Below are 854,857 nucleotides of genomic sequence, written 5' to 3' on the forward strand. Positions count from 1 at the left end.
CCGACAGCGTCGCCCCGACCGTCGACACATCCGTGCTGATCACCCCGCTCTCCCTGGACGGATCCGTCGGAGCGATGCGTCCCGAGCAGGGAATGCTGGTGTCGTTCAAGGGGGCCGACTGGCTGGTCACCTCGACCGGACGCCACGCGATCGACCTGTCCGACCGCGCGGTGACCTCGGCAGTCGGCATTCCGGTCACGGCCAAGTCGACACCCATTTCCGAGGGGCTGTTCAACGCGCTGCCCAACGCAGGGCCGTGGCGGCTGCCCGATATCCCCGCGATCGGTGCGCCCAACACGGTCGGCCTGCCGCCGGAGCTGGTGATCGGGTCGGTGTTCATGACCGTCACCGACTCCGACGAACAGAACTACGTCGTGCTGCCCGACGGGGTGGCGAAGGTCAACGCCACCACGGCCGCCGCGCTGCGCGCCACCAACTCCTTCGGCATGATCACGCCTCCGCCGATGGAGGCCAGTGCGGTGTCCCGGATCCCGGAGCGGGTGTACACCTCGCCGCTCCCCGATGTGCCGATGACCATGCTTGGCCGGCAGGACACCCCGGCCCTGTGCTGGGCGTGGCAGCGCGAACCGGGTGACCAATCTCCGAAGACCACGGTGATCGCTGGTCGCCACCTGCCGCTGCCGCCGAGCGCGATGTCCACCGGGATCGACCAGATCAGTGGCGATGCCACGGTGCACATCACCGGCGGGCAGTACATCCGGCTGCAGTCACCCGATCCGCGCTACGGCGAGAGCCTCTACTACATCGACCCCCAGGGCGTGCGCTACGGCATCCCGGACGAGAAGACCGCCGGGACACTGGGTTTGAGCGCACCGACGACGGCTCCGTGGCAGGTGGTCAGCCTGCTGGTGGACGGCCCGGTGCTGTCGAAGGAGGCGGCGCTGGTCGAACACGACACCCTGCCCGCCGACGTGAACCCCCGCAAGATCAGCACCGAGGGTGCGGTGCCGGCGAGCAACGGAGGTGGCGGATGACGACACGCAAGTTCACGCCGATCATCAGGCGCGGACCCCGGTTGACGCCGGGCGAGATCAACGTCACCCCGCCCGACGACCTCGGCATCGACATACCGCCATCCGGCATGCAGAAGGCTCTGCCGTGGGTGCTCGGCGGGTGCATGCTCGGCATGATCGCGATCATGATCTTCAGTGGGGTGCGCCAACTTTCGCCCTACATGCTGATGATGCCGCTGATGATGGTGATGGGCGCGGTGGGCCTGGTCGCCGGCGGTGGCAGCGGCGGCAAGAAGGTCCCCGAGATCAATGCCGACCGCAAGGAGTACCTGCGCTACCTCGCCGGGCTGCGGACTCGGGTCACGTCGTCTGCGGCCGCGCAGGTGACGTTCTTCAACTATCACGCGCCGCACCCCGACGACCTACTGTCCATCATCGGCACCCATCGGCAGTGGTCACGCGCCGCCAACGCGGACTTCTACGCGGCCACGCGGATCGGTCTCGGCTCGGAACCTGCGGTCGACCGGCTGCTCAAACCGGCCGTCGGAGGTGAACTCGCCGGCCCCACCGGCGCGCCGCAAGCGCATCTGGAACCCGTCAGCCACATGTGGGTGACGAAGTTCCTGCGCACCCACGGGCTGATCCACGACTGCCCGAAACTGGTGCAGCTCAAGACGTTTCCGACGATCGCCGTCGGTGGGGACGAAAACGGATCCACCCGCCTGCTCGCGGCGATGGTCTGCCACCTGGCGGTGTTCCACCCGCCGGACATGCTGCAGATGCGGGTGCTCACCGACAACCCGGAAGACCCGGCATGGGCATGGCTGAAGTGGCTGCCGCACGTGCAGCACCAGTCGGACACCGATGCCGCGGGAACCACCCGGATGGTGTTCACCCGTCCCGACGGCCTCAGCGATCTGGCCGCCCGCGGACCGCACACCGCCGACGCGACGCCGAACGGCCCGTACGTCGTCGTCATCGACCTGACCGGCGGCCGCGCCGGCTTCCCCGCCGACGGCCGGGCCGGCGTGACGGTGCTGACGCTCGGCAACCACCGGTCGAGCTACCGCATCCGGGTCAGTGCCGACGGCACGGCGGACGACAGCCTGCCGAACGCGCCGTTCCGGTTGGTGGCCAGCGATGTCGACGGGCTCTCACCCGCCGGGGCCGAGCGGATCGCGCGCAAGCTGGCCGGCTGGTCGATCACCGGGACGATCATCGACAAGAGCACCCGCGTGCAGAAGAAGGTCGCCACCGAGTGGCACGAGATCGTCGGCGCGCAGACGGTCGAGGAAGTCACCCCGGCCCGCTGGCGGATGTTCACCGACACCGACCGGGACCGGCTGCGCATCCCGTTCGGGCACGAACTCAAGACCGGCGAGGTCATGTACCTCGACATCAAGGAGGGCGCCGAGTTCGGCGCCGGACCACACGGAATGCTGATCGGCACAACAGGTTCGGGCAAGTCGGAGTTCCTGCGCACGCTGATCCTGTCGCTGGCGGCCACCCACCACCCCGATCAGATCAACCTGCTGTTGACCGACTTCAAGGGCGGTTCGACCTTCCTGGGCATGGAGAAGCTGCCGCACACCGCGGCCGTGGTCACCAACATGGAAGAGGAAGCCGAGCTGGTCAGCCGCATGGGTGAGGTGCTCACCGGTGAGCTGGACCGTCGCCAGTCGATCCTGCGCCAGGCCGGCGTGCAGGTGGGGGCGGCGGGCGCGTTGTCCGGCGTGGCCGAGTACGAGAAGCACCGCGAGCGCGGCGCTGACCTGCCGCCGCTGCCGACGCTGTTCGTGGTCGTCGACGAGTTCGCCGAGCTGCTGCAGAACCACCCGGACTTCCTGCAGCTCTTCGACCGCATCTGCCGCGTGGGCCGATCATTGCGGGTGCACCTGCTGCTGGCGACGCAGTCGTTGAACACCGGCGGTACGCGCATCGACAAGCTGGAACCGAACCTGACCTATCGAATCGCGTTGCGCACCACCAGCTCGTCGGAGTCCAAGGCCGTCATCGGCACACCTGAGGCGCAGTACATCTCCAACAAGGAGAGCGGTGTCGGCTTCCTGCGCGTCGGAATGGAGGACCCGGTGAAGTTCCAGAGCGTCTACACCGGCACCCCCTATGTGCCGACGGTCGTCGGAGCGGGCGACGCCGACGCCGGCCCGCGCACCCAGGCCGACCGCAGCCTGCGGATCCACCGCTTCACCGCGGCGCCGATCATGGATGCGACGGTGAGCTCATGACGAGCAGCGAATCGCAGGTGCTGCGCGAGGTCGTCCTGGAGCAGCTCACGACTGGAGAGAACCACGCTTACCGGATGTGGTTGCCGCCCTTGGCCGATCCCACGCCGGTCAACGAACTCGTCGCGCGCGACTATGCGCGGCGGCCGCTGCGCATCGGCGTCGGCGTCATGGACGAGCCGCGCCGGCACCGCCAGGAAGTGTGGGGAATCGACATCGCCACCGCGGCCGGCAATGTCGCGATCGGCGGTGCGCCGCAGACCGGCAAGTCGACGTTCCTGCAGACGTTCATCCTGTCGGCCGCGGCATCGCACACACCGCGGCAGATACAGTTCTACTGCGTCGACATGGGTGGCGGCGGTCTCATGTACGTCGAAGACCTGCCACACGTCGGTGGTGTCGCGACCCGCGCCGAACCCGATCGGGTGAACCGCGTCGTCGCCGAGGTGAAAGCCGTTCTGCGGCAACGCGAGCAGACGTTCAAGCAGTACCGGGTCGGATCGATGGCCGACTACCGGCAGATGCGTGAGGATCCGAACAATCCCGCGTCGGCCGACCCTTTCGGTGACGTCTTCCTCGTCATCGACGGCTGGCCCGCGTTCGCTGCGGAGTTCACCGATCTCGAGCCGGTCGTGCAGGACATCGCGGGGCAGGGCCTCGCGTACGGCGTGCACACGATGATCTCCACGCCCCGCTGGACCGAGTTGCGCGCCCGTGTGCGCGACTACCTCGGCACCAAGGTCGAGTTCCGGCTCGGCGACGTCAACGAGACGCAGATCGACCGCATCACCCGCGAGATCCCGGCGAACCGGCCGGGCCGGGCCGTGTCGAGCGAGAAGCACCACCTGATGATCGGGGTGCCGCGACTCGACGGAGTGCACAGCGCCGAGGGACTGGTCCCGGCGATGGCCGAAGCCGTGCGCGAGATCGCGGCGCGGCACACCGACTCTGCGCCGCGTGTCCGCGTGCTCCCGAGCCGCGTCCATCTACAGCAGCTGGATCCGCAGCCGCCTAGCCCGGACGCCGATTACCGGACCCGGTGGACGGTTCCTGTCGGGGTGCGCGAGTCCGACCTCACGGTGGCGCACAACCACATGCACAACACCCCGCACCAGCTGATCTTCGGCGCCCCGAAGTCCGGCAAGACCACGATCGCCACCGCGATCGCGCAGGCGATCTGTGCCCGCAACAGCCCCCAACAGGTGCGGTTCATGATCGCCGACTACCGGTCGGCGCTGCTCGAGGCGGTGCCGGAGAGCCATTTGCTGCCGGCCGGCGGGATCAACCGCAACCACGACAGTCTGGTGGAGTCGGTGAAGGCGCTGGCGGCCAATCTGACGAAGCGGTTGCCGCCCGCCGACGTGACGCCGGCGCAGCTGCGTCAGCGGTCCTGGTGGACGGGCCCGGACGTGGTGTTGCTCGTCGACGACTGGCACATGATCGTCGCCGCCGGCGGGATGATGTCGCCGATGGTCCCGCTGGCACCGCTGCTGCCCGCCGCCGCGGACATCGGTCTGCACATCGTGGTCACCTGTCAGATGAGCCAGGCGCACCGGGCCACGATGGACAAGTTCGTCGGCACCGCGTACGGCGCCGGAACCCCCACGATGTTCCTTTCGGGAGAGAAGCAGGACTTCCCGTCCCGCGAGATCGTGGTCAAGAAGAGACCCCCTGGCCAGGCATTTTTCGTTACGCCGGATGCCAAGGAAGTCATCCAGGCCGCCTACGTCGATCCCCCCGCAGAAGAAGTGTTCGGAGCACCCCGCGAGGGCGGTTAACATGATTACTGCGGTCGTCCAGCAAACGCAGACCACGCGGGAGCGGCGACCGGGTCGGGGATTCAGCTCAGCGCAGAGCGGGTTATTCCCTGGACAACAGTAAAAAAACCCGTGTAGATGCGAGCAGGAGCGAGGAGCTAGCAAATGCAACCACTGAATCACGATCCAGGCGCCATCGGAGTCGGCGGCCAGGTCACCGCCAGCGGTGCACGTGGTCTGGCGACCGGAACCGCGGCCACCACCGAGGTCTCCGCGCTGGCTCCCGCCGGTGTCGACGAGGTGTCTGTGCACGCCATGGCGGCTTTCATGGCCGAGGGTGTGCAGACGCTCGGCATCAACGCTCTCGCGCAGGAGGAGATCGCTCGCGCCGGCGCCACGGTCATCGAACTGGCCGGCGTCTATGACGCGGTCGACGCCGCCAACGGCGCCACCCTGATCTGATCGACGAACCACGACGTCTGGTTGAGCAATGGCTGCGCCACCGATTCTCATTCCGCCTGTGTGGGGAGCGTTCCCCCCGGAGGTGAACACGGCTCGTCTGCAGGCCGGGGCCGGCCCCGCGCCGATGCTGCAGGCTGCCGCGGGGTGGGAAGCGTTGGCGATCTCGCTGGAGACCCAAGCCGACGAATTGGCGGCCAGCCTGGCTTCGCTGGCGCAGAACTGGCAGGGCACCGGCGCCGACCGGGCGATCAGCGCGGCGATGCCGATGGTGATCTGGTTGCGGATGCTGGCGCTGCAGGCCCAGAAGAGGGCCCTGCAGGCGTCGGCGCAAGCAAGCGCCTACACAACGGCCTTCGCCGCGACCCCACAGCTCACCGAGATCGAGTTGAACCACATCACGCACGGCGTGCTGGAGTCGACGAACTTCCTCGGCGTCAACACGGTGCCGATCGGGATGAACGAAGCCGACTACATCCGCATGTGGGATCTGGCGGCCACGGTGATGAGCACCTACCAGGCCGAGACCGTGACCAACGCGACGTTCGAGCCGATCACACCGCCGAAGCCGATCGTGGTGCCCGGTGGCGCCGAGGCGGCGCTGGCGACGGGCCTGACCGGTGCGGCGCCGGGGATGGCCAGCGCGGTAGCGCGTGACGCCACGATCGCGAAAGTCAGCGCGAGCGGCAAGATCGACGAGGCGGGCCAGAAGGCAGGACACTTCGAGGGTGCAGCCAATCAGGCCGCGCAGCAGGCGAAGTCGCCGGCCGAGCAGGGTCAGCTGATGCAGCAGGGCCCGCAGATGGCGATGCAGATGGCCTCCCAGGTGGGGTCGACGCTGGCGCAGGCGCCGCAGCAGCTGATGCAGGGCGTGACGCAGCCATTCCAACAGCTCACGCAGCCGTTGCAGCAGATGTCGTCGCTGTTCGGGCAGATGGGTATGGGCGGCGACAAAGGTGCCCAGGTCGGAATGCTGGGGGCCACACCGTTTTCCAATCATCCGGCGATCGGCGGCAACGGACCGGCGGCCGGGGCGGGTTTGGTTCGCGCCGCGTCACTGCCCGGCGCCGGCGGGACCTCGGCACGGACGCCGTTGATGTCGAACCTGGTCGGCAAGGAACTCCAGCCCAACCTGTCCGCGGTAGCAGTCGGCGCGGCGGCGGGAGGCGCCGCGGCCGGGCTGGCTCCGGTTGGTCAGGGCAGCGGTGCCGGTGGCGGCCCGATGGGAATGGCGGGCCACCGCGGCCAGGGGGGCGGGGGAGGCCACCGGTCTTCGCTGACCGCGCCCGCGCTTTTGGACTACGACCTCGACGAGGACGACACGGACGACTGGTAGGTCGTCCACCACCACAGACTTGCCGGCCACCAGGGTCGGGGAGCCCGCCGGAGCGGCGGGAACACAGTAAACCGGGAACGGTAAGAGAGGGAAGGTAGGGACATGGCACTTGAGGCAGATGTTGCTGCATTAAGTGCGGGAGCGGCTACGTTCGACCGGATCTCCGGCGAACTCCAGGCCGTCCGCGCTCATGTTGAGACGATCGCCGCGTCCGCGAAGGCAAACCTCGACAGCCCGCAGGCGGGCATCGCCCTGCAGGCAGCGTTGACGCGCTACCACGAGGCCGCCGACCAGCAGACTCGGTTGCTCTCCGATATCTCGCACAACATTCAGCAGAGCGGCTTGCAGTACGACAGCACCGACGCGGACAACTCGTCCAGCCTGACTCACGCGATGGGCAACGTGCTCGGCCACTGAGCGCCACCATCGGACGATCGAAACACTCAAGGAGACAACAATGAGCGGACCCATTTCCTACAACTTCGCCGGCATCGAGAATGATGCTGCGGATGTCCATGGCGCGGTCGGCCGCGTCAACGGGCTGCTGTCCGAGGGCCAGAGCGCGCTGAATTCGCTGCAGGCAGCGTGGGTCGGCACCGGTTCGGATTCGTACCAGGCCGTCCAGCAGCGCTGGAACCAGAATTCCGAGGAGCTCAATCAGGCTCTGCAGAACCTCGGTCATGCCGTGGCCAATGCCGGCCACGACATGGGTTCCACCGAAAAGGGTGTCGAAAGCACGTTTCACATCTGAACGAGGATGCCGGTGGGCGCCCGTCGCGCGTTTCGACCGCACGGACGCCCACCGCATACTCTCCACTCCCCAACCCCCTGAGAGGCACACATGTCCGCCGACTATGACCGGCTCTTCGGTTCACCGGATGCTGTACGGACGGTCGAGGACGAGCCCGATCGCGACACCCCGCCTGCGGGCCGGGATTCGGTGACCCCGCCGGCGATGCCGGCCGCCACCCCGCGGACGCAGGCCGCACCGCCGCCGCGGCAGGCTGAAGTCACCAGCCAGATGCCGCCGCTGCCGGTCACGGCACCCCAGCAGCTGCCGAGCAACGGCATGATGCGTGCCCCGCAGGCCCCGGCCGGCGCCCGCCACGAGCAGCCGCGGCACGCGTCAACGCCCGCACCCCGCCCGACCCCCGCGCCGGCACCCACACAACACTTCGCCGACGTCGAGGTCGACCGTCGACCCGTCGTGCAATCCGCGCCGACCTCGGCCGCCTCGATGGGTAACCATCGCGCCATCGACGCGCTCTCCCATGTCGGTGTCCGGTCCGCGGTCAAGATGCCGTCGCAGCGCGGCTGGCGGCACTGGATCTACCTGCTGACCCGCATCAACCTCGGGCTGTCCCCTGACGAGCTCTACGAGATGGATCTGCACAACCGGATCCGGCGCAACGCCCGCGACTCCTATCAGATCGGAATCTTCGGCCTCAAGGGCGGCGTCGGCAAGACCGCGGTGACGGTGGCGCTGGGTTCGTCCCTAAGCTCCATCCGTGGCGATCGCATCCTGGCGATCGACGCCGACCCCGACGGCGGAAATCTCGCCGACCGAGCCGGGCGCCAGTCTGCCGCAACAATCTCGGACTTGTTGAGCGACAAGGAACTTCACCGCTACAACGACATCCGCGCCTACACCAGCATGAACAGCGCGAACCTCGAAGTGTTGTCCTCCGAGGAGTACAGCGCCGCGCGCCGTGAGTTCAACGACGAGGACTGGCGCGCAGCCACCGAAGTGGTGTCGCGGTACTACAACCTCGTTCTCGCGGACTGCGGTGCCGGGCTGTTCCAGCCGGGAGCACGTGGCGTGCTCTCCACGGTGTCGGGTCTGGTCATCGTGGCGAGCGCGTCGATCGACGGTGCGCGGCAGGCCGCGATCACGATGGACTGGCTGCGCCAGAACGGTTATCAGGATCTGCTCGGTCGGTCCTGCGTGGTGATCAACCATGTCGTGCCCGGCAAGCCGAACATCGATGTCGACGATCTGGTGCAGCAGTTCGAGCGGCACGTGGCACCCGGCCGAGTCATCGTGCTGCCGTGGGACAAGCACATCGCGGCAGGCACTGAGATCCAGCTCGACTTGCTGGGCAAGGACTTCCGCCGCCGCGTGGTCGAACTGGCCGCAGCGCTCTCTGACGACTTCGACAGACTCGAGCGGCGTTGACCGCGACGGCCACACCTACGTCGTCGTCGAGTGTCGCCCCCGGGCGCCCGGCGACGACGCGCGTCACGATTCTGACGGGCCGTCGCATGACCGACCTGGTGCTGCCGTCGGCGGCGCCGATCGAGAGCTACGTCGACGAGACCGTGAACGTGCTCGCCGACATCCTGGAGGACACCCCGCCGGAATTATTGGCGGGCTTCGACTTCAAGGCGCAAGGGGTGTGGTCGTTCGCGCGTCCAGGCGCTCCGCCGATCAAGCTGAACGAGTCGCTCGACGATGCCGGTGTGGTCGACGGCTCGCTGCTGACGGTGGTGTCGGTCAGCCGCACCGAACGGTACCGGCCGCTCGTCGAGGACGTCATCGACGCGATAGCGGTGCTCGACGAGACGCCGGAGTTCAACCGGACCGCGCTGTACCGCTTCGTCGGGTTGATGCTTCCGCTCGCCGCACTGGTGATCACCGCAGTCTCGATCCTGTCGTGGACGTCCACGGGTCGGGACTGGTGGTGGCCGGTCTCGCTGGGTGTGCTCGGTGTGGCACTGATGGGTGGCAGCTGGCTCGCGCAAACCCGTTACGGCAGCCTCGATATGGCGGAGAGCCTGCTGGTGTCGTCACTGCTGACGCTCGGCGGGGGAGTGGCCCTGGCGGTTCCGTTGCCTCGTGGCGTCGAATCGTTGGGCTCACCACAGATCGCGGGTGCTGGTGCCCTGCTGTTGCTGATGGTGCTCGCCACCCGCGGAGGTCCGCGGCGACGGGCAGAGATCGCCGCGTTTCTGGCGGTGGTCGCGACGGCCGTGACGTTCGCCGCGGTTGCGTTCGGCTACGGGTGGCAGGACTGGGTCCCCGCGGGTGCGATCGCGTTCGGGCTCTTCGTCGTGACCAACGCCGCCAAACTGACTGTGGCCGTGGCTCGGATCGCGCTGCCGCCGATCCCGGCGCCCGGCGAGACTGTGGCCAACGACGAGCTGCTGGACCCGGTGACGACCGACGACACGTCGGAGGAGTCGGAGACATGGCAGGCGATCATCGCATCGGTGCCGGATTCCGCGGCGCGGCTCACCGAGCGCAGCCGGCTGGCCAAGCGACTGCTGATCGGTTTCCTCACTGCCGGCGCGTCGATCCTCGCGGTTGGCTCGATTGCCGTTGTGGTGCAAGGCCACTTCTTCTTGCACAGCCTGATCGTGGCGGCATTGGTGACGGTGCTATGTGGGTTCCGCTCCCGGCTGTACGCCGACCGGTGGTGCGCCTGGGCGCTGATGGCCGCCGCAGTGGTGATCCCGACGGGTGTGGCGGTGCGCCTGTGCCTCTGGTATCCCGAGCAGGCCTGGCTGGTGCTGGCGATCTACACCGCGGTGGCCGTCGTCGCGGTGATCACGATCGGCGCGACGGACGGCGTGCGGCGCGTATCGCCGGTGACCAAGCGCATCCTCGAGCTCGTCGACGGCGCGACGATCGCCGCGGTGATCCCGATGCTGCTCTGGATAGCTGGCGTGTATGACTTGCTGCGAAATCTGCGGTTCTAGGAGGTTCTGGTGACCAATCCCGCTCCGCTGACGGTCGATCCGGATGCGCTAGCAGCTGCTGGTGGCGCATTGTCGGCGGCCGCCAGCGAATTGCCGGCGGCGCCGGAGCCTTTCATGCCGGTGGGGACCGATCCGTTGTCAACGACGATCATCGGACAGATCCCTGCTGTCGAGGGGCCGATCTACGAGCAGTTGCCGGCGGTGAAAGCTCAAGCGACGCAGACCGCGAGCAGTGTCAAGAACGCTGCCAACGCCTACACGGCCGCCGATCAGCGGATCGGCGGTGCCATCGATGCCGAGATGCAGGACGTCGCGGGAACGGGTGCTGGCGCCGCTGGGTCGGCTGGTGGAGCCGCGGGTTCGGCGGCCGGAGCCGCAGGATCGGCGGGCTCGGCGGGCGGTGGCATGAGCCAGATGATGAGCATGCCGATGCAGATGGCGTCGCAGATGTCTCAGATGCCGATGCAGGTGATGAGCGCCGTGCAGCAGGCACCACAAGGCGTCATGCAGGGGGTCCAACAGGTGGGGCAGCAGGTGCAACAGATGGTCGGCCAGTTCGGTGGCGCCGGAGGACAAACCGGTAGCGCCGGCGGCGAATCGGGCAGTGCGTCGGGCCTGGACGTACCGCAGGCCGAGCCGGCGCAGGAGACGACGGACGGCGCAGCCGGGAGCGATCCGAGTGCCGAGCGAGCGCCGGAGACAGAACCAAAGGACAAGGCAGAGGAAGACGCGCCCGGACGGCACCGTGCAGCGGATGATCGGATCAACCTGTGACCGGCTCGCTGCAGGTCAATCCAGGCGAATTGCGCTCTGCGGGGTCGACGTTCACGGGAGTTGCCGACAAGCTCGCGGCGCTCGACCCGGGCACACCGTTGGCCGACGCTGCTGCGGCAGTGCCTGGCCTGAAGACTGCCGGCGCGTGCTTGACTGCGAAAGAGTCGGTGGCGCAGCAGATGATCACGATCACCAGCGCTGCTCGCACCTACGGCGAGAACCTCACGTCGGCTGCTGACAAGTACGAAGGAACCGATCAGGCGTCGGGCAACAAGATCGCCGGGGTTCCGATGCCGACACCCGGCGGCTGATCAGACGGTCGCGGTGGCGTTGACTGCGTCGCCGATCATCACCCCGAGGTGCTGCCAGTAGACCCAGTCCGCGATCGCGGTCCGCTGAGATTCTGCATCGGTGGCTGTGTGGGCTCGGTGCAATGCATGGACCTGAGCGTGCTCGGCATAGGTGATGAAGGCTTGGAGATGAGCCACGCCGCGTTGTGGGCTGGTGCTCATGAGCGGCTTGGCGACCTCGAACCACAGCTTGGCGGTCTCGTCGGCGGGAGGGTCTTGATCGGCCGGGGCGGGTGGCAGTAGTTCGTTGAGCCCGTTGTCGCTGACGGCGTTGAGTTGCTGTGCGGCGGCGGGTGCGATCACATCTAACCGGCTGCGGCCCTGCATCTTTCCGCTGTCGGGCATGTCGTCAGCGGTGAGGATGACTTTGGCGACGCCGGGATCGAAGGTGGCGAACTGCTCTTCGGTTGCGACCACGGCACGCAGCTTCTTGTCGTGGTGCTGCGCCCAGCGCTGAATGGCGAGGATGGGGTAGGTCGCCCAGGTGGCGCGCTCGGACAGGGGAATCGATTCGTCGGCCGACGCCATCTTCACGGTGTCGGGCAGGTGGACCCCGTCGGGGATGTATCCGAGGCCGTAGCTGTTGGCGACGACGATCGTGCCGTCCATCGTGACGCCGGTGACCCAGAAGAAGCCGAAGTCCATGACGCCGACGTTGAGCGCGGCCGCGATGTGGCGGGCTCGTTGCAACGGATCGTGCCCAGTTGCCTTGCGGCGCAATGCTCCTGCGGTGGTGGCTGCCGCGATGGCGTCGCGTTCGGCACGGCTTGCGGACACGGGGACGGGTGCTGGCGCCGCCGCGGCGTTGGCTGCGGTGGCCGCGGACATGGGAGCAACACCCGGGCCGCCGGTGGCAGCGGGAGCAGTGCCGGGCGCGGGAGGCGCCGGCGGTGCTGGCGTGGTGGGAGGGCCGAGCGGCACTGGCGGGGGCGATGCGGGCGCGCCGCTCGGGGCGGACGCCACCGGTGCGGCTCCGGCCGAGCCGCCGCCCATGGCACCACCGGATGCCCCGCCCGCCGAGCCGCCTGCGGGGGGTGCCGCAGATGCGGCTTGATTGACCGGGGCCTGAGTGGGTGCGGGAGACGCTGCGGGCGGGGGGGAGGAGAGCGGGGCAGGTGCCTGGCTTGCCAGCGGCTGGACGGGAGATGGTTTAGCGGCGTTTGCACTATTCGAGTTGGCGGTTCCACCAGCAGCTGTGTTTGTATTCGACGCGGCTGTGCCATTGGCGGCGCTGGGTTGGGCTGTTCCCGTGGGGCTGGATGCCGTGCCCGATTGGCTAAGTCCTGGTGAGCTACTTGACCCGGCTTGCGGTGAAACAGAGGATGGGCTCGTCCCGCCCCCCGTCCCCGACGAGCCAGCGCCACCAGCCAGCGCCGAACCGGGTGAAGCCGTTGCAGGGCTAGGTCCAGCTGCACCCGGGTCAGAGGGCGGCGATCCGGGAGCATTCGGTGTAGGCGCGGTTGCGGCTGCATTTGCGGGATTACGCTGTACGGTTTCTGAATTTCCTGAGTTGGGGGCTTGACCTCCGCGACTGTTCAGGAGGTTCCCTACATTTGGCTTTTGATTGCTCCCGCTGGGCATGGAATAGCCAGTACGTGTGATCGGCGGGTTTGTGGATGGCGCCTCGCTCGGATTCCTGTTCATAGGATCGACCGGCTGTTTGAGGAGATTAGATAGCGAATCCGCCGGAGGTTTCCAATCCTTGAAGGCGACGATTTGCCCCTCACTGGAGCTGACGAGAGTTTTGCAGGCGTCATGGGCCTCTCGCACTACCGTGTCGATCGCCTGTTGTCTTTCTGACTCACTATCGAAAGGCATATCCCTAATGATTTGAATGGCTGCTTCAGCCGCAGCAACAATATCCACGATCTGTTCTTTCACCGCCGCGACGATCGCAGCCGCATAATTCTGCCAAGTTATCGCACCCACAAGCTGACCCTGAAGCACGGTCAGCTGGCTTATCGTTCGTGAAACGGCAGAACCAGCGGCGTTTGCGCCGCTCCCTGACCAGAGTGGGGTGCCGAAGATATGTCTTGATAGGTCCTGCCAACCAGTCAACGCGCGGGTCTCGTCTTGAAGAATGCGCGTCCACGTCGTGGCGCGTGTTCGAAGGGAGTCCTCGTCAATCTCTGGCCAAGCTGGGAACGCAGTGATGGCGGGTCCGTGTTCGCTCGTGGGCCGCGCGACGGTCATAGTCAGCCACCCACCGCGAGGCAGGCCTCATTGAGAGCACCCGCAACACCGGTGGCCACCTCATTAAGGTAGTTATCAGCTGGCACGTAGGTCGGTAACGCAGCTGCGAAAGTTCTCCGGTATTGAGCGGCGAGTAGAGAAAAGCTTTCGATAACCGCGTTACCGCTGCGCTTACCTATTTGCGCAATTCGGTCCGCAAAGGTGTTCATGACCGGAACTACTTCTTCGTTGACCGACCTCTGCTGTATATCCCACGTTGAGGCTGGGACATTTGGGTCTGTGGCTAGCCAGTCGACTGTCTGGGCAGATAGGTCAGCTATTAGCCCAGCGATATCGGGACAGACTGCGTTCGGCTGTGTCAAGAATCTGCTCGACGCATTGACTCCTGTGCCAGGAGCCTTTTCCTGCGTACCCGTCGGCGGTGGTTGAATTGACGCTCTAGAATCCGCTGAACCGAACGCTATAGCGTTGCAGATTGAGCTGATCGCCAGGGTGAGTCCCACGGTGACTCTAGCAAGATGGTCATCAATCGGTTCGTACAACGTGATTGCCTTTGCGTATGCACGCGCATAGGCAATGAATTGTTCGTAGAGCGTTTCAACAACTTTATTTGGAGTGTGGTTCGCGAGCGGCTCAGTCTGGTCCGCCGCAGCCTTCATCGCAGCGGCAACGGCGCGGTACTGAGCAAGCTGGTCTTCCCTCCACGCGCTTACAGGTACAGACGGATCGCGTTGCTTCCAGCCGTTATCCTCCGCTGCCGCGAGAGAGTTATTGATGGGATCCCAAGCGGCGCAGGTTGGCTCGGCCGTTATCAAGGAAATCTGTTGGCGTGACGGGTCGCCGCTGGCAGCGGTAGGACCGGAACCAACGGACACGCCCGGGGAATTCGATCGATCATCTGGGCCTTCCCGGGTCACCAGCAAGGTTGTTACTGCCGTGACGACTACGACTACTAGAATGGCAAGTCCGCCAAGAACCCACTTCGTTGTTTTGCCGCCCTTCGGTGATGGCGGGGGCAGCGGGCCCCACTGAGGAGGCGGCCCCTGCGGTGGCGGCGGCCATTGGCCGGACGGCGGCATCGTCATGCAGACCGCTCCGGTTCCTGCCGCAACATCCCAACCTCCCAGTCAACGCGTTTCAGCGACGGCTATCGCCAGGGTGTGACCAATCCAGCTTACGAGACACCCGAGGTGCCCCCTGGCACCGATTTCTCGACATCTCTCAGCGCAGACCTACTCCTGCGTCATCTCCGCGGTGATCTCCGCGACCACCGCATCGATGCGCTCTCGGTCCGCGTCGATCGACGCCGCCGCGTCCGCCGACGCCTTCTGCAGCGCCTCGTTGACCCGGCCCTCGACCGTCTCGGCTCCCAGCCGCAGCAGACCGTCCTGGATGTAGACGTCCTGCAACCAGTGATGGCCGTTCAGCGTCACCTCGACAGTCTCGGTCTCGTCCGCCGCGGTGAACGATTCGCTGGCCATCTTGTCGAGCTGTTCGTCCATCAACGATTGCAGCCGACGTGCTTGGCGCAGAACCGCTTCCACCTCAGGGTGCATGTCCTCGCTCACTAGGACTCCTTCCTCGTGCCATCAGAGCCCGGCCGCCGACGCGGCTGCAGCCCGATCACCGGTTCGGTGTGCGGGCGCTCCTCGGTGTAGATCTCCTCGTCCTGCGACAGCTGCGGGTTGCGCTTCTTCTCCCCGCTCCCGCCGGCCCCGTGGGCACCGTGCATCGGCGCCATGCCACCACCCATGCCGCCTCCGGCCGCCGCACCACCGGCGGCCGCACCTGCAGCACCGGCCGCTGGTCCCGCCGCCGCTGCGTAGGGCGTCGGCGCCACCGTCTCAGCACCCACCGCCGGCTGCAACGGGACGCCGGGAACGCCGCCACCTCCACCGCCGCTGCCCCCGCCCGCGCCGCCTCCGCCGCGCGCCGCGGCTGGCCGCAGCTTGGGATCATTGGGCGACGTCGGATCGCCCTTGCCGAGACCCGGCATGCCGCCGCCAGGTGCGCCGCCGCCCGGTTGGCCGCCACCCGGTTGTCCACCACCGGGCGACCCGCCACTCGGGGCGCCGCCACCCTGACCCGCTTGCTGACCTGCCTGCTGCGCCGCTTGCGCCGCCTGTGAGGCCGGATCCCCGGCCGACATCGGAGACACCGGCGCCTCCTGCGGCGCCCCACCACCCGATCCGCCGCCGGGTGCCTGCTGGCCGCCACCGCCGCCACCGCCCGTCTGCTCGCCCTCGCGATATGGCCGGGCCCGACGATGATCCTCGGCGGTGACCGGCATGCCCGACACCACCGGTGCCGGCGGTTCGTCGGCCTCGACCTGGTTGACCACAGCCTCGCGCGCGTAGGTGTTGCGCAGCTCCTCGGACTTCTTCTGCTCCTCGGCGATCTTGTTCATCGCATCGGCGAACCCTGGAGAGCCGATCGGGTTGGCCAGCACCTGCTGCGACAACTCGCGGTAGCGCTGCGCGATCGGCTCGTGATCGCTCTTGGCCTTGCTGTGCGCCTTTGCCGCCACGTCGGCCTCATCGGCCAGGCGCTTCCAGGCTCCCGACAGCGAGATCAGCCAGTCGCGGTAGGCGTTGAACTTCGCGTACGCCGCGTCCGCGGCCTGGCCTTCCCAGTCCATGGAGTTGACCTCGAACTCCTGCGCCGACGCGGCCAGCGAATCGGCGTTCGCCCGCCACATCGTCGCGGCAGCCCGCAGCGACGCGCCGTCGTCACCGGCGTCGAGGGCCGCCTGCGCCGACTGCGGATCCATGAAGCCCTGCTCGGATGCCAACTGCCCCTTCGGGATCGGCATCTTCGGCGGGCGGGGCGGCGCGGGGATGTCCGGAGTCTTCGGCATCACCGGACCGCCGGGTGCACCGCCGGGGACGTCGAACGTCGATCCGATACCTTCACCCGACTGCTGGTCGATCTGGGTGTAGGCAGCCGCCACGTTGTCGAGCGTCTGAGCGAGACGCTGTCCCTCGATACGGCCGTATTCCTGGTAGGCCCAGAGGTTTTCGGCGTTCTGCGCGATGTTGGTCACCGCGACGCTGGCGATGATCAGCGCATCGGCGGAGATCAACGGCGGTTGCGCCTGCGCCGATGCAAACGTCAGACCGCGGATCTGATTGGCCTTGGCCGTCAGATCCGACGGTTGGACCCGCACTTCGTCACTCATGCGCGTTCTCCCTCCAGCACCGTCTGGTACCGGCTCTCTTCCCGCGGGTTGATCAGCCGAATCGGCAGCTGCTTGTGCCGTGGTGTGGCGATGAACGTGCTGCGCAACATGACTCGGCCCACCCCCGGATGCGGTCCCAGATATGTCGTCGCAGTCGGCCATGCCACCTTGGCGACCTGCCCGATGCGTGCGTTGACATAGCCCGCGAACTCTTCGAACTGCGGGCTGAGCGTGACGACGGCCCCGGCCGCGGCCGACCGGACCACGAACTGCGTGAACAGCCGCGCGTCGCCGAGGTTGATGCTGACGTCGACGTCGTCGAACGGCATGTACACCGGATAGCGATCCGCGGTCTCGCCGACGAGGATGCCGGCCGATCCGATCGGCAGCTCGTAGTGCCGGTCGCTGACCGGGCTCTCCCCCAGCAGGGCTGCGCGCTGGCCGCCGAACAGACACGCAAAGCCGCGTGGAGTGGACGGATTCGCCAGCGTGGTCAGCAGCACCGTCGTCGTCGGCGCGACACCGGGGGCGATGCGCACCCGGGTCAGCGTGTGGTCGGCCCGGGCCGACCACCACACGTCGGGGCCACCCGGTGCGCTGTACGCGGCGGTGAACGTGCTGCGCCCCTTGATCATCGACCACGTTTCCCGCTCGAAGCTGATCTCGGTGGCGCGGTCGAAGTCGTCGAAGCTGCGGGCCGGGCGGGCGTCGACGCCCTTGCTGGCCAGATGATCGGCGATCCGCGTGGTGGACGCCATCAGGTACTGGGCCAGCCCGGCCACCCCGGTATCGCGCCGCAGCGCTGCCTTCCGCGTCTTCTCCGGATCGGCGCGCAACACGATCCACGTCCGGCGATTCGCCGGCGCCGGATAGGGCCCGACCACCTGGTCGTAGAGCGCGACGAGGGCGGCCGGCGCCGTCCGCCCGACCCGGTACCCGGCCGACACCACATCGGCCTCCAGATCGGGGCAGTAGGCCGCCAACAGCTCCTCGATCGTGCGGGTGTCGACCACGTCGTCGGTGAACGCCGCGCCGTTGACGATCACCGTCGGCGTGAACGGGCGGGGCACCAACTCGATGACCGAGACCACGTAGTCGCCCTGCCACCGCAGCGCGACATGGTCACCGGGGATGACGGTCGCTCCGACCGCCGGTTCCGACGGGGCCGGGGGAGGCTGGCGGTGCCGGCGCCGCCAGGCGAAAAGCGCTGCGATCCAACCGGTCACGCGGCGGCCGCGCAGGGTGAGTATCGCGCCGATGCCGATCAGCACCGACAGCGTGATGCCCAGCCACATCAGATGCATCTGGGCGAACAGCAGCAGGCAGGCGGGGATCAGCACCGCCGCCCACAGCGCGTGCCCGGTGGTGAACCGCACCCCGAACACGGACAACACCCTGCTCATCGGCGCCTCAACGCCCGCCGTGCCATCGCGCCGATACCCAGCGCCGCGGCCACGCTCGCAGCGACGATCACGACCCACGTGATCGGGCTCCGGTCGGGTGGGGGCACGTACACCGGAGGCGGAATGGCCTTGATCTGGTACGGGATCGTGGCCGGTCCGGGCGGCACGTCCCAAGTCAGCGCCGCGACCGGATCGACCACACCGGCGCCGACGACGTTGTCCGCCCCTCCGCCGGGATGGCGGGCCGTTGCGGTGATGCGGTTCATGACCTGGGCCGCGGTGAGCTCCGGGAAGCGTTGCCGCACAAGCGCTGCCAACCCCGACACATAGGCGGCCGAGAACGACGTGCCGGCGATCGGGATGGGTCCGTCCTCCCCCTGCAGAGCGTTGACCGGATTGCCGTCGTAGCCGAGCGCCACCAGATTCTCGCCGGGCGCCGCGGCCCCGACCCACGGCCCCTGCATGGAGAACCCGCTGGGCGCTCCGTTGGGGCCGATGCTGCCGACGGTCAGTACCAGCGGCGAGTACCACGCCGGGGACACGATCGTCTGCACGTTGGCCCAGCCGCGCGGATCGGCGGGCACCGCGGCATCCGGCGGCGGATTCTGGGTGCACTCAGAGCCCGTGTTGCCGGCGGCGACGACGATCACCGCGTTCTTGACGTTGACCGCGTAGTTCACCGCCGCGCCGACGACGCTCTCGTTGATCGGGCGGGTCACCTTGTAGCAGGCCGCCTCGCTGATGTTGATCACCTGCGCGCCCAGGTTGGCCGCATGCACGATCGCGCGGGCGAGGCTGCGCAACGACCCCGCGGTCTGGGTCGAATTGGGGTCGTTGGGATCGGTGCGCGTCCCCACCGGCTGGAAGCTGTCGGAGGTCTGGCGCAGCGACAGGATCCGGGCGTCGGGCGCGACGCCGACGAAGGCGTCGGTGGGGGCGGGCCGCCCCGCGATCACCGCGGCGGTCAGGGTGCCGTGCGCGTCACAGTCCGACATGCCGTTGCCGGCCTGGTCGACGAAGTCCCCGCCCGGTTCGGCGGGGACGCGCGGCGACCCGTTGACCCCCGTGTCGATCACAGCAACAGTTATGCCGGCCCCCGTGGCGAACCGTTGCGCGTCGGCCAACCGCAGATAGTCATTGGCCCAGGGTCGGTCAGCGAAGTTGGAGTTCGGGAACACCGTCGGGGCGGCACACACCCGACGCTGCTCCATCGGCTGATCCGGACCGGTCTCATCAGGCGGGATTGCAGCCGGATCGATGACCGGTGGCTCGATCGCGCTCGCTGTCGGCGGTGCCAGCAGAACGACGAGCATCAGAGCAGCAAACAGGGAAGCCAGTCGCCGCACTACTGGACTCCCCCCGCTCGACGTTGACCGACGGGCACCGCCCGCACCGACGTCAGCAAACATAGCGCCGCCTCGATCGCGGCGCAAAAGGTCACGTCAGACGTCTTCGGTGCGGGCACATGGGCAAGCCTAAGGGCCCGCGGAGGGAGGTCGTTCCGCTTTCTTCGGGTGCCCTAGGCGTCGAGATCCTTCTGCACCAGCTCGGCGATCGTGTTCACCGCGGCTTCGTCGTCGGAGGCCACGGTGACCTGCGCACCGTTGCCCGCGCCCAGCGTCATGATCATCAGCGCCGAGCCGGCATCCACCGGCTCACCGCCGTCGACCGAGAGCGTGACGGGTACACCGGCGTTGACCACGGCCTCGGCGATGATCGCGGCGGGCCGGGCGTGCAGTCCGATGGACGAGCCGACGATGACGGTCTTGGTGGGCATGAACTCTCCTCTTTCGATGGGTGGTGACGGGATCGGTCAGGGATCAGGCGGCCACGAGCTCGCGCTCGGCCTTCTTGGCGCCGGGCTTGATGAACTGCTTGGCGGCGACCACGGCCACCGCGGCAGCGACGGTACCGGCGAGCAGGGCGATCACGAAGCCCAGCTTGTTGTCGATCGCGAACAGCACGAAGATGCCGCCGTGCGGGGCCCGCGACGTCGCGCCGAAGGCCATCGACAGCGCGCCGGTGATCGCACCGCCGAACATCATTGAGGGGATGACGCGCAGCGGGTCGGCCGCGGCGAACGGGATCGCGCCTTCGGAGATGAACGAGGCGCCGAGAAGCCATGCGGCACGGCCGTTCTCACGCTCGGGCTCGCTGAACAGGCCGGGGCGCACCGTGGTGGCCAGCGCCATCGCCAGCGGCGGAACCATACCGGCGGCCATCACAGCGGCCATGATCTGGATCGACGCGGTGGTCGAGGCGGCCAGTCCGGCGGTGGCGAATGCGTAGGCAGCCTTGTTGACGGGTCCGCCCAGGTCGAAGCACATCATCAGGCCGAGGATCACGCCGAGCAGGATGGCCGAGGTGCCGGACAGGCTGCTCAGCCAGTTGGTCAGGCCGGTGTTGATCAGCGCCAGCGGACGACCGACCAGGAAGAACATGATGAGGCCGACCACCAGGGAGGCGCCCAGCGGTGTGATGACCACCGGCATGAGCCCGCGGAACCATTGCGGCACTTTGAGATTGCTGATCCACAGCGCGGCGAAACCGGCGATGACGCCGCCGACGATACCGCCGATGAATCCGCCGCCGACGAAGACGGCGAGCGCGCCGGCGGTGAAGCCGGGTGCGATGCCGGGTCGGTCGGCGATGGCGAAGGAGATGTAGCCGGCCAGTGCGGGGACCAGGAAGCTGAACGCCAGGCCGCCGAGGCTGAACAGGATGGCGCCCAGATACTGGGTGAAGCCGCCGCTGGGCAGGTTGGTCAGCGAGTTGTTGAGGGCGATGATGTTGCCCAGCGACTGCGTCGCCCCCTCGGGCTTGTTCGCGATCTCGTAGCCCGCGAACAGGAAGCCGAGCGCGATCAGCAGACCGCCCGCGGCGACGAACGGGATCATGTAGCTCACACCGGTCAGCAGGATCTGCCGGGTGCGGGTGCCCCATCCGACGTTTCCGCTGGGTGCGGAGCTCGCGCCTGCGCCCGCCGTACCCTCGACGCGCGGTGCGTTCGGATTGTCGGCTGCGGCAACGGCTTCGGCGACCATCTTGGCAGGCTCGTTGATCGCGCGCTTCACACCCGAGGCGATCACCGGCTTGCCGGCGAAGCGGCCGCGGTCCTTGACGCCCACGTCGGTGGCGAAGATGACGGCGTCAGCCTTGGCGATGGTCTCGGCGGGTACCGGGGTGCTGCCGGAGGAGCCCTGCGTCTCGACGACCATGGTGACCCCGGCCTCTTTGGCCGCGGCGGCCAGCGCGTCGGCGGCCATGTAGGTGTGGGCGATGCCGGTGGGGCAGGCGGTGATCGCGATCAGCGTCTTGGTGGCCGGCTTCTCGGCGGGAGCTGCGGCGGGGGCCGGGGTGGCCGGAGCGGCGGCGGCAGGGGCCGGGTTGACCACCCCGTCGACCAGGGCGACGACCTCGTCGGCCGACGACGCGCTGCGCAGCGACTCGACGAAGTCCTTGCGCACCAGCGCCCGCGCCAGGCTGGACAGCAGCTTCATGTGCTCCTGGCCGCCGGAGTCAGGTGCGGCGATCAGGAACGCCAGATCCGCCGGGCCGTCGGGGGCACCGAAATCGACTGCGGGACTGAGCCGGGCGAACCCGATGGTGGGGGTGTCGACGTAGGGGGAGCGGCAGTGCGGGATCGCGATGCCGCCCGGCAGGCCGGTGGCGGACTGCTGTTCGCGGGCCATGGCGGCGCCGACGAGCCCGTCGGCGTCGTCGGTGCGGCCGGCCGCGGCCAGTGCCCCCACCATGCGGGTGATGACGGCCTGCTTGTCACCGTCGACGGCGGTGTCGAGGAGGACCATCTCGGTGGTGATGATCGGCGGTGATGAAGTGGTCGAGCTTGTCATGAGAGCTACTTTCGTCTTCGGCTGTTACTGGGTGGCGGGAATCGGGGAGATCGGCGCGACGTGTACGGCTGCCAGGTCGATCTCGGCGGGCGAGGGCAGGGTGGTTCCGGGAAGGGCGGCGGCGGCACTGCCGTAGGCGACGGCCATCTGGAGGCGCTGCGGGGAGACCGCGCCACCGACCTCGGCGCGGACGTATCCGGCCAGCGACGAGTCGCCGGCGCCGACGGTGCTGCGCGGCACGATCGGCGGCGGGGTCGCCATCCAGGCGCCGTTCCCGTCGACGAGCACGGCACCTTCGGCGCCCAGGGTGGCGAGCACCGCGCCGACGCCGCGGTCGACGAGCTGGTGCGCGGCGGCCACGACGGGCTCGGGATCTCCTTGTGCGACAGCCTCTTCGAGAGCTTCGGGGGACAGGCCCAGGACGCTGGCCAGTTCCTCGGCGTTGGGCTTGATCAGATCCGGCGCGCCTCGGTCGAGCGATGCGACGAGGGCGGCCAGCGGCGCGTCGGAGGTGTCGACGGCGACCCGGCACCGGCGCGTGGCGAGCATCGCCACCACGTCGCCGTACCAGGACGTCGGCATCCCCGGCGGCAGCGAGCCGGACAGCACGACCCAGTCGGCGTCGTCGGCGGCAGCCAGCACCGCGTCGGTCAGTGCGGTCACCGTCGCCGCGTCGAGCGTCGCACCCGGCTCGTTGATCTTGGTGGTGGTGCCGTCGGGCTCGGTGATCGTCAGATTGGTCCGGGCGGGCTCGGCCGTGGTCACCACGCGGTAGGACACCGCGGCGGCCTGCAGCGCGGTGATGAGCGGATCGTTCGCGCTGGCCGGGAGTACGGCGAGCGCGTCGAGGCCGGCCAGCGTCAGGGCCCGGGCGACGTTGACGCCCTTGCCGCCGGCCTGATCGGTCACGGACGTGACGCGGTGCACCGCGCCCCGGGTCAGGGGCGAGGGCAGCGACGCCGTGCGGTCGATGCTGGGGTTGGGGGTCACGGTGACGATCACGGTTGGTCTCCTGCGCAGACGATTTCGATGCCTTGCTCGGTCAGCGCGCTCCGGTCGGCGGCGCTGATCTCCGGGTCGGTGATGAGGGTGTCGACGCTGGTGATGGGCGCGAAACTGACGAAGTCCTCCCGGCCCACCTTCGACGAATCCGCAGCGACGACAACGTAATTGGCGGACTGCACCATGGCGCGCTTGACGGCGGCCTCCTCGCCGTCCGGGGTGGACAAACCGTGGCGCACGCTGATGGCGTTGGAGCCGATGAACGCGATGTCCACCCGCAGGGTGTCGAGCACACGCAGCGTCTGCTCGCCGACGGCGGCCTGGGTGACGCCGCGGACCCGTCCGCCCAGCAGCTGCAGCGACACCGTCGGCATCGTGGCCAGGCGCGCGGCGATCGGCACGGAGTTGGTGACGACGACGAGTTCACGGTCGGTCGGCAGGTGCGCGGCGATGCGCATGGTGGTGGTGCCTGCGTCGAGGAGCACGGTAGCGCCGCTGAGCGGGAAGAACTCGGCGGCTGCCGCGGCGATCGCATCCTTGTGCTCGGACCGGGTGACGTCCCGCTCGCCGACGCCGGGCTCGACGAGGTGCAGTGCGCGCACCGGCACCGCGCCGCCGTGCACCCGCCGCACGACGCCCGCCTTGTCGAGAACCGCGAGATCGCGACGTACCGTCTCGGTCGTCACGTCGTAGGCCGCGGCCAGCTCGGTCACCGAGGCGCGGCCCTTGGCCATGACCAGCGAGGCGATGGCCTGCTGCCGCTCTTCGGGGTACATAGAGCTCCGTTTGTGTGGGGATATGTGCGATTGGTTGTTGATATGGTTGGTTTTACTCTTGAACGTGTTGACTTGTCAACGGTTTTCTGTAACCTGGTTCACATGACTGCGATGTCCCTGTCTAGCTCACAGGCCTCCGAATCGGCCGCATCCAGCGCCGTCCTGCACGGCGTCCCCGTCGTGACCGGGGTGGCCTATGCGCCCGTGATCCGTCCGGGCACGCTGCCCGAGGTCGACGTGTCCGTTCTCCCCGAGATCGCGGACGCAGACCGGCCCGCCGAGAAGGAACGTTTCGGTGCGGCCGCGGCCACCGTGGCCACCCGACTGCGGGATCGCGCCGCCCACGCGACCGGCGCCGCCTCGGAGGTTCTCGCCGCGACGGCCACCCTCGCGCAGGACCGCGGCTGGCTCGGTGCAGCCGAGAAGCGCATCAACGACGGCGCGCCCGCCGTCCGCGCGGTCACGGCGGCGATCGACCAGTTCGTCGACATGTTCACCAAGCTCGGCGGCTTGATGGCCGAGCGCGTCACCGACCTGCGCGACATCCGCGACCGTGTGATCGCCGAGCTCAACGGCCTGCCCGAGCCTGGTGTGCCGCTGCCCGACAAGCCGTCGGTCCTGTGCGCCGAAGACCTCGCCCCCGCCGACACCGCCGGCCTGGACCCCGCGCTGATCGTCGCGCTGGCCACCACGCTGGGTGGGCCCACCAGCCACACCGCGATCATCGCGCGGCAGTTGGGGATTCCGTGCGTGGTCGCCGTCACCGGGCTGGACGACGTGCCCGCCGGCACGACCGTGCTGGTCGACGGGACCCGCGGCACCGTGACCGTGAATCCCGACGCCGACGAGGCCCGCACCGCCGTCGACGATGCCGCGCGAGTGGCCGCCGCAGCCGCCGGGTGGGCCGGTCCGGGTGCGACGGCCGACGGTCACCAGGTCGCTGTCCTGGCCAACGTCCAGGACGGAGCCGCAGCGCGGTCCGCGCGGGAGACCCCGGCCGAGGGCGTCGGATTGTTCCGCACCGAACTGTGCTTCCTCAACACCGACGCCGAGCCCACCGTCGACGAGCAGGCTGAGATCTACGGCGAGGTGCTCGACGCGTTCGCCGGGCACAAGGTCGTCATCCGCACGCTGGATGCCGGATCCGACAAACCGCTCAAGTTCGCCGGCCACCCGGACGAAGCCAACCCGGCGCTCGGGGTGCGCGGCATCCGGATCGCGGAGAACAACCCCGGGCTGCTGGCTCACCAGCTCGACGCGATCGCCGCTGCCGCTGAGCGCACCGGCCAGAAGCCGTGGGTGATGGCGCCGATGATCGCGACTGCCCAGGAGGCGCAGAACTTCGCCGAGCAGGTGCGCAGCCGCGGCCTCACCCCCGGCGTCATGATCGAGGTGCCGGCCGCCGCGTTGCTGGCCGACCGCATCCTCGAGCACGTCGACTTCCTGTCGATCGGCACCAACGACCTCGCGCAGTACACGATGGCCGCCGACCGGATGTCCGCCGACCTGGCCACCCTCACCGACCCCTGGCAACCCGCCGTCCTCGCATTGGTGGCGATGACCGTCCGCGCCGGCATCGTCGCGGGCAAGCCCGTCGGGGTGTGCGGCGAGGCCGCGGCCGACCCGCTGCTGGCGTGCGTGCTGACCGGTCTCGGCGTGACGTCGCTGTCGGCGGCAGCCGCCGCGGTACAGGGTGTCGGCGCGAAGCTCGCCACAGTGACGTTGGAGCAGTGCCGCGAAGCGGCCGACGCCGTGCTGGCGACGGCCAGCGCCGCTGACGCCCGCGCCGCGGCGCTCGAGGTGCTGGGCTGACGGCCCGGTCGGAATGAATCGGACCGCGGTCCGGTTAATCAGGGCATGCCCGCAATCACCGCAGACACCCTGACCCTGCCCCGGCTGTCCGCACCGTCGCCGGTCGACACCGAACGCCCCGTGCGCTCGGTGACCACCGGGCCCCGCGGCTACGAAGGGGAGGGCTTTCCCGTCGTTCGCGCCTTCGCCGGAGTCAACGCCCGCGACCTCGATCCGTTCGTCCACATGGACCAGATGGGCGAGGTGGAGTACCAGCCCGGCGAGCCGCGCGGCACCGACTGGCACCCGCACCGCGGCTTCGAAACCGTGACCTACATGATCGACGGCCGCTTCGCCCACCAGGACTCACACGGGGGCGGCGGCATGATCACCGACGGCGCCACACAGTGGATGACCGCAGGCTCCGGCATCCTGCACATCGAGACACCGCCGGCCGAACTGGTCGAGAGCGGCGGCTTGTTCCACGGCATCCAGCTCTGGGTGAACCTGCCCCGCAGCGACAAGTTCGCCGCGCCCAAGTACCAGTCCATCGAGGGTCCCCAGGTCGGTCTGGTCGCCTCCGAGGACGGCGGTGCCCTGGTCCGCGTGATCGCAGGCGCCATCGGCGGCCACGCCGGCCCGGGGGCCACCCACACCCCGATCACGCTGGCGCACGCCACGATTCAGCCCGGCGCACGAGTCGACGTGCCGTGGGACCGCGACTTCAACGCACTGGTCTACGTGCTGTCCGGTCGTGGCTCGGTCGGCCCCGTCGGCCACCCCATCGAACAGGGTCAGCTGGCGGTCCTCGGCCCCGGAGACCGCATCAGCGTCGCCGCCGCACCCACCCAGGACGCCCATCGCCCCGCGATGGAAGTGCTGCTGCTCGGCGGCCGGCCTCTGCGCGAACCGGTCTTCCAGTACGGCCCTTTCGTGATGAACTCGAAGTCCGAACTCATCGCAGCGGTCGAGGATTTCAACGCCGGCCGGTTCGGCACCATCCCGCCGAACGCGCTGAGGCCGCACCAGTCAACCCGCTGACGCCGGATAGATCAGCTCCAGCTCGCCCAGCAGGGCGGCGACGGTGAGCAGCGGCAGAGCCGCCGAGATGCCGAGATCGTTCTCAGGAGCCGTCTCGCGCATCTCGGCGCGCATCTCTTTCCTGAGCGCCCGCACGAAGTCGTCGCTGATCGGTGTCAGCGACGGCGCTGCGTCGGCACTGCCGGCCACCCGCTCGCGGATCGCCTTCGCGTGCGATTCGACGACCGCGCGCACGCCCGGGTACGCCGACAGCGGCGGAGGTGTCGGGATGTCGGCGATCAGATCGGCTGCCATTCGCAGCCGGATCGCCCGGTTGAACGAGCGGACCACCGGCGCCCGGAAGTCAGAGTCGCCGCCGCTTTCCGAAAGATATTGGCGCACAGCATCATCGATCACCCGGGAGGCCGCCAGAGCCTGATGGCTCAGCGTCGTCACCTCGTCGTTGCGCTCCTCGTAGGCGCCGCGGGTGATGCGCAGCACCGCCGCCCACAGATAGCCGGCGAAGATCGCCCGCGCCGAGTCGATCGCCCGGGTCACCGAGGCCGTCGCACCCCGCGGCCACAGCAGCACCGACACCACCACACCGACCAACGCGCCGACGATCACGTCCTCGACCCGGATCAAACCCACCTGCCAGCCCGTCGGCACGATCAGGTTGAAGAAGATCAGCACCATCATCGTGAACGCGGCCTGCGCCGCGGTGAACGAGGCGATCTCGGGAACGTAGGCCGAGCCGAACACCGCGAACGGCATCAGCACCCACAGCACGGTCGGTTCCACCCCGACCAGACCGATGAGCAGGGCGCCCAGTAGAAATCCGATCGCTGTGCCGGTCACCGCGCGCCGCACCCGCGTCCCGGTGGACAACGCGCTGCTGCGCAGCACCGACAACGCGCCCAGCACCACCCAGAAGCCGTGCTCGACCGGGAAGATGTGGGTCACCGCGACCGCTATGGCCAACCCCAGGCCCGTGCGCACGCTGTTGCGTACCGCCACCGCACGATTCGCGAGGAAGCCCGACGTGATCTGCGCGGCCGCGGCGGCCTCGGGCAGCAACCGGTCCGATGCCCCTGTCGGCGGCAGACGCAGCCCCAGGGCGCGCGCCCACACCGGGCGGGCGTCGGCGGCTGCCGCGGCAGCGATGATCCGACCCGTCGCGCCGATAGTCGCGGCGATCGTGCGGCGCTGCAGCAGCGCACGACCCAACGCGACGGCCCGGTCGTCGTCGGGGGCGCTGAGGATCTCGTCGAGGTCCTCCCGCCAGCGACCCCGCGCGGTGGTGCGCAACACGTCGAGCGCCGCGTCCAGATCCATGCGCGCCACATCCCTGTCGGCCCGCCCAGAGATCCGCAGCACGGCAGCGGCGGATCGCAGCACATGCACCACCGCTTTCTTGTCGCGCAGCGTGACCCCGAGATCCTGCCCGACCCGATCGGCCACCCACTCGAGGTCGTCAACCACTCGGACCAGCGCCCTGCTGCCCGCGGTCAATCCGACCGGACGGAAGTCAGCCTCCAGGAACGTCTTTCGCAACTGGTCCATCGCGCGTCGCACGTCGTCCGCAGTGGCCGTGCCGTCGATGCGGTCGGCCAGCGTGCGGCACGCCCGGGCCGCGCGGCGGCGCAACTGTCCGTGATGCCGGGGCGGCAGCACGAACAGCGCGGCGGGCACGCACACCGCGAGCGCGATCGCCCAGCCCGTCAGTCGCTCACTGATAGGGCCGGGTGGCGTACACGCCGGCAAGACGAACAACAGCAACGTGGCCCGCTGCCCGGCCGCGACGGTCTCGCTCAACACACCCGAGAACGTCACCGCCACACCGAGGGCGAACATGATCGCCACCGCCGGCCACGGATAGGGGGCGATCAGCGTGCCCGCCGTGATCAGCACGAAGCCGTTGAGGCCCAGACCGGCATAGGCCACCGCGCGGTTCTGCCGATTGCCCGGGAAATCGGAGAACACCAGCAGGGCGACCGACCCGAACAGGGTGAACAGCGCGGTCTGCGGATTGCCGCCGCCGATCAGAAAACTCGTCCCCGCGGAGATCGGAACCACCGTCGCCGCCCGCACGGCACGCCGTAGTGCGTCGTTGTCGGGGTCGCGCTGATGCATCCGCCGGACGATGCGAGCACGTACGTCGAGTGTCGGCGCAGTCGTCAATGCGCGAGCACCTTCACGGCGATGACGAGCAGGCCCACCACGACCAGCGTTGCCACGGTGAGCGTTTGCTGCCACCACGGTAGCCGGGTGCGGCGCACGGCCAGCAACGCGATCAGGCCGAGCTCGCCGACGAGGATCCACTTCGCGACCCACATCGCGGTGTCGGTGTCGAGCAGCCCGAACCCGGCCGTCGCCAGCGCCGCCAGCGGCAGCACAGCGGCCTGCAGGATCTGCCCTGAGGCCTGCATGATCCGCCAGCGCTCCGCCCCGTGCGGCGCCTCCTCGTGCACGGCCAGGTGGGCGACCCAATCGGCCAGCAGGCTGGCCGCCCACAGCCCGCCCATGGTCACCGCGACGTCGAGCATCCGGGCCCAGCCGCTGGTGTCGTCTTCGGTGTAGCGCGTCAGGACCACCAGCGTGGCCAGACACGAGATGGCCCCGTACAGACGCTCCCGCAGCATCGCCACGACATGCTCGACGGGCGCTGCCTCGGCCTGGCCGCCGACGGGGTCAGTCACTGTCTGGCACCGACGCGAACCGCCCGGCGTCCAGACTCTCGAGCATTTGGGTCACCAGCCACTCCAATCCGTCCGGGTTGCGTGGCAACAGCGCCTGCTCGTATCCGACGAGCAGGTAGATCGACCACGACGCGAACATCTCAGCCTGCCGTCTGTTTCCCAATACTTGCAACGCGGCGTCGAACACTGCGTCGAAACGGTGACGATCGACCGCCGCCTGCGCGTCGTGCACGTGCTGGTCGATCGAACCCCAGACGCGGATCGCTGCCTCGGCACCGTGCGGCAGCGTCAGCCCGCCTTTGATCATCCGGTCCAGCCGTCGCCTCGGGTCGGGATCTTCGCCGACTTCTTCCACGCGGACCGTCATCCGGACCTGCCAGTCCGTGACGAGCTGGCGCGTGTAGTCCGACCAGCTCGCGAAGTGGTGATAGAACGATCCGCTCGTGACACCGAGCTTGCCGCACACCGAGGCGAGCTTCAGCCCGCCGTAGCCGGATTCGGCCAGCACATCGAACCCCGCCTGAAAGAACAACTCCCGTGACCCCGACGCCCCCATGTTCAAACTCTAAGTCGGCGGTTGGATGTTTGCTCGAATCCGCAGGTCGGTGTCAGAAACGACAGGCTGCGGGCACCCCCGGTGACGTGTGGCACAATTTCGAGGTGCCTTACACGGCGAGTAGAGGCCCAGGTCGACCCCCCGCGGCGAAGGCTGCCGAGACGCGGGAGCGCATTTTGCTTGCTGCGCGCGAGGTGTTCAGCGAGTTGGGGTACGACGCCGCGACGTTCCAGGCGATCGCCGTCCGGGCCGATCTGACCCGACCAGCGATCAATCACTACTTTGCCAGCAAGCGTGTGCTGTGGGGCGAAGTCGTCGAGCAGACGAACGCGACGATCGTCAGCACCGGAGTGTCACGCGCGCGGGAACGCACCGGCCTGGTCGACCGGCTGGCGGCGTTTTTGGCGGCGACCACGCAGGTGGACACCGAGGATCGCTCCGCCGCGGCGTTCCTGGTCACGTCGGTCCTGGAGACCCAACGGCATCCCGAACTGGTCAGCGACGACCACGATCCGCTGAAGAACTCCCGCTCCTTCGTCGCGTGGGCGGTCAACGACGCGATCGCTCGCGGTGAGCTCAGCTCGGACACCGACGTCGACCATCTGGTCGAGATGCTGGTCGCGGTGCTGTGGGGGATGGGCTTCTATGCCGGGTTCGTCGGGGATCGCGCCGCGCTGGGCACCGTGGTCCACAAACTCGAGCTGCTTCTTGCCAACAAGCTGTGGCATCTCGGTTCCTAGATTCACCCGGCCGTCGCGATAGTTAGACTCCCGAAGTATGAGCAGTTCGCGCACGGACAACGACACCTGGGACATCACCTCCAGCGTCGGCGCCACGGCCGTCATGGTCGCCGCCGCGCGCGCCGCTGAGACGCGGCGCCCCGACGCACTGATTCGCGACCCGTACGCCGAGATCCTGATCGCCGAGGCCGGCGACGGTGTCTGGGGGTTGCTGCTCGACGACGACTTCATCGCCCGGGTCACGACCTCCGACCCGGAGGTCGCCGCGATGTTCGAGAACATGAAGAGCTACCAGGCGGTGCGCACGCGGTTCTTCGACACCTTCTTCGACGAGGCGCTGACCGCGGGCGTCCGGCAGATCGTGATCCTCGCGTCGGGGCTGGACTCGCGCGCGTTCCGGCTGTCCTGGCCGGCAGGCACCACCGTCTTCGAGATCGACCAGCCCAAGGTGCTGGAGTACAAGGCCGCGACGCTGGCCGAGCACGGTGTCGATCCCACCGCCGACCGGCGCGCCGTGGCGATCGACCTGCGCCAGGACTGGCCCGCCGCGTTGACGGCCGCCGGGTTCGATACTGCACAGCCGACGGCGTGGCTGGCCGAAGGGCTGCTCATGTACCTCCCCGCCGACGCCCAGGACCGACTGTTCACGCAGGTCACCGAGCTGAGTGCGCCGGGAAGCCGCATCGCCGCGGAGTCGATGCGCCCGCATGCCGAGGACCGCCGCGAACGCATGCGGGAGCGGTTCGCCCGCATCACCGCGCAGTTCGATGTCCAGCCGATGGACATCAGCGAGCTCACCTACGACGACCCCGACCGCGCCGAGGTCGCCGAATGGCTCGACGCCCACGGTTGGCACGCCACTGCGGTGCCCTCGCTCGACGAGATGCGCCGCCTCGACCGCTACATCGAGGTCGAGGACGCAGACAGCGGATCGTTCTCCACCTTCACCACCGCGGTCCGCGACTGACGCGCGCCTGTTCACCAACTGGGTGGTTGGCTACGATTCGGGGTACTCGCCGGTCAGACCAAGGAGACCCTTCATGACCACCGATTCCGCCGTGCCCGTCGCACTAGACACCGACACCCCTGACATCGCAGCTACCGTCCGCAGGCTCCGGGAGACCTTCGCGACCGGCCGCACCCGCAGTGTGGAGTGGCGAAAGCAGCAGCTGAACGCCCTTGAACGGCTGATGACCGAGAACGAGGCGGCGATCGCCGCCGCGCTGGAGAAGGATCTCGGCCGCACCCCGTTCGAAGCGTGGCTCGCCGACGTCGCCAGCACCGCGGGGGAGGCCAAGAGCGCCGCCAAGAGCGTCAGCCGGTGGATGAAGCGCAGCTACAAGATGCTCGAGATGTCGCAGCTGCCCGGGCGTGGCTGGGTCGAGTACGAGCCCTACGGCACCGTGCTCATCATCGGCGCGTGGAACTTCCCGTTCGCGCTGACGCTGGGCCCCGCCGTCGGCGCGATCGCCGCGGGAAACACGGTCGTGCTCAAACCGTCCGAAGTGTCGCCGGCATCCTCGGCGCTGATGGCCGAGCTGGTCCCGCGCTACCTCGACAACGACGCCATCGCCGTGATCGAGGGCGACGGCATGGTCAGCCAGGACCTCATCGACCAGGGATTCGACTATCTGCTCTTCACCGGAGGCACCGAGGTCGGGCGCAAGGTGTACGAGCGGGCCGCCGCGCACCTGACGCCGGTCACCCTCGAGCTCGGTGGCAAGAGCCCGGTCATCGTGTCGGCCGACGCTGACATCGACGTCGCCGCCAAGCGCATCGCCTGGACGAAGCTGATCAACTCCGGGCAGATCTGCATCGCTCCCGACTACGTGTTGGCCGAGGCGTCCATCCGCGACGAGCTCGTCGACAAGCTGCGCGACGCTGTCGCCGGCTTCGAGGCGAACAACCCCAGCGGTAAGCAGATCGTCAACGAGCGGCACTTCGCCCGGCTCACCGATGCCCTGGCCGCCACCAAGGGCACCGTCGCCGTTGGCGGGGACTCCGACGCGGCCACCATCAAGATCCAGCCGACCGTCGTCGTCGACCCGGACCCGGCCGAACCGTTGATGACCGACGAGATCTTCGGCCCGATCCTGCCCGTGGTCACCGTCCAGAACATCGACGAGGCAATCGATTTCGTGAACGCGCGGCCCAAGCCGCTCGCCGCGTACCTGTTCACCAAGACCAAAGCGGTGCGCGAGCGCGTCGTCAAGAACGTCTCTGCCGGCGGCATGGTGATCAACCACCTGCTGTTCCACTTCGCCACGCACAAGCTGCCTTTCGGCGGGGTGGGCCCGTCCGGCATGGGCGCCTACCACGGCAAGTTCGGGTTCGAGACGTTCAGCCACAAGAAGACCGTGATGACCAAGACGACTCGACCCGATGTCGGCGCCTTCATCTATCCCCCGTATACAGAGAAGGCGTGGAAGCTCGCCCGTCGGTTGTTCTGAAAGGGGATAGTCAATGCCAGGAGTGCAGGATCGAGTCGTCGTCGTCACCGGTGCCGGAGGCGGTCTCGGGCGCGAATACGCGCTGACGCTCGCCCGTGAAGGTGCCAGCGTGGTGGTCAACGACCTCGGCGGGGCACGCGACGGCACCGGCGCCGGCCACAACATGGCCGACGAGGTCGTCCAGGAGATCAAGGATGCCGGTGGCCGCGCGGTCGCCAACTACGACTCCGTCGCCGAGCCCGAGGGCGCTGCCAACATCATCAAGACCGCCGTCGACGAGTTCGGCAAGATCGACGGTGTGGTCAGCAACGCGGGCATCCTGCGCGACGGCACGTTCCACAAGATGGAGTTCTCGAACTGGGACGCCGTGCTGAAGGTGCACCTGTACGGCGGCTACAACGTGATCCGCGCAGCCTGGCCGCACTTCCGCGAGAACGGTTTCGGCCGCGTCGTCGTCGCGACCTCGACCAGTGGACTGTTCGGCAACTTCGGCCAGGCCAACTACGGCGCCGCCAAACTCGGTCTCGTCGGCATGATCAACACGCTGGCCCAGGAAGGCGCGAAGTACAACATCAAGACCAACGCGGTCGCCCCGATCGCGGCGACCCGCATGACGCAGGACATCCTGCCGCCGGAGGTCTTCGAGAAGCTCACACCCGAGTACGTGGCACCCGTGGTGGCCTACCTGTGCACCGAAGAGGTGCCCGAGACCGCATCGGTGTTCATCGTCGGTGGTGGCAAGGTCCAGAGGGTGGCGCTCTTCCAGAACAAGGGTGTGACGTTCACCGAGGTGCCGTCGGTCGACGACGTCGCGGGCAAGTGGGGCGAGATCACCGATCTGTCGGCCGCCGAGCGCGCGTCGTTCAACCTCGGCTGACCGCTGCATGAAAGCGCTTGTTGCGCAGGAGTTGTCCGGACCCGCGGGGTTGTCCTACACGGACATGCCAGACCCCGCGGGTGACGGGCAGGTGGTGATCGACGTCCGAGCCGCCGGGGTGTGCTTCCCGGACCTGCTTCTACTCCGCGGTGAGTACCAGTTGCGGCTGGACCCGCCGTTCATCCCTGGCATGGAAGCGGCGGGCACGGTACGATCCGCGCCCGCTGGTTCGGCATTCACGGTGGGTCAACGAGTTTCGGCATTCACGATGCTCGGCGGGTATGCCGAGCAGGTGGCCGTCGATCCCGGGAGCGTGGTTCCGACGCCGCCCGACGTCGACGACGCCTCTGCCGCAGCTCTGCTGGGCAACTACTACACGATGTACTTCGCACTTCAACGCCGTGCGGCGCTGCAGGCCGGGGAGACGGTACTGGTGCTCGGCTCGGGCGGTGGCGTCGGAACGGCGGCGGTACAGATCGCCAAGGGGCTGGGCGCCCGCGTGATCGCGATGGTGCACCGTCCCTCGGCGGTCGAATTCGTCGAGTCCCTGGGTGCTGACGTGGTTCTGCCGTTGACCGACGGCTGGCTGGACGCGGTCAAACAGTACACAGACGGCCGTGGGGTCGATGTCGTGGTGGACCCGATCGGCGGGTCGGCCTTCGACGACGCCGTACGAGCGCTGGCCACCGAGGGCCGGCTGTTGGTCATCGGCTTCGCCGCAGGCGGTATCCCGACGGTCAAGGTGAACCGGTTGCTGCTGCGCAACGTCAGCGTGGTCGGGGTCGGCTGGGGTGAGTTCGTCAACCGCACGCCCGGCGCGCAGGCCGAGGTCGGAGCCGGGTTGGCGGAGCTGGTGGCGCAGGGCCTGAAACCGCCCGCGCCGGTGCGCTTTCCGCTGTCGGGCGGGGCCGAGGCGTTGCAGAAGCTCGCCGACGGGGAGATCCACGGGAAGCTGGTCCTGGAGCCGTGATTCGAGCGCTGGCGTTCGACGTGTTCGGCACCGTCGTCGACTGGCGTTCCAGCGTGGCCCGCGAGCTCGCGGCCTTCGGCGCACGACATGGCGTCGAGGACGACTGGTCGGCGTTCGCCGACGACTGGCGGGCCGGTTACGCGCCCGCGATGGACCGAGTGCGGCGCGGCGAGCTGCCGTGGACGCGGATCGACGACCTGCATCGCGAACGGCTCGTGGAATTGCTCACCGACCACGGCATCGACGTCGACGACGCGGAGATCGACGACCTGAACCGGGCGTGGCATCGGCTCGACCCGTGGCCGGACGCGGTGGCCGGACTGACCCGGCTCAAGCAGCGCTTCGTCATCACCACGCTGTCGAACGGCAATGTGTCCCTGCTGACGAACATGGCCAAATACGCTGGACTGCCGTGGGATTGCGTGCTCTCAGCCGAGGTCTTCCGGCATTACAAACCCGATCCCGAGACGTACCTCGGCTGCGCCGAGATCCTCGACGTGGCGCCGAGCGAACTGATGATGGTGGCCGCGCATCCGTCCGACTTGCGAGCGGCACGAGACGCCGGCCTGCGAACCGGTTTCGTGTTCCGGCCCACCGAGTACGGGCCGCAGCGCTCACTGCGCAAACCTGCTGAGGACGAATTCGACGTCGTGGCAGACGATTTCGGCGATCTCGCCGATCGACTCGGAGCTTGAAAGGATCGTTACCATGACCGCCACCCTGCCTGATGATCTCATCGACCTGCTGCGCAAGCCGAGCCCCTGCTTCGTGGCGACGCTGATGGCGGATGGCTCACCGCAGCTCACCGAGACGTGGGTGGCCACCGACGGCACCAACGTCGTCCTCAACATCGTCGGCGGTATGCAGAAGGAGCGGAACCTGCGCCGCGATCCCCGCATCGCGGTCAACGTGGCCGACCCCGACAACGTCGCGCGGTTCTACGAGGTGCGCGGTCGCGTGACGTCGATGACCAGCGAGGGCGGCAAAGCGCACATCGACGAGTTGTCGCAGAAGTACCTGCGCATCCCGTACCCGTACTTCAGCGGAAATCCCGACGAGACCCGGCTCATCGTCACGATCGAGGCCGACAAGGTCAATACCCCGATGGCGGGCTGACCCGGAGTGAGTGCTGCCGGCATCATCCTGGTCGGGCTGGTGATCGCCGTGGGCCTGGCGGGCATCCTGGTGCCGATCCTGCCCGGCGGACTCCTGGTGATCGCGGCGATCGGGGTGTGGGCGTTCGTCGAAGGGGGCGCGACCGCGTGGGTGACGTTCGGCGTCGCAGCGGCGTTCTTCGCGGCGGCGGCGATCATCAAGTACGTGTGGCCGGCGCGGCGGATGCGCGACGCTCAGGTGCGGACGTCGGTTCTGGCAGTGGGAGCGCTGGCCGGCATCGTGGGGTTCTTCGTGATTCCCGTCGTCGGGCTGGTGGTCGGTTTCGTCGCCGGTGTGTTCGGTGCCGAATTGGCGTCGCGGGGAAACCTGACGCGGGCCTGGGCCTCGACTGTGCACGCGGTCAAAGGTGTTGCGCTGTCGGTGGGTGTGGAGTTGACGGGGGCGCTGTTGGCGACGGTTGCGTGGGCGGTCGGGGTGTATCTGACGGTCTGAGGGCGTATGTGCCGGCAGCCCACTGTGAGCGACTGTGTCGGTGTCTGGTTAGTGGGTCTGTGTATCCGCCGAAAGTGTCGCTGAGGGTGGGCGGTCGAGCAGCATGGGTCCGCGGGCGACCGTCGCGCGGCTGCCGCAGATGTCGGTGCGACGTGCAAGCCTTCGACCATGTCCGACCTGTACGTGATCCGCGGAATCGGCCTGCGCTCGGTGATCACCGACCACCTGTTCCGCGTCGGCCCACAGACCATCCCCGATCTTCTCGACGCGCTCGAGTATCAAGGTTTCAGCGTCACCGGCCGGCCCGCCAAGACAGTCTCCGATGCCCTGCGCTGGGAGCGGGATCGCGGCCGGGTCCGCCGACTCCGCCGCGGCAAATACGGTCCCGGAGAAATGCCCCGAACAAGGGAACAGCGAATTCACCGCCGCGCCATGGAACTTCGCGCCCACGCCGGAATCGCTGCCGGTCGTGACGACGAACACTTCTGGGACCGAGTCGCACTCTACCTCGACTAGCCCTGAAGCTGGGTGCGCAACCGGTCCAGATCCGCCGCGCCGAGCCCGCTGGCCTCCAGATAGCCTGCCAGAGAACCGAATTCGTCATCCACCGTGCGCAGCGCCGCGGCCAAGTACTCCTCGCGCACCCCCAGCACCGAATCGGTCAGCCGAGCCTCGGCGAGGTCCAGGATCTCCGGCGCCTCCGCCGCCCGCTGACGCAGGTTCGCCAAAATGCTCTCCCGCAACTGCGGCACCGCGTCATTGCTGCGGAGGTAATCAGCCATCACGGCGTCGCGGTCCACCCCCGCAGCCTGCAGCACCACCGCGGTCGTGAAACCCGTGCGGTCCTTGCCCGCGAAGCAATGCGCCAACACCCGTCGTCCCGAACCGAGCAGCGTGACCACCTCGCGAACAGCCCGCTGCGCCAATGGCGCACTCGCGATCCGTCCGTACTCCTCGGTCATGTACCGCGCCGCAGCATCGGCGATCGACTCACCGTCCGGCTTGTCGGTCATCATCCGCTTGAACGCGTGCTCGTGCGGCGCCTCGTCATCGGAGACCGTCGTCTCGACGAACGGCAGATGGTGGATGTCCACGCCCGCGGGCACCAGCCCCGGGCCGTGCCGCTCCACCTCGCGCAGCGTGCGCAGATCAGCCACATCCGTCACGCCGAACCCCCGCAGCGCCGAGCGCCCGGCGTCGTCGAGCTTGGACAGCTCACTTGCCCGGAAGAGCCGGCCGGGGACGATCCCGGTCTGCTCGGCGACATCGCGGAAGTTCCAGGCGCCCGACAGCTCGTTGCCGGCCGAACCCACTAGCTGGTCACCGCCGCCGCCAAAGCTGACTTCTCCCTGCCCAATTCGGCGCGGGCGATGGTGCGCATGTGGACCTCGTCGGGGCCGTCGAACAGCCGCATCGCCCGGTGCCAGCCGTACATCCGCGCCAGCGGGAAGTCGTCCGCGATGCCCGCTCCGCCGTGCACCTGGATCGCGCGATCGATGACGTCGCACGCCATCTTCGGTGCCACCGCCTTGATCTGCGCCACCAGCACCTGGGCGTCCTTGTGCTTGTTGCCGTGCTGATCGATGGTCCACGCCGCCTTGTGGCACAGCATCCTCGTCTGGTCGATAGCGTTGCGGGACAACGCAATCGACTCCCGCACCACACCCTGCTCCGCGAGTGGCTTGCCGAACGCCACGCGCTTCTGCACCCGGTCGATCATCAGTGCCAGCGCCCGCTCGGCCACGCCGATCGCCCGCATGCAGTGGTGGATGCGGCCCGGGCCCAAGCGCGCCTGGGCGATCGCGAACCCGCTGCCCTCCTGGTCGAGCAGGTTCGACGACGGCACCCGGACGTTGTCGAAAACGACCTCGCAGTGGCCGTGCTGATCCTGCCAACCGAACACCGGAAGCGACCGCTCGATCGAGACCCCGGGTGTGTCCGTGGGCACCAGGATCATCGATTGCTGCTGATGGCTGGCCGCATCGGGATTGGTACGGCCCATGACGATGAGGATCTTGCACCGCGGATCGGCGGCGCCGGAGATCCACCACTTGCGACCGTTGATCACGTAATCGTCGCCGTCGCGCAGCATCGTGGTCTCGATGTTGCGGGCGTCGCTGGATGCGACCGCGGGCTCGGTCATCGCGAACGCGCTACGGATCTCGCCGGCCAACAGCGGCTCGAGCCACTGCTTGCGCTGCTCCGGGGTCGCGAACAGATGCAGCGTCTCCATGTTGCCGGTGTCGGGGGCCGCGCAGTTGGTGACCTCCGGGCCGATCTCCATGCTCCAGCCGGTCAGCTCGGCCAGAGGTGCGTACTCGAGATTGCTCAGCCCCGACTCGTCGGGAAGGAAGAGGTTCCACAGCCCACGGCTCTTTGCTTCGGCCTTCAACTCCTCGATCACCGGCGGCACCGTGTGATCGTCCGGGCCGGCCTCACGCCGATAGCGCTCGTAGGACTCCTCGGCAGGAATGACGTTCTCGACCATGAAATCGGTCAGCCGTTGGTGGTAGTCGGCTGCCTTGGCTGACATCGCGAAGTCCATGCCCGTCACGATATGACACGTGTAAACGCCGTCGGCGTCGAGGCGGTCAGGACCAGCGCATCACTGCGCGCCGCGGCCTTCGCGGCTGTTGCGGTAGGCGGATGTGCGCAGCGACGTCAACCAATGCGGCAGCAACACCACCTCGGACCCGCTGCGTTGCGTCGGGTCGAACGGCTGGTCGCACTCGGGCTCGTCGCCGCACAGCGCCCGATCGAACCGCAACGTCGCCAACGGCGCGAACGACCCGCCGCCGCGGGCCTGCTCGACGTCGAAGTCGACCGGCCCCGAGGCCAACCGGTCGCGCACCGAGGCCACCGACAAACCGTCGTCATCGAGTGGTGTCACCATCTGAGCCCGAAGCCAGTACACGCCGCCGCGGTAGCCCAGCGGCATCAGCGTGGAGTACTGCGCGGCCGGCCACGACCGTGTCGGCCGCAGCACGATGCGCGCCGTCGACGACACCATCAGCACGTCCCACGGCACCTGCGCGTCCGCGTCCCGCTGCATGCGCCACGCCAGACCGGCGAAGTCGGGCAGCGAACCCGGCGTGCCCGCACCCTTGGAGATCCGGCCCACTACGTCACCGGACACCAATGGCAGGCCGTCACCGTCGGGGGCCACCCGCGTCACGGTCCCGGCACACAGCACCCCGGTGGGATGGAAGACGCGCCGGTCACGCAGCGCGGAACCGACCCGCAGGGGCAGCGTGGTCAGGTCGGAGATGCTCACCCCGAATATCTGCCCCGATCCGCGCCGCCCAAACGCGAGCGTCGTTTGACCGGAAATGCCGCGGGTACACGGCGCGCCATGCCTTCACTGTGGACGGACGGCCGTCTGGAAGCCCCCACCTCGGCCAGCGTGATCGACGACATCACCACCGCGGACATCGTCGTGGTCGGCGCCGGCATCACCGGCCTGACCACCGCGGCGCTGCTCGCACGGGCCGGCAAGTCGGTCGTCGTGGTCGAAGCCCGGCACGTGGGCGCGGCGGCCACCGGCAACACCACCGGCAAGGTGAGCGTGCTCCAAGGCAGCAAGCTGGCCAGCATCGCCGGCAAGCACGGTAGCGACACGCTGCGCGCTTACGTCACCGGCAACACCGAGGGCCGGGACTGGCTGGTGCGGCACTGCGAGGAGCACGGGCTGAGCTTCCAGCGCGAAGACGACCACGCGTATGCGCAGAACGCCCAGGGTCTCAGCACAGCGCGCGACGTCATGTCCGCCTGCCGCGAGGCCGGACTCGATGCACAGTGGGTCGACGAGGCCGACGTGCCGTTCCCGTTCGCCGGCGGAGTGCGGCTCCGCAACCAGGCCCAGATCGACCCGATCCCCTACCTGTCCAGCCTGGTCGCCGAACTCGAACGCCACGGCGGCACCCTGCTACAGGGGGTTCGCGCCACCAAGGTCTCCGGCACCGGGCCGCTGCGGGTCGACCTGCGCCGCACCACCGACGAGCAGGACACTCGCGCCGCCGAGCACACCATCACCGCGCAGCGCGTGGTGCTGGCCACCGGCATCCCCGTACTCGACCGAGGCTTCTTCTTCGCCCGGATGGAGCCAAAACGGTCCTACTGCATGGCTTTTGACGTGCCCGGTGACATCACCCGATCGATGTACCTCTCGGTCGACTCGCCGAGCCGCTCGGTGCGGTACGCGCCCACCGACGCCGGGGACAAACTCATCGTCGGCGGCGCAGGCCACACTGTCGGGCGCTCCTCGCACCCGAAGGATGCGGTGTCCGAGCTGGCGCGATGGGCGGCCCTGCACTTTCCCGGCGCCGTGCAGACCCACTACTGGTCGGCGCAGGACTACCACCCCATCGACGAGCTGCCCTACGTCGGACCTCTGCTGCCGAAGATGGAAAACCTGCTCGTGGCAACGGGATTCGACAAGTGGGGGATGACGAACGGGGTGGCCGCGGCGCTGGCGCTGTCCTCCCGCATCCTGGGCGGGCGCATGGATTGGGCTGCCGCATTCGCCAGCTGGAGCCCGCACGAACTCACCGGCATCCCCACCGCGATGCAGCTCAACATGCAGGTCGGACTGAACCTGGCGAAGGGGTGGATCACCCCGATCACCGCCTCGTCGGAAACACCCGAAGAGGGTCAGGGCGTGGTCAGCGGCGCGCCGTGGCGGATGACGGCCACCAGCGTCGTCGACGGCGTGACCCGCACCGTCTCCCCGGTGTGCCCGCACCTCGGCGGCATCGTCAACTGGAACGACTCCGACCTGGCGTGGGAGTGTCCGCTGCACGGCTCCCGGTTCGCGCCCGACGGCGCGCTCCTCGAAGGGCCCGCCACCCGCGGCCTGACCGCGTCCGAATAGGCCCGTCACCTGCGGGTGGCTGTGGAATGCTGATCGCCATGGTGGACCGCGTCAGCGTGGTGGTCGGCGACGACCACCCCATGTTCCGTGACGGCGTGGTCAGGGCGTTGCAGTCCAGCGGCTCCATCGACGTGGTGGCCGAGGCCGACGACGGGACGGCCGCGCTGGCCGCGATACGCGAACACCGGCCCCAGGTAGCGCTGCTCGACTACCGGATGCCCGGGATGGACGGCGCCGCCGTCGCCGCCGCGGTGGTCCGTGACGCGCTGCCCACCCGGGTGCTGCTGATCTCCGCGCACGACGAGTCCGCGATCGTGTACCGGGCGCTGCAGGACGGCGCGGCCGGATTCCTGCCCAAGGAGTCGACCCGCAGCGAGCTGGTCAACGCGGTGCTGGACTGCGCGAAGGGCCGCGACGTGGTCGCGCCGAGCCTCGCCGCCGGGCTGGCCGGTGAGATCCGCCGGCGCGCCGAACCCGACGCTCCGGTGCTGAGCCCCCGCGAACGTGAGGTGCTGGTCCTCATCGCCGGCGGCGCCAGCATTCCGGCGATGGCCAAAGAGCTGTTCCTGGCCCCGTCGACGGTGAAGACGCATGTGCAGCGGCTCTACGAGAAGCTCGGCGTGAGCGACCGGGCCGCCGCGGTGGCCGAGGCGATGCGCCGCAAGCTGCTGGACTGACATGCAGCGAGTGCGCGACTGGCGGGACTTCCTGGCCGCCGAACCGGTGCGTGTGTCGGCGCTGCTGCGGCTGCCCCTCATCGCTCTGATCGGCGTCCTGGTCTGGATCTGGGACGTCGACCACTGGCTGCCGCAGCTCTACGCCGCGATCCTGGGCTGCTACGCGATCGCCGCCGTGGTGTGGCTCATCGCCGTGGTGCGCGGACCGGTGCCGCGCTGGGCGGACTGGACGTCGATCGTCATCGACCTGACGGTCATCATCGCGCTGTGCCTGGTGTCCGGCGGCGCGACGGCCGCGCTGCTGCCGGTGTTCTTCCTGCTCCCGATCTCGGTGGCGTTCCAGGACCGGCCCGGGCTGTCAGCGCTCATCGGCGCGGTGACCGCCGTCGGCTACCTCGCGGTGTGGATCTTCTACTCCAAGCGTGACGACTCTGTCGGACTGCCCAACATGGTCTACACGCACTTCGGCTTCATGGTGTGGATGGCAGTGGCGACCACCGCACTGAGCTTCGTGCTGGCCCGTCGCGCCGCCCGGCTGACCGCATTGCAGGAGGTACGCCGGCAGCTCGTGTCCGAGGCCATGCGGTCCGACGAACAGCACAACCGCGAGGTCGCCGAGCACCTTCACGACGGGCCGCTGCAGACGCTGCTCGCCGCCCGGCTGGAACTCGACGACGCGCGCGAGCGTCACCCCGATCCCGCGCTGGACCTCGTCTACACCGCTCTGCAGGAGACGGCCGTGGGGCTGCGCTCGACGGTGTCCGAGCTGCACCCGCAGGTGCTCGCGCAGCTGGGACTCACCGCTGGCGTGCGAGAGCTGTTGCGGCAGTTCCAGACTCGCCACGACGTCGACGTCATCGCCGACCTCGAAGAGGTCGGCCACCCGGCGTCGCAGTCGCTGCTGTACCGAGCGGCCCGCGAGCTTCTCACCAACGTCGGCAAGCACGCGGCCGCCACGACCGTGCACGTCGACCTCGTGCGCCGCGGGGACCGCGTCATCCTGACCGTCACCGACGACGGCTGCGGATTCGACCCCGGCGTCGTCGGCCGATCGCTGGCGGCCGGGCACATCGGGCTCGGCTCGCTGCAGGCCCGGTTCGACGCGATGGGCGGATCCATCCACATCGAGTCGGCCGACGGGCACGGCAGCCGGATCGTCGCGACGTCCCCGCGAGAAACCGGGCTGACGATTCAGACGGTGCCCTGATCGTCTGACTCCTCAACGCGGCTCGTCCCTCGCCGCTTGATCGTCGTCAGACGGTGCCCTGATCGTCTGACTCCTCAACGCGGCTCGTCCCTCGCCGCTTGATCGTCGTCAGACGGTCTGAGTCGCTCCCAGCGCTGCGTTGATCGCGTCGACCCGGTCCTTGGCGTCGCCGAAGAGCATCTGCGTGTTCTCGCGGAAGAACAGCGGGTTCTGCACGCCGGCGTAGCCCGAGGCCATGGACCGCTTGAACACGATGACATTGTCGGCGTTCCACACCGTGAGCACCGGCATGCCGGCGATCGGTGAGCCCGGGTCCTCCGACGCGGCCGGGTTGACGGTGTCGTTGGCGCCGATCACGAGGACGACGGACGTGCCGTCGAAGTCGTCGTTGATCTCGTCCATCTCGAGCACGATGTCGTAGGGCACCTTCGCCTCGGCCAGCAGCACGTTCATGTGGCCGGGGAGGCGGCCGGCGACGGGGTGGATGCCGAAGCGGACCTCGATGCCGCGCTCGCGCAGCTTGCGGGTCAGCTCGGCCACCCCGTACTGCGCCTGCGCGACGGCCATGCCGTAGCCGGGCGTGATGATCACGCTGCTGGCGCCTGCCAGCAGTTCCGCGGCGCCGTCGGCGGAGATCTCGCGGTGCTCGCCGTAGTCCTTGTCCTCGGCCGGGCCGGCCTCGATACCGAAGCCGCCCGCGATGACCGAGATGAACGAGCGGTTCATCGCCTTGCACATGATGTAGGACAGGTAGGCACCCGAGGAGCCGACCAGCGCGCCGGTGATGATCAGCAGGTCGTTGCCCAGCAGGAAGCCCGACGCGGCCGCGGCCCAGCCCGAGTAGCTGTTGAGCATCGACACCACGACGGGCATGTCGCCGCCGCCGATCGAGGCGACCAGGTGCCAGCCCAGCAGCAGCGCGAGCGCGGTGACCACGACGAGCAGCCACAGCTGCGGATCGATGACGAACCACACCGTCAGCGCCGCGAACAGCACCAGCGCACCCACGTTGAGGGCGTTCTTGCCCGGCAGCATCATCGGCGCCGACTTGATCTTCGCCGACAGCTTCAGGTTGGCCACGATCGAGCCGGTGAACGTCACCGCCCCGATGAACACGCCGATCACGACCTCGGCGGAGTGGATGCCGAGCATGCCCTCGCTGCCGAGCTGCACCGCCTCGGCGCCCGCGAGGTCACGTTCGACGTGCAGGTAGCCGTTCCACCCGACCAGCACGGCGGCCAGGCCGACGAAGCTGTGCAGCAGCGCGATGAGCTCCGGCATGCCCGTCATCTCCACGACCTTGGCGCGCCACAGACCGATCGCGGCGCCGATGGCCATCGCGACCACGAGCAGGCCCAGGCCGAGCGGCTCGATGTGGCGGGCCAGCGCCAGCGCGATCGTCGCGATCAGCGCGATGGCCATACCGGCGATGCCGAACGAGTTGCCCGCCCGCGAGGTCTCGTGCTTGGACAGGCCGGCCAGCGCGAGGATGAACAGCAGCGCGGCGACGACGTAGGCGGCGGTCGCCGCGGTTTCGAGAGTCAACATGGGCTTCTAGCTCCTCGAGAACATGGCCAGCATGCGGCGGGTCACCGCGAAGCCGCCGAAGACGTTGATGCTGGCGAGCAGGATCGCGGCGAAGGCCACCGCGGTGATGACGGGGTTGCCGTGCCCGATCTGCAGGAGGGCGCCGACGACGATGATGCCGGAGATCGCGTTGGTGACCGACATGAGCGGGGTGTGCAGTGCGTGGTGCACGTTGCCGATCACGTAGTAGCCGATCACGATCGCCAGCGCGAACACCGTCAGGTGGACCTGCAGTGCGGCGGGTGAGAGGGCGATCAACGCGAACAGCACCGCTGCGGCGGTGAACGTGAGGCCCAGCCGCCGCCCCATCGACATCGGTTGCTTCGCCGGTTTCTGCGCGACCGGCTCGGCAGCCTTCGCGGCGGGAGCGGCCGAGACCTGCACCGGGGGCGGCGGCCAGGTGAGCTCGCCGTCCTTCACGACGGTGACGGACCGTTGGACGACGTCGTCGAAGTCGAGGGTGAGCTGGCCGTCCTTCTCCGGGGTGACCAGCTTGAGCAGGTTGACCAGGTTGGTGCCGTAGAGCTGCGACGCGGTGGCGGGCAGCCGGCCGGCGAGGTCGGTGTAGCCGATGATCGTGACGCCGTTGTCGGTGACGACGGCCTGGTCCTTGACCGTGCCCTCGACGTTGCCGCCGTTGGCTGCGGCCATGTCGACGATGACGCTGCCCGGCCGCATCGAGGCCACCATGTCGGCGGTGATGATGCGCGGCGCGGGCCGGCCGGGGATCAATGCCGTGGTGATGATGATGTCGACGTCCTTGGCCTGCTCGGCGTAGAGCTGGGCCTCGCGCGCCTTGTAGTCGTCGCCCATCTCCTTGGCGTAGCCGGTCGCCGACACCTCGGCCGCGGCTGGATCGACGGCCAGGTACTCACCACCGAGGGACTTGACCTGGTCGGCGACCTCGGGACGCGGGTCGGTCGCGCGCACGATCGCGCCCAGGCTGCCCGCCGCACCGATCGCGGCGAGCCCGGCCACGCCTGCGCCGACGACGAGGACCTTGGCCGGAGGCACCTTGCCCGCGGCGGTGACCTGACCGGTGAAGAACCGACCGAAGCGGTGCGCGGCCTCCACGACGGCGCGGTAGCCGGCGATGTTGGCCATCGAGGACAGCACGTCGAGTGACTGCGCACGCGAGATGCGGGGCACCGCGTCCATCGCCAGCACCGTGATCGGCCGCGCGGACAACTTCTCCACCAGCTCGGGCTTCAGCGCGGGGGAGATGAGGCTGACCAGGGTGGCGCCGTCGCGCAGCAGGGCGATCTCGTAGTCGTTCGGGGCGTTGACCTTGAGGACGATGTCGGCGGCCCACGGGTCACCGACGGTGGCGCCGGCCTCGGTGTAGGCCTCGTCAGAGAAGCTCGCGGCGGACCCTGAGCCGGACTCGACCGTTACCTCATAGCCGAGCTTGAGCAGTTGCGCGACTGTCTGCGGAGTCGCGGCGACGCGCGTCTCCCCGGGCAGGGACTCTCTCGGTATCCCGATGATCATCGATGTCGATCCGATCTTGGCTTCGCGCACCGTGCCGCATGAAGGCACGTCGCTGGACGTGGAGGATGCCAGTGTAAAGAGACTCCCCGCGCTGCTCACAACCCGATGCGGGGTATCCCCCGGTCGGGGGAGGGGCGGGGGATACCCTCGCCCGGTGATGCGTCCCGGCTCCGTTCCCACTGTTCGACGGCCGATGCGCTGATGCCGACGGCCACCGCGGCACTGTCTTACGACCCGGCCGATCCCTTCGTCCTGACCGAGGTCCGAGTCGACGAACCGCGCGGCGACGAGATCTTGGTGCGGATCGAGGCGTCGGGCATCTGTCACACCGATCTGGTCAATCGGGCTGTCGGAGCGGCAGATCGGCCGGTCCTGCTCGGCCACGAGGGTGCCGGCGTCGTCGAGGCGGTGGGTGATGCGGTCGACGGGGTACGGCCCGGTGACCGGGTGGTGTTGACGTTCCGGTCCTGCGGCCGCTGCCGCAACTGCCTGACAGACAGGCCCGCCTACTGTCGTGATGCATTGCGTCTCAATGGTTTCGGGCAGCGCGCCGACGGATCGGCACGCGTGATGTTGGGTGACACCCGGGTGCTCGACGGCTTCTTCGGCCAGTCCAGCCTCGCGGGGTACGCACTGAGCACGCCCGACAACACCGTCGTGGTGGGCGCCGACGTCGATCCCGCGGTGGCGGCGCCGCTCGGGTGCGGCTTCCAGACCGGTGCCGGCGCGGTGCTCAACCTGATGAAACCCCACCCTGGCAGCTCTGTCGCCGTATTCGGCGGCGGCGCAGTCGGTCTCGCAGGGGTGCTCGCCGCACTGGCCACCGAGGCGCAGACCGTGGTGGTGATCGAACCGTCCCCGCAGCGCCGCGCACTCGCCGAGAGCCTCGGAGCGCACGCGAGTCTGGCGCCCGGCGACGACGTCGTGGCGGCGGTGCGCGATCTCACCGGCGGCGGCGCCGACCACGCGCTGGACACCACAGGCCGGCCCGACGTGCTCGCCGATGCGGTGGCCGCGCTGGCGGTCGGGGGGTCGGCGGTGGCAGTGGGACTGGGCGCCGGGGTGCCGGAGATCGATCTACGGGACCTCGTGCTGCGCGGCAAGACGGTGCACGGCTGTCTCGAAGGCGATTCGGTGCCCGCCACGTTCATCCCGCAGCTGCTCGAGCTCCATGGTCAGGGTCGGCTGCCGATCGACCGCCTGGTCACCTCGTTCCCGCACACGGACGTGAACGAGGCGCTGGCAGCACAGCACCGCGGCGACGTCGTCAAACCCGTCCTCACCTGGTGACCGGCACTTAAATTCGCGCTGAGCACAGCACTTACGCAGCCCTGACGGTTCCGTCAGCATCTCCCGGTGTCTGTTTTCGTCGACATCACGCCCGAGGACGCCGCCACCGCGGCGCCCGTCGCTGACGCGCGCTCGCGAGGAGGTCGGTGGCGGGGCCGGCTGACACGGGCGGCGTTGCCGCTGCTGTCGGTCGTCGTTTTCGGGGTGGTGTGGCAGATCGCGGCCGCCAGCGGCATCTGGAACCAGACGTTCGTGCCCTACCCCGCCACGGTGTGGCGGGCGTTCCTCGACGTCTCGACCACCCACGACGGCACCCGCGGTTACGCCGGTTTCCTGCTGTGGGAGCACCTATACATGACGCTGCGCCGGGTGCTCGCCGGCGTCGTCATCGGCGTGGCGCTCGGTGTCGCACTGGGGTTGCTGATGGGCTCGGTGAGCTGGCTGCGTTCGGTGCTGGAGCCGTGGTTGACGTTCCTGCGCGCGCTGCCGCCACTCGCGTACTTTTTCCTGCTGATCATCTGGCTCGGTATCGACGAGGCGCCCAAGATCACGCTGCTGGCGCTGGCCGCGCTGCCGCCCGCCGCGGTCGCCACCACCGCCGCGGTCGTGGCCGCGCCCGTCGCCCTGCAGGAGGCCGCACGCGCGCTCGGCGCGACGCGGCGCCAGGTGATCCGCGACGTCGTCGTCCCGTCTGCACTGCCCGAGACGTTCACCGGGATCCGGCTGGCCGTCGGCATGGCGTACTCGTCGGTGGTCGCCGCCGAGCTGTTCAACGGCATCCCCGGCATCGGCGGCCTGGTCAAGGATGCGAGCAACTACAACAACACCCCCGTCGTGCTGGTCGGCATCTTCGCGATCGGCTTCTCGGGCCTGGTCATCGACGGACTGCTCCGCGCGCTGGAACGGCGCGCTGTCCCCTGGAGAGGAAAAGTATGAAGCTGAAATGGGTTCTCCCCGTGCTGGTCTCGGCCCTGGTGTCGGTGCTGGCGCTGAGCGGCTGCTCCGTCGGCAACACCGGGCAGGACGCGAGCAAGGAGACCATCCGCATCGGATACCAGGCCTTTCCCAGCGGTGACCTGATCGTCAAGAACAAGCGCTGGCTCGAAGACGCGCTGCCCGACTACAACATCAAGTGGACGAAGTTCGACTCCGGCGCCGACGTGAACACCGCGTTCATCGCCAAGGAACTCGACTTCGGCGCGCTGGGCTCGAGCCCGGTGGCGCGCGGCCTGTCGGCTCCGCTGAACATCCCCTACAAGGTGGCGTTCGTGCTCGACGTGGCCGGCGACAACGAGGCGTTGGTCGCCCGCAACGGTAGCGGCGTCGACACCATCGCGCAGCTGAGGGGCAAGCGCATCGGCACGCCGTTCGCGTCGACCGCGCACTACAGCCTGCTCGCGGCACTGAACCAGAACGGCCTGTCGCCCAACGACGTTCAGCTCGTCGACCTGCAGCCGCAGGCCATCCTCGCGGCGTGGGAGCGCGGTGACATCGACGCGGCGTACACGTGGCTGCCGACGCTGGACCAGCTGCGCACCACGGGCAAGGATCTGATCACCAGCCGCCAGCTGGCCAAGGACGGGAAGCCGACCCTGGACCTCGGGGCCGTCTCCGACGATTTCGCCGCCAAGCATCCTGACGTCGTCGACGTCTGGCGTCAGCAGGAGGCTCGCGCGCTGTCGCTGATCCAGAGCGATCCGCAGGCGGCCGCCACGGCGATCGCCGCCGAGATCGGGCTGACCCCCGATGCGGTCGCCGGACAGCTCAAGCAGGGCGTGTACCTGACGCCCCAGCAGGTCGCGTCGCCGGAATGGCTTGGCGCAGAAGGCAAGCCGGGCAACATCGCGGTGAACCTGCAGAGCGCGTCGCAGTTCCTCGCCGAGCAGAAGCAGATCCCTTCGGCGGCAAACCTGCAGACGTTCCAGGACGCGATTTACACCAAGGGTCTGCCGGATGTTCTCGCGCCATGACCGCGACCACTGACACGGCGATCCGCGTCAACGCCGTGTCGCATCGGTACGGCAGCGGCGCGCACGCGGTGACCGCGGTCGGTCCGGTGGATCTGACCATCGAACCGGGCTCCTTCGTGGTGCTCGTCGGCGCGTCCGGATGCGGCAAGTCCACGCTGCTGCGGCTGCTCGCCGGGTTCGAGACCCCGACCCAGGGTTCGGTCGAGATCGGCGGTGCGCCACCGACTCCCGGCGTCAGCGCAGGCGTGGTGTTCCAGCAGCCGCGTCTCTTTCCGTGGCGGACGGTAGGCGGCAACGTGGACCTGGCGCTCACCTACGCCAAGGTGCCTCGGGAGCAGCGGTCGCTGCGGCGCGAGCAACTGCTCGAGCGGGTGGGGCTGTCGGGCATGGCGCATCGCCGCATCTGGGAGATCAGCGGCGGCCAGCAGCAGCGCGTCGCGATCGCCCGGGCGCTCGCGGCGGAGACGCCGCTGTTCCTGCTCGACGAGCCGTTCGCCGCGCTCGACGCGCTGACGCGGGAGCGGCTGCAGGAGGACGTGCGGGCGGTCAGCGCCGAATCCGGGCGCACCACCGTGTTCGTCACGCACAGCGCCGACGAAGCGGCGTTCCTGGGTTCGCGGATCATTGTGCTCAGCCGTCGGCCGGGGCAGGTCGCTCTCGACATCCCGGTCGACCTGCCGCGTTCGGGTGTCGATCCCGACGAGTTGCGTCGCTCGCCGGAGTACGGCCGGCTGCGCGCCGAGGTCGGCCGGGCGGTCAAAGCCGCCGCCGCCTGACTTTAGGGTCGGTCTCGAAACGGCACCGATCTCGCATCGACTCCGACCGGACCGGTGCGTTAGCTGGGCTGTGAGCCGCACGATAACCGCGTGAGCATGGTGGTTGAGCGTGGCCTGGCGAGGTGTCCGCGGTGCGTGTCGATGGCCGATTACGTCTTCATCGAGTCCGTTCCGCATGGCATGCGGTACGAGGTGCGGTGCCGAAAGTGCGGCGAACGCTACTCCGAGGACATGTGGCCGGCGCCCGGTGCAGAACTCGTGCGAGTGGAGCCTCCGTTGATGTGGCCACCCGACCGCGAGCCGGTGCCGCCGAGGGATTGGGCCGCCGAGATTCGCGGCCATGTCTCAGCCGCGGCGGTATGGAGCCGGGCTGAACTCGACGAAATGGTGCGACGCGCTCGCACGGTCATGCCCAAACTGGCGCCTCACGGGCGGTTTGGGCGAATGGTGGCGGCGGCGGATTAGACCGGCGGGTACGAGGGTGGCGGGTACACCCCGCGCAGGATCCAGGCGAACCAGTTGATGCCGTACTCGAGTTCGTCGCTCGCGTCGTAATCGGGATTCGGGTCCACCGCAATACCTCCGTCAGGCCGGGCGTGCACGCTGCAGCCGAGTCTAGACCGGACGAGACCGCGGTCACAGGGCAACCACCTAGACTGAACCAACCAGTTAGTGGAGCGCGGACCGCTGGGTCCCTTCTAGAGTGAGTCACCATGTCTGAGACCGCTGTCCCTTCCGGGACGGGCAACGGGATGTCCCGTCGCGAAGAGTTGTTGGCCGTCGCGACGAGGCTGTTCGCCGCGCGCGGTTACCACGGCACCCGGATGGACGATGTCGCCGACGCCGTCGGGCTGAACAAGGCGACCGTCTACCACTACTACGCGAGCAAGGCGCTGATCCTCTACGACATCTACAAAGGGGCCGCGGACTTCACGGTCGACGCACTGCACGACGACCCGTCGGCGTCGGCACGCGAGACGATCTACCACTTCACCCGGCGGCTGCTGGTCGGCATCGCCGGCAACATCGAACGCGCCGCGGTGTACTTCCAGGAAGCCCCGTACATCACCGAGTGGTTCACCGAGGAGCAGGTGGCCTACATCCGGGAGAAGGAGAGCCAGGTCTACGAGCACGTCCGCGACGTCATCGACCGCGGGATCGCCAGCGGCGAGTTCTACGACTGTGACTCCCACGTCTTGGCGCTCGGCTACATCGGGATGACCCTGGGCTCCTACCGATGGCTGCGCCCGCACGGTCGTCGCACCGCCCAGGAGATTGCCGTCGAGTTCAGCACGGCGCTGCTCCGCGGCCTGATCAAGGACGAGGCCGTGCGCGAGACCACTCCGCTCGGCGTCGACCAGGCCCAAGCCCGCTCGGGCGCGTAGTCGGCCTAGTCGGCCGGGCCCGATGATCTCCGAGCAGTGCTGATCGTCAGACAGCGGGGTACCCGAGCCCCTGTGACGATCCGCATCGGCACCTCGGGGTGGTCCTACAACCACTGGATCGGAGTGCTGTACGAACGAGGCCTGCCGGCCGCGCAGCGATTGGCGCGGTATTCCGCGGAGTTCGACACCGTCGAACTCAACGGCAGCTTCTACCGGTGGCCGCCGGACGCCTGGTTCGCCCGCTGGCGCGACCAGGTGCCCCCCGGGTTCTCGATGGCGGTGAAAGCGCCGCGGGGTCTGACGCACGCGCGCCGGCTGCGGTCCCCGGAGGTGTGGGTCGAGCGGTTGCACCGCGGGTGGGGCGAGCTCGGGGACCACGCGGGACCGTTGCTGGTGCAGCTGCCCCCGACGATGGAACGCGACGCGGTCGCCCTCGATCGGCTCGACGCCTTCCTGGACGTACTGCCCGCAGCGATTCCCGTCGCGGTGGAGTTACGACACCCGTCGTGGCTCGATCCGACCGCGTTCGACGTGCTGGAACGCCACGGTGCGGCGTATGTGGTGATGAGCGGTGCGGGGTTGCCGTGCGTCCTGCGTGCGACGGCCACGTTCGTCTACGTGCGATTGCACGGCCCCGACCCCGGTGCGCTCTACGGCGGCTCCTACAGCGACGATGACCTGCGCTGGTGGGCCGACCGGGTGCGGGAATGGGACGGCCAGGGCCGCGACGTGCTCGTGTACTTCAACAACGACCTCGGTGGCAACGCGGTCCGTAACGCGCGGGACCTCAAGACCGCGCTGAGTTTGGGGGCATCGGCACCGGGGTAGACCCCACCGCCATGAAGGCCCCACGGATCCTCACCCGAGTGCGCGCCTTCGTGCGCACGGGTTACCCGCCCGCAGCTCCGCGGCACGGCTACGTCTGTGCACTCGCGCTGCTTCCCCCGTCGACGGGGAGCGCCGGGCGCTGATCGACACGATCGTCCGGTGGCTGATGACCACCGGGCTCCACATCGCGCTCGTGGTGGTGTTCGCCATGCTGGCCACCCGGGCGATCAGGGCACTCGCGCGTCGGCTCAGCCGGCGGCTCGCCGCCCATGACGATGCGTCGCGCTCCGAGCGGGTCAAATACCGGCAGACACTGGCGTCGGTGCTCGCCTCGGTACTGATCACGCTCCTCTATATCGGGGTGGCGCTCGACATCGCCGCGCGACTGGGCTTTCCGATCGGCTCGCTCGTCGCCCCCGCAGCCGTCCTCGGCGGAGCGCTCGGGTTCGGCGCGCAGCGCATCGTCGGCGATCTGCTGAGTGGGTTGTTCGTGATCACCGAGCGGCAGTACGGGTTCGGCGATCTGATCGAGCTCACCATCACCGGCGGCGGCACCGCCCGCGGCACCGTCGAGGCCGTCACGCTGCGGGTGACCCGGCTGCGGACCGGTGACGGTGAGGTCTACACGATCCCCAACGGCACGATCGTCAAGGCGCTCAACCTGTCGAAGGACTGGGCGCGTGCCGTGATCGACATCCCGGTGCCCGCCACCGCCGACATCGTCGCCGTCAACGACGTGCTGCGCGACGTATCCGCTCAGGCGTTGCGGACCGACCGCCTCTCCCACCTGCTGCTCGACGAGCCCCAGGTGATGGGGGTCGAGAGCATCAAGGTGGACACCATCAACGTGCAGATGGTGGCGCGCACGCTGCCGGGTAAGCAGTTCGAGGTCGGTCGCGAGTTGAGGGCGCTGGTCGTGCCCGCGCTGCGCCGGGAGGGCATCGCCACGTCGGCATGAGGCGCGGTGCGCACTCGCTATGCTCAGCCGATGCCGCTGGTGAGTAAGACCGTGGAGGTCGCTGCCCCCGCCGAGTCGATCATGGCGATCGTCGCCGACTTCGAGGCCTACCCGCAGTGGAACGAGGAGATCAAGGGCTGCTGGATCCTCGCCCGCTACCCCGACGGCCGGCCGAGCCAGCTGCGGCTCGATGTGGTGGTGCAGGGCCAGGCGGGCACGTTCATCACCGCGGTCTACTACCCGGGGGAGAACCAGATCTTCACGATGCTGCAGCAGGGCGATCACTTCGAGAAGCAGGAACAGAAGTTCTCCGTGGTGGCCATGGGGCCGACGTCGCTGCTGACCGTCGACCTCGACGTCGAGACCACGCTGCCGCTGCCCAAGCCGATGGTGAAGAAGGCGATCAGCGACACCCTGGACTACCTCGCCGACAACCTGAAGGCACGCGCCGAACAGCTGGCTGCGACCTAGGGGACAGGTCCCCACAGGCCGGTCCGGTCGAGATAGCCCAGAAGGCGGGCCAGCCCGTCGGCGAACTGGCCTTCGGTCAGGCGCACCACGGCGTCGACGTCGCGGCGGCGCAGCGCCTCGATCATCACCTCGTGGCCGGCCACCGCGTCGGCGCCCCATGTGCGGTCGGAGGCGAACACCTGCGGCGGGAGGTAGCGGCTGGCGTGCAGCAGGAACCAGGCCAGCTTGATCCGTCCGGAGGCCCGGTTGACCGCGCGGTGGAAGGCGAACTCGGCGCGCGCGATGCCGTCGTCGTCCTCCCGGTGCACGGCGTCGGCCATTGCGGCGTTGAGCTCCACGAGCTCGTCGATCTGAGCGTCGGTGATGCGCCGGGTCGTGGTGGCGGCCAGTTCCTGCGCGATCGTCGACTGCATCCAGAAGATGTCTTCGATGTCGGTGCGCGACAGCGGCATCACGCGGTGGCCACGGTGGCGCTCGAGCTCGACCATGCCTTCGCCCCGCAGCGTCCGCAGGGCTTCTCGCACCGGGGTGATGCTCACGCCGAGGCGAGCGGCGGTCTCGTCGAGGCGGATGAACGCGTCCGGCCGCAGCGCACCGGTCATGATCTCCGTGCGCAGTTGAGTGGCCACCTCGTCGGACAGTTGTTCCCGCCGAACGGCGCCGGACCGCGTCGTCCTGGCCGGAGCTGTCATGGCGACGACGCCCTTTCCCCGGGGGCTGTGCGACGGGTTGTCCCGGCGCCGCCTGAGCCATAGTGTGACCGAGGCAACACAATGTTTGATCAAATATCATCACCGCGCAACTCACGAATTCTGGGAACGACGGAGCGAACCTGGTGACAACCCATCTGGAGCAGCCGTACCTGGCCCGGCGGCAGAACTGGGCCAATCAGGTCTCCCGGCATGCGCTGATGCAGCCGCACGCCACGGCGCTGCGGTTCCTGGGCGCCACCACCACGTGGGCCGACCTCGAGCGTCGCGTCAGCGCGCTGGCCGGGGCGCTGCACCAGCGCGGCGTCGGCTCCGGTGATCGCGTGCTGATCCTGATGCTCAACCGGCCCGAGTTCATCGAGGTGACGATCGCGGTCAACAAGCTCGGCGCGATCGCGGTTCCGGTGAACTTCCGGATGACGCCGCCGGAGATCGCGTTCCTGGTCTCCGACTGCAGCGCGTCGATCGTCGTCACCGAACCCGTGCTCGCCGGGGTGGCCAAAGCAGTGCGAGACCTGGACGCCACGCTGCAGACGGTCATCGTCGCCGGCGAAGAGACCGATTCTGGAGTGCTCGGCTACGAGGAGCTGCTCGCCGAGAACGCGCCGTGTCCCACCGTCGACGTGCCCGACGATTCGCCCGCACTGATCATGTACACCTCCGGCACCACGGGGCGGCCCAAGGGTGCGGTGCTGACGCACAACAACCTGGCCGGTCAGGCGATGACCCACCTGTTCACCAACGGTGTCGACCTCAACCACGACGTCGGGTTCATCGGCGTGCCGCTGTTTCACATCGCGGGTGTCGGCAGCACGATCGTCGGACTGTTGCTCGGTCGTCCGACGGTGGTCTATCCGCTCGGCGCCTTCGATCCGGACCAGCTGCTCGACGTGCTCGCCGCGGAGAAGGTGACGGGCATCTTCCTGGTGCCGGCCCAGTGGCAGGCAGTGTGCGCGGCGCAGCGCGCCAACCCCCGCGACCTCGCGCTGCGGGTGCTGTCCTGGGGTGCCGCACCCGCCTCCGACACGCTGCTGCGCGAGATGGCCGACACGTTCCCGGGCGCGGCGATCCTCGCGGCGTTCGGGCAGACGGAGATGTCGCCGGTGACCTGCATGCTGTTGGGCGAGGATGCGCTGCGCAAGCTCGGTTCGGTGGGCAGGGTGATCCCGACGGTGTCGGCGCGTGTCGTCGACGACGAGATGAACGACGTCCCCGTGGGTCAGGTCGGCGAGATCGTCTACCGTGCCCCGACGCTGATGGCCGGCTACTGGAACAACCCGGAGGCCACCGCGGAAGCGTTCGCCGGGGGCTGGTTCCACTCCGGGGACCTGGTCCGTCAGGACGACGAGGGCTATGTGTGGGTCGTCGACCGCAAGAAGGACATGATCATCTCGGGCGGGGAGAACATCTACTGTGCCGAGGTGGAGAACGCGCTCGCCGCGCACCCGGACATCGCGGAGGCCGCTGTGATCGGCCGCCCGGATCCGAAGTGGGGAGAGGTACCGGTTGCTGTGGTCGCGCTGCGAGCTTCGCTGACGGCGGCGGGGGGTGCAGAGTTGTCGCTCGCCGATCTGGACGAGTTCCTCACCGAGCGGCTGGCGCGCTACAAGCACCCCCGAGTCCTCGAAATCGTCGCGGCACTGCCCCGCAACCCGGCGGGCAAAGTGCTCAAGACGGAGCTGCGGACCCGCTTCGGATCCACGCCAGCCGGAGGGCCCGGGATTGACGCCCACGAAAGTTCCACGCGGACAACGGTTTCGACGGGACAACGATGAAAGCGGCCGGAGGGGGAGCCAGTGCTAACGGTTGAGTGCGCAATCCCGCCGATGCGGTACGAAGCGTCCCCACCATCGGGTACAGTCCGGTGGTCCGTCTTACTACTGACCGGTAGTAGGACGTGTCTCACACGTTTTGGGTCGGGGCGGGAAGGGAGCGTGCGACAGGTGCTGCCGGTGCGCTACATCTCCGACGGTCGCGTCGCGGAGACTTCGCGGTGACGACCAATTCCAACCTGACGGGCTACGTGCGCGATCAGGTCAGGCCCGCGCTGACTGCGGTCGGCGGCTTCGTGCGTATGTGCGTGCTGGTCGGCAAAGCCCTGCTGCGGCCGCCGTTTCAGTGGCGCGAGTTCATCCTGCAGAGCTGGTTCCTGCTGCGGGTCGCGTTCCTGCCCACGGTCGCGGTGTCCATCCCGCTGACCGTGCTCCTCATCTTCACGCTGAACATCCTGCTCACCGAGTTCGGCGCGGCCGACATCTCCGGTGCCGGTGCGGCACTCGGCGCGGTCACTCAGCTCGGCCCGCTGGTGACGGTGCTGGTGGTCGCCGGCGCCGGATCGACCGCGATCTGCGCCGACCTGGGTGCACGCACCATCCGCGAGGAGATCGACGCCCTCGAGGTGCTGGGCATCGATCCCATCCACCGCCTGGTGGTGCCCCGCGTGATCGCTTCCACGTTCGTCGCGATGCTGCTCAACGGCGCGGTCATCACGATCGGTCTGGTCGGCGGATTCATCTTCGGTGTGTACCTGCAGAACGTCTCCGCGGGCGCCTATGTGTCGACGCTGACCCTGGTCACCGGGTTGCCCGAGGTGCTCATCTCGCTGATCAAGGCCCTGACGTTCGGCCTGATCGCCGGCTTGGTCGGTTGCTACCGCGGGCTGACGTGCGCCGGCGGCGCCAAGGGCGTCGGAACCGCGGTGAACGAGACCCTGGTGCTGTGCGTCATCGCGCTGTTCGCGGTGAACGTCGTGCTGACCACCATCGGCGTCAAATTCGGAACGGGGAGCTGACATGTCCACTGGCGCCGTCCTGCGCTCCAGGTTCCCCCGCGGGGTCGCGACCGCCCAGAAGGTGGCCGGCGCGCCCGCCCGCGGGTTGGACTCGATGGGTCACATCGCCTGGTTCGTGGTCACCGCTGTCGGCTCCATCGGGCACGCCATGCGCTACTACCGCAAAGAGATGCTGCGCCTGGTCGCGGAGATCGGCATGGGCACCGGCGCCATGGCCGTCATCGGCGGCACCGTCGCCATCGTCGGGTTCGTCACGCTGTCGGGGTCCTCGCTGGTGGCCATCCAGGGCTTCGCCTCGCTGGGCAACATCGGTGTCGAGGCGTTCACCGGCTTCTTCGCGGCGCTGATCAACGTGCGCATCGCCGCCCCGGTCGTCGCCGGCCAGGCGCTGGCGGCCACCGTCGGCGCCGGCGCCACCGCCGAGCTGGGCGCCATGCGCATCAGCGAGGAGATCGACGCCCTCGAGGTGATGGGCATCAAGTCCATCTCGTACCTGGTGTCCACGCGCATCGTGGCGGGTTTCGTGGTCATCATCCCGCTGTACGCGATGGCGATCATCATGAGCTTCCTGTCGGCACAGGTCACGACGACACTGATCTACGGGCAGTCGACCGGAACCTACGAGCACTACTTCCGCACGTTCCTGCGCCCCGATGACGTGTTCTGGTCGTTCGTGCAGGCCGTGATCATCTCCGTCATCGTCATGCTCAACCACTGCTACTACGGCTTCTACGCCAGCGGCGGCCCCGTCGGCGTCGGCGAGGCCGTCGGCCGCTCGATGCGCGCCTCGCTGATCGCGATCGTCTGCGTGGTCCTGTTCGCTTCGTTGGCGCTCTACGGCGTCGACCCGAACTTCAACCTGACGGTGTAGCCATGACCGCACCGGTGAACAACCCACGCACGCCGCCCTACAAGCTGGCGGGCCTGGTGCTGGCGCTCATCACGATCGTGGTGCTGGTGCTGGTGTTCCTGCAGTTCCGCGGTGACTTCCTGCCCCGGACCCAGCTGACCATGATGGCGGCGCGGTCCGGTCTGTCCATGGACCCGGGTTCCAAGGTCACCTACAACGGCGTGGAGATCGGTCGGGTCGGGGAGGTCGAGCAGGTCACGGTCGGTGACGAGCCCCGGGCCAAGATCATCCTCGACGTCGACCCCAAGTACATCGACCTGATCCCGCAGAACGTCAACGCCGACATCAGCGCCACCACGGTGTTCGGCAACAAGTACGTGTCGTTCTCGTCGCCCAAAGACCCGTCCCCGCAACGGATCACCAGCTCCGACGTCATCGACGTGACCAAGGTGACCACCGAGTTCAACACCCTCTTCGAGACGGTGGTGTCGGTCGCCGGTCAGGTCGACCCGATCAAGCTCAACCAGACGCTGACCGCGACGGCGCAGGCCCTCGACGGGCTCGGCGACCGATTCGGCCAGTCGATCGTCAACGGCAATCAGATCCTCGGTGAGATCAACCCGCAGATGCCGCAGTTGCGTCGCGACAATCAGTTGCTCGCCGACCTCGGCGAGGTGTACGCCGACGCCGCCCCCGATCTGTTCGACGGGTTGCAGAACGCGGTGACCACCGCGCGCACGCTCAACGAGCAGCAGGGCAATGTCGATCAGGCGCTGATGGCTGCGGTCGGATTCGGCAACACCGGCGGCGACATCTTCGAGCGCGGGGGTCCCTACCTGCAGCGTGGCCTGAAGGATCTGGTGCCCACCTCGGCGCTGCTGGATAAGTACAGCCCCGCGTTGTTCTGCACGATCCGCAACTACCACGACGTCGAGCCGAAGGTCGCCGCATCGCTGGGCGGCAACGGCTACTCGCTGCGCACCCACTCCGAGCTGATCGGGTTGGGCGCCGGAAACGCCTACGTCTACCCCGACAACCTGCCGCGCGTGAACGCCAAGGGCGGACCCGAGGGCCGCCCCGGCTGCTGGCAGCCCATCACCCGCGACCTGTGGCCGTCGCCGTACCTGGTGATGGACACCGGAGCTTCGCTCGCGCCGTACAACCACCTGGAACTGGGCCAGCCGCTGCTCACCGAGTACGTGTGGGGCCGCCAAGTCGGGGAGCACACGATCAACCCATGAAAATCACCGGAACCGCGATCAAGCTGGGGGCGTTCTCCCTGGTGCTGCTGCTGTTCACCGCGCTCATCATCGTGGTGTTCGGCCAGATGCGCTTCGACCGCACCAACAGCTACTCGGCGGTCTTCACCAACACCAGTGGCCTGCGCTCCGGGCAGTTCGTCCGTGCCTCGGGTGTCGAGGTCGGCAAGGTCAAAGACGTCAAGCTGATCGACGGCGGCACCAAGGCCCGGGTGGACTTCGATGTGGACCGCTCGCTGGACCTGTTCGACGAGACGACCGCCTCGGTCCGCTACCTGAACCTCATCGGCGACCGCTACCTGGAGCTCAAGCGGGGCGACAGCAACACCCGGCTGCAGCCCGGCGGCACGATCCCCGTCGAGCGCACGGAGCCGGCGCTCGACCTCGACGCGCTCATCGGCGGTTTCCGTCCGGTGTTCCAGTCGCTGGATCCGGACAAGGTCAACACCATCGCGCAGTCGATCGTGACGGTCTTCCAAGGGCAGGGCGGAACCATCAACGACATCCTGGACCAGACGGCCTCGCTGACGTCCGCGCTGGCCGATCGCGACCAGGCGATCGGCGAGGTGATCAACAACCTCAACACCGTGCTGGCCACCACCGTCAAGCACCAGCAGCAGTTCGACGACACGGTCAAGAACTTCGAGACCCTGATCACCGGGCTGAAAAATCGCGCAGACCCGATCGCCAAGTCCGTCGCCGACATCAGCGACGCCGCCGGGACGATCGCCGATCTGCTGGCCGACAACCGGCCGCTGCTGCAGCAGACCACCAGCAAGCTCGAGATCCTCCAGCAGCCGCTGGTCGATCAGAAGGACCAGCTCAACGACCTGCTGGTCCGGGTTCCGACCGCGCTGAAGATCATCGGCCGCGCCGGTGGCATCTACGGTGACTTCTTCAACTTCTACGCCTGCGACGTGACGCTCAAGCTCAACGGGCTCCAGCCCGGCGGGCCGGTGCGCACGGTCAAGGTGTGGAGCCAGCCCTCGGGTAGGTGCACACCGCAATGAGAGTCCTCGAGGGTTCCAATCGCGTCCGCAGCGGCTTGATGGGCGTCATCCTGCTGATCATCGTCATCGGCGTGGGGCAGAGCTTCACCAATGTGCCGATGCTGTTCGCGACACCCACGTACTACGCCGAGTTCTCCGATACCGGCGGCATCAACGCCGGCGACAAGGTCCGGATCGCCGGCGTCGACGTCGGCCTGGTGCGGTCCACGGAGATCTCCGGCGACAAGGTGGTGATCGGCTTCGGGTTGGGCGGCACCGAGATCGGCACCAAGAGTCGCGCCGCGATCCGCACCGACACGATCCTGGGCCGGCGCAACATCGAGATCGAGCCGCGCGGTGACGAGGCGTTGTCCGCCGACGGCACCTTGCCGCTGGGTCAGACCTCGACGCCGTACCAGATCTACGACGCGTTCTTCGACCTGAGCAACTCGGCGTCCGGGTGGGACACCAAGACCGTGCGTGACTCGCTCAACGTGCTGTCGCAGACCATCGATCAGACCTACCCGCACCTGAGCGCTGCGCTCGACGGGGTGGCCCGGTTCTCCGACACCATCGGCAAGCGCGACGACCAGATCAAGACGCTGCTGAGCAACGCCAACCGGGTCGCCGGGGTGCTGGGCAACCGCAGCGAGCAGATCAACGCGCTCTTCGTGAACGCCCAGACGCTGCTCGCCGCGGTCAACGAGCGCAACTACGCGGTCAGCCAGCTGCTGGAGCGTGTGGGCAAGTTCTCCGCCCAGGTGAAGGGCTTCATCGACGACAACCCGAACCTCAACCATGTGCTCGAGCAGCTGCGCACGATCAGCGACGTGCTCAACGAGCGCAAGTTCGACCTCGTCGACGTGCTGACTACGCTGTCGAAGTTCACCGCGTCACTGGGTGAGGCGATCGCGTCGGGTCCTTACTTCAAGGTGATGCTGGCCAACCTGGCGCCGTACTGGATTCTGCAGCCGTACGTCGACGCGGCGTTCAAGAAGCGCGGCATCGACCCCGAGCAGTTCTGGCGCAATGCCGGCCTCCCCGCGTTCCGGTTCCCGGATCCGAATGGCACCGGCTTCCCCAACGGCGCACCGCCGCCCGCCCCGACCCCGCTCGAAGGCACTCCGGACAATCCGGGACCTGCTGTCGTGCCCGGCTCGCCGTGCTCGTACACCCCGCCCGCCGACGGACTGCCCCGGCCGGGGAACCCGCTGCCGTGCGCCGGTCTGAGCGTCGGCCCCTACGGCGACAACCCGTACGGCCCGAACTACGAGGGCCAGGGCCCCAACGTCGCGACCTCGGCACCCAATCCGAACGGGCCGCAGCCCGGTCCGGGTGTGCCGGCCGCCGCGATCCCGGGCCAGCTGTCGCCGAACGTGCCCGGGGCGATGCCTCCGCTCCCGCCTGCTCCGCCTGGAGCCCGCACGGTCCCGTTGGCGCCGCAGCCGTCGCCGCCGGACTTCACGCCCGGTATCGCGCCGCTGCCGCCGGCCCTCAACGGTCCGCCGCCGCCACCTGGTCCGGGTCCGCAGCCGGCCCCGGCGGGCCAGCCGCTGCTGCCGGGTAATCCACCGTTCCTGCCGCCGGGCTCGCAAGGTTAAGGGGGTGCAGAGCTAGATGTCGACGATCTTCAACGTGCGAAACATGAAGGTGCCGGGCGTGTCCCGAACGGCACTGGTGATCGGCACCGTGGTGCTGATCGCCGCGATCGTGGCCGCATTCTTCGGTTTCAAGGCCTACCAGCGGTTGACGAAGAACACCGTGACCGCCTACTTCACCCAGACCCTCGCGCTGTACCCGGGCGACAAGGTGCAGATCATGGGTGTGCAGGTCGGCAAGATCGAGAAGATCGAGCCCGACGGCGACAAGATGAGGGTGACCTTCAACTACGACAAGAAGTTCAAGGTCCCTGCCAACGCCACCGCCTCGATCCTGAACCCGAGCCTGGTCGCCTCTCGCACCATCCAGCTCGCCCCGCCCTACACGGGTGGCCCCGTGATGGAGAACGGCGCCGTCATCAACGTGGACCGCACCCAGGTGCCGGTCGAGTACGACGATCTGCGCGACTCCCTGGACAAGCTGCTCACCGACCTCGGTCCCACTCCCGCACAGCCCAAGGGACCGTTCGGCGACATCATCGAGTCCGCGGCCGACGGCTTCGCCGGCAAGGGCGAGCAGCTGAACAAGACACTCAAGGGTCTGTCGGACGCGCTGTTCGCGCTCAACGAGGGCCGCGGCGATCTGTTCAGCGTCGTCAAGAGCCTCGCGCTGTTCGTCAACGCGCTGTACAAGAGCGACCAGCAGTTCGTGGCCCTCAACAACGATCTCGCCAAGTTCACCAACGCGTTCACCAACACCGACCGCGAGGTGGCTGACGCTCTGCAGGACCTCAACCAGTTGCTCACCACCACAAGGGATTTCATCGGCAAGAACGGCGAGGTGCTCGCCCACGATGTCGACAACCTCGCCGAGGTGACCAACGCGATCCTTCAGCCCGAGCCCCGTGACGGCCTGGAGACCGGCCTGCACGTGTTCCCGAACCTGGGCGCCAACGTCGTGAACATTTCGTCACCGAACTCGGGCGGTGTCATCGGTATGCCGGTGATCAACAACTTCGCCAACCCGATGCAGTTCATCTGCAGTGCCATCCAGGCCGGCAGCCGGTTGGGTTACCAGGACTCCTCCGAGTTGTGCGCGCAGTACCTCGGGCCGATCCTGGACGCGATCAAGTTCAACTACCTGCCCTTCGGCGCGAACCAGCTGCAGGCGGCTGCGACGTTGCCCAAGCAGATCGCCTACTCCGAGCCGCGGTTGCAGCCGCCGCCGGGATACAAGGACACCACCGTGCCCGGCATCTTCTCCAGGGACACGCTGTTCTCCCACGGCAACCACGAGCCAGGCTGGGTCGTCGCACCCGGTATGCAGGGTGTCGAGGTGCAGCCGTTCACGCAGAACATGCTCACCCCGGAGTCGCTCGCCGAGCTCATGGGTGGCCCGGACATCGTGGCGCCGCCGGCCCCGCCGGCGTTCGGCGTGAACAACGGCCGCCTGCCCGGCCCGCCGAACGCGTACAACGAGAACAATCCGCTGCCGCCGCCGTGGTATCCGCAGCCGGGTCCCCCGCCGGCACCCGCACCGGGCGTCATCCCGGGCGATCCGCTGGGGGCGATCGCACCGGCTGGGCCGGCGGCACCGGCAGCGCCGGCGGCCGGTCCCGCGCCTGCCGCCCCGTCGGGTCCGTTGTTGCCGGCAGAGTCGGGAGGCTGACCGTGGGACGCTTGGCGACATTGAGCCGACGCGCGGTGGCGCTCGGCGCGGCAGCCGTGGTGCTGACCTCGTGCGGTTCGTGGAAGGGCATCGCGAACGTGCCGCTGCCCGGTGGGCCCGGTACCGGTCCCGACCACACCACGATCTACGTCCAGATGCCGGACACGTTGGCGCTCAACGTCAACAGCCGGGTGCGGGTGGCCGACGTGTACGTCGGACGCGTGCGGTCGATCGAGTTGAAGAACTGGGTCGCCACGTTGACCCTTGATCTGGACTCGACGGTGCAGTTGCCCAAGAACACGCTGGCCAAGATCGGCCAGACGAGCTTGCTGGGTTCGCAGCACGTCCAGCTCGATGCGCCGCCGGACCCGTCGCCGGAGAAGCTCAAGACCGGCGACACCATCCCGCTGAAGAACGCGTCGTCCTTCCCGACGACCGAGCGGGTCCTGGCGAGCATCGCGTCGATCCTGACCGGCGGCGGCGTGTCGAATCTGGAGACCATCCAGACCGAGATCTTCAACGTCCTCAACGGCCGGTCCGACCAGATCCGGGAGTTCCTGGGCAAGCTCGACACATTCACCGACGAGCTGAACCAGCAGCGCGACGACATCACCCGGGCCATCGATTCGACGAACCGGTTGCTCTCGATCGTCGAGCAGCGCAACGACACTCTCGACCAGGTGCTGACCGAGTTCCCGCCGCTGATCAAGCACTTCGCCGACACGCGTGATCTGTTCGCCGACGCGGTGCAGGCCCTGGGCCGGATCAGCAACGCGGCCGATGATGCGCTGTCGCCGGCCAGCGGTGACCTGAACACCAACCTGGCCAATCTGCAGCGTCCGCTGCGGGAGCTGGGCAAGGCCGGGCCGTACCTGCTCGGTGCGCTGAAGCTCATCTTCACCGCACCGTTCAGCATCGAGAACGTGCCGAAGGTGGTTCGCGGTGACTACATCAACGTCTCGATCCTGGTGGATCTGACGCTGTCGGCCATCGACAACGGGTTCCTGTCAGGTACCGGCGTCTCCGGGATGCTGCGGGCACTCGAGCAGTCGTGGGGCCGCGACCCGAAGACGATGATCCCGGATGTGCGGTTCACCCCGAACCCGCACGACGCGCCGGGTGGACCGCTGGTGGAAAGGGGTGAGTGAGCAGTGCTGACCCGTTTCATCAAGATCCAGTTGGTCATCTTCACGGTGCTGACCGTGGCGGCGGTTGCCGTGCTGGGGTTGTACTACCTGCGCCTGCCGAGCCTGGCCGGCGTGGGGCAGTACACGCTCTACGCCCAACTGCCGCGCTCGGGCGGGCTGTATGCCACCGGCAACGTGACCTACCGCGGCACCCAGATCGGCAAGGTCACCGAGGTCGAGCCCACCGAGAACGGTGCCCGTGCCACGCTGAGCATCGGCAACGACGTCAAGATCCCGGTGGACGTGACGGCCGAGGTGCATTCGGTGTCGGCGATCGGCGAGCAGTATCTCGACCTCGTGCCCGCTGCCGACTCCAAGCAGTACCTCAGCCCGGGGCAGACGATCACGAAGAGCACGGTTCCGGCGGAGGTGGGGCCCGCGCTGGACGCGGCCAATCGCGGCCTGGCCGTGCTGCCGAAGGAGAAGATCGATTCACTGCTGACCGAGACGTCGGCCGCGGTCGGCGGTCTCGGTCCCTCGCTGCAGCGTCTCGTCGAGTCGACGACGAACCTCGCCGAAGGCTTCCGCGACAACCTGCCGCAGGTCAACGACATCATCGCCAACTCGGCGCCGATCCTGAACAGCCAGGTGCAGTCGGGTGACGCGATTGCACAGTGGTCGCGCAACCTGAACATCATCGCGGGCCAGACCGCCGAGCAGGACGGTGCGCTGCGTAGCGGTCTGCAGCAGGCGGCGCCCACGCTGGATCAGGTGAACGCGTTGTTCTCCGACGTGCGGGACTCGCTGCCGCAGACGCTAGCCAACCTGTCGGTCGTCATCGACATGCTCAAGCGCTACAACAAGGGCCTCGAGCAGGCGCTGGTGGTCCTGCCCCAGGGTGCGTCGCTGACGCAGGCGGGCACGATCTTCGAGAACGAGGGTCTGCTGCACTTCGGTCTGTCGATCAACCTGCCGCCGCCGTGTATGACCGGCTTCCTGCCGGCTTCGGAATGGCGTTCGCCCGCCGACACGTCGATGGCGCCGCTGCCGTCCGGCACCTACTGCAAGATCCCGAAGGACTACCAGGGCAATGTGGTTCGCGGCGCTCGCAACTACCCGTGTGCCGATGTGCCGGGTAAGCGCGCCGCCTCGCCGAAGGAATGCCACAGCAACGAGCCGTACGTGCCGCTGGGCACCAACCCGTGGTACGGCGACCCGAATCAGGTGCTGTCCTGCCCCGCCCCTGGTGCGCGCTGCGACCAGGGCGTGGACCCGGGTCGGGTGATACCGGCGCCGTCGGTGAACAACGGCATGAACCCGTTGCCGGCCGACCGGCTGCCCCCGCCGATGAGCGCCTCACCGGTCAGTGATCCGATCAGCCCACCGGGCTCGGGTACCGTCAGCTGCAGCGGGCAACAGCCCAACCCGTGCATCTACACTCCCGCGCAGGGGCCGCCCGGCAGCACCGCCGCGTACAGCCCCCAGAGCGGCGAGGTGGTCGGGCCCGACGGGGTGCGATACAACGTGAAGAACTCGAGTAACCCAGGAGATGACGGATGGAAGGAGATGCTGGCTCCAGCCGGCTGAACCCCCCCATCGACACCCCCGAGGACGGCGCCGCCGACGAGGAAACGACGGCCGCCGAGGAGACGACGGTCGCCGAAGAGTCCGTCGACGCGTCCGTGCCCGACCAGGTCCCGCCGGAGGATCCGCGTCGGCCGTCGCGGCTCAGCACGCGCTGGGTCGCCGCCCTGACCGCGGCGCTCGTTGTCCTTGCCGGCGGAGCTGTGGCCGGTGGCTACTACGCGTTGAAGGCCAACCAGCGCGCCGCGTCGATCGCCCGCAGCGACGACGCCGCACTGGCCGCTGCCAAGGAGTGTGTGGCTGCCACCAACGCGCCGGATACCGCGGCGATGACCGTCGCGCAGTCCAAGATCCTCGAGTGCTCGACCGGTGACTTCGGCGTCCAGGCCGGCCTGTTCGGCAGCGTGATCGCCGAGGCGTACCAGGCGGCCAATGCGAAGGTCGCCGTCGACGACCTGCGCGCCGCGGTCGAGCGGCACAACCCGGACGGGTCGATCAATGTGCTCGTCGCGGTCCGGGTGAAGATCACCAACTCGCAGGCCGCGAATCAGCAGGTCGGCTACCGGTTGCGCGCCACGATGGCGTTCGACGAGGGCCGCTACCGCATCGCCAAGCTCGACCAGGTCACGTCGTGACGACCGTCCTGCCGATCACCGACTCGACGTCCGACAGCGAGGTGCCGGAGGTCGACCGGGCGTCGTGGTCGGCGCGCGCGGGTGCACTGCTCGTCGACGTCCTGCCGGGTGCGGCCGTGATCGCGACGATGGCGCTACTGGCTCTGGCGTCGCCCGCCGACGGCTGGGCGCGCTGGTCTTTCACCGGTGCGGCCGCGGTGGCGCTGTTCGCGACGGCGGTCAACCGTCTTGTCCTTCCCGTGGCGACCGGCTGGACGATGGGCCGCGCGCTGTGCGGGATCGCGGTACGCGGACGGGCCGAATCCGGTGACGGCGCCGTCGTGGGCATCGGCCGATTGGCCGTGCGCGAACTCGCCCACCTGCTCGACACGCTGGCGGTGTTCGTCGGCTGGCTGTGGCCGCTGTGGGATCGCCGGCGGCGGACCTTCGCCGACATGCTGGCCCGCACTGAGGTCGTCGTCGTCGAGCGGCCGGCGCGCAACATGCGGCGGCTCGTCGCGATGGTGTTGATCGTGGTGGCACTGGTGTGCGCGGCGGCAGCCGGCTTGGGCTATCTCACGGTGTACCGGCACGAGCGTGCCGTCGATGCGGCACGCGTCCAGATCGACGAGCAAGGCCCGCGCATCGTCGAGCAGATGCTCACCTACAGCGCCGACACCATGGCCGCTGACTTCGCCCGGGCGCAGTCGCTGACCACCGACACCTACCGCGAGCAGCTCACCGCGCAGCAGCAGGCCGCCCAGAAGGCGGGGATCAAGTCCAACGAGTACTGGGCGGTGAGCCATGCGGTGCTGACCGATCCGCCGGTCACGCCCGATACGGCGTCCATGCTGCTGGCTATGCAGGGCCAGCGCGGTGACGATCCGAAAAATCTGAAGTTCATCACGGCGACGGTGCGCGTCGACTTCGACCGCACCGACGGCCAGTGGCGGGTGGCGAACCTGACCGTGTTGAAGAAGCCCCAGATGAATCCGGCCGGCCAGTGAGCCCGCGGCGCAAGGTCGACGACACCGCGACCGACTACTTCGGCAGCGAGCCCCGCAAGCCGAAGCGCTGGGGGCTGCCGGTGGTGGGGGCGGTGGTGGCGCTGGTGGTCGCCGCGGCGATCACGGCAAGCACTCTGATGCTGATCCGGCACGAACACGATCGGTCCGAAGCCGTTCAGGAGGCGTCGGCGCTGGGGTACGCCCGCGAGTTCATGACGGAGTACATGACCCTGGACCCCTTCAACGCCAACGCCTACGCGGACCGGATCGCCGCGCAGGCGACCGGCGAGTTCGCCAAGGGTTTCAAAGAAAAGCAGAACGAGATCCTGCTGCAGGTGGCCCGCGGAGAACCGACCACCGGCACGGTGCTCGCCGCGGGGGTGCAGCGCTGGAACGACGACGGCAGCGCCGACGTGCTGATCGCGACGAAGGCGACGTCGACGACGCCCGACGGCAAGACGACGATCGAAAGTGGCAGCCGCTGGATCGCCACGACGATCAAGGAAGGACAGCAGTGGAAGATCAGCAACCTGATTCAGGTGATCTGACCACCGACGAGTCGGCGACTCCCAGCGATCCCGCGACCCCGCCGCGCCGCCGCCGGTTCTTCCGGCGGACCCGCGCGGCAGCGCCCGCCGCGGAGCAGCCCGAGGAGACGGTCGAGCGGCTGAAGCCCGACTCATCCGCGGTGGAGACACCGCTCGACCAGCCGACCGATCAGCCGAAGAAGCCCGTGGGTAAGGCAGCGCGCACCCCGAAGCCAGACGTGAGTGCCGACCCCGACACCGCCACCGACACCGTCACCGAGCCGGACGCTGAGGCCGGGGACGCACCCGAGGAGGCCGCAGAGGCAACCGGCGGGGACGCAACCGACGGGGCCGCACCCGCAGCCGAGATCCGGATGGTCGAGCACCGTCCCGCAGGGCGCGGACTGGTCGCGGCCGCGGTCGTCGCCTCGGTGCTGTTCGTCGGCGGAGGTGCCTTCGCGGGCGCGATGGTGCAGCCGTACCTCGCGCAGCGGGCTCTGAATACCACCAAGCTCGAGATCGCGCGCACCGCGACCGCAGCGATCACTGCGTTGTGGACCTACACCCCCGACGACATGCCTGCCCTGGCCGACCGCGCATCACGGTTCCTCGGCGGCGACTTCGCCGGCGACTACCGCAAGTACATCGACGCGATCGTCGAGCCGAACAAGCAGGCGCAGGTCACCAACACGACCGAGGTGGTCGGTGCGGCCGTGGAGAGTGTCTCGCCCGCGCTCACGCCGACGGACGCCACGGCGATCGTGTACACCAACTCGATCTCGACGAGCCCCGTCACCAAGAACATCCCGTCGCTGCGCTATCTGTCCTACCGCCTGACGATGAAGCGCGACGGCGGGGAGTGGCTGATCACCCGGATGTCGACGGTCACGTCGTTCGACCTCACCCCGCAGCTGTAGGGACGCGTTTCGCGTGTTCCACGTGAAACGTCACCCGAATGCTCCGCCGGGGTTCTTTCGCTGTGAAGCTGTTGGGCTGCAATGGCTTTCGGATGCCGACGGGGGTGTTCCCACCGCGAGGGTGGTCGCCGTGGACGAGCACTCGTTGACGCTGGAGCGCCTCGCGTCGGTGGCACCTGAGCGTGCGGCCGCGCGGACATTCGGCGCGCGGTTGGCACACACCCACGCCGCAGGCGCCGACGGCTTCGGGGCGTCACCGCCCGCATGGGCCGCGCCGTCAGGCTTCTTCGGTCCTCTTGACCAGCCGTTGCCGATGACCTACAGCCACGACAGTTCGTGGGGACGTTTCTACGCCGAACATCGACTCACGCCGATGCTCGAGCGGGCGCGGCCCAGCCAGGATGTCCGCCAGGCGGTCGAGGCAGTGGTGTCACGTTGTGTAGCAGGTGTTTTCGACGATCCTGATGAGCAGCCGTGCCGGTTGCACGGTGACCTGTGGAGCGGCAACGTGATGTGGACCGCCGACGGTGTTGTGCTGATCGACCCCGCGGCGCACGGCGGGCACCGGGAGACCGACCTCGCGATGCTGGCGCTCTTCGGCTGTCCGCACCCGGACGAGATCGTCGCGGGCTACCAGGAGGTCCGCCCGCTGACCGCGGGGTGGCGTGACAGGGTCGGGCTGCACCAGCTCTATCCGTTGCTCGCGCACGTCGTGCTGTTCGGTTCCGGCTACGAGCGGCAGACGTTGGCGGCCGCCCGCAGCGCACTGGCGGCTAGTTGAAGGCCAGCCACGCCGGCTGCGCCCGTTCGTGCGAATCGCACAGCACCGCCATCGTGTCGCAGGAGCCCTGTGGCGAACCCGCGCCGGCCCACATGCCGCCGGTGTCGCGGCGCAGCACGATGGCCGACGAGCCGCCACCGTCGAGCAGGACCGCGGTGTCGCTGCCGAGCCCTCGGAACAGGTCCTGGATCTGGTCAGGCGTGTAGTTGCCGCCGGAGAACACGTACATCTCGTCGCGGTCGCGCACGTAGGCGATCGCGGTGCGCGCCGCGCTCGGGCCGGGGTCGTTCATCTGGCCGGTGTCGCCGGGGGCGAGCAGGTGCATACCGGCGACCGCAACGAAACGGGTGCCCTTGTCAATCAGGCCGGCGATCACGGGGGAGGCCGCGTCGAAGTCGGTGTCGCTCGTCGGCGGTACCACGAACGGTGCACCCTGGACCGGCAGGATCATCGTCGAGAGCGCCATCCAGTTCTCGTTGCCGCCCGAGAGTCCCTGCTTGCCGGCGTAGGCCAGCGTGCCCGTCACTGCGGCGTTGGTCCGGCCGAGATTGCGGGTGTTGTCGACGTAGGCGCCCAGCGGCGAGCTGCAGCCCGTCGACTTCCACGAACCGCCCTGCTGGCCGCGCACGTCGAAGAAGTTCGCGTTGATCGCGATCGTCGGTTGGCCGAGTACCTGCCATGCCTGCAGCGGCGAGTAGGTCTCGGAGGCCTGCAGAAGACCCTCGGCGGTGCGGGCGCGGGGGTCACGCTCGCAGCGGGCCTGGAACCCCGTGTGGGAGTCGGCCAGCAGTCGCGGCGCCAACCTCGACGAGGCGCCCTTGATGATCATCAGCCGGCCGCCGTTCCCCATCTCGTACCAGCGGCCCGCGGCGTCGAGCATGGGCGCCGGCGCACCGGACCCGAAGTTGTACACCAGATACGAGCCCTTGGTAGTGGCGATCGCGGCGGCGAGCAGCTCGCGAGCGCTGGCTGCGGCGGCCCCCGGCGCGCTGACCCCGGCGGCCACCAGGGCGCACACCACCGCTGCGGCCGCGCCGCACAGTCGTCGCCGGATGTTTGCGGTAGGAGTCGACATCGACGGCTCCTTCGAGGGGTAGATCGACCTGGGCTGGTCAGCACGTCAACAATAATCCCAGCAGAAACGGTGTCAACTTTCGTCACAGCGGTATCACAGATTGATGCCGCGAAGATTGCTGCAACGGTTTGCTGCGTAGCTCCCAGCGGGTACCTGTGGACCATGCCGACCGTGACCCGTACCTTCACCGTGAGTCCGCCCCCGCCGGTCGTCGTCGACTACCTCAAGGATTTCGCCCACGCCGAACAGTGGGACCCGGGCACTCAACGCTGCGAGCGCATCGACAGCGGTCCGGTCGCCGAGGGCGCCTACTGGCACAACGTCTCGAAGATCCTGGGCAGGACCGCCGAGCTGACCTACACCCTCGACGAACTCACCGACCACAAGGTCGTCTTCGTCGGCGAGAACGGCTCGTCCACCTCGGTCGACACCATCACCGTCGAGCGCGACGGTGCGGGATCGGTGATCACCTACGAGGCGGAACTGCAGATGCACGGAACGGCCAAGCTGCTCAATCCGGTGATGAAACTGGCGTTCGAGAAGTTGGCCGGCGAGACCGAGAAGCGACTGGCGGCCGTGCTCAACAGCCTCGATCAGCGCGACGGCGCCAGCCGGTAGATCGCGTCTGCGGCGTCGTCGGTGATGTAGACGGCGCCATCCGGGCCCACCACGGCGGCGACCGGTCGGCCCCACCGTGATCCGTTCTCGCCCTGGAAACCGCCCACCAGCGTCTGCTGGTTCTCGAGACCGCCGTCACGCCACGGATAGAACGACACCTCGGGCTCGCGCGGCGGCTGGCGGTTCCACGAGCCGTGCACGCCGATCAGCGCGCCCTGCGCGTAGGGCGCGGGCAGAACGCCGTCGACGAAGCTCATGCCCAGCGGAGCCGAGTGCGCTCCCATGCTCTGCTCGACGGGTGGCAGCGCCGCGCAGTCCATCTCGGTGCCGTCCGGATTCGTCTGGACGTCTCGGATGAAGGGCAGATCGGCGGGTCCAGAAGCGGCTGGGCCGGGATTGCAATAGGGCCAACCCAATTCGCGGCCCGGCGTCAGTCGCGCGATCTGCTCGCGAGGGTTCTCGCCGACGTAGGCGGGATCGACCTGGCCGGTGCTCGGGTCGGCGACGTTGTCGCGGCCGTTGTTCGCCGTCCACACGGCGCCGTCGGGTGCGACGGCCAGGCCGGTGCCGTTGCGCACACCGGTCGCGAACGGCGTGGCGGGGCCGCCGCCGGGCGGGACCCGCATGATGGTCGCCCGCGGCGGGGTGGCGGTGCGGTCGTCGGCCGAGATGTTGCCGGTCGATCCGATCGAGAAGTACACCGCGCCGTCCGGTCCGACCGCCACGCTCTTGAGGGCGTGCGAGTACGCGCCGCGCAGATCCGGACTCTTGGCGTCCGGCAGCCCGCCCGCGATGACACGCGGGTTCGTCGCCCTGCCGGCCGCGTAGTCGTAGGCATCGATCTGATCGCTCTGCGCCACGTACAGCGTCGAGCCTGCGATCGCCAGGCCGTGCGGTTGGTCCAGTCCGTCGAGCAGCACCGTCTGCGTCGCACCGGCACCATCCGGGGTGAACCGCAGCACCGAGCCCGCGCTCGGAACCGACACCAGAAGCGTGCCATCGGGCGCCCAGGCCGCCAGCCGGGGCCGCGGGGTCCGCGCCCAGACCGACAGCTGCCACCCCGTCGGCACCCGGACTTGGCGCGGCTGGTCGAACGGTGCTTCGGCCATGCCGGGTGGGACGGTCACGTCGACGGTGCTCGTGCCTGTTGCGGGCGGCGCCGACGTCGCCGTCGGCCCGGATGACGCCGAGGGTGACGGTGCGGGTTCCGACGCGCTGCTGCATCCGGCGATGAGTGTGGCCGTGACGAGCAGCGTGCCGACGTGGCTAGGCCGCGGCGAGACCGGCATGCATCTCCCAGACGAGGATCTCGGCGGCATCGGTCGCGGTGACGCGCTGGCCACCGGAGGCGGTGAATCGCACGGCGTCGCCCTCGTGCAGCGGCCCCGCCCCCTCGAGCACCACCTCGCCGCGGGGCACGAACAGGTGCAGGTAGGGGGCGTCGGGCAGTTCCACGCTCTGCCCCGGCTGGAGCCGGGCGCCGTGTAGCGCGGCGTACCGGTTGGAGATCGTGATGGCCGCGGCGTCGCTGTGTTCGGGCATGCCCGACGCGATGGTCACGAGACCGCCACGCAGCAATTCGTCGTCGATCTCGAGTTGCTGGTAGCCCGGGGTGATGCCCGACTCGTCGGGGACGACCCACATCTGCACGAAATGCACTGGCTCACTGTGAGTTTGGTCGCCGGTCAGCGTCCATGAATCGTTCTTCTCGGAGTGCAGGATGCCTCGCCCCGCCGACATGCGCTGCGCCAGACCGGGGTAGATGACGCCCGAGTGGCCGGTGGAGTCCTGATGCACCAGCGAGCCTTGGAGCACCCAGGTGACGATCTCCATGTCGCGGTGCGGATGGGTGTCAAAACCGGTGCCGGGCTTGACGATGTCGTCGTTGTTGACCAGCAGCAACCCGTGGTGGGTGTTGTCGGGGTCGTAGTGGCCGCCGAACGAGAACGAGTGCTTGGAGTCCAGCCAGGCGATCTTCGTGGCGGCGCGGTCGGCGGCACGGCGGATGTCGACGCCGTCGGGGGTGGTGCTCATGGGAATCACTCCTTGAAGAGTCCTGGCCAGCCTAGGTGGCTGCTCTGCGTCCGACAACATGCATGACACATCATGTATTCCGTACAGTGGGGTGATGGAGTGGCTGACCCCTGAGCAGCAGCGCATCTGGCGCGACTATCTCGCGATGACCAGCCGCCTGCACACCGCGATGCACCGTCAGCTGCAGTCCGACTGCGAGCTCTCGCTGTCCGATTACGACGTGCTGGTCGCGCTGTCCGAACGCGGGCCGTTGCGCATCACCGAACTGGGGGAGCTGATCGGGTGGGAGCAGAGCCGGCTCTCCCACCAATTGCGCCGGATGCGCGGGCGCGGACTCGTCGAACGCCAGGGTGACGACGACGACCGCCGGGCGGCCACCGTCGAGATCACTGCCGAGGGCCGGTCGGCGCTGGAGGTTGCGGCGCCGGGACACGTCGACCTGGTGCGCACCGTCGTGTTCGACGGCCTCTCGCCTGCCCAGCAGCGTGCGTTCGGGGCCGCGATCGGCCGGGTGCTCGAGCGTCTTGCGCGCTGAACTACTCCTCGACCAATGCCCGCAGCCGGTCGATGCGCCGGTCCCACCGCTGCGACAGGGTGGCCAGAAGATCCTGCGCCGCGAGCAGTGATCTGGTGTCCACGGACCAGATGCGTTCCCGCCCGCGTTTCACGCTGCGCACCACGCCGGCTGACTCGAGCAACGTCAAGTGCTTCGTGGCGGCCTGCCGGGTCACCGGAACCGCCTGCGTGACCGTCGACGTCGACGACGGCCCGGTGTCGCAGAGCCAGATGATCATGCGCAGCCGGTGGGGATCGCCCAGCGCATCGAACAGCGGCGCCGCGCTGGTGAGGCTCACGCCCACTGCGGAGCCGCCAGGTACTGCCCGACGAGGCGCAGCTGCGTGGCCCAACCGCCACTGTTGTCGCTGAAAGCCGCGGCACGACGGGATTCGGGGAGGGCGTCGAAACCCGACTCCATGATCTCGAGCAGGACACCGTCCTCGGCCTCGGTGAGCGTGAACTCCACCAGCGTGGTCAGATCGGCGAACTCGGGCTCAGGCAACGGGTTCCAGCGGAACGCGAAATAGCGTGGCGGCGTGACCGTCACGACGTGCAGCGGAAACGTCATTCCGGCGAATTCCTTCTGCTGCGCGGCGACCTCGTCGTCGACTGCGGTCGGTGTCATCACCCCGGTCACTGTTTCTCCCGCGACGAACGGCCCGTCCACCGTCATGCCGAACCAGGTGCCGAACTCGCCGGAGTCGCTGATCGCTCGCCACACCCGGTCCAGGGGGGCTCGCAGCACGGCACTCTTCTCGATGCGATCGGTCATGATATGCAACCTCCTCGTTGCCTATCACGCTAGAGCGCCGTGGCGACATGCGCAACCTTTTGGTTGCTTTTTTCTACAGCTGTGGCGGCAGACCGAAACGCTCGAACAGCGATGTCTCCATGAACGCCACAACATGCGAGATCCCGGCGGTGCGCGCATCGAGCACGTGCAGCTGGAACGCCTCGTGCACACCGGTCTGCGGATTGCGCATGTACAGCGCCGCGACCGGTTGACCGTTGGCCGTGGTGCGCAGGAACCGCATGTCGCCCGGCCCCTCGGCGGGGCAGTGGAACTTCGACAGCGCGACGATGTCGGCCGGACCGTCGTACCAGCCGTCGAAGGGCGGCATCTCCCACACGGCATCGGCGGTGAACAACTCCACCAGCCGGTCGATGTCATAGGTCTCGAACGCCGAGATGTAGCGGTCGAGCAGGTCGGCCGTCTGCGGGGAGTCGGGCGGCAGCGCTGCGTCGTCCCGCGCGGGGGCGACCTCGTCGAGCTGTGCCCGGGCGCGCTGCAACAGGCTGTTGACCGCCGCGGTCGACACCCCGATCGCGTCGGCGACCTCGGCCGCCCGCCACTGCAGCACCTCGCGCAGCACCAGGACCGCGCGCTGCCGGGCCGGCAGGTGCTGCAGCGCCGCGATGAACGCCAGCCGCACGGATTCGCGGGATTCGACGATGACCGAGGGGTCCGACGGGTCGGCCCCCGGTGCGTCGGGCAGCGGCTCGAGCCAGGCGATCTCGTGGCGCTCGTGCAACTCGCCGAGCGGGTCGGACGCCGGCTGGCCCAGCCCGCTGGGCAGCGGCCGGCGGTTGCGGCCCTCCAGGGCGGTCAGGCAGGTGTTGGTCGCGATGCGGTACAGCCACGTGCGCACCGACGATTTGCCTTCGAAGTTCTTGTAGGCCTTCCACGCCCGCAGGTACGTCTCCTGGACCAGGTCCTCGGCGTCATGCAGCGAGCCGGTCATCCGGTAGCAGTGCGCGAGCAGCTCACGCCGGTACCGCTGGGCATCGGCGAGAAAGGCGTTCTCGGCGCTGCTGTCATCGACAGCCAACACGGTCACGGTGCCCGAGCTTAATGAGTGCCACCGACGAAGTCAGCCATGCTCGGCTGCCGGGGCAGCGGGCGCTCGCTAGTCTGCCGTGCATGCCCGTGACGAGAACCGAACGCAGCTTCGACGGAGTCGGTGGCGTGCGCATCGTCTACGACACGTGGACGCCAGACCGGACTCCCCGCGGTGTGGTGATCCTCGCCCACGGATACGCCGAACACGCCCGTCGCTACGACCACGTGGCGGCCCGGTTCGGCGAGGCCGGGCTGCTGACCTACGCGCTGGACCACCGCGGGCACGGCCGCTCCGGAGGCAAGCGGGTGCTGCTGCACGACATGTCCGAATACACCGCCGACTTCCACACGCTGGTCGGGATCGCCGGCACCGAACATCCCGGCCTGCCGCGCATCGTGCTGGGCCACAGCATGGGCGGTGGGATCGTGTTCAGCTACGGCGTCGAGCATCCTGACGACTACACCGCCATGGTGCTCTCCGGACCCGCCGTCGCCGCCCAGTCCGTACTGCCCGCGGCCAAGGTGGCGGCGGCCAAGCTGCTGGGCCGGCTCGCGCCCGGGCTGCCGGTGGAGAAGCTGCCCGCCGACGCGGTGTCGCGCGACCCCGACGTCGTCGCCGCCTACGAGGCCGACCCGCTGGTCCACCACGGCCGGCTGCCCGCGGGCATCGGCCGTGCGTTGATCCTCGTAGGGGAGACGATGCCCCGGCGGGCCGCCGCGATCACCGCGCCGCTTCTCGTGGTGCACGGCGACGCCGACCGCCTCATTCCGGTACAGGGCAGCAGGACGCTGGTCGAGTGTGTGGGCTCGGCCGACGTGCACCTCAAGGAGTACCCGGGGCTCTATCACGAGGTGTTCAACGAGCCGGAAAAGGCGCTGGTGCTCGACGACGTGACCACCTGGATCGAGTCGCAGCTGTGAGGCGGGTGGTTGCGCTGCTGCTGGGCGCGATGCTGCTGTGCGCCCCGGCGTGCTCGTCGAAGTCCGACGCTCCCGCGCCGGCGTGGGTCGACGAGGACGTGTCTTTCGACGCCGACGGGCTGACGATCTACGGCACCTACCGGCACCGCAGCGGTGAGGAGAAGGGACCCGCGGCGCTGCTGATATCGGAGAGCGGCAACACCGACCGCAACGGCGACAACCAGGTCGCCGGCCCCATCGGCAACATGCGGCAGCTGGCCGAGCTGCTCTCCGAGCGCGGCGTCGCGACGCTGCGCTACGACAAGGTGGGCACCGGCAGGACCGGGATCGGACCGTACAAGGACCATCCCGACGACGTCGTCAGCAGCGTCTACACGACCGGCGCCAAGGCGGCGCTGCGGTTCCTCGCCAGGCAGGCCGACGCCGATCCGGGCCGGCTGTCGGTGTACGGGCTGGGGGAGGGCAGCATCCACGCGCTGACGCTGGCCGGGGACACCGCACCCGACGCGCCGAAGGTGCACTCGCTGGGGTTGTTGCAGCCGCTGCCCGGGCGATATCTCGACATCATCACCACCCGCGTCACGGCGGGCGGTTCGCCCGAGACGGTCGCGGCGTGGAAGGCCGCGGTGGCGCAGATCCGCACGCAGGGCACGGTGCCCGCCACACTGCCGGACGGGCTGAACGCGATCGTGAACCCGGGCAACATCAAGGCGGTGATCGACGCCGACCGCATCGATCCGCTGGCGCTGGCCGCCGCAGTGCCTGCGGGCACACCGGTGCTGCTCACCTGCTCGGACTCCGACAACCAGGCCAACTGCACCAACGCCCGGCCGCTGATCGACGCGCTGAGCCGGACCGCGCTGACGGTCACCGAACTCAAGGGTGTCAACCACGTCCTGCGTGACGATCCGACCGACAATATCGCCAACTACGCGAAGAAGGATCCGCTCTCACCGCAGCTGGTGTCCGTACTCGACAGCTTCGCCACGCGCTAGCTGTGGATGAAAACGGTTGTGGGGATGGGCGATACTGGTCGGTGATGACTGTCAGCGGTCCGGCCTAGGTTTTCCAGACATGAGTACCGACGAGAAGATGCTGGCCCGGATCGCGGCACTGCTGCGCCAGGCCGAGGGCACCGACAACACCCACGAGGCGGAGGCGTTCATGGCCGCCGCGCAGCGGTTGGCCACCGCCACGTCGATCGATCTGGCGGTCGCGCGGTCGCACAGCGCCGAGCGGACCGCGGCGCAGACGCCGGTGCAGCGCACCATCACGATCGGAGAGCCCGGAGCCCGGGGGCTGCGCACCTATGTGCAGCTGTTCGTGCTGATCGCCGCCGCCAACGACGTCAAGTGCGACATCGCCTCGAACTCGACGTTCGTCTACGCCTACGGCTTCGCCGAGGACATCGACGCGACCCATGCGCTGTACACCAGCCTGGTGCTGCAGATGGTGCGCGCGTCGAAGGACTACATCGCCTCCGGCGCGCACCGCCCGACGCCGACCATCACCGCGCGCATCAACTTCCAGCTCGCGTTCGGGGCACGGGTGGGGCAGCGGCTGGCCGAGGCGCGCGAGCAGGCCCAGCAGGAGGCCACCCGCGGCCCGGAGAGCAATCCGGGGACCGCGATCGCGTTGCGCGACAAAGACCTCGAGCTCAAGGACTACTACCGGCAGTCGTCGCGGGCGCGCGGCACGTGGCGGGCCACCAGCGCGACGGCGGGCTACTCGTCGGCGGCGCGGCGCGCCGGTGACCGGGCGGGGCGTCGCGCCAGGCTGGGCGGGGAGACCGAGCTGGCAAGAGCGCGCACGGCGCTGGAGAGGTGAGCCGGGACACCCAGCGCGCGAAAGTCTATGCCGCAGAACAGTTCGTGCGGACGATGTTCGATCGGGCGGCCGAGCGCAACACCCGGGCGGTGGATTTCTTCGGCACGCAGTTGACGCTGCCGCCGGAAGCGCGGTTCGCGTCGGTGGAATCGGTGCAGGCCTACGTCGACGACGTACTGTCGCTGCCCGCGGTGCGAGCGGCGTGGCCGGGCGCGGGAGCGTTGCGGGTCCGCCCCCGCCGCGGGGCGACGGCGGCGCACTTCGAACGCGACGGAGCGATCATCGCGGTTCCTGTCCAGGACGACCAGGACCGGACCCGTTGGGCTCTGAGGGAATTGGTGGTGCTGCACGAGATCGCCCACCATCTGTGCGACGCCGAGCCCGCCCACGGCCCGGAGTTCGTCGCGACGCTGCGTGAGCTGGCCGCCGCGGTGATGGGTCCCGAGGTCGCCCACGTGCTGCGGGTCGTGGGTGCGAAAGAGGGTGTCCGGGGCTGAGGCGGTGGGGGCGGTAGGTTCGCAGGCGTGACCGATCCGGATTGGGTGTCTCTCGACGAACTGTTCACCGAGCTGCTGCACAGCGAGGACGGTGCGCTGCGGGCGGCTCGTCAGGCGGGGGTGGCGGCGGGCATGCCGGCGATCGAGGTGTCCCCGCAGCATGCGCGCCTGCTGTCGCTGTGGGTCCAGGTGGCCCAGGCAAGGCGGGTGCTGGAGATCGGCACGCTCGCGGGCTACAGCACGATCGCGCTGGCGCGGGCCGTCGGCGCGCAGGGCTCGGTCGTCAGCCTGGAGTTCGAGCCCGCGCACGCCGAAGTGGCGCGGGCCAACCTCGAGCATGCGGGGGTGGCAGACCGCGTGGAGGTGATCGTGGGCGCGGCGCTGGACACCCTGCCGACGCTGGCCGACCGGGCGCCGTTCGATCTCGTGTTCATCGACGCCGACAAGGAGAACAACGTCGCCTATGTCGAGTGGGCGATGCGGCTCAGCCGGCCCGGCACCGTGATCATCGTCGACAACATCGCCCGGTCTGGCCGCGTGCTGGACCCCCGACCCGAGGACCTGCAGGCCCGCGCCGTGCGGGACATGCTGACGATGATGGGCAAGCATCCGCAGCTCGACACCGCCGCGATCCAGACGGTCGGCACAAAAGGCTGGGACGGCTTCGCGGTCGCTGTGGTGCGTTAACCCCAGCTCGCCCGGTCCCGCACAGTGCCCCGGTGCATCACCCGGTCGCCGACGACGCCGTCGTGGTCGGCCTTGTGCATCACGCAGCGGTTGTCCCACATCACGACGTCGTGCGGCCGCCATGCATGCCGAAAGACGTTGTCCGGCTGGGTGGAATGCGTGAGCAACTCGTCGATCAGCGCGGCCGCGGCCTCCGGGGCGAGCCCGCTCACCGCGCGGCACCGGTCCCGCGTCGACAGGTACAGCGCCGTCCGGCCCGTCAACGGGTGACGCATCGCCAGCGGGTGTCGCGCCTCGGTCTCGACATCCCCGTCGAGCTCCAGACCCGTGACGACGTGGGTGACCACGCGGTTGCGGATCTGCGCCTGCAGCTGACGCGGCAGCGTGGCGTACGCGGTGTACTGGTTGGTGAACAGCGTCTGCCCGCCGCGCTCGGGGACGGTCACCGCGCGCAGCGCCGTGTACGCGGGCGGGGTGCGCAGGTAGCTGGTGTCGACGTGGAACGACGAGCGGGGCGCGCGGGTGCGCCCGACGTTCGTGATGACGTTGAGCAGCGGGGCGCCCGGCACCGGTGTCTCACCGGTCGTGAACGCCAGGGTGCCGAAGCTCTCGAGGAACTGCACGAATGCGTCGTCATCGACCTGCTGGTCGGGCAACACGAGCACGCCGTGCACCGCCAGCAGAGCACGCAGATGTGAGACGACGGTGGGGTTCAACGGTCCCACCTCCACCCCGCGCACCTGTGCGCCGACGGGGTCGCGCGTGCTCACCTCGAGACTCACGCCGCCGCGATCCTCGCCTCGCCGCACAGGGTGTCGAACAGCTCGAGAACCGAATAGCCCTGGGCCGCAGCCATCTTCGCGATCACGCTCGAGGGCGCGAAGGAACAGTACGGTCCCGCCTCCAGGAACCACGGCTGGCCGTCGGGGTCGATGCGGAAGTCGAAGAGCCCGTAGTGCCGGCAACCCAACGCCGCGAAGCACGTCCGCGCCGCGTCGAACACGGCCGCCTCGACCGGATCCCCGGGTGCCACGATCCACGCCCGGCCCCCGTCGCCCGCCGTCAGTCGCAGCTCACCGCCGTCGGAGCGGCCCAGCTTGTCCGCGGGCACCCGGATCGGGGCGTTGAGTGCGTACTCCTCCAGCGGCAGGCACACCAGGCGGCCGTCGATGTCGAGCACGCCGCACCGCACTTCGCGACCGAGCGGGATGAAGGTCTCGGCCAGCACGTCGGCGCTGTGCGCGGCGGCCCGGGCGACGGCGCCGGCGAGCTCGCCGCGTTCGGTCACCAGGGACACCCCGACCGAGTTGTCGGAGCGGGCGGGTTTGACGACGAGCGGCAGCGGCAGATCCACCCGGTCGGCTTCGGTCACGAGCCGCCCCTCGGGCACTGCCACGCCCCGGGCCGCGACAAGGGCGCGCGCGATCGCCTTGTCAGCGGTGTTGGCCATCACCTCGGCGGTGTTGCCCAGGAAGGGCAGGCCGAGCACGTCCAGCAGCGCCCGATAGGAGGTCATGCCGGGCAGACAGAACATCTGCGGTAGAACGACATCGGGCCGCATCTCGGCGAGCCGTGCGATGCCGGCTGTCGGTGGCAGCGGTTCCGCGGCTGCCAGACTGCCGGCATCGAGGGCGTCGGGGAACTGCCAGCTCCCGCTGGGGGCTACGTAGGCGAAGCGCACCTCGTGCGTGGGCGAGAGCGCCTCGGCGCTGGCGCGCGCATACAGCCGCGACAGTTCGGCGTTGAATTCGTCGACGGGAGAGCCCACCAGTTGAACGAGGCGCATCTCAATCCCCGCCGTTCTCGACGAGCTTGCCGATGTTGAAGTCGATGCGGCGCCACCCGCGGCGCTGACGCAGATTGCTGACCAGCAGCGCCGGGATCTGCAGGTGGTAGACGCCGAGATAGGGCAGCGGATCCCACGCCGCGAAGATCGCGTCACGGCCGCGGGCGATCACCCACAGGCGACGCAGCCGGTCGGGCCCGCGCAGCAGCCGCCACAGTTCGTGGTAGATCCAGTAGGTCGGTGTCGAGCCGGGCAGCGGGGTGATCGTCGGATGCCCGTCGGTGAGGTAGGCGTGCGCCACATCCGGATGATCGTGGAACATCGTGATCGCGCTGTGGGTTCGCGGATTGCATTCGATGGCGTAGGGCCGGCCGTCGGCGCCGGAGATGAAGTCGAACGAGATCTGCCCGCTGACACCGGTCGCCGCGGCGAAATGTTCCACCCAGGAACGGATTTCGGGTTTGTCCGCGAAGCCGTAGTTCAGCTGCACCGCCGAGGATTCGCAGCAGCCGTACACGGTGACGGTGCCGCCCCGCAACGTCGCATGCGTGCAGTACTCCTGGCCGTCGACGTACTCCTGCAACAGCCACGGATCGCTGGGTGAGATGCCGAGCGAGCGGGCGAACTCGGCGTTGCGCTCGGGCGTCTCACGCCGGAGCCGGGTCAGGTCGGTGCGGCCGACCGGGTTGTAGGCGAGCCGCTTGAGGACGTACGACCGGCCCGGTACGAAGTCGAACCGCTCGATGTCGGTCGCGTCGGTGATCAGCTGGCACTCCGGCACGGACAGGCCCAGCGAGGAACACAGCGTGCTGAAGTCCCGCTTGTCGTCCAGTGTCGCGATCAGCGCGGCCGAGCCGTGCAGCACCTCGCATCGATCGCCGACGAGGTCGTGCACGGCGGCCTCGGGCACGCTGGCCGCAGGGCTGGACACCGGCACGAAGACGTCGACACCTTCGCGAGCGATGATGTCCGCCAACGCCGTTGGATAGCGCGGGTCGGTCGCCTCAGGTGTGCAGTAGAACGCGTCGACCGCGCGGGAGAAGCGATGTCCGGTGAGGCGGTACTTGGCCGACTCGACGAGTACCACGCGGTGGCCGGCCAGATGGAACGCCCGCGCCACGTGCAGGGCCTTTGTCATCTTGCCGCCGCTGACGAGCACCGTGCGCCGAGTGCCGGCGGTGCGCACCGCCGGGCGGGGAGCGCGGCGAGCCAGCGCACCGGCGGTGATCGCCACGTCGACGGGCAGGGTGGCGGCCAGTCCGGCGAGGACGGAGAGGGTGCGGGCGGCGTCACGTGGTCGGGCGTGACGCCGCACCGCACCCGCCGGGGCGGCCCGGTCTGTGGGGTGCGCGGCCAGGGTCATCGCGGCACCATCATCGTCCTAGCGGCCGCATCAGCGTGAGCCCGTCGCGCACGGGGATCAGCACCTGCTCGACCCGGGGGTCGGCGGCGAGCGCCCGGGTGAATTCGGCAATGGCTGCGCCGTTCTCGGTGGTGACGGCAGTCCACGGTTGACCCTGCATCAGCGTGTTGTCGACGGCGATCACCGCATCGGGGGCCAGTAGCGTGGAGTCCAGCAACAGATCCACGTATGCCTGGTAGCCGCCTTTGTCGGCGTCGATGAACACGAAGTCGAACGCTTCCTCGCCGGCACCGGCCAGCCGGCGCAGCGTGTCGAGCGCCGGCCCGAGCTCGATGCGGATGCGATGTCCGACGTCGGATCGGCCGAACCCTGCTTGCGCGACTGCTGCTGCGTCGGCGTCGATCTCGCACGCCACCACCGTGCCGTCGTCGGGCAGAGCCTCGGCCATCGCCAACGCTGAATACCCCGTGAACATCCCGATTTCGAGGACCCTCACCGCCGAAGACATCCGGACCAGGAACTTCAGCAGCTGTCCCTCGACGTGCCCGGACAGCATCTCCTGCTCGAGGCCGTCGTGCCACGGCTGGGTGCTGGTGTCGCGGGCCAGTTCGGCGAGCGCCGGTGACTCCCCGGTGGTGGCCGCGGCCACATAGGGGTCCAACCCCGCCGCCAGATCGCGAGCCCGGGAAAGGCGTTCGAGGACAGTGTGATCCAGCGTGCCGCTCAACTCCTCACACAGCTCGGTGAGCTGCGCGGCGAGGATCGATGTCGGCGTGACGGGCCGGGGTGCGGCGACCGTGTCAGGCATCGACGGTGGCGTAAGTGAAGGCGTCGACGCCGTCTCCTCCGCGGTCGAGGCCCGAACACAGCTTCTTGTGCAGTGTGAGCGTGTCGACCAGTTCGTCGACGGTCACGTCGTTGAGGAAGCGGCAGCTGCCGATCGGGTCGGGCACCGCGGCCCGCAGGATGCCGTCGCGCGTGCGAAGAATCGCCGCTGTCGCGGTCTCGAGCAGCTCGGGCGTCAGGTACGGCGAGTCCAGCGATAGCCCGAGCGCGCTCATCGTCGTCAGCACCCGGTCCCGCTCACCCGCGGTGAGCAATCCGCGCCGCTCGGCGAGCGTCACCGACAGTGCCATGTCGATGTTGATCGCGTGGCCGTGGAAGAACGGGGTCGGCGGGGTCAGCTCCAGTGTGGGACTCCACGTGTGCCCGAACGCGATCACCCGGTCCAGGTCGATCTCGTGCAGGTTGGGTGCCTCGAGCTCGAGCATCGTGGCGATCGCCTCATAGGTCAGCCGGTGCGCGACGGCACGCAGCCGCTCGTCGCCGCCGAGGTGGCCGAAGCGGGTCGAGAGCAGCTCGGGACCGAACCGCTCCAGCATGTCGAAGATCTCGGCGTTGCCGACCACCGAGATCTTGATCAGCTCGGCCATGCCGTTGCGGATCTGGTCCTCGGGCAGTGTCTTGAGGAAGGAGAAATCGAGGAACACCTGGCGTGATGCGTGGTAAGCGCCGAGCCGGTTCTTGTGGTGCCCGTGGTTGACCGCGACCTTGATCGACACGCTCGCGTCGATGAGACCGATCAGCGTGGTCGGGATGCGCAGGTACGGGGTGTTGCGGCGGTAGCTCGCGCACGCGAAGCCGGCGACGTCGGTGGTCAACCCGCCGCCGACGACCAGCACGGGTTCGGTTCGCACCAAACCGAATTCGTCGAACGCGGTGACGATGCGCTCGAACGTCTCCAGTGACTTCGCGGTCTCGTGGATGTGCACCCCGATGACCGTCAGATCGATGCCGTAGTAGGCGAAGTAGGCGTCGATGCTGTCGCGGTAGAGGTCGTAGACCACCTCGTCGATCACCATCAGGGTGCGGCCGTAGGGCAGGTAGGCCTCGGCCAGGTCCCGGTTGGTCACGTCGAAGACGCCGTCGACATAGGTGAGGTCATACGAGATGCGCTCGTAGCCTTCGACGTGAAAGTTGCGCTCGGAGGCGGTGACTCGGGCGGTGAGGTCGCTCATGGGAGGTCTTCCGTTCGGGTGCTCAGGCGGCGGCCAGGGAGACGACGCGGTCGGCGTCGAGTTGGTCGGCGGTGTCGGTGGCGTCGTCGAACTCGGCGCCGGCGGTATTGGCGTTGGGGAAGGCGATGCAGCGCAGCCCGGCGGCGCGGGCCGCGCGTACACCGCCGATGTTGTCCTCGATCGCGACGGCATCGGCGGGGTCCAGACCGAGCCAGTCCAGCGCCAGGATGTAGGCCGCGGGTGCGGGTTTGGTCTCCTCGACGTGCTCGTCGTAGACGATCACGTCGAACGTGGACGCGTCGATCTGGGGATCCAGCGCGGCCAGCAGGGCGTCGACGTTGGCCTTCGAGGTCGTGGTGACGAACCCGAGCTTGTATCCCGCCGACTTGGCGTGCTCGATGGTCTCGCGTACCCCGGGCCGCAGGATCAGCGTGACGTCGGCGAGGAGCTGTTGGAACAGCTGCGACTTCGTGGCGTGCACGGCGGCGGCGTCGACGTCGTCACCGCGCTCGGCCGCGAAGTCGGCGATACGCTGCGCACCGCCGTTGCCGCCGAGCATGCTGCGGTACTCGTCCTGCGACCAATTCCAATCCATACCGTGCTGGGCGAATGCGTCGTTGAAGGCCTGACGCTGCAGTTCCGAGGTGTCGGCGAGCGTGCTGATCGATCCGAAAAGTATGGCGGGCATGGGAATTCCCTTCGCGCTGAGAGAGTTTCGAGCATGGCTCCCCGGGCGCCCGGTGCTGGACGCTGATCGGAGGAAAGACTGTCGATCGACCGTTTCTGGATCTACAGTTCATTAGTACACAGACCAGTCACTAATGAAAACCCTGTCCATCGATTCAGATTCTGACGCGTTGGTGACACACCCACGACGGAAGGTGCCACCGTGCCCAGCAGTACGGACATCCCAGACGAGGACGCGCGGGTGTCCCGGACACGCGCCGATGTCGGCCGTGCGGCCTTGGAGGTACTGCGATCCGACGGATTCGACGACCTGTCCCACGCCCGGGTGGCCGAGCGGGCCGGCTATTCCAAGACCACGCTCTACGCGCATTGGCCATCGCGGCTCGACCTGCTGCGACTCGCCCTCGACGCGCTCGGCCGGCTGCCCCACCACCAACCCACCGGAGATCTGCGGGCCGACCTGATCGCCGAACTGACGGCGTTCCGGGCGTCCTTGGCCGACGTGCGCCTGGACCGGGTGCTGTGCGGCCTGGCCGACGGGGCCGCGGGGGCGGAGGCGGCGCTGTTACGTGACCGGATCACCGTCGAGGCTCAGCGCGGCCTGCGGGCGCTCCTGGCGCAGCGCTTCGCCGGGGCACGGCTGCACGCGGCGCTGTCCATGCTCTCCGGCGCCGTCGCCTGCTCGTCGCTGATGGTCGGAGCGCCACCTGACGACGCCGCGTTGGCCGACGCGGTGGACATGCTGCTCGGAACGGGTGAAGACTCCGTGCGGTGACGGGCTATCTGGGCTACCGGGCGAACGACGCGGACACCGCGTGGGGTGAGTTCTTCGATCCGCGGATGAGTCCACTGCCCGGCCACGTCGTCGACGCGCTGCACCACGGCCCCCAGGCGGCCCCACTCCTGCTCGACTTCGACGGTGTGGCAGAGCTTCTCGACGAGGGGTACCACGCGACCGAGACCGGATACGGATGTTCGCCCACCGGCGGGTTGCGCGTCGCGGTCCGCACCGACATGCCCGGGGTGACCCCGGCGATGTGGGACTGGTGGTTCGGTTGGCACGGCAGCGACGGACGTCGGTACAAGCTGTGGCACCCGCGTGCGCACGTGTCTGCGCGCTGGGCCGACGGCGGCAGCGACGGCGGCTACGTCGGGCGGACCTCTCTGGTCGAGGAGTACCTCGGGTCGGCGTTCGCCCACGCGGCGATCCGCTTCGTCGCCCCCGAGAAGCTGGGCCTGTCCGCAGACCCGTCGACCGTGACGGTGTGCGCGCGGCTCGGTTCTGCCGATCTGCCCGTCGACATCGGCTGGCTGGTGCACCAGGTGCGGCCGGTCGGCGACGGTGCCGAGATGCGGTCGCGGTTCTGGCTGGGGGGCCCGCACGTCCAGGTGCGTCGAGCAAACAGGCTCGTGCACAACGCCGTTCGGCCCTTCGCACACCGGCAGCTGCCTGACCCGCGGGACCTGCTGGTGCACTGTGCGCAGGAGATGAACCACCTCGCCGGCTTCCTCCCCGTTCTGTACGAGCGGTTCGCCTGACGCCGCGCGGGTACTCCGTACCCCGTGTGGACAGTGAGCAGACGGATTCCCGCGCCCGCCGACACGGTGTGGCAACTCCTGGTCGACCTCGACGCCTGGCCGGTCTGGGGGCCGACCGTCGCCGGCGCCGAACTGGACCGCGGCGGCTTCGAAGTCGGCGCGACCGGCCGGGTCTGGACACCCGTCGGTGTTCCCCTGCCCTTCACCATCACCGAACTCGTCCCGGGCAGGACGTGGGCGTGGCGCGTGGCCGGAGTGCCGGCGACCCGCCACGGCGTCGAACCGGCGGGGGGCGGCTGCCGAGCATGGATGAGTGCACCCGTGTGGGCACCCGCCTATCTACCGGTGCTCGCTGTGGGTCTGCGTCGCATCGGCGAGATGGCGGTTGATTCTGGCGCGGACGGGTAACCGTGCGGCCGTCGGGACATTGCTAACAAGGAGCACATCGTGATCGGAACAATCATCGGCGCCATCGTCGTGGGTCTCATCGTCGGGGCGTTGGCCCGGCTCGTGATGCCCGGGAAGCAGAACATCGGCGTCCTCATGACGATCGTGCTCGGTGCGCTCGGCTCGTTCCTCGGGGCGTGGGTCTCCTACAAGCTCGGTTACTCCAACCAGAACGGTGGCTTCAAGATCATCCCGTTCCTGGTCGGCGTCATCTTCGCGATCGTGCTGATCGCGGCTTATCTCGGCATCACCGGCAAGCGCCGCACCGGACCCCGCGTCTAGATGGCCGTCACCGAAACGCGCGAGACCGTCATCGAAGCGTCTCCCGCGGAGATCATGGACGTGCTGTACGACCTCGAGTCGCTCACCGAGTGGTCCTCGTCGCATCAGTCGGTCGAGATCCTCGAACGTGACGAGGAGGGCCGGCCCAAACGATCTCGACAGGTGGTGAAGATCGTCGGGGTCAGCGACGAGCAGGTGCTCGACTACTCGGTGCACGACGACGGGGTCAGTTGGACGCTGGTCAGTTCCCAGCAGCAGCGGGCGCAAGAGGGCCGCTACACGCTGACCCCCGATGGGGACAGCACCCGCGTGAGGTTCGAACTGACCGTCGACCCCACCGTGCCCCTGCCCGGCTTCCTGATCAAACGGGGAGCGAAGGGTCTGATGGAGACGGCCACCGACGGTCTGCGGAAGAGGGTGCTCGCCGTCAAAGGTGGGTGAAGATTTTTCGGAGCGCCACAGCGCGCACTTCACGCGCCATCGACGGGATTGGCAGCTGCATTGCGCCACAATCTCCGCGTGAGCCGGTAGATCGTGATCGAGTCCCTGATCGCGACGACCGAACTGCTTGCGGGAGGGTAGGCGCGGCTTTAGCGTGAGCCGCACCGCATCCCCTCACCCCGACAAGGACCCGCGATGGACCGCAACGGTGGCGATGTCGTCGTCGAGACGTTGACGGCACTCGGTGTGTCCCACGTGTTCGGGATTCCCGGGCAGAACGCGCTGGGGTTGTTCGACGCCATCCGCAGGAGCGGCCTGACGTTCGTCAGCTCTCGGGTGGAGAACAACTCGGCGTTCGGCGCTGACGGGTACGCGCGCGCCACCGGCGACGTCGGGGTCCTGTTCCTCTCGACCGGACCGGGGGCGCTGACCGCGCTCGGAGCGCTCCAGGAGGCGTACGCGACCGGGGTGCCCGTGCTGGTGATCGCGAGCCAGGTGCCTCGGGCGTACATGGGGCTGCGCCGCGGCGCCCTGCACCAACTCGACGACCAGGCGCTCAGCGCGCGCAACGTCACCAAAAGCACTGCGGTGGCAATGAACTCGGCAGAGTTGCCGAGTCTCCTGGCCGACGCCTGGTCGCTGGCTCAGTCGGCGCCCGCCGGGCCGACGTGGGTCGAGGTTCCGCAGGACGTGCTGCTCGACGCCGCCGCCGTGCCGCCGGTGACCTCGGTGTCCACCTCGGTCAGCGCCCGCGCTCCCCGGGAGGATGTCGTCGCCGCGGCGGCGGCGCTGCTGGACTCGGCGCAGCGGCCCGTGATCCTCGCCGGGGGTGGCGTCCGCCGCTCACCGGGCGGCCCGCAGGCCCTGGTCGCTCTCGCCGAACTGCTCGACGCCCCGGTGGTGTCGACCGTCGGCGGAAAGGGGCGATCCGGTTCGACCATGCCCTCTCCGCCGCGTCGTGGATCGAGGACCGGTTCACCACCGAACTGCTCGCCGGGGCCGACGTACTGGTGGCGGTCGGGACCGCGATGGGCGAGGTGACCAGCAACTACTGGAGTCTGCAGCCGTCGGGCACGGTCATCCACGTCGATGCCGAGGAGCGCGTACTGGGGGCCAATCACCCGGCGTTGGCCGTGCATGCTGACGCCGCACGAGCCCTGACCGAGATCGCCGGGCGGGTGACACCGCGCCAGACGACGACGGGTTCCGACATCGCTGCCGCCCTGCGGGCGGCCGTCGAGGAGCGTCTCGCCGCGCAGGACGTCGCCGCCGAACTGGCGTTGATGCGTGCCCTGCGATCCGCCGCTCCCGCTGCGGCACAGACATTTTGGGACATGACCATCGCTGCGTACTGGGCGTGGTCGGCGTGGGATCCGCGCGACGGGCAGTTCCACTCCGCCCAGGGCGCCGGCGGGTTGGGCTTCGCCTTCCCGGCCGCGCTGGCGGCCGCAATCGGCACCGGGCACCGGACGCTGGCCGTGTCCGGCGACGGTGGGGCGATGTACTCGATCGCCGAACTGGCCACCGCCCGTCAGCACGATGCGGACGTCACGTGGTTGATCGTCGACGACGGCGGCTACGGCATCTTGCGTGAGTACATGACCGAGGAGTTCGGCCAGGCCACCGCCACCGAACTGGCTCGGCCCGACTTCGCGTCGCTCGCAACCAGTTTCGGTGTTCCGGCGCACACGGCCACGCTGGCCGACGTCGGTGACGTCGTGGCACGCACCTTCGAGACGCGCGGGCCTGCCGTCGTCGTACTCCGCGCAACGCTGCGGATGTTCTCAGTCACCTAGGAGGTCACCATGGGCAAGCCGCTCGACATCGCGATCATCGTCGTCTACCTCCTCGCCATGCTGGCCTTCGGCTTCTGGGGCAAGACCAGGACCAAGGACTCGGCCGACTTCCTCGTCGCCGGACGGCGCCTCGGTCCCACGCTCTACACGGGCACGATGGCGGCGGTGGTGCTCGGCGGCGCGTCCACCGTCGGTGGTGTCGGTCTCGGCTACAAGTGGGGTCTGTCGGGTATGTGGCTGGTCGTCGCGATCGCCGTCGGGCTGCTGGCGCTGAGCCTGCTGTTCGCCGGCCGCATCCAACGGCTCAAGGTGTACACCGTCGCGCAGATGCTGCGGTTGCGCTACGACGTCGACGCGACGTCGGCATCCGGCATCGTGATGGCGGCCTACACCTTGATGCTGTCGGTGACGTCGACGATCGCCTACGCGACGGTGTTCAACGTGTTGTTCGGAACCGACCGCACGGTCTCGGTCCTGATCGGTGGCCTCACCGTGATGCTGTACTCGTCGATCGGCGGGATGTGGTCGATCACGCTGACCGACATGGTGCAGTTCGTCCTCAAGACCATCGGCATCTTCGCCCTGCTGCTGCCGTTCACCCTCAGCAAGGCCGGCGGCTTCGCCGGGATCCGGGAGCGCGCGGGTGACGCTGCGTTCGACCTCGGCCACATCGGAATGCCCACGATCATCACGTTTTTCGTCGTGTACAGCTTCGGCATGCTCATCGGCCAGGACATCTGGCAGCGGGTGTTCACCGCCCGCTCGCCGCAGGTAGCGAAGTGGGGCGGCACCACCGCCGCGCTGTACTGCGTGCTGTACGGGATCGCGGGTGCGCTGATCGGGACGGCGGCCTCGACCTTCCTACCCGACGTGGAAACCTCCGACGACGTCTACGCTCAGATCGCGGAAACCATTCTGCCCGTAGGCATCAGCGGCATCGTGCTGGCCGCGGCAGTGGCGGCGATGATGTCGACCGCCTCGGGTGCGCTGATCGCCACCGCCACCGTCGCCCGCACCGATGTGAAACCGCTGCTGGCACGGACGTTCGGGCGCACTGCGGAGACAGCTCCGGACGCCGAGCGGGATGTGCACTCCGACCGCCGCTACGTGGTGGCCCTGGGCATCGTGGTCATCGTGATCGCCGCGCTGCTCGACGACGTGGTGGCCGCGCTGACCATCGCCTACGACATCCTCGTCGGCGGACTGCTGGTCGCCATCCTCGGTGGCTTCCTGTGGCGGCGGGCGACCGGTACCGGCGCGCTGTGGTCCATGGCGGTCGGTACGGTCGTCACCCTGGGCACGATGGCGGTGGTCGGTGACGTGCTGGCCAACGAGCCGATCTATTACGGCCTTGCTGCCAGCCTCGTCGTGTACGTGGTTGCCAGCCTCGCCACCCCGAAGACGTCGCCGGAGGTGCTGGCCGAGTGGGATGCCCGGCTGGCGGGCCGCGAGCGGGCGGACGCGGCGAGAACCGGTTCGGAGTAATTTCGCGAAAGCGCATGCGCAAGCGCTTGCCTTCCACTTAGGCTCCCGTCCAACCGCGGCGCGTCGGGCGCCGCCCGGGACAAGGGAGTCCACATGGTCGGCACCGTTGGCAGGCGCAAGAGCGCGGCGTTCGCGATCGGATCGGTGGTGATGGCCGGTTCACTGGTGTTGGGGCTGAGCGGGTGTAGCGGCGGCTCCGGATCGGACAGCGTCAAGGTCGGCCTGATCACCAAGACCGACTCCAACCCGTACTTCGTGAAACTCCGCGAGGCCGCGCAGGCGCAGGCAGACAAGGACGGCGCCCAGCTGGTCGCCCTGGCGGGTGCGTTCGACGGCGACAACGAAGGCCAGGTCACCGCGATCGAGAACATGGTCGGCCAGGGCGTCAAAGGCATTCTGATCACGCCGAACTCGTCGACCGGCGTGCTCGACGCGATCAAGCGGGCCCGCGATGCGGGCGTCATCGTCATCGCGCTCGACACGGCGACCGATCCCGAGGACGCGGTCGACGCCACCTTCGCCACCGACAACAAAGCCGCGGGCGTCAGCCAGGGCAAGTGGGTGAAGGCGGCCCTCGGCAACGCCGCCCCGCAGGTCGTGATGCTCGACGGCACCCCCGGCGGCACCGTGGACACGTTCCGCCACGACGGCTTCCTCGAGGGCTTCGGCATCACGAACAACTCGCCCGAGATCGTCGGGCAGGAGAACACCAACGGCGATCAGACCAAGGCGCAGACCGCGATGGAGAACATCCTGCAGCGCGCGCCGCAGATCAACGCGCTGTACACGATCAACGAGCCGGCAGCCGCCGGCGCCTACCAGGCCATCCAGTCGGCCGGCCGGGCCGCGCAGATCACCATCGGCTCGATCGACGGCAGCTGCACCGGTGTGGCCGACGTCAAGGCCGGCAAGATCGGCGCGACGGTCATGCAGTTCCCGGCGAAGATGGCCGAGCTCGGCGTGCAGGCCGTCGTCAAGTTCGCCAAGGACGGCACCAAGCCCAGCGGCTTCAACGACACCGGTTCCGAACTCATCACCGACAAGCCCATGCCGGGCCTGCCGTCGAAGGACACCGCCTGGGGTGAGCAGAACTGCTGGGGTACCGCCGGGTCATGACGAGCGGCGTTGCACCACAAACGAAGCCGTCGTTGTCGAGTCGGCTGACGGTATCGAACCTCCTGCGTGAACCCCTGCTCGGCCCGCTGGTCGCGCTCGTCCTGGCGATCATCATCTTCAGCGTCATCTCGGACTCGTTCCTCGAGCCGCAGAACGTGTCGCTGATCCTGCAGCAGTCGGTGGTCGTGGGCATCCTGGCGGTCGGGCAGACGCTGATCATCCTGACCTCCGGCATCGACCTGTCGATCGGGGCGGTGGCCGTCTTCGGGACCATCGTGATGGCCCAGAGTGCCGGCGCGAACGGGCCGGTCGTCGCCCTGGGGTCCACCTTGGCTGTCTGCGTGGTGTTCGGCGCGCTCAACGGTGGGCTCGTCACCGCCTTGCGGTTGCCGCCGTTCATCGTCACCCTCGGGACGTTCACGGCGATCCAGGCCGCCACCCGGCTGCTCGCCGGCTCGGAGACCTACCGGGTCACGCCGGGACCGCTGACGTTCCTGGGCACGTCGTTCCGGATCGGGACGTTCTCGACGACGTTCGGTGTCGTCGCGATGCTGCTGGTCTACCTCGTGACGTGGTACGCGCTGTCCCAAACCGCGTGGGGCAAGCACGTGTACGCGGTCGGCGGTAACCCGCAGGCATCCGATCTGTCCGGCATCAAATCCGGCCGGGTGCTGCTGTCGGTGTACGTCACCACCGGCGTGATCGCCGCGATCGCGGCGTGGGCTGCGCTGGGCCGTATCCCCAATGCGGACCCGAACGCGTACCAGAACGCCAACCTCGAGACCATCACCGCGGTGGTCATCGGGGGGACGAGCCTGTTCGGCGGTCGCGGCGGCGTCGGCGGCACGCTGGTCGGCACGCTGATCGTCGGCGTGCTGCGCAACGGGCTCACACAGGCCGGCGTCGACAACCTCTACCAGAACATCGCCACCGGAGTCCTGGTGATCGTCGCGGTGGCTCTGGATCAGTTCACCCGCAGGAGATCACGATGACCACCACGACGAACCCAGCTCTGGAAGCGCACGGCCTCGTCAAGAAGTACGGAAACGTGACCGCGATCAACGGCGCCGATTTCGAGCTACGCGCCGGGGAGGTGCTCGCCGTCATCGGCGACAACGGTGCGGGTAAGAGCAGCCTGATCAAAGCTCTTGCCGGCGCGGTGATTCCGGACTCGGGTCAGATCCTGATGAACGGGCAACCGGTGTCGTTCAAGAACACCCGAGACGCACGTGCCGCCGGAATCGAGACGGTGTACCAGGATCTCGCGGTGGTGCCGGCCCTCGACATCGCCTCGAATCTGTACCTCGGCCGAGAGGTCCGGCGAAAAGGCATCGCGGGCAGCGTCTTCCGTCGCCTCGACATGCCGCGCATGCGTCAGGACGCCTCCCGCCACCTGTCTGATCTGAAGATCGGCATCAAGGCGGTCAGCCAGGCCGTCGAGACGCTGTCCGGTGGGCAACGTCAGGGTGTCGCGGTGGCTCGCGCGGCGGCGTTCGGCCGCGGGGTGATCATCATGGACGAGCCGACCGCCGCACTCGGTGTGCGGGAGTCGGGGCAGGTGATCGACCTGATCAAATCCATTCGGGACCGCGGTATTCCGGTGGTGCTCATCAGCCACGACATGCCGCATGTCTTCGAGGTGGCCGATCGCATCCACATCCACCGGCTGGGGCAGCGTGCCGGCGTCGTCGACCCGAAGCAGCGGTCGATGTCCGAGGTGGTGGCACTGATGACCGGCGCGGAGGAGCCGACCGATGAGGAACGCGCCGGCCTCTGAGCGGCGGGGGATCTTCGTCGGCCTGGCGACCCTCGACGTCATCCACCGCATCGCCGAGCCGCCCGCGGTGAACCAGAAGATCACCGCAGCTGCGCAATTCGTCGCAGCCGGCGGTCCGGCCGCGAACGCGGCGGTGACGTTCGCCGCGCTCGGCGGTGACGCGGTCCTGGTCACCGCACTGGGAACCGACCCAGTCGCCGACCTCGTCCGCAGCGACCTGGTGGCCTACGGCGTCGAGGTGATCGACGCCGCGGCGGGAACGGCTCGCCCGGTCCCGGTGTCCAGTGTGTCGGTCGTGGACGCGACCGGGGACCGCTCGGTGGTCTCCCTCGACGCGGTCGCCTCCGACGCTGCCGCGCCGGCGGCGCTCGACGACCTCGTCGCCGGCGCCGACGTCGTGCTGGTCGACGGGCACCACCCGGTCATCGGGGTCGCTGCGGCACGCGCGGCCGCCGCGGCGAAGGTGCCCTGCGTCGTCGACGCGGGCCGCTGGAAACCGGTGATGAGCGACCTCGTCGCGCATGCACCGGACATGGTGTGCTCCGGCGACTTTCGCACCCCCGGCGCCGAGAGCGCCGAGGCGACCGCCGCCGCGCTTCTCGGCGACGGTGTGCCCACTGTCGTCATCACCGGCGGCGCTGCGCCGGTCCGGTGGTGGTCGGACGGTGAGTCCGGCACCGTCGCGGTGCCGCAGGTGCAGGCCCGCGACACCCTGGGCGCCGGGGACGCGTTCCACGGCGCATACTGCTACTTCGGTGCGGCCGGTGCAGTCCGCCTGACCGAGCGCATCGAAGCCGCGGCGCGAGTCGCCGCGCTGCGGTGCTCGGTGATCGGACCGCGGGCCTGGCTGGCCGAACTCTCCCACGATCGAAGGCGGCAAGGGTGACCATCGAGCAGGACGTCGACACCGCCACCGTCGAGCAGCTGATCGCCTGGGCGCGGGCGCTGGTCACGCCCGGTACCCGGCGCATCCTCGGGCTGACCGGCGCGCCGGGGGCCGGAAAGTCCACCGTCGCAGAACAACTGGTCGACGCGCTCGGCCCCCGCGATGCGGTGCTGGTGCCGATGGACGGCTTCCACCTGGCCAACGAGGTGCTGCTCGACCTGGGCCGGCGCGATCGCAAGGGCGCGCACGACACGTTCGACGACGACGGGTATGCACGGTTGCTCGCCGCGCTGCGCACACAGCGAGACGGTGACGCCGTGATCTATGCCCCGCGGTTCCGGCGCGAGATCGAGGAACCGATCGGCTCGTCGATCCCGGTGCACGCGTCGATCCCGCTGGTGGTCACCGAAGGCAACTATCTGCTGCTGGACTCCGGTGCCTGGCCGGATGCCCGCGCCTGCGTCGACGAGGTGTGGTTCCTGGCCCCGGACACCGGGATTCGGCACGAGCGGCTGGTGCGCCGGCACGAGGCGTTCGGAAAGTCGCCGCAGGAGGCGGAGTTCTGGGCACTGGGATCCGACGAGCGCAACGCCCAGCTGATCGAGTCGACAGCCGGCCTGGCCGATCGCATTCTGCGGTTGCCATGACCACGATGGGCGACGTCGCGCGCTTGGCCGGAGTCTCCGCGTCCACGGTCTCGCACGTGATCAACGGGACCCGCCGGGTGGACACCCGCACGCGGCTGCGGGTCGAGGCGGCGATCGCCGAGACCGGCTACCGCCGCAACGGCGTGGCCCGCTCGCTGGCGGCCGGGCGCACCCACACGGTGGGGCTGTCGATCTCGGCGCTGACCAACCCGTACTTCGGCAACCTCGTGCACGCGGTCGAAACGGCGCTCTCGGAAGCGGGTTACGTGCTGATCGTCGGCGACTCGCACGACAACGCGGAATCAGAGAAGCGGGTCACCGACTCCCTGCTGGACCGGCAGGCCGACGGGATGATCGTCGCCCCTGCGGCCGGCTCGGAGCGGACGACGTTGCCGGCGATCGTGCGCACCGGCACGCCGCTGGTCCTCATCGACCGTGCCGTCGACATCGACTGCGATCAGGTGGGGGCCGAGAACGTCGAGTCGGCGCGCGCCCTCACCGAGCACCTGCTCGAGCACGGGCACCGACGGATCGCCGTGGTGCGCGGCATCGCCGGAATCTCCTCCACTGTCGAGCGATTCGACGGGTACGCCGCCGCCCTGGCCGCCCACGACATCCCCCTCGACCCCGCCCTGGTGATCGACGGTGAGTCGAGCACCGACGTCGCCGAACGTGAGGTGCGCGCCGCGATGGGCGTCGAGAACCGGCCCACCGCGCTGGTCTCGATGAACAACGCGATGACGATCGGCGCCCTCAAGGCGCTGCGCAGCCTCGACCTGGCGATCCCGTCCGACGTGGCGTTCGCCTGCTACGACGACTTCGAGTGGTCGGATCTGTTCGAGCCCAAGCTGACTGCGGCGGCGCAGGACATCGAGACCATCGGCGCCACCGCGGCTCAACTGCTGCTGCGGCGCGTGCGTGAACCCCACAGTGCGGCACAACGCATCCGGGTGCCGACGGCGTTCCATCGCCGCAACTCCTGCGGCTGCCGGGGCTAGCGGGAGGCGAGCGCCATCCGCGCGGCCAGCGCCACGTACGTCGCGGCGAACGTCTTGCGCAGCCCCCTCACGACGCGCGGGCGGCTGATCACGTGGCTGCGCACCGCCGCGGCGAACACGCCGTAGGCCGCGAACACCACCAGCGTCATCGCCATGAAAACCGCTGACAGCACGAGCATCTCGCCGACGACAGAACCGGCGGCGGGGTCGACGAACTGAGGCAGGAAGGCGAAGAAGAACAGCGTCAGCTTCGGATTGAGCGTGTTGACCGCGATCGCGGTGCCGATGATGCGCCACGATCCCGGCGGGGCGGCGGGTGCGTCGGCGGCGACCAGGTCGGAGTCGTCACGCCAGGTGACCCACGCCAGGTACAGCAGATAGGCCACCCCGAGGTACTTCACGGTCTGGAACGCGATGGCGCTGCTGTGCATGATCGCGGCGAGCCCGCTCACCGCGGCCAGCATGTGCGGCACGATGCCCAGCGTGCACCCGACCGCGGCCAGCAGCGACGCCCGCGTGCCGTGCGAGAGGCCGCTGGCCACGGTGTAGAGCGCGCCGGTGCCCGGCGTGATCACCACGATCAGGCTGGTCAGCAGGAACGCCACAGTCATCGCGAATTTAGCTGCAGACCGCGCCGACGGCCGCCGAGCCGACCAGCTTGGTGTACTTGGCCAGCACGCCGGTCTTGTACACCGGGGGCAGCGGAGTGAATCCGGCCTTGCGCGAATCGAATTCGGCCTCGTCCACCAGGATGTCCAACGTCCCGTTGGCCACGTCGAGGCGGATGCGGTCACCGTCGCGGACGAATGCGATCGGGCCGCCGTCCACGGCCTCCGGCGCGATGTGGCCCACGCACAGCCCCGTTGTGCCACCGGAGAACCGGCCGTCGGTCATCAGCAGCACGTCCTTGCCCAACCCCGCGCCCTTGATCGCGCCCGTGATCGCCAGCATCTCCCGCATGCCGGGTCCGCCCTTGGGGCCTTCGTAGCGGATCACCACGACGTCGCCGTGGGTGATCGTGCCGTCCTCCAGCGCATCGAGCGCGGCGCGCTCGCGCTCGAAAACCCGTGCGGTGCCCTCGAACACGTCGGAGTCGAAGCCGGCGGACTTCACCACCGCGCCCTCCGGTGCCAACGAGCCGTGCAGGATCGTGATACCGCCGGTGGGGTGGATCGGATTGTTCATCGCCCGCAGCACCTTGCCGTCCGGATCCGGCGGCTCGATGTGGGCCAGGTTCTCGGCCATGGTCTGACCGGTGACGGTGAGGCAATCCCCGTGCAGCAGACCGGCATCGAGTAGCGCCTTCATCACCACGGGCACGCCGCCGATCTCGTCGACGTGCTTCATCACGTGGCGGCCGAACGGCTTCACGTCGGCCAGGTGGGGCACCTTGTTCCCGATGCGGGTGAAATCGGCGAGCGTCAACTCGACCTGGGCCTCCCACGCGATGGCCAGCAGGTGCAGCACCGCGTTGGTGGACCCGCCGAACGCCATGACGACGGCGATCGCGTTCTCGAACGCCTCCTTGGTCAGGATGTCGCGTGCGGTGATGCCGCGGCGCAGCATCTCGACGACGGCGGCGCCGGACCTGCGCGCGTAGTCCTCGCGCCGGGTGTCGACGGCCAGCGGGGAGGCGCTGCCCGGCAGCGACAGGCCGAGCGCTTCGGCGGCAGACGCCATCGTGTTGGCGGTGTACATGCCGCCGCAGGCACCCTCGCCGGGACAGATGGCACGCTCGATGATGTCGACGTCCTCGCGGGACATCAACCCGCGGGCGCAGGCGCCGACGGCCTCGAAGGCGTCGATGATCGTGACTTCGCGCTCGGATCCGTCGGTCATCTTCGCGACGCCGGGCATGATCGAGCCGTTGTAGAGGAAGACGTTGGCGAGGTCCAGCCGCGCGGCCGCCATCAGCATGCCGGGGATGGACTTATCGCAGCCGGCCAGCAGCACGGTGCCGTCGAGGCGCTCGGCCTGCACGACGGTCTCGACGCTGTCGGCGATGACCTCGCGGGAGACGAGCGAGAAGTGCATGCCCTCGTGGCCCATCGAGATCCCGTCGGACACCGAGATGGTGCCGAATTCCAGCGGGTAGCCGCCCGCCTCGTGGACCCCGGCCTTGACCGCTTGCGCCAACCGCTGCAGCGACATGTTGCACGGGGTGATCTCGTTCCACGACGAGCCGACCCCGATCTGGGGCTTGGCCCAGTCGTCGTCGCCCATGCCCACGGCGCGCAGCATCCCGCGGGCGGCCGTCTTCTCCAGCCCGTCGGTGACGTCGCGGCTGCGGGGCTTGATGTCCGGGGTCGCCGGGGTGTGCGAGTTGGGCATGCGCACGATTATGCGCCTGGCATTTCCCCCGGCAAAACCAATATGGATACCCCCGAGGGGTACGGGTAGTGTGGCGGCATGTCGAAGGTCCGCCAAGCGCTCGCGGCAGTGGCTGCCGCTGCCGCGCTGACCGGTTGCGGTGGGCCCCCTGCGGCACCGGCGACGTCGTCGACGACGGACGCTCCCGTTATCGCCGGCGAGGCCGCCGGATACAACGCCGCCGACGTCACGTTCGCCGACGAGATGATTGACCGGCACCGGGCCGCGATCGCGCTCGCGGATGCAGTCCCGCGGCGCTCCACCAACGCCGACGTGATCGGTCAGGCCCAGCGCATCGGAACGCAGCAGCAGCTCCAGATCAATGCCCTCAACGTCTTCCTCGTCCAGTGGGACCAGCGGCCGAAGATGGCCGCCAGCCAGGCTCCGGCGGTGCTGGCGCAGCTGGAACCGCTGCAGGGCCCCGCCTTCGATCGGCTGTGGTTGCAGTCGATGATCGACCAGCACCGGGGATCGATCGCCGTGGCCGAGGCCGAGATCGCCGGTGGGCAGAACGTCGACGTGGTGTCGATGGCGAAGACGATGGTGTCGACGCAGACGGCCGAACTCAACCAGATGACCACGATGCTGGAGGGCAGCCCGTGAGCAATGACAGCCATGCCGAGGACACCGATTCGCACGGGTACTCGGCGCAGAAGGAGAACTACGCCAAGCGGCTGCGCCGCATCGAGGGCCAGGTCCGCGGCATCGCCAAGATGATCGACGAGGACAAGTACTGCATCGACGTCCTCACCCAGATCAGCGCCGTCAACAGCGCCCTGCAGTCGGTGGCGCTGGGCCTGCTCGACGAGCACCTCGGCCACTGCGTCTCGCACGCCGTCGCCGCGGGGGGTGAGGAGGCCGACGCGAAGCTCGCCGAAGCCTCCGCCGCGATCGCGCGGCTGGTGCGCTCCTAGCTGTACCCAGACGGCTGACCGGGCGGCTCGTAGGGCTGGTACCACCACCAATTCGCGCGTTCCCCGGTCGGACCGGGACATGGTGCGACATCCGGCGGTGGTTGGGTTGGCGGTCGTGCCAGCGACGCGGAGGTCAACGCTCGACCGACAGAGTCGGTGACGATGAGTTGGTCGGCGGGTCCGGTGATCGTGATCAGGCCGCGGTGATGGGCCCGGTGGTGATACGGGCAGACCAGGGCGAGGTTCCACAGCTCGGTGGGGCCGCCGTCCTCCCAGTGCACCAGGTGATGGGCGTGCAGTGCGCGGGTGGCCCCGCACCCGGGGACCACGCAGACACGGTCGCGATGCTCGAGCGCCCGGCGTAGGCGCCGGTTCACCGTCCGGGTTGAACGCCCGGCCCCGATCACCTGCCCGTCGCGGTGAAACCACACCTCGCAGGTGGCATCACAGGCCAGGTACCGGCGGTCGCCGTCGGGCAGAACGGGCCCCAAGTGCAGGCTCGCGACTCGGCTGGCTACATCGACGTGTACGACCACGGTGGTGCGTTGCCCGTGCGGACGCGCGATCGCTTCGGCGTCCCAGCTCGCGTCGACCAACCGCAGGAACGCCGCGGCGTTGCCGGGCATCGACGCCCGCCCATCAAGGTCGGTGGCCGTCCATTCGGAGATCAGCGCGTCACGGTGCGATGCCAGCGCCGCGTCGAAGGCGGCGTTCTCGACGTGTGGCAGCGCGATGTGCCAGTACGTGTACTGCTCATCGGAGGTCGTAGTGATCGAGACCTGCGGCCCCGGATCGACGACGGGCACGCCGTCCTCATCCTCTGCCTCGTCGTCGGGCCGCGGTTCCGGGATGGGTTTGGGTTGCATCTTCAACGCAGTGCGCAACTGGGTGACCGTCGCGGATTGCGCCATGGTGGCGAAGTGCTCGTCCGAGCCCGGCAGGCCATGCTCAGCGATCACCCCGACCTGATCAACGGAGAACCGGCCCTCCCGCAACCCCTCGATGCACTGCGGGAATTCGTCGTAGCGCGCCGCGATCGCCGCGATCGTCTGCCCCCCCGACGGCGACACCCCCGCCTTCCACGCCAGCCACCCCGCGGTCGAGCGGGCTCCGGCCGCGGCCCACAGCTCGTCGCGGTCGATCTCGGCAGCGATCGCCACGATCCGCGCATCGATCGCATTGCGCTGCCCCGTCAGCTCCGCCAATTCCTCATGCAGCACCGACAACCGCTCATCGATGGCCAAGGAACTGCTCGGAGACATGACCCCAATCTCCCAGCGGCCACTGACAATTCACCCCGAGCCTGGGGATGAAAACGGCTCTGGGGATGACTACGCCGGCGGCACGTCCTCCGGCCGCTCGACGGCGATGTCGGTGCCGCGCGTGCGTAGCCTGCGGTGCTCGGCGTAGAGCCAGCCCACGCCGGACACCAGCCCGGCCGCTGACACCGCCGCGGCCACCAGTGCCAATCCGCTTCTGCCGACGGCGAACCCGCAGAGCGAGAGCGCGAACGCGATCAAACCGACCGCGATCATCGTGTGGCCCGGCCAGTTGGCCGCGTCCTTGAGTGTTTCGCCGGCCACCGGACCCAACGGCGCGGCCCGGTCGGGCGATGCGTGCTTGTCGTGTGTGTCCATATCTGTGAGTCGCTGTGCGACAGGGGGTTCCGAACGTCGTTGTGCTGTGGTTTCGCTCACGCCCCAGCTCACTTGCGCGAAAGCCACTCGTGAAGACGCTGATAGATCTCCGGATGGTTGAGCAGATCGAAGTGGTGCAGACCGGTCAGCACCAGGCCGGCGTCGTCCTCGAAAGGCAGGCGGCGCTTGCGGCCGCGGCCCGATGCGCTGGCCGGACGCACCAGGTGATCGCCGACCACCATGCCGAGCGCGGTCGGTGCCGCCGAGGTCGCGACGAAGTGGTAGCGGGCCTGGGGGAGGAACGGCACCTCCCGGCACCGATCGCGCAGGAACTCGTCGGGGTCCGCCTCGGCCCAGTCGTCGTCGAGGACGGAGCCGAACCGCAGGTCCTTGATGCCGTCGCTGCGCAGATTGAGCAGCTCGGCGATCGCCCGTGTCTCACGCAGCCGGATCATCAGCCAGCTCGCGGCATTGACGCCTTTCTCCAGGTCAGCGCCGAGATGCGGAGAACCCAGGCACACCACCTGGCGGGTGGCCCGGCACCACCGGCGATTGCGCTCGTTGGCGTAGTGGCAGGCCGAGCGAGCCACCAGCCCGCCCATCGAATGGCCGATCAACGCGATGCGGCTGACCGGAACCGGCCACACCTCGAGGAGCCGGGTCAGCAGGTCGTCGAGAGAGCGCCCGTTGGTGGAGATGTGCAGACCGGTGTTGTAGCGGATCGCGATCGGCGTGTAGCCCAGATCCTCGTGCAGGCGTTCGCCATACCAGGTCGACGGCGCGCCGGTGGTCGGGCGCGGCGGACGGCGCCACGACGACTCCGTCTGGCAGAGCCCGTGGAGGAACACCGCGAGCTTGTCGGTGGGTTCGGGGAATGCGTCGTTGATCGCGCCGGGGGTCAACGCCACCGCGCGTCCGTCCACGCGGATCGCCATCGGAGCGGCGAACTCGTTGCCGCGCTCGGCCAGCTCGTCACCGTAGATGCCGTTGAGTGCGGCGATGGCCTCGGCGACACCCCTGCGCTCGTCGAGCGGCTGGTCGTCGTCGAAGGCGAGCCCCGCTGCGGCGAGCTCGGCGACTTTCTGAGGGACCCGCGCACCCGTCACGTCCAGTGCGTCGTAGACCGCGCCGGCGATCGCATCGTGAACGATCTCCACCGGCCGCGCCGCGGGACCGATGGAGCTGAACACGCGGCTTGCGATACCGGTGTGCACGCCGCGGACCAGTGTGTTCAGCACGCTCAGGCCCTCAGCCGCCACCTCGCCGAGGGACTGCATGTCCTTGGTGCGCATGCCGGAACCCCCTTCGGTGAACAGTTGTACTTACTCCAGGGTAAGGTTCTGACGCCGACGAGGCAACGTGCTCACTGACCGAGGGCGTCCTCGATGCGCGCCACCTTCGCGGTGAGCTGCCCGGTGTAACCCGGCCGGATATCGGCCTTGAGGACCAGGCTGACGCGCGGGGACACCGCGGCGACAGCATCGACGGCCTGTTTGACCACGGCCATCACCTCGTCCCACTCGCCCTCGATGTTGGTGAACATGGCGTTGGTCTCGTTGGGCAGACCCGAGGCGCGCACCACCCGCACCGCTTCGGCGACCGCGTCGCCCACTCCACCTTTCTGGTCCCCCGCCAGGGGGCTGATGCTGAATGCGACGATCATCCGTCGAGCCTACGGTCGCGCCCGCGTAACACTCGGCGCCGCGGCGACGATCATCAGTGCAGGTCAGGGCCACCACGATGGCGGCTGCCCGGGATACGTCAGCCCGCTGGCCAGGAGAATCGTTCCCGACGCTGTGCCACACTGGGTGCAGTCGCGGGACTTGGAGGTACTTGCATGCGGCAGGCAAACAGGAGTCGGTTGATCGCCGTGTTGTCGGTGATGACCGTGGTCGCCGGCATGGTGCTCAGCGCCCCGGCGGCACTCGCGCAGCCCGACGTGGCGCCGCCGCCGGCGCCTGCAGATCCGTTCGCGCCGCCGCCCAACCCGCTGGCGTTCCCGAACCCGTTCGCGCCGCCACCCGCGCCTGCCGTGACTCCCACCGCGGCCGACCCGTTCGCCGTGATCCCCGGTGACCCGATGCCGATCCCGGAGGGAACGCCCGCCGGGCAGAACCCGACGCCGTTCGTCGGTCAGCCGCCCTTCGTGCCGCCGTCGTTCAACCCCACCAACGGCTCGATCGTGGGTGCGGCCAAGCCGATCTACATCAACTTCCAGCGGCCCATCGCCAACCGGCAGATGGCCCAGGACGCCGTCCACATCTCCTCGGTACCGCCGGTGCCCGGCCGCTTCTACTGGACCAGTGACACGCAGCTGCGTTGGCGCCCCCAGGACTTCTGGCCGGCCGGCACCGTCGTGAACATCGACGCCGCAGGGACGAAGTCCAACTTCACGGTGCCCGAGCAACTGGTCGCGACCGTCGACGACACCACCCACACGATGACGGTCGTGCGCAACGGCGTCGTCGAGAAGACGTTCCCGGTGTCGATGGGCAAGACCGACGGCAAGCACGAGACCAAGAACGGCACCTATTACGTGCTGGAGAAGTTCGCCGACATCATCATGGATTCCTCGACCTACGGCGTGCCCGTCGACTCGGCCGAGGGTTACAAACTCAAGGTGCAGGACGCCGTGCGCATCGACAACAGCGGCATCTTCGTGCACAGCGCGCCGTGGTCGGTGGGCGACCAAGGGAAACGCAACGTCAGCCACGGCTGCATCAACCTCAGCCCCGCGAATGCCCAGTGGTTCTACGACAACTTCGGCAGCGGTGATCCCGTCGTCGTCAAGAACTCCAAGGGCGGGCTGTACAACCAGCCCGACGGTGGGTCCGATTGGCAGATGTTCTGACGAACTGAGCTGGACCGGCCGGCTAGCGGTCACCCCCGTGCCACGATGGTGTGAGGCGAAGGGTGGGCGCGGATGCCCGGTGACGGCAAGGCAGTGGTCCGCACCGTCGGCGTGCTCCTGCTGACGCTGTTCGCCATCGCCGCGCTGCGCGGAATTCTCCCCGGGGCACCGCCCCCGACGCCCGACGACGATCCCGACGGATCGGGCTCCCAGGTCGCCGTCGTGATCATGCTGGCTGTGTCGGTGACGGCGCTGGCTGTGTCGGTGCTCGCGCGGGCCCGAACACCGCGCCCCCACCACGCCGACAGCGAGCCGCCACGGCGCGATGCCGGCGCCGGCGGCGCCATCTCGTGGCGGATGCTGCTGATCGCCGGGGCCGTGCTGCTGGCCTGGCTGCTGATCGTCCTGCTGCTGATGCGGTGGGCGTCGACGATCGACCCGTCGGACCCCGGAGCGCCATCGCCTCCCACGGCCGCGCCCGACGCGCCGGCGGACGGTTCTGGGGCCGGCCCCGAGCGCGGGGCAGATGGCAGCATGTTCGACCTGCTGATGGGTGCGGCCGTCGTGCTGGTCGCGCTGTCCGTGCTGGCGACGCTGCTCGCGCGCCTGAGGCGGACCACCCCGGCGCCGATTGCCGGTGACGGGCCCACGACGGGCTCACCGCCACCGCCCGCCCCGGATCTGGCCCGCGCGGCCGAGCGGGGACTCGCCGAGGTCGGCGACCGCAGCCGCGATCCGCGGGAGGCGATCATCGCCTGCTACGTCGCGATGGAGCAGGAGCTGGAGAAATCGCCGGGCACCGTCCCGCAGGCCTCGGACACCCCGGCCGAGGTGCTCGCCCGCGCGGTCGCCCGCCGCGCCGTGCATGCGGTCAGCGCCGCGCAGCTGGTGGATCTGTTCGAGGAGGCGCGCTTCTCTCCCCACGTGATGAACGAGGGACACCGCGACGAGGCCGTGCGCGCGTTGCAGGTGGTGCAGCGAGAGTTGCAGGGCGCCTCGTGACCCGCGTCGTCGCGGCCGCCGTGGCGCTGGTCGTCGCGGTGGAGGTCTGTGCGTTCGCGCTCGCCGACCGCGATCTGGTGATCGCCGTGACCGGCGCTGCATTGGTGGCCGCGCTGGTGTGGATCCGCTGGCACCTCACCCGACGCACTGACACCGAGCTCGACGCTGCCGCCGATACCGCGACGATCTCGTTGCAGCGCTGGCATTCTCGCACCGAGACGCTGATCTCATGGGCCGACTCGTCGCGCGCCGACTGGGATCGGAGACTGCGGCCGATGCTGGCGCGCCAGTTCGAACTCGCGGCGGGCAACCGGAAACGCAAGGACGCCGACAGCATCGATGCGACCGGGCGGATGCTGTTCGGCGAGCGGCTCTGGCCGTGGGTGGACCCGAACAACATCTCGCGCACCGGCGCCACCGAGCCAGGGCCTGGGCGCGACGTCCTCGACGAGATCCTGAATCGGCTGGCCCGACTGTGAACGCGCCGTTGGCCACCACGACGGCGGCGTGCGAGGCCGTGCTCGACGAGATCGGCCGGGCCGTCGTCGGTAAACGGGAGGCGCTGACGCTGATCCTCATCACCGTGCTCGCCCGCGGCCACGTTCTCGTCGAGGATCTGCCCGGTCTGGGAAAGACGTTGATCGCCAAGTCTTTTGCCGCCGCCCTCGGGCTGCGGTTCACCCGCGTGCAGTTCACGCCGGACCTGCTGCCCGCGGATCTTCTGGGTTCGACGATCTACGACATGCAGTCGGGCCGGTTCGAGTTCCGGGGCGGCCCCGTCTTCACCAACCTGCTCCTCGGCGACGAGATCAACCGGACCCCACCCAAGACGCAGGCAGCGCTGCTGGAGGCGATGGCCGAACGCCAGGTCAGCATCGACGGGGTCACCCATCCGCTGCCCGAGCCGTTCCTGGTGCTGGCCACCGACAACCCGATCGAATACGAAGGCACCTACCCGCTACCCGAAGCCCAGCTGGATCGCTTCGCGCTGCGGCTGGAGCTGAAATACCTGTCGGCACAGGACGAGACGACGATGCTGCGGCGCCGGCTGGAGCGGGGCTCGGCGCCTCCCGAGGTGACCGAGGTGGTGACCGCGCAGGAACTCATCGCGATGCAGGAGTCGGTCGAGCTGGTCACCGTGCACGACGACGTCCTCGGCTACGTCGTCGCGCTGGCCACAGCGAGCCGGCACCACCCGCAGGTCGCCGTCGGTGCGAGCCCCCGCGCGGAGCTGGATCTGGTGCAGCTGGCCCGCGCCCGCGCGCTGCTCGCCGGCCGCGATTTCGTGATCCCGGAGGACGTCAAGGCGCTGGCCGTGCCGGTGATGGCGCACCGCATCAGCCTGCGGCCGGAGATGTGGGTGCGCAAGGTTGCCGGCGCCGACGTCGTCGACGACCTGTTGCGCCGCACGCCCGTTCCGCGCGCCAGGGGCACCTCGTGACAGTCGTCGAGTTGCGTTGGCGTGCTTCGGCGTTGACGCGATCGGCGACGACGTGTACGGCGCTTGCGTTCGGTGTCGCCGTGCTGACCGGCCGCTGGGATCTGATCGCCTTCGGCGCACCGCTGGTGGCGGTGCTCTGCTCTCTGGCATGGCAACGACCCGTGCCGACGGTGTCGGTGAGCGGAGAACCGGCTCAGCAGAGGTGTTTTGAAGGTGAGCAGGTGCTGGTCACGGTCGGCGCCCACGCCGACGACGGCAGTACCGTCGCCGTCACGGCCGTTGCCCCGCCCGGGATGACCGTCGACGGCTCGGGTGCGACGGTCACGGTGCAGGCGCCGCGGTGGGGGCGCTATCCCATCGAGGCGAGGGTGCGCGTCCTCGGCCGCGGCGGGCTGCTCGAAGGAGCCGGCTCCGCGCCCGCCGCACAGGTCTGCGTGTTCCCGGTGGCGCCGCCGCAGTCGACTGCGATCCCACGCACCGAACTGTTGGACCGCCTGGGCACCCACCTGACCCGGCACACCGGCCCCGGCGTCGAGTACGCCGACATCCGGCCCTACGTGCCCGGCGACCAGCTGCGCACCGTCAACTGGCCCGTCAGCGCCCGGCGCGGCGCCCTGCACATCACCGAGCGGCTCACCGACCGGGCCGCCGACGTGGTGGTGCTCTTCGACACGTATCCGCAACCGCCGGGGCCGGCCACCGCTGCGACCGAGCGGACCGCGCGCGGCGCCGCGCAGGTGGTGCAGAGCGCGCTGCGCTACGGCGACCGGGCCGGGCTCGTCGCGCTCGGCGGCCGCACCACCCGCTGGCTGGGGGCCGACATCGGCGCCCGCCAGTTCTACCGCATCCTCGATACGATGCTCGGCGCCATCGGCAGCACCTATGAATCGGGCACCGGCACCCTCGCGCCGCGCCCCGCGCTGCCCGCCGGCGCGATCGTCGTCGCGTTCTCCACCATGCTCGACACCGAGTTCGCGCTCGCACTGATCGACCTGCGCCGGCGAGGCCATCCGGTGGTGGCGGTCGACGTGCTGCAGGGCTGCCCCGTCGAGGGTGAGATCGATCCGCTCGTCGATCGGGTGTGGGCGATGCAGCGCGCCTTCATGTATCGCGACATGGCCACCGTCGGGGTCGACATCGTGGCGTGGCCTGACGAGGCCACCCTGGACCAGGCGATGGCTCTGCTCCCGGAGCGGCGGCGATGAACAAGGTGTTGCTGCCCTTGGCTTTTGCCGCGGTGATGATCGGCGCAGCGGTCGGTGACGGGGCGGGGTGGGCGCTGGTCGCGGCCGGCGCTGCCGCCGTCGCCGTCGCCGTCGCGATCTGGTGGCGACCCGCAGCCACGGTCGCCGTCGCGGCGACCGTCCTGACCGTCGTGCTGGCCGGCACCCCGCCACTGGCCGCGGCGCTCTCCGGCCTTGCGGCCACCGCCTACCTGGTCACCCGGCACGACGCGGCGACCGTACCGACGATGGCATTCGCGGTCGGATTCGCCGCGGCCGCCACCCTCGTCGTCGCGGTACCGATCGAACTGCCCTGGATTCCGCTGGCCGCGCCCCTGGTCCTGCTGGCCGCGTACCTGCTCGCGGTGCGGCCGTTCATCGCGCCCGATCGACCGAGCATCTGATATCTCACATTCGGCATCATTGCCGCGCGGGCGGGAACCCTGATGTCGGCGCGAGGAGGTATGCGATGGACGCCAATACGCCGGTTCTGCTGTACGACGGCATCTGCGGATTCTGCAACGGTGCCGTACAGACCATCCTGCGGCTCGACCGCGACGGCGATCTGCGGTTCGCTGCGCTCGACAGCGATTTCGGCGCCGGCGTCCTCGCCCGCCATCCGTTCCTGGCCGACGTGGACTCTGTGGTGTTCGTGGACAACCCTGGCAGGCCCGACGAGAGCGTCTCCGTGAGATCGGCCGCCGCGCTGGCTGTGGCGAAATACCTCGGCGGGCCGTGGCGGGCGCTGCTGCTCGCCAGAGCCATCCCGGCGCCCGTCCGCGACCGGCTCTATGACGGCTTCGCCCGTGTCCGGTACCGCATCTTCGGCACCCACGACACGTGTCCCATCCCGGCGCCGGAGGTGCGGGCTCGCTTCCTGTTCTGAGCGTGCCGTGCCGTACGGTCGTGGCGTGAGCCGCGCCCTGGACATCGCTGTTCCCGGCGGCCCGTACGCGCTCGCGCAGGGAGCGGACGGCGCCATCTGGGTGACACTCGTGCACAGCGGCGAGATCGCGCGCATCGCCCCCGATGGTGACCTCGACGTCCACCCGGTGCATCCGCAGAGCAAGCCGTCGATCATCGTGGCGGCGCCGGACGGCGGCATCTGGTTCACTCGCAGCGGTGACGACCGGATCGGGCGGATCGGGATGGACGGCACCCAGCGCGAGATCGAATTGCCCGGTGGTAGCGCACCGTTCGGTCTCTGCGTCGGGCCCGACGGGGCGCTGTGGTTCACGACGATGACGTCGGGCACGGTGTGCCGGATCGGCGCGGACGACGGGGTGGAGGTGGTGGCCGCCCCCGGCGGCGCCCCGTCGATGATCACCGCGGGTCCCGACGACGCGATGTGGTTCACCCTCAATCAGAAGAGCGCCATCGGGCGGGTGGACGTGGCAGGAAACATCAGCGTCCGGCCGACGCCGACCCCGGCGGCAGGGCCCGTCGGCATCACGGCGACGCACGACGATGCGGTGTGGTTCACCGAGATTCGGGCAGACAAGCTGGGCCGCATCCCGATGAACGAGGCGATTCAGGAACTCGAACTACCGGGCAAGCCTCACGCCGTGGTGGCCGATCGAGCCGACGGGGTCTGGGTCAGCCTCTGGGAGAGCGACCAGGTCGCCCGCGTCGGCGCCGACGGCGAGGTCGTGACGATCGACCTGCCCGCAGGCAGCGAACCGCACGGACTCGCCATGGCCGCCGACGGTGCGCTGTGGGTGGCCCTCGAGGCGGGGTACGTCCTGCGGCTGCCCGTCAGCTGACCGATCAGTTCCAGATCCGCACGCGCCGTTCGGGTTCCAGGTACAGCTCGTCGCTCTCGCTGACGTCGAACGCCTCGTAGAAGGCGTCCATGTTGCGCACCACGCCGTTGCACCGGAACTCCGGCGGCGAATGCGGATCGATGGCCAGACGCCGGATCGCCTCGGCCTCGCGGGACTTGGTGCGCCACACCTGGGCCCAGCCGAAGAACACGCGCTGCTCACCGGTCAGCCCGTCGATCACCGGCGCCGGCTTGCCGCCCAGTGACAGCCGGTAGGCCAGCAGTGCGATCGAGAGCCCGCCCAGGTCGCCGATGTTCTCGCCGACGGTGAAGGCACCGTTGACGTGATGTGACGGTTCGAGCCCGCGCGGGGTGAACGTCTCGTACTGCTCGATCAATGCCTTTGTGCGCGAACCGAATTCACTGCGATCGGCGTCGGTCCACCAGTCCACCAGGTTGCCGTCACCGTCGTACTTGGCGCCCTGATCGTCGAAGCCGTGCCCGATCTCGTGCCCGATCACCGCGCCGATACCGCCGTAGTTGGCGGCGTCGTCGGCGTCGGCGTCGAAGAACGGGGGCTGCAGAATCGCTGCGGGGAAGACGATTTCGTTCATGCCGGGGTTGTAGTACGCGTTGACGGTCTGCGGGGTCATGAACCACTCGTCGCGATCGACCGGGCCACCGAGCTTGGCCAGGTCGCGGTCGTACTCCAGCGTGTAACCGCGGCGGTAGTTGCCGTACAGGTCGTCGCGGGCGATCACCAGTGACGAATAGTCCCGCCACTTCGCCGGGTAGCCGATCTTCGGCGTGAACTTGTCGAGCTTCGCCAGAGCCTTCTCCCGCGTCTGCGGGGTCATCCACTCCAGGGTGTTGATCGACACCCGGTAGGCCTCGCGCAGATTGGCCACCAGCTCGTCCATCCGCGCCTTGGCCTGCGGCGGGAAGTACCGCTCGACGTAGAGCCGGCCCAGCGCATCACCCATCAGCGACTCGACCACCGACACGCCCCGCTTCCAGCGGTCGCGTATCTGCTCGGTCCCCGACAGCAGCCGGCCGTAGAACGCGAAGTCCGCGGCGACGAGCTCATCGGTCAGCAGCGACGCGCGCGCATGGATGAGTCGCCAGCGCAGCCACGTCTTCCACGTCTCGAGGGGCTGGCTCGACCACAGCGCCGCGAATGCGGTCAGGTAATCCGGTTGGCGCACCACCACTTCGGCAGCCCGCTCCGGCCCCGCGCCCAGCGCACCGAGCCAGCCTGCCCAGTCGAAGCCGGGCGCTTCGGCGGCCACGTCGGCCAGCGTGCGCAGGTTGTAGGTCAGGTCGGCGTCGCGGCGTTTGACCACGTCCCAGTGTGCCGCCGCGAGCTTGGTCTCCAGCGCAACGACGTCAGCCGCGGTAGCACTGTGCTCACCCCCGTACACCAGGGCGAACATCGCAGCGATGTGCTGGGGATAGGCGGCCAGGATCTCGGCGTGCTGCTCGTCGCGGTAGTACGACTCGTCGGGCAGGCCGATGCCGGATTGCGTCATGTGCAGCAGGTAGCGCGTCGAGTCCTTGGAGTCGGTGTCGACGTACACGCCCGTCCCCCCACCCACGCCCGTGCGCTGCAGTTCACCGAGCACCCGGGCCAGCGCCTCGGGGGTGTCGGCGGCGTCGACGAGAGCCAGCTCCTCCAACAGCGGGGCCAGCCCGCGCTCACGGATCGTCTGCTCGTCCATGAAGCTCGCGAAGAGGTCGCCGATGCGCTGTTGATCGGTTCCCTCGGGCGCGTGAGCCTCGGCAGCTTCGGTGATGAGGTCGCGGATCTGTTCCTCTGCGCGGTCGTAGAGCGTGCGGAAGGCACCGTCGGTGGCCCGATCCGCGGGGATCTGGTACTCGGCGAGCCAGCGCCCGTTGACGTGACCGAACAGATCATCCTGCGGCCTCGCGTCGCCGTCGACGTAGCGCAGATCGATACCGGACTTGGAAGATGTCGCTTCTACCGTCACCCCGACATCCTTCCAGAACCACCCGGGTACCCTCACCGGCATGCCCGATGACCAGCCCCGATCCACGACGGGACCCGAGTCCGACGGCGAGCAGGCGCCGCACCGCACCGTCACGAGCTATGGCATCGCCTCGGCGGTCCTGGCCGTCGTCGCCGTCGCGGCGGTGGTCCTGTCGGCGATGATCTGGACCGGCCATCACGGTGAGACCGACGAACGCGCCTACCGCACCCGCGTGCTGCAGGCCGCCGCTGACTGGACCGGCGTGCTGATCAACATGACCGCCGACACCGTCGACACCGACCTCACCACGCTGCACGACGGCACCGTCGGCCAGCTCAACGCCGACTTCGAGCAGACCGTCGAGCCGTACCGGAAGCTGGTGCGCACGCTCAAGTCCCGCACCACGGGGCAGATCAACGCCGTCGCGCTGGAGAGCGTCTACCACGAGCAGCCCGGGATGCCGGCCGCTCCGCCGCCACCCGAGCTGGCCGGGTTCGCCAGCCGCACCGACACGGTGCTGGTGGTCGCCACGTCGCTCAGCGAGAACGCCGGCACCGACAAGCCGCAGACCGTGCGGTGGACGCTACGCCTCGACGTCTCCGACGTGGACGGCAAACTGTTGATCTCCCGGCTGGTGCCCATCCGATGAGGAACCTGCTGCGCGTCGCGCTCTTCGACGTACTCGCCCCGCTGGCCGCCGTCGCGGCGTTGATCTACATCGGCGTGGCGCTGGGCTGGCCGCTGTGGTGGGTGTCGGTGTGTTCGGTGCTGTGCCTGCTCGTGGTCCAGGGCGTGATCGTCAACATCGTGCTGGCCCGCCGCGACGCCGTCACCGTCGGCACCGACGACGACGGGCCGGGGCTGCGGTTGGCGGTCATCGGGACCGCGGCCGCCGCGCTGGTGGCTGCGTCGGTCGTCGGCTACACGCAGTGGACGGTGCCCGACCGCACGCTGAACTCCGACAGCGTCGAGGTGACCGGCATCGCCAGCAGCGTCGCCGAGGCGTCGGCGACGTTCACCCCGCAGGATCCGACCGCGTCGATCGACCGGGCCACGCAGATGATGTCGCCGGACAGCGCGGAGCGGTTCAAGGCCGACTTCGCCACGATCGCCAAGGATCTGGGCGGGCGCAACGTGTCAGCGCAGGCCAGCACGGTGTCGGCGGGTGTGGAGGCCATCGGTCCGGAGGCGGCCAGCGTGGCCGTGGTGCTGCGCGGCACGCAGAGCTCGCCGGGCAAGCCGACCGACAGTGCGGTGCTGGCGCTGCGGGTGTCGTTGTCCAAGACCGACGGCCGGTGGCTGGTGGAGGACGTCGCGCCGTTGCACTCCCGCTAGCGGCGCGACGGGCTCACACCAGCGAGAAGCCAGGGCTGTGATCGCGGCCCGATCACGACCAGGAATGCGCTTCCGCGGGCGGCGCGGCGGGCTCAGGAGCGCTGGCTGCGCATCTTCGCGAAGCGCTCCGACAGCCGGCCCATCCTGATCATCAGCGACGCGGGCGGGCTGACGGTGCCGCCCAGATAGGCGGCGAAGTCGGTGGGTGCCACCCCGATCCTGGAGGCGAACTCCTGCTCGCCCAGACCCGAGCGCTCCAGCAGCAGCCGGACGTGGCGGCCCACCTCGGCGCATTCGTTGGCCTCGAGATGCTCCCGGGTGCGCACCAGCACTTCCGACATCGCCTTCGACACCCCGTAGGGCTCGGCCGTCTCGAGCACCTCTTCGACCTGACGGGCCGTGCGGCCGTAGGGATCGCGCTTGATGGCCACGACGATGCGCTGCCACACGGCGAGGTCGTCGCGTTCGAGCGCGGCCCGGATGGCAGCTGTGGGCCAGAATTCGACGGGTCGGTCATCGGGAGACGTGCCGGGGCGCGGGCGGGGAGCCGGCGACGACCGCGCTTCCGATGACACAGTCACCTCGCCTCCTCCAACATCGCCACCGCGACCGACAGGCACCGCTGCCTGACTCCGGCCCACTCGGCCTCCGCGGCGGGCCCCGACGTCGCGATGTCGGGCCCGTCGGAAGGCCGGGGATCGGCCAGGCGACGCACCAGCTGGGTGGCCACCCAGTGCTCGCGCGCCGGTTGACCAGAGTAGTACCGGTCCATGCCGGTCAGCACTTCCGCCGCGGTCTGCGTGTCCATCGAGGTGACCAGTTCGGCGAACTCCGAGTAGTCGCGGGCGCTGTTGCGCTCCATGATCAGGAAGCTCTTCAGGCGCAGCGTCTCGGCGCCGGTGGGGATCTGCAGCCGGTCCCCGGTGGGCAGCAGCACGTTGGTGGTCTCCATCGGGCTGGTGCGCTCGAGCGGGGTGGGGCCGTGATCCTCCGCGATGGCCCTCTCTGCGGCCCTCTCGATGGCCAACGCGTCGAGTGCGACGTCGAGGCGCCCCCGCCACATCGTGACCGGATGCTTGGGAAGTTTCACCGCGACGGTCTTGCCGTGCGCGCGGTTGCTGATCGTGGCGGGCACCCGACCCTCGGTCTTCAGCCGCCCCGCCACCAACTTGCCGCACGGCTGGCACCCGCTGAACGCCAGCGGGTCGGCAACCGTAATGGATTGCGGTGCAAGGCTTTTCAGCTTCGCCGCGGATTTGACGACGGTCCGCAGATCAGCTCCCGATGGCGCGAGCGCGGAGATGTCGTCGGGGATGATGATGAGGTCGCCGATGTCGGCCTTGGGTAGCGGCTTCTCGAAGTCCACCGACGGCAGCACCCGGTCCAGCCACCGCGGCAGCCACCAGTTCCACTCGTCGAACATCGCCATCAGCGCAGGTACCAGCACCAGCCGCACCACCGTGGCGTCCACCGCGATCGCGACCGCGCAGGCCACCCCGAGCTGGGCCACCAGCGGCATACCGGCGAACGCGAACCCGATGAACACCGCGATCATGATCAGTGCGGCGCTGGTGATGGTGCGGGCACTGGTGGACACCCCGTACGCGACGGCGTCGCGGGTGTTCCCGGTCTGCAGGAACCGCTCCCGAATCCGGGTGAGCAGAAAGATCTCGTAATCCATCGACAGGCCGAAGGTCAGCGCGAGCACCAGCGGCGGGATCGTGCTGTCCAGCGACGAGATCTGCTTGAAGCCCAGGTCGGACAGCCAGCCCCACTGGAAGACCACCACCAGGCTGCCATAGGCGGCGGCCACCGACAGGACCGTCATCACCACGCCCTTGAGCGCCAGGAACACCGAGCGAATCGACACCAGCAACATCACGAACGCGATGAACGCCACGAACGCGAACACCGCCGGCTGGATCGCGGCGACGCGATCGTCGAAGTCCTTGATCAGCGCCGTGGGCCCGCCGACCGAGATCTGTGCACCGGTGCCGGCGACCGGGGGTAACTGCTCCCGCATCCAGTCGACTGTCTCGCGCGCCCCCATGTCCTCGGGGTCGACCGAGAGCACCGCCGACAGCAGGGCGCTGCGGTAGTCGGTGCCGAACACCGCGGGCGACACCGAGACGGTGTTGGGCGCCTGGGCCATCCGCTGCCGGATGGCGTCGAGCAACGGTTGTTTGGCGGGCGCCGACGCGGCGTTGCCCTCCGGGAAGGTCACCAGTACGCGGACCGGGCCGAGTGCGCCCGGGCCCAGCGCTTCTGCCGCCGCGTTCACGCCGCCGCGAATCTCGTGGGTCGGGTCGAACTGCCGCTGCATGCTGTTGCCGAGCGCCATCGAGAACGCCGGTGCGGCGAAGGCCAGCAGCAGCGCCGCCGCGCACAGCGCCGACACCCACGGCCGGCGCATCACCCCTCCGGTCCAGCGGGTCCAGAACTTCGACTGCGTCGCCTCGATGCCGCGACCCCAGTGCAGGTACGACGAGCGTCGCGCGGCGCGGCGGCCGAACGTGGCGAGCACCGCAGGGGTCAGCGTCGTCGACGTCAGCACGGCGACCGCGACAGCGAGGATGGCGCCCGTGGCCATCGACCGCAGCACCGGAGTATTGATCAGGTAGATGCCGGTGACCGACGCGATCACCGTCAGACCCGACAGCACCACCGCCAGACCCGAGGTCGCCATCGCGGCGTCGGCGGCGTCCTGGGGTTCGCGGCCCGCGCGTAGTTCCTCGCGGAAGCGCATCAGGATGAACAGGGAGTAGTCGATGGCCACGGCGATGCCGAACATCGACACCGTCGATGTCACGAACACCGACATAGTGGTGTACATCGACAGCCAATAGACCAGGCCCATCGTGACCGCCACCGTGCACACACCCAGCAGCAGCGGCATCGCGGCGGCGGCGAAGGAGCCGAACACCGCCAGCAGCACGATCAGCACGATCGGCAAATTCCATCGCTCGGCCTGGGCGATGTCGTGTTTGGTGGCCAGCGTCGCCGCCGCACCGAGCGCACCCTGCCCGATGACGTAGAAACGCACCTTGCCGTCCGCGGTCTGGCCCGGGTCGTCCCCGTCGATGCCGACCTTCTGGCGCAGCTGTTTGGCGATGTCGACCGCACCGGTGTTCTCGAACCCGAGTTGCAGCGTGATCACATACGGCCGGTCAGGCGCAGGGGGCGGCTGGCCCGGATTGGGCATGACCGTGACGCTGGGCACCTCGGCGGCGATCTTCTCCAGGTAGGCCACCGCGGCGTTCATGTCATCGAACGACGCGTCCGGACGGGGTGCGGCGACCAGCGCCAACGGGGATGCGCCCTGATCGGGGAACTGTGCTTCGAGCTGACGCTGCACGTACAGCGACTGCGAACCCTCGACCTCGAAACCGCCGCCGGTCAGGTTGCCCGACTGGTTCATCGCCAGGTAGATCGAGGGGACGAGAAGCAGCAGCCACACCGCGAAGACCGCCCAGCGGAATCTGCGCAGGTTGCTGCTCACGCGCATCATGAACTGCTGGATGGGACGTCCCCACTTTCTCCCCGGCCTTTCGTAGCGAAAGGGTACAGCAGTCAGTTGTGAGGGGACCTGCGCGAACACTCCTGCCAGAGATGCCTCATGCAGCTCTAATACGGTCCCGCCGACGCGCTCGATTGGGCGCCCGGCGCCGGTGATGGCACGATGACCTCGACGTGGGCCAGATGTTGTCCGCCGGTCGGGGAACTTTGCTGTTGACCGTAGGAAGGCGTGCGCGGCCGTCAGGCGCGCGCAGGCCGTAAGGAGTTCGCCATGTTTGCACGCTCGACATTCACCACGCGCCGGGCCGGCGCCGCCGCTGTGGCGCTCGCCGCCCTGGGTGGCGCGGCGGTGGTGATCCTCGGTCCGGCGGCGCCCGCCGGGCAGGCCGCGCCGGACCCGTGCGCTGCCAGCGAGGTCGCCAAGACCGCAGGTGCAGTGGCCACGAACACCGGTACGTACCTGGAGACCCATCCGCAGACGAACCAGGCGCTGACGCTGATCGCCAAGCAGCAGGGCGGGGCCCAGTCGCTCGGCGCGTTCAAGTCCTACTTCGACGCGAACCCGCTCGTGCAAGCGGACCTGCAGCGCCTGCAGCAGCCGCTGGTGTCCCTGGCGGCCCGGTGTCAACTGCCGGTGACGTTGCCGCAGATGCTGGGGCTGGTGCAGGCGGTCTCGCCGGGAGCCGCTGCAGCAGCCTCCCCGGCCGCCACGAGCATGGGCGCCGGGGCCGCCGAAGCTGCCCCCGCCGCGCCGGGAGACGACTCCGGAGATGTCGCGGCGACCCCTCTACGCTGAGGGTTTTTCTCACCATCCGTTAATTGCTCGGCAGGAAAGTCGGCTACCGGTCTGCTTAGCTTTCTAGGATGGTCTGCAGACCGGCCCGACAGGAGCCGGCTCTCACCTAAAGCTGAAGGAGACTTCATGTTGATCTCGGGTCCCATCCTGCGCCGCGCCGTTGCCGGCGCTCTGGGCGCGGGCGCGGTCGCCGGCGCCTCGTTGTTCTGTGCGATGCCGATGGCGTCCGCGCAGCCTGCGTTGCCGCCGAACTGCACCGCGGCGGACTTCTCCGGAGTCGCCTCCGGCGTCTCGGCGTCGACCTCGGCGTACCTGTTCACCCACCCGCAGGTCAACGATTTCTTCTCGGGCCTGCAGGGCCTGCCGATGGAGGAGCTGCGGCCCAAGGTGGTCGACTACATGAACGCCAACCCCCAGGTCAAAGCCGAGATGACGGCTATTCGTCAGCCGCTGATCGACATCAAGAACCGGTGTGGCTTCTCGGAGCGTGACACCAACGGACCGCTGTTCCCGTAGGCGCCATGCGAGACAGGGTGGACGCTTCGCCCACCCGTGGAGGGGAGCTGTCCGCCCAGGACGGCGCGGGTCGGACGGTGCTGATGGTGGATGACGATCCGGATGTCCGGACGTCGGTGGCGCGCGGTCTGCGCCATTCCGGGTTCGACGTCAGGGTCGCGGCGACGGGCAAGGAAGCACTGCGGCTGTTGTCGAGTGAGTCGCACGACGCGCTGGTGCTCGACGTCCAGATGCCCGAGCTCGACGGGGTCGCGGTGGTGACGGCGTTGCGCGCGCTCGGCAACGACATCCCGATCTGTGTGCTGTCGGCGCGCGACACCGTCAACGACCGCATCGCGGGCCTGGAGGCCGGCGCCGACGACTACCTGACCAAACCGTTCGATCTGGGTGAACTGGTGGCGCGGCTGCACGCGCTGCTGCGGCGTGCGCATCACTCCGATCCGATGTCGGACACGATGACGGTGGGTTCGCTGACCATCGACACGTCGCGCCGGCTGGTGTTCGTCGCCGGGGAGCGTGTCGAGCTGACCAAGCGGGAGTTCGACCTGCTCGCCGCGTTGGCCGAGAACGCCGGCGTGGTGCTTAGCCGGCAGCGACTGCTGGAGCTGGTGTGGGGCTACGACTTCGACGTCGACACCAACGTCGCCGACGTGTTCGTGTCCTATCTGCGGCGCAAGCTCGAGCGTGACGGCCTTCCACGCGTCATCCACACCGTGCGCGGCATCGGCTACGTGCTGCGGGAGGAGCCGTGAGAAGCCTGCTCCCGGGCACACGGTGAGGCTTCCACGCGCCTTCCGCTCCGCCTCGCTGCGCACCCGGGTCGCCATCGCGTCGGCCGCAGCGGCGGCCGCGGTCGTGGCGGCGTTCACGATTCTGACCTCGCTCGTGCTGGCCAACAACGACGCCGCGCAGCTCGATCGCCGGCTCGATGCGATCGTCGACGCCAGCGTGTATCCCGAGCAGCTGACCGATCAGCGGCGCGGCGTGCTGCAGACGGGCCGGTCGCGGTCCTCGGGGCAGGTGGTCTATCAGCGCGGCTTCCAGCTTCCCGCATTGGCTCCTGGCACCGAGACCGTCACGGTCAACGGGGTCGAGTACCGGGTCCGCACGCTGCCGGTCGACCAGAACGGCGGCGTCCTGATGTCGATCGGCATCCGTGCCGACAGCATCCTGCTCAATCGGGCCCGGGTGCCGCTCTACATCGCGGTCGGTGTGGTGACCGTGCTGATCGCCGCCGGGCTGGGGTGGCTTCTGGCCGGGCCCGCGATCCGGCCGCTGCGCCGGCTCACCGAACACACCAAGCAGCTGGGCAAGGGTTCGGAGAGCATCCCGGCGGTGCGTGGGGTACGCGAGGCCGAAGATCTGTCCGAGGCGATGAGCGCGATGCTCAACCGCCTCGCCGCGGCGCAGCGCGCCACCACGAATTCGCTCCAGGCCGCGCAGGACTTCGCCGCCAACGCCGCCCATGAACTGCGCACCCCGTTGACCGCGATGCGCGCGGACCTGGACACGCTGCGCATCCACGACCTCCCTGCTGAGGAGCGCGCCGAGGTGGTGGGCGACCTGTCGCGCGCCCAGCGCCGGGTGGAAGGCATCATCACCGCGCTGGGCCAGCTGGCGTCCGGCCAACTGGCCCAGGCCGAGGACCGCGAAGTGATCGACGTGACGGACATGCTCGACCGGGTGGCCCGGGAGAACATGCGGGTCAACCGCGACGTCACGATCGAGGTGCACGCCGCCGACACCCTGGGCTTCATTCTCGGCTGGCCGGGCGGGCTGCGGCTGGCGGTCGACAACCTGGTGCGCAACGCGATCACCCACGGCCAGGCCACCCGGATCGTGCTGGCCGCCTACCGGCGCGACAATCTGCTGACGATCGTGGTCGACGACAACGGACGCGGGCTGCCCGTCGACGAGCACGAGACCGTGCTGGGACGCTTCTCCCGTGGCAGCAACGCCTCTCCGGGTGGCTCGGGTCTGGGGCTGGCGCTCGTCGCGCAGCAGGCCGCCCTGCACGGCGGCGCCATCGAGCTGTCCGACGGTCCCCTCGGTGGTCTACGCGCCACCCTCACGGTGTCGACAGAGCCTGTGCCGCAGGACGATTCAGAGGACTGATCGAGCGATCGCCCGCCAGCCGAGCAGCAGAGCCGCGGTGGTGAGTGTGGCGACGACGATGAAGCTGGCCGCAGTGCCCTGCCCGCTGACCTTGCGCAGCAGCATTCCGACCACGACGGTCGCGACCCACACCGCGACACCCGTCGGCAGCAGCGCCACCGGGCGCCGCCACGCGCGGGCGAGCAGCCAGCCGAGCGACGTGCCGGCCAGGAACGGCCACGCCGTCTCCGCCACCCCCGCCACGGTCACCCCCTCGGCGTGACTGCGGCGCCCGATCGCGCAGAACACCAGCACGCACACCACGTCGGCGGCCAGCGCTGCCGGTGCGCGGCTACCGGTCCGCATAGGTCATCAGGTCGTCCTGCAGCGGCATGACATCGCGTTGCGGCTTCACGTCAGCGGCGGGCGGCAGCGGCACCGGGCGCCCCGCGGTCAGCGCGTCCTGCGAGTCGGGCACCCTGCCCTGCAGGTCGAACGACGAGAACACGAACGGCAGACCGTCCGAACGCAACGGGTCCGGTGTGCTCATCACGTGGAAGTGCAGGTGCGGGGCGTCGGTGTTGCCGGTGTTGCCCAGATGGGCCAGCGGCTGCCCGGCGGTGAGGCGGTCGCCGGGTTTGACCGTGATGCTGCCCGTCTGCAGGTGGGCGTAGAGCGCGTAGTTGCCGCCGCCGAGGTCCTGCACGACGTGGTTGCCCGGGTACTGGTTCAGCGTCAGTCCCACGGGCGCGGCGCCCGGCGTCTCCTCCGCCATCCCGTCGACCACCGCGACCACCGGCCCGTCGGCGACGGCGTGCACGTCGGTGCCGTAGTACGGGTAGCTGCCGAGGTCCGACGGCGCGCCGGTGAACAGCTTGCCGTCGGGCATCAGCTGCAGGTAGTCGATCGCGAATCGTTCTGCGGCCCAGGTCTTTCCGTTGATCGGATTGAGCGCACCGCGATGCCCGGAGATGCCGCAGCAGCCGTCCCCGTCGAGCCAGTTGGGCCCCGACAGCGGCGGTGCGATGACGATCGGTTTCCGCGTCTGCACGGCCACCGGCGCCACCTCTTCGACCATCGCGGCCGGGATCAGCGGCGGCTGAGGCTGTCGCACCGAGACGCCGAGCGCGTGGACAAGGCGCTCCGGTGCCGGGGTACCGGCGGGCAGCGCGACGTCCAGCCACACGTGTGCCGTCTGAGCGGGCCCGAGAACGCCTGTGGGAGCGGGGATTCCGGCCAACCGGGTGGCTGCGGTGAGCTGGTCGGCGGGCAGCGTCAGCAGGGTCTGGTCGCCGGCGCGGACGTCCAGCGAGGTCAGCGACACCTCTTGCGAGAGCGTGTTGGTCAGCATGAGTTCGTAGACCAGGTGCGTCTTGCCGTCGGTCGCGGGCACCGGGATGGGTTCGGCGACCGCCTGGGCCAGCACCGGGGTGAGCACCGAGGGTTCGGCGGGGCCGGGGGCTGGGGCGGCGCCGGCCGAGGTGGGCGTCGAGCTCGGCGGCGGGGCCGACGTCGAGCTGGCGGTGTCGGGGGCGGACGACTGCGAGCAGGCCGAGGAGAACACAGTGGCGGCAGCCACCGTCAGGACGGCGAGGGTTCTGGGGAACGTCATGACGCCTGCTGGGTCTCCTCGGGCGGTGGCGGATGCGGCGCATCCGGATCGGGGCTGAACTGCGGGCAGATCGGGTCGACGGCGGCCGGGGGAGCCGTGTCGGTCTCGTTCTCGGCGCGGACGTCGCTGTCGAGGTCCTTCTCGGTGCGGAACATGAAGAAGAACACCACCCACCCGATCGCGGCGATGAAGATCCAGCTGATCAGCCGGTAGATCAGCATCGCCGAGATCGCCGAGGCCAGCGACATGCCGCTCGACACCAGGCCGGGCACCAGCACCGCCTCCACGACCAGTAGCCCGCCGGGCATCAGCGGGATGGATCCGACCGCGCGCGCGGCGGCATAGGCCACGGTCACGCCCGCGAGCGACGGATGGCCTCCGGTCGCGTAGCAGGCGGCGAGCAGGCAGCCGACGTCGGCGATCCAGTTGAACAGCGACCAGCTGAACGCCGTCGACAGATCCCGGCGGCCCAGCTGCACCGACTCGAGCTGCTCCAGGATTTCCCGCCACTTGGTGAGTCCGGTGTCGGTGGGCCTGCCGCGCAGAGAGTTGAACCAGCTCAGCACCCGGGCTCCGATGCCGTCGATGAGCTCCGGGCGGGTCGCCACGGCCTGCGCCAGCAGCACCAGCGCCAGGAAACCGCCGAGCGAGAAGATCAGCGACAGAGGGTTCTTGCTGGCGCCGAGCAGGAAGGCGCCGCCGAGACCGAGCAGCGCCAGACCGACCACCTGCAGCACACCCGACATGACCAGCTGCCACGACGCCACCAGCGGGGACGCGCCCCACAACCGCTGCTGGCGGTAGATGAACGTCGCCGAGAGCACGGGGCCGCCCGGCATCGTGGTCGACAGGGCGTTGCCGGCGTAGAAGGCAGCCTCGCTGCGCCACTGATGGACGCGCACGCCGGCCGAGGCGAGCAGCGTTCGCTGGATCTGGGCGAAGCTGTGCATCGACGCCATCGCCGCCAGGGCCGCGACGCCGACCCACCACCAGTTCGCCGAGTACAGGCTCTTCCACGCTTTGGCCAGCTGATCGCGCACCAGCACCAGTTCGACGGTCAGCACGATGATCGCGACCGCGATGAGCACCCATCGCAGCCACCAGTACTTGCCCCGGGCGGGGCGCTCCGCGCCGGCGCCGGCCGCTTGCGGCTGCACCGGGGGAGCGTCGTGTGACACGCCCTACAGGGTAAGGCGTTGACCCGCCCGGACCCGAGCAGCGAAGCCGCAGCGGAAAGTGCCGTTACGCTACCGGAATGTCTGCGCGTCCGTTTGTGGACCCATCCGCCGACGAGTCGGTCAGCCCGCTGGTCCGCAAGGGTGCCGCGTGGGCGTGGCGCCTGCTCGTCATCTTCGGTGCCGTATTCGCGGCGCTGTGGGTGGTGGTGCAGGTCGAGGTCATCATCGTCCCCGTGGCGCTGGCCACTCTGGCCGCTGCGCTGCTGATGCCCGCGGTGGACTTCCTGGACCGCAGGGGGGCTCCGCGCGGTGGCGCGGTGGCGCTGATCCTGCTCGGCGGCATGGCGCTCGTCGGAGGTCTCCTCAGCTTCGTCGTCAGCCAGTTCATCGAGGGCGCCCCGGCGCTGGTCGACCAGGTCACCCGCAGCATCGACGGGGTGCGTCGCTGGTTGATCGACGGTCCCCTTGGCTTGAGCCGCGAGCAGATCGACAACGCGGGCAACGCGGCGATCGAGGCGCTGCGCAACAACCAGGAGAAGGTGACCAGCGGCGCGCTGTCCACCGCGGGCACCATCACCGAGATCCTCACCGGCGCGCTGCTGGTGCTGTTCACGCTGATCTTCCTGCTGCACGGCGGCCGCAACATCTTCGAGTTCGTCACCCGGATCTTCCCGACCGGTACTCGCACGCGGATTCGCGACGCGGGCCGTGCGGGCTTCCATTCACTGATCGGGTACGTCCGGGCCACGTTCCTCGTCGCGCTGGTCGACGCGCTCGGCATCGGGGTCGGGTTGGCGATCATGGGGGTGCCGCTGGCGTTGCCGCTGGCATCACTGGTGTTCCTGGGCGCGTTCATCCCGCTGGTCGGCGCCGTGATCACCGGCTTCCTCGCGGTGATCGTCGCGCTGCTGACGAAGGGCCTGATCTACGCACTGATCACCCTCGGTCTGATCCTCGCCGTCCAGCAGCTGGAAGGCCACGTGCTGCAGCCGCTGGTGATGGGCCGTGCCGTGTCGATCCACCCGCTGGCCGTCGTGCTCGCGATCGCCGGCGGCGGCGTGCTCGCCGGCATCGTCGGTGCGCTGCTCGCGGTCCCGGTGCTGGCGTTCCTCAACAGCGCGATCCGCGTGCTGGTCGCCGACGATCCCGCCGAGGCGGAGGCCGCCGCCCAGGCAGACGACGGGCCGGTGCTCAGTGCCGAACCCGACAGCGTCGAATCAGACGACGTCGAATCAGACGACGTCGAATCAGACGACGTCGAATCAGACGAGGCCGAGCACTAGCGCCTACAGGCGGCCTTCGCGACGCAGCAGCTCCTGCGCGCTCAATCCGCCTCCGCCGCGCCGGGGTGCGTCGCCCTCGGGTCGGGTGTTCAGCTTCTCGGTGGCCGTGTCCGCATCCGACGCGCGGGCAGTCGGGATCGCGCGGGTGGCGTCGTCCTCATCCTTGGGACCTTCATCGGGACGCTGCGCCGGGATCGCCGTCGTCGCATCGGCGGCACCGGGATCGGGCATTCCCCGGGTCGGCTCGCCGGATGGGCGCGGTGCGGCCGCGGGGGCGGCGGGCGCGCCGCCCGAACCCCGCAGATCACCGAGCCACGACTCGATCTCGCGGTCGTCGCGTGCAGGCGGGGTCGACGGCCCGGCGGGACGCTGTTGTCCCCGCTGGGTGACCGCGTCAGCGGCGCTGCTGACCGCGCTGCGGACGGCGTTCTTGGCCACCGACAGACGGGTGGTCTGCGGCTCGGAGTCCGGCACCGGCGGACGCGGCTGCGGTCCCGGCAGCCGTGTGGTGCCGGCACCTGACGGTCCGCCGGGGCGCGGTGCGGTGGCGATGCGGGTCGTCACACCCGCCCGGTCGGGAGCCGGGTGGCCGGGATCGTGCGGCGGCATCGGACGCGACGGCGCGGACACCGGTGCGCCGGCGCCGACGAGTGCCTCGGCGGGTGCGGGCTCGCGCACCGACGGGCGTTTGCGCTCGTCGGGCAGCTCGGTCTCGCCCAGGCCCATCTTCTCCTGGACCCGCTTCATCCAGCGCGGCGCCCACCAGCAATCGTCGCCGAGCAGCTTCATGATCGCGGGCACCAGGAACATCCGGATGATCGTCGCGTCGAGCAGCAGGGCGATCAGCAGACCGAACGCCAGGTACTTCATCATCACCAGGTCGGAGAATGCGAAGGCGCCCACGACGACGGCCAGCACCAGCGCAGCGCCGGTGATCAATCGGCCGGTGGTTGCGGTACCGATGCGGATCGACTCGGCGGTCGACATGCCCCGCGCCCGCGCCTCGACCATGCGGGACACCAGGAACACCTCGTAGTCGGTGGACAAGCCCCAGATCACCGCGATGATCAGTCCGATCATCGGCGCCATCAGTGGCTGCGGGGTGTAGTTCAGGATTCCGGAGCCATGGCCGTCCTCGACGAACATCCACGTCAGGATGCCCATGGTGGAGCCGAGGGTGAGCGCGCTCATCAACGCCGCCTTGATCGGCAGCACGATCGAGCCGAAGGCCAGGAACATCAGCACTGTCGTGGTCAGGATCAGCACCACCACCATCAGCGGAAGCTTGTCGAACAGGCTCTGGATGCTGTCCTGTGCCAGCGCTTGTGTTCCGCCGACCAAGACTGTCGTGCCACGCGGGGGCGACAACGCGCGTAGTGCGTCGATCTTCGCAGGGGCATCAGCGCTGTTGACCAGACCGTTCTGCAGAACCCGCACCGACGGATCCTTGCTGCCACCTTCTTGGACGGACCGTTCCTGCCACATCTTCGACGGCTCGTCGCTGTCGGTGAAACCGGGAACCGTCTCCGCCTTGGCCCGCAAGTCCGCGACCTGCTGATCGGTGACGGGCTGCCCGTTGTCGCTCTGGATCACCAGGGTCAGCGGTTCGGTGCGGTACGTGGGGAAGTCCTTGTCGAACTGCGCCTGTGCCATCCGCACCGGGTTGTCCGGTGGCAGGTATTTCTCGCTGTACCCGCCGAGGGCGAGCTGTCCGAGCGGGATCACCAACAGGATCATCACGACCAGGATCGGCGCCGCGAACGCGATGGGCCGCTTCATCACGACGTTGACCAGCCTGCCCCAGAAGCCCTTTTCGACTTCTTCCCGGGTCTTGGTCTTCTGGGTTTTCTCGGCCAGCCACTCGAGGTAGACGCGCATCGGCTTCCAGTTGCGGAAGAACGGCACCCGCAGCAGTGTCCGCACCCCGAGCGCGTCCACGTTGGAGCCCAGGATCCCGAGGGTCGCGGGCAGCACGGTGATCGACAGGAAGGCCGCCAGCAGCACCGACGCGATGATCGCGTAGGTGATCGACTTGAGGAAGCCCAGCGGGATGAGCAGCAGGGGAAGCGACGACGCCACGATGATCACCGCAGAGAACGCCACAGTGCGGCCTGAGGTCATCACCGCCCGCCGCACCGAGGCCTCCACGTCGTAGCCTTCGGCGAGTTCCTCTCGGAAGCGACTGACGATGAAAAGTCCGTAGTCGATGGCGATGCCGAACCCCATCATCGTCACGACGGGCTGGGCGAAGAAGTGCACGTCCATGAAGTCGGCGGTGAACCGCAGGATGCCGAGCGCGCCGCCGATCGTGAGGCCGCCGATGATCGCGGGCAAGGCGGCCGCGACGGCACCGCCGAAGACGAAGAACAGCACCACGGCCACAAGAGGAACGATGGCGAGCTCGGCGCGTTTCTGGTCGGTGGCGATGGTTCCGGTGAGCTCGCTGGCGATGGGGTTGAGGCCGGCGAGCTGGATATTGCCGTCGTTGATCTGGCGCAGCGCCGGTTCGACTGCCTGGTAGTTCTTCAGGATGGTGTCGTCGTTGTCACCTTGAAGCGGAATGGCGACGAAGGTTTTCGAGCCATCTTCTGTCTTCATCTGCTGCACGGTTTCGGACGTGCTGTCGGGTGCGCGCAGCCAGCCGACCCAGCTGACTATCTGGTCCTTGTTCTCGTCGACGACCTTGTTGAGCTCGCCGGTGACTTCCTTCTGCCAGGCCGGATCGGTCACCTTCTTACCGTCCGGGGGCGTCAGGATGGCTACGACATGGCTGAGACGGTCACGCCCGTACACCTCGTCGCCGAGCACCGAAGCCTTGACCGACTGACTGCCCTCATCAAAGAAACCGCTCTGGGTGACGTGGGCGCCCAACGAGGACCCGTAGACGCCGCCGCCCAGGCACAGTGCGACCATGACACCGATGACGATGTATCGGTACTGGTACACCGTTCGACCCCACCAGGCGAACACTTCAGCTCCTCAATAAGTCGTTGTTGAGTCTGTGATCATCGGCGCGCGCATCGCGACCGGGCTTTCCCACTGTTCTAGACACGAGACGCCAACAGTGAGGACAGCGGCCTGAATGGCTGCAGCCACGCGCCCTGCTCTGGCAGCGAATCGAGCCCGATTCGCGGTAGCGGCTCCCGGAAGACACCAGGGATGTCCTCCAGATCGACGAACTCCAAGGTATCCGACGCTAACGCCCAACTGGCATGTTCGCGAAATCCGAGAACCTGGACGGCGACCCCGTCACGGGCGATGTCTTCCAGCGGGAGGCGGAACGCCTGGCCGTCCGCGGACGCCACGATCAGGCCGGCCAGCCCCTCACTGCGGCGCAGTTCGATGTGCGCGAGCATGTCGGAGTCGACGTCGCTGTCCTCGTCGATCTTGGGTTTGGCGAAGACCGCGAACCCGACGTTGCGCAGTGCCTCGACCCACGGCCGGACGACGTCGGCGCTGCCCGGTGCGATGTTGGTGAACACCGTGGCCTCGGGCTCCAGGGGCGACCCCACCGGGTTCTGGGTCGACAGGTCGGCGGTACGGGCCAACAGCCAGCGGCCCAGCGCGTCGAAGCGGGGCCGGTGCGCGGCGGTCGGCCGGCCGCCGAGGATCCCGCCCAGTCCCATGTCGAGGTTGGGGGCGTCCCAGACGAGCAGCACCCGTGAGGGTGCGGCCGCGGTGCCGTCCTCGCCGGCGATGTGATCGGCGACGTCGCTGGTCAGGCTCATGACTTCGCCCACAGCAGCTCGGTGACGATCGGTCCGGCCAGCGCTTTGCGCTCGTATTTGGTCTCGGGGCGATCTACCGAGATGGGCAGGCCGGTCGCGTCGAGCTCGATCCGCGTCAACCGCGGTTCGGCGTCGCCGACCTCGGCGATCTGCTCGGCATAGCCCTGGTGGTCGGTGGCGGCGTGGAGGACGCCGCCGGGACGTAGCCGGTCGGCGATGAGCGCGACGGTGTCGGGCTGCAGCAGCCGGCGCTTGTGGTGACGGGCCTTGGGCCACGGATCGGGGAAGAAGACGCGCACCCCGGTCAGCGAGCCGGGCGCGAGCATGTGGGTGAGAACGTCGACGCCGTCGCCGCGGATCAGCCGGATGTTGCCGACGCCCTCGCGGTCGATGGCGGACAGCAGCTGGGCCAGTCCGCGTTTGTAGACCTCGACGGCGATCACGTCGAGGTCGGGCTCGGACTGGGCCATCGCCAGCGTCGACGTGCCGGTCCCGCAGCCGATCTCCAGCACCAGCGGGGCGTGCCTGCCGAACCAGGCATCGGTGTCCAGCGGCGCCGGGGGGTCGTCACCGGTGCGGGCCAGCAGACCCAGCTCGGGCCAGCGGTCCTCCCAGACGGCCTGTTGGCGATCGGAGATGGTGGATCGGCGGGCGCGGAAGCTGGTGACCCTGCGGGGGTGATGGACGGCCTGCGCAATGTCCCTGTCCACGTCCCCGTCGATGTCGTGCTCGACGTCGCTGGGACCTGGCATTCGCATCGATCCATCGTCGCTCATCGCGGACTCACTCCCTGCATCGTGTTACAGATTGATACCCAACAGTTGCCTTCGGCTGGTATGCGCCGGCCCGCGCGGAATTGGTGCGTCGAGCAGGCCTATTCGGATGTCACGATCACCTGACAGGCGGGCGGGGGTCTGCCGGAGGGGGCGGGGGGATGCCGGGTCAGCTGGCCGATGTGGTGGCCGCCATGGCCGCCGCCGAACCCGATCCCGACGTCGCCGCCGTCGAGCGACTGTTGCGTGCGCCTGTCAGCGTAGCTGTGCGGGGACGCGCCGGGGTGGGCTGCAGGACGGTGGCCGGGGCGCTGGGCGTCCCGGTCGGGGCGCCGGGGGACACCGCGGACGTCGACGTTCTCGTCGTCGCCGAGACGGTGACCGAGGAGGACCGCGCGGGCGTGACGGACTCGACGGTGGTGGTACTGAACAAGGCCGACCTGGGCGGAGCCGACGCGGGTGGTCCGTTGCGGGCCGCGCAGGCCGTGGCCGCCGAGCTCGAGACGCTTCTGCGCTGCCCGGTGATTCCGATGGTCGCGCTGCTGGGCGGTGTGCGGATCGATGAAGACGACGTCACCGCGCTGCGGGCGCTGGTGGCGACACCGGCCGACGTCTCCACCGTGGATGCGTTCTCGGCCTGCCCGCACCCGTTGCCCGCCGACGTGCGCCGGGATCTGATGGACCGGCTGGACCGCTTCGGGCTGGCGCACGCGATCCTCGCCGTGTCGGACGGGGCGGCCCCGGCCGAGGTGACCGCGCGGCTGCGGGCGCTCGGCGGCGCCGACGCCGTGCGCTCCGCGATCGACCGGGCCACCACGAGGGTCCGCTACCGGCGCTGCCTGACGGCGGTCCACATGCTGCGGGTGCTCGCCGCCGACCGGGGCGACGAGCGGCTCGCGGCGCATCTGGACGGTGACGACGCCGTCTTTGCGGTGATGACGGCGGCCGTCGACGTCGTGGAGGCCTCCGGCGCGACGGTGGATCGCGGCGACGACGTCGGCGCCCACACCCGCCGGGCCCTGCGCTTTTATCACCTGTCACGCGGTCCGCTCGACCCGCTGCACCGGCGCTGTGCCGCCGACATCACCCGCGGCAGCCTGCGGCTGGTCGAGGCGTGCGGTGGCTGAGCCGGTGCGCGTCGACATCCGGGTCGACGCGGTGTTGGTCGCCGGGGCCGCACGGGCCGGGGTGACGAGCGTCGCCGACGGCCTCCGGACGCGGATGCCCGACCGCCGGTTCGTCGAGGCACGTGAGCTGCTGCCCGGTCAGGTGCCCGTCGCCGTGGTGTGGGTGGTGTCGGCCACCGCGCCGATGACCTCTGCCGAGAGCGTGCGGGCCGCAGCGGTCACCGCGCACACCGACGCCGTCGTCGCCGTCGTGAACAAGATCGACGACCACCGCGGCTGGCGGCGGGTGCTGACCGTCAACGAGACCCGGGTGCCCGGCGCCAGCTGGGTGGCGGCCGCTGCAGCGCCGCGGCTCGGGCCACCACGTCTGGATGACCTGGCGGCCACGCTCACGGCGCACCTGGCCGATCCGACGCTGGCCCGGCGCAATGCCGCACGCTCCCGGGAGGCGCAGCGGGCCGAGCAGGCGCGCTGGCGCCAGCAGCTGCACCAGCTGCGGTTCGAGCTGACGTCGGCGGTGCGGCACCACTGCATCGCGGCGCGTGCCGACCTGCTCGCGGAGGTGTCGACGATGCGCAGCGGCGCTGAGGTTCAGGTCCGTGTCCGTGATCGGTCCGCGGCGGTACGCGCCGACGTCGAGACGACGCTGGAGGCGAAGACCGGGACCCAACCCTCCCTGCCGTCGTGGCGTCCGCCGACGCTGCCGCCGCCTGTCGGACGTCGGCTGGAAACCCAGCTGATGATCGTGCTGGGCGCGGGCTTCGGCGTCGGGGCGGCGCTGGCGGTGGCCCGGCTGACCGCGACGGTGACGACGGGGCCGGGCTGGGCGGCCGCGGCGGGCGGGCTGGCCGGTGTGGCGCTCACGGCGTGGGTGGTGCGGGCCCGGGGGCTTCTCCAGGATCGCGCGCGATGGGAGCGCTGGGCGGGCGATGCCGTCGCGGCGTTGCGTGTCGAATTGGAGGATGCCGTGGCGGTCCGATTGGTCGCTCTCGAGAGCTCCCCGGGTGCCCTCGTGGACGCCGGACACGACGGATTTCGTGGTTACCGAGCGGTAGCTGGCCGCCCCGTGCCGAGAATGACCTCTTCTGAATCGTTCCTGTGAGTGATCGGACATGATCCTGGATTTCCTCGGGTATGTCACCCGCGTTAACCTCGAAGGTCAGGAGGGTCGGCGGTGGTTTGTCAAGACCTCGGACAGGTCGGTGGCGACGGCGTACGTTCCTCCACAAGTTTTCATTCGGGGTTCACCAGGCCAACGCGCAGGAACAGTGCAGGAGACGACTAGCCAATGACCGCAGCGACCATTCCGGGACTGGATTCCGCACCCACGAAGCACGAGGGGCTGCTCGCCTGGGTTCGGGAGATCGCCGAGCTGACACAGCCCGACCGCGTCGCATGGGCGGACGGCTCCGAGGAGGAGTACCAGCGCCTGTGCGATCAGCTCGTCGCGGCCGGCACCTTCCAGAAGCTGAACCCCGAGAAGAAGCCGAACTCCTACCTGGCGCTCTCGGACCCGTCGGACGTGGCGCGCGTGGAGTCGCGGACGTTCATCTGCAGCGAGCGGGAGATCGACGCCGGGCCCACCAACAACTGGATGGACCCCGCCGAGATGCGGGAGCTGATGACTCCGCTGTACCGCGGCAGCATGCGTGGCCGCACCATGTGGGTGGTGCCCTTCTGCATGGGACCGATTGACGCCGAGGACCCCAAGCTCGGTGTGGAGATCACTGACAGCGAGTACGTCGTGGTCTCGATGCGGACGATGACCCGGATGGGCGCGGCGGCGCTGGAGAAGATGGGTGACGACGGCTTCTTCGTCAAGGCGCTGCACTCGATCGGTGCGCCGCTGGAGCCGGGCCAGGAGGACGTGCCGTGGCCGTGCAACGACACGAAGTACATCACCCACTTCCCCGAGACCCGCGAGATCTGGAGCTACGGCTCGGGCTACGGCGGCAACGCGCTGCTGGGCAAGAAGTGCTACTCGCTGCGCATCGCCTCGGCGATGGCGCACGACGAGGGCTGGCTCGCCGAGCACATGCTGATCCTCAAGCTGATCTCGCCGGAGAACAAGGCGTACTACATCGCCGCGGCGTTCCCGTCGGCGTGCGGTAAGACCAACCTCGCGATGCTGCAGCCCACCATCCCGGGCTGGCGCGCCGAGACCGTCGGCGACGACATCGCGTGGATGCGCTTCGGCAAGGACGGCCGGCTCTACGCCACCAACCCCGAGTTCGGGTTCTTCGGCGTCGCACCGGGCACCAACTGGGACTCCAACCCGAACGCGATGAAGACGATCGCGGCGGGCAACACCGTCTTCACCAACGTCGCCAAGACCGATGACGGTGACGTGTGGTGGGAGGGCCTCGAGGGCGAGCCCGACCACCTGATCGACTGGAAGGGCAACGACTACATCCTCCGGGAGACGGAAACCAAAGCGGCCCATCCGAATTCGCGCTACTGCACGCCGATCTCGCAGTGCCCGACGCTGGCACCCGAGTGGGACGACCCGCAGGGTGTGCCGATCTCGGCGATCCTGTTCGGCGGCCGCCGCAAGACCACGGTGCCGCTGATCACCGAGGCCCGCGACTGGCAGCACGGCGTGTTCATCGGCGCCACGCTCGGCTCCGAGCAGACCGCTGCCGCCGAGGGCAAGGTCGGCACCGTGCGCCGCGACCCGATGGCGATGCTGCCGTTCCTGGGCTACAACGTCGGCGACTACTTCCAGCACTGGATCAACATCGGCAAGGAAGCCGACGAGTCCAAGCTTCCGAAGGTGTTCTTCGTCAACTGGTTCCGTCGCGGCGCCGACGGCCGCTTCCTGTGGCCGGGCTTCGGGGAGAACAGCCGCGTGCTCAAGTGGGCCATCGAGCGCATCGAGCACCAGGCCGACGGCAAGAGCACCCCGATCGGCATCGTGCCGACGGCCCAGGATCTCGACCTCGACGGGCTGGACGTGTCGGCCGCTGACGTCGACGAGGCGTTGCAGGTCAAGCCCGAGGAGTGGCGCAAGGAGCTGCCGCTGATCGAGGAGTGGTTCTCCTTCGTCGGCGAGAAGCTGCCGACGGGCATCAAGGACGAGTTCGACGCGCTGAAGACCCGCCTCTCCGAAGCCGAGTAGGCAGGTCCGTCGCCTTCTCCCGGCGCTCCCAAGTGCGCCGCGAGCACGCGCCGACTGCCTGCTTGACACCTGTCAACTAAGTCGACGTATCCTCTGTCCATGCAGATCCGCGACACCGCTGTTGCCACTCCTGACAAGCCCGCGATCATCATGTATCCGTCCGGAGCGGTGGTGACGTTCGGCGAGCTCGAGGCCCGGGCCAACCGGCTGGCGCACCTGTTTCGCGAGGCTGGTCTGGTCGAGGGCGATGCGGTCGCCATCGTGATGGAGAACAACCAGCACATGCACGCGGTCATGTGGGCCGCGCGCCGCGCCGGGCTGTACTACGTCCCCATCAACACCCACCTGACCGCCGCGGAGGCGGCTTACATCATCGACAACAGCTCGGCCAAGGCGATCGTCGGGTCGGGCAAACTCGCCGACACTCTCGCCGGGCTGGTGGCCGAGTTGCCGAATGGACTGCCGTCGGTGCGCCTCATCGCCGACGCCACCCTCGACGGCTGGCAGAGCTATCCGGAATGCGTTGCCGGACAGCCCGATACACCGATCGACGACGAGATCGAGGGTGACCTCCTGCAGTATTCGTCGGGCACCACCGGTCGTCCGAAAGGCATCAAGCGCGCGCTGCCGCACGTCCCGCCGTCGGAGGCGCCGGGTCTGATGGCGGCCCTGGTGCAGTTCTGGATGCACCCCGACGCCGTCTATCTCAGCCCCGCACCGCTGTATCACACCGCTCCGTCGGTGTGGTCGATGCAGACCCAAGCCGGCGGCATCACGACGGTGGTGATGGAGAAGTTCGACGCCGAGGGCGCGTTGGACGCGATCGCCACGCACAAGGTCACGCACGGTCAGTTCGTGCCGGTCATGTTCACCCGGATGCTCAAGCTGCCCGAGGAAGTGCGCGCCTCCTATGACGTGTCCAGCCTGCAGCGCGTGATGCACGCCGCCGCGCCGTGTCCTGTGGACATCAAGAAGCAGATGATCGACTGGTGGGGGCCGATCGTCGACGAGTACTACGCGTCTTCGGAGGCGCACGGTTCCACGCTGATCTTCGCCGAGGACTGGTTGACGCATCCGGGGTCGGTCGGCAAGCCGATGGCCGGTGTCGTTCACATTCTCGACGAGGACGGCAAGGAGCTCCCGCCCGGAGCGCCGGGCGAGATCTATTTCGAGGGCGGCAACGACTTCGAGTACCTCAACGATCCCGACAAGACCGAGAAGTCCCGGGATCCGCGCGGCTGGAAGACGGTGGGCGACATCGGATATCTCGACGACGACGGCTTCCTGTACCTCACCGACCGCCGGCACCACATGATCATTTCCGGTGGCGTGAACATCTACCCCCAGGAAGCCGAGAACCTTCTCGTCACCCATCCGAAGGTGATGGACGCGGCCGTCTTCGGGATTCCCGACGACGAGATGGGCCAGCAGGTGAAGGCCGTCGTGCAGACCGTCGACCCCGCCGACGCCACCGACGACTTCGCCGGCGAACTGATCGCGTGGCTGCGGGATCGGTTGGCGCACTACAAGTGCCCGCGATCGCTGTCCTTCGAGGCGCAGCTTCCGCGCACCGATACCGGCAAGCTGTACAAGCAGGAGCTGATCGCGAAGTACAGCTGACTCAGCGCTGCCGCGCCGGCCGGATGATCATCTCGTTGACGTCCACCTCGGCCGGCTCGCCGACGGCATAGGCGATGGCGCGGGCGATCGAATCCGGCGGTATCGCTGCCGCCCGATAGTCTTTCATGGCTGCAGCCGCGGTGGAATCGGTGATGGTGTCGGCCAGTTCGGACTCGACGACGCCGGGGGACACCGTCGTCACCCGGATCGAAGGGTCCACCTCGAGACGCAACCCCTCGGTGATCGCCCACGCCGCGTATTTGGTGGCGCAGTAGACGGCCCCGGTGGGCACCACCTCGTGCGCGCCGATGGAGGCGACGGTGATGAAGTGGCCGGCGCCTTGACGCTGGAAATGCGGCAGGGTCGCGGCGATTCCGTGGAGCAGGCCGCGCACATTGACGTCGATCATCATGTCCCACTGGTCGACCAGCAGTGCGTCGAGGCGCGACAGCGGCATGACCCCGGCGTTGTTGACGATCACGTCCACCCGTCCGTGGGAGGCGACGGTCTGGTCGACGAACGCGGTCATCGCCGCGCGATCGGTGACGTCGAGCGGGCGAACCTCGATGCTGCCGCCGCGCCCCGTGATGCGCTCTGCCAGGGCCTCGAGCCGGTCGGTCCGGCGAGCGCCGGCGACGACGTGATGGCCTTCGGCGGCAAGCCTTTCGGCGACAGCCTCGCCGATCCCGCTGCTGGCTCCGGTGACGATGATGATCTTCGAATCGTTCATGACACGAGCTTCATCGCCGGATCGGTCCACAGCCAGGGTGCGGTACACCCTGCCTGGCGGCAGCGGATTTCCTACGCTGGACCCGATGACCGAGCTCGGCGAGTACCTGAGGAGCCGGCGTGCCGTGCTGCGCCCCGGTGACGTCGGGCTGACCAGCACGGGCACCCGTCGTGTCCCCGGTCTGCGCCGCGAAGAAGTGGCGCTGCTGGCCGGAGTCAGTGTGGACTACTACGGACGGCTCGAGCAGGGCCGGGAGCGGTCTCCGTCGGTCCAGGTCATCGATGCTCTGGCGGCGGCTCTGCGCCTGGACGACGACGGCCGGGCGCACCTGTTCATGCTGGCCGGGCTGACTCCGCGAACGCAGCGCGGCCCCGTCGCCGAACGTGTCGATCCGGGCCTGCTGAGGTTGATGGAGGCGTGGCCGGACAACCCCGCGCTGGTCTACAACCGGGCCTACGACATCCTGGCCGCCAATCGGTTGGCCGCCGCATTGTTCGGCGAGCTGGGTGCGGTCGGCAACCTCATGCTGTTGGTGTTCAACGACCCGCGGGCGCGGGCCTTCTACGCGGACTGGAACGAGGTCGCCGCGGACGCGGTCGCGGGCTTCCGCATGGCCTACGGCTCGGCACCTGACGACCCGCGCGCGCGGTCTGTCCTCACCGAGCTGCTGGCCGGTGACGATTTCCGCACGCTCTGGGAGCGTCGAGATGCGCGACGGAAGTGTCTGAATCGCAAGAGCTTCCGTCACCCTGAGGTGGGGCTGGTGACGCTCAACATGCAGACGTTCGACGTACGTTCGGCGCCCGGTCAGGAGCTGATCGTCTACGACGCCGATCCGGGCTCGCCCAGTGCCGATGCGCTGACGCTGCTGGGGGCCACCGAGGCGTCGAGGGCGGCGTCGAGGGCGGCGTCTAGGGCTACCCCGAGCGGTGCAGGGTGATCCGGTAGGTGTACTGCTCGGGCAGGAAGTGGCTGACCGACAGTTCGACGGCGTGCCCGTCGGTGTCGCGGTAGAGCCGGTCCACCCGCAGCATCGGATGGCCCGTCGCGCATCGGACCGCCGCGGCGGAGCGGTCGTCCGCGGCGGCAACGGTGATCGACTGTGCCGCTTCGGCGATGGGGCTGCTCAGGTGTGGTTCGAGGAGTCCGATCACGGTGTGCCTGCTCTGTGCCCCGGTGCGCAGGTCGGCCGACGCAGTGACCATCGTCGCCACCTCGGGGGGAAGGTGAACGACGGTGTGGCCGAACGGGACACCGTCGTGGATGCGGCGGAAGACGACGGTGTGGACGATGTCGCCGTCGAGCCGCAGGCGGCTGGCCGCGTCGATGTCGACCCGCCGGCGCAATCCGTCGAGAACTTCCATCGTCGTGTCGTCGGACAGGCTCATCAGGTCGTCGATGGATCCGAGCCGGCGCAGGTAGCGGCTGCCGTCCCCACCGGCATAGGTGCCCCGACCGGGGACCCGGTACACCATCCCCTCGGCGACCAGATCCTGGAATGCGCGTCGCACCGTCTGGCGCGAGAGACCATGGTGCTCAGCCAGTTCCGACTCCGTCGGCAACCGCGCGCCGTCGGCGTACCGGCCACCGCGGATCTCGGCGCGGAGCTGCTCGCGCAGCACCTGGTAGGCAGGTGGGGGTTTCATCTAGATGCTGCCGCGGGCGACTAGTTGTGCGGCGATGACGTTGCGTTGGATTTCGTTGGTGCCTTCGCCGACGATCATGAGGGGGGCGTCGCGGAAGTAGCGTTCGACGTCGTACTCGGTGGAGTAGCCGTAGCCGCCGTGGATGCGGACGGCGTTGAGCGCGATGTCCATGGCGGTTTCGGAGGCGAATAGTTTGGCCATCCCGGCTTCCATGTCGGCGCGCTCGCCTGGGTTGTCAGCAGCGGCGTCGTAGCAGTCGGCGGCGTGGAGGGTGAGGTGGCGGGCGGCGGTGAGTTTGGTGGCCATGTCGGCGAGGTAGTGGCCGATGGCTTGGTGTTTCCAGATGGGCACCCCGAAGCTTTCGCGCTCTTGGGCGTAGGACAGGGCGTCCTCGAGCGCGGCGGTGGCCACGCCGAGGGCGCGGGCGGCGACTTGGATGCGGCCGGTTTCGAGGCCTTTCATCATCTGGGTGAACCCGTGGCCGGGGTGTGCGCCGAGGATGGCGGTGGCCGGGACGCGGCAGGTGTCGAAGGACAGTTCGCAGGATTCGACGCCTTTGTAGCCCAGTTTGGGCAGATCGCGTGACACCGTGAGCCCGGGGGTGGGGTTCTGCACGAGCAGGATGGAGATGCCGGTGTGGCGGGGTGTGGCGTGGGGGTCGGTTTTGCACAGCAGGGCGATCAGTCCGGAGCGTCGGGCGTTGGAGATCCAGGTTTTGGCGCCGGTGATGACGAGGTCGTCGCCGTCGGGGCGGGCGGTGGTGGTCATGTTCTGCAGGTCGGAGCCGCCGCCGGGTTCGGTCAGCGCCATGGTGGCCCGCAACTCCCCGGTGGCCATCGCCGGCAGATAGGTCTGTTTTTGCTCGTCGGTGCCGAAGAGGGCGATCAGTTTGGCGACCACGGTGTGTCCGCCCATCGCCCCGGCCAGACTCATCCAGCCGCGGGCCAGCTCCTGGGTCACCAACACATAGCAGCGTGTCGAGACCGGGGTACCGCCGTATTCCTCGGGCACGGCCAGCCCGTAGATCCCGATCTGCTTCATCGCCTCGATCCACGCCTCGGGATAGGTGTTGGCGTGCTCCATCTCCCGCACCGAGGGCCGCACCTCACGATCGACGAACACCCGCACCGTATCGACCAGCATCGCCTCGTCGTCATCCAGCATATGTACGGCCATAAGGAAGATGTTGACACACCTAGCCGAGAACTGCCAGCATACAGGCTGTGAATTTGTACGGCCAAATATCCGGCGGGCCCTTCTTCGACGATCTGCACGTCGGTCAGGTCTTCGACACCGCCCCGTCGATGACGCTGACGTCCGGTGCGGCGGCAACCCACCAGGCGATCCTCGGCGACCGGATGCGCCTGCCGTTGGACGCAGAGCTCTTCGCTGCCGTGACGGGTGCGGCCGCACCGCTCGCCCATCCCGCGCTGGTCTGCGATGTGGCGATCGGCCAGTCCACGCTGGTCACACAGCGGGTGATGGCCAACCTGTTCTACCGCGGGCTGACCTTCCACCGTTTCCCGGTCATCGGTGACACGCTGTCCACCCGAACGGAAGTCGTTGGCCTGAAGCAGAACTCAGCCAGGCCCGGTCGTGCCGCCACCGGCCTCGCCGCGCTGCGTATGACGACGACGGACGGCGCGGGACGGCTGGTCCTCGACTTCCACCGCTGCGCGATGCTGCCGCTCCGCGGCGAGGACGTCGACACCGGACACCGCGATGACATGGACGCGATCGGCGCAGGGCAGGCTCACCCGGCCGATCCGGTGGCTGACTGGGATGTGGACGCGTTCCGGGCCCGGGTCCCCGGCTCCGGTGTCGAACCGGTGGCCGGAACCGTGCTGCGCAGCACGGCCGACGTGGTGAGCAGTGCGCCCGAGCTGGCCCGATTGACACTCAACATCGCTGCGACGCACCATGATTCGCGGGTATCGGGGAAGCGGTTGGTGTACGGCGGGCACACGATCGGACTGGCGCTGGCGCAGGCCACGCGTCTGCTCCCGAATCTGGTCGCCGTCGAGGGGTGGGAGTCCTGCCAGCACACGGCGCCGGTGAGCGAAGGCGACACTCTCTACAGCGATCTCACGATCGAGACGGCGCAGCCGCGCGCCGACGGCAGGGGCACGGCGGTGCGCTTGCGCTCGATCGTCTACGCCGCCACCGAGGGCGGCACTGGAGACGGGGCTGACCGCGCCGTCCTCGACTGGGTGTTCACCGGCCTGATGCTGTAGATCCGGCGCCCGTGTAGGCGCCCCGCAGCAGCTCGCACTGGCTGGCGAAGAACGACTGCGAGACATCGGCTTTCGGCGCGATTCCGTCGAAGCCGTGGAACGCGCCCGGCACCACCGTCACCTCGCACGGCACCCCGGCGTCTTTCAGCCGCTGCGCGTAGGCCAGATCTTCGTCGTGGAACAGGTCCAGCGTGCCGACGCCGATCCACGCCGGAGGCAGTCCGGCCAGATCGGTGCGCCGGGCGGGAACGGCCACGTCGGGATCGGCGTCGCGCAGATAGGCCTGCCAGCCGAAGCGGTTGCTCGTCTGGTTCCAGAGCCGATGCCCGGGGTTGTCCAGCTCGGCGCGCCCCACCGTGCGGTCGTCGAGCATCGGGTACACGAGAAGCTGTGCCACCACGGGGATCTCGCCGCGATCGCGGGCGAGGAAGGCCAGCGCGGCGGCCAACCCCCCGCCGGCGCTGGCGCCGCCGATCGCGACCCGAGCCGGGTCGACGCTCGGCAGTTCGGTCAACCAGGAGAGCGTGGCATAGCAGTCCTCGAGCGGCACCGGATACGGATGTTCCGGTGCCAGGCGGTAATTCACCGCGGCGACGGTCGCGCCGAGTGTCTGCGCGAAGCGGCGGCACAGGTCGTCGTCCTGGGCGGCGTCGCCGATGACGTACCCGCCGCCGTGGATCCACAGCAGTGCCGGGCCGGGGGAGGAGGCGCCGGCCGGCCGGTGCAGCCGGACCGACACGCCGGAGCCCAGGGTGAGTACCTCGACGTCCGTCGGAGCGGAACGCCACATCAGGCGGGACGCCGCCCGCACGAAGGGCAGCGTCACCGGTGTGATCATCTGCTTGGGCAGCAGACGGGCGCTGCGGCGCAGCTCAGGATGGAAATCGACGACGGACTTGGAGCGGGCCATCCGTTCAGTATGCGCAGTGCTCGCTCGCACCGCCCCTGACCTGCCATTTCGGCGCCGAAAACGGCACAGGTCGACCACAGCCGGAAAACAGTAGACAACCATGGACGGATTGTCCGTTTGTGGGGGCGGGGCGGGGGTACGGTAGCGCCATGACCGAACGGCCGGATATCCGGTATCCCGGGCCCACTTTGACCACGCGTTTGCAGTGGTTGCTGAAGGCGGGCCCCGGTGACTACCTGCTGGCCGCCAGTGTCGCGAGCGCGTCCCTGCCGGTGATCGGCAAGCACCTCGAGCCGCTGGGCGCCCTCACCGCTGCCGGCATCTGGGGTGCCCGCCACGCCCCCGACTTCCTCAATGCCACGGTCAAGAGCCTCCTCACGCCGAACGACGCGGAACTGAAGCAGCGCGAGCGCGACTGCACCAACGAGGTGACCCAGGCGGCGCTGCGCACCGTGGTGTCGGCCAAGGACCTCGACATCGAGTGGCCGGCGGCCGAGCGCACGCCGCCGGTGTGGAAGATGCGGGAGCACCGGCGCAATGTGCACCGGACCTCGGTGCGCTACGGCCCCCGGCCGACCCAGCTCCTCGACGTGTGGCGCCGCGACGACCTGCCGGCGCAGCCCGCCCCGGTGCTCATCTTCGTCCCGGGTGGGGCATGGGTACACGGCAGCCGGATGCTGCAGGGCTACGCGTTGATGTCCCACCTGGCCGAAAAAGGCTGGGTCTGTTTGTCCATCGACTATCGCGTCGCGCCGCACAACCCCTGGCCCGCGCACCTGACCGATGTCAAGACGGCGATCGCGTGGGCCCGGGCCAACGTCGACAAATTCGGTGGGGACCGCGATTTCGTGACCATCGCGGGCACCTCGGCCGGCGGGCACCTCGCGGCGCTGGCGGGGCTGACAGCCAACGACCCCGAGATGCAGTGCGAGCTGCCCGACGGGTCGGACACCTCGGTCGACGCGGTGGTCGGCATCTACGGCCGTTACGACTGGGAGGACAAGTCCACGGTCGAGCGCGTCCGCTTCGTCGACTTCCTCGAGCGGATCGTCGTGCGTCGCTCGATAACCAAGCATCCCGACATCTTCCGCAAGGCGTCACCGATCGCCCGCGTGCACGCCGACGCACCGCCCTTCCTGGTCATGCACGGCACCGGGGACAGCGTCATCCCGGTCGCGCAGGCCCGCAGCTTCGTCGACCGGCTGAAGGAGGTGTCGCGGTCGGTGGTCAGCTACGTGGAGTTGCCCGGTGCCGGGCACGGCTTCGACATGACCGACGGTGCCCGCACCGGTGCGGCTGCAACGGCAATCGGCTTGTTCCTCAACCACATTCATCGAAATCGCAGCCTCATCGGGGCCAAAGAGGTTATATAGACACCTCGAAGGAGAGGTGTCGAGACTGTGAAGAGGCTTCGCGGGTGGGACGCTGTTCTTCTGTACAGCGAGACGCCCAACGTCCACATGCACACGCTGAAGCTGGCGATCATCGATCTCGCCGGTCTTGGCGGGGCTCGTTTCGGTGTGGAGGAACTGCGCACCGTCATTCACGGCCGGCTCTACAAGCTCGATCCTTTTCGCTATGAACTTATCGACATCCCCTTCAAGTTCCACCACCCGATGTGGCGGGAAAACGCCGAGGTCGATCTCGACTACCACGTGCGCTCCTGCCGCGTGGACGCTCCCGGCGGCCGCCGCCAGCTCGACGAGATGGTGGGAAAGCTGGCCAGCACTCCGCTGGATCGCAGCCGACCGCTGTGGGAGATGTATCTGATCGAGGGTCTGGCCGAGGGACGAATCGCGGTGCTGGGAAAGATCCATCACGCGCTGGCCGATGGCGTGGCGTCGGCGAATCTGCTGGCGCGGGGCATGGATCTGCAGGAGGGGCCGCAGGTCGATCGCGATTCGTACGCCACCGATCCGGCACCCACCCGCGGCGAGTTGGTGCGCTCGGCGTTCGCCGATCACCTTCGCCAGATCAGGCGGTTCCCGTCGGTGGTCGGTTACACCGCGCAGGGGGTGCGCCGGGTCCGGCAGAGTCAGCACAAGTTGTCGCCCGAACTGACTCGGCCGTTCACGCCGCCGCCGACGTTCATGAACCACATGCTCGATGCGACGCGTCGGTTCGCGACGGCGACGGTGGCACTTGCAGACGTCAAGGAGACCGCCAAGCACCTCGGGGTCACGATCAACGACATGGTGTTGTCGATGTCAGCGGGTGCTCTGCGAGAGTTGTTGCTGCGCTACGACGGTCATGCCGACCACCCGCTGCTGGCGTCGGTGCCGGTGAGCTTCGACTTCTCCCCGGACCGGATCTCGGGCAACTACTTCACCGGCGTTCTGGTCAGCCTGCCCGTCGAGATCGAGGATCCATTGGAACGGGTGCGCGCCGCCCACGAGTCCGCGGCCGTCGGCAAGGAGAGCAACACGCTGCTGGGGCCCGAGCTGGTGAGCCAGTGGTCGGCGTACTTCCCGCCGGCGCCCGCGGAGGCGATGTTCCGGTGGCTGTCGGCCAAAGACGGCCAGAACAAGGTGATGAACCTGCCGATCTCGAACGTGCCCGGGCCGCGAGAGCGTGCGAAGGTGGGTGGCGCGGAGGTGACGGGGCTCTATTCGGTCGGACCGCTCACCGCGGGCAGCGGGCTGAACATCACGGTGTGGAGCTATGTCGACCAGCTCAACATCTCGGTGCTCGCCGACGGTAAGACGCTCGAGGACCCCCACGAGCTGACCGACGCGATGGTCGAGGCTCTCCTCGAGATCCGCCGTGCCGCAGGGCTTTCCGAACCGCTGACGGAGATCGACACCGCGCTGGCTCCGTAGCTGACCGGGTAGCGCTCAGCCCGCGTTCTTGGTGGCCTGCACCCAGGACAGGAACTCCTCGACCGCCTGGGCGGTGTAGTGGGCGCGCGGCGACCCGTAGTAGAAGTCGAAAGCATGCTGAGCGTGCGGTATCTCGGCATAGACCACCGGCGAGGTGGACACCTCACCCAACGCCGTGGCGAATTCCCGGCCTTCGCCGACGGGGATGATCGAATCGTCTCGCCCGTGCAGCACGAAGAACGGCGGCGCGTCGGCGCGCAGCCGCAGGATCGGTGACGCGTCGCGGTAGACGGCGCGGTTGCTCCGGAACGGCCGCTTGACCACGTACTTCTGCAGGAACGCGATGAATTCCTTTCGGCCACTTCCCTCTGCGGAGACCCAGTCGTACCGGCCGTAGATCGGCACGGCGGCCACCACGGACGTGTCGGCCTCCTCGAAACCCGGCTGTAGTGTCGGATCGTCTGCGGTCAGCGCCGCGAGCGCCGACAGGTGACCGCCGGCGGAACCCCCGGAGATGGCCACGAAGTCGGGATCGCCGCCGTAGTCGGCGATGTTGTCCTTGATCCACGCCAGCGCCCGCTTCACGTCGACGATGTGGTCCGGCCAGGTGTTGCGGGGGCTGACCCGGTAGCCCATCGACACGCACACCCAGCCGTGGTCGGCCAGATGGCTGAGCATCGGATAGGCCTGCGGCCGACGCATCCCGATCGACCATGCGCCTCCCGGAACCTGGAGCAGCACAGGGGCTTTGCCGTCGCGAGGAAGATCCGATCGGCGCCAGATGTCGGCCCGGTTCGCCTCGCCGTGCGGTCCGTAGGACACGGTGGCGGCCTTCTCGACGTAGCGCCGCCGCACGAAGTCGTTGGGTGGCAAACCGATCAGCCGCCGCCGTGCCTTCGCCTTGTCGGCGATGGCCTGGTAGTCGTCACCGAGCGCGTCCCGCAGCGGGGTCTCGAAGTGCGGTTGGGACGCCATGTTGCGGCGCTGGATGAGCCACAGCAGGACCCACGCGACGGCGGTGAGCGCCAACGCGATTCGGCCGCGGGTGCCGCGGAAGTCGCCGCGCAGGCCGCGACGCACCGCGTCCGCCATCGAGCCGAGCATGTAGAGCGCTGACATCTCGGAGGTGGGCCAGCCGAACGCGAAGACCCCGATGGTCAGGTAGCCCTCCCGGGCCAGCGGCCGAACACCGTTGGCCGCGTTGAGGAGTTCGGCGACGGCCCGCAGCAGCGGGCGGGGCTTAGGCATGGTCGATGCGGTCCTGGAGGTCCTTGCGGGAAATTTTGCCGGTGATGCTGCGGGGCAGCTCGTCGAGAATCGTGATCTGGCGTGGCACTTTGTAATTCGCCAGGTTGTCTCGAACGTGCTGCTTCAGTGTGTCGGGAGTAGCCGCGGAGCCCGGCTGCAAAACCACGAAAGCCACCAGACGTTGACCGAATTTCTCGTCGTCGGCGCCGAGCACGGCAGCCTCGGCGACGTCGGGGTGTGCGGTGAGCGTCTTCTCGACCTCGATGGGGTAGACGTTCTCCCCACCGGAGACGATCATCTCGTCGTCGCGTCCCACCACGAACAGCCGGCCGTTCTCGTCGAGGTAGCCGACGTCACCGGAGCTCATGAACCCCTCGTGGAAGTCCTTGGTGGCACCGGAGGTGTACCCGTCGAACTGGGTGGAGTTGCGCACGTAGATCGCGCCCGTCTCGCCGGCGGGCAGCTCGCGGAAGTCGGCATCCAGGATGCGGATCTCGGTACCCTCGGCCGGCCGGCCGGCCGTGTCGGGCGCGGCCCGCAGGTCACGCGGGGTCGCGGTCGCGATCATGCCCGCCTCGGTCGCGTTGTAGTTGTTGTAGATGACATCGCCGAACCGGTCCATGAACGCGATGACGACATCGGGGCGCATCCTCGAACCCGACGCTGCGGCGAACCGCAGTGACTGTCCGCTGTAGCGGTCGAGCACCTCCTCGGGCAGCTCCATGATGCGGTCGAACATGACGGGCACCACGCACAAACCCGTCGCGCGGTGAGTGTCCACCAGCTCGAGCGTCGCCTCCGGGTCGAACTTGCGGCGGGTGATGATCGTGCACGCCATCGACGCGGCGAACACCAGCTGGGAGAAGCCCCAGGCGTGGAACATGGGCGCGACGACGACGACCGGTTGTTCGGCCCGCCACGGAGTGCGATCGAGGATCGACTTGAGAACGCTCGGGTCACCCCCGGAGTGGCTGGCGCCCTTGGGTGTTCCCGTGGTGCCCGACGTGAGCAGGATGGTCCGGCCCTTCGTCGACGCCCTCTCGGGCTCCTGCCCGGCATACGCCTCGATCATCGACTCGACGGTCTGCTCGTGGCCGTCGGTGTCGGTCCACGCGACCATCCGTGGTGTCTCCGGGCTGTCGGCCAGCGCCCGGTCGACGGTCTCGGTGAATTCCTCGTCGTAGACGAGCACGAGCGAGCGGCCCTCGCTCTCGCGGGCCACGACCTCGGCCAGTGCGGGCCCGGCGAACGACGTGTTGAGCAGCAGCACGTCGGCGCCGATGCGGTTGGCCGCGATCATCGTCTCGACGAAGCCGCGATGGTTGCGGGCCATCAGGCCGACGACGTCGGGTGGGCCGCCGGGCAGGGCCTGCAGCGCCGCGGCGAATGCGTCGGCGCGGCGGTCGATCTGGCGCCACGTCAGGACGCCGAGTTCGTCGATCAGCCCGGCGCGGTCGCCGCAGCGCTGGGCTGCGGCGGCGAAGCCGGACGTGACGGCCATGTTCTCCCGCTGCATCGCGGCGACGATCCTCAGGTACTTGTCCGGTCGCATCGGCGCGATCAGTCCTGCGCGCGCCAGTGTCGTCATGAGGCCCACCGGGCCGGTGATGGGATCGAGGAGACCCATCAGCCGATCACCGGCAGCCGTCGCTGGGCGGCCAGCTCGTCGAGCGCGCGCTGCATCACGTGCCGGACGTGCGCGTCGACCTCGTCGATGTCGGGGTTCTCTCCGAACTCGGCGACGATGTCGATCGGCGGCAGCGCCTGCATCGTGATCTTCGCCGGCAGCGGCACGTTGACCGGCAGCACCACCGACAGTCCGAACGGGAAGCCGAACGAGATCGGCAGGATCTTGGTGCGTACGGCGCGGGCGATCGGGCCGAGGGCCTTGGCGATGTCGGTGCCCCGGGTCAGGAACAGCTGGGCCTCCTGGCCGCCGATTCCGACCGTCGGCACGATCGGGACCCCGGCGTTGAGCGCGGCCTTCACGTAGCCGGTGCGCCCCCCGAAGTCGATCTTGTTGGCGGCCAGGGTGGGGCGGTACACGTCGTAGTCACCGCCGGGGAACACGACGACAACGCCGCCGGAGCGCAGCGCCTCGTCGGCGTTGCGGTGGTTGGCGGGGATGAAGCCGGTCTTCTTGAGGAATGCGCCCTGCGGCCCGACCATCAGGATGTCGTGGCTGAGCGTGTAGACGGGGCGGTCGAAGCCGAACTTCTCGTAGAAGCCGCTGGCGAACACCGGTACGTCCATCGGCATGAGCCCGCCGGAGTGGTTGGAGACCACGAGCGCCCCGCCGGCGGGGAAGGTGTCGAGCCCGCGGACTTCGGCGCGGTGATACCCCTTGAGGAAGGGCCGCAGCAGGCTCATCACCCGCTCGGTGAGCACGGGGTCCCACTTCGTGATCTCGGACGGCGTGATCTCGGACGGTGTGGTGTCGGTGGAGTTCACGGTGAGGCCCCCTGGTGGCGACGAACGGCGGACTGGAACGTGTTCTAGTTTTGGCCAGTCTACCCAAGGCGTGGCCGGCGCCGTGCCGACCATCCTGTCACTGCGGAGGAGCCGAGAGGTGGCTCTTCACCGTCCGCGTCAATTCGTCGCCCAGGATCTCGTTCTCACCCGCGAACAGGCCGTCGAGGGCGAGCCGGGCGACGATCGCCGGATCGGTCTTCTGTTCTGCGGGGACGTCGGCGGCCATGTCGGTGTCCATGTAGCCGACGTGCAGTGCCGCGACGTGGATGCCACGCGACGCCAGCTCGGAACGCACCGCATCGGTGAGCGCCCAGCCGGCCGCCTTCGCCGCCGAGTACGCACCTGTTGTGGGCAGATGCGCCCAGGACAGCACGGACAGCACGTTCAAGATCGCGCCGCCGCCCTGTCCGGCGATGTTGCGTTCGATGACGGGTGTGAACGCCCGGATCACGTCGAGGGTGCCGAAGTAATGGGTCTCCATCTCCAGCCGGATGTCGTCGATGGGGCCGTCCAGGAGCCCGGCGCCGGTGTAGGTGCCGGCGTTGTTGATGACGACGGTGACGTCGCCGGCTGTCTCGGCGGCGCGGCGCACGGACTCCGGGTCGGTGATGTCGAGTTGCAATGGGATCGCGCCGGGCAGGTCGATGCTCTGCGGGTTGCGGGCCGCCGCGTACACGGTGGCGCCGCGTTCGAGGAGCTGTTCGGCGAAGCGGCGGCCGAGACCGCGGTTGGCACCGGTGACGAGAGCGGTGATGTGGTCGGTGGTCATGTCGGGCTCCTCGATCGGTGGACTGCTGGGTATAGCTGACTGAACGCAGGATACGTGCGGAAAAGTCCTGGACCGAAACGAACGCGGCGGAGCAGACCGGGCGGTAGGTTCGTGATCACTATGGCGGAACCTGGTCGGGGGTTCCGCCCTAGTGCGTTTTCGGGCAGATCCAGACAGCAGGAATTGTCATGGTGGCCGCAGCGGCCGGCGACGATACTCGGATTCCGTGACACAACCTGCGGGGCGCGATCGGCTGCGTGAACTCCTCGACGCGGTGACCGACGCAGACAACGGCGACGTCGGGTCGATGGCCCGCAGCAGCCACGCGTCGGAATTCCACTTCTCGCGGGAGGTGCGCCGGCTCACCGGTGAATCCCCGGCGGCGCTGCGCCGTCGCGTCATGCTCGAACGGGCCGCCTGGCGGCTGCAGCGCGGCGAACCGGTCTCGAGCGTCGCCGCCGCGGAAGGGTGGTCGTCGGCCGACGTGTTCTCGCGGGCCTTCCGGCGCACCTACGGACGCCCGCCGTCGCAGGCCGCTGACGTGCACTTCCGGTTGCCCGCGCCCAACGGGCTGCATTTCCATCCGCCGCAGTCGCTGTGGATCGACAGTTCGCCCTCGCCGGCCCCACTGCCCGATGTGACAGCGCTGATGATCGACCACGACCTCGACGACACCGCCCACCTGATCGACCGCGCCGCGCGGCTGAGCGCACAGCAGTGGACGGCACCGATCCGTCCGGGCCAGACGGTGCTCGACTGGGACGGTCCCGAACCGAGCGTCGGGGCCGTGCTGGGTGCGATCGTGTGGAGCAAGCAGGTGTGGCTGGCCACCATCGCCGGTGAGGACTTCCCGTCGCGGGCGACGACGCAGTCCGTCGACGCCGCTGGTCTCGCCACGTTCCATGCGGACATCGGAAAGCGTTGGCGCACAACGATCGCCGACTATGCCGCGGCGGGCCGGCTCGGCGACACCGTCATCGACGCGCTGTGTGAGCCGCCCGAGTCGTTCCCGCTGTACGGAATCGTCGCGCATGTGCTGACCTACGCCGCGCACCGCCGCGAACTCGCTCGCGCGATGCTCGCCGATCACGGCGTCGACACCGGCCGCGGCGACCCTCTCGACTGGATGAGGACCTGACATGGCATGCATCTACTACACGGCCTCGAGCCTCGACGGGTTCGTCGCCGACGAGCACGCGAGCCTGCAGTGGCTCGTCACCCGCGACATCGACGCCGACGGACCCTTCGCCATCGACCCGTTCCTGGCGTCGGTCGGCGCGCTGGTGATGGGCGCGGACACCTACGAGTGGATCGTGGCCAACCATCCGGGCGCGTGGATGTATCGCCAGCCGTCCTGGGTGATGACGCACCGGCCGCAGATCGTCGACCCCGCCCACCCCGTGCACACGTTCGCCGGCGAGGTCACCGAGTTGTTCCCGACGCTGCAGGACGCGGCGGGGCAGCGTCACGTCTGGGTGGTCGGCGGCGGCGAGGTGGCCGCGCAGTTCGTCGGCGCCGGCCTGGTCGACGAGATGATCGTGTCCTACGCGCCGTGCACGCTCGGCGCGGGACCGCGGGTCCTGCCGACGCGCTCGGAGTGGACGTTGGTGACCACGGCCCGCAACGCCGACTTCGTCTGCGCGCACTGGCGTAAAGCCTGACGGGAACGCCGTTCCGGCATAGTCTGGCCCACCATGGGCCATTACCGCAGCAACGTCCGCGACATCGAGTTCAATCTGTTCGAGATGCTGGCGTTGGAGAAGGTGCTCGCCACGGGCGACTTCGAGGATCTCGACGGCGACTCGGTGCGGCAGATGCTGCACGAGGCCGCCAAGTTGGCCGAGGGGCCCCTTGCCGAGGCCTTCGCCGAGACCGACCGCACACCTCCCACGTTCGATCCGGCCACCCACGTCGTCAGCATCCCCGAGCCGTTCAAGAAGACGTTCCGGGCTTGGCGCGACGGCGAGTGGTCGCGGGTGGGCATGGTGTCCGACATCGGGGGCGTTCCTGTGCCGTCGATGGTCGAGTGGGCGATCAACGAGTTCGCGCTCGGCGCCCAGCCCGCGGTGTTCCTGTATTCGGCCGGCCCCAAGATGGCCGACATCCTCTACGCGATCGGCAATGAGCGGCAACGGCATTGGGCGTCGCTGATGATCGAGCGGGACTGGGGCGCCACGATGGTGCTCACCGAACCCGACGCCGGCTCCGACGTCGGCGCCGGCCGCACCAAGGCCATTCAACAGCCCGACGGCACCTGGCACATCGACGGCGTCAAGCGATTCATCACCAACGGCGACGGTGACGATCTGTTCGACAACATCGTGCACATGACGCTGGCCCGGCCGGAGGGCGCCGGTCCCGGCACCAAGGGGTTGAGCCTGTTCATCGTGCCGAAGTTCCACTTCGACCCCGAGACCGGTGAGCTCGGCGAGCGCAACGGCGTCTACGTCACCGGGCTCGAGCACAAGATGGGGCTCAAGGCGTCGGCGACGTGCGAGCTGACGTTCGGTCAGCACGGCACCCCTGCGGTGGGCTGGCTGGTCAACGACACCCACAACGGCATCGCACAGATGTTCAAGGTCATCGAGTACGCGCGAATGATGGTGGGTACCAAGGCGATCGCGACGCTGTCGACCGGATACCTGAACGCGCTGGAATATGCGAAGTCCCGGGTGCAGGGCGCCGATCTCACCCAGATGACCGACAAGGCCGCGCCGCGGGTGACGATCATCCATCACCCCGACGTGCGACGGGCGCTTCTCACGCAGAAGGCGTACGCGGAGGGGTTGCGGGCCCTGTACCTCTACACCGCCGCCCACCAGGATCCTGCGGTGGCCGCGGTGGTGTCGGGGGCCGACGCGTCGATGGCCGCCCGGGTGAACGACCTGCTGCTGCCGATCGTCAAGGGCGTGGGTTCGGAGCGGGCGTACCAGTGTCTGACGGAGTCGCTGCAGACCCTCGGCGGATCGGGCTTCCTGCAGGACTATCCGCTCGAGCAGTACATCCGCGACGCCAAGATCGACTCGCTGTACGAGGGCACCACCGCGATCCAGGCGCAGGACTTCTTCTTCCGCAAGATCGCCCGCGATCAAGGGGGCGCGCTGCTGCATGTCGTGACGCAGATCCGGGCGTTCCTCGACAGCGGGTCGGCCCGTCCCGAGCTGGCCGACGGCCGTGCCCTGCTGGCGACAGCGGTGTCCGACGTCCAGGCGATGGTCGCGGCGATGACGAAGTACCTGATCGACTCGCAGCAGAATCCGCGGGAGCTGTATCGGGTGGGGCTGGAGTCGGTGCCGTTCCTGCTCGCGGTCGGAGATCTGCTGCTGGGCTGGCAGCTGCTGCACCAGGCGGAGATCGCGCTGACGGCGTTGGACGGCTCGCCGAGCACACGCGATCGCGACTTCTACACCGGCAAGGTCGCGACGGCGCTGTTCTTCGCCAAGAGCATGCTGCCGGGGTTGACGGCGCGGCGGGCGATCGTCGAAGCGGTCGACCTCACGGCCATGGACGTCCCCGAATCCGCGTTCTAACTCCGCCCAAACCGACGTTTGGGCGGGAAAGTGCGAGAAGGACCCGCCATTTCGTCGAGTTCGACACGGGCCCACGCGTGCCGGCGATGACTTCCCGCCGCGACCCCGGTCTGCATCCGCGTGACCAACGATCAAGACATCCGCACCGTCATCGACCGCTGGGTCGAAGCGATCCTCGCGCGTGACATCGACGGTGTCATCGCCGCGCACACCGACGACATCGTGCTCTACGACGTGCCCCCACCCGACGAAGGTGTGTACGGCATCGACGCATACCGCAAGACCTGGCCGGAGTTCTTCGAGTGGGTCGCCGGCGGCGCAGTGCTGGAACTGGACCGGCTCGACGTGGTGGCCGACGGCGCGGTCGCCTACGCCTACGGGCTGTTCCGTGCCGGCACGCCGGAGGACATCGCGGCCCACCCGGAGCGACGGCTGCGCAGCACATTCGGCATGCGCAAGGTCGACGGTGCGTGGGTGATCGCCCACGAGCACCACTCGATGCCGCACACCTCCTAGCCCAGAGACGCCGAATGCACGGTTCTTGATGGAAAACCCTCGAATTCCGTCAGAAACCGTGCACTCGGCGCCGGAACCTAGGACGGGGTGTAGCCGAACGGCAGCAGAATCGACTTCGGCTCGCAGTACGCCTCGATGCCCTCGACGCCGTTCTCGCGGCCGATGCCCGAGTTCTTGTACCCGCCGAACGGGGCGCCCGGATCGAAGGCGTACATGTTCACCGCGTACGTCCCGGTCCGGATCCGCCGCGCGATGCGCAGCGCCCGATCGAAGTCGGTGGTGTACACCGACCCGGCCAGCCCGTACTCGGAGTCGTTGGCGATGCGCACCGCGTCGTCCTCGTCCTCGTAGGGGATCACCGCCAGCACCGGCCCGAAGATCTCCTCCTGGGCGATCGTCATCGAGTTGTCGACGTCGGCGAACACTGTCGGCTGCACGTACCAGCCGCTGTCCAGACCCTCCGGGCGCTCACCGCCGACGACCACGCGGGCGCCTTCCTCGACACCCTTCTTGATGTAGCCCTCCACGCGTTCGCGCTGCTTCTCGCTGATCAGCGGGCCGATCATCGCGGCCGGATCGGTGGGCAGCCCGGGCAGCATCCCCGACACGCCCGCCGACAGCTTCTCGACCACCTCGTCGTAGCGCGAGCGCGGCGCCAGGATGCGGGTCTGCCCGACGCACGCCTGGCCCGAGTTCATCAGCCCGGAGAACACCAGCATCGGCAGCGTGGAATCCAGGTCGGCGTCCTCGAGGATGATCGCCGCGGACTTGCCGCCCAGCTCCAGCGTGCACGGCTTGAGCTTCTCGGCGGCGATCTTGGCGATCTCCTTGCCCACCGCCGACGACCCGGTGAACGTGAACTTGTCCAGCTCCGGGTTGTTGGTCAGCGCGCGACCGGTGTCCGGGCCGCCGGGCACGATCGACAGCACGCCCTCGGGCAGCCCGGCCTCGGCGAACGCCTCGGCCATCGCGAACACCGACAGCGGGGTCTCGGCGGCGGGCTTGAGCACGATCGTGCAGCCGGCCAGCAGCGCCGGGCCCAGCTTGTTGGCGGCCAGGAAGAACGGCACGTTCCACGCGGTGACGGCGCCGACGACACCGATCGGCTCACGCACGACCAGCGTCTGGCCGTAGATGCCGTCGCGGATGTCCTGCCAGGTGAACTTGTCGGCCGCGCCGGCGAAGTACTGGAACGCCGACATCGCGGCGCCGTACTGCATCATGTCGACGATCGTCGGCGGCTGTCCGGTCTCGGCGGCCAGCAGGAACTTCAGTTCCTCGGCACGCTCCTCGAGGATCTTGACCGCACGGGCCAGGACTTCGCCGCGCTCGGCGGGCGACATCTGCGGCCACGGGCCCTCGTCGAAGGCTTTCCGGGCGGCGGCACAGGCGGCGTCGACGTCGGCGGCAGACGCCAGCGGCACCTTGCCGACCAGCTCGCCGGTCGCGGGGGAGTGCACCTCGATGACGTCCGAGGTGGCCGGCTCGACCCACTTGCCGCCAATGAACAGCTTGTCCCATTCGGTCTTGAACGCCGTGCTCTGTGTCATGGACGTCACATTACCTACGATCCGGCCGAAGTAGAACCTGTTGCAGTTCGTGGATTCAGCGCGGGGACAACACCAGCACCAGGTTGCTCACCGCGAACTCCCGCAGCCCCGCCATCTGGGTCACGCCCCAGGCCCATCGCGGGTGGTAGCGCGGAAAAGCGGCGACCAGTGCACCGGTGCCGCGCGCCCAGCGCAGCCCGTCGCGCGCGTGCACGGCGAACAACGACGAGCCGTAGTCGTTCTTGGGCCGGTGACCGTGCCGGCGGGCGTAGCGGTCCGCGGCTCGCTGACCGCCCAGATAGTGCGTGAGCCCCATTTCGTGGCCGCCCAACGGTCCGAACCAGACCGTGTACGACAGCACCGCCAGCCCGCCGGGCCGCGTGACCCGCAGCATCTCGTCGCCGAGGCGCCACGGCTGCGCGACGTGCTCGGCGACGTTGGAGGACAGGCACACGTCGACGCTGTCGTCTCGCAACGGAAGCGCGGTGCCCGACGCCCGGACGAATGACCCGGCCCGGCGGTGGCTGCGCGGCGCCGCCGCGTGCATCTCCCGCGGGTCGGGTTCCACCCCGATGTAGCGCATCCCGGCGTCGGTGAACGCCGAGGCGAAGTAACCGGGGCCGCCGCCGACGTCGAGGACGGTCAGGCCAGCGGGATCGTTGCCGGTGGAGCCGGTCCACAGGTCGGAGACGAGGGCGACGGTGTCGTCGGCGAGGGCGCCGTAGAAGCGGTCGGGGTCGCTGCGTTCGAAGCGGAACGCCGACAGCAGCCGCAGCGAGCGCGCCAGCGTCGCCCGCCGGGCGAACAGTTCCGTAGCGGCCACCCGGCCACCCTAGGCACACCGCTAGTCTGAACACCGATGTCCGCCCCCGTGAATTCCGTGTTGCTGCTGTGCTGGCGCGACACCGGGCACCCTCAGGGCGGCGGCAGCGAGACCTATCTGCAGCGCATCGGCACCCATTTGGCGCAGACGGGGGTGCGGGTGACGTTGCGTACCGCCCGCTATGACGGGTCGGCGCCCCGCGAGGTCGTCGACGGGGTGGAGATCCAGCGCCGGGGCGGACCGTATTCGGTGTACGTGAGGGCGGGGTTGGCGATGGTCGCCGCCCGCGTCGGGCTCGGCCCGTTGCGGCATGCGCGGCCCGACGTCGTCGTCGACACGCAGAACGGGCTGCCGTTCCTGGCGCGCCTGGCCTACGGGCGCCGCGCCGTGGTGCTGGTGCATCACTGTCACCGCGAGCAGTGGCCGGTGGCGGGGCCGGTGAAGAGTCGTATCGGCTGGTTCGTCGAATCGCGCTTGTCGCCGCGTCTGCACCGCCGCAACCAGTACGTGACGGTGTCGCTCCCGTCGGCGCGCGATCTGACCGATCTCGGTGTGCGCGCCGATCACGTCGCGGTGGTCCGCAACGGTGTCGACGCGCCGCCGCGCGCCAGCCTGAGCGCGCCACGCTCGGCCACGCCCCGTGTCGTCGTGCTGTCCCGGCTGGTGCCGCACAAGCAGATCGAGGATGCGCTCGACGCCATCGCACGCCTGCGCCCCCTGATTCCGAACCTGCACCTCGACGTCGTCGGGGGCGGATGGTGGTCCGAGCCGCTGCTGGACCACGCTGCCGCCCTTGGTGTCTCCGAGGCCGTGACGTTCCACGGTCACGTCGACGACGCGACGAAACATGATCTGCTGCAACAGAGTTGGGTCAACCTGCTGCCGTCCCGCAAAGAGGGATGGGGGCTGGCCGTGATCGAGGCCGCTCAGCACGGGGTGCCGACGATCGGATACCGATCCTCGGGTGGGTTGTCCGATTCCATCGTCGACGGGGTGACCGGGATGCTGGTCGACGATGTCGACGACCTGGTCGACGGTCTGCAACGGTTGCTGACCGACCACGTGCTGCGGGAGCAACTCGGCACCAAGGCCCAGGTGCGCAGCGCCGAATTCTCGTGGCAGCAGAGCGCCGAGGCGATGCAGGCCGTGCTCGCTTCCGTACAGGCGGGCCGACGGGTCAGCGGCCTGGTATAACTGCGACGATGAGCAGTCGTGCCGAGCTCGAAAAGCTGTACAGCTCGTACCTGGACGCGTGCAACGCGCATGACCTCGACCGGATGTCCACGTTCTACGGGCCGGCGATCCGGGTCAACGACGCACCGATGGACCGCGACGCGGTGGCGGCCCAGTTCGCCCCGATCTTCGCGGCCTTCCCGGATTGGCATTGGGAGGTCAGGAATCTCGCGATCGACGGGGATCTGGTCTCGCTGCATTTCACCGTGACCGGTACTCATCGCGGGCCGTATCTGGGCGTACCGGCGACGAATCGGCGGGTCGCGATCACCCAGTTCACGCTCTACCGCGTGGAGGACGGCCTGTTCGCCGACGTGTGGGATCTGGCCGATATGGCTGCCATTCCGGGGCAGCTCAGCTAGCGGTCTCCGCTACACGAGTTCGCTTGCGGCGCAGCGTTATCAAAGCCGCACCCAGACACAGCTGCAGAAGCCACACACCGTGCGCAGCCAGTGCAACACCGCGGTGCGGCGACGGCTGACCGGCTCCGCCGACACGGTAGACCGTCAGGTCGTGGGACCGAAATGCCACGGGCAAGCCGAGATTCGCGGTCGGACCCTCCACCACCACCCAACCCACGCCGGCATCGGCCAGCTGCGCCTGGTCCGCCCCAGCGAGCAGCATGTCCTGCACCTCGCGCGCCTGGGCGCCCTCGCCCGGCACGGTGCGCCCGCCGATGGACAGATCACCGGTGGTCAGCACCTCGGCACGCAGCCAGCGCGGCAGCGGATCGAGCACCGGTGCCGTTCCGGCCCACGGGAACTGCCGCATGCTGTCGACCGGGAGCACGGCCACCGGGGCAGGCTCGGCGTTGATGATCGCGGCGGCCTCCCGCCACGCAGTCGGGTACTGCACAGGGTGCACCCGCCCCCCGACACCCCATGCCAGGTCCGGCAGCGTCGCGATGACGGCCGCGCAGCACACCGCCGCGGTCGCGATCGCGGGCATCCGCGGGCGCAGCGTGATCGTGGCCGCCGCGCCGGCCAGCGCGTAGGCAGGCATCGCGAGGGCCACCCACTTCTGGCCGTCCCTGATCACCCCCAGCCCGGGCGCCGCGTCGAGAAGCGAACCGACTGCGGCGAGACCCGGTCCGGTCGCCATCACAGCGGGAACGACGACCGCGACCAAGGCGAGGACCAGCAGCGGCACCGCGGCGCGGCACCGCACGAGCACCGGCAGCCCTGCCGCCACCACCGCCAGCAGCACTACCGTCGCGACCACGGCGAACCCGGTGGTGCGCGTCGGGGGAACGGCGTCGGCGTTCCAGATACCAGCCAGCCCCGCGAGGCTGCCGAGCGTGCCCAGTCCGGGTTCGGCGCGCGCGGCGAACGCCGCGACCGCGGGACCCTGGTCGACATCGGGAGCCCACCCGACCGCCGAGGCGACCAGCCACGGCAGCGCCGCCGTCGTCGACCCGGCCAGGGTCAGCAGCATGCACAACCGCCGGGAACGCCCCGTGCCCGGCGCCATCGCGCATGCCAGCGCGACCGTCGCGGCCATCATCAGCCCGGTCGGCGTCAGCCCGGCCAGCGCAAGCCAGAACAGCAGCGCGCCCACGCCGGCAGATCCGCCGGCCCGCAGCGACAGCACGGCCGCCGCCACCCACGGCAGCGCGCCGTAGCCGACCAGCAGGCTCCAGTGGCCCTGCAGGAGTCGTTCGGCGACGTAGGGATTCCACACCGCGACGGTGGCCGCCACGAACTGGCTGGCCATCCCGGCGCCGGGCAGCACCGTCGACACCAGGTGTGCGGCACCCCAGCCCGCCAACCACAGACCGAGGATCAGCAGCCCCTTGACCAGCACACCGCCATCGACCACAGCGGATGCCAGCGCGACCGCCACGTCCTGCGGAAGTGCCCGGGGCGCGGCCTGAGTCAGGCCCAGCGCCGCGTCGGTGAGGTGGGACCGCGGCGTCGACACCGCGTCGCGCAGCAGCAGATAACCAGGTCCGAGCAGCGGTGCGGTCACCGCCAGCGCGAGCACCAGCGCGTAGGCCGGGGCCGCCAGCGGACGGGCGCGGAGGATCAGACCGGTCGGTCCGGGGGTAGGTCGGTGGGCCGCTGCGCGGGCAGCTTCTCGGTCTTGGCCTCTGCGCCCGGCACCGGCTCACCCTCGTCACCGCGACCACCGTAGAAGCGGCTGCTGGTGTCGTCGAGACCCGGATCGATGAGTGTCGACTCCGCGCGCAGGCTGAACGAGCCGAGCAGCGCGCCACCGAGCAGAGCGACGATGCCGAGCGCTGTGAACGTGATCGGCAGGATGCGGCCCCACAGCGAGACTCGGTCACGCTCGTCGAACGCGGCGTTGACCTGGCTTTCCACGGATTCGTCGTTGGTGGTCACCGTGTAGTCGGCGAAGGTCACCTCGGGCTTGAGCGCCTCGCGCGCGTAGTAGTGGTAGCCCCGATCCGTTTCCTTGACGATCGTGCCGGACACCGGGTCGACCCAGAAGGTGCGCTGGGCGGCGTAGTACCTGGTCATCGTGATCGGCTCTTCGGGGTCGCCCTCGAGCCCCCACAGGGCGGCGCGGGCGGTGACCTGGCTGTCGGCGTCGTCGTCGTACAACGAGGCGTACTTGACGGGTTCGACGAGCTTGCCTTCGTTGTCGAAGCCGACGTTCTGCGTGAACTTGTAGGCGGTCAGCCCGTTGACGTCCTCTTCACCTGCGTAGTTGGCGTCGTAGGTCTTCTGCGCGATCGGGTCGAAGTAGGGGTAGGTCTTCTTCTCGGTGTCGAACGGGAAGCGGTACGACAGACCCTCGTGCGGCAGCGCGATGTTGGTGGGCGGGTTCTGGTCCTCGATGGACCGCGGCTTCTGCACGGCGCCGCCGGGGTTGGACTCGCTGGAGATCGCCTCGGCGGTGGCGCGGTCGAGCGTCACGGTGTCCACCATGGCCAGCAGCAGACCGCGATCGCCCTGCTGGTCGGAGCGTCGCAACGAGTCGCCGACCTGCAGCGTCACCACATCGGCGTTGGCCGGGGCTTCGACGCTGATCTGCTGCTGCAGCACCACCGGGGTGTCTTTGTTGATGACGAACTTCTGGGTGCTCAGCGACGCGGGGTCGAAGACGTCACCCGTGCCCTCGCTCACCAGTGTGGTGTCGATGTCCAGGGGGATCTTGGAGATCTTGCCTTTGGTGTAGGTCGTGAGGAGCAGCGCCGCGATGAGCAGCGCTGCACCGAGGCCCATGAGTCCGCACGCGGCAAACCTCAGCGCAACTGCGCGGTTCAATACCGTGTCTCCCTTCGCGCGCGGCAAAACCCGTTCGACCCTAACAGCACAAAGTAAGGCCGCAGCGGTCGCGAGGGTCTGGGGCCCGACTCGAATCGGACTCAGCGCGGCCAGGGCGCTCACCTTGACCCAGCAACCAGCTCAAGTGACTATTTCCTCAGGAATGCGTAAATGTTCAAAAATTATCTGAGTGAGATCGTATGCGGACACACCAGGACGATGACGCCGTCTTCGCGCTGACGACGGTGGAGCGGGCCGCGTTCGGTGCCGGCTCGCTGGCGACGGCGACCTATGCCGTGGTACCGGGCCTCGTACTGCTCTATTACCTGACCAACGTGGCTGATGTCGCTGCGGCGGTGGCCGGGCTGGTGGTGTTCCTGCCCAGGCTCCTGGATCTCGTCTACAACCCGATCGTCGGGCGCCTGTCTGATGCGACGACGTCGCGGTGGGGGCCGCGCGCACCATGGCTCGTCGCCGGGGCGGTCGCCTTCCCCGTGGGGTTCGTGCTGGTGTTTCATTCACCGTTCACCGGGGTCGGGGCCGCGTGGTGGGTCGGAATCTGCCTCGCGTTGACGGGCGCCGGTTTTTCCGCCTTTGTCGTTCCCTTCGGTGTACTTCCCGCCGAGCTGGGGGCGAGTGCGAAGGAACGCAAGTCGATGACGGCGTGGCGGATGGGCTTCCTCGGCGTGGCGATCCTCGCGGCGGGTGCCGTCGCGCCGCTGCTGACCGCGCTGGACGGCGGCGGCACGCAGGGATACCGCCTGATGGCGGCTGTGATGGCAAGTGTGATGTTCCTGGGTGCGTGCGCCGCTGTGTACAGCGCGCGCCGGCTCCGTCATGGCGCGACGGCTGCAACCGAGGGTTCGGGGTCGCTGCGCGAGGCACTGTCGGCGGCTCGCCACAACGATCGCTTCTCGATCCTCTTCGGTGTGTTCCTTCTGGTCGAGGTGGTCATATCCGCGGCGCTGGCGGGGCTGCCCTACCTGGCAGCACAGTTCCTGGGCGCAGAGGAAGCAATGGCACCGCTGTTCGTCTGTGTGCTGGCGCCACTGCTGGTGACGATGCCGCTGTGGACCCGGGCCGCGCTACGGTTCGGCGACAAGCGTTGCCTGCAGGCCGCTTTGGCGATCTTCGGGGTGGGCGCAATGGCATCGAGTGCGCTGCCGGTGCTCGACGCGCAGAGTAGGTTTCCCCTCGCGTGCGCCGCTTTCGGGGCGGCCGGGATCGGTTTCGCCGGAGCGCAGTTCCTGGTCAACACGATGCTCGCCGACATCTTGGCCGAGGATGGCAACGAGTCGGGCCGACGTCGTGCCGGGATGCTCGTCGGACTGTGGTCTGCCGGCGAGACGGTCGCCGCCGCCGCGGGAGCGGGTGTCTATGGCCTGGCGTTGGCGGTCAGCGGTTTCGTGTCGTCGACCGACGCCGAGGTCGTCAGTCAGCCGCGCAGCGCGCAGTGGGGAATGGTTCTGGGCTTCACGGTCACCGCCGGCGTCTGCATCGTTGCCGCGTCCGCAATGACGGCGCGCCTCACGACTGTTCCGCGCGAGGCTGCCCGCGGCGGCTACCCGCGACGCAGCTGACGCTGCCGGTCTCGGGGGTGGTGCTACGCGTCCGTATCCGTCGCGAGTGCTGCAACAGGGCACACCTGCGCTGCGGCAATGGCCTGCTCGGACAGGTCGCCGGTGAGGGTGTCGGACGTTCGCAGGATGGCGATGCCGTCGTCGTCGAGATCGAAGACGTCGGGGGCTGCGGCCAGGCACTGGCCGTGACCTTCGCACCTCTCGCGGTCGATGAAGACCTTCATCGTTTTCCTCTCCGGGCTGTGCGCACCAGCGATCCCGTCGCGTGACGCTTGCGGTTTTCCTCATTTATGAGGATATCGTCAATACTATTGACTGAGAAATCGGTCGTGTGTGACGATTTCCTCAGAATCTCTACCGAGGAGGTGCAACGTGGCACAAGCAGTCGAGCCGCGCCAAGACGGTCACAAAGACCTGCACAGCGAGAAAGGTGCGCTGCGCGGCGAGCATTCTGGCCGCTCGCGGGACCCGATCATCCGGGTCGCCGACATCGCGTGGCTCGAGTTCGACAAGCCCGATCTCGTTCGCGCGGAGGCGTTCGCGCGGGCGTTCGGATTCGGCATCGCTCTGCGCGATCCGCAAGAACTGCACCTCCGCGGCACGAAAGCCGGTTCACCCTGCGTGATACTGCGCCGCGGGCAACGCACCCGTTTTGCAGGGCTGGCGTTGCGAGCGGCTGACGAGGTCGACGTGCTGCGGTTGGCCGACAAGACGGGCGCTCAGGTGCATCGACTGCCGGAGACGATCGGCGGGGTAGCCGTCCAGTTGACCGACCCGAGCGGGATGGCAGTCAAGGTGGTTGCGGGGATGCTGGACCTGCCCGAGCAACCCGCTCAAGCCACTCAGCTTCTCAACACCGGGCCGCACACCGCGCGAATCAATGCCACGGTACGTCCGCCGCGGGTGCCGACCCGCGTACAGCGGTTGGGCCACGTGGTGTTGCAGTCCACGACCTACCTGAAGACCTTGAACTGGTATCTGGACACGTTCGGGATGATCGTCAGCGACTTCCTGTTCTTCCCCGGTCAGCGAGCACGTGGTCCGGCGATGAGTTTCATCCGGTGCGATCGCGGCGCGACCCCCGCGGATCACCACACTCTCGCCTTGGCGCTGGGGCCGGCCAACCAGTACGTGCATTCGGCGTACGAGGTCAGCGACCTGGATGCACTGGCCGCCGGCGGGGAGTACCTGCGCGAGCGCGGATACTTCCGGTCCTGGGGCATCGGCCGTCACATCCAGGGCAGCCAGCTGTTCGACTACTGGCGCGACCCCGACGGATTCCTCGTCGAGCACTTCGCCGACGGCGACGTGTTCGACAACACGCTCGAACCCGGCTGGGCCCCGTTCACCGCATCCGGGCTTGCGCAGTGGGGCCCACCCGCGACGAAGGACTTCCTCGACGCCAGCCCGCGTGCCGCCCGCCACCAACTCACGTCCATGGTCACCGCGCTGCGCGGGGACAACGAATTCGATCTCAACCGTCTCGTCGGCCTGCTGAAAGTAGCGATCTCATGAGCACTTCCGTCCTGCGTACCTCCGAGGGCTGGTGGGTCCAGACCCCCGCCGGCGCCGCCCGTATCGCCACGTCGGTGACCACCACGGCCGAGTTACTCGCCGACCGCACGGCCATCGACGCGGCTGCCGACGGTGGCGACACCGTGCCCGTCGACGACCTCCAGCTGCTCTCCCCGGTCACCACGCCCTGTCGGGTGATCGCGCAGATGACAAACTTCGAGTCCCACGTCAGAGATTCCGGAATGGACCCGAAGACGGTGCCGCTGACGTTCTTTCGCAAGTCATCTGCCTCGATCACAGGGCCGTTCGCAGAGATCCTGCGTCCCGCGCATGTCCAGCTACTGGACTACGAGGTCGAAATCGGCTTGGTCATCGGTCGCGACGTTCCGGCCGGATCAACGGTGAGCGAGAACGATCTGCCCGGCATCATCGCGGGTCTGACGATCACCAACGACGTGTCCGCTCGCGACATCCAGCTGCCGCAAACCCAGTTCTACGAGGCGAAGTCGTACCCGACGTTCACGCCCGTCGGGCCGGCGCTGGTGCTTCTCGACGCCGCCGAGCTCGCCCGTTTCGGTGATCTGCGATTGCGGTTGTCCGTTGGTGGCGAGGAACGTCAGAACTCCCTCGTCGAGGGCGACATGCTGTATCGGCCCCTGCAGGCGTTGCAGTCCCTGACCCGGTTCCAGGACCTGGCCGCCGGTGACCTGGTGCTCACCGGTACCCCGGCCGGTACCGCGTTGACGGCGCCGCCCAAGCCGATCGAGATGATCGGCAACCTGCTACCGCCTGCGGTCAAGTGGAAGGCGTTCTTCTCCCGGCAGGCCAAGAATCCGAAGTACTTGCAGCACGGTGACGTCGTCGAGGCATCGGTGAGCACCGACGACGGAAAGATCGACCTGGGCACCCAACGACTGTCGGTGCGCCACGCATGACCGCCGAATCACTGTGGCCGACAGCGCAATCACCGGATGATCTGCCCGCCGTCGAGGAGATACCGCTGGAGAGTCGTGGGCTCCCAACGTCGACCTATGACGTCGTCCTGCGCGCCGCGCGGTTGTGGTCCGACCGTATCGCGGTCACCGTCCTGCCGGACGGGACCGACTATCAGAGATTCGCGAGCCGAACGTTCGGGGAGCTCGCTGCCGACGTGACAAAGGCGGCAAAAGCGTTGCGCAGCTTCAGTGTTGAGCGACGCGATGCGGTATTGCTGATCAGCCCCAACTGCGACGAGCTGATCACCGCGACGCTCGCCGCGCAGGCCGCCGGCATCGCCGTACCGATCAACGGGTCGTTGTCGGCCGACCACGTCCTCGAGCTAGCCAGACTCTCTGGTGCGCGCGTGTTGATCACCTCTGCCCCGGAACTCGATCCGACTGGCATCGAACGCGCGGCTGCACTGTCCCACGCGGGCCTGATCGACACCGTGGTCCTGGTGCGCCCGACACTCGCCGACCTCACGTCTGCGCCACCGCCGGAGGTATCAGGCGCCGAGGTGCATTACCTGTCCACGCTGGTCGAATCTCAGGACGCCACGCCGCTGTCGGACGGGCTCGCCGAGCTGGGCGACCTCGCCGCGCTGTTTCACACCGGTGGAACCACCGGCATGCCGAAACTGGCTGCACACACCCACGGCAACGAAGTCGCCGACGCCTGGATGGTGGCCGTCAGCGCTGACCTCCCTGACGATGCCGTGGTTTTCGCGGGCCTGCCGCTGTTTCATGTCAACGCACTGATCGTCACCCTGCTGGCACCGCTGCTGCGTGGCCAACCCGTGGTGTGGGCCGGCCCGCAGGGATATCGCGACGTGGGCCTGTACAAGAACTTCTGGCGGATCGTGGAGCACTACCGGTTGGCGGCGATGAGCGCCGTACCGACCGTCTACGCGGTGTTGTCCCAGATCCCGGTCGACGCCGACATCTCGACGCTGACCTCCGCGGTCTCGGGCGCCTCGGCGCTGCCCGACACCGTGCGTCAGGACTTCCTCGATGCCACTGGGGTCGCCTTGGTGGAGGGCTACGGACTCACCGAAGCCACCTGCGCCAGCGCGCGCAGCTTCGCTGATCATCCTCGGCCCGGATCGGTGGGCCAACGGATGCCCTACCAGCAGGTGAAGGCCGTCGCGGTCAGTGAGGACGGCACCTGGACGGACCTGCCGGCGGGTCAGGTCGGCACGCTGGCCGTCACCGGGCCGACGGTCTTCCCCGGGTACGTCACCGCGCGCACCGAGGACGGTTACGTGCTCGACGGACGCGGTGCGTTGCGCGACGGCTGGCTCGACACCGGTGACCTCGGCGCCGTCGACGGCGACGGTTTCGTCCACCTCGCGGGGAGGGCCAAAGACCTCATCATCCGCGGCGGCCACAACATCGATCCCGCGGTGATCGAAGACGCGTTGCTGGGTCATCCCGACGTGACCGGCGCCGCCGCGGTGGCGCGCCCCGATGCTCATTCCGGTGAAGTTCCCGTCGGGTTCGTGACCGTGCGTCCGGGCTCGGCCGTCACCGGGGATGAGTTGGTCTCGTTCGTCGCCGGGGCGATCAGCGAACGAGCCGCAAAACCTAAGAGTGTCACCATCATCGACGCGATACCCACGACCGATGTCGGTAAGCCCTACAAGGTGCCACTGCGCGCCACGGCTGCCGAGCATGCCCTCACCGAGGCGCTCGCCGAACAACCCGGGGTGGTGCGAGTCGCCGGCCGCGTCGCCGCCGGGGCTCCTGCCGTTTCGATCACTCTCGGCCCGACCGCCGACCGCTCCGCGGTGGAACGGCTGGTGAAGTCGTTCTCGGTGAACTACGAGATCGACGAGCAATGACGGGCACGACGGACGGCGCGACCCCCGAGCACGTCGCCGTGGTCGTCGTCGGCGGCGGCCCCACCGGGATCACCGTCGCCACCCTGCTTGCCCAGTACGGTGTCGACACCATCGTGCTGGACCGATGGGCACAGGTGTATCCGCAGCCGCGTGCGGTCCACCTCGACGACGAGGTCTACCGCATCCTGGCCCGGCTCGGGGTGGCCGAGGAGTTCGCCGGCATCTCCCGCCCAGCCCACGGGCTCCGGCTGGTCGACCGCACCATGGCGGTGCTGGCCGAATTCCGTAGAGACATAGCTCTGACTAGCAACGGTTTTCCCGCCGCCAACATGTTCGATCAGCCTGAGCTCGAAGAGGTGCTCCGGGCGAACCTGGTGCGTCATCCGCGTGCGTGCTTCCGGGGTGACACGGAGGTGCTGGAGGTGGCTGCCGATGCGCGTCCGGTGCGTCTGCGAGTCCGGGACCGGGTGTCCGGTGTGGAGTCGGTGATGACCGCCGACTTCGTGCTCGGGTGCGACGGAGCCAACAGTGTGGTTCGCTCGGCAATCGGTACGCAGATGCGGAACATGAAGTTCGAGCAGCGCTGGCTGGTGATCGACATCGCCACCGACGCAGACCTGCATCAGTGGGAGGGGGTGCACCAGGTCTGCGACAGCGGTCGCGCCGGCACGTACATGAGGATCGGCACCACCCGATATCGCTGGGAGTTCCGGCTTCTCGATCACGAATCAGTGGACGACTACGCAGATCTGGCCGCGGTACGCCCGCTGATCGCGCCGTGGACCCGCGGCGTTCCCGACACCGAGCTACAGGTGATTCGTACCGCGGAGTACACGTTTCGCGCCCAGCTCGCCGACAGATGGCGGCGCGGTAACGTCTTCCTCCTCGGCGATGCCGCCCACCTGACCCCGCCGTTCATCGGCCAGGGCATGGGCGCCGGGCTGCGCGACGCGATGAACCTGGCGTGGAAGATCGCCGGCGTACTCCGCGGTGACCTGTCACTCGCGGTCCTCGACAGCTACGAGGCCGAGCGCCGTCCGCACGCCCGCCACATGATCGGGCTGGCCCTCAACGTCGGACGGGCCATGACCGCCGGGGGTCGCGTCGGCGCCGCCGTGCGGGCCCTCGTGCTGCCGCGATTGCCACTGATACCCGGGCTCCGGTCGAAGGTCACCGATTCGCAGACCCCGGCGTTGCGCTCGTCGGCTCTGGTGCAGCGCACCCTCCGTACCCGTGGCATTGCGGGTCATCTCTGCCCGAATGTGTTGCTGGACAACGGCCTACATCTGGATGATGAGCTCGGCTGCGGCTTTGGGCTGCTCTCCGCTGTGGCGCCGACCCCGGCGCAGCGGGAGATGGCAGCTGCCCGTGGCGCGCGAACGGTGCACGCGGCCCCAGGATCAGAGCTCGCCCGGTGGTTCGCCGATCACCACGTCACGGCGGCAGTGGTCCGTCCCGACCGCACCGTGATGACCGCAACCCGCGACCTGGACACGGCGTGCCGGGCGCTCCCACTGTTCCTCCCGACCCACGCCCACTACGGAGAGGACTGACCACGTGTTCCGTCGCCCCTCGGCGGTGCCGGTCTATCGACCCGACATCTACACGCGCGCCGCCATTCTCGACCCCTACCCGCACTATCGCGCCCTCCGCGAGCTGGGGCCGGTGGTGTGGCTGCCGCGCCAGCGTCTCTACGCCCTACCCCGCTATGCAGAATGCAAGGCCACCCTGCGCGACGACGGCACCTACCTGTCCGGCCACGGCGTCGCGGCCAACCCGCTGATCAATCGGCTCTCCCGCGGCACGACACTCAACAGCGACGGCGCCGAGCACGACCGGCGCCGCAAACTCGTCGCCCACCGGTTGTTGCCGAGGGCACTGCGCGCGCTCGGTGACGACGTCGGGGCTCAGGCCCGGGCCCTCGTCGACGAGGCGGTTCGGCGGGGCACCGTGGACGGCGTCGCCGATCTGGCCACCGCGCTTCCGCTGGCCGTCGTGCCCGATCTGGTGGGATGGCCCCGTGAGGAGCGTGAGCATCTACTCGACTGGGGTGCAGCGACATTCGACATCCTCGGACCGGCCAATGTCCAGGCGCTCAAAGCCCTGCCGCGTAGCCTGCAGATGCTGCGCTTCGCTCGTCGCGTCGTGCGGGAACGCAACGTGCTGCCCGGCAGCATGGCCCACGAACTGCTGACCGCTGTCGATGAAGGCACGCTCAGCGCCGACGAGGTGCCGCCGCTGCTCATCGACTACATCGCGCCGTCGCTCGACACCACGGTCAGCGCCATCTCCAGCGCGCTCTACCTGTTCGCCACCCATCCCGAGCAATGGAAGCTGCTCAGAGAAGAACCGCAGCGGTTGGCCAATGCGGTCAACGAGGTGGTTCGCTTCGAATCGCCGCTGCGTGCCTTCACACGAAAAGCTTTGAGGGAGAGAGAGATCGGTGGGACCAGCATTCCGGCGGGCGCTCGGGTGCTGGTGCTGTACGCCTCGGCCAACCGCGACGAACGCGAATGGAGTGCCCCCGATGCGTTCGACATCCGCAACGACGCCGGACGCCACGTCGGGTTCGGCAACGGCGCGCACGCCTGCGCCGGTCAAGGACTCGCCCGGCTGGAGACCACTGCCATGCTCCAGGCGCTGCTCGACCGCGTGAAGCGCATCGAGCTGGTCGGCGAGCCGACCTGGGCGGTCAACAACATCATCCACCGCCACGAGCACCTCCCGGTGCGGCTCGTCCCCGCCTGAGGGCACCGACGCCAGGGTCCGGCAGACTGGTCGCCGTGACGACCACCAAGTCGGTAGAAGTCGGCGGCACGCGCAGCTTCCTGCCCGCCGTCGAGGGTCTGCGGGCCTGCGCGGCCATCGGCGTCGTCGTCACTCACGTCGCGTTCCAGACCGGCCACACCACCGGGATCACCGGCCGGCTGCTCGGCCGCTTCGACCTGGCGGTCGCCGTGTTCTTCGCGTTGTCGGGGTTCCTGCTGTGGCGCGGTCACGCCGCGGCCGCTCGCGGTCTGAGGAAACGCCCCGCCACCGGCCACTACCTGCGGTCCCGCTTCGTCCGCATCATGCCGGGCTACCTGGTGGCGGTCGTGGTGATCCTCACCTTGCTGCCCGACGCCAAGGCCGACGCCACGGTCTGGCTGTCCAATCTGACTCTGACCCAGATCTATGTGCCGCTGACATTGACCGCCGGGCTGACCCAGATGTGGAGCCTGTCGGTCGAGGTGGCCTTCTACATCGCGCTGCCGTTGCTGGCGCTGCTGGTGCGCCGGGTGCCGGTCCGCGCCCGCATCCCGGTCATCCTCGCCGCCGCCGTCGCCAGCCTGTTCTGGGTGCGTATCCCGTTCGATCCCGACTCCGGACACAACCTGTGGAACTGGCCGCCGGCGTTCTTCTCCTGGTTCGCCGCGGGCATGGTGCTCGCCGAGCTGACCGTCTCTCCCGTCGGCCTCGCCCACCGGGTGGCCCGGAACCGGGTGCTGACGGCCGGTATCGCTGCGGCCGCGTTCCTGGTCGCGGCCTCGCCGCTCGCGGGCCGGGAGGGCCTGCAGTTCGGCACGATCGGCCAGGTCACGATGAAGACCGCGATGGGCGCGATCGTCGCGGGCGCATTGCTCGCGCCGCTGGTTCTCGACCGCCCCGACACTACGCACCGGCTGCTGGGGCATCCGGTCATGGTGACGCTGGGCCGCTGGTCCTACGGGTTGTTCGTGTGGCATCTGGCCGCGCTGGCGATGGTGTTCCCGATGCTGGGCGAGTTCGCGTTCAACGGCCACTTCGTACCGGTGCTGCTGCTGACGGTCGGCTTCGGGTTCGCGATCGCAGCGGTCAGCTATGCCCTGGTCGAATCACCGTGCCGCAACGCGTTGCGCCGCTGGGAGCGCCGCAACGACCCCACGCCGCTCGACCGCTCTGTCGACGATGTCACCGAGCCAGCCGTCGCGAGATGATCTCGTCCCGAACGGCCGACCTGCGCGCCTTGCCCGCATCGTCGCGCAACGGACGGTCGGTGAGCTCGACGGTGCGCGGGATCTTGAAGGGCGCGAGCCGCCCGGCCAGAAACGCCGTGACGTCGTCGGCGGTGAGCCCCGGCGCCTGTACCAGGACGTAGGGCACCTGACCCAGGTCCTCGTCCGGTACGCCGACGGCGAGGCTGGACAGCACCCGAGGATGTTCGGCGAGGGCCGATTCGATCTCGGCGGGGTAGACGTTGCGGCCGCCGACGGTGAACATGTCGACGCGGCGGTCGGTCAGGTAGAGAAAGCCGTCATTGTCGAAATAGCCCAGATCGCCGAGGGACTCCCAGCCGTCACGGCTCTTGGCGGTGCTGCCCACGTAGCGGTAGGTGGGCCGCGATCCCGCGTCGCGCCGCATGTAGATCTCGCCGGGCACCCCGGGCGGGCAGACGTTGCCGTCGTCGTCGAGCACCGTCATCTCACCGGCGACCACGACGCCGACGGAGCCCGGGTGTGTCAGCCACTGCTCGCCGGAGATGAACGTCAGCGCCTGCAGCTCGGTGCCGCCGTAGAGCTCCCAGACCACCTCCGGCCCGAGCAGGTCGATCCAGGCGCGCTTGACCGCCGGCGGGCAGGGCGCCGCGAGATGCCAGAACCGGCGGATCGACGACAGGTCGTAGGCCTCGGGATTCTCCCGGTACACCGGCAGCAGGCGCTGCATGATCGTCGGCACCGTGGTCAGGAACGTCACCCGGTGCTCGGTGACCAGCCGCAGGAAATCGTGCGGATCGAACCGCGGCATCACGACCAGGTGGTGCCCCTGCAGCAGACCCACCGCGAACGTCGTGAACCCGGTGTTGTGGCTCAGCGGCACCGAGATCAGCGACACGTCGCCGTCCTGGGCGCCCAACGGGGTGCCGATCGCCGCGGGGATGCGGCTGTCTCCCCCCGCTTCGATCAGTTTGGGCCGCCCGGTGCTGCCCCCCGAGGCCATCGACTTCCACACCGGTGACACCGCCTCCGGCACGGGCGCATCCGAAAAATCCTGCGCCACAGCAACTGTCGTATCAGGTGTGACTCCGGCCGGGTCTGCGCGCCCGATCAGCACAGCGGGCCGCCGCAGTTCGAGCAGGTCGGCCAACTCGGCATCGGGCAGCCGCGCGGACAGCGGTTGCGGTATCGCGCCCAGCTTCCAGCAGGCCAACACCGCGTAGACCCAGTCCAGCGAGTTGGGCAGCACGATCGTCACGTAATCGCCGACACCCACCCCCAGCGACGCCAGACCCCGTGCCAGGCGGTTCGTGACCGCGTCCAGGTCGGCCCGGGTCACGGTGACGCCGGCGCAGGTGACGGCAGGGGCGTCGGGGCCCCGGACGGCGAGCGCCGAGACCTGGGTGCTGATCGGAGGGACGGGTGAGCTCATGTCAGCCATCCTGCGGGGTGGGCGTTTCGGTACGGCGGGGAATCGCGGAGACGGCGACCGCCACGACGGAGACCAGTGCCGGCAACTGCACCCACGGCGAATGGCCGATGTAGCCGTCGACCGAGCGCCACGGGTACATGCTGAGCACGGCGCCGGCCAGTGTCAGCCCACCGGCGGCCGCGACGACGGTGATGTTGTCACACAGCGCTTCTCGGCGGCGCAGCAGGAAACGCGCGGTGAACGCGGCCGCGGCCACTACCGTGCCGACAGGCCCCGCGATCACCGTCGCGGCCACGGTGGCGGCGACGCCGATGGCGACCAGGCCGGGTGCCCACGTCTGCGCAGGAGCTCTGGGTGCGGTACGCCGTCGCATCGGGACGACGGCCAGCGCGAACAGCAGCGGCAACAGGGCCAGACCACCGACCAGGCCGGCCCGATACGGGGTGTTGGCGGTGAACTCCATCGTCACGGCACCACCAGCGCTCGGCGGCACCAGCCAGCCCTGCTGCCAGCCGTTGACGGTGATGGCGCGCAGCGCCGTGCCGTCCGGGCCGCGGGCCGACCACCCGGGATTGATGCTCTCGGGCACCACCAGCACCCGCTCGCGGTCCGACGGTGCGACGCCGACCTGCCTGCGATCGTTGGCCCACTGCTCGGTGTCGACGGACTGCTCTGCTGCCGAGCGGATCTCACCAGCCTGGGGGGTGTCGAGCGCGACACCGTCGACCACGAGAGCCGCTCCGGGGCTGATCACCAGCTCCTGCTGTCCTGCGGGCAGCGCGATCGGCCCGGAGCGACAGGGTGCAGCGGGGATCGGGGCGCCGTCGAGCAGGGCGCCGACGGTGGTGCGGACCGAGGTCTGGATGAACTGCCCGGCGACGGCGATGATCGGACCCTGGCCGCACCCGAGTGTGATCGTGCGGGTGCGGTTCTCGGCGGCATCCGCCGCGCCGATGGGCCGGCCCCGCGGATCCAGGGCGACCACCTCGGCCAGACCCGGCGGTTTGAGCTGGTCGAAACCCAGTGCAGTGCGGTCGATCACGTCGTGCCAGTCAAGCAGGGAGATCGTGATCGTGTCGGTCACCCGGGTCGCCAGCCGTAGCGTCTCGGTGCCGTCGGTGAGGCGGCGCACCTCGGGTCCGCCGCCCAGGTCGACAGCGATCAGCGTCGGATGCGCGGGCAGCGTCGACTCGCTCGGTGTCACCCGTAGTGACGACACAGGCTGTGCGGACGGCAGTTTGAGTACCAAAGTGGCGGGCGAGCGCGGCTGGGTCACGCGCTGGGGTGCCGTCCATGCGGTGCCGGGATCACCGTCGGTGGCCGCGTAGGCCGAACCCAGCACATCGATCAGGTCGGCGTCGCCGCCGGCGCGGGTGGTGTCGGGCTGGGCGATCAGGTCGGCGAGCTTGGGGCCCTGGCGGGCGCGCACCCACACCGTCGGCGTGACCTCCACGGGGCTCGGCACCGTGAGGGTACGGCTCAGGTTGACCGGCTCCTCGGAAGCCAGCGCCATCGCGGCCGCACACCGCAGGCCGGTGTCACTCGACGCGCAGCCCAGGCGGCCCAGCAGTTCGGTGCCCAGATCCCATTGCGCCACAGTCGAACCGGGCGGCGGACCGGGTACCTCAGCGGTATGGCGCAGGTTCACCGGGTGGGCGAAACCGTTCGCGTCGTACTGCGTGACCGACAGGTCGGTGATGCCGAACTGCACGCCGGGGGAGCCGTCGTCGGTGGCCACCGCGGTGATGCGCACCCACGGCGATTCGCCGTACGGCAGTGCGACGGTGAGCGGTTTGCCCGGCTCGTCGAACCGCACCGTGCTGGTCCCGGTGACCGTGGACACCTCGACCCGGCGGACCTGCGCCCCGAGTGCGGTGGCGCTCGGAGTCAGCGTCAACGTCGCATTGGTGACGGGGTGGTCGAAATCGATCTGCAGCCACTGCCCGATCGCGCTCTGCAAGGAATTGGACACCCAGCTCGTCGACGAGTCGCCGTCGATCGCGGCCGGGGGACCCGACGCCGGTGAGACATTGGGCAGCGCAGTGGAATCCGACGCTGCACTCGACACCGTGATCCGGCCGCCGTCCCACGCACCCTTCACGGGCGTGGCGTCGCGCGACGGATAGTCGGGCACGCGGTTGAAGGTGTTGCGGGCGTCGCCGGGGGCGCGGACCGCCGAGCTGTGATCGTCCACCCGGCCGTAGTCGGTCTCCCGTGCCATCGGGGTGTCGGTGACCGTCACCAGCGGGGCCGTCAGCCCGGCGCGCAGCGCATCCTGGGTGAGCAGGGCAGGGCCGAGCGGGGGCCGGCCGGTCAGGCGGCGGCGTTCGTCGAGACGCAGCAACGATTCCGGTGCGCCGTCGACACGGGGCATGGCGTCGGCGTCGACGACATAGGGCGCCATCGCGTCAGGGGGGCCGGCCACGCGGTAGATCTCCACGGCGGGATAGCGGGGCCGCAGCCCGCTGTCGGTGATGAAGCCCTCCAGCGTGCCCGGGCCCACCGTGTCGCCGAACTCGGCCACCTTGGTCAGGCCCGGCGAGCCGTCGATGGCCCGGTGCACCAGGATCGGGCGCGCCGATCTGCTGTCCTGGTCCAGGTCGTTGCGCACCACCACATACGAAACACCCTGCCGCACAAGGGTGTCGGTGAGCCCGGCGGAGGGCCGGCCCGCGGCGAGGAGCCGCTGCACCGAATCGAGCGCCCGGATGGTCTCCGGCGGGGTCAGCGGGATCGAATCCCGCACCCCCCAAGCACTCTCGCCGAGCACCTGCAGCGGCTCGTCGTGGCTGTTGCCCCACACCTGGGTCGCGAACGGCGCACCCGGGGCGACGAGGACACGTCCCCCGGCATCGTGCTCGTCGAGCCACGCCGCCGTGTCATGCCAGTACTGCGGGATCGCGTCGAACGTCCCCGGCGGCGTCAACCGACCCGTCCACGCCAGCGATGTCGCCGCGACCAACGCAGCCAGCACCACGACTCCGACGGCCACCCGCTTGTCGTCCTCGGGGTGGGCGAACGCGCGCCGCCACACCGGCCGCGGCACGCTGCCCGGCAGCGGGAGCCGGCCCAGCAGGTGCGCGATCCCCAGCGCCAGCGGCAACCGCAGCAACGGCTCGAGTTTGTGCAGGTTGCGCAGCGGGGTGCCGTCGCCGTCGAGAAATGCCTGAACCTGCGCCGCGATCGGCGAACCGAGCCCGCCGGAATAACCGGCAGCCAGCAGCACGACTCCCACCAGCAGCATCGTCACCAGCCGCCCCCGCGCCGGCATGCTCCGCAACGCCAGGCCCGCCAGCCCGCCCGCCGCGACGAGCGTCGTCGCCAGGACGGCGGCCGAGGCGGTCACCAGCGTCGACCCCGCAGTCGCGGTCGGTGCCACATACGGCGTCCAGGCGCCCGTGCCGCGCAGCATCTCGGTCAGTGACATCCACTGTGTCGTCACACCCGACGACTCGATGAAGTCGAGGAACGGCGGGCTGATGCGGCCCAGCTGCAGCAGCGCGACCACCCACCACGCCACCGCAAGGGCCACGCACGGCAGCCACCACGCCACGAAGCGCCGCCATGTCGGCCCCGGTCGGTGGCACGCCAGCCACACCACCGCGCACAGGCACGCCGTCAGCGTCGCGACCGCGTTGACCGCACCCATCAGCGCGATCGCCCCTGCCGAGCGCGCGGCCAGCAGACGGACCCGCGGATCACCCCCTGTCTTTCCCACCCCTGCCGTCCCGCCCTGAAGAGCCATGATGACCGGCAGTAACACCCACGGCGCCAGCATCATCGGCAGCGTCTCCGATGAGATCGCCCCGATCGTCGTCAGCACCCGCGGGGACAGCGTGAAGGCCAGAGCGCCGATCACCCGCGAGGTGGTGGTGCCGATCTGTAGGGCCTCGGCGACGCGCAGCACGCCCCAGAACCCGGCCACCAGCAACATCGCCCACCACAGCCGCTGGGTGATCCACCCGGGCACCCCGAGCAGGTCACCGGCGAGAAAGAACGTGCCGTGCGGGAACAGATAGCCGTACGCCTGGTTCTGCGCCTGACCGAAGGGCAGCTCGCTGTTCCACAGCGTGAACGCGCGCGTCAGGAAGCGCAGCGGATTGGCGGTGAGATCGAGCTTGGTGTCCGGGGAGATCTGGCCGGGGGACTGGGCGAACGTCAGGACCAGTGCCGCCGCGGCGGCCACCCACAACCAGCGCCGCGACAGCGGCAGGGTTGTCGGCTCAGCTACGGTCGCCGTACTCGACCCTGTTGAGCACCGCGGACGCAGGATCGCCCGCTTGCAGAGGGGGCCTGGTGTCCTGCTGGACCATCAGCGTGACCCCGAACACGGCCGCCGCGCCCAACAGCAGGCCGACGACGACGCTGGCCGCCGCAGGTACGAGGAACCGATCCATGGGCCACAAACTAGCACGGGCGACTCTCCAGCTCCGGGGGCACGATGAGCACCGGGCGGTGTCCTCGGCGCCGCACGTGGTCGGCGACGCTGGACTGCACCAGCGCGCGGAAACCCGTGATCGCACGCGTTCCCGTGACGATCAGATCGGCGTCGACCTCGTCGGCCGCCGCGATGATCGTCGCCCACACCGTGGAGGTCTGCGCTGTGCACATCGGTTCGGCGGGCAGACCGGCCGCCGCCGCCAGCGCGACACCGTCGGCGTTGGTGCGCTGCGCCTCGGCCAGTGCCATGTCGATCTCGTCGGCGGCCGGCGGATCGGGTGGCCCGTCCAGGTCATAGGAGACCGGGGGCGAGCCGCGGTCGATCGGCGCCCAGACCGTCAGCACGACCGCACGATCGACGGTCAGGAACCGGCTGGCGTGCTCCACCGCGCGGCGTGCCGTCGGGGACCCGTCGAAGGCGATGAGCACGACGGTCTCCTCGCCTGGCATTCGGTCCTCCTCCTCGCGCCGGTTTCCCCTCAGACTATGGCTGGGGATGCCTTGCAGTTAGGGTCGAGCCCGATGGTTGTTTCGAGAAGCGCACTCAGGACCCTGACCGGAATTCTCGCGACATCGGTGCTGCTGGCCGGATGCGCCTCCTCGGACGCCAACCCGCCCGCCGAGTCGCCGACGGCCTCGACCGTCGCCCAGGCTGCCGGTCCGCAGCCGGGCATCGCGCCCCCGCAGGCCCCGGCGCCCGCATGTGGCGATCCCGCCGCGGCAGTGGCGGCCATGTCGACCCGCGACAAGCTGGCCCAGCTGCTGATGGTCGGGGTGACCGGCGCGGCCGACGCCCGCGCGGTCGTCGACAGCCAGCATGTCGGCGGCATCATGATCGGCAGCTGGACGGACCTGTCGATGCTCTCCGACGGCTCGCTCACCGACATCGCCGCCAACGCGGGGCCGCTGCCGCTGGCGGTCAGCGTGGACGAGGAGGGCGGCCGGGTGTCCCGGCTGGCGAAGCTGATCGGCAGCCAGCCCGCTCCCCGGACACTGGCCGCGACCGACACGCCCGAGCAGGTCTACCAGATCGCGCTCGACCGGGGCCGCCAGATGCGCGGCATGGGCATCACCATCGACTTCGCGCCCGTCGTCGACGTCACCGACGCCCCCGACGACACCGTGATCGGTGACCGCTCCTTCGGCGCCGACCCCGCCACCGTCACCGACTACGCAGGCGCCTACGCCCGCGGGCTGCGCGACGCCGGCCTGCTCCCGGTGCTCAAGCACTTCCCCGGCCACGGGCACGGCTCCGGTGATTCGCACGCCGGCAGCGTGGTCACCCCGCCTCTGGCGGATCTGCAGGCAGGCGACCTCGTGCCCTACCGGACGTTGACGGCGCAGGGACCTGTGGCCGTGATGGTCGGCCACATGGAGGTGCCGGGCCTCACCGGCAGCGAACCCGCCAGCCTCAGCCCTGCTGCCTACGCGCTGCTGCGCTCCGGTGACTACGGCGGCCCGCCGTTCGGCGGCGTGGTGTTCACCGACGATCTGTCCAGCATGAAGGCCATCTCAGACCGGTTCGGCGTCGCCGACGCGGTGCTGCGTTCCCTGCAGGCCGGCGCGGACGTCGCGCTGTGGATCACCACGACCGAGGTGCCCGCGGTGCTGGACCGGCTCGAGAAGGCTGTCGCGGCGGGCGAATTGTCCTCCTCTGCCGTTGACGCGTCGGTGACCCGATTGGCCGCTCTGAAGGGGCCCTCACCGCGCTGCGGCGGCTGATTCGTCAGCCAATGCTTACCCTGTGTTGGTAGGCATGTTGGCTCTCAGACGAGAAAGGCGCGTCATGGCAGGTGGGACCAAGCGCTTGCCTCGCGCCGTCCGCGAGCAGCAGATGCTCGACGCAGCCGTGCAGATCTTCTCGGTGAACGGCTACCACGAGACATCGATGGACGCGATCGCCGCCGAGGCACAGATCAGCAAGCCGATGCTGTACCTGTACTACGGCTCCAAGGAAGAGCTGTTCGCTGCCTGCCTCGACCGTGAGCTGGCCCGGTTCGTCGACGAGGTGCGCGACAAGATCGACTTCGACGACCCACCGAAAGAGCTGCTGCGCAGCGCTGTACTGGCGTTCCTCAAGTACATCGACGAGAACCGTTCGTCCTGGATGGTGCTCTACACCCAGGCTACGAGCTCGCAACGGTTCGCCCACACCGTGCGCGAAGGGCGCGAGCGCATCATCGAACTCGTCGGCCGGTTGCTGCGCTCGGGCACCCGGTTCCCCGGTCCGAACACCGATTTCGACATGATGGCCGTCGCCCTGGTGGGTGCCGGCGAGGCGGTGGCCTCGCGGGTCAGCACCGGGGACGCCGACGTCGATGAGGCCGCGGCACTGATGATCGACCTGTTCTGGCTGGGCCTCAAGGGCGCCCCAGCGCCGTCGGAGGCACCGTCCGACGCGTTCCCCGACGCCGAGGCCGTCTCACAGACCTGAGCCGCTCAGGCCGGTGAGACGGTGCCTGTGAGGTGCGGATGTCCCTTGCTCAGGTGCCGCAGCGTCAACTCCCACCCGTCGCCGTGCCGGTCCACGTACAGCCCGGCCTTGGCGGGCAGCACGACGGGCTTGGCGAACTTGACCGAGTACGTGACCGCATCCGGCAGCTGCCCTTCGATGTTCGCCAAAACGGCTGCCGCGCTCCACATTCCGTGAGCGATGACGGTCGGAAAACCGAACAGCTTGGCTGCGATCGCGTTGGTGTGGATCGGATTGTGGTCACCGCCGACGGACGCGTAGTGCCGGATCTGGCCGGGCGTGACCGACAGCACCGCGTTCGGCGGGCCCAGCTTGGGCTGCTTAGCCGGCGGCGGTTTCGGTTCGTCGGACAGGCTGGTGCGCTGCTGGTGCAGGAACGTGGTGACCTGATGCCAGGCCGTCTCGTTGCCGACCGTGACGTCGGTGATCACGTCGACCAGCAGCCCGCGGCGGTGCTCACGCATGTTCTCGGCATGCACTGCAGCCGAGACGGTGTCGGTCACCGCGATCGGACGGTACTGGGTGATGCGGTTCTCCACGTGCACCGAACCCATGGCGGCGAACGGGAAGTCGAACCCCGTGATCAGCGCCATCACCGTCGGGAACGTCAACGCGAACGGGTAGGTCAGCGGCACCGTGTTCGCGAACCGCAAGCCGGTGGCGCTGGCGTACGCCGCGACGTGCGCCGGATCGATGCTGAGCTCGTCGACCGTGAGCCGGCGCTCGGGCAGGGTGTCCCCGCGCGGGACGAACGGCAGCGCGCCCGCAGCGGCCAGGACCAGGTTGCGCAGCCCCGACGGCTGCTCGCCCTCGCTCACGTCAGGCCCCCAGCAGTGCTTGGCCGCACACGCGAATCGTGTTGCCCGTCACGGCATTCGACGCCGGGCTCGCGAAGTAGGCGATGGCTTCGGCGACGTCGACGGGCTGACCACCCTGGAACAGGGAGTTGAGCCGGCGCCCCACCTCGCGGGTGGCCAGCGGGATCGCGTCCGTCATCTTGGTCTCGATGAAGCCGGGAGCGATCGCATTGATCGTGATGTTCTTCTCGCCGAACTGCGGGGCCAGTGCGTCAGTCAGCCCGATCATGCCGGCCTTGGTCGCGGCGTAGTTGGTCTGCCCGCGGTTGCCCGCGATGCCGGCCATCGAGGAGAGCCCGACGATACGGCCGCCGTCGCCGATCGTCCCGTTGCCCACCAGGCCCTCGGCCAGGCGAAGCGGGGCAAGCAGATTCACCGCGATCACGGAGTCCCAGCGGCTCTCGTCCATGTTGGCCAGCAGCTTGTCGCGGGTGATGCCGGCGTTGTTGACGAGGATGTCCAGCGTGCCGCCGTAGTGCTGCGTGACGTGCTCGGTGATGCGGTCCACGGCGTCGGCGGCGGTCACGTCGAGCGTCAGCGCGGTGCCGCCGATCTTGGTGGCCAGCTCGGCAAGCGGCTCGGCAGCTCCTTCGATGTCCACCGCGATCACCTTGGCCCCGTCGCGGGCGAACACCTCGGCGATCGTCGCGCCGATTCCGCGGGCGGCGCCGGTGACCACGGCGACCTTCCCGTCGAGCGGCTTGTCCCAGTCCGCGGGCGGGGTGGCGTCTGCCGCACCGACCCGGAACACCTGCGCGTCCACGTAGGCCGACTTCGCCGACAGCAGGAAGCGCAGCGTCGACTCCAGGCCGGTGGCTGCCGGCTTCGCGTCGGGGTGCAGGTAGACCAGGCCGATGGTGGCGCCGTTGCGGAGCTCCTTGCCCAGCGAGCGGGTGAACCCCTCGAGCGCGCGCTGGCAGGTGCGCTCGTGGACGTCGCTGATCTCCTCGGGGGTGGTGCCGATGACGACCACCCGGCCCGAGTGGCCGAGGTTGCGCAGCAACGGGGTGAAGAACTCGTAGAGCGCCTTGAGGCCTTCCGGCTGGGTGATGCCGGTGGCGTCGAACACCAGACCGCCGAACTTGTCCGCCCAGCGACCGCCGAGGTTGTTCACCACCAGGTCGTAGTCCTCGGCCAGGGCGGCCCGCAGCGGCTCGACCACGCGGCCTTCACCGCCGATCAGCAGCGAGCCCGCCAGCGGCGGTTCGCCGGCCTTGTAGCGGCGCAGCGGTTCGGGCTGCGGTACGCCCAGCTGCTTGGCCAGGAAGGATCCCGGTCCGGAGTTGACGACTTGGGAGAGGAGATCGGTAGCCACGGCGCTGCCTTTCGAGAATCCGGGTACATGACTGTGGACGGTGGTGGGGTTACCCAGCACTGTCGTATCCATCACGAACTTACTCCAGAGTAAGAACGGTGGGTAGTATGACCCTCGACACCAACCACCCTCGCGACGCCGGGAGGCAGACGTGGCCGACAAGACAACCCGACGGGTAGCCATCCTCGGAGGCAACCGGATACCGTTCGCGCGCTCGGACGGCGCGTACGCGAACGCGTCCAACCAGGACATGTTCACCGCCGTCCTGGACGGGCTGGCCGAACGCTTCGACCTGAAGGGCGAGGCCCTGGACGCGGTGATCGGCGGCGCCGTGCTCAAGCACAGCCGCGACTTCAATCTCATGCGCGAATGCGTGCTGGGTAGCTCGCTGTCCTCCTACACGCCGGCGTTCGACCTGCAGCAGGCCTGCGGCACCGGTCTGCAGGCCGCCATCGCGGCCGCCGACGGCGTCGCCGCGGGCCGCTACGAGGTCGCCGCCGCGGGCGGGGTGGACACCGCGTCTGACGCCCCGATCGCGCTCGGCGACGACCTGCGCGGGGTGCTGCTGAGCCTGCGCCGGGCCAAGTCCAACGTCGACCGACTCAAGCTGGTGGGCAAGCTGCCCGCGGCGCTCGGCATCGAGATCCCCGTCAACAGCGAGCCGCGTACCGGCATGTCGATGGGCGAGCACGCCGCGGTGACGGCCAAGGAGATGGGCGTCAAGCGCGTCGACCAGGACGAACTGGCTGCCGCGAGCCATCGCAACATGGCCGCCGCCTACGACCGCGGCTTCTTCGACGATCTGGTCAGCCCGTTCCTCGGGCTCTACCGCGACAACAACCTGCGGCCCGACTCGTCGCCGGAGAAGCTCGCCAAGCTCAAGCCGGTGTTCGGCGTACGCAACGGCGACGCGACGATGACCGCGGGCAACTCGACCCCGCTGACCGACGGTGCATCCGTGGCGCTGTTCGCCTCCGAGGAGTGGGCGGCCGCACGGTCCATCCCGGTGCTGGCCTACTTCGTCGACGGCCAGACCGCCGCGGTGGACTACGTCAACGGCCGCGACGGGCTGCTGATGGCACCGACGTACGCGGTGCCGCGGCTGCTGGCCCGCAACGGCCTGACGCTGCAGGACTTCGACTTCTACGAGATCCACGAGGCGTTCGCGTCGGTGGTGCTGGCCACGCTGGCGGCCTGGGAGTCCGAGGAGTACTGCAAGGAGCGCCTCGGCCTCGATGCCGCGCTCGGCTCGATCGACCGGTCGAAGTTGAACGTCAACGGCTCGTCGCTGGCGGCCGGGCACCCGTTCGCAGCAACCGGCGGGCGCATCGTGGCGCAGCTGGCCAAGCAGCTCAACGAGAAGAAGAAGGAGACGGGTCAGCCGGTCCGTGGCCTGATCTCGGTGTGCGCAGCGGGCGGCCAGGGCGTCACCGCAATCCTCGAGGCCTAGCTTCCACTACGCCCAAACCAACGTTTGGGCGGGAAAGTGCGAGACGAGGTCGCCTTTTCGTCGATCTCGGCGCTAGAGACCATCGAGCCATTCGGTGATCGCGGCGACGGCGTCGCGGAAGAAAATCCGGTAGGACCGGTCGGCCACGTAGCCGATGTGCGGCGTGGCCGTCACGGTCGCCATCGTGCGCAACGGGTGCGCCGCGGGCAGCGGCTCGGTGTCGAAAACGTCGAGACCGGCACCGGCGATGGCACCCGAGGTCAGGGCATCGACCAGCGCGGCCTCGTCGACGATCGGTCCGCGCGACGTGTTGATCAGCAGCGCAGTCGGCTTCATCGCGGCCAGTTCCGCGGCGCCGATCAGCCCGCGAGACCGTTCGCTCAGCCTCAGATGCACGGTCAGCACGTCGGCGGTGGCGAAGAACTCCTCGCGCGGCAGGTAGCGCGCTCCTGCCGCGCTCGCAGCCACGGGGGTGAGGTTCTCACTCCACGCCACCACGTCCATGCCGAAGGCCGCCCCGATGCGGGCGACCCGCGACCCGATCCGCCCGAGGCCGAGCACGCCCAGCACCCGGCGATCCAGTTCGAGGCCGACCGTCGTCTGCCACCCGCCATCGGCGATCGACCGGCTCTCGGCGATTAGGTGCCGTGACGCCGCCAGGATCAGCGCCCAGGTGAGTTCGACCGTCGATGCCACGCTGCCGCCGGTACCGCTGACGTGAATGCCCAGCTCCTGGGCGGCCGCCATGTCGATCGACGCATTGGTGGGACCGGTCGATGCGATCATCTTCAGCCGGGGCAAGTGCTCGAGGACCGTGCGCGGCAGCGGTGTGCGTTCGCGCATCACGAAGATCACGTCGAATGGCGCGAGCCTGGCCACCAGATCGTCCTCGTCGGACACATGGTCAGAGAACGTGGTGACGTCGGCGCGCGCGGTGACCGGTGACCAGTCGGCCGAGGTCAGCGCGACGCCCTGGTAATCGTCCAGGACGGCGATCCGGATCCGCGGGCTGCTCATCCTGCGACGATATGCCCGACGGGACCGGGGGAACTCGTACCGATCGGAGCCGCGCCGAAACAGGCGAAAAGTTTTTCCGCGACGCTGTAACGCCTCGGCGGGGGTCGTCGATACACCTGATAGCTCCGTGTTGCCGTCTGACCCCCCGACCCGACGGCAACACGGGGCTCTTACATTTTGAGCATGCAGATCAGCATGTTCGGACAGCTCTCCGGCCTCGCCGGCGGTTCGCCCATCGACGCCACCATCGCCTACCTCACGCAGCTGCGCGACGAGGGCTTCGGCCGCGTCTGGATGAGCCAGCTGCCCCACGAGCCCGACCTCCTGACCGTCCTGGCCATCGCGCTGCGCGAGGTCGACACGATCGAGGCGGCCAGCGGCGTCATCCCGATCCAGAACCAACACCCCATGCACATGGCGCAGGCCGCGCTGACCGTCAGCCTCGCCTCCCAGGGCCGGTTCGTGCTCGGCCTCGGCATGACCCACGCCGCCGTGACGGAGGGAATGTGGGGCATCCCGTGGGACAAGCCGGTGCGACGGCTCAACGAGTACCTGGACGGGTTGCTACCTCTGCTGGCCGGCGAACAGGCCGCCGCCTCCGGTGAGACGGTGACGACGCGCGGGGCGCTGGTGGTGCCCGGAGCGCCGCGCCCCGACGTGTACATCGCCGCACTGGGGCCGCAGATGCTGCGGTTGGCGGGGCGACGGACGTCGGGCACGTGTACGTGGATGACGGGACCGGCGACGCTGAGCGGGCACGTCAGCCCGTCGCTGCGGCAGGCCGCCGCGGATGCGGGCCGCCCGGAGGATGCGGTGCGCGTCGTCGCGGCGCTGCCGATCGCGGTGACCGACGATCCCGACGCGTTGCGCGCGGAGGCCGCCGAACAGTTCGCGATCTACGGCACGCTGCCGTCGTATCGGGCGATGCTCGATCGCGAGGGGTATGCCGGGCCGCAGGACGCGGCGATCATCGGCGACGAGGCGACGGTGCGTGACCGGCTCGCCGACCTCGGGTCGGCGGGTGTCGACGAGTTCGTCGCCGCTGTCTTCGCGGCCGATCCGGAGGTGCGGGACCGCACCCGGGCCTTCCTCCGCTCACTGGGCTGAGTTCTTCCCGCGACCAGACGCGAACTCACGCCGACACGCCGCGACAACATGCGAGTTCGCGTCTGTCCCCTACTTCGTGGGGGCCCCACGCCCAGGCAACGCAAGACGCCCCCGGGAAGAGTCCGGGGGCGTCTCGTGGATGAGGCGGTCTAGAAGGCCGCTTCGTCCAGCTCCATGACCTCGTTGTCGAGGTTGTCGAGGATCGCGCGGGTGCTGGTCAGCATCGGCAGCATGTTCTTCGCGAAGAACGACGCGACAGCGAGCTTGCCCTCGTAGAAGGCCCGCTCGTCACCGGTCGCGCCGGCGTCGAGCTTCTCGATCGCCACCGCGGCCTGGCGCTGCAGCAGCCAGCCGAGCATCAGGTCGCCGACGCTCATCAGGAAGCGCACCGAGCCGAGGCCCACCTTGTAGATGCTCGCGGCATCGTCCTGCGCGGCCATCAGGTAGCCGGTCAGCGTGGCGGCCATGCCCTGCACGTCCTCCAGCGCGGTCGCCAGCAGCGCACGCTCGGACTTCAGCCGCCCGTTGCCGGTCTCGGACTTCACGAACTGCTCGATCTGGCCGGCCACGTGCGCCAGCGCCACACCCTTGTCGCGGACGATCTTGCGGAAGAAGAAGTCCTGCGCCTGGATGGCGGTGGTGCCCTCGTACAGCGAGTCGATCTTGGCGTCGCGGATGTACTGCTCGATCGGGTAGTCCTGCAGGAAGCCCGATCCGCCGAACGTCTGCAGCGACTCGGTCAGCTTCGCGTAGGCCTGCTCCGAGCCGACACCCTTGACGATCGGGAGCATCAGGTCGTTGACCTTGACGGCCAGTTCCGGCTCGATGCCGTGAATGGCCTTGGCCACCTCGGCGTCCTGGTGCGTGGCGGTGAACAGGTACAGCGCGCGCAGACCCTCGGCGTAGGCCTTCTGGGTCATCAGCGAGCGACGCACGTCCGGGTGGTGCGTGATGGTCACGCGCGGCGCGGTCTTGTCGGTCATCTGGGTCAGGTCGGCACCCTGCACGCGCGACTTGGCGTACTCCAGCGCGTTCAGGTAGCCGGTCGACAGCGTGGCAATAGCCTTGGTGCCCACCATCATTCGGGCCTGCTCGATCACGTCGAACATCTGCGCGATGCCGTCGTGTACCTCGCCGACGAGCCAACCGACGGCGGGGGTGCCGTGCTGGCCGAGCGAGAGCTCACAGGTGGCCGAGACCTTCAGGCCCATCTTGTGCTCGACGTTGGTGACGAAGACGCCGTTGCGCTCGCCGGGCTCACCGGTCTCGGGATCGAAGTGGAACTTCGGCACGAAGAACAGCGACAGACCCTTGGTACCCGGGCCTGCACCCTCGGGGCGTGCCAGCACCAGATGCATGATGTTCTCGAACAGGTCGTCCGAATCGGCCGAGGTGATGAAACGCTTCACGCCGTCGATGTGCCACGTGCCATCGGGCTGCTGGACGGCCTTGGTGCGGCCTGCGCCCACATCGGAGCCCGCGTCGGGCTCGGTCAGCACCATGGTGGAGCCCCAGCCACGCTCGGCGGCGATCATGGCCCACTTCTTCTGCTCTTCGGTGCCGAGGTGGTAGAAGATGTCGGCGAATCCGGCGCCCATCGCGTACATGTAGACGGCCGGGTTGGCGCCGAGGATGTGCTCCTGCAGGGCCCACGACAGCGCGCTGGGCATCGGCGTTCCGCCGAGCTCCTCGCTGACGGACAGCTTGTCCCAGCCACCCTCGACGACGGCGCGGACGGATTTCTTGAACGCCTCGGGCAGCGTCACCGTGTGGGTCTTCGGATCGAAGACGGGCGGGTTGCGGTCACCCTCTTCGAAGGACGCCGCGACGGGGCCCTCCGCGAGCCGGGCGATCTCGCCCAGCATGTCGACGGCGGTCTCGACGTCGAGGTCGGCATACGAACCCTGACCCAACGCCTTGTCGACCCCGAGAACCTCGAACAGGTTGAACACCTGGTCGCGAACATTGCTCTTGTAGTGGCTCACTTTTCCTCCTCGTCGAGAACGCCACATGCGGTTGGGTACTCACAGCAAGTTACCCACCAGTAACTGCGGCTAACTATACCGCCCGGTAACTTCAACGCAAGATCACTGTGAGCAATTTCTGCGCGCTAACCAACCCAGCAGTTGGCCGGGCCTCGATTTTCGCGGCAATCCGCTGCCTGAGCTGGCCTTATACCCCCTTGTGATGATCGTCACGTTTCGGTGTCTAGGGTTGGAGAGATGGTGTCCAGCATCGGTGTCGGAGTGTGGGGAACGGGCAACATGGGCGCGACGGCGATCAGGTCCGTCACCGCGTTTCCGGGGTTGCGTTTGACGGCGGTCCTCACCTCGTCGCCGGACAAAGCGGGCCGGGATGCGGCGACGTTCGCCGGACTGGACGCGCCGACGGGAATCGAGGCCAGTACCGACGTCGACGCGGTACTGGGCCACGTAGACGCGGTGGCCTACATGGCCTCCGGTGACATCCGGCCCGACGATGCGGTCACCGACATAGAGCGTTGCCTTCGTGCCGGCGCGCACGTCGTCACGCCCTCGCTGTACTCGCTCTACGACCCGGCGTCCGCCCCGCCCGAGTGGGTGCAGCGCCTCACCGCGGCCGCCGAAGAAGGTGGAGCGTCGTTGCTGGTAAGCGGTGTCGACCCCGGCTGGGCCAACGACGCGCTGGCCGTGACGGCCGCCGGTCTGTGCACCCGCATCCGCACGATCACCTGCCAGGAGATCTTCGACTACTCCACCTACGACCAGCCCTACGCGGTGAAGGTGTCCTGCGGATTCGGCGGGCCGATGGAGGAGACGCCGATGATGCTGCTGCCCTCGATCCCGACGATGGTGTGGGGCGGCAACATCCGCCTCATCGGCCGCGGTTTGGGCATCGAGATCGACGAGATCACCGAGGAGGTCGAGCGGTTACCGCTCGAGGACACCGTGGACACGGTGATGGGTCGGTTCGAGAAGGGCACTCAAGGCGCTTTCTTCCTGCGCGTCATCGGCTGGGCCGGCGGCACGCAACGCGTGATCGTCGAACACATCACGCGCATTCACCCCACGTGCGCCCCGCAGTGGCCGCAGCCAGATCAAGGGGTGGGCGATCACCGTGTGATCGTCGACGGCGATCCGCAACTGACCATCGTGACGAGGGCCGACGTGCCCGGCGGGAGCCGCGCCGACGGCGGCAACACCACCGCGGCCAACCGCCTGCTGGGCGCCATCGGCTGGTTGGTCACCCAGAAGCCGGGCATCTACGACGGGCTCGACGTCCCGCTGCATCCCCCGCTCGCGACCGAGGTCGAGGCGACCCGCTGGGCCTGAGCCCCCCGATCAGTGCCCGGCGAGGCGCTTGTTGACCAACCGGGTGAGCCACGCCGGGGAGAACCGGGCCCCGGCCGCCAAGGCCTTGGCCTGGGTGCCGACCGGGAAGTGCACCTGCCGCAGCACCTTTCGGGTCAGGGTGGGTTCGATCGCGGCGGCAATGCCTTCCGCGATGTCCTGCGCGGTGAGCCGGATACCCAGCGAGGTGGTGGTGCCGGTGCTGACGTCGCGGGTCATCGCGGTGTTCACGTACAGCGGCCACATGTCGATCACCCGGATGTCGTGGCGGGCCCACTCCAGGTTCAGCGCCTCGGTCATGGCGCGGACGAAGAACTTGGTCGCGCTGTAGTTGGCGAGCTCGGCCTGGCCGTAGATCGCCGACGCCGAACCCAGGTTCACCACCACGGCGCCGCGGGTGCTCTTCAGATAGGGGAATCCCGCGTGCAGACCGTTCACGACGCCTTTGACGTTGACCTCGACCTCGCGGTGGTGCACATCGAGCGGAATCTCCTCGAAGCGGCCGGCATTGAGTAGCCCCGCGTTGTTGATCAGGACGTCGAGCCTGCCGCCTGCGGTTTCGTGGAACTCGGCCAGTCGACGGGCCATCTCCTCGGCGTCGGTGACGTCGAGATGGCCGACGACACCGCGACCGCCCACCGCCTGAAGGTCACGCTCGAGGACGGCCAGCCGCTCGTCGTCGATGTCGTAGGCGCCGACGAAGTAGCCGCGCTGGGCGAGGAGCAGGGCGGTGGCCCGGCCGATTCCGGTCGCTCCACCGGTGATGAACACCGATCTGGTCATGGATTGCTCCTCCTCAGGAATTCAGTTGCCAGACAGCGAAATTGAGACACAAGGCGAACGTCGTCCACGCGAGATAGGGGACGAGGAGCCAGCCGGCCGGTGCGCTTCGGCGGAAGAACAGGACGACGGTGCCGATCAGGATCAGCCACAGCACGCTCAGTTCGGCGAATGCGATGCCGCGCCACCCGAGGCCGAAGAACAGCGGCGTCCACGCGGCGTTGAGCACCAGCTGAGCGGCGTAGGCGCCGAGCGCTGACCGGGTGTCCTGCGACGGCCCGCTGCGCCAGACCAGCCACGCCGCCACGGCCATCATCGTGTACAGCAGCGTCCACACGAGACCGAACACCCAGGACGGCGGCGCCCACCCCGGCTGCTGCAGCCGGGCGTAATCCTCGGCCGACGTCGCCGACGCCAGCCCGCCCAGTGCCGACGCCACGACGACCGCAGCCACCGAGATCGCGAGCGCGATAACGTTTTTGGAGCGCGTCGGCTGCTGGGTGTCGACCATGCCGAACCACCCTACCCGGCGGCTGTACGCCGCCGGCCGGCGCGGTCACGACGTCGGAATTCCGTTCGATTTACCCGGACTGCTCTGCCTCAGCCGGTGGTTCCGCGTCGGGCAGCTGGCCCACCAGGTACTCGGCCAGCCCGCCGATCGACGGGTAGTCGAACACCGCGGTCGCGTTGATCGTGAAGGCGCCACCGAACTGGCTGTGCAACCGGTTCCGCAGCTCGATCGCCATCAGCGAATCCGTCCCCAGGTCCAGGAACCGCGCCGACGCCGCGGGCGGCTGTGCCAGGCGCAGGAAGTTCTGCACCTCGCGCTGCAGGAACTCGGTGACGAAGCCGGCCCGCGCAGGCACGGGGATCTCCTGCAGCTGGCGCAGCAGCTCACTGTCCCCGGTCACCTCGCCGCCGTCGCGCGGCAACACCAGGTCCAGGATCGGCGGACGTGCCGCGCCCAGCACCTTGGCCGCGCGCTGCCAGTTGGCCTTGATCACCGTCGCCTGCCCGGTCCCGTTGGCCACCACCTCGGCCAGCGCCCCGAGCGCGGCCGAGGGTTCCAGCGGGATCAACCCCTGGGCGCTGATGTTCGCGCTCGCCGCCTCCGACGACGCCATCCCGCCCCGGCCCCAGGGGCCGAAGTTGACGCCGGTCGCCGGCAGGCCGGCAGCGCGTCGCTGGGCGATGAGGCCGTCGAGGAACGCGTTGGCGGTCGCGTAGTTGGCCTGGCCGGGGGAGCCGAACACACTCGACACCGACGACGACACGATGAAGAATTCGAGGTCGTCGTCCCTGGTCAGCCGATCCAGATGAGACGCGCCGAATGCCTTCGGCGCCAACGTCGTCCGGAACCGGTCGAGATCCAGACCGGACAGCAACGCATCGTCGAGCACCCCGGCCAGATGCAGGACACCGCCGAGTGGTGGCAGCTCGGCACGGATGTGCCCGAGTAGCCGGCGCACGTCCTCTTCGTCACCGATATCGGCGGTGACGACGTGCACGCGGCAGCGATACCGCTCGGTGATGTCGTCGATGAGTGCCTGGGCTTCTGTCGACGGGGCACGGCGGCTGGTGAGCACCAGGTCACCCGCGCCCAGCTGAGCCAGGTGCGCTGCGGTGTGGAGCCCGATCGCACCGAGCCCGCCCGTGATCAGATAGGTCCGATCAGGCTGCGGCTGCAACGGGGTCGGCATCTGCAGCACGATCTTGCCGATGTGGCGGGCCTGCTGCATGCGCCGGAACGCGGACCTCGCCTCGGTCAGCGGGTAGATCTCGGCGGGCAGCGGTGTCCACTCGCCCTGGGCCAGCCCGTCGGACACCTCGGTGAGCAGATCGCGGATGCGATCGGGCTCGGTGAACATGACCGTGTCCAGCGCGACGATCTCGTAGGCGATGTCGGGGCGGGCGGCAGCCATCTGCTCGGTGGTCCAGATGTCGCGCTTGGCGATCTCGGCGAACCGGCCGCCCTGGGCCGTGGCGCGCAGCGTCGCGTCGATGAATCCTTCGCTCGTCAGGCTGTTGAGCACCACGTCCACGCCGGCACCGTCGGTGTCGGCCAGGATCTGGTCGGCGAATTCCGTTGTGCGCGAGTCATAGACGTACTTCACGCCCAGCCGGCGCAGCGTGTCCCGCTTGAAGGTGCTCGCGGTGGCGTACACCTCGGCGCCGCAGCGCTGTGCCATCTGGACCGCCGCCAGGCCCACGCCACCGCTGGCGGCGTGGATCAGCACCTTGTCGCCGGGCTTCAGCTGCGCCCAGTCGAACGACAACCGGACCGTCAGCGCGGCGGCAGGGATCGTCGCGGCCTCCACCGCGCTGATGCCGTCGGGAATCGGCGCGAGGAACTGGCCGGGCACGTTGAACCGGCTCGCGAACGCGCCCTGCATGGAGCCGTAGACGCGCTGTCCCACAGCGAGTCCGGTGACACCGTCGCCGAGCTGGGTGACCGTGCCGGCGAAGTCGCCGCCGATGGCTCCTGGATCGCCGGGGTAGAGGCCGAGCACGTTGAGCACGTCGCGGAAGTTCAGCCCCGCGGCCTCGACGCGCACCTGCACGTATCCGTTGGCGGGCGGGTCCACCTCGGTCTCGGTCAGCCGCAGGTTGTCGATCGCGCCGCGTTCCGTGGGCGCCAGCACGTAGTCGCTGGATCGTGGGACGCTCAGGTGACCGCCGCGGGCCCACGGCAGCAACCGCGATGCCAGCAACTTCCCTTGGCGGACGGCCACTTCCGGCTCGTCGACGGGCTGGGCCACCAAACCGGCCAGCACCGCGACCGCCTCAGCCGAGCCGTCGCAGTCCACCAGGCGGGGACGCAGCGCCGGTTCCTCGTTGACCGCGGTACGCCCGAAGCCCCACAGGGCCGCCTGCACCGGGTCGACCGGTTCGCCCGACTCGCAGGCGACGGCCCGCTCGGTGACGATCCAGAGACCGTGCGGAAGTTTCACTCCGGTTTCGGAGCCGCTCTGGACCGCGTGCACGGCGCCGAGCAGGTCGGTGATCTCCTGCTCGAGACGGACATCCACCGCGCCTGTCTGCGGCCCGGCTGCTCGCCAGACCACGCCGGAGAAGCCGGCACCACGCTGATGCGCCTCGATCAGCACCTGGCCCAGCGGTGTCGTATCGGTGGCCCGATCGAGCGCGAGCGCCCCGGGAACCGCAGCCGCGAGCTCGGCGAAGTTGGCGACCAGCCAGGTTCCGCTCGGCGATACCGCATCGGTGTCCGGCTTGGCTTCTGGGATTGGCACCTCGTGCCAGCCCACGGTGTAGAGCAGCCGGCTGGTGTCGCCGCCGAGCCCGCGCAGTAAGGCCTCGCGGGGGGCGCGCTTGACCGTGAACTCTCGGATTCCGCCGAGGCGGTTGCCGTCACGGTCGACGAAATCGAGGTCGAACACCTGGGTTTCGTTGTCGAGAGCGTTCTGGTGCCACGTCGCGCGGCAGTAGAACCGCCGAGGCATCGGCTGCGTCACGGAGACCTCGCCGTATCGCAGCGGCAGGAAGAGGTCGGAGACGCCCTGTTCGGCCGCCAGCAGCGCCGGGAAGGCGGGAAACGCGACGCCGGTGCAGAGGTCCATCAGCACCGGGTGCATCGGTTCGCTGCCGAGATGCTCGGTCAGTTCCTCGCCGACCAGGATGTCGCCGATCGCTTCACCGTCGCCGAGCCACAACGACTTCAACGAGCCCGACCAGTTCGGGCCCCACGCCAACTCGAGGTCGGCGAAGGTCTCGAACAGTTCCTGCGGGCGCATCCGGGTGAGCCGCTCGAGTGCGTTCTCGACTGGATCGCTGTCGGGGCCGCCGCCGGTTACTGCGTCGTCCCGCCCGGCGATGACCGTGCCCTCGGCGTTGAGCGACCATTCAGCCCCCTGCTCGCCGTAGGCGCGGCTGTGCACCTGGAACGACCACTGGCCGGCGTCGGCCGCCGGATGCAGGGTCAGCTGCACTTCCCGAGAGGCCTTCTCCGGCAGAATGATCGGCTCGTAGAAGAACACGTCGGTGGCGCGTGCCGGGGCATTGACGGCGGCCAGCGCCATCGCCGCGTACGTCGCGCCGGGCACGACGACGGTGCCGTAGATGACGTGGTCGGACAACCACGGCTGAGTCTTGACCGACAGCCTGCTGGTGTAGATCGTGTCGCCGTTGGCCAGATCCTTTTCAGCACCCAGGATGCCCGACCCGACGGCTCCGCCGCCGTCCATCGCGATCGCGGCCGTCTTCGGCCAGAAGCGTCGGTGCTGGAACGGGTAGGTGGGCAGTTCCAGCACCTGACGACCCCGGTGCGACACCGCGGCGAAGTCGGGTCGGTGGCCCGAGACGTACACCCCGGACAGCGCGTCGGCGATCTGGCGCTGATCGCCGACACCCTTGCGCAGTGACGCGATCGCCCGCGGCGCCGGCATGTGCTCGGGCCAGACCTGCACGGCCGCGCCCGTCAGCACCGGCTGAGGGCCGATCTCCATCAGGACCGAGCATCCCAACGCCGCTACGGTGCGCACGCTCTCCGCGAACTGCACGGGTTGGCGGGAATGTCGACGCCAGTACTCGGCATCCAGTGTGGCGTGACCGGTGAGCACCGCCCCGGTCCGGTTGCACACCAGCGGCAGTGTCGGGCTGGCGAAGTCCAATTGGGCCGCATAGGACTGGAACTCGTCGAGAACCGGGTCGAGCAGCTCGGAGTGGAACGCGTGGCTGGTCTCCAGCCAGGTGCACCGGATGCCGTCCTCGTTGAAGGTGGCGACGATCTGCTCGAGGTCCTCGCCGGGCCCGGACAGCACGGTGTTGGGGCCGTTGTAGGCCGCCACCGACACCCGCGGATGGCCGCCGGCGGCTTGTTCTACCTTGCCGGCGTCGGCGAACACCGCCACCATCCGGCCGCCCTCGGGCAGCTCGCCGAACAACCGACCGCGCTGGGCCATCAGCCGGGCACCGTCGGCCAGGCTGAACACCCCGGCCACGCACGCCGCCGCGTACTGCCCCACGCTGTGGCCGAGCACGACGTCGGGTTCGATGCCCCACGACTGCCACAGCCGCGCCAACCCCATCTCGACGGCGAAGAGCGCGGGCTGCGCGAACGACGTGTGTCGCAACCGCTTTCCGGCCTGGCCCCCGGTCTCGCGATCGGTGGCGAACAGCACCTCGAGCAGCGGGGTCGGGAGAAGGTCATCGATCGCCGCCGAGCATTCGTCCACGGCGGCGGCGAACACGGGCTGCGTCTGGTACAGCTCACGCGCCATGCCCGGATACTGACTGCCCTGGCCGGTGAACAACCACGCCGTCGTGGGGCGATGCGTGTGCTCGCCGCGAACGACCCCGGGCCGCAACCGGTTCGCAGCCAGGTCGGCCAGACCAATACGGGCGTCGGCCACCGACTCGACCACCAGCGCGGCGCGATGCTCGAAGTGGGAGCGTCCCGTCCCGGCGGTCAGACACACGTCGGCGATGTCGGCCTCGGGATGGGCGCTCACCCACGCCTCGTACCGCTGAGCCAACGCCACCAACGCTTCCGGCGACCGCGCGGACAGCGGCAGCACGCTCACGGTGTCGACGGGGGCTGTCTCCGGCTCCGGAACGGCCACCGGCGGTGCCTCTTCGACCAGCACGTGGGCGTTGGTCCCGGTGAAGCCGAACGAACTCACTCCGGCGCGGCGCGGCCGGCCCTTGGCCTGCCACGGTGTCGCGTCCCCCAGCACCTGCACCGGGAGGGTGTCCCACGGGATGTGCGGGGACGGGGTGTCGAAATGCAGGCTCTTGGGCAGCATCTCGTGCTGCAGGGACAGCACGACCTTGATCAGACCGGCTGCGCCCGAGGCGGATTCGGTGTGGCCGATGTTCGTCTTCACCGATCCCATCATCAGTGGCGCGCTGCGTGAGTCACCGTAGGCGGCCGCGGCGGCCTGCACCTCGATCGGATCGCCCAGTGGGGTACCCGTGCCGTGGGCCTCGAGGTAGTCGACGTCCGCGCCGGTGAGACCGGCCCGGGCGAGAACCGACCCGATCAACCGTTGCTGGGCGCCACCGTTGGGCACGGTCAGCCCGCTCGAGGCGCCGTCCTGGTTGACGCCGCTGCCGGCGATGACGGCGCAGATCGGATCCCCGTCGCGCTGGGCGTCGCTGAGGCGTTTGAGCACCAGGACACCGCAGCCCTCGCTGCGCACGTACCCATCCGCCGACGCGTCGAAGGTCTTGCACCGGCCCACCGGTGAGAGCATGCGGGCCCGCGAGGCCGCCACCGTGGTCACCGGGCTCAGCAGCACGTTGACGCCACCGGCGACGGCCAGGTCGCAATCGCCGGAGTGCAGGGCCTGGCAGGCCTGGTGCACGGCCACCAGCGCCGAGCTGCAGGCGGTGTCGACTGCGACGGCGGGACCTTCGAGGCCGAGCGCGAAGGCCACCCGGCCCGAGATCGCGTTGAGCGCGTTGCCGGTGATGAAGTGCGGTTGGATCTTGTCGATGGACTCCGCCGACAGCAGGTGGGCGTACTCGTTGGCGGCGACGCCGGTGAACACGCCGGTGCGGCTGCCGCGCAACGATGCAGGTGACAAGCCCGCGCGTTCCAGGCCTTCCCAGACGGTTTCGAGCATCAACCGTTGCTGCGGCTCGATCCAGACGGCCTCGCGGGGGGAGATGCCGAAGAACTCGGGATCGAATCCGTCGATCCCGTCGAGGAATCCGCCGAATCGCGAGTAGATCTTGCCCGGGGCGTCCGGATCGGGGTCGTAGAACTCGTCGATGTCGAAGCGGTCGTCGGGAACCTCGCGGATCGCGTCGACGCCACCGGCCAGGACGTCCCAGAACGCCTCCGGGTCGGGGGCTCCGGGGAACCGGCAGGACACCGCGACGATCGCGATCGGCTCATCGCTGCGGGCGGCGGGGGCGACCGTCGCCGCCCGGGCGGCCGGCGCGTCGGTGAGGCCGAGTACGTCGTCGAGCAGGTAGTCGGCGACGGCATCGATCCGCGGATGATCCATGGCCAGGGTCGCCGGAATGGGTTGACCCACGCCGGTCTCGATGCGGCCACGCAGTTCGACGGCCATCAGGGAGTCCATGCCGATGTCGAAGAAGCCGGCGTCCTCGCGGACCTCTGCCACATCCACCCGCGTCACCTCGGCCACGGCGTCACGCAGGTAGTCGATCAGCAGTCTGCGGCGCTGTTGGACCGGCGCGTTGGTGAGGCGCGTGACCAGCTCGGTGGGGCCGCCGGCGGTTGCAACCGAGGCTTGCTGTGGCAGTTCTCGATCGAGCTCGGTGAGGAAGCCACGTCGACCGGTCTGCTCGTAGAGAGGCAGGAAACGTGCCCAGTCGACGCGGGCCACCACGGCCTGGGCGCAATTCCCGGCACAGGCGTCGGCGAGGCCGGCCAGGGCATCGGCGGGCGACAGTGTGATGACGCCGCGCTCCTCGAGTCGAGCGCGGGCCTGCGCATCGGCCATCCCTGCTGACCCTGTCGATGCCCATGGCCCGAAGTTCACAGCTGTGGCCCCGACACCGCGATCACGCAGCCGCCAGGACAACCCGTCGAGGAAGGCGTTGGCGGCGCCGTAGGCCGTCTGCCCGAAGCTGCCCCATACCGAGGCGATCGACGACGTGCTGATGAAGAAGTCCAGTGCCAGATCACGGGCCGCTTCACTGAGATGCCATGCACCCCAGACCTTTCCGGCAAAAACCCGGTCGATCTCGGTGTCGTCCTGAGCGCTCATCGGGCTGGCGCCGATCTCCCCGGCCGCGTGCACGATGCCGGCAAGCGGCGGACGGTCGGCACGTGACGCGAGCAGCTTGGCCACGCCGTGGGCGTCGGCGACGTCGGCGGTGGCGACCTCGACCTGGCAGCCGTACCGCTCGGAGAGTGCGGCGATGCGCGCGCCGGCGGCCTCGCTGGGCGCGCGGCGGCTGGTGAGCAGCAGATGCCTCGCACCGTGGGCGGCGAGGTAGCCGGCGATCTCCAGGCCGATCGAGCCCAGCCCGCCGGTGACGAGATACGTCGCGCCGGAACGGATGGGCAGGGCGTTGGTGACCGGCTGCCCGGTCCGCCGGGTCAGTCGGGGCACGTGCAGGCCGTCGGCGCGGATCGCGAGTTGGTCCTCGCGGACGCTGGTGTCAGCGGCGCTGATCCGACCGATCAGCGCCGACCATTCTTCGGTGGTGCCGGCGCCCAGGTCGGCGAGCCCACCCCACAGCTGAGGGGCCTCGAGGGCCGCGGCGCGGCCGAAGCCCCACAGGCAGCTCTGATGCGGGGCGACGACGTCGCCGTCGGTGACGTGGAGCGCGCCGCGGGTCAGTACCCAGATGGGTGTGCGGACGTCGGCGGCCACCGCTGCGCGGAACAGTCGGCGAGTTCCCGGCAGCACGCTGTGCTGCATCCGCAGCAGCGACTGCATGGAGAACCCGGCGTCGTCGAGCGCGCCGACGTGCAGGATGCGCAGGCCGGGATCGGCCGCGGCGTCGCGCATCGTCTCGGTGAAGGCGGCCTCGTCGGCGTCGGTCAGGGGCAGCCCTACGGTGCGGTACCGGTGTCCGCGGGCAGTCAGCAGCTCCGTCAGTGGGCGGATCACCTGGGTGTCGTCACCGATGACGAGCCACGAGGCCGCATCCGTGACGTCGGAACCCGCGGACGGGGCAAGCTCCCAGCGGATCTCGTAGCGGGCGTCGGTGATCGACTGCGCGTCGCGTTGCTGATTGTGGTGCGCGGCAAGCTTGGTCAGGATGTCGCGGGCGAGCGGGTCGTCTGCGGAGGAGCCGAGCAGCGCTGCGAGTTCGTCGATGCGGCCGTCTTCGAGGAGCCCGACGGTCGCCGTGCGCGGACCGCCGGCCTGCTGTGCTTTCGGCTGCTCGTCCTCGTCGCGGAACCAGTAGCGGCGATGCTCGAACGGGTAGGTCGGCAGGTCGAGTACGCGTGCGCCGGCGGGTCGGATGGCGCCGAAATCGGGCTGGTGGCCCAGCACATAGGCGTCAGCCAGTGCTTCGTGGATCTGCCGACGGTCTGCGACCGTGGGCCGCAGCGAGGCGATCACCCGCGGCGTGGTGGCCGGGTCGGGCCAGGCGGTCAGGGCGGCGGCGGTCAGGACAGGCCGGGGCCCGATCTCCACCAACACCTTGCAGTTCATCTCCGCCAGCGTCCGGATGCTCGCGGCGAACTGGACGGGCTGACGGGCGTGGCGGCGCCAGTACGCACCGTCGAGGCTGGTGCTGCGGCCCAGTGCCGTGCCGGTGCGGTTGTCGATGAGGATCCGTTGCGGCGCACCGAACGTGAATTGTGATGCTGCGGCCTCGAATTCGTCGAGGATCGGGTCGAGCAGCGCCGAGTGGAAGGCGTGGCTGGTCTCGAGCCAGTCGCAGCGGATGTTGTCGGCGGTCAGCGTCGCGACCGCTTTCTCGAGATCGGCTGCGGGGCCGGACAGCACGGTGTTGGCGCCGTTGTAGGCGGCCACCGACAGTGTCGGGATGTCGTCGACCACGGCCTCGACCCGGTCGGCGGACGCGAAGATCGCCGCCATCCGGCCGCCGGCGGGCAGGCTGCCGAAGAGCTTGCCGCGCAACGCCATCAACCGGGCGCCGTCGGCCAGGCCGAACACCCCTGCCACACATGCGGCGGTGTACTGCCCGACGCTGTGGCCGAGCACGACGTCGGGCTGCAGACCCCACGACTGCCACAGTCGGGCCAGTCCCATCTCCACGGCGAACAGGGCGGGCTGGGCATAGGACGTCTGCCGCAGGGCCTCCTGCGCGTCCGTGCTGTCCGTGTCGTTGCCGATGTCGAATACGACATCGAGGAGCGGGGTGTCGAGCAGGTCGGCGACGGCATCGGCGCACTCGTCCACAGTCGCGGCGAACACCGGCTCGGAGTCGTACAGGTCGCGCGCCATGCCGGGGTACTGGCTGCCCTGCCCGGTGAACAGCCAGGCCGTCTTGGGAACGTCGTGGGCCTCGCCGCGCACCAGCCCCGGCGCAGGTCGGTCGTCAGCCACGGCGGCCAGCAGCTCCAGTGCGGCGTCGCGGGAGTCGGCCACCAGCGCAGCCCGGTGCTCGGTGTGTGCGCGGGCCCCGCCCGCGGTGAAACAGACGTCGGTCAGCGTCGCCTCGGGATGCGCGGTCCACCAGTCGCGGTACGCGCCGGCGAGTGCCCGCAGCGCGGAGGGGGTGCGAGCCGACAGCGGCAGCAGCTGCGGGCCCTCGGCCACCTCGTCCTCGGTGCCGGTGTCGAGCAGCGGGGCTTCCTCGAGGATCACGTGTGCGTTGGTGCCGGCGAAGCCGAACGAACTCACCCCGGCGATGCGCGGCCGGTCCTGGCGGGGCCAGGGTGTCGCCGACGTGACCACCTCCACGGGCAGCCGATTCCACGGGATGTGCGGCGACGGGTTCTCGAAATTCAGGTGCCTGGGCAGGGTTTCGTGCTCGAGGGAGAGGATCACCTTGATGACGCCCGCGATGCCTGCGGCGGCCTCGAGGTGTCCGATGTTGGTCTTGGCCGAGCCGATCAGCAGGGGCCGGTCGACCTCGCGACCCTCCCCGAGCGCGGCGCCGGCGGCCTGTGCCTCGATCGGATCGCCCAGCGAGGTCCCCGTGCCGTGGGCTTCGAGGTAGTCGACCTCGCGGGGGGCGACGCCGGCGCGACGCAGCGCTGCACCGATGACGCGCTGCTGGGCGACGCCGTTGGGAACGGTCAACCCGCCGGAGGCGCCGTCCTGGTTGATCGCGCTGCCACGGATCACCGCACGGATGTGGTCACCGTCGCGCACCGCGTCCTCGAGCCGCTTGATGACGACGATCCCGCAGCCCTCGCCGCGCACGTAGCCGTCGGCGGCGGCGTCGAACGTCTTGCACCGCCCGTCGGGGGCCAGCATGTGCGCGTTGGAGAACGTGATCATCGTGGCCGGGGTCAGCAGGACATTGGCCCCGCCCGCCATTGCGAGGTCGCATTCGCCCAGCTGCAGCGCCTGGCAGGCCTGGTGGATCGCAACCAGCGAGGAGCTGCACGCGGTGTCGACGGCCACCGCGGGCCCCTGCAGGCCCAGTCGGTAGCTGATCCGGCCGGCAGCGGCCGCATTGGACGTCCCGATGGCCATGTAGGCCTCGATCTCGGGATAGTCCAGTTGATCGGACAACATGCCCAGGTAGTCGTGGGTCGCCAACCCGACGAACACGCCGGTGTCGCTGCCGGCGAGCGACGACGGCGCGATGCCCGCATGCTCGAGCGCGTGCCACGAGGTCTCCAGGAGCAGGCGGTGCTGCGGATCCATCTGCCGCACTTCGCGGGTCGACATCCCGAAGAACGGCGCATCGAAGCCGGTGACGTCGTCGACGAACCCGGCCCGCCGGGTCGCCACCTTGCCGGGGGCGCCGGGCTCGGCGTCGTAGAAGGCTTCGGCGTTCCAGCGGTCCGCGGGCACCTCGGAGATGGCGTCGCGGCCCTCGTGCAGCAGGTCCCAGAAGGCGTCGGCGTCCGGCGCCCCTGGCAGTCGGGCTGCGTACCCGATGACGGCGAAGCGTGCTGCCGGCTCGTTCGGATGTGCAGCGGAGACCATGCCGCTTTCCCCCCTCATCAGCGGTGAACTTACTCGGCGGTCAGATTAGCGCGCGCATCATGCACAATGTCATCCGAACGTCATGTTCGATAGTGGGTCAGTGGGGAGGACGGCGCAGTGCGCATCGGCAAGATCACGGTTGGCGCACTCGACGAGTGGTCGGTCGCCCCAGGTTCGGTGACGTCCTGGCACCCGACGCTGGCGTCGATCGAGAAGGCGCGCCGTGCGCCCGTCAGCCCTGTGCCCGTCAGCTACATGCAGGGCCAGCACCTGCGGAACTACCGCGAACGCGCCGCCGCCGGGCTCAACTTCTCGCGCCAGATCATCGCCAGCTGCGACGTCGCCGGCCAATGCGACGTCGCGGCGATGGACCATGCGGTGAACAACTACCTCCGGCGGCACGACACGTTCCGCAGCTGGTTCGCCCCCACCGAGGACGGCACGTTCATCCGGCATGCCCTGACCGATTCGGCCGACATCGAGTTCGTCCCCGTCGAGCACGGCCACATGACGATCGAACAGATCCACGCGCACGTCATCGACATCCCCAGTCCGCTGGAGTGGGGATGCTTCACGTTCGGCGTCATCCAGGGCGAGAACCACTTCAGCTTCTTCGCGTCGATGGACCACGTGCACGGTGACGCGACGCTGATCGGCACCACGATGATGGAAGCCAACGGCATGTACTCGGCGCTCAGCGCGAGTGGGCAGGCGCTGCAGCTGCCCGACGCCGGCAGCTTCGACGACTTCTGCGTGCGTGAGCGTGAGTACACCGATTCGCTGGACACCGACTCGCCCGGCGTCGCGGCGTGGCTCGACTTCGCCGAGAACAATTCCGACGGCTTCCCGGAGTTCCCGCTGCCGCTCGGCGATCCGGAGCAGTCCACCCGCAGCACGATGACGTCGCTGCTGCTGATGGACAGCGCGCAGACCGATCGCTTCGAGGCGGCCTGCGCCAGTGCAGGGGCCCGGTTCGTGGGCGGGCTGTTCGCCTGCCTGGCGCAGGTCGAGCACGAGCTGACGGGGGCGCTGACGTACTACGGGCTGACGCCGCGCGATTCGCGCAGCGCGTCGGACAACTTCATGACCCAGGGCTGGTTCACCGGGCTGATCCCGATCGTCGTACCGATCGGCGCCGCGTCGTTCCCCGACGCGGCCTGGTCGGCGCAGTCGGCCTTCGACGCCGGGCTGGCGATGGCCAAGGTGCCCTACTACCGCGTGTTGGAACTGGCGCCTTGGCTGCGCTGGCCGCAGGCGAACTTCCCGGTGACGAACTTCCTGCACGGCGGCGCGGCACCGATGAACGCGATCCTGGCGGCCGGTGAGATGGGGCTCGCCGACAACATCGGCATCTACCCCGATGGCCGGTACTCCTACCAGCTGACGATCTACATCTTCCGTTACGGCGAGGGCACGGCCATGGCGATCATGCATCCGGACAACGCCGTCGCGGCGAAGTCGGTCGATCGCTACATGGCGGCGATGAAGTCGGTGGCGACGCGGGTCGCTGACAGCGGCCAGTGGGGACGCGTCGCTTAGCGTGGGGTACGGCGAGGGTTCGGGGGTGACGACATGGGGCGGCTAGCCGGTCTGGTGGTGCGCTTTCCCTGGGCGGTGATCGCCGTCTGGGTGGCATTGGCCGTGGCCCTGCCGCTGAGTTTCCCCTCGCTGAACGAGATGGCGCAGAAGCACCCGCTGCAGATCCTCCCGGCGGATGCGCCGTCGAGCGTCACCGCCACGAAGATGGCCGACGCGTTCAAGGAGCCGGGGTCGGACAACCTGCTCGTCCTCGCGTTCATCAACGAGTCCGGACTGGTCCCGGCCGACGAGGCCGTCTACCGCAAGGTCGTCGACGCGCTGCGCGACGACGTCACCGACGTGGTGTCAGTGCAGGACTTCGTCAGCACCCCCCAGCTGCGCAAGTTCCTGACCAGCGAGGACAAGACCACCTGGGTGCTTCCGGTGACGCTGGTCGGGGAGCTGGGCACCCCGCGCGCCTACGAATCGTTCAATCGCGTCACCGACGTCATCTCCCATGCCGCGCCGCCGCGCGGGAGCCCGCTGACGGTGCACATCACCGGACCAGCCGCGACGGTCGCCGACCTGACCGTCGCTGGCCAGCAGGACCGGCTGCCCATCGAACTCGCGATCGCGATCCTGGTGCTGACGGTGCTGCTGGTCGTGTACCGCAACCCACTCACGATGCTGCTGCCGCTGATCACGATCGGTGCCTCGGTGCTGATCGCGCAGGGCGTGGTCGCCGGCTATTCGCACCTGACCGGCGCGGGGGTGTCCAACCAGTCGATCGTGTTCCTCAGCGCCATCCTCGCCGGCGCCGGTACCGACTACGCGGTGTTCCTGATCAGCCGATATCACGACTACATCCGCGACGCAGGCTCGAACGACAAGGCCTCCGTCGACGACGCAGTCACCCGCGCGATGATCTCCATCGGCAAGGTGATCACCGCGTCGGCGACCACGGTCGGCATCACGTTCCTGGCGATGAGCTTCGCGACCATGGGCGTGTTCAAGACGATCGGGGTCTCCGCGGCGATCGGGGTGGCCATCGCCTTCCTGGCCGGGCTGACGCTGCTGCCCGCGATCATGGTGCTCGCCGGGCCGCGGGGTTGGATCGGACCGCGCCGGGAGCTGACCGCACAGATGTGGCGACGCTCGGGCATTCGCATCGTGCGCAGACCGGTGCCGCACCTGATCGCCAGCGTGCTGGTGCTGGTGCTGCTGGCCAGTGCGGCCGGGTTCGCGAAATTCAACTACGACGACCGCAAAGCGGTCTCCCCGTCGGCGTCGAGCTCGGTCGGCTACGCCGCGCTGGAGCGTCACTTCCCGATCAGCCAGTCGATTCCGCAGTACGTGCTGGTGCAGTCGCCGCGCGACCTGCGCTCACCGGCGGCGCTGGCCGACCTCGAGCAGATGGCGTCGCGGATCGCGCAGCTCCCTGACATAGGACTGGTCAGTGGTGCCACCCGCCCGCTCGGTGAGGTGCCGCCGGAGTTCCGGGCCACGTTCCAAGCCGGCATCGTCGGTGACCGGCTGGCCGACGGTGCGGCGCAGATCGGGGAGCGCCGCGGTGACCTCAACCGGCTCTCCGGTGGCGCGGACACGCTGGCCGACAGCCTCGGCGAGGTGCGCGCCCAGGTCAACGACATCGCCCCGAGTCTGAAGGGCCTGCTCGACACGATGTCCTCGATCCGTGTCCAGTACGGCGGTGACAAGCTGGTCCGCGACGTGTCCACGGCCGCCAAGCTCGTCGACAGCGTCAACAAGCTCGGGCTGTCGATGGGCGTGAATTTCCGTGCGGTCAAGGACATGTTCGCGTGGATCGGGCCGGTGCTGACCGCGCTGCAGGGCAATGCCGTCTGTGATGCCAACCCCTCCTGCGTCGACACCCGTGCGCAGTTCCAGAAGCTCGCCGACGCGCGCGACGACGGCCGGGTCGACGAGATCAACCAGCTGGCCGGGCAGCTGCAGGGGGTCGACGACAAGGGCAATCTCACCTCGACGGTCAACCAGCTCAACACCATGTTCACCAAGCTGACCAAGACCATTTCCGATCTCGGTCTGGACAGCCCGTCGGGGGCGCGCTCCGGGGTGAACGAGTTGCAGCGCAACGCCAACCGGCTCGCCGACGGCAGCCGGCAGGTGGCCGGGGGCGTGGACCAGTTGGTGGAGCAGATCCAGGTCCTGGCAGCAGGCCTCGACCAGGCGTCGACGTTCCTACTGACGATGCGCAAGGACGCGGGCGCCTCGTCGATGGCGGGCTTCAACATCCCGGCCGAGGTCCTGGCCGCGCCGGAGTTCCAGAAGGCGTCCGCGGCGTACATCTCGCCCGACGGCCATTCGGCGCGCTACCTGGTGCAGACCACACTCAATCCGTTCAGCCCCGAGGCGATGGACCAGGTCAACGCGATCAACGACGTCGCGCGCGGCGCGCAACCCAACACGATGCTGGCGGACGCCACGATCTCGATGGGTGGCTATCCCGCCGCACTGCGGGACACCCGCGACTACTACGAGCGCGACATCCGGTTCATCATCGTGGTCACGTTGATGATCGTGCTGCTGACGCTGATGGTGCTGCTGCGTTCGCTCATCGCGCCGCTGTATCTGGTGGCCTCGGTGGTGCTTTCGTATTTCGCCGCGATCGGCATCGGGGTGCTGACGTTCCAGTACCTCCTCGACCAACCGTTGCACTGGACGGTTCCGCCGTTGGCGTTCGTGGTGCTCGTCGCGGTCGGCGCGGACTACAACATGCTGTTCGTGTCCCGGCTGCGGGACGAATCGCCGCACAGCGTGCGCTTCGGCGTGATCCGGACGCTGGGGTCGACGGGCGGGGTGATCACCGCGGCCGGACTGATCTTCGCGGCATCGATGGCCGGGCTGCTGTTCTCGTCCATCGGCATCGTCGTGCAGGGCGGTTTCGTGATCGGCGTCGGCATCCTGCTGGACACCTTCGTGGTGCGCACCATCACGGTGCCCGCGATCGCCGCCCTGGTCGGGAGGGCCAACTGGTGGCCGTCCCGGGTGACGGCAGCGACGTCGGGGGCGACGTCTGGCACCGAGAAAGCGGAGGCGGTCTGACGTGTCGCGAGGTTTCGCGCCGACGGGCGCGGTGTGTGAGACTACGACGACGGTCGGTCGGGGGTTGAGATCATGACGCACACAGGACTGTCGTCTGTGTTGTCGATGCTGCACGGTCGGGCCTCGATGCGCCCCGACGGCACCGCGTTCACCTTCACCGACTACACCGATGACCCGGCGGGCCGCGCGCAGACGCTGACCTGGTCGCAGCTGTCGCGCCGCACGATGAGCGTGGCCGCGGAGATCGCCGCGCACGGCGCCACCGGCGATCGCGCGGTGATCCTCGCACCGCAGGGTCTGGAATACATCCTGGCGTTCCTCGGTGCGATGCAGGCGGGGCTCATCGCCGTGCCGCTGCCGCTGCCGCACCGGGGTTCGAGCCACGACCGCGTCAGCGCGGTGTTCGACGACACCACACCCGCGGTCGTGCTGACCACCTCGGCCGTCTCCGCCGATGTCCGCGACTACGTCGAGCAGTCACGGCTGGACACTGTTCCCATACTGCTGCACGTCGATGCCATCGACCCGCACGCCCAGGGCGCGGTGTTCAGCCCGCCCGCAGATCCGCCGGACACCGCCTATCTGCAGTACAGCTCGGGGTCGACGCGGCTGCCGACCGGCGTGATGATCTCGCACCGCAACCTTTCGGTGAACTTCGAGCAGTTGATGCGCAACCTGTTCGCCGGGCGGGACACCACCGGCCTGACGATCGTGTCGTGGCTGCCCTTCTACCACGACATGGGCCTCGTCCTCGGGGTGTGCGCACCGATCCTCGGCGGCTTCCCCGCTGATCTCACCAGCCCCGTCGCGTTCCTCGAGCAGCCGGCCCGTTGGATTCGTGCGCTGGCCCGCAACGAGCGTGCGTTCTCCGCAGCGCCGAATTTCGCGTTCGAGCTGGCTGCCCGCAAGGTCACTGACGCCGATCTCGCCGGGCTCGACCTCGGCCGCGTGCTGGGGATCATCAACGGCGCCGAACGTGTCGATCCCGCTACGCTCGAGCGCTTCTCGGATCGGTTCGCGCACTTCAACTTTCGAGACAACATGCTGCGACCCTCCTACGGCCTGGCCGAAGCCACCGTGTTCGTCGCATCGGGGGTCTGGGACGACTCCGCGGACGTGGATCGGTTCGACACCGATGCGCTGTCGGCCGGCCGGGTCGAGCGGTGCGGGTTGGGCGGGTCGGCGCTGGTCCGTTACCAGCTGCCGTCGTCACCGGTGCTGCGCATCGTCGACACCGACACGGGCGTCGAATGTCCGCCCGATGTGGTGGGTGAGATCTGGTTGTGCGGTGACAACGTGGCTGCCGGCTACTGGAGTCGCTCCGCCGAAGAGCAGCAATGCTTCGGGGCGGCCATCACGGCGCCCTCGGCCGACACGCCCCCGGGGCCGTGGCTGCGCACCGGCGATCTCGGATTCGTCCATGACGGCGCGCTGTTCATCGTCGGCCGGATCAAGGATCTGCTGATCATCCGCGGCCGCAACCACTATCCCGAGGACATCGAGGCGACCGTCCAGGAGATCACCCGTGGCCGGGTCGCGGCAATCTCGGTTCCGGTGAACAGCACCGAAAAACTCGTCACTGTGATCGAACTCAAGAAGCCAGAAGATTTGCATGAGGTGAAAAGCACTGTGACTTCGGCGATTTCGACAGTGCACGGGCTGAGCGTCGAAGACCTCGTGCTGGTGCCACCCGGCTCGATCCCGACGACGACGAGCGGCAAGGTGCGACGCGCGGCCTGCGTCGAGCACTACCGGACCGATCAGTTCGAGCGATTGGACGCCTGAGTGTCGCAACGAGAGAACAACGGGGCCCATCCGGGAGTGACCGTGCGCAGAGCGCTGGCATCGATCACCGCATTCATCACGGTCGGGGTGGCGGGTGGTGTGGGCCCGGGTATCGCGAGTGCGGATGAGCCGCCACCGCCGCCGGCCCCACCCGGCACACCGGTGCTGGGAACGCCGGGCCGGGCGTACGCCCTCGGTGGCGCCCATGTCCTCGGCATCCCGTACGACGAATACATCATGCGCACCGGCGCCGACTGGTTCCCGGGGCTGGAACGTCAGATCGTGGACTACCCCGCCGGGCAGGTGCAGGGCCACACCCTGGAGCGGTTGTTCCCCGGTATCGGCGCGTTCGGTGAGCGCTTCGTTCCGGGTCTCGGTCTCGACGGCCCGAGCATCGGCGAGTCGGTCGACATCGGCACGCCCAACGTCGTCAACGCGGTACGCCAAGGTGGCCGCGGCACAGCGATCGGGCTGTCCGAGGGTGCGATGGTGCTCAACGACGTCCAGGCCAAACTGGCCTACGATCCCGCCGCCCCGCCACCGGATCAGCTGAGCTTCGCGATGTACGGCGATCCGGTGGGCAAGCACGCGTTCGGCGAGAGCTTCCTGACGCAGAACTTCCCCGTCGGCAGCGTGGTGCCGTCCCTGGATTACCGCATCCCGGCGCCGGTGGAGAGCCAGTACGACACCTATCAGTTCGTCTCGGCCTACGACAGCATCGCGGACTGGCCCGACCGGCCGGACAACTGGATGTCGGTGGCCAATGCGATCGTCGGGCTGGCCACCGGGCACACCGCGGTCGCGTTCACCACGCCGAGCAACGTCCCGCCGCAGAACATCCGGACGACCGTGAACTCTCGCGGCGCGAAAACGACCACGTTCATGATCCCCGAGGAGCACCTCCCTCTGGTGTTGCCGTTCAAATACCTCGGGGTGGACAAGAAGACCTTGATCGAACTCGACAAGGTGCTCCAGCCCTACGTCGACGCCGGATACTCCCGCAACGACGATCCGGCGACCGCGCCGATCACGGTCGACCCGGTGAACGGGTACGACCCGGCGGCGGTGACAGCTCCTGCGACCCAGGCGGCGTTCGGCGGCGGCTCCGATCCGGTGTCCCAGCTGCTGGCCGGGTTGCAGTACGTGGTGAACCACCAGGGCTGAAGCCCCGCTACAGCCCCGCCAACCCGACCACGACGAGGACACCGCCGACGGCGGCCACCAGCGCGGCGACAGCCCGCCGGCCGCCCGCTCGGATACGTTCGTGCACCGACATCAGCGTGGCCCGCGTGCGCTCCGGGGCGACCAGGTAGGCCAGCAGGGGCAGTTCCACCAATGCGAACGCCACCACGTTGAACATGATTAGCGCACCGAGTTGCACGGACGCTTCGGCGCCCGAGGTCACGATCAGGGCCAGTGCCGCAAGGTAATCGACCGACGGCAACGCGATGCCCAGGCCGGCGGCACCGGCGATCCACAGGGAACGCCCGCCCAGCAGGCGCCGGACGCGGGCGATGACGGGTCCGTCGGTGGCCGGGAGCCGGCCGATCACTCCCACTGCGATCAGCGCCGCATTGGTCAGCACGATGGCGCCCACGATGATCTGTACGACGGGCAGGGTGAATCGCGCGGAATCCAGCGCGGGCCGCAGGACGAAGAGGACCGCCACCCCCACCACGGTGCCCATGAGGAATCCGCCGGTCAGGAACGCCAGCAGTTGCAGCGCGGGTCGCGGGCGGTTCACCATCACGACCGTCATGCCGATCCGGAACGGCTCGAGGCTGACCGCGAGAGCCATCAGCAGGAGCGGAATCCACATGATGGCGTCAACTTACCGTGGGGTTGTACTCAGCCGGATTCTCATCGTGGCGTCGCGTCGCGGCCACGTGTGAAGATGGGAGGGATGAGCAGACGACACGCGGACATGGATCTCAGTCCATCGTCGCTACGGGAAGCGTTCGGCCATTTCCCGACCGGTGTCATCGCGATCGCGGCGGAGCTGGACGGCACCCGGGTCGGGTTGGCGGCCAGCACGTTCGTGCCCGTGTCCCTGGACCCGCCGCTGGTGTCGTTCTGCGTGCAGAACACCTCGACCACCTGGCCGAAGCTCGTCGAGGCGCCCTACCTGGGTATCAGCGTGCTCGGCGAGGCGCACGACGCGGCCGCGCGCACTCTGGCCGCGAAGACGGGAGACCGGTTCGCCGGGCTCGAGACCGCATCGACCGAGCGTGGTGCGGTGTTCATCGAAGGCACCAGCGTGTGGCTGGAGAGCTCCATCGAGCAGCAGGTGCCTGCCGGCGACCACACGATCGTGGTCCTGCGGGTCAGCCGGATCACGGTGCATCCGGAGGTGGCGCCCATCGTGTTCCACCGCAGTACGTTCCGTCGGCTGGGCGCCTGACGGCCGTTCAGGGACGAGCGCTCAGTTCCTCGCGATAGTGCCGCACGCGCTGGTCGAGTTCGGCGGCATCAGCCGTCCGGCCCTCCCGGCGCGCGAGGTCCGCTCGGCTGCTGATCTCACGGATTGCTGTTCGAATGTCGTTGACACTCAACGGTTGATGTAAAGACACGGCGCTGCCTTTCGACGCTGACTGGCTGCTGGCTGCGAGCGTACCCCCGCGGAGTGGGCTGAACCAGGAACCGTGCTAGGGATTCATCTGGTAGACACCGTCGTAGGCAGCCACCTCGTCCCAGATCCTGTCGAAGCGGGCCGAGTCGGTGACGGGTTTGCGGATCGCCGAGAGCGCCCACGCCTGCTGCGTCTCGGTCGAGCTGGGTTTTCCGTGCAGCGCGACGGCGTACGCCGAGAAGTCGCGAACCATCACGTCGAAGATCTGGTCGGTCAGGTCGGCGTCGAGACCGGTCAGTTCGGCCTGCTCCAGGATCAGCTGGCCGTAGACCACGAGCGAGAAGAGGTGGCCGACGACGAGAACGAAGTCCAGGTCGCTCTGCTGGGCCGCATCAGGCGCCGCGGTGGTCAGGAACTTCTTGAACGCGGTCACCTGTTCGTAGAACCGGCCCACGTTGGCGATGCCGACATTCCGCTCGTAGACCGGCACCCAGTCGGCGAACTGCACCTTCGACGCGCCACGGGCCGGGCCCTGCGACCAGAAGAACACGTCGTCGGCCGGGTCGTCGCGGGTGCCGATCTCGGGATAGGAGGTCGGGTTGAACATGTAGTTCGGCATGAACTTCAAGATCTGCGCGACGTTGACGTGCACGGTGCCCTCCAGCCGCGGCAGCGCACCGATGAGCCGGACGACCTGACTGAAGTAGGTGTTCTTCTCGAACCCCTTGGCGGCCAGGATATCCCACAACAGCGTGACGACCTTCTCGCCTTCGGAGGTCACCTTCGACTTGGTCACAGGGTTGAACAGCAGGTACCGGCGGTCCTCAGGGCCCGCGCTGCGGAAGTAGTCGATGGCGCGGTCGCTGAACAGCTTCATCGCCAGGATGCGGGCGTAGGCGTCGACGAAGCTGGCCCGCACGTGCGGGAAAATGGTAACCGGGTTGCCGTAGAGGATGCGGTTGTTGGCGTGGGTGATCGCCTCGTAGAAGGCGTGCTCGCACATGCCGATCGAGCCGCTGCACAGGTTGAACTTGCCGACGTTGACGGTGTTCAGCGCGGCCGAGAACGCGTCGGGCCCGGTGACCAGGATGTCCTCGTCGTAGACCGGGTAGTCGTGCAGCGCGAACGTGCTGACGAACATCTGGCCGTGCACGACGTTGCCGATCAGCTCGTAGTTCTCGTGCGAGCTGTCGACCACGAACCAGACGTAGCCATCGCTGCCGTCGACATCAGTGCGCCGCCCGAACACCGACACCATGCCGGCCACGTTGCCGTTGCCGATGTAGTACTTCTCCCCGGACGCCCGGAACAGCACGCCCTCGCTGTCGCCATCGGCCGCAGGAGTGAGCACCATGTCGGTGTTGTAGATGTCGGCGCCGTGTTCGCGCTCGGACAGCGCGAAGGCCATCACCTCACCGGCCTCGAGCTGCGCGGCTGCCTTCTCCTTGGCTTTGACGTTGTCGCTCTGCCAGATCGGGCCGAGGCCGAGGATCGTGACCTGCTCGGCGTACCAGTAGGACAGCCCGTAGAAACCGAGGATCTCGCTGAGCACGGCATTGCGCGAGGTGTCCCACCGCTTGTCGGGGTCGCCGCCGGCGAACTCCGAGGGCGTCAGGAACGTCGCGAACAGCCGCTCGCGCTTGACGAAGTCGAGGAAGTCCGACACCCAGGCCGCGTCGAGGTCGTCGCGCAGCAGCCGCGTCTTGCCGCGCTCCTCGAACCAGTCGATCAGTGCCTGCAGCTGGCGGCGCGACTCCGCATCGAGGCGGTCGGAGTCGAAGGTGTGAGGGTTGAGCAGACGCGCAATCGGCATGCGTGCCAACGTAGCGCCCCCGGCTGCCGCTCAGGCGTGAACGTCGCGAAGACCGACGGCGTTGCGCAGCCCGGTGCAGTTCACGCAGCCCACGCACCCGATGCAGCCGTCGCAGCTGACACATCCGACGCAGGCTCGGCAGCGCGCACAGTCCACGCACGCGAGGCACGCCAGACAGCCTCGGCAGGCGATGCAGAGCACCGCCAGCACGCACCCGGCGATGGCCGCGCTGCCGGCTGTGGCGATGGAGCCGGCGACGCCCGCGCTCCCCGCGGTCCCTATCGCTCGTACGACCGCAGCGCTGCCGGCCGTACCCACCGAGCCGACGACGCCGACACTGCCCACGGTGCCGATGGAACCCGCGACGGCGGCGCTGTTGACGGTCCCGATCGACCCGGCGACGGCCACGCTGTCCGTCGTCGAGATCGACCCCGCGACAGCCCGGCCGTCGGTCACGTCCGGGGCTACTTCCGCCTGAACAGCTTGTTGCCGAGCCACACCACCGGGTCGTACTTGCGGTCTGCCGCACGCTCTTTCATCGGGATCAGCGCGTTGTCGGTGATCTTGATGTGCTCGGGGCACACCTCGGTGCAGCACTTGGTGATGTTGCAGTACCCGAGGCCGTTCTCCTCCTGGGCCTGCTCGGCACGATGACCGTGTGTGTCGAGCGGATGCATGTCCAGCTCGGCCTGGCGCATCAGGTACCGCGGGCCGGAGAACGCCAGCTTGTTCTCCTCGTGGTCACGGTTGACGTGGCAGACGTTCTGGCACAGGAAGCACTCGATGCACTTGCGGAACTCCTGCGACCGGTTCACGTCCTCCTGTGCCATCCGGTACTCGCCCGGCTGCAGATCCTTCGGCGGCGTGAACGACGGGATCTCCCTGGCCTTCTCGTAGTTGAAGGACACGTCGGTCACCAGATCGCGCATCACCGGGAACGTCCGCAGCGGGGTCACCGTGACGGTCTCGTCCTCGCCGAAGGTCGACATGCGCGTCATGCACGCCAAGCGCGGACGGCCGTTGATCTCCACCGAGCACGATCCGCACTTGCCGGCCTTGCAGTTCCAGCGCACCGCGAGGTCACCGGTCTGGGTCTGCTGCAGGCGATGGATGATGTCGAGCACGACCTCGCCCTCGTTGACCTCGACGGTGTAGTCCTTCAGTTCCCCGCCGGAGGCGTCGCCGCGCCAGACACGCATCTTCGCGTTATAGGCACCCATGGTCAGCCCTTCCGTTGCGGGTGTTCGAGGAGTTCGTCGTCGGTGTAGTACTTCTCGAGCTCGGAGAGTTCGAACGTCTCCAGCAGGTCCGGCCGCATGGTGGGCTGACGCTCCTTGGTCACACCGACGTTCGGCACCACGGGATCGTCGCCGTCGCTGGAGCAGACCAGCAGGTGGTTGCGCCAGCTGGCGTCCATCGTCGGGAAGTCGTCGCGGGTGTGGCCGCCACGGCTCTCGGTGCGGGTGATCGCCGACTTGGCCACCGACTCGCTGACCAACAGCATGTTGCGCAGATCCATCGCCAGATGCCAGCCCGGGTTGAACTTGCGCTCGCCCTCGACCTTGACCCGCTTGTACCGATCGCGCAGCTCAGCCAGCTTGTCGAGTGCCTCCTGCATCTCGTCGGCCTTGCGGATGATGCCGACCAGGTTGTTCATCGTGTCCTGCATGTCCAGCTGCAGCGTGTACGGGTTCTCCGGCGCCGAGCCGTCGGCCGGACCGTCGAACACGGCCAGCGCCATGTCCTTCGCCGTGTCCAGCGCGTCCTGCCTCACTGTCGGCCGTTCGGACATCGCGCGCACGTAGTCGGAGGCGCCCAGTCCGGCGCGGCGGCCGAAGACCAGCAGGTCGGACAGCGAGTTGCCGCCCAGCCGGTTGGAGCCGTGCATCCCACCGGCGCACTCACCGGCGGCGAACAGCCCCGGCGTCGCGGCCGCGCCGGTGTCGGGATCGACCTCGATACCGCCCATCACGTAGTGACAGGTCGGCCCGACCTCCATCTCGTCGGTGGTGATGTCGACCTCGGCCAGCTCGATGAACTGGTGATACATCGACGGCAGACGGCGCTTGATCTCCTCCGGTGTCATGCGAGAGGCGATGTCGAGGTACACGCCGCCGTGCGGAGTGCCGCGGCCTTCCTTGACCTCGGTGTTGATCGCGCGGGCCACCTCGTCGCGGGGCAGCAGGTCAGGGGTGCGGCGCGCCGAGTCGTTGTCCTTGAGCCATTGGTCGGCTTCTTCTTCGGACTCGGCGTACTGGCCCTTGAAGACGTCGGGGATGTAATTGAACATGAACCGCTTGCCTTCGGAGTTCTTCAGCACTCCGCCGTCACCGCGCACGCCCTCGGTGACCAGGATTCCCTTCACCGACAGCGGCCAGACCATGCCGGTCGGGTGGAACTGGATGAACTCCATGTTGATCAGCTTCGAGCCGGCCCGCAGCGCCAGCGCGTGCCCGTCCCCGGTGTACTCCCACGAGTTCGAGGACACCTTGTAGGACTTGCCGATTCCGCCGGTGGCGAGCACCACCGCGGGTGCTTCGAACAACACGAAGTCGCCGGTCTCGCGGTAGTAGCCGAACGCGCCGGCAACCTTGCCGTTGTCGAGTATCAGCTCGGTGATCGAGGTCTCGTGGAACACCCGGATGCGCGCCTCGTAGTCGCCGAGTTCGCGCTTGTCCTCCTGCTGCAGGGAGACGATCTTCTGTTGCAGCGTGCGGATGATCTCCAGGCCGGTGCGGTCACCGACGTGGGCCAGGCGCGGATAGGTGTGGCCACCGAAGTTGCGCTGGCTGATCTTGCCGTCCTTGGTGCGGTCGAACAATGCACCGTAGGTCTCGAGTTCCCACACCCGGTCGGGTGCTTCCTGGGCGTGCAGCTCAGCCATCCGCCAGTTGTTCAGGAACTTGCCGCCGCGCATGGTGTCACCGAAGTGCACCTGCCAGGAGTCCTTGGTGTTGACGTTGCGCATCGCCGCCGCGCAGCCGCCCTCGGCCATCACCGTATGAGCCTTGCCGAACAGCGATTTGGTCACCACCGCGACGCGCAGACCCCGTTCCCGGGCCTCGATCACCGCGCGCAGTCCGGCCCCGCCGGCCCCGATGACGACGACGTCGTATTCGTGGCGTTCCAGTTCCGCTTCCTCCGAAGCCATTAACCCTCACTCGTCCTTGATCAAATGAAAAACTCTGTGGGACAGGCTGATTCAGCCGACAAACCGCAGATCGGGAAGCGTGCCGCTGGCCACCAGCATGATGTAGAAGTCGGTGAACATCAGCGTGCCCAGCGTGATCCAGGCGTAGAGCTTGTGCCGGGTGTTGAGCTTGCTGATCTGCGTCCACATCCAGTACCGGACCGGGTGTTTGGAGAAGTGCTTGAGCCGGCCGCCCGCGACGTGACGGCACGAGTGGCACGAGATCGTGTACACCCAGAGCATCACCACGTTGATCACGAGGATGACGTTGCCGAGGCCGAAGCCGAAGCCGCCGGGACCGTCCTCGGAGTGGAAGGCTTTGATCGCATCCCAGGTGTTGATGACCGAGATGAGCGCGGCGATGTAGAAGAAGTAGCGGTGCAGGTTCTGCAGGACCAGCGGGAAGCGCGTCTCGCCGGTGTACTTCGCGTGCGGCTCGGCCACGGCGCAGGCAGTCGGCGATTGCCACACCGAGCGGTAGTAGGCGCCGCGGTAGTAGTAGCAGGTGAGCCGGAACAGCAGCAGGAACGGCAGCGACAGCAGCGCGTACGGCAGTAGCGACAACGGCCCCGACGTGGGCAGGATCTGCGGCCAGAACTCGCTGGCCTCGCCGCAGGCCTTGCTCAGACACGGTGAGTAGAACGGTGTGAGGTAGTGGTACTCCGCGACGAAGAAGTTGTCGCGCATGAACGCACGCACCGTCGCGTAGATGATGAACGCGGCGAACCCCAGGTCCGTGACGATCGGCGACTTGAGCCAGTTGTCGGTACGCAAGGTGCGCGCCGCGATCTGGGCTCGGCCTGGGGAGAAGACGCCGGTCGCTTTGCGGTCGGCGGTGGGTGCGCTCACATTTCCCTCTCGATGAAGTTTTCCGGGCAGACCTGTCCGGTCGGCCCCGAGCTCAGCGGGTTCCGCCGAGGCCCTCGTCGTCGACGCCCCGCCAGAAATCGGTGTCGTACTGGGTGTCCGGAATCGCGATGCGTTCGCCGGCGTGATGGTGCCGGGACAGACCGCGCGCGAGTTCCAGTTCCTCGGCGTCGATATCGAGGCGATCGATATCGTTGAGGATGCGTTCGGCGTCGTTGACGATGCGACGGGTGGCAGGGCTGTCCCCGTATCGCGACGCCAGCGTTGTCACGCATCGCCGGAGATTCCCGATCAGATCGTGAAGTTCGGCGAGCTCGGTGGTGCTGGTGGACAAGTGACCTCCTTGGGCTGAAGGGTGTCGTGCATCACAGTACGCACTCGATGCTAGCCATATCACCCGCCTCGAGGGTGAGACAGATCACTTTGATGACATGGAGGTAACAATGGCGCAGGACATTCTCAAGGGCCGTGCGGAGCAGTTGCTGGCGCTTCACCGGCCCGGTGATCCGGTGGTTCTGCCGACGGTGTGGGACGCGTGGTCAGCGGGTCTGGCGGCCGACGCCGGGTTCGCGGCGTTGACCGTCGGCAGCCACCCGGTGGCCGATTCGGTCGGCAAGGCCGACAACGAGGGCATGACCTTCGACGATCTGCTCACCCGGGTCGCCCAGATCACCGCGGCGACGGAGTTGCCGGTGTCGGTCGACATCGAATCCGGCTACGCCGAAGCGCCCGAACGGCTCATCGAAGGATTGCTCAGCGTCGGGGCGGTGGGCCTCAACATCGAGGACACCGTGCACAGCGAGGGTGGCCGGCTCCGCACCCCGGAAGAACACGCAGACGTGGTCGGGGCGTTGCGCGCAGCGGCCGACGCGTCGGGAGTGCACGTCGTGGTCAACGCGCGCACCGATCTGTTCCTGCGTCAGGACGGCGACGAGTCCGATCGGGTGGACCGCGCGATCGCCCGGCTGCGGCTGGCCGCCGACGCCGGAGCCGACGTCCTCTACCCGGTGGGACTACACGCCCCGGAGACCATGACGCGGCTGACGTCCGAGCTTCCGCTTCCGGTGAACGCGATCGGCGCCCCGGACAAGGCCGATCCTGCGTCGTACGGTCCGCTCGGCGTGGCGCGCATCAGTTTCGGGCCGTTCTGGCAGGCGGCTCTTGCGGAGCGTGCGAAGGAGATCCTGGCGCGCTGGCGCTGACGTCAGTCGGTCTCGACGACCAGGACTTCGGTGTTGGCCTTGCGTTTGACGATGCGAGGCACCGAGCCGACGAGCCGGCCGACCATCGAGTTCAGGCCCACGCTGCCCACCACGAGGAGGTCGGCACCGACCTTCTCGGCCAGGTCGATGAGCGCATCGGCGGGCGCCCCTTCCACCGCGCGTTCCTCGACGGTGCTGGCGCCGGCGTTGCGGGCCCGCGCGGCAGCGTCGCGCAGCAGTCCGTAGACGGGCGCGTCGCCCTCGGTCCGGTAGGCCTCACCACGGGGCTGATCGGGGTCCGGTCCGGCGGCGTCGTGGCGTTTCGGCACGTGCGCCGAGGCGATGATCAGGCGTGCCCCGGACTCCGCTGCCAGCGCCGCCGCCTTGTCCACGGCGCGCAGAGAGGTGTCCGAGCCGTCGGTGCCGACGACGATGGTCTTGTACGAGGTCACGTGATGCCCCTTTCCCTGGCGTCCATCGAGCGTACAAGTGTTCACTCGACTTCTACCCCGGAATGGGCCGACGCGAACCGACCTCAGCGGTGGACGTCGGTGATCGCGATGTCGATCTCGACGCCGGCGACGTCGCCGACGACCTCGGTGATCGCCGTGACGGCTTGCGTGCGGACCCGTTCTGCCGTGGCGGCCAGGTCGACGCCGTAGCGGCCGCTGACCTCGATGCGTACGGCTCGTAGCGCAGCGTCGTCGACCGCGACGCCGATGTCGACCAGCTTCACGTCGGGAAGCGACCGCACGCCGCGCGCCACGGTGGCGCGCACCACGAGATCGCTGACCTCGATGCGGCCCGGCGCCTGGCCGGGACGGGGATCGACGACGGCCACCGGCCAGCCGGATCGGGGGGTGGCGCGCACGGCCTCGATGACCCGCCGCTCGATGGCCGGCCAGCCGCGCTCAGGCGCGGCGCGCAGTTCCCGCGATGCCCGGGCCAGCACGTCGTAATCGCCTATCGCCATCGTTGCAGCCTCTGTTGCAGGGTGGTTCGTGCGCGGTGATGATGCCCCCGTGCTCCGTCGGGGCTCAGACTCAGGATCGTCCCTATCTGCGGGAAGGTCAATTCTTCGACCTCGCGCAGCATCCAGACAGCCCGCTGTCGTGGCGGCAATTCGGCCAGCGCTTCCTCCAACGCGCCGAGGAACTCGGTGTTCGACAGGGTGGTGAACGGGTCCGAGGCAGCCGACGGGTCGGCGGGGTCGAGGAGCCGGTCGTCGAGGGGGATGGCCCGCTTCACCCGGTGCGAATCGGCCACCTTGCGCGAACAGATGGCGAACAGCCACGTCCGAGGGCTCGAATCGCCGCGAAACCGCTCGATCTGACGCCACGCGGCGACGAACGTCTCCTGCACGATGTCCTGCACGGCAGCTTCGTCGCGCGTCATCCGACGGGCGTAGCGATACAGTGCGGGCCCGTGCCGGCGGATCAGGGTCTCGAAGGCACTGCGGTCCCCGGCGGCCGCCGCGGCTGCCAGGTCGCGGTCGTCGACATCTATCTCGACGTCATCCTCGACCAGGGGGTCGCCGGCAGACATCGTCTGAAGTGATCCTCTCGACTATCCACAACGCGAAACGGAATGACGCCGCGAGCCTAGCCATCTGCGTGACCGCGATGTGGCCGGTGACACATAAGTCAGGGATTCGGATCGGCCGTCGCTGCGCGACCTACTGGTGAGAGCATCACAGCAACGCCGAGGAAGGCAGGACAGCCATGAGCACGGAACGCGGAAAGACGACGATCGCCGACACGGTGGTCGCGAAGATCGCCGGCCTGGCGGCGCGGGAGGTCAACGGGGTGCACGCACTGGGCGGCAGCGCGACCCGCGCGGTCGGCGCGCTGCGGGACCGCATCCCCGGCGCCTCGGTCAATCACGCCCAAGGCGTGTCGGTCGAGGTCGGCGAGAAGCAGGCGGCGGTCGACGTCGACATCGTGGCCGAATACGGGGTGTCGATCAACGATCTCGCGTCGGGCATCCGCCGTAACGTCGTCGCCGCCCTCGAGCGGATGACCGGCTTGGAGGTCGTCGAGGTGAACATCACCGTGCACGACGTCTTCGTCGAGGGCGACATCACGGCAGACAACGCTCCCGAGAACCGGGCGCGCACCTCCGACGATCTGCGCGTCGTATGAGCGCCCGCGAGGCCGCAGACATCGTCGCCGACGTCGTGTTGGGCACCCCGGGAGTCGTAGGTCTGCACCCTGGCATGTTCGGCGAGGTCGGCACCTACCTGCCGGGACGGCGGGTGGACGGTGTGCGGCTCGGCGACACCGACATCGATGTCCACCTGAGCGTGCGGGAAGGTGCGCCGGTGCGTGATACCGCGGCCGCGGTCCGCGAGGCGGTGGCCCGTGAGTTCCCCGGACAGGCGGTCAACGTGACCGTCGAGGACGTCGTCTCAGTCGACAGCGCCGCAGTGGACTGACGCTCACAGCGGGCCTCGCGGCCCGGTGAGCACACCGTGATGGGCCCTTCACACGGCAGAACACGGCGGCAATATGTGCTTCCTAGCGTGGCCGCATGGCAACTTCACGCGTCGTGGTCGTCGGCCACGGCATGGTCGGCCACCGATTCGTCGAGGCATTGCGGGCTCGAGACTCGGCCGATCAATGGCAGATCACGGTGCTGGCAGAGGAACTCGACGCCGCGTACGACCGGGTCGGCCTGACGGGATACACCGAGCACTGGGACCGCCCCCGACTTGCGTTGGCGGGCAACACCTATGACGGCGACGAGCAGGTGGAGCTGCGGCTCGGGCAGCGCGTCGTTGCGCTCGACACGGCCGCGGCCACCGTGATCACCTCCGACGGAGAGCGATTCGGCTACGACGCGCTCGTGCTGGCCACCGGTTCGTACGCCTTCGTGCCGCCGGTGCCGGGCCATGATCTGCCGGTCTGTCACGTGTATCGCACACTCGACGATCTGGACGCGATCAAGGCAGACGCGATGCGCGCAGCAGCCGCCACCTCCGGTGACGCCGACGGCGTCGTCATCGGAGGCGGCCTGCTCGGGTTGGAGGCCGCCAACGCGCTGCGCGGCTTCGGGATGACACCGCACGTGGTCGAGATGGCACCCCGGCTGATGGCCCAGCAGCTCGACGAGGCCGGTGGTGCACTGCTGGCCCGCATGATCGGCGAACTGGGTATCGCCGTGCACGTCGGGGTGGGCACCGAGCGCATCGAAGCATCAGATGCCGGGGCGCGGGTCACGCTCAGCGACGGCACCGTCGTCGACGCGGGTGTGGTGATCTTCGCCGCAGGTGTGCGGCCGCGTGACGAGCTGGCGCGCGAGGCCGGGCTGGCGATCGCCGAACGTGGGGGAGTGCTCACCGACACGTCCTGTGCCACACGGGACCCGCGTGTCTTCGCGATCGGCGAGGTTGCTGCCATCGACGGCCGGTGCTACGGCCTCGTGGGGCCGGGATACACCAGCGCCGAGGTGGTGGCTGACCGATTGCTCGGTGGTGCAGCCGAATTCGGTACGGCCGACATGTCGACCAAGCTCAAGCTGCTCGGTGTGGACGTGGCGAGCTTCGGTGACGCGATGGGCGCCACGCCGGGTTGTCTCGAGGTCGTGGTCAACGACGCGGTGGCGCAGACCTACGGCAAACTGGTGCTCTCCGACGACGCCCGCACGCTGCTGGGCGGCATCCTGGTCGGCGACGCGTCGGCCTACGGGGTGTTGCGCCCGATGGTCGGCGAGCAGCTGCCCGGTGACCCCATGTCCTTCATCGTGCCGGTCGGAAGTGACTCGGGCGCCGCATCTCTCGGTGTCGCTGCGCTCCCGGATGCAGCACAGATCTGCTCGTGCAACAACGTCACAAAGGGTGATGTCACCGCCGCCATCGGCTCAGGCTGCTGTGACGTAGCCGCGCTGAAGTCTTGCACCAAGGCGGGCACCTCGTGTGGGTCGTGCGTACCGCTGCTCAAGCAGCTGCTCGAAGCCCAGGGGGTCGAGCAGTCCAAGGCTCTCTGTGAGCACTTCGGCCACTCCCGGGCGGAGCTGTTCGAGATCGTCAGCGCCACCGAGATCCGCACCTTCTCGGGGTTGATCGAGAAGTTCGGCAGCGGAAAGGGTTGCGACATATGCAAACCCGTCGTCGCGTCCATCCTGGCGTCGACGAGCAGCGATCACATCCTCGACGGGGAACAGGCGTCTCTGCAGGACTCGAACGACCACTTCCTGGCCAACATCCAGCGCAACGGCAGCTACTCGGTTGTGCCGCGCGTGCCCGGCGGTGACATCACGCCCGAGCACCTGATCCTGATCGGCGAGATCGCCCGCGATTTCGGTCTGTACACCAAGATCACCGGGGGTCAGCGCATCGACATGTTCGGTGCGCGGGTCGATCAGCTCCCCGAGATCTGGCGGCGGCTGGTCGAGGGCGGTATGGAATCCGGCCACGCGTACGGAAAGTCGCTGCGCACAGTCAAGAGCTGCGTCGGAAGTGACTGGTGCCGCTACGGGCAGCAGGATTCGGTGCAGATGGCCATCAATCTGGAGCTGCGCTACCGCGGCCTGCGCTCACCGCACAAGATCAAGATGGGTGTGTCAGGGTGCGCCCGCGAATGCGCGGAAGCGCGGGGCAAGGACGTCGGTGTCATCGCCACCGAGAACGGGTGGAACCTCTACGTCGGCGGCAACGGCGGAATGACCCCGCGCCACGCGGAGTTGCTCGCGAGCGATCTCGACGACGAGACGTTGGTGCGCTACATCGACCGCTTCCTGATGTTCTACATCCGCACCGCGGATCGGTTGCAGCGCAGCGCACCCTGGGTGGAGGAGAAGGGACTCGATCACATAAGGGATGTCGTCTGCGACGACTCCCTGGGTCTGGCAGAGGAATTCGAGGCCGCGATAGCCCGCCACGTCGAGGGCTACGCGTGCGAATGGAAGGGCGTGCTCGACGATCCCGACAAGCTGGCGCGTTTCGTCTCGTTCGTCAACGCCCCCGGCGTCGAGGACCCGACGGTCACGTTCACGAAGAATGCGGGGCGCATGGTGCCGACTCCGCTCGGTGTACCGAAGGTGGTTCAGCGGTGACAATTCTCAGTGACATCAGCACGGTCGATGTCTGGACGACGGCCTGCGCCTACGACTTCCTGCTGCCCAATCGCGGTGTCGGGGTGCTGCTGCCCGACGCAGCGCAGGCCGCACTGTTCCGCCTCGATGACGGCACCCTGCATGCGGTCGGCAACATCGACCCGTTCACCGGCGCGGCGGTGATGTCGCGGGGAATCGTCGGTGACCGGGGCGGGCGCGTCACCGTGCAGTCCCCACTCAAGAAGCAGGCCTTCGCCCTCGACGACGGGATCTGCCTGGACGATCCGACCTACGAGCTGCCCGTCTATGCCACCCGCGTCACCCCAGACGGTGACGTCCAGATCGGCACTCCCCCCGCGGATCCCACCGCGGAATAGCATTCCCGGCTGCAGTTCAGGCGATTTCACAACCATGGCTTCTCGCTGGCGAACAACAGACTAGGGACTTTCGGCCCGCGACACGGCCGCGAAAACTACCTACCGTCGTAGTCATGACGTATGTGATCGGCAGCGCGTGTAGGGACATCGTCGACAAGTCCTGCGTGCAGGAGTGCCCCGCCGACTGCATCTACGAGGGTGCGCGGGCGATGTACATCAACCCCAACGAGTGCGTGGACTGCGGTGCCTGCCGTCTGGCCTGCCGTGTCGACGCCATCTACTACGAAACCGACCTACCCGACGAGGAACTCGCACACCTCGAAGACAACGCGGCGTTCTTCAGCGTGGTCCTCCCCGGCCGCGACGCTCCGATCGGTGACCCCGGGGGTGCGCTTGCGCTGGGCCGGATCGGCGTTGACACGCCGTTGGTGGCTGCTCAGCCACCATCGACGACCGATCACCCCTGACGGACGAGCCTCGCCGTCCTGGCCCGCAGGAACCGGTGGGCGGTCAACCGGGTGATACCGGGGTGCCGTCCCAGCGGCTCGGTCACCACATCGGCACCGCTGTCGCGCAACCGATCCTGGAACAAGCCCTCGGACAACAGGTATGACGCTACGACAACCCGTCGGCCGCAGCGGCGCAGTGCGGTGACGGCATCGGCGACCCGCGGCTCCCCGGTCGCGGCGAACGCCAGTTCCACGCGTGAACCGAGCGTTGCCGACACCCACGCGGCGGTGGTGTGCAGGTCGTGCAGCGCTGCCGGGTCCGACGTGCCCGCGGCCGCGAGAACCACTGAATCGTCAGGGCGCCAGCCGGCTTCGACGAGTCGATCGACGACCACTCGGACCAGTTGCGGGTCGGGACCCAGCGCGGCGGTCACGGTGACGGCGGGATGACCGCTGTCATGCACGTGCGCGGGAATGTCGGTGGTCACGTGGTAACCGCGGGCCAGGAACGCCGGCACCAGCACGGCGGGCTCGTCGGCGTGGGCGTCGAGGACCTCGGCAGGCGTGGGTCCGATGACGTCGACGAAGGCGACGTGCACTGGGTGCTCGACCATCTCGGACACGCGGCCGGCCAGGTCGCCGATCAACTCGACGCCCTGCGGCTTGCGGGTACCGTGCGCCACCAGCACGTAGCTCATGACGCGTACGCCTCGTCGATGGGCAGCCGATAGCCGCGTTTGACGACGGTGGCCACCATCTTCTTGTCTCCCAACGCTGTTCGCAGCCGCAGCACCGCGGTTTCCACGGCGTGGGTGTCCGTGCCGCTGCCGGGGAGGGCGCGGAGCAGGTCGGCTCGCGATACCACCGCACCCGGGCGGTGGGCCAACGCACGGATGGTGGCCATCGCCGCCGGTGACATCGCCTTGACCGCTCCGTCGACCAGCACGCAATTGCCGCGAATCTCCAGCAGGTGCCCGGCCACCCGAACCGTGCGGGCCTGCAGCAGCGGCAGCTCGTCGGTGATGTGGCGGGCCAACGCGCCCAACCTCATTCGCTCCGGAGCCGACGTCGGCACGCCGAGCCGCACCAGCGGCCGGGCGGTCACCGGGCCCACGCACATCGCGTGCACGCTGCCGCGCAGCGCGGCGAGCAGCTCGTCCTCGACGCCGAGTTCCTGTGCCCGCATGAGCACCGAGGCCACCGCAGGTGCGGAGGTGAAGCTGACGGCGTCGAACTTCTCCTCGGCGATCCCGACGACGAGTGCGTCGAAGTCGCCGTGCCGCGGCGCGGGGTGCCAGCGGTACACCCGGATGGGCACCACGTCGGCCCCGGCGGCACGCAACTCGTCGAGGAATTCGGGGAACGGGTCCCAGTCGGCGGTCGCGCCGTGCAGCTGCACCGCGATGCGGGCGCCGTCGATCCCGCCTTCGAGCAGATAGTGCAGGACTTCGCGGGATGACTCCGAATCCGGGGACCACTCCTCGGGCAGGCCGGCGGCCCGCAGCGCTCCGGTGGCCTTGGGGCCGCGCGACACCACGCGGGCCTTGGCCAGCGCGGCGGTGAGCTCGGTCGCCAGGCCCCAGCCGTCGGCCGCGGCCATCCAGCCGCGCAGCCCGATACCGGTGGTCGCGACCACGATGTCCGGCGGTTCGTCGATGAGGGCACGGGTGCGTTGGCGCAGCTCGTCGTCATCGGGCAGCGGCACCATCTCGATGGCGGCCGCGCTGGTGACGGTCGCACCGCGCCGGGTCAGCAGCGCGGCGAGCTCGTCAGCGCGTCGCGCTGAGGTCACCGCGACACGGAATCCGGTGAGCGGCGACCAGTCCGGCTCACTCATGCCCGGCTGCTTCATGAGCACTGTCTATTCAGGTCGTGTTTCGCGCCGGTTACCTGGCCGTTGCGGCGCGGTGTCACCGCCGGGCAGGCCGTGAATTTCCGCTCACCGTCGCCGCGGGCCCCGTGTGAGGCTCACCAGACGTCCCCGTCGCGCCAGTCGCAGGCCAGGTCGGCGGCCGAATCCAGGTCGATTGTCGAGGTCACCGGCAGGACGAAGACGGTGCCGTCGTCGTCCGGGGTCCGCACCAGCCCGCTGGGTGCCAGCACGGAGGTGGTGCCGCGCCACGGCGTCCAGCCCCTGCTGGTGTAGAGCGGGCGCCCCAGCTCGCTGGTGCTCAGCGCGCCGAGGACGTAGCCGCCGCGGATCACCTGTTCGGCTGCCTCCATCAACGCGTGGGCCAGTCCCTGGCCGCGGTGGTCCTCCCGCACGGCGACCGCCTCGACGTATCCGCAGCGCAGCGCGGTGTCGCGGTAGAGCAGACGTCGTGCGACGACAGCGGCGTGACCGATGATCGCTCCGCGCTGACAGATGACCGCGTGCATACCGCCGAGCGCATGCTCCCAGTCGGCGTCGGAGAACTCACCGCCGTAGGCCTCGGTGAGCATGCGCCGCGCGTCGGCGCGGGAGTCGTCGTCGAGATCGGAGGTGTGGACGAGGCGGGCACGCACACCTGCAGGTCTACCAGGCAGACCGCTCGTCCGGCGGCGAGAACGGCGCTCTGGGTCGCGCCCAGTGCATCCGCACCGTCTGGCCCGGCCGGGTCTGCGCGATCGCGTCGACATCGTCGTCGACGACGACGCCGATCACCGGATAGCCACCCGTGACGGGGTGATCGGGGCCGAGCATCACGGGAAAGCCGTTGGGCGGCACCTGGATTGCGCCGCGCATCAGGCCTTCGCTGGGCAGCTGGCGGTCCGGCCACCGGTACTCCAGCGGCGTGCCCACCAGACGGATGCCCACGCGGTCGCTGCGGTCGGTGACCTGCCAGTTGGTGCGGATGAGAACGTCGGGGTCGACGAACCAGTTGTCGCGAGGCCCCGGAACCACCCGCAGGTCCACAGGGGCGTCGTCGAGCGCGGCCACCGGTGCCTGGTCGACTTCGGGGAACTCGTCGGTGTGCTCGCCGATACGCAGCACGTCCCCGGATGTCAGCGGTCGCGGTCCGATCGAGGACAGCACGTCGAAGCTGCGCGACCCCAGCACCGGCTCGACGTCGACACCGCCCCGCACCGCGAGATACGAGCGCAGACCCGACCGGGCCGGCCCCAGCGAGATCACGTCGCCGGCGCGGACATGGTGAACACTGTTGATGCCGAACGGGATTCCGCCGACCGCGGGATCGACGTCGGCGCCGGTGACCGCCACGGTCACGTCGCCTCCACACACGCGTGCGCTGAATCCGCCCAGTGTCACCTCGATGGTCGCGCGGTCGTCGGGGTTGGCCACCAGCCGGTTGGCCAGCGTGTGGGAGCGGCGGTCAGCGGCCCCCGAGCGGGTCACGCCGAGGTGTGACAGACCCGGTCTGCCGAGATCCTCCACCAGTGCCAGCGGGCCGGGCTGCAGGATCTCCAGCGTTACCTCGGTCATGGCGTCACCGCCCGGAACTGCACCCAACGTCCCGGGGTCAGCAGCGCGGGTTCGTCGCGGTCGACGTCCCACAGCACGGCGTCGGTCCGCCCGATGAGCTGCCAGCCGCCGGGCGATTCCCGGGGGTAGACACCGCTGAACGGACCCGCCAGCGCGACCGCACCGACGGGCACCTTGGTGCGCGGTTCGGCGCGACGGGGGACTTCGAGCCGATCGTCGCCGCCCAGGAGGTAACCGAAACCCGGTGCGAAGCCACTGAATCCGACCCGCCACGGACGTCCGGTGTGCGCGGCGACGACCCCGTCGACCGACAGGCCGGTCAGCCGGGCCACCTCGTCGAGGTCGGCCCCGTCGTAGACCACGTCGATGACGACGTCGGCCTCCCCGTCGGGGGGAGAGCTCGATTCGGCGATGCTGTCGGCGGCAGGCGCGACACGGCCGAGGCGTTGACGGGTCGGGGCCTGACACTCGTTGTCGGCCAGGATGACCAGGACGGTCTGCGCGGCGGGCACCAGGTCCACCACGCCGGGTAACTCGGCCGCCCGCAACGCCTCCGTCCAGGCGAGCACCTCGGCCGTGTCACCGAATTCGAGGAGCAGGCCACGATCGCCGTAGTCGTGGATCGCCTCTGCTGTCACACCCATCTGCCAACGCTACCGTCGCGTGCGGGGTTGAATGCAGCAATGGGTGGGGGGTCGGCGCGCGCCGGCGCGCTGATGACGGTGACCGCCATGGTCTCGGTGCAACTGGGAATGGCGGTCGCGGTCAAGCTGATCGACCACATCGGCTCGGACGGGACCGCGTGGCTGCGCCTCGCGTGGGCGGGCTTGATCCTGCTCATCTGGGTACGGCCTCGCCCGTCGGCGTTCACGGCCAAGACATTCGGCATGTGCGTCGTACTCGGTGTCGTGAGCGCCGCGGTGTCGCTGTTCTTCATGGCATCGCTGGATCGGTTGCCGCTCGGGACCGCGACAGCACTGGAGTTCCTCGGCCCGCTCACGGTCGCCGCCGCGCACGGTCGCGGACTCGCGCGGGTGTTGTGGCCGGGGCTGGCCGCTCTCGGCGTGATCCTGCTCAGCCAGCCGTTCAGCGGTGGGGTCGACCTGAAGGGCGTGGTGCTGGCGCTCGCCGCGGGCGCAGCCTGGGCGCTGTACATCCTGCTGACCCAGAACGTGGGCGATCAGGTTGCTGGTGTGACCGGGCTGGCAGTGTCGATGCCGATCGCCGGGTTGGTGTCGACGTTCACAGTGAGCACGACGGTGTTCGAGCGGATGACATGGCAGGTGGTCCTGATCGGCCTGGGCATGGCGATCCTGCTGCCGGTGGTCCCTTTCGTGCTCGAACTGCTGGCGCTGCGCCGCCTGACGACGGCGGCGTTCGGCACGCTGATGTGTCTGGAGCCGGCGCTGGCGTTCGTCGTCGGCTTCACGTTGCTGGATCAGGAGCTCGGCGTCTCCGCGATCATCGGCATCTTCGTGGTGGTGATCGCGGGTGTCGGAGCGGCGCGCAGTGGCGGCCGGCAGGCGGACATGCACATCGAGGTCGGCTGAGCCGACGATCCGGCAGAAGTGGGTCAGCCCACCAGTTGGTATGTGGGCTCGCGGCGTTTGATGATCGCGATCACGCGGTAGGTGATCGGCAGCATGACCACCTCGACGGCGGTCTTGTAGACCCAGCCCAGGGCCGTGTAGACGGCAAAGTCCTTGAAGGTCGTGATGCCGATCGCACTCGCGGCGATTGTGCAGAACACCAACGTGTCGCCGAGCTGACCGACGAACGTCGACCCCACCAGCCGGGCCCACAGGTGCTTCTCCTTGGTGCGCTCCTTGATCGCCACCACCACCCATGCGTTGAGGGTCTGCCCGACGATGAAGCCGGCGAGTCCGGCGACGATCAGCTGGGTGTAGGCGTGGACGATGTTCTCGAAATGCTCCTGGTTGGTGTAGAAATCCGCGGCGGGTAGATAGATGGTCACCCAAAAGGCAAGGGCAGCAAGGATGTTCATCGCGAACCCGGCAAAGATGGCCCGTCGTGCCGCCTTGAATCCGTACACCTCGCTCAGCACGTCGCCGATCACGTAGGTCAGCGGGAACACGATGAAGCCGCCGTCGGTGATGATCGGGCCGAACGCCACGCCCTTGGTGGCGGTCACGTTGGAGATGATCACCAGCGCGGTGAACACCGCGACGAGGATCGGATAGTAGGCCGAGCCGACGCGCGCGAAGGTGGCGTGCTGATCAGTGTTGGGCTCGGTCACCGGCCCATTAGATCAGCTCAGCGCCGCCGCGATCATCGGCGGCAGTTTGTCGACGACCACCGGGTAGGACAGCACCGAGGCGTAGGCGATCGCACCGGCGAGCTCTTTTCCGGTGAAGACGGTGTGCTTGCCGGTGGTCGCCCGCGACGCGGCGACGATGGGGTCGGCCAGCAGAGCAGCCTGTTCCTCGTCGCTTTCGGTGGTCCAGATGACGACGTCGGCGGAGTCCAGCACCTTCGCGAGCCGATCCCGGGCGATGGTGCCGTCCGCGTCCGCGAGGGTCAGGCCCATGTCGGTGAGGAACGCGCGCCGCCAGCTCGGGCCGGTCACGCGGGCGCCCGCGCCGTCGACCCGGCCGTCGAGCAGCAGCACCGTCTTGTTCGCGAACTCCGGGTGGTCGTCCTTGACCTTTTTCAGCGACGCGTCGATGTCGGAGACGAGCTTGGCCATGTCGTCGCGGTGGAACGTGGCCTGCCCGATGAGCGCGGCCTGGTCGCGCCAGGGTTCGAAGAAGGCGTTTCGGCCTGACTGCGCGATGGTGGGGGCGATGGCCTTCAGCGCCTGGTAGGTGTCTTGATCCAGGCCCGCGTTGGTCGCGACGATGAGGTCGGGCCGGGCCGCGGCGATCTGCTCGATCTGCATGCCGTCGGCCAGGGACAGCACCGCCGGCGTCGCGCCGCCGAGCCGGGCCTGCGCCCAGGGCCAGACGCCGAAGGGCTCGCCGCCGAACCAGTCGGTGACCGCAACCGGCACCACACCGAGGGCCAGCAGGTCGTCGGCGTCGTTGAGTCCCGCACTGACGACGCGCGTCGGCGGTTTGGGGATCGTGGTCTCCCCGAAGGCGTGGGTCACGGTGACCGAACCGTCGGAGGCCACCGCGCCCGGCTTCTCGGATCGACAGGCGGTCAACAGCGCCGCCGTCGCTGTCAACGCCAGAACGCTTCGCCGGGTCCACACTTCGGGCACCCGGCGAGAATATAGAGCCGGTCTCCACGTCGCCGGACATTGCCGAGCTATGACGTGAGCGGGAGACCCTCGTCGAGGAAGTTCAGCCCAGCGACGATCGCGGCGGGATCGATGGGGGTGTTGTGCAGTGCGGCCATCATGACGCCGGTCATCGCGCCGGCGGTGATGCGCAGGCGGGGGTCGTCGGTCGGCAGATCGAGCCGGGTCGCGAGAGCCTCGGTGATCTTCTCGATGGTTTCTATGTAGGTGTCGTAGAGCGCGCCGCTGGCTTCGGGCAGCGAGTAGAGCAGCCGCTGGCGGGCCATCTCATCACCCCACTCGGGGTTCTCGATGCCGGTGAACACCTGCTCGACGGCGTGCCGGTAGGCGGCAATCGGAGACAGTTCGGGGGGCGCGGCGAGGAAGAGCGCGATGATCGGTTCCATCAGCTGATCAGGGATCAGGAGGGCGGTTTTGGTGGGGAAGTAGCGGAAGAAGGTGCGCGGGGAGATGTCGGCTTCAGCCGCGATCTGCTCGACGGTGGTGTTGGGGTAGCCGAATTGCTCGAACAGTCGGAAGGCGGCGAACCGCACCGCTTCGCGGGTCTGACGCTTCTTGCGCTCTCGAAGCCCCTCAGCGTGGTCGGGGGACATCCTCCGATTGTCGCTCAGTCACGCGCGGACATCTGCGATTCGGGTTAGCGGAGGACGAGCGTCACACTCAGGGCGACCATCACGACGGCGATGGTGCCGTCGAGCACCCGCCACGTGCGCGTCGACGCGAAGTAGCTGCGCAGCCGCGTGGCTCCGAAGCCCAGCGCGGTGAACCAGACGGCGCTGGCCGTGACGGCACCGACGCCGAACAGCCAGCGATTCTCGCGATGTTCGTTCGCCAGGGTGCCGAGCAGGACAACGGTGTCGAGGTAGACGTGCGGATTGAGGAAGGTCAGCGCAAGGCAGGTGGCAAGCACGCCGGCCAGGCGCGCGGGCCGGGCGTCGGCGGGGGTCAGTGCACCAGGGCGACACGCGCGGCGCGCGGCGAGGAGCCCGTACACGAGGAGGAAGGCAGCGCCGCCGTAGGTCGCGAGTGAGACCAGCTGGGGGTGGGCGCTGACGAGGGCCCCGAAGCCCGCGATGCCTGCGGCGATGAGGACGAGATCGGACACCGTGCAGACGGCGACGACCTGCAAGACGTGTTCACCGCGGATGCCCTGCCGGAGCACGAAGGCGTTCTGCGCGCCGATCGCCGCGATCAGCGCCATCGAGGTGGCGAACCCGGTCAGCACGATGAGGGCGGTGGTGGTCATGACGATGACGGTAGGGATTGTGCAGAGAGTAATACAGCTAAAGTTTCTTCAGATTGTTCAGTTGCGCTAATGCGAGGGCTTGCCGTCGTGTGTTGGCCGCGGAGCCGCCTCGCCGTCCGAAGCAGCGGCTGAGGAAACCGTTCGGGAAATTTCGGGCCTAGCCCACCAAGCCACCAGCGATGCAGGCGAAGATTTCGAGGCTTGTCCAACGCTCGTTCTCACACTCGTGCGCCGTGCAGGGTCATCCAGTGCAGGCGCTGCCGAACCGACAGGCCGCCAGAGTGGAGGGGGTGGATACGAACGACTAGGACCACAGTCCAAGATCAAGCCGCCACGGTACGGTTCTCAGTCCAATCCCACGCCTTCAGCCGGCCGACACCGTGAGATGAAGACGGTCGACGATGCGCAGTGCCTGCGCTGGGTCGCCGCCGTCGAAAACGGCGGCATGGATGCCCCGCATAGCTCCGGTGATCGCGTGAGCTGCTGCTGGGACATCGGTGTCGGGGTCGATTGACGTACCTTCCGCGCACCGCTCCAGGATCTGCGCGACGGCCTGCTCGAAGGTGTCGTGCCAGCGGAGTGCGAAGCTGTCTGAGCGAGGAACTCCGAGGTCGCGGAAGAGTACGTGCGCAGAGGGCGTGGCGTAGATGGCTTCGGCGGACAGCCGCAGAAAGGTTCGCAGCTGCGGGAGCGGCTCGTCCGGCCATCGAGCAGCTTCGTACTGGCGACGCATGGCCTCGACCAGGACCGTGGCGGCGTTGTCGATCGCCGCTCGAAAGAGTTCGCGCTTGCTGTCGAAGTGATGGAAGGCCGTTCGCAGCGCGACACCGGAGTGTCGCGCAACAGCGTCGACGGTGATCTGGCTGTAGTCCTGCTCGCGCAGGAGCTCCTGTGTGGCGACCATCAGACGCAGATCGGTAGGGGCGGAATGTGTCCCACGCGCGGACGCCGCGTTGACCCACCGATGCACGGTGGATGAATGCACACCCAACTCTTCGGCAACGGCCGACACACGCTGTCCGCGGAGCACTCGTTCGACAGCGGCCTGCCGTACCGAGGTTCCACGGCTCGACCTCCCGGCCATCCGAGCATCCTACGAGGATCGCACCTTGCGACTATTGCATGTCGCATGCAATAGTCGCACCGGGCGGTTCCGACCGCCTCGTCGAGCTCACGTATCGGACAGTCGACATACAGAGGAGGCTCCTCGTGACTCACGACGACCGGATCACGCGCGCGCTGGTGACCGGTGCCAGCTCGGGTATCGGGGAGGCGTTTGCGAAGGCACTCGCCGCACGCGGCTGTGACCTGGTTCTGGTCGCTCGCCGACAGGATCGGCTCGACCTGTTGTCCCAGAGTCTCGAGGCGCAGCATGGGATCTGCTGCACGACTGTGGCTTTCGACCTGTCCGTGCCGCGACCGGGAGCACGATTGCGGGCACTCGTCGACGGCGACGTGGACCTGCTGGTCAACGCCGCCGGGTTCGCCGTGCAAGGTCCCTTCGTGGACGGCGACGCTGAGGATTTCGCGCGCGTCCTGGCCGTCGACATCGGGTCGGTCGTCGACCTCTGCCATGCATTCCTGCCGGAGATGATCCGGCGACGTCGTGGCGCAATTCTGAACGTCTCCAGCACCACGGCGTATCAACCGGTACCGACCCTGGCCGTCTACGCTGCCGCCAAGGCGTTCGTGGTCAGCTTCAGCCAATCCCTCTGGTACGAAGCGCGACGACACGGCGTCACGGTCTTCTCCTTCGCACCAGGACCCACCCAGACCGAGTTCTTCGACGTAATCGGCGACACCGCCACTGCCGTGGGCCGCATGCAGACCGCCGACCAGGTCGCGGCGGCAGGATTGCGTGCGCTCGATCGCCGCTCGACACCGCCCGCTGCGGTCTCTGGAGTCGGCAACTCGATCGGCGCTGCACTGGCCCGACTAGTCCCACGGCGGGTGCTCATGCCGGCACTCGCGCGGTCACTGCGACCAGTGACGTCGGAGAGGTGATCACCCGGTCGGCGGTGTGCCACGACGAATCTCGTTGCTTGAAAAACTCATTCACCTCCAACGACAGGAGCACGCGATGATAGTGGTCACCAGCGCAGCAGGTGGTGTCGGACGCCCCCTGGTCCGACAGCTCGCCGCAGACGGACACGCCGTACGGGCGTTCGTCAAGAACGAGGACCAGGCGCGACGTTCGCGAAAAGACGGGGCGAGCGACATCGTGATCGGCGATTTGAGACGACCGGGCGATCTGGAGAACGCGCTACGCGGAGCCCGTCAGCTCTACCATGCTGCCCCGACCCAGCTGGTCGACGAGGTGCCCGTGGCCGAACGACTGATAGCGGCAGCAAATGCCGTACAGCTCGATCAGATCGTGTTCCACTCGGTCATCCACCCCGACATCGCCGAACTCCCTCACCATCGGCAGAAGCTCGAGGTCGAGGGGCTCCTGCGCGATTCGGAACTGCCCGTGACCGTGCTTCGCCCCTCGCACTACATGCAGAACGTGCTGGACTTCCGAGACTTCTTCGGCGCCGGACTGCTCCCATACCCCACGTCGCCAGACAGTCGAATGGGCGTCGTCGACGTGGACGACATCGCCGCCGCGGCGGCCAACGTCTTGATCAACCCCGAGGAACACATCGGCAAGACCTACGACCTGTCGACGGTGGAGCTCACCCGCCACGACATGGCACGAATCTGGAGCCGAGTGCTGGGCCATTCCATGGTCGCGGTTCGAATTCCGCCGCGAGCCTTGAAGAATCCGTTGACGGCGGTCGGACCGTTTGGTTCCGCGATCGCCCGGTCGTTGTTGTCGACCAGATTGCGTTCCCTTCCCCACGTCGTTCGAGGATTGCGCGCGGCGCCCAACACCCGAGGGTTTCGAAGCTGGTCGTCCGATGCGCAAGATACCTACGCGCAGATGATGGAGTATTACGACGTGAACGGATTGCCGGCGGGAAACTTCGATGACTTGTCAAAGGTGTTGCCGAGGAAACCCATTGATTACGAACACTTCGCTCGTCGTTCCGCCGCGGCGCGCGATTGACGTCGCGGTGTGAGGTCGACGGGTGCCGGGGGTCTGCTTGTTCGGGGCGGAAGATGCGGATCGACTGTGCTGAAAGGCCTTGTGCGGCCGGCGGTAGACCATCTGCCGCTCACAGGAAGAGGGTGACGGGATTGGCGTTCACCAGGCCATGAGTGACGAGCAGCGGCCACATGGATCGGTAGCGCGCCCACAAGAGACCAAGGAACAGCCCGGTTATCCCTTGGTTGACGATCACGTTCGCCAAGTCCAGAGCGAGGTTGCCGCTGCCCTGAATTGCGATGTGCCACGAAGCCCACACGAGCGATGACAGAATGACCGCGGGCCACATGCCTCCCAGAATTCGAGTCCACCGTGTTTGCAGCCATCGTCGGTAGAAGAATTCTTCGACGACCGCGTTGATGACGAAACCGGCGAGAATCACGACGACCAATGTGAGGCCGTGGATGTCGGGGGGTCGGGCGAGACCGTGAGGGGACAATGCCATATAGGCGGTAGCCCATCCCAGGACGGGGATCATTGGGCGCCAGTTCACTTGGGTCTTGCCGGTACACGCCGTGTCGAGATCGTCGGTGGCCCTGGACCGTCGGCGGGCCGATGTGAACAGCAGCAGCGGGCACAGTACGAGCAGGGCGATCTTCAACAGGGTGTCGGTCGGTTCAGTCGGCCCGCACAGTGTCAGCGATACCGTGAACGCCACGGCCAGCGCGAGCAGGGCGAAAGCCTCTGTGCGGTCTGCCTTTGCGCGGCTCACCCTGTCGGCGCTTGCCGGTGCCCCGTGTGGGACGAGCAGTGCGAGGGTGACGCCGACCGCTGCGGGCAGCCACGGATGCCACATCGGAACGGTGTCAGTGCTATCAGCAGTGAACCGGATCTGACCGTCGGCGCCGAGGATGACGGCGAGCGCTGCGGCGACATAGATCCCAACACCGACCAGGACGATGGTCGTGCCGATCGGCCTCCGTACGGGGTGGATGAGGGCGTCGGGAGAGGACACGTCAACGAATGTAGCGGCCAGATCCTGTCTCGCCAGACAGCGGCCGATCCAGCCACCGGACAACCACGACGCATCGCTAGCCCTGTGGCATGACGGATTCCGGCAAATATGCCTTGGCGGAGGGTCTTTCGAGACGGCCAGGACTTGTGTGCGGTCGACCCGGGCTAGACACAAGCCGACCGATGCCTGGACGTGATCCGGCACAATGGGCGACATCGACGCCGATGGCGCCTGACCAGAATCATGACGTGTGACGTTGAAGTCACCTCACGAAAGGGCGGATGTGAGCGAACGCGGCGTGGAACACGTGCCCGGCGGCGAGATGTTCGACGCGATAGCGCGGGGTGACTACCCGGCCGTGGAGGCGTTGTGGGCTTCCGATATCGCGGTGTGGCACGCCGGTGACGCCGCCGACAACGACCGGTCGCAGGCGCTGTGGGTGATCCGATGGTTCATCAATGCGACGACGTCCCGGCGTTACGAGGTGTTCGACCGACGCGTGTTCGACGGCGGCTTCGTTCAACAACACGTCCTGCATGCCACGTCCACGGGAGGCGATGCCATCGCCCTGCGCGTCTGCATCGTGGTGAAGGTCGACGACGACGGACTGATCACAAGCATCGACGAATACTTCGATCCGGCCGACATGGCTCCCTTGATGCGCGCGCGATGATGGCTGCGCTCCGCCTGCGATGACGCGGGGCCCGCTGGTCCCCGCCTGCAGCGCGGCTGCTTCGTCCGAGACTCGGTGGAATGTGTTCGGGTACCTGAAATCAACCGCCGTTGCGCGCGGTGCGCGCGATCGCGGAAGCGATGTTGCTGTGGGCGCCGCACCGGCAGATGTTTGCCGCTCATCCTCTCGGATCTCCGCGGGTGACGAGGTGTGTCCCTCGCGAATGCAGGCAATCCCCGACAAGATCTGACCGGGCGTACAGCGTCCCGCATCGGCCGGCCGGCGGAAACGCTCACCGGCGAGGTCGGCGTCAAACCCCTCTTCGACCCGAACGCCGCCCGCACCTTCAGCTCCGCGGAGGTGTCATTCACGCCGAGCGCGCGCACTGCATGGCATACCCATCCCGCCGGTCAGACATTGATCGTCACCTCCGGCACCGGTTGGGTCCAGGAATGGGGTGGATCGCGTCAGACGATGACCGTCGGCGACGTCGTCTGGATCGAACCCGGGGTCAAGCACTGGCACGGGGCCACAGATGACAGCGCAATGACCCACATCGCCATTCAGGGGATTGTCAACGGCAGCCCCGTCGACTGGATGGAGCACGTCGCCGATGAGCAGTACATGCAGTAGGCGACCCGGACCTCGACGGTTTTTTGAAATGCAGTTTGAGTTAGCTCAAAAGCGATATACAGGAACATGGGCTCATGGGAGCCGACTGAGGCGCTGGTTGCGGCGGCCCGCGCGGGGCTGGACGTAGACCCAGTACGCGATGGACTGGTCGTTCAGTCCTCCGAGGGCGTGATCATCGCCGCCACGGAGAACGCCGGGTCAATCCTGGGTCTGTCCGAGCAGGATCTTCTCGGCCGGCGATCGTCGGATCCGCGCTGGGCCGGCAGCAATGAGCACGGTGCAGCGTTGCCGGGAGAAGACCACCCGTCGATGAGGGCCGTGGCATCGGGCAAGCCTGTGCGAGGCGCGATTCTCGGAATCTATCGCAGCGGACAACACGGAGTCGGGGAGCGCGCGTGGTTGCTCGTTGACAGTGTTCCTCTCATTTCCCGCGACGGCGGGCCCCCTGAAGTCGTCTCGCGATTCCGCTTGCTCACTGGCTCGCTCGCCGCGGACCTGGAGACGACCGATTTGCGACAGCTCCACGAATTCCTTGTCGAGACCAGCCCGGACATCGCCGCATGGCAGTTGGCGGACACGACCTTCTTGTGGGTGTCGCCGGCGGTGCACGATGTCCTCGGATATGACCCCGACGAGCTCGTGGGGCGGCAGGCATTCGAACTCATGCACCCCGACGACGAGGCGGTCGCGCGTGCGGCACGGGACAGGCAGTGGCGCGGCCCCGCGTCGAACAACCAGGTATTGCGGCTGCGGCACCGGGACGGCTACTACGTCGCCCTGGAAGTTCGTCGACATGTGCTGCGGCACCCCGACGGCACCGCGGCGCAGATGCGTACTGCATGGCGTGACGTGACGGCGCGTGTCGACGCAGAACACGAACGCGGCAGGCTGCTGCGGCAGATGCAGGCGATCATCGATACCTCACCCATCGGAATTGCTGTCTGTGACATCCACGGAGTGATCCAACAAGCCAACCCGGCACTGGAATCGATGCTCGGAATGGGATCAGCCGAGCTCGTGGACCACAACGTGGCTGAGTACGCATGCGGACCCGATAGGCCTTTCGACCCGGGCACCCTCGGCCCCACGGCGCAACACAGTGAGCTCCAGTACCGGCGCGCGGATGGGGGCACGCTGTGGGGGTGGTGTACGGCGTTGCTCATGGCGGGTCGCCACGGCGGCCCGGCGGAGGTCCTGCTGCATCTTCAAGACGTCACCCAGCGACACCGCCACGACGAGGAGCTGCGACGGGCGGCCCTCCACGACCCGCTCACCGGCCTCCCGAATCGAGCGGGATTCGAGCACCTGCTGCGGCTCACCGACCCGAGCACCATCGGCAGACACGACGGCGTCCTCTTCATCGACATCGATGACTTCAAGGCGATCAATGACACCTACGGCCACGACGCTGGCGACACCATTCTGAGGCAGGTGGCGCAGCGGATCATCAGTGTGGTCCGCACAAGCGATCATGCTGCGCGCTTCGGCGGTGACGAGTTCGTCGTGTTCTGCCCTGACGTCACCGAACAGGACATGGTGCGCATCGCCGATCGCCTTCGCGCCGAGATTTCGCTGGCCTTCGATGTACCGCCCCACGACGATCACGTCCAACTGTCCGCGAGCATCGGTACGGCCACCGCTCCTGCCGGTTCACCGCTCGCCGATCTGTTGGCTACTGCCGACCACGCCATGTACCGCACCAAGCGTTCGCACTCGACATCCAAAGGCCCTCCAACCCAAGAGAACCCGCGCAGCGCCAATGCATAGGTGCCACACATGCTCACCACAGTGACCACCAACAGTGCACCGATAGCTTCGCCTGCGAGCGAGACGAAAAAGGCTCTCGCCCAGATGGAATGGAGTTGAGGGCATGAGATTGAAGCAGGCCATCGGCGCAGCAACGCTGGCTGCAGGGATCTGTGCAACAGGATTCGGCACCGGTATCGCGAGCGCCGATCCCGGACCCGGCCCTGGGCAGGCGTGCGGACAACCCCATGCTCCTGCGTGCGCGCCGAGCGGACCGGTGGACTGGCAGCATCGCGGTGTCGATCAAGGCCGCCAGGACCACCGGCCGTTCAACTGGAACGGCCAGCAGGTGACTCCGATGCGGGCCGGCAACGGCGATGGCTGGGGATTCTGGTTCCTCGGCCAGTGGATTCGGCTGTAGTCGGCGACGTGCGACGAGGGGCGGGTCGCGTGGTGGCCCGCCCTTCCTCGCGCGCACTTACGCTGGTCAGGTGTTGACCGAGTTGGTGGACCTACCCGGAGGAGATTTCCTCATGGGGACGGTGGGGTTCTACCCCGAGGAGACCCCCGTCCATGCCGTCACTGTCGCGCCGTTCGCGATCGAGCGTCACCCGGTGACCAACGCGCAGTTCGCCGAGTTCGTCGCTGACACGGGGTATGTGACGGTTGCCGAGCGCGAACTCGATCCTGCTGACTTCCCGGGCGTCCCGGCCGCTGACCTGGTGCCCGGGGCGCTGGTGTTCCGCGCCACGGCGGGCCCGGTCAATCTGCGCGATTGGCGGCAGTGGTGGACCTGGGAAACCGGCGCGTCCTGGCGGCATCCATTCGGTCCCGACTCGTCGGTCGACGACCGGTCCGACCACCCCGTGGTGCAGGTTGCCTATCCGGATGCCGCCGCCTACGCGGGCTGGGCCGGGCGCAGGCTGCCGAGCGAAGCCCAGTGGGAGTACGCAGCGCGGGCCGGCTCGCAGTCCGTGTACGCGTGGGGTGACGACGTCCACCCGGGCGGACTGCTGATGGCCAACACATGGCAGGGTCGCTTCCCCTACCGGAACGACGGGGCACTCGGCTGGACCGGTACATCCCCGGTAGGCCTGTTCCCTCCCAACGACTTCGGGCTGGTGGACATGATCGGCAACGTGTGGGAATGGACGACCACGACCTACCACGGGCAGCACCAGACTGACGCACCGCCGCGGGGCTGCTGCCCGCCACCGCCGGAGACGCCGGACCCGCGTGTGCATCAGGCCCTCAAGGGGGGGTCCCATCTGTGCGCACCGGAGTACTGCCACCGCTATCGGCCGGCGGCCCGTTCGTCGCAGTCTCAGGACAGCGCCACGACCCATATCGGTTTCCGTTGCATCATCGACGGGGACAATGCATTTCGCGGTTAGTCGCGCGGGCCGACGGTGACTGCGTCCTGTTCGGGCGCATCCGCCAGGGGCTCGACCTCCTCACCGTCGAGCACCTTCTGCATCCGGTCCTTGTCCAGCTGGCCTTCCCAGTTCGCGACCACGAACGTCGCCACACAGTTGCCGAGCAGGTTCACCGAGACGCGCATCGAATCCATGATCCGGTCGGCGCCCAGGAGTAGCGCCACTGCGGCAACCGGGATCGCCCCATGTCCGATGGCGGCGACCGTCGCAGACAAGGCCAGAAAAGACGAACCGGGCACTCCGGCCATCCCTTTCGACGTCAGCATCAGCACCAGCACCGCCGTGATCTGCTCTCCCAGGCTCAGGTCCACCCCGAGCGCCTGGGCCAGGAACAGCACACAGATCGACAGGTAGAGGGTGGCGCCGTCGAGATTGAACGAGTATCCCGTCGGTACAACCAAACCCGTGGTTGTCCGCGAACATCCGGCGTTGGCCAACTTGGCCATGATGCGGGGCAACACCACTTCGGTGGACGCCGTGCCGAGTGCCAGGAACAACTCGTCTTTGACGTACACCACGAACTTCCACAGGTTCACACCGGCGAAGACCTTCACGATCACCGCCAGGATGAGGATGAACAGCACTGCCGCCAGATAGCAGGCGGCGATCAGCTTCCCGTAACTGGCCAACGACCCGATGCCGTACTGCCCGATGATGTAGGCCATCGCGCCGAATGCGCCGAGCGGAGCCAGTCGCATCACCCAGCCGATCACGGTGAAGAAGATGTGGCTGAGGTGGTCGACGACGTTCAGGATCAGTGGCGGCCCAGATTCGCCGAACTTGGCCAGCGCCAGGCCGAAGAGCACGGCGAAGAACAGCACTTGGAGCAAAGCGTTTTCCGCGAACGCCGATACCACTGAGGTGGGGATGATGTTGAGCAGGAACTCCACGGTGTGCGGCAGCTCGCCGTTGCTCGTCTTCTTGGCCACGGCCTCGGCGCCGCTGGCCAGCGTCTGCGGATCGATGCTGAACCCGCCGCCGGGCTTGACGATGTTGCCGACCACCAGACCGAAGAGCAGTGCGAAGGTGGTCACCGCCTCGAAGTAGATCAGCGCTTTCACCCCGATGCGGCCCACCGATTTCAGGTCTCCGACGTGCGCGATGCCCAGCACGACGGTGCAGAAGATGATCGGGGCGATCAGCATCTTGATGAGCTTGATGAACCCGTCGGCCAGCGGTTTGAGTGCGCCGCCGATGTCGGGCCAGAGCCAGCCGACGAGGATGCCGGCGACGATCGCCACCAGCAACTGGATGAACAGCGACGTGTACCAGGGCGGCTTGTTGGCCAGTCGGACCATCTCGCTGTGGGGTGGCTCGGTCACAGTGGTCATGCCGAGACGCTAGGGAGTTCCCGTGACCGTGCTGTGTGGCCGATGTTTCCCGCATGAAACGGGACCCGGTGAGAAAAGCACTTTCTCGGCGCTCTCTGCGCGTCCTATCGTCGCCACCATGGAGGTGCGAGCCCACGACGATGTCGAGCGTTTCCTCGCGCTCGCGCGTCCGCTGTATGCACGCGACCCGGTCCTGCACACCGTCGAGCTGACCGTGCTGAACGCTGGCGTGGCTGACGACGCGCTTCTCCTCACGGTGCACGCGGGTGACGAGGTGGTGGGTGCTGCGATGCAGACCCCGCCGTACCCGCTGCTCGTCAACGGCCTGCCGACCGAAACGATCGACAGCACTGTGGCCTTCGTGGCCGAAGCCCGCCCTGACCTGTGCGGTGTCCGGGGACTGCGCGAGCGTGCTCAGCGGTTCTGCACCGGCTGGCAGTCGTCGCTTGCTGTCGGTAGCCGTGTCAACGTCGAGGAGATGCTGTATCGGTTGGGCACCCTGAACTCACCGGCCGACGTGCCGGGAGAACACCGCCTTGCCACCGAGGCCGATCACCCGCTGCTTGCCGCGCGCGTGGAGGACTTCTTCGTCGAGGCTTTTCAGGACGTCCGCGACGAAGCGGCCGGAATGAGATTCGTGACCGACGCGGTCGCTGTGGGCAATCGCTTCGTGCTGTGGACGGTCGATGAGGAAGTGGTCAGCATGGCGATGCTGCGTGTCCCCGCGTCGGGAGTCTCGCGGATCGGGCCTGTCCAGACGCCCGCGGCGGCACGAGGGCGCGGCTTCGGGTCGGCGGTGACGGCAGCGGCCGCGCAACTCGCCCGCGACGAGGGGGTATGCGAGGTGGTGCTGTTCGCCGACCTGGCCAACTCGGTGTCGAACCGCATCTACCGTCGCATCGGCTTCGACCCGGTCAGCGAGAACATCCGGATCGACTTCGGCGCGCGAGGTTTTTGACGCGCGCCCACCTACGGCAGTCGGCGCCTCGACAGCAGTCCTTCGGTGATATCGCGGCGCAGCTGTTCGACCATGGAGCGCGCGCGCAACGGGGGGCTGTCCGAATGTGACTGCAGCGCAATGCCGGTGACGACATCGGCCAGCGCCGCGACCGACGACCATTCCGGTTCCCAGCCGAGCTCGGAGTGTGCGCGGGAACAGTCCAGCAGCGGGACGCTGAACGCCAGGTCCAGCCAGCCGCGGTCGACGGGCTGAAGCCCCGCCCGCCAGCTCAGATCGGTGAGCGTGCTCAGGATGCGCGACGGCACGTGGATCTGGAAGGAGCCCAGCACCTCTGCGACTTCCGTGCGAGTGATGGGTGGGTCGGCGGCCAGGTTGAACGCTCCGGTGGCCCGCCGTTCGAGTGCGCGCAGGATCGCCGCGGCGACGTCGTCGGCGTGGATGAGCGGAATGCACAGCCGGCGATCGAGGGGCAGCACCGGCAGCAACGGGACGGCGAGCATCGGAACCCAGCCCGGCAGCGCATAGCGCATCAGTCCACTGGCTGCGTCTCGCTGGACGATGAAACCTGGTCGCATGCGGGCGATTCGGATGCCGTCGTCGCCGTGTTCACGCTCGTAGTCGTTGAGCAGTTCCTCGGCGGCCGACTTGTCGCGACTGTAGGGCGAGGACGGAATGCCCGAGGTGACCCACGACTCGTCCACTCGCCGGCTGTAGCGGCCCGCAGCGTAGGTGCCGACCGAGGACATGTGGATCAGGTGACCGATGGACACCTGGTGGGCAGCTTGCAGAACTGCCGAGGTGCCGCCGACGCCCAACCGGGTCAGGTACTCGGTGTCGCGGGTCGGCTGGAATCCCCACGCGAGATGCACGACTGCGTCGGCGCCCTTGAAGATCCCGATCAGCCGGTTCGCGGCGTCGGGCTCCACGAGATCGAGATCCTGCCACTGGACATGCTCGTAGACGCCCTCGGCGTTCGGTGGGCGGCGTACGACACCGACGATGTCCCACTCCGGCGCTTCGTCGGTCAGCCGCCGCAGCAGCGCGGTGCCGACGTTGCCGGACGCGCCGGTGATGACGACGCGCACCGGATCACGCCGTCGCGGCGGGACTGTCCGGCACGGGCAGTGATTCGACGCCTGCCGACGACCGCGCCCGGTCTCGCCGGCGCGCGATGATCAACGCCCCGGTCAGCAGTGTCGCGGTGAGCAGTGTGGGCACGAACAGGAACTGCGCCAGCGCGACCCTACGTTGGATTTTCAGACCCGTGCGGGCCGCGGACCGGGTCTTGCTGGTGACGCTCATGTCTGCCTCCGCTTCGTGAATGTGCGTCGGCCATACCCGAGTCGTCGGTCTCGCAAACGCCGCCGTCGGACTCATGCGGGTGGAAGCTGACGTCCACACGCTGAAAACCCTTGGCCTGCTGGGCTTCTGCCTGACCGGCGTACATCTTGCGGTCCGCCTCGGTGAGTTCGACGTTGTCGGTGAAGGGAGTCAGCAGGGCGCGCGGATGCAACCGGTCGACCCGCACTGCGTTGATCTCCGCGCAGATGAGCAGCGACGTCGACACCAGGTACAGGAACGCGAGAAGACCGAGCACGATCGCGAACACGCTGTTGGTGGCGCTGGCCGAGCTGAGCACGTGCGCGACGTAGGCGGCGCCGAACCACTGCAGCATCTGCCAGAGCACGGCGGCGACGATCGCCCCGGGTAGCACGTCGCGGTAGCTCAGCGACCGCACGGTGGTCACCCGGAACGCTACGACGAGCACGCCCGTGTTCAAGGCCAGCGACGCGAGTACCACCCCGGCGGTCCCCACGAATCCGAGTCCGGCCCAGGCGCGCCCGACTGCCGTCAGCACCGTCGTCCCGATGACCGCGGACCCCAGCACGAACAGCAGAAGCAGGCTGTAGAGCCGCGCCCGTATCGGGTCGGGACGGGTGTATCGCGGCACCGCCCACACGGTGTTCATCGCGTTTTGCAGCGCGTTCCCGACGCCGAGCCCGCCGTAGAGTGCGCCCGCGATGCCGATGATCACGGCGGTCGTGCCGCCGCTGAGGGCTTCGGGCCGGCTGAGCTGATCGCTGATCACCGGGAACTGGTCGATGGCCGCGTTGACGATCTGGTCGCGCCAGTCCGGCCGGCCTGCGAGCACGACACCCAGCAGGGTGGTCAACAGCAGGAGCAGCGGAAACAGCGAGACGAAGGCGTAATAGGTGATCAGGGCGGCCAGGTACCCGGCCTGATCGTCGACGTACTTGTAGACCACGGCGATCGTGAACCCGGCGGCTCGGCTGCGCTGCTGCAGGCGGTCCAGCCAACTGACCATCGTGACCTCCCACGCCCAAACCAGCCCAGATCGCAGCCGGGATACCCGCTCACCTGCGAAGTCAAGCCCGCTGTCCACGCGAGCGGCGCAGCCGGCGGCCGCGTCGGCGCAGTTCGTCCTCGCTGGCGGTGTTCTTGTCGATCACCGTGGTGTCGCGCAGCGGCAGCTGCAAATCGTCCTCGGCAGCGATACCAGCCTGCAATTGGCGACCGCGCTCGAGTTCGGCGTCGACCTCGGCGCCGAACAGCAGGGCGAGGTTCGTCAGCCACAGCCACAGCAGGAACACGATGACGCCGGCCAACGTGCCGAACGTCTTGTTGTAGCTGCCGAAATTGGCGACGTAGAGACCGAACAGCAGCGACGCGACGATCCACGTGACGATCGCGATGGCCGCCCCGACACTGATCCACCGGAACTTCGGCTGTTTGACGTTGGGACCGGTGTAGTACATCGTCGCGACGCCGACCACGACGAGGACCAGCAGCACCGGCCAGCGCGCGACGTTCCAGACCGTCAGCCCGGTTTCTCCGATGCCGAGACGGTCGCCGACTGCCTCGGCGACGGGTCCGCTGACGGCCAGCAGCAGTGCGGCGACAGCCGCGACGATCAGTCCTGCGAAGGTCAGTCCGAGCTGCTGCAGACGCAGCTTCCATGCCGGGCGGCCCTCGTCGACCTCGTAGATCCGATTCATCGCGCGACCGAACGCGCCGACGTACCCGGATGCGGACCACAACGCGCCGAGAATGCCGACGACCAGCGTGATACCGGCGGACGGTGCGTTGACGAGCTGCTCGAGCGGTTGGCGCAGCACGTCGACGGCGGCACCGGGACTGACGTCGTCGACGATCCCCAGAATTGTGTCCGCAGTGCGTTCACCCTGACCGATCACCCCGAGCAGTGACATCACCACGAGCAGGGCGGGGAACAGCGACAGGACCGCGTAATAGGTCAGTGCGGCAGCGAGATCCATGCATTGGTCTCGGGTGAATTCACCGACGGTCTGCCGCAGCACATAGAGCAACGACGGGCGAGTCAGTTCGGTCGGTGAGTCCGGCTTGCTAGGGTCGTCGGGGGCGGGACGGGTTTGGTCGTCTTGCCCCGGCTTCTCGTCCGGCTCCGGCGCGCGGTGAACCGCCGGCGGTGCCGGGCGTTCCGGGCCGACGGGTGATGGACCGACCGCCGTGCGCGGCGACCGCGTCAACGCGCCGGTCGCCAGCCCAGCCAGAAACGCCCCGGCCAAGGCGATCGGGCTGCGTCGCGGTCGAGATGTCTGGAGCTGCCGCTGCATGCGCCGTAGGTGCCCCGCCGTCGCGACGGCAAACGTGGCCCCGGCAGCGTCGCGACGGGGCGGGTTCCGGGTTTGTCCGGATTTGCAGCGGGCACCCCGCAAAAATGACGGAACCGAAGACCGACCCCTCGACAGGGGAGTTGTTGGGTCAACTGTCTGCTCAGACGTCACGGCTGATCCGTGACGAGTTGCGGTTGGCGCAGAAGGAAATGCAGGAATCGGCCAAGCACGCCGGAATGGGTGCCGGGCTTGCCGGCGTGGCTGGGGTCCTCGCGGTCCTCGGCCTCGCCACCGTGATCGCGGCGGCGGTCGCCGCGCTGTCGTTGGTGCTACCGGTGTGGGCGGCAGCACTGATTGTGGCGGTCGTGGTGTTCGCCGTTGCGGGCATCGTCGCGCTGATCGGCAAGAAACAGGTCGAACAGGTGCCACCGCCGGCGGCCGTGGCGGTCGACAGCGTGAAATCGGACATCACCGAGTTGAAGGCCCACACGAAAGGCACGCGCCATGGCACCACAGCCTGATCCCCGGCCCGAGCCGGGCCCCGACGCCGGTATCGACGAACTGCAGGCCGACATCGAGCGCACGCGGGCCGAACTCGGCGAGACGGTCGGTGCCCTGACCGACAAATTGGATGTCAAGGGTCGTGCCCAGCAGAAGGTTGCCGACACGAAAGAGGCAGTGGCGCAACGTAGCCACGATGTCGTCGACACCGCGAAAGCTAAGCCCGCCATCCCCGTCGGTGCGGTGGTCGCGCTCGTGGCGACGGTGGGTGTGCTGATCTGGTTACGCCGCAGGAACTGACGGGTCAGTCGTCCTCGGTCAACTCCGGCGCGTTCTCCCGCGTGGCCATGCCGCCCTCGCGGCCGTGGTCCGCCGGACCCGGCCGGTCCTTCGGTTCTTGGTGGTCGTCCTGCTCTTTGGTCATCGTCTGCCCCTCCTGACCAGTCCAGGCTACGTCCCGGCGTACGCTGACCCACCGTGATCGACATCGCCCTGAGCGACATGCGGGACTGGTTCGGCTTCGGCGTGGCGGGCAATTTCGCCGGTCATCTCGAGCAGGCCGGCGAGGCCGTCGACTTCGTCAACGTGGCCAGCGAAGGCGAGGCTCCCAAGGGCATCTTCCCCTGGTACGCACCGGGCTCCGACACCTTCCTCGGCGAGTTTCCGCTGTCCAACGACGCGATCCAGCTGCCCACTGACAGCCCAGAATCCGATGGGCCCCTGAACCTCCAGATCGAGCCCGAGGTCGGGCTGGCCTGCCGGGTGGTGTGGCAGGGCGACACCGTCGTCACGCTGCAACCGTTCGCGCTCGGCGCATTCAACGACTGCTCGATCCGCCGGCCCGGCGCCAAGAAGATCAGCCACAAGAAGAACTGGGGCCCCGCCTCCAAAGGCGTCTCGGGATCGTTCTTCGAGATCAACGATCTGACTCCCGACGGGCCCACCGCCACGCTGCGCCTGGCGTGTTTCCTGCACGCCGACGGCGCGGAGCACGCCTACGGCGTCGACAGTCCGGTGATCGGCTACTCGTATTACGGCGAGGTGCTGCTGGACTGGATCGTCGAACGTCTCGCGAATCAGAAGGGGTCGGAGGACACCCCGCTCGAGGACGTCGGCGCCCTGATGGTGGCCAGTGGCCACCCTGAGAACGTGCTCATCGGGATCGGGGCCACGCGCTACACCGAACTCGGCGAGACCACGTTCCTGAAATCCGGCGACGACGCGATCGTACGCGTGTACGACACCGCCGAGGACGCGGCGGCCGAGCTGCGCCAGACAGTGCAGTAAGCCAGGCGTCGAGCGGTCTGGGTCACCTCCTGGAATTTTTCGCGCGGTCCGCGGCATTCATCCAAGTGTCGCCAGCGGGGCGGCCACGACGGAGGAGACCGACATGACCGATCAGCGCAGCGTTCGACGGGCCCTCGTTCTGACCGGTATCGGCGCGGTCGCGGCCGCCGGACTCATCGGCCCCGGCATGGCGAGTGCACATGCCGCGCAGTCTTGCCCCGACGTTTCGGTGATCTTCGCCCGCGGCACCGCCGAGCCCGCCGGCCTCGGCCGGGTCGGGCAGGCATTCGTCGACGATCTTCGCAGTGAACTCGGTGGCCGCAGCGTCGAGGCGAAAGCCGTGAATTACCCGGCCTCCTACGACTTCCTGCAGTCCGCCCCCGCCGGCGCCGACGACGCCAGCGCGCAGATTCAGGCCACCGCCGCCAGCTGTCCCGATACCCGCATCGTGGTGGGCGGGTACTCGCAGGGCGCGGCGGTGGTGGATCTGATCGCGGGCGACCCGGCCGCCACATTCGGTTTCGGACGTCCGATGCCGGCCACCGTCGCCGACCATGTCGCGGCTGTGGCCGTGTTCGGTAATCCGGCCGGACACATCGGGCTGAGCCTCGCGACCTCGAGCCCGCTGTACGGAGCGAAGACGATCGACCTGTGCAACGGCGCCGACCCGATCTGTTCCGCCGGTGACGACCGGGCCGCCCACAGCAATTACGTTCAGACCGGCTTGGTTTCGCAGGCAGCCGATTTCGTCGCCGGACGGGTGGCGAGCCCCGCTCCGGCCGGTACCGTCGTCGACGCGTCGGGCACCGTCGGCTGACAAACCCGCCCGCGGGCGCGGTGGCCGTGCCACAGTGCACTGTGCGCACGAGTGTGGCGGTCATCGGGGCAGGGCCCGGCGGTCTGGTCGCCGCGCGCTGGCTTGCCGCCGAAGGTTTCGACACGCACCTGTTCGAGCAGGGGAGTTCACTGGGCGGGCAATGGACTCAGGACGCGGGCACCAGCGGTGTGTGGCCCGCGCTTTACACCAACACCAGCCGCATCCTGACCGCGTTCAGCGACTTGCCCCACGAGGGCGACCGGACGTTCCTGTCCGCGCCCGCGATCCTGCACTATCTGCACCGCTATGCCGACATGTTCAGTCTCAACGATCGAATCAGCTTGCACACCAGAGTGATTCACGTGAAACACGACGGTGACCGGTGGTCCGTCGAAACTCCCGACGGGGCGGAGACCTTCGACCGGGTCGTGGTCGCGAGCGGGCGTTTCCAGACCCCCGCCCTTCCGCCGGTGCCCGGCCTGTCGACCTTCGCAGGATCGGAAGGAGTGCTCTCCACCTTCGACTACCGTGGCGTGGAACCGTATCGCGGGAAGCGCGTCCTGGTCGGCGGCTGTGCGGTCAGCGCTCTGGAGGTGGCCGCCGAACTCGTCCACGGCGGTGCGGCCGCAGTGACGGTGACCCAGCGCCGCCAGCGCTACGTGCTGCCGAAGTTCGCCGCCGGGGTCCCGTCCGACCACCGCATCTTCACCCGCTACGGCGTCCTGGCCACTGAACGTCTGCCCGCAGCCGAGGTCGACCGTCAGCTCAAGACGATTGTCACCGAGGCCGGCGGCAGCCCCGAGCAGTACGGGGCGCCCACGCCCGACCCGTCGCTGTTCACCGCCGGGGTCACCCTGAGCCAGCACTACCTGCCGCTGGTCGCCGAGGGGCGGATCGACGTCCGGCCGTGGCCGCTCTCGGTGGCAGGTCGCGACATCACGTTCGGCGACGGCGGCACCGAGCAATTCGACGGCATCCTTTTCGGCACCGGGTTCCGACTGGACCTGCCGTTTCTCTCCGACGACATTCGCGCGACGCTCGGTCAGGACGACGTGCACCTGGAGGCCGACCGCTACACCTTCCATCCCGACCTGCCGGGCTTGGCGTTCGTCGGGATGTGGGACCAGTCGGGCGGCTACTTCGTGCCCCTGGAACTGCAGGCGCGCTGGCTCGCCTACACGTGGTCGGGCCGGACACCCGCCGACCCCGCGCAGCAGCGCGCAGCCATCGAGGCGTACCGGGCCCGCAGAGGACTTCCGCAGAAGACCCGGATGAACCTCGCCGCCCTCGGTTTCGCCCGCGCGGCGGGCTGCGAACCACAGCTCGACCGCTGGCCGGATCTACGCCGCGCGCTGCTGTTCGGCCCACTCGCGCCGAGCTGCTTCCGGCTGGACGGTCCGCACGCCCTCCCCGGTGCCGCCGACGAATTCGCCCGTGCGGCAGCATCCTTCGGGGCGATCACCTCGCCGGAGTTCACCGACCGCGAACAGGCCGACTGGGAACTGCTGCAGAATCACTGAACACACCGCCCATCCCATTAGCATTGCTGAGGTGGAGCAGGTGGACACCGGCCAGTTGGCGGCCCTGGCGGCGGTGGTCGAACACGGCAGCTTCGACGCGGCCGCGGCCCACCTCCATGTCACGCCGTCGGCGATCAGCCAGCGCATCAAGGCCCTCGAACAGCGCACCGGCCAGGTCCTCGTCGTCCGCGAAAAGCCCTGTGTGGCAACGCCTGCAGGAGCTCCACTGTTGCGCTTGGCGGCGCAGACCGCACTCGTGCAGGCCGAGGCGCTGGCGGAGATGCGCGGCGGGTCAGCCGAACGGACGCGTATTGCCCTGGCGGTCAACGCCGACTCGATGGCGACCTGGTTCACCGACGTCTTCGCCCGGCTCACCGACGCGCTGCTCGACGTCCGCATCGAGGATCAGGATCTGTCCGCGCGCCTGCTCCGCGAAGGTGTGGTGATGGGCGCGGTGACCACCGAGAGTGCCGCGGTGCCCGGCTGCCGCGTCCAGCCCCTCGGCATCATGCGGTACCGGCCGGTGGCCACCGCCGGGTTCGTCGAGCGTCATCTGCCGAACGGGTTCACCTCCGAGTCCGCCGCCTTGGCGCCGTCGCTGGCGTGGAACCGGGACGATGCGCTCCAGGACCAACTGGTGCGTCAGGTCTTCGGTGCCGACGTGCGCCGTCCCGTGCACTACGTGGCGACCGCGGCGGGGTTCGGCGCGGCCGTGCATGCCGGGCTGGGCTGGGGGATGTACCCCGAGCAGCTGATCGATGCATCGTTCGTGCGGATCAGCGATGAGCACCTCGATGTCCCGCTGTACTGGCAGTGCTGGAAGCTCGACAGCGCGACCGTCACGCTGGTGACCGACGCGGTGAAATCGGCGGCGACGGGCCTGCTGCCGCCGCGGTGACACCGTCCGGGGACAATCGTGGCCATGGATGCGCCGGTTCGGGTTCGAATCCTCGGCGTCGGGATGGGGCCATCGCAGGTGACGTGCGAGGTCGCCGACGCACTGAGGTCGGTCGATTACGTGTTGGCCGCCGAGAAGGCTGACGAAGACCCCCTGCTCGACCTGCGTCGCGCCATCGTCGAGGCATTCCCCGGACCGGACGGTCCCGCGGAGGTCATCGCGATCACCGACCCGCCGCGCGATCGCTCGGCCGGGCTCAGTGGCCGCCAGTACGAGTCCGCCGTCGCCGACTGGCACGCCGCGCGCGCCGGTCGCTACGCCGACATCCTGCGCCGCCGCGGCGGGACGGCCGCGTTCCTGGTGTGGGGGGATCCGTCGCTCTATGACTCCACCATCCGCATCCTCGAACACGTGCGGAGTCTGGGTGTAGAGCTCGACTACGACGTGCTGCCCGGCGTCAGCGCACCGGCACTGCTGGCCGCGCGGCACCGCATGGTGCTGCATGAAGTCGGGCGGTCCGTCCACATCACCACTGGACGACGCCTGCAGGAGGCCGTCGCCGCGGGACTCGACAACATCGTCGCCATGCTGAACCCACCCCCGCACCGCCTCGATTTCACCGGCCTGGACGACTGGACCGTGTGGTGGGGCGCGAATCTCGGCGCGCCGGGGGAGCAGCTGCTGTCAGGCCGGCTCGGTGACGTCGCGCCGCTGTTGCCCGACGCCCGCGCTGCCGCAACGTCTGTCGATGGCTGGGTGATGGATCTGTTCCTGCTGAGGCGCCCCTGATGGCCGGTCTGCTCATCGCGGGCACCACGAGCGACGCGGGTAAGACGCTGGTCACCACCGGGCTGTGCCGGGCGCTCGCGCGTCGGGGCGTCAGGGTCGCCCCGTACAAGGCGCAGAACATGTCGAACAACTCGATGGTCGCCGACGGGTGTGTGGAAATCGGCCGCGCGCAATGGATTCAAGCTCTCGCGGCCGGCACCACACCCGAGCCGGCGATGAACCCGGTGCTGCTCAAACCGGGCAGCGACCGGCGCAGCCATGTCGTCCTGATGGGCCAACCGTGGGGGGAGGTGTCGTCTGCTGACTGGCTGGAGGGTCGGCGGGCACTGGCGACCGCCGCCCACGCCGCCTACGACGACCTGTCCTCCCGCTATGACGTCATCCTCGCCGAGGGGGCCGGCAGTCCCACCGAGATCAACTTGCGCGCAGGTGATTACGTCAACATGGGTCTCGCCCGCCACGCCGCCCTCCCCGCCGTGGTGGTCGGAGACATCGACCGCGGCGGAGTGTTCGCGGCGTTCCTCGGCACGGTCGCGTTCCTGTCGCCTGAGGATCAGGCCTTGGTCGCGGGGTTCGTCGTGAACAAGTTCCGCGGCGATATCGCATTACTGCGACCCGGTCTCGAATCTCTCGAAAGATCCACGGGCAGAACAGTGTATGGAACTCTGCCGTGGCAACCCGACGTGTGGCTGGATTCCGAGGATGCGCTGGATCTGACCGCGGTCCGTCGACCCCGGCCGGGGGCTCGCCGGGTGGCCGTGATCCGGCTGCCGAGGATCAGCAACTTCACCGACGTCGACGCGCTGCGGCTGGAGCCCGAGCTCGACGTGGTGTTCGCCTCGCATCCCAGCGCCCTGGCCGACGCGGACCTGATCGTGCTGCCCGGCACCCGCGCCACCATCGCCGACATGGCGTGGCTGCGCTCGCGCGGACTGGCCGACGCGGTGATCGCCCACGCCGCGACGGGTCGACCAGTGCTCGGCATCTGTGGCGGATTCCAGATGCTCGGTCGGGTCGTCCGCGATCCCGCGGGTGTCGAAGGCGAAGCCACCGAGGTACCCGGCCTGGGGCTGCTCGATGTCGAGACCGATTTCGTCGCCGAGAAGACGCTGCGGCTACCGCACGGAACCTGGTTGAGCACACCGGCATCGGGCTACGAGATCCACCACGGACGCGTCACGGTCTTTGACACCGCCGACGACTTCCTCGCCGGTGCACGCCGCGGCCTGATCTTCGGGACGATGTGGCACGGCGCGCTCGAGGGCGACGCACTGCGCAGTCGTTTCCTTGCAGAGACGCTGGGCATCGAGCCCTCGGGTGTCTCGTTCACCGCTGCGCGCGAGGGACGGCTGGACCGCTTGGGCGATCTCGTCGACGAGCACCTCGACGTCGACGCGTTGCTCGACCTGGCGCATCGCGGCGCCCCGGGCGCTCTGCCCTTCCTCCCGCCGGGTGCACCGTGAGAATCCTGCTTCTGGGTGGCACCGCGGAGGCCAGGGCCCTGGCTGAGATCCTCACGACCACCGATCAGGTCACCACCTCACTGGCGGGTCGGGTCGCCGATCCGCGCCTTCCGGTGGGGGAGGTCCGGATCGGGGGATTCGGTGGTGTCGACGGATTGTCCTCTGCGCTCGCACGATTCGATGTCGTCGTCGACGCGACACACCCGTTTGCGAAGACGATCTCGGCCAATGCCGCAGCGGCGTGCGCTCTGCGTGGTGTACCGCTGCTGCGGTTCGAGCGACCCGGCTGGGCCGACCGCACACGCGACTCGTGGCACTGGACGCCGTCGCACGACGAGGCCGCCGTGGTGGCCGCCCGGCTTGGTCGGCGGCCGTTCCTGACGGTGGGCCGGCAGGAACTCGCCCGGTTCATCCCCGCGCTGCGCGACCACACCACGCTCGCCCGGGTGGTGCAGGTCCCTGACGAACCGCTGCCGCCGACGTGGCGATTGATCACCAGCCGTGGCCCGTACGTACTGTCCGGAGAACTGGAGTTGATGCGCGAGCACGCAGCTGATGTGCTCATCACGAAGGATTCCGGTGGCGAATTCACCTGGCCGAAGATGGAGGCCGCCGATCAGCTCGGCATCCCGGTCGTCATCGTCGCCCGCCCTGGCCGCGCCGCTGACGTGCCCACCGTCTCCGACATCGACGACGCGGTCGCCTGGGTGCGTGCGCTCTCTACGATGAGCCGGTGAGGATTCTCGTCACCGGCGGTGTCCGCTCGGGCAAGTCCCGGCACGCCGAGGAGCTTCTCTCCGCCGCCGGCGCAGTCACCTACATCGCTCCCGGGCGTCCCGCCGACGGGCAGGACCCCGACTGGGATGCGCGCGTCGCAGCGCACCGGGCGCGCCGGCCGGCGCGCTGGTCGACCGTCGAGACCTGCGATCCGATCACTGCCCTCGCCGACGCGGATGGTCCTGTCCTCCTCGACTGCCTGAGCACCTGGGTGGTCGCCGTCGTCGACGAATCCGAGTTGTGGGAGGCGGATTCGGCGCACGTGCACGACGTCGTCGGCGCCCGTACCGAGGCGCTCTGCGACGCGTTGGCGCGCACCCCCGACGCAGTGGTGGTGACCAACGAGGTCGGGCTGGGCGTCGTGCCTGCGCACCGCTCAGGGGTGCTGTTCCGGGACCTGCTGGGCATCGTGAACCAGCGCGTCGCGACGGTGTGCGACGAGGTCCACCTCGTGATCGCGGGCCGGGTGCTGCGGCTCTAGACGTCAGCGCGGTCGGTAGCGCTCCTCGTGCACGACAGAGTCCAGGGAACTGCGCGCACGCCAGCCGAAACGTTCCAGGTCGGGCACCTCGGGCACGTCGGCCACGGTCCCGACGCAGAGCCACGCGACGGGACGCACATGTGCCGGCATGCCGACCAGAGTTCGCAGGAAGTCCTCGCGGTAGAACGACACCCAGCCGACACCGAGACCCTCGACAGTCGCTGCGAGCCAGAGGTTTTGGATCGCGCACACCACGGAGTAGAGCCCGGCGTCCGGGATGGCGTGGCGGCCGAGGACCTGCGGGCCGCCGCGGGTGGGGTCGTAGCCGACCACGACGCCGAGCCCGGATTCGCAGATCCCCTCGATCGTGATGCGCGAAAACGTTTCGGCGCGTTCACCTGTCAGCGTCGAAGCGAAGATCTCGCGCTCGGCGGCGACGTGGTCACGGAACGCGCCCAAGGTCTGCGGTGAGCGCACCAGCACGAAGTCCCACGGCTGGCTCATGCCCACCGACGGGGCGGCGTGGGCGGCCAGGAGCAGGCGTTCGAGGACATCGTCGGGAACGGGGTCACCGGTGAATTCGCGGCGGGTGTCGCGGCGCCGGCGGATCACGTCGTACAGGTCGGTCACGGACGCACAGACCGATCGCGCGCCGGGTCGTACAGGTGGCTCTCACCGGCACACGGATCGTTGTGTTCAGCCAGTGCGCGGCCCACGAGAATCACTGCTGCGTAACGGAATCCGGCTTCCTGTACGGCGTCGGCGATATCGGACACCGTGCCCCGCAGCACCACCTCGTCCGGCTGGGACGCTCGGTACACCACGACGACGGGGCAGTCCGCCCCGTACTCGGACTCCAGGTCGGCCATCAGCTCCCGGATGCGGGTGACTGCCAGGTGCAGCACCAGCGTGGCGCGGGTGGCGGCGAACGCGGCGAGCGATTCGCTGTCGGGCATCGCGGTGGATCGCTGCTGGGTGCGGGTCAGGACCACCGACTGCGCGACCAAAGGCACGGTGAGCTCGCGCCCGACGCGTGCGGCGGCCGCCGCATAGGCAGGAACGCCGGGGGTGACAGCCCACGGCACAGTGGCCGCGTCGAGCCGGCGGGTCTGCTCGGACAGCGCGGAGTACACCGACGGATCTCCCGACACCAGCCGCACGACACGGCGACCGGCCCGGTGGGCGGTGACGATGGCCTCGACGATGTGGTCCAGATCGAGCTCGGCGGTGTCGACGAGTTCGGCGGACGGAGAGCAGTGCGCGAGCACCTCGGGATCGAGATAGCTGCCCGGGTAGAGGACGACGTCGGCGTCGGCCAGCAGTCGCGTGGCCCGCACCGTCAGCAGGTCGGCGGCACCCGGGCCGGCACCGACGAACTGCACAGTCCGGTCGTCATCCATCGACCCGAAGTGTAGGGCAGGGCTCCTTGGCCACCGGGTCCTCCAGGCCGCCGACACGTCCCGTGGCGCGGACAGCGAGCGGGCTCAGCGCCGCAGCGATCCCGAACAGCGTCGCCGCGACCACCGCACCGGTGGAACCGTGCGCATCGGTCGCCGCGCCGGCCGCAGCGGTGCCCAGCGCCGCCCCTATCAGCGCGCCACTGTGCAGCCAGCCGAACGCCTCGGTCGCCACCTCGTCGTCGACGTCTTGCGACACCATGAAGTACAGCGCCGACATCGCCGGCGCGAATCCCATGCCGGAGACGAACAACGCGCACATCTGCAGGGCCAGCACGTCGGTGAGACCGAATGACACCGTCCCCACCACCACAACGGCCAGGGCGGCGGCGACGCTGCGCAGTCCCATGCGGCGGTGCCCGAAGGTCAGGCCGCCCAGCACCGATCCGACGCTGGCCAGTGCGATGGCGACGCCCGCGGTCAGGCCGCTGTTGCCCAGCTCGGCCACGACCCCGACCTCCAATGCGGTGAACGAGCCCACGAGAGCGCCCCCGGCGACCATGGCCAGCAGCACGCTCCGGCGCATCAGTATCCGGCCGCGACCGCGGCCCCGCGGGCCCGAGCGCGGACGCAGCCCGCGTGCGCTGGCCAGGAACCAGGCCGTGCCCGCCACCGTGATCGCGGCGGACGCGATCAACGGCATCGCCGTGGACACCAGTGTCGAGAGCGCCATGGCCGCCACGGGACCGATGACCCAGATCATCTCCTGGGCGGTGGTGTCGAGTGCGAAGAGCGCGCGCACGCCGTCGCGCGGCAGCATCTGCGGGTACAGCGCGCGGACCACCGGCATGAGCGGCGGCACCGACGCCCCGACGAGCAGGCCCATGGCCATCAGCGGCATGCCGGAGACCGTTGCAACGGCGAGCCCGAGCATGCTCGCGCCATTGACCGCGGCGCAGATCACCAGCGTCGCCGTCGTCCTGTCGCCGCGGCCCGCCAAGCGGGACGTCAGCGGCATCGCGACCGCCTCGCCGACGGTCAGGCAGGCGACCACCACACCGGCGGTGGCATAGGAACCGGTGCGGTGTTCGACGTGCACCAGGACGGCCAGCGAGAGCATGCCGAGCGGCAGCCGTGCGAACAGCTGCGCCGCCGTGATGTTCGGTACGCGGGGTACGCGGAACAGTTCCCGGTAGATCCCCATGCGCGGACTGTACCGTCCAGACGGTGTAGTAAGCCACTGGGTTTTAGGCTGGGCCCATGTCCTCGCGTGATCGCATCCTCGATGCCTACGCACAGCTGCTGGCAGAAGAGGGGGAGCGGTTCGCCACCGTGGACGCGGTGGCGGCGCGCGCGGGGGTGTCCAAGGGTGGGGTGCTCTATCACTTCCCGTCGAAGGATCATCTGGCCGGCGCGGTCTGCGAGCGGCTGGAGGTGCTTGCCGCCGAGGATGCTCTCCAGATGCGCGTCGCCCCGGAGGGCCCGGCCCGCTACTACGTGCGCTCGTCCCACTATGCCGGCACGCCGCTCGATCGGATTCTGGTCGCGGTGTCCCGGCTGCGGCAGGCGGGGGATGTCCGCGCCCGCGCCGCCATCGAGTCCGCGGCCGCGGAGTGGTTGTCGATCCTGCACGAAGCGATCGGGGACCTCGATACAGCGCGGGCGGTCAAGCTGATCGGTGACGGCCTTTACTACAACGCGCTGCACCGAGTCCTCGGTGGGCAACTCGTCGCATCCGACGCAGACGAGGAACTGCTCGCGGTGATCGATCGAATGATCGCCGCCGCTCCGCCGGTCAGCTGAGGGCGAACCGTCCGGCGAACCCCCGCAGGGGCAGGTCGGCGCTGGTGAGGATTCCCGGGGGAGCAGCGACGACAGCCTTGATGGCGTTGAGCGCGGGCATCCCCGTCACCGTCATGCCGATGGAGGCGAAGTTGTCGGGGTTCGACAGGTCGACACCGGGCTTCGGGAAGATCATGTGCTTGTTGTAGATGCACGGATCGCCCTTGATCTGAGTGATGTAGCAGCCCTTGATGTCCCAGCTCGGATCGGTGTGCGGCGTCATCTGCCATTCGAGATGTGTTTCGACACGCGGGATTCCGTCGACTGTACCCACGTACTTGATGTAGCTGCCGCCCACCGAGCCCTTGGGTAACCGATACCACCCCAGGTCGACGTCCTTGGTACATGCGCCCAGTTCGTACTCGAACGCGACCTCGTCGAGTTCCAGCCCGAAGCAGTCCGCCATCATGTACACGGAGTCGGCGAACACCTCGGTGTACTTCCGTAGCTTGCCCGGGATGCTCGGATCGTCAACGGGCAGGCCGTACCCGACCTCGATCCAGGTGTCCCTGCTGTGATGGCAGGACACGTCGACGGATTCGAGGGTGACGATGTTCTCGATCTCGGCGACGTCGGCCGAAACGGCGACCCCGAGGATCTGGTTCAACCCGGGGTTCATACCCGTGCCGTAGAAGGTCGATCCCCCTGTGGCGCAGGCCTGCGCGAGAAGCTCGGTCACTTTCCTGCCCGAGTGATGAGGATGGTTGGTGTCGCGGTGGAACCCGGTGATCCAGTCCGCTGTGGTGACGATGTCGATGCCGGCCTCGAGGACCCGGACGTAGAGGTCCTCGTCGGGGAACACGCCGTGGAAGGTCACGACATCAGGTGCGGCAGCGATGATCTCGTCGACGGTTCCGGTGGCGACGACTCCGTTGGGTGCCAGACCCGCGAGCTCACCGGTGTCTCTGCCCACCTTCTCGGGTGAGTAGCAGTGCACGCCGATCAGTTCGAGGTCCGGCTGCGTGGCGATGCGTTTGATCATCTCCGATCCGACGTTGCCGGTGGCAACTTGGAACACGCGAATCGGTGTGTCGGTGGTCATGCTGGTTCAGCCCTTCTGTCGTGCCGCCTGGTGTGCCGCAGCGACTTCGGCGGCGCTGCCTCCGATGCCGTCGGGATAGAACTGCCGCGCCCACTCGCGGATTGCGGTGAAACCCTGCACCTCGGTGCTGGCCAGTGCGGGTGGATCGGAGTATCTCTGGTGCGACCAGATGTAGATGTCCTGCGTGAACTGCCGGATCACTTCGTTGCCGAACGCCTCGGCCTTGATACGCGCCTTCTCCGGGTCGCGGGGCGGCCGCTTCGGCTTGCCGATGTAGGTCATGAAGCGGACGTCGGACGTGCGGTCGTCGACGGGCGTCACGCAGGAGATCGTCCGGTTGTCGATCATCCCCCAGCTCTTGGTCACGGCGATGCCCAGACCGCCGTTGATCGCCTGGACTCCGCTTCTGACGTCGTCGATGACCTGCTGGGCGTCTCCGTCGAAGGTGATCGTGAAGTCGACGTAGGACACCGGTTGGTCGAAGTCGTGCCGGGTGAACACGGGATTGATGGGTGTCTCGTGGACGTAGCGGAAGTGCTCGACGTCCACGCCGTTCTCGAGCACGTACTGCGGGTGCATCTCGTGCCCCTGCTCGAACAACCGCTGCTGGGGGTAGTAGTCGTCGACGCTGGAACCGTCGTCGAAGCTGGCGAACACATCGGGGGCCTCGAAGAACGGCTCACGCCCCAGTGAGTCGTGCCAGATGTAGACGGAGGCGTTGCGTTCGACGACCGGGAACGACGGAATCCGCCGCCCTCGGTTCGGCCGCTTCTCGTATGGAATGCAGACGTTGCGGCCCTCGGCGTTCCACTGCCACCCGTGAAAAGGACACTGGATGACTTCTCCGACGACGTGACCGCCGAATCCGAGATGAGCGCCGAGATGCTCACAGTAGGCATGCATCACCGAGATCTGGCCGGATTCGGTGCGCCACCCGATCAGGTCGTGGCCGAAGTAGCGCATGCGGTGCACGTCGCCCACGCCGATCTCGTCGGACCATGCCACCTGGAACCATCCGGTCGGTGTCATCGACAACGGCGGTGTGGCCACAGCGGTCCCCTTCGGCGTCCTTTTCGTCGATGACTCTATGAAAAGTTCATAGATGAGTCAATGATTCCTTGGGCGTCGGCGATAGGATGTGGCGATGCCGCTTCCAGGCAGCGCCGGCCGTACGGCGAACAGACGCGGAATAGCCACGCGCCGAGCGCTGTTGAGTGCCGCGGTCGACGCGCTCGCGACCGGCGATCCCGCAGCAGTGTCGGCCAATCGGATCGCGAAGGCGATCGGGGTCACGTGGGGAACCATCCAGTATCAGTTCGGTGACGCCGACGGCTTCTGGGCGGCGGTGCTGCACCACACCGCCGAACGTCGCGGTGACATCGTCACCGCCTCGGAGACGGGGACATCGCTTCGCACCCGCGTGGCAGCCATCGTCGACACGCTCTACGACGGCCTCGAAGCTCCCGACTCGCGCGCCATCGAGAACCTCCGGGCGGCGCTTCCCCGCGACCCAGCAGAGCTCGACCGGGTGTATCCCGCGACGGCGGCCGAGTTGCGCTCATGGGGGCAGAGCTGGAGTGAGCTGTGCCAGAGGGCCTTTGCCGACCTGGCTGTCGATCCGCACCGCGTGCACAAGGTCGCGATGTTCATCCCGGGTGCGATGCGCGGTCTGGTCTCGGAAAAGCAACTGGGCAGCTTCAACGATCTCGACGTTGCACGCGAAGGTTTGACGAGCGCCATCGTCGCCTACCTCGCCGGATCGGACACGCCCGGCTGATCGTCAGGCGCGAGGTGGGCCCGTCGTTCCGCGGACGACGAGCGTCGGTTCGAGCACGACGTCCCTGCTGCGAACCGGTCCGTCGACGAGCAACGATACCGCGAGTTCCACTGTCCGGCAGGCGATATCGGGTGCGTCCTGGTGGATCGTGGTCAGGTCGATGCGAGGATTCTCCGAGAGCCGGTTGTCGTCGTATCCGACAAGCGAAACATGTTCAGGCACAGAGATTCCGGATCGCGTGAACACGTCGAGGATGCCCAGGGCGCAGCGATCGTTGCCCGCCAACACCGCCGTCGGAAGGTCAGGCGCGGTCAGCATGGAGCGTGCTGCCGCGGCGCCGGCCTCTTCGTTGTGCGCGCCGGTGATCACCGCGATCTCGGCGGCGAGGCCGTGTGCGCGCATCGCGGCCCGGTAGGCGCGGGAGCGGTCGGCCGATCCAGGATCGGTTCCGCCGTCGACGTGATGGATGCGGCGATGTCCCAAGCCCACCAGATAGTCGACTGCCTGCCGGATTCCCTTGGCGTCGTTGGTGCGCACCGTCGCGAGCGGAACGTCGTCCGTCAGCCCCGGCAATCGGCGACATGCCACCACGACGGGCACCCGCTCGGCCATCCGCACCAGATCGGATCGGGCGGCGTGCGGTCCCAGGAGAAGCAGGGCGCCGCAGCGATGGCTCAGCAGTGACTCGACGACGGCCCCTTCGGTGCGGTCCGGCAGATTGGCCGAGAGCAGCACTTCGTAGCCGAGGCGCTCGGCGGCGGGATAGATCGACGTGACCAGCTCGGCTTGGAACAGCTGGCGTACGTCGATCATGACACCGAGGGTGCGGCTGCGGCCCTGTGCCAACAGCCGGGCCGCGGAATCCGGGCGGTAGCCGATCTCCTCGGCGATCGCGAGAACGCGCTGGCGGGTCTCGTCACTGGCACCTGGCTTGCCGTCGAGGATGAAGGAGACCAGTGTGCGGGACACTCCGGCGCGTTCGGCGACGTCGGCCATCGTCGGGCGACGCTGACGCGCGGTGCCCATAGGCGAGATCCTTCTGCAGAGTGACGGTTGACACAGTTGTGGGACGGAGTTCATAGTAGACCTCACGCGCGTTACTAACGCGCGTTAGACGAGATTCTCCATGCACGCGCCGAGAGGATGCCCATGAGCACCATTCGCGTCGGGTCCGCCCCGGACTCCTGGGGGGTGTGGTTCCCCGACGATCCGCACCAGACGCCCTACGCCCGTTTCCTCGACGAGGTCGCCCGGTCCGGATACGAATGGATCGAGCTCGGCCCCTACGGTTACCTGCCCACCGATCCCGAGAAGCTCTCGGCGGAACTCGGCTCGCGTGGCCTGAAGCTCTCCGCGGGAACAGTTTTCGAACATCTCCATCAGGACGACTCCTGGGATGCCGTCTGGACCCAGGTCGAGGACGTGGCGCGGTTGACCGCAGCGGTGGGCGGCACCCACGTCGTCGTCATCCCGGAGATGTGGCGTGACCCGTCGAGCGGCGCGGTGCTCGAGGAGCGCATGCTGACCGCCGAGCAGTGGCGTAAGAAGACCGAGGGCATGAACGCACTCGGCAAGGCGATGTTCGAAACCTACGGTGTACGAGCGCAATACCACCCGCACGCCGACTCGCACGTGGACACCGAAGAGAACGTGTACCGATTCCTCGACGGCACCGACAGCCGATACGTGAACCTCTGCCTGGACACCGGGCACATCGCGTACTGCGGCGGAGACAACATCGCTATCATCCGCCGCGCACCCGAGCGCATCGGGTACTTGCACCTCAAGCAGGTGGACCCGCAGGTGCGCGCCACCGTCGAGGCCGAAGACCTGCCGTTCGGGGAGGCCGTCAAACTCGGCGCGATGATCGAGCCGCCGCTGGGCGTTCCGGACATGCCGCCACTGCTGGCCGAGATCGAACGCCTCGGCATCGACGTGTTCGCGATCGTCGAGCAGGACATGTACCCCTGCGACGTCGACGCACCACTGCCCATCGCCCAGCGCACCCGTGCCTACCTCGGGTCCTGCGGCGTTCCGTCCGTCACCTTCCGATAGGAGCCCAGTCATGTCCGACTTGCGCGTTGCCGTTCTCGGCGTTGGCCTGATGGGCGCCGATCACGTCGCCCGCATCCAGTCCCGGATCTCCGGGGCCCGCGTCGCCGTGGTGAACGACTACGTCACCGACAAGGCCGACCAGATCGCCGCCGGCATCCCCGACTGCCGCGCGATCACCGATCCACTCGACGCCATCGCCGATCCCGATGTCGACGCTGTCGTCCTCGCGACGCCGGGCCCGACCCACGAAAAGCAGTTGCTCGCCTGCCTGGAGCATCGCAAGCCCGTGCTGTGCGAGAAGCCGCTCACCACCGACGTCGACACCTCACTGGCCGTGGTGCGTCGCGAAGCCGAACTCGGAATGCGCCTGATCCAGGTAGGTTTCATGCGGCGCTTCGACCATGAGTACGTCGACCTCAAGGCCCTCATCGACAGCGGCGAACTCGGCGATCCGCTCCTGCTGCACTGTGTGCACCGCAACCCTGCTGTGCCCGATCATTTCGACTCGGTGATGACCGTGCGGGATTCCCTGGTCCACGAGGTGGACGTGACGCGGTTCCTGCTGGGAGAGGAGGTCACCTCGGTCCAGATCGTGACACCGACGCCGAATCCGTCCGCTCGCGAGGGGCTGTTCGATCCACAGATCGCGATCCTGCGCACCGCAGGCGGCAAGCACGTCGACGTCGAGTTGTTCGTCACCACGGGCGTCGCCTACGAGGTGCGCACCGAGCTGGTGGCCGAAAAGGGAAGCGCGATCATCGGTCTCGACGTCGGGCTGCTGCGCAAGAATGCACCCGGCACGTGGGGTGGCACGATCACGCCCGGCTTCCGCGAGCGCTTCGGCCGCGCCTACGACACCGAGATCCAGCGGTGGGTCGACGCGGTGCGCACCGGAGCGAGCACAGGCGACTACACGGACGGACCCGGTGCGTGGGACGGGTATGCCGCGACCGCCGTCTGCGAAGCCGGGGTCCAGGCCCTGCAGTCCGGACAACCCGTCGCCGTGAACATGGTCGACCGCGCCTCGGTCCCCGGAGCGTGACGGCATGAAGATCGCCCTCGACCCCACCCCGTTCCACCACGACTACTCACTGCTCGAATTCCCCGCTGTCGTGGCCGAATTGGGCTACGAGTACCTGCAACTGACCCCGCACCGGGACTTCATCCCGTTCTACAACCACCCGCGGGCCGACGACGCGCTGGTGGCTGCGTTCCGCAGGGCGTGTGCCGACGCAGGGGTGGGCATCGCCTCGGTCCTACCGGTCCTGCGCTGGTCCGCCCCCGACGAGGATGCCCGCGAGGCAGCGGTGCGGAATTGGAAACGCGTCGTGCAGATCACCGTCGACCTCGGGGTCAACGTGATCAACACCGAGTTCTCCGGCCGGCCGGAGAAGGCCGAAGAATCCGAGCGCGCATTCTTCCGGTCGATGGAGGAACTGCTCCCGCTCTTCGAGCGGGAGGGTGTCGACGTCCGGATAGACCCGCACCCCGACGATTTCGTCGAGGACGGTCTGGAGGCGGTCCGCATCATCCGCGGCGTGAACTCGCCGCACATCGGGATGGTCTACGTCGCCTGCCACTCTTTTCACATGGCGGCCAACACGGGCTCGAACATGGCGGAGATCATGACCGCAGCAGGTGATCTGCTGCGGCTGGTGCACGTGGCCGACACCATGGACCATCACCGCTCCCACGGCCTGCGCTACATCACCAATCCGCCGGGCAATCCCGTCCGTGTGCACCAGCACCTCAAGATCGGTGACGGCGACCTCGACTGGGACGAGTTCTTCGGCGGCCTCGCCCGTCTCGGTTTCTACGACCGCGACGACACCGTGATGGTGTCCAGCGTGTTCGCCGAAGACGAGACCGCCCACGAGGTGTCGCGCTACCAGCTGAAGACCATGACCGACTATGTGGACAAGTACCGCTGACGCCATCGTGGGATGGCGCGCCGCGTAGGATCGGCAATGTTGAGAACAAGCGAAAGCACAATGCAGCCGAGCGGCGCCGCCACCTGTGCGACGCCGCTATCTCCCTACTCGCCCACGAGGGGCCGCGTGGGCTGAGCCACCTCAAGGTCGATCGGCAGGCCGGCGTGCCCGACGGCACCACCTCGTTCTACTACCGCACCCGCGCCGCGCTGTTGCACGGAGTCGCCGACCAATTGGTCCGTTATGACGCCCAGGACTTCACCGAAGCGTTCAAGGATGCCCCCAACAGCAGTGGTGAGGTCATCGCCCGAATGCTGGCCGACCAACTCCTCGCCGTCAGGTCTGAGCCGCGACTGTCGCGGACGCGGGCTCGTCTGGAGCTGACGATGTCGGCCCGCCGCGACCCCGGTATCGCGTCCGGCTTCCAGGAGATCTCGGAGAGCTACCGGGCGCTCGCCGAACGGTTGGTGATGGCGCTGCATCAGCACAACGGCACCGACATGGATCGTGACCTGTGCGACGAACAGACCTCGGTGCTGATGGCTTACCTCGGAGGTCAGATGTTCGCCCTGGCCAACGATTCTCCGGAAGTGTTGACCCGCGATGACATCGCGCGGCAGATCCGCGCGGTGATCGTCGGCGTGGCCGTCGAGCAGGCGGCCCGTCAGCGCAGCGGCTGACGTCCCGTCACGCACCGAGCAGGGCCGCCGTCAATTGGGCAGGCGCATCTTCCTGCAAGAGATGTCCCGCCCCGTCGATCCACCGCATGCTCTGGTGGGGTATGTGGTCGCGTAACCATTCGCCGAGTCGTGGCGGCGTGATCCGGTCCTCACGGCCCCACAGCAAGCGGCATGGGACGGTGATGCTCGACAGGAGCTCGGCGTAGTCGTCGGTATCGCGTTCGGCGAGCTGGCGGTACTGGCGGTAGAACGCCGCCTGGCCGCTTTCGCCGAGCCACGGTGCAGCGAAGGCTTCGAGGACCCCGGGCCGGAAGCCCACGTTGGTCGCGTTTCGGAGATGGCTGCTGACGAGCGCCTCGTGCGCATACGGCGGTAGTTGCGCGAATGTGTCCGGGTTTCGGCGGATCAGGCCGAACAACCCGCCCTCCCATTCCCCGCCGCTGACACAGTCGAACAGCGTGAGATCACTGAACGGAGTTCCCTCGATCAGCAGGGCTCGCAGCGTGATCGCTCCGCCGATGTCGTTGGCCACAACGCTCGCAGCCGAGAGTTGCCAGTGATCCAACAGCGCGGCGAATCGACGCGCTTGGGCCGCGATGGTCAGGTCTTGTCCCTCGAGCTTGTCGGACTGACCGTAACCGAGGTGGTCGAACACGAAAACACGGCGGGAGTTGGCTAGTGCAACTGCGATATCACGCCACAGATACGAGGAGTACGGCGTTCCGTGCACCAGCACGATCGGATCACCCGACTGCCCAAGCTGACTCCAGCGGACGCGTCCCTCGTCTGTCTCGAAGTAGTTGTCGAGGGTCCAGTCGGAAGGGTCTGACAGGGGCATACGTCGACCCTAGCGGCAGGAAGCAGCTCCGGTCGGCGCCCAACCTGCCGGAGTTTCCCGCCGAGAAAGGAATAACGACTGTAGGGATCAGGTTCGGCGAAAGACGGAGTTCAGCAGTCTCGCAGTGAGGACCGGGTGTGGCGAACACGATGCGCCGGTGGGACATGAACGGAATCGGTCGCGACCAACTCGCCCTCCGGCACGTTCCGATCCCGGCGCCGGCCCCGGGCGAGGTGCTCGTGGAGGTAGGTGCAGTAGCCCTCAACCACCGAGACAAGATGGTGATCGACAACGGGAGGGGACTGGACCTGCGGTTCCCCTTCACTCCGGCCTCGGATCTCGCGGGAACCGTTGTGGCACTGGGTGACCGCGCGAGGCGATTTCACTCCGGCGACCGAGTGATCTCGACCTTCACGCCCGGCTGGATCGATGGCCTGCGCAGCGGGGACGGCCGGACACCGTCCTACCGGACGCTGGGCGGCTTCTATCCTGGTGTGCTCGCCGAATACGTCGCGATGCCGGAGGACTGGTTCGTCGCTGCCCCGCGGACTCTCGATGACATCCACGCCGCCACGCTGCCCTGTGCGGGTGTCACCGCGTGGTTTGCCCTGGTCGAACGGGGCCGTGTACATGCCGGTCAGACCGTCCTGATCGAGGGCAGCGGTGGGGTCGCCCTCTTCGGTCTGCAGATCGCCAAAATGCATGGCGCTCAGGTCATCGCCTCGACCAGTGTGGCCAACATGGACCGCATGATGGCTCTGGGGGCTGACCACGTCATCGACCGGCGGCGGGACGATTGGGTCGAGGCCGTGCTTGCCTCGACCGCGGACAGGGGCGTCGATCACATCCTCGAGATCGTGGGTGGCAGCCACCTCGGTCAGGCGGTCGACGTCGCGGCCGTCGGGGGCGACATCTACCAGATCGGTGCGTTGGACGGTTTCGAGGTGAGCGCCGCCGTGATGCCGTTGATGCTCAAGGACGTCGCGATTCACGGCATCGGCACCGGGCACCGCCGGGCGCTCGAGAATCTGGTTCGTGCCGTGGATCAGACCGGCACGACACCGTGCATAGATTCCCGTTATCCGATGACGGGCGTGCTCGAGGCGTTGGACCGGTTGGAGGGCGGACCTTTCGGAAAGGTCGTCATCGACATCTACACCGACTAGCGACATCGACTAGCGAGCGCGGCTTCGCGCGACGACGGACCGCTGGTCCCCCGTCAGACGCCGAGCAACGATTCGATCGGTGTGCGGGCGAAGTAGATCACGAACCCGACTGCCACCACCCAGAGCAGCGGGCTGATTTCGCGTGCCTTGCCCGCGGCCGTGCGCATCACCACCCAGGAGATGAACCCGACGCCGATACCGTTGGCGATGGAGTAGCTGAACGGCATCACGGCCACGGTGAGGACGACGGGCAGCGCGACCGAGAACTCCGAGAGGTCGATGTGGCGCAGATGCGAGACCATCATCGCGCCGACGATCACGAGTGCGGCCGCGGCCACCTCCGTCGGCACGATCGACGCCAACGGAGACACGAACATCGCCGCCAGGAACAGCACGCCGGTGACCAGGTTGGCCAGTCCGGTGCGAGCGCCTTCCTCGATACCCGCGCCGGACTCGATGAACACCGTGTTCGACGACGATGACGTCGCGCCGCCGACCACCGCGCCGGCGCCTTCGACGACGAGCGCGGCCCGCAGGCGCGGGAAATTGCCCTGCGCGTCGGACAGTCCGGCCTCGCGAGACAGACCGGTCATCGTGCCCATCGCGTCGAAGAAGTTCGCGAACACCAGCGTGAAGATGAGGACCACCGCGGCGATCACGCCGATACGGCTGAAGCTGGCCAGGCTGAACTCTCCGACCAACCCGAGATCGGGCACCGCAAAAGGGGATCCGGACAGTGCGGGCACCGACAGTGACCACCCGCCCGGCTTCTCGGTGGCCGAGCCGAGGTGCCAGATGGCTTCGATGATGACGGCCAGAACCGTGCCGGCCACCAGGCCGATCAGGATGCCGCCCCGCACCCGGCGGGAGACCAGGATGCCCGTCAACAGCAGCGTGAGGATGAACACCAGTGTCGGCACGGTCGTGAGGGACCCCAGGCCGCCGGCGCCCAATCCGACTGGGGGAGAGGGCGATTTGGTCGAGGATATGAACCCGGAGTCGACCAGCCCGATGAACAGGATGAACAGACCGATACCCGCGGTGATGGCGAGTTTCAGTGCCATCGGCACCGCATCGAAGATGAGCCGGCGCAACCCGGTGACGGCGAGCAGCACGATGATGACACCGTTGATGACGACGAGACCCATCGCCTCGGCCCAGGTGAGTTCACCGACGACCGTGGTGGCCAGGAACGAGTTGATGCCCAGACCCGCGGCGAACGCGAACGGCAGTCGCGCGATCAACCCGAACAGGATCGTCATCACGCCCGCGGCCAGCGCCGTGGTGGCCGACACCTGCGCGAAGTCCAACGACTGCCCGCTGACGTCCTTCGGGCTCGACAGGATGATCGGGTTCAGCACGATGATGTAGGCCATCGCGATGAACGTGACCACGCCGCCACGAATTTCGGTGCCCACCGTCGACTGGCGGGCCGTGATCTCGAAGAAGCGGTCCACTCGGTTCATCGGCGGCTCAGTACTGGGACGTCGGCGCCGCCGGTGGCGGCGGTGCCACCGGCATGCACAGACCCGTGTTCAGGTCGAGTGCCTTACCTGGCAGACAGAACGGCGTGCACCCGTAGATGACGCCTGTCTGGCCGGGCGGGCACGACCCCGGGGGCTGCGCGACGGCGCCGGGGGCCGCGGAGAGAGCGATCACCGGCATCGCGAGAGCCCCCGCGATCACCGCCGCTCCCAGAAGTTGTCGCCTTCTAGCCATTTCCGTCCCCTCTCAACGTGCGCCGGTGGCGACGCGCGGTCCCGGCTTGTCGGTCACGACGTCGAGCACGAGCTCGGCAACCCGAGCACGGTGTTCCTCTGCGCTGCCCAGCAGCGCAGCGTTGGTGTAGGCCCGCTTGTAGTAGAGATGGGCCTGGTGCTCCCAGGTGAATCCGATACCGCCGTGCACCTGGATGGTGTCGTTGGCGACGCGGGTGAGGGCGGCCGAGCACACAGCCTGGGCGATACTGACGGCCAGGTCCGGATCGTCGGTGCCGTGGGTCAGCGCCCAGATCGCGTGATACGCGGTCGAGCGAGCGTGCTCGACCGCGACCAGTGCGTCGGCCAGGCGATGCTTGATCGCCTGGAATGAGCCGATCGGTCGACCGAACTGCAGACGGTTCTTCGCGTAGTCGACGGTCAGATCGAGCAGGTGCTGCGCCGCCCCGACCTGTTCGACCGCCAGTAGAGCCGAGCCCACATGCAGCGCGTGGGCGATCACCCGTTCCGCGTCGTCCGGGTCTGTGATCAGCCGCGCGGGTGCGTCGGACAGCGTCACCGTGGCCTGCGGCCGGGTGGGGTCCAGCGTCGTCAGCGGAACCCGCTGCACCGCAGCCGAATCCGTGTCGACGGCGAACAGTGCGGTGCCATCGGGGCCATCGGCCGCGACGAGCAGGACGTTGGCGCTGCCGGCGTCGACCACCCGCTCCACGGTGCCGGTGAGGCTCCATCCTTCACCCGCCGGGGAGGCCGCGATCTCTCCGATCGCGAACGCGGCGGTCCGCGTGCCGTCGGCGAGCGCATCGAGCAGATCAGACGACGCCGATGCCGCGACGAGCGCGGGGATTGCGAGGTACACGGTGCCGAACAGGGGACCCGGCGCGAGCGCCGCGCCGAGCTCCTCGATCGCGACCGCCTGGTCGATCAGGGTCCCGCCCACGCCGCCGGCGGACTCGGGCACCGCCAACCCCAGCACGCCCAGCTCGGTGCCCAATCGCGCCCACACCGCGGGGTCGTACGGCGGATCAGACTCCATGACCGCGCGGATCGCGCCTTCGTCGATTTGATCGGCGCAGAACTTCCGCACCGCCGCGCGCAGCTGCTGCTGCTCGTCGGTGAAGACGAACTCGTCGCCCGCCGACACTTCCGGATCAGCCGTGCCCTTGGGCTGATCCGCAAGCTCCTCAGCCACGCGGAATCTCCTTCCACGCCATCCCCGCATCCGCCCGCAGATCACCCGGCAGGCCGAGCACCCGCTCCCCGAGAATGTTGCGCATCACCTCTGACGTGCCGCCTTCGATCGTGTTGGCCCTGCTGCGCAGGAAGCGCTGCTGAATGGGTCCGCGGTAGTCGTCGGGATCGCCGTCGCCGGCGCCGTACCCGTCGTACAGCAGGCCTTCAGGCCCCAGGAAGTCCATGCAGAACTCGTAGATGTGCTGATTGAGCTCGGCGCCGACGAGCTTGCCGATCGACCCTTCCGGACCCGGTCCGCCGACGGTGGCTGAGGCGCGGGACCGCTCCGAGGTCAGCCGCTGCGCCTCGGCCCGCAGCCAGAGGCTCGTGAGGCGGTCGCGAAGCACAGCGGTCTGCCGCTCCGGTCGGGAAGACCACAGCGCGATCGCATCGGCGATGGTTCCCGCGCCGCGTCGACTCCCGCTGGCTCCCAGGGCGCTGCGTTCGTTCATCAACGTCGTCATCGCCACGCGCCAGCCGTCACCGATCGCACCCAGCCTGTGGGTGTCGGGGATCCGGGCGTCGCCGAAGTAGACCTCGTTGAATTCGGCGTGACCGGTCATCTGCCGCAGCGGCCGGGTCTCGACGCCGGGGCCGTGCATGTCGACGACGAAGTAGGTCAAACCCTTGTGCTTCGGTGCATCCGGATCGGTGCGGGCGAGCAACAGCCCCCAGCGGGCCCGGTGCGCCAGGCTGGTCCACACCTTCTGACCATTGACCACCCAGGTGTCCCCGTCGGGGACGGCGGATGTTGCGAGCCCCGCGAGGTCGGAGCCTGCACCGGGCTCGGAGAACAACTGGCACCAGATGTGCTCGGTGGTGGCCAGCGGCCGAAGCAGTTCGCGGCGGACGTCGTCGGTCTGCGCGTGCTCGCGGATGGTGGGTGCGGCCATGCCGTAGCCCATCGGATTGAGGCCGAGGGGGACGGGACCGCCGGCGCCCTGGAGGATGCGGTCGGCCACGGCCTGCAGGCCGCGCGATGCGCCGAGCCCACCGAATCCTTCGGGAAAGTGGACCCAGGACAATCCGGCGTCGTAGCAGGCTCCGAGGAATTGCGGTATCGGCACCGAGCGCGGATCGTGCTCGGCCACCACCTCGTGCGCGGCCTTGGCTACCCGGTCAGCATCGACGGCGGCAGTGCCCATACGAGCACCTTAACCGGCGACCGCGGATCGTCTAGCCGGCAGTGAGTGCCCGACGTTCCAGTTCGGACCGGTGATGGCGCTGAAGCAGGTAACGGAGCCACCGAACATCAAGTAACACAGTGATCCTTACGCAGTCTTGGTGAGTAGGGGGAGAAGCTGACGCCGAGCGACCATTGCATCGGCGAAGTGATTGAGAGCCTCGGGAACAGAGCCGGCCGCGTCGAAGTCGATGCCATGGGCCCGTAGGGTCTGCTCGACCGGGCGGCTGGCCACCATGGACCATTCCACGCCGGCCGCGCTGCATGCGTCGTCCACGGCGAACAGGAGTGAAAGTGCCTCAGCGTCAAACGATGTGACGGCGCTGAGGTCGAGCACGAACGGCTTCTCCGTGAGGACGAAGCGGCGCGTGTACTCGGTGGCGCGGGCGATGTCAGCGTCGCCCAGCGCACCCGTGATCGTGACCACGGTGGCCAACTGGCGACAGTGCGCACGAATCTCGGCGCCACCGCAATCGAACGTCGGATTGCCGTACATTGCCGCCTCCCTCGATCATGTGCTTGATCGGGTCCGTCGTCGGACCTGATATGACTCAAGGTAATGAGCCAATTTAAGGCCGTGGGGAGTAACGACTAATACTTCGGTAAGAACTGCTTTCAGACCGGCTAGCAAACTCGCCGGTAACTTTCAACCGCGGCGCTGCTGCTGCGAACCGGTGTATCCGGCCCACGGGTTGTAGTCGGCGAGCAGCTCCTGTTGGTCGGGTCTCGCCGATTCGGGCACGTGTTCGAGGTTGATGCGGATGCGGTACCAGATCGAGCTCGGGCCTCGCATCCCGTCGACGAGAACGTCTGTCGGAGTGAGCTTCTCGGCTGCCTGCGGGTGCATGTCTCGCCACTGCGCCAGCGCAGCCATCGCCTCGTCCTTGGTCTTGGTCCTGGCGATCTCGATCAGTGGCTTCGTCGAGTGGCGCCGACCGTCGGTGACGCGGTGCGTGCCTCGGGGGGCCTTCTCTGCAGGGCCGAGACGCTCCGCGAGCTCCAGCAGAGACTCCAGTCCGCCCGAAGTGTCGTCCATGCCCTCCCATGGATCGCCCTGCTCGGCGAGCCGGCCGGGCACCGTGGCGATCGTGAACTCCTCGGGACGGCAGTCGGCGACCTCATCCCAGAACAGCGGTGTCGACACGCGGGCGTCTGGAGTGGCGCGTACCGAGTACGCCGAGGCCACGGTCCGATCCTTGGCGTTCTGGTTGAAGTCGACGAAGACGCCGTGGCGTTCCTCCTTCCACCACCGGGCGGTCGCGGATTCGGGGGCGCGCTGTTCCACCTCGCGGGCGACGGTCTCGGCCGCCAGCCGCACCTGCTTGAACGGCCAGCGCCGGTCGATGCGCGCATAGATGTGGAAGCCGCGAGACCCGGACGTCTTCGGCCACGCCACCAGGCCGTGGTCCTCGAGCACCTCCCGGGCCACGAATGCGACGTCGAGGATCTGTCGCCACCCGACGCCTGGCATCGGATCGAGGTCGACGCGCAGTTCGTCCGGGTGGTCGAGGTCGTCGGCTCGCACGGGGTGCGGGTTGAAGTCGACACAGCCGAGGTTCACCGCCCAGATCAGACCGGCCGGGCTGCTCAGCACTGCTTCCGCCGCCGACGTCCCCGACGCGTACTTCAGCTCGGCGACGTCGACGAAGTCGGGGCGCTTCTGCGGAGCCCGCTTCTGGAACACCGCCTCCTCGGTGATGCCTTTGACGAATCGTTTGAGGATCATCGGGCGGTCGGCCACGCCGCGCAACGCGCCCTCGGCGACGGCCGCGTAGTACTCCATCAGCGCGCCCTTGGTCACGTCCAGATCGGGAAACACGATCTTGTCCGGATGGGTGATCGGCACCTGCTGCCCGCCGATCTCGAAAGACTCCCGAGCAGCCATTCCCTCATCGTAGGTTCCAGACCGGTCTGCGAGCCGCGTCACATAAAGTTGAGTCCATGTCCACGCTCACCGACCTGGCCGCCCAGGCGTTCGGCAAATTCACTCAGTCCGCGGAGATCTATTGGGATCGCGGCACGGCCGAGCTGCACTACGCCCGCAAGATGTTCCAGGCGGGTGCACTGAAACTCGAACCGCCCCAGGACATCGCCGCGTTCCTCGCCGACATCCGCCGCTGGGGCGAGATCGGCATGATCCCCGCGCTCAACGCCCGGCGCACCCCGCATGCCATCGCGGTGATCGACGACTTCGGTGAGATGACGTTCAAGGAACTGGACGACGCGGCCAACGCGGTCGCCAACGGACTGCTCGCCAAGGGCGTCAAAGGGGGCGACGGCGTCGCGATCTTGGCCCGTAACCACCGCTGGTTCCTGGTGTCGTGGTTCGGCGTGGCGAAGACGGGTGCCCGCATCATCCTTCTCAACAGCGAGTTCTCCGGGCCGCAGATCAAAGAGGTATCCGAGCGCGAGGGCGCCAAGCTGGTCATCTACGACGACGAGTACACCGCCGCGGTCTCCCAAGCTGAACCCGCGCTCGGCAAGCTGCGCGCCCTCGGCGTCAACCCGGACAAGGACGAGCCGTCGGGCAGCACCGACGAGACCCTCGAGGAACTGATCGCCCGCACCGGGTCGGTGCCGCCGCCGAAGGTCACCAAGCACTCGTCGATCATCATCTTGACCAGCGGCACCACGGGAACGCCGAAGGGTGCCAACCGAAATGCCCCACCGTCGTTGGCACCGATCGGCGGTGTGCTGTCCTCGGTTCCGTTCAAGGGCGGCGAAGTGACGGCGTTGCCCGCGCCGATGTTCCACGCGCTGGGGTTCCTGCACGCAACGGTCGCGATGATGCTCGGGACGACGCTGGTGCTGCGCAGGCGTTTCAAGCCGGCCACGGTGCTCGCTGACATCGAGAAGCACAAGGCCACCGCGGTCGTCGTGGTGCCGGTCATGCTGTCCCGGATGCTCGACGAGCTCGACAAGATGTCGCCGAAACCCGATCTGTCCTCGCTGCGCATCGTGTTCGTCTCCGGCTCGCAGCTCGGCGCCGAACTGGCGACACGTGCGCTCAAGGCGCTGGGCCCGGTGATCTACAACCTCTACGGTTCCACCGAGGTGTCGTTTGCGACAATCGCCGGGCCGCAGCATCTTTCGATCAATCCCGCGACTGTCGGACCTGTCGTCAAGGGGATGAAGGTCAAGATCTTCGACGACAACGGCAAGGAGTTGCCGCAGGGCGAGGTCGGCCGCATCTTCGTCGGCAGCTTCTTCCCGTTCGAGGGATACACCGGTGGCGGCGGCAAGCAGATCATCGACGGGCTGCTGTCTTCCGGTGACGTCGGCTACTTCGACGAGAACGGCCTGCTCTACGTCAGCGGTCGCGACGACGAGATGATCGTCTCGGGCGGAGAGAACGTCTTCCCCGCCGAGGTCGAAGACCTCGTCAGCGGACACCCGGAGGTGGTTGAGGCCACCGCGCTCGGGGTGGAGGACAAGGAGTGGGGCCACCGGCTGCGGTGCTTCGTCGTCAAGGCCGAGGGCGCGTCGATCGACGAGGATGCGATCAAGGCGTATGTGAAGGAGAACCTGGCCCGGTACAAGGTGCCGCGCGAGGTGATCTTCCTCGACGAACTGCCGCGCAACCCGACCGGAAAGATCCTCAAGCGCGAGCTGCGGGAGATGGACGTCGACTGACGGGCCTGGAATAGCCGGCGCGCGCCGGTGGTAGTACAGCTTCGTGAACATCGACCTGACTGGAAAGACCGCTCTCGTCACCGGCTCCACCCAGGGCATCGGGTTGGCCATCGCGCAGGGCCTCGCCTCGGCGCGCGCGCGCGTGGTGGTCAATGGCAGAAGCCGTGATCGCGTCGACGCCGCGGTCGCCGGCATCGACGGAGATGTCCTCGGGGTCGCGGCCGATGTCGCCGATGCCGACGGCGCTCAGGCGCTGCTCGCCGAGGTACCGGATGTCGACATCCTGGTCAACAACCTCGGGATCTTCGGCGCCGTACCGGCGCGGGAGATCACCGACGAGCAGTGGCGCACCTATTTCGAGGTGAACGTGCTGGCCGCGGCCCGGCTGATCCGGCTCTACCTGCCCGGCATGATGGACCGCGGCTGGGGCCGCGTGCTGCAGATCGCCAGCGATTCGGCCGTCGTCACGCCCGCGGAGATGATCCATTACGGCGTCTCGAAGACCGCGCTGCTGGCACTGTCGCGCGGGTTCGCCAAGGACGCGGCAGGCAGCGGGGTGACGGTGAACTCGGTGATCGCAGGTCCGACACACACCGCGGGGGTCGAGGACTTCGTGTACCAACTCGTCGACACGTCCCTGCCGTGGGACGAGGCGCAGCGCGAGTTCATGCGCCTGCACCGCCCGCAGTCGCTGATCCAGCGGCTGATCGAACCTGAGGAGATCGCCAACATGGTGGTCTATCTCGCCTCACCCCTGGCGTCGGCGACCACTGGTGGAGCGCTGCGGGTCGACGGCGGCTACGTCGACGCGATTCTCCCCTGAGCCGGGGTCATTTCACCGCGCCGGCCATGATCGCCGACCCCGGCACGGCGAGGGTGAAGAGCATCAGCAGCAGCAGAAACCAGCCGGCAGCTTGCCAGGCTGCCCAGCCCCGCTCGGCCTTCCACTCGCGATAGGTCCGTACCAGAGCGCCCACTCCTCCGAGGAACAGGAACAACGGCACCAGCGATGCGGCGTAGACGGAGTCGCGCGCGCCGAAAGCGTAGAACGCGAACGCCATGCCGGCCACGGCGACGACGACGGCGGCGTAGGTGACCGCCGCGCGTACTGTGCCCGGCGTGGCCAACCGCTTCTCCGCGAAGTCACGGTCGTTGGACATGCCAGTCGGGTTCCCGGCAGGGCTGCCGGAAAACGTCGGAACAGAGACGAAAGCGGCCCCCGACTGTCGTCAGGGACCGCTGTCGTCAGGCTGTGTGAATCAGGACTTGCTGGCGGCCTTCTGACGGGCCTCCTGGGTCTTCGCCTCGGCACGGGCCGCCTCGGCTTCGGCTTCCTTCTGCGCCACGTCCTTCAGGGCGCGAGCCTTCTGCTGCTGGGCCTCGCCCTGCTCCTGCAGTCGGTCGTTGTCGATCAGGATGCCGATCACCTGCTTGGACAGGCCGATGCTGCCGTCGACGAGGGCGCGCAGAGCTGCGATGGGGCCGCTGGTGCTGTCTGCCATGAGCTTTCCTTTCGTTCCGCCGCGCCACCTGAGGTCAAGAGCGGGCCCTGTCCGCGGTGCGGCGAGGGTGTGTTCGGGCCTGCTTGCAGGGTGCCCACTAGCGCTTGCAAAAGCACGCACTGTTAGCAGCGTCTCAATCGGGTTTGATTCGCCGGTGGATCTACGGATCGCGCGGCAGTCCGAGCAGACGCTCGGCGATGATGTTGAGCTGCACCTCCGAGGTGCCGCCGTAGATCGTCGTCGCGCGCCCGGCCAGCAGGTACTCCGCCCACTTACCCGACAGCTGGCTCTGGTCGCCGATGGCGGCGTCGGTGCCGAACGAGGACACCCCGAACTCCGCGTAGCCCTGACCGGTCTTCATCGACAGGAGCTTGGAGATCGCGGCGGCCGGCATCGGGTCGCCGCCGGCCAAGGTCAGCAGCGTCGAGCGCATGTTGAGCAGCTTGGCCGCGTGGCCCTCGGCGATCAGCCGGCCCGCTTCGTTCTGTTCGATCTGATCGAAGTGGCCGTCGCGCACGAACTCGACGAACTGGTCGAGGCTGGCGAGGAACGGCGGTTCGCTGCTGCCGATCGAGACGCGCTCGTTGGTCAGCGTGTTGCGGCTGACCTCCCAGCCGCGGTTGACCTCGCCGAGCACCATGTCGTCGGGCACGAACACGTCGTCGATGAAGACCGTGTTGAACATCGCGTTGCCGGTCAGCTCACGTAGCGGCTTGACCTCGACGCCCTCGGAGGCCATGTCGAGCAGGAAGTACGTGATGCCTTGATGTTTCGGGGCGCTCGGGTCCGTTCTTGCCAGCAGCGCGCCCCACGCCGAGAACTGCGCCCCGGTGGTCCAGATCTTCTGACCGGTGATGCGCCAGCCGCCGTCGACCTTGGTGGCCTTGGTGGTCAGGCTCGCCAGATCTGATCCCGCGCCGGGCTCGGAAAACAGCTGGCACCAGATCATCTCGCCCCGGAACGTGGGAGGCAGGAATCGCTGCTGCTGAGCTTCCGTGCCGTACGCGACGATCGACGGGATGATCCAGGCGGCGATGCCCATCTGCGGGCGCCTGACCCGGCCGGTGGAGAACTCCTGGGCGATGATGATCTGCTCGACCGGGTTGGCCGCACGGCCCCACGGCTTGGGTAGGTGCGGCTGGACCCAGCCGCCCTCGGCGATCGCCGTGTTGCGCTCTTCTTTCGGAATCGCTTTCAGCGCAGCGACTTCGGCGCGAATCTCTTCGCGCAGCTTCAGGGTGTCCGGATCGAGGTCGATGTCGATCGAACGCATTCCCGTCGCCGTCGCGGTGTCGACGACCTGCTGCGGGTAGTCGGCATGACGGCCGAACGCGGCCGCCAGCACGATGGCCCGCCGGTAGTAGACGTTGGTGTCGTGCTCCCACGTGAAACCGATGCCGCCGTGGACCTGGATGCAGTCCTGCGCGCAGTGCTGTGCGGCGACGGGTGCGAGCGTGGCTGCGACGGCTGCGGCGAACTCGAAGGAGCTCGCCTTCTCCGAATTGCCCTGCAGCTCTTCGTCGATCGCACGGGCGGCATCCCACACGGCGCTGGTGGCCCGCTCGGTCTCGGCGATCATCCCGGCGCACTTGTGCTTGATCGCCTGGAACTGACCGATCGGCCGGCCGAACTGCTCCCGGATCTTCGCGTACGCCGATGCCGTGTCGGTGGCCCAGCGGGCCACGCCGACGCATTCCGCGGAGAGCACCGTGGTGATGATCGCGCGCGCGAGATCCCGGCTCACGCCGCTGAGCACCCGGTCGTCGCCGACCTCGACGGCGTTGGCCCGAACGTGGGCGATGGGACGCAGCGGGTCCACGGACGGCACCGGCTCCACCTCGAGCGACGCTGCGTCGAGCACGACCCACTCTTCGCCGGATTCGATGGCCACCGGCAGCACGAGGACCGACGCCTGCGCAGCCGCCGGCACCGCGCGGACTTCACCGCGGACCACCAGACCGCTGCCCTGTCGAGTGGCGGTCAGTCCCGAGTCGATGGCGTACGCGGCGATCAGCTCACCGGCAGCCAGACCACCGAGGACCTCGGCCTTGGGATCGTGCGCGGCGATGAGTGCGCTCGCGATGGCCGACGGCACGAACGGACCGGGAACGGCGCCGTAACCGAACTCGGCCGCGACGATCGCCAGCTCGAGGATCCCGAAGCCCTGCCCGCCGACGTCTTCCGAGAGATGTACACCCTGCAGGCCCTGCTCGGCGGCGGCCCGCCAGAAGGACGGTGGATTCGGGATCGGGGTTTCGAGCGCTTCGTGCAAGGCCTCCGAAGGCGCGACGCGGGCGACGAAGGACCGCACCGAATCGGCCAGGTCGTTGTGCTCTTCGAGAATGGCTATGGGCATAGGGGAAACCCTCCATTGGGCTGGCTAACCGGTTGGTTGGCTCGAGGCTACCCTGTGACCTGGTTCACCAGGTTGGCTAGGTCCTTCCCGTCACGGAGTCGTTCGCAGTTGTCGAGGGCCACCTCGAGGTAGCGGTGCATGGTGTCCGCCGTGTACCAGGTGACATGCGGCGTCAGCACGACGTTGGGCAGAGCCAGCAGCGGATTGTCCGGAGCTACCGGCTCGACGCCGAAGACGTCGAGGCCGGCGGCTGCGAGATGTCCCGATCTCAGCGCGTCGGCGAGTGCGGACTCGTCGACGATCGGCCCACGGGAGGTGTTCACCAGGACCGCGCCCGACTTCATCGCCGCCAGCGCCTCGCCACCGAGCAGGCTGTGCGTGGCATCGGTCAGCGGTAGGTGCAGCGACACGATGTCGCTGTCGGCCAGCAGATCGGTCAGGGTTCGCCAGCCAGGAGTGCCGTCGTCGCGCGTACTGGTGTGCACCACGCGGGCGCCCATCGCGGCGACGATGCGCTCCACGCTCTTGGCCACGTTGCCGTAGCCGATGAGTCCGACGGTACAGCCACCGATGTCGCGCACGGTGTCACCGAGGCTCGGGTCCGGTGGCCAACCCGTGCCTGCGCGGGTGGCGGCGTCGAGCTCGGGTAGCCGACGCAGCGCGGCGAGCATCAACAGCAGCGTGCCCTCCGCGACCGACGGGGCGTTGGCGCCCGGCATGTTGGCCACGGCGACGCCGCGTTCGGTGGCCGCGTCGACGGCGATCGTGTTCACCCCGGCGCCCAGCTTGTGCACCAGACGCAACCGGGTCCCCAGCTCGATATCGCGTGCCGACAGCGGCCGCAGCACGTGCCACAGCACCTCGGCCTCGGGGAGCAGACGATAGAATGTCGTGTCGTCGTCCTCGGCGCAGAACGTGACGTCCAGCCACTCGCTGTGCGGGGCAACGAAAGCCGTCGCCCGCTGACCCGGGACGAAGTGCGCCAGCACCTTGATCGGCGCCACCGTCCCGTCCGTCAGTGCTGTGCGATCTCGATGTCGGAGAACAGCACGCGGACGCCGCCGGTGGACACCCGCGCCATCGCCTCGAAGAACGCGCCGGCCTCAGGTGTCGTCACCGCGGCGCTCGCTGCGTCGTAGTCGGAGTAGTAGAGGTCGATCATCCGGTAGGCCGGCGTCGGGCTGCCGTCCTCCTTGGGCCACACGCGGGAGGTCTCCATCCTGACCCAGCCGGGAATGCGCTTGGCCGCCTCCAATTGCTGTTCGGGATAAGCAGATTCGAACTCTGTCGGATCGGTCGGATTGTCGTAGATGACCGTGATCTTGGTTTCGGGCACGCACAGAGCCTACGACGCTCACCGGTGCAGCGAGAGCCTGTCGACGATCTTGTCCACCACCTTGCGATCGGCCCTGACCGCGATCCCGACGAGGTCGAGCGCGGCCCTGGTTCTCGCTGACACTTGCGCCCGGTTCGCCTCGTCGTCACCAGTGGCGAACAGCGCTCGGGAGAAGATCGCCAGTGTGACCCCGCGGGCGATGGCCCGGTCGAACGCGCGGTCCACCTGCGCCTGCGCCGCGGCGAACACCATGACCGGCTGCCCGAACATGGGGGAGTAGGGCGTGCCGTCGGCGTCGCGGTAGGCCGAGCCGATGGCCTCGCCGGCGGTCGCGGCGATGCCGCTGGCCAGAAACGCGGTCACGTTGAGCTTCTGCCACGTCGGCAACGTGTCGAGCAGGATGACGGCGATCTTGGTGTCGTGGCGGACCCGGGATGGCGTCGCGTCGGTTTCGAGTAGTTCGGTCATGATGCTGCAAAGTAATGAACACACGCCCCTGATGGCCACTGGTCCGAACGACATACGGAATTCGGTGCGACAATCCGGACATGGACGAATGGGATTCGGCGATCGTGGCCGCATTGCAGGCAGATGGCCGGCGCAGCAATCGGGATCTCGCGACTCAGATCGGGCTCTCACCGTCGACCACGCTCGAGCGGGTGCGCGCTTTGCGTGAGCGCGGTGTGCTCGGCGGTGTGCACTACACCGCGGATCTCGCCGCCCTCGGGCGTCCGGTCCAGGCGATGATCACGGTGCGTCTACGCCCCCAGTCACGCCAGGTCGTGCAGGGCTTCCGTGACTTCGTCAGACAGCTTCCCGAGACGCTGCAGGTGTTCGTCACCACGGGCGCCGAGGACCTGATCGTCCATGTCGCCGTCGCGTCCACCGAAGCGCTGCGCGATTTCGTGCTGGACTCGCTGACCGGACGGCGAGAGGTGGCCGGCGTTCGCAGTGAGGTCGTCTTCGAGCACGTACGCAACCACGTGATCGCGCCGGCTCGCTGACACGTCAGGCGTCGACGGGATTCACGCGGCTGACGATCAGCGGGTCGGCAGGGGTGAACGGGAACGCCGGCAGTTCGTCGATGTGGGTCTGGAACGTCGCGGCCAGCACCTCGCGGCTGTAGGCACTCGCGGAGGCCTTGTAGCCGATGTCGGCGGGGAAGGGCTGGTCGAAGAAGATCAGGAAGTGCCACGGGTCGGTGCCGATGTTCTCGATGTGGTGCGGGTAGGCCCGCGGGATGAAGTACATGTCGCCGGCGGTCATCGTCCACGTGTTCAGGTGGCCGTCGGGCGTCATCATCGTCATGCGGGCTTTCCCGTGCCGCACATAGCCCATCTCCGCGGTCACCGGATGCCAATGTGGTTCACGCATACCGTCTTCGGTGACACGCAGGCTGTACATCGAGATGTCCTTGAGGGCGGGCCAGAACTGATCGCGGGCAAAGCGTGCGTTGCCGCTGGCAAAATTCAGCCCCGGCGCTTGGGCCTCGATGTCGAACTTGTGCGGATCACTGAAGTGCGCCGAGGCCGGGACCTGCGGGTCGCCGGTGCGGCCGGCCAGCTTGTGGTCGACGGTGCTGCGCCGGATCGTCGAGAAGTCGGCGGCGGGCAGGTCGTAGGTGTTGCCCAGCACGGCATCGGTGAACGCTCCGAACGTCGCCCCGAGGCCGAAGTCCTCGGGGCGCTCGTTGCGGAACGCGATGATGAACTCTGCGGACTCGTCCCCGATGTTCTCGATGTGATGCAGGGCGCCGGAATCGATGTGGAACATCTGGCCCGCGGTGACGATGAAGTTGGCGAATCGGCTGTGGTCGTCGAGCACCGAGACCAGCGCCGTCCCCGCCACGCAGTAGGTGAGCTCGTTGGCGTTGGCGTGCCAATGCGGTGTGCGCATCGCGCCGGGCGCGAGCACCACGCGCTTGATAGACAGGTTCTTCAACGTCGGCAGGTTGTCGGCGGTCACCCGTCGCATCGAGCCGAAGTCGTTCTCCTCGACGATCTCCCCGTCGTGCAGCGATGTGGTGAACGGTGCTGATGCTTTCACGGTGGCCATGCTGTCCTCCTGCGTCGTTGTGCGTCGACACCTACTCTCATCGATGCGCGGGCCCCTGTCATGGAAGCTGGCCGCCAGCACGATTACCGCTAACCGGAAGATCAGTCGTCGGTGCGATACAGGCGCGGGTCGCCGAGTTGGTCGATGAGGGCGCCGAGTTGCGCCGCCAGTTCGGTTGGGCTGACCCGTAACTCGCCGAACAGCCACGCGCTCAACGTTTGTGCCACACCGCCGACCACGAAGTGCGCTGCCGTGGCGATCCTCTCGTTCTTCTCCAGGTGCAGTGCAGCTTGGGCGTGCTGGCCGGACAGTAGAGCGAACAGCGCACCGGACTCCGCTCGCTTGCGCACCACGACCGGGTTGGTCAGGTGGGCGCTGAACAGCAGGCGCCCCAGCCGCGCGTCGTCGGAGACCACCCGGACGATGTTCGTCATCGCGGCGTGGGCCTGCTCTGCCGGCGCAGCGGCCGCCATCGCGGCCTCGGTGGTGCTGGCGATGTCGGCGACGACCTGGTCGAACAGCGCGGCGACCAGGGCGTCCTTGTCGGCGAAGCTCTCGTAGAAGTACCGGGCCGCGAGCCCGGAGCGGGCACACAGCGCGCGCACGGTGAGCTCGGTGGGAACGGGCGCGCCGCCGAGCAGGTCGAGACCCGCCTCGAGGAGCCGCCGGCGCCGCCCGGCCATCCGTTGCGAGGCGTCGACGCCGCGATACGGACGAACCTGGGCCATACCCCATCTTGACACCCGCTCGGCTCGGCAACACAATCAGGAAACGCACGTTCGCAACTTTGAGCGGCGGCGCGAGAGGAGCGGTTCGTGGCGGTACAGGACTCGGCGACGACGTCGCCGTCTGGAAGCACAAAGCCGTCTGCAAGCACAAAGCCGTCTGGAAGCACAAAGCCGTCTGGAAGCACAAAGCCGTCTGGAAGGACGAAGCCGTCGGGAAGCACGAAGCCGTCGGGAAGCGCGAAACCCGACGAGGGAATGCTGGGGCTCGGATTGCTGGCCGGCCCGGCGAACGTCATCATGCAACTCGCCCGGCCGGGCGTCGGCTACGGAGTGCTGGAGAGCCGCGTCGACAGCGGCCGTGTCGACCTGCACCCCATCAAGCGGGCCCGCACGACGTTCACCTACCTGGCGGTGTCCACGAACGGCACCGACGCGCAGAAGGACGCGTTCCGGCGGGCGGTGAACCGGGCCCACGCGCAGGTGTACTCGCTCGAGGACAGTCCGGTCTCCTACAACGCGTTCGACAAGGACCTGCAGCTGTGGGTGGGGGCCTGTCTGTACAAGGGCGTTGTCGACGTGTATCGCCTCTTCGTCGGCGAGATGGATACCGAGACCGAGGCCAGGCTCTTCGAGCAGGGCCGCAAACTCGGCACGATGCTGCAGGTGCCCGAGCACATGTGGCCGGCCGATCCCGCGGCGTTCGACCGGTACTGGCAGGAGTCGCTGGAGAAGGTGCACATCGACGACACCGTTCGCGAGTACCTGTATCCGATCGCGGTGTCCCGGGTTCGCGGAGTCCGCTTGCCCGGCCCGTTGCAGCGCCACGCCGAGCAGACGGCATTGCTGATCACCACAGGATTCCTGCCGCAACGCTTCCGCGACGAGATGCATCTGTCCTGGGATGACAAGCAGCAGAAGCGGTTCGACCGCATCATTAGGGTGCTGCGGCTGGTCAACACGTGCTCGCCGCGCGTGGTGCGGGAGTTTCCGTTCAACGTGCTGCTCAAAGACATCGACTGGCGCATCCGCACCGGACGCCCGCTGGTCTGAGGCCTCAGTCGAACATGTAGGGGCCGAGGAACCGCGTCATCCGTCGCAGGTAGTCCGGCTGGCTGACATGCAACACGTGGTTGCCGGGGAACCAGTGGAAATCGCAGCGGTCCCAGTGCCTCCAGAGCATCTCGGCTTGCGCAGGAGGCGCCAGCCTGTCGCCCAGGCCGGCGATGATCAAGCGCCGCACCTTGGCCGGCAGCGGCCGATAGTTGAGCGGCGAGGAATACATCGTCGCGGCGTCGACCAGTTCACTGTCCGCGCCGGACAGCCAATTCCGCAGCGCCACGACCTTGTTCGCAGGAAACCACTCGTCGACCGTGCGATCGGGCGTCACTACGGGAACGTTGGGGATCACGGCCTGGATGCGGTCGTCGACGCTGGCGATCAGGGCCGAGGTGTATCCGCCCAGCGACATACCGGTCAACGCGATGCGGTCCACGCCGGTGTACTCGAGATAATCCAGCACCGACCGGAAGTCGTGCACCGCCTGGGCCATCGCCTCGCAGAAGCCGGAGAACCCGTGCGCGAAGTAACCGTGCCCGGAGAACGGTGAGTACTGCTCGGCGCGGCGGCCGTGGAACGGCAGTGTGTACAGCAGGACGTCGTACCCCGAGCGGTAGAACCAGGGGAGTGCGAAGAACAGTCCGTTGAACAGATACGCCGAGCCCATGAAGCCGTGGATCAGGCACAGCGTGGGCCTTGGCCCGTCGTCGTGGCGCCAGTGCTGCGCATGGACGACGTTGTTGCGAACGAAGCCGGCACACTGCTCGCGCAGCGCGGGGTTGACGGCGGTGAAGCTGCTCTCGAAACGGATGTTGCGGACGTTGCCGTGGGCCACCCACTCGGCGACTGGGTTCGCTGGCCGGGACGACACCCGCGGCGGTGACTCCGGGGCCGGGAACGCGACGGACGGATCCTTCATCGACGCCATCTCGGCGTAGAACTCCAGGTGCTCCTGCTCGGCGGCCGACTGTGTCCGACGCAGCGCGCCCACCACCGACGGCGCCATCGTCACGCTGAGCAGTGATGCGATCGAGGTCCGCAGGGCCAGGTCGGCCACCGCGGAGGAGTCGACGATCAGCCGTTGACGCAGTGTCAGGTCGATTCGGCGCGGCAGGCCGCGGGCCGTCGCGTCGGCACCGGGAACGTCGGGTACCGGAAGCGGTAACTCGTCGGGCTCCTCGGCTGCGACGGTGGATTCCACGGTTGCCAATCTAACCGTCCACCGCCTGACAGACTGGCCGCATGTGGAATCCCGAGGTCTACCTCGCCTATGCCGACCACCGGGGCCGACCGTTCTACGATCTGACCTCGCGCGTCGGCGCCACCGCGCCGCGCCGCATCGTCGACCTGGGGTGCGGCCCGGGAAACCTGACCCAGACGCTGACCACCCGCTGGCCCGGCGCGACGATCGAGGCGTGGGATTCGTCCCCGGAGATGGTGGCCGCAGCGCGCGAGCGCGGCGTGGCCGCCGAGGTCGGCGATGTCCGGGAGTGGTCACCGGCGCCCGACACCGACGTCGTCGTCAGCAACGCCACGCTGCAGTGGGTTCCCGAGCATCGGGAGCTGATCGTGCGGTGGGCCGCCGAACTCAGCCCGGGAGCATGGCTCGCCTTCCAGGTGCCCGGCAATTTCGACGCGCCGTCCCACCGCGTGGTCCGTGACCTCGCGGCCCAACCCCAGTGGGCAGAGCTGTTGCGGGACTTCCCCTTCCGCAGCGCGGAGGTGGTGGACTCGCCGCAGTCATACGCCGGTCTGCTCCACGACGCCGGCTGCACCACCGACGTCTGGGAAACCACCTACGTCCACGAGCTGACCGGTGAGCACCCGGTGCTGGACTGGATTCACGGCACCGCGCTGCGGCCGGTGCGCGGCGCCTTGAGCGACGCGCAGTGGGAGCAGTTCCGCTCCGAGTTGATCCCGATTCTCGCCGAGGCCTATCCGCGGCGGTCCGACGGCACCACGTTCTTCCCGTTCCGTCGGATCTTCGTGGTGGCGCAGGTGGGTCAGCGGCGCTGATCGAGCAGGTCGATGACCTGCGCGACCAGGGTGTCGATGTCTGCCCCCGTCGTATCCAGCACGAGATCGGCGTCCTCTGGCGGCTCGTACGGAGCGTCCACGCCGGTCAAGCCCTTCAGCTCGCCGGCACGGGCCCGCGCGTACAACCCCTTGGGATCCCGCTTCTCGCACTCCTCCCGCGGAGTCGCGACGTAGACCTCGATGAACGGCAGCTTCGCTGCGTCGTTGAGGGCCCGCGCGATCTCCCGGTCCGACTTCAGCGGAGACACCAGCGACGCCAACGCCACCACCCCCGCGTCAGCGAACAGCCGGGTGAGATGACCGACGCGACGGATGTTCTCGGCACGATCGCCGGCAGAGAAGCCCAGATCGTCGGACAGCCCGTGGCGGATGTTGTCGCCGTCGAGCAGATAGGCCACGTGCCCGGCGTCGACGAGCGCGCGCTCCACGGCGACGGCGATCGTGGACTTGCCGGAGGCGGGGAGCCCGGTGAACCACACCGTCGCGCCGCGCTGCCCGGTCGCCGCGCGGCGGTACTCGCGCTCCAGCGACGACGGATGCCAACGGATGTCGTTGCGTGTCTGCTCGCCGGGCTTCACCTCACGCGGTTCGATGATCGTCCCGGCGCCCACCGTGTCGTTGGTGGTCTCGTCGATCAGGATGAACGCGCCGCTGTCGCGATTCTCGGCGTAACTGTCGGCCACCACGACCGAGCTGGTGCGCAGCGTCACCACGCCGATGTCGTTGAGCACCAACTCCACTGGATGGTCGAGATCGTCGAGAGTCTCGGGATCCAGCCGTGAATGGAGTGCCTGCGCCGTGGCCCGAACCGTGCGTGTGCCCTGCTTCAATGCGAAGCGGTCACCGGCCCGCATCGGGCTGTCGCGGAACCAGCAGACGGTGGCATCCAGCTCACGTGCCAGCACCGGCAGCACCGCGTCGTCGTCGCCGCTGACGAAGACGTCGCCGCGGCCGACGTCGATGTCGTCGGCCAGTTCGATCGACACCGACAGCGGCGCAACGGCAACGGGGCGATCGTCGTCGAGAGTGTCGACGACGGTCACGGTGGAGCGGGTCCCCGCAGGCAGGCTGACGATGGAATCGCCCACCTGCAGGGTGCCTCCCGAGAGCCGCCCTGTGTAGCGGCGGCGCTGTTCGGCCGTGGGGCGCGACACCCACTGCACCGGCAGCCGCAATGTGCGCGATTCCGGTTGCGGCGCCGACAGTTCCACCGACTCGAGGTACTCGAGCAGCGTGGGCCCCTCGTACCACCCGGTGCGTTGCGAGCGGTGCACCACGTTGTCGCCGTGCTTGGCGGCAATGGGAATGACGGTCAGATCGGCGCCGCCGAGCCGTGCGGTCACCGTGCGCAGCTGCCGGTCCACCTCGCTGAAGCGCTCCCGGTCGAAATCCACGAGGTCGATCTTGTTCACCGCGGCGACGAAGTGCTTGATTCCCAACAGGTTCGCGATGCGTGCGTGCCTGTTGGTTTGCCGCAGCACACCGGCCCGGGCGTCGACCAGCAACACTGCGACGTGGGCATTGGAGGCGCCGGTGAACATGTTGCGGGTGTAGCGCTCGTGCCCCGGGGTGTCGGCGAGGATGTAGCTGCGAGTGTCGGTGGAGAAGAACCGGTAGGCGACGTCGATCGTGATGCCCTGCTCGCGTTCGGCGCGCAGCCCGTCCGACAGCGCCGCCAGATCGGCCACACCCTCCTCGTCGGTGACAGCCTCGAGATGGTCCAGCGGCAGGCTGTCCGTGTCATGGAGGAGCCGGCCGATCAACGTGCTCTTGCCGTCGTCCACCGACCCCGCGGTCGTGATGCGCAGCAATTGACGAGTGCCCATCAGAAATACCCCTCGCGCTTCCGGTCCTCCATGGCCGCCGCCGACGTCCTGTCGTCGGCGCGTGTCTCGCCGCGCTCGGAGACGGTGGCTGCGGAGATCTCGCTGATCACCCCGTCGATGGCCGTGGCGTGTGATCGCACGGCTCCGGTGATGGTGAGGTCGCCGACCGTGCGGTAGCGCACCCACTCGACCGCGGCGGTCTCGCCGTCGGCCGGCTGGGCATAGTCCGAGACGGCAAGAAGGATTCCGTCGCGCTCGAACACCTCGCGTTCGTGGGCGAAGTAGATCGACGGGAGCTCGAGGTCCTCCAGTGCGATGTAGCGCCAGATGTCCAGCTCTGTCCAGTTGCTCAGGGGGAACACCCGCACCTGCTCGCCGCGGCGAATCCGCCCGTTGTACAGCGACCACGGTTCCGGCCGCTGGGCACGGGGATCCCATTGACCGAACTCGTCGCGGAAACTCAGGATGCGTTCCTTCGCGCGGGCACGTTCCTCGTCGCGCCGTGCGCCGCCGAACGCGGCGTCGAAGCCACCGGCCTCGAGCGCATCGAGCAACGTGCGGGTCTGCTGGCGGTTACGGGAGGCGCCCGGGCCGGGATCGGGCACGCGGCCCGCGTCGATGGATTCCTGCACCGAGGCGACGATCAGCTTGTGGCCTTGGCCGGTGACGCGTCGATCACGGAATTCGATGACTTCGTCGAAGTTGTGCCCGGTGTCGACATGCATCACCGGGAACGGCAGCGGACCGGGCCGAAAAGCTTTCTCCGCCAATCGCAACAGCACAATCGAGTCTTTGCCCGCGGAGAACAGCAGCACCGGGCGTTCGAGCTCTGCCACCACCTCGCGGATGATGTGCACGGCCTCGGCTTCCAGTAGCCTCAGCTCGTCGACGTGGATGGCGTCGTAGGTGTCCGAGATCCCAGCGCTCATGTGGGTAGGCCCTCCCGTTCGGCGTCGGCGCGGTACCGATCCACCCATTCGTCGGACCGTTGATCAGCCTGACGTTCCAACACCGGTGGCGGCGCCAGCCGCGCATCCTGTCCGACCGCCTCGAGCACGGAGGCCACCACCTCGGTGAGGTTGCGCCACAACACCGGGTAGGGCACGTCCATCGGCTCGATGTTCTCCTCGGCGAACCAGGACCGCCAGCCGTCCTCCTGCGCGCGCAGCATCTTCACGACATGCGCGATCGCGCCGGCGTGATATTCGGCGCGCGCATCGCGCACCGGGTCGGGCCGCCCGCGCCACACTCGGGTCTGCACGGCCCGCCAGAACGACACCGCCTGTGACACCACGTCAGGGCGGTACACGTGGATCAGCACCGGATCGGAGCCGATCACGTCGCGAATCGCTGAGAGCAACCCGGAGCCGCTCCGGTCGGGCAGCCCCTCGGCTCGCTGCATCAGCAGTGGGGTCTGGTTCCACATCAGCTTGCCGCCCCAGATGCCGTTCGGTGTGCGCCCCACGGTGCGGATGTAATCTCGCCAGATCTCCGGTGGGGCGAGATCCGGTTTGCCCTCGTCGAGCGGGTCGAGCAGACGCAGGATCGACTCGTCGGTCACGCCCTCGAACCACTGCCGCGGCTGCGGCGACTGGCTGGTGGTCGGCAGGTACTGGAAGAACTCACCCGGCTCACCCGCGACGCCGGTGGCCCGCAGCGATTCGACGAGAAGGGTGCTCCCGCTGCGCTGGGAGGCCAGCACCAGGTAGGCGGTCGGGGCGGACATGGCCGTGAGCTTAGCTGCCATCACGGCAGGTGAGACGACCCGACCAAAGGATCACGGTGAGCTTAAGTCTTGTCCTGTCTGCTCGTCCTCTGCGATCCCGCGGTCGGCGGCAATCGCTGCGCGGCTGGGCAATTGAAGATCCTGAACCAGCAGGTAGGTTTCCGTGTAGCGGGCGGCGATGCGCGTTCCCGCGAAGTCGGAGGGAATGACGTCACCGACGCTCTGACGCCAGTCGTTGAGCAGCAGCGCCAGATCACTGCCGAGCGCCTCGGCCTCCTCTGTGGGCTGCTCGGCGAGCAGGTTGTGCGCTTCGATGGGATCGGCTGCGAGATCGTAGAGTTCGCGCTCGGGACGCGGTGAATTCACCGACGGTTCGACTGCCCGCCCGGGTGCACTGTCGGCGATGTCCCACGGCAGATCCAAGAGTGGTCGCGCGGCGTAGTTCTCGATGTAGCTGTAGCGCTTGGTCCGGATGGCTCGGATGGGATCGAACGAGTCGTGGTAGGTCTTCGTGGTGTACACGGCGGTGCGCACAGGATCGGCATGCCTGCGGTTAGCAACCAGATGTGTTGCGTGCGAATAGCCTTCGACTTCTGACGGGATGTCGACCTCTACCAGGTCGAGCACTGTGGGTAGCAAGTCGACCCCGCTGAACAACTCGTCGTACACCCGCGGCGGCAGGTTCGCGTCACGGGGTGGCCGCATGATCAGCGCGATGCCGGTCCCTGCGCCGTACAGTGTGGACTTCGCGCGGGGCAGCGCGGGGCCGTGATCGGTGACGAACACCACCCACGTGGTGCGATCGAGACCGGTCGCCGCCAGCGCGTCCAGCAGCCGACCGACCGCGGCATCGGCGACTGTGATGGAGCCGTAAAAATCTGCCAGATCCTGACGCACCGCTGCGGTGTCGGGAAGGTAGTCCGGCACGCGCACCGACTCCGGATCAGCGGGGACGTACCGATCGTGCGGATAGGGCCGGTGGGTCTCGAAGAAACCAGCCGTGAGCAGGAACGGCTTGTCCGGGGGATCGGCAAGCCATTGCACCGCCTGTTCGACGACGTATTCGCAGTACGAATTCGACACGTCGAACTCATCGAAACCGAGGCGCGACGGGAACGACGTCTCGTGCTGCATACCGAAAAGTGCGCTGTGGTAACCACTTTCGGACAGAATCTGGGGAAGGGTGCGCACGCCGGGCCGGTACTCCCAGCCGTGGTGCGCCAGCCCGATCAAGCCGTTGCTCTGGGGGTACCTGCCGGTGAACAGGGAGCCACGCGATGGGGAGCACAGTGGCGCCGTGGCATGGGCGTCGGTGAACAGGATGCCGTCGCGGGCCAGCTCGTCGAGGTACGGGCTGGACACATCGGGGTGCCCGTAGACGCCGAGGTAGCGGCCCAGGTCATGCCAGTGCACGAGCAGAACGTTGTCCCGCCGGCCTTCACTCACAGCTGCGTCCTCCCGAGATCAGCTCCTACACGTCGTCCGGGCCCACGGTAACGACAAAAGCGCCAAGAGGGACAAGTGGGAGATGCCCACGCGGTAGCGTCGGGGAGGCGGTGAGGGGAGACGACCATGAAGGCGACGATCGTTGCGGTGGGACTTCTGACAGCGTCGTTGTCGGGTCTGGGCGTGGTGACTTCCGCGCCGGCCAGCGCCGGTTGCCTCTACGGCGGTGGATACATCAGCAAATGCGACGACCCGATCCAGCCGGATGGCAGCTGGCAGCGGTGCGTGGGGATCGCCTCGGTGGTGCCCAGCGGCTTCGGTACGCATCTGGTCCCGGTGCGTCAGTGCGCGGTCATGGGACCCGGCCGGCCCGGCGGTGACCCGGCGTTCAACGACCCGCCGATGCACATCGACGGCTGAGCCGCTACGGGTGGTACGGCACCCCGACCGCCCGGAACACGAACTCGGGCGGCACATCGTAGGCCAGTGAGCGCCGAGGCAACCGTGCCAGCACATCGGCAGGCAGATCTTCCTTGTAGTGCAGGGACAGCTCACCGGAGCAGCGCGGATCGACGGCAGCCACGTCGACGTCGAGAGTCAGCCCGCGTTCGTCGAACGTCGCGGTGACAGCTCCTGACTGTGGCGCGTCCCAACGCAGATCCATCGTGCGTCCGGCGAGCTTGGGCACGGAGGAGAGCGTGGCCAGCACCCGCTGCTCGGTCAGTACCAGCGACCCGACGTAACTGGCGATGCTGCCCGCCGAACGAAGTCCCGGCACCGCGCCCCGGAACCGCCGCGTCACCGCCACGTACTCGGCGATGAAGACGATCCCCTCGGCCTCTACTTCGGCGCGGAGCTCATGCGGAAGCTTCCCGATGCGGAGCAACTTGCGCAAGAACACGGCCATGCAGGCACGGTAGCTCAGATGGTTTTGTGGTCTTTCCACAATGTCGGGTGGTACACGTGGTCGGATGGATGCGCGCAGAGGGTTGCTAGCCGGATCTGCGGTGCTCGCGCTCGGCATCTTCGTCGCGATGCTGCTCGGATACCGCCTCGGCTGGGCACCGCTGTCGCGCATCGACGATGCCGCACTCGACGCCACGTTGCGGATCGGAGAACGGTACCCGGGCTGGGTCACGTTCTGGGACGTGTTCTGCACGGTGCTCGGCCCGACGGCCTTTCGCCTGGTGACGATCGTGGTGATCGTCGTCGCGTTCGTCCGACGCCACGTGCGCCTCGCCGTCTTCCTGATCGTCAGCGTGGAGCTGTCGGGCCTGGTCACCGAGATCGCCAAAAGACTGGTCGACCGGCCACGGCCGTCGACCGCCCTGGTGCACGCCGCATCGTCGTCGTTCCCCTCGGGACACGCGGTCGGCGTGACGGTCGCGGTCATCGCGCTGCTCACGGTGTCGCTGCCGCTCGTTCCCGCCGCTCGGCGGGCATGGCTGATCACGGCGGGAGTAGCCCTGATCGTCACGATCGGCGTCGGCCGCGTCGTCCTCAACGTGCACCACCCGTCCGACGTGATCGCCGGATGGGCGCTGGGCTACGCCTATGTGGTCGCGTGCCTATTGGTGCTGCGTCCGGTGCGTCCGGTCACGGAGCCGGACGAAATACGGGAAGTGAGCGGTAGCGCACGCTGAAGCTAGCCTTCGTGACCTCGGTGCCCACCTCGCCGTCGAGCGCGAGCACCGTCGGTCCGTCGACGGACTCGAAGGCGAATTCGGGCACGCGCAACTCACGGTAGAGGGGGCTGCGGACCAGGCGTCCGAACATCAGCGCCGCGAGAATCCGCCACTTCGCCAGCGGCCGGCCCGTCTCCAGGATGCGGATGTCGATGAGCCCGTCGTCCATGCGCGTCCGTCGCGAAGGAGCGAAGCCCGACGGCAGATAGATCGAATTGCCGAGGAAGAACAGAGAGGTCTGCAGCGTCTGGTTGTCGTACTTGATACGTACCGGCTGGTCGCGGCGCAGGGTGTGGAACATCGCGTAGATCCCGGCCAGCGGCTTGCCGATCTTGTGCTCCCACTTCTCACGCGTCTGGACGAACTGCGGATAGGCCCCGATGCTGGCGGTGTTCACCACCATCTGCTTCTCGTTGAGGCACACCGTGTCCACACACGACACCGTCCCGTTCTCGATGGCGGCCACTGTCTTGGCGGTGGTGTCGCAGCCGATGTCCTTGGCGAAGTGGTTGAACGTGCCCGCCGGGAACACCGCCAGGGGCACCCCCTCCTCCAGGGCGATGCTCGCCGCGACTGCCACCGTGCCGTCGCCACCACCGACTGCCAACACGTCCGCGCGTTGCGCGGCCGACCGGAACACCGCGGGCACGTCGTCGTCTTCACTCAGCTCGACGATCTCCGCCTCGGGCAGGGCCTCGCGCACCTCGTCGAGCACCCGGGCGCCCGTGCCGCTGCCCGACGCCGGGTTCACCACCACGGTCACCCCCGCGCCGCGCGGCCGCGGCGGCGTGTCGACGCTCAGCGGGGCAACCCCGGGCAGCCGCTCCTCGACGATCGGGGGCACCACGCGGGCGCCCAACACGGCGATTCCGGCGCCCAGGCCGAGGCCCGCCAGCACATCACCGGGGTAGTGCGCACCCACCGCGATCCGCGACATTCCGACCATCCCGGCGAGCAGAGCCAGGCCCAGCCCCACGGGCGCGTTCTCCAGACCGACTCCCACCGCGAACGCCGCGGCGCTCGCCGAGTGCCCCGACGGCAGCGAATTCGAGGTGGGTGCCCGCCGTGTCTGACGTGCCAGCGGCACCGTCAGCCGGTTCGGCCGGTCCCTTCGCCACACCCGTTTGGCGCCCTGATTGGTCACCAGACTCGTCACCCCCAGAGTCAGGACACCACGCATCGCGCCGCGCTTCACCGACGGATTGCCGAACACGGCTAGGCCCGCGGCGATCGCGAACCACAGCTTGGAATGGTCGGCCGCCCTGGTCAGCCGCGGCATGACCGCGTCGATCAGGGGGCTGGGGGACTCCGCGATCGCCTCGAACACCTCGCGATCCAGCGTGCCCAGCCCCCGGCCGATCTGGGTGATTCCTCGGTGTCGCGGCCGCCGCAGACGTGCGGGCAGTAAGTCCATCACGCCAACGTAGCCGAGACGCTGCGAGAGCAAACCTCGCGTACTGCGACCTGATCGTGTCCGAATCTTGACCCCGAATGCTGGGTCGGGCGACCACGATCGGAGCCCATGAGCCGACTGCTCACCATGCTGTGCGCGGCGATCGTCCTCGCGGGCACGCCACCTGCGATCGCGCGGGCCGCGCTCACCCCGTGGTTCTCCGCGTCGGTGGGCCGGGCCACGCAGGTGCTCGCGGTGACCGGCACGGGCGGCTCCGACGCCACCCTCGACGTATGGCAGCGCACCGCCGCCGGATGGCAGCCCGTCACCGGCGGAGTGGGCGTCCCTGCCAAGATCGGGGCAAAAGGCATGTCGCCCAACCACTTCGACGGATCGATGATGACGCCCGAGGGGATCTACACCCTCGACTTCTCCTTCGGTACCCAGCCCGATCCGGGCGGGGGGCTGCGCTACATCAGGGTGGGGCCCAACCACTGGTGGGACGGTGACATGAAGAGCCCCACCTACAACACCATGCAGGTGTGCGACAAGCAGAACTGCCGCTTCGACACCGCGCCGAGTTCGGGCACCGAGAATCTCGACATCCCGCAGTACGCGCACGCCGTGGTGATGGGTGTGAACAAGGAACGCGTCCCCGGTAAAGGCGGGGCCTTCTTCGTGCACAGCACCGACGGAGGGGCGACGGCCGGCTGTGTCGCGATCGACGACGCGACGCTGGTGAAGATCATGCGGTGGCTGCGTCCCGGCGCGATGATCGCCGTCACCTCCGCCGCGGGGTGATCCCTACTGCTTGACCGCCCGGCCGGCCTTGACCTTGAAGTTCAGCGCCTCCAGCGACATCGAGGCGTCGTAGGTGCGGTCGTATCCGGTCTCGCTGATCTTCCAGCCGGCGTCGGTGCGGCGGTAGCGGTCGTGGTAGAAACCCGCGCCGATCAGCATGAAGTTGAAGGCTGGCGCGATGACCCGATCCTGCAGATACCAGGTGGCCGTCGCCTCGTCGCCGTCGACGGTGATCTCGGGGTGGGTCACCCGGTGCTCGGTGATGATGTCCGGGCCCAGGGAGGTCCGCATGAAATCGACCAGTTCGTCGCGGGTGCCGAAATGGTGTTCCTCGCCGACCGATTCGCCGTAGTGGCCGATCACATCGTCGGTGAGGGTGTCGGCGAACTCGTCCCAGTGTTTGGTGTCGAGCGTGCGCAGGTACCGGTATTTGACCGTCTTGATGTCGTCGATGTCACCCATGGCGTCATTGCAGCACAGTTCTGCCGGGCAGAGTGTCTGATGGGCTGCAGCGGCGACGGCGATTAAGGTGTGCCCCGTCATGAGCGATGCACTCGGGTTGTCCGTCGGCGCCACCAATCTGGTCGCGGCCGGAGTCGGGCGGCCTCCGGTGCTCCGCCGGTCCGTGCTCACCGTCTACGGCCACACTGCCCCTGACGTGGGCCTTCCCGCGGGCCGTTCCTCGGGTCAGGGTGACGGGGTGACGCTGGGGGGCTTCGTCGAGCGTGTCGGTGATCCGGTGCCCCTGGTCGCTGACGACGGGTCGCGGTACCTGGCCGACCAACTCGTCGTCGACGCGCTGGAATCGATGGCTGCGCTGGCCGGCTCCGCCGCGCCAACCGACGTCGCGATCGCCGTGCCGGCGTACTGGGGACCCGGGCCGATCGACGCGCTGCGCGAGGCGCTGACGGCCAGCGGGCCGCTCGCGCCGGGGGGACCGCCGCCGCGGCTCATTCCGGACGCGGTGGCGGCGTTGACGGCGATGGTGGCCGACCCCGGTCTCGAACGCCGGGGGGTGCTGGCCGTTCTCGACATCGGCGGTAGCGGAACGAGTATCAGCCTTGCCGAGGCCGGATCGCTCGAATTGATCGCTCGCACCGAGCGGTTCGCGGAGTTCGCCGGTGACCAGATCGACCAGACCTTGCTCACCCATGTCCTCGAGCGCGTTCCGCACAGCGGTGAGGACACCGGCGCGACCGCCGCGGTCGGATCGCTCGCGCGCCTGCGGGAGCAGTGTCGCGGCGCCAAGGAGCGCCTCTCGACGGAGCCCGAAGCCCGCATCGACGTCGACGTGCCGGGGTACCGCGGTGACATCGTGGTCACGCGAGCCGATCTCGATGCGCTGCTGGCCCGCCCGCTCGACGACCTCGTCGAGGCGCTGCGAGACACCCTGCAGCGCAACAACAGTGGCGCTACAGCCCTGTCGGCCGTCGTCCTGGTGGGCGGCGGTTCTGCCATTCCGGCGGTACGGCAGCGCTTTTCGGCCTATCCCGGCCGGGTCCTGTGGTCACCGCGACCGGCGCTGGACGCAGCCGTCGGCGCGGCATTGTTCGCCGCCTTCGGGGGAGCCGCCGAGACCGCGACGCGCGCCGCGCCCGCCGTCGCTCCCGTAGGGCCCGACGCCGGCGCCGACTCGACCTATGCGCTGGCATGGTCGCAGGACGATCCATCGACCGACGACGTGGTGCCCTTCGACGGCGAGGACACCTACGTCATCGACGACTACGTCGACGAGCCCACCAGCAGCGCGGCGCGACCGAACCCCTACCGGCTCGATGACCCCCAGGAAGCGCGCGTCGACGACGAGCCGACGGGGTGGCGGCGGTTGCCTCTCTCGCTGCTCGGCGTGGTCGCGGCCATCGCGCTGGTCGCCGTCGGCGGCGTCGCGATCGCACTGACCAGTGTCGACAGCTCGGATTCCGACCGGCCGAAGCCGGGAACCGCGCCCCTGAGCAGGGAACTGACCCCGACGAGTCCGGTCGGCGAGACCGTCACCGTGCCGGGACAGCCTGCCGCGCCGCCCACCAGCGCGGCCCCGCCGCCCGCCCCGGTCGTCACCACCAACGCGCCTCCCGCGCCGACCACCACGGTGCCGACCACGACGACGACGACCACCACGACGACCACGACCACGACCACGACGACCACCACGACGACCACGACACCGTCGACGACCACCACGACCACGACGGTCCCGACCACCACCACGACGGTGCCCACGACCACGGTGCCGACCACCACCGTGCCGACGACCACGCAGGCGCCGACGACCACGCAGGCGCCGACGACCACGCAGGCGGTGACGACTCGAGCGGTGACGACGACGAGCTACCTCACCGTGCCCTTCGTGCCAGTCCCCATTCCTATTCCGGTCCCCGCGCAGCCCTGAGCGCGCAGAAATAGGGGTTTCCCCGATTGCTCCGGCCCGCGCGTCCGGCTTAGCTTGAGCAGAATCGACTCGATCGGCTGCGGAGGGGACAGCCGATCGGGTCGTTTCTCATTCCAGGACCAGGCCAGGACCAGGACAGGACCAGGCCGGCGTCAGACCGGCAGTGTCTCTACGTTGCGCGGATGATGGCACGCGGCCGTGTGACCGGATTCGTAGGACACCAGCGCAGGCTCCTCGGTGGAGCAGATCTCGGTCGCCCACGGGCAGCGGGTGTGGAATCGGCATCCCGACGGGGGATTGCTCGGACTGGGGACGTCGCCCTCGAGCACCACGCGCTCACGTGCCTCGTTGAGTCGCGGATCGGGAATCGGGACGGCCGACAGCAGCGCATTGGAGTACGGATGCACCGGCCGCTCGTAGAGGCTGTCGGTGCCCGAGTTCTCCATGACCTTGCCCAGGTACATCACCGCGACACGGTCCGACACATGTCGGACCACACCCAGGTCGTGGGCGACGAACAGATACGACAACCCGAACTCGGCCTGTAAGTCCTTGAGCAGGTTGATGATCTGCGCCTGCACCGAGACGTCCAGAGCGGACACCGGTTCGTCAGCCACGATCAGCTTCGGTTGCAACGCCAGCGCGCGAGCGATACCGATGCGCTGTCGCTGACCTCCGGAGAACTCATGCGGGAATCGGTTGTAATGCTCAGGCCGCAGACCGACGCGGTCCAGCAGGTCCTGCACACGCCGTTTCAGCTCGGCGCCGCTGGCCAGACCGTGCAGATCCATCGGATCGCCGACGATCTGCCCGACGCGCTTGCGCGGATTCAAAGAGGCATAGGGGTCCTGGAAGATCATCTGCATCTGCCGGCGCAGCGGCCGCAGCTCGCGACGGGACAAGCCGACGAGTTCCTGGCCGAGGAACTTGACCGAGCCCGAGGTCGGCGGAATGAGTTGCAGGATCGCCCGGCACAGCGTCGACTTGCCGCAGCCCGATTCGCCGACCAGACCCAACGTCTCGCCTTCGTTCAGCGTCAGACTCACCCCGTCGACCGCACGCACCGTGCCGACTTCCCGCTCGATCACGATGCCCGAGCGGATCGGGTAGTGCTTGACGACATCGGTGACCTCGAGCAGCGGTTCGGTCATGTGCGCACCCGCGCTTTCTCCTCGAGGTCCAGCCAGCAGCGGTCCAGATGCGTCCCGCTCAGCGTGGGGGCAAGGTCGGGCGGCTGACTGCACCGGTCGAACTCGAAAGCACACCGGGGCGCGAAGCGGCATCCCGGCGGCGGATCGAGCAGTGACGGTGGCTGACCGGGAATCTGCGTGAGTCGCTCCGAGCGCGGTCTGTCCAGGCGGGCCAACGACCCGAGCAGCCCCCACGTGTAGGGATGCTGTGGGGTGTAGAAGATGTCGTCCAGGCTGCCGTCCTCGACGATCTGGCCCGCGTACATCACCGCGACCCGGTCGGCGACTTCAGCGACCACCCCGAGGTCGTGGGTGATCAGCACCACGGCCAGTCCCCGCTCGGCGTTCAACTGGGCGATCAGGCGCAGGATCTGCGCCTGCACCGTGACATCCAACGCGGTGGTCGGCTCGTCGGCGATCAGCAACGCAGGCTCGAGAGCAAGCGCCATCGCGATCATCACGCGCTGGCGCATGCCGCCGGAGAACTCGTGCGGATAGCTGCGGAGACGGCTCTCTGCATTCGGAATGCCCACGGCCGTCAGCAGTTCGGCGGCCCGACGGGTTGCCTCGGACTTCGGCACGTCGCGGTGCGCGCGGATCATCTCCACGATCTGGTCGCCCACCCGATACACCGGGTTCAGCGATGACATCGGATCCTGGAACACCATGGCGATCTCCTCGCCGCGGATCTCCCTCAACCCGTCGTCGTCGAGGCCCACCAGTTCGCGACCGCGGTAGGTGACCGACCCGGTGATCCGGCTGTTCGGAGAGCGGGTGAGCCCCGTCAGCGTCTGCGCGGTCACGCTCTTGCCCGACCCCGATTCGCCGACGATGGCCAGGATCTCACCCGGACCCAGCGAGAAAGACACCCCGTCGACAGCCTGCACCAGGCCATCTTCGGTGGCGAATCCGACCCGTAGGTTCTCGACGGTCAACAGGTCTTCGCTCTTCTGCTGTTGATTCGCTCCGCAAGCGTCGCTCATGTCGGTGCCGCCTGTCCCAGTCGAATCCGCGGATCGAGCACGGCGTAGGCGATGTCGACGAGCGTGTTGAACAACACGATGAAGAACGCGCCGAACATCGTCACCGCCATCAGCGGCGGCAGATCCAGGCTGCGGATCGCCTCACCAGCGTAGAGCCCGACACCGTCGAGGTTGTACACCGTTTCGGTCAGGATCGCCCCTCCGCCGACGACCATGCCGAAATCCAGGCCGAACAGCGTGACGATCGGAATCATCGAGTTGCGCAACACATGTCGGATTCGGACCTGGCGTTCGGTCAGACCTTTTGCCCGCGCGGTGCGGACATAGTCCTCGTTCATCGCGTCCAGCATGTTCGATCGCAGCACTCGGCTGTAGAAGCCGATGAACAACACGGCCAACGTGAACCACGGCAGCACCAAGTGATATGCCCAGTCCAGGGGGTCCTCGGTGAGCGGCACATAGCTGCCCGTCGGGAACAGCTGCACCTTGTAGGTGAAGAAGTACAGCAAGATCGCGGCCAGCCAGAACACCGGCATCGAGATGCCGACCAGGGACAGGATGCTCAGCGCGCGGTCACCGAACCGGCCGGCGTGCACGGCGCTGAGGTAACCGAACAGCACCGCAAGCGCCATCCAGATCACCGCCGCACCGATGCACAGTGAGAACGTCGCCGGCAGCCCGTGCCAGATCTGTTCGCCCACATTGCGATCGCTCGCATACGACGTGAGTTCGCCGGTGAATATCTGCTTCATCATCGTCAGGTACTGCACGGGCAGGGGTCGGTCGAGTCCGAGGTCGGCGTTGACCCGGGCGATGAGATCGGGGTCGGCGTTCTTACCGGCGATCCGCGCCGCGGGGTCCGAATTCGGCACCACGTTGAAAATGAGGAACACGATCACCGAGATCGCGAACAGCACGGCGATCATGCCGAGGACCCGCCGCGCGACGAACTGCCCCATCAGTGCTCCAGCCTGATACGGGCTTTGGGGTCCAACGCATCCCGCAGACCATCCCCGAACACGTTGAGCGCCAGCACCGTGAGAACGATCAGGAGACCGGGCACGATCGTCAGGTGCGGTGCGGTGTAGATCAGCTGATAGCCATCGGCGATCATCGTGCCCCAGGAGGCGTTGGGCGGTCGGACCCCGGCGCCGAGGAATGACAGCGCCGACTCCAGCAGCATGTTGTTGGCGATGTTCAGCGTGAAGAACACGATGATCGTCGAGATGATGTTCGGGAGAAGCTCGCCGACCATGATCCGCAGCGGACCCATGCCTTGAGCGACAGCGGCTTCCACGAACTCCTTCTCACGCAGCGCCAGGATCTCCCCGCGCAGTGGCCTGGCCATGTACGGCACGTACACCAGGCCGATGATCAGGATCGGAATCCAGATCGAATCCCCCGCAATCTGCACGACACCCAGCTTCAGACCCCCGATCGCCAGCGCCGTGCCCAAGGCGATACCGAGCAGTAGCACTGGGAACGCCCAGATCACGTCGAGGATTCGAGACAGTACCGCGTCGATCCAGCCGCGGTAGTACCCGGCGAGCAGCGCGACGATCACCGCGAGCACCGTGGTGACCGCAGCGGCGGCCAGCCCGATGTAGATCGACGTCCGCCCGCCGTACATGAGGCGCACCATGACATCTCGCCCGTTCTGGTCGGCGCCGAGCAGGTACCTGCCGTGCAGGCCCGGCCCCAGCGGGGTGCCGTCGGGCGAGACGACGTCGGTGTCGACGCCGTTGATGCTCACCGTGTCGGTGATGTGGTTGTCATTCGGACCCGTCTGCGCGATGTAGTGCGCCCACAGCGGCGCCGCCAGGCAGAACAGCACGATCAGGACGAACAGCACACCGCAGGCCAGGGCAACCTTGTTGCGGCGCAGGCGAAGCCACGCCAGATACCACGGGTTGCGGCCCTGGATCTGTTCTTTGGGTACGCCGACGGGCAGTGGCGGCTCGTCGGGGACCTCCACAGGGACAGGAGCGACCATCGGTTGGTCGCTACTTCACTGCGAACGAGGTGAAGTCCTGCTTGAACAACAGATGCTGATAGGACTTGTCGAAGTCCATGCGCTCGGACAGGAACGTGGTGAACTGCTCGTTGCCGTAGGGCGCCCACACGGCCTGCTCCATGAACGCCTTGTCGAGGTCGGCGTATTGCTGCTCGACGCCGGGCTCGGTGATCTGCTTGGTCAGCAGTTCGTTCATCTTGGCGTCCAGGTCCGGCAGATTGGCCCGGGACAGGTTGTTGCCGTTGGTCGGGAGGATGCTGGCGCCGTTGAGCAGCGGGCGGAAGAAGTCGTCCGGATGCGGGAAGTCCTGGAACCAGTCGGCGAATCCGGTGTCCACATCAGGTGTGGATTGGTTTCCGATCGTGGTCCAATACACGTCTCCGGCAATCACTTTCAGTGTCGCGTTGAACCCGAGCTGGGTGAGCAGGTCGTGGTAGTACTCGCCGATGCGCTTACGGTCCGGCTCGTCGTCGGTCCACACGGTGATGTCGCGGTCGGCCGGGTTGGCCTCTGCGAGCAGCTGCTTGGCCTTGTTCATGTCGGGCCCGGGGTAGAGCTTGTACTCCTGGTAGCCCGGCATGCCCGGCGGCAGGATCTGCTGGCTCGGGTGCAGACGGCCACCGAAGATGCGATTCAACGCCTCTGGATCGATCGCGTAGTTGATCGCCTGGCGCACCTTGATGTCGTTGAACGGGGCCTTCTGCGTGTTCATGAAGAAGTAATAGGTGTTGATCGACTCCTCCATCCGGAACCGATCGGGGTAGCGGGTCTTGACCTCCTGCAGGCGGTCTGACGGAACCGGGTCGACCATGAAATCGACCTTGTTCTGCACGATGTCGGTGACCTGAGCGCTCTGGTTCTTGTTCTCCACCACGGTGATCTTGTCGACGTTCGCATCGGCCACCTCGGTGGCGCCGGCGTCCTTGACGGTCTTGAACTGCGGGTTGCGCTCCATGGTCAGCGTGCGCGGAGCGTCGACGTTGCTGATCATGAACGGTCCGCTGGCAGGCGGCGGTGTGTTGGTGGCGTCACCGTCCAGCTTCGTCGTGGGCGGCACGGGAGCGGCGAACATCAACGCGAGGAGGTTGTCGAACGTGCCGTTGGGTCCGGTCAGCTTGATCGTGATGTCGCCGGTGTTGTCGTCGGTGGTGATGCCGGTGATCGTGTCGGCCTTGCCGTCGGCGTACTCCTTGGCCCCGACGATCACGTTGTAGAACACCGACCCGCCCGAATCGGCCTTGAACAGGCGCTGAATGGCGTAGGCGAAGTCCGAGGCCTTGATCGGGGTGCCGTCGGAGTACTTCATGTTCTTGCGAAGCTTCAGCTTGTAGGTCGTGCCGTCGGGGGAGATGTCGGGCATCGCCTCGGCGAGACCGGGAACGATCTCGGTGCCCTCCTTACCCTTGGCGTGCTTGTAGGTCAGCAGGGGTGTGTAGACGTTCCAGAGGACCTCCCAGCCCTCGACCGTGTAGGACAGCTGGGGGTCGACGTAGTCGGGGAACGAGGTCAGCGCGACGGTCATGTCGCCACCGCCGCCACCTCCGCCGGAGCCGCCGCCTGACCCGCTGTCCTTGCCGCACGCTGCGACGCCGAAGGCGGCCAGCGCGATGATGAAGACGATCGCGATTCCTTGTCGAACCGAGCGTGCGGTGTTCACAGCGTTCCCATCTGTCGGGCGGCCCAAAATCCACGACTTGTCCGGGCCTCACAGCATTTTTCAGAAATTTTTCCGATTGGCAACTCGTGTTCACAGAAAACTGCCGACCGGACTGCTGGAGACACCTTAGTGCGGACTGTGCTCCGCGTCGCGCGATCCGGGAACTGCGCAACGCGTCGGCGCGGGCTCAAGGTTTGTCGGTGATCGAATGTATGTTCGAATCATGTCGGGGGTGCGGGAGGCGGTGGCGGTCTTGCGGGCCGCTGTCGATGGCGTGCTCGCTGCCGATCTGGACCTCGCGACGGCTGCGGAGCTCACGGAGTTGCTCGACGCGGTGGAATCCGCCGGCTGCCGGTTGCCGGCGGCCCAGCATCGGGCGTTGGCGCGGCTGCAGATCGAGACCACCGCGCAGCAGATGGGCGCCAAGAACTGGAAGGACGTGCTGGCGATCCGCTACCGGATCAGCGGTCCGGAAGCGCACCGTCGGTTGACCGGGGCCGCGCTGCTCGGGCCGCGGGTGTCGCTGACCGGAGAGCCGTTGCCGCCGGTGCTGCCCGCCACCGCCATCGCCCAAGAACAGGGGCTGATCACCGGCGAGCATGTGGAGATCATCCGTAAAACCGTCGACAAGCTGCCCGGGTTCGTCGACACGATCACCGCCGAGCAGTTCGAGGCCGATGTCGTGCGCATCGCGGCCGGTGCCGGTCCAAAAGCCACCCAGGATGCCGCCGATCTGGAGCTGTTCCTTCTCGATCAGGACGGCCCCGAACCCGACGATGCGGAACGCGTCCGCAAGCGGGGTCTGAAGAAGTCTCGGCAGTGTCGGGACGGGATGACGGCGTGGTGGGCGGATCTGACCCCGGAGGCTGCGGCGGTGTGGGAGGCGATCTTCGCCAGATACGCCGCCCCCGGCATGTGCAACCCCGACGACCCCGAACCGTGTATCTCCGGGACGCCGACCCAAGCGCAGATCGACAACGATCACCGCAGCCTGGCCCAACGCCAACACGACGCCCTGCTGGCGGTGGGGCGGATCGCGTTGATGAGTGGCGAGTTGGGTCAGCTCAACGGGTTACCGGTGACGGTGATCGTGCGCACCACCCTGCAGGATCTGGAATCCCGCGCCGGGATCGGGGTGACCGGTGGCGGCACCCGGCTGCCCATCCGCGACGTGATCCGGATGGGCGCGCACGCCTCCCACTACCTCGCGGTGTTCGACCGGGCCACCGGCTCCGCCCTGGACCTGTTCCGTACCCGCCGGGTCGCCTCCGCGGCGCAGCGGGTCATGTTGATCGCCCGCGACGGTGGCTGCACGAAACCCGGCTGCCGGGTCGGGGCGTACGGATGTCAGGTCCACCACGTCACACAAGATTGGGCTGCGGGCGGGCTGACCAACATCGATGACCTCGGCCTGGCCTGCCCACCCGATAACCGCGCCGTCGCACCCGGCAGCTGGACCACATCGATGAACACCCGCCACGAGGTCGAATGGACCCCACCACCCGAGCTCGACACCGGACAAACCCGCGTCAACACCCACCACACCCCCGAACGCCTGCTCCGCCCACCCGAACAGGAGGAGGAACCCGGCGGACCCGCACCACCCGACAACCAGGTGGCGTGAGAGCCGCCAGGAGAGGATCGCCACGTCTGTCTCGACAGCGGCTGCTTTGGGGCTGATGATACTGGCGGTGCCCATGGGGCGTTTTGTTATCGAAAGTTTGCCGTGCGTCTGTGATTTCGTGATGTGCCCTCGTAGTCTGCAGTGCGTGGGCAGGCATTCCCAGGTTCGACCGCGGCGTTCACGCGCCCGTGTCCTGACCGCTCTCGGCCTGCCCGCCGCCGCCTTGCTGGTCGCCGGCGCCGACGTGCAGCGCCCTGCAGAACAGCCTGTCCGGCCCGCGGTCGCCGAGGCGCCGCCATGCTGCATGGAACTAGTGGCTGCCCCACCGGTGGGCGTCGCGCCCGCCAGTAGCCCGGGCGGCACCCGCGTGCAATGGGTGGCCAGTTCGCGCGCGGCCGCTCGGCAACCGCAGATTCTTCCCGCCGGGTTGGCGCCCGAACGGGGGCTGCAGGTCAAGACGATCCTCGTCGCGCGTGCGGTCAGCGCGATCTTCCCGGAGATCCAGAGCATCGGCGGTGTCCGGTCCGATCCGCTGCCCTGGCATCCCAACGGCCTCGCGATCGATGTGATGATCCCCAATGCGAGCAGTGCCGAAGGCATCGCGTTGGGCAACCAGATCGTCGCGTTCGCGATGAAGAACGCCGAGCGATTCGGGCTGCAGGACTGCATCTGGCGCGGCGTCTACTACACCCCGGGCGGCGGCCGCGCCGGTGGCTACGGGCACTACGACCACGTGCACATCACCACCCACGGCGGGGGCTACCCGACCGGCGACGAGGTCTACTACCGCTGACCGATCACGGTGCGGGCGGCGGCGCGGTGGTGCTCGTCGGGGACGACGTGGGTGCCGACGGGAGATTCGGCAGGGACGGCCGAGACGGTTCCGTGCCCGCAGCGTCCTTGCACGGTCCTGCGGTGACGGGACCCGTGATGACCTCGCCAGGTCGGGGCATGTAGCCCTGGGGTGGAATGTAGAACGGCGCGCCGTTGAGGCGGGCGCACACGCCGCCGTCCTGCGCGTACGCCGTCGGTGAACTGCAGATGATCACGCCGATGAATGCAGCTGCGACGCCCGCGACCATGCCACCTGTTTTCCCGATGCTTCTCGACATCAGTTCTCCCCCCGTTGTCGAGACGATAACGCGGACCGGCTGCGCGTTTGCCGTTATCGAGCGACATCGCGGCGCGCGAACTCCGGTGCCCGCTCCGGGCGGACACCCACGCCCACCAGGTAGGCCGGGATCACCGACAACCACGGCGCGCGTTGCATGAGCCGGAGCACCCCGGGCGGCGGACCGCTCACGCCCTCCTCACCCCGCACGACCGGACCCAGTAGCCGCGCGTCGAGCTGACGCTGTAGGGCCTGGGTCAGCGCAGTCGCGACGATCCGGCGCCGACGCACTCGTGCCAGGTCCCGCTCCGTCACCACGCCGCGGCGCAGCGGCCCGGCCAGCAGCCGCGCAGTCGCGACGCCGTCCTGCACAGCGACGTTGATGCCGACCCCGCCGGCCGGGGACATCGCATGGGCGGCATCACCGATACACAGCAGTCCGTCGGTGTGCCAGCGCCGCAGACGATTCAGCTTGACGTCAAGGCACTTGATCTCGTCGAGTGAGGTGACAGCGGAGACGGTGTCCCCAGCTTCGGGTAGGAGCTCGAGAATGTCGGCGTGAAAGGCGGCCAGCCCGCGGCTGCGGACTTCGGCGTCCGACCCTTTCCGAATCAGCAGGGCGATCTGCAGATATCCCTCGCGGGGGATCACGATGATGGCCTTGCCCCGCCCGATGCGGGGGAACAGGCTGAAACCAGCGGTCGCGGCATTGCGGGGGAGCCGGAACCACAAAGCGTCGAAGCTCACCGGGTACTTCCGCACCGCCAACCCCGCCGATTCCCGGACCACGGAGCTGCGGCCGTCGCACCCGACGGTCAGATCAGCGCGCAGTTCGCCTGCGCCAGAGGGGCTTTGGTAGCGCACGCCGACGATGCGGCCCGATTCTCGGATCAGGCCGGTGACCTCGTGGTTCAGCCGCAGCGTGAAGGACGGTTCGTTCTCGGCGGCTCGAGCCAGCAGATTGAGCAGATCCCACTGAGGCACCATCGCCACGTACCGGTGCGGGAGACGGAGCCGATCGAAGTCGACCAAAGTGACCGGATGCCCCGGGGCGGCATCGACGGTGAAGTGGTGCACCCTGCTCTGGGGCAACCGATCGAAGACCGGAAACAGCCCGAGATCGTCGAGGAGCCGCAGAGTACTGGGATGCACCGTGTCGCCGCGGAAGTCACGGAGGAAATCGCCGTGCTTCTCGAGCACTGTGACCGCGACACCGGCGCGGGCGAGCAGCAAGCCGAGCACCATGCCGGCCGGCCCGCCGCCGACGACCACGCAGGTCGTCTTCTCGCCCATGTCGAGAAGGTTAGAACTTCAGGTAGCCGCCGTCGATCCTCAGCACGTCCCCGGTGTGGTACGTGCTCGCCGGGCTGGCCAGATAGACCGCGACACCGGCGACGTCCTCCCCGGCGCCCCACCGCCGTACGGGCACGCGCGGCAGCACCCGGGACCGGAACCGCTCGTCGGCCAGGCCGGCCGCCGTCATCTCGGTGTCGAACCAGCCGGGCGCGATGGCGTTGGCGCGAATGCCGTGTCGCGCCAGTTCCACAGCCAAGCTGTCGATCAGCGAGATGACCCCGCCCTTCGATGCGGCGTAGGCGGGCTGGCGGGGCATGCCCTGGAAGGCGCCGAGGCTGGACACGGCGACCAGGCTGCCGCCGCGCTCGGCCGCGACCATCTGCCGGGCCGCTTCACGCAGCGTGACGAACACGCCGTCGAGATCGACCGCGGTGATCGACCGGAATTCCTGCAGCGACGTGTCGAGCGTCGGGGTGAACCTGCCGTTCACACCGGCGTTCGCGAAACACGAGTCGAGCGAACCCCATTCGTCGCGGACACGGGCCATCGCCGCGGTGACAGCAGGTTCGTCCGTGACGTCGCAGGGCAACGCCAGAACAGGATTGCCGTGCGCGCGTAACGACTCCGCGGCCGTCTCCAGGCGTGCGACACTGCGACCGATGATGGCCACGGACGCGCCGGCCCGTGCCAGCCCGTCGGCCATCCCCAATCCGATGCCCGATCCGCCGCCGGTGACGACGCTGACATGTCCGGTGAGGTCGAAGAGGTCGGTCACGCACCAACCCTAACCGCTCAGATTCGGGTCCCCGCGGGGTCTCCGCCGAGGCGCTGAGTCAGCCACACCGGCACGATCGCGACGATCGTCAGCGCCGCGGCGACCACATTGATCACCGGTGCTTGATTGGGGCGGAACAGGTTTCCGAAGATCCAGATGGGCAGCGTCTGCACGGTGGGGCCGGCCGTGAACGTCGTCACGACGATCTCGTCGAAGCTCAGCGCGAAGGCCAGGATGGCGCCGGCCACCAGGGCTCCTCGCATCATCGGCAGCGTCACGAATCGAAAGGTCTGCCACGACGACGCCCCGAGGTCGGCCGACGCGTCCTCGAGACTGGTGCCCAGCCGGCGCAGGCGCGCCTGGGTGTTGTTGAACACGATCACGATGCAGAAGGTGGCGTGCCCGACGATCACCGTTGCCATTCCCAGCGTCACGCCCAGCGCAGAGGTGAACGTGGCGTTCAGTGCGATACCGGTGACGATGCCAGGCAGCGTGATCGGCAGGACCACAAGCAGATTGACGGTCTGGCGCCCGAAGAACTCATAGCGCTGCACCGCGAACGCGGCCATCGTGCCTAGAACCAAGGCGAGCACGGTGGCCGCCACTCCCACGATCACGGAGTTGCCCAGCGATTCCCACATGCCCTCGCTGGCCAGCGCAGTCCGCCACCACTGCAGCGTGAAACCGCTCGGTGGGAACGCGAACGTCCTCGATGCGTTGAACGCGTTCACCACCACCAGCGCCAGCGGCGCGTAGATGAAGATCAGCACCAGGACCGTCCATGTCCGGGTGGCGCCGCGCATGCGTGACGACAACATCTACACGTTCTCCAATGCACCGGTGCGTCGCATCGCGAACAGGTACAGCAGGATCGCGGTCAACGGGATCAGCGACAGCGCTGCGGCCATCGGCTGATTGTTGGCGGTCACCAGCTGGCCGTAGATCACGTTGCCCAGCAACTGGGTCTTACCGCCCACGATGGTCACGGCGATGTAGTCGCCCAGCGACAGCGAGAACGTGAAGATCGACCCCGCCGCGATACCGGGGAACACCATGGGCGCCATCACCAGCCGCAATGTCGCCGCATCCGATGCGCCCAGATCCGCGCTGGCGTCGACCAGGGAGTCCGGTACGCGCTGGAAGGCCGCGAACACCGGGATCACCATGTACGGCAACCACAGATAGGTCAGCGTGATCACTGTGGCGGCAAGGCCGTAGCCCGGTGAGTAGCCGATCGCCCAGTGCATCGGGCCCTCGGGAGACAGCAGCATCCGCCACGCATACGCCTTCACCAGATAGCTCGCCCACAGTGGTGTGGTGACCGCGACAACGAGAGCGACACGCACCGCGGGCGAGGCCACCTTGGCCATGTACAGCGCCAGCGGCACGGCCAGCACCGCACACACCACGGTGACCGTCAACGCCACTCCGACGGTGCGCAGCGTCGTCGTCCGGAACACCTCCGAGGTCGCCACCCGCACCAGGTTGTCGGTGGTGAAGGTGCGCACCACGGCACCGGTGAAGCTGCTCCGACTCCAGAACGCCGAAACAAGAAGGATTGCAAGCGATCCCAGATAGGCGACGACCAGCCAGGCCAGAGGTGGAATCAGCAGGAAGGCCAGCGTCACCCGCTGCCGCAGCCGCGGGGCGGCGGGCATCAGCCCTTGATCTCCTGCCACTTGTCGACCCACTGGTCATAGCTGGTGCAGTTGTCGCCGCTGCCGTCGACGCACTTCGTCTGCGGCGTGGTCCAGTAGTGGATCTGCGCCGCGTACTGCTCGTCGGTCGCGTGATAGGTCGCGCAGTGCGCCTTGTCGGTGGTCAGGTCACACGACTTCGTCTGCGCCGGAGCCTCTCCGAAGTACTCGGCGACTTCGGCGTTGGCTTTCGGGGAGATGATGTAGTCCATCCACTTGTACATGCAGTTGGGGTGCGCGGCCTTCGCGGACAGCATCCACGTGTCCGACCAGCCGGTGGCGCCCTCCTTCGGCAGCACCGTCGCGATCGGCACCTTGTTGTCGGCCTTGATGGTGTTGGCGATGACCTGCCAGCTGGTGCCGATCACCGTGGTGCCGGATTCGAACGCCTGCACTTCCTTCGTGTAATCCGACCAGTACTCGCCGATGTTCTCCTTCTGCTGCTTGAGCAGATCGACTGCGGCATCGAGCTGTTCGCTGGTCAGCGAGTACGGATCCTTGATGCCCAGATCGGGTTTGGTCTTCGACAGGTACAGCGCCGCGTCAGCTATGTAGATGGGGGAGTCGTAGGCGGTCACCTTGTCCTTCAACTCCGGTGCGCCGGGGAACACCGCGCCCCAGCTGTCCGGTGCTGCCTTGACGACGTCGGCGTTGTACATCAGCAGGTTGGCGCCCCAGCCGTGCGGGATGCCGTACATCTGGCCGTTCACCGAGTTCCACGGCTTGTCCTTGAGGAACGGCACCACCGTCGCGTAATTCGGCACCAGCTCGGTGTTCACCGGGGCGACGTCGCCGGCGTATATCAGCCGCAGCGTGGCATCGCCCGATGCCGACACCCCGTCGTACTGCCCGGTGCGCATCAACTGCACCATCTCGTCGGAGGTGTTGCCGATCTTGACGTTGACCTTGCACCCGGTCTGCTGCTCGAACGGCGTAACCCAGTTGACCGCAGGATCATTGGAGCCGTTCTCCGCGTATCCGGGCCACGCGATCAGGTTCAGCTGTCCCTCTCCGGCGCCGACCGAGCCGGCTGGCTCCATCGACGGGGGGCCCTCCGCGGTGCCGCCGGAATCTCCGGAACTCGAACAGCCGGCGAGCAGCACGCCACCCACGGCGAGCACGACGCCAAAGCGGTGCAGGGGTTTCAACATGTCTTCTCCTCGAGATCGGTCGACAGTTCGGTGAGATCGCGTACGGCGGCCTCGGGCCAGGTCAGGACCACGGGGCTGCCGCGGGTCAGGGCCGCGTCTGAATCCGCCGAGAGCAGGGTGGCGGTGAGCCGGACGTCGTGGCCGGTGACCGTCGCCGCGATACGCGTGATCGGGCCGGCGTAGACCACCTCGGCGACGTGCGCCTCGACGCGATGCGCGCCGGCAGGTTCGGAGGCAGCTTCCGGGGCGAGGACGGCGATGCGTTCCGGCCGGATCGCGAAGGTCCCGCGCCTGCCGAGCACAGCCTGCGCGCTGTCGCCGTCGAGCACGTTCGACGTGCCGACGAAGTCGGCGACGAAGCGGTTAGCGGGATGTTCGTACACCTGCCGGGCCGCACCGACCTGCTCGATACGTCCGTCGTTGAGGACCACAAGCCGGTCGCACAGGGTCAGCGCTTCGTCCTGATCGTGGGTGACGATCACGAACGTGATGCCGACTTCGCGCTGAATTGCCTTGAGCTCCACCTGCATCTGTTCGCGCAATTTCAGGTCGAGCGCGCCGAGCGGTTCGTCGAGCAACAGCACGCGGGGTCGTCCGACCAGCGCGCGAGCCAGCGCGACTCGCTGCTGCTGGCCACCGGAGAGCTCGGCCGGCTTACGGGCGGCCTGCCCGGAGAGCCTGACCATCTCCAGCGCTTCGCCGGCGCGGCGACGCCGCTCCTGCTTGTTCATGCCGCGGACCCGCAACCCGTATTCGACGTTCTGCGTGACCGTCATGTGCGGGAACAGGGCGTACTGCTGGAACACCGTGTTCGTGTCACGGCGTGCCGGGGGCAGTGCGGTGACGTCGCGGCCGCCCAGCTTGATGGTGCCGGCTGTCGGAGCCTCGAACCCGGCGATCATGCGCAGCAGCGTGGTCTTACCCGATCCCGACGGGCCGAGGATCGCGAACAACTCGCCGTCGGCGATCGTCAGATCGGCTCCTTCGACCGCCACCACCGGATGCCGCGCGTCGCCGAACTCCTTGCGGACGCCGATCAGCTCGATCTGTGGAACGGCCGCGTTGTCTAGGGGGTCGGCGCCTGGTCTCGACACCGCCGTTCCGGATGGCATGCAGGCATCCTAGGAATTCCGTTGCCGAAGCGCAGTTCAAGCACGAATTTCGTCTCGAGCGCGTCGCAGGGCCACGCGCTCAGTCGCTGCGCCCGTCAGCTGATCGAGTCGCGGAAGTCCATACCCTCCTGTCCGGCCTGGGCCCATTGCGCGATATCCACGACCGGATGAATCTGGAACTCGTTGAACGGTGCGAACCTGGTCGTCCCGTTCAGCAGTTCTGCCGGGTCGTCCGTTTCGACGATGGCGTACCCGCCTCCGGCGTCGACACGGCCGACGAACTGATGGAAGGTGGTGCCGGCCGGCGGTTGCCATTTCGAGAACAGCTGCAGAGCGCGGCGCAACGCCTCTTCGTTGTCTTTCCCTGATCCGGTGAGTCGCGACGTCCATGCCATGGCATATTTCATTTCGATCCTCCTAGCACACAGGCTGAACTGGATTCCCGCAGTATCCTCCCGGCGCGGTCACCTGACCAGGGCCGCTTCACACGGTCTTTGCGTCGCGAAACTTTAGCTCTACCAACGGTTCATAGCTGTGACGCCGTCCGTCCTCGGCGCCAGCGGGCGGCCGTTCGCTGCGACATGCGCGGCCAGTGGCCCGCGGCCCGAAAACGCTGCCCACCGAATCAGGCGCACCGGTCAGCAGAGCGCGAATTTTCCTGCCACGTAATCCGATTGGTAGGCCACTGCGGTGCTCGAGGCGCAGATTGGACACGACACTCCCCATACGTGCCACGGTGTCTAGAACGCTTGCGTGCCAATGGCGAAGCCTTGCGCTTTCGGGCATTCGATGGCCGTCGAGGCGCGTACTGTGGTGAGTCGTGCCCCGCAGCGGACCCCCTTCGGCCCGCTGGGTGTTGCTGGCCACGGTGCTCGGGTCCGGCATCGTGATGATCGACGGCACGGTGGTCAACGTCGCGCTGCCGCACATCGGCGCCGACCTCGGATCCGGTTTCGGCGGACTACAGTGGGTCGTCAACGCCTACACGCTGTCGCTGGCGTCGCTGATCCTGCTCGGCGGTTCATTCGGCGACCACTTCGGTCGGCGTCGCGTGTTCCTCGTCGGGGTCACATGGTTCGCACTCGCATCGGTTGCGTGTGGCCTGTCGCCGAGCACCGAATGGCTGATCGTCGCGCGGGCGCTGCAGGGGGTCGGAGGCGCGCTGCTGACCCCCGGCAGTCTTGCCTTGATCTCGGCGTCCTTTCACGGCGCGGACCGGGCCGCCGCGATCGGTGCCTGGTCGGGACTCGGCGGGATCGCGGGAGCCATCGGACCGTTCCTCGGCGGCTTCCTCGTGGAATGGAGCTGGCGGGCGGTCTTCTGGCTCAACGTTCCCCTTGCCGCCGTCGTGATCGTCGTGACACTTCTCCACGTGCCAGAAAGTCGAGACGAGGAGGCGCCGCCCGGCCTTGACATCGCCGGCGCCGTCCTCGCGGCGCTGGGCCTGGGCACGCTCACCTATGGACTGACGCGGTTGGGCAACGGCGACGTCGACCTGGCGGCGACGATGACGATCGGGACGGGGGTGCTGGCGCTCGCTGTGTTCGTTGTCGTGGAGCGACGCTCGTCCCATCCTCTGGTTCCGCCACGCCTGTTCGCCGACAACATGTTTCGCATCACGAACATCATCACGCTGTTGATCTACGGCGCCCTTGGCGCGGCCTTCTTGCTGTTGGTGCTGCAACTGCAAACCGTCGCTGGGTTCAGTCCCGTGGCGGCCGGCACCGCGCTCCTGCCGTTCACCGTGGTGATGCTGGTGTTCTCGGCGAGGGCCGGCGCGTTGGCTGCTCGCATCGGACCGAGAATTCCGATGACCGTGGGGCCGCTGCTCTCCGCTGCGGGTCTGCTCCTGATGATCCGCATCGGTCCGAACGCCACCTGGGTGGGGGATGTCTTGCCCGCAGCACTGACGTTCGGTGCCGGCATGGTGCTGGTGGTCGCGCCACTGACCACCGCGGTCCTCGACGCGGCGCCGCGCACCATGGCCGGCGCGGCGTCGGGGGTCAACAACGCCGTGGCACGCGTCGGAGGTTTGTTGGCCGTCGCCGTGTTGCCCGGGCTCTCCGGAATCAGCGGCGCCGACTATGCCGACCCCGCGGCGTTCAACACGGGATTTCATGTCGCGGTGAGTATTTCAGCCGCGTTGATGGTCGTGGCAGCGATGATCGCAGCGGCCGGCATTCGCCGGACCCGGAACCCGATCTCCGATGATCGGTTCCGAATCGACGAATGCCGGCACTGCGCGATCAGCGGACCGCCGGTGGACCCCGGCGACGTCCGCGCGACGTGAGGTTCTAGCCGGCCGGGACGGTGCCGCAGCCGACGCCCGGGATGCACCCGGAGGCTCCACCGGGGCCAGCTGCACCGCCGGGACCACCGGGGATCGCGCCAGCCGCACCGCCGGGTCCGGCGACACCGCCGGGACCGCCGGGGATCACACCTGCCGCGCCCGCAGGACCGGCCGCACCGGCAGGTCCACCGGGGATGGCGCCTGCAGCGCCGCCGGGTCCGGCGACACCGCCGGGACCGCCGGGGATCGCACCGGCTGCACCGGCAGGTCCGGCGACTCCACCCGGACCGACGTAGCCGGGAGCAGGCGGGACGTAACCGGCGGGCGGAGGCGGTGCATAGGCCATCGGAGGGGGCGGGGGCGGGGGCGCAGCGCAACCCGTGCCGTAGGTGTCAACGCATCCGGCCGGACCTCCGGCAGAAGCGAACGGGGCGAACGCGAGTGCGGCAGCGGCGGCACACGCAGCGATCACAGTTTTCTCCAGCATGCCGACACCTCTACCCGGCCGGCGATTTGTCAAACGCTGTGCTCCTCGATGTAGCGCTCAGCGTCCTTGTCATCAGCGTCGACGCCAGTGATGGATTCGCGTTCGGCATAGAACCGCAGCCATTTCATGCCGAGTTCGTGGCGCAGCTCGAGCGTCGCGCTCTTGATGAAGTCGGGCATCGCCTCCCGTTCCTCCTCGTCGAGGTGGGAGCCGTTCTCCTTGCGGGCTGCGTTGACGGCCGCGAACCACTCGTCGCTGCCCGGCTGGTGGTCCCGGGACCGGCGCACCGCATCGCGGATCGCGTTGTGGTCGGTGATCGCGTCCTCGGTCTCGTCCTCCGGGTCCCCTTCGGGATTACCCGGGTCGTCGCGACCTCCGTGGGCCAGCAGGGCCGGGTAGAACACCGTCTCCTCGGCGTCGGCGTGGGCATCCAATCGCGTGCCGAGTGCTTTCCAGATCGCGGCCAGCTCGTCGGGGGAGCGCGCGTCGTCGAGCCGGAAGAACTGTCGGCGCAGCCAGTCGTGGTCGGCGTAGATGAGATCGATGATGTCGGCCATGAGCGCAGGAATACCCGGGTTTCCCCATGCGGAACCGGGGTACCACGAAGCGGTGGAGCGAGACACCGAGCAGCGGTTCGATGTCGTCGTCGTCGGGGGCGGAAATGCAGGGATCAGCACTGCGGCGCGCTTGCTGCGCAAGGGATTTGAGCGTGTCGCCGTCATCGAACCGCAGACGGTGCACACCTATCGACCCCTGCTGTCCTATGTCGGAGGCGGGCAGGCCGCGTTGCGCAGTGCCGAGCGCACCCAGCGATCTGTCACGCCGTCACGATGCACCTGGATCCGCGACGCCGCGGTGTCCATCGATCCGGTGGAGTCGACCGCCGAATGCACCACCGGCCGCCGACTGCGCTACACCGACCTCGTGATCGGTGCCGGGTTGGTGCCTGACGACGACGAATTGCCCGGTGTGGCGGCCGCTCTCGAGACTCCTGCCGTCGCCAGCAATCACCTCGACCACGCCGAGAAGACATGGCGTCGGATCGACGCAATGCCGGCGGGCGGCCATGCCGTGTTCACCGTGCCCCGCGCCCCCGTCAGCTGTACAGGAACCACGATCAAGCCGCTGTTCCTCGCTGCCGCGCACTGGCGCGACACCGGGCGGCTACCGGGGGTGAGTATCACCCTGGTGATCGATCGCCCCCACCTGGTGGGCGTGCCAGGGATCGACGCCAGGCTGTCGAAACGCTTGTCGGAGTTCGACGTTCGCGTCCTCTACGACACCCGAGTGTGCGAACTGAAGCCGGAAGCGCAATCCGTCACCGTCGACGGCGGCGAGCATGTCTCCTACGATTTCCTACATCTGGTCCCGCCGTTCCGGGGCCCGCGGTGGCTCGAGGCATCGGGACTGACGGGCGATCAGCCCCACGGGCTCGTCGACATCGACCCGACCACGCTGCGGCACCGCACATACCCGAACATCTGGTCGGCCGGCGACGGCGCGGCCGTCGACACCGACCCCTCCGGCGGCGCGCTGCGCAAGCAGATTGCCATCCTGGTGCACAACGTGCGGGCGGCTCGCGAGGGCGGCCCGATGAAGCACTACGACGGTTACACCGTCGCGCCGATCACCACCGACAGACGGCGCCTCATCGCCGGCGAGTTCGATCGCCGCGGACGGTTGACGTCGTCGCTGCCGTCCTTCGTCGATTCGACGAAGCCGCGCCGCGCCGCATGGGTGTTCGACCGCTACGCGCTTCCCCAGACGTATTGGCACGGCATCCTCAGAGGGCGGTTGTGACGGCTCCGGGCTGACGGGTCGGGGTGATGCGGGCCTTGACTCCGTATACCGAAGCGCGGGCGAGCAATTCGCGATAGAAGTCCTCGGACACCACGGGCGTGCGGCTGAGGAGGAAGCCCGACAGGCCCGTCGGATCGGTCACGATGGCCCACTGGTAGTCGGGATCGAGATCGACGATCCAGTAATTGCCCGGCGGGTCGGCGTTCGGCGTGCCGACGAACGTCACCTTCAATTTGGTGTTGGTGTCGTCGACGGGCAACGCGGTTCCCTGGATGGTCGATTCCGGCCCGTTGTCGGAGAAGTAGTTGCCGGAGTTCGCGACACTGATCGAGCCGTCGGGGTTCAGCCCGTAGACGGCCTTGGTGTTCACCAGCCCGATCGAGAAGAACTGCTTGACGCTGCCGACCTCGTACCAGGTGCCCAAGTAGGAGTCGACGTCGACGAGTGGCGGGGGAGCCAGCACGATGGCCGAGGTGTCGCCGAGCACGATGTACTGGTCGGGCACCCCGTAGATGCCGGTGCCGTCGGCCGGCCCGAGACCCTGATACAGGTCGTTGATCCACCCGGACGCCAAGGTGTAGACCGCCGCGGTGTCGCCGGGTGCCGAGAACCGGGTGAACAGCTGCGACAGGACATCGATCACGGGGTTGCCGCCGAGCAGCGAGTCGACGTGCGACCCGCCGGCGAGGGTGACTCCGACGAACTGCCCCGGTCGCGCGGCGACGAGTTCCTTGGTGGTGGCGCCGAACAGATTGCCCGCCTGCGGTGGGGCTGCGATCTGGTACACCGGGATGTCGCCGAGGCGGGTCAGCGCCTCGGGGACGACGTTCTTGTAGGCGAACCCGTCGAACATCACGACGCCGCGCAGGTTGCCGGTGTTGCCGGAATCGGCCTCGTAGTAGCCGCCGGCCGCGGCGGCAAGACCGCCGCCGGCCGAGTGCCCGGTGAGCACGAAGTCCTTCGGCAGATCGCCGGTGAACCCGGCGGCGGCGGCACTCGTGGCGAGTTCGTTCTCGTCGTCGAGGAACAGATCGGCCACCGCCTGCTGTGTCTGCGTTCCGTTGAGCCAGCAGCCGCCGCACCGCAGCGACGGGAACGACGGGATGTTGGGCACCACGACGATGCTGTTGGTCTGCTGCGACAGGTCTTTCGCCAGCGCCGAGTAGAAGAACTTGCGGCCCATGAAGCCGTGCTGCAGATAGATCACACCGGTGGCGTCGACCGACCCGTTGGACTGGGTGGGGAAGTACCAGTCGGCCCGGGTCTTCAAGTCCTTCTCACCGACCGGGATGTCCAGCTTCGCGCGGCCGGTCCGCACACCCGTGACGGTGTCGGCTGCCTCGACCTGCGCGACGACCGGGGGTTCGGGCGCCGAGTCCCGGGTGTCGGTGGTGCGCAGTGTGAGCAGCCGCTGCCGCCCTGCGGGATTGGTGTCGGTGTCGGTGCTGCGCGCTTTCACGCGGCTGCGGGGCTTCGTGGACGCAGGTGCCGCCGCCGGATCGTCGTCGGCTCGGGCCGCCTTCCTCGCGGCGCGCTTCTCGGCCCTGTCTGCCTTGGCGGCATTCGCGTCCCGCGATGGACCTGCGTCGACCGACCGGGTCGGCGCGGCGTCACCGGTGCCCCCGACGTCGGGGTCAGCGCTGGCTACTCCCTCTCCGGCGCCCAAGGCGATGCACGCACCGGCACCCAGCCCAAACAACCAACGGCTGAAGAACCAGTAACCCCAGTGTCTCGACGTCACGGCCCGAACGTAGCCGGGCGGCACCCGTGGGCGGACAGATTTGTCGCCGACGTCAGTGAGTCGTCACGCACAGAGGCAGTGCCGCGTACAAAGGCAGGGTGCCGTCACAACCCGAGGTGAAGATCTGTCCGGTGTGTGGCCGCCCCTTCCACAACCGGAAGAAGTGGGCGTCGCGCGGACAGTGGGACCACATCGTCTACTGCTCGCGCCGTTGCCGCGGTGATGCGGTCAGAAAACGCGAATCCAGTCGATGAGCATCTGCGCCGGGTATGTCCCGCCGGCCGGTTCGCGACCGCCCGAGCCGCCGACGGCGATGTTGAACACCGGGGCCAGCGTGTACCCGGGGTCATTGAACGGCCAGTCGTCGATCGAGTTCGCGGGCACCGTGAAGAACGGCTCCATCCCGGGCTGATAGTCCTTCCAGAAGTACATGCCCGTCGGCAGCCACGTCATCCGCCAGGTGTGCCACCCGTTGTCGATCGGATGGCGGTCGGTGGCGAACGAGGTGCCGTCCAACCGGGCGTGCACGGTGGTTCCGGACGGCCAATCGTTGTTGCCGTACCACTCGACGAGGTCCACTTCGCCGCCGCGCACCGGGTTGTCGTTGAGGAGCCAGAACGCGGGCCAGGCGCCGTCGGTGAGGCAGTCGAGCTTGATGCGGGCCTCCCACGTCGTGCCGACGCCGCCGCGCCAGTTCCCGATGATCTTGGCGCTCGCGTACTTCTCCTGGATCGTCGTGCCGGGGCCGCGGGTGGCCCGAATGACGAGGTTGCCGTTGCCGTCCTGGAAGACGTGCTCCTGATCGGTGACGTAGCGGCCCATGTTGTAGGGCTTGTCCCACTCGACGGGGTTCCTGATCGTCTCGCGCTCCGGGACGATGAACCACCATGCCGGATCGGGCGGTGCGCCCGCGGGCCCGTTGAACTCCTCCTGGAACAGGAACACCGGGCCGGGGTCGACAGTGGCGCCCGGGGCGGGCGGGGCTCCCGGGGGAGCGGGGACGGGTGGTACGTCGCCGGGAAGGGGCTGCGCGTGAGCCGTCGCGGTGGGCAGCGCGGTGGGCAGCGCCACGGCGGCCGCGCCCAATCCGAACATGACCATCAGGTTGCGGCGATCGAGTTCTGGCACCGAATGACCATAAATGATGACGCCTGAAGGTGATCGGCCTTCCCGCGACGACGGCATCATCCGCCCTATCATTCAGCGCATGCCCGGGGGATGGCGACAACTGAACACAGCGAACTTCTGGCGCAGATCCGGCCTGGCTCTAGGTGTTGCGGCCGCCGTTGCTGCATTCGCGGCGACCGTTGCCGCGACGCTCGAGGCGTCTACCTGGGTGATCGTGACCACAGCCGCCGTCATCATGGTCGTCGCCATCGGCATCGAAGTCTCGAAGTCACGGCGCGAGGGGATAACAGAGTCACTTCACCGCCAATCGCAGATCTTCCAGAAGGCCGAGGCGGAGAGGAAGAGCGCCGCGGCGCTGGAACTGTCGCTGGCGCATTGGCCACCCGCTCCGCTGGCGTCCTTGTCTCCGCAGGAGTTGGGAGTCCTTCCATCAGACAAACCAACTACGGCTGCGGGACCCGGCAATACCTATATCGACCGTGATGCGGACGTTCCGGCCCTGGCCAAGTTACGAAAAGGCGGACGGATTCTGTTGGTCGGCACGCCAGGCAGCGGAGTCACTCGTAGCGCGTTCGAGCTCGCTACCACCGTGGCCGGGCGAACCGCCGTCGCCGTCATTCCACACGGTCCGCGGGGACTGATCGAAGCTTGTGCGCAAGGATTTCTGAACGAAGCTGCACAGGAGCAATTGATCTTCTGGCTCGATCGCATTGACCGCTACACCGATGAGGAAGCGCTCGCCAAACTCCTCACGCGGTTGACGCAGCAGAATCCCGGGTCAAAGGTCATCGCGACCATATCGACGTCTTCCGTGCGGCAATGGCGTCTGCGCGCAGGTGATTTGAGCGACTTTTTCCCGGCCACCGCACTATACGAATCGGATTTGTCTGCCGCTGAGCGGACGCGGGCGAGGCATCTTTACCCTGGTCTCCAGATAGATACGTCGTTGCGGGCTACCTTCAGCTCGTTCAGTTTCATCAGTGACCGGGTGGTCGAAGGATTTGTCGAGTGCCCCCACGAAACCGCCGGTGAAGACTGCCTAGTCGCACGTTCGATCATCAAAGCTGCCGTTGCCTGGTCACTCTCGGGCAGTCCGCGACCTGTACCCGAGACCATGTTGAAAGAACTGTGCAGCCGCCGTACCGGAGCGATCAGCGACGATCACTACAACGATGCGATGGGGTGGGCGACCGGCCCCGTCACAGGTTCAGTTTCGCTCCTGAGGGCTGTGAACGCTGCGCGCGGACAAGGCTGGGAGGCTAATACGCGCCTCGTCGAGTTCGCTGTGGAACAGGACCTTGTCGTCTGCGAGCACGATAATTGGCTCGCTGCGTGGAAAGATGCCGCAGACAACAGTGACTTCGATGCACTGGGGCGCATTGGCTTCACGGCGTACGCCTCTGACGCCAATGTCGTTGCCGTAGAGATATTCGACTCCGTCGATGATTTCGACGCTGCAAGTACACCGTGGTTGCGTAACGCAAAGCACGCCGCGAACCGCAGGCGCGACAACGTCGAGGTGCGCTTTGCCAGCCATCTACACAGACTCGCTGTCGCGCGTTTCGGCGAGGAGTCTGTGCAGGCGGCCGAGGAGCTCATCGGACTGGCCGGTTCGCTGGCAGGACACAGAGATTACGAGGCTTCTATCTCCGCTCTCGACACCGCAATCGCCATCTTCGAGGCCCAGGATGAGATTCGCCAGCTCGCCTTGGCGCTGGGCCTAAGGGCAGCCGCACTGCAGTCCAGCGGCCAGTCGGCCGCAGCGATGATCGATGCGGACAGATCTCTGGACTTGAGCCGTCGACTTTGCGGCGAGCGTAGTAGGGACTTCACCAATTCACTCTCGGCCAAAGCTGCAATCCTCGCCTCGATGGGCTTCTACTCGGATGCAGCGGTGTGTTACCGGCGACTGGTCGAGATTGAGCGCGAACAGCCCGAGCCGGCCCGATCGTCTATCGCGTCGAATCTGCACAGCTTGGCAAAGATGCACCTCGAACAGCGTCAGAACGGAGCGGCAGTGCCGTTGCTTCGCGAGGCTCTGAGCTCTTACGAGCTCGACGCGGGAGATTCGACGCTCGACATCGCCGAGTGCAGAAGGACCCTGTCTGCAGCGCTCATCGAAACATTCCGCTACGACGATGCAATCACCGAAGCCAAGGCTGCAATGCCTGTGTTCAGCAAATATTTCGGGACGGAAAGCCCGGAAGTGATGCGTACCCTACTCGATCTGTCGGTCGCATATCGCAGCAAGGGGGAATTCGAGCTGGCGCAAGATTATTGCGACCGCGCCGAGGTGATCGACAAGCGCGCGAACTCCGGGAAGATCAGCGAACCCAGTATCCTCTCAGGTAGTGCCGCAATAGCTTTCGAGCGTGGGGACTATCGGCGGTCGTTGACCTTGATGCGGCAGGCGATGGCGATGACTGAGCAGAGTGTCGGTACTTGGCACCCGTCGCTGGTGGTCCATCTGTCCAATCTCGGGGCGTCCTACGAGATGCTCGGTGACTTTCGCCGGGCTCGGGATGTGTACAAGCGGGCGCTGCAGATCGCGGATCATTCGTTCGGCCCTGACTTTCCCATGCGAGAAGCACTACTGAGGGGCCTTGCTCGCTGTGGCTGACGTTTCGCGACAATGGCCAGCGGTTACCGTTCGTCTGTGATCCTCGACGATGCCATGCGGTTGGTCGGCCGAACGGTTGCCCGGATCGTCACCCGCCCACCCCGGTACGACCTGCAGGGCCGCGTCGTGTTCATCACCGGTGCGGCCAGGGGGTTGGGCGCCGAGACGGCGCGGCGAGCGCACGCCCGCGGTGCACAGGTCGCACTCGTGGGTCGTCGGTTGGCGCCGCTGCAACAGTTGGCAGACGAATTGGGTTCTGGTGCAGCCGCGTTCGAGGCAGATGTGACCTCGGCGGAACGGCTCCAACGCGCCGCCGACGATGCAGTGGCCACGTTCGGCGGCATCGACGTCGTGATCGCGAACGCGGGGATCGCGCCGCCGTCGCACACGGTCGCCACGATCGCCGCCGACGATTTCGAGCACACCGTCGACGTCGACCTGCTGGGCCAGTGGCGCACGGTGCGCGCCGCCCTGCCCGCTGTCATCGAGCGCCGCGGTCATGTCCTGCTGGTCGGGTCGATCTATGCCTTCTTCAACGGCGTGCTCGCTGCGCCGTATGCGGTGAGCAAGGCCGGTGTCGAGCAACTCGCCCGGACGCTGAGGGTGGAGCTGGCGTCCCACGGTGCCACCGCGGGCATCGCCTACCTGGGGTTCATCGACACCGACCTGGCCGCCGATGCGTTTTCCGACGCCTCGGCCGCAGCGATTCGGCAAGCCGTGCCCCGGGTGTTCACCAAGGAGATGACTGTCACCGAGGCTGCCGATGCCATGCTCGACGCGATCGAGCGCCGCGCACCGAGCGTGAGCGCACCGGCGTGGGTGCGGCCGCTGCTGGCGCTACGATCGGTGACCACCGTGGTGATGGACGACGTGCTGCTGCACAACCGCAAAGTGCAGGCGGCCATCACGGCAGCTGAAAGCGATGCGCGACAGCCTGATTCGTGATCTCAGGCGGCGACAGTGGACGTCGCGGTGCCCGAGACGGCGGTGAGCAGTTCGGGGATCGTGAACTCGCCCCAGCCGACGTTCACCGGTCCGCTCGCGGTTCCCAGCCACGGCACCACGCCCGGATCGGGTACGACGCCGAGGTGATAGGCCTGGATACCCGGCAGGTGGTACTGGAAGAAGTTGCCGAAGAAATCGGCCAGGAAGATCAGATTCCTGATCGGGCCCGTGTGCCACAGGGTCGCCGCGTTCAGCAGAGGTGTCATCGCGGCCGGATCGCCGATCAGCACGATGTTGCCGTAGTGCGGCTTGCTGCCCCCGCCCGGGACGTAGGGCGGCATGAGCGGTTGCAGGCCCGGCAGATCGGTCGCCATGAACCCCGCAGGGTCGCCGTAGGTGATGATGTTGACGAACATCGAGTCCCGCCCGTTTCCGTCGACGGTGGTGTTCATCCCCGGCGCTTCGAAGCTGACGCCGGGAAGGCCGAGCTGTTGCGCGACGTACTGGGCCTCCCAGCCGCCGAGTGAGTGCCCGGTGACGAAGACGTCGTCGGCGTCGTAACCCTGACTCTCCGCGGCGGCCTGTACCCGCTTGGCGAAGCGCAGCGCGTCGTAGAACGCGCGCGGAGTCTTGGAGGTGAAAACGACCTGCAGGTCGGTGAACAGCTGGGCCCCGGCGATGAGCGGGTTGAACAGCAGGTTGGTGCCGCCGGTGGTGCCCTGGTAGGCGATGACGACCTGCCCCTCGGGCGTCACCCACGCCCGCGCGGCCATCCCGGACAGGATGTTCGCCGACGCGAGCTGAAAGCCGTTGACGGTGAACGGAACCAGGCCCTCGGGTGTCGTCCCGAGCCCGTATCCCGAGGCCGACGCATTGAGGAACTGCGCCACGGTTGGTGTCTCTCCGGTCGGGGGCCCGCCATAGGTCACCGCCGGAATCGGAGGCTGTGGCGGAGGAGTCCGGTCCAGCCGGAACCACTTCTCGCCCTCGCGGAAGACCGCGAACAGCAGATCGTTGATCGGCGGGATGATCTTGATCGGTGGCTGCGGCCCGCTCGTCGACGACGTGATGTCGAGGACCTGCAGCACCGTGTTGATCAGCCGCGCGGGCAGTTGCACCAGCTTGCCCAGGGGAGAGAGCGGCTGAGGCACCGGGATCTGGGCGGTGGACGGCTCGGTGACCGCGGCGGCGATGGTCGGTTCCGCTACAGCCGGCAGCTCCGCGGAGCGTTCGGTGCGGACGATCTTCAGGCGCCGTGGGGTGTCGTCGGGAGCTTCGGCAACATCGGGAGCGGCCTCCGGCTCGTCCGCGGTCGCGATCCGGGCCCTGCGCTCCTCTGCCTTCTCCTGCAGCTTCGCGAGCAGGGGACGACGCGTGACCCGCTCGTGCTCGTCGCTGTCGTCGCGCCGCCACCGCGGACGCGTGACTTCACCGGTGTCACCGGAGCTGGTCGCGTCCGCTCTCGACTCTGTTTGCGGCGTGTCGTCCGTGGCCGTGGTCGGTGAGCTCGGCGGCGGGGTCACCGAGTGGGCGGCAGAGCTGTCCGAGTCCGAACCGGCTGGGCCCGCCCACGCCACCGCCGGTGCCGGTAGTGCTGCCAGGCCTGCGCACAACGTCGCGCCGGCGACAGCCGACCGAATGCGCGAACGTCTGGGTGCCCGCTGTACCGCGTCCCCTGTAGCAATCACCGCGAACCCGCCTGTCCTCACCAATCGTGACCGTGACAACATACGTTGTCCTGTGAGCCCAGTCACACACCGGTCGCCCTCGGCGATGGTCCCGAGGGTGGGGACCTGGTGGTTGACGATGGTATTCGGGATAGCTCGAGGCCATGCGCGACGCAGCCACCGATCGAGCCGTCCGTGATGGGCTGCGGCGGACGTCGACGGCAGCCTCGGTACCGGTTCACGCTTCTCTCGGGGAGCCGAGGCGTTACACTGCCGTCAATTGCCGGGCGTGACGGTTTTCGGTGCCGGGCTGGTCCACATCGTCGGGGGTGATCTTGAAAATGACTCGACAACAGTGCCTTTCGCATGACGGCGAGCTTCGGAGGCGTGGGGCGCACACGCTGGCCGATCCGGACAGCCGGGGAGCCGCGTCCGAGTACGCCGAGGTCGGTGCCCACCGGACCGCGAGCGTGCGCGGCTCTGCATGGATAGGGCGCGCCGGCGCACTCGCGGTCGCGCTCGGCATCGGTGCGGCCATCGTCGCCACGCCCGGCCTGGCATTTGCTGACGCAAGCGGTTCCGACGCCGACGGCTCGACGTCGCACACTGCGTCGAGTACGTCGACGACGACCCGTCCGCGCGTCGCCGCGTCCCGAGACCGCACGACCGAGACCCGCGCCGAGGCCCGCCAATCGCGGCGAGAGGCCGCCCGGGAGGCACGTCGGTCCCGGTCGACGTCGGGGGACGCCGCCACCGACGATGCGACCGAGTCGTCGCGGCCCCCCACCCGAGTGCGGATGTTGTCGCCTCGGACGCCCAGCGATCGGTCGGGGTCCGTCGGAGACGACCCGGTCTCGCCCGCAGTGATGCCCCTGGTGTGGGGTGCGGCGCTGACCACGCGTCGCGACGCGTTGGCCGACAAGATCCAACTCTTCGGTGCCGGTGTCCAACGGATGAGCCTGCAGCTGCAGGCGACCACGAAGGGCAGCAAGTCGAGCCCGTCGATCACCGTGGGCTTTCCGCAGGGCACCACCTACCTCACCGAGGGCGACGGCGGACCGCACGTCGAGCTGGTGACGGTCCAGTTGTCCGGTGCGTCCAAGACCGCGGTGACCGTTGGATACACGGTGTCCGGCTACACCGGGACCGGGTACCGGGCAACGGCGGGCACGGACTTCGTTGCTGCCACGGGTTCCGTGGTGTTCGCACCGGGGCAAACGTCGGCGACGATCCCGATCACCGTCGTCGGCGACACGACGTACGAGCCCGACGAGATCGTCCGCGTCGAATTGACCAGCGCCGTCGGCGCGTTGATCGTGCGGACTGCAGGTCAGTTGGTCGGGCAGAGCAACGCCGTCATCGCCGACGACGATCCGGCGTCGGGCATCGGCATGACACTGCATCTGCGAGGCGCCGATGCGGCCACCGTCAAGCAGGAATTCGACCTGATGGCGGCGATGGGCGTGACGTGGGTGCGCATCGACATGGATTGGTCGGCCATTCAACCGACGAAGCGCCGCATGGACTGGTCACAGACCGACCTCCTCGTCAACGAGGCCGTCGCCCATCAGATGAACGTGCTCGTAATGCTCGGCTTCACGCCTGCGTGGGCGCGCTCGTCCGGGACGCAATCGCTGTCGGAGCCGACCCACGCCAGGCCCTCGGACCTCGCGGACTTCGCGAAGTTCGCGCAGCTCGCCGCGCAGCGGTACGCGCCGTCGGGGGTGAGCTCCTGGGAGGTCTGGAACGAACCGAACACCGCCAAATTCTGGCCTACGATGCCCGATGCCGACGAGTACGGACGGCTGTTCAGGGCGGCCGCGACGGCGATCCGCGGGGTCGATCCGCGAGCGACACTGCTCATCGGCGGTCTCAGCCCTCAGTACGACGGCCAGGTGGGGGAAACACCTCCCGTCACCTATCTGGAACAGCTCTATGCCAATGGGACCGCTCAGCTCGCCGACGCGATCGCTGTTCACCCCTACAGCTATCCGAATCTGCCGATGGATCCTCAGCAGCGGCAAGAAGGGGGCTTCTACGACCTGCCCGCGCTGCAGGCCGTCATGAACAGCCACGGTGACGGCGACAAGCAGGTCTGGATCACCGAATTCGGCGCGCCCACAGGCACGAGCGTCAACGCCGTCTCGGAGCAGCAGCAGGCAGCCATCATGCTGGGAGCCCGCGACCAGGTCGCGCTCTGGGATTGGGCAGGTCCGCTGATCTACTACGAGCTGGTCGACGGCGGTACGAATCCGGCCGACGGCGAACAGAACTTCGGTGTGCTCCGCGCCGACCTCACGCTCAAGGCTGTCGCCCGGGCGTTGATGGACGCTGCGGCGGTTCGGCTGTGACCCAGACACCTGCGCGCATCACCCCGGTCACCGCCAGCTGATCGTCGAGCACGACAAGGTCGGCAGCCGACCCCGCGGCGAGTTCGGCACTGGGTAACCCCAGTGCTGCAGCGGGATTCACCGACGTCTGCGCCACCGCGGCCCGCAGCGCCTCGTCCCGTGGGACGCCGCTGTACTGGACTGCACACCTGAGCACCCGGTCCATCGTGGCCGTGCTGCCGGCGATGGTGTCGCTGCCGGCAACCCGGGCCACCCCGTCGACGACGTCGACGGCCAGCGGGCCGAGATCATAGCGTCCGTCCGCCATGCCGGTTGCCGCCATCGCATCCGTGATCAGCGAGATGCGTTCGGGGCCGACAGCTTTCGTCACCAGACGATAGATGGCGGGATCGAGGTGCACGCCGTCGGTGATCAGTTCGACTGTGACACGGGGATCTTCGAGCAGTGCGGTGATCGGACCCGGTTCGCGGCGGTCGATCGGACGCATCGCGTTGAAGAGGTGGGTGCCGACCGTTGCGCCCGCGTCGATCGCGGCCTGCGTCTGCGCGTAGGTCGCCTCGGTGTGCCCGACGGCGACCACCACCCCCGCGGCGGTGAGCTGCTCGATGGCGGCGATCGCCCCTGCACGCTCCGGGGCCAGGGTGACCATCCGGATCGCGCCGTCGCCTGCCTCGACGACGGCGTCGATCTCGGCCGGTTCGGGATCGCGCATCAGCGCTGGTTGGTGCGCACCGCAGCGCTGCGGCGACAGCCACGGTCCTTCCAGGTGAATCCCGTCGAGCAGCCCGGTCCGGACGTCGCGCGCCAGGGCGGCGACCTGCCTCAGCAGGTCATCGCGATCGGCGGTGACCAGCGACGCGACCAGCGTGGTGCTCCCGTGGCTGCGGTGGACGGCGACCGCGGTGGCGGTCTCCTCCGGGTCGGCGGCGGTGAAGTTGGCGCCGCCGCCGCCGTGCAGGTGGGTGTCGACGAACCCCGGCACCACGGTGACCGCGCCGAGATCGCGATCGACCGTCGTGGGTGCGTCGCCCTCGCCGACTGCGCGGATGGAGCCGTCGACGACGTCGATCCATCCGGGCTGCAACGACTTTCGTCCCGTCAGGACGGTGTCGGCGCGCAGCAGCACCTCAGATGCCCTGCCAGTCGGGTTTGCTGCGATATGTCTCGCGGTAGTAGTCGACGAGTTGCAGCCGGCGCGCGGCAGCGTCGTCGAGCAGCACGGTCACGTGCGGATGGTGCTGCAGCACGGTCGCGGGCCACATCGCGCTGACCGCTCCTTCGACCAGGTGGTGCACCGCTTCGGCCTTACCCCGTCCCGTCGCCACCAGCACGATGTGCCGCGCCTCGGAGATGGTGCCCAACCCTTGCGTCAGGCAGTGCGTGGGCACCGCGTCGACGTCGTCGTCGAAGAACCGGGCGTTGTCGAGACGGGTCTGCCGGGTCAGTGTCTTGATCCGGGTGCGCGAGGCGAGCGACGACCCGGGCTCGTTGAAACCGATGTGTCCGTCGGTGCCGATCCCGAGGATCTGCAGGTCCACCCCACCGGCGGCGCGGATCGCCGCCTCGTAGGCCGCGCACGCGGCCGGGATGTCGGCGGCCAGGCCGTCAGGACCCTGCACGGCGCCGTCAGCGAAATCCACGCGCGAGGCGAACACCGCGTCGATGACGTTGCGATAGCGCTCGGGGTGATCGGCAGGCAGGCCGACGTACTCGTCGAGCGTGAAGCCCTTGGCCTGCCGGAACGACAGCTCGCCCGCCTCGTATCGGGCGACCAGCTCGTCGTAGATGCTCAGGGGCGAGGACCCGGTGGCCAATCCGAGAACCGCATCGGGTGTGCGTCGGAGCAACGCGGTGATGGCATCGGCGGCGACGCGCCCGATGTCGCTGCGATCCTGCAGGACAACGACTTCCATCAGGTACCGGCCGTGAACAGGCCGTCGCCCGAGGTGAGCACCGCGCCTTCGAGGACGGCCTCGTCGGGCGTGATGTTGGCCGGCTCCCGCTCGTCCATCACCACAACGGGCACAATGGGATTCAGCCCCTTGGCCACGATCGCCGGAACGTTATAGGTGATCACCGTCTGGCCCGCGGTGACCTCGTCACCTTGGCTCACATGGGTCGTGAAGCCCTCACCGTCGAGCGCGACGGTGTCCAGCCCAAGATGGACCAGGACACCGACGTTGTCGGCCGTCATGATCACGTACGCGTGCGGCATCAGCTTGAGTACCTTGCCGGTCACCGGAGCGACCGCCTCGATCACCTCGTGCGGCGGGTCCACCGCGGCCCCGTAGCCGACCATGCCCGCCGAGAACACCGGATCGGGCACATCGGAGAGGGGGACCGCGCGGCCCTGAACAGGGGCGAGGACGGGTGTTGGGCTCACTGGCGCGACTCCTTTTGTCGATCGGATGAAAGCCGATCGCACCAAGAATAGGCTTGCAGAACTTGCGCCCGGGCACGGAACCGGCGAGAAGGAAGGCTGACCTGTGACGGATCGATCTGCGAAACCACAAGAAGCGCAGAGTAAGTCAGGTATGCGGATACCCGGATTCGCCCAATTGCAGCGGCTGGGCAAGAGCCTCATGCTGCCGATCGCGGTACTGCCGGCCGCGGGCATCCTGCTGCGGCTCGGGCAGCCGGATCTGCTCGGACGGATCGAGGTCCCCGTCATCGGCGCCTTCTTCAAGGCGATGAGTGCGGCCGGCGACGCGCTGTTCACCAACCTGCCCCTGCTGTTCGCGGTCGGTGTCGCCATCGGTTTCGCGAAGAAGGCTGACGGGTCGACGGCGCTGTCGGCAGTCGTCGGGTACCTGGTGATGCAGGCGGTGTTCAAGACCATGTCGCCGATCGTGCTGGCCGGCGAGGTCGACAAATCCGGTGAGCAGGCGCTGATCAACTACAGCGTGTTCGCCGGCATCGTCGTCGGGTTGCTCACGGCCTGGTTGTTCGACCGGTATCACACGATCGAGTTGCCCTCGTATCTCGGCTTCTTCGGCGGTCGACGCTTCGTCCCGATCGTCGTCTCGCTGGCGTGCCTGTTCCTCGCATTCGCGATGAGCTACTTCTACCCGATCTTCGACGCCGGGCTGACCGGCCTCGGTGAGTTCATCGGCGGTTCCGGAGCAATCGGCGCGTTCGTGTACGGATTCGCCAATCGAATGCTGATCCCGTTGGGGCTGCACCACATTCCGAACTCCTACATCTGGTTCCTCTACGGCGACTACCAGACCCCGGGCGGAGAGACCGTCACCGGCGAACTCACCCGATTCGCGGCGGGAGACCCGACCGCGGGCATCCTGACGTCCGGTTTCTATCCGATCCTGATGTTCGGTCTTCCCGCGGCGGCACTGGCGATGATCCACGTCGCGAACAAGAAGCAGCGCAAGGTCGCCGTCGGCATCCTGTCGGCAGCGGGGCTGACCGCCTTCCTCACCGGCGTGACCGAACCGCTGGAGTTCGCGTTCATGTTCGTGGCGTTCCCGCTCTACGTCATCCACGCGGTCCTGACCGGCCTGTCGCTGGCGATCGCGTACCTGCTCGACATCCATCTCGGGTTCTCGTTCTCGGCCGGCCTGATCGACCTGCTGCTCTACGGCACGGCACCGGCCGCGAAGAACATTCCGCTGCTGGTCGGCATGGGCGTCGTGTTCTTCGTCGTCTACTACCTGCTGTTCCGGTTCGCGATCACGAAGTTCAACATGCGTACCCCGGGACGTGAGCCGGAAGACGAGTTCGAGGCCGAGGAGCAGGCCAACCTGGAGGCCGGCGCGGACGGAGCGACGACGACCGCAGTGGCCGCGCCCGCTCAGACCACAACGCGTACGAAAGCCGAAGAACTCATCGAGGCGTTCGGCGGTCGCGAGAACCTGGTCAACGTCGACGCGTGCATCACCCGACTGCGCATGGAGGTCGCCGACAAGTCGAAGGTCGACCAGGGCCGTCTCAAAGCGCTCGGAGCCGCCGGCGTCATCGAGGTGGGCAACAACGTACAGGCGGTGTTCGGCACTCAGTCCGAAGCGCTGAAGAACGACATCCGCGAGGCGCTGTAGTTCCGGAAGGTCAGCCGACCTTCTGCAGCTGGAACGGGCTCTGGGTCACGATGCCGCCCGCGCAGCCGTAGTTCGAATCCGACGACACCACGCCGCCGAGGGTCACGGGGTCGATCGACATCGACACCACAGCTGGTTCGTAGTGGCCGTCGTCGCAGGTGAGGCCGCCCGGTTTGGACACCGTGAAGTTCCAGCGACCGTTGGTGAAGGTGATCGGCGCCGTCCACCCCTGGTTGCTGGACACGGTGCCGGTGCAGCCGGCGGGGCTGCAGCTGGTGGCGATGGTCCAGACGTTGTACGGATCGCCGTCGGTGGAGCCGTAGGTGCCGTTGAGAAGTGCCGGGTCGGCGGCCGCGGAGCCGGCGAGGGCCAGGGCGACAACTGCCGGTGCGGCGACGGCGGCTATCGGCCGGAGAAGCGTGCGGAAAACCCTTGCCATAGTGACTCGCAATGTACGGCCTGGTCAGGGTGGGAAGTGGTAGGCGGAATCGGTTGTATCCGTTGTGTCGCCGAACCGAGATCTGATGCGGTGCCGGACCGTCCTGAAGGGGCGATCCGGCACCGCCGGGGATCAGAGCGGAATCCAGATTCCGAAGAACCAGAAACCCCATGCGTGGAAGCCCGGATCGAAGACCGGTTGCACCCTGTGCCCCCAGTAATCGAAGGGCGGAGGTGGCGGTCCCCACGGTGGAGGGAGAGGCCCGTGCGGAGGGGGCGGCGGGGGCGGTCCGAAGCCCCACGGCGCCGGACCGTCACCCCATGGTGGTCGGTGACCGCGCCACCCTGGGCCCTCCGGCGGACCCCAGTCCGGAGGTGGTGGGGGACCCCAGTTCGGGGGTGGGGGCGGCGGCGGTCCCCCGGGCGGCCCCGGCGGTCCCCAACCGGGCCCACCGGGCGGCGGAGGCGACGGGGGAGGCGGCCCATGCCAGCCAGGGCCGGGCCCAGGACCGCCCGGCTGCGCCATTGCCGGGGCGGCACCCAGGCCGAGGACAGCAGCGCCGATCCCGGCAGTCACTGCAGCGCATGTGACGAATGATTTCGCCTTCATCCAGTGCTCCTTGTGTCGTGCTTCCCCGACGCCTCCGCGAGGGTAGGGACGGAGTTTGGACAGGGGCTGCACAGATCCTGGGGACTGGCTGACCCGCCCGTTGAGGCTTGGTGAGGCTCGTGCGGTCGCCGGAATGTGGAAGGCTGCGGCAGAGGGAGTCGCCGTGTCATCGCGGATTCCGGTGAGCGGAAAGGGGCGATCGATGTCAGACGAGCCGGGCCACGACAATGCGTTCCAATTGCGGCAACTCATCGATCGGTTGCCGTCGATGGTGGCCTACTGGGACGCCAACCTGTGCAACGTGATCGCGAACAACGCCCACACGCAATTCTTCGCGAAGACTCCCGCCGAGATCCGGGGCCGCCACATCTTCGACTTGCTGGTCGGCGATCTCGGCGAGACCAGCCGCCCCTATGTCGAGGCAGCGATGAGCGGCCGCGACCAGGTCTTCGAGAAGACACTCACCGACGGACACGGTGTCACCCGGCATGTGCAGGCGTCGTATCTGCCCGAGGTGATCGACGGGCAGGTGCACGGGCTATACGTCGAGGTCGCCGACGTCACCAAACGAGTCGAGGCCGAACGAGCTCGAGACGAGGCACAACGACTGCTCCACATCAGCAGGGAGAACGCGCCTTTCGGCGAGGCTATGTTCACCACGGCTGGTGACGCTCTGTACGTGAACCCGTCGCTGTGTCAGATGTTGGACGTCTCTCGCGAGGAGGCAGAAGGGTTGCCCGGGCAGGACATCCCGATCCCGACGCCGGCAGGCACCGCCGACGCCGTGGTCTTGCCCCTGGGCTATCCGGCGCGCCCCGTGTGGAACCCAGTGGTGGAGGCGGTCCTGACCGCGATCTTCGACTTCGGTGGCCGGAACTGGTTCGTCTACGAGCCACTGCCGGGCCACGAGGTGCCGGTCAGGGCAGTTTGATGGCCGACAGGTACATCTCGATGACTGGGCGGAACAGGTCGACGTCATCGATCTGACTGCCCAGCACCACGGAATCGCTTGTAGAGACCAAGATCTGGGCGAAGATCGCCGGCGAGATCGATAGCGAGCCACCGAGGTTGTCGATGCCATCGACGATGAATCGGGACAGTGCTTCGATGACCTCGGCCCGCTTGGCGGCAACGCGCGGTCGCGCTTCCGGGTTGCGATGGAGGTACAGCGCGAACTCGAGACCCAGCGCGGCGTACTCGGCTCCGCGATCGGCGGCTAGCTGACGCCAGCGCGCGGCGATGGCGTCGAGCTCTCGCGCGCCCACCTCCGTGGCCGCCGAGAGGACGTCGGCGAAGTTGTCGAAGTACCGACGCCAGTGGCGGTCACTGACAGCGAGGAAGAAGTCCTCTTTGGTGGCGAAGTGCTTGTAGATCGCGCCCTTCGTGTATCCGGCTGCTCGCGCGATGTCGTCGAGACTTGCTGACGTGAAACCCTTTTCGGCGAACACCTCTTCGGCGGCGTCGAGCAGTAGTGTGCGCGTGCGCTCTAGGCGGCGCTCCCGCGTCCATCGCTCGACCATGCTGTGAGTCTGCCAGAAACTCTGAAAAACCATTGGGATGCTCAGATACTGGGTGGTATCTTCGGTGAGCGCAGGATGCGGCGCTTGACGAGAGGATCTACCGGACGTGAGCGAGCTAGCGAACAGGAAGAGCGGGTCCCCGGTCACCGAAACACTGGGCACGGTGCCCGATCTCGGCGCATCGGCACAGCCCCCGAGCAAGGCGGTCCGGGTGTGGGCCGTAGTAGGTGGTGCTGTTCTGCTGCTGCAGCTCTACGTGTGGATCCGGTGGGTCTTGGGGCCTTACTTCACTCGAGTTCCCGGCGGACCCAGCGATCCGCCGCTCTACATGAAAGTCCCGCTGATCATCAACATGGTCGTGGTCTGCGTGGGCCTGCCGATCGCCTTCTACTGGTTCCTGATCAGGCCGTGGCGCCGAGAGCGCCGGATCACCCTCGACGGCCTGCTGTTCATCTCGATGGGGTTGATGTTCTTCCAGGACCCTCTGCTGAACTGGTTCAACACCTGGTGCACCTATAACAGCTGGCTCCCCAATTTCGGAGCCTGGACGCCGTACATCCCGGGCTGGGTCTCACCGGACGAACCCGGCCGAATGGTGCCCGAGCCGATCTTCACGAACTCTCCCGGCTACGCCGCCGGTGTGCTGATGCTGACCATTCTCGGGTGCTGGCTGATGCGGAAGGTGAAGTCGCGCTGGCCCGACATCAGCAACCTGCGTCTCATCCTCGTCACCTACGCGGCCGCGTTTGTGCTCGACTTCATGATGGAGGGCCTGATCCTGCTGCCCACCGGGCTGTACAGCTACCCCGGCGCGATCCAGTCGCTGTCGTTGAACGCCGGCACCTATTACCAGTGGCCGGTGTACGAAGGCTTGATGTGGGCCGGCGTGCAGGCCGCGCTGTGCAGCCTGCGGTACTTCACCGACGATCGGGGCCGGACCATCGTCGAACGCGGACTGGACCACGTGCGGGGCGGTTTCGTCACCCAGCAGTTCACGCGGTTCCTTGCGGTCTTCGGTGCGGTGAGCGCGTGCTTCTTCCTGTTGTTCAACGTCCCGATCCAGTTCTTCGCCATGCACGGCGACCGCTGGCCGGAGGACACCGTCAAGCGCTCGTACTTCACCAACGGGCTGTGCGGCCCAGGCATCGGCACCCCCTGCCCCGATCCCGCGCTGCCCATCCCCACCCGCGAGTCCGGCTACGTCAACGTCGACGGACAGCTGGTTTTGCCCGACGGCGTCGAGATGCCTCGGACCGTGCCCTTCGAGACGGGGAATTGAGTAGTGACCATCACAACCACACCCACAACGTCGCCGCTTCCTGACACCGCCTCCGCCGCACCGTATTACCGGGCGGTCGGAGACGAGGTCGAGGTCTTTCGGGCGGCCGCCCGCCGGGGTGTGCCCGTTCTACTCAAGGGACCCACCGGATGCGGCAAGACCCGCTTCGTCGAGGCGATGGCCCACGACCTGGGGCGAGACCTGATCACCGTGGCCGGACACGAAGACATGACGTCAGCCGACCTGATAGGTCGCTTCCTGCTCAAGGGGGGCGAGACCGTCTGGGTGGACGGCCCGCTGACACGCGCAGTCCGGACGGGGGCGATCTGCTATCTCGACGAGATCGTGGAGGCGCGTCAGGACACCACGGTCATCATCCACCCGCTGGCTGATCACCGGCGCGAACTCCCGGTCGACCGCCTCGGCATCACGTTGCAGGCAGCGCCCGGTTTCCAGCTGGTGATCTCCTACAACCCCGGCTACCAGAGCGTCCTCAAGGACCTGAAGCAGTCGACCCGGCAGCGGTTCGTCGCTATCGAGCTCGCCTTCCCGCCGCCCGACATCGAGATCGACGTCGTCGCGCGCGAATCCGGTGTCGACGTCACCACGGCACAGTCCATGGTGAGTGTCGGCACGGCGATCCGCACCCTGGACGGTTCTCCGCTGCACGAGGTGGTGTCCACCCGCCTGCTCGTGCTGGCGGGAATCCTGGTGGCGGAAGGGCTCAGTGTGCGCAGCGCCGTGCAGTCCGCCATCGTCCAGGTGCTCTCCGACGATGCCGGCATGATCCGCGCCCTCGGTGAGCTGGTCGACGCGGTCCTGTCGGCTCGTGGCCGAGCCTGACCCCTCCGGCCCCGGCCGCTTCGCGCTGCTGGCGGGCTTCGTGGCCGGCCGGTCGCTGGAGGTGGCGTCCGCCCCAGCGGGTGAGGCGGCCTACACCGACGGCGGAGTGGTGTTCGTCTCCGTCGGCGGTGACCTCACCGAACAACGGCGGGAGGTGCTGGTCCAGAGCGCGCTGCTGGGAGCCGGCAGTCTGCGTCCCGCGCACGTGAAATTCCTGCGGGGGCGGCCATCGGTGGCGCGACGCTATCTCGGCCTCGAGGGTCGGCGTGCGCTCGCCGACCTGGCCGCCCGGATGCCGTCGGCCGGCACACTCGCGCCCGCCGACGGGCCACTGACGAGCAGCCCTGAGGATTCACTTGCGTTGGCGCGCAACCGGACTCGGCTCGAAGAGCCGCCGCCCTGGTTCGGAGTGCTGCGGCCGTCCCGGCTCCTGGCGGCGACCTCGTCGCGCGGCTCCACCCCGAGTGACGGCGACTTACGTTTGCAGCTCACCCCGTCGGACACCGACGACGAGAGCGACGACAACCGCGAAGAGACCGAGGGGAGCAAGCTCCTTCAGCTGTTCGAGGCGCCGCTGACCGGTTCGTCGACCGTCGCCGACTTCCTCAAGAAGCTGTTCGGCAACTCCAAACCCTCCGAGGGAAACGCTGCCGGCGGCGAGCTGCGGGTCGGGTCAGCCCGCAGAACGCGCGAGGTGGGCGCAAGCGCCCGGCCACTACCGACGCGGATCCAGTTCTCCGACGAGGACAGACCCGGGGCGGCAGTAGGAGTGGGCGGTGCGCTCCACCCGGAGTGGGACGTCTTCAGCAGTCGGTATCGGCCCGACTGGTGTCGTGTCCTTGACCTACCGCTCACTGCGGCGGCCGACGCGACAGCCGGCGGCGTGGCCCGTGACGAGGTGCTCAAGCGCAGGCTGGCCCGGGTGGGACTCGGGCTGACGGTGTTGCGTGGCCGCCCCGACGGCGACGAACTCGACCTCGACCCCCTCATCGACATGGCCATCGACCTGCGCTGCGGACAGTCGCCGCCGGAGAACGTCTACACCGAACGGCGGAAGCTGGCTCGCAACCTCGGGGTGCTCATCCTGCTCGACTCCTCGGGGTCGGCTACCGATACCGACGCCGGCGGGCTGACCGTGCACGACCACCAACGTCGCGCCGCGGCCACTCTCGCAGTAACCCTTGAAGAGCTCGGAGACCGCGTCGCGCTCTACGCGTTCCGCTCGCAGAGTCGCCACGACGTGCATCTGCTGCGCATCAAGTCCTTCGCGCAACGCTTCAGCGCGGTGGAGCGAGCCCGTCTCAACGGGCTGCAACCGTTCGGCTTCACCCGTCTGGGCGCCGGCATCCGGGGTGCCGGCGAAATCGTGAAAGCTCAAGCAGGAACGCCCAACCGACTGCTCGTCGTGCTCTCCGACGGTTATCCCTACGACAGTGGGTACGAAGGAAAGTACGCCGAGGCCGACACCCAGCGGGCGCTGGCCGAGCTGCGCGCAGACGGTGTCGCGTGCCTGTGCCTGTCGATCGGCACGGCGGCGGACTCGGCGACGCTCGCGCGGGTCTTCGGATCCGTCGGGCACGCGAGTGCCGCGGAGCTCGCCGAACTCAGCCCGCAGATGGACAAGCTTTTCCTGAATGTGCTGCGGGAACTGGCCGCACCGTCGACGACGAGTGTCCGCTCGCAGAGGTACGGATGGTCGCCGCTCGTCTCCCAGCGGACGTTGTTCCATCGGTAGTCGATCGACGCAGGTCGGTGTGTGGAGCCGATGACGGGAATCGAACCCGCGTATTCAGCTTGGGAAGCTGTGACAGCTAGTTCTCGGCGATGTACTGACCTGTGGGTACACATCCAACTTCGTAGTGAAATCACCTGTGCGACAACCCTTAAGCGTGCCTGCAGCCGGGCTGCGGTCAACTTCGGATCTGACTCCAGTATGCCCGCATCAACTGACAAAGCAAGGACGGGTCCAGCAAACCCGCCGATCTGAACGCACCTATTCCGTACCGATGAGGGCGCGAGTGCGGCTATGGCAAAACTTGCCGCCCTGGCGGAACCAACGGGAAACAACGTAGTGCGGTTGCGGCGACGCTACTGAGTTGCTTTTTACGCCAAGCTATTTGGTGATATGGCCGGCTGGATTCGTGAAGTTGCCGATGCGTTGATCGCGGTCGTCACAGATCGAGTCGGCGATTTTTCCGATCCATCGAAACAACCACCGGTCGGCAGCACTGCCGGGCGAATAGTCCGCCGGAGCTGTGTTGTTTACGCGGCCCTCGTCTTGGAGTTGCTGTACGCCGTCATAATTCGTTTCACCATAGACTGCAAGCGTTTTGCCGCCATTCTGGCCAACGACCGAGAATACGGGCACATCGCTTGGGCCGTCGGCGATGTAGATCATATTCTTGAAGGGGACTCGCCGCTCATCGGCAGCCATTCGGGCGTTCACGTTGATTCCCTCTAGCTTGTTGATTCCCTTGTTGATTTCGAAGATGGCACGTGTCTTCGTCGTGTTGTCGATTGTGTAGCCGATCTGTGTTAGCACGCCATCGGGATCGAAAGATTGTCCTTCCCAATTGATTCCGTCGAAGGCCGTTGGGGCATCAGGTAGAAGTTCACACGCCCACACACCGTCGAGATGCTCGTTGATCGGGTTGCCTTCGATCATTTGACGGAACCCTGTGGACACAACGTAGTGCTCAACCGAGATAATGTTGTCGACGTAGCGTTGATTGCCTGCAATGAAATCTCTTGTGCGCTGCATGAATTCAGGCATGCCGGGCGCCAATTCGACCTGAGCACCTAACTCCCTGAGTATGCTGTTTGTGAGACCGGGGAACTTTCCTGACCGCACGTAGTTAAGAGTGTGTTCCAAGTAGGCGGTGTCGCTCGACACTTTGAGCCCGAATTTCTCGTAGAACTCTTCAAGGGCATTGACTTCATCCCAAAACTGGCTTTCATCGACGCTGAAGCGCTCAAAGAGAGGTTTTTGCATATATCCAGTTGTAAGAGTCTTATCGAAGTCCCAGATCAGTGCGATTTCCGTCTGCGTTACAAGGGAAACCGGCATTTACGCAACCTCGGGGCCTATGAAGCGAATTATTTTGTCGCCCCTGTCAATCCAGCCGTAAAGATGAAGACCTGTGCCCCACAACTCTTCGTGAGCCCGACCGAGTTCTGGCATGGGCAGCACAATCGCAACATCTATTCCGCGCTTGCGGATCTGATCGAACGTGTCCTTAAGGGCGGCAGCAGAATTGGCGTCTTCGAATACCCATTCGACAAGCTTCCGCTCGTAGAGATAGCACGCAGATGGGCTGAGCATCTCGACAGTTGTCTGACCATCCGCTTGCCAGCTGGCCGCAATCGCACTCGCGATCTGTTCAACGGAAATCTGGCTTCTGGCCGGGGTCCCCAACTCCGTCATATCGACAGTGTATGGGCACCGACTGTCATCGGATGACAATCGGCGGTTATCCGCGTGGTGAGGCTGATCTGCGCCCATGATGTTGACGGTAGCGGGATGGTCCGACAAGTCTAGAACATCTGTTCGACGCTGAAGGACTATTCCCACCGGTGGCACCTGTACAGGTTTGGCGCGTCGTTTCGATGTCGTACGGAAACTCATCTATGCTTGTTGGCAGTGCGCCCCGATGTGGCCGGTGAAACAAACGGCTTCAGTACCAGCGTGGGGGATGGCCTATATGGCCTGTGCTCTAGTCGACTGGCCCCGGTCTCGCCGAAAGGCTTGAGGCCGGGGTCAAACGATTTACGGGCTCGAGAAATCGCCCCAAAGTCCAGACGTTGAAAGGCCGAAGGCGCCGCCTCGGTCAATCGCCAGGTGGTGCGAGGCTGCGCTTCCCCGCGGCCATCCGAACGCATCCTCAACCGTCTCGGATTTGAGATTGTCGCTGTGGGTAACCACCAAGATGTTTGGGGGGTTTCTTTTTGCCTCCCAGCACTGACTCAATAGGTTGTTGACGCACACATCGCGAAACGAATAGCCGACAATTAGCCAATTATCGGCATTCTTAAAATCCGTTTCAGCAACCGAATACGCCAAGCTATAAGGATATTGAGTTATATAGTCAGTCTTTTCGTGCTGATTTGCCAGAATCACTAAAGGTTGCCCGCTGAAGGTGTCTTCGTTGCGGTAGACCTCCCAGATGTCGCTGCGCACTGCATCTACGGGAAGCTTGCAATAGTTGTCCGCACCAAATCGCCAGAACGTGAGCGAGCCGTGGAGGTGGAGTAACCTCAACCGCCGCTGGTGTAGCGACATGAACTCTGCTTCCGTGGCGCGGAGTCGCTTGACGGCGTACCTTATGCCGCCAATTCCCACGGAGCCTGCGTCATAGCGGCCGTTCGCCATATCGCTAAGGATCTCGCTATAGCTCTCTGTAAGTACCGAAAGAACCAGCGTATCGTAGTTGAGATTAGCGACGGTGACGTGCTGATCGAATTTTTGCAACACTTCGTCAAAAAAATCAGACAGCGGCTGCCGTCGATCATAATCAGAGTATGAGCGCTCGGCAATGATTTCAAGCGTGTGGCCAATGCCGCGACGCTGTACTTCGCTCACGAATTCACGGACTCGCTGGATCGCGTCGGCAATCTCTGGATCGGAATTTCTGGTTAGGTCCGCAAATATGGCTAAGTCTTGAAGCACGTCGCTCTGGCCCCCGAAGGCCCCAATCAGGGCTTCAAAGTCTTTCTCGGGGTCTCCGCTTTGCGGAACATGCTTTGCGACGTTCTGCATGGCAGTTGCGACAGAATCGCTACCGGTGTATTCGTTCGTGAACCGCCGGGTCATTTCCTCGCTGATGCTGCTTAGCAGCAGCTCAGGACTGAAAGCAATGCTTAGACCGTTGCCAATGAGCATGGCGAGGTTTCGATCCCCGGGCATCGCTCCGACTCCTCCCTCGCCACGTGCTCCTCGATCTTACTGGCCGTAGCCGTGGGGGCGGGCAAACGGATTTCGGGGAGTCCTTCCGCACAGGCACGGACAAGTCACGGACAAATCTCAACTGATAGTCCAGAACTGTCCGCCCGCAAACCGCTGTGACCAGTGCTTCTCCTGGAGCCGATGACGGGAATCGAACCCGCGTATTCAGCTTGGGAAGCTGATGTTCTGCCATTGAACTACATCGGCCGTGTTGTGAAGGGCAAGGCTAACACGCGCGAAACCTCGCCTGGTGTGCACTCGAGCGCACACCAGGCGAGGTCGTCACGTCAGGTCAGAGGGCGACGCTCACCGGCAGCGGTGTGATCGGCGCCTGCACCGAAACCGTCGTCGTCGCGCCACTCGAATCGGTGGCGGTGACCACGAAGGTGTCCTCCGGCGGCGTGGTGCTGAACCGTCCCGGACCGCTGGTGTAGAAGGTCTGCGGAAGTCCCAGGGGTCTGCCCGCAGAGAACGTCGTGACGACGATCGAGACCTGCTCTCCCGCGACGAGATCGAGCGTGACCCGCGGGCAGAACCCCGTGTTGCCGCCACAGCCGGTCACCGGCACGGTGTGTGCGCGGCTATCGTCGTTGAGAACCACGGCACTGGTCTCTGGCGAGCTGGGGTCAAATGTCCCGCGGTACATGATCATCACGGTGTCCACAGGGGCTTCCGTCTGGCCGAAGACGTATGTCTGCGTGGCGGTCGCGGTGAAGAACGTCGCGATGTAGTTCCGGGTGGCGCCGCGCTGAGTCAGTTGACTGATGTTGCGTAGTCCGTCCGTAGTGCTGCCGAACGTGCCCTGGGTGAACTGCGAGGGATCGGTGAGGTTGATCGTCCCGCCGGTCGTTCCGCCGCTGACCGCCGCTCGCGCGTCGTCCGTCGGTGTGTAGACGAACGCGCCCGTGTTCGGATCGATCGTCACGGTTCCGTACGGGGTATTCACCGGCGCGCTGTAGGTGATCGTCCCACCCTCAGGGTCCGTCGCGCCGACCGTGCCCCGCACCTCTCCTGACGTCGGGTCGGCGGCGCCGGTGTTCACGCCCGTGATCACCGGTGCGTCGTTGACACTCTCGACGGTCACTGTCACCGTCGCCGGTCCGCTCGAGAAGGTCCCATCCGTCGCCGTGTAGGTGAACGTGTCGACGCCGAAGAAGTTCGCGTTTGGCGTGTAGGTGTATGAGCCGTCGCCATTGCGCACCAGCGTGCCGTTGGCCGGCTGGGTGAACGAGTCGACGTCCAACGTTCCGCCCGAGGTGCTGACGTCGTTGCCCAGCAGTGTTCCCGGCAGGAACGTCACCGAGGTGTCTTCGGTGGCGTCCAGCGCGTCGTCGGTGGCCACCGGCCCGTCGTCGACGGCCGCGACAGTGATCGTGACCGTGGCCAGCGCGCTGGTCGTGGTGCCGTCGGACACCGAGTAGGTGAAGGTGTCGGTGCCGTTGAAGTTGGCGTTGGGCGTGTAAGTGAATGAGCCGTCCGCGTTGTGGACAAGTGTGCCGTTGGCCGGCGCCGCCCCGATGACCGCCGTCAGCGTGTCACCGTCGGCATCGGTGTCGTTGCCCAACAGCGCATCTCGCGGGAAGGTGACTGAGGTGTCCTCGGTGGCTTCCACTGCGTCGTTGGTGGCGACGGGTGCGTCGTTGACGGCGTTGACCGTGACAGTGACTGTGGCGGTCACGCTTTCGGTGCCATCGCTGACGGTGTAGGTGAAGGTGTCAGTGCCATTGAAGTCCGCGTCGGGGTTGTAGCTGATGGTGCCGTCGCGGTTGATCCAGAGGTCGCCGTGTTCGGGTTGGGTGTAGCCCTCGACGGAGAGGTCGTCACCGTCGATATCGGTGTCGTCGGCGAGCAGGTCGGCCGGGTTGACGATCAACAGGCCGTCCTCGTCGACGGACACGGCGTCGTCGGTCGCGACGGGTGCGTCGTTGACGGCGTTGACGGTGACCGTGACTGTCGCCGTGGCGCTTTCGGTGCCGTCGGTGACGGTGTAGGTGAAGGTGTCGGTGCCGGTGAAGTCCGCGTCGGGGTTGTAGCTGATGGTGCCGTCGCGGTTGATCCAGAGGTCGCCGTGCTCGGGTTGGGTGTAGCCCTCGACGGAGAGGTCGTCACGGTCGATATCGGTGTCGTTGGCCAGCAGGTCGGCCGGGTTGACGACGAGCAGGCCGTCCTCGTCGACGGACACGGCGTCGTCGGTCGCGACGGGTGGGTCGTTGACGGGGTTCACGGTCACGGTGACTGTGGCGGTCGTGGCTTTGATGCCGTCGGTGACGGTGTAGGTGAAGGTGTCGGTGCCGGTGAAGTCGTCGTCGGGGTCGTAGGTGAAGGTGCCGTCGCGGTTGATCCAGAGGTCACCGTGTTCAGGCTGGGTGTAACCGTCGATGGACAGGTCGTCACCGTCAGGGTCGCTGTCGTTGGCCAGCAGGTCTCCCGGGCTGACGATCAGCAGGCCGTCTTCGTCGACGGTGACGCTGTCGTTGCCGGCCACGGGCGCGCGGTCGGTCGCTGCGACGTTCACGGTGATGATCGCCCAGTCGCTGTGCCCCCCGAACAGGCCGTGGACGTGGAAGTCGTCGCTGTCGTAGTCGGACACCCGCACCAGGAATCTGTCCCGGCCGCCGGTGAGTGCGAACTCGTTGTCGGCGTCATAGGTGAATGTCCCCGTGGCGGGGTCGACGGTGACGGTGCCGTGCTTGGGGCCGAACCACTTTCCCCGCGCCACCCGATAGGTCAGTGGGTCGTCGTCGGCATCCGTGCCGCCGAACGCGATCGGGACGCTGACGTCCTCGTACTCGTCGAGCGTTACGTCGACCTGCTGGTTGTCCAGCACGGGCCGACGGTTGAACAGCGTGCGCCGCGACTCCCGGTTCGCGACGCTCAGCATGCTCCACAGGCCGGTACCGGCGGGGGCGTCGGGCTCGGCCGGCGCTGCCGGTTCGTCGAGCTCCACGACCGCCGTCTCGGCCACCACGTGCGGCGACGTCACCACCGACGTCGCGATGAGGGTCCTCGTCGGCCGCGCCACAGACCTGCGGAGGGGAGCCTTCGGGGCGCTTTCCGCCTGCGTGGCCTCCGCGTCGGGGGCTGCGACCGCAGGTGCGTCAGTCCCGCGGACCTCGACGGCGTCCTCGTCATCCGTTCTGGTCGTTCGTGTGGGCGCGGCCGGCTTCTCGAGCTTGTTGCGTCGTTGGGTACGCGGCGACGCATCGTCAGCGGAGCTGTTGTTCTTGGCGGAGCTGTCGTTCTTGGTGGAGCCGCGCTTGCCTCGCGTGGACGTCGACGTGGCGGAGGGTGAGGAATCCGGCCGCGAGACGGACTGGTTGTCCGAGGACGAGCTGGTGGATGTGGAGTCGCTGTCAGCCGACGCGACGCCGGTGGCGCTGCTGGCTATCGCAAACCCGACTCCCACTACCACAGCTAATGCGCCGACGCGCCCGATGTGGGTACCGTGGGCGAGCGCCGCCGCTGTCGCAGTCGCGTGCCGATTGTTTGACCGTGCTTTCATGGATGTTTCCCCCAATTGACAGCCCGGACTTGATATTTGAGGCACAACGGTGGAACGTGCAGACGCGATGGCCCCCCGGGCAGCAACGCACCACGACGACACGTGGGATAGGACAGAGACACCAGTCGCCGCATCACACGGCCATCCCCGATAGCAAAACTGGTGACGGGATCGAAGCTAACATGCGTTCGCAAATTCGTGCGGGAATCTGTGGGAAAAATTGTTGCTGACGTAAGATTTTCTGTGAATTTTTCCCAACCGTTCACAACCGGCGCGTTCTGTGTGGAGGCCCGCCGCCCGCCCCCGGGCGGATTCCCGCCGTTACGCTCGTCCCGTGCTGCTCTCCGACCGCGACATTCGGGCCGAGATCGACGCCGGACGGCTCGGCGTCGACCCGTGCGACGACAGTCTGATCCAGCCCTCCAGCGTCGATGTCCGCCTCGACAGCCTTTTCCGCGTCTTCAACAACACCCGCTACACGCACATCGACCCCGCACTGCGGCAGGACGACCTCACCACCCTCGTCGAGCCCAAAGAAGGGGAGCCGTTCGTACTGCACCCCGGAGAGTTCGTCCTCGGTGCCACGCTCGAGCGCTGCACGCTGCCCGACGACCTCGCCGGCCGCCTGGAAGGCAAGTCCTCGCTGGGCCGCCTCGGCCTGCTCACGCACTCGACCGCGGGCTTCATCGATCCGGGGTTCTCCGGCCACATCACGCTCGAGTTGTCGAACGTCGCGAACCTGCCGATCACGTTGTGGCCCGGCATGAAGATCGGCCAGCTCTGTCTGCTGCGGCTCACCAGCCCGGCCGAGTATCCCTACGGCAGCGACAAGGTGGGCTCGAAATACCAGGGCCAACGCGGCCCCACGCCGTCGCGGTCGTACCAGAACTTCCTCCGGTCGAATTGACCGCGGCGGGAATCACCGTCCGGCGGGTAATGTCATAACAACTGGCGCGCCGGCTGCGAATCACCGTCGTACAGCTAACCGCGACGTGTGTAACACCGTGGCTGTCCGCGCCGATGAAGTACTAGTTGTCAGTGCTCACCGCCCAGGTGGGCCCGTACAGCGACCAGGCTGCAGCAAATATTTGGAGGGGTCGAGTGGACATCGTTCTCGGTGTGTCGATGACACCTACGACGGTCCGCATGGTGCTGGTGGAAGGCGAAAAGGCAGACGGCGTCACCGTTGACCATGACGTCTTCGACGTCACGTCGCCCGACGCTTCGGCAAACGTTGCCGAACATGTCGTCGCCGCCATCCAGGGCACCAAGGAGAGCGCGGAGTCCGGGGGGCATCACCTCAAATCCATCGGCGTCACGTGGAGTGACCACACCGAGGCGTCGGCTCTACGCGACGCGCTCACCGCGCAGGGCATCGACGACGTCATGCTCGTCGCCGAAAGCCATGCCGCCGCCTCGTTGGCGCAAGCGGTTGGGCGCGCGGTCGGATACGACACGACCGCTCTCCTCTTCGTCGACCGGGACACCGCGACGCTGTCGGTGGTTCGCACCGACGACGGCTCGGTGGTCAAAGTCCTCAGCCGTTCCCTGCACAGCACCGACGCCATGGCCGTGCTCACCGAGATGGCTCACGCGGTGGCCGCGCAGGACACCCCGCCGCAGGGAATGTTCGTCGTCGGCTCCGGTGTCGACGTCAGCTCCGTGAAGTCCCATCTCGAACACCTCGTCGCCCTGCCTGTCAGCGCGCCCGACGACGCAGACCTCGCCCTGGCCCGCGGCGCAGCGCTGGCGTCCGCCGCCGCGCCCGCCTTCGAAGCGACCACGGTCGGGCTGGCCTACTCGCAAGATCCCGACGGCGACACCGCCGGCTCGGTGTATGCCGGGCTCGCCGGCGCGGACACCCAGCTCGCGCCCGTCGGCGCCGAGGTGGTCGACGAGTTCGCACAGACCGAGATGCGCGAGGTCGAGGAGGGCCGCAAGCCCTTCCTCCTCGTCGGCAGTGCGCTCACGTCGGTGTTCGTCATCGGCGTGGTCGCCCTCGTCATCTCGCTCGCCGTCAGCATCCGGCCGACGGTCGATTCGCGGCCCAGCCCGGCACAAGCGGCGATCGTGCCGAGCAGCCAGGCTCCCGCGCCCGCGCCGATCGAGCAGGCCGCCCAGGTGCCGGCCGACCCGCCACCATCGGCGGAGACCATCAAGCCTCCGGTGCCCGTCGCGGTGCAGCAGACTCCACAGCAGGCGCCGCGCACCGTCTACGTCGAGCAGGCCCCCGCTCCGGCTCCCGCCGCCCCGGCTCCCGCGCCCGCCCCGGCGGCGCCGCCTCCCGCGCCGGTGCCGGCACCCCCGGTCGTGGCCCCGGTGCCTGCGCCTGTCGTGGTGCCTCGGCCGATCATCGTGGTGCCGCAGCGGCAATGGCCGGTGTTCGCGCCGCCGAAGCCCGCGTGGACATGGCCGAGCCAGCCGGAGGCTCCCGAGCCCGAAGAGCCGGAGACCCCGCCGTGGACGCCGCCGATGACGCAGCCGCAGGTTCCTCAGGTGCCGCCGGTGCCGCAGACGCCGCAGTGGCCCGGATCGAACTCCGGGAGCGGTCGCGGTGGTGACGACTACCCCAGCGGATCCGGCAGTTACGGCGGTTCGGGTGGTTCCGCCGGCTTCGGCGGGCCGAGCGGTTCGGGGTCGTCGTCGCGTGGCGGTTCGGGCAGCGGATCCTCGGGCGGCGAGAAGTGTTTCCTGATCTTCTGCGCGCCCGGTGGGGGCGGCCGCGGCTAGCCGACCGAGCTGATCGTCGCGTCGCAGATCGGCAGGTTCACCTCCAGTAGGTGTGATTTCGTCGTGTTGGGTGCTGTGACGACGAGCGTTCCGGTGCGCCCACATCCGTTGTCTGTAGCGGTGTCGATCGCCGACGACTGCACGTCGGCGGTCGCCTTCTCGCCCGGCTGCAGCTCCAGATGCGGTGCGGAGTTCTGCGGCCGGCGCTCGACATGCACCAGCACTCCGCCGGCCGCCGTCACCAGGTCGGCGCCCGGATAGCCCACGAGGACACACGCCTGCGCTGAGCTGTTGGTGAACGTCACGTCCACCCGGCGCAGCGTGTCCGCCTCGGCCACGGGTCCCGCGGCGACGGTCAGATCGGCGTTGCCGCACGCCGCCGGTACGGCAGGCGTTGTTTCCGTTGGTGACGGGGGCGGGGCGGCCGTAGTGGACGGCGCCGGGGACGCGGTTGCGGATGGCTCCGCGGTTGCCGACGGCTTTGTGGTCGTGGAGGGCGCAGCGGTCACGGTGACCGTCGTCGTCGTCGACGGCGCCTCGGGGCGGTCGGAACCGCAGCCGGCGAGCAGAAGCGCCGCGGCGGCACCTGAGATGAGCAGGGGTGTTGTCCTCATGGCATCAGTACAGAGCACGCCGCGGGCTACCGATCCCAATTTCGCGGCACGCGACCGTCACTTCCCGTTGATCTGGCGGCCAGTGTCGCGTTATGACCACCTCATTCCGGGCACCTATAGAGGCACTATGCGATGCACCGTTTTCGGCACCGGTTACCTCGGCGCCACCCATGCCGTCGGGATGGCAGAGCTCGGCCACGAGGTGATCGGCGTCGACATCGACCCCGGCAAGATCGCCAAACTGGCCAGCGGCGACGTCCCCTTCTACGAGCCGGGACTGCCAGAGATGTTGCAGCGCAACCTCGATACCGGCCGACTGCACTTCACCACCGACTACGCCGAGGCTGCCGACTTCGCCGACGTCCACTTCCTCGGCGTCGGAACACCGCAGAAGAAGGGTGAATACGGCGCCGACCTGAGGCACGTGTACGCGGTGATCGATGCGCTCGTACCCCAGTTGCGCCGCCCCGCGGTGATCGTCGGTAAATCCACCGTGCCCGTCGGAACCGCAGCCGATCTCGTCGACCGTGCCGCTGCGCTGAGCGCGGAAGGGATACCCGTCGAGATCGCGTGGAATCCCGAGTTCCTGCGAGAAGGACTCGCCGTCCACGACACACTGCATCCCGACCGCATCGTCCTTGGCGTACAAAAGGAGTCGCAGCTGGCCGAGGCCGCGATCCGGGCGCTGTACGCACCGCTGCTCGAGGACGGCGTGCCGTTCCTGTTGACCGATCTGCAGACGGCGGAACTGGTCAAGGTCTCCGCGAATGCCTTTCTGGCCACCAAGATCTCGTTCATCAACGCGATCTCCGAGGTCTGCGAGGCCGCCGGCGCCGACGTGACGACGCTGGCCGACGCCCTCGGGTACGACGCCCGCATCGGGCGACGGTTCCTCAACGCCGGCTTGGGTTTTGGTGGCGGCTGCCTACCTAAGGACATCCGCGCGTTCATGGCGAGAGCCGGCGAGCTCGGCGCCAATCACGCGCTCACGTTCCTGCGCGAGGTCGACAGCATCAACATGCGCCGCCGTACCCGCATGGTCGAGTTGGCGACCACCGCATGCGGAGGCTCTCTGCTCGGCGCCAACGTGGCCGTCCTGGGGGCGGCGTTCAAACCCGAGTCCGACGACGTCCGCGATTCGCCTGCATTGAACGTTGCCGGGTTGCTACAGCTCAACGGCGCGACCGTCAACGTCTACGACCCCAAAGCGATGGAGAATTCGCGCCGGCTGTTCCCTACCCTGACGTACGCGACGTCGGTCGCCGAGGCCTGCGACCGTGCCGACGCTGTCCTGGTGCTGACCGAGTGGGACGAGTTCGTCGACCTGGACCCCGAGACGCTCGCCGATACGGTGCGCACCAAAGTCATTGTTGATGGCCGTAATTGCCTTGCCGTCGAGCGGTGGCGGCAGGCCGGCTGGAAGCTCTATGCGCTGGGTAGACCAGCTGGCTAAGCTCGGGTGATGTCTGGATTCCAACACCGGCTGCGATGGTTGGTCCTGCACGGTATCGTCCGCGGCCTGTCCAGGGTCGGCGCCCGGCGCGGTGATCCGCAGGCCCGGCTGATCGCCGATCCCGCGGTGAGGGCAGATCCCGCGGCGTTCGCCGACGAGATGCGAGCTCGCGGCCCCGTCGTCCGCTCCCGCACAGCACTGATGACGTTCGACCACGCCGTCGCCAACGAGGTCCTGCGCTCCGACGACTTCCACGTCATGAGCCTCGGGGCCGGCCTGCCCCCGATCCTGCAACGCATCAACGAGAAGACCCGCACCGGGTTGCTGCACCCGATCGAGCCTCCGTCGCTGCTGTCGATCGAACCGCCCGAGCACACCCGCTGCCGCAAGATGGTGTCGTCGGTGTTCACCACTCGCGCGGTCGCCGCGCTGCGCGACCGCGTGCAGGACACTGCGGACGGGCTGCTGGACCGCCTCGAGGGTGAGAACGGCGTCGTCGACGTCGTGGACGCCTACTGCGCCCAGCTGCCGGTTGCGGTCATCAGCGACATCCTGGGTGTGCCGGAGGCGGACCGGCAGCAGATCCTGCGCTTCGGCGAACTCGCCGCCCCCAGCCTGGACATCGGCCTGTCCTGGAAGCAGTACACGAGTGTCCACCAAGGCCTCGTCGGGTTCAACGCATGGCTGACCCATCACCTCGACGAGCTGCGCCGAAATCCCGGCGATGACCTGATGAGCCAGCTGATCCTGGCCAGCGCGCAGGCTGAGGAAGGCGCCCAGCTCTCCCAGCGCGAGCTCCTGGCCACCGCGGGCCTGGTCCTGGCAGCCGGCTTCGAGACCACGGTCAACCTGCTGGGCAACGGCATCCGAATGCTCCTGCAGTCGCCCGGACACCTCGAGACACTGGCCGCCCGCCCCGAGCTGTGGCCCACCGCCGTCGAGGAGGTGCTCCGGCTCGACTCACCCGTGCAGATGAGCGCCCGCTTCGCCCGCAAGGACGTCGACATCGCCGGCACCCACATCAAGCGGGGAGAGTTGATCATCCTCCACCTGGCCGGGGCGAACCGCGATCCCAAGGTGTTCACCGATCCGCACCGCTTCGACCTCGAGCGGGAGAACGCGGGCAAGCACCTGTCGTTCTCCGGTGGCCGGCACTTCTGCCTCGGCGCCGCGTTGGCCCGCACCGAGGGCGAAGTCGGGTTGCGCACCTTCTTCGAGCGCTACCCCGGTGCGCAGCTCGCCGGAACCGCCCAGCGGAGGGACACCCGCGTGCTGCGCGGGTGGTCAACATTGCCGATCACCCTTGGGAGCGCGCGCACCGCGCTAGCGTGAGGTGGTGGACTTCCGAGCAGCTCTGCTCGAGCAGACTCGAGCTTTCGGCGATCTGATCCGTACGGCAGACCCGGCGACACCGGTGCCGACGTGCGGCGACTGGAACCTCAAACAGTTGTTCCGTCACGTCGGACGCGGAAACCGTTGGGCCGCACAGATGATCCTCGAGCGCCGAAACCAGGAGCTCGATCCGAGAGACGTGCGCGACGGCAAACCGCCGGACGACCCGGACGCTGCCGCGGACTGGCTGGTGAGGGGCGCGGAACTGATCGGCGAGGCGATCGATCGGGTCGGCGCCGAGACTCGCGTGTGGACGTTCGTCGGGCCCCGACCGGCGGGCTGGTGGATACGGCGACGACTGCACGAGGCCACCGTGCACCGTGCCGACGCTGCCCTGGCCCTCGGTGTGCCGTTCGAGCTGGCGCCGGATCTGGCCGCGGATGCCCTCAGTGAGTGGATCGACCGTGTGACCGAGGACCGGCGGCGTCCGCCGGCCCTGGACCGGGACCAATCCATTCATCTTCACGCCACCGATTCGGATTTGGGACCGACGGGGGAGTGGATGATCGTCCACGACGCAGAAGGCGTGTGGTGGTCTCACGACCACGGCAAGGGCAGTGTGGCGCTTCGGGGCCCGGCGACAGATCTGCTGCTGGCCACGGTGCGCCGCATCGGCACCGCCGATGCGGGCCTCGAGGTTCACGGCGACACCGCCGTCTGGGACGGCTGGCTGGAACGCACGCCGTTCTGAGCGGCCTAAGCTCTCGATCATGACCACTTCGGAGATGGCGACCGTGCTCGCCTGGCACGACGCCCTCAACGCCGGCGACCTCGACACGCTGGTGTCGCTGTCCAGCGACGACATAGAGATCGGTGACGCCTACGGCGCGGCACAGGGTCACGCCGCACTGCGGTCCTGGGCGCAGGGACTGGGCCGCACGATCGAACCCGGTCGCATCTACGTGCACGACGGTGTCGTCGTGGTCGAGGAGAAGGTCGAAGGCGAAGGTCCGGCCGCGTCGGCCTTCAGGGTGGTCGCCGATCACGTGACATCGGTGTTCCGGCACGACGATCTGGCTGCCGCGCTGGCCGCCACGGAACTCACCGAAGCAGACCTCACCGGCTGATGCGCGGCATCATCCTGGCCGGCGGATCTGGCACCCGGCTGTACCCGATCACCATGGGTGCCAGCAAGCAGCTGCTGCCGGTGTACGACAAGCCGCTGATCTACTACCCGCTGTCGACGTTGATGATGGCGGGTATCCGTGACATCGCCGTCGTCACCACCCGCGAGGACGCGCCCGCGTTTCGCCGGCTGCTCGGCGACGGGGCGGACTTCGGTGTCAATCTCAGCTACGCCGTGCAGGACGAACCCGAGGGCCTGGCACAGGCTTTCATGATCTGCGCCGACCACATCGGAACCGATTCGGTGGCACTCGTGTTGGGCGACAACATCTTCTACGGTCCCGGACTGGGAACCAGCCTGCGGCGTTTCCGCACCGTCGAGGGCGGATCGATCTTCGCGTACTGGGTCGCCGATCCGTCCGCCTACGGTGTGGTGGAGTTCGACGACGACGGGACGGCGTTGTCGCTGCAGGAGAAACCGGCCACACCGAAATCGCACTACGCGGTGCCGGGCCTGTACTTCTACGACAACGACGTCATCGAGATCGCGCGCTCGCTACGAAAATCGGCGCGGGGCGAATACGAGATCACCGAAATCAACCAGCGGTATCTCGAGCAGGGCCGGCTCAGCGTCGAGGTGCTCGCGCGCGGTACGGCCTGGCTGGACACGGGGACGTTCGACTCGTTGCTCGACGCGAGCGATTACGTACGCACGATCGAACGCAGACAGGGCCTCAAGATCAGCGTGCCCGAAGAGGTAGCGTGGCGGGTCGGTTTCATCAGCGACGACGAATTAGCCGCGCGCGCAAATAAACTCCTGAAGTCTGGCTACGGCGCGTATCTTCTGGAGCTTCTGGACCGCTGACCCGACTCGCGCATATATTGCTCATTGCCATACAGCCGTATTGGCCGTAAGTTTGCTGTGAACTCAACGGGGAGGACCAGTCATGGCGTGGGAGAACTGCATAGGTCGTGTCGGGGGATTAGCCGTGGCATTGGGAATCGGCTCCGCGATCGCAGCGGTACCGACCGTGGCCTGGGCCCAACCTGACGACACCCCGTCGGTCAGCCCCTCCGCCGGCCCCGCGAAAGCCTCAGCGGATACGAAGGCTGACACGAAGGCTGACAAGAAGGCCGACAAGCCGCTAGCCAAGCGCGGGTTCGGCGCGAAGCCGGCCGCGCGGGCCGAGGCCGCCGACGCCGACGATGCGAAATCGGTTGTCTCATCAACAGATACTGAAAGCGAAGCAGAAGCGCCCACCAAAGGCCGGCTGTTCAAACCCCTGTTCACGCCGCGGCCGGCAGCCGGGAAGGACGACCGCGACGACGATTCCGAGCCCGCCGCCGCGCCTCTGCTTCTGACGATGCTCGCCTCTGCCCGCCAGCAGGCCGAGGAGCGCCGGGCCGACCGGGCAGCAGCGGCGGCAACCTCGAGCGCCGTCCAGGCGAGCCCCTCCGTCGTGGCAGACCCCGCCGACACCGAGATCCGTGGAGTGCCGGACGGACCCGTGGTCATCGGCTCGACCGGCACGGTGTATCAGGTCACTCACGACGCGGACGGAACCCGCGTCAGCATCGTCGACAGCAGCGGGAACGTCGTCACCACCAGCGATGCGATCGCTGGTACATCGGGCTCGTCGATCCCGGTCGCCAGGCCGGATGGCTCGCTGGTGGTCGTCACGACCAACGACCGCGCCACCCGCTCCACGCTGTGGTCGGTGAACAGTCAGGGCGAGGTCACGAAGATCGCGACGGTCGCCGGATTCACCAGCGGTCGGCCGCAGGTGGGGGCCGACGGTTCGCTGTACTTCGGCACCAACATCCCCTTCATCTTCAGCCCCATCGGGAACATCGACTACCGCACGGTCCGCGTCTCGCCGACCAACACGGTGCGGACATACGCTTCCGACACGAGCGTGACGCTGGCGATCGACGGCAGTGCGTACCTGGTGTCGTCCCAGTTCGGTAGTCGGACGCTGCGTGCCATCGGACCAGACGGGAAGACGAAGACATTCCTGTTGCCCGGCGGGACCGACGGCATGGACCCGATCCGCGGCGAGGACGGATACATCTACCTTCCCGTCGGAGTCCGAACGCTGTTCGGTGGCAAGACAACTCGGATCTACACGATGCGAGACGGCGACAGCACCATTCGCACCGTGGCGGGTCTGCCGAGCGTCTACACGGTGAAGAACGACGGCGTCTACCTCGCGACCGTCACCTACCCGGGCAACACCGATGTCGGCAACGGCAGCACGTCCATCTACATCATCAACCCGACCGCCATCACCACGCCGAGGGTCATCGACGCACGCCTGCGCAGCTTCCAGGTCAGTGCAGAGGGCACGATCTACGCCGTGGTCAGAGACCCCGCCAGCACGCCGGTCGTCGTCATCAGTCCCGATGGCACCACACGCAGCACCGTCGAACTGCCCGGCACCGCACCATTCCTGACTGCCGCCAACCAGGTCCTCGGCGGGGGAGAACAAACCGACGACAACGGATATGTCACCTACACCGCGGACGGCTCGAATTACCTTGCTGTGCTGAACCCCGATGGATCGGTCAACCGCACCATCGCGCTGCCCGCAGGGACCGTGCCGGGCAATGTGTTCTTCGGTCCCGACGGCGCGGCCTATCAGATCAACCAGGTGCGTCAACTCGGCGGCGCAGCGACCGCGCAGATCCTGCTGACCTTGTCGAACGACACCTTCTCACCCGAGGTGCGAGGCCCGGCGCTCGTCAGCGGTCAGGCCGACGTCCAGTTCGCCCCCGACGGCAGCGGCTACCTGATCCTGCGCAACGATCCCGCTCTCGGCCTGCAGATCGTCGGCTTCGACTCCACCGGATTGACGGGGGTGGCCCAGACGCTGACACATCCCGTGACCACGGCATACCCGATCTACCCCGTGCAGACGCTGGTGTTCGGGCCCGACGGCACTGGCTACGCCGCGAGTAATGCCCCCGACGACCCAGCGGTGTACGCGTTCACCACGACCGGAGTGACCAAGGTGCTCGACCTCGACGACGGCACGCGTCCGACGGACATCCCCGTCGTCGGCCCCGACGGCACCGTCTACGTCACCACGGTCAGCGCCGACGGCTTCACCATCGTGCACACCATCGCGCCCGTGGTCTAGGTCGCGGCACGGTTCGGGGTGGCCAGCACCGCCGCGATGCCGGTGGTCAGCGGCACCGACAGCGCCAGTGCGATGCCGCCGACCGCCGAGCGGGCGATCTCGATCGCCACGCTCTCACTGGTCAGCACGTCGCCGAGTGACCGATTGGCGACGCTGAACAGCAGCAGGAGCGGCAACGCGCTGCCGGCATAGGCGAGCACCAGCGTGTAGACGGTGCTGGCGATGTGGTCGCGCCCCACCCGCATCGCGCCGACGAACACGGCCCGCCGGCCTGCTGATTCGACTCCGGCCAGCTCGAACACGGCCGAGGCCTGCGTGATGGTGACGTCGTTGAGGACGCCGAGAGAGCCGATGATGAAGCCCGCCAACAACAATCCGGTGATCGAGACGTTGCCCAGGTAGGCGGCGACCTCGTTGTTCTGGTCTTCCGACAGTCCCGTCAGATGGGCCAGTTCGATTGCGGCCCAGGACAGTACGGCGGCGAGAAGGAGCGCGGTCAACGTTCCGAGCAGCGCGGCGCTGGTGCGCAGGCTGACACCGTGTGCGAGGTAGATGACGGCGAACAGGATCGCAGCCGACGCGACCAGCGCCACCGGAACCGCGGGTGCCCCGTCACGCAACGCCGGTAGCAGGAACACCACCAGCACACCGAAGGCGATCACGATGCCGACCAGTGCACGCAGGCCACGCCAGCCCGCGACCGCGACGATCACCACGGCGAAGACCGCGGCCAGCACGGTCAGCGGCCACGTCCGCTCGAAGTCGTAGAACGCATAGCTCGTGGTCCCGGCGTCGTCGACCTGCCGGCTGACGCGGACGTGGTCGCCCACGGCCAGATGAGGTTGCCCGGGACCTCCGCTGAACTCGAGCAGCGTCGTGGCGCCCTTGTTCGGCCCGGAGTCGATGTCGACCAGCGTCTGCACGCACTGCGCACCCTGCCCGGGCGCCGGGATCGGATCCGCGGTGAGAACCGCGCCGGCCGACGGGCTGCCACAGGTCGCGGTCGTGCTCGACACGACGTGGCCCGCCTCGGTGGTGACCGCGCCGCCGGCACTGTTCTGGAAAGGCAGCGGGATGTCAGCTTTCGGGCTGCTGGGCCACAGCACCACCAGCCCGATCGCGACCGCGATGCCGCAGAGCGCGAGGAGGATGACGACGACCTTGGCTGCCAGCGGACCCAGTGGCGACGGGCCGCCCAGCGAGTGTGAATGGGAATGCGAGTGCGCCACCTTCGACAGAGTAGGCCGCGCAGCTGGCGGGATCACTCCGCCCACCGTTGAAATTGCTGCGGAACAGCCCCCTTCGGCGGCCCTAGTGTTCTTGTCAATCGATCTGACAGGGGGCGAAGGTGGGCAGGCAGAACAACGAGACAGCGTCGATGGACCGGGCATATCACGCGATGTTGGCGACGAAAGTCCCGCTGTTTCTCGGTGATCGGGGATTCGTGAAGAACGACAACGAGTTCCGCCGTCAACGCGGCGCGATCTACGACGTGATCGACTTCCAGGAGAACTGGCACAACGGATCTGTGCGTTGGCACGGCTTCTTCATCAACGTCGGGGTGGGTTCGACCGAGGTGGACGCGGCGTGCGCGGCGCAGCAGCGCGCGAAGGCGGGCCGTAATCGACACCTGCTCAACCGCCGTTGGGAGTCCCTCGTTCCCGAACTCCCGTACGAGTTGCGGTTCCGACCGGACACCGACATGGCCGTCTTCAGTGCGGAGTTGTGTCGTGGACTCGGCCTGCTACTGGACGCGCTCGAACGGATCGACAGCACAGCGGCTTTGGTTCGATACGCCGTCGAGAACAACCTGTTGATCGCCTACGAAACCACGTGCTGTTACCTCGCCGCGATCGACGACATCGAGACGCTGACCTCGTATGTGGCGACGCTGCGAGACTGGTTCGGCCATCAAGAGCGGTGGGTGAACTTCAGCCGCCAGATCAGAGAAGAGACGGGACGTTGGGCGTCGGCTCTGAGCGAGCGCGGCGTCCTGGATCCGGTCACTGCCGATAGCTGACCAGGAAGTTGCCCAGGCGCTCGATGGCGTTGGACAGATCGCGTGCCCAGGGCAGCGTCACGATCCTGAGGTGATCCGGTGTGGGCCAATTGAATCCGGTGCCCTGTACGACGAGGATCTTCTCCTGCAACAGCAGGTCGAGCACCAGCTGCTCGTCGTCGTGGATCTCGTAGACCTCGGGGTCGAGCCGCGGGAAGGCATACAGCGCGCCCTGGGGCTTCACGCAGGAGACGCCGGGGATCTGGTTGAGCTTGTTCCACGCCACGTCACGCTGCTCGAGCAGCCTGCCGCCCGGCAACACGAGGTCGTCGATGCTCTGGTGTCCACCGAGCGCGACCTGAATGGCATGCTGGGCAGGCACATTGGGGCACAGTCGCATGTTCGCCAGGAGGCTGATGCCCTCGATGAAGCTGCCGGCGTTCTCTTTCGGGCCGGTGATGACCAACCATCCCGACCGATAGCCGGCGACCCGGTAGGCCTTCGACAGGCCGTTGAACGTCAGCGTCAGCACGTCGGGGGCCACCGAGGCCATCGAGATGTGCTTGGCGTCGTCGTAGAGGATCTTGTCGTAGATCTCGTCGGAGAGCAGCAGCAGTTGATGTTTGCGCGCCAGGTCGGCGATCTGCTCGAGCGTCTCGCGGCTGTACACGGCGCCGGTCGGGTTGTTCGGGTTGATGACGACGATCGCCTTGGTGCGGTCGGTGATCTTCGACTCGATGTCGGCGACGTCGGGGTTCCAGCCCTGCGTCTCGTCACACAGGTAGTGCACCGGGGTGCCGCCGGCCAGCGACGTGCATGCGGTCCACAGCGGGTAGTCGGGTGCGGGGATCAGCACCTGGTCGCCGTTGTCGAGCAGCGCCTGTAGCACCATCTGGATCAGCTCGGAGGCGCCGTTGCCGAGGAACACGTCGTCGATGTCGAACCGTGGGAACCCGTCGACCAGCTCGTAGCGAGTGAACACCGCACGCCGGGCGCTGACGATCCCCTTGGAGTCGGAGTAACCCTGCGCGTAGGGGAGCGCTTGGATGATGTCGCGCATGATGACGTCGGGGGCCTCGAAGCCGAAGGGCGCGGGGTTGCCGATGTTGAGCTTGAGGATGCGGTGACCCTCGGACTCCAGGCGCGCGGCGTGCTCGTGTACCGGTCCGCGGATCTCGTAGAGGACGTCCTGCAGCTTGCTGGACTGCGTGAACTCGCGGGGGCGCACGTGCTGGCCACTTCCGGTCTGCCAGGGCACCTGATGCGTACTCATGCGTTCGATCCTCCCACGCTGTGTCCAGGGGATTTCTGAAGCACCTCTAGGCGTACTGCGCGGCACGATTGGTGTACTCCGCCCATGTGCGCTGGAAGTCCGCCGGGGACAACGTCGTCTCCCGGTGCGTGCCGACATCTCGGAACAATTCCGGTGCAAGCAATTCGAGCGCAGCAGACTGGTCCCAGAACAGCGATCGGCCGCCGTATCCAGAGTTCTCCCAGTTGTCGATGGCCCAGGAATTCGGGTGGTTCAGCAGGATCTGCTTCAGGGTGTTCGGCAGACCCACAGGCCCCAACGAGCGCGCCATGTCCAGCGTCGGACCGTAGACCGTGCCGACACAACCGGCTCGGTTGGGCGTCAGATCGCAGTCGCTGCGCGGCACGTCGACGAAACTGTGGTCCAGTCCCGGCAGCTGTTCGTGGAAAACCGTTGCGCACGAGGGTCTGTCGTAGGTGCAGTTGAAAGACTCGACCGCCTCGAGGTCGCCGTCACCGGTCAACGGTCGGCCTGAGATCACCACCCGACCGATCTTCGAGCGGATCGCCGGCCCGTAGCTCACGAATGACGTGAAGGCGCCGAGGAGTAACACGTCGACCCGTTGACAGTTCGCGACGCTGTCGACGATCTGGTGCACGTAATCGTCCTGCTGCGGAGTGGGTGGCAGCGCGGTAGGCAGGAAATCATTGAGCCGGTTCATCAGCTCGCGGAACACGAGCACGAAATCCCCGAAGCTCGAGGCGATATCGGATTCGGTTCGATGAACGCCCGCACCGACGATCACGGGGATCGCGCGCTGCCCCGGCTCAGCCAGCAGCCGACTGGTGGCCGCCGCACCCAGCTCGGGTGTCGTGAATCCCTCGGTGGTGACGACGGCTGCGACATGGCGGTTGCCGACGACCATCGGCATGGACATCATGTCGTCGATGTCGAGGTCGGTGTCGATCAGCACGCACGTGTCCGGAACCGCGCGGCTGTGCGGTGGGGCTGCCAGGCCCGAAAACGCCAACGCCGCCGTCGCGAGGACGACGGCGGCGAGAACTCTCGGCAGTCGAACGTGGGCCCTGTGTACGGGATCTGACGGAATTCCGTGCACAGGGCCCACGTTCGTGGAGTTACTTTCGGCCCGGGCGGCGTGCACCCTTGGCGATGCCGAGACCCTTCACCGGCGGCTCATCGCCGACGACGCGGGCCTCGCCGTTGCCACTGCCGTTGCTCGACGGAGCGGCGGGCTCCGGGTCCGCCTCAGCAGACTCCGGCTCGGCAGCGGGCTCGGCGACGGGCTCCGGCTCGGCAGCGGGCTCGGGCTCGGCCTTCGGCGCCGCAGGAGCCGCGGCCGCAGGCGCCTTCTTCGCGCCCGGACGGCGGGCGCCCGCGGCGATACCCAGGCCCTTGACCTCAGGCTCCGGCTTGGCCTCCAGACCGCGGTCGGAATCTGCGGTGTCGGCGGGCTCGGTGCCCGCCTGGGCCGCGTCCGGTTCGGCGTTGGCCGGCTGCACGACCGTCGCAGCGCCCTCGTTCGGGGCCGCCTTCGGCGCTGCGGCGGCCTTCTTCGCTCCGGGACGACGGGCGCCGGACGCGATGCCCAGACCCTTGACCTCGGGCTCGGGTGTAGCCGGTGCGGCAGACGTCTCCGCCGGCTTGTCGGCGGCCGGAGCAGAGGCAGCGGGAGCGGAGGCCGCGGGAGCGGAGGCCGCGGGCGCGGCCTTCTTCGCGCCGGGCCGCTTCGCCCCGCCCGCGATGCCCAGACCCTTGACCGGGGCTGCGGCCTCGGGTTCGGCCTTGGCCGGTGCCTCGGCAGGCGCAGCTGACGCGGCGGCCTTCTTGGCTCCCGGACGCTTGGCGCCGCCTGCGAGGCCGAGCCCCTTCGCCGGAGCTGCAACAGCGGTCTTCGCCTCGGCAGGGGCGGGCGCCTCAGCCTGCTTCTCCTCGACGGGCTTCTCCTCGACGGCCTTTTCCTCGACGACCTCGGCCGGCGCGGACGCCTCGACACGAGCCGCACGCTCCTCGGCTTCCTTGGCCGCGGTGCCCTTCTCGGGCAGCGTGACACCGGTCTTGTCGAGCGAGCCGAGCAGCAGCTGGGCGACGTCGAGAACCTCTGGCGTCTTCTCCAGGCTGCGCGTGGACGTCACGTCGTCGACGCCGTCGGTCATCATCACGCGGCAGAACGGGCAGCCCGTCGCGATCGCCGATGCGCCGGTGTCCACGGCCTCTTCGGAGCGCTCCACGTTCACGCGCTTGCCGATGTGCTCTTCCATCCACATCCGGGCGCCACCGGCGCCGCAGCACAGGCCGCGCTCGGCGTGACGCGGCATCTCGGTCAGCTTGGCACCGGACGCCCCGATCAGCTCACGCGGCGCCGAGTACTCCTTGTTGTGACGGCCCAGGTAGCAGGGGTCGTGGTAGGTGATGTCCATGCCACCATCAGCCGGCTTGACCGGCACCAGCTTCTTGTCGCGCACGAGGCGGTTCAGCAGCTGCGTGTGGTGCAGCACCGTGTAGTTGCCACCCACCTGCGGGTATTCACGGCCCAGCGTGTTGAAGCAGTGCGGGCAGGTCACGACGATCTTGCGGTCCACCCGCTCGACGCCCTCGAACAGATCGTTGAGCGTCTCGACGTTCTGCGCGGCCAGCTGTTGGAACAGGAACTCGTTGCCGGAGCGGCGGGCCGAGTCGCCGTTGCAGGTCTCGCCCTCGCCCAGCACCAGGTACTTGACTCCCGCGGTGGCGAGCAGTTCGGCGACGGCCTTGGTGGTCTTTTTGGCGCGGTCCTCGTACGCGCCCGCGCAGCCGACCCAGAACAGGTACTCGTAGCCCGCGAACGACTCGACGTCCTTTCCGAACACCGGGACGTCGAAGTCGACCTCGTCGATCCAGTTCGTACGGTCCTTGGCGTTCTGGCCCCAGGGGTTGCCCTTGTTCTCCAGGTTCTTGAAGAGGCCGCTGAGTTCGGCGGGGAACTCGGACTCCATCATCACCTGGTAGCGGCGCATGTCGACGATGTGGTCGATGTGCTCGATGTCGACCGGGCACTGCTCGACGCAGGCGCCGCAGGTCGTGCAGGACCACAGCACGTCGGGGTCGATGACGCCGCCCTGTTCGAGGGTGCCGACCAGCGGGCGGGTCGCCTGCAGCGGCGAATCGGCGGGGATGCGCTCGAAGCCCGACTCCGGCACGTGCTCGTGGGAGTGCTTCTCGCTCTCCTTCTCGCCGCGCACGTCCTCGCCGAGACCGCCTTCCGGCGTGTTCTGCAGCGGTGATTCCTTGCCGTCGAGGAAGTACGGCGCCTTGGCGAACATGTGGTCGCGCAGGTTCATGATCACGAGCTTGGGAGACAGCGGTTTTCCGGTGTTCCACGCCGGGCACTGCGACTGACAACGCCCGCACTCGGTGCAGGTGGTCATGTCGAGGTAGCCCTTCCAGGTGAAGTCCTCGATCTTGCCGCGGCCCAGCACCGCGTCCTCGGCGGGATCTTCGAAGTCGACGAGCTCGCCCTTGGACTCGACGGGCAGCAGCGGGCCCAGGCCGTTGGGCATCCGCTTGAACGTGACGTTGATCGGCGCCAGGCCGATGTGCAGGTGCTTGGAGTGCAGCACGATCAGCAGGAACACCAGCATGATCGCGATGTGGCCCAGCAGGGCCAGGGTCTCGATCCACTCGTTGGCGGGCTCACCCAGCGGGTGCAGAATCCAGCCCATGAACTGGGAGAAAAACGCGCCGTTGCCGTAGGGAAGCGCGCCGGTGTTGGCGCCGGCGCCGCGGACCAGGGCGTAGGTCCAGATGACGTTGAAGATCATGAACAGGATCAGCCAGGCGCCGCCGGTGTGCGAGCCGTAGAACCGGGAGTCGCGGCCGTGCTTCTTGGGCTCGCGAACGATGCGGATGATCGAGAACGTGATGATGCCCAGCAGCACGGCAAGGGCGAAGAAGTCCTGCAGGAAGCCGAGCACATCCCACCGGCCGATGATCGGGATGTGGAAGTCGTGGTCGACCAGCTGGCCGAAGGCCTCCAGGTAGACGGTGGCGAGGACGAAGAAGCCCCACATCGTGAAGAAGTGCGCGATGCCGGCAGTGTTCCAGCGCAGCAGGCGGGTCTGGCCGAAGACTTCTTCGATCTGGGTGGTGATGCGCTTGCCCAGATTGTCTTTGCGATTGTTGGCGTCGCTCATCGGCTGGCCCGACCGGATCAGCTTGGTCAGCCACAGCACGCGCTTGACCGCCAAGAGCCCGACGACGACGATCATCAGCGCCCCGACGATGATCCTGATCAGCATCTGGGTATCCACGCGCATCCTCCGGTTCTGGTTACCGCTGGGTAACTTAGACCATGTTACTGACAAGTAACTTAGCTCGCTGCCAGCTCATAGTCGCATCACGCACGGAATCGGCGCTACGAAGGTCGCCCTAACTACCGGTTGGTCAGTTCGCCGGAGCCAACATCACCCTCAGCATCGACAGCATTTCCGACCGCGATTCCGCGCCGAGGCGGCGCCGTATCCGGGCGACGTGATGCTCGACGGTCTTGGCTGAGATGAACAGCTGCGCCCCGATGTCGCGGTAGGGCAGGCCCTGCAGCAGTAGCTCGGCGACCTCACGTTCGCGCTCGGACAGCGAGGCGGCCGGCCGGGGGCGCGTGGTCGTCGGCGCCGTGGCCGGCCGCGCGTCGACGGCATCGGTGGGTGCCTCGGGTGCCGCGACCGACTGCTTGAGATCGCGAGCCAGCTGCAGCATCGCCTGGGACACCCGCGGATCGGTGGTGTGCAGGGCGGCCTGGCCGGCCAGCCGCGTGGCATCGGAGGTGTGGCCCACCTGGGCCAGCCCGCGCGCCGCCGCGGCCACCTCGACGGTGTCGACGGCATTGGCGAGCACCCGCAACCACGTGCGCCCGGCCGTGGCCAGGACTTTCGCCAGCGCCGAGTGCGCCGCCGCGGCCGTCAACGCCTGGCCGTGTGGTGCGACGTCGTCGGGAGAGTTGGCCAGGATGCCCGCGTGCACGCCGGCCCAATGCAGCGGAACCGACCACAGCACCGGATCGCCGAGCCCGGCCAGGGCCTCGAAGGCCTGGTCCACGGCGTGCCGCAGCCGGTCGACCTGACGCATCCGAGCGGCAGCCATCCACAGTTCGCCGAGCGGCAGCAGCGTGAACAGATCCGGGGCGCACTCGGCGAGCACTTCCATACCCGCGAACCAGTGGTGCTGCATCGCGCCCGTGTCGCCGCCGCGCCGGGCGATCGCGGTCTGCAACGCCGCCGCCCACAGCGCGTCGCGCCGATGCAGCTGACGGCCGGTCACCGCGGCGACGGCGGTCCCGGCTGCCTGCAGGTGGCCGTCCTGCATCAGCGTCCAGCCGTGCAGTAACCGGTGCCGGTACGTGACGAAGATCGCATCCGATGCCCGCTCACCATCGACGTCGTCACCGGACCCCTCCCGCACCGCCCGCCCGATCACCGAGCGGGCCCGCACCGGGTCGCCGCCGTGCAGTGCGGCCAGGGTCACCAGCGCGGCCGGGGTGTCAGGGGTGACGACGGACGGGTTCGTGTCGGGGCCGATCGCCTGACTGAGACGAGTGAGTGCGACGGGATAGGGGGCATCGAGCGTCAGCACCAACCCGTCGGTGACGGCGCGGGCCGCCCTCGCCATCGAGGTGGGCGGTCCCGACAGGGGCGCATCGGTGCCGGCACGTGCCGCGGCCACGTCCCCGGCAGCCATCGCCGAGATCGTCGCGGCGGCGCCGACGACGGCGTCGGGGGTCGGTCCGAGCCAGGTGAACAGGTCCCGGGCCTGGGCCGAATTCCCGTCGTGCAGGGCGACACTCGCCGCGATGCGCACCGCGGCAGACCGCTCGGCGGTGTCGGATGACGTCAGCATCTCGTCGGCCAGCCGCGCCGCCGTCGCACAGTCTCCTGTCAGCGCGAGAGCGTCGGCCACGTGCGCACCGGGTATCGCGTCGCTCGCTCGCGCCGCCGCCCGGTACAGGCGTGCCGCTCGCACGGGCGTCGCAGTGTCCGCTCCGGCCAGCTCGGTCAGCGCGGAGCCCAGCCGCTCGTCGCGCAGTCCGTGCTCGGCCAGCCGCAGCGCCAGCTCGGGTGTCAACGTCGACGTCGCCACCTGCGACGTCAGCACCGCCACTTCGACGTCGTGATGGTGTGCGGCGCCGACGATCGAGGCAACGGCGTCGTGGACGTCGCGCACGAAACCGGGCGGATGCGACGGGTCGAGGAGCCCGCTGGCACGAGCACGGTCGACCGCCGCCCGCGCGTCGCCCGGTGCGATGGCCAGGCCGGCGGCGACGTCGTCAGGTCCCAGGCCGGAGGTCAGCGACGAGATCAGCAGCGTGTCGAGCAGCGGTTCGTCGAGGCGGCGGAGGCGCTCGATCAGAGCGAATCGCGCGGCCTGGCGCACCGCCGGGGTGCCCTCACCGATCGCGGCCAGCGCCGGCCGCAGTACGAACGGCAGGCCGGCGGTGGCCCCGACGAGCATCCGCACCAGTTCGGGCGCGGCAGCCTCACCCAGTGCGGCGCCGCTGATCCTCCCCACGTCGACCGGCGTCAGCGGCCCGAGCGCGACCGGGAGGTTCTCGCGTTCGAGGGCGGTGACCAGGCGTCGGAGCGCCTGATGATGAGCGAGCGGTTGCGCCGCGATCACGAGCGTCGCGGTGGGATCGGCGACCAGCGCCGTCAGCTGCTCCAGTTCGTCGTCTCCGAGCAACTCGGCGTCGTCGACCAGCACCGCTGCGCCGTCGCTGTCGCCAGGACGGGGTGGCCGGGACAGCACGGGACGGCCGGCAGCGCGCAGAAGCTGACGCAACGCCGCCAGCACGATCGACTTGCCGGTCCCGATACCACCCGTGACTGCCAACTTAGTGGCGACGTGGGGGTCACGCTCGACCGCGCCCACCGCCTCGCGCGCCGCCGGCGGCAGATCGGTGGATCGAGGCCCCGGACCGGTCATCGCCGAGGTCAGGCGCCGGCGTCCGGGACGACCGTCGTGGTCACCGGCGGAGCCTCCGTCGTGGGCGGCGCGGCCGTCGTCGTCGGAGGAGCCGCCGTGGTGGTCGGCGGTTGCGTCGTGGTCGTCGGACGGGTCGTCGTGGTGCGCGTCGTCGTCGTGGTCGGTTGCGTGGTGGTCGTCGTGGTGCTCGTCGTCGTGGTGGTGGTCGGTGCCGTCGTGGTGGTCGACGACGACGGAGCCGTGGTGTCGGTGGTCGACGGCGGCGGTGGTGGCGGGGGCTGGCTCACCGTCGTGGTCGCGACGCCATCGGGGCCGATCGTCACCGTGGTGACCGGCGGGGGCAGCTCCACGGGCGAGGACGCCGCGGGAGGTGTGGCGGTCTCGGTGACCGTGCCCGGGTCTCCGTCGGAGCTGGTCAGCGTGATGGCCAACCCGCCTGCCGCCAGCAGCGCAGCGGCGGCAGCGATGCCGAACAGCACGGGCGGGCGCTTGTACCAGGCCAGCGGCGCGGGCTCGTCGAGCCGGTCGTCTTCCGGGGCGAACGCCACCGATGGCCGGGCCGGATCGGGGGAGGCCACGTAATCCGCGCCGGTGTAGGGGACCGGCTCGCTCCCCAGATCGTCGTCCTGAGACCACGCCAACGCACGGAACGTCGCCGATGCGGCCCCGTCGTCGGCGGCCTGCCCGGCAGCCAGACCCGCTGCGCCCGCGGCCCATGCCGCCGGTGCCATCGCGGTCGGCTCACCGGCTGCGGGCGCCAGACCGGTCGCGGCCTGGGCGTCGAGACTCTGGTTGGCCACCAGTGCCGCACCCGCCGCGACGTTGAGCCCCGACTCCGGCGTGGTGATCACCGGTGCCCGCAGGCGATCTGAAAGCCGTTGTGTGACAACGGGTATGGCGGCTCCACCCCCGACGGTCGCGATGGCTGCGACGTTGGCCGCCGGGACCGCGGCCCGCTGCAGGGCTTCGTCGATGACACCGAGGAGACCGCCGAGGGGTTCGGTGATCAGCTGCTCGAGTTCGGGTCGAGTGACCCGGATGTCCGACCGGACGCCGGGCAGCTCGGCAGGCACCACCGTCGCCGTCTGCTCAGAGAGTCGCTCCTTGGCCTTGCGGCATTCGTCGCGCAGCCGGGCCAGCGAGCCGACCGCGGCCGTGCCCGCCGGATCCGCGTCGTTGGCGTCGGCGATGCCGGACAGCACATGGTCGAGCAGGAGCTGGTCGACCGCGTCGCCGGAGAAGTCCGGATACCGCACCGTCTGGCCGACCAGATCGAGGTTGGCTCCCGCGTCGGCGAGCGTGACGCTGGTGCCGCTGCCACCGAAATCGACGAGCACCACCACCCCCTGATCCGGCAGACCCGGCGCGGCCTGCAGTGCGGCCAGGGCTGCGGAGGCGTCGGGGATGAGGGCGGCGGGCACACCGTCGGGGGCGAGGATCGGGCGGGATCGCAGCGCGCCCCGCAACGCGCCCAGCGTTCCCGGCCCCCAGTGCGCGGGCACGGCGATCGCGACCGGAGAGCCGCCGTCGACCAGACGCGCCATCGCTGCCAGCGCCTCGGCGAGGACGACCTCGCCGCGGTGCGCCGACCCGTCGGCAGCCACCAGCGGAACCGGATCGCCGACACGGTCGACGAAACCGCTCAACACCAGTCCGGGGCGCGTCGCGTCGGTCGGGATTCCGACCTCAGGTGCACGATCGGGATAGACGGTCAGGATCGACCGGCGCGTCACCGGTGGCCGGCCGACGCGCGCGGCCACCAGGTTCGTCATCCCGATCGACAATCCCAGTGGTTCGGTCATGGCGGTGGTGTCCCCTCCTCGGCCCCGTCGGGTCGGTCCGATGCTCGGACCGCACACCACCTTAACGGTGGGAGGCGGGGTGAACAGGCAAGCGCCCCTAGTGTCGCCGAAGCCCCTAACGGGCCATCCCCTAATGGCCCCACCTGCGAGGTGGGTCGAACACCGATCCGTCGAGGCCACCGCACCGATAGCATCGGAGCACACAAGCTGCCAAGGTCATATCGAGGGGAAGGTCAGGACGTGGCGAACTCACTGGTCGATTTCGTGGTGTCGCTGGTGCGCGATCCTGCCGCAGCGGCCGCGTATGCCGCCGATCCGGCGCAGGCTCTCGCCGACGCCCATCTGACGGATGTGACCAGCGTCGACGTGCAGAATCTCCTCCCGGTGGTCGCGGAATCGATCTCGACGGTTGCGCCGGTGCACAGCGTCGACGTGTTCAGCGCCGACCCGGGAATCGATCACGTATCCAACGTCTGGTCCAGCGGAGCCGCCACCGCCGCGTTCGATGCGTTCGACGACCACGTGCCCACCACCTCCGTGATCGACACCGAACATTCCGTGCCCACCATCGTCGACCATCTCGACGAACCCCTGGACCTGATGTCGGCCGTCGACACGTCACCCGAGGTTCCATCGGTGCAGCTAGAGGACCCGGGGGCCGAGCACCTGGGGCTCGCCGAGCCGATGGTCGCAGAGCAGTGGGCCCACGACGTCAGCGGTGGCATCGATGGTGTCCACGATGTCCACCTGATCGATCACCTGCCCGATGTCGATCTCTTCTGACAAACGCCGCCCGAAAAGCCCGCGCAGACCTGTCTGCGCGGGCTTTTTGTGTGTTGAGCTGCGCGAACGGGAGATTCCCCCCGATCCCCTGCTGACCCCCTAATCCCCTAACGGGGGTGGCTGCGAATCCCGTATGGGGGATCTGCAGCGGCGGGTGTCATCCCCGTTTCCGGGCCGCCGCGCAGTCCATAACGTGGTCTCCAGATCGCCGGGAACGGACCGGCGGATTGCCCCGGACACACCAGAAAGGCACTTCCATGACGACCCTGATCGACTTCATCCTCGACCTGTTCCGCAGCCCGGCGTCGGCCGCCTCGTTCGTCGTCGACCCTGACGGTGCCCTGCGCGACGCCGGCCTGCCGAACGTCACCGCCGCGCAGCTCGCCTCGGTCGCGGCCACCGCCGCACCGGCCGGATACGCACTCGGCGGCGGCGACCCGATCGTCGGACTGCAGCGCGCCGTGGCCGACCACCACCAGCTGGCCTCCAACTTCGCCTCTCCGTTCTCGCCCCAGACCTCCTGGGCCCCGCAGAACACCTTCGCCCCCGAGACGAACACCGACCTGGCCAGCCACAACAACATCCCGGTCGCCAGCCCGGTGCAGGACGCCGGCGCGAACGCCCAGAACGGCGCCTTCAACCTCGGCTTCGGTGACATCACCCTGGGTGACAAGAGCACCAACACCGCCACCAACGGTGGCGTCGTGGTCGACGGAGACAACAAGGGCGACATCGTCAGCGGTGACGGCGCGGTCCTCGGCAACAACAATGACGTCAACAACGGCGACATCCTCGCCGGGTCGGGCTCGCACGTCGCGGTCGGCCGCGGCAACGAGATCGAGGACAACAGCCAGCACGCGGGCGGTGACGTGGTCTCGGGCAACTCCGGCGCCGTGATCAAGGACAACGATCTGTCCGGCGGCAACGGCGGCGGCTCGCACGGCGGCGGCAGCCTGCTCGGCATCGGCAGCGGCAACTCCGCAGGCGGTGACGGCGGCAACGCCGGTTCGATCATCGTCTCGGACAGCCACGCCAACAGCGGAACGCAGACCACCATCGGTGGTGACTCCGGAAGCCACAACTCGGTGGACTCGTCGACCAACACCTCGGTGAACACCGAGACCTCGCACGACACGTCGATCGAGGACCACTCCTCGAGCTACGAGTCGAACATCGGGTCGGGCAACGAGACCGCGATCGGGTCGGGCAACCACACCGACACGTCGCTGTTCTCGGGCAACGAGGCCGGGCTGTCGTCGCACACCGACATCGCCTCGCACAACCCGGACGTCGCGTCTCACAACGATGTGGCCTCCCACAACCCCGTTCTCGACGCGTTCTGATCCACCCACCCGCTGGCGGGGACCGCACCGGTCCCCGCCAGCTCGGCGTTTACCGTTGACATCCAGAGCGAAGGCGAAGGAGGGGTACATGACCCAACCGACCCGCGTGCTGATCGAGCTTCTCGACCACACGAAGGCGATCGCCGAGACCCGCCAGCGCGGGGACCTGGTCGCCCGGCTCGCCCGGGCCAAGACTCGTGTCGAGGACCCGCAGATCCGCGTCGTGATCGCCGGCCAGCTCAAGCAGGGCAAGAGCCACCTGCTGAACTCGCTGCTCAACATGCCGGTGGCGCGTGTGGGCGACGACGAGTCGACGGTGCTGCCCACTGTGGTGTCCTACGGCGATCCGGCGTCGGCCCGCCTGGTGGTCGCTCGCGCGGGTGGCGACGAGCCGGAGCTGGTCGAGATCCCGGTCACCGAATTGGGCACCGACCTGCGTCGCGCTCCGGTGGCCCGCGGCCGTGAGGTGCTGCGCATCGAAGTGACCGCGCCGAGCCCGCTGCTCAAAGGTGGCCTCGCGTTCGTCGACACCCCCGGGGTGGGCGGACACGGCCAACCGCACCTGTCGGCCACGCTGGGCCTGCTGCCCGATGCCGACGCCATGGTGCTGGTCAGCGACACCAGCGCCGAGTTCACCGAACCGGAGATGACGTTCCTTCGCCAAGCCCTCGAGGTGTGCCCCGTCGCCGTGATCGTCGCGACCAAGACCGACCTCTACCCGCACTGGCGCCAGGTGGTCGACGCCAACACCACACACCTGCGCCGGGCCGGCGTCACCACGGCGATGATCCCCGCGTCGTCGGTCCTGCGCAGCCACGCCGTCCAGCTCAACGACAAGGAACTCAACGAGGAGTCCAACTTCCCGGCGATCGTGAAGTTCCTCTCCGAGGAGGTGCTCGGTAGGCAGAAGGACCGGGTGCGCGACCACGCTCTCGGCGACATCCGCGCCGCCGCAGAACACCTGATGCTCGCCGCGCAGGCCGAACTCGCCGCGCTCAACGACCCGCACACCCGCGAGAAGCTGACCGCCGACCTGGAAGCCCGCAAGCAGGAGGCCCAGGATGCGCTGCAGCAGACCGCGCTGTGGCAGCAGGTGCTCTCCGACGGCATCGCCGACCTGACAGCCGACGTGGATCACGATCTGCGGCAACGGTTTCGAACCATCACCTTCCACACCGAAGCGGTGATCGATGCCGGCGATCCGACGCTGCAGTGGGCCGAGATCGGCGCCGAACTGGAAGAGGCGGTGGCCACCGCGGTCGGCGACAACTTCGTGTGGGCCTACCGGCGCGCCGAGGCGTTGGCCGCCGAAGTGGCCCGCACGTTCTCCGAAGCCGGGCTCGACTCCGTCCGGATGCCCGCCCTCGACCCGCGCGCCATGGGTGCGGAATTCGCCGAGTTCTCGTCACTGGCCCACCTCGAGGCCAAGCCGATCAAGACCGGCCACAAGATCGTCACCGGCATGCGCGGCTCCTACGGCGGCGTGCTGATGTTCGGCATGCTGACCTCGTTCGCCGGGCTGGGCATGTTCAACCCGCTGTCACTGGGTGCCGGCCTCGTGCTGGGCCGCAAGGCCTACAAGGAGGACATGGAGAACCGGATGATGCGGGTGCGCAACGAGGCCAAGACCAACGTGCGCCGATTCGTCGACGACGTCGCGTTCGTCGTCGGCAAGGAGTCCCGCGACCGGCTCAAGGGGATCCAGCGTCAGCTGCGCGACCACTACCGCGGGATCGCCAATCAGACCAGCCGCTCGCTCAACGAGTCGCTGCAGGCGACGCTGGCCGCGGCCAAGGTGGCCGAGAGCGAACACGCAGGCCGGGTCAAGGAACTCGAAAGGCAGCTCAACATCCTGCGCCAGGTGGTCGAGCACGCCGACAAACTCGCCGTCGAAGGGTCACTAAGCTCGAAGAGCTAGACAGTCGGGCGAGCAGGACGGGACGGCACTGAGCACCAGCGACCGCGTGCGGGCGATCCTCGGCGGCACCATCGCCGCCTACCGTGCCGACCCCTCCTACCGCGACCGCCCCGCCCTGCATCACGAGCTCGCCCGCGTCGGCCACCGGCTCAACCAGCCGATGCGCATCGCGCTTGCCGGCACCCTCAAGGCCGGCAAGTCCACGCTGGTCAACGCCCTCGTCGGGGACACCATCGCCCCGACCGACGCCACCGAGGCCACCCGCATCGTGACGTGGTTCCGGCACGGGCCCACCCCGCGGGTGAGCGCCAACCACCACAACGGCCACCGCTCGAACGTGCCGATCACGCGTGACCCGACCGACCGGGGTCTGACCTTCGACCTGGCCCGGCTCGACCCCGAGGACGTCGTCGACCTCGACGTGGAGTGGCCGGCCGCCGAGCTGGTCGACGCGACGATCATCGACACCCCCGGCACGTCGTCGCTGTCGCGCGACGTGTCCGCCCGCACGCTGCGACTGCTGGTCCCCGCCGACGGGATACCGCGCGTCGACGCGGTCGTCTTCCTGCTGCGCACCCTCAACGCCGCCGACATCGCGCTGCTCCAACAGATCGGGGACCTGGTCGGCGGCTCGGCCGGCGCCCTCGGCGTCATCGGGGTCGCCTCCCGGGCCGACGAGATCGGGGCAGGCCGCATCGACGCGATGATGTCCGCCCGCGACGTCGCGCAGCGGTTCACCGCCGAGATGGACCGCACCGGGATCTGCCAGGCCGTGGTGCCGGTGTCCGGCCTGCTCGCGCTGACCGCCCGGACCCTGCGACAGAGCGAGTTCGTCGCGCTGGAGAAGCTCGCCGGGGTCGAGGGCGCAGAGCTGGCGAAGGCGATGCTGTCGGTCGACCGGTTCGTCCGAGAGGACGCTGAAGGAAGCCCGGCCCTGCCTGTCGACGCCGCGACCCGGGCTGCGTTGCTCGACCGCTTCGGCATGTTCGGCATCCGGATCTCGATCGCGGTGCTGCGCGCCGGGGTCGGCGACTCGGTGGCCCTGGCCGAGGAGCTGCTGGAACGCAGCGGGTTGGTCGCGTTGCGCGAGGTGATCGACCAGCAGTTCGCCCAGCGCTCGGAGCTGCTGAAGGCGCACACCGCGCTGCTGACGTTGCGGGAGATCGTCACCCGCAACCCGATCCCCGCGACACCGCACATCCTCGCCGACATCGAGCCGCTGCTCGCCGACACGCACGCCTTCGAGGAGCTGCGACTGCTCAGCGCGCTGAGGTCCCGCCCGACGACGCTGAACCCCGACGAGATGGCCTCGCTGCGACGGCTGATCGGCGGGTCGGGCGCCGACGCCGCAAGTCGGCTGGGCCTGACGCCGGAGACCTCCGACGACGGTCCCCGGGCGGCGTTCGCCGCGGCGCAACGCTGGCGTCGCCGCGCCGAGCACCCCCTCAACGACCCCTTCACGACGCGGGCCTGCCGGGCCGCGGTGCGCAGTGCCGAAGCGCTGGTCGCCGGCTATTCCTGAGTGCGCTCGCGCGCTTAACGTTTCGGCCGCGCCGAGCGATGGACAGGTATGCGTTCTTCTGTGGGGATTTCGCTGGGTTCGGCGAACGTCGTCGCGGTGGCCGACGGCCGGCCGATCGTCCGGCCCACGGCGGTGACGGTCCGGCCCGGCGTCACGGTGACCGGTTTCCTCGACCGCGTCGGGGACCCGGTGCCCATGCTGGCCGCCGACGGTTCCGCACACCGTGCCGACCGCCTGGTCGCCGCCGCGATCGAGGCCGCTACCCGGCACGCAGCTCCTCGGCGGCGCCCGCAGGTCGGCGCCATCGCGGTGCCCGGGCACTGGACCGCCGGCGCGATCGCCGCGCTGAGTGCCGCTGCCCCCCACCTGCGCGTCGTGCCCGACACGACCGCAGCGCTGACCGCGGTGGCGGCCGGAGCCGGCCTGCCGGCGCGTGGCGTGGTGCTTCTCTGTGACCTCGGTGCCGGCGGCACGAACATCACGCTCGCAGACGCCGGTGCCGGGTTCGCGCCGATCGGGCCGACCGTGCGCTGCGATGACTTTTCCGGCGACCTCATCGACCAGGCGGTGCTGCGCCACGTGGTCGACGGGCTGAACCTCGACCCGGCCGGCACCTCTGCCGTGGCCTCACTGCACGATCTGCGGGCCGAGAGCCGGGCCGCCAAAGAGCGGCTGTCGCAGGTGACTGCGACCGCGCTGGCCGGGGCTCGCGGTCCCGTCCGCGTGACGCGCGGTGAACTCGAGGCGCTGATCGACGAGCCCCTCGATCGCCTGATCGCGACGATCGTCGACATCGTGCACCGCGCCCGCGTCGTTCCCGTCGCTGTCGTCACTGTCGGTGGCGGAGCGCGTATTCCACTGGTGACACAGCGGCTCTCCGACGCGTTGCGCTGCCCGGTCCGCACCACCGCGCACCCGCAGATCGCCGCGGCCGCCGGCGCCGAGCTGCTCGCCCGACGCGGTCTCGACCAGCAGGCCGTCACCATCGCGGCGCCCGCGCACGACACCGTCCTCGCGCCGCTCGTCCCTGCGCTGGCCTGGTCGGCCGAGGACGACGACGCGGCAGAGACCGAATTCGCCATGCCGGCTGCGGACACCGGGGCGGCGGCGCGACCTGTCGTGCAGTTCAGTCATGAGTCCGCCGCAGAGAGCCCGGCGACGAAGCGTGTGGCGGCACCGGTGTGGCTCGCGGGCGCGGCGTGTGCTGCGGCGATCGCGACGGCTGCGGTGATGCTGACCAGCCAGATCGCCCGCAGCGACGAGACCACGGCCGCGTCGGGCATCAGCACGCCCGTCGCCATGCACGCGCTGGAGCCCTCCGCGGCACCCCCGGCGGAGGCACCGCCGGCCGATACCGTCACGCAGGCGGTCCAGGCCGCCGCGCCGGCACCCCAGCAGGTCGCGGTCCAGGCCGCCCCCGCGCCGGCGGCTCCGCAGGGTCAGGTGGTCGCCAAGGAAGCAGCTCCCGCGCCGGCTCCCGCTGCACCCGCACCGGCTCCTGCGCCGGCGCCCGCCCCGGCGGCACCCGCTCCTGTGTGGCCGAGAATTCCGTTGCCGCAGTTCACGTTCCCCGCACCAACGCCGAAGCCGAGTCCCGAGCCTGCGCCGTCGTCGGCCCCGCCGTCCACGCCAGAACCGACCCCGACGCAGACACCCACGCAGACGTCGACCCAGGCGCCTGAGCCGTCGACCCCGGCACCCTCCAGCGAGGCGCCCACCAGCGAGGCACCCGCGACGACTACGGCTACGGCGCCGGTGGAGGAGCCGACGACTGCGTCACCGTCTGTGTCGCAGTCTCCGTCTGCGTGACGGTGCTCGTACTGGTACTCGTACTCACCGATGTCGAGGGCGTTGTCGTCGCCGTGGTCGTCGTCGGCGCAGTGGTCTCGGTCGTCGTCGGTGTCGTGGTGGTCGTCGTCGGAGCTGTCGTCTCGGTGGAGGTCGCGGTCGTCTTGTCCGTGGTCGAACTCGGCGCGACAGCCGGCGCCGAACTCGATGTCAGCGGGGTCAGCGACGCGGTCGTCGGCTCCGACGGGGCGTCCCCGGTGATGGCCTTCGCGAGGCCGAAGATGATCAGCGCGACGATGACCGCGCCGAGCGCTCCGAACGCCACCAGCGCAGCGGGCTTGCGGTACCAGGGCGTCGGCTGAGCGTGTTCAGCCTGGTAGTCGTCCTGATAGCCGGGTTGACCGTAGCTGCTGAGCTGGGTCTCGTCGTCGTCGGAGTAGTAGTTGTCGTCGTCACCGGATCCGTTTCGCGCCACGGATCCCGATAGTAGGGCTCTCGCCCGCTACGTCCCCGGGTACAGCGTGCGTGTCACGTTGGTCCTCGGCCGTTTGCGCGTCGTCGTGGTGTCGCCGTCGTCGTCATCGTCGCGGGTGCGTGACGTGCGGGGTGGCCGGGATGTGCTCGACGTGTCGGAATCCGTGGTGGTCGGCGGCGTCGACTCCGGATTGATGTCGGTGGTCACCGGGGGGCTGGTGCTGGTGATCGTCCCCGTGGTGGTCGGTGTCGACGACGCCGGCGCCGAGTTCGACGAGAACGTCGGGTCGACGTAGTTCAGCGGTGCCGGCTCAGGACCGGAGAACTGCCGACCGAGCCAGAGCCCGCCCGCGACCAGCGCCGCGATGACCGCCAATCCCACCACGCTGACGCCGAGAAGCGTCGAGGTGCGGTTGTGCCACGGAACGTCCGACGGATCGCGATGCGCGCCCTCGTCTCGATCCGGCCTGGTCACGGCCACCGATAGTAACCGCGGGCCGGCCCGATCCGCTGAGTCAGCCGAACTGGGGGACGACGGACTCGGCGAAGAAGTCGACGTGGTCGAGGTCGGACATGTCGAGGAGCTGCAGGTACACCCGCTGGACGCCGGCCTCGACGAAGGGTCCGAGCTTGTCGACGATCTCGTCGGGGGAGCCGACTGCGGGGGAGTTGCTGCGCAGTTCGTCGACCTCGCGGCCGATGGCAGCGGCGCGGCGAGCGATCTCGTCGTCGTCCCGGCCCGCGCACACCACGAACGCCGCGGAGTACACGATCGAATCCGCCGGTCGGCCCGCCGCCTCGACCGCGTCGGCCACCCGGCCGAACTGGGTCTTCACCGTGTCCAGTGGCGCGAACGGGATGTTGAACTCCTTCGCGAAGCGTGCCGCCAGCGCCGGTGTCCGCTTGGCGCCGCCGCCGCCGATGATGATCGGCGGATGCGGCGACTGCGCCGGCTTGGGCAGTGCCGGCGAGTCCGCGATGCTGTAGTGCGTGCCGTCGTAGTCGAAGGTCTCGCCGGTCTCGGTGGTCCACAACCCGGTGATGATCTCGAGCTGCTCGGTCAGCCGGTCGAACCGCTCGCCCAGCGGCGGGAACGGGATCGCATACGCCTTGTGCTCAGCTTCGAACCAGCCCGCGCCGATGCCGAAATCGACACGGCCGCCGCTCATCTCGTCGACCTGAGCGACCGAGATGGCCAACGGACCCGGGTGGCGGAACGTCGCGGAGGTGACCATCGTGCCGAGTCGGATCGACGTCGTCTCGCGGGCCAGGCCTGCGAGCGTCACCCAGGAGTCGGTGGGGCCGGGCAGCCCGTCGCCGCTCATCGCGACGTAGTGGTCGGATCGGAAGAAGGCGGAGTAGCCGGCGCTCTCGGCCGCCTGTGCGACGGCGAGCTGATCGGCGTACGTGGCGCCCTGCTGGGGTTCGACGAAGATACGGAAGTCCATGGCTTTCTCCTCTGTCACAGTCCGCCGCGGGCGGACTTCACCGTGGCCACCAGCTCGGGCGGGCCGTCGAACTCGACCTGGGCTTCGTCGCGGCCGGTGATGAACAACAGCAGCTCACCCGGGTCCCCGATGACCGTCAGCATGGGGCCGCGTCCCACCGTGGCGAGGCGCTGGCCCTGCGGCGTCTGCAAGACCACCTTCGCGGGGGAGCGCCGCAGCGTCATCCGCGCCATCATCCCGACGGGACGGCGCAGCGCAGAGACGGTCTGATCGTCGAGCGGGCGGGGTTCCCAGCCCGGGCGTGCCCGGCGGACGTCCTCGTGGTGGATGAACATCTCGGCCACGTTGGCGATCGGATCGAGCAGCTTGAACGGCGAATACAGCGGGGGACCCTCGGCCACCTGGTTGACGAGGGCATCCCAGTCCGACGCCGCGGACACCTGCTTCTGCACCCGATCGGTGTAGCCGGCGAGCGCGGGGATGAGGATGCCGGGCGCGGCGTCGAGGCGGCGTTCCCGCACGACGAGATGGGCGGCCAGTTCGCGGGCGTCCCATCCGTCGCAGAGCGTCGGGGAGTCGGGCGAGAGGGTGCGGAACGTGGACACCAGGGCGGCACGTTCCCGCTGCGCGACGGTCATGGGTGCAGTTCCTTTCAGCCGAGCGCGCGATCGAGGTTGATCGCGGCGCTGATCAACGACAGGTGGGTGAAGGCCTGTGGGAAGTTGCCGACCTGATCACCGGTGGCGCTCACTTGTTCAGCGTAGAGACCCACATGGTTGGCATACGTGAACATCTTCTCCAGCGCCAGCTGCGCGTCCCGCAGCCGCCCCGCCCTAGTGAGTGCCTCGACGTACCAGAAGGTGCACAACGAGAACGTGCCCTCCTTTCCGTCGAGGCCGTCGCTGTCGTCGTACCGGAAGACCAGGCTGTCGGTGACCAGCTGGCGTTCGATGGCGGCCAGAGTCGACAGGAACCGCGGATCGATCGGCGAGATGAACTTGACCATCGGCATCAGCAGCACACCCGCGTCGAGCGTGTCGTCGTCCTCGAACCGGGTGAACGTCTCCAGCTCGGCGTTCCAGCACGCTGTCATGATCCGGTCGTAGATCTCGTCGCGGACCCGCGACCAGGTCACCAGGTCGGCGGGCAGACCGCGCTGCCGGGCGATCCGGATGGCGCGTTCCAGCGCGACCCAGCACATCAGCCTCGACGTGGTGTTCGCCTTGTCGCCGTCGCGGACCTCCCACATCCCGGCGTCGTCGCGCTGCCAGTTGTCGACCACCCAGCCGATCACGTAGCTGACGTCGGACCAGGCGTCGTGGCTGATTCCGGCGCCGTACTTGTTGAACAGGTACACCGAATCGATCAGATCGCCGTAGATGTCGAGCTGGAGTTGCTCGGCTGCGGCGTTGCCGATCCGTACCGGCTTCGAGTCCAGATGCCCACGGAGATGGTCGAGTTCGATCTCCTCGGGCGTGTTGCCGTCGATGTCGTAGAGCACCCGCAGCGGCCCCAGGCCGTCGGCTTCCCGCTCGCATCGGCCCAGCCGCCGCGACAGCCATTCGATGAAGGCGTTGGCCTCGTCGTTGAAGCCCAGCCGCAGCAGCGCGTACAGGCTGAATCCCGCGTCGCGCATCCACACGTACCGGTAATCCCAGTTACGCTCGCCACCAATGGTTTCCGGCAGGCTGGTGGTGGGTGCCGCGATGATCGCGCCGGACGGCTCGTGGGTGAGCAGTTTCAGCGTGATCGCAGAGCGCTCCACCATCTCGCGCCAGCGCCCTCGGTAGCGTGACTTCGCCAGCCAGCTCCGCCAGAACCGGGCGGTGGCCTCGAACAGGGCGTCCACGTCGTGAGCGTCATCGGTGTCGGCGTCGGGGCTGTCGAGCACCTCGAGCACGAACTCCGTCACCTCACCGGTGCGCACCGTGAACTCGGCGCTGACCACGCCGTCGTCCACGGTGACATCGATGGTCGGGGTCAGCGTCATCGCCAACTCGTCGGAGCGGAAGTCGATCCTGCCGGCGCGCGATGTCACGGCGAACCGCGTTCTGCCGTAGTCCGGCCGCGCGTCGAGGGTCATCCGCAGGGTCGTGGTGCCTCGCACCGCGACGATCCGGCGCACCAGACGCTGTCGGTGCTCCTCGTCGCCCGCCCGCAGCACCGGCATGAAGTCGTGTATCTCGATCACGCCGTGCTCTGTCAGAAATCGGGTGATCAGCGTGGCTGATTCGGGCAGGTAGAACTGGTGGGACGCGGCACTGTCGCAGACAGGTGTCAGTGTCCAGCTACCGCCAGAGTCGGTGTCGAGGATCGCGCCGAAGACACTGGGGGAGTCGAACCTCCGCGCGCAGAACCAGTCGACGGTGCCGTCGGTGGCGACCAGCGCGCACGTCCGCAGATCGCCGATCAATCCGTGTTGCGCGATCGACGGGCCATCAGGCATCAGGTAGCCGCCACCCGCGAGGGCCGGGCAGCGTCAGCGCGGATTCTGGGCCCCACGACCCCTGGGCATAGGGCTGCACGGACGGCGGATTGTCGAGAACGGGTTGGCACACCTGCCAGAGCCGGTCCACCTCGTCGCCCCGGGCGAACAGTGTCTGATCGCCGCGCATGACATCGAGCAGCAGCCGCTCGTAAGCCTCGAGCGCGTCGTCCTGGTGGTCGGTCCGGGCCACGTCGAGCTGGGTGCGCAGCGGTTCGACGACGGTGTCCGCTCCAGGCCGCTTGACGTTGAGAACAACTGTGGCCGAGGGCTTTTGACTCAGCTCGAGTCCGAGCTCGTCAGGCTCCGGCGCGTCTCCGGTGAACGGGGACGGCGGCGTGCGGAACGTCATCGTGACGCTGCGTCGATTGTCTGCCAGTGCTTTTCCGGTGCGCAGATAAAACGGCACGTCGCGCCAGCGCTCGTTGTCGACGAAAGCTTCGAGGGCCACGAAGGTCTCCACCTGCGAATCATCTGCGACATCTTCGTCGTCGCGGTAACCGTCGTACTGTCCGAAGACCACCCGGTCGGGGTCCAGCGGGCGCATCGCCTGGAACACCGCGGCTTTGGCTTCTCGCAGCGCGTCGGCGTCCACCGTCTCCGGCCTTTCCATCGCGACGAACCCGAGCACCTGGCACAGGTGGGTGGTCACCATGTCCCGAAAACATCCGGTGGACTCGTAGAAGCTGCCCCTGCCCTCCAGTCCGAGGTCCTCGGGAACATCGATCTGCACCGACTCGACATTGTCTCTGTTCCAGGCGGATTCGAGGATCGCATTGGCGAAGCGCAGAGCGAGGATGTTCTGCACGGCCTCCTTACCCAGGAAGTGATCGATGCGGTAGACCAAGCTCTCTTCGGTGACAGACGACACCGTGGCATCGAGAGCGCGCGAACTGTCGAGATCGGTGCCGAAGGGCTTTTCGATGATCATCCGGGCGTCGGTGGCGAGCCCTTCACGGCCCAGCATCGCGATCATCGACTCCATTGCCGTGGGTGGCACCGACAGATAGATCACCGTCTGGGCGTCTGCGCCGAGATCGGACTTGGCGGCGGACACCGCCGACGCCAGATCGGCGCCGTCGTCGGCATTCGAGGTCTGAAAAGACAGGCGCTGCAACAGCTTGTCGGCGACGTCGGCGTCGAGATCATCGATCGACTCCGACAGCCCGGTGCGGACCGACTCGCGGAAGGCGTCGATGCTGTCGGGTGCGCTGCGTCCCGATCCGACGATCGCGTACTCGTCGGGGAAGTGCCCGGCTGCGGCGAGCCGGTAGATGCTGGGGAACAGCATCCGGCGGGCAAGGTCGCCGCGGGCGCCGAAGAGCACCAGGACGAACGGATCGACAGTCATGTGGCTGACTCCTGGAGGTTCAACAGTGCGTTTTCGACGACTTCGGTGAGCGCCGGATGGATCCAGTAGGGCCGGCCTGCAAGGTCCTGTGCGGTGATGCCGAAGTTCATGGCGACGACGAAGATCTGGATCAGGCTGGCGGCCTGGCCGCCGATCAGATGGGCGCCCAGGATCGCTCCGCCGGGTTCGGTGAGCACCTTGCACAGCCCCGTCGTGTCCTGCATGGCCCATCCGTAGGCCACATCGGAGTACTCGGCGATGCCGACGCGGTACTCGAGTCCCTCACGCCGACAGTCGTCTTCGGTCCGCCCGACCGACGCGATCTGGGGGTTGGTGAACACTGCCGACGGCACCAGGTCGTGAATGATCTCCCGGAGGTCGTCGGGGTACAGCAGATTGTGCTTGACGATGCCGGCCTCGCGATTGGCGACGTGTTTGAGGGGGATCGGGGTGCTGACGTCGCCGAGGGCGAAGATCCCCTCGGCGGAGGTGCGGCAGTAGCTGTCCACGGCGATGCGGCCGTCGTCGTGGGTGTCGATGCCGGCCTTCTCGACATCGAGGCGGTCGCTGTTGGAGCGGCGTCCCGCGGCGACCAGCAGCGTGTCGGCCTTCACCGACGTGCCGTCGTCGAGCTCGATCGTCAGATCCCCTGGCCTGCCGGCGATTGTGACGAGCGCCGTGCCGCACCGCAGGTCGTAGGTGTCGCGCATCAGGTCCGTGTACACGTCGCGCACGGCGTCGTCTTGCGGACTTCCCAGAAGTCGCCCCGACTTCTCGATGATCGTGATGCGACTGCCGGCGGCGGAGAAGACGTGCGCGAGCTCGGCGGCGATGTAGCCGCCGCCGAGCACTGCGAGATGCTCAGGTGGCGCGTCGCGTCGCATCACCGTGTCGGATGTCTCGTAAGGCAGACCCGAGTCCGCGACGGCGTCGGGCACCACCGGGCGGCTTCCCGCCGCGATCACGATCCGCTCGCCTGCGATCTCGACGGTGCCGTCGTCCGTCGCAACCTCCACCCGGCGCGGACCCGTGAAGCGCGCGTGCCCGTGGTAGACGCTGATGAAATCACTGTCTCGGCGCCCTTGTTCACCCTCATCGGCCAGCGCGTCGGTGCGACGGAAGACGCGATTCCGGACGTCCGACCAGCGCATGCGCGGGTTGCCGGCGTCGATGTCGAAATGCCCGGCCGCAGCGACGGTGTCGGCGACCGCAGCGGTGTAGGACTGCATCTTCGACGGGATGCATCCGTAGTTGACGCAGGTGCCGCCGAACTTTCGATCGTCGATGATCGCGACGTCCAGATCGGCGAACTGGTCGTCGATGACCATGTTGCCCGAGCCGGCCCCGATGACAACGAGGTCGTGTGTGTGCACCCACCGCCTGTTCCCGGCGCACCGGGCGGGTCAAACCCTAGAAGCTCTCGACACCCTCGGTGCTGATCGTCATGCCGTGCCCGGTGCCGTCGTTGGTGAAGGTGGTGCCGTCCTCTGTCGCGTCGATGGTCCACCCGAGTGCGGAGTAGGTGCTGTAGTCCAACGTGACGGCCGGGATGGCGCCGAGATTGCCGAGCACCCAGCTGACCCGGCCGTCGGCGGTCAGGCGTACGCCGTTGGCCGGCTCGCCCTCGACCTCGGGGGCGTTGGTGAAGGCCGACTCGCAGCCGACCTCCTGCTCGTCGAGCTGGCAGCGGGTCTTGCCGGACTTGGTCTGGATGAAGACGTAGCCGTTCTGTGGGCTGAGCACCTCACCCGACGGTGCGCGGATGGTCGTGGACGGCGGTGCAGGTGTGGGAGGGCTGGGCGGCGGCGTCGAACGGCTGGGCCGGGGGGTGGGGAAGTTCGGCTCGATGCCGGTGTCCGGGCTGCGGGTGGCGGTGCCGTCGATCGAGGACTGGCAGCCGGTGAGCGCGGCGACGGCCAACAACCCTGTCGCCACCAGCCGCGTGTTCACCTGCCCCAGCCTACGCAGCGTGTTATCCGTGTGACGGGAGTGACTCGCGGTCGGCGTAGAAGTACTCGCGCGCGGCAGGCTGCGCGGCGGCCAGCATGGAGTCATGACAGCTGAAGAGGCGCGGACCCCTGCGGAGTTCCTGTCGGCTTGCGGACTGGGCGCCGCCCTCGTCGCCGTGCTCGCGGCACTGTCGGTGTTCGGCGACTCGTCCTTCGGGGTGCTGGCGTTCACAGGTCTGCAGCTGGCGTTCGGCTGACCTGCCACCCAGTGAGAAGCCATGGTCGTGAATCGCGCGCGATCGCAGCCGTGACTGCGCCCGCGATGCGCCCAGCCATCGCGAAAGTGCCCTGGCGGTAGTTGAAGGCGCGTTGCAGCGACGGTGAGTGCACTTTCGCGGTGGGTGTCACGCCCTGGGAACAAATCTCGCCGCCGACCCGTTGACACCTTCGACAGTTGAGTGGCATCGACTCAAGTTCTGCTTGACAGGGCCCGCCTTCGAAGAGCAGTCTTGAGCCTGGTGCACTCAGTACACACGTTTCGTCTAATCAGGAGGCAGTAACTATGGCTCGTGCGGTCGGCATCGACCTCGGGACCACCAACTCCGTCGTCGCAGTTCTGGAGGGCGGCGACCCCGTCGTCGTCGCGAACTCCGAGGGCTCCCGCACCACCCCGTCGGTCGTCGCGTTCGCGCGCAACGGCGAGGTACTGGTCGGTCAGCCCGCCAAGAACCAGGCGGTGACCAACGTCGACCGGACGATCCGTTCGGTGAAGCGGCACATGGGCTCCGACTGGACCGTGGAGATCGACGGCAAGAACTACACCGCGCAGGAGATCAGCGCCCGCGTGCTGATGAAGCTCAAGCGCGACGCCGAGTCCTACCTGGGGGAGGACATCGCTGACGCGGTGATCACCGTGCCCGCGTACTTCAACGACGCCCAGCGGCAGGCCACCAAGGAAGCCGGCCAGATCGCCGGCCTCAACGTGCTCCGCATCGTCAACGAGCCGACCGCGGCCGCGCTGGCCTACGGCCTGGACAAGGGCGAGAAGGAGCAGACCATCCTGGTGTTCGACCTCGGTGGTGGCACGTTCGACGTGTCCCTGCTCGAGATCGGCGAGGGTGTCGTCGAGGTCCGCGCGACCTCCGGTGACAACCACCTCGGTGGCGACGACTGGGACGACCGGATCGTCGAATGGCTCGTCGACAAGTTCAAGAGCACCGCGGGTATTGACCTGACCAAGGACAAGATGGCGATGCAGCGGCTGCGTGAAGCGGCCGAGAAGGCCAAGATCGAGCTCTCGAGCTCGCAGAGCACCTCGATCAACCTGCCCTACATCACCGTCGACGCGGACAAGAACCCGTTGTTCCTCGACGAGCAGCTCACGCGCGCCGAGTTCCAGCGCATCACCCAGGATCTGCTGGACCGCACCCGCAAGCCGTTCCAGCAGGTGATCAAGGACGCCGGCATCGCCGTCGGCGACATTGATCACGTCGTGCTGGTCGGTGGCTCGACCCGTATGCCTGCGGTGTCCGAGCTCGTCAAGGAGATGACCGGCGGCCGGGAGCCCAACAAGGGCGTCAACCCCGATGAAGTCGTAGCGGTCGGAGCTGCCCTGCAGGCCGGCGTGCTTAAGGGCGAGGTCAAGGACGTGCTCCTGCTCGACGTCACCCCGCTGAGCCTGGGTATCGAGACCAAGGGCGGCGTGATGACCAAGCTCATCGAGCGCAACACCACGATCCCGACCAAGCGGTCCGAGACGTTCACCACGGCCGACGACAACCAGCCGTCTGTGCAGATCCAGGTGTTCCAGGGCGAGCGTGAGATCGCCGCGCACAACAAGCTGCTCGGCAGCTTCGAGCTGACCGGCATCCCGCCGGCTCCGCGCGGTGTGCCCCAGATCGAGGTCACCTTCGACATCGACGCCAACGGCATCGTGCACGTCACGGCCAAGGACAAGGGCACCGGCAAGGAGAACACGATCAAGATCCAGGAGGGCTCCGGCCTCTCCAAGGAAGAGATCGACCGGATGATCAAGGACGCCGAAGCGCACGCCGACGAGGATCGCAAGCGTCGCGAAGAGGCCGACGTCCGCAACCAGGCGGAGTCGCTGGTCTACCAGACGGAGAAGTTCGTCGCCGAACAACGCAGTGCAGCGTCCTCCGAAGGTGGGTCGAAGGTCTCCGAGGACACGTTGACCAAGGTCGACGGCGCCATCGCCGAGGCCAAGTCCGCCCTCGCCGGCACCGACATCTCGGCGATCAAGTCCGCGATGGAGAAGCTGGGCACCGAGAGCCAGGCCCTGGGCCAGGCGATCTACGAGGCCACCCAGGCCGAGCAGGGCTCCGCGGGCGGCGACGCCCCGGGTGGCTCGAGCTCGAGCTCCAACGATGACGTTGTCGACGCCGAGGTTGTTGAGGACGATCAGGAGCGCAAGTGAGTGACGAGCAGGAACCGATCACCGTCACCGACAAACGCCGTATAGACCCGCAGACCGGCCAGGTGCGCGACGCACCTGAGCCGGCCTCCGGGCCGGCTGAGGAGGTGCCGACCGCGTCCGAGGAGTCGCAGGACCAGGCGGCCGAGCTGCTGGCCGACCTGCAGCGGGTGCAAGCCGATTTCGCGAACTACCGCAAGCGGTCGCTGCGCGACCAGCAGGTGGCCACCGAGCGGGCCAAGGCTCACGTGGTGACCCAGCTGCTGCCCGTGCTCGACGATCTCGAGCGGGCCCGCGCACACGGCGACCTGGACTCCGGGCCGCTCAAAGCCGTTGCGGACAAGCTGGTTTCGACCCTCGAAGGGTTGGGTCTCAAGCCGTTCGGCGAGGAGGGCGACGCCTTCGATCCGTCGCTGCACGAAGCGGTGCAGCACGAAGGCGACGGCACCCATCCGGTGGTCGGGACGGTCATGCGGCGCGGCTACACCGTCGGCGATCACGTCGTTCGCCACGCGATGGTGGGCGTCGTCGACACCGTGCCCGACGCGGCAGGATCGGCGAATGCCGACCAAGAGCCGCAAAACCCATCAGAATCATAGGAATTGAAACCGCAACACACAGGTATGCGAAAGGGTGAGGAGGTGACGCGGTATGGCCCAGCGTGAATGGGTTGAAAAGGACTTCTACAAGGAGCTCGGCGTCGCCTCCGACGCCGGCCAGGACGAGATCAAGCGGGCTGCCCGAAAGATTCTCGCCGAGAACCACCCCGACCGAAACCCCGGCAATGCCGCGGCCGAGGAGCGGTACAAGGCCGCCTCGGAGGCCAAGGAAGTGCTGACCGACCCCGCCAAACGTAAGGAGTACGACGAGACCCGTCGGCTCTTCGCGGGTGGCGGATTCGGCCGGGGCCGCTACAGCGGCGGCGGTGGCGGATTCGGCGGGTTCGGTGCAGGCGACGGTCAGGAGTTCAACCTCAACGACCTGTTCGATGCGGCCGGTCAGACCGGCGGTGCGAACATCGGTGACCTGTTCGGTGGGTTGTTCGGTCGCGGCGCGCAGCAGCCGCGTCCGAGCCGTCCCCGGCGGGGCAACGACCTCGAGACCGAGACCGAGCTGAGTTTTCTCGAGGCCACCAAGGGTGTGGCGATGCCGTTGCGGCTCACCAGCCCTGCCCCGTGCACGAACTGCCACGGCAGCGGTGCCCGCCCCGGCACCAGCCCGAAGGTCTGCCCGAACTGCAACGGCGCCGGCGTGGTCAGCCGTAATCAGGGCGCCTTCGGCTTCTCCGAGCCGTGCACGGAATGCCGTGGCAGCGGGTCGATCATCGAGCACCCCTGCGACGAGTGCAAAGGCACCGGCGTGACCACCCGCACGCGCACCATCAACGTGCGGATCCCGCCGGGAGTCGAAGACGGACAACGCATCCGGCTTGCCGGGCAAGGTGAGGCCGGGTTACGCGGTGCCCCGTCAGGTGACCTCTACGTCACCGTGCATGTGCGCCCCGACAAGGTGTTCGGCCGCAACGGCGACGACCTGACGGTCACCGTGCCCGTCAGCTTCCACGAGTTGGCTTTGGGCACAACGCTGTCCGTGCCGACGCTGGAAGGCAAGGTCGGGGTCCGGGTGCCCAAGGGGACGTCGGACGGACGCATCCTGCGGGTGCGCGGTCGCGGCGTGCCCAAACGCTCCGGTGGCAACGGCGACCTGCTGGTCACCGTCAAGGTGGCCGTGCCGTCGAATCTCGAAGGTGAGGCCGCCGAAGCGTTGGAGGCCTACGCACAAGCCGAGCGCGCCAGCGGCTTCGATCCGCGGGCGGGATGGGCCGGTGTCCAGTGAGTCCCGGGCGCAAAGACCACAATGACCAGGCCAGGACGTTCCTGATCTCGGTCGCGGCCGAGCTGGCCGGTATGCATGCGCAGACGCTGCGCACCTACGACCGGCTCGGCCTGGTCAGCCCGGAGCGGACATCCGGTGGGGGACGGCGCTATTCGCAGCGCGACGTCGACCTTCTGCGTGAGGTTCAACGGCTGTCGCAGGACGAGGGTGTCAACCTGGCCGGTATCAAGCGCATCATCGAGCTGACCAATCAGGTCGAGGCGCTGCAGGCGCGGGTGCGTGAACTCACCGCCGAGGTCGAGCACCTGCGTGCCCAACCTCGGCCCAAGAGCACAGCGCTGGTTGTCTGGCAGCCGCGCAACCAGCGCTGAGCCTCAGGAGAGCAGCGCCCCTCGCGACCGCAACGAGGAATGCATCCCCGCATACGGGTGTGCCTCGGGCAGAAGGTCTTTCGCGATCTTGGTGACGGCGCTGTAGTTCACGTCGACGACGTTGGCCAGCGGCGAGCGGCACAACTGGCTACACAGTTGATAGGCGTCCAACTCGCCCAGCCCGTAGAGCTCCACCAACCAGCGCACCATCTCCACCTGGCTGCAGCGCCACGCATCTTCGAGTGGACGCGCCGACCCCACGGTCAGCAAGGCGTCGTCGTGTTCGAGCCGGGGCCATGCGGGCGCGTTGCCCTTGATCAGGTCGACGATGAGCGTCACGTCCATCGCCCCTTCCAATGCGGTGCCGCAGGTTTCGCCCTCGCCCTGCCGGTAGTGGCCGTCCCCGACCGAGAACAGGGCGCCGTCGACGTTGACCCCGAGATACACCGTGGTGCCGGCCCGGAGTTCGGGGGTGTCCATGTTGCCGCCGAAGTAGTCCGGCACCAGCGTCGTTCGGACCTCCCGCAGGGCGGGTGCCACCCCGACGGTGCCGAGCATCGGTGCCAGCGGCAGCCGCAGCTCGAAATCCGACTGGTGCGCGGTGAACAGCGCCGTGTCGGTGGCCCGGTCGACGGTGTAGATCCACGTCAGCTCCGGCAGCGGCGGCTGAAGACCGGCGGTGCGGTCGGTCCCGGTGAGGGCGCCGAACAGCGGAATCGTCGTCGATGCAGCCCAATCCCGCGCCGGGGTCAGCGACACCACATGCAGAGCCAGAGTGTCCCCGGGCTGGGCGCCCCGGACGTAAAAGGGTCCCGTCTGGGGGTTCAGTTCCTTCGGATTGAGCACCTGGCTGGGTCGGTCGTCACGGGACGTGACCCGGCCGGCGAAGGCATCTTCGGTCCACAAGCGTAGTGCCGTACCGGGTTCCACCTCCGTCACCGGTTCCGCGCCACCGAATGTCCAGACGTACTGGTCCCGGCTGGGGGTGAATTCAACGACCTGCACGGGCAGCTCCTGCCATGGAAGGGGCGAGAACCCGGGGCAGCAGCACGGACGTCACCGCGCCGAGCGTCGCCCACATCAAGGCCTGACCGACCAGTGACGACAGCCGGAAGTCGGCGAGCACGTCAGCCGGGAACCCGACGGGGACCTCCCGGAACGCGGGCAGCGCGATGACGACGACGGTCATCACCGCGAGGTAACCGGTGACCGCGGCCGCCGCGGCAGCGGCACCGCCGATCCGTGACGCGAGACGCAGTCCGACGATCAGCGCAACGACAGCTGCCGCGAGTGAGGCGGCAACCACGATCAGATAGGCCACGGTGCGGTCACCCGCGGTCTCCGACAGCCCGACGCCCGGAGGATTGGCGGGGTAGGCCAGGAACGGAACCACGGCCACGCAGACGAAACCGGCTGCGGCGCTTGCGATGGCGACACCGGACAGATTCGCGTGCGGACGGTGGCGCATGACGGCGACGATCACCATGGCCAGCGCCACGGCGAACAGGGCCCCTATGATGACACCGAAGGCCACCGTGCCCACCGCCGATCCGACGTTCTCCTGCACGGCCCGGCTGAACACCTCGTGCTCGTGGCCGTGCCCGCCACTCAGTGCTTCCTCGGCGTGCGAGCGCTGCTCCTCGTAGTCGATGGCTTCGGCGATCAGCGGCGCGAGCTGCCAGCGCGCGAACGCGAAGGTGACGATGCCGGCCGCGAATCCGCCGGCGATCCCCAGCCCGATGATGCGTTTCTCCATGGTCGCGACCTTCCTAGTGGCAGGGGAAACCGAGCAGGTGGCGGGCGTCGTGCAGGAACTCGTGCACGTGGGTGTCGGACCCGAACACCGACACCGCACCCTGGTCGTAGCCGAGGAAGTAGTAGGCGATCAGGGCCAGGACGGTGGTCGCGGTGAGCCACAGCGCCCCTTCCAGGCGGGAGGTGTCGATGGCTCCCGCGCGTGCTGTCGCGGCGGTCGGTGTGGTCATGAGCGGCCCCTTAATCTCCGCAAAAGTTGCGGATTGGAAATATTTCTGACGATGGCAAGTGTGGAAAGCAGGCCTGGTCACGTCAACTCGAATGCGGCTTCCCGACGCCAGCGATACGCAGATTTAACAAGAACCCGTCCCCAGGTTAAGGCGCTGTAACGGCTGCCTCGAGCGATTGCGGAACCGCCCCCTCCGTGCACATAGTTTCTGGTGAAAGTATTGACCACTTGAAATAAGGAGGCCGGCCAGATGCATGGTCCGCATGATCTCGGTGGGCGCGATGGCGTGGGAGCCATCGCCGAGGAATTCCTCGAGCCCGGAATTCCCGACTGGCGCTATCCCTTCGAGGGCCGCATGCACGCGGTCACGGCCATGGCGATCGCGAAGGGCGCCTTCAACCTCGACGAGCAGCGGCATGGCATCGAGTTGATGAAGTGGAGCGACTATCTGGACTCCACGTACTACGCCCACTGGTTGTTCTCGGTCGAGAAGCTGCTCAACGACAAGGGATACATCTCGCACGAGGAGGTCGATGCGCGGATGGCCGAGCTCGGGAAGCCCGAGATGACCCCGCATCCGACGAAGCCCGACACGCTCTCACCGTTCGCGAAGACCATGATCGACGTGCTGTGGGCCGGCACCCCGCACGACCTGCCCGCCGACAACCCGCCCGCGTTCGCGGTGGGTGATGAGGTCGTGGTGCGCAACATCAGCGCCACGACGCACAACCGGCTGCCCGGTTATCTGCGTCGTGCCCGCGGTGTGATCGCCAAGCAGTACGGGGCATTTCACGATCCCGCGGCCAGCGCCCATGAGTACAAGGACGTCCCGCACCAGCTCTACATGGTCAAGTTCAGCTCGACCGAGCTGTGGGGAGACGACGCGGCCGAGGAATTCGACCTCTACGCCGACCTGTTCGAGAGCTACCTCGAACCCATCGGCAAGTGACCCAGTAGCCCCAGTGACCAAGGAAACCAAGGAGAAGCAGATGGACTGGCTGTCGTTGAGCGATGTCGAGGCACGCGTGAATGCACTCGAGTCGCTGATGGTGGAAAAGGGTCTCGCCGAGCACGAGGCCGTCGACGCGGTGGTCGCGTCATTCGAGAACGACATGGGCCCGGTCAACGGTGCCAAGGTCGTGGTCCGGGCCTGGACCGACCCGACGTACCGCGAATGGTTACTCGCAGACGCCACCGCGGCGATCGCCGACATGGGTTTCACCGGCCTGCAGACCGAGCACATGGTGGCGGTCGAGAACACCGCCGAGCGGCACAACGTCGTGGTGTGCACGCTGTGCTCCTGCTACCCGTGGACGCTGCTGGGTATTCCGCCGGCCTGGTTCAAGTACCCCCAGTACCGGGCGCGCGTGGTCAAGGAACCGCGCAGTGTGTTGGCCGAGTTCGGGGTGACGCTGCCCGACGACGTCCACATCGACATCTGGGACAGCAGCGCCGAGATCCGCTACCTCGTGATCCCGCAGCGCCCCGCGGGCACCGAGGACCTCAGCGAGGACGAACTCGTCGCGCTGGTCACCCGGGACTCCATGGTCGGCACCGCGCTGCTGTCTGCGCCGAAGGCGGCCTGACATGTCGGCACCCACCATCGTCGAGTTCGACGCACCCGGTACGGCAGCGGCACTACCGCGCTCCAACGGCGAGCTGGTCTTCGACGCGCCATGGCAGGGGCGGCTTTTCGGCCTCGTCGTGCAGATGTGCCAGGCAGGCGTGTTCACGTGGGACGAGTTCAAGAAGCATCTGATCGAGGTGATCGGCGAGTCGGGGATCGACGACGTCTGCGACCCGTCGGTGTACTACCGCCAGTTCGGAGAAGCGTTCTGCCGGCTCGCTGTCGAGAAGCAGTTCATCGCCGAGGCCGGCCTCGAGGAACGTGTGCGGATCGAGTCACTCCGGTTGGCGCACGACGATCATGACCACGATCATGACCACCCCCACGAGCACTGAGAGGCGCGCGATGTCGAAGATCACCGCACTGTCGATCAGCGTCGGCGTGCTGGGCATGATGTCCACCCTGATGACTGCGACGGTGTGGCCGTTGCCGGTGTGGGTGCTGTTCCTGGCGTGGGCGTCGTTCTTCTTCGTCGGATCCGGGGTCTCGGGTCTGCTGAAGTCGATGGCGTGCAACTGGACCGGAATCGCGATCGCGACCGCCACGCTACTGGCTGTTCAGGCCAGCGGTAGCGCGCTCCTGCTGTCGATCGCTGTCGGTATCGGCAGCCTGACGATGGTCCAGGTCTCGCGATTGCCGTGGATCTCCGCGACGCCGGCGATCGTGTTCGGGTTCGCCATGACCGTCGGGACGATCGCGGCCACCGGAAACGGGATCACCACAACGGGATTGGGGCATCCAGCACTGGTGGCCGCCGTCACCGCTGCTGTCGGCGCCTGCTTCGGACTCGCCTCGGAGTGGGGCGCTGCGCTGATCGAGCGTGTGGCCGCGCCACGGACGGTGGCTGCGCCGGGCTAGCCCGGTTATGCTACGAATCACAAATTTTGTTTTATGGAAGCAACCGACATGAGGAGCGCTGTGCCGACGTCCATCGCCACCGAGAGCGTCTCCGAGGTGTTCTTCCGGCTCGGACGCTGGTGGAGCGACGCGCTGTCGCAGGGATTGCTCGACGGTGACATCGCCAGCCTCGAGGGCTGGCGTGTCCTGGGTGCCCTGCGCAGCGGGGACGGCTTCACGATGACCGAGATCGCAACGGCCATGGGCATTCCCGCACCGTCACTGACCCGGATCGTGGACAAGCTGGTCGACGGGGGATTCGTGCTTCGCAGGGTCGACGCGACCGACCGACGTCGGGTGCTCATCCACCTGTCGGTGCGGGGCAAGACCAAGGTCCGCCGGCTGGCGCGCCAGGAGGCCGCCGTCAAGGCCATGCTGGTCGAGGAGTTCGGCGACGACACCGCCGTGCACCTGATCCGCACGCTGGCCCGGGTGACCGAACTGCCGCTCGACACGCGCTGATTTTCGAGACCAGAACAGGGCGGCAACACCACGGTAATGCGGTGCCGCGACGATGGGCGCACGGAGGAGGCGCTGCGATGGATCTCTCATCTCTCGGCGTGCGCCGGGACACCATCGACATCGCCCTGGTGGTCCCGCGTAGTGGGTCTGCGGGTATCTACGGACCGTCCTGCGAGGCATGCGCCGAGCTGGCCATCTCCGACCTCAACAACACCGAGGGCCTCCTCGGCCGTCAGGTCCGGCTGACCCCGGTCGACGGCAGCCGCGCACCCGAGGTCGTGGCCGCAGAGGTCGGCCGTCTGGTGGCGCACGGGATGGTCGACGCCGTCACCGGCTGGCACATCTCCCCGGTCCGGCAGGCGTTGGCCAAGGTGACCGCGGGTCGCATCCCGTACGTGTACGGGCCGCTCTACGAAGGCGGCGAGCGCACACCGGGGCTGTTCCTCACCGGGGAGACGCCGTCGCGCCAGCTCCTGCCCGCCATGGACTGGATGACCGCGGAATACGGCGTCGACCGCTGGATCGTCATCGGCAATGACTACATCTGGCCCAAGCAGACCGGCGCGGCAGCCCGGTGGCATGCGCGTGCACAGGGCCGCCCCCTCGTCGACGAGATCTACCTGCCGCTGGGCACCGAGGACTTCAGCACCGCGATCCGCCAGGTCGAGATCACCGGCGCGCAGGGCGTCGGCGTCGTGCTGCTGCTCGTCGGCGGCGACGGGGTGGCGTTCAACCGTCAGTTCGCCGGCTGCGGTCTCGCGGCGTCGGTACCGCGGCTCAGCCCGCATGTCGAGGAGAACATGCTGCTGGCCAGTGGATACGGCAGCAACGACGGACTCTTCGCTACCGCAGGCTATTTCGAGGCGCTCAACACCGCGGCCGGCATGGAGTTCGCCGCCCGCTACTACCGCCACTTCGGCTTGGCCGCGCCCGCTCTGAACAGTATCGGCGAATCCTGTTACGAGGCAATCACCTTGCTGATCGCGCTGGCACGGCGGGCCGGCTCCCTTGACGTTGCGGCGATGACCCTGGCCGCCGAGAACCTCACCTACGTGAGTCCGCGAGGTGAGGTGTCGATGTCGGGGAACCAGCTCAACCAGGACATCTACGTCGCGGAGGCGCTCGGTCTGGACTTCGAGGTGCGCGCGCGCATCACGGCGGCCTGAGCCGGGGGGCAGCCCCCGTCTGGACGCGGGGGTGGGCACGGTTGATCACCGCAGCCGCCGAGGGTCACCATGGACGGTGTGTCCACGCCCTGGCATCCCATGACACGCATCGCCTTCCGCTTCTGCGTTGTCTACTTCGGCCTCTTCTGCCTGCTGTTCGCGCAGATCCTCTTCGTCTACGTCGGCGTCCTCGCCCGCTGGTTGCCCTCCGACGCCGTGGTCTGGCAGATGACGCTGATAGAACCGGCGCTGACGTGGATCGGGCAGCATATGTTCGGCGTGGACGCGGTGCTGCACCGCGATTCGGGGAGCGGCGATCAGGCTGTCATCTGGGTGATGCTGTTCGTCCTCGTGGTGATCTCGGCGCTGGCCACGCTCCTCTGGTCGATCGCCGACCGCCGCCGCACGCAGTACCCTCGTCTGCACGCCTGGTTCTGTGTCTTCCTCCGGGTGTGTCTGGGCGGGCAGCTGCTGTTCTACGGCATCGCGAAGGTGATCCCGACCCAGATGCCTGCCCCGCCGTTGGCGGCGCTGGTGCAGCCGTTCGGTGAGCTGACTCCGGCATCAGTGCTGTGGTTGCAGGTCGGCACCTCGCTGCCCTACGAAATGGCGCTGGGCACAGTCGAACTCATCGCCGGACTGCTGCTGTTCTGGAATCGGACCGCCACGCTCGGCGCCCTGGTGGCTGCGATGGCGATGGCCCAGGTGTTCCTGCTGAACCTCAGCTACGACGTGCCCGTGAAGATCCTGTCCTCGCACCTGTTGCTGATGAGCCTGTTCCTGCTCGCGCCGCAGACCCGCAGACTCGCCGACCTGCTGGTGCTCCAGCGGCCCGCCCACCCCACGACCACACCACCGCTGTTCGCCGACGCCCGTCGGAATCGGATCGTCGCCGCCGTAGTGGCTCTGCTGGGGGTGTGGGCGCTCGCCGGGTGCCTGGTCCAGGGCGCGGCGGCCTGGCGCGACTACGGGGGTGGGCGCGCCAAACCCGAGCTCTACGGCATCTGGGAGGTCACCCCTGCCGCCGCCGACAATGGCTGGCGCCGTGTCGTTTTCGATCTGCCCGGAGTGCTCACCTATCAGCGCGTGGACGGCACGCTGCGTGACGAGGCGATCACGGTGGAGCCGGACGGGACGATGAGATCCGCGGGGTTCCAGCTGCGCCCGGTGCGGCACGGCCCGGATCGGCTGGAGCTGGACGGCAGAGTCGCCGGGCAGCCCGTCACCCTGACGTTGCGGCGGGTCGATCTGGAGTCGTTCCCGTTGCACAGCGCCGAGTTCCGCTGGGTGCAGGACTACCCGCGGTTCGCGGGGCAGATCAACTGACGACGACGCGGAAGATCGCGGAGACCGATTCACCGGGCGCCACCTCGCGGTAGCCGCCGCGGCGCAGCGCGTCAGTCGGCGCGGCCATCGGTTCGAAGCACACCACGTCGTCCTCACCGGGTGCGAACACCTGGGCGGCGGTGTAACCCTCGTCGTAGTGCACCTCGATGCGGCGGCCGCCGCCGGAGACCGCGAACACCGAGCCCGGCTCCACCTCGTCGAAGCCCTCGTCGATGAACCTGTCGCCCAACAACTCCGAGGCAGCCGGCCGCGGCTCGACACGGCCGGTCGGAATGCCCCAGGCGTTGACCGGCTGATACCGCATCGCCGGCGTCTCGATCAGCCACTGGGCCCGCGGCACCCCCGGCAACTGCAGGTAGGGGTGGAACCCGAAACACAGCGGCACCCGCGAACCCGTCGTCGCGGTCACCGTCGTCGTCACGGTCAGAGTGCGGTCGCGCAGCGTCACGTCGAGCGTGAGCAGGTGCGGGAACGGGAACGTGGTCAGCAGCGCCGGGCGCGCCGCGAAATCCAGCTCGGCCGTCAGCTGCGACTCCAGCGCCGTCGTCACGGTCCAATCCGGGTAGGCCGCCAACGTCCCGTGGATCGGCACCCCGTGCTCGTCGGTGCGGACCCCGCCCGTGCCCGGCGTCAACGTCACCACCGCGCCGTCGACCCCGTAGCCCATGCTGCTCAACCGGTTGGCCCACGGGTAGAGGATCGGGATGCCCATGGTCTTGTGGTTGGACACGTAGGCCTGCAGCCCCCGACGCTGACCCAGGAATTCCACGCCGTCGTCGTTCAGCGAGCTGGCCACCATCCCGGCGGCCGGAACGTAGGTGGCTGTCAGCGCCGAGGACGGATCACGCAGCGTCACGGTTTCGAACGTGTCCATGGCCACCGATACTGCCACGTGCGGTCAACTCGCCAGAGGATCGTGGCGAATTCGGTGCGCAGGCGCGCCTTTCGCGATCAGCGCGGCCTTGGTGGCCGCCACCATCTCCGGTCGGCCGCAGAGCAGGATCTGCCGATCCCCCCAGCTCCCGTAGCGGGTCACCACCTCGGGCAGCCGCCCGGTCTGACGGACGTGCAGGCCCCGCGGCGGCGTCACGTCGGGATACTGCGCCGCCCACGGCGGATCGAAGTCGAACTCCGAGACCGGCGTCACCGACAGCCACGGATTGGTCGCCGCGATCTCCCACAGCGTGCGCAGATCGTAGAGCTCACAGGGGTGCTTGGCGCCGAAGAACAGGTGCACGCGCGGGTTCTCCCCGAACCGGGTCAGGTCCATGATCAGGGCGCGCAGCGGAGCCAGACCGGTGCTGCCGGCAACCATCAGGACGTCGCCGTCGTCGCGGTCGACCTCCAGCGCGCCGTGGGGGTTGGACACCCGCCAGCGGTCACCGGGGCGCGCCTCGCCGACGATGGCCCTGCTGACCATGCCGCCGGGAACCGACCGCACGTGGAACTCCACGTAGCCTGCGGGGTCGGCCGGGATCGCCGGGCTCAGGTAGCGCCACCGCCGCGGCCACTGCGGGATCTGCACCGGCACGTACTGGCCGGGGTGGTAGCCGAGCGCGTGATCCATCTTGAGCCGGATCACCGAGACGTCGCGGGCCGGCCGCAGGTGTTCGAGCACCGTGCCGTCGCAGAACGGAGGACTGGTCTCCGCATCAGCTGCGCCGCTCATCACGCCCACCATCAGCGACACCACGTCGGTGACCGCCTCGGCGAGGCGCCGATCCCATCGGTCGGCCAGATGACTGCGCAGCGTCGCAAGCAGCGCGGGCTGCAGTGTCTCGTAGTGCCCGGACGTGACGCCGTACTTGCGGTGATCGCGCCCGAGCTGAGCCAAGAACGCCACGGGTTCCTCGGCCCGCTGGGCGATCAGCTCGTCGCACAGCCAGGTCATCGCGTGTCCGAACACCTTGCGCTGCGTGGCCATCTCCGGGGGGAACAGGTCGCGCGCCGACAGGTCGGCGGCAAACCAGCGTGTGTAGAAGTCGCCGACGAGCGCATCGTCGTCGGTGTCGAGCACATCCCTCAGGATGTACATCGACTCGCGATCTTCCAGGCCCACGCCGCACGATCCTAGGTCACCCGCGGCAGAGTCACCTACAGGCCGTGAATGCCCTTGTAGAGCACCAGGATTCCGATGACCACGAAGATGGCGGCGATGAGCGCCGCGTGCTGGCGCTCCAGCCACGCCCGGATCCGGGCCAGCGTCGGGTCGAGCCGCTGCCCGGACACGGCATAGGCCAGCACCGGCAAGAGCACCGTGGATCCCGCGACGAGCACGTACCAGGCGACCGCGGCGTACACCGTCGGCACGTCGATGCCTGCCGATCCGATCGCCAAACCGGCTGCGGCGCACAGGAACAGCACCTTCGGGTTGACGACGGTGAGGGTCAGTGCGGTCACCCCCGCCTTGGCTGGGGTCAGGGAACTCATCCGGGTCATCCAGCCGGGCATGTGCTCGGACTTCGCGCGGTTGATCCAGCGGTACACGCCGAGCGCGATCAACGCCGCCCCGACGACGATGCGCAGCCACGACGCCCAGCCCGGCGGCTTGGTGCCGATGCCGCCGATCAGGTTCGACAGCTCAAGAAACACCGACGTCAGAGCCGCGAGGCCGACGATCCAGCCGGCGAGGAAGGCCAGCCCGGTGGGCCGCGGATGCGGGGTCTGCAGGACCAGCACCGCGGGAATGATGGTCACCGGCGACAGTGCGACGACAAGGCCCAGCGGGACGAGCTCGGTCAGCACGGATCCCCATGACACCGGCAAAACCTAGCAAAGCCCCGCCGGTATCGTCGTCTAATGACACAGCCCGGTCCGCGCCCGGCAACAGCGGTGACGGTCTTCCACGCCGACGGCGACGACGCGGCGTTCACCCGGTGGGCCGAGCAGCTCCTGACCTCGGCGCGAAATGCGGACGGGTACCTGGCGGGTCGGATATCCGATGGCGTGGACCCCACGTCGGATCGTGCTGTGGCCGTGACGTTTTCCGAGGATGCAGTGTTACACGGATGGCTGGACAGCCCCGACCGCGCGGAGGTGCTGCGCGACGGGCGTGCTCGGGGATTCTGGACCGCGACGACGGACCTGGTCACCTCTGCCGAGAACCTGGAGGCGTCGGGCATCAGCGTGTTCGGGCATGTCGTGGCCGCAGGTCGCGACAACGAGTTCCGGGCCACACAGGCCCGGCTGTCGCGCGCGGCGGCTGCGCTGCCGGGCTACCTCGGGACGGTCCTGGTGGCAGGTGACCGGGACGGCGAGTGGACCTCGGTCGTGCGGTTCCGCACGGGCGCGCAGCTGGCGCAGTGGCTCGCGTCCGCCGAACGCGATGCCGCACTCGAGCGGATGCGCGGCACCCTGAGCAGAGACTTCAGCACTGGCACCACACCGTTCGGCACCACGGTGCGGGTACAGGACGGACGGACGCTGATGACGCCCAACTGGAAGTCGGCGATGTTGGTGCTCGCCGTGCTCTACCCGACGGTGATGCTGCTGTCCCGTTTCCTCGGGCCCGTCGTCGATCACGCGGGTGCGCCACCGTGGCTGGGTCTGTGGATCAGCCAGATCGTCAGCATCGTCGCGATGCAGTGGTGGCTCATGCCCGCCGCATCGCGCCCGCTGCGCCGGTGGCTGGACCCGGTTGACGGCTCCGGTGCCCGCGTGAGCGCAGCCGGGGTTGGGGTGATTCTCGCGGTCTACGCGGTGACGTTGACGGTGTTCGCGACCGTGCACGAGCTCCAGTTCTGGGATTACGCGACGTGACGATGAGTCCCGGCGGTCCTGCGGGTCAGCACCATATGGCTTTCACCAACCTCCTCGCCGTTCTGCCCGTCACCGACATCGAGGCCAGCCGCCCGTGGTTCACCGCGCTGTTCGGCAGGCCTGCGGACAACAACCCGATGCCCAGCCTGATCGAGTGGCAGGTGCTGCCTGGAGCGTGGCTTCAGGTGTTCTGCGACGAGAACCGCGCCGGATCGGGACTGTTCAACCTGGCCGTCGACGATCTCGAGGCCTCTCTCGCGGGGCTACGGGCGCGGGGGCTCGAGCCCGGCGAGGTGGTCGAGGCGAACAAGGGCGTGCGGTTGTCCGCGCTCACCGATCCGGACGGGAACACGATCACCGTCATCGGCGGATTCCGCGTCGACTACTGATCCGACCACTAGTGGCCGTCGAACCGGTTCTGTCCGAGGCTGTCGACGAAAGCCGCTCCACGCGAATCGAATTCGCGCAGATACTCCGCGGACCACGATCCGAAGGGATGGTGGGCCAGGTACTCGTTGCGGAACCGGTCGTCCTCGGAGACCTCGGTGACGCAGAACGCCGGAATCGCGAGATCGACCACAGGACCGTCGCGTTCGACCTCGGCCATCAACAGCGGTGCATTGGCGGCGAGGAAGCGGTCGATCACCCACCCGTCCTCACCGAGCCAGACCGACGAGCGGACCTTGAGCACCACATGGTCGGCCCGCGAGACGATCTGGCCCGCCACCAACGGATCGAGTTCGCGCTCGGCCTCGTAGCGGGTGCCGCCGGCGGCCGGGCCTTTGGCGGTCATGGTGCCCATGGCCTCGTCGCCCAGCGCGGTCACCAGCTGCGCCGGGGTCGCATCCAGGTCGGCGGGGGCCGGTCCCTGCAGGCGCACCCGCACCGCGTAACCGTCGGAGGCGAACAGATACGCCTGTGCGATCAACAGCGGGGTGGGGTCCGACGCCGCGACGGCCGGCATGTCGCGAACGAAGAACTTCCGTTCGTACTCGAAGTCACCGATGTCGGACATACTGCGACGGTAATCCCGGTGGTGGTCACAGTCGGGGACGAGGAGTTCGTGTCCTCCGGCCGACGTGCGTCACCAACGGCCGTCGGCGACGTCCTCGGCGGTATCGGCCGCCCGCTGCGGTCCACCGTGTCTACGGAGTTCGGCACGAACGGCGTCCAGGCGTCGGCGGATCGCGGGGTCCGACGCCACGTCGAGCACGGCCCGCCTCAGCTCCGCCGGGTCCGGATGCTCCTGGCGCAGGTGGCGCCCCACCCCGATCTCCTCGAGCCGATCGGCGTTGGCGGGTTGGTCGACGGCCTGCGGGAGCGCGACGGTGGGAACGCCGAACCACAGCGCCTCGCTGCACGATCCCATGCCGGCGTGGGTGATGAAGGCGTCAGCCCGGGCGAGGACCGCTGGCTGGGGCACGCTCGCCCGAGTCTGCACCCAGTCGGGTACGGGACCCAGGTCGTCGGCCGATGTCGTCGCGCCGATCGCGAGCGTGAGCCGCCACCCGGTGCCGTCGAGGCCGTCGATCGCGGCGCGGTAGATGTCCGCGCGATCGGTGTAGGCGGTGCCGAGCGCCAGCAGGGCGAGCGGACCGTCGCCGCGCGGCGGCGTCCAGTCACCAGGGTCTTGACGCCGCGGATCCAGACAGGGGCCGACGAAGCGGTACCGATCCGACACCCGGTCGGCGTGGCGCTGCATGATCCGCGGGATCAGCACGAGGCACCGCCGAGGAACCCCCGTCACGTCCTCGACCGTCAGCGTCGACCCCACCGAGGCCAGCCACTGCTCGAAGGTCTGCCGGTAGTCGACGCCGCTCGGACTGCCCATCAGCGGATCCAGGATCGCTGCCATGTCCTCGTAGTAGCCGTCCCAGGCCACCTCGCTCGGGGACAGCTGCGCAGCCGGCACGCCCCACGCTTGGGCCGCGACCGGACCCGCCATCCCACCGATGTCGTAGAGCACCAGGTCGGGGCGGTCGGCGTCGAATGCATCGCGCAGTTGCGGCAGGACGTGGATGGCCTCGTCGAGGAAGATCCGCATGCCGGCGACCGGGTCCTCGTCGTCGTAGCCCGTCGGTGCACCCGGCGCCCCGGGAAGCACTGACGTGCAGGGGACCACGTCGGCGCCGGTGAAGTCGACGAGTGATGCCAGGTGGCCGCCGACGGCATAGCTGACCCGGTGGCCGCGGTCGGCGAGCTCGCGCACCACGGCGAGGTGGGGATACATGTGGCTCGGCGCGGAGGCGGCGACCACGAGGACGTGGAGTCGGCGTTGGGTCGGCACCGACGGATTGTCGTCGGATCGGTGCAAGCGTGTCACCCCGTTTTCGGGGACGTTCGGCCCCTGGTGCTCCGCCGGCAAAAAAGCTAAAGTTGAGCGGAACAGACTCAAGGTTGTCCGCGTTGATTCTGTCGACAAGCAATTTTCCGGGCCACCCGTGTGGCCCATCGGACCTGTAAAGGAGTGTCGTGGACTCGTTCAACCCGACGACCAAGACCCAGGCGGCCCTGACGTCGGCGCTGCAGGCGGCAACGGCCGCGGGCAACCCGCAGATCACGCCTGCTCACCTGTTGATGGCGCTGCTGACGCAGAACGACGGCATCGCCGCCCCGTTGCTCGAGGCCGTCGGCGTCGATCCCGCAACCGTGCGCGCGGAGACGCAGCGTCTGCTGGACCGGCTGCCCAGCGCCACCGGATCGGCATCGCAACCGCAGCTCGCGCCGCAGGCCGTCTCGGCCATCACCAACGCCCAGCATCTCGCCACCGAGATGGACGACGAGTACGTCTCGACCGAGCACCTGCTCGTCGGCCTGGCCACCGGTTCCGATGACGTCGCGAAGCTGCTGACGGGACACGGCGCATCGCCCCAGATCCTCCGCGACGCGTTCACGAAGGTCCGCGGCAGCGCCCGCGTCACCAATCCCGACCCTGAGAGCACCTACCAGGCGCTCGAGAAGTATTCGACCGACCTGACCGCGCGCGCCCGCGAGGGCAAGCTCGACCCGGTGATCGGTCGCGACACCGAGATCCGGCGCGTCGTGCAGGTGCTGTCCCGTCGCACCAAGAACAACCCGGTGCTGATCGGCGAACCCGGCGTCGGCAAGACCGCGATCGTCGAGGGCCTGGCCCAGCGTGTGGTCGCCGGCGACGTGCCGGAGAGCCTGCGCGGCAAGACCGTCATCTCGCTCGACCTGGGCTCGATGGTCGCCGGCGCGAAGTATCGCGGTGAATTCGAGGAGCGCCTCAAGGCCGTCCTCGACGACATCAAGAACTCGGCAGGACAGATCATCACGTTCATCGACGAGCTGCACACCATCGTCGGCGCCGGTGCCACCGGTGAGTCCGCGATGGACGCCGGCAACATGATCAAGCCGATGCTGGCCCGCGGTGAGCTGCGGCTGGTCGGCGCGACCACGCTCGACGAGTACCGCAAGTACATCGAGAAGGACGCTGCGCTGGAGCGCCGCTTCCAGCAGGTGCTGGTCGGCGAACCGTCCGTCGAGGACACCGTCGGCATCCTGCGCGGTCTCAAGGAGCGCTACGAGGTGCACCACGGCGTGCGGATCACCGACTCCGCGCTCGTGGCCGCCGCGTCGCTGTCCGACCGCTACATCACCTCCCGTTTCCTGCCGGACAAGGCCATCGACCTCGTCGACGAGGCTGCGTCACGGCTGCGCATGGAGATCGACTCCCGCCCCGTCGAGATCGACGAGGTCGAGCGCCTGGTCCGTCGCCTCGAGATCGAGGAGATGGCGCTGGAGAAGGAAGAAGACGCCGCGTCGAAGGACCGGCTGGAGAAGCTGCGTGCCGAACTGGCCGACCACAAGGAGAAGCTGGCGGAGCTCACGACCAGGTGGCAGAACGAGAAGAGTGCCATCGACGTCGTCCGCGAGCTGAAGGAACAGCTCGAGGAGCTGCGCGGTGCGGCCGACCGGGCCGAACGCGACGGTGACCTCGCCAAGGCCGCCGAGCTGCGGTACGGGCGCATCCCCGAGGTCGAGAAGAAGCTCGACGCAGCCGTCCCCCAGGCGGAAGCCCGCGAGGACGTGATGCTCAAGGAGGAGGTCGGCCCCGACGACATCGCCGACGTGGTGTCGGCGTGGACAGGCATCCCGGCCGGCCGGATGCTCGAAGGCGAGACCGCCAAGCTGCTGCGCATGGAGGAGGAGCTGGGCAAGCGCGTCATCGGTCAGCGCAAGGCCGTGGCTGCGGTGTCCGACGCGGTGCGCCGGTCGCGTGCCGGTGTCGCCGATCCGAACCGTCCGACGGGCTCGTTCATGTTCCTGGGCCCGACCGGTGTCGGTAAGACCGAGCTCGCAAAAGCGTTGGCGGAGTTCCTGTTCGACGACGAGCGGGCGATGATCCGTATCGACATGAGCGAGTACGGCGAGAAGCACTCGGTGGCCCGCCTCGTCGGTGCGCCTCCCGGCTACGTCGGCTACGACCAGGGCGGTCAGCTGACCGAGGCGGTACGCCGCCGTCCGTACTCGGTGATCTTGTTCGACGAGATCGAGAAGGCCCACCCGGACGTGTTCGACGTGCTGCTGCAGGTACTCGACGAGGGCCGGCTGACCGACGGCCAGGGCCGCACGGTCGACTTCCGCAACACCATCCTCATCCTGACGTCCAACCTGGGCGCCGGCGGAACCGAGGAGATGGTGATGGCGGCGGTGCGCTCGGCCTTCAAGCCCGAGTTCATCAACCGGCTCGACGACGTGATCATCTTCGACGGGCTCAACCCCGAGGAGCTGGTCTCCATCGTCGACATCCAGCTGAACCAGCTGGCCAAGCGGTTGGCGCAGCGCCGGCTCACGCTCGAGGTGTCGCTGCCGGCCAAGAAGTGGCTCGCCGAGCGCGGCTTCGACCCGCTCTACGGCGCGCGGCCGCTACGCCGCCTGGTGCAGCAGGCCATCGGCGACCAGCTGGCCAAGCTGCTGCTCGCGGGCGACGTGCACGACGGCGACATCGTGCCGGTGAACGTGAGCGCGGACGGCGACCGGCTCGTTCTGGGATGAGCGCTCGCGCAAAGACCCATCCGCGGCGCTGAGTTTCTTCCCGCGACAAGACACAAACTCGCGTGTTTTCCCAGGAAAGCACGCGAGTTTGTGTCTGCTCGGGCTAAGAAAACGCGGTGCTCGGGACGTCCGTCTCGTCGCCGAGCAGTGCCTCGACAATCCGCGCGGCCACCGTGTCGGGGTCCAGCCCCTGCGGGAGCCGTGGCGGGTCGCCGGCGATCGCCCGGTCCGCCAGCCCGGTCTCGGTGTGGGGCGGCCGCACGTCGACGACACGGACCTTGCGTCGCCTCGCCTCGCTGCGCACGGCCGTGAACAGCGCTGCCGTCGCCGCCTTGACCGCCGAATACACCGCCATGTTCGGCAGCGGCTTCTCCGCGACGACCGCGCTGATACCCAGGATCACCCCGCCGGGTTCCAGCACCGGCAGCGCGGCACGCATCACCCGCAGCGGCGCCAGGAAGTCGACCAGCACGAGGTCGTCGACGGTGTCGTCGTCGATGTCGGTGAACGGCCCGAACGCCACCGCGCCGGCCGCGATGACGACACCGTCGAGCCGGCCGTGCCTGTCGCGGGCCGCCTCGACGACGGTCCGTCCGGCGTCGGGCTCGCGGAGATCGGCGGTGACCGAGTGCGCATCGCCGATCTCGGCGAGCGCGTCAGCGTTGCGGCCCGTCACGGTCAACGCCGCCCCCTTGTCGGCCAGAATTCGCGCGATCCGCGATCCGAGCGCCCCGCTGGCCCCGACGACGAGGAAGGACCTACCGGTCAGATCGGTCATCGGGCCAGTATGCGTGGCCTGCGCCGACGAGAGATCCCGGAGAAGGTGACCGGGTTGTGACCCAAACGGATTCGGACCGGACCCCCGGAAGCGGATACTCTGGTCGCAATGGTTCCGCTCTGGTTCACGCTGTCCGCACTCTGTTTCGTGGGTGCGGCGGTTTTGCTGTACGTCGACCACGACCGCCGCCGCGGTCTGGGCCGGCGCCGCAAGTCGTGGGCGAAGTCGCACGGCTTCGACTACGAACCCGAATCCGCCGACATCCTGGCGCGCTGGAAGCGTGGCGTGATGTCCACCGTCGGCGACGTCACGGCCAAGAACGTCGTCCTCGGGCAGATCCGCGGTGAGGCGGTGTTCATCTTCGACCTCGAAGATGTCGCCACGGTGATCGCGCTGCACCGCAAGGTCGGCACCAACGTCGTCGTCGACATGCGGCTCAAGGGCGTCAAGGAGCCGCGCGAGAGCGACATCTGGCTGCTCGGGGCCATCGGGCCTCGGATGGTCTACTCCACCAACCTCGACGCCGCCCGGCGCGCCTGCGACCGTCGGATGGTGACGTTCGCCCACACTGCGCCCGACTGCGCCGAGATCATGTGGAACGAGCAGAACTGGACGCTGATCAGCATGCCGGTGACGAGCACCCGCGCCCAGTGGGACGAGGGCCTGCGCACCGTGCGCCAATTCAACGACCTGCTGCGCGTCCTGCCGCCGGTGCCGTCCGCCGCGGCCGGGCAGCCCGTCGCGCGCCGCAGTGGCTCCCCGAGTCGGCCGCTCACCCCCACTCCTCCGCGTCCTGAGTCGCAGCGTCGCCCCGCGCCTCCGGTGCCTCCGGTCCCGCCCGGGCAGCGCAACGGCCGGCAGTCGCCGAACTATCAGCGGTAGCTATCCTCTGGGGCATGCCCCGCCCTGTCGCTCTGATCACCGGGCCGACCTCCGGAATCGGTGAGGGTTTCGCGCGCCGCTACGCCGCCGACGGCTACGACCTGGTGCTCGTGGCCCGTGACACCGCCCGGCTGGATCGGCTGGCCGACGAGCTGCGGCAGCGGCACGGCGCCGGGGTCGAGACCATCACCGCCGACCTCTCGTCGGCCGCCGACCGGGACACGGTCGCCGAGCGCCTGCGCGCCGGGGTTCGGGTCCTGGTCAACAACGCCGGATTCGGCACCGCCGGCGAGTTCTGGTCCGCGCCCTACGAGAAGCTGCAGGCCCAGCTCGACGTCAACGTCACCGCCGTCATGGCACTCACCCATGCAGCGTTGCCTGCGATGATCGCCGCGGGCGCCGGCACGGTGCTCAACGTCGCCAGCGTCGCGGGTCTGCTGCCCGGCCGGGGGTCGACGTACTCCGCGTCCAAGGCGTGGGTGGTGTCGTTCTCCGAGGGCTTGGCCAACGGTCTGGGCGGCACCGGGGTCGGCGTCCACGCACTCTGCCCGGGGTTCGTGCGCACCGAGTTCCACGCCCGCGCCGGCATCGACATGGCCGGTACCGCGTCCTTCCTCTGGCTCGAGGTCGACGACGTGGTGGCCGAGACAATGTCCGACATGGCCAAGGGAAAGGTCGTGATCATCCCCGGCCTGCAGTACAAGGCGCTGACCACCGGCGGACGCCTGGTGCCGCGCAGCCTGGTGCGTGTGCTGACCCGAACCGTGGGCAAGGGCCGTGGCCGGACCTGAGATGCCGTGCGGCTGATCGCGTTCCTGGTGGTCCTGGTGCTGACCGCCACCTCGTGTTCGAGTGACGACGACCGTCCCGACGTGTACTCGGCGCTGACCGCGACGATCGGCGAATCGCTGGCCGTGCTGGGCTGGAACATGTCGGTGACCGACCTGCGCTTCGACGCCGACTACGTGCTCGTCGACATCGACGCCGCCCCGTCGCAGCAGGGGGCACCCCACGCCGCGCCCCGCGACGTCCGCTTCGGCCTCTACGGAGCGCTCGACCATCCCGTGGAAGCCAATGCGATCGGCGGCTGCGAGGATGTGACAACGCTTGCGCTGCAACCTGTTTCCGCCGATTCGCCGGATCGGATGACCGGCACCGTGTGCATCGGACCGTTCCGCGACCAGAGCCAGGTGCGCGGGGTGTACGCCTACTCGCCGCGTGACCGCATCGCCGGGTCGACCGTCGCCTACCCCGTCGCGTTTCCCGTCGGGCTTCCGGAGATCAACGCCAACGACACCGGGCTGGACCTCACGGCCACCAGCCTGGACGCCTTCCGCGCCGACGGCACCGCACTGAACCCGACCGCGCTGGGCGATCCGGATGCCTTCAGCGGCAAGGGATACATGCTGATCGGGCTCGACATCAGCGGCCTGGCCGCCCGGTACCGTGATGACGCTGCCGCCCGCGGCGGACCGCTGATGGTGGTCGCCGCTCCCACTGTGCAGGGGAGAGGCCTCAGCCACGCCTGCGACGTCTACGGTGCGTCGGTCCTGGTCCTGCCGGAGGCGTCGCGCGACGGGGTGAACGTGCGGGCGTCGCTGTGCACCCAGGGGGACATCAACCAGGCGCTGCTCTACGCCACGGTGTCGGTCATCGGTACCCACGCGGCGCTGTGGACGCGCTGATGACGGAACCACCCGAACCACCTGGACCCACCGAATGGGGGGAGGGGCCAGGTGTCGGCCCGTGGCCGGGTGCGCTGCCCGACGATCCTCGTTACGACCGAAACCTGTTGCGCGACGGCGATACTCGCAACGTCGTCGACGCTTACCGGTACTGGACGCGGGAGGCGATCGTCGCCGACATCGACGAGCGGCGACATCCGCTGCACATCGCGATCGAGAACTTCGGCAACGACGCCAACATCGGCGCCGTGGTCCGGACCGCCAACGCGTTCGCCGTCCACACGGTGCACATCGTCGGACGGCGGCGCTGGAATCGGCGCGGCGCGATGGTGACCGACCGGTATCAGCGGCTGCGTCATCACGACAGCACGGCCGCGCTCCTCGATGCCGCAGTGCGCGACGGACTGACCCCGGTGGCCGTCGACAACGTGCCGGGCGCGGTGCGCATCGAAGAGGTGAGGCTGCCGCATGCGGCGCTATTGATCTTCGGCCAGGAGGGGCCCGGCATCACCGACGACGCGAAAACCGGTGCGGCGCTGACGGTCTCAATCGCGCAGTTCGGCTCCACACGGAGCATCAACGCGTCGGTCGCTGCCGGGATCGCGATGCACACCTGGGTCCGGCAGCACGCCGACCTCGGCCGGGCCTGGTGATTTCAGCAGAATCCACACCGCGACCGCCGAGGAGAGCAGCAGCAGCGCGCCCACCCCGGAGGCCACCGACAGCCCATGCGTGAACGCCGTGCGTGCCGCGTCGAGCAGACTGTCTGCCTGCGCCGGCGGGAGTGTCTGCGCCGCGTGGACTGCCTGCGCCAGCGAGTCCCGGGCCCGGTCCGCCGTGTCCGACGGGATGCCCGGCGGCACCACGATCGTGCGGTAGAACGCGGTGACGATCGAACCCAGCACGGCGATACCGAGCGCCATGCCGAGCTCGTAGGCGGTCTCGGAGACCGCCGCGGCCGCACCGGCCCGCTCCTTCGGGACGCTGGCCAGGATGACGTCGCTGGCCACCGTGAACGCCAGGCCCAGCCCGATGCCGACGACGAAGAGCGCCAGCCCCAGTGGCAGATACGGCGCGACCGGCGTGAACACCAGCAGTGAGACCATCAGCCCGGCCATCGCGATCCCGACCATCGCCAGGCCGGCCGACAGCACCGCGCGGTGCGAGACGTAGCGCACCATGACGCCGGCCAGCACACCGAACACGGTGGCCGTCACCGGACCGGGCAGCTCGGCCAGCCCCGCCTTGAGCGGGCTGTACTCGTGCACCAGCTGGAAGTACTGCGACAGGAAGAACAGCAGGCCCGACAGGCCGAGCACGGCGAGCAGGTTGCCCGCGACGACGCCGGAGAACCGCGGGTTGGCGAAGAGCCGGACGTCGATCAGCGGGTGCGGCAGCCGCAGCTGCCGACGCACGAAGGTGACGAGCGCCGCGATGCCGAGGGCACCCACCACCACGACGTCGCCGCCGATCCCGTGCACGAGGCCGGCGAACCCTTCCTTGATCGCGTAGACGACGGCGAGCATGCCGACCATCGACAGGCCCACGCTGGGCAGGTCCCACGGGCCGGGCTGCGGGTCCCGATGCTCGGGCAGCAGGAGCAGGCCGCCGACGACGAGCACGACCATCACGGGCAGGTTGATCAGGAACACCGATCCCCACCAGAAGTGTTCCAGCAGAACGCCTCCCACCACCGGACCGAGCGCGGCACCGGCGGAGAACGCCGCCGCCCAGATGCCGACGGCGATGCTGCGCTCGCGCTGTTCGGTGAACAGGCCGCGGATCAGCGCGAGGGTCGCGGGGGCCAGCGTCGCGCCCGCCACGCCGAGAAGTGCGCGGGTGCCGATCAGCATCGGCGCGCTCGTCGAGTAGGCGGTGATCACCGAGACCACCGCGAAAGCCGTTGCGCCGCTGAGCAGGAGCTTCTTGTGGCCGACGCGGTCACCGAGGCTGCCCATGCTGATCAACAGCGCGGCCAGCACGAAGGAATAGATGTCACCGATCCAGAGGATCTCGGTGCCGGTGGCGTCGAGATCGGCGGTGAAGAACGGGGTGGCGAGCGAGAGCACGGTGCCGTCGATGCCGATCAGCAAGACAGCAAGGGTCAGGACGCCGAGCGCGAGCCAGCGGCGAGTCATGAGGTACGTACTCCGTTCAAGAGAAGGTCGATGATCAGTCGGGTGCCGTCGCGGGCTGCGACGCGGCCGACGCGGATCGACCAGTCGGTCGCCGCGACCAGGCTGTAGAAGGATTCGGTGAGCCAGGCGGCGGGCAGCTCGGGCCGGAAGACGCCCTCGCGCTGCCCGCGCGCGAACAGTGCGCTGATCGCGCCGTCGACCTCCTCCCACTCCTCGACGCATGCCGCCACGTCCTGGCTCTGGCTGTACAGCAGCGCGAGGTAGGGCGCGATCGGCTCGCACGCCATCACGAGCCGGCGCAGCGCCTCGTCGGCGGGCCCCTCGTGCGGGCGTACCTCGGCGAGTACCTGGGTCATCTCGGTGATGGCGAGCTGCTCGAGCGCCGACATCAGCGCGGTGCGGCCGGAGAAGTGCCGGTGCAGCGTCGCGCGGCTGACGCCGACCGCCGAGGCGATCTCGTCCTGGGTCGCATTCGGCCGCCGGCCGAGGTAGTCGGCGGCGGCGCGCAGTAGATCCTCACGCGTCGACATGACACAACTGTAGCTCATATGAGACATATTTGTCTCATGCATTTTCGGCGGCCGGTGAGGCAGGATCGACACATGGATCAGATGTGGGCCAACCGCGCGGCGAGCGCCGAGGCCGCGATCACCCAGCGCCACCTCCGCAAGCTCTGGGGGCTGCCCGGCACTCAGCTCGGCGTCGTGGCCTGGCCGGCGACGGGCGGGCAGCGCCGCTTCGGCACGTGGCACTACTGGTGGCAGGCCCACCTGATCGACAACCTCGTCGACGCGCAGGTCCGCGACCCGCAGCCCGAGCGGCTGCTCCGCATTACCCGCCAGATCCGCAGCCACCGGCTGCGGAACATCGGCCGCTGGACCAACGACTACTACGACGACATGGCCTGGCTGGCGCTGGCGCTCGAGCGCGCCGGCCGGCTCGCGGAGGTGGCCCGGCCCAGGGCCCTGGACACGCTGGCCGACCAATTCGTGACCGCATGGGTGCCCGAGGACGGCGGCGGCATCCCGTGGCGCAAACAGGACCAGTTCTTCAACGCCCCTGCCAACGGCCCGGCGGGGATCTTCCTGGCCCGCTTCGAGGACCGGCTGCGCCGCGCCCAGCAGATGGCCGACTGGATCGACGAGACGCTGATCGACCCCGAGACGCACCTGGTCTTCGACGGCATCAAGGGCGGCTCGATGGTGCGCGCCCAGTACACCTACTGCCAGGGCGTCGTGTTGGGCCTGGAGACCGAGCTCGCCGCCCGAACCCAGGACCCGCGGCACGCCGAACGCGTGCACCGCCTGGTCGCCGCGGTGTCCGACCACATGGCGCCCGACGGCGTGCTCAAGGCCGCGGGCGGCGGCGACGGCGGGCTGTTCCACGGCGTCCTCGCGCGCTACCTGGCGTTGGTGGCGACTGATCTGCCCGGCGAGTCACCCGAGGACGAGGCGGCCCGCGCCACCGCCCGATCGCTGGTGCTGTCCTCGGCAGAAGCTGCCTGGGGCAACCGGGCCACGGTCGAGGATCTGCCGCTGTTCAGCGCGTTCTGGGAGCGCGAGGCGCAGCTACCGACGGCCACATCGGCTGACGCGCAGTTCGTCGCCGGCGCGGTGAACTCCTCGGAGATCCCGGAGCGCGATCTCTCGGTGCAGCTGGCAGGGTGGATGCTGATGGAAGCCGCCCACGCCGTCGCCAGTCAGCCGTGACCGAACCGGCCACCCAGCCGCGCGGATTCCCGCTGCGGCCCTCCCGACTGAGTCGCGGCAGCGCGACGAACCGGACTACCGACAACACCGCTGCTGCTCTTCTGCTGATCGCGACCGTCATCGCGATCCTGTGGGCGAACTCGCCGTGGGCCGAGGCCTACTCGGCGCTGCTGCACACCGATGTCGGGCTGACTGTCGGCTCGTTCCATGCCGAGATGTCGGTGCAGCACCTGGTCAACGACGCGCTGATGACGTTCTTCTTCTTCATCGTCGGCCTCGAGGTGACGCGGGAGTTCACCATCGGCGAGCTGACGGACCGGTCCCGCGCCGCGGTCCCCGTCGTCGCCGCGATTGCCGGGCTCGTGCTGCCCGCCGTCGTGTTCCTGGCGCTCAACCCATCGGGGGAGAACGCCCAGGCGTGGGGCGTGGTCATCTCGACCGACACCGCGTTCCTCGTCGGGGCGCTGGCGATCATCAAGCCGGTGTTCCCCGCCCGGGTGCGGCTGTTCCTGCTGACGTTGGCCGTGGTGGACGACGTGGGCGCGCTCGGGGTGATCGCGCTGTTCTACTCCGACGAGATCCAGTGGGTGCCGCTGCTGGTGGCCGCGTTACTGCTGGCCGCGCTGGCCGCCGTCCGCTACCTGCCGAAAGCGCACGGGCCCGCCTACGCGGTGCTCGGTCTCGCGCTGTGGATCGCGCTCTACATGGGCGGTGTGCATCCCACCCTGGCCGGCGTGGCCGTCGCGCTGCTGATCCCCGTGTTCACCCCGGAGCGTCAGCCGGTCGAGCGTGCCGTCGAGCAGATCCGCGCGTTCCGGCAGTCCCCGAATTCGCGCTACGCCCGCGCTGCGAGCCGCTCCCTGCAGGAGTCGATCTCGATCAACGAGCGGCTCCAGACTGCGGTCGGGCCGGTGGTGTCGTTCGGGATTCTGCCGCTGTTCGCTCTGGTCAACGCCGGCGTGAAACTCGACGCGGCAAGCGTGGGTGCCGCGCTGCGCTCACCGCTGACGTGGGGCATCGTGGCCGGCCTGGTGATCGGCAAGTTCATCGGCATCACCGGGGCGACGTGGTTCATGCGCCGGACCGGGCTGGGCGTGCTCGCGCCGGGGCTGACGCTGCGCCGCGTGATGGGTGGGGCGGCCCTGTCGGGCATAGGCTTCACGATCTCGCTGTTCATCGTCGACATCGCGATCGAGGACCCGGGCCGCCAGGACCAGGCCCGCATCGGTGTGCTGGCGGCGTCGGTGCTGGCGTTCGTGTTCGGCTGGGCGATCTTCCGGATTACCGACTGGCTGAGCCCGCCCGAACCCGTCGGCCTGCATCTACTGCGCCCGGTCGATCCTGACCGGGACCACGTGCGCGGCCGGCCCGACGCGCCGCTGACGCTGGTCGAGTACGGCGACTTCGAGTGTCCGTTCTGCAGCCGCGCGACCGGCGCGATCGACGAGGTCCGCAAGCACTTCGGCGACGAGCTGCTCTACGTGTGGCGACACTTCCCGCTGGAGCGGGCGCATCCCCGAGCGTTCGACGCGGCACGCGCGAGTGAGGCGGCGGCGCTGCAGGGCCGGTTCTGGGAGATGTCGCGGCAGCTGTTCGCCCATCAGGACGACCTCGACTGGGCCGACATCTACCGCTACGCCGTCGCTGCGGGCTGCGACATCGAGCGGTTCGACCACGACGTGCGGCTGCACTCGTCGAAAGTGCTGCACCGGGTGACCGACGACGCCGAGGATGCCGAGGCGATGGACCTGAACGCAACGCCGACGCTGTTCGTCAACGGGGTCCGGCACAGGGGACCGTGGGACGCGGCAAGCCTCATCCGCGCGCTCGAGCAGCGCTGATCCCGAACGCGACCAACGCCGCGGCAATTGCGGTTAGCACGAGCCCCGCGACCGTGACCGAATCCCGGAACTCCGTCGTCTGGGCCGCGGTCCAGTGCGCGGCCGTGATCGTGCCGGTGAACATCGCGGCCAGGATCGTCCCGCTGACGGCGATACCGACGCCGGACGTCACCTCACTGGAGGTGTCCACCAGGGCCGTCCCGATCGTCGTCCGATTCTCGGGGAGCCCGCGCAACACATTGAGCGCGGCGACAACCCCGACCACCCGCAGGCCCGCTGCGACGAGCACGAGTGCGACGGCGACCCACGGATAGCCGAACCTGCCCAGCACGGCGTAGACCGCAAGCCCGACGACGACGGCCGACGCGCTGAGCCACGCGGCGCGTTCCGGCCCGACCCTCTTCACGAACGGGTTGACGACGAAGCTGCCCGCGATGAGCACCGCGACCTGCGGCAGCATCCCGATCGCGGCGAGCGCCGGGGGCCACCCCCAGTCGAGCTGGAGCTGCAACGTGACCAGGTAACCGAGGCCCGCGACCGCCAGACCCGCCGCAGCTTTGAACGCCAGTCCACTCGACACCAGTGGGTGCGCCACGAGCTGTAACGAGATCAGCGGGAACCGCGCGGTTCGCTCCCTGACAACGAATGCCACGCACGCGGCCAGGGCCAGTGCCGCGGCCGTCCACGGCAGCCACACGCCGGGACCGTCCTCGACGAACAGCGTCGGTGCGACGAGCGCGCACGCGATCGCGGCCGTGCCCAGAACGCCGCCCGCGACGTCCACCGGATCGCGATGCAGATCCTCGAGGCGGTCCGCGGCGATGCCGAAGCGCACGCCGGCGATCGCGAGCAGCGCGATCGGCACATTGACGAGCAGCAGCACCTGCCAGGGCGCGACCTCGACGACGAAGCCGCCTACCGTCGGGCCGACCGCGAGACCGACCAGGCCCACGGTCGAGATCAACGTGATCGCACGAAGACGAAGGGAGTCGTCGTCGAACAGCCGGAAGGCCAGCGCCATCGACCCCGGTGTCGTCATCGCCGCTGCGACGCCGGTCAGCACGCGCACGGCGATGAGCTGTTCGGCCGTCGTCACGAACGCCGTCGCCAGGCTCGCGATAGCGAGCAGGATGAGGCCGAGCAGCATGACGCGTCGCCGTCCGACACGGTCGGCGACGGCCCCGAACGCCAGCATCAGCGCGCCGAACGCGACGGCGTACGCGCCCGTCACCCACTGCAGTGCAGTGGTCGACGCGTGCAGGTCCCGGCCGATCGTGGGCAGCGCGACGTTGAGGATCGAGTTGTCGAGCATCTCGAAGAGGAACACGGCCGACAGGCCCAGGAGTGCAGGCCACGCCTGCGTGAGTGAGCGAGGAGAGACAATGCTCGAAGCGGTCATGTCACTAAGTTAAGTGACTAAATTTAGTGAGTCAATAGGATGAGGTGGGATGCCCAGAACATCGGAGCGCGGCGGGCCGCTGACTCGACGGAAGATCTCGGATGTCGCGACCCGGATGTTCCTCGATCGCGGTTTCGACGAGGTGACGGTCGCGCAGGTCGCCAAAGAGGCCGGCGTCTCGAGCGTCACGGTGTTCAAGCACTTCCCGCGCAAGGAGGATCTGCTGTTCGACCGCGTCGACGACGCCGTCGAGATCCTGCGTGAGGCAGTTCAGGACCGGGCGGCCGGCAGCACCGTCCTGGCGTCTCTGCGCGATGCGGCGTTCCGTCTTCTCGACGAACGGCACGCACTGTCCGGCGTCAAGGTCGGATCGATCCCGTTCTATCGGACGGTCGCCGGGTCCCCGGTGTTGATCGCCCGCCTGCGGGAAATCGCTGCCGAGCTCGTGCAGGCGCTGCGTGACGCACTAAAGGCCGACCCGGAGTTCACCGGTGATGCGGAACTGTTCGCCGCCCTCGTCATCGCCGGATACTCCACGGTCTTGACCGCCACCGCGCAGCGGGTCACCGAGGAAGGGTCACCGGATCCCGTGGTCGAGGACCATCGCCACCGACTCGGCCGGCTCTTCGAAGCGCTGCAGAACGGGCTCGCCGGTTAGGCCTGCTCTTCGGCGTCCATCGGCGGCGTCGGGATGCCGGCCGCCTTGGCGGCCTTGCGCCGCTTGTACCACTCCCAGAGCATCGGGGTGATGGACGCGACCGCGATCAGGATGAAGATCGGTTCCAGCAGCTTCTGCACCACCTCGAACTGACCCAGGCCGTAGCCCATCAGCACCAGTCCAACGCCCCACACCACGGCGCCCAGGACGTTGAACGCGGTGAACAGGCCGTAGTTCATCTTCGCCGCGCCCGCGGTGATCGGCGCCAGCGTGCGCACGATCGGGACGAACCGGGCGATAACGATCGCGAACGGTCCGCGCTGCTCGAAGAACAGGTGCGCCTCGTCGAGGTAGCGCTGCTTGAGCACCCGCGAGTTGGGCTTGAACATCGCGGTGCCCAGACTGCGGCCTATCCAGTAGCCCACCTGGCCGCCGAGGATGGCCGCGAGGGGAATGAACACCAGCAGCTGCCAGAGATGGAAGTTCGCGTCGACCGTCGCGGCTTCGGCTGCCGTGCCCGCCGCCAGCATGCCCGCCACGAACAGCAGGGTGTCGCCCGGCAGGATCGGGAACAGCACCCCGGATTCGACGAAGACGACGACCAGGATGCCGATCAGCGCCCAGGTGCCGAAGTAGCCGATGAGCTTGATCGGGTCCAGAAAGTCGGGCATCAGCGCGAGATTGTCGACGACCACGGCCACAAGGGTACCGGCGGCTTAGGCTGAGCCATGCCCACGCACAAGGCCGTCCACGTTCCCGAAGCCAACGCCGCGCTGACCGTCGTCGACGTAGACACGCCGTCGCCGTCGGCGGGCCACGTCCGGCTCGACGTCGCGGCCTGCGGCGTCTGCGGCACCGACCGCGAGTTCCACGCCGGGCACTTCCCGGGCCTGCAGTGGCCGCTGACGCTGGGCCACGAGATCGCCGGCTCGATCGCCGAGGTCGGCGACGGGGTCGAGGACTTCGCCGTCGGTGACCGGGTCGCCGTCGGTTGGTTCGGCGGCAACTGCAACCGCTGTATCCCGTGTCGGCAGGGCCACTTCATGCAGTGCGTACGCATGGAGGTGCCGAGCTGGCACTACCCGGGCGGCTACGCCGAATCGGTGACCGTGCCGGCCACCGCGCTGGCCCGCATCCCGGACGGATTGTCGTTCGTCGAGGCGGCGCCAATGGGCTGCGCGGGGGTGACGACGTTCAACGGGTTGCGGCAGACGCGCGCGAAGGCTGGCGACGTCGTCGCGATCCTCGGCGTCGGCGGCCTCGGCCACCTCGGCGTGCAGTTCGCCCGCGCGATGGGCTTCGAGACGGTCGCGATCGCCCGCGGCACCGGGAAGGCCGAGGAGGCCACCCAGCTCGGCGCGCACCATTACATCGACTCGACCGCCCAGGACGTCGCGGCCGAACTCCAGAAGCTGGGCGGGGCCGCGGTGGTCCTCGCGACCGCGAACAACGCCGAGGCGATGGCGGCGACAGTGGGTGGCCTGCGGCCCGAAGGCGAGCTGGTCGCCGTCGGCGTCACGCCTGAGAACCTGCCGATCAGCCCGCTCGACCTGATCAACTCCGGGCTCTCGGTCAGCGGCCACCCGTCCGGCACCTCCCGCGACGTCGAGGAGACCCTGCACTTCGCCGTGCTCAGCGGCGTGCGGGCGATGATCCAGGAGCGGCCGTTGGCCGAGGCCGCCGACGCGTTCCAGATGATGGATACGGGCAAGGCCCGCTATCGCATGGTTCTGACCGTGTGAGCTTTCACCGCACCTGAGATACTCCAACCACCCAAGCCGAGAGGAACAGTCATGCCCATCGCCACGCCCGAGGTCTACGCCGAGATGCTCGGCCGGGCCAAGGAGCACTCCTTCGCATTCCCCGCGATCAACTGCGTCGGGTCGGAGAGCATCAACGCCGCGATCAAGGGCTTCGCCGACGCCGGGTCCGACGGCATCATCCAGTTCTCGACCGGTGGTACGGAGTTCGCCTCTGGGCTCGGGGTGAAGGACATGGTCACCGGCGCGGTCGCGCTGGCCGAGTTCGCCCACGTCATCGCCGCCAAGTACGACATCACCGTCGCGCTGCACACCGACCACTGCCCCAAGGACAAGCTCGACGGGCTGGTCCGGCCGCTGCTCGCGATCTCCGCCGAGAGGGTCGCCAAGGGGCAGAACCCGCTGTTCCAGTCGCATATGTGGGACGGCTCCGCGGTGCCGATCGACGAGAACCTGTCGATCGCGCAGGAACTGCTCAAGCAGGCCGCCGCCGCGAAGATCATCCTGGAGATCGAGATCGGCGTGGTCGGCGGCGAGGAGGACGGCGTCGAGGCCGAGATCAACGAGAAGCTCTACACCTCCCCCGAGGATTTCGAGAAGACCATCGAAGCGCTCGGCGCCGGTGAGCACGGCAAGTACCTGCTGGCCGCGACGTTCGGCAACGTGCACGGCGTCTACAAGCCGGGCAACGTCGTCCTCAAGCCGGAGGTGCTGGCAGAAGGTCAGAAGGTCGCGGCCGCCAAACTCGGACTGCCCGAGGGCTCCAAGCCGTTCGACTTCGTGTTCCACGGCGGGTCGGGCTCGCTGAAGTCCGAGATCGAGGACTCGTTGAAGTACGGCGTGGTGAAGATGAACGTCGACACCGACACCCAGTACGCGTTCACCCGGCCGATCGTCGGGCACATGTTCAGCAACTACGACGGTGTGCTGAAGGTGGATGGCGAGGTCGGCAACAAGAAGGTCTACGACCCGCGGAGCTACTTCAAGAAGGCCGAGGCGTCGATGAGTGAGCGCGTGGTCGAGGCCTGCAACGACCTGCACAGCGCGGGCCGCAGCGTCACCGCCGGCTGAACGAAGAGAAGCCGGCAATCAGATACCGCCGGCTAGCTACTGGGAGCCTGGCAGATCTTCCACTGCTCGTCGGTGAACTCCAGGTCGAAGCTGCGCGTGGAGCGGGTCTGCGGCGCGTAGGCCATGAACGTGGTCACGTTGGCCTCGGCGTGGTCGCCGTTGACGACGACCTGGTCGACGCTGGCGACGACGGGGTACTGCTTGGCTGCGGCGACACGGGCGTGGGTCTGCTCCCACGCCTTGTCGTTGTAGGCGACGTAGCTGTCGCGGGTGCTGCCGCAGGTGATGCTGCGCAGCGCCGCCAGGTCGCCGTTCTGCACCGCGACGTCGAAATCGGAGATGGTGGCCCGGACCTTGTCCTCCTGCGAGGCGGCAGGCGACGACCCGCGGGTGAGCAGGATGGTGCCCAGGATCGCGACGGCCGCGAGCGCGGCGATCACCAGCACGATCGCGATGACCCAACCCCAGCTGCGCTTCTTGGCGGGCGGCTTGGGGGCGTCGTCGCGGGCCGGAATCTTCTGTGGCGCAACGTTTTGCGCGGTGAAGGCCTCGGTCTCGGCGGTGCCACCCGTGCCGAAGACCTCGGTGGCCGGCTCCTGCGGCCTGTTGATGATCTGCGTTGACCCGGCGTCGAATCCCGACGGTGCAGTGAAGCGTCGCTCTCCTGCCGCGGGGTCCTGCTGCTCGTCGGGATCGGCCGGCGCGAACACCTCGGTGGCGGGCTCGTCCTGCGGGTGGGTGGGATCGTCCGGCTGATCCGGGCCAGTGGGGTTCGACATCGGTGCTGCGGTCCTCCTGACGGCTACGGGCGAAGCTTATCCATCCGCGGTGACGGTCCGGTAACCCCGCACGGCACAATGGGGGCCATGACTCGGATGGGCGATCTCCTCGGACCGGAACCTGTACTGCTGCCCGGCGATCCTGAGGCCGAAGCCGAGCTGGACGCCGCGGAGAACCCGGCGATCGTCGCCGCCGCCCACCCGTCGGCGTCAGTGGCATGGGCCGCGCTGGCCGAGGATGCGCTCGACAACGACCAGGCGGTGACCGCCTACGCCTATGCGCGCACCGGCTATCACCGCGGCCTGGATCAGTTGCGCCGCAACGGCTGGAAGGGTTTCGGCCCGGTGCCCTACGCCCACGAACCCAACCGCGGCTTCCTGCGCTGCGTGGCGGCTCTGGCCCGCGCGGCCGACGCGATCGGTGAGGAGCCGGAGTACCAGCGTTGCCTGGACCTGCTCGACGACTGCGATCCGGCCGCGCGCGCAGAGCTCGGGCTGGCTTAGGCCCACAGCGCGGCGATCGTCTCCGACGACGCCCGCTCGACGGCCTGCACCTCGGGTCGCAGGCGGGCGGCGGTCTCCCGCTGATCCCGCGGCCCGGCCTGCGCGGCGTCGAGGACATCGAGCATGTCCAGCGTGATCCGCTGAAGGTCGCGCCGCGCGGTGCGCGCCTCCAGGCTGGCGGCGTCGCCCGCGGCGACGAAACTCTCGGCGATCGTCAACGCTTCCCGGGTGGCTGCCAGCGCGTCCGGCAGCCGGCGTATCTCCTGCCTACGGGCGAGAGCCAGATAGACCGCCAGGCCGATGGCGCAGCCGATCAACGTGTCGACACCACGGGCCAGCAGCAGGTGTCCGACCTGCCCCGGCTCCAGTGGGTGGCTCGCCGTTCCGATGGTCAGTGCGGTGGCGGTGATGAACACCGAGGCCAGCAGGTAGTTACTGGCAACGAGCATCTCGATCGCGAAGTTGAGTAGGGCCAGCACCGCGGCCAGCAGCCAGCCCTGCGGGTGGATCACGATGATGGCCGCGGCCAGTGCGAGGCCGATCCACGTGCCGACCAGTCGTTCGGCGCCGCGGCGCAGCGCATGCCACAGGGGCGCGCCCTGGTGCAGGATCAGTACCGCCGCGGCCATCGCCCAGTAGGCCCGGTCGACGCCGAGGCCCACGGCGGCGAAGCCGGCCAGCGGCACCCCGATCGCCACTCGGACCATCACCCGGCGCGTCTGCGAGCCGGTGCGCAGCGCCGACCGCAGCAGGTGCTGCGGGGGTGCCGGCGCGGGCGGGCGTTGCGCGGGGTCGCGATGCGCGACGGCGTCCGGATCGGCCTCGAGGCGTCCGACGGCGCGTGCCAGGTCAGCGGTGTCGGGGTCCGCGCGGGCGAACAGCACGTGCACCGCGTGGTTCGCCGCGCGTAGCCGGTGGAGTTGGGAGCTCACCGACGCGGTCGGCTGCTGCTCGATCAGCGTCGTCCACGCCTGGTGCAGCGCGTGCGCCGCGCGATGGCGGGCGGTCTCCTCGTCCGGCCCGCCGATGGCGTCGAGGTAGTCGGCGACGCGATCAGCCGCCGTCTGCACCACGGACCGTTCCGGGCGCCGGAACCCCGTCACCGCGCCGAGCATCTGGACCGTCCAGGCCACCGCGCCGCCCGCCAGCACGAGAGCCCCGATCTGCCAGGGGCTCAGCCGGGACGCCGAGACGCCGATCCCCGCGGCGCAGGCGACGACGAACACGTAGGCGCCCGGCGGCCCCACCTTCAGCGCGCTGCACATCCACACCGCGACGACCGCGACGGCGGAGACGGTCAGCACTCCGGCCCACGCGACATCGGCAGCCCAGGAGCCGGCGGCGACCGCGATGGCCAGCGCGATCGCCACCAGGGCGAGTTGCAGGGCGCGGCTCAGGTAGGGGCGGCCGACACCGAAGCGCGAGGTGAAGGCGCCGAGGGTGGCGATCAGGCCGGCGCCGAGATTGCCTGCGGCCACGCCCAGGAGGACGGGGATGGCGGTGCTGACCGCAGCGCGCAGCGCGACGGGCAGCCGTGGCGGGGCTACCGGTTCTGGCTTTCGCACTCGCAGTCGGCGGCCGAATCCGGCGGCTCGACCTGCACCGTCGCATGGTCGAGCCCGCGCGCCGTCAGCACTGCCCGCGCGTCGTCGAGGACCCGGGCGGAGTCGCGCCCGCTGGTCAGGTGCGCGGTCACCATGTCCTTGCCGGGCACCAGCGTCCACACGTGCAGGTCGTGCACCTCGGTGACGCCTTCCACCGCACACAGCGCGGAGCGCAGTTCGTCGACGTCGATGTGGCTGGGCGAGGACTCCGACAGGATGCGCAGCGCGGCACGGGCCAGCGCGATCGCCCGGGGCAGCACCCACAGCGCGACCAGGACCGCGACGACGACGTCGGCGTAGGGCCACCGCGTGGTGACGGTGACGATGCCGGCGATCAGGACTCCGATGCTCCCGACGGTGTCGGCGACGACCTCCATGTAGGCGCCCTTGACCGCGAGGCTGTTCTCCGACTGGGAGCGCAGCAGCAGCACCACGGCCGCGTTGGCGAGCAGGCCGGCCAGCGCGACGACGATCATCGGCACGCCGGGCACGTCAGGCGCACCCCCGAGCCGCTCGAACGCCTCGTAGAGGATGAACCCTGCGACGCCGATCAGCAGTGCGGCGTTGGCGACCGCGGTGAACACCTCGGCGCGGTGCCAGCCGTAGGTCCGGGACGGGGAGGTGCTGCCGCGGTTGGCCAGGAGCACCGCGGTCAGCCCCATGAACATCGCGACCAGGTCGGTCAGCATGTGCCCGGCGTCAGCGAGCAGTGCGATGGAGTTGATGGCGAGCGCGGTGCCCAGTTCGATCGCGAAGAACACGGTCAGGATCGCTGCGGCGATCACCATTCGGGAGACGCGGGCGTCTTTCCCATGGCTATGGTCATGTCCCGCGCCCATGCCGGCGAATATATGCGTACTAACGCATATATGGCAAGGCTGCTACTGCCAGGCCGACCAGAATCGCGTCAGTTCGCCCCCGACGGCCGACAGATACGCAGGCACCCCGGACAGCTCGAACAGGGCGGAGACCCCCGAGAAGAACCACTGGTTCACACCCGGCGCGAACAGCAGGAGTACCAGCAGCAGAAAGCCCCACTGCTTCGCAGGCGCCACTGCGCGCTGCGTCTGCGGGCTGAGGTGCGGCTCGAGTGCGCCGTAGCCGTCGAGCCCCGGAATCGGCAGGATGTTCAGCAGGAACGCGGTGATCTGCAGGAAGCCCAGGAACGCGACCCCGGCCCAGAACACCGAGTGGCCCGGTTCGTAGAACAGCCGGGTCGCCGTCAGCAGCAGCACCGCGCACACCACGTTCGCCGCCGGGCCGGCGAGGCTGATCAGCGTTCGCTGCCACTTGCCCATCCAGCCGGTCTGCAGATAGACCGCCCCGCCGGGCAGCCCGATCCCGCCGAGCGCGATGAACAGCACCGGCAGCCCGAGTGACAGCAGCGGGTGGGAGTACTTGAGCGGGTTCAGCGTCAGGTAACCGCGCGCCTCGACGTCGCGGTCGCCGAATCGCCAGGCGGAGTACGCGTGCCCGAACTCGTGCAGACAGAGCGACACGAGCCAGCCGAAGATCACGAAGACGAACACCCCGAGGTAGGCCATCGGGCCCACCTGGTCGGCCGAGAGCCACGTCGCCACGCCGCCGCCGGCCGTGGCGGCGATCAGGACCAGGAACAGGGGGCTCGGCCGCACCGACTGGCGCAGCGGGCCCCCGCCTCTGGTGACGCTCACGCACCCACGCTACCTGCGGCCTACGCGCAACCAGCCCTGCGTGTGGCGGTAGAACGTGGAGCGCCGCACCGGCCGCGCCCCGGCGACGCCGTCGCGCAGTACCAGCGCGCCGGTGGTGCCCAGCTGCGCAGCCCGCCCGACCACCCAACGCCGCGGCCGCCGCCGGCCGGTCAGCACCGCGGCGCGCAACCCGGGCAGCTGTCCGATCGGCTCGACGCGAACCCCCGCCACCTCGCCGTCGAACAGCACGGTGTCGTCGACGACGGCCTCACCATGCAGGGTCCGCTGTCCCTCGGTCGGTCGCCACAGCGCCGAGCCGACGACGACCGCGCCGGTCTCGTCCCTGATCAGCGGTACCCGAGTGGCGGGCGCGTGCAGCGACCGGCGAGCGCCGAGCGCGCGGCGAATGTGGGCGACCTCGACGTCGAGACGGTCAGCGCGCAGCAGTGCCTTCAGCGCGGCGGCCAGATCGGCGTCGGAGCCGACCACGACCACGCGACGCCAGGCCCCGATTCCGTCCAGATCGGTGCGCGGAAGGTGGCGCAGCGGACGCGGCACCCGGGCACCGCCGAGGTTGCACACCGCGACAGACGGGTGCGCAGCGCGCGATCGGATAAGGTAGCTCACCGGCTGCACACACTATGCACAGCATTCGAGCGGGAGAGGCGCGGCATGCCGGCAATCGTCCTCATCGGCGCCCAGTGGGGCGACGAGGGCAAAGGTAAGGCCACCGACCTGCTCGGTGGGCGGGTTCAGTGGGTGGTGCGCTACCAGGGCGGCAACAACGCCGGCCACACGGTGGTGCTTCCGACGGGGGAGAACTTCGCCCTGCACCTCATTCCGTCGGGCATTCTGACGCCCGGCGTGACCAACGTGATCGGCAACGGCGTCGTCGTCGACCCGGGTGTCCTGCTGACGGAGCTACGTGGCCTCGAGGAACGCGGTGTGGACACCGGGCGGCTGCTCCTGTCGGCCGACGCGCACCTGCTGATGCCCTATCACGTGGCGATCGACAAGGTCGTCGAGAGATACGCGGGCAGCAAGAAGATCGGCACCACCGGCCGCGGCATCGGCCCCTGTTACCAGGACAAGATCGCGCGGCAGGGTATCCGGGTCGCCGACGTCCTCGACCCGGGCCTGCTGGCCGAAAAGATCGAGGGCGCACTGGAATTCAAGAACCAGGTGCTGGTCAAGATCTACAACCGCAAGGCGCTCGACGCGGGCGAGGTGGTCGACAACCTGCTGGCCCAAGCCGAGGGCTTCCGGCATCGCATCGCCGACACCCGACTGCTGCTCAACACCGCACTCGACCAGGGTGAGACGGTGCTGCTCGAGGGGTCGCAGGGCACGCTGCTCGACGTCGACCACGGCACGTATCCCTTTGTCACGTCGTCGAATCCGACGTCCGGCGGGGCGGCCGTCGGCTCCGGGATCGGGCCCACCCGCATCACGACGGTGCTGGGCATCCTCAAGGCGTACACGACGCGGGTGGGGTCTGGTCCGTTCCCGACCGAGCTGTTCGACGAGTACGGCGAGTACCTGGCCAAGACCGGCGGCGAGATCGGTGTCACGACCGGCCGGCGGCGCCGCTGCGGCTGGTTCGACGCCGTCATCGCCCGGTACGCGACCCGCGTCAACGGCATCACCGACTACTTCCTGACCAAGCTCGACGTGCTCTCCAGCCTGCAGACAGTGCCGATCTGCGTGGGCTACACCGTCGACGGCAAGCGGACCGACGAGATGCCGATGACCCAGAGCGACATCGCCCGCGCCGAACCGATCTACGAGGAACTGCCCGGGTGGTGGGAGGACATCTCCGGTGCGCGCGAGTTCGACGACCTGCCCGCCAAGGCGCGTGACTACGTGCTGCGTCTGGAGGATCTCGCCGGGGCCCACGTGTCGTGCATCGGTGTCGGACCGGGCCGGGACCAGACCATCGTGCGCCGCGACGTGCTGGCGTGACCGACGGCACCCGGGGCGGGTTTCCTGATCTCCAGCCGATCACCCCGCCGCCCGGGTTCGCCCGGTTCCTGGCGGCCATGCGCCGCGCCCAGGACCTCGCGGTGTCGGCCGATCCGGGCGACGCGACGTGGGACGACGCGGCCGATCAGGTGGAGCGGCTGGTCGAGCTCCTGACCCCGTTCGAGGCCGCCGAGGGGGTGGGGCCCGCGAGCCGGGCGCCGTCGCTGCCGGGCATGGGGAGCTTGCTGATGCCTCCCTTTCGGGTCACCGAGTTCACTGACGCAGGCGTTGAACTGCAGGTAGAGTTCAGTCGGTTCTCGGTGGGCGGGAACCGTGCCGTCCACGGTGGAGTGTTGCCGTTGCTGTTCGACAGCATCTTCGGAATGGTGATCCATGCGACTGGACGCCCGATCAGCCGGACCGCGTTCCTGCACGTGGACTACCGCAACGTGACGCCGATCGACACGGTGCTGACCGCCAGGGGCTGGCTGCGCGAAGCGCAGGATCGCAAGGCGTTCGTCAACGCCGAGTTGCGCGGCCCGGACGGCACCCTGCTCGCCGAGGCGAACGGACTGATGATCCGGCTGCTTCCCGGACAGCCGTAGCGGCGTCTTCAGGGGGGCGATGGACAAGGGTTTACGCGAGTACCTGCTGATCTGGTGGCAGCAGCCATCTGACTTCGAGTGGACGAAGCGGCATCTGCGCTCGCGCGGACTTCTCAAGCTCCACGCGGTGTTCATCGGCTCGTTCTCGTTTCTCTACGGGCTGACCGCGCTGCTGACGGTGATGTGGTCGGCGCATGACGGTGGTGCGGTGTCGGGTCGCCCGCTCGTGCTCGCGGTGGCGTTCAGTTCCGCGATACTCGGCGTGCTCTGGATGTTCGCCCCGTTCCCGTCGGCGCTGCAGTCGGCGTTGTTCGCCGTCTACGCCGACCTCGCTGTGCTGGCGGTGATCGCGTGCTATCAGGATGCGTTCACCGCGATGCCCGGCTTGGCGCTGCTCGCGGCGAACGGGATCTACGTCGTGATCGTGCACGGCCCGCGCGCGTTGGCCGTGCATCTGGCGTTCACCGTCGCGGCGTTCGCGCTTCTCTACGTGATGGCTCTGGCGCAGGACACGCAGGCCACCAGCGTCATCACGATCCGCCTGCTGGTGTTGCTGCCCGTCGTGGTCGGCGTTCCGGTGATCGTGCAGTCGTATCTGCTCGCGCTGCGAATGGGTGCCGTCGATTCGTTGCAGGATCCGCTGACCCGGTTGTTGAACCGGCGGGGGCTCGAGGAGGACGTGGCCGATCTGCTGCCGCCCGGCGGCGCGCATCTGGGGGTGCTCGCTGTCGACATCGACAAATTCAAGGCGATCAACGACGGCCACGGCCATGACGTGGGAGATCAGGTTCTGGTCTCGGTGGCCAACGCGCTGCGCGACGCCGCTGCGCCCGCCGAGGTGCCGTCGCTGATCGCCCGCACCGGCGGTGAGGAGTTCGCGGTGGTGCTCGCGGCCCCGCCGGCGGCGGTGCGCTCGGTCGCCGCGCGTTTACACGACGCGGTGGCCCGCTGCGGGGCCACCGTGGTGCCGACGGTCAGCGTCGGGGTCGCGACGGCGTGGACCTCCGACCGGGAGGCCCCCTCTACGGTGCGCACGCTGCTCGAACTGGCCGACGGCGCGATGTACCGCGCGAAGAGCGTGGGCGGCAACCAGACCGTGGTTGTCGGCGCATGACGGAGCCCGCGGCACGCCAACTGCGCAGCCTCACCACTCCGCGTGCCGCGGCGCTGGCCGGAGTGGTGTTCGCGGTGCTGTTCGCGGCCGTGCTCGTGGCGCTGCGGCTGCCGGAGCCGGCGACCACTACTCGACTGCGCATCTCGATCGTGCTGACGCCGTTCGCGGGCATCGCGTTCCTGTGGTTCATCGGTGTGGTTCGCGACAGCCTGGGCCGGCTCGAGGACCGGTTCTTCACCACGGTGTTCCTCGGCAGCGGCCTGCTGTTCCTGGCGATGGTGTTCGCGGGGACCGCGGTCGAGGCGGGTCTGTTGGCCGGCAGGGCGGCCGGTATCGAGGCCGACCCCGAGGTGGTCGCGTTCGCCCACGGACTGCTGCTCGCGCTGACCAACACCTATGCGCTGCGGATGGCGGCGGTCTTCATGATGTCGCTGGCCACCATCTGGTTGCGGACGGGCCTGATGCCGCGATGGCTGGTGGTCACGACCTATCTGGTCGCGCTCAGCGTGCTCGTCGCCGGTGACGTCAGCCCGTGGATGACGTTGACGTTCCCGGCCTGGGTGCTGGTGGTCAGCCTGCTGATGTTGCGTCGCCCGCCGAGTCGTCCTGCAGCGTCAACGCCGCCGCCGGACAGAGGTTGACGGCCTGACGTGCCCGGTCTTCGGCGTCGCCACTCACCGCGTCGGTGAGCACGACGACCACGCCGTCGTCGTCCTGGTCGAACACGTCGGCGGCCACCATCACGCAGTTGCCGGCCTGGATGCAGATCTTGCGGTCGGCGCTGACCCGGCTCACCACCGCACCGCCAGCGATGCGACGCCGTAGATGAAGTGGAAGGACCGGAACGCGATGTCGTCGATGTCGTCGGCGAGCGTCAGCGTCGGGAAGCGGCGCAGCAGCGCCGGGAACGCGATCTGCATCTCCATCCGCGCCAGCGGCGCACCCAGGCAGTGGTGCACGCCGTGGCCGAAGGCCAGGTGACCCGGTGCGCCCCGGCTGATGTCGAGTGTCTCCGGCGCGGAGATGACGTGGGGATCGCGGTTGGCCGCCGGCAGCGAGGCGAACACCAGCCGCCCGGCCGGGATGTGCACCCCGGCGAGCTCGACGTCGGTGGTGGTGATGCGGGGGATCGAGCTGTGCACGATCGACAGGTAGCGCAGCAGCTCCTCGATGGCCGGGCCCACCGCCGCGGCATCGTCGCGCACCGCCGCCATCTGCTCGGGGTGGCGGAGCAGCGCCAGCGTGCCGAGCGCCAGCATGTTCGACGTGGTCTCGTGCCCGGCGAGCAGCAGCAGCCCCGCGATGCCGATCAGCTCGTCGTCGGTGAGCTCGGCGCCGTGCTCGCGCACCAGCATGCCGAGGATGTCCTCGCCCGGCGCCACACGGGCCCGGTCGACGAGCGAACCCATGTAGGCGCGGCCCTCCTGCTGCAATTGCAGGCGTTCGGGGATCGGAATGGACAGGTCGAGCTGGCGGGCGCTGCGGCGCTGGAAGTCGTCGCGGTCGGCGTAGGGAACGCCGAGCAGCTCGCAGATCACCAGCGAGGGCACGGGCAGCGTGACGTGCTCGACGAGGTCGGCCGGGGAGCCGGCGGCCTCGAGGGCGTCGAGCTGGGCGTCGACGATCTCGACGATGCGGGGCGCCAACCGCTGGATCCGCCGGATCGTGAACTCCGGGGTGAGCATGCGTCGAAGTCGTTGGTGCTCAGGGGGATCGAGGCCCAGCAGGTTGCCGGCGCGGTTGCGCGCGGCATCCTCCTCGTCGATCGGGGGAGCGCCGGCGACGACGAATCCGGGCGGCCTGCCGTTGGAGAACCGCGCGTGATCGCTGAGCACGGTCTTGACGTCCTCGTGGCGGGTCACCAGGAACACCTGCATGCCAAAGGCATTGGTGACGCTGGCGACGCCGACGCTGTCACGGATCTGGGCCAGCATCGGCGTCGGATCGAGGCCGTCGCGGCGCATGTGCAGCGGTGGCAGCCCGGCGTCCGGTTCAGTGCGGGTATCGGCCTGACTCATGTCTCGACGCTACGCGCCGCAGTGTGCAGCTACCGTCCCGAGCGCAGGGCCGGCCACCAGATCTTCGGGCCGATGAGCGTGAACAGCGCGGGGATCACGACGGTCCGCACGACGAACGTGTCCAGCAAAATGCCCAACCCGACGATGATGCCGACCTGTGTCAGCGCGATCAGCGGCAGCACACCCAGCACGCAGAACACCGCGGCCAACACGATGCCCGCGCTGGTGATCACCGCTCCGGTTGCCGAGACGGCCCGGACGATCCCGTCGCGGGTGCCGTGCTCCGGCGTCTCCTCGCGTGCCCGGGTGACCAGGAAGATCGTGTAGTCCACGCCGAGGGCGACGAGGAACAGCAGCGCGAACAGCGGCACGGTGTTGTCCAGTGCGGGGAACCCGAACACGTGCACGCTGGCCCAGCCGCCGAGGCCGAGCGCGGCCAGGGCACTGAGCACGGTGACCGCGACCAGGATCAGCGGCGCCAGTGCGGAGCGCAGCAGCACGAACAGCACCAGCAGCACGACTGCGAGGATCGCGGGCACCACGAGGGTGCGGTCGCGGCCGGCGGCCCCCGCCGCGTCCCTGGCCTTGGCGTCGGAGCCACCGACCAGGCTGTCGGCGTCGGCGCCGTGCACCGCGGTCCGCAGCGCGTCGATCGTGTCGAACGCCTCGTCGGAGGCGGGTTCGGCGGCTAGCACCACCGACCACTGCGTCAGGCCCTGCGGTGAGGTGCCGGCCGGGTTGACGGAGACGACGCCCGGGGTGGCGGTGATCGCCTGCTGGACCTGGGCGGCGCGGTCGGTCGAGGCGATGACGAGCGTGGGATCGGTGACGCCGCTGGGGAAGTGCTCCGACAGGGTGTCGAAACCGCTCACCGATTCGGCCTGCACGCGGAACTGTTCGGTCTGCGACAACCCGATCGGCGTGCTCAGCAGGCCGGTGCACAGCAGCCCCAGCACGCCGATCGCGACGACGGAGACCACGGCGGGCTTGCGCGCCACCCCATCGGCGACGCGGTGCCAGGCGCCGCCCTCGGTCAGCGCCGTCGCCCCCACGCGGGGAATGAAGGGCCAGAACAGCTTCCGGCCGAAGAGGTCGAGGAACGGCGGCAACACCAGCAGTACGAACACCGCGGCGACGACGAGGCCGGACGCGGCCTGGACCCCGAGGCTGCGGGTGCTCGGGGAGGAGGCGAGCAGCAGGGTCAGCAGCGCCAGCACCACGGTCGCGTTGCTCGCGATGATCGCCGGCCCCGCCCTGCGCACGGCGGTGGCGAGCGCGGTGTGGTGAGAGTCGTTGCCGGATCGGGGGCGGCCCAGCTCTTCCCGATAGCGCGAGATGAGCAGCAGCGCGTAGTTGGTGCCCGCGCCGAACACGAGCACGCTGGTGATGCCGCCCGTCGAGCCGTCCGGCGACATGCCGAGCCCTTCGGCGACGGCCGTGCCCACCACGCCGCCGACCCGGTCGGCGAACGCGATCACCAGCAGCGGTACCAGCCACAGCACCGGCGAGCGATAGGTGACGATCAGCAGCAGGGCCACCACCGCCGCGGTGACGGCGAGCAGGGTGACGTTGGCACCGGAGAACGAATCGGCGATGTCGGCGCCGAACGCGGGGCCGCCGGTGACCTGGGCGCGCAGCTGCGGGTCCAGACCGTCGGTGGCCGCGCTGCGGAGCTTCGTGACCTCGTCGCCGAGCGCGAATCCGGACAGGTCGGCCGGTAGCGGGACGACGGCGATCGCGGCCTGACCGTCCTCGGAGACCTGAAGGGGTGGCCCGCCGGGGCCGGCGTCGGCCGTGGCCAGCATGCGCTGACGCGCCGCGTCGGCGGCCGCCTGGTCTGCCGGGCTGAGCGCGGAGCCGTCGGCGCGGGTCAGGACCATCAGCGCAGGCGCCTGATCGCCGCCGGGGAAGTCGGCGCGGAGCTGGTCGGCGCGCGTCGACTCGGCGCTGGCGGGTACGGGTACCGGCGACTGCTCGGCGGAGGAGCCGCCGCTCAACAGCCCGAGGGAGGCGCCGGACACGACGATGATCATCAGTGCGATCACCCACGACAGTCGTCTGCTCATGCCGGTCAATATTTCAGATACTTAACCGTTAATCAAGTGAACAACCTGTACGATGTCGGCATGGCTGACGACGACCGCGCAGCGCTGGAAGAGCTCATCGCCGCCGACGTACGTGCGCTCACTGCGCAGTCCGACCAGATCGGCCATGCCTTCGCCGCCCGTCACGGGCTGTCGGACAACGACTTCCGGGCCCTGCTGCATGTGCTGGTGGCCGAGACCACGGGCGAGCCGCTGGCCGCCGGCGGGTTGCGTGCCCGGATGGGGGTGTCCGGCGCGGCGATCACCTATCTGGTCGAGCGGATGATCGCCTCCGGTCATGTGCTGCGCGAGCCCGATCCCGATGACCGGCGCAAGGTCAAACTGCGGGTGGCCGAGCACGGCATGGACGTGGCCCGCGACTTCTTCACCCCCCTGGCCCACCACCTCAGCAGCGCGCTGGCCGACGTGCCCGACGCTGATCTGCGGGCCGCTCACCGGGTGTTCGGCGCCATCGTCGAGGCGATGAGCGGGTTTCACTCCGATCTGGGCGTCACGTCCGACTGAGGGTTCTGGCAGGCTGGATGCTCGATGAGTGAGACGACTGCGGCCGAGATGACATCGGTGCTGCTCCTGCGGGGTGGCGAACACACGCACGACCTGGCGCTGGCCTTCGAGCGGCTGGGCGCGCGGGTGACGGTGTCCGACGACATGGCCGCGATGACGGATGCGGACGCGTTGACCGCGCTGATCGACGCAACCCAGCCCCGAGTCGTCGTCGCCGACGCCGACGGGGTGGCCACCGACGCGCTGCTCGCCGCTGCCGACCGCGAGGACGTCGAGGTGGTGCCGACGCCGCGCGCGCTGCGGCTGTCGGTGGACGGGGAAGCGCTGCGCCGGCTGGCCGCTGACGAGCTCGGGTTGCCCACGGCGCCGTTCTGGTTCGCCGGCTCGGTGGCCGAATTGACCGCGGTCGCCCAGCACGCGGGGTTCCCGCTGCTGGTCAAGCCGGTGACCGCCGCGCCCGGCGAAGGGGAGTCTGTCGTGCTGCGGCCCGACGACATCGAGCCGGCGTGGCGCAGCGCGGTGGCCGGCGGCCGGCTGAGCCTGCAGCGGGTGCTGGCCGAGACCGTGGTCGAGATCGACGTCGCCGTGACGCTGCTGACCGTGCGCACCACCGGCCCGTCGGGGCCGGTGGTCAGCTTCTGCGAACCCATCGGCCACCACCGGGAGTCTGCCGAGACACTGGAATCCTGGCAGCCGCAGCATCTTTCGGCTGCCGCGCTGGACGCGGCGAAGTCGATCGCGGCGCGGATCGTCAACTCCCTTGGCGGGCGCGGCGTGTTCGCGGTCGAGCTGCTGGTGCGCGGCGACGAGGTGTACTTCAGCGATGTCGCACCCCGGCCGCAGGACAGCGCACTGGTGACGTTGCGCTCGCAGCGCCTGTCCGCCGTCGAGCTGCATGCCCGGGCGATCCTGGGGCTCCCGGTCGACACGATCATGATCTCGCCGGCGGCGATGGAGGTCTCCTCAGACGGGTACGACGCCGCCGACACCCCGTGGCGCGCGGCACTGGGCGCAGCGCTCGAGGTCGCGGAGAGCGACGTGCGATTGTTCTCGTCGCAGCGCTGGCTGGCCACCGCCACCGCGCCGGATCCGATCGTCGCCCGTGATCGCGCCCGCCGCGTCGCGTCGGCGCTGCGCAGGCTGACGTGACCGAGCCCGACGAGTCCACCGGCACGTCGGCGGCGCCGTTCCTGGGTGCGCTGGCCATCATTGTCGCCATCGTGATCACAATCTGGTTGTTCACGCTGTTCTCCGGCGGCGAGCTCACCGACGAGCAGCTCATCGGGCGCGCTGCGGCCGGCCAGAACGACGCGCTGCAGCGAGACGACTACACGGATTTCCGCAGCTTCACGTGCGCCGCGCAGGTGGGTACCGAGGCGGACATCCTTGCCAGGCAACGTGATTCGAAGGCCAAGCAAGGTGAGCGATTCCTCGACGGGGTGACGACCGTCAAGGTCGACGGGGACCGGGCCACGGCATCGGTCACCTATCACTTCGCCAACGCGCCGGACGCCAAGCAGACCTCGGACATCGCGTTCGCACGGGAGGACGGGACGTGGAAGGTCTGTTCGACCGGCCCCAGCTAGCTGTGCGACACTCTCGACCGTGAGTTATGCCGGAGACATTTCGCCGGAGGAGGCCTGGAAGCTCCTGAGCGAGAACCCCGATGCCGTGCTGGTCGATTGCCGCACCGATGCCGAATGGCGCTTCGTGGGGGTACCGGATCTGTCGCCGCTGGAGCGCGACACCGTGTTCATCGAGTGGAATCGCACCGACGGCTCACGCAACGACGGCTTCGTCGACGATCTGTTGGCCGCCGGCGTCACCCCGGGTGAGCGGCCGGTGGTTTTCCTGTGCCGATCCGGCAACCGTTCGATCGGCGCCGCCGAGGCCGCCACCGAGGCGGGCATCGGGCCGTCGTACAACGTCCTGGACGGCTTCGAGGGCAATCTGGACGAGCACGGTCATCGCGGTGGCACCGGCTGGAAGGCCGTGGGTCTGCCGTGGAGGCAGTCATGACCGAGTCGGCAGGCAAGTCGGTGCGCACCCCCGCCGAGCTGCCCGACGGCGTCAGCCAGGCCACTGTCGGCGTGCGCGGTGGTCTGCTGCGGTCCGGGTTCGAGGAGACCGCCGAGGCGCTGTACCTGACGTCGGGCTACGTGTACGAGACGGCGGCCGACGCGGAGAAGGCGTTCACCGGCGAGATCGATCGCTACGTGTACTCGCGCTACGGCAACCCGACGATCTCGATGTTCGAGGAGCGGCTGCGGCTGCTCGAGGGTGCGCCGGCCTGTTTCGCGACGGCCACCGGTATGTCGGCGGTGTTCACCGCGTTGGGCGCGCTCCTGGGTGCCGGCGATCGTCTGGTGGCCGCCCGCAGCCTGTTCGGCTCGTGCTTCGTGGTCTGCAGCGAGATCCTGCCCCGATGGGGTGTGGAGACGGTCTTCGTCGACGGCGACGACTTGTCGCAGTGGGAGGAGGCACTGTCGGTTCCCACGCAGGCGGTGTTCTTCGAGACCCCGTCGAACCCGATGCAGTCGCTGGTCGACATCGCCGCGGTGTGCGACCTCGCCCATGCCGCGGGTGCGAAAGTAGTGCTGGACAACGTCTTTGCCACCCCGATCCTGCAGCAGGGCTTCCCGCTGGGTGTCGACGTGGTGATCTACTCCGGCACCAAGCACATCGACGGGCAGGGCCGCGTTCTCGGCGGCGCGATCCTGGGCAGCAAGGACTACATCGACGGCCCGGTGCAGAAGCTGATGCGTCACACGGGACCGGCGTTGAGCCCGTTCAACGCGTGGACGCTGCTCAAGGGTCTGGAGACGCTGGCTTTACGTGTGCAGCACCAGAATTCGTCGGCTCATCGAATCGCCGAGTTCCTGGAGTCTCATCCGTCGGTGAGCTGGGTCAAGTACCCCCTGCTGGAGTCGCACCCGCAATACGACCTCGCCAAGCGGCAGATGACCGGTGGCGGAACCGTCGTCACCTTCGAACTCGCCGGCGGCACGAAGGAGCGCGCGTTCGAGGTGCTCGACAAGCTGCGGATCGTCGACATCTCCAACAACCTCGGCGATTCCAAGTCACTGATCACGCACCCGGCGACCACTACGCACCGCGCGATGGGGCCTGAGGGCCGTGCGGCAATCGGCTTGGGCGACGGCGTCGTTCGCATCTCGATCGGCCTCGAAGGCACAGAGGATCTGATCGCCGATCTCGACCAGGCGCTGGCCTAGGTGTCACGCCGCTCCGACAAGAAGAAGGCCCGCCGCAAGAAGCGCCAGGCAGTGCGCGAGGAGGGCTGGATCCCGTCGCGCGTGCTCGAGCAGCTCGACATCGCTTCTGATCTCGAGGCTTTCGATACGCAGTTGACCGAGCGCGGCTGGGAGTTCTCCGAAGACGTCGACGACGAGACCGGCGCGGCCTGGTACTGGGTGCCCTCGGAGGCCGACGTGCCCGACGAGGGCGAGGTCGTCAACGTGACGGTCGCGCTGCTGACCCCCGAGGACGACGGCGAGATCGTGCACGTGGTGTTCGTCGGGACTGCCGACGACTACCAGTTCGGTGTCGAGGAGTTCTTCGCCCACCTCGACGCCATCGAGGCCTACCGACTCGGCGATCCGATACCGGAATTCGCCTGACGGGCGATCGCCGCGGTGACCGCCGCGGGGGCGTCCAGCGGCACGAACGTCGTCGCGCCCGGGACGTCTATCACCGTCGAGTTCGGGAACAAGGCCGCCAGCCGGCGCCCCAGATCCGGGGTGAAGCACCGGTCGTCGGTGCCCCACACCACGGTCACGGGTTTGGTGAATCGGTGCAGGCGCGGTGCAACCGCGGTCAGGTCGGTGCGCCCGATCCCGCGGGCGAGCGCGGCGAAGTCACCGGCGATGCGTCGGTCGGTGCGGGCCGGGGTGAGCCACGACGCCGTCAGTGCAGGATCGAGCTTCTTGGCCAACAGACCGAAACCCAGCGGGGAGTGTCGCAGCGCCGTGATGCCCATGGGTGCCATCAGCGCGCTGACGGTTGCTCGGGTTCGCATCGCGGCGAACACCGCGTTGAACGGAAACGGTGGAAACTTCTCGAACGCATCGCAATTGGTGAGGACGAGCCGGCCGATCCGGTCGGGGTGCGCGTCGATCAGGAACTGGCAGATGCCGCCGCCGGTGTCGTTGCCGACGAGGATCACGTCGTGCAGATCGAGCTCGGCGAGGAACTGGTGCACCATCTCGGCGACGCCCTCGGGCGTCAGAGCTGCGCGATCGCGCACCGGGACGCGGTGTGCGCCCAGCGGGAGATCTGGCTGGAGGCAACGGATTCCGCGTGCGGCGAGGTCGGCGGCCACGGAGTCCCACAGCCGTGAGTCGACGAGTGCGCCGTGCACGAACACCACCGGCGGGGAGGTCGAGTCCGCCGGGCCCGACTCGCGGAACTCGATGGTGGTCGACGGCAGTTCAATGGAAGACGTGACGGTGGGCATGCCGGTTATCCTTTTCGTCGACACTTACGAACACTGAGTACGAAAGTTACGTGCAGACTGTATGGAAGTCAACCCCCGGCCCCGCCGCACTCAAGCCGAGCGCACCGCGGCGACCCGCGCGAAGCTGGTCGCGGCAGCGCGAGAGCTGTTCGCGGTCAACGGTTTTGCCGATGTGTCGACGCAGGAGATCGTCGCGGCGGCGGGTGTGACGCGCGGCGCGCTCTATCACCAGTTCGACGACAAGACGGAGCTCTTCGCGGCGGTCTACGAGGATGTGGAAGCCGAGCTCGTCAGTCGGATCGCCACTCGGATCGCCGAGGCTGAGCCTGCGGATCACCTCGCGGCGATGCGCACGGGGGCGCGGCTGTTCCTGGATGTGTGCTCAGCGCCCGATGTGCAGCGGATCGTGCTGATCGATGCGCCTGCGGTACTCGGCTGGCAGCGCTGGCGCGAGGTGGGGATGCGATACGGGCTCGGCGTGGTCGAGGCGATGTTGGCGCAGGCAATGGCCGACGGTGTGATCCCCGAGCAGCCGGTGCGGCCGACCGCTCATGTGCTGCTGGGTGCGCTCGACGAGGCGGCGCTGTTCATCGCCCGGGCAGCGGATCAGGCCGCAGCGAAGACCGACATGTACTCGGTCTGCGATCGCCTGATCGACGGTATCGCAGGCTAGCCCTTGTTGTCGGCACCTTCGACCACGCCCAGAGCGGACTGCGCGCGCTGCTCGTAGCCGGCCCGCTTGGTGGTGTCGAACTCCAGGAAGACGTTGTCCAGACCGAGCTTTCGGTTCATCCAGCGACGTCCGCGGGGTCCGAGCATCTGTGCGGCCTGTGCGGTGAACCGTAGGAACGGAGGCACCGATACATGCGTCTTCGGCTTGTTCAGTGTCTTGACGATGGCCGCGGCAATATCCTCAGGCTCAACGGGTTTGGTGCCGGGCGTCTCTTTGGTGCCGGAGATCAGCTCGGTGTTGGTGAACGGCGGCATCACCACCGACACGTGCACACCGTGCGGTGCGACCTCGTCGGCCAGGGCGGCGGAGAGTCCGACCACGCCGAACTTGGCGCCTACGTAGACCACCTGGCCGGGCACGGGGATGACGCCCGACAGGGACGCGATGTTGATGATGTGGCCGCGGCGGCGCGCGATCATGTCGGGCAGGGCCAGCTGACAGCCGGCGATCACGCCATAGAGGTTGACCTCGATCGACGAGCGGATCGACTGCTCGGACTGCTCGAGGAACGGCCCGATCGGCATGACACCCGCGTTGTTGATCAACACGTCGATGTGGCCGCCGCCGTCCGTGCGGGCCTTGTCCAGGAACGTCGCGAACGATTCGCGATCGGTGACGTCGAGCGGGTAGCCCGACGCCGGGCCGAGATTGGAGAGCTTGGCGACCGACGACTCCTGAAGGGCCACGTCACGATCACCAATGACGACTCGTGCGCCGCGCTTGAGCAGCGCTTCGGCGGTGGCGTAGCCGATGCCCCGCGCGGCACCGGTGATGGCGATCGTTCGTCCGCGGATGTTGTCCATGCGGCCGAACTTTACACGTGTCAATTTTGGCGGGGAAGCGGGTGGCGTCGGGAGGTGGGCTATGCGCGGCGGCGGATGGCGCGTCGCACGATGTCGGCGTCGGGGTTGCTGCCGTTGTCGAACTCCTTGCGCCGTGCCTCGTCGACATTGCGTTGGATGAACAGATCGAACGCCATGACTGGGTCGCGGGCCTCCCGTAGTGCCGTGTACTCGATGTCGACGTCGGGGTCGTCGCGCTCGGCCAGCCAGGTGTAGTACTCGGACATGCTTCGAAACGACCTCATCGCCGCCGTCCCTTGCCTCGATCAGGATCGCCCACTCCATCGGAACGCGGTCGATCGAAAAAGGGGTCAGCTTCGCCGTGAGGCTCGTTTCTCGGCGGCGGGCGGGGCGGCCGAGAGCAACCTGACCTGGCTGCGGTGTCAACGCCTCGAAGTTTAGCCGACGCGACACGTCAGGGTGGCGAAACTTTTCGATCGGCGCCTATCCGTAGAGGCCATGGTGCCGCCACCACACATATGGCGGCGTTTGCTGTAACCCCGCCGGCGCGTCCTCCCACGTCTCCTGCCGCCCCAGTGCGGTGATGTCGAGGAGGCTCCACGTGTTGACGAACGCCTCGTCTCCGCGGTTGTTGACGAAGTACGTCCGGAAGACCTCGTCGGTGTCCGGGTGTCGAATGAACGCGTTCGTGCCATGCCACTCGTCGACGTCGAAGTCGACGTCGAAGAAGCCGTCTTCGCCGTCGACCATGGTGAACCACGGCATGGTCCACCCCATTCGCTTCTTGATCCGCGTGATGTCGGACTGCGGCCCGCGTGACACGTACACCAGCGTGGTGTCGCGGGCGTGCAGGTGCGACAGATCAGGGATGTGGTCAGCCATCAGCGAACATCCCACGCACCCGCGTTCGGGCCACCCGCTGACACCGGGATCCATGAACGCCCGGTACACGATCAACTGGCGTCGGCCCGCGAACAGGTCCCGCAGAGTGACTACACCCTCGGCACCCTCGAATCGATACTCCTTGGGCACCAGGGTCCACGGCATCCGCCGACGCATCGCCGCCAGCTCGTCGCGCGCGCGGGTGAATTCCTTCTCCCGAATCAGCATCTCCGCCAACGTCTTCTGCCACTCGACCGCCGATACCGTCCGAGGCTCCATCGTCACGCCGCCCTCCAAACATTCAACAGTTATGTTGAACGTCAGCACACCACCAGTCGCCGCTATAGTCAACACAATGGTTGAAGATCTTCTCGATCGCGCCTACGCCGCGCTCGCGGATCCGACGCGACGGCGGCTCCTCGAAGCCCTCAGGGACGGCGACGCCCGTATCACCGACCTGGCCGAACCGCTCCCGATGAGCTTCGCCGGGGTGTCCCGGCACGTCGCCGTCCTCGAATCGGCCGGCCTTATCCGCCGCGAGGTCCGCGGCCGCGAACACTGGGTGTCGCTGCACCCGGACGGACTCTCGCCGGCCCGGCAATGGATCGACGAGCAGACCGACTTCTGGGCTGCCCGCGCCGACAAGCTCTCCGAGCGGCTCCGCAAGAAGACCAAGCGATGAGCCAACCGACCGTGCGCGTCCGCCGCGTGATGCCCGCAGTCCCCGACGACGTCTTCGACGAATGGCTCGATCCAGAAGCCCTGATGGACTGGATGTGCCCACGGCCGACCCGCTGCGTCGCCGTCACCGTCGAACCCCACGTCGGCGGGCGCGTGCGCTTCGACATCGACGACTCGGGCCGCTCGATCCTGGTCACCGGCCAGTTCCTCGTCGTCGACCGACCGCGCCACGTGAGATTCACCTGGAGCCATTCGGGCTGGGCCGACCCGACGGCCACCAGCATCGTCGACGTCACCTTCGAACCCCACGGTGACCAGGACACCCTGATGTCGATCGAGCACACGCTGCTACCGACCGAGGCGGTCGACGACCACGACCACGGCTGGGCCGTCACCGCCGACCAGTTGCAGACCCGTCTCGGTTGTCGCCGAACAGGGAGGAATTTCACTCACCCTGAGTAAATGGGCCGGCCCGGAAATGCACCACGCACAGATGCGTTAGACAGGAAGGTGATGCCCGTGTCTAGCGTCGGTGAGTTGCAGTTCGTCGCTGTCCGCCAGGACGATCCACTCGCCACCCCGCTGATCGACGAGCTCGCCGTCGAATACGCCGATCGGTACGGCGGGCTGCGCGACAAGGTGCACGCGTGGCTTCGCGGCTACCCGGCGGCTGAATTCGAGCCCCCCAGCGGCGAACTCCTGATCGGTCTGCTCGATGAGCAGCCGGTGACCGGAGGAGCCTTCCGGCAATTCGACGCGACCACCGCTGAGCTCAAACGCATCTGGACAGACAGTCGTCATCGCCGGCGCGGCTATGCCAAAGCCATCGTGATCCGACTCGAAGAGGAGATCGCCGCCCGCGGCTACACCCGCGTCTACCTCACCACCGGTGACCGCCAACCCGAAGCGGAGGCGCTCTACACCTCCCTGGGTTACACCCGCCTCAGCGAGCCCCTGCAGGCAGAGGGGGAGGTCTACCCCGTCGCGTTCCTGAAGGTACTGCCGTGACATCCGACATTCACCTGGGTGTGGCGCTGGACGGGTACGGTTGGCATCCCGAAGCGTGGCGCTACGGTCCTGAGCCACTGCCGATCACCGATGGCCGGTATTGGACCGACGTCGTCGCGACCGCCGAACGAGGACTTCTCGACTTCGTGACGTTCGACGATGCGCTGACCCCGCAACGTCGCCGCAAAGCCACCATCGAGCCGCGCTGGCTCGCCGGTCGGCCCGACGCCGTCCTCATCGCGGCCCGGGTGGCCCCGACCACCCGACACATCGGCCTGATCCCGGTCGCGACGACCACCCACACCGAGCCGTTTCATGTGTCCAAAGCCATTGCCACACTGGACTTCATCTCCCACGGTCGGGCAGGCTGGCAGCCGCGGGTCAGCGCGACCCGGCACGAGGCGGAACTCGTCGGCCGCCGCGATCCCGACGCGCTGGGGGACCTGTTCGGTGAAGCCCGGGACGCCGTGGACGTGGTGCGCCGGCTCTGGGACAGCTGGGAGGACGACGCGGTGATCCGCGATGTCGCCAGCGGCCGCTTCGTCGACCGCGACAAGCTGCACTACATCGACTTCGCCGGAACGCATTTCAGCGTGAAAGGACCGTCGATCACCCCGCGGCCCCCGCAGGGTCAACCCGTCGTGGCGGCGCTCGCACACAATCTGCAGGCCTACACGTTCGCCGCAGCGAGTGCGGACCTCGTGTTCGTGACACCTGCTGATCCCGAGTCCCTGACGGGAATCGTCGACGAGCTCGCCTCTGCGGGCGGTGCACATCTCAAGGTCTGGGTCGATCTGTACGTCAGCTTCGACGCGGTGGTGGACGACCGCAGTGACGCTGCCGTGTTCGACGGCAGCCCGGCACGTCTCGCCGACGACATCGCAGTCTGGCACGCCGCCGGCGCCGACGGAGTCCGACTGAGGCCCGCGGTCACCGCCACCGACCTGCCGGTCCTCGTCGACCAGGTGGTTCCACTTCTACAGCAGCGCAATGTATTCCGGACAGAGCACCGAGATGGCGAGACGCTGCGTTCGCGCCTGGGGCTAGGTGCTCCGGTGAACCGATACGTATCGGTGGGTACGCGATGACCATCCCGCTGTCTGTCCTCGACCTCTCGCCGATTCCCGCCGGTGCCGACGCCGCGACTGCGCTGCGCAATTCCGTCGACCTGGCGCGACACGCGCAGCGCTGGGGGTACCGACGCTTCTGGGTGGCCGAACACCATTTCGCCGCAGTGGCCGGCTCCGCACCGGCGGTGCTCATCGGCCAGATCGCCGCGGCGACAACAGACATCCGCGTCGGGGCGGCCGCCGTGCAGCTGGGGCAGACCACCGCGGTCGCCGTCGTCGAGACCTTCGGGATGCTCGACGCGTTCTATCCGGGACGCATCGATCTCGGCGTGGGACGTTCGGGTCAGCGCCGCCGAGAGGCGCTGGCCGGTTCCGCGCCGACGCAGCGGGCCGGGGTACGCGAGGCCGACGGTGTGGTGGTACCCGCCCCGTTCGACGTGGCGGCGCTGATGCGTAACCCACGTCTGCGGGCGCGGATGTCGGTGCTTCAGCAGCCGGGTGCCGTCGCCCCCGACTTCGGTGACCAGGTCGCCGACATCCTCGCGATGGTGCGAGGGCAGTACTGCGTCGACGGTGTCGAAGCGCACCCGGTGCCCGGTGAGGGGGCGGCGCTGACACCATGGATCTTCGGTAGCAGCGCCGGCGACAGCGCGAGAGTGGCTGCCGCGCTTGGCCTGCCGTTCGTCGCGAGCTACCACATCACCCCGGCCACCGCGCTCGACGCCGTCGCCGCTTATCGTGAGCGGTTCGTCGCGTCGGTCCACCTGAATGAGCCGTACGTGGTGGTGTCCGCGGACGTGGTGGTGGGCGACGACGACGACGCCGCAGCACGACTCGCCGCCAGCTACGGACACTGGGTGTACTCGATCCGGACCGGTGACGGCGCGATACCCTACCCCGATCCCGCCCACGTCGAACCCCTCACCGACGAGCAGTACGCACTGGTGCAGGACCGACTCGACACCCAGTTCGTCGGCAGTCCCGACACCGTGGCCGACAGGCTCACCGCTCTGCAGCGCGCGACCGGCGCCGACGAGCTCGTCGTCACGTCGATGACCCACCGGCACGCCGACCGGCTGCGCTCCCACGAGCTCCTCGCGCGAAGGTGGGGCATCTCATCGTGACCGACAAGCCCCGCAAGCAGATTCATCTCGGCGCCCACTTTCCCGGCGTCAACAACACCACGGTGTGGTCGGACCCGCAGTCGGGCAGCCAGGTCGAGTTCGACTCGTTCGTTCACCTGGCCCGCACCGCTGAGCGCGGACTGTTCGACTTCTTCTTTCTCGCCGAGGGTTTGCGATTACGCGAGCATCGAGGGCGTATCCACGATCTCGACGTCGTCGGACGGCCGGACACCCTGACGGTGCTCACTGCGCTTGCCGCCGTCACGGAGAGGCTCGGGCTGGCCGGAACCATCAACACCACCTTCAACGAACCCTTCGAGGTGGCACGGCAATTCGCGACCCTGGACCATCTCTCCGACGGCCGGGCAGCGTGGAACGTGGTGACGTCTTCGGACGCGTTCACCGGTGAGAACTTTCGTCGGGGCGGGTTCCTCGACCACGCCGATCGGTATCGGCGCGCGGAAGAGTTCCTCACGGTGGCGCGGCAGTTCTGGGACAGTTGGGCTGAGGACGCCGTTGTCGCCGACCGGGACCACGGCGTCTACGTCGACCCCACCCGAATCCGGACCGTGACGCACACGGGCCCGCAGTTCGACGTCCGGGGAGTAGCCACGTTACCGCCTGCGCCGCAACGCTATCCGGTGATCTTCCAGGCCGGTGACTCCGCGGACGGCAGAGCGTTCGGCGCGCGGCACGCCGACGCGCTGTTCACCCTGCACTCGCAGCTGGAGGCCGGCCGCGCCTACTATGCCGATGTCAAAGGCAAAGCGGCTGCCGCGGGCCGGGATCCGAACTCACTCAGGGTGTTTCCCGCCGCCACATTCGTACTGGGGGACACGCCCTCGGACGCGAGAGAACGCGCACGGCACATCCGACTCCAACAGGTGAGCGGCCCGACCGCCATCGCCATGCTCGAACAAGTGTGGCAGCGAGACCTGTCGGCCTACGACCCCGATGGACCGCTGCCCGACGTGGACCCCCTTGACGACCCCACGGTGTCGCAGGGCAGGGTGCGCCACGGCGACCCGAAGGCCGTCGCCGCCGCATGGCGCGAGCGCGCCGAGGCCGAGAACTTGAGCATCCGTGAGCTGGTCATCGCCGTCACCTCCCGCCAGCAGTTCGTCGGCACGCCCGCGCAGGTGGCCGATGAGATGGACCTGCACGTGCAGACCGACGCGTGTGACGGCTTCATCCTGGTGCCGCACCTCACGCCGCACGGGCTCGACGAATTCGTCGACCGGGTGGTTCCGCTCCTGCAGGAGCGGGGCAGCTTCCGCACCGGCTACGCCGGCAGCACCCTCCGGGATCATCTCGCGCTATAGGCTTGCCGATGTGTCGCAGGCGACCGTGGGCTGGTTGATGCTGGCCGCTGCTGCGCTGACGTTCGTCTTCGGCGGGCTCTCCCGAGTCTTCGTCGGGCGCCGTCGGCACACCGCGGGTGTCCAGCGGATGGTGCACGTGTTCCGCCGCACCGGCATCGCACGGGTGCTGTTCGGCCGCTTCGACGACAACGTGCTCAACGACGACGAACTCGACACCATGATCCTGATGCCCTCGATCGTCCTCGCCTGCGGCCTCACCCTGACCGCGATCTTCCTGCTGGGCTACGACACCCTGGTGTGAGCGGCGTGAGCCCTCCGGGCCGCCTCCGCCACCGGACCCCGCCACACCGGCCCGTGCCCTGGCAGCATCACCTCGGACTGCACTCCCGCCAACACGTCGAGGCTGCGCCGGCACGCATCCTCGTCGTGATTGAACAGCGACGGCAGCAGCTGCGGGCCGGGTCGAGGGGCCACCGGGTGATCGGTGACCAACGCGTCGCCGCTGACCAGCACGCCGTCCACGAGGTACGAGCAGTGCCCACCCGTGTGTCCGGGCGTCGCGATCACCTGCGGAGCGCCGGGTAGGCCGGCCGCCACCTCCTCGGTGAGCGGTTGCGCCGTCGGGATGCCCTCGTGGGTCAGGCCGCCGTTGCGAACGAGCGACACCGTCCACAGCAGGAACTTCGGCTGCCAAGCGCGGGTGAGAACATCGCGCGGCGACGCCTGCTCGAGGTACTCCCGTCGGACGTGCCGCACCTCGGCGCCGTGGCAGTACACCGGGGTGCCGTGCTCACGGGCGAGCCAGATCGCCGAGCCGAGGTGGTCGACATGCGCGTGCGTCAGCAGGATCGCCCGCACGTCGGACGGGCCGAAACCCAGGCCGGACAGGGACGCCAGGACGTCGTCGCGGTCACCGGGATAGCCCGCGTCGATCAGGATCACCCCGCCGCCCGATGAGGGGTCGCCGGCCACCAGCGTCCAGTTCACGAGATCGGTCTGTGCGAAGTGCACGCGGTCGGTGATGGCCGCGACAGCCAGGGTCATGTCGCGAGTGTAGAAACATATGTATGGCTGAACTGAAACTGGGCTACAAGGCGTCGGCGGAGCAGTTCGCGCCCCGCGAACTCGTCGAACTCGCGGTGCTGGCCGAGGAACACGGCATGGACAGCGCCACCGTCAGCGACCACTTTCAGCCGTGGCGCCACGAAGGCGGGCACGCCCCGTTCTCGCTGGCCTGGATGACTGCCGTCGGCGAGCGCACGAAGCGGATCGTGCTCGGCACGTCGGTGCTCACCCCGACGTTCCGCTACAACCCGGCCGTCATCGCACAGGCTTTCGCCACGATGGGCTGCCTGTACCCCGACCGCATCTTCCTGGGCGTCGGCACCGGCGAGGCGCTCAACGAGATCGCCACCGGCTACGAGGGGGAGTGGCCCGAGTTCAAGGAGCGCTACGCCCGGCTGCGTGAGTCGGTGCGGCTGATGCGGGAACTGTGGCTCGGCGACCGGGTGGACTTCGACGGCGAGTACTACAAGACCAAGGGCGCCTCCATCTACGACGTGCCCGAGGGCGGCATCCCGATCTACATCGCCGCCGGCGGACCGCAGGTGGCCAAGTACGCGGGCCGCGCCGGGGACGGTTTCATCTGCACCTCGGGCAAGGGCGAGGAGCTCTACAAGGACAAGCTGATCCCCGCGATGCGCGAAGGTGCGGAGGCCGCGGGCAAGAACCCCGACGACGTCGACCGCATGATCGAGATCAAGATCTCCTACGACACCGATCCCGAGGCGGCGCTGGAGAACACCCGCTTCTGGGCGCCGCTGTCGCTGACAGCGGAGCAGAAGCACTCGATCGACGATCCGATGGAGATGGAGAAGGCCGCCGACGAGCTGCCGATCGAGCAGGTCGCCAAGCGCTGGATCGTCGCCTCCGATCCCGACGAGGCCGTGGATAAGGTCAAGGACTACGTCGGGTGGGGCCTCAACCATCTGGTGTTCCACGCCCCCGGACACGACCAGAAGCGCTTCCTGGAGTTGTTCCAGCGCGATCTCGAACCGCGGTTGCGCCGCCTGGGATGATCCGCGTCCTCGCGGCGGTGCTCGGCCTGCTCGGCCTCGTCGTCGCCGCGGCCGGCATGGCCGCCCGCTATCTTCCGCTGTCCAACCAGCCGCTCCTGATCGTCGCCGCGGCGGCGCCCTACCTGCTGCTCGCGGCCCCGATCGCCGCCGTGCTGCTCCTGCTCGGTCGACGCTGGTTTCTGGTCATCCTGGCCGTCGCGCTGACCGCGGCCGCCGTGGTGGTGTACCTGCCCCGGTACCAGGCACCGGCGGCTCCTGCTCGGCACGACGTCGACGTCCGCGTGCTCACCACCAATCTGGCCATGGGACAGGCGGATCCGCAGGCGTTCGTCACCCTCGCGAGCGAACGGGCCGACATCGTCGCCGTGCAGGAGATGACGCCGCAGGCGGCCGCCGGGCTGTCCGGCGCGGGCATGGACGTCGCCTTCCCGTATCGGGTGATCGCGCCCGCCCAGCTGGCTTCCGGCATCGGGTTCTGGAGCCGCTACCCGATCGTGAATTCCGGTCGCATCGATGGGTACTCACTGCCGATGATCGGTAGCCGCGTCCGAATCCCGGGCGTGGTCGTCGATGCGACCGTGCTGTCGGTGCATCTGGCCGCGCCCTGGCCGCAGGACATCAGCCATTGGCGCGGCGACATCGCGCGCCTGCCGGACACGCTGGTCGAGACGGGCCGCGCCGCGGGAGCAGGCGCCGTGGTCGTCGCGGGTGACTTCAACGCGACCGCGGACATGGCGCCGTTTCGGGCGTTGCTCACCGGCGGGTACTCCAACGCCGTCGCCGGGGGTGGGTTGCTGCGCACGTACCCACAGAATCGTGTCGCGCCGGCACTTCTCGGCATCGACCACATCCTGACCAAGAACGCCGATGCGACGTCGGTGTCGACGGTGGACGTGGCGGGCACCGATCACCTGGGTTTGGTGGCCACCGTGAGCGTGCCGGTCGACATGACGTCGAGCTGAGTCGGCGACATGGCCGGTGACATGGCCGGCGACAATGGCCGGCCGGTGGTCCGGTACACCCGGAACATCTCGTCGGAGGTGGGGCCGTCGGTGGTGTAGCCGAGCGCGGCGATTCCGGCGCCGTCACCCCACAGCGACGGGTAGCGTCGGTTCAGTGCATCCGGCACGTTGCGTTCGGGATTGGTGGCGACGATGTAGCGAATCCCGAAGTCCCACGGGCGGTTCAGCGCGGCGGTGAAGTCGTAGTCGCTGGTGATCACGAACTGCTTCGGATGCTCCGAGGAGAGCCAGATGCCCCAGGTGAGGAACGTGTCCATCAGCACCGAGCCCTCCGGCAGATCCATGCTGTCGAACCACTGCGCCAGGCGTCGCTCGCTGAGCAGCCGGCGGCGGGCCGGATCTTCGCCCGGGGGATGGGCTTCGGGGTCGATCAGCGACGGGAAGCCGGCCTCGAGCTGCCCGTAGGCGATGTCCTGGTCGACGATCACCGGCGTGGTGATCGGGATGGCCACCACCACTGACGCCGCCACGAGCGCGGCAGCCACCGCCCGGACCGCGGTCTGCTTCTGCCAGCAGGCCAGGGCGACGCAGATCACCATCGGGATGGCCAGCAGGTAGAACCGGAACCATCCGAAAGTCAACGAATCATGTTGTGCCACTGCGGCGAACGTGAGGGTGGCACCGAACACGACGACCGGCACGAGCGGTGCGGCCCTCCTGCGGGCCACGGCGACCACCACGGCCACCGCGACGGCGATCCCGATCAGCGGCTGCATGCCGAAGAGGCGGGATGCGACGACCGACCACTGCGCCCCCGCGTCGGCCGTACCGCGGGCGAGCCGGCCTGCGACCTGGCTCGCGTTGCCGTATTGGGAGGACATCGTCGCGAAGAACTCGTCGTTGATGATCCAGCCCGTGATAGCCCACGCGAAAAACGCTGTCACGACGGGGAAGGCGACGATCACCACGTCGGCCGCGGTGGCCGACCACCGGATCTCTCGGTCGGATCGCCGCCACGTCATCACGGCGACCAGCGCCACCGCCGCCGCAGCGGCGGGGATGACCTCGTAGCGCGCGAGATAGCCCACCCCCAAAGCCATTCCGGCCCAGCCGAGATCGCCCACCCACCGACTCGTGCACCAGCGCATCAGGTAGCGCACGCACCACAGCAGGCAGAACATCTGCGCAGCCTCGCTCAACCCCGAGGCGCCGTAGATGACGATCATCGGATGCAGCGCGAAGCCGGCGGTGGCGACGCGCCGCCACAGCGTGGACACCTCGACGTCGAACGCGATCCGCCGGACCATCAGCGCCGCCCCGGACATGAACAGCGCGCTCTGGACCACCCCGGCGAGGCCGGCATGCTTCAGCACGGACAGTCCGGGCCACTGGCTCACCCACACCAGCGGCAGCTCCACCAGGCTGGGGAGGGGATTCCACACGAAGCCGATCGCCGACAGGTGTGGGTGCCGGGATTGCAGCGCGAAGCCGGCGTTGGCCACCCGGTTCGGGGCGTCCGGTTCGAAGATGTTGTAGCGCAACACCAGAACTGATCCGACGACGACGTAGAGGAGACAGAGCGTGCCGAACAGTGCGACGCCGGGCCACCGTCGCGACGGGTTCACGCGCGGCGGCGGCGGATCAGCACAGTCGCGGCGGCGGCCACGGCAGCGGTACCGACGGCGGCGATGCTCGCCCAGGCCCACCACTGCCATCCGACTCCCGGCGCGGGCTGATGGGGCATCGAGTCCCCTTCGTTGACCGACAGCGTCACCGTCTCACCGGCGATCCCGGTGGCCACGACGTCACCGGTGAGCGATCCCCACCGGTTCGGCAGTCCCCGCACATGATCGAGGGTCGCGTCGACCAGCGTCCAGTCACCCGTGCCGGTGACTGCGACCACCGAGCGACCGCGGTCGGTGAAGGCCTGGACCATGCCCAGCGGTGCGTGCAGATCAACCGACGTACTGGCGGCGGAGGTACCGGCGGCGCCGACGTCCACGGTGTCGGCGGCACCGGGCAGCAGCGGCGGATGCATCCCGGCGTCGGCCAGCTCGCGACCACCGCTGACCACGAGCGCGCTCGAGCCCGAGGACGCCGCGTCGGAGAGTTGAGTGACCCTGGGCCGCAGCGTGATCTGTGTCTGCTGGGCGATCAGGTTCAGCGCGGCCGCGGCATAGCGCAGATGCTGCGGGCTGTCGATCGCGACGTCGAAGTTCGGAGTGAACGCCATCGGCAGAGCGGGGAAGCCGCCGCGGTTGCCTGCGCCCGGTTTCACCGTCACCGTGGACTGTGGATCGATCGAGAACGTGACGCGATCGTTCAGCGGCGGGCAGTCCTGGCGGGGGATGTAGCGCAGCTCCATGGCGAGGCCGACGTTGCTGGTGATCGCCTCGGCGGGGATGTCGCCGGTGATGTCGAGGGTTCCTGAGCCGTCGAGGCTGTGGGTGGCGAGCACGGTGTCACCCGAGCGCACCAGCACCGATCCCTCCCCGCCGACGACCGGGGTGTAGTGGGCCTTGAGGTGTACCGCGGCGCCGTTGATCTCGCCGACGCCGAACGCGGCGACGTCGAAACCGGTGTAGAGCGTGGTGGTTCCCGCCACCGAGGTCTGCGCCGCGATGCCGAGCTGGCCGAATGTCTTCATGGTCGAGGACACGTCGGAGGCTTCCCGGTTCGAGACGAGCATCGCGGAGTTGCCCTGCGCCAGGCCGATCCGGCGGTCGGTGAACAGGCCGACCTGCGTGGTGAGCTGCTCGCCGGTGCCGGTGATCGCGAGGACGGCCGCCGGCGTGCCTGGGTTCTCGACCGTGATGCCGGGCCGGCCGCCGTCCCGGATGTCGATCACCCGGGTGGTGCCCGAGAGTGACTGCAGCGAGACGACACCGGGCTCCTCCCCGGTGGTCACGTCGATGCGGACCGGCATGGGCCGGTAGAGCCGGGTGAGCTTGGCGACCAGATCGAGCGCGGCCTGCTGGGCTGCGGGTGACGGCTCGCCGTCGACGCGGATCACCACGTGGTCGAGGTAGCCCGGGAGGAACCCAGCGACGCTGGTGGGATCCGGCGCGGGGCCGGAGAACGTGGTGGCCAGGCGGCTCAGCGTGACTGCGGGCGGTTGCGTGCACAGCGTCGCCGCGGGGCCGGAGTCGCGGACGACGAAACTCAGCTTCGCCCGCCCGTCGACCACCTGGGCGGCCGAGGTGTCGATCGTGAACGGAACGCTGACCGCGCCTGCAGGCAGCGGGATGACGCCGAGCACGACACCGCGGCCGTCGAGCACGTCGACGCGCCCGTCGGTGACGTTCACGATGGAACCCACTTCACCGGTGAGGACCGTCGGGCTGACCCCGGTCGGCACCGGAACCGATGTTTCCGCAGGCAGATTCGCGCCGACGATGTCCATCCGATCGGAGAGTCCGAGCTGCGCCCAGCCGATCGCCGGGGTCACCGACGGTCCGGCCACCGCTTCGACGTACGGGTCGGCAGCAGCGGGTGTCACCGCGGGGAGGACGGCGAGGCTGGCCGTCACTACCAGCGCCGTGGCGAGGCGGGCGAGAGAGAGCGTCATCGATCGGAACCTTCCAGGGGGGTGGAGTGGGGGTGGCTGAGTCCGTGGACCGTCTTCTCCCAGAACGACGGCCGAAAAATCAACTGGTAGATCGCTTTCAGTGCCGCGATGGACTGCAGCACCCAGTAGAGCGGGGTCAGCAGGGCGGCCCAGGCGAGGTGCGGTTTGCCGAGCGCCCGCGTGACGATCACACCGGAGTAGACCGACAGCGGGGAACCGATGAGGAACAGCGTCAGGCACACGTAGTAGGTGAGCGGCGGGAACAGCACCTCGATGAACGGCGGCCGGCCCAGCACCCAGACCAGCAGCGCGAACCAGAATGCGATGTTCACCGCACTCGTGATCGGAACGCCACCGGTCATGTTGATCAGGCGCAGGGTGGCTTTGGTGCCGATCGTGCGATGCAGTCCGACGGGATCGCGCAGGGCCACGAGCATCGTCTGCAGGTATCCCTTGTACCAGCGGGATCGCTGGCGAATCCAGTTGACGACGTCGGAGTTGGCCTCTTCCAACGTGATCGAATCCAGGATCAGCGTCCGGTAGCCGTGCCGGGCCAGCCGCACACCGAGATCGGCGTCCTCGGTGACGTTGAACTCGTCCCAGCCACCGATCTCCCGCCAGACCGAGGCGCGCATGTGGTTCGACGTGCCACCGAGGGGCACCACGCACCGCGCCTGCTCGACCGCGGGCAGCACCACGCCGAACCACTGATCGTATTCGAGGGAGAAGAACCGGGTGAGCAGGTTCTGTCGTTCGTTGAAGTAGCCCAGCCGTGCCTGCAGACATCCGATGTCGGCCGGCAGTTGCCGGAAAGCCACGGCGGCACGGCGCAATTGCAGTGGATCGGGAACGTCCTCGGCGTCGTAGATCGTCAGCAGTTCACCCCGCAGATCCGGCAGCGACATGCCGTAGTTGCAGGCCTTGGGCTTGGTCTTGGGTTGGCTGTGCGGCACGATCACCACGCGCACCGAGGTCAGGTCCGCGTCCAGAAGTGCTGTCTGCGTGGCGATGTCGTCTTCTTCGACCAGGAGCAGGATCTCGAGCCGCTCGACCGGGTAGTCCAGCTTGCCGACGCCGTTGATCAGGTTGGTCACGATCGAGGGCTCGTCGTAGACCGGCAGCAGGACGGTGTAGACGGGCAGCTCGTCGTCCGGGATCGCCAGCGCCTCGTCGGCGTCGATGCGGATCAGGGCGGAGGCGTGCAGGCCCTTCAGGAGAAGCAGGTTCCGGTCCAGGCTGGAGATCAAGTAGAGCAGGGCCACCAGCGCGGTGACCGCCGGCAGAATCAGATGCGGCCAGCAGAGGGTCGCGGCCACGACAGGCACGACCGCCAGGCCGGCGCGGGTCAGCGTGCGGGGGCCCAGCAGCGTGCGGGCCGAGAGATGAGCGGCCAGGCGTTCAGACATGCGCGGCCGCCGTCACCAGGGCCACCAGGTCCCGCGCCCGTGCGAGGACCAGTTCGTCGATCTGCCCGGTGTCGTCGGGCTGCTGACGCGCCAGCCACATCAGCGGGCGCACCGACGTGGCCGGCAGCGACAGGGGCGCGGGCGCCGGCGGCGGGACCGTGCCGGTCAGTGACTGGCTCACGATCACGGTGATCCGCTGGTACAGCGATCCGCTGGCCCATGTCCAGGTCACGGCGTACCAGGGCGCCTCTGCGCCGGTGGTGACGGCGTCGGCATTGCTGTGTAGGAGACGCGCGCCGGCGGGCAGGGAGTCCGCCGCGGGGCGGTAGTCCAGGGGCCGCGCCGACGGGTACCAGACCGCGTCGGCGACATCGCTCAGGGCACCGGCGTCGGGCGTGCTCATCACGTCGACGGCCGCGGCGGGCATCCCGTCGACCGGCAGGATCGAGTACCGCTGCAGCGTGCTGTCCGGGCCGAGGTAGCGCGTGATGAACGGGTAGCTGCGCGGCGTCCCCCAAGCCGTCCGCCCGACCCAGGCGGGGTCCACCGAGATGGTGGTGGCGGCCCGCGTCGGCGTGGCCGGCACGCTCAGCAGTGGCAGCGCCGCGGCCAGGAACGCCAGGATCGCCATGGCCGGCGCGGACCGCTTCGGCAGGGGAAACGACTGCGCGACAGGCGCGTTCGTTCTGCGAACGACCAGCATGGTCAGGACGGGCAGCACACCGGTGACCAGAATCGCGGCGATCAGCTCTCCGTGCGGTGCCACCCACGCGATCAGCAGGCCGATGCACAGGCAGGTCAGGGTCGCGACCGTGCGCACGCGTCGCGGTGCCCGCGGCGTCCCGAGCGCGACCGCTGCCGCACCGATCCCGGCAGAAACGACGACCGCCGCGCGGTCGCTGCCACCCAGTTCCGCGGTGACCAGCAGGAAGGGCAGCGGGGTGGTGACGGCCAGCGCGAACACCCAGACGGCCCACATCCGCACCACGTGACGGACTCCGAACAGCACAGTCAGCACACACGCGAACCAGATCACGCCACTGAGTGCGGGCAGGCGCCAGAGTGCGGCCAGCGTCGGTAGCCGATCGGAGAGGACGACGATCCCCGTGACGCCGGCGACGCCGAGGAGGACTGCGACGATCCAGTCCGACTCGGCGTCGCCGACGCCACAGGGCGGGGTCCGGTACCCGGCGGCGAGGACCGTCAGCAGGACCGGGACGGCCAGCAGGTACGTGCAGCGTGACCCGCCCGGCAGATCGCGGAGTATCGCCAGGTAGAGCGGTGTCCACCCCGCGGCTGCGAGTGCGGTGGCGGCGAGCATGCGGACCAGGTACGGGCTGAGCCCGGCGGTCTCGATGGCCCCCTTACGTGTGCCGGGCAGCGTGGTGAGCGCCGTCGTGCTCCGCAGGTCCAGAACGGACATGAGACCCCCAGTCGATGTTGCGCTGTCGAAAAAAATCCGGACCGTGCAATTTCAGCGATGCCATTGAGAAAGCTAATTAACGTCTCTGTCAGCGCGTTGTACGCAGTGAATCATGTTCAGCAAACTTCGACAACTTACCGTCGAGTAAATTCGATCCCTGCGGTTCCGTAATCCGTGTCGCTGGCCATCGCGCCTGGGATCGGGCAGGCTTTTGCTGTGCCTGACGCTTCTCGGACAGCAAGAGCGATCTACGTCGCCTCCCCCGAAGGGGACACCGGAAAATCGACCATCGCGCTGGGCATCCTGCACCGGCTCGCGGCGACCGTCGCCCGGGTCGGGGTCTTCCGGCCGATCACCCGAATCAGCGAGGGTCGCGACTACATCCTCGAGCTGCTGTTGACCCACACCACGGCCGGCCTGCCCTACGAGGAATGCGTCGGGGTGAGTTATCAGCAGCTGCACGACGATCCCGACGGCGCGCTCGCCGACATCGTGGACCGGTTCCACCACGTCGCTGACAGCTGCGACGCCGTGCTGATCGTCGGCAGCGACTACACCGATGTCGCCACTCCCAGCGAACTGTCGACCAACGCACGCATCGCCGCCAACCTCGGCGCCCCGGTCGTCCTCGCGATCAGAGGGCTCGGCAGGACGCCCGAACAGGTCGCCCAGGCCGCCGGGCTGTGCATCGACGAGATCGCCGCGCAGCACGCGCACACCGCGGCCGTCGTGGTCAACCGGTGCGACCCCGCACAGCTCGGCCAGGTCGCCGACGCACTCGCCGACCTGCAGCCACCGAGCTACGTGCTGCCCGAGGAGCCCCTGCTGGTGGCGCCCTCGGTGGCAGAACTGCAGACCGCCGTCGAGGGTTCGATGGTCAAGGGTGACCATGCGCTGCTGGTTCGCGAGGCAGAGGACGTCCTGGTGGCGGGCATGACCGCCGAGCACGTGCTGGAACGGCTGACCGAGGGTGTCGCGGTGATCACCCCCGGCGACCGCTCCGACGTGGTGCTGGCCGTGCTCAGTGCCCATGCGGCCGAAGGGTTTCCGTCGCTGTCCTGCGTCATCCTCAACGGCGGGCTGCCACTGCATCCGGCGATCGACGCGCTGGTCAGCGGACTGGGCCTGCGGGTGCCGATCCTGCAGACGCGGTTCGGCACTTTCGAGACCGCCAGCCGCGTCGCGGCGACCCGCGGCCGCGTGACCACCGAGTCGCCCCGCAAGGTCGACACGGCGCTCGCCCTGATGGACACCTACGTCGACACCGCGGACCTGCTGGCCCGCTTGACCATTCCGATCCCGTCGGTGGTCACCCCGCAGATGTTCACCCATCAGCTTCTCGACCAGGCCCGCAGTGACCGGCGGCGCATCGTGCTGCCGGAGGGGGACGACGACCGCATCCTGCAGGCCGCCGGACGGCTACTCAAGCGCAACGTCGCCGACCTCACCATCCTCGGCGACGAGCAGCAGGTGCGGGCGCGCGCGGCGGAGCTGGGGGTGGACCTGTCGGCCGCCGACATCCTCGATCCGCAGCGCAGCGAACTGTGCGACCGATTCGCCGAGCAGTACGCCGAGATGCGCAAGCACAAGGGTGTGACGGTCGAGCGGGCCCGCGAAACCATGCATGACGTCTCGTATTTCGGCACGATGCTGGTGCACAACGAGATGGTCGACGGCATGGTCTCCGGGGCCCGGCACACGACCGCGCACACAGTGCGTCCGGCGTTCGAGATCATCAAGACGCTGCCCGACACCTCGACGGTGTCGAGCATCTTCTTCATGTGTCTGGCCGACGAGGTGCTCGCCTACGGAGACTGCGCGATCGTGCCCGACCCCACCGACGAACAGCTCGCCGACATCGCGCTCTCCTCGGCCCGCACTGCCGCGCAGTTCGGTATCGAACCGCGCGTGGCGATGCTGTCCTATTCCACCGGTACCTCCGGCAGCGGTGCCGATGTCGAAAAAGTCAGGAAGGCAACCGAATTGGTCCGGACACGAGATCCTGAGCTGCTGGTGGAGGGACCGATCCAGTACGACGCTGCGGTCGAACCGTCGGTCGCGGCCACGAAGATGCCCGACTCGGCGGTCGCCGGGCGCGCGACCGTGCTGATCTTCCCCGACCTCAACACCGGCAACAACACCTACAAGGCTGTGCAACGCAGCGCCGGCGCGATCGCGATCGGCCCGGTGCTGCAGGGGCTGAACAAGCCCGTCAACGATCTGTCGCGCGGCGCACTGGTCGAAGACATCGTCAACACTGTCGCGATCACCGCCATCCAGGCGCAGGGCATGACCACATGACCGACACCGTTCTCGTCCTCAACTCGGGCTCGTCGTCGGTGAAATACTCCGTCGTGCAACCAGATTCCGGGATGACGGTGGCCGACGGGATCATCGAGCGCATCGGCGACGACGCGAAGGTACCCGATCACCGTGCCGCGCTCGACGTGGCGTTCGACGCGCTCGCCTCCGACGGCCACCACCTCGACGAGCTCGGTCTGGTGGCCGTGGGGCACCGCGTCGTGCACGGCGGCCCCGACCTGTACCGCCCCACCGTCATCGACGACAGCACGATCGATCGCCTGCAGCAGCTGTCGGCGCTTGCGCCGCTGCACAATCCGCCCGCACTGCTCGGCATCGAGGTCGCCCGCGCGGCCCTGCCCGACCTGCCCCACATCGCGGTGTTCGACACCGCGTTCTTCCACGACCTGCCGCCCGAGGCGGCCACCTACGCGATCGACGGCGAGGTGGCGCGGCAGTGGCACATCCGGCGCTACGGCTTCCACGGCACCTCGCACCAGTACGTCAGCGAGCAGGCCGCCTCCTACCTCGACGTCCCACTGTCGTCGCTGCGCCAGATCGTGCTGCACCTGGGCAACGGCGCCTCGGCGTCGGCGATCGTCGGCGGCCGGCCGGTCGAGACGTCGATGGGGCTGACGCCGATGGAGGGGCTCGTGATGGGCACCCGCTCGGGTGACATCGACGCCGGCATCGTGATGTACCTGTGGCGGGAGGCGGGGATGTCCGTCGAGGACATCGAGACCATGCTGAACCGCCGGTCGGGCGTGCGCGGCCTGGGCGGGGAGATCGACTTTCGCGAGCTGCACCGGCGGGTCGACGCCGGCGACGCGGCCGCACGGCTGGCCTACGACGTGTACATCCATCGCCTACGCAAGTACATCGGCGCCTACCTGGCAGTGCTGGGCTCCGCCGATGTCATCACGTTCACCGCAGGGGTGGGGGAGAACGACGCACTGGTGCGCCGCGACGCGCTCTCGGGCCTCACCGCGTTCGGGATCGAAGTGGACGAGCACCTCAATGAGAGCCCGTCGAGGGCGGCGCGACGGATCTCGGCGACGGGCGCGGCGACGACGGTGCTAGTGATCCCGACCGACGAGGAGCTTGCGATTGCTCGGGCGTGTGCGGATGTACTTGGCGGAGCCGGCGGCGACTGGTAGCTCGCGGTCCGGATCGCAGATCCGCAGCAGCCGCAGCACGTGCGAGCCCGCCAGCAGTGACCACCGCACACCCGCGCGGCTGCACAACACGTCGATGTGGGTCAGCGCGGCGAACCCAGAGGCGGCGAAGAACTCCACGGTCTGCAGATCGAGAATCAGCTTGCGCGACTGGCCGAGCCGCTTCTCGATGTAGTGAGCCAGCGCGGTGGCGTTGGCGGCGTCGATCTCGCCGTGGATGGTGACGAGCACGGTGTGCGGCGGCAGTTGGCAGGCCGAGAAGGTCGCGCGATGCTGTTCCTCGCGCAGCTCGAAGGACGTCGGGTCAGGACGGAACACGCGCTGTGTGCTCATCGCCGTGTGCTCATGGAGGTCTCCCTGGGCGAGGATGCCGGGATGGGGGGAAGCAGCCCTAGGTCTCAAAGCGTGGCGCCGACGATACTACGAATATCGTAGGTTGACCATAATTTTTCGCCGATCGGTCGAGGTGGCTGCGCCGCGAAACTAAAGGTATAGACGCTATGGCAACGGATTTCGTCGTCAGAAGGTCGACATGGGCCGCACGCTGTTGGCGAGGTCGACCAGCGCGTACCGGTGCGCCTGCGTCGGTGCCACCCGGGCGAGGCTGCGTAGCGACGCCTCGACACCCAGCGCAAGCCCATGCTCGGTGAACGGGAACCCGAGGATGTGATTGGTGCTCGCGGTGTGGTCGGCCAGCCAGTCCATCGCGGTGCCCAGCACCAGCGCGCGGATCTGCAGCACCCGGGGCTCGGTGTCGGGCAGTGCCTCGACCCGGCGCGCCGCATCGCGGATCTGCTGCTCGGTGATCTCCCCTGCGGATCGACCGGACAGCAGCGTCACCGCGCTCGTCAGCCGGGCCGTCGTGAAATGTCGTGACGTGGCGGGCACTTCGTCGAGGGTGCGCACCGCGGCCTCGCGTTCGCCGGCCGCCGACTGGGCCCGCGCGAGCCCGAACCCGGCGGAGATCACACCATTGTCGGTGCCCCACACGGTCTTGTAGAACTTCTGTTCGTCGGCGTTACCGGCGAGCTCTGCGGTCGCTGCCAGCGCCAGCTTCGGGGCGAGCTCACCGGGCAGGGTGTCCAGCACGTCGGTGAAATACTTTGTCGCCGAGTCATAGTCGGCGGTCAGTAGCGCGGCGACGGCACGGAACCAGACCAGCCGCCACCGCCAGCCGACCCGATCGGCGAGCTCGTCGAGTTTGCGGGTGGCCTTGGCGACGTCGCCGAGGTCGAGCAGCGCGCGGACCTCCATCAGTGGCAACTCGATCGACTCCGACAGGTCGATCCCCTCGGAGTCCAGCGCGCCGTGCCGCGCCGCCCGCAACGAATCCAGCGTCTGCACAGGCTGACTCAGCACCGTCGCGCTGAGGATCGTCGCGCCGACATCGGTCGGATCGACCAGCGGCACCTGCAGGGCCCGCACGATCTCCTGGGCGGTCAGCTTCTCCGAGTGGACCTGGCCGTCGAGATAGACGTCGGTGTGGGCGACCAGCAGATCCACTCCGAAGGTCGACCGGGACCGGCTGAACGTGGTGGACAGGCCGGGCCGCGGCAGCCCGGTGTCCTGGGCCACCACTTCGCGCAGCACACCCATCAGCTGGCTCGACATCTCCTCGGCGCTGACGAACCGGCGCCGCGGGTCGGGGTCGATGGCGCGGCGCAGTAACCGGCCGAACGAGTCGTACTCTGTGAGCACAGGGTCGTCCTCGGGCAGCCCGTCGGCGTAGCGGCCCTTGCGGGTGCGCATCCGCAGCGTCAACGCCGCCAGCGTGCGGCCCACCGTGTAGATGTCGGTGGCCACGGTCGGCCCGGTCCGGACGATCTCGGGAGCCTGGTAACCCGGTGTGCCGTAGAGGTATCCGAATGAATTGATGCGTGACACCGCACCGAGGTCGATCAGCTTGAGCTGGTCCTCGGTGACCATGATGTTCTCGGGCTTGAGGTCGTTGTAGACCAGACCGATGGAGTGCAGGTAGCCCAGCGCGGGCAGGATTTCGAGCATGAAGCCGATCGCCTCGGCGACCGGCAGCCGGGTCCGCTCGCTCGACTTCAAGTGGGTGGCCTGCTTGAGCGACGTGCCGCCGACGTACTCCATCACGATGTAGCCGACCGGGTTGCCGTGCTTGTCCTCGTGCTCGACGAAGTTGTAGATCTTCACGATGCCGGGATGGGTGACCTGGGCCAGGAATTGGCGTTCGGCCATCGCGATGGCCTGGGCCTCGGCATCGCCGGAATGCACGAGGCCCTTGAGCACCACCGGCCGGTCGTTGACGTTCTTGTCGAACGCCAGGTACACCCAGCCCAGACCGCCGTGGGCGATGCACCCCTTGATCTCGTACTGGTCGGCGACGATGTCACCGGCCGCCAACTGCGGCAGGAACGAGTACGCGCTGCCGCAGTGCGGACACCATCCCTCCGACAGCGCCTTGCCGTCATTCGAGGAGCGGCCCACCGGGCGGCCGCAGTTCCAGCAGAACCGCTTCGACTCGGCGACCACCGGGTCGGTCATCAACGCGGTCAACGGATCTCGCGCCGGCACCCGAGGAATCTCGACCAGACCGCCGCCGAGCCGCCGCGTGGGCGAGAGGGCGCGCGTCATCGTCGTCGCCTGGTCCTGCGGCTCGGTGTCACCGGTGTGGAACCCCGAACGGAACGACGAGTCGTCATCGTCGTCGTCGAAGTTGGGTCGGAACACCGCCTGGGTGGCCATCGGCCGCACCGTCGAGATGGAGTCCTCGCTCAGCTCGGCCAGATCGGCGAACGAGGCGGGTTGGGTGCCGGGATCGTCCCCGGTGTCGGTCTCGGTCATCAGTCCGAATACCTCGCCACCGGCGGTGAGGGCGCGGGACCCAGCACCGTCAACCACTTGCGGTACAACGTGTTCCACGTGCCGTCGCGGCGGATGCGCTCCAGTGTCCCGTTGACGAACCGGACCAGGCCGGGGTTGTCGAGATTGACCCCGATCCCGTAGGGCTCCTCGTTCATCGACGGCCCGACGATGTGTAGATACGGATCCTGGGACACCAGTCCGGCCAGGATCGAGTTGTCGGTGCTCACCGCGTCGACCTGACGTTGCTGCAGCGCCACCAGGCAGTCCGCCCACGTCACCACGCCGACGATGATCGGCGGCGGCGCGATCTCCTGGATGCGCTGCAGCGATGTCGTGCCCTTGGCCACGCACACCCGCTTGCCCGACAGATCGGCCGCCCGGCGGATCGTCGAGTCGCGGGGTGCGAGGATTCGCTGATCGGCGGTCAGGTACGCGGTCGAGAAGTTGACCAGCTTTTTGCGCTCGCACGTGATCGTCATGGTCTTGACCACCACGTCGACCTCGTTGTTGCGCAGCGCCGCGATGCGGTCGGCCGAGGACAGGATGCGGTACTCCACCTGTGAGGGGGTGCCGAAGATGTCGCGGGCGATCTCCCCGGCGATGTCGACGTCGAAACCGGTGATCTCCCCGGTGATCGGATCGCGGAAGCTGAACAGGTTGCTGCCGATGTCCAGTCCGACGATCAGCCGGCCGCGCGCCTTGATGTTGGCCACCGCGGCGTCGGCCTCGGCCTTGGTGTCGAAGGGGCGCAGGCTCGCCGTGCGATCGCACTGGTCGTCCGGCAGTGACGGCGGCTGGGCCGGTCCGGGCGGCAGCTCGGCCATCCCCGACGGGGACGGCGGCGCGAGCGTCACCGTCGGCGTCGGCACCACCGGCGCGCTCTGGCCACACCCGGCCAGGAGCCCCGCCATCAGCAGGGCGGCCGGGATCTTCGCGCAGGCGCTCATCACCTGTACTCGCTCAGTCGCGGCCAGATGCCCAGCGCCACCGCGATCGCGGCCATCACCGACAGCACCGCGGCACCGACGGTGGCGCCGGAGAGCACCCGGCGCGCATTGACGATCTCGTTGCGCAGCTGGGCCCGGCTCTGCTCGATGCCGTTGGTCAGGGCCTCGTCGAGTTTGTCGAACGCCGGTGTCGCATCGTCCTCGCCGACACCGAGGGCGACCTGCGTGGCGGCCTGGTAGTTGCCGACCGCGATGTAGGCGGTGATCCGGTCGTCGGCGGCACGCCACCGATTGAGCAGCGCGTCGGCGTCGGCCAGGTTGGTCTTGTCGATGGAGTTGTCGGTGCCCAGATAGCGGGCCAGCTGCTCCTGCATCTGATCGATGCGTTGGTAGTAGGACTGCTTGCGTACGTTCTCGTCGCCGCGGCGGATCAGCGACAGGGTCTCGTCGGCGCGGGCCTGCTGGGCGGTGATCGCGAGGGTGGTGACGGTCTTGAGGGACTCGGCCGCGGTCTCCTTGGCGCTGCGGCTGTCCGAGGTCGAGATGATCAGCGCAGTCCCCACCCAGATCAGCATGATCAGAACTGCCATCCCGCCGGCCACGAAGCCGATGTTCACGCGGCGGCGCGTCCGTTTGGCCAGCCACCGGTTGGCGAACGCGCCGAACAACAGCGTGCCGACGACGATCAGGATGACCGGGCCGGGGATGCGGGTCGACGCGGTGGTCTCGGCGTCGACGCGCGCCGAGGTCTGTTCGTAGAGCCGTTGGGCGTCGGGCAGGATCTGCTGCTGCATCAGCGATGACGCTTCGGACAGGTATGACGAGCCGACCGGGTTGCCGGCCCGGTTGTTGGTGCGGGCGGTCTCGACGAGCCCGGTGTAGACGGCGAGCCGGGCGTTGATCCGGCCGAGCAGCTGCACCAACGGTTCGTCGGTGAGCCCGCTGGATGCCCGGGCGACGGCGACCGCGGCGTCGGTGATGGCCTGCTCGTAGCGCTGTCGCACGGCGCGCGGTTCAGCCCCGGCGATGAAGGCGGTGGCAGCGGCGGCGTCGGCGACCGAGAGTGTGGTGTAGAGCTGGCCGGCGGCGAAGGACAGAGGTTCGGTGCGGTTCAGCACTGTGGTGAGCGCTTGCTGGCGGTCGTTGATCGTGGTCGACGTGGCGAAGGCACTGGCGATGACGAGCGTGGCCAGGATCAGCCCGATGGTGAGGATGCGACCCGGCGTCGTCCACAGGAACCACCACCGCGGGTGGGCAGTGACCGTCGGTGACCGCGACGCAAGAGGCTCGGTCGACGGGTGCGCCAACTCGACAGTCACGTGTGCGCGGACCTCATCCCGGTCTCGATCTCAACGACGGTGGAAATTCTATCGGTGCAAAATCTCTGAGGGAATTCTAAGAGATTCACCGCCGACGCGTGCGGATTCGAGGTCACGACTCGCCAGTGGCTGATCGTGATGGGGCCTGGAACCGGTTCCTTAAGCTGGACGGGTGCGTGGTGACGGTGACGGGTGGGTGGTATCAGCCGGCGGGACTGCCTACTGGGGCAGGCACGGTGCCGCCGGTCTTCTCCTGCGGGCCCCGCTCTCGGACGGATCGCTGGCGGTGCTGCTGCAGCACCGGGCGCCGTGGAGCCACCAGGGTGGGACGTGGGGACTGCCGGGAGGCGCCCGCGACAGCCACGAGACGGCCGAGCAGGCCGCGATGCGCGAGGCCCACGAAGAGGCCGGTCTGCCCGCCGAGCAGGTGGTGGTCCGCACGACTGTGGTCACGTCGGAGGTGTCCGGCTGGTCCTACACCACTGTGATCGCCGACGCCGAGGCGCTTCTCGAGACCGTGCCGAACCGGGAGAGCGCCGAACTGCGCTGGGTGGCCGAGGACGAGGTGGCCGACCTGCCGCTGCACCCGGGATTCGCGGCCAGCTGGAACCGCCTGCGTGAGGTCGCCGCGGGGTTCCCGCCCCTGGCTAACCCGCCGCGGTGAGTGCCGCCTTCAGCTCTGCCGCCGCGGCCCTCGGATCGTCGGCGGCGGTGATCGCGCGGACGACGACGATGCGGCGCGCCCCGGCCTCGAGGACCTCGGGCAGCCGGTCGGCGTCGATGCCGCCGATCGCGAACCACGGCTTGGCGGGATTGCGCGCCGCGGTGGCGCGCACCAGGTCCAGGCCGGGCGCGGGCCGACCGGGTTTGGTCGGCGTCGGCCAGCACGGGCCCACACAGAAGTAGTCGACGGGCTCGTCGAGGGCTGCCGTCACCTGGTCGATGTCGTGTGTCGAGCGCCCGACCGTGCCGGTGAAGATGTGCCGGGCCACCGGCAGCGGCAGGTCGTCCTGCCCGAGGTGCAGCACGTCGGCATGCGCCGCGTACGCGACGTCGGCGCGGTCGTTGACCGCGATCAGTGCGTCATGGCGGCGCGCGGCGTCGGCGAGCACCTCCAGCGCGGCCAGCTCGTCGCGGGCCTCCAGTGGACCGAACTGCCGTTCTCCCGGCGACCCCTTGTCGCGCAGCTGGATGATGTCGACCCCGCCGGCCAGGGCGGCGTCGGCGAACTCCGCGAGATCGCCGCGCTCCCGGCGGGCGTCGGTGCACAGGTACAGGTGGGCGTCACGCACACTGCGAACCGTAGCGTCCCCGCGACGTAGGCTGGACGGCGACAACACCGTCCACACGGGAGTCCCGGGTTCGGGGACTGAGAGTGAGCCAGCCGGCTCTGACCGTCGCACCTGATCCGGGTCATGCCGGCGAAGGGAGTAGCAGTCGTGAACCCCCATCCCCAACGGCTCGCCGTCATCGGCGGCGGCGTCATCGGCCTGGCGATCGCCCGCCGGGCCGCTCAGGACGGCTGGCTGGTGCGAGTGCACAGGACCGGCACCCCCGGCGCCTCCTGGGTGGCCGGCGGCATGCTCGCCCCGCACAGCGAGGGATGGCCCGGCGAGGAACGTCTGCTCCAGATCGGCCTGGCCTCGCTCGCGCTCTGGCACGACGGCTTCCTCGACGGTCTGCCGCCCGAGGTGGTCACCGCCCGGGAGTCGCTCGTCGTCGCGGTGGACCGCGGCGACGCCGCCGACCTGCGAACCGTGGGGGACTGGCTGTCGGCCCAGGGACACCCCGTCACGCCGACCATCGCCGCCCGCGACATCGAACCCCTTCTCGCGCAGACGATTCGGCACGGCTTCATCGCCGAGACCGAGCTCGCGGTGGACAACCGGGCCGTCGTCGACGGGCTGGCTGCGCATTGCGAGCGTCTGGGTGTCGAGTGGGCGCCGCCGGTCACCGCGCTGGCCGAGGTGAGCGACGCCGACTCGGTCGTGATCGCCAATGGCATCGACGCGCCTGCGCTGTGGCCGGGCCTGCCGATCCGGCCGGTGAAGGGCGAGGTGCTGCGGCTGCGCTGGCGTCGCGGCTGCCTGCCGATCCCGTCGCGGGTGGTGCGGGCCCGGGTGCACGGCCGACAGGTCTACCTGGTGCCGCGTGCCGACGGAGTGGTGGTGGGCGCCACGCAGTACGAGCACGGCCGCGACACCGCGCCGACGGTGACGGGCGTGCGGGAACTGCTCGACGACGCCTGCGAGGTGATGCCGGCGCTGGGGGAGTACGAGCTGGCCGAATGCGCGGCGGGCCTGCGCCCGATGACAGAGGACAACGTGCCGCTGGTCGGCAGGCTCGACGAGCGGACCCTGGTGGCCGCCGGTCACGGCCGGTCGGGTTTCCTGCTCGCGCCGTGGACGGCCGAGACCATCGCCGCCGAACTGCGCGTACTGGAAGGAGTGACGCCGTGAAGCTGACGGTCAACGACAAGGCCGTGGAGGTCGACGGTGAGGTCACGGTCGCCGCGCTGCTGGACCGGCTCGGCTACCCGGAGAAGGGCATCGCCGTGGCGGTCGACTGGTCGGTGATCCCCCGCTCGCAGTGGGACGTCGAGCTGACCGACGGAGCGAAGGTCGACGTGGTGACGGCGGTGCAAGGTGGCTGAGGTGGTCGAGCGCACGACGGGCACGCTGAACATCGCCGGCCGAGAGTTCGGGTCGCGGTTGATCCTGGGCACTGGCGGAGCGGCCAATCTCGCGGTGCTCGAGGAGGCGCTGGTGGCGTCGGAGACCGAACTGACCACCGTGGCGATGCGGCGGGTGGACGCCGACGGCGGCACGGGGGTGCTCGACCTGCTCACCCGGTTGGGCATCACCCCGCTGCCGAACACCGCGGGCTGCCGCGGCGCCGCCGAAGCGGTGATGACCGCACAGCTGGCCCGCGAGGCGCTGCAGACCGACTGGGTCAAGCTCGAGGTCATCGCCGACGAGCGGACGCTGCTGCCGGATGCGATCGAATTGGTCAGGGCCGCCGAGCAATTGGTGGACGACGGCTTCGTCGTGCTGCCCTACACCAACGACGATCCGGTGCTGGCCCGCCGGCTCGAGGACACCGGCTGCGCGGCGGTCATGCCGCTCGGGTCGCCGATCGGGACGGGGCTCGGCATCGCCAACCCGCACCACATCGAGATGATCGTCGACCGCGCCTCGGTGCCCGTCATCCTCGACGCCGGCATCGGGACGGCCAGCGATGCAACGCTGGCGATGGAATTGGGCTGCGACGCCGTGCTCTTGGCCACCGCGGTCACCCGGGCAGCCGACCCGGCGGCGATGGCCGCGGCGATGTCGGCGGCGGTGCGGGCCGGCTACCTGGCGCGCCGCGCCGGTCGCATCCCGAAGCGCTTCTGGGCCCAGGCCTCCAGCCCGGCGTTATGAGCAGGTATGTGGCGCTGGGCAGTTCGATGGCTGCCGGCCCCGGAATCCAGCCGCGGGTGCCGGGAACGCCGCGTGCCGCCGGACGATCGGCCCGCAACTACGCACACGTGGTCGCCGAAGCCCGCGGGTTCGACCTCGTCGACGTCACCTATTCGGGGGCGACGACAGCGCACATCCTGACCGATCCCCAGCGTGGGGCTCCTCCCCAGATCGAGGCGCTCGACGGAACCGAAGCGCTCGTCACGATCACGATCGGCGGCAACGACGTCGGCTACGTGCCGATGCTGTTCGCCGCCGGCCTGCCCCGGGCGAGCCGTGCGATCCCGCTGCTGGGCAGCCGGCTCCGGGGTCTGCTGAACCCGGCAGAGCGGTACCTGGCGCTCGACGCGGTCAGCGCCGCGCTCGTGGAGGTGGGGGAGATGGTCCGACAGCGCGCACCCCGCGCGACGGTGCTGTTCGTCGACTACCTGACGCTGCTGCCGCCTGCCGGCGAGGCCGCTCCACCACTGAGCGATCGCGATGTGGCGCTGGGCCGCCACCTCGCCGGTGAGCTCGAGCGGTTGACCGCCGAGGCGGCCGCAGCCACCGGGTGTGGCCTGGTGAGGGCTGGTGAGGCCAGCCGCGAGCACCACGCGTGGTCGTCCGATCCGTGGACCACCCGGTTCGGCTGGCCGGTTCCGCGCAGGCCCGCACCGCTGCACCCGAACGCTGCGGGCATGCGCGCTGTGGCGGACCTGGTGCTCGCCGCGGCCTGATCGACAGGTTGTCGAATCTCTCGACACACTGTTGACCAGATCGACATGATGTTGATAGCTTTACATCATGACCGAATTTGTCGACGTCGTCATCGTCGGAGCCGGGATCTCCGGCATCAGCGCCGCATGGCACCTGCAGGAACACTGCCCGGGCAAGAACTACGTGATCCTCGAGCGGCGTGAGCAGCTCGGCGGCACCTGGGACCTGTTCAAGTACCCCGGTATCCGGTCGGATTCCGACATGTACACCCTCGGCTTCCACTTCAAGCCGTGGGCGACCGACCAGATGATCGCCGACGGCCCCTCGATCTGGAACTACCTCAACGAGGCGGCCACCGAGAACGGCATCGCCCAGCACATCCGCTACGGCCAGCGCGTCACCTCGGCCAACTGGTCCGACGAGCACAGCCGGTGGGAGCTGACCGTCGAGCGCAACGGCGAGACGGTCGAACTGCACACCGGGTTCCTGTGGGCGTGCAGCGGCTACTACAACTACGACAAGGGGTTCTCTCCGGAGTTCGCCGGCGCCGAGGACTTCGGCGGCACCGTCGTCCACCCGCAGCACTGGCCTCAGGACCTGGATTACCAGGGCAAGAACATCGTCGTGATCGGCAGCGGGGCCACGGCGATCACGCTGATCCCCGCTCTCGTCGACAGCGGCGCGGGCCACGTGACGATGCTGCAGCGCACCCCTACCTACATCGGGTCCCTGCCCGACAAGGACCCGTTCGCGGCGCGCGCTTACAAGATGATGCCGGAGAAGGCCGCCTACACCGCGGTGCGCTGGAAGGCGATCCTGCAGGCCACCGCGCAGTACCAGCTCGCGCGCACCCTGCCCAACGTCTTCCGGAAAGCGTTGCGCACCATGGCCGAACGTCGCCTGCCCGACGGCTTCGACTACGACAAGCACTTCGCCCCCGACTACAAGCCGTGGGACCAGCGCGTGTGCCTGGCCCCCAACGGTGATCTGTTCAAGACGATCCGCAAGGGCAAGGCCGACGTCGTCACCGACGTGATCGACCACTTCACCGAAGACGGCATCGCGCTGGCGTCGGGTCAGCAGCTCAAGGCCGACATCATCATCACCGCAACGGGATTGAACGTGCAGTTCTTCGGCGGCGCCGAGGTGCTGCGCAACGGCGAACCGCAGGACCTGTCGAAGTCGGTGGCCTACAAGGGTCTGATGCTCTCGGGTCTGCCGAACGTGGCGTTCACCTTCGGCTACACCAACGCGTCGTGGACTCTCAAGGCCGACCTCACCTCCGAGTACGTCAGCCGGCTGCTGCACTACATGGACACCCGCGGGTACGACACCGTGGTGCCGCGCGATCCCGCCCCCGATGTCGAGGAACTGCCGTTCGTCGACCTGACGTCGGGCTACATCAAGCGTGCGCTCGACCGCCTGCCGAAGTCGGGATCGAAGGCGCCGTGGCGGCTCAAGCAGAACTACCTCGTGGATCTGCGTGTCATCCGCACCAGCAAGATCGACGACGGCACGCTGGAATTCAGCAAGCAGCGGGCGTTGGCCAGCGCCTGAGGTCTTCCGCGTAAGTTTCCAGATGTGACCGACGCGCAGCGGCTGACCTTCGAGTTCGATCATCTGGAGGTCAGTGCGCTGGCGTGGGGGCCTGACGACGGCCGGCTGGTGCTGTGTCTGCACGGCTTTCCCGACAGTGCGTGGGGCTGGCAGAAATTCGCGCGGCTTCTCGCCGCGCGGGGCATGCGGGTGGTCGCGCCGTTCTCGCGGGGGTACGCGCCCACCGGCCCGGCTCCCGACGGGGACTACCACATCGGGGCGCTGATGCACGACGCACTGGCGGTCCATCGCGCACTCGGGGCACCCGACGACGCGGTGGTGATCGGCCACGACTGGGGTGCATTCACTGCGGCGGCGTTCGCGGCGTACCCCGAGTCGCCGTTCGCCGAGCACATCACGATGGCGGTCGCGCCGATCGGAGCCGTGAACCGGGCCCGCGGGGATGCCGCCCGGCAGCTCCGGCAACTGCCCCGTCAGCTGCGCAACAGCTGGTACATCCTTTTCTTCCAACTGCCCCGCGTGCCAGAGCGCGTGCTGCCGCGCGTCATCCGCAGGCTCTGGCAGGACTGGGGCCCGGCTGGTTTCGACACCAGCGCCGAGCTCGACGCGGCGCTCGCCGCGCTGCCGAGTGCGCCGCACCGGCGCGCGGCGCTCGGGTACTACCGAGCCCTCGTCCGCCCGGGTGCCCTGCAGGAGCGCTACGCAGACCTGCACCGCTGGCGCTTCGAGCTGCCACGCGTGCCGATCCTGCATCTGCAAGGCGTGCAGGACGGCGCGATGCTGGTCGACTACGCCGAGGCTGTCCGCGACGTACTGCCCGCCGGCAGCACGGTCACCACGCTCCCGTCGGCAGGGCACTTCCTCCAGATCGAGGAGCCGCAGCTGGCCGCTGACGCGGTACTGGAGTATCTGGGCGCGCGCTAACGTGGTGCGGGTGACCCACACCCGACTGCGGCTGGCGATCCTGCTCGCCGTCGCACTCCTTGTCGGCGGCGGATGCAGCCGCGACAGCCAACCTGCCCCCGCTGAGTCCCCTTCCAGCTCCGCATCGCCGTCGGTCGACGCCGGCGCGGCTGCGCAGTTCGCCGATGCCCTCGCCAAGAAGGTCACCGTCGACGCGACGATGGCGCATCTCACGGCGCTGCAGGACATCGCCAACGCCAACGGCGGGAACCGGGCGCTGGGCACCGGCGGTTACTCCGCAAGCGTCGACTATGTGGCAAAGGCACTGCGCGACAAGGGCTTCGATGTGGAGACTCCGGAATTCGAGGTCCGGCTGCCATGGGCGGACGCGCCGAAGCTAACGGTCACGGGCGGTTCCGGCGAAGACCAGGTCACCGCGCGGCCTCTCGAGTACACCGTCGGCGCGCCTGGCGCAGGGGTGACCGGACCGATCGTCGCGGCCCGCGTCGAGGACACCCCGGGCTGCACCGCCGAGGACTACGACGGGCTGCCCACCCGGGGCGCCGTCGTCGTCGTCGACCGCGGCTCCTGTCCGTTCGGCGAGAAGCAGACCGCCGCCGCGTCACGCGGTGCCGTCGCGCTCATCGTCGTCAACAACGCCGACGGCGAGATGACCGGTGGCACACTCGGCGAGAGCACCGACGTGAAGATCCCGGTCATCAGCGTCGCCAAGGCCGAGGGGCCGCGGCTGCGCGAGGCAGCCGGCGACGCGGCCACCATCAGGATGAACGCCGGGGTGCGGACCGAGAAGACCCGCAACGTGATCGCGCAGACCAAGACCGGCTCCACCGCCAACGTCGTCATGGTCGGCGCGCACCTGGACAGCGTGCCCGAGGGTCCGGGGATCAACGACAACGGTTCGGGAACCGCCGCGGTCCTGGAAACTGCTCTGCAACTGGGAAGTTCACCGCAGGTCGCCAACGCGGTGCGGTTCGCGTTCTGGGGTGCCGAAGAACTCGGACTGCTGGGCTCCTACAACTACGTCAACTCGCTGAATGTGGAACAGCTCAAAGACATCTCGCTCTACCTCAACTTCGACATGCTGGGCTCGCCCAATCCGGGCTACTTCACCTACGACGGCAACCAGTCCACCGCGCCGGGCAACGGGCCGGTCCCGCGGGTACCCGAAGGGTCGGCGGGGATCGAGCGCGCCCTCATGGGTTACCTGGACCGCGCCGGAAAGCAGGCGCAGGACACGTCTTTCGACGGCCGGTCCGACTACGATGCGTTCACCCGCGCCGGAGTGCCTTCCGGCGGGCTGTTCTCCGGTGCGGAAGAGAAGATGACCGCCGACCAGGCGAAGCTCTGGGGTGGGCAGGCCGATCAGCCGTTCGACCCGAACTACCACAAGGCGTCCGACACCCTCGATCACATCGACCGCACCGCGATGGGAATCAACGGCAGCGGAGTCGGCTGGGCCGTCGGGTTCTACGCACAGGATCAGAGCGGCCGCAATGGAATTCCGGTTCGCGACGACCGCACCCGCCACGTCCTGCGCGAATCATGACGGGCTCGGCCAAGGCGGCCATGGCGGCGCTGGCCGCACTGGCCGTCGTCGTGGCGGCGTGCTCGTCGCAGAGTGCGGCGCCGCCTCCCGATCTGGCCTCCGAGTTGGCCCAGCAGGTCACCGCTGACGGGGTGTATCGCCATCTGGTCGAGTTGCAGAAGGTCGCCGACGGACACGACGGCAACCGTGCCGACGGCACGCCGGGCTACCAGGCGAGCGTCGACTATGTCGCGAAGGCGTTACGCGACAGGGGTTTCGACGTGCAGACACCGGAGTTCCAACGGTTATCGGGCTCCAGTGGCGGGCGACCGGCGCTGACCGTCGGCCGTCGCACGTTCCGCGTCGACCAGGCGTCGCTGCTGCTCACCACCGCGCCCGGCGGGCTCAAGGCGGTGACCCTGCGGCCCCGCGCGGCCGCCGGCTGTGCCGCCACCGACTACACCGGCGTCGCCATCAATGGTGCCATCGCGGTGGTCGACGACAGCGGATGCTCGGTCGTCGCCAAACACGACGCGGCCGCAGCCGCCGGTGCAGTGGGCGTCCTCGTCGTCAGTCAGGCCACCCCGAGCCGACCGGTCGGAGCACCTGCCGGCCTGTTCACTCCCGGCTACTACCAACGCATGTCGATTCCCGTCGGCGTCATCGATCCGACCGCGGATGCGGCGCTGAGGCGCACCGGCGCCCCCGTCACGCTGGTGCTCGACAACAAGCCGGTGATGACGACGTCGCGCAACGTCATCGCCCAGACCTCGGCGGGCAGTACCGACAACGTCGTGGTGGTCGGTGCGCACCTCGACAGTGCGGCCGGCGGTCCCGGCATCGACGGCAACGGCTCCGGCGTCGGGGCGGTCCTGGAGACCGCTCTGCAGATGGGTCCGAAACCGAACGCCGGCAACGCAGTTCGCTTCGCCTTCTGGGGTGGCGGCGAGGTGTCGGCTGATGGTTCGGCCGCCTACTTGCGCGCGCTGAACCCCGACGAACTGGCCGACATCGCGCTCTACGTCGACCTCGACGTGATCGGCTCGCCGAACGCGGGGTACTTCACGCTCGACGGTGATCAGTCCGCGCAGACCGGGGCCGGCGTTCGGCGCCTGCCGGACGGATCGGCGGGCATCGAGCGCACGCTGGCTGCGCGGCTCTACGACCAGGGCGTGCGGCCGGCCGACATGCCGCTGACGAGCGGTACCGACTACGCGCCGTTCGTCGCCGCCGGGGTGCCGGTCGGGGGGTTGACCACCGGGACGTCGCAGGCCAAATCCGAGGTGCAGGCACGCATCTGGGGCGGTCGCGCCGGCGCCGCGTTCGACCCCAACTATCACCGCCGCGGCGACACCATCGACAACGTCGACCGACGAGCATTGGGCGTCATGGCGTCATCCGCTGCGGCCGCGGTCGGCAGCTACGCGCAGTCGATCGAGGGCGTCAACGGGGTTCCGGCGCGGGATCAGCGGAATCGGCAGAAGCCTTAGTCGCCGTCCTGAGACCCAGCAGTCGCATGCCGTGGTAGACGATCAGCGCGGCGATCGAGCCCAGCGCGATCCCGGTGAACTGCAGACCGCCGACGGTCCAGGTGAAGTCGGCGATACCGATGATCAGCGGGATGGCCGCGGTCATCTGGTTCACCGGCAGCGAGAAGTCCACGTGATTGGTCAGCCAGATCCGCACGCCGAGAATGCCGACCAGGCCGTAGAGCACCACCGTCGCACCGCCGAGCACCCCTGCCGGCACGGCGGAGATCGCGGCACCGACCTTGGGGCACAACGACAACAGGATCGCGACCCCGGCGGCGACCCAGTACGGCGCGGTCGAGTAGACGCGGGTCGCGGCCATCACCCCGATGTTCTCGGCGTAGGTCGTCGTGGCCGAGCCGCCCCCGAACCCGGCGAGCGTGGTGGCCACGCCGTCGGCGGCCAGTGCCCGGCCCATCAGCGGATCCATGTCGCGCTGCGTCATCTGTCCCACCGACTTGACGTGGCCGATGTTCTCGGCGATCAACGCGACCACGGCGGGCAGGAACAGCGGCAGCACCGACAGCGAGAACGTCGGAGTCTGGAACTGCGGCAGCCCGATCCAGGGCGCGGCCGCGATGCCCGACGTGTCGATCTGGCCGAGGATCAGCGCGAGCACATATCCCGCTGCGACCGCGAGGAAGATCGCGAGCCGGCCGATCATGCCGCGGAAGAACGCGAGCACCGCGACCAGCAGCACCAGCGTCACGACCCCGAGCACCGGGCCCTTCTCGAAGTTCTGCTTGGCCACCGGCGCCAGGTTCAGCCCGATCAACGCGACGATCGCCCCCGTGACGACGGGCGGCAGCGTCAGGTCGATCCAGCGGGTGCCCGCGACGTGCACGACGGCGCCGACGATCATCAGCAGCACGCCGACGGCGATGATGCCACCGAGTGCACTCCCTGCGCCGTCGGAGGCCACCGCCGCGGTGATCGGTGCGATCACCGAGAAACTCGACCCCAGGTAGCTGGGCAGTCGATTGCCGGTGATCAGCAGGAACAGCACCGTGCCGACACCCGAGAACAGCAGCGTGGTGGCCGGCGGGAAGCCGGTCAGGACCGGGACCAGGAACGTCGCGCCGAACATCGCGACGACGTGCTGGGCGCCCAGTCCGATGGTGCGGGGCCAGCTCAGCCGCTCGTCGGGCGCGACGACGAAGGACGGGTCAGCTCGGGAATCGACACGCTTCCAGGCGAGGGACATCCAAGCGGCGGGCATTCCCGAGACTCTAGTGAATGTGGCTGCCTCCGTTGATGTCAACGGTGGTGCCAGTGAGGTAGCTCGCATCGTCGCCGGACAGGAACGTGATCACCGCGGCGATCTCTTCGGTGGTGGCGGTCCGGCCGACGGGGATGTCGGCGGCCAGCTTGGCCTCCTGCTCATCGGTAGAGCCGACCCGGATGTTGGTGTCGACCGCGCCGGGGGTGACCGCGTTGACGGTGACACCCGTGGCGGCGACCTCGCGGGCGAGTGCCTTCGTGAAGCCGAGGATCGCAGCCTTGGCCGACGAGTAGGGCACCTTGCCGAACACGCCGCCACCGCGCTGCGCCGACACCGAGGACATGTTCACGATGCGGCCCCACCCCTGTTCGATCATGCCGGGGAGGAAGGCCTTGGTGACCAGGTAGGTGCCGGTCGCGTTGACAGCCATCACCGTGTTCCACAGCTCGAGGGTGGTCTCGAGGAACGGGACGGGTGAGGTGATGCCCGCGATGTTGGCCAGCGCGCCGACCGGCGGGAGGTTGCCCGAGGCCACCTCTGCGGCGACGGCCTGCTGGGCGGCGTCCACCGATTCCTCCGAGGTGACGTCGATCGCGCAGCCGAACGCGGGTACCGCGTACTGGTTGCCGATCTCCGCGGCCACCTTGGCCGACTTCTCGCCGTCGAGATCGAGGATGACGACGGCCCAGCCTTCCCGGGCGTAGCGCTGGGCGACGGTCATGCCGATGCCACGGTCGGAGGTGGCGCCGGTGATCACTGCGGTTCTCATGGGTGTCTCCTAGATCAGTTCGGAAATCAGATGCGCGGCAGCGGCCGTCGCCTCGGGTCGGTCGTCATGGGTGATGTCGCGGGTTTCCAGCTCCAGCGAGAAGTGGCCGTGATAGCCCGCGTCTGCCAGGGCTTTGAGGCCGCCGGCGAAATCGACGGCGCCGTTGCCGACGGAGAGATTGATGTTGCCGGGCACGGCGTCGCGGATGTGGACGTGCGCGATGCGGGGACCGAAGCGGGCGACGAAGTCCAGCGGGTCCCCACCGGAGGCGACGATGTGGCTGAAGTCCATGACGATGCCGACTTCGGCGCCGAAGCGGCTGGTCAGCGCCTGGGCGCGGGCGATGTCGCAGCAGAGTCGGTGGAAGTGCAGCGACTCGGTCCACAGCTCGACCCGGGCGGCGGCGGCGACGTGCGCGGCGGCGATGAGTTCATCTGCCACCCGGTCGAGGTCGTCGTCGAGGGACACCAGCGGTGAGTGGGAGAGCGCGCCGCACGGCAGAACCAATGCGCGCGCCCCGGTGGCGGCGGCGAGCGCCACGAGCATGTCCAGATGCCGGCGCCGCGCGGCGGCCTGGTCGGGGGACAGCTCCGCGTTCAGGTCACCGATGTCGCCGTTGATCGAGCGGACGCGCAGGCCCGAGGCGGCGACGGTCGCGGCCACCTGCCGTACCGCCGCCTCGTCGAGGACGTAGGGCACGTGGTCGCAGACGCCGGGCAGGGCGCCGAGGTCGATCTCGGAAAAGCCCAGGTCGGCGATCGTCGCGACGGCTTCGTCGAGTGGTTGGTGGCGAAAGCTGATCGTCGAGCAGCCGAGCCGGGAGTGCACTTCGGTCATGTCACCTCCTGTGATAGCGGCCACAATAACCGAGTTGACTGTCAACAGTCAACTATCGACAGGCCGTTTATGTTGACTGTTGACAATGGCTGTGCGCGGGCTCACACTCAGTGACGCAGCGCACTGTTGACCGTCGACAGTGACGCGGATCTTTGAAAGGATGGCCATCATGAGCGATGACGCTCTGACGATGCGGGGTCCGGTGCACGGCACGAAGGACGCCAAACGAGTCGCGATCGGTTCCGGGGTCGGTGCCGTGATCGAGACCTACGACTTCATCGGGTTCGGGACCGCCGCGGCGCTCTACTTCGGCACCGCGTTCTTCCCGAACTCCAGCCCGGTCGCCGGCACGCTGGCCGCATTCGCGACGCTCGGCGTCGGCTTCGCGGCGCGCCCTCTCGGCGGCATCATCGGCGGCCACCTCGGCGACAAGGTCGGCCGCAAGCCGGTGCTCGTCGCCTCGCTGATCGTCATGGGACTGGCCACGTTCGCGATCGGTCTGCTGCCCACCTACGCCATGGCCGGTGTGGCGGCGCCGATCCTGCTGGTGACCGTCCGCATCATCCAGGGTCTGGCCTTCGGTGCCGAATGGGGCGGCGCCATCCTGATGAGCTACGAGCACGCCCCGTGGAAGCAGAAGGGCCGTTACACCGGCATCGTGCAGGCCGGCTTTCCGGTCGGGCTGCTGCTCGCCAACCTCGTCTTCCTGGTCAGCGTCCACCTCGGTGGCGACTGGGCCTGGCGGGTGCCGTTCCTGGCGAGCATCGTGCTCGTGATCGTCGGTCTGATCATCCGCGCCAAGGTGCCCGAGTCGCCGGTGTTCGAGAACGTGAAGGACAAGGGCGATATCGTCAGGGCGCCGATCGTCGAGGTGGTCAAGCGTGACTGGCGAAACATCCTGCGCGGCATCGGTCTTCGGATCGCCGAGACGGCCGGCTACGCCGTCTCGATCACCTACATGATCAGCTACCTCAAGAGCGCCGAGCTGGCCACCAAGACCGAGACCCTCGTCGCGCTGTGCGTCGCGTCGTTCCTCGGCATCTTCGCCACGATGGCGTGGGCGCGGTTGACCGACAAAATCGGCAGGCGGCCGGTCTACATCGGCGTGTGCGCTTTCGCGATCCCCTTCGGCGTGCTGATGTTCCTACTGGTCAACACCGGGTTGCTGGTGCTGATCGTCGCGACCTTCGTCATCGCATACAGCGTGTGTCAGAACGCCCTCGCCGGCGCGCAGGGTGCCTGGTTCCCCGAACTCTTCACCGCGAACACCCGCGCCTCCGGCGCCTCACTGGCCTACCAGATCTCGGCGATGGTCTCCGGATTCACCCCGTTCATCACGACGCTGCTCTACGAGGGCTTCGGCTGGGTCGGGCCGGCGGTGCTGTTCTCGGTCTACGCCGCGATCGGACTCTGGGCCGCGCTGATCACCCGGGAGACGTGGGGCCCGGCCGAGCGCAAGGCCGCCGACGTCGCCGCCGGCCAGCAGCCCGCGATGGCCGCCTGATGCGCGCGCAACGGGTGCGTGACGCTGCCTACCGGATGCGTCACCACGTCCTGAACATGGGTGAAGCGCAGGGGCAGGGCTACGTCGGCCAGGCCCTCGGGGCCGCCGACATGCTCGCCGCGGTCTACGCCGATCAGCTCACCTACCGCGCCGACGATTCGCACTGGGAGGGCCGCGACCGGTTCCTGCTCTCGACCGGTCACTACGCGATCGGCCTGTACGCCGCACTCGCGGAGGCCGGCATCATCGGAGTCGACGAACTCGAGACGTACGGATCCGACGACTCTCGACTGCCGATGTCCGGAATGGCAAGTTACACACCGGGTATGGAGATCTCCGGCGGATCACTGGGTCACGGCCTCACCGTGGCGGTGGGGATGGCATTGGGGCTGCGTCACCAGGGGTCGACGGCCAGGGTGATCAACTTCCTGTCCGACGGTGAGCTCGACGAGGGGTCGACCTGGGAGGCCGCGATGGGCGCCTCACATCACGCGCTCGGAAACCTGATCGCGATGGTCGACATCAACGCGTTGCAGGCCGACGGCCCCACCATCGGGGTCCTGCGCACCGAACCCGTCGTCGACAAATGGGCGGCATGCGGTTGGCATGTGCAGCGCGTCGACGGCAACGACGTCGACGCACTCCTGGGCGCCTTCGACCGCATTGATCACGGACGGCCGTCAGTGATCCTGTGCGACACCAGGATCGGCCGAGGGGTGCCGATGCTGGAGCAGCGGGAGAAGGCGCACTTCATGCGCATCGACGCCGATGAGTGGCAGATCTGCCGCGATCAACTGACCGAAGGCTACCGAGGAGTGCCGGCATGACCTCTGCAACCAAACTCAAGACCTCGGCGATGATCGCATCGTTCGCCGACCCCGGGCAGAAGACCACGCCCGCGCCGTTCGGGCACGCCCTGGTCGAGGCCGCCCAGCGCGACGAGCGCATCGTCGGGCTGACGGCCGATCTGGGCAAGTACACCGACATGCACATCTTCGCCCAGGCCTTCCCCGAGCGGTTCTTCCAGATGGGCATGGCCGAGCAGCTGCTGTTCGGCGCCGCGGCGGGCATGGCCGAGACCGGGCTGGTGCCGTTCGCCTCGACCTACGCGGTGTTCGCCGCGCGACGCGCCTACGACTTCATCTGCCTCGACATCGCCGAGCCCAACCTCAATGTCAACGTGGTCGGCGGATTACCCGGTCTGACAACAGGTTACGGTCCGTCGCACCAGGCGACCGAGGACATCGCGATCTTTCGGGGCATGCCGAATCTGACGATCGTCGATCCGTGCGACTCGGTCGACATCGCCCAGGCCGTGCCGCAGCTCGCCGAACACCCGGGCCCCACGTACCTGCGGCTGCTTCGCGGGAATGTGCCCACCGTGCTGGACGAGTACGACTACCGCTTCGAGCTCGGGAAGGCGAAGGTGCTGCGCGACGGAGCCGACGTCGTGCTGATCTCGTCGGGGTTGATGACCATGCGCGCGCTCCAGGCGGCCGAGCAGCTGGCCGGCCACAACGTGGACGTCGCCGTGGTGCACAGCCCGACCATCAAACCGTTCGACGCGGATACCGTTGCAGCGCAGATCGATTCGGACCGGTTGGTGCTGACGTGTGAGAACCACACCGTGGTCGGGGGTCTCTTCGAGACCGTCGCCGCGATGGCGGCACGGCGCGGCCTGGGCGCCCGGATCACGCCGATCGGTCTGCCCGACGAGTTCCTCGACGCGGGCGCGCTGCCCACGCTGCACGACCGCTACGGCCTGTCGACCGCGCGGATCGTCGCGACGGTGCTCGAGCGACTGTAGGATTCAATGTCGACAGCCAAATGTTGACAATCAGGGAGTCCGTCATGTCGGTCGACGCCACGTCGCTGCTGAGGTTGGAGAAAACCTCCCTGCGGCAGCAGGCGCTCACCGCGCTGCGGCGCGCCATCACCACGGGGCAGCTCACTCCCGGCACCCACCTGGTGGAGACCGAGCTGTCCGAGGCGCTGCAGATCAGCCGCGGCACGCTGCGCGAGGCGATGCGTCAACTCCAACAGGAGGGTCTCATCTCGGCGGGCGCGCGGGGCCGGCTGTCGGTGCGCCACCTCGACGCCAAGGAGATCGCCGACATCTTCGCCGTCCGCGCCGCTCTCGAGTCGCTGGCCGCCACGCTGCTGGCCGGCCGGGACGACCGCGCCGACGCCGGGGCGGCGCTGCGCAAGGCCGTCGACGACATGGACCGGTGGTCGGCGTCGAACCTGGAGGACCGCATCGAGGCCGATCTGCGCTTCCACCGGACGATGTGCCAGCTCACCGGCAACGAGACGCTGGTGCATTCCTGGTCGTCGCTGGAGGGCAGCATCCGGATGTCGATCATGTTCGCCGGGGTGGACCGTGCTCTGAAGAACATGGACGTCCATCGCCACCTGACGATCGTCGAGGCCATCGAGGCAGGCGATGCCGATTCCGCCGCGGCCACCGTGCGCGAGCACATGGCCGGCGCGGCGGCTACGTTGGTGGGTTCGCAGGGCTGACCGCCCGAATCTCCGACATCCCGGTGTCAACCGTCCACCACAACATCTCGACTGCGCCGGAGGTGCCGGTCACGGTCCGTCGGCACCCGTAAAGGCCGCGATGCCGGTCTCCGACTGTGTCCCGGAGCTCCTCGACGACGGTCATCAGCGAACTCGGGTCCGACTTTCGGTAGGCCAAGGACCTGGTTGTGTCCTGGATCACTCTCGTGTGAGCAACCTCGGTCCTTCGGTGGTTGCGACCCTGTCGGGAGGACAGAAACGGGCGTAACGGAAGGAAGCCGTAAAGGAGCGCATGGGCGGCGTCAAAAAGTCGTAAAGACACTGGCCCTTGCGACCGGCTAGGCAGAAAGTGTGGAAGGCCTGTGAAATCCGCGGGCCTGCACTCGTGTGGGAGTAACCCCGTGTCTGACCCCTTGTCACTGGTCATCTTCGTCGCGCTGACGGTGGCGGTCTTCGCCGTCCTCGGCCTGGTGCAGAAGTTGGTCGAGAAGTTATGAGCTTCGAGAACATCGTCGGCCTGGTGCTGTCGATCCTGGTCGCGCTCTTCTTGTTCGCCGCCCTACTGTTTCCCGAGAGGTTCTAGTGAGCAGTACCACCGCGGGGATCCTCTTCCTCGCATCGCTCGTCGTCGCGCTGGCGGCCGTCCACGTGCCGCTGGGTGATTACATGTACCGCGTCTATTCCTCCGAGAAGCACCTCGGCGGGGAGCGCGTGATCTACCGGTTGATCGGTGCCGATCCGAAGGCTGAGCAGACCTGGGGCGCATACGCCCGCAGCGTGCTCGCTTTCTCGGCGGTCAGCATCCTGTTCCTGTTCGCTCTGCAACTGGTGCAAGGCAGACTGCCGCTGCATCTGAACGACCCGGCCACCCCGATGACGCCGGCGCTGGCGTGGAACACCGCGGTCAGCTTCGTCACCAACACGAACTGGCAGGCCTACTCCGGAGAGTCCACGCAGGGCCATCTGGTGCAGATGGCGGGACTGGCGGTGCAGAACTTCGTCTCGGCCGCCGTCGGCATGGCCGTGGCGATGGCATTCGTGCGCGGCCTGGCTCGACGCAACATCGGCGAACTCGGCAACTTCTGGGTCGACCTGGTGCGCGGCAGCATTCGCATCCTGCTGCCGCTCTCCATCGTCGCCGCGATCGTCCTGGTCGCGGGTGGCGCGATCCAGAATTTCGCACTCCACGATCAGGTCGTGAACACCCTCGCGGGCGCCCAGCAGACGATCCCCGGCGGACCGGTCGCCAGCCAGGAAGCCATCAAGGAGCTCGGCACCAACGGCGGTGGCTTCTACAACGCGAACTCCTCGCATCCGTTCGAGAATCCGACGACGTGGACCAACTGGATAGAGATCTTCCTGCTGCTCGTGATCGCCTTCTCGCTTCCCCGCACGTTCGGCCGCATGGTCGACAGCCGCAAGCAGGGGTACGCGATCGTCGCCGTGATGGGCGTCATCGCCACGATCAGCGTCAGTCTGACGATGCTGTTCCAGCTACAGGCCCATGGCACCGTGCCGACAGCAGTAGGCTCAGCGATGGAAGGCGTGGAACAGCGCTTCGGAGTAGCTGATTCGGCGGTGTTCGCCGCATCGACCACACTCACGTCGACGGGCGCGGTGAACTCGTTCCACGATTCCTACACCAGCCTCGGCGGCATGATGACGATGTTCAACATGCAGCTGGGCGAGGTCGCCCCCGGCGGTGTCGGATCCGGCCTGTACGGCATGTTGATCCTCGCTGTCATCACGGTGTTCGTCGCGGGGCTGATGGTCGGCCGCACCCCCGAATACCTCGGGAAGAAGATCACCCCCCGCGAGATCAAGCTGGCCGCAACCTATTTCCTGATCACGCCGTTGATCGTGCTGACCGGTACCGCCGTTGCCATGGCGCTGCCCGGGCAGCGCCATGGGATGTTGAACACGGGCCCCCACGGACTCTCGGAGGTCCTGTACGCCTTCACCTCTGCGGGCAACAACAACGGTTCGGCCTTCGCGGGCATCAGCGTCAACACCGAGTGGTACAACACCGCGCTCGGCCTGGCAATGGCCTTCGGCCGCTTCCTGCCGATCATCTTCGCCCTCGCACTCGCCGGTTCGCTTGCCCGGCAGGGCAAGACGCCAGAGTCGATCGGCACGCTGCCCACCCACCGGCCACAGTTCGTCGGCATGGTCGCCGGCGTGACCCTGATCCTGGTCGCTCTGACCTTCCTGCCCATGCTCGCGCTCGGGCCCCTCGCTGAAGGAATCCACTGATGTCTGTCACCACCATCGAGGCCGCGCACCAGAAGCAGTCCTCGTCGTCGCCGCAGGGAAAGATCCAGGGCGGTCTGCTGGATCCGGCGATGATCCGTAAATCCCTGCCCAGTGCACTGGCCAAACTCGACCCGCGCACGCTGTGGCGTAACCCGGTCATGTTCATCGTCGAACTGGGCGCAGTCTGGAGCACGATTCTCGTCATCGTGGATCCGACGTGGTTCGGCGTGCTGATCGTCATCTGGCTCTGGCTCACAGTCGTTTTCGCGAACCTGGCCGAAGCTGTCGCGGAGGGCCGCGGAAAAGCGCAGGCGGAATCGCTGCGCAAGACCAAGACCTCGACGATGGCCCGCCGGTTGGTGGACTGGCAGCCGGGCGGGCCCATCCGCGAGGACGTGGAAGAGTCGGTGGCCGCTCCGCTGCTGCAGCAGGGCGACGCAGTGGTCGTCGAGGCCGGCGAGGTGATCCCCGGCGACGGCGATGTCGTCGAAGGCATTGCCTCGGTGGACGAATCGGCCATCACCGGAGAATCGGCGCCGGTGATCCGGGAATCCGGTGGCGACCGGTCGGCCGTCACCGGCGGCACCACGGTGCTGTCGGACCGGATCGTCGTGCGCATCACGCAGAAGCCGGGCGAGAGCTTCATCGACCGGATGATCGCGCTCGTCGAGGGCGCCAACCGGCAGAAGACTCCCAACGAGATCGCGCTGAACATCCTGCTGTCATCCCTGACGATCATCTTCGTGTTCGCCGTCGCGACCCTCCAACCGCTGGCGATCTATTCGAAGGCGAACAACCCGGGCGTTCCGGACAGCCTGGCGCTGGGCGGAAACGGCGTCACCGGCATCGTGATGGTCTCGCTTCTCGTGTGCCTCATCCCGACGACGATCGGCGCGCTGCTGTCCGCCATCGGTATCGCCGGGATGGACCGCCTCGTGCAGCGCAACGTGCTGGCCATGTCGGGACGCGCCGTGGAGGCCGCCGGCGACGTCAACACCCTGCTGTTGGACAAGACCGGAACGATCACGTTGGGCAACCGGCAGGCAGCCGCCTTCGTGCCGGTCGACGGTGTCACCGACGATCAGCTCGCCGACGCGGCGCAACTGTCCAGCTTGGCCGACGAGACCCCCGAGGGTCGCTCGATCGTCGTGTTCGCCAAACAGCAGTACGGACTGCGCGCGCGCACCCCGGGAGAACTGGCCCACGCGACCTGGATCGAATTCTCCGCCACCACAAGGATGTCGGGCGTCGACCTGACAGACGGGACCGACGACCACCAGCTCCGCAAGGGCGCTGCCAGTTCGGTCGCCGACTGGGTGCGCACCCAGGGCGGCGAGGTACCGGCCCAGCTCGGTGACATCGTCGACGGCATCTCCGCCGCAGGCGGCACACCGCTGGTCGTCGGTGAGGTGCGCGGCGGTGCCGCACGGGTTCTCGGCGTCATCCATCTCAAGGACGTCGTCAAGGAGGGCATGCGGGAACGCTTCGACGAGATGCGCCGCATGGGTATCCGCACCGTGATGATCACGGGCGACAACCCCTTGACTGCCAAGGCGATTGCCGATGAAGCCGGTGTCGATGACTTCCTGGCCGAAGCGACGCCGGAAGACAAGATGGCGTTGATCAAGAAGGAGCAGGCCGGCGGCAAGCTGGTCGCGATGACGGGCGACGGCACCAACGACGCACCCGCCCTGGCGCAGGCCGACGTCGGCGTCGCGATGAACAGCGGCACGTCGGCGGCCAAAGAGGCCGGCAACATGGTCGATCTCGACTCCGATCCGACCAAGCTGATCGAGATCGTCGAGATCGGCAAGCAGCTGCTCATCACGCGCGGCGCGTTGACGACGTTCAGCATCGCCAACGACATCGCCAAGTACTTCGCGATCATCCCCGCGCTGTTCGTGGGCCTGTTCCCGGGCCTCGATCTGCTCAACATCATGCGGTTGCACAGCCCGCAGTCGGCGATCCTCTCGGCGGTCGTCTTCAACGCCCTGGTGATCGTGGCGCTCATCCCGCTCGCGCTGCGCGGTGTCCGCTACACGCCGAGCAGCGCGTCGAAGCTGTTGAGCCGCAACCTCTCCCTCTACGGAATCGGGGGGATCGTCGCGCCGTTCATCGGCATCAAGCTGATCGATCTCGTCGTCCAACTCTTCCCAGGAATGTGACCATGAACATCTCGAATCTCGTTCGGCAGCACTGGGCTGCGCTGCGCGCGCTGCTCGTTTTCACGGTGATCCTCGGGATCGCCTACCCGTTGGTGATCTGGCTGCTGGCGCAGAGCCCCGGACTCTCGGACAAGGCGAACGGCTCGATCATCGAGGCCAACGGAGAGCCCGTCGGCAGCAGCCTCATCGGGCAATCGTTCACCGACTCCGACGGAAACGCTCTGCCGCAGTACTTCCAGAGCCGACCGTCAGCCGCCGGGGACGGCTATGACCCACTGGCCACCAGCGCCAGCAACCTGGGCCCGGAGAGCATCGTGGACACCCCCGACAAACCCAGCCTCCTCACGACGGTGTGCTCGCGCAGCACGGCGATCGGAGACCTCGACGGAGTGGACGGATCGCGTCCGTTCTGCACCAGCGGTGGAGTGGGCGCGGTGCTGTCGGTGTTCGGCCCGCGCGATCTGAGCGGCGATGTCGTCGACCCGACCCGGGTGGTCAGCGTCAACGAATCGTGCGACACCACGTCGGCGCCGTTCCTGACCACCTACGAGGGCGTCCGTGTGGAATGCGCGAAACCGGGCGAGGACTACAGCTCGGGCCAGATCGTCCCGATCCGCGGCAGTGCGCCTGCCGATCCGGCGGTGCCCGCCGACGCCGTCACCGCCAGCGGCAGCGGGCTCGATCCGCACATCTCACCGGCCTACGCCGAGCTGCAGGTCGCGCGGGTCGCCAGGGCGCGCGGGGCATCCCCGGAGCAGATCGAGGCCGTCGTCGCCGACCACACGTCCTCGCGGACGCTCGGGTTTTTCGGTGAGCCCCGGGTCAACGTGCTGGAATTGAACCTCGCCCTCGACCAGCAGTACCCCGCCAGGAGCTGATGCCAGCGTGCCGGACACGTCCACCCCAGCCGGCCACAAGCCGAGACGCGGGGAGCTGCGTATCTACCTGGGCGCAGCCCCCGGCGTCGGCAAGACCTATGCGATGCTCGGGGAGGCCCACCGGCGCATCGAGCGGGGCACCGATCTGGTCGCCGGTGTGGTCGAGACGCACGGCCGCAAGAAGACCGCCGAACTGTTCGAGGGCATCGAGGTCATCCCGCCGCGCTACATCTCCTACCGCGGTAGCGAATTCCCCGAACTCGACGTGCCCGCGATACTCGAGCGCAAGCCGCAGGTGGTCCTCGTCGACGAGTTGGCGCACACCAACACGCCGGGAAGCAAGAACACCAAACGCTGGCGGGACGTCGAAGAGCTCCTCGACGCCGGCATCACCGTGGTCACCACGGTGAACGTCCAGCACCTGGAGAGCCTCAACGATGTGGTCACCCAGATCACCGGTATCGAGCAGCAGGAGAAGGTGCCCGACGAAGTGGTCCGGGCGGCCGATCAGATCGAGTTGGTCGACATCACGCCGGAGGCGTTGCGCCGCAGGCTTTCTCACGGAAATGTCTACGCGCCGGAACGCATCGACGCTGCATTGAGCAACTACTTCCGGCGCGGCAACCTCACCGCGTTGCGGGAGTTGGCGCTGCTGTGGTTGGCCGATCAGGTCGACGCGGCGCTGGCCAAGTACCGCGAGGAAAACGACATCACGGCGACCTGGGAGGCGCGCGAGCGGGTCGTCGTCGCGGTCACCGGCGGACCCGAATCGGAGACCCTCGTCCGCCGTGCCTCCCGCATCGCGTCGAAGTCCAGCGCAGAGCTCATGGTCGTGCACGTGGTGCGCGGTGACGGTCTCTCCGGGGTGTCCGGCTCGCACATGGGGAAGGTCCGGGAACTGGTGACCAGCCTCGGCGCGACGCTGCACACCGTGGTCGGCGACGACGTCCCTGCCGCCCTTCTCGACTTCGCCCGTGAGATGAACGCCACCCAGTTGGTGCTCGGAACCTCGCGACGCTCGCGCTGGGCGCGAATCTTCGACGAGGGCATCGGCGCGGTCGTGGTCCAGGACTCGGAGAAGATCGACGTCCACATGGTCACCCACCCGGAGGCCGCGCAGGGATTCCGGTGGCCCTCGCTGGCGCCGCGCAGCCGCCACGTGGCGTCGTGGCTGGCCGCGGTCATCGTCCCGTCGGCGATCTGTGCCCTGATCGTCGGCGTCCTGGACGTCTTCCTGGACGTCAACGGTGAAAGTGCGCTGTTCTTCATCGGTGTGCTCGTCGTCGCACTGCTCGGCGGTGTCGCACCCGCCGCGTTGTCGGCGGCGCTGTCCGGACTCCTGCTGAACTATTTCCTCGTCGAACCCCGATACACCTTCACGATCGCCCAGCCCGACAGCGCCGTCACCGTCGTCGTTCTCCTCATGGTCGCCGTCGCCGTCGCGGCTCTGGTGGACAGTTCGGTCAACCGCAGCCGCGAGGCTCGGCGCGCCTCCCAGGAGGCAGAACTGCTGGCCCTGTTCGCCGGGTCGGTGCTGCGGGGCGCCGACCTGGACACCCTGTTGGAGAAGGTGCGCGAAACCTATTCGCAGCGTGCCGTCAGCCTGCTGCGACGCGGCGACGACGACGTCGAGGCGATCGTCGGCTGCGTGGGCGCCGATCCGTGCGTCGACGTCGACACGGCCGACACCGCGATCGAAGTGGGCGACGACGAGTTCTGGCTGCTGCTCGCGGGCAAGAAACTGCAAGCCCGCGACCGCAGGGTGCTGACCGCGGTCGCCAAGCAGGCCGCCGGCCTGGTGCGTCAACGGGAACTCACCGAAGAGGCCGGCGAAGCCGAGAGCATCGCGCGCGCGGACGAACTGCGACGCTCCCTCCTGTCAGCAGTGAGCCACGATCTGCGCACCCCGCTCGCCGGCGCCAAGGCAGCCGTGTCGAGCCTGCGCAGCACCGACATCGCCTTCTCTCCCGACGACACCGCCGAATTGCTGGCCACGATCGAGGAATCGATCGATCAGCTGACAGCGCTCGTCGGGAACCTGCTCGACTCGTCGAGGCTGGCAGCAGGTGTGGTCCGGCCCCAGCTGAACCGCGTGTATCTGGAGGAGACAGTGCAGCGCGCGTTGGTCGGCATCAGCCGCGGAGTCACCGGCTACGGCCGCGCCGAACAGGTCGATCGCGTGAAAGTCGATGTGGGACACCAGGTGGTGATGGCCGACGGAGGTCTGCTCGAACGCGTGCTGGCCAACCTGATCGACAACGCCCTGCGCTACGCGCCCGACGGTCCCGTCCGCGTCACTGCGGGCCGGGTGGGCGACCGCGTGCTGATCGCCGTCGCCGACGAGGGGCCGGGAATCGCCCGCGGCAGCGAAGAGCAGATCTTCGAGGCTTTCCAGCGGCTGGGCGATCAGGACAACAGCAGCGGTGTCGGTCTCGGACTCTCCGTCGCCCGCGGCTTCGTCGAGGCCATGGGCGGTTCGATCTCCGTCGGTGACACCCCCGGCGGAGGTCTCACCGTCGAGATCGACCTCGCGGCTCCCCAGGAGGGACAGAGATGACGCGGGTTCTCGTCATCGACGACGAACCTCAGATCCTGCGCGCGTTGCGGATCAACCTGTCGGTCCGCGGTTATGACGTGAAGGTCGCGGCGACCGGTTCCGAAGCCCTGCGCCTGGCAGCGGATTTCCGTCCGGACGTCGTGGTGCTCGATCTCGGGCTTCCGGACATGAGCGGGATCGACGTGCTGGCCGGTCTGCGTGGCTGGTTGACCGCACCCGTGCTGGTCCTCTCGGCTCGCACCGACGCCACGGACAAGGTGGCCGCCCTCGATGCCGGGGCCGATGACTACGTCACCAAACCGTTCGGCATGGACGAATTCCTGGCCCGGCTGCGGGCCGCTGTGCGCCGGTCCTCGGCGGCGGGCCCCAGCAGTGAGCCTGTCATCGAAACAGCCTCCTTCACAGTCGATCTGGCGAAGAAGGAAGTCACCAAGAACGGTGCACTGGTCCACCTCACACCGACCGAGTGGGGAATCCTGGAGATCCTGGTCCGCAACAGCGGGAAGCTGGTCACCCGTGAGCAATTGCTGACCGAGGTGTGGGGTCCGACGTACGCGAAGTCGTCGCACTACCTCCGGGTGTATCTCGCCCAGCTGCGCCGCAAACTCGAAGACGATCCGTCCAATCCGACGCACCTGCTCACCGAAGCCGGGATGGGACACCGCTTCCGGCCCTGATGTGTCGACGTCGGAAAGCCGCCATCACCTACTATGGCGTTGTTGGGCTGTCGGGGGAGTGTGGATGAGGCATGTCCGGATCGTCGACGGCGCGCTTGTCGACGCCGAGACTCCGCAGGATGCGACATTCTCGCTGACCGAGCGGTCCACCGAGGACCGCCGGGTGGTGACGGTGGCAGATGTCGACGCGACTGTGGCCGACCTCGCTGCCCGGGTCGCCCGCTGGCCGCAGGCCGCCGCAATGTGCGACGACGTCGTTCGGGCTCTCGATCCGGCGGGATCCGTGTTCAGCGGCCTGATCACCGAGTCCCTGGCGTACTCCACTCTGCAGGCGGGCCAGGAGTTCAGCCGGTGGCTGGCTGAGCGCGGCCCGGCCACGGCGGTCGACACCGCTCAACCAGTCATCTCGTACCGGGAGGACGATCGGATCACGATCACGTTCAACCGCCCCACGCGACACAACGCGTTCTCGAACGGAGCCAGGGCCGGCCTCCTCGAAGCTCTCGATGTAGCCGTGCTCGATACCTCTGTCCGTGAGGTGGTGCTGGCAGGGAACGGCCCGTCCTTCTGCAGTGGCGGTGATCTGGCCGAGTTCGGTCAGTTCTCCGATCCGGTGACCGCGCATTTCGCCCGAACCCGTTACAGCCCAGCCCTGGCACTGGCAGAGCTCACCGCCAGACTGGGTACGGGCTGCCGTGCTGAGGTGCACGGACATGTCATGGGCAGTGGCTTGGAGATGGCGGCGTTCTGCGGACGTCTCGTGTGTCATCCTGACGCGGTACTCGGCCTTCCAGAACTGGAACTGGGTTTACTCCCGGGCGCCGGCGGTACCGTGAGCGTCACCCGGCGCATCGGCCGTTGGCGCACCGCGTATCTCGTGCTGTCCGGGTGCACTCTCGACGCCGGAACCGCGCTGCAGTGGGGCTTGGTCGATGACATCGACCACAACACGCGGGCACGCGACGCTATCGGTGGAACACGAGACGACCCGAGACGACCGTCGCGGTGACCATCTGAGCATCCAGCTCGCAGATGACCTGCCGCGGTGGGGCCGACAGCACACACAGGTCCCCAGGGGATCCCCGCTCGACTCGACGTTGCACCGCCGGCCGGGTCGGTTCGCCCAGGAACATCGTCAAAGCCGTTGTCGGATCGACCCTTTCATCGGCTGCCAGGACGGCACCGGAGGGCGTCTTCCTATCGACCGCGGCCCGCATCGTGGCCCAGGGATCGGAGTGACCGAACGGGGCATCGGTCGACAGGGCGACCGGAACACCCGCGCTGCGCAGGGAGGCCACTCGCCAGAGCTCGTGGTGCTCAGCCGCTGGGATGTCGCGAAGGTAGTGATCTCCGCGCTCGGCGACGAAGTTGGGCTGTGTCACGACGGTGGCCCCGGCAGCGACGAGATCGGGGATGGTGGCATCCGGGACGACGGCCGCGTGCTCGATGCGATCTTGCGGGTGAGGGCCCGCAGATGCGAGTGCGGCGAGCGCGACAACCAGTTGGGCCGCGGTGACGCAGTGCAGCGCGACGGGATGATCAACGTTGTGGCGCTTGATGATCCATTGTGTGAGGGCCTCGAGGTCGAGGTCGTCGTCGTGCAGAATGCGCTTGCCCGGGGCAAGGCAGTGCACCCTCTGCGCGAGCTCACCACGTCGGTGGGCCTCGTGAAGCTCTGCCACCTCGGCAGGTTCGAGCCCCGGGGTTGCATCGGTGACCCCCGTGACGCCATACGAGCTGAGTGTGGCGCTGAGGTCTCCCAATCCGACGTCGAGGCGTGGCAGTTCTCGCGACCACTGGATGTCGGCGCTGCGGAGTCTGCCGTCGGGGTGATCGTGAGCCCCGATGCGTGCGAGGCCGGCCGAGTTGAGCGTCCACAGGACCCCGCTCCGATCCTGAATCCTCAGGGGGACCGCCGGGCACATTCGGTCGAGCAGGTCGCGGTCCAGGGGGCCGGCGACGGATTCGTGGTAGTCGACCGCGCGAATCCATCCATCTGTGCCGGCCGCCGACGTTCGCAACACGCGTGCCAGCTGTGGAAGACCCTGCACCACATCAGGACTCAACCGCACTGATACCAATGCTGCCGCTGCTGACCGCAGGTGAAGGTGATGATCATGCAGACCTGGAAGCACCGTGGCGCCGTCGGCATCGACGACCACTTCGCCCCGCAGGGAGTGCAATGAGGGTGACACCTCGTCTATCAGGGTCCCCAGACGGATGTCGACGATGGTGCCGTCGAGCAGTGCGGCCCGGCGAATCAGCACGTCGCCGCCAAGCGCTCGGTCACGATGCGGTCGACGAGCGCATTGTCCGCGCCCGCCAGGGGAGCCGCCTCGGTCACCGAAAGCATTGCTGTGCAGGCGATTGCGCGTTCTCCCGCCACCTGTGCGTACTGTGCGGCCACGGCACTCATCGCCATGGTGATCACCTCGCCGCCCCCGCGCTTCAGCGCCTCGAGGACCGCGCGTAGGGCTTCCAAACCTGTCAACGGATCGGCAATGGCGTCGCCGCAGAACGTGGGCGCTTGTGCGGTGCCGCCGACCAGGCCACCCGAAACTGCTGCGTCGTCGCCGAACGCCACCCAGTCGGCCTGCTCACCTGTGCCCCCGTGGCCCGTGATCTGCAGCCACACCCGACCGTCGCGCGAGGGTACGTCGTCTGGACCCAGACCCCGCCGGGACAGTGCCGCCGGACGGGATGATTCCAGGACGACATCGGCCGCACTGAGCAGATCGACGAGGCGCTCGTGATGATCGAAATCGGCGAGATACGAGAGTTTGCCGCAGTTCACCCAATCGAAGAACTGCGCAGATCCGGCTCGCGTGCCGTCCGGTCGACGCCGGCTCTCCACCTTCACCACTGTGGCTCCCGCGCGTGCGAGTAGTCGGCCGCACAGCGGTCCTGCCCACATCGAGGACAAGTCAGCGACCAGCAGGTCGGACAGCGGGCGCGGCGACGCACGTCGTCCGGCGCGACGAACGTTCGGCGCGGCCGGCGCGGTCTCCCCCAACATGCCCACCGGCAGGCCCAGCAGGCGTGCGCGTTCGGCGAAAGCCCGTGTACCGATGACTCGCAATCGATCTCGTACTGCGCCCCATGGGTCCGCGCCCACGGCGTCCTCTTCGACCAACGCGGGCACCGCTTCGACATCCTCGGCGCGCGCCAACGACAGCGCACACCATTCGTCGGCAGAACTCATCAGATGCGTCGCGCGCCCCGCCGACACAGTGTTCGAAGGGGCCACGCCGAGGAGCGTCGCGCGACCGGCGAGGAGTTCCTCGACGTCGACATCGATACCGGCCAGGCCGGTCACCATCTGAGCAGTCTGCTGTGCAGCCGAGATGACCCCTGCAGGGACCGTCAGCGTCGCCATCGAAGTATCCAGGGGCTAGGTGCTGGGGGTGTCGGGGGACGGATCTCCGATTCTACGGCCGATGGCGCCCCAGGGATCAGCGTAGGTGCCCGGCTGTCCGCGGTAGGCAGATCGGCGAGCCAGCAGCGCGCGAACGATCGGGACTGCGGGGCGCAGGAGGTGACGACTGAGGCCTGCGTTTCGACGCGCGTCGGTGAGCATGTCCGACCACGTGTGGTGTTGAAAGCCCAAAGCCTGTTGCGCGCGAGCGGTGTCCATCCAGTCGGTGACGAACCAGTCGTCGTCGCTGTCCGGATTTCCCGGGCGCCCCGTCGGCAATCCTCCGACGAGCCCGCGAGTCGCGGCGAGCTCGGCCCCGACCTCCGCCTGCACTCGGCGGTGGGAATCGTCACCCGCGATCAGAAGTGTTTCACCGACGACGTCAGCGGTGGCGGCCGCCGCGAACGCGAACGCCACGTCGCGGACATCGACGGTGTGGATCCGGCCATCCGCGGGCAGGCAGCTTTCGAAGTACAGGGCATCGGTGCTGAAAGGAATGGCCTTCGGGTCCGCACTCAGGACGCCGCCGAGGCGCAACACCACCCACTCCAGGTCTGAGCTGCGCACGATCGATTCCGCTTCGGCCTTGTGGGCGCTGTAGAGATCCGACGGGCGCATCGGCATATCGGCGGTGACTGGTCCGGTCGCACGATGGGGATTGCGCGAACCGTAGACGGCGTTGCTGGACGCTTGAACGAATCTCGGTGGCTTCGGCTGGGATTGCGCGACATCGACCACGGTGCGCGTCGCCTCGACGTTGACTCGGCGTGCCAGCGTCCGGTTGCGATAGATGCCCGGGGGGATGACGGCTGCGAGGTGAATGATGACTGCCGGCGCGGCGTCGGTGATCGCTCGAGTCGCCTGTTCTCGATCGGTGAGATCGACCCATGCCACTCGAACAGTGCTGGGTAACGTGGCCGCGAGTGCTCTATTGGCTGGGGTGTCGAGGTCCGCGACGATCACGGGATGCCCGATCGCGGTGAGCCGCGCGACGGTCACACGACCGACCAGGCCGAACCCGCCGGTCACTAGAACGGTTCCTGGCACGTGATCTCCTCGACGTCATCCGACACTCGGTTGTCGTCATCCTCACACAGAGGCGCGATCGCTCCCTGCCGGGCTCGCGGGCCGGGTGTTCACATAACGGCGGGCGATCAGCTTCCTAGCGCGCAGACCGCGACTGCACCGCGTAGGTCGCCATCCCCACGGCCACCACCACGGCGCCGGCGACCACCGAACTCAGCGGCAACGTGAAAGCCAGCGTGAGACAGCCGATCAGGCCGACTGCGGGCACCATGCGGCGGCCCAGCGTGAACGCCGAGGCGTTCGCGATCGCGTAGTACAGCAGCACGCCGAACGACGAGAAGCCGATCGCCCCGCGCACGTCGACCAGCGCGGTGACGACCGCGACGACTGCGCCGACCGCCAGTTCGGCGCGGTGCGGCGTGCGGTGGCGCGGATGCACCGCGGCCAACGCGTGCGGAAGGTAGTGGTCGCGGGCCATCGCCAGCGAGGTTCGCGACACGCCGAGCAGCAGCGCCAGCAGCGCACCCAGCGCACCGATCGCCGCGGCGACGCTGACAATCGGGGTCAGGCTGCTGAAACCGGCGGACCTGACCGCCTCGGACAGCGGCGCATCGGCGGCGGCCAGTCGCGCGCTGCCGAGTTCGGCGAGCACCGCGACGGCCACGACCGCGTAGACGACCAGCGTGATGCCGAGCGCGATGGTCACCGCCCGCGGAATGGTGCGGGCCGGGTCACGGACCTCCTCGCCCAGCGTCGCGATCCGTGCGTATCCGGCGAATGCGAAGAACAGCAGCCCGGCGGCCTGCAGGACGCCGTACGGCGACGGGTCGTCACCGACCAGGCGGCCGCCCTGGGGATCGCCGCCGCTGACGATCAGCGCCACCACGAGCACCAGCACGGCGAGCACCACGCCGACGATGATGCGGGTCAGCAGCGCCGACTTCTGCACGCCCGCATAGCCGATCGCCGTCAGCGCCACCACCGACGCCACGGCGACTGCCGTCGCGTGCGCCGGCCAGGCGTAGTGCCCGACCGTCAGCGCCATCGCCGCACACGACGCCGTCTTGCCGACGACGAAACTCCAGCCGGCCGTGTGTCCCCAGAACGGGCCGAGGCGTTCGCGGCCGTACACATAGGTGCCGCCGGATTGCGGGTACCGTGCGGCCAGCCACGCCGACGACAGCGCGTTGCAGCAGGCGACCACCGCCGCGATCGCCAGGCCGATCAGTAGCCCGGTGCCCGCCACGGCCGCGGCGGGCGCGAGCGCGACGAAGATACCGGCGCCGATCATGGCGCCGAGACCGAGTACGACGGTGTCGACCGTGCCGAGACGGCGCTGCAACCCCGGCGTGCTCACACTCCGACGTTACTTCTGGCGGATGACATTCCCGCCGAGGTACAGCAGGTAGGCCAGCACCCCGACCAGGGCGAGCTTGCGTGTCTTGGGCGCGGCGATGCCCAGCCCGAGCGCAGTCTCGACACCGCCGTCGACATACACGTGGCTGCGGGTGTTGGTCGGGAACGCGGCCTTGGTCATGCCCTCGTAGATCTGTGGGGCGACGAAGTGCGACAGGCCGGTCGCGGCCAACGCGAGGCCTGCGGTCTTGGCGGCCCGTGAATTCTGTTGCGGCACAGTAGTCCTAACTGATCTGGTAGTCGCTCAAGGGGAATTCCGACGCTTCCCGGATCGCGGTGCTCGTCGACATCGGCCGCAGCAGGCTCGGTTCGCCGTGCGGGTTGAAGTAGTAGGAGCGCGAGCTCGCGCAGTTGCCCAGCTTCCACAGGGAGTCGCCGAGCAGCTCGGTCATCCGGTCCAGATACTCGGCGTTGGCGGCCTCGGTCACCTCGAACGTCGTGGCGCGGCGGCGCTTGACCTCACCGAACAGCCGGTCCATCAGCCGCATCTGGTATTCCATCGTGTTGAAGAAGTTCAATCCGAGGAACGCATATGGGCTCGCCAGCGACAGGTAGTTCGGGAAGTAGGGCATCGACACACCCTGGTAGGCCTGGAACCTGTTCTCCCGCCACCACTTTCCGAGGTTGCGGCCGTCGCGGCCGATCACCTCGATGGCGGGGAAGTTGGCTTCCCACAGGTCGAACCCGGTGGCCAGCACGAGAGTGTCGATGTCGGTCTTCGTGCCGTCGGCGTTGACGATCCCGTCGGCTGTGACGTGGTCGATGCCGTCGCTCTGCAGGTGCACGTGTGGCTTGGTGAACGTCCGGAAGTAGCTGTTGGAGAACGTGGGCCGCTTGCAGCCGATGTCGTAGTCGGGAGTGAGCCGGCGACGCAGTTCCTTGTCGCGGACCTGGATGAACTGGTTGATCTTGCACAGGTCCATCGCGGAGATGTTCAGCCGGCGGTTGAGCGGCACCCGGTAGTGCACCACGCCGACGTTGATCATCATCTCGTAGATCGTGTCGGTGATCGCGCGGACGATGCGCTGCGCCAACGGGATTCGAGCGAAGATCCGCTTGGTGCGCTCGGAGATCCGGAAGTCGAGCTTCGGGGCGACCCAGATCGGCGTGCGCTGGTAGACGGTCAGGTCGGCGGCGGTCTTGGCCAGCTCGGGGATCAGCTGCACCGCGGTCGCACCGGTGCCGATGACGGCGATGCGCTGGCCGGCCGGGTGGAACGAGTCGTCCCAGTCGGTGGTGTGCAACACCCGGCCCTCGAACGTCTCGATGCCGGGGATCTCGGGCAGGCGGGGCTGGGACAGGAAGCCCGTCGCAGTGAACAGGTAGCGCGCCGACAGCGTCTCGCCGTCGCCCAGTGACACCTGCCAGCAGGCGGCCTCCTCGTCCCACCGGGCTCCCGAGACCACGACGTTGAACCGCATGTGGCGGCGGACGTCGTACTTGTCGGCGACGTCGTCGGCGTACTGCTTGATCTCGGAGCCGGTGGAAAACAGCCGCGACCAGTTCGGGTTCGGCTCGAAGAAGTACGAGTAGGTGGTGGTCGGCACGTCGACCGCCAGCCCGGGGTAGTGGTTGACGTACCAGGTGCCGCCCAGGTCGTCTTCCCTGTCGAGGATCACGAAGTTCTCGTAGCCCATCCGCTTGAGCTGGATGGCGGCCCCGATCCCGGCGAATCCGGCCCCTACGATGACCGCGTCGTACTGCACCGAAGTCATGCGCTAGACGGTACTAGAGGTCCCGCCAATCGCCCGATCAGCCCTTGATGGAACCGGCGCGCGGCGGGTTCAGCGTCGCCACACAGGTCACCGCGCGATCCCCGCTGGCCCACGTCTCGGCGGTGGGGTACAGCACGTACAGCTGCACGGTGTTGTCGGTCATCGAGGCGGGGGAGTAGCTGGCCAGCTCGGGGCCGCACTTCTCGCTGTAGGCCTCCACGGCGGGCTGGCCGGGGAAGTCACCGTCGGGCATGTTCAGGACGGCGAACACCTCGCCGGCGTGCGTCTGAGCGCAGTCCGTGGTCTGTACCCGCATCACCTTGTCGCCGGTGGGGATCTCCGACAGGCAATCCCCGACCTTGACGTCGGTGGCGGTGACGTTGCCGGAATTGACCACACCCCACACGACCACACCGCCGACGATGACGAGCAGCAGTACCGCGGCGAGGCCGCCCAGAAGCCACCACTTCGTCCGGCTCTTCTTCGGCGGCGGCGGGTACGGGCTCGGATATCCCTGGTAGGGCATCGGAGGGGGCGGTGGCGGCCCGGGGTACTGGGAGTACTGGGGGTACTGCCCGTATCCGTCCGGGCCCTGCGGCGGCGGTCCGTAGGGGGGCGGCGGCGGTGGCGGCCCGGGCGGAGTGCTCACCGGAGTGACGATAGCTCAGCCGAGCAGTCCGAGTGCTGCTTCAACAGCGAGAACGGGCACGTCCAGCGTCTTCGATTTCAGGTCGTGGCGGCCGCCGGTGACCTCCACGATCCGAGTCGGGGCGGAGATCAGCGCCGCCGCTGGACGCAGCTCGTCGAGCGTGCCGAAGGGATCGGCGCTGCCGTGGGTGAACACCGTCGGCGCGGTGATGCGGGGCAGGTGTTCGATGCGGGCCTTCTCCGGCTTGCCCGGCGGGTGCAGCGGATACGAGAACAGGGTCAGCACGTCCAGCGCCAGCCCGTGGTCGGCGACGGCCATCGAGGTGAGCCGGCCGCGGTAGGAGTGCCCGCCGGCGAGTACCGGGCCGTCGGCCAGCGCCCGCACCGCGGCGACGGCCTCGACGATCCCGGCCAGATCGGCGGCCGCTCCAGACGGCGGGCCTTTCGGGCGGCGACGCCGATACGGCAGGTTGTAGCGGACCGCGAGCCAACCGCGGCGGGCCCACTCCTCGCAGACGGCGACGAGCATCGGGGAGTCCCGGTTGCCGCCCGCGCCGTGTGTGAGCGCGACGGTCCCGACGGGAGTCCCGTCCGGCCGGTGGACTATGCCCGCTATCTCATCCATGCCGTCACTTCTCGGTGAGCCGGAACAGGGGCGACACCGGACCGTGGCCGTGGCCGAGCGGATAGGCGGCGCGCAGACATTCGGTGATCCACGTCTTCGCGAACGCCACCGCCTCGGGCATCGGATAACCGTGTGCGAGCGCGGCGGCCGTCGCTGCGGCCAAGGTGTCACCGGCGCCGTGGTCGTGGGGGGTGTCGATGCGGGTGGTGTCGTAGGAGTGGAAGTCGGCGCCGTCGAAGAGCAGGTCGGGGCTGTGTGACGACGCGCGCATGTGGCCGCCTTTGACCAGCGCCCACCGCGGGCCGAGCTCGTGCAGCGCCCGAGCCGCTGCCCGCTGGCTGTCGGGGTCGACGACGTCGATGCCGGTGATCAGGCGGACCTCGTCGAGGTTCGGTGTCACGAGGCTGGCCAGCGGGAACAGCCGCTCCTTCATGGAGCCGAGCGCGCTGGGGTGCAGCAGCGGATCTCCGTGCATCGATGCGCACACCGGGTCGACGACCAGCGGCACCGTGCCGTCGAGCCCGAGCCGGACCCAGGTGTCGGCGACGGTGTCGATGATCTCCGAGGACGCGAGCATGCCGGTCTTGGCGGCCTGGACGCCGATGTCGGTGACCACCGCGTCGATCTGCCCGGCGATGATGTCGAGCGGGATCTCGTGAAAACCCTGGACCCCGACGGAGTTCTGCACCGTCACCGCCGTCATCGCGACCAGGCTGTGCAGGCCGAGCAGCGCCAGCGTGCGCATGTCGGCCTGGATGCCGGCGCCGCCGCCGGAATCGGAACCGGCGATCGTCAGCACCCGCAGCGGGGTCTGGCCCGGTGGTATCAGTGGCAACACGTCCATGAGCATCTCCCTCGCCGGCATTACCCGGTCAGGTTCGTACGGTCGACGGCGCATCAGCCGTCCTCTCAGCGCGCTCGGCGCGCGCTCCCGCGTGGGCGATCCCAACGTAGCCGAATCCCAGGAGTCCAGTGCTCGGGGAATACGGTTTGGCCCTGATGATTTATATAGCTAACATATGTGTTTTCCGGCGCAGGGTCGCGCCGCCCCCGATACGAAACGTGACAGCGAAAAGACGGCAACCATGGCGACGACTGAGACGACGGGCCCGACGATCCCCACCGGTGGCATGAGCGAGACCACCATCCGGCGCACCCGGATGGACCACGAGCACCCCTTCTACAAGTGGATCGTGCTGTCCAACACCACGCTGGGTGTGCTGCTGGCGACGATCAACGCCTCGATCGTGCTGATCTCGCTGCCGGCGATCTTCCGCGGCATCGGGTTGAACCCGCTGGCCCCCGGCAACGTCAGCTACCTGCTGTGGATGCTGATGGGCTACCTCGTCGTCACCGCCGTTCTGGTGGTGCCGTTCGGGCGGCTCGGCGACATGTTCGGCCGCGTGCGGATGTACAACATGGGCTTCGCGGTGTTCACCGTCGCGGCCATCGCGCTCTCGTTCGACCCGTTCCAGCTCGACGGCGGGGCGATCTGGCTCATCGCGTGGCGGGTGGTGCAGGGCGTCGGCGGCGCGATGCTGATGTCGTCGTCCTCGGCGATCCTGACCGACGCATTCCCGGCCAACCAGCGCGGCATGGCGCTGGGCGTGAACATGGTCGCGGCCGTCGCCGGCTCCTTCCTCGGCCTGCTGATCGGTGGCTTCCTGTCCGAGTGGCACTGGAAGGCGATCTTCTGGGTGGGCGTACCGATCGGCATCCTGGGCACGATCTGGAGCGTGCGCTCGCTCAAGGAGCTCGGCGTCCGCAGCCCGGGCAAGCTCGACTGGGCCGGCACGTTCACGTTCGGCATCGGCCTGACCGTGCTGCTGATCGGCATCACCTACGGCATCCAGCCCTACGGCGATTCCACGACCGGCTGGACCAACCCCGCAGTGCTCGGCGCCATCGCGTTCGGGCTCGCGCTGCTCGTCGTGTTCTGCATCGTGGAGCTGCGCGTGAAGCAGCCGATGGTCAACATCCGGCTGTTCCGCTCTGCGTCGTTCGGCATGGGCAACCTCGCCGGGCTGATGTCCTCGGTCGGCCGGGGCGGGCTGCAGTTCATGCTGATCATCTGGCTGCAGGGCATCTGGCTGCCGCTGCACGGCTACAGCTTCGAATCCACGCCGCTATGGGCAGGCATCTACATGCTGCCGATGACGGCCGGGTTCCTGATCGCGGGTCCGCTCGCCGGATCGCTGTCGGACCGCTTCGGTGCGCGGCCGTTCACGGTCGGCGGCATGCTGCTGATGGCCGCGACGTTCGTGGCGCTGGTGATGATCCCGGTGAACTTCGACTACTGGCTGTTCGCGGTGCTGGTGTTCCTCAACGGTCTGGGCGGTGGCATCTTCACCGCACCCAACACCGCGGCGATCATGTCGAGCGTGCCGTCGGCCGAGCGCGGTGCCGCATCCGGCGTGCGCGCGACGTTCTTCAACGCCGGCTCGTCGCTGTCGATCGGCGTGTTCTTCTCGCTGATGATCGTCGGGCTGGCCAACACCCTTCCGTCGGCGCTCAGCAACGGCCTTCAGGCGCAGGGCGTTTCGGCGTCGGTGGCCCACGACGTGGCCAACCTGCCGCCGGTGGGCAGCTTGTTCGCCGCGTTCCTCGGCTACAACCCGATCGCGGAGCTCCTCGAGCCGTCGCACGCGCTGCAGCAGCCGGGTGTCAACGCCGACGTGCTGACGGGCAAGACGTTCTTCCCCGAACTCATCACCGAGCCGTTCCACTCCGGCCTGACGGTGGTGTTCCTCGCCGCCGCCGCGATGATGCTGATCGGTGCCGTCGCCTCGATGTTCAACCCCGGCCGCTACGCCGAGGACCTCGCCTAGAACGACGGCGGTTCGCACACAGCCAACTCCAAGGTGTGATGCGGCGCACTCCGCGGGTATGCGCGCGAGATGACCGCTACTCCAGATACTCGTCCTGGCGAAGTCCGTCGGCAGGCACACGAGAATGCCACTGGTGCTCGTGAGGCAATGGCGGCCAAACGGGCCGAACAAGGTGGCGGATTGTCCGGCTGGGTGGCCCAGCGCGCTGGCGACTGGGATCTGAGCGGCCAAGACGAGACCACGATGCAGCGCCAGAAGTACGTCTGGAACACGCTGGTGGACCATTGGTTCCGGATGGAATTCGACGGGTGGGAGAACCTGCCCGAGGCGCCGGTGCTCCTCGTCGGCATCCACTCCGGTGCGCCGTTCGTCTGGGACGCCTGGACCGTCGGGGTGCAGTGGTGGCGGCGCTTCGGCCAGGCTCGCCCCCTGCACGGCACCGCACACGACGCTCTCATGGCGATTCCGTTGATCGGCAGGTACTTCCGGGCGATGGGCGTGCTTCCGGCCGCCCCGGACTCCATCGCGACAGCATTGGCAGAAGGACGTGATGTCGCGCTATGGCCCGGCGGTGAGGTCGATTCGCTGCGGCCGTGGAGTGAACGTGATGAAGCGAATCTGGCCGGACGCACCGGTTTCGTGAAGATGGCCATCAAGGCCGGTGTCCCGATCGTGCCGATTGCGACGGTCGGTGGTGCCGACGCGATGCCGGTGCTGATCCGCGGGGACGGGCTGGCTCGCACCCTGCGGTTGGATAAATTGCTGCGGCTCAAGGTGTTCCCGCTGGCGGTGTCCCTGCCCTGGGGCATCGCGCCCGCGGCGCTTCCGCAGTTGCCGCTCCCGGCGAAGATCCGGACCCGGCTGATGCCCGCGATCGAAGTCGACCACGATCCGGCGCGAGCCGACGACCAGGCCTACATCGAGCAGAAGTACCGCGAGGTGCAGGACAGCATCCAGCAGGGAATGGACGCGTTGGCGCGGAAGCGTGCCTTCCCGCTGTTCGGCTGACGGCACCGAGGACCGCGCCTAGAAGGGCGGCGGCTCCTGCGGGTCGCTCATCTGTAGCGGAGGCGGCTGCCAATTCGGTGCCAGCTCTTCGGGTTCGATGGGATCGTTGACGAAGCGGGCGAACGGGCTGGTGCTCGGCTTGGTGATGGTGGACTCGCCGTGGAAGAACTCGCGAAAGCGGCGGAACTCATTGCGCCAGCACCGGACCCGGATCTCCTCCCGTGCCGCCCGATTGCGGTGGTGGGTGATCCTGCCGGCGTGACGGGTGGCGCACATCTGGTCCCGCGCCGTGTCCACGGTCTGCGGATCGGGTGTGCGGTGGCGACCGGTGAGATCGGGGAACAGAGCCGCCCCACCGGGAGTGGTGATGTAGTCGTGACCGGTCGGTGAGGTCCACACGATGGTCCCATCGGCCAGTTGCCGATCGCGCCAGCCCTCGTCGAAGGTTTTGCGGCGGTGATGCTCTCGGCAGTAACAGCCGAGATTCTCGGCCACTGTCAACCCGCCGGACGCGGGGTCTGCGTGGTTGAAGGGCTCGGTGTGGTCGATGTCGCATCGCGCGGCGGGCACGGTGCAACCCGGGAAGCGGCAGGTCAGGTCGCGTGTGCGGATGTAGTGGGCGAGCGCGGCGGTGGGCCGGTATCGATGGGCTTGCTCGAGACTGACCTGCGGCAGGGCGATGAGGCGGCGCGTGGCATCGCGAGCGAGTTCACGCACCAGTTCGGCGTCGATCACCCCGTGCCCGGCGAGATAGCCGGGCTGGTCACTGCGCCCGGTGACGGTGTCGGCGGCTGCGACGATATTCAGAACGACCGGCGCGACCGGGGCCGGTGGTTGGTCACGCACCGGGCAGTCCGGTGTGCCGCAGGCGCAGGCCAACTCAAGGCGGCCGTGCCCCAGGGCCTTCAGTGAGTCAGCGCGACGCTGCGTCAATGAGCGCGGATCGCGCGGGCACACCCCGGCGGCCATCGTCGACAGACGCCGATCCAGCACCGCGCCGTCGGCACGACTCAGGCTCGCCCGCACCCGAGCCATCCCGTCGAGATCGGGCCGGACGTCGACACGCCGTTGGTCATAGGCCGCGGTGCGGCGTGCCTTGGCCGCCGCGGCGTCCATCGAGGTGACCACGGCGTCGATCGTGGTGATCAGTTTCTCCCGTGACCAGCACCGCCAGCTGCCGATCTGCTCGGCCAGCGCGGCGTCCACCGCGTTGATCACGTCGTCACGTACCAGCTCGGTGCGCGTGCAGATCAGCTCGGTGGCCCGCCAGTCGATGTGCCCAGCAGCCAACGCTGCGGCGACTGCGGGCAGTCGCACGGCCAGGGTCTCCGCATGCCCGACTAGCACCCGGGCTCCCGCGGCGGTCATGTTCAGGGCCGCCGACACCTCGGTGGCGGTGCGGTTGAACCCGCTCATCACCGCTGCCATGTCTTCTTCGGCGGCCAGCTCCTGCTCGGTCCGCCGGCCCAGCAGCTCGGCGATCGCCGCCAACTTGCGCGCCATCAGCATCGACTCCTGCCGATGGGCGTCGTCGACCGCGGCGACCAGATCACCGTCAGACCATTCTTCGAACACATGTTCGAGTATAGATGCTCCCACCGACACGTCCTCGCGCCAGTTAAAGTGCTCAGCCGAGGGGGTCGCCCATGCTCGGCATCGCGCGGCGGACCGCCGGACTGTGGTGGCGCACCTGGCCTCGGCTGGTCGCCCTGTACCTGGCCGGCTGGTTCGTCCGATACTGGGTGTTGCAGTTCGCGATCTCGATCGGCCTCGATCACGGCGAACTGTGGGGCAGCATCATCATGGCCGTCGTCCCGATCGTCCGCTTGTTGACCTACCTCGGGATGTTCCTCGTCATCCGGTCCGAGACACCCGGTCTCCAACACGTCGACGACGGCGGCGCCGGAGTGCCGCGCGGGGTCATCGACGTGACCCTGACGGCGGTCCTGCCCTTCCTCGTCATCTACACACTGTGGAAACTCGTCGTCGAGGACTTCTACGTCTACTTCACGACCGTCAACATCACGACCGTCTACGAGGGCACGCAGGACCGCGTGGCCCAGGTGGTCAACCACACCGCCGGAGCGCCGCTGATCACCGTCATCGTCGTCGCGTTCCTGCTGCGCCAGCTGATCACCCGCTTCCGCGACCGGCTACCGGCGGCGATGATGCTGCTCGCCGTCTACTTCCAGGTGCTGTGGCTGTTCCTGACCATCCAGGCTTCGTTCGCCGCACTCTTCGGCACCGCCGATTGGATCGCTCAGCGACGAGTCGTCGTGTGGTATAGCGGTATTCGCGAAGAGGTGCTGTCACACCTGGGCGTGATCGGCAGGTTCTACGAATCCCTGACCGCCGCGCTGGGCCCGCTGGCCCAGGTGGTGGCGCTCTCGCTGGCGTGGCTGGCGATCGCGGGTGCCGTGTACGGCACCCCGCTGACCCCGACATGGCAGGGCGGCCGGCGCGCGTTCCTGGGCCACCGCGGCGACGTCGCGGCGGCCCGCGCGATCGACAGGGGCAAGAAGACCCTGCAGCCGCGCTGGCAGCGGATGCCCGCGACGGTCCAGGAGCGGGTCGTCGAGTTCGTGCGCGGACAGCTCGGCATGTTCGGCCCCATCGTCGACGCCGGCCGGTTGATCCTGCACGGCGGCGTGCTACCCATCGCGTTCTTCGTGCTGGTCTACACGGGTCTGGTCGTGCTGGCTCCGGGCAACGCCTACTTCGATCCCACGGTCACCGACGGCTACCTGTTCCGGGCCGTCGCCGTCGCGCTCGGCCCGCACCAGTGGGCCTGGTGGCAGGCCTTCGACGACACGATCCGGCTGGTCATCGACGCCGCCATCGATCCGATCCGGATCTGCCTGGTGGCCGCGACGTACTGGTTCTGTGTCGATCAGGTCCGCGCTCAGCACGCGACGTCAGGTCTGGAACCGGATCACCAGCGGTGACTCGTCATAGCTGGTGAATGCCGGCGCATCGGCGTTCTCGGAGTCGGAGTCAGAGCCGGAGTCAGAGCCGGGTTCGGGTGTCTCGCCCGGCTGCAGCAGCACCTCCACGGCGCTGATCGTGGCACCGTCAGGCACGTACATCGCCACCAGCAGCGGGCCGTCCTGACTGCAGACCGTGGTGAGGTGCTGCCGGTAGGCGAACTGGAACACCGACATGTCGGTCGCCGTCGTCGTCCAGCGCCGTGGTCCCTCGACCATCGACGCCGTGCAGAACTGAAAACCGTTGGGAAGTCCCGCCTGCCGGCCGTCTCTTTCGCGATCGAGCACGTAGCTCGCGAGGCGGCCGCCGTCCGGAGGCTCGCCGGTGGAGGGGAGTGTCACCGGCGTCAGCCGCCACCGCATCCCGAACACGTCAGCCCACTGCCCGGCGGCCACCGACTGCACCGGCCGGGTGTACCCGAGTTGGCGTACCCACTGCTTGTAGGTCACCGTGCCCGCGATCGCCGCGACCATCACCGCGATCACCGCGAACGCCCACCAGTTCGACCTCAGCCAGCGCCTCACGACGCCGCCGCCTTGTCGAGATCCAGCTGCGGCAGCGCATCACCGGGCACCGGCAGCGGCACCGCGATCGCCGAATCCAGCGGCGCGGGCATCGGATTGCCATAACGATCGGCGGTCTTGTTGTACACCAACAACTCTGCCGACGTCGGAACGGAGGGCACCTCGAACGCGACGACGTTGCGCTGCGTCAAACCCGGGGGTGCGTTGCGGGAGAACCCGCTCAGCGGCGATGTGAACCGCCTGCCGTCGGCGGTCAGCTCGAACACCGGCGATTCGGCAGACAGCAGCGGTTCGTAACTGAGCGTCACGACGAGCCATACCCCGTTGGTCGACATCCGCACCGGCACACCGTCGTTGGTGAAGGCCACCACGCGGGCCAGGTGCACGTCGTGCACTGTCACCGCCAGGTTGCGGCCTTCGACGTGCTCGCCGACCGCGCCGGTCACCTCGATCGGTGCCCACGACTGCATCTTGGTGGGCAGCTGCAGCCACAGCCACGTCGCCGCCGCGAGCATCGCTGCCGCGGCCACTACCCGAGCGATGGGGATGAGCCGGCGGGTCACCGGTACGCCTGCGGGGTGAGCGTGAGGTCGCCGTACTCCGAGGCGTCACCGCCGAAATCCTCGGCGATCCGGAACGTCGAGATGAACGACGACATCGCCGGCATGCGGACGCCGATCTGCGGCTCGTCGGCCAACGCGGCGGCGGGCACCGCCCACACGAAGCGGTAATCGGTGGTGAACCCGGGTTCCACGGTCGGCATCGGCTGCCCGTCGCGCAGCCGCACCGCGGTCTTGAAATAGGCTGGAACGCCGGTGATTCCGATGACTCCGGTGATGGCAGATGGTCGCGGACCCGCGCAGTCGCCGTCGGTGCCGATGACGGGGAGCGAGTTCGGCAGGGAGACCGAACGATCCGCGACGCTCTCGATCGTCGCGTCCACCGTGAGGAACCGGCACTGCGCGGTGAGTGTGCGCAGTCCGGCGACACTGGCGGGCAGGGCGGCCGCTCGCACGGTGATGCGCAAGGGGCCGTCGTTATAGGCCTGCCCCATCGCCACGGTCGTCACCCGGTCCGCGGTGTCCAGACCGCCGAACACCGCCGTCGCACCGATCACGATCAGCGCTGCCACCCATTTGAGCCGGCCCAGTGACAGTCGGCGCCAGGGTGACTCGGTGGGCGTCATGACGACGCCAGCGTCACCACAACGGGGGCGTGATCGCTCGGCGATCCGACCCGGTCCTTACCGGTCTTGCGTTCGTCGCGGGCGATCTCGGCATGCTCCACGCGGGCCGCCAGAGCCGGCGAGCCGAGGATGAAGTCGATCCGCATGCCGCGGTTCTTCGGGAAGCGCAGCTGCGTGTAATCCCAGTAGGTGAAGACGCCCGGCCCGGGCGTGAACGACCGCACCACATCGGCGAATCCGGCGTCGACGACGGCGTCGAACGCGGCGCGTTCCGGCCCGGTCACGTGCGTGCTGCCCTCATAGGCCTCGACACTCCACACGTCGTCATCGGTCGGTGCGATGTTCCAGTCACCGACCAGCGCGATCTGCGCAGACGGATCGGCCGTCAACCACGACGACGCCGAATTTCGGAGCGCTGCAAGCCATTCCAACTTGTAGTGATAGTGCGGGTCATCGACGGTGCGGCCGTTGGGCACGTAGAGGCTCCACACCCGCACCCCGCCGCACGTCGCGCCCAACGCCCGCGCCTCGGCGGCTGCGCCGGGATCGTCGCCCCACACAGGCTGACCGTCGAAGCCCACCGTGACGTCGTCGACGCCGACGCGCGACGCGATGGCCACCCCGTTCCACTGGCTGAACCCGCAGTGCACCACCTCGTACCCGAGCGCCGCGAACGGCATTGTCGGGAACTGCTCGTCGGAGCACTTGGTCTCCTGCATCGCAAGCACGTCGACGTCCGCGCGCTCCAGCCAATCGGTGACCCGATCGACCCGGGCGCGAATCGAATTGACGTTCCACGTCGCCAACCGCATGCCGTTCACAGTAGATCCTCGGCACGCACATAGCGGGAGCGATGGTGCAGCGTGAAGCCTATCTGTTCGTACAGCCGCCGAGCGCCGTCGTTGTCCGCGACCACCTGCACATAGGCCCGCGTCGCGCCGCGCGCGCCGGCCCACCCGAGCAGCCCTTCACACAACCGGCGGGCCAGGCCCTGGCGGCGGGCCGAGGTGACGACGTGCACCGCCGACACGCCTGCCCAGCGGGTGCCGTCCGGCGCCTCGGTGACCGCGACCCGGCCCACCGCGGCACCGGCCAATGCACCGAACCCGACCTCGCCGTCCACCACCGCGGTCAGTACCGCTGCTGGCACGTCGCGCTGGTACAGCGTCAGCCAGGCGTCGTCGGGCACGGCGGACACACTGACCTGACCGGGATCGCCCGGCTCGACATCCGCTGTCATGACCAGGTTCTCCGCGTCGGTGGGCACCCCATCGGGAATGCGGAACAGCCGATCCGGTGCGGAGATCAGCGCGGGCAGCCCGCGTGCGGCATACCAATCGGCCACGGCGGCGATCTCGGCGTGGGACGTGAACTGCAGTGGCACAGCCGAATTGGCCCGCCGCGTGACACCGTCGCCGAATCGTAGGAACCAGCCGTCCAGCCACTCCTGCTCGGTGCCGGGCCAGGCGAGCGCTGCCGCGTGCTCGAGATTGCGGATCGCCCCGGCGCGCACCGGCTGCTCGGGAACCACCCGGAACGCGACGACGTCGTCACGGGAGATCGTCACCAGCTCACCGTGGCGGGTGCGCACCGAGACCGCGGGCTCGACCCCCTCGACGTGACCGATCACATCGGTGAACGGGCGCGCCTCGTCCGCCGGGAGGCGGTAGCGCAGGCTCACCCGGGCGCCGAGCGGTGGCAGCTGCGGCACGGCTCAGTGACCGAACGGATCAGGATCCTTGCCCGGCAGCCACGTCAGACCGGGGACGCCCCAGCCGTGCGACTTGACTGCCCGCTTCGCGCTGCGGGCGTTGCGGCCGACCAGCCGGTCCAGATAAAGGAAGCCGTCCAAATGCCCCGTCTCGTGCTGGAGCATGCGGGCGAACAGGTCCTCGCCCTCCAACGTGATCGGTGTGCCGTCGGCGTCGAGGCCCGTCACGCGCGCCCAGGACGCACGCCCGGTCGGGAAGGACTCGCCGGGCACCGACAGGCAGCCCTCGTCGTCGTCCTCGGGGTCGGGCATCGTCTCGGGGACCTCGGAGGTCTCCAGCACCGGGTTGACGACGACGCCGCGGCGCCGCAGTGTCTTGCCGCGGGCGTCGGCGCAGTCATAGACGAAGACCCGCTTGGCGACGCCGATCTGATTGGCGGCCAACCCCACTCCGTTCGCGGCGTCCATGGTGTCGTAGAGATCGGTGATGAGATCGGCGAGATCGGCGGGCAGAGACCCGTCGTCACCGACGGGGATCGGCTCGGTGGCGTTGTGGAGAACCGGGTCTCCCACGATGCAGATCGGTCGAACGGCCATGCCGGAAATCTTAGGGTGGCCCGCGTGGGCGCCGACTCGCGGTCATTGATGCCGATGTCCGTGACCGAGCCGTGATTGAATACCACCCGAAACCACACTGGTGTCATTTCGATCGTTGGAAAGGTCCAAGAGGCGATATGGACGGCGCGATCGCGCGGAGTGAGAAGTCAGGGGACTCCGCACACGGCGCTGAACCCGCCGACGGTCTGACCCGTCGGGAACACGACATCCTGGCGTTCGAGCGGCAGTGGTGGAAGTACGCCGGATCCAAAGAAGACGCCATCAAGGAGCTCTTCTCGATGTCCGCGACCCGCTACTACCAGGTGCTCAACGCGCTGGTGGATCGGCCAGAGGCACTGGCGGCAGATCCGATGCTGGTCAAGCGGCTGCGCAGGCTGCGTGCGAGCCGGCAGAAGGCGCGCGCGGCGCGGCGCCTCGGCTTCGACGTGACCTGACGCCATCGGCGAGCCGATACAGTAGGCGCCGATGAACCAGCGAGAATCCTCGGGACTGCCGATCCGGGCCATGGTGATGGTCCTTCTCTTCCTCGGCGTGGTGTTCCTGCTCGTCGGCTTCCAGTCGATGGGCGGCAGCGACGACGACTCCGGCAGCAACTCGATCGCGACGTCGATCACCAGCACCCCCACCACATCGTCGAGCACTGCCGCGCCGGCGAAAGCCGAGGTGCGGGTGTTCAACATCTCGTCCACCGAGGGCGCCGCGCAGAGCACCGCCGACCGGCTGCGCGAGGCGGGCTGGAACGTGACCGAGACGGGCAACCTGACGCTGCCGGACACGACGGTCACCACGGTGTTCTTCAGCGATGCCCCCGGTGAACAGCAGGCCGCCGAGGAGGTGGGCCGGTTACTGGAAGCGCCGGTGGCGCCACGGCTGCCCGAGCTGACAGAGCAGCCACCGGGCGTGATCGTCGCGGTCACCGGTTAGGCTCGTGCACATGCGCAGGACCGTCGCCGCCGCCACCTTGTTCGCAGCGCCCGCACTCGCGTTGGCCGCCTGTTCGCCTCCGGGCGACGTGCCCACCGATGCGCCGGGCACGACGCCCCCGGTCTGGACCGGTGCGCCGTCGCCGTCGTCGTCGGCCGGCGAGGAAGGCTCGGGTGAGGCTCAGGGTCAGGCCCCGGCCGCCGGCGGGGAGACGTTGAAGGCCGATCTCAAGACCGCCGACGGCACCACCGTCGCGACCGCCGACATCGCGTTCTCCGGTGGGTACGCCACCGTGACCGTGCAGACCTCGGCGACCAGCCAGCTCACTCCCGGCTTCCACGGCCTGCACATCCACTCGGTGGGCAAGTGCGAGGCCAACTCGGTCGCCCCGACCGGCGGCGCCCCGGCGAACTTCAACTCCGCGGGCGGCCATCTGCAGGTGCCCGGCCACAGCGGTCATCCCGCCAGCGGCGACCTCGCGTCGCTGCAGGTGCGCGAAGACGGCTCGGCCAAGCTCATCACCACCACCGATGCCTTCACCGCCGACCAACTTCTCGGCGGCGCCGGAACGGCCATCATCATCCACGAGAAGGCCGACAACTTCGCCAACATCCCGCCGGAGCGCTACCAGCAGGTCAACGGCGCGCCGCCGCCGGATCAGACCACCCTGGCGACCGGCGATGCCGGAGCTCGGGTGGCGTGCGGTGTCATCACTCGGGGCTGACCGTCGGGCCGACCGCATCGACTTCGCCGGGTCCGCCCGGCCGACACTCGGTGTCGAGTGGGAGTTCGCGCTCGTCGACGCGCAGACACGCGACCTGAGCAACGAGGCCGCCTCGGTGATCGCCGAAGTCGGCGAGAACCCGCGCGTGCACAAGGAATTGCTGCGCAACACCATCGAGGTCGTCACCGGGGTGTGCGACAGCACCCCCGAGGCGATGGACGATCTGCGTGCCACCTTGCGACCCGTGCGCGACATCGTGCGCGGCCGCGGCATGGAGCTGTTCTGCGCGGGCACCCACCCGTTCGCGAAATGGTCGGCGCAGCAGCTGACCGACGGACGCCGCTACGCCGAGCTGATCAAGCGCACCCAGTGGTGGGGTCGGCAGATGCTGATCTGGGGCGTGCACGTGCACGTCGGAATCTCCTCGGCGCACAAGGTGATGCCGATCATCACCTCGCTGCTCGACTACTACCCGCACCTGCTCGCGCTGTCGTCGTCGTCGCCGTTCTGGGACGGTGAGGACACCGGCTATGCCAGCAACCGCGCGATGATGTTCCAGCAGCTGCCGACCGCGGGCCTGCCGTTCCACTTCCAGGAGTGGCGCGAGTTCGAAGGCTTCGTCGCCGATCAGAAGAAGACCGGCATCATCGACCACATGAACGAGATCCGTTGGGACATCCGGCCTTCCCCGCATCTCGGGACGGTGGAGGTGCGGATCTTCGACGGGGTGTCGAACCTGAAGGAACTCGCGGCGCTGGTCGCTCTGACGCACTGCCTCATCGTCGACCTCGACCGCCGACTTGACGCGGGGGAAACGCTTCCGGTGATGCCGCCGTGGCATGTGCAGGAGAACAAGTGGCGCGCAGCGCGTTACGGGCTGGACGCCATCATCATCCTCGACTCCGACAGCAACGAGCGGCTGGTCACCGAGGATCTCGATGAGCAGCTCGAGCGGCTGACGCCCGTGGCCCGATCGCTGGGTTGTGTCGACGAACTCGCCTCCGTCGCCGACATCTACCGCGACGGCGCCTCCTACCAACGTCAGCGGCGGATCGCCGAAGAGACCGACGGGGATCTGCGCGCCGTCGTCGACGGGTTGATCGCCGAGCTGGTGATCTGACGTGCCGACGATCCCGATGTTCCCGCTCGAGGTGGCCATGCTGCCGGGAGAGACGTTGCCGCTGAAGATCTTCGAACCGCGCTACTCGGCGCTGGTGCAGGCGTGCCTGGCCGTGCAGGACCCCGCGTTCGGCGTGGTGCTGATCGCTGCGGGCCGGGAGGTCGGCGGTGGTGACAGCCGCAGCGACGTCGGCACCGTCGCGCACATCACCGAGTACCAGGACCTCGGCGCCGGTCAGTACGTGATGAAATGCGCCATGAGAGAACGGTTTCGGGTTCTCGAATGGTTACCAGACGCACCGTATCCACGGGCGGTGATCGAGCTGTGGCCCGACGAGCCGGGCGCGACGGTGACCGCCGATTCGATCCGAGAGATCGAGGACCGGATGGTGTCGCTCTTCGAGAGGATCGCCGCGGCGCGGGGCGCCGAGGTGAACGCGCGCGACATCGTGGTCGGTGCAGACGAATCCGGCGACGCGGCACTGTGGTTGTACGCGTTGACCGCTCGGCTGCCGATGGGCCAGGCTGACCGCTACTCGATACTCGCCGCGCCGACGGTGGCCGACCGGGTGGCCGCGCTGTCCGAAGCCGTCGACACCGTCACCGCGATGGTGGAGTTCCAACTCTCGGAGTGATCACTCGCTACTAAAGTCGTGGCCTCGCAGACGCTGCAGTGCCCGGCCGTCGGTGAGTTCGTCGCGCGACTCGGGATGCAGCCAGTAGTGGCGCACCATCCAGTAGAGGGCGGGACCACTCGAGGCGAACCGATCGGCGTTGGCAACGACGAGCGGCTTGCCGTCGCCCAGACTGAAGACGATCGGATTCCGCGCTTTGGTGTCCGCGTGATCGGTGATGGCTTGTATCTCGTTCCATCGCGCGACACGCGTGCGGAGAGTGTCGCCAAAAGCAATGCCTTCCAGGCCGATCCGCAAGTATCCAGTTTCTCGGCTCCGCGCGAAAGCCAACAGTCCAAGTACCGAGAGAACCAGTAGAGAAACGAGAAGATAGCGGCTGACTGCCGATACGGATCCGAACCACACGGTGAACGACGAGCCGACGACGCCGCCGACGAGGGCACCGCCCCACGTCCGTGCGATGGCTGGGTGAAGGCGTACCGTGGTACCCGAATCACTCCACCCGGCATACGTCTTCGCCGACGCCTTGAAGGTCAGCACGAGGGCAACCACGCCGCCAGTGCAGAACACCGCAAGTCCTGCCGAACCGAGCGTGCCGGTCAAGGACGCGCGCTGCGCAGCTAGGAGTGTCTGGACCCAGAATTGGATGGACCCTCCTATGAGCACGGCGACGCCTAACCAAGCAAGGGGCGACAGGCCAGGAGACCAGTTCGGCGGCGGCGTCACTCGATTCATGAGCCACAAAGCACTTCGCCGACCCTCTTGCCCACAGACGTCATCCACGAGCCTGCAGCCACCGACGACACGACAGCAAGGCCCACTGTGCTGCCCGGGATCGGAATGGGCGCGCCCACGGCTGCGCCGCCCGCGGCTCCGGCTGCATTGCCTGCGAGGCCGAACGTGCTGGCGAAGACCGACACGCACTTGTCAGCGGGGGTCGGGGCCCGCAAGAAGTCATACATCGCAGTCATTGTGCCCAGCGCCATACCACCGTATTTCGCTCCGGCCCCGACCTTCTCGACCGCATCCATCGACAGCATGGGAACCTTGCCGCCGTCATCAACGTGGGCTTCCACTCCAGTCAGCACTTGGCCGATGCTTTCCGGTACGGACGTGAGCAGCGGGCTGTCCGGTGGAATCACGGCGCTCCTGCCGTCGGGAAGGTTGATCGACGCTGACACAACACCTTCCGGTGTCTCGCTCACAACATACTGGGTGCCGTCAGCCCAGTTCATGATCGTTCTCTTGTATCCACCCGAAGTTCGAGTCGAGCTGCTCCGCGAAATGATGTTTCCGTTCGCGTCTATGTGCTCCTCCTCGACCATGTCCGGAACGCCGCGGTCGTAGTCCTCTTCGTACTCTGTGATGACATGCCGGCTGCCATCCTGCATGATCAGTGTCTTTTCGAAGTGGCCCTGCTCGTTGTAACGGGATCGCGTTTCCTGAACCGTCGTACCCATCTCCTCGCCACGCACCGTCGCCTGCTGCAGGAAGCCCAACGCGTTGTTCGGATTCGGAACATCGTCGGCGGGACGTTGAGCAGCGGGCACCATCAGTCCTGGTAGTCCGCCGCCAGGCGGGGTGAGGCCGAATGGCTTCGCGGCTGCCATCACAGAGTCGGCCGTCGCGGTGTCGGCATCGCCGACGGCGAGCAGCAGATGGTTGACTTCGGCCTGTTCGGTGGCGACGAGCTTCATCAATTGGGAAATCTCGTCGGCGGATTGCGAGCCCGGATCGATGAGTACGACCCAGCCCTCCGTGACGTACAGTGGTCCTCTATCGATATCGTCAGCCTTGTGCAGCAGTGCTTTCCGCGCAGCACCGATCATTTCGGCGCCTGCCCCGAGAGCTTCGGCGATCGCAGCGGTGTACTCGCTGAATTCGACAGAGCTGTGATGTGCGCGGTCGAACATCTCGGACGCGGCGTCATGGGCCGGCCCCTCCCATGCCCTCGTTTCCGGCATGATCGCCAATTGAACCTTCACGCGGTCCACCGCACCCTCCACGGATTCTCCGGAGGAGCGAACGTCCGAACCGGTAAATCTCAGCGCGTCGGGGTTCCAGCTCTCGAGGCGAGAGCGTGACGGGAGCACGAGTCAGAAGATTCCCTTGAAGCTTCCGGCCAGATCGGCATCCGTGACCTCATAGGCCTTCCCCGCGCCTCGCACCGCCTGTCCCATCTTGTCGACGTTCGCGGCGATGGCGTCGGCTTGTGTGGCGACATGTCCGCCGACGAGCCGCGCGGCCCACTCGGTCGTAGAACCTGCCAGCCCCGCGGCCGCCTCTGTTACCTTCCCACCCACGTCCGCGCCGCGGATTGACGTTGAAGCTGTCTCCACCTGGCTCGCAAACGCGCGCAGGATGTCGGGATCCACCATCAAGGTCACATTTTCAGAGATTACTGCAGACCCGGCACGGGTCCCGACGCCAATTACCTGACTTATAGCAGAACGGCGTGTAGGAACGTGTACGCGGGCGCGTCCTCGTGCGCCCGGTGATAGCGCCGCATGGCATCGCGGGCGTCGGTCGAGCGCACGTCCCATCGGTGACAGCACAACGCCTGTGCCACTTCGGCATTCGCGACCTCCACGCCGAGGTGGCTTCCCCGGGCGCTGTAAAGCGTGATCTGCTCGATCAGCGTTTCTACTGCATCGTCGGCCAGGTTCGGCACCACGCTCTCCGCCAGCCACGCCGTCGGCTCGTTGTGGTCGAAACCGGCCTCCCGCAATGCTTTCGGCCAGTCATCGGTCCCATTGGCAGGCACCGGTACGTACTTGGCACCTAACTGCGCGTCGGAGGCGTCCATGATCCGTGTCTTGTGTGCCAGCACCACAGGCTCGTCGACGTCGAAGACCAACGCGTCGCTCAGCCACGGCAGTCGCCATGCCCGCGTGTCCAGGCCTGCGTCCAGCACCACCACCTGCGACACCCCCGCCGCCCCGGCGGCCAGGATGTAGTCGTCGAACCATTTGGTGCGCGCCGCCGAATATCCCGGCCCCGATGCAGGCAGCTCGACCTGCCCCGCGCCGACCAGCAGCAGATGTGCGTACGGATCGGTGAACAGCGGATGGTCGGCCTCGGTCTCCGCGGCGCGGACCGCAGCGGCACTCAGGGCAGTGCGACCCTGCTGGTCACCGCTGGGGCGCATCATGGCCGCCGGGTTCCCTGTCCTCGGCGAAATCATGCATCTCGTCGGTGGTCATCAGATCGTCGCGGACGTTCTGCTCGCGGTAGGCGAGCTGGCCCACCCGGTTCGCGATCACCGGTGCGGTGATCGCGGTGAACAGCCCGGTCAGGATCAGCATGCCCACGTCGACGTGACCACGCAGCCGCAGCGCCGCGCCGAGCAGCACGAGCAGGAGTCCGAGCACCTGGGGCTTGGTGGCAGCGTGCATGCGCGACAGCGTGTCGGGGAAGCGGACCACACCGATCGCCGCCGTCAGAGCGAGCGCTGATCCGCTGAGAATCAGGATCGCGGCGACGATATCGAAGGCGTTCATCGCGCCGGCCCCTTCTCCGCCGGGTCGGCGACGTCGGGGACGCGGAACCGGGCGACACTGACCGAGCCGACGAACGTGATCAACGCCAGCGCGGTCAGGCTGTAGGTGACCGTGGTGTCCAGACTGAATGCCGCCCACGTACCGATCGCGCACATCGCAACGGCGACGAGGGTGTCCAACGCGACCAGTCGGTCAAGGGTGGTCGGACCCAACAGCATCCGGAACATGGTGGCCAACGCTGCAGCCGACAGCATGGCGCCCGCGATGATCCACACGACGGTCACAGCGCGTCCTCCTTCTGCGCGGAAGGTCGCCAGTCGCTGTCCCGCTCGAACGAGGCGACCAACAGCTTCTGCAGGTTCGCCACCTGCCGGTAGAACCGCGCCACAGTGCGGTCGGAGCCGACGTCGAGCACGTGCACATAGATCATCCGACGCGGTTGGTCGATCTCGAGCACGATGGTGCCCGGCGTCAGGTTGATGATGTTGACCGCCAGCACCAACACCAGATCGGATTTGATCGCCAGGTGCACCCGCAGCACCGCGGTCAGCGGCGGGGGCCCCGGCTTCAGCGCGAGCGCGGCGACCTGCACCGACGAGCTGAGCAGGTAGTAGACGACCGTCACCATCAGACGCAGCAGCGGGATCGGGTGCAGCCTGCCCTCGACGGGAACCGGCGGCAACGGCAACAGCAGCGTGATCACCAACGCGACCAGCAGGCCGGACAGGATGTTGGCCGCAGACACGGTGCCCCACAGCAGAACCCACACCAGGATCAGCCAGCACACCATCCAGACCCGCAGCGCGATGGTCCTCACTGATTCTCTACTCTTCGCCCGAGCGCTCATCGCGGCACCTCCCCAAGCACCGCGGTGATGTACTGCCCGCGGTCGAGGACCTCGGCGGCCGCCCTGTCGCTGTAGGCGAAGATCGGCCCGGCTGCGACGGTCAGGGCGAGCCCGACGGCGATCAACGCCCCCGTCGGCACCAGCATGCCGATCGGCATCCTGCCGACGTCGTCGCGGTCGACGAACTCGATGTCGGCGTCCTCGGGGCTGTCGAGCAGCGCCGTCGGCGCCCCGCCCGACAGGTGGCCCTCCGGGGCGTCCTCGCGGGACCGCCAGAACGCCTTGGTCCACACCCGGGCGACGACGTAGAGGGTGAGCAGGCTGGTGATCACGCTGCCCGCCACCAACATCCACGCCAGCACCGAACCCGACTCCGAGCCGGCCTCCAGGAGTGCCACCTTGCCGATGAACCCCGAGAACGGCGGAATGCCGCCGAGATTGAGCGCCGGCACCACGAACACGAACGCCAGCACAGGGCTCGCGGCGGCCAATCCCCCGAGACGCTCCAGCGTCGAGGCCCCCGCCTGACGTTCGATCAGGCCGACGACGAGGAACAGCGTCGTCTGCACCAGGATGTGGTGGGCGACGTAGTAGATCGCGCCCGACATGCCGAGCTGGTTGGACAGCGCAATACCGAAGACCATGTAGCCGATGTGGCTGACCAGCGTGAAGGACAGCAGGCGCTTGATGTCGCTCTGGGCGATCGCACCGAGGATGCCCATCACCATCGTGGCCAGGCCCGCGACCAACAGCACGTTGTCCAAGGCGCCGCCCGGGAACAGCAGCGAGTGGGCCCGGATGATCGCGTACACACCCACTTTGGTGAGCAGGCCGGCGAACACGGCGGTGACCGGAGCAGGCGCCGTGGGGTAGGAGTCGGGTAGCCACGTCGACAGCGGGAAGACGGCTGCCTTGATGCCGAACGCCACGAGCAGCACCGCGAACAGCGCGGTGCGGGTGCCCTCGGACACCCCGGTGAGCCGCACCGAGAGCTCGGCCATGTTCAACGTTCCGGTGGTCGCGTAGACCAGCGCGATACCGAACAGGAACACCAGCGACGACACCATCGACACCATCACGTAGGAGATCCCTGCGCGGACGCGCTCCCGGCTGGCACCGATCGTCAACAGCACGAAGCTGGCGTTGAGGAGCACCTCGAAACCGACGAAGAGGTTGAACAGGTCGCCGGCCAGGAACGCCATGAACACGCCCGCCGACAGCACCAGATAGGTGGGCAGGAAGATCGACACCGGCTGACGGCCGTCACCGTCCCGGATGCCCTGCCCGATCGCGTAGAACACGACGGCGAGCAGCACGATCGACGAGACGACGAGCATCAGCGCCGAGAGCCGGTCGACGACGAGCGTGATGCCCAGCGGACCCATGCCGGGTTCGGTGGCACCCCAGCCGCCGACCTGCAGCGCGATCGTGCCGTCGCGGTCGGCCAGATGGACCAGCACCGCCGAGACCACGAGCACAGCGCTCAGCGCGATGACAGCGATCATGCGCTGCAGCCGCGGTTTGCGACCCGCGAGCAGCGTGACAGCCGCGGCCAGCATCGGGATCAGCACGGGAAGCGGCGTGAACACCGCGGCCAGGTGGGCTCCTATCATCGGGAGCCCTCGTAACCAGGTATCGCGTCCAGCTCGTCGGGCAGATCGGTGTCACGGGTGCGGTCCGGTTCGAGCCGGCCCTCGAGTTCCTCGCCGACCTCGGTGCCGGACTGCTGCGACACGCGAATGTCCTCGGGGTCGTTGCTGACCTCTTCTCGCGTGTTCAGCCGGTAGGAGCGGTACGTCAACGCCAGCACGAACGCCGCCACACCCATCGTGATCACGATCGCGGTCAGGATCAGGCCCTGCGCCAACGGATCCGCGGTCGCGGTGTTGTCCGCACTGGTGCGGCCCCGCACCGGCGGATTGCCCGCCGGGCCACCCACCGACAGGATCAACAGGTTGATCGCATTACCGATCAGCAGCAGCCCCAACAACATTCGGGTCAGATGCCGTTCCAGCAGCAGGTACACCCCGGCGGTGGTCAGCCCACCGATCATCACCAGCGAGATCACATATGTCGTCACGACTGCCTCGCCCTGCCCATCGCACCGATCTCGTCGTCGATCTGTGCGCCCAGGCTGCGCAGCACGTCGAGCACCAGGCCGACCACGATCAGGTACACCCCCATGTCGAAGAACAGTGCGGTGACGAACTTGACCGTGCCGAGCACCGGGACGTCGATCTGGATCAGCGCCGACGACAACACCGGAGCGCCGAGGAGCAGCGACGCGGCCGCGGTGCCCGCCGACAGCGCCAGACCCGCGCCGAGGATCTTCCCGGCGTCCAGCGGCAGGGCTTCGCCGAGTTCGTAACGACCACCGGCCAGATACCGCAGCACCAGCGCGAGGCCGGCCATCAGGCCGCCCGCGAACCCGCCGCCGGGAGTGTTGTGGCCGGCGAAGAAGAAGTACGCCGACAGCACCATCATCACCGGGAAGATCAGCCGGGTCGCGACCTCGAGGACCAGCGACCGGTTGCGCGGATCGCGCAGTCCGCTGCCCCGGAGCCAGGTCACCTCCCCGGCGGCCGGGCTGTTCTGCGAGTACACCGCGAGCTTCCCGATGTCGGGCTGGCCGGCGTCGGCCACCCGGGGTGCGGCCCCGAAGCGACGGTTGCGGAACACCATCGACGCCACCCCGGTGGCCGCCACCAGCAGCACCGAGATCTCCCCGAGGGTGTCCCAGGCGCGGATGTCGACGAGGAGGACGTTCACCGTATTGGCGCCGTGGCCGCGCAGGTACGCCGCCTCCGGCAGCAGCTCGGCGATCGGGCGCCCGGACCGCGCCGCCATCGCGAACGCGGCCAGCACCGTCACCGTCACACCGACCGCGACGGCCAGCGCCGCCCGGGGCACGCGGAAGCGACGCATGTCGGCGCCGCCGGTCTCGGCGGGCAACACTCGCAGCACCAGCACGAACACCACCAGCGTCAGGGTCTCGACCAGGAACTGCGTCAACGCCAGATCGGGCGCACCGTGGAACGCGAAGATGACACCGCAGCCGTAGCCCGTCACGCCGACCAGCAGGACGGCAGCCAGCCGGTTGCGCATCACGCAGGCGGCGAACGCGGCTGCGAGCATCACCAGGCCGACGACCGCCTGCGGCGCCGACTCCCAGAGCTCGAAGTCAGGTCGGTCCCGCGCGCCGAGGGCCAGCACCGCGAGCGGCAGGAGCACCAGGGTGGTCAGGATGACCGACTGCGTGGCAGGGATGGAGCCGCGCTGCGTCACCGCCGTCAGTCGCACCGACATCACGTCTGCGCCGCGCAGCACCGCGTCGTAGATGCGGTCGGCGTTGGCCAGCGGCAGGAAAGCCAGCCGGGCACGCCTCAGCCGGCCGCGACCCGCATACAGGGCAAGGCCCGTCACCAGGACCAGCACCGACAGCAGCAGCGGAAGGTTCACCCCGTGCCAGAGGGCGAGGTAATAGTCGGCGCCGTACCCGGCGGGGTCGGGCACCTGATCGGCGTAGTCGCTCAGTACGTGGTCGAGCCCCGTCGGCCACACCCCGAACACCAATCCGGCCGTGGCCAGGATCGCCGGCGGGATCAGGAACGACACTTCCGGGCGGTGCATCTCCTGCACACGGGTGCTCGGCTGCGGCAGGCCTTTACGCCCGAACGCGCCGAACACGAAACGCGCGCTGTAGGCGGTCGTCAGCACGGAACCGCACACCACCCCGGCGAGCACGAACGGCGCGGCGGCACCCAGATTCGGGCTGTGCAGCACGGTCTCGAAGTCGGCCTCCTTGGCGACGAAACCGAGGAACGGCGGCAGCGCCGCCATGCTCGCCGCCGCGGCGCACCCGATGACGAGCAGCGGCTTGCTGCGGTCGCCGAGCCAGGCCAGCCTGCGGATGTCGCGGGTGCCGGTCGCATGGTCGATGATGCCCACCACCATGAACAGCGTCGCCTTGAACAGTGCGTGGGCGCACAGCATCGCCAGCCCGGCGAGCATCATCTCGCTGCCGCCGGCGCCGACCATCAACGTGATGAAGCCGAGCTGGCTCACCGTTCCGAACGCCAGGATCAACTTCAGGTCGTACTCCCGCAGCGCCCGCCAGCCGGCCAGCAGCATCGTCAGCAGCCCCAGCCCCACCACCGTCGGCCGCCACTCCGGCGCGTCGGAAAAGCCTGGCGTCAGCCGCGCGATCAGGTAGACACCGGCCTTCACCATCGCCGCGGCATGCAGATACGCGCTGACCGGGGTGGGTGCTGCCATCGCGCCGGGCAGCCAGAAGTGCAGCGGCACGATCGCCGACTTCGACAGGGCGCCGATGAGGATCAGCACGATCGCCACCGAGGCGGCCACCCCGGTCGGGGGGTCGGCCACGAGCTCGGAGATCAGGAACGTGCCGGCGCGGTTGCCGATGATCACGATCCCGACCAGCATCGCCAGCCCGCCCAGCGTCGTCACCAACAGCGCCTGCGTGGCCGCGCGTCGGCTCATGGCGCGTTCGGCGTAGTGACCGACCAGCAGGAACGACAGGACGGTCGTGATCTCCCAGAACACGTAGAGGAGGAGCATGTTGTCGCTGGTCACCAGGCCGAACATGGCACCGGAGAACGCGACGAGCTCCGCGGCGAAGCTGGGCAGCCGTTTCTCGGTGTGCCCGTCGTGGTGGTGGAAGTAGTCGGCGCAGTAGAAGAGCACCAGCGCGCCGATGCCCAGCACCAGCACGCTCATGATCGCCGCGAGCGCGTCGAAGCGCAGCTCGATGTCCATCGAGAGATCCGGCACCCACGGCGCGGTGAGCCGCTGTCCCGGACCGCTTCCGGGCCAGTTCCCGGCGACCCAGATCAGCGAGCCGAGCGGGACCAGCGCAAGCGGATAGAACGCGCGGCGGCCCCACCGGTGAACGAGCACGGGCGCCAACAGGGTGGCCACTGCATGCGCAGTGATGATGGCGAGCATGGCTCCGTTTCGTCGTGATCGGCGGGGCCTCAGTCTACGGGGCGTGCGTCACAGACTCGTGTCCGCTCAATGTCCGGTGACCATCACCTCGATCCGGTCTTCGCCGTCGGGGCCGCACACGAACAGGATCTCGTCGCCGTCGCGCAGCACGTCCCCGGCCTCCGGGACGATCAGCCGGTTCCCGCGCAGCACCGTCACCAGCGCGCTGTCCCGCGGCATCGTCAGGTCGCCGACACGCCGCCCGACCAGCGGGCTGCCTTCCGGGAGGGTGAACGAGGCCACGTTCGCGCTGCCCTCGCCGCGCAACTCGCGCGGGCCGCGACCCAGCGCCATCAACCGCACGATGTGCCCGACGTCGATGGCGCCCTCGACGGCCGCGACCATCGCCACGGGAGTCGAGACCGCCACGTCGATGCCCCAGCCCTCGGTGAACAACCACTCGTTGCGGGCGTCGTTGATGCGGGCCACCACCCGGGGAATGCCGAACTCGCTCTTGGCGAGCAGGGCCATCGCGAGGTTGGCCTTGTCGTCACCGGTTGCGGCGATGGCGACGTCGCAGATGTGCATCTCGGCCTCCTCGAGCGAGGACACCTCGCAGGCGTCGGCGAGGAACCACTCGGCACGCGGCACCGTCGCCGGCTCGTAGCGGTGGAACTCCTTCTCGATCAACAGCACCTTGTGGCCGTAGTCCACCAGTTCCTGGGCCACCGACCGGCCCACGGCACCCGCTCCGGCGATCGCGATCCGCATGGACACGACTGTGCTGATTTACTGATCGCGACACAAGTGCCTGCAGCGAGGAAACAGTGACACTGCACGAGCTGTACGTGGCGCTGTTCATCGGGGGCCTGGTGCTGCTGGCGAGCATCGCCGCCACCAGGCTGGCCACCGGAGCCGGTCTGCCGAGCCTTCTGCTGTTCCTCGGCGTGGGTGTGCTGGTCGGCGAGGACGGCCTCGGTCTGGCTTTCGACAACGCGCAGCTGGCCCAGGATCTCGGGACCGCGGCGCTGGGCGTGATCCTGGTCGAAGGCGGTCTGACGACGCGGTTCTCCGACATCCGCAAGGTCCTGGCGCCGGCCAGCGTGCTCGCCACCGTCGGCGTGCTCGTCAGCACCTTGATCACAGCGGTCGCCGCGCATGTGCTGCTCGGGATGTCGTGGCAGTTGGCGTTGCTGCTGGGGGCGATCGTGTCGAGCACCGACGCCGCGGCCGTGTTCTCGGTGCTGCGGGTGGTGCCGCTGCCGCGCCGCCTGGGCGGCCTGCTGGAAGCCGAATCCGGGTTCAACGACGCGCCCGCGGTGATCTTGGTGCTGCTGTTCAGCGTCACACCGCTGGTGCTCGAGCCGGTGACGGTGGCCGGAACTCTGGTCTACGAGCTGGCCGTCGGCGCGCTGATCGGGCTGGGGTGTGGGTTCTTCGGCGCAATGGCACTGCGTCGCACCGCGCTGCCCGCCGCCGGCCTGTACCCGCTGGCGACGTTCGGGCTGGGCATGCTCGCGTTCGCCGCCGCCGGCTCAGCGCACGCCAGTGGCTTCCTGGCGGCATACCTGGCCAGCGTGGTGCTCGCCAACTCCGGTCTGCCGCACCGCTCGGCCACCCGCTCCTTCGCCGAAGGATTCGGGTGGCTGGCCCAGATCGGGCTGTTCGTGATCCTCGGTCTGCTCGTGTCGCCGGACGAATTGCTCGACGAGCTGGTCCCCGCGATCATCATCGGCCTGGTGCTGCTGGTGCTCGCGCGACCGGCGTCGGTTGTCCTGTCGCTGATCGGTTTTCGCGTGGCGTGGCGGGAGCAGGCGTTCCTGTCCTATGCGGGGCTGCGCGGCGCCGTGCCCATCGTGCTGGCGACCTATCCGATCGTGGCGGGCGTGCCCGGCAGCGGCCGGCTGCTCAACATCGTGTTCATCCTGGTGGTGGTGTTCACGCTGGTTCAGGGCCCGAGCCTGCGCCGGGTCGCCGAATGGCTCGACCTGATCCCGCGCGACACCACGCGGGAGATCCAGGTCGACGCGGCGCCGCTCGACGTACTCGGGGCCGAGCTGATGACGATGACTGTCGTGCCCGGATCGCGGCTGCACAATGTCACGGTTCTCGAGTTGCGGTTGCCCGATCCGAGCGTGATCACGTTGATCATCCGCGACAGCCGCGCCTTCGTGCCCGAACCGTTGACCCGGCTCCAGATCGGCGACGAGGTGATGATCGTGACGACGACGGCGACGCGGGACGAGGCCGAGCGGCGGCTGCGTGCGGTCAGCCGCCGCGGGAAGCTGGCCTACTGGTTCGACGAGTACGGCGAACCGGGGTAGCTAGTCACTCGCTGTCGTGCTGCTCGCCGTCTCCGAGTTGGTGGCTTTCTCGGCCCTCTCTGCCTTGCGGGCCTCGCGTGCTTCCCGGCGTTGCTCGCGCTTCTCAGCTCTCTCGTCCTTCTTCTCGGCGCTCTTCGCTTTCCACAGCGCGGCGACGAAGTCCCGGTCCCGCACCGACGTCTTCTTCTCGGTCGGCTCCGTGGGGGGTTCGATCACCTCGTCTGAGGTGACCATCTCGATCGGTTCGCGGTCGGGCACGGTCAACGGGAAGCCCTGCCGGGGTGAATCGGCGTCCTCCCAGCGGGCGGGCCTGTCCAACGGCGGTCGATTGATGGCGATTGCCTCGGTGTTTCCGCTCAGCGAGAGCTCGTCGATGACGACGAACAAGCCTGACAGGGCGACGTCGAAGGCGAAGTCGCCGACATTGCGCAGCACGCCCTCGCCGCGCAGCACGTCAGTCCCGTTGAACACCGCACTGGCAGAGATACTTTCGATCAGGTTCAAGCCGATGTAGAGCTGCTAGCCGACGTAGCCGAGGCTGTTCAGGGCGGGCGTGACGCCTGTCCGGATCAAGACGGTGAGATCGATGAAGGCGTCGTCGATCTGGTCGGTGACGGCGGCGAGCTGGATGGCGTGGGCCGGATACACCGGTACGGCCCGCTCCACCGGTGCGATCGGGGTGGCCAGGACGGTGGCTCCCGCGACGGCCGCCGCCGAGGCAAGGCTGATTTTCTGGACGACGCTCATGGCGAGACCCCCTCAAGTCTGTGAGCTATGTCACAGCTCACGGTAGGCTCGAGAACGGGCAAAGGCAAGCGATGCCTATCAGTGCAGCTCAGCGAGCATTGGCGAAGGCGCGCAGCGACGCCACCTGCGCATCGTCGAGCGACGGGCGCACCGCCTCGCGAGCCGCGGCGACATCCGCGGCGGTGACATCGGCGGCGTCGATGGAACGGCGCATCGCCGTGAGTGCGGCCTCGCGCAGCAATGCCACGCAGTCGGCGGCGCTGTAGCCGTCGAGGTCGGCGGCCAACGCGTCCAGGTCGACCGCGTCCGCGCCGTCGCGGGCCAGCGGCACCGACTTACCCGCCGTACGCAGGATCTGCGCGCGCGCCTCGGCGTCGGGCGGCTCGACGAACACCAGCTTCTCCAGCCGACCGGGCCGCAGCAGTGCCGGGTCGATCAGGTCCGGGCGGTTGGTCGCACCCAGCACCACGACGTCGCGCAGCGGCTCGATCCCGTCGAGTTCGGTGAGCAGTGCGGCCACCACGCGATCGGTGACCCCGGAGTCGAAACTCTGACCGCGCCGTGGTGCCATCGCGTCGATCTCGTCGAGGAAGACCAGCGACGGCGCGGAATCCCTTGCCCGGCGGAATAATTCGCGGACCGCCTTCTCCGACGAGCCTACCCACTTGTCCATCAGCTCGGCGCCTTTGACAGCGTGCACGCTCAGCCGTCCCGAACTGGCGAGCGCTCGCACGACGTAGGTCTTGCCGCAGCCGGGTGGTCCGTACAGCAGCACGCCGCGTGGCGGCTCGACTCCGAGACGGGCGAACGTGTCGGGATGCTGCAGCGGCCACAGCACCGCCTCGGTGAGTGCCTGCTTGGTGGCCACCATGTCGCCGACGTCGTCGAGCGTGACCGAGCCGACCGAGATCTCCTCGGCGGCAGAGCGGGACAGCGGCCGGATGACGCTCAGCGCCCCGGTGAGATCCTCCTGCCGGAGCGCGGGCGCGGCGTCCGTCCCGCTCGCCCTCGCCGCGGCGCGCAACGCAGCTTCGCGGACCAACGCGGCCAGGTCGGCGACCACGAAACCCGGTGTGCGTTCGGCGATCTCCTTCAGATCGAGGTCGGCTCCGGGAACGCCGCGCAACAGCACCTCGAGCAGCTGCTCGCGAACGCCCGCATCGGGCAGGCTCAGCCCCAGCTCGCGGTCACACAGATCCGGTGCGCGCAGCCGCGGATCGACCGCGTCGGGTGTCGCGGTGGTCGCGACGAATGCGACCCCGGAAGTTGCCACCGCCGAACGCAATTCGGCGAGAACAAGCGTCGCCACCGGATCGGCGGGAACCGGCAGCAGTGTGTCGATGTCGGTGATGAGCAGCACGCCGCCGCCGTCGCGCACCGAGCGGACCGCCGATGCGACATTGGCCAGGCGATCCTCTGCGCGCAACGATCCCACCTCGGGGCCGTCGAGCTCGACGAGCCGCCGGCCGCTGCACACGGTCCGGACCAAACGGGCCTTGCCGACCCCCGCAGGCCCTGAGACCAGGACACCGAGATTGGCGGTGGCGCCGAGCGTGTGGAGCAGCTCCGGCTGATCGAGCGCGAGCTTGAGCCACTCGGCAAGCCGGCCCGCTTGGGCGTGCGCGCCTTTCAGGTCGTCGACGCTCAATGCAGGTGCCGACTCCTCGGTGACGACGTGCGCCCCCGTGCCCGGCTCCGTCGCCGGCGCGGTCGCCGACCCGCTCTGTGGCGAGCCCCAGCAGACGAGCGAATTCGGTTGCACGCTCACCGGTCCTGCGGGATCGACCTCGGTGACCGTCAACAATTCCGACGTCCACACGATGCCGACCGACGCCGCCAGCGCGGCCGTCGCCGCCGACGTCGACGTGCCCGGCCCGAGGTCGCGCGGCAGCAGTGACACCGTATCGCCGACCGTCATCACCTTGCCCAGCAGCGCCTGTCGCAACGTGGCCGGAGTGATCGACCTGCTCGCCAGGTTGGACCCCGTCAGCGTCACCGAGCGCGCGCCGTACACGGTGGCCGCGGCGACGAGCACCGGTGTGTCCTCGCGCAACCCCGCGTTGCTCAGCGTGACGTCGTCGAGCAGCGCGGTACCGGCGGGCACGCCGTCGGGCGCCTTCCCGACCACCGCGGCGGTGGTGCGCGACCCCGTCAGCGAGACCGCGTCCCATTCGCGGATGCCCAGGGCGGCAATCGCTTCCGGATGCAGACGGACCACGCCACGGCGGGAGTCCAGCGCCGAGGTGTTCAACCGCGCGGTCAGCGTCAGCTGGGCCATGTCAGCTCCGGGGCGGTCGGCGCAGACCCAGGCGCATCATCGACCGGCGGTGCGGCTGCGCCCGCCGGATCGCCCGTCGCGCGGCTCGCTGTTGCCGCGGCTTGTCCTCCCACACCTCGGGGTGGGCGGCCAGGAAGCGGCGGGTCCGGATCGCGAACGGGATGTGCACGATGTAGCCGAAGATGATCAGCAGGATCACCAGGTAGCCGTACAGGATCGACGCGGCGACACCGATGGCGAGCAGGGCCAGCAGCGGCGCCACCATGTTCGGCGGCACCGAGAACGTGTGGACCTTGCGCATCGGCAGCGTGCTGACCACCAGCAGCGAGACCCCGATCATCCAGATCACCACGGCCGGTTCGGATGTCCACCACCCGTCGCCGAACTGCATCTTGGCCGCCAGCGGGCCGATGGCGCCGATCGCACCCGCCGGGGCGGGCATGCCGACGAAGTACTTCTTCTCGTAGTCGGGCTGGTCCAGGTCCAGCATCGCGTTGTAGCGGGCCAGGCGCAGCACGATGCACACCGCATAGAGCAGCACGACGATCCACCCCACCCGCGAGTGCGACAGCAGCGTGCCGTAGACGATGAATGCCGGTGCCACACCGAAGTTCACCGCATCAGCGAGCGAGTCGATCTCCTCGCCCATCCGCGACGTGGCGTTCAGCGCCCGCGCGGTGCGGCCGTCGAGGGCGTCGAGGATCGCGGCGATGGCGAGGAACGCCATCGCTTCGGTGGGGCGGTCGTCGAGCGCGAACTTGACCGCGCTCAAGCCCAGGCAGATCGCCGCGACCGTCATCGCGCTGGGCAGGATGCGGGCGCTGACCACCGGGCCCTTCAACCGCGGCTTGCGAGGCCTCATCGCAGTTCGGCCAGCACGGTCTCGCCGGCCAGAGTGCGCTGACCCACCGAGACCAGCATCCGGGAACCGGCGGGCAGGTAGGTGTCCAAGCGCGAGCCGTAGCGGATCAGTCCGTAGGTGTCGCCGATGCCGACCGGCTCACCCGGGGAGAGGTTGCACACGATGCGGCGGGCCAGCAGACCGGCGATCTGCACAGCGATCACCTGCTGGCCCTCCGGGGTGCGGATCACCACGCTGTTGCGCTCGTTGTCGGCGCTCGCGGCGGCCAGCTCGGCCGACACGAACAGACCCGGACGGTGCGCAACGGTCACCACCTCACCGCCGACGGGAGCCCGCTGCACATGGGCGTCCAGCAGCGACAAGAAGATGCTGACCCGCGGCAGCGGTTCGGCCGGTAGCCCGAGCTCGCTCGGCGGCACCTCCTCGTCGACCAGGCAGATCAGCCCGTCGGCCGGAGCGACGACGACGCCGGGACGTGTCGGTGGGGTTCGCGGCGGGTGCCGGAAGAAGGCGGCGTTGGCGGCGGCGGAGGCGAGGCCGGCGCGGCGGACGAAGCGGTTCCGGCGTCCTGCGAGCGCCACGGCCAGGCTGGCGCCGACGAACGGCATGCCTGCTGGGTGCATCGGGGGAACGGACGTGCGGATCAGCGCCACCAGCCGCGCGGGGCCTGTCTTGAGGTCGGGGCGTCTGGCCATCGTGGGGCCAATAGTACGGTGACCCCCGCTAGCGGAGGTCCCACACCTGCACGCGGCTGCCCGAGGCCACTTCGGAGGTGTCTTCGTCGATCTCCAGCAGACAGTTCGCCGAGGCCAGCCAGCGCAGGTGATGCGACGCGGGCGGTCCGTAGCTGGTGACCGTATCGGTGGCGGGGTCCAGTACCCCGCGCCGGAACTGGCGCTTGCCCAGCGGGGAGGTCAGGTCCTCGGTGAGCATCGCGGTGCGCCGCGGTCGCTCGGGCTGCGGTAACCCCATCGCCTCCCGCAGCGCGGGCCGGACGAACACCTCGAACGACACCAGCGCGCTGACCGGATTGCCCGGCAGTGTGACGGCCGGGGTGCCGTCGATCGCGCCGGCGCCCTGCGGCATTCCGGGCTGCATCGCGACCTTGACGAACTCGACCCCGCCGGAGGGGCCGCTCAGCGCGTCCTTGACCACCTCGTACGCGCCGGCGCTGACCCCGCCGGTGGTGAGGATCAGGTCCGCCGCCCCGGCGTGGGCAGCGAGCGTCGCCCGGAAGGCGTCGACGTCGTCGCCGGTGGTGGGGGAGGCGACGACCTCGGCCCCGGCGTCGCGGACCGCGGCGGCCAGCATCACGCCGTTGGATTCGTAGATCTGCCCGGGGGCCAGTTCGGCGCCCCCAGCCACCAGCTCGGTGCCCGTCGAGACGACCAGCACCCGCTGACGCGGCGTCACGGTCAGCGTCTGCAGGCCCAGCGCCGCGGCCAGGCCGAGCGCGGCCGGCGTCAGCACCTGACCGGCCTGCAGCACCGTCGTCCCCGCGGTCACGTCCTCACCCGCGCGCCGGACGTGCTGACCTTCGCGCGCGGACGCCCGGATCGTCACGGTGTCCACGGCACCGTCGGTGGCCTCGACCGGCACCACCGCCGTGGCCCCGTGGGGCAACGGCGCGCCGGTCATGATGCGGTGCGCGGTCCCCGGCTGCAGCGTCGGGATGTCCGTGCGGCCGGCGGGGATGTCCTCGGCGACCGGCAGGCGGACCGGAGAGGAGTCCGAGGCCGTCGCGACGTCGGCGACCAGCACCGCGTATCCGTCCATCGCCGAGTTGTCGAAGCCGGGCAGCGACAGCGGGGCGACCACCTCTTCGGCGAGCACCAGCCCCAGGGCGTCGGCTAGCGGGAGCGACGCGGGCGGCCGCGCGGTGATCAGCGAGCCGACCAACGTGCGGTGCTCGTCGACACTGCGCATGGAGACACTGCGCATCAGACCGGGTAGCTCACGCCGGTGAGCTCCTCTGACACTGCCCATAGCCGCTGCTGGATCGCGACCTCATGGGACTTGCGGGTGGACTGCACGAGCACCGGGTGCCCGACGAGCTCACGGAAACCGGAGGGGCCGTAGTACTGGCCGCCGCGTACGTCCGGATCGGTGGCTGCCCGCAGTGTGGCCAGCGCGCCGATCTCCGGGCTGTTGGTGACCAGGCCGGCCAGCGCCGAGAAGCCGGGCAGACCGGAGCCGGGGATGTGGCGCATCAGCTCGGTGTTGGAGATACCCGGGTGGGCTGCCACGGCGATCGTCTTCGCGTTGGCGGCGGCCAGCCTGCGCTGCAGCTCGTAGGTGAACATCAGGTTCGCCAGCTTGGACTGACCGTAGGCGGCCACGCGATTGTAACCGCGCTCCCACTGCAGGTCGTCGAAATGGATGTCGGCCTGGATGTTGTGGGCGATGCTCGCGACAACGACGACCCGGGACCCCTCCACGGAGAGCAGGTGGTCGAGGAGCAGCCCCGTGAGTGCGAAGTGCCCCAAGTGGTTCGTGCCGAACTGGAGCTCGAAGCCGTCGGCGGTGACCTGCTTGGGCGGGTACATCACGCCGGCGTTGTCGATGAGCAGATCGATCGTCGGATACGCCGCGCGCAGCGCCTCGGCGGCCGCCCGCACGCTGGCCAGTGACGTCAGGTCCAGCTCCTGGACCTCGACCTGCGCGTCCGAATGCGCCCGCCGGATGGTGTCTGCAGCCTGCTTGCCCTTGGCCGGGTCGCGCACCGCGAGCACCACCCGGGCGCCGCGGCCGGCCAGCACGAGGGCAGCCTCGTAGCCGATGCCGGAGTTCGCGCCGGTGACGACGGCGACGCGGCCGGACTGGTCAGGAACGTCGGATGCGGTCCATTTCGCACTCATGGCATCACCCTAGGGGGTTGGCGGGTGCCCTCACGCCGTAGTCGAACACCCGCGTCATCTCGCCCACACCGGAGGTCGCCGGTGTCATGTCCAGTGGTTCGAGGTGGACCTGGATGAGCGTGAACCGCCGGGCTGATGCCGCCTCGTCGAACGCGGCCGACAGCTCGGCCCCGGTCCGGCAGGAGCGCAGCAGCAGCGCATTCTCGTCGGCGCCGAAGGCGCGCGGCAGATCCGTGTAGCGCCATGCGGCGACGTCGTTGTACGGGCTCTGTGCTCCCATGATCGCGCGCTCGATGGTGTAGCCGCGGTTGTCGAGCAGCAAGATCACCGGAGTCAGTCCCAGGCGCAGGATCGTCGAGAGTTCCTGGGCGGTCACCTGGAACGAGCCGTCGCCGACACACAGCACATGACGTCGCTGAGGCTCGGCCAGAGCCGCCCCGAGCAGAGCAGGCAGCGCGAAGCCGATGGATCCCCAGCTGGTCTGGTTCACGTACCGCAGCCCGTGCGGCAATCGCAGCCCCGAGGTGTTCTGACCGGCGGTGCCGGTCTCGGCGACCAGGACGTCGTCGGGCCCGAGGAACCCTGCGAGGGCGTCGAAGAAGGCGCGCTGGGTCAAGGGCGCATCGGGAGCAGGCGCCTGGGGCGGCGCGGGGGCAGGTGGTGGCTCGGGTTCATCGGCCGCGGCTGAGTCTGTCGCGGCCAGGACATCGGCCGTGTCGGTGCCGTAGAACACGTCCGTACCGCTCTGGACGGCGTCGGCACGCAGCCGGATATATGGCCGGCCTTCGTAGGCCAGGGTGAAACCCGCTGTCGTGACGTCGGTTTCGGTCAGATCGCAGCTGATCAGCAGATCGGCCGCACCGAACGCCTGTTGTGCCCGTTCGGAGCCGGGCAGCAGGCCGAGATACCGCGGCGCGTCCGGGTCGGCGGTGTGCGCCGCGGGGACGGTACAGGCGTAGGGCACTCCGTGCGCGGCGCAGAACGCCTCGATCGCGGGCAGCAGCCCCCGGCGGATCGCGGGTAGGTCGACCACCATCAGCGGCCGGCGCGCCCCGGCGAGTGCCGCACCCAGGACGGCTGCAGCCTCCCGGGAGGACGACGCGTCACCTGACACGGCCCCGAGGTTCAGAGTCGTTGTCGGAACGCCGATCTCGACGTGGCTGAGATCCGAGGGCAGCTCCAGACGCACGGGGCGGTCGGTGCGGTGCGCGGTCAGCAACGCATGGTCGATGACCTCGACCGCGGTCTGCGGCGTGATCGTCTCGGTGTAGGAGGTGAACTCGGCGAAGGCTCGGTGCACGTTGCGGTACCCGCCGTCGAGCAGACTGTGGTGCAGTCGTAGGCCGTCCCGCGTCGCGTGAAGCGGCGGTGAACCCGACAGGTGGATCAGCGGGATGTGCTCGCAGTAGGCACCCGCGACACCGTTGAGGGCGCTCAGGCAGCCGACCCCATAGGTGGTGAGAAGAACGCCGGGCCGACCGCCGCGCGCGTGCCCGTCGGCGGCGTAGGCGGCATTGAGTTCGTTGCAGGTGCCGATCCAGGTGAGGTCGGGATCGGCCTCGATCAGTTCGAGAAATGCCATGTTGTAGTCCCCGGGCACGCCGAAGATGTGCGATGTGCCGATCTCGCGCAGTCGTCGCAGCAGGAACTCGCCGATCGGTTGATGTGTGGTCATTCTTTCCCCTCTGTCATCCGCGCCCGATACTGCGGCCCGCGACCCGCCCGGTGAACAGGCAGCCGCCGACGAAAGTGCCCTCCAGCGAACGTTGTCCGTGCACGCCCCCGCCACCGAACCCTGCCGCCTCACCCGCGGCGAACAGACCGGCGATCGGCGTGCCGTCCGCGCGCAGCACGCGGGCGTCGGTGTCGGTGAGCAACCCGCCCAACGTCTTTCGCGTGGTGATGCGCAACCGGACCGCGATCAGCGGCCGGTGCCGAGGATCGTCGATGGGTGCCGGCGCAGCGATGCGGAACCGGTCGGGCAGGTAGCGGCGCGCGTTGCGGATCGCGGCGAACTGCGGATCCTTGCTGTAGGCGTTGACGGCCTGCGCGTCGCGGGCCCCGATCTCGCGGGCCACCATGCTCGGGTCCAGCGGCGCCGCGCCACGCACGGCGTTCATCCCGTCGACCAGTTCGGCGATCGAGGATGCCGTGACGAAATCCTCACCCTCGTCGAGGAATCGCTGCCACAGCGGGGAAATTCGCGGGCGTACAGTCCCTTTGGCGGCCAGCCACGGGTGCTTGCCGGTGACCGCAGGGTTGAGCTCCTGGCCCGACATCCCGAACTCCTTGCGGAAGATCTCATGGTTCATGATCAGCCAGGAGTAGCTGAAGCCCGAGGCCACGACGTGACGGACGGCGCCCACCGTGTCGAAATTCGGATAGAGCGGCGGCGGGAAGCGCACCCCGGCGCCGTCGAGCCACAGCGCGGACGGGCCTGCGGTCACGTGGATTCCGTGATTCGCCCACACGGGATCGATGTTGCGTACCCCGTCGGGGTAGAACCACAGCCTGTCCTCGTTGGCGACCACCGCGCCCACTCGTCGGGCGGTGTCGAGCATGCGGCCGTCGACGTAGGCGGGATTGCCGCAGAGCATGTCTGTCGGCTCCGAACCGAAACTGCGCGTGAACAATTCGCGGGCGCGCTGCGGATTGCCGCCGACGCCACCGGTGGCCAGCAGCACCGCCGGCGCGTGCAGGACGAAGTCGCCGATCGCCTCGGATGCAGACGCGGCCCCGCGCGGGCCCGCCGAGGCGGTCAGCCGCGTCCCCCGGACGCCGGACACCGCGCCGCCCTCGAGCACGATCTCCTCGACGCGACGCCCGTACAGCCGCCGGATGTGACCGGCGGCGACCGCCGACCGCACGCGCGCCGCGAAGATCTCCACCAACCCGGGGCCTGTGCCCCAGGTGATGTGGAAGCGCGGCACGCTGTTGCCGGAGCCGAGTGCTCCGTGCCCGCCACGCTCCGGCCACACAGGCAGGGGATAGGCGCGCCAGCCCAACCCGCGTAGCCAGCGGCGCTTCTCGCCGGCGGCGAACTCGACATAGCGGGTCGCCCAGCGGCGGGCCCACACATCGGCCGAGTCGTCGGTGAACTCCGCCGAACTCCACCAATCACGCAACGCCAGATCGTAGGAGTCCCTGATTCTCAGGCGTCGCTGTTCGGGGGTGTCGACCATGAACAGCCCGCCGTAGGACCAGAAGGCCTGACCGCCGTCGTCGGCCGGCCCCTGCTGGTCGCACAGGATGACAGAGCGCCCGGCCTCGGCGATCTCGGCTGCGGCTACCAGCCCGGCCAGACCGTGACCGACGACGATCGCGTCTGCCGACTGGGTTGTCATTGCGTCGAACCCTAGTTGGGAGCGGCCCGCAGGGCCTACGGGTTGCGCGCATCCGGCGGCCGTTTACTGTCGCACCATGGCGATCGGTGGAGTGCTGTTCGACATCGACGGCGTGCTGGTCACCTCGTGGCAGCCGATCCCCGGTGCTGCCGAGACGCTGCGAACGCTGAACGAACACCAGGTGGCGTGCGCCTATCTGACCAACACCACCACGAGGACGCGGGCTCAGATCGCCGCGCTGCTCACCGACGCCGGGATGGCCGTACGCGCCGACGAGGTGATCACCGCGGCCGCGCTGACCGCCGACTACGTCCGCGACCGCTATCCCGATGCCCGCTGCTTCCTGGTCAACAGCGGGCAGATCGGCGAAGACATGCCGGGCATCGACCTGGTCTACTCGGCCGACTTCACAGGTCCGCAGGCCCCGGAGGCGCCGGACGTGGTGCTGCTCGGCGGCGCCGGACCCGAGTACACCCACGAGACGCTGTCGTGGGTGTACGACTGGATGGCCCAGGGCGTTCCGGTGGTGGCGATGCACCGCAGCACCGCGTGGACCACCACCGACGGATTACGCGTCGATACCGGCATGTACCTGATCGGCATGGAGGAGACCTCGGGGCGCAAGGCGACCGCGGTGGGCAAGCCCGCGCCCGAGGGGTTCCTGTCCGCGGCGGGCCGCCTCGGCGTCGACGCCGACGAGATGTACATGATCGGTGACGACCTGAACAACGACGTGCTCGCCGCCCAGGTGGTGGGCATGACGGGGGTGCTGGTGCGCACCGGAAAGTTCCGTCAGGACACGCTGGACCGTTGGGCCGCAGACGAATTCGCGATGCAGCCCAACCACGTGATCGATTCGGTGGCTGATCTGCCAACGCTGCTCGGGCTGTAGCGGCCGGCGTAGAAATCAACCGTTCGGCTGAGGCTTTCAGCCATCTCCCAGGTGCTTGATGGGTGGGTGACCCGACGTGGCGAGCATGCGGTCGTGCTCGGTGCGAGTATGGCCGGCCTGCTGGCGGCGCGCGTGTTGGCGGATTTCTACGACCGGGTGACGCTCGTGGAGCGCGACGTCCTGGATGACACCAGCTCCCCACGTGGCGGTGTGCCGCAGGGTAGGCAGCCGCATGTGGTGCTGGCCCGATGCAGCCAGATCATCGACGAGCTCCTCCCCGGATCGCATGCCCAACTCGTCGCCGACGGGGCCCACGAGTGGAGCGACGGGGACCTGTCGCGCGCCTACACCCGATTCGGCGGTCATCTGGTGCTCCGGTCGGGCCACGTGCCGGACCCGTCCCTGCGCAAGACTCTGTACGCGAGCCGGCCGTTCATCGAGCAGCACGCGCGCCGGCGGGTACGTGCTCTGCCGGGGGTGACCGTTGCGGACGGACACACCTTCGACGGGCCGGTCCTCGATGGCGGTGTGCTGTCTGGGGTCCGGGTGCGCAACCGCACCGACTCCGAGTCCCGCGACCTCACCGCCGATCTGATCGTGGACGCGACCGGCCGAGGCTCCAGGACGCCGGCGTTTCTGGAGTCCATGGGTTATCAGCGTCCCCGCGAGGACCGGCTCACAGTGAATGTCAGCTATGTGAGTATGTCGGTGCGCATGCCGGCTGGAGCGCTGCACGAGTACCTGTTCATCGATCTGTTCGCACCTGGCCGAACTCGTGGGTTCGCCATGTCCCGGTGCGAAGGCGACGTGTGGAATGTTCTCGTTGGCACCCTGGGTCGGGACACGAAGCCGCCGGCCAGCTCCGCGGAGTTCATCGCGCACGCTCGAGCGCTCATGCCTGCGCACGCATTCGATGCGTTGTGCAACGCTGAGCCGGTGACTGACATTGCGCTGCACAGGTTTCCGGCCAGTAGGTGGCGCCGTTACGACACGATGCATCGATTACCCGACGGACTGGTGGTGACGGGCGACGCGGTGTGCAGTCTCAACCCGATCTACGGGCAGGGGATGACGATCGCTGCCATCGACGCGATCGTTCTGCGCGACTGTCTGCGACGTGGCACCGTCGATCTTCCGCGCCGCTTCCAGCGTTCGGCCGCCCGCGGCATCAAGGTCGCGTGGCGGACCGCGATCAGCTCGGATCTCGCGCTTCCTGAAGTCGACGGAAAGCGCTCAGTGAGCACCAGAGTCAGCAATGCCTACGTCGACCGTATGCTGCGTGCCGCTGAGACCGACCCCTGGGTGGCGCAGGAACTATTGCTGGTCAACGGGATGCTCGTGCCGCCGAACCGTCTGCTGCGACCGCAGATGTGGTGGCGGATGCTCAAAGCGTCGAAGCGCTAAGGCATGAGTGAGAGCATCAGGCGCACCAATTCGGCCTGCCGATGGGTGTCGGTCTTGTCGTAGACATGTTGCAGATGGGTTTTGACGGTGGCCAGTGTCAGTGACAAGCCGTCGGCGATGGTGGACAGACTCTGACCGCGGCTGATGCGCACCGCCACCTCGGACTCGGCATTGGTGAGCGAGAACACCCGGCGCAGAAGGCTTGTGGACGGCTCGCGCTGGGTGTCAGGATCGACGACCACCACCAGAGCACTCGACTGTCCGTTGGCGCCCAGCGTCAACACATGCACGATCAGCGGCCGCGCCGATCCGCTGCGCGGAACCGGCACTGCGTCGCCGGCGCGCGTGGCGGTGTCGCGAGCCGCGCGGGCGACGGCGCGGCGCAGCTCGACCTCCACGGTGGGGGAGGCTGCGCGCAGCCGACCGCCTGAGGCCACAAAATGTGTGCTGCAACGCAACATCGCTTCAGCCGCCGGGTTGGCGTATGTCACTTTCATGTCTGCGGTGACAATCGCGGCAGGCGCGGTGAGCGAGTCCGCCGGGCGCTTGACGTGGTCAGACTGACGCCGCAGCGCTGACAGTGTGCGGTGGGTCCGCAGAGAGTGCTGCAGGTGCGGAACGAGCGCATTGACTGTCCTGACCCTGTCTTCGGTCGCGAACGGCGTGCTGCGCCGGGGCGCGGCCACGAGGAACGAACACGGACGGGGGTCTTCGCCGACGCGCACGAACAATCCGTCGTCCATCTCGTAGGGACGCATCCAGTCGGCGTTGAATTCCGACCGCGGATTGAGGGCCACCAGGGATTCGCCGCTGTGCACGAGTCCCAGCGGGCTCGCGTCGACGGCGTCGAGGACGTAGTCGAGCGGTCGGTAGTACGCCTCGTAGGCCTGCATCGCTGGGGCGTCCGGGACACTGCAGTGCCGCACGTCCCTGTAACCTTCACCCCCGCTGATCAGTCCGCTGGCAGTTGCGCCCAGTGCGGTACGCACCAACTCCAGCGCATCGACCCATCGCTGCGGCGTCAGCGTCGCGTCGTGGACGCCAGTGATTATGTGCGAAAACTGCTCGATCGTGACCATTCCAACCCCCACGCACAGCGTGCCCCAGGGGAATATAACCCCGCTGAGCACCGGAAACGAGGGATCGATTGGTTCGTTTCCGGCTGTTAACTCGCGCCGCAGCACTCGGACGCCTCGATGCGCTCCTCGAGCTGAGCGCGGATGGCCGCCGCAACGGGCGGCCCGCTGCACCGACCGCCAGGCGGGGCACGTCGACAGCGGATCTGCCGAAGGCTGCCCGGGCTCTAAGCGATGACTTCCGTGCCGTCGCGAAGTCTCACTGTCATGACCGACACATTGATCCTCACCACCGATGTCCACGCCGAGCCGACCGCGGTGTTCGCGGTACTCGCCGACCCCGCCAACCATCCCGCGATCGACGGGACCGGCTGGCTGAGGGAATCGCTGGATCCGGGTCCGGTGACGGAGGAGGGGCAGATCTTCCGCATCCGGATGTATCACGACAACCATCCCGACGGGTACTACGACATGGCCAACAAGGTCATCGCGATCCATCCCGACCGGACGATCGCCTGGGAGCCCGGGCAGGCCGGCGAGGACGGCACGATCGAATTCGGGGGCTGGACATGGCGTTACGATCTCGAGCCGACCGAACCGGGACAGACCCGGGTGCGCTTGACCTACGACTGGTCGGCCGTTCCTGCGCAGCTGCGCGAGCACATCACGTTCCCGCCGTTCCCGACGAGCTATCTGGAGGGCTCGATGGAGAACCTGGCGGCGCTGGCCTCAGGCCGTTAGCTCCCGCTGCAGCACACGGATCGCCTCGATGCGCTCCTTGAGCTGATCGCGGGTGGCCGCCGCGACGGGCGGGCCGCCGCATCGGCGGCGCAGCTCGTTGTGGATCCAGCCGTGTGGCCGGCCCGTGCGGTGGTGGGCCAGCGAGACCAGCGTGTTGAGTTCGCGTCGCAACTCGCGCAGCTGCCCGTGCGTCGTCGGCGGCACCACGGCGCCTGACTCGGTGCGCTTCTGCATCTGTTCGTCCTGCCGTCGGCGCAGCAGGTCGCGCATCGCATTCGCGTCGAGCAGGCCGGGGATGCCGAGGTAATCGGCTTCCTCGTCGCTGCCGGCGGGGGTGGCGGTCCCGAACGACGCACCGTCGAAGATCACCTGGTCCAGTTCGGCGTCGGCGCCGAGGTATTCGATCTTGCCTTCGTTGTCGTCGGGCTCGTCGCGCTTCTGCTCGGCGAGCTCGGCGTCCAGCGGATCGTCTTCCGTCTCGCGGTGCGGCTTGCCCAGCACGTGGTTGCGCTGGGCTTCCATCTCGCTGGCGAGCATCAGCAGGTTCGGCACCGACGGCAAGAAGATGCTCGCCGTCTCGCCGGGCCGGCGCGAGCGCACGAAGCGCCCGATCGCCTGGGCGAAGAACAGCGGCGTCGACGCGCTGGTCGCGTACACACCGACCGCCAGCCGCGGCACGTCGACACCTTCGGACACCATGCGCACCGCGACCAGCCACCGCGACGTGTCCGCGGCGAACTGCGAGATGCGATCCGAGGCGCCCTTGTCATCGGAGAGCACCACGGTCGGCGCCTCACCGGTGATCTTCATCAGCAGGTCGGCGTACGCGCGCGCGGCGGTCTGATCGGAGGCGATGATCATGCCGCCGGCGTCGGGCACGTGCTGACGCAGGCCCCGCAGCCGGGTGTCGGCGGCGGCGATCACCGCGGGCATCCACTGGCCGGCCGGGTTCAGTGCGGTCTTCCACGCCCGCGCGGTCTGCTCGGCGGTCAGCGGCTCGCCGAGCCGGGCCGCGTGCTCCTCGCCGGCGCTGTCGCGCCACCGGGCCTCGCCGGAGTACGCCATGAACATCACTGGCCGGACCACGCCGTCGGCCAGCGCGTCGGAGTAGCCGTAGGTGTGGTCGGCCTTGGAGCGGGCGAAGCCGTCCGGCCCGGTCTCGTAGGTGACGAACGGGATCGCGCTGTCGTCACTGCGGAACGGTGTCCCGGTCAGCGAGAGGCGCCGGGTGGCGTCGTCGAAGGCCTCCCGGATCGCGTCGCCCCAGCTCTTGGCGTCACCACCGTGGTGGATCTCGTCGAACACGACGAGCGTCTTGCGGTTTTCGGTGCGCACCCGGTGCCGCGACGGGTGGCTGGCCACCTGGGCGTAGGTGACGACGACGCCGTGGTACTCCGACGACGTCTGGGAGTTCGAGTTGGAGAACTTCGGGTCGAGTGCGATGCCCTGACGCGCCGCGGCCTGCGCCCACTGGATCTTCAGGTGCTCGGTGGGCACCACGATCGTCACCGCTTCGACGGTGCCCTGGGCGAGCAGTTCGGCGACGATGCGCAGCGCGAACGTCGTCTTTCCCGAACCCGGGGTGGCGACGGCGAGGAAATCGCGAGGTTGCGCCGACAAGTACTTGACCAGCGCCCGTCGCTGCCAACCGCGAAGCGTCGGGGTGCTGGGCGCTGCATCAGCCCGCACCCACGACTCCTTTCGACCGAATCGCAGTCTAGGGCAGGCGCTTCCGCGACCGCATCCGACGCGGCGTGTTCACCTCCGGCGTGTCTGTCGACTGACCCGACCCCCTACTCGACGAAGTGGTTGTCGTTCTTGACGAACCACTCGCGCCGCTCGTCGTCGGTCAGCTCCCCGAGCTGGGCCAACCCCTCGAAGTAGTGCTCCCGCGGCGCGCCAGGGGCGAACAGCATCAGCATCGTCGCGGGTTCGTCGGCCCGGTTGCCGAACCCGTGGATGCCGCCCGGAGGGACGTAGAGGAAGTCACCCGGCCCGCCGTCGGTCCACTCGCTGCCGTTGTACAGCGCCACGGTGCCGGACAGGACGTAGAACGCCTCGCTCATGCCGCGGTGGAAGTGGGGCCCCGGCCCACCGCCGCGCGGCGCGATCTGCACCCGGTACAACCCGTAGTCGCCGCCGGTGTCGCCCTGGCTGGCCAGGTAGTGGTACTGGACCAGCCCGAACGAGTCGTAGTCCGGCGGCGCGTCACCCCGCTTGAGCCACGCGCTGACCTCGGGCTGGTCGGCGGTGTAGCGGGGCGGGGGATACGGGGGGACCACCAGCGACATGGAGTCTGAGGCTAAACGGGAAAGACCACCTTCGTGAGCTCTTCGGAGACGGTCCACAGTCGGCGTTGCTGATCCAGGTCGTAGGACGGGTCACTGGAGGCGACGACGACGGGGTTGCCGCGCTGCTGGCCGATGCCGTCGGGGCCGTAGTACTGCCCGCCGAGCACGCCCGGATCGGTCGCGGCGCGCAGCGTCGGCAGGGCTCCGCGGTCGGCGGTCTGGGCGAACAGCACGGGGGCGGCGGCGAGGAACGCCCGCTCGACGGGCCGGGGCAGGTTGCGCGCGAGGTCGGTGGTCGACGTGCCCGGGTGTGCGGCGACCGCGACTGTCTTCCCGCGCGGGGCCAGCCGCCGCTGCAATTCGTAGGTGAACAGCAGGTTGGCCAGCTTGGACTGGGTGTAGGCGCCCATGCGGCTGTAGCTGCGCTCCCACTGCAGGTCGTCCCAGTGGATCGCGCCGCCCATCTTGTGGCCGTTGCTGCTGACGGTCACGATCCGGGAGCCCGGGACATCGAGGATTCTGTCGAGCAGCAGCCCGGTGAGCGCGAAGTGGCCGAGGTGGTTGGTCCCGAACTGCAGCTCGAAGCCGTCTTTCGTGGTGCCCTTGGGTGTGGTCATGACGCCTGCATTGTTGATCAGCAGGTCGATGCGGTCGAAGCGGCTCTTCAGTGCCTCGGAGGCGGCACGGATGGAGGCCAGCGACGTGAGGTCCAGCTCCTGGACCTCGACGGTGCCGTCGATGCGGGCTGCGGCCTGGTTGCCCTTGTCGGTGTTGCGGACTGCGACGACGACCGTGGCGCCCTTGGCGGCGAGGGCCTTGGCGGTCTCGAAGCCGAGGCCGGTGTTGGCGCCGGTGATGACGGCGACGCGGCCGGTCTGATCGGGGATGTCGGCAGTGGTCCAGTTGGTCATGGGGTGAGCTCCTAGAAAGAGGGGACGGGTTCGATTGTGCTGGTTGGTCGAGTCGGTAGGGGTGGACGGGCGGGCCGCCTCAGGCGCTGAACACCACCTTTGTCAGCTCCTCGGACACCGCCCACAGCCGCCGCTGCAGCGCGGCATCGCGGGACCGCTTGCTCGACGACACGATCTCGGGGTACCCGCGGAGTTCGAAGGGTCCTGACGGGCCGTAGTACTGGCCGCCTCGCGCGGCCGGATCGGTCGCGGCGCGCAAGGTCGGAAGGGCTCCCATCGACGCGCTCTGGGACACCGCGCGGAACACCGGATCGAGCAGCGGCAAGTGCCGGCCGAGATCGGTGTTCGATCCGCCCGGGTGTGCCGCCAGCGCGGCGGTCGACGAGCCGGCGGCAGACAACCGCCGCTGCAGCTCGTAGGTGAACAGCAGGTTGGCGAGTTTGGACTGGCCGTAGGCCACGACGCGGTTGTAGCCGCGCTCGAGCTGCAGATCGTCGAAGTGAATGTCGGCGCGGATGCGGTGACCGATGCTGCTGACGGTGACGATGCGCCCGGCCGGGGCTGCCTCGATGTGATCGAGAAGCAGCCCGGTGAGAGCGAAGTGCCCCAGGTGGTTGGTGCCGAACTGGAGCTCGAAGCCGTCCGCGGTCTCCTGCCGCGGCGTGTACATCACACCCGCGTTGTTGATGAGCAGGTCGATGGTGGCGTGCTCGCTCGTGAGCTGGTCGGCGGCGGCACGCACCGAGTCCAGCGAGCTGAGGTCGAGTTGCTGCAGTGCGACATCCGCCTGGGGCGCCTCCAGTCGGATGCGGCGGACCGCGTCCTGTCCCTTGTCGATGTTGCGCGCCGCGAGGACCACAGTGGCGCCCGCGGCGGCCAGGGCCTTGGCGGTCTCGAAGCCGAGGCCGGTGTTGGCGCCGGTGACGACGGCGACGCGGCCGGTCTGATCGGGGATGTCGGAAATGGTCCAGTTCGTCATGACGGTCTCCTAGAGTAGATTGAAACGGGGCGTTCGCTCCGTTTGTCGATCACTATATGGAACGCACGCCCCGTTTATCTATTCCCGAGGAGATCGTCGTGAACCGGCCCCTGCGCGCAGACGCGGCACGCAACCGTGCGCGCGTACTGGAGGTCGCCTACGAGACCTTCGCCGAGGAGGGCCTGGCGGTGCCGATCGACGAGATCGCCCGGCGGGCCGGGGTCGGCGCCGGCACGGTCTACCGCCACTTCCCGACGAAGGAAGACCTGTTCCGCGCCGTCATCGAGAGCCGCATTCGCAGCATCGTGGCCGAGGGCAGGGCGATGCTCGACGACGTCGAACCAGGGGAGGCCCTGTTCGCCTTCCTGCGATCCCTGGTTCTGCAGTGGGGGGCGACCGACCGCGGGCTCGGCGAGGCGCTGGCCGGCGTCGGCATCGACGTCAACGCCGCGATCCCCGAGGTGGAGAGCGACTTCCTGGCGATGCTCGGGGAATTGCTACGCGCCGGGCAGGACGCGGGGACGGTGCGCGGGGGGATCGGCGTCGCCGAGGTCAAGGCGCTGCTGGTGGGGCTGCAAGCCATGCAGGGCTACAACAGCGACGCCGCGACGCGCGTCATCGACGTCGTGCTGGACGGCCTGCGCGCCAGCTGACCCACAGGTCGCCTCCAGGTCTGCGGCGCATAGTGCAGCACTATGAGTGCGGCGACCGTCCCTCTGACCTGGTCGACGGCGCTGACCAGTTGGCGGTGGAGCACCAGCGCGGCGGTGGTCGCGTTGGTCGCCGCCGTTGGCTACGCCCGCTGCTACCGGACGGCCCGCCCGTCGCTCACACGCGTGAACGCGGCCTGCTGCGCCATCGGCATCGGCCTGTTCGCCGTCGCGACCATGAGCATGGTCAGCGTCTATGCGCCCGTGTTGTTCTGGGTGCGGGCGCTACAGGTGCTGCTCCTGCTGATGGTCATCCCGTTCTTCATCGCGATGAGCCGCCCGTTGACGGCGCTGCGGGTGTCTCCTGCGGGGCCCGCCGCCCGGACGCTGCTCCACCCGGCGACGACGTCGGTGGCGATGCTCGCGCTGCCCTGGCTGTTCTATCTGACGCCCTGGTACCGCGCCGCGCTGACCTACCCGTGGGTGATGGCGCTGACCGGCGCGCTCATGCTGACCGTCGGCTTCGGCTACTTCTGCGCGCGGCTGCAGACCGATCCGGTGCCGCGCCGGTACACGCAGTTGATCTCGCTGGTCATCAGCATCGTCGAGTCGCTCGGCGACGGTGTCCTGGGCATCGTGCTGTGGCTCGGCCCGCTGATCGCGGCCGACTACTACCGCGGCCTCGACAGGCAGTGGGGTCCGACGATGCGCGTCGACCAATCCATCGGCGCCGGTGTGCTCTGGCTAGTCGGCGACGTGCTCGGGGTGTTCTTCGTCCTCGTGCTGATGAGGTTCTTCTCCGCCGACGAGACACGGCACGCGACGGTCGTCGACGCGGAACTGGACCACGCGCCGGCGACAGGCCTGTGGTGGGAGAACGACCCGCAACTGCGATCTCGGATGGGCCGGCGATGACGATCCCGCTGCTCGGCACCTTCTCGGTGCGCGGCTTCACCCACGCCTGGTTCTTCCTGGTGCTGGCCGTGGTGATCGCCCTGCTGGCGGCGTATGTCGTCGCGCAGCGCCGCAAGCGTCGCCGGGCGTTGAGGTTCGCCAACTTCGAGCTGCTGTCCTCGCTCAGCGTCCCGCCGCGCCGACGATGGCGGCACGTGCCCGCCGCGCTGCTGCTCGCCTCGCTGGCGTTACTCACCACCGCGATGGCCGGACCCACCGACAACGTCCGCGTCCCGCGCAACCGCGCCGTGGTGATGCTGGTCATCGACGTCTCGGAGTCGATGTCGGCGACGGACGTGGCACCTGACCGGCTGGCCGCGGCCAAAGCGGCGGGCAAGCGTTTCGCCGACGAGCTGACTCCCGGCATCAACCTGGGCCTGGTCGAATTCGCGGGGTCGGCGACGCTGCTGATGGCGCCCACACCTGACCATGACGCGGTCAAGGCGTCCATCGACACCCTGCAGGTCGCCGAGCGCACAGCGACAGGGGAGGGGCTGTTCACCGCACTGCAGGCGGTCGCCGCGACCGCCGACGTGCTCGGCGGCGGCGACAGTCCGCCTCCGGCGCGCATCGTGCTCGAGTCCGACGGCAAGGAGACCGTGCCCGCCGATCCCGACGAACTACGCGGCGCATTCACCGCGGCGCGCGCTGCCAAGGAACAGCACGTCGCGATCTCGACGATCTCGTTCGGCACGCCCGACGGCGCGGTCACGCTGGGCGACACGCAGGTCCCGGTGCCGGTGGATGACTCGACCCTGCAGACGATCAGCCAGATCTCCGGGGGCGAGACGTTCCACGCCAGCACCCTCGACCAGCTCAACAGCGTCTACGACACGCTGCAGAGCATCATCGGCTACGACACCGTGCCCGGGGACGCCAGCGCGCCGTGGGCCCGGCTGGCCCTGCTGATCCTCGTGGTCGCGCTGGCGGCCGCCGTCGTCGTCGTCGACCGGCGGCTGCCGCGGTAGCTACACCGGGAGCCGGCGGTCGATCGCCAGCGCGAGCAGCGCGCCGGCGACGGCCAGCAGGGCGCCGAGGCGCAGCCAGCCGGTGCTCGCCGGCCCGCGTTCGGTCTGATAGCCGAGTTGATCGTCGATCCCGTCGAACGCCTGGTTGAGCTGGTCGACGTTGGCCGCCGAGGACGTCTGCCCGCCCGAGAGCTGGGCGACGGTCTTCATCGTCTGGTCACCGACCGGGACGGGAACCGTTTGGTTGCCCATCGCCACGTGGCCCTGCGAGGTGCCGAACGCGATGGTCGTGACGGGGACGCCGGCCGCGTGGGCGGCGCGTGCAGCGGTGTAGGCGCCCTGCGGGGCATCAGGATTGGCGGGGTGGTTCTCCTCGCCGTCGGAGAGCAGCACGATGCGCGCGGGCGGGGTCTGATCGCGCGGGCCCTGCAGGACGGCGTTGACGGTCTGGATGGACTGTAGGGCGGCGAAGATCGCCTGGCCGGTCGCGGTGCTGTCGGCAAGCTGCAGCTTGTCCAGCGCCGCGACGGTCAGGTCGTGGTCCGGGTTGGGTGCGACGAGGACTTCGGCGCTGCCGGCGAACGAGATCAGGCCCAGATTGACGCCCGGGGTCACGTGGCGTGCGTAGTCGCCGGCGGCCTGTTCGGCGGCCTGCAGGCGCGTCGGCGAGACATCGGTGGCGCCCATCGACCGCGACGCGTCGATGACGAGCATCACCACGGCGCGGTTGCGCGGCACGCGGACGGCCTGGCTGGGCTGGGCAACCGCGAAGGTGAGCGGCACCAGAGCGAGGAGGAGAAGAGCGGCAGGGAGGTGCCGGAGCCGGGGCGCACCCGGCGGTGGCACCGGGGTGAACCGGACCAGCCGTCGCCGCCGTCGCCGCGCGGCGACCACGTAGACGACCAGCAGCACCGCGGGAGCGGCGAGCAGCACCAGCCACCCCGGGCTCGCGAAGCCGGACAGCGACAGCGGTCCGAGAGCGGGGACAGTCACCGATCCAGGGTGGCCCGCGCGGCTGGCAGGCAGCTGTGGCCATTTCGCTGCGCGCTGAGAGCCTTGCACTCACCCAGGTCGAGTGCTAAGAATGCAGTTGGCACTCGCGACCGGCGAGTGCTAGGTCGGGACGGTGAGGCCGGGGCCGCACATTCGCGAGCACATCCCCAGCCGTCCGTCGCGGGCACTGCGCCCGACCAGCAAGACGTGCATCCCCAATCCCGGAGGAAACACTTCGCAATGGCCAAGACAATTGCGTACGACGAAGAGGCCCGTCGCGGCCTCGAGCGGGGCCTCAACAGCCTCGCCGACGCGGTAAAGGTAACGCTGGGCCCCAAGGGCCGCAACGTCGTCCTCGAGAAGAAGTGGGGCGCCCCCACGATCACCAACGATGGCGTGTCCATCGCCAAGGAGATCGAGCTCGAGGATCCGTACGAGAAGATCGGCGCTGAGCTGGTCAAGGAAGTCGCCAAGAAGACCGACGACGTCGCGGGTGACGGCACCACCACCGCCACCGTGCTCGCCCAGGCGCTGGTCCGCGAGGGCCTGCGCAACGTGGCTGCCGGCGCCAACCCGCTCGGCCTCAAGCGCGGCATCGAGAAGGCCGTCGAGGCCGTCACCGAGGGTCTGCTGAAGTCGGCCAAGGAGGTCGAGACCAAGGAGCAGATCGCTGCCACCGCCGCGATCTCCGCCGGTGACGTCCAGATCGGCGAGCTCATCGCCGAGGCCATGGACAAGGTCGGCAACGAAGGCGTCATCACCGTCGAGGAGAGCAACACCTTCGGCCTGCAGCTCGAGCTCACCGAGGGTATGCGCTTCGACAAGGGCTACATCTCGGGCTACTTCGTGACCGACGCCGAGCGCCAGGAAGCCGTCCTCGAGGATCCCTACATCCTCCTGGTCAGCTCCAAGGTGTCGACCGTCAAGGACCTGCTCCCGCTGCTGGAGAAGGTCATCCAGTCCGGCAAGCCGCTGCTGATCATCGCCGAGGACGTCGAGGGCGAAGCCCTGTCGACCCTGGTCGTCAACAAGATCCGCGGCACCTTCAAGTCCGTCGCCGTCAAGGCCCCGGGCTTCGGTGACCGTCGCAAGGCGATGCTGCAGGACATGGCGATCCTCACCGGTGGCCAGGTCATCAGCGAAGAGGTCGGCCTGTCGCTCGAGACCGCCGACGTCTCGCTGCTCGGCAAGGCCCGCAAGATCGTCGTCACCAAGGACGAGACCACGATCGTCGAGGGTGCAGGCGATGCCGACGCGATCCAGGGCCGTGTCGCCCAGATCCGCGCCGAGATCGAGAACAGCGACTCCGACTACGACCGCGAGAAGCTGCAGGAGCGCCTGGCCAAGCTGGCCGGCGGCGTTGCAGTCATCAAGGCCGGAGCTGCCACCGAGGTGGAGCTCAAGGAGCGCAAGCACCGCATCGAGGACGCCGTCCGCAACGCCAAGGCTGCTGTCGAAGAGGGCATCGTCGCCGGTGGCGGCGTGGCTCTGCTGCAGTCGGCCCCGACGCTGGACGGCCTCGGCCTCACCGGCGACGAGGCGACCGGTGCCAACATCGTGCGTGTCGCGCTGTCGGCTCCGCTCAAGCAGATCGCCTTCAACGGTGGACTCGAGCCCGGTGTCGTCGCCGAGAAGGTGTCCAATCTGCCCGCGGGTCACGGCCTCAACGCCGCGACCGGTGAGTACGAGGACCTGCTCAAGGCGGGCGTCGCCGACCCGGTGAAGGTGACCCGCTCGGCGCTGCAGAACGCAGCCTCGATCGCGGCGCTCTTCCTCACCACCGAGGCCGTCGTCGCCGACAAGCCGGAGAAGGCCGCCGCACCTGCGGGCGACCCGACCGGTGGCATGGGCGGTATGGACTTCTAAGTCCTGCTACTACGAGAAGGCCCCGGTGCGCTCCGCGCACCGGGGCTTTTTCGTGTGTCCCCAACGTGGGCTCCATGCACAGGTTCGGCCCGAAAAGCGTGCGGGAGGCCCACTCTCGTCGGGGGTGGCCACGACGGTCAGCGGATGGAACCATTCATCGGCAGCGTCGCGATCCGCGACGGCCGCCTCACCCGTCGCGCACTGGCCCGTCATCACCGCCCCGTCTTTCGCGACGTCTACCTCCCCAAGGACGTCGAGCTCACCGCGCAGAGCAAGGCGCATGCCGCCTGGCTGGCCACCGGCGCTGTCCTCGCCGGAACTTCGGCGGCCGCCGTCCTCGGAGCCAAGTGGTTCGATCCGAGCGCGCCCGCGGAGATCGTGCGAGCCGACCGCCATGCGGCGCCCGGCATGATCGCGCACTCGTGGGCCCTCGCGCCCGGCGAGACGTGTCTCATTGCAGGAGCCGATACGACGACGCCGGCACGTACCGCTTTCGACATCGGCCGCACCCGTCCGCCTGACGAAGCCATTCCGCTCGTCGACTCGCTGATGAGAGCCACTCGCGTCTCCACGGCGGAGATCGCGGCCATGGCTGCGGCGCATCCCGGCGTTCGCGGCGTGGCGGGCATACCGGGGATGCTCGAGCTTGTGGATGGCGGTGCGGAGTCGCCGCAGGAGACCCGGGTGCGGCTCATCCTGGTGCGCGGTGGACTGCCGTGTCCGAAGACCCAGATCGTGTTTAGCGAGCTTCGTATCCGGGTCGACATGGGGTGGCCGCAGTGGAAGGTCGCGGTCGAATACGACGGTGTTCAGCACTGGAGCGACCGGCGCCAGCGCTCGTGGGACATCGACCGGCTGGCGCTACTCGAGAGGGAAGGCTGGGTGGTGGTGCGGGTCAGCAGCGACATGCTGAGGCGGCCCGAGGTGATCATCGAGCGCGTGCGCGCCAAGCTGCTCCAGCGTGGGGCCTATGTACAGATTTCACGCGGATCCCGTGCATAGGGCCCACGGTCGAGTATCAGAGCTGCTGCAGCGGCGTCGGTTTCAGCGCCAGCGTCGCCGCCACGCTGATCACCGCGGTCAGCACCAGATAGCCGCACGCCAGCCACGGCGAGCCGCCCGCCGCGCCGATGAGCGCGGTCAGGATCAGCGGCGTCAGACCCGAGGCGAACACCCCGGACAGTTGATAGACCGTCGAGAGCCCCGTGTAGCGGATGCGGGCCGGGAACAGCGACGCATACAGCGAGCCCTGCGCGCCGTAGAACAGCGCGTGCACGACGCCGAACACCACGAGCATCCCGAGCGCGTACAGCGCGATGTCGCGCGTGCCGAACAAGGCGAACACCGGGAACACCGCGATCCCGTAGGCGGCGATGCCGATCGTGTAGATCCGCTTCGGGCCGTAGCGGTCGGCGAGCAGACCCGACACGGGCAGCAGCACCGCCATCAGCAGAGCGGCAGCGGTGACGGCGATCAACACCGGCACCTTCTCCAGCTTCAGCGTGCCGGTCGCGTACGCGATCGCGAAGACACCCCAGGTGTTGAACGCCGCGCCTTCACCCCACCGCGACAGCATGCCCAGCACGGTCGAGCGCAGCACCGGCGGGCGGAACACCTCGCGCACCGGTACCGCGGCGCGATCGTCGCTGTCGCGGACCTTCTCGAAGGCGGGCGTCTCGCTGGCCTTCAGCCGCACCGCGACGCCGAAGATCACCAGCACGATGCTCAACAGGAACGCGATGCGCCAGCCGTACGCCAAGAACGCGTCGTCGGGCAGCGCGATCTGCAGGAGAGCGAAAACGCCTGTGCCCAGCGCCAATCCGAGTGCGAGACCGACCTGGGGGATGCTTCCGAACAGTCCGCGCCTGCGTGCCGGGCCGTGCTCGACGGCCAGTAGCACCGCGCCCGCCCACTCGCCGCCCAGTGCGAAGCCCTGCACGATGCGCAGCAGGAGCAGCAGGATCGGGGCGAGCACGCCGATCTGCGCCGCGGTCGGCAGCACACCCATCAGCGCGGTCGCCGCACCCATCAGCAGCATGGTCAGCGCCAGCGTCTTCTTGCGGCCGATGCGGTCACCGATGTGACCGAACACGAATCCGCCGATCGGCCGTACGACGAACCCGACCGCGAACGTCGCGAAGGACAGCAGGGTCCCGACGAACGTGCTCTGGTCGGGGAAGAACGCCCGGTTGAAGACCAGACTGGCAGCCGTGGCATAGAGGAAGAAGTCGTACCACTCGATGGTCGTCCCGACCAGGGACGCCCACAGCGCCGTGCGCGCCGCGGGCGTCACGGGCTCGGTCGCCGAGTCGGTCGGGTCGATGACAGTCATGAGGATCCATCAGCGCACGTCGCGGCCGCGCCGGCGAGGGTTACGCGCGCGCTGATCCCAACCTCGGATGAAAACGGGCCGCTTCTGGGTTCTTGACGGGCATGGACACGATGACTGCGATCGGCGCCTTTGCCACGGATTCGATCGAGGACAGCCTGCGTGACGTCACCGTCGCGGTGCCCGAGCTGAAGCCCCGCGACGTGCTGGTTCGGGTGCTCGCCGTGTCGGTGAATCCGGTCGACGTGAAACAGCGGGCGGCTCTGACATCGTCGGCGGAGCCGAAGATCCTGGGTTACGACGCGGCCGGTGTCGTCGAGGCGGTAGGCCCAGAGGTGACGACGCTGTCGGTGGGCGACGAGGTCTGGTACGCCGGTGACATCACCCGCGCTGGGAGCAACGCCGAACTGCAGGCCGTGGACGAGCGCATCGTGGCCCGGAAGCCGTCGTCGCTGTCGTTCGCGGACGCCGCCGCGCTGCCGCTGACGACGATCACCGCGTGGGAGTCGCTGTTCGACCGGTTCGGGCTCACCGCTGACTCGACCGGCGATCTGCTGGTGCTCGGCGCCGCCGGAGGCGTGGGCTCGATCATGATCCAGCTCGCGAAGGCTCTGACGCAGGTTCGGGTGGTCGCGACGGCCAGCCGCGACGAGTCCCGTGCGTGGGCGCAGCGGATGGGCGCCGACGTGATCGTCAATCACCACCGCCTGCGTGACGAGACGCTCGCGGCGGTGCCGGAGGGCGTCGACTACCTGTTCTCGCCGCATTCGGCGGGCAACATCGAGGTCTACGAGGCGATAGTGAAGCCGTTCGGTCACATCACCGCGATCGACGAGCCGCCGGGCCTTGACCTGGTGGGCTTGAAGGCGAAAAGCATTGCGTGGCACTGGGAGCTGATGTTCACCCGGGCCATGTTCGAGACCCCCGACATGATCGAGCAGCAGCGGCTGCTGGCCCGCGCGGCGGATCTGGTGGATCAGGGCGTTGTGAGGACGACGGTCACCAAGACCATCAGCGATTTCTCGGCGGCCGGGCTGGCCGAGGCGCACCGCGACGTGGAGTCGGGCCGGATGACGGGCAAGGTCGTGCTCGCCCGGGTTCGCACACCGTAGGTTCTCAAGACATGGCCCTCCCCCGCCCGTCCGAGACCACTACCGCCGTCGTCACCGGAGCCTCCTCGGGCATCGGCGCCGACCTGGCCCGCGAACTGGCCGCCCGCGGGTACGGCCTGACCCTGGTCGCGCGCCGCGAGGACCGGTTGCGCGAACTCGCCGACGAACTGTCCGGCCCGGTTCGGGTCGAGGTCATCGGCTGCGATGTCGCCGACCCGGCCGCGCGCGCCGACCTGATGGACGAGGTCGCCCGTCGCGGCCTCACGATGGACATCCTGGTCAACAACGCCGGGATCGGCACCATCGGCCCGGTGGTCGAATCCGCGCCGGATGCCGAGATCCGTCAGGTGCGGGTCAACGTGGAGGCGGTGATCGATCTGACCACCCGTGCGGTGCAGCAGATGGTGCCGCGGGGCCGCGGGGCGATCCTCAATGTCGGCTCCACGGCCGGCTTCCAGCCGTTCCCCGGACAGTCGGGATACGCCGCGACGAAGGCGTTCGTGCGGTCCTACACCGACGGCGTGCGCGGTGAGCTGGCCGGCACCGGCGTCACCATCGGCGCCCTTCACCCGGGGCCGGTGCGCACCGAGTTCCTCGAGACCGCCGGCATGGACGAGCGGACGTTTGCTGCGGCGTTCCCCAAGTTCCTGTGGATCCCGTCGCGCACCGTCGCCAAGAAGGGGATCGAGGCACTCGAGAGCGGGCGCAGCGTGATCCCCGGCTGGCAGAACGAGATCCCCGCGCGGGTCTTCGAGGTCATGCCGCGCCGCCTGCTGCTACCCCTGCTGCGCAACCAGCATCCGGCGCTGAAGCGGTCGACCTAGCCGGGCCAGAGCCGCGGGATCAATCGCGTTGCGCTGTGCGCCACCAGATCTCGGTGCACGACAGCCGTGCGCGTTTCAGTTCGGCGGTGGAGACCCGGGAGGCCTGATAGAAGTTGCGCTCGATCATCCAGCACAGCGCCCGCGCCAGGGCCGACGCCTGGTCGGGCCGGCTGCCGGGCGGCACGCCGAGGTGTTCGAGGATCGCGGCGATCGCCTGGATGAACAGGTCCGCGGTGGAGTTCCACAGCGCATCGATCTCCGGGATGGTGGCGGCCAGATCGATCGCGGTGCGCATGACCACGCCGTGGTCGCACCACAGTTGCTCAGTACGTCGCATGGCGGCCTCGATGGCCGGCCTACCGCCGGCGGCGTCTTCGGCTGCCGCACGGGACTTCTCGTGCAGGATCGCCACGGTGCGGGCGAACAGCGCCGTGATCACCTCGGGTTTGGAGCCGAAGTAGAAGTACAGCGCGCCACGAGTGATCCCGGCGCCTTCGGCGATCTCGGCGATGGTCATCGCGTCGTAGCCGGTTGTCTCCAGCAGGCGTTCGGCCGCGTCGAGGATCGCGGTCTCCCGGAGATCGCCTTTGCGCGGTGCGTCGGATCGTCGTCGGGTCAATTGGCGGCGATCTGATGTCCGTCGGCGAAATCAGTGCTGCGCGAGAGGGTTTCCCACGTCTCGATATCGGCGTCGACCGCGCGTCGTCCCGCGGTCACCAGGCGCAGCGCGTCCGAGCCGAGCACCAGGTGTTTGGGCGGGGTGGAGGCGTCGACAATCGCCAGCACCGCGGCGGCCGCCTTCGCCGGGTTCCCGAGCTGGTTGCCGCTGGCCGCCAGCCGCGCCGTGCGGATCGGTTCGAACACTGCGTCGTAGTCGTCGATGGTGTGCTCGGCGCGCACCATCGAGCGGCCGGCCCAGTCGGTCCGGAAGGAGCCGGGTTCGATGGCGGTGACGTGGATGCCGAACGTCTCGACCTCCTTGCCGATGCTTTCCAGCAGACCTTCGAGGGCGTACTTGCTGGCGCAGTAGGCGGACAGCCCCGGCACCGTCATCAATCCGCCCATTGATGTCACCGCCATGATGTGCCCGCTGCGGCGCCGGCGCATCGACGGCAGGAGGGCCTGGACGGTGGCCGCGGCTCCGAAGACGTTGGTCTCGAACTGGGCGCGTAGCTGCGCCAACGGGGTCTCCTCGAAGACGCCCTCGAGGCCGTATCCCGCATTGGCGATCGCCACGTCGATCGGGCCGACAGAAGCTTCGACCTCGGCGACGGTGGCGAACACCGCGGGCTCGTCGGTGACGTCGAGGACGCGTCCGTGCGCTCGGCCCGGGGCCAGTTGCTCGAAGGGCGCCACATCGGCAAGCTGACGGACGGTTCCTACGACGGTGTGCCCGGCGTCCAGGGCGCCCACCGCGAACGCACGACCGAGGCCGCTGCTGACACCGGTGATGAAGAAGATCTTGGTCATGCCACCACCGTACGCACGAATCGACACGGCGTCGATTTTTCTACACGCAACGTCGACTAGCGCGGTGCCTGCCGCCGGCCCCGGATCAGCGTGCCCGGGCGGGCGTCGGTCGGCACGCCGTTCTCGGCGATCACCTCACCGGAGACGACGGTGGCGACGTAACCGTCGGCGCTCTGGTCGAGTCGGCGGCCGCCGGCCGGGAGGTCGGCGACGACGACGGGCCGATGCAGCCGCAGCCCGGCAGCGTCGATCACGTTCAGGTCGGCCTTGTAGCCGACGGCGATGCGGCCGCGATCGGCCAGGCCCGCCACCTCCGCCGGCGCCGAGGTGAGTTCGCGGACCGCGTCGGCCAGGGTCAATCGGCCCGTCGGTCGGTCCCGCACCCAGTGCGTCAGCATGTAGGTGGGAAAACTTGCGTCGCAGATCATTCCGTAGTGAGCGCCGCCGTCGCCGAGGCCGAGGACGACGTCGTCGCGGCGGATCAGCTCGGCGACGGTGTCGAGTGAGCCGTCGCGGAAGTTGGCCAGGGTCACCAGCAGCATGGCACGGCCGTCGTCGTCGAGCAGGCGGTCATAGGCTTCCTCGGCGGGGCTGACGCCGCGGACCTGCGCCCGGGCGCCGATCGAATCCGACTGTGAAGGTTCGTAATTGGGCGGATCACCCAGCGGGAACATGTAGTTCCACGCCTGTGCGGCGAACATCAGCGGATGCCCGTCGGCGGCCGGTCGATCATTCAAAATACGTTCGCGCACGTCGGGTTTCCGCATCTCGGCGACCCGTTCTGCGAGCGGCAGGTCCGCGATGGCCTGATACGACGGGTACATCACGAAGGGGTTGCCCGAGAGTTCCAGGCCGAGTACCAACCCGATCGGGCGCGGGAAGATCTGTGCGCTGATCCGGCCGCCGTCCCCGTTGGCCTTCTCCACCATGCGCAGCGCGTCGAGGTAGAACGGGTCACCGGCGTTGCCGATGGCGAGCGTGAACGTGACGGGCAGCCCGACGTCGGTGGCCACGTCGAACACGGTGCGCAGTGCCGGCTCGTAGTCACCGGCCATCAGGTCGGGGACGAACTGGATCAGACCGCCGCCCGCGTCGTCGACGCCGCGCGCGATCGCCTCGATCTCGGCATAGCCGGCGTCGTAACTCGGGATGGGGTGCCCGCTCTCGGATTTGTGCAGCGTCAGCCGCGACGACGCGAATCCGATCGCCCCGGCCTGCACGGCCTCGGCCGCCAGCTTGCGCATCATCGCCAGATCTTCGGGTGTGGCCGGTTCGCGGTCGACGCCGCGGCGGCCCATGACGTACACGCGCAGCGGAGAGTGCGGCAGGAATGCGGCCACGTCGATGTCGTGTGGCCGGGCCTCGACCGCGTCGAGGAACTCGGGGAAGGTCTCCCAGTGCCAGGGCAGCCCGTCGACCATGACGACGCCGGGGATGTCCTCGACGCCGGCCATCACGTCGACGAGGACATCGTGATCGGCCGGCCGGCACGGTGCGAAGCCCACGCCGCAGTTGCCCATCACCGCGGTGGTGACACCGTGCGCCGATGACGGGGTCAACCGATCCGACCAGATCGCCTGACCGTCGTAGTGGGTGTGCAGGTCGACGAACCCGGGCGTGACGAGCAGGCCGGTCGCGTCGATCTCCCGCGCCGCGGGTCCCTCGACGGTGCCCGCCTCTGTGCCGACCTCTGTGTTGATTTCGACGATGACGCCGTCCCTGACCGCCACGTCGGCGACGAACGGTTCGCCGCCCAGACCGTCGACCACGGTGCCGCCACGAACGATCAGGTCATATGTCATAGCTCGAATGTACGGTGATGGCGTGATCGACCACTTCGGAATCAACTGCGTGCACTGGGAAGAGTCGAAGTCGTTCTACGACAAGGTCCTCGGGGTACTCGGGTACACCAGGCAGATGGACATGGAGGTCGCCATCGGTTACGGCGCCGACGGTCATCCCTCGTTCTGGATCGGTGATGCGTCTGTCGGCGATGTGTCGGGCCCGAACCGCGAGATGCATCTCGCGTTCGTGGCGAAGGACGCCGAGGCGGTGCAGGCGTTCTACCGGACCGCGCTCTCGCTCGGGGCCGAGCCGCTGCACGAGCCGCGGATGTGGCCGGAGTACCACGACAACTACTACGGGGCGTTCGTGCGTGACCCCGAAGGCAACAACGTCGAGGCCGTGTTCCACGGCAACGGTCCGGCGGTCATCGGTCCGCCGGCTTGAGCCAGCGCCACTGGCCCTTGGACCACGGGTGTGCACCGTCGAGGGTGTCGGCGACGGCCTGCACCACCCCGGGCCACTGCCACTCGTCGTAGTCGTCGCCCGAGAGCCAGCCGCCGGGGCGGACCTTCGGCAGCCATGCGGTGATGTCGGCGCGCACGCTGTCGTAGTCGTGCCGGGCGTCGAGGTGGACCCAGGCCAGTGACTCGTCGGCGAACAGCTGGGCCGCTGCCACCGAATCGCTGATGAGGAGTTGCACCTGATCGGCGGCGCCGCAGGCGATGAGATTGCGGTGCAACAACCCGGCCAGCGTGCCGCCCCCGTGGCTGACCGCGGGCTCGTGGGCGTTGGTGCCGCCCCGGCCCTCGGGTCCGCTGCCGCGGGCGGTGTCGACGCCGACGATCACCAGGTCACGGTCGCGGGCGAGTTCGGCGAGTGAGCAGAGGCTGCGGCCCAGGTAGCAGCCGACCTCGACGATGCGGTCGCCGGGACCGAAGGTCGCGACGGCTTCCTCCTGCCCCGAGCGCCACTGGAACCACCCGGGGATGTCCTCCCAGGACCGCACCGGCTCGTCGAATCCGGCCATCGGATCAGGCATGTGTCGTCCTCTCGGTCATCTCGATCTGATCGCCCCGTCGCGTGATCAGGCCGTCGCGTTCGAACGCGTCCAGCCATCCCGCCATCGGCCACCGCCCCCACCGCCTGCGGAAGACCCGCGCGTTCGCGATGATCTCCGCGACGTGTTCGACGGGCGGATCGGAGACCGGGTGGTGCTGGTGGTACGCGTGCGCGCCGCCCACCCAGATCAACGGAATACCCAGTGCCGCAGCAGAAGACGCGACATCGGTGTCCTCCCCGCCGTAGCCCACGTAGTCCTCGCAGAAGCCGCCGAGGCGAGCCCAGGTGCCCGAGGAGCAGGCGAACGACAGTGACCAGAAGAGGTCGTGGTTCGGTTCGGGCTGCAGCACGCCCGGGGGCGGCGCCGGCCGTGCGGGATGCGGATCGGTGAGCTCGTCGAGCCGGTCGAGCGAATAGCCGCCGGGGGAGGGCGGCAGGTACGTGACGGGCCCGCAGAGCAGTGCCGGCCGGTCGACGCGCGGGTGCGCCGCGAGGTACCGGCCGATCAGGTCGCGGCCGGGGATGCAGTCGACATCGAGGAAGATCAGCAGCTCGGCGCCGCGGTCGAGCGCTGCCCGGGCGCCGATGTTGCGGGCCCTCGCGAGCGGGAGCGCCGCAGGATCAGCGGCGCATTCGACGACGTGGGCGTGGGGGCCGGCCAGCGTGGCGACTACCGGGTCGGCCATCGCGACCACGATGCGGTCGTGCGGCGCGGGAAGGCATTGCGCCAACCCCGCCTCCTGGGCCTCGACGTGTGCGTGACGGCCGTGGACGATCGTGATCACCGCTGCCCGCAGGCTCACGCGGCGATCACCTGCGCGGCGCGCGCGGCTGCACCGCGCACCTGAAGTCGCGACCACGCCGACCGGTCCAGCGCGAACGTGGCAGTGAGAAGGGCCGGCCAGCGGTCGGATGTGGGCCACTCGGTCGCGTCAACGGTCAGCCCGGCGCGCACCAACGCTTCTGCGGTGGCGTGCTGTTCGGCGAAGGGACGGTGCTGGGGGATCACGATCACCGCGGCGTCGGTGAGCGCGACGTCGGCGACCGCGTTCTGCCCCGCGTGGGTGATCACGACGTCGGCCGCGTCCAGAACCGGCCACGGGTCGTCGACCCACCCGGAGGCGCCCAGCGCGATCCACCGGTACTGCGGGAGTGCTGCGCGGAGCTGGTCGACGGCATCTGCGGGGCGATCGTCGCCACCGGCGCCACCGAGCAGGACTCCTGTCCCGGCGCCCGACCCGGCGCTGTGTCCTCGATGCTCGAACTGGCTGATGGATCCGACGAAGTGGGTGCGGTCGGCGTGCTCACGAAGCCACGGCGGCCGGTAGACGTCGGAGGACCACGGCGCGACGATCTGGTCGGCGATGTCGTAGGCGAGCCGGTGTGCGGGATCGGTGCGTTCGCCGGGCATCGCCATCACGGTGACGGGAATACCGGCGAGCCGACCGAGCATCGCGATCTCCACAGACACGTCGACGACGAGGCGCCGCAGGCCGGCATCTGCGGCGACCTGGAGCAGATCGGCGGAGCGCCGTGCGAGACCTGGCACATGTGTTGGCGCCCAATGCAATCGGCCGTGGCTCTCGGGGTCGACGGGAATCTCGCCGTCTGCGGGGACGTCGAGGGGGAGCTGCACCCAGTGGTCCTGGGCGCGCATCTGCGCGGGGCGGGGCAACGAGGAGAAGAACGTCACGGGTTCGTCCAGATGGGCGCAGATCGACCGTGCCCGGGCCGCGTGGCCGCGGCCGTGGTGGTGCACGTAATAGCCGATCACGCCGAAACACCTTCCATCGCCGAGATTCCCGGTGTGTACAACAGTTGCCGGTACTGGTCGAGGTAGTGCGACACCATCACTTCGTGCGAGCAGAATCGCTCGGCGCGGGCGCGCGCGTCACTCCTTCGCAGCGTCATCGCCTCCAGCAGTGCCCGGCTCAACCCGTCGATGTCGCCCGCTGCGGCGAGTCGCCCGCACGATCCGTCGAGGATCTCGGGGATGCCGCCGCGCGCGAACGCCGCGACGGGCGTTCCGGCAGCCAGAGCCTCGGCGACGACACGGCCGTACGGCTCGTCCCAGTGCGGGGTCACCAGCGCCACCGCCGCGCCGCCGACGAGCGCGTTCAGGTCGTCACGGCGCAGGTGGCCGTCGTAGACGGCGCCGCTGGAGTCGCCGCCCAGGAGGGGACGTACCGCGGCGTCGAAGTAGGCGGTGTCCCCGATCGGCCCGGCGATGCGTAGCGGGATGCCCGCTGCGCGCGCCGCGGCGATGGCCGAGGTGACGCCTTTTTCTGGCACCAGCCGACCCGTCCACACGGCGTAGCCACCGCCAGGCCCCACCGGGCGGTGCGTCATGTCCACGCCGTTGAGGATGACCGGGATCGGACCGCTGATCGGATTCCATTGCCGTGCAGTGAATTCACTGACTGCCACGAAGCTGCTGGCCACCCCTCCGGGGAGCGCGACCGCTTGCTCCTGCCATTTGAGTGGAGGGGTGTGCAGCGTCGTCAGCATCGGCGCGTCGACGGTGTGTGCCATGGCCAGCGGAAGGTAGTGCGGGCTGTGGTTGTGGATCACGTCGAACGAGCCGAGTTCTGCCCGGCCGAGGCTCACCATGACCGACAGGTAGGCATGGGTCTCTGCCACCACCCATTCCGGTGTCGTGGGATCGAGGCGCCGGGTGTGCTCGCTCATGTGCAGGGTGCGCAGCGGTACGACATTCCACGGCAGACCCATGTCGGAGCCCGGCGCGGCGAACACCGTGACGGAGTGGCCCGCATCGGTGAGGCCGTGCGCGAGTTCGAACACGAACGCTTCGAGTCCGCCGGCGAACGGTTGCCGTACCGGGTAGCGCGTCGAGGCAAGCAGGGCGATACGGAGTGGGCGGGCGTTCATGCGGTTCTCGCGGTCTCGCCAAGGCGCCGGTACAGCTGTGTGGTGTCCCGTCGCACCCGGTCGCGTTCGGAGGCCCGCACGCGCCGGCGGGCCAGATCGTCAGCGCGCCCGCGGGCGTGCGCTACCGCGTCGTCGACGGCTGTGAGCAGGCTGGCCTCGTCGAACCGGCCGGTGCCGAATCCGAAGGTGGCACAGGGCTGTTGCTCGTGGAAGTGCCCGCAGTCGGGGACCACGGGGATGACGCCGGTGTCGTGGCACGCCTCGACCCAGCCGGAGTGTGTGCCGAACCGATAGGGCAACACCAGTATGTCGATGTCGTGCAGGTAGTCGACGAGTTCGTCGTCGGTGAACGGCGGATGTATCCGGACATCGACACCGCGTTCTCGGTAGGCGGAGAGCCGCGCGGCCAGCTGCGCGTCGGCCCGCGAGGAGGTCAAAGCGTTCTCGTCTAGGTCGAGGCGCAGCGAAACACGCTGTGCTGCAACGAGTGTGTTCATCACAGGCCACGGATCGATGTTGGCGCGCAGGAATTTGGCGTGCACGGCGACGACGGGCCGGGTGCGCTGCGCGCGTGGTGACCCGACCTGCTCGATCGGCACCACGTGCGGGTGCGGCAGCACCGCCGCCGTGACGCCCCAGCTGTCGCGGATGTGGCGCGCAGCACCGTCGGTGAGCGTGATGACCGCGTCAGCTCGGTGCACCAGGGCGGCGAGTTTGGCGAGGTGGCCGGTCTGGTCGTCCAGGTGCGGATTGGCCAGGTCGTGCACGGTGACCACGAGCGGCACGGCATGCGCCGCGAGCACGTCGGCGACGGCAACCAGGTCGTCGCGCGCGATGCTCTCGAAGCCGAAATGCACATGCAGAACATCGATCTCGGTGATCCGGGCGAGGACGTACCGAGGATCGAGCCATTGCGGCGGCCACCACTGTCCAGGTTGGCTCGCGCCCGGTGGAACCGGATCGGGCAGCAACGTCACAACCGTGGCGTCGACGACGGCAGAGATGTACGGGTGTGCAGCCGGTACGGAGGCAACACGAATGGGAGTCACACAATCCTTTCGACAGGGCGTTTTGTCTCGCCGCTGTCTCGACGAATTGCTGTGACAGGTATACCACGCAAAAGCGACACGTAACCTCGCGGAGTGAACTTCTTCAACCCGCCCGAAAAGCGGTCACCGCGAGACGAGCCGCTGTGGTTGGTTGTCGGAAACTGCCAGGCAGAAGCGCTGCGCCGGGTGCTCGCCAATGTGCCCGAACAGCCCTGTCGAACGGTCCGCATTCCTCCGGTTCACGAACTGACACAACGGGATCTGCCGCACCTCGACGACCTCCTCGGACAGGCTGCCGTGCTGCTCAGCCAGCCGATCCGGCCCGACTACCGGGACCTGCCGGTGGGAACGCGCCAACTCGTCGAGCGACTGAATCCGGCTGCCCGGGTCGTGCGCTGGCCGGTGATCCGCTACGCCGGGTTGTACCCCTTCCAGGTCATCGTGCGCCGTCCCGCCGACCGGTCGCTGACGCCGCCGGTGGTGCCGTATCACGACCTGCGGACCATCGCGGCGGCGCGCGCGGGGCACCGCCCCGACGATCCGTGGGACGTCGACGTCAGCGCCGATCAGATCCGGGCGGTGGCCGCCATCAGCCGAGACGAGCTGGCGATGCGCGAAGCCAGGGACTGTGACGTCGGTATCTCAGATCTGTTGGCGGGCTTCGGTGTCGACGCAGCGCACACGATCAACCACCCCGGCAATGCAGTGCTGACAGCGCTGGCCCAACGCATCTTCGACCACCTGGACGTGGCCGCGACCGCGACGCCCGTCGACACCGTCCTGCTGAGCTCGGTGACCGCGCCGCTCGAGGCACGGGTCCTCGACGCGCTGGGAGTCCCCGGGACGCCGCGGCCCGCCTGGTGTCAGCACGGCACCACCATCGCTGCCCACGACGTTCACACCGCACAGCTGCGGTGGTACGAGGACAACCGCGACTTCTGTGATCTGGCGGTCCAGCGTCACGGAAACGTCATGGAATCACTTGGCTTTCTCCCGAGGCCCGCGTGACGGTGACGCAGCTTCTCGTCGGTCCACGTCATCACGGCGTGGTCCGGTTCGGGCTCGCGCTACCCCTGCGGCAGGTGTGGTCGCCGGATGTCGCGGGCACGCCGCGCACTCTCCCCGACAGTGGTGTGCATCTGCAGTTCACCGACCGACTCTTCGGGGACAGCCCCGATGCTGCGGCGCGCGCCGTCGCGTCGATCGCTCACCGCACCCGCCTCACCGTCACCCTGCACGACCTGCCCCAACCCTCCGACGGTCGTAGCGCCGAGAGGCGCGCGGCGTGCTACGCCGACGTCTGCGCACGGTCGGCCGGTGTGGCGGTGTGCAGTGAGCACGAGCGAGACCTGTTGCGGGACATCGGTGTCGATGTGTCGGGCGTGGCCGTGATTCCGCTGCCGATCGCGCAGCCCGCGCCCGTTTACTGCCGCCCCGCGGGGGTACGCGCCGTGGGTGTGTTCGGTTTCCTGTATCCCGGCAAGGGGCACGAGGAGGTGATGGCGGCCTGTGCTGATCTGCCGTCCGACGTCGAGATCCATGCGATCGGGGAACCCTCGACAGGACACGACGATCTGGTGCACGACCTCGCGGCCCGGGCCGACGAGCAGGGCCGGCGGTTTCACATCACCGGACACGTGGACGACCAGCAACTGACCGAGACGCTGCAGCGGGTCACGGTGCCCGTCGTCGCACACACCCATGTCTCGGCCTCCGGTTCACTCGGCTCGTGGCTGTCAGCGGCGCGCCGCCCGGTGGTCGCTACGAACCGCTACACCCGCGAGGTCGCCGACCGCAATCCCGGCATGCTCACGCTGTATCCACCGCACGGACTGCGCCAAGCCATCAGGTGTGCTCTCGACGACCCCCAATCCACCTGGCTGGCACAGGGATCGGTGCCACGTCCGACACCGGAGGACACCGCCGGCGCCTACCAGGCCTTCCTCGACAGGTGGCACCGGTGACGACCATCGCTGTGGTCGTGCCGTTCTACGACCAGCAGGACGATCTCGACCGGCTGCTCGCGGCCCTCGAGCTGCAGGACTATCCCTCACATCTGATCGAGGTCGTCGTCGCCGACGACGGCTCCCCGGTGCCGCCCGATGTCTCGTCGACGTCGTTGCGCTGCGGCGTGGTCCGGCAGCCCGACCTGGGTTTCCGGGCCGCCGCGGCGCGCAACCTGGGTGCGGCCGCCACCGACGGCGAGATCCTGTGCTTCCTCGACGCGGACACCGTGCCGGAACCCGGCTACCTGCGGCATGTTTCGCGGCTGCCGTCGGAGCTTCCGCACGCGTTGGTCGTCGGTCGGCGCCGCCATGCCGACTTCGACGGGTGGGCGGCGGCGGACGTGGCCCGGTGGTGGGCGGGGGAGCGTAGCCCGCTGGTGCTCGACGAGCCGCGCTGGCTCACCGACGCCTACGCACGCACCCGGGATCTCGCGACCGCTGACCACACCGCCTACCGGTACGTCATCAGCTCCGTGATGTGTTGCAGCAGAGAGCTGTTCGACTACTGCGGAGGTTTCGACGAGTCGTTCGACTCCTACGGTGGCGAGGACTGGGAGTTCGCCCACCGGGCCGTGGTCTGCGGTGCGGTGCTCCACCACGCGCGCGACGCGGTGGCCTGGCACAACGGCCCGGACTGGGCGGGTCGTGAGGTGCCGGACCGGGCGGCCGCCAAGAACGCCGAGGCGCTCGCGCTGGCCAGGTTGATCACCGATCCGGCGGCGCGCACGCACGGCCTTCGCTACGAGATCCCTTTCATCGCAGTAGAACTCGATGGCGATGGCCACGGTTTGGGTTCGCTGGTGACCACACTCGGCGGCTTCCTCACCCACGACGTGGGTATCTGGGTCACCGGCGCGGGCGCGGAGTCGCTCTGCGGCCGGGCCCGTCTGGAGGACGCCCGCATCCGCATCGGTCCGGTGCCTGAGGACATCCGCCGCCGGACCCGATTCGTGGTCACCGTGACGGGCCGGCCCGTGCTGTCCGCGTACGGCGTCGCCGACCTCGTCGACGCCTGCGACCAGCCGGATGTCGGCGAGGTACACGTGAGCGAAGGCGCCGCGACCGTGGTGTGCCGGGCGTCGTGGGCGCTGCATCGGAAGGCGCGGTGGGCGCGAGGCGGGCACCACGCGACTCTCGGAGCAACGCACCACTTCTCCGGCGAGGCATTCGGGATGACCGACGGTGACGCCGAACCCGACCTGTCCTGGTGACCACCTGTCCGGGGGCGGGCGTAGTTTGGCGACATGGCTGACATCGACGCTGCCCGCGAGCTGCTGCGTGACTCGTTCACCCGTCTGATCGAGCACGCCGACGATCTGACCGACGGTCTGACCGACGAGGTGGCCTACTACCGGCCGACGCCGGAGGCGAACACCATCACGTGGCTGCTGTGGCACAGCGCGCGGATCCAGGACGCCCAGCTGTGTGACATCGCGGGCATCGACCAGGTGTGGTTCCGCGAGGGCTGGGTGGACCGGTTCGCGCTCGACCTCCCGCGCGACGCCCACGGCTACGGCCACACCCCCGACGACGTAGCCAAGGTGCGCGCGTCGGCGGGCCTGCTCTCCGGCTATTACCACGCGGTCCACCGCGAGAGCCTGGCCTATGTCGCGTCGGTGTCGAGCGAGGACTTGGCCCGGGTGATCGACAAGCGCTGGACGCCGCCGGTGACGGCGAGCGCGCGCCTGGTCAGCATCATCGACGACGCCGCCCAGCACCTCGGGCAGGCTGCGTACATCCGGGGCATCGCCGCCTGAACTTGACACCTGTCAACCCCGCGTGCGACGTGCGTCACACCGCTCGTTAGAGTGGGGGACATGACCGCGACTTCCGACGTCACGCCCTTCACCGGGACCGGCACGATCACCAACCCCGCCACCGGCGCACTGGCTGGTCAGGTCCGCTGGACCGAGGCCACCGACGTGCCCCGCATCGCTGCCGCCCTGCGTGAGGCGCAGCGCGAATGGGAGGCCCGCGGCGCTGCCGGGCGGGCCAAGGTCCTGGCCCGCTACGGCGTGTGGCTGGGCCGCCACCGCGCCGAGATCGAAGAGCTGCTGATCGCCGAGACCGGAAAATCAGCGACGGACGCCGCGCAAGAAGTGCCGCTGATCCTGATGATCCTGTCGTACTACGTGCGCACTATGGAGAAGGCGCTCGCGCCGGACCCCCGGCCGGCGGCGCTGCCGTTCCTGTCCATCAAGAAGATCGAGGTGCACTACCGGCCCCGCCCGGTCGTCGGGATCATCGCGCCGTGGAACTACCCCGTCGCCAACGCGCTGATGGACGCCATCGGTGCGCTCGCCGCAGGCTGCGCCGTGCTGCTCAAGCCCTCCGAGCGCACTCCGCTGACCGCCGAACTGCTGTTGCGCGGGTGGCTCGACTCCGGCGCGCCGGACGTGCTGGCCCTGGCGCAGGGGGCTCGTGAGGTGTCCGAGGCCGTCGTCGACGTCAGCGATTACATCCAGTTCACCGGCTCCAGCGCCACCGGTGCCAAGGTGGCCGAGCGGGCCGCCCGCCGGCTGGTCCCCGTGAGCCTGGAGCTCGGCGGCAAGGACCCGATGATCGTGCTCGAGGATGCCGACATCGAGTTGGCCGCCCACGCCGCGGTGTGGGGGGCGATGTTCAACGCAGGACAGACCTGCGTGTCCGTCGAGCGGGTGTACGTGCTCGAGCCCGTCTACGACCAATTCGTCGACGCGGTGGTCCGCGACGTGAAGAACCTGCAGATGGGGGCCGGTGAAGGGCACCACTTCGGCGCGATGATCGACGACAGCCAGGTCGCCGTCACCGAACGTCACGTCGCCGACGCGCTGGCCAAGGGTGCGCGGGCGCTGACCGGCGGCAAGCGCCGGCCCGGTCCCGGCAGCTTCTACGAGCCCACCGTGCTGGTCGACGTCGACCACTCGATGGCGGCCATGACGGAGGAGACCTTCGGTCCGACCCTGCCGATCATGAAGGTCTCGTCGGTGGCCGAAGCGGTCCGACTGGCCAACGACAGCCCCTACGGACTGTCCGCCGCAGTGTTCTCCCGCGACGTCGAACGCGCCAAAGAGGTTGCCCTGCAACTGGACTGCGGCGGCGTCAACATCAACGACGTGATCTCCAACCTGATGTGCACCACCGCCCCGATGGGTGGCTGGAAGACCTCGGGGATCGGCGCCCGGTTCGGTGGCCCAGAGGGGCTGCGCAAGTACTGCCGCATCGAGACCGTGGTCAGCCCCCGTACCGCCGTCGGCGCCGGAGGCAACTACTACAACAACTCCCAGCGCGCGCTCAAGCGGATGAACACGATGATGACCAAGCTGGCGCTGATCCGGCCCAAGCGCATGGCCAAATAGTCCACCGGCTGTTCACCTCGTCGTCACCGGCTCGACTGTGGCGCTGGTTAGCGTCGGCCGGTGACTCTGGACAGCTCCCGCCATTCGGTCGTCTCCGACGACGCCGGCTACGACGTGATCGACGACGACGATGACGATCCTGTGTTGATACTGCGCCCCAGCGGCGAGATCGTCGACACCTGGCGCGAGAACTACCCGTACGACGAGCGCATGTCGCGTGCGCAGTACGAGGAGCAGAAGCGGTTGCTGCAGATCGAACTGCTGAAGCTGCAGAAGTGGAGTCAGGCACACGGTCACCGGCACGTGATCGTCTTCGAGGGCCGCGACGCCGCGGGCAAGGGCGGCACGATCAAGCGTTTCATGGAGCATCTCAACCCGCGCGGCGCCCGCGTCGTCGCGTTGGAGAAGCCCACGGAGAAGGAACAGACGCAGTGGTACTTCCAGCGCTACGTCACCCACCTGCCCGCCGCCGGGGAGATCGTGCTGTTCGACCGCTCCTGGTACAACCGCGCCGGCGTCGAACGCGTGATGGGCTATTGCTCGCCCAAGCAGCACGCCGAGTTCATCCGGCAGGCCCCGCTGTTCGAGCAGATGCTGGTCAACGACGGCATCAGCCTGACCAAGCTGTGGTTCTCGGTCACCCAGTCCGAGCAGCGCACCCGCTTCACGATCCGGCAGGTCGATCCGGTGCGGCAGTGGAAGCTCTCGCCCACCGATCTGGCGTCACTGGACAAGTGGGACGACTACACCTCGGCCAAAGAGGACATGTTCGCTTGGACCGACACCGAGATCGCCCCGTGGGCGGTCGTCAAGAGCAACGACAAGAAGCGCGCCCGCATCAACGCCATGCGCTACGTGCTGAGTAAATTCGACTACGACAACAAGGACCACGAGGTGGTCGGCCGGCCCGACCCGCTGATCGTGGGACGCGCGCTGGGCGACTGAAACATTCCACGAGGCGTCCCGACAGGAAGGACGCCCGGTGCGTTTTCTCGCCACGCTGCTGCTGTGGCTCCTGACCACGCTCGCGCTGGCGGTCGCTGTCCCGGCCGGATGGGCGCAGCGCGACATCGTCGACGAGGACGGGTACGCCGCGCTGGCGGCCCGCGCGGCCGGCGACTCCCGGCTGCAGGACGCGATGGCCGGCGAGCTGACCACCCAGATCATCGCGCTGGGCAGCGAGAACGGTTATCAGCTCAACCCGCAGCTGGTCCGCGCGGTCGCCGACACCTACACCCGCAACTCCGGCTTCCCCGGCCAGTTCGCCCAGGCCAATCGGATCGCACACCGGTGGATGTTCACGGGCGCGGTGCCCGAGGGCAATTCGACCGACCGGTGGCTGATCGACATCGCGCCGATGCTGTCGGACCCCTCGTTCCATGCGACGCTGGGCAGCCTCGACCTCGCGGTGCCCCCGACGCTGACGGTGCCCATCACCGTCGAATCGCCGGATCTGCGCCCGGGCAAGCTGCGGCCGCTGGCCACCTGGGGTCCGTGGGCGAGTATCGGCGCCGCGGTCCTGACGGGCCTGCTGGCGCTGCTGACCTTGGCGGCTGCCCGGTCGCGCGGGCGGGCGCTGTGCGCACTCGGTGTCTCGGCACTGCTGGTCGGCGCCGCCGGCTGGGCGGGCATCGAGATGGGTCGGCGCTTCGTCGCCGCGGCGGTCAACCGCACCACCGGCGACATCCGCACAGTGGCCGAGGTGATGGTGCGCACCGCCGAGGGCAGCGCGCACCACTGGCTCAACATCACCCTGCTCGCCGGCATCGGGCTCGTCGTCGTCGGCGTCCTGGGCGCGACCGCGGGTGCCGCGCTGCGCCGGCCTAGAGGTGGTCCATCATCCTCGACATCGCAGCCTTCTCGATGAAGTCCTGATGGTGCGGACGATGGTGCACGTCCCAGTCTGACCTGACGTGTTTCGGGTGCTTGGCTCGCCAGGTCGTCAGTGCCGTTGTCGGGTGCGGCATGTGGATCGTCATCGGAGTCCCCCTTCGTTCGACAATCTGTAGAGAATCGTCGCCCGCGTCAACGACGCCGTTGTCAGTGGTGCGGTACTGCATTCCGGGTCAATTCACCGATCGGGCACTCTGGTGTCACGATGACAACTGCCCGACCGCTGCTGGTGCCCACCGCGGGCGCCGATCCCGACGACCTCTTCGCCTCGTTCGCTGCCTGGGCTGAGGCCGCAGGCACCCCGCTGTATCCCGCGCAGGAGGAGGCGCTGATCGAGTTCGTCAGCGGCGCGAATGTCGTGCTGGCCACCCCCACCGGGTCGGGCAAGTCCCTCGTCGCGACCGGGGCGCAATACGCCGCCCTGGCGGCCGGGCGGCGCAGCTACTACACCGCTCCGATCAAAGCTCTGGTGAGCGAGAAGTTCTTCACTCTGTGCGGTGTCTTCGGGGCGGAGAACGTCGGCATGCTCACCGGTGACGCCGCGGTCAACGCGCAGGCACCGATCATCGTGTGCACGGCAGAGGTGTTGGCGAACACGGCGCTGCGGGAAGGCGCCGGCTCTGACATCGGCGTGGTCGTGATGGACGAGTTCCATTTCTACGGCGACCCCGACCGCGGCTGGGCCTGGCAGGTGCCGCTACTGGAACTGCCTGCCGCACAGTTCCTTCTGATGTCGGCGACGCTGGGTGACGTGACGTTCCTGCGGGAGGATCTGACGCGGCGCACCGGCCGGCCGACGGCTCTGGTCGCTCACGCCGAACGTCCTGTGCCGCTGTTCTATTCGTATGCGACGACGCCGATGCACGAGACCGTCGGTGACCTGCTCGACACCCGCCAGGCGCCGATCTACATCGTGCACTTCACCCAGGCGTCGGCGCTGGAGCGCGCGCAGGCGCTGATGAGCGTCAACGTCAGCACCAAGGCCGAAAAGGCCGCGATCGCCGAAATGATCGGTTCCTTCCGCTTTTCGACGGCGTTCGGTACCACGCTGTCGCGACTTGTGCGCCACGGCATCGGCGTGCACCATGCCGGCATGCTGCCCAAGTACCGGCGGCTGGTCGAACAGCTCGCTCAGGCCGGCCTGCTGAAGATCATCTGCGGCACCGACACCCTGGGCGTCGGCATCAACGTGCCGATCCGCACGGTGGTGTTCACCGCGCTGTCGAAGTACGACGGCACCCGCACCCGGTTGCTGACCGCGCGTGAGTTCCACCAGATCGCCGGGCGCGCGGGCCGAGCGGGATACGACACCGCGGGCACCGTGGTGGTGCAGGCGCCCGATCACGAGGTGGAGAACCTCAAGCAGTTCGCCAAGGTGGCCGACGATCCTAAGAAGCGACGGAAATTGGTGCGGCGCAAGGTGCCCGAGGGCATGGTGCCGTGGAGCGAGAAGACGATGACCCGTCTCGTCGAGGCTGCCCCCGAGCCGCTCACGAGCAACATGCGGGTGTTCACCGCGATGATCCTCGACGTCGTCGACCGCCCGGGCAACCCGTTCGAGGCGATGCGCCGGCTCCTCACCGACAACCACGAGCCGCGCAAGCGACAGCTACGGCTGATCCGCGAGGCGGTGGGCATCGCACGGTCCCTGCTGCAGGCCGGTGTGATCGAGCGGATGCCGGTGCCCGATGCCGACGGCCGCGGCTACCGGCTGACCGTCGACCTGCCGCGCGACTTCGCGCTGAACCAGCCGTTGTCCACGTTCGCGCTGGCCGCCATCGACGTGCTCGACGCTGACGCGGAAAGCTATGCGCGCGATGTGGTCTCGGTGATCGAAGCGACGCTCGAGGATCCCCGGCAGATCCTGGCCGCGCAGCTGAAGAAGGCCAGGGGCGAGGCGGTCGCGGCGATGAAAGCCGATGGGATCGAATACGAGGAACGTATCGAACTGCTCGACGACGTCACCTACCCCAAACCGCTCGACGAATTGCTGACCGGGGTGTACGAGATCTACCTGCAGACCAACCCGTGGGCGGCCGACGGGGTGCTGTCGCCGAAGTCGGTGGTGCGCGAAATGTGGGAGGGCGCCTTCACATTCCGCGAGTACATCAGCCTCTACGGATTGACGCGCTCGGAGGGGGCCGTGCTGAGATACCTCTCCGATGCGGTCAAGGCGCTGCGTTCCGGTGTGCCCGCCGCGGCCCGCACCGAGGAACTGACCGACATCACCGAATGGCTCGCCGAGCTTGTGCGACAGGTGGATTCGAGCCTGCTCGACGAGTGGGAGCAGCTCACCAGCCCCGACCAACCGCTGGATGCGCCGGTCTCGGTGCCGGTGCGGCCGCGGCCGGTGACGGGCAACGAGCGGGCGTTCACCGCGATGGTCCGCAACGCGCTGTTCCGTCGCGTCGAACTGTTCGCCCGGGAACGCTGGGATGAGTTGGGCGCGTTGGACAGTGGCTCGGGATGGACGGCGCAGCGGTGGCGAGAGATCGGGGACGACTACTACGACGAGCACGCCGACGTCGGGACCGGCCCGAATGCGCGCGGGCCGGCGCTGCTGCTCATCGAGCGGGGCGCCGACGTGTGGCGGGTGCGGCAGATCCTCGACGACCCGGCCGGTGACCACGACTGGGGCATCGACGGGGAAGTGGATCTCGGCATGAGCGACGAGGAGGGCGTGGCGGTGCTGCGCGTACTCGACGTGGGTCGAATGGACTAGCGGGGCGCCGCCATCGCCTCGAGGCTCGACATCGCGGTGTCGACCGTCGTCGCCAGGTCGGCGTCGTCGTCGGCCGCCAGCCACCGCTGGTAGGCGGTCCGGAACACCTGCAGTCCCACCCGAGCGGCGAGTTGCGCGGTGGTGGAATCGATTCCGCGCTGATGCAATGCCTCACCCACCGCGTCGGCCGTCTCGTCCTGTTTGATCAGCTCTCGTTCGAGAAGCTCGGGGTTCGCCGCGATCATCGCGTCCCGCCGCCGCAGGACCTCGCGCGTGCCCAATGCCAGCCAGTCGAACTCCGCCAGCGCCCGAATCACCGCATGTAGTGGCTGCTCGACGTCAGCCGCGTCGAGGATTCTCTGGACCAGCGCCGCGCTCAACAGTTCCGCATCGGCGAACACCACGTCCTGCTTGTCGGAGAAGTGGCGGAAGAACGTGCGGGTGGTGACGCGGGCCCGCTCCGCGATCTGCACGGCGCTGGTGTGCTGGAAGCCCTGCTCGTCGAACAGCTGCAGCCCGGCCTGCTTCAACCGCTCTTTGCTGCCGTGTTCCCAGCGAGGCACGCGACGATGCTACCGCGGCGATGACCTGGCGTGACAACGCACTGATGTCACGCCGCGACATCAGGTGATACCGTGATGTCATGCCGCGACATCAGCGTCCGCGGCACTACACGATCGGACGATCTGATGACCGAAGAACGCTCCACCACCGTCCTGGGACGGGCAGGCGAATCGCCTGCGTACTGGTATCGCGGAACCCTGTGGAACGTGCTGATGTCCGCCAATGAGACCCTCGGCGAGTTCACTCTGCTGGACCAGACGATTCCCGCCGGGGCCGGGCCGCCTGCGCACGTTCACGAACGCCAAGCCGAGGGCTTCTACGTGCTGTCCGGCGAACTCGAGATGACAGTGGGTCCGCAGTCGCGCATCGTCCGCGCCGGACCGGGCGTTGCGGTGTGGGTGCCGAAAGCCACCAGGCACGCCTTCCGGGTGGTGTCCGACGAGGACGCGCGAGTGTTGAACTTCTACACCCCCGGCGGTTTCGACGACCACCTCCCGTTCTACGGTGTGCCCGCTACAGCCCAGACCCTTCCGCCGGATGATCTCGGGGTCTCAGTGCTGGACCGGGAGCGGGTAGGGACTTCAGCACGACAGCGCGAGGCGTACCTGCAACGCCTCGCCGACATCGCCGAAGGCACCTGGGACTTCTCGGACGAGCCAGAGTCATGAAACGCCGGCACCGCGGTGGCAGCTCGTCGTCACCGTGAGGCGATACAGCTAGGACTCGATGATGTTGTCGAGGTTGGGTTCTCGCGGTCTGTCGCGCTGCTCGACCGCGGTGCGTAGTCGGTCGGCCGGGATCTGCAGCAGCACAGTTCCCGGCATGGCCGTCGCAGTCGCCGAACGCACGCTGCCCGGCCGGAGCGCGGTCCGCTCGCCGAACAGCATGCCCGGACCGAGCCTGCGGACGACCGCATCGGCCTGCTGCGCCTCCACCTGCCCGGACACGACGAGGAAGGCATCGCCTGCCTGCTCACCCTCATGGAAGACGACGGAGCGTTGGTCGTAGCGGCGAGTGTGTGCCTCAGAGGCCAGGGTGTCGACTGTGCGGGCGGGGACACCGGCCAGCAGCGGCACATGGGCCAGCGCGGCTTTCGGTGTGTCAGCCGCGTCGGGCAAGAACTCCGCGCGTTCCTCCGAAGCCGCATCGATCACCTGACCCGTCGCGGGGAAGCCCGACAGAATCGTGAGAAATGCGCTGCCCGGCAACGTCCACAATCGGCACGCAGTGGTAGCGCGCACAGTGGCGGTGCGGGGAGTGTCGGCGAGAAGCGCGAGCTCGCCGAAGAAGTCGTCGGGCCCGAGGGTCCGCACGTGTCGGCCGCTGACGAACACGTCGAGGTGGCCCGCTTCCACCATGTAGAAGCTGTCGCCGAATTCGCCCTGATACGTGACCACCTCGTCCTCGGAAACGTCGATGCTGCCGACCTGAGTGGCCAGTCGATCACGCAGCGAGTTCGGCAGCGGCGCGAACAGCGCGATGTCGGCCAGCGCGTCGATGCGTTCCCGCGCGATCGCCACGTCGGCATCGGTTTTCAGCACGGACCATGCGAGCAGTACGGTGCCCGCCGCGATGGCGATCGCGAGCACATACAGACTCGTGCTGAGCGACCAGCGGTCGATCAGGTAGGCCGTCACCCAGACACCCGCGGCGATGGCGAGGCAGACGAGTCCCTCCAGCGTGCCGAGCACTCGGCCGCTCGCCGACAGTGGCACGAGGCACTGGATCTGGATCTGGCTGACAGTGGCGACCAGTGCTCCGCCCGCCCCGATGGCCACACACGAGGCGACGACGACCACCGCCTGCGGCACCGCGGCCAGCACCCCGAGACCGACAGCGGTCATCAGAGTCGCGATCACGAACGCTGGCCCCAGCCGGCGCTTCCCGATGGCGCCGAGGGCCAGACCAGCCAGCAGACCGCCGGCAGCAATGCTCGCGAGGAGCATGCCCGGGCCGGCTTCTCCCCAACCCAGTGTCTCGATGGCGAGCGGCACGACGAAGACATCGCCCGCGCCCATCGCGACCGACCCCATCACGGTGATCAAGGCCACCGCGCGCACTCGGCGTCCCGACACCGACCGAATGCCGCTGACGACGTCGGCGAACGCATGGCGAAGGCCCGAATCGGGAATCGTCGGGGCGAGGTCGGGCGCGTCCACGCGCACTGCCAGCACGGCGATGGTGGCACCACAGGCCAGGACCGCGGCGGCCGACACGGCCACGGGCGGCGACGTGACAGCCAGCAACAGGCCGCCGGCAATCGGACCGACGAGGACACCGACGTTCTCGGCTGTGCTCAGCCACGCATACGCCCGGACGAGTTCTTCAGGGCGCGTGGTGATCGAGGGCAACAACGCCGCACTGGTCGGCCGGACGAAGAGACTCGCGATGCCCTCGATGACGGCCGCCGCCACGAGGACGGCGACCGAGGGAAAGTAAGCGGCCGAGAATATCGTGAAAATGATTGCACACGAGCGTAATCCGAGCATGACCGCAAGGACGCGCTCACGGCGATATCGGTCGATCACGTAACCGACGGCGGGACCGAGGATCCCGGCCGGCAGGACCGAGGCCACGCCGATGGCCCCGATCGCGGCCACCCCGCCCAGCGAGAACGCGAACACCGTGGCGATCGAGTACCACATCCATTCGGCCGTGGAGCCGAGGAGCCGGCTGACGATCAGCAAGCTCACCGGGCGGGGCATCAGGTGCGCCGGAGGCGCACGTCGATGGCGCTGGTGATGCGGTCGTGGAGGGCCGGCAACCGCGACAGGACTGCGAACGCGTGTTGCGGAACGACGAGAAGCCGTAGCTGTGATGTCGCGATCACGTCGGCCAGGCGCGGATAGCCGAATCCGCCGCCCCAGTCCGATGCGGCGAGTTCGCCGAAGAAGTCGCCGGTGCCCAGCGTGCGGACGACTTCGGCTCCGACCACCACGTCGACTGTGCCGTCGAGGATGACATAGAAGTCGCGATCGCCGTCCCAGCGACGCACGACGTGCTCGCCGGGCGCAGCCGTGCGTTCATGGCAGGTGGCGGCCAGGTAGTCGAGCGTCGATTCGTCCACGTCAGCGAGCAGTGTCAGGGCCGCCAACTCGCCGGTGTCGAACGTCGCGGTTTCGCCCCATGAGACCGGCACCGCCGGGTAGCGCTCGACGGCCGGTGGCAGGCTGTCGGCGCTGGTATCAGGGATGTGAACCTCACACTGCTCCAGCCACGACAGGACCCCGTGCACGTCGGCCGGTCCTGAGGTGTGGTTGAGCACGCAGAGGCGGATCGCATAGCGTCCCTGGATTCGCGTCGAGGACACGAGACCGTACCCGGATTCGTCCAGTGCCCGCACCAAGCTCGCGTTCATCGCATCGAGCCGCGCTTCGTCGTCGACCCCGGCGAAGCGGCGCCGGAAGCAGACGATGCCCAGCTGTGCGGGTCGAAGCACTTCGAGTTCGGCGCTGGCCTCGATGTGGTGCTGTGCGGCGATCGCGAGGTCGAGCGCTCTGTCGATCGTGGCGCGAAACGCATCGAGACCGAAGTACCGGATCGACATCCAGATCTTGAATGCGCGCGCCATCCGGCTGAGCTGCAGGCCGAGGTCGGCGAAGTTGACCTCGCCGGCCGACACCTCCGCATCCTTGAGATAGTCCGGTGTCATCTCGAATGCCCGCCGCAGGCGTGCGCCGTCGCGCACGAGGACCGCGCCGCATTCGAAGGGCTGGTAGAGCCACTTGTGCGGGTCGAGCGTGACCGAGTCGGCTCTTTCGATGCCTGCCAAAGCCTTTCGGCCCCGTTCCGTGAGCGCGGCGAATCCGCCGTAGGCAGCGTCGACGTGCATCCACATGCCGTGCCGAGCGCAGATGTCGGCGATGTCGTGCAGTGGGTCGACACTGCCGCTGTTGGTGGCACCGGCAGCGGCGGAGACGAAGATGGGCCGGCGCCCTGCCGCGATGTCGGCGGCGACCGCACCGGCGAGTGCATCCGAGCGCATCGCCTGACCGTCGTCGACGGGAATGACCCGCAGTTGATCCGGACGAAAGCCGAGCGTCCGCCCGGCGCGCGCCAGCGAAGAATGCGCCTGATCCGACACGTACGCGACGAGGTCGTCGGCCATGGCGCCGACGATGTGTTCGCGTGCTGCCGCGAGAGCGGTCATGTTCGCCGCCGAGCCACCACTGACGAGCACACCGGAGGTGGTCTCGGGAAGGCCGAGCCAGTCGGCGAACCACCGCAGCACTGTGAGCTCGACCTGGCTGGGCCCCGCCGATTCCATCCAGGCGCCGCAGTAGGCGTTCACCCCGGCGGCGAGGAAGTCACCCAGCGCCGAGGGCCACGTCCCGTTGGACGGGATGAACGCGAAGTAGCGCGGGTGCTCGCTGCGCGACATGAACGGCAGCACATTCGTGCCGAGATCGCGCAGGATCGTGTCGAAGGTCTCCGGGCCAGCGGGAGCGGCGGTGGGAATCCGGTCGGCCATCTCGGTCGGGGTGGCACGCCGCAGAGCCGGAACATCCACTGCGGTCAGGTGATCGACCAGGAAATCGACCATGGCATAACCCTGGTTACGCATCGAGTCGGCGTCGACGAACAACGGGTCGTCGGGGCTCATCGGGCCAACCGTACCGACGCGAACGCGCCCTGATGGCTATTTCGCCGATACGGGCACATGGGCTGTTTACGCTCGGCGAATGGGGAGGTTCTGGGAGTGGTTGTGGGACAGGTACGGGCGGCACTACACGTGGGCGATCATCGTGGCGGGAATCCCCTTCATCATTCCCGCCTACTCCCTGTTCGTCGTCCTCATACTCGCGTTCGAGAACTCTCACCGCTATGACCAGGCCGTCGCGGTCGCCGTGGTGGCCGCCGTCGTGGTGCAGGCCTCGACGACCCTGTACGGACGGCGTTGGTTGCGTCCCGTCGAACGATGGGCGGCAGGCGAGACCATCGACCGCGCGGCCGCGCTGGAGGGCACCTACGTCTATGTGCGGAAAATCATGCCTCGCCTCGTCGGCGGTACCGCGCTGTGGAATGCAGCCATGGGCGGGGCGGTGGGCGTCATCGCCGGAGCCCCCACGGGGCGAATCGCGCAATATGCCTTCCTCGGTGCATGTTTCGGAGTGGCCGGACCACTGATCACCGGGCGTGGAACGTTCGAAGCCGCGATGCGACCGCTCCGCACGGCGCTCGCTGGCGAGTCCGACATCGGTGATGCGATGCCGCGGTCGCGACCGACATTCGCGTCCTATGCCACCGTGAGCCTCGTTGCCGCGATATTCCAATTCACGATGGGCGGCGCGATGCTGGCCTCCGTCGTCTCGCGGGCTGCCGACGTCCCGGCCCTGTCCGCGGTGTTCGCGATGCTGATCGCGCTTCTCTACGGAATCCCCCTCGCGGTCGGCAGCGGACTGGCTCCGCGGTTGCGTCCGATCCGCGATCTCGCGCTCGGCGCGGATCGAGTGGCGGCCGGCGATTACAGCCGGCGGCTGCCGGTGGCCCAGGATGACGACCTCGGTGCGCTGGTGGGTTCGTTCAACCGCATGCAGGCGGGTCTGATCGAGCGGCAACGGCTTGCGGGTGCTTTCGGTGCTTATGTCGACCCGGCGTTGACCTCGCGGCTGCTCGAACAGGGCGACGACGTGTTCACCGGTGAGCGGCGCGTGGTAAGCGTGATGTTCCTCGACGTACGGGATTTCACCCCGTTCGCCGAGGCGAACAGCGCCGAGGACACAGTGGCCCGGCTCAACGATCTCTTCGGCATCGTAGTGCCCGAGGTGGTGGACGCCGGGGGGCACGTGAACAAGTTCATGGGCGATGGAGCCATGGCCGTCTTCGGCGCACCCAACATCCTCGACCACCATGCCGACGCCGCACTTGCTGCAGCTGTGTCGATCCAAGAGCGCGTCCATGCGCGCTTCGCCGGCGAGGTGCGCATCGGAATCGGCATCAACACCGGCGAGGTGATCGCCGGAACGATCGGTACAGCAGGTCATCTCGAGTTCGCGGTGATCGGTGACACGACGAACGTGGCCGCGCGGGTGGAACAGCTGACCAAGGCCACGGGGGACACCATCTTGCTCACCGGGCATTGTGTCGAGGCGCTGAAGTCTCCACCGGAGGGTCTCAGGGACCGGGGTGAGCACGCCCTCAAGGGTAAGACCGCCTCCACGCGTGTCTACGGATTGTCGGAGCTCGACTAGGGCTCGATCACGTTGTCCGGATTGGGTTTCCGGTCATCGGGCGCCTGGCTGTAGTCGCCCCACGGCCCGTCGCGCTGCTCCACGGCGGTGCGCACGCCGTCGCGCTCGGCGGTGTCGACGAAACGCAGCGCATCGGGGGTGTTGCGCATCAGCCCGTCGAGGATGCCGCCGAGGGTCTGCGTCGACGCCAACCCCATGTTCTCGTAGGCCTGGTTGACGATCAGCTTCTGGGCCTGCAGCTGTGACAGCGGAATCGTCGCGAGCCGGGCCGCGATCTCGGCCACGCGCGCTTCGAGCCGCTCGAACGGCACCGACTCGTTGATCAATTCGACTGCCGCGGCTTCCTTTCCGGTCAGTGGCTCACCGGTGAGCGCATGCCACTTCACCTTCGCCAGACTCAGCCGGTAGAGCCACATCCCGGTCAGATAAGCGCCCCACATCCGGGCGTACGGGGTCCCGATCACCGCGTCGTCGCTGGCGATCACCAGATCCGCGCACAGCGCGTAATCGCTCGCGCCTCCGACGCACCAGCCGTGCACCTGCGCGATCACCGGCTTGGATGCCCGCCAGATCGCCATGAACTTGTGTGTCGGGCCGGTCTCCCGGGAGCTGACCATCGCGAAGTCCTTGCCGGGGTCCCACCGCCCGTCGGTGTTCATCGCCTCGCCCCAGTGGTCGAAGCCACCGCCGAAGTCGTAGCCGCCCGAGAACGCTCGCCCCGCCCCGCGCAGCACGATCACCTTGACGGCCGGATCCCGTTCAGCCAGGCCGATGGCGGCCTCGATCTCGTCGGGCATCGGCGGCACGATCGTGTTGAGCCGTTCAGGGCGGTTCAGCGTGATGGTCGCGACGGGCGGTTCGGCGCGGTAGAGGACCGTCTGGAACTGGCTCATCTGAGCAGTTCTAGCGCCAGTCGCGGAAGGCGTCCAGCAATCGGTCACGCAACGGCGGGTCGACGCCGTCGTCGCAGAGGACGCTCAGGGTGCGCACCGTGGTGCGGAACTGCTGCAGGTAGGTCAGACAGCCGTCGCAGCCCGCGAGGTGCTGTTCGAATCGCGTCTGAGTGACGTCGTCGAGCGCGCCCTCGAAGTAGGCGGTGATCAAGTCGACGAGCTCGTAGCAGTCCATCGGTCCGTGCTGGCTCACGTCACGTCCCTCACGTAATCCTCGAGAACCTGCCGGATCGCCGTGCGCCCGCGGTGCAGCAGCACCCGCTGGTTGGCCAGCGTGATGCCGAGCAGCCGGCTCACCTCCGCGGAATCGACGTCGAGCACGTCGCGCAGCGTGACCACGAGCCGTTGCCGTTCGGGCAGCGTGTCGAGTGCCTCGCGGGTCAGGGCCAGCAACTCCGAACTCAGCACGGACCCCTCAGGTGATTCGGGGAACGGCACCGGTTCTTCGCCGTCGCGCCAATGGCCCGCCCAGCGGTCGTCGCTGTCGTGGAACCGTGCCGGGTGCACGGTGCCGCCGGTGTAGGCGGCGATCTGGGCGTCGGACTCCCGACGGTCCCGCATCCCGCGTTTCTTGGCGATGTTGATCAGCACCGTGAACAGCCATGTGCGCAAAGATGATCGACCCTCGAAGCTGTCGATGCCTTTGAGCAGCGCGATCCACGCCTCCTGCACGACGTCCTCGGCGACTTCCTTCGATGACACGTAGCCCTGCGCGATCCGCAGCATGGCGGGAGTGTGCTTGTCGACCAGCGCGGCGAACGTCGCCTCGTCGCGGGCTCGCAGCGCCGCGACGATGGCAGCCTCGTCCGCGGAAGTGGCGGTCATGTCCGCGAGATCGTAACTCACCTCGTCACACCGCGGCGCTTCGAAGCGCGTCAACCGACCCCTGCCGCGAGATGGCCGGCAAAGCATCATCTTTGATCACCGAAGCGCTCCCTTCGCACAGGTAGTGCCCGCCGGAGCCGCAGGCGTTACGCGTGGACTTTCATGGGCCGCCGTCGCGCATCGCCGGATCCGCCGACCGGACCCGGCCGCCGATCACGATGTTCGGCGTCCTGAAGTAGGCCCACCCCAGGGTCAGCACCGAGCCGGCGGCAGCCAGCGCCAGTGCACTCTGCAGGTCGGGAAGTCCGGAGAGGAACAGCACCACGATGCCAGCACCGGTGCCCGCCCAGTAGATGCGACGTTTGACCGCCCGGCGATCCAGGCGTGCGGTGTCCCAGCCGGGCGCGGCGATACCGGCCAGCACCAGCGCGGCGCCGACGATCAGCAGGATCTCCGGTGCCGTCACGGCAGCAGCAGCTGGAAGCCGTCGACGATCTCTCCTGAGTCGCGCACATAGGTGGGGTTCGTCGGATCGGTGGTCTGCACGGTCAGCGTCGCCAGGTACGTGGCCGACGGGCCCTGCGCGACGACGGCATGCATGATGATCGGCCGCTCCGGTGCCGGACCCATCGCCGGTGCGGTGTATGTCGTTGTTTCCGAAGGCAATCCGCAGGTGGTGTTGCTCTCGGTCTGCAGATCGAAGGCGCCCATCATCGTGGTCAGGTTGGACCGGTTCTGCTCGAAGACGGTGTCGGGATCGGCGCTGCCGCGCACCGACTCCAGGGTGACCACCGCATTGGGAGCGAACTGGTTGGCGATCAGATCCTGCGCCACGATCGCGAACCGGATGATCTCGTTGTCCATCATCGTGTTGCGTTCCCAGCCCTGCGGTTGGGGGACACGTAGCTGCGGCTCGCGAGGGTTCTTCTGCGGGATGTCGACCAGGGGTGCGGTGACGCTCGCGCATTGCGAGTCATCGACGCTGCCGCCCGGGGTGGTGCTGGGTGAGCTTCCGGTGGTGGGCGCGCGTCCGGCGGCCGTCACCGCCGTGCCCGTGATTTCCCGGCCGCAGCCGGTGAGCAGCCCCGGGATTGCCAAGGTCGCCAGCAGCACCGCACCGGCCGATCGGGCGATCGTCACGTCAGTTCCCTCCCAGGGTCTGTAACAAGAATTCGTAGATCATCGCGGCGCGGAACGCGATCTGCGGATTGTCCGCCGCGCCCGCGTGCCCACCCTCGGTGTTCTCGTAATACCGCACCGAGTGCCCGGCCGCCTCCAGCGCAGCGGTCATCTTCCGCGCGTGGCCGGGATGCACGCGGTCATCGCGCGTCGAGGTGGTGATCAGCACCGGCGGATAGCGGCGCTGCGCCGAGATGTTCTGATAGGGGGAGTATTTCGAGATGAACTCCCAGTCGTCCGGATCATCCGGATCGCCGTACTCAGCCACCCAGGAAGCGCCTGCGAGCAGCAGGTGGAACCGCTTCATGTCGAGTAGTGGCACGCTGCACACCAGCGCGCCGAACAGCTCCGGGTACTGCGTGAGCATGATGCCCATCAACAGCCCGCCGTTGCTGCCGCCCTGGGCGCCCAGCTGATCCACCGTGGTGATGCCGCGGGTGACGAGATCTCTTGCCACGGCGGCGAAGTCCTCGGCGACGAGATGGCGGCCCTCACGCATTGCCTGGGTGTGCCACGTCGGCCCGTACTCACCTCCGCCGCGGATGTTGGCCAGCACGTAGGTGCCACCCCGGGAGAGCCACAGTCTGCCCAGCACGCCGTCGTAGTACGGGGTGCGGGCCACCTCGAAACCGCCGTAGCCGCCGAGCAGCGTCGGCCCCGTGCTCTGCGTGTGACGGTGCCCCACCACGAAGTACGGCACCGCGGTGCCGTCGTCGGACGGCGCGAAGTACTGCTGCACCTCGAGGTCGGCCGCGTCGAAGAACGACGGCGCCCGCTTGATCTCGGTGAGGGCACCGCCCGCCGACCCGTAGAGCAACCGCGACGGTGTGATGAAATCCGAACAGTCGCAGAAGATCTCGTCACCGTGATGGTCGACGCCGACCAGTGACACGGTGGTGTTGTCCGGCAGTCCGGCCACCGGCTCGCTGGTCCACGAACCGGGTGTCACCACCTCGACGTGGCTGGCGACGTCGGCGAGCGTGACGAGCACCAGCCGGTCCCGGGTCCAGCCGTAGTGGTGCAGGCTGGTGTGCCGGTCCGGGGTGAACACGCGGGTCAACTCGGCACTACCGGAGAGGAATTGGTCGTAGTCGGCGGCCAACAGCGAACCGGCGGGATAATGCTGGGTGCCCGTTCCGTAACTGTAGTGCCAGTCGCTGCGCAGCTCGATCAACAGCCAGCTGCGGTGGATCGAGATGCTGGCGTCGGTCGGGGTGTCGATGCGGATCAACTCGGCACCGCGCAGCTCGTAGACCTCCTCGTTGAAGAAGTCGAGCGCGCGGCTGATCAACGTGCGTTCGAAGCCCGGGGTGCGATCCACCGACGCCGCGACCAGTACATCGGCCGGGTCGCCCGCGAAGATCGTCTCGGCCTCCTCGAGTGGCGTGCCGCGCGACCAGCGTTTCACCACCCGCGGATAGCCCGACTCGGTGAGCGACCCGTCGCCGAAGTCGGTGCCGACCAGCAGGGTGTCCTCGTCGACCCAGCTGCTCTGCGACTTGGCTTCGGCCAATTCGAATCCGCCGTCGACGAACGAGCGCGTCGCCATGTCGAACTCCCGAACCACCGCCGCGTCCGACCCGCCCCGGGAGAGGCTGACCAGGGCGCGCCCGTGATCGGGTTCGATGACGTCGGCACTCGCCCACACCCAGTTCTGTCCGTCGGTGCGGGCGAGCTCGTCGACGTCGATGACGACGTCCCACTCCGGGGTTTCCGACCGGTAGCTCTCGAGCGTGGTGCGGCGCCACAGACCTTTCGGATTCGTCGCGTCGCGCCAGAAGTTGTAGAGATACTCGCCGCGCCGGCGCACGTAGGGGATCCGGGTGTCGGTGTCGAGGACATCGAGGGCGTCGGCGCGCATCTGCTCGAAGCGTTCGCCACTGAGCTCGGCGATGGTCGGATCGTTGTGCGCACGCACCCAGGCGAGCGCGTCGTCGCCGGTGATCTCCTCGAGCCAGAGGAACGGATCGTCCGTCTGCGGGGGATTGGTCACGCCCCCATTCTGCGCACCTGCGTCGACGACGTTCGAATCGGTCGCGGCAACCGGCGTGCTCGGTACTATCGCCCCAGGTGAGAATCGGGGGCGGTGGTGGACCACATCCGACAGTGGTGGCGACAGCCCGACCGCTACGAGTGGCTGACGGGCTACCTCGCGTCGCGGCGGCTGTTGAGTGTCTCCTCGTCGATGATGGCCACGATCATGGCGGTGCTCGCCGTCGCCGTCGCGTTGACGACGATCAGTCCCGCCGGTCCGCACGGGGCCGCGCGCGGAATGGTGCTGGTGGCCGCCGCGGGATTCGCCGCAATCGCCATCGCCTACGCCCGGCGGTGGCCCACCCGACGCCAGTCGGCGGTGTACTCGGTGAGCGGCAGCGCCGCACTGGCTGTCGTCGCGCTGGCCCAGTCCGACCCGCACGCCGGGCTGCTGACCTGCTGGGCCTTCGTCGGGTTGGCGGCCTACGTGGCCTCGGCGCACAGCCCCCGCCTGCTCGTCGTCAGCGTCGGCGTCGCGCTCGGAACGGCCCTCATCTGTGCGGTGCGGATGGCGGTGGCTGGTGACGCGGCCCTCGGGGTGGCCACCCTGCTGATGTCCATCGGCGGGTTGCTGACGGTCCCTTTTGGCGGCCAGATCCTGACGCGGCTGCTGTGGAACGACGCCGTGTCGACCGATCCTTTGACCGGGCTGACCAATCGCCGGGGGTTCCGGCGGTCGGCGCGCGCCATGATCGCCGACGCGGCCCGCCGCGGCTCGGGCAGTTTCAGCGTGGTGATGATCGACCTGGACGGGTTCAAGCGCCTCAACGACACACTGGGCCACGCGATCGGTGACCGGGTCCTCGTCGACGTGGCCGGCAGACTGCGCGCCGCGTGCGGATCGGGCGCCCTCCCGGCCCGCGTGGGCGGTGAGGAATTCGTGGTCGCCCAGGCCTGCCCGCCCGGCGAGATGGACCTGCTGGCTCGGCGGTTGTGTTCGGCGATCGCGTCGAACCCGTGGCATGTGACCGCGAGCCTGGGTGTCGCCGGACTCGCGGTAGGCGACCCGGCCGCCGACACCCGCACGGTGATCGAGCGGGTCATCGCCGCCGCCGACATGGCCATGTACGAGGCGAAACGGGCCGGCGGCAACCAGATCCGGCAGTCCGACGCCGCCTGACTCAGCTCAGGTGGTGCACCTCCTGCAGTCCGTACACCGGGGTGTGCATGCCCTCGTAGCGGGCCTTGAGCTGCAGCGCCAAATACAGCGAATAGTGCCGTGACTGGTGCAGATTCCCGCCGTGGAACCACAGGTTGGGCTGCTGCGTGGGCTTCCACATGTTGCGCTGCTCGCCCTCCCACGGCCCGGGATCCTTCGGGGTGTCGCTGCCCAGACCCCACACCTTGCCGACCTTGTCGGCGACGTCCTGGCCGATCAGATCCGCCGCCCAGCCGTTCATCGAGCCGTATCCCGTCGCGTAGACCACCACGTCGGCGGGCAGCTCGGTGCCATCGGCGAGCAGCACCGAGTTCTCGGTCAGGCGGTCGACCTGGCCGTGGGCGAGCTTGATCCGACCGTCGGCGACCATGTCGCAGGCGCCGACGTCGATGTAGTAGCCCGACCCGCGGCGCAGGTACTTCATGAACAGCCCGGAACCGTCAGCGCCCCAATCCAATTCGAAGCCGGCGGCCGCCAGGCGGTCGTAGAACTCCTTGTCGCGCTCCCGCATCTGGTCGTACAGCGGGATCTGGAATTCGTGCATGATCCGGTACGGCAGTGAAGCGAACGTCAGGTCGGCCTTCTCGGTCGTCATGCCCGCGGCCAGCGCCCGCTCCGAGTACAGGTCGCCCAGGCCGATGTCCATCAGGGTGTCGGATTTGACGATGTGGGTGGAGGACCGCTGCACCATCGTCACGTCGACGCCGTTCTCGTAGAGCGCCTTGCAGATGTCGTGAGCGGAGTTGTTCGACCCGATCACGACAGCCTTCTTGCCTGCGTAGGAGTCCGGGCCGGGGTGCTGCGACGAGTGGTGTTGCTCGCCGCGGAAGACGTCCTGCCCGGACAAGGTCGGCACGTAGGGTTTGCCGGACATGCCGGTCGCCAGCACCAGCTGGGTCGGGTGCAGCGTGAGGCGTTCGCCGTCGCGGTCCACCTCCACGGTCCACTTCTGGGAGTCCTCGTCGAACGCCGCGGACAGGCACGTCGTCTTCGACCAGTACGGCACCTCCATCACGCGGGTGTAGAACTCCAGCCAATCGCCGATCTTGTCCTTGGGCGCGAACACCGGCCAGTTCTGCGGGAACGGCAGGTAGGGCAGGTGGTCGTACCAGACCGGATCGTGCAGGCACAGCGACTTGTAGCGCTTGCGCCACTGGTCGCCGGGCCGCTCGTGCTTATCCACCACGATCGCGGGCACCCCGAGCTGGCGCAGGCGCGCGCCCAGCGCGATGCCGCCCTGCCCGCCGCCGATGACCAGCGTGTAGGGCTGGATGGTGCGGCCCAGCTCGGCGTCTTCAGCGGCCTTCTTCTCCGCCCACGACCGCGGGTCCGGGTCGTCGCCGTGCACGGCGCCCATGACGCGGCTGGCGCCCTTGCGCTCCTCGTGGCCCTTGAGCTCCTGCAGCGCGGTGAGCAGCGTCCAGGCCTGGTCGGTGCCGTCGTCGCTCTTGATCCTCAAGTGCCCGGTCCCGCGGCCCGCGGCCGTCTCGAACTCGATGAACGCGGAGACGACGTCGCCATCCTGGGTCGGTTCCTCCCGGGTGCTGAACCCCGACGGGTCGGTCTCGGCGAGCCGGGCGGTCAGCATGTCGGTGATCTGGTCACGGCCCTCGAGCGTCTTGAGGTTCCAGGTGAAGGAGACCAGGTCACGCCAGAAGCTGTCGACGGCGAACATGGCCGCGACGCGCTCGATGTCACGGACGGCCAGCGCCGCCTCGAAGTCGGCCAGCCAAGCGTCGACGCGCTGCGCAGGGGTGAGCTGTGTTGTGGTTTGCGGGTCGAGAGTGGAAGTCATGTGAGCCAGACCACACTGTGTTGGGCGGGGCTGACAAGAGTTGCGAAGCGTTGCAACTAACCCGGCGGCGTCCGCCGGGTGGAACGGGCGCGGCGCACCTCAGTACGGACCGTGGCCAAGACCTCGCGCGTCGTCTCGCAGGGCCGCTTGCGCATCGCGCGGGCCGTGGCGATCACGACGCGGCGCGGTGTGAGGAGCCGTTTCGGTGCGATCTCGTGGTTGAGCACCTGCATCAGGGTGCGGCGGGCGTCTGCATTGCCGGCGATGTCGCGCAGCACTTCGGTGAGCACTGCGGGGGGCGCGCCGGGCGCGCCCATGTCGGTGGCGAACCAGTGCATGGCGTACGCATCGCGGTCGCGCCACTGCCACCAGCGACGGGTGGCGGCGTCGATCAGACGCCCGTCGGTGAGGTCGGTCGGCAGGACGTCGGCGAGACGTTCGGCTTGGCACAACGCGTCCGCGATGCCCTGACCGGGGGTGAAGTCCTTGAAGTGGCCGGCGTCGCCGACCAGAACCCAGCCGGGGCCCGCCGACTGCCGGAAGTAGCCGTGCCACTTCGCCATCACCCGCAGCGGACCGGTGCGACGAGCGCCGGCCAGCAGTTCGGCGAGCTCGGGCCAGTCCGTGATCGCGGCGTCGAAGACCTGTGCACGGTCGATGTCGCTCTTGGCTCCGGTGGCGACGCACACCATGTACAAACCGCCGTCGGTGGGGCTGGCCAGGTAGCCGTTCTCGCCGATCCGCGCGATCCGGATGCGGTCCTCGGGGTCCTCGACTCCGTCGAAGTAACCCCAGATCGGCAATCTTCCCATCGGAGTCGTCGAATACTCCTGTGCACCAACACTTTTAGCAACCGTCGAATGGCGTCCATCGGCGCCCACCACGAGCCGTGCGCGGATCGGGCCCTGGTCGGTGCGGACCCCGACTGCCCTGTGCGCGGCGGTGATCACGCCGGTCACCTTCACGCCGGTGCGCACCTCGGCGCCTGCCCCCGCTGCGGTGTCGAGCAGTGCGGCATCCAACGTCACGCGGCGAACGCAGAGTCCCGGCAGCGGGAAGTGCGCGCGGTCGAACTCGTCGTTGATGTGGACGTCGTCGCTGACCATCGAGAACCGGGTGATCCGCGCTGCACCGGCTGCGAGGACGGCGTCCAGTGCGCCGAGCCGCTGCAGCGCAGCCGCCCCGCGCGGTTGGATGACGTGGGTCGACGGGGTCTCGGACGGAAAATGCGCCTTGTCCAATACGCAGACCCGTAGTCCCCGGCGTGCCAACGTGGCCGCCAGCGGAGAGCCGGCGCACCGCGCGCCGACGATGACGACGTCGTAGGTGTCCATTGGCTGCTCCCTGGTCGGTGAGAACTTACCACTGGCCAGTTTGCCTTAGTCCGGTGATCTTATCAATGGTCAGATATGCGCTACGCTCGCCCGATGGCGACGAGTACGGGCTCTTATCACCACGGTCACCTGCGCGAAGCCTCGATCACCGCGGCTGTCGCCGAGGTGGAGCGGGTCGGCGCTGCCGGCGTCAGCATGCGGGCCATCGCCCGGGCGGCCGGGGTGACCCACGCGGCGCTGGCCTACCAGTTCGGAGACAAGGCGGGCTTGTTCACCGCCGTCGCGACCGAGGGGTTCCGCCTGGCCCGTGCTGCGATCGGCGCCGCTGCCGCGGGGTCGGACGGATTCTTCGCCGGCGGCGCGGCCTATGTCCTGTTCGCGCTCACGCATCCCGGTCACTACGAGGTGATGTTCCGGCCGGATCTCCACCGCGCCGACGACCCCGAGCTCCGGCAAGCGCGCGACGCGGCTTTCGAGCTTCTCTACGAGACGGCACGCTCCAGTGCGGGCGCCTCGCAGATCGACGATGTCACCGGGGTGGTGGTCGCGGGATGGGCGCTCTCGCACGGATTGGCCACCCTGTGGCGTACCGGCAATCTTCGCGGGCGTTTGCCCAGCGATCCCGGCCAGGTCGGGATGCAGATGGCGCGGGGCATCGTGGCGCTGGGCGAGATGGCCCGCCGCCACCTCGAGTCAGTTCACGAGGCCTGACAGCGCTGCAACCCCCTGCAACTCTTTCGCGTGTGGTCGCGGTCACATAGACATGCGACATGAAAGCAGCTGTGTACTACGGCCCGAACAAGCTCGAGATCGACGACGTCGCCGAACCCGACGTCCGCCCCGGCACCGTCAAGCTGCAGGTCGGCTTCAACGGCATGTGCGGCACCGATCTGCACGAGTACTACGCCGGCCCCATCTTCGTGCCGACTTCGCCGCACCCGCTGACCGGCGCGCAGCTGCCACTCACGATGGGTCACGAGTTCTCCGGCACCATCACCGCCGTCGGCGACGGCGTCACCGGGTGGAACGAAGGCGACCGCGTCGCCGTCGAACCGATCTACAAATGCGACCAGTGCGGGCCGTGTCGCGCCGGCAACTACAACGTCTGTCAGCAGATCGGCTTCCACGGACTCATGTCCGACGGCGGCATGGCCGAGTCCACGGTGGTGCCGACATCGATGCTGCACCGGCTGCCCGACAGCGTCTCGCTGGAGCTGGGCGCACTCGTCGAACCCATGTCGGTCGCCTATCACGCCGCCACCCTCGGTGACGTCAAAGACGGTGACACCGCGATGGTGTTCGGCGCCGGACCGATCGGCATCGGACTGTGGTTCGCGTTGCGCGGCAAGGGACTCGAGGACGTGTTCGTCGTCGAGCCGTCTCCCACCCGGCGTGCGGCCATCGAGGCGCTCGGCGCGCGGACACTCGACCCGACCGCCACCGACGTGCCCGCGTACATCGCCGACCACACCTCCGGCGCCGGTGCCGACGCGGTGTTCGACGCGGCGGGGGTGGCGCCTGCGGTGAGCACCGCACTGGCGTGCGTCGGCTCCCGGCGGCCGATGATCAGTGTGGCGATCTACGAAAAGCCCCTCGAGACACCGCTTCTCAACCTGGTGATGAACGAGTCCCGCATCCAGGGTTCGCTCTGCTACACCGGGGCGGACTTCGAAGCGGTGATTGCGCTGATGGCCGACGGCCGGTACGACACCACCGGCTGGGTGACCCGCATCCCGCTCGACGACGTCGTGGACGAGGGCTTCGAAGCGTTGCACGCCGGCACCAAAATGAAGGTTCTGGTCGATCCGAACGGAGCGAATTGACATGTCTCTCAACGGAAAGGTCGCACTGGTCACCGGAGCCGGCCGCGGCATCGGCCGAGGAATCGCGCTGAGGCTGGCACGCGACGGCGCCGACGTGGCGCTGGTCGACGTGACGGCCGACGGCATCGCGACGGTCGCCGATGAAATCGCCGAGATCGGTTCCAAAGCAAGCACATTCGTCGCAGACGTCAGCGATCGCGACCAGGTGTTCGCGGCCGTCGATCACACGGCGAGTGCGCTCGGCGGCCTGGACATCATGGTCAACAACGCCGGCATCGCACTGGTCGGACCGATCACCGACGTCACGCCTGAGGAGCTGAAGAAGCTCTGGGCCATCAACGTCGACGGCGTGCTGTGGGGTATCCAAGCCGCGGTGGCGCACTTCACCGGCGCCAAGAAGCCGGGCAAGATCATCAACGCCTCGTCGATCGCCGGCCACGACGGCTTCGCGATGCTCGGGCCCTACAGCGCCACGAAGTTCGCCGTCCGCGCGCTGACCCAGGCCGCGGCCAAGGAGCACGCCGCCGACGGCATCACCGTCAACGCGTACTGCCCCGGGGTGGTCGGCACCGACATGTGGGTCGAGATCGACAAGCGCTTCGCCGAACTGACCGGCGCCGCCGAGGGCGAGACCTACGACAAATTCGTCGGCGGCATCGCGCTCGGGCGCGCCGAAACCCCCGACGACGTCGCCGGTTTCGTGTCCTATCTCGCCGGCCCCGACGCCGACTACATGACCGGCCAGGCCGGGCTGATCGACGGCGGCCTGGTCTACCGCTGAGATGGAGAGCACAATCGCAGGTGATGCAGTCCGTGCCTGAACCCGCCGTCGCCGTCGGGGAGGATCCGCGCAGCTATGCGCGGCTGATGTCGGCTGTCTACGACGCGACGATGGCCGGGCATCGCGCACCTGCCCGTCCCCGCGAGGTCATCGGCGACTCGTGGCAGCGCCTGCTGGCCAGCGGTGTCGAACCCAGCGACACCCCGGTGGTCGAAACCGGCGGCCTGGAGGCACTGCGCCGCGCGTCGGGCCTGATGGAGGTGCTCGGCGAGATCTCCCACGGGCTGGAGTCGCTGGTCGCCGACGGCGAGAACATCCTCGTCGTCGCCGACGCGACCGGGCGGGTGCTGTGGCGCTCGGGATCACCGTCGGTGCTCAGCAACGCCGACCGGCTCGGCTTCGTCGAGGGCGCGCACTGGGGCGAAGGTGCCGTGGGCACCAACGCGATCGGCACCGCGCTGGCCGCGCAGCGCGCCGTCCAGGTGTTCTCCGCCGAACATTTCCTGCGCAGCCACCACGCGTGGACGTGCGCCGGTGCCCCGATCCGGGACCCGCGGACCGGTCAGGTGCTCGGTGTCGTCGATGTCTCCGGGCCGGCGGCCACCGTCCACCCGACCACGATCGCGCTCGTCGACGCCGTCGCCCGGCTCGCCGAATCGCACCTGCGCTCCGAGCATGACCGCACGCTGAACCGCCTGCGCTCGGTGGCCGCGCCGATCCTCGCCCGCATGGGCACGCCGGCACTGGCCGTGGACACCGAGGGCTGGGTGGCCGCGGTCGACGCGATGCCGCTGCACAACCGCATCCTGCTGCCGGACCAGATGGGGCCGGGCCGGGTGTGGCTGGCGACGCTGGGACTCTGCGCGGTCGAGCCCCTGCCCGGCGGGTGGCTGGTGCGGCTGGCCGACAACGACGACGACGCGACGGCCGCCCAGGTGTCGCAGGTGACACTGGACTTCGCCGATCCGGACAAACCGGCGCTGCGGCTGGTGGGGGAGTTCGGCAGCTGGCGCCACGACCTGTCGCTGCGGCACGCAGAGATCCTGTGCGCGCTGGCGCACTCGCCGCAGGGGCGCACGGCGCCGGAACTCGCCGAGGACCTCTACGGCGACCGCACCCGCGTGGTCACGGTGCGAGCCGAGATGTCGCGGCTGCGCAAGCAGTTCTCGGGGTTGCTCGCCGCGCAGCCCTACCGCTTCGCGTCGTCGGTCGGGCTGACGGTCCGCTATCCGACGGACCGGCGGACGTTGCTGCCGCCGTCGACCGCGCCGGCCATCCGGGCCGCGCGACTGGGGAAAGATGGTTAGCGTGCCCGCACCGAATCGAGCCCTCATCACCGCCGCTGCGGCTGACCTGCTGCGGACCCTGCAGGAACGCCACGGCGCGTTGATGTTTCACCAATCCGGCGGCTGCTGCGACGGGTCGTCGCCGATGTGCTACCCCGACGGCGACTTCGTCGTCGGTGACCGCGACGTGCTGCTGGCGATCTTCGACGTCGGTGACGGCGTGCCGGTGTGGATCTCCGGCCCGCAGTTCGACGCGTGGAAACACACCCAGCTGGTGATCGACGTGGTGCCCGGCCGGGGCGGCGGGTTCAGCCTCGAAGCACCCGAGGGGATGCGGTTCCTGACGCGCGGCCGCGCGTTCACCGACGACGAGCTGTCGGCGCTCGCGGACGAGCCGCTGGTCACCGGGGCGGCCTACGAGCGTGGCGAACGGCCCGCGGCTTCTGTCTCGACGGGCACGCACATCGTGGCCGAAGCTGCCGACGCCTGCCCGGTGCCGTTGCGCTAGAGGGTCCGGGTCGAAATCCGATCGCGTGGATTCTGAGTACTGACGAGGACTCCGGTCTGCGGCACTGTCGACGACATGTCCGATCACGGCACCTATCTGCAGCACCCCACGGCCGACACCGGCGCGTTGCGGGCGCAGTTCCGCCCCGTCCTCGACAAGATCGCCGAAGACTCCGTCGCCAGGGAACGGCACCGGGTCTTCCCCCACGAGCAGGTGGGGTGGCTCAAGGAAGCGGCATTCGGCACGCTGCGCATCCCCGTCGACCGCGGTGGTTTCGGCGCCTCTCTGGAGCAGACGTTCCTGCTGCTCGCCGACCTCGGCGAGGCTGACGCGAACGTCGCGCACATCTGGCGCAATCACCTGGCGTTCGTGGAGGACCGCCTCAACGCGGCCGTGTCACCCGGCAACGACATCTGGCTGCGCCGCTTCCTCGCGGGCGAGTTCGTCGGAGGAGGATGGACCGAGGCGAACAACGTCACACTGGCGAACATGACCAGCACCGTGACCGCCGCCGATGGCCACTTCGTCGTCAACGGCGAGAAGTATTACGCCACAGGCAGTCTCTACGCCGACTGGCTCGACGTGATAGGCCGCGACGAGGACGGCGAACTGCGGACTGCGCTCGTGCGCGCCACCGACGAGGGCGTCACGCTGGTCGACGACTGGCGCGGCTTCGGCCAGCGCACCACCGCGAGCGGCTCGGCCCGCTACACGGACGTGCCCGCTGCGATCGGCGACGTCTTCCCCGCCACCGAGCGATTCGGGTACCAGGCGCATTTCTACCAGATCGCGATGCTGGCCGTGCTGACCGGCATCACCCGCGCCGCGCGGCGCGACGGAACGGCCGCGCTGATCGCCCGCCGCCGCAACTACCCGCAGGGCTTGACCGAATCACCCTCTGCCGACGCGCAATTGCTCGCAATTCTCGGCGAGGTGTCGGCCGACGGCTTCGGCGCGGAGGCGGCCCTCGGTGCGGCGGCGCGGTCGCTCGACGACGTGGTCGCCGGACGCATAGTCGGCGCCGACCACGACCACCACCAGCGGCTGATCGACGCCGAGGTCGCCGTCACCCAGGCTCAGCTCGTCATCATCGACGCCGCGCTGCGCGCCACCACCCGGGTCTTCGACGCGCTCGGGGCATCGGGGGTCTCCGAGGAACTCGCCCTGGACCGGCACTGGCGCAACGCCCGCACGCTCGCGTCCCACAACCCGCGGGTGTACAAGGCGCGCATCCTCGGCGACTGGTTCGTCAACGGCACCGAACCGCTGTCGAACATCGCTGCCCTCGGCCGCGGCGGGCAGGGCAACTGATGGGCATCGACGTCCGTGTGCTCGACGGCGAGGACGACCTGTTGGCCGCCGCCAACCTGTTCCGCGAGGCCATGATCGGCTTCCCGCCACTGACCGGTCTCGCACCGGGAGAGATCAGCACCCTGCTCGAGCCCGGGCGGACACTGGGTGCTTTCCTCGACGGCGATCTGGTGGGTACCGCCGACTCGACCACCAACACCCTGACCGTGCCCGGGGGCGCCCGCATCGGACACGGCGCGGTCACCCACGTCGGAGTCGCGGCGTCGGCCACCCGTCGCGGCGTCGCCACCGCGCTGCTGACCCACCAGCTGCACGACATCCGCGGCCGCGGCGAGGCTGTGGCCTCCCTGCGAGCGTCTGAGGCCACCATCTACGAGCGGTTCGGGTACGGGGTGGCCACGACGTCGCAGTCCGTCGAGGTGTCGACGCAGCGCGCAACGGTCCGTGCCGGGGTCGCGCACGGTGGTTCCGTCCGATTACTCCGTCCCGAGGAGGTCTGGTCGGTTCCGGCGCAGATCGCCGAGCGGCACCGGCCGGAGCGCGCCGGCACGATCGACCGCACCCCGCTGTGGTGGAACGGAGCGCGCCGCCACGGCGCGCCGGCCGGGCCCGCCTACGTGGCCGTGCACGGAAACCAAGGGGCCGAAGACGGATTCGCCCGCTACCACCCGATCGGGACCGACAACTGGTTCGTCTCCGACGATCACGCGATCGTCGTCACCGACCTCTTCGCCCCGACGCCCGAGGCGTACGCCGGGCTGATCCAGTTCCTGCTCGGGCTCGACCTCGTCGACCGGATCGTCTTCGCCTCGTTGCCACTCGACGATCCGCTGCACTGGCTGCTCACCGACCGCCGCGCCGTGCGTGTGACCGGCACCCGCGACGAGACGTGGCTGCGCGTGGTCGACGCCCACGCCGCTCTGGCGGCACGGTCCTTTCGGCGTGCAGGCTTCGTCGTCGTCGGCGTGGAAGACGCTGTGCTGCCCGACAACTCGCAGGTACTGCGCATCTCGGCGACCGGCGTGGAACCGGTCTCCTCGGCGCCGCAGCTCGTTCTCGGGCCCGCCGCGCTGGGTGCGCTCCTGCTGGGCGGCACCCGCTGGGAGACGCTCGCCCAGACCGGTCTCGTGACCGTCAAGGACGAGGCGGCGATCGCCGTCGCCGACGACCTCTTCGCCACCGGCGAGGCCCCGTACGCCGGCATCTACTTCTGAGCTCACCCGCGCGACACGGGGTAGCGTGAAGTCCGACAGCGCCTAGGGTTCCGGTGCCGGCCGGCACGACTGGTCCGAGCGGCGCCACCGCGGCCACCGGACGGCCGCGGTCATCTGAACGGACAAAAGCCTGGAGGATCTCCGACGGCCGCGCCCCGCGGCCGTCGAGAAGGTCCGCATGTCCGCTTTCGCGTTGCTCGCCATCGTCGCACTCGCCGCCGGCCTGCTCGGCGGCCTGGTCGGCACTGGGTCGTCGCTGATCCTGCTGCCCCTGCTGGTCGCCTCCTACGGACCGCGCGAGGCGGTTCCGATCATGGCGATCGGCGCCGTCCTGGCCAACGTCGGGCGGGTCGCCGCCTGGTGGACCCGCGTCGACTGGCGGGCCACCCTGCTCTACGCGGTGCCGGGGGCACCGGCGGCGGCTCTGGGTGCGCACACGCTGCTGACCGTTCCGCAGACGGCGGTCGAGGCGTTTCTCGCCGTCTTTTTCCTCGCGATGATTCCAGGGCGCCGCCTGCTGGCGCGAGCCCGCGTGCGGGGCTGGCTGCTGAGTATCGCTGGCGCGGCGGTCGGCTTCCTCACCGGTGTGGTCCTGTCCACGGGTCCGTTGAGCGTGCCCGTCTTCACCGGTTACGGGCTCGTCGGTCCCGCGTTTCTGGGCACCGAGGCGGCGAGCGCACTGGTGCTGTACGCAGCGAAGATGCTCGTGTTCGGGCAGTTCGGCGTCCTCGACACGGCCGTCGTGGCGCGCGGGCTGATGCTCGGCGTCTGCCTGGCGATCGGGCCCTTCCTGGCGCGTCCCGTCGTCCGGCGTCTCGACCGCCGCACCTTCGATGTGGCAATCGATGCCGTGCTGGCGGTGGCGGGTGTCGCGATGGCGGTGGTGACTCTGCGCTGACACGGCGATGCCGGGGAATGATCAGGTCCGGCGCACGGTTCGTGGTGACACAGCAGGGTCCGGCGCGCCGACCCGCGATCGAGAAGAGGTGTGATCATCGGCGTCTTCGCACTCGGTATCGAGTTGGACGGAGCGGGAACCCATCCGGCAGCGTGGCGGCGGGCCACGAATCCGCCGTCAGAATCCCTGACCGGTGCGACACTCCTGCGCAACGTGCGCGCCGCTGAGAACGCGGGGTTCACGTTCGCGACGTTCGAGGACTCCCTGCTGCCGCCGACAGGGCAGCCCATGGGCCGCCTCGACGCGGTCACCCGTGCCTGCTTCGTCGCGGCGGCCACCTCGACACTGGGCCTGGTGCCGGTGACCGAGACGACGTATGCCGAACCGTTCCACCTCTCATCGCAACTGGCCACCCTCGACTACGCCAGCCGGGGACGCGGCGGCTGGCTCCCCACCCGTGCTCCCGACCCCGCGACGGCACATGCCTGGGGGAGACCGGCGGTAGCCGGTGCCGACCTGGACGTCGAGCAGCGCGACGCCATCGATGTCGTTCGGCGACTGTGGGATTCGTGGGAGGACGACGCGGTGATCCGTGACTACGCCACCGGCCGCTTCCTGGACCGCGACAAGCTCCACTACGTCGATTTCGTCGGGGCGACGTACTCGGTCAAGGGGCCCGCCATCGTGCCGCGGCCGCCGCAGGGCCAGCTCGTCGTGTTCGGGACGGACGCCGAGCGGGACCTGGTCGACGTCGTGCTCATCCGCGAGTCCGAACTGAGCGCGGCGAACGACGCCGCGCGGCACAGCCCGGGGCCCGCGGTCATCGAGCTGGCGATCACCCTCGACACCCCGCAGATGCCCGGCGCAGATCGGCGGGCCTGGCTCGACGGACACCGGCACCACCACGCTGGCGCGCTCGAATTCGTGGGTGCAGCAGATGGATTGGTTGAACTCCTCATCGAGATGTCCCGTCATGCCGACGGCGTCCGACTTCAACCCACGGTGCTCCACGAGGACCTGCCCGTCCTCGGCCGCCTCGTCCTGCCTGCGTTGTTCGCCGCCGGGGTGGCCCACCGCCCCGTCCCCGGCTCGACCTTGCGCGCCAATTTGGGTTTCGGCCGACCCGCCAACCGGTTCGAGGTGAGCTGATGAACGCAGCCGACACACCGCGGCCGAGTGCCATGCTGCATCTCGGGGTCTTCTTCCAGGGCGTCAACCACACCACCATCTGGTCGGACCCGCAGAGCGGCTCACAGATCGACTTCGAGACGTTCCGCCGCATCGTCACCACCGCCGAGCGGGGCCTGTTCGACGCCTTCTTCCTCGGTGAAGGGCTGCGGTTGCGCGAACAGCAGGGCAAGATCCTCGATCTCGACATCGCAGGACGACCCGACGCGATCTCCCAACTGGCGGCGCTGGCCGGCATCACCGAACGCATCGGCCTGGTCGCCACGCAGAACACCACGTACAACGAACCCGCCGATCTGGCACGGCGATTGGCGGGTCTGGACCTGCTGTCAGGAGGGCGCGCCGGCTGGAACGCGGTGACCACCGACAACGCGTGGACGGGGGAGAACTTCCGGCGCGGCGGCTTCCTCGACCATGCGCTGCGCTACGAACGCGCCGGGCAGTTCCTGTCGGCCGCCCGGGCGATCTGGGATGCGTGGCCCGACGACGGTCCGGCGCGCTCGGTCGACGCACCGGCCTGGTCGACCGCGGCACGCCCGGCACCGGTGGAGATCTCGACATCTCAATTCGACATCTCTGTGCCGCCCACCGTGCCCCGCAGCCCCCAGATCCACCCGATCATCTTCCAGGCGGGAGACTCGTCGGCCGGGCGCGACTTCGCCGCCGCCCACGCCGACGTCATCTTCTCGAGGCACGGAACACGTTTCGACGACGCGCTGGCCTTCGCGGACGACATCCGTGTCCGCCTGCGCACAGCAGGTCGGCCCATCGACGACGTCCTCGTCCTCCCCGGCACGCAGATCGTCCTCGCCGAACATCCCGCCGAGGTCGAAGAGAAGGTCCGCTGGGTGCTCGACGGCCAGTACACGGGCCAGACCGCGCTGTCGCTCGTCGGTCAGGTGTGGGGCCGCGATCTGTCCCACCTCGACCCCGACGGCCCGCTGCCCGCCGACGACCCCGTGGCCGCGCCGATCTCGGCGGCCCGCGGTGCGGCGCGGGACGGCAAGGACCCGATCGCCATTGCTCGCGAATGGCGCGCACTGGCCGAGGCCAAGCACCTGTCCCTGCGCGAGGTGGCGATCGAGACCTCGCAACGCTCCGGATTCGCCGGAACGCCCGGCCAGGTCGCCGATGAGCTGACCCGGTGGGTGCGACACGGCGCCAGCGACGGCTTCAACATCTCGCCCTACCTGGTGCCCGGCGGGCTCGACGAGATCGTCGACTGGCTGATCCCTGAACTGCAGGACCGCGGCGTCTATCGCACCGAGTACACCGATACGACCCTGCGCGGCCATCTCGGGCTGCGTGAACCGCTGACCCACCGCATCACCCACACGACAGGAGAGCGACCATGACGACGCCCACCACCGAGACGCCCGCCGAGTTCCACGCGGACTGGCATGCCTGGCACACCGAGCGGGAGCGCTACTACGCCGATCCGCTCGGTTGGGTGGCGATTACCGCCATCCACTGGTTGAGCGAGGAGTTCGAGACCGTCGGCGATCTCCCCGGCCGATGGCGCGCCGATGCCGCGGGCGTCGACGTCGAGGACATCCCCGGGGTCTCGCGGCTCGAGCCCGTCGAAGGTGCCCCCGGACTGCTGGTCGACGACGGTCCCCGCCGGATCGAGGTCATCCGCCGGACCGGTGCCGTCGCCTTGCGGGTGCACGATCCCGCCGCGCCCACCCTCGCGGCGTTCCGCGGCATCCCGACCTACTCGCCCGACCCGCAGTGGCGCCGCATCGGCCACTTCACGCCCGACGACGAGCCACGCACGGTCACCACGGGAGCTGTCGTCGAGGGCCTCGAACACCACCACACCGTCGCAGGGATCATCGACCTCGAGGTGGCCGGAGTTCCGCTGCGGCTCACCGCGTTCGCGCGCCCGGACGGGTCCCTGCATGTGCTGTTCACCGACGCCACGAGTGGCGTCACCACCTATCCGGCCGCCCGGTCGCTGACGCTTCCCTCACCTGATCCCGACGGGACCGTGATCGTCGACTTCAACCGGGCCGCCAACTTGCCGTGCTCGTTCACCGACTTTGCCACCTGCCCGGTGGCTCCGGCCGAGAACCGCCTGCCGGTGGCCGTCGAAGCGGGCGAGAAAAACCCCCGCTGAGCCGGCTGCTGCCTCGCCGATTGCGTTCTGGCGGAGTTTAATCGGCGGCTGCCGCGGTCCGCCTCGATAACGTCACGGGGGTGCCGAGAGAACTGCATCTACTGGCCTTCGGGAACACTCGGTCGGCCGGCCCGTGGCGCCACCCCGACGCCGACAACACCCCCGCCGGGGTGCGGCGCCGTCTCGTCGAGCGGGCCCGCACCGCGGAGCGCGGCGGTTTCGACGCGCTGTTCTTCGCCGACGGGCTGAACTACGGGCCGCCGGCCACCTGGCCGTACAAGACGACCGAGGACTTCGAACCCCTCACGACGACGGCGGCCCTGTCGTCGGTGACCGAACGGATCGGACTCGTGGTGACGGGGTCGGCCACGTTGGCCCACCCCTATCACCTTGCGCGCCAACTCCTCTCACTCGACCACCTCAGCGACGGCCGAGCCGGCTGGAACCTGGTCACCAGCTTCGCCGAAGCCGCCGCCAACAATTTCAGCGCACGCGGCGTCGTCGACCACGATGAGCGCTACGCCATCGCCGAAGAGGCTCTCGCGGTGGTGCAATCCCTCTGGGACGGCTGGGGGGAGGAGACCGTCCTCGACGACCGCGCGGCCGGCATCTTCAACGACGTCAACGCCATCCACGTCGCCGATCACCACGGCCGCTACTTCGACGTCCGTGGCCCCATCGGCTCCGCCCGGTCTCCGCAGGGGCGCCCGGTGCTGTTCCAGGCCGGCTCGTCGGACACCGGCCGGGGTTTCGCCGCCCGGCATGCCGAAGTCATCTTCACCGGCCAGGGCACGCTCGCGCGGGCTCAGGACTTCTTCCGGCAGATCGATCGTGAGGCCCGTGCCGTGGGCCGCGCCACGGCACCGCTGATCACCCCGTCGCTGCGCTTCCTGCTGGGCTCCACCGAGGACGAGGTCGCCCGCAACGAGCGCGCTGCATACGAGTATTTCAGCCCTGAATACCAGGCGGGGTGGCTACTCGAAGTCGACGTCGACGTCACCGGGGCCGATCTGGACGGCCCCGTTCCCGCCTCGGCGTTCCCGGCGAGCACGCAGACCCACCAGACGGCGCTGGCCGGGTACCGTGCCCTGGCCGCCGACAGCCCCACCGTGCGCGAGTTCCTCTACCGTACCGTGAACGGTTGGGGAGCAAGCGTTCTCGGTACTCCCGAGCGGGTGGCCGATGAGATCGAGCACTGGTTTCTCGCATCGGCGTGCGACGGCTTCGTCCTGCAGGACAGTGGCCTGCCCGGGCAACTGGAGGACTTCGTCGAGCAGGTGGTCCCCATCCTGCGCAAACGCGGGCTGTTCCGCCACGAGTACCGCGGGGCGACACTTCGCGACCACCTCGATCTCTCTGTCCCGCAACGGTTCCAGACCGTTCCATCCTGACGGGACACAACGCGGCCGCCGAAAGAATCTCGGCGATCCGATGCCTGCCGCCTGCCGCCGCGCTGCGGCATCGTCATCACCACGTCATGAAAACCGTTTCCCGCCAGCATCAGTCACGCCGGAACGGTTCTGCGGATACGCACGAAAGGGTGACAGCATGACCACGACCACACCGGCAGATGATGGGGTGACCGTCGATGTCGACGGCCGCGCGCTGACCACTACCGACACCACCGGCCTCGAGCGAGATGCGTTGGGGCCCTGGGGTGTGTTCGCGCAAGGCCTGGCGGCCGCGGCGCCGAGCGTTGCACTCGCGGTCGTACCGTTCTCGCTGTTCGTCGCTGCCGGCAAGGGTGCGGCCTGGGCCGCCGTCATCGGGTTGGTCATCGTGGTCCTCATCGCGACGACCATCAGCTTCCAGGCCAAGCGCACGGTGTCCTCCGGCTCGCTCGGCACCTACACCGGCAACGGGCTGGGTCCTGGATTCGCGTTCGCGGCCGGCTTCAGCCTGCTGTTCGGGTACATCGGGTTCGCCGTCACCGGCACCCTCGGCGGTGTGCTGTACCTCGACTCGTTCCTCGAATCCGTCGGCGTGGGTTCGCAATCGGCGTGGTTCAGGCTGCTCCTCGTGCTCGTGGTGGTGGCCGTCGCGGTCTACCTGCCCTACCGCGGAGTATCGGTCACCGCGCGCTACGAGCTGGCGTTCGAGGTGCTGGCGATCGCGAGCATCCTCGTCATCATCGTCGCGTCCTACATCGCGTACGGGCTGCGCATCGACTGGGAACAGTGGAATCCCGCACACCTGGGCAGCGGCGGCACGTTCATCGCCGCGGTGACAGCCGTGGGCTCCTACGCGGGCTTCGAGAGCGTGGCATCGCTGGGGGCCGAGGCCAAGGACCCGCACCGCACCATCGCCCGCTCGCTGCTGCGGGTGGTGATCCTCATCGGGGTGCTCTACATCCTGGCGACCTACCCGCAGATCCTGCATTTCGGCGCCATCAACGGTGACAAGGCGGTTCTCCCGCAGCTCGCCGACACGGTCGGGGTGTCATGGGTGAACTATGTCGTGAGCGCCGCGGTGGGTGTCGCATTCATCGTCTTCGTGACCGCGGTGACCACGGCGGCGGCACGATCGCTGTTCACGTTCGGACACGAGGGAGCGCTGCCTGCCGTGTTCGGCCGCGTCCACCCCACGCACCGGACGCCCTGGGTCGGTGTGGTGTTCGTCGGTGCGCTCGCCGCGGTCTTCGCGATCGTCGCCACCTTCAGCTCGGCCGGTCGGCTCGTGTTCGACGTCTACGGCGGCTACGTCGCGAACTGGGGCTTCCTCATCAGCTACCTGCTGGTCGTGATCGCGACGCCGATCTGGTTGCGCCGCATCAAGGCGCTGACTCCCACGCGGCTCGCGGTGTCGCTCGCCGCGGCGCTCGGTCTGCTCTACGTGATAGTCAGCAACTTCTATCCCGTGCCCGAATTCCCTTTCAACGTGCTGCCCTTCGTGTTCGCCGGCTTCCTGGTGCTCGCCGTCGGGTGGTACGGATACCTGAAACGCCGCCGGCCGGAGATCGCTGCCCGGGTCGGGACCATCCAGACACTGTCCGATGCCGAGCAGCGTCGGCTCGCCGACGAGGGGATCGCCGATGTGCTCTCGCACCGGCATTCGGTTCTGCGCGACGAGCCGCCGACGCCGAATCGAGACCGACCGGTGACCGACTGACCGGGCGCGCCGCCAAGGACTTTGCAGGTCACGGCGTTATCGTCGAACGATGATCCCGCTGCCCCGCGCATCGGTATTGGCCGCAGTGATGATCGTCGGTGTCGCCCTCGGCATGATGGGTGCCCTCTTCCTCACTGTCGACCTCACCGCGACGGACCGGCCTGCCCTCGACATCGGTCTGATCCTCGGTGTTCCCGGTGTCGTCGGCCTGCTGATGGTCCTGGCGTCGGGCACGCGCTGGGTCACCGGGTTGGGTGCGATGACCCTGGCCGTCGGTCCCGGGTGCTTCGGTGTGCTCACCGCGATCCAGGTGGCCACCGGTGGCTGACCCCGCATCCGTCGTCGACCAGGCGACCCCCGAGGCCGTCCCCTCACATTCGGCACCGCTCGTCGACATCCCGCAGTTCCTCGGGCGGGGTCGGTTCATGCTGATCGTCGCCGGCACGTGGCTGCTCGCCGGCGCCGCAGGCCTGGGTCACTACTTCTGGTGGTTCCATGCGATCGACAAGGCGGTGCCCACTTTCGCCGTGCTGTTCGCCGTCGTCGCATGCAGCGTCGGCAGCCTCCTCGCCGCGCTGGTGCAGAACCGGCCGGCCGTCTCCGCGCTCGCGATGGCGATGATGTCCGCGCCACTGGCGTCGGCCGTCGGTGCCGCCGTCCTCCACAGCGGCTACGCGTTCGGTTGGGTGGCGCCCTGATGCCTATGCGGCGACCTTGCCGCGGCTACTAGGGTGGTAAGGCGTGACCCACTATGACGTCGTCGTTCTCGGAGCAGGCCCCGGCGGGTACGTGGCGGCCATTCGCGCCGCCCAGCTCGGGCTGAACACTGCCATCATCGAACCCAAGTACTGGGGCGGCGTCTGCCTCAACGTCGGGTGCATCCCGTCCAAGGCGCTGTTGCGCAACGCTGAGATCGCGCACATGTTCACCAAGGAAGCCAAGACGTTCGGCATCAGCGGTGACGTCAGCTTCGACTACGGCGCGGCGTTCGACCGCAGCCGCAAGGTCGCCGACGGTCGCGTCGCCGGTGTGCACTTCCTGATGAAGAAGAACAAGATCACCGAGATCCACGGGTACGGCAAGTTCACCGACGACCACACGATCGTCGTGGACCTGAACGAGGGCGACACCGAGAAGGTGACGTTCGACAACGCGATCATCGCGACCGGTGCGCACACCAAGCTGGTGCCCGGCACCAAGCTCTCCAAGAACGTCATCACCTACGAAGAGCAGATCATGGAGCGCGATCTGCCCGGCTCGATCGTCATCGCCGGCGCGGGCGCGATCGGCATGGAGTTCGCGTACGTGATGAAGAACTACGGCGTCGACGTCACGATCGTCGAGTTCCTGCCCCGCGCGCTGCCCAACGAGGACGCCGAGGTCTCCAAGGAGATCGAGAAGCAGTACAAGAAGCTGGGCGTCAAGATCCTCACCGGCACCAAGGTGGAGTCGATCACTGACCATGAAGCCGACGGGACCGTTGTCGTCAAGATCAGCAAGGACGGCAAAGACGACGAGCTCAAGGCCGACAAGGTCATGCAGGCCATCGGCTTCGTGCCCAACGTCGACGGCTACGACCTGAAGAAGGCCGGCGTCGAGCTGACGGACCGCGGCGGCATCGGCATCGACGACTACATGCGCACCAACAAGCCGCACATCTATGCGATCGGTGATGTCACCGGCAAGCTTCAGCTCGCCCACGTGGCCGAGGCGATGGGGGTCGTCGCCGCCGAGACCATCGCCGGCGCCGAGACGCTGGCCCTCGGCGACTACCGGATGATGCCGCGCGCGACGTTCTGTCAGCCGCAGGTCGCCAGCTTCGGTCTGACCGAGCAACAGGCCAAGGACGAGGGCCATGACATCGTCGTCGCCAAGTTCCCCTTCACCGCCAATGGCAAGGCCCACGGCCTGGCCGATCCGACCGGCTTCGTGAAGCTGATCGCTGACAAGAAGTATGGCGAACTGCTCGGCGGCCACCTGATCGGACCTGACGTCGCCGAGCTGCTGCCCGAGCTCACCCTGGCGCAGAAGTGGGATCTGACCGCCAACGAGCTGGCCCGTAACGTGCACACCCACCCGACCCTGTCCGAGGCGCTGCAAGAGTGCTTCCACGGCCTGGTCGGCCACATGATCAACTTCTAATTGAGGGCGATCTGGGTCGCCGGTATCGGCGGGTTGGTGGTCGGCCACATGCTGTGGCTGGCCGGCATCTCAGCGGCCATCGCGTCGACCGACATCCCGACCTGGGTGCTCGTCGTCGCGGCGGTGTCGTTTCTCGTCGCGATCGTGTCGGGCTACCTCGGGTGGCGGCAGTGGAAGCAGAAGTCGCGCACCGCTGAGGCGTGGGCGGTGTTCTGCTGGGCGCTGCCGGTGTCACCGGTGCTGTTTTCCTTGGCCGTCGTGGGAGTCACGTACCTGTAGGCGGGCGCGGTGCCATGATGTGCCGATGGGGGACGGTGGCGTCAGGGCTTTGCTGCGCCAGTGGTGGTATCAGCGTGATGACTACGGCTGGCGCATCGAGTTCCTGCGCAGCCGCGGCCTGCTGCCGGTCCTGCGCTACCTGATTGCAGGCATCGGCGCTGTTCTCGGTCTTCTCGGCGCGATCAACGCGGTGGCGCCGCCGATGGCCGACGGCGCCCTGGTGCGGGTGGGCTGGGCGGCGGTCTCGCTGGGATCGCTGGTCTGGGCGGTGCGCTGGGCGCTGTGGCCCTGGCCGCCGCTGCGCGAATCGACCGCCCTACTGATCTACGTCGACGTGCTGATCACGTTGTCGACGCTGCTGTTCGGCGATCCGAACCTGGCGATGTCGGGCATGCCGCTGTTGCTGTGCGCCGGCGCGTACGTGGTGTTCTTCCACGGCCCGCGGCTCCACCTGGTGCACATCGGCTGGTGTGTGCTGGCGGTCGGCGGCGTCGCGGTGTGGCTGGCCGCGGTCACTCCGGCCGGGGGTCTGCAGGTGGCGGTGTCGCGGGCCGTCATCGCGCTGGTCGTGACCGCGTGCATCCTGCCGGCGCTGCAATTCGGTTTCTGGTTGCTGCAGGGCAGCTCCAAGCAGTCGCTGACCGATCCACTGACCGAGCTGACGAACCGGCGCGGGCTGTCCGTGTCGATGAAGCGGCTCAACGAGCGGGCGCCGGCCAACGCTGACCTGTGTGCATTGCTGATCGACGTCGACGGATTCAAGGCGGTCAACGACACCCTCGGTCACGCCGTGGGTGACGAGGTGCTGATCCGCACGGCCCGCAGGATCCGCGAGAGTGTGCGCAGTGACGCGGTGGTGGTCCGGTGGGGCGGGGAGGAGTTCCTGGTGGTGGACCGGATACCGGCGACTCAAGCAGGCACAGTGGCCGAGCGGGTTCGCGCCGCGGTGGCGTTGCCTGCGCAGCCGACAGTGACCGCGAGCATCGGGGTTGCGGCCACCACCGCCTCGGGCACCGATCTGATCGACGTCATCTCTGCTGCCGATGCCGCGATGTACGAGGCCAAGGCTTGCGGCGGTGACCGGGTCGCGATCGCCGCCGCGGTCTCAGGCCCGCACCGTTGAGGTGAAGAACTCCACCAGTCCCTGCGGTGCGCGTGCGTCGAAGAAGATGTCCAACGTCGCCCACGATTCTCGCGCCGATTCCTCGCTGCGCGAGAACATCTCGGCTTCGAAGGCCGCGACGGTCGCGGTGACGTCGCTGGGTCGTTCGGCCAGCGCCATGCCGAGTACGGCGGCGTCGTACATTGCGGTGTTCGCGCCTTCCCCGCCCGGAACCGTCAGATGCGCCGCGTCGCCGAGCAGCGTCACACCGGGCGACGGCGCCCAGCGGTGGTCGTCAGGCAGCGCATAGATGGGGCGGGTGACGGGCGCGGTGTCGGCCTCGGTGATCAGCGCGCGCAATGGTGTTGTCCAACCGTCGAATTCGTCAGCGACACGGGCAGTGAGCCGTTCGGTGTCGAACCACTCGACCGGTCGCTGCACCGCGACGTAGACGTGCAGCACGCCGCCGGCCTCCCGGTGGGCGATCATGCCCCGCTGGGGTTCCACCGCATACATTGCTCCTGGCCCCACCAGCGCCGCCGCGGCGGGGTGGCGGGCATCGACGTCGTGCAGGTAGGTCTCGACGAAGGTGGTGCCCGAATACCTCGGCGTCGCGTCCGACAGCAGCGGTCGAACCTTCGACCATGCACCGTCAGCGCCCACGAGAAGTGTTGTGGTGAACTGCTTTCCGTTGGTGAACACCACGTCGTGTCGGCCGTCGCCGCGTGCGTGGACATGAGCCACCTTGTGGCCCCACCGCACGGAGTGCTCGGGCAGTGACTCGAGCAGGATGCGTCGCAGATCGCCACGCAGCACCTCGGGGCGACCGCCGGTGCCGTCGTCGGCCTGCTCGAAGAGCGCGGACCCGTAGCGATCCACGACCTTTGCCGCCTGCGCGCCCTCGTGGATGATCGAGCGGAATTCCTGCGTCAGGCCGGCCACCTCGAGAGCGAACTGCCCGGTGCCCGGGTGCAGATCGAGTTGGCCGCCCTGCGTGCGGCTCTGGGGCGCCGGGTCGGCTTCGTACACCGTGGCGGTGATGCCGTGTACGTGCAGCACGCGGGCGAGCGTGAGGCCGCCGACGCCCGCGCCGATGATCGTGACCGGGGTGTCCATGGAATCTCCTCTGTCGTGGAACAGTGTTCCAACCGTTGAGCGCCAGTTTGGAACACTGTTCCAATGATGTCAAGATGAGTCATGGCTCCCCGCACGTCACGCCGGCACGAGGCGCTGTCGACCGATCGCATCGTGGCCGCCGCCGTCGAGATCCTCGACGCCGAGGGAGAGTCCGCGCTCACCTTCCGCGCACTCGCCGCGCGTTTGGCGACCGGTCCCGGCGCGATCTACTGGCACGTCGCCGACAAAGACGCTCTCCTCAGTGCCGCGTCCGAGCACGTCGTCTTCCGGGGGCTCCCCGGTGACGAGCCTGCCGACGCACCGGACGCGGCGATCCGCGCTGTCGCCCTCGCCATCTTCGACGCCGTCGACGCTCATCCCTGGGCCGGTGCGCACCTGGTGCGCCAGCCCTGGCAGCCCGCGATGGTGGAGATCTTCGAACGGGTGGGCCGGCGCCTCATGGCCCTCGGCGTGGCCGACGACGCCCTGTTCTACGCGGGCTCGACCCTGGTGAGCTTCATCCTCGGCGTCGCCGGGCAGAACGCCGCCAACGCCCGTCTACGCCCGCCCGGCGCCGACCGTGCCACGCTTCTCGACGATGTCGCCGGCCGGTGGCGGCAGTACGACGCCCAGCGGTATCCGATCGTGCATCAGATGGCCGCGCAGCTGCGTGACCACGACGACCGCGAGCAGTTCCTCGCGGGCATCGACATCCTGCTCGCAGGCCTCGCGCCGCCCGAGCGTTAGTCCGGGAAGTCCAGCGGCACCTGCAGTGTGCTGATGGTTGCCGCCAGGCCATCGTATTGTGCTGTGAGTAAACAGAATTCGATGAGCTGGGCCGGTGAGTAGAAGCGGGCGAGCGCTTGCCACGTCTGCGGGGAGACGCCGCGGGTGACGACGAACTCGTCGGTGGCGGTGAGCAGCGTGCGCTCCCGGTCGGTCAGGCCCTCGGCGTCGGGCCCGGCGAAGATCGCGTCCTGCGTCGCGGCGTCCACACCGCGGGTGCGCGCCAGGCGGCGATGCTGCTGCAGCTCGTACTCGCAGTCGCGCAGGTGCCCCACGCGCAGGATCACGAACTCGGCGTCGCGCCGCGAGAGCTTGCCGGCCCCCAGGAGGTACAGCGACTGCGGCAGCCACGCCAGGAACAGCACTCGGTGCCTGCCCAGCACGTTCACGAGGCTGAACCGGGGACGGCGGATGCCGCGTGCGCCGACCTTGGCGATCGCCCAGTTGACCGGGCCGAGCTCCTTGAAGCCGCCGGGTGCAATGCGTTCAGTGCTCATGACTGCCTCACCAGGTACGGGGACACCGTCGAGCGGTGTTCGTCGATGTCGAGTGCGCGGCCGAGCGCGGGGAAGGCCCGCTGAGGGCAATTGTCCCTCTCGCAGACACGGCATCCGGCGCCGATGGGCGTCGCTGAAACCTTGGGGTCACCACTGAGGTCGAGGCCTTCCGAGTAGACCAGCCGATGCGCGTGCCGTAGTTCGCAGCCCAGGCCGATCGCGAACGTCTTACCCGGCTGACCATAGCGCGAGGCACGTCGCTCCACCGTGCGCGCCACCCACATGTACGCCCGACCGTCAGGCATCTCCGCGATCTGCACGCTGATCTTGCCGGGGTAGGCGAACGTCTCGTAGACGTTCCACAGCGGGCAGGTGCCGCCACTGGACGAGAAGTGAAACCCTGTGGCGGACTGGCGTTTCGACATGTTGCCCGCGCGATCGACCCGGACGAACGAGAACGGGACGCCGCGCATCGACGGCCGCTGCAGCGTGGACAGCCGGTGGCAGATCGTCTCGTAACTCGTCGAGTAGTAGGCAGACAGTCTCTCGACGTCGTAACGGAAGCTCTCGGCGACGTCGTGGAACTGGGCATAGGGGAGCACGGTCGCGGCGGCGAAGTAGTTGGCCAGGCCGAGGCGGGCCAGCCTGCGCGACTCGTCGCTGGTGAAGTGGCCCTCGTCGGTCAGCTTGTCGATCAGGTCGCCGTATTCGAGGTAGGCGAGCTCGGCAGCCATTCGGAACACCCGCTGGCCCATCGACAGATGCGCGGTGATCTCGAGGGTCTTGGTGGCGGGATCGAAGCGGTGCAGCACGCCCTCGCCGAGATCCTGGCGACGGATGATGCGCACCCCATGGACGAAGCGCAGCCGGTCAGACAGGTCGCCGGCCAGTTCGCCGCGCTGGACCCGCATCCCTGCCGTCAGCTCCTCGGCGGCGGTGTCGAGGTCGTGGAGGTAGTTCTGCCGCTGGTAGAAGTAGTCGCGCACCTCTTCGTGCGGCATCGAGATCGATCCGGTGCCACTTTCCCCCGGGTTGACGGTGGCGACGTTGAACCGTCCCTCGGTGGCGGCGGCCAGCTGGGTCGTGGTCAATTGGTAACGGCGGTGCAGATTCACCATCGCGCGGGCGAGATCGGGGTGCGCCCCGACCATCTCTGCGACTTCGGTCGCACCCACGTCGACGTCGAGGTCGCGGTCCATCAGGACTTCGCGCAGCTCGGCGATCAGTCGGGTGTCGTCCTGGGAGGCGAAGAACGTGGCGTCGACGCCGAACACCTCGGTGATGCGCAGCAGCACCGCTACCGTCAGCGGCCGCACGTCGTGCTCGATCTGGTTCAGGTAGCTGGGGGAGATGTCGAGCATCTGAGCCAATGCCGCCTGACTGAAACCGCGCTCGCTGCGCAGCTGGCGCACCCGCGCTCCGACGTATGTCTTGGCCACGTCGAACCAGCGTAGCCGCCACTTGCTAATTGCGTATTCGCAGAATTCGCATTGCGCTCCTGTGTGGCATCATCAGGTTTCGTGAGTCTGGCCAAGACGATGATGCCGGTGCCCGATCCGCACCCTGACGTCTTCGACGTTCAGTGGCCGCTACGCGTCGCCGACGTCGATCGTGAAGGCCGACTGAAGTTCGATGCGGCGACCAGGCACATCCAGGACATCGGCACCGATCAGTTACGCGAGATGGGCTTCGAAGAGACCCATCCGCTGTGGATCGTGCGCCGCACCATGATCGACATGATCGAACCGATCGTGTTCAAGGACATCCTGCGACTGCGCCGCTGGTGCTCGGGCACCTCGAACCGCTGGTGTGAGATGCGGGTGCGCATCGATGGACGCAAGGGCGGTCTCGTCGAATCCGAGGCGTTCTGGATCAACATCAACCGGGAGACCCAGGGGCCGGCCCGGATCGCCGACGACTTCATCGAAGGGCTGCGCCGCACCACCAGCGAGGGCCGGCTGCGGTGGAAGGCCTATCTCAGCGCAGGGTCGCGTGAGGACGCTGAGCGCATCCGCGACTTCCCGGTTCGGGTCAGCGACATCGACATCTTCGACCACATGAACAACTCCGTGTACTGGGCGGTCGTCGAGGACTATCTGCAGTCCCATCCCGAGCTGATGTCGGTGCCGTTGCGGGTGACGATCGAACACGATCTGCCGGTCGCGCTCGGCGACAAGCTGGAGATCCTGCAGCACACGCATCCCGCCGGATCGACCGAGATGTTCGGCGCGGAGCTCACCGATCGGAGTGTTACAACGCTCACATATGTGGTCGGCGATGAGGTCAAAGCGGTCGCGGCGATCTTCCCTCTCTGAATCGCTTCACCAAACAGTACGGGCGTACTGACCTGCGACGATCGTTTACCGGCCGGTAACTTCTGAACCGGTTCAGGGCAAGAGGATCTTCGCAATCTTTGCAAGATCCGACCATGCGTTGGCGAAAGTTTACAAGCGAAAGTGGTGGACCTGCGGTTATGCCGTGATGCATCCTCGTCTTAGCAGTCCGGTGAAGACGCTGGAACGTTAACAACCGTTTGAAGGAGTGGGTCACCTCATGACCAAGTCGACCGTGGGCACGCCGAAGTCCCCCGAACAGATCCAGCACGACTGGGACCACAACCCCCGCTGGAAGGGCATCACCCGGACCTACACCCCCAAGGACGTCGTCGCCCTGCAGGGCACCGTCGTCGAGGAGGCGACGCTGGCCCGCCGCGGCGCCGAGGTGCTGTGGGAGCAGCTGCACGAGATGGACTTCGTCAACTCGCTCGGCGCCCTGACCGGCAACATGGCCGTGCAGCAGGTGCGCGCCGGCCTGAAAGCCATCTACCTGTCCGGGTGGCAGGTCGCCGGTGACGCCAACCTCTCGGGTCACACCTACCCCGACCAGAGCCTCTACCCGGCCAACTCGGTGCCTCAGGTCATCCGCCGCATCAACAACGCGCTGCTGCGCGCCGACGAGATCGCCAAGGTCGAGGGTGACACCTCGGTCGAGAACTGGCTGGCCCCGATCGTCGCCGACGGCGAAGCCGGCTTCGGTGGCGCACTGAACGTCTACGAGCTGCAGAAGGCCATGATCGCCGCCGGTGTCGCCGGATCGCACTGGGAAGACCAGCTGGCTTCGGAGAAGAAGTGTGGCCACCTCGGTGGCAAGGTGCTGATCCCGACCCAGCAGCACATCCGCACGCTGACCTCGGCCCGTCTCGCGGCCGACGTCGCCGACGTCCCGACCGTCGTCATCGCCCGCACCGATGCCGAGGCCGCGACGCTGATCACCTCCGACGTCGACGAGCGCGACCAGCCATTCATCACCGGCGACCGCACCGCCGAGGGCTTCTACCGGGTCAAGAACGGCCTCGAGCCCTGCATCGCCCGCGCCAAGGCCTATGCGCCGTACTCCGATCTGATCTGGATGGAGACCGGCACCCCGGACCTGGAGCTGGCCAAGAAGTTCGCCGAGGGCGTCAAGAGCGAGTTCCCGGACCAGATGCTGGCCTACAACTGCTCGCCGTCGTTCAACTGGAAGCAGCACCTCGACGACGACACGATCGCCAAGTTCCAGCGTGAGCTGGGCGCGATGGGCTTCAAGTTCCAGTTCATCACCCTCGCCGGCTTCCACGCCCTGAACTACTCGATGTTCGATCTGGCTTACGGCTACGCCCGCAACCAGATGAGCGCCTACGTCGAGCTGCAGGAGCGCGAGTTCGCCGCCGAAGAGCGCGGCTACACCGCCACGAAGCACCAGCGCGAGGTCGGCGCCGGCTACTTCGACCGGATCGCCACCACCGTGGACCCCACCTCGTCGACCACCGCGCTCGCGGGTTCGACCGAAGAGGGCCAGTTCCACTAAGGGTTGATAGCGTCAGGCCCCGTCCGTGTCATGCGGCCGGGGCCTGATCGCTGTGAGGAGATCGTGTGAGCATTGAACGCGTTGGCATCGAGCGTGTCGGAATCGTCGGCGCCGGACAGATGGGCGGCGGTATCGCCGAGGTGTGCGCCAAAGCCGGCGCCCAGGTCGTCGTCTACGAACCCAGCCAGGAGCTCGTCGAGGCCGGCCGCGCCCGCATCACCGCGTCGCTGGAACGCGCCAAGGCCAAGGGCAAGCTGGCGGCCGACGAATTCGAGATCACGCAGGCGCGGCTCGTCTACACCAGCGACCTCGCCGACCTGGCCGACCGCCAGCTGGTGATCGAGGCGATCGTCGAGAACGAGGCCGTCAAGGCGAAGGTCTTCGCCCAGCTCGACGAGCTCGTCACCGACCCCGACGCCGTCCTCGCGTCGAACACCTCCAGCATTCCGATCATGAAAATCGCTGCGGCGACCAAGAATCCGAGCCGGGTACTGGGGCTGCACTTCTTCAACCCGGTGCCCGTGCTACCCCTGGTCGAGGTGATCAACACGCTGGTGACCTCCGACGAGGCGATCGCGCGGGTCGAGAAGTTCGCCGGAGAGGCGCTGGGCAAGAAGGTGGTTCGCTGTGGCGACCGCTCGGGCTTCATCGTCAACGCGCTGCTGGTGCCCTATCTGCTGTCGGCGATCCGGATGGCCGAGGCCGGCGTGGCGAGCGTCGAGGACATCGACACGGCCGTGGTTGCAGGGCTCTCGCATCCGATGGGTCCGCTGCGGCTCTCGGACCTGATCGGCCTGGACACCATGAAGCTGATCGCGGACTCGATGTACGACGAGTACAAGGACGCGCACTACGCACCGCCGCCGCTGCTTCAGCGGATGGTCGAGGCCGGACAGCTGGGCAAGAAGACGGGGCAGGGCTTCTACACGTACTGAACTCGGGGTGCGCCGAGTGCACGTGTGACGAATTCTCCCGCACTTCGCATCAGAATGCGTGCATTCGGGAACCGATCGGCGGCCCCATGCGCCCAAGACGGTGTGGGGAACATCATCGTGGGCTCGGAAGCACTTGCTGCCGGCCAGAAGCGACGCTCAGGCCTTCGCCAGCCGCTTCTTCTCCGCCTTGACGTCGAAGTCCGGTGGCGGCCACGACATGTTCAGGCCCTTGAGAGCCTCGATCATCAGCTCGGTGACGGCAAGCCGGCTGTACCACTTCTTGTTGCACGGCACGACATGCCAGGGCGCGTACTCGGTCGATGTTCGCTCGAGCATCGCCTGGTAGGCCTCCTGGTAGGCCGGCCATTTCAGCCGCTCGTCGATGTCCGCGGGGTTGTATTTCCAGTACTTGTCCGGCCGTTCGAGGCGTTTCGTCAGCCGCTTCTTCTGCTCGTCGAGCGAGACGAACATCGCGATCTTCACCACTGTGGTCCCACGGTCGACCAGCTCGCGCTCGAACGCGTTGATCTCGTCGTAGCGGGGCTCCCACACCTCGGCCGGCACCAGGTTGTGCACGCGCACGATCAGCACGTCCTCGTAATGCGACCGGTCGAAGACACCGATGTGGCCTGCTGTCGGTAGTGCCTTGCGGATGCGCCACAGGAAATGGTGGGACAGCTCTTCCGGCGTCGGCTTGCCGAAGTTGTGGTACTCGACGCCTTGCGGATTACACCCGCCCACAACATGTTTGACGATCCCGCCCTTACCTGCGGTGTCCATGCCTTGCAACACCAGCAGTACCGACCGGGTATCGTCGACCCGGCTGCGGGCATACAGCATCTCCTGCAGCTCACCGAATCGGACATTGCGCTCCTCCTGCAAGGTGGGCGCATGAGACTTCGAGCCGTTGAATCCCGGTGTCGCGTCGGGGTCGATGTCGGCGACCTGATCGCCGGGCTTGAAACGCAACAGGGAGTGCGGCTCGTGCGACCACAGCGACGGGAGATCCAGAGACTCGCTCACCGATCTAGTCAAGCAGTTGGGCCGGCAGTTCGGGGGAGGGATGATCCTCGGACCGGAATCTCTGCAGCGACCCGCCGACCTCGACGATGCCGCACAGCGCGCTCCACGAGAGCATCGTCAGGTAGTCGATCAGCTCGTCGGAGCTCATCCGCGGATGCGACATCCACGAGTGCGTGGCCAGCTGCACCCCGCCGACGATGTGATATGCCCACGGGTCGACGCCGCCCGTGTCCATGCCGACCGACACCATCCGCCGACGGAGCATCACCGCGAGCATGCGCGCGATGATGGCCTCGGAGTTCGCGACGGCCTTGCTCTTGCTCGCCGAGTTGTTCGCCATCACGAACCGGTAGGGCTCCGGCTCGTTGGCGACGGTTTCGACGTAGACGCGAATGACCTCCCGTGTCAGTGCGTATCCGTCCAGGTTCGACGACAGCGCGGCGGCCATGTTCGGGATCAGCGTCACCTGCGCGAAGCGCATCATCACCGCGGTGGTCAGGTCGTTCTTGTCGACGAAGTAGCGGTACAGCACCGTCTTGGACACACCGATGTCCGCGGCGATCTCGTCCATGCTGACGTCGCTGCCGAGGCGGCGAATGGCATCCAGCGTGCCATCCACCAGTTCGTTGCGGCGCTCGACCTTGTGCCGATGCCAGCGCCGTTTACGCCCATCGGTCTTGATCGCCACCTGCGGAGAATGTTGTGCCACGTTCGCGGTGATCCGTTCCGTCGTCCTCGTCGATAATACGGTGGTCGGCGGTTCGGAGTTGCCCGCGCAGGGAAGATGAAGGCGTGGCTCATCGAGTGAACGTCCCCGACGCCGGGCAGCGGCCCCGTGCGAGCTTTGCCGAGAAACTCGCCGGCGCGGATTCGGCGGCCGACGCGGAACGTCGGCGTGCGCTGCGGCGCATGAAGGCCGTCGCGCTCAGTTTCCTGATCGGCGCCTCGGTGATCTTCCTCCTGTGCACGTGGGCGCAGACCCAGGGCGCGCCGGCGTGGGTGGGTTATGTCCGGGCGGCCGCCGAAGCCGGCATGGTCGGGGCGCTGGCGGACTGGTTCGCCGTCACGGCGCTGTTCAAGCACCCGCTCGGCCTGCCGATCCCACACACCGCGATCATCAAACGCAAGAAAGACCAGCTCGGCGAGGGTCTGTCCGCCTTCGTCCGGGAGAACTTCCTGTCGCCGGAGAACGTCGAGACCAAGCTGCGCGACGCCGATGTCGCCAGCCGAACCGGCAAATGGCTGGCGGAGCCGGTGAACGCCGAGCGGGTCGCCGCGGAGGCGTCGACAGTGGCCCGGGTGCTGGTGGAGATGCTGCGCGACGAGGACGTGCAGCAGGTGCTGGACCGGATGATCGTCAAGCGCATCGCCGAGCCGCAGTGGGGGCCGCCCGTCGGTCGAGTGCTGTCCTCGCTGTTGGAGGAGGGGCGCCAGGAGGCGCTGCTGCAGTTGCTCGCAGATCGCGCGTTCCAGTGGTCCCTGGGGGCCGGCGAGGTCATCGAGCGGGTCATCGAACGCGATTCGCCGACGTGGTCGCCGCGCTGGGTGGATCACGTGGTCGGGGACCGCATCCATCGGGAGCTGATGGATTTCACCGACAAGGTGCGTCGCAACCCCGATCACGAGCTGCGCCGGTCGGCCACGAAGTTCCTCTTCGAGTTCGCGGGTGACCTGCAGAATGACGAGGCGACGATCCAGAAGGCCGAGAACGTCAAAGAGCAGATCATGGCCCGCGACGAGGTGGCCAGGGCGGCCGAGACCGCGTGGACGGCGGCCAAGCGGATCATCCTGGAGTCCGTCGACGACCCGTCCTCGGCGTTGCGGGCCCGCATCGCCGACACCGTCGTCCGGATCGGTGAGTCCCTGCGCGACGACGCCGCATTGCGCGACAAGGTCGACAACTGGGTGGTGCGCGGGGCGCAGCATCTGGTGAGTCAATACGGCGCCGAGATCACCACGATCATCACCGACACGATCGAACGCTGGGACGCCGACGAGGCCAGCAGCCGCATCGAATTGCACGTCGGCCGTGACCTGCAATTCATCCGTATCAACGGCACGGTGGTGGGCTCGCTCGCCGGCCTGGCCATCTACACGATCGCGCAGCTACTGTTCTGACCTGCGCTAACTGAGTGCTTGCAAAAGTTAGCACTCCGTCGTACCGTGGAAATCGTCGGTCATTCGGATACCCACGGCAGCGAAGGAGGCGAACCATGGCACAGGACGAGAACCTCGCCGCGGTTGTCACCAACGCCGCTTCGGACATCGGCAGCTTCATCCGATCCCAGCGGGAGGCCGCGCACGTGTCAGTGCGGCAGCTCGCCGAGAAAGCCGGTGTCAGCAATCCCTACCTCAGCCAGATCGAGCGGGGATTGCGCAAGCCCTCGGCGGACGTGCTGAACCAGATCGCCAAAGCGCTGAGGGTGTCGGCGGAGGTGCTCTACATCCGGGCAGGGATCCTCGAGCCCAGCGAGACGAACCAGGTGCGCGACGCCATCATCACCGACACGGCGATCAATGAGCGGCAGAAGCAGGTGCTGCTCGACATCTACTCCTCGTTCTGTCAGCAGAACGAGGCGGCACTGCTCGAGGCTGCCGCCGAGGCGGATCAGCAACCATCCGAAGACGATCAGAGCCTTCTGCAGATCACGCAATCACCCGAGACCTCTGTCCCCCAGTGAAAGGAAGCATCATGGCTGAGAAGAATCAGCTCGACATCGACGACCTGAAGGCCCCGCTGCTCGCCGCCGTCGGCGCCGCTGACCTCGCGCTCGAGCGCGTCAACGAGATCGTCGCGACGCTGCGCGAGCGCGCCGGCGACGCCCGCTCCGACGCCGAGACCCGCGTCGAGGAGAGCCGCGCCCGCATCACCAAGCTCCAGGAAGAGCTGCCGGCTCAGTTCGAGGACATCCGCGAGAAGCTGAACTCCGACGAGCTGCGTAAGTTCGCCGAGAGCTATGCCGAGAACGCACAGACGGCCTACACCAAGCTGATCGAGCGCGGCGAGGCCGCCCTCGAGCGTCTGCGCAGTCAGCCGGCTCTGGAGACCGCCGCCACCCGCGTCGAGGAGTACACCGACCAGGCCGTGGAGCTGACCCAGGAAGCGCTGGGCAACGTCGCCACGCAGACCCGCGCCGTGGGTGAGCGTGCCGCCAAGCTGGTCGGCGTCGAGCTGCCCAAGCGTGCGGAATCGGCCGCCGAGCCGGTCAAGGCCGCCGCCAAGAAGGCTCCGGCGAAGGCCCCCGCCAAGAAGGCGCCGGCCAAGGCCGCCGCCAAGAAGGCCCCGGCCAAGAAGGCCCCGGCCAAGAAGGTCACCCAGAAGTAAGCCCAGAAGTACGCCCGACTCCCCACCCGGGAAGTCGAAAAGGGGACGTAAGCCGCCTAGGCTGTCGAGCGTGGAGCTCCAAGGCCTTGTGGTTTACGTCCTCTTCGCGTTGAAGATCGCGGTGTTGGTAACGACGGCGTATGCCTTTGTCCATGCGGCGATCCAGCGGACCGACGCCTACCCCGCGGCCGACAAGCTGACCAAGCCGGTCTGGCTGGTGATCCTCGGCGTGGCCGGTCTGCTCGCCCTGGTGCTCGGAATCACCGGTGTCGCGATCGCCGCGGTCGCCGCCGGTGTGTACCTCGTCGACGTCCGTCCGAAAATCCTCGAGGTGCAAGGAAAGTCGCGCTAGTGCGGCGCAGCCTGATCGCCGCGGGATGCCTCGCCGCATCTGCACTCGGCCTCGCTCCGACTGCCCCACACGCCTCGGCTACGCCGAGTCTCCAACCGCCGCCGTACATCGATCACGTGACGTGGGCCAAGTGGGGCGACCTCTCGAGCCTGCGGGTGTATCCCACACCGGCCGGGCGCGACACCTCGGGCCGGCCCGGCACCGCGGCGCAAGCCGACGAGGCCTGGGGTGAGGTGCTCGCCCTGTCACCTGACGCCGAGATCGCCGGGATGAAAGAGCAGTTCGTCTGTCACTGGCGGTTCGCCGAGATCGCCGAGCCGGGCAAGGTGAGCTGGAACCTCGAGCCGTGGCGCCCGGAGGTCACCCCGGATCAGATGATGGCCGCCCGGTGCAATCCCGGCGGCACCGAAGAACCGTTCTGATGGGTTACACGCGCGCTGACGTCGCGGCCGTCGTCGACCACACGCTGCTCAAACCGGAAGCGACGGAAGCCGACATCGTCGCGTTGCTCGCCGAGGCCGCCGAGCTCGGGGTGTACGCGGTGTGCGTGTCGCCGCCGTTCGTGGCGACGGCGGTGGCGCTGGCCGCCGGCCGGACCGTGGCGGCCGTGGTGGGTTTCCCTTCAGGGAAACATCTTTCGGTGATCAAGGCGCACGAGGCTGCGGTCGCGCTCGAGAGCGGCGCGGCGGAGATCGACATGGTCATCGACGTCGGCGCAGCGATCGGCGGTGAGCTCGACGTCGTGCGCGCCGATGTCGCCGCTGTCCGAGACGCCACTCCGGGCGCGGTGCTGAAGGTGATCGTCGAATCCTCGGCCCTGGTGGAGTTCGGGGGCTGGCCGCTGCTGACCGACGTGTGTCAGGTCGCCGAGGACGCCGGCGCGGATTTCGTCAAGACGTCCACCGGTTTCCACCCCTCCGGCGGTGCCTCGGTGCGTGCCGTCGAGGTGATGGCCACTGCCGTCGGAGGCAGGCTCGGCGTCAAAGCCAGCGGCGGCATCCGGTCGGCCACCGATGCCGCCGCCATGCTGGATGCCGGCGCGACGCGCCTCGGACTGTCCGGCACACGGGCCGTCCTCGACGGCTTGGGTTAGAAACGGCCTGGCCTAGAACTTCCCGAAGCAGGGGTCGTCGGTCTGCTTGGGCATCGATGCGTTCTGAGTGGACAGGCGGCTCTGCACACCGCTGTCGGTGACCGACACCGAGTCGGCCTTGATGTTCAGCGGATAATTCTGGGTCAGCGTCGAGGTGAATGCGTCCAGTGCCGGCTGCACCGACTCACGGGGCAGTGTGAAGCCCAGCCCCGTCACCTGCTGCACCGCCAGCGAGATGGAGCCGTCGACGACCTGAGGCTTGGCGGTGATGCTGCCCAGCGGACCTTCGAGCTCGATCGTGCCGTCACCGGCGTTGGTGGTCACGCCGGAGACGAAGCTGCCGATCAGCGGGACCGCGCCCTGGATCGTCTGTTTGATGCCGTCGGCCGACCAGTCGATGGTCGCCACGAGCGAGCCGATCGTCCCGCTCGAGTTCGCGCTGTCCTGCAGGCGCACGTCGTTGATGTCGAGGTTCAGCTTCATGCCCTTGGCGTCGCGCACCTGGTTGCCCGCGGTTTCGATGTGGATGTTCGTGTAGTGCCCGGACATGTGCTGCATCAGGAACGGCGGCAGCACCCCGAACGACGCGGTGGCCTTGTCCTGCACCACGCACTCGACGGTGGACGCGACGACGGTGTCGGCGCGGTTGCGCGCGTACAGCTCGCCGCCCAGCAGGCCGGCCAGCACCAGAGCGACGACGATCACCGCCACCAGCACGATGGACAGCGGATCGCTGAAGAACTTCTTGGCCTTCGACGGCAACGCCGAACCTTTCTGCGGGGGTGCGGGCGGTGGGCCGGGCTGCGGTTGCGGACAGGCCCAGGGATCGGTCATTGCAGGGATTCTGCCCTACTCAGGTGAGCTGAACCTGAGCGGTTGTCCATGACCGCGACGGCGGCGCGGGCGGCCCGGGCGGCCTCGACGTCGACGTCGTGGAGCAGCAGCGAGGGCTCGGGACCGGCTGAGGTCAAGACCTCACCCAGTGCCGATGTCACCACACTGCCGCCGACGCCGGTGGGTCCAAGTGCAGCGATCTCGTCGCCCGGGTAGGCCTGGCCGACGGCGGCGACCACGGTGGAGGTGTCGATCGCTCTGGCGCGCGCCAGCAACGTCCACTGGTCGAGCTTGCCCGGCCCGGTGCCCCACGAGGCGTGCACGGTGATGACGTCAGCGCCGCGGTTGGCGAGCTCGACGTACAGCTCGGGAAAACGGATGTCGTAACACAGCGTCAGTCCGACAGTCAGCCCGGCGACGGCGATCGTCACCGGCTCGGTGCCCGGCGCGACGGTCTTCGACTCGGCGAAGCCGAACGCGTCGTACAGGTGGATCTTGTCGTAGCGGGCGTCGACGTCCGGGCCGGTGGCGATCAACGTGTTGGTCACGCGTCCGTCCCCGGACGGCACGAACATGCCGGCGACGACGACGATGCCGGCCCGCTCGGCGATGCGGCGGACCCCGTCGGCCCACGGCCCGTCGAACGGTTCGGCTATCGGCGCCAACGGCACCCCGAAACGGCACATCGTGGCCTCGGGGAACAGCACCAGATCCGCCCCGGCGTCGGCGGCCAGGCGCGTGTGCTCATCGACCACCGCGAGATTGGCGGCCGGCTCGGCGGTGCTGCGGATCTGGGCCAGCGCGATACGCATGCCGCCAGCCTAGTTACGGACCCCAGGCGGGGCGGTTCGCCTTGGCGGCCTTCTTGCCGAGTTTCCCGGAGTTGATCTGGGCGGCCAGGCTGTCGAGGATCACCCGCGAGCTCAGCAGCGCGGTCTGCTCGGCCCAGTCATAGGGCGGCGAGCACTCGACGACCTCGATGCCGGCCAGGCCGGGTTCGGAGATCATCTTGACCAGGTTGAGCGCCTCGCGGGGCAGCAGGCCGCCCGGCTCCGGCCAGCCGGTGCCCGGCACGAACCCGGCGTCGATGACGTCGATGTCGAACGACAGGTAGACCGCCTTGGCGTCCTTCCATGCGATCTCGAGGGCCATCTCCGCGATCTTCTCGATACCCACCCGCTCCACATCGCCGACGGTCATCACGGTCGACTTGCGTTGACGGCCCACCTGCACGCCCTCGCGAGGGCTCTGCCAACCGCCGATCCCGATCTGCACCAGGTTGGTCGCGGGGGCGTTCTTGATGTTGGTGGCATGGAACCACGGCGTGGTGTGCATCCGCTCGTCGAGGTCGGTTTCCTGGGTGTCGACGTGACGGTCGAAGTGGATGATCCCGATGTTGCCGTCCATGTAGGGCGCGAGACCGCGGATGGTGGGGAAGCCGATGGAGTGGTCGCCGCCGAGCACGATCGGCATCACGCCCTTGCTCGCGACGTGGGCCATCGCCTGGCTGATCTGGTCGAAAGACTTCTCCAGGTTGCCGGGGATCGTGAAGACGTCGCCGATGTCGACGATGTTGAGCTGCTCTCGCAGATCCACGCCGGTCTCGTAGTTGTAGGTGCCGAACAGGTTGGTGGAGCGGCGGATGCCCTGCGGGCCGAACCGGGTACCGGGACGGTAGGTCGCGCCGGCGTCCAGGGGCACGCCGAACACGGCGACCTCGGCGTCGTCGACCTCGTTGACGTCTTCGATGAACGGGCACTTGAGGAAGGTGCCGCGCTCGCCGGCGAAGTGCGGCTTCTCGCCGCGCACGAAGGTGGAGATGGTCCGGTCGTTGATCGTCGGCGCGGCCTCGAGGCCGTAGCTCAGCCCGCGGTCGATCTCCTCCCGCAGACGCCGGTCACCCAGGCGCGCCTCGGCCTGCTGGGCCCACGCGCCTTCGGCGTTGGTCAGGCTGGGATCGGGGCCTGGGAAATCAGATGTCTCGGACATGAGTTCTCCTCACGCGTCGTCTTGTCGCTGACCGGGTACGACGCACCTCGTCCGGGGAGTGGGGTCACCGACTCCTGCACGTCATTGTCAGCACGCTCGCGAGAGCCTGTCCACTCGAAAAGCCGACATCTCATCCCAGCGGTGCCACAGCCGACCACGGCACCGTCAGCACCCCGTCGCGCAGCGGCCGCCGCGGGGTCGTCACTGGAAACCCTTGAGCGGCAAGCATGTCCATCATCGCCCGCCACCGCATGCGGGCGCCGAACACGCCGTGGGCAGCGCTACTGGCCCATGCCCGGTCGGCGGCGGTGAGCAGGGTGTGGATGGGCTGGCCGGCCACGTTGTGGTGGATCAGCACCTTGGGCAGGCGCTCGGCGAGGTCGGAGGGCTTCTCGATCGCGAACGGGTCGCAGGCCAGGGTCAGGCTCACCGCCGCGGTCGCGTCGAGCAGCACCCAGCAGCAGCGCCGCCCCAGCTCGTCGCAGGTGCCATCGATGATCAGCCCACCCGCAGCCAGCCCGCTCCGCATCGCCGCCCACGCATCGGGGACCGCGTCGAGCGGGTACTGACGCAGCACATTGAACGCGCGCACCAGCACCGGCCGGTGCCCTGCGAGTTCGAAGCCGCCGAGGGCGAAGTCGACCCCAGGCCTGGTCGCGGCGCGGGCCACGTCCACCCGGTGGGGGTCGATCTCCAGGCCCAGCACACGCACGTCGGCACGCACCTGGCGCAGCCGCACCGCGAGCTCCAACGTCGTCACCGGCAGCGCGCCGTAACCCAGGTCGACGACGAGCGGGTCGGCGGCGCTCTGCAGGGCGGTGCGCACCCGGGCCGAGTGCACCAGCCACCGGTCGCTGCGCCGCAACCGGTTGTGCCCGGTCGTGCCCCGTGTCACCGCGCCGAGCGGACGGGAGCCGGTCACGGTCGGGCTCAGCTGTTCTCGGCGATCCACACGGTGGTGAACCGTTGTTCGGCGATCAGCAGCTCGACCAGTTGCTGGCCGATGAAGTTCTCGATCTTGCCGCCCACCAGGGGCACCCGGACTTCGACGGTCGCCCGGAACGCCAGCCGCGAACCGGATCCGGCGGGCTCCAGCACCGCGTTGCCCGACAGTCCGGCCGGCGCGCGGGGGATGGCACCGGACACCGCGGCCGAGGTCCGGCCCTCGACGACGGGGGCCCAGCGTTCCTCGCGGACGAAGCTGAGGTCCCCGCGATGGAACTGGGTGACGACGGCGGGCAGCCGGTCGGCGCGCAGCGTCTGCGTGGTCTTGATCCGCAGGCCGCCGTCGTCGCCGACGGTCATCTCGTCGAGGGTGGCGTGATCGGCGCCGGAGTCGCCGAGCCGGACCAGCCAGTACTTCTCGTCGCCGAAGGCGCGGTGCACCTGTTCGACGGTTCCCCCGTACTCGGCGGTCATGTCGAATGAACGCGGCATGGCAAACCACGCTACCGTTACCGCCCGTGGTCACTTCGTCTATCGCGGGCGTGGCGGTCGCCGAGAATGTGCCGCTCGCGCCGCTGACCACGCTGCGCGTCGGGCCTGTCGCGGACCGCCTGATCACTTGCGCCACCACCGAGGGCCTGATCGAGGTGCTGCGCGAGGTCGGACCGGACGCCCTGATCCTGGCAGGCGGGTCCAACGTGGTCCTCGCCGACGACCTGCGCGCGCCGACGGTGGTGCGGATCGCCACCCGTGGTGTCACGGTCGACGGGCCGCTGTTGCGCGCAGAGGCAGGCGCGGTGTGGGACGAGGTCGTCGCGGCGTCGCTGGCCCACGGGCTGGGCGGGCTCGAGTGCCTGTCCGGGATCCCGGGATCGACGGGTGCGACGCCCGTGCAGAACGTCGGCGCGTACGGCGCCGAGGTCGCCGACACGATCAGCCGGGTGCGCCTGCTGGAGTGGGAAACCGGCCAGGACCGTTGGGTGACCCCGGACCATCTCCGATTCGGTTATCGCACAAGCATTCTCAAGGGCGCCCCGGTGGCGGTGGTGCTCGAGGTGGAGTTCCGGCTCGACGCGCACGGCCGCAGCGCGCCGCTGCGGTACGGCGAGCTGGCCGCCGCGCTGGGTGTGCAGGCGGGGGAGCGCGCCGAGCCCGCTCGCGTGCGCGAGACGGTGCTCGGTCTGCGGGCCGGCAAAGGCATGGTGCTCGACGGCGCCGACCACGACACCTGGAGCGTCGGCTCGTTCTTCACCAACCCGGTCGTCACCGAGGAGCAGTATCAGCGCATCGCCGACCAGGTCGGCGGCAGGGGATGGGGCGGGGTTCCGCGCTACCCGGCCCCGGGCGGGGTGAAGATGGCCGCGGGATGGCTCGTCGAGCGTGCCGGCTTCGGCAAGGGCTATCCCGGGCCGGACGCCCCCGCGCGCCTGTCGACCAAGCATGCGCTGGCCCTGACCAACCGCGGTAGCGCGACGAGCGCGGACGTGATTGCGCTGGCCAGAACGATTCGCGATGGCGTCGCGGCGCGGTTCGGGATCGATCTCACACCCGAACCGATTCTGCTCGGGTGCGTTCTCTAGGTACGCTGGCAACACGTGAGCCCTGCCAGACCGATCAACAGGCGGCGAGCGCTTGCCGCTTTGGCGGTCGGCGTCGCCGCGCCGGGCATTCTCGCGGCCTGCCGGAACGAGAACGGTACCGCCGCCTCCGGGCAGGCGACAGAGGACGCGCCCTCCGCGCCGGTCCTGAGTTACGAGCCCAAGAATGCGGCGGAGGACGTCGCTCCCACCGCGCGCGTCGCTGCCAAGGTCGAGAACGGCTGGTTCCAGAAGATCAGCCTCGCCAACACCGACGGCAAGGTCGTGGCGGGTGCGCTCAATCGCGACCGCACCGAGTTCACCGCGTCCGAACCGCTGGGCTACGGCGTCGAGTACCGCTGGGCGGGCACGGTCGTCGGGCAGGACGGCAAGTCGGTTCCGGTGAAGGCGTCGTTCACCACCGTGAACCCGAGCACTCAGGTCAACGGACAGTTCCAGCTCTCGGACGGTCAGACGGTGGGTGTCGCCGCTCCGATCATCCTGCAGTTCGACGCGGCGATCGCCGACGAGGATCGCGCCACGGTCGAGAAGGCCGTCAAGGTAACCACGACCCCGCAGGTCGAGGGAACCTGGGCGTGGCTGCCCGACGAGGTCGGCGGCTCCCGTATGCACTGGCGGACCAAGGAGTACTACCCGTCCGGCACCACGGTCCACGTCGACGCGAAGCTCTACGGCGTGCCGTTCGGGCAGGACGCCTACGGCGCCACCGACTCGACGTTGGACTTCACGATCGGCCGGCGTCAGGTCGTCAAGGCCGAGGCGTCGAGCCATCGCATCCAGGTGCTCGACGAATCGGGTGCGGTGATCATGGACTTCCCGTGCAGCTACGGCGAGGGCGATCTGGACCGCAACGTGACGCGTAGCGGCATCCACGTGGTGACCGAGAAGTACGAAGACTTCTACATGACCAACCCCGCGGCGGGCTACGCCAACGTGCACGAGCGCTTCGCGGTGCGGATCTCCAACAACGGCGAGTTCATTCACTGCAACCCCAACAGCATCGGGGCGCAGGGCAATACGAACGTCACCAACGGGTGCATCAACCTGAATCTGGAGAATTCGCAGGAGTACTTCAACTCGGCGCTGTACGGCGACCCGGTCGAGGTCAGTGGCACCCGCATCGACCTGTCCTACGCCGACGGCGACATCTGGGACTGGGCGGTGTCGTGGGACGAGTGGACGTCGATGTCGGCGCTGTCGAAGGAGAAGCGGACCGCCGAGATCCCGAGCACCGCGCCGGCGACGCCGTCCGACGCGCCGCAGCCGGTCAGCGGCCGCCCCGGCGGCTGAGCCGGCTGTCAGGGGCGGCGGTTGAAGCGTGAGCCCGCGGCTCCGCTGACCTGGTCACGCGGTCGCACCACGATCAGATCCAGGTCGACGTGCGACGGGCGGCTGGCCACGAACCCGATCACCTCGGCGATGTCCTCGGCCACCAGCGGCGTGACACCCTCGTAGACCTTGGCCGCCCGTTCGTCGTCGCCCTCGAAGCGGTTGAGCGAGAACTCCGTCTTCACCATGCCGGGCGCGACCTCGGTGAGCCGCACCGGTTGCCCGAGCAGCTCGCTGCGCAGCGTGCGGTGCAGCACGCCCTGGGCATGCTTGGCCGACGTGTAACCGGCGCCGTTGTCGTAGATCTCCACCGCGGCGATCGACGTGACGGTGATGATCAGCCCGTCGCCGGAGGCGATGAGCTTGGGCAGCAGCGCACGGGTGACGTGCAGGGTGCCCATCACGTTGGCTTCCCACATCCACCGCCAGTGCTCGATGTCGGCGTCGGCCACCGACTCCAGCCCCCGCGCTCCGCCGGCGTTGTTCACCAGGACGTCGACCCGGTCGAGCCGGCCGGCCATCGCTGCCACCGCCTCAGGATCCGTGACGTCCGCCACAATCGCGGTGCCGTCCAGCTCGGCGGCCAGTGCCGTGATCGGCCCCTCGCGGCGAGCCACGCAGACCACGTGAAAGCCTTGTGCGGCAAGGGTTCTGGCGGTTGCTTCCCCGATTCCTGCGCTCGCGCCGGTGACCACGGCGACCCGGCGGGCATCTGATGGCGTCGTCATGATCCCAACCCTAGGCCCCGTGCTACATTGACGGCGTGTTCGGTACCAGTCAGGCAGTGAATGCTGCCCCGCGGCGTGCGTGTTGTTGTTGCGCACCCTGCCGCGCCTGACTGCAGACGGACGCCTGACAGCGTCCCATCGCGTCGCAGGGTGTGGCCCCGCCCCCTGACAGACCGATCCGGAGACGATTCGATGACCAGCTCGATCCCCGCCCGCTCGCACCGCTCTCAGACGGCCAAGACGGCTGGGCCCACCCGCATCGCCGCTGCGACGCGCTACCCCCAGGCCCTGGTGCACCAGATCCTGCCCCCCGCGCTCCGGATGCCCGAAGCCGCGGCCGCGACGGTTTTCGCGGCGGCGCGGCAGCGCGGACCGATTGCGCGCGACGCCATTGCCGGTGTCACCGATCTCTCGATCGCCACGGTGAATCGCCAGGTCACCGCGCTGCTCGACGTCGGTCTGCTGCGCGAGCGCGCTGATCTGTCGGTCTCGGGCGCCATCGGCAGGCCGCGGGTGCCCGTCGAGGTCAACCACGAACCGTTCCTCGCGCTCGGCGTGCACATCGGCGCGCGGACCACCAGCATCGTCGCGACCGATCTCCTCGGCCGCACCCTCGACGTGGTCGAAACCCCGACCCCGCATGGCACCCAGTCCGCGGCGCTCGCGTCGATCGCGGCCAGTGCGCAGCGCTACCTGAGCCGGTGGCACCGCAGGCGCCCGCTGTGGGTCGGGGTCGCCGCAGGCGGCGTGGTCGACAGCGCCACCGGTTACCTGGACCATCCGCGGCTCGGCTGGTCGGACGCGCCGGTGGGCCCGGTGCTGGCCGAGGCGCTCGGTTTGCCGGTGTCGCTCGCTGCCCACGTCGACGCGATGGCCGGTGCCGAATTGCTGCTGGGGCCGCGCCGGGCGCCCGGGCGCGCGACGACCAGCCTCTACGTCTACGCGCGGGAGACCGTCGGCTACGCCTTGGCCATCGGTGGGCAGGTGCATTCGCCGGCCAGCGGGCCCGGCACGATCGCCGCGCTGCCGGCACACTCCGAATTGCTCGGTGGTAGTGGTGAATTGGAGTCGACGGTCAGCGACGAAGCCGTGCTCGTGGCCGCGCGAAAGGCCCGCATCGTGCCGGCTGAGGGCCCCGGATCGACGATGACCGCGGTGCTGCGCGCCGCCCGCGCGGGAGACGAGGCGGCCGTTGCGCTGGTCACCGAACGCGCCCGCGTCCTCGGCGAGGCCGTCGCACTGCTGCGGGACATGCTCAATCCTGACGACCTCGTGGTCGGGGGGCAGGCGTTCACCGAGTACGCCGACGCGATGGGTGTCGTCGAAGAGGCGTTCGCGAGGCGTTCGGTGCTCCCGCACCGTGACATCCGCGTGACGGCCTTCGGCAACCGCGTGCAGGAGGCGGGAGCGGGCATCGTGTCGCTCGGCGGCATCTTCGCAGACCCAGTCGGTGCCATGCGCCGCGCGCAGGCCCGTCGCCCCGAGGTGAGTGCCTGAGCGGGTGGTGCACCGCAGCGGTGTGGACATGACGCGCGGTGTAGACATGACGGTGTGCGTCTGACGACCGACCCCCTGCCTCTGCCGCGCCGGGTGGCGGTGTTGTCCGTGCACACCTCCCCGCTCGCGCAGCCCGGCACCGGTGATGCCGGCGGCATGAACGTCTACGTCCTGCAGACCGCCCTGGAGATGGCGAAGCGCGGTGTCGACGTGGAGATCTTCACCAGGGCGACGTCATCGACGGATGCGCCGGTGGTGCCGGTGGCGCCCGGTGTGCTGGTCCGCAATGTGGCCGCCGGCCCGTTCGAGGGACTGGAGAAAAACGACCTACCCACGCAGCTGTGTGCGTTCACCGCGGGCGTGCTGCGCGCCGAGGCCACCCACGAGCCCGGCTATTACGACATCGTGCACTCGCACTACTGGCTCTCCGGGCAGGTCGGCTGGTTGGCCGCCGACCGGTGGGCGGTGCCCCTCGTGCACACCGCGCACACGCTGGCCGCGGTCAAGAACGCCGCGCTCGCCGACGGCGACACCCCCGAACCGCCGATGCGCTCGATCGGCGAGCAGCAAGTGGTCGACGCCGCCGACCGTCTCATCGTCAACACTGAACATGAAGCAGCGCAACTGGTTTCGCTGCACCACGCCGATCCGGACCACATCGACGTGGTGTATCCGGGCGTCGATCTGGCCACGTTCACGCCAGGCGATGCAGCCGCCGCCCGCGCCGAGCTGGGCTTGGCGCAGGGTGTGCCGATCGTGGCGTTCGTCGGCCGCATCCAACCGTTGAAGGCGCCCGACGTGTTGCTGCGCGCGGCGGCTCTGCTGCCCGCAGTGCACGTCGTCATCGCGGGCGGGCCGTCCGGATCGGGTTTGGCGCAACCCGACGGCCTGGTTCGGCTGGCCGCCGAACTCGGCATCGCCGAGCGCGTGACGTTCCTGCCGCCGCAGTCCCAGGCGGGTCTGGTTGCGGTCTATCGCGCTGCCGACGTCGTCGCTGTGCCCAGCTACTCGGAATCGTTCGGTCTGGTCGCCGTGGAGGCGCAGGCGTGCGGAACGCCCGTCGTCGCCGCATCGGTCGGTGGTCTTCCGGTCGCGGTGCGCGACGGGGTCAGCGGCGCACTGGTCGACGGGCACGATCCGGCCGACTGGGCCGCCACGATCGCCCGCGTCCTGGCCGACGACGCCGACGCGCTCGGGCGCGCTGCCGTCGAGCACGCCGCGGGATTCTCCTGGGGCCACACGGTCGATGCGCTGCTGGGCAGCTACGGACGCGCGATCGCCGAGCACCGCGGCCGCCACCTGCCATCCGTCCGCAGAGGCGGGCGCCGATTCTCGATGAGAAGGGGAGTCCGGGCATGACGCAGAAGAATGTGCACGACGTCATCGAGCGCACGTTGGCCGAACACGACCTGCCCTACACCCTCCACAAGGGCGCGGCGGGCGGTCTGCCCGGGCTGGTGGTCGCGCTACCCGGTGAGCGCAGGCTCACCACCAACACGATCCTGACGGTCGGCGAGCACTCGGTGCGAATCGAGGCGTTCGTCTGCCGCAAGCCCGACGAGAACTTCGAGGGCGTGTACAAGTTCCTGCTCAAGCGCAACCGCCGGCTCTACGGCGTCGCCTACACCATCGACAACGTCGGTGACATCTACCTGGTCGGCCGGATGTCTCTCGCATCGGTCACCCCCGACGAGATCGACAGGGTCCTCGGCCAGGTCCTCGAAGCCGTCGACAACGACTTCAACACGCTGCTGGAGTTGGGTTTCCGCACCTCCATCCAGAAGGAGTGGGAGTGGAGGGTGTCGCGGGGCGAGTCGCTGAAGAACCTCGAGGCGTTCTCCCACCTCATCGAGGACCACGACAAGAACTGACCCGTGAGAAGATCGGCGCATGGCAGACACCGCGACGCTGATCCTCGTTCGCCACGGCGAGAGCGAATGGAATGCGCTGAACCTGTTCACCGGATGGGTCGACGTCGATCTGACCGACAAGGGTCGCGCCGAGGCGGTCCGGGCGGGCGAGATGATCGCCGGGCAGGACCGGCTGCCCGACGTTCTCTACACCTCGCTGCTGCGGCGCGCGATCACGACGGCGAACATCGCGTTGGACAAGGCCGACCGGCACTGGATTCCCGTGCACCGCGACTGGCGGCTCAACGAGCGGCACTACGGCGCGCTGCAGGGTCTGGACAAGGCCGAGACGAAGGCGAAGTACGGCGACGAGCAGTTCATGGCGTGGCGGCGCAGTTACGACACGCCGCCGCCGCCGATCGAGCCGGGCAGCACCTTCAGCCAGGATGCGGATCCCCGGTATGCCGACGTGCCGGGCGGGGCACCGCTGACCGAGTGCCTCAAGGACGTGGTCGAGCGCTTCGTGCCGTACTTCACCGACGTCATCGTGCCCGACTTGCGCAGCGGTAAAACCGTGATGATCGCCGCGCACGGCAACTCACTGCGCGCGCTGGTCAAATACCTCGACGGGATGTCCGACGACGACGTCGTGGGGCTGAACATCCCGACCGGAATCCCGCTGCGCTACGACTTGGACGGCGACCTCAAGCCGACCGTCGCCGGTGGGACGTATCTGGATCCGGAGGCCGCCGCGGCCGGCGCCGCGGCGGTGGCCGCCCAGGGCGCCAAGTAGGTCGCGCGCAGGCGCCCGGCTAACAGAAGGTGAACGGCGGTGGGCGCCGGGCCGAACTTCGGTCTCTGAGTGTGTGACTTGTTCGATTTTCGCCGCACGCTGCTGGGATGACGTTCACCGAATGCGTACGCTTTTCGCGTGAGTGTCTCCTCGGCGCTGCTGCTCGCGGCGGTCGTGGCACTGCTCGCCCTGGCGATCGGTGTGGTCTTCGGCGTTGAGGCAGCCCCGCGTCTGCGCGAACGTCGTGAGCGCCGGGCGGTCGAACAGACCGGGATCACCGTATCGCAGATGCTGCGCCACGCTGTCGCTCAATCTCCGGTCGGGATTGCGGTCGTCGACACCTACCGCGACGTGGTCTACACCAACGAAAGAGCCACCGAACTCGGGTTGGTTCGCGACCGGTTGCTCGACGACAGAGCGTGGCAGGCCGCCCAGCGGACCTTGGCCAGTGGCGAGGACGTCGAGTTCGACCTGTCCCCACGCAAGCGAGAGCGGCCGGGGCGATCCGGGCTCTCGGTCCGCGGTCACGTGCGCTTGCTGACCGAGGACGACCGCCGGTTCGCGGTGCTCTACGTCGACGATCAGTCCGAGCACGCGCGGATGGAGGCGACGCGCAGGGATTTCGTCGCCAACGTCAGTCACGAACTCAAGACGCCGGTCGGGGCGATGGGTGTGCTCGCCGAAGCCGTGCTCGCATCCGCCGATGATCCCGAGACGGTCCGGCACTTCGCCGAGAAGATGGTCACGGAGTCGCACCGCCTGGCCAACATGGTCGGCGAGCTGATCGAACTGTCCCGTCTGCAGGGCGGCGAGAGGCTGCCGGATCTGGATGCGGTCGACGTCGACACCGTGGTCGCCGAGGCGCTGTCGCGGCACAAGGTCGCCGCCGACAACGCAGACATCGCGATCACGACGGATGCTCCCACCGGTTTCCAGGTGCTCGGCGACGAGACGCTGCTGGTGACCGCGATCGCGAACCTGGTGTCCAACGCCATCGCGTACTCGCCGAACGGCTCCTCGGTGTCCATCAGCCGCCGCCGGCGCGGGGACACCATCGAGATCGCGGTCACCGACCGCGGCATCGGTATCGCGCCTGCCGACCAGGAGCGGGTGTTCGAACGGTTCTTCCGTGTCGACAAGGCGCGATCCCGGGCCACCGGAGGCACCGGCCTCGGCCTCGCGATCGTCAAGCACGTCGCCGCCAACCACAACGGCTCGATCCGGCTGTGGAGCCAGCCGGGCACGGGCTCCACGTTCACGCTGTCGGTTCCCGCCCATCTGCGCGGCAGTGATCCCGATGACCATGACGAAGAAGACGACCGAGAGGACTAGGACTGCGATGACCAGTGTGCTGATCGTGGAGGACGAGGAGTCCTTGGCCGATCCCCTGGCCTTCCTCCTGCGCAAGGAGGGCTTCGAGGCCACCGTGGTGGCCGACGGACCGTCTGCGCTGGCCGAATTCGAGCGGTCCGGCGCCGACATCGTGCTGCTGGACCTCATGTTGCCCGGGATGAGTGGCACCGATGTGTGTAAGCAGCTGCGGTCGCGCTCGAGCGTGCCGGTGATCATGGTGACGGCCCGAGACAGCGAGATCGACAAGGTCGTGGGCCTGGAGTTGGGTGCCGACGACTACGTGACCAAGCCGTATTCGGCGCGCGAGCTGATCGCCCGAATCCGCGCGGTGCTGCGCCGCGGTGCTGACACCGACGACGCGGGCATCGACGACGGTGTGCTGGAGGCGGGCCCGGTGCGCATGGATGTCGAGCGCCACGTGGTCAGCGTCAACGGCGCTCCTATCACGCTGCCGCTCAAAGAGTTCGATCTGCTCGAGTACCTGATGCGCAACAGCGGGCGCGTCCTGACCCGCGGGCAGTTGATCGACCGCGTGTGGGGTGCCGACTACGTCGGGGACACCAAGACGCTCGACGTGCACGTCAAGCGGCTGCGCAGCAAGATCGAGGCCGATCCGGCCAATCCGGTGCATCTGGTCACGGTGCGCGGGCTGGGCTACAAGCTCGAGGGCTGACCCCAGCAATCACACAGCCGACGCCCCGAATCCGTGGGCGTCGGTTTTGTCGACCCGTCATCACCCCCCGGGGTCTGCTGTCGGGTGTCCTGTGGATCGGCATGGACACGGCTGAACATTTGCTCAGTGTTAACAGGCGATCTCCAATGCCACTATCACGACGTGTACTTCTGTGAAATGCGTCACGATACAAACGTATGGTGCCCCCACTTTTTCGTTTGCTAACTATGCATAGCTGGGAACGTTTTATTACGTGATTATGACCGTGCACGGGGATAGAAGCCCCAACGCAGGGGATATATTGCCTGTTGCAGGGTTGATTCTGACGCCAATGACGATTCGGACCACGTGGGCGTCCGATGGTTAGCTGAGACCGCGATTTCTTTGCCTAGACGGCTGAAAGGGTCGATGCTAGCGTTCTGTCCAGACGTCTCCTGAACCATCTGTGGCCAGTGCAGCGAACATCGCGTTCTTTGCACCGATTGCAAGTTTCCGAAGTGTGGGCGACTGCAAAAGGAACACCGGAGAGCGTCGCCAACGTCGAACAGAACGGGAGTCAGGGTGACTGAAGTGGTAGCCCAGAACGGACACGACGCGACTGCGCCGCGCGCGGCCAGTCTGCTCAACGGCAACCACGGTGGCGGCCTCAGCGCCGCTACCGTCGGAGGCCTACGTGCCACGGGCCGATCGACGATGACGGTGAGCCTCGTCATCCCGGTCCGCAACGAAGCGCGCAACGTCGCGTGGGTGCTCGAGCAGATCACCGATGACGTGGACGAGATCGTGCTGGTGGACGGCAACTCGACCGACGCCACCGTGATCACCGCGCAGAGCTGCCGGCCCGACATCCGCGTGGTGTCCCAGCAGGGCTCGGGCAAGGGTGACGCACTGCGGACCGGGTTCCGCGCCGCCACCGGCGACGTGATCGTGATGATGGACGCGGACGGCAGCATGGCGCCGCAGGAGATCAAGCACTTCCTACATTTCCTGTCGAGCGGCTACGACTTCGTCAAGGGCTCGCGCTTCATCGCCGGGGGTGGGTCGTCCGACATCACGCCTCTGCGCCGGCTGGGCAACAAGTTCCTGCTGAGGGTCTTCAACTCCGCGTTCGACGCCGAGCTGACCGACCTCTGCTACGGCTTCTGCGCCTTCCATCGCCGCTACCTCGAGGTGATGTCGTTGCAGGCCACCGGTTTCGAGATCGAAGCCGAGATGACCGTGCGCGCCATGCAGGCCGGGCTGCGGGTCGCCGAAGTGCCGAGCATGGAGATGCCGCGCCGCTACGGGACGTCGAACCTGAACGCCTTCCGGGACGGGATCCGAGTGCTGCGCACCGTCCTGCGCGACCACAAATCGGGTGTTTCCGGTCGGGTGTTACAGGCCCTGGCAGCCGAGAAGTAAGAGTCGACCGGGGGGAAGACGACATGGCTGGCATCACTTCAACGACGACGATCACGTCACTGTCGGCGAGCACCCCGTTGACTGCTCCGGCGCACGACACCCGCGATCGGGCTCCGCGTCCGCAGGTCTCGATCTGCATCCCGGCCTACCAGGCCGGGCGTCACCTGACGGCAACGCTCGAGAGCGCGCTGGCCCAGGACTGCGAGAGCTTCGAGATCGTGGTCATCGACAACAACAGCACCGACGAGACCGCGCAGATCCTCGACGGGATCGCCGATCCGCGGGTTCGCGTGCTCCGCAACGACGTCACCGTCCCGATGATGGACAACTTCAACATCGCGGTCCAGGAAAGCCGAGGGAGATACGTGAAGGTGGTGTGTGCCGACGACATCGTCGCGCCGAGCTGCCTGCGCCTGCAGGCCGACGTCCTCGACGCGATGCCGTCGGTGACCCTGGTGTCGGCGCGCACGCACTTCGTCGACGACTGCGGTGCGATGATGCGGCCCGCCCGCGGGCTCCCCGGGATCGTCGGACTGCAGCCGGCAGGCCGCGTGGTGCGGCGGATCGTGCGCAGCGGCACCAACCCCGTCGGACCCCCCGTCGCGGCGATGTTCCGCCGTGAGGACTTCGACCGCTCCGGCGGTTTCCGGCACGTCACCTCGTTTCTCAGCGAGTTGGACCTGTGGGTCCGGCTTCTCGACCATGGTGACTTCTTCGGCATCCCCTCGACGCTGGCGTCCTTCCGGATCGCCAGCGGTTCCACCACCGCGATGACCTCGGCGCGCTCGCAGCTTCGGCAGCAACTGGGGTTCAGCGACGGCCTCGCGGCCGACACACGCTGGAGTGTCAGCACCGGTGACGTGCTGTACGGCCGACTGCGGTCCTACGACATGCAGCTGCGCCGCACCGGTCTGTACGCACTGAGCAACCTGCGCAACCGGCGCCGGTGTGCTGTCCAGCGACGAGCAGGAAAGGACCTTGGCGGCGATGCTGTTGCAAGACGTCGGTGACCGTCAGGTGCGCCGACCGGCGCTGAACCTGTCCGTCGTCGTGTGCGCCTACACCCTGGCGCGCTGGGGCGATCTGTGCCGCGCGGTGGAATCTGTTCTAGCCGAACAGGACACGGTGACGGAGCTGGTGGTCGTGATCGACCACAACGAGGAGCTCTTCCAGCGGACGGCTGATCGCTTCGGCGCCGACACGCGGATCATGGTGTGCCGCAACACCGGGGAGCGTGGTCTCTCGGATGCGCGCAACACGGGGGTCGCGGCCAGCCGCGGTGACATCGTGGCCTTCCTCGACGACGACGCGGCAGCGCAGCCGGGGTGGAGCGCCGCGTTGTTGGCGCACTACGACGATCCCGAGGTCGTCGGTGTCGGTGGTCACGCCGCGCCGGTCTGGCCGTCCGACAGGCCGCGGTGGATGCCCGCCGAATTCGACTGGGTGGTGGGCTGCAGCTATGCCGGACAGCCGCAGCGAGTCGCTGCGGTGCGTAACCCGTTGGGCTGCAACATGTCTCTGCGCCGGTCGGTCTTCGCCGAGATCGGCGGCTTCCGTTCGGAGGTCGGTCGCGTCGGCTCGGTGCCCGTGGGTGGCGAGGAGACCGAGCTGTTCCTGCGGTTGCGCGCTCAGCGCCCGAGGAGTCGGGTGCTGCTCGATCCGTCGGCGGCGGTGTCGCACCACGTCAGCGCAGACCGCGCCACACCGCGGTACTTCATGCGTCGCTGCTATCACGAGGGGATGTCCAAAGCGGTGGTGACCCGACTGGCCGCCGCGCCGAAATCGCTGGACAGCGAGCAGAGTTACGCCACCCGGGTGCTCCCGCGCGCGGTGGTTCGCGAGGTGCTGTCGCGGCGGCGCGGCGGACGGGCGCGGGCCGGCATGATCGTGGCCGGTCTGGTCGTCACCACCGCCGGCTACCTGCGGGGCGTACTCGCCCGTCGGGGTGGTGCGTGGTCATGACCGATCTGACCCTGCCCGAGGCGACCATCGCCCCGGTGCTCCCCACTGCCGAAGCCCCGACCTGGGAGGGCGCGACCTGGATCGGTGAGGTCTGGACCGACGCGCTCGATCGGGATCCTGCCGCCCCGCGGTATCGACTGCGGGGCGCGAGCGGTTACGCCCGCGCATGCCTGCTGGTGCGCGCCGACGGCGGCCCGTTGGGTTTCGTCACGCTCGACATCACCCCCGACGGGGTCGACGGAACCGTGGACGCGGATCTGCTGCGCGCAGCGGCCGTCGACCTGCCCAGTCCGCCGGCGCCGCCGGTGCTGCCGGATCCGCCTCCGGCCGTCACGGTCGTGATCTGCACCCGAGACCGGGTCTCGATGCTGCAGACCGCGCTGGACTCCGTTCGCGCACTGGACTATCCCGACCTCGAGATCATCGTCGTGGACAACGCCGCGGCGACTGACGCCACCCGCCGCTACGTCGCCGCGCTCGGCGACCCCCGCGTCCGGGTGATCGACGAGCCGCGCCCGGGGCTGTCTCGGGCCCGCAACACCGGCCTTCTTGCCGCGGCGGGAGACGTGGTGGCCTTCACCGACGACGACGTGGTCGTCGACCGGCACTGGCTCACTGCGGTCGCCCGAGGATTCACTCGTGGTGACTCCGTGTGGTGTGTCTCCGGTCTGGTGCCCGCTGCGGAACTGCGGACTCCGGCGCAGGCGTATTTCGACTCCCGGGTCGGCTGGTCGTCATGCATGCGCGCGCGTGTCTTCGACTGGGCCGAACCCCCGCAGGACATCCCGCTGTTCCCGTTCGCCGTCGGGCACTACGGCACCGGCGCGAACTTCGCCGTCGACCGTGCCGCGGTGGTGCGCGTCGGAGGTTTCGACGAGGCGCTCGGAGCCGGTTCGCCCACCGGCGGTGGGGAAGACCTCGACATGTTCTTCCGCTTGCTGCGTGCCGGCGGCAAGCTCGTCTACGACCCGGCGTCGATCGTCTGGCACCGGCATCGCGCCAGCAGCGAGGGGCTGGCCGCTCAGAGCCGGACCTACGGGATCGGGCTCGGCGCGTGGATCGCCAAGATCGCGCTGGACCCGGCGATCGCGCCGCGGGCCTTCGCCACCGCGGCGGTCAAGGCGCCCCAGTTCGCGACCTACCTGGCGGATTCGGCCGCCACCTCCAAACCGGCCGACGACCTCGCTGATCTTCTTCCCGGGGGGCTCACCACGCCGGCGTGGCGATCGGTGCTGGCGGGGTTCCGCGCCTACCGCGCCGCGCGGCGGGAAGGGCGCTCGGTGGCGCCCCTGGCGGTGCCACGATGAGTCCAGCACTGTCGGTGCTCCGCCGCGATGACGCCGGAGCCGACCCCTCGGCCGCGCAGAACCTGCGACTCAACACCGTCGCACTCATCCTGTCGACGGCGTCGACAGGTGTTCTGGGACTTGCCTTCTGGGCCGTGGCCGCGCGCCTTTTCCCGCCGGCGCAGGTGGGTTTGGCGTCGGCGCTCATCACCTCGGCGGTCCTGCTGTCGACGATGTCGACGCTGGGCCTCGACGTCCTGTACGAACGGTTCCTGCCCGTCGCCGGCTGGCGCGCGCCCAGTCTGCTTCGCCGTGGATTCGTGCTCGTCGCCGTCATGGGTCTGCTGACGGGCGCGGCCCTGGTGGCGTTCGGTCCGCGCGACCCGCTGTTCCACACCCCCTCGGCGATGGTCGGTTTCCCGCTGATGGTGATGGTGCTGGCGGTCTTCGCCCTCCTGGACAAGGCATCGGCCGGCCTCGGGGTGGCTCGCTGGGCCGCGGTCAAGAATCTCGTGCACGCGGTCGCGAAGCTGGCCGCCGTTGCAGCGTTGGCGATCTGGGATCACGCCGCGACCATCGTGCTGAGCTGGACGCTGACCGCCGCCGTGGCGGCGCTGTGCACCTACGTGATCGTCGATCGGCGCAGCCGCAGACACCCGCGGTGGCACAGGGGCCCGGATCTTCCGCCGCGCCGGCAGATGTGGTCGTACTTCGGGTCGTCGTTCGGCATCGCGTCGCTGTGGTCCATCGGGCCGCTGGTGGTTCCTCTCATCGTGGTGACCCAGGTCGGGGAGGCCGCCAACGCGTACTTCGCGGTCGCGTGGGCGATGATCAGTGCGCTGTATCTGATGCTGCACCTCGTCGTCAGTCCGTACGTCGCCGAGGTTGCTGCCCACCCCGACCAGATCCTCGCGCTGTCCTGGCGGATGGTGCGCTCGCTGGCCGCCGTGGCGATCGCCGCGTCGGCGGGCCTGGTGCTGGTCGGCCCGCTGATGCTGAGCATCGCCGGACCGGAGTATCGCGCCGAGGCCCACGGCCTGCTGTGGCTGGCCGCTGCGTTCCTGCCGCTGTCCGGTGTCGCCGCGGTCTACGAAGGCTTCTCCCGTGTGCGCCGCACCCTCGGGCTGTACCTCAGCGTGCAGGCGCTGATGACCGTGGTGATCATCGCCGGCTCGTGGTACGCCACCCGGTCGATGGGCATCGTCGGTGTCGGTTGGGCGTATCTGGCGGCCGAGACACTGTCGGCGACCATCCTGATCGGACCCTGCATCGCGTGGTTGCGTCGGGTCGGGAAGGACGGCGACATCGGGGACGACCAGCCCAGGTCCCGCCGGACGGGACAGGCCTGGCTCCGAGCGGGGACGCTGCTGCTGGTCACGATCGTGCCGGTGACTCTGCTGTGCACGATCGATCGGCCGACCGCATCGGCGTCGGTGGTGATGTTCGACGACTTCAACGGTCCGGCGGGCAGCCGCCCGGACCCGGCGCGCTGGGGCTACGACCTCGGCGGCGGCGGGTGGGGCAACGGCGAGGCGCAGACCTACACCGACTCCCCGGAGAACGCGTCACTCGACGGCGACGGCCACCTGGTGATCACCGCCCGCCGAGACGGCGACGGGTTCACCTCGGCCAGACTGACCACCCAAGGCAAGCTCTCGTTCGTGCACGGGCGCGCCGAAGCGCGGCTGCGGCTCCCCCGGGGCACGGGCCTGCACCCGGCGTTCTGGCTGCTCGGTGACGACGTCGACCACGTCGGCTGGCCCCGCAGCGGCGAGCTCGACGTGGTGGAGACCATCGCGGGCGCCGACTTCATCCACAACGGGGCGATCGGCCCCGACTCCGACGGCAGTGAGTACAAGCTGGCGGGCACCCTTCCCATCCAGCCGCCGTTCGTCGATGACTTCCACACCTACTGGGTGCAGCGCGACCCAGGGGTGATCACGATGGGCGTCGACGATCGCACCACGTCTATGTTCCGGGAAGCGGATCTGCCCCCCGACGAGAAATGGGTCTTCGACAAGCCGTTCTACCTCCTGCTCAACGTCGCCGTGGGCGGGTCGTGGCCCGGACCTGCCGATGCCTCCACGCCGTCTCCTGCTGCGATGACGGTCGACTGGGTGCGGGTGACCGGTGACTGATCTCCTCGAACGGCCCAGCTCGGCCCGCCCGCAGTCGGGCGGCCGGCACCGCCGCGTGCCGCCTCCGCGGCGGCGCATCGAGCTCGAGCTGTTGCGGCCCGAGTGGCTGACGCTGGTCTCCGCGGCGGCGGGACTGCTGGCCCTGGCACCCATCGGCACCCCGGCCCGGGCGGTCCTGCTGACCGCCTTCCTCCTCACCGGGCCTGGGATGGCCGCGGTGTTGTGGCTGCGCGTGCCCGTCGCGGCCGCCGTCGCGATCGTCCCGACGACCGGGATGGCGGTGGCCGCCGCAGGCACCGTGACGGTGACGTGGCTGCACGGGTCGCTCCCGATTCCGTTGCTCGCGGCGCTGGTCGCCGTCGTCGTCACCTCCGCGGTGCTGTGCGCGCTGCGTCGCCCGCACGCACCCCTGCGGGTGCCCGCCGCGATGCTCCCGCCGTCGTGGCGGGTGAGCGCGCCGTACCTCGTCATCGTCGCGGTGCTGTGCGCGTGGGCGACGGCGCTGCCGGGCATGGCGGGCGCTGAGTCGTCGCCGTTCGGACTGCTGGCCACCGGCACCGGACCGGTACTGGTGGTGCTGGCCGCGGTGCTGGTCGCCGCGTTCGTCGCCGCGTTGCGGCGCGGGGCCCTGCTGACCGCCGCCGCCGCGATCGTCGCGACCATCATGGTGCTGCGGCTCACGGCCACGCTGATCACAGACCTGCCGATGTACGCGTGGACCTACAAGCACCTCGGCATCGTCGACTTCCTGCTCACCCATCGGGTTCTGCCGCCCACGGGCGTCGACGTCTACCGCGAGTGGCCGGCCTTCTTCACCACCTTCGCCTGGTTCAGCGAGGTCACCACACTGGACCCGACATCGGTGGCGCACTGGTTCGCACCGGTCATCCACGCGGTGCTGGCTCTGGTGGTCGGGTCGCTGGCCGCCATACTGGGTCTGAACCGCCGCGCGGTGCTCGTCGCGGTGATGATCGCCGAGCTGGCCAACTGGGTGGCGCAGGACTACTTCGCTCCTCAGGCCTACGGTTTCGTGCTCGGCCTCGGCATCGTCGTGGCGCTGCTGGCGTCGCGTGCCGACCGTCGCGCGGGCTGGCTGGCGTTCGCGTTGTTCGTGGCCCTGGTGCCGACGCACCAGCTGACGCCGTACTGGATCTTCGGGGTGGTGGCGTTGTTCGCGTTCACCGGTGACCTGCGCCCCCGCTGGTCCCTGATCGCCTATGCCGCAGTCCTGTTCGGCTACCTGTACCCGCGGCGCTACATCGTGTTCGAACACGGCGGGTTGTCGAGCCTCAATCCCCTGGCCAACGGTTCGGGTAACGCGGAGTACGCGGGCTCATTGGCCAAGGTGGCCACCTCGCTGGTGTGCCGGGGCCTGTCCGCGACCATCATGGCACTGGCCGTGGTGGCCGCGATCGTGTGGTGGCGGCGCAAGCGGCCGGTCGCGGTGCCCGTGATCCTCGCGTTCAGCCCCTTCGTGCTGCTGATGTTCAGCAGCTACGGCGGCGAGGCCATCTTCCGCGTCTACCTCTACGCGGTGCCCGGTGCGGCCATCCTGATCGCGCCGCTGGCCGTCGCGGCACTGACCCGGCCGCTCGTGCACTACGTCGCCACCGCCGCGCTCGCGGTGATTGCCGCCGCGGGCCTGCAGGGTTACTACGGCAACTGGTACCTGAACATGGCCCGGCCGTCCGAACTGGCCCTGCTGAACAGCCTCGTCGACAGCGCACACGCGCCGGCGACCCTGTGGAGCCTGCACTCGGCGGGCATGCCCACGCGTGCGACGGCCCGGTGGGTCGACTTCGCCGCGCAGAACGACTCGTTCGACACCCCGGTCGTCGAGAAGTGGCCCGGCTTCCTGGACGGTTTCCCCGACGCCCGGCAGTTCGACGACGTCACCGCGCAGGCAGCCGCCAGCCCGGGGGAGACCTACTTCATCTTCACCGACGACGCGAAGGCGGCGTTCGAGTACTTCGGCTACGCCACGGGTGACGCCGTCGATCGGTTCGAGGCGATGTTCGCCGGGAGTCCGCAGTGGTGTGTGCGCCTGCAGGACGAGACCACCACCGTGTTCCGCTACCAGGCGAAGGGATGTTCGCAATGATGTGCCGGTTGTGCGGCTCGACCAGGATGCACAGCGTGCTGGATCTCGGGGCCACCCCGCCGTGCGAGAAATTCCTCACCGCAGGCGAATTGGACGCCCCAGAGGCGACGTTTCCGTTGCACCTGCGGCTCTGCCAGGACTGCCTTCTGCTGCAGATCCCCGCGCTGATCACCCCCGAGGAGACCTTCACGGAGTACGCGTACTTCTCGTCGTACTCCGACAGCTGGGTCGACCACGCGCGTCGCTTCGTCAGCGAGGCGACGGACAAGGTTGGCCTGCAGACGGATTCGTTCGTCGTCGAGGTGGCCAGCAACGACGGCTACCTGCTCACCCACGTCGTCGACGCCGGCATCAGATGCCTGGGCATCGAACCGTCGGTCAACGTGGGCGAGGCAGCACGGCAACGCGGGGTGCCGACGGTCCCGGCGTTTCTCGACGAGCAGACGGCGGCTACCACGCGTGCCGAACACGGGCCCGCCGACCTCGTCGTCGCCAACAACGTCTACGCCCACATCCCCGACCTGAACGGATTCACCCGGTCGCTACGGACCCTGGTCGCCGACGACGGCTGGTGCAGCATCGAGGTGCACCACGCGCTGAACCTGGTGGCGCTGGGGCAGTTCGACACGATCTACCACGAGCACTTCCAGTACTACACCGTGCTGTCGGCGATGCGCGCGCTGGCCGCCGGCGGCCTGTCGGTCGTCGACGTCGAGATGCTGCCCACCCACGGCGGATCGATCCGGGTGTGGGCCCGCCCGACCGAACTCGGTGCGACACCGACGTCGCGGGTGGCCGATGCGCTGGCCGAGGAGGAGCGCGCCGGTCTGCACGACGTCGGCGGCTACCTCACGCTGAGGCCCCGCACCGAGGACATCCGCCACGAACTGCTCCGGTACCTGCTGGAGTGCCGCGCCCGCGGCGAGCGCGTGGTGGGCTACGGCGCGCCCGGCAAGGGCAATACCCTGCTCAACTACTGCGGCATCCGGCCCGACCTGCTCGAGTACACCGTCGACCGAAACCCCTACAAGCACGGGCGATTCACTCCGGGAACGCGTATCCCGATCCACGATCCGGCGCAGCTGGCCAAGGATCAGCCCGACGTGATCGTCGTGTTGCCGTGGAATCTGGAGCCCGAGATCACCGAACAGCTGCGCTACGCCGCGGCGTGGGGCGCCCGCCTGGTGTACCCGCTACCCAACCTGCACGTCGTCGAACTGGCGGAAGGAAAACAACAATGAAGGTCGTCCTGTTCTGCGGTGGTTACGGCATGCGGATGCGCAACGGTAGCGACGACGAGATCCCCAAGCCGATGCAGATGATCGGTCCACGACCGCTGATCTGGCATGTGATGCGGTACTACGCGCACTTCGGCCACACCGAGTTCGTGCTGTGCCTGGGCTACGGCGCCGAGCACATCAAGAACTACTTCCTGTCCTACCGGGAGTCGGTGTCCAACGATTTCGTCATCCGCGGCGGCAAGGTGGAGCTGCTGCAGACCGACATCAGCGACTGGACCATCACGTTCGTCGACACCGGCGCCGAATCGCCCATCGGGGAACGACTTCGGCGGGTTCGTCCCTACCTGGAGGGTGAGGAGTACTTCCTGGCCAACTATGCCGACGTGCTCACCGATGCCCCGATGAACGACATCATCGACGAGGTCAAGGAATCCGGTGCCACGGCCTCCATGCTGATCGTCCCCCCGCAGTCGTCGTTCCACTGCGTCGACATCGTCGAATCCGGCCCCCACGCGGGCGCGGTCACGGGCATCACCCCGGTGTCGCGGTTGCCGATCTGGGAGAACGGCGGCTATTTCGTGCTCTCTGGTGACGTGCTCGAGATGCTCACCGAGAACTGCGATCTGGTCGAGGACGTGTGCGGGAGGCTGGCCACCCGCGGAAAGCTCTACGGCTACAAGCATCTCGGCTTCTGGAAGCCGGCCGACACGTTCAAGGAGCGCGCCGAACTCGATGCGGCGTACCGCAGCGGGGACCGGCCGTGGGCGCTGTGGGAGCACGAGAAGGCGCACGAGAAAATGGCGGTCTCATGATCGGCTTGCAGACCGGTGCGCTGACCGAGATCGCGGTGCTCGGTGCGCATTGCGACGACATCGCCATCGGCATGGGTGCCACACTCCTGACGCTGAGCCGCGACAATCCGGGACTTCGGGTGCACGCTCTGGTGCTCTGCGGCGCCGGCACGATCCGGGAAGCCGAGGAGCGCGGTGCGCTGGCCGCGTTCTGTCCGGATGCCGATGTGCAGTTGACGCTGCTGGGCATCCCTGACGGGGCAACCCCCGCACACTGGAACGACGTCAAGGACGGACTGCGGACCTTCCGGCGCAGCTGTGAGCCCGACGTCGTGTTCAGCACGCAGCGCGCAGATGCCCACCAGGATCACCGGCTTCTCGCCGAGCTGACGCCCACCGAGTTCCGGGACCACCTGATCCTGGGATACGAGATCCTCAAATGGGAGTCGGACACCCCGTCGCCCAGCGTGTTCCATCCGATCGACTCGGAGATCGCGCACGAGAAGGCGCGCCTGCTGCACAAGCACTACCCGTCGCAGACCGACCGGGACTGGTTCGACGAGGAGGCGTTTCTGGGCTTGTCCCGCCTGCGCGGTATCCAGTGCCGCAGCGCGCACGCCGAGGCATTCCTGATGGAGAAGACGATCGTGAGTTTTGGGAGGACGGCATCGTGAAGGTCTTGGTGACAGGACATCAGGGTTATCTGGGCACGGTGATGGTGCCGGTGCTGCAGGCGGCCGGACACGACGTCGTCGGACTCGACAACGGTTACTTCGCCGACTGCGTGCTGGGTCCCGCGCCCGCTGACCCGCCGGCACTGAGCGTCGACCTGCGCGACGTCACCGTCGAGCAGTTGCGCGGCATCGACGCCGTGGTGCACCTCGCCGCACTGTCCAACGATCCGCTCGGGGCTCTGAACCCCGACATCACCCACGACATCAACCACCACGCCTCGGTGCGATTGGCCCGCCTGGCCAAAGAAGCAGGTGTGCAACGCTTTTGCTATGCATCGACGTGTTCGGTGTACGGCGCCGCGGGGGAGGGGCTGGTCGATGAGGACGCGCCGCTGCGCCCGCTGACCCCGTACGCGGTGAGCAAGGTCCGCGTCGAAGACGATCTGACCGCACTCGCCGACTCCGGCTTCACGCCGGTCTTCCTGCGCAACGCAACGGCTTTCGGCTTCTCGCCGCGACTGCGCGCCGACATCGTGCTCAACAACCTGGTCGGTTCGGCGGTCCTGACCGGCGTGGTGCGGGTGCTCTCCGACGGAACACCCTGGCGCCCGTTGGTGCACGCCCGCGACATCGCCGAGGCGTTCGCGCTCTGCCTGACCGCCCCGGCCGAGCTGGTGTCGTGCCGGGCCTACAACATCGGCAGCGAAGCCAACAACGTCACCGTCGAGCAGATCGCCCGCCGCGTCGGCGACGCGGTTGCCGGCTCGCGGGTCGACATCACCGGCGAGACCGGTGCCGACCCGCGCTCCTACCGGGTCGACTTCGCCCGTGCGCGTGCCGAACTCGGCTACCAGGCGGCCATCACGGTCGCGGACGGCGCGGTCGAGTTGGCCGACGCGTATGTCCGGCACGGTCTGACCGCCGCCGACTTCGAGCACACCTTCACCCGGCTGGCCCGCCTCGCCCATCTGCAGGGCGCTGGTCAGCTCGACGAGAAGATGCGTCGTGTCAGCGAATTCGTGTGAGCAACTCTGCCCAGCTGCCCGCCGAGGCGTCCCGCGCGGACATCGTCGGCGGGTGCAGCGGCCACTCGATCGCCAGCGTCGGGTCCTGCCACGACACCGCGAGGTCATCGGCGGGATCGTGAGCGCGGTCGATGCGGTAGCAGACGTCAGCCCAGTCGGTCAGCGCCTGGAAGCCGTGCAGCATCCCCGGCGGCACGTACAGATGCGCGAACGTGACATCGTCGAGCAGGAACACCTCGTGCTGCCCGAACGTCGGCGACTCCGGCCGCGCGTCGACGAGCACGTCGTGCACCGCACCGCGGGCGCACCGCACCAGCTTGGCCTCCCCGGGCGCACGGCGACCGTGCAGCCCGCGGATGACGCCGCGCGCCGAGCGGGACTGGGAATCCTGCAGGAAACCGGCCGCCGCGCCCTCCACGCCGCGCCACCGGTCGAAGATCTCGACGTCGAAGGTGCGGGTGAACCAGCCACGCTCGTCGTGGTGCGGCTGGGGGACGAAGGTGGCGACGCCGTCGAGGCGGCCCGGTTCGATGCGCACGAAGTCATCCTGACATGAGCGCCACCCAGATCCAGGACACGTGCCGTAGTTGCCGGCACCCCCGGCTGCATCGGGTGCTCGACCTCGGGTCGGTCCCCGCGGCCGATCATTTCCCCTCCGCCGACACGCCGCTGACGGTAGGTGAGGCGGTGCACCCGCTCGCCATGGTCGTCTGCGACGCCTGCGGCCTTGCGCAATTGGCCGACGACGACACCGAGACCGCCGAACCGCGCGGTGTGGAACCACAGGCCCTGAAAGACCAAGCAGCAGAGGCGATCTCCCGGGTCGCGGCAGCTGGCATGCTTGCCGGCGGCACGGTGCGCGAGTTCGGCAGCCCGCACGGCGGCAGCTGGCTGCCCCTGCTGACCGAGCGGGGCTACCGGGGCTCCGAGGGCCCTGCCGATGTGGTGCTCGACTGTTTCGGCATCATGCACGAACCCGATCAGGAGGCGGCGTTCGCGCGGCGGGCGGCCACCACCGCGCCCGGCGGGGTGCTGCTCCTGCAGTTCCACACGCTGGCTGCCATCGTCGCCGGAGGCCAGTGGAATGCGTTGCGCCACGGACACTTCGCGTACTACTCCACGCCGGCCGTCGTGACCCAACTCGCTCGCGTCGGCATGCGGGCCGTGGATGCGTGGACGTTCGACCTGTACGGCGGCACGGTGTTGGTCGCCGCCGTGCACGGCAGCGGTGAGCCCGGCCCCGCGGTGGCCGAGCTGCTGTCGGCAGAGGTCAGCATGACCGACCCGGCGACCGTCGCGACCCTGCAGGATGCCGCCGAGACGCAGACCGTGGCGCTGCGGTCCTGGCTCGAAGAGGAACGTCGGGCGGGGCGGCGCGTTTACGCCTACGGCGCGGCGTCGCGGGCGGTGGCGCTGTTCAGCCGCGCCGGTGTCGATTCCTCGCTCGTCGCCGCGGTCGGTGACGCGTCGCCGGCCAAGCAGGGTCGCCGGATGCCCGGCACCGGCATCCCGATCATCGCCCCGCAGGACCTCGTCGCGGCCCGGCCCGACACGGTGCTGCTCACCCTCCCCGATCTCCTGGGCGAGGTCTCGCACCGCTTCCCCGAGTTGGACGGCCGCTGGGTGACCGACGACTTCACGATGGAGACACGGGTTTTCGCCGGATCGCGACTGCTGCAAAACCGTCTGCACGATCTAGTTCCCGGTGGCGCCCACACCTATGCCCGTGGTGCCGACCAGTATCCGGAATCCATGCCGCCGGTGCTGACACACGGCGCGGGCTGCCGTGTGTGGGACGTCGACGGCAACGACTACGTCGAATACGGCATGGGTCTGCGCGCGGTGACACTCGGGCACGGCTACCCACCCGTCGTCGAGGCGGTGACCCGCGCGATCGCCGGCGGGGTCAACTTCAGCCGGCCCACCGCCGCGGAAGTGGCTGCCGCCGAGGACTTCCTGGCCCTGGTGCCGGGAGCCGACATGGTGAAATTCGCCAAGAACGGTTCCGACGCGACCACGGCCGCGGTCCGGCTGGCCCGCGCGGTCACCGGTCGCCTCGCCGTCGCCATCTGCGATCAGCCGTTCTTCTCCACCGACGACTGGTTCATCGGCACCACCCCGATGGCCGGCGGCATCCCGTCCGAACATGCCGCTGCGACGAAGCGCTTCCCCTACAACGATCTCGGCGCGCTGGCCGCGCTGCTCTCCGACAACGACGTCGCCTGCGTCGTGATGGAGGCCGCGACCGCGATGGCAGATCCCGAGCCGGGCTATCTGCAGGGCGTGCGTGAACTGTGCGACCGGCACGGCACGCTGCTGGTCTTCGACGAGATGATCACCGGCTTCCGCTGGGCGGCCGGTGGCGCGCAGTCGGTCTACGGCGTGACGCCGGATCTGTCGTGCTGGGGCAAGGCGTTGGCCAACGGTTTCCCCCTGTCGGCCCTGGCGGGCCGCCGCGAGTACATGGAGCTCGGCGGGCTGCGCACCGACGCCGAGCGGGTGTTCCTGCTCTCGACCACGCACGGCCCCGAAACGGCGTCGCTGGCCGCGTTCCGTGCCGTCGTCGCGGCCTACCGCAGCGAGGATCCGGTGGCCCGTATGGAGGGGGCCGGCCGCCGGCTGGCCGCCGGAACGAACGCGGTCATCGCCGAGGCGGGGTTGTCCGATGTCCTCACGGTGACGGGCCGTCCGTCGTGTCTGGTGTTCATCACCCGCGACGCCGAGGGCGCGCCGTCGCAGGCGTACCGCACGCTATTCATGCAGGAATTGCTGCGCCGTGGCGTGCTCGGTCAGTCGTTCGTGACGTCGGCCGCCCACGACGACGAGGCCATCGATCACACGATCGCGGCCGTGCGGGACGCGCTGCCGGTCTACCGCTACGCAATCGACGCGGGCGACGTGGCGGGCCTCCTTCAGGGTCGCCCGGTGGCTCCGGCGCTGCGGCGCACCGCCGCGCCGCGCCGGCTCAACCCGTACGGCCACCCATTATCTCGAGCACCTCGAAGGTGTTGACTCCGGCGATCACCGACGGGTCGGCCTCGCCGATCGCCAGCGCTTCGGCGCGGTCGGTGACCCGCAGCACCCCGAGCCCCCACACGCCCTCTGGATCGGCCACCGGGCCGTAGACGACCACCCGTCCGACGGCCAGAAGGTCATTCCAGTAGTCGGTGTGAGCGGCCATCGCGTCCTGCTCTGCGTCGGTCATCGTCTGCGCGAAGTCGGCGCGCGGGGGAATGAGCCGGAAGAGGAAGAGCCCGTCGCTCACTCGGCGGCCCGCGTGGCGGGGTGTACCGCGACCAGCCCTAATGCGCTGCGCCGCTTGCATATCGCTGCCAGCTCGGCATAGGCCTTCTCGCCGAGCAGCTCGGTCAACTCGGGGGCATAGGACTGCCACACCGGCTTCTCTCCGACGTGGGCGTTGGGATCGCCGGTGCAGTACCAGGTCAGGTCGAGCCCGCCCTCACCCCAGCCGCGCCGGTCGTACTCGGTGATCGTCGACTTCAGGATCTGCGAGCCGTCGGGCCGGTCGACCCACTCCTGCGTGCGCCGGATCGGCAGCTGCCAGCACACCTCCGGCTTGAGGGTCAGCGGTTCCACCCCCAATTGCAGCGCCTTGGTGTGCAGCGAGCACCCGATACCGCCCGGCCACCCTGGGCGATTCAGAAAGATGCACGCGCCCTTGTACTTTCGCGTCCGCCAGGTGGGCTCGTCGTCGTACTCATCGAGTTCGAGGTAGCCCTTCTTGCCCAGACCCTTGTCCCGGAACTGCCAGTCTTCATCGGTGAGCAGCTTCACGGCGTCGTCGAGCTTGGCGCGGTCGTCGTCATCGGAGAGAAACGCTCCGTGGGAACAACATCCGTCGTCGGGTCGGTCGGCGACGGTGCCTTTGCACGCCGGTGTGCCGAATACGCACGTCCAGCGGGACAGCAGCCACGTCATGTCCGCGGCGATCACATGTTTGGGGTCTTCGGGGTCGTAGAACTCCACCCACTCACGGGCGAAATCGAGTTCCACCTCACCCGGGTACGGACCAGTCACGGTTTTCCACGGTAGACCCATTAGGTTGGACGGGTGCGATTAGGCGTGCTCGACGTGGGCAGCAATACCGTTCACCTGTTGGTGGTGGACGCGCGCCGCGGTGGGCACCCCACACCGATGAGTTCGACGAAGGCGTCCCTGCGCCTGGCCGAGGCCATCGACACCTCGGGGAAGCTGACCCGCCGGGGTGCCGACAAGCTGATCGGCACGATCGACGAATTCGCCAAGATCGCCACCAGTTCGGGATGTTCGGAGCTGATGGCGTTCGCGACATCGGCGGTGCGCGATGCGAAGAACTCCGAAGACGTGCTGTCACGGGTGAAGTCGGACACCGGCGTGGATCTGCGTGTGCTCAGCGGGGTCGACGAGTCACGGCTGACGTTCCTGGCGGTGCGGCGCTGGTACGGCTGGAGCGCCGGCCGCATCATCAACATCGACATCGGCGGCGGCTCACTGGAGCTGTCCAGCGGGGTCGACGAGGAACCTGACGTGGCGATGTCGCTGCCCCTGGGCGCCGGTCGGCTGACCCGCGAGTGGCTGCCCGAGGATCCGCCCGGCCGCCGGCGCGTGGCGATGCTGAGGGATTGGCTGGCCAACGAACTCTCCGAAGCGGGGACGGCGATCGCCGAAGCCGGAAGCCCCGATCTGGCGGTGGCCACGTCGAAGACGTTTCGTTCGCTGGCGCGGCTGACCGGTGCGGCACCGTCGGGCGCTGGTCCGCGCGTCAAGCGCACGCTCACGGCTGCGGGTCTTCGTCAGCTCATAGCTTTCATCTCTAGGATGACCGCGTCCGACCGTGCCGAGCTGGAAGGAGTGAGCGCCGACCGTGCGCCGCAGATCGTAGCGGGCGCCCTGGTGGCCGAGGCGAGCATGAAAGCCTTAGGTATCGAAAGCGTAGACATTTGCCCGTGGGCGTTGCGGGAGGGCTTGATCCTGCGGAAACTCGACAGCGAAGCCGACGGTACGGCGCTCGTGGGCGGGCATTCGCCCTCAGGGCGGGTGTCGGTGCGCAATGCTGGACGGTAAGCAGGCAACCGCGAGGGCGAGCAGGCGATGACTGGACCAGACGACTACACCAACACCCGGCCGATCTCGGTCGCCGAGCTGCTGGCGAAGAACGGCACCATCGGCGCACCCCCGGTCGGCGGTCGCCGGCGCCGTCGCCGCGGTAACGCCGACGCCGTCACCGTCGCCGAGCTCACCGGCGAGATCCCGATCGTCCGGCCCGACGAGCCCGCCGCCCCCGAGCCGGCCCCCGAACCTGAACCCGAGCCGGAGTCGGCCACCATCGCTGAGGCGGCCGACGGGGTCGATGACGTCTTTGAGGTCGATGACGTCCCTGACGTCGATGACGTCGACCGAGCAGATGACGCCGATGACGCCGATGACGTGGCCGATGCGGCTGAGGTGACCGAAGCCGACGACGAGCTGGTCGAGGTCGAGGACTCCGACCCCGACAACACCGACGAAGCCCAGGTCGACGAAGCCCAGGTCGCCGAAGCCGAGGTCGAGGATGCCCCCGAGGAGCCTCAGGCCGCGGTGGCCCCGCCGCGCCGCTCCCCGTTCGGCCGGTTCGGCCGCAAGAGCTCCGTCGACGCGGAGCTGATGAGCCCTGACCCCGTCGACGCGGATGCCCCCGCCGACCTCGACGACACGGTGTCCGAGGAGCCCGAGGCGGAAACGCCCACCGAGACAGAGTCCGAGACCGAGGACGCAGCCGAAGAGGACACCGCGGACGACGAACTGCCGTCGTACCTGCGGTCCACCCAGGACCCGTTGTTCGGTGGGGAGACCGTCGCCGACGACGTCGCCCGCCGCGGCGGTCAGCAATCGTCGCTCGCCCTCGACGACGAGGACGACGGCGACGAGGACGAAGGCGGCGACGAACTCGAACCGCGTCAGATGTCGCCGGTCGTCCACGGCCTGTGGGTGGTCGGTCAGAGCGTCGTCGCGGTCGCGTTCGGCGCTGGCCTGTTCTTCGCGTTCGACCAGCTGTGGAAGTGGAACAACATCGTCGCGCTCGTGTTGTCGGTGCTGGTGATCCTGGGCCTGGTCGTCGGTGTCCGGGTGGTGCGCAAGACCGAGGACATCGGCAGCACGCTGATCGCGGTGGCGGTCGGCGCGTTGGTCACCCTCGGGCCGCTGGCGTTGCTGCAATCGGGCTGACCGGGGTGCGCCCTGCCATCAAGGTCGGTCTGTCCACGGCCTCGGTCTATCCGCTGAAGACCGAGGCCGCGTTCGAGATGGCCGCCACTCTCGGATATGACGGCGTCGAGCTGATGGTGTGGGCGGAATCCGTCAGCCAGGACATCGACGCTGTCGAAGAGCTGTCGCAGCGCTATGACGTCCCGGTGCTCTCGGTGCACGCGCCGTGCCTTCTCATCTCTCAGCGCGTGTGGGGCGCCAACCCCATCGCCAAGCTGGACCGCAGCGTGCGGGCCGCCGAGCAGCTGGGTGCCCAGACCGTCGTGGTCCATCCGCCGTTTCGCTGGCAGCGCCGCTACGCCGAGGGATTCGCCGCCCAGGTAGCTGAACTCGAGGCGAGCAGTGACGTCATGGTCGCTGTGGAGAACATGTTCCCCTTCCGCGCCGACCGCTTCTTCGGCTCCGGGCAGACCTCGATCGAACGGATGCGTAAGCGCGGAGGTGCCCCCGGGCCAGGCATCTCGGCGTTCGCGCCGTCCTACGATCCGCTCGACGGCGGCCACGCGCACTACACACTGGATCTCTCCCACACCGCGACCGCGGGCTCCGACGCCGTCGACATGGCGCGGCGCATGGGGGAGGGGCTGGTGCACCTGCACCTGTGCGACGGCAGTGGCGCCTCGACCGACGAGCACCTGGTTCCGGGCCGCGGAACGCAGCCGACCGTGGAGATCTGCGAGACGCTGGCAGCCGGCGACTTCTCCGGCCACGTGATCCTGGAAGTGACGACCTCGGGCGCGCGGTCGGTAGCTGAGCGCGACGAGTTGCTGACCGAATCGCTGCAGTTCGCCCGCACGCACCTGCTGCGCTGACCCGGCAAGGAACCCATGACGAGCTCCACTCTGTTCACCGATGCGATGGCTCTGATACCCGACGGTGCCGGCAGCTATCACGGGCTGCTCAACGAGCACTGGACCATCGGCCCGAAGGTGCACGGCGGTGCGATGCTCGCGTTGTGCGCCCACGCTGCGCGCACCGAACTCGGCGAACCCGGGGTGGAACCCATTGCGGTGTCAGGCAGTTTCCTGTGGGCGCCCGATCCCGGTCCGATGCAGATCGTGACCACGGTGCGCAAACGTGGGCGGCGCGTGAGCCTGATCGATGTCGAGCTGAACCAGGGATCGCGCACCGCGCTGCGGGCCGCGATCACGCTGGCGCGCCCCGAAGGCCATGTGCCGCCGCTGCTGTCGGACAACCCGGTGCTGCGCCTGATGACGCCGGATCCGCCGCCGGGGCTGGAACCGATCGGTCCCGGCCATCCGATGGCCGACGTCGTCCATCTCGCGCACGGCTGCGACATCCGTCCGTCGCTGACGTCATTCACTCCGCGCGGTGACGGTGGCCCACCGATGATCGAGTACTGGGTGCGTCCGAAGGGCGCGGCGCCCGACGTGCTGTTCGCGCTGCTGTGCGGTGACGTGTCGGCGCCGGTCACGTTCGGTGTCAACAGGTTCGGCTGGGCGCCCACGGTGCAGTTGACGGCCTATGTGCGGGCCGTGCCGGCCGACGGGTGGCTGAGAGTGATGTGCACGACGACCCAGATCGGGCAGGAATGGTTCGACGAGGACCACATCGTCGTGGATTCCGAGGGGCGCATCATCGTGCAGACCCGCCAACTCGCGATGGTGCCCGCCGCGCCCGACTGAATCTGGGCGGCCCGCCGTGTCATGCTGTGCGGCATGGCCAGAATCGCGATCATCGGCGGCGGGAGTATCGGAGAGGCGTTGCTGGCGGGACTGCTGCGGGCCGGGCGTCAGACCAAGGATCTCGTGGTCGCGGAGAAGAGCTCGACCCGTGCGACGTACCTGGCGGAGAAGTACTCGGTGCGCATCGCGTCGGTCGCCGAGGCGGTCGACACCGCGACGTACGTGATCGTCGCGGTCAAGCCCTCCGACGTCGGCAGCGTCGTCGGTGACATCGCCGAGACGGCGGCGCGCGCGGAAAGTGATGCCGCGGAGCAGATCTTCGTGACGGTTGCGGCCGGAGTGAGTGCGGCTTACTTCGAAAACAAGCTGCCCGCCGGATCGCCCGTGGTGCGGGTGATGCCCAACGCCCCCATGCTGGTCGGCGGCGGGGTCAGCGCGGTCGCACCGGGACGGTTCGCCACCGCCGAGCACGTCCGTGGGGTGGCGTCGCTGTTCGACGCCGTCGGTGGAGTGCTGACCGTGGCCGAGAGTCAGATCGACACCGTGACCGCGGTCTCCGGGTCCGGTCCGGCGTATTTCTTCCTGATGGTCGAGGCGCTCGTGGACGCTGCGGTGGACGGGGGTCTGAACAGATCCGTGGCTACCGACCTGGTGGTGCAGACGATGGCAGGCTCGGCGGCGATGCTGCTGGAGCGGTTGGATGCAGAAGGCAACGACGGTGGCGCAGCGTCGGGTCCCTCCGGAGCGATGGCGTCACCGACCGACACCTCGGCCGCCCAGCTACGGGCCACCGTCACCTCGCCAGGGGGCACCACCGCCGCTGGGCTGCGGGAACTCGAGCGTGGGGGCCTGCGCGCGGCGGTCGCCAACGCCGTCGAAGCCGCGAAAACCCGCTCTGAGCAGCTAGGAATTACACCGGAGTAGTTCAGCAATTTCACACTGATTAGCCCACACCCGTCGCAGTAACCCCACCCGCCACGCTATTCTCCCAGTGGTAAGTGTGGGTCGGTGCCAGCGGTGGGGAAGCCGCTGGAACTGCCCGCGCCTGATGGATTGGGTTGCGATGACGTCTATGAACGGGCCGTCGGCGCGGGATTCAGCCAACGGAAAGGCGGCGCGCGACGCCGGCCAGTCCGACGGCCAACCGCCTCGAGCGCAATTTCTCACCGTGGCCGAGGTGGCCAGCCTGATGCGGGTCAGCAAGATGACCGTGTATCGACTGGTGCACAACGGTGAGCTGCCGGCGGTGCGGGTTGGTCGGTCATTCCGCGTCCACGCCAAAGCCGTTCACGACATGTTGGAGAGCTCGTACTTCGACGCGGGCTGAAGGCTCTTCGCGCGAGCGCTCATCGCTGGCCGAAGGCTCTTCGCGCGAGCGCTCATCGCTGGCCGAAGGCTCTTCGCCCTGGCCCCTCTTGGGCGGATTTCGGCGCGGGGACCGTCGCCAGGTAATGTGACCGGTCGAGATCGTCGAAAAAACCGAGGTAGCGGAGTTCATGGGTTCTGTCATCAAGAAGCGGCGTAAGCGCATGTCGAAGAAGAAGCACCGCAAGCTGCTTCGTCGCACCCGGGTGCAGCGCAGAAAACTCGGCAAGTAGTCCTGCGGCGTCTGCCGCTAGGCTGCGGAGATGGATGCTGGGGGTGACTCGGGCGGCTCCGATGCCCGGGACGGTCTGAACTACCCCAAGGTCGTGCTGGTCACCGGCGCCTGCCGATTCCTCGGCGGCTATCTGACCGCCCGGCTGGCGCAGAACCCGCTGATCAACCACGTCATCGCGGTCGACGCGATCGCGCCGAGCAAAGATCTCCTCCGGCGTATGGGCCGCGCGGAGTTCGTCCGCGCCGACATCCGGAACCCGTTCATCGCCAAGGTGATTCGTAACGGCGACGTCGACACCGTGGTGCACGCCGCCGCGGCGTCCTACGCGCCGAGGTCCGGCGGCCGGGCCACGCTCAAAGAGCTGAACGTGATGGGCGCAATCCAGTTGTTCGCGGCCTGCCAGAAGGCGCCGTCGGTGCGCCGGGTGATCCTGAAGTCGACCTCGGAGATCTACGGGTCGAGCGCGCGTGATCCCGTGCTGTTCGCCGAGAGCAGCAGCCGGCGCAGGCCGCCCGGGGAAGGGTTCGCCCGCGACAGCATCGACATCGAGGGCTATGCCCGCGGACTCGGCCGGAGAAGGCCCGACATCGCGGTCACGATCCTGCGGCTGGCCAACATGATCGGGCCGGCGATGGACACCGCGTTGTCGCGCTACCTGGCCGGTCCGGTGGTGCCGACGATCATCGGTCACGACGCCCGCATGCAGCTGCTGCACGAGCAGGACGCGCTGGGGGCGATGGAGCGGGCGACCATCGCAGGCAAAGCAGGCACCTTCAACGTCGGAGCGTCCGGCGTGATCATGATGAGCCAAGCGGTTCGCCGGTCCGGGCGGCTCGCGCTCCCGATGCCCCGTGCGGCGATGTCGCTGTGGCGGGCCGGCCGGCCGACCGAGCTCGATCGGGAACGCCTGGACTACCTCAGCTACGGCCGAGTCATGGACACCACGCGGTTGCGCACCGAGCTCGGCTACACCCCGAAGTGGACCACCACCGAGGCCTTCGACGACTACGTGCGCGGCCGGGGACTCAAACCCATCGTGGATCCGAATTGGGTTTCTGCTGTGGAGCGCCGCGCTGTGTCGGCGGCAGCGCGGTTCGGGCGCTAGACTCAGGGCTCAGCGAGGGGGCGGGGACACCCTAGCTCGAAGGCCAGGAAGGTGAGAAGCGAGACGGTGGCTGGCGAGTCGAAAGCGAAAGTCATTCCCCTGCACTCGAATTCGAGTAGGAGCGCAGCGGCCCGTCGAGCGGCTGCGCAACGGGGAGACCGATCTCGGCGGCATCCGTCTCTGTACGGCGACGCCGATGGCCGCGCCACCGCCGAAGAGTTGTCCGCCGTTGTCCGCGACATCGACGCGCATCGTGGAGACGGTGCCGGCCTAGGCGCGGCACCCGATGCACCCCCCAGCGAACTCGCCACGCGGATCGCCGCGGTGGCCGACTTCATCCGCAAGAGGATGATGGGCGACTACACCGTCGACGAGTTCGGCTTCGATCCCCACCTGAACAACGCGGTCTTCCTGCCCGTGCTGCGCGTGCTGTTCAACTCGTGGTTCCGGGTCGAGGTCAGCGGTGTCGAGAACCTGCCGGCGACCGGTGCCGGTCTCGTGGTGGCCAACCACGCCGGGGTGCTGCCCTTCGACGGGCTCATGACGTCGGTGGCGGTCCGCGACCACCATCCCGCACAGCGCGATCTTCGTCTGCTGGCCGCCGACATGGTGTTCGACATGCCGTTCGTCGGGCAGGCCGCGCGCAAGGCCGGCCACACCATGGCGTGCACCGACGACGCCCACCGACTTCTGGCCGCCGGCGAGCTCACCGCGGTGTTCCCCGAGGGCTACAAGGGGCTGGGCAAGCCCTTCAAAGACCGCTACAAGCTGCAGCGTTTCGGCCGCGGCGGCTTCGTGTCCGCGGCGTTGCGCGCCAAGGCGCCGATCGTGCCCTGCTCGATCGTCGGCTCCGAAGAGATCTATCCGATGGTCGCCGACGTGAAATTGCTCGCCCGGCTCCTCGGTCTGCCGTACTTCCCGGTGACTCCGCTGTTCCCCCTGGCCGGCCCGCTCGGTGTGGTGCCTCTGCCGTCCAAGTGGTACATCCAGTTCGGCGAGCCCATCGATACCGCCGGCTACGACGACTCGGCCGCCGACGATCCGATGGTCACTTTCGAGATCACCGACCAGGTTCGCGAGACCATCCAGCAGACGCTCTACCAGCTGCTGGCCAACCGCAGGAACACCTTCTTCGGCTGACCGACCGACCTGCTGTGGGCCGGGTCAATCGGACGCCGCAACGTCAGTCAGACGACGCGGTCTGCTTTGCCACCATCGCGCGCAGCGCTTCGTCGCGTCGTGCGGCGATGCGGTCGCTGATCTCGTCGGCCTCGGTGTCCGACTGCGCCTCACCCATCACCGTGACGACGCTGGTCAGCACCGGCTCTCCGTGTTCGTCGGTCACTTCGCCGCGGACCTCGGTGAGTACCGCGCCGTGCGACTCGGTCACCGAGTCCAGGTACGAGTCGAAGAACAGCTTGTCCCCGGCGAGGATCGGCCGATGGAACGTGATCTTCTGGTCACGGTGCAGGACGCGCTCCATGTTGATCGGAACGTCGAACTGGTTGAAGATCTCCAGCTGCACCCGCCGGCCCGCGACCGCGAGGAACGTCAGGGACGCGATCAGGGCATCGTGGCCGCACTGCTTGGCGGCCTCCTCGCTGTAGTGCGCGGGATGGTCGTCTTTGACGGCGCGGGCGAACTCCCGGATCTTCTCGCGGTCGACCTCGAAATAGTCGGGATACCGGTAGTGGGTCCCGATGATGTTCTCGGCGATGGTCATGCGTGATCCGCTTTCGTCGGTGATCGATGCGCGGCGCGAGCCTATCAGCGGTGCGGGCCGCTACTTGTGGTCGCGACGGGACACCACGGCCGCCAACGCGCCGCCGGCGGCACCCAGCGCGAGCGCAGACGGCACGCCGATGCGGGCCGCTTTTCGGGCGGTGCGGAAGTCGCGGATCTCCCACCCGCGCTCGCGGGCAAGGTCGCGCAGGTCGGCGTCGGGGTTGATCGCGACGGCGGTACCGACCAGGGACAGCATCGGCACGTCGTTGAAGCTGTCCGAATAGGCGGTGCAGCGACGTAGGTTCAGCCCCTCGCGGATGGCCAGCGAGCGCACGGCATGCGCCTTGCCGGTGCCGTGCAGGATGTCACCCACCAGACGCCCGGTGAACACCCCGTCGATCGACTCGGCGACGGTGCCCAACGCACCGGTGAGCCCGAGCCTGCGGGCGATCGTGTCGGCCAGCTCATAGGGCGTCGCGGTGACGAGCCACACCTGCTGACCGGCGTCGAGGTGCATCTGCGCCAACGCACGGGTGCCCGGCCAGATCTTGTCGGCGATGATCTCGTCGTAGATTTCCTCGCCGAGGGCCACCAGTTCCGCGGTCGAGCGGCCCTCGATGAAGGCCAGCGCCTTGCGTCGCCCCGCCGCCACATCGTCGCTGTTCTCGCGGCCGGTGAGCTGGAACTTCGCCTGCGCCATCGCAAAGCGGGCCAGGTCCTTGTAGGTGAAGTACTCGCGGGCCGCCAGGCCGCGCGCGAAGTGCACCAGCGACGAGCCGTGCACCAGCGTGTTGTCCACGTCGAAGAACGCGGCGGCAGTGAGGTCCGGGGGAGGCGGCGGCGGGCCGGGCAACTCGCCGGCAGGCTCGATGAGGCCCTCGGCCGCGGCCGCGGCGCTGCTCTCCCCGGCGATCTGCTGCGCCCGGGAGTCGATGCCGATCTCAGTACCGTCGGACACGGATACAACAGTAGGACACCGGGTCGCGATACTGGCGGGGTGGATCGCGCCGTGCAGCTGCTCACCCGCCAGGGTTGCCCGATGTGTCAGAAGGTGGCCGGCCGGCTGGCCGAGCTGCGCGACGAGCTCGGGTTCACCCTCAGCGTCACCGACGTCGACGAGGCCGCGGCCGCGGGGGACAAGGCTCTGCGCGCCGAATACGGTGACCGCCTGCCCGTCGTCCTGCTCGGCGGGGCCGAGCACAGCTACTGGGAACTCGACGAACCGAGGCTGCGCGCAGACCTCTCCCGCTGAGGGAATTTGGCTGCCCAGCTGGTCAGCGATTACCGTGGTGGGGTGGTGAGGAAGCCGTGAGCGTACTGCTTTTCGGGGTTTCGCACCGGAGCGCGCCTGTGTCCGTGCTCGAGCAACTCAGCACCGACGAGGCCGATCAGGCCAAGATCATCGAGCAGATCCTGCAATCCTCGCTGGTCACCGAGGCCATGGTGTTGTCGACGTGCAACCGCGTCGAGGTCTACGCGGTGGTTGAAGCCTTCCACGGCGGCCTCTCGGTGATCGGTCAGGTGCTGGGCGAGCACTCGGGGATGTCGCTGCAGGATCTGACCCGGTACGCCTACGTCCGCTACGCCGAAGCCGCGGTCGAGCATCTCTTCTCGGTCGCCAGCGGGCTCGACTCCGCCGTGGTCGGTGAGGCGCAGGTTCTCGGACAGGTGCGCCGCGCGTACGCCACCGCCGAGGCGAATCACACCGTGGGCCGCACGCTGCACGAACTGTCGCAGCGTGCGCTGTCGGTCGGCAAGCGTGTGCACTCGGAAACGGGCATCGACGCGGCAGGTGCATCAGTGGTCTCCGTCGCCCTGGACATGGCCGAAGCCCGCATCGGGTCGCTCGCCGGGCGGTCGGCTGTCGTGGTGGGCGCCGGCTCGATGGGGGCTCTGGCGGCCAAACAGCTGATGCGTGCCGGTATCGAGCGCATCCATGTGGTGAATCGCTCGCTGCCGCGCGCCAAGCATCTCGCAGAGAACATCCGCAGCCACGGGCTCTCGGCCGAGGCCTTCCCGTTCGACCATCTGCCGCCGCTGCTCACCGACGCCGACGTCGTGGTCAGCTGCACCGGCGCCGTGCGGCCCGTCGTCACGCTCGCCGACGTGCACCGCGGCCTGGCGCAGCGGCTCGGCGGCACGAAACAGCTGGTGATGTGCGATCTGGGCATGCCCCGCGACATCGACCCCGCGGTCGCCGGACTGCCCGGTGTCGACGTCATCGACATGGAGCGCATCCTGCGGGAGCCGACCTCGCGCACCGCGACGTCCGATGCCGAGGCGGCCCGCACGATCGTCGCCGCGGAGGTGGCCGAGTACCTGACCGGTCAGCGGATGGCCGAGGTCACGCCGACCGTCACCGCGCTGCGGCAACGCGCCGCCGACGTCGTCGAGGCGGAACTGCTGCGGCTGGACAATCGGTTGCCGGGACTGGATTCGGCCTACCGCGACGAGGTCGCCAAGACCGTGCGACGGGTCGTCGACAAGCTGTTGCACGCCCCCACCGTGCGCGTCAAGCAGCTGGCCGGCGCGCCTGGCGGGGACAGTTACGCCGAAGCGTTGCGCGAGCTGTTCGAGCTCGACCAGCACGCCGTCGACGCCGTGGCCGGAAGCGAGCTCGGCGCCGTCGCAGTTGATGAAATGACCTTCTCCGCAACCGATCTCGATAGCGCGGAGTGATCACAGCGTGATCCGCATCGGCACGCGGGGCAGCCTGCTGGCCACCACACAGGCCGGCTTCGTCCGGGACGCTCTCACCGCCCGCGGACACGCGGCCGAGCTGGTGATCATCTCCACCGACGGGGACCGCTCCCAGGCGCCGATCGCCGACATCGGGGTGGGCGTGTTCACCGCCGCGCTGCGCGAGGCAATCGCCGACGACACCGTCGACATGGCGGTGCACTCCTACAAGGATTTGCCGACAGCGCCCGACTCCCGCTTCGCGATCGCCGCGATCCCGGTGCGCGCGGACGCCCGCGACGCGCTGGTGGCGCGCGACGGTCTGGTCCTCGGGGAGTTGCCGGCCGGCTCGGTGATCGGAACATCGTCCCCGCGACGGACGGCGCAGCTTAGAGCACTGGGTCTCGGTTTGGAAATCCGCCCCCTACGAGGCAACCTAGATACCAGGTTGAACAGGGTAAGCAGCGGTGATCTCGACGCCGTCGTCGTGGCCCGGGCGGGATTGGCCCGCATCGGTCGCCTCGACGCTGTCACCGAGACGTTGGAACCGGTACAGATGTTGCCGGCGCCGGCTCAAGGTGCGTTGGCGCTCGAGTGCCGTGCCGGTGATTCCGGCCTGGTCTCGGTGTTGGCAGAGCTCGACGACGCCGACACCCGGGCCTCGGTCACCGCAGAGCGGACCCTGCTCGCCGAACTGGAGGCGGGGTGCTCCGCACCGGTGGGCGCGATTGCAGAGGTGGTCGAGTCTATCGATGAGGACGGTCGCGTCTTCGAAGAGCTGTCGCTGCGCGGCTGCGTGGCGACGCTGGACGGATCCGACGTGATCCGTGCGTCCGGCATCGGGACACCCGAGCGGGCACGGGAGCTGGGGCTCTCGGTGGCCGCGGAGTTGTTCGAGCTGGGAGCGCGGGAACTGTTGGACGATCGCGGGAGAGGGACATGACTCGCCAGATGACCTTGCGAGGACGCAAGGGCAAGCCCGGCCGCATCACGTTCGTCGGCTCGGGACCCGGGGACCCGGGTCTGCTGACGACGCGCGCCCGCTCGGTATTGGCCAACGCGGCCTTGGTCTTCGTCGACCCCGATGTACCCGAAGCGGTGCTCGCACTGGTCGGCTCAGAACTGCCCCCGCCGTCGGGACCGTTGCCCGCCGAGGCGCCCGACGCCGGTGACCCGGCTGCCGCCGCCGAGACGGCCGAGCTCACGATCCCCGGTGGCCCCGACATCCGGCCCGCGCTTGGCGATCCGGCCGAGGTCGCCAAGACGCTGGCCACCGAGGCGCGTACCGGTGTCGACGTGGTCCGTCTGGTCGCCGGTGATCCACTGTCGATCGACGCGGTGATCACCGAGGTCAGCGCGCTGGCACGCACCCAGCTCGCCTTCGAGATCGTCCCGGGCCTGCCCGACACCTCCGCTGTGCCGACCTATGCCGGTCTGCCGCTGGGCTCGTCGCACACCGTCGCCGATGTCCGCGACCCGCAGGTGGATTGGGCCGCGCTGGCTGCCGCACCCGGGCCGCTGATCCTGCACGCGACCGCGTCGCACCTGCCCGAGGCTGCGCGCACTCTGATCGAGTACGGGCTGTCTGACGGCACGCCCGCCGTGGTGACCGCCAACGGCACCACCTGTGCGCAGCGGTCGGTCGAGACCACGCTGGCCGGCCTGCTGGACAAGGCCGTGCTGGACAAGCCCGCAGGCGTCGAACCGTCCGGTCCGCTGACCGGCACGCTGGTCGTCACGATCGGCCGGACCGTAGCCAACCGTTCGAAGCTGAACTGGTGGGAGAGCCGTGCCCTGTACGGCTGGACCGTGCTGGTGCCACGCACCAAGGACCAGGCGGGGGAGATGAGCGAGCGGCTCGTCGGCCACGGCGCGCTGCCGATCGAGGTGCCGACCATCGCGGTCGAGCCGCCCCGCAGCCCGGCTCAGATGGAAAGGGCCGTCAAGGGTCTCGTCGACGGCCGGTTCCAGTGGGTCGTGTTCACCTCCACCAACGCGGTGCGCGCGGTGTGGGAGAAGTTCAACGAGTTCGGGTTGGATGCGCGCGCGTTCTCGGGCGTGAAGATCGCCTGCGTCGGGCAGGCCACCGCCGACCGTGTTCGCGCCTTCGGCATCAACCCCGAACTGGTGCCGACCGGGGAGCAGAGCTCGCTGGGTCTGCTCGACGAATTCCCGCCGTACGACGACGTTTTCGACCCGGTGAACCGGGTGCTGCTGCCCCGCGCCGACATCGCCACCGAGACGCTGGCCGAAGGGCTGCGGGAGCGGGGCTGGGAGATCGAGGACGTCACCGCCTACCGGACGGTGCGCGCGGCCCCGCCGCCGGCGCAGACCCGCGAGATGATCAAGACCGGCGGCTTCGACGCGGTGTGCTTCACGTCGAGCTCGACGGTCCGCAACCTCGTCGGCATCGCCGGTAAACCGCACGCCCGCACCATCGTGGCGTGCATCGGACCGAAAACCGCTGAGACCGCAGCTGAATTCGGGCTGCGTGTGGATGTCCAGCCGGAGGTGGCCGCGGTCGGTCCGCTCGTCGAGGCACTGGCCGAGCACGCTGCTCGGCTGCGTGCCGAGGGTGCGCTCCCGCCCCCGCGGAAGAAGAGCCGCCGCCGTTAACCGCTAGGACGATCATGCCTTACCCGAGTCATCGTCCGCGGCGGCTGAGGTCCACTCCGGCCATGCGCCGGCTGGTGTCCGAGACGTCTGTGCAGGCGCGCCAACTCGTGCTGCCGATGTTCGTCGCCGACGGTATCGACGAGCCGCGGCCTATCGCGTCCATGCCCGGAGTCGTTCAGCACACCCGTGATTCGCTGCGTCGCGCGGCGGCCGACGCGGTCGCTGCGGGTGTCGGCGGGCTGATGCTCTTCGGGGTACCGCGGGACGAGGACAAGGACGCGCGCGGCTCGGCCGGCACCGACCATGACGGCATCCTCAACGTCGCGCTGCGCGATCTGTCGGCCGATCTCGGCGACGCCACGGTGCTGATGGCCGACACCTGCCTCGACGAGTTCACCGACCACGGGCACTGCGGCGTCGTCGACGACCGCGGCCGGGTCGACAACGACGCCACCAATCGACGCTACGTAGAACTCGCTGTGGCGCAAGCAGATTCGGGTGCACACATGGTGGGTCCGAGCGGCATGATGGACGGGCAGGTCGCGGCCATTCGCGAGGGACTCGACGCCGCGGGCCACATCGACACCGCGATCCTGGCCTACGCCGCGAAGTTCGCCTCCGGGTTCTACGGTCCGTTCCGTGAGGCGGTGTCCTCCAGCCTGCAGGGGGACCGGCGCACCTACCAGCAGGAGCCGGGCAACGCGCGCGAAGCGCTGCACGAGGTCGACCTGGACATCGACGAGGGTGCCGACGTGATCATGGTCAAACCCGCGATGTCCTACCTCGACATCGTGCGGGCCGCAGCGGACCGTTCACCGGTTCCCGTTGCCGCATACCAGGTGTCGGGGGAATACTCGATGATCTGCGCGGCCGCCGACAACGGCTGGATCGATCGGGACACGGTCGTGCTCGAGTCGTTGACCGGCATCGTCCGGGCCGGCGCCGACATCGTTCTGACCTACTGGGCCGCAGACGTGGCCCGTCGCCTCTCGTGACGGAGCCGAGGGAGTCGGGTCCGGTCCGGCCGCCCGGGCCGTCGCCCGCCCGCCCGCCCGGGCCGTCGCCCGCCCGCCCGCCCGGGCCGTCGCCCGCCCGCCCGCCCGATGTGGACACCGGATTCTGGCTGTGGGTGATCGCGCTTCCGTTGATGACGGCCGGCTTCGTCGTGGATCTGCTGTCGGGTCCGCAGCGGGTGGGCGGCCTGATGCTGGCGATCAGCCTCGTCTTCCTCGCGGTGCTGGTGTCGGTGGTGGCGACGTTCCTCGTCCTGTTGCGGCAGGGCTACCGCTGGGTGCGTACCTGTCTGACCGGTGGAGCGATCGCCGCCGTGGTGTTCTCGGTCAGCGAGCTGTTCAGTGTGGATCGTTCCGAAGTGGCCGCCCTGATCTACGCGGCCGTGGTGATCGTCGGCTCCGTGCTGGTGTGCGGGGGCGTATTCCTGCTCCACCGCAAGGACGCCCACGACTTCTTCACCCGGTGATTGGCTACCCTGACGTCGATGCCGACCTCCGCTTCCCGCCCTCGCCTCGTCGACGCCGCGTTCTGGTGCTTCATGGGCGGCGCGGTCATCATGATCGTCGGCGGGTTGATGTCGGCGACGGCGAGCTTCGATGCGGCCCGACTGGCGATCCCCGCTGACGTGAGCGACGAGCGTGTCCGCAACTACTTGTTGGTGTACCGCCTGATCGGCGTCGGGGCGGTGCTGGCCGCCGGGGCCCTGGCCTTCTTGGCGGGCAAAGCGCGGGGAGGCGACAGCCGGTTCCGGATGGCGGCGATGGCTCTGGCGTTCTCGCTCGTCGGCGTCGTGCTGCTGCTCGCTGTGGGCCTCGGGGTCGGGCAGCCGCTGATCCTGGTGGCCGCGCTGCCGGTTCTCATCGGCGCTGCCCTCATGACGCGGCCGTCCGTTCGTGCCTGGTACGAGCGCGCACCGGAGGGGAAGGAGCTGTCGTGACCGAATCCGCCGCGCCGCCGGAGAGCGAGGTGCTGTTCTACGAGCAGGGCGCCAGCTGGCTCTGGGTGCTCGCCGGCCCGGGTGCCGGTATCGCGATGGCACTGATCCAGCTGTCGGCGGGCTACGTCCAGTGGGTGATCCCCGTGGTGTTCTTCCTTCTCGTGACGCTTTTCCTCGGCATCCAGGTCAAGGCGGCGCGCATCCACACCTCCGTCGAGCTCACGGCGGACGCGCTACGCCAGGGCACGGAAACGATCCGCACCGCCGAGATCCTGCGCGTCTATCCCGAGGCCGAGGGCGCGGAGAGCCCGAAGTGGCAGTATGCGCGCGCGCTGGGCGAGCTGACGGGTGTGCCGCGCGGCCGCACGGGCATCGGGGTGCGGCTGAGCAACGACCGGACCGCTCAGGCCTGGGCCCGTAAGCATCAGCTGCTGCGCGCGGCGCTGACGAATCTCGTCGAGGAGCGCATCCCGCCGGAGAGGGCGTCGTGACGCGCAGATCCGTCGTCGAGCTGACGCTGGCGGTCGTGGCTGCCGTCGGATGCGTGGTCAGCTGGCTGGCCGCGAGCCGGACCGTGGTCGTCGCGCCGGTGCTCGACGGGCAGCCCTCGACCACGTCGGTGGTGTACTACGCGCCGCTGTTGACGCTGTCGCTGCTGCTGGCGACGGCGGCCGGGGTGCTGGCCGTGCTCGTCATCGCCCGCCGTCGTGCCCCGGCGCCCCAGCCTCCCACCGCCCCACCGCCCGCGGAATAGCATTCCTGGCTGCCGGCGCGCCCCGCATCGCAGCCCTGAGTTCTCACCCGACGAAGTGTGTGCCCCTCGCCACACCCACTTGGTACAAAGTGCAAAATTTGTAACACTGTTTCGCATGACGGAGTTGGCTCAAAGGCCCGAACCCCTCGACGACGCGCTGCCCCTGGGTCCGGGGTCGCTGGTGTGGAAGTACTTCGGTGACAACCGGATGTATCTGATCGGCCCGCGGCCCGCGGTGCTGCAGAACATGCTCGCCGAACTCGGGCAGGGCGTGTACGACCATTCGACGTTCTTCGCCGACACCGCCGAACGGCTGCGCCGCACCATCCCGCCGATCTTCAACACCGTCTACGGCTCCGACACCGACAACGCGGGCACGCAGGTCCGCGACTTCCATCACCACGTCAAAGGCGAGTTGCCCGGCACTGACCGCCGCTACCACGCACTCGACCCCGATACCTACTTCTGGGCGCACGCGACGTTCGTCGAGCAGATCTACTACTTCGCCGACACATTCGTGAAGCGCCTCAGCCCCGCGGAGCGCGAACAGATCTGGCTGGAGTCCAAGACCTGGTACCGGCGCTATGGGGTCAGCGACAGGCCGATGCCCGCCACCTACGCCGAGTTCGAACGCTACTGGGACGCCATGATGGAACGTGTGCTCGTCGCGCACCCGTCGGCGAAGTACGGCGTCGGCTACGTCACCAAGGGCTTCCCGAAGCCCAAGGCCGTGCACCCCCTGGTGTGGCGGCTCGTCGCACCGATCTTCAACCCGCTCGCCGCGTTCCTGACCACCGGCGGCCTCCCGCCGCGCGCCCGCGAGCTGCTCAACCTGCCCTGGTCGGATCGTCAGGAACGGCGGTACCAGCGCTTCGCGGCGTTCTGGCGATCACGACCGGTCAACTGGGCGTGGGACCATCTCCCGATGCGTGTGCGCTACACCGGATATGCCCTCAAGGGCTATGCCCGCGGCTGACGCCACGGCGCACATCCTCGACGCCGCCGTGGTCGAGTTCGAGCGTCACGGTTACCGACGTGTCGCGCTCGACGACGTCGCCCGTCGCGCCGGGGTCAGCCGCACCACGATCTACCGGCGCTTCGCCAACAAGGACGAGCTCGTCGGCGCCGTCATCGAGCGAGAGAACATCCGGCTGTTCGCCCACATCGCTTCAGAGCTGAGAAGGGTTGCGCCGCAAGAGGATTACTACATCGAGGCGTTCACGCTCTCGATCATGGAGTTCCGCAACCACCGGGTCCTGCACCGCATGGTGCAAGACGATCCGGGGCTGGCCCTCGAGCTGGCGGGGCGCTACCACCGGGCCGCGATCGCGCGGATGGTCGATGCCCTACAGCAGATCTTCCCGCGCGGCTTCGCCGAACGCATCGGACCCGACGCCGTCGAGGACTTCGCCGACTGCATCCTGCGCTACGCCGAGATGGTGCTGCTGCTGCCGAGCGCTCAGCCGCTCGAAACGGCCGACGACATCCGCGCGTTCGCCCGCAGGCACTTCCTGCCGAGCCTGCCCGCAGCGCTACGTGGCGCCCTCATCTGAGCCGGGCCCACTGTTTCGTCGGTCACACTTTGGGGCAGTCCCATGCCCATGAGCGCCGAAGACACCTCCACCGAACAGCGGTCCCCGGACGACACGCCGAATGTCGAACTCGAGCATGTGACCGAGCCCCCTGATGACGACCAGAACCTGACCGAAAAGCCGGAAGTCACCGACGAGCACAAGGAAAAGGCCAAAGAGATGGCCGAGGCCTACAAGACCGAGAACCTGCAGACCACGACGCTGCCGGGTAGCAGCGGCACTGTGTCGGGAACGTCGGTCACCAACTGGGTCGACGACGAAGACAAGGGCAAGATCGAGACCAGCGCCGACATCGGCAATGTCGAGTACCGCAACACCGAGGAGTTCAAGAAGAAGCTCGAAGGCTGATACTTCGTCGCGGCACTGCGGCTTCTTACCTAGGCTGAATTGCTGTGACACCCCTGGAGCGGATCGCACCCGCTTTCGTGGAGATGGCCCACTCGATCGTGTGGGCGTCGGTCGCGACGGTCGATGCGGACAGCAAACCGCGCACGCGCATCCTTCACCCGATCTGGCAGTGGGACGGTACCGACCTCTTCGGCTGGATCGCGACGGTGCCGAGTCCCCTCAAGCGCGCCCACCTCGCCGTCCACCCAGATGTGTCGGTGAGCTACTGGACCACCACGCACGACACCTGCAGCGCGGAGTGCCTGGTCGAGTGGTACACCGACGACGAAACCCGCCGCGATGTGTGGCAGCGGTTCGCCACGGCGCCGCCGCCCGTCGGCTACGACCCCGCGATCATCCCGTTCTGGGCTGACGGTCCCACCAGCGACCAGTTCGCGGTGATGCGGCTGGCGCCGTATCGATTGCGGGTGATGCCCGGAACGACGATGACCGTCGGCACCGGCGAGGTGCTGAACTGGCGGGCGTCATGACGGTGCGCGACGACCACGCGGTGGACGTGCGGTCGCTGCCGCCGGTTCCGCGCAACCCCCTTCCACTGCGGGAGCTCGTGAAGCTGGTCCGGCGGCTCGACACGGGCCAGGAGGTCATCCGCGACGCCGGCGGTCCGGTGACGCGCATCCAACTCGGGCCGTCCGGCGTGGTACCCGCCATCGTCGCGGTGATGTCGCCTGCTGGGATGCGGGATGTATTGGGCCGCAACGACGCCGCTACGGACCGGTGCATCATCCACGACGAGGTGCGCCGGATGGCCGGGGACAGTCTGTTCGTCCTCCCGAACGAACAGTGGCGGCCCCGCAAACGCGCGCTGCAGCCGGTGTTCACCAAGCTCAACGTCCGTACGTTCGGCGGCCACATGTCGGGTGCGGCGCAGGCATTCGTGGACCGCTGGCCCGGCGGCGGCGAGGTCGACCTCGACACAGAGTGCCGCCGTGTCGCCATGCAGTCGCTGGGCCGATCGGTGCTCGGCGTCGATCTGAACGAGCGCGGCGACACGATCGCCCGGTGCATGCACGTGGCGTCGTCCTACACGGCCGACCGCGCGTTGCGCCCGGTCCGGGCGCCGCGCTGGATGCCGACCCTGGCCCGGCGTCGGGCCCGCCGTTCCGTCGACGCGATGCGGCTGATCACCGACGAGATGGTGCAGGCGTGCCGGGTCGACCCGGACCGCGATGCGCCGCTGGTCCAGGCGTTGATCAGGGCGAGCGATCCGCAGACCGGTCGCCCCCTGACCGACGAGGAGATCTCCAATGACCTGCTGATCTTCATGCTGGCCGGCCATGACACGACGGCGACGGCGTTGACGTACGCGCTGTGGGTTCTCGGGCATCACCCGGAGATCCAGGACAGGGTGGCGGCCGAGGCCGCAGCGATCGGGGACGGGGAGCTGACTCCGGCGGACGTGTCCCGGCTGGGTTACACCGTGCAGGTGCTCCACGAGGCGGTCCGGTTGTGTCCGCCGGCGGCCGGGGTGGCCCGGGTGGCCACCCGCGACCTCGAGGTGACGGGCTACCGGGTGCCGGCGGGCAGCCTGGTGGCGCTGGGTCTGTACGCGCTGCACCACGACCCCGAGCTGTGGCCCGACCCGATGACCTTCGACCCGGATCGGTTCAGCCCGGAGAACGTCGCCGCCCGCGACCGCTGGCAGTTCCTGCCCTTCCTGGGCGGATCACGGCCCTGTATCGGCGAGCACTTCGCCCGTCTGGAGACGACGCTGGCCCTGGCCACGGTGATCCGCGCGATGACCGTGGAGTCGCTGGACGACGACTTCGCGTGCGAGGTGCCGTTCACCACGGTGGCCAAGGGGCCGATCAGGGCCCGGCTGCGTCCCCGGACGTGAGCAGCACGGCCTGCTCGAACGGGAGCACCGCGAACAGCGGCCGCATCCACCCGGTCACCGACGGCCCCGCCTCGGCCTTGCTCATGACGCGCGGGTTCATGACGGGAAATGTTCGCCCGTGTCGCTGCAGCGTGCCGCCGCCGGCGACAGTCAGGTTCTTCAACCAGTCCCGGTCGGGTCCGTAGGTCAGCAGGACCGCGACCCCGTCACGGGTCGAGAAGACGGTCAGCGGCGTGCGGTAGTGCTGCCCGGACCGCCGACCCACGTGGCTGAGGATGCCCATCGTCGGCGCCCAGCCGGCCCACAGCCGCTGGATCGGGTTGGTGACGTGGCGATTGAATCGCGCGAGCCACTGCGGCAACTGCATAGGAGCATCATCTCCCCGGGCCGGCCACTACACCCTGTAGTTGACCGTTTTGACCCGGCTGGGACACTGGTGCCATGAGCAGTACCGACGTCTCCGCGAAGCTCTTCGCCGATGCCGCCTCGGTCATCCCCGGTGGCGTGAACTCGCCGGTGCGTGCCTTCAACTCCGTCGGGGGCACCCCGCGGTTCATCACGTCGGCCCAGGGCTGCTGGCTGACCGACGCCGACGGCAACCGATACGCCGACCTGGTGTGCTCGTGGGGCCCGATGATCCTCGGCCACGCCCACCCCGCCGTCGTCGAGGCCGTGCAACGCGCCGCTGCCGACGGGTTGTCGTTCGGGGCGCCCACGCCGTCGGAATCCGAGCTGGCGCGCGAGATCGTCGACCGCGTGGCGCCTGTGGAGCGGCTGCGGCTGGTCAACTCCGGCACCGAGGCGACGATGAGCGCGATCCGGTTGGCGCGCGGATTCACGGGCCGGGCGAAGATCATCAAGTTCTCCGGGTGCTACCACGGCCACAGCGACGCGCTGCTCGCCGACGCCGGGTCCGGCGTCGCGACGCTCGGCCTGCCGTCCTCGCCGGGAGTGACGGGTGCGGCCGCCGCCGACACGGTCGTGCTGCCCTACAACAACGTCGCCGCGGTCGAGGACGTCTTCGCCCGCTTCGGTGACGAGATCGCCTGCGTGATCACCGAGGCGAGCCCCGGCAACATGGGCACCGTCCCGCCGCTGCCCGGCTTCAACGCCGCGCTGCGCCGTATCACCGCCGCGCACGGCGCGCTGTTGATCAGCGACGAGGTGATGACGGGGTTCCGGGTCAGCCGGTCGGGCTGGTACGGCCTCGATCCGGTCGACGCCGACCTGTTCGCCTTCGGCAAGGTGATGAGCGGCGGGTTGCCTGCGGCGGCGTTCGGCGGACGCGCCGAGGTCATGGGCCGGCTGGCCCCGCTGGGCCCGGTCTATCAGGCGGGCACGCTGTCGGGGAACCCGGTCGCGATGGCCGCGGGGCTGGCTACGTTGCGTGCTGCCGACGACGCCGTCTACGCCACGCTCGACGCGAACGCCGACCGGCTGATCGGTCTCATCGGCGCCGCGTTGACCGAAGCGGGCGTCCCGCACCAGATTCCGCGCGCCGGCAACATGTTCAGCGTGTTCTTCGGCGACGCCGATCCGATCACCGACTTCGCGTCGGCGAAGGCCACCGAGACGTGGCGGTTCCCGGCGTTCTTCCACGCACTCCTCGACGCGGGCGTGTACCCACCGCCCAGCGCTTTCGAATGCTGGTTCGTCTCAACGGCTCTCGATGACGACGCCTTCGAAGCGATCGAAAAAGCGCTGCCCGTGGCGGCCGGCGCCGCAGCTCAGGTGAGTCGCCCGTGATGAAGACCGTCGTCCACGTGATGCGCCACGGCGAGGTGCACAACCCGGAGAAGATCCTCTACGGCCGGCTACCCGACTACCACCTCTCCGAGCGGGGCCGGGCGCAGGCGCGGCGCGTCGCGGAATGGCTCGGCACCCGAGACATCACCTATGTCGTCGCCTCACCGCTGGAGCGGGCACAGGAGACCGCCGCACCGATCGCCGCCGAGCACGGCCTGCCTGTCGGCACCGACGAGGAGCTGATCGAGTCGGCCAACGTGTTCCAGGGCCAGAAGGTTTCTCCCGGTGACGGTGCGCTGCGCGATCCCCGCAATTGGTGGCACCTGCGCAATCCGCGTACCCCGTCGTGGGGGGAGCCGTACACGGAGATCGCCGCGCGGATGACCAGGGCGGTGCGACGCGCGAAAGATGCCGCTGTCGGTCACGAGGCCGTCTGCGTCAGCCATCAATTGCCGGTCGAGACGCTGCGCCGAGCGATGACCGACAAAGCGCTGCACCATTTCCCGACCCGGCGTATGTGCAACCTCGCGTCGGTCACGTCGTTCTACTTCCACGACGATGCCTGCGTGGGCTGGGGGTACGCGGAGCTGGCCGGGCAGTGAAGCGCCTGGTTGCCCTGCTGATGGCGGCGGTCGTGCTCGCGGGATGCTCGACCGGCAGCGACGCCGTCGCGCAAGGGGGCAGCTTCGAGTTCGTCGCTCCTGGCGGCAAAACGGACATCGTCTACGATCCGCCCGCCGACCGCGGTACACCCGGCCCGGTGTCGGGCCCCGACCTGATGGACACGAGCAAGACGTTGTCGCTGAACGATTTCAAGGACAGAGTCGTCGTGCTCAACGTGTGGGGCCAGTGGTGCGGGCCGTGCCGCACCGAGATCACCGAGCTCGAGAAGGTGTATCTGGCGACCAAGGACCGCGGCGTCGCGTTCCTCGGAATCGATGTGCGCGACAACAACATCGACGCGGCACGTGATTTCATCGTCGACCGCGGTGTGACGTTCCCGTCCATCTACGACCCCGCGATGCGCACCCTGATCGCCTTCGGCGGGCGCTACCCGACCACGGTGATCCCGTCCACGGTGGTGCTCGACCGACAGCACAGGGTCGCCGCGGTGTTCCTGCGGGAGCTGCTGGCCAGCGACCTGCAGCCGGTCGTCGAGCGGTTGGCGGCCGAGACGTGAACGTCGCCGAGATCGCCTCGAGCGGGCCGCTTCTGATCGCGATCGCGGTCAGCGTGCTGGCCGGCGTGGTGTCCTTCGCCTCGCCGTGTGTCGTACCGCTGGTGCCGGGTTATGTGTCGTATCTGGCCGCTGTCGTCGGTGTCGAGGACTCCCCGGCGTCGGTGAGGGTGCGCGGGGCGCGCCTGCGGGTCGCCGGCGCGGCGGCGTTGTTCGTCGCCGGGTTCACCGCGGTGTTCCTCCTCGGGACCGTCGCGGTGCTGGGGATGACGACGACGCTGATCACCAACGAGGTTCTGCTGCAACGCCTCGGCGGGGTCGTCACGATTCTGATGGGGCTCGTGTTCGTCGGGCTGGTGCCCGCGCTGCAGCGCGACACCCGGTTCACCCCGCGGCAGATCTCCACGCTGGGTGGCGCTCCGCTGCTCGGTGCGGTGTTCGCGCTGGGGTGGACGCCGTGCCTGGGGCCGACGTTGACCGGGGTGATCGCGGTGGCCTCGGCGACCGAGGGCAGCAATGTCGCGCGCGGCGTGGTGCTGGTCATCGCCTACTGCCTGGGGCTGGGTATCCCGTTCGTGCTGCTGGCGTTCGGTTCGGCCCGTGCGGTCAGCGGGCTGGGCTGGTTGCGCCGCCACACCCGCGCCATCCAGATCTTCGGGGGCGTGCTGTTGATCCTGGTGGGCATCGCGCTGGTCACCGGCCTGTGGGGCGAGTTCGTGTCCTGGGTGCGCGACGCGGTCGTCAGCGACGTGAGGCTCCCGATCTGATGGTCACCTCCTCTGCGCGAGCAGACGCGAAGTCGGCCGATCCGGGCCCCAAAAGGCCGAGTTCGCGTCTGTTCGCGCTGATTCGCAACACCTGGCGGACGCTGACGTCCATGGGCACCGCGCTGGTGCTGCTGTTCCTGCTCGCGCTCGGCGCGATCCCGGGGGCGTTGCTGCCGCAGCGCAGCCTCAACGAGACCAAGGTCGCCGAATACCTGGCCGAGCACCCGACGATCGGGCCGTGGCTCGATCGCGTGCAGGCCTTCGACGTGTTCTCCAGCTTCTGGTTCACCGCGATCTACGTGCTGCTGTTCGTCTCGCTGGTGGGCTGTCTGACGCCGCGGCTGGGCGAACACTTGCGGAGTCTGCGCGCCGACCCGGTGGCCGCCCCGCGCAACCTGGGCCGGCTGCCCAAGCACCACACCGCGCAGGTCGACGGGGACATCACCGCGGTGGCCGACGCGATGGACCAGCAGCTGTCGGGGTGGCGGCGGTTCACGCGCAGCGAGGGCCAATCGACAGAGATCTCGGCGGAGAAGGGCTATCTGCGCGAGTTCGGGAACATCGTGTTCCACTTCTCGCTCCTTGGCCTGCTCGTCGCGGTCGCGGCCGGCAAGCTGTTCAGCTACGAGGGCAACGTCATCGTGGTCGCAGACGGCGGCCCGGGCTTCTGCTCGGCGTCGCCTGCCGCGTTCGACTCCTTCCGCGCGGGCAACACGGTCGACGGCACCTCGCTCTATCCGATCTGCATGCGCGTCAACGATTTCCGTGCCGACTACATGCCCAACGGGCAGGCCACGTCGTTCGCCGCCGACATCGAGTACCAGGCCGGTGGGGACCTGACGTCGGGCACCTGGCGGCCCTACCTGTTGAAGGTCAACGAGCCACTGCGCGTCGGCGGGGATCGCGTCTACCTCCAGGGTCATGGCTACGCACCCACGTTCAGCGTCACGTTCCCCGACGGCCAGACCCGCACGCAGACGCTGCAGTGGCGGCCCGAGGACCAGATCACGTTCCTCTCGTCGGGCGCGATGCGTTTCGATCCGCCGGGCGGGACGTACTCCGACGAGCGGGAGCGGCGCAAGAACCAGATCGCCATCCAGGGTTTGTTCGCCCCGACGGAGCAGCTCGACGGCACGCTGCTGTCCTCGCGGTTCCCGGCGCTCAACGACCCGGCGGTCGCCGTCGACATCTACAAGGGCGACACCGGCCTGGACACCGGCCGGCCGCAGTCGTTGTTCTCGCTGGACCCACGGATGATCGACCAGGGCCGGCTGACCAAAGTCGCGCGCGTCAATCTGAGCGCAGGTCAGGACACCCGGCTGCCCGACGGCACGATCGTGCGCTTCGACGGCGCGGTGCCGTTCGTCAATCTGCAGGTCTCCCACGATCCCGCCCAGGTCTGGGTGCTGGTGTTCGCGATGACGATGATGGGTGGGCTGATCGTCTCGCTGGTCGTGCGCCGTCGCCGCGTCTGGGTGCGCCTGACGTCGGGACCGGCGGGTACGGTGAACGTCGAGCTCGGCGGGCTGGCGCGCACCGACAACTCGGGCTGGGGCGACGAGTTCGAACGCCTCACCGCCACACTGCTCTCCGCTGCGGAGCGCAGCGCCGGGAGCACCACGGAGAAGGAAGCGGATCGGGCATGAACAGCACCCACATCGACATAGGGCTGGCCCGCTATTCCGACTGGGCGTTCACGTCGTCGATCGTCGTGCTCGTGGCGGCGTTGCTGCTGCTCGCCGTCGAACTGGCGTACAGCCGCGGTCGCCGGGTCGAGCACCGCGACCTCGTGGCCGCGGGGTCGGTGGCCGGGGACAGCTCGGCACCCGGGCGTGTGTTCGACGCGCCGCGGCGGCCGTTCGACGAGCGGATCGGTTCGGCGGGCCTGGCGCTGGTGTACGTCGGCATCGGGTTGCTGCTGGCCTGCATCGTGCTGCGCGGGCTGTCCACGGCGCGCGTGCCGTGGGGCAACATGTACGAGTTCATCAACCTGACCAGCTTCTGCGGTCTGGTCGCGGGTGCGGTGGTTCTGCGCAAACCGCAGTACCGGTCGCTGTGGGTGTTCGTGCTGGTGCCGGTGCTGATCCTGTTGACCGTGTCGGGCAAGTGGCTGTACTCCCACGCCGCCCCCGTGATGCCTGCGCTGCAGTCCTACTGGCTGCCCATCCACGTGTCGGTCGTCAGCCTCGGCTCCGGGGTGTTCCTGGTCGCCGGCGTGGCGAGCATTCTGTTCCTGCTGAAGATGTCCCCCCTCGGAGATGCCGGGCGCACGGATGCGCTGGGCCGCATCGTGGAGCGGCTGCCCGACGCGCAGACGCTCGACCGCATCGCCTACCGCACCACGATCTTCGCGTTCCCGATCTTCGGGTTCGGCGTGATCTTCGGCGCGATCTGGGCCGAGGAGGCGTGGGGCCGCTACTGGGGCTGGGACCCGAAGGAGACGGTGTCGTTCATCGCGTGGGTCGTCTACGCGGCGTATCTGCATGCGCGGTCGACGGCCGGCTGGCGGGACCGCAAGGCGGCATGGATCAACGTCGTGGGGTTCGTCGCGATGGTGTTCAACCTGTTCTTCATCAACCTGGTGACGGTCGGATTGCACTCCTACGCCGGGGTCGGCTGAGAAAGAGGAGAGAGCGGTTGGTGACGGACACACCGGGGAGCTTTCGCGCGCAGCACCGATTTTCCGACCCGATGGCCGAGGTGCCCGCGGAGTGGACGGCGCCGACGCCGCCCCGAGGTCTTCCGAGGGTGATGGTCGTCGATCCCGCAGTGGAACCGCCCAGCGCAGAGGTGGCCGATCCGCCGCCGTACCTCGACCTGTCGACGGTCGCGTTGTTAGGCAAGGCCCGCAAGGGTCCGACGGCGGGATGGCGGAAGTGGCTTTACCGCGGTTCCGGTGGTCTCGTGGACGCGGGGGAGAGCCCCCGCGCTCAGCGGCACGCCCAGTTGGTCGCGCAGGTTCAGACGCCACTGCGCGGCTGCTACCGGATCGCCATGCTGTCGCAGAAGGGCGGGGTGGGCAAGACGACGATCACCGCGACACTCGGCGCGACGTTCGCGAGCACTCGAGGTGACCGGGTGGTCGCGGTGGACGCGAATCCGGACCGGGGAACGTTGAGCCAGAAGGTGCCGGTGGAGACCGCCGCGACGGTGCGGCACCTGCTGCGCGACATCGAGGGCATCGACTCCTATAGCGATGTGCGGCAGTACACCTCGCAGGGCGCGAGCCGCCTGGAGGTGCTGGCATCGGAGAGTGATCCGGCGGTGTCCGAGGCGTTCAGCGCCGAAGACTACGGGCGGACGCTCGACGTACTGGAGCGGTTCTACAGCGTGGTGCTCACCGACTGCGGCACAGGGATGCTGCATTCGGCGATGTCGGCCGTGCTCGACAAGGCCGACTCGTTGGTGGTGATCAGTTCCGGTTCGGTGGACGGGTCGCGCAGCGCCTCGGCAACGCTGGACTGGCTCGAGGCGCACGGACGAGAAGATCTGGTGCGCACCTCGATCGCCGTGATCAACGGGGTGCGGCCTCGGTCTCGGCGCAGCGACAGGAAAGTCGACCTCGACAAGGTCGTCGACCACTTCACCCGGCGGTGCCGGGCGGTCTGCCAGGTGCCGTTCGATCCGCATCTGGAGGAGGGCGCCGAAGTCGACCTCGAGCGGTTGCGTCCGGCGACCTCGGAAGCGCTGTTGGAGTTAGCGGCGACTGTGGCACAAGGTTTTCCGGGCGCGCGGCAAGCGGCGCCCGGCTAGCTGATCACGACCGGGGTTTGTCGTCCCGCGGGGTGATGCGCCGCAAGAAGTCTGGATCGTCGTCGGGTCCGATGACCCGCGTGCGCGAGCGCTGGCCAGACATTCGGGCCACCCGCCAACCGACGTAGACCAGTGCGGCCAGCACGAGAATCAGGAGCAAATAGGCCACGAAGAAACCTCCTTCCTGTCAATATACGCGCCCTCGGTAGGCTCGGATCGTGTCTGACGAACGGCCCCGATCCCGTCTGCTGCTCGACGTCGCGGCGTACGTGGCAGCCCGCCTCGTTCTCGTCGTCGTGGTCACCGCGGTCATCCTCGGTATCGGCGCGCTGATCGGGCTGCGTGACTTCCCGGTGGTGGTGGCGCTGATGTTCGCGATCGTGATCGCCCTGCCACTGGGCATCTGGTTGTTCGCCCCGCTGCGTCGGCGGGCCACCGAGAGCATCGCCGTGTTCGACGAACGTCGCCGCACCGAGCGCGCGCAGCTGCAGGCCCGGCTTCGGGGCGACGACCAGTCCGGACCTGCGGCGAGCTGATTGGCCGGCCGTCCGCTCTGCGCGGAGTAGTCCTGGAAGCGATGGGTAACCGCGTCGAATGAGTGAGCGCGATCTCGTGTCCGGTCACCCAGAGCCGGGCACGCCTGGACTGGGCGACGCGCGGGGTGCTGCATCGGAGTTGTACCAGCGGTGGGTCAGGGAGTTGTGGTCGGGCAAGATCGTCGCCGCCGAGTTGGTGTCCGTTGATTTCGTGGGCCACTGGCCCACCTACGACGTGAACGGGCCGGATCAACTGCAGACGATCGTCGACGACACGCGTATGCGGCTGCGCGAGTTGCAGTACGTCATCGACGTCGGTCCGCTCGTCGATGGTGACATGGTCGCAGCACGGTGGATCGCGACCGGGGCCACCCGGTCCGGTCCGGCCCGCTTCACCGGCAACGACATCCTTCGGATCGCCGACGGCAAAATCGTGGAGTGCTGGTCGGTGACAGTGCCCGCTTAGCGGGGAGCGGCGTCGGTGAGGAGGCGCTGCAGTGCCTCGAGGGGATCGCCCTGACCGGGATCGAGACGACGTGTCTGCGGCGACTGCTCCTGCGGGCCGGCCCCCACCGGGGGTGGTGCTGCCGCGGCGGCCGGCGGCGGAGGCGGAGGAGGGGCCAGGGGTGCGACCGCACCCAGGTTCTGCAATTTGGCCGCGATGCGTGCCGCGGCGTCCTCCCTCACCGCTCGTCGATCGGCGTCGGGATCGTCGTTGCCGGTGAAGCAGTTCGGCGGGGCGTCGTCGATGACTCCCAGCGCGCTGGCATAGCGCTCGCGGGCATCGTCGAGTCGGGCCTCCCACGCGGCCACATCGCCTTGCCGTTCCCGCACGAGCTCGAGGTTCACCCGGACCGGGCATGACCGGTCGGCGGTGGTGCGGGCCAGCGACTGTGAGAACTCGCGGTCGGCATCGCCGAGACGGTCCTGCAGGACGGCGAGGGTGCCCGCGGCGAAGTGGGTGCTCGCCGGTTGGATCACGCCGAACCTCTGCAGCACTGCAACATCGTCGGCCAGCTCCCCAGTGGCACCCGAGGCATAGTTCTCCTGCGCGGAACGTCCGGAGAGGACGACCGCGATCAGCGCACCGGCGATCGCCAGAGCGAGAGCGGCGGGCAGCGCCGACAGCAGTATGAGGCGACGCCGCCGCAGCAGCCGCGCCGGTCGCGCGGCGCCGGTCACGTCAGCACCTCCCGTGCCGTCGACCGGGCTCGTCGCAGATCCCTGATCGACCAGCCGATCTCGACGAGCAGCAGGCCTGAGGCGACGAGCGTGAGCAGCCAGTAGAGCTCGTCGCGCCGCTCCCCGGCCACGCCGGCCGCGGGTGGGTAGTCGGTGGGCTCGGCCGTCGTCGGGAGCGGTTGACCGGGCGCGCGTGCCGAGAAGCCGACGCCGAGTTGCTCGGCGATTCCGCGCAGCCGCTGCTCGCCGAGAGGGTCGGAGCCGTAACCGAACACCTGACCGCCCTCGATCCGTCCCACGTCGAACTGGCCCTGGGGGGCGGTGGATTGCGGTGCGCCCGAACCGAAGTAGTAGACGAGGCTGTCGGAACCGGGGTACTGCTGGGCCGCCGAGATCAGTTGATAGCGCAGCACCGTGGCCGCAGCCGCGGCGTTGACCTGGTCGACGCTGTCACCGGGCTCCGGGTCCAGCGCGGCGACGACGGGACGCAGACTCCAGGTGTCCGCCGACAGCGGCCAGTCGACGGCGGGTCGGGCGGCGAACGAGATCAGCGCGAACCGCGCGTCGGGGTGGGCGTCGGTAACAGCCCGGATGTCGTCACGGATGCCCGACATGCGGGGTCGGCCATCGACGTCCGGGAGGGCCGAATCGGCGGAGCGGTCGACGACGAGGTAGATGTTCTCGCCTCCTCGCGCGGACGAGGCCGTGCGCACCTCGGCGCGCAGGCCGCTCGCCGGGCGCGCGGCAGCCAGCAGGAGCAGTGCCACGGCCAGCGTCATGGCGCACCACCGCAGCGGGGCCCACCCTCCGGCCTTCAGCGCCGGCCACGCCGACAGCCCGCGCAGGAGTAGCAGCACGGCGGCGACTGCGGCCAGGACCAGGGGTGGCAGTACGGGTTCGAAGGTCATCGCCGCACCGCCATCAAAGAGACGCCGAGCAGCCCGGCCAGCGCGAGGCCGGCGACGAGGACCACGGTCGGGGAGTCGCGTCGCTGGTCGGCCTCGCCCGGGGCGCCGGCGCGGATGGCGTCGAGCTCGCCGTCGAGGGTGGCCGTGTCGAACCGGACGAACGAGCCGCCGCTGGATCGGGCGATGTCGGCGAGGTCATCGGTCTGATGCCCCGCGGTGGCGACCGCGTTGATCTCGATGTCACCTCGGCGGGCCATGTCGATCACCTGCTCGTCGGTGAACAACGACGGTCTGTCATCGCCGGGTGCTCGCAACGATCCCGGCCCGAGGTAGATCAGCGAGCGACGGGTGTCGCCCGGCGCCTCGAATCCGGGGAATCCGGTCAGGCACAGCGACAAAACGTCGGCGACGGTCGGTGCGTAGTCGGCGTAGTCGACTGCGCCGGTGAAGGATTCCAGCCGTGGTGTGTCCTGCACCCGGCCGGCTTCGGCGTACTCGCCGAATCTGCCTGCGGCGTATTGGTAGTCGCGGGTCAGGGGAACGAGCCGGCGGTCGGTGGAGGTGAGTCCGATGCGCTGGGTGCCGAAGGTCAACGTCTGGCGCGCGAAGTACCCGAGGAATTGTCCGGTCGCCGGATCGGTGGCGGGTTGGCCGACACAGAGCATGATGTCGTCGCGCGGTCCGGTGCCGGCGTCGACCGCTGCGGTCGGTCGGGCGGTCGCCAGGATCGCGGTTGCGAACAGGAGGACGAGGAGCGCCACGGCGATCGCCGTCGCCCTGGTCTGCCGCCGCACGACGGCCCGGTACTCGGGGAGCCGCGTGAGACGGACGGTGTGCGCCAGGGGTTCTCGTCGTTGCGCCGCCTTCGGGTTCGGGAGCAGCAGGGCGGCGGCGACGACGAGGGCCAACGTGACCGCCCCGAGGACGGGCACGGCCCACCAGGTCAGACCCATGAGCGGATCACACCCTCGGTGTCGGCCCCGAGCGTGTCGATGTCGGCTGTGGGGGCGACGCTGAACTGCGCGTCACCGAGCGCTGCGAGGACCGGCGCTGCCGCCGCGAGATCGCTTGCGGCGATGTCTTTGAGCTGCATGTACTGGACGCGCCGGCCCGTGGCCTGGTGCAGGAAGCTGCGCAGCGTCCGGCTCAGCGCGGTACTGGCGGCGACGTCGGTGAGCTCACCCGCCCGGTGCTGGCGCAGGATGGTTCGGACACGTCCTGCGAACCGCCTCCGCAGCAGACGTGCGTGGGCGTCACGCACCACCGGCATCGTGCGCAGTCGCCGCGACGGCAGGGTTGCCACGACAATGGCTGCATACCAGCCCAATACGGCCACGATCAGTGCCACGGCCAGCAGGAGCCACCACAGTGAGTAGCCGGGCGGTCCGCTGACGAAGCGTAGAAGGTCATCCGGCACGGGAAGGCATCCTGGTCAGTTGGGCTATGCGCTGCCGCAACTCGGCACTGCTCGGCACGATCGCGTGGGCGATCCCGTGTTCGGCCAGCATCTGTGAAAGGCGTTGCCGGCGGCGATGTTCGGCACGCTCGTAGGCCGCAACCACACGGGGGTCGGCAGCGGCCGTTGCGAGGACGGGTCGACCGGTCCCCACGTCGTAGCCGCCGTTGCGGCCCACCTCTGTCGGTGAGCGGTCGGCGACCATGGCCCAGAGCAGGTCGTGCCGGGCGGCCAGGCGGCCGACAACGTCGGTGAGCCGGTCGTCGACGTCGGGTTCGTCGGAAACGACGACGATCAGCATCGGATGTCGATAATGTGTTGCCACGTACTGCAATTGGCATCCGATATCGCTTTCCGCGCGGTCACTGCCGGCGTCGTGGAAGCGGTGCAGCATGCTCTCGATGTGCGTCTCACCGCGGCGCATCCGGATGTTCACGCTGCCGCGGGCGTCGCCGAACACCATGCCGATCTCGTCGGAACGGCCCAGAGTGATCAGCCCGATCGCGCCGACGATGAGCCCGGCGATGTCGCTCTTGGCTTCTCCGCTCGGGGTGCGGGCGGTCATGTCGCGGCCGGTGTCGACCACGAGCAGCACCTTGTGATGCTTCTCGGAGACGAAGCGCTTGATCAGGACGTCGCCGGAGCGCGCCGATGCCTTCCAGTCGATGTCCCGGACGTCGTCACCCGGAACGTAAGGCCGCAGTTCGTCGAATTCCAGGGTTCGGGTGTGCAGCAGTGCGTGGCGACCTCCGTCGAGCATGCCGCGGGTGTCGCCGCCGAACAGCGACCGGACCCTGTTGAGATACTTGCCCACGGCCGCCCCGCTAGGGCACCCGCACCGCGGCCAGCGCCGCGTCGATCACGCGGCCGGGCGTCACGCCCGTGCTGGCCGCTTCGAAGCTCAGGATCAACCGGTGCTGCAGGACGCGGTGCGCCAGATCGGCGATGTCGCCGGGCAGGACATGGGTGCGTCCGGACAGCAGCGCCAACGCACGCGCCGCGGTGCACAGCGCGATGGTGGCGCGCGGGCTCGCGCCGTACTCGACGACGCGGGCCACATGCGAGGGCAGGTATTTCTCGGCGTCGCGGGTGACGCCTACCAGGCGGCTCGCGTAGAGCATCAGATCCCGGCTCAGGTAGATCTCGCCCGCGAAGCGCTGGACTGCTCGGATGTCGTCGAGCGTGGCGACGGGACGGGTGCGGTGTCCGCGGTCGTAGAGCCCGGTGTCACGGCGGATCAACACCTCGACCTCTTCTTCGGGCGAGGGATAGCGGACGATCTCCTTGATCAGGAACCGGTCGGTCTGCGCCTCCGAGAGCGCGTAGGTGCCTTCCTGGTCGACGGGGTTCTGGGTGGCGATGACCAGGAACGGTTCATCGATCGGATACACCGTGCCGGCGATGGTGGTCTGTCTCTCCTCCATCGCCTCCAGCATCGCGCTCTGGGTCTTGGCGCTGGAACGGTTGATCTCGTCGAGCAGCACCACGTTGGCGTGGACGGGACCGAGTTGGGTGACGAATGCCGCCCCACCCCGAGCCGACGCGTCGTAGATCTGGGTGCCGATGATGTCGCTGGGCAGCAGGTCGGGGGTGCATTGGATGCGGCGGAACTGCCCGTCGATCGATTCGGCGATGACACGGGCCGCGGTCGTCTTGGCCAGCCCGGGCACGCTCTCGAGGAGCACGTGGCCGCCCGTCAGCAACCCGATCAGCAGGGATTCCCGGAGGTGTTCCTGGCCGACCACCTTGGCGGAGAACGCCGCCGACAGCGCCGACACGACTCGCTGGGCCTCGGATTCGCGCGGAACGGGGGCAGCAGTCATCCCGCCTTGTGTACCACGGCCATGGAGGGGGCAAACCGGACCGGACGCTGGGCAGCCCCTTTATCCTGGTGAACGTGCCCGAGGGGGTCTCTGCACACTTCACCGAGGACGGCGTGGCGGCGATCGCCGCGGCGACCGATGCCGCCCGCGCGCACAACGCCGCGGAGATCACCAGCGAGCACCTGTTGGCCGGGCTGCTGCGCCACGCTGACGGTGAACTCGCGGCGTTGCTAGCGCCCTACGGATTGACCGCCGACACCGCGACCCGCCGCATCCTCCCGGGTCGGCCCGGGGACCCCGTCGTCGACGCACCGGTCTTCTCGCGCCGCGCCAAACAAGTCCTCCGGATCGCGCGTTCGCATCACGGTGGCCGCGTCAGCTGTGCGGGGATCTTCCTGGCGCTGATGCTGCGCCGCGACAGCACGGTGCTCGCCTACCTCCGCGACAACGCAGAGTTCGAGAGGCTGACCCTGCGGGTGTGGGAGCTGACCTCGCGTTAGCCGAACGCGAGTGCGGCGGCCACCAGGATCGCCCACACCAGCATCGTCAGACCGGTGTCGCGCAGCACGGGGATCAGGTCCCGGCCGCCCAGTCCGGCACGCACGGGCCGGGACGCGCGCACGGCCAGCGGAGTCGCGAGGAACCCAGCCCCGCACGCCGGTGTCGCGATGAAACACAGCACCAGCGTGAGCACGATCCAGACCATCAGCAGCGCCTGGTACAGCACCCGCGTCCGGGCGTCGCCGAGGCGGACCGCGAGGGTGATCTTGCCGGTCTGTGAGTCCGTCGGGATGTCGCGCAGGTTGTTGGCCACCAGAACGGCTGAGGACAGACACCCCATCGCGACGGCCGCCGCGGCGCCTACCCAGTCGACCCGCAGCGCCTGCGTGAACTGGGTGCCCAGCACAGCGACCAGTCCGAAGAACACGAACACCGCTATCTCGCCGAAACCGAGATAGCCGTACGGCTTGGACCCTCCGGTGTAGAGCCACGCGCCGGCGATGCAGACCGCTCCGACCGCGATCAGCCACGGCGCGGAGAACCACGCCAGCGCCAGCCCGGCGATCGCCCCCACGGCCAGGCTGACCATGGCGGCGAGCAGGACCGTGCGCGGCGCCGCGAGCTTGGAGCCGACCAGCCGCAGCGGGCCTGCCCGTACGTCGTCGGTGCCGCGGATGCCGTCGGAGTAGTCGTTGGCGTAGTTGACCCCGACGATCATCCCGACCGCGACGAGCAACGCCAGCAACGCTTTCCACCACGACGCCGCGTCCAGCCATGCGGCGGCGCCGGTACCGGCGATCACGGGTGCGACGGCGTTGGGCAGAGTCCGCGGACGTGCCCCTTCCACCCATTGCCCGAATGTCGCCACGAGGTCAGTCTTGCAGGTGCGGGCCGTGGCAGACTGAGCGCATGGACGACCGACTCAGCAAGGGCGAGATCAGCAAGGACGTGGTGCAGGAGATCGTCGGTGCTGGCGCGACGGCAGTCGGCGAGGTCGCCTCGATCATCACCACCGCGGTCCGCGATGTCGCGAACGCGATCGGCGGTTTCGCGACGGACGTCTTCGAGATCCGCGACGGTGCGCGCCGCGCGGCGCAGCACCATCTCGACACCGACGTCGACGCCGACGAGCAGTAGCGCCGACACCCCAGACCGTCGCGCGAGTGGTGGTGCGCGCGTAGGAATCTCGTTGGAAGCGTGTGTTGACGACACGCACCGTGCCCCAGTCGAGGTCGGGGTGTCCGATCACCCGGCTGGGGATCTCGCCCAGGACCGTCGACCCGGTCAGGCCGGCGAACGTCCCGCCGACGGCGGGGTCACGGTCTTCGGTGAGCCACGGGCGCGGAGACTCGATGACGGTCCGGGGCGTCTGCGCCAGACCGCCGGCAATCGTGGGGATGTTGTGCACGCACGGGAACAGGAACGCCAGCGGCCAGCTGATCAGCACGGGACCGTTCGCCGCGAGGAACGCGGTGAGGGGGATCGTCGAGCGCAGACGCGGCCCGGTGAAGGCCAACCAGCCCAGCTCGTCGGTCCGGCCGTCCACCGCGCGCACGCGGACCCGGTCCGCCCCCGCAGGCACCACGGCGGCGTCGACACCGATCGAGCGCCACAGTGGTTGGGTCGGCACTTCGTCAGAAGCGGGCCGGTCCACCGGTGTGCTGCTGCCCAGTGCCGCGACAGCGCCGCCGTCGGCCCGGCCGAATTCCAGGGTCAGTGCGTTGCCGCCCGAGGTGCGTCCTGAAACCGACAGAGCAACACCGAGATTCGGCGCAAGTGCGGGTAGGGAGAACCATTCGGTGGTGATCGAGCCGGTGGCTGACGGGCCCGGAGTGCGGCTGCCCCACAGGTAGGTCGACGTACCGGTGCCTGGCGGATCCGGTGGCGGTGCGCCGGGAGCGTAGCCCCCGCCGGCAACGAAACCGTCGGAGCGGGAGGCTGATTCGGCCGCCGTCAACACCTCGCCGTCCGGTAGCAACTCGATGTCGTCGGCCAGTCCGCACACGCGCGTCGAGGCGAGCCGGTGCAGGTTGACCATCGCCAGCGATCCCGCCGATCGCCGCAGGGGAGCTGCGGCGAAGGAGCCGAGTAGCAGCACCACCACGGTGCCGAACGACACCACGGTCAGCACCGCCGGCGCCGCGGTGAGAAGGGCGGTGAGCTGCGCTCGGGCCGCGACGAGCGCGGCCGCGCCTGCCGCGAGCAGCGCGGCCCACAGCAGCGGGTTGTCCAGCGCCACACCCGCGGGACGTATCGGCGACGACGCCCACGGCACGTCGTAGAGCGCGGGCAGCCACCACGCGGAGGGGCCGGAGAACGCCAGCGCCGCCGCCGCAGCCAGCAGCGCCGAGCCGACCACCCCGGCTCCGGCCAGCACTCGGTCAGCGGTGCGCGCCCGCCGCGTCACCAGCACCGTCGTCACCGTCAGGAACGCGGCGAACACCCCGGCGCCGGCCCCGAAGTGGTACGACCACTTCGACGGGCCGGTCGCGAACAACGCGAGCATCACCACGACGACCGCCGCCAGGCGCAGCGCGGCCGCGCCCACGCGGTCCCGGCGCAGCAGCGCCGCCGTGGCGGCGATCGGCAGCAGCGCGATCGTGACGAGGATCGGTAGCCGTTTGGCCATACTGCCCTGCTGGTCGGCCTGTAGGAGGTAGCGGTAGCGCGTCGGCTCGTCGTACCACGGCAGCGACGGACCGAACATGTTGTGCCAGTGCGTGGCGGTGACCAGCGCGTCCCAGGTCTGGTCGGCGAAGATCACGGTGAGCGTGACGGCGCCGACGCTGCACACCGATGCGAGGATGGCCGCGAGCTGCAGCCGGCTGGACGCGTGCGTGGCGGCACGAAGTCGGTCGGCGAAGACCAGGATCGGGGCGGCGACGAGCACGCCGGTGGGGCTGATCGGGACCGTCAGCGCGACGACGAGCGCAAGCAGTGCCAACCCGGCCGGACCACGCGTCCGCCAGGCGAGCGCGAGCGCCGCGGTGGCCCCGAGCGCCACGAAAGACTCCGGGCGTGTGCCGAGGTTGAACGGCAGCCACGTGACGAGCAGGCAGAGCGCGGCCAGCAGCCGCACGCGGCCGGTGTGACGCGGCAAGGCCGCGCCGAGGACGCCGCGACTGAGCACGAACCACGTGGCCATCGCCAGGAGGGTGCTGGGGACGCGCAGCCACAGCGGGGCGAGGCTGATCCGGGTCAGCGGGGCGAGCATCTCCTGACTTAGTGCGAACGGGACTTCTGCCGCGTTCCACCAGCGGTAGTAGTTGCCGGGGTCGCCCGTCGCGGTGACGGTCCGGGCGATCGTCGTGGCCCAGCCGTCGTCGACCGCGAGCGGGCCGATGACGGCCCACCCGCACAGGATGGTGAGTACCGCGGCGTCGATCCACCACAGCCGGGGCCACCGAAGGCGGGGCCGCCGGACACGACCACGCAGCAGCAGCGTGAGCGCCGTAGCGGCGCAGAGCAGCTGCACCGCGACGAGCACCGCCTTGGCCGTCGTCGGCGTCGTACCGAACGGGCCTCCGATCACGGCCGTCACCGACAGTCCGACCGTGAGGGACGGGTCGAGGTCGGTGCGCAGCTCGAACACCTCGGGCACGAGCTGGTCGGCGAGGTAGGTGACGCGTCCGTCTGCCTGCAGTACCGAGATCCCCGAAGGACCCGCCTCGACGCTGACCCGGCAGTCCGCCGGATCCGGGGGAACCGGAATCGTCTCGGCCCTCTCGCCGATCCGCAACACCACGCTGCCGGGGCTGCCGGTCACCGTCAGCCCGCCGTCTCCTGTGCTCAGGACGGTGACTGTCGCCGGCTGTGCAGCGGCCGCGCGCAACACCGGACACGGCAGCGTGGCTGTGAGGTTCATCGGGCGGTAGGGCACCGTCAGCACGGTGCTCGAGACCGCGGGCCCGCCCGGGGCGGGCCAGGCCAGCGTCGTCGTCTGCGCGACGACGGGGGCGAACGGGAGAGTGAGGGCGCTCGCCACCCCGGCGATGCCGACGAGGATGGCGATCCAGGTCCAGGGTCTCGACATGTGGGGCCGCATAGCGTTGCGGTCAGCCTGCACGGTGTGGGTGCTCGTCCCACCGGCCCATCCCGGGACGTCACAGCAACGTCATGGACGGTGGGTCGGACCGATGCACCACAATGGGCCCAGTGTCGGTGGACGTGAGGAGCAGTGAGTGCTGGGAGTGATCGGCGGCAGCGGGTTCTATTCGTTCTTCGGTGCCGACGCACGGACCGTCAATCTGGACACCCCCTACGGCGCACCCAGTGCAGCGATCACGGTCGGAACGGTCGGCGAGCACGAGGTGGCTTTCCTGCCGCGCCACGGCACGGAGCACGAGTTCTCGCCGCACACCGTGCCCTACCGCGCCAACATGTGGGCGTTACGCGCACTCGGGGTGCGGCGCATCTTCGGTCCCTGTGCGGTGGGCAGTCTCGATCCTGCGCTCGGTCCCGGCGCGATGGTGGTGCCCGATCAGCTCGTGGACCGCACCTCGGGCCGAGCGGACACGTACTTCGATTCCGGCGGCATCCACGTCGGCTTCGCCGATCCGTACTGCCCGACGCTGCGTGAGGCGGTGACCGGGCTGCCGGACGTGGTCGACGGCGGCACGATGGTGGTGATCCAGGGCCCGCGGTTCTCCACCCGCGCGGAGAGTCAGTGGTTCGCCGGTCAGGGTTTCCGGCTGGTCAACATGACCGGATACCCGGAGGCGGTACTCGCACGCGAACTCGAGATGTGTTATGCGGCAATCGCTTTGGTCACTGATCTGGATGCGGGTATCGAGTCGGGGCAGGGGGTGACGGCCGTCGACGTCTTCGCCGAGTTCCAGCGCAACCTGGTGCCGTTCAAGCAGCTCGTGCACGAGGCGATCGCCAACGTCTCCTCCGAGCGCACCTGCACCCACTGCCTGCCCCACGCCGGTGTCGAGCTGCCGTTCGACCTGCCGTGAGGGTGCTGCTGACCGGCGCGGCCGGCTTCATCGGGTCCCGCATCTGGGCGCAGCTCACCGACGCCGGCCATGACGTCGTCGCGGTCGACGCGATGCTGCCCGCCGCCCACGGGGAGGGCGCCGAACTGCCGGACGGTGTCGCGCACGTCGATGTCCGGGACGCTACCGCTGTTGCGCGGGTGCTCGACGGTGTCGACGTCGTCTGCCACCAGGCCGCGGTGGTCGGCGCCGGAGTCAACGCCGCCGATGCGCCGTCCTACGCGTCGCACAACGACCTGGGCACCGCGGTGCTGCTGGCCGAGATGTTCGCCGCCGGATGTCAGCGCCTGGTGCTGGCGTCGTCGATGGTGGTCTACGGCCAGGGCCGGTTCGTGTGCCCGCAGCACGGAGACGTCGAGCCGCAGCCGCGGCGCCGCGAGGATCTGGATGCGGGGATGTTCGACCATCTCTGCCCGGTCGGTGGCGAGCGGGTGGACTGGGCGCTGGTCGACGAGGACGCCGCGCTGCGCCCGCGAAGCCTGTACGCGGCGAGCAAGGTGGCCCAGGAGCACTTTGCGATCGCGTGGAGCGAGTCGACGGGCGGTTCGGTCGTGGCGCTGCGCTACCACAACGTCTACGGGCCCGGTATGCCGCGCGACACCCCCTACTCGGGTGTCGCCGCGATCTTCCGCTCTTCGCTCGAAAAGGGCGATGTGCCAAAGGTTTACGAGGACGGCGGGCAGATGCGGGACTTCGTCCACGTCGACGACGTCGCGGCGGCCAACGTGGCGGCGGTGCAGGCGGACGCCCAGGGGTTCGATGCGTTTAACGTGTGCTCGGGTCGGCCGATCGCGATCCTCGATGTCGCCGCGGCATTGTGCGAGGCGCGCGGTGATGTGACGCCGCTCGTGACGGGGCAATACCGCAGTGGCGACGTCCGGCACATCGTCGCGGATCCGGCGAAGGCGGCGCGGGTGCTCGGCTTCCGCGCGGCGGTGACTCCGGCCGACGGTCTGGCGGAGTTCGCGACGGCGCCGCTCCGGGGCGTCTAGCATTCTTGACAACTGTCAAGTAATACTGACCGCATGAGCTCAGCGTTGTGCGACCAGTTCGGTATCGACTTTCCCTTGTTCGCGTTCAGCCACTGCAGGGACGTGGTTGCCGCGGTCACCAATGCCGGTGGGTTCGGTGTGCTCGGCGCGACGGCGTACAGCCCGGCGCAGCTGGACCGCGAGCTGGGCTGGATCGACGACGCGGTGGGCGGCAAGCCCTACGGCGTGGACCTGATCGTGCCCGCGAAGTTCGAGGGCAAGGGGGAGAAGCTGTCGGGCTCCGACCTCGCGTCGCGGATTCCGCAGAGCTACCGCGAGCTCGTCGACGATCTCCTGCGCGCCCACGACATCGAGCCCGAGCCGGAGCGCAGGCTCGGCGGCTCGTCGCTGTCGGGCAACACCGGCCCGGAGCTGCTCGACGTCGCGCTGACGCACCCGGTCAAGCTGATCGCCAACGCGCTCGGCGTGCCACCGGACTACATGATCGCGGCGGGCAAGGAGCGCGGCATCCCGGTCGCGGCCCTGGTCGGTGCCAAGGAACACGCGGTCAAGCAGGTCGCCGCGGGCGTGGACCTGATCGTCGCTCAAGGCACCGAGGCCGGCGGCCACTGCGGCGAGGTGAGCACGCTCGTCGTGGTGCCAGAAGTCATCGAGGCCGTCGACGGGGCTGTGCCCGTTCTGGCGGCCGGCGGCATCGTGACCGGTCGGCAGATGGCCGGCATGGTCGCGATGGGTGCGGCAGGCGCGTGGACGGGGTCGGTGTGGCTGACCACCGAGGAAGCCGAGACGGCGCCGCACACGGTGGCCAAGATGCTGGCCGCCTCCTCGCGCGACACCGTGCGGTCGGCAGGGCGGACGGGCAAGCCGTCAAGGCAGCTGAAGTCGGAGTGGACCGATGCGTGGCAGCCGAACTCCGAGGGCCATCAGCCGCTGCCGCTGCCGCTGCAGTCGATGCTGTGCGAGCCGGTGATCCGCCGCATCGACGTGCTCGCCGCACAGGGACATGAAGGCGCCCAGGCGCTGGCCACCTATTTCGTCGGGCAGGGCGTCGGGCTGATGAACAAGGTGAAGCCGGCCCGCGAGGTGGTCCGTGAGTTCATCGAGGACTACCTGGCCGCGGCGGATCGCCTGAGCAACTCACTGCCCGGCTGACCCGGCACGCGCTACTGGCTGAGCGGTGGAAGAACACCCATCTGAGTCAGCACGGCGGCCATGTCGAAGTAGACCTTCTCGCACAACAGTCGATCGCCGTCGAACTCGAAGATCCCCACTATCGGAATCTCAACGCGGCGTCCGGTTGGGGGGATGCCGGCCCATTCGCCGTCGTGGGTTCCGGTGATCCGTCCCTCACCGAATACGGCGTCGTCGGCATGACGCATTGTGCCGATCTCGGCGTGCAAGTCGGGGAGACCGGCCATGAAACCCTCGAGGAGCTCTCGAACAGCATCGCCACCGTCGCTCGGAACGCCGTTCACTTCGTACCGTGCGTGGTGAAAGGTAGCTATCGTCGCCTCGACATCGTGTCGGTTCTCTGCCTCTGCGTGCTCGTTCACGATGTCCTCGCGGCGCTGCCGAAGGCTGGTGGTGTCGCTGACCGTTGTCATGGAGGCCTCCTCCTGAAGAATTGACCTCATGGTCAACGTAGTGACTGTAGGCCGCCCCTGAGTCTCGGGAGTGCTATTGCCGTTCTCCGCTCTTGCTCGGTGATTCACACCCCGCCCGCGAAAGTGCGCTCTCGGTAGCTGCACAGCTACCGCCACTACCGAGGAGGCACTCTCGCGACACCGAGCTCAGTCGATGGCGAGCGGGAGCCGCACCTCGAAGCGCGCGCCCGTCGGCAGATTGTGCGCCGACAGCGTGCCGCGGTGTGCCTGCACCAGCCCGGCCGCGATCGCCAGGCCCAGCCCGGAGCCGCTCGGCAGTGACGAGTCGGCGCGTGGCACTCGGCTGTTCGATCCGCGATAGGCGACGTCGAAGACGCGCGGCAGGTCCGCCTCGTCGATGCCCACGCCCGTGTCGTCGACCCGAGCCCATGCGCTGTTCTCGTCGGCGCCCAACGCGAGCTCGACCCTGCCGCCTTCGGGCGTGTGCGCGATCGCGTTCGCCACCAGGTTCGACAGCACCCGCACCAGCGCCCGGTCGCTGCCGACCACCCGCACCGGCTCCTCGGGCAGGTTCGCCTCCAAATGAACCCCGGCGCGTTCGGCCGCGATGCGGTGCGCGGCCAGCACGTCGTCGACGACCTCGTCCAGGGCCACCTTGTCGAACGACGGCGTCAGCGCGCCGGCGTTGATCTTCGACATCTCGAACAGGTCGTCGACCATCTCGGACAGCCGCACCGACTCGTGCTCGATGTGTTTTGCGTGCACGCGCACCTCGTCGTCGGGGACCACGCCGTCGGCGATGGCTTCCGACACGGCACGGATTCCGGCCAGCGGTGTGCGCAGGTCATGGCTGACGAACGCGACGAGCCGGCGCCGGGAGTGCTCGGCGGCGCGTTCGGAGTCGCGGATCTCGGCCTCCCACACCGTTCGTCTGGCCTGGTAGCGGCCCAGCATCACGGCGGCGGGGATCGTCACGACGGAGACGATGACCAGCACCATCACGGTGCGCTCGAACGTCTCGGTGATCATGAATCCGCTGGCACCGATCACCCCGGCCAACGTCGCGAGTACCGGGATGAGCACGAGCACGACCATGCTGACGGCCAGCGACCACGTTCGCGCCAACCGGATCACCGCAGCTCCGATCAGGACCACCGGCACCGAGCATGCCAAGGCCCAACCGACGATCTCCCAGAATTCAGTCGTCGGCACCCGGTGCTCCGGCGCTCGCCTCGGAGCCTTCGGAGGCCCACATGTAGCCGCGACCCCACACCGTCTGCACCCGGTGGCGGTCGCCGAGCTTGGACCGCAGCCGCTTGACGTGCACGGTCACCGTCGAGAGGTCACCGAAGTCCCAATGCCACACCTGCTTGAGCAGGTCTTCGCGGGTGAAGACGTTGTCGGTGTGGGTGAGGAAGAACAGTAGGAGGTCGAATTCTCGGTTGGTGAGGCTGACGGGTTTGCCCGCTGAGCTGACGGTGCGCGACGCGGTCGACACGGTCAGCTCTCCCGCTCGCAGCTCCATCGGCAGCACACCCGGGGCCGCGGGGGCGCGGCGCAGCACCGAGCGCACCCGAAGCGCGAGCTCACGCGGACTGAAGGGTTTCGTCAGGTAATCGTCGGCGCCCGCCTCGAGCCCCGCGATGCGGTCGTCCTCTTCGCCGAGCGCGGTCAGCAGGATCACCGGCACGGCATAACCGCCGCGTTTGCGCAGGTTACGGCACAAGGACAGACCGTCCGGGCCGGGCATCATCACGTCCAGTACGGCCACGTCGATGCGCTGGGAGCCGAGGAGTCGCAGGGCCTCCGTGCCGTCGTGCGCGGTCGACACATCGAGGCCATCGCGCTCGAGGTAGCGGCGCACGACATCGCGGACGACGTCGTCGTCGTCGGCGATCAGCACACGGGTCACCCCCCGAGGTTAGCCGCAGACCCCCACGACCTGCACCTATGTCATGGATTCGTCAGGCTTGCCACTCGCGCACGCCGTCCGCCTCGCCTAGCGTTGCGAAACATGCCCGTCTGTCCCGTCACGGTGGTGCTCCCGTGCCTCAACGAGGCAGAGTCACTGCCGGGGGTGTTGGCGGCTGTACCTGCGGGGTATCGGGCTGTCGTGGTGGACAACAACAGCACCGATGGGACCGCGCTGGTGGCGCGTCGATACGGCGCCGCCGTCGTTGCCGAGACCACGCCGGGATACGGCGCGGCCGTGCACGCGGGGGTCGAGGCGGCGGAGACGCCGCTCGTGGCTGTGCTCGACGGCGATGGTTCGCTGGACCCGCAGGACCTTCCCGCCCTCGTCGAGGACGTCGAGCGGGGCGCCGACATGGCGATCGGCCGGCGCCGCGCCACTCCCGGGCTGACGTGGCCGTGGCACGCGCGCCTCGGCACCACGGCGGTCTGCTGGCGGCTCCGCAGCCGCTATGGCCTGCCGGTTCACGACATCGCGCCGATGCGGGTGGCGCGCCGCGACGCGCTGCTCGGGCTGGGTGTCGCCGATCGCCGGTCGGGCTATCCGCTCGAGTTGTTGGTGAAGGCGGCGCAGGCGGGCTGGACCGTCGTCGAACGTGACGTTGCCTACGGCCCCCGCACGGGCGGCACCTCGAAGGTGAGCGGCTCGATGCGCGGCAGCGCCATCGCCGCGCTGGACTTCATGAAGGTGATCCGGTGAGCCGCACGTGTCTGCTCGTGGTGGCCAAGGCTCCGGTGCCGGGGTTGGCGAAGACCCGGCTGGCCGCCACCGTCGGTGACGCCACGGCTGCCGAGATCGCCGCGGCGGCGCTGCTGGACACCCTCGACGCCGTGGCGGGCACCTCCTCCGATGCTCGGGTGGTTGCGATGACCGGCGATCTCGACGCCGCGGCCCGTTCCGCGGAGATCCGTTCGCGGCTCCGCGATTTCGTCGTGGTGCCCCAGCGCGGAGACGGCTTCGCCGATCGGCTCGCCAACGCCCACATCGACGCCGCGGAGGCCACGGGGGCGACCGCGGTGGTGCAGATCGGGATGGACACGCCGCAGGTGACACCGCATCTGTTGGCCGAGTGCGTGCAGGGATTGACCGACGACGACGCCGTGCTGGGCATGGCCCGCGACGGTGGCTGGTGGGTGCTGGGTGTGCGGGCCGCCTCCTATGCCGAGTGTCTGCGTGGGGTGCCGATGTCGGCGCCCGACACGGGTGCCGTAACTCTGGCCGCGCTGAGGGACACCGGATTATCCGTAGGCCTTGTCCCCGAACTCGCCGACGTCGACACGATCGACGACGTCGAGGCGGTGCGCAGAGCCTGCCCGGTGGGCTCGCGGTTCAGCCGGATCACTGCGACGGTGGAGGCCTGATGTTCGGACAGCTCTACGACCGAGCCCTGACCGGGGAACGATGTTGGGTGCGCCGCGACGACGGGCGGGTGAGCCGGTTGCCGGTGCACAGCTGGTTGGGCGGCAGGCACGCCGACGACCGGTTCGACACCGCGGTCGTCGACATGTGCGAGGGTCCGACGATCGATTTGGGTTGTGGGCCAGGGCGTTTGGTGTCGCATCTGGTGCAGCGCGGCGTGCCGGCGCTTGGCGTCGATCTGTCAGCCACCGCTGTCGCGCTGGCTCGCAGCAGCGGTGCGCCCGCGCTGCATCGGGACCTGTTCGAGCCGCTCCCCGGAACGGGCCGCTGGCAGACCGTGCTGCTGGCCGACGGCAACGTCGGGCTCGGCGGCGATCCGGTGAAGGTTCTCAGCCGCGCGGCGGAGTTGCTGCGCAGCGGCGGCCAGTGTCTGGTCGAATTCGATTCCGCAGCAATCGGAATCGACGTCGGATGGGTGCGTCTGGAGTCATCGCGCACGATCGGCCCGTGGTTCAAGTGGGCGTCGGTCGGTATCGACAGCATGCCCGCGCTGGCTGCCGAGGTGGGGCTCGCGGTCGCGGGCATCCGCCACATCGGCACGAGGGTGGTCGCCACCCTCGCCGCAGCGTGACCCGCACCTCGACTCTGCGCGGCACCGCGATCACCGCCAGGGTCGGGCTGGCTCTCGGTGTGGCCGTGGGGATCTGCTTCCTCACCGGCCTGATCAGCCACTTCATCCAACATCCCCAGCCCTGGTTCTGGTGGCCCACCCGACCGGTGTGGCTGTATCGCGTCACGCAGGGTCTGCACGTCGCCAGCGGTATCGCCGCCATCCCCCTGCTCGTGGTCAAGCTGTGGTCGGTGTGGCCGAAGCTGTTCGAGCGGCCGCTGCTCGGTGGCCCGGTCCGTGCCCTGGAACGGCTCTCCATCCTCGTGCTGGTCGCATCGATGATCTTCCAGTTGAGCACCGGGCTGCTCAACACCGCGCAATGGTATGTGTTCGGATTCTTCTTCACCACAGCCCATTACGCGGTCGCCTACGTCGCGATCGGCGCGGTCGTGGTGCACATCGGGGTCAAGCTGCCGGTGATCCGGCGCGCGCTCGGTGAGCCTCTCGACGATCCGGTCGCGCGCGGCCAGGGCCCGTCCCGGCGCGCGGTACTGGTCGGGACGTGGCTGGCGGTGGCGGCGGCTACCGTCGTCACGGTGGGCCAGACGGTTCCGCTGCTGCGCCGTGTCTCGGTGCTGGCGCCGCGTTCGGGCCAAGGGCCACAAGGTGTTCCCGTGAACCGCTCGGCGATCGCGGCGGGCGTGATCGCCGGGGCCCGCTCACCCGAGTACCGGCTGACCGTCGTCAACGGCTCCCGCAGCCGTCAGTTCAGCGTCGCCGAGCTCGCCGCACTGCCTCAGAGCACGCACCGGTTGCCGATCGCGTGCGTGGAGGGGTGGAGCGCCGACGCGGAGTGGACCGGGGTGGTGCTCGCGCAGCTGCTCGCCGCGGTCGGCGCGGCACCGGACTCCGACGTTCGGATGATCTCGCTGGAAGGCCCGGGGCCGTACTCGCGCACCGTGCTCCCGGCCCGCCATGCGCGCGACGACATGACGCTGATCGCGCTGCGGTTGAACGGTGAGACGTTGAACCTGGACCACGGCTATCCGTGCCGATTGATCGCACCGTCGAGACCCGGTGTGCTGCAGACGAAATGGCTGACCCGCATCGAGGTGGTGCCGTGACGGTCATACGCGCTGTGCTGGTTGCCGCGGGACTGGCGCTCGCGGCCTACGGGGCGCTCCTACTGGTCGACGATCCGCCGGTGGTGCTGATGCGGATCGCGATCTGGGCGGCGGCCGGGGTGATACTGCATGACTTCGTGTTCGCGCCGGCGTGCGCGGCGCTGGGTTTCGCGGCACGACGACTGGTGCCTGCCGGCTGGCGCGCACCGGTGGCCGTCGCCGCCCTGTGCAGCGTGGTGCTGGCACTGTTGGCGGTGCCGGTGTACGACAAGCCGGGCATGCGACCGGACAACACGACGGTGCTCGACCGCGACTACGTGCCCGGGTTCTGGATCGCGCTGGCTGTGGTCTGGGCGTGCGTGCCGCTCTGCGTCCTCTGGCAGCGGTTTCGCGCGCAGCGGGTCCTACCAGTTCGTCAGGATCAGGTGGTTGATGGCCAGCGCGCCGATCACGTTGAGCGCCAACCACCATCGGTGTGAGCGTCGCGGGAGCAGAGCCGCCGCAGCCACCAACCACACCATGAACGGCAACCAGATGCGTTCGGTCTCGGCCTTGCTGAGCCGGGACAGGTCGGCTGCCACGATGGCCAGTAGCGCGCCGAAGACCACCAGGTGCACTCCGCTGCGGTGCCGCAACGCCGTCAGATCGACGATCCGGCTCAGCCCTGCCACGCTACCGAGCCCGATCGCACACACCACCGCCGCCAGGTTGGCCCAGCCCCAGTACGCGAACGGCCGGTCGTTGGCGATGCCCTGCCAATAGCGTTCCTGTACAAGGTGGTACCCGTCGAGCCACCAGAATCCGGCGGCGGCGAAGATCCCGACCACCAGCAGCGCGGCGAGCACCGCAGGCACCAGCGCGGTCAGCAGCGAGCGCCGGCTGCGCGCACTGATCAGCACTGCGACTGCGGGCAGCGCCATCAACCCCAGCCCGTAATTGCAGAAGATGCCCCAGCCGAGCAGCAGCCCAGCTCCCGCCGCGGCTACGACGGGCCACCGCGCCGAGCCGGTGACGGCGAGGGCCAGCAAGGCGATGCCCCAGGCGGCGACCCCGGCGAAGTAGCCGTCGGCCGAGACCGCGATCCAGATCGCCGTCGGTGCGACCGCCACGAACGGGGCGGCCCGGCGCGCGGTGTCCTCGTCGCTCAGCGCGCGCACCGCTACGACAATCGCGGCCGCGGCGCTGGAGCCGGCCAGCAGGCACAGCAGCCCGGCCCACCCTCCGCCGCCGAGCCCGATGCGATCCAGCCACACGAAGGTCAGCAGGGCACCGGGGGGATGCCCGGAGACGTGGGTGATCCAGGAGTCCGGTTGGTAGTCCAGGATTCGACTGGCGAAGGTGCGGACCGCCTCGCCGACGTCGTCGATCGTCGGCACCTGGCGCAGGTACTCGTGGCGGGCGGTCAGCCGTCCCGCGAATCCGCGCTGCCAGCCGTCCACCATGGCCAGGCTGAATGCCCACGCGCACGACGTCGCCCACGCCGCCCACGGCACCGCGCGCCACGGCAGCCGCGCGGCCAGCGCCTGTCCCCACAGCACAGCGGCCAGACCGATCGCGACCGCCGGAATCGTGCCCGGCCCCACGTGGGCGTTCCACCACCCGAAGATGGGTGCTGTGTCGGCGAAGTCGCGGAACCGGTCCGGGCTCGCGTTGAGCAACGGTGTCACCACGGGGAGGTGCAGGCGCGGCACGACGAACGCCGCCGCCACGAGGACCACTGCGACGGTGACGGCCACTGCTTCTCTGCGAGTCACAGACATCCCCGACAGCCTAGGGACCGCGACCTGATGCAGGTCTGACGTGTCGATGACAACGGTTTGAGGTCGCGCTCCGGCGGGGTAATCGGCCCTGCTGCGCATGTGCACGCGCGGTGATGTGTGCGGGATTACACCGATCCGGCATTCGGATCGAACCCCGAGCCACGACTGAAGACGTGTACGAACACTGACACATCACCGTAGGAGGACCATCATGACCACCCCGACCACCACCGTTGCCAAGGCCAGCTCCGGCCCGCTGGTGACCACCCAGGGCAGCACCACCATCGCCAACGTCGTGGTGTCGAAGATCGCCGGCCTCGCGGCGCGCGAAGTGCACGGCGTGCACGACCTCGGCGGGAACGCCAGCCGCGCCGTTGGCGCGCTGCGCGACCGCATCCCCGGCGCATCCACCAACTACTCCCAGGGCGTCTCGGTGGAGGTGGGGGAGAAGCAGGCCGCGGTCGACCTCGACATCGTCGCCGAGTACGGCGTCTCGATCTCCGACGTGGCAGCGGGTATCCGCCGTAACGTCATCGCCGCACTGGAGCGCATGACGGGCTTGGAGGTCGTCGAGGTCAACATCACCGTCCACGACATCCACGTGCCCGACGAGGACGGAGACGACACCGAGGACCGCTCGGGCCGGGTCGAGTGACCGACCACCCGACGACGTACGGCAGAGGAGAGAAACGATGACCACAGCAACAGTCGGCATGCTCGCCGGGGTGCTTCTCGGGGTGGCCGCTGCGGCCGGCGGATTCACCGGCTTCCTCATCGCGCTCGTGCTCGGCGCGATCGGTTACGTGATCGGCGGCCAGCGCGACGGCGAGTTCGACGTGACGACTTGGCTGCAGGGCCGGGGCCGTGGCTGAGACCACGGCGGCCGTCGTCGACGAGGCGGCTGCGGTCACCGATCCCGGTGATCGCGGCAGCCTCCGGGTCCGCGACCGCGCGATCGAGCACCTGGTGGAGGCTGCCGTGCTGACCACCCCCGGGGTGCGGCGGCACGGGAAAGTGTTGAGCAATCTCGTCGGCCACGACCTTCCGCGCGTCGACGCCGTCGTCGCGGGCGACCACGTCCGCACCGCGGTCGAGGTCGCCGCCGAATGGGGCCGGCCGCTGGCCGCGCTGTCGGCGGATGCGCGCGGTCGCATCACGACGGCGTTGCGCGACCACGCCGGATTGACGGTCGACGGCGTCACGGTGCACGTGGCGACGATCGTGCCACCCAGTACCGAGAGGAAACTGTCATGACCACGGCTGAAATGGCCGAGAAGGCTCAGACGACGCGAGAAAGCCAGGCACCGCAACAATTGTCGGTGCGTGCGGCACCCGTTCCGCTCGCCGCGGCGGGAGCGAGCAAGGTCGCGGTTCTGTTGGCCATCCTGCTCGCCGCACTTGGTGTGGTCGCCGTCCGCGACGCCGTCGTGGGATTGGGCTGGGCCTCGGGGTCGACGTGGTCGCCAGCTGTCGCAGGCGCCGTCGACGGCTTCGAACCCGCAGCGTGGGTGACGGTTGCCGGCGCCGCGGCGGTCCTCCTCGGTCTCGTCGTGGCGGCGGTCGCACTGGCACCGCGCCGCCGCACCGCGGTGGCCGTCACCGCCCAGACACCCATCTACCTGACTGTGGACGGCATCGCCGCGCTGGCGGGGGCCGCGGCCCGCGACGTCGCCGGTGTGGTCGACGCGCGTGCCACGTCATCCCGGCGACGAGTCGTCGTGCGCTGCCGCGTCACCCGTGACGACAGTGGTGCGATGCGTGGGACCATCACCGACGCGGTGACACGCAGTCTCGCTGCGCTGCAGAGCCCGCCGCGCGTCGTCGTCCGCACCCGAACAGAGGAGATCTCATGACTCGCGCCGCTGTCGCGTTCGACCGCGCCGTGACCCTTCTGACAGGCATCGGCCTCGTGGCGCTCGGTTTGGCCGCCGTCGCCTGGGTCCAAGGGGATCTGGGCGCCAGCGGCGCCCTCCGGACGCCGCTGCCGGGCTGGACGTCGGCCTCCTGGTGGCCGTGGGCACTCGGCGGTGCCGGCATCGTGGCGATCCTGCTGGCACTGCGCTGGCTCGCCGCCCATCGCTGGCCGCCCAAGGCCGCCCGGGTCGATCTGACGGGTGACGCCACCGCGACCGCCGACGCCACCTCCGTGGCCTCGGCTGCCGCTGACGCGTTGGCCGCCGACCCCGCGGTCACGAAGGCATCCGGCAGCGCCACGCTCGATCGCGGGCGACCCACCGTCACGCTGACCGCGCGCGTCCCCGCCCGGTCCGGTCTCTCCGCTGCCATCGTCGCAGCAGACGACACCGCCCGCACCGCCGCGGCGATGCTCGGCGACAGTGTCGCGATCCGCACCGTTCTGCGCGTCGACACCAAGGCCGGAACTGTCGTGCGATGACGACTGACGAGCAGACGAGTGCCGTCCTCGAGCCGGGTGTGACGTGCTGGCGCACAGAGCGCGCCGGTAGTTTCAGCCGGCTCGTCGACGGTGCGGATTACCTCTACTACGTCAAAGAGGCGATGCTGAACGCGCGGCGGCGGATCATGCTGATCGGCTGGGATCTGGACGCGCGCACGGCTTTCGAGCCCACCGGTTCCACATTGAGCGGCCCTGACACTCTCGGGCTGTTTCTGACCTGGCTCGTGTGGCGACGCCCCGAGCTCGAGGTCTACCTGCTCAAGTCCAACTTGAACCTGCTGCCCGCACTGGACCAGTTCTGGTTCGGTCTCACCCCCGTCTCGCTGGTCAATCGATTCACGTTGCCGCGCATGCACTTCGCGGTCGACGGCGCGCGGCCCACCGGCGCCGTGCACCATCAGAAGATCGTCGTGATCGACGATGCGGTCGCGTTCTGCGGCGGCATCGATCTGACGCTGGGCCGCTGGGACAGGCGCGACCACGCCCGCCACGACCGTGGCCGTTCCTCGGCAGGACACACCTACGGACCTCGTCACGAGGTCGCGGCCGTGGTCGACGACGCCGCGGCGCGGGTGTTGGCCGAACAGGCCAGACAGCGGTGGCGCGATGCGACGGGCACCGAGCTCGAACCGGTGGCCCCCGTGGGGCCGACGTGGCCGCGGGGGCTGCGCCCCGACGTCCGCGACGTCGACGTCGCGGTCGCCCGCACCCTTCCGTCCTTCGGGGCGCGGGCGGAAGTCCGTGAGGTCGAGGCCCTCAATCTCGCCGCGATCGCCAGCGCCCGCTCCGTGATCTATTTGGAGAACCAGTATCTCGCGTCCCGGCGCCTGGCCGACGCGCTCGCAGCCAGGCTCCGCGAACCCGACGGCCCCGAGGTGGTGATCGTCCTGCCGCGCAGCTCGGAGAGCCGTCTCGAGCAGGAGTCGATGGACAGCGCCCGCGAGCGACTACTGCGCAAGCTGTGGAAAGCCGACGAGCACAACCGATTCGGCGTCTACTGGCCGGTGACCACCGGTGGCATGCCTGTCTACGTGCACTCGAAGGTGATGGTGATCGACGACCGACTGTTGCGGATCGGCTCGTCGAATCTGAACAACCGATCGCTGGGCTTCGACAGTGAATGTGACGTGGCCATCGAAGCAGGGGAACGTACCGACGTGGCGCACGAGATCCTGCTCGCGCGAGACGATCTCGTCGCCGAACATCTCGGAGTGTCGGTCACCGATTTCCGCCGGGAGCTGGAGCGCCGCGGCTCGTTCCTGGCCACCGTCGACGCCCTGCGCAGCACGGGTCGTTCGCTGCGGTCTTTCACCCGGTTCATGATCTCGCGCGACGCCGGACCCCTCGGCGAGAACGACCTGATGGACCCCGATCACGTGCCTCCCTCACTTCTCGAAGGGCTGGCCAGCCTGGTGACCGGACTGGTGCTGTGGCCCGTTGCTCGCGCCTACCCGAACATCGTGTCGCACATCACCTCCTGGGCGCGTACGGAATCCGACTTTGCAGACGACCAACTGATGTCAGCGCCCACAGGGGGCGCTCATCACGAGAAAGGGTGAAACGACATGGGTTTCATCGACAAGGCCAAGAACGCCGCTGAAGACGCCATCGGCAAGGGCAAGGAAGTGATCGGCGACGTCACCGGCAACGACGACCTGAAGGCCGAAGGCAAGAAGGATCAGGGCGTCTCGGGCGCCAAGAAGGTCGGCGAGAACATCAAGGACAAGCTGAGCTAATCGCCGACGGTGAATCGACGGATGAGTTCGCGTCTGTCGATCTTGCCGATACCGCGCCGCGGCAGCTCGGCGACGACGTGCACCTCGCGGGGTGCCGCCGTCGCCGGTAGTTCCGCTGCGACATGCGAACGCAACTCGGGCAGCGTGATCGTCGCCCCGTCCTTCACGACGACGGCGGCGACGACACGCTGACCCAGTCTTTCGTCGGTCATCCCGAACACCGCGCATTCGGCCACCGCGGGGTGGCTCGCCACGGCTGCTTCCACGATCCCCGGCAACACTGTCAGGCCGCCGGTGCTGATCGCGTCGTCCACGCGGCCCAACACTCTCAACACCCCCGAATCATCGAGTGCACCAATGTCATCCGTGCGGAACCATCCCGGGTCGGCGAACGGGTCGGGTGAGATCGGATTGCGGTAGCCGAGCGCCACCGTCGGGCCGCCCAGGGAGATGCGGCCGGATTCGTCGAGGGCCACCTGCACCCCGCCCAGGGGCACACCGTCGTACACGCAACCGCCCGCAGTCTCGCTCATCCCGTAGGTGCGGATCGTCGGAACACCTGCCGCTGAGGCTTTTTCGGCGACCGAGGCGGGCATCGGACCGCCGCCGATCAGCACCGCGTCCAGCGATGCCAGCGCATCGGCGGCCGCCGGGTCGTCCAGCGCCTTGGTCAACTGGGCGGCCACCAGCGAGGCATAGCGGCGACCCGGGCCCATCGCTGAGATCGCCTGCGCCAGGTCGGCAGGCGGCGCACCGGCGGGAACCGAGACCGGCGTCGTCCCGGCCACCGCGCTGCGTACGAGGACCTGGAATCCGGCCACGTGATAGGCGGGCAGGGCCAGCAGCCACCGTCCGGGCCCACCGAGCCTCTCGTGGGTGGCGTGCGCGCTGGCCAGCAGGGCCGACACACTCAGCTGGGCGCCCTTCGGGGTGCCGGTCGTGCCGGATGTCGACAGCACCGCCGCCACCGCGTCGTCGATCTCCTCACCGGCGCGCAGCGCGCCGGCGATCATCGCGGACTGTTCCGGGTCGTCGGCGGGGACGGGCAGCAGGCTCGCGCGGCCGCCCAGCGCCGTTTCGACGTCAGGCAGGGCGGCCAGCGCGGCGGCGCCGGACGCCACGGTGAGCGTGCGCAGCGTGGCTATGGGGTGTCCTCGCTGTCGCGGGGATCGTCGAGCGGCCAGCCCTGCGCGGCGAGCCGCTCACGCACCCGCTCGACATCCTCGGGCGAGGGGAGCTCGTCGGTGATCTGGGTGATCAACACCCCGATGTCGACAGTGTCGATGCCGGACGGCGCAGAGGCAGATGCGCCGAAATCAGCGTCCGCGGTCAGGGCGGCCACCACGGCTTTGACTTCGTCGTCGGTGAGGCGCCGCCGCAGCAGGGCCAGCAGCGGCACCCGATCAGCACCTGGCACGCCTTCGGGATAGCCGGCCGCGATCCACGCCACGATCTTGGCCAGGAATTTGGTCAACGTCTCATCTCCCGTGCAGACGTCGGGGCGAAGTGCCCTCGGCAGCTCGATAGTAGCCCCGGGCCCCGTGCGAGGGCGTTCGGCGACGCTGCGGCACAACGGCTGCCGGCTCAGAGATGAACATCAGATGAACACCTGGCCTGCTGTGGAAAAAGTGCCATGTGGCCCCCCGGATTCGGGCCCATGTCGATTAGTCAAAAACGCTTATGGGCCAGCAGAATCATGGTCATGAGCGGAGAGCTGATCATCCTCGTGCTGTTGATTGCCACGGCGCTGGCATTCGACTTCACGAACGGGTTCCACGACACCGGAAACGCGATGGCGACGTCTATCGCCACCGGTGCTCTCAAGCCCAAGACCGCGGTCATCCTGGCCGGGGTGCTGAACCTCGTCGGTGCGTTCCTGTCCGTCGAGGTCGCGATCACGGTCACGACGTCCGTGCTCAAGATCCAGGACAGCAAGACCGGATCGTTGGTGTCGGGCATCGATGCCTCCACCGGGCTGACCATCATCTTCGCCGGCCTCATCGGCGGCATCCTGTGGAACCTGCTCACGTGGCTGTTCGGCATCCCGTCGAGCTCGTCGCACGCGTTGTTCGGCGGCCTCATCGGCGCCGGCCTCGCCGCCCTCGGCACCTCCGGGGTCAACTGGAGCGGCGTGATCAGCAAGGTCGTCATCCCCGCTCTCGCCGCCCCGTTCATCGCCGGCCTCGTCGCCGCATGCGGCACCTGGATCGTCTACCGCCTCACCCGCAACGTCGCGAAGAAGCGTCGCGAGGAAGGGTTCCGCTGGGGCCAGATCGCCACCGCCTCGCTCGTCGCTCTGGCGCACGGCACCAACGACGCGCAGAAGACGATGGGCGTCATCGCGCTCGCGCTGATCACCACCGGCCACCTCACCGGCAACGTGAAGGAGGACGGCCTGCCGTTCTGGATCATCGCGTCGTGCGCGCTGGCCATCGGCCTGGGCACCTACATCGGCGGCTGGCGGGTCATCCGCACGCTCGGCAAGGGCCTCGTCGAGATCGAGTCGCCGCAGGGGCTGGCCGCCGAGGCGTCGTCGGCCGCGATCATCCTGTCCTCGAGTGCGGCGGGCATGGCCCTGTCCACGACTCACGTCGCGACGGGATCGATTCTGGGCAGCGGCGTCGGCAAGCCGGGCGCGCAGGTGCGCTGGGCGGTCGCCGGCCGGATGGCCACCGCATGGCTGATCACGCTGCCGGCCGCCGGCATCGTCGGCGCGCTGTCCTTCTGGCTGTCGCACATCGTCGAAAACGTCACCGGCAACGCACTCGCCGGTGACGGCCTGATCTTCGTCATCCTGGTGGCCCTCTCCGGCTACATGTACTGGCGGGCACAGCAGCAGAAGGTCAACCACCACAACGTCAACGCCGACTGGGACGAGTCCACCAACTCGGTGGTCCCCGCTGACGCACGCGACTTCACAGCATCCGCCGAGAAGCCCGCGGCGTCGGTCTAGAGCTAAGGAACGCACATGTCCTACCTGGAAGCCATCCTCAAGGTGCTCGCCGTGGGTCTCGTCCTCGGTGCCGGCCTGCCCGCGCTGTTCGCCGTCGGGCTGGTCGCCTACTCCCGCGGAGCCGGAGGGGCCGAGGCAGACGGAACGGTCGACGCCCCCAACCCCGCGCTGAAGGCCCTCGGCCTGCTGCTGTTCGCCTTCGTCGCCGCCGTGATCCTGATCGGCATCCTCTACATCACCAAGGGCACCATCAACCACCACTTCGGGTTCAACCCCGTTCCCTTCCTCCCCGGAAAGTGAGCTGATCGTGATGGCCGACCACACGTTCAACAGCATCCTGACCTGGCTGCACGACGGCTACCCGCAAGGTGTCCCGCAGAAGGACTACTTCCCGCTGCTGGCGCTGCTCTCGCGCACGCTCACCGAAGAAGAGGTCGTGCAGGCGGCCCAGACCGTGCTCAAGAGCACCGATTCCGACGAGGTCACCGAGCAGGAGATCCGTGCGGCCATCCATGTGGTGACCGACAAGGAACCCAACCCGGAGGAGATGCACCAGGTCGCGTCGCGTCTGGCGTCGGTCGGCTGGCCGCTGGCGGCCCCCGCGCGTTAGCCGCGGGTGTCGCGACGCAGCGGGTGGTCGTCGGGGACTTCGACGACGATCAGCGTCACTCCGTCGGGGTCGTGGACGTGCATCTCGATCAGCCCCCACGGCTCCTGTCGCGCTTCCCTGGAGATATCAATTCCCCTGTGGCGCAACGCATCCTGAGTCGCGGCGAGGTCGCGGACCTGTAGCCACAGCGCCCCGGGAAACGGCGGGGCACCCTCGGCGGGTGCGCCGTGGCCGGCGATTTCGATCAGCGACTGGCCGGCGTGGAACACGGTGCCCCCGGGGTACTCGCGCGCGATCGCCAGCTCGAGGCCATCGCGGTAGAACGCGACGGAGCGCTCGTAGTCCGCGGGCCGCAACAGCATCCGGCTGGCGAGGATCTCCATGGCCCGTGTCTATCACGTCAGCCGACGTGGCGGCCGACACCCCGCCAATAGGGTTCGCGCACAGCCCGTTTCAGGATCTTGCCGCTCGGGTTGCGGGGTAGTGCATCGACGAAGTCGACGCTCTTGGGCAGCTTGAAACCGCCGAGGTACGCGCGGGCGAAGTCGATGAGGGCCTGCTCGCTCGGGTGCGTTCCCACGGCGGGCACGACGACGGCCTTGACTGCCTCGCCCCAGCGGTCGTCGGGCACACCGATCACGGCGACGTCGGCCACCTCGGGATGGGCCATCAGGACGTTCTCCACCTCGGCGGGGAACACGTTCTCCCCGCCGGAGACGATCATGTCCTTGATGCGGTCGTGCAGGTACAGGCGGCCGTCTGCGTCGAGATAGCCGGCATCGCCGGTGCGCAGCCACCCGTCGGGGGCCAGCGTCGAGGCGGTGGCGTCCGGATTCTGCCAGTAGCCCAGCATGTTCTGCGCGGACCTCGTCCACACCTCGCCGATGTCGCCGGTCGGCACGTCGAGGCCGTCGGCGTCGACGATGCGAAGCTGCACCCACGGATACGCGGTGCCGCACGAGCGCATGGTCTCCGGTGTCAGCTCGGATGCGGCCAGCTGGGTGATGGATCCGGTGGTCTCGGTCATGCCGTACACCTGGGCGAACACGTCGCCGAAGCGCTGCACGCCGCGTCGCAGCACGTCATCGCTGATCGGGGATGCACCGAAGACGACGATGCGCAGGCTCGACACGTCGGCGCTCGCGATCCCGGGGGTGTCGAGCAGCATCCGCACCACGGCGGGGACGACGAGCATGTTGGTGACGCCGTGCGTCTCGATCGCGTCGAGGATCGCCACCGGGTCGACGTCGCGCAGCACCACCGTGCGCGCGCCGTGCCACAGCCCCGCGAACGCCCAGCCCGAACCGGCCATGTGGAACAGGGGCATCACGGCCATGCTGACCGCGTCGGGGCCCAGTTGCCATGGGCCGGCCACGCCGCGGGTCTTGCAGACGTAGTTGGCGTTGGACAGCATCGCGCCCTTCGGCCGACCCGTCGTCCCCGACGTGTACATCAGCAGCACCAGGTCGTCGGGCCCGGTGACGACGCCGGGGTCGGCGGCGGGATGGCCCTGTACCCAGTCGTCGAAGACGGGCCAGCGGGGGTGGGGGCCGATCGCGATGACGTGCGCGGTGAGTTGTGCCTCGAGGGCCTCGACGTGGCCGAAGAAGTCAGCGCCGACCACAATGGCGGCGGCGCCGCAGTCGGTCAGGATGTGCGCCATCTCCGCGGGTGCGAGCCGCCAGTTGATCGGCACCCCCACGGCACCCAGCTTCGCGAGCCCGGCGATCACCTCGAAGAACTCGGCACCGTTGCGGTCGATGAAGGCCACTCGATCGCCTCGACGAACACCTGCGGCCGCGAAGGCCTGGGCCACCCTGTTGGAGCGGGCGTCGAGGGCGCCGTAGGTGATGGTGCGGTCGCCGACGATCAGCGCCGGGGCGTCCGGGCGCTGCCGGCCCTGGCCGCGGACGACGTCGGCCAGCCCCGTGAAGCTCACTTCCTCGGCTGCATGCGCTGACGCTTCATGATCGTGTCGACCGCGGAAGGGGCGATGCTGTTGATCGCGTGCGCGGTGACGGCGATCCGCGGGGCGATGCTGACCGGGCGGTGCCGGGCCGCGGTGACGATCCAGCCCGCCGCCTCGCTCGCCGACAGCCCGGGCAGCCCGTCGTAGGCGCGGGTCGGGGCGATCATCGGGGTCTTCACCAGCGGGTAGTACAGCGTCGTGGCGTGCACGCCGCGGTCGCCCCACTCGGTTTCGATGATCCTGCTGATCGACGACAGTGCGGCCTTGGAGGCGTTGTAGGCGCCGAACAGCGGCGGAGACTCGGTCTTCACGCCCCAGGTCGAGACGTTGATGATGTGCCCGTCGCCGCGTTCGAGCATGCCGGGCGCCAGCCCTCGGATCAGCCGCAGCGGGCCGTAGTAGTTGAGCGTCATCGTGCGCTCGACGTCGTGCCAGCGCTCCAGGGACTCCTCCAGTGGCCTGCGGATGGAGCGCCCCGCGTTGTTGATCAGGATGTCGACGCCGCCGAACTCGGTCGCGACGGTGTCGACCAGCGCGTCGATCGCGTCGAGGTCGGACAGGTCGCAGGCGTGGGCCTGTGCACTGCCTCCGGCGTCGGTGATGCGGGTGACCAGCTCGTCGAGCAGTTCCTGGCGGCGGGCCACCGCGATCACCGTGGCGCCGCGGCGGGCCAGCTTCTCGGCTGCGGCCTCGCCGATGCCGGACGAGGCGCCGGTCAGCAGGATCCGCTTGCCGGCCAGGTCGACGATCTCCCTGTCGGGCCGGTACTGCAGCAGGGTGGGGATCAGCGGCGGCCGCATGCTCGTCAACACGACCTGCTCGGCCAGCCGCCGCAGCGGGTTCCGTGCCATGGGGCGTCCTCTCTCGCGATTTCGGCGTGGTTGTCGTCGCTCACCGACGACAACCACGCCGAAATCGCTGTCAGAAGTAGCGGGGGAAGGGGGTCCAGTCGGGGTCGCGCTTCTCCAGGAACGCATCACGCCCCTCGACGGCCTCGTCGGTCATGTAGGCCAGGCGTGTCGCCTCGCCGGCGAAGAGTTGCTGGCCCACCAGCCCGTCGTCGAGCAGGTTGAACGCGTACTTCAGCATCCGGATGGCCTGCGGTGATTTCCCGTTGATCTCCGAAGACCATTGCAGTGCAACGGTTTCCAGATCGGCGTGGTCCACGACCTCGTTGACGGCACCCATCGCGTGCATCTGCTCGGCCGTGTAGGGCCGGCCGAGGAAGAAGATCTCGCGAGAGAACTTCTGCCCGGTCTGACGGGCCAGGTAGGCCGACCCGAAGCCGCCGTCGAAACTGCCCACGTCGGCGTCGGTCTGCTTGAACCGGGCGTGCTCGCGGGACGCCAGCGTCAGATCGCACACGACGTGCAGCGAATGGCCGCCGCCGGCGGCCCAGCCGTTGACCAGGCAGATCACCGGCTTCGGCATGAACCTGATCAGGCGCTGCACCTCGAGGATGTGCAGCCGGCCGGCGCGCGCGGGGTCGACGGTCTCGGCGGTCTCGCCCGAGGCGTACTGATAGCCGGAGCGGCCGCGGATGCGCTGGTCACCGCCCGAACAGAACGCCCAGCCGCCGTCCTTGGGGGACGGGCCGTTGCCGGTCAGCAGCACGACGCCGACGTCGGAGCTCATCCGGGCGTGGTCGAGGGCCCGGTACAACTCGTCGACGGTGTGCGGCCGGAACGCGTTGCGCACCTCGGGCCGGTCGAACGCGACGCGGACGGTCGGTTGGCTGACGTGCCGGTGATAGGTGATGTCGGTCAGGTCCTCGAAGCCGGCGACCGGCTGCCACAGACTGGGGTCGAACGGGTTGCTCACCCGTCAGACGCTATCGAACCGGAACACCGAGCAGCGCCCGGCCAGCGCTTCGAACTCGTCAGGGTTCGGCCCGGTGACCAGTCCGGCGTTCTTCATGAAGCTCACCCCGGTGGGCACCAGCACCGGGAACTGCCGCAGCAGCGGACGCGCTTCCTCGGCGGACAGTTCCACCATCCGTACGGGTTCGCGGACCTTGCCCTTCTCGAGCACCGCCTCGGGGTTGGCCTGCGCGTTGCGCACCCAGTCGGCGCCGGGGAAGCCTCCGACGACGTAGCGTCGGCCGTCCACCTCGAACGGCGTGATCGGCGTCGACCGGGGCTGGCCGGACTTGCGGCCGGTGACCGTCAGCACCATCGGCCCGTCCTTGATGATCCCGATGCGTGTCGCCGCCATCAGCACTTTGTTCATCGGTTTGAGCCACCACGGCGGCCGGGGATTCGCCATGACTCTCAACGCTACAGCGGGATGCCGTGCGCCCCCAGGGCCGCGATGAGGCCGTCGCGTCGGTCCCGCGTGGGGAGCGGGTCGACGAGCGCGAACCGGCAACCCAGGGCACGTGCGCCGCCGTCGGCTTCGTCGCTGTCGCCGACCATCAGCGCACGCTCGGCGGGCACGCCGAGCTGCTCCAACGCCGCGGTGAAGATCGCCGGATCCGGCTTGGTCGCGCCCACTTCGAACGAGAGGATGAAGACGTCGACGTCGTCGGCCACGCCGATCCTCTCGAATGCGGGCCGGATGTCGAAGGCGATGTTGGACACCACGGCGGTCTTGATGCCGCGTTCTTTCAGCCCGGCCAGCACGGTCGCGGTGTCCGGGTAGGGCGTCCACCAGATCGGGTCGATCACCTTGGCGTACAACGCTTCCGCGTGGTGGCGGGCCAGCCCGGATTCGCGGAGCACATGCAGGTAGGCCTCGCGATGAAGGTGGGGGGCGAGGTCTCGGTTGACCCACGCATTGAGCGCCTCGGGCGTCATCGACACCGTCTGCCCGGTCGGCACGGTGAGCCGGTGCACCAGCTCGGCCTGCACGTGCGCGTCGACTTCTTTGTTGTCGGGGGTGTCGAGGGTCATGCCCTCGAACCAGCTGTCGTCTTCCTCGAGCCGGTACAGGGTGCCGGAGAAGTCGAACAGCACTGCATCCACGTCGGTCACGGAATCGGCCACGGGGACCATCGTGCCAGGTGTGAAACGGTCGGATTGCGGCTAACTATCCTTCTATGCGCACGCCTGAGACGTCTCTGCAGCAGATCGTCGTGGTGGTGCCCGCCCACAACGAGATCGACCGGCTGCCTGAGTGCCTGCGGGCGTTGACCACGGCGGCGCTGTGCGTGTCCGTCCCGGTGCTCATCGTGGTCGTACTCGACGCCTGCGATGACGGCAGTGAGCAGCTGGCCGGGCGCTTCGGTCCCGACGTCCACGTCGTCTCGGTCGACGCCGGCAACGTCGGTGCCGCACGTGCCGCCGGCTTCGAATACGCCCGGACCCTGCGCGACGACGGGCCGACGACCTGGTACGCGACGACGGACGCTGACAGCGTGGTCAGCTCCGACTGGTTGGTCCGGATGACCGCCCCTGGCGCCGACATGGTGCTCGGTGTGGTGCGGGTTCCGTTGTGGCGCAACCTGCCTGCCGCCGTGGTGCGTCGTTATCTGCGCGCCTATCAGTCGGATGGACCGGGGCACTCGCACGTGCACGGCGCCAACATGGGGTTCCGGGCGTCGGCCTACTGGCAGGTCGGCGGGTTCCGCGCCCTCGCGACGGCAGAGGATGCCGACCTGGTGGAGAGGTTCCTGGCGGCGCGGCTGCTCATACACCGGGACAGCGGGCTCTCGGTGGCCACGTCGGATCGCGTCGACGGACGCGCGCCGGGCGGCTTCGCCGCGCATCTGCGGGGGCTGTCCCGAAAAGCGGCCTCGTGAGTGTCGGGCTGGTCAAGCGCTGGCTGGCTGCGGGCGATCTCGAACTGCCACTGCCGGGTCGGGGTGAGACGGCGGTGCGCTGGCGACGGCTGGCCGCAATGGCGGACGAGGACGTGACGGCCGGACGGCTGGCCGAGGCACACCTCGATGCCGTGGCGATCCTCGCCGAACTCGGCGGGCCCCGTCCCGAGCCCGGGCAGTGGTGGGGTGTGTGGGCGGCCGAACCGCCCGATGCGGTGGTGTCGGCGACCGTCGATGGTGACCGGGTCCGGCTCGACGGTGTGAAGGCGTGGTGCTCCGGCGCCGGGCTCTGTTCGCACGCGCTGGTGACCGCGCAGCTGCCCGGCGACCGTCGCGGGCTGTTCGCCGTCGACCTCGGTGCGCCCGGCGTGCACCCACTGCCCAGCACCTGGCGGGCGACGGGCATGGCCGAGTCCGACACTCGATCCGTGCAGTTCGAGGACACCCCCGCGGTCGCGGTCGGCCGGCCCGGGGAGTACCTGAGCCGGCCGGGCTTCTGGCACGGCGGCGCCGGGGTGGCGGCATGCTGGCTGGGTGGTGCGCGCGCCGTCGCCCAACCGCTGTATCGACGGGCGGCCGCGGGCACTGCGGACCCGCACGCGTTGGCGCACTTGGGCGCGGTCGACGCCGCGCTCGCCGCCGCGGACGCTGCGCTGGTCGCCACCGCCGCAGCGGTCGACGCCGACCCTGCCGACGACGCCGGTCGCGGGGAACTGTTGGCCCGCCGTTTCCGAGCCATCGCGGAAACCGCGGTCGAGGAGTCCATCGGCCGTACCGCGCGAGCGCTCGGGCCGGCGCCGCTGTGCCTGGACGTCGAGCACGCGCGGCGCGTGGCCGACCTGTCCGTCTACGTCCGGCAGAGTCATGCCGAACGGGACCTGGAACGGCTGGGTGTGCTCGCGGGGACGTCGGCGTGACGGCCGCGCAGGTCGGCAACGGGGCGCGGTTCTCCGCGCAGCCCGTCCCCGACGGCGGCACCCCGACGCACGTCTGGGTCGACGCCGGTCTGCATCTGCCCGAACTGGACCTCGCCCGGTGTCCGGAGCTCGTGGTGGTCGGGGCGCATCCCGATGACGAGACCCTCGGGTTCGGTGCGACGGCGTCACTGCTGGCGCGGGCCGGCGTGCGCACGCAGATCGTGTCGGCCACCGACGGCGGAGCGGCCTACCCGGATCTGTCCGTCCTGCAGCGGTACCGGCTCGAGCAGACGCGACGTGACGAATTGCGCCGGGCGGCAACCGCATTGGGGATGTACGCGCCGGTGAGTCTCGGACTGCCCGACGGGCGGGTGGGGGATCACGAGCGGCGGCTCACCGACCTGCTAGTCGAGATTCTCGACGGGAAGCCGGCGGGCACCTGGTGTGCCGCTCCGTGGCGCGGGGACGGCCACCCCGATCACGAGGCGGTCGGTAGGGCTGCTGCGGCCGCGGTCGAGGAGACCGGTGGGGTGCTGGTGGAGTACCCGGTGTGGATGTGGCACTGGTCGTTTCCGGGAGACGACGCCGTACCGTGGCAGCGCGCGCGGATGGCCCGGCTCACCGCCGAGGCGCTGGAGATCAAGCGACGAGCCGCGCGGTGCTTCGAAAGCCAGTACACCGCACCGACTCCCGGCGGGGCCCCGGTCCTCCCGCCGGAGGTTCTGCATCGCCTCCTGACGGTCGGCGAAGTAGCGTTCTGTTGAGTGCCCGGCTGCCCGACGCGTTCTTCGACCGCATGTACGCCGAGGCGGACGATCCGTGGTCGCTGGGTACGCGGTGGTACGAGGAGCGCAAGTACGCGATCACGATGGCGTTGCTGCCGTACCGGCGCTACCGCCGCGCATTCGAACCGGGATGTTCGGTCGGTGTGCTCACCGAGCGGCTGCTGCGCCGCTGCGACAGGATCACCGCGATCGATGTGAGCGTCGCGGCGCTGGACGCCACGCATCGGCGCTTGGCCGCGGCGCGGGTGATCGGCCGTGCTGACCTGCGGCGTGCATCGCTCGACTCGCCATGGCCGAACGGGCCTTTCGACCTCGTCGTGCTGTCCGAGGTGTGCTACTACCTACAGCCGGAGACGCTGCGGGCGGTGCTCGAGCGTGAGATCCCGCGGCTGCCACGCCCCGCAACGGTCGTGGCCGCGCACTGGCGCCACGCCGTGGCCGAGTATCCGATGACCGGCGACCACGCCAACGAGATCATCACGCAGACTCCCGGTCTGCACCGTCTCGGCGGTTACCGCGACGACGATGTCGTCATCGACGTGTTCGACACGGCGGGTGGCGATTCCGTCGCCACCCGCACCAACATCCCGGGCGCCTAGCACCGGCGAGCGCACGCACGCTCACACGTTCCTGGCCGCGCCCTCCCAGAACTGCGCCCGCACCGCCTTCTTGTCCGGCTTGCCCAACGCGGTCACCGGCACGGAGTCGACCACCACCACCTGCTTGGGCGTGTGCACCGAACCCTTGCGCTCCTTCACAGCCGCCTGGATCTCGCTGATCATCGTCTCCACGGCACCCTCGTCGGACGCGGCGTCTGGCCGCAGCACCACCACGGCCGTCACCGCCTCGCCCCACCTTTCGTCGGGCGTGCCGATCACGCACACCTGCGCCACTGAAGGATGTTCTGCCACAACGTCTTCCACCTCGCGGGGGAACACGTTGAAGCCGCCGGTGACGATCATGTCCTTGGTGCGGTCGACGATGTAGTAGAAGCCGTCGGAGTCCTCGCGGGCGAGGTCTCCGGTGTGCATCCACCCGTCCTTGAACGTGTCGGCGGTGGCGTCCGGCAGCTTCCAGTACCCGCCCGAGAGCAGCGGCCCGGACACGCAGATCTCGCCCACCTCACCCTGTGGCACCGGCTTCCCGTCGTCGCCGAGCAGCGCCACCCGGGCGAACAGCGTCGGCCGCCCACAGGAGGTCAGCCGCTTCTCGTCGTGGTCCTTCTTCGAAAGGTAGGTGATCACCATCGGCGCTTCGGACTGCCCGTAGTACTGCGCGAAGATCGGCCCGAAGCGACGGATCGCCTCCTTCAGCCGTACCGGATTCATCGCCGACGCACCGTAATACACCGTCTCCAGTGACGACAGGTCACGCGTGTGGGAGTCCGGATGATCCATCAGCGCGTAGATCATCGACGGCACCAGCATGGTCGCGGTGATCTTCTGCTCCTCGATGACGCGCAGCACCTCGGCCGGGTCGAACTTCGTCAGCACGATCAGCTCGCCGCCTTTGACGACGACGGGGGTGAAGAACGCGGCGCCGGCGTGCGAGAGCGGCGTGCACATCAGGAAGCGCGGGTTCTCCGGCCACTCCCACTCGGCCAGCTGCACGGTCGTCATCGTGGTGATCGACTGCGTCGTTCCCATCACGCCCTTGGGCTTGCCCGTGGTGCCGCCGGTGTAGGTCAGCCCGCCGATGTGGTCAGGCGGCAGGTCCGCCGCGACCAGTGGCTTCGCCGGGTACTTGGCGGCCTCGGCGGTCAGGTCCACCGCGACGTCGGCCAGCTCGGACGGAACGGGTCCGACGGTCAGGATCTGCTTGAGGGAGGGCACTTTGTCCAGCAGCCCCAGCGCCCGTTCGACGAACATCGGGTTCGGATCGATGATCAGCGAGCTCACCTCGGCGTCGGACAGCACGTACGCGTGATCGTCGAGCGAGCCGAGAGGGTGTAGTGCCGTACGCCGGTAGCCCTGGGTCTGGCCGGCGCCGATGATCATCAGGACTTCGGGCCGGTTGAGGGACAGCAGCCCGACCGCGGCACCGGTTCCTGCCCCCACCGCTTCGAACGCCTGGATGTACTGGCTGATGCGATCGGCCAGCTCACCCCCGGTGAGCGTGGTGTCGCCGAGGAACAGCACGGGCCGGTCGCGGTGCCGCTTCAGGGCGCCGACTGTCAGGTGTCCGGAGTGCACGGGGTGCCGCAGCAGATCGGTCATGGCCTACAGACTAGAACGTGTTCCAATTTCAACCAAGCCTCCCTCACCGGGTACTCGCGCCACGTCACGCCTCTCGCCGCAGGGTCGATCCATCGAAACAACAGCCCCGACGCACAGCGGCGTGGCACGCTGCTGACCATGGCTGATCTGCCCGAACCCCGCTTCCTCGACGAACGCGTCGCCCACTGGGCCGCGACCCAACCCGACGCGGAGGCGATGGACTTCCTCGACCGGAACTGGACCTGGGCGCAGTGGGACGACCGCATCCGCCGCCTGGCCGGTGCGCTCACCGAGCGCGGTATCGGCCGGGGGGACGTCGTCGCGTTCCTCGACAAGAATCATCCCGCCTGCATCGAGCTGACCATCGCCGCCGCTTCGCTGGGTGCGGCCACCGCGATCATCAACTTCCGCCTCGCCGCCGACGAACTCGACTACGTGCTGGGCGACTCCGATGCCAAGGTGCTCATCGCCGGCAAGGAGTTCATGGGCTCGATCGACAAGATCCGCGACAAGCTCACCACCATCGAGCACGTCATTGCGGTGACGCCCGAGGGCGACGACGAGTACGAGAAGATCCTGGAGGCATCGACGCCGGTCCAGCGGTCCGACGACGTCGAACCCGACGACGTCGCGATCATCATGTACTCCTCGGGCACCACCGGACGTCCCAAAGGTGTCGAGCTGACGCAGGCCAACATCATCGCCCACACCGTCAACGCCCACGAGGGGTTCGAGTTCGACGAGGGTGACAAGAACATGGTGTCGATGCCGCTGTTCCACGTCGGCGGATCGTCCTACGCGCAGTTCGCGATTCACGACGGGTTCCCCAGCGTGATGACCCGCGAGGTCGACGGCGCGTCCCTGGCCGGCGCCATCTTCAAGGGCGCCAACCGCACCTTCCTCGTCCCGGCCGTGCTGGCCAAGGTGCTCGACTCGGGTGAGGACGCGGTGAAACTGTTCGCGTCACTGAAGACCTACGGGTACGGGGCGTCGCCGATGCCGCTGCCGTTGCTGCGGCGGGCGCTCGAGGCGTGGCCTGAAACGGATTTCATCCAGGCCTACGGTCTGACCGAACTGTGCGGGGTGATCAGCCACCTGCTGCCCGAGGCGCACCGCGATCCCGGCCGCGAGGAAAGGCTCTCCAGCGCAGGAACTCTGGTGCCCAACGCCGAGGTGCGCGTCGTCGATCCCGACACCCTCGACGAGGTGCCCGCCGGTGAGCAGGGCGAGTTGTGGTTCCGCTCACCACAATTGATGAAGGGCTATCACAACAAGCCCGAGGCCACCGCGGAGGCGATCACCGAGGACGGCTGGTTCCGCACCGGTGACATCGGCCGCGTCGACGACGGGGGCTACATCTTCGTCGAGGACCGGCTCAAGGACATGATCATTTCCGGCGGCGAGAACATCTACTCCATCGAGGTGGAACGCGTGCTGGCCGAACACGAGGCCGTGGTCGAGGTCGCGGTTATCGGTGTGCCCGACGAGAAGTGGGGCGAGGTCGTCAAGGCGGTCGTCGTGGTCGAACAAGAGGTGTCCGAGAAGGACCTGATCGCGTTCGCCCGCGAGCGCCTGGCCGCCTACAAGTGCCCCAAGACCATCGACATCACCGACGAGCTGCCCCGCAACCCCACCGGCAAGGTCCTGAAAAAGGAACTGCGCAAGCCGCATTGGGACAACAGGGACCGCGCGACGGTCTAGATCGCTGGTCTAGATCGATACGACGACCTCGTTGCGCCGCCGGAACGGCAGCGTCCACGGCGGATCGTAGAACCACCCTGTTGTCTCGCCGACGGGTTCGATGCCGTTGTCCCGCAGTGTCATTCGCAGCTCTTCGCTGCGGGCGGCGATGGCGGCGGCGCTGCGGTCGCCGGTGAACGCCAGCACCGCGACGGTCGCGGGCGGCACCGTCACCAGCCGGACGTTCTCGTCGTCGGGTGTCGGGAGGGTCGCAAGAGACCACTTCGACGGCATGAAGAACCGGACTGTCCACCCGTCGTCGGCGTTGCCGGTCTGGGAGACGGGCGCGGTCATCGCGATCTCCTCTGGGTCCGTTTTTCCGGCGGCCTGGCTCACCGGTGCGGTCATCGCGATCTCGGTGTCGCGGTGGTTGCCGCCGAAGATGTAGCCGGCCAGTCGCCGGAACCCGGCGTTGAGTGCTTTTTGCTTCTCACCGGTGACCGTCGTCTCGGCGGCGATCCGTGAGCCGTACTGGCGGATCTCCACCCGATCGGTCAGCGGCCGCCTGATGTAGTGGGGTTCCTCGACGGTCCGCACGCCGACGATGGACAGCGCGGACTCGCCGAGCTGGCTGGCGAACTTCAGTATCGGATTCACGGCACCTTCCTTCCCGGTAACTCATCGAACTATTCGCCGCCGCCCCGCGGGCAGATGGGTCCTAAGGTGGCGGCGATGGACCTCGCCGACCTCCTCGACCGCGTGCATGTCGTCTCCCTGCCGATGCGCGTGCGGTTCCGTGGCATCACGACGCGGGAGGTAGCGCTGATCGACGGCCCCGCCGGCTGGGGTGAGTTCGGCGCATTTCTCGAATACGGCCCCGCCGAAGCCGCGCACTGGCTGGCCGCCGCGATCGAGGCCGCCTACCAGCCCTTGCCGCCGACGCGGCGGGACCGCGTCCCGATCAACGCGACCGTGCCTGCCGTCACGGCCGCGCAGGTCCCCGAGGTGCTGGCCCGGTTTCCCGGCGCCCGCACCGCGAAGGTGAAGGTCGCCGAGCCCGGCCAGACCCTGGCCGACGACGTCGCGCGGGTGAACGCCGTCCGCGCCGTCGTGCCCACCGTGCGCGTCGACGCCAATGGCGGCTGGAGTGTCGAGGACGCCGTCGCCGCCGCTGCGGCCCTGACAGCCGACGGGCCGCTGGAGTATCTGGAGCAGCCGTGCGCGACGGTGCCCGAGCTGGCCGACGTGCGTCGCCGGGTCGACGTCCCGGTCGCCGCCGACGAGAGCATTCGCAAGGCCGACGACCCGCTGCACGTGGTCCGCTCCGGGGCGGCGGACGTCGCGGTGCTCAAGGTCGCCCCGCTGGGCGGGGTGCGTGCCATGCTCGCGATCGCCGCGCAGATCGACATCCCGATCGTGGTGTCCAGCGCCCTCGATTCCGCGGTTGGTATCGGAGCCGGCCTGGTCGCCGCCGGCTGCCTGCCCGAACTGCACCACGCCTGCGGCTTGGGCACCGGGAGCCTGTTCGTCGAGGACGTCGCCGAGCCCACCCCGCCCGTCGACGGGTTCCTGAGCGCCGGGGCAGTCATCCCGGAACCGGCCCGACTCGCGGCACTGGCAGCCGACGCTCAACGACGGCAGTGGTGGATCGACCGCATCCGCGAGTGCTGGCCTTTCGTGTCCTGATCTGTGGGATGCATGGCCTGGACGCCATGAGCTCCTGTCCCCGAGACTGAGGACCATGGCGCGGCAGGTCCTCATCCTCGGGTTCGAGGGTGTGCAGGCGCTCGACATGATCGGCCCGTTCGACGTATTCACGGGCGCGTCGCTGTATGCCGGCAGTGTCGGCGCCGACGGCTACGACGTCCGCGTCGTGTCCGTGGACGGTGAGCCGGTCAGCACCGGCACCGGCCTGACACTCGTCGCCGACCCGCTCCCCGATCCCGCCGCGCCCGTCGACACGGTCGTGCTGCCCGGCGGAATCGGCACCGAGGCCGCCCGTAAGGACGCCGACCTCGTCGACTGGATCGTCGCCGTCGCGCCCCACGCCCGCCGCCTCGTCAGCGTGTGCAGCGGCGCGGTGCTGGCTGCACAGGCGGGTCTGCTCGACGGGTGCGTCGCCACCACGCACTGGGCGTTCGCGCCGCAGCTGGCGTCGGAGTTCCCATCCATCACCGTCGACCCGGACCCGATCTTCATGCGCAGTTCGGATCGGGTGTGGACGGCCGCGGGCGTCACCGCGGGTATCGATCTCGCGTTGGCGTTGGTGGAAGACGACCTCGGCACCGACGCCGCGCAGACGGTGGCCCGCCACCTGGTGATGTACCTGCGCCGGCCGGGCGGACAGACGCAGTTCGCGGCCCCGGTGTGGATGCCTCGCGCACGCCGCACCCCGATCCGTGACGTGCAGGAAGCCATCGAGGCGGCACCCAGCGGAACCCACAGCATCGCCGAGCTGGCGCGTCGCGCGGCGATGAGCCCGCGGCACTTCACCCGGGTGTTCAGCGAGGAGGTCGGTGAGGCGCCCGGCGCGTACGTCGAGCGGATCCGCGTCGAGGCCGCCCGCCGCCAGCTGGAGGAAACCGACGATCCCGTCACCGTGATCGCCGCGCGCTGCGGATTCGGCTCGGCCGAGACGCTGCGCCGCACCTTCGTCCGCCGCCTCGGCATACCCCCTGACCACTATCGGAAGACGTTCGCCTGAAAGGAGATCCGACCATGCAGGTCGCGATCGTGCTCTATCCCGGGTTCACCGCACTGGACTTCATCGGACCCTACGAATGCCTGCGGTTCCTGCCCGACACCGAGGTCCGCTTCGTGTGGCACGAGCCCGGGCCCATCGCCGCGGACTCCGAGGTGCTGCTCGTCGGGGCCACCCACAGCTTCGACGAGACCCCGTCGCCGGACGTCGTGCTGATCCCCGGCGGTATGACCACGCTCGAGCACGCACGTGACAAGCGAGTGCTCGACTGGGTGCGGCGTGCGCACGAGACATCGACGTGGACGGCGTCGGTGTGCTCGGGGTCGGTGATCCTGGCCGCCGCGGGGCTGCTCACGGGGAAGCGGGCGACGTCGCACTGGGCGGCGCTGCCGGTGTTGCGGACGTTCGGCGTGACGCCCGTCGGCGACGAGCGGATCGTGGCCGCCGACGAGCGCATCGTGACCGGCGCCGGCGTCTCCGCGGGTATCGATCTGGGGCTGTGGCTGACCGGTCGCATCGGTGGCGAGGCCAAGGCGAAGGCCATCCAGCTGTCGATGGAGTACGACCCGCAGCCGCCGTTCGACTCCGGGCACATGTCGAAGGCGTCCGCGTCGACCAAGGCCGCCGCGACCGCGCTGATGACCCGCGACCTGGCCACACCCGCGTCGCTGGCGGCAGCCGGCGGCCTGATGTGGGACGCCGCGCTGCACTCCGTGCGACTTCGGCGTGCTCGTCGTCGCTCAGCGAAGACAATCACGCCGAAATCGCCGACCGGATGACAGCGATCACCCGGTCGGGATACTCCGTGAGGTCCAGCCAAGTGAACCTGAGTACCTGCCAGTTCAGCAGCATGATGTGGTTCTGGCGCGTCCGGTCGATCTGGAATTCCTTCGCGCCGCTGTGGAACGCGAACCCGTCGACCTCGATGGCGACGTGTGCGCTGGGAAACGCCACGTCCACGCGATATCCGCCGACCGGATAGTTGGCCTTCCATCCGGTGATTCCGGCGGATCTGAGCAACGTGAGCAGTATCCGTTCGGCATGCGACCGCGCTCCGTGGTCGGCCGCCTGGAGTAGACGGCGCGAGCGCGGCGCGCCGTGTCGACCCTTGTGTCTCAGGTGCGCTTGCCACAGCGGCTGCAGCTCGGTCTTCTTCTGCAGCGCTGTGTCGAGCAGTCTGGCGCCCCCGCCCCTGCGCGCAGCGGCCTCGACGACCGTGAGATGAAGAGCGGTCACCCTCAGGCCGGTCATTTCGACGACGTCGCGCGAGACGAGATCTCGTCGACGCGGTCGCGTCCCGGAGTGCTGTCTGCCGTTGCTGTTGCGAGGGACGGTGACCTCCACGGTTTCGGGTGCGAACGCCGTGAGGCCATGCCACCAGGCGGCAGCCAACCCGCTTGCTGCCGCCCGGGACCCGTAACCCCACACCGCGGCGCGGATTCGCGCAGCGTCGGTGAACGGCTGGTCATTGACCGAATACACGCCGCGGCCGCGGCGAATCCAGTGCCCGGATGTGACGCGGCGCTGGACCGCGGCGTGGCTGAGGCCTGACGCGCGGGCCTGGTCGAGCGTGATGACGCCGTCGTGGCGTCGCAGATAGTCATCGAGCATGCATAGACGGACGCGCGAGCCGCCCGCCCGGTTCCACCCCGCGCGATTTCGGCGTGGTCGTCGTCGCTGACCGTCGATAACCACGCCGAAATCGCAGTCAAGTAGCGTCGTCGGGGTGAATTTGGCCTACGACGAACGCGGGACCGGCGATCCGGTGCTCTTCATCGCCGGTCGCGGGGGCGCTGGTCGGACCTGGCATCTGCATCAGGTGCCGGTGTTCGCCCGCGCGGGCTACCGATGTGTGACATTCGACAACCGCGGCGTGGGTGCCACGGAGAACGCCGACGGGTTCACGACCGAGACCATGGTCGGCGACGTCGTCGACATCATCGACAAGCTCGGTTTGGCCCCGGTGCGCATCGTCGCGCTGTCGATGGGCTCCTACATCGCCCAGGAGTTGATGGTCGCGCGCCCCGAGCTGGTGCGCTCCGCGGTCTTGATGGCCACCCGCGGGCGCCACGACCGCGCCCGCGACTTCTTCTGGCGTGGCGAGCAGGCGCTGGCCGAGTCGGGGATCGATCTGCCCGTCGAGTTCGAAGCGAAAGTGCGCCTGCTGGAGAGTTTTTCGCCGAAGACGCTGAACGACGACAACGCGGTGCGCGACTGGATCGACATGTTCACGATGTGGCCGCAGAAGCCGACCCCGGGCATGCGCACGCAGCTGTCGATCGCACCCCAGAGCAGCCGCCTGGCCGCCTACCAGAACGTGGTTACGCCCGCGCTGGTGATCGGGTTCGCCGACGACGTGGTGCTGCCTGCCTACCTCGGCCGCGAGGTGGCCAACGCGATGCCGAACGCGACGTTCCTGGAGATCCCGGGCACCGGGCACCTGGGCTTCATCGAGAAGCCGCAGGTCGTCAACACCGCGATCCTCAATTTCTTCGCCGATACCCTGTAGTGGTGAACCCCTCGACCGTGCAGGCTCGGGTGGTCGTCGACGAGCTCGTCCGCGGCGGCGTCCGCGACGTCGTCCTGTGTCCTGGCTCGCGCAACGCGCCACTCGCGTTCGCCCTGCACGACGCCGACCGGGCCGGCCGCCTGCGGCTGCACGTCCGCATCGACGAGCGCACCGCCGGCTTCCTGGCCATCGGCCTGGCGGTCGCGCAGGGTGCCCCGGTGTGCGTGGCGATGACGTCGGGTACCGCGGTGGCCAACCTCGGGCCGGCGGTGGTGGAGGCCAACTACGCCCGTGTCCCGCTGATCGTGCTGAGCGCGAACCGGCCCTACGAGCTGCTCGGCACCGGCGCCAATCAGACTTTCGAACAGCTCGGCTACTTCGGCACCCAGATGCGGGCCAACATCAGCCTCGGCCTGGCCGAGGACGTCCCGGAGAAGATGGCGTCGTTAAACGCGCAATGGCGCTCGGCGACGTGCCGGGTGGTGGTGGCGGCGACGGGCGCGCGTTCGGCCAACGCCGGGCCGGTCCAGTTCGACATCCCGCTGCGTGAGCCGCTGGTGCCTGCGGTGGACGAACCGGGCGAGCCCTACGCCCCGGAAGGTCGCCCGCAGGGCCGGCCGTGGACGATCACCCCGCCGGTCACGTTCGACCAGCCGCTGGACATCGACCTCACCCCCGACACGGTCGTCATCGCCGGCCACGGCGCGGGCGCGCACCCGAACCTGGCGCATCTGCCCACGGTGGCCGAGCCGACCGCGCCCTATGCGGCCAACCCGCTGCATCCGTTGGCGCTCAACCTGATTCGGCCCCGGCAGGTCATCATGCTCGGCCGCCCGACCCTGCACCGGCCGGTGTCGGCGCTGCTGGCCGACCCGTCGATTCCGGTGTACGCGTTGACCACTGGGCCGCGGTGGCCGGACGTGTCGGGCAACTCCCAGGCGACGGGCACCCGGACGGTCACCTCGGGTGTGCCGAATCTCGACTGGCTCGACCGGTGCACGCAGGCGAACCGACAGGCGTGCGAGGCGGTCCTCGGCCAGCTCGCCGCCCACCCGCTGACCACCGGGCTCCATGTCGCTCAGGCCGTCGCCGACGCGGTACGCCCCGGTGACCAGTTGGTACTGGGTGCAAGCAATCCGGTGCGCGACATCGCGTTGGTCGGCTTCAACACCCCGGACGTCAGGGTCCGCTCGAACCGGGGAGTCGCCGGGATCGACGGCACGGTGTCGACGGCCATCGGCGCAGCCCTGGCCCACGAACGTGCCACCGGGGGCCGCACCGTCGCGTTGATCGGTGACCTCACGTTCGTGCACGACAGCTCGGGTCTGCTCGTCGGCCCGACTGAGCCGCTACCGAAGGCGCTGACCATCGTGGTGTCGAACGACAACGGCGGCGGCATCTTCGAGCTGCTCGAACAGGGCGATCCGAGGTTCGCCGACGTGTCCTCGCGTATTTTCGGCACCCCGCACGACGTCGACGTCGGCGCCCTGTGCCGCGCCTATCACGTCGAAAGCCGTCAGATCGAGGCGGGCCAACTGTCTTCCGCTCTCGACGAACCGCACGACGGGATGCGGGTGCTGGAGGTCAAGGCTGATCGGTCGTCGTTGCGGGCACTGCACGCGTCGATCAAGGCTGCCCTGTGACGGCACTGCTCGCGCGCCTGAGGGCGTTGTGGCAGTTCATCATTCCCCATCTGTACGGCGAGCCGGGGGAGACGCGTCGGGGCCGGGTTCTGCGGCGGGTTCGGATCGGCATCGTCGTGGTGGCGTGCCTGGTGACGCTGCAGTCGGTGCTTCTGATGGTGGGCGCGTGGCGTAACGACCGTCAGATCGAGCGGCACATGGGGGTGGCTGAAGCGACGGTGCTGGACGCGGGTCCGCGACGGTCGACGATCGAGTTCGTCACTCCCGACAGGGTGACCTACCGGCCGGAACTGGGTGTTCTGTATCCGTCGGAGCTCGAGAACGGCATGCGGATCTACGTCGAATACGACACCAACAACCCGGATTTGGTGCGGGTACAGGATCGTGACGCATCGCTGGCGATCATCCCGGCAGGCTCGATCGCGGTCCTGGGATGGCTTGTCGCCGGTGCCGCGTTGGGCGTCACCGCGCTGGTGCAGCGCCGCATCGATGGGCCCGAAACCCAGGACGCACCGGCGGAACCTCAGGGCGCGACGAGCTGATCCAGCCAGTCGGCGTCGGAGATGTCGACCTTCTGTCCGGAGGCCAGGTCGACCACGGTCGGGGTGCCGACGTTGACCGGGTCGGCGGTGTAGAGGGATTCGAAGTTGGCGTCCTCCAGGGCGGCGACGTCGACCACCTCCTGAGCCTTGGCGATGTTGTCGGCCACGGGTTCGGGAAGCCCTGAACTCCGTGCGATGGTGCGTAGTTCGTCGCCGGTGAAGGCCGGTCCACCCGGATCCTGTTGTGCCCACAGCTCTTCGACGAAGCGCTGGAACTGCACACCTGACGTCGTCGAGTCGCCTGCGGGCTCGGCGGCTGCGAACAGCGCATTGACTACCGCCGCCGAATAGCCCTGTCCCTCCTCGTCGAGGAACGTCAGAGGGCGATACGTGACCTGAACTCCGCCGACTGCCAGGTAGTAGGCGATCTGATCCCCGAACTGCTCCTGGAGGTCGTGGCAGTGGGTGCACTGCGGCTCGGTGAAGATCTCGATCTGTGCGGGTGCGTCGTCGAATCCGGCGACGATGCCGTACCCGTCGTCCGACAGGGCCAACGGGGCGGTGACGGGATCGGGGCGGGCAGTACCGGTGACCTCTTTCGCGCAGCCCACGGTGCCGAGCAGCAGTCCGAGCACGAGCACGAGCCGCACCGTCCGCGTTGTCCGCATGTCGGGAAGGATAACGCCGCACCACGGGCAATTCGCGCGACATATCCCTGCCCGCAACCTGCGGGACAGGTCGTGATGTCACCGTCATGTCGTGCGCGTCGCAATCGTCGCAGAGTCGTTCCTCCCGAATGTCAACGGCGTCACCAACTCGGTGCTTCGGGTGATGGAGCATCTCCGTCGTACCGGTCACGAGGTCCTGGTTATCGCCCCCGACACCCCGCGTGGCCAGCCCGCCGCTGACCGGCTGCACGACGGCACCCGTGTCCACCGCGTGCCGTCCATGATGTTTCCGAAGGTCACCTCGCTGCCGCTGGGTGTACCGCGGCCGCGGATGGTGGGCGTACTGCGCGGGTTCGATCCCGACGTCGTGCACCTGGCGTCGCCGGCGCTGCTGGGCTGGGGCGGTGTGCACGCTGCCCGTCATCTGGGCGTCCCCACGGTCGCGGTGTTCCAGACCGACGTGGCCGGCTTCGCGCAGAGTTACGGCGTCGGCGTGATGTCGCACGCCGCGTGGGCGTGGACCCGCCGCCTGCACAGCAAGGCCGACCGCACCCTCGCGCCGTCCACCGCGGCGATGGAAGACCTTGTCGCGCATCGCATCCCCCGAGTGCAGCGGTGGGCGCGCGGGGTGGATGTCACCGGCTTCGCGCCGTCTGCGCGTGACGAGCAGCTGCACCGGACGTGGTCGCCCGAGGGCAAGCCCGTCGTCGGCTTCGTCGGCAGGCTCGCCCCCGAGAAGCACGTCGAGCGGCTCGTCCCGCTGGCAGAGCGCGACGACATCCAGGTCGTCATCGTCGGCGACGGCGTGGACCGGGCGAAGCTTGAGCAGCGGCTACCGCGGGCGGTGTTCACCGGTGCGCTCTACGGTGCCGAGCTCGCCGCGGCCTACGCCAGCATGGACGTCTTCGTCCACCCGGGCGAGCACGAGACGTTCTGCCAGGCGGTGCAGGAGGCGATGGCGTCGGGGGTGCCGGTGATCGCTCCGGACGCGGGCGGCCCGCGCGATCTCGTGGCCCCGTACCGCACCGGGCTGTTGCTGCCGGTGGCCGAGTTCACCGACCGGCTCTCGGAGTCGGTGAACCATCTCGTCGCCGAGCGGCGGCGCTACGCCGTGGCGGCGCGGCGCAGTGTGTTGGGCCGTACCTGGCCCGTGATCTGCGATGAGCTGCTCGGTCACTACGACGACGTGGTCGGCCGCCGAGGTGCGCGCGCCGCCTGAGTTTGCTCCCTGTCAGGGTGGGTATCTGCACCTGGCTGTGTCAGCTCGGGCGGGAAGCGGGGTTTGCGATGATCGGTGCGGTCTACGACGCCGCTCTCCGGGGGCAACGCTGCTGGGTTCGCGGAGCTGACTATCAGACGCGGGAACTGCCGGTGCAGCGCTGGCTCGGCGAGTGTGACGACGACCCGTGTGACGCCGCGCTGGTCGCCCGCTGTGAGGGCGCCACGATCGACCTCGGCTGCGGGCCGGGGCGCGTGATCGCCTGGCTGACCCGCCACGGAATCCCGGCGCTGGGTGTCGACCAGTCGGCCGTCGCGGTGGAGCTCGCCAAGCGCCGCGGTGCGCGGGCCTTGCGCGGCGACGTCTTCGACGAACTCCCTCGCGAGGGATGGTGGCAGACCGTCGTGTTGGCCGACGACAGCATCGGCATGGGGGCCGACCCGCTGCGACTGTTCAACCGTTGCCGGGCACTGGTGCGCGACGGTGGCCACTGCGTGGTCGAGTTCGACCCGGCCGTCAGCGGCACGGTGACGACGATGCAGCGTCTGGAGTCCGACACCGAGATCGGCCCGTGGTTCCCCTGGGCATCGGTGGGGCTCGACGCGGTCGAGGAGTTCGGTCAGCGAGTGTCGTTGCGTCTCAAGGATGTCGAAGTCTTCGGCGATCGCGGGATCGCCGAGCTCGCCGCCATCTAGCCCTGGGCCTCCAGGGCCACCGGCTGCCACTGCTCCCACGTCGCGAGCCGCTTCTCGTAGTCCGCCTTGGCCAGCTGCAGCGGCAGCTCGCCGAAGAACACCCGCAGCGGCGGTTCGGGGGCGTCGACGACCTTGAGGATGGCCCGCGCGGAGGCCTTCGGATCACCCGGGGCCGAGCTGCGCGATGCGCGCCACTCGTTGGCCTTCGCGTGGATATCGGCGTAGTCGGGAAGCTCTTCTGCGTGCTTGGCCGACGGGCCGGCCCAGTCGGTGGAGAAGCCGCCCGGTTCGACCAGCGTGACGTGCACACCGAAGTCGGCGACCTCCTGGGCCAGCGCCTGGCTGAAGCCCTCGAGCGCCCACTTGGAGGCGTGATAGATGCCGACGTTGGGGAACGCGGTGATGCCGCCGATGGAGGACACCTGGATGATGTGGCCGCTGCGCTGCGCCCGCAGGTACGGCAGCGCAGCCTGGGTGACCCAGAGGGCACCGAACACGTTCGTCTCGATCTGGTCGCGGGCCTCGGACTCGGAGAGCTCCTCGATGAAGCCGAACTGCCCGTAGCCGGCGTTGTTGACGACGATGTCGAGCCGGCCGAAGTGCTCATGGGCCTGCGTGACGGCCGCGAAGTCGGCGTCGCGGTCGGTGACGTCGAGGCGGATCGGGAGGAGAGCGTCGCCGTGCTTGGTGACGAGATCGTCGAGGGTCGACACGTCACGGGCGGTCGCGGCGACCTTGTCGCCGCGCTCGAGGGCCGCGATCGTCCACTCACGTCCGAAGCCGCGGGAAGCACCGGTGATGAACCACACTTTTTCGCTCATGGCCGGTTCAATGCCGGAGCTGCTGGCATCCATTCCCGAAATCGGGCGGTGATACGTTCGCGATTGTGAACCGTGCGTCGCTCGAAAAGGATCCTCATGAGGTCGCGTCGATGTTCGACGGCGTGGCGCGGCGCTACGACCTGACCAACACGGTGCTCTCGGGCGGGCAGGACCGTTTCTGGCGGCGGGCGACGCGGGAGGCACTGGGGATCGGTCCGGGTGATCGTGTGCTGGACCTCGCCGCGGGCACGGCGGTGTCGACGGTCGAGCTGGCCGCCTCTGGTGCGTGGTGTGTGGCGGCGGACTTCTCGGTGGGCATGCTGTCGGCGGGTGCGGGCCGGCCCGTGCCGAAGGTCGCGGGCGACGCGACGAGGTTGCCGTTCGCCGACGGTGTGTTCGATGCGGTGACGATCAGCTTCGGGCTACGCAACGTGGTGGACCACGTCGCAGGGCTACAGGAGATGGCGCGGGTGACGCGCTCCGGCGGCCGGCTGGTGGTGTGCGAGTTCTCGACGCCGACGAACGGCCTGTTCGCGACGACCTACAAGGAGTACCTGATGCGGGCTCTCCCGCGGATCGCCCGCACGGTGTCGTCGAACCCCGACGCGTACGTGTATCTCGCCGAGTCCATTCGCGCGTGGCCCGATCAGGCCGAGTTGGCACGCCGCATCCAGGCCGCCGGCTGGACGGATGTGGCGTGGCGGAACCTGACGGGCGGCATCGTGGCGCTGCACGCCGCCACCAAACCCTGATCGCGCCCTGTTCGGCGAGCGCGCGGGTCTGCACGCAGACACGCCGCCATTTCTGTACTTTCGCGCGCGCTCGCGGCCCGCGAACGTAGCGTCACGCTCATGCCGAACGGACGCCACGCAGATCCCGACGCCACCCTCGCCACCGACCCGCGGTCGGACCCCCGCATGGTCGCCGCGTTCGCGGCGTTCGGTCTCGACGGCCGGCTCCCGTCGTCTGGCCTGAGCGCGGATTCGCCACTCGAGGACCGGCTCGCCTACGCGACGATGAGCGAGCAGGGCATCGGTGCGTTCTTCGGCGCCCTCGCAGCGGACATCGCGCAACCCGCGGGCGTCGTCACTGCGACCACGACGATCACCGGCGTCGACGGCAACGACATCACCCTGTTCATCAGCCGCCCCACCGACGCGGACGGCCCTCTCCCGGCGATCCTGCACCTGCATGGCGGCGGCATGGCGATCGCCAGCGCTGCCGACATGCCGTACGTCCGACTGCGCGAACACCTCGCCGCCACCGGCCTGGTGGTCGTCGGCGTCGAGTTCCGCAATTCGGGCGGTGCGCTCGGCCCGCACCCGTTTCCGGCTGGCCTCAACGACTGCGCCGCGGCCGCCCGCTGGGTTCACGAGCAGCGCGCCGAACTCGGCGTCAGCCACATCGTCGTCAACGGCGAATCGGGCGGTGGCAACCTGACTTTGACGTTGGCGCACAAGGCGAAACGGGACGGGTGGATCGGCGAGATCGCCGGCTTCTATGCGCAGTGCCCGTTCATCTCCAACAGGTGGCAGCAGACCTGCGACGATCTGCCGTCGTTGGAGGAGAACGACGAATACTTCGTCAGCCGTGAGCAGTTGAGCATCCTCGGCTCGCTGTACGACCCGCAGAAGCGTCACTCCGACGACGCGACGTGCTGGGCCTACGTCGCCAGCGACGGTGAATTAGCGGGTCTGCCAACGCATGTCATCTCCGTCAACGAGCTCGACCCGCTGCGCGACGAGGGGCTGCAGTACTATCGCAGGCTGGTGCGGGCGGGGGTACCCGCGGTGGGTCGCGTGGTGGCGGGTACCTGTCACGGAGGCGATCTGTTGCTGGCGAGGGCTATGCCGGAGGTGTTCGCGGCGAGCATCCGCGACGTCAGCGGCTTCGCCCACTCCCTGTCCTCCTGACGCCCCGTTCCGCGAGCGCGCGCGTCTGCACGCCGCCACGCCGCGACATGCGTACATCGAGCGCACGCTCATCACCGACGAGCGCGCGAAGCCGACCAGAGCCGCGCCGACTCCTCGCCAACCCGAGCGTCGTGAATCTGCTGAAAGTTTCGCCCGCCCCGCGCGAATGTCGCAAGAACTGCTGCGGGACAACGGCTCTCGTCAAACCCACGCGTCCATCGACACGGCCGCACGTGCACGAGGTCCACCTCCGCTCCGTCGGCGTCGTAGAAGTACGGCCCGCACAGGCGCCCGAGCCGGTACAGGCCGTCCTCGTCGCGCGTCCACACGAACGCCCCGTCGGCCACCGCCGCGAACCGCTCGACCCGTCGCTGCGGCACGTCGACGGCCCCGAACCCGCACAGTCCCAACTGCAGGGCGCGGTCGACGGCGAGCCAGGGGTCGAGGTCGTCACGGCGCGAGCGCATCGGCGCCCGGTACACGGACGTCACGTTCGCGGCCGACGAGCGCGCGCTGCGGCACGCGACACGCCACGTAGGTACGTACAAACACGCGCGCTCGCCACAACAAGCCTCACGTGAACGGGCGGCGGGCGTCCACGCGCTCCGACAGCCGCCCCGCGCCCCGCCACAGCCGCGCCACCGTGTCCGCGTCGTCCTCGGTGACGAAGTTGCCCATCACCCGGACCGCGATCGTCATCAACGCCGCCGAGCGCATCGCGAGCGGACCCGTCGCCGGCAGGAACCGCGGGAACGTCAGCAGCAGCGCCAGGCGCCGCGCGATCGAGAACCCGCGCGCGTAGTGCTCGTCCAGCACCGCCGGCCACGCCCGCGAATAGTCGCCGCTGCCCAGCATCGAAGCAGCCAACCGGCCGGTCTCCAGGCCGTAGTCGATGCCCTCCCCGTTCAACGGGTTCACACACGCCGCGGCATCGCCGATCAACATCCAGTTCGGGCCGGCCACCCCGGATACCGCCCCGCCCATCGGCAACAGTGCCGAGCGCGCAGCCCGCACATCCCCGTCGAACCCCCATTCGTCACGGCGCAGAGCAGCGTAATGATTCAGTAATGGGCGCAGTGCGGACTCCGACGGTCGCTTCGACGTCGCCAGCGCGCCGACGCCGATGTTCACCTCGCCGGTGCCCAGCGGGAAGATCCACCCGTAGCCGGGTAGCACCTCCCCTTCGGGGGAGCGCAGTTCCAGGTGTGAGGTGATCCACTCTTCGGCGTGCCGTGGGGTGGCGATGTAGGCGCGGATCGCAGTGCCGTACACGGTCTCCCTGTGCCACTGCCGACCGAGGACTCGCCCCACACCCGAGCGGACCCCGTCGGCGACGATGAGGTCGCGACACCCCACCACCTCGCCGTTGTCCAGCACGACGGCAGTTACGCGACCGTCCGAAGCACGTTGCACGTCAACGGCTTTCACGCCGAGCTTCATCTTGGCTCCGTCGTCGACGGCGACCAGCCGGATGCGCTCGTCGAGTTCGAGGCGCGGCACCGCGCTGCTGATCGGCGGGAACGATCGGCCCGGCCAGCGGACTTCGACGTCGGCGCCGAAGCCCGACATCCGTAACCCGTGGTGGGTGACCCGCCCGGTCAGCCATCCGTCGAGCCCCAGCCGCCGCATCTCGGCGATGGCCCGCGGGGTCAGGCCGTCGCCGCACGCCTTGTCGCGGGGGAACGTCGCGGAGTCGAGCACGAGCACGTCGTGGCCGGCGCGGGCGGCCCACGCCGCCGCCGCCGAACCGGCCGGGCCGGCTCCGACGACCACCACATCAGCGCTCGTGTGCATGGCTCCCAGTATGTTGGCTGTGTGAGGACACCGGCGAACGTGGTGGCGGGAGTGGACTTCGGCGATGCCGAGTTCGCCCAGGATGTCCGTGACGGAGTGGCCCGGATCGAAGCGCTGATGTCGGAGGAACTCGGCCGCGCCGACGAGTTGATGGCCGAGGCGGTCACCCACCTGTTCCAGGCCGGCGGCAAGCGGTTCCGCCCGTTGTTCACGGTGTTGTCCGCCCAGCTGGGTCCGGAGCCCGACTCCTGGCAGGTCACCGTGGCCGGCGCGGTCATCGAGCTGGTGCACCTGGCCACGCTGTACCACGACGACGTGATGGACGAGGCGCAGGTGCGGCGCGGTGCGGCCAGCGCCAACGCTCGCTGGAGCAACAACATCGCGATCCTGGCCGGGGACTACCTGTTCGCGACGGCGTCCCGGCTGGTCAGCCGACTCGGTCCGGAGGCGGTGCGGATCATCGCCGACACCTTCGCGCTGCTGGTCACCGGCCAGATGCGGGAGACCCGCGGCGCCGCCGAGCACGTCGACGAGGTCGAGCACTACCTGAAGGTGGTCTACGAGAAGACGGCGTGCCTGATCGCCGCGTCGGGCCGCTTCGGGGCCACGTTCTCCGGCGCCGACGACGAGCAGATCGAGCGCCTGGCCCGCCTCGGCGGGATCGTCGGCACGGCGTTCCAGATCTCCGACGACATCATCGACATCGACAGCGATCCCGACGAGTCCGGCAAGGTGCCCGGGACCGACCTGCGGGAGGGCGTGCACACGTTGCCGGTGCTCTATGCGCTGCGCGAGACGGGTCCCGATGCCGACCGGCTGCGTACGCTGCTGGCCCGCCCCCTCGAGACCGACGACGACGTGGCTGAGGCATTGCGTCTGCTGCGCGCCTCGCAGGGCATCGTCAAGGCGAAGGAGACGGTTGCCGAGTACGCGCGCCGGGCCGAGACGGAGTTGGCCGCGCTTCCTGACGGCCCGGGTCGTCAGGCGCTGGCCACGCTCGTGGACTACACGATCAATCGGCACGGCTGAGCCCGCCCGGAACCTGTGCGGCCTACTCGGGCGTTGGAGGGACGTATGAGTTCGTCAGGGGTGATTTCTTCAGGGGTGATGAGGAGGACCGGTCGATGACGTGGCATCCGCACGCCAACAGGGCGAAGACGTTCCTGTTGTTGGTGGTGTTCTCGGGACTGATCGTGGCCGTGGGCGCGATGTTCGGCCGCAACATCATGTTCCTCGCGGTGCTGTTCGCGGTCGGCATGAACGCCTACGTCTACTTCAACAGCGACAAGATGGCGCTCCGCGCGATGCACGCGCAGCCGGTCACGGAGATGCAGGCGCCGGTGATGTACCGGATCGTTCGCGAACTGGCGACCACGGCGCGTCAGCCGATGCCGCGGCTCTACATCAGCGATACGGCCGCCCCGAACGCGTTTGCGACGGGCCGCAATCCGCGCAACGCCGCGGTGTGCTGCACGACGGGCATTCTCGGCATCCTCAACGAGCGGGAACTGCGCGCGGTGCTCGGGCACGAGCTGTCGCACGTCTACAACCGCGACATCCTGATCAGCTGCGTGGCGGGCGCGATGGCGTCGGTCATCACCGCGTTGGCCAACCTCGCCTTCTTCGCGAGCATGTTCGGCGGTAACCGCGAGGGCGGCACGAATCCTTTTGCGATTCTTCTGGTTTCGCTGCTGGGCCCGATTGCGGCGACGGTGATTCGGCTGGCGGTGTCGCGTTCACGCGAGTACCAGGCCGACCAGTCCGGAGCCGAGCTGACGGGCGATCCGCTGGCTCTGGCGAGCGCGCTGCGCAAGATCAGTGCGGGCGTCGAACGCGCCCCGCTGCCGCCGGAGCCGCAGCTGGCCGACCAGGCGCACCTGATGATCGCCAACCCGTTCCGGTCGGGCGAGAAGATCGGCAAGCTGTTCGCCACCCACCCTCCGATCGCCGATCGGATCGCGCGGCTGGAGGCGATGGCCGGCCGGGGGCCGGGCCAGTACTGACGGGCCCGTCAGACTTTGGGTCTGGCGATGCGCGGCCCATGGCGGGCCGCTTAAGGTGTGCGCGTGCTGACCCGCATCCTGATCGGCGTCGCGGCCGCGGCCGCGTTGGCCGCACCTGCCGTCGCCTCCGCTGACCCGTCACCGCTGAACGTCAATGCGTTGCCGCCGGTCAATCCGCAGCCTTTCGCCTCCTCGGACGGCGCCTGGTATTCGTTCGCAGCGCCCGGGGGAGTGACGTGCGTGATGGATCGTCAGACCGGCAGCTACGGGTGCAATGGTTCGTTGCCCGGGGCGCCCGGCGGAGCCAACGTGGTGACGGGCTGGGCGGGCGGGCCGCCCGGGTTCGCGCACGCCGACGGGCCGATGTACGGCGCGACGGCCAACCCGCAGCCGCTGCCGGTCAACACCCGGATGAGCTTCCGTACCGTCAGCTGTGGCACCGACGGCGTCATCACCTCGTGCACCAACACCGTCGATCAGTCGGGCTTCGTCATCAGTCCGACCGGCACCTACGCGTACTGATCGCTAACACTGCCCGCGCTGAAGGCGACATCTAGGCTGTGACGGTGTCGAGCAGAGCTTTCCTCGCAGCGGCGTGCCTTGCGGGTGCCGGTGTTCTCAACGCATCGGGTGTCGCTGCCGCGCAGCCACCCACCCCGCCGCCTCCTCCGCCGGCCCCCAACGTAAATGCGTGGGCGCCGGCGAACCCGAAGGACTACGCGGTCCTGGATGGCTCGTCGTACGCATTCAGCTCCAACGGCCTGACGTGCGTGCTGCAGCGCTCGGGCGGCTACGGGTGCAACGGCGTCCTGCCGGGCGCTCCGGAAGGCGCCAATCTGATCAGCGGTGCTGCCGGCGGGGTGCCGGGCTTCTCGGTGGCCCCGGCCCCGATCTACGGCGGACCGGTCAAGGCGCTGCCGCCGAATTCGCGGCTGAGCTTCGGCGACGTCAGCTGCGGCGGTGACGGCACGCTGACGGCGTGCGTGGACAGCCGCAATCAGGCCGCATTCGTCGTCAGCCCGTCGGCGTCCTGGGTCGTCAACGAGGTCAACCCGCTGCTGGCCCGCCCCGAAGGCACCAACCCCTACTTCAACTAGGAGCCTTCACCTAGAAGCCCGAGCCGTGTACCTCGTGGCCCGGCTTCTCCACCATCAACCCGTGATAGGCGTCCTCGACGGTCGATCCGTGGTTGACCACGCCGTCGACTTCCCGCGCGATCGGCATCGAGATGCCCAGCTCCTCCGCGAACGACATGATCACGCTGGACGCCTTCACGCCCTCGGCCACCTGGTTCATCGACGCGATGATCTCGTCGATCGGCTTGCCCGAGCCCAGCTGTTCTCCGACGTGGCGGTTGCGGCTGCGCTGACTGGTGCACGTCACGATCAGATCGCCCATGCCGGCCAACCCCGCGAACGTGTCGCGGTGCCCGCCGAGTGCCTCGCCCATCTTCGACATCTCGCGCACCGCGCGCGCCATCACCATCGCGCGCGTGTTCTCGCCGATGCCGAGTGAGTACCCCATGCCGACGGCGATCGCGTAGACGTTCTTGAGCGCTCCGGCCATCTCCACACCGACCACGTCGTCGGTCGTGTAGGTGCGGAAACGCTTGGTGCGGAACAGGTTCGCCAGTTGAGCTGCCAGGTGCTGGTCGGGCATCGCGAGCACCGCGGCGGCGGCGTAGCCTTCGGCGACCTCGCGGGCGATGTTGGGGCCGGCCAGGATTCCGGCCGGATGTCCGGGCAGCACCTCGTCGACGACCTGGCTCATCCGGTAGTTCGTACCCTGCTCGAGACCTTTGACCAGTGACACCACCGGTACCCACGGGCGCAGCGACGCCGCCAATTCGGTGAGGACGCCCCGGAATCCGTGCGAGGGCACCCCCATGACGATCACGTCGGCGCATTCGGCGGCTTCGACGAAGTCGGTGGTCGCTTTCAGATCGTGGGCCAACTCGACCTCGTTGCCCAGGTACTTGGTGTTGCGGTGGTGCTCGTTGATGTCGTCGGCGGTCTCCTGCGAGCGCACCCACTGCAACGTCGGTCCGCGCCGGGCGCAGATCGAGGCCACGGTGGTGCCCCACGATCCGCCTCCCAGGACGACGACTTTGGGTTCGCGCTGTGCAGGTGCCATGGGAGATCACCCTAGGGGCGGCACCTGAGCGGCGAGGCGGGTTCCGAGCGATCGGTGCGCGGAGGGGTCCCGGCGCGTGGGCATAATGGTTGCGACGTTGCTGAGGGGGTCTTGTGTCAGTCACCGTGTCCACGGTCGAAGCAGCTGACCCGCAGGGCGTGACCGCAGCGGCAGAGCAGCTCGCCGGCCAGATCGCCGATCTCGACGCCGCCGTCGACGAACAGAAGCAGGCGCTGGTGCGTGTGCGTGCGGCCTGGAGGGCCGACGGTGGCGACGCTGCCGTGGCCACGGCCGAGGAGGGCCTCGCCCAGCAGGTGGAGCTGCGGACCCGGCTGGATTCGATCCGAGCCGCGCTGGCGACCGGTGGCGTGAACCTCGACGCGATCCGGGTCGGGTTGACGGAGCTCGCCTCGGCGCTGCGGGGGATGGGGTGGACGGTCACCGACGACGGGATCGCTGTCGCGCCGCTCTTCCCGCCGGTGCTCAAGAACTTCGAGCCCGGCTTCACCGCCGTCATCCAGCGGCTGCTGGCGCTGTTCGATCAGATCGACGGCACCACGGCCGACGCGGTGCGCGCGGCAGTCGAGCACTGACCCGTCGAGCGTGGGGCTTGTGCACGCTTTACGGCGTTTTTGCGTGCACAACCCCCACGTTCGCGGTCAGCGGTAGTTGACGAACTGCAGCGCCACCTCGAGGTCGGCACCGCGCAGGAGGGCCTGGACGGCCTGCAGATCGTCACGCTTCTTGGAGCTGACGCGGATCTCCTCGCCCTGGATCTGGGCCTTGACGCCCTTGGGACCCTCGTCGCGGATGAGCTTGGTGATCTTCTTGGCGTTCTCGCTGTCGATGCCCTGCTTGATGCTGCCGATGACCTTGTAGGTCTTGCCGGAGGGCTGCGGGTCGCCCGCCTCGAACGCCTTCATCGAGATGTCGCGCCGGATGAGCTTTTCCTTGAAGACGTCGACCGCAGCCTTGACGCGCTCCTCGGTGGAGGAGACGAGGATGATGCCTTCCTCGCCCTGCCACTCGATGGTGGTGTCGGTGCCCCGGAAGTCGAAGCGGGTGGAGAGCTCCTTGGCAGCCTGGTTGAGCGCGTTGTCGACCTCTTGGCGGTCGGCCTTGCTGACGATGTCGAACGATGAATCCGCCATGGACCCGTCCCTCCCTCGTGATCGGTGCTTGGTTCCATCTTGACCGGAGGCCTGTGCGGGGGCCACACCACCCTGGCGATTTGTCGTCGGGGTATGCCGTCGTTGTATCCTGCTGTGCGCGCTACACGCGAACCCGGCAGGTTGCCCGAGCGGCCAATGGGAGCGGACTGTAAATCCGTCGGCTAACGCCTACACAGGTTCGAATCCTGTACCTGCCACCCACGTCAGGCCCCCTTTCGAGGGGGCCTGATTTCGTGTGCGGGGGTGCGCCACGACCAGGAACGCGACGCTCGCGCCTCCTAGAATGCTGGTCATGGCCAGCAACGGTCTCGGCGAGTACCTGCGGTCGCGTCGCGGGCGGGTCACGCCGGGGGACGTGGGCCTGCCCAACGACGGGTTGCGACGGGTGAGCGGGCTTCGGCGCGAAGAAGTGGCGCTGCTGGCCGGGATGAGCGTCGACTACTACACCCGCCTCGAGCAAGGTCGGGAACGCAACCCCTCCCCGCAGGTGATCGACGCGCTGTCAGCGGTGCTGCAGCTTCCCGACGACGCCCGTGAGCATCTGTTCCGCCTGGCGGGGCTGAGCCCTCAGGAGCGCGGCAGCGTCAGCACGCGCGTCGATCCCGCGCTGCTCGAACTCCTGGAGATGTGGCCGTTCAACCCCGCGTTCGTCTACAACCGTGCGTTCGACGTCCTGGCCAGCAATCCGATCGCCGACGCGATGTTCATGCGGTGGACGCACTCGACGAACCTGATGCACATCATCTTCACCGAACCCGATGCCAAGACCTTCTACTGCAATTGGTCGGTGGTCGCCGAGGATGCGGTCGCGAGCTTCCGCCACGGTTTCGGTATCGCACCAAACGACGTGCGCCTTTGCACGGTGCGCGACGAGCTGTTGGAAGCCAGTCCAGAGTTCGCCGACATGTGGACCCGCCATGATGCTCGACGTAAATCTTTGCAGAACAAGACATTCCGGCATCCTGTGGTGGGAGTCATGACGCTGACGATGCAGACCTTCGACGTCCGCTCCAGCCCGGGTCAGGAGCTGGTGGTCTATCACGCCGAACCGGGATCCGCGAGTGCCGAGGCGCTCTCGCTGCTGTGCTCGTGGGCGGCCACCAGCTGACATCAGTGAACAACCCCAACGAGAGGATCAACGATGTCCATCTTGATGGTCACCTACATCGGTGACGGCACCAGCTCGTTCGACCGCAATTACTATGACGACAACCACATTCCGTTCGTCACCAAGACGTGGGCGCCGTTCGGCCTCGAGAGCACCGAGGTGTTCTATCCCGAGGATGCCGTCGAGGGACAGCACGTCGTGGCGGCGGCGCTGTGCCATTTCACCGACCGCGCGGGTCTGGATCGTGCCCTCACTGCGCCCGAATCCGGGCCCGTGTCTGAGGATGTCGCGAACTTCACCGATCTCACGCCGATCATGACAGTCGTCTCCCCAGCGTCGTGATGTCCCTGGGTGCACCGCACCCATTGTGCCCAGACGGGTGCTGACTAGCGTCGTAAATGCAGTGATCACCTCTGGGAAAGGATCGATCGTGAAGCGCACGACTCTCGGTGGACTCGACGTGTCGGCTCAAGGACTGGGCTGCATGGGAATGAGCGAGTACTACGGTGAATCCGATTGGGACACAAGCATCGCCACCATCGGCCACGCTCTCGACGTCGGAGTCACCCTTCTCGACACGGCAGATCAGTACGGCGCAGGTCACAACGAGGTGCTGGTCGGCCGCGGCATCGCCGGCAGGCGAGACGACGTCCAGATCGCCACGAAGTTCGGCATCGACCGCAGCAGCGGCGACGAGAACCGGGTGCACCGCGGCGATCCGCCGTACGTGAAGCGATCATGCGATGCCTCGCTGCTGCGACTCGGTGTCGACCACATCGACCTCTACTACCTGCATCGGCCCCCGGACAACGCCGAGATCGAAGACACCGTCGGCGCGATGGCCGAACTCGTGCAGGCAGGCAAGGTCCGGTACCTGGGTTTGAGTGAGGTCAGCGCCGACCTTCTGCGCCGCGCCCACGCGGTGCACCCGATCGCCGCGGTGCAAAGCGAATACTCCCTGTGGACGCGCGATGTCGAACAGGTCACGCCCGTGATGGCCGAACTCGGCATCGGCCTGGTTCCCTACGCGCCCCTGGGGCGTGGTTTCCTGACCGGGTCGGTGAAGGCAGAAAACCTGGACCCCAACGATTTCCGTGCCCGCAACCCGCGCTTCACCGGTGACGCCAGCCAACAGAACCAGGCCATCGCCGACACCGTCCGCTCAGTTGCCGATCGGCTCGGCGTCCTGCCGGCGCAGGTCGCGCTGGCGTGGGTGTACGCCCAGGCTGAGCGGCTGGGCGTGTCGGTGGTGCCGATCCCCGGGACCCGCCACTCCGAACGGCTCGACCAGAACGTCGCATCGCTGGACGTCGAACTCGACGATGACGCGCTCGCCCAACTCCAGCCGTTGAGCGACCAGGTGCAGGGTGGCCGCTACGCCGATCGCGGGGTGCGCTGATGGCCTCGAGACTCGACGGCAAGGTCGCGGTCGTCACCGGCGCATCGAAGGGGCTCGGAGCCGAGATCGCGCGGCAGTTCGCGGCCGAGGGAGCGTCCGTCGTCGTGAACTACTCCCACAGCAAGGACGCCGCCGATGCCGTGGTCCGCGAGATCTGTGACGCAGGCGGTGAGGCCGTGGCCGTCCACGCCGATATGAGCGACGATGCTCAGGTTCGGGAGTTGTTCTCCGAAACCGACCGCGCCTTCGGTCGGCTCGACATCCTGGTGAACAACGCCGGTGTCTACGACTTCCAGCCCTTGAAGAACCTGAGCCAGGAGCTGTTCCGCCGCCACTTCGATCTCAACGTGTACGGCTACCTGACAGCCATCAAGGAGGCCGTCGAGTACATGTCACCCGGGGCGAGCATCGTGAACATGAGCTCCACGGTGACGATCTTCGGTCCGAGTGACGCCTCGGTGTACACCGCAACCAAGGGCGCGATCGACGGGCTCACCCGGGCTCTCTCGAACGAGCTGGCACCACAGGGCATTCGGGTCAACGCCATCAAGCCAGGTGTGGTGGACACCGAAGGGGTCGAAGCGGGTGGCTTCCTCACCAGCGAGTTCGGCAAGGCGCTGGTCGACGAGACGCCGCTGGGTCGGCTGGGTCGCTCCGAGGATGTCGCGCCGGCAGCCGTGTATCTGGCATCCGACGAAAGCGCATGGATGACAGGAGAGTTCATCACGATGGCCGGAGGGCAGCGCTGATGGCGAACTCCCAGAAGTCGAGTCAGGTCGTCCAGAACTATTTCGACACCTTCTTCAGCCACGACGTCGACAAGACGCTGGAGTGCCTCACCGACGACGTCGTGTGGCGTGTCCAGGGAGCGTCCGATGTTCCGACGATAGGTACCCGGCATGGCAAGGAGGAAGTGCGGGAATGGCTTGCGCTGTTTCCGAAGCACTTCCAGCCGCTTGATTTCGACATCGCGAGGATGTTCGAGAACGGCGACCAGGTGATCGTCGTTGGCCACTTCACTCACCGTATCCTCGACACCGGCAGAGAATTCAGCAGTGACTTCGCGACCATCTGCACCGTGCGTGACGGCAAGGTGGCCGCCTACAACTTCCTCGAAGACTCCTATGGATTGTGGGAAGCCTTCCAGCCGGCGATCACCAGCGACTGACATCGAGAGGACTGCCGTGAACATCGCGGGCAACACCATTTTCATCCCCGGGTCGACCAGCGGCATCGGCCTCGCGCTGGCACTGGCTCTGCACGACAAGGGCAACACCGTCATCGTCGGCGGCCGGCGCACCGAACTCCTCGACCAGATCGCCGCACAGCATCCCGGCATCGACACCGTGCAGATCGACACGACCGATTCGGCCAGCATCTCGGCAGCGGCCGCATCCGTGATCGACAAGCATCCGGATCTCAACGTGATCATCGCGATGGCCGGTGTGATGCGTGTGGAGGACTGGCACCACCCCGACGGCTTCCTCGACTCCGCGGAGGCAGTCATCACCACGAACCTGCTGGGTCCGATCCGCCTGATCGCGGCGTTCATCGACCATCTGCAGAAGCAGCCGGCGGCCACGATCGTCACCGTGTCGTCGGGTCTGGCTTTCACGCCGCTGAAGATCACGCCGAGCTACAACGCCTCCAAGGCGGCCATCCACATGCTCACCGAGTCGCTGCGGCTGCAACTGGCCGACACGTCGGTGTCGCTCAAAGAACTGGTGCCGCCTTCGGTGGCCACGGATCTGCTTCCCGGACAACGGGAGAGCACGTTCGCGATGCCGCTGGACAACTTCATCGCCGAGGTCATGCAGATCCTGGAAAGCGATCCGGACGGCAAGGAGATCCAGGTGGAGCGGGTGAAATTCCTTCGCTATTCGGAGGTACGAGGCGAGTACGACGATGTCGTGCGCACCCTCAACGAGGCCGATCCGAACTGAGGCTCCGCTGACGTTTTTGCCGAGCGGCCACGCAACCGCCCGGCAACCTCTAGTGTCTTGCCGTGTTCTCGTGGCTGATCCCGCGCGCCCTGCTCGCGCTTCTGCTCCTGTTCGCCATCACCCCTGCCGCCACCGCTGCCCCGTATCCGAGTGGCCCGGTCACGATGACGGCCGGAGCCGGGCCGGGCAGCGGGTTCGATCTGACGATCCGCTCTGTGGTCGACGCGCTGCAGGCCGAGAGCATCGTGAATGTGCCTCTGCCGGTTCAGAATCGGCCGGGGAACAGCGGTTCGGACTTCCTGGCGACGATGGTTGAGCAGTATCGGGGAGCCGACGATCAGCTGTCCGTCGCCTCGCTGGCGACGATGATGAACCAGGCGCGAGGCGTATCGCGCTACGGCTGCACCGACGTGACGATGATCGCGCGGCTGATGACCGAGTACTTCGTCGTCGTCACCACCCCGACCTCGCCTTACCAGAACCTGACCGACCTGATGGCAGCCATCAGGACCGATCCCGCTCGCGCCCGCGTCGGCGCCGCTCCCGACGACGAGGCACCCTTCGATCTGTTGGCCAATGCTGCCGGTGATGATCCGCGCGCCACCCGCTACATCGCCCACGAGGGCGGCGGCGAACAGACCGCGGCGCTGCGCAATGGTGAGGTGGAGGTGGCGATCGGCGGGGTCAGCGAGTTCGTCGACCAGATCCGCAGCGGCGAGCTGCGCGCGCTCGGTGTGCTGTCCGAGGACCGGTTGCCCGGGCTCGACGTGCCGACCGCGCGAGAACAGGGGCTGGACGTGACTCTGGCGAACTGGCGGGGGCTCTACGGGCCGCCGGCAATGCCGCAGTACGCCGTCGACTACTGGCGGCAGGCGTTGGCCACCATGGTGGCGACCCAGACCTGGAAAGGCATCGCCGACCGCAGCGGGTTCGTGACGACGTTCATGGTCGGCGACGAGCTGCAGACGTTCCTCGCCGACACCCAGGCCGACGTCGAGGCTGCTTACCGAATCGCCTAGCGCACCCTCAGTCCCCGCCGGCGCACCCACAGCGCTGCGGCTGCGGTGGCCAGCGCCCAGACCGCCAGCGCGATCCCCAGATGCACGACACTCTTGGTGTCACGGCCGAGGATGGGGCCGATGGCTGCGGGAATCCGGTTCCAGAACACCTCGTGTCCGACCCCGCCGATCGGGTCGGCGATGTAGTACAGCGCGTAGGGCAACGCCAACGCGGACAGCCAGAACGCGACGCGGCGCGTGTCGGAGCGGCGTCGCCATCGCCGCACCAGCGGCGCGGCAGCCACGGGGAGCAGTACGGAGACCAGATTTCCGATGCCGAGCCACGACACCACCGGCACCAGGACATTGGGCACAGTTCTGAGCAGTCGCGACGGTGTGTCGAACCACAGCGTGAACACGACCGCCGTCACCAGAGTGGGCAGACCGATCACCGCGAACAAGGCGAGGTTCTTCACCACGAGGATCCGCGACAGGGGTGTGCCCGACGTCATCGCGGCCTGTACGCGGTAGTGGTCGGAGCCGAGCATGTTCGTGGTCGTGATGTCGGCCAGGACGAACGACGCGAAGTAGGTGTCGACGACGACGATCAGATCGTTGTGCATGGGGTGGCGCGTCAGTGGCTGCACCAGCAGCCACATCGCGGCCAGCACCATGTTGATCGCGACGCCGTTCAGGCAGGCGTAGGGCGGATGGAACAGCCAGCGAATCTCGGCGGCGACGGCGCTCGGGAGAGGGAGGGCGAATGCCCCGGCGCTCCGGCGGGCGCTGTAGGGGCGGGCTGCACCGGCTCGCGCCATCGCCCTGGCGTAGCGACCGACGACCGCACTCATGGACACCTTTCCGGGACAAAGTGCCTGCGACCCTACCCGCGCGCACCTCGAGTTCGTCACCTCCGAGCAACCTCCGCGATGTACTGTTTGTCCGCTCGATCGATGACCCATGACAGCGAGGCAGCCGCGCCGTGAGACTCATCCTGGACTTGCTTCGCCCCTACCGATGGTCGGTGGTCGGCATCTTCGCGGTGCTCTGCGTCCAGATCGCGATGGGCCTGGCCGCGCCATGGCCCCTGAAGGTCGTGCTCGACAGCGTGGTCGGTGATCACCCGCTGCCGCCGTGGCTGCACGGACTGCTGCAGCCGATTCTCGGCGGCGAAAGTCGCATGCACATCGCCGGTCTCGCCGCGATCATGGTGATCATCATCGCGGTGATCGCCGCCATCGCCACCTACGCCGCCAATTACCTCACCGAGACGGTTGGCCAGCGCGTCGGCAACGATCTGCGTACCCGTGCTTATCACCATCTGCAGCAGCTCTCGTTGAGCTACTTCGACACTCACCGGGTCGGGCCGATCCTGTCGACGCTGACCGACGACGTCGACACCATCCAGGATTTCGCATCCGCCTCGACACTGGGGATCGCCACCGACCTGCTGACGATCGTCGGCATGCTCGGCCTGATGCTGTACCTGCAGTGGGATTTCACGCTGGTCGCACTCGCGGTCGCACCGCTGTTGCTGCTGTTCGTCTCCCGTATCCGCAAGGCGGTCAAGGCCGCAACCCATGAGGTCCGCCGACGTGAGTCCGACATCGTCGCCGTGGCTGAAGAGGGGCTGCAGTCGATCCGGGTCGTCAAGGCGTTCGATCGCGAAGCCCTGCAGGAACAGCAGCTGGCGATCGCCGGCCAGCAGGCCGTGGACGCCGCTCTCAACGCACGGCGGGTGAAATCGGTGGTCTCCCCGATCGTCGCGGTCGTGGTCGCGGCGTGTACGGCTCTGGTGCTGTGGCGTGGTTCGGCGCTCATCCTCGCCGGCGCGATGACCGCGGGAACGCTGACGGTGTTCATCAGTTACCTGGCGTCGTTCTTCAAACCAGTGCAGGATCTGGCGAAGCTGACCAACACGATCGCGATGGCCGCAGTCGGGGTCGAGCGGGTGGCCGCGCTGCTCGACGCGGAGACCGGCATCGAGGAGAGGCCCGACGCGGTCGCGGCCTCGAAGATCAAGGGCGGCATCCGCTTCGAGCGGGTGGCGTTCAGCTACGACGGTGAGAAGCCGGTGCTCCGGGACGTGACGTTCGAGGTGAGCCCCGGTCAGCTCGTCGGCATCGTGGGACACACCGGCAGCGGCAAATCGTCTCTGGTGAGCCTCATTCCACGCTTCTACGACCCCAGTATGGGTTCGGTGAAGATAGACGACGTGGACCTGCGCGACTACCGACTGCACGACATCCGCCAGCAGATCGGCTACGTGCTGCAGGACACGGTGCTGTTCCGGGGCACGATCCGCGACAACATCGCGTTCGGCCGACCCGACGCCAGCCACGACGAGATCGTGGAGGCAGCGAAACTGGCCAACGCCCACGAGTTCATCTCCGACATGCCGCAGGGCTACGACAGCGCGGTCGGCGAGCGTGGCATGACGTTGTCGGGCGGGCAGCGTCAGCGCATCGGCATCGCCCGAGCACTCATCCGTGACAGCCCGATCCTGATCCTCGACGAGCCGACGGCTGCGTTGGACGCGCAGTCCGAACATCTGGTGATGAGCGCACTGCAGCGGTTGATGAGTGATCGCACCGTGCTGACCATCGCGCACCGGCTTTCGACGATCCGCGAGGCCGACAAGATCGTCGTGCTCGAGGACGGCCGTGTGGTCGAAGAGGGCAGCCACAGCGAGTTGCTGGAGCTCGACGGCAGATACGCTGAGCTTCACCGCATCCAGTACGAGGACGAGAAACCGTGACCCGCTCCCTGATCATCCTGCCCGACGATTCGGCGCAGCCCGTTCTCGACGCCATCCACACCGCGAGCAAGTCGGTGCGCGTGAAGATGTTCGCATTCAGCCACCAGCCGCTGCTCGACGCGATCGTCGCGGCGCATCAGCGCGGCGTCCTGGTCAAGGTGATGCTGAACCCGGAGCGGCGCGACGGCGAAACAGACAACGACGGTGCGCGAGACCTGTTGACGGGATACGGCATCGATGTCACGGAGAGCAACCCGTCGTTCGGGTTGACCCACGAGAAGTCGATGGTGATCGACGACGAGTTCGCGTTCGTGGAATCGTTGAACTGGACCGACGAGAACTTCACCGAGACGCGCGATTATGCGGTGGTCACGCCGAGCTCGCACGAGGTGCTCGAGATCATCGAGTGTTTCGAAGCCGACTGGGCGCGAGAGGAATTCAACCCCGGTGACGACGCCCGGCTGATCTGGTGTCCGACCAACGGGCGGGCCCGGATCGCCGATTTCATCGACCGGGCCGACAAGACGCTGTTCGTTCAGAACGAGCGCTACCAGGACCCGGTGATCATCGAGCGGTTGGTGCGCGCGGCGCGCCGTGGGGTCAAGGTGCACGTGATGGCCCGTGCCGCCCATCATCTGAAGGCCGACAAGCTCCTCGAGGGTGTCAGCGGGTTACGCATCCTCGAGGATGTCGGCATCAAGATCCACCGGCTCAAGCACCTGAAGCTGCACGCCAAGATGATGGTGGCCGATCACGAGCGGGCGATCGTCGGTTCGATCAACCTGTCGCCGGGGAGTTTCGACCATCGGCGCGAACTCGCCATCGAGGTCGACGATCACCACCTGATCACTCGGTTGAATCACGTCGCGCACCATGACTGGAAGCATTCCGCGCCATTGGATCTCAGTGACGAGGCGCTACTGGCCGATTTGGCCCACAGCGACAAGCGGCAGGTCGACCAACTCGGTCTCCACCGGCCTCAGTAGCCACGGGGTCAGTGCGCCCCGCTGTGCACCATCTGCTCGTGTGTGGCCCGGGACGCGCTCCCTGGCGCACCCGCAGGGACAACCAACACAGGCACTGCGGCGTGGGCGATCACGGCCGCGGTGACGCTGCCCTGCAGATGGCCCACCAGTCCGCTGCGGCGGTGCGGCCCCAGCACGATCATCGCGGCGTCGTGCTCGGTGGCGGCCGCGACGATGCCCTTCCACGTCGGAGTCGCCTCGACCGCCACGCTGCAGGCATGCAAGCCCGCCGCTTCGGCGAGCGAAGCACCATGCGCGGCAGTCTTTTCCGCGGCCGACCGGACATCGCCCGCCCGGTCGGCGTCGACGCGGTCGTCGTCCACCGGACGGAAGCCGACGTCGACCGGCTGCCAGACGCAGACCACGACGGCGTCGCGGTGCGGCGCCAGGTGTTCGGTGGCCCGGGAAATCGCCGCCGCTGCGAGTTCGGTGCCGTCGTAGGCGAACAGGATCGGCCGGTCGCCGGTCGCCGTCAGGACGGGCGCCGGAGCAGGGGTACTGCCGAGAGTGCTGGGGCCCGGTGTCGTCGGGAGTCTGCGCAGGCGTGCCAGCAGCGGCGGTGAATACCACGCGGGGGAGTCCCCGTCGAGGAACTCGTCGAGGTCCGGCGTCTGAGGCCTGGCTCCGCTCAGCGCGTAGACCGCCACCCCGAACGCGGCACCGCCGATCGCGAGACCGAACCCGACCCACAGTGCGATGCCGGTCCCGGCGACGAGATCGTCGGACACCCGGGTGGCCAGGTGGGCGAAGATCGGCGCCACCATGAACGCCGCGACAGCACGCAACAATTCGATGATCGCGAACACCCGTTGCAGGCTGTTCGACTGCAGCGAGAAGCCGGCGACGAACAGCGCGGGCGCCACGGTGGCGCCGAGCGCGAGCCCGGTCAGGGCCGAACCGAGAAGCGCCAGTGAATGATTCGCCGGCAGCGAGAGTCGGAACACCAGAATGCCTGCGGCGAGCAGCCCCATCCCGACCAGGGGCAGGTAGTGCATCGCGCGGCGGGAGATCACGAAGCCGAACACGACGGCCATCACGATCGCGCCGCCGAGTTCCGGCAGGTAGAGCAGTCCGACCTGGACGGGGCTGAACGATTGCAGGAACACCGCGGCGGTCAGCGCGGTCGCGGCCACCGACGCGGCCGCAGCGAACAGCGCCACGCCGACGCCGGCCACCGGGATCGCACTGGTGAGCATCGTGCGGATCGTCAGCAGCGGCCGGGCGGCGCGGTACTGGTAGACGATGAGCGCGACGATCAGCAACAGCCCGCCGAGCATCGGGACGGTCACCGCGAGATCGGAGATCTCATGGCTGGTCAGTTGGGCGGCTCCGACGAACGCCGCCGTGCACCCCACCGTGGCCAGCGCGATGGCAGGCAGGTCGCGGGGCGCATCACGGTCGGCGGGAGGCGCGTCGTCGAACGTCAGCACGGCCAGCACGAGGGCGGCCAGCGCGACCGCAGCGACGATCCAGAACAGGGGCCGCCATGCGTGCGCTTCGGCTTGTGCACCGCCGATGAACGGGCCGAGTGCGACGGCGCCGAACACGCACATGTTCATGATCACTGCGGTGTTGCGCAACTTGTCGCGGGGGAAGCCGATGGTCAGCGGCGGAGCGGCGGCGATCAACAGCATGCTGGTCGACAAGCCCTGCAGAACGTGTCCGATCACGAACGTCGGCGCATTCGGCGCGGCCGCGACAGTCACCGATCCGACCACCAGCAGCACCGCGTAGCCGACCAGCATCCGGCGCTGCGGCAGGTGCTGGGCGAACTGCACGGCCAGCACGGTGCCGACCGCGTACGCGGCGTTGCCCAGTCCCGAACTGATCGCCATCGTCTGCGCACTCATGTGCAGCTGTTCGCTGATGATCGGCACCAACGGGTCGAGTGCGGCCGACAACGCCAGGTAGGGGATCAGCGCCAGCGTGACCATGGCGGCCACCGCGGGGTATCGCCCGGCCAGGGGTCCTTGGCGCATCAGCAGCACCCACCGGAAACACGGTCACGATGCGAGAAGAGGGCCACGTTGGGCGGCAACCGGGTCCCGGCGCCCGGCATTCCCCGATCAGCGGTGTTCCCAGGGACCTCCCAGGAAAACGGTCAGATCACCGGAGGTGTGCCGATGCGGATGATCTGCCCGGTGTCGTAGCGCAACTGATAGAGGGCCCCGTCGGTGCCCTGCGCGAGTACGACGGTCCCGCCGGCCTGTGCATCGAAGTCCCGGACGTTCCCGCAGGAGGAGAAGTCGGCAGTGCAGTCCAGCGCCTTGATCCAGCCCTTCACCAGGTCGGCGACCAGCAGGGTGTTCTGGAACTCGTCACCGAGCTGGCCCCCGTTGTAGAACAGCACCGACGTGATGGCCGCGCCGCCGCTGCCGTGCCCGTAGGTGTAGATCGGGTCCTGCACGCCCACGCAGTCACTGGTGCAGAGGCCCTCCGAGCCGGGCCATCCGTAGTTGCCCCCGGCGATGACGTTGTCGACCTCTTCGAAGGAGTTCTCGCCGACGTCGGCGACCAGCAGCTGACCGCTGGGAGTGAAGGTCAGCCGGAACGGGTTGCGGAAGCCGTACGCGTAGATCTGCGGCAGCGCCCCGTCGCCCAGGTCCGGGTTGTCGTCGGGGACCGTGCCGTCGGGATTGATCCGGATGATCTTGCCGTGGATGGTGCCGAGGTCTTGGGCGTTGTCGGAGTTCTTGTTGTCGCCGACGCCCCAGTAGAGCATCCCGTCGGGACCGAATCCGAGTGCGCCGCCGTGGTGGAAGAAGGCCGAGGGGTCCGTCGACTGCAGCAAGACCTTCTGGGAGCCGAACACCACGCGGTCGCCGCGCACGGTCAGCCGCGCCAGCCGGTCCCGCGCGAAGATCGTCGTATAGGCGACGTAGATGTAGCCGTTGGTCTCGAAATCGGGGTCGACGGTCAGGCCGCCGAGGCCTCGCTCACCTTGAGTCAGCGTGGGCACCCGATAGAGCGGTCGCCGCTGGACATCACCGTCCTCGTCGACGACGCGGATCCGCCCGTTCTTCTCCGCGACGAGGATGCGGCCGTCGGGCAGGAACTGGAAGTCGGTCGGTTGCGTGAAGCCGGATGCGACGACGGTGCGTTCGGGGGCGACGTCGGCGGCCGCCACGGTCTGTCGCGTGCCCGCCGCGGTCAGCCCGGCGCCGACGAGGTCCAGCAATCGCGACGGCCGGGGGCTCGGTGCGGCCGGCTCGGCCGGTTCGGGCGAGTCGATCGTCACGGTGCGTTCGTGGCGCTGGGCGACGCGCTCGGCGCGGTCGGCGGCGCGCTCCTCGCGGGCGGCTGCGCGGTCGGCCCGGGCTTCGGCCCGGCGGGTGGCGCGATCGTTGCGTGCCTCGCTGCTCTCGGCGCTATCGCGGCGCACTCGGGGGCCTGCAGCCGACGGCGAATCGCCTTGTGTTGCAACGTTCCTCGCAGTCGACGGCGGCGACGACGACGTATCGTCGTCCGCGGACGCGACTGCCTGGCCCGTCATGACCGCCGCACCGATACCGAGGGCGATGGCGAGGCCCCCGACTCGGCCGATGTGGAGAGCGGATCTGGCCGCTGACGACGATTCCCCCATGACGCCTCCTTGCGAGCGGGGTCCCAGCACCGCTCTGTCGGCGGTAACCGAGCAACATCCCGATGGGGCGACTGTAGGTCGCGCATGGGGAGCGCATTGCGTTTTCGGCGTGAAATCTGTGACGTCGCTGTGCGGGCGGGATGCGCAGGCGAGCAACACTTTTCGCGCATCGTGGCATGTCAAGATCGAAACATGCAGAGTCGTTCGGATATGGCGAAGGCGCCCCGCTCGCCGGGCGCGATCCCGTAAGGGCCGATGAGTTCAGCCCGCGAGCTCAGCAAACACAACACGACACCAGGTTGCCGATCATGACCGATCGATGACCATCGGTGTGATCCAGCTCACAACGGCGTATCCTCGAAGTATCCCGGCGAAGAAGGGAGTTGCCATGAAAGGCGCTCATCGCGATCCGGTGGATCACGTTCGCACGACTCTGCCGCACAGCGGGGAATCCTTCATCGACACGCTGTGGTTGCCCGGACTGCTGCTGATTGCAATCGGCACGGTACTGATCGCGGGCACCGTCGCCGCGACGGCATACGGCAACCGTGATCTGTCGCTGATCCTGGGGCTCATCGCCGGAGCGCTCGTGACCGCGGGTGCCCTCCTGATCGCGCTGGAGCATCAGCGGGTCAAGCGCGTCGAGAGGCGGTGGCAGAGGGAACATCCCGACCACCGAGATCTTCGTGCGAGCTAGCTGAGGCTGCTGACAGCAACATCGTGGTTCGGCCGCCGCCGGGCCAGATTCGGCGAATTGACGCGTGGATCATGATCGATTTCTGGGCAATCTCCGCGAAACGCCATATCAGCAAATATTCCGCCATACACTGCCGAACACCACGCGAGGGGGAGGCAATGGGTATTCGTCGGGCGGGCACGCAGGGCAGGCATCGGGCACGGAAGCAGCAGTCGAGCGGTGGACGGCGGCGGGCCAAGGCGGCGGTGACCGCCGTCGGCATGGCTGGAGTTGCCGTCGCCGGTGCGGCGATGCTTGGGACAGCCCCGACGATGTCGGTGAGCCCGCAGCTGCTCGCGACCCTGCACTACCTGCGTGGCACCACGAACGGTCATCAGGCGACGCAGCAGGAGTTCGAGGACTTCATCGGTGTCGTGGTCGACGGCACGGGCGCCCCAGAGACCGATGGCCCTTATGAGAAGGTCGACTACAACGCCGGATTCTGGCCCATCTCGGCGGGCGGCTTCAAGGACCTGAAGTTCGACGATTCGGTCGCCGAGGGCGTGGCCAACCTGGCAGAGGCGAGTCCGGCCAACGGCGACGTGATCTTCGGTTTCTCCCAGGGGGCGGCCGTCGCGTCGCAGTACAAGGCGACCCACGAGGGCAACACCTATATCTTGGTCGCGAATCCGAACCGGCCCAACGGCGGCATCCTGGAGCGCTTCGCTGGACTACACATCCCGATCCTTGACGTCAGCTTCAACGGAGCCACCCCTGACAACGGCGATCCCACCATCGACGTCGCCCGCCAGTACGACGGCTGGTCCGATTTCCCGACGTATCTGTGGAATCCACTGGCGATCGCCAACGCGATCGCGGGGATGGCTCTGGTGCACGGCAACACCCAGTTCGAGCTGACGGCCGAGGATCTGATCGCGGCCAGGGAATCGGGCGACAGTGACTACTACCAGGTGGACGAGGGCACCAACACCACCTATTACGTGGTGCGGACCTACCCGATCCCGCTGTTGATCCCGCTGGATCCGTTCCTGCCTGACGCGGTGATCGCGGCACTCGACGCGCCACTTCGCAAGATCATCGAAACTGCTTACGACAGAAGTGATTACGGTGCGCCGACGCGCGCCACCATTTTCCCGCGCCGGAACGTGCAGCCGGAGGTGGCGACCGTGGACGAGCCGCAGGTCGTCGAGCCGGCGCAGCCGCAGCGGTCGACGCCGGAGCCGCGCGAGCAGGACGAGGACCGGGACCAGGGCACGAAGCGCTCGTCGTGGCACCCCGGAAAGCATCTTCGCGAGGCGCTGGAGGAGGCGAACGCGACCCGCCACGAGAAGAAGAGTGCTCGTCAGGGGCGTGAGGACTCCGCCTCGAACGATGACGCGACGAGCGAGGATGCCCCGAAGAAGGTCCAGGCCCCGTCGGACGACTCGACGTCCGCCGGCCCCGCCGCGAAGGGCGAGGCCGCCTGACCTCTGGTCACCACACGCGGTGGACGTGGCGGTGGAGGCGGTGCCGGTACTCCGCTGGGTTCGAGATGTGAGCGTTCGGGGTGTGAGCCTTCGGTGACGTGACGATGGAGGGGCCGAACACCCGCGGCTGGGTCGGCATGTGCGACCGGGTGTCACGCGGGGTGCTCGGCGCATGGCCGTTGTGCGTCGTGGTCACATGGGTGGTGGAGGGGGTAGCCGCGGCGGCAGTTCCGGTGAGTCCGAGTGCACCACCCAGGATGCCGGCGGTGAGCAGGGGGGCGGCGACGATGCGAGCGGTGATGTTCATGATGATTTCCTTTGTCTGCGTTGGTATTTGATTTTCCTGCCGGTTGTTTCGGCGTTGATACGAGAATGCCCGGCGTCGGGGGTCGCCGTCTGTCCACCGGGCGGCGGATGGCCAGGACGAAACCCTGGTCCTCCGATCGGGGGATACCGGTCCGCTGGTGGGGTGCGGCGCGGGATGCGATGTTGTAGCGATGACGTCTGCGCACTGCTCGCGATGCGGCGCCGAGCGGCCGTCGTGGTTGGGGGAGCCGCATCGCTGCGTCGGCAACGCCGACCTGTCCTGGCTGAGCTTCCATGAGATGAGTGCGTCCGCGGCGATGGCCTGGCGGCGCCACCTGCTCGAGGGTGCGCCGTGAGCGGGATTTGCGGGTCGCGGCACGCGCGGTAGGGTCGTCGGTTAGTCGCAAAGAGATCGGATCGTGACGTCATGGACCTTGTGCTCGGCCTGTCGATGACGTCGTCATCGGTGCGCTGGGTGCTGGTCGAAGGCACCGCCGGTGACGGCGCCACCATCGATCGGGGATCCGCCGACCGTGCCGGCGTGGATGCCGGCGCGTTGCTCGACTCCCTGATCGGCGAAGACACCTCCCGACGCCTGCACGCCGTCGGCCTGACCTGGTGTTCCACCGCGGAGAGCACCGCGAGTGCGGTGTGGCAGGCGCTCACCGACCGCGGAGTCGAGAACGTCATCGCGGTCTCAGATGTCGAGGCGGCCGAGACTCTGGCGCTCGGTATCGCCGATGTCGCCGGACACGAGCGCGTCATGGTCTACGTCGCCGAACCCGCCGCATCGGTGCTGGTCGGGGTGAACCCCGATGGCGTCACGGCCGACCGTGTTGACGTGGCCGCGCTCGCCCACGCACAGCTCCCGGCGGCCGACGCGGCGGTCGTGCTGGGTTCCGGTGATGTCGCGGGGGCGATGGCCGTCCTGCAGCAGCGCACGGACGCCGCCGTGGTGTCCGCCGATCAATCGGAGCTGGCTCTCGCGCGAGGGGCTGCGTCGGCGGCGGCATCGGCGGTCGCTCTCCTCGACGTCGCCCATCGATCCTCGGGGCGGCGCCTCTCGACCACCGCCGTGCTGGCCTCGGTGCTGGCCGCGGCCGTCGTGACGCTCGTCGTGTCGGTGTCGGCGGCCGTCGGTCTCAGCCTCACCCCCGATCCCGCCCCGCAGATGGCGCGCTCAGTGCAGAACGAGGTCCCCGAGGCGGCCCCGCCTGCCCCTGAGGTCGTGGCTCCTCCTGCGCCGGCCGCTCCGCCGCCGGTGCCCGCGGCGCCCGTCGCCAACGAAGCGCCCGCACCCGAGGCCGTGCAACTGCCCGCTCCACCCGAGGTGGCGCCTGTGGTGGAGGAGCCTGCGGCGGCCGCGCCCGCGCCAGCGCCGGAGTACGTCCCGCCGGCACCCCCGCCGGACTATCTGGCTCCCGCGCCGGGTGCACCCGTCCTGGTGCCCCCGGGCGGACCGCTCCCGGCGGCCGTGCCTCCTCCGGTGGTCGTCGACAATCCTCAGCCGCGGCTGCGGGATCGCATCATCGAACGCATCCCGATCATCAACCGGTTCCACGAGCCGCAGTACGACTACACGCCCTAGCCGGCGGTCCCGGCGACCACGTTGCGTAGCGGCGTGCCCTGCTGCAACCGCAGGATGTTCGCTGCGACATCCTCGACGCGGCCTGCGAAGGTATCCGACGTGACGCCCGACGAGTGCGGTGTCATCAGCACGTTGGGTAGCTCCCCGAAGGGGAGATCGCTCGGGGCACAGGGGGTTCCGTCGGTCGGATAGCGATACCAGACGTCTATCGCGGCTGCGGCGATCACGCCCTCGGTCAACGCCTCGTAGAGCGCCTGTTCCTGCACCAACGGGCCGCGCCCGACGTTGATCAGTACCCCCTCGGGGCCCAGTGCCGCGAGCTCCGAGGCGCCGATCATTCCCGTGGTGGCGGAGTTCAGCGGGGCCGACACCACGACGACATCACTGTCGCGCATCAGTCGGTCGAGCGCGCTCGTGTCGTCCACCCACGCGAGCCCCGCGTCATCTGCGGCCCTGCCCGAACCGGTGACAGCAACCGCAGTGCAACCGAACGCGCGCAACAGTTTCCAGCTGCACTGACCGATGTGGCCGAACCCGACGAAGCCGATCCGCGCCTCGCCCAGTGTGGAGGCCTGGTCGATCGTCCGGTCGTAGACCGATGTCGCCCAGACACCCTCACGGAGCGCGCGATCCTGGACGAGGAAGCGGCGGCGCAACATCACCGCGGCAGCAGCCACGTACTCGGCGATCGAACGTTCGTGGTGAAAGGTGTTGGCGACGAGCGTTTCGGGGCTCAGTGCCGCGAAGTCGATCTTGTCGGTGCCGGCACCGGCGACGTGGATCAGGCGCAGCTTCTCGGCGGGGCGTGCCATGTCGGCGGTGAAGCGGCTGCCGACGTACACGTCCGCATCGCGCAGGTCCGACTCGGTGGCACCGTCGGGGAGCCAGTGGATGTCCGATCCAGCGGGTGCCTTTGCCTCGAAGCGATCGCGGTGCGGCAGGAGGTTGGGGTCGGCGACGACGATCTTCACGTCAATTCCTGTGCAGTGCAGGTCGTTTGCTGTCGAATGTCCAGCCGGGGATCAGGTACTGCATCGCGACGGAATCGTCGCGGCTGCCGAGACCTTCGGCGCGGTACAGCGCATGGGCCGCCGTGACGGCGGCGTCGTCGAGCGTCACACCCAACCCCGGCGCATCAGGCACGGTCAGGTGACCGTCGACGATGTCGTAGGGGTCGGCGGTGATCGCTTGGCCGTCCTGCCAGATCCAGTGGGTGTCGATCGCGGTGATGTTGCCTGGCGCGGCCGCGGCGACGTGGGTGAACATCGCCAGTGACACGTCGAAGTGGTTGTTGGAGTGCGATCCCCATGTCAGCCCCCAGGCGTCGCACAACTGTGCGACACGCACCGAACCCGCCATCGTCCAGAAGTGGGGATCGGCCAGCGGGATGTCGACCGCTCCCGACCGAATCGCATGCCCCATCTCCCGCCAGTCGGTGGCGATCATGTTCGTCGCGGTGGGTAGTCCGGTGGCCCGCTTGAATTCCGCCATCACCTCCCGTCCGGAGAAGCCGCCCTCCGGCCCGACAGGATCTTCGGCGTAGGCGAGCACATCGCGGAGCTCGCGGCAGGTCCGGATCGCGTCGTCGAGCAGCCACCCACCATTGGGGTCGAGGGTGATCCGCGCCTCCGGGAAGCGTTCGGCCAAGGCGATGACGGCTTTCGCCTCGTCGGCCGCGGGCAGTACTCCGCCCTTGAGTTTGAAATCGGCGAACCCGTAGCGGGCCTGTGCGGCCTCGGCGAGTCGGACGATTGCGTCGGGCGTCAGCGCCTCGTCGTGGCGCACCGTCATCCAATCGTCGGCGTCCGCGGATTCGTCTGCGGCAGAGCGGTAGGCGAGGTCGGTCTTGCGGCGATCGCCGACGAAGAAGAGGTATCCGAGGGCCTGCACACGGTCACGCATCTGCCCGTCGCCGAGCAACGCCGCCACCGGGACGTCGAGATGCTGACCGAGCAGGTCGAGCAGGGCCGACTCGATGGCCGTGACGGCGTGCACGGTCACTCGGAGATCGAAGGTCTGCGCGCCGCGTCCGCCGGCGTCACGGTCACGGAAGGCGTGCCGAACAGCGTTGAGCACGGCGTTGTAGTCGCCGATGCTGCGGCCGGCGATCAGGTTTCGCGCGTCCTCCAGCGTGCGGCGGATCGGTTCGCCGCCGGGTACCTCGCCGACCCCGGTGTTACCTGCGGAGTCGGTGACGACCAGGAGATTGCGGGTGAAGAAGGGCCCGTGCGCACCAGACAGGTTGAGCAGCATGCTGTCATGTCCGGCGATCGGGATGACGGTGACGTCGGTGACGACGGGTGTTTTCACGGTCTTCTTCCTCTCGAGCATCATGATGCGAACCATTTGTCGCCGTTGGCCAGGGGGCGCACGACACGGGAGACCTTGTCGCCGGTGCTCTGGAGTGCGTCGATGATCTCGCGTTCGCGCTGCGGGCTGAGCCGGCCGACGGGTATCGAGGCGCTGATCGCGTCCTGCGTGGGCCGGCAGTAGCGCAGTGGTACCGCGAAACACCGTACCCCGGCGGTGTTTTCCTGGTCGTCTGCCGCGTAACCGCGAATGCGGATCTCGTCGAGTTGGCTGTCGAGAACGGCGCGTTCGGTGATCGTCTGCGGCGTCAGTGGTGTCAGAACCGACGGGATGTGCCGCTCGCGCTCGACGCCGAACTGTTCGGCCAGCAGAGCCTTTCCGAGCGAGGTGGCGTAGGCGGGTAAGCGTCTGCCGACACGATTGGCGGTGCGCGCGTACTGCTGGGATTCGCGCGTGGCCAGGTAGACGATGTCGGTGCCGTCGAGCCGGCCGAGGTGGAATGTCTCGTCGAGGGCTGCGCGCAAATCGTCCAAAAAAGGGACGATCAGCGGAAGATACGGGTCGTTGTCGAGGTAGCTGGTACCGACCAGCAGCGCACGAATACCGATGCCGTAGAACGTCCCTGTGGGGTCCGAACGGACCCAGCCCTGACCGACGAGAGTGCGCAGGAGCGCGTGGGCACTGCTGCGCGGCATGTCGAGAGCGTCACTGATCTCCCGCAACCGGGCCGGCTCGTCGTGGCGGTCGGCGAGATACTCCAGCAGTTCGACGGTGCGGACCGCGGACTTGACCTTCCGCACCGGAAGATCTTCTGTCACAACATCTCCCTCACAAGCTCTCTCACATCGCCAACAGTTCGCGGCCGATCAGCAGCGCAGCGCCCACGGCGGAGACGATGATCGCCACTCGGCGCAGCCGGGCCGGATTCAGATGCCGGTTCACCACCATGGACAGCAGATAGCCCGCCACCGCCGCGGGCACCAGCACGGTGAAGCCCCACCAGGTGCGTTCGTCCACGGCGCCGGTGACCGCCAGCACGATCAGCGAGATCACCGATCCCACCAGGAAGAACCCGCCCATGGTGCCGCGCAACCGGGGCCCTGAATTGCGTTGCCACACCAACGCCATCGGGGGACCACCGATGGAGGTCGCCGTCCCCAGCAGGCCGGACGTCGCCCCAGCGATCACCACGTTGCGTCGGCGTGCAGTCGGAATCCAACCGCTGCTGGTCAGTACCACTCCACCGAGCACCACGGCGGCCAGCATCAGTGACAGCGCGCGGTGCGGCAGCGCCGCGAGAAGAAGGGCGCCCGCGATGGTGCCGGGAACTCGACCGACGAGCGCCCAGCCGGTGCCGGACAGATCGATCGCCTCCCGCTCGCGGATCACGACGATCAATGTCACCAGGGTCGCCACCATGATCAGCGTGCCCGGAATCAACGCCGGCTCGACCAGGGCGACGATCGGTGCCGCGAACATCCCCATGCCGAAGCCGATGGACGCCTGCAGGGCGGACGCCAGGAGAATCGCTACGGCGAGAACGCAATACCCGCCGACACTCATGCCGGCACCGTTTCACGGCCACTCCCTTCGAGCAGCAGAGGATGGTGGCACTCGGCGGCATGGCCGGGTGTTTCAGGGTCCACGGCCACGGGCGGTGTCGTAATCGCACACACGTCGGTCGCCTTCCAGCACCGGGTCCGGAATCGGCATCCCGACGGCGGATCGATCGGTGACGGTACTTCACCCTTGAGCAGGATGCGCTCACCGCGGCGGGCACTGTCGAGTGAGGGCGCTGCCGACATCAGGGCCGCGGTGTAGGGGTGGTTGGACCGCTCGTATACCGCCTCGGTGGGCCCGTTTTCGATGATTCGGCCCAGGTACATCACGGCCACGCGGTCGGCGACGTGGCGCACCACGGACAGGTCGTGGGAGATGAAGATGTAGCTGATGCCGAGTTGGTCCTGCAGGTCGTTGAGCAGGTTGAGTACCTGCGCCTGCACCGACAGGTCGAGAGCGGACACCGGTTCGTCGCAGATGATCACGTCGGGGTCCAGCGCCAGTGCCCGTGCGATACCGATGCGCTGGCGCTGCCCACCGGAAAACTCCTGGGGATACTTGTCGGCGGCCTTGGCGCCGAGACCCACCATGTCGAGCAACCCGCGGACCCGCATGTCGCGGTCCTGCCGGTTCTTCACCACCCCTTTGTGGCTGCGCCACGGTTCGGCGATGATCTCGGCGGCGGACATGCGCGAGTTCAGTGAGGCGTAGGGATCCTGGAACACCATCTGGACCCGGCGGCGGAAGGCCAGGAGTTCAGACCCCTTGAGGCTGAAGGGGTCGACGCCGTCGAAGCGCACGCTGCCCTCGTCAGGCCGCTCGAGCATCATCAGCGTCCGCGCCAGCGTGGACTTACCGCAGCCGGATTCGCCGACGAGGCCCAGTGTCTCACCGCGCTTGAGATCCAGCGTGATGCCGTCGAGTGCGCGAAGGGCGTTCTTGCCGGCGTGCGGTACCCGGAAGGACTTGCGGATGTCGCGGACCTCGAGCAGCGGGCTTCCGTTCCCGTTCGACATCGTGTGATCTGACACAGTGTGATCAGACATTGGTGACCTCTTCCGGGAAGTGGCAGGCTGTCGCGCGGTCGGTGCCCGACAGGACAGGTCGTGTCGTCGTGCAGATGTCGCGCGCCAGGGGGCAGCGGGCCTGGTAGACGCATCCAGCGGGGACAGCGTGTAGGTCAGGTGGTGAACCCCCGATGGACTTCAGGCTGTCGCCGCGGCGGGCGTTGACCGGGACCGAATTCAGCAGCCCCTTCGTGTAGGGATGGCGGGGATTCGCGAACACCTCGGCGACAGAGCCGGTCTCGACGATGTTGCCGGCGTACATCACGGCGACGCGGTCGGCCTCTTCGGCGACCAGGGCGAGATCGTGGGTGATGAGGACGACGGCCATGTTGTATTCGGTACGCAGATCCCGCAGCAGCGCCATGATCTGTGCCTGCACCGTGACGTCGAGTGCCGTGGTGGGCTCGTCGGCGATCAACACGCTGGGATTGAGTGCGACGGCCATCGCGATCAGCAGCCGCTGGCGCATGCCGCCGGAGAACTGGTGCGGGTAGGAGTTCATCCTCGTCTCGGGCTGCGGAATTCCCACCCGGGCCATCAACTCGACAGCCTTGCTCTTGGCCTCCTTCGCGGAGAGCCCGTGGTGTATCCGAAACGGTTCGGCCAGTTGGGTTCCGACCGTGTAGAGCGGGTTGAGTGCGGTCAGTGCATCCTGGAACACGATCGCCAGTTCGGTGCCTGCCATCGCGCGCCGCTTCTTGCGGTCGGCCGTCACCAGATCGACGGTTCCGCCCTGGTGTGCGAGTCGTGCGCTGCCACCGACGATGTCGGCGACCGGCTCGAGCAGCCCGACCAGGGCCGTCGCCGTCATCGACTTGCCGCAGCCGGATTCGCCGAGCAGAGCCAGGGTTTCGCCGCGGCGCGCGCCGAAGGACACCTCGTTGACGGCCCGCAGGGTCCCCGAGATCGTGCGGACCTCGACCGACAGGCGGTCGACCTCGAGGACGGGCGAGGTGTCGACGTGGATGTCGTGGTCAGCGAGTGCACTCATCGCAGTGCCTTTCCGGTCTTGGTGAAGGCGGCCAACCGCTTCTGCGGGACGGTGAGACGCCACCGCTGGCCGGGGTCGGTGGCGATGCGCGCCCAGGCGGCCAGAACCGTCGCCGAGACGGTGGTGATCACAATGGCCAGGCCGGGGAAGAACGACAGCCACCAGGCGCTGTGCAGATAGGTGCGGCCCTGGGAGACCATCAGACCCCAGCTGACGTCCGGTGGCTGGATTCCGATGCCCAGGAAGCTCAGCGAGCTCTCGGCGAGCATGACGTAGCAGAAGTCGAGCGTCGCGACGGTGAGCAGGGTGGGAAGCACGATCGGCAGCACGTGCCGGCCGATGATCGAGTTGGCGCTGGCACCGAACGTGCGTGCCGCGTCGACGAAGACCCGGCTCTGCAGTTCGGCGGACTCGGCGCGGGCGGTGCGCAGGTACACCGGGATGCGGGTGATGGCCAGCACTGCAACGATGTTGGCAGCGCTGGGGGAGAAGACGTAGAGCACGACGACGGCGAGCAGCAGGGACGGGAAGCTCATGATCACGTCGGCGATGCGCATCGCCACCGTCTCGCGCCAGCCCCGGTGGTAGCCCGCCCACATGCCGATCGCGGAGCCGACGACCGCGGAGATCACCACTGCGGGTACGGCTACCGACAGCGTGGTGCGGCACGCGACGACGAGCCGGGCGAGCATGCTCCGCCCCAGCGGGTCGGTGCCCAGGATGTTCGCCCAGCCGTGGCTGAGGGTGAACGGCGCCTGGTTGGAGTTGTCCAGATCGATGCGCGTGGCGAGGTCGCCGAACACGACGGGGCCGAGCAGCGCCGTGAGGAACACGAGTCCGAGGACACATGCGGCGGCGAATGCCACGCGGTCGTTGACCAGCAACCGGAACCACAGGGAGCGGCCCCGCATACGTGCGGTGTCGGTGTCGTCTTCGCCGACGATAGCCGTGGTGGGTTTGACCGGGATCAGGTCGATCTGCGTCATGAGTGTGCTCCTAGCGGTCTTAGATGCGAGCCGGTTCCCGCACCCGCGCGTCGAGCAGCGCGTAGCAGGCGTCGATGAAGATGTTGAGCAGGAAAATGCTGACTGCGGTGAGCAGCACCGCGGCTTGGAGGACCGCGAAGTCGCGCTGCAGGATCGCGTCGATCATCAGTTTCCCGATGCCGGGCCAGCCGAAGATCGCCTCGACCACGACCGCGCCGTTGATGAGGCCGACGGCGAGGTCGCCGGCCACGGTGAGGGCCGGGGCGGCGGCGTTGCGCAGGGCGTGGTGGCTGACCACGCGGAAATCGCTGGCTCCCTTGCTTCGGGCCAGCCGCACGTACGGCGCCGACAGCGCCGAGACCATGGCCCCGCGGACCACCTGGGTGAGCACGCCGAGCGGCCGGATCATCAGCGTCGCGATCGGCAGGATCCAGCTCAGCATGCCGTCGTCGACCCCGGAGGTGGGTAGCCAGCCGAGCAGCACGGCAAAGAGCCACACGCCGGTGATGGCGAACCAGAAGTCGGGGATCGACGCGGCGGTCATGGACAGCAGGCTGGAGAACCGGTCGGCCAGCGAGTTGGGGCGGTACGCGGCCCAGCAGCCGATGACGACGGCTCCGACGATCGCCAGGAGCATCGTGGTGATCGCCAGCTGCAGTGTGGCCGGGAAGGCCCGCAGAGCCATGTCCGCCGCGGATTCACCGGTGCGCAGCGAGGTGCCGAAGTCGAGGTGGATGACACCCTTGAAGTAGTCCATCAACTGGGTGATCAGCGGATCGTTGAAGCCGTTCGCCGCGGCGAACTCGGAGCGCTGGTCGGCGGTGGCGGACTCGGGCAGGTACAGGTTGGTGGGGTCACCGGTGAGCCGGGCGAGGAGAAACACGCCGAGCAACACGATGATCAACGGCAGTGCGCTGGAGTACATCCGGCGCCGGACGAAGGGGAACATGGGGCTGGCCTTCCTGTTGCTCAGGACTGGTCGGTGCGGTCGTCACCGGCGGGAGTCATCGCGGCGAGCCGCATCTCGTCGCCCGTGGCCGGATCGGGGGTGTAGTCGACGCGGGGGGACTTGCCGAGGATGCCTTTCATGTGGGCGATGTAGGCCATCTGCATGATCTCCTTGGGTTCCTCGGCGAACAGGGCGGCGAATGCGTCTTGACGGGCCTGCCCGGTCAGCGCCTCGGCCGCGCGGATCTCATTGTCGAATTTCTTTGTCCCGTAGGCACTTTGCGGGCCATCCGAGAGCATGTACTGATCCATGGTGAACGCGGCATCACCAGCCTGGTTGCCGTGCATGATCATCAGCAGGTAGGGCCCGGTGTCGGCCGGGAACGGCCGCAGCTGGTACTCCAGCTGATTGGACGTGTCCATCATTTCGATCTTGACGTTGAGCCCGATCTCGGTGAACTCGGCCTGCAGCACCTCGATGGTTTCGCTGATGTTCGGGAACTGCGCGGTGCGGCCGATCAACCGGATCTGGGTGCCGACGGGCACACCGTCGGCTTTCGCCTCGGCGATCAGCTGCTTGGCTTTGTCGGTGTCGTGCGGCCACAGCTGCAGTTGGTCGTTGTAACCGACGACACCGGACGGAATCAGCTGTGCGGCAGGCTGGCCCAGGCCGCGGAACAGCGCTTTGACGATTCCGGTGCGGTTGACGGCGTAGTTGATGGCCTGGCGCACCCGGATGTCGTCGAGCGGCGGCTCGGTGGCTTGCATGCGCAGAGCTGTGGTCTCGTTGTTCTGGAACGGGACGCCCCGGTCGCCGGCGCCGTCCTCGGGCCCAAGGCCGGTGGCGATGTCCGCCTCGTCGTTGATGATCATCGCCGCGCGCACGCTTCCCTCACTGCGCCAACGGTATTCGGCAGTGGCGAAGGCCGGAGCGGGGCCCCAGTATGTAGGGTTGCGCTTGAGTGTCAGTTTCTGTCCGTAGTCCCATGCGGCGATGGCGTAGGGGCCGGTGCCGATCGGCTCGCGCACCTTCTCGGTGATGCTGGTGGTGCGTGGCACCATCTCCACGAATGAGATACGCAGCGGCAGAATCGGATCCGGTTCAGTGGTGCCGACCACGACCGTTGTCGGGTTCGGGGTCTGCAGGCTGAGCTTCTCGTCACCGAACACGTAGCCGTCGACGTTGCATTGCAAATCGGAGTTGACGGCCCGGTCGATCGAGAATGCCGCGTCCTCGGAGGTGAAGGGTGCCCCGTCGGAGAACGTCACGCCGTCGCGCAGGTGGAAGGTCCACTGGGTGGGGCTCGTCTGCGTCCACTCGGTGGAAAGCAGCGGAGTCAGATCGCCGGTGGTGGCGTCGCGCTCCAGCAGGGGCTCGGTGATGTTGGAACGCACCACGATGCCGGTCGAGGTGAGCGAGCTCTCGCACGGTTCCAGAGTGGGCGGCTCCTGCTGGAGAACGATGCGCAGCGTGCCCGGGTCGTATCCCCCGCCGCCGGAGTTCGCGACAGAGCAACCACTCGCGGTGACTGCCGCGACGGTGAGTACGGCAACGACTGCGGGTTTCATGGGTCCTCCCGGGCTGGGGGCTGTGACGTCCACGTATGTAGATGCAAGCTGTGATGGCAACCACACCGTAAGAGCCGGTTTCCACGAGCGTCAACCCCGCTCAAATGGCGCTTCGGGTGGCTTTTCGGCGGCCCCGAATCGCGTCAGGACACCTTGAAAACCGTTCTGAACAGTGCTTTTACGAGTGCCGTCGGGATGCCGATACTCGAATCGAGCCCGCATCGAACTGATGATGCCGTTTCGCTATAAGTCCATGCCAATTCGGACGTAGACGGGTATCCGCAGGTCGCCGTAGCGTGGTGCGCTATGAGCATCAATGCTGGGGTTCTGCAGGTCGGTCCACTCAAGCCGTCGCTCGAGCAGACGCTGGTCCGGGAGTACGGCGCGAGAACGCTTCCTGAGTCGACCGACGAGCGGGCGACGTTCCTTGCCGAACACGGCGCGGACATCACCGCGGTGGTCACTTCGGGTCGTACCGGCGTGGATGCCGAGCTGATGGCTGCCCTGCCTCACCTCGGCGCGGTGATCAATTTCGGTGTCGGCTACGACACCACGGATGTGGAGGCGGCCGCAGCCCGGGGAATCGGCGTGAGCAACACCCCCGATGTGCTGACCGATTGCGTGGCCGACACGGCGGTGGGTCTGCTGATCGACACGTTGCGACAGTTCTCGGCGTCCGACCGGTATGTGCGGGCCGGCCGGTGGCCGGTCGAGGGTTCCTATCCGTTGACCCGCCAGGTGAGCAACACCCGGGTGGGAATAATCGGTCTGGGCCGCATCGGCACAGCAATCGCTCACCGGCTCAGTGCATTTGGATGCTCGATCAGCTATCACAATCGTCATCGGGTAGCCGATTCGCCCTACGCGTACGCGGCGTCGCCCGTGGAGCTGGCGCGAGGGGTCGACATCCTGGTGATCGCCGCGGCCGGCGGTGATGGCACGCGCGGCTTGGTCGGCCGCGAGGTCATCGACGCGCTCGGTGCCGACGGCTATCTGATCAACATCGCCCGCGGCAGCGTCGTCGACGAAGAGGCCCTGGTGTCTGCTCTTCTGCAGCGGAGGCTCGCGGGCGCGGGCCTCGACGTATTCGCCCACGAGCCGAAGGTGCCCGAGGTGCTCTACGGGTTGGACACCGTGGTGTTGCTCCCGCACGTGGCCAGCGGAACGGTGCAGACGCGCGCGGCGATGGAGGCGCTGACCCTGCGCAATCTGGAGAGCTTTCTCGCCACGGGGCAACTGGTCACGCCGGTCTGATCGGCGTCAGTCCACGGTTTCGACGAGGTCGTCGGTCGTCCACTCCTGCGGGGGCAACACATCGCGCAGGACCCGCAGAAGAGCGGGGTTCGTCGAGTCGCCCCTCCACACGGCGTCGAGCTCGACGGGCCGTTCGCGAAACGCCCCGATCGTTCGGAACACGACGCCCTCGGGGTGCAGCGTCGCCGCTGAGGCCGGTACCAGCGCGATCCCGATGCCGGAGCGTACGAGCACCAGCATCGTGTGCACCTGTGTCACGTACTGGACGTACCTCGGTGTGGCCCCCGCGATGGTGAAGGTCGAGATCAGCAGTTCGTTGAAATAGCGTGCCTGCACCGGCGAGTACATCACGACGTCTTGCCCGTCGAGGTCGGTGAGCGTCAACTGGCGGGGAAGCTCGGCCAGGGGATGACCGACGGGCAGCGCCGCGATCAACTGCTCGTGGAGCAGCGGCCGCGACACCAGCCCTGGCCGCTTGAGGGGCGGCCGGGCCATGCCCAGATCCAGCTCACCGGTCGCCAGCCCCTCGATCTGGGCCGCGGTCACCATCTCGCGCAGATCGAGCGTCACATCGGGAAGACGTTCCCGCGCGCGCTCGAGCAGTCGCGGCAGCACCGCGTGCGCGGACGCCGCGGTGAATCCGATGACGACCGTGCCGAGATCGCCTGCGGGAACTCGCTTCACAGTCTGCGCGGCTCCCTCGGCCAGCTGCAGGATGCGACGTGCGTCGGGCAGGAACGCAGCACCTGCCGGTGTCAGCGTGACCGTTCGGGTGGTGCGGTCGATGAGCTGCACGCCGAGCTCGCTCTCGAGCTGCTGAACCTGGCGGGACAGCGGCGGTTGCGTCATGTGCAAGCGTTCCGCCGCGCGCCCGAAATGCAGCTCTTCGGCGACCGCGACGAAGCACTGCAACCGCGCCAGGGAGAACATCAGCTCACCGTAGGGCCCCGGGGCGAACTGCGAAAGGCTCTACCAACGCGGGCTCAGCAGCTCGAACTCCGGCTCCACGCTCCGCATGTAGCCCGTGTCGTCCCGGTCCCGGATTCCGCAGCGAAGGTACTGCTGGTGCAGTGTGTCGAGCGCGTCCTCGTCGATCTCCACACCCAGGCCGGGGCCGCAGGGCACTGGCACGGAACCGTCGACGAAGTGCAGCGCGCCGGGCTTCACCACGTCTTCTGTCTTCCACGGCCAGTGGGTGTCACAGGCATAGGTCAGGTTCGGTGTCGCACCGGCGAGGTGCACCATTGCAGCCAGGCTGATGCCCAGATGTGAGTTCGAGTGCATCGACAGACCAAGCCCGAACGTGTCGCAGATCCCCGCGAGCAGTCGTGAGCGTTGCAGCCCGCCCCAGTAGTGATGATCTGAAAGTACCACGCGGACAGAGTTTTTCGCGACAGCAGGAGCGAGCTGATCGAATGCGACCACGCACATGTTGGTGGCCAGGGGCATCGGCGCCTGCGCAGCCACCTCCGCCATGCCGTCGAGGCCCGGAGTGGGATCTTCGAGGTATTCGAGAATGCCGGCCAACCCGGATGCCACCTTCACCGCGGTCTGCGGAGTCCATGCCGCATTGGGGTCGAGCCGTAGCGGAACACCCGGGAAGGCGCGCGACAACGCCTCGATCGCCGCCATCTCCTCTTCAGGGGGGAAGACACCGCCTTTGAGTTTGATTGCGGTGAAGCCGTATTCGTCGACGATGCGGTGAGCTTGGGCGACGAGACCGTCCGGGTCGAGTGCCTCTCCGAAGCGGTCGGGCTCGGCACCGGGGTGGCCCGCCCACTTGTAGAACAGATAGGCGCTGAACGGCACGGCCTCACGGATCGCGCCGCCGAGCAGATCGCAGACAGGGCGATCGAGTGCCTGGCCCTGGACGTCGAGGCAGGCCACCTCGAACGGGGACAGCACCTGATCGACCGCACTGGCGGTGGTGATCATCCCCGCCGTACCGACCGCGGCGGTGTCGTCTCTGAGTCGATCGGCGATCTCTGCGCGCATGACGTTCAGCGCGAAGACATCCAGACCGGTGATCGCATCGGCGGCGGCATGCAATCGGCCGAGGTGGCGGGTGTCGGCGTAGGTTTCACCCAGACCGACCAAGCCTGCGTCGGTGTCCAACTGGATGATCGCCCGCAGCGCATAGGGCTGGTGCACACCCACCGTGTTGAGCAGCGGCGGATCGGCGAACGCGACGGGGGTGATGCGGGCTCCGGTGATCCGGATGGCCGGCATCAGCGTGCCTGGGCCAGCGCGTCGGCGACGACGGAGCGACCGGCTTCGACGATCGAGGCCAGCTCGGCGAGGTCGTCGGGCGTCGGCATCACCAGCGGTGGGCGCACGGCTCCGGCGGGGATGCCTGACATCGTGACACCCGCTTTGACCAGCGACACCGCATAGCCCGGCACGGTGTCGCGCAACCGCACCAGGGGAATGAAGAACGCATTGAGCAACGCGTTGGTCAGCTGCTCGTTCCCGGATTCCAGCGCGTTGTAGAACGCCAGCGCCAGATCGGGTGCGAAGGCGAACGTGGCCGACGAATACAGCGGAACGCCGATCGCTCGGAACGCCAGCTGTGTCGTCTCCGCGGTGGGCAGACCGTTGAAGAAGAGGAAATCGGGATCGACGGTCGTGGTGACGGCCTGGACGATGCGGGCGACCTGGTCGAAATTGCCCGTGCCGTCTTTGAAGCCGACCACGTTCGGGATGCGGGCGACGGCGACGGCGGATTCCTCGGTGTATCGCGCGTTGTTGCGGTTGTAGACGATGACGGGCAATTGTGCCGCCTCAGCGACGGCCCGGGTGTAGTCGACCAGACCGGCCTGCGGCACCTCCACCAGATAGGGCGGCAGAAGCAGGAGGCCATCGGCCCCGGCGTGCTCTGCTGCAACGGCGAAGCGCTTGGCCTGTGCCACGGAGCCTCCGGCGCCGGCATAGACCGGGACCCGCCCGCCGACCACGTCGACGGCCGTGCGGACGACGTCTGCGAACTCGCGGTCGTCCATGGCGTGGAATTCGCCGGTGCCGCAAGCGACGAAGACGCCGCCGGCGCCCGCATCCACACCGTGTGCGATATGGGCGGCCAGCGCATCGAAGTCGACGCTTCCGGACGTCGTGAAGGGCGTGACCGGGAAGAACAGGACGCCGCGGAAGTCAGGGCGCGAAATCGGACGCATGGGGTGGGGCTCCTCGCTCGTGAGTGGTGGGGGGTCAGTCCTGCGTGAGCCGGCCGTCGATGCGCCGCCACAGGTGCTCTGGATTGCCGTCGGAAATCGCCGGGGGTAGCAGGGATGCGGGCACGTTCTGGTAGCAGACGGGCCGCAGGAAACGTTCGATGGCCCGAGAGCCGACCGAGGTGGTGCGCGAGTCCGACGTGGCGGGCGAGGGGCCGCCGTGGACCATCGCGTGGCACACCTCGACTCCTGTCGGCCAGCCGTTGAAGAGAATGCGACCCGCCTTGAGTTCGAGCAGGGGCAGCAGGTCGGCCGCCGCCGGGTGATCGGTCTCGTCGGCGTGCACGGTGGCGGTCAGCTGACCCTCCATGCCGGCTGCCACCGCGTGCATTTCGTCGAGATCGGCGCAGCGCACGATCACGCTCGACGACCCGAAGACCTCGGCCTGCAGAGCATCGGAGGCCAGGAAAGTCGACGCGTCTGTGGTGAAAAGTGCTGCTTGGCAGGATGTTTGGTTGCTCTGTGCTTCGCCGCGTGCCACCAGTTCGGCGGCCTGTTGAAGCGATTCGACGCCCGAGGCGTAGCTCCGCGCGATGTTGGGCGTCAGCATCGGTGTCGCCGGGGCGCCGGTGAGCGCGTCGCGGGCGGCGTCGACGAAGGTCTCCAGGCCCGGGCCGTCGACACTGATGACGAGACCGGGGTTCGTGCAGAACTGTCCCGAGCCCATCGTGAGTGAGGCGACGAATGCCCGGCCGAGGTCCGCGCCGCGGTTGGCCAACGCGCCGTCGAGCAGGAAGACGGGGTTGATGGAGCTCATCTCGGCGTACACCGGGATCGGCTCGGGACGCGCAGCGGCGGCGGCAACGAGTGCTGTTCCGCCGGAACGGGACCCGGTGAATCCGACAGCCTTGATGCGCGGATCGGTGACGAGCGCGATGCCGAGGTCCGGTCCCGAGCCGAACAGCAGCGAGAACGTTCCCGCGGGCAGACCTGCCGCGGTCACGGCATCGGAGATCGCCCGGGCGACCAGTTCGGAGGTGCCGGGATGTGCGTCGTGCCCCTTGACGACGACGGGGCAGCCGGCGGCCAGTGCGGATGCGGTGTCGCCACCGGCGACCGAGAACGCCAGCGGGAAGTTCGACGCGCTGAACACGGCCACCGGGCCCAGCGGAACAGACCGCTGTCGGAGGTCGGGGCGCGGGGCGGGGGTTCGATCGGGCAGGGCGGGGTCGATACGCGCGCCATTCCAGCTACCCTCCCGCAGGACACCGGCGAAGAGCCTCAGCTGCCCGGTGGTGCGGCCGACCTCGCCGGCGATGCGTGCCTGCGGCAGCCCGGATTCGAGGACGGCGCGCGAGACCAGCGTGTCGCGAATCGCTTCGATGTTGGCGGCGACGGCCTCCAGGAACTCGGCCCGTTCCTCGGAGGTGGTGGAGCGATAGGGTCCGAACGCCTCGGCAGCGGCAGCGCAGGCGGCCTCGACATCACCGGCATCGCCGTGGAAGTACGGGGGTTCGAGCGCTCGGTCGGCGGCGGGATCATGGGCACGCACTTCGGTTCCCGATCCGCGCACAGGGGTACCGGCGATGATCATCTGGCCGGTGATACCTGTGGTGGGAGAGATCGTCGCTGTCATGCCGTCAACGGTAGGAGGCGCGTCGATGCCTGTCCAAGACCGTTTAACACTCGATTGATGCCGTAAAGGCATCGATGGGCTCGGTGCTGACCCCCGGGTCGTCGCCCGACGTCGGCTTTTCGCCCAACAAAAGCAAGGGCCGCCGTGCCGTGGTAGAAACTTTTGACCGCGATGTCCGATGTGGGCAACCGGTCGTGCGCTCGTGACATGCGCCGGGGCAGCGCCGGCAAACCTGATGTAGATCGTTTCCGAAGGACCGTCTGGCCGCAGCCGAGGAGAACACCGGTGAATGCGACACCATTCGGTCACTACCGACTCGAAAGGCTCATCGGCCAGGGCGGCATGGGTGAGGTCTACCGTGCGTACGACACGAAGACGGATCGCGTGGTGGCGCTCAAGGTCCTGCCCCACCACATGGCCGCCGATACCGTGTTCCAGCAGCGGTTCCGGCGTGAATCGCAAGCCGCCGCCGGGCTGAACGACCCACACGTGGTCCCGATCCACGGATTCGGCGAGGTCGACGGCCGCCTGTATCTGGACATGCGGCTGATCGAAGGCCGCAACCTCGGCACCATGCTGTCCGAGACCGACAAGCCGCTGGACACCGAATTCGCGGTCAGCATTGTCGAGCAGGTCGCCGAGGCCCTCGACGCCGCCCACGCGACGGGGCTGATGCATCGCGACATCAAGCCGTCCAACATCCTCATCACCAGCGGTGACTTCGTGTACCTGATCGACTTCGGGTTGGCGCGCACCGCGGGCGAGCACGGGCTGACCACCGCCGGCAGCACCCTGGGCACGCTGGCGTATATGGCGCCCGAGCGTTTCGAGGGCGGCGAGGTCGACCGGCGATCCGACATCTATGCGCTGACCTGTGTGCTGTACGAGTGCCTGACCGGCTCGCGGCCGTACCCCGCCGACAGCCTCGAGCAGCAGATCGCGGGTCACATGGTGTCGCCGCTGCCGCGGCCCTCTGACACCGACCCTCGGCTGGCCGCGTTCGACGCGGTCATCGCCGAGGGCATGGCGAAGAAGCCGGAGAAGCGCTATCAGAGTGCCGGCGAACTGGCCGCCGCGGCCCGGCGCGCGGTGAGCGCGCCCGTGACCCGGACCGGTCGCGGTTCGCGGCATGCGGCGCGACCCCGACGCCGGGTGCCGGTCAAGGCGCTCTCGGCGGCGGCCGCGGTGGTGGTGATCGCGACGGGCGCGGCCGGGCTGTGGGTGTGGGCACCGTGGCGTGACACCCCGACGACCCCGGAGAATCTGCCCGATGGCGCGGTCGCCTCGATCGCGGCGGCAGTCCCAGCCGACATTCGAGAGACGGGCCGGCTGGTGATCGGCGTCAACGTTCCGTATGCGCCGATGGAGTTCAAGAACGCCGACGGTCAACTCGCCGGTTTCGACGTGGACCTCGTGACCGCCGTCAGCCGTGTGCTCGGGCTGATCCCGGATTTCCGTGACACCCCGTTCGATTCGATCCTGCCGGGTGTCGTCGATGGCACGTTCGACATCGGTTCCTCGTCGGTCACCGACACCGCTGACCGCGAGGATCTGGTCGACTTCGTCACGTACCTGCGCGCCGGTACCCAGTGGGCGCGCCGGCCCGGCACCTCCCTGGGGCCGACGTCGGCGTGTGGCTTGAAAGTCGGTGTGGCGCAAGGAACTCTGCAGGAGACCGACGAGTTGCCCAGGAAGAGCAACGAGTGCACTGCGGCCGGTATGGCGCCGGTGGAGATCGTCGTGTTCACCAGTCAGGACGAGGTCACCGCGGCTCTACTCAAGGGCGAGGTGCAGGCGATGTCTGCCGACTCGCCTGTCACCGGATTCGCCATCAAGCTCAGCCGCGGTGACCTGGTGCCCGCCGGTGACGTGTTCGATTCCGCGCCATACGGCTGGCCGGTGAAGAAGAACTCCCCACTGGCCGAGGCGTTGCGGCAGGCGCTCGAGCAGCTGATGGACAGCGGCGAATACCGGGCCATCGCGAACATGTGGGGGGTGGAGCGCGGCATGATCGACCGCCCCGCCGTCAACGGCGCGACGAAGTGAGACGTCCGCACCGCGAATCCTCGGTGTAGATCACGTCAGCCCGGGTAGCCCCCTGTGCGGAGCAGGCCAGATGACGTGCGTGCCATCGAAAGCTGCTCATCCCCGTCCCTAGGAGAACCCGATGAATGTCTCTGACATCCCGTTCGCCATCCTGCGGCTTCAGTACCGGCTTGCGCGTGCACCATTTCAGCTGGTGGGAGACATGGTCATGCCACGCATCGGCGAGGAGGCACCCGGCCGGTTGATGTACGAACGTGCACTGGGTGCACTCGACGCCGCGGCCGGTAACGCGTTCAACGACGCAGCTCTCGAGGAGAGCGGAATCTCCCGCATCCGGCGAGCCGCGGCAATGGGTGAGGCCATGCGCCTAGACACACATGACGAACTCGCGCGCAAACGCGAAAAGGTCTCCACCGCAACGGTGTTGACCACCCGCGACGGGGATCTGGGCGACCGTGAGCAGCAGCGGCAGGGCGACCTGTCGTAGCGGCGCTGCCGCCCGATCCCGATCCCGTGGACACCCCCAGCGAGGAGCGCGCTGGGGGTGTCCCCCGGGGGAGAATCCCGCCCCTGTCCGCACTGACGTCGGCCGGCAGGAACATGAACCCGCGCGCGGATCGGTGTCGCTGCGATAGCTGTCTTCATCGCGGTCGTTCCGTCCACAGCAATCGTTGCGATCATTCAGCACTGAGAGCGATCTCGGTGGCAGCGTGACACTGGTACGCGACGTACCGAAAAGCAAATGTGATCATGAGCTGAAGTGGCCAATATGCTGATATTGCCCCTGTGACGAATTTTTGTTTAGCTGACAAGACGTGTAGATGCGCACATTCAGCTGTTGAACGACAGTAAAGACTTTATATTGACGTCTTTATCCATTTGCTGCATGAGCGTAAATGGTGCAATTTCAGAATTGCTGGTGAAAATCTATTCTCTCGGTTATACGCTCGCGATACGCCTGCCGATAGGCGTCCCGACAGCACAAGATCATCCGGGGGAACCGTTATGACCATCACATTCCGCAAAGCCCTAGTCACGTGCGGCGCCGCGTTCGCCTCCGCGGCGCTCGCCCTGTCCGGCCCGACGTCGGCATGGGCCAGTAGTACAGCGGTGATCATCGGCGGGATCGGCGCCGGCACCATGGGTGACGCGCTGATGGCGCCACTGCTGGGCGGTCAGTTCAAGGACGAGACGCGGGTGAACGTGACCTGGCCCGCCCAGGCGGGGCCCATCACGGGCGCGAACGACATGAACCTCGGAGACTCGATCGACATCGGTAAGGCCAACCTCGCCGCCGCGATCGACACCGCGCTCGGGCAGTTGTCACGTGACGCCGACGGCAACGTGATGAATGGTGAAAGGGTCACTGTCGTCGGACTGTCGGCGGGCTCGCTGGTGGTCAACGAGGTCCTGCGGGACATGGTCGCCAGTGGTCAGCTGCCGAACGCCGACGACATCGATTTCATCGTCATCGAGGACTCGAGCCGGCAGGAGTTGATCAATGACTCCGGCAAGTACAACTCCAAGCTGAATTACACCTACCAACCTGCACCGATCACCCCCTACGACGTCGTTGTCGTCACAGGCGAGTACGACGGTTTTGCCGACTTCCCGGACCTCCCCTGGAATCTGCTGGCGGTGGCGAACGCGATGGCCGGCGCGGTCGTCGTTCATGTGCCGGTGATGTACGGCAGCCTGGCCTCGGTTCCGGCGGAGAACATCACCGTCGAGACCAACGCCAAGGGGGGAACCACCACTCACTACCTCGTTCCCACCAAGACCCTGCCTCTCGTGCAATTGAATCCGAAGCTCGCGCCGCGTGAGGCCGAGCTGAAGGCGAAGATCGATGCGGGCTACAGCCGTAATGACGCGACAGTGCCGGTTCCGGCGAGATCGAGCGCTGCCGACGTGCCGCCCGTCGACGCCCCTGCAGAGCAGGCGGCTCCCACGCCCAGGTCGGTGGCTGCTGAACGGCGCGAAGCGCGTGCGGAGCGTCGGGCCGAGGTGAAGGCCGCCACGCGAGACGCTCGTGCACAGGCCAGGGCCGCGCGGGCGGCGCAGCGCGAAGAGCGCAAGGCGGCAGGCGTCGACGCGTGACCGACCCTATCCAGTAACGTCGAGAAGTGATGCGCACCAACCATATTGGCAGTTCCGACACAAAGTCTCGACGCTGCCGGTGGCTCGCCCCCCATCTGCCACCACCAGGCGGTGACCAGGCATTGTCATCTGTTCGCTGATGCTCGATCCGGCGTCGGTGGGTGGCGTCGCGAACCGGTGAACTCGACGGCGCTGCGTCGGCTCGGCCCCCGGGGTGTATGGTCGAGGGAAGGGTTGCTCAGCCGGCGAAGCGATCGAAGCTTCCGCACAGAGGCGGCACCCTCCCAATATTTGAGGACGTGCTCATGGAATCGTCTGAACTCTTTTCTCATCGTCAGACAACGCAAGAACATGCTCCGGTGTCGTCATCCGACGAGCCGGTAGAAGCCCCCGTTTTCTCCGACCTACATCCGAGGCATTCTGCTGATTCGCCACGTCGGTGAACGGCATACCGCGCGCCCGTCGCGCGTCGAAGCCGGTTCGGGTCAGTCTCGCGACCGACCGGAACGGCGTCATCGACGGGGCGTGGTGGCCTCATTCGTCGGCTATCGCTGCTGAACTCCCCGATCTGATCGGGGCGCTGCACCCCTCGCTCGGTGAGGTCGAGACCATGCAGATCAATTGGTCACCCACCGAGGGGCAACTCGACCTCGAGACCATTGCCACCGGGTCTCGCATGGCGCTGCCCGGCGGGCATCATCGGCGACCGAGGTTGATGTCCATCGTCGGTCGAGAGGCCAGCGTGAAACTGCTTGTCGTTCCGAGTATGACGTCGCAGGCCCTCGGATCGATGGTGCTGCGGGCATCCGCGGGACTGCCTCCTGTCGTCGATGCGACGAACAATCGAATCTATGAAACAGCTTGTCTCGTGGTTGGTCTCGCTCGCACCGAGAGCCTGAAGTGGCGCGAGGCCGCCAATTCGTGACAATGCGTTCGCCCGACGCGTGCTACGGTTAGGGCGGGACGCCGAATCTGGCGTTTCATCACATGAGAGAAGTTGAAAAGTATGGCACAGGGAACTGTGAAGTGGTTCAACGGCGACAAGGGCTTCGGCTTCATCGCCCCCGACGGCGGCGCAGAGGACGTGTTCGTCCACTACTCCGCGATCTCTGGCGGCGGCTACCGCTCGCTTGAAGAGAATCAGCGCGTCGAGTTCGACGTCGAGCAAGGACAGAAAGGCCCGCAGGCCGTCAATGTGACGGCCGTCTAAGCGGCACGAGCTTTCGATCGTGGGCTGGTGAGTCACACTCACCAGCCCACTTTTCGTTTCGGCACCGATTGTTCACCAGACATCAATTCGGCCAACGCTTTTCGTGCTGAAGGGCGTATGCTGAGACGACCCGGGAAATGTTGTACGCGACACTCTGAGGTCGCGTCGTCACCGGGTCGGACGGGTCCGCCACGGGCTCAGGCGGGACTGTCCCCATGACTCAGCACACCGATACTGACGATATCGATCCACTCCACCAAGGCCCTGACAGCACGCCACGCCTGCGCCTCCAGCGCAAGGGGTCCAGTAGGGGTTTCGTCGACGGAGCGTGGTGGCCACACAGCGACGACCTGAGCGCCGAATTGCCCGATCTGCTCACCGTGCTCTCGGTACGACTCGGGAGCATCGAGCGAGTCCGGTACAACCGGGCCGAATGGCTGGCGGCGCCATCCAAGATTCGCTTCGCAGATCAACTGGTGCGGCTCGACGGCTACGACAGGCACCCGGCAGGCACGCTCGGGGTGCAGGGAGGCAGGGGCGGCGAAATGCTGCTGCTCGTGATACCCGCCCAGACCGACCCCGATAGTGCACACGCCGCCATGATGGCCACCGCGGCCTCGGAGAGCGCTTCGCGCATCCGGGAACTCCTCGCGACGTGATGCCGCTGGCGAGCGGAGTTGTACAACCCCAGCGAATATCCAAAGGTAAAGGCGCACAACATTTCACACATCACTTCACGCATGGCGATCGGCTGACCATGTCTGCATCACACGCTCTGGCCATGCCGCGGCCGATACGCTTCGGCGTCCTCGGCACGTACGTCCCCACGTTGTGCGGAGTAGCCCGGTTCAGCGCCGGTTTGGCCAACGAGTTGCAATCGCTGGGCAACGACGTGGAGATCGTGCGTGTCGCCGACGGTTCTGGACGTGAATCCGAGGACACCGAGCTGGTCAGTGGTTCGGCGACCTCGATCGAGGCGTGCGCGGACCGGCTGAACGGCAACGACGTTGCGGTCATTCAACACCAGTACGGCCTCTACGGTGGCAGCCACGGCGACGAGGTGCTGTCACTCATCGAATCGCTTGACGTGCCGTCCATCGCGGTGGCTCACGAAGTTCTCGAGAACCCCACACCCCACCAGCGCTGGGTCATGGAACGCATTGCGGCGATGACGGATCGCATCGTCGTCATGTCCGCATGCGCACGAGACCGGTTGTGTCGTGACTACGGGGTCGAGCGGCGAAAGGTTGTCACGATTCCCCACGGTGGCACCGTGTTCAGCGGTCCGCGCCTCAAGCGGCCCAGCCGGCCCACGATCCTGACGTGGGGAATGCTGGCCCCCGGCAAGGGCGTCGAAAAGGTCATCGACGTGATGAGCTCGCTGCAGAGCCTCGCCGGCCGCCCGCGCTACGTTGTCGTCGGTCCGACGGACCCCCGGGAATCAGCTCTCCACGGTGACGCGTATCGGGAGGCGTGCATCGAACGGGCCCGCACCAACGGGGTCGCAGACTCCGTGTCCTTCGATCCCCGTTCGTACAACCGGGCGTCGCTGACTGCACTGATCCAGTCGGCGTCGGTGGTGGTACTTCCCTACGCCTCCACCGACCAGGTGTCGTCCGCCATCCTCGTGGAAGCCATCGCCAGCGGCCGGCCCGTCGTGGCAACGGCGTTCCCGCACGCTGTGGAGCTGCTGTCGGGTGGGGCAGGGATCCTGGTCGACCACGACGACTCCGATGCCCTGGCAACCGCACTACGCCAGATCCTGACGCAGCCGAGGTTGGCCGGAGCGCTGGCGGCCGAGGCGCGGCAACTGGCCCCCGACTTCGCGTGGTCCACGGTGGCTGCGGCCTACACGGCCCTGGGGCAGCGTCTCGTCGCCGAACGCGGCGTCGCCGAGATGGGCTCCGTTCTCTCGCAGGTCGGCAACACGCCCCACCGGCGATAGTCACCGAGTATGCGGTCGGCGGCCCGACACGTCGAATGCGTTGCGGGCGAATCTCTTTGAATGCGAGACTAGGATGCCGATGGCGGATCCGGCGTCCCGCGTACGTCACCGCATCCAGGGGCGTAATGTGAGGTCTCGAGGCCAGCTACAGGGGGGTACCAGCATCAGCCGGCAATCCTCCGCAGAACAGGGGCCACAACGCATGAATCTATCGCTGCCCACATCGGGACAACCCCGTGTCGGGCCGACAGCGCGGTAGGGGTGACGTTTCGCGAACAGCTTCTCGCCGCCGTGGACGGTCGCCGTGGCGCTGACGCCGCCGACCGGCTCTGTGAGGCGTGCGTGATGTTGCTCGACGTCGACGCTGCCGCCATCTCGCTGGTCTTCGACGGCGCTTCCACTGGCACTCTTGGCTCCAGCGGAGGTGACGCGCGTGCCTTGGACGAACTCCAGTTCACCGTCGGTGAGGGTCCGTGCCTCGAGTCGATCACGTTGTGCTCGCCGGTGATAGTGACCGATCTGGCCGATCCGGCCGAGCAGCGGTGGCCGGTCTACGGGCGGGCAATGCTCGACCTGCGGATCCGCGGCGTCTACGCGATGCCGGTGGTGGTCGCGGGTGAGTACGTGGGTGCCCTCGACCTGTTCCGGGCGGTGCCCGGCCGGCTGGCCGAAGGGCAGCTCGCCGGTGCCATCGTGGCCGCTGAACTGGCAGGCATCCCGGTGCTGGATCTTCTCGACGCGGATCTGCATGCCGCGGTCAGTGACCCGGACAGCACCGCATGGACAGAGCTGAACGCCCTGTCGCGGGCTGAGGTCAGCCAGGCCACTGGCATGCTCGTCGCTCAGCTGGGTATCGAACCTGCTGAGGCGTTGCTGCGCCTGCGCGCCCACGCCTACGCAGCCGGCCGGGCCGCCACCGAGGTGGCTCGAGACGTTCTCGAGCGCCGACTGCGGTTGGAATGACGGGCAGGCGACAGGCACCTGGATGGAGGCCAACATGACAGACACCCCGCGCGAAGAACTCGTGCTCGATGCGGTCAACTCCCTTGTCGACAGTCTGCTCGTCGACTTCGACGTGGTCGACCTTCTGACCGAACTGACCGAACGCTGCGCACACCTGCTCGACGTCGCCGCGGCCGGCTTCCTGCTCGCCGACCCCTTCGATCGATTACACCTGCTGGCGGCCACCACGCAACAGGCTCGCGATCTGGAGATCTTCCAGCTGGAGATCGACCAGGGCCCGTGTGTCGACTGCTACATGACCGGTACCGCAGTGTCGGTTGCAGCCCTGGATGCCGATGCCGAGGCGCGCTGGCCGCAGTTCGTTCCGGAAGCCGTCGCGGACGGCTTCGCGTCGGTGCACGCAGTGCCGATGCGCGCAGCGGGGATCGTTCTCGGTGCCCTCGGTCTGTTCGGCACCTCGCCCGGAGCACTCGGCCAGGCCGATCTGCTGGTGGCCCAGACGCTGGCGCACATCGCGTGCGTGACGATATTGCAGGGCCAGGCGCCGACGCCGGCGACCGTGCTGCCGCAGCTTCGGGCCGCTCTGGCCGGCCGCACCGTGGTGGAGCAAGCCAAAGGCCTGCTGCGGGAGGTGCTCGACGTCCCGGTCGAGGAGGCGTTCGCCGTGCTGCGCTCGTTCTCGCACACCAATGGCCGCCACCTCACCGATCTGGCGCGCCAGCTGATGACCGACCGCTACGCGCGACCGGTGCTGATCGCAGAGATCACCCAATTCGTCAACCCACCCGTGCATTAGCTGCGGTGGCGGGCGCGGGCCCGGCGCACGGCATCGTCCACCAGCCGCTCGGCGATCGTCACGAGCTTCACGTTCTCCTGCTGGCTCATCTGCGTCAACCGCTCGAACGCCTGATCGGCACTCGCGCCCGAACGGCTCCGGATGATCCCGATCGCCTGGTCGATCACCGCACGACTGCCGAGCGCGCGCTGCAACTGCTCGGTGCGGTTCTGGGCGGAGTGCAGCAACTGGGCGTGATAGACGGACACGGCCGCCGAGGCGGCGAACTGTACCCCGAGCACGGCGGCATGCTCGCCGAACGCGTCGCGGGACTTCGCGTAGGCGTTGATCGCGCCGATCACCTCACCCGAGACGATCAGGGGCAGCGACAGCGCTGAGTGCACGTCCATCCTGGCGACCCGCCCGCCGAAGTGTGGCCAACGATCGTCACTGCCCAGGGAGCCGCTGATGGCTACCCGGCGGGACTCCATGCAGGTCAAGCACGGCCCCTCGTGGAACTCCTCGTACTGAACCCTGTCGATGATCTCGACGAAATCCGCTGTCGCGGTGACGGCTCGGACTTCGTGATGTCCGTGCATCAGGACAGTGCTCGCGCCGTCGACGTTCGGAATCGCGATCGTCGCGAATTCCGCGACGTTGCGCAGCAATTCGGGAACAGACCGAGCGTCGGCGACCAGCTCTGCAACTCCTCGAAGGCCGGCGAGCATGTCGACATCGTCTGCATCGCGTTGTGCGGCAGACGGTTCGACGGGTACCTCGCGACCCGGCTGTATGTCGTAGTCGGCCATCCTGTCCTCGGACGCTACTCCTTTGCAGTGGGCGAGCAGAAGACCTTGGTCTCGTCAGCTGACCAGTGAGAGTGCGTGCGCCCGCCGGAGTTTGCCCGATGGGGTCTTGGGGATGGTCCCCGGTTCGAGCACCACAACGTTGCGCGGGCGAACGTCGACCTCGGCGAACACTTCGTGGGCGACCGCTCGCTCGACCCGGCGCACCTGGGCTTCATCGCGGAAGTCTTTGCATTCGACTGCTACTGCGAATGTCTCCCGCGAGAGGCCCGCGTCGAGGCGCACTGCCACCGCACAACCCGGTCGGACCCCCTCGACGCGGCCCGCGGCGCGTTCGATGTCGGTCGGGTAGATGTTGCGACCGGCCATGATGATGACGTCCTTGAGCCGCCCGCAGACAACGACTTCGCCGGTCTCGGTGACGTAGCCCAGATCGCCGGTGTCGTACCATCCTCGATCATCTTGTGCAGCGAGGAATCCCGCGACGGTGGTGTAGCCCTTCGTCACCGGGTCGCCACGGACCTCGATGACTCCGACGCCGCGGGGCGACAGCTCGCTGCCGTCCTCGTCGACCACGCGCAGCTCGAGGCCTTCGAGCGGCTTGCCCAGAGAGACCAACCGGCGGGTGTGGCCTTTGGTCGCAGGTATCGCGCGGTGCAGTACGGCCATCAGGTCGGCGTCGATCTCGTCGACGACCATGCCGCCACCGCACTGGGAAAAAGACACCGCGACGGTCGTCTCGGCCATTCCGTAGGCGGGGATGATCGCCTCGGGCCGCAGCCCGAATGGCGCGCCGGCGTCGCAGAGATCCTCGACGTCGAGGGGGTCGACCTGCTCGGCACCGGAGAGCGCCCAGCGCAGTGACGAGAGATCGAACGCTCCCGGTTCGGCCTGCCGCCGCAGCCGCTTGGCCAGCAGGGTGTAGGCAAAGTTCGGTGCAGCGGTCATCGTGCCGCGATACTTGTCGATCAGCTTGGGCCACAACAGGATATCGCTCAGGAAATCCATCGGGGTGATCTTCACCAGCTCCGCGCCGTAGTACATCGGCACGGTCAGGTAGCCCGTCATTCCCATGTCGTGGAAGCAGGGGAGCCAACTCACGATCACATCGGTGTCGACGTCGAAATCACAGCCGACGGTCATCGCCGCGGCGTTGGCGACGATGTTGGCGTGCGTGATCTGCACGGCCTTGGGCGACCCCGTCGACCCCGAGGTCAGCTGCATCAGGGCGATGCTGTCGTCGGCAGTGTCGAGCGGGTCGATCGGCGCGCAACCCAGTAGTCCCTCGATTGTCAGCACCGTCATGCCCAGCGACTCGAGGACAGGCGCGGCGGCCATGAACGGATCGGAGATCACCACGGCGCGTGCGGCGATCATCGTGATCACAGCGGTGGTCTCCTCGGCCCAGCGCACGAGATCGGTTCGCGGAGTGGGTTGATGCACCATGGTCAGGCTCGCGCCGCGCATCCAGATGCCCTGCGCGGTGGGCGCAATCTCGACGGGGGCGCCCGCCAGAACCGCGACGGCGTCGCCGGGCCCGATGCCGGCGGCGGCCAGTCCGCCGGCCACCCGGCGAGCCCGTTCGTGCACGTGCGCCCAGGTGTGGCGAACGGGTGCATGCGGTTCGCCGGTGTTCAGCCCCTTGGTGCTGGACCGGGCGTTGGAATACATCGTTTCGGTGAAAACGCTCATGACAGGCCCCTATGGCTTCACGTCTGCAGAGGACGATGAAGGGTGTGTTCGGATGGCCGGTCCGCGCGGATACCGCTGCGGGCCGCTACTCGTGCGGGGTGTCGCTGGAATTCGACCACTGCCGCCCCGGAGCGGGCGGCGGTAACGCGTGACCTCCTCGGGGTCACCCCAGACGGTCCCCGGTCCGATCGGAACGAGGGGCACTGTGTCGGACGCACCGACTGTACCGATACGAACCTCGATCAACGGCAGAGCGCGCCGAACGAGATGCACGTCGTAGTAGCTGTATCTCAACCGTGATCCCTCGAGCACCGACATCCATGACTGGTCGGCTGACGTCGAGTCAGAGAGTCGGCGGGGATCTGATCGCCGCCGCGACGTTTCCGGGAAGCTGAGGAATCAACCCGCAGCAACCTTAGCGTGTCCCCGCGCGGGATCGGCGGTGACCCGCCGTCAACGATGAAGATCGAACTGACTCCTCGGTAAGAAAAGGGTCGAATCCGCCCCGCGGCCGGGGCTCGACGCGGTAAGACTTGTCCATGGGTGCGGGATCATGTGTGGGTCGTGTTGGTGGATTGGCAGTCGCACTGGGGATCGGAGCCGCGGTTCTCGCAGGTGCGGGCGTCGCTGCGGCCGAGGACGGCGGCGATTCCTCCAGCACACCCTCGGTGACGTCCAATACATCGACATCGCAGGCATCGCCGACCTCGAAGGCGCCGCGGAAGACGCTCAAGACACTGAAGGCGCAGCGATCCTCGGCGGACAAGCCGGATGCGGACACCAGGCCCGTCCGCAACCGGCACAGGCTGGCGGCGACCACACCGGCTGCGAAGGCAGACGAGGCGCCGCCCGCGATCCGGCTCGTCGACACCGTCGCAGAACCCGAGGTGGCGCGCGTCGAGTCGGTTGTGGCCGAGGTACCCCCGATCGTGCAGAAGCCTTTCTGGACGAAGAAGGCGGCTGTCGGGCAGGACGAACCCGAGGTGGCCGCGGCCGTTGCGCAGGAGCCCGCACGCGCTCTGACATCACTGCGGGAGCGGATCGCCGCCAAGCGTGCCGACGCGAACGTCGGCGACGATCCGACGCTGCCCGGGCTGGCATCGCTGGTCATGTCGGTGGTGGCGGCCGGTCGGGAGGCCACCGACGACACCTCGCCTACCGTCGCCGCCGCGCAGGCCACGAGCCAGGTGGCGGACAGCTATCCGATCCCGGAGGGGGTCACGGTCGAGGAGGTGCACCCGCCGCTGTTCTGGTTGCAGCGCATCCCGGTGCTCGGCACGTTCGTCTTCACGCCGATCGTCCGCACGCTGCATGCTCTTCCGCTCGTCGGGGATGCGCTGCAGCCCATCATCGGGTTCCCCCTCAACCGGTTCGACCCGCCGGGGACGCCGCAGCCGAAGAGCTATTGGGTCACGTCGTTCGACGGAACCCGGATCTTCGTCAACGTGATGCCGTCGCTGACGTTCGACGAAACGGGCCAAGCCCCAACGGTTCTCGACGGTCCCGGCCTCGGTTTGCCGGGGTCGACGTCGCTGGCGCTGCACAACGACAGCCTGCTTCCGTATGACGTGATCGGGATCGGCAGGCTGCGGGCAGCGGGCTACAACGTGGTCACGTGGGATCCGCGGGGTGAGTGGCGGTCCGGGGGCATCATGCATCTGGACTCCCCGGATCTCGAGGGCCGCGACGTCTCCCACATCATCAGTTTCCTCTCGACGCTTCCGTACGTGCGACTCGACGCGACGAACGATCCGCGCCTGGGCATGGTCGGTGCCTCCTACGGCGGCGGTATCCAATTGTCTGCTGCTGCAATCGATCACCGCATCGATGCCATCGTGCCCACGATCGCGTGGAACGACCTCGTCGACGTGCTCTTCCCCCGTGGTGCGGTCAACAGCGCCTGGGGCACCCTGCTGCCTGCAGTCCTGGTGTTGACGCTGGCGCGCGAACACCCGCGCATCCTCCCGGTCGCCGTCATGGGTGTGTTGTTCGGCAAGGTGAAGCAGTCCGACCTCGACCTGGTCGAGAGCTTCGGCTTCGCCGACCAGATCAAGGACATCACCGCGCCGACCCTGCTGATCCAGGGCACAGTGGACACGCTGTTCCCCCTCAGCCAGGCCGATGCCAACGCCCAGGCTCTCCTCGCCGCGGGCACCACCACCAAGGTGATCTGGTACTGCGGTGGCCACGGCGCGTGCCTGAGCCAGCCCAAAAGAGGCGAGGTGATCCTCGACCGGACCATGGACTGGCTGGATCACTACGTGATGGGCGACGAACGCGTCTCCACCGGGCCGCAATTCGAGTGGACCGACCAGAACGGGGTCTGGTACAGCTCCGGCACGTACCCGGTGGACAACGGCGACCCGATCATCGCGACCGAAGACGACCCGAAGACCATTCCGTTCATCCCGTTCCTCGGCGGCTCGGGGCCCGACCCCCGCATCCTCTTCCACGGACCGCTGCAGACACTGCTGGGTATCGCCTCAGCCGGCCCCGCGCTGAATGCGGTGAATCTGAAAGTGCCTCCGGCGCAGGATCTCACGCACATCGTCGGTGCGCCGGCGCTGACCCTGACCTACTCGGGCCGCGGCAACGCCAAGCACGTCTACGCCCAGATCGTCGACGACAAGACCGGCCTGGTTCTCGGTACGCAGGCGACACCCATTCCGGTGACGCTCGACGGCGTCACGCGCCAGGTCACGTACTCCCTCGAGGAGGTGGCGCACACTCTGCAGCCGGGTGAGTCGGTGACGGTGCAGCTCGTCACCTCCACGATCAAGTTCCTGAACTTCTACTCGTGGGGCCGCATCACCGTCGACGGCATGACGATCAAGCTCCCGACGCTGGCCGCCGACGCTCAGGCGGCGGCGATCCCGGCCTGAGGGCAGATCAGTCGAAATACTGTCGCCCGCATGCTCGCGTGACCGAGGATGAGGCATGCCCTCCCGCACTCCTGACGACATCCGCACAGCACTCGAGCACTGCTACACCGCGATGGAGAAGCTCGCGGCGGACCTGAGCGACGCCGACTGGCACGCCCAGTCGCTGTGCCCGGACTGGACCGTGCGTGGCGTGTTCGACCACGTCGTCAGCATCGAGGCCGTGCTCGCCGGGTGGCTGCCCGACAGCGTCGACGCTCTGCCCCCGTTCGAGCGGGCGGCCGAGTTCGTCGCCGACCCGACGCCGTATCCGGAGAAGATGCGCGCGGTCTTCGAGCAGCGGCGCCGCGATCTCGCCGCGCTGTCGCCCGAGGACTACGACCGCCCGTCCTGGATGCCCGTCGGCCCCGGCACGTACGGCCGGTTCTTGGCCATCCGGGTCTTCGACATCTGGGTCCACGAACGCGACATCACGACCGCGCTAGGCCTGTCCAGCGACGACGGCGGCGTCGCAGCGGAACTGGCGCTGGACCAGGTCGACAGCTCGATCGGTTACATCGTCGGCAAGAAGATCGGCCTGCCCGACGGCACGAGCATCACGTTCGACCTCACCGGTCCGGTCGTGCGGACGCTGAATGTGCGCGTCGACGGCAAGGCCAAAGCGGTCGACCACCTCGACGACCCAGATGTCGTCGTCACCACCGACTCCACCACCTTCATTCAACTGGCGTCCGGCCGCATCGACCCCCAGGCGCAGATCGATGCCGGTCGCATCCGCTGGACCGGCACCGGCGAACTCGGTGACCGCGCCGCACGCAACCTGAGGTTCACGATGTGACACCGAATTCGTTTGTCGCCGTGGACTTCCACTTCGACGTGATGTGCCCCTTCGCCTACCAGACGTCTCGCTGGATTCGCGAGGTGCGCGATCTCACCGGGATCACGGTGAACTGGCGGTTCTTCAGCCTCGAGGAGATCAACCGCCAGGAGGGCAGGAAACACCCGTGGGAGCGGGAGTGGTCCTACGGCTGGTCGATGATGCGGATCGGGGCGCTGCTGCGCCGGCAGTCGATGTCCGCCGTGGACGCGTGGTACGAGCGGGCTGCCCGTGCCCTGCACGTCGACGGCCACAAGCCGCACGAAAAGGGAGTGGCCCGGCACCTCCTCGCCGAGCTCGGCTTCGAACCGGGGTTGGTCGACGAGGCCATCGGTGACCCGACCACCAACGACGAGGTGCTGGCCGATCACCGCCGCGTCGTCGCCGCCGGCGGTTACGGGGTGCCGACGCTGTTCTTCGCCGACGGTCAGTGCCTGTTCGGGCCGGTACTGATCGACCCGCCGACCGGCGAGGCGGCACTGCGACTCTGGCACGCCGTCGTGGCGTGGACCGAGTTCCCGCACCTCTACGAGCTGCAGCGGCCCAAGACGGCCGCCGACCAGCAGGCGATCACCGAGACGTTCCGCCCCTACCTGCAGGCCCGGGACTGGGTGTCCATCAACCGCGGCGAGGTCGTGCAGTTCGACGAGCCGGGAGTTTGACGACTCCACCGCAACGGGTACCTCGCTGCGGTGGAACGGCTGGGTGGTCTCGACGCAGGTCTGCTGTACAGCGAATCTGCCACGGTGCCGCTACACGTCTCGTCGGTGGTGCTGGTCGACACGTCGACGGTGCCGGGTGGATTCGCCTACGAACGGTTCCGTCGCGACATCGGTGATCGCATCAAAGCGCTTCCCGAACTGCGTTCCAAGCTCGGTGACAGCCAGTTCAACCTCGACCATCCAGTGTGGGTGCAGGACCGGGACTTCGACCTCGACCGCCACCTGAATCGGATCGCCCTGCCGTCGCCCGGCGGACGCAAGGAGCTGGGGGACGTGTGCGGGCACATCGCCTCCATCCCGCTGGATCGCAGCAAGCCGCTGTGGGAGATGTGGATCATCGAGGGTGTCGACGGGGCGTCGCTCGACGCCGGTGGTCCGCTGGCTCTGATGATCAAGGTGCACCATGCCGCCGTCGACGGCGTGTCTGCGGCGAACCTGCTGGAGACCCTCTGCGACCTCGAACCGGATGCGCCGCCGCCGGCCCCGGTCGAGGGCCCGGGTGAGGCGCCGGCATGGGCGATCGCCGCCGACGGGTTCGTACGCTTCGTGACGCGGCCGTGGCAGTTGACGCGGGTGGTTCCCGAGACCGCGGCGATGGTGGTCAAGACCATCAACCGGGCGGCGTCGGGCACCGCGATGGCGGCGCCCTTCACCGCGCCGAGGACACGGTTCAACGCAGAGCTCACGTCGGAACGATCGATCGCGCTGGTGCAGCTGGACCTGGGCGACGTGAAGAAGGTCAAGGACCACTACGGCGTCAAGGTCAACGACGTGGTGATGGCGTTGTGCGCAGGTGCCCTGCGCGGGTATCTGGCCGACCGCGACGAGTTGCCGGCCAAGCCGCTGATCGCGGTCGTGCCGTCGTCGGTGCACGGCCAGTCCGACCGCCCAGGCCGCAATCAGCTCTCCGGAATGTTCTGCAACCTCCACACCGATGTCGCCGACTCGCAGGAGCGGCTCGACACGATTGCCGCATCCGACAAGAGGGCCAAAGAGCACAGCGGCTCCCTGGGGCCCACGTTGCTCGTGGACTTGGCGCAGCTGCTCTCGCGCAACATGTACAGCTGGATGCTGGCCTTGCTGTCGCGAACCCCGCTGACCCGGACAGCCATCCACAACGTGGTGATCTCCAACGTCGCGGGACCGCCGGCGACCCTCTACAGCTGTGGAGCCGAGGTGACCGGGCTGTACCCGCTCGGCCCGATCTTCCACGGTTCCGGGCTCAACATCACGGTGATGTCGGTGGGCGACCGGCTCAACGTGGGCGTCATCTCCTGCCCGCAGCTGGTCGACGACCTGTGGGATCTGGCCGATCGCTTCGACGTCGAGCTGGGTGAGCTGCTGCGGGGCTGCTGACCCAGCTCGACGCGGGCTGTCCCGGACGGTGACCACGCGATGACGGTCCTCGTCGACTATCGCCGGGCAGCGCGGGCGCCCCGCGGGTGGTGCGGGCGGGCGAGGCGTGCTGGGAGCCCGGGGGTGATGTCATTCACTATTCGGACGCGAACCTCCGCAGCGATGCGCGGATACGTTTCCTGGTCACGATGTTGTGCACCCCCGACACGCCGATGTTGGTGCTGGTCGGCGAGGACGAATTGCGGGCACGGAGGCATTTGCGCGTCACTGCTCGCTGACGCCACCGGACGCTCACCCGGTAGGTTTCCTCTTCGGTCGGAGGGGTCACACGAACAGGGCGCGACGAAAGGAAGCCAACAGTGAGCACCCCACGCGTGGGGACGCGGTTCGGACCCTACGAGCTGCGCTCCCTGCTCGGCGTCGGGGGAATGGGTGAGGTGTACCGCGCCTACGACACGGCGCGTGAGCGCATGGTGGCGATCAAGCTGCTGCGCCCGGAGATGGCCGCGGACGGAAGCTTCCAGGAGCGTTTCCGCCGCGAGTCGCGGATTGCGGCCCGCCTGCAGGAACCCCACGTCATCCCCGTGCACGATTTCGGCGAGATCGACGGTGTGCTCTTCATCGACATGCGCCTCGTCGAGGGGGCCAGCCTCAAAGAGGTGCTGCGCGCCCATGGCGCTCTGCAGCCGCGGCGCGCGGTGGCGGTTATCCGTCAGGTTGCGTCGGCGTTGGACGACGCACATGCCAACGGCCTGGTGCATCGCGACATCAAGCCGGAGAACGTGCTGCTGACGCCCGACGACTTCGCCTACCTGGTGGATTTCGGCATCGCCCACGGCGGTGGTGAGGCGACCGTCACCTCCACGGGACTGGTCGTCGGGTCGTGCGACTACATGGCACCGGAGCGGTTCAGCGGGGAACGCGGCGGCCCGGCGTCCGATGTGTACTCGTTGGCGTGTCTGCTCCACGAGACGCTGACGGGCCGAGCGCCGTTCGAGGCAGGTGACGTGCGCCAGGTGATGAGCGCTCACATGTTCTCGGCGCCGCCGCGGCCGAGCATCATGCGCCGCGGCATCAGCCGGGCGTTCGACGACGTGGTGGCCCGCGGGATGGCGAAGGCGCCCGGGGATCGCTACACCTCCGCCGGGGATCTCGCGCGGGCGGCAGGAGCGGCGGCCGAGCGTGCGCCGAGTGCTGCGCCGGTCCTGCCGGTCGGGCCGAGTGCTGGCCCGGTCGCGCCGGCAGCTCCGCCGCCGTCGACGCGGCGCTTCTCGTCGACGCAACCGCCACCGCCTTACGCGCCCGCTCCGCAGTCTCCGCCGCGACCGGCGCAGCGGTTCAGCCGAGGTCAGGTGGCGCTGATGGCAGCCACGATCGTGTTGCTCACTGCCGCCGCGGTTCTCGCCCTGGTGCTGGTGTTCAGCGGCGGCGATACCGGGACCGCACCCACCACCCGCCTGTCGGCGCCGTCGTCGACGTCGTCCGCTGAGGAGACGACGTCAGCAGAAACCACGACGACGTCGAACAGTCGGCCGATCAGCGGCGTTTCCGGCACGGATTCGCAAGGCTTCGTGGGGCATTCGGCGCGCTGCGACAGCGGCGACTCGGCGGCGGCCGCGATCCGCACCGCTCAGTCGCTGGCTGTGGTGTGCAGGTCCGGCGACAGCTACTACTACCGCGGTGAGCGCCTGCGCGACGGGGCCAATCTCGAAATCCAGAACGCGCAGCGCTCCGGCGCCGGGTTCACCGCCGTCAACCCCGCCGACGGCCTGGTGTACAGCGTGCAGCCCGACCAGTTGACGGTGTCCAGCAGTCGCGGCACCGATCGCGAGGCGGCAGTCGAATACGGTTCGAACTGACCCTCTGTGGGTGCTCGAGCGTGGGCCTCGCGCACGCGTCTGGTCGATTTTGCGTGCACAGGCCCCACGCTGGGTGGTTCGCTCGTACAGTACGGCTACGCAACTAGGGGAGGGCTCCGATGACCACCACCGCAGTGCCGCGGTCGAGTGCCGCCGAAACCCGGCGGGCGATCTGGAACACCATCCGAGGGTCATCCGGCAACCTCGTCGAGTGGTACGACGTCTACGTCTACACCGTGTTCGCAACCTATTTCGAGGGCCAGTTCTTCGATGAGTCCGAGAAGAACTCGACGGTGTACGTCTACGCGATCTTCGCGATCACGTTCGTCATGCGGCCGGTGGGGTCGTGGTTCTTCGGGCGCTTCGCGGACCGGCGGGGTCGACGGGCGGCCCTGACAGTCAGCGTGTCGCTGATGGCGTTGTGCTCGTTGGTGATTGCGATCGTGCCGTCGCAGGCCGTGATCGGCACCGCGGCGCCGATCATTCTGATCCTCGCCCGGTTGGTCCAGGGTTTCGCGACTGGCGGCGAGTACGGCACGTCGGCGACGTACATGTCGGAGGCCGCGACGCGGGAGCGGCGGGGATTCTTCTCGTCGTTCCAGTACGTGACGCTGGTCGGCGGTCACGTGCTCGCGCAGTTCACCCTGCTCATCCTGCAGACCTTCCTCGACGACGATCAACTTCGCGAGTTCGGTTGGCGGATCGCGTTCGCCGTCGGTGGTGTGGCCGCGATAGTGGTGTTCTGGCTGCGGCGCACGATGGACGAGTCGCTGTCCGAGGACGTGATCGAGGCGGCCAAGGCCGGCGAGGATCCTGGCGCCGGGTCGATGCGCGCGCTGTTCACCGAGTACCGCCGTCCGCTGTTCATGTGCTTCCTGATCACCCTCGGCGGCACCGTGGCGTTCTACACCTACAGCGTCAACGCGCCGGCCATCGTCAAGACCGCGTACAAGGGCGAAGGCATGACGGCGACGTGGATCAACCTGGCCGGGCTCGTCTTCCTGATGCTGCTGCAACCGATCGGCGGGATCATCAGCGACCGGATAGGTCGCAAACCGATGCTGGTGTTCTTCGGCATCGGCGGAGTGTTCTACACCTACGTGCTGATCACGTTCCTGCCCGAGACACGTTCTCCGCTCACGTCGTTCGCATTGGTGGCCGCGGGATACATCATCTTGACCGGATACACCTCGATCAACGCGCTGGTGAAGTCCGAGTTGTTCCCTGCCCACATCCGGGCGCTCGGCGTGGGTGTCGGCTACGCGCTCGCCAACTCGATATTCGGCGGTACGTCCCCGCTCATCTACCAGGCGCTCAAGGAACGTGACCAGGTGCCACTGTTCATCGGCTACGTCACCGTCTGCATCGCGATCTCGTTGGTCGTGTACGCGTTCTTCCTGCGCAACAAGGCCGACACCTACCTCGACCGAGAACGGGGATCGGCGTTTCGCGCGTGACCTGCTACCGCTGCAGCGCCATGTCCCAGAACGCGATCTCGTGCTCGAGGACCTCGCGGACGAGGTCGGCGTGGGTGTCCGGATCGGCCACCCGCTCGAGTCCTTCGACATAGGACGTGAATTCGGGGACTGCCCAGTGTTCGACGAACTCCGCGAACGGTGAGTCTTCGGACCTGGCGTGGGACCAGGCGAGCAGGTAGACCTTCTCGATCGCCCACAGCGCTGTGAGGGCGGCGTCGGCGGGCTCGGCATCGAGGCGGGTGAGCAGTTCGCGGTAGGCCAATGTCGCCGGCAGCGCGTCGGCCTCGACGTCGAGTCCGCGCTCGGAGGCCTTCACCTCGAACCAGTCGAGTTCGGCGACCAGCGCCACGCATCCGCCGGCCACCACTTCTTGTGCGGGGCGGGGTACGCGCGCCAACAGCCGAGCCTGGAAGGTCAGTAGGTCGGTGACGAACAGGACGTCCTGGACCAGCCACCGGTCGAATGCCGCGGTACTGATGCTGCCGTCCCGCACGGCGTCGAGGAACAGATGCTGGGTGGCTGCGGTCCAGAGTGAATCATGCATACCGACAAAGTAATCGTGCGGGTACTTGGACAGGACGCACCACTACTCGCAATGTCGAGTAGAGCACTACTCGTGTGTTCGGTGCCGGTCGGGAGCACAGTGGCTGACATCAGCGGCCGCCGTCATCACGAAAAAGGGGCTCATCATGGCCAGGGCGTACTTCATCAACGGCGGGACCTACTCGCGATATGACACCGCAGCCGACCGGGTCGATGCCGGATATCCCAAGCCGATCAGCAATGGATGGTCGGGCATCGACGCCACAGGATTCGCGAGTGGTTTCGACAGCGCATTCGATCTCGGCAACGGCAAGCTGTACCTCTTCCTGGGTTCGAACTATGTGCGGATCGACCAGGCCAGCAATGCGGTCGACGGCGAGGTCCGACCGATCGCCGGCAACTGGGGCGGATTCGCCGAGAACGGGTTCGGCGATACCATCCAGGCTGTTGTCAACTGGGGTGATGGCAAAGCTTACTTCTTCCGCGGCGACAGTTACATCGAGTACGACATCGCCACCGACACAGTGGATCCCAATGCGTCCGGGCTCATCGCCGGCAACTGGCCGGGCATGGCCGAAGCGGGCTTCGCCGACTCCATCGACTGTGCGGTTATGTGGGACAACGGCAACGCCTACTTCTTCAAGGGTGACCAGTACGTCCGCTACGAAGTCGGCGTCGGAGTCGCCGACGGTTACCCGTTGCCCACCGCAGACTATTGGACGGGTCTCGCTGGTCACGTCGACGCTGCCTGGCTGAAGCTCACCGGCGGGTCTGGTGGCGGTGGGGGTGGCGGCCAGACATCTATCGCCGGTCTGGTACCCGGCGACCACGTGTGGTACTGGAACGGCAATATCTCCGTCGCACAGGACATTCCCCGCTTCGACTGGTTCGACGGCCTCGACGGTAAGCGTCTCGATCCGAAAGACAAGACTGACTACGGCGGGCACGGCAAGGAGATCTACAACTTCGTGGTGCACGCCGACGGGATACTTCGGCGCGGCCAACCCCACATGACAGGATTCGCCGGTACCTTCGCGTGGCTGGACAACAACCCGGGCAACATCACCGGCGTCAAGGGCGGCACCAATTGGGGCCAATACATGAACAAGTTCAATTGGCACAGTTTCCTTGTGTTCCCGAGCGAGCAAGCCGGACGCGAAGCAATCAGTCGAGTGCTCCTGGAAGGTGGCTACCCCGCCAAGAACTGGGGTGCCAAGCAGTGGCCCGCAGGGCGATACCGCGACCTCGGCATCACCGAAGCGTTCCATCGGTGGGCGCCGGCCGAGGACGGCCACAACAAGCCCGACGTCTACGGGGCCAAGGCCGCGTCTGCCGCCGGCGTGCCGGAGACCACGGTGATCAGCACATTGACCGACGCGCAGATGAGCGCCGTGCAGGACGCGGTGAAAGACATGGAGGGCTGGGTCCCTGGTGTCGAACTGAGCCGTGACGATCCGAACGTTCCCGCCGCAGTACGCGCGGCACTGGCATAGGAGACAGATGATGGCACAACCATTTTCGATGGATATGAACGGCGTGTTCGACGCCGGCGCCTTCACCGGTGGCCTCGGTGGCCCGGGTCAAGGGGGGCACGCTGCCCAGACGGAGTGGTACAACCACTACGGCATGGACCTCGGCGCACCTGCGGGTACCGTCGTGTACGCAGCGTTCGACGCCCACATCACCCGGTACAACCCCCACAACCCGGCCGTCGACGGCACCGAGGCCAACGGCAGAGGGTATGGCGCCCAGCTGTTTATGCGCTCTCCCAACGACGGTATGGGCGGCTTCTACACCCACATCAGCGACGTGCCGGACGGGTTGGCCGTCGGTTCACAGATCTCGCGGGGCGACGTCCTTGGCACCGTGTACGAATTCGGTGGCATCTCACCCCATGTGCACATGGCGCTGGTCGAGATCGTGGGCGCCCTGGTGCCTGCGAACTACCACGGGGTGGACAGCCTGTACGAGCTGATGCAGAGTTTGACTGTCACGGACACCGCAACCGTCAATTTCAACCAGGACGGCACGGCGCCTGCGGTCGGTTAGCACCAGTCATCACGACATGAGGGGGCGCAGTGGCTGACAGCACCGGGGCGGCATTACTGCAGTTGTTGCGTAGCAGTCTGACTCAACTGTTGGCGGATGTGCTTGCCGAACTCGAGCGAACGGCAGGGCTGCCGGCGCTCGGGCCGGCGGGAGCAGACTGGGCGGACAGCGGTTTCGCCGAGCATCTACTGGAACCTCTCGTCGCTGACTCAGCCTCGAATCCGGTGACAGAACAGGTAATTTCGGCGACGCGAAAGCTTGCAGGCATCGCCGGTCCGGGAGCGATCGGCGGTCTTTTCGGTTGGGAACCCGACCCGGTCGGGCACACCGCAGACCGCGGTATCGCCTGCGCCGTGCGGATTACGACCGCCGGCGGTCAGGTGGCGGCGGCCCTTGTGGTCACCAAGGGCGGTGGCGGCGTACGCATCGACATCATCGCCAAGGGCGACATGATGGCATCCGAGCCGCTGGCCATCGACGACGCATGGTCCCTGGTCATCGGTGGCCATGCATCCGACGTGGTCGAGGTCCACCTGCCTGCGTCCGGTCGTGCCTCGGTGGCGCGCGGGTCGAACGGCGACACGATTCGGCTCAGCGTGGCCCGCGCGAGGTCGGCCCGGGGCACCGGTCCCGGCATCGACCTCGGTGATGTTGCGCTCACCGCTGCGCTGACACTAGATGGCGACACACCCAAACTCGTTGGGGGAATGCAAATCAGCTGTGGTGAGGTGCGTCTCACCCCCGGCGATCTCTCCGAACTGGTCCCCGCGCTGGCGCCTACACCCCTCGACGTCGCTCTCTCACTCTCCGACTCCACGGGTGTCGCCATCGCGGGCAGTCCGACGCTGTCGGTGCGACTGCCCACCGCTGCGTCGACCCCGGGACTCTCCGCCGGACCGCTCGATGTGGAGCTCATCCCGTCCCTCGAACAGCCGCCGGTGGTTCGGGTTCGGGTCACCTGCGCGATCGCCCTGGACTTGCCGGCCGCGCCGATCCATCTCGACGTCGCAGGCAACGGTTTCGAGCTCCCATTCCGACTGGGGGGTCCCTCGCTCGCCTTCGATGTGACCGATCTGGTGCCGCACAACCCGACGGGGGCCGGCGTCGGTCTGGATCTACCGATCGTCAAGGGTGCGGGTCAACTGAGCCGTATCGGCGATGCATTCACGGGCATGTTGTCGGTGGAGATGCCGCCGATGTCGGTAACGGCACTGGGTAGCCTCGATGTGCACACCGGAGCTTTCCTGGTCATCCTGGGCGCCGTCTTTCCTCCTCCTGGCATCCAGATCGGCTTCGGATTCGCCGTGACCGGTGTCGGCGGTATCGTCGGCGTCGGCAGGCGGATGGATCGGGATGCCCTGACCCGGGCGGTCCAAGACGGGACAGCCGGTTCGCTGCTGTTCCCCAGCGACCCGGCCAAAGCCGCTCGGGATGTCGTGCCGATGCTGGACCGGGTTTTCCCTCAGTCGCCCGGTTCGCTGATCGTCGGGCCGATGTTCCAGATCAGTTGGGGTGGAAGACTTGTCACCGGCTCGATAGCGCTGATACTCGAACTGCCCGATCCCGTCCGGATGTCCGTCATCGGTAAGCTCCTTCTGGCTGTGCCCTACCCGGAACTGCCCCTGATCAAGTTGCAGATCACCTTCTTCGGGCAGATCGACCCTTCGGTGCCCAGCCTGACGTTCCTGGCAAGTCTGACCGATTCGACCATCGCGGGCATCCCCGTCACCGGAGACATGTTCGTCCTCGTCCAAGGGGGCTCCGACGCCAACGTGGTCGTCTCCGCCGGAGGCTTCCATCCGCGATTCAACCGGCCGCCCGGCGTGCCCGCACTCAACCGCGTGGCGTTGACCTTGTCGTCGGGCCCCTTCTTGCAGTTGCGGTGCAGTGCCTACGTCGCCCTGACATCCAACACACTGCAATTCGGTGCACTGGCCGAGCTCGTGGCCGAGGTTGCCGGCTGCGGGCTACGCGGTCACCTGGGTTTCGATGTGCTGATCCAGTTTTCACCATTCCACTTCGTTGCCGAGATCTCGGCCGCCATCGCCGTCGAGGTGCTCGGCGAAACTCTCGTGGGAATCGCGCTGCGTCTGTCGCTGGAGGGTCCCGGGCGGTGGCGTGCCGTTGGCCGAGGCAGCATCGACCTGTTCCTGTTCAGCGCCTCGTTCGATTTCGATGAGTCCTGGGGCGGGTCGGACCCTGCGCTCGACATCGCACCCGACGTCCGCGACATCCTCACCGCGGCACTGCTCAAACCAGAAGCCTGGCGGGCCTACGCGCCCGACCCGTCTGCGATGCCGGTGCAACTCACGACGTCGGCGGGAGCAGCGTTGGCGGACGGCCTGGTTCTGCACCCGCACGGCACGTTGTCGGTCCGGCAGAGGGACGTTCCACTCGGCATCGACATCGATCGCTTCAACCGCATCCCGATTCCGACGCAGCGCTGGGATCTGACCACCCCGGTTCTGGGGGACGGTCGTCCGGTGCCCGTCGCCGGTGAGGAGCGTGAGCAGTTCGCGCCAGCTGCATTCCTGACGATGACCGACGACGCACAGATCGGTCGCCCCGCGTTCGAGACGTTCAGAGCCGGGCTCACACTCGTGAGTGGGGAGATTGTGGTGGGGGAGGAGCGAGCCACCGACTTCGACTACGAGACCAAGGTGATCTCGGCACAGTTCGACGTCGCCGATCCCCTCGACGTGACGATCGGCGCCCTGGTCGACGCGGTGGAGGCTGCTGCCGGGACCGGGTTGGACCACCCGCGCTGGTGGCGTACCGACCGCGACGCCGTGACGGTGGCCAACTCGCCGACCTACGTCGTCGTCAACTCGTGGTCGCTGTCGGAGGCCCCCGATATTGCACAGCCTTCGCTCAACGCCACGGAGGTATACGAGGCGGCCGCCGCCGCGAGCATGGCGGACCCACGACTGCAGGTCGAGGTCGCCGAGGCATGGGAGCTGAGCACGCCGTGAGCACAATCCGATTTTCGTCATGGGCGCAGACGGCGGTGGGTCGGGCGATTGACACCTCCGACCGGCCCGGTGCGCTGCCCCCCGCCGGCTTCACGCCGGGCGTGACGCTGGTGGGTTCGTCCGGAGATCCCACACTGCTGAAGGTTCCCGGCGCGATGACGATGCTGGGGCCCGACAGCGTCGCCAGCCTCGACCCCCGCGCGGTGGTACGCACCGACCCGGCTGCGGGCGCAGCCGACGTCGAGGACAGCTACCTGGCATCGGTCGACCTGCGGCCAATCGAACTGCCGTGGTTGTTCACGCCGGCTAGGGCCGAGGGCGGCCGGTTGCGGCCGTGGATCGTGCTCGTTGTCGTCGAGGCCGCCAACAGCCGCTTGATTCCGGGCAGTCCCATGCCGACATTGAGCGTCGATGTCGACCAGCTTCCCGACCTGTCCGACTCGTGGGCCTGGGCGCATGTTCAGCGCGCCGACGACCCCGCCGATCAGGTCGCCCGTCTGCTGTGCCCGCGTCGCTTACAGGAGACCACCCGCTACCGCGCGTGCATTGTGCCGGCGTTCACCTATTCGGCTGCTGCGCAATCGTATTCACCGTCATGGCAAATCGATCAAGCCAACGGTGTCAACGTGCCCGTCTACTACACCTGGGAATTCAGCACCGGCCAGCACGGTGATTTCGAGTATTTGGTCCGACGGCTCGGGCCGGCCTCCCCGGAGCGCGTCGAACACTTGGGTACGGTGTTCGTCGACGTCGAGAAACCGTGGCTGACCGACGACGCACTCGACGGTGCTCCGCACCCCGCCTTGTTCCCGGTTCCCGGTGTACTCGGGCAGCTCGCCAACGGTGGCATCGCTGCGCCCGCATTCGGGGCATCGGTGACTGCCGATTTCGCGAAGAGAATCTCCACGCAGTGCAATGCAGGCGGCGGGGAACCCGCTGACCCGGGCGCGGAGTTCGCCGCTGTCACACCCCCCATCTATGGCGGTCGCCATGTGGTCGTCAACACGATCGATCCGAGCGGTGCGGGCCTGCCTGACTGGGTACACGCGCTGAATACCGCCATCCCGGGCAGAATTGCCGCGGGCCTCGGGGCCGAATACGTTCGCGCCAACCAGGAGTCGTTGATGGCCCGAGCCTGGCAGCAAGTGGGCGCGATTCGCGAGGCGAACCGCCGCCGCGCGCTCGGGCAGCTCGCCGAGAACGTCGGTGCGGCTCTGCACCAAAAGCACGTCGCCAACCTCACCTTGGGCGAGGCGGTGTCGGTTGCGGCCCCGGTAGCGTCTCGCGTTCGCCCGTGGGGTCCGCCGGGTCCGTCGCTGGCCACCACGATCGAGGTGAGCGTGATGCCCACGGCCGCCGGTTCGACCGCGTTCGCCCGAATGATGCGGTCCGGCGGGCAGCTCGCCCGGGCAGCATCCGTGCACCCCGGGTCGGTGATCGAACGTGCCATTTCCGGCGCTGTGCCCGTACCGTCGGCGCGACACGCGCCATCGTTCTCCGTGCCGGACGCCGACGCACCGGCGATCGCGAGCGCCGTCACGGCTGCGGCGGTGGACGCCCAACGCTCGATATCCGCCACCCGCGATTTGTTTCGTCTGCAGGCGATCTCGGACATCGCTCGCGTGATCGGACTGCACGACGTCGCCGCCTCGTTGACTGAAAGGCTGTCCGTCGTCGGAGTCGACGCCTCGGTGCTGCGCATCGGTGACTTCAGCACGCTGCGTGCGCAGGTGATGCCCCGACTGGGCGAGGTCACCGCAAGCGTCGCGACCATGCGGGCGCAACTGACACGGCCGACCGAAGCAGGCGGCGCGGTGACCAACAACGGAGTGCAACTGGACCCGAAGGCTCTGCGCGGCAACCTCGTCGACGCGTTGGCACCTGGGGGTCACGTCGCGCGTTCCATCGCCGCGCAGATCGCACTGCCCGACCGGATGGGTCCTCAAATATCGCTGGATGCTCTGATGGATCATCCATCGTTTCCCGCTCCGATGGCACTGGCACTGCGCGACTTCGCCCCGAAGTGGTTTCTCCCGGGGCTCACCGATTTTCCCGCCGAATCGACGACTCTACTGGGTGTCAACAACGCTTTCATCGAGTCGTTCCTGGTCGGCTTGGCCCACGAATTCAACCGCGAACTGCTCTGGCGCGAGTACCCGACGGACATGCGAGGCACGCCGTTCCGGCGGTTCTGGCCGACGCCGGACGCAGAGCCCCAGATCGATGAGATCGCCTCGTGGACAGGACCGCTGGGTGCTCATCTGACGCTGAAGGAGGACGCCATCGCGGTGCTCTTGGTGCGCGGCACGGTGGTGCGCCGATTCCCCTCGATGATCGTCGCTGCGGCTCCCGCTTTAGCCGGCGTCGACGGCGACCGGCCGGTCGCCAACACCGACACCGCGACGTGGCGCGCACCCTTATTCGCCCTTCCGGTCGACGAGTCGACCGCGTTGTATGCATTCGAGATCCCACCCCAGGAGTTACGGACAACGCCCACCCCTGACACGCCGGGCTGGTTCTTTGCGTTCCAGGAGAACTCGACGCGCATCCGATTCGGCTTCGACATCGGTGACGCGGCGCCTGCCTTCGGCACCTGGGACGACCTCACCTGGGGTCGGGTACTGGCCGCCCTCCCCGAGAGCAACCGCGAGTTCGCCCGGGCTGGCGCGACGATGGCCGCACCCGGCAATCCGGGAGACAAACAGTGGAACCGGGACGCCGCCGACATCGCCAGGATCGCGCTGCAGAAGCCGTTCCGCATGCTGATCCACGCCTCGGAATTGGTGATCCACTCATGACCGGGCCGACCGCCACTCCCGCCGACCCTGAGGCCACGCTCGTCGCTCTGAACGCTGCCGGCATCGACTTCAGCGTTCCCCGAAGCGACCTGCTTGGGTGGCTGAACGACCCCGAGTTCACCGAGTACCCAGCGTTCGCTGCGTCGTTGCTGCAGCTGCTGAGCCCCCGACCATTGCAGCGCCCGGTCTTCATCGACGTGATCGTCGGCTTCTACGAGCAACTTCCCGGCGCGTCGACTCCACATCGCGTGGAGGACGTGAACACAGACTTATTGAAGCGAGCCATTCTCGACGGATCCAACGAGCGCTACGGCGAGCAAGTAGTCGACTTCGAATCCCTCTGTACACCCTCGCAGAAGCCGTCCTCGAGCATGTCGGAACAACGCCGTGCGATCCGCGAAGCCCGCCGACAGCGCGAAGCAGCATGGCGCGCAAGCTACAATGCCCAGGCGCGGGCCGACGATCTGTTCAGGCGCACCCACTCCATTCCGGAGGACGTGGCGGCATCTGTGTTCGGTCAGCCCTACGTCACCGCTGCGGCTGAAGCTCAGAACGCGAAGGCCTTCGCGCACAATCAGGCAGCAGACGCCGAACGACACGTCGAAGACGTCGAAGCGACATGGAACACCGACGCTGCAGCGGAGCCCATCTGGGCAGACAACGGCGACCTACCGCTTCTGCTCATGCCTGTTCGCCTAGAGACTCTGTATCGGCCAGGTGAACTCGGCGGCGCCGAGCTGTGGATTCGGGTGTACCCCGACGACATCCACATCGACGGACATGAAACCGGGCTTACCCCAGCCGAACGCGCAGCAGCAGAGCAATATTGGAGTGCCGTCGAGATCCCGGCCGCCGACGAGAAAGCACGTGCCGCGGCATGGGCGGCTGTGGTGGCTGCCGTCGGGCCGGCGCGGGGTCTGTGGGCTGTGCAATCGCTGCGCCCCGGAGGACCCGGCGCTGAGAATCGCGACACGACGTGGACCCGTGCCCCACTCGTCCGCCTGATGCCTCGGCACTTCACGTTCTCGGCCTATCGGGAGGGTCGGCTGATGTGGCGGGTGGACGGCGAACCAGTACCCGACGAACTACCCGCCGGATTCGCCCCGCCGAAGATCGACCAGGACGACGACGGCAACCACCCGGCGGGAAAGGTGCCGTGGCAGCACGGCAGCCGGTGGCTTGTCGATTTCGATAAAGCTGTCAGGGTCGGTATGGGTGTACGAGTGCCGCTGCACGATCCCGATCTGCACTACGACCTCGTCACCGTGGTCGGCGTCGGAGCCGGCAACCCTGAGGACTCCGCCCGACACGTCGAGACGCTGCTCACTGCACATGATTACACCGACGGAATATCGATTCTCGGCGCAGGCACTCCCACCAACAACACGCCCGGTAGCAGATCGGGGTGGCAGTCGCGGTCTTCCCGTCCGTCACCCGACGAGCAAACCGCGGCGCAGAGCGCAGTGGCCGGAGCGGGACCGACCGCAGCGGCGCAGCGCGTCGCGACCGCGCTCGGCATCGACGGCGATGCAACGTTGGGGGTGATAGCGGGTGGGCTCGCCGATCCCGACGACCTCGCGCCCGCCGCGAATCGATTCCTGGGCGGCTTGTTCAGCGATCTCTCAGTGGATTGGCTGCCGGTGAGCGGGTCCTTCGGGAAGAACGCTCCCCCCGACCTGTCGTTTCTCGCCGACCACTTCTGCTCGTTCGTCCGCAGCCGCGGCCCGCTGCCGGTGCTGCGCGTCGGCCGCCAGCCCTACGGCATCCTGCCCGTGACACCGACCGATCTCTGGCGGGGGGAGGATGTCCACGAGGCGATCACCGCGGTCATGTCCTCGGTCCTGTCGTATGCCAAGGAGAACGTATCGAGGGCTCAGCGAGTGGGAACGGGCCGCGACCAGGACGCCGCCATCCTCGATCTGTTGAGCCGCCGCCCGGCATCGACCAGGGTGCGTTTCGCCTCGGAGCTACCGTCCAATTTCGCCCCCGAGAGCTCCCCGGCCGTCCCGCCGGCCACGGTAGGCATCGCCATGGCCGACATGGCCATGACGTTCTCGGCGCGCGGTCCGATCGGCGCGACGCCAACAGGTTTCGACTTCACCGCCGCCGTCGACCCCACGCCTGAGCTGTCGACCTTCACCGCAAGCCGTCCGCTGCAGCGTTACGCCGAGCTGATCGGCGATACCCAGGCGTGGCTGGCGTCCATCCCGGCGGGCAGTGATGTCCCCGCCGAATGGCCACCGGAGCTGGTCGCCAAGCTGAAAGCCGTCAACGACAGCTGCGGCCAGCTGGACGCAGCCACCAGCGGGGTCTTCTACCAGCTGGCGCTGCCACTCTTTCACGGCATGTGGTGGATCTCGCTCTTGTACGGGTTCCCGTCGCGAATGCCCGCCGACCACGAAATGCGTCCGATGGCAGAGGGTTTGGCCAAGGCCACGGCTGTCGCGTTGGACCTCGAAGGGATCGCTGTCGAACGACTCGGCGATCTCGAGCGCGCCCTGTGCGAAAGCCTCGACACCGTGACACATCGCGTCGATGCGTGGGCCACCTCGCTGGCCACTGCCCGGTTGACGCAGGTACGAACCGACCACCCCACTGGACTGCGTACCGGCGCTTACGGATGGGTGACCGATCTCGAACCGCTGTCACCGGGCAGCCGTGCACAGCGCGACGGCTACCTCATGACACCGTCCCTGCAGCACGCCACCACCGCGGCGGTACTGCGTGCGGGGTGCCTGGCGCACTCGGACCCGTCCGCGTTCGCGGTGAACCTGACGTCGGGCCGCGTCCGCACGGCGCTGCGCACCCTCGAAGGCATCAAGGCGGGGCAATCTCTGGACTATCTGCTCGGCTACCGTTTCGAGCGAGCCCTGCACGACCGCTCGATGGACCACCTCATTCCCGCGTTCCGCCAGATGTATCCGATGGCGCCGCAGGTGGATCCGTCAGCTGAGAACGCCGACGCGGCACAAGCCGCGGTGGCGGCCCGCAACGTCGTCGACGGGTTGGCGCTCAGCCGCGACTATTCGAGGTTCGACGCGGGAGATCCGACCGTATCGGTCGGAGCTGAACTTCCTGCGGTCACAGAAATCGTCGCCGACCTGGTCGCCACTTTCGACGCCGTCGGCGATCTGCTGCTCGCCGAGAGCGTGCATCACATCGTCGGGGGCAACCCGCTGCGAGCCGGGCTGGCTGCCGACGCGGCCAGTCGTGGTGAATTGCCTGACGACTTCGCTGCGATCTCGACTCCGCGAAGCGCGCACACCGTCTCCTACACATTCGGTGCGGTGCTCACTGACCAGTTCGACGCGGGTACCGGCTGGGGTGATGACAACGGTTTGGCGGCAGTCGAACCGGCTCTCGAGAATTGGTGTCGCGCCCGCCTGGGCCCCGCCGACGGGTGGGTGTTCAGTTGCCGTCGCAGCGACGGCACCGCGGTCACCGCGTCGCTGTCCGCGCTCGCGACCGGAGCCCTCGAAACGGTGCGGACGACGGATTCCGGCAGTCAATCGACCTTCGCGCGTCGGCTTCTCACCGCCGCTGGCGCACTCGAGTTCACAGATGACGCCGGTGGTGCCGGTCGGTGGGATGAACTGGTCACTCTCACAGCGGCGCTGCGGACTCTGATTGCCGCCGGATCACCCCTTCTGGCTTCACATTTCGATCCTGTAGCTGATCCATGGGTTGCGGCTGACCTCGACGAGATGGCACAGCGGATCACCGCCTGGAGCGCACGCGTACATCAGGCGACGGAGATGCTCGCACAGGATTTGGTTGACCCCGTTGGGCTGAAGACGGCCATCGCGGAGCTGATCGGCTGCGGACTGGCCGTGCCCGCCGACACCGATCTGACCGACACCGAACAGTTGACCCGCCTCGCCCCCGGCCTTGCCGCGGTCGTCGCGGGCGCAAAGATGCCCCCCAGTTGCCCGGTACCACCTTCTGGCGCGAGGCGGGATTCAACGAGCACCCTGGCGTGGATCAGTGCCGCGGCCGCCCCGCTGACCGCGCTGACCGGAGGCGGTTTCCCTCTCCTGCCGCGACTCACCTTGGCCGGCAGCGGAATCGATGTACTCCTGGACCCGCAGAATCGGCCCGGCGGTGCCGAGGGTGACGATCTCGCTGACTGGGTCCGCGACATCGGCCGCGTTCGACCCACCGTCCGATCCGCCGACGATGCGCTGGCCGCCGGCGAGCTGATCGCGGGCGGGGCCGCCCCGAACTTCGTTGTCACCCAGGCCCCTGCCGCGTCCGCCTCATCCTGGATAGGGACCCACCGCGGCGACGCGCGGGCCTCGACCGTGCTGACTCTCGATCGCGGGCCCGTCGGATCGACCCTCACCGGCCTCGTCTTCGACATGTGGTGGGAGGTGCTCCCGCGTGAGGGACGCGAACACGGCACCGCAGAGGAGGTCGCGGGGGTCGCCTTCCACACCGCCCGCCCGGACGCGCGGGCACCGCAGGCCATCCTGCTGGCCGTCCCGCCGGATCGCGGCCGCGGCTGGCACATCGAGGATGTGCACGGCGCCGTCGAGGAAGCTCTTGAACTCGCCCAAGTGCGCGGCATGGATCTCGGTGATCTGCCGGAGCTGCGCGCAATGATGCCGCCGACCTTCGAGGGTGGCATTTTCACGACTGGCCCGCTGGGCTGAGGAGGGTACGTGACCGTTCGCTTCGAACCGCTTCCCCGCGACCCGGGAGTCGACGACGGCGTCGCCGCACGGGTGCACGACCCACTGTGGTTTCTCTGTAGACAGTGGCAGTTCGGTGAGTTCCGAGGGGAGGACGCGGGGTCGATCGCCATGGTCGACGTCGGGGTCGATACCCATCGGTTGGACAGATGGCGCGACGGCGCCGATGGTGACTGGCAGCCCTACGACCCATCGGCCGCCCCGCTCGAGCGCATGGTCGAAGAGGAACGTGCAGACCCGGGTGCAGACCCGCGGCTCCGTTCCGAAGGTGGTGTGCGGCTGGCTCGTCTACTGGCCGCCGCCGGGATCGAGCCCGCTGCGTGGACTGAGCGGTACGCCTTCCAGGACGAGGTACCCGAACGCGCTGCCCGCGGTCTGAATCACTTGTTGCGGAACAGGATCGGCGACGGAGGGCGTATCGCCAACGGTCTTGGGCGGCTGCTTGACCCGGCGACCACTGCGACCGAGGCTGCGGCCCTGGGACTGCCGACCGATCGCCTGGCTGCGGCCCACACGGCGGCCACTGACTGGCTGGGGTGGTGGAATGCCCGCGTCCCGGCCTCCGCCCCGGCCGCCGAGCGGATGCCCGCGTCCTGGAACGATCACCGCTTGGAACACGGATTCTCCGTTGGAGCAACGGGTTTGCCGGGCGTCGAGCTGCGGGCTACGGAGTACGACGGTGGCATCCTGGACTGGTGGTCGATGGACGTCGTCGCCCCTGACGTGCCGCTGGGAGCTGGCTCCGATCCGCAGCACCTGGAGCTGACCGGAATTCCCGCGCCTGCCGGCTTCGGCGCGATGCCGTCGTCGCGGTTCTGGGAGATGGAGGACGCCGCGATCGATCTCGGGGCAATCGATGCCGCCCCGCACGATCTGGGCCGGTTGCTGATGGTCGGCTACGCGACCGTGTACGGCAACGACTGGTACGTGGTACCGCTGCGACTCCCGATCGGAACGCTCTGCTGTATCGACACATTCGTGCTCACGAACGTGTTCGGAATTCCCGAGACGGTCGGACCGGCGGGAGTGGACGACCCGAACTTCAACCTGTTCGGCCTGACGGATCGGCGGGAAATCAGCGGCGCGAATCCGTGGTTCCTCCTCGCTCCCGCGCTGCCCGGATCGTTGGAGAGCGCCCCCATCGAGCACGTCCTGATCGCCCGCGACGAGATGGCCAATCTGGCCTGGGCGATCGAGCAGCGCATCGAGGACGACGCTGGAGTGCCCTACGATCGTTACGAGGTCATGACCCGGCCGCCCACCGCGAACCCCGGCAGCACACCCGCGTATCACGTCGACAGCTTCGTCCCCGAGTATTGGTATCCCCTTGTCCCCGAACACATCGACGTGGATCGGGAGGCAACCCGGCTGCGCCTTGTTCCACTTTCCCGGCGCGAGGCAGGCGACGTCCACGGAGTCACCGAGGTGTTGCCGTTCGGCAGCATCCTGGAGGCTGCGCGCGGAGCACAGCATTTCTGGCTGAACGAGGAGGAGGTTCCACGCGCGGGCGTCGATGTGATCCGATCGCACCAGCGAGCCCGTTGGCACGACGGATCGGTGCACATCTGGACCACCAGACGCAAGGGCACCGGCGCCGGAGAATCTTCGAGCGGGCTGCGCTTCGACACAGTGACAGGAGCGTGACATGACCCATGCCGGTCGGATGGCTACGTCGACCTGGTTCATCACGGATACCGGCTCCATGGCTCGCGTCGACGTCGTTGACGGCGACGCGACCTGGACGGGACCGCTCGACATCGGTGAGATGTTTCCGGCGTTGAGCGTCATGGGCGTGTACGGGAAAGCGTTCCCGCATCTCCATGACATCTATCTCGGCAGGGTCGTCGACGTCCAGCAGACCAGTACCAACGAAGCGGTGTTCACCATCGGCATCCAGCTGTACTTCGCGGACGGGCGCCCGGGCAGCACCACCCGCTCTGTGCGGCTCGACATGGCGACCGGTCAGGTTCTGGAGTATCCGGCCACCTTCGCATCGAGCTTCAAGGGCGAGGGATGGCGGCGGTACCACATCTGGCCTGGCGAGGCCTGGGAGAGTCGCAATGTCATCACCAAGGAGCTTCTAGCGCACCACAACTGGGCTGATCGTGTGTTCACGCTGCCTAACGGCGAATTGACCGCGATACCCGCCAACAGCATCTTCGCCGGGATCGATCGAGGCAAGCTGTATGTCAAGACCGACGACACCTTGTTCTCCTATCGAGTCTTCGACCTCGACAACCTCACCTGCGACGGTGTGCTGAGGGGTGTGCCGACCACGCTCACCGCGCCCACCGGATTCACCGAGGCGTTCGTCATGGACGCCGACCCCGACTCGTGGCGCGCATGCCGGCCGGCGCCGGAGTTCGATCGACCGCTGCTGATGGCGATCAACTCGGCGGCGCACGACGCCGGTGTCGATGTTGACGTCCTGCTCCGAGTGATGTACGCCGAGAGCGGCTTACGCACCACGGCTTACCATCCGGCAGGCCGGTACGGTCTGCTGCAGCTGACTGCCGCGCAGCTGACGGTCGCCGGGTGGACCAAGACGCCGCAGGAGTATCTCGACTGCGGGGCCGACCAGCTGACGGTGATCGCCGCGCATCTCAAAACGCTCGGCCTGCCGTCGGAGACCGACGAGGCCGGTCTGTGGCTGTGCGTCATGCTGGGCCGGACGTACACCGCTGAAGACCTGGCAGGGCCGGTGGCGTCCGCTGCGGGCCCCCGACCAGAACTGTGGGCCAGCCATGGAGTCGCCGACGTCGACGGGGACGGGGTTCTCACCGTCGATGACGTGATGAAGTACATCCGATCGATTCGCCATGACGCTCGCTTCGAGGATGTCCTCGAGCGCATGCATCAGCTGTCGGCAGTCGTTCCGAGCTGGGCGAATCTCACGGAGATCAATGAGGGCGACGACATGGGAATGCTGAGCCCGAGCGCGGCGTCGCTCGGGCTGCTCGTCGACCTCTCCTTCGACCAGAACAACCCGAATTTCCAAGATCAGCAGGTGGAGTCGATCGACCCCACCCCGGGCACGTTGCAGCGGCTGGTGGATCCGGTGCGAGTCACCGTCAACACCGTGGGTCTGTAGCCGAGCGGCTCACGCTGTCAACTGCGCCGCGGAGGCGACGATCCAGGCCAGTTCCTCGTGGAAGATGTCGCTGTGCGCTCCCGATGGCGGGTTGCCCGTCGTCACCACCGCTGAGCAGTCGATGTTGAGGATCGCTCCCGTGGTGAAGGGGTAGCTCGTACCGACGGCGTCGACCGACACTGTGTGGCTCTGGTAGGCGCCAAGGGAACCAATGGCGCGGAAGCGGAACAGCGGATCATCGGCGGCCGCGCGGTCGTCACCGGATGCCAGGGATGCCAGGGGATAGCTGAGGCTCAGCGCCGAGTCGTGACTGGAGAAGCAGACCGTCAACGGTCCGTCGACGCGCGAGAGCATGCCCGCCAGTGCGCCATGGTCCCCCAGGGACCATGGAAGGGCGTCGCTGAACGCGAATCGGGAGAAGGCCCCCTCCAGCAAGGTCACCGACTTCACCGGGGACGGATCTACCTGGGGAAGACCGGCCAATGCGAAGGAGACGACGCGTCCGCCGAAGCTGTGTCCCATCAAATGCACGCGCAGCTGGTCGAATTCGGGCTGGGCGACGATTCGTCCGATCAGCGGCCCGACACCACGCTGACCGACCGCGCCTGCACGGTTCTTCATCTGCCAGTAGGACAGTCCTCGCAGCGCTTCTTTGGCGCCGTGCCAGAGCTTGTCGAGTCGATCGCGCACTCCCGCCGCGCCACCACCGCCGCCGCTGGTGATGTCGACGCCCGAGTCGACCAACGCGTCGGCGTACTTCTCGAACACTTTGTCGGCCTGCGCGGGGTCGTCGAGCATGGCCGGTTGTCCAGAGCCGGGCTCGTCACCATCGGTGGAATTGATCGCCACCGCAGTGTTGAACTGCTGCATGGCGCGAAACAACTCGTCGACACCGTCGTCGCTGGGCTCGGCGGACAGGAGGGTGACGATCTCGTCGAGCTCCTTCTGCGCCTGCGGGAAGACAGCTTTGAGGTCGGCTATTTCTTGCGGACTCAAGGCCGACGAGCCGGCGTCGGCGACCTCGGTGGGGTCCAATCCGGCGGCGCCGGTGGCGGATCCGCCCGGCGTCGGATCGAAGTCGGGGATCGTCACGTCGCGCCACAGCTGTGACGGCCATCGGATGCCGATGAAACCGACTGTGTGGCCGGGGCCCACCTGTGCCTTCAAGAGCTCGAACCACCTGGCGTACAACGATGATGCGGCGGCCTCGTCGTTGTTCCACCCGTGGGAGAACACCACCAGATCCGTCACGTGACTGTCGCGCAGGTCCTGCAGGATCTGCTGCTCACCCGCGGCATCGACATCGCCGTCAGCATCGATGGACAGTGCCCAGGGGCCGAAAAACTGTTGTGTAGACATGTGTGCTCTCTCTTCTGGCTCAGGGGGTCTGCAGGGCGCGCATCAGGTCCACCAGCCCGGCGCCCTGGAAGTAGCGGTCGCGGTTGAGTGACGTTGCCGACGACATGAAGATCTCTTTGACGTCGTCGGGATTCCCGATGTACTCGCGCTGCACGGAGAGGAATGCCGCGATCGCGCCCGACACGTGCGGGGCGGACATGCTCGTCCCGCTGTCTTCGATGTAGACCGCGGCGTCGTCGAAGCCGGGGAACTGGGCGCTGCGGATGCTCGCGAGGCTCTTGCCGGCCGCGGCCGAGGTGATGCGTTCCCCGGGCGCGACGAGGTCGGGCTTGAGGCGTCCATCGCCGGTGGGTCCACGGGAGGAGAAGAACGAAATACCGTTGGTGTGCGGTGCTTCCCGATGTGTGGAGCCCACTGTGATGGCCTTCTCCGCGTTACCGGGATCGTTGATCGTGACGCCGGCGCTGAATTGGGTCACGTCCGACTGGGCTGCGTTCAGCGTGACATAGCCGGAGTTGCCGGCGGCCACTACAACGACGACACCAGAGGACACCAGGCGGTTGACTTCGAGGCACAGCGGGCTCTGCCCGCAGCCGAACCAGTCGGCGAGGAAGCCGTACCCCAGCGAGAGGTTCACGCCGTGGATTCGCGTTAGCTTCCCTGCTTCGTCGTTCTTCTGGCGTACGTAGGCCAGCGCGGCGATCACACGGGCGGTGCGCGCAGTCAGATCGCCGTACTTGCTAAGCACCTTCAGACTGACGAGCTTGGCCAGCGGCGCCACACCATTGAGCATGTCAATGTCGACGTTTCGCGGTACCAAGATAGGGTCGTTGTTCCCGCCGGCGCCATTGTTCTGGCGTTTCTCCACAGCCAGCGCGTGCCGTGTCTCGTCCCCGTCCTTCCAGCGCCGCAGGCCACCGGCGATGATCCCGGCCACGTGGGTGCCGTGTCCGTCCTCGTCGACAAGAGCGAGTTCCGGATCGTCACCGTTGGAGACGAAGTCATGATGGAGATTGGCGACCGACGGATCATCCAGCGTGTGGTCGCCTTGAAAGTGCGGGTGTTCTTTGTCGATGCCAGAGTCGATGACGGCCCACACGATGCCTTGGCCGTACGCGGCGAAGGCACGTTGGGCCGTCGTGGCCTTCACGGTCCCGCAGGATGCGTCGATCTGCGGGTGGATGGGGAAGTCGGGCCAGATCCGGAATATGGCCCGCTGCGGCCAATCGCCACCGGCTGAGTCCGCGGTGACGATGTTTTTCACCTGCTCGTCGCTGAGATCCCCGGACATGTACTGGTCGGCGACCACGAGGGGTGTGCCTGCGGCCCCGACCAAGGTCCACAGCTGCTCCACTCGGGCGATCGCACCGGCGGCGCCGGTTGCTGACGCGGAACCGGTGCCGACGCCGTACTGCAGGTTCAGCTCGATCATCACCGGCTTCGGCTGACCCGCTTCGGTCTGCGCGACGGCAGCGTCGAAACCGAGGCGGCCCGCGTACTCGACGGTGAAGTCAGGCCCTGTGATGCCGAGGACTGGTGTGTGCTCCGCGGCTGGTGGTGTCTTGCCCTGGAGTGGTTTGGTGACGACGCCGGCCATCACCGGCCCGGACGATGTGATGGGCTCGGCGACAGGATTCGTGTCCTCAGCTACGAGGGTGCCAAGTCTGCAGTCATCCGCGGCTTGCTTCTTCCCAGCGGCGGTGGTGGTCCACACGGGGTCAGTGCTCTGACTTTTCGGGCGGCGGAGCAGCTTCCGCGCCACCAGAGTCGACAGCGCATCGTCGACGCGACTTTCCCAGGAGGGCCGCGTGCCCTCGTACAGCCGATCCGCCGGCAGGAAAACGGCGGCGAATTTCGCGCCGACCATCTCCTTGATGCGGACGGCCGTCGCGGGCTGGTTGAGTTCCTCAAGAGCCTGCACGGCGCACAGCACCCTGGCTTGCCATGAGCGATCTTGGGACGGAGGTACGAGGGAATCTTCACTCATGGCACTACCTCCCCGGTTCGGTGCCGCATCGATCGACGCCGCTGCGCCGACCCGGGTGGGAAACTACTCCGCCGACCCCTTGTCATGTGCTTCTATCGTGCGTTTGCCTGCGCGCAGTGTCATGAGTAGCGCACTACCTGACCAGGAGTACCCGCTCCGGTGAGATGCCGACTCTGTGGAAACGAGTAGCCGACTACGCGTGATTGCTTGGTTCATCCCCGCGCACGATGGGGTCGTTACAACGGGCCACAACCAAGGAGACCGCCATGTCAGCTCAGATCGTTTTCGACGACCAGACCACCTTTGTGACCGACCCCGTGAATCCCTGCGCTGGTCAGGATTTCACCGTGACCTGGCAGGAGAGGAACATCGGCGACGTCGACTCGGATTCCTATCAGGACATCTTTGATCTCGACGATCAAGGCTCGGGGGACAGCAAGTCTTTGGACTGTGATCCGCTCGCCGCCGGCACCAGCGTTCAACGCTCGCTCGTCTTCAATCTGCCCGCGGGCACCTACCAGATGAGCCTCGTCATCAATGGGGTGGGCCCGCTGAATCTCGGCGATGTGATTGTCGACGACTGCACCGAGGACACCAGCGGAGATGAATCGTGACCGACGACGCAGACGCAACAGGGCGTGGCGCCGTCGACTCGCCGACGCCACCGGATATCGAGCTGCCCGACCCCACCACACTCGCCGACGACTACGGACCGTTCGACGCTGCGCCCGGATATGACGCCGATTGTCGTCGTTCCAGGCGAAGAACTCCCGAAGCCTGCGGGGATATCCGGACGAAGCTCACGGCGATCAGGAAGGCACGCCGATGGCACTGAGAACGGTTGAGGTGGCGCACCGCGACGACTACAACTTCGGCGTCGGCGCCGATCTCGCGTCAGGAAGTCCGATGGGATTCGTCGTCGACGGTGATCCGGAGGGAATCGCCCAAGCGGGCGGCGCTTCGGTGACGTTCGAAGTACGACGAATCAACAGCACCGAGGAGCTCGAGGAATCACTCGGCGTCAGCGCCGAAGCCAGTTACGGGTCAGGACTCTTCGGCGCTGGCATCTCGGCGCGCTTCGGTTACGCCAAGAACTGCAAGGTGCAAACCTCTTCCCTCTTCATGGTGGTTACTGCACGCATCGTCCTCGAGCATCTATCAATCAAAGCGCCGAAGCTCACCGGCAGCGCCGCTGAACTCAGAAGTAACGCAGAACAATTCGCGGCGAGATACGGCAACATGTTCGTTCGCGGCATGGACCGTGGCGGATTGTTCGTTGGCGTTTTCCGCTATGACGTGCGTAGCGAACAGGAACGCACCGAGGTCTCGGCGGAACTCGAGGGCTCCTATGGACTCTTCAGCGCCGAAGCGCGCATGAAGTTCGACAGCATCCGCAGCAAGTATCATTGCGATGCGTTCGTCAGCATGCACCACGAAGGCGGACCGACGGACCTTCAGATCACAGACGTCACCGACCCAGTTCAACTGATGGACAATGCAAATCGGTGGCTCAAAGCGTTTCACGACGATCCCGACCGCAATGCGATGCCGTACACGGTAACTCTAGCTCCCATCGCGATCGCCGAAGGTCCGCTGCCGCTGAACGAGATCGACGTGCAACATGCGCAGGACGTACTGATGATCTGCGCCAAACAGCGCAGCCGCATTCTCGACAAGATCAACCTGCTCGAGTACGTCGTTGACCATTCCGAGGCGTACGACTGGACGTCGGCTGGCGCGGGTACCGTGACATTCCTGACTGAGGCGGTCAACGGATTTCAACAGGATCTCGATCTCATCGCCAGTTGTGCCAGCAGAGCGATCAATATGCCGGGCGAAGCGAAGATGCCCGCGGATTACGCCGTGGCAACCGATGAGGTCTACCCGGTGGGTGTGATGCCGACCCTGCCAACCCCGAAACCGCCGCCGTCGATTGAGAAAATTCAGGTCGGGAACATGGTTGGGGTTGACCTCCGGTCGTGGAATGACTGCTTGCACTACTTGGGACCCGGTCACGGCTACACCGTCGAACAGATGCTCGCGGGAGTTGACCTGTACGAAGACGGAACGCCTCCGCGACCACTCCTCTACGTCAGTCGCGAACAGGCGGAGTTCATGGAGCAGGTGCTCGGGGGCAAGATGGACGTGCGAGAAGACCCGCCCGGCCTTGACCCCGACAGGGATCTTGACTACAACGTCGGATTCAAGATCACCGAGCAGGAACCTGCACCCAACGCGCTCGTTCCCGTAGGAACGGTTCTCAACGTCAAGTGGACGCAGTACGTGCCGTAGAAGGTGCTTCGTCCGCATTCGCTTGGCAGAAGCTACCCCCACGCGTGACGTCGGCGCCGGACACTTGTTTTGTTGAACAGGTGCCCGGCGCCAATCGTTGATGTCTCAGACCGAGAGCAGCCTCTCGAAGAAGCTCCGGTAGCGCTTGAGCGCGACTCGCAAGTCTTCGGTCGAGGCCTGCTCTCCGCGGCTCCACTGATCCTCGAGCCGCGACCGTGCGTGGTCGAAACCGGTGGTCAGCTGCTGCACCAGATCGGCAACCAGACCGTCGGCCTTCTGCACGCAGTCCTTCGGATCGTCGACGAAGCTGGCTTGCACCGCGTCCCACCGGGCACGCAGCCCCGCGAGTTCATCGTGCGCGAAAAGACCGGCGTCTGAGTCGGTTTCGCGGTCAGACTGGTGGTGAACTCCGCCGGAGACCTGCGGGTCCATCGGTGTCGTAGGCGGCCCGCCGGCCTGCGCTGCGCCTGCTTGCGTCGCGCCGGCGTCGGTCTGCACGGGAGCGACCTGGTCTTCGGGAATGTGGTTCGGGTTCTCCGTGGCGTACTGAGGGTGCTGCCCCTGCGGAGTCTGATCAGTGTAGGTGTCGGTGTGCTGATCGTGGGTGGTCATGCGCGCGCCTCCTTCGAGGTGTCGGTGTCGGTGTCGGTGGTGTCGAGAAGTCGTTCGAACAGTGCGCGGTAGTGCACGAAGGCTTCCCGCTGCCGTTCGGTGTTGACCTCGCCGCGCTCCTGGGCGGTGTGCACGCTGTGTGCTGCGCGGTAGTTCTCGACGATGTGGGGGTGGTCGACGGAGATGTCGGCGGCACGGCGTTCGAAGTCGTCGACCGGGTAGCCGCGCTGGCGCATCACCTCGGTGACGAGCAGGTCCGCGGTGCCGACGGCCCGGGCGGGGTCGTCGACGAACTCCGTCTGCACCTGCGCCCAGCGGACTTCGAAATCATTGCGTGCCACGGGGGGGAGCGCGACGATGTCGAGCTTGTCGCGCTTGCGGGCCCGCGTTGCCAGTTCCTTTTCCGCTGCCTTGGGATCGCCGGTTCGCTGTACCGTCCGGTCGTATTCCGGGCCGAAGTGTTGCTTGAGCTCTTCACTGCGTTTGCGTCCGCCGCCGGAACGCACTGCCAGCACCACGAGCACGATCACCACGATGATTGCTGCGGCGATCAAAATCCATTGCCAGGTAGGCATTTCGAACTCCTTTCGTGCACGTTCGGGTAGCCCTGACGTGGTCTACGCAAACGTCAGTTTGTGACTGGTATCACGGAAGCCCAGGTCAGGGGTCAGAAGTAGTGACGCCGGCCGCCGACGGCGCGACCGGTGGTGCCGAGGACGGCGAGGACAGCTCCGACGACCAGGAGAATGACTCCGATCGTGGTGAGGATGGAGATCTTCAGCAGGAGCCCTGCGATGACGGCGATGATGCCGAGAATGATCATGATCGGACCTTTCCTAGAACGTATTTCGGTCGTTCGGACCATGCTCAGTCGACCACCCTCAAGGGTGTGGCGGTACACCCTTAAGGGGGTAATGTCAGCGCCGTGTCCGAGCCCATCACTGTGGCGCTCATCGACGACTACGACGTCGTCGTCAAAGGCGTGGCCAACATGCTCGAGCCGTATCGGGACCGCGTCGTGGTCGCCGAACTCGACGCCACCACGCCGCTGAAAGACACCGTCGACATCGCGCTGTACGACAGCTTCGCCCAACCCGAATCCGATCACGAGGAGATCGGTGTCCTGGTTGCCAACCCGTGTGCACGCCGAGTTGTGGTCTACACCTGGAACTTTCATCCAGACCTCGTCGCCAGTGCGCAGGAGCGCGGGGCGCACGGCTATCTGTCGAAGACGCTGGCGGCGCGCGAGTTGGTGACGGCACTGGAAGCTGTGCACAGGGGAGAGACGGTGGTCAGCGAGGCGCCGCCGCGAAGCCGCCCTGCCCCGGGCAACGACTGGCCCGGTCGCGGTGAGGGGCTCAGCGACCGTGAGGCCGAGATCCTGGCGCTCATCACGCAGGGAAAGAGCAACGCCGACGTCGCGCGCCTGACCTACCTGAGCCCGAACACGGTGAAGTCCTACATCCGGTCGCTGTATCGCAAGCTCGACGTGCAAAGCCGCACGCAGGCGGTGCTGTGGGGGACACGGCACGGATTCCTACCCGACCACCACCGCATCGAGCACTGGCGGGGCGGGCCGTAGCGGGGGGCGTAGACTGTCACAAGCTGGTCCATCCAGCCGTCCCGCTTGGGCCATATTTCGTTCTCAGCCTGGTCTTCCCGAGTCCTCACATCCCGTCGGGCACCGTCCGGCGGCAACAGTTCGGTCGGGAACCTCGTGAAAGTTTTAACGCCCTTTCAGCATTCGCTCGTCCGCTTCGGACGCGCCGACGTTGCCAACGTGTCGAGCGTCGGCATCTTGAGCACCTATGGGCCGACCGTGTGCGGTCTGGCGACGTTCAGCGCCGCCCTGGCCCATGGTCTGTCCCTGCGAGGCGTCGATGTCGATGTCGTACGCGTGTCCGACGGAGTCCCTTCTGCACGCGCCGACGTGGTGGGCGAGCTGGTCAGTGGTTCGGCGGCATCCGCTGCAGCGGCGGCGCAACTGCTCAACCGTCGCGACGTGGCGATCATTCAGCATGAGTACGGCATCTACGGCGGTGCCGACGGCGAACAGGTCATCGACGTCATGAAGGGCCTGACGGTGCCCGTGATCGTCATCGTGCACACAGTGCTGACAACCCCGACGCCGCATCAACGCTCGGTACTCGACGAGGTGATGGCCCGCGCCGACCAGGTGGTCGTCATGTCGAGCTCGGCGCGCGAGCGGCTGCGCGCCGGCTTCCGCGTCAGTGACCGGAAGGTCACCACGATCCCGCACGGTGCCGCGCTGCCCACCACAGCGGCGTCGAAGCGCTCGGGCCGGCCGATCCTGCTGTCCTGGGGACTCCTCGGGCCCGGCAAGGGTATCGAAAGGGTCATCCGCGCGATGGTTTCCCTGACGGACCTCGCGCAGCAACCCCGATATCTGATTGCTGGCCGCACGCACCCGAAAGTGCTCGCCCTCGACGGCGAGAAGTACCGAGAAAGCCTTGTCGCACAGGCTGAAAGCCTCGGAGTGTCTGGATCGGTGTCATTCGATGCGGCGTATCGAACGCCCGAAGCGCTGACATCGCTGATGCAGTCGGCGTCTGTCGTCGTGCTGCCCTACGACTCCACTGAGCAAGTCACGTCTGGCGTGCTGGTCGACTCGATCGCCAGCGGTCGACCTATCGTGGCGACGACCTTCCCCCACGCTGTCGAACTGCTGGGCGGTGGCGCAGGCACTCTGGTCCCACATGACGATCCCGATGCGTTGGTCCGCGCCTTGCGCCGGCTCCTCACCGACCCGCGCGTCGCGGGCGCGATGGCTTCCGAAGCGCGGCAGCTTTCTTCCTCGATGGCATGGCCCGTTGTGGCAGGTTCCTACATCACTTTGGCGCAGAGCCTCGTTGCTGCCCGGCGAGGGCCGGCGTGACCCGGGCAGTTCCCCCACCGGTGTTCTCGCATCTCCTGCGGCTCACCGATCACCGTGCCACCTTCGAGCACGCGCTTCTGACCGAACCGCGCCGCGAGCATGGTTACTGCGTCGACGACATGGCCAGGGTCCTCGTCGTCACGACACGGGAGCCATACGCGTCCGTTCCAGTGACCGCCCTGGCCGGCAGGGCACTGACCTTTCTGAGCGACGCCCTGTCCGAGGACGGCACGTGCCGAAACCGCATGGACGTTCACGGATGCTGGAGTGGTCGATCGAATACCGACGATCACTGGGGCCGATTGGTGTGGGCCTTGGGCACTGCCGCCGCGCGCAGCGGGAGCGCCCAGGTACGCGGCGTCGCCGCGCAGCAGTTCGATCGCGCGGCACGTGCCCGTTCACGCCATCTGCGGGCGTCTGCGTTCGCCGCCCTCGGCGCTGCCGAGGTTCTTGCCGTCGCGCCGGGGCACCCGTCCGCATGCGAGCTGCTCATCGACTACGCGGCTCGGATACCGCTCGCGCCGACCGACCCTGGTTGGCCCTGGCCGGAGCCTCGTCTGCGCTACGCCAACGCCGCCCTCGCCGAGGCGATGATCGCGGCGGGCGAAGCGCTCGACGATGTGGCGATACGCGGACGCGGCATCGCCATGCTCGAGTGGCTACTGGGCGTCGAGACCGGCGACGGGCATCTGTCGCCCACGCCTGTCGGAGGCCGCGGCCGCTCCGATCACGGGCCTGGATTCGACCAGCAGCCGATCGAGGTGGCAGCCCTGGCGGACGCCTGCGCCCGGGCTGCGACCACCGACTCGCGGCCACTCTGGTGCGAAGGTCTGCGTCTGGCCGTGGGGTGGTTCTGCGGTGACAACGATCTCGGCCTGCCCATGTGGGATCGCACGACCGGTGGCGGGTTCGACGGTCTGCACGCCGACCGCGTGAACCAGAATCAAGGTGCGGAGTCCACCTTGGCGGCACTGTCGACGATGCAGCAGGCGCGGCGTTTGTCGTCTGTTTGGCGATGACCGGGCCCACGGTGGGGCTCGCCACCCGCCATCCGCAACGCCTCCTACCCGACGCTCGTCGGGTGATCTCCCGGCTGTTCGTGCCGGGTCAGGAAGGGTTCGAGCTGCAGGAGACCCGTGCGGGTCAGGTCTTGAAGCGGATTCTCGCGCTCGCCGACGACGAGGTCATCGAGGCCCTGCGAGACGTCGTGACGCACTTCGCGGGTCGGCACCGAGATCTGTACGGCACGTGGCGCATGCACGCCGAGGAGCTCGCCGATCGACTAGACCCTCACCATGCGCTGTCGGAGTCGCGAATGTTGTTGCTGGGCGCCACATTCACCAGCGAGTACGCCGTCGAGGGTGCGGCGCTGTGCAATCCGAGCATGGTCGCCCACCCCAACCAGGAGGGTATACCCGCGGGAACTCTGCGGTTCGTGATGAGCGTGCGGGGCATCGGAGAAGGTCATCGGTCCTCGATCGGATTCCGGACCGGTGTCGTCGACGCCAATGGTTCATGCGCCGTGGACTCGCCCGTCGCGTTCGCCTCGACGGGACGCTTCGAACACACCCTGCTGGACGCGGCGATCTTCCGCGCTGAGCTGAGCCGGCAGGACCGCGCCGGCGAGGCCACCGACTACATCTTCGCCAAGCTCGGTGAGCGGTTCACCGCGGCCGACCTCGAGGAGCGACTCGAGACTCTCGGGGCGCATCTGAGCACTCGAGGGCACGCCGCGGAGACCATCGACACGGTGCGCGCTATCGCCGCGCGCTTCTACGGTGTCGAATACGACTCGTCGACGACGTTGGCCGAGCGGGTGCTGTGGCCGGCTATCGAGGCCGAGGGGGTGGGCATGGAGGACGCTCGCTTCGTGCGCTTCTTCGACGATGACGGGCAGGCCACCTACTACGCCACCTACACCGCTTACAGCGGATCGGCAATCAGCCAGCAACTGCTGGAGACTGCAGATTTCCAGACGTTCACGTCCATGCCGCTGGTCGGTCGCGCCGCCGCGAACAAGGGCCTGGCCCTGTTTCCCCGTCGGATCAACGGGCGGTTCGTGGCGATGTCCAGGTCAGATCGGGAGACCAACACCATCGCGTTCGCCGACCATCCCGCCGTCTGGACGTCGGCCTCGCCGTGCCAGCAGCCGATCGAGACGTGGGAGACGGTGCAACTCGGCAATTGCGGTGCACCGATAGAGACCGACGCGGGGTGGTTGGTACTCACCCACGGCGTCGGACCGATGCGGACCTACAGCATCGGCGCGATTCTGCTCGACCTCGACGACCCGACGCAGATGATCGGCCGGCTGCGACGGCCGCTGCTGGCCCCCGCCGACGACGAGCGCTGCGGATACGTGCCGAACGTCGTCTACTCCTGCGGCGCCCTCGTGCACGCCGGCACGCTTGTGATGCCCTACGGCATCTGTGACTCCGCGATCGGGGTCGCGACCGTGCCGCTTGACGATCTGTTGAACCACATGCGATAGACGGCGACCGCGTAGACTGGGCCTACAAGCCGGCGCGCTGCCCTCTGGGCGCCGTCGACCCCGGGCTCTGCAGACCGGTCCGGCTGTACGTCAACGGCCGGACCACTCGAGGACACCTCATCGCCATCACCGACATCGCCGCATACACCCACCTCTCGCCGCAGGACATCGCCAACCTCGGCGAGGAACTCGACGCGATCCGCACCGACATCGAAGAGTCGCTCGGTGCCCGCGACGCCGCCTACATCCGGCGCACGATCATGTTCCAGCGCACCCTCGACGTCGCTGCGCGGCTTCTCATCGTCGCGTCGCGGTCGAAGGTCGGCTGGGTGGCGGGAACCGCGGCACTCGGATTCGCCAAGAGCGTCGAGAACATGGAGATCGGGCACAACGTGTCCCACGGCCAATGGGATTGGATGAACGATCCCGAAATCCATTCCAGCTCTTGGGAATGGGACATGGTCGCGGTCTCTTCGCACTGGAAATCGTCGCACAACTACCGCCATCACGTGTACAGCAATGTGCTCGGGGAGGACGACGATCTGGGCTTCGGCGCCATGCGCGTGGCGCCAGAACAGCCGTGGCAGCGGAAGCATCTCTTACAGCCGCTGCAGAATGTTCTCCTCGCTATGACATTCGAGTGGGGCGTTGCTCTGCACGGGTTGGATCAGCGGCGGTCGCGCGCCGAGTGGAGAGCTCAGGGCAAGGAATTGGTGCGCAAGATCTTCCGCCAGGGCGCCAAGGACTATGTGCTGTGGCCGGCAGTGAGCATGCGGCGCTGGCGCAGGACGCTGGGCGCGAACGCGACAGCCAACCTGTTACGCAACCTCTGGGCGTACGTGGTCATCTTCTGCGGCCACTTTCCCGACGGCACGCAGAAGTTCACCGCCGATGTCCTCGACACCGAGACGCGGGCGGAGTGGTACCTGCGGCAGATGCTCGCGACCGCCAACTTCACGGCCGGCCGGTTCCTCGGGTTCGCCAGTGGGAATCTCTGCTATCAAATCGAGCATCACCTGTTCCCGGATCTGCCCAGCAACCGGCTCGCCGAGATCGCCGAGCGGGTCCGGCCGCTGTGCGAGAAGTACGACCTGCCCTACCTGACGGGTTCGCTCTCGCATCAGTACGCGTCGACGCTGCGAGTGATCCACCGGCTGGCGCTGCCGAACGGGGCCTAACTCTCCTTTGCGTGCGGATAGGTTTCGCCGCGGTGCTGGAACGACAGGATCTCGTCGTTGAGTATGACGCCGTCGCGCATCTCCACGGCGCGCGCCACGGTGGTGCTGTCCTCCCACGCCGCGGGCCCGCCCAGGACCGTCTCCACATGGGGGAGCAGCGCCTCGCTGATCTCCCATGTCGCGGAGTTGAACAGGTACGACGGGCTGTGGTCGACCGCGTAGTAGTGAATGCCGTTGGGCAACAGCCGAAGTGGATCGGCGAATGAGGTGGGCTGCGCCCAGCTGAAACCCATACCGGCATCGCAGGACACATCGACGATCAAGCTCCCCGCCGCGAAATCGGCCAGGTCGTCGTCGGTGGCGAAGATCAACGGGCTCGTCGGATTCTGAAGGACGCAGTTGACGGCGATGTCGTGGTCGGCCAGTAGTTTGGCCACGGGAATCACGCCGCCATCTCCGGTGTCGACCCACGTCGCCTCGGGCGGGGCGTCGTCGTCGTGCCCCATCTGGAGGATCTGGGTGGAGGGGATCGGTGCGGCGACGGCGGCGACGTCGCGGTTGGTCAGGACGCGGACCTCGTCGACACCATGCGCATTCAATGCGGTGACGGCGCCGCGCGCCGTCGCACCGAAGCCGATGACCGCCGCGCTGAGTCGCCGGCCGTAGTTGCCGGTGACACCGATGAGGGAGAGGGCGTGCAGGACCGAGCAGTATCCGGCGAGTTCGTTGTTCTTGTGGAAGACGTGGAGTGCGAAGCTGCCGTCGGCCTTCCAGTGATTCATCGACTCGAAGGCGATCATCGTCAGCCGCCGATCGATAGCAGCCTGTGTGACGTCCGGGTTCTGAACGAGATGTGGCCAGCCCCAGACGATCTGGCGCTCGCGAAACTCGGCGAGGTCCTCCGCCTCGACCTTGGGCAGCAGGATGACGTCGCACTCGGCGATCAACTGCTCCCGGGTCCGGAGACCGCCGACCACGTCGGTGAGCGACTCGTCGGTGGCTCCGAAGTGGGACCCGTAGCCGTGCTCGACGAAGATCCGGCCCCGGATCGACGGATCGATCTTGGCGAAGTGATCGGGGTGGATGGGCAACCGGCGTTCGTCAGGTTTGCGCGAGGTGGCGACAATGCCGAGAGACAGCGTCGAGGAGCCGGAACGCTCGCTCACTCGGCGGCCTTGCGGTGCGGCTCGCCGTCCGCACGGACTTGGTGTTCGAGCTTGGTGTCCCGGCCGAGTTCGACGAATGCCGCTTGATCGCGCAGGTGCGTGGCGTCACGGCGCGCATCGGCGGCCCGGCTCGTGGACGGCCGGATACCGGTCACCACTCGACGAGACACCTTGGCCCCGGATTCGAGGAGAGCGAGTAGCCGGGACTTGACGACGGAGAACATGAGGATCTCAGATCTGCTGGAAGGGAGACCAGTACACGCCGCAATCGCGGACCTGTCAAACAGATGTCGTCGACGATTTTCGAGCACCGGCGCGGCCGGCCGGACCCGCTACAACGGCAGCAAGATCCCCTTCACGCTGGGGTCGGTGGCGAGAAATCTCTGTACCGCCGGATCCTTGAACGTCGCGACCAGCTTCTTGATGTTGTCGGTGTCGGCCCAGCGGCTGCCGATGGTCAGCTGTCCGGCGAACTCGTCGGGGGCCGGCGGCGCGAAGATCTGCTGCTGAACGGGCACTTTGGCAGCCAGGTAGTACTCCGTGTAACCCACGGCCGCGTCTAGGTCGGGCAGCGAGCGGGACTGCGCCGCGAAGTCGAGCAGCGTGAACTTCAGGTTCTTGGGATTGCCGACGATGTCCTTCTGCGTCGCGGTCCACTTGTCGACCGCGGGGTTCAGCGTGATCAGACCGGCGCGCTCGAGGAGCCACAGGCCCTGCGCCTCGTTGGCAGGATCGGAATAGAGGGAGATGTTGGCTCCGTCGGGAAGTTGATTGACGTCGGTGTACTTGTCCGACCAGATGCCGAAGCCCCAGCGGAAGACGGGTGTGGCTGCCTCCTCGCGGAAGTCGGGGTTGGCCTCGAGCACCTGGCCCAGCCATAGTTTGTGTTGGTAGATGGTGCCCGCCACCTCACCGTCGCTGACGGCTCGGTTTATCGTGTTGCTGTCGGCCAGACCGCGGAATGCCACCGTGATGCCGTGCTTGGGCGCCACCTCACGGCTGATGTATTCGATGAGCGCCTGCTCGGCGGCGTTGCCCTCGTTGGTCGCGACCACCAGCGTCGCGCCGGGGATCTCGTTGGCGGACTTTGTGTCTCCGAAGAAGAAGAAGCGGCCCGCGACCACGGCGACGATCACGACCACCAGCCCGGCCGCGAGCCAGATCAAGCGGGGACGCTTCTTGAGGTCGAACCCGTGGTCGTCGGGCGTGTCGACCTGGTTCTCGGTGGTGGTCATGCGGTGACGGTTCCTTTCGCGCGTGCGTGGGGGGTGGTGAAGCGGACCGCGGCGTCGCCGATGAGCTGCACGGCGGCGACGGTCACGACGAGAATGACGATGGTGGCCAGCATGACGCCCTGATCGAACCGCTGATATCCGTAAGTGACCGCGACGTAACCGATCCCGCCCGCGCCGATGGTGCCGGCGATCGCGGAGTACTCGATCATCGCGATGATGTTGATCGTCAGACCACCGAGAATCGACGGCACCGCCTCGTTGAGTTGAGCAGTGCGGATGATCTGCAGACGCGATCCGCCCGAGGCGCGGGCGACCCTGACCACCGACGGCGGGACCGAGCGCAGAGAGTTCTCGACGATACGGGTGAAGAATGCGATGCCGGCCAACGACATCGGCACCACCGCGGCAGCGATGCCGATGTTCGTGCCCGTGATGAACCGGGTGAACGGCATGATGGCGGCCATCAAGATCAGGAACGGCAGCGAGCGGCCGACGCTGATGATCCAGCTCAACCCCGTGTGCAGCGCCGGGTTCTCGAAGAGCCCGCCGGGTGCGAGGTTGTGCACCAGCGCACCGAGAGGGACGCCGACGAGGACGACGATGGTCATCACGATGCCGACCATGATCAGGGTGTCGACGAGCGCGGGGAACAGCAGGCCGGGTAGCTCGTTGACCGGGACCTTGGCGTTGGCCAGCAGGGCGTGGGTCACGCTGCGCCCCGAAGCGGCGCGTCACCGGTGGACAGTCCGTACCGGGCGAGCACGTCGGCGGCGCGGGCAGACAGGTCTGCCGGGATGCCCAGCGTCGCCGAGCCAACGGTGACGCCCTGCACCTGCTGCACCGAGGCGCCGAGGATGGCGATGGGGGCCCCGAGGTCGGCGCTGGCGCGGGCGATCCAGTCGCTGGGCACGCTGGGTGAGTCGTAGATGACGTGCCACACCTGCTGCCCGAGGGCGGCATCGCTGGACAGGCCCTGGGGGCGCAGCTCGGCGCCGAGCACCGATGCAGGATCGGTGAGAAGGTCCACCAGCCGGCCGGATTCGACGATGCTGCCGTGGTCGAGCCGAGCCACCGAGTCGGCGATTTTGAGCACGGTGTCCATCTCGTGGGTGATGAACACGATCGAGAGATCGAGATCGTCGCGCAGCTCGCGCAGCAGGTCGACGACCGACGCGGTGTTCGTGGGGTCGAGACCGGCGGTCGCTTCGTCGGCAAGCAGCACCGACGGGCGCAGTGCCAGCGCCCGTGCGATGCCGACGCGCTGCTTCTGCCCGCCGGAGAGCTGGAATGGGTAGTGGTTGGCGCGGTGGGACAGTCCGACCCGGTCGAGAAGCTCGGCGACGCGCTTCTCGGATTCCGCCGCGGTGACCCCCAGGTATTCCAGTGGCAGCGCGACGTTCTCGGCGGCCGTGCGCCGTTCGAACAGACCCGCCGACTGGAACACCGTGCCGATACGCCGGCGGGCGACACGCAATTTCTGGGTGGACAGTGTGGTGAGATCGTCACCGTTGACGACAACGGAGCCCGACGTCGGCGGGGTGAGCAGGTTGATGCATTCGGCCAGGGTGCTCTTGCCGGCCCCACTGGGCCCCACGACCGCCAAGATCTCCCCGGCGTCCACCCGGAAGGTGATGCGGTCGAGCACCACGGTTCGGTGCTCGCCACTGCCGTAGACCTTGGTCAGGTCGGTCAACTCGATCATGGGCGCGAACGCTGTCAAAGCGCGTCGGTACGGAACACCTTTGCGCTCAGGGTGAGTCGATCGCGGTGAGCGCAACTCTTCTCGCGCCGCCGATCATGCCGCACAGTACTGGACGCATGAACATCGATGAGTCGGTTGCGGCGCAGCCACACGGTTTCACCCTCCAGAAGCGGCGTCGCTGGCCCTATCTCGTGGTGGCGGTTGCCGTCATCGCGGCCGTGACAACGTTTCTCGTGATCCAACATTCCTCGGGGACGACGTCGGCGAACGAAACGGCGGGCGCGCCGCTCGACGTGGTCTACCTGGACTCGAACCCGGCGGAGAAGGCGATCATCGACTACGTCGCCGCGAACATCGCGCCGGACTACGACGTCAAGGTCGGTGCGGTCGGGCTCGGCGACAGCACACAGATCAACCAGGCGGTCAGCGACGGCCGATATGCGGGAACCATCTTCCAGCACCGGCATTGGTTGCAGCAGGTGCTCGACGCCAACCCGGGCTTCAAGGAAGAGGCGGCCACCGGACCGTTCTTCCACTGGGTGTTCGGCATCTGGTCGGACAAATACCGCACGCCTCAGGACATTCCGGACGGTGCGACGGTGTCGCTGCTCGCCGATCCCGCCAACAATGCGCAGGGCATCTGGTATCTCGCGCAGGCCGGGCTGGTGACCCTGCGGCCCGATGCCGACATCACGGCGTTGACGACCAAGGACATCGTCGCCAACCCGAAGAACCTCACGTTCACGCTCCTCGATTTCGGCGCTCAGCCGCGGGCGCTGCCCGACCTGGATGCGATCGTCGGCTATGCCGAGTCGTTCCTGGCTGCCGGGGTCAGCGAGGACAAGCTGATCTTCGCTCCGAAGTCACCCGACGAGTTCGCCTCGGTGCTGACGGTGGGCAGCGACTACGTCGACACCGAGAACGTGCAGAACCTGATCAAGGCCTTCAAGGATCCACGCGTGCAGGAGTTCATCGCTACCGATCCCGACGTGAAGAAGCTCGCGTTGCCTGGTGATCCGGCGTGACGTCGAGGCAGCTTCATCTGGGAGTCAACGTCCTCTCCGACGGCATGCATCCGGCCGCGTGGCAGTTTCCCGGCGCCGACCCGCACTGGTTCACCGACCTGTCCTACTGGGTCGAGGTCGCCCGGATCGCCGAACGCGGGACGCTCGACGCGCTGTTCCTGGCCGACAGCCCGTCGCTGTTCCAGAAGCCCGACGAGCCGCTCACGGCGCCTCCGCTGGCGCTCGATCCGGTCGTGCTGCTCTCGGCGCTGGCGTCGGCGACCACGCACCTCGGCTTGATCGGGACGGTGTCGACGTCGTTCGAGGAGCCCTACAACGTCGCGCGGCGCTTCGCGTCCCTCGACCACCTCAGCCGCGGTCGAGTCGCGTGGAATGTGGTGACCAGCAGTGACGCGTACGCGTGGAACAACTTCGGCGGGAGCGCCCAGCCGGACAGGGCGCAGCGGTACCGGCGGGCCGCGGAGTTTATCGATGTGGTTCGCGCGCTGTGGGATTCGTGGGACGACGACGCCGTGCTGGCCGACAAGCACACAGGAGCCTTCAGTAGGCCCGGCGCCATCCACGCCATCGATCACCGCGGCGAGTTCTTCTCCGTCGACGGGCCGCTGACGTTGCCCCGGTCTCCGCAAGGGCATCCGGTGTTGTTCCAGGCCGGTGGCTCGCCGGGCGGGTTGGATCTGGCGGCACGCTATGCCGACGGGGTGTTCGCCGCGCAGGCTTCCCTGCCGGATGCGCTGCGCAATGCTGAGGAGATCCGTTCGCGCACAGCAGCATACGGGCGATCACGAGATGCGGTCCGGATCATGCCGGGACTGTCGTTCGTGCTCGGTAGCACCGAGGCCGAGGCGCGCAGGCGCAACGACGAACTCAACGAGCTCGCAGGGGAGCGGCGTCTCGCCCACCTGGCGGGCCAGTTGTCGGTCGATCCGGGGGAACTGCATTGGGACCAGCCGCTGCCGCAGTGGCTTCTCGACGGCGCAGTGACCGACTCCGGGTCCCAGGGCGCGCGCGACATCGTGGTGAACCTGGCGCGCCGGGAGTCATTGACGGTCCGTCAGCTCTTGGACCGCGTGATCACCTGGCACCGGCTGGTGGTCGGCGGACCCGAACAGATCGCCGACGCCATCGAGGAGTGGTTCGTCGCCGGAGCGGTCGACGGGTTCAACCTGATGCCGGACGTCTTCCCGTCGGGCCTGGAGCTGTTCGTCGACCACGTCGTGCCGATCCTGCGGGATCGGGGCCTGTTCCGGCGCGAGTACACGTCGGCGACGCTGCGAGGTCATCTCGGTCTGTCACGGGTACCGGATCGACGCCTGGCTCGAGCGGGGTAACTGTCCTGGTCGGGGCGCCGCCGCGGACGGGGACAATGGAGTCATGCAGCTGTATGACTTCGACGCGATCCGCACGCGAATGGGCAGCGCTCTGTTCGGCATGGTGGCCGGCCCGGAGGGGCCGGAGAACCGGGCCCGCATCCACGGGACGCCCGGGCCGCGCTGGTTCCCCGAGGACCGACCCATCCGGCAGGTGCATGCGGACGCGTCGATGTTCGTCGGCGGTCTGCGCGCACTCCTGCTGCAGTCGCTGCACCCGCTGGCGATGGCCGGTGTCGCCCAGCACTCCGACTACCGGGGTGACCCGTGGGGACGGCTGGCCCGCACGAGCACCTTCCTCGCGGTGACGACATTCGGCGCCGCCGACGACGCCCAGCGCGCCGTCGACAAGGTCCGCGGCATCCACCGCCGCGTGCACGGAGTCGCGCCCGACGGACGTGCCTACGAAGCGGGGGATCCGCACCTGCTGGAGTGGGTGCACATCGCCGAGGTCGACAGTTTCCTGCGTGCTCACCAGCTGTACGGCTCTTCGCCGCTCGATCAGGAGGGCCGTGACGGCTACGTCGCCGACACCGCGGAGGTGGCCGCCAAGCTGGGCGTCATCGACCCGCCGCGCACCGAGGCCGAGCTCAGGCAGAGGCTGTCGGACTACCGGCCGGAGCTCGCCGGCACCGCCGCCGCCCGCGACGCTGCGCGGTTCCTGCTCCTGACGCCGCCGCTGCCGATCCTCGCGCGCGCGCCCTATGCGGCGCTCGCGGCCGCGGCGGTGGCGATGCTGCCACGGTGGGCGCGCGGACCTTTGTGGCTGCCGTATTTCCCGCCCGCGGAGGCGACGGTGGTGCGCTCGGCCGGGCACGTGCTCGTCGGCGGCATCCGGTGGGCGATGGCCGCCAACGCGGGATGAGCGTCAGCCGCCTGAGACGGTGACGACGACCTTGTCCCCGCAGCGTTGCGCCGCCGAGGTGAACGCGTCGGCGGCCTCGGCCAGCGGCCGCCGATGACTGACGATCGCGTCGAGGTCGATCCCGCTGGTCGCCAGCTCCATCGCCCGCGGGTAGGTGTCGTTCATCCGCCGCACCATCGCGAACGTGAGGCCCTTGCGCCGGGCCGCGGCCGCCGGGAACGACGACGCATCTTCCGACGGGATCCCGCCGAGTGCGATCCGTGCCCCGGGTCGGGACGCCGCGACGGCCGTGGCGATCGCGGCGTCAGTCCCGGCCATCTCGATGACCGCGTCCACACCGCGGCCCTCGGTGGCTTCCAGAATCTCGCCGTCGGCGATCTCCGGCGGGAACGCGGCGTCGACGCCGCAGTGCAGCGCGGTGGCGCGTCGGTGGGCGAGCGGCTCGACGACGAACACCCGGCGGGCACCCGCCCGGCGCACCACCTGCGCGGTGAGCACACCGATCGGCCCGCCCCCGACGACGAGGACGTCCATCCCCGCCCGCACGTGCCCGACGCCGACCGCGTGCACGGCGACCCCGAGGGGCTCGAGCAGCGCCCCGGCATCGTCGCTGAGATCGTCGGGCAGCGGATGCAGTAGATGGTCCGGCCACACCAGGTGTTCCCGTAAGGCTCCGTCGAGCGTGCCGTGACCCGCGAATTCCACTGTTGGACACAGGTTGTGGAGGCCGGCCGTGCACATCTCGCACTGCTGGCACGGGATCGCGGGATCCACCGCGACCCGCCGCCCAGCCTGTGGGCCGGTGAGTGCGACGGCGGCGAACTCGTGGCCGGGCACCACGGGACGCTCGATGCGGTTCTCCCCGATGCCGCCGTCGGTGAACCAGTGCAGGTCCGAACCGCAGATGCCGACCGAGGTGACCGCGAGCAGCGACCAGCCGGGAGGGGGTTCGTCGGGATCGAGTTCGCGGTACACGCGCAGATCCCCGACACCGTGCAGACGCGCGGCGAGCATCAGCGCACCGCCGCGTCAGAGTCCGCCGGCCACATGGTGATACACCCCGTTCCACTTGAGAGCGTTCTGGAAGTCGCGGACCGTGGTTCCCTCGTCGATGACCAACAGCTCGGTGCCCGTCATCTCGGCGAAGTCCTCGAAGGTTTCGGTGTCCACCGCCGTGGTCAGCACGGTGTGGTGGGGGGCGCCGGCCATCAACCACGCCTCGGCCGAGGTCGACCAGTTCGGCAGCGGCTCCCACACCGCGCACGCGACGGGGAGCTTCGGCAGCTCCGCCGTGGGTTCGACGACGCGAACCTCGTTGGCCACCAACCGAAAACGATCACCCATGTCGCAGATTCCGAGGATGACTGCGTCGGCCGGGGCCGCGGTGAAGCGCAGCCGCACCGGGTCGTCGCGGTCCCCGATCGACAGCGGATGCACCTCCAGCGTCGGGACCTCGGCGGCGATACTCGGGCAGACCTCCAGCATGTGCGCACCGAGAATCCGTTCCTGTCCGGGTGTCAGGTCGTAGGTGTAGTCCTCCATGAACGACGTGCCGCCGGGGAGGCCTTCGCCCATCACCTTGACCGTGCGCAGCATCGTCGCGGTCTTCCAGTCTCCCTCACCGCCGAAGCCATAGCCGTCGGCCATCAACCGCTGCACCGCGAGACCGGGCAGCTGCCGTAGCCCGCCCAGGTCTTCGAAGTTGGTGGTGAACGCGTGGAAACCACCATGCTGCAGGAACTTTCGCAAGCCGAGCTCGATCTGTGCGCCGACGCGCAGCGAGGTGTGCCGGTCCCCGCCGGGCAGCAGTTCGGGCGCCACCCGGTAGGTGTGGGCGTACTCGCGGACCAGCTTGTCGACGTCGGCGGCACTGATCCCGTCGACGACCCGCACCAGGTCGTTGACGCCGTAGGTGTCCACCGAGACGCCGAAATGTGCCTCTGCTTCGACCTTGTCACCCTCGGTGACCGCGACACCGCGCATGTTGTCGCCGAACCGGGCGACCTTCAGCGTGGACAGCTCGGCGTGTCCAAGTGCCGCGCGCATCCAGGAGCCGATGCGACGGCGGGTGCGCGGATCGCTGACGTGTCCGGCGATGGTTTTGCGGGGGTGCGACATCCGAGTCTGGATGTAGCCGAACTCGCGGTCGCCGTGCGCGGCCTGGTTGAGGTTCATGAAGTCCATGTCGATGGACTGCCAGGGCAATTCGACGCCGAACTGGGTGTGTAGGTGCAGCAGCGGCTTGGTCAGTGCCTTCAGGCCCCGGATCCACATCTTGGCGGGGGAGAACGTGTGCATCCACGCGATCACCCCGATGCAGTCGGGGGCGGCGTTGGCTTCGGCGAAGACGCGTGCGATCTGCTCGGTGTCGGTGACGACGGGCAGCCAGCGCACCTCGACGGGGATCTCGGCGCCGGCGTCGAGCTGTTCGGCGATCTGGCGGGACTGCTCGGCGACCTGGTTGAGGATGGCCTGCCCGTACATCGACTGGCTGCCCGTCACCAGCCACACCTGGCTGGTGACGAGTCGGGACGCGATCATCGCAGATTCTCCTCGGAGGTCTCCTGGGTGCGGCCGGGCTGGCCGTACACGTTCTGGTAGCGCTCGAACAGCGCGGTGACGTCGTCGGCGTCGATCTCCGGAGGCATGCCGAGCTGGCGGCTGATGTGCACGGTGCGGGCGACGTCTTCGACCATCACGGCGGCCTTGACCGCCTCACGAGCGGTGCGACCGATGGTGAACGGCCCGTGGTTGCGCATCAGGACTGCGCGAGAGCGACTGTGCTGCAACGTCTCGACGATGCCGCGGCCGATGGAGTCGTCACCGATGAGCGCGAACGGGCCGACGGGGATGTCGCCGCCGAACTCGTCGGCGATCATCGTCAGCACACACGGGATCGGTTCCCCGCGCGCGGCCCATGCCGTGGCGTAGGTGGAGTGGGTGTGCACGACCCCGCCCACGTGGGGCATGTGCCGGTACACGTAGGCGTGGGCGGCGGTGTCCGACGACGGCGACAGCTCTCCGTCGACGAGGGTGCCGTGCAGGTCGCAGACCACCATGTCCTCAGGCCGCATCGAGTCATAGTCAGCCCCGGAGGGTTTGATGACCATCAGGTCGCGGCCGGGGACCCGCGCCGAGACGTTGCCCGCGGTCCAGATCACCAGTTCGTATTGGGTGAGGTGGCGGTGCAGATCGCACACCTGACGGCGCAGATCGGCGATGGCCTGGTCGATGTCGGAGGTGATCGTCACGACAGAACTCCTACGGGTTCGGGGGTGCCGATGCGGCGCAGCCGCCGCATCATGCCGTTGCCGCGGCCGAACCACTCGTAGGCGGCGACGTACTCGCGGTAGAGCTGGTCGTAGGCTGCGACATTGGCGGGAATCGGGGTGTAGGCGTCGCGGATTCGGCGTCCCATCTGCCGCGCCGCGGTGGGGACGTCGGGGAACGCGCCCGCCGCGGTGGCGGCGTGAATGGCCGAGCCGAGCGCAGGGGCCTGCGGTGACGGCACCACCGACAGCGGCAGCCCGACGGCGTCGGCGTAGATCTGCATCAGGAGGCTGTTCTTCAGCAGGCCGCCGGCGACGACGAGCTCGTTGACGGGAACGCCGCTGCGCACGAACGTCTCGACGATCATGCGGGTGCCGAACGCGGTGGCTTCCAGTAGCGCACGGTACATGTCGACGCAGGTGGTCGCGAGCGTCTGCCCGACCATGGCCCCGGAGAGTTCGTGATCGACGAGCACGGAACGGTTTCCGCTGTGCCAGTCGAGTGCGATCAGGCCGTGCTCGCCGACGCGTTGGCGGCCGGCCAGCTCGGACAGGTAGGCGTGGAGGGAGAGTCCGCGGCGGCGCGCCTCGCTCTGGTAGCTCTCGGGCACGCAGTTGTCGACGAACCAGCCGAAGATGTCGCCGACCCCGGACTGCCCCGCCTCGTAACCCCAACTGCCGGAGCTGATCCCGTCGAGTACCACGCCGCACATGCCAGGCACTTCGCGCAGCACATCGGAATTCATCACATGGCAGGTCGACGTGCCCATGATCGCGACCAGCGATCCGGGATCGAGCGCGTCGGCGGCGGCGACGGTGACGTGGGCGTCGACGTTGCCGACCGCGACAGGAATGCCCTGCGGCAGACCCGTCCATGCGGCGGCCTGCGCGGTGAGCGATCCGGCGCTGTCCCCGAGCCGGCCGATGCGGTGGTCGAGCTTGTCGGTGACGAAGTCGGCGAACTCCGGTCGGACCGCGGCGAGGAACTCCCGTGACGGGTAGCGCTCGTCCTGCCGGATGCCCTTGTATCCGGCGGTGCACGCGTTGCGGACATAGGTTCCGCAGAGCTGCCACACGATCCAGTCGGCGGCCTCGACGAAGTGGTCGATCGCGGCGTAGATCTGCGGGTCCTCGTCGAGGATCTCCAGGGCCTTCGCGAACTCCCACTCACTGGAGATCAACCCGCCGTAGCGGGGAAGCCAGGACTCCTGACGATGCGCGGCAACGGCATTGATGCGATCGGCTTGCGGCTGGGGGGAGTGGTGTCGCCACAGCTTGGCGTAGGCGTGTGGACGGTCGGCGAATTCGGCGAGCTCACACAGCGGTGTGCCGTCACCGCGCACCGGCACCATCGTGCATGCGGTGAAGTCGGTGCCGATCCCGATGACGTCAGCCGGATCGATGCCGGCCGCGGCGACGGCCTGCGGAACAGCGGTGCGCAGGACGTCGACGTAGTCGCTGGGCACCTGCAGAGCCCACTGCGGCGGCAGCCGGTCGGTGCCGCCGGGCAGCGTGTCGGTCACCACCGCGTGGCGGTAGAGGTGTTCGGCGCTCGCCATCTCGTGACCGTCGCTCACCCGCACCACCAGTGCTCGTCCGGACAGGGTGCCGAAATCGACTCCTACCGTGTACTTCTCACTGTTCACGAAGACTCCTTCGGCGGTGCTGTGCTGGCGCGGACGATCAGTTCGGGGGGAAGGAGCGGGACGTTGGCGCTCGACCCTTCCAGCGTCGCCATCACCAGGTCGATGGCACGCCGCCCGATCGCGTGGAAGTCCTGCCGGATGGTGGTCAGGGCGGGGATAAGGAAGCCGGCTTCGGGGATGTCGTCGAATCCGACGACGCTGATGTCGCCGGGTACGGAGCGTCCGGCTTCGGCGAGTGCGTGCAGCACGCCGATCGCCATCTGGTCGTTGGCCACGAACACCGCGCTGACGTCGTCCTTGCGGGCGAGTTCGCGACCGATCTCGTAACCCCGCGCCGGGGTCCAGTCCCCTACGCAGGGCGGGCGCGGTGTCAGGCCGGCCTCCCGCATGGCCTGCTCGTAGCCGGTCTGCCGGCCTTTGGCCTCGGTCCAGTTCAGCGGTCCGGCAACGTGTTCGATCGCGGTGTGGCCGAGCTCGATCAGGTGCGCGGTAGCCTGGCGGGCGCCACCGATCTGGTCGACGCCGACGCTGAGTCCCCGCCCGGACAGGTCGCCCTCGACCACGACCAGGGGCAGACGGGCGTCGGCGGAGTGCACGACCTCCAGCGCGTCCTCCTGGGCGGCGATCATGACGATGGCCTCCACGGACTGGCGGGTGAGGTGGTCCAACGCATCGCGCAGCGTCTCGAGTGTGACCTCAGCCAGCGGCACCAGGCTGGAGAAGTAACCTGCCGCGCGGGCGGCTTCCTGCACGGAGCGCTGGATGCTCGACGGCCCGTAGAGGGCGCTGTTGGTGCCGACGATGCCGATGATCCCGGACCGGCGGGTGACCAGCGCCCGGGCTGCGGTGTTGGGCCGGTAGCCGAGTTCCTCGATGGCCTGCTCGACACGGGCCTTCGTGGCGGGGCGAATGCTTGCCGAGCCGTTGATCACCCGGGACACCGTCTGGTGGCTGACGCCGGCCAGGCGCGCGACGTCGGCCATCACGGGCTTGGCGGATGCCGGGGGAGTGGGCTGAGTGCTCATCCGGGTTTCCTCACCACTAGTCGTTGAACCAGGACGAATATCAGTAGCAGTACCCCTGTCATGATGCGAGTCCAGTAGGAGTCCAGGTTGGCCGCGGTGACGAACGTGCCGATGGTGCCCAGCACGAGGACGCCGATCAGCGACCCGAGCACGAATCCGACACCGCCGGAGAGCAACACCCCACCGATGACGGCGGCAGCGATGGCATCGAGTTCGAGGCCGACACCGTTGAGGCTGTAGCCGGAGAGTTTCTGCATCGCGAGCAGCAGTCCGGCCAGCGCCGCGCAGAAGCCGCTGATCGCGTAGACGCCGACGCGGGTGCGGGAGGCGTTCAGGCCCATCAACTGTGCGGACTGCCGGTTCCCGCCGACGGCGTACACCGTTCGGCCGAAACGGGTCTGCTGCAGCGTGTAGGCGGCGACCACGACGACGATAAGCGCGATGACGACCGTCCAACGGATGAACTTGTCCTCGTAGAGGTAGACGTAGTTCAGCCCGATGGCGCGCATGACCGGATCGTCGATGGGCAGTGTGTCGACGCTGATGACGTAGCAGAGGCCGCGCGCCAGGAACATCCCGGCGAGGGTGACGATGAACGGCTGCACGTCGAAGTACTCGATGACCAGACCCATGACGAGCCCCAGCAGCGGGCCCACGATCAGGACGGCGGCCAGCGCGAGCGGGGTGGGCCAGCCCGCCCGCAGCGTCGTCGCCACGATCACGGTGGACAGCGCCACCACCGAGCCGACGCTGAGGTCGATGCCGCCGGTCAGCAGCACGAACGTCATCCCGACCGCGAGCACGATCAGATAGCTGTTGTCCACCAACAGGTTCAGGAACACCTGGGATGGGCTCGCGAAGTCGAAGCGGGTGACGACGGCGACGAACATCACGACGAAGAGCACCAGCGAGGCCAGCGGGGAGAGGTAGCGGCCGCGCGCGTAGCGGGCGAGCCCGGCGAGTGCGCCCGGCCGGGTGGCGGTGACGGTCATCGCGTCACCACCGGCTCGGCGGTGCGGGCAGTGACGGGCGCCGGGGCTGCGGGTCGGCCGGTGCGCTTGCGCCGCAGCAGCGCCCGGAACTTGGGCGCCTGCAGCAGGCACACGGCGATGACGACCAGCGCCTTGAACACGAGCGTGGTCTCCGGCGTGATGCCTGCGGTGTACACCGTGGTGGTCAGCGTCTGGATGATCAACGCACCCAGGATGGTTCCGGTCAGGCTGAACCGGCCGCCCAGCAGCGAGGTGCCGCCGATGACGACGGCGAGGATGGCGTCCATCTCGATCCACAGCCCGGCGTTGTTGGCGTCGGCGGCCGAGATGTTCGACGCGATCATCAGCCCCGCGATACCGGCGCACAGCGCGCTGAACACGTACACCGCGAACACGATCGAGCGGTGCCGCACCCCGGCGAGCCTGCTGGCTTCGGGGTTGATGCCGACCGATTCGAGCAGCATGCCGAGTGCGGTGCGGCGGGTGATCAGTCCGACGAGCGCGAACACCGCGAGGCTGACCAGGATCGCGACGGGCAGGCCTAGTGCGAAGCCGGCGCCCAAGACTTTGAACGGTGCGCTCTCGGTCGTGACGATCTGACCGTCGGTGATCAGCAGGGCCACCCCGCGGCCTGCGGTCATCAGGACCAGCGTGGCGATGATCGGCTGCACTCCGAACACCGACACCAGGGCGCCGTTCCACAGCCCCAGGACGACGGCGACGCCGAGGGCGATGCCCATGGCGCCCAGCACCGTTCCGACGCTGCCGGGATCACCGGAGGCGGCGATGTGGGCGCAGGCCAGTGCGCCGCTGACGGCGACGACGGCGCCGACGGACAGGTCGATCCCGCGCGACGCGATCACCAGCGTCATCCCGAGTGCGACCAGCATCGTGGGGGCGCCGTTGCGGAGGATGTCGATCAGGCTGCCGAACAGGTGGCCGTCCTGCACGCGGATAGTGAAGAAGGTGGGGGTCAGGATGACGTTGACCAGGAGAAGCGCGACGAGCGCCAGTGCGGGCCACAGCAGAGGGGAGGCGGTGAGTCTCTTGATCACGGCGCACCGTCCCCGGCGATGAGGGAGGTCAATTCCCGCACCGTGCAGTCGTTGTCGACCTGCGCGATACAGCGGCCTTCGCGCAGGACCGCGATCCGGTCGCTGATGCGGGCGACCTCGTCGAGCTCTGCGGAGATGAACACGACCCCCATGCCGTCAGCGGCCAGATCGGAGATGAGCTTCTGGATCTGGGCCTTGGCGCCGACGTCGATGCCGCGGGTGGGTTCGTCGAGGATGAACAGCTGGGGTTCGGTGATCAGCCACCGGGCCAGCAGGACCTTCTGCTGGTTGCCGCCGCTGAGGTTCTTGACCGGCAGCCAGGGATTGCGGGGCCGGATGTCGAGCGCCTCCATGTAGCGGGCGACGAGATCGTCGGTGACGGTGCGAGACAGCGGTCGGGCGAAGCCGCGGCGCGCCTGCAGCGCGAGGACGAGGTTGTCCCGGATCGAGAGGTCGCCGATGATGCCCTCGCCCTTGCGGTCCTCGGAGGAGAAAGCGATCCGCTGCGCGATCGCGGCACGCGGTGAACGCACGGCGGCGTGGTGGCCGTCGACGGAGATCTGGCCGCTGGTCGCGCGGTCGGCGCCGAACAGCAGGCGTGCCAGTTCCGTTCGTCCCGAACCCAGCAGCCCGGCCAACCCGACGACCTCGCCGCGGTGAACGTCGAGATCGATCGGGTGCAGCGCCGGGGACCGGCCGAGATCGCGGGCACTGAGCACCACGTCGTCGCGGGACGGCGTCCCTTCGCTGTCGGCGATCTCGTCGAGCATCGCGAGCTCGTGGCCGAGCATCGCGGCGATCAGCGTGACCCGGTCCAGTGTCGCAGTCTGGTACTCACCGACGCGGCGGCCGTTGCGCAGCACTGTCATCCGATTGGAGATCGCATACACCTGGTCGAGGAAGTGCGAGACGAACAGGATCGCGGTGCCGCCGTCGCGCAGTCGTCGCATCACCCGGAACAGTTCGGCCACCTCGTCGGCGTCCAGGCTCGACGTCGGTTCGTCGAGGATCAGCACCCGTGCTGACACCGCCGTCGCGCGGGCGATGGCCACCAGCTGTTGCAATGCGATCGGATGCGAGCCCAACGTGGACCGTGGATCGATGTCGAGGTCGAGATCGGCGAGCAGCTCGGTGGCCCGCCGGTTCATGGCCCGAGAGTCGATGCGGCCCAGGCGCCGTGGTTCGCGACCCAGCAGGATGTTCTCTGCCACCGTCAGATTGGGGCAGAGATTGACCTCCTGGTACACGGTGCTGATGCCGGCGTCCTGCGCCTGCCGCGGACCGCTGAACCGCTGCTCGACGCCGTCGACGGTGATGGAACCGGCGTCGATGTCGTAGACCCCGGTGAGCGCCTTGATCAGGGTCGACTTCCCGGCGCCGTTCTCACCCATCAGCGCGTGGATCTCACCCGGCAGGAGCCGGAATTCCACACCGTCGAGGGCTCTGACGCCGGGGAAGTCGATCGAGACGTCCCGCATGTGGACGACCGGGTCGGCCGTCGCTGTCGTCATCACAGACGTCACGCGTGGTCAGTACTTGCGCTCGGGCAGGACCGCCTTGGCCTGCTGCTGGTCGAAGGTCTGGTCGGGGGTGACGACGCGAGCCGGAACCGATTCGCCGGCAACGACTTTCTTGGCCAGGTCCATCAGTTGCGGTCCGAGCAGCGGGTTGCACTCGACGATGAAGTTCATCTTCCCGTCGGCCAGCGCCTGCATGCCGTCGTGGGTGGCGTCGATCGCGACGATCTTGATGTCCTGGCCGGGCTTCTTGCCGGCCGCTTCGATGGCTTCGATCGCGCCGAGGGCCATGTCGTCGTTCTGGGCGAAGACGAGGTCGATCTTCGGGTTGGCCTTGAGGAATGCCTCCATCACCTGCTTGCCGCCCGAGCGGGTGAAATCGCCTGTCTGCGAGGCGATCACGCTCAGGTTGGGGTTGGCGGCGATGGCCTTGCTGAACCCGGTGCTGCGTTCCAGCGCGGGATCGGAGCCGGTGGTGCCTTCCAGCTGGACGATGTTCACGGGTCCGGGGGCGTTGGCGAACTCCTTGACCACCCACTCGCCGGCCCACTGACCCTCCTGGACGAAGTCGGCGCCCAGGAACGTCTTGTAGACGTCCTTCTCCTGGGTGTCGACGGCGCGGTCGGTGAGGATCACCGGGATGCCGGCGTTCTTGGCCTCCAGCAGCACCGCGTCCCAGCCGGTGCGCACCACCGGGCTGAACGCGATCACGTTGACACGCTGCTGGATGAACGACCGGATGGCCGAGATCTGATTCTCCTGCTTGCCGTTGGCGTCGGAGAACTTCAGGTTCACATCGGCGGCCTTGGCCGCGTCCTGGATCGAGGTCGTGTTCGCGGTGCGCCATCCGCTTTCCGCGCCGACCTGAGAGAAGCCCATCGTGATCTGGCCGTCGCCGCCGGCGCCACCTCCCGGTGCGTTTCCGGGGGCGGGTCCGCTGCCGCAAGCCGCGAGCACGCCCGCCGTTGCGACGGCGAGCATCGCAGAGAAGATTCTGTTCACTTCAGACTCCTTCGGAATGCCATAGGGCCAGTTCAAGGCCTCGTTTGGCGGGGACCGGCGGTGCCGGTGAGAATGTGACCGGCGTTACACTTCGCAGATGTTAACGCTCACATCGCAGGGCTGTCAACGATTTTGTTAGCGCTAACATTTCTCCGTCGCCCCCCTTGACAGGGGCGTGAGCCGCGTCACAAGATGCTCGATGTTAGCGCTCACATCGTGATGGCACTCCGCCCGACGGACCAGCGATGCGTGGCAGAACCAACCGGAGGAATCCATGCGTAAGAGCTTTCTTCGAATCGCGGCCGCGCTGGCCCTGACGGCCTCGCTGGCGAGCGCCGGCTGTGGCCGCTCGACCGGCCCCGAGGCCACCGGCGGCGGTGGTGGCGGCGATCGCAGCGGCACCATCGGCATCGCGATGCCGACCAAATCGTCGGAGCGGTGGGTCGCCGACGGCGACAACATGGCCAAGCAGTTCCAGGCGCTGGGCTACGAGACCGATCTCCAGTACGGCGACGACGTGGTGCAGAACCAGGTCTCGCAGATCGAGAACATGATCACCAAGGGCGTCAAGGTGCTGGTTGTTGCGCCGATCGACGGCTCCTCGCTGACCGACATCCTGCAGCGGGCCGCCGATGCCAAGATCCCGGTGGTCAGCTACGACCGGCTGATCCGCGGCTCGGCCAACGTCGACTACTACGCGACGTTCGACAACTTCAAAGTCGGCGTGCTGCAGGCGCAGTACATCGTCGACAAGCTCGGTGTGGCGCAGGGCAGTACCTCCAACAACGGAGGCCCGTTCAACATCGAGCTGTTCGCCGGATCGCCCGACGACAACAACGCGACGTTCTTCTTCAAGGGTGCGATGAGCGTGCTGCAGCCCTACCTCGACAGCGGCAAGCTGGTGGTGCGCAGCGGGCAGACGTCCTTCGACCAGGTCGCGACGCTGCGCTGGGACGGCGGGCTCGCCCAGTCCCGGATGGACAACCTGCTCAGCCGGTCCTACACCAGCGGTCGCGTGGACGCGGTGCTCTCGCCGTATGACGGAATGTCGCTGGGCATCATCTCGGCGCTGAAGAGCGCGGGCTACGGCACCCCGGCCAACCCGCTGCCGATCGTCACCGGCCAGGACGCCGAACTCGCGTCGGTCAAGTCGATCATCGCCGGCGAGCAGACCCAGACGGTGTTCAAGGACACCCGCGAGCTCGCGAAAGCCGCTGTGCAGATGGCTGATTCACTGCTGACCGGCGGCAAGCCCGAGGTCAACGACACCACCACCTACGACAACGGGGTGAAGGTGGTCCCGTCGTACCTGCTGCAGCCGGTGAGTGTGGACAAGTCCAATTACCAGAAGGTGCTGGTTGACTCGGGCTACTACACGTCCGCGCAGCTGGCCTGATGGGCGGCGAGGACACCGCACTGCTCGAGATGCGGGACATCACGAAGCGCTTCGGCGCCGTGACCGCGTTGCGCGACGTGAACCTCACGGTGCACAAGGGTGAGATCCACGCGATCTGCGGGGAGAACGGAGCCGGCAAGTCCACCCTGATGAAGGTGCTCAGCGGGATCTATCCGCATGGCAGCTACGAGGGGGAGATCGTCTTCGACGGTGCACCCGGTGATTTCAAAGACATCCGGTCCAGCGAGCGGCGCGGCATCGGGATCATCCACCAGGAGCTGGCGCTGGTGCCGGTGCTCTCCATCGCCGAGAACATTTTCCTGGGCAACGAGCACGCCTCGGCCGGGGTGATCAGCTGGCACGAGACCACCACCCACGCCCAGCAGCTCCTCGACCGCGTGGGGTTGGGGGAGAGCCCGGGCACCCGGATCTCCGACATCGGGGTGGGCAAGCAGCAGCTCGTGGAGATCGCCAAGGCGCTGTCGAAGAAAGTGAAGCTGCTGATCCTGGACGAGCCGACCGCCGCGTTGAACGACGAGGACAGCCGCAACCTGCTCGACCTGATCATGGAGCTGCGCCGCCAGGGGCTGACGTGCATCATCATCTCGCACAAGCTCAACGAGGTGACGCGCGTCGCCGACCGCATCACCGTGCTGCGCGACGGACGCACCATCGAGACGCTCGACGTGGGACCGGATCTCACCGAGGAACACATCATCCGCGGCATGGTGGGTCGGCCGCTGGTCGACCGGTTCCCGGAACGCACCGCCCACGAAATCGGTGACGTGACGTTCGCCATCGAGGACTGGACGGTCTATCACCCGCTCGATCAGCAGCGCAAGGTCGTCGACAGCGTCTCGCTGAACGTGCGCCGTGGCGAGGTGGTGGGGCTGGCCGGGTTGATGGGCGCCGGGCGCACCGAGTTGGCGATGAGCGTGTTCGGCCGCAGCTACGGCAAGAAGGCCGGCGGCACGGTGTTCAAGGACGGCAAAGAGATTCGCACCCGCACCGTGCCCGAGGCCATCGGCCACGGCATCGCCTACGCGACCGAGGACCGCAAGCACTTCGGCCTGAACCTGATGGACGACATCGCGCGCAGCATCACCCTGGCGTCGCTACCGAAGGTGAGCAGGCAGTCGGTCATCAACGAGCACGAGGAGACCAAGGTCGCCGAGCGGTTCCGCACGGACATGCGGATCAAGGCGCCGTCGGTGAAGGCCGTCACCGGGAACCTGTCGGGCGGCAATCAGCAGAAAGTCGTGCTGAGCAAGTGGATCTTCGCCGATCCCGACGTGCTGATCCTCGACGAACCCACCCGCGGTATCGACGTCGGCGCCAAGTACGAGATCTACACGATCATCAATTCGCTGGCAGCGCAGGGGAAAGCGGTGATCGTGATCTCCTCGGAGCTGCCGGAGCTGATCGGCCTGTGCGACCGCATCTACACACTCAACGAGGGCCGGCTCACCGGTGAGGTGGCCCGGGCCGACGCGTCCCAGGAGACGCTGATGCGCTACATGATGAAGGGACGAGGATAGATGACCACCACCCCGACGGTGTCGACGCCGCCCAGCGCCCCGGCTCCGCCGCCCGCGGACTCCCCGGTGTCCCGCGTGAAAGCATTGCTGCAGGGCAACTTCCGCCAGTACGGCATGGTCGTCGCGCTCGCCCTGATCGTCATCCTGTTCCAGGTGTGGACCGACGGCATCCTGCTCAAGCCGCTCAACGTCACCAACATCGTCCAGCAGAACGGCTACATCCTGATCCTGGCGATCGGGATGGTCATCGTGATCATCTCCGGCCACATCGACCTGTCGGTGGGCTCGATCGCCGGGTTCATCGGGGCGATGTCGGCGGTGCTGATGATCCGCAACGACATGCCCTGGCCGGTCGCGGTCGCGCTCTGCCTTCTTCTGGGTGCGCTGATCGGGGCGTGGCAGGGCTTCTGGATCGCCTACGTCGGCATCCCATCGTTCATCGTCACGCTGGCGGGCATGCTCGTTTTCCGCGGCGCCACACAGTATCTGCTCGAAGGACAGTCGATCGCGCCGTTCCCGCGCACCTTCGGTCAGGTCAGTAGCGGGTTCCTGCCCGAGCTCGGCGTGAACGCCGTCTACCACTGGCCGACCGTCATTCTCGGCGTGTTTGTGATGCTGGCCGCGGTGTGGCAGCAGGTGCGGCAGCGACGCGCCCAGAGCCAGTACGGGTTCAGCGTGCTGCCGTTGGGCTGGTTCATCGCCAAGTGCGCGGCCATCGTCGCGGCACTCGCGGCGTTCACGCTGGTGCTGGCGAGCTACCGCGGCGTCCCGGTGGTCGGCATCATCCTGGCCCTGGCCTTCGTGGTCTACGCGTTCATCATGCGCGGCACGGTCGTCGGCCGGCAGGTCTATGCGGTCGGCGGCAACGAGGCGGCGGCGCGTCTGTCGGGAGTCAAGACCAAGCGGGTCACGTTCCTGGTGTTCGTCAACATGGGTCTGCTCTCGGCGCTCGCTGGACTGCTGTTCGCCGCTCGCCTGAATTCCGCGACACCGCAAGCGGGTATCGGCATGGAGCTGGAGGCGATCGCCGCGGCGTTCATCGGTGGCGCGTCGGCCAGCGGCGGTGTCGGCACCGTGTTCGGCGCGATCATCGGCGGTTTCGTGCTCGGCGTCCTCAACAACGGGATGTCGCTCATCGGTATCGGCAGTGACGTGCAGCAGGTGATCAAGGGCCTGGTGCTGCTGGCTGCCGTCGGCTTCGACATCTACAACAAGAAGAAGGGCGGGGCCTGACATGCCCGGCATCGCGGATCGCTTCGAGCACGACATCGTCACGTTCATGCGGAGTTGGGCTCCCTACGGCGGCCCGCCTGCCGACGAGGTCCTGCCCGAGTTCGGGCTGTCCCGGGAGCAACTCGTCGCGCGTTACCATCAGATCCTGGACGCCGCCGCTGCGCGTCGGGAAGAGGAGTTGCGTCAACCGTGGATGAGAATCCGTCGCTCGCCAACGCAGTGACGGCATGGACCCTCGCCGACGGACGCGATCTCCTCTTCTTCACTCTTCCCGGCCGGTCGCCCGCACCAGTTCCAGACCAGCGGCCACTGCCTCCCCGTTCAGAGTCGCTGTCGGAGTTGAGGTTCGATCAGACAACCGGGCAATGGGTGATCGTCGCACCGGCCCGCCAGGACCGCACCTACCTGCCGCCCCGCGGCGAGTGCCCGCTCTGCCCCGGACCGTCCGGACTGACCAGTGAGATCCCGGCACCGGACTACGACGTCGTTGTCTTCGAGAATCGATTCGCCAGCCTGGCAGGTTCGGGCGATGTGCTGACGGCGTCCTCCTCGTTCGAGCAGGTGCCGAGCCGCGGCCGGTGCGAGGTGATCTGCTTCTCCAGCGATCACGACAGCTCCTTCGCCTCACTCGATCCCGCGCAGGCCCGCCTGGTCGTCGAGGCGTGGCGGCACCGGACCTGTGATCTGCTCGGCAGGCCGGGTATCGCGCAGGTGTTCTGCTTCGAGAACCGCGGTGAAGAGATCGGCGTGACGCTGACCCACCCGCACGGGCAGATCTACGGGTATCCGTTCCTGACGCCGCGGACGGAGCAGATGTTGCGGCAGGCATCGTCGTATCGAGAACAGCAGGGCAGCAATCTGTTCACAGACATGGTGGGGCGGGAGGTGGACGATGGGCGTCGGGTTGTGTTGCGCAACAGCATGTTCACGGCGTTCGTTCCGTTCGCGGCCCGGTGGCCGGTGGAGGTGCACATCTACCCTCACCGGTTCGTGAACAGCCTGCTCGATCTCGACGCGGTGGAGTTGGACGCGTTCAGTGCTGTCTATCAGGAGGTTCTGCAGCGGCTGGACCGGATGTACGACGCACCGCTGCCGTACATGGCGGGGCTGCACCAGTTCCCCGAGGGGGAGGGCTGCTTCCACGTCGAGATCATTTCTACGCGACGGACCGCCGACAAGCTGAAGTTCCTCGCGTCGTCGGAGTCGGTGATGGATGCGTTCATCAACGACGTCGTGCCCGAAACGTTGGCCGAGAGGTTGCGTGGCTTGTGAGTATTCGCTTCTCGGCGCCGGGCCGGATCAACCTGATCGGTGAACACACCGACTACAACGCGGGTTTCGCGTTGCCGATCGCGCTGCCCGGCCGCACCGTCGTCGACTACGAGCCGGCTGGCAGCGGCGAGCTGGTGGTGGGCACCGACCGGGAGCCGGACGTGGTGCGCGTCGGGCTCGACACATCTCCCGGGGACGTGACCGGCTGGGCGGCGTATGTGGCCGGGGTGGTGTGGTCGCTTCGAGAAGCCGGCCATGCTGTGCCGGGTGGGACGCTGGCGATCAGCGGCGGGGTGCAGATCGGCTCGGGCCTGGCGTCGTCGGCGGCGCTGGAATGCGCGGTCCTGGGCGCCCTGCTCTGGGGTGCGGATCTGACGGTCGATCGGGTGGAGCAGGCACGTATCGCGCAGCGCGGCGAGAACGAGTATGTCGGTGCGCCGACGGGTCTGCTCGACCAATTGGCGATCCTCTACGCGCAGCCGCGGAGCGCGCAGCTGATCGACTTCCGCGACCTCACCGTCACGCCGGTCCCGTTCGATCCCGACGCCCACGGCGTCCGGCTGCTGCTGATCGATTCGCAGGCGCGGCATCAGCACGCCGGCGGCGAGTACGCGGCGCGACGTGCGTCGTGTGAGCGGGCCGCCGCAGCGCTGGGTGTCCCGTCGCTGCGGGAGGTCACTTCTGTGTCTGCGCTCTCGGGTGAGGATCAACGGCGGGCCCGGCACATCGTCACCGAGAACCAGCGGGTCCTGGACACGGTGGAGGCGTTGGCGGCGAACGACTTCCGTCGCGTCGGCACCCTGTTCACCGAGTCCCACCGCTCGATGCGGGACGACTTCGAGATCACCACACCGCATCTCGACCTGATCGCGTCTACCGCCGTGTCGGCGGGTGCACTGGGGGCGAGGATGACGGGCGGCGGGTTCGGCGGCTGCGTGATCGCGCTGGCGCCTGTCGAGTCCGTGGACGCGGTGAATGCCGCAGTGCGGGAGGCGATGCAGTCGGGCGGATATCCGGCGCCGACGATCGAGCCGACGGCGGCGGGCGCGGGGCCGGCTTAGCGGGTGGGCTTGATCAGCCAGAGCGCCAGGATGATCGCGATGATCGGCCCGGCCGCCATGATCAGGCTGAGCGTGTGGATGGCGTCGATCGCGTTGTAGGGCGCCTGATCGACGATCAGACGGGCCTGTTCGGGGTTGACCAGCGCGGCACCGTTGTGGCCACCGTGGGTGGTCAGCAGGGCTTCACGAGTTTCGGCGCGGTCGACGCCGTCCTTCGACAGGTCGTGGGCACTGTCGGTGAGGAACAGGTTGATCCCGACGAGGGCGAAAAGCGCTGGGCCGAGCGAGTATCCGCCTTCGTTGACCGCGCTCTTGACGGCGGAGACGGCGCCGCCGAGATCAGCGGGGGCGCTGTTCATCATGATCATGGCCTGCGGGGTGGTGACCAGTGCTCCGCCAATGACCATCAGTGCCGCGGTGATGAACACCGTGACGCGGGTGATGTCGAGGGTGTAGCTGTGCAGCACGACGAGCCCGCCGAGCATCAGCACCAGGCCGGTGACCATGACGGTGCGGGCACCGAACTTGTTGGCGACGGGTCCGGCCGAGAGCGCGGCGAGGGCGGCCATCGCGGTGGCGGGCATCAGGAGATACCCGAAGAGCTCATGGGATTCCTTGCGGATCGTGACGAGGTAGAAAGCCAGCAGGATCATCGAACCGCCGAGCACGATGTTGAACACCACACCGGCGGCGACGGCGGCGTTGAAGCGGCTGGACCGGAAGACGCGCATGTCGAGCGCGGGATGGTCGGTGCTGCGTTCACGGACCACGAACGCGACACCGGCAGCCAGGCCCGCGGCGATACAGGTGAGGCCGACCGCGTCGATGCCGGTCTCGATGCGGGACATGCCGTAGATGAACGCGAGCAGCGCGACGGCGAACAGCGCCATGCCGGGGACGTCGAGGCGGCGGCTGCTCCGCACGGTCTCGGGGACGTAGCGCCAGGTGATGAGCAGACCGATGACGGCGATGACCGGCACGAGGAAAAAGGTTGCGCGCCAACCGATGGCGTGGGCCAAGGTGCCGCCGAGGGCAGGCAGCGGAGTGGAGACGGCGTAGCCGACGCCGAAGTAGGCGGCGATGGCGGCGGCACGGCGTTCGGGGGAGAAGACGGCGTTGGTGAGGGCGAGGGACAGGCCGATGAGGAAGGCCAGGGCGATGCCGACGCCGGCGCGGGCGACGATGAGCACGGCGGCGACGGGGGCGGCGGCGGCGAGCAGGCTGAAGGCGGCGGCGCCGGCGAGGCCGACCATGTAGAGGCGGCGCATGCCGTAGAGGTCGCCGAGGGCTCCGGCGGAGAGCACCGCGGCGGCCATGGTCAGGGTGGCGAGGCTGGCGATGAAGGTGGCGGTGCTGCCGGTGATCCCGAGGCCGGCGGAGACGACCTGCAGGTTGGCCGACAGGGTGGTGGGGTCGCCAATGGAGATCGCGTAGCCGAGGCCCATCGCGAGCACGGTCATCACGGCGGCGACGCCGGAGACGGTGCGCTGCTCGGTGGCAGTGTCGGGTTGCACGCGGTGATGTTATGGCGTGAGACCGCGCCGAGCAGTCTCAATGACGCACCCGGCCTGCCATGATTTGGGACGGACCACCCGTAGGCAAAGGAGCTTGATATGGGTTTTGAGCGCATCGACGACCTGCTGAACAGCGTGACCGCGGAAGGGGCATTGCACGGCGTCGCCGCCACCGTCGTCGGCCGCGACGGTGTCCTCTATGAGGGCGCAGCAGGAGATGCCAAGTCCAACTCGATGTTTCGTAATGCGTCGATGACGAAGGCGGTCGCGACCACGGCCGCGTTGCAGCTCGTCGAGCAGGGCAGGATCGGTCTCGACACGCCCGTCGCATCAATCCTGCCGGAGTTCGGTGAGCTCCAGGTGCTCGACGGCATCGAGGGTGGTGAGCCGGTCCTGCGGGCACCGAAGACGCAGGCGACGGTCCGGCAGCTGATGACGCACACCGCCGGCTGCGGCTACCACTTCCTCAACGAGAAGCTCTTCGCGTACTGCACCGAGCAGAACTTCCCGAACCCCCTCGAGGGGGTGAAGAAGAGCCTCAGCGCGCCGCTGGTCCACGACCCGGGCACGGTCTGGGAGTACGGCGTCAACACCGAGTGGCTCGGGCTGACCGTCGAGGCCGTCAGCGGGCAGACGCTCTCCGACTACATCGCCGAGCACGTGTACGGCCCGCTGGGCATGACGGACTCGACGTTCGAGCTGAGCGACGAGCAGCGCGCGCGACTGCTGCCGATCCGCTTCCGCGCGCCCGACGGCAGCCTAGTGGAGACCGAGATGGACCTACCGGCCAACCCGGAATGGGACGCCGCTGGGCACGGGTCGTACGGGACGGTCGCCGACTACGGACGGTTCGTGCGCGCCTGGCTCAACGGCGGCGAGCTCGACGGGCAGCGCGTCTTGAAAGCGGAGACCGTGGAGTTGGCGCTGCAGGATCACCTCAACGGGGCGCCGCTGCCGAAGAAGATGGAGCCGGCCATCCCGGAGCTGACCAAGCCGGTCGAGTTGCTACCTGTGCCGCAGGGGTGGGGCCTCGGGTTCCACCTGTATCAGGTCGACCTGCCCGGGATGCGCAGTGCCGGCTCGGCGGACTGGTCGGGTCTGTTCAACAGCTTCTTCTGGATCGACCGCAAGGCCGGCGTCGGCGCGGTGATCGCGACACAGGTGCTGCCGTTCTTCGACGACACCGTGGTGCACACGATCCTCGGGTTCGAGGCTGCGGTGTACGCGGAGCTGGCTGGAGGCTGAGGCGGGGTGCAGGCCGTGGCTGCTCGCGTGAGTCGGCGCCGAGGTCTCCTGATCGGCGCAGCAGTCCTGTCGATCGTGGTGGTCACAGGAGCCTTGGCTGTCACGCGGTGGGTCCCCGACCTCCGGTTGAGCGCCGCGCGGACATCCTGGCAGCCGCCACCGCAGCCGATGCTGGCGTCGTCTATGCGCGAGCAACCGGTCCCAGGATGGCGCACGACCGTCGGCGACCTGGGGTTACCCGACACTGGTGACAGCCGCACCGCGGTCAGCAACGATCCGCGCGGACCGCGGCCGTTCACCGGAAACATCGACAACCGCGCGTATTTTTTGGCGAGCAGCGGCGCACCGGAGGCGCCGCAATGGTGGCTGGCGGGCGTCGACGTGCGTGACGGCCGGCCGCTGTTCAGTGCGGTGCCGCTGAGTGTCGCCGCGCGGGACCCCCAGTGTTTTCTCAACGGGCCGAACGACACTCTATGTCTGGATGGACTTCCGTCAGTGACCGCACGTGTGATCGACGGCCGCTCCGGTGCCGTGAAGTACGTGGGTCCGACGGATCTGCGGCTCGGATGCGGCACGCTGGCCGTTGAGCAGGTGGGTATCCATGCGGTGGCGACGACGCAGGATCAGGGCGCGTTCGACATCGGTCCGCGGGCCGAGACGACGTGGTTCGTGCCCGGAGATGGACTGCTCGAGATCGAGCCGATTGAGCGGCTGGCGGCACGCTCGCAAACCCTTACAGCGCAGCGGGATGTGAACCCCAGGAAGTCTTCACAGACCGTCTTCTCGGTGGCGGACGGCCGGGTGGTAAATCCCGAGATCGACGAGGGCGCGTTTCTAGTCGAAACGCATTTCTATACAGGTGGATTCGCGAGCAAAGCCGTGCGTTCGGACGGATCACCCGGCGACATCTACTTCTTCGACGAGAGTGGCAGACGCGTCGGCGAGAGCACGGAGACATCTCTCGGGGAGGAACCGGCTGACCTGCCGGTGACCACGACGGAATCAGACGATGTGAATGCCGTGTACTCCGCCGAGGGACAAAAGCTGATCGAGGTTCCCAGCGGCGCAATGCAGCTCGTCGGAACTACGCTGATGGTCAATCTGGTTACGAGTCAGGCGTTTCCGCAGTGGCAGCAGTATGACTTCAAAGAGGGCGCCACGGGTGCGGTCTGCGACTACCCGATACAGAACCTCTTGGGCACTCCGTTCTGCGCTTGTGTTCGGGGTCACCAATCCCAACTCCGACGTGCTCGCGAAGGCCTACGACCTTCGTTCGTGCCAGCAGCTCTGGTCGCTGCAAAATCAGGTGGGGTCGGTGGACCGGATGTGGCGGGTTAGTGACGTGCTCGTCCGACTCACCTCCGACGCGGCGGGACTCACCTCGCTCGTCGCGCCGAGTTAGCAAGGTAGCCGGGGCCTTCCTCATCCGGTCCGGCTCGATAAGGAGCTGGGTGGCAGCGGGGCTGCGGCGGCGAGCAGGCTGAAGGCGGCGGACCCAGTCTGTCCGGCCCTAATCGACCCTCCGGCGTGTTCCTGGGTGCCCGCGGTGATGCGTCGTACGCTCTCATCGGGGGGGCACAGGATTTGGCCACGCTCCGCGCTGTAGTGAGGCCTGTGCCTCTGTAACGACCCGTCGGAGTCTGGGGGAGCCTATGTGGGCTGACAATGAAGCTGACATCGACCTTCTGGGCTTCGAGTTTCTAGTCGATGGCCTGGTCGTCGCTCTGACGGAGCCGCGTCTGCTCCCGTTGACGATTGGTGTGCTCGGTGACTGGGGATCGGGCAAGAGCAGTCTGATGCAGATCGCAGCTTGTGAGCTTGCTGCCGTCCGGGATGAAGATGCCCACAACGAGCGCGAAGGGGATCAGGTCTCGCCCTATCTAACGGTGCACTTCAGTCCGTGGCAGTACGAGGACCACGACGACGTGAAGATTGCCCTAATGACGGCGGTGCTGGACGCGATCGTGAAACGCGCACCGGGCACCTTCGACAGAGTGAGACGACTCCGGAAGATCGTCGCCAGCCTGCGTCGTTGGGGTCGCAAGCTAGGCAGAACAGGAGCCGCCGCCGCGCCGGCCCTGCTCCCGGTCATTCTGCAGGGCGCTGGTGTCGATCTGGACTCCTCCGCGCTGGACGCGGCGACGGCTCTTGTGGGAGCAGCTGCGAAGCAGACCGAGGCAGCTTTGAAAGGGCCCGACGAAGTATCGACTGCGCCTCCTACGGACGCTTCGTCGCCTCTCGATGATGTCGATGCGTTCCGCCGCGAGTTCTCCAAGCTCGTTAGCGACATTCCCGACTGTAAGGCGGTCGTGGTGTTCATCGACGACCTGGACCGGTGCCTCCCGAACACCGTTGTCGATACCATCGAAGCGATACGGCTGTTCCTCAACACGCCGAACACCGCATACGTTCTCGCCTTAAATCAGAACGTTGTTGAATCCGCGATCGACTCGCGCTACCCGGAACTCAAGAAGTCGGACGGCTTCGGCATCGGAAGGGACTATTTGGAGAAGATGCTCCAACTCAAGGTCGCAATTCCCCCGTTATCCGCACCAGAAGCCGAGACCTACATCAATCTGCTCTTCGCAGAGCTACACCTGCCCAGCGAGGATTTCGATGCGGTACTCAACAACGCCACCAAGATCCGACGTGAGAACGGCCTGGCGGTCGCATTCAACACTGGGATCGCAGGTTCGGTCCTCGATGACATACCCACCGGACTTGCCGACGACTTGAAGTGGGCAGCGGAGATTTCACCGATCCTAGGGTCGTCGCTACGTGGAAACCCACGTCAGCTGAAGCGCTTCCTCAACAATCTGCTGCTGAAGCACCGAAGCGCAGAACGACGCGGTGCGAATATCGAATTGCCCATCCTCGCGAAGCTGATGGTGTTGGAGGACCAGTACAACCCCGACTTCCAGAAGCTGTTCGACTGGGAGATGGCGGCGGCCGGCGCATCGAGCGAGCTCGCCGCCGCGGAGGCCCTTGCACGGGCAGGCGGTGGCGACACTGAACTGGCCGAGGACGATCAGTCCGGTGACGGAAAGGTAACCGGATCAGCAAAAGGGAAACCCGCTCCCGCCGCCGAGGTCGCACCTCCCTCTGCGCAGTCCGAATCGGAGGTATGGGCTGCGAAGACGTATATCGCGGACTGGCTTCGGGCTGACCCGTCGCTCGCGGGCACGGACCTACGTCCCTACTTCATGTATTCACGTGACAGGTTGTCCTTCGGAGTCTCGGCCTCAAGGCTCGCGCCGCATCTGCAACGACTGGTCACCGACATCCAGTCCGACATCGAGGCGAACCGACGCAGTCACTACCCAGCCGTCAAGGGTCTTGTACCGAGTGAGCGGATCCAGTTCATCGACGCACTGCTTGAACGGGTCAAACGCAACCCCGCTGGTACAGCATTGACGGCGGCGCTGGAACTGGCGGAGAAGAACTCCGACATCGTCGGCGCGGTATGCGCGGCACTTCTACCGCTGCCACCCTCATCCATCCCACCTACCGCCGGGACCGCCGCTGTTCGCCGTCTCCCACTCGAAGACGAGGCTGTGGCTCGACTCCTGCAGCGCTGGGAGGACGGAGACAACAACCAGCTGCGGACCCTGGTGAAGGGCGCACGCGAAGCTGCCGCCAGAAAGAAGATCTAGCCGAGTGGGGACATCAGCAGATAGAGCAGCGGGAACGGGCGGAAACTGGACACCACTCAAGCACGCGACGAATGCCTACGTCCGCGGTCTCGGAAGGTCTCGCTCCAACGAGCGCGCCAACCGTGTCTTAGCACGTCATGTCCCCCTTCTCGGAGGTACCGGCGAGGCTGCCGCCGGAGCTCGGGCAGGTCGATCTGGCATCACAAGACTGGGTGGACTGCTCACCGGCTTGGGAACGGGTACCGCTGCGCAGGCACTGACGGCGATCGGTCTGGCCCATCTGGTTGGCCAGGATCGATTCACCGTTCTCGACGAACTCGTCAGCTACATCGCTGGCGTAGGAAACGACCTCGACTCCGGTGCGGCTCGTGACGCCGCATGTGATGTTCTCGACGAGGTATTCGGCGATGCTGACTCATGGGATGAGTTGAATGAGGTCAGTGTTGACCGCGATCAGCTTGGGGAAATCCTCGAACGTTTTCTGGCGCTGTACGTCTACAACAGGGTTCCGGTCGTCGCGGAGCGACTGAGTCGGTTGACCGACCCTGTCGCGATGCGGCGGGCAGATCAGCAGATGCGTCAGATCATCGCTGACCTTGTGGTGATCGAGTTGCCGGCGAATCCGCTTTCCGTCGATTGGAGTGGCCAGCAGGGCCGGGACATCGCTGCGCGCGCGGTCACATCTGCCTACGAATTGCTCTCCGCTCTCGAAGGCGAGGGCCGCGCATGACCGATTACCGAGTTCGTATCCGCCCAGCTTCAACAACTCCGACCGAGCCGGAGGACCTTCGACTACTCGATTGGGCGCCGGGGAGCGCGACGTCGACTATCCAACTAGGGAACCGGGCGGGGTCTCGATTCCTAGCAGGATGGCGGGCACCGCGAGCGGCCCTCGACGTTTTCCTGCTGGGGGCCAGCGTGTACTGCGTCGACAAGGCCACCCCCCGCGCCGCCGCAGCTGACGTGTGGACTCGCGACCTCTCAGTGGAGCTTCCTGTCGCAGATTTGAACGTGTGGGCAGCTGCGCCGTGGAAGGAGACTCTGGACTTCCTCACCGGCGACAATTGGGCCCTGAAGCCCTATCGTGACGACACCTCTCCACTGGACGGTGTCGGGAGAGTGCCCAAAGAGATGACGCCGGTAGCCGCGGTCGACGCCGTCAGTCTGTTCTCCGGCGGTCTGGACTCGTTGACCGGGGTGATCGACCTTCTCGAAGAAGACCCGAACCGACGCTTGTGCCTAATCTCGCATAACGAGGGCGATCAAGCGTCTACGGCGCAGAAGAAGCTCACCGATGCGTTGTGCGAGCACTATGGGGAAGACCGTCTGGAGCTGCGGAGCATCTTCCTTCGCCCAGCACCCGCCGCGGCAGGGCAAGCTCGGCCACTTCCGAGAGACAGGGAGACCACGACTCGCGCGCGGTCGTTGCTGTTTCTCACGGCTGGGCTCGCCCTCGCTGCGTCGGTGGGGCCTGATGTCCCCGTCTACATACCGGAGAACGGATTCATCGGTATCAACGTTCCGCTCACCCGTGCACGGTCGGGTAGCTACAGCACACGTACGACCCACCCACATTTCATTCATCTGCTACGCGCGGCCGTTCACGCTATCGGCGTACATAACCCGATCCTCAACCCGTTCCGCTTAAAGACCAAGGGTGAGATCCTCGCGGGTTCTCGAAACCCTGAGCTTCTTCGGGCCCTTGCGCCGCACAGCATCTCTTGCTCCCACCCAGAGGCGGCCCGCTACGCCGAACGAGAACAGGGCAACTGCGGGTACTGCTTTCCCTGCCTCATCCGGCGGTCCTCGATGGCCACTGTCGGCTGGGACACGCCGCAAGGCTACGCATGGGACGCACTCACCGGTGAGGGCCTGCTCGACCGCCAGACGGAGCGGGCCGCGGACCTTCGAGCCGTTATTAACTCGGTGTACTCAGACGGGCCAGATCGTGACATTCTCCGCAACGGCCCGATCCCGAATGGCGAGCATCGTGAGTTCCTGCGAGTGTGGCGCACAGGCAAGCAGGAACTACGGTCCTGGTTCAACGGCGCTTCGGGCGCCACTGCCGAAATCGTCGAGAGGTTGAAGTGAGTGCTGTTCGACTGCTCGACACACACTGTCATGTGTCTGCCTACACGGACCCGGTGGCGACACTGCGCGAAGCTGATGAGGCGGGAGTCGGGGTCGTCGCGGTCACAGAAGACCCCGACGAGTATCGACGGCTCCGCACCCGTCTTGGCACGCGTGAGCACGTCGAGGTGGCGCTCGGGTTGCACCCGCTGCGGGCCGCAGCGTTCGGCCCGAACGAACTCGCTCGGTTCTTTCGGCTTGTGCCGCAGACGAATTGGATCGGCGAAGTGGGCCTCGACTACTCACGTGCCGGAACAGCTACTGCCAAGGCGCAGCAACGCATTTTCGACGTCGTACTGACAGAAGCTCAGCCTGGGAGACATCCCTTGACTGTTCATAGCCGGGGCGCAGAGAAGGACGTCGTTCGCCGTCTCGCTGACGCAGGACTGCCGGCTGTCCTGCACTGGTACAGCGGCCCGCTGAATCTCATCGGCGAGGCACTTCAAGCAGGGCTCTACTTCTCGATCAACGTCGCGATGACGCGCTCCCGAAAGTTTCCCGCGCTGATGCGGGAGATCCCCCGAGATCGGATCCTGCTGGAGACAGACGGCCCCTACGCCAAGGACCACGGGCGGCCGGCACGCCCAAACCGGTTAGAAGACGTAGCGACGGCGATTGGCATGTTCTGGGGAACAGACCTCGTTGCCACGACGAAGATCGTGCATGCCAATCAGTCGAATTTCCTGAACCGCTCATAGCGGGGCGCCGGCACCGCGACACGCACGCATGTTGAACACTCAGTCGTGACCGTCGCGGCAACTTAATCTCATTCCTGCAGGACGTTGAGGATGGAGGCAGCAAGGTTATGGGTTCGATCCACGAGGTGATGGACGCGTTCCGCAAAGCGCCGTCGAACTCCGAACGCGGGACCAAGTTCGAGAAGCTTATGGTCCGCTACTTCGACCTCGACCCGCTGCTGTCGCAGCAGTACGACGCAGTGTGGCGGTGGATGGATTGGCCTGGCCGGAAAGGTAGGCCCGACACAGGAATTGACCTCGTTGCCCGTGAGCGTGACAGCGGTGAGTACACAGCGATCCAGTGCAAGTTCTACGAGCCGACGCACCAGCTCCGCAAGGAGGACATCGATTCGTTCTTCACTGCTTCCGGCAAGCAGCCCTTCACGAACCGAATCATCATCTCCACCACCGACCGGTGGGGAAAGAACGCTGAAGAGGCTCTTGAGAATCAGACCATCCCGGTGCAGCGGATCGGACTGGCGGAGATCGCTGACTCGCCGATCGACTGGGACATCGCCTGGGTGGACGGTGACCTACATATCGACGTCTCCGAAGCGGCCCGTCACGAGCCGCGTCAGCATCAGGCCACCGCGATCGAGAAGGTATTCGCAGGTTTTGCCGCCGGCAACGACCGCGGCAAACTGATAATGGCGTGCGGCACCGGCAAGACGTTCACCGCGCTCAAGATCGCCGAGCGCACCGCAACTGAGAACGGCGGGAGCGCAAGGGTTCTGTTCGCAGTCCCGTCGATCTCCCTGCTGTCGCAGACGCTGCGTGAGTGGACGGCGCAGACACAGTTGGGCTTGCGGGCGTTCGCGGTCTGTTCCGATCCGAAGGTCTCGCGCGCCGCGGAGGACATCAACACCTACGACGTCGCGATCCCGGTGACCACTAATGCGGCGAAGTTGCACGCCGAGATGGAGCACCGCAAGCGCGCAAAGGGCCTGACGGTGGTGTTCACCACCTACCAGTCGCTGCCGGTCATCGCGGACGCGCAGAAGTCGGGTGTGGCTCCGTTCGATCTTGTGATCTGCGACGAGGCGCACCGCACCACGGGTGTGACGCTGGAGGATGCGGCCGAATCGAACTTCGTCCGCGTCCACGACGAGGACTACCTGGACGCGACCCGCCGCTTGTATATGACCGCGACGCCGCGGATCTACGACGAGACGGTGAAGGCGAGGGCTGACGAGCACTCGGCCGAGATCACCTCGATGGACGACGAGACGAAGTACGGCCCGGAGTTCCACCGCCTGTCATTCGGGGAGGCTGTCGAACGCGGGCTGCTCACCGACTATAAGGTCCTCGTGCTCACCGTGGATGAGGAAATGGTCGCCGCGCCACTGCAGACCCAGCTCGCCGGCCCCGACGGAGACCTGCGCCTCGACGACGCGACGAAGATCGTCGGCGCCTGGAACGGTCTGGCCAAACGCGCCGGGAAGACCCCGGACGGGCAAGGGTTCGCGCCGGGTGAGGTGCCGATGCGCCGCGCCGTCGCATTCGCGAGGGACATCGCCGCGTCGAAAAAGGTCGCGGAGCTATTCCCACGGGTCGTGGAGACCTATCGGGAGATGCTCACCGACAGCATTGAAGACGGCCACGATGTGAACACCACCAATCTGGATCTCGCCGTGCAGGTCCGCCACGTCGACGGCACCTACAACGCGCTAGAGCGCAACCGAGAGCTGCAGTGGCTTAAGGCGCCTCTGCCGGAGAACGAATGCCGCATCCTGTCCAACGCCCGCTGCTTGTCCGAGGGCGTGGACGTCCCAGCCTTGGACGCGGTGATGTTCCTGCACCCCCGCAACAGCGTCGTTGACGTGGTTCAGTCGGTGGGCCGGGTCATGCGTAGATCCGAGGGAAAGGACTACGGCTATATCATCCTCCCGGTCGCGGTACCTGCCGGTGTCTCACCGTCCCAAGCCCTGTCGGACAACCGGCGTTTCAAAGTCGTGTGGCAAGTCCTGAACGCGCTGCGTGCCCACGACGACCGGTTCAACGCGATGGTCAACTCGATCGCGCTAAATACGTCTTCGGAACTGCAAGCCACCGGACAGGGCTCCGATCAACTCCTCGGTGGGCATATCGGTCCGACGACAGAGAACCCGGAGAGCATTGGTAACGGCGAGAGCACCGGCTCCACCGGCGGAGGCGACACCAATGCCGATTTGGGTGCTGGTGTCGCGGACGGGAATGGTTTCAACAACAGGCAGCTGGCGTCCCAGATGGCGTTATTCTCGCTGTCGGAGTGGCAGGAGGCGATCTACACCCGCATCGTCGACAAGGTCGGCTCGCGCACCTATTGGGAGGACTGGGCCAAGGACGTCGCCGACATCGCCGCTGCCCTGATCGCCCGCATTAAAGTTCTGATCGACGGTGCCGACCCAACCGTGGCCGAGGCGTTCGCGAAGTTCCATAAGGGATTGCAGGACAACCTCAACGACTCCATCACCCGTGGCGATGCGATCTCGATGCTTGCGCAGCACCTGATCACGGCACCGGTTTTCGACGCCCTTTTCGCCGGCCACGAGTTCGCGGCCCACAACCCGGTGTCGCAGACTATGCAGGCCATGGTCGATCAACTCGGAGGTTCAGGCTTGGAAGCCGAGACGGAGCACCTCCAGGGCTTCTACGATTCGGTGCGTATCCGCGCCTCTGAGGTCACCACCGCCGACGGCAAGCAGCAGGTAATTGCCGAACTCTACGAGAAGTTCTTCAAAGTCGGGTTCGCGAAACAGGCTGAGGCACTGGGCATCGTGTACACACCGACGGAGATCGTCGACTTCATCCTGCGCGCCGCCGACCACGCCTCCCGCGAAGCCTTCGGCCGCGGGCTCACTGACGACGCCGTCCACGTCCTCGACCCATTCACCGGTACCGGCACGTTCATCACCCGGCTCATGCAATCGGGACTGGTTCGTCCAGAGGACCTCGCCCGCAAGTACGCAAGCGAGCTGCACGCCAACGAGATCACGCTGCTCGCTTACTATATCGCCGCGGTAAACATCGAAACCACCTACCACGCACTGACCAAGGCGGAGTACAGCCCGTTTGAGGGGATCGTCCTTACGGACACGTTCCAGATGACCGAAGACGACGACTCGATGGACACGGAGATGTTCCCGCAGAACAACTCTCGGATCGTCAAACAACTCGCTGCTCCGATTCACATCATTGTAGGAAACCCGCCGTACTCGGTGGGGCAGACCTCGGCGAATGATCTCAACGCGAATGTCTCCTACCCGACGCTGGACCGCCGAATCGCGGATACCTACGCGGAGAGATCGACAGCCACCAGTCAGCGGACCCTGTACGACTCCTATCTCCGCGCCTTCCGATGGGCCACGGACCGGATCCGTGAGCAGGGCGTCGTCGCGTTTGTTTCGAATGGCGGTTGGATAGACGGCAACACCGCCGACGGCATCCGCTTGTCACTGGCTGATGAGTACAGCCGGATCTACGTTTATAACCTGCGCGGCAACCAACGCACTGCGGGTGAGCTTTCGCGGAAAGAGGGTGGCAAGGTATTCGGATCCGGGAGCCGCAACACTGTCGCGATCCTCATCGGCGTCAAGGACGCCATCAGTTCCGGACCATGCGCAGTTAAGTATCGAGACATCGGCGACTACCTGACCCGTGAACGGAAATTGGAAATCGTCGCGGGCGGGGACCTTGAATCGGTTGATTGGCAGTCGATCACACCGAACGAGTATGGCGACTGGATCAATCAGCGCAGTGGTGACTTCCCTGCGTGGCCAGTGATCGGTGACAAGTCCGGTGGGTTGGCAGTTTTTAATGCTTATTCACTCGGTCTTGCCACAGGTCGTGATTCGTGGTGCTACAACTCGTCACGTGCGGCGGTCGAGGCGAACGTGCGGCGGATGATTGATTTCTACAACGGCCAGGTCCGTGAGTTCGATGCGTATTGCGAGCAGAATCGGATCACCGACCGAAAAGCGTCGGTGGACGCGTTCATCGACAGCGACCCCGCGATGATTAGTTGGAACCGCAATGCGAAGCAGGACTTGGTACGCGGAAAGCGCTACGCTTTCGAGACAGACTCGCTCGTCGAAGGCTCCTACCGCCCGTTCCAGAAGCAAGCCGCCTACTTCAACCGACAGCTCAATGCGATGGTCTACCAGCTTCCGTCGATCTTCCCGACGCCGCATCATCACAACCTCGGCTTCTACGTCGTAGGAGCTGGTTCGGACGTGCCGTTCTCAGCGATTGCGCTCAACGTCCTGCCAAACCTGCACGTTACGGGCGCCGGCAGTGGTGGCCAGTTCTTCCCCCGCTGGACTTACGCCAAGGGCGAGCCGGACGACGGCACCCTCGACCTCGCTGCGGGTCGCGGCGACGTCGATCAGCACGGATACCGTCGCACCGACAACATCACCGACGACATCCTCCGCCTCTACCGGGAGGCGATCGGCGACCAAGTCACCAAAGACGGCATCTTCTTCTATGTCTACGGCCTGCTGCATGATCCGGCATACCGATCGACGTACGCGCCGGATCTGAAGAAGATGCTGCCGCACATTCCAACTCCGGAAGCGCTGGAGCGGTTTGAGGAACTTGCTTCAGCTGGTCAAGCCCTGTCGGAACTCCACGTCGGGTACGAAGACGTTGAGCCGTATCCGGTTGAGGTGCAGTTGAAACCAGGTGCCGATCCGTCGGACCGTGAGACGTGGCGAGTAACGAAGATGAAGTGGGCGAAGAAGAAGGACCCGGAGACCGGCAAGAGCGTCGACGACGTCACGAAGTTGATCTACAACACGAAAGTCACCATCACCGGAGTCCCCGTTGGGGCCGAGAGGTACATGCTTGGCTCGCGCTCCGCGTTGGCCTGGATCATCGACCGATACCAGGTCAAGACCGACAAGGCGTCCGGGATCGTGAATGACCCGAACGACTGGTGCGACGAGCACGACGACCCTCGGTACATTGTCGATTTGATCGCCAAAGTCACGACCGTCGCGGTCGAGACGATGAAGGTGGTTGACAGCCTCGGTGTGTAGCAACACATGTGCCCGGTACTGGTGACACCGCCGGTGCCCCCACCCTGGGTGTGTTCACTCGAGGACTGGTAAGGCAACGGCGTTGAGCGTCGGCGAGGTACGCGACGCTGCGTCCATAGCGGGAGGGGTGAATGACCATGGGTGAAGCTGAACTGGCCGGGTCCGTCGAAGCGGAAATGTGGGAGCTCTTCGACGCCGACCACAAGGTGGCCGATGAGACTGTGTATCTAGTTGCCGCGGCGTTGCGTGGCGACAGTGAGCTAGCAGAACAGTTGGGCGGAGAAGCGTCGGCGCCGCAACGCCGCGCTACCTCTGCGGCGGGTCCGGCCCCGCTTCATGCCTTCCTCCGTTCAATTACTGTGTCGGGCTTCCGTGGGATCGGCCCGAAGGCGAGACTGGAGCTGAATCCCTACCGCGGTATCACGGTGATAAGCGGTCGCAACGGCTGCGGAAAGTCCAGCTTCGCCGAGGCGCTCGAGTACGCCCTGACAGGCGAGAGCTATCGGTTCGCCAACCGGGCGAAGCACTGGCGCGACTCATGGCGAAACCTGCATGCTGGCGAGCAGGCGGTCATCGACGTCGGTTTCGCGATGGAACCTGACGACGATCGCAGCGGGTCCAGCGCAGCCATTCGCGCAGAATGGGATGCCGGCGCACCGCTGACTGCCTGCCGGCGCGTGTCGCAGATCCAAGGTCAGAAGCAACAGCCGATCGAAGCTCTCGGGTGGGAGCAGTCGCTGATCACCCACCGACCGATCATGTCCTACGACGAACTCGGAGGACTGCTCGAAGGCGGGCCCTCAAATCTCTACGACGCCCTGAATCGGCTACTAGGACTCGACGAGATTGCCGACGCCGACCGGAGGCTCAAGGTGGCGGAGAAACAACTCGGAGAGCCTCGGAAAACAGCCAACGACAATCGAACTCAACTCATCCGCACGCTTGATTCCTCTGCGGATCCGCGCGCACAGCAGGTGAAGCGGCTGATCGGCCGCAAACCTTATGACCTCGAAGCCGTCACTGCGACAACCTTGGGGACCGCCACCGACCGCGCCGCGACGATTGCCCAGCTGCGGGCAATCGCAGCTCTCGGCGCACCCGATGTGGCGAGAGCGGCCGACGTCGCGGCGGAGTTGCGGGCCGCCATCAACGCTCACACCGACGGCGCCGACTCCGCCGTCAAGGCGCTCGCTGCGAAAGCTGCACTGTTGCGCGAAGCGCTGCACCTCTACAACGACGTTGGCGACGGGCCGTGCCCAGTATGTGAAACCGGAATGCTTGACGCCGGCTGGCGGGAGGCAGCCGAAGAGCGACTGAGGGCTGCGGACGCCAGCACCGCCGAGCACGAAGCAGTGACGCGCCGCTTGGCTCGTGCACGCGCCGCCGCCGAACAGCTCTTCCGCACATGCTCACCCGCTCCTGTTGTGGACGGTGTCAACCTCGACGCGGCGGCGGCGTTCAATGAAGCAGCCGTGGCTGCGCAATCTGCGCCCGACAGCACTTCTGACCTTCCGGCGCACATTGAGTCGGCCGCTATCGCTCTGGCCGATGCTGCGTCGACATTGCGAACCGAAGCCCAAACGCTTGCGGATGGGTTGGAGGATGCGTGGGCGCGGACAGCGCAGGCTATCACTGCCTGGGTGGAACTGGAGAAGATCGCACGAGAGGGGGATCGCCAACTCGACGACGTCCAGTCCGCCTTGCAATGGTTGCGCGCCAACGCCGAAAAGTTGCGGTCTCGCCGCCTCGAACCGGTCGTCCGCGAGGCCGGCGAGATCTGGAGCCGAATGCGCCATGAAAGCAATGTCGATCTCGGCGGCATCACCCTTGAGGGAGCGGCCACCCGTCGGAGAGCTGTCGTGGAAGGCAGCGTCGACGGAGCACCCGCGGGAGTGTTGTCGGTCATGAGCCAGGGCGAGCTGCATGCGTTAGCGCTGGCGCTGTTCATCCCGCGTGCTACCGCAACGGGCAGCCCTTTCCGCTTCCTGGTGCTCGATGATCCAATCCAGGCGATGGATCCCGCAAAGATCGGCGGATTCCTAGATGTACTGATCGAACTGGCCAAGACCCGCCAGGTAATCGTGTTCTCTCACGACGACCGACTTCCCGCGGCGATCCGTGCACGTTCCACCCCTGCACAACTGCTGGACGTCACGAGAGAAGAGGGCTCCGTCGTCAGTGTGAAGCTCAATGACTCTCCCGCGCAGCGGTACATCGACGATGCGACGGCGCTAATACTCGACGATGAACTCGACGACCTGGTGAAGCGGAAGGCGACACCGGGCCTGTTCCGAATGGCTGTGGAAGCCGCCGCCCACCAACGCTTCTTCAGCGACTGCGCACGTGCGGGCGCCGTCTACCACGAATCCGAATCACTCTGGGAAGGCGCGAGAACCACCCAGCAGCGGATCGCGCTAGCCGTCACCGGAACGGCGTCCGGTGACATATCGGGTTGGCGGAGTTACAGACCCCACCGATCTCCGACCATCAGGATCTGTGCGTCAGGAGCTCACGAAGGTGCCATGATCGACCGTGCAGCGCTCAATGACTTGAGAAATACCGTTCGCGATATTGCGGAGGGGCAGTGACCGGCGACGCCGAGGCACTGCTCGCGCGCGCTCAGGCACTACTCGACACTCCGTACCGTACCGCGGCTGGAAACTCCGCCCGGCTAGCCGCATTTCTTGCACGTCAGGCGGTGGAGGAACTGATCGATGGGCGCGTCGCGGTGTTGTGTGGAGTGCCGGCAGTCCGAGGAACGACGAAAAGCAAGCTGGCCGTGCTGAAATCGCTCGATGACACGCAGTCGGGCCCCATCCTTATCGGTGCCTGGCACCAATTGACCGGATTCTGTCACCAGCACGCCTATCAGTTATCGCCGACGGTGGCTGAGGTGAGAGATCAATGCCGCGCTGTGCGGGCAGCCTGCCTTCAGCCCTAGCTCAGTTCGACGCGGTAGAGCCCACCGTGAGGGCGGGCGTCTGTAGGCCAGTAATGGTGCGGATTACCGCGCGCATCTGCTCGTGAACCACCAAGTGCTCCTGGTTGCCGAGGTGCTCGAGTATCGAAACAACGTCAAGGCCAGCACCACGGATACGGGCAGGATTGGCACCAGCAGACGGTTTGACGTACAGCGCAGGTCCGTCGACCGCGGTGACGGATGGATAGATCAGGCCGGCGCGGGGCGTCGCGGTGCCGGAGTCCACCGCGTAGGCGTAGACGAACGACTGGTAGATGTCGGTCGAGCTCAACTTCGTTGTGTCATAGACCTTGTACTTCACGTCGATCGGTACGGTGCGGTCGTTGGCGGGATCCTCGATGACGAGGTCGGGCCGAATAGTGCTATACGTTTGCCCTGAAACCTCGTCGACGATCACGGTCCGCATTGTCTGCTGAGGTTGAGTTCGCAGCTCCGTATCAGAAAGAGCGTCGATAGCCAGCCGGGTTACGAATCGCTCGAAGATAGCATTCATATTCACCATGAACGACGTGGTGTCGGCAACCGATCTGTCGAGGCGGTCGTCGAGCGAGAGACCGTCGAGCACCAGCTTGGCGAGCTCGTGAGCGGGGCGGTAGCGCGCATTGCGGCGCCCATAATGAATTCGTCTCTGGTACCAGTCAGATTCGCGGCTGGGGACTACGCAGACCTCGTCGAGGACACCCGCGAAGACGCGAGCGTTCTTACGCACATCGATGTCGCGTACGCGGCTGATGGCTGCGTGCAGCGCCACTGCGAGAAGTTGGTTCTCGGGGATATCACCGTCGAATTCGTCGTATGCGCAATCGATCCGATGCAGCTGTCCATAGCGGAGCAGGAATTGCTCTCGGATGCGTAGCCGACCACGCATTCGGTCGAGCGTCTCCTCAACTGCTCGGTAGTCGCGGATCAGGCCGTCCCGAATGAGCGCCTTGACCTCTTCGACAAGTAACAAGACAACAAGGTCGAACAAGTCGTCGCCATCGCCAGGCAGTTGGCGGTCCCGTGGCAACTGTGCGAGCAGCGGGACGCCGCGGGCGTATTCGATCATGCGCAGCACGCGCAGTGCACCGCCGACCAGTTTGGGGACGACGTGAATCTCAACGACAGAAAATCGGACGACCCCAACCCACGAAAACGTGGTGACGTCCATTCGGCCGTCGTCCAACCAACGCACGTCCAATCGCGGCATCAGGTCACCGCCGGCGGCGAGGCGTTCAGCGAGTTGACGATCCGCGGATGTGGGATGTGGCGCCTCGATCATCCGACTTGAGTATTCATCGAGCCAATATGTCGGCATCGTCATGCGGAAGCGCTGGCGCCGAACTTGGCAGCGAGTTTGGCGCAGAGTGTCTCGGGATCGTCGATGACGTCGGAAGCGATGCGTTCAGCATCGGAGTCGATGACATCGCCGAGAAGGTTGCGCAGTTCGCGATAGTCCTCGTACAGGTACTCCTGGAGGAGTGGAAGCAACTCGAAGCGGAACATGGCTGCGAATGACTCAGGCGTATCAACGATCTCGTTTCCATTGAAGAACAAAGCGTGGCCAATCTGCTTTTCACGCCCAAAGCGCTGCCGAATCTTCTCATTCAAGCCGTCGAGGAACATGTCTAACGCCAGCGCGCCGGCGGTTGTCCCTTCGAGGAGGTCGCTCTCCGGCATCAACTCGAGGAAGGTGAAGCGACGCCGGAGTGCGGTGTCGAGCAGGTGCACGCTGCGGTCCGCAGTGTTCATCGTGCCGATGATCCACACATTGGGCGGCACCTCGAAGTTGACGCCGCTCTGGGGGAGCTGAACCGTCAGACCGCGCTTGTCCTTCTCGATCAAGGTGACGAGCTCGCCGAAGATCTTCGGAATGTTGCCGCGGTTGATCTCGTCGATGAGAACGACGTAGCGCGTCTCCGGGTGGTGACGAGCAGCATCGCATACGCGTTTGAAGACACCGTCGACAAGGACGAGGTCGAGGGTGTTGGTGGCGGACTGCTTTGGGCGGAAGCCCTCGATGAAGTCTTCGTAGGCGTACGACGGGTGAAAAGTGATGCGGGTCAGACGCTGAACGCTGGGTTCGGCCACCGCAGAGACGCGGGGATCGCGCTCGCCAAGACGTGAGAGCAAGTGGTCCGCTTCGACGGCGGACAGTGCGAATAGCGTTCCCTGACAACGAAATTTGAGCGGTTCGCTGTCCGACAGGACGGGGTCGGCCTGCAGCTCCTCGTACGTTAACCCGTCCTTCACGGGTGTGACCGGTTCCAGAGTGAGGTATGGCGTTTCATGAGCGTCGTATTCACCGGTGACTCGCGCCAAAGCGACGATTCGTTTCGACGGTGTCGATTCGTATCCAATGACGAGGTCGCCCGCACGGACGTTCGGGTAGTTGCGCTGCAGTCGGCCGAACTTATAGTCCACGGTGCCGTCCGTGAACAGCGTGGCCCATGACCATTGTGAGGGGTTGGCGATGACGAACCAGACCTGCCGTGACGGTGCCCGTCCGGCACTGAGCTGCTCCTCCCGTTTGAGCAGTGCGTCTGCGTCGCTCAGCAGCGCGGCGGCTCGGTCGTTCGAACTGCCGCCGGCGAGCAACCAAATGGCCGCGCGCCGTGCGGTGTAGGTCTTGCCGGTTCCTGGCGGACCGTAGAGCACCGCTTGGCCACGCCGCTTGAGGGCGTGCTCGAGTTCGAGATAGATCGGATCGGGCGGGACCATCTTCGTGGTGATGACGGGTGCGGTGGCTCCCGCGCCCAATATTTCGCGGAACAGTGTGGCCGACACCTTCGACACCGTGGTGGTGGCCCAAGCCTTCACCGGCGATATCTTGCGCGCTGCGGACGTATCCCAGTCGACACCGACGGTGTGCCGATACTCCGAGCGCTCCGGACGCCACTGATAGCCGGCGTCGTTGACGGTGCCCACCGCGATGACCTCCGACGTGCCACGGTTGGCGATCACCGTGTCACCGGGCTGCAGATCGCGAAGCGTCCACAGCTCGTTGGATTTCCGACTCACTACGTTCTCGGCGTCGTTGTACGGAAAGTGGTTGCGGAAGGACTCCCGGAAAGCCTCTTTGCTTTCGAATTGCATGAGATCGCCGACCTCGTCCCACCCGACGCAGATGTAACTGTTCGTTCTGCAGTCGTCCCAGTACTTCGCCAGTTCGCCGGGCGCGATCTTTACGACTCTCATCGATGTCCGTGGGTCGTTCCAATGGAAGATGAAGTACCCGAGTTCTTGGGTCGTCAGTCCGGCAAGCTCGGGAACCCCGCGGAGGATCTCCAGGAGCTGGCGGTTGGCGCGGGCAGCAGTGGGCTGCGGCTTCGCGCCGAGATGCTCGAGGAAGTGGTCGAGCGTTGTCTTGGAGGTCACAGGCACGAGCTGCTCGGGGAAATACAGGTAGAGCAACTTCATGCGTGCGGCCTGAGCGCCGGTGAGCACCTTGACGTCGTCGGTGTCGTCGAACCGACCTTCCGCGGCAAGTTCCAGCACTTCCACAAAGCCGGCCCGCACGGCTTCCCACGCTTCTTCGACCGACGCAAACTCCTTGGGGTACTGCCAGATTCCATCGGAGACGCGCCGATAGACCAGGTGCTTGAGAGAAGATCCGCCGCTCATGCTGGCAACTGGCTTTGTTTTGAACTCGAGCCAGTAGGAGACGGAGTTCTCGTTGTGGCCGAGCCCGAGAGCGTAGGCATCGATGGAAAGCGTCGGCCAGTCCGACATCGGAAACTTCTCGACGAACTCTTCGCGCAACTTCGTAGCTTCGGCGACGCGTTGGGCGACGGCCGCACGGTCCCAGGTGAGCAGCGCGTCCTGGATGGACTTGTGCTGCGAATTGTCAATCAACAGTCGCTCCGATGCTCGTACGTTTCACTGTCTCGTCTGATCGGTTCGTCGGGACTGCCCCGGGTTCAGTTGACTCGCGGGGGTGTGAATTTCAGGCCGCGGTTGCGACTGGTGTGTGGAGCAGTTC

Annotated in this window: 818 protein-coding genes, 2 tRNA genes, 7 pseudogenes and 2 riboswitches (1 of these 829 running past the window's edge); of the genes and pseudogenes, 467 read left to right on the forward strand and 360 right to left on the reverse strand. The window is 68.1% G+C overall.

Translation table 11 applies throughout. From position 1 onward, the window contains the following. The 11 genes from eccB to ACZY1G_RS00915 form a co-directional block, all read left to right on the forward strand. A protein-coding gene (gene eccB, locus ACZY1G_RS00865; protein ID WP_463821289.1) for a type VII secretion protein EccB crosses the window boundary here: on the forward strand, positions 1–995 show its 3' portion. 475 nt of this gene lie to the left of the window's left edge; 995 of the gene's 1,470 nt are visible here — the last part of the coding sequence; its start codon lies off the left edge, out of view; the stop codon is at positions 993–995. Continuing rightward, on the forward strand, positions 992–3,220 hold the full coding sequence (gene eccCa / locus ACZY1G_RS00870) for a type VII secretion protein EccCa (RefSeq protein ID WP_463821291.1): 2,229 nt from the start codon (positions 992–994) through the stop codon (positions 3,218–3,220). The genes eccB and eccCa overlap by 4 nt, the downstream gene beginning before the upstream one ends. Then, on the forward strand, positions 3,217–4,995 hold the full coding sequence (eccCb, locus tag ACZY1G_RS00875; RefSeq protein WP_463821293.1) for a type VII secretion protein EccCb: 1,779 nt from the start codon (positions 3,217–3,219) through the stop codon (positions 4,993–4,995). The genes eccCa and eccCb overlap by 4 nt, the downstream gene beginning before the upstream one ends. A gap of 144 nt (positions 4,996–5,139) precedes the next feature. After that, complete coding sequence (locus tag ACZY1G_RS00880) at positions 5,140–5,436, forward strand: PE family protein (protein ID WP_463813135.1); 297 nt, start codon at positions 5,140–5,142, stop codon at positions 5,434–5,436. Positions 5,437–5,464: 28 nt separating this feature from the next. Next, positions 5,465–6,769, forward strand: coding sequence for a PPE family protein (locus ACZY1G_RS00885; protein WP_463813136.1), 1,305 nt, complete (start codon positions 5,465–5,467; stop codon positions 6,767–6,769). A gap of 102 nt (positions 6,770–6,871) precedes the next feature. Further along, positions 6,872–7,186 carry a WXG100 family type VII secretion target gene (locus ACZY1G_RS00890; RefSeq protein ID WP_463813137.1) on the forward strand — a complete coding sequence of 105 codons (315 nt, stop codon included), beginning with the start codon at positions 6,872–6,874 and terminating at the stop codon, positions 7,184–7,186. A 40-nt stretch (positions 7,187–7,226) separates the two neighbouring features. Continuing rightward, positions 7,227–7,520, forward strand: coding sequence for a WXG100 family type VII secretion target (locus ACZY1G_RS00895; RefSeq protein ID WP_463813138.1), 294 nt, complete (start codon positions 7,227–7,229; stop codon positions 7,518–7,520). Between the two features lie 90 nt (positions 7,521–7,610). After that, entirely contained in the window at positions 7,611–8,945 is a 1,335-nt protein-coding gene (locus tag ACZY1G_RS00900) for a MinD/ParA family ATP-binding protein (protein WP_463821295.1), read from the forward strand. Beyond that, entirely contained in the window at positions 8,942–10,468 is a 1,527-nt protein-coding gene (eccD, locus tag ACZY1G_RS00905) for a type VII secretion integral membrane protein EccD (RefSeq protein ID WP_463813140.1), read from the forward strand. The genes ACZY1G_RS00900 and eccD overlap by 4 nt, the downstream gene beginning before the upstream one ends. A gap of 9 nt (positions 10,469–10,477) precedes the next feature. After that, the gene (locus ACZY1G_RS00910; RefSeq protein ID WP_463821297.1) at positions 10,478–11,242 is read left to right on the forward strand and encodes a hypothetical protein; all 765 of its coding nucleotides are present in this window, start codon (positions 10,478–10,480) and stop codon (positions 11,240–11,242) included. Next, entirely contained in the window at positions 11,239–11,553 is a 315-nt protein-coding gene (locus ACZY1G_RS00915; RefSeq protein ID WP_463813142.1) for a type VII secretion target, read from the forward strand. The genes ACZY1G_RS00910 and ACZY1G_RS00915 overlap by 4 nt, the downstream gene beginning before the upstream one ends. Here ACZY1G_RS00915 and ACZY1G_RS00920 read toward each other — a convergent pair whose 3' ends face one another. The 10 genes from ACZY1G_RS00920 to ACZY1G_RS00965 all read right to left on the reverse strand — a co-directional run bounded on the left by ACZY1G_RS00920 (position 11,554) and on the right by ACZY1G_RS00965 (position 23,998). Beyond that, complete coding sequence (locus ACZY1G_RS00920; protein WP_463813143.1) at positions 11,554–12,420, reverse strand: secretion protein EccK; 867 nt, start codon at positions 12,418–12,420, stop codon at positions 11,554–11,556. 1,367 nt (positions 12,421–13,787) lie between these two features. After that, positions 13,788–14,660, reverse strand: coding sequence for a hypothetical protein (locus ACZY1G_RS00925; RefSeq protein WP_463821299.1), 873 nt, complete (start codon positions 14,658–14,660; stop codon positions 13,788–13,790). A gap of 357 nt (positions 14,661–15,017) precedes the next feature. Beyond that, positions 15,018–15,353, reverse strand: coding sequence for a YbaB/EbfC family nucleoid-associated protein (locus tag ACZY1G_RS00930; protein WP_276131532.1), 336 nt, complete (start codon positions 15,351–15,353; stop codon positions 15,018–15,020). Continuing rightward, on the reverse strand, positions 15,353–16,963 hold the full coding sequence (locus ACZY1G_RS00935; protein ID WP_463821301.1) for a PPE domain-containing protein: 1,611 nt from the start codon (positions 16,961–16,963) through the stop codon (positions 15,353–15,355). Before ACZY1G_RS00935 ends, ACZY1G_RS00930 begins: the two co-directional genes overlap by 1 nt. Beyond that, positions 16,960–18,366: a type VII secretion protein EccE gene (gene eccE / locus ACZY1G_RS00940; RefSeq protein ID WP_463813146.1), complete on the reverse strand. Its 1,407-nt coding sequence runs from the start codon at positions 18,364–18,366 to the stop codon at positions 16,960–16,962. Before eccE ends, ACZY1G_RS00935 begins: the two co-directional genes overlap by 4 nt. Beyond that, positions 18,363–19,679 (reverse strand): type VII secretion-associated serine protease mycosin, encoded by a 1,317-nt coding sequence (gene mycP, locus ACZY1G_RS00945; protein ID WP_463813147.1) that lies wholly within the window; start codon positions 19,677–19,679, stop codon positions 18,363–18,365. Before mycP ends, eccE begins: the two co-directional genes overlap by 4 nt. Before the next feature lie 206 nt (positions 19,680–19,885). Further along, positions 19,886–20,143 (reverse strand): HPr family phosphocarrier protein, encoded by a 258-nt coding sequence (locus tag ACZY1G_RS00950; RefSeq protein WP_046364643.1) that lies wholly within the window; start codon positions 20,141–20,143, stop codon positions 19,886–19,888. 43 nt (positions 20,144–20,186) lie between these two features. Beyond that, positions 20,187–22,220, reverse strand: coding sequence for a PTS fructose transporter subunit IIABC (locus ACZY1G_RS00955; protein WP_463821303.1), 2,034 nt, complete (start codon positions 22,218–22,220; stop codon positions 20,187–20,189). Positions 22,221–22,244: 24 nt separating this feature from the next. After that, complete coding sequence (locus tag ACZY1G_RS00960; RefSeq protein WP_463813150.1) at positions 22,245–23,222, reverse strand: 1-phosphofructokinase family hexose kinase; 978 nt, start codon at positions 23,220–23,222, stop codon at positions 22,245–22,247. Beyond that, positions 23,219–23,998, reverse strand: a complete 780-nt coding sequence (locus ACZY1G_RS00965; RefSeq protein WP_463813151.1) for a DeoR/GlpR family DNA-binding transcription regulator — start codon at positions 23,996–23,998, stop codon at positions 23,219–23,221. Before ACZY1G_RS00965 ends, ACZY1G_RS00960 begins: the two co-directional genes overlap by 4 nt. A gap of 42 nt (positions 23,999–24,040) precedes the next feature. On the opposite strand from ACZY1G_RS00965, the gene ptsP reads away from it, so the two are divergent. After that, a complete protein-coding gene (gene ptsP, locus ACZY1G_RS00970) occupies positions 24,041–25,810 on the forward strand; it encodes a phosphoenolpyruvate--protein phosphotransferase (RefSeq protein WP_463821304.1) in 1,770 nt (589 codons plus the stop codon). Between the two features lie 45 nt (positions 25,811–25,855). Further along, positions 25,856–26,830, forward strand: a complete 975-nt coding sequence (locus tag ACZY1G_RS00975; protein ID WP_463821306.1) for a pirin family protein — start codon at positions 25,856–25,858, stop codon at positions 26,828–26,830. Here the strand turns inward: ACZY1G_RS00975 and ACZY1G_RS00980 are convergent. From ACZY1G_RS00980 to ACZY1G_RS00990, 3 genes are read right to left on the reverse strand one after another with little or no spacing between them, the layout of a single operon-like run. Then, positions 26,819–28,942, reverse strand: coding sequence for an FUSC family protein (locus ACZY1G_RS00980; protein WP_463821308.1), 2,124 nt, complete (start codon positions 28,940–28,942; stop codon positions 26,819–26,821). The genes ACZY1G_RS00975 and ACZY1G_RS00980 overlap by 12 nt on opposite strands. A gap of 44 nt (positions 28,943–28,986) precedes the next feature. Then, positions 28,987–29,451, reverse strand: a complete 465-nt coding sequence (locus ACZY1G_RS00985; protein WP_463814795.1) for a hypothetical protein — start codon at positions 29,449–29,451, stop codon at positions 28,987–28,989. A gap of 49 nt (positions 29,452–29,500) precedes the next feature. Beyond that, a complete protein-coding gene (locus tag ACZY1G_RS00990) occupies positions 29,501–30,064 on the reverse strand; it encodes a TetR/AcrR family transcriptional regulator (protein WP_463813155.1) in 564 nt (187 codons plus the stop codon). 104 nt (positions 30,065–30,168) lie between these two features. Here ACZY1G_RS00990 and ACZY1G_RS00995 point away from each other — a divergent pair, with 104 nt between their 5' ends. From ACZY1G_RS00995 to ACZY1G_RS01035, 9 genes are all read left to right on the forward strand, one after another. After that, entirely contained in the window at positions 30,169–30,804 is a 636-nt protein-coding gene (locus ACZY1G_RS00995; RefSeq protein ID WP_463813156.1) for a TetR/AcrR family transcriptional regulator, read from the forward strand. Between the two features lie 37 nt (positions 30,805–30,841). Next, positions 30,842–31,771 (forward strand): class I SAM-dependent methyltransferase, encoded by a 930-nt coding sequence (locus ACZY1G_RS01000; protein WP_463821310.1) that lies wholly within the window; start codon positions 30,842–30,844, stop codon positions 31,769–31,771. A gap of 73 nt (positions 31,772–31,844) precedes the next feature. Further along, a complete protein-coding gene (locus tag ACZY1G_RS01005; protein WP_463813159.1) occupies positions 31,845–33,254 on the forward strand; it encodes an aldehyde dehydrogenase family protein in 1,410 nt (469 codons plus the stop codon). 13 nt (positions 33,255–33,267) lie between these two features. Further along, a complete protein-coding gene (locus ACZY1G_RS01010; protein ID WP_463821312.1) occupies positions 33,268–34,131 on the forward strand; it encodes an SDR family NAD(P)-dependent oxidoreductase in 864 nt (287 codons plus the stop codon). A 7-nt stretch (positions 34,132–34,138) separates the two neighbouring features. Next, positions 34,139–35,101 (forward strand): NADPH:quinone oxidoreductase family protein, encoded by a 963-nt coding sequence (locus ACZY1G_RS01015; protein ID WP_463821314.1) that lies wholly within the window; start codon positions 34,139–34,141, stop codon positions 35,099–35,101. Next, a complete protein-coding gene (locus ACZY1G_RS01020) occupies positions 35,098–35,796 on the forward strand; it encodes a haloacid dehalogenase type II (RefSeq protein ID WP_463821316.1) in 699 nt (232 codons plus the stop codon). The genes ACZY1G_RS01015 and ACZY1G_RS01020 overlap by 4 nt, the downstream gene beginning before the upstream one ends. A 13-nt stretch (positions 35,797–35,809) precedes the next feature. After that, complete coding sequence (locus tag ACZY1G_RS01025) at positions 35,810–36,217, forward strand: PPOX class F420-dependent oxidoreductase (RefSeq protein ID WP_463821318.1); 408 nt, start codon at positions 35,810–35,812, stop codon at positions 36,215–36,217. A 6-nt stretch (positions 36,218–36,223) separates the two neighbouring features. Further along, positions 36,224–36,709, forward strand: coding sequence for a DUF456 domain-containing protein (locus tag ACZY1G_RS01030; protein WP_463821320.1), 486 nt, complete (start codon positions 36,224–36,226; stop codon positions 36,707–36,709). 168 nt (positions 36,710–36,877) lie between these two features. Then, complete coding sequence (locus tag ACZY1G_RS01035) at positions 36,878–37,225, forward strand: hypothetical protein (protein ID WP_463821322.1); 348 nt, start codon at positions 36,878–36,880, stop codon at positions 37,223–37,225. Here ACZY1G_RS01035 and ACZY1G_RS01040 read toward each other — a convergent pair. The 3 genes from ACZY1G_RS01040 to ACZY1G_RS01050 all read right to left on the reverse strand — a co-directional run bounded on the left by ACZY1G_RS01040 (position 37,222) and on the right by ACZY1G_RS01050 (position 39,983). Beyond that, complete coding sequence (locus tag ACZY1G_RS01040; protein WP_463813166.1) at positions 37,222–38,022, reverse strand: tyrosine-protein phosphatase; 801 nt, start codon at positions 38,020–38,022, stop codon at positions 37,222–37,224. The genes ACZY1G_RS01035 and ACZY1G_RS01040 overlap by 4 nt on opposite strands. Further along, positions 38,022–39,242, reverse strand: a complete 1,221-nt coding sequence (locus ACZY1G_RS01045; RefSeq protein ID WP_463814797.1) for an acyl-CoA dehydrogenase family protein — start codon at positions 39,240–39,242, stop codon at positions 38,022–38,024. Before ACZY1G_RS01045 ends, ACZY1G_RS01040 begins: the two co-directional genes overlap by 1 nt. A 72-nt stretch (positions 39,243–39,314) precedes the next feature. After that, on the reverse strand, positions 39,315–39,983 hold the full coding sequence (locus tag ACZY1G_RS01050; RefSeq protein WP_463821324.1) for a phosphodiesterase: 669 nt from the start codon (positions 39,981–39,983) through the stop codon (positions 39,315–39,317). A 78-nt stretch (positions 39,984–40,061) separates the two neighbouring features. On the opposite strand from ACZY1G_RS01050, the gene ACZY1G_RS01055 reads away from it, so the two are divergent. The 3 genes from ACZY1G_RS01055 to ACZY1G_RS01065 are packed head-to-tail and all read left to right on the forward strand — an operon-like array spanning position 40,062 to position 43,463. Further along, positions 40,062–41,579, forward strand: a complete 1,518-nt coding sequence (locus tag ACZY1G_RS01055; protein ID WP_463821326.1) for an FAD-dependent oxidoreductase — start codon at positions 40,062–40,064, stop codon at positions 41,577–41,579. A 26-nt stretch (positions 41,580–41,605) separates the two neighbouring features. Beyond that, complete coding sequence (locus ACZY1G_RS01060) at positions 41,606–42,256, forward strand: response regulator (RefSeq protein WP_463813170.1); 651 nt, start codon at positions 41,606–41,608, stop codon at positions 42,254–42,256. A gap of 1 nt (position 42,257) precedes the next feature. After that, positions 42,258–43,463: a sensor histidine kinase gene (locus tag ACZY1G_RS01065; RefSeq protein WP_463821328.1), complete on the forward strand. Its 1,206-nt coding sequence runs from the start codon at positions 42,258–42,260 to the stop codon at positions 43,461–43,463. A 108-nt stretch (positions 43,464–43,571) separates the two neighbouring features. Here ACZY1G_RS01065 and pntB read toward each other — a convergent pair whose 3' ends face one another. Together pntB and ACZY1G_RS01075 are read right to left on the reverse strand one after the other, a co-directional pair. Continuing rightward, a complete protein-coding gene (gene pntB, locus ACZY1G_RS01070; RefSeq protein WP_463813172.1) occupies positions 43,572–45,011 on the reverse strand; it encodes a Re/Si-specific NAD(P)(+) transhydrogenase subunit beta in 1,440 nt (479 codons plus the stop codon). A gap of 6 nt (positions 45,012–45,017) precedes the next feature. Beyond that, positions 45,018–46,541: a Re/Si-specific NAD(P)(+) transhydrogenase subunit alpha gene (locus ACZY1G_RS01075; protein WP_463821770.1), complete on the reverse strand. Its 1,524-nt coding sequence runs from the start codon at positions 46,539–46,541 to the stop codon at positions 45,018–45,020. Positions 46,542–46,742: 201 nt separating this feature from the next. On the opposite strand from ACZY1G_RS01075, the gene ACZY1G_RS01080 reads away from it, so the two are divergent. The 5 genes from ACZY1G_RS01080 to ACZY1G_RS01100 all read left to right on the forward strand — a co-directional run bounded on the left by ACZY1G_RS01080 (position 46,743) and on the right by ACZY1G_RS01100 (position 51,042). Continuing rightward, positions 46,743–47,831: an NAD(P)-dependent alcohol dehydrogenase gene (locus ACZY1G_RS01080; RefSeq protein WP_463813173.1), complete on the forward strand. Its 1,089-nt coding sequence runs from the start codon at positions 46,743–46,745 to the stop codon at positions 47,829–47,831. A 66-nt stretch (positions 47,832–47,897) separates the two neighbouring features. Beyond that, positions 47,898–48,767 (forward strand): ABC transporter permease, encoded by an 870-nt coding sequence (locus tag ACZY1G_RS01085; RefSeq protein ID WP_463813174.1) that lies wholly within the window; start codon positions 47,898–47,900, stop codon positions 48,765–48,767. After that, positions 48,764–49,801: a taurine ABC transporter substrate-binding protein gene (locus ACZY1G_RS01090; protein WP_463821330.1), complete on the forward strand. Its 1,038-nt coding sequence runs from the start codon at positions 48,764–48,766 to the stop codon at positions 49,799–49,801. Before ACZY1G_RS01085 ends, ACZY1G_RS01090 begins: the two co-directional genes overlap by 4 nt. Next, positions 49,798–50,577, forward strand: coding sequence for an ABC transporter ATP-binding protein (locus ACZY1G_RS01095; protein WP_463813177.1), 780 nt, complete (start codon positions 49,798–49,800; stop codon positions 50,575–50,577). Before ACZY1G_RS01090 ends, ACZY1G_RS01095 begins: the two co-directional genes overlap by 4 nt. Before the next feature lie 96 nt (positions 50,578–50,673). Continuing rightward, a complete protein-coding gene (locus ACZY1G_RS01100; protein WP_463821771.1) occupies positions 50,674–51,042 on the forward strand; it encodes a hypothetical protein in 369 nt (122 codons plus the stop codon). On the opposite strand, the pseudogene ACZY1G_RS01105 reads toward ACZY1G_RS01100, so the two are convergent. After that, positions 51,039–51,155, reverse strand: a pseudogene (locus ACZY1G_RS01105) (CAP domain-containing protein); the annotation flags it as partial. The gene ACZY1G_RS01100 and the pseudogene ACZY1G_RS01105 sit on opposite strands and share 4 nt — an antisense overlap. 135 nt (positions 51,156–51,290) lie before the next feature. Here ACZY1G_RS01105 and ACZY1G_RS01110 point away from each other — a divergent pair. From ACZY1G_RS01110 to ACZY1G_RS01125, 4 genes are all read left to right on the forward strand, one after another. Continuing rightward, positions 51,291–51,962, forward strand: coding sequence for a TetR/AcrR family transcriptional regulator (locus ACZY1G_RS01110; protein ID WP_463813178.1), 672 nt, complete (start codon positions 51,291–51,293; stop codon positions 51,960–51,962). A gap of 72 nt (positions 51,963–52,034) precedes the next feature. After that, positions 52,035–52,790: a DUF72 domain-containing protein gene (locus ACZY1G_RS01115; protein WP_463813179.1), complete on the forward strand. Its 756-nt coding sequence runs from the start codon at positions 52,035–52,037 to the stop codon at positions 52,788–52,790. A gap of 166 nt (positions 52,791–52,956) precedes the next feature. Beyond that, positions 52,957–53,748 (forward strand): mechanosensitive ion channel family protein, encoded by a 792-nt coding sequence (locus tag ACZY1G_RS01120; RefSeq protein WP_463813181.1) that lies wholly within the window; start codon positions 52,957–52,959, stop codon positions 53,746–53,748. Positions 53,749–53,778: 30 nt separating this feature from the next. Beyond that, positions 53,779–54,219, forward strand: a complete 441-nt coding sequence (locus tag ACZY1G_RS01125; RefSeq protein ID WP_335329834.1) for an SRPBCC family protein — start codon at positions 53,779–53,781, stop codon at positions 54,217–54,219. Here the strand turns inward: ACZY1G_RS01125 and ACZY1G_RS01130 are convergent. Further along, entirely contained in the window at positions 54,216–54,911 is a 696-nt protein-coding gene (locus ACZY1G_RS01130) for a GntR family transcriptional regulator (protein ID WP_463813182.1), read from the reverse strand. The genes ACZY1G_RS01125 and ACZY1G_RS01130 overlap by 4 nt on opposite strands. A gap of 143 nt (positions 54,912–55,054) precedes the next feature. On the opposite strand from ACZY1G_RS01130, the gene fadD5 reads away from it, so the two are divergent. The 14 genes from fadD5 (at position 55,055) to ACZY1G_RS01200 (ending at position 70,642) form a co-directional block, all read left to right on the forward strand. Continuing rightward, on the forward strand, positions 55,055–56,704 hold the full coding sequence (gene fadD5 / locus ACZY1G_RS01135; protein ID WP_463821332.1) for a fatty-acid--CoA ligase FadD5: 1,650 nt from the start codon (positions 55,055–55,057) through the stop codon (positions 56,702–56,704). Between the two features lie 218 nt (positions 56,705–56,922). Next, positions 56,923–57,720, forward strand: coding sequence for an MlaE family ABC transporter permease (locus tag ACZY1G_RS01140; protein WP_335329831.1), 798 nt, complete (start codon positions 56,923–56,925; stop codon positions 57,718–57,720). Position 57,721: 1 nt separating this feature from the next. Beyond that, positions 57,722–58,591 (forward strand): MlaE family ABC transporter permease, encoded by an 870-nt coding sequence (locus ACZY1G_RS01145; protein ID WP_463813184.1) that lies wholly within the window; start codon positions 57,722–57,724, stop codon positions 58,589–58,591. A 2-nt stretch (positions 58,592–58,593) separates the two neighbouring features. After that, positions 58,594–59,811: an MCE family protein gene (locus ACZY1G_RS01150; protein WP_463813185.1), complete on the forward strand. Its 1,218-nt coding sequence runs from the start codon at positions 58,594–58,596 to the stop codon at positions 59,809–59,811. Continuing rightward, complete coding sequence (locus ACZY1G_RS01155) at positions 59,808–60,839, forward strand: virulence factor Mce family protein (protein WP_463821334.1); 1,032 nt, start codon at positions 59,808–59,810, stop codon at positions 60,837–60,839. Before ACZY1G_RS01150 ends, ACZY1G_RS01155 begins: the two co-directional genes overlap by 4 nt. Next, the gene (locus tag ACZY1G_RS01160) at positions 60,836–62,419 is read left to right on the forward strand and encodes a virulence factor Mce family protein (RefSeq protein ID WP_463821336.1); all 1,584 of its coding nucleotides are present in this window, start codon (positions 60,836–60,838) and stop codon (positions 62,417–62,419) included. Before ACZY1G_RS01155 ends, ACZY1G_RS01160 begins: the two co-directional genes overlap by 4 nt. A gap of 16 nt (positions 62,420–62,435) precedes the next feature. Beyond that, positions 62,436–64,085 carry a virulence factor Mce family protein gene (locus ACZY1G_RS01165; RefSeq protein ID WP_463821338.1) on the forward strand — a complete coding sequence of 550 codons (1,650 nt, stop codon included), beginning with the start codon at positions 62,436–62,438 and terminating at the stop codon, positions 64,083–64,085. Positions 64,086–64,087: 2 nt separating this feature from the next. After that, positions 64,088–65,233 carry a virulence factor Mce family protein gene (locus ACZY1G_RS01170; RefSeq protein WP_463813189.1) on the forward strand — a complete coding sequence of 382 codons (1,146 nt, stop codon included), beginning with the start codon at positions 64,088–64,090 and terminating at the stop codon, positions 65,231–65,233. 3 nt (positions 65,234–65,236) lie between these two features. Beyond that, entirely contained in the window at positions 65,237–66,799 is a 1,563-nt protein-coding gene (locus tag ACZY1G_RS01175; RefSeq protein WP_463813190.1) for a virulence factor Mce family protein, read from the forward strand. After that, positions 66,769–67,431: a hypothetical protein gene (locus ACZY1G_RS01180; RefSeq protein ID WP_463821340.1), complete on the forward strand. Its 663-nt coding sequence runs from the start codon at positions 66,769–66,771 to the stop codon at positions 67,429–67,431. The genes ACZY1G_RS01175 and ACZY1G_RS01180 overlap by 31 nt, the downstream gene beginning before the upstream one ends. After that, a complete protein-coding gene (locus ACZY1G_RS01185; protein WP_463821342.1) occupies positions 67,428–68,417 on the forward strand; it encodes an RDD family protein in 990 nt (329 codons plus the stop codon). The genes ACZY1G_RS01180 and ACZY1G_RS01185 overlap by 4 nt, the downstream gene beginning before the upstream one ends. Further along, on the forward strand, positions 68,414–68,965 hold the full coding sequence (locus ACZY1G_RS01190; protein ID WP_463813194.1) for a mammalian cell entry protein: 552 nt from the start codon (positions 68,414–68,416) through the stop codon (positions 68,963–68,965). Before ACZY1G_RS01185 ends, ACZY1G_RS01190 begins: the two co-directional genes overlap by 4 nt. Next, a complete protein-coding gene (locus tag ACZY1G_RS01195) occupies positions 68,932–69,861 on the forward strand; it encodes a mammalian cell entry protein (RefSeq protein WP_463813195.1) in 930 nt (309 codons plus the stop codon). The genes ACZY1G_RS01190 and ACZY1G_RS01195 overlap by 34 nt, the downstream gene beginning before the upstream one ends. Before the next feature lie 13 nt (positions 69,862–69,874). Beyond that, positions 69,875–70,642 (forward strand): fructosamine kinase family protein, encoded by a 768-nt coding sequence (locus tag ACZY1G_RS01200; protein ID WP_463821344.1) that lies wholly within the window; start codon positions 69,875–69,877, stop codon positions 70,640–70,642. Here ACZY1G_RS01200 and ACZY1G_RS01205 read toward each other — a convergent pair. After that, a complete protein-coding gene (locus tag ACZY1G_RS01205) occupies positions 70,635–71,717 on the reverse strand; it encodes a phosphodiester glycosidase family protein (RefSeq protein ID WP_463813197.1) in 1,083 nt (360 codons plus the stop codon). The genes ACZY1G_RS01200 and ACZY1G_RS01205 overlap by 8 nt on opposite strands. A gap of 162 nt (positions 71,718–71,879) precedes the next feature. Here ACZY1G_RS01205 and ACZY1G_RS01210 point away from each other — a divergent pair, with 162 nt between their 5' ends. Then, entirely contained in the window at positions 71,880–72,335 is a 456-nt protein-coding gene (locus ACZY1G_RS01210) for an SRPBCC family protein (RefSeq protein WP_463813198.1), read from the forward strand. Here the strand turns inward: ACZY1G_RS01210 and ACZY1G_RS01215 are convergent. Together ACZY1G_RS01215 and ACZY1G_RS01220 are read right to left on the reverse strand one after the other, a co-directional pair. Continuing rightward, a complete protein-coding gene (locus ACZY1G_RS01215; RefSeq protein WP_463821346.1) occupies positions 72,311–73,624 on the reverse strand; it encodes a PQQ-dependent sugar dehydrogenase in 1,314 nt (437 codons plus the stop codon). The genes ACZY1G_RS01210 and ACZY1G_RS01215 overlap by 25 nt on opposite strands. Continuing rightward, on the reverse strand, positions 73,602–74,369 hold the full coding sequence (locus tag ACZY1G_RS01220; protein WP_463821348.1) for a pirin family protein: 768 nt from the start codon (positions 74,367–74,369) through the stop codon (positions 73,602–73,604). The genes ACZY1G_RS01215 and ACZY1G_RS01220 overlap by 23 nt, the downstream gene beginning before the upstream one ends. A 94-nt stretch (positions 74,370–74,463) precedes the next feature. Between ACZY1G_RS01220 and ACZY1G_RS01225 the strand changes: the two genes are divergently transcribed. After that, positions 74,464–74,904, forward strand: a complete 441-nt coding sequence (locus ACZY1G_RS01225) for a MarR family winged helix-turn-helix transcriptional regulator (RefSeq protein WP_463813202.1) — start codon at positions 74,464–74,466, stop codon at positions 74,902–74,904. 1 nt (position 74,905) lies between these two features. Here the strand turns inward: ACZY1G_RS01225 and ACZY1G_RS01230 are convergent, their stop codons facing one another. From ACZY1G_RS01230 to ACZY1G_RS01240, 3 genes are all read right to left on the reverse strand, one after another. After that, a complete protein-coding gene (locus ACZY1G_RS01230; protein ID WP_463813204.1) occupies positions 74,906–75,229 on the reverse strand; it encodes an ArsR/SmtB family transcription factor in 324 nt (107 codons plus the stop codon). After that, positions 75,220–75,699 (reverse strand): SRPBCC family protein, encoded by a 480-nt coding sequence (locus tag ACZY1G_RS01235; protein ID WP_463821350.1) that lies wholly within the window; start codon positions 75,697–75,699, stop codon positions 75,220–75,222. Before ACZY1G_RS01235 ends, ACZY1G_RS01230 begins: the two co-directional genes overlap by 10 nt. A 73-nt stretch (positions 75,700–75,772) precedes the next feature. Beyond that, on the reverse strand, positions 75,773–76,765 hold the full coding sequence (locus ACZY1G_RS01240; RefSeq protein WP_463821352.1) for a sigma-70 family RNA polymerase sigma factor: 993 nt from the start codon (positions 76,763–76,765) through the stop codon (positions 75,773–75,775). Between the two features lie 83 nt (positions 76,766–76,848). Here ACZY1G_RS01240 and ACZY1G_RS01245 point away from each other — a divergent pair, with 83 nt between their 5' ends. The 5 genes from ACZY1G_RS01245 (at position 76,849) to ACZY1G_RS01265 (ending at position 80,699) form a co-directional block, all read left to right on the forward strand. Further along, the gene (locus ACZY1G_RS01245; RefSeq protein ID WP_463821354.1) at positions 76,849–77,688 is read left to right on the forward strand and encodes an alpha/beta hydrolase; all 840 of its coding nucleotides are present in this window, start codon (positions 76,849–76,851) and stop codon (positions 77,686–77,688) included. 29 nt (positions 77,689–77,717) lie between these two features. Beyond that, positions 77,718–78,683 (forward strand): alpha/beta hydrolase family protein, encoded by a 966-nt coding sequence (locus ACZY1G_RS01250; protein ID WP_463821772.1) that lies wholly within the window; start codon positions 77,718–77,720, stop codon positions 78,681–78,683. 79 nt (positions 78,684–78,762) lie between these two features. Further along, positions 78,763–79,515 (forward strand): DUF2786 domain-containing protein, encoded by a 753-nt coding sequence (locus tag ACZY1G_RS01255; RefSeq protein ID WP_463821356.1) that lies wholly within the window; start codon positions 78,763–78,765, stop codon positions 79,513–79,515. After that, complete coding sequence (locus ACZY1G_RS01260; RefSeq protein ID WP_463821358.1) at positions 79,512–80,012, forward strand: TIGR04338 family metallohydrolase; 501 nt, start codon at positions 79,512–79,514, stop codon at positions 80,010–80,012. The genes ACZY1G_RS01255 and ACZY1G_RS01260 overlap by 4 nt, the downstream gene beginning before the upstream one ends. A gap of 27 nt (positions 80,013–80,039) precedes the next feature. After that, the gene (locus tag ACZY1G_RS01265; protein WP_463821360.1) at positions 80,040–80,699 is read left to right on the forward strand and encodes an O-methyltransferase; all 660 of its coding nucleotides are present in this window, start codon (positions 80,040–80,042) and stop codon (positions 80,697–80,699) included. On the opposite strand, the gene ACZY1G_RS01270 is transcribed toward ACZY1G_RS01265, so the two are convergent. Genes ACZY1G_RS01270 through ACZY1G_RS01295 form a run of 6 tightly spaced genes read right to left on the reverse strand, consistent with a single transcriptional unit; the run spans position 80,696 to position 86,554 of the window. Next, positions 80,696–81,481, reverse strand: coding sequence for a TauD/TfdA dioxygenase family protein (locus ACZY1G_RS01270; RefSeq protein WP_463821362.1), 786 nt, complete (start codon positions 81,479–81,481; stop codon positions 80,696–80,698). The genes ACZY1G_RS01265 and ACZY1G_RS01270 overlap by 4 nt on opposite strands. Further along, complete coding sequence (locus tag ACZY1G_RS01275; RefSeq protein WP_463813213.1) at positions 81,478–82,485, reverse strand: D-alanine--D-alanine ligase family protein; 1,008 nt, start codon at positions 82,483–82,485, stop codon at positions 81,478–81,480. Before ACZY1G_RS01275 ends, ACZY1G_RS01270 begins: the two co-directional genes overlap by 4 nt. A 1-nt stretch (position 82,486) precedes the next feature. Further along, positions 82,487–83,848, reverse strand: coding sequence for an ATP-grasp domain-containing protein (locus ACZY1G_RS01280; protein WP_463813214.1), 1,362 nt, complete (start codon positions 83,846–83,848; stop codon positions 82,487–82,489). 10 nt (positions 83,849–83,858) lie between these two features. Further along, positions 83,859–84,656 carry an O-methyltransferase gene (locus ACZY1G_RS01285; protein WP_463821364.1) on the reverse strand — a complete coding sequence of 266 codons (798 nt, stop codon included), beginning with the start codon at positions 84,654–84,656 and terminating at the stop codon, positions 83,859–83,861. Beyond that, positions 84,649–85,866 carry a sedoheptulose 7-phosphate cyclase gene (locus ACZY1G_RS01290; protein ID WP_463821366.1) on the reverse strand — a complete coding sequence of 406 codons (1,218 nt, stop codon included), beginning with the start codon at positions 85,864–85,866 and terminating at the stop codon, positions 84,649–84,651. Before ACZY1G_RS01290 ends, ACZY1G_RS01285 begins: the two co-directional genes overlap by 8 nt. Before the next feature lie 22 nt (positions 85,867–85,888). After that, entirely contained in the window at positions 85,889–86,554 is a 666-nt protein-coding gene (locus ACZY1G_RS01295) for an HAD family hydrolase (protein ID WP_463821368.1), read from the reverse strand. Positions 86,555–86,755: 201 nt separating this feature from the next. Between ACZY1G_RS01295 and ACZY1G_RS01300 the strand changes: the two genes are divergently transcribed. The 13 genes and pseudogenes from ACZY1G_RS01300 to ACZY1G_RS01360 all read left to right on the forward strand — a co-directional run bounded on the left by ACZY1G_RS01300 (position 86,756) and on the right by ACZY1G_RS01360 (position 97,967). Continuing rightward, on the forward strand, positions 86,756–87,328 hold the full coding sequence (locus tag ACZY1G_RS01300) for a TetR/AcrR family transcriptional regulator (protein WP_463813218.1): 573 nt from the start codon (positions 86,756–86,758) through the stop codon (positions 87,326–87,328). After that, positions 87,325–88,092: a DAPG hydrolase family protein gene (locus ACZY1G_RS01305; protein WP_463821370.1), complete on the forward strand. Its 768-nt coding sequence runs from the start codon at positions 87,325–87,327 to the stop codon at positions 88,090–88,092. Before ACZY1G_RS01300 ends, ACZY1G_RS01305 begins: the two co-directional genes overlap by 4 nt. A gap of 24 nt (positions 88,093–88,116) precedes the next feature. Beyond that, positions 88,117–88,500 (forward strand): SRPBCC family protein, encoded by a 384-nt coding sequence (locus ACZY1G_RS01310; RefSeq protein WP_463813221.1) that lies wholly within the window; start codon positions 88,117–88,119, stop codon positions 88,498–88,500. Positions 88,501–88,539: 39 nt separating this feature from the next. Beyond that, positions 88,540–88,821, forward strand: a complete 282-nt coding sequence (locus ACZY1G_RS01315; protein ID WP_463813222.1) for a GlsB/YeaQ/YmgE family stress response membrane protein — start codon at positions 88,540–88,542, stop codon at positions 88,819–88,821. Next, positions 88,822–89,262, forward strand: coding sequence for an SRPBCC family protein (locus ACZY1G_RS01320; protein WP_463813223.1), 441 nt, complete (start codon positions 88,822–88,824; stop codon positions 89,260–89,262). Positions 89,263–89,526: 264 nt separating this feature from the next. Further along, positions 89,527–91,055, forward strand: a pseudogene (locus ACZY1G_RS01325) (thiamine pyrophosphate-binding protein); the annotation flags it as partial. 12 nt (positions 91,056–91,067) lie between these two features. Continuing rightward, a complete protein-coding gene (locus ACZY1G_RS01330; RefSeq protein ID WP_463821372.1) occupies positions 91,068–92,543 on the forward strand; it encodes a sodium:solute symporter family protein in 1,476 nt (491 codons plus the stop codon). Positions 92,544–92,636: 93 nt separating this feature from the next. Beyond that, on the forward strand, positions 92,637–93,659 hold the full coding sequence (locus tag ACZY1G_RS01335) for a substrate-binding domain-containing protein (RefSeq protein ID WP_463813227.1): 1,023 nt from the start codon (positions 92,637–92,639) through the stop codon (positions 93,657–93,659). Next, positions 93,656–94,651: an ABC transporter permease gene (locus tag ACZY1G_RS01340; protein WP_463813228.1), complete on the forward strand. Its 996-nt coding sequence runs from the start codon at positions 93,656–93,658 to the stop codon at positions 94,649–94,651. The genes ACZY1G_RS01335 and ACZY1G_RS01340 overlap by 4 nt, the downstream gene beginning before the upstream one ends. Next, the gene (locus tag ACZY1G_RS01345) at positions 94,648–95,436 is read left to right on the forward strand and encodes an ATP-binding cassette domain-containing protein (protein ID WP_463821374.1); all 789 of its coding nucleotides are present in this window, start codon (positions 94,648–94,650) and stop codon (positions 95,434–95,436) included. The genes ACZY1G_RS01340 and ACZY1G_RS01345 overlap by 4 nt, the downstream gene beginning before the upstream one ends. Continuing rightward, positions 95,414–96,322 carry a PfkB family carbohydrate kinase gene (locus ACZY1G_RS01350; RefSeq protein WP_463821376.1) on the forward strand — a complete coding sequence of 303 codons (909 nt, stop codon included), beginning with the start codon at positions 95,414–95,416 and terminating at the stop codon, positions 96,320–96,322. Before ACZY1G_RS01345 ends, ACZY1G_RS01350 begins: the two co-directional genes overlap by 23 nt. Then, positions 96,319–96,969 (forward strand): nucleoside/nucleotide kinase family protein, encoded by a 651-nt coding sequence (locus ACZY1G_RS01355; protein ID WP_463821378.1) that lies wholly within the window; start codon positions 96,319–96,321, stop codon positions 96,967–96,969. The genes ACZY1G_RS01350 and ACZY1G_RS01355 overlap by 4 nt, the downstream gene beginning before the upstream one ends. Beyond that, positions 96,966–97,967, forward strand: coding sequence for a LacI family DNA-binding transcriptional regulator (locus ACZY1G_RS01360; RefSeq protein ID WP_463821380.1), 1,002 nt, complete (start codon positions 96,966–96,968; stop codon positions 97,965–97,967). Before ACZY1G_RS01355 ends, ACZY1G_RS01360 begins: the two co-directional genes overlap by 4 nt. On the opposite strand, the gene ACZY1G_RS01365 is transcribed toward ACZY1G_RS01360, so the two are convergent. Both ACZY1G_RS01365 and ilvD read right to left on the reverse strand, forming a co-directional pair. Next, a complete protein-coding gene (locus ACZY1G_RS01365; RefSeq protein WP_463821382.1) occupies positions 97,964–98,578 on the reverse strand; it encodes a LysE family translocator in 615 nt (204 codons plus the stop codon). The two genes, ACZY1G_RS01360 and ACZY1G_RS01365, sit on opposite strands and share 4 nt — an antisense overlap. Before the next feature lie 7 nt (positions 98,579–98,585). Next, complete coding sequence (gene ilvD, locus ACZY1G_RS01370) at positions 98,586–100,298, reverse strand: dihydroxy-acid dehydratase (protein WP_463813235.1); 1,713 nt, start codon at positions 100,296–100,298, stop codon at positions 98,586–98,588. Positions 100,299–100,376: 78 nt separating this feature from the next. Between ilvD and ACZY1G_RS01375 the strand changes: the two genes are divergently transcribed. Both ACZY1G_RS01375 and ricR read left to right on the forward strand, forming a co-directional pair. Further along, positions 100,377–100,940 (forward strand): DUF305 domain-containing protein, encoded by a 564-nt coding sequence (locus ACZY1G_RS01375; RefSeq protein ID WP_463821384.1) that lies wholly within the window; start codon positions 100,377–100,379, stop codon positions 100,938–100,940. Beyond that, positions 100,937–101,251: a copper-sensing transcriptional repressor RicR gene (ricR, locus tag ACZY1G_RS01380; protein ID WP_463813237.1), complete on the forward strand. Its 315-nt coding sequence runs from the start codon at positions 100,937–100,939 to the stop codon at positions 101,249–101,251. The genes ACZY1G_RS01375 and ricR overlap by 4 nt, the downstream gene beginning before the upstream one ends. Here ricR and ACZY1G_RS01385 read toward each other — a convergent pair. From ACZY1G_RS01385 to ACZY1G_RS01400, 4 genes are all read right to left on the reverse strand, one after another. Next, positions 101,248–102,513: an HNH endonuclease signature motif containing protein gene (locus tag ACZY1G_RS01385; protein ID WP_463821386.1), complete on the reverse strand. Its 1,266-nt coding sequence runs from the start codon at positions 102,511–102,513 to the stop codon at positions 101,248–101,250. The two genes, ricR and ACZY1G_RS01385, sit on opposite strands and share 4 nt — an antisense overlap. A 69-nt stretch (positions 102,514–102,582) precedes the next feature. Further along, positions 102,583–102,888, reverse strand: a complete 306-nt coding sequence (locus ACZY1G_RS01390; RefSeq protein WP_463813239.1) for a hypothetical protein — start codon at positions 102,886–102,888, stop codon at positions 102,583–102,585. A 68-nt stretch (positions 102,889–102,956) separates the two neighbouring features. Then, positions 102,957–104,180: an esterase/lipase family protein gene (locus ACZY1G_RS01395; RefSeq protein ID WP_463821388.1), complete on the reverse strand. Its 1,224-nt coding sequence runs from the start codon at positions 104,178–104,180 to the stop codon at positions 102,957–102,959. 71 nt (positions 104,181–104,251) lie between these two features. Then, on the reverse strand, positions 104,252–104,551 hold the full coding sequence (locus ACZY1G_RS01400) for a thiamine-binding protein (protein ID WP_463813242.1): 300 nt from the start codon (positions 104,549–104,551) through the stop codon (positions 104,252–104,254). A 174-nt stretch (positions 104,552–104,725) separates the two neighbouring features. On the opposite strand from ACZY1G_RS01400, the gene ACZY1G_RS01405 reads away from it, so the two are divergent. The 8 genes from ACZY1G_RS01405 (at position 104,726) to ACZY1G_RS01440 (ending at position 111,168) form a co-directional block, all read left to right on the forward strand. Continuing rightward, positions 104,726–105,739 (forward strand): L,D-transpeptidase, encoded by a 1,014-nt coding sequence (locus ACZY1G_RS01405; RefSeq protein WP_463821390.1) that lies wholly within the window; start codon positions 104,726–104,728, stop codon positions 105,737–105,739. A 72-nt stretch (positions 105,740–105,811) separates the two neighbouring features. Beyond that, positions 105,812–106,741 carry a DUF4129 domain-containing protein gene (locus ACZY1G_RS01410; protein WP_463821392.1) on the forward strand — a complete coding sequence of 310 codons (930 nt, stop codon included), beginning with the start codon at positions 105,812–105,814 and terminating at the stop codon, positions 106,739–106,741. Then, positions 106,738–107,220, forward strand: a complete 483-nt coding sequence (locus tag ACZY1G_RS01415) for a hypothetical protein (protein ID WP_463813245.1) — start codon at positions 106,738–106,740, stop codon at positions 107,218–107,220. The genes ACZY1G_RS01410 and ACZY1G_RS01415 overlap by 4 nt, the downstream gene beginning before the upstream one ends. Next, positions 107,217–108,182 carry an AAA family ATPase gene (locus tag ACZY1G_RS01420; RefSeq protein ID WP_463813246.1) on the forward strand — a complete coding sequence of 322 codons (966 nt, stop codon included), beginning with the start codon at positions 107,217–107,219 and terminating at the stop codon, positions 108,180–108,182. The genes ACZY1G_RS01415 and ACZY1G_RS01420 overlap by 4 nt, the downstream gene beginning before the upstream one ends. Then, positions 108,179–109,387: a DUF58 domain-containing protein gene (locus ACZY1G_RS01425; RefSeq protein ID WP_463821394.1), complete on the forward strand. Its 1,209-nt coding sequence runs from the start codon at positions 108,179–108,181 to the stop codon at positions 109,385–109,387. Before ACZY1G_RS01420 ends, ACZY1G_RS01425 begins: the two co-directional genes overlap by 4 nt. Then, positions 109,384–109,809, forward strand: coding sequence for a hypothetical protein (locus tag ACZY1G_RS01430; protein WP_463813248.1), 426 nt, complete (start codon positions 109,384–109,386; stop codon positions 109,807–109,809). Before ACZY1G_RS01425 ends, ACZY1G_RS01430 begins: the two co-directional genes overlap by 4 nt. A 65-nt stretch (positions 109,810–109,874) precedes the next feature. Next, positions 109,875–110,291 (forward strand): thiol-disulfide oxidoreductase DCC family protein, encoded by a 417-nt coding sequence (locus tag ACZY1G_RS01435; RefSeq protein WP_463813249.1) that lies wholly within the window; start codon positions 109,875–109,877, stop codon positions 110,289–110,291. 25 nt (positions 110,292–110,316) lie between these two features. Then, on the forward strand, positions 110,317–111,168 hold the full coding sequence (locus ACZY1G_RS01440) for a Vgb family protein (RefSeq protein WP_463821396.1): 852 nt from the start codon (positions 110,317–110,319) through the stop codon (positions 111,166–111,168). A gap of 4 nt (positions 111,169–111,172) precedes the next feature. Here the strand turns inward: ACZY1G_RS01440 and ACZY1G_RS01445 are convergent, their stop codons facing one another. Beyond that, positions 111,173–113,155, reverse strand: coding sequence for a M13 family metallopeptidase (locus tag ACZY1G_RS01445; protein WP_463821398.1), 1,983 nt, complete (start codon positions 113,153–113,155; stop codon positions 111,173–111,175). A 40-nt stretch (positions 113,156–113,195) separates the two neighbouring features. Here ACZY1G_RS01445 and ACZY1G_RS01450 point away from each other — a divergent pair, with 40 nt between their 5' ends. Both ACZY1G_RS01450 and ACZY1G_RS01455 read left to right on the forward strand, forming a co-directional pair. Continuing rightward, positions 113,196–113,804 (forward strand): hypothetical protein, encoded by a 609-nt coding sequence (locus ACZY1G_RS01450; RefSeq protein WP_463821400.1) that lies wholly within the window; start codon positions 113,196–113,198, stop codon positions 113,802–113,804. After that, positions 113,801–114,490, forward strand: a complete 690-nt coding sequence (locus ACZY1G_RS01455; protein WP_463821402.1) for a hypothetical protein — start codon at positions 113,801–113,803, stop codon at positions 114,488–114,490. Before ACZY1G_RS01450 ends, ACZY1G_RS01455 begins: the two co-directional genes overlap by 4 nt. A gap of 92 nt (positions 114,491–114,582) precedes the next feature. Here ACZY1G_RS01455 and ACZY1G_RS01460 read toward each other — a convergent pair whose 3' ends face one another. Both ACZY1G_RS01460 and ACZY1G_RS01465 read right to left on the reverse strand, forming a co-directional pair. After that, positions 114,583–115,065, reverse strand: coding sequence for an XRE family transcriptional regulator (locus tag ACZY1G_RS01460; protein ID WP_463814801.1), 483 nt, complete (start codon positions 115,063–115,065; stop codon positions 114,583–114,585). 2 nt (positions 115,066–115,067) lie between these two features. Further along, positions 115,068–117,998 (reverse strand): MMPL family transporter, encoded by a 2,931-nt coding sequence (locus ACZY1G_RS01465; RefSeq protein WP_463821404.1) that lies wholly within the window; start codon positions 117,996–117,998, stop codon positions 115,068–115,070. A 279-nt stretch (positions 117,999–118,277) separates the two neighbouring features. Here ACZY1G_RS01465 and ACZY1G_RS01470 point away from each other — a divergent pair, with 279 nt between their 5' ends. The 4 genes from ACZY1G_RS01470 to ACZY1G_RS01485 all read left to right on the forward strand — a co-directional run bounded on the left by ACZY1G_RS01470 (position 118,278) and on the right by ACZY1G_RS01485 (position 121,433). Beyond that, the gene (locus ACZY1G_RS01470; RefSeq protein WP_463821405.1) at positions 118,278–118,802 is read left to right on the forward strand and encodes a hemophore; all 525 of its coding nucleotides are present in this window, start codon (positions 118,278–118,280) and stop codon (positions 118,800–118,802) included. A gap of 126 nt (positions 118,803–118,928) precedes the next feature. Next, on the forward strand, positions 118,929–119,318 hold the full coding sequence (locus ACZY1G_RS01475) for a heme-binding protein (protein ID WP_463813257.1): 390 nt from the start codon (positions 118,929–118,931) through the stop codon (positions 119,316–119,318). Positions 119,319–119,323: 5 nt separating this feature from the next. Beyond that, entirely contained in the window at positions 119,324–120,070 is a 747-nt protein-coding gene (locus tag ACZY1G_RS01480; protein ID WP_335331443.1) for a response regulator transcription factor, read from the forward strand. Between the two features lie 22 nt (positions 120,071–120,092). Continuing rightward, positions 120,093–121,433 (forward strand): HAMP domain-containing sensor histidine kinase, encoded by a 1,341-nt coding sequence (locus ACZY1G_RS01485; protein ID WP_463813258.1) that lies wholly within the window; start codon positions 120,093–120,095, stop codon positions 121,431–121,433. Here ACZY1G_RS01485 and ACZY1G_RS01490 read toward each other — a convergent pair. The 3 genes from ACZY1G_RS01490 to ACZY1G_RS01500 are packed head-to-tail and all read right to left on the reverse strand — an operon-like array spanning position 121,422 to position 124,202. Beyond that, positions 121,422–121,778 carry a DUF3054 domain-containing protein gene (locus tag ACZY1G_RS01490; protein WP_463821406.1) on the reverse strand — a complete coding sequence of 119 codons (357 nt, stop codon included), beginning with the start codon at positions 121,776–121,778 and terminating at the stop codon, positions 121,422–121,424. The genes ACZY1G_RS01485 and ACZY1G_RS01490 overlap by 12 nt on opposite strands. Beyond that, the gene (locus ACZY1G_RS01495) at positions 121,765–123,024 is read right to left on the reverse strand and encodes a M23 family metallopeptidase (protein WP_463821407.1); all 1,260 of its coding nucleotides are present in this window, start codon (positions 123,022–123,024) and stop codon (positions 121,765–121,767) included. The genes ACZY1G_RS01490 and ACZY1G_RS01495 overlap by 14 nt, the downstream gene beginning before the upstream one ends. Beyond that, positions 123,021–124,202 carry a lysylphosphatidylglycerol synthase transmembrane domain-containing protein gene (locus ACZY1G_RS01500; RefSeq protein ID WP_463813262.1) on the reverse strand — a complete coding sequence of 394 codons (1,182 nt, stop codon included), beginning with the start codon at positions 124,200–124,202 and terminating at the stop codon, positions 123,021–123,023. Before ACZY1G_RS01500 ends, ACZY1G_RS01495 begins: the two co-directional genes overlap by 4 nt. A gap of 77 nt (positions 124,203–124,279) precedes the next feature. Between ACZY1G_RS01500 and ACZY1G_RS01505 the strand changes: the two genes are divergently transcribed. Beyond that, positions 124,280–125,485, forward strand: coding sequence for an AI-2E family transporter (locus tag ACZY1G_RS01505; RefSeq protein ID WP_463821408.1), 1,206 nt, complete (start codon positions 124,280–124,282; stop codon positions 125,483–125,485). A 3-nt stretch (positions 125,486–125,488) separates the two neighbouring features. Here ACZY1G_RS01505 and mmpL3 read toward each other — a convergent pair whose 3' ends face one another. The 3 genes from mmpL3 to trmB all read right to left on the reverse strand — a co-directional run bounded on the left by mmpL3 (position 125,489) and on the right by trmB (position 129,989). Further along, complete coding sequence (gene mmpL3 / locus ACZY1G_RS01510) at positions 125,489–128,455, reverse strand: trehalose monomycolate exporter MmpL3 (protein ID WP_463821409.1); 2,967 nt, start codon at positions 128,453–128,455, stop codon at positions 125,489–125,491. Positions 128,456–128,529: 74 nt separating this feature from the next. Further along, positions 128,530–129,213: an NYN domain-containing protein gene (locus tag ACZY1G_RS01515; RefSeq protein ID WP_463813265.1), complete on the reverse strand. Its 684-nt coding sequence runs from the start codon at positions 129,211–129,213 to the stop codon at positions 128,530–128,532. Next, positions 129,210–129,989 (reverse strand): tRNA (guanosine(46)-N7)-methyltransferase TrmB, encoded by a 780-nt coding sequence (trmB, locus tag ACZY1G_RS01520; protein ID WP_463821410.1) that lies wholly within the window; start codon positions 129,987–129,989, stop codon positions 129,210–129,212. Before trmB ends, ACZY1G_RS01515 begins: the two co-directional genes overlap by 4 nt. Before the next feature lie 158 nt (positions 129,990–130,147). Here trmB and ACZY1G_RS01525 point away from each other — a divergent pair, with 158 nt between their 5' ends. From ACZY1G_RS01525 to fadD4, 4 genes are all read left to right on the forward strand, one after another. After that, positions 130,148–131,113, forward strand: a complete 966-nt coding sequence (locus ACZY1G_RS01525) for a hypothetical protein (RefSeq protein WP_463821411.1) — start codon at positions 130,148–130,150, stop codon at positions 131,111–131,113. After that, positions 131,106–132,215, forward strand: coding sequence for a hypothetical protein (locus tag ACZY1G_RS01530; RefSeq protein WP_463821412.1), 1,110 nt, complete (start codon positions 131,106–131,108; stop codon positions 132,213–132,215). The genes ACZY1G_RS01525 and ACZY1G_RS01530 overlap by 8 nt, the downstream gene beginning before the upstream one ends. 186 nt (positions 132,216–132,401) lie before the next feature. Further along, positions 132,402–134,231, forward strand: coding sequence for a phosphoenolpyruvate carboxykinase (GTP) (locus ACZY1G_RS01535; RefSeq protein WP_463813269.1), 1,830 nt, complete (start codon positions 132,402–132,404; stop codon positions 134,229–134,231). Between the two features lie 99 nt (positions 134,232–134,330). Beyond that, positions 134,331–135,851: a fatty-acid--CoA ligase FadD4 gene (gene fadD4, locus ACZY1G_RS01540; RefSeq protein ID WP_463821413.1), complete on the forward strand. Its 1,521-nt coding sequence runs from the start codon at positions 134,331–134,333 to the stop codon at positions 135,849–135,851. A gap of 1 nt (position 135,852) precedes the next feature. On the opposite strand, the gene ACZY1G_RS01545 is transcribed toward fadD4, so the two are convergent. Next, complete coding sequence (locus tag ACZY1G_RS01545; RefSeq protein ID WP_463813271.1) at positions 135,853–136,581, reverse strand: SDR family oxidoreductase; 729 nt, start codon at positions 136,579–136,581, stop codon at positions 135,853–135,855. An 85-nt stretch (positions 136,582–136,666) separates the two neighbouring features. On the opposite strand from ACZY1G_RS01545, the gene ACZY1G_RS01550 reads away from it, so the two are divergent. Beyond that, on the forward strand, positions 136,667–137,521 hold the full coding sequence (locus ACZY1G_RS01550; RefSeq protein ID WP_463821414.1) for a helix-turn-helix domain-containing protein: 855 nt from the start codon (positions 136,667–136,669) through the stop codon (positions 137,519–137,521). On the opposite strand, the gene ACZY1G_RS01555 is transcribed toward ACZY1G_RS01550, so the two are convergent. Together ACZY1G_RS01555 and ACZY1G_RS01560 are read right to left on the reverse strand one after the other, a co-directional pair. Then, positions 137,499–138,227 (reverse strand): GntR family transcriptional regulator, encoded by a 729-nt coding sequence (locus ACZY1G_RS01555; RefSeq protein ID WP_463821415.1) that lies wholly within the window; start codon positions 138,225–138,227, stop codon positions 137,499–137,501. The two genes, ACZY1G_RS01550 and ACZY1G_RS01555, sit on opposite strands and share 23 nt — an antisense overlap. Further along, on the reverse strand, positions 138,228–139,403 hold the full coding sequence (locus ACZY1G_RS01560; RefSeq protein ID WP_463813275.1) for an acyl-CoA dehydrogenase family protein: 1,176 nt from the start codon (positions 139,401–139,403) through the stop codon (positions 138,228–138,230). A gap of 47 nt (positions 139,404–139,450) precedes the next feature. Between ACZY1G_RS01560 and ACZY1G_RS01565 the strand changes: the two genes are divergently transcribed. After that, complete coding sequence (locus tag ACZY1G_RS01565; RefSeq protein WP_463821416.1) at positions 139,451–140,461, forward strand: MaoC family dehydratase; 1,011 nt, start codon at positions 139,451–139,453, stop codon at positions 140,459–140,461. Here ACZY1G_RS01565 and ACZY1G_RS01570 read toward each other — a convergent pair. Then, complete coding sequence (locus tag ACZY1G_RS01570; protein WP_463813278.1) at positions 140,442–141,371, reverse strand: alpha/beta hydrolase; 930 nt, start codon at positions 141,369–141,371, stop codon at positions 140,442–140,444. The two genes, ACZY1G_RS01565 and ACZY1G_RS01570, sit on opposite strands and share 20 nt — an antisense overlap. A 149-nt stretch (positions 141,372–141,520) precedes the next feature. Between ACZY1G_RS01570 and ACZY1G_RS01575 the strand changes: the two genes are divergently transcribed. After that, the gene (locus tag ACZY1G_RS01575) at positions 141,521–142,744 is read left to right on the forward strand and encodes an alpha/beta fold hydrolase (protein ID WP_463813279.1); all 1,224 of its coding nucleotides are present in this window, start codon (positions 141,521–141,523) and stop codon (positions 142,742–142,744) included. Positions 142,745–142,771: 27 nt separating this feature from the next. Continuing rightward, positions 142,772–144,190, forward strand: a complete 1,419-nt coding sequence (locus ACZY1G_RS01580; RefSeq protein WP_463821417.1) for a WS/DGAT/MGAT family O-acyltransferase — start codon at positions 142,772–142,774, stop codon at positions 144,188–144,190. Between the two features lie 15 nt (positions 144,191–144,205). Here ACZY1G_RS01580 and ACZY1G_RS01585 read toward each other — a convergent pair whose 3' ends face one another. From ACZY1G_RS01585 to ACZY1G_RS01600, 4 genes are all read right to left on the reverse strand, one after another. Then, positions 144,206–145,438 (reverse strand): alpha/beta hydrolase, encoded by a 1,233-nt coding sequence (locus ACZY1G_RS01585; RefSeq protein ID WP_463821418.1) that lies wholly within the window; start codon positions 145,436–145,438, stop codon positions 144,206–144,208. Continuing rightward, positions 145,431–147,065 carry an acyl-CoA ligase FadD12 gene (fadD12, locus tag ACZY1G_RS01590; protein WP_463821419.1) on the reverse strand — a complete coding sequence of 545 codons (1,635 nt, stop codon included), beginning with the start codon at positions 147,063–147,065 and terminating at the stop codon, positions 145,431–145,433. The genes ACZY1G_RS01585 and fadD12 overlap by 8 nt, the downstream gene beginning before the upstream one ends. After that, positions 147,065–147,808, reverse strand: coding sequence for a 1-acyl-sn-glycerol-3-phosphate acyltransferase (locus ACZY1G_RS01595; protein WP_463814803.1), 744 nt, complete (start codon positions 147,806–147,808; stop codon positions 147,065–147,067). The genes fadD12 and ACZY1G_RS01595 overlap by 1 nt, the downstream gene beginning before the upstream one ends. A gap of 178 nt (positions 147,809–147,986) precedes the next feature. Further along, the gene (locus ACZY1G_RS01600) at positions 147,987–148,679 is read right to left on the reverse strand and encodes an SDR family oxidoreductase (protein ID WP_463821420.1); all 693 of its coding nucleotides are present in this window, start codon (positions 148,677–148,679) and stop codon (positions 147,987–147,989) included. Positions 148,680–148,905: 226 nt separating this feature from the next. Between ACZY1G_RS01600 and ACZY1G_RS01605 the strand changes: the two genes are divergently transcribed. The 4 genes from ACZY1G_RS01605 to ACZY1G_RS01620 all read left to right on the forward strand — a co-directional run bounded on the left by ACZY1G_RS01605 (position 148,906) and on the right by ACZY1G_RS01620 (position 152,725). Beyond that, a complete protein-coding gene (locus ACZY1G_RS01605) occupies positions 148,906–149,817 on the forward strand; it encodes a helix-turn-helix domain-containing protein (protein WP_463813284.1) in 912 nt (303 codons plus the stop codon). Between the two features lies 1 nt (position 149,818). Next, entirely contained in the window at positions 149,819–150,340 is a 522-nt protein-coding gene (locus tag ACZY1G_RS01610; RefSeq protein WP_463821421.1) for a dihydrofolate reductase family protein, read from the forward strand. 33 nt (positions 150,341–150,373) lie between these two features. After that, entirely contained in the window at positions 150,374–152,209 is a 1,836-nt protein-coding gene (locus tag ACZY1G_RS01615; RefSeq protein WP_463821422.1) for an acyl-CoA dehydrogenase, read from the forward strand. Positions 152,210–152,329: 120 nt separating this feature from the next. Continuing rightward, entirely contained in the window at positions 152,330–152,725 is a 396-nt protein-coding gene (locus ACZY1G_RS01620) for a YybH family protein (RefSeq protein ID WP_463821423.1), read from the forward strand. 77 nt (positions 152,726–152,802) lie between these two features. Here ACZY1G_RS01620 and ACZY1G_RS01625 read toward each other — a convergent pair whose 3' ends face one another. Together ACZY1G_RS01625 and ACZY1G_RS01630 are read right to left on the reverse strand one after the other, a co-directional pair. Next, positions 152,803–154,275, reverse strand: a complete 1,473-nt coding sequence (locus ACZY1G_RS01625; RefSeq protein ID WP_463821424.1) for an aldehyde dehydrogenase — start codon at positions 154,273–154,275, stop codon at positions 152,803–152,805. Positions 154,276–154,330: 55 nt separating this feature from the next. Then, positions 154,331–155,098 carry a class I SAM-dependent methyltransferase gene (locus ACZY1G_RS01630; RefSeq protein ID WP_463821425.1) on the reverse strand — a complete coding sequence of 256 codons (768 nt, stop codon included), beginning with the start codon at positions 155,096–155,098 and terminating at the stop codon, positions 154,331–154,333. Positions 155,099–155,134: 36 nt separating this feature from the next. Here ACZY1G_RS01630 and ACZY1G_RS01635 point away from each other — a divergent pair, with 36 nt between their 5' ends. Together ACZY1G_RS01635 and ACZY1G_RS01640 are read left to right on the forward strand one after the other, a co-directional pair. Further along, on the forward strand, positions 155,135–156,292 hold the full coding sequence (locus ACZY1G_RS01635) for a glycosyltransferase family 4 protein (protein ID WP_463813291.1): 1,158 nt from the start codon (positions 155,135–155,137) through the stop codon (positions 156,290–156,292). An 8-nt stretch (positions 156,293–156,300) separates the two neighbouring features. After that, positions 156,301–156,693, forward strand: a complete 393-nt coding sequence (locus tag ACZY1G_RS01640) for an ester cyclase (protein WP_463813292.1) — start codon at positions 156,301–156,303, stop codon at positions 156,691–156,693. On the opposite strand, the gene ACZY1G_RS01645 is transcribed toward ACZY1G_RS01640, so the two are convergent. Continuing rightward, on the reverse strand, positions 156,686–158,356 hold the full coding sequence (locus tag ACZY1G_RS01645) for an MmpA family trehalose lipid delivery protein (protein ID WP_463821773.1): 1,671 nt from the start codon (positions 158,354–158,356) through the stop codon (positions 156,686–156,688). The genes ACZY1G_RS01640 and ACZY1G_RS01645 overlap by 8 nt on opposite strands. Further along, positions 158,356–159,561, reverse strand: coding sequence for a cell envelope lipid trafficking protein PgfA (gene pgfA / locus ACZY1G_RS01650; RefSeq protein ID WP_463813293.1), 1,206 nt, complete (start codon positions 159,559–159,561; stop codon positions 158,356–158,358). Before pgfA ends, ACZY1G_RS01645 begins: the two co-directional genes overlap by 1 nt. Positions 159,562–159,761: 200 nt before the next feature. Between pgfA and ACZY1G_RS01655 the strand changes: the two genes are divergently transcribed. Continuing rightward, positions 159,762–161,141: an MFS transporter gene (locus ACZY1G_RS01655; protein WP_463821426.1), complete on the forward strand. Its 1,380-nt coding sequence runs from the start codon at positions 159,762–159,764 to the stop codon at positions 161,139–161,141. A 23-nt stretch (positions 161,142–161,164) separates the two neighbouring features. On the opposite strand, the gene ACZY1G_RS01660 is transcribed toward ACZY1G_RS01655, so the two are convergent. Continuing rightward, the gene (locus ACZY1G_RS01660) at positions 161,165–161,365 is read right to left on the reverse strand and encodes a ferredoxin (protein WP_463813295.1); all 201 of its coding nucleotides are present in this window, start codon (positions 161,363–161,365) and stop codon (positions 161,165–161,167) included. Between the two features lie 148 nt (positions 161,366–161,513). On the opposite strand from ACZY1G_RS01660, the gene ACZY1G_RS01665 reads away from it, so the two are divergent. The 6 genes from ACZY1G_RS01665 to ACZY1G_RS01690 are packed head-to-tail and all read left to right on the forward strand — an operon-like array spanning position 161,514 to position 169,430. Beyond that, positions 161,514–162,656, forward strand: coding sequence for a VOC family protein (locus ACZY1G_RS01665; RefSeq protein WP_463813296.1), 1,143 nt, complete (start codon positions 161,514–161,516; stop codon positions 162,654–162,656). Next, on the forward strand, positions 162,653–163,591 hold the full coding sequence (locus tag ACZY1G_RS01670) for a fumarylacetoacetate hydrolase family protein (RefSeq protein WP_463813298.1): 939 nt from the start codon (positions 162,653–162,655) through the stop codon (positions 163,589–163,591). Before ACZY1G_RS01665 ends, ACZY1G_RS01670 begins: the two co-directional genes overlap by 4 nt. Further along, positions 163,588–165,474 (forward strand): acyl-CoA synthetase, encoded by a 1,887-nt coding sequence (locus ACZY1G_RS01675; RefSeq protein WP_463821427.1) that lies wholly within the window; start codon positions 163,588–163,590, stop codon positions 165,472–165,474. Before ACZY1G_RS01670 ends, ACZY1G_RS01675 begins: the two co-directional genes overlap by 4 nt. After that, entirely contained in the window at positions 165,471–167,027 is a 1,557-nt protein-coding gene (gene mhpA, locus ACZY1G_RS01680; protein WP_463813301.1) for a bifunctional 3-(3-hydroxy-phenyl)propionate/3-hydroxycinnamic acid hydroxylase MhpA, read from the forward strand. The genes ACZY1G_RS01675 and mhpA overlap by 4 nt, the downstream gene beginning before the upstream one ends. Before the next feature lie 4 nt (positions 167,028–167,031). Next, positions 167,032–168,222, forward strand: coding sequence for a cytochrome P450 (locus ACZY1G_RS01685; protein WP_463821428.1), 1,191 nt, complete (start codon positions 167,032–167,034; stop codon positions 168,220–168,222). Between the two features lie 35 nt (positions 168,223–168,257). Then, positions 168,258–169,430, forward strand: a complete 1,173-nt coding sequence (locus ACZY1G_RS01690; RefSeq protein ID WP_463821429.1) for an acyltransferase family protein — start codon at positions 168,258–168,260, stop codon at positions 169,428–169,430. Here the strand turns inward: ACZY1G_RS01690 and ACZY1G_RS01695 are convergent. From ACZY1G_RS01695 to ACZY1G_RS01710, 4 genes are read right to left on the reverse strand one after another with little or no spacing between them, the layout of a single operon-like run. Then, positions 169,405–170,859, reverse strand: a complete 1,455-nt coding sequence (locus ACZY1G_RS01695; RefSeq protein WP_463821430.1) for an AMP-binding protein — start codon at positions 170,857–170,859, stop codon at positions 169,405–169,407. The two genes, ACZY1G_RS01690 and ACZY1G_RS01695, sit on opposite strands and share 26 nt — an antisense overlap. Before the next feature lies 1 nt (position 170,860). Then, positions 170,861–175,066: an alpha-(1->3)-arabinofuranosyltransferase gene (locus ACZY1G_RS01700; RefSeq protein WP_463821774.1), complete on the reverse strand. Its 4,206-nt coding sequence runs from the start codon at positions 175,064–175,066 to the stop codon at positions 170,861–170,863. A gap of 16 nt (positions 175,067–175,082) precedes the next feature. Continuing rightward, positions 175,083–175,256, reverse strand: coding sequence for a DUF2613 domain-containing protein (locus ACZY1G_RS01705; RefSeq protein ID WP_463813305.1), 174 nt, complete (start codon positions 175,254–175,256; stop codon positions 175,083–175,085). 10 nt (positions 175,257–175,266) lie between these two features. Further along, positions 175,267–175,749 carry a universal stress protein gene (locus tag ACZY1G_RS01710; RefSeq protein WP_463821431.1) on the reverse strand — a complete coding sequence of 161 codons (483 nt, stop codon included), beginning with the start codon at positions 175,747–175,749 and terminating at the stop codon, positions 175,267–175,269. A gap of 72 nt (positions 175,750–175,821) precedes the next feature. Between ACZY1G_RS01710 and ACZY1G_RS01715 the strand changes: the two genes are divergently transcribed. After that, positions 175,822–177,021: a glycoside hydrolase family 3 N-terminal domain-containing protein gene (locus ACZY1G_RS01715; protein WP_463821432.1), complete on the forward strand. Its 1,200-nt coding sequence runs from the start codon at positions 175,822–175,824 to the stop codon at positions 177,019–177,021. A 64-nt stretch (positions 177,022–177,085) separates the two neighbouring features. Next, the gene (locus ACZY1G_RS01720; protein ID WP_463813308.1) at positions 177,086–177,733 is read left to right on the forward strand and encodes a TetR/AcrR family transcriptional regulator; all 648 of its coding nucleotides are present in this window, start codon (positions 177,086–177,088) and stop codon (positions 177,731–177,733) included. 5 nt (positions 177,734–177,738) lie between these two features. Here the strand turns inward: ACZY1G_RS01720 and ACZY1G_RS01725 are convergent, their stop codons facing one another. Then, complete coding sequence (locus tag ACZY1G_RS01725; RefSeq protein ID WP_463821433.1) at positions 177,739–178,590, reverse strand: MaoC/PaaZ C-terminal domain-containing protein; 852 nt, start codon at positions 178,588–178,590, stop codon at positions 177,739–177,741. 1 nt (position 178,591) lies between these two features. Beyond that, positions 178,592–179,944: a 3-oxoacyl-ACP reductase gene (locus ACZY1G_RS01730; protein ID WP_463821434.1), complete on the reverse strand. Its 1,353-nt coding sequence runs from the start codon at positions 179,942–179,944 to the stop codon at positions 178,592–178,594. A gap of 151 nt (positions 179,945–180,095) precedes the next feature. On the opposite strand from ACZY1G_RS01730, the gene ACZY1G_RS01735 reads away from it, so the two are divergent. Next, positions 180,096–181,394, forward strand: a complete 1,299-nt coding sequence (locus ACZY1G_RS01735; RefSeq protein WP_463813311.1) for an acetyl-CoA C-acetyltransferase — start codon at positions 180,096–180,098, stop codon at positions 181,392–181,394. Between the two features lie 72 nt (positions 181,395–181,466). On the opposite strand, the gene ACZY1G_RS01740 is transcribed toward ACZY1G_RS01735, so the two are convergent. After that, entirely contained in the window at positions 181,467–182,411 is a 945-nt protein-coding gene (locus tag ACZY1G_RS01740; protein ID WP_463821435.1) for a D-2-hydroxyacid dehydrogenase family protein, read from the reverse strand. A 183-nt stretch (positions 182,412–182,594) separates the two neighbouring features. Here ACZY1G_RS01740 and ACZY1G_RS01745 point away from each other — a divergent pair, with 183 nt between their 5' ends. Then, complete coding sequence (locus tag ACZY1G_RS01745) at positions 182,595–183,518, forward strand: TIGR03564 family F420-dependent LLM class oxidoreductase (RefSeq protein ID WP_463813313.1); 924 nt, start codon at positions 182,595–182,597, stop codon at positions 183,516–183,518. A 149-nt stretch (positions 183,519–183,667) separates the two neighbouring features. Here ACZY1G_RS01745 and ACZY1G_RS01750 read toward each other — a convergent pair whose 3' ends face one another. After that, entirely contained in the window at positions 183,668–185,503 is a 1,836-nt protein-coding gene (locus tag ACZY1G_RS01750; RefSeq protein WP_463813315.1) for an acyl-CoA dehydrogenase, read from the reverse strand. A gap of 279 nt (positions 185,504–185,782) precedes the next feature. On the opposite strand from ACZY1G_RS01750, the gene ACZY1G_RS01755 reads away from it, so the two are divergent. After that, positions 185,783–186,829, forward strand: a complete 1,047-nt coding sequence (locus tag ACZY1G_RS01755; RefSeq protein ID WP_463821775.1) for an NAD(P)H-dependent amine dehydrogenase family protein — start codon at positions 185,783–185,785, stop codon at positions 186,827–186,829. Positions 186,830–186,838: 9 nt separating this feature from the next. On the opposite strand, the gene ACZY1G_RS01760 is transcribed toward ACZY1G_RS01755, so the two are convergent. From ACZY1G_RS01760 to ACZY1G_RS01770, 3 genes are all read right to left on the reverse strand, one after another. Then, the gene (locus ACZY1G_RS01760; protein WP_463821436.1) at positions 186,839–187,630 is read right to left on the reverse strand and encodes an SDR family oxidoreductase; all 792 of its coding nucleotides are present in this window, start codon (positions 187,628–187,630) and stop codon (positions 186,839–186,841) included. A 13-nt stretch (positions 187,631–187,643) separates the two neighbouring features. Continuing rightward, positions 187,644–188,138 carry a TspO/MBR family protein gene (locus ACZY1G_RS01765; protein WP_463821437.1) on the reverse strand — a complete coding sequence of 165 codons (495 nt, stop codon included), beginning with the start codon at positions 188,136–188,138 and terminating at the stop codon, positions 187,644–187,646. A 70-nt stretch (positions 188,139–188,208) separates the two neighbouring features. Next, complete coding sequence (locus tag ACZY1G_RS01770; RefSeq protein WP_463821776.1) at positions 188,209–199,149, reverse strand: SDR family NAD(P)-dependent oxidoreductase; 10,941 nt, start codon at positions 199,147–199,149, stop codon at positions 188,209–188,211. Between the two features lie 117 nt (positions 199,150–199,266). Between ACZY1G_RS01770 and ACZY1G_RS01775 the strand changes: the two genes are divergently transcribed. From ACZY1G_RS01775 to pe, 4 genes are all read left to right on the forward strand, one after another. After that, a complete protein-coding gene (locus ACZY1G_RS01775; protein ID WP_463821438.1) occupies positions 199,267–200,688 on the forward strand; it encodes a condensation domain-containing protein in 1,422 nt (473 codons plus the stop codon). A gap of 33 nt (positions 200,689–200,721) precedes the next feature. Continuing rightward, entirely contained in the window at positions 200,722–203,748 is a 3,027-nt protein-coding gene (locus ACZY1G_RS01780) for an MMPL/RND family transporter (RefSeq protein WP_463813319.1), read from the forward strand. 72 nt (positions 203,749–203,820) lie between these two features. Continuing rightward, positions 203,821–205,533: an AMP-binding protein gene (locus tag ACZY1G_RS01785; protein ID WP_463813320.1), complete on the forward strand. Its 1,713-nt coding sequence runs from the start codon at positions 203,821–203,823 to the stop codon at positions 205,531–205,533. 42 nt (positions 205,534–205,575) lie between these two features. After that, on the forward strand, positions 205,576–206,697 hold the full coding sequence (gene pe, locus ACZY1G_RS01790; protein ID WP_463813321.1) for an acyltransferase PE: 1,122 nt from the start codon (positions 205,576–205,578) through the stop codon (positions 206,695–206,697). 7 nt (positions 206,698–206,704) lie between these two features. Here the strand turns inward: pe and ACZY1G_RS01795 are convergent, their stop codons facing one another. Next, a complete protein-coding gene (locus tag ACZY1G_RS01795; protein WP_463813322.1) occupies positions 206,705–207,352 on the reverse strand; it encodes a GAP family protein in 648 nt (215 codons plus the stop codon). Positions 207,353–207,457: 105 nt separating this feature from the next. Between ACZY1G_RS01795 and ACZY1G_RS01800 the strand changes: the two genes are divergently transcribed. Next, positions 207,458–207,934 (forward strand): flavin reductase family protein, encoded by a 477-nt coding sequence (locus ACZY1G_RS01800; protein ID WP_463814808.1) that lies wholly within the window; start codon positions 207,458–207,460, stop codon positions 207,932–207,934. A gap of 244 nt (positions 207,935–208,178) precedes the next feature. On the opposite strand, the gene ACZY1G_RS01805 is transcribed toward ACZY1G_RS01800, so the two are convergent. Genes ACZY1G_RS01805 through ACZY1G_RS01830 form a run of 6 tightly spaced genes read right to left on the reverse strand, consistent with a single transcriptional unit; the run spans position 208,179 to position 214,306 of the window. Further along, positions 208,179–209,915: an acyl-CoA dehydrogenase family protein gene (locus ACZY1G_RS01805; RefSeq protein WP_463813323.1), complete on the reverse strand. Its 1,737-nt coding sequence runs from the start codon at positions 209,913–209,915 to the stop codon at positions 208,179–208,181. 30 nt (positions 209,916–209,945) lie between these two features. Beyond that, positions 209,946–210,323 carry a hypothetical protein gene (locus tag ACZY1G_RS01810; RefSeq protein ID WP_463821777.1) on the reverse strand — a complete coding sequence of 126 codons (378 nt, stop codon included), beginning with the start codon at positions 210,321–210,323 and terminating at the stop codon, positions 209,946–209,948. Positions 210,324–210,379: 56 nt separating this feature from the next. Next, a complete protein-coding gene (locus ACZY1G_RS01815) occupies positions 210,380–211,135 on the reverse strand; it encodes a succinate dehydrogenase/fumarate reductase iron-sulfur subunit (protein ID WP_046361589.1) in 756 nt (251 codons plus the stop codon). 2 nt (positions 211,136–211,137) lie between these two features. Next, the gene (locus ACZY1G_RS01820) at positions 211,138–213,066 is read right to left on the reverse strand and encodes a fumarate reductase/succinate dehydrogenase flavoprotein subunit (protein ID WP_463813324.1); all 1,929 of its coding nucleotides are present in this window, start codon (positions 213,064–213,066) and stop codon (positions 211,138–211,140) included. 51 nt (positions 213,067–213,117) lie between these two features. Continuing rightward, positions 213,118–213,954, reverse strand: a complete 837-nt coding sequence (locus ACZY1G_RS01825; protein ID WP_463813325.1) for a hypothetical protein — start codon at positions 213,952–213,954, stop codon at positions 213,118–213,120. 52 nt (positions 213,955–214,006) lie between these two features. Then, complete coding sequence (locus ACZY1G_RS01830) at positions 214,007–214,306, reverse strand: hypothetical protein (protein WP_463813326.1); 300 nt, start codon at positions 214,304–214,306, stop codon at positions 214,007–214,009. 109 nt (positions 214,307–214,415) lie between these two features. Between ACZY1G_RS01830 and ACZY1G_RS01835 the strand changes: the two genes are divergently transcribed. After that, positions 214,416–215,174, forward strand: coding sequence for an isocitrate lyase/PEP mutase family protein (locus tag ACZY1G_RS01835; protein WP_463813327.1), 759 nt, complete (start codon positions 214,416–214,418; stop codon positions 215,172–215,174). A 2-nt stretch (positions 215,175–215,176) separates the two neighbouring features. On the opposite strand, the gene ACZY1G_RS01840 is transcribed toward ACZY1G_RS01835, so the two are convergent. The 3 genes from ACZY1G_RS01840 to ACZY1G_RS01850 all read right to left on the reverse strand — a co-directional run bounded on the left by ACZY1G_RS01840 (position 215,177) and on the right by ACZY1G_RS01850 (position 216,719). Next, the gene (locus ACZY1G_RS01840; protein WP_463813328.1) at positions 215,177–215,626 is read right to left on the reverse strand and encodes a universal stress protein; all 450 of its coding nucleotides are present in this window, start codon (positions 215,624–215,626) and stop codon (positions 215,177–215,179) included. Positions 215,627–215,709: 83 nt separating this feature from the next. Continuing rightward, a complete protein-coding gene (locus ACZY1G_RS01845; protein WP_463821439.1) occupies positions 215,710–216,147 on the reverse strand; it encodes a hypothetical protein in 438 nt (145 codons plus the stop codon). Next, positions 216,138–216,719: an RNA polymerase sigma factor gene (locus ACZY1G_RS01850; RefSeq protein WP_463813330.1), complete on the reverse strand. Its 582-nt coding sequence runs from the start codon at positions 216,717–216,719 to the stop codon at positions 216,138–216,140. The genes ACZY1G_RS01845 and ACZY1G_RS01850 overlap by 10 nt, the downstream gene beginning before the upstream one ends. A 176-nt stretch (positions 216,720–216,895) precedes the next feature. Between ACZY1G_RS01850 and ACZY1G_RS01855 the strand changes: the two genes are divergently transcribed. From ACZY1G_RS01855 to fdxA, 5 genes are all read left to right on the forward strand, one after another. Next, complete coding sequence (locus ACZY1G_RS01855; RefSeq protein WP_463821440.1) at positions 216,896–217,315, forward strand: Asp23/Gls24 family envelope stress response protein; 420 nt, start codon at positions 216,896–216,898, stop codon at positions 217,313–217,315. Beyond that, positions 217,312–217,608, forward strand: coding sequence for an Asp23/Gls24 family envelope stress response protein (locus ACZY1G_RS01860; protein ID WP_463821441.1), 297 nt, complete (start codon positions 217,312–217,314; stop codon positions 217,606–217,608). The genes ACZY1G_RS01855 and ACZY1G_RS01860 overlap by 4 nt, the downstream gene beginning before the upstream one ends. 95 nt (positions 217,609–217,703) lie before the next feature. Beyond that, positions 217,704–220,226 carry a nitrite reductase large subunit NirB gene (gene nirB / locus ACZY1G_RS01865; protein WP_463821442.1) on the forward strand — a complete coding sequence of 841 codons (2,523 nt, stop codon included), beginning with the start codon at positions 217,704–217,706 and terminating at the stop codon, positions 220,224–220,226. Then, positions 220,223–220,603 carry a nitrite reductase small subunit NirD gene (nirD, locus tag ACZY1G_RS01870; RefSeq protein WP_463813334.1) on the forward strand — a complete coding sequence of 127 codons (381 nt, stop codon included), beginning with the start codon at positions 220,223–220,225 and terminating at the stop codon, positions 220,601–220,603. The genes nirB and nirD overlap by 4 nt, the downstream gene beginning before the upstream one ends. A 113-nt stretch (positions 220,604–220,716) precedes the next feature. After that, entirely contained in the window at positions 220,717–221,070 is a 354-nt protein-coding gene (gene fdxA / locus ACZY1G_RS01875; protein ID WP_463813335.1) for a ferredoxin, read from the forward strand. Here the strand turns inward: fdxA and ACZY1G_RS01880 are convergent. The 5 genes from ACZY1G_RS01880 to ACZY1G_RS01900 all read right to left on the reverse strand — a co-directional run bounded on the left by ACZY1G_RS01880 (position 221,061) and on the right by ACZY1G_RS01900 (position 225,120). Further along, positions 221,061–221,750 carry a sirohydrochlorin chelatase gene (locus ACZY1G_RS01880; RefSeq protein ID WP_463821443.1) on the reverse strand — a complete coding sequence of 230 codons (690 nt, stop codon included), beginning with the start codon at positions 221,748–221,750 and terminating at the stop codon, positions 221,061–221,063. The two genes, fdxA and ACZY1G_RS01880, sit on opposite strands and share 10 nt — an antisense overlap. After that, complete coding sequence (locus ACZY1G_RS01885) at positions 221,747–222,889, reverse strand: uroporphyrinogen-III synthase (RefSeq protein ID WP_463813337.1); 1,143 nt, start codon at positions 222,887–222,889, stop codon at positions 221,747–221,749. The genes ACZY1G_RS01880 and ACZY1G_RS01885 overlap by 4 nt, the downstream gene beginning before the upstream one ends. Positions 222,890–223,020: 131 nt before the next feature. Next, positions 223,021–223,557, reverse strand: coding sequence for a GNAT family N-acetyltransferase (locus tag ACZY1G_RS01890; RefSeq protein ID WP_463813338.1), 537 nt, complete (start codon positions 223,555–223,557; stop codon positions 223,021–223,023). A 10-nt stretch (positions 223,558–223,567) separates the two neighbouring features. Continuing rightward, a complete protein-coding gene (locus ACZY1G_RS01895; protein WP_463813339.1) occupies positions 223,568–224,476 on the reverse strand; it encodes a 5-oxoprolinase/urea amidolyase family protein in 909 nt (302 codons plus the stop codon). Further along, positions 224,473–225,120, reverse strand: a complete 648-nt coding sequence (locus ACZY1G_RS01900; protein WP_463821444.1) for a 5-oxoprolinase subunit B family protein — start codon at positions 225,118–225,120, stop codon at positions 224,473–224,475. The genes ACZY1G_RS01895 and ACZY1G_RS01900 overlap by 4 nt, the downstream gene beginning before the upstream one ends. Before the next feature lie 39 nt (positions 225,121–225,159). Here ACZY1G_RS01900 and ACZY1G_RS01905 point away from each other — a divergent pair, with 39 nt between their 5' ends. Next, positions 225,160–226,026, forward strand: a complete 867-nt coding sequence (locus ACZY1G_RS01905; RefSeq protein WP_463813341.1) for an EamA family transporter — start codon at positions 225,160–225,162, stop codon at positions 226,024–226,026. Between the two features lie 23 nt (positions 226,027–226,049). Here ACZY1G_RS01905 and ACZY1G_RS01910 read toward each other — a convergent pair whose 3' ends face one another. The 6 genes and pseudogenes from ACZY1G_RS01910 to ACZY1G_RS01935 form a co-directional block, all read right to left on the reverse strand. Next, on the reverse strand, positions 226,050–226,733 hold the full coding sequence (locus tag ACZY1G_RS01910; protein WP_463813342.1) for a queuosine precursor transporter: 684 nt from the start codon (positions 226,731–226,733) through the stop codon (positions 226,050–226,052). A 12-nt stretch (positions 226,734–226,745) separates the two neighbouring features. Beyond that, the gene (locus ACZY1G_RS01915) at positions 226,746–227,699 is read right to left on the reverse strand and encodes an ABC transporter substrate-binding protein (protein WP_463813343.1); all 954 of its coding nucleotides are present in this window, start codon (positions 227,697–227,699) and stop codon (positions 226,746–226,748) included. Between the two features lie 47 nt (positions 227,700–227,746). Then, positions 227,747–228,331, reverse strand: coding sequence for a TetR/AcrR family transcriptional regulator (locus ACZY1G_RS01920; protein ID WP_463813344.1), 585 nt, complete (start codon positions 228,329–228,331; stop codon positions 227,747–227,749). A gap of 44 nt (positions 228,332–228,375) precedes the next feature. After that, positions 228,376–228,984: an L-lysine exporter gene (gene lysE, locus ACZY1G_RS01925; RefSeq protein ID WP_463821445.1), complete on the reverse strand. Its 609-nt coding sequence runs from the start codon at positions 228,982–228,984 to the stop codon at positions 228,376–228,378. A gap of 364 nt (positions 228,985–229,348) precedes the next feature. Further along, the gene (locus tag ACZY1G_RS01930) at positions 229,349–229,888 is read right to left on the reverse strand and encodes a TetR/AcrR family transcriptional regulator (RefSeq protein ID WP_463814811.1); all 540 of its coding nucleotides are present in this window, start codon (positions 229,886–229,888) and stop codon (positions 229,349–229,351) included. Between the two features lie 51 nt (positions 229,889–229,939). After that, positions 229,940–230,068 (reverse strand): annotated as a pseudogene (locus ACZY1G_RS01935) (helix-turn-helix domain-containing protein); the annotation flags it as partial. A gap of 125 nt (positions 230,069–230,193) precedes the next feature. Here ACZY1G_RS01935 and ACZY1G_RS01940 point away from each other — a divergent pair. Both ACZY1G_RS01940 and ACZY1G_RS01945 read left to right on the forward strand, forming a co-directional pair. Continuing rightward, positions 230,194–230,988 carry an SDR family NAD(P)-dependent oxidoreductase gene (locus ACZY1G_RS01940; RefSeq protein ID WP_463821446.1) on the forward strand — a complete coding sequence of 265 codons (795 nt, stop codon included), beginning with the start codon at positions 230,194–230,196 and terminating at the stop codon, positions 230,986–230,988. 76 nt (positions 230,989–231,064) lie between these two features. Continuing rightward, positions 231,065–232,033: an SDR family oxidoreductase gene (locus tag ACZY1G_RS01945; protein ID WP_463821447.1), complete on the forward strand. Its 969-nt coding sequence runs from the start codon at positions 231,065–231,067 to the stop codon at positions 232,031–232,033. A 109-nt stretch (positions 232,034–232,142) separates the two neighbouring features. Here the strand turns inward: ACZY1G_RS01945 and ACZY1G_RS01950 are convergent, their stop codons facing one another. Further along, positions 232,143–233,090 carry a lysostaphin resistance A-like protein gene (locus ACZY1G_RS01950; protein WP_463821448.1) on the reverse strand — a complete coding sequence of 316 codons (948 nt, stop codon included), beginning with the start codon at positions 233,088–233,090 and terminating at the stop codon, positions 232,143–232,145. Positions 233,091–233,349: 259 nt separating this feature from the next. Here ACZY1G_RS01950 and ACZY1G_RS01955 point away from each other — a divergent pair, with 259 nt between their 5' ends. Beyond that, positions 233,350–233,700 (forward strand): nuclear transport factor 2 family protein, encoded by a 351-nt coding sequence (locus ACZY1G_RS01955; protein WP_463821778.1) that lies wholly within the window; start codon positions 233,350–233,352, stop codon positions 233,698–233,700. Between the two features lie 100 nt (positions 233,701–233,800). Here ACZY1G_RS01955 and ACZY1G_RS01960 read toward each other — a convergent pair. Next, positions 233,801–233,967 (reverse strand): annotated as a pseudogene (locus ACZY1G_RS01960) (2Fe-2S iron-sulfur cluster-binding protein); the annotation flags it as partial. Here ACZY1G_RS01960 and ACZY1G_RS01965 point away from each other — a divergent pair. From ACZY1G_RS01965 to ACZY1G_RS01980, 4 genes are all read left to right on the forward strand, one after another. Further along, positions 233,911–234,333 carry a (R)-mandelonitrile lyase gene (locus ACZY1G_RS01965; RefSeq protein WP_463821449.1) on the forward strand — a complete coding sequence of 141 codons (423 nt, stop codon included), beginning with the start codon at positions 233,911–233,913 and terminating at the stop codon, positions 234,331–234,333. The pseudogene ACZY1G_RS01960 and the gene ACZY1G_RS01965 overlap by 57 nt on opposite strands. Positions 234,334–234,801: 468 nt before the next feature. Further along, positions 234,802–236,100, forward strand: coding sequence for a diguanylate cyclase (locus tag ACZY1G_RS01970; protein WP_463821450.1), 1,299 nt, complete (start codon positions 234,802–234,804; stop codon positions 236,098–236,100). A gap of 103 nt (positions 236,101–236,203) precedes the next feature. Continuing rightward, positions 236,204–236,500 (forward strand): hypothetical protein, encoded by a 297-nt coding sequence (locus tag ACZY1G_RS01975; protein WP_463821451.1) that lies wholly within the window; start codon positions 236,204–236,206, stop codon positions 236,498–236,500. 70 nt (positions 236,501–236,570) lie between these two features. Beyond that, complete coding sequence (locus ACZY1G_RS01980; protein WP_463821452.1) at positions 236,571–237,473, forward strand: formylglycine-generating enzyme family protein; 903 nt, start codon at positions 236,571–236,573, stop codon at positions 237,471–237,473. On the opposite strand, the gene dctA is transcribed toward ACZY1G_RS01980, so the two are convergent. Next, a complete protein-coding gene (dctA, locus tag ACZY1G_RS01985; protein ID WP_463813353.1) occupies positions 237,470–238,846 on the reverse strand; it encodes a C4-dicarboxylate transporter DctA in 1,377 nt (458 codons plus the stop codon). The genes ACZY1G_RS01980 and dctA overlap by 4 nt on opposite strands. A 118-nt stretch (positions 238,847–238,964) precedes the next feature. Between dctA and ACZY1G_RS01990 the strand changes: the two genes are divergently transcribed. Beyond that, complete coding sequence (locus ACZY1G_RS01990) at positions 238,965–239,804, forward strand: GNAT family N-acetyltransferase (RefSeq protein WP_463813354.1); 840 nt, start codon at positions 238,965–238,967, stop codon at positions 239,802–239,804. 11 nt (positions 239,805–239,815) lie between these two features. On the opposite strand, the gene ACZY1G_RS01995 is transcribed toward ACZY1G_RS01990, so the two are convergent. From ACZY1G_RS01995 to ACZY1G_RS02010, 4 genes are all read right to left on the reverse strand, one after another. Then, a complete protein-coding gene (locus ACZY1G_RS01995; protein WP_463813355.1) occupies positions 239,816–240,892 on the reverse strand; it encodes an NAD-dependent epimerase/dehydratase family protein in 1,077 nt (358 codons plus the stop codon). 4 nt (positions 240,893–240,896) lie between these two features. Beyond that, the gene (locus ACZY1G_RS02000; protein ID WP_463813356.1) at positions 240,897–241,109 is read right to left on the reverse strand and encodes a hypothetical protein; all 213 of its coding nucleotides are present in this window, start codon (positions 241,107–241,109) and stop codon (positions 240,897–240,899) included. Next, positions 241,051–242,133, reverse strand: a complete 1,083-nt coding sequence (locus ACZY1G_RS02005; protein WP_463813357.1) for a YihY/virulence factor BrkB family protein — start codon at positions 242,131–242,133, stop codon at positions 241,051–241,053. Before ACZY1G_RS02005 ends, ACZY1G_RS02000 begins: the two co-directional genes overlap by 59 nt. A 61-nt stretch (positions 242,134–242,194) precedes the next feature. After that, on the reverse strand, positions 242,195–243,421 hold the full coding sequence (locus ACZY1G_RS02010) for a YihY/virulence factor BrkB family protein (RefSeq protein WP_463821453.1): 1,227 nt from the start codon (positions 243,419–243,421) through the stop codon (positions 242,195–242,197). Positions 243,422–243,525: 104 nt separating this feature from the next. On the opposite strand from ACZY1G_RS02010, the gene ACZY1G_RS02015 reads away from it, so the two are divergent. The 10 genes from ACZY1G_RS02015 to ACZY1G_RS02060 all read left to right on the forward strand — a co-directional run bounded on the left by ACZY1G_RS02015 (position 243,526) and on the right by ACZY1G_RS02060 (position 251,954). Next, positions 243,526–243,942, forward strand: coding sequence for a phage holin family protein (locus tag ACZY1G_RS02015; protein ID WP_463813359.1), 417 nt, complete (start codon positions 243,526–243,528; stop codon positions 243,940–243,942). Continuing rightward, positions 243,926–244,222 (forward strand): DUF3618 domain-containing protein, encoded by a 297-nt coding sequence (locus ACZY1G_RS02020; protein WP_463821454.1) that lies wholly within the window; start codon positions 243,926–243,928, stop codon positions 244,220–244,222. Before ACZY1G_RS02015 ends, ACZY1G_RS02020 begins: the two co-directional genes overlap by 17 nt. A gap of 177 nt (positions 244,223–244,399) precedes the next feature. Next, positions 244,400–245,209, forward strand: coding sequence for a DUF5718 family protein (locus ACZY1G_RS02025; RefSeq protein WP_463813361.1), 810 nt, complete (start codon positions 244,400–244,402; stop codon positions 245,207–245,209). Positions 245,210–245,312: 103 nt separating this feature from the next. Beyond that, a complete protein-coding gene (locus ACZY1G_RS02030; protein WP_463821455.1) occupies positions 245,313–246,026 on the forward strand; it encodes a cutinase family protein in 714 nt (237 codons plus the stop codon). Positions 246,027–246,067: 41 nt separating this feature from the next. After that, a complete protein-coding gene (locus tag ACZY1G_RS02035) occupies positions 246,068–247,546 on the forward strand; it encodes a flavin-containing monooxygenase (protein WP_463821456.1) in 1,479 nt (492 codons plus the stop codon). Between the two features lie 31 nt (positions 247,547–247,577). Next, positions 247,578–248,444, forward strand: coding sequence for a LysR family transcriptional regulator ArgP (locus ACZY1G_RS02040; protein WP_463821457.1), 867 nt, complete (start codon positions 247,578–247,580; stop codon positions 248,442–248,444). Between the two features lie 24 nt (positions 248,445–248,468). Next, positions 248,469–249,233 carry a precorrin-6A synthase (deacetylating) gene (gene cobF / locus ACZY1G_RS02045; protein ID WP_463821458.1) on the forward strand — a complete coding sequence of 255 codons (765 nt, stop codon included), beginning with the start codon at positions 248,469–248,471 and terminating at the stop codon, positions 249,231–249,233. Continuing rightward, entirely contained in the window at positions 249,233–250,696 is a 1,464-nt protein-coding gene (locus ACZY1G_RS02050; protein ID WP_463821459.1) for a cobyric acid synthase, read from the forward strand. Before cobF ends, ACZY1G_RS02050 begins: the two co-directional genes overlap by 1 nt. After that, a complete protein-coding gene (locus ACZY1G_RS02055; protein WP_463821460.1) occupies positions 250,693–251,433 on the forward strand; it encodes a cobalt-precorrin-6A reductase in 741 nt (246 codons plus the stop codon). Before ACZY1G_RS02050 ends, ACZY1G_RS02055 begins: the two co-directional genes overlap by 4 nt. Next, positions 251,430–251,954 (forward strand): bifunctional adenosylcobinamide kinase/adenosylcobinamide-phosphate guanylyltransferase, encoded by a 525-nt coding sequence (locus ACZY1G_RS02060; RefSeq protein WP_463821461.1) that lies wholly within the window; start codon positions 251,430–251,432, stop codon positions 251,952–251,954. The genes ACZY1G_RS02055 and ACZY1G_RS02060 overlap by 4 nt, the downstream gene beginning before the upstream one ends. Before the next feature lie 3 nt (positions 251,955–251,957). Here ACZY1G_RS02060 and bluB read toward each other — a convergent pair whose 3' ends face one another. Genes bluB through ACZY1G_RS02075 form a run of 3 tightly spaced genes read right to left on the reverse strand, consistent with a single transcriptional unit; the run spans position 251,958 to position 254,555 of the window. Then, positions 251,958–252,575 carry a 5,6-dimethylbenzimidazole synthase gene (bluB, locus tag ACZY1G_RS02065; protein WP_463814813.1) on the reverse strand — a complete coding sequence of 206 codons (618 nt, stop codon included), beginning with the start codon at positions 252,573–252,575 and terminating at the stop codon, positions 251,958–251,960. A gap of 5 nt (positions 252,576–252,580) precedes the next feature. Continuing rightward, positions 252,581–253,354 carry a precorrin-4 C(11)-methyltransferase gene (cobM, locus tag ACZY1G_RS02070; protein WP_463813371.1) on the reverse strand — a complete coding sequence of 258 codons (774 nt, stop codon included), beginning with the start codon at positions 253,352–253,354 and terminating at the stop codon, positions 252,581–252,583. Continuing rightward, positions 253,347–254,555 carry an MFS transporter gene (locus ACZY1G_RS02075; protein WP_463821462.1) on the reverse strand — a complete coding sequence of 403 codons (1,209 nt, stop codon included), beginning with the start codon at positions 254,553–254,555 and terminating at the stop codon, positions 253,347–253,349. Before ACZY1G_RS02075 ends, cobM begins: the two co-directional genes overlap by 8 nt. 56 nt (positions 254,556–254,611) lie before the next feature. Here ACZY1G_RS02075 and ACZY1G_RS02080 point away from each other — a divergent pair, with 56 nt between their 5' ends. Continuing rightward, the gene (locus ACZY1G_RS02080) at positions 254,612–255,154 is read left to right on the forward strand and encodes a TetR family transcriptional regulator (protein WP_463813373.1); all 543 of its coding nucleotides are present in this window, start codon (positions 254,612–254,614) and stop codon (positions 255,152–255,154) included. On the opposite strand, the gene ACZY1G_RS02085 is transcribed toward ACZY1G_RS02080, so the two are convergent. Both ACZY1G_RS02085 and ACZY1G_RS02090 read right to left on the reverse strand, forming a co-directional pair. Beyond that, positions 255,147–256,235, reverse strand: coding sequence for an NAD(P)H-dependent amine dehydrogenase family protein (locus ACZY1G_RS02085; protein WP_463813374.1), 1,089 nt, complete (start codon positions 256,233–256,235; stop codon positions 255,147–255,149). The genes ACZY1G_RS02080 and ACZY1G_RS02085 overlap by 8 nt on opposite strands. A 6-nt stretch (positions 256,236–256,241) precedes the next feature. Then, entirely contained in the window at positions 256,242–257,285 is a 1,044-nt protein-coding gene (locus tag ACZY1G_RS02090) for a Rieske 2Fe-2S domain-containing protein (RefSeq protein WP_463813375.1), read from the reverse strand. Positions 257,286–257,379: 94 nt separating this feature from the next. On the opposite strand from ACZY1G_RS02090, the gene ACZY1G_RS02095 reads away from it, so the two are divergent. Then, complete coding sequence (locus tag ACZY1G_RS02095; protein WP_463813376.1) at positions 257,380–258,012, forward strand: TetR/AcrR family transcriptional regulator; 633 nt, start codon at positions 257,380–257,382, stop codon at positions 258,010–258,012. A 3-nt stretch (positions 258,013–258,015) separates the two neighbouring features. On the opposite strand, the gene ACZY1G_RS02100 is transcribed toward ACZY1G_RS02095, so the two are convergent. Next, positions 258,016–259,038 carry a LacI family DNA-binding transcriptional regulator gene (locus ACZY1G_RS02100; RefSeq protein WP_463813378.1) on the reverse strand — a complete coding sequence of 341 codons (1,023 nt, stop codon included), beginning with the start codon at positions 259,036–259,038 and terminating at the stop codon, positions 258,016–258,018. Between the two features lie 123 nt (positions 259,039–259,161). Between ACZY1G_RS02100 and ACZY1G_RS02105 the strand changes: the two genes are divergently transcribed. Genes ACZY1G_RS02105 through ACZY1G_RS02120 form a run of 4 tightly spaced genes read left to right on the forward strand, consistent with a single transcriptional unit; the run spans position 259,162 to position 262,678 of the window. After that, positions 259,162–260,067 (forward strand): sugar phosphate isomerase/epimerase family protein, encoded by a 906-nt coding sequence (locus tag ACZY1G_RS02105; protein ID WP_463813379.1) that lies wholly within the window; start codon positions 259,162–259,164, stop codon positions 260,065–260,067. 10 nt (positions 260,068–260,077) lie between these two features. Beyond that, positions 260,078–261,109, forward strand: a complete 1,032-nt coding sequence (locus tag ACZY1G_RS02110) for a Gfo/Idh/MocA family protein (RefSeq protein WP_463813381.1) — start codon at positions 260,078–260,080, stop codon at positions 261,107–261,109. 4 nt (positions 261,110–261,113) lie between these two features. Continuing rightward, entirely contained in the window at positions 261,114–261,998 is an 885-nt protein-coding gene (locus ACZY1G_RS02115; RefSeq protein WP_463813382.1) for a sugar phosphate isomerase/epimerase family protein, read from the forward strand. Between the two features lie 29 nt (positions 261,999–262,027). Then, entirely contained in the window at positions 262,028–262,678 is a 651-nt protein-coding gene (locus tag ACZY1G_RS02120) for a TetR/AcrR family transcriptional regulator (protein ID WP_463814814.1), read from the forward strand. A 7-nt stretch (positions 262,679–262,685) separates the two neighbouring features. Here the strand turns inward: ACZY1G_RS02120 and ACZY1G_RS02125 are convergent, their stop codons facing one another. Next, on the reverse strand, positions 262,686–263,516 hold the full coding sequence (locus ACZY1G_RS02125; protein ID WP_463813383.1) for an alpha/beta fold hydrolase: 831 nt from the start codon (positions 263,514–263,516) through the stop codon (positions 262,686–262,688). A 137-nt stretch (positions 263,517–263,653) separates the two neighbouring features. Between ACZY1G_RS02125 and ACZY1G_RS02130 the strand changes: the two genes are divergently transcribed. Continuing rightward, on the forward strand, positions 263,654–264,682 hold the full coding sequence (locus tag ACZY1G_RS02130; protein ID WP_463813384.1) for a zinc-dependent alcohol dehydrogenase family protein: 1,029 nt from the start codon (positions 263,654–263,656) through the stop codon (positions 264,680–264,682). A 53-nt stretch (positions 264,683–264,735) separates the two neighbouring features. Here ACZY1G_RS02130 and ACZY1G_RS02135 read toward each other — a convergent pair whose 3' ends face one another. The 6 genes from ACZY1G_RS02135 to ACZY1G_RS02160 all read right to left on the reverse strand — a co-directional run bounded on the left by ACZY1G_RS02135 (position 264,736) and on the right by ACZY1G_RS02160 (position 270,701). Next, a complete protein-coding gene (locus ACZY1G_RS02135) occupies positions 264,736–266,148 on the reverse strand; it encodes an NCS2 family permease (RefSeq protein WP_463813385.1) in 1,413 nt (470 codons plus the stop codon). A gap of 7 nt (positions 266,149–266,155) precedes the next feature. Further along, on the reverse strand, positions 266,156–266,401 hold the full coding sequence (locus ACZY1G_RS02140; protein WP_463813386.1) for a hypothetical protein: 246 nt from the start codon (positions 266,399–266,401) through the stop codon (positions 266,156–266,158). Between the two features lie 12 nt (positions 266,402–266,413). Then, entirely contained in the window at positions 266,414–267,592 is a 1,179-nt protein-coding gene (locus tag ACZY1G_RS02145) for an acyl-CoA dehydrogenase family protein (protein WP_463813387.1), read from the reverse strand. Next, a complete protein-coding gene (locus ACZY1G_RS02150) occupies positions 267,585–268,778 on the reverse strand; it encodes an acyl-CoA dehydrogenase family protein (RefSeq protein WP_463821463.1) in 1,194 nt (397 codons plus the stop codon). Before ACZY1G_RS02150 ends, ACZY1G_RS02145 begins: the two co-directional genes overlap by 8 nt. Before the next feature lie 126 nt (positions 268,779–268,904). Further along, positions 268,905–269,312, reverse strand: a complete 408-nt coding sequence (locus ACZY1G_RS02155) for an STAS domain-containing protein (RefSeq protein WP_463813389.1) — start codon at positions 269,310–269,312, stop codon at positions 268,905–268,907. A gap of 150 nt (positions 269,313–269,462) precedes the next feature. Beyond that, positions 269,463–270,701 carry a DNA polymerase domain-containing protein gene (locus tag ACZY1G_RS02160; RefSeq protein WP_463821464.1) on the reverse strand — a complete coding sequence of 413 codons (1,239 nt, stop codon included), beginning with the start codon at positions 270,699–270,701 and terminating at the stop codon, positions 269,463–269,465. A gap of 56 nt (positions 270,702–270,757) precedes the next feature. Here ACZY1G_RS02160 and fadD2 point away from each other — a divergent pair, with 56 nt between their 5' ends. Together fadD2 and ACZY1G_RS02170 are read left to right on the forward strand one after the other, a co-directional pair. Next, on the forward strand, positions 270,758–272,449 hold the full coding sequence (gene fadD2 / locus ACZY1G_RS02165; RefSeq protein WP_463821465.1) for a long-chain-fatty-acid--CoA ligase FadD2: 1,692 nt from the start codon (positions 270,758–270,760) through the stop codon (positions 272,447–272,449). Between the two features lie 43 nt (positions 272,450–272,492). Next, a complete protein-coding gene (locus tag ACZY1G_RS02170; RefSeq protein ID WP_463821466.1) occupies positions 272,493–273,272 on the forward strand; it encodes an SDR family NAD(P)-dependent oxidoreductase in 780 nt (259 codons plus the stop codon). Between the two features lie 7 nt (positions 273,273–273,279). Here ACZY1G_RS02170 and ACZY1G_RS02175 read toward each other — a convergent pair whose 3' ends face one another. The 6 genes from ACZY1G_RS02175 to ACZY1G_RS02200 all read right to left on the reverse strand — a co-directional run bounded on the left by ACZY1G_RS02175 (position 273,280) and on the right by ACZY1G_RS02200 (position 278,111). After that, entirely contained in the window at positions 273,280–273,609 is a 330-nt protein-coding gene (locus tag ACZY1G_RS02175; protein ID WP_463813393.1) for a hypothetical protein, read from the reverse strand. Positions 273,610–273,708: 99 nt separating this feature from the next. Then, complete coding sequence (gene mbp1 / locus ACZY1G_RS02180) at positions 273,709–273,951, reverse strand: microaggregate-binding protein 1 (protein ID WP_463813394.1); 243 nt, start codon at positions 273,949–273,951, stop codon at positions 273,709–273,711. Between the two features lie 160 nt (positions 273,952–274,111). Beyond that, positions 274,112–276,307: an acyl-CoA dehydrogenase gene (locus tag ACZY1G_RS02185; RefSeq protein ID WP_463821467.1), complete on the reverse strand. Its 2,196-nt coding sequence runs from the start codon at positions 276,305–276,307 to the stop codon at positions 274,112–274,114. 47 nt (positions 276,308–276,354) lie between these two features. Continuing rightward, positions 276,355–277,302 carry a 2-hydroxyacid dehydrogenase gene (locus ACZY1G_RS02190; RefSeq protein WP_463821779.1) on the reverse strand — a complete coding sequence of 316 codons (948 nt, stop codon included), beginning with the start codon at positions 277,300–277,302 and terminating at the stop codon, positions 276,355–276,357. 20 nt (positions 277,303–277,322) lie between these two features. After that, on the reverse strand, positions 277,323–277,643 hold the full coding sequence (locus ACZY1G_RS02195; protein WP_463813396.1) for an EthD family reductase: 321 nt from the start codon (positions 277,641–277,643) through the stop codon (positions 277,323–277,325). Between the two features lie 18 nt (positions 277,644–277,661). Beyond that, complete coding sequence (locus ACZY1G_RS02200; protein ID WP_463821468.1) at positions 277,662–278,111, reverse strand: DUF2000 family protein; 450 nt, start codon at positions 278,109–278,111, stop codon at positions 277,662–277,664. 80 nt (positions 278,112–278,191) lie between these two features. Here ACZY1G_RS02200 and ACZY1G_RS02205 point away from each other — a divergent pair, with 80 nt between their 5' ends. Continuing rightward, positions 278,192–278,647, forward strand: coding sequence for an Lrp/AsnC family transcriptional regulator (locus ACZY1G_RS02205; RefSeq protein ID WP_463813398.1), 456 nt, complete (start codon positions 278,192–278,194; stop codon positions 278,645–278,647). A 4-nt stretch (positions 278,648–278,651) separates the two neighbouring features. Here ACZY1G_RS02205 and ACZY1G_RS02210 read toward each other — a convergent pair whose 3' ends face one another. Together ACZY1G_RS02210 and ACZY1G_RS02215 are read right to left on the reverse strand one after the other, a co-directional pair. Continuing rightward, the gene (locus tag ACZY1G_RS02210; RefSeq protein WP_463821469.1) at positions 278,652–279,698 is read right to left on the reverse strand and encodes a cupin domain-containing protein; all 1,047 of its coding nucleotides are present in this window, start codon (positions 279,696–279,698) and stop codon (positions 278,652–278,654) included. A 101-nt stretch (positions 279,699–279,799) separates the two neighbouring features. Further along, positions 279,800–280,426: a TetR/AcrR family transcriptional regulator gene (locus ACZY1G_RS02215; RefSeq protein ID WP_463821470.1), complete on the reverse strand. Its 627-nt coding sequence runs from the start codon at positions 280,424–280,426 to the stop codon at positions 279,800–279,802. Positions 280,427–280,513: 87 nt separating this feature from the next. On the opposite strand from ACZY1G_RS02215, the gene ACZY1G_RS02220 reads away from it, so the two are divergent. After that, positions 280,514–281,476: an oxygenase MpaB family protein gene (locus ACZY1G_RS02220; protein WP_463821471.1), complete on the forward strand. Its 963-nt coding sequence runs from the start codon at positions 280,514–280,516 to the stop codon at positions 281,474–281,476. Positions 281,477–281,480: 4 nt separating this feature from the next. Here ACZY1G_RS02220 and ACZY1G_RS02225 read toward each other — a convergent pair whose 3' ends face one another. Continuing rightward, a complete protein-coding gene (locus ACZY1G_RS02225; RefSeq protein ID WP_463821472.1) occupies positions 281,481–282,683 on the reverse strand; it encodes an alpha/beta hydrolase family protein in 1,203 nt (400 codons plus the stop codon). A 41-nt stretch (positions 282,684–282,724) separates the two neighbouring features. Here ACZY1G_RS02225 and ACZY1G_RS02230 point away from each other — a divergent pair, with 41 nt between their 5' ends. Then, positions 282,725–283,498, forward strand: coding sequence for a trans-aconitate 2-methyltransferase (locus ACZY1G_RS02230; RefSeq protein WP_463813403.1), 774 nt, complete (start codon positions 282,725–282,727; stop codon positions 283,496–283,498). Here the strand turns inward: ACZY1G_RS02230 and cysC are convergent. The 4 genes from cysC to ACZY1G_RS02250 are packed head-to-tail and all read right to left on the reverse strand — an operon-like array spanning position 283,486 to position 288,517. After that, positions 283,486–285,345: an adenylyl-sulfate kinase gene (gene cysC / locus ACZY1G_RS02235; RefSeq protein ID WP_463813404.1), complete on the reverse strand. Its 1,860-nt coding sequence runs from the start codon at positions 285,343–285,345 to the stop codon at positions 283,486–283,488. The genes ACZY1G_RS02230 and cysC overlap by 13 nt on opposite strands. Then, positions 285,345–286,274, reverse strand: coding sequence for a sulfate adenylyltransferase subunit CysD (gene cysD, locus ACZY1G_RS02240; RefSeq protein WP_463821473.1), 930 nt, complete (start codon positions 286,272–286,274; stop codon positions 285,345–285,347). Before cysD ends, cysC begins: the two co-directional genes overlap by 1 nt. Continuing rightward, positions 286,271–287,071: a trehalose 2-sulfotransferase gene (gene stf0 / locus ACZY1G_RS02245; RefSeq protein WP_463813407.1), complete on the reverse strand. Its 801-nt coding sequence runs from the start codon at positions 287,069–287,071 to the stop codon at positions 286,271–286,273. Before stf0 ends, cysD begins: the two co-directional genes overlap by 4 nt. 51 nt (positions 287,072–287,122) lie before the next feature. Continuing rightward, on the reverse strand, positions 287,123–288,517 hold the full coding sequence (locus ACZY1G_RS02250; RefSeq protein WP_463821474.1) for a sulfatase family protein: 1,395 nt from the start codon (positions 288,515–288,517) through the stop codon (positions 287,123–287,125). A 126-nt stretch (positions 288,518–288,643) separates the two neighbouring features. On the opposite strand from ACZY1G_RS02250, the gene ACZY1G_RS02255 reads away from it, so the two are divergent. Next, positions 288,644–288,937: a CDGP domain-containing protein gene (locus tag ACZY1G_RS02255; RefSeq protein WP_463821475.1), complete on the forward strand. Its 294-nt coding sequence runs from the start codon at positions 288,644–288,646 to the stop codon at positions 288,935–288,937. A gap of 4 nt (positions 288,938–288,941) precedes the next feature. On the opposite strand, the gene ACZY1G_RS02260 is transcribed toward ACZY1G_RS02255, so the two are convergent. Continuing rightward, positions 288,942–289,424, reverse strand: coding sequence for a hypothetical protein (locus ACZY1G_RS02260; RefSeq protein WP_463821476.1), 483 nt, complete (start codon positions 289,422–289,424; stop codon positions 288,942–288,944). Positions 289,425–289,488: 64 nt separating this feature from the next. Here ACZY1G_RS02260 and ACZY1G_RS02265 point away from each other — a divergent pair, with 64 nt between their 5' ends. After that, positions 289,489–290,160, forward strand: a complete 672-nt coding sequence (locus ACZY1G_RS02265) for a phosphatase PAP2 family protein (protein ID WP_463821477.1) — start codon at positions 289,489–289,491, stop codon at positions 290,158–290,160. Here ACZY1G_RS02265 and ACZY1G_RS02270 read toward each other — a convergent pair. Further along, entirely contained in the window at positions 290,114–291,616 is a 1,503-nt protein-coding gene (locus tag ACZY1G_RS02270; protein WP_463821478.1) for a diacylglycerol kinase family protein, read from the reverse strand. The genes ACZY1G_RS02265 and ACZY1G_RS02270 overlap by 47 nt on opposite strands. 108 nt (positions 291,617–291,724) lie before the next feature. On the opposite strand from ACZY1G_RS02270, the gene ACZY1G_RS02275 reads away from it, so the two are divergent. Next, entirely contained in the window at positions 291,725–292,396 is a 672-nt protein-coding gene (locus ACZY1G_RS02275; protein WP_463821479.1) for a L,D-transpeptidase family protein, read from the forward strand. 3 nt (positions 292,397–292,399) lie between these two features. On the opposite strand, the gene ACZY1G_RS02280 is transcribed toward ACZY1G_RS02275, so the two are convergent. After that, positions 292,400–292,858 carry a nuclear transport factor 2 family protein gene (locus tag ACZY1G_RS02280; RefSeq protein WP_463813414.1) on the reverse strand — a complete coding sequence of 153 codons (459 nt, stop codon included), beginning with the start codon at positions 292,856–292,858 and terminating at the stop codon, positions 292,400–292,402. Positions 292,859–292,937: 79 nt separating this feature from the next. On the opposite strand from ACZY1G_RS02280, the gene ACZY1G_RS02285 reads away from it, so the two are divergent. Then, positions 292,938–294,785 carry an Hsp70 family protein gene (locus ACZY1G_RS02285; protein ID WP_463821480.1) on the forward strand — a complete coding sequence of 616 codons (1,848 nt, stop codon included), beginning with the start codon at positions 292,938–292,940 and terminating at the stop codon, positions 294,783–294,785. Positions 294,786–294,937: 152 nt separating this feature from the next. Here the strand turns inward: ACZY1G_RS02285 and ACZY1G_RS02290 are convergent, their stop codons facing one another. The 5 genes from ACZY1G_RS02290 to ACZY1G_RS02310 are packed head-to-tail and all read right to left on the reverse strand — an operon-like array spanning position 294,938 to position 300,599. Next, positions 294,938–295,936: an ABC transporter ATP-binding protein gene (locus ACZY1G_RS02290; RefSeq protein ID WP_463813416.1), complete on the reverse strand. Its 999-nt coding sequence runs from the start codon at positions 295,934–295,936 to the stop codon at positions 294,938–294,940. Further along, positions 295,933–296,958 (reverse strand): ABC transporter ATP-binding protein, encoded by a 1,026-nt coding sequence (locus ACZY1G_RS02295; protein ID WP_463821481.1) that lies wholly within the window; start codon positions 296,956–296,958, stop codon positions 295,933–295,935. Before ACZY1G_RS02295 ends, ACZY1G_RS02290 begins: the two co-directional genes overlap by 4 nt. After that, entirely contained in the window at positions 296,955–297,917 is a 963-nt protein-coding gene (locus tag ACZY1G_RS02300) for an ABC transporter permease (protein ID WP_463813418.1), read from the reverse strand. The genes ACZY1G_RS02295 and ACZY1G_RS02300 overlap by 4 nt, the downstream gene beginning before the upstream one ends. Then, positions 297,917–298,951: an ABC transporter permease gene (locus tag ACZY1G_RS02305; RefSeq protein WP_463813419.1), complete on the reverse strand. Its 1,035-nt coding sequence runs from the start codon at positions 298,949–298,951 to the stop codon at positions 297,917–297,919. The genes ACZY1G_RS02300 and ACZY1G_RS02305 overlap by 1 nt, the downstream gene beginning before the upstream one ends. 10 nt (positions 298,952–298,961) lie before the next feature. After that, positions 298,962–300,599, reverse strand: a complete 1,638-nt coding sequence (locus ACZY1G_RS02310; protein ID WP_463821780.1) for an ABC transporter substrate-binding protein — start codon at positions 300,597–300,599, stop codon at positions 298,962–298,964. 238 nt (positions 300,600–300,837) lie between these two features. On the opposite strand from ACZY1G_RS02310, the gene ACZY1G_RS02315 reads away from it, so the two are divergent. Both ACZY1G_RS02315 and ACZY1G_RS02320 read left to right on the forward strand, forming a co-directional pair. Further along, positions 300,838–302,253 (forward strand): HNH endonuclease signature motif containing protein, encoded by a 1,416-nt coding sequence (locus tag ACZY1G_RS02315; protein ID WP_463821482.1) that lies wholly within the window; start codon positions 300,838–300,840, stop codon positions 302,251–302,253. A gap of 145 nt (positions 302,254–302,398) precedes the next feature. Beyond that, positions 302,399–303,046: a hypothetical protein gene (locus tag ACZY1G_RS02320; protein WP_463821483.1), complete on the forward strand. Its 648-nt coding sequence runs from the start codon at positions 302,399–302,401 to the stop codon at positions 303,044–303,046. Between the two features lie 4 nt (positions 303,047–303,050). On the opposite strand, the gene ACZY1G_RS02325 is transcribed toward ACZY1G_RS02320, so the two are convergent. From ACZY1G_RS02325 to ACZY1G_RS02360, 8 genes are all read right to left on the reverse strand, one after another. After that, positions 303,051–303,365, reverse strand: a complete 315-nt coding sequence (locus tag ACZY1G_RS02325; RefSeq protein WP_463813422.1) for a hypothetical protein — start codon at positions 303,363–303,365, stop codon at positions 303,051–303,053. A gap of 53 nt (positions 303,366–303,418) precedes the next feature. Continuing rightward, a complete protein-coding gene (locus tag ACZY1G_RS02330; protein ID WP_463813423.1) occupies positions 303,419–304,657 on the reverse strand; it encodes an FAD-dependent oxidoreductase in 1,239 nt (412 codons plus the stop codon). 10 nt (positions 304,658–304,667) lie between these two features. Continuing rightward, positions 304,668–305,435 (reverse strand): SDR family NAD(P)-dependent oxidoreductase, encoded by a 768-nt coding sequence (locus ACZY1G_RS02335; protein WP_463813424.1) that lies wholly within the window; start codon positions 305,433–305,435, stop codon positions 304,668–304,670. A 17-nt stretch (positions 305,436–305,452) separates the two neighbouring features. Further along, positions 305,453–306,253 carry an ABC transporter permease gene (locus ACZY1G_RS02340; RefSeq protein WP_463813425.1) on the reverse strand — a complete coding sequence of 267 codons (801 nt, stop codon included), beginning with the start codon at positions 306,251–306,253 and terminating at the stop codon, positions 305,453–305,455. Beyond that, positions 306,254–307,093, reverse strand: coding sequence for an ABC transporter permease (locus ACZY1G_RS02345; RefSeq protein WP_463813426.1), 840 nt, complete (start codon positions 307,091–307,093; stop codon positions 306,254–306,256). It lies immediately after the preceding gene. Beyond that, on the reverse strand, positions 307,093–308,283 hold the full coding sequence (locus ACZY1G_RS02350) for an ABC transporter substrate-binding protein (RefSeq protein WP_463813427.1): 1,191 nt from the start codon (positions 308,281–308,283) through the stop codon (positions 307,093–307,095). Before ACZY1G_RS02350 ends, ACZY1G_RS02345 begins: the two co-directional genes overlap by 1 nt. Continuing rightward, positions 308,277–309,395, reverse strand: a complete 1,119-nt coding sequence (locus tag ACZY1G_RS02355; RefSeq protein ID WP_463821484.1) for an ABC transporter ATP-binding protein — start codon at positions 309,393–309,395, stop codon at positions 308,277–308,279. The genes ACZY1G_RS02350 and ACZY1G_RS02355 overlap by 7 nt, the downstream gene beginning before the upstream one ends. Positions 309,396–309,490: 95 nt before the next feature. Beyond that, entirely contained in the window at positions 309,491–309,802 is a 312-nt protein-coding gene (locus tag ACZY1G_RS02360; protein ID WP_463813429.1) for a DUF3303 domain-containing protein, read from the reverse strand. A gap of 413 nt (positions 309,803–310,215) precedes the next feature. Here ACZY1G_RS02360 and ACZY1G_RS02365 point away from each other — a divergent pair, with 413 nt between their 5' ends. Then, on the forward strand, positions 310,216–311,685 hold the full coding sequence (locus ACZY1G_RS02365; protein ID WP_463821485.1) for an MFS transporter: 1,470 nt from the start codon (positions 310,216–310,218) through the stop codon (positions 311,683–311,685). A 4-nt stretch (positions 311,686–311,689) separates the two neighbouring features. Here ACZY1G_RS02365 and ACZY1G_RS02370 read toward each other — a convergent pair whose 3' ends face one another. Both ACZY1G_RS02370 and ACZY1G_RS02375 read right to left on the reverse strand, forming a co-directional pair. After that, positions 311,690–312,172: a hypothetical protein gene (locus ACZY1G_RS02370; protein ID WP_463821486.1), complete on the reverse strand. Its 483-nt coding sequence runs from the start codon at positions 312,170–312,172 to the stop codon at positions 311,690–311,692. Positions 312,173–312,201: 29 nt separating this feature from the next. Further along, positions 312,202–312,729, reverse strand: coding sequence for a hemerythrin domain-containing protein (locus ACZY1G_RS02375; RefSeq protein WP_463813432.1), 528 nt, complete (start codon positions 312,727–312,729; stop codon positions 312,202–312,204). Between ACZY1G_RS02375 and ACZY1G_RS02380 the strand changes: the two genes are divergently transcribed. Next, positions 312,728–313,972 (forward strand): NAD(P)/FAD-dependent oxidoreductase, encoded by a 1,245-nt coding sequence (locus ACZY1G_RS02380; protein ID WP_463821487.1) that lies wholly within the window; start codon positions 312,728–312,730, stop codon positions 313,970–313,972. The genes ACZY1G_RS02375 and ACZY1G_RS02380 overlap by 2 nt on opposite strands. Here the strand turns inward: ACZY1G_RS02380 and ACZY1G_RS02385 are convergent. Continuing rightward, the gene (locus ACZY1G_RS02385; protein WP_463821488.1) at positions 313,956–315,713 is read right to left on the reverse strand and encodes a lipocalin family protein; all 1,758 of its coding nucleotides are present in this window, start codon (positions 315,711–315,713) and stop codon (positions 313,956–313,958) included. The two genes, ACZY1G_RS02380 and ACZY1G_RS02385, sit on opposite strands and share 17 nt — an antisense overlap. Positions 315,714–315,829: 116 nt before the next feature. On the opposite strand from ACZY1G_RS02385, the gene ACZY1G_RS02390 reads away from it, so the two are divergent. After that, the gene (locus ACZY1G_RS02390) at positions 315,830–315,967 is read left to right on the forward strand and encodes a DUF2256 domain-containing protein (protein WP_463814817.1); all 138 of its coding nucleotides are present in this window, start codon (positions 315,830–315,832) and stop codon (positions 315,965–315,967) included. On the opposite strand, the gene ACZY1G_RS02395 is transcribed toward ACZY1G_RS02390, so the two are convergent. Next, the gene (locus ACZY1G_RS02395; protein ID WP_463814818.1) at positions 315,942–316,814 is read right to left on the reverse strand and encodes a glycoside hydrolase family 16 protein; all 873 of its coding nucleotides are present in this window, start codon (positions 316,812–316,814) and stop codon (positions 315,942–315,944) included. The genes ACZY1G_RS02390 and ACZY1G_RS02395 overlap by 26 nt on opposite strands. A 40-nt stretch (positions 316,815–316,854) precedes the next feature. Between ACZY1G_RS02395 and ACZY1G_RS02400 the strand changes: the two genes are divergently transcribed. Further along, entirely contained in the window at positions 316,855–319,461 is a 2,607-nt protein-coding gene (locus ACZY1G_RS02400) for a tetratricopeptide repeat protein (protein ID WP_463821489.1), read from the forward strand. Between the two features lie 36 nt (positions 319,462–319,497). Beyond that, on the forward strand, positions 319,498–320,406 hold the full coding sequence (locus ACZY1G_RS02405) for a short-chain dehydrogenase/reductase (protein ID WP_463821490.1): 909 nt from the start codon (positions 319,498–319,500) through the stop codon (positions 320,404–320,406). A gap of 2 nt (positions 320,407–320,408) precedes the next feature. Here the strand turns inward: ACZY1G_RS02405 and ACZY1G_RS02410 are convergent, their stop codons facing one another. Beyond that, the gene (locus tag ACZY1G_RS02410; protein ID WP_463821491.1) at positions 320,409–321,929 is read right to left on the reverse strand and encodes a hypothetical protein; all 1,521 of its coding nucleotides are present in this window, start codon (positions 321,927–321,929) and stop codon (positions 320,409–320,411) included. Between the two features lie 485 nt (positions 321,930–322,414). Here ACZY1G_RS02410 and ACZY1G_RS02415 point away from each other — a divergent pair, with 485 nt between their 5' ends. Further along, entirely contained in the window at positions 322,415–324,424 is a 2,010-nt protein-coding gene (locus ACZY1G_RS02415) for a cellulase family glycosylhydrolase (protein WP_463821492.1), read from the forward strand. Here ACZY1G_RS02415 and nagA read toward each other — a convergent pair. From nagA to ACZY1G_RS02430, 3 genes are read right to left on the reverse strand one after another with little or no spacing between them, the layout of a single operon-like run. Further along, complete coding sequence (gene nagA, locus ACZY1G_RS02420) at positions 324,375–325,550, reverse strand: N-acetylglucosamine-6-phosphate deacetylase (RefSeq protein ID WP_463821493.1); 1,176 nt, start codon at positions 325,548–325,550, stop codon at positions 324,375–324,377. The genes ACZY1G_RS02415 and nagA overlap by 50 nt on opposite strands. Before the next feature lies 1 nt (position 325,551). Beyond that, positions 325,552–326,337, reverse strand: coding sequence for a glucosamine-6-phosphate deaminase (gene nagB, locus ACZY1G_RS02425; protein WP_463813439.1), 786 nt, complete (start codon positions 326,335–326,337; stop codon positions 325,552–325,554). Further along, a complete protein-coding gene (locus tag ACZY1G_RS02430) occupies positions 326,337–326,807 on the reverse strand; it encodes a PTS sugar transporter subunit IIA (RefSeq protein WP_463821494.1) in 471 nt (156 codons plus the stop codon). The genes nagB and ACZY1G_RS02430 overlap by 1 nt, the downstream gene beginning before the upstream one ends. Positions 326,808–326,958: 151 nt before the next feature. Here ACZY1G_RS02430 and ACZY1G_RS02435 point away from each other — a divergent pair, with 151 nt between their 5' ends. Further along, positions 326,959–328,473: a PTS transporter subunit EIIC gene (locus tag ACZY1G_RS02435; RefSeq protein WP_463813441.1), complete on the forward strand. Its 1,515-nt coding sequence runs from the start codon at positions 326,959–326,961 to the stop codon at positions 328,471–328,473. 10 nt (positions 328,474–328,483) lie between these two features. Here the strand turns inward: ACZY1G_RS02435 and ACZY1G_RS02440 are convergent, their stop codons facing one another. Continuing rightward, positions 328,484–328,912: a hypothetical protein gene (locus tag ACZY1G_RS02440; RefSeq protein WP_463813442.1), complete on the reverse strand. Its 429-nt coding sequence runs from the start codon at positions 328,910–328,912 to the stop codon at positions 328,484–328,486. Between the two features lie 132 nt (positions 328,913–329,044). Then, a complete protein-coding gene (locus tag ACZY1G_RS02445) occupies positions 329,045–329,521 on the reverse strand; it encodes a hypothetical protein (RefSeq protein WP_463821495.1) in 477 nt (158 codons plus the stop codon). A gap of 202 nt (positions 329,522–329,723) precedes the next feature. Here ACZY1G_RS02445 and ACZY1G_RS02450 point away from each other — a divergent pair, with 202 nt between their 5' ends. Continuing rightward, the gene (locus tag ACZY1G_RS02450) at positions 329,724–330,452 is read left to right on the forward strand and encodes a PAS domain-containing protein (protein WP_463821496.1); all 729 of its coding nucleotides are present in this window, start codon (positions 329,724–329,726) and stop codon (positions 330,450–330,452) included. Here the strand turns inward: ACZY1G_RS02450 and ACZY1G_RS02455 are convergent. After that, positions 330,439–331,041 (reverse strand): TetR/AcrR family transcriptional regulator, encoded by a 603-nt coding sequence (locus ACZY1G_RS02455; RefSeq protein ID WP_463813447.1) that lies wholly within the window; start codon positions 331,039–331,041, stop codon positions 330,439–330,441. The genes ACZY1G_RS02450 and ACZY1G_RS02455 overlap by 14 nt on opposite strands. A 106-nt stretch (positions 331,042–331,147) precedes the next feature. On the opposite strand from ACZY1G_RS02455, the gene ACZY1G_RS02460 reads away from it, so the two are divergent. The 3 genes from ACZY1G_RS02460 to ACZY1G_RS02470 are packed head-to-tail and all read left to right on the forward strand — an operon-like array spanning position 331,148 to position 334,898. Beyond that, the gene (locus tag ACZY1G_RS02460; RefSeq protein ID WP_463821497.1) at positions 331,148–332,320 is read left to right on the forward strand and encodes a spirocyclase AveC family protein; all 1,173 of its coding nucleotides are present in this window, start codon (positions 331,148–331,150) and stop codon (positions 332,318–332,320) included. A 3-nt stretch (positions 332,321–332,323) separates the two neighbouring features. Next, positions 332,324–333,163 (forward strand): AAA family ATPase, encoded by an 840-nt coding sequence (locus ACZY1G_RS02465; RefSeq protein WP_463821498.1) that lies wholly within the window; start codon positions 332,324–332,326, stop codon positions 333,161–333,163. Further along, a complete protein-coding gene (locus ACZY1G_RS02470) occupies positions 333,150–334,898 on the forward strand; it encodes a nitric oxide reductase activation protein NorD (RefSeq protein ID WP_463821499.1) in 1,749 nt (582 codons plus the stop codon). Before ACZY1G_RS02465 ends, ACZY1G_RS02470 begins: the two co-directional genes overlap by 14 nt. Positions 334,899–335,276: 378 nt before the next feature. Here ACZY1G_RS02470 and ACZY1G_RS02475 read toward each other — a convergent pair whose 3' ends face one another. The 5 genes from ACZY1G_RS02475 to ACZY1G_RS02495 form a co-directional block, all read right to left on the reverse strand. Further along, positions 335,277–336,230, reverse strand: a complete 954-nt coding sequence (locus tag ACZY1G_RS02475; RefSeq protein WP_463821500.1) for an HAD family hydrolase — start codon at positions 336,228–336,230, stop codon at positions 335,277–335,279. Continuing rightward, positions 336,231–336,587, reverse strand: a complete 357-nt coding sequence (locus tag ACZY1G_RS02480; RefSeq protein WP_463821501.1) for a hypothetical protein — start codon at positions 336,585–336,587, stop codon at positions 336,231–336,233. A gap of 342 nt (positions 336,588–336,929) precedes the next feature. Further along, positions 336,930–338,066 carry an SIR2 family protein gene (locus ACZY1G_RS02485; RefSeq protein ID WP_463821502.1) on the reverse strand — a complete coding sequence of 379 codons (1,137 nt, stop codon included), beginning with the start codon at positions 338,064–338,066 and terminating at the stop codon, positions 336,930–336,932. 172 nt (positions 338,067–338,238) lie between these two features. Then, a tRNA-Gly gene (locus ACZY1G_RS02490) sits at positions 338,239–338,312 on the reverse strand. Positions 338,313–338,397: 85 nt separating this feature from the next. Then, positions 338,398–341,511 (reverse strand): tandem-95 repeat protein, encoded by a 3,114-nt coding sequence (locus tag ACZY1G_RS02495; RefSeq protein WP_463821503.1) that lies wholly within the window; start codon positions 341,509–341,511, stop codon positions 338,398–338,400. 430 nt (positions 341,512–341,941) lie between these two features. Between ACZY1G_RS02495 and dcd the strand changes: the two genes are divergently transcribed. Continuing rightward, on the forward strand, positions 341,942–342,514 hold the full coding sequence (dcd, locus tag ACZY1G_RS02500; RefSeq protein ID WP_463813452.1) for a dCTP deaminase: 573 nt from the start codon (positions 341,942–341,944) through the stop codon (positions 342,512–342,514). Between the two features lie 194 nt (positions 342,515–342,708). Further along, positions 342,709–344,337 (forward strand): DUF7159 family protein, encoded by a 1,629-nt coding sequence (locus ACZY1G_RS02505; RefSeq protein ID WP_463821504.1) that lies wholly within the window; start codon positions 342,709–342,711, stop codon positions 344,335–344,337. Here ACZY1G_RS02505 and ACZY1G_RS02510 read toward each other — a convergent pair. Continuing rightward, complete coding sequence (locus ACZY1G_RS02510) at positions 344,334–344,951, reverse strand: DUF4232 domain-containing protein (protein ID WP_463821505.1); 618 nt, start codon at positions 344,949–344,951, stop codon at positions 344,334–344,336. The genes ACZY1G_RS02505 and ACZY1G_RS02510 overlap by 4 nt on opposite strands. A 127-nt stretch (positions 344,952–345,078) precedes the next feature. On the opposite strand from ACZY1G_RS02510, the gene ACZY1G_RS02515 reads away from it, so the two are divergent. The 6 genes from ACZY1G_RS02515 (at position 345,079) to ACZY1G_RS02540 (ending at position 352,001) form a co-directional block, all read left to right on the forward strand. After that, the gene (locus tag ACZY1G_RS02515; protein ID WP_463821506.1) at positions 345,079–346,404 is read left to right on the forward strand and encodes a UDP-glucose dehydrogenase family protein; all 1,326 of its coding nucleotides are present in this window, start codon (positions 345,079–345,081) and stop codon (positions 346,402–346,404) included. A 9-nt stretch (positions 346,405–346,413) separates the two neighbouring features. Further along, positions 346,414–347,736: a cytochrome P450 gene (locus ACZY1G_RS02520; protein ID WP_463821507.1), complete on the forward strand. Its 1,323-nt coding sequence runs from the start codon at positions 346,414–346,416 to the stop codon at positions 347,734–347,736. A 4-nt stretch (positions 347,737–347,740) separates the two neighbouring features. Further along, positions 347,741–348,487, forward strand: coding sequence for a maleylpyruvate isomerase family mycothiol-dependent enzyme (locus tag ACZY1G_RS02525; protein WP_463821508.1), 747 nt, complete (start codon positions 347,741–347,743; stop codon positions 348,485–348,487). Between the two features lie 19 nt (positions 348,488–348,506). Beyond that, complete coding sequence (locus ACZY1G_RS02530; RefSeq protein ID WP_463821509.1) at positions 348,507–348,863, forward strand: nuclear transport factor 2 family protein; 357 nt, start codon at positions 348,507–348,509, stop codon at positions 348,861–348,863. Next, positions 348,863–349,726, forward strand: coding sequence for a glucose-1-phosphate thymidylyltransferase RfbA (gene rfbA / locus ACZY1G_RS02535; protein WP_463821510.1), 864 nt, complete (start codon positions 348,863–348,865; stop codon positions 349,724–349,726). The genes ACZY1G_RS02530 and rfbA overlap by 1 nt, the downstream gene beginning before the upstream one ends. Positions 349,727–349,850: 124 nt before the next feature. Further along, on the forward strand, positions 349,851–352,001 hold the full coding sequence (locus ACZY1G_RS02540; protein ID WP_463821511.1) for an NHL repeat-containing protein: 2,151 nt from the start codon (positions 349,851–349,853) through the stop codon (positions 351,999–352,001). Here the strand turns inward: ACZY1G_RS02540 and ACZY1G_RS02545 are convergent. Next, positions 351,998–353,230, reverse strand: a complete 1,233-nt coding sequence (locus ACZY1G_RS02545) for a YibE/F family protein (RefSeq protein WP_463821512.1) — start codon at positions 353,228–353,230, stop codon at positions 351,998–352,000. The two genes, ACZY1G_RS02540 and ACZY1G_RS02545, sit on opposite strands and share 4 nt — an antisense overlap. A gap of 119 nt (positions 353,231–353,349) precedes the next feature. On the opposite strand from ACZY1G_RS02545, the gene ACZY1G_RS02550 reads away from it, so the two are divergent. Beyond that, a complete protein-coding gene (locus ACZY1G_RS02550) occupies positions 353,350–354,021 on the forward strand; it encodes a DUF4304 domain-containing protein (protein ID WP_463821513.1) in 672 nt (223 codons plus the stop codon). Here ACZY1G_RS02550 and ACZY1G_RS02555 read toward each other — a convergent pair. The 5 genes from ACZY1G_RS02555 to ACZY1G_RS02575 all read right to left on the reverse strand — a co-directional run bounded on the left by ACZY1G_RS02555 (position 354,005) and on the right by ACZY1G_RS02575 (position 364,026). After that, complete coding sequence (locus tag ACZY1G_RS02555) at positions 354,005–355,273, reverse strand: pyridoxal phosphate-dependent aminotransferase (RefSeq protein WP_463821514.1); 1,269 nt, start codon at positions 355,271–355,273, stop codon at positions 354,005–354,007. The genes ACZY1G_RS02550 and ACZY1G_RS02555 overlap by 17 nt on opposite strands. A gap of 46 nt (positions 355,274–355,319) precedes the next feature. Further along, positions 355,320–356,369: a nucleoside hydrolase gene (locus tag ACZY1G_RS02560; RefSeq protein ID WP_463821515.1), complete on the reverse strand. Its 1,050-nt coding sequence runs from the start codon at positions 356,367–356,369 to the stop codon at positions 355,320–355,322. A gap of 19 nt (positions 356,370–356,388) precedes the next feature. After that, entirely contained in the window at positions 356,389–359,559 is a 3,171-nt protein-coding gene (locus ACZY1G_RS02565; RefSeq protein WP_463821516.1) for a (Fe-S)-binding protein, read from the reverse strand. A 133-nt stretch (positions 359,560–359,692) separates the two neighbouring features. Then, a complete protein-coding gene (gene iniR, locus ACZY1G_RS02570; RefSeq protein WP_463821517.1) occupies positions 359,693–362,224 on the reverse strand; it encodes an isoniazid response ATPase/transcriptional regulator IniR in 2,532 nt (843 codons plus the stop codon). Between the two features lie 8 nt (positions 362,225–362,232). Further along, positions 362,233–364,026, reverse strand: a complete 1,794-nt coding sequence (locus ACZY1G_RS02575; protein ID WP_463821518.1) for an Hsp70 family protein — start codon at positions 364,024–364,026, stop codon at positions 362,233–362,235. Positions 364,027–364,266: 240 nt separating this feature from the next. Between ACZY1G_RS02575 and ACZY1G_RS02580 the strand changes: the two genes are divergently transcribed. The 6 genes from ACZY1G_RS02580 to ACZY1G_RS02605 all read left to right on the forward strand — a co-directional run bounded on the left by ACZY1G_RS02580 (position 364,267) and on the right by ACZY1G_RS02605 (position 371,742). Further along, on the forward strand, positions 364,267–364,809 hold the full coding sequence (locus tag ACZY1G_RS02580; protein WP_463821519.1) for an Rv0340 family IniB-related protein: 543 nt from the start codon (positions 364,267–364,269) through the stop codon (positions 364,807–364,809). 257 nt (positions 364,810–365,066) lie between these two features. Beyond that, positions 365,067–366,152, forward strand: a complete 1,086-nt coding sequence (locus ACZY1G_RS02585; protein WP_463813469.1) for an IniB N-terminal domain-containing protein — start codon at positions 365,067–365,069, stop codon at positions 366,150–366,152. Between the two features lie 88 nt (positions 366,153–366,240). Further along, the gene (gene iniA, locus ACZY1G_RS02590; RefSeq protein ID WP_463821520.1) at positions 366,241–368,070 is read left to right on the forward strand and encodes an isoniazid-induced dynamin-like GTPase IniA; all 1,830 of its coding nucleotides are present in this window, start codon (positions 366,241–366,243) and stop codon (positions 368,068–368,070) included. Positions 368,071–368,098: 28 nt separating this feature from the next. Beyond that, complete coding sequence (locus ACZY1G_RS02595; protein WP_463821781.1) at positions 368,099–369,592, forward strand: dynamin family protein; 1,494 nt, start codon at positions 368,099–368,101, stop codon at positions 369,590–369,592. A gap of 48 nt (positions 369,593–369,640) precedes the next feature. Further along, positions 369,641–371,401: an Hsp70 family protein gene (locus ACZY1G_RS02600; protein WP_463813471.1), complete on the forward strand. Its 1,761-nt coding sequence runs from the start codon at positions 369,641–369,643 to the stop codon at positions 371,399–371,401. Then, the gene (locus ACZY1G_RS02605) at positions 371,398–371,742 is read left to right on the forward strand and encodes a hypothetical protein (protein ID WP_463821521.1); all 345 of its coding nucleotides are present in this window, start codon (positions 371,398–371,400) and stop codon (positions 371,740–371,742) included. The genes ACZY1G_RS02600 and ACZY1G_RS02605 overlap by 4 nt, the downstream gene beginning before the upstream one ends. Positions 371,743–371,882: 140 nt before the next feature. Here the strand turns inward: ACZY1G_RS02605 and ACZY1G_RS02610 are convergent, their stop codons facing one another. From ACZY1G_RS02610 to ACZY1G_RS02640, 7 genes are read right to left on the reverse strand one after another with little or no spacing between them, the layout of a single operon-like run. Next, on the reverse strand, positions 371,883–372,329 hold the full coding sequence (locus ACZY1G_RS02610) for a hypothetical protein (protein WP_463813473.1): 447 nt from the start codon (positions 372,327–372,329) through the stop codon (positions 371,883–371,885). Between the two features lie 40 nt (positions 372,330–372,369). Next, positions 372,370–373,302: an LLM class F420-dependent oxidoreductase gene (locus ACZY1G_RS02615; protein WP_463821522.1), complete on the reverse strand. Its 933-nt coding sequence runs from the start codon at positions 373,300–373,302 to the stop codon at positions 372,370–372,372. Positions 373,303–373,316: 14 nt separating this feature from the next. After that, positions 373,317–373,940, reverse strand: coding sequence for a TIGR03085 family metal-binding protein (locus ACZY1G_RS02620; RefSeq protein ID WP_463821523.1), 624 nt, complete (start codon positions 373,938–373,940; stop codon positions 373,317–373,319). Between the two features lie 14 nt (positions 373,941–373,954). Further along, positions 373,955–375,748 carry a glycoside hydrolase family 15 protein gene (locus ACZY1G_RS02625; RefSeq protein ID WP_463821524.1) on the reverse strand — a complete coding sequence of 598 codons (1,794 nt, stop codon included), beginning with the start codon at positions 375,746–375,748 and terminating at the stop codon, positions 373,955–373,957. Next, a complete protein-coding gene (gene zwf / locus ACZY1G_RS02630) occupies positions 375,741–377,138 on the reverse strand; it encodes a glucose-6-phosphate dehydrogenase (RefSeq protein ID WP_463821525.1) in 1,398 nt (465 codons plus the stop codon). The genes ACZY1G_RS02625 and zwf overlap by 8 nt, the downstream gene beginning before the upstream one ends. Next, positions 377,135–378,511 (reverse strand): mycothione reductase, encoded by a 1,377-nt coding sequence (locus ACZY1G_RS02635; protein WP_463821526.1) that lies wholly within the window; start codon positions 378,509–378,511, stop codon positions 377,135–377,137. The genes zwf and ACZY1G_RS02635 overlap by 4 nt, the downstream gene beginning before the upstream one ends. 37 nt (positions 378,512–378,548) lie before the next feature. Then, entirely contained in the window at positions 378,549–379,088 is a 540-nt protein-coding gene (locus ACZY1G_RS02640) for a hypothetical protein (RefSeq protein WP_463821527.1), read from the reverse strand. 103 nt (positions 379,089–379,191) lie between these two features. Between ACZY1G_RS02640 and ACZY1G_RS02645 the strand changes: the two genes are divergently transcribed. The 5 genes from ACZY1G_RS02645 to ACZY1G_RS02665 all read left to right on the forward strand — a co-directional run bounded on the left by ACZY1G_RS02645 (position 379,192) and on the right by ACZY1G_RS02665 (position 383,728). Then, positions 379,192–379,344, forward strand: coding sequence for a hypothetical protein (locus ACZY1G_RS02645; RefSeq protein WP_463813480.1), 153 nt, complete (start codon positions 379,192–379,194; stop codon positions 379,342–379,344). Positions 379,345–379,649: 305 nt separating this feature from the next. Further along, positions 379,650–381,524, forward strand: coding sequence for a molecular chaperone DnaK (dnaK, locus tag ACZY1G_RS02650; protein WP_463813481.1), 1,875 nt, complete (start codon positions 379,650–379,652; stop codon positions 381,522–381,524). Then, the gene (gene grpE / locus ACZY1G_RS02655) at positions 381,521–382,120 is read left to right on the forward strand and encodes a nucleotide exchange factor GrpE (RefSeq protein ID WP_463821528.1); all 600 of its coding nucleotides are present in this window, start codon (positions 381,521–381,523) and stop codon (positions 382,118–382,120) included. The genes dnaK and grpE overlap by 4 nt, the downstream gene beginning before the upstream one ends. A gap of 52 nt (positions 382,121–382,172) precedes the next feature. After that, positions 382,173–383,357 carry a molecular chaperone DnaJ gene (dnaJ, locus tag ACZY1G_RS02660; protein WP_463813483.1) on the forward strand — a complete coding sequence of 395 codons (1,185 nt, stop codon included), beginning with the start codon at positions 382,173–382,175 and terminating at the stop codon, positions 383,355–383,357. Beyond that, positions 383,339–383,728, forward strand: coding sequence for a heat shock protein transcriptional repressor HspR (locus tag ACZY1G_RS02665; protein ID WP_463813484.1), 390 nt, complete (start codon positions 383,339–383,341; stop codon positions 383,726–383,728). The genes dnaJ and ACZY1G_RS02665 overlap by 19 nt, the downstream gene beginning before the upstream one ends. 3 nt (positions 383,729–383,731) lie before the next feature. On the opposite strand, the gene ACZY1G_RS02670 is transcribed toward ACZY1G_RS02665, so the two are convergent. Genes ACZY1G_RS02670 through ACZY1G_RS02680 form a run of 3 tightly spaced genes read right to left on the reverse strand, consistent with a single transcriptional unit; the run spans position 383,732 to position 385,713 of the window. Beyond that, positions 383,732–384,733 carry an acetamidase/formamidase family protein gene (locus ACZY1G_RS02670; RefSeq protein WP_463821529.1) on the reverse strand — a complete coding sequence of 334 codons (1,002 nt, stop codon included), beginning with the start codon at positions 384,731–384,733 and terminating at the stop codon, positions 383,732–383,734. After that, positions 384,720–385,484: a CbtA family protein gene (locus ACZY1G_RS02675; RefSeq protein ID WP_463821530.1), complete on the reverse strand. Its 765-nt coding sequence runs from the start codon at positions 385,482–385,484 to the stop codon at positions 384,720–384,722. Before ACZY1G_RS02675 ends, ACZY1G_RS02670 begins: the two co-directional genes overlap by 14 nt. 13 nt (positions 385,485–385,497) lie before the next feature. After that, a complete protein-coding gene (locus tag ACZY1G_RS02680) occupies positions 385,498–385,713 on the reverse strand; it encodes a CbtB domain-containing protein (RefSeq protein ID WP_463813487.1) in 216 nt (71 codons plus the stop codon). A 249-nt stretch (positions 385,714–385,962) separates the two neighbouring features. On the opposite strand from ACZY1G_RS02680, the gene nthB reads away from it, so the two are divergent. From nthB to ACZY1G_RS02715, 7 genes are all read left to right on the forward strand, one after another. Next, entirely contained in the window at positions 385,963–386,661 is a 699-nt protein-coding gene (nthB, locus tag ACZY1G_RS02685; protein ID WP_463821531.1) for a nitrile hydratase subunit beta, read from the forward strand. Positions 386,662–386,701: 40 nt separating this feature from the next. After that, positions 386,702–387,298, forward strand: a complete 597-nt coding sequence (nthA, locus tag ACZY1G_RS02690) for a nitrile hydratase subunit alpha (RefSeq protein ID WP_463814820.1) — start codon at positions 386,702–386,704, stop codon at positions 387,296–387,298. A 1-nt stretch (position 387,299) separates the two neighbouring features. Then, positions 387,300–387,674 (forward strand): nitrile hydratase accessory protein, encoded by a 375-nt coding sequence (locus ACZY1G_RS02695; RefSeq protein ID WP_463821532.1) that lies wholly within the window; start codon positions 387,300–387,302, stop codon positions 387,672–387,674. Then, positions 387,652–388,197 (forward strand): DUF1097 domain-containing protein, encoded by a 546-nt coding sequence (locus ACZY1G_RS02700; RefSeq protein WP_463821533.1) that lies wholly within the window; start codon positions 387,652–387,654, stop codon positions 388,195–388,197. The genes ACZY1G_RS02695 and ACZY1G_RS02700 overlap by 23 nt, the downstream gene beginning before the upstream one ends. Positions 388,198–388,245: 48 nt before the next feature. Beyond that, entirely contained in the window at positions 388,246–388,698 is a 453-nt protein-coding gene (locus ACZY1G_RS02705) for a MarR family winged helix-turn-helix transcriptional regulator (protein ID WP_463813491.1), read from the forward strand. Positions 388,699–388,775: 77 nt separating this feature from the next. Then, a complete protein-coding gene (locus ACZY1G_RS02710; RefSeq protein WP_463821534.1) occupies positions 388,776–389,864 on the forward strand; it encodes a substrate-binding domain-containing protein in 1,089 nt (362 codons plus the stop codon). A 69-nt stretch (positions 389,865–389,933) separates the two neighbouring features. After that, on the forward strand, positions 389,934–391,190 hold the full coding sequence (locus ACZY1G_RS02715) for a DoxX family protein (RefSeq protein WP_463821535.1): 1,257 nt from the start codon (positions 389,934–389,936) through the stop codon (positions 391,188–391,190). On the opposite strand, the gene ACZY1G_RS02720 is transcribed toward ACZY1G_RS02715, so the two are convergent. Genes ACZY1G_RS02720 through ACZY1G_RS02730 form a run of 3 tightly spaced genes read right to left on the reverse strand, consistent with a single transcriptional unit; the run spans position 391,183 to position 393,977 of the window. Further along, positions 391,183–392,085 (reverse strand): aldose 1-epimerase, encoded by a 903-nt coding sequence (locus ACZY1G_RS02720; RefSeq protein ID WP_463821536.1) that lies wholly within the window; start codon positions 392,083–392,085, stop codon positions 391,183–391,185. The two genes, ACZY1G_RS02715 and ACZY1G_RS02720, sit on opposite strands and share 8 nt — an antisense overlap. 24 nt (positions 392,086–392,109) lie before the next feature. Further along, positions 392,110–393,270, reverse strand: a complete 1,161-nt coding sequence (locus ACZY1G_RS02725) for an FAD-binding oxidoreductase (RefSeq protein ID WP_463821537.1) — start codon at positions 393,268–393,270, stop codon at positions 392,110–392,112. 35 nt (positions 393,271–393,305) lie between these two features. Continuing rightward, a complete protein-coding gene (locus ACZY1G_RS02730; protein WP_463813496.1) occupies positions 393,306–393,977 on the reverse strand; it encodes a GAP family protein in 672 nt (223 codons plus the stop codon). A gap of 33 nt (positions 393,978–394,010) precedes the next feature. Between ACZY1G_RS02730 and ACZY1G_RS02735 the strand changes: the two genes are divergently transcribed. Together ACZY1G_RS02735 and ACZY1G_RS02740 are read left to right on the forward strand one after the other, a co-directional pair. After that, positions 394,011–394,970 carry an antibiotic biosynthesis monooxygenase gene (locus ACZY1G_RS02735; protein ID WP_463821538.1) on the forward strand — a complete coding sequence of 320 codons (960 nt, stop codon included), beginning with the start codon at positions 394,011–394,013 and terminating at the stop codon, positions 394,968–394,970. 35 nt (positions 394,971–395,005) lie between these two features. Continuing rightward, positions 395,006–395,359 carry a VOC family protein gene (locus ACZY1G_RS02740; RefSeq protein ID WP_463821539.1) on the forward strand — a complete coding sequence of 118 codons (354 nt, stop codon included), beginning with the start codon at positions 395,006–395,008 and terminating at the stop codon, positions 395,357–395,359. 8 nt (positions 395,360–395,367) lie between these two features. On the opposite strand, the gene ACZY1G_RS02745 is transcribed toward ACZY1G_RS02740, so the two are convergent. Continuing rightward, on the reverse strand, positions 395,368–395,985 hold the full coding sequence (locus ACZY1G_RS02745) for a CYTH domain-containing protein (protein ID WP_463821540.1): 618 nt from the start codon (positions 395,983–395,985) through the stop codon (positions 395,368–395,370). Between the two features lie 69 nt (positions 395,986–396,054). Beyond that, positions 396,055–397,257 carry a macrolide family glycosyltransferase gene (locus tag ACZY1G_RS02750; RefSeq protein ID WP_463821541.1) on the reverse strand — a complete coding sequence of 401 codons (1,203 nt, stop codon included), beginning with the start codon at positions 397,255–397,257 and terminating at the stop codon, positions 396,055–396,057. 185 nt (positions 397,258–397,442) lie between these two features. On the opposite strand from ACZY1G_RS02750, the gene clpB reads away from it, so the two are divergent. Beyond that, positions 397,443–399,989, forward strand: coding sequence for an ATP-dependent chaperone ClpB (clpB, locus tag ACZY1G_RS02755; RefSeq protein WP_463821542.1), 2,547 nt, complete (start codon positions 397,443–397,445; stop codon positions 399,987–399,989). A 103-nt stretch (positions 399,990–400,092) separates the two neighbouring features. Here clpB and ACZY1G_RS02760 read toward each other — a convergent pair whose 3' ends face one another. Beyond that, positions 400,093–400,767, reverse strand: coding sequence for an SDR family NAD(P)-dependent oxidoreductase (locus ACZY1G_RS02760; protein ID WP_463821543.1), 675 nt, complete (start codon positions 400,765–400,767; stop codon positions 400,093–400,095). Between the two features lie 108 nt (positions 400,768–400,875). Here ACZY1G_RS02760 and ttfA point away from each other — a divergent pair, with 108 nt between their 5' ends. Genes ttfA through ACZY1G_RS02780 form a run of 4 tightly spaced genes read left to right on the forward strand, consistent with a single transcriptional unit; the run spans position 400,876 to position 403,987 of the window. Then, a complete protein-coding gene (ttfA, locus tag ACZY1G_RS02765; protein WP_463813503.1) occupies positions 400,876–401,649 on the forward strand; it encodes a trehalose monomycolate transport factor TtfA in 774 nt (257 codons plus the stop codon). A 14-nt stretch (positions 401,650–401,663) separates the two neighbouring features. Further along, a complete protein-coding gene (locus tag ACZY1G_RS02770; protein WP_463821544.1) occupies positions 401,664–402,440 on the forward strand; it encodes an SDR family NAD(P)-dependent oxidoreductase in 777 nt (258 codons plus the stop codon). Between the two features lie 6 nt (positions 402,441–402,446). Further along, positions 402,447–403,334, forward strand: coding sequence for a hypothetical protein (locus tag ACZY1G_RS02775; RefSeq protein ID WP_463821545.1), 888 nt, complete (start codon positions 402,447–402,449; stop codon positions 403,332–403,334). After that, entirely contained in the window at positions 403,334–403,987 is a 654-nt protein-coding gene (locus tag ACZY1G_RS02780; protein WP_463821546.1) for a TrmH family RNA methyltransferase, read from the forward strand. The genes ACZY1G_RS02775 and ACZY1G_RS02780 overlap by 1 nt, the downstream gene beginning before the upstream one ends. On the opposite strand, the gene ACZY1G_RS02785 is transcribed toward ACZY1G_RS02780, so the two are convergent. Then, positions 403,880–405,472 carry an MFS transporter gene (locus ACZY1G_RS02785; RefSeq protein WP_463813507.1) on the reverse strand — a complete coding sequence of 531 codons (1,593 nt, stop codon included), beginning with the start codon at positions 405,470–405,472 and terminating at the stop codon, positions 403,880–403,882. The two genes, ACZY1G_RS02780 and ACZY1G_RS02785, sit on opposite strands and share 108 nt — an antisense overlap. Further along, entirely contained in the window at positions 405,469–406,002 is a 534-nt protein-coding gene (locus tag ACZY1G_RS02790) for a TetR/AcrR family transcriptional regulator (RefSeq protein ID WP_463813508.1), read from the reverse strand. The genes ACZY1G_RS02785 and ACZY1G_RS02790 overlap by 4 nt, the downstream gene beginning before the upstream one ends. 72 nt (positions 406,003–406,074) lie before the next feature. Here ACZY1G_RS02790 and ACZY1G_RS02795 point away from each other — a divergent pair, with 72 nt between their 5' ends. Together ACZY1G_RS02795 and nhaA are read left to right on the forward strand one after the other, a co-directional pair. Next, positions 406,075–407,181 (forward strand): glycoside hydrolase family 76 protein, encoded by a 1,107-nt coding sequence (locus tag ACZY1G_RS02795; RefSeq protein WP_463813509.1) that lies wholly within the window; start codon positions 406,075–406,077, stop codon positions 407,179–407,181. After that, positions 407,178–409,022 carry a Na+/H+ antiporter NhaA gene (gene nhaA, locus ACZY1G_RS02800; RefSeq protein ID WP_463813510.1) on the forward strand — a complete coding sequence of 615 codons (1,845 nt, stop codon included), beginning with the start codon at positions 407,178–407,180 and terminating at the stop codon, positions 409,020–409,022. Before ACZY1G_RS02795 ends, nhaA begins: the two co-directional genes overlap by 4 nt. Here nhaA and ACZY1G_RS02805 read toward each other — a convergent pair. Next, positions 408,997–410,421 (reverse strand): MFS transporter, encoded by a 1,425-nt coding sequence (locus ACZY1G_RS02805; protein WP_463821547.1) that lies wholly within the window; start codon positions 410,419–410,421, stop codon positions 408,997–408,999. The genes nhaA and ACZY1G_RS02805 overlap by 26 nt on opposite strands. A gap of 49 nt (positions 410,422–410,470) precedes the next feature. Here ACZY1G_RS02805 and ACZY1G_RS02810 point away from each other — a divergent pair, with 49 nt between their 5' ends. Further along, positions 410,471–411,079 (forward strand): TetR/AcrR family transcriptional regulator, encoded by a 609-nt coding sequence (locus tag ACZY1G_RS02810; protein WP_463813512.1) that lies wholly within the window; start codon positions 410,471–410,473, stop codon positions 411,077–411,079. Here the strand turns inward: ACZY1G_RS02810 and ACZY1G_RS02815 are convergent. Further along, complete coding sequence (locus ACZY1G_RS02815) at positions 411,076–411,750, reverse strand: DedA family protein (RefSeq protein ID WP_463814821.1); 675 nt, start codon at positions 411,748–411,750, stop codon at positions 411,076–411,078. The two genes, ACZY1G_RS02810 and ACZY1G_RS02815, sit on opposite strands and share 4 nt — an antisense overlap. A gap of 57 nt (positions 411,751–411,807) precedes the next feature. On the opposite strand from ACZY1G_RS02815, the gene ACZY1G_RS02820 reads away from it, so the two are divergent. After that, positions 411,808–412,821, forward strand: coding sequence for an alcohol dehydrogenase catalytic domain-containing protein (locus tag ACZY1G_RS02820; RefSeq protein ID WP_463821548.1), 1,014 nt, complete (start codon positions 411,808–411,810; stop codon positions 412,819–412,821). Between the two features lie 51 nt (positions 412,822–412,872). After that, the gene (gene fbaA, locus ACZY1G_RS02825; RefSeq protein WP_463821549.1) at positions 412,873–413,910 is read left to right on the forward strand and encodes a class II fructose-bisphosphate aldolase; all 1,038 of its coding nucleotides are present in this window, start codon (positions 412,873–412,875) and stop codon (positions 413,908–413,910) included. A gap of 32 nt (positions 413,911–413,942) precedes the next feature. Here the strand turns inward: fbaA and ACZY1G_RS02830 are convergent, their stop codons facing one another. After that, complete coding sequence (locus tag ACZY1G_RS02830; RefSeq protein WP_463813515.1) at positions 413,943–414,689, reverse strand: Rv0361 family membrane protein; 747 nt, start codon at positions 414,687–414,689, stop codon at positions 413,943–413,945. Positions 414,690–414,776: 87 nt separating this feature from the next. Here ACZY1G_RS02830 and ACZY1G_RS02835 point away from each other — a divergent pair, with 87 nt between their 5' ends. Further along, positions 414,777–415,193 carry a DUF3151 domain-containing protein gene (locus ACZY1G_RS02835; RefSeq protein WP_463813516.1) on the forward strand — a complete coding sequence of 139 codons (417 nt, stop codon included), beginning with the start codon at positions 414,777–414,779 and terminating at the stop codon, positions 415,191–415,193. On the opposite strand, the gene ACZY1G_RS02840 is transcribed toward ACZY1G_RS02835, so the two are convergent. From ACZY1G_RS02840 to ACZY1G_RS02855, 4 genes are read right to left on the reverse strand one after another with little or no spacing between them, the layout of a single operon-like run. Then, positions 415,190–416,758 carry an FUSC family protein gene (locus tag ACZY1G_RS02840; protein ID WP_463821550.1) on the reverse strand — a complete coding sequence of 523 codons (1,569 nt, stop codon included), beginning with the start codon at positions 416,756–416,758 and terminating at the stop codon, positions 415,190–415,192. The two genes, ACZY1G_RS02835 and ACZY1G_RS02840, sit on opposite strands and share 4 nt — an antisense overlap. Further along, entirely contained in the window at positions 416,737–417,636 is a 900-nt protein-coding gene (locus tag ACZY1G_RS02845; protein WP_463821551.1) for a cation diffusion facilitator family transporter, read from the reverse strand. The genes ACZY1G_RS02840 and ACZY1G_RS02845 overlap by 22 nt, the downstream gene beginning before the upstream one ends. 42 nt (positions 417,637–417,678) lie before the next feature. Next, positions 417,679–418,470 (reverse strand): site-2 protease family protein, encoded by a 792-nt coding sequence (locus tag ACZY1G_RS02850; protein ID WP_463821552.1) that lies wholly within the window; start codon positions 418,468–418,470, stop codon positions 417,679–417,681. Between the two features lie 9 nt (positions 418,471–418,479). Further along, entirely contained in the window at positions 418,480–419,028 is a 549-nt protein-coding gene (locus ACZY1G_RS02855; RefSeq protein WP_463813520.1) for a hypothetical protein, read from the reverse strand. Positions 419,029–419,142: 114 nt separating this feature from the next. Here ACZY1G_RS02855 and ACZY1G_RS02860 point away from each other — a divergent pair, with 114 nt between their 5' ends. Genes ACZY1G_RS02860 through ACZY1G_RS02875 form a run of 4 tightly spaced genes read left to right on the forward strand, consistent with a single transcriptional unit; the run spans position 419,143 to position 422,792 of the window. Further along, positions 419,143–420,432, forward strand: coding sequence for an adenylosuccinate synthase (locus ACZY1G_RS02860; RefSeq protein WP_463813521.1), 1,290 nt, complete (start codon positions 419,143–419,145; stop codon positions 420,430–420,432). Then, positions 420,429–421,037: a PaaI family thioesterase gene (locus ACZY1G_RS02865; protein WP_463813522.1), complete on the forward strand. Its 609-nt coding sequence runs from the start codon at positions 420,429–420,431 to the stop codon at positions 421,035–421,037. The genes ACZY1G_RS02860 and ACZY1G_RS02865 overlap by 4 nt, the downstream gene beginning before the upstream one ends. A 19-nt stretch (positions 421,038–421,056) precedes the next feature. Beyond that, positions 421,057–422,151 (forward strand): GGDEF domain-containing protein, encoded by a 1,095-nt coding sequence (locus ACZY1G_RS02870; RefSeq protein WP_463813523.1) that lies wholly within the window; start codon positions 421,057–421,059, stop codon positions 422,149–422,151. Then, positions 422,148–422,792, forward strand: coding sequence for a hypothetical protein (locus tag ACZY1G_RS02875; protein WP_463813524.1), 645 nt, complete (start codon positions 422,148–422,150; stop codon positions 422,790–422,792). Before ACZY1G_RS02870 ends, ACZY1G_RS02875 begins: the two co-directional genes overlap by 4 nt. Here ACZY1G_RS02875 and ACZY1G_RS02880 read toward each other — a convergent pair. The 3 genes from ACZY1G_RS02880 to ACZY1G_RS02890 are packed head-to-tail and all read right to left on the reverse strand — an operon-like array spanning position 422,722 to position 426,235. Then, positions 422,722–422,892, reverse strand: a complete 171-nt coding sequence (locus ACZY1G_RS02880; RefSeq protein ID WP_463814822.1) for a 4Fe-4S domain-containing protein — start codon at positions 422,890–422,892, stop codon at positions 422,722–422,724. The genes ACZY1G_RS02875 and ACZY1G_RS02880 overlap by 71 nt on opposite strands. 50 nt (positions 422,893–422,942) lie before the next feature. Continuing rightward, positions 422,943–424,169, reverse strand: a complete 1,227-nt coding sequence (locus tag ACZY1G_RS02885; protein ID WP_463821553.1) for a cytochrome P450 — start codon at positions 424,167–424,169, stop codon at positions 422,943–422,945. A 29-nt stretch (positions 424,170–424,198) separates the two neighbouring features. After that, on the reverse strand, positions 424,199–426,235 hold the full coding sequence (locus tag ACZY1G_RS02890) for an MMPL family transporter (protein WP_463821554.1): 2,037 nt from the start codon (positions 426,233–426,235) through the stop codon (positions 424,199–424,201). Positions 426,236–426,295: 60 nt separating this feature from the next. Between ACZY1G_RS02890 and ACZY1G_RS02895 the strand changes: the two genes are divergently transcribed. Genes ACZY1G_RS02895 through ACZY1G_RS02920 form a run of 6 tightly spaced genes read left to right on the forward strand, consistent with a single transcriptional unit; the run spans position 426,296 to position 430,416 of the window. Beyond that, entirely contained in the window at positions 426,296–426,778 is a 483-nt protein-coding gene (locus ACZY1G_RS02895; protein WP_463821555.1) for a MarR family winged helix-turn-helix transcriptional regulator, read from the forward strand. Between the two features lie 24 nt (positions 426,779–426,802). Then, entirely contained in the window at positions 426,803–427,927 is a 1,125-nt protein-coding gene (gene purT / locus ACZY1G_RS02900; protein WP_463813528.1) for a formate-dependent phosphoribosylglycinamide formyltransferase, read from the forward strand. Continuing rightward, positions 427,924–428,364, forward strand: coding sequence for an Rv0361 family membrane protein (locus ACZY1G_RS02905; protein WP_463821556.1), 441 nt, complete (start codon positions 427,924–427,926; stop codon positions 428,362–428,364). Before purT ends, ACZY1G_RS02905 begins: the two co-directional genes overlap by 4 nt. Before the next feature lie 19 nt (positions 428,365–428,383). After that, positions 428,384–428,797 (forward strand): rhodanese-like domain-containing protein, encoded by a 414-nt coding sequence (locus ACZY1G_RS02910; protein WP_463813530.1) that lies wholly within the window; start codon positions 428,384–428,386, stop codon positions 428,795–428,797. Next, entirely contained in the window at positions 428,794–430,011 is a 1,218-nt protein-coding gene (locus ACZY1G_RS02915; RefSeq protein WP_463813531.1) for an O-succinylhomoserine sulfhydrylase, read from the forward strand. The genes ACZY1G_RS02910 and ACZY1G_RS02915 overlap by 4 nt, the downstream gene beginning before the upstream one ends. Then, positions 430,012–430,416: a hypothetical protein gene (locus ACZY1G_RS02920; RefSeq protein WP_463813532.1), complete on the forward strand. Its 405-nt coding sequence runs from the start codon at positions 430,012–430,014 to the stop codon at positions 430,414–430,416. Here the strand turns inward: ACZY1G_RS02920 and ACZY1G_RS02925 are convergent. Continuing rightward, positions 430,380–431,252 carry an alpha/beta fold hydrolase gene (locus tag ACZY1G_RS02925; protein ID WP_463813533.1) on the reverse strand — a complete coding sequence of 291 codons (873 nt, stop codon included), beginning with the start codon at positions 431,250–431,252 and terminating at the stop codon, positions 430,380–430,382. The genes ACZY1G_RS02920 and ACZY1G_RS02925 overlap by 37 nt on opposite strands. 61 nt (positions 431,253–431,313) lie before the next feature. Here ACZY1G_RS02925 and ACZY1G_RS02930 point away from each other — a divergent pair, with 61 nt between their 5' ends. Next, a complete protein-coding gene (locus ACZY1G_RS02930; RefSeq protein WP_463813534.1) occupies positions 431,314–431,925 on the forward strand; it encodes a TetR/AcrR family transcriptional regulator in 612 nt (203 codons plus the stop codon). Here ACZY1G_RS02930 and ACZY1G_RS02935 read toward each other — a convergent pair. The 3 genes from ACZY1G_RS02935 to ACZY1G_RS02945 all read right to left on the reverse strand — a co-directional run bounded on the left by ACZY1G_RS02935 (position 431,922) and on the right by ACZY1G_RS02945 (position 433,949). Then, positions 431,922–432,788, reverse strand: a complete 867-nt coding sequence (locus ACZY1G_RS02935; RefSeq protein ID WP_463813535.1) for an SDR family oxidoreductase — start codon at positions 432,786–432,788, stop codon at positions 431,922–431,924. The genes ACZY1G_RS02930 and ACZY1G_RS02935 overlap by 4 nt on opposite strands. A gap of 59 nt (positions 432,789–432,847) precedes the next feature. Continuing rightward, on the reverse strand, positions 432,848–433,054 hold the full coding sequence (locus ACZY1G_RS02940; RefSeq protein ID WP_463813536.1) for a hypothetical protein: 207 nt from the start codon (positions 433,052–433,054) through the stop codon (positions 432,848–432,850). Positions 433,055–433,271: 217 nt separating this feature from the next. Then, on the reverse strand, positions 433,272–433,949 hold the full coding sequence (locus ACZY1G_RS02945; protein WP_463814823.1) for a DUF899 domain-containing protein: 678 nt from the start codon (positions 433,947–433,949) through the stop codon (positions 433,272–433,274). A gap of 76 nt (positions 433,950–434,025) precedes the next feature. Here ACZY1G_RS02945 and ACZY1G_RS02950 point away from each other — a divergent pair, with 76 nt between their 5' ends. The 7 genes from ACZY1G_RS02950 to ACZY1G_RS02980 are packed head-to-tail and all read left to right on the forward strand — an operon-like array spanning position 434,026 to position 439,176. Next, positions 434,026–434,352, forward strand: coding sequence for an ArsR/SmtB family transcription factor (locus ACZY1G_RS02950; RefSeq protein ID WP_463813537.1), 327 nt, complete (start codon positions 434,026–434,028; stop codon positions 434,350–434,352). After that, entirely contained in the window at positions 434,349–434,813 is a 465-nt protein-coding gene (locus ACZY1G_RS02955) for an SRPBCC family protein (protein WP_463813538.1), read from the forward strand. Before ACZY1G_RS02950 ends, ACZY1G_RS02955 begins: the two co-directional genes overlap by 4 nt. Before the next feature lie 51 nt (positions 434,814–434,864). Beyond that, positions 434,865–435,359, forward strand: coding sequence for a GNAT family N-acetyltransferase (locus ACZY1G_RS02960; protein WP_463821557.1), 495 nt, complete (start codon positions 434,865–434,867; stop codon positions 435,357–435,359). Then, positions 435,356–436,447 carry an LLM class flavin-dependent oxidoreductase gene (locus tag ACZY1G_RS02965; RefSeq protein ID WP_463813540.1) on the forward strand — a complete coding sequence of 364 codons (1,092 nt, stop codon included), beginning with the start codon at positions 435,356–435,358 and terminating at the stop codon, positions 436,445–436,447. Before ACZY1G_RS02960 ends, ACZY1G_RS02965 begins: the two co-directional genes overlap by 4 nt. After that, positions 436,444–437,553, forward strand: coding sequence for an LLM class flavin-dependent oxidoreductase (locus tag ACZY1G_RS02970; protein WP_463821558.1), 1,110 nt, complete (start codon positions 436,444–436,446; stop codon positions 437,551–437,553). The genes ACZY1G_RS02965 and ACZY1G_RS02970 overlap by 4 nt, the downstream gene beginning before the upstream one ends. Next, complete coding sequence (locus ACZY1G_RS02975; RefSeq protein ID WP_463821559.1) at positions 437,550–438,875, forward strand: NtaA/DmoA family FMN-dependent monooxygenase; 1,326 nt, start codon at positions 437,550–437,552, stop codon at positions 438,873–438,875. Before ACZY1G_RS02970 ends, ACZY1G_RS02975 begins: the two co-directional genes overlap by 4 nt. A 10-nt stretch (positions 438,876–438,885) precedes the next feature. Further along, positions 438,886–439,176, forward strand: a complete 291-nt coding sequence (locus ACZY1G_RS02980) for a hypothetical protein (protein WP_463813543.1) — start codon at positions 438,886–438,888, stop codon at positions 439,174–439,176. On the opposite strand, the gene ACZY1G_RS02985 is transcribed toward ACZY1G_RS02980, so the two are convergent. Next, complete coding sequence (locus ACZY1G_RS02985) at positions 439,158–439,919, reverse strand: MBL fold metallo-hydrolase (protein WP_463821560.1); 762 nt, start codon at positions 439,917–439,919, stop codon at positions 439,158–439,160. The genes ACZY1G_RS02980 and ACZY1G_RS02985 overlap by 19 nt on opposite strands. Positions 439,920–439,942: 23 nt before the next feature. Here ACZY1G_RS02985 and fgd point away from each other — a divergent pair, with 23 nt between their 5' ends. Both fgd and ACZY1G_RS02995 read left to right on the forward strand, forming a co-directional pair. Further along, positions 439,943–440,953, forward strand: coding sequence for a glucose-6-phosphate dehydrogenase (coenzyme-F420) (gene fgd, locus ACZY1G_RS02990; protein WP_463813545.1), 1,011 nt, complete (start codon positions 439,943–439,945; stop codon positions 440,951–440,953). Beyond that, a complete protein-coding gene (locus ACZY1G_RS02995) occupies positions 440,950–441,915 on the forward strand; it encodes an endonuclease/exonuclease/phosphatase family protein (protein ID WP_463821561.1) in 966 nt (321 codons plus the stop codon). Before fgd ends, ACZY1G_RS02995 begins: the two co-directional genes overlap by 4 nt. Here ACZY1G_RS02995 and ACZY1G_RS03000 read toward each other — a convergent pair. Genes ACZY1G_RS03000 through ACZY1G_RS03015 form a run of 4 tightly spaced genes read right to left on the reverse strand, consistent with a single transcriptional unit; the run spans position 441,861 to position 448,312 of the window. Then, the gene (locus tag ACZY1G_RS03000) at positions 441,861–443,630 is read right to left on the reverse strand and encodes a hypothetical protein (protein ID WP_463821562.1); all 1,770 of its coding nucleotides are present in this window, start codon (positions 443,628–443,630) and stop codon (positions 441,861–441,863) included. The genes ACZY1G_RS02995 and ACZY1G_RS03000 overlap by 55 nt on opposite strands. Beyond that, the gene (locus ACZY1G_RS03005) at positions 443,537–445,483 is read right to left on the reverse strand and encodes a hypothetical protein (RefSeq protein WP_463821563.1); all 1,947 of its coding nucleotides are present in this window, start codon (positions 445,481–445,483) and stop codon (positions 443,537–443,539) included. The genes ACZY1G_RS03000 and ACZY1G_RS03005 overlap by 94 nt, the downstream gene beginning before the upstream one ends. Further along, positions 445,480–446,889, reverse strand: coding sequence for a glycosyltransferase family 2 protein (locus ACZY1G_RS03010; RefSeq protein ID WP_463821564.1), 1,410 nt, complete (start codon positions 446,887–446,889; stop codon positions 445,480–445,482). Before ACZY1G_RS03010 ends, ACZY1G_RS03005 begins: the two co-directional genes overlap by 4 nt. Then, the gene (locus tag ACZY1G_RS03015; protein ID WP_463813550.1) at positions 446,882–448,312 is read right to left on the reverse strand and encodes a hypothetical protein; all 1,431 of its coding nucleotides are present in this window, start codon (positions 448,310–448,312) and stop codon (positions 446,882–446,884) included. The genes ACZY1G_RS03010 and ACZY1G_RS03015 overlap by 8 nt, the downstream gene beginning before the upstream one ends. Before the next feature lie 216 nt (positions 448,313–448,528). Between ACZY1G_RS03015 and pta the strand changes: the two genes are divergently transcribed. Further along, a complete protein-coding gene (gene pta, locus ACZY1G_RS03020) occupies positions 448,529–450,613 on the forward strand; it encodes a phosphate acetyltransferase (RefSeq protein WP_463813551.1) in 2,085 nt (694 codons plus the stop codon). After that, positions 450,610–451,770, forward strand: coding sequence for an acetate kinase (locus tag ACZY1G_RS03025; RefSeq protein ID WP_463821565.1), 1,161 nt, complete (start codon positions 450,610–450,612; stop codon positions 451,768–451,770). Before pta ends, ACZY1G_RS03025 begins: the two co-directional genes overlap by 4 nt. Here ACZY1G_RS03025 and ACZY1G_RS03030 read toward each other — a convergent pair. From ACZY1G_RS03030 to glnX, 4 genes are all read right to left on the reverse strand, one after another. Next, a complete protein-coding gene (locus ACZY1G_RS03030) occupies positions 451,690–452,121 on the reverse strand; it encodes an STAS domain-containing protein (RefSeq protein ID WP_463813553.1) in 432 nt (143 codons plus the stop codon). The genes ACZY1G_RS03025 and ACZY1G_RS03030 overlap by 81 nt on opposite strands. Before the next feature lie 186 nt (positions 452,122–452,307). Then, positions 452,308–454,599 carry a serine/threonine-protein kinase PknG gene (locus ACZY1G_RS03035; protein WP_463821566.1) on the reverse strand — a complete coding sequence of 764 codons (2,292 nt, stop codon included), beginning with the start codon at positions 454,597–454,599 and terminating at the stop codon, positions 452,308–452,310. Beyond that, on the reverse strand, positions 454,599–455,567 hold the full coding sequence (locus ACZY1G_RS03040) for a glutamate ABC transporter substrate-binding protein (RefSeq protein WP_463813555.1): 969 nt from the start codon (positions 455,565–455,567) through the stop codon (positions 454,599–454,601). Before ACZY1G_RS03040 ends, ACZY1G_RS03035 begins: the two co-directional genes overlap by 1 nt. Then, the gene (glnX, locus tag ACZY1G_RS03045; RefSeq protein WP_463813556.1) at positions 455,567–456,886 is read right to left on the reverse strand and encodes a protein kinase G-activating protein GlnX; all 1,320 of its coding nucleotides are present in this window, start codon (positions 456,884–456,886) and stop codon (positions 455,567–455,569) included. Before glnX ends, ACZY1G_RS03040 begins: the two co-directional genes overlap by 1 nt. Before the next feature lie 172 nt (positions 456,887–457,058). Between glnX and ACZY1G_RS03050 the strand changes: the two genes are divergently transcribed. After that, positions 457,059–457,550, forward strand: coding sequence for an NUDIX hydrolase (locus ACZY1G_RS03050; RefSeq protein WP_463813557.1), 492 nt, complete (start codon positions 457,059–457,061; stop codon positions 457,548–457,550). Here the strand turns inward: ACZY1G_RS03050 and thiE are convergent. After that, positions 457,534–458,178, reverse strand: coding sequence for a thiamine phosphate synthase (gene thiE, locus ACZY1G_RS03055; protein WP_463813558.1), 645 nt, complete (start codon positions 458,176–458,178; stop codon positions 457,534–457,536). The genes ACZY1G_RS03050 and thiE overlap by 17 nt on opposite strands. Before the next feature lie 45 nt (positions 458,179–458,223). Further along, positions 458,224–458,333: riboswitch (TPP riboswitch) on the forward strand. On the opposite strand from thiE, the gene thiO reads away from it, so the two are divergent. From thiO to ACZY1G_RS03095, 8 genes are all read left to right on the forward strand, one after another. Continuing rightward, positions 458,326–459,345, forward strand: a complete 1,020-nt coding sequence (gene thiO, locus ACZY1G_RS03060; RefSeq protein ID WP_463813559.1) for a glycine oxidase ThiO — start codon at positions 458,326–458,328, stop codon at positions 459,343–459,345. It overlaps the preceding riboswitch by 8 nt. After that, complete coding sequence (gene thiS, locus ACZY1G_RS03065) at positions 459,342–459,539, forward strand: sulfur carrier protein ThiS (protein WP_463813560.1); 198 nt, start codon at positions 459,342–459,344, stop codon at positions 459,537–459,539. The genes thiO and thiS overlap by 4 nt, the downstream gene beginning before the upstream one ends. Positions 459,540–459,564: 25 nt before the next feature. Next, positions 459,565–460,308 carry a thiazole synthase gene (thiG, locus tag ACZY1G_RS03070; protein WP_463814824.1) on the forward strand — a complete coding sequence of 248 codons (744 nt, stop codon included), beginning with the start codon at positions 459,565–459,567 and terminating at the stop codon, positions 460,306–460,308. Further along, a complete protein-coding gene (locus ACZY1G_RS03075) occupies positions 460,305–461,063 on the forward strand; it encodes an SGNH/GDSL hydrolase family protein (protein ID WP_463813561.1) in 759 nt (252 codons plus the stop codon). Before thiG ends, ACZY1G_RS03075 begins: the two co-directional genes overlap by 4 nt. A gap of 67 nt (positions 461,064–461,130) precedes the next feature. Beyond that, positions 461,131–462,600, forward strand: coding sequence for a flavin-containing monooxygenase (locus ACZY1G_RS03080; protein ID WP_463813562.1), 1,470 nt, complete (start codon positions 461,131–461,133; stop codon positions 462,598–462,600). 24 nt (positions 462,601–462,624) lie between these two features. Continuing rightward, a complete protein-coding gene (locus ACZY1G_RS03085; RefSeq protein ID WP_463813563.1) occupies positions 462,625–463,524 on the forward strand; it encodes an alpha/beta fold hydrolase in 900 nt (299 codons plus the stop codon). A gap of 10 nt (positions 463,525–463,534) precedes the next feature. Further along, the gene (locus ACZY1G_RS03090) at positions 463,535–465,070 is read left to right on the forward strand and encodes a M28 family metallopeptidase (RefSeq protein ID WP_463821567.1); all 1,536 of its coding nucleotides are present in this window, start codon (positions 463,535–463,537) and stop codon (positions 465,068–465,070) included. Further along, on the forward strand, positions 465,067–466,539 hold the full coding sequence (locus ACZY1G_RS03095; protein ID WP_463821568.1) for a M28 family peptidase: 1,473 nt from the start codon (positions 465,067–465,069) through the stop codon (positions 466,537–466,539). Before ACZY1G_RS03090 ends, ACZY1G_RS03095 begins: the two co-directional genes overlap by 4 nt. Here ACZY1G_RS03095 and ACZY1G_RS03100 read toward each other — a convergent pair. From ACZY1G_RS03100 to ACZY1G_RS03110, 3 genes are read right to left on the reverse strand one after another with little or no spacing between them, the layout of a single operon-like run. Then, positions 466,493–467,782, reverse strand: a complete 1,290-nt coding sequence (locus tag ACZY1G_RS03100; RefSeq protein WP_463821782.1) for a uracil-xanthine permease family protein — start codon at positions 467,780–467,782, stop codon at positions 466,493–466,495. The two genes, ACZY1G_RS03095 and ACZY1G_RS03100, sit on opposite strands and share 47 nt — an antisense overlap. Before the next feature lie 25 nt (positions 467,783–467,807). Beyond that, positions 467,808–468,569 carry an SDR family NAD(P)-dependent oxidoreductase gene (locus ACZY1G_RS03105; RefSeq protein ID WP_463813566.1) on the reverse strand — a complete coding sequence of 254 codons (762 nt, stop codon included), beginning with the start codon at positions 468,567–468,569 and terminating at the stop codon, positions 467,808–467,810. A gap of 9 nt (positions 468,570–468,578) precedes the next feature. Next, positions 468,579–469,406 carry a sugar phosphate isomerase/epimerase family protein gene (locus ACZY1G_RS03110; protein ID WP_463813567.1) on the reverse strand — a complete coding sequence of 276 codons (828 nt, stop codon included), beginning with the start codon at positions 469,404–469,406 and terminating at the stop codon, positions 468,579–468,581. Positions 469,407–469,575: 169 nt separating this feature from the next. Here ACZY1G_RS03110 and ACZY1G_RS03115 point away from each other — a divergent pair, with 169 nt between their 5' ends. From ACZY1G_RS03115 to ACZY1G_RS03170, 12 genes are all read left to right on the forward strand, one after another. After that, complete coding sequence (locus ACZY1G_RS03115; protein ID WP_463813568.1) at positions 469,576–470,910, forward strand: MFS transporter; 1,335 nt, start codon at positions 469,576–469,578, stop codon at positions 470,908–470,910. Beyond that, positions 470,910–471,737 (forward strand): transketolase, encoded by an 828-nt coding sequence (locus ACZY1G_RS03120; protein WP_463813569.1) that lies wholly within the window; start codon positions 470,910–470,912, stop codon positions 471,735–471,737. The genes ACZY1G_RS03115 and ACZY1G_RS03120 overlap by 1 nt, the downstream gene beginning before the upstream one ends. After that, entirely contained in the window at positions 471,734–472,717 is a 984-nt protein-coding gene (locus ACZY1G_RS03125) for a transketolase family protein (RefSeq protein WP_463813570.1), read from the forward strand. The genes ACZY1G_RS03120 and ACZY1G_RS03125 overlap by 4 nt, the downstream gene beginning before the upstream one ends. Before the next feature lie 44 nt (positions 472,718–472,761). Continuing rightward, on the forward strand, positions 472,762–473,430 hold the full coding sequence (locus ACZY1G_RS03130; protein ID WP_463813571.1) for a GntR family transcriptional regulator: 669 nt from the start codon (positions 472,762–472,764) through the stop codon (positions 473,428–473,430). Positions 473,431–473,831: 401 nt separating this feature from the next. After that, positions 473,832–473,927 carry a potassium-transporting ATPase gene (locus ACZY1G_RS03135; protein WP_463813572.1) on the forward strand — a complete coding sequence of 32 codons (96 nt, stop codon included), beginning with the start codon at positions 473,832–473,834 and terminating at the stop codon, positions 473,925–473,927. After that, entirely contained in the window at positions 473,924–474,013 is a 90-nt protein-coding gene (locus ACZY1G_RS03140; RefSeq protein ID WP_463813573.1) for a potassium-transporting ATPase subunit F, read from the forward strand. Before ACZY1G_RS03135 ends, ACZY1G_RS03140 begins: the two co-directional genes overlap by 4 nt. Then, on the forward strand, positions 474,013–475,683 hold the full coding sequence (gene kdpA / locus ACZY1G_RS03145; protein WP_463821569.1) for a potassium-transporting ATPase subunit KdpA: 1,671 nt from the start codon (positions 474,013–474,015) through the stop codon (positions 475,681–475,683). Before ACZY1G_RS03140 ends, kdpA begins: the two co-directional genes overlap by 1 nt. Next, a complete protein-coding gene (kdpB, locus tag ACZY1G_RS03150; RefSeq protein ID WP_463821570.1) occupies positions 475,683–477,848 on the forward strand; it encodes a potassium-transporting ATPase subunit KdpB in 2,166 nt (721 codons plus the stop codon). Before kdpA ends, kdpB begins: the two co-directional genes overlap by 1 nt. 2 nt (positions 477,849–477,850) lie before the next feature. Beyond that, positions 477,851–478,726, forward strand: a complete 876-nt coding sequence (locus ACZY1G_RS03155) for a potassium-transporting ATPase subunit C (RefSeq protein WP_463821571.1) — start codon at positions 477,851–477,853, stop codon at positions 478,724–478,726. Positions 478,727–478,733: 7 nt separating this feature from the next. Then, positions 478,734–481,283 carry an ATP-binding protein gene (locus ACZY1G_RS03160; protein ID WP_463821572.1) on the forward strand — a complete coding sequence of 850 codons (2,550 nt, stop codon included), beginning with the start codon at positions 478,734–478,736 and terminating at the stop codon, positions 481,281–481,283. After that, the gene (locus ACZY1G_RS03165; protein ID WP_463813578.1) at positions 481,280–481,960 is read left to right on the forward strand and encodes a response regulator; all 681 of its coding nucleotides are present in this window, start codon (positions 481,280–481,282) and stop codon (positions 481,958–481,960) included. The genes ACZY1G_RS03160 and ACZY1G_RS03165 overlap by 4 nt, the downstream gene beginning before the upstream one ends. A gap of 64 nt (positions 481,961–482,024) precedes the next feature. Continuing rightward, entirely contained in the window at positions 482,025–482,969 is a 945-nt protein-coding gene (locus ACZY1G_RS03170; protein ID WP_463821573.1) for an enoyl-CoA hydratase/isomerase family protein, read from the forward strand. On the opposite strand, the gene ACZY1G_RS03175 is transcribed toward ACZY1G_RS03170, so the two are convergent. The 9 genes from ACZY1G_RS03175 to thiD all read right to left on the reverse strand — a co-directional run bounded on the left by ACZY1G_RS03175 (position 482,926) and on the right by thiD (position 491,649). After that, on the reverse strand, positions 482,926–484,227 hold the full coding sequence (locus ACZY1G_RS03175) for an amidohydrolase family protein (RefSeq protein ID WP_463821574.1): 1,302 nt from the start codon (positions 484,225–484,227) through the stop codon (positions 482,926–482,928). The genes ACZY1G_RS03170 and ACZY1G_RS03175 overlap by 44 nt on opposite strands. Beyond that, complete coding sequence (locus ACZY1G_RS03180) at positions 484,221–485,279, reverse strand: CoA transferase (protein ID WP_463821575.1); 1,059 nt, start codon at positions 485,277–485,279, stop codon at positions 484,221–484,223. The genes ACZY1G_RS03175 and ACZY1G_RS03180 overlap by 7 nt, the downstream gene beginning before the upstream one ends. Before the next feature lie 72 nt (positions 485,280–485,351). After that, positions 485,352–486,422, reverse strand: coding sequence for an NAD-dependent epimerase/dehydratase family protein (locus tag ACZY1G_RS03185; RefSeq protein ID WP_463821576.1), 1,071 nt, complete (start codon positions 486,420–486,422; stop codon positions 485,352–485,354). Between the two features lie 115 nt (positions 486,423–486,537). After that, complete coding sequence (locus ACZY1G_RS03190; RefSeq protein WP_463821783.1) at positions 486,538–487,692, reverse strand: APC family permease; 1,155 nt, start codon at positions 487,690–487,692, stop codon at positions 486,538–486,540. Positions 487,693–487,767: 75 nt separating this feature from the next. Then, the gene (locus ACZY1G_RS03195) at positions 487,768–488,034 is read right to left on the reverse strand and encodes a hypothetical protein (RefSeq protein ID WP_463813583.1); all 267 of its coding nucleotides are present in this window, start codon (positions 488,032–488,034) and stop codon (positions 487,768–487,770) included. A 7-nt stretch (positions 488,035–488,041) separates the two neighbouring features. Further along, positions 488,042–489,532 carry a flavin-containing monooxygenase gene (locus tag ACZY1G_RS03200; RefSeq protein WP_463821577.1) on the reverse strand — a complete coding sequence of 497 codons (1,491 nt, stop codon included), beginning with the start codon at positions 489,530–489,532 and terminating at the stop codon, positions 488,042–488,044. A 37-nt stretch (positions 489,533–489,569) separates the two neighbouring features. Further along, a complete protein-coding gene (locus ACZY1G_RS03205; RefSeq protein WP_463813585.1) occupies positions 489,570–490,181 on the reverse strand; it encodes a septum formation family protein in 612 nt (203 codons plus the stop codon). 15 nt (positions 490,182–490,196) lie between these two features. After that, positions 490,197–490,805 (reverse strand): alpha/beta hydrolase family protein, encoded by a 609-nt coding sequence (locus ACZY1G_RS03210; RefSeq protein ID WP_463821578.1) that lies wholly within the window; start codon positions 490,803–490,805, stop codon positions 490,197–490,199. A 4-nt stretch (positions 490,806–490,809) separates the two neighbouring features. Then, complete coding sequence (gene thiD / locus ACZY1G_RS03215; protein WP_463821579.1) at positions 490,810–491,649, reverse strand: bifunctional hydroxymethylpyrimidine kinase/phosphomethylpyrimidine kinase; 840 nt, start codon at positions 491,647–491,649, stop codon at positions 490,810–490,812. Positions 491,650–491,890: 241 nt separating this feature from the next. Here thiD and ACZY1G_RS03220 point away from each other — a divergent pair, with 241 nt between their 5' ends. Beyond that, entirely contained in the window at positions 491,891–493,633 is a 1,743-nt protein-coding gene (locus ACZY1G_RS03220) for an MFS transporter (RefSeq protein ID WP_463821580.1), read from the forward strand. A gap of 69 nt (positions 493,634–493,702) precedes the next feature. Continuing rightward, the gene (locus ACZY1G_RS03225; protein WP_463821581.1) at positions 493,703–494,641 is read left to right on the forward strand and encodes a lysophospholipid acyltransferase family protein; all 939 of its coding nucleotides are present in this window, start codon (positions 493,703–493,705) and stop codon (positions 494,639–494,641) included. Between the two features lie 18 nt (positions 494,642–494,659). Here the strand turns inward: ACZY1G_RS03225 and ACZY1G_RS03230 are convergent, their stop codons facing one another. After that, positions 494,660–496,216: an HNH endonuclease signature motif containing protein gene (locus ACZY1G_RS03230; RefSeq protein WP_463821582.1), complete on the reverse strand. Its 1,557-nt coding sequence runs from the start codon at positions 496,214–496,216 to the stop codon at positions 494,660–494,662. Positions 496,217–496,287: 71 nt separating this feature from the next. Between ACZY1G_RS03230 and ACZY1G_RS03235 the strand changes: the two genes are divergently transcribed. Further along, positions 496,288–497,586 carry a hypothetical protein gene (locus ACZY1G_RS03235; RefSeq protein ID WP_463821583.1) on the forward strand — a complete coding sequence of 433 codons (1,299 nt, stop codon included), beginning with the start codon at positions 496,288–496,290 and terminating at the stop codon, positions 497,584–497,586. Here the strand turns inward: ACZY1G_RS03235 and ACZY1G_RS03240 are convergent. Genes ACZY1G_RS03240 through ACZY1G_RS03265 form a run of 6 tightly spaced genes read right to left on the reverse strand, consistent with a single transcriptional unit; the run spans position 497,557 to position 501,644 of the window. Then, complete coding sequence (locus tag ACZY1G_RS03240; protein WP_463813592.1) at positions 497,557–498,150, reverse strand: hypothetical protein; 594 nt, start codon at positions 498,148–498,150, stop codon at positions 497,557–497,559. The genes ACZY1G_RS03235 and ACZY1G_RS03240 overlap by 30 nt on opposite strands. Then, the gene (locus tag ACZY1G_RS03245) at positions 498,147–498,713 is read right to left on the reverse strand and encodes a DUF4352 domain-containing protein (RefSeq protein WP_463813593.1); all 567 of its coding nucleotides are present in this window, start codon (positions 498,711–498,713) and stop codon (positions 498,147–498,149) included. Before ACZY1G_RS03245 ends, ACZY1G_RS03240 begins: the two co-directional genes overlap by 4 nt. Beyond that, the gene (locus tag ACZY1G_RS03250; RefSeq protein ID WP_463821584.1) at positions 498,710–499,336 is read right to left on the reverse strand and encodes a hypothetical protein; all 627 of its coding nucleotides are present in this window, start codon (positions 499,334–499,336) and stop codon (positions 498,710–498,712) included. The genes ACZY1G_RS03245 and ACZY1G_RS03250 overlap by 4 nt, the downstream gene beginning before the upstream one ends. Further along, positions 499,333–500,148, reverse strand: coding sequence for an exodeoxyribonuclease III (locus ACZY1G_RS03255; RefSeq protein WP_463813595.1), 816 nt, complete (start codon positions 500,146–500,148; stop codon positions 499,333–499,335). Before ACZY1G_RS03255 ends, ACZY1G_RS03250 begins: the two co-directional genes overlap by 4 nt. Before the next feature lie 5 nt (positions 500,149–500,153). Further along, on the reverse strand, positions 500,154–501,047 hold the full coding sequence (locus ACZY1G_RS03260) for an N-acetylglutamate synthase, CG3035 family (protein WP_463821585.1): 894 nt from the start codon (positions 501,045–501,047) through the stop codon (positions 500,154–500,156). Between the two features lie 3 nt (positions 501,048–501,050). After that, positions 501,051–501,644: a peptide deformylase gene (locus tag ACZY1G_RS03265; RefSeq protein WP_335329509.1), complete on the reverse strand. Its 594-nt coding sequence runs from the start codon at positions 501,642–501,644 to the stop codon at positions 501,051–501,053. 137 nt (positions 501,645–501,781) lie between these two features. On the opposite strand from ACZY1G_RS03265, the gene ACZY1G_RS03270 reads away from it, so the two are divergent. From ACZY1G_RS03270 to ACZY1G_RS03290, 5 genes are read left to right on the forward strand one after another with little or no spacing between them, the layout of a single operon-like run. After that, positions 501,782–502,099: a DUF3263 domain-containing protein gene (locus tag ACZY1G_RS03270; protein WP_463813597.1), complete on the forward strand. Its 318-nt coding sequence runs from the start codon at positions 501,782–501,784 to the stop codon at positions 502,097–502,099. A 31-nt stretch (positions 502,100–502,130) separates the two neighbouring features. Then, on the forward strand, positions 502,131–502,589 hold the full coding sequence (locus ACZY1G_RS03275) for a LytR C-terminal domain-containing protein (protein WP_463821586.1): 459 nt from the start codon (positions 502,131–502,133) through the stop codon (positions 502,587–502,589). A 10-nt stretch (positions 502,590–502,599) separates the two neighbouring features. After that, complete coding sequence (sodC, locus tag ACZY1G_RS03280; protein WP_463813599.1) at positions 502,600–503,313, forward strand: superoxide dismutase[Cu-Zn]; 714 nt, start codon at positions 502,600–502,602, stop codon at positions 503,311–503,313. Further along, entirely contained in the window at positions 503,270–504,433 is a 1,164-nt protein-coding gene (locus ACZY1G_RS03285; RefSeq protein WP_463813600.1) for a glutamate--cysteine ligase, read from the forward strand. Before sodC ends, ACZY1G_RS03285 begins: the two co-directional genes overlap by 44 nt. A gap of 1 nt (position 504,434) precedes the next feature. Then, positions 504,435–505,067: an LON peptidase substrate-binding domain-containing protein gene (locus tag ACZY1G_RS03290; RefSeq protein ID WP_463813601.1), complete on the forward strand. Its 633-nt coding sequence runs from the start codon at positions 504,435–504,437 to the stop codon at positions 505,065–505,067. On the opposite strand, the gene ACZY1G_RS03295 is transcribed toward ACZY1G_RS03290, so the two are convergent. The 11 genes from ACZY1G_RS03295 to ACZY1G_RS03345 form a co-directional block, all read right to left on the reverse strand. Continuing rightward, positions 505,068–505,670 (reverse strand): hypothetical protein, encoded by a 603-nt coding sequence (locus ACZY1G_RS03295; RefSeq protein WP_463813602.1) that lies wholly within the window; start codon positions 505,668–505,670, stop codon positions 505,068–505,070. Positions 505,671–505,798: 128 nt separating this feature from the next. After that, positions 505,799–507,061, reverse strand: a complete 1,263-nt coding sequence (locus ACZY1G_RS03300) for a hypothetical protein (protein ID WP_463821587.1) — start codon at positions 507,059–507,061, stop codon at positions 505,799–505,801. Between the two features lie 102 nt (positions 507,062–507,163). After that, a complete protein-coding gene (locus ACZY1G_RS03305) occupies positions 507,164–507,448 on the reverse strand; it encodes a type VII secretion target (protein ID WP_463821784.1) in 285 nt (94 codons plus the stop codon). Between the two features lie 59 nt (positions 507,449–507,507). Beyond that, entirely contained in the window at positions 507,508–508,218 is a 711-nt protein-coding gene (locus ACZY1G_RS03310; protein WP_463821588.1) for an SAM-dependent methyltransferase, read from the reverse strand. Next, positions 508,199–508,567, reverse strand: a complete 369-nt coding sequence (mnhG, locus tag ACZY1G_RS03315) for a monovalent cation/H(+) antiporter subunit G (protein ID WP_463813605.1) — start codon at positions 508,565–508,567, stop codon at positions 508,199–508,201. The genes ACZY1G_RS03310 and mnhG overlap by 20 nt, the downstream gene beginning before the upstream one ends. Further along, the gene (locus ACZY1G_RS03320) at positions 508,564–508,851 is read right to left on the reverse strand and encodes a monovalent cation/H+ antiporter complex subunit F (RefSeq protein WP_463813606.1); all 288 of its coding nucleotides are present in this window, start codon (positions 508,849–508,851) and stop codon (positions 508,564–508,566) included. The genes mnhG and ACZY1G_RS03320 overlap by 4 nt, the downstream gene beginning before the upstream one ends. Beyond that, positions 508,848–509,384, reverse strand: coding sequence for a Na+/H+ antiporter subunit E (locus tag ACZY1G_RS03325; protein WP_463813607.1), 537 nt, complete (start codon positions 509,382–509,384; stop codon positions 508,848–508,850). Before ACZY1G_RS03325 ends, ACZY1G_RS03320 begins: the two co-directional genes overlap by 4 nt. 26 nt (positions 509,385–509,410) lie before the next feature. After that, a complete protein-coding gene (locus tag ACZY1G_RS03330; RefSeq protein WP_463813608.1) occupies positions 509,411–511,027 on the reverse strand; it encodes a Na+/H+ antiporter subunit D in 1,617 nt (538 codons plus the stop codon). Then, positions 511,024–511,494 (reverse strand): Na(+)/H(+) antiporter subunit C, encoded by a 471-nt coding sequence (locus ACZY1G_RS03335; protein ID WP_463813609.1) that lies wholly within the window; start codon positions 511,492–511,494, stop codon positions 511,024–511,026. The genes ACZY1G_RS03330 and ACZY1G_RS03335 overlap by 4 nt, the downstream gene beginning before the upstream one ends. After that, complete coding sequence (locus ACZY1G_RS03340) at positions 511,491–514,382, reverse strand: Na+/H+ antiporter subunit A (protein WP_463821589.1); 2,892 nt, start codon at positions 514,380–514,382, stop codon at positions 511,491–511,493. Before ACZY1G_RS03340 ends, ACZY1G_RS03335 begins: the two co-directional genes overlap by 4 nt. Positions 514,383–514,448: 66 nt before the next feature. Continuing rightward, complete coding sequence (locus ACZY1G_RS03345) at positions 514,449–515,132, reverse strand: potassium channel family protein (RefSeq protein ID WP_463813611.1); 684 nt, start codon at positions 515,130–515,132, stop codon at positions 514,449–514,451. Between the two features lie 56 nt (positions 515,133–515,188). On the opposite strand from ACZY1G_RS03345, the gene ACZY1G_RS03350 reads away from it, so the two are divergent. Then, complete coding sequence (locus ACZY1G_RS03350; protein ID WP_463821590.1) at positions 515,189–516,685, forward strand: potassium/proton antiporter; 1,497 nt, start codon at positions 515,189–515,191, stop codon at positions 516,683–516,685. Here ACZY1G_RS03350 and ACZY1G_RS03355 read toward each other — a convergent pair whose 3' ends face one another. From ACZY1G_RS03355 to ACZY1G_RS03395, 9 genes are all read right to left on the reverse strand, one after another. Next, complete coding sequence (locus tag ACZY1G_RS03355; protein ID WP_463821591.1) at positions 516,686–517,156, reverse strand: hypothetical protein; 471 nt, start codon at positions 517,154–517,156, stop codon at positions 516,686–516,688. A 48-nt stretch (positions 517,157–517,204) separates the two neighbouring features. After that, positions 517,205–517,432 carry a hypothetical protein gene (locus tag ACZY1G_RS03360; RefSeq protein ID WP_463821592.1) on the reverse strand — a complete coding sequence of 76 codons (228 nt, stop codon included), beginning with the start codon at positions 517,430–517,432 and terminating at the stop codon, positions 517,205–517,207. Positions 517,433–517,520: 88 nt separating this feature from the next. Continuing rightward, positions 517,521–519,710, reverse strand: coding sequence for an AAA family ATPase (locus ACZY1G_RS03365; RefSeq protein WP_463821593.1), 2,190 nt, complete (start codon positions 519,708–519,710; stop codon positions 517,521–517,523). 1 nt (position 519,711) lies between these two features. Beyond that, positions 519,712–520,572 (reverse strand): CDP-alcohol phosphatidyltransferase family protein, encoded by an 861-nt coding sequence (locus ACZY1G_RS03370; RefSeq protein WP_463813615.1) that lies wholly within the window; start codon positions 520,570–520,572, stop codon positions 519,712–519,714. Further along, the gene (locus ACZY1G_RS03375; RefSeq protein WP_463813616.1) at positions 520,569–521,267 is read right to left on the reverse strand and encodes a phosphatidylserine decarboxylase; all 699 of its coding nucleotides are present in this window, start codon (positions 521,265–521,267) and stop codon (positions 520,569–520,571) included. Before ACZY1G_RS03375 ends, ACZY1G_RS03370 begins: the two co-directional genes overlap by 4 nt. A gap of 28 nt (positions 521,268–521,295) precedes the next feature. After that, positions 521,296–522,498, reverse strand: a complete 1,203-nt coding sequence (moeA, locus tag ACZY1G_RS03380; protein ID WP_463821594.1) for a molybdopterin molybdotransferase MoeA — start codon at positions 522,496–522,498, stop codon at positions 521,296–521,298. A 14-nt stretch (positions 522,499–522,512) separates the two neighbouring features. Continuing rightward, entirely contained in the window at positions 522,513–523,430 is a 918-nt protein-coding gene (locus ACZY1G_RS03385) for an SDR family NAD(P)-dependent oxidoreductase (RefSeq protein ID WP_463821595.1), read from the reverse strand. A gap of 4 nt (positions 523,431–523,434) precedes the next feature. After that, positions 523,435–525,105: an alpha-keto acid decarboxylase family protein gene (locus ACZY1G_RS03390; protein WP_463821596.1), complete on the reverse strand. Its 1,671-nt coding sequence runs from the start codon at positions 525,103–525,105 to the stop codon at positions 523,435–523,437. A 13-nt stretch (positions 525,106–525,118) separates the two neighbouring features. After that, complete coding sequence (locus ACZY1G_RS03395) at positions 525,119–526,774, reverse strand: FAD-binding dehydrogenase (protein ID WP_463821597.1); 1,656 nt, start codon at positions 526,772–526,774, stop codon at positions 525,119–525,121. Positions 526,775–526,850: 76 nt separating this feature from the next. Between ACZY1G_RS03395 and ACZY1G_RS03400 the strand changes: the two genes are divergently transcribed. Continuing rightward, entirely contained in the window at positions 526,851–527,666 is an 816-nt protein-coding gene (locus ACZY1G_RS03400; protein WP_463813621.1) for an HAD-IIA family hydrolase, read from the forward strand. A gap of 93 nt (positions 527,667–527,759) precedes the next feature. Continuing rightward, complete coding sequence (locus ACZY1G_RS03405; RefSeq protein WP_463813622.1) at positions 527,760–529,070, forward strand: FAD-dependent oxidoreductase; 1,311 nt, start codon at positions 527,760–527,762, stop codon at positions 529,068–529,070. Here the strand turns inward: ACZY1G_RS03405 and ACZY1G_RS03410 are convergent. Beyond that, entirely contained in the window at positions 529,067–530,149 is a 1,083-nt protein-coding gene (locus ACZY1G_RS03410) for a helix-turn-helix transcriptional regulator (RefSeq protein WP_463821598.1), read from the reverse strand. The two genes, ACZY1G_RS03405 and ACZY1G_RS03410, sit on opposite strands and share 4 nt — an antisense overlap. Before the next feature lie 264 nt (positions 530,150–530,413). Between ACZY1G_RS03410 and ACZY1G_RS03415 the strand changes: the two genes are divergently transcribed. Then, positions 530,414–530,887 (forward strand): SRPBCC family protein, encoded by a 474-nt coding sequence (locus ACZY1G_RS03415; protein WP_463813624.1) that lies wholly within the window; start codon positions 530,414–530,416, stop codon positions 530,885–530,887. Here ACZY1G_RS03415 and ACZY1G_RS03420 read toward each other — a convergent pair. The 4 genes from ACZY1G_RS03420 to ACZY1G_RS03435 form a co-directional block, all read right to left on the reverse strand. Further along, entirely contained in the window at positions 530,876–532,576 is a 1,701-nt protein-coding gene (locus ACZY1G_RS03420; protein ID WP_463813625.1) for a DEAD/DEAH box helicase, read from the reverse strand. The genes ACZY1G_RS03415 and ACZY1G_RS03420 overlap by 12 nt on opposite strands. A gap of 104 nt (positions 532,577–532,680) precedes the next feature. Then, on the reverse strand, positions 532,681–533,178 hold the full coding sequence (locus ACZY1G_RS03425) for a cupin domain-containing protein (protein WP_463813626.1): 498 nt from the start codon (positions 533,176–533,178) through the stop codon (positions 532,681–532,683). An 11-nt stretch (positions 533,179–533,189) separates the two neighbouring features. Continuing rightward, positions 533,190–534,089, reverse strand: coding sequence for an SDR family NAD(P)-dependent oxidoreductase (locus tag ACZY1G_RS03430; protein WP_463813627.1), 900 nt, complete (start codon positions 534,087–534,089; stop codon positions 533,190–533,192). Positions 534,090–534,168: 79 nt separating this feature from the next. Then, the gene (locus ACZY1G_RS03435) at positions 534,169–535,068 is read right to left on the reverse strand and encodes an SDR family NAD(P)-dependent oxidoreductase (protein WP_463813628.1); all 900 of its coding nucleotides are present in this window, start codon (positions 535,066–535,068) and stop codon (positions 534,169–534,171) included. A gap of 98 nt (positions 535,069–535,166) precedes the next feature. Between ACZY1G_RS03435 and ACZY1G_RS03440 the strand changes: the two genes are divergently transcribed. From ACZY1G_RS03440 to ACZY1G_RS03450, 3 genes are read left to right on the forward strand one after another with little or no spacing between them, the layout of a single operon-like run. Next, a complete protein-coding gene (locus ACZY1G_RS03440) occupies positions 535,167–535,721 on the forward strand; it encodes a TetR/AcrR family transcriptional regulator (protein ID WP_463821599.1) in 555 nt (184 codons plus the stop codon). A 42-nt stretch (positions 535,722–535,763) separates the two neighbouring features. Then, complete coding sequence (locus ACZY1G_RS03445) at positions 535,764–536,633, forward strand: cytochrome c oxidase assembly protein (protein ID WP_463821600.1); 870 nt, start codon at positions 535,764–535,766, stop codon at positions 536,631–536,633. Further along, complete coding sequence (locus tag ACZY1G_RS03450; RefSeq protein ID WP_463821601.1) at positions 536,630–537,640, forward strand: VWA domain-containing protein; 1,011 nt, start codon at positions 536,630–536,632, stop codon at positions 537,638–537,640. The genes ACZY1G_RS03445 and ACZY1G_RS03450 overlap by 4 nt, the downstream gene beginning before the upstream one ends. Here ACZY1G_RS03450 and ACZY1G_RS03455 read toward each other — a convergent pair whose 3' ends face one another. After that, positions 537,641–538,633, reverse strand: a complete 993-nt coding sequence (locus ACZY1G_RS03455) for a VWA domain-containing protein (RefSeq protein ID WP_463821602.1) — start codon at positions 538,631–538,633, stop codon at positions 537,641–537,643. A gap of 240 nt (positions 538,634–538,873) precedes the next feature. Between ACZY1G_RS03455 and groL the strand changes: the two genes are divergently transcribed. Together groL and ACZY1G_RS03465 are read left to right on the forward strand one after the other, a co-directional pair. Further along, positions 538,874–540,499 carry a chaperonin GroEL gene (gene groL, locus ACZY1G_RS03460; protein WP_463813633.1) on the forward strand — a complete coding sequence of 542 codons (1,626 nt, stop codon included), beginning with the start codon at positions 538,874–538,876 and terminating at the stop codon, positions 540,497–540,499. Positions 540,500–540,643: 144 nt separating this feature from the next. Next, on the forward strand, positions 540,644–541,501 hold the full coding sequence (locus ACZY1G_RS03465; protein ID WP_463821603.1) for an endonuclease domain-containing protein: 858 nt from the start codon (positions 540,644–540,646) through the stop codon (positions 541,499–541,501). A 16-nt stretch (positions 541,502–541,517) separates the two neighbouring features. Here the strand turns inward: ACZY1G_RS03465 and ACZY1G_RS03470 are convergent, their stop codons facing one another. Then, positions 541,518–542,831, reverse strand: coding sequence for an MFS transporter (locus ACZY1G_RS03470; protein WP_463821604.1), 1,314 nt, complete (start codon positions 542,829–542,831; stop codon positions 541,518–541,520). A gap of 101 nt (positions 542,832–542,932) precedes the next feature. Here ACZY1G_RS03470 and ACZY1G_RS03475 point away from each other — a divergent pair, with 101 nt between their 5' ends. Next, positions 542,933–543,940, forward strand: a complete 1,008-nt coding sequence (locus ACZY1G_RS03475) for a zinc-binding alcohol dehydrogenase family protein (RefSeq protein ID WP_463821605.1) — start codon at positions 542,933–542,935, stop codon at positions 543,938–543,940. 11 nt (positions 543,941–543,951) lie between these two features. Continuing rightward, positions 543,952–544,764: an SDR family NAD(P)-dependent oxidoreductase gene (locus tag ACZY1G_RS03480; RefSeq protein WP_463821606.1), complete on the forward strand. Its 813-nt coding sequence runs from the start codon at positions 543,952–543,954 to the stop codon at positions 544,762–544,764. 19 nt (positions 544,765–544,783) lie between these two features. Here ACZY1G_RS03480 and ACZY1G_RS03485 read toward each other — a convergent pair whose 3' ends face one another. Genes ACZY1G_RS03485 through ACZY1G_RS03495 form a run of 3 tightly spaced genes read right to left on the reverse strand, consistent with a single transcriptional unit; the run spans position 544,784 to position 548,036 of the window. Continuing rightward, a complete protein-coding gene (locus tag ACZY1G_RS03485; RefSeq protein ID WP_463813638.1) occupies positions 544,784–545,383 on the reverse strand; it encodes a TetR/AcrR family transcriptional regulator in 600 nt (199 codons plus the stop codon). Next, the gene (locus tag ACZY1G_RS03490) at positions 545,380–546,234 is read right to left on the reverse strand and encodes an oxidoreductase (RefSeq protein WP_463821607.1); all 855 of its coding nucleotides are present in this window, start codon (positions 546,232–546,234) and stop codon (positions 545,380–545,382) included. Before ACZY1G_RS03490 ends, ACZY1G_RS03485 begins: the two co-directional genes overlap by 4 nt. Positions 546,235–546,290: 56 nt before the next feature. Further along, the gene (locus tag ACZY1G_RS03495; protein ID WP_463813640.1) at positions 546,291–548,036 is read right to left on the reverse strand and encodes an N-acyl-D-amino-acid deacylase family protein; all 1,746 of its coding nucleotides are present in this window, start codon (positions 548,034–548,036) and stop codon (positions 546,291–546,293) included. A gap of 22 nt (positions 548,037–548,058) precedes the next feature. On the opposite strand from ACZY1G_RS03495, the gene ACZY1G_RS03500 reads away from it, so the two are divergent. Continuing rightward, the gene (locus ACZY1G_RS03500; RefSeq protein WP_463813641.1) at positions 548,059–548,463 is read left to right on the forward strand and encodes a VOC family protein; all 405 of its coding nucleotides are present in this window, start codon (positions 548,059–548,061) and stop codon (positions 548,461–548,463) included. Here ACZY1G_RS03500 and ACZY1G_RS03505 read toward each other — a convergent pair. The 5 genes from ACZY1G_RS03505 to ACZY1G_RS03525 are packed head-to-tail and all read right to left on the reverse strand — an operon-like array spanning position 548,444 to position 553,016. After that, entirely contained in the window at positions 548,444–549,058 is a 615-nt protein-coding gene (locus tag ACZY1G_RS03505; protein ID WP_463821608.1) for a class I SAM-dependent methyltransferase, read from the reverse strand. The two genes, ACZY1G_RS03500 and ACZY1G_RS03505, sit on opposite strands and share 20 nt — an antisense overlap. Further along, the gene (locus ACZY1G_RS03510; RefSeq protein WP_463814828.1) at positions 549,051–549,875 is read right to left on the reverse strand and encodes a glycosyltransferase family 2 protein; all 825 of its coding nucleotides are present in this window, start codon (positions 549,873–549,875) and stop codon (positions 549,051–549,053) included. The genes ACZY1G_RS03505 and ACZY1G_RS03510 overlap by 8 nt, the downstream gene beginning before the upstream one ends. Positions 549,876–549,877: 2 nt before the next feature. Beyond that, positions 549,878–550,852: a glycosyltransferase gene (locus ACZY1G_RS03515; protein ID WP_463813643.1), complete on the reverse strand. Its 975-nt coding sequence runs from the start codon at positions 550,850–550,852 to the stop codon at positions 549,878–549,880. Beyond that, complete coding sequence (locus tag ACZY1G_RS03520) at positions 550,849–551,967, reverse strand: glycosyltransferase (RefSeq protein ID WP_463813644.1); 1,119 nt, start codon at positions 551,965–551,967, stop codon at positions 550,849–550,851. Before ACZY1G_RS03520 ends, ACZY1G_RS03515 begins: the two co-directional genes overlap by 4 nt. After that, entirely contained in the window at positions 551,964–553,016 is a 1,053-nt protein-coding gene (locus ACZY1G_RS03525) for a glycosyltransferase (RefSeq protein ID WP_463821609.1), read from the reverse strand. Before ACZY1G_RS03525 ends, ACZY1G_RS03520 begins: the two co-directional genes overlap by 4 nt. A gap of 93 nt (positions 553,017–553,109) precedes the next feature. Between ACZY1G_RS03525 and ACZY1G_RS03530 the strand changes: the two genes are divergently transcribed. From ACZY1G_RS03530 to ACZY1G_RS03565, 8 genes are all read left to right on the forward strand, one after another. Continuing rightward, positions 553,110–554,024 carry a WcbI family polysaccharide biosynthesis putative acetyltransferase gene (locus tag ACZY1G_RS03530; RefSeq protein WP_463813646.1) on the forward strand — a complete coding sequence of 305 codons (915 nt, stop codon included), beginning with the start codon at positions 553,110–553,112 and terminating at the stop codon, positions 554,022–554,024. Continuing rightward, positions 554,021–554,980 (forward strand): glycosyltransferase, encoded by a 960-nt coding sequence (locus ACZY1G_RS03535; RefSeq protein WP_463821610.1) that lies wholly within the window; start codon positions 554,021–554,023, stop codon positions 554,978–554,980. Before ACZY1G_RS03530 ends, ACZY1G_RS03535 begins: the two co-directional genes overlap by 4 nt. Further along, entirely contained in the window at positions 554,977–556,233 is a 1,257-nt protein-coding gene (locus tag ACZY1G_RS03540; RefSeq protein WP_463821611.1) for a glycosyltransferase family 2 protein, read from the forward strand. The genes ACZY1G_RS03535 and ACZY1G_RS03540 overlap by 4 nt, the downstream gene beginning before the upstream one ends. Positions 556,234–556,266: 33 nt before the next feature. Beyond that, positions 556,267–556,779, forward strand: coding sequence for a mycothiol transferase (locus tag ACZY1G_RS03545; protein ID WP_463813649.1), 513 nt, complete (start codon positions 556,267–556,269; stop codon positions 556,777–556,779). 60 nt (positions 556,780–556,839) lie between these two features. Further along, positions 556,840–558,360, forward strand: a complete 1,521-nt coding sequence (locus ACZY1G_RS03550; RefSeq protein ID WP_463821612.1) for an aldehyde dehydrogenase family protein — start codon at positions 556,840–556,842, stop codon at positions 558,358–558,360. 66 nt (positions 558,361–558,426) lie between these two features. Further along, on the forward strand, positions 558,427–559,305 hold the full coding sequence (gene ppk2 / locus ACZY1G_RS03555) for a polyphosphate kinase 2 (protein WP_463821785.1): 879 nt from the start codon (positions 558,427–558,429) through the stop codon (positions 559,303–559,305). A 37-nt stretch (positions 559,306–559,342) separates the two neighbouring features. After that, on the forward strand, positions 559,343–560,227 hold the full coding sequence (locus tag ACZY1G_RS03560; protein ID WP_463821613.1) for a hypothetical protein: 885 nt from the start codon (positions 559,343–559,345) through the stop codon (positions 560,225–560,227). 231 nt (positions 560,228–560,458) lie between these two features. Further along, positions 560,459–562,975 (forward strand): DEAD/DEAH box helicase, encoded by a 2,517-nt coding sequence (locus ACZY1G_RS03565; RefSeq protein WP_463813652.1) that lies wholly within the window; start codon positions 560,459–560,461, stop codon positions 562,973–562,975. Here ACZY1G_RS03565 and ACZY1G_RS03570 read toward each other — a convergent pair. Next, complete coding sequence (locus ACZY1G_RS03570) at positions 562,972–563,538, reverse strand: TetR/AcrR family transcriptional regulator (RefSeq protein WP_463813653.1); 567 nt, start codon at positions 563,536–563,538, stop codon at positions 562,972–562,974. The genes ACZY1G_RS03565 and ACZY1G_RS03570 overlap by 4 nt on opposite strands. Positions 563,539–563,664: 126 nt before the next feature. Between ACZY1G_RS03570 and ACZY1G_RS03575 the strand changes: the two genes are divergently transcribed. Further along, entirely contained in the window at positions 563,665–564,207 is a 543-nt protein-coding gene (locus ACZY1G_RS03575; protein ID WP_463813654.1) for a cupin domain-containing protein, read from the forward strand. 48 nt (positions 564,208–564,255) lie between these two features. Here the strand turns inward: ACZY1G_RS03575 and ACZY1G_RS03580 are convergent, their stop codons facing one another. Both ACZY1G_RS03580 and ACZY1G_RS03585 read right to left on the reverse strand, forming a co-directional pair. Further along, positions 564,256–566,232, reverse strand: coding sequence for an MFS transporter (locus tag ACZY1G_RS03580; protein ID WP_463821614.1), 1,977 nt, complete (start codon positions 566,230–566,232; stop codon positions 564,256–564,258). Between the two features lie 11 nt (positions 566,233–566,243). Next, positions 566,244–568,142 carry an aminotransferase class V-fold PLP-dependent enzyme gene (locus ACZY1G_RS03585; protein ID WP_463821615.1) on the reverse strand — a complete coding sequence of 633 codons (1,899 nt, stop codon included), beginning with the start codon at positions 568,140–568,142 and terminating at the stop codon, positions 566,244–566,246. Between the two features lie 79 nt (positions 568,143–568,221). On the opposite strand from ACZY1G_RS03585, the gene ACZY1G_RS03590 reads away from it, so the two are divergent. Further along, positions 568,222–569,730, forward strand: coding sequence for an adenylate/guanylate cyclase domain-containing protein (locus ACZY1G_RS03590; protein ID WP_463821616.1), 1,509 nt, complete (start codon positions 568,222–568,224; stop codon positions 569,728–569,730). On the opposite strand, the gene ACZY1G_RS03595 is transcribed toward ACZY1G_RS03590, so the two are convergent. The 6 genes from ACZY1G_RS03595 to ACZY1G_RS03620 form a co-directional block, all read right to left on the reverse strand. Next, a complete protein-coding gene (locus ACZY1G_RS03595) occupies positions 569,727–570,623 on the reverse strand; it encodes a crotonase/enoyl-CoA hydratase family protein (RefSeq protein WP_463821617.1) in 897 nt (298 codons plus the stop codon). The two genes, ACZY1G_RS03590 and ACZY1G_RS03595, sit on opposite strands and share 4 nt — an antisense overlap. Positions 570,624–570,633: 10 nt before the next feature. Next, positions 570,634–570,876 (reverse strand): anti-sigma factor family protein, encoded by a 243-nt coding sequence (locus ACZY1G_RS03600; protein WP_463813659.1) that lies wholly within the window; start codon positions 570,874–570,876, stop codon positions 570,634–570,636. Then, positions 570,873–571,508 (reverse strand): RNA polymerase sigma factor, encoded by a 636-nt coding sequence (locus tag ACZY1G_RS03605; RefSeq protein WP_463821618.1) that lies wholly within the window; start codon positions 571,506–571,508, stop codon positions 570,873–570,875. Before ACZY1G_RS03605 ends, ACZY1G_RS03600 begins: the two co-directional genes overlap by 4 nt. A gap of 160 nt (positions 571,509–571,668) precedes the next feature. Further along, positions 571,669–571,974 carry a hypothetical protein gene (locus tag ACZY1G_RS03610; RefSeq protein ID WP_463813661.1) on the reverse strand — a complete coding sequence of 102 codons (306 nt, stop codon included), beginning with the start codon at positions 571,972–571,974 and terminating at the stop codon, positions 571,669–571,671. Then, the gene (locus ACZY1G_RS03615; protein ID WP_463813662.1) at positions 571,971–572,648 is read right to left on the reverse strand and encodes an LpqN/LpqT family lipoprotein; all 678 of its coding nucleotides are present in this window, start codon (positions 572,646–572,648) and stop codon (positions 571,971–571,973) included. The genes ACZY1G_RS03610 and ACZY1G_RS03615 overlap by 4 nt, the downstream gene beginning before the upstream one ends. Position 572,649: 1 nt before the next feature. Further along, a complete protein-coding gene (locus ACZY1G_RS03620) occupies positions 572,650–574,680 on the reverse strand; it encodes a prolyl oligopeptidase family serine peptidase (RefSeq protein WP_463821619.1) in 2,031 nt (676 codons plus the stop codon). A 93-nt stretch (positions 574,681–574,773) separates the two neighbouring features. Here ACZY1G_RS03620 and ACZY1G_RS03625 point away from each other — a divergent pair, with 93 nt between their 5' ends. Next, entirely contained in the window at positions 574,774–575,841 is a 1,068-nt protein-coding gene (locus tag ACZY1G_RS03625; RefSeq protein WP_463821620.1) for a GGDEF domain-containing protein, read from the forward strand. Position 575,842: 1 nt separating this feature from the next. Here the strand turns inward: ACZY1G_RS03625 and ACZY1G_RS03630 are convergent, their stop codons facing one another. Beyond that, entirely contained in the window at positions 575,843–577,675 is a 1,833-nt protein-coding gene (locus tag ACZY1G_RS03630; RefSeq protein ID WP_463821621.1) for an NAD(P)-binding domain-containing protein, read from the reverse strand. Positions 577,676–577,731: 56 nt separating this feature from the next. After that, a complete protein-coding gene (locus ACZY1G_RS03635) occupies positions 577,732–579,009 on the reverse strand; it encodes an NAD(P)/FAD-dependent oxidoreductase (protein WP_463813666.1) in 1,278 nt (425 codons plus the stop codon). 93 nt (positions 579,010–579,102) lie between these two features. On the opposite strand from ACZY1G_RS03635, the gene ACZY1G_RS03640 reads away from it, so the two are divergent. From ACZY1G_RS03640 to ACZY1G_RS03725, 18 genes are all read left to right on the forward strand, one after another. Then, on the forward strand, positions 579,103–579,720 hold the full coding sequence (locus ACZY1G_RS03640; RefSeq protein ID WP_463813667.1) for a TetR/AcrR family transcriptional regulator: 618 nt from the start codon (positions 579,103–579,105) through the stop codon (positions 579,718–579,720). A 59-nt stretch (positions 579,721–579,779) separates the two neighbouring features. Beyond that, the gene (locus tag ACZY1G_RS03645) at positions 579,780–580,832 is read left to right on the forward strand and encodes a 2,3-butanediol dehydrogenase (protein ID WP_463821622.1); all 1,053 of its coding nucleotides are present in this window, start codon (positions 579,780–579,782) and stop codon (positions 580,830–580,832) included. A gap of 1 nt (position 580,833) precedes the next feature. Beyond that, positions 580,834–581,613: an acetoin reductase gene (locus ACZY1G_RS03650; RefSeq protein WP_463821623.1), complete on the forward strand. Its 780-nt coding sequence runs from the start codon at positions 580,834–580,836 to the stop codon at positions 581,611–581,613. A 23-nt stretch (positions 581,614–581,636) separates the two neighbouring features. Beyond that, a complete protein-coding gene (locus tag ACZY1G_RS03655) occupies positions 581,637–582,920 on the forward strand; it encodes a GAF domain-containing protein (RefSeq protein WP_463813670.1) in 1,284 nt (427 codons plus the stop codon). A 1-nt stretch (position 582,921) separates the two neighbouring features. Continuing rightward, positions 582,922–583,407 (forward strand): DUF779 domain-containing protein, encoded by a 486-nt coding sequence (locus ACZY1G_RS03660; protein ID WP_463821624.1) that lies wholly within the window; start codon positions 582,922–582,924, stop codon positions 583,405–583,407. 75 nt (positions 583,408–583,482) lie between these two features. Next, the gene (locus tag ACZY1G_RS03665) at positions 583,483–584,718 is read left to right on the forward strand and encodes an acyl-CoA dehydrogenase family protein (protein WP_463821625.1); all 1,236 of its coding nucleotides are present in this window, start codon (positions 583,483–583,485) and stop codon (positions 584,716–584,718) included. Continuing rightward, positions 584,718–585,932 carry a GNAT family N-acetyltransferase gene (locus ACZY1G_RS03670; RefSeq protein WP_463813673.1) on the forward strand — a complete coding sequence of 405 codons (1,215 nt, stop codon included), beginning with the start codon at positions 584,718–584,720 and terminating at the stop codon, positions 585,930–585,932. Before ACZY1G_RS03665 ends, ACZY1G_RS03670 begins: the two co-directional genes overlap by 1 nt. 178 nt (positions 585,933–586,110) lie before the next feature. Continuing rightward, positions 586,111–586,830, forward strand: a complete 720-nt coding sequence (locus ACZY1G_RS03675; protein WP_463813674.1) for a sulfite exporter TauE/SafE family protein — start codon at positions 586,111–586,113, stop codon at positions 586,828–586,830. 96 nt (positions 586,831–586,926) lie between these two features. After that, on the forward strand, positions 586,927–587,979 hold the full coding sequence (locus ACZY1G_RS03680) for an LLM class flavin-dependent oxidoreductase (RefSeq protein ID WP_463821786.1): 1,053 nt from the start codon (positions 586,927–586,929) through the stop codon (positions 587,977–587,979). Further along, a complete protein-coding gene (locus ACZY1G_RS03685) occupies positions 587,979–589,373 on the forward strand; it encodes an NtaA/DmoA family FMN-dependent monooxygenase (RefSeq protein ID WP_463821626.1) in 1,395 nt (464 codons plus the stop codon). The genes ACZY1G_RS03680 and ACZY1G_RS03685 overlap by 1 nt, the downstream gene beginning before the upstream one ends. Further along, on the forward strand, positions 589,370–590,137 hold the full coding sequence (locus ACZY1G_RS03690; protein ID WP_463813676.1) for a DUF1684 domain-containing protein: 768 nt from the start codon (positions 589,370–589,372) through the stop codon (positions 590,135–590,137). Before ACZY1G_RS03685 ends, ACZY1G_RS03690 begins: the two co-directional genes overlap by 4 nt. An 80-nt stretch (positions 590,138–590,217) precedes the next feature. Then, a complete protein-coding gene (locus tag ACZY1G_RS03695) occupies positions 590,218–591,528 on the forward strand; it encodes an NtaA/DmoA family FMN-dependent monooxygenase (protein WP_463813677.1) in 1,311 nt (436 codons plus the stop codon). 157 nt (positions 591,529–591,685) lie between these two features. Further along, positions 591,686–593,245, forward strand: coding sequence for an APC family permease (locus ACZY1G_RS03700; protein WP_463821627.1), 1,560 nt, complete (start codon positions 591,686–591,688; stop codon positions 593,243–593,245). A gap of 49 nt (positions 593,246–593,294) precedes the next feature. Continuing rightward, positions 593,295–593,573 carry a putative holin gene (locus tag ACZY1G_RS03705; RefSeq protein WP_463821628.1) on the forward strand — a complete coding sequence of 93 codons (279 nt, stop codon included), beginning with the start codon at positions 593,295–593,297 and terminating at the stop codon, positions 593,571–593,573. Continuing rightward, positions 593,566–593,943, forward strand: coding sequence for a hypothetical protein (locus ACZY1G_RS03710; protein WP_463821629.1), 378 nt, complete (start codon positions 593,566–593,568; stop codon positions 593,941–593,943). Before ACZY1G_RS03705 ends, ACZY1G_RS03710 begins: the two co-directional genes overlap by 8 nt. A gap of 43 nt (positions 593,944–593,986) precedes the next feature. Next, positions 593,987–595,387: a dihydrolipoyl dehydrogenase gene (lpdA, locus tag ACZY1G_RS03715; protein WP_463813681.1), complete on the forward strand. Its 1,401-nt coding sequence runs from the start codon at positions 593,987–593,989 to the stop codon at positions 595,385–595,387. Next, a complete protein-coding gene (locus tag ACZY1G_RS03720) occupies positions 595,388–595,666 on the forward strand; it encodes a hypothetical protein (protein ID WP_463813682.1) in 279 nt (92 codons plus the stop codon). 25 nt (positions 595,667–595,691) lie between these two features. Beyond that, positions 595,692–596,789 carry a GGDEF domain-containing protein gene (locus ACZY1G_RS03725; RefSeq protein ID WP_463821630.1) on the forward strand — a complete coding sequence of 366 codons (1,098 nt, stop codon included), beginning with the start codon at positions 595,692–595,694 and terminating at the stop codon, positions 596,787–596,789. Here the strand turns inward: ACZY1G_RS03725 and ACZY1G_RS03730 are convergent. After that, on the reverse strand, positions 596,772–597,884 hold the full coding sequence (locus tag ACZY1G_RS03730; RefSeq protein ID WP_463821631.1) for an FAD-dependent oxidoreductase: 1,113 nt from the start codon (positions 597,882–597,884) through the stop codon (positions 596,772–596,774). The genes ACZY1G_RS03725 and ACZY1G_RS03730 overlap by 18 nt on opposite strands. 81 nt (positions 597,885–597,965) lie before the next feature. Between ACZY1G_RS03730 and ACZY1G_RS03735 the strand changes: the two genes are divergently transcribed. Further along, the gene (locus ACZY1G_RS03735; protein WP_463821632.1) at positions 597,966–598,631 is read left to right on the forward strand and encodes a TetR/AcrR family transcriptional regulator; all 666 of its coding nucleotides are present in this window, start codon (positions 597,966–597,968) and stop codon (positions 598,629–598,631) included. Here ACZY1G_RS03735 and ACZY1G_RS03740 read toward each other — a convergent pair. Together ACZY1G_RS03740 and ramB are read right to left on the reverse strand one after the other, a co-directional pair. After that, complete coding sequence (locus ACZY1G_RS03740) at positions 598,628–599,167, reverse strand: carboxymuconolactone decarboxylase family protein (protein WP_463813686.1); 540 nt, start codon at positions 599,165–599,167, stop codon at positions 598,628–598,630. The genes ACZY1G_RS03735 and ACZY1G_RS03740 overlap by 4 nt on opposite strands. After that, entirely contained in the window at positions 599,164–600,606 is a 1,443-nt protein-coding gene (gene ramB, locus ACZY1G_RS03745) for an acetate metabolism transcriptional regulator RamB (RefSeq protein WP_463821633.1), read from the reverse strand. Before ramB ends, ACZY1G_RS03740 begins: the two co-directional genes overlap by 4 nt. A gap of 81 nt (positions 600,607–600,687) precedes the next feature. Here ramB and ACZY1G_RS03750 point away from each other — a divergent pair, with 81 nt between their 5' ends. The 3 genes from ACZY1G_RS03750 to ACZY1G_RS03760 all read left to right on the forward strand — a co-directional run bounded on the left by ACZY1G_RS03750 (position 600,688) and on the right by ACZY1G_RS03760 (position 603,948). After that, on the forward strand, positions 600,688–601,482 hold the full coding sequence (locus tag ACZY1G_RS03750; protein ID WP_463821634.1) for an acyl-ACP thioesterase domain-containing protein: 795 nt from the start codon (positions 600,688–600,690) through the stop codon (positions 601,480–601,482). Between the two features lie 238 nt (positions 601,483–601,720). Next, positions 601,721–603,013 (forward strand): isocitrate lyase, encoded by a 1,293-nt coding sequence (aceA, locus tag ACZY1G_RS03755; protein ID WP_046365109.1) that lies wholly within the window; start codon positions 601,721–601,723, stop codon positions 603,011–603,013. 71 nt (positions 603,014–603,084) lie between these two features. After that, positions 603,085–603,948, forward strand: coding sequence for a 3-hydroxybutyryl-CoA dehydrogenase (locus ACZY1G_RS03760; RefSeq protein ID WP_463814831.1), 864 nt, complete (start codon positions 603,085–603,087; stop codon positions 603,946–603,948). A 156-nt stretch (positions 603,949–604,104) separates the two neighbouring features. Here ACZY1G_RS03760 and ACZY1G_RS03765 read toward each other — a convergent pair whose 3' ends face one another. Further along, a complete protein-coding gene (locus ACZY1G_RS03765; protein WP_463813689.1) occupies positions 604,105–604,971 on the reverse strand; it encodes a polyphosphate kinase 2 family protein in 867 nt (288 codons plus the stop codon). Between the two features lie 4 nt (positions 604,972–604,975). Next, positions 604,976–605,680: a TetR/AcrR family transcriptional regulator gene (locus ACZY1G_RS03770; protein ID WP_463813690.1), complete on the reverse strand. Its 705-nt coding sequence runs from the start codon at positions 605,678–605,680 to the stop codon at positions 604,976–604,978. Positions 605,681–605,763: 83 nt separating this feature from the next. Between ACZY1G_RS03770 and ACZY1G_RS03775 the strand changes: the two genes are divergently transcribed. From ACZY1G_RS03775 to deoC, 6 genes are all read left to right on the forward strand, one after another. Beyond that, entirely contained in the window at positions 605,764–607,089 is a 1,326-nt protein-coding gene (locus ACZY1G_RS03775; protein ID WP_463821635.1) for a DUF445 domain-containing protein, read from the forward strand. A gap of 95 nt (positions 607,090–607,184) precedes the next feature. Further along, a complete protein-coding gene (locus ACZY1G_RS03780) occupies positions 607,185–607,652 on the forward strand; it encodes a helix-turn-helix domain-containing protein (RefSeq protein WP_463813692.1) in 468 nt (155 codons plus the stop codon). An 11-nt stretch (positions 607,653–607,663) separates the two neighbouring features. Next, positions 607,664–608,296, forward strand: a complete 633-nt coding sequence (locus tag ACZY1G_RS03785; protein WP_463813693.1) for a heparin-binding hemagglutinin — start codon at positions 607,664–607,666, stop codon at positions 608,294–608,296. A 70-nt stretch (positions 608,297–608,366) separates the two neighbouring features. Next, complete coding sequence (locus ACZY1G_RS03790; protein ID WP_463813694.1) at positions 608,367–608,648, forward strand: DUF2516 family protein; 282 nt, start codon at positions 608,367–608,369, stop codon at positions 608,646–608,648. 11 nt (positions 608,649–608,659) lie between these two features. Continuing rightward, on the forward strand, positions 608,660–609,070 hold the full coding sequence (locus ACZY1G_RS03795) for a DUF2599 domain-containing protein (protein ID WP_463821787.1): 411 nt from the start codon (positions 608,660–608,662) through the stop codon (positions 609,068–609,070). Next, positions 609,070–609,741: a deoxyribose-phosphate aldolase gene (gene deoC, locus ACZY1G_RS03800; protein WP_463813695.1), complete on the forward strand. Its 672-nt coding sequence runs from the start codon at positions 609,070–609,072 to the stop codon at positions 609,739–609,741. Before ACZY1G_RS03795 ends, deoC begins: the two co-directional genes overlap by 1 nt. Positions 609,742–609,753: 12 nt before the next feature. On the opposite strand, the gene ACZY1G_RS03805 is transcribed toward deoC, so the two are convergent. The 5 genes from ACZY1G_RS03805 to ACZY1G_RS03825 form a co-directional block, all read right to left on the reverse strand. Beyond that, on the reverse strand, positions 609,754–610,575 hold the full coding sequence (locus tag ACZY1G_RS03805; RefSeq protein ID WP_463821636.1) for an LmeA family phospholipid-binding protein: 822 nt from the start codon (positions 610,573–610,575) through the stop codon (positions 609,754–609,756). Then, positions 610,572–611,387, reverse strand: a complete 816-nt coding sequence (locus tag ACZY1G_RS03810; protein ID WP_463821637.1) for a carbon-nitrogen hydrolase family protein — start codon at positions 611,385–611,387, stop codon at positions 610,572–610,574. The genes ACZY1G_RS03805 and ACZY1G_RS03810 overlap by 4 nt, the downstream gene beginning before the upstream one ends. Positions 611,388–611,400: 13 nt before the next feature. Beyond that, positions 611,401–612,564 (reverse strand): agmatinase family protein, encoded by a 1,164-nt coding sequence (locus tag ACZY1G_RS03815; RefSeq protein WP_463813698.1) that lies wholly within the window; start codon positions 612,562–612,564, stop codon positions 611,401–611,403. 10 nt (positions 612,565–612,574) lie between these two features. Continuing rightward, positions 612,575–612,638: riboswitch (guanidine-III (ykkC-III) riboswitch) on the reverse strand. A 56-nt stretch (positions 612,639–612,694) separates the two neighbouring features. Beyond that, positions 612,695–613,486, reverse strand: a complete 792-nt coding sequence (locus tag ACZY1G_RS03820; RefSeq protein ID WP_463821638.1) for a class I SAM-dependent methyltransferase — start codon at positions 613,484–613,486, stop codon at positions 612,695–612,697. Positions 613,487–613,494: 8 nt separating this feature from the next. After that, the gene (locus tag ACZY1G_RS03825; RefSeq protein WP_463813700.1) at positions 613,495–614,001 is read right to left on the reverse strand and encodes a DUF2505 domain-containing protein; all 507 of its coding nucleotides are present in this window, start codon (positions 613,999–614,001) and stop codon (positions 613,495–613,497) included. Here ACZY1G_RS03825 and ACZY1G_RS03830 point away from each other — a divergent pair. Both ACZY1G_RS03830 and ACZY1G_RS03835 read left to right on the forward strand, forming a co-directional pair. Further along, a complete protein-coding gene (locus ACZY1G_RS03830; RefSeq protein ID WP_463821639.1) occupies positions 613,989–615,089 on the forward strand; it encodes a UDP-N-acetylmuramate dehydrogenase in 1,101 nt (366 codons plus the stop codon). The two genes, ACZY1G_RS03825 and ACZY1G_RS03830, sit on opposite strands and share 13 nt — an antisense overlap. A gap of 15 nt (positions 615,090–615,104) precedes the next feature. Continuing rightward, the gene (locus tag ACZY1G_RS03835; protein ID WP_463821640.1) at positions 615,105–616,397 is read left to right on the forward strand and encodes a L,D-transpeptidase; all 1,293 of its coding nucleotides are present in this window, start codon (positions 615,105–615,107) and stop codon (positions 616,395–616,397) included. An 8-nt stretch (positions 616,398–616,405) separates the two neighbouring features. Here the strand turns inward: ACZY1G_RS03835 and ACZY1G_RS03840 are convergent, their stop codons facing one another. Further along, complete coding sequence (locus ACZY1G_RS03840; RefSeq protein WP_463821641.1) at positions 616,406–617,164, reverse strand: SDR family oxidoreductase; 759 nt, start codon at positions 617,162–617,164, stop codon at positions 616,406–616,408. Positions 617,165–617,356: 192 nt separating this feature from the next. Here ACZY1G_RS03840 and ACZY1G_RS03845 point away from each other — a divergent pair, with 192 nt between their 5' ends. The 16 genes from ACZY1G_RS03845 (at position 617,357) to ACZY1G_RS03920 (ending at position 635,949) form a co-directional block, all read left to right on the forward strand. Continuing rightward, complete coding sequence (locus ACZY1G_RS03845; RefSeq protein WP_463821642.1) at positions 617,357–618,661, forward strand: ROK family protein; 1,305 nt, start codon at positions 617,357–617,359, stop codon at positions 618,659–618,661. A 54-nt stretch (positions 618,662–618,715) separates the two neighbouring features. After that, a complete protein-coding gene (gene mshA, locus ACZY1G_RS03850; protein WP_463821643.1) occupies positions 618,716–620,020 on the forward strand; it encodes a D-inositol-3-phosphate glycosyltransferase in 1,305 nt (434 codons plus the stop codon). Next, entirely contained in the window at positions 620,017–620,532 is a 516-nt protein-coding gene (locus tag ACZY1G_RS03855) for a type III secretion system chaperone family protein (RefSeq protein WP_463821644.1), read from the forward strand. Before mshA ends, ACZY1G_RS03855 begins: the two co-directional genes overlap by 4 nt. Positions 620,533–620,551: 19 nt before the next feature. Continuing rightward, positions 620,552–621,304, forward strand: coding sequence for a phosphoglyceromutase (locus ACZY1G_RS03860; protein ID WP_463821645.1), 753 nt, complete (start codon positions 620,552–620,554; stop codon positions 621,302–621,304). A 138-nt stretch (positions 621,305–621,442) separates the two neighbouring features. Further along, on the forward strand, positions 621,443–622,636 hold the full coding sequence (locus ACZY1G_RS03865; RefSeq protein WP_463813708.1) for a sensor histidine kinase: 1,194 nt from the start codon (positions 621,443–621,445) through the stop codon (positions 622,634–622,636). A gap of 7 nt (positions 622,637–622,643) precedes the next feature. Continuing rightward, on the forward strand, positions 622,644–623,330 hold the full coding sequence (gene regX / locus ACZY1G_RS03870; protein WP_463813709.1) for a two-component sensory transduction protein RegX: 687 nt from the start codon (positions 622,644–622,646) through the stop codon (positions 623,328–623,330). Between the two features lie 561 nt (positions 623,331–623,891). Then, positions 623,892–624,731, forward strand: a complete 840-nt coding sequence (locus ACZY1G_RS03875; RefSeq protein WP_463813710.1) for a glycosyltransferase family 2 protein — start codon at positions 623,892–623,894, stop codon at positions 624,729–624,731. A 23-nt stretch (positions 624,732–624,754) separates the two neighbouring features. After that, entirely contained in the window at positions 624,755–625,741 is a 987-nt protein-coding gene (locus ACZY1G_RS03880) for a glycosyltransferase family 2 protein (RefSeq protein WP_463821646.1), read from the forward strand. Continuing rightward, positions 625,719–626,693, forward strand: a complete 975-nt coding sequence (locus ACZY1G_RS03885) for a glycosyltransferase family 2 protein (protein WP_463821647.1) — start codon at positions 625,719–625,721, stop codon at positions 626,691–626,693. Before ACZY1G_RS03880 ends, ACZY1G_RS03885 begins: the two co-directional genes overlap by 23 nt. After that, positions 626,690–628,000: a glycosyltransferase family 2 protein gene (locus tag ACZY1G_RS03890; protein WP_463821648.1), complete on the forward strand. Its 1,311-nt coding sequence runs from the start codon at positions 626,690–626,692 to the stop codon at positions 627,998–628,000. Before ACZY1G_RS03885 ends, ACZY1G_RS03890 begins: the two co-directional genes overlap by 4 nt. Beyond that, on the forward strand, positions 627,997–630,117 hold the full coding sequence (locus tag ACZY1G_RS03895) for a family 16 glycosylhydrolase (protein ID WP_463821649.1): 2,121 nt from the start codon (positions 627,997–627,999) through the stop codon (positions 630,115–630,117). The genes ACZY1G_RS03890 and ACZY1G_RS03895 overlap by 4 nt, the downstream gene beginning before the upstream one ends. Next, a complete protein-coding gene (locus ACZY1G_RS03900) occupies positions 630,110–632,218 on the forward strand; it encodes a hypothetical protein (protein WP_463821650.1) in 2,109 nt (702 codons plus the stop codon). The genes ACZY1G_RS03895 and ACZY1G_RS03900 overlap by 8 nt, the downstream gene beginning before the upstream one ends. Next, entirely contained in the window at positions 632,215–633,459 is a 1,245-nt protein-coding gene (locus ACZY1G_RS03905) for a methyltransferase domain-containing protein (protein ID WP_463821788.1), read from the forward strand. Before ACZY1G_RS03900 ends, ACZY1G_RS03905 begins: the two co-directional genes overlap by 4 nt. Beyond that, entirely contained in the window at positions 633,456–634,271 is an 816-nt protein-coding gene (locus tag ACZY1G_RS03910) for a glycosyltransferase family protein (RefSeq protein ID WP_463813716.1), read from the forward strand. The genes ACZY1G_RS03905 and ACZY1G_RS03910 overlap by 4 nt, the downstream gene beginning before the upstream one ends. Further along, complete coding sequence (locus ACZY1G_RS03915) at positions 634,268–634,924, forward strand: PIG-L deacetylase family protein (protein ID WP_463821651.1); 657 nt, start codon at positions 634,268–634,270, stop codon at positions 634,922–634,924. The genes ACZY1G_RS03910 and ACZY1G_RS03915 overlap by 4 nt, the downstream gene beginning before the upstream one ends. Then, complete coding sequence (locus ACZY1G_RS03920) at positions 634,921–635,949, forward strand: NAD-dependent epimerase/dehydratase family protein (protein ID WP_463821652.1); 1,029 nt, start codon at positions 634,921–634,923, stop codon at positions 635,947–635,949. Before ACZY1G_RS03915 ends, ACZY1G_RS03920 begins: the two co-directional genes overlap by 4 nt. Here the strand turns inward: ACZY1G_RS03920 and ACZY1G_RS03925 are convergent. Continuing rightward, positions 635,933–636,487, reverse strand: coding sequence for a dTDP-4-dehydrorhamnose 3,5-epimerase family protein (locus ACZY1G_RS03925; protein WP_463813719.1), 555 nt, complete (start codon positions 636,485–636,487; stop codon positions 635,933–635,935). The genes ACZY1G_RS03920 and ACZY1G_RS03925 overlap by 17 nt on opposite strands. Positions 636,488–636,501: 14 nt before the next feature. Here ACZY1G_RS03925 and ACZY1G_RS03930 point away from each other — a divergent pair. Both ACZY1G_RS03930 and ACZY1G_RS03935 read left to right on the forward strand, forming a co-directional pair. Next, a pseudogene (locus ACZY1G_RS03930) lies at positions 636,502–637,530 on the forward strand (class I SAM-dependent methyltransferase); the annotation flags it as partial. 60 nt (positions 637,531–637,590) lie between these two features. Next, entirely contained in the window at positions 637,591–638,961 is a 1,371-nt protein-coding gene (locus tag ACZY1G_RS03935; protein ID WP_463821789.1) for a glutamate-1-semialdehyde 2,1-aminomutase, read from the forward strand. On the opposite strand, the gene ACZY1G_RS03940 is transcribed toward ACZY1G_RS03935, so the two are convergent. Together ACZY1G_RS03940 and ACZY1G_RS03945 are read right to left on the reverse strand one after the other, a co-directional pair. Next, positions 638,915–639,154 (reverse strand): YciI family protein, encoded by a 240-nt coding sequence (locus tag ACZY1G_RS03940; RefSeq protein WP_463814836.1) that lies wholly within the window; start codon positions 639,152–639,154, stop codon positions 638,915–638,917. The two genes, ACZY1G_RS03935 and ACZY1G_RS03940, sit on opposite strands and share 47 nt — an antisense overlap. 56 nt (positions 639,155–639,210) lie before the next feature. Then, positions 639,211–640,008, reverse strand: a complete 798-nt coding sequence (locus ACZY1G_RS03945; RefSeq protein ID WP_463813720.1) for a DUF3109 family protein — start codon at positions 640,006–640,008, stop codon at positions 639,211–639,213. A 12-nt stretch (positions 640,009–640,020) separates the two neighbouring features. Here ACZY1G_RS03945 and ACZY1G_RS03950 point away from each other — a divergent pair, with 12 nt between their 5' ends. From ACZY1G_RS03950 to ACZY1G_RS03990, 9 genes are all read left to right on the forward strand, one after another. Further along, positions 640,021–641,013 carry a Ppx/GppA family phosphatase gene (locus tag ACZY1G_RS03950; protein ID WP_463813721.1) on the forward strand — a complete coding sequence of 331 codons (993 nt, stop codon included), beginning with the start codon at positions 640,021–640,023 and terminating at the stop codon, positions 641,011–641,013. Positions 641,014–641,040: 27 nt separating this feature from the next. Then, positions 641,041–642,153 carry a hypothetical protein gene (locus tag ACZY1G_RS03955; RefSeq protein WP_463821653.1) on the forward strand — a complete coding sequence of 371 codons (1,113 nt, stop codon included), beginning with the start codon at positions 641,041–641,043 and terminating at the stop codon, positions 642,151–642,153. Between the two features lie 5 nt (positions 642,154–642,158). After that, positions 642,159–643,004, forward strand: a complete 846-nt coding sequence (locus ACZY1G_RS03960; RefSeq protein WP_463821654.1) for a sugar phosphate isomerase/epimerase family protein — start codon at positions 642,159–642,161, stop codon at positions 643,002–643,004. Between the two features lie 15 nt (positions 643,005–643,019). Then, the gene (locus ACZY1G_RS03965) at positions 643,020–643,838 is read left to right on the forward strand and encodes a thioesterase family protein (RefSeq protein WP_463821655.1); all 819 of its coding nucleotides are present in this window, start codon (positions 643,020–643,022) and stop codon (positions 643,836–643,838) included. Between the two features lie 33 nt (positions 643,839–643,871). Then, positions 643,872–644,762 (forward strand): pyrroline-5-carboxylate reductase, encoded by an 891-nt coding sequence (gene proC, locus ACZY1G_RS03970; RefSeq protein WP_463813725.1) that lies wholly within the window; start codon positions 643,872–643,874, stop codon positions 644,760–644,762. 139 nt (positions 644,763–644,901) lie between these two features. Beyond that, positions 644,902–645,165 (forward strand): helix-turn-helix domain-containing protein, encoded by a 264-nt coding sequence (locus tag ACZY1G_RS03975; protein WP_463813726.1) that lies wholly within the window; start codon positions 644,902–644,904, stop codon positions 645,163–645,165. Between the two features lie 169 nt (positions 645,166–645,334). After that, entirely contained in the window at positions 645,335–645,436 is a 102-nt protein-coding gene (locus tag ACZY1G_RS03980) for a 30S ribosomal protein bS22 (protein ID WP_003402602.1), read from the forward strand. A gap of 30 nt (positions 645,437–645,466) precedes the next feature. Beyond that, on the forward strand, positions 645,467–646,543 hold the full coding sequence (locus ACZY1G_RS03985; RefSeq protein ID WP_463813727.1) for an SDR family oxidoreductase: 1,077 nt from the start codon (positions 645,467–645,469) through the stop codon (positions 646,541–646,543). A gap of 66 nt (positions 646,544–646,609) precedes the next feature. Beyond that, the gene (locus ACZY1G_RS03990) at positions 646,610–647,683 is read left to right on the forward strand and encodes a lysophospholipid acyltransferase family protein (protein ID WP_463821656.1); all 1,074 of its coding nucleotides are present in this window, start codon (positions 646,610–646,612) and stop codon (positions 647,681–647,683) included. 43 nt (positions 647,684–647,726) lie between these two features. Here the strand turns inward: ACZY1G_RS03990 and ACZY1G_RS03995 are convergent, their stop codons facing one another. Beyond that, the gene (locus ACZY1G_RS03995) at positions 647,727–648,266 is read right to left on the reverse strand and encodes an FAS1-like dehydratase domain-containing protein (protein WP_463821657.1); all 540 of its coding nucleotides are present in this window, start codon (positions 648,264–648,266) and stop codon (positions 647,727–647,729) included. 60 nt (positions 648,267–648,326) lie between these two features. After that, positions 648,327–649,226: an HAD family hydrolase gene (locus ACZY1G_RS04000; protein WP_463813730.1), complete on the reverse strand. Its 900-nt coding sequence runs from the start codon at positions 649,224–649,226 to the stop codon at positions 648,327–648,329. An 81-nt stretch (positions 649,227–649,307) separates the two neighbouring features. Here ACZY1G_RS04000 and ACZY1G_RS04005 point away from each other — a divergent pair, with 81 nt between their 5' ends. From ACZY1G_RS04005 to ACZY1G_RS04070, 14 genes are all read left to right on the forward strand, one after another. Next, positions 649,308–649,520, forward strand: a complete 213-nt coding sequence (locus ACZY1G_RS04005) for a glutaredoxin family protein (protein ID WP_463821790.1) — start codon at positions 649,308–649,310, stop codon at positions 649,518–649,520. Positions 649,521–649,576: 56 nt separating this feature from the next. Further along, the gene (locus ACZY1G_RS04010; RefSeq protein ID WP_463813731.1) at positions 649,577–650,947 is read left to right on the forward strand and encodes a glutamyl-tRNA reductase; all 1,371 of its coding nucleotides are present in this window, start codon (positions 649,577–649,579) and stop codon (positions 650,945–650,947) included. 7 nt (positions 650,948–650,954) lie between these two features. Then, the gene (gene hemC, locus ACZY1G_RS04015) at positions 650,955–651,890 is read left to right on the forward strand and encodes a hydroxymethylbilane synthase (RefSeq protein WP_463813732.1); all 936 of its coding nucleotides are present in this window, start codon (positions 650,955–650,957) and stop codon (positions 651,888–651,890) included. A gap of 8 nt (positions 651,891–651,898) precedes the next feature. After that, positions 651,899–653,563: a bifunctional uroporphyrinogen-III C-methyltransferase/uroporphyrinogen-III synthase gene (locus ACZY1G_RS04020; RefSeq protein ID WP_463814838.1), complete on the forward strand. Its 1,665-nt coding sequence runs from the start codon at positions 651,899–651,901 to the stop codon at positions 653,561–653,563. A 14-nt stretch (positions 653,564–653,577) separates the two neighbouring features. Then, complete coding sequence (gene hemB / locus ACZY1G_RS04025; protein ID WP_463813733.1) at positions 653,578–654,558, forward strand: porphobilinogen synthase; 981 nt, start codon at positions 653,578–653,580, stop codon at positions 654,556–654,558. Then, on the forward strand, positions 654,555–655,043 hold the full coding sequence (locus ACZY1G_RS04030; RefSeq protein WP_463821658.1) for a hypothetical protein: 489 nt from the start codon (positions 654,555–654,557) through the stop codon (positions 655,041–655,043). The genes hemB and ACZY1G_RS04030 overlap by 4 nt, the downstream gene beginning before the upstream one ends. 18 nt (positions 655,044–655,061) lie before the next feature. Further along, on the forward strand, positions 655,062–655,514 hold the full coding sequence (locus tag ACZY1G_RS04035; RefSeq protein WP_463813735.1) for a hypothetical protein: 453 nt from the start codon (positions 655,062–655,064) through the stop codon (positions 655,512–655,514). After that, complete coding sequence (locus tag ACZY1G_RS04040; RefSeq protein WP_463813736.1) at positions 655,511–656,005, forward strand: DUF3093 domain-containing protein; 495 nt, start codon at positions 655,511–655,513, stop codon at positions 656,003–656,005. Before ACZY1G_RS04035 ends, ACZY1G_RS04040 begins: the two co-directional genes overlap by 4 nt. Next, entirely contained in the window at positions 656,002–656,268 is a 267-nt protein-coding gene (locus ACZY1G_RS04045) for a hypothetical protein (protein WP_463813737.1), read from the forward strand. Before ACZY1G_RS04040 ends, ACZY1G_RS04045 begins: the two co-directional genes overlap by 4 nt. 115 nt (positions 656,269–656,383) lie before the next feature. Beyond that, positions 656,384–657,244 carry an oxygenase MpaB family protein gene (locus ACZY1G_RS04050; RefSeq protein ID WP_463813738.1) on the forward strand — a complete coding sequence of 287 codons (861 nt, stop codon included), beginning with the start codon at positions 656,384–656,386 and terminating at the stop codon, positions 657,242–657,244. Next, the gene (locus ACZY1G_RS04055; RefSeq protein WP_463813739.1) at positions 657,231–657,821 is read left to right on the forward strand and encodes a TetR/AcrR family transcriptional regulator; all 591 of its coding nucleotides are present in this window, start codon (positions 657,231–657,233) and stop codon (positions 657,819–657,821) included. The genes ACZY1G_RS04050 and ACZY1G_RS04055 overlap by 14 nt, the downstream gene beginning before the upstream one ends. Before the next feature lie 48 nt (positions 657,822–657,869). Further along, positions 657,870–658,208, forward strand: a complete 339-nt coding sequence (locus tag ACZY1G_RS04060; RefSeq protein ID WP_463813740.1) for a hypothetical protein — start codon at positions 657,870–657,872, stop codon at positions 658,206–658,208. An 83-nt stretch (positions 658,209–658,291) separates the two neighbouring features. After that, complete coding sequence (locus ACZY1G_RS04065; protein WP_463814839.1) at positions 658,292–658,738, forward strand: pyridoxamine 5'-phosphate oxidase family protein; 447 nt, start codon at positions 658,292–658,294, stop codon at positions 658,736–658,738. After that, complete coding sequence (locus ACZY1G_RS04070) at positions 658,735–660,105, forward strand: cytochrome P450 (RefSeq protein WP_463813741.1); 1,371 nt, start codon at positions 658,735–658,737, stop codon at positions 660,103–660,105. Before ACZY1G_RS04065 ends, ACZY1G_RS04070 begins: the two co-directional genes overlap by 4 nt. Here the strand turns inward: ACZY1G_RS04070 and ACZY1G_RS04075 are convergent. Beyond that, the gene (locus tag ACZY1G_RS04075; protein ID WP_463813742.1) at positions 660,077–660,472 is read right to left on the reverse strand and encodes a nitroreductase family deazaflavin-dependent oxidoreductase; all 396 of its coding nucleotides are present in this window, start codon (positions 660,470–660,472) and stop codon (positions 660,077–660,079) included. The two genes, ACZY1G_RS04070 and ACZY1G_RS04075, sit on opposite strands and share 29 nt — an antisense overlap. A 74-nt stretch (positions 660,473–660,546) precedes the next feature. Between ACZY1G_RS04075 and hemL the strand changes: the two genes are divergently transcribed. From hemL to ACZY1G_RS04110, 7 genes are all read left to right on the forward strand, one after another. After that, positions 660,547–661,851, forward strand: coding sequence for a glutamate-1-semialdehyde 2,1-aminomutase (gene hemL, locus ACZY1G_RS04080; RefSeq protein ID WP_463821659.1), 1,305 nt, complete (start codon positions 660,547–660,549; stop codon positions 661,849–661,851). Continuing rightward, entirely contained in the window at positions 661,851–662,453 is a 603-nt protein-coding gene (locus tag ACZY1G_RS04085; protein WP_463821660.1) for a histidine phosphatase family protein, read from the forward strand. The genes hemL and ACZY1G_RS04085 overlap by 1 nt, the downstream gene beginning before the upstream one ends. Further along, positions 662,450–663,031: a TlpA disulfide reductase family protein gene (locus tag ACZY1G_RS04090; protein WP_463821661.1), complete on the forward strand. Its 582-nt coding sequence runs from the start codon at positions 662,450–662,452 to the stop codon at positions 663,029–663,031. The genes ACZY1G_RS04085 and ACZY1G_RS04090 overlap by 4 nt, the downstream gene beginning before the upstream one ends. Then, positions 663,028–663,795 carry a cytochrome c biogenesis CcdA family protein gene (locus tag ACZY1G_RS04095; protein WP_463821662.1) on the forward strand — a complete coding sequence of 256 codons (768 nt, stop codon included), beginning with the start codon at positions 663,028–663,030 and terminating at the stop codon, positions 663,793–663,795. Before ACZY1G_RS04090 ends, ACZY1G_RS04095 begins: the two co-directional genes overlap by 4 nt. 110 nt (positions 663,796–663,905) lie before the next feature. Then, complete coding sequence (gene resB / locus ACZY1G_RS04100) at positions 663,906–665,441, forward strand: cytochrome c biogenesis protein ResB (RefSeq protein WP_463821791.1); 1,536 nt, start codon at positions 663,906–663,908, stop codon at positions 665,439–665,441. Beyond that, positions 665,438–666,415, forward strand: a complete 978-nt coding sequence (gene ccsB / locus ACZY1G_RS04105; protein ID WP_463821663.1) for a c-type cytochrome biogenesis protein CcsB — start codon at positions 665,438–665,440, stop codon at positions 666,413–666,415. The genes resB and ccsB overlap by 4 nt, the downstream gene beginning before the upstream one ends. Before the next feature lie 71 nt (positions 666,416–666,486). Further along, positions 666,487–667,548, forward strand: coding sequence for a MinD/ParA family ATP-binding protein (locus ACZY1G_RS04110; RefSeq protein ID WP_463814840.1), 1,062 nt, complete (start codon positions 666,487–666,489; stop codon positions 667,546–667,548). Between the two features lie 4 nt (positions 667,549–667,552). On the opposite strand, the gene ACZY1G_RS04115 is transcribed toward ACZY1G_RS04110, so the two are convergent. Then, a complete protein-coding gene (locus ACZY1G_RS04115) occupies positions 667,553–667,717 on the reverse strand; it encodes a hypothetical protein (protein WP_335333415.1) in 165 nt (54 codons plus the stop codon). A gap of 49 nt (positions 667,718–667,766) precedes the next feature. On the opposite strand from ACZY1G_RS04115, the gene ACZY1G_RS04120 reads away from it, so the two are divergent. Both ACZY1G_RS04120 and ACZY1G_RS04125 read left to right on the forward strand, forming a co-directional pair. After that, positions 667,767–668,084 carry a DUF4229 domain-containing protein gene (locus tag ACZY1G_RS04120; protein WP_463821664.1) on the forward strand — a complete coding sequence of 106 codons (318 nt, stop codon included), beginning with the start codon at positions 667,767–667,769 and terminating at the stop codon, positions 668,082–668,084. 58 nt (positions 668,085–668,142) lie between these two features. Further along, positions 668,143–668,550 carry an ester cyclase gene (locus ACZY1G_RS04125; protein WP_463813750.1) on the forward strand — a complete coding sequence of 136 codons (408 nt, stop codon included), beginning with the start codon at positions 668,143–668,145 and terminating at the stop codon, positions 668,548–668,550. Here ACZY1G_RS04125 and ACZY1G_RS04130 read toward each other — a convergent pair. From ACZY1G_RS04130 to ACZY1G_RS04155, 6 genes are read right to left on the reverse strand one after another with little or no spacing between them, the layout of a single operon-like run. After that, positions 668,547–669,266 carry a hypothetical protein gene (locus tag ACZY1G_RS04130; RefSeq protein ID WP_463813751.1) on the reverse strand — a complete coding sequence of 240 codons (720 nt, stop codon included), beginning with the start codon at positions 669,264–669,266 and terminating at the stop codon, positions 668,547–668,549. The two genes, ACZY1G_RS04125 and ACZY1G_RS04130, sit on opposite strands and share 4 nt — an antisense overlap. Continuing rightward, the gene (locus ACZY1G_RS04135; protein WP_463813752.1) at positions 669,263–670,174 is read right to left on the reverse strand and encodes a vWA domain-containing protein; all 912 of its coding nucleotides are present in this window, start codon (positions 670,172–670,174) and stop codon (positions 669,263–669,265) included. Before ACZY1G_RS04135 ends, ACZY1G_RS04130 begins: the two co-directional genes overlap by 4 nt. Continuing rightward, a complete protein-coding gene (locus ACZY1G_RS04140; protein WP_463821665.1) occupies positions 670,171–671,127 on the reverse strand; it encodes a hypothetical protein in 957 nt (318 codons plus the stop codon). The genes ACZY1G_RS04135 and ACZY1G_RS04140 overlap by 4 nt, the downstream gene beginning before the upstream one ends. Then, positions 671,118–671,591, reverse strand: a complete 474-nt coding sequence (locus tag ACZY1G_RS04145) for a hypothetical protein (protein ID WP_463821666.1) — start codon at positions 671,589–671,591, stop codon at positions 671,118–671,120. Before ACZY1G_RS04145 ends, ACZY1G_RS04140 begins: the two co-directional genes overlap by 10 nt. After that, positions 671,581–672,444 carry a DUF58 domain-containing protein gene (locus tag ACZY1G_RS04150; protein WP_463813755.1) on the reverse strand — a complete coding sequence of 288 codons (864 nt, stop codon included), beginning with the start codon at positions 672,442–672,444 and terminating at the stop codon, positions 671,581–671,583. The genes ACZY1G_RS04145 and ACZY1G_RS04150 overlap by 11 nt, the downstream gene beginning before the upstream one ends. Positions 672,445–672,454: 10 nt before the next feature. Next, on the reverse strand, positions 672,455–673,453 hold the full coding sequence (locus ACZY1G_RS04155; RefSeq protein WP_463821667.1) for an AAA family ATPase: 999 nt from the start codon (positions 673,451–673,453) through the stop codon (positions 672,455–672,457). Positions 673,454–673,527: 74 nt separating this feature from the next. Between ACZY1G_RS04155 and ACZY1G_RS04160 the strand changes: the two genes are divergently transcribed. Then, positions 673,528–673,953 carry a Clp protease N-terminal domain-containing protein gene (locus ACZY1G_RS04160; protein ID WP_463813757.1) on the forward strand — a complete coding sequence of 142 codons (426 nt, stop codon included), beginning with the start codon at positions 673,528–673,530 and terminating at the stop codon, positions 673,951–673,953. On the opposite strand, the gene ACZY1G_RS04165 is transcribed toward ACZY1G_RS04160, so the two are convergent. Continuing rightward, positions 673,950–674,822, reverse strand: a complete 873-nt coding sequence (locus ACZY1G_RS04165) for a 1,4-dihydroxy-2-naphthoate polyprenyltransferase (RefSeq protein WP_463813758.1) — start codon at positions 674,820–674,822, stop codon at positions 673,950–673,952. The two genes, ACZY1G_RS04160 and ACZY1G_RS04165, sit on opposite strands and share 4 nt — an antisense overlap. A 41-nt stretch (positions 674,823–674,863) precedes the next feature. On the opposite strand from ACZY1G_RS04165, the gene ACZY1G_RS04170 reads away from it, so the two are divergent. Continuing rightward, positions 674,864–675,091: a hypothetical protein gene (locus ACZY1G_RS04170; protein WP_463821668.1), complete on the forward strand. Its 228-nt coding sequence runs from the start codon at positions 674,864–674,866 to the stop codon at positions 675,089–675,091. 13 nt (positions 675,092–675,104) lie between these two features. Here ACZY1G_RS04170 and ACZY1G_RS04175 read toward each other — a convergent pair. Beyond that, a pseudogene (locus tag ACZY1G_RS04175) lies at positions 675,105–677,999 on the reverse strand (arabinosyltransferase domain-containing protein); the annotation flags it as partial. Between the two features lie 136 nt (positions 678,000–678,135). Between ACZY1G_RS04175 and ACZY1G_RS04180 the strand changes: the two are divergent. Genes ACZY1G_RS04180 through ACZY1G_RS04190 form a run of 3 tightly spaced genes read left to right on the forward strand, consistent with a single transcriptional unit; the run spans position 678,136 to position 681,095 of the window. Beyond that, positions 678,136–678,912, forward strand: a complete 777-nt coding sequence (locus ACZY1G_RS04180; RefSeq protein WP_463813760.1) for an S-methyl-5'-thioadenosine phosphorylase — start codon at positions 678,136–678,138, stop codon at positions 678,910–678,912. Continuing rightward, positions 678,909–679,943, forward strand: coding sequence for an NAD-dependent epimerase/dehydratase family protein (locus tag ACZY1G_RS04185; protein WP_463821669.1), 1,035 nt, complete (start codon positions 678,909–678,911; stop codon positions 679,941–679,943). Before ACZY1G_RS04180 ends, ACZY1G_RS04185 begins: the two co-directional genes overlap by 4 nt. A 33-nt stretch (positions 679,944–679,976) precedes the next feature. Continuing rightward, positions 679,977–681,095 carry an NAD(P)H-dependent flavin oxidoreductase gene (locus ACZY1G_RS04190; protein ID WP_463821670.1) on the forward strand — a complete coding sequence of 373 codons (1,119 nt, stop codon included), beginning with the start codon at positions 679,977–679,979 and terminating at the stop codon, positions 681,093–681,095. A gap of 11 nt (positions 681,096–681,106) precedes the next feature. Here ACZY1G_RS04190 and ACZY1G_RS04195 read toward each other — a convergent pair whose 3' ends face one another. The 3 genes from ACZY1G_RS04195 to ACZY1G_RS04205 form a co-directional block, all read right to left on the reverse strand. Further along, positions 681,107–681,547, reverse strand: a complete 441-nt coding sequence (locus ACZY1G_RS04195; RefSeq protein WP_463813763.1) for an ester cyclase — start codon at positions 681,545–681,547, stop codon at positions 681,107–681,109. A gap of 186 nt (positions 681,548–681,733) precedes the next feature. Beyond that, a complete protein-coding gene (locus ACZY1G_RS04200; RefSeq protein WP_463813764.1) occupies positions 681,734–682,759 on the reverse strand; it encodes a sensor histidine kinase in 1,026 nt (341 codons plus the stop codon). Beyond that, positions 682,746–683,459 carry a response regulator transcription factor gene (locus tag ACZY1G_RS04205; RefSeq protein ID WP_463813765.1) on the reverse strand — a complete coding sequence of 238 codons (714 nt, stop codon included), beginning with the start codon at positions 683,457–683,459 and terminating at the stop codon, positions 682,746–682,748. Before ACZY1G_RS04205 ends, ACZY1G_RS04200 begins: the two co-directional genes overlap by 14 nt. A 102-nt stretch (positions 683,460–683,561) precedes the next feature. On the opposite strand from ACZY1G_RS04205, the gene ACZY1G_RS04210 reads away from it, so the two are divergent. From ACZY1G_RS04210 to ACZY1G_RS04230, 5 genes are read left to right on the forward strand one after another with little or no spacing between them, the layout of a single operon-like run. Continuing rightward, the gene (locus ACZY1G_RS04210; RefSeq protein WP_463821671.1) at positions 683,562–684,218 is read left to right on the forward strand and encodes a glycosyltransferase family 2 protein; all 657 of its coding nucleotides are present in this window, start codon (positions 683,562–683,564) and stop codon (positions 684,216–684,218) included. Further along, positions 684,215–684,880, forward strand: coding sequence for a TIGR04282 family arsenosugar biosynthesis glycosyltransferase (locus ACZY1G_RS04215; RefSeq protein WP_463813767.1), 666 nt, complete (start codon positions 684,215–684,217; stop codon positions 684,878–684,880). The genes ACZY1G_RS04210 and ACZY1G_RS04215 overlap by 4 nt, the downstream gene beginning before the upstream one ends. After that, positions 684,880–685,509, forward strand: a complete 630-nt coding sequence (locus ACZY1G_RS04220) for a methyltransferase domain-containing protein (RefSeq protein ID WP_463813768.1) — start codon at positions 684,880–684,882, stop codon at positions 685,507–685,509. Before ACZY1G_RS04215 ends, ACZY1G_RS04220 begins: the two co-directional genes overlap by 1 nt. Further along, on the forward strand, positions 685,506–686,612 hold the full coding sequence (locus ACZY1G_RS04225) for a molybdopterin-dependent oxidoreductase (protein ID WP_463821672.1): 1,107 nt from the start codon (positions 685,506–685,508) through the stop codon (positions 686,610–686,612). Before ACZY1G_RS04220 ends, ACZY1G_RS04225 begins: the two co-directional genes overlap by 4 nt. After that, positions 686,609–687,091, forward strand: a complete 483-nt coding sequence (locus tag ACZY1G_RS04230; RefSeq protein ID WP_463821673.1) for a hypothetical protein — start codon at positions 686,609–686,611, stop codon at positions 687,089–687,091. Before ACZY1G_RS04225 ends, ACZY1G_RS04230 begins: the two co-directional genes overlap by 4 nt. Here ACZY1G_RS04230 and ACZY1G_RS04235 read toward each other — a convergent pair. Then, positions 687,017–688,372, reverse strand: coding sequence for a hypothetical protein (locus ACZY1G_RS04235; RefSeq protein WP_463821674.1), 1,356 nt, complete (start codon positions 688,370–688,372; stop codon positions 687,017–687,019). The two genes, ACZY1G_RS04230 and ACZY1G_RS04235, sit on opposite strands and share 75 nt — an antisense overlap. Positions 688,373–688,583: 211 nt before the next feature. On the opposite strand from ACZY1G_RS04235, the gene ACZY1G_RS04240 reads away from it, so the two are divergent. The 7 genes from ACZY1G_RS04240 to ACZY1G_RS04270 are packed head-to-tail and all read left to right on the forward strand — an operon-like array spanning position 688,584 to position 692,524. Beyond that, positions 688,584–689,027, forward strand: coding sequence for an Asp23/Gls24 family envelope stress response protein (locus ACZY1G_RS04240; RefSeq protein WP_463821675.1), 444 nt, complete (start codon positions 688,584–688,586; stop codon positions 689,025–689,027). A gap of 37 nt (positions 689,028–689,064) precedes the next feature. Then, positions 689,065–689,244, forward strand: coding sequence for a hypothetical protein (locus ACZY1G_RS04245; protein WP_221361402.1), 180 nt, complete (start codon positions 689,065–689,067; stop codon positions 689,242–689,244). Continuing rightward, a complete protein-coding gene (locus ACZY1G_RS04250; RefSeq protein WP_463821676.1) occupies positions 689,237–689,626 on the forward strand; it encodes an Asp23/Gls24 family envelope stress response protein in 390 nt (129 codons plus the stop codon). The genes ACZY1G_RS04245 and ACZY1G_RS04250 overlap by 8 nt, the downstream gene beginning before the upstream one ends. Further along, the gene (locus ACZY1G_RS04255; RefSeq protein WP_463821677.1) at positions 689,623–690,225 is read left to right on the forward strand and encodes a DUF6286 domain-containing protein; all 603 of its coding nucleotides are present in this window, start codon (positions 689,623–689,625) and stop codon (positions 690,223–690,225) included. The genes ACZY1G_RS04250 and ACZY1G_RS04255 overlap by 4 nt, the downstream gene beginning before the upstream one ends. Then, positions 690,222–690,767, forward strand: a complete 546-nt coding sequence (locus tag ACZY1G_RS04260) for an Asp23/Gls24 family envelope stress response protein (protein WP_463821678.1) — start codon at positions 690,222–690,224, stop codon at positions 690,765–690,767. Before ACZY1G_RS04255 ends, ACZY1G_RS04260 begins: the two co-directional genes overlap by 4 nt. Continuing rightward, positions 690,764–692,347, forward strand: a complete 1,584-nt coding sequence (locus ACZY1G_RS04265) for a phospholipase D-like domain-containing protein (RefSeq protein ID WP_463821679.1) — start codon at positions 690,764–690,766, stop codon at positions 692,345–692,347. The genes ACZY1G_RS04260 and ACZY1G_RS04265 overlap by 4 nt, the downstream gene beginning before the upstream one ends. 6 nt (positions 692,348–692,353) lie before the next feature. Continuing rightward, positions 692,354–692,524: a CsbD family protein gene (locus ACZY1G_RS04270; protein WP_463813777.1), complete on the forward strand. Its 171-nt coding sequence runs from the start codon at positions 692,354–692,356 to the stop codon at positions 692,522–692,524. On the opposite strand, the gene menE is transcribed toward ACZY1G_RS04270, so the two are convergent. Then, entirely contained in the window at positions 692,521–693,645 is a 1,125-nt protein-coding gene (gene menE / locus ACZY1G_RS04275) for an o-succinylbenzoate--CoA ligase (protein ID WP_463821680.1), read from the reverse strand. The genes ACZY1G_RS04270 and menE overlap by 4 nt on opposite strands. A gap of 20 nt (positions 693,646–693,665) precedes the next feature. Next, positions 693,666–693,998, reverse strand: a complete 333-nt coding sequence (locus tag ACZY1G_RS04280) for a DUF3349 domain-containing protein (protein ID WP_463821681.1) — start codon at positions 693,996–693,998, stop codon at positions 693,666–693,668. Between the two features lie 228 nt (positions 693,999–694,226). Here ACZY1G_RS04280 and ACZY1G_RS04285 point away from each other — a divergent pair, with 228 nt between their 5' ends. The 3 genes from ACZY1G_RS04285 to ACZY1G_RS04295 are packed head-to-tail and all read left to right on the forward strand — an operon-like array spanning position 694,227 to position 696,087. After that, positions 694,227–695,477: an anion permease gene (locus ACZY1G_RS04285; protein ID WP_463821682.1), complete on the forward strand. Its 1,251-nt coding sequence runs from the start codon at positions 694,227–694,229 to the stop codon at positions 695,475–695,477. Positions 695,478–695,492: 15 nt separating this feature from the next. Then, positions 695,493–695,777: a hypothetical protein gene (locus ACZY1G_RS04290; RefSeq protein WP_463813781.1), complete on the forward strand. Its 285-nt coding sequence runs from the start codon at positions 695,493–695,495 to the stop codon at positions 695,775–695,777. 10 nt (positions 695,778–695,787) lie between these two features. Then, a complete protein-coding gene (locus ACZY1G_RS04295) occupies positions 695,788–696,087 on the forward strand; it encodes a DUF3349 domain-containing protein (protein WP_463813782.1) in 300 nt (99 codons plus the stop codon). On the opposite strand, the gene ACZY1G_RS04300 is transcribed toward ACZY1G_RS04295, so the two are convergent. From ACZY1G_RS04300 to ACZY1G_RS04325, 6 genes are all read right to left on the reverse strand, one after another. Next, positions 696,084–696,470, reverse strand: a complete 387-nt coding sequence (locus ACZY1G_RS04300) for a VOC family protein (protein ID WP_463813783.1) — start codon at positions 696,468–696,470, stop codon at positions 696,084–696,086. The two genes, ACZY1G_RS04295 and ACZY1G_RS04300, sit on opposite strands and share 4 nt — an antisense overlap. Before the next feature lie 17 nt (positions 696,471–696,487). After that, on the reverse strand, positions 696,488–698,026 hold the full coding sequence (locus tag ACZY1G_RS04305; protein WP_463821683.1) for a long-chain-fatty-acid--CoA ligase: 1,539 nt from the start codon (positions 698,024–698,026) through the stop codon (positions 696,488–696,490). Then, the gene (locus ACZY1G_RS04310) at positions 698,023–698,907 is read right to left on the reverse strand and encodes an SDR family oxidoreductase (RefSeq protein ID WP_463813785.1); all 885 of its coding nucleotides are present in this window, start codon (positions 698,905–698,907) and stop codon (positions 698,023–698,025) included. Before ACZY1G_RS04310 ends, ACZY1G_RS04305 begins: the two co-directional genes overlap by 4 nt. Positions 698,908–698,977: 70 nt before the next feature. Next, entirely contained in the window at positions 698,978–699,877 is a 900-nt protein-coding gene (locus ACZY1G_RS04315; protein ID WP_463813786.1) for a 1,4-dihydroxy-2-naphthoyl-CoA synthase, read from the reverse strand. A gap of 3 nt (positions 699,878–699,880) precedes the next feature. Next, the gene (locus ACZY1G_RS04320; protein WP_463813787.1) at positions 699,881–700,321 is read right to left on the reverse strand and encodes a nitroreductase family deazaflavin-dependent oxidoreductase; all 441 of its coding nucleotides are present in this window, start codon (positions 700,319–700,321) and stop codon (positions 699,881–699,883) included. 11 nt (positions 700,322–700,332) lie between these two features. After that, positions 700,333–701,049, reverse strand: a complete 717-nt coding sequence (locus ACZY1G_RS04325) for an HAD family hydrolase (RefSeq protein ID WP_463813788.1) — start codon at positions 701,047–701,049, stop codon at positions 700,333–700,335. 44 nt (positions 701,050–701,093) lie between these two features. On the opposite strand from ACZY1G_RS04325, the gene ACZY1G_RS04330 reads away from it, so the two are divergent. From ACZY1G_RS04330 to ACZY1G_RS04345, 4 genes are read left to right on the forward strand one after another with little or no spacing between them, the layout of a single operon-like run. Then, on the forward strand, positions 701,094–701,795 hold the full coding sequence (locus ACZY1G_RS04330; RefSeq protein WP_463813789.1) for a glycosyltransferase family 2 protein: 702 nt from the start codon (positions 701,094–701,096) through the stop codon (positions 701,793–701,795). Beyond that, complete coding sequence (locus ACZY1G_RS04335; RefSeq protein ID WP_463813790.1) at positions 701,792–702,733, forward strand: acyl-CoA dehydrogenase family protein; 942 nt, start codon at positions 701,792–701,794, stop codon at positions 702,731–702,733. The genes ACZY1G_RS04330 and ACZY1G_RS04335 overlap by 4 nt, the downstream gene beginning before the upstream one ends. Next, positions 702,730–703,497 (forward strand): PIG-L deacetylase family protein, encoded by a 768-nt coding sequence (locus ACZY1G_RS04340; protein ID WP_463813791.1) that lies wholly within the window; start codon positions 702,730–702,732, stop codon positions 703,495–703,497. Before ACZY1G_RS04335 ends, ACZY1G_RS04340 begins: the two co-directional genes overlap by 4 nt. Then, positions 703,494–704,117, forward strand: coding sequence for an SAM-dependent methyltransferase (locus ACZY1G_RS04345; protein ID WP_463813792.1), 624 nt, complete (start codon positions 703,494–703,496; stop codon positions 704,115–704,117). The genes ACZY1G_RS04340 and ACZY1G_RS04345 overlap by 4 nt, the downstream gene beginning before the upstream one ends. 21 nt (positions 704,118–704,138) lie before the next feature. On the opposite strand, the gene fadD8 is transcribed toward ACZY1G_RS04345, so the two are convergent. After that, a complete protein-coding gene (fadD8, locus tag ACZY1G_RS04350; RefSeq protein ID WP_463821684.1) occupies positions 704,139–705,734 on the reverse strand; it encodes a fatty-acid--CoA ligase FadD8 in 1,596 nt (531 codons plus the stop codon). Between the two features lie 138 nt (positions 705,735–705,872). Here fadD8 and ACZY1G_RS04355 point away from each other — a divergent pair, with 138 nt between their 5' ends. Next, positions 705,873–707,435: a long-chain-fatty-acid--CoA ligase gene (locus ACZY1G_RS04355; RefSeq protein WP_463821685.1), complete on the forward strand. Its 1,563-nt coding sequence runs from the start codon at positions 705,873–705,875 to the stop codon at positions 707,433–707,435. A gap of 9 nt (positions 707,436–707,444) precedes the next feature. On the opposite strand, the gene ACZY1G_RS04360 is transcribed toward ACZY1G_RS04355, so the two are convergent. Continuing rightward, complete coding sequence (locus ACZY1G_RS04360; RefSeq protein WP_463821686.1) at positions 707,445–708,071, reverse strand: SOUL family heme-binding protein; 627 nt, start codon at positions 708,069–708,071, stop codon at positions 707,445–707,447. Between the two features lie 75 nt (positions 708,072–708,146). On the opposite strand from ACZY1G_RS04360, the gene ACZY1G_RS04365 reads away from it, so the two are divergent. The 3 genes from ACZY1G_RS04365 to ACZY1G_RS04375 are packed head-to-tail and all read left to right on the forward strand — an operon-like array spanning position 708,147 to position 710,894. Beyond that, on the forward strand, positions 708,147–709,100 hold the full coding sequence (locus ACZY1G_RS04365; RefSeq protein ID WP_463821687.1) for an o-succinylbenzoate synthase: 954 nt from the start codon (positions 708,147–708,149) through the stop codon (positions 709,098–709,100). Positions 709,101–709,155: 55 nt separating this feature from the next. Beyond that, a complete protein-coding gene (locus tag ACZY1G_RS04370; protein ID WP_463821688.1) occupies positions 709,156–710,118 on the forward strand; it encodes a GlxA family transcriptional regulator in 963 nt (320 codons plus the stop codon). A 14-nt stretch (positions 710,119–710,132) separates the two neighbouring features. Further along, complete coding sequence (locus tag ACZY1G_RS04375; protein WP_463821689.1) at positions 710,133–710,894, forward strand: DJ-1/PfpI family protein; 762 nt, start codon at positions 710,133–710,135, stop codon at positions 710,892–710,894. Here the strand turns inward: ACZY1G_RS04375 and ACZY1G_RS04380 are convergent. Then, positions 710,869–711,726: a type IV toxin-antitoxin system AbiEi family antitoxin domain-containing protein gene (locus tag ACZY1G_RS04380; RefSeq protein ID WP_463821690.1), complete on the reverse strand. Its 858-nt coding sequence runs from the start codon at positions 711,724–711,726 to the stop codon at positions 710,869–710,871. The two genes, ACZY1G_RS04375 and ACZY1G_RS04380, sit on opposite strands and share 26 nt — an antisense overlap. Before the next feature lie 115 nt (positions 711,727–711,841). Here ACZY1G_RS04380 and ACZY1G_RS04385 point away from each other — a divergent pair, with 115 nt between their 5' ends. From ACZY1G_RS04385 to ACZY1G_RS04395, 3 genes are read left to right on the forward strand one after another with little or no spacing between them, the layout of a single operon-like run. Then, positions 711,842–712,624, forward strand: coding sequence for an alpha/beta fold hydrolase (locus ACZY1G_RS04385; protein ID WP_463821691.1), 783 nt, complete (start codon positions 711,842–711,844; stop codon positions 712,622–712,624). 2 nt (positions 712,625–712,626) lie between these two features. Further along, positions 712,627–714,267: a 2-succinyl-5-enolpyruvyl-6-hydroxy-3-cyclohexene-1-carboxylic-acid synthase gene (menD, locus tag ACZY1G_RS04390; RefSeq protein WP_463821692.1), complete on the forward strand. Its 1,641-nt coding sequence runs from the start codon at positions 712,627–712,629 to the stop codon at positions 714,265–714,267. Continuing rightward, positions 714,264–714,809 (forward strand): DUF3592 domain-containing protein, encoded by a 546-nt coding sequence (locus tag ACZY1G_RS04395; protein ID WP_463821693.1) that lies wholly within the window; start codon positions 714,264–714,266, stop codon positions 714,807–714,809. Before menD ends, ACZY1G_RS04395 begins: the two co-directional genes overlap by 4 nt. On the opposite strand, the gene ACZY1G_RS04400 is transcribed toward ACZY1G_RS04395, so the two are convergent. After that, on the reverse strand, positions 714,791–715,477 hold the full coding sequence (locus tag ACZY1G_RS04400) for a DsbA family protein (RefSeq protein ID WP_463821694.1): 687 nt from the start codon (positions 715,475–715,477) through the stop codon (positions 714,791–714,793). The genes ACZY1G_RS04395 and ACZY1G_RS04400 overlap by 19 nt on opposite strands. A 91-nt stretch (positions 715,478–715,568) precedes the next feature. On the opposite strand from ACZY1G_RS04400, the gene ACZY1G_RS04405 reads away from it, so the two are divergent. Beyond that, entirely contained in the window at positions 715,569–716,696 is a 1,128-nt protein-coding gene (locus tag ACZY1G_RS04405; RefSeq protein ID WP_463821695.1) for a glycosyltransferase family 4 protein, read from the forward strand. A 68-nt stretch (positions 716,697–716,764) separates the two neighbouring features. Continuing rightward, positions 716,765–717,391, forward strand: coding sequence for a methyltransferase domain-containing protein (locus ACZY1G_RS04410; protein WP_463814842.1), 627 nt, complete (start codon positions 716,765–716,767; stop codon positions 717,389–717,391). Here ACZY1G_RS04410 and ACZY1G_RS04415 read toward each other — a convergent pair. Further along, positions 717,388–718,212, reverse strand: coding sequence for an SDR family oxidoreductase (locus ACZY1G_RS04415; RefSeq protein ID WP_463813804.1), 825 nt, complete (start codon positions 718,210–718,212; stop codon positions 717,388–717,390). The genes ACZY1G_RS04410 and ACZY1G_RS04415 overlap by 4 nt on opposite strands. 65 nt (positions 718,213–718,277) lie before the next feature. Here ACZY1G_RS04415 and ACZY1G_RS04420 point away from each other — a divergent pair, with 65 nt between their 5' ends. Both ACZY1G_RS04420 and ACZY1G_RS04425 read left to right on the forward strand, forming a co-directional pair. Continuing rightward, positions 718,278–718,964 carry a demethylmenaquinone methyltransferase gene (locus ACZY1G_RS04420; RefSeq protein WP_463813805.1) on the forward strand — a complete coding sequence of 229 codons (687 nt, stop codon included), beginning with the start codon at positions 718,278–718,280 and terminating at the stop codon, positions 718,962–718,964. Positions 718,965–719,063: 99 nt separating this feature from the next. Next, positions 719,064–720,125: an alpha/beta hydrolase fold domain-containing protein gene (locus tag ACZY1G_RS04425; RefSeq protein WP_463821696.1), complete on the forward strand. Its 1,062-nt coding sequence runs from the start codon at positions 719,064–719,066 to the stop codon at positions 720,123–720,125. Between the two features lie 71 nt (positions 720,126–720,196). Here ACZY1G_RS04425 and ACZY1G_RS04430 read toward each other — a convergent pair whose 3' ends face one another. After that, positions 720,197–720,616: a GAF domain-containing protein gene (locus ACZY1G_RS04430; protein ID WP_463813807.1), complete on the reverse strand. Its 420-nt coding sequence runs from the start codon at positions 720,614–720,616 to the stop codon at positions 720,197–720,199. Between the two features lie 82 nt (positions 720,617–720,698). Beyond that, on the reverse strand, positions 720,699–721,919 hold the full coding sequence (gene menJ / locus ACZY1G_RS04435) for a menaquinone reductase (protein ID WP_463813808.1): 1,221 nt from the start codon (positions 721,917–721,919) through the stop codon (positions 720,699–720,701). A gap of 21 nt (positions 721,920–721,940) precedes the next feature. On the opposite strand from menJ, the gene grcC1 reads away from it, so the two are divergent. The 4 genes from grcC1 to ACZY1G_RS04455 all read left to right on the forward strand — a co-directional run bounded on the left by grcC1 (position 721,941) and on the right by ACZY1G_RS04455 (position 725,019). Further along, the gene (gene grcC1 / locus ACZY1G_RS04440; protein ID WP_463813809.1) at positions 721,941–722,948 is read left to right on the forward strand and encodes a nonaprenyl/(2E,6E)-farnesyl/geranylgeranyl diphosphat synthase; all 1,008 of its coding nucleotides are present in this window, start codon (positions 721,941–721,943) and stop codon (positions 722,946–722,948) included. A 95-nt stretch (positions 722,949–723,043) separates the two neighbouring features. Beyond that, a complete protein-coding gene (gene htpX / locus ACZY1G_RS04445; RefSeq protein WP_463813810.1) occupies positions 723,044–723,922 on the forward strand; it encodes a zinc metalloprotease HtpX in 879 nt (292 codons plus the stop codon). A gap of 63 nt (positions 723,923–723,985) precedes the next feature. Continuing rightward, complete coding sequence (locus ACZY1G_RS04450) at positions 723,986–724,444, forward strand: hypothetical protein (RefSeq protein WP_463821697.1); 459 nt, start codon at positions 723,986–723,988, stop codon at positions 724,442–724,444. A gap of 44 nt (positions 724,445–724,488) precedes the next feature. Beyond that, complete coding sequence (locus ACZY1G_RS04455; protein ID WP_463821698.1) at positions 724,489–725,019, forward strand: hypothetical protein; 531 nt, start codon at positions 724,489–724,491, stop codon at positions 725,017–725,019. A gap of 10 nt (positions 725,020–725,029) precedes the next feature. Here the strand turns inward: ACZY1G_RS04455 and ACZY1G_RS04460 are convergent, their stop codons facing one another. Continuing rightward, on the reverse strand, positions 725,030–726,055 hold the full coding sequence (locus ACZY1G_RS04460; protein WP_463813813.1) for an NAD(P)H-dependent glycerol-3-phosphate dehydrogenase: 1,026 nt from the start codon (positions 726,053–726,055) through the stop codon (positions 725,030–725,032). Positions 726,056–726,180: 125 nt separating this feature from the next. On the opposite strand from ACZY1G_RS04460, the gene ACZY1G_RS04465 reads away from it, so the two are divergent. After that, a complete protein-coding gene (locus ACZY1G_RS04465) occupies positions 726,181–726,648 on the forward strand; it encodes a WXG100 family type VII secretion target (RefSeq protein WP_463821699.1) in 468 nt (155 codons plus the stop codon). Between the two features lie 66 nt (positions 726,649–726,714). On the opposite strand, the gene ACZY1G_RS04470 is transcribed toward ACZY1G_RS04465, so the two are convergent. Continuing rightward, positions 726,715–727,206 (reverse strand): YajQ family cyclic di-GMP-binding protein, encoded by a 492-nt coding sequence (locus ACZY1G_RS04470; protein ID WP_046363000.1) that lies wholly within the window; start codon positions 727,204–727,206, stop codon positions 726,715–726,717. 135 nt (positions 727,207–727,341) lie between these two features. On the opposite strand from ACZY1G_RS04470, the gene ACZY1G_RS04475 reads away from it, so the two are divergent. The 8 genes from ACZY1G_RS04475 (at position 727,342) to ACZY1G_RS04510 (ending at position 732,696) form a co-directional block, all read left to right on the forward strand. Continuing rightward, positions 727,342–727,424 (forward strand) — tRNA-Tyr (locus tag ACZY1G_RS04475). A 95-nt stretch (positions 727,425–727,519) separates the two neighbouring features. Next, a complete protein-coding gene (locus ACZY1G_RS04480; RefSeq protein WP_463821700.1) occupies positions 727,520–728,335 on the forward strand; it encodes a helix-turn-helix transcriptional regulator in 816 nt (271 codons plus the stop codon). 33 nt (positions 728,336–728,368) lie between these two features. Then, positions 728,369–728,677 (forward strand): EthD family reductase, encoded by a 309-nt coding sequence (locus tag ACZY1G_RS04485; protein ID WP_463813905.1) that lies wholly within the window; start codon positions 728,369–728,371, stop codon positions 728,675–728,677. A gap of 85 nt (positions 728,678–728,762) precedes the next feature. Further along, complete coding sequence (locus tag ACZY1G_RS04490) at positions 728,763–729,734, forward strand: aldo/keto reductase (protein ID WP_463814843.1); 972 nt, start codon at positions 728,763–728,765, stop codon at positions 729,732–729,734. Continuing rightward, positions 729,734–730,483, forward strand: a complete 750-nt coding sequence (locus ACZY1G_RS04495) for an SDR family NAD(P)-dependent oxidoreductase (protein WP_463813906.1) — start codon at positions 729,734–729,736, stop codon at positions 730,481–730,483. Before ACZY1G_RS04490 ends, ACZY1G_RS04495 begins: the two co-directional genes overlap by 1 nt. Then, complete coding sequence (locus ACZY1G_RS04500) at positions 730,483–730,902, forward strand: nuclear transport factor 2 family protein (protein ID WP_463821701.1); 420 nt, start codon at positions 730,483–730,485, stop codon at positions 730,900–730,902. Before ACZY1G_RS04495 ends, ACZY1G_RS04500 begins: the two co-directional genes overlap by 1 nt. Before the next feature lie 16 nt (positions 730,903–730,918). After that, entirely contained in the window at positions 730,919–731,677 is a 759-nt protein-coding gene (locus ACZY1G_RS04505; RefSeq protein ID WP_463813908.1) for an SDR family oxidoreductase, read from the forward strand. 62 nt (positions 731,678–731,739) lie between these two features. Next, the gene (locus ACZY1G_RS04510) at positions 731,740–732,696 is read left to right on the forward strand and encodes a tripartite tricarboxylate transporter substrate binding protein (protein WP_463813909.1); all 957 of its coding nucleotides are present in this window, start codon (positions 731,740–731,742) and stop codon (positions 732,694–732,696) included. Here the strand turns inward: ACZY1G_RS04510 and ACZY1G_RS04515 are convergent. Next, entirely contained in the window at positions 732,693–733,526 is an 834-nt protein-coding gene (locus ACZY1G_RS04515) for a hypothetical protein (RefSeq protein ID WP_463813910.1), read from the reverse strand. The two genes, ACZY1G_RS04510 and ACZY1G_RS04515, sit on opposite strands and share 4 nt — an antisense overlap. Before the next feature lie 131 nt (positions 733,527–733,657). Here ACZY1G_RS04515 and ACZY1G_RS04520 point away from each other — a divergent pair, with 131 nt between their 5' ends. Further along, positions 733,658–735,433: an ABC transporter ATP-binding protein gene (locus ACZY1G_RS04520; protein WP_463813911.1), complete on the forward strand. Its 1,776-nt coding sequence runs from the start codon at positions 733,658–733,660 to the stop codon at positions 735,431–735,433. Then, complete coding sequence (locus ACZY1G_RS04525) at positions 735,430–736,419, forward strand: phospholipase D-like domain-containing protein (protein ID WP_463813912.1); 990 nt, start codon at positions 735,430–735,432, stop codon at positions 736,417–736,419. Before ACZY1G_RS04520 ends, ACZY1G_RS04525 begins: the two co-directional genes overlap by 4 nt. An 8-nt stretch (positions 736,420–736,427) precedes the next feature. Here ACZY1G_RS04525 and ACZY1G_RS04530 read toward each other — a convergent pair whose 3' ends face one another. Together ACZY1G_RS04530 and ACZY1G_RS04535 are read right to left on the reverse strand one after the other, a co-directional pair. Then, on the reverse strand, positions 736,428–738,437 hold the full coding sequence (locus ACZY1G_RS04530; RefSeq protein WP_463821702.1) for an MFS transporter: 2,010 nt from the start codon (positions 738,435–738,437) through the stop codon (positions 736,428–736,430). 122 nt (positions 738,438–738,559) lie between these two features. Then, positions 738,560–740,041 carry a PQQ-dependent sugar dehydrogenase gene (locus ACZY1G_RS04535; RefSeq protein WP_463821703.1) on the reverse strand — a complete coding sequence of 494 codons (1,482 nt, stop codon included), beginning with the start codon at positions 740,039–740,041 and terminating at the stop codon, positions 738,560–738,562. A 388-nt stretch (positions 740,042–740,429) separates the two neighbouring features. On the opposite strand from ACZY1G_RS04535, the gene usfY reads away from it, so the two are divergent. Then, positions 740,430–740,738, forward strand: a complete 309-nt coding sequence (gene usfY / locus ACZY1G_RS04540) for a protein UsfY (RefSeq protein WP_463813915.1) — start codon at positions 740,430–740,432, stop codon at positions 740,736–740,738. A 158-nt stretch (positions 740,739–740,896) separates the two neighbouring features. Next, complete coding sequence (locus ACZY1G_RS04545; RefSeq protein WP_463821704.1) at positions 740,897–742,204, forward strand: PE-PPE domain-containing protein; 1,308 nt, start codon at positions 740,897–740,899, stop codon at positions 742,202–742,204. Between the two features lie 7 nt (positions 742,205–742,211). Here the strand turns inward: ACZY1G_RS04545 and ACZY1G_RS04550 are convergent, their stop codons facing one another. Then, complete coding sequence (locus ACZY1G_RS04550) at positions 742,212–742,511, reverse strand: hypothetical protein (protein ID WP_463821705.1); 300 nt, start codon at positions 742,509–742,511, stop codon at positions 742,212–742,214. Positions 742,512–742,701: 190 nt separating this feature from the next. Here ACZY1G_RS04550 and ACZY1G_RS04555 point away from each other — a divergent pair, with 190 nt between their 5' ends. Both ACZY1G_RS04555 and ACZY1G_RS04560 read left to right on the forward strand, forming a co-directional pair. Next, positions 742,702–742,866 carry a hypothetical protein gene (locus ACZY1G_RS04555; protein WP_463813918.1) on the forward strand — a complete coding sequence of 55 codons (165 nt, stop codon included), beginning with the start codon at positions 742,702–742,704 and terminating at the stop codon, positions 742,864–742,866. A 71-nt stretch (positions 742,867–742,937) separates the two neighbouring features. Then, positions 742,938–744,098: a DUF7159 family protein gene (locus ACZY1G_RS04560; protein ID WP_463813919.1), complete on the forward strand. Its 1,161-nt coding sequence runs from the start codon at positions 742,938–742,940 to the stop codon at positions 744,096–744,098. Here ACZY1G_RS04560 and ACZY1G_RS04565 read toward each other — a convergent pair. The 9 genes from ACZY1G_RS04565 to ACZY1G_RS04605 are packed head-to-tail and all read right to left on the reverse strand — an operon-like array spanning position 744,095 to position 753,529. Then, positions 744,095–745,069: a 2-hydroxyacid dehydrogenase gene (locus ACZY1G_RS04565; protein WP_463821706.1), complete on the reverse strand. Its 975-nt coding sequence runs from the start codon at positions 745,067–745,069 to the stop codon at positions 744,095–744,097. The genes ACZY1G_RS04560 and ACZY1G_RS04565 overlap by 4 nt on opposite strands. A gap of 1 nt (position 745,070) precedes the next feature. Continuing rightward, a complete protein-coding gene (locus ACZY1G_RS04570; protein ID WP_463821792.1) occupies positions 745,071–746,429 on the reverse strand; it encodes an enolase C-terminal domain-like protein in 1,359 nt (452 codons plus the stop codon). Continuing rightward, entirely contained in the window at positions 746,429–747,226 is a 798-nt protein-coding gene (locus ACZY1G_RS04575; RefSeq protein WP_463821707.1) for an IclR family transcriptional regulator, read from the reverse strand. The genes ACZY1G_RS04570 and ACZY1G_RS04575 overlap by 1 nt, the downstream gene beginning before the upstream one ends. Before the next feature lie 22 nt (positions 747,227–747,248). Beyond that, positions 747,249–747,971: a sulfite exporter TauE/SafE family protein gene (locus ACZY1G_RS04580; protein ID WP_463821708.1), complete on the reverse strand. Its 723-nt coding sequence runs from the start codon at positions 747,969–747,971 to the stop codon at positions 747,249–747,251. Next, on the reverse strand, positions 747,968–748,984 hold the full coding sequence (locus ACZY1G_RS04585; protein ID WP_463821709.1) for an ABC transporter ATP-binding protein: 1,017 nt from the start codon (positions 748,982–748,984) through the stop codon (positions 747,968–747,970). The genes ACZY1G_RS04580 and ACZY1G_RS04585 overlap by 4 nt, the downstream gene beginning before the upstream one ends. A gap of 22 nt (positions 748,985–749,006) precedes the next feature. Then, positions 749,007–750,026 carry an ABC transporter ATP-binding protein gene (locus ACZY1G_RS04590; RefSeq protein WP_463821710.1) on the reverse strand — a complete coding sequence of 340 codons (1,020 nt, stop codon included), beginning with the start codon at positions 750,024–750,026 and terminating at the stop codon, positions 749,007–749,009. Continuing rightward, entirely contained in the window at positions 750,023–751,012 is a 990-nt protein-coding gene (locus ACZY1G_RS04595) for an ABC transporter permease (RefSeq protein ID WP_463821711.1), read from the reverse strand. Before ACZY1G_RS04595 ends, ACZY1G_RS04590 begins: the two co-directional genes overlap by 4 nt. 19 nt (positions 751,013–751,031) lie before the next feature. Then, a complete protein-coding gene (locus ACZY1G_RS04600; RefSeq protein WP_463821712.1) occupies positions 751,032–751,961 on the reverse strand; it encodes an ABC transporter permease in 930 nt (309 codons plus the stop codon). 20 nt (positions 751,962–751,981) lie between these two features. Continuing rightward, positions 751,982–753,529, reverse strand: a complete 1,548-nt coding sequence (locus ACZY1G_RS04605; RefSeq protein ID WP_463821713.1) for an ABC transporter substrate-binding protein — start codon at positions 753,527–753,529, stop codon at positions 751,982–751,984. A 306-nt stretch (positions 753,530–753,835) separates the two neighbouring features. On the opposite strand from ACZY1G_RS04605, the gene ACZY1G_RS04610 reads away from it, so the two are divergent. Beyond that, on the forward strand, positions 753,836–754,783 hold the full coding sequence (locus ACZY1G_RS04610) for a 2-hydroxyacid dehydrogenase (protein WP_463821714.1): 948 nt from the start codon (positions 753,836–753,838) through the stop codon (positions 754,781–754,783). 6 nt (positions 754,784–754,789) lie between these two features. Here the strand turns inward: ACZY1G_RS04610 and ACZY1G_RS04615 are convergent, their stop codons facing one another. From ACZY1G_RS04615 to ACZY1G_RS04630, 4 genes are read right to left on the reverse strand one after another with little or no spacing between them, the layout of a single operon-like run. Continuing rightward, positions 754,790–755,713, reverse strand: a complete 924-nt coding sequence (locus tag ACZY1G_RS04615; protein WP_463813929.1) for a LysR family transcriptional regulator — start codon at positions 755,711–755,713, stop codon at positions 754,790–754,792. A gap of 39 nt (positions 755,714–755,752) precedes the next feature. Continuing rightward, positions 755,753–757,012, reverse strand: a complete 1,260-nt coding sequence (locus ACZY1G_RS04620) for a glucarate dehydratase family protein (protein ID WP_463821715.1) — start codon at positions 757,010–757,012, stop codon at positions 755,753–755,755. Then, complete coding sequence (locus ACZY1G_RS04625; RefSeq protein ID WP_463813931.1) at positions 757,012–757,953, reverse strand: 5-dehydro-4-deoxyglucarate dehydratase; 942 nt, start codon at positions 757,951–757,953, stop codon at positions 757,012–757,014. The genes ACZY1G_RS04620 and ACZY1G_RS04625 overlap by 1 nt, the downstream gene beginning before the upstream one ends. A 34-nt stretch (positions 757,954–757,987) precedes the next feature. Beyond that, entirely contained in the window at positions 757,988–759,586 is a 1,599-nt protein-coding gene (locus tag ACZY1G_RS04630; protein ID WP_463821716.1) for an aldehyde dehydrogenase (NADP(+)), read from the reverse strand. Positions 759,587–759,871: 285 nt separating this feature from the next. On the opposite strand from ACZY1G_RS04630, the gene stpK7 reads away from it, so the two are divergent. From stpK7 to ACZY1G_RS04675, 9 genes are all read left to right on the forward strand, one after another. Then, positions 759,872–761,632 carry a serine/threonine protein kinase StpK7 gene (gene stpK7, locus ACZY1G_RS04635; RefSeq protein WP_463821717.1) on the forward strand — a complete coding sequence of 587 codons (1,761 nt, stop codon included), beginning with the start codon at positions 759,872–759,874 and terminating at the stop codon, positions 761,630–761,632. A gap of 121 nt (positions 761,633–761,753) precedes the next feature. After that, complete coding sequence (locus ACZY1G_RS04640) at positions 761,754–762,119, forward strand: hypothetical protein (RefSeq protein ID WP_463813934.1); 366 nt, start codon at positions 761,754–761,756, stop codon at positions 762,117–762,119. 518 nt (positions 762,120–762,637) lie between these two features. Next, on the forward strand, positions 762,638–763,729 hold the full coding sequence (locus ACZY1G_RS04645) for a PE-PPE domain-containing protein (RefSeq protein ID WP_463821718.1): 1,092 nt from the start codon (positions 762,638–762,640) through the stop codon (positions 763,727–763,729). Positions 763,730–764,168: 439 nt separating this feature from the next. Beyond that, a complete protein-coding gene (locus tag ACZY1G_RS04650; RefSeq protein WP_463813936.1) occupies positions 764,169–764,654 on the forward strand; it encodes a DUF5994 family protein in 486 nt (161 codons plus the stop codon). An 81-nt stretch (positions 764,655–764,735) separates the two neighbouring features. After that, the gene (locus ACZY1G_RS04655) at positions 764,736–764,939 is read left to right on the forward strand and encodes a cold-shock protein (protein ID WP_046366004.1); all 204 of its coding nucleotides are present in this window, start codon (positions 764,736–764,738) and stop codon (positions 764,937–764,939) included. Positions 764,940–765,154: 215 nt separating this feature from the next. Continuing rightward, positions 765,155–765,598, forward strand: coding sequence for a DUF5994 family protein (locus tag ACZY1G_RS04660; protein ID WP_463813937.1), 444 nt, complete (start codon positions 765,155–765,157; stop codon positions 765,596–765,598). Positions 765,599–765,720: 122 nt separating this feature from the next. Continuing rightward, entirely contained in the window at positions 765,721–766,884 is a 1,164-nt protein-coding gene (locus ACZY1G_RS04665) for a glycosyltransferase (RefSeq protein ID WP_463821719.1), read from the forward strand. A gap of 261 nt (positions 766,885–767,145) precedes the next feature. Next, on the forward strand, positions 767,146–767,847 hold the full coding sequence (locus ACZY1G_RS04670) for a GAF and ANTAR domain-containing protein (protein ID WP_463821720.1): 702 nt from the start codon (positions 767,146–767,148) through the stop codon (positions 767,845–767,847). Positions 767,848–767,881: 34 nt separating this feature from the next. After that, entirely contained in the window at positions 767,882–768,643 is a 762-nt protein-coding gene (locus ACZY1G_RS04675) for a GAF and ANTAR domain-containing protein (RefSeq protein ID WP_463813940.1), read from the forward strand. On the opposite strand, the gene ACZY1G_RS04680 is transcribed toward ACZY1G_RS04675, so the two are convergent. Together ACZY1G_RS04680 and ACZY1G_RS04685 are read right to left on the reverse strand one after the other, a co-directional pair. Continuing rightward, a complete protein-coding gene (locus tag ACZY1G_RS04680; protein WP_463813941.1) occupies positions 768,640–769,431 on the reverse strand; it encodes a GAF and ANTAR domain-containing protein in 792 nt (263 codons plus the stop codon). The two genes, ACZY1G_RS04675 and ACZY1G_RS04680, sit on opposite strands and share 4 nt — an antisense overlap. 54 nt (positions 769,432–769,485) lie before the next feature. Further along, complete coding sequence (locus ACZY1G_RS04685) at positions 769,486–771,120, reverse strand: fatty acyl-AMP ligase (RefSeq protein WP_463813942.1); 1,635 nt, start codon at positions 771,118–771,120, stop codon at positions 769,486–769,488. A 539-nt stretch (positions 771,121–771,659) separates the two neighbouring features. Between ACZY1G_RS04685 and ACZY1G_RS04690 the strand changes: the two genes are divergently transcribed. From ACZY1G_RS04690 to ACZY1G_RS04720, 7 genes and pseudogenes are all read left to right on the forward strand, one after another. Then, a complete protein-coding gene (locus ACZY1G_RS04690) occupies positions 771,660–774,002 on the forward strand; it encodes a CocE/NonD family hydrolase (RefSeq protein WP_463821721.1) in 2,343 nt (780 codons plus the stop codon). 55 nt (positions 774,003–774,057) lie between these two features. Then, positions 774,058–774,837 (forward strand): maleylpyruvate isomerase family mycothiol-dependent enzyme, encoded by a 780-nt coding sequence (locus tag ACZY1G_RS04695; protein WP_463813944.1) that lies wholly within the window; start codon positions 774,058–774,060, stop codon positions 774,835–774,837. Continuing rightward, positions 774,834–775,538, forward strand: coding sequence for a mycothiol-dependent nitroreductase Rv2466c family protein (locus ACZY1G_RS04700; protein WP_463821722.1), 705 nt, complete (start codon positions 774,834–774,836; stop codon positions 775,536–775,538). The genes ACZY1G_RS04695 and ACZY1G_RS04700 overlap by 4 nt, the downstream gene beginning before the upstream one ends. A gap of 30 nt (positions 775,539–775,568) precedes the next feature. Then, positions 775,569–776,954 (forward strand): WS/DGAT/MGAT family O-acyltransferase, encoded by a 1,386-nt coding sequence (locus ACZY1G_RS04705; RefSeq protein ID WP_463821723.1) that lies wholly within the window; start codon positions 775,569–775,571, stop codon positions 776,952–776,954. 15 nt (positions 776,955–776,969) lie between these two features. Continuing rightward, positions 776,970–777,232: pseudogene (locus ACZY1G_RS04710) on the forward strand (cupin domain-containing protein); the annotation flags it as partial. Positions 777,233–777,313: 81 nt separating this feature from the next. Next, positions 777,314–778,813 (forward strand): serine/threonine-protein kinase, encoded by a 1,500-nt coding sequence (locus ACZY1G_RS04715; RefSeq protein ID WP_463821724.1) that lies wholly within the window; start codon positions 777,314–777,316, stop codon positions 778,811–778,813. Between the two features lie 119 nt (positions 778,814–778,932). Further along, the gene (locus tag ACZY1G_RS04720) at positions 778,933–780,270 is read left to right on the forward strand and encodes an MFS transporter (RefSeq protein WP_463821725.1); all 1,338 of its coding nucleotides are present in this window, start codon (positions 778,933–778,935) and stop codon (positions 780,268–780,270) included. A gap of 4 nt (positions 780,271–780,274) precedes the next feature. On the opposite strand, the gene ACZY1G_RS04725 is transcribed toward ACZY1G_RS04720, so the two are convergent. Beyond that, a complete protein-coding gene (locus ACZY1G_RS04725; RefSeq protein ID WP_463821726.1) occupies positions 780,275–780,835 on the reverse strand; it encodes a thiaminase II/PqqC family protein in 561 nt (186 codons plus the stop codon). Between the two features lie 145 nt (positions 780,836–780,980). Between ACZY1G_RS04725 and ACZY1G_RS04730 the strand changes: the two genes are divergently transcribed. From ACZY1G_RS04730 to ACZY1G_RS04760, 7 genes are read left to right on the forward strand one after another with little or no spacing between them, the layout of a single operon-like run. Beyond that, on the forward strand, positions 780,981–782,327 hold the full coding sequence (locus ACZY1G_RS04730) for a hemopexin repeat-containing protein (protein ID WP_463821727.1): 1,347 nt from the start codon (positions 780,981–780,983) through the stop codon (positions 782,325–782,327). A gap of 28 nt (positions 782,328–782,355) precedes the next feature. Beyond that, entirely contained in the window at positions 782,356–782,883 is a 528-nt protein-coding gene (locus ACZY1G_RS04735) for a peptidoglycan DD-metalloendopeptidase family protein (RefSeq protein WP_463821728.1), read from the forward strand. 29 nt (positions 782,884–782,912) lie between these two features. Further along, positions 782,913–785,855 (forward strand): DUF6603 domain-containing protein, encoded by a 2,943-nt coding sequence (locus tag ACZY1G_RS04740; RefSeq protein WP_463821729.1) that lies wholly within the window; start codon positions 782,913–782,915, stop codon positions 785,853–785,855. Next, entirely contained in the window at positions 785,852–788,653 is a 2,802-nt protein-coding gene (locus ACZY1G_RS04745; RefSeq protein WP_463821730.1) for a proline dehydrogenase family protein, read from the forward strand. The genes ACZY1G_RS04740 and ACZY1G_RS04745 overlap by 4 nt, the downstream gene beginning before the upstream one ends. Then, complete coding sequence (locus ACZY1G_RS04750) at positions 788,650–793,305, forward strand: hypothetical protein (RefSeq protein ID WP_463821731.1); 4,656 nt, start codon at positions 788,650–788,652, stop codon at positions 793,303–793,305. Before ACZY1G_RS04745 ends, ACZY1G_RS04750 begins: the two co-directional genes overlap by 4 nt. A gap of 9 nt (positions 793,306–793,314) precedes the next feature. Beyond that, positions 793,315–794,988: a hypothetical protein gene (locus tag ACZY1G_RS04755; RefSeq protein WP_463821732.1), complete on the forward strand. Its 1,674-nt coding sequence runs from the start codon at positions 793,315–793,317 to the stop codon at positions 794,986–794,988. Between the two features lies 1 nt (position 794,989). Next, positions 794,990–796,435 carry a transglycosylase SLT domain-containing protein gene (locus ACZY1G_RS04760; RefSeq protein ID WP_463821733.1) on the forward strand — a complete coding sequence of 482 codons (1,446 nt, stop codon included), beginning with the start codon at positions 794,990–794,992 and terminating at the stop codon, positions 796,433–796,435. 9 nt (positions 796,436–796,444) lie between these two features. Here ACZY1G_RS04760 and ACZY1G_RS04765 read toward each other — a convergent pair whose 3' ends face one another. After that, positions 796,445–797,794 carry an alpha/beta fold hydrolase gene (locus tag ACZY1G_RS04765; RefSeq protein ID WP_463821734.1) on the reverse strand — a complete coding sequence of 450 codons (1,350 nt, stop codon included), beginning with the start codon at positions 797,792–797,794 and terminating at the stop codon, positions 796,445–796,447. Positions 797,795–797,813: 19 nt separating this feature from the next. Continuing rightward, positions 797,814–799,781: a S8 family peptidase gene (locus ACZY1G_RS04770; protein ID WP_463821735.1), complete on the reverse strand. Its 1,968-nt coding sequence runs from the start codon at positions 799,779–799,781 to the stop codon at positions 797,814–797,816. A gap of 266 nt (positions 799,782–800,047) precedes the next feature. Here ACZY1G_RS04770 and ACZY1G_RS04775 point away from each other — a divergent pair, with 266 nt between their 5' ends. Both ACZY1G_RS04775 and ACZY1G_RS04780 read left to right on the forward strand, forming a co-directional pair. Continuing rightward, a complete protein-coding gene (locus tag ACZY1G_RS04775) occupies positions 800,048–800,395 on the forward strand; it encodes a hypothetical protein (protein WP_463813959.1) in 348 nt (115 codons plus the stop codon). A gap of 130 nt (positions 800,396–800,525) precedes the next feature. Beyond that, positions 800,526–802,073 carry a hypothetical protein gene (locus ACZY1G_RS04780; protein ID WP_463813960.1) on the forward strand — a complete coding sequence of 516 codons (1,548 nt, stop codon included), beginning with the start codon at positions 800,526–800,528 and terminating at the stop codon, positions 802,071–802,073. Positions 802,074–802,178: 105 nt separating this feature from the next. Here ACZY1G_RS04780 and ACZY1G_RS04785 read toward each other — a convergent pair whose 3' ends face one another. The 3 genes from ACZY1G_RS04785 to ACZY1G_RS04795 all read right to left on the reverse strand — a co-directional run bounded on the left by ACZY1G_RS04785 (position 802,179) and on the right by ACZY1G_RS04795 (position 803,508). Continuing rightward, entirely contained in the window at positions 802,179–802,685 is a 507-nt protein-coding gene (locus ACZY1G_RS04785; protein ID WP_463813961.1) for a hypothetical protein, read from the reverse strand. Further along, a complete protein-coding gene (locus ACZY1G_RS04790) occupies positions 802,682–803,260 on the reverse strand; it encodes a hypothetical protein (RefSeq protein ID WP_463813962.1) in 579 nt (192 codons plus the stop codon). The genes ACZY1G_RS04785 and ACZY1G_RS04790 overlap by 4 nt, the downstream gene beginning before the upstream one ends. A 92-nt stretch (positions 803,261–803,352) precedes the next feature. After that, positions 803,353–803,508, reverse strand: a complete 156-nt coding sequence (locus ACZY1G_RS04795; protein WP_463813963.1) for a DUF6131 family protein — start codon at positions 803,506–803,508, stop codon at positions 803,353–803,355. A gap of 102 nt (positions 803,509–803,610) precedes the next feature. On the opposite strand from ACZY1G_RS04795, the gene ACZY1G_RS04800 reads away from it, so the two are divergent. From ACZY1G_RS04800 to ACZY1G_RS04820, 5 genes are all read left to right on the forward strand, one after another. Next, a complete protein-coding gene (locus ACZY1G_RS04800) occupies positions 803,611–804,267 on the forward strand; it encodes a LuxR C-terminal-related transcriptional regulator (RefSeq protein ID WP_463813964.1) in 657 nt (218 codons plus the stop codon). A gap of 198 nt (positions 804,268–804,465) precedes the next feature. Further along, complete coding sequence (locus tag ACZY1G_RS04805) at positions 804,466–805,581, forward strand: glycosyltransferase (protein ID WP_463821736.1); 1,116 nt, start codon at positions 804,466–804,468, stop codon at positions 805,579–805,581. Continuing rightward, on the forward strand, positions 805,578–806,600 hold the full coding sequence (locus tag ACZY1G_RS04810) for a glycosyltransferase (protein WP_463821737.1): 1,023 nt from the start codon (positions 805,578–805,580) through the stop codon (positions 806,598–806,600). The genes ACZY1G_RS04805 and ACZY1G_RS04810 overlap by 4 nt, the downstream gene beginning before the upstream one ends. Continuing rightward, positions 806,597–808,072 (forward strand): glycoside hydrolase family 130 protein, encoded by a 1,476-nt coding sequence (locus tag ACZY1G_RS04815; protein WP_463813967.1) that lies wholly within the window; start codon positions 806,597–806,599, stop codon positions 808,070–808,072. The genes ACZY1G_RS04810 and ACZY1G_RS04815 overlap by 4 nt, the downstream gene beginning before the upstream one ends. Before the next feature lie 119 nt (positions 808,073–808,191). Beyond that, on the forward strand, positions 808,192–809,250 hold the full coding sequence (locus ACZY1G_RS04820; protein ID WP_463814845.1) for a fatty acid desaturase family protein: 1,059 nt from the start codon (positions 808,192–808,194) through the stop codon (positions 809,248–809,250). Here ACZY1G_RS04820 and ACZY1G_RS04825 read toward each other — a convergent pair. From ACZY1G_RS04825 to ACZY1G_RS04845, 5 genes are all read right to left on the reverse strand, one after another. Continuing rightward, a complete protein-coding gene (locus ACZY1G_RS04825) occupies positions 809,247–810,416 on the reverse strand; it encodes a N(5)-(carboxyethyl)ornithine synthase (protein WP_463821738.1) in 1,170 nt (389 codons plus the stop codon). The two genes, ACZY1G_RS04820 and ACZY1G_RS04825, sit on opposite strands and share 4 nt — an antisense overlap. Next, a complete protein-coding gene (locus ACZY1G_RS04830) occupies positions 810,413–810,640 on the reverse strand; it encodes a hypothetical protein (RefSeq protein WP_463813969.1) in 228 nt (75 codons plus the stop codon). The genes ACZY1G_RS04825 and ACZY1G_RS04830 overlap by 4 nt, the downstream gene beginning before the upstream one ends. 108 nt (positions 810,641–810,748) lie before the next feature. Further along, positions 810,749–811,651: a MetQ/NlpA family ABC transporter substrate-binding protein gene (locus ACZY1G_RS04835; protein ID WP_463821739.1), complete on the reverse strand. Its 903-nt coding sequence runs from the start codon at positions 811,649–811,651 to the stop codon at positions 810,749–810,751. Beyond that, entirely contained in the window at positions 811,648–812,361 is a 714-nt protein-coding gene (locus tag ACZY1G_RS04840; protein WP_463821740.1) for a methionine ABC transporter permease, read from the reverse strand. The genes ACZY1G_RS04835 and ACZY1G_RS04840 overlap by 4 nt, the downstream gene beginning before the upstream one ends. After that, on the reverse strand, positions 812,358–813,353 hold the full coding sequence (locus ACZY1G_RS04845) for a methionine ABC transporter ATP-binding protein (protein ID WP_463821741.1): 996 nt from the start codon (positions 813,351–813,353) through the stop codon (positions 812,358–812,360). Before ACZY1G_RS04845 ends, ACZY1G_RS04840 begins: the two co-directional genes overlap by 4 nt. Positions 813,354–813,469: 116 nt before the next feature. Between ACZY1G_RS04845 and ACZY1G_RS04850 the strand changes: the two genes are divergently transcribed. The 3 genes from ACZY1G_RS04850 to ACZY1G_RS04860 are packed head-to-tail and all read left to right on the forward strand — an operon-like array spanning position 813,470 to position 816,613. Then, positions 813,470–814,378 carry a MetQ/NlpA family ABC transporter substrate-binding protein gene (locus tag ACZY1G_RS04850; RefSeq protein ID WP_463821793.1) on the forward strand — a complete coding sequence of 303 codons (909 nt, stop codon included), beginning with the start codon at positions 813,470–813,472 and terminating at the stop codon, positions 814,376–814,378. After that, positions 814,375–815,709, forward strand: coding sequence for an LLM class flavin-dependent oxidoreductase (locus tag ACZY1G_RS04855; RefSeq protein ID WP_463821742.1), 1,335 nt, complete (start codon positions 814,375–814,377; stop codon positions 815,707–815,709). The genes ACZY1G_RS04850 and ACZY1G_RS04855 overlap by 4 nt, the downstream gene beginning before the upstream one ends. Positions 815,710–815,752: 43 nt before the next feature. Further along, positions 815,753–816,613: an oxygenase MpaB family protein gene (locus ACZY1G_RS04860; RefSeq protein ID WP_463821743.1), complete on the forward strand. Its 861-nt coding sequence runs from the start codon at positions 815,753–815,755 to the stop codon at positions 816,611–816,613. A gap of 3 nt (positions 816,614–816,616) precedes the next feature. Here the strand turns inward: ACZY1G_RS04860 and ACZY1G_RS04865 are convergent, their stop codons facing one another. From ACZY1G_RS04865 to ACZY1G_RS04905, 9 genes are read right to left on the reverse strand one after another with little or no spacing between them, the layout of a single operon-like run. Next, on the reverse strand, positions 816,617–817,627 hold the full coding sequence (locus ACZY1G_RS04865) for a zinc-dependent alcohol dehydrogenase (RefSeq protein ID WP_463821744.1): 1,011 nt from the start codon (positions 817,625–817,627) through the stop codon (positions 816,617–816,619). Positions 817,628–817,642: 15 nt separating this feature from the next. Then, on the reverse strand, positions 817,643–819,154 hold the full coding sequence (gene araA, locus ACZY1G_RS04870; RefSeq protein ID WP_463821745.1) for an L-arabinose isomerase: 1,512 nt from the start codon (positions 819,152–819,154) through the stop codon (positions 817,643–817,645). After that, a complete protein-coding gene (locus ACZY1G_RS04875) occupies positions 819,151–819,864 on the reverse strand; it encodes an L-ribulose-5-phosphate 4-epimerase (protein WP_463821746.1) in 714 nt (237 codons plus the stop codon). The genes araA and ACZY1G_RS04875 overlap by 4 nt, the downstream gene beginning before the upstream one ends. Continuing rightward, the gene (araB, locus tag ACZY1G_RS04880) at positions 819,861–821,528 is read right to left on the reverse strand and encodes a ribulokinase (protein ID WP_463821747.1); all 1,668 of its coding nucleotides are present in this window, start codon (positions 821,526–821,528) and stop codon (positions 819,861–819,863) included. Before araB ends, ACZY1G_RS04875 begins: the two co-directional genes overlap by 4 nt. Continuing rightward, entirely contained in the window at positions 821,525–822,553 is a 1,029-nt protein-coding gene (locus ACZY1G_RS04885) for a LacI family DNA-binding transcriptional regulator (protein ID WP_463813979.1), read from the reverse strand. Before ACZY1G_RS04885 ends, araB begins: the two co-directional genes overlap by 4 nt. After that, positions 822,550–823,545, reverse strand: a complete 996-nt coding sequence (locus ACZY1G_RS04890; RefSeq protein WP_463821748.1) for an ABC transporter permease subunit — start codon at positions 823,543–823,545, stop codon at positions 822,550–822,552. The genes ACZY1G_RS04885 and ACZY1G_RS04890 overlap by 4 nt, the downstream gene beginning before the upstream one ends. Further along, the gene (locus ACZY1G_RS04895) at positions 823,542–824,600 is read right to left on the reverse strand and encodes an ABC transporter permease (protein WP_463813981.1); all 1,059 of its coding nucleotides are present in this window, start codon (positions 824,598–824,600) and stop codon (positions 823,542–823,544) included. The genes ACZY1G_RS04890 and ACZY1G_RS04895 overlap by 4 nt, the downstream gene beginning before the upstream one ends. Next, positions 824,597–826,111, reverse strand: coding sequence for a sugar ABC transporter ATP-binding protein (locus ACZY1G_RS04900; protein ID WP_463814847.1), 1,515 nt, complete (start codon positions 826,109–826,111; stop codon positions 824,597–824,599). Before ACZY1G_RS04900 ends, ACZY1G_RS04895 begins: the two co-directional genes overlap by 4 nt. Before the next feature lie 18 nt (positions 826,112–826,129). Further along, a complete protein-coding gene (locus tag ACZY1G_RS04905; RefSeq protein WP_463821749.1) occupies positions 826,130–827,119 on the reverse strand; it encodes an ABC transporter substrate-binding protein in 990 nt (329 codons plus the stop codon). 274 nt (positions 827,120–827,393) lie between these two features. On the opposite strand from ACZY1G_RS04905, the gene chvE reads away from it, so the two are divergent. Genes chvE through ACZY1G_RS04935 form a run of 6 tightly spaced genes read left to right on the forward strand, consistent with a single transcriptional unit; the run spans position 827,394 to position 833,619 of the window. Next, positions 827,394–828,515, forward strand: coding sequence for a multiple monosaccharide ABC transporter substrate-binding protein (chvE, locus tag ACZY1G_RS04910; protein ID WP_463821750.1), 1,122 nt, complete (start codon positions 827,394–827,396; stop codon positions 828,513–828,515). Further along, positions 828,515–830,053, forward strand: coding sequence for a multiple monosaccharide ABC transporter ATP-binding protein (mmsA, locus tag ACZY1G_RS04915; RefSeq protein WP_463813984.1), 1,539 nt, complete (start codon positions 828,515–828,517; stop codon positions 830,051–830,053). Before chvE ends, mmsA begins: the two co-directional genes overlap by 1 nt. Continuing rightward, complete coding sequence (gene mmsB, locus ACZY1G_RS04920) at positions 830,054–831,286, forward strand: multiple monosaccharide ABC transporter permease (protein WP_463813985.1); 1,233 nt, start codon at positions 830,054–830,056, stop codon at positions 831,284–831,286. Position 831,287: 1 nt separating this feature from the next. After that, positions 831,288–831,509, forward strand: coding sequence for a hypothetical protein (locus ACZY1G_RS04925; RefSeq protein WP_463821751.1), 222 nt, complete (start codon positions 831,288–831,290; stop codon positions 831,507–831,509). Then, a complete protein-coding gene (gene galT, locus ACZY1G_RS04930; RefSeq protein ID WP_463821752.1) occupies positions 831,476–832,558 on the forward strand; it encodes a galactose-1-phosphate uridylyltransferase in 1,083 nt (360 codons plus the stop codon). The genes ACZY1G_RS04925 and galT overlap by 34 nt, the downstream gene beginning before the upstream one ends. Then, a complete protein-coding gene (locus tag ACZY1G_RS04935) occupies positions 832,555–833,619 on the forward strand; it encodes a galactokinase (RefSeq protein ID WP_463813988.1) in 1,065 nt (354 codons plus the stop codon). The genes galT and ACZY1G_RS04935 overlap by 4 nt, the downstream gene beginning before the upstream one ends. Here the strand turns inward: ACZY1G_RS04935 and ACZY1G_RS04940 are convergent. Further along, positions 833,616–835,133, reverse strand: coding sequence for an MFS transporter (locus tag ACZY1G_RS04940; protein WP_463821753.1), 1,518 nt, complete (start codon positions 835,131–835,133; stop codon positions 833,616–833,618). The two genes, ACZY1G_RS04935 and ACZY1G_RS04940, sit on opposite strands and share 4 nt — an antisense overlap. 99 nt (positions 835,134–835,232) lie before the next feature. On the opposite strand from ACZY1G_RS04940, the gene ACZY1G_RS04945 reads away from it, so the two are divergent. The 9 genes from ACZY1G_RS04945 (at position 835,233) to ACZY1G_RS04985 (ending at position 850,857) form a co-directional block, all read left to right on the forward strand. Then, the gene (locus ACZY1G_RS04945; RefSeq protein ID WP_463821754.1) at positions 835,233–836,378 is read left to right on the forward strand and encodes a serine hydrolase domain-containing protein; all 1,146 of its coding nucleotides are present in this window, start codon (positions 835,233–835,235) and stop codon (positions 836,376–836,378) included. Positions 836,379–836,561: 183 nt separating this feature from the next. Further along, positions 836,562–837,716 (forward strand): hypothetical protein, encoded by a 1,155-nt coding sequence (locus ACZY1G_RS04950; protein ID WP_463821755.1) that lies wholly within the window; start codon positions 836,562–836,564, stop codon positions 837,714–837,716. A 314-nt stretch (positions 837,717–838,030) separates the two neighbouring features. Next, entirely contained in the window at positions 838,031–840,031 is a 2,001-nt protein-coding gene (locus ACZY1G_RS04955; protein WP_463821756.1) for a KAP family P-loop NTPase fold protein, read from the forward strand. A 229-nt stretch (positions 840,032–840,260) separates the two neighbouring features. After that, positions 840,261–840,761, forward strand: coding sequence for a hypothetical protein (locus tag ACZY1G_RS04960; protein ID WP_463821757.1), 501 nt, complete (start codon positions 840,261–840,263; stop codon positions 840,759–840,761). Then, complete coding sequence (gene qatC, locus ACZY1G_RS04965) at positions 840,758–842,122, forward strand: Qat anti-phage system QueC-like protein QatC (protein WP_463821758.1); 1,365 nt, start codon at positions 840,758–840,760, stop codon at positions 842,120–842,122. The genes ACZY1G_RS04960 and qatC overlap by 4 nt, the downstream gene beginning before the upstream one ends. Beyond that, positions 842,119–842,859, forward strand: a complete 741-nt coding sequence (locus ACZY1G_RS04970; protein ID WP_463821794.1) for a TatD family hydrolase — start codon at positions 842,119–842,121, stop codon at positions 842,857–842,859. Before qatC ends, ACZY1G_RS04970 begins: the two co-directional genes overlap by 4 nt. A gap of 107 nt (positions 842,860–842,966) precedes the next feature. Beyond that, entirely contained in the window at positions 842,967–847,916 is a 4,950-nt protein-coding gene (locus tag ACZY1G_RS04975) for a DEAD/DEAH box helicase (RefSeq protein WP_463821759.1), read from the forward strand. Positions 847,917–848,053: 137 nt separating this feature from the next. Then, on the forward strand, positions 848,054–850,504 hold the full coding sequence (locus ACZY1G_RS04980; protein WP_463821760.1) for an AAA family ATPase: 2,451 nt from the start codon (positions 848,054–848,056) through the stop codon (positions 850,502–850,504). Continuing rightward, entirely contained in the window at positions 850,501–850,857 is a 357-nt protein-coding gene (locus tag ACZY1G_RS04985; RefSeq protein ID WP_463821761.1) for a hypothetical protein, read from the forward strand. Before ACZY1G_RS04980 ends, ACZY1G_RS04985 begins: the two co-directional genes overlap by 4 nt. A 1-nt stretch (position 850,858) precedes the next feature. Here ACZY1G_RS04985 and ACZY1G_RS04990 read toward each other — a convergent pair whose 3' ends face one another. Together ACZY1G_RS04990 and ACZY1G_RS04995 are read right to left on the reverse strand one after the other, a co-directional pair. After that, complete coding sequence (locus ACZY1G_RS04990) at positions 850,859–852,199, reverse strand: McrC family protein (protein ID WP_463821762.1); 1,341 nt, start codon at positions 852,197–852,199, stop codon at positions 850,859–850,861. Next, entirely contained in the window at positions 852,196–854,730 is a 2,535-nt protein-coding gene (locus ACZY1G_RS04995) for an AAA family ATPase (RefSeq protein WP_463821763.1), read from the reverse strand. Before ACZY1G_RS04995 ends, ACZY1G_RS04990 begins: the two co-directional genes overlap by 4 nt. Positions 854,731–854,857: the final 127 nt, after the last annotated feature.

The organism is Mycobacterium sp. IDUB_5 (genome assembly GCF_055419565.1).

Coding starts and splice junctions, on each gene's coding strand:
- eccCa (WP_463821291.1), top strand. CDS start 992: ATGACGACACGCAAGTTCACGCCGATCATCAGGCGCGGACCCCGGTTG.
- eccCb (WP_463821293.1), top strand. CDS start 3,217: ATGACGAGCAGCGAATCGCAGGTGCTGCGCGAGGTCGTCCTGGAGCAG.
- ACZY1G_RS00880 (WP_463813135.1), top strand. CDS start 5,140: ATGCAACCACTGAATCACGATCCAGGCGCCATCGGAGTCGGCGGCCAG.
- ACZY1G_RS00885 (WP_463813136.1), top strand. CDS start 5,465: ATGGCTGCGCCACCGATTCTCATTCCGCCTGTGTGGGGAGCGTTCCCC.
- ACZY1G_RS00890 (WP_463813137.1), top strand. CDS start 6,872: ATGGCACTTGAGGCAGATGTTGCTGCATTAAGTGCGGGAGCGGCTACG.
- ACZY1G_RS00895 (WP_463813138.1), top strand. CDS start 7,227: ATGAGCGGACCCATTTCCTACAACTTCGCCGGCATCGAGAATGATGCT.
- ACZY1G_RS00900 (WP_463821295.1), top strand. CDS start 7,611: ATGTCCGCCGACTATGACCGGCTCTTCGGTTCACCGGATGCTGTACGG.
- ACZY1G_RS00920 (WP_463813143.1), bottom strand. CDS start 12,420: ATGTCCGCGGCCACCGCAGCCAACGCCGCGGCGGCGCCAGCACCCGTC.
- ACZY1G_RS00935 (WP_463821301.1), bottom strand. CDS start 16,963: ATGAGTGACGAAGTGCGGGTCCAACCGTCGGATCTGACGGCCAAGGCC.
- eccE (WP_463813146.1), bottom strand. CDS start 18,366: ATGAGCAGGGTGTTGTCCGTGTTCGGGGTGCGGTTCACCACCGGGCAC.
- mycP (WP_463813147.1), bottom strand. CDS start 19,679: ATGCTCGTCGTTCTGCTGGCACCGCCGACAGCGAGCGCGATCGAGCCA.
- ACZY1G_RS00950 (WP_046364643.1), bottom strand. CDS start 20,143: ATGCCCACCAAGACCGTCATCGTCGGCTCGTCCATCGGACTGCACGCC.
- ACZY1G_RS00955 (WP_463821303.1), bottom strand. CDS start 22,220: ATGACAAGCTCGACCACTTCATCACCGCCGATCATCACCACCGAGATG.
- ACZY1G_RS00965 (WP_463813151.1), bottom strand. CDS start 23,998: ATGTACCCCGAAGAGCGGCAGCAGGCCATCGCCTCGCTGGTCATGGCC.
- ptsP (WP_463821304.1), top strand. CDS start 24,041: ATGGTTGGTTTTACTCTTGAACGTGTTGACTTGTCAACGGTTTTCTGT.
- ACZY1G_RS00975 (WP_463821306.1), top strand. CDS start 25,856: ATGCCCGCAATCACCGCAGACACCCTGACCCTGCCCCGGCTGTCCGCA.
- ACZY1G_RS00980 (WP_463821308.1), bottom strand. CDS start 28,942: ATGCATCAGCGCGACCCCGACAACGACGCACTACGGCGTGCCGTGCGG.
- ACZY1G_RS00985 (WP_463814795.1), bottom strand. CDS start 29,451: ATGCTGCGGGAGCGTCTGTACGGGGCCATCTCGTGTCTGGCCACGCTG.
- ACZY1G_RS00990 (WP_463813155.1), bottom strand. CDS start 30,064: ATGGGGGCGTCGGGGTCACGGGAGTTGTTCTTTCAGGCGGGGTTCGAT.
- ACZY1G_RS01000 (WP_463821310.1), top strand. CDS start 30,842: ATGAGCAGTTCGCGCACGGACAACGACACCTGGGACATCACCTCCAGC.
- ACZY1G_RS01005 (WP_463813159.1), top strand. CDS start 31,845: ATGACCACCGATTCCGCCGTGCCCGTCGCACTAGACACCGACACCCCT.
- ACZY1G_RS01010 (WP_463821312.1), top strand. CDS start 33,268: ATGCCAGGAGTGCAGGATCGAGTCGTCGTCGTCACCGGTGCCGGAGGC.
- ACZY1G_RS01015 (WP_463821314.1), top strand. CDS start 34,139: ATGAAAGCGCTTGTTGCGCAGGAGTTGTCCGGACCCGCGGGGTTGTCC.
- ACZY1G_RS01025 (WP_463821318.1), top strand. CDS start 35,810: ATGACCGCCACCCTGCCTGATGATCTCATCGACCTGCTGCGCAAGCCG.
- ACZY1G_RS01035 (WP_463821322.1), top strand. CDS start 36,878: ATGTCCGACCTGTACGTGATCCGCGGAATCGGCCTGCGCTCGGTGATC.
- ACZY1G_RS01045 (WP_463814797.1), bottom strand. CDS start 39,242: ATGTCAGCCAAGGCAGCCGACTACCACCAACGGCTGACCGATTTCATG.
- ACZY1G_RS01055 (WP_463821326.1), top strand. CDS start 40,062: ATGCCTTCACTGTGGACGGACGGCCGTCTGGAAGCCCCCACCTCGGCC.
- ACZY1G_RS01060 (WP_463813170.1), top strand. CDS start 41,606: ATGCTGATCGCCATGGTGGACCGCGTCAGCGTGGTGGTCGGCGACGAC.
- ACZY1G_RS01065 (WP_463821328.1), top strand. CDS start 42,258: ATGCAGCGAGTGCGCGACTGGCGGGACTTCCTGGCCGCCGAACCGGTG.
- pntB (WP_463813172.1), bottom strand. CDS start 45,011: ATGTTGACTCTCGAAACCGCGGCGACCGCCGCCTACGTCGTCGCCGCG.
- ACZY1G_RS01075 (WP_463821770.1), bottom strand. CDS start 46,541: ATGATCATCGGGATACCGAGAGAGTCCCTGCCCGGGGAGACGCGCGTC.
- ACZY1G_RS01080 (WP_463813173.1), top strand. CDS start 46,743: ATGCCGACGGCCACCGCGGCACTGTCTTACGACCCGGCCGATCCCTTC.
- ACZY1G_RS01090 (WP_463821330.1), top strand. CDS start 48,764: ATGAAGCTGAAATGGGTTCTCCCCGTGCTGGTCTCGGCCCTGGTGTCG.
- ACZY1G_RS01095 (WP_463813177.1), top strand. CDS start 49,798: ATGACCGCGACCACTGACACGGCGATCCGCGTCAACGCCGTGTCGCAT.
- ACZY1G_RS01100 (WP_463821771.1), top strand. CDS start 50,674: ATGGTGGTTGAGCGTGGCCTGGCGAGGTGTCCGCGGTGCGTGTCGATG.
- ACZY1G_RS01110 (WP_463813178.1), top strand. CDS start 51,291: ATGTCTGAGACCGCTGTCCCTTCCGGGACGGGCAACGGGATGTCCCGT.
- ACZY1G_RS01120 (WP_463813181.1), top strand. CDS start 52,957: ATGACCACCGGGCTCCACATCGCGCTCGTGGTGGTGTTCGCCATGCTG.
- ACZY1G_RS01125 (WP_335329834.1), top strand. CDS start 53,779: ATGCCGCTGGTGAGTAAGACCGTGGAGGTCGCTGCCCCCGCCGAGTCG.
- ACZY1G_RS01130 (WP_463813182.1), bottom strand. CDS start 54,911: ATGACAGCTCCGGCCAGGACGACGCGGTCCGGCGCCGTTCGGCGGGAA.
- ACZY1G_RS01145 (WP_463813184.1), top strand. CDS start 57,722: ATGTCCACTGGCGCCGTCCTGCGCTCCAGGTTCCCCCGCGGGGTCGCG.
- ACZY1G_RS01150 (WP_463813185.1), top strand. CDS start 58,594: ATGACCGCACCGGTGAACAACCCACGCACGCCGCCCTACAAGCTGGCG.
- ACZY1G_RS01155 (WP_463821334.1), top strand. CDS start 59,808: ATGAAAATCACCGGAACCGCGATCAAGCTGGGGGCGTTCTCCCTGGTG.
- ACZY1G_RS01160 (WP_463821336.1), top strand. CDS start 60,836: ATGAGAGTCCTCGAGGGTTCCAATCGCGTCCGCAGCGGCTTGATGGGC.
- ACZY1G_RS01165 (WP_463821338.1), top strand. CDS start 62,436: ATGTCGACGATCTTCAACGTGCGAAACATGAAGGTGCCGGGCGTGTCC.
- ACZY1G_RS01180 (WP_463821340.1), top strand. CDS start 66,769: ATGGAAGGAGATGCTGGCTCCAGCCGGCTGAACCCCCCCATCGACACC.
- ACZY1G_RS01205 (WP_463813197.1), bottom strand. CDS start 71,717: ATGTCGACTCCTACCGCAAACATCCGGCGACGACTGTGCGGCGCGGCC.
- ACZY1G_RS01210 (WP_463813198.1), top strand. CDS start 71,880: ATGCCGACCGTGACCCGTACCTTCACCGTGAGTCCGCCCCCGCCGGTC.
- ACZY1G_RS01215 (WP_463821346.1), bottom strand. CDS start 73,624: ATGCCGGTCTCGCCGCGGCCTAGCCACGTCGGCACGCTGCTCGTCACG.
- ACZY1G_RS01220 (WP_463821348.1), bottom strand. CDS start 74,369: ATGAGCACCACCCCCGACGGCGTCGACATCCGCCGTGCCGCCGACCGC.
- ACZY1G_RS01225 (WP_463813202.1), top strand. CDS start 74,464: ATGGAGTGGCTGACCCCTGAGCAGCAGCGCATCTGGCGCGACTATCTC.
- ACZY1G_RS01235 (WP_463821350.1), bottom strand. CDS start 75,699: ATGACCGATCGCATCGAGAAGAGTGCCGTGCTGCGAGCCCCCCTGGAC.
- ACZY1G_RS01245 (WP_463821354.1), top strand. CDS start 76,849: ATGCCCGTGACGAGAACCGAACGCAGCTTCGACGGAGTCGGTGGCGTG.
- ACZY1G_RS01250 (WP_463821772.1), top strand. CDS start 77,718: ATGCTGCTGTGCGCCCCGGCGTGCTCGTCGAAGTCCGACGCTCCCGCG.
- ACZY1G_RS01255 (WP_463821356.1), top strand. CDS start 78,763: ATGAGTACCGACGAGAAGATGCTGGCCCGGATCGCGGCACTGCTGCGC.
- ACZY1G_RS01275 (WP_463813213.1), bottom strand. CDS start 82,485: ATGCGCCTCGTTCAACTGGTGGGCTCTCCCGTCGACGAATTCAACGCC.
- ACZY1G_RS01280 (WP_463813214.1), bottom strand. CDS start 83,848: ATGACCCTGGCCGCGCACCCCACAGACCGGGCCGCCCCGGCGGGTGCG.
- ACZY1G_RS01285 (WP_463821364.1), bottom strand. CDS start 84,656: ATGCCTGACACGGTCGCCGCACCCCGGCCCGTCACGCCGACATCGATC.
- ACZY1G_RS01290 (WP_463821366.1), bottom strand. CDS start 85,866: ATGAGCGACCTCACCGCCCGAGTCACCGCCTCCGAGCGCAACTTTCAC.
- ACZY1G_RS01295 (WP_463821368.1), bottom strand. CDS start 86,554: ATGCCCGCCATACTTTTCGGATCGATCAGCACGCTCGCCGACACCTCG.
- ACZY1G_RS01320 (WP_463813223.1), top strand. CDS start 88,822: ATGGCCGTCACCGAAACGCGCGAGACCGTCATCGAAGCGTCTCCCGCG.
- ACZY1G_RS01330 (WP_463821372.1), top strand. CDS start 91,068: ATGGGCAAGCCGCTCGACATCGCGATCATCGTCGTCTACCTCCTCGCC.
- ACZY1G_RS01335 (WP_463813227.1), top strand. CDS start 92,637: ATGGTCGGCACCGTTGGCAGGCGCAAGAGCGCGGCGTTCGCGATCGGA.
- ACZY1G_RS01340 (WP_463813228.1), top strand. CDS start 93,656: ATGACGAGCGGCGTTGCACCACAAACGAAGCCGTCGTTGTCGAGTCGG.
- ACZY1G_RS01345 (WP_463821374.1), top strand. CDS start 94,648: ATGACCACCACGACGAACCCAGCTCTGGAAGCGCACGGCCTCGTCAAG.
- ACZY1G_RS01350 (WP_463821376.1), top strand. CDS start 95,414: ATGAGGAACGCGCCGGCCTCTGAGCGGCGGGGGATCTTCGTCGGCCTG.
- ACZY1G_RS01360 (WP_463821380.1), top strand. CDS start 96,966: ATGACCACGATGGGCGACGTCGCGCGCTTGGCCGGAGTCTCCGCGTCC.
- ACZY1G_RS01365 (WP_463821382.1), bottom strand. CDS start 98,578: ATGACTGTGGCGTTCCTGCTGACCAGCCTGATCGTGGTGATCACGCCG.
- ilvD (WP_463813235.1), bottom strand. CDS start 100,298: ATGCCCAACTCGCACACCCCGGCGACCCCGGACATCAAGCCCCGCAGC.
- ACZY1G_RS01375 (WP_463821384.1), top strand. CDS start 100,377: ATGTCGAAGGTCCGCCAAGCGCTCGCGGCAGTGGCTGCCGCTGCCGCG.
- ACZY1G_RS01385 (WP_463821386.1), bottom strand. CDS start 102,513: ATGTCTCCGAGCAGTTCCTTGGCCATCGATGAGCGGTTGTCGGTGCTG.
- ACZY1G_RS01390 (WP_463813239.1), bottom strand. CDS start 102,888: ATGGACACACACGACAAGCACGCATCGCCCGACCGGGCCGCGCCGTTG.
- ACZY1G_RS01395 (WP_463821388.1), bottom strand. CDS start 104,180: ATGCGCACCAAGGACATGCAGTCCCTCGGCGAGGTGGCGGCTGAGGGC.
- ACZY1G_RS01400 (WP_463813242.1), bottom strand. CDS start 104,551: ATGATCGTCGCATTCAGCATCAGCCCCCTGGCGGGGGACCAGAAAGGT.
- ACZY1G_RS01405 (WP_463821390.1), top strand. CDS start 104,726: ATGCGGCAGGCAAACAGGAGTCGGTTGATCGCCGTGTTGTCGGTGATG.
- ACZY1G_RS01410 (WP_463821392.1), top strand. CDS start 105,812: ATGCCCGGTGACGGCAAGGCAGTGGTCCGCACCGTCGGCGTGCTCCTG.
- ACZY1G_RS01430 (WP_463813248.1), top strand. CDS start 109,384: ATGAACAAGGTGTTGCTGCCCTTGGCTTTTGCCGCGGTGATGATCGGC.
- ACZY1G_RS01435 (WP_463813249.1), top strand. CDS start 109,875: ATGGACGCCAATACGCCGGTTCTGCTGTACGACGGCATCTGCGGATTC.
- ACZY1G_RS01450 (WP_463821400.1), top strand. CDS start 113,196: ATGCCCGATGACCAGCCCCGATCCACGACGGGACCCGAGTCCGACGGC.
- ACZY1G_RS01455 (WP_463821402.1), top strand. CDS start 113,801: ATGAGGAACCTGCTGCGCGTCGCGCTCTTCGACGTACTCGCCCCGCTG.
- ACZY1G_RS01465 (WP_463821404.1), bottom strand. CDS start 117,998: ATGATGCGCGTGAGCAGCAACCTGCGCAGATTCCGCTGGGCGGTCTTC.
- ACZY1G_RS01470 (WP_463821405.1), top strand. CDS start 118,278: ATGTTTGCACGCTCGACATTCACCACGCGCCGGGCCGGCGCCGCCGCT.
- ACZY1G_RS01475 (WP_463813257.1), top strand. CDS start 118,929: ATGTTGATCTCGGGTCCCATCCTGCGCCGCGCCGTTGCCGGCGCTCTG.
- ACZY1G_RS01480 (WP_335331443.1), top strand. CDS start 119,324: ATGCGAGACAGGGTGGACGCTTCGCCCACCCGTGGAGGGGAGCTGTCC.
- ACZY1G_RS01490 (WP_463821406.1), bottom strand. CDS start 121,778: ATGCGGACCGGTAGCCGCGCACCGGCAGCGCTGGCCGCCGACGTGGTG.
- ACZY1G_RS01495 (WP_463821407.1), bottom strand. CDS start 123,024: ATGACGTTCCCCAGAACCCTCGCCGTCCTGACGGTGGCTGCCGCCACT.
- ACZY1G_RS01505 (WP_463821408.1), top strand. CDS start 124,280: ATGTCTGCGCGTCCGTTTGTGGACCCATCCGCCGACGAGTCGGTCAGC.
- ACZY1G_RS01515 (WP_463813265.1), bottom strand. CDS start 129,213: ATGAGCCTGACCAGCGACGTCGCCGATCACATCGCCGGCGAGGACGGC.
- trmB (WP_463821410.1), bottom strand. CDS start 129,989: ATGAGCGACGATGGATCGATGCGAATGCCAGGTCCCAGCGACGTCGAG.
- ACZY1G_RS01525 (WP_463821411.1), top strand. CDS start 130,148: ATGCCGGGTCAGCTGGCCGATGTGGTGGCCGCCATGGCCGCCGCCGAA.
- ACZY1G_RS01535 (WP_463813269.1), top strand. CDS start 132,402: ATGACCGCAGCGACCATTCCGGGACTGGATTCCGCACCCACGAAGCAC.
- fadD4 (WP_463821413.1), top strand. CDS start 134,331: ATGCAGATCCGCGACACCGCTGTTGCCACTCCTGACAAGCCCGCGATC.
- ACZY1G_RS01545 (WP_463813271.1), bottom strand. CDS start 136,581: ATGAACGATTCGAAGATCATCATCGTCACCGGAGCCAGCAGCGGGATC.
- ACZY1G_RS01550 (WP_463821414.1), top strand. CDS start 136,667: ATGACCGAGCTCGGCGAGTACCTGAGGAGCCGGCGTGCCGTGCTGCGC.
- ACZY1G_RS01555 (WP_463821415.1), bottom strand. CDS start 138,227: ATGAAACCCCCACCTGCCTACCAGGTGCTGCGCGAGCAGCTCCGCGCC.
- ACZY1G_RS01560 (WP_463813275.1), bottom strand. CDS start 139,403: ATGGCCGTACATATGCTGGATGACGACGAGGCGATGCTGGTCGATACG.
- ACZY1G_RS01570 (WP_463813278.1), bottom strand. CDS start 141,371: ATGGCCCGCTCCAAGTCCGTCGTCGATTTCCATCCTGAGCTGCGCCGC.
- ACZY1G_RS01575 (WP_463813279.1), top strand. CDS start 141,521: ATGACCGAACGGCCGGATATCCGGTATCCCGGGCCCACTTTGACCACG.
- ACZY1G_RS01585 (WP_463821418.1), bottom strand. CDS start 145,438: ATGCCTAAGCCCCGCCCGCTGCTGCGGGCCGTCGCCGAACTCCTCAAC.
- fadD12 (WP_463821419.1), bottom strand. CDS start 147,065: ATGGGTCTCCTCGATCCCATCACCGGCCCGGTGGGCCTCATGACGACA.
- ACZY1G_RS01595 (WP_463814803.1), bottom strand. CDS start 147,808: ATGAGCCTGCTGCGGCCCTTCCTCAAGGGGTATCACCGCGCCGAAGTC.
- ACZY1G_RS01600 (WP_463821420.1), bottom strand. CDS start 148,679: ATGACCACCGACCACATCACCGCTCTCGTCACCGGTGCCAACCGCGGT.
- ACZY1G_RS01610 (WP_463821421.1), top strand. CDS start 149,819: ATGGCATGCATCTACTACACGGCCTCGAGCCTCGACGGGTTCGTCGCC.
- ACZY1G_RS01615 (WP_463821422.1), top strand. CDS start 150,374: ATGGGCCATTACCGCAGCAACGTCCGCGACATCGAGTTCAATCTGTTC.
- ACZY1G_RS01625 (WP_463821424.1), bottom strand. CDS start 154,275: ATGACACAGAGCACGGCGTTCAAGACCGAATGGGACAAGCTGTTCATT.
- ACZY1G_RS01635 (WP_463813291.1), top strand. CDS start 155,135: ATGTCCGCCCCCGTGAATTCCGTGTTGCTGCTGTGCTGGCGCGACACC.
- ACZY1G_RS01640 (WP_463813292.1), top strand. CDS start 156,301: ATGAGCAGTCGTGCCGAGCTCGAAAAGCTGTACAGCTCGTACCTGGAC.
- ACZY1G_RS01655 (WP_463821426.1), top strand. CDS start 159,762: ATGCGGACACACCAGGACGATGACGCCGTCTTCGCGCTGACGACGGTG.
- ACZY1G_RS01660 (WP_463813295.1), bottom strand. CDS start 161,365: ATGAAGGTCTTCATCGACCGCGAGAGGTGCGAAGGTCACGGCCAGTGC.
- ACZY1G_RS01670 (WP_463813298.1), top strand. CDS start 162,653: ATGAGCACTTCCGTCCTGCGTACCTCCGAGGGCTGGTGGGTCCAGACC.
- ACZY1G_RS01675 (WP_463821427.1), top strand. CDS start 163,588: ATGACCGCCGAATCACTGTGGCCGACAGCGCAATCACCGGATGATCTG.
- mhpA (WP_463813301.1), top strand. CDS start 165,471: ATGACGGGCACGACGGACGGCGCGACCCCCGAGCACGTCGCCGTGGTC.
- ACZY1G_RS01695 (WP_463821430.1), bottom strand. CDS start 170,859: ATGAGCTCACCCGTCCCTCCGATCAGCACCCAGGTCTCGGCGCTCGCC.
- ACZY1G_RS01705 (WP_463813305.1), bottom strand. CDS start 175,256: ATGGATCGGTTCCTCGTACCTGCGGCGGCCAGCGTCGTCGTCGGCCTG.
- ACZY1G_RS01710 (WP_463821431.1), bottom strand. CDS start 175,749: ATGCCAGGCGAGGAGACCGTCGTGCTCATCGCCTTCGACGGGTCCCCG.
- ACZY1G_RS01715 (WP_463821432.1), top strand. CDS start 175,822: ATGGTTGTTTCGAGAAGCGCACTCAGGACCCTGACCGGAATTCTCGCG.
- ACZY1G_RS01720 (WP_463813308.1), top strand. CDS start 177,086: ATGGCAGGTGGGACCAAGCGCTTGCCTCGCGCCGTCCGCGAGCAGCAG.
- ACZY1G_RS01740 (WP_463821435.1), bottom strand. CDS start 182,411: ATGAGCAGCCCGCGGATCCGGATCGCCGTCCTGGACGATTACCAGGGC.
- ACZY1G_RS01745 (WP_463813313.1), top strand. CDS start 182,595: ATGCAGATCAGCATGTTCGGACAGCTCTCCGGCCTCGCCGGCGGTTCG.
- ACZY1G_RS01755 (WP_463821775.1), top strand. CDS start 185,783: ATGGGCGCGACGGCGATCAGGTCCGTCACCGCGTTTCCGGGGTTGCGT.
- ACZY1G_RS01760 (WP_463821436.1), bottom strand. CDS start 187,630: ATGACCAGATCGGTGTTCATCACCGGTGGAGCGACCGGAATCGGCCGG.
- ACZY1G_RS01765 (WP_463821437.1), bottom strand. CDS start 188,138: ATGGTCGACACCCAGCAGCCGACGCGCTCCAAAAACGTTATCGCGCTC.
- ACZY1G_RS01770 (WP_463821776.1), bottom strand. CDS start 199,149: ATGGTCTCCGCTGCACATCCGAACGAGCCGGCAGCACGCTTCGCCGTC.
- ACZY1G_RS01780 (WP_463813319.1), top strand. CDS start 200,722: ATGGGGCGGCTAGCCGGTCTGGTGGTGCGCTTTCCCTGGGCGGTGATC.
- ACZY1G_RS01785 (WP_463813320.1), top strand. CDS start 203,821: ATGACGCACACAGGACTGTCGTCTGTGTTGTCGATGCTGCACGGTCGG.
- ACZY1G_RS01795 (WP_463813322.1), bottom strand. CDS start 207,352: ATGTGGATTCCGCTCCTGCTGATGGCTCTCGCGGTCAGCCTCGAGCCG.
- ACZY1G_RS01800 (WP_463814808.1), top strand. CDS start 207,458: ATGGATCTCAGTCCATCGTCGCTACGGGAAGCGTTCGGCCATTTCCCG.
- ACZY1G_RS01805 (WP_463813323.1), bottom strand. CDS start 209,915: ATGCCGATTGCGCGTCTGCTCAACCCTCACACCTTCGACTCCGACCGC.
- ACZY1G_RS01815 (WP_046361589.1), bottom strand. CDS start 211,135: ATGGGTGCCTATAACGCGAAGATGCGTGTCTGGCGCGGCGACGCCTCC.
- ACZY1G_RS01820 (WP_463813324.1), bottom strand. CDS start 213,066: ATGGCTTCGGAGGAAGCGGAACTGGAACGCCACGAATACGACGTCGTC.
- ACZY1G_RS01835 (WP_463813327.1), top strand. CDS start 214,416: ATGGCGCAGGACATTCTCAAGGGCCGTGCGGAGCAGTTGCTGGCGCTT.
- ACZY1G_RS01845 (WP_463821439.1), bottom strand. CDS start 216,147: ATGGCGATAGGCGATTACGACGTGCTGGCCCGGGCATCGCGGGAACTG.
- ACZY1G_RS01850 (WP_463813330.1), bottom strand. CDS start 216,719: ATGTCTGCCGGCGACCCCCTGGTCGAGGATGACGTCGAGATAGATGTC.
- ACZY1G_RS01855 (WP_463821440.1), top strand. CDS start 216,896: ATGAGCACGGAACGCGGAAAGACGACGATCGCCGACACGGTGGTCGCG.
- ACZY1G_RS01860 (WP_463821441.1), top strand. CDS start 217,312: ATGAGCGCCCGCGAGGCCGCAGACATCGTCGCCGACGTCGTGTTGGGC.
- nirB (WP_463821442.1), top strand. CDS start 217,704: ATGGCAACTTCACGCGTCGTGGTCGTCGGCCACGGCATGGTCGGCCAC.
- fdxA (WP_463813335.1), top strand. CDS start 220,717: ATGACGTATGTGATCGGCAGCGCGTGTAGGGACATCGTCGACAAGTCC.
- ACZY1G_RS01880 (WP_463821443.1), bottom strand. CDS start 221,750: ATGAGCTACGTGCTGGTGGCGCACGGTACCCGCAAGCCGCAGGGCGTC.
- ACZY1G_RS01885 (WP_463813337.1), bottom strand. CDS start 222,889: ATGAGTGAGCCGGACTGGTCGCCGCTCACCGGATTCCGTGTCGCGGTG.
- ACZY1G_RS01895 (WP_463813339.1), bottom strand. CDS start 224,476: ATGACCGAGGTAACGCTGGAGATCCTGCAGCCCGGCCCGCTGGCACTG.
- ACZY1G_RS01900 (WP_463821444.1), bottom strand. CDS start 225,120: ATGGGTGTGACAGCAGAGGCGATCCACGACTACGGCGATCGTGGCCTG.
- ACZY1G_RS01905 (WP_463813341.1), top strand. CDS start 225,160: ATGGGTGGGGGGTCGGCGCGCGCCGGCGCGCTGATGACGGTGACCGCC.
- ACZY1G_RS01920 (WP_463813344.1), bottom strand. CDS start 228,331: ATGTCCCCCGACCACGCTGAGGGGCTTCGAGAGCGCAAGAAGCGTCAG.
- lysE (WP_463821445.1), bottom strand. CDS start 228,984: ATGACCACCACCGCCCTCATCGTGCTGACCGGGTTCGCCACCTCGATG.
- ACZY1G_RS01930 (WP_463814811.1), bottom strand. CDS start 229,888: ATGGTCGCCACACAGGAGCTCCTGCGCGAGCAGGACTACAGCCAGATC.
- ACZY1G_RS01945 (WP_463821447.1), top strand. CDS start 231,065: ATGATAGTGGTCACCAGCGCAGCAGGTGGTGTCGGACGCCCCCTGGTC.
- ACZY1G_RS01955 (WP_463821778.1), top strand. CDS start 233,350: ATGTTCGACGCGATAGCGCGGGGTGACTACCCGGCCGTGGAGGCGTTG.
- ACZY1G_RS01975 (WP_463821451.1), top strand. CDS start 236,204: ATGAGATTGAAGCAGGCCATCGGCGCAGCAACGCTGGCTGCAGGGATC.
- dctA (WP_463813353.1), bottom strand. CDS start 238,846: ATGACCACTGTGACCGAGCCACCCCACAGCGAGATGGTCCGACTGGCC.
- ACZY1G_RS01990 (WP_463813354.1), top strand. CDS start 238,965: ATGGAGGTGCGAGCCCACGACGATGTCGAGCGTTTCCTCGCGCTCGCG.
- ACZY1G_RS02000 (WP_463813356.1), bottom strand. CDS start 241,109: ATGAGCGTCACCAGCAAGACCCGGTCCGCGGCCCGCACGGGTCTGAAA.
- ACZY1G_RS02005 (WP_463813357.1), bottom strand. CDS start 242,133: ATGGTCAGTTGGCTGGACCGCCTGCAGCAGCGCAGCCGAGCCGCCGGG.
- ACZY1G_RS02010 (WP_463821453.1), bottom strand. CDS start 243,421: ATGCAGCGGCAGCTCCAGACATCTCGACCGCGACGCAGCCCGATCGCC.
- ACZY1G_RS02015 (WP_463813359.1), top strand. CDS start 243,526: ATGACGGAACCGAAGACCGACCCCTCGACAGGGGAGTTGTTGGGTCAA.
- ACZY1G_RS02020 (WP_463821454.1), top strand. CDS start 243,926: ATGGCACCACAGCCTGATCCCCGGCCCGAGCCGGGCCCCGACGCCGGT.
- ACZY1G_RS02030 (WP_463821455.1), top strand. CDS start 245,313: ATGACCGATCAGCGCAGCGTTCGACGGGCCCTCGTTCTGACCGGTATC.
- cobF (WP_463821458.1), top strand. CDS start 248,469: ATGGATGCGCCGGTTCGGGTTCGAATCCTCGGCGTCGGGATGGGGCCA.
- ACZY1G_RS02050 (WP_463821459.1), top strand. CDS start 249,233: ATGGCCGGTCTGCTCATCGCGGGCACCACGAGCGACGCGGGTAAGACG.
- cobM (WP_463813371.1), bottom strand. CDS start 253,354: ATGGATGACGACCGGACTGTGCAGTTCGTCGGTGCCGGCCCGGGTGCC.
- ACZY1G_RS02075 (WP_463821462.1), bottom strand. CDS start 254,555: ATGGGGATCTACCGGGAACTGTTCCGCGTACCCCGCGTACCGAACATC.
- ACZY1G_RS02080 (WP_463813373.1), top strand. CDS start 254,612: ATGTCCTCGCGTGATCGCATCCTCGATGCCTACGCACAGCTGCTGGCA.
- ACZY1G_RS02085 (WP_463813374.1), bottom strand. CDS start 256,235: ATGACCACCGACACACCGATTCGCGTGTTCCAAGTTGCCACCGGCAAC.
- ACZY1G_RS02095 (WP_463813376.1), top strand. CDS start 257,380: ATGCCGCTTCCAGGCAGCGCCGGCCGTACGGCGAACAGACGCGGAATA.
- ACZY1G_RS02100 (WP_463813378.1), bottom strand. CDS start 259,038: ATGGGCACCGCGCGTCAGCGTCGCCCGACGATGGCCGACGTCGCCGAA.
- ACZY1G_RS02105 (WP_463813379.1), top strand. CDS start 259,162: ATGAGCACCATTCGCGTCGGGTCCGCCCCGGACTCCTGGGGGGTGTGG.
- ACZY1G_RS02110 (WP_463813381.1), top strand. CDS start 260,078: ATGTCCGACTTGCGCGTTGCCGTTCTCGGCGTTGGCCTGATGGGCGCC.
- ACZY1G_RS02115 (WP_463813382.1), top strand. CDS start 261,114: ATGAAGATCGCCCTCGACCCCACCCCGTTCCACCACGACTACTCACTG.
- ACZY1G_RS02125 (WP_463813383.1), bottom strand. CDS start 263,516: ATGCCCCTGTCAGACCCTTCCGACTGGACCCTCGACAACTACTTCGAG.
- ACZY1G_RS02135 (WP_463813385.1), bottom strand. CDS start 266,148: ATGAACCGAGTGGACCGCTTCTTCGAGATCACGGCCCGCCAGTCGACG.
- ACZY1G_RS02140 (WP_463813386.1), bottom strand. CDS start 266,401: ATGGCTAGAAGGCGACAACTTCTGGGAGCGGCGGTGATCGCGGGGGCT.
- ACZY1G_RS02150 (WP_463821463.1), bottom strand. CDS start 268,778: ATGGGCACTGCCGCCGTCGATGCTGACCGGGTAGCCAAGGCCGCGCAC.
- ACZY1G_RS02155 (WP_463813389.1), bottom strand. CDS start 269,312: ATGTACGGCAATCCGACGTTCGATTGCGGTGGCGCCGAGATTCGTGCG.
- ACZY1G_RS02160 (WP_463821464.1), bottom strand. CDS start 270,701: ATGGCTGCTCGGGAGTCTTTCGAGATCGGCGGGCAGCAGGTGCCGATC.
- fadD2 (WP_463821465.1), top strand. CDS start 270,758: ATGTCCACGCTCACCGACCTGGCCGCCCAGGCGTTCGGCAAATTCACT.
- ACZY1G_RS02175 (WP_463813393.1), bottom strand. CDS start 273,609: ATGTCCAACGACCGTGACTTCGCGGAGAAGCGGTTGGCCACGCCGGGC.
- mbp1 (WP_463813394.1), bottom strand. CDS start 273,951: ATGGCAGACAGCACCAGCGGCCCCATCGCAGCTCTGCGCGCCCTCGTC.
- ACZY1G_RS02185 (WP_463821467.1), bottom strand. CDS start 276,307: ATGCCCATAGCCATTCTCGAAGAGCACAACGACCTGGCCGATTCGGTG.
- ACZY1G_RS02200 (WP_463821468.1), bottom strand. CDS start 278,111: ATGACCGAACTACTCGAAACCGACGCGACGCCATCCCGGGTCCGCCAC.
- ACZY1G_RS02205 (WP_463813398.1), top strand. CDS start 278,192: ATGGACGAATGGGATTCGGCGATCGTGGCCGCATTGCAGGCAGATGGC.
- ACZY1G_RS02210 (WP_463821469.1), bottom strand. CDS start 279,698: ATGGCCACCGTGAAAGCATCAGCACCGTTCACCACATCGCTGCACGAC.
- ACZY1G_RS02215 (WP_463821470.1), bottom strand. CDS start 280,426: ATGGCCCAGGTTCGTCCGTATCGCGGCGTCGACGCCTCGCAACGGATG.
- ACZY1G_RS02230 (WP_463813403.1), top strand. CDS start 282,725: ATGTGGAATCCCGAGGTCTACCTCGCCTATGCCGACCACCGGGGCCGA.
- cysC (WP_463813404.1), bottom strand. CDS start 285,345: ATGGGCACTCGTCAATTGCTGCGCATCACGACCGCGGGGTCGGTGGAC.
- cysD (WP_463821473.1), bottom strand. CDS start 286,274: ATGAGCGCTGGGATCTCGGACACCTACGACGCCATCCACGTCGACGAG.
- stf0 (WP_463813407.1), bottom strand. CDS start 287,071: ATGTCCGCCCCGACCGCCTACCTGGTGCTGGCCTCCCAGCGCAGCGGG.
- ACZY1G_RS02255 (WP_463821475.1), top strand. CDS start 288,644: ATGAAGGCGACGATCGTTGCGGTGGGACTTCTGACAGCGTCGTTGTCG.
- ACZY1G_RS02260 (WP_463821476.1), bottom strand. CDS start 289,424: ATGGCCGTGTTCTTGCGCAAGTTGCTCCGCATCGGGAAGCTTCCGCAT.
- ACZY1G_RS02265 (WP_463821477.1), top strand. CDS start 289,489: ATGGATGCGCGCAGAGGGTTGCTAGCCGGATCTGCGGTGCTCGCGCTC.
- ACZY1G_RS02270 (WP_463821478.1), bottom strand. CDS start 291,616: ATGGACTTACTGCCCGCACGTCTGCGGCGGCCGCGACACCGAGGAATC.
- ACZY1G_RS02275 (WP_463821479.1), top strand. CDS start 291,725: ATGAGCCGACTGCTCACCATGCTGTGCGCGGCGATCGTCCTCGCGGGC.
- ACZY1G_RS02280 (WP_463813414.1), bottom strand. CDS start 292,858: ATGGGTGACATCGACGACATCAAGACGGTCAAATACCGGTACCTGCGC.
- ACZY1G_RS02285 (WP_463821480.1), top strand. CDS start 292,938: ATGAGCGATGCACTCGGGTTGTCCGTCGGCGCCACCAATCTGGTCGCG.
- ACZY1G_RS02290 (WP_463813416.1), bottom strand. CDS start 295,936: ATGACCGAACCGCTGCTCGAGGTCACCGATGTCGTCAAGCACTACCCG.
- ACZY1G_RS02295 (WP_463821481.1), bottom strand. CDS start 296,958: ATGAGCGACGCTTGCGGAGCGAATCAACAGCAGAAGAGCGAAGACCTG.
- ACZY1G_RS02300 (WP_463813418.1), bottom strand. CDS start 297,917: ATGGGGCAGTTCGTCGCGCGGCGGGTCCTCGGCATGATCGCCGTGCTG.
- ACZY1G_RS02305 (WP_463813419.1), bottom strand. CDS start 298,951: ATGGTCGCTCCTGTCCCTGTGGAGGTCCCCGACGAGCCGCCACTGCCC.
- ACZY1G_RS02315 (WP_463821482.1), top strand. CDS start 300,838: ATGTATGTTCGAATCATGTCGGGGGTGCGGGAGGCGGTGGCGGTCTTG.
- ACZY1G_RS02325 (WP_463813422.1), bottom strand. CDS start 303,365: ATGTCGAGAAGCATCGGGAAAACAGGTGGCATGGTCGCGGGCGTCGCA.
- ACZY1G_RS02330 (WP_463813423.1), bottom strand. CDS start 304,657: ATGGGCGAGAAGACGACCTGCGTGGTCGTCGGCGGCGGGCCGGCCGGC.
- ACZY1G_RS02340 (WP_463813425.1), bottom strand. CDS start 306,253: ATGTTGTCGTCACGCATGCGCGGCGCCACCCGGACATGGACGGTCCTG.
- ACZY1G_RS02345 (WP_463813426.1), bottom strand. CDS start 307,093: ATGCCCGCCGCCCCGCGGCTGCGGCAGCGGGTGACGCTGGCCTTCCTG.
- ACZY1G_RS02350 (WP_463813427.1), bottom strand. CDS start 308,283: ATGTTGAAACCCCTGCACCGCTTTGGCGTCGTGCTCGCCGTGGGTGGC.
- ACZY1G_RS02355 (WP_463821484.1), bottom strand. CDS start 309,395: ATGCCATCCGGAACGGCGGTGTCGAGACCAGGCGCCGACCCCCTAGAC.
- ACZY1G_RS02360 (WP_463813429.1), bottom strand. CDS start 309,802: ATGAAATATGCCATGGCATGGACGTCGCGACTCACCGGATCAGGGAAA.
- ACZY1G_RS02370 (WP_463821486.1), bottom strand. CDS start 312,172: ATGCTGGAGAAAACTGTGATCGCTGCGTGTGCCGCCGCTGCCGCACTC.
- ACZY1G_RS02380 (WP_463821487.1), top strand. CDS start 312,728: ATGAGCGCAGGAATACCCGGGTTTCCCCATGCGGAACCGGGGTACCAC.
- ACZY1G_RS02375 (WP_463813432.1), bottom strand. CDS start 312,729: ATGGCCGACATCATCGATCTCATCTACGCCGACCACGACTGGCTGCGC.
- ACZY1G_RS02395 (WP_463814818.1), bottom strand. CDS start 316,814: ATGGTCATGTTCGGATTGGGCGCGGCCGCCGTGGCGCTGCCCACCGCG.
- ACZY1G_RS02400 (WP_463821489.1), top strand. CDS start 316,855: ATGATGACGCCTGAAGGTGATCGGCCTTCCCGCGACGACGGCATCATC.
- ACZY1G_RS02415 (WP_463821492.1), top strand. CDS start 322,415: ATGACTCGACAACAGTGCCTTTCGCATGACGGCGAGCTTCGGAGGCGT.
- nagB (WP_463813439.1), bottom strand. CDS start 326,337: ATGGAAGTCGTTGTCCTGCAGGATCGCAGCGACATCGGGCGCGTCGCC.
- ACZY1G_RS02435 (WP_463813441.1), top strand. CDS start 326,959: ATGCGGATACCCGGATTCGCCCAATTGCAGCGGCTGGGCAAGAGCCTC.
- ACZY1G_RS02440 (WP_463813442.1), bottom strand. CDS start 328,912: ATGGCAAGGGTTTTCCGCACGCTTCTCCGGCCGATAGCCGCCGTCGCC.
- ACZY1G_RS02445 (WP_463821495.1), bottom strand. CDS start 329,521: ATGAAGGCGAAATCATTCGTCACATGCGCTGCAGTGACTGCCGGGATC.
- ACZY1G_RS02450 (WP_463821496.1), top strand. CDS start 329,724: ATGTCAGACGAGCCGGGCCACGACAATGCGTTCCAATTGCGGCAACTC.
- ACZY1G_RS02455 (WP_463813447.1), bottom strand. CDS start 331,041: ATGGTCGAGCGATGGACGCGGGAGCGCCGCCTAGAGCGCACGCGCACA.
- ACZY1G_RS02475 (WP_463821500.1), bottom strand. CDS start 336,230: ATGCCGGTTTCCCTTGTAACGCAGACGGAAATCGCACTGATCTGGGAC.
- ACZY1G_RS02480 (WP_463821501.1), bottom strand. CDS start 336,587: ATGACGGAGTTGGGGACCCCGGCCAGAAGCCAGATTTCCGTTGAACAG.
- ACZY1G_RS02485 (WP_463821502.1), bottom strand. CDS start 338,066: ATGCCCGGGGATCGAAACCTCGCCATGCTCATTGGCAACGGTCTAAGC.
- ACZY1G_RS02510 (WP_463821505.1), bottom strand. CDS start 344,951: ATGAGGACAACACCCCTGCTCATCTCAGGTGCCGCCGCGGCGCTTCTG.
- ACZY1G_RS02515 (WP_463821506.1), top strand. CDS start 345,079: ATGCGATGCACCGTTTTCGGCACCGGTTACCTCGGCGCCACCCATGCC.
- ACZY1G_RS02520 (WP_463821507.1), top strand. CDS start 346,414: ATGTCTGGATTCCAACACCGGCTGCGATGGTTGGTCCTGCACGGTATC.
- ACZY1G_RS02530 (WP_463821509.1), top strand. CDS start 348,507: ATGACCACTTCGGAGATGGCGACCGTGCTCGCCTGGCACGACGCCCTC.
- rfbA (WP_463821510.1), top strand. CDS start 348,863: ATGCGCGGCATCATCCTGGCCGGCGGATCTGGCACCCGGCTGTACCCG.
- ACZY1G_RS02555 (WP_463821514.1), bottom strand. CDS start 355,273: ATGAGTACGCATCAGGTGCCCTGGCAGACCGGAAGTGGCCAGCACGTG.
- iniR (WP_463821517.1), bottom strand. CDS start 362,224: ATGACCGGTCCGGGGCCTCGATCCACCGATCTGCCGCCGGCGGCGCGC.
- ACZY1G_RS02575 (WP_463821518.1), bottom strand. CDS start 364,026: ATGACCGAACCACTGGGATTGTCGATCGGGATGACGAACCTGGTGGCC.
- ACZY1G_RS02585 (WP_463813469.1), top strand. CDS start 365,067: ATGACGACCCTGATCGACTTCATCCTCGACCTGTTCCGCAGCCCGGCG.
- iniA (WP_463821520.1), top strand. CDS start 366,241: ATGACCCAACCGACCCGCGTGCTGATCGAGCTTCTCGACCACACGAAG.
- ACZY1G_RS02600 (WP_463813471.1), top strand. CDS start 369,641: ATGCGTTCTTCTGTGGGGATTTCGCTGGGTTCGGCGAACGTCGTCGCG.
- ACZY1G_RS02615 (WP_463821522.1), bottom strand. CDS start 373,302: ATGGACTTCCGTATCTTCGTCGAACCCCAGCAGGGCGCCACGTACGCC.
- ACZY1G_RS02620 (WP_463821523.1), bottom strand. CDS start 373,940: ATGACCGTCGCGCAGCGGGAACGTGCCGCCCTGGTGTCCACGTTCCGC.
- ACZY1G_RS02625 (WP_463821524.1), bottom strand. CDS start 375,748: ATGCCTGATGGCCCGTCGATCGCGCAACACGGATTGATCGGCGATCTG.
- zwf (WP_463821525.1), bottom strand. CDS start 377,138: ATGACTGTCGATCCGTTCGTCCTGGTGCTCTTCGGCGCCCGCGGCGAC.
- ACZY1G_RS02645 (WP_463813480.1), top strand. CDS start 379,192: ATGACAGCTGAAGAGGCGCGGACCCCTGCGGAGTTCCTGTCGGCTTGC.
- dnaK (WP_463813481.1), top strand. CDS start 379,650: ATGGCTCGTGCGGTCGGCATCGACCTCGGGACCACCAACTCCGTCGTC.
- dnaJ (WP_463813483.1), top strand. CDS start 382,173: ATGGCCCAGCGTGAATGGGTTGAAAAGGACTTCTACAAGGAGCTCGGC.
- ACZY1G_RS02665 (WP_463813484.1), top strand. CDS start 383,339: ATGGGCCGGTGTCCAGTGAGTCCCGGGCGCAAAGACCACAATGACCAG.
- ACZY1G_RS02675 (WP_463821530.1), bottom strand. CDS start 385,484: ATGGAGAAACGCATCATCGGGCTGGGGATCGCCGGCGGATTCGCGGCC.
- ACZY1G_RS02680 (WP_463813487.1), bottom strand. CDS start 385,713: ATGACCACACCGACCGCCGCGACAGCACGCGCGGGAGCCATCGACACC.
- nthB (WP_463821531.1), top strand. CDS start 385,963: ATGCATGGTCCGCATGATCTCGGTGGGCGCGATGGCGTGGGAGCCATC.
- nthA (WP_463814820.1), top strand. CDS start 386,702: ATGGACTGGCTGTCGTTGAGCGATGTCGAGGCACGCGTGAATGCACTC.
- ACZY1G_RS02695 (WP_463821532.1), top strand. CDS start 387,300: ATGTCGGCACCCACCATCGTCGAGTTCGACGCACCCGGTACGGCAGCG.
- ACZY1G_RS02700 (WP_463821533.1), top strand. CDS start 387,652: ATGACCACCCCCACGAGCACTGAGAGGCGCGCGATGTCGAAGATCACC.
- ACZY1G_RS02705 (WP_463813491.1), top strand. CDS start 388,246: ATGAGGAGCGCTGTGCCGACGTCCATCGCCACCGAGAGCGTCTCCGAG.
- ACZY1G_RS02710 (WP_463821534.1), top strand. CDS start 388,776: ATGGATCTCTCATCTCTCGGCGTGCGCCGGGACACCATCGACATCGCC.
- ACZY1G_RS02715 (WP_463821535.1), top strand. CDS start 389,934: ATGGACGGTGTGTCCACGCCCTGGCATCCCATGACACGCATCGCCTTC.
- ACZY1G_RS02720 (WP_463821536.1), bottom strand. CDS start 392,085: ATGGACACGTTCGAAACCGTGACGCTGCGTGATCCGTCCTCGGCGCTG.
- ACZY1G_RS02735 (WP_463821538.1), top strand. CDS start 394,011: ATGACACAGCCCGGTCCGCGCCCGGCAACAGCGGTGACGGTCTTCCAC.
- ACZY1G_RS02740 (WP_463821539.1), top strand. CDS start 395,006: ATGGCTTTCACCAACCTCCTCGCCGTTCTGCCCGTCACCGACATCGAG.
- ACZY1G_RS02745 (WP_463821540.1), bottom strand. CDS start 395,985: ATGTCCGACATCGGTGACTTCGAGTACGAACGGAAGTTCTTCGTTCGC.
- ACZY1G_RS02760 (WP_463821543.1), bottom strand. CDS start 400,767: ATGACCGATCTGACCGGTAGGTCCTTCCTCGTCGTCGGGGCCAGCGGG.
- ttfA (WP_463813503.1), top strand. CDS start 400,876: ATGGTTCCGCTCTGGTTCACGCTGTCCGCACTCTGTTTCGTGGGTGCG.
- ACZY1G_RS02770 (WP_463821544.1), top strand. CDS start 401,664: ATGCCCCGCCCTGTCGCTCTGATCACCGGGCCGACCTCCGGAATCGGT.
- ACZY1G_RS02780 (WP_463821546.1), top strand. CDS start 403,334: ATGACGGAACCACCCGAACCACCTGGACCCACCGAATGGGGGGAGGGG.
- ACZY1G_RS02785 (WP_463813507.1), bottom strand. CDS start 405,472: ATGACTCGCCGCTGGCTCGCGCTCGGCGTCCTGACCCTTGCTGTCTTG.
- ACZY1G_RS02790 (WP_463813508.1), bottom strand. CDS start 406,002: ATGTCGACGCGTGAGGATCTACTGCGCGCCGCCGCCGACTACCTCGGC.
- ACZY1G_RS02795 (WP_463813509.1), top strand. CDS start 406,075: ATGGATCAGATGTGGGCCAACCGCGCGGCGAGCGCCGAGGCCGCGATC.
- ACZY1G_RS02805 (WP_463821547.1), bottom strand. CDS start 410,421: ATGACCGCTTCGAGCATTGTCTCTCCTCGCTCACTCACGCAGGCGTGG.
- ACZY1G_RS02810 (WP_463813512.1), top strand. CDS start 410,471: ATGCCCAGAACATCGGAGCGCGGCGGGCCGCTGACTCGACGGAAGATC.
- ACZY1G_RS02815 (WP_463814821.1), bottom strand. CDS start 411,750: ATGCCCGACTTTCTGGACCCGATCAAGCTCATCGGCTACTTCGGCACC.
- ACZY1G_RS02820 (WP_463821548.1), top strand. CDS start 411,808: ATGCCCACGCACAAGGCCGTCCACGTTCCCGAAGCCAACGCCGCGCTG.
- fbaA (WP_463821549.1), top strand. CDS start 412,873: ATGCCCATCGCCACGCCCGAGGTCTACGCCGAGATGCTCGGCCGGGCC.
- ACZY1G_RS02830 (WP_463813515.1), bottom strand. CDS start 414,689: ATGTCGAACCCCACTGGCCCGGATCAGCCGGACGATCCCACCCACCCG.
- ACZY1G_RS02835 (WP_463813516.1), top strand. CDS start 414,777: ATGACTCGGATGGGCGATCTCCTCGGACCGGAACCTGTACTGCTGCCC.
- ACZY1G_RS02845 (WP_463821551.1), bottom strand. CDS start 417,636: ATGGGCGCGGGACATGACCATAGCCATGGGAAAGACGCCCGCGTCTCC.
- ACZY1G_RS02860 (WP_463813521.1), top strand. CDS start 419,143: ATGCCGGCAATCGTCCTCATCGGCGCCCAGTGGGGCGACGAGGGCAAA.
- ACZY1G_RS02870 (WP_463813523.1), top strand. CDS start 421,057: ATGGACAAGGGTTTACGCGAGTACCTGCTGATCTGGTGGCAGCAGCCA.
- ACZY1G_RS02875 (WP_463813524.1), top strand. CDS start 422,148: ATGACGGAGCCCGCGGCACGCCAACTGCGCAGCCTCACCACTCCGCGT.
- ACZY1G_RS02880 (WP_463814822.1), bottom strand. CDS start 422,892: ATGGTGGCCGCCGACGTGTTCGACCAGGACGACGACGGCGTGGTCGTC.
- ACZY1G_RS02885 (WP_463821553.1), bottom strand. CDS start 424,169: ATGAGTCAGGCCGATACCCGCACTGAACCGGACGCCGGGCTGCCACCG.
- ACZY1G_RS02890 (WP_463821554.1), bottom strand. CDS start 426,235: ATGAGCAGACGACTGTCGTGGGTGATCGCACTGATGATCATCGTCGTG.
- ACZY1G_RS02895 (WP_463821555.1), top strand. CDS start 426,296: ATGGCTGACGACGACCGCGCAGCGCTGGAAGAGCTCATCGCCGCCGAC.
- purT (WP_463813528.1), top strand. CDS start 426,803: ATGAGTGAGACGACTGCGGCCGAGATGACATCGGTGCTGCTCCTGCGG.
- ACZY1G_RS02915 (WP_463813531.1), top strand. CDS start 428,794: ATGACCGAGTCGGCAGGCAAGTCGGTGCGCACCCCCGCCGAGCTGCCC.
- ACZY1G_RS02925 (WP_463813533.1), bottom strand. CDS start 431,252: ATGCCCACCGTCACGTCTTCCATTGAACTGCCGTCGACCACCATCGAG.
- ACZY1G_RS02930 (WP_463813534.1), top strand. CDS start 431,314: ATGGAAGTCAACCCCCGGCCCCGCCGCACTCAAGCCGAGCGCACCGCG.
- ACZY1G_RS02935 (WP_463813535.1), bottom strand. CDS start 432,788: ATGGACAACATCCGCGGACGAACGATCGCCATCACCGGTGCCGCGCGG.
- ACZY1G_RS02940 (WP_463813536.1), bottom strand. CDS start 433,054: ATGTCCGAGTACTACACCTGGCTGGCCGAGCGCGACGACCCCGACGTC.
- ACZY1G_RS02945 (WP_463814823.1), bottom strand. CDS start 433,949: ATGGAGCCTCGGACGGTATCGGCGGTCGAGTGGCAGAAGACGTTGGCG.
- ACZY1G_RS02950 (WP_463813537.1), top strand. CDS start 434,026: ATGGTTGAAGATCTTCTCGATCGCGCCTACGCCGCGCTCGCGGATCCG.
- ACZY1G_RS02955 (WP_463813538.1), top strand. CDS start 434,349: ATGAGCCAACCGACCGTGCGCGTCCGCCGCGTGATGCCCGCAGTCCCC.
- ACZY1G_RS02960 (WP_463821557.1), top strand. CDS start 434,865: ATGCCCGTGTCTAGCGTCGGTGAGTTGCAGTTCGTCGCTGTCCGCCAG.
- ACZY1G_RS02970 (WP_463821558.1), top strand. CDS start 436,444: ATGACCATCCCGCTGTCTGTCCTCGACCTCTCGCCGATTCCCGCCGGT.
- ACZY1G_RS02985 (WP_463821560.1), bottom strand. CDS start 439,919: ATGACCCTGGCTGTCGCGGCCATCACCGACCGCGTGCACTTCGCACAG.
- fgd (WP_463813545.1), top strand. CDS start 439,943: ATGGCTGAACTGAAACTGGGCTACAAGGCGTCGGCGGAGCAGTTCGCG.
- ACZY1G_RS02995 (WP_463821561.1), top strand. CDS start 440,950: ATGATCCGCGTCCTCGCGGCGGTGCTCGGCCTGCTCGGCCTCGTCGTC.
- ACZY1G_RS03000 (WP_463821562.1), bottom strand. CDS start 443,630: ATGGCAGTGGTGGGCCTGGGCGAGCATCGCCGCCGTCGGTACCGCTGC.
- ACZY1G_RS03005 (WP_463821563.1), bottom strand. CDS start 445,483: ATGACGCTCTCTCTCGCCCGCCTCGCCACGGCGCTGGTAGTGACGGCC.
- ACZY1G_RS03010 (WP_463821564.1), bottom strand. CDS start 446,889: ATGTCTGAACGCCTGGCCGCTCATCTCTCGGCCCGCACGCTGCTGGGC.
- ACZY1G_RS03015 (WP_463813550.1), bottom strand. CDS start 448,312: ATGTCCGTTCTGGACCTGCGGAGCACGACGGCGCTCACCACGCTGCCC.
- ACZY1G_RS03025 (WP_463821565.1), top strand. CDS start 450,610: ATGACCGACACCGTTCTCGTCCTCAACTCGGGCTCGTCGTCGGTGAAA.
- ACZY1G_RS03030 (WP_463813553.1), bottom strand. CDS start 452,121: ATGAGCACACAGCGCGTGTTCCGTCCTGACCCGACGTCCTTCGAGCTG.
- ACZY1G_RS03035 (WP_463821566.1), bottom strand. CDS start 454,599: ATGACCGAGACCGACACCGGGGACGATCCCGGCACCCAACCCGCCTCG.
- ACZY1G_RS03040 (WP_463813555.1), bottom strand. CDS start 455,567: ATGAGCGCCTGCGCGAAGATCCCGGCCGCCCTGCTGATGGCGGGGCTC.
- ACZY1G_RS03075 (WP_463813561.1), top strand. CDS start 460,305: ATGAGCAGGTATGTGGCGCTGGGCAGTTCGATGGCTGCCGGCCCCGGA.
- ACZY1G_RS03080 (WP_463813562.1), top strand. CDS start 461,131: ATGACCGAATTTGTCGACGTCGTCATCGTCGGAGCCGGGATCTCCGGC.
- ACZY1G_RS03095 (WP_463821568.1), top strand. CDS start 465,067: ATGACGGGCTCGGCCAAGGCGGCCATGGCGGCGCTGGCCGCACTGGCC.
- ACZY1G_RS03100 (WP_463821782.1), bottom strand. CDS start 467,782: ATGTCCCTCGCCTGGAAGCGTGTCGATTCCCGAGCTGACCCGTCCTTC.
- ACZY1G_RS03105 (WP_463813566.1), bottom strand. CDS start 468,569: ATGAGAACCGCAGTGATCACCGGCGCCACCTCCGACCGTGGCATCGGC.
- ACZY1G_RS03110 (WP_463813567.1), bottom strand. CDS start 469,406: ATGACCGAAGTGCACTCCCGGCTCGGCTGCTCGACGATCAGCTTTCGC.
- ACZY1G_RS03115 (WP_463813568.1), top strand. CDS start 469,576: ATGAGCGATGACGCTCTGACGATGCGGGGTCCGGTGCACGGCACGAAG.
- ACZY1G_RS03120 (WP_463813569.1), top strand. CDS start 470,910: ATGCGCGCGCAACGGGTGCGTGACGCTGCCTACCGGATGCGTCACCAC.
- ACZY1G_RS03125 (WP_463813570.1), top strand. CDS start 471,734: ATGACCTCTGCAACCAAACTCAAGACCTCGGCGATGATCGCATCGTTC.
- ACZY1G_RS03130 (WP_463813571.1), top strand. CDS start 472,762: ATGTCGGTCGACGCCACGTCGCTGCTGAGGTTGGAGAAAACCTCCCTG.
- ACZY1G_RS03140 (WP_463813573.1), top strand. CDS start 473,924: ATGAGCTTCGAGAACATCGTCGGCCTGGTGCTGTCGATCCTGGTCGCG.
- kdpB (WP_463821570.1), top strand. CDS start 475,683: ATGTCTGTCACCACCATCGAGGCCGCGCACCAGAAGCAGTCCTCGTCG.
- ACZY1G_RS03155 (WP_463821571.1), top strand. CDS start 477,851: ATGAACATCTCGAATCTCGTTCGGCAGCACTGGGCTGCGCTGCGCGCG.
- ACZY1G_RS03165 (WP_463813578.1), top strand. CDS start 481,280: ATGACGCGGGTTCTCGTCATCGACGACGAACCTCAGATCCTGCGCGCG.
- ACZY1G_RS03170 (WP_463821573.1), top strand. CDS start 482,025: ATGAGGCATGTCCGGATCGTCGACGGCGCGCTTGTCGACGCCGAGACT.
- ACZY1G_RS03180 (WP_463821575.1), bottom strand. CDS start 485,279: ATGGTGACCGGCCTGGCCGGTATCGATGTCGACGTCGAGGAACTCCTC.
- ACZY1G_RS03190 (WP_463821783.1), bottom strand. CDS start 487,692: ATGATCGGCGCCGGTATCTTCGTCGCGCTCGCGCCCGCCGCGGCCGTG.
- ACZY1G_RS03200 (WP_463821577.1), bottom strand. CDS start 489,532: ATGACTTCGGTGCAGTACGACGCGGTCATCGTAGGGGCCGGATTCGCC.
- ACZY1G_RS03210 (WP_463821578.1), bottom strand. CDS start 490,805: ATGGATGAGATAGCGGGCATAGTCCACCGGCCGGACGGGACTCCCGTC.
- thiD (WP_463821579.1), bottom strand. CDS start 491,649: ATGGACGTGTTGCCACTGATACCACCGGGCCAGACCCCGCTGCGGGTG.
- ACZY1G_RS03220 (WP_463821580.1), top strand. CDS start 491,891: ATGGCGACGACTGAGACGACGGGCCCGACGATCCCCACCGGTGGCATG.
- ACZY1G_RS03225 (WP_463821581.1), top strand. CDS start 493,703: ATGACCGCTACTCCAGATACTCGTCCTGGCGAAGTCCGTCGGCAGGCA.
- ACZY1G_RS03235 (WP_463821583.1), top strand. CDS start 496,288: ATGCTCGGCATCGCGCGGCGGACCGCCGGACTGTGGTGGCGCACCTGG.
- ACZY1G_RS03250 (WP_463821584.1), bottom strand. CDS start 499,336: ATGACGCCCACCGAGTCACCCTGGCGCCGACTGTCACTGGGCCGGCTC.
- ACZY1G_RS03255 (WP_463813595.1), bottom strand. CDS start 500,148: ATGCGGTTGGCGACGTGGAACGTCAATTCGATTCGCGCCCGGGTCGAT.
- ACZY1G_RS03265 (WP_335329509.1), bottom strand. CDS start 501,644: ATGGCCGTTCGACCGATCTGCATCGTGGGAGACCCGGTTCTCCACAAC.
- ACZY1G_RS03270 (WP_463813597.1), top strand. CDS start 501,782: ATGGACGGCGCGATCGCGCGGAGTGAGAAGTCAGGGGACTCCGCACAC.
- ACZY1G_RS03275 (WP_463821586.1), top strand. CDS start 502,131: ATGAACCAGCGAGAATCCTCGGGACTGCCGATCCGGGCCATGGTGATG.
- sodC (WP_463813599.1), top strand. CDS start 502,600: ATGCGCAGGACCGTCGCCGCCGCCACCTTGTTCGCAGCGCCCGCACTC.
- ACZY1G_RS03285 (WP_463813600.1), top strand. CDS start 503,270: ATGCCGGAGCTCGGGTGGCGTGCGGTGTCATCACTCGGGGCTGACCGT.
- ACZY1G_RS03310 (WP_463821588.1), bottom strand. CDS start 508,218: ATGATGCGCCCCAGCGGTGACCAGCAGGGTCGCACTGCCCTGAGTGCC.
- mnhG (WP_463813605.1), bottom strand. CDS start 508,567: ATGAACGCCTTCGATATCGTCGCCGCGATCCTGATTCTCAGCGGATCA.
- ACZY1G_RS03330 (WP_463813608.1), bottom strand. CDS start 511,027: ATGATAGGAGCCCACCTGGCCGCGGTGTTCACGCCGCTTCCCGTGCTG.
- ACZY1G_RS03340 (WP_463821589.1), bottom strand. CDS start 514,382: ATGCTCGCCATCATCACTGCGCATGCAGTGGCCACCCTGTTGGCGCCC.
- ACZY1G_RS03345 (WP_463813611.1), bottom strand. CDS start 515,132: ATGCGGATCGCGATCGCCGGAGCGGGTGCCGTGGGCCGGTCGGTGGCC.
- ACZY1G_RS03360 (WP_463821592.1), bottom strand. CDS start 517,432: ATGAGCGTCGTCCAGAAAATCAGCCTTGCCTCGGCGGCGGCCGTCGCG.
- ACZY1G_RS03365 (WP_463821593.1), bottom strand. CDS start 519,710: ATGGCCCAGCTGACGCTGACCGCGCGGTTGAACACCTCGGCGCTGGAC.
- ACZY1G_RS03370 (WP_463813615.1), bottom strand. CDS start 520,572: ATGAGGCCTCGCAAGCCGCGGTTGAAGGGCCCGGTGGTCAGCGCCCGC.
- ACZY1G_RS03375 (WP_463813616.1), bottom strand. CDS start 521,267: ATGGCCAGACGCCCCGACCTCAAGACAGGCCCCGCGCGGCTGGTGGCG.
- moeA (WP_463821594.1), bottom strand. CDS start 522,498: ATGCGCAGTGTCGACGAGCACCGCACGTTGGTCGGCTCGCTGATCACC.
- ACZY1G_RS03385 (WP_463821595.1), bottom strand. CDS start 523,430: ATGAGTGCGAAATGGACCGCATCCGACGTTCCTGACCAGTCCGGCCGC.
- ACZY1G_RS03390 (WP_463821596.1), bottom strand. CDS start 525,105: ATGACCACACATCAACCGATCGGCGAGTTCCTGCTGCGACGACTGCGC.
- ACZY1G_RS03395 (WP_463821597.1), bottom strand. CDS start 526,774: ATGACAACCCAGTCGGCAGACGCGATCGTCGTCGGTCACGGTCTGGCC.
- ACZY1G_RS03400 (WP_463813621.1), top strand. CDS start 526,851: ATGGCGATCGGTGGAGTGCTGTTCGACATCGACGGCGTGCTGGTCACC.
- ACZY1G_RS03410 (WP_463821598.1), bottom strand. CDS start 530,149: ATGGTCACGATCGAGCAGTTTTCGCACATAATCACTGGCGTCCACGAC.
- ACZY1G_RS03415 (WP_463813624.1), top strand. CDS start 530,414: ATGACCGACACATTGATCCTCACCACCGATGTCCACGCCGAGCCGACC.
- ACZY1G_RS03425 (WP_463813626.1), bottom strand. CDS start 533,178: ATGTCGCTGGTGGTCCCCCCGTATCCCCCGCCCCGCTACACCGCCGAC.
- ACZY1G_RS03430 (WP_463813627.1), bottom strand. CDS start 534,089: ATGACCAACTGGACCACTGCCGACATCCCCGATCAGACCGGCCGCGTC.
- ACZY1G_RS03435 (WP_463813628.1), bottom strand. CDS start 535,068: ATGACGAACTGGACCATTTCCGACATCCCCGATCAGACCGGCCGCGTC.
- ACZY1G_RS03445 (WP_463821600.1), top strand. CDS start 535,764: ATGAGTGCGGCGACCGTCCCTCTGACCTGGTCGACGGCGCTGACCAGT.
- ACZY1G_RS03450 (WP_463821601.1), top strand. CDS start 536,630: ATGACGATCCCGCTGCTCGGCACCTTCTCGGTGCGCGGCTTCACCCAC.
- groL (WP_463813633.1), top strand. CDS start 538,874: ATGGCCAAGACAATTGCGTACGACGAAGAGGCCCGTCGCGGCCTCGAG.
- ACZY1G_RS03465 (WP_463821603.1), top strand. CDS start 540,644: ATGGAACCATTCATCGGCAGCGTCGCGATCCGCGACGGCCGCCTCACC.
- ACZY1G_RS03470 (WP_463821604.1), bottom strand. CDS start 542,831: ATGACTGTCATCGACCCGACCGACTCGGCGACCGAGCCCGTGACGCCC.
- ACZY1G_RS03475 (WP_463821605.1), top strand. CDS start 542,933: ATGGACACGATGACTGCGATCGGCGCCTTTGCCACGGATTCGATCGAG.
- ACZY1G_RS03480 (WP_463821606.1), top strand. CDS start 543,952: ATGGCCCTCCCCCGCCCGTCCGAGACCACTACCGCCGTCGTCACCGGA.
- ACZY1G_RS03490 (WP_463821607.1), bottom strand. CDS start 546,234: ATGACCAAGATCTTCTTCATCACCGGTGTCAGCAGCGGCCTCGGTCGT.
- ACZY1G_RS03495 (WP_463813640.1), bottom strand. CDS start 548,036: ATGACATATGACCTGATCGTTCGTGGCGGCACCGTGGTCGACGGTCTG.
- ACZY1G_RS03505 (WP_463821608.1), bottom strand. CDS start 549,058: ATGCCTGATCCGATGGCCGGATTCGACGAGCCGGTGCGGTCCTGGGAG.
- ACZY1G_RS03520 (WP_463813644.1), bottom strand. CDS start 551,967: ATGAACGCCCGCCCACTCCGTATCGCCCTGCTTGCCTCGACGCGCTAC.
- ACZY1G_RS03545 (WP_463813649.1), top strand. CDS start 556,267: ATGGCTGACATCGACGCTGCCCGCGAGCTGCTGCGTGACTCGTTCACC.
- ACZY1G_RS03550 (WP_463821612.1), top strand. CDS start 556,840: ATGACCGCGACTTCCGACGTCACGCCCTTCACCGGGACCGGCACGATC.
- ACZY1G_RS03565 (WP_463813652.1), top strand. CDS start 560,459: ATGACAACTGCCCGACCGCTGCTGGTGCCCACCGCGGGCGCCGATCCC.
- ACZY1G_RS03575 (WP_463813654.1), top strand. CDS start 563,665: ATGACCGAAGAACGCTCCACCACCGTCCTGGGACGGGCAGGCGAATCG.
- ACZY1G_RS03585 (WP_463821615.1), bottom strand. CDS start 568,142: ATGAGCCCCGACGACCCGTTGTTCGTCGACGCCGACTCGATGCGTAAC.
- ACZY1G_RS03590 (WP_463821616.1), top strand. CDS start 568,222: ATGGGGAGGTTCTGGGAGTGGTTGTGGGACAGGTACGGGCGGCACTAC.
- ACZY1G_RS03595 (WP_463821617.1), bottom strand. CDS start 570,623: ATGAGCCAGTTCCAGACGGTCCTCTACCGCGCCGAACCGCCCGTCGCG.
- ACZY1G_RS03605 (WP_463821618.1), bottom strand. CDS start 571,508: ATGACCGCCACTTCCGCGGACGAGGCTGCCATCGTCGCGGCGCTGCGA.
- ACZY1G_RS03630 (WP_463821621.1), bottom strand. CDS start 577,675: ATGACTTCCACTCTCGACCCGCAAACCACAACACAGCTCACCCCTGCG.
- ACZY1G_RS03635 (WP_463813666.1), bottom strand. CDS start 579,009: ATGGACACCTACGACGTCGTCATCGTCGGCGCGCGGTGCGCCGGCTCT.
- ACZY1G_RS03640 (WP_463813667.1), top strand. CDS start 579,103: ATGGCGACGAGTACGGGCTCTTATCACCACGGTCACCTGCGCGAAGCC.
- ACZY1G_RS03645 (WP_463821622.1), top strand. CDS start 579,780: ATGAAAGCAGCTGTGTACTACGGCCCGAACAAGCTCGAGATCGACGAC.
- ACZY1G_RS03650 (WP_463821623.1), top strand. CDS start 580,834: ATGTCTCTCAACGGAAAGGTCGCACTGGTCACCGGAGCCGGCCGCGGC.
- ACZY1G_RS03655 (WP_463813670.1), top strand. CDS start 581,637: ATGCAGTCCGTGCCTGAACCCGCCGTCGCCGTCGGGGAGGATCCGCGC.
- ACZY1G_RS03665 (WP_463821625.1), top strand. CDS start 583,483: ATGTCCGATCACGGCACCTATCTGCAGCACCCCACGGCCGACACCGGC.
- ACZY1G_RS03670 (WP_463813673.1), top strand. CDS start 584,718: ATGGGCATCGACGTCCGTGTGCTCGACGGCGAGGACGACCTGTTGGCC.
- ACZY1G_RS03675 (WP_463813674.1), top strand. CDS start 586,111: ATGTCCGCTTTCGCGTTGCTCGCCATCGTCGCACTCGCCGCCGGCCTG.
- ACZY1G_RS03685 (WP_463821626.1), top strand. CDS start 587,979: ATGAACGCAGCCGACACACCGCGGCCGAGTGCCATGCTGCATCTCGGG.
- ACZY1G_RS03690 (WP_463813676.1), top strand. CDS start 589,370: ATGACGACGCCCACCACCGAGACGCCCGCCGAGTTCCACGCGGACTGG.
- ACZY1G_RS03700 (WP_463821627.1), top strand. CDS start 591,686: ATGACCACGACCACACCGGCAGATGATGGGGTGACCGTCGATGTCGAC.
- ACZY1G_RS03705 (WP_463821628.1), top strand. CDS start 593,295: ATGATCCCGCTGCCCCGCGCATCGGTATTGGCCGCAGTGATGATCGTC.
- ACZY1G_RS03725 (WP_463821630.1), top strand. CDS start 595,692: ATGGGGGACGGTGGCGTCAGGGCTTTGCTGCGCCAGTGGTGGTATCAG.
- ACZY1G_RS03730 (WP_463821631.1), bottom strand. CDS start 597,884: ATGGACACCCCGGTCACGATCATCGGCGCGGGCGTCGGCGGCCTCACG.
- ACZY1G_RS03735 (WP_463821632.1), top strand. CDS start 597,966: ATGGCTCCCCGCACGTCACGCCGGCACGAGGCGCTGTCGACCGATCGC.
- ACZY1G_RS03740 (WP_463813686.1), bottom strand. CDS start 599,167: ATGAGCACTGAACGCATTGCACCCGGCGGCTTCAAGGAGCTCGGCCCG.
- aceA (WP_046365109.1), top strand. CDS start 601,721: ATGACCAAGTCGACCGTGGGCACGCCGAAGTCCCCCGAACAGATCCAG.
- ACZY1G_RS03780 (WP_463813692.1), top strand. CDS start 607,185: ATGGCACAGGACGAGAACCTCGCCGCGGTTGTCACCAACGCCGCTTCG.
- ACZY1G_RS03785 (WP_463813693.1), top strand. CDS start 607,664: ATGGCTGAGAAGAATCAGCTCGACATCGACGACCTGAAGGCCCCGCTG.
- deoC (WP_463813695.1), top strand. CDS start 609,070: ATGGGTTACACGCGCGCTGACGTCGCGGCCGTCGTCGACCACACGCTG.
- ACZY1G_RS03805 (WP_463821636.1), bottom strand. CDS start 610,575: ATGACCGATCCCTGGGCCTGTCCGCAACCGCAGCCCGGCCCACCGCCC.
- ACZY1G_RS03810 (WP_463821637.1), bottom strand. CDS start 611,387: ATGCGTATCGCGCTGGCCCAGATCCGCAGCACCGCCGAGCCGGCCGCC.
- ACZY1G_RS03815 (WP_463813698.1), bottom strand. CDS start 612,564: ATGTCCGAGACATCTGATTTCCCAGGCCCCGATCCCAGCCTGACCAAC.
- ACZY1G_RS03830 (WP_463821639.1), top strand. CDS start 613,989: ATGAACGCGGCATGGCAAACCACGCTACCGTTACCGCCCGTGGTCACT.
- ACZY1G_RS03825 (WP_463813700.1), bottom strand. CDS start 614,001: ATGCCGCGTTCATTCGACATGACCGCCGAGTACGGGGGAACCGTCGAA.
- ACZY1G_RS03840 (WP_463821641.1), bottom strand. CDS start 617,164: ATGACGACGCCATCAGATGCCCGCCGGGTCGCCGTGGTCACCGGCGCG.
- ACZY1G_RS03845 (WP_463821642.1), top strand. CDS start 617,357: ATGACCAGCTCGATCCCCGCCCGCTCGCACCGCTCTCAGACGGCCAAG.
- ACZY1G_RS03855 (WP_463821644.1), top strand. CDS start 620,017: ATGACGCAGAAGAATGTGCACGACGTCATCGAGCGCACGTTGGCCGAA.
- ACZY1G_RS03860 (WP_463821645.1), top strand. CDS start 620,552: ATGGCAGACACCGCGACGCTGATCCTCGTTCGCCACGGCGAGAGCGAA.
- regX (WP_463813709.1), top strand. CDS start 622,644: ATGACCAGTGTGCTGATCGTGGAGGACGAGGAGTCCTTGGCCGATCCC.
- ACZY1G_RS03880 (WP_463821646.1), top strand. CDS start 624,755: ATGGCTGGCATCACTTCAACGACGACGATCACGTCACTGTCGGCGAGC.
- ACZY1G_RS03885 (WP_463821647.1), top strand. CDS start 625,719: ATGCTGTTGCAAGACGTCGGTGACCGTCAGGTGCGCCGACCGGCGCTG.
- ACZY1G_RS03890 (WP_463821648.1), top strand. CDS start 626,690: ATGACCGATCTGACCCTGCCCGAGGCGACCATCGCCCCGGTGCTCCCC.
- ACZY1G_RS03895 (WP_463821649.1), top strand. CDS start 627,997: ATGAGTCCAGCACTGTCGGTGCTCCGCCGCGATGACGCCGGAGCCGAC.
- ACZY1G_RS03905 (WP_463821788.1), top strand. CDS start 632,215: ATGATGTGCCGGTTGTGCGGCTCGACCAGGATGCACAGCGTGCTGGAT.
- ACZY1G_RS03910 (WP_463813716.1), top strand. CDS start 633,456: ATGAAGGTCGTCCTGTTCTGCGGTGGTTACGGCATGCGGATGCGCAAC.
- ACZY1G_RS03915 (WP_463821651.1), top strand. CDS start 634,268: ATGATCGGCTTGCAGACCGGTGCGCTGACCGAGATCGCGGTGCTCGGT.
- ACZY1G_RS03935 (WP_463821789.1), top strand. CDS start 637,591: ATGGAGACACGGGTTTTCGCCGGATCGCGACTGCTGCAAAACCGTCTG.
- ACZY1G_RS03940 (WP_463814836.1), bottom strand. CDS start 639,154: ATGACCGACGCAGAGCAGGACGCGATGGCCGCTCACACCGACTACTGG.
- ACZY1G_RS03945 (WP_463813720.1), bottom strand. CDS start 640,008: ATGGGTCTACCGTGGAAAACCGTGACTGGTCCGTACCCGGGTGAGGTG.
- ACZY1G_RS03955 (WP_463821653.1), top strand. CDS start 641,041: ATGACTGGACCAGACGACTACACCAACACCCGGCCGATCTCGGTCGCC.
- ACZY1G_RS03965 (WP_463821655.1), top strand. CDS start 643,020: ATGACGAGCTCCACTCTGTTCACCGATGCGATGGCTCTGATACCCGAC.
- proC (WP_463813725.1), top strand. CDS start 643,872: ATGGCCAGAATCGCGATCATCGGCGGCGGGAGTATCGGAGAGGCGTTG.
- ACZY1G_RS03975 (WP_463813726.1), top strand. CDS start 644,902: ATGACGTCTATGAACGGGCCGTCGGCGCGGGATTCAGCCAACGGAAAG.
- ACZY1G_RS03980 (WP_003402602.1), top strand. CDS start 645,335: ATGGGTTCTGTCATCAAGAAGCGGCGTAAGCGCATGTCGAAGAAGAAG.
- ACZY1G_RS03985 (WP_463813727.1), top strand. CDS start 645,467: ATGGATGCTGGGGGTGACTCGGGCGGCTCCGATGCCCGGGACGGTCTG.
- ACZY1G_RS03995 (WP_463821657.1), bottom strand. CDS start 648,266: ATGACCATCGCCGAGAACATCATCGGGACCCACTACCGGTATCCCGAC.
- ACZY1G_RS04005 (WP_463821790.1), top strand. CDS start 649,308: ATGTGTCAGAAGGTGGCCGGCCGGCTGGCCGAGCTGCGCGACGAGCTC.
- ACZY1G_RS04020 (WP_463814838.1), top strand. CDS start 651,899: ATGACCTTGCGAGGACGCAAGGGCAAGCCCGGCCGCATCACGTTCGTC.
- hemB (WP_463813733.1), top strand. CDS start 653,578: ATGCCTTACCCGAGTCATCGTCCGCGGCGGCTGAGGTCCACTCCGGCC.
- ACZY1G_RS04035 (WP_463813735.1), top strand. CDS start 655,062: ATGCCGACCTCCGCTTCCCGCCCTCGCCTCGTCGACGCCGCGTTCTGG.
- ACZY1G_RS04050 (WP_463813738.1), top strand. CDS start 656,384: ATGACGGAGTTGGCTCAAAGGCCCGAACCCCTCGACGACGCGCTGCCC.
- ACZY1G_RS04055 (WP_463813739.1), top strand. CDS start 657,231: ATGCCCGCGGCTGACGCCACGGCGCACATCCTCGACGCCGCCGTGGTC.
- ACZY1G_RS04060 (WP_463813740.1), top strand. CDS start 657,870: ATGAGCGCCGAAGACACCTCCACCGAACAGCGGTCCCCGGACGACACG.
- ACZY1G_RS04065 (WP_463814839.1), top strand. CDS start 658,292: ATGGCCCACTCGATCGTGTGGGCGTCGGTCGCGACGGTCGATGCGGAC.
- ACZY1G_RS04070 (WP_463813741.1), top strand. CDS start 658,735: ATGACGGTGCGCGACGACCACGCGGTGGACGTGCGGTCGCTGCCGCCG.
- ACZY1G_RS04075 (WP_463813742.1), bottom strand. CDS start 660,472: ATGCAGTTGCCGCAGTGGCTCGCGCGATTCAATCGCCACGTCACCAAC.
- hemL (WP_463821659.1), top strand. CDS start 660,547: ATGAGCAGTACCGACGTCTCCGCGAAGCTCTTCGCCGATGCCGCCTCG.
- ACZY1G_RS04085 (WP_463821660.1), top strand. CDS start 661,851: ATGAAGACCGTCGTCCACGTGATGCGCCACGGCGAGGTGCACAACCCG.
- resB (WP_463821791.1), top strand. CDS start 663,906: ATGGGCACCGCGCTGGTGCTGCTGTTCCTGCTCGCGCTCGGCGCGATC.
- ccsB (WP_463821663.1), top strand. CDS start 665,438: ATGAACAGCACCCACATCGACATAGGGCTGGCCCGCTATTCCGACTGG.
- ACZY1G_RS04110 (WP_463814840.1), top strand. CDS start 666,487: ATGGCCGAGGTGCCCGCGGAGTGGACGGCGCCGACGCCGCCCCGAGGT.
- ACZY1G_RS04125 (WP_463813750.1), top strand. CDS start 668,143: ATGAGTGAGCGCGATCTCGTGTCCGGTCACCCAGAGCCGGGCACGCCT.
- ACZY1G_RS04135 (WP_463813752.1), bottom strand. CDS start 670,174: ATGACCTTCGAACCCGTACTGCCACCCCTGGTCCTGGCCGCAGTCGCC.
- ACZY1G_RS04140 (WP_463821665.1), bottom strand. CDS start 671,127: ATGGGTCTGACCTGGTGGGCCGTGCCCGTCCTCGGGGCGGTCACGTTG.
- ACZY1G_RS04155 (WP_463821667.1), bottom strand. CDS start 673,453: ATGACTGCTGCCCCCGTTCCGCGCGAATCCGAGGCCCAGCGAGTCGTG.
- ACZY1G_RS04170 (WP_463821668.1), top strand. CDS start 674,864: ATGGACGACCGACTCAGCAAGGGCGAGATCAGCAAGGACGTGGTGCAG.
- ACZY1G_RS04190 (WP_463821670.1), top strand. CDS start 679,977: ATGAGCTCAGCGTTGTGCGACCAGTTCGGTATCGACTTTCCCTTGTTC.
- ACZY1G_RS04195 (WP_463813763.1), bottom strand. CDS start 681,547: ATGACAACGGTCAGCGACACCACCAGCCTTCGGCAGCGCCGCGAGGAC.
- ACZY1G_RS04210 (WP_463821671.1), top strand. CDS start 683,562: ATGCCCGTCTGTCCCGTCACGGTGGTGCTCCCGTGCCTCAACGAGGCA.
- ACZY1G_RS04220 (WP_463813768.1), top strand. CDS start 684,880: ATGTTCGGACAGCTCTACGACCGAGCCCTGACCGGGGAACGATGTTGG.
- ACZY1G_RS04235 (WP_463821674.1), bottom strand. CDS start 688,372: ATGTCTGTGACTCGCAGAGAAGCAGTGGCCGTCACCGTCGCAGTGGTC.
- ACZY1G_RS04240 (WP_463821675.1), top strand. CDS start 688,584: ATGACCACCCCGACCACCACCGTTGCCAAGGCCAGCTCCGGCCCGCTG.
- ACZY1G_RS04245 (WP_221361402.1), top strand. CDS start 689,065: ATGACCACAGCAACAGTCGGCATGCTCGCCGGGGTGCTTCTCGGGGTG.
- ACZY1G_RS04255 (WP_463821677.1), top strand. CDS start 689,623: ATGACCACGGCTGAAATGGCCGAGAAGGCTCAGACGACGCGAGAAAGC.
- ACZY1G_RS04260 (WP_463821678.1), top strand. CDS start 690,222: ATGACTCGCGCCGCTGTCGCGTTCGACCGCGCCGTGACCCTTCTGACA.
- ACZY1G_RS04265 (WP_463821679.1), top strand. CDS start 690,764: ATGACGACTGACGAGCAGACGAGTGCCGTCCTCGAGCCGGGTGTGACG.
- ACZY1G_RS04270 (WP_463813777.1), top strand. CDS start 692,354: ATGGGTTTCATCGACAAGGCCAAGAACGCCGCTGAAGACGCCATCGGC.
- ACZY1G_RS04285 (WP_463821682.1), top strand. CDS start 694,227: ATGAGCGGAGAGCTGATCATCCTCGTGCTGTTGATTGCCACGGCGCTG.
- ACZY1G_RS04290 (WP_463813781.1), top strand. CDS start 695,493: ATGTCCTACCTGGAAGCCATCCTCAAGGTGCTCGCCGTGGGTCTCGTC.
- ACZY1G_RS04295 (WP_463813782.1), top strand. CDS start 695,788: ATGGCCGACCACACGTTCAACAGCATCCTGACCTGGCTGCACGACGGC.
- ACZY1G_RS04300 (WP_463813783.1), bottom strand. CDS start 696,470: ATGGAGATCCTCGCCAGCCGGATGCTGTTGCGGCCCGCGGACTACGAG.
- ACZY1G_RS04310 (WP_463813785.1), bottom strand. CDS start 698,907: ATGGCACGGAACCCGCTGCGGCGGCTGGCCGAGCAGGTCGTGTTGACG.
- ACZY1G_RS04320 (WP_463813787.1), bottom strand. CDS start 700,321: ATGGCGAATCCCCGGCCGCCGTGGTGGCTCAAACCGATGAACAAAGTG.
- ACZY1G_RS04325 (WP_463813788.1), bottom strand. CDS start 701,049: ATGGTCCCCGTGGCCGATTCCGTGACCGACGTGGATGCAGTGCTGTTC.
- ACZY1G_RS04330 (WP_463813789.1), top strand. CDS start 701,094: ATGCGCACGCCTGAGACGTCTCTGCAGCAGATCGTCGTGGTGGTGCCC.
- fadD8 (WP_463821684.1), bottom strand. CDS start 705,734: ATGACCGATCTGCTGCGGCACCCCGTGCACTCCGGACACCTGACAGTC.
- ACZY1G_RS04355 (WP_463821685.1), top strand. CDS start 705,873: ATGGCTGATCTGCCCGAACCCCGCTTCCTCGACGAACGCGTCGCCCAC.
- ACZY1G_RS04365 (WP_463821687.1), top strand. CDS start 708,147: ATGGACCTCGCCGACCTCCTCGACCGCGTGCATGTCGTCTCCCTGCCG.
- ACZY1G_RS04370 (WP_463821688.1), top strand. CDS start 709,156: ATGGCGCGGCAGGTCCTCATCCTCGGGTTCGAGGGTGTGCAGGCGCTC.
- ACZY1G_RS04375 (WP_463821689.1), top strand. CDS start 710,133: ATGCAGGTCGCGATCGTGCTCTATCCCGGGTTCACCGCACTGGACTTC.
- ACZY1G_RS04380 (WP_463821690.1), bottom strand. CDS start 711,726: ATGCTCGATGACTATCTGCGACGCCACGACGGCGTCATCACGCTCGAC.
- ACZY1G_RS04400 (WP_463821694.1), bottom strand. CDS start 715,477: ATGCGGACAACGCGGACGGTGCGGCTCGTGCTCGTGCTCGGACTGCTG.
- ACZY1G_RS04410 (WP_463814842.1), top strand. CDS start 716,765: ATGATCGGTGCGGTCTACGACGCCGCTCTCCGGGGGCAACGCTGCTGG.
- ACZY1G_RS04415 (WP_463813804.1), bottom strand. CDS start 718,212: ATGAGCGAAAAAGTGTGGTTCATCACCGGTGCTTCCCGCGGCTTCGGA.
- ACZY1G_RS04425 (WP_463821696.1), top strand. CDS start 719,064: ATGCCGAACGGACGCCACGCAGATCCCGACGCCACCCTCGCCACCGAC.
- menJ (WP_463813808.1), bottom strand. CDS start 721,919: ATGCACACGAGCGCTGATGTGGTGGTCGTCGGAGCCGGCCCGGCCGGT.
- htpX (WP_463813810.1), top strand. CDS start 723,044: ATGACGTGGCATCCGCACGCCAACAGGGCGAAGACGTTCCTGTTGTTG.
- ACZY1G_RS04460 (WP_463813813.1), bottom strand. CDS start 726,055: ATGGCACCTGCACAGCGCGAACCCAAAGTCGTCGTCCTGGGAGGCGGA.
- ACZY1G_RS04470 (WP_046363000.1), bottom strand. CDS start 727,206: ATGGCGGATTCATCGTTCGACATCGTCAGCAAGGCCGACCGCCAAGAG.
- ACZY1G_RS04480 (WP_463821700.1), top strand. CDS start 727,520: ATGGCCAGCAACGGTCTCGGCGAGTACCTGCGGTCGCGTCGCGGGCGG.
- ACZY1G_RS04485 (WP_463813905.1), top strand. CDS start 728,369: ATGTCCATCTTGATGGTCACCTACATCGGTGACGGCACCAGCTCGTTC.
- ACZY1G_RS04495 (WP_463813906.1), top strand. CDS start 729,734: ATGGCCTCGAGACTCGACGGCAAGGTCGCGGTCGTCACCGGCGCATCG.
- ACZY1G_RS04500 (WP_463821701.1), top strand. CDS start 730,483: ATGGCGAACTCCCAGAAGTCGAGTCAGGTCGTCCAGAACTATTTCGAC.
- ACZY1G_RS04515 (WP_463813910.1), bottom strand. CDS start 733,526: ATGAGTGCGGTCGTCGGTCGCTACGCCAGGGCGATGGCGCGAGCCGGT.
- ACZY1G_RS04530 (WP_463821702.1), bottom strand. CDS start 738,437: ATGCGCCAAGGACCCCTGGCCGGGCGATACCCCGCGGTGGCCGCCATG.
- ACZY1G_RS04535 (WP_463821703.1), bottom strand. CDS start 740,041: ATGGGGGAATCGTCGTCAGCGGCCAGATCCGCTCTCCACATCGGCCGA.
- usfY (WP_463813915.1), top strand. CDS start 740,430: ATGAAAGGCGCTCATCGCGATCCGGTGGATCACGTTCGCACGACTCTG.
- ACZY1G_RS04545 (WP_463821704.1), top strand. CDS start 740,897: ATGGGTATTCGTCGGGCGGGCACGCAGGGCAGGCATCGGGCACGGAAG.
- ACZY1G_RS04550 (WP_463821705.1), bottom strand. CDS start 742,511: ATGAACATCACCGCTCGCATCGTCGCCGCCCCCCTGCTCACCGCCGGC.
- ACZY1G_RS04555 (WP_463813918.1), top strand. CDS start 742,702: ATGACGTCTGCGCACTGCTCGCGATGCGGCGCCGAGCGGCCGTCGTGG.
- ACZY1G_RS04560 (WP_463813919.1), top strand. CDS start 742,938: ATGGACCTTGTGCTCGGCCTGTCGATGACGTCGTCATCGGTGCGCTGG.
- ACZY1G_RS04570 (WP_463821792.1), bottom strand. CDS start 746,429: ATGCTCGAGAGGAAGAAGACCGTGAAAACACCCGTCGTCACCGACGTC.
- ACZY1G_RS04580 (WP_463821708.1), bottom strand. CDS start 747,971: ATGAGTGTCGGCGGGTATTGCGTTCTCGCCGTAGCGATTCTCCTGGCG.
- ACZY1G_RS04585 (WP_463821709.1), bottom strand. CDS start 748,984: ATGTCGAACGGGAACGGAAGCCCGCTGCTCGAGGTCCGCGACATCCGC.
- ACZY1G_RS04590 (WP_463821710.1), bottom strand. CDS start 750,026: ATGAGTGCACTCGCTGACCACGACATCCACGTCGACACCTCGCCCGTC.
- ACZY1G_RS04595 (WP_463821711.1), bottom strand. CDS start 751,012: ATGACGCAGATCGACCTGATCCCGGTCAAACCCACCACGGCTATCGTC.
- ACZY1G_RS04600 (WP_463821712.1), bottom strand. CDS start 751,961: ATGTTCCCCTTCGTCCGGCGCCGGATGTACTCCAGCGCACTGCCGTTG.
- ACZY1G_RS04605 (WP_463821713.1), bottom strand. CDS start 753,529: ATGAAACCCGCAGTCGTTGCCGTACTCACCGTCGCGGCAGTCACCGCG.
- ACZY1G_RS04610 (WP_463821714.1), top strand. CDS start 753,836: ATGAGCATCAATGCTGGGGTTCTGCAGGTCGGTCCACTCAAGCCGTCG.
- ACZY1G_RS04615 (WP_463813929.1), bottom strand. CDS start 755,713: ATGTTCTCCCTGGCGCGGTTGCAGTGCTTCGTCGCGGTCGCCGAAGAG.
- ACZY1G_RS04620 (WP_463821715.1), bottom strand. CDS start 757,012: ATGCCGGCCATCCGGATCACCGGAGCCCGCATCACCCCCGTCGCGTTC.
- ACZY1G_RS04625 (WP_463813931.1), bottom strand. CDS start 757,953: ATGCGTCCGATTTCGCGCCCTGACTTCCGCGGCGTCCTGTTCTTCCCG.
- ACZY1G_RS04630 (WP_463821716.1), bottom strand. CDS start 759,586: ATGACAGCGACGATCTCTCCCACCACAGGTATCACCGGCCAGATGATC.
- ACZY1G_RS04640 (WP_463813934.1), top strand. CDS start 761,754: ATGAATGTCTCTGACATCCCGTTCGCCATCCTGCGGCTTCAGTACCGG.
- ACZY1G_RS04645 (WP_463821718.1), top strand. CDS start 762,638: ATGACCATCACATTCCGCAAAGCCCTAGTCACGTGCGGCGCCGCGTTC.
- ACZY1G_RS04655 (WP_046366004.1), top strand. CDS start 764,736: ATGGCACAGGGAACTGTGAAGTGGTTCAACGGCGACAAGGGCTTCGGC.
- ACZY1G_RS04660 (WP_463813937.1), top strand. CDS start 765,155: ATGACTCAGCACACCGATACTGACGATATCGATCCACTCCACCAAGGC.
- ACZY1G_RS04665 (WP_463821719.1), top strand. CDS start 765,721: ATGCCGCGGCCGATACGCTTCGGCGTCCTCGGCACGTACGTCCCCACG.
- ACZY1G_RS04675 (WP_463813940.1), top strand. CDS start 767,882: ATGACAGACACCCCGCGCGAAGAACTCGTGCTCGATGCGGTCAACTCC.
- ACZY1G_RS04680 (WP_463813941.1), bottom strand. CDS start 769,431: ATGGCCGACTACGACATACAGCCGGGTCGCGAGGTACCCGTCGAACCG.
- ACZY1G_RS04685 (WP_463813942.1), bottom strand. CDS start 771,120: ATGAGCGTTTTCACCGAAACGATGTATTCCAACGCCCGGTCCAGCACC.
- ACZY1G_RS04690 (WP_463821721.1), top strand. CDS start 771,660: ATGGGTGCGGGATCATGTGTGGGTCGTGTTGGTGGATTGGCAGTCGCA.
- ACZY1G_RS04695 (WP_463813944.1), top strand. CDS start 774,058: ATGCCCTCCCGCACTCCTGACGACATCCGCACAGCACTCGAGCACTGC.
- ACZY1G_RS04720 (WP_463821725.1), top strand. CDS start 778,933: ATGACCACCACCGCAGTGCCGCGGTCGAGTGCCGCCGAAACCCGGCGG.
- ACZY1G_RS04725 (WP_463821726.1), bottom strand. CDS start 780,835: ATGCATGATTCACTCTGGACCGCAGCCACCCAGCATCTGTTCCTCGAC.
- ACZY1G_RS04730 (WP_463821727.1), top strand. CDS start 780,981: ATGGCCAGGGCGTACTTCATCAACGGCGGGACCTACTCGCGATATGAC.
- ACZY1G_RS04735 (WP_463821728.1), top strand. CDS start 782,356: ATGGATATGAACGGCGTGTTCGACGCCGGCGCCTTCACCGGTGGCCTC.
- ACZY1G_RS04750 (WP_463821731.1), top strand. CDS start 788,650: ATGACCGGGCCGACCGCCACTCCCGCCGACCCTGAGGCCACGCTCGTC.
- ACZY1G_RS04760 (WP_463821733.1), top strand. CDS start 794,990: ATGACCCATGCCGGTCGGATGGCTACGTCGACCTGGTTCATCACGGAT.
- ACZY1G_RS04765 (WP_463821734.1), bottom strand. CDS start 797,794: ATGTCTACACAACAGTTTTTCGGCCCCTGGGCACTGTCCATCGATGCT.
- ACZY1G_RS04770 (WP_463821735.1), bottom strand. CDS start 799,781: ATGAGTGAAGATTCCCTCGTACCTCCGTCCCAAGATCGCTCATGGCAA.
- ACZY1G_RS04775 (WP_463813959.1), top strand. CDS start 800,048: ATGTCAGCTCAGATCGTTTTCGACGACCAGACCACCTTTGTGACCGAC.
- ACZY1G_RS04785 (WP_463813961.1), bottom strand. CDS start 802,685: ATGACCACCCACGATCAGCACACCGACACCTACACTGATCAGACTCCG.
- ACZY1G_RS04790 (WP_463813962.1), bottom strand. CDS start 803,260: ATGCCTACCTGGCAATGGATTTTGATCGCCGCAGCAATCATCGTGGTG.
- ACZY1G_RS04795 (WP_463813963.1), bottom strand. CDS start 803,508: ATGATCATTCTCGGCATCATCGCCGTCATCGCAGGGCTCCTGCTGAAG.
- ACZY1G_RS04815 (WP_463813967.1), top strand. CDS start 806,597: ATGACCGGGCCCACGGTGGGGCTCGCCACCCGCCATCCGCAACGCCTC.
- ACZY1G_RS04830 (WP_463813969.1), bottom strand. CDS start 810,640: ATGTTCTCCGTCGTCAAGTCCCGGCTACTCGCTCTCCTCGAATCCGGG.
- ACZY1G_RS04835 (WP_463821739.1), bottom strand. CDS start 811,651: ATGACCACCACCGAGAACCAGGTCGACACGCCCGACGACCACGGGTTC.
- ACZY1G_RS04845 (WP_463821741.1), bottom strand. CDS start 813,353: ATGATCGAGTTGACCGACCTGACCAAGGTCTACGGCAGTGGCGAGCAC.
- ACZY1G_RS04850 (WP_463821793.1), top strand. CDS start 813,470: ATGAACATCGATGAGTCGGTTGCGGCGCAGCCACACGGTTTCACCCTC.
- ACZY1G_RS04860 (WP_463821743.1), top strand. CDS start 815,753: ATGCAGCTGTATGACTTCGACGCGATCCGCACGCGAATGGGCAGCGCT.
- ACZY1G_RS04865 (WP_463821744.1), bottom strand. CDS start 817,627: ATGCTCGCCGCGCGTCTGCACGGTGTCGGGGATCTGCGCGTGTACCGC.
- araA (WP_463821745.1), bottom strand. CDS start 819,154: ATGATCGCGTCCCGACTCGTCACCAGCCAGGTGTGGCTGGTGACGGGC.
- ACZY1G_RS04885 (WP_463813979.1), bottom strand. CDS start 822,553: ATGAGCACTCAGCCCACTCCCCCGGCATCCGCCAAGCCCGTGATGGCC.
- ACZY1G_RS04890 (WP_463821748.1), bottom strand. CDS start 823,545: ATGACCGTCACCGCCACCCGGCCGGGCGCACTCGCCGGGCTCGCCCGC.
- ACZY1G_RS04900 (WP_463814847.1), bottom strand. CDS start 826,111: ATGACGACAGCGACGGCCGACCCGGTCGTCCACATGCGGGACGTCTCG.
- chvE (WP_463821750.1), top strand. CDS start 827,394: ATGCGTAAGAGCTTTCTTCGAATCGCGGCCGCGCTGGCCCTGACGGCC.
- mmsA (WP_463813984.1), top strand. CDS start 828,515: ATGGGCGGCGAGGACACCGCACTGCTCGAGATGCGGGACATCACGAAG.
- mmsB (WP_463813985.1), top strand. CDS start 830,054: ATGACCACCACCCCGACGGTGTCGACGCCGCCCAGCGCCCCGGCTCCG.
- ACZY1G_RS04925 (WP_463821751.1), top strand. CDS start 831,288: ATGCCCGGCATCGCGGATCGCTTCGAGCACGACATCGTCACGTTCATG.
- ACZY1G_RS04945 (WP_463821754.1), top strand. CDS start 835,233: ATGGGTTTTGAGCGCATCGACGACCTGCTGAACAGCGTGACCGCGGAA.
- ACZY1G_RS04950 (WP_463821755.1), top strand. CDS start 836,562: ATGCGCGAGCAACCGGTCCCAGGATGGCGCACGACCGTCGGCGACCTG.
- ACZY1G_RS04955 (WP_463821756.1), top strand. CDS start 838,031: ATGTGGGCTGACAATGAAGCTGACATCGACCTTCTGGGCTTCGAGTTT.
- qatC (WP_463821758.1), top strand. CDS start 840,758: ATGACCGATTACCGAGTTCGTATCCGCCCAGCTTCAACAACTCCGACC.
- ACZY1G_RS04975 (WP_463821759.1), top strand. CDS start 842,967: ATGGGTTCGATCCACGAGGTGATGGACGCGTTCCGCAAAGCGCCGTCG.
- ACZY1G_RS04980 (WP_463821760.1), top strand. CDS start 848,054: ATGGGTGAAGCTGAACTGGCCGGGTCCGTCGAAGCGGAAATGTGGGAG.
- ACZY1G_RS04990 (WP_463821762.1), bottom strand. CDS start 852,199: ATGACGATGCCGACATATTGGCTCGATGAATACTCAAGTCGGATGATC.